Source organism: Haloglomus halophilum, from assembly GCF_024298885.1.
Lineage (GTDB): Archaea > Halobacteriota > Halobacteria > Halobacteriales > Haloarculaceae > Haloglomus > Haloglomus halophilum.
The window spans coordinates 1683829-2586096 of record NZ_CP101166.1 but is presented as its reverse complement, the minus strand read 5'-3'; the positions used below and the strand labels follow the sequence as shown (position 1 = coordinate 2586096).

At 68.2% G+C, this 902268-nt stretch carries 863 protein-coding genes, 9 tRNA genes and 3 pseudogenes (2 of these 875 cut by a window edge); 402 read left to right on the top strand and 473 right to left on the bottom strand.

Features of this window, described 5'->3' with window-relative positions; translation table 11 throughout:
• On the top strand, nucleotides 1–82 hold the 3' portion of the coding sequence (locus tag NL114_RS12540; protein WP_254821259.1) for a sodium/calcium exchanger protein. 1256 nt of this gene lie to the left of the window's left edge; 82 of the gene's 1338 nt are visible here — the last part of the coding sequence; the start codon falls outside the window, past its left edge; the stop codon is at nucleotides 80–82.
• A 67-nt stretch (nucleotides 83–149) separates the two neighbouring features.
• On the opposite strand, the gene NL114_RS12535 is transcribed toward NL114_RS12540, so the two are convergent.
• Nucleotides 150–380, bottom strand: coding sequence for a DUF7860 family protein (locus NL114_RS12535; RefSeq protein ID WP_254821258.1), 231 nt, complete (start codon nucleotides 378–380; stop codon nucleotides 150–152).
• 80 nt (nucleotides 381–460) lie between these two features.
• Between NL114_RS12535 and NL114_RS12530 the strand changes: the two genes are divergently transcribed.
• Nucleotides 461–700, top strand: coding sequence for a DUF8151 family protein (locus NL114_RS12530; protein ID WP_254821257.1), 240 nt, complete (start codon nucleotides 461–463; stop codon nucleotides 698–700).
• A gap of 145 nt (nucleotides 701–845) precedes the next feature.
• On the top strand, nucleotides 846–1727 hold the full coding sequence (locus tag NL114_RS12525; RefSeq protein WP_254821256.1) for an ATP-grasp domain-containing protein: 882 nt from the start codon (nucleotides 846–848) through the stop codon (nucleotides 1725–1727).
• Nucleotides 1728–1807: 80 nt separating this feature from the next.
• Here the strand turns inward: NL114_RS12525 and NL114_RS12520 are convergent, their stop codons facing one another.
• Together NL114_RS12520 and NL114_RS12515 are read right to left on the bottom strand one after the other, a co-directional pair.
• Nucleotides 1808–2173, bottom strand: coding sequence for an Hsp20/alpha crystallin family protein (locus NL114_RS12520; protein ID WP_254821255.1), 366 nt, complete (start codon nucleotides 2171–2173; stop codon nucleotides 1808–1810).
• Between the two features lie 110 nt (nucleotides 2174–2283).
• Nucleotides 2284–3309, bottom strand: coding sequence for a type II glyceraldehyde-3-phosphate dehydrogenase (locus tag NL114_RS12515; RefSeq protein ID WP_254821254.1), 1026 nt, complete (start codon nucleotides 3307–3309; stop codon nucleotides 2284–2286).
• Between the two features lie 117 nt (nucleotides 3310–3426).
• Here NL114_RS12515 and NL114_RS12510 point away from each other — a divergent pair, with 117 nt between their 5' ends.
• On the top strand, nucleotides 3427–4575 hold the full coding sequence (locus NL114_RS12510; protein ID WP_254821253.1) for an outer membrane protein assembly factor BamB family protein: 1149 nt from the start codon (nucleotides 3427–3429) through the stop codon (nucleotides 4573–4575).
• A gap of 23 nt (nucleotides 4576–4598) precedes the next feature.
• On the opposite strand, the gene NL114_RS12505 is transcribed toward NL114_RS12510, so the two are convergent.
• Together NL114_RS12505 and NL114_RS12500 are read right to left on the bottom strand one after the other, a co-directional pair.
• Nucleotides 4599–6452 carry a ribosome biogenesis/translation initiation ATPase RLI gene (locus NL114_RS12505; protein ID WP_254821252.1) on the bottom strand — a complete coding sequence of 618 codons (1854 nt, stop codon included), beginning with the start codon at nucleotides 6450–6452 and terminating at the stop codon, nucleotides 4599–4601.
• Nucleotides 6452–6772 (bottom strand): EMC6-like membrane protein, encoded by a 321-nt coding sequence (locus tag NL114_RS12500; RefSeq protein WP_254821251.1) that lies wholly within the window; start codon nucleotides 6770–6772, stop codon nucleotides 6452–6454. Before NL114_RS12500 ends, NL114_RS12505 begins: the two co-directional genes overlap by 1 nt.
• Nucleotides 6773–6978: 206 nt before the next feature.
• Between NL114_RS12500 and NL114_RS12495 the strand changes: the two genes are divergently transcribed.
• Nucleotides 6979–7254, top strand: a complete 276-nt coding sequence (locus tag NL114_RS12495; RefSeq protein ID WP_254821250.1) for a MarR family transcriptional regulator — start codon at nucleotides 6979–6981, stop codon at nucleotides 7252–7254.
• 183 nt (nucleotides 7255–7437) lie between these two features.
• Here NL114_RS12495 and NL114_RS12490 read toward each other — a convergent pair whose 3' ends face one another.
• Entirely contained in the window at nucleotides 7438–7599 is a 162-nt protein-coding gene (locus NL114_RS12490; RefSeq protein WP_254821249.1) for a preprotein translocase subunit Sec61beta, read from the bottom strand.
• Between the two features lie 143 nt (nucleotides 7600–7742).
• Here NL114_RS12490 and NL114_RS12485 point away from each other — a divergent pair, with 143 nt between their 5' ends.
• On the top strand, nucleotides 7743–8012 hold the full coding sequence (locus tag NL114_RS12485) for a thioredoxin family protein (RefSeq protein WP_254821248.1): 270 nt from the start codon (nucleotides 7743–7745) through the stop codon (nucleotides 8010–8012).
• Between the two features lie 41 nt (nucleotides 8013–8053).
• Here the strand turns inward: NL114_RS12485 and NL114_RS12480 are convergent, their stop codons facing one another.
• The 4 genes from NL114_RS12480 to larE all read right to left on the bottom strand — a co-directional run bounded on the left by NL114_RS12480 (nucleotide 8054) and on the right by larE (nucleotide 11652).
• On the bottom strand, nucleotides 8054–8632 hold the full coding sequence (locus NL114_RS12480) for a DUF7090 family protein (RefSeq protein WP_254821247.1): 579 nt from the start codon (nucleotides 8630–8632) through the stop codon (nucleotides 8054–8056).
• 64 nt (nucleotides 8633–8696) lie between these two features.
• Nucleotides 8697–9563 carry a mechanosensitive ion channel family protein gene (locus NL114_RS12475; protein ID WP_254821246.1) on the bottom strand — a complete coding sequence of 289 codons (867 nt, stop codon included), beginning with the start codon at nucleotides 9561–9563 and terminating at the stop codon, nucleotides 8697–8699.
• Complete coding sequence (locus NL114_RS12470; protein ID WP_254821245.1) at nucleotides 9560–10651, bottom strand: hypothetical protein; 1092 nt, start codon at nucleotides 10649–10651, stop codon at nucleotides 9560–9562. The genes NL114_RS12475 and NL114_RS12470 overlap by 4 nt, the downstream gene beginning before the upstream one ends.
• A 65-nt stretch (nucleotides 10652–10716) precedes the next feature.
• Entirely contained in the window at nucleotides 10717–11652 is a 936-nt protein-coding gene (gene larE, locus NL114_RS12465) for an ATP-dependent sacrificial sulfur transferase LarE (RefSeq protein ID WP_254821244.1), read from the bottom strand.
• A 258-nt stretch (nucleotides 11653–11910) separates the two neighbouring features.
• Here larE and NL114_RS12460 point away from each other — a divergent pair, with 258 nt between their 5' ends.
• Nucleotides 11911–12990: a S1C family serine protease gene (locus tag NL114_RS12460; RefSeq protein ID WP_254824711.1), complete on the top strand. Its 1080-nt coding sequence runs from the start codon at nucleotides 11911–11913 to the stop codon at nucleotides 12988–12990.
• Between the two features lie 62 nt (nucleotides 12991–13052).
• The gene (locus NL114_RS12455) at nucleotides 13053–13232 is read left to right on the top strand and encodes a hypothetical protein (protein WP_254821243.1); all 180 of its coding nucleotides are present in this window, start codon (nucleotides 13053–13055) and stop codon (nucleotides 13230–13232) included.
• A 17-nt stretch (nucleotides 13233–13249) separates the two neighbouring features.
• Here NL114_RS12455 and NL114_RS12450 read toward each other — a convergent pair whose 3' ends face one another.
• Nucleotides 13250–13954: an SWIM zinc finger family protein gene (locus NL114_RS12450; RefSeq protein ID WP_254821242.1), complete on the bottom strand. Its 705-nt coding sequence runs from the start codon at nucleotides 13952–13954 to the stop codon at nucleotides 13250–13252.
• A 280-nt stretch (nucleotides 13955–14234) separates the two neighbouring features.
• On the opposite strand from NL114_RS12450, the gene NL114_RS12445 reads away from it, so the two are divergent.
• Nucleotides 14235–14423: a DUF7472 family protein gene (locus NL114_RS12445; RefSeq protein ID WP_254821241.1), complete on the top strand. Its 189-nt coding sequence runs from the start codon at nucleotides 14235–14237 to the stop codon at nucleotides 14421–14423.
• A 122-nt stretch (nucleotides 14424–14545) separates the two neighbouring features.
• Nucleotides 14546–14749 carry a hypothetical protein gene (locus NL114_RS12440; RefSeq protein WP_254821240.1) on the top strand — a complete coding sequence of 68 codons (204 nt, stop codon included), beginning with the start codon at nucleotides 14546–14548 and terminating at the stop codon, nucleotides 14747–14749.
• Between the two features lie 43 nt (nucleotides 14750–14792).
• Here the strand turns inward: NL114_RS12440 and NL114_RS12435 are convergent, their stop codons facing one another.
• The 4 genes from NL114_RS12435 to htpX form a co-directional block, all read right to left on the bottom strand.
• Complete coding sequence (locus NL114_RS12435) at nucleotides 14793–15833, bottom strand: DNA primase large subunit PriL (protein ID WP_254821239.1); 1041 nt, start codon at nucleotides 15831–15833, stop codon at nucleotides 14793–14795.
• Nucleotides 15834–15876: 43 nt separating this feature from the next.
• Nucleotides 15877–17280 (bottom strand): hypothetical protein, encoded by a 1404-nt coding sequence (locus NL114_RS12430; RefSeq protein ID WP_254821238.1) that lies wholly within the window; start codon nucleotides 17278–17280, stop codon nucleotides 15877–15879.
• 63 nt (nucleotides 17281–17343) lie between these two features.
• Complete coding sequence (pspAB, locus tag NL114_RS12425; protein WP_254821237.1) at nucleotides 17344–17958, bottom strand: PspA-associated protein PspAB; 615 nt, start codon at nucleotides 17956–17958, stop codon at nucleotides 17344–17346.
• Between the two features lie 65 nt (nucleotides 17959–18023).
• Nucleotides 18024–18890 carry a zinc metalloprotease HtpX gene (htpX, locus tag NL114_RS12420; protein ID WP_254821236.1) on the bottom strand — a complete coding sequence of 289 codons (867 nt, stop codon included), beginning with the start codon at nucleotides 18888–18890 and terminating at the stop codon, nucleotides 18024–18026.
• A 235-nt stretch (nucleotides 18891–19125) separates the two neighbouring features.
• Here htpX and NL114_RS12415 point away from each other — a divergent pair, with 235 nt between their 5' ends.
• The gene (locus NL114_RS12415) at nucleotides 19126–20841 is read left to right on the top strand and encodes a hypothetical protein (RefSeq protein WP_254821235.1); all 1716 of its coding nucleotides are present in this window, start codon (nucleotides 19126–19128) and stop codon (nucleotides 20839–20841) included.
• Nucleotides 20842–20919: 78 nt separating this feature from the next.
• Here the strand turns inward: NL114_RS12415 and NL114_RS12410 are convergent, their stop codons facing one another.
• Nucleotides 20920–21360, bottom strand: a complete 441-nt coding sequence (locus tag NL114_RS12410) for a hypothetical protein (RefSeq protein WP_254821234.1) — start codon at nucleotides 21358–21360, stop codon at nucleotides 20920–20922.
• Between the two features lie 171 nt (nucleotides 21361–21531).
• Between NL114_RS12410 and NL114_RS12405 the strand changes: the two genes are divergently transcribed.
• A complete protein-coding gene (locus tag NL114_RS12405) occupies nucleotides 21532–22152 on the top strand; it encodes a rubrerythrin family protein (RefSeq protein WP_254821233.1) in 621 nt (206 codons plus the stop codon).
• Between the two features lie 14 nt (nucleotides 22153–22166).
• Here NL114_RS12405 and NL114_RS12400 read toward each other — a convergent pair whose 3' ends face one another.
• From NL114_RS12400 to NL114_RS12380, 5 genes are all read right to left on the bottom strand, one after another.
• Complete coding sequence (locus NL114_RS12400) at nucleotides 22167–22787, bottom strand: VOC family protein (protein ID WP_254821232.1); 621 nt, start codon at nucleotides 22785–22787, stop codon at nucleotides 22167–22169.
• Between the two features lie 78 nt (nucleotides 22788–22865).
• On the bottom strand, nucleotides 22866–23270 hold the full coding sequence (locus NL114_RS12395) for a TerY-C metal binding domain-containing protein (RefSeq protein WP_254821231.1): 405 nt from the start codon (nucleotides 23268–23270) through the stop codon (nucleotides 22866–22868).
• Nucleotides 23271–23401: 131 nt separating this feature from the next.
• Entirely contained in the window at nucleotides 23402–24058 is a 657-nt protein-coding gene (locus tag NL114_RS12390; protein WP_254821230.1) for a histidine phosphatase family protein, read from the bottom strand.
• A gap of 110 nt (nucleotides 24059–24168) precedes the next feature.
• Nucleotides 24169–25074: a DUF4399 domain-containing protein gene (locus NL114_RS12385; RefSeq protein WP_254821229.1), complete on the bottom strand. Its 906-nt coding sequence runs from the start codon at nucleotides 25072–25074 to the stop codon at nucleotides 24169–24171.
• 159 nt (nucleotides 25075–25233) lie between these two features.
• A complete protein-coding gene (locus tag NL114_RS12380) occupies nucleotides 25234–26013 on the bottom strand; it encodes a histidine phosphatase family protein (RefSeq protein WP_254821228.1) in 780 nt (259 codons plus the stop codon).
• 132 nt (nucleotides 26014–26145) lie between these two features.
• On the opposite strand from NL114_RS12380, the gene NL114_RS12375 reads away from it, so the two are divergent.
• Nucleotides 26146–27837, top strand: a complete 1692-nt coding sequence (locus tag NL114_RS12375) for an NADH-quinone oxidoreductase subunit D (protein ID WP_254821227.1) — start codon at nucleotides 26146–26148, stop codon at nucleotides 27835–27837.
• 52 nt (nucleotides 27838–27889) lie between these two features.
• Here the strand turns inward: NL114_RS12375 and tatC are convergent, their stop codons facing one another.
• Nucleotides 27890–29431 carry a twin-arginine translocase subunit TatC gene (gene tatC, locus NL114_RS12370; RefSeq protein WP_254821226.1) on the bottom strand — a complete coding sequence of 514 codons (1542 nt, stop codon included), beginning with the start codon at nucleotides 29429–29431 and terminating at the stop codon, nucleotides 27890–27892.
• Between the two features lie 52 nt (nucleotides 29432–29483).
• Nucleotides 29484–30377 carry an ATP phosphoribosyltransferase gene (gene hisG / locus NL114_RS12365; RefSeq protein WP_254821225.1) on the bottom strand — a complete coding sequence of 298 codons (894 nt, stop codon included), beginning with the start codon at nucleotides 30375–30377 and terminating at the stop codon, nucleotides 29484–29486.
• 94 nt (nucleotides 30378–30471) lie between these two features.
• Between hisG and NL114_RS12360 the strand changes: the two genes are divergently transcribed.
• The 3 genes from NL114_RS12360 (at nucleotide 30472) to NL114_RS12350 (ending at nucleotide 33652) form a co-directional block, all read left to right on the top strand.
• Complete coding sequence (locus NL114_RS12360) at nucleotides 30472–31833, top strand: TIGR00341 family protein (protein ID WP_254821224.1); 1362 nt, start codon at nucleotides 30472–30474, stop codon at nucleotides 31831–31833.
• A 44-nt stretch (nucleotides 31834–31877) separates the two neighbouring features.
• Complete coding sequence (locus NL114_RS12355) at nucleotides 31878–32690, top strand: SIMPL domain-containing protein (protein WP_254821223.1); 813 nt, start codon at nucleotides 31878–31880, stop codon at nucleotides 32688–32690.
• Nucleotides 32691–32848: 158 nt separating this feature from the next.
• The gene (locus tag NL114_RS12350; protein WP_254821222.1) at nucleotides 32849–33652 is read left to right on the top strand and encodes an SIMPL domain-containing protein; all 804 of its coding nucleotides are present in this window, start codon (nucleotides 32849–32851) and stop codon (nucleotides 33650–33652) included.
• 58 nt (nucleotides 33653–33710) lie between these two features.
• Here NL114_RS12350 and NL114_RS12345 read toward each other — a convergent pair whose 3' ends face one another.
• The 5 genes from NL114_RS12345 to NL114_RS12325 all read right to left on the bottom strand — a co-directional run bounded on the left by NL114_RS12345 (nucleotide 33711) and on the right by NL114_RS12325 (nucleotide 41099).
• Entirely contained in the window at nucleotides 33711–35342 is a 1632-nt protein-coding gene (locus tag NL114_RS12345) for an ABC transporter ATP-binding protein (RefSeq protein WP_254821221.1), read from the bottom strand.
• A complete protein-coding gene (locus tag NL114_RS12340; RefSeq protein WP_254821220.1) occupies nucleotides 35339–36466 on the bottom strand; it encodes an ABC transporter ATP-binding protein in 1128 nt (375 codons plus the stop codon). Before NL114_RS12340 ends, NL114_RS12345 begins: the two co-directional genes overlap by 4 nt.
• Nucleotides 36463–37959: an ABC transporter permease gene (locus NL114_RS12335; RefSeq protein WP_254821219.1), complete on the bottom strand. Its 1497-nt coding sequence runs from the start codon at nucleotides 37957–37959 to the stop codon at nucleotides 36463–36465. Before NL114_RS12335 ends, NL114_RS12340 begins: the two co-directional genes overlap by 4 nt.
• Complete coding sequence (locus NL114_RS12330) at nucleotides 37959–39038, bottom strand: ABC transporter permease (protein ID WP_254821218.1); 1080 nt, start codon at nucleotides 39036–39038, stop codon at nucleotides 37959–37961. The genes NL114_RS12335 and NL114_RS12330 overlap by 1 nt, the downstream gene beginning before the upstream one ends.
• Nucleotides 39039–39239: 201 nt before the next feature.
• The gene (locus tag NL114_RS12325; RefSeq protein WP_254821217.1) at nucleotides 39240–41099 is read right to left on the bottom strand and encodes an ABC transporter substrate-binding protein; all 1860 of its coding nucleotides are present in this window, start codon (nucleotides 41097–41099) and stop codon (nucleotides 39240–39242) included.
• A gap of 280 nt (nucleotides 41100–41379) precedes the next feature.
• Between NL114_RS12325 and NL114_RS12320 the strand changes: the two genes are divergently transcribed.
• On the top strand, nucleotides 41380–41538 hold the full coding sequence (locus NL114_RS12320; protein WP_254821216.1) for a DUF7556 family protein: 159 nt from the start codon (nucleotides 41380–41382) through the stop codon (nucleotides 41536–41538).
• Between the two features lie 118 nt (nucleotides 41539–41656).
• Here NL114_RS12320 and ahbB read toward each other — a convergent pair whose 3' ends face one another.
• Complete coding sequence (gene ahbB, locus NL114_RS12315; protein WP_254821215.1) at nucleotides 41657–42715, bottom strand: siroheme decarboxylase subunit beta; 1059 nt, start codon at nucleotides 42713–42715, stop codon at nucleotides 41657–41659.
• A gap of 277 nt (nucleotides 42716–42992) precedes the next feature.
• Here ahbB and NL114_RS12310 point away from each other — a divergent pair, with 277 nt between their 5' ends.
• The 5 genes from NL114_RS12310 to NL114_RS12290 all read left to right on the top strand — a co-directional run bounded on the left by NL114_RS12310 (nucleotide 42993) and on the right by NL114_RS12290 (nucleotide 48068).
• Nucleotides 42993–43919 (top strand): SDR family NAD(P)-dependent oxidoreductase, encoded by a 927-nt coding sequence (locus NL114_RS12310; protein WP_254821214.1) that lies wholly within the window; start codon nucleotides 42993–42995, stop codon nucleotides 43917–43919.
• A gap of 136 nt (nucleotides 43920–44055) precedes the next feature.
• Nucleotides 44056–45354 (top strand): SDR family NAD(P)-dependent oxidoreductase, encoded by a 1299-nt coding sequence (locus NL114_RS12305; RefSeq protein ID WP_254821213.1) that lies wholly within the window; start codon nucleotides 44056–44058, stop codon nucleotides 45352–45354.
• A 104-nt stretch (nucleotides 45355–45458) separates the two neighbouring features.
• Entirely contained in the window at nucleotides 45459–46535 is a 1077-nt protein-coding gene (locus NL114_RS12300) for an anthranilate phosphoribosyltransferase (protein WP_254821212.1), read from the top strand.
• A gap of 143 nt (nucleotides 46536–46678) precedes the next feature.
• Nucleotides 46679–47323, top strand: a complete 645-nt coding sequence (locus NL114_RS12295; protein ID WP_254821211.1) for an RAD55 family ATPase — start codon at nucleotides 46679–46681, stop codon at nucleotides 47321–47323.
• An 88-nt stretch (nucleotides 47324–47411) separates the two neighbouring features.
• Complete coding sequence (locus NL114_RS12290; RefSeq protein WP_254821210.1) at nucleotides 47412–48068, top strand: RAD55 family ATPase; 657 nt, start codon at nucleotides 47412–47414, stop codon at nucleotides 48066–48068.
• A gap of 21 nt (nucleotides 48069–48089) precedes the next feature.
• On the opposite strand, the gene NL114_RS12285 is transcribed toward NL114_RS12290, so the two are convergent.
• Nucleotides 48090–48473 carry a hypothetical protein gene (locus NL114_RS12285; protein WP_254821209.1) on the bottom strand — a complete coding sequence of 128 codons (384 nt, stop codon included), beginning with the start codon at nucleotides 48471–48473 and terminating at the stop codon, nucleotides 48090–48092.
• Nucleotides 48452–49444 carry an NAD-dependent epimerase/dehydratase family protein gene (locus tag NL114_RS12280; RefSeq protein WP_254821208.1) on the bottom strand — a complete coding sequence of 331 codons (993 nt, stop codon included), beginning with the start codon at nucleotides 49442–49444 and terminating at the stop codon, nucleotides 48452–48454. Before NL114_RS12280 ends, NL114_RS12285 begins: the two co-directional genes overlap by 22 nt.
• Before the next feature lie 62 nt (nucleotides 49445–49506).
• On the opposite strand from NL114_RS12280, the gene NL114_RS12275 reads away from it, so the two are divergent.
• Both NL114_RS12275 and NL114_RS12270 read left to right on the top strand, forming a co-directional pair.
• Nucleotides 49507–50196, top strand: a complete 690-nt coding sequence (locus NL114_RS12275) for a helix-turn-helix domain-containing protein (protein ID WP_254821207.1) — start codon at nucleotides 49507–49509, stop codon at nucleotides 50194–50196.
• Between the two features lie 82 nt (nucleotides 50197–50278).
• Complete coding sequence (locus NL114_RS12270) at nucleotides 50279–50851, top strand: peptidylprolyl isomerase (RefSeq protein WP_254821206.1); 573 nt, start codon at nucleotides 50279–50281, stop codon at nucleotides 50849–50851.
• 5 nt (nucleotides 50852–50856) lie between these two features.
• Here NL114_RS12270 and coxB read toward each other — a convergent pair whose 3' ends face one another.
• Nucleotides 50857–51576, bottom strand: a complete 720-nt coding sequence (coxB, locus tag NL114_RS12265; protein WP_254821205.1) for a cytochrome c oxidase subunit II — start codon at nucleotides 51574–51576, stop codon at nucleotides 50857–50859.
• Nucleotides 51577–51713: 137 nt separating this feature from the next.
• Here coxB and NL114_RS12260 point away from each other — a divergent pair, with 137 nt between their 5' ends.
• On the top strand, nucleotides 51714–53981 hold the full coding sequence (locus NL114_RS12260; RefSeq protein ID WP_254821204.1) for a DUF6789 family protein: 2268 nt from the start codon (nucleotides 51714–51716) through the stop codon (nucleotides 53979–53981).
• A complete protein-coding gene (locus tag NL114_RS12255) occupies nucleotides 53978–54604 on the top strand; it encodes a DUF7979 domain-containing protein (protein ID WP_254821203.1) in 627 nt (208 codons plus the stop codon). Before NL114_RS12260 ends, NL114_RS12255 begins: the two co-directional genes overlap by 4 nt.
• Nucleotides 54605–54670: 66 nt before the next feature.
• Here NL114_RS12255 and NL114_RS12250 read toward each other — a convergent pair whose 3' ends face one another.
• Both NL114_RS12250 and NL114_RS12245 read right to left on the bottom strand, forming a co-directional pair.
• A complete protein-coding gene (locus NL114_RS12250; RefSeq protein ID WP_254821202.1) occupies nucleotides 54671–55525 on the bottom strand; it encodes a cytochrome c oxidase subunit 3 in 855 nt (284 codons plus the stop codon).
• Between the two features lie 48 nt (nucleotides 55526–55573).
• Nucleotides 55574–56158 carry a tRNA (cytidine(56)-2'-O)-methyltransferase gene (locus NL114_RS12245; RefSeq protein ID WP_254821201.1) on the bottom strand — a complete coding sequence of 195 codons (585 nt, stop codon included), beginning with the start codon at nucleotides 56156–56158 and terminating at the stop codon, nucleotides 55574–55576.
• A 92-nt stretch (nucleotides 56159–56250) separates the two neighbouring features.
• On the opposite strand from NL114_RS12245, the gene NL114_RS12240 reads away from it, so the two are divergent.
• Together NL114_RS12240 and NL114_RS12235 are read left to right on the top strand one after the other, a co-directional pair.
• On the top strand, nucleotides 56251–57048 hold the full coding sequence (locus NL114_RS12240) for an ABC transporter ATP-binding protein (RefSeq protein ID WP_254821200.1): 798 nt from the start codon (nucleotides 56251–56253) through the stop codon (nucleotides 57046–57048).
• The gene (locus tag NL114_RS12235) at nucleotides 57041–58804 is read left to right on the top strand and encodes a hypothetical protein (protein WP_254821199.1); all 1764 of its coding nucleotides are present in this window, start codon (nucleotides 57041–57043) and stop codon (nucleotides 58802–58804) included. The genes NL114_RS12240 and NL114_RS12235 overlap by 8 nt, the downstream gene beginning before the upstream one ends.
• A 33-nt stretch (nucleotides 58805–58837) precedes the next feature.
• On the opposite strand, the gene NL114_RS12230 is transcribed toward NL114_RS12235, so the two are convergent.
• On the bottom strand, nucleotides 58838–59032 hold the full coding sequence (locus NL114_RS12230) for a hypothetical protein (RefSeq protein ID WP_254821198.1): 195 nt from the start codon (nucleotides 59030–59032) through the stop codon (nucleotides 58838–58840).
• 84 nt (nucleotides 59033–59116) lie between these two features.
• On the opposite strand from NL114_RS12230, the gene NL114_RS12225 reads away from it, so the two are divergent.
• Entirely contained in the window at nucleotides 59117–59488 is a 372-nt protein-coding gene (locus tag NL114_RS12225; RefSeq protein ID WP_254821197.1) for a hypothetical protein, read from the top strand.
• A 13-nt stretch (nucleotides 59489–59501) separates the two neighbouring features.
• Here NL114_RS12225 and NL114_RS12220 read toward each other — a convergent pair whose 3' ends face one another.
• The gene (locus NL114_RS12220; protein ID WP_254821196.1) at nucleotides 59502–60164 is read right to left on the bottom strand and encodes an HAD family hydrolase; all 663 of its coding nucleotides are present in this window, start codon (nucleotides 60162–60164) and stop codon (nucleotides 59502–59504) included.
• Between the two features lie 89 nt (nucleotides 60165–60253).
• On the opposite strand from NL114_RS12220, the gene NL114_RS12215 reads away from it, so the two are divergent.
• Nucleotides 60254–61435: a redox-regulated ATPase YchF gene (locus NL114_RS12215; RefSeq protein WP_254821195.1), complete on the top strand. Its 1182-nt coding sequence runs from the start codon at nucleotides 60254–60256 to the stop codon at nucleotides 61433–61435.
• An 853-nt stretch (nucleotides 61436–62288) separates the two neighbouring features.
• On the opposite strand, the gene NL114_RS12210 is transcribed toward NL114_RS12215, so the two are convergent.
• Together NL114_RS12210 and NL114_RS12205 are read right to left on the bottom strand one after the other, a co-directional pair.
• Nucleotides 62289–63224, bottom strand: a complete 936-nt coding sequence (locus tag NL114_RS12210) for an ornithine cyclodeaminase family protein (RefSeq protein ID WP_254821194.1) — start codon at nucleotides 63222–63224, stop codon at nucleotides 62289–62291.
• Nucleotides 63224–63661 (bottom strand): RidA family protein, encoded by a 438-nt coding sequence (locus NL114_RS12205; protein ID WP_254821193.1) that lies wholly within the window; start codon nucleotides 63659–63661, stop codon nucleotides 63224–63226. Before NL114_RS12205 ends, NL114_RS12210 begins: the two co-directional genes overlap by 1 nt.
• Nucleotides 63662–63798: 137 nt before the next feature.
• On the opposite strand from NL114_RS12205, the gene NL114_RS12200 reads away from it, so the two are divergent.
• A complete protein-coding gene (locus NL114_RS12200) occupies nucleotides 63799–64752 on the top strand; it encodes an AAA family ATPase (RefSeq protein WP_254821192.1) in 954 nt (317 codons plus the stop codon).
• 24 nt (nucleotides 64753–64776) lie between these two features.
• On the opposite strand, the gene NL114_RS12195 is transcribed toward NL114_RS12200, so the two are convergent.
• The 5 genes from NL114_RS12195 to NL114_RS12175 all read right to left on the bottom strand — a co-directional run bounded on the left by NL114_RS12195 (nucleotide 64777) and on the right by NL114_RS12175 (nucleotide 67607).
• Entirely contained in the window at nucleotides 64777–65130 is a 354-nt protein-coding gene (locus NL114_RS12195) for a hypothetical protein (protein WP_254821191.1), read from the bottom strand.
• A 47-nt stretch (nucleotides 65131–65177) separates the two neighbouring features.
• On the bottom strand, nucleotides 65178–66071 hold the full coding sequence (locus NL114_RS12190) for an EamA family transporter (protein ID WP_254821190.1): 894 nt from the start codon (nucleotides 66069–66071) through the stop codon (nucleotides 65178–65180).
• 103 nt (nucleotides 66072–66174) lie between these two features.
• Nucleotides 66175–66555 (bottom strand): hypothetical protein, encoded by a 381-nt coding sequence (locus NL114_RS12185; RefSeq protein ID WP_254821189.1) that lies wholly within the window; start codon nucleotides 66553–66555, stop codon nucleotides 66175–66177.
• A 90-nt stretch (nucleotides 66556–66645) separates the two neighbouring features.
• The gene (locus tag NL114_RS12180) at nucleotides 66646–67068 is read right to left on the bottom strand and encodes a hypothetical protein (RefSeq protein WP_254821188.1); all 423 of its coding nucleotides are present in this window, start codon (nucleotides 67066–67068) and stop codon (nucleotides 66646–66648) included.
• Between the two features lie 131 nt (nucleotides 67069–67199).
• Entirely contained in the window at nucleotides 67200–67607 is a 408-nt protein-coding gene (locus tag NL114_RS12175; protein WP_254821187.1) for a hypothetical protein, read from the bottom strand.
• Between the two features lie 165 nt (nucleotides 67608–67772).
• Here NL114_RS12175 and NL114_RS12170 point away from each other — a divergent pair, with 165 nt between their 5' ends.
• Complete coding sequence (locus tag NL114_RS12170; RefSeq protein ID WP_254821186.1) at nucleotides 67773–68804, top strand: nucleoside recognition protein; 1032 nt, start codon at nucleotides 67773–67775, stop codon at nucleotides 68802–68804.
• Nucleotides 68805–69070: 266 nt separating this feature from the next.
• On the opposite strand, the gene NL114_RS12165 is transcribed toward NL114_RS12170, so the two are convergent.
• Nucleotides 69071–69376: a hypothetical protein gene (locus NL114_RS12165; RefSeq protein WP_254821185.1), complete on the bottom strand. Its 306-nt coding sequence runs from the start codon at nucleotides 69374–69376 to the stop codon at nucleotides 69071–69073.
• A gap of 352 nt (nucleotides 69377–69728) precedes the next feature.
• On the opposite strand from NL114_RS12165, the gene NL114_RS12160 reads away from it, so the two are divergent.
• Complete coding sequence (locus NL114_RS12160; RefSeq protein WP_254821184.1) at nucleotides 69729–69959, top strand: hypothetical protein; 231 nt, start codon at nucleotides 69729–69731, stop codon at nucleotides 69957–69959.
• A gap of 24 nt (nucleotides 69960–69983) precedes the next feature.
• On the opposite strand, the gene NL114_RS12155 is transcribed toward NL114_RS12160, so the two are convergent.
• Complete coding sequence (locus tag NL114_RS12155; RefSeq protein WP_254821183.1) at nucleotides 69984–70277, bottom strand: hypothetical protein; 294 nt, start codon at nucleotides 70275–70277, stop codon at nucleotides 69984–69986.
• Between the two features lie 206 nt (nucleotides 70278–70483).
• Here NL114_RS12155 and NL114_RS12150 point away from each other — a divergent pair, with 206 nt between their 5' ends.
• Nucleotides 70484–71566 carry a molybdopterin-dependent oxidoreductase gene (locus NL114_RS12150; RefSeq protein ID WP_254821182.1) on the top strand — a complete coding sequence of 361 codons (1083 nt, stop codon included), beginning with the start codon at nucleotides 70484–70486 and terminating at the stop codon, nucleotides 71564–71566.
• Here the strand turns inward: NL114_RS12150 and NL114_RS12145 are convergent, their stop codons facing one another.
• Nucleotides 71567–73222, bottom strand: a complete 1656-nt coding sequence (locus NL114_RS12145; RefSeq protein ID WP_254821181.1) for a helix-turn-helix domain-containing protein — start codon at nucleotides 73220–73222, stop codon at nucleotides 71567–71569.
• Between the two features lie 195 nt (nucleotides 73223–73417).
• Between NL114_RS12145 and NL114_RS12140 the strand changes: the two genes are divergently transcribed.
• Nucleotides 73418–74023 (top strand): TetR/AcrR family transcriptional regulator, encoded by a 606-nt coding sequence (locus NL114_RS12140; protein WP_254821180.1) that lies wholly within the window; start codon nucleotides 73418–73420, stop codon nucleotides 74021–74023.
• 1 nt (nucleotide 74024) lies between these two features.
• Here NL114_RS12140 and NL114_RS21665 read toward each other — a convergent pair whose 3' ends face one another.
• From NL114_RS21665 to NL114_RS12120, 4 genes are read right to left on the bottom strand one after another with little or no spacing between them, the layout of a single operon-like run.
• Nucleotides 74025–75569 carry a hypothetical protein gene (locus NL114_RS21665; protein WP_286671072.1) on the bottom strand — a complete coding sequence of 515 codons (1545 nt, stop codon included), beginning with the start codon at nucleotides 75567–75569 and terminating at the stop codon, nucleotides 74025–74027.
• 2 nt (nucleotides 75570–75571) lie between these two features.
• On the bottom strand, nucleotides 75572–77179 hold the full coding sequence (locus NL114_RS12130) for a DUF58 domain-containing protein (RefSeq protein WP_254821179.1): 1608 nt from the start codon (nucleotides 77177–77179) through the stop codon (nucleotides 75572–75574).
• Nucleotides 77176–77853, bottom strand: coding sequence for a DUF7269 family protein (locus NL114_RS12125; RefSeq protein WP_254821178.1), 678 nt, complete (start codon nucleotides 77851–77853; stop codon nucleotides 77176–77178). The genes NL114_RS12130 and NL114_RS12125 overlap by 4 nt, the downstream gene beginning before the upstream one ends.
• The gene (locus NL114_RS12120; RefSeq protein WP_254821177.1) at nucleotides 77850–80864 is read right to left on the bottom strand and encodes a transglutaminase domain-containing protein; all 3015 of its coding nucleotides are present in this window, start codon (nucleotides 80862–80864) and stop codon (nucleotides 77850–77852) included. Before NL114_RS12120 ends, NL114_RS12125 begins: the two co-directional genes overlap by 4 nt.
• 165 nt (nucleotides 80865–81029) lie before the next feature.
• Between NL114_RS12120 and NL114_RS12115 the strand changes: the two genes are divergently transcribed.
• The 3 genes from NL114_RS12115 (at nucleotide 81030) to NL114_RS12105 (ending at nucleotide 81596) form a co-directional block, all read left to right on the top strand.
• Nucleotides 81030–81212, top strand: a complete 183-nt coding sequence (locus NL114_RS12115; protein ID WP_254821176.1) for a hypothetical protein — start codon at nucleotides 81030–81032, stop codon at nucleotides 81210–81212.
• A gap of 71 nt (nucleotides 81213–81283) precedes the next feature.
• The gene (locus NL114_RS12110) at nucleotides 81284–81421 is read left to right on the top strand and encodes a hypothetical protein (RefSeq protein ID WP_254821175.1); all 138 of its coding nucleotides are present in this window, start codon (nucleotides 81284–81286) and stop codon (nucleotides 81419–81421) included.
• A gap of 1 nt (nucleotide 81422) precedes the next feature.
• Nucleotides 81423–81596, top strand: coding sequence for a hypothetical protein (locus NL114_RS12105; protein WP_254821174.1), 174 nt, complete (start codon nucleotides 81423–81425; stop codon nucleotides 81594–81596).
• A 167-nt stretch (nucleotides 81597–81763) separates the two neighbouring features.
• Here NL114_RS12105 and NL114_RS12100 read toward each other — a convergent pair whose 3' ends face one another.
• Together NL114_RS12100 and NL114_RS12095 are read right to left on the bottom strand one after the other, a co-directional pair.
• Nucleotides 81764–82324 carry a magnesium transporter gene (locus NL114_RS12100; RefSeq protein ID WP_254821173.1) on the bottom strand — a complete coding sequence of 187 codons (561 nt, stop codon included), beginning with the start codon at nucleotides 82322–82324 and terminating at the stop codon, nucleotides 81764–81766.
• On the bottom strand, nucleotides 82325–82909 hold the full coding sequence (locus NL114_RS12095) for a magnesium transporter (RefSeq protein WP_254821172.1): 585 nt from the start codon (nucleotides 82907–82909) through the stop codon (nucleotides 82325–82327).
• A 169-nt stretch (nucleotides 82910–83078) separates the two neighbouring features.
• Between NL114_RS12095 and surE (NL114_RS12090) the strand changes: the two genes are divergently transcribed.
• Together surE (NL114_RS12090) and NL114_RS12085 are read left to right on the top strand one after the other, a co-directional pair.
• Complete coding sequence (gene surE / locus NL114_RS12090) at nucleotides 83079–84026, top strand: 5'/3'-nucleotidase SurE (RefSeq protein ID WP_254821171.1); 948 nt, start codon at nucleotides 83079–83081, stop codon at nucleotides 84024–84026.
• Nucleotides 84027–84074: 48 nt separating this feature from the next.
• Nucleotides 84075–85412: a condensation domain-containing protein gene (locus NL114_RS12085; RefSeq protein ID WP_254821170.1), complete on the top strand. Its 1338-nt coding sequence runs from the start codon at nucleotides 84075–84077 to the stop codon at nucleotides 85410–85412.
• A 15-nt stretch (nucleotides 85413–85427) separates the two neighbouring features.
• Here the strand turns inward: NL114_RS12085 and NL114_RS12080 are convergent, their stop codons facing one another.
• Complete coding sequence (locus NL114_RS12080; protein WP_254821169.1) at nucleotides 85428–85868, bottom strand: hypothetical protein; 441 nt, start codon at nucleotides 85866–85868, stop codon at nucleotides 85428–85430.
• A gap of 155 nt (nucleotides 85869–86023) precedes the next feature.
• Here NL114_RS12080 and NL114_RS12075 point away from each other — a divergent pair, with 155 nt between their 5' ends.
• The 3 genes from NL114_RS12075 (at nucleotide 86024) to NL114_RS12065 (ending at nucleotide 88976) form a co-directional block, all read left to right on the top strand.
• Nucleotides 86024–86761 (top strand): DUF429 domain-containing protein, encoded by a 738-nt coding sequence (locus NL114_RS12075; RefSeq protein WP_254824710.1) that lies wholly within the window; start codon nucleotides 86024–86026, stop codon nucleotides 86759–86761.
• 106 nt (nucleotides 86762–86867) lie between these two features.
• Nucleotides 86868–88067, top strand: a complete 1200-nt coding sequence (locus NL114_RS12070) for a glycosyltransferase family 2 protein (protein ID WP_254821168.1) — start codon at nucleotides 86868–86870, stop codon at nucleotides 88065–88067.
• An 87-nt stretch (nucleotides 88068–88154) separates the two neighbouring features.
• Nucleotides 88155–88976, top strand: coding sequence for a DUF7537 family lipoprotein (locus tag NL114_RS12065; RefSeq protein ID WP_254821167.1), 822 nt, complete (start codon nucleotides 88155–88157; stop codon nucleotides 88974–88976).
• A gap of 109 nt (nucleotides 88977–89085) precedes the next feature.
• Here the strand turns inward: NL114_RS12065 and NL114_RS12060 are convergent, their stop codons facing one another.
• A complete protein-coding gene (locus NL114_RS12060; protein ID WP_254821166.1) occupies nucleotides 89086–89280 on the bottom strand; it encodes a cold-shock protein in 195 nt (64 codons plus the stop codon).
• Between the two features lie 182 nt (nucleotides 89281–89462).
• Here NL114_RS12060 and NL114_RS12055 point away from each other — a divergent pair, with 182 nt between their 5' ends.
• A complete protein-coding gene (locus tag NL114_RS12055) occupies nucleotides 89463–89981 on the top strand; it encodes a hypothetical protein (protein WP_254821165.1) in 519 nt (172 codons plus the stop codon).
• Between the two features lie 72 nt (nucleotides 89982–90053).
• Complete coding sequence (locus tag NL114_RS12050) at nucleotides 90054–90803, top strand: SDR family NAD(P)-dependent oxidoreductase (protein WP_254821164.1); 750 nt, start codon at nucleotides 90054–90056, stop codon at nucleotides 90801–90803.
• Nucleotide 90804: 1 nt separating this feature from the next.
• On the opposite strand, the gene NL114_RS12045 is transcribed toward NL114_RS12050, so the two are convergent.
• Nucleotides 90805–91716, bottom strand: a complete 912-nt coding sequence (locus tag NL114_RS12045; RefSeq protein ID WP_254821163.1) for a winged helix-turn-helix domain-containing protein — start codon at nucleotides 91714–91716, stop codon at nucleotides 90805–90807.
• 144 nt (nucleotides 91717–91860) lie between these two features.
• On the bottom strand, nucleotides 91861–91986 hold the full coding sequence (locus tag NL114_RS21660; RefSeq protein ID WP_286671071.1) for a hypothetical protein: 126 nt from the start codon (nucleotides 91984–91986) through the stop codon (nucleotides 91861–91863).
• A 199-nt stretch (nucleotides 91987–92185) separates the two neighbouring features.
• Here NL114_RS21660 and NL114_RS12040 point away from each other — a divergent pair, with 199 nt between their 5' ends.
• Nucleotides 92186–93187: a DUF7972 family membrane protein gene (locus NL114_RS12040; RefSeq protein WP_254821162.1), complete on the top strand. Its 1002-nt coding sequence runs from the start codon at nucleotides 92186–92188 to the stop codon at nucleotides 93185–93187.
• A gap of 244 nt (nucleotides 93188–93431) precedes the next feature.
• Here the strand turns inward: NL114_RS12040 and NL114_RS12035 are convergent, their stop codons facing one another.
• The 5 genes from NL114_RS12035 to NL114_RS12020 all read right to left on the bottom strand — a co-directional run bounded on the left by NL114_RS12035 (nucleotide 93432) and on the right by NL114_RS12020 (nucleotide 96103).
• Nucleotides 93432–94388 (bottom strand): hypothetical protein, encoded by a 957-nt coding sequence (locus NL114_RS12035; protein ID WP_254821161.1) that lies wholly within the window; start codon nucleotides 94386–94388, stop codon nucleotides 93432–93434.
• 542 nt (nucleotides 94389–94930) lie between these two features.
• Nucleotides 94931–95004 (bottom strand) — tRNA-Phe (locus NL114_RS12030).
• Between the two features lie 110 nt (nucleotides 95005–95114).
• A complete protein-coding gene (locus NL114_RS21655) occupies nucleotides 95115–95240 on the bottom strand; it encodes a hypothetical protein (protein ID WP_286666526.1) in 126 nt (41 codons plus the stop codon).
• A gap of 67 nt (nucleotides 95241–95307) precedes the next feature.
• Nucleotides 95308–95808, bottom strand: coding sequence for a type IV pilin domain-containing protein (locus NL114_RS12025; protein ID WP_254821160.1), 501 nt, complete (start codon nucleotides 95806–95808; stop codon nucleotides 95308–95310).
• A 222-nt stretch (nucleotides 95809–96030) separates the two neighbouring features.
• Nucleotides 96031–96103: transfer RNA gene (locus tag NL114_RS12020), tRNA-Val, on the bottom strand.
• A 212-nt stretch (nucleotides 96104–96315) separates the two neighbouring features.
• Between NL114_RS12020 and NL114_RS12015 the strand changes: the two genes are divergently transcribed.
• The 3 genes from NL114_RS12015 (at nucleotide 96316) to NL114_RS12005 (ending at nucleotide 99760) form a co-directional block, all read left to right on the top strand.
• Entirely contained in the window at nucleotides 96316–96915 is a 600-nt protein-coding gene (locus tag NL114_RS12015; RefSeq protein ID WP_254821159.1) for a DUF192 domain-containing protein, read from the top strand.
• Nucleotides 96916–97011: 96 nt separating this feature from the next.
• Nucleotides 97012–98949 (top strand): ABC transporter ATP-binding protein, encoded by a 1938-nt coding sequence (locus NL114_RS12010; protein ID WP_254821158.1) that lies wholly within the window; start codon nucleotides 97012–97014, stop codon nucleotides 98947–98949.
• 55 nt (nucleotides 98950–99004) lie between these two features.
• Nucleotides 99005–99760, top strand: a complete 756-nt coding sequence (locus NL114_RS12005) for a creatininase family protein (protein WP_254821157.1) — start codon at nucleotides 99005–99007, stop codon at nucleotides 99758–99760.
• 16 nt (nucleotides 99761–99776) lie between these two features.
• On the opposite strand, the gene NL114_RS12000 is transcribed toward NL114_RS12005, so the two are convergent.
• The 5 genes from NL114_RS12000 to NL114_RS11980 form a co-directional block, all read right to left on the bottom strand.
• Nucleotides 99777–100604, bottom strand: coding sequence for a cupredoxin domain-containing protein (locus NL114_RS12000; protein ID WP_254821156.1), 828 nt, complete (start codon nucleotides 100602–100604; stop codon nucleotides 99777–99779).
• Between the two features lie 179 nt (nucleotides 100605–100783).
• The gene (locus NL114_RS11995) at nucleotides 100784–101263 is read right to left on the bottom strand and encodes a DUF5790 family protein (protein WP_254821155.1); all 480 of its coding nucleotides are present in this window, start codon (nucleotides 101261–101263) and stop codon (nucleotides 100784–100786) included.
• A 94-nt stretch (nucleotides 101264–101357) separates the two neighbouring features.
• Nucleotides 101358–102635 carry an adenosylhomocysteinase gene (locus tag NL114_RS11990; RefSeq protein ID WP_254821154.1) on the bottom strand — a complete coding sequence of 426 codons (1278 nt, stop codon included), beginning with the start codon at nucleotides 102633–102635 and terminating at the stop codon, nucleotides 101358–101360.
• A 98-nt stretch (nucleotides 102636–102733) separates the two neighbouring features.
• On the bottom strand, nucleotides 102734–103414 hold the full coding sequence (locus NL114_RS11985) for a hypothetical protein (protein WP_254821153.1): 681 nt from the start codon (nucleotides 103412–103414) through the stop codon (nucleotides 102734–102736).
• Nucleotides 103415–103567: 153 nt separating this feature from the next.
• A complete protein-coding gene (locus NL114_RS11980; RefSeq protein WP_254821152.1) occupies nucleotides 103568–104905 on the bottom strand; it encodes an amidohydrolase in 1338 nt (445 codons plus the stop codon).
• Between the two features lie 494 nt (nucleotides 104906–105399).
• Between NL114_RS11980 and msrA the strand changes: the two genes are divergently transcribed.
• A complete protein-coding gene (gene msrA / locus NL114_RS11975) occupies nucleotides 105400–105993 on the top strand; it encodes a peptide-methionine (S)-S-oxide reductase MsrA (protein WP_254821151.1) in 594 nt (197 codons plus the stop codon).
• A 15-nt stretch (nucleotides 105994–106008) separates the two neighbouring features.
• Here msrA and NL114_RS11970 read toward each other — a convergent pair whose 3' ends face one another.
• Nucleotides 106009–106503 carry a hypothetical protein gene (locus NL114_RS11970; RefSeq protein ID WP_254821150.1) on the bottom strand — a complete coding sequence of 165 codons (495 nt, stop codon included), beginning with the start codon at nucleotides 106501–106503 and terminating at the stop codon, nucleotides 106009–106011.
• 102 nt (nucleotides 106504–106605) lie between these two features.
• Between NL114_RS11970 and NL114_RS11965 the strand changes: the two genes are divergently transcribed.
• On the top strand, nucleotides 106606–107898 hold the full coding sequence (locus tag NL114_RS11965; protein ID WP_254821149.1) for a glycosyltransferase family 87 protein: 1293 nt from the start codon (nucleotides 106606–106608) through the stop codon (nucleotides 107896–107898).
• Nucleotides 107899–108003: 105 nt separating this feature from the next.
• Here the strand turns inward: NL114_RS11965 and NL114_RS11960 are convergent, their stop codons facing one another.
• Entirely contained in the window at nucleotides 108004–109395 is a 1392-nt protein-coding gene (locus tag NL114_RS11960) for a signal recognition particle protein Srp54 (RefSeq protein WP_254821148.1), read from the bottom strand.
• A 96-nt stretch (nucleotides 109396–109491) separates the two neighbouring features.
• Nucleotides 109492–109971 (bottom strand): hypothetical protein, encoded by a 480-nt coding sequence (locus tag NL114_RS11955; protein WP_254821147.1) that lies wholly within the window; start codon nucleotides 109969–109971, stop codon nucleotides 109492–109494.
• Between the two features lie 225 nt (nucleotides 109972–110196).
• Here NL114_RS11955 and cdd point away from each other — a divergent pair, with 225 nt between their 5' ends.
• The gene (cdd, locus tag NL114_RS11950) at nucleotides 110197–110610 is read left to right on the top strand and encodes a cytidine deaminase (RefSeq protein WP_254821146.1); all 414 of its coding nucleotides are present in this window, start codon (nucleotides 110197–110199) and stop codon (nucleotides 110608–110610) included.
• A gap of 8 nt (nucleotides 110611–110618) precedes the next feature.
• Here cdd and NL114_RS11945 read toward each other — a convergent pair whose 3' ends face one another.
• From NL114_RS11945 to NL114_RS11935, 3 genes are all read right to left on the bottom strand, one after another.
• Entirely contained in the window at nucleotides 110619–111011 is a 393-nt protein-coding gene (locus NL114_RS11945; RefSeq protein WP_254821145.1) for a hypothetical protein, read from the bottom strand.
• A gap of 254 nt (nucleotides 111012–111265) precedes the next feature.
• Nucleotides 111266–111340 (bottom strand) — tRNA-Arg (locus tag NL114_RS11940).
• A gap of 63 nt (nucleotides 111341–111403) precedes the next feature.
• A complete protein-coding gene (locus NL114_RS11935) occupies nucleotides 111404–112645 on the bottom strand; it encodes an aminotransferase class V-fold PLP-dependent enzyme (protein WP_254821144.1) in 1242 nt (413 codons plus the stop codon).
• A 179-nt stretch (nucleotides 112646–112824) separates the two neighbouring features.
• Between NL114_RS11935 and NL114_RS11930 the strand changes: the two genes are divergently transcribed.
• The 10 genes from NL114_RS11930 (at nucleotide 112825) to NL114_RS11885 (ending at nucleotide 123048) form a co-directional block, all read left to right on the top strand.
• Nucleotides 112825–113250: a NusA-like transcription termination signal-binding factor gene (locus NL114_RS11930; RefSeq protein ID WP_254821143.1), complete on the top strand. Its 426-nt coding sequence runs from the start codon at nucleotides 112825–112827 to the stop codon at nucleotides 113248–113250.
• A 371-nt stretch (nucleotides 113251–113621) separates the two neighbouring features.
• Nucleotides 113622–114935 carry an MFS transporter gene (locus NL114_RS11925; RefSeq protein WP_254821142.1) on the top strand — a complete coding sequence of 438 codons (1314 nt, stop codon included), beginning with the start codon at nucleotides 113622–113624 and terminating at the stop codon, nucleotides 114933–114935.
• 80 nt (nucleotides 114936–115015) lie between these two features.
• Complete coding sequence (locus tag NL114_RS11920; RefSeq protein ID WP_254821141.1) at nucleotides 115016–115924, top strand: hypothetical protein; 909 nt, start codon at nucleotides 115016–115018, stop codon at nucleotides 115922–115924.
• A gap of 201 nt (nucleotides 115925–116125) precedes the next feature.
• Nucleotides 116126–116554 carry a 30S ribosomal protein S12 gene (locus NL114_RS11915; RefSeq protein ID WP_178289723.1) on the top strand — a complete coding sequence of 143 codons (429 nt, stop codon included), beginning with the start codon at nucleotides 116126–116128 and terminating at the stop codon, nucleotides 116552–116554.
• Nucleotides 116554–117165 (top strand): 30S ribosomal protein S7, encoded by a 612-nt coding sequence (locus tag NL114_RS11910; RefSeq protein ID WP_254821140.1) that lies wholly within the window; start codon nucleotides 116554–116556, stop codon nucleotides 117163–117165. Before NL114_RS11915 ends, NL114_RS11910 begins: the two co-directional genes overlap by 1 nt.
• A gap of 392 nt (nucleotides 117166–117557) precedes the next feature.
• On the top strand, nucleotides 117558–118130 hold the full coding sequence (locus tag NL114_RS11905; protein ID WP_254821139.1) for a hypothetical protein: 573 nt from the start codon (nucleotides 117558–117560) through the stop codon (nucleotides 118128–118130).
• A 51-nt stretch (nucleotides 118131–118181) separates the two neighbouring features.
• Nucleotides 118182–119114 (top strand): lipoyl synthase, encoded by a 933-nt coding sequence (gene lipA, locus NL114_RS11900; RefSeq protein WP_254821138.1) that lies wholly within the window; start codon nucleotides 118182–118184, stop codon nucleotides 119112–119114.
• 228 nt (nucleotides 119115–119342) lie between these two features.
• Nucleotides 119343–120446 (top strand): pyruvate dehydrogenase (acetyl-transferring) E1 component subunit alpha, encoded by a 1104-nt coding sequence (gene pdhA, locus NL114_RS11895; protein ID WP_254821137.1) that lies wholly within the window; start codon nucleotides 119343–119345, stop codon nucleotides 120444–120446.
• Complete coding sequence (locus NL114_RS11890) at nucleotides 120443–121462, top strand: alpha-ketoacid dehydrogenase subunit beta (RefSeq protein WP_254821136.1); 1020 nt, start codon at nucleotides 120443–120445, stop codon at nucleotides 121460–121462. The genes pdhA and NL114_RS11890 overlap by 4 nt, the downstream gene beginning before the upstream one ends.
• A 2-nt stretch (nucleotides 121463–121464) precedes the next feature.
• The gene (locus NL114_RS11885) at nucleotides 121465–123048 is read left to right on the top strand and encodes a dihydrolipoamide acetyltransferase family protein (RefSeq protein ID WP_254821135.1); all 1584 of its coding nucleotides are present in this window, start codon (nucleotides 121465–121467) and stop codon (nucleotides 123046–123048) included.
• 437 nt (nucleotides 123049–123485) lie between these two features.
• Here NL114_RS11885 and NL114_RS11880 read toward each other — a convergent pair whose 3' ends face one another.
• The 5 genes from NL114_RS11880 to NL114_RS11860 form a co-directional block, all read right to left on the bottom strand.
• Entirely contained in the window at nucleotides 123486–124316 is an 831-nt protein-coding gene (locus NL114_RS11880) for a M48 family metallopeptidase (RefSeq protein WP_254821134.1), read from the bottom strand.
• 172 nt (nucleotides 124317–124488) lie between these two features.
• Entirely contained in the window at nucleotides 124489–125436 is a 948-nt protein-coding gene (locus NL114_RS11875; protein ID WP_254821133.1) for an ABC transporter permease subunit, read from the bottom strand.
• Nucleotides 125433–126452, bottom strand: a complete 1020-nt coding sequence (locus NL114_RS11870; RefSeq protein WP_254821132.1) for an ABC transporter ATP-binding protein — start codon at nucleotides 126450–126452, stop codon at nucleotides 125433–125435. Before NL114_RS11870 ends, NL114_RS11875 begins: the two co-directional genes overlap by 4 nt.
• Nucleotides 126453–126702: 250 nt before the next feature.
• Nucleotides 126703–130839 carry a DNA-directed DNA polymerase II large subunit gene (locus NL114_RS11865; protein ID WP_254821131.1) on the bottom strand — a complete coding sequence of 1379 codons (4137 nt, stop codon included), beginning with the start codon at nucleotides 130837–130839 and terminating at the stop codon, nucleotides 126703–126705.
• 119 nt (nucleotides 130840–130958) lie between these two features.
• Complete coding sequence (locus tag NL114_RS11860; RefSeq protein ID WP_254821130.1) at nucleotides 130959–131384, bottom strand: PPC domain-containing DNA-binding protein; 426 nt, start codon at nucleotides 131382–131384, stop codon at nucleotides 130959–130961.
• An 856-nt stretch (nucleotides 131385–132240) separates the two neighbouring features.
• Between NL114_RS11860 and thiL the strand changes: the two genes are divergently transcribed.
• Nucleotides 132241–133167, top strand: a complete 927-nt coding sequence (thiL, locus tag NL114_RS11855; RefSeq protein WP_254821129.1) for a thiamine-phosphate kinase — start codon at nucleotides 132241–132243, stop codon at nucleotides 133165–133167.
• Between the two features lie 16 nt (nucleotides 133168–133183).
• Here the strand turns inward: thiL and NL114_RS11850 are convergent, their stop codons facing one another.
• From NL114_RS11850 to NL114_RS11800, 11 genes are all read right to left on the bottom strand, one after another.
• On the bottom strand, nucleotides 133184–133441 hold the full coding sequence (locus tag NL114_RS11850) for a hypothetical protein (RefSeq protein ID WP_254821128.1): 258 nt from the start codon (nucleotides 133439–133441) through the stop codon (nucleotides 133184–133186).
• 45 nt (nucleotides 133442–133486) lie between these two features.
• A complete protein-coding gene (gene argF, locus NL114_RS11845) occupies nucleotides 133487–134401 on the bottom strand; it encodes an ornithine carbamoyltransferase (protein WP_254821127.1) in 915 nt (304 codons plus the stop codon).
• The gene (locus tag NL114_RS11840) at nucleotides 134394–135506 is read right to left on the bottom strand and encodes a [LysW]-lysine hydrolase (RefSeq protein WP_254821126.1); all 1113 of its coding nucleotides are present in this window, start codon (nucleotides 135504–135506) and stop codon (nucleotides 134394–134396) included. Before NL114_RS11840 ends, argF begins: the two co-directional genes overlap by 8 nt.
• Nucleotides 135503–136630, bottom strand: coding sequence for an aspartate aminotransferase family protein (locus NL114_RS11835; protein WP_254821125.1), 1128 nt, complete (start codon nucleotides 136628–136630; stop codon nucleotides 135503–135505). The genes NL114_RS11840 and NL114_RS11835 overlap by 4 nt, the downstream gene beginning before the upstream one ends.
• A 61-nt stretch (nucleotides 136631–136691) precedes the next feature.
• On the bottom strand, nucleotides 136692–137549 hold the full coding sequence (locus NL114_RS11830; protein WP_254821124.1) for an acetylglutamate/acetylaminoadipate kinase: 858 nt from the start codon (nucleotides 137547–137549) through the stop codon (nucleotides 136692–136694).
• A gap of 190 nt (nucleotides 137550–137739) precedes the next feature.
• Entirely contained in the window at nucleotides 137740–138777 is a 1038-nt protein-coding gene (gene argC / locus NL114_RS11825; protein ID WP_254821123.1) for an N-acetyl-gamma-glutamyl-phosphate reductase, read from the bottom strand.
• A complete protein-coding gene (gene lysX / locus NL114_RS11820) occupies nucleotides 138774–139643 on the bottom strand; it encodes a lysine biosynthesis protein LysX (RefSeq protein ID WP_254821122.1) in 870 nt (289 codons plus the stop codon). Before lysX ends, argC begins: the two co-directional genes overlap by 4 nt.
• 108 nt (nucleotides 139644–139751) lie before the next feature.
• Nucleotides 139752–139916, bottom strand: coding sequence for a lysine biosynthesis protein LysW (lysW, locus tag NL114_RS11815; RefSeq protein WP_254821121.1), 165 nt, complete (start codon nucleotides 139914–139916; stop codon nucleotides 139752–139754).
• Between the two features lie 226 nt (nucleotides 139917–140142).
• Nucleotides 140143–141657 carry an argininosuccinate lyase gene (argH, locus tag NL114_RS11810; RefSeq protein WP_254821120.1) on the bottom strand — a complete coding sequence of 505 codons (1515 nt, stop codon included), beginning with the start codon at nucleotides 141655–141657 and terminating at the stop codon, nucleotides 140143–140145.
• Between the two features lies 1 nt (nucleotide 141658).
• Complete coding sequence (locus NL114_RS11805) at nucleotides 141659–142888, bottom strand: argininosuccinate synthase (RefSeq protein WP_254821119.1); 1230 nt, start codon at nucleotides 142886–142888, stop codon at nucleotides 141659–141661.
• A gap of 380 nt (nucleotides 142889–143268) precedes the next feature.
• Entirely contained in the window at nucleotides 143269–143691 is a 423-nt protein-coding gene (locus NL114_RS11800) for a dihydroneopterin aldolase family protein (protein WP_254821118.1), read from the bottom strand.
• 123 nt (nucleotides 143692–143814) lie between these two features.
• On the opposite strand from NL114_RS11800, the gene NL114_RS11795 reads away from it, so the two are divergent.
• The 4 genes from NL114_RS11795 (at nucleotide 143815) to NL114_RS11780 (ending at nucleotide 146714) form a co-directional block, all read left to right on the top strand.
• Nucleotides 143815–144420, top strand: a complete 606-nt coding sequence (locus NL114_RS11795; protein ID WP_254821117.1) for a translation initiation factor IF-2 subunit beta — start codon at nucleotides 143815–143817, stop codon at nucleotides 144418–144420.
• 70 nt (nucleotides 144421–144490) lie between these two features.
• A complete protein-coding gene (locus NL114_RS11790; RefSeq protein ID WP_254821116.1) occupies nucleotides 144491–145282 on the top strand; it encodes a homing endonuclease associated repeat-containing protein in 792 nt (263 codons plus the stop codon).
• Between the two features lie 70 nt (nucleotides 145283–145352).
• Nucleotides 145353–145427: transfer RNA gene (locus NL114_RS11785), tRNA-Gln, on the top strand.
• A gap of 132 nt (nucleotides 145428–145559) precedes the next feature.
• Nucleotides 145560–146714 carry a pyridoxal phosphate-dependent aminotransferase gene (locus NL114_RS11780; protein WP_254821115.1) on the top strand — a complete coding sequence of 385 codons (1155 nt, stop codon included), beginning with the start codon at nucleotides 145560–145562 and terminating at the stop codon, nucleotides 146712–146714.
• Between the two features lie 93 nt (nucleotides 146715–146807).
• On the opposite strand, the gene NL114_RS11775 is transcribed toward NL114_RS11780, so the two are convergent.
• Nucleotides 146808–147998 carry a DUF3592 domain-containing protein gene (locus NL114_RS11775; protein ID WP_254821114.1) on the bottom strand — a complete coding sequence of 397 codons (1191 nt, stop codon included), beginning with the start codon at nucleotides 147996–147998 and terminating at the stop codon, nucleotides 146808–146810.
• 249 nt (nucleotides 147999–148247) lie between these two features.
• Here NL114_RS11775 and NL114_RS11770 point away from each other — a divergent pair, with 249 nt between their 5' ends.
• Nucleotides 148248–148679, top strand: coding sequence for a universal stress protein (locus tag NL114_RS11770; protein WP_254821113.1), 432 nt, complete (start codon nucleotides 148248–148250; stop codon nucleotides 148677–148679).
• Nucleotides 148680–148702: 23 nt separating this feature from the next.
• On the opposite strand, the gene NL114_RS11765 is transcribed toward NL114_RS11770, so the two are convergent.
• The 4 genes from NL114_RS11765 to NL114_RS11750 form a co-directional block, all read right to left on the bottom strand.
• Nucleotides 148703–149908, bottom strand: a complete 1206-nt coding sequence (locus tag NL114_RS11765; protein WP_254821112.1) for an inorganic phosphate transporter — start codon at nucleotides 149906–149908, stop codon at nucleotides 148703–148705.
• A complete protein-coding gene (locus NL114_RS11760) occupies nucleotides 149905–150786 on the bottom strand; it encodes a universal stress protein (RefSeq protein WP_254821111.1) in 882 nt (293 codons plus the stop codon). The genes NL114_RS11765 and NL114_RS11760 overlap by 4 nt, the downstream gene beginning before the upstream one ends.
• 77 nt (nucleotides 150787–150863) lie before the next feature.
• On the bottom strand, nucleotides 150864–152015 hold the full coding sequence (locus tag NL114_RS11755; protein WP_254821110.1) for a metallophosphoesterase family protein: 1152 nt from the start codon (nucleotides 152013–152015) through the stop codon (nucleotides 150864–150866).
• A gap of 60 nt (nucleotides 152016–152075) precedes the next feature.
• Complete coding sequence (locus NL114_RS11750) at nucleotides 152076–153416, bottom strand: PQQ-dependent sugar dehydrogenase (protein WP_254821109.1); 1341 nt, start codon at nucleotides 153414–153416, stop codon at nucleotides 152076–152078.
• A 185-nt stretch (nucleotides 153417–153601) separates the two neighbouring features.
• Between NL114_RS11750 and NL114_RS11745 the strand changes: the two genes are divergently transcribed.
• On the top strand, nucleotides 153602–154636 hold the full coding sequence (locus NL114_RS11745) for an alpha/beta hydrolase (protein ID WP_254821108.1): 1035 nt from the start codon (nucleotides 153602–153604) through the stop codon (nucleotides 154634–154636).
• A 935-nt stretch (nucleotides 154637–155571) separates the two neighbouring features.
• On the opposite strand, the gene NL114_RS11740 is transcribed toward NL114_RS11745, so the two are convergent.
• The 7 genes from NL114_RS11740 to NL114_RS11710 form a co-directional block, all read right to left on the bottom strand.
• Complete coding sequence (locus NL114_RS11740) at nucleotides 155572–156558, bottom strand: NAD-dependent epimerase/dehydratase family protein (protein ID WP_254821107.1); 987 nt, start codon at nucleotides 156556–156558, stop codon at nucleotides 155572–155574.
• A gap of 64 nt (nucleotides 156559–156622) precedes the next feature.
• A complete protein-coding gene (locus NL114_RS11735; protein WP_254821106.1) occupies nucleotides 156623–157594 on the bottom strand; it encodes an ABC transporter permease in 972 nt (323 codons plus the stop codon).
• On the bottom strand, nucleotides 157591–158559 hold the full coding sequence (locus tag NL114_RS11730) for an ABC transporter ATP-binding protein (protein ID WP_254821105.1): 969 nt from the start codon (nucleotides 158557–158559) through the stop codon (nucleotides 157591–157593). The genes NL114_RS11735 and NL114_RS11730 overlap by 4 nt, the downstream gene beginning before the upstream one ends.
• Nucleotides 158543–159937: a nitrous oxide reductase family maturation protein NosD gene (nosD, locus tag NL114_RS11725; protein ID WP_254821104.1), complete on the bottom strand. Its 1395-nt coding sequence runs from the start codon at nucleotides 159935–159937 to the stop codon at nucleotides 158543–158545. Before nosD ends, NL114_RS11730 begins: the two co-directional genes overlap by 17 nt.
• Nucleotides 159938–159943: 6 nt before the next feature.
• Nucleotides 159944–160831: a hypothetical protein gene (locus NL114_RS11720; RefSeq protein WP_254821103.1), complete on the bottom strand. Its 888-nt coding sequence runs from the start codon at nucleotides 160829–160831 to the stop codon at nucleotides 159944–159946.
• A gap of 18 nt (nucleotides 160832–160849) precedes the next feature.
• Nucleotides 160850–162817 carry a TAT-dependent nitrous-oxide reductase gene (gene nosZ / locus NL114_RS11715; protein WP_254821102.1) on the bottom strand — a complete coding sequence of 656 codons (1968 nt, stop codon included), beginning with the start codon at nucleotides 162815–162817 and terminating at the stop codon, nucleotides 160850–160852.
• 1 nt (nucleotide 162818) lies between these two features.
• Nucleotides 162819–163322, bottom strand: coding sequence for a plastocyanin/azurin family copper-binding protein (locus tag NL114_RS11710; protein ID WP_254821101.1), 504 nt, complete (start codon nucleotides 163320–163322; stop codon nucleotides 162819–162821).
• Nucleotides 163323–163497: 175 nt separating this feature from the next.
• On the opposite strand from NL114_RS11710, the gene NL114_RS11705 reads away from it, so the two are divergent.
• From NL114_RS11705 to NL114_RS11685, 5 genes are all read left to right on the top strand, one after another.
• Nucleotides 163498–164523, top strand: a complete 1026-nt coding sequence (locus tag NL114_RS11705) for an ATP phosphoribosyltransferase regulatory subunit (protein ID WP_254821100.1) — start codon at nucleotides 163498–163500, stop codon at nucleotides 164521–164523.
• A gap of 133 nt (nucleotides 164524–164656) precedes the next feature.
• Complete coding sequence (locus tag NL114_RS11700) at nucleotides 164657–166309, top strand: COG1361 family protein (RefSeq protein WP_254821099.1); 1653 nt, start codon at nucleotides 164657–164659, stop codon at nucleotides 166307–166309.
• Nucleotides 166306–167079, top strand: coding sequence for an ABC transporter ATP-binding protein (locus tag NL114_RS11695; protein WP_350355370.1), 774 nt, complete (start codon nucleotides 166306–166308; stop codon nucleotides 167077–167079). Before NL114_RS11700 ends, NL114_RS11695 begins: the two co-directional genes overlap by 4 nt.
• A complete protein-coding gene (locus NL114_RS11690) occupies nucleotides 167069–168250 on the top strand; it encodes an ABC transporter permease (RefSeq protein ID WP_254821098.1) in 1182 nt (393 codons plus the stop codon). The genes NL114_RS11695 and NL114_RS11690 overlap by 11 nt, the downstream gene beginning before the upstream one ends.
• Before the next feature lie 140 nt (nucleotides 168251–168390).
• Nucleotides 168391–168915, top strand: coding sequence for a type II toxin-antitoxin system RatA family toxin (locus tag NL114_RS11685; protein WP_254821097.1), 525 nt, complete (start codon nucleotides 168391–168393; stop codon nucleotides 168913–168915).
• Nucleotides 168916–169224: 309 nt separating this feature from the next.
• Here NL114_RS11685 and NL114_RS11680 read toward each other — a convergent pair whose 3' ends face one another.
• Nucleotides 169225–169674: a pyridoxamine 5'-phosphate oxidase family protein gene (locus tag NL114_RS11680; protein ID WP_254821096.1), complete on the bottom strand. Its 450-nt coding sequence runs from the start codon at nucleotides 169672–169674 to the stop codon at nucleotides 169225–169227.
• A 183-nt stretch (nucleotides 169675–169857) separates the two neighbouring features.
• Between NL114_RS11680 and NL114_RS21650 the strand changes: the two genes are divergently transcribed.
• A complete protein-coding gene (locus NL114_RS21650; RefSeq protein WP_286671070.1) occupies nucleotides 169858–169980 on the top strand; it encodes a hypothetical protein in 123 nt (40 codons plus the stop codon).
• The gene (locus tag NL114_RS11675) at nucleotides 169973–170110 is read left to right on the top strand and encodes a hypothetical protein (RefSeq protein WP_254821095.1); all 138 of its coding nucleotides are present in this window, start codon (nucleotides 169973–169975) and stop codon (nucleotides 170108–170110) included. Before NL114_RS21650 ends, NL114_RS11675 begins: the two co-directional genes overlap by 8 nt.
• A 5-nt stretch (nucleotides 170111–170115) precedes the next feature.
• On the opposite strand, the gene NL114_RS11670 is transcribed toward NL114_RS11675, so the two are convergent.
• The 6 genes from NL114_RS11670 to NL114_RS11645 all read right to left on the bottom strand — a co-directional run bounded on the left by NL114_RS11670 (nucleotide 170116) and on the right by NL114_RS11645 (nucleotide 176088).
• Nucleotides 170116–170361, bottom strand: a complete 246-nt coding sequence (locus NL114_RS11670; RefSeq protein ID WP_254821094.1) for a hypothetical protein — start codon at nucleotides 170359–170361, stop codon at nucleotides 170116–170118.
• A 58-nt stretch (nucleotides 170362–170419) separates the two neighbouring features.
• The gene (locus NL114_RS11665) at nucleotides 170420–172114 is read right to left on the bottom strand and encodes a cobyric acid synthase (RefSeq protein ID WP_254821093.1); all 1695 of its coding nucleotides are present in this window, start codon (nucleotides 172112–172114) and stop codon (nucleotides 170420–170422) included.
• Entirely contained in the window at nucleotides 172107–173414 is a 1308-nt protein-coding gene (locus NL114_RS11660) for a cobyrinic acid a,c-diamide synthase (protein ID WP_254821092.1), read from the bottom strand. The genes NL114_RS11665 and NL114_RS11660 overlap by 8 nt, the downstream gene beginning before the upstream one ends.
• The gene (locus NL114_RS11655) at nucleotides 173414–174445 is read right to left on the bottom strand and encodes a nicotinate-nucleotide--dimethylbenzimidazole phosphoribosyltransferase (protein ID WP_254821091.1); all 1032 of its coding nucleotides are present in this window, start codon (nucleotides 174443–174445) and stop codon (nucleotides 173414–173416) included. Before NL114_RS11655 ends, NL114_RS11660 begins: the two co-directional genes overlap by 1 nt.
• Nucleotides 174446–174562: 117 nt before the next feature.
• The gene (locus tag NL114_RS11650; protein ID WP_254821090.1) at nucleotides 174563–175285 is read right to left on the bottom strand and encodes a hypothetical protein; all 723 of its coding nucleotides are present in this window, start codon (nucleotides 175283–175285) and stop codon (nucleotides 174563–174565) included.
• Between the two features lie 89 nt (nucleotides 175286–175374).
• Nucleotides 175375–176088 (bottom strand): sterol carrier protein, encoded by a 714-nt coding sequence (locus tag NL114_RS11645; protein ID WP_254821089.1) that lies wholly within the window; start codon nucleotides 176086–176088, stop codon nucleotides 175375–175377.
• Nucleotides 176089–176222: 134 nt separating this feature from the next.
• Here NL114_RS11645 and fer point away from each other — a divergent pair, with 134 nt between their 5' ends.
• Nucleotides 176223–176885, top strand: a complete 663-nt coding sequence (gene fer, locus NL114_RS11640) for a ferredoxin Fer (RefSeq protein WP_254821088.1) — start codon at nucleotides 176223–176225, stop codon at nucleotides 176883–176885.
• A gap of 86 nt (nucleotides 176886–176971) precedes the next feature.
• Nucleotides 176972–177118: a hypothetical protein gene (locus NL114_RS11635; RefSeq protein ID WP_254821087.1), complete on the top strand. Its 147-nt coding sequence runs from the start codon at nucleotides 176972–176974 to the stop codon at nucleotides 177116–177118.
• Between the two features lie 113 nt (nucleotides 177119–177231).
• Here NL114_RS11635 and NL114_RS11630 read toward each other — a convergent pair whose 3' ends face one another.
• The 8 genes from NL114_RS11630 to NL114_RS11595 all read right to left on the bottom strand — a co-directional run bounded on the left by NL114_RS11630 (nucleotide 177232) and on the right by NL114_RS11595 (nucleotide 181807).
• Nucleotides 177232–177555: a hypothetical protein gene (locus NL114_RS11630; RefSeq protein ID WP_254821086.1), complete on the bottom strand. Its 324-nt coding sequence runs from the start codon at nucleotides 177553–177555 to the stop codon at nucleotides 177232–177234.
• A 221-nt stretch (nucleotides 177556–177776) separates the two neighbouring features.
• Nucleotides 177777–177848, bottom strand: a tRNA-Ala gene (locus tag NL114_RS11625).
• Nucleotides 177849–177896: 48 nt separating this feature from the next.
• Complete coding sequence (locus NL114_RS11620) at nucleotides 177897–178118, bottom strand: hypothetical protein (protein ID WP_254821085.1); 222 nt, start codon at nucleotides 178116–178118, stop codon at nucleotides 177897–177899.
• A gap of 231 nt (nucleotides 178119–178349) precedes the next feature.
• Entirely contained in the window at nucleotides 178350–178658 is a 309-nt protein-coding gene (gene rpsJ / locus NL114_RS11615) for a 30S ribosomal protein S10 (RefSeq protein WP_254821084.1), read from the bottom strand.
• Nucleotide 178659: 1 nt separating this feature from the next.
• Entirely contained in the window at nucleotides 178660–179925 is a 1266-nt protein-coding gene (gene tuf / locus NL114_RS11610; protein WP_254821083.1) for a translation elongation factor EF-1 subunit alpha, read from the bottom strand.
• 172 nt (nucleotides 179926–180097) lie between these two features.
• The gene (locus NL114_RS11605) at nucleotides 180098–180289 is read right to left on the bottom strand and encodes a hypothetical protein (RefSeq protein WP_254821082.1); all 192 of its coding nucleotides are present in this window, start codon (nucleotides 180287–180289) and stop codon (nucleotides 180098–180100) included.
• A gap of 40 nt (nucleotides 180290–180329) precedes the next feature.
• Nucleotides 180330–181280 carry a homoserine dehydrogenase gene (locus NL114_RS11600; RefSeq protein ID WP_254821081.1) on the bottom strand — a complete coding sequence of 317 codons (951 nt, stop codon included), beginning with the start codon at nucleotides 181278–181280 and terminating at the stop codon, nucleotides 180330–180332.
• Nucleotides 181277–181807: an amino acid-binding protein gene (locus NL114_RS11595; protein ID WP_254821080.1), complete on the bottom strand. Its 531-nt coding sequence runs from the start codon at nucleotides 181805–181807 to the stop codon at nucleotides 181277–181279. The genes NL114_RS11600 and NL114_RS11595 overlap by 4 nt, the downstream gene beginning before the upstream one ends.
• Nucleotides 181808–181982: 175 nt before the next feature.
• Here NL114_RS11595 and NL114_RS11590 point away from each other — a divergent pair, with 175 nt between their 5' ends.
• From NL114_RS11590 to NL114_RS11575, 4 genes are all read left to right on the top strand, one after another.
• Nucleotides 181983–182123 (top strand): hypothetical protein, encoded by a 141-nt coding sequence (locus tag NL114_RS11590; RefSeq protein WP_254821079.1) that lies wholly within the window; start codon nucleotides 181983–181985, stop codon nucleotides 182121–182123.
• Nucleotides 182124–182386: 263 nt separating this feature from the next.
• Nucleotides 182387–182611 (top strand): hypothetical protein, encoded by a 225-nt coding sequence (locus NL114_RS11585; RefSeq protein WP_254821078.1) that lies wholly within the window; start codon nucleotides 182387–182389, stop codon nucleotides 182609–182611.
• A 62-nt stretch (nucleotides 182612–182673) separates the two neighbouring features.
• Nucleotides 182674–183573: an ABC transporter substrate-binding protein gene (locus NL114_RS11580; protein WP_254821077.1), complete on the top strand. Its 900-nt coding sequence runs from the start codon at nucleotides 182674–182676 to the stop codon at nucleotides 183571–183573.
• Nucleotides 183574–183660: 87 nt separating this feature from the next.
• Complete coding sequence (locus NL114_RS11575) at nucleotides 183661–184110, top strand: ester cyclase (protein WP_254821076.1); 450 nt, start codon at nucleotides 183661–183663, stop codon at nucleotides 184108–184110.
• Nucleotides 184111–184393: 283 nt separating this feature from the next.
• On the opposite strand, the gene NL114_RS11570 is transcribed toward NL114_RS11575, so the two are convergent.
• Both NL114_RS11570 and NL114_RS11565 read right to left on the bottom strand, forming a co-directional pair.
• Entirely contained in the window at nucleotides 184394–186580 is a 2187-nt protein-coding gene (locus NL114_RS11570) for an elongation factor EF-2 (RefSeq protein WP_254821075.1), read from the bottom strand.
• Nucleotides 186581–186740: 160 nt separating this feature from the next.
• The gene (locus NL114_RS11565; protein ID WP_254821074.1) at nucleotides 186741–187715 is read right to left on the bottom strand and encodes a DnaJ domain-containing protein; all 975 of its coding nucleotides are present in this window, start codon (nucleotides 187713–187715) and stop codon (nucleotides 186741–186743) included.
• Nucleotides 187716–187866: 151 nt separating this feature from the next.
• Here NL114_RS11565 and NL114_RS11560 point away from each other — a divergent pair, with 151 nt between their 5' ends.
• Together NL114_RS11560 and NL114_RS11555 are read left to right on the top strand one after the other, a co-directional pair.
• Entirely contained in the window at nucleotides 187867–188688 is an 822-nt protein-coding gene (locus tag NL114_RS11560) for a DUF5781 family protein (RefSeq protein ID WP_254821073.1), read from the top strand.
• An 84-nt stretch (nucleotides 188689–188772) separates the two neighbouring features.
• Nucleotides 188773–190155, top strand: coding sequence for an aryl-sulfate sulfotransferase (locus NL114_RS11555; protein WP_254821072.1), 1383 nt, complete (start codon nucleotides 188773–188775; stop codon nucleotides 190153–190155).
• A gap of 755 nt (nucleotides 190156–190910) precedes the next feature.
• Here NL114_RS11555 and NL114_RS11550 read toward each other — a convergent pair.
• Nucleotides 190911–191396 (bottom strand): type IV pilin domain-containing protein, encoded by a 486-nt coding sequence (locus NL114_RS11550; protein WP_254821071.1) that lies wholly within the window; start codon nucleotides 191394–191396, stop codon nucleotides 190911–190913.
• A gap of 148 nt (nucleotides 191397–191544) precedes the next feature.
• Here NL114_RS11550 and NL114_RS11545 point away from each other — a divergent pair, with 148 nt between their 5' ends.
• Together NL114_RS11545 and NL114_RS11540 are read left to right on the top strand one after the other, a co-directional pair.
• Nucleotides 191545–192024 carry a hypothetical protein gene (locus NL114_RS11545; protein ID WP_254821070.1) on the top strand — a complete coding sequence of 160 codons (480 nt, stop codon included), beginning with the start codon at nucleotides 191545–191547 and terminating at the stop codon, nucleotides 192022–192024.
• A gap of 45 nt (nucleotides 192025–192069) precedes the next feature.
• A complete protein-coding gene (locus NL114_RS11540; RefSeq protein ID WP_254821069.1) occupies nucleotides 192070–193695 on the top strand; it encodes a M48 family metalloprotease in 1626 nt (541 codons plus the stop codon).
• Nucleotides 193696–193704: 9 nt separating this feature from the next.
• On the opposite strand, the gene NL114_RS11535 is transcribed toward NL114_RS11540, so the two are convergent.
• The 3 genes from NL114_RS11535 to NL114_RS11525 are packed head-to-tail and all read right to left on the bottom strand — an operon-like array spanning nucleotide 193705 to nucleotide 195844.
• Complete coding sequence (locus NL114_RS11535) at nucleotides 193705–194385, bottom strand: DUF8127 domain-containing protein (protein WP_254821068.1); 681 nt, start codon at nucleotides 194383–194385, stop codon at nucleotides 193705–193707.
• Nucleotides 194386–194420: 35 nt separating this feature from the next.
• A complete protein-coding gene (gene hjc / locus NL114_RS11530; protein ID WP_254821067.1) occupies nucleotides 194421–194960 on the bottom strand; it encodes a Holliday junction resolvase Hjc in 540 nt (179 codons plus the stop codon).
• Between the two features lie 53 nt (nucleotides 194961–195013).
• Nucleotides 195014–195844, bottom strand: coding sequence for a DUF7345 domain-containing protein (locus NL114_RS11525; protein WP_254821066.1), 831 nt, complete (start codon nucleotides 195842–195844; stop codon nucleotides 195014–195016).
• Nucleotides 195845–195958: 114 nt separating this feature from the next.
• Between NL114_RS11525 and NL114_RS11520 the strand changes: the two genes are divergently transcribed.
• The 5 genes from NL114_RS11520 to NL114_RS11500 all read left to right on the top strand — a co-directional run bounded on the left by NL114_RS11520 (nucleotide 195959) and on the right by NL114_RS11500 (nucleotide 198862).
• Complete coding sequence (locus NL114_RS11520; protein ID WP_254821065.1) at nucleotides 195959–196141, top strand: hypothetical protein; 183 nt, start codon at nucleotides 195959–195961, stop codon at nucleotides 196139–196141.
• Nucleotides 196142–196225: 84 nt separating this feature from the next.
• Nucleotides 196226–196420 carry a DUF7554 family protein gene (locus tag NL114_RS11515; RefSeq protein WP_254821064.1) on the top strand — a complete coding sequence of 65 codons (195 nt, stop codon included), beginning with the start codon at nucleotides 196226–196228 and terminating at the stop codon, nucleotides 196418–196420.
• Between the two features lie 140 nt (nucleotides 196421–196560).
• Entirely contained in the window at nucleotides 196561–197055 is a 495-nt protein-coding gene (locus NL114_RS11510; RefSeq protein ID WP_254821063.1) for a 2'-5' RNA ligase family protein, read from the top strand.
• A gap of 701 nt (nucleotides 197056–197756) precedes the next feature.
• Entirely contained in the window at nucleotides 197757–198545 is a 789-nt protein-coding gene (locus NL114_RS11505) for a DUF6663 family protein (protein WP_254821062.1), read from the top strand.
• Between the two features lie 83 nt (nucleotides 198546–198628).
• Entirely contained in the window at nucleotides 198629–198862 is a 234-nt protein-coding gene (locus NL114_RS11500) for a hypothetical protein (RefSeq protein ID WP_254821061.1), read from the top strand.
• Between the two features lie 69 nt (nucleotides 198863–198931).
• Here NL114_RS11500 and NL114_RS11495 read toward each other — a convergent pair whose 3' ends face one another.
• From NL114_RS11495 to cca, 4 genes are all read right to left on the bottom strand, one after another.
• Nucleotides 198932–199771, bottom strand: coding sequence for a ZIP family metal transporter (locus tag NL114_RS11495; RefSeq protein ID WP_254821060.1), 840 nt, complete (start codon nucleotides 199769–199771; stop codon nucleotides 198932–198934).
• 90 nt (nucleotides 199772–199861) lie between these two features.
• On the bottom strand, nucleotides 199862–200422 hold the full coding sequence (thpR, locus tag NL114_RS11490) for an RNA 2',3'-cyclic phosphodiesterase (protein ID WP_254821059.1): 561 nt from the start codon (nucleotides 200420–200422) through the stop codon (nucleotides 199862–199864).
• Nucleotides 200419–201393: a universal stress protein gene (locus NL114_RS11485; RefSeq protein ID WP_254821058.1), complete on the bottom strand. Its 975-nt coding sequence runs from the start codon at nucleotides 201391–201393 to the stop codon at nucleotides 200419–200421. The genes thpR and NL114_RS11485 overlap by 4 nt, the downstream gene beginning before the upstream one ends.
• A 697-nt stretch (nucleotides 201394–202090) precedes the next feature.
• Nucleotides 202091–203497 carry a CCA tRNA nucleotidyltransferase gene (cca, locus tag NL114_RS11480; RefSeq protein WP_254821057.1) on the bottom strand — a complete coding sequence of 469 codons (1407 nt, stop codon included), beginning with the start codon at nucleotides 203495–203497 and terminating at the stop codon, nucleotides 202091–202093.
• Between the two features lie 141 nt (nucleotides 203498–203638).
• On the opposite strand from cca, the gene NL114_RS11475 reads away from it, so the two are divergent.
• The 4 genes from NL114_RS11475 to NL114_RS11460 all read left to right on the top strand — a co-directional run bounded on the left by NL114_RS11475 (nucleotide 203639) and on the right by NL114_RS11460 (nucleotide 205241).
• Nucleotides 203639–203711 (top strand) — tRNA-Asn (locus NL114_RS11475).
• Nucleotides 203712–203894: 183 nt separating this feature from the next.
• Nucleotides 203895–204275 carry a hypothetical protein gene (locus NL114_RS11470; RefSeq protein ID WP_254821056.1) on the top strand — a complete coding sequence of 127 codons (381 nt, stop codon included), beginning with the start codon at nucleotides 203895–203897 and terminating at the stop codon, nucleotides 204273–204275.
• Nucleotides 204276–204418: 143 nt separating this feature from the next.
• Nucleotides 204419–204736 (top strand): DUF8028 family protein, encoded by a 318-nt coding sequence (locus tag NL114_RS11465; RefSeq protein WP_254821055.1) that lies wholly within the window; start codon nucleotides 204419–204421, stop codon nucleotides 204734–204736.
• Between the two features lie 130 nt (nucleotides 204737–204866).
• Complete coding sequence (locus tag NL114_RS11460) at nucleotides 204867–205241, top strand: TFIIB-type zinc ribbon-containing protein (RefSeq protein ID WP_254821054.1); 375 nt, start codon at nucleotides 204867–204869, stop codon at nucleotides 205239–205241.
• 42 nt (nucleotides 205242–205283) lie between these two features.
• Here NL114_RS11460 and NL114_RS11455 read toward each other — a convergent pair whose 3' ends face one another.
• Nucleotides 205284–206198, bottom strand: coding sequence for an alpha/beta hydrolase (locus NL114_RS11455; protein WP_254821053.1), 915 nt, complete (start codon nucleotides 206196–206198; stop codon nucleotides 205284–205286).
• 71 nt (nucleotides 206199–206269) lie between these two features.
• Nucleotides 206270–206887, bottom strand: a complete 618-nt coding sequence (locus tag NL114_RS11450) for a metal-dependent hydrolase (protein WP_350355369.1) — start codon at nucleotides 206885–206887, stop codon at nucleotides 206270–206272.
• A gap of 98 nt (nucleotides 206888–206985) precedes the next feature.
• Here NL114_RS11450 and NL114_RS11445 point away from each other — a divergent pair, with 98 nt between their 5' ends.
• From NL114_RS11445 to NL114_RS11410, 8 genes are all read left to right on the top strand, one after another.
• The gene (locus NL114_RS11445) at nucleotides 206986–207627 is read left to right on the top strand and encodes a DUF2238 domain-containing protein (protein WP_254821052.1); all 642 of its coding nucleotides are present in this window, start codon (nucleotides 206986–206988) and stop codon (nucleotides 207625–207627) included.
• 70 nt (nucleotides 207628–207697) lie between these two features.
• The gene (locus tag NL114_RS11440; protein WP_254821051.1) at nucleotides 207698–208777 is read left to right on the top strand and encodes a DUF4129 domain-containing protein; all 1080 of its coding nucleotides are present in this window, start codon (nucleotides 207698–207700) and stop codon (nucleotides 208775–208777) included.
• Complete coding sequence (locus tag NL114_RS11435) at nucleotides 208774–209451, top strand: DUF7269 family protein (RefSeq protein ID WP_254821050.1); 678 nt, start codon at nucleotides 208774–208776, stop codon at nucleotides 209449–209451. The genes NL114_RS11440 and NL114_RS11435 overlap by 4 nt, the downstream gene beginning before the upstream one ends.
• Nucleotides 209444–210883, top strand: coding sequence for a DUF58 domain-containing protein (locus NL114_RS11430; protein ID WP_254821049.1), 1440 nt, complete (start codon nucleotides 209444–209446; stop codon nucleotides 210881–210883). Before NL114_RS11435 ends, NL114_RS11430 begins: the two co-directional genes overlap by 8 nt.
• Nucleotides 210880–211413 (top strand): DUF7519 family protein, encoded by a 534-nt coding sequence (locus tag NL114_RS11425; protein ID WP_254821048.1) that lies wholly within the window; start codon nucleotides 210880–210882, stop codon nucleotides 211411–211413. Before NL114_RS11430 ends, NL114_RS11425 begins: the two co-directional genes overlap by 4 nt.
• 46 nt (nucleotides 211414–211459) lie before the next feature.
• Nucleotides 211460–213295: a sensor histidine kinase gene (locus tag NL114_RS11420; protein WP_254821047.1), complete on the top strand. Its 1836-nt coding sequence runs from the start codon at nucleotides 211460–211462 to the stop codon at nucleotides 213293–213295.
• Nucleotides 213296–213416: 121 nt separating this feature from the next.
• Nucleotides 213417–213944 (top strand): DUF5817 domain-containing protein, encoded by a 528-nt coding sequence (locus NL114_RS11415; protein WP_254821046.1) that lies wholly within the window; start codon nucleotides 213417–213419, stop codon nucleotides 213942–213944.
• Nucleotides 213941–214405: a hypothetical protein gene (locus NL114_RS11410; protein ID WP_254821045.1), complete on the top strand. Its 465-nt coding sequence runs from the start codon at nucleotides 213941–213943 to the stop codon at nucleotides 214403–214405. The genes NL114_RS11415 and NL114_RS11410 overlap by 4 nt, the downstream gene beginning before the upstream one ends.
• 104 nt (nucleotides 214406–214509) lie before the next feature.
• Here the strand turns inward: NL114_RS11410 and NL114_RS11405 are convergent, their stop codons facing one another.
• The 3 genes from NL114_RS11405 to NL114_RS11395 all read right to left on the bottom strand — a co-directional run bounded on the left by NL114_RS11405 (nucleotide 214510) and on the right by NL114_RS11395 (nucleotide 216988).
• Nucleotides 214510–215019 (bottom strand): NUDIX hydrolase, encoded by a 510-nt coding sequence (locus NL114_RS11405; RefSeq protein ID WP_254821044.1) that lies wholly within the window; start codon nucleotides 215017–215019, stop codon nucleotides 214510–214512.
• A gap of 8 nt (nucleotides 215020–215027) precedes the next feature.
• Nucleotides 215028–216287, bottom strand: a complete 1260-nt coding sequence (gene hmgA, locus NL114_RS11400; protein ID WP_254821043.1) for a hydroxymethylglutaryl-CoA reductase (NADPH) — start codon at nucleotides 216285–216287, stop codon at nucleotides 215028–215030.
• A 254-nt stretch (nucleotides 216288–216541) separates the two neighbouring features.
• Nucleotides 216542–216988 carry a DUF7382 domain-containing protein gene (locus tag NL114_RS11395; protein ID WP_254821042.1) on the bottom strand — a complete coding sequence of 149 codons (447 nt, stop codon included), beginning with the start codon at nucleotides 216986–216988 and terminating at the stop codon, nucleotides 216542–216544.
• Nucleotides 216989–217073: 85 nt separating this feature from the next.
• Here NL114_RS11395 and NL114_RS11390 point away from each other — a divergent pair, with 85 nt between their 5' ends.
• The 4 genes from NL114_RS11390 to NL114_RS11375 are packed head-to-tail and all read left to right on the top strand — an operon-like array spanning nucleotide 217074 to nucleotide 219759.
• Complete coding sequence (locus NL114_RS11390; RefSeq protein ID WP_254821041.1) at nucleotides 217074–217484, top strand: fluoride efflux transporter FluC; 411 nt, start codon at nucleotides 217074–217076, stop codon at nucleotides 217482–217484.
• Nucleotides 217481–217828: a fluoride efflux transporter CrcB gene (gene crcB / locus NL114_RS11385; protein ID WP_254821040.1), complete on the top strand. Its 348-nt coding sequence runs from the start codon at nucleotides 217481–217483 to the stop codon at nucleotides 217826–217828. The genes NL114_RS11390 and crcB overlap by 4 nt, the downstream gene beginning before the upstream one ends.
• A 48-nt stretch (nucleotides 217829–217876) precedes the next feature.
• The gene (locus NL114_RS11380; protein WP_254821039.1) at nucleotides 217877–218743 is read left to right on the top strand and encodes a cyclase family protein; all 867 of its coding nucleotides are present in this window, start codon (nucleotides 217877–217879) and stop codon (nucleotides 218741–218743) included.
• On the top strand, nucleotides 218740–219759 hold the full coding sequence (locus NL114_RS11375; RefSeq protein ID WP_254821038.1) for a fumarylacetoacetate hydrolase family protein: 1020 nt from the start codon (nucleotides 218740–218742) through the stop codon (nucleotides 219757–219759). The genes NL114_RS11380 and NL114_RS11375 overlap by 4 nt, the downstream gene beginning before the upstream one ends.
• A gap of 15 nt (nucleotides 219760–219774) precedes the next feature.
• Here NL114_RS11375 and NL114_RS11370 read toward each other — a convergent pair whose 3' ends face one another.
• The 3 genes and pseudogenes from NL114_RS11370 to NL114_RS11360 all read right to left on the bottom strand — a co-directional run bounded on the left by NL114_RS11370 (nucleotide 219775) and on the right by NL114_RS11360 (nucleotide 221063).
• Nucleotides 219775–220350 (bottom strand): response regulator transcription factor, encoded by a 576-nt coding sequence (locus NL114_RS11370; protein ID WP_254821037.1) that lies wholly within the window; start codon nucleotides 220348–220350, stop codon nucleotides 219775–219777.
• Nucleotides 220351–220496: 146 nt separating this feature from the next.
• Nucleotides 220497–220869, bottom strand: a pseudogene (locus NL114_RS11365) (group I intron-associated PD-(D/E)XK endonuclease).
• A gap of 121 nt (nucleotides 220870–220990) precedes the next feature.
• Nucleotides 220991–221063, bottom strand: a tRNA-Asp gene (locus NL114_RS11360).
• A gap of 367 nt (nucleotides 221064–221430) precedes the next feature.
• On the opposite strand from NL114_RS11360, the gene NL114_RS11355 reads away from it, so the two are divergent.
• From NL114_RS11355 to NL114_RS11335, 5 genes are all read left to right on the top strand, one after another.
• Entirely contained in the window at nucleotides 221431–221658 is a 228-nt protein-coding gene (locus tag NL114_RS11355; protein ID WP_254821036.1) for a DNA-directed RNA polymerase subunit H, read from the top strand.
• A gap of 2 nt (nucleotides 221659–221660) precedes the next feature.
• Entirely contained in the window at nucleotides 221661–223226 is a 1566-nt protein-coding gene (locus NL114_RS11350) for a DNA-directed RNA polymerase subunit B'' (RefSeq protein ID WP_254824707.1), read from the top strand.
• Between the two features lie 72 nt (nucleotides 223227–223298).
• Nucleotides 223299–225125 carry a DNA-directed RNA polymerase subunit B gene (gene rpoB / locus NL114_RS11345; protein WP_254821035.1) on the top strand — a complete coding sequence of 609 codons (1827 nt, stop codon included), beginning with the start codon at nucleotides 223299–223301 and terminating at the stop codon, nucleotides 225123–225125.
• Nucleotides 225126–225146: 21 nt separating this feature from the next.
• Nucleotides 225147–228119, top strand: coding sequence for a DNA-directed RNA polymerase subunit A' (locus tag NL114_RS11340; RefSeq protein ID WP_254821034.1), 2973 nt, complete (start codon nucleotides 225147–225149; stop codon nucleotides 228117–228119).
• A complete protein-coding gene (locus NL114_RS11335; RefSeq protein WP_254821033.1) occupies nucleotides 228112–230838 on the top strand; it encodes a DNA-directed RNA polymerase subunit A'' in 2727 nt (908 codons plus the stop codon). The genes NL114_RS11340 and NL114_RS11335 overlap by 8 nt, the downstream gene beginning before the upstream one ends.
• A gap of 97 nt (nucleotides 230839–230935) precedes the next feature.
• Here NL114_RS11335 and NL114_RS11330 read toward each other — a convergent pair whose 3' ends face one another.
• Nucleotides 230936–231403, bottom strand: a complete 468-nt coding sequence (locus NL114_RS11330; protein ID WP_254821032.1) for a hypothetical protein — start codon at nucleotides 231401–231403, stop codon at nucleotides 230936–230938.
• Nucleotides 231404–231518: 115 nt separating this feature from the next.
• Between NL114_RS11330 and sufU the strand changes: the two genes are divergently transcribed.
• The 3 genes from sufU to NL114_RS11315 all read left to right on the top strand — a co-directional run bounded on the left by sufU (nucleotide 231519) and on the right by NL114_RS11315 (nucleotide 233336).
• The gene (gene sufU / locus NL114_RS11325) at nucleotides 231519–231935 is read left to right on the top strand and encodes a Fe-S cluster assembly sulfur transfer protein SufU (RefSeq protein WP_254821031.1); all 417 of its coding nucleotides are present in this window, start codon (nucleotides 231519–231521) and stop codon (nucleotides 231933–231935) included.
• An 85-nt stretch (nucleotides 231936–232020) separates the two neighbouring features.
• A complete protein-coding gene (locus NL114_RS11320) occupies nucleotides 232021–232320 on the top strand; it encodes a DUF7130 family rubredoxin-like protein (protein ID WP_254821030.1) in 300 nt (99 codons plus the stop codon).
• Nucleotides 232321–232424: 104 nt separating this feature from the next.
• Nucleotides 232425–233336 (top strand): ketopantoate reductase family protein, encoded by a 912-nt coding sequence (locus tag NL114_RS11315; protein WP_254821029.1) that lies wholly within the window; start codon nucleotides 232425–232427, stop codon nucleotides 233334–233336.
• Between the two features lie 30 nt (nucleotides 233337–233366).
• Here the strand turns inward: NL114_RS11315 and NL114_RS21645 are convergent, their stop codons facing one another.
• Nucleotides 233367–233501: a DUF7859 family protein gene (locus NL114_RS21645; RefSeq protein ID WP_286671069.1), complete on the bottom strand. Its 135-nt coding sequence runs from the start codon at nucleotides 233499–233501 to the stop codon at nucleotides 233367–233369.
• A gap of 135 nt (nucleotides 233502–233636) precedes the next feature.
• Between NL114_RS21645 and NL114_RS11310 the strand changes: the two genes are divergently transcribed.
• The gene (locus tag NL114_RS11310; protein ID WP_254821028.1) at nucleotides 233637–234644 is read left to right on the top strand and encodes an ArsR/SmtB family transcription factor; all 1008 of its coding nucleotides are present in this window, start codon (nucleotides 233637–233639) and stop codon (nucleotides 234642–234644) included.
• Between the two features lie 176 nt (nucleotides 234645–234820).
• On the opposite strand, the gene NL114_RS11305 is transcribed toward NL114_RS11310, so the two are convergent.
• Nucleotides 234821–235354 (bottom strand): metallophosphoesterase, encoded by a 534-nt coding sequence (locus NL114_RS11305; protein WP_254821027.1) that lies wholly within the window; start codon nucleotides 235352–235354, stop codon nucleotides 234821–234823.
• An 84-nt stretch (nucleotides 235355–235438) separates the two neighbouring features.
• On the opposite strand from NL114_RS11305, the gene NL114_RS11300 reads away from it, so the two are divergent.
• On the top strand, nucleotides 235439–236386 hold the full coding sequence (locus NL114_RS11300; RefSeq protein WP_254821026.1) for a cation diffusion facilitator family transporter: 948 nt from the start codon (nucleotides 235439–235441) through the stop codon (nucleotides 236384–236386).
• 104 nt (nucleotides 236387–236490) lie between these two features.
• On the opposite strand, the gene NL114_RS11295 is transcribed toward NL114_RS11300, so the two are convergent.
• A complete protein-coding gene (locus NL114_RS11295) occupies nucleotides 236491–237150 on the bottom strand; it encodes a hypothetical protein (RefSeq protein WP_254821025.1) in 660 nt (219 codons plus the stop codon).
• A gap of 202 nt (nucleotides 237151–237352) precedes the next feature.
• On the opposite strand from NL114_RS11295, the gene NL114_RS11290 reads away from it, so the two are divergent.
• The 3 genes from NL114_RS11290 (at nucleotide 237353) to alaS (ending at nucleotide 243824) form a co-directional block, all read left to right on the top strand.
• Nucleotides 237353–238618 carry a hypothetical protein gene (locus tag NL114_RS11290; protein WP_254821024.1) on the top strand — a complete coding sequence of 422 codons (1266 nt, stop codon included), beginning with the start codon at nucleotides 237353–237355 and terminating at the stop codon, nucleotides 238616–238618.
• Between the two features lie 94 nt (nucleotides 238619–238712).
• A complete protein-coding gene (locus NL114_RS11285; protein ID WP_254821023.1) occupies nucleotides 238713–240929 on the top strand; it encodes an ATP-dependent DNA helicase in 2217 nt (738 codons plus the stop codon).
• Between the two features lie 93 nt (nucleotides 240930–241022).
• A complete protein-coding gene (alaS, locus tag NL114_RS11280; RefSeq protein WP_254821022.1) occupies nucleotides 241023–243824 on the top strand; it encodes an alanine--tRNA ligase in 2802 nt (933 codons plus the stop codon).
• 18 nt (nucleotides 243825–243842) lie between these two features.
• Here alaS and NL114_RS11275 read toward each other — a convergent pair whose 3' ends face one another.
• Nucleotides 243843–244322 carry a histidine kinase gene (locus NL114_RS11275; protein WP_254821021.1) on the bottom strand — a complete coding sequence of 160 codons (480 nt, stop codon included), beginning with the start codon at nucleotides 244320–244322 and terminating at the stop codon, nucleotides 243843–243845.
• 273 nt (nucleotides 244323–244595) lie between these two features.
• Between NL114_RS11275 and NL114_RS11270 the strand changes: the two genes are divergently transcribed.
• Nucleotides 244596–245003 carry a helix-turn-helix domain-containing protein gene (locus tag NL114_RS11270; RefSeq protein WP_254821020.1) on the top strand — a complete coding sequence of 136 codons (408 nt, stop codon included), beginning with the start codon at nucleotides 244596–244598 and terminating at the stop codon, nucleotides 245001–245003.
• A gap of 78 nt (nucleotides 245004–245081) precedes the next feature.
• Here the strand turns inward: NL114_RS11270 and NL114_RS11265 are convergent, their stop codons facing one another.
• The 9 genes from NL114_RS11265 to NL114_RS11225 form a co-directional block, all read right to left on the bottom strand.
• On the bottom strand, nucleotides 245082–246401 hold the full coding sequence (locus NL114_RS11265) for a condensation domain-containing protein (RefSeq protein ID WP_254821019.1): 1320 nt from the start codon (nucleotides 246399–246401) through the stop codon (nucleotides 245082–245084).
• A gap of 272 nt (nucleotides 246402–246673) precedes the next feature.
• Complete coding sequence (locus tag NL114_RS11260; protein ID WP_254821018.1) at nucleotides 246674–247102, bottom strand: arsenate-mycothiol transferase ArsC; 429 nt, start codon at nucleotides 247100–247102, stop codon at nucleotides 246674–246676.
• Nucleotides 247099–247506, bottom strand: a complete 408-nt coding sequence (locus NL114_RS11255) for an ArsR/SmtB family transcription factor (protein WP_254821017.1) — start codon at nucleotides 247504–247506, stop codon at nucleotides 247099–247101. Before NL114_RS11255 ends, NL114_RS11260 begins: the two co-directional genes overlap by 4 nt.
• Before the next feature lie 153 nt (nucleotides 247507–247659).
• Nucleotides 247660–248250: a 50S ribosomal protein L15e gene (locus tag NL114_RS11250; RefSeq protein ID WP_254821016.1), complete on the bottom strand. Its 591-nt coding sequence runs from the start codon at nucleotides 248248–248250 to the stop codon at nucleotides 247660–247662.
• Between the two features lie 576 nt (nucleotides 248251–248826).
• Nucleotides 248827–249495: a phosphate signaling complex protein PhoU gene (gene phoU / locus NL114_RS11245; protein WP_254821015.1), complete on the bottom strand. Its 669-nt coding sequence runs from the start codon at nucleotides 249493–249495 to the stop codon at nucleotides 248827–248829.
• Nucleotide 249496: 1 nt separating this feature from the next.
• Nucleotides 249497–250408 carry a phosphate ABC transporter ATP-binding protein PstB gene (gene pstB, locus NL114_RS11240; RefSeq protein ID WP_254824706.1) on the bottom strand — a complete coding sequence of 304 codons (912 nt, stop codon included), beginning with the start codon at nucleotides 250406–250408 and terminating at the stop codon, nucleotides 249497–249499.
• Nucleotides 250409–250434: 26 nt separating this feature from the next.
• Complete coding sequence (gene pstA / locus NL114_RS11235) at nucleotides 250435–252057, bottom strand: phosphate ABC transporter permease PstA (protein ID WP_254821014.1); 1623 nt, start codon at nucleotides 252055–252057, stop codon at nucleotides 250435–250437.
• A complete protein-coding gene (pstC, locus tag NL114_RS11230; protein ID WP_254821013.1) occupies nucleotides 252054–253097 on the bottom strand; it encodes a phosphate ABC transporter permease subunit PstC in 1044 nt (347 codons plus the stop codon). The genes pstA and pstC overlap by 4 nt, the downstream gene beginning before the upstream one ends.
• Nucleotides 253094–254179, bottom strand: a complete 1086-nt coding sequence (locus tag NL114_RS11225) for a PstS family phosphate ABC transporter substrate-binding protein (RefSeq protein ID WP_254821012.1) — start codon at nucleotides 254177–254179, stop codon at nucleotides 253094–253096. Before NL114_RS11225 ends, pstC begins: the two co-directional genes overlap by 4 nt.
• A gap of 573 nt (nucleotides 254180–254752) precedes the next feature.
• Between NL114_RS11225 and NL114_RS11220 the strand changes: the two genes are divergently transcribed.
• The 4 genes from NL114_RS11220 to NL114_RS11205 all read left to right on the top strand — a co-directional run bounded on the left by NL114_RS11220 (nucleotide 254753) and on the right by NL114_RS11205 (nucleotide 259677).
• Nucleotides 254753–255748, top strand: a complete 996-nt coding sequence (locus tag NL114_RS11220; RefSeq protein ID WP_254821011.1) for a phosphate uptake regulator PhoU — start codon at nucleotides 254753–254755, stop codon at nucleotides 255746–255748.
• 57 nt (nucleotides 255749–255805) lie between these two features.
• Nucleotides 255806–257599, top strand: coding sequence for an oligoendopeptidase F (gene pepF, locus NL114_RS11215; RefSeq protein WP_254821010.1), 1794 nt, complete (start codon nucleotides 255806–255808; stop codon nucleotides 257597–257599).
• 116 nt (nucleotides 257600–257715) lie between these two features.
• Complete coding sequence (gene pan2 / locus NL114_RS11210; RefSeq protein ID WP_254821009.1) at nucleotides 257716–258936, top strand: proteasome-activating nucleotidase Pan2; 1221 nt, start codon at nucleotides 257716–257718, stop codon at nucleotides 258934–258936.
• Nucleotides 258937–259416: 480 nt separating this feature from the next.
• Complete coding sequence (locus tag NL114_RS11205) at nucleotides 259417–259677, top strand: DUF7123 family protein (protein ID WP_254821008.1); 261 nt, start codon at nucleotides 259417–259419, stop codon at nucleotides 259675–259677.
• Nucleotides 259678–259731: 54 nt separating this feature from the next.
• On the opposite strand, the gene NL114_RS11200 is transcribed toward NL114_RS11205, so the two are convergent.
• Entirely contained in the window at nucleotides 259732–260364 is a 633-nt protein-coding gene (locus NL114_RS11200; RefSeq protein ID WP_254821007.1) for a winged helix-turn-helix transcriptional regulator, read from the bottom strand.
• Nucleotides 260365–260484: 120 nt separating this feature from the next.
• On the opposite strand from NL114_RS11200, the gene NL114_RS11195 reads away from it, so the two are divergent.
• The gene (locus NL114_RS11195) at nucleotides 260485–262314 is read left to right on the top strand and encodes a pentapeptide repeat-containing protein (protein ID WP_254821006.1); all 1830 of its coding nucleotides are present in this window, start codon (nucleotides 260485–260487) and stop codon (nucleotides 262312–262314) included.
• A gap of 11 nt (nucleotides 262315–262325) precedes the next feature.
• On the opposite strand, the gene NL114_RS11190 is transcribed toward NL114_RS11195, so the two are convergent.
• Nucleotides 262326–263570, bottom strand: coding sequence for an SPFH domain-containing protein (locus tag NL114_RS11190; protein WP_254821005.1), 1245 nt, complete (start codon nucleotides 263568–263570; stop codon nucleotides 262326–262328).
• 76 nt (nucleotides 263571–263646) lie between these two features.
• Here NL114_RS11190 and NL114_RS11185 point away from each other — a divergent pair, with 76 nt between their 5' ends.
• Entirely contained in the window at nucleotides 263647–264174 is a 528-nt protein-coding gene (locus NL114_RS11185) for a DUF5813 family protein (RefSeq protein WP_254821004.1), read from the top strand.
• Nucleotides 264175–264415: 241 nt separating this feature from the next.
• On the opposite strand, the gene NL114_RS11180 is transcribed toward NL114_RS11185, so the two are convergent.
• From NL114_RS11180 to dapA, 6 genes are all read right to left on the bottom strand, one after another.
• Nucleotides 264416–265552 carry a M20 family metallopeptidase gene (locus NL114_RS11180; protein ID WP_350355368.1) on the bottom strand — a complete coding sequence of 379 codons (1137 nt, stop codon included), beginning with the start codon at nucleotides 265550–265552 and terminating at the stop codon, nucleotides 264416–264418.
• The gene (dapF, locus tag NL114_RS11175; protein WP_254821002.1) at nucleotides 265527–266492 is read right to left on the bottom strand and encodes a diaminopimelate epimerase; all 966 of its coding nucleotides are present in this window, start codon (nucleotides 266490–266492) and stop codon (nucleotides 265527–265529) included. The genes NL114_RS11180 and dapF overlap by 26 nt, the downstream gene beginning before the upstream one ends.
• Nucleotides 266493–266572: 80 nt before the next feature.
• Complete coding sequence (lysA, locus tag NL114_RS11170) at nucleotides 266573–267889, bottom strand: diaminopimelate decarboxylase (protein WP_254821001.1); 1317 nt, start codon at nucleotides 267887–267889, stop codon at nucleotides 266573–266575.
• A gap of 330 nt (nucleotides 267890–268219) precedes the next feature.
• Nucleotides 268220–269053, bottom strand: a complete 834-nt coding sequence (locus NL114_RS11165) for a 2,3,4,5-tetrahydropyridine-2,6-dicarboxylate N-succinyltransferase (RefSeq protein WP_254821000.1) — start codon at nucleotides 269051–269053, stop codon at nucleotides 268220–268222.
• Between the two features lie 6 nt (nucleotides 269054–269059).
• Entirely contained in the window at nucleotides 269060–269821 is a 762-nt protein-coding gene (dapB, locus tag NL114_RS11160; protein WP_254820999.1) for a 4-hydroxy-tetrahydrodipicolinate reductase, read from the bottom strand.
• The gene (dapA, locus tag NL114_RS11155; RefSeq protein WP_254820998.1) at nucleotides 269818–270717 is read right to left on the bottom strand and encodes a 4-hydroxy-tetrahydrodipicolinate synthase; all 900 of its coding nucleotides are present in this window, start codon (nucleotides 270715–270717) and stop codon (nucleotides 269818–269820) included. Before dapA ends, dapB begins: the two co-directional genes overlap by 4 nt.
• A 784-nt stretch (nucleotides 270718–271501) precedes the next feature.
• Here dapA and NL114_RS11150 point away from each other — a divergent pair.
• The 8 genes from NL114_RS11150 (at nucleotide 271502) to NL114_RS11115 (ending at nucleotide 278488) form a co-directional block, all read left to right on the top strand.
• Nucleotides 271502–272188 (top strand): SDR family oxidoreductase, encoded by a 687-nt coding sequence (locus NL114_RS11150; protein WP_254820997.1) that lies wholly within the window; start codon nucleotides 271502–271504, stop codon nucleotides 272186–272188.
• Nucleotides 272189–272278: 90 nt separating this feature from the next.
• Nucleotides 272279–273160: a ZIP family metal transporter gene (locus NL114_RS11145; RefSeq protein WP_254820996.1), complete on the top strand. Its 882-nt coding sequence runs from the start codon at nucleotides 272279–272281 to the stop codon at nucleotides 273158–273160.
• A gap of 747 nt (nucleotides 273161–273907) precedes the next feature.
• Nucleotides 273908–274396 carry a DUF7523 family protein gene (locus NL114_RS11140; protein WP_254820995.1) on the top strand — a complete coding sequence of 163 codons (489 nt, stop codon included), beginning with the start codon at nucleotides 273908–273910 and terminating at the stop codon, nucleotides 274394–274396.
• A gap of 64 nt (nucleotides 274397–274460) precedes the next feature.
• Nucleotides 274461–275960: a cysteine--tRNA ligase gene (gene cysS, locus NL114_RS11135; RefSeq protein WP_254820994.1), complete on the top strand. Its 1500-nt coding sequence runs from the start codon at nucleotides 274461–274463 to the stop codon at nucleotides 275958–275960.
• 90 nt (nucleotides 275961–276050) lie between these two features.
• A complete protein-coding gene (locus NL114_RS11130; protein WP_254820993.1) occupies nucleotides 276051–276803 on the top strand; it encodes a DUF6517 family protein in 753 nt (250 codons plus the stop codon).
• Between the two features lie 85 nt (nucleotides 276804–276888).
• Nucleotides 276889–277110 (top strand): hypothetical protein, encoded by a 222-nt coding sequence (locus NL114_RS11125; protein ID WP_254820992.1) that lies wholly within the window; start codon nucleotides 276889–276891, stop codon nucleotides 277108–277110.
• The gene (gene corA / locus NL114_RS11120; RefSeq protein ID WP_254820991.1) at nucleotides 277110–278096 is read left to right on the top strand and encodes a magnesium/cobalt transporter CorA; all 987 of its coding nucleotides are present in this window, start codon (nucleotides 277110–277112) and stop codon (nucleotides 278094–278096) included. The genes NL114_RS11125 and corA overlap by 1 nt, the downstream gene beginning before the upstream one ends.
• Before the next feature lie 50 nt (nucleotides 278097–278146).
• Nucleotides 278147–278488 (top strand): DUF7977 family protein, encoded by a 342-nt coding sequence (locus NL114_RS11115; RefSeq protein WP_254820990.1) that lies wholly within the window; start codon nucleotides 278147–278149, stop codon nucleotides 278486–278488.
• 1 nt (nucleotide 278489) lies between these two features.
• Here the strand turns inward: NL114_RS11115 and NL114_RS11110 are convergent, their stop codons facing one another.
• Nucleotides 278490–278783 carry a DUF8152 family protein gene (locus NL114_RS11110; protein ID WP_254820989.1) on the bottom strand — a complete coding sequence of 98 codons (294 nt, stop codon included), beginning with the start codon at nucleotides 278781–278783 and terminating at the stop codon, nucleotides 278490–278492.
• Complete coding sequence (locus NL114_RS11105) at nucleotides 278780–279238, bottom strand: MaoC family dehydratase (protein ID WP_254820988.1); 459 nt, start codon at nucleotides 279236–279238, stop codon at nucleotides 278780–278782. The genes NL114_RS11110 and NL114_RS11105 overlap by 4 nt, the downstream gene beginning before the upstream one ends.
• Nucleotides 279239–279333: 95 nt before the next feature.
• Here NL114_RS11105 and NL114_RS11100 point away from each other — a divergent pair, with 95 nt between their 5' ends.
• Nucleotides 279334–279453: a rubrerythrin-like domain-containing protein gene (locus NL114_RS11100; RefSeq protein ID WP_254820987.1), complete on the top strand. Its 120-nt coding sequence runs from the start codon at nucleotides 279334–279336 to the stop codon at nucleotides 279451–279453.
• Between the two features lie 22 nt (nucleotides 279454–279475).
• Here NL114_RS11100 and NL114_RS21870 read toward each other — a convergent pair whose 3' ends face one another.
• Complete coding sequence (locus NL114_RS21870; RefSeq protein WP_491543631.1) at nucleotides 279476–279670, bottom strand: DUF7317 family protein; 195 nt, start codon at nucleotides 279668–279670, stop codon at nucleotides 279476–279478.
• A gap of 253 nt (nucleotides 279671–279923) precedes the next feature.
• Here NL114_RS21870 and NL114_RS11095 point away from each other — a divergent pair, with 253 nt between their 5' ends.
• Complete coding sequence (locus tag NL114_RS11095; RefSeq protein ID WP_254820986.1) at nucleotides 279924–280133, top strand: hypothetical protein; 210 nt, start codon at nucleotides 279924–279926, stop codon at nucleotides 280131–280133.
• 113 nt (nucleotides 280134–280246) lie between these two features.
• On the opposite strand, the gene NL114_RS11090 is transcribed toward NL114_RS11095, so the two are convergent.
• A complete protein-coding gene (locus NL114_RS11090; protein WP_254820985.1) occupies nucleotides 280247–280870 on the bottom strand; it encodes a riboflavin synthase in 624 nt (207 codons plus the stop codon).
• A 174-nt stretch (nucleotides 280871–281044) separates the two neighbouring features.
• Between NL114_RS11090 and NL114_RS11085 the strand changes: the two genes are divergently transcribed.
• Nucleotides 281045–282040, top strand: a complete 996-nt coding sequence (locus NL114_RS11085) for a hypothetical protein (protein ID WP_254820984.1) — start codon at nucleotides 281045–281047, stop codon at nucleotides 282038–282040.
• A 69-nt stretch (nucleotides 282041–282109) separates the two neighbouring features.
• On the opposite strand, the gene NL114_RS11080 is transcribed toward NL114_RS11085, so the two are convergent.
• Both NL114_RS11080 and NL114_RS11075 read right to left on the bottom strand, forming a co-directional pair.
• Nucleotides 282110–283657 (bottom strand): aldehyde dehydrogenase family protein, encoded by a 1548-nt coding sequence (locus tag NL114_RS11080; RefSeq protein WP_254820983.1) that lies wholly within the window; start codon nucleotides 283655–283657, stop codon nucleotides 282110–282112.
• Nucleotides 283658–283751: 94 nt separating this feature from the next.
• On the bottom strand, nucleotides 283752–284138 hold the full coding sequence (locus tag NL114_RS11075) for a hypothetical protein (protein WP_254820982.1): 387 nt from the start codon (nucleotides 284136–284138) through the stop codon (nucleotides 283752–283754).
• Nucleotides 284139–284275: 137 nt separating this feature from the next.
• Here NL114_RS11075 and NL114_RS11070 point away from each other — a divergent pair, with 137 nt between their 5' ends.
• Both NL114_RS11070 and NL114_RS11065 read left to right on the top strand, forming a co-directional pair.
• Nucleotides 284276–284731 carry a histone gene (locus tag NL114_RS11070; protein ID WP_254820981.1) on the top strand — a complete coding sequence of 152 codons (456 nt, stop codon included), beginning with the start codon at nucleotides 284276–284278 and terminating at the stop codon, nucleotides 284729–284731.
• Nucleotides 284731–285735: a histone deacetylase family protein gene (locus NL114_RS11065; protein ID WP_254820980.1), complete on the top strand. Its 1005-nt coding sequence runs from the start codon at nucleotides 284731–284733 to the stop codon at nucleotides 285733–285735. The genes NL114_RS11070 and NL114_RS11065 overlap by 1 nt, the downstream gene beginning before the upstream one ends.
• A gap of 20 nt (nucleotides 285736–285755) precedes the next feature.
• On the opposite strand, the gene NL114_RS11060 is transcribed toward NL114_RS11065, so the two are convergent.
• The 9 genes from NL114_RS11060 to NL114_RS11020 all read right to left on the bottom strand — a co-directional run bounded on the left by NL114_RS11060 (nucleotide 285756) and on the right by NL114_RS11020 (nucleotide 295105).
• On the bottom strand, nucleotides 285756–285959 hold the full coding sequence (locus tag NL114_RS11060) for an antitoxin VapB family protein (protein ID WP_254820979.1): 204 nt from the start codon (nucleotides 285957–285959) through the stop codon (nucleotides 285756–285758).
• 172 nt (nucleotides 285960–286131) lie between these two features.
• Nucleotides 286132–287397 carry a signal recognition particle-docking protein FtsY gene (gene ftsY, locus NL114_RS11055; protein WP_254820978.1) on the bottom strand — a complete coding sequence of 422 codons (1266 nt, stop codon included), beginning with the start codon at nucleotides 287395–287397 and terminating at the stop codon, nucleotides 286132–286134.
• Between the two features lie 4 nt (nucleotides 287398–287401).
• Nucleotides 287402–287878 carry a prefoldin subunit alpha gene (pfdA, locus tag NL114_RS11050; RefSeq protein WP_254820977.1) on the bottom strand — a complete coding sequence of 159 codons (477 nt, stop codon included), beginning with the start codon at nucleotides 287876–287878 and terminating at the stop codon, nucleotides 287402–287404.
• Nucleotides 287875–288051: a 50S ribosomal protein L18Ae gene (gene rpl18a, locus NL114_RS11045; RefSeq protein WP_254820976.1), complete on the bottom strand. Its 177-nt coding sequence runs from the start codon at nucleotides 288049–288051 to the stop codon at nucleotides 287875–287877. Before rpl18a ends, pfdA begins: the two co-directional genes overlap by 4 nt.
• A gap of 283 nt (nucleotides 288052–288334) precedes the next feature.
• The gene (locus NL114_RS11040) at nucleotides 288335–290710 is read right to left on the bottom strand and encodes a pentapeptide repeat-containing protein (RefSeq protein WP_254820975.1); all 2376 of its coding nucleotides are present in this window, start codon (nucleotides 290708–290710) and stop codon (nucleotides 288335–288337) included.
• 185 nt (nucleotides 290711–290895) lie between these two features.
• Complete coding sequence (locus NL114_RS11035; RefSeq protein ID WP_254820974.1) at nucleotides 290896–291861, bottom strand: DUF8108 domain-containing protein; 966 nt, start codon at nucleotides 291859–291861, stop codon at nucleotides 290896–290898.
• Nucleotides 291862–291901: 40 nt separating this feature from the next.
• Nucleotides 291902–292483 carry a DUF2617 family protein gene (locus NL114_RS11030; protein WP_254820973.1) on the bottom strand — a complete coding sequence of 194 codons (582 nt, stop codon included), beginning with the start codon at nucleotides 292481–292483 and terminating at the stop codon, nucleotides 291902–291904.
• Nucleotides 292480–294357, bottom strand: a complete 1878-nt coding sequence (locus tag NL114_RS11025) for a spermidine synthase (protein ID WP_254820972.1) — start codon at nucleotides 294355–294357, stop codon at nucleotides 292480–292482. Before NL114_RS11025 ends, NL114_RS11030 begins: the two co-directional genes overlap by 4 nt.
• 55 nt (nucleotides 294358–294412) lie before the next feature.
• Nucleotides 294413–295105 carry a twin-arginine translocation signal domain-containing protein gene (locus NL114_RS11020; RefSeq protein ID WP_254820971.1) on the bottom strand — a complete coding sequence of 231 codons (693 nt, stop codon included), beginning with the start codon at nucleotides 295103–295105 and terminating at the stop codon, nucleotides 294413–294415.
• A gap of 337 nt (nucleotides 295106–295442) precedes the next feature.
• Between NL114_RS11020 and NL114_RS11015 the strand changes: the two genes are divergently transcribed.
• Entirely contained in the window at nucleotides 295443–295739 is a 297-nt protein-coding gene (locus NL114_RS11015) for a hypothetical protein (protein ID WP_254820970.1), read from the top strand.
• 106 nt (nucleotides 295740–295845) lie between these two features.
• Here the strand turns inward: NL114_RS11015 and NL114_RS11010 are convergent, their stop codons facing one another.
• Entirely contained in the window at nucleotides 295846–296829 is a 984-nt protein-coding gene (locus NL114_RS11010) for an E3 ubiquitin ligase family protein (RefSeq protein WP_254820969.1), read from the bottom strand.
• 210 nt (nucleotides 296830–297039) lie between these two features.
• Here NL114_RS11010 and NL114_RS11005 point away from each other — a divergent pair, with 210 nt between their 5' ends.
• The 4 genes from NL114_RS11005 (at nucleotide 297040) to NL114_RS10990 (ending at nucleotide 299160) form a co-directional block, all read left to right on the top strand.
• Nucleotides 297040–297873 (top strand): DsbA family protein, encoded by an 834-nt coding sequence (locus NL114_RS11005; protein WP_254820968.1) that lies wholly within the window; start codon nucleotides 297040–297042, stop codon nucleotides 297871–297873.
• Nucleotides 297870–298415 (top strand): hypothetical protein, encoded by a 546-nt coding sequence (locus tag NL114_RS11000; RefSeq protein WP_254820967.1) that lies wholly within the window; start codon nucleotides 297870–297872, stop codon nucleotides 298413–298415. The genes NL114_RS11005 and NL114_RS11000 overlap by 4 nt, the downstream gene beginning before the upstream one ends.
• 98 nt (nucleotides 298416–298513) lie before the next feature.
• A complete protein-coding gene (locus tag NL114_RS10995; RefSeq protein WP_254820966.1) occupies nucleotides 298514–298873 on the top strand; it encodes a winged helix-turn-helix domain-containing protein in 360 nt (119 codons plus the stop codon).
• A complete protein-coding gene (locus tag NL114_RS10990; protein WP_350355424.1) occupies nucleotides 298873–299160 on the top strand; it encodes a DUF7521 family protein in 288 nt (95 codons plus the stop codon). The genes NL114_RS10995 and NL114_RS10990 overlap by 1 nt, the downstream gene beginning before the upstream one ends.
• 15 nt (nucleotides 299161–299175) lie before the next feature.
• On the opposite strand, the gene NL114_RS10985 is transcribed toward NL114_RS10990, so the two are convergent.
• The 16 genes from NL114_RS10985 to NL114_RS10910 form a co-directional block, all read right to left on the bottom strand.
• Entirely contained in the window at nucleotides 299176–300720 is a 1545-nt protein-coding gene (locus NL114_RS10985) for a lipopolysaccharide biosynthesis protein (protein ID WP_254820964.1), read from the bottom strand.
• The gene (locus NL114_RS10980) at nucleotides 300717–301832 is read right to left on the bottom strand and encodes a glycosyltransferase (protein WP_254820963.1); all 1116 of its coding nucleotides are present in this window, start codon (nucleotides 301830–301832) and stop codon (nucleotides 300717–300719) included. Before NL114_RS10980 ends, NL114_RS10985 begins: the two co-directional genes overlap by 4 nt.
• Nucleotides 301833–301926: 94 nt before the next feature.
• Nucleotides 301927–303450, bottom strand: coding sequence for a glycosyltransferase family 39 protein (locus NL114_RS10975; RefSeq protein ID WP_254820962.1), 1524 nt, complete (start codon nucleotides 303448–303450; stop codon nucleotides 301927–301929).
• Nucleotides 303451–303728: 278 nt separating this feature from the next.
• Nucleotides 303729–304952: a S8 family serine peptidase gene (locus NL114_RS10970; protein WP_254820961.1), complete on the bottom strand. Its 1224-nt coding sequence runs from the start codon at nucleotides 304950–304952 to the stop codon at nucleotides 303729–303731.
• A 134-nt stretch (nucleotides 304953–305086) separates the two neighbouring features.
• A complete protein-coding gene (locus tag NL114_RS10965) occupies nucleotides 305087–305608 on the bottom strand; it encodes a hypothetical protein (protein ID WP_254820960.1) in 522 nt (173 codons plus the stop codon).
• Between the two features lie 116 nt (nucleotides 305609–305724).
• On the bottom strand, nucleotides 305725–307134 hold the full coding sequence (locus NL114_RS10960) for a hypothetical protein (protein WP_254820959.1): 1410 nt from the start codon (nucleotides 307132–307134) through the stop codon (nucleotides 305725–305727).
• Between the two features lie 393 nt (nucleotides 307135–307527).
• The gene (glmS, locus tag NL114_RS10955; RefSeq protein ID WP_254820958.1) at nucleotides 307528–309342 is read right to left on the bottom strand and encodes a glutamine--fructose-6-phosphate transaminase (isomerizing); all 1815 of its coding nucleotides are present in this window, start codon (nucleotides 309340–309342) and stop codon (nucleotides 307528–307530) included.
• A 435-nt stretch (nucleotides 309343–309777) separates the two neighbouring features.
• Nucleotides 309778–310269: a helix-turn-helix transcriptional regulator gene (locus NL114_RS10950; protein ID WP_254820957.1), complete on the bottom strand. Its 492-nt coding sequence runs from the start codon at nucleotides 310267–310269 to the stop codon at nucleotides 309778–309780.
• 22 nt (nucleotides 310270–310291) lie between these two features.
• Complete coding sequence (locus tag NL114_RS10945) at nucleotides 310292–310912, bottom strand: DUF7344 domain-containing protein (protein ID WP_254820956.1); 621 nt, start codon at nucleotides 310910–310912, stop codon at nucleotides 310292–310294.
• Nucleotides 310913–311172: 260 nt separating this feature from the next.
• Complete coding sequence (locus tag NL114_RS10940; RefSeq protein ID WP_254820955.1) at nucleotides 311173–312186, bottom strand: glycosyltransferase family 2 protein; 1014 nt, start codon at nucleotides 312184–312186, stop codon at nucleotides 311173–311175.
• A gap of 295 nt (nucleotides 312187–312481) precedes the next feature.
• Nucleotides 312482–313759 carry a glycosyltransferase family 4 protein gene (locus tag NL114_RS10935; RefSeq protein WP_254820954.1) on the bottom strand — a complete coding sequence of 426 codons (1278 nt, stop codon included), beginning with the start codon at nucleotides 313757–313759 and terminating at the stop codon, nucleotides 312482–312484.
• Nucleotides 313752–314828 (bottom strand): DUF354 domain-containing protein, encoded by a 1077-nt coding sequence (locus NL114_RS10930; RefSeq protein WP_254820953.1) that lies wholly within the window; start codon nucleotides 314826–314828, stop codon nucleotides 313752–313754. Before NL114_RS10930 ends, NL114_RS10935 begins: the two co-directional genes overlap by 8 nt.
• 32 nt (nucleotides 314829–314860) lie before the next feature.
• Entirely contained in the window at nucleotides 314861–316186 is a 1326-nt protein-coding gene (locus NL114_RS10925) for a nucleotide sugar dehydrogenase (RefSeq protein WP_254820952.1), read from the bottom strand.
• Nucleotides 316183–316764, bottom strand: coding sequence for an acyltransferase (locus tag NL114_RS10920; RefSeq protein ID WP_254820951.1), 582 nt, complete (start codon nucleotides 316762–316764; stop codon nucleotides 316183–316185). The genes NL114_RS10925 and NL114_RS10920 overlap by 4 nt, the downstream gene beginning before the upstream one ends.
• A 373-nt stretch (nucleotides 316765–317137) precedes the next feature.
• Entirely contained in the window at nucleotides 317138–318124 is a 987-nt protein-coding gene (locus tag NL114_RS10915; RefSeq protein WP_254820950.1) for a Gfo/Idh/MocA family protein, read from the bottom strand.
• Nucleotides 318117–319220, bottom strand: coding sequence for a DegT/DnrJ/EryC1/StrS family aminotransferase (locus tag NL114_RS10910; RefSeq protein WP_254820949.1), 1104 nt, complete (start codon nucleotides 319218–319220; stop codon nucleotides 318117–318119). The genes NL114_RS10915 and NL114_RS10910 overlap by 8 nt, the downstream gene beginning before the upstream one ends.
• A gap of 367 nt (nucleotides 319221–319587) precedes the next feature.
• Between NL114_RS10910 and NL114_RS10905 the strand changes: the two genes are divergently transcribed.
• A complete protein-coding gene (locus NL114_RS10905; protein WP_254820948.1) occupies nucleotides 319588–320553 on the top strand; it encodes a DUF1616 domain-containing protein in 966 nt (321 codons plus the stop codon).
• A complete protein-coding gene (locus tag NL114_RS10900; RefSeq protein WP_254820947.1) occupies nucleotides 320554–321168 on the top strand; it encodes a metal-dependent hydrolase in 615 nt (204 codons plus the stop codon).
• Between the two features lie 152 nt (nucleotides 321169–321320).
• On the opposite strand, the gene NL114_RS10895 is transcribed toward NL114_RS10900, so the two are convergent.
• The 10 genes from NL114_RS10895 to NL114_RS10850 all read right to left on the bottom strand — a co-directional run bounded on the left by NL114_RS10895 (nucleotide 321321) and on the right by NL114_RS10850 (nucleotide 333463).
• Nucleotides 321321–321755 carry a hypothetical protein gene (locus tag NL114_RS10895; RefSeq protein ID WP_254820946.1) on the bottom strand — a complete coding sequence of 145 codons (435 nt, stop codon included), beginning with the start codon at nucleotides 321753–321755 and terminating at the stop codon, nucleotides 321321–321323.
• Between the two features lie 190 nt (nucleotides 321756–321945).
• The gene (locus NL114_RS10890) at nucleotides 321946–322140 is read right to left on the bottom strand and encodes a DUF7511 domain-containing protein (protein ID WP_254820945.1); all 195 of its coding nucleotides are present in this window, start codon (nucleotides 322138–322140) and stop codon (nucleotides 321946–321948) included.
• 73 nt (nucleotides 322141–322213) lie between these two features.
• A complete protein-coding gene (locus NL114_RS10885) occupies nucleotides 322214–323554 on the bottom strand; it encodes a glycosyltransferase family 4 protein (RefSeq protein ID WP_254820944.1) in 1341 nt (446 codons plus the stop codon).
• 118 nt (nucleotides 323555–323672) lie between these two features.
• The gene (locus NL114_RS10880; RefSeq protein WP_254820943.1) at nucleotides 323673–325754 is read right to left on the bottom strand and encodes a right-handed parallel beta-helix repeat-containing protein; all 2082 of its coding nucleotides are present in this window, start codon (nucleotides 325752–325754) and stop codon (nucleotides 323673–323675) included.
• Between the two features lie 456 nt (nucleotides 325755–326210).
• The gene (locus NL114_RS10875; RefSeq protein WP_254820942.1) at nucleotides 326211–327311 is read right to left on the bottom strand and encodes a polysaccharide deacetylase family protein; all 1101 of its coding nucleotides are present in this window, start codon (nucleotides 327309–327311) and stop codon (nucleotides 326211–326213) included.
• Between the two features lie 280 nt (nucleotides 327312–327591).
• Nucleotides 327592–328908, bottom strand: coding sequence for a polysaccharide deacetylase family protein (locus NL114_RS10870; protein WP_254820941.1), 1317 nt, complete (start codon nucleotides 328906–328908; stop codon nucleotides 327592–327594).
• Between the two features lie 113 nt (nucleotides 328909–329021).
• Nucleotides 329022–330959 carry a hypothetical protein gene (locus NL114_RS10865; RefSeq protein ID WP_254820940.1) on the bottom strand — a complete coding sequence of 646 codons (1938 nt, stop codon included), beginning with the start codon at nucleotides 330957–330959 and terminating at the stop codon, nucleotides 329022–329024.
• 104 nt (nucleotides 330960–331063) lie between these two features.
• Nucleotides 331064–332137 (bottom strand): hybrid sensor histidine kinase/response regulator, encoded by a 1074-nt coding sequence (locus tag NL114_RS10860; RefSeq protein ID WP_254820939.1) that lies wholly within the window; start codon nucleotides 332135–332137, stop codon nucleotides 331064–331066.
• Entirely contained in the window at nucleotides 332134–332601 is a 468-nt protein-coding gene (locus tag NL114_RS10855) for a response regulator (protein ID WP_254820938.1), read from the bottom strand. Before NL114_RS10855 ends, NL114_RS10860 begins: the two co-directional genes overlap by 4 nt.
• Entirely contained in the window at nucleotides 332591–333463 is an 873-nt protein-coding gene (locus NL114_RS10850) for a winged helix-turn-helix transcriptional regulator (RefSeq protein ID WP_254820937.1), read from the bottom strand. The genes NL114_RS10855 and NL114_RS10850 overlap by 11 nt, the downstream gene beginning before the upstream one ends.
• 229 nt (nucleotides 333464–333692) lie before the next feature.
• Here NL114_RS10850 and NL114_RS10845 point away from each other — a divergent pair, with 229 nt between their 5' ends.
• The 3 genes from NL114_RS10845 to NL114_RS10835 all read left to right on the top strand — a co-directional run bounded on the left by NL114_RS10845 (nucleotide 333693) and on the right by NL114_RS10835 (nucleotide 338481).
• Nucleotides 333693–335051 (top strand): hypothetical protein, encoded by a 1359-nt coding sequence (locus NL114_RS10845; RefSeq protein ID WP_254820936.1) that lies wholly within the window; start codon nucleotides 333693–333695, stop codon nucleotides 335049–335051.
• Between the two features lie 217 nt (nucleotides 335052–335268).
• A complete protein-coding gene (locus NL114_RS10840) occupies nucleotides 335269–336648 on the top strand; it encodes a right-handed parallel beta-helix repeat-containing protein (RefSeq protein WP_254820935.1) in 1380 nt (459 codons plus the stop codon).
• A 192-nt stretch (nucleotides 336649–336840) separates the two neighbouring features.
• Nucleotides 336841–338481, top strand: a complete 1641-nt coding sequence (locus NL114_RS10835) for an alkaline phosphatase family protein (RefSeq protein WP_254820934.1) — start codon at nucleotides 336841–336843, stop codon at nucleotides 338479–338481.
• Nucleotides 338482–338957: 476 nt separating this feature from the next.
• Here NL114_RS10835 and NL114_RS10830 read toward each other — a convergent pair whose 3' ends face one another.
• Together NL114_RS10830 and NL114_RS10825 are read right to left on the bottom strand one after the other, a co-directional pair.
• Nucleotides 338958–339275 (bottom strand): helix-turn-helix transcriptional regulator, encoded by a 318-nt coding sequence (locus NL114_RS10830; RefSeq protein ID WP_254824705.1) that lies wholly within the window; start codon nucleotides 339273–339275, stop codon nucleotides 338958–338960.
• A 288-nt stretch (nucleotides 339276–339563) separates the two neighbouring features.
• Nucleotides 339564–341354, bottom strand: a complete 1791-nt coding sequence (locus tag NL114_RS10825; RefSeq protein ID WP_254820933.1) for a sensor histidine kinase — start codon at nucleotides 341352–341354, stop codon at nucleotides 339564–339566.
• Between the two features lie 166 nt (nucleotides 341355–341520).
• Between NL114_RS10825 and NL114_RS21640 the strand changes: the two genes are divergently transcribed.
• From NL114_RS21640 to NL114_RS10815, 3 genes are all read left to right on the top strand, one after another.
• Nucleotides 341521–341649 carry a hypothetical protein gene (locus NL114_RS21640; RefSeq protein ID WP_286671068.1) on the top strand — a complete coding sequence of 43 codons (129 nt, stop codon included), beginning with the start codon at nucleotides 341521–341523 and terminating at the stop codon, nucleotides 341647–341649.
• A complete protein-coding gene (locus NL114_RS10820; RefSeq protein WP_254820932.1) occupies nucleotides 341642–341848 on the top strand; it encodes a hypothetical protein in 207 nt (68 codons plus the stop codon). Before NL114_RS21640 ends, NL114_RS10820 begins: the two co-directional genes overlap by 8 nt.
• 168 nt (nucleotides 341849–342016) lie before the next feature.
• Nucleotides 342017–342418, top strand: a complete 402-nt coding sequence (locus NL114_RS10815; protein ID WP_254820931.1) for a hypothetical protein — start codon at nucleotides 342017–342019, stop codon at nucleotides 342416–342418.
• A gap of 43 nt (nucleotides 342419–342461) precedes the next feature.
• Here the strand turns inward: NL114_RS10815 and NL114_RS10810 are convergent, their stop codons facing one another.
• From NL114_RS10810 to NL114_RS10800, 3 genes are all read right to left on the bottom strand, one after another.
• Nucleotides 342462–343235 (bottom strand): phosphatase PAP2 family protein, encoded by a 774-nt coding sequence (locus NL114_RS10810; RefSeq protein WP_254820930.1) that lies wholly within the window; start codon nucleotides 343233–343235, stop codon nucleotides 342462–342464.
• Nucleotides 343236–343238: 3 nt separating this feature from the next.
• Entirely contained in the window at nucleotides 343239–345080 is a 1842-nt protein-coding gene (locus NL114_RS10805) for an ABC transporter substrate-binding protein (RefSeq protein WP_254820929.1), read from the bottom strand.
• 152 nt (nucleotides 345081–345232) lie between these two features.
• Entirely contained in the window at nucleotides 345233–346489 is a 1257-nt protein-coding gene (locus NL114_RS10800) for a hypothetical protein (RefSeq protein ID WP_254820928.1), read from the bottom strand.
• A gap of 154 nt (nucleotides 346490–346643) precedes the next feature.
• Between NL114_RS10800 and NL114_RS10795 the strand changes: the two genes are divergently transcribed.
• The 3 genes from NL114_RS10795 to NL114_RS10785 all read left to right on the top strand — a co-directional run bounded on the left by NL114_RS10795 (nucleotide 346644) and on the right by NL114_RS10785 (nucleotide 350332).
• Nucleotides 346644–348044 (top strand): aryl-sulfate sulfotransferase, encoded by a 1401-nt coding sequence (locus NL114_RS10795; RefSeq protein WP_254820927.1) that lies wholly within the window; start codon nucleotides 346644–346646, stop codon nucleotides 348042–348044.
• Nucleotides 348045–348148: 104 nt separating this feature from the next.
• The gene (locus tag NL114_RS10790; RefSeq protein ID WP_254820926.1) at nucleotides 348149–349876 is read left to right on the top strand and encodes a glycosyltransferase family protein; all 1728 of its coding nucleotides are present in this window, start codon (nucleotides 348149–348151) and stop codon (nucleotides 349874–349876) included.
• 57 nt (nucleotides 349877–349933) lie between these two features.
• Nucleotides 349934–350332 (top strand): DUF7563 family protein, encoded by a 399-nt coding sequence (locus NL114_RS10785; RefSeq protein WP_254820925.1) that lies wholly within the window; start codon nucleotides 349934–349936, stop codon nucleotides 350330–350332.
• Between the two features lie 42 nt (nucleotides 350333–350374).
• Here the strand turns inward: NL114_RS10785 and NL114_RS10780 are convergent, their stop codons facing one another.
• Complete coding sequence (locus NL114_RS10780) at nucleotides 350375–351979, bottom strand: helix-turn-helix transcriptional regulator (RefSeq protein ID WP_254820924.1); 1605 nt, start codon at nucleotides 351977–351979, stop codon at nucleotides 350375–350377.
• 643 nt (nucleotides 351980–352622) lie between these two features.
• Between NL114_RS10780 and NL114_RS10775 the strand changes: the two genes are divergently transcribed.
• Entirely contained in the window at nucleotides 352623–352949 is a 327-nt protein-coding gene (locus NL114_RS10775) for a DUF7344 domain-containing protein (RefSeq protein ID WP_254820923.1), read from the top strand.
• A 173-nt stretch (nucleotides 352950–353122) separates the two neighbouring features.
• Nucleotides 353123–353416: a HalOD1 output domain-containing protein gene (locus tag NL114_RS10770; protein ID WP_254820922.1), complete on the top strand. Its 294-nt coding sequence runs from the start codon at nucleotides 353123–353125 to the stop codon at nucleotides 353414–353416.
• 248 nt (nucleotides 353417–353664) lie between these two features.
• On the opposite strand, the gene NL114_RS10765 is transcribed toward NL114_RS10770, so the two are convergent.
• The gene (locus NL114_RS10765; protein ID WP_254820921.1) at nucleotides 353665–354150 is read right to left on the bottom strand and encodes a DUF7344 domain-containing protein; all 486 of its coding nucleotides are present in this window, start codon (nucleotides 354148–354150) and stop codon (nucleotides 353665–353667) included.
• A gap of 696 nt (nucleotides 354151–354846) precedes the next feature.
• Here NL114_RS10765 and NL114_RS10760 point away from each other — a divergent pair.
• The 4 genes from NL114_RS10760 (at nucleotide 354847) to NL114_RS10745 (ending at nucleotide 360315) form a co-directional block, all read left to right on the top strand.
• Nucleotides 354847–356313 carry a sulfatase-like hydrolase/transferase gene (locus NL114_RS10760; protein WP_254820920.1) on the top strand — a complete coding sequence of 489 codons (1467 nt, stop codon included), beginning with the start codon at nucleotides 354847–354849 and terminating at the stop codon, nucleotides 356311–356313.
• Nucleotides 356314–356410: 97 nt separating this feature from the next.
• Nucleotides 356411–358297, top strand: a complete 1887-nt coding sequence (locus tag NL114_RS10755; protein ID WP_254820919.1) for an asparagine synthase-related protein — start codon at nucleotides 356411–356413, stop codon at nucleotides 358295–358297.
• Entirely contained in the window at nucleotides 358297–360003 is a 1707-nt protein-coding gene (locus NL114_RS10750) for an asparagine synthetase B family protein (protein WP_254820918.1), read from the top strand. The genes NL114_RS10755 and NL114_RS10750 overlap by 1 nt, the downstream gene beginning before the upstream one ends.
• Before the next feature lie 54 nt (nucleotides 360004–360057).
• The gene (locus tag NL114_RS10745; RefSeq protein WP_254820917.1) at nucleotides 360058–360315 is read left to right on the top strand and encodes a hypothetical protein; all 258 of its coding nucleotides are present in this window, start codon (nucleotides 360058–360060) and stop codon (nucleotides 360313–360315) included.
• Nucleotides 360316–360513: 198 nt separating this feature from the next.
• Here the strand turns inward: NL114_RS10745 and NL114_RS10740 are convergent, their stop codons facing one another.
• Entirely contained in the window at nucleotides 360514–362139 is a 1626-nt protein-coding gene (locus NL114_RS10740) for a M99 family carboxypeptidase catalytic domain-containing protein (protein WP_254820916.1), read from the bottom strand.
• A gap of 348 nt (nucleotides 362140–362487) precedes the next feature.
• On the opposite strand from NL114_RS10740, the gene NL114_RS10735 reads away from it, so the two are divergent.
• Complete coding sequence (locus NL114_RS10735; RefSeq protein ID WP_254820915.1) at nucleotides 362488–363339, top strand: hypothetical protein; 852 nt, start codon at nucleotides 362488–362490, stop codon at nucleotides 363337–363339.
• Between the two features lie 78 nt (nucleotides 363340–363417).
• Here NL114_RS10735 and NL114_RS10730 read toward each other — a convergent pair whose 3' ends face one another.
• The 3 genes from NL114_RS10730 to NL114_RS10720 all read right to left on the bottom strand — a co-directional run bounded on the left by NL114_RS10730 (nucleotide 363418) and on the right by NL114_RS10720 (nucleotide 367639).
• Entirely contained in the window at nucleotides 363418–364524 is a 1107-nt protein-coding gene (locus NL114_RS10730) for a DnaJ domain-containing protein (RefSeq protein WP_254820914.1), read from the bottom strand.
• Nucleotides 364517–366034, bottom strand: a complete 1518-nt coding sequence (locus tag NL114_RS10725) for an Hsp70 family protein (RefSeq protein ID WP_254820913.1) — start codon at nucleotides 366032–366034, stop codon at nucleotides 364517–364519. The genes NL114_RS10730 and NL114_RS10725 overlap by 8 nt, the downstream gene beginning before the upstream one ends.
• Before the next feature lie 489 nt (nucleotides 366035–366523).
• A complete protein-coding gene (locus NL114_RS10720; protein ID WP_254820912.1) occupies nucleotides 366524–367639 on the bottom strand; it encodes a PGF-CTERM sorting domain-containing protein in 1116 nt (371 codons plus the stop codon).
• Nucleotides 367640–368099: 460 nt separating this feature from the next.
• Between NL114_RS10720 and NL114_RS10715 the strand changes: the two genes are divergently transcribed.
• Nucleotides 368100–369068 carry an AAA family ATPase gene (locus NL114_RS10715; protein ID WP_254820911.1) on the top strand — a complete coding sequence of 323 codons (969 nt, stop codon included), beginning with the start codon at nucleotides 368100–368102 and terminating at the stop codon, nucleotides 369066–369068.
• A gap of 68 nt (nucleotides 369069–369136) precedes the next feature.
• The gene (locus tag NL114_RS10710) at nucleotides 369137–369769 is read left to right on the top strand and encodes a hypothetical protein (RefSeq protein WP_254820910.1); all 633 of its coding nucleotides are present in this window, start codon (nucleotides 369137–369139) and stop codon (nucleotides 369767–369769) included.
• Nucleotides 369770–370053: 284 nt separating this feature from the next.
• Here NL114_RS10710 and NL114_RS10705 read toward each other — a convergent pair whose 3' ends face one another.
• From NL114_RS10705 to NL114_RS10690, 4 genes are read right to left on the bottom strand one after another with little or no spacing between them, the layout of a single operon-like run.
• Nucleotides 370054–370728 (bottom strand): DUF7519 family protein, encoded by a 675-nt coding sequence (locus tag NL114_RS10705; RefSeq protein WP_254820909.1) that lies wholly within the window; start codon nucleotides 370726–370728, stop codon nucleotides 370054–370056.
• On the bottom strand, nucleotides 370725–371996 hold the full coding sequence (locus tag NL114_RS10700; RefSeq protein WP_254820908.1) for a DUF58 domain-containing protein: 1272 nt from the start codon (nucleotides 371994–371996) through the stop codon (nucleotides 370725–370727). The genes NL114_RS10705 and NL114_RS10700 overlap by 4 nt, the downstream gene beginning before the upstream one ends.
• Entirely contained in the window at nucleotides 371993–372586 is a 594-nt protein-coding gene (locus NL114_RS10695) for a DUF7269 family protein (RefSeq protein ID WP_254820907.1), read from the bottom strand. The genes NL114_RS10700 and NL114_RS10695 overlap by 4 nt, the downstream gene beginning before the upstream one ends.
• Nucleotides 372583–373440 carry a DUF4129 domain-containing protein gene (locus tag NL114_RS10690; RefSeq protein ID WP_254820906.1) on the bottom strand — a complete coding sequence of 286 codons (858 nt, stop codon included), beginning with the start codon at nucleotides 373438–373440 and terminating at the stop codon, nucleotides 372583–372585. Before NL114_RS10690 ends, NL114_RS10695 begins: the two co-directional genes overlap by 4 nt.
• A 233-nt stretch (nucleotides 373441–373673) precedes the next feature.
• Between NL114_RS10690 and glmU the strand changes: the two genes are divergently transcribed.
• Both glmU and NL114_RS10680 read left to right on the top strand, forming a co-directional pair.
• Nucleotides 373674–374855, top strand: a complete 1182-nt coding sequence (glmU, locus tag NL114_RS10685) for a bifunctional sugar-1-phosphate nucleotidylyltransferase/acetyltransferase (RefSeq protein ID WP_254820905.1) — start codon at nucleotides 373674–373676, stop codon at nucleotides 374853–374855.
• 37 nt (nucleotides 374856–374892) lie between these two features.
• The gene (locus NL114_RS10680; RefSeq protein WP_254820904.1) at nucleotides 374893–377238 is read left to right on the top strand and encodes an oligosaccharide flippase family protein; all 2346 of its coding nucleotides are present in this window, start codon (nucleotides 374893–374895) and stop codon (nucleotides 377236–377238) included.
• Between the two features lie 248 nt (nucleotides 377239–377486).
• On the opposite strand, the gene NL114_RS10675 is transcribed toward NL114_RS10680, so the two are convergent.
• A complete protein-coding gene (locus NL114_RS10675) occupies nucleotides 377487–378857 on the bottom strand; it encodes a CapA family protein (protein ID WP_254820903.1) in 1371 nt (456 codons plus the stop codon).
• A gap of 151 nt (nucleotides 378858–379008) precedes the next feature.
• On the opposite strand from NL114_RS10675, the gene NL114_RS10670 reads away from it, so the two are divergent.
• A complete protein-coding gene (locus NL114_RS10670) occupies nucleotides 379009–379866 on the top strand; it encodes a hypothetical protein (protein WP_254820902.1) in 858 nt (285 codons plus the stop codon).
• 53 nt (nucleotides 379867–379919) lie between these two features.
• Here NL114_RS10670 and NL114_RS10665 read toward each other — a convergent pair whose 3' ends face one another.
• Nucleotides 379920–380726 (bottom strand): enoyl-CoA hydratase/isomerase family protein, encoded by an 807-nt coding sequence (locus NL114_RS10665; RefSeq protein ID WP_254820901.1) that lies wholly within the window; start codon nucleotides 380724–380726, stop codon nucleotides 379920–379922.
• An 86-nt stretch (nucleotides 380727–380812) separates the two neighbouring features.
• On the bottom strand, nucleotides 380813–382492 hold the full coding sequence (locus NL114_RS10660) for an AMP-binding protein (RefSeq protein ID WP_254820900.1): 1680 nt from the start codon (nucleotides 382490–382492) through the stop codon (nucleotides 380813–380815).
• 187 nt (nucleotides 382493–382679) lie between these two features.
• On the opposite strand from NL114_RS10660, the gene NL114_RS10655 reads away from it, so the two are divergent.
• Nucleotides 382680–384068, top strand: coding sequence for a hemolysin family protein (locus tag NL114_RS10655; RefSeq protein ID WP_254820899.1), 1389 nt, complete (start codon nucleotides 382680–382682; stop codon nucleotides 384066–384068).
• Between the two features lie 89 nt (nucleotides 384069–384157).
• A complete protein-coding gene (locus NL114_RS10650) occupies nucleotides 384158–385027 on the top strand; it encodes a universal stress protein (RefSeq protein WP_254820898.1) in 870 nt (289 codons plus the stop codon).
• A gap of 197 nt (nucleotides 385028–385224) precedes the next feature.
• On the opposite strand, the gene NL114_RS10645 is transcribed toward NL114_RS10650, so the two are convergent.
• The 5 genes from NL114_RS10645 to NL114_RS10625 all read right to left on the bottom strand — a co-directional run bounded on the left by NL114_RS10645 (nucleotide 385225) and on the right by NL114_RS10625 (nucleotide 388453).
• A complete protein-coding gene (locus NL114_RS10645; protein WP_254820897.1) occupies nucleotides 385225–385563 on the bottom strand; it encodes a 2Fe-2S iron-sulfur cluster-binding protein in 339 nt (112 codons plus the stop codon).
• 1 nt (nucleotide 385564) lies between these two features.
• Entirely contained in the window at nucleotides 385565–385852 is a 288-nt protein-coding gene (locus NL114_RS10640) for a hypothetical protein (RefSeq protein WP_254820896.1), read from the bottom strand.
• Nucleotides 385849–386904 carry a ribonucleotide-diphosphate reductase subunit beta gene (locus tag NL114_RS10635; RefSeq protein ID WP_254820895.1) on the bottom strand — a complete coding sequence of 352 codons (1056 nt, stop codon included), beginning with the start codon at nucleotides 386902–386904 and terminating at the stop codon, nucleotides 385849–385851. Before NL114_RS10635 ends, NL114_RS10640 begins: the two co-directional genes overlap by 4 nt.
• A gap of 97 nt (nucleotides 386905–387001) precedes the next feature.
• The gene (locus NL114_RS10630) at nucleotides 387002–387691 is read right to left on the bottom strand and encodes a hypothetical protein (RefSeq protein ID WP_254820894.1); all 690 of its coding nucleotides are present in this window, start codon (nucleotides 387689–387691) and stop codon (nucleotides 387002–387004) included.
• Between the two features lie 63 nt (nucleotides 387692–387754).
• Entirely contained in the window at nucleotides 387755–388453 is a 699-nt protein-coding gene (locus tag NL114_RS10625; RefSeq protein ID WP_254820893.1) for a helix-turn-helix domain-containing protein, read from the bottom strand.
• A gap of 145 nt (nucleotides 388454–388598) precedes the next feature.
• Here NL114_RS10625 and NL114_RS10620 point away from each other — a divergent pair, with 145 nt between their 5' ends.
• Both NL114_RS10620 and NL114_RS10615 read left to right on the top strand, forming a co-directional pair.
• Complete coding sequence (locus NL114_RS10620; RefSeq protein ID WP_254820892.1) at nucleotides 388599–389327, top strand: SCP2 sterol-binding domain-containing protein; 729 nt, start codon at nucleotides 388599–388601, stop codon at nucleotides 389325–389327.
• A gap of 236 nt (nucleotides 389328–389563) precedes the next feature.
• A complete protein-coding gene (locus NL114_RS10615) occupies nucleotides 389564–390127 on the top strand; it encodes an SCP2 sterol-binding domain-containing protein (RefSeq protein WP_254820891.1) in 564 nt (187 codons plus the stop codon).
• 183 nt (nucleotides 390128–390310) lie between these two features.
• Here NL114_RS10615 and NL114_RS10610 read toward each other — a convergent pair whose 3' ends face one another.
• From NL114_RS10610 to NL114_RS10600, 3 genes are read right to left on the bottom strand one after another with little or no spacing between them, the layout of a single operon-like run.
• The gene (locus NL114_RS10610; protein WP_254820890.1) at nucleotides 390311–391561 is read right to left on the bottom strand and encodes a branched-chain amino acid ABC transporter permease; all 1251 of its coding nucleotides are present in this window, start codon (nucleotides 391559–391561) and stop codon (nucleotides 390311–390313) included.
• Entirely contained in the window at nucleotides 391558–392418 is an 861-nt protein-coding gene (locus NL114_RS10605; protein WP_254820889.1) for a branched-chain amino acid ABC transporter permease, read from the bottom strand. Before NL114_RS10605 ends, NL114_RS10610 begins: the two co-directional genes overlap by 4 nt.
• Before the next feature lie 2 nt (nucleotides 392419–392420).
• Nucleotides 392421–393902, bottom strand: a complete 1482-nt coding sequence (locus tag NL114_RS10600; protein WP_254820888.1) for an ABC transporter substrate-binding protein — start codon at nucleotides 393900–393902, stop codon at nucleotides 392421–392423.
• A 329-nt stretch (nucleotides 393903–394231) separates the two neighbouring features.
• Here NL114_RS10600 and NL114_RS10595 point away from each other — a divergent pair, with 329 nt between their 5' ends.
• Nucleotides 394232–395836 carry a PGF-CTERM sorting domain-containing protein gene (locus tag NL114_RS10595; protein ID WP_254820887.1) on the top strand — a complete coding sequence of 535 codons (1605 nt, stop codon included), beginning with the start codon at nucleotides 394232–394234 and terminating at the stop codon, nucleotides 395834–395836.
• Between the two features lie 95 nt (nucleotides 395837–395931).
• Here the strand turns inward: NL114_RS10595 and NL114_RS10590 are convergent, their stop codons facing one another.
• Nucleotides 395932–396654 carry a helix-turn-helix domain-containing protein gene (locus tag NL114_RS10590; RefSeq protein ID WP_254820886.1) on the bottom strand — a complete coding sequence of 241 codons (723 nt, stop codon included), beginning with the start codon at nucleotides 396652–396654 and terminating at the stop codon, nucleotides 395932–395934.
• A gap of 344 nt (nucleotides 396655–396998) precedes the next feature.
• Here NL114_RS10590 and NL114_RS10585 point away from each other — a divergent pair, with 344 nt between their 5' ends.
• Nucleotides 396999–397598: an SCP2 sterol-binding domain-containing protein gene (locus NL114_RS10585; protein WP_254820885.1), complete on the top strand. Its 600-nt coding sequence runs from the start codon at nucleotides 396999–397001 to the stop codon at nucleotides 397596–397598.
• Nucleotides 397599–398138: 540 nt separating this feature from the next.
• A complete protein-coding gene (locus NL114_RS10580) occupies nucleotides 398139–398852 on the top strand; it encodes a sterol carrier protein (protein ID WP_254820884.1) in 714 nt (237 codons plus the stop codon).
• Nucleotides 398853–399028: 176 nt separating this feature from the next.
• On the opposite strand, the gene NL114_RS10575 is transcribed toward NL114_RS10580, so the two are convergent.
• The 4 genes from NL114_RS10575 to NL114_RS10560 all read right to left on the bottom strand — a co-directional run bounded on the left by NL114_RS10575 (nucleotide 399029) and on the right by NL114_RS10560 (nucleotide 402849).
• Nucleotides 399029–400210 carry a hypothetical protein gene (locus NL114_RS10575; RefSeq protein ID WP_254820883.1) on the bottom strand — a complete coding sequence of 394 codons (1182 nt, stop codon included), beginning with the start codon at nucleotides 400208–400210 and terminating at the stop codon, nucleotides 399029–399031.
• A 14-nt stretch (nucleotides 400211–400224) separates the two neighbouring features.
• Nucleotides 400225–401334 (bottom strand): hypothetical protein, encoded by a 1110-nt coding sequence (locus NL114_RS10570; protein ID WP_254820882.1) that lies wholly within the window; start codon nucleotides 401332–401334, stop codon nucleotides 400225–400227.
• 22 nt (nucleotides 401335–401356) lie between these two features.
• Nucleotides 401357–401803, bottom strand: coding sequence for a hypothetical protein (locus NL114_RS10565; RefSeq protein ID WP_254820881.1), 447 nt, complete (start codon nucleotides 401801–401803; stop codon nucleotides 401357–401359).
• 311 nt (nucleotides 401804–402114) lie between these two features.
• Nucleotides 402115–402849: a helix-turn-helix domain-containing protein gene (locus tag NL114_RS10560; RefSeq protein WP_254820880.1), complete on the bottom strand. Its 735-nt coding sequence runs from the start codon at nucleotides 402847–402849 to the stop codon at nucleotides 402115–402117.
• 88 nt (nucleotides 402850–402937) lie between these two features.
• Between NL114_RS10560 and NL114_RS10555 the strand changes: the two genes are divergently transcribed.
• On the top strand, nucleotides 402938–404044 hold the full coding sequence (locus tag NL114_RS10555; protein ID WP_254820879.1) for an MBL fold metallo-hydrolase: 1107 nt from the start codon (nucleotides 402938–402940) through the stop codon (nucleotides 404042–404044).
• A 3-nt stretch (nucleotides 404045–404047) separates the two neighbouring features.
• Nucleotides 404048–405337: an MFS transporter gene (locus tag NL114_RS10550; RefSeq protein WP_254820878.1), complete on the top strand. Its 1290-nt coding sequence runs from the start codon at nucleotides 404048–404050 to the stop codon at nucleotides 405335–405337.
• 54 nt (nucleotides 405338–405391) lie between these two features.
• Here the strand turns inward: NL114_RS10550 and NL114_RS10545 are convergent, their stop codons facing one another.
• Together NL114_RS10545 and NL114_RS10540 are read right to left on the bottom strand one after the other, a co-directional pair.
• Entirely contained in the window at nucleotides 405392–406000 is a 609-nt protein-coding gene (locus NL114_RS10545) for a zinc-ribbon domain-containing protein (protein ID WP_254820877.1), read from the bottom strand.
• 44 nt (nucleotides 406001–406044) lie between these two features.
• Nucleotides 406045–406692 carry a zinc-ribbon domain-containing protein gene (locus NL114_RS10540; RefSeq protein WP_254820876.1) on the bottom strand — a complete coding sequence of 216 codons (648 nt, stop codon included), beginning with the start codon at nucleotides 406690–406692 and terminating at the stop codon, nucleotides 406045–406047.
• A gap of 339 nt (nucleotides 406693–407031) precedes the next feature.
• Here NL114_RS10540 and surE (NL114_RS10535) point away from each other — a divergent pair, with 339 nt between their 5' ends.
• Both surE (NL114_RS10535) and NL114_RS10530 read left to right on the top strand, forming a co-directional pair.
• On the top strand, nucleotides 407032–407883 hold the full coding sequence (gene surE / locus NL114_RS10535; RefSeq protein WP_350355423.1) for a 5'/3'-nucleotidase SurE: 852 nt from the start codon (nucleotides 407032–407034) through the stop codon (nucleotides 407881–407883).
• Between the two features lie 384 nt (nucleotides 407884–408267).
• A complete protein-coding gene (locus NL114_RS10530) occupies nucleotides 408268–409119 on the top strand; it encodes a DsbA family oxidoreductase (RefSeq protein WP_254820874.1) in 852 nt (283 codons plus the stop codon).
• 5 nt (nucleotides 409120–409124) lie between these two features.
• Here NL114_RS10530 and NL114_RS10525 read toward each other — a convergent pair whose 3' ends face one another.
• Nucleotides 409125–410267: an acyl-CoA dehydrogenase family protein gene (locus NL114_RS10525; protein WP_254820873.1), complete on the bottom strand. Its 1143-nt coding sequence runs from the start codon at nucleotides 410265–410267 to the stop codon at nucleotides 409125–409127.
• A 150-nt stretch (nucleotides 410268–410417) separates the two neighbouring features.
• The gene (locus tag NL114_RS10520) at nucleotides 410418–411641 is read right to left on the bottom strand and encodes an MFS transporter (protein ID WP_254820872.1); all 1224 of its coding nucleotides are present in this window, start codon (nucleotides 411639–411641) and stop codon (nucleotides 410418–410420) included.
• 336 nt (nucleotides 411642–411977) lie between these two features.
• On the opposite strand from NL114_RS10520, the gene NL114_RS10515 reads away from it, so the two are divergent.
• The 6 genes from NL114_RS10515 to NL114_RS10490 all read left to right on the top strand — a co-directional run bounded on the left by NL114_RS10515 (nucleotide 411978) and on the right by NL114_RS10490 (nucleotide 416764).
• The gene (locus NL114_RS10515) at nucleotides 411978–412739 is read left to right on the top strand and encodes an AzlC family ABC transporter permease (RefSeq protein ID WP_254820871.1); all 762 of its coding nucleotides are present in this window, start codon (nucleotides 411978–411980) and stop codon (nucleotides 412737–412739) included.
• Entirely contained in the window at nucleotides 412729–413049 is a 321-nt protein-coding gene (locus NL114_RS10510; RefSeq protein ID WP_254820870.1) for an AzlD family protein, read from the top strand. Before NL114_RS10515 ends, NL114_RS10510 begins: the two co-directional genes overlap by 11 nt.
• Before the next feature lie 457 nt (nucleotides 413050–413506).
• Nucleotides 413507–413923, top strand: a complete 417-nt coding sequence (locus NL114_RS10505; protein ID WP_254820869.1) for a DoxX family protein — start codon at nucleotides 413507–413509, stop codon at nucleotides 413921–413923.
• A 4-nt stretch (nucleotides 413924–413927) separates the two neighbouring features.
• Nucleotides 413928–415214 carry an MFS transporter gene (locus NL114_RS10500; RefSeq protein WP_254820868.1) on the top strand — a complete coding sequence of 429 codons (1287 nt, stop codon included), beginning with the start codon at nucleotides 413928–413930 and terminating at the stop codon, nucleotides 415212–415214.
• A gap of 106 nt (nucleotides 415215–415320) precedes the next feature.
• Nucleotides 415321–416253 carry a winged helix-turn-helix domain-containing protein gene (locus NL114_RS10495; protein ID WP_254820867.1) on the top strand — a complete coding sequence of 311 codons (933 nt, stop codon included), beginning with the start codon at nucleotides 415321–415323 and terminating at the stop codon, nucleotides 416251–416253.
• Between the two features lie 124 nt (nucleotides 416254–416377).
• Nucleotides 416378–416764 (top strand): winged helix-turn-helix transcriptional regulator, encoded by a 387-nt coding sequence (locus tag NL114_RS10490; protein WP_254820866.1) that lies wholly within the window; start codon nucleotides 416378–416380, stop codon nucleotides 416762–416764.
• Nucleotides 416765–416812: 48 nt separating this feature from the next.
• Here the strand turns inward: NL114_RS10490 and NL114_RS10485 are convergent, their stop codons facing one another.
• Together NL114_RS10485 and NL114_RS10480 are read right to left on the bottom strand one after the other, a co-directional pair.
• Nucleotides 416813–419035, bottom strand: coding sequence for an amino acid permease (locus NL114_RS10485; protein ID WP_254820865.1), 2223 nt, complete (start codon nucleotides 419033–419035; stop codon nucleotides 416813–416815).
• Nucleotides 419036–419392: 357 nt separating this feature from the next.
• Complete coding sequence (locus tag NL114_RS10480) at nucleotides 419393–420121, bottom strand: cupin domain-containing protein (protein WP_254820864.1); 729 nt, start codon at nucleotides 420119–420121, stop codon at nucleotides 419393–419395.
• Nucleotides 420122–420208: 87 nt separating this feature from the next.
• Here NL114_RS10480 and NL114_RS10475 point away from each other — a divergent pair, with 87 nt between their 5' ends.
• Nucleotides 420209–420883: a helix-turn-helix domain-containing protein gene (locus tag NL114_RS10475; protein WP_254820863.1), complete on the top strand. Its 675-nt coding sequence runs from the start codon at nucleotides 420209–420211 to the stop codon at nucleotides 420881–420883.
• 118 nt (nucleotides 420884–421001) lie between these two features.
• Nucleotides 421002–421286, top strand: a complete 285-nt coding sequence (locus NL114_RS10470) for a hypothetical protein (protein ID WP_254820862.1) — start codon at nucleotides 421002–421004, stop codon at nucleotides 421284–421286.
• 499 nt (nucleotides 421287–421785) lie between these two features.
• Here NL114_RS10470 and NL114_RS10465 read toward each other — a convergent pair whose 3' ends face one another.
• The 9 genes from NL114_RS10465 to NL114_RS10425 all read right to left on the bottom strand — a co-directional run bounded on the left by NL114_RS10465 (nucleotide 421786) and on the right by NL114_RS10425 (nucleotide 431400).
• Nucleotides 421786–422895 carry a tyrosine-type recombinase/integrase gene (locus NL114_RS10465; protein WP_254820861.1) on the bottom strand — a complete coding sequence of 370 codons (1110 nt, stop codon included), beginning with the start codon at nucleotides 422893–422895 and terminating at the stop codon, nucleotides 421786–421788.
• Entirely contained in the window at nucleotides 422892–423323 is a 432-nt protein-coding gene (locus tag NL114_RS10460; protein ID WP_254820860.1) for a hypothetical protein, read from the bottom strand. The genes NL114_RS10465 and NL114_RS10460 overlap by 4 nt, the downstream gene beginning before the upstream one ends.
• A 121-nt stretch (nucleotides 423324–423444) precedes the next feature.
• Nucleotides 423445–423921 carry a hypothetical protein gene (locus tag NL114_RS10455; RefSeq protein WP_254820859.1) on the bottom strand — a complete coding sequence of 159 codons (477 nt, stop codon included), beginning with the start codon at nucleotides 423919–423921 and terminating at the stop codon, nucleotides 423445–423447.
• A 40-nt stretch (nucleotides 423922–423961) separates the two neighbouring features.
• Entirely contained in the window at nucleotides 423962–426109 is a 2148-nt protein-coding gene (locus NL114_RS10450) for a VirB4 family type IV secretion system protein (protein WP_254820858.1), read from the bottom strand.
• Nucleotides 426102–427217, bottom strand: a complete 1116-nt coding sequence (locus tag NL114_RS10445; RefSeq protein WP_350355367.1) for a TraC-like domain-containing protein — start codon at nucleotides 427215–427217, stop codon at nucleotides 426102–426104. The genes NL114_RS10450 and NL114_RS10445 overlap by 8 nt, the downstream gene beginning before the upstream one ends.
• 8 nt (nucleotides 427218–427225) lie before the next feature.
• Complete coding sequence (locus tag NL114_RS10440) at nucleotides 427226–428335, bottom strand: TrbL/VirB6 family protein (RefSeq protein WP_254820856.1); 1110 nt, start codon at nucleotides 428333–428335, stop codon at nucleotides 427226–427228.
• A gap of 8 nt (nucleotides 428336–428343) precedes the next feature.
• Entirely contained in the window at nucleotides 428344–429156 is an 813-nt protein-coding gene (locus tag NL114_RS10435) for a hypothetical protein (RefSeq protein WP_254820855.1), read from the bottom strand.
• Nucleotides 429156–430970 (bottom strand): DUF8186 domain-containing protein, encoded by a 1815-nt coding sequence (locus tag NL114_RS10430; protein ID WP_254820854.1) that lies wholly within the window; start codon nucleotides 430968–430970, stop codon nucleotides 429156–429158. Before NL114_RS10430 ends, NL114_RS10435 begins: the two co-directional genes overlap by 1 nt.
• Before the next feature lie 10 nt (nucleotides 430971–430980).
• On the bottom strand, nucleotides 430981–431400 hold the full coding sequence (locus NL114_RS10425) for a DUF7985 family protein (RefSeq protein WP_434084091.1): 420 nt from the start codon (nucleotides 431398–431400) through the stop codon (nucleotides 430981–430983).
• A 331-nt stretch (nucleotides 431401–431731) separates the two neighbouring features.
• Between NL114_RS10425 and NL114_RS10420 the strand changes: the two genes are divergently transcribed.
• The 5 genes from NL114_RS10420 (at nucleotide 431732) to NL114_RS10400 (ending at nucleotide 436230) form a co-directional block, all read left to right on the top strand.
• Nucleotides 431732–432736: a Cdc6/Cdc18 family protein gene (locus NL114_RS10420; protein ID WP_254820852.1), complete on the top strand. Its 1005-nt coding sequence runs from the start codon at nucleotides 431732–431734 to the stop codon at nucleotides 432734–432736.
• 132 nt (nucleotides 432737–432868) lie between these two features.
• Nucleotides 432869–433549 (top strand): P-loop NTPase family protein, encoded by a 681-nt coding sequence (locus tag NL114_RS10415; protein ID WP_254820851.1) that lies wholly within the window; start codon nucleotides 432869–432871, stop codon nucleotides 433547–433549.
• A complete protein-coding gene (locus NL114_RS10410; protein WP_254820850.1) occupies nucleotides 433550–433801 on the top strand; it encodes a DUF8156 family protein in 252 nt (83 codons plus the stop codon).
• A 4-nt stretch (nucleotides 433802–433805) separates the two neighbouring features.
• Nucleotides 433806–435908, top strand: coding sequence for a type B DNA-directed DNA polymerase (locus NL114_RS10405; protein WP_254820849.1), 2103 nt, complete (start codon nucleotides 433806–433808; stop codon nucleotides 435906–435908).
• An 88-nt stretch (nucleotides 435909–435996) separates the two neighbouring features.
• Nucleotides 435997–436230, top strand: coding sequence for a hypothetical protein (locus NL114_RS10400; RefSeq protein ID WP_254820848.1), 234 nt, complete (start codon nucleotides 435997–435999; stop codon nucleotides 436228–436230).
• Nucleotides 436231–436511: 281 nt separating this feature from the next.
• Here NL114_RS10400 and NL114_RS10395 read toward each other — a convergent pair whose 3' ends face one another.
• From NL114_RS10395 to NL114_RS10385, 3 genes are all read right to left on the bottom strand, one after another.
• A complete protein-coding gene (locus NL114_RS10395) occupies nucleotides 436512–436793 on the bottom strand; it encodes a DUF3006 family protein (protein WP_254820847.1) in 282 nt (93 codons plus the stop codon).
• Complete coding sequence (locus tag NL114_RS10390; protein WP_254820846.1) at nucleotides 436790–438208, bottom strand: lamin tail domain-containing protein; 1419 nt, start codon at nucleotides 438206–438208, stop codon at nucleotides 436790–436792. Before NL114_RS10390 ends, NL114_RS10395 begins: the two co-directional genes overlap by 4 nt.
• Nucleotides 438209–438347: 139 nt before the next feature.
• Entirely contained in the window at nucleotides 438348–439412 is a 1065-nt protein-coding gene (locus tag NL114_RS10385) for an outer membrane protein assembly factor BamB family protein (RefSeq protein WP_254820845.1), read from the bottom strand.
• A gap of 240 nt (nucleotides 439413–439652) precedes the next feature.
• On the opposite strand from NL114_RS10385, the gene NL114_RS10380 reads away from it, so the two are divergent.
• Nucleotides 439653–440624 (top strand): hypothetical protein, encoded by a 972-nt coding sequence (locus NL114_RS10380; RefSeq protein ID WP_254820844.1) that lies wholly within the window; start codon nucleotides 439653–439655, stop codon nucleotides 440622–440624.
• Nucleotides 440625–441013: 389 nt separating this feature from the next.
• On the opposite strand, the gene NL114_RS10375 is transcribed toward NL114_RS10380, so the two are convergent.
• The 3 genes from NL114_RS10375 to NL114_RS10365 all read right to left on the bottom strand — a co-directional run bounded on the left by NL114_RS10375 (nucleotide 441014) and on the right by NL114_RS10365 (nucleotide 444272).
• Complete coding sequence (locus NL114_RS10375; protein ID WP_254820843.1) at nucleotides 441014–442480, bottom strand: amidohydrolase family protein; 1467 nt, start codon at nucleotides 442478–442480, stop codon at nucleotides 441014–441016.
• Nucleotides 442481–442593: 113 nt separating this feature from the next.
• Nucleotides 442594–443139, bottom strand: a complete 546-nt coding sequence (locus tag NL114_RS10370) for a hypothetical protein (protein ID WP_254820842.1) — start codon at nucleotides 443137–443139, stop codon at nucleotides 442594–442596.
• Nucleotides 443140–443276: 137 nt separating this feature from the next.
• A complete protein-coding gene (locus NL114_RS10365; RefSeq protein WP_254820841.1) occupies nucleotides 443277–444272 on the bottom strand; it encodes an HNH endonuclease in 996 nt (331 codons plus the stop codon).
• Between the two features lie 144 nt (nucleotides 444273–444416).
• Between NL114_RS10365 and NL114_RS10360 the strand changes: the two genes are divergently transcribed.
• From NL114_RS10360 to NL114_RS10350, 3 genes are all read left to right on the top strand, one after another.
• Entirely contained in the window at nucleotides 444417–447005 is a 2589-nt protein-coding gene (locus NL114_RS10360; protein WP_254820840.1) for a PD-(D/E)XK nuclease family protein, read from the top strand.
• Nucleotides 446998–449913: a UvrD-helicase domain-containing protein gene (locus tag NL114_RS10355; RefSeq protein ID WP_254820839.1), complete on the top strand. Its 2916-nt coding sequence runs from the start codon at nucleotides 446998–447000 to the stop codon at nucleotides 449911–449913. Before NL114_RS10360 ends, NL114_RS10355 begins: the two co-directional genes overlap by 8 nt.
• An 83-nt stretch (nucleotides 449914–449996) precedes the next feature.
• Entirely contained in the window at nucleotides 449997–450431 is a 435-nt protein-coding gene (locus NL114_RS10350; protein WP_254820838.1) for a hypothetical protein, read from the top strand.
• A 40-nt stretch (nucleotides 450432–450471) separates the two neighbouring features.
• Here the strand turns inward: NL114_RS10350 and NL114_RS10345 are convergent, their stop codons facing one another.
• The 3 genes from NL114_RS10345 to NL114_RS10335 form a co-directional block, all read right to left on the bottom strand.
• Nucleotides 450472–450933: a toxin-antitoxin system TumE family protein gene (locus NL114_RS10345; protein WP_254820837.1), complete on the bottom strand. Its 462-nt coding sequence runs from the start codon at nucleotides 450931–450933 to the stop codon at nucleotides 450472–450474.
• A gap of 7 nt (nucleotides 450934–450940) precedes the next feature.
• Nucleotides 450941–451591, bottom strand: coding sequence for a winged helix-turn-helix domain-containing protein (locus NL114_RS10340; RefSeq protein ID WP_254820836.1), 651 nt, complete (start codon nucleotides 451589–451591; stop codon nucleotides 450941–450943).
• 106 nt (nucleotides 451592–451697) lie between these two features.
• Entirely contained in the window at nucleotides 451698–452894 is a 1197-nt protein-coding gene (locus NL114_RS10335; protein WP_254820835.1) for a tyrosine-type recombinase/integrase, read from the bottom strand.
• A gap of 334 nt (nucleotides 452895–453228) precedes the next feature.
• On the opposite strand from NL114_RS10335, the gene NL114_RS10330 reads away from it, so the two are divergent.
• From NL114_RS10330 to NL114_RS10305, 6 genes are all read left to right on the top strand, one after another.
• Entirely contained in the window at nucleotides 453229–453450 is a 222-nt protein-coding gene (locus tag NL114_RS10330; RefSeq protein WP_254820834.1) for a hypothetical protein, read from the top strand.
• A 156-nt stretch (nucleotides 453451–453606) separates the two neighbouring features.
• The gene (locus tag NL114_RS10325) at nucleotides 453607–454470 is read left to right on the top strand and encodes an SDR family oxidoreductase (RefSeq protein ID WP_254820833.1); all 864 of its coding nucleotides are present in this window, start codon (nucleotides 453607–453609) and stop codon (nucleotides 454468–454470) included.
• Nucleotides 454463–455413 (top strand): patatin-like phospholipase family protein, encoded by a 951-nt coding sequence (locus tag NL114_RS10320; protein WP_254820832.1) that lies wholly within the window; start codon nucleotides 454463–454465, stop codon nucleotides 455411–455413. The genes NL114_RS10325 and NL114_RS10320 overlap by 8 nt, the downstream gene beginning before the upstream one ends.
• 98 nt (nucleotides 455414–455511) lie before the next feature.
• Entirely contained in the window at nucleotides 455512–455808 is a 297-nt protein-coding gene (locus NL114_RS10315) for a helix-turn-helix transcriptional regulator (RefSeq protein ID WP_254820831.1), read from the top strand.
• A gap of 31 nt (nucleotides 455809–455839) precedes the next feature.
• Nucleotides 455840–456793: a DUF3179 domain-containing protein gene (locus NL114_RS10310; RefSeq protein ID WP_254820830.1), complete on the top strand. Its 954-nt coding sequence runs from the start codon at nucleotides 455840–455842 to the stop codon at nucleotides 456791–456793.
• A gap of 92 nt (nucleotides 456794–456885) precedes the next feature.
• Nucleotides 456886–457065 carry a hypothetical protein gene (locus NL114_RS10305; protein ID WP_254820829.1) on the top strand — a complete coding sequence of 60 codons (180 nt, stop codon included), beginning with the start codon at nucleotides 456886–456888 and terminating at the stop codon, nucleotides 457063–457065.
• Here NL114_RS10305 and NL114_RS10300 read toward each other — a convergent pair.
• Nucleotides 457062–457430 carry a winged helix-turn-helix transcriptional regulator gene (locus NL114_RS10300; RefSeq protein ID WP_254820828.1) on the bottom strand — a complete coding sequence of 123 codons (369 nt, stop codon included), beginning with the start codon at nucleotides 457428–457430 and terminating at the stop codon, nucleotides 457062–457064. The genes NL114_RS10305 and NL114_RS10300 overlap by 4 nt on opposite strands.
• Nucleotides 457431–457580: 150 nt before the next feature.
• Here NL114_RS10300 and NL114_RS10295 point away from each other — a divergent pair, with 150 nt between their 5' ends.
• The gene (locus tag NL114_RS10295) at nucleotides 457581–457940 is read left to right on the top strand and encodes a thioredoxin family protein (RefSeq protein ID WP_254820827.1); all 360 of its coding nucleotides are present in this window, start codon (nucleotides 457581–457583) and stop codon (nucleotides 457938–457940) included.
• A 1-nt stretch (nucleotide 457941) separates the two neighbouring features.
• Here NL114_RS10295 and NL114_RS10290 read toward each other — a convergent pair whose 3' ends face one another.
• Entirely contained in the window at nucleotides 457942–458457 is a 516-nt protein-coding gene (locus NL114_RS10290) for an HTH domain-containing protein (RefSeq protein WP_254820826.1), read from the bottom strand.
• A 225-nt stretch (nucleotides 458458–458682) separates the two neighbouring features.
• On the opposite strand from NL114_RS10290, the gene NL114_RS10285 reads away from it, so the two are divergent.
• The 5 genes from NL114_RS10285 (at nucleotide 458683) to NL114_RS10265 (ending at nucleotide 463165) form a co-directional block, all read left to right on the top strand.
• Nucleotides 458683–459111 (top strand): hypothetical protein, encoded by a 429-nt coding sequence (locus NL114_RS10285; protein ID WP_254820825.1) that lies wholly within the window; start codon nucleotides 458683–458685, stop codon nucleotides 459109–459111.
• 24 nt (nucleotides 459112–459135) lie between these two features.
• The gene (locus tag NL114_RS10280; RefSeq protein ID WP_254820824.1) at nucleotides 459136–460140 is read left to right on the top strand and encodes a sulfite exporter TauE/SafE family protein; all 1005 of its coding nucleotides are present in this window, start codon (nucleotides 459136–459138) and stop codon (nucleotides 460138–460140) included.
• 90 nt (nucleotides 460141–460230) lie between these two features.
• Nucleotides 460231–461289 (top strand): ATP-binding protein, encoded by a 1059-nt coding sequence (locus NL114_RS10275; RefSeq protein ID WP_254820823.1) that lies wholly within the window; start codon nucleotides 460231–460233, stop codon nucleotides 461287–461289.
• A 174-nt stretch (nucleotides 461290–461463) separates the two neighbouring features.
• Entirely contained in the window at nucleotides 461464–462576 is a 1113-nt protein-coding gene (locus tag NL114_RS10270; protein ID WP_254820822.1) for a DUF3179 domain-containing protein, read from the top strand.
• Nucleotides 462563–463165, top strand: coding sequence for a hypothetical protein (locus NL114_RS10265; RefSeq protein WP_254820821.1), 603 nt, complete (start codon nucleotides 462563–462565; stop codon nucleotides 463163–463165). The genes NL114_RS10270 and NL114_RS10265 overlap by 14 nt, the downstream gene beginning before the upstream one ends.
• A gap of 50 nt (nucleotides 463166–463215) precedes the next feature.
• Here the strand turns inward: NL114_RS10265 and NL114_RS10260 are convergent, their stop codons facing one another.
• A complete protein-coding gene (locus NL114_RS10260; protein ID WP_254820820.1) occupies nucleotides 463216–463875 on the bottom strand; it encodes an NAD(P)H-hydrate epimerase in 660 nt (219 codons plus the stop codon).
• A 144-nt stretch (nucleotides 463876–464019) separates the two neighbouring features.
• Here NL114_RS10260 and NL114_RS10250 point away from each other — a divergent pair.
• The 3 genes and pseudogenes from NL114_RS10250 to NL114_RS10240 all read left to right on the top strand — a co-directional run bounded on the left by NL114_RS10250 (nucleotide 464020) and on the right by NL114_RS10240 (nucleotide 467068).
• Nucleotides 464020–465319 (top strand): annotated as a pseudogene (locus tag NL114_RS10250) (M20 family metallopeptidase).
• A 93-nt stretch (nucleotides 465320–465412) separates the two neighbouring features.
• Nucleotides 465413–466126 carry a helix-turn-helix domain-containing protein gene (locus tag NL114_RS10245; protein WP_254820817.1) on the top strand — a complete coding sequence of 238 codons (714 nt, stop codon included), beginning with the start codon at nucleotides 465413–465415 and terminating at the stop codon, nucleotides 466124–466126.
• Nucleotides 466127–466225: 99 nt separating this feature from the next.
• Nucleotides 466226–467068 (top strand): alpha/beta fold hydrolase, encoded by an 843-nt coding sequence (locus NL114_RS10240; RefSeq protein WP_254820816.1) that lies wholly within the window; start codon nucleotides 466226–466228, stop codon nucleotides 467066–467068.
• 147 nt (nucleotides 467069–467215) lie between these two features.
• On the opposite strand, the gene NL114_RS10235 is transcribed toward NL114_RS10240, so the two are convergent.
• The 6 genes from NL114_RS10235 to NL114_RS10210 all read right to left on the bottom strand — a co-directional run bounded on the left by NL114_RS10235 (nucleotide 467216) and on the right by NL114_RS10210 (nucleotide 473376).
• The gene (locus NL114_RS10235) at nucleotides 467216–468565 is read right to left on the bottom strand and encodes a ribonuclease J (protein ID WP_254820815.1); all 1350 of its coding nucleotides are present in this window, start codon (nucleotides 468563–468565) and stop codon (nucleotides 467216–467218) included.
• Nucleotides 468566–468809: 244 nt separating this feature from the next.
• Nucleotides 468810–469265 carry an HTH-type transcriptional regulator Lrp gene (gene lrp / locus NL114_RS10230; RefSeq protein WP_254820814.1) on the bottom strand — a complete coding sequence of 152 codons (456 nt, stop codon included), beginning with the start codon at nucleotides 469263–469265 and terminating at the stop codon, nucleotides 468810–468812.
• Nucleotides 469266–469406: 141 nt separating this feature from the next.
• Complete coding sequence (locus tag NL114_RS10225) at nucleotides 469407–470093, bottom strand: DUF7504 family protein (RefSeq protein WP_254820813.1); 687 nt, start codon at nucleotides 470091–470093, stop codon at nucleotides 469407–469409.
• Nucleotides 470094–470557: 464 nt separating this feature from the next.
• The gene (locus tag NL114_RS10220; RefSeq protein ID WP_254820812.1) at nucleotides 470558–470737 is read right to left on the bottom strand and encodes a DUF5786 family protein; all 180 of its coding nucleotides are present in this window, start codon (nucleotides 470735–470737) and stop codon (nucleotides 470558–470560) included.
• 574 nt (nucleotides 470738–471311) lie between these two features.
• On the bottom strand, nucleotides 471312–472007 hold the full coding sequence (locus NL114_RS10215) for a potassium channel family protein (RefSeq protein WP_254820811.1): 696 nt from the start codon (nucleotides 472005–472007) through the stop codon (nucleotides 471312–471314).
• Nucleotides 472008–472332: 325 nt separating this feature from the next.
• Nucleotides 472333–473376 carry an NAD(P)-dependent alcohol dehydrogenase gene (locus NL114_RS10210; RefSeq protein WP_254820810.1) on the bottom strand — a complete coding sequence of 348 codons (1044 nt, stop codon included), beginning with the start codon at nucleotides 473374–473376 and terminating at the stop codon, nucleotides 472333–472335.
• Nucleotides 473377–473473: 97 nt separating this feature from the next.
• On the opposite strand from NL114_RS10210, the gene NL114_RS10205 reads away from it, so the two are divergent.
• The 3 genes from NL114_RS10205 (at nucleotide 473474) to NL114_RS10195 (ending at nucleotide 476779) form a co-directional block, all read left to right on the top strand.
• Nucleotides 473474–474532 (top strand): amidohydrolase family protein, encoded by a 1059-nt coding sequence (locus NL114_RS10205; RefSeq protein ID WP_254820809.1) that lies wholly within the window; start codon nucleotides 473474–473476, stop codon nucleotides 474530–474532.
• Complete coding sequence (locus tag NL114_RS10200; RefSeq protein WP_254820808.1) at nucleotides 474532–475347, top strand: iron-sulfur cluster assembly protein; 816 nt, start codon at nucleotides 474532–474534, stop codon at nucleotides 475345–475347. Before NL114_RS10205 ends, NL114_RS10200 begins: the two co-directional genes overlap by 1 nt.
• Before the next feature lie 70 nt (nucleotides 475348–475417).
• Nucleotides 475418–476779 (top strand): dihydrolipoyl dehydrogenase, encoded by a 1362-nt coding sequence (locus NL114_RS10195; RefSeq protein WP_254820807.1) that lies wholly within the window; start codon nucleotides 475418–475420, stop codon nucleotides 476777–476779.
• 107 nt (nucleotides 476780–476886) lie between these two features.
• Here the strand turns inward: NL114_RS10195 and NL114_RS10190 are convergent, their stop codons facing one another.
• Together NL114_RS10190 and NL114_RS10185 are read right to left on the bottom strand one after the other, a co-directional pair.
• Nucleotides 476887–477672: a TSUP family transporter gene (locus NL114_RS10190; RefSeq protein ID WP_254820806.1), complete on the bottom strand. Its 786-nt coding sequence runs from the start codon at nucleotides 477670–477672 to the stop codon at nucleotides 476887–476889.
• Between the two features lie 204 nt (nucleotides 477673–477876).
• Nucleotides 477877–479097 carry an MFS transporter gene (locus tag NL114_RS10185; RefSeq protein WP_254820805.1) on the bottom strand — a complete coding sequence of 407 codons (1221 nt, stop codon included), beginning with the start codon at nucleotides 479095–479097 and terminating at the stop codon, nucleotides 477877–477879.
• A 336-nt stretch (nucleotides 479098–479433) separates the two neighbouring features.
• On the opposite strand from NL114_RS10185, the gene NL114_RS10180 reads away from it, so the two are divergent.
• From NL114_RS10180 to NL114_RS10165, 4 genes are all read left to right on the top strand, one after another.
• Entirely contained in the window at nucleotides 479434–480405 is a 972-nt protein-coding gene (locus tag NL114_RS10180) for a glutathione S-transferase family protein (protein WP_254820804.1), read from the top strand.
• 90 nt (nucleotides 480406–480495) lie between these two features.
• Nucleotides 480496–481998 carry a sensor histidine kinase gene (locus NL114_RS10175; protein WP_254820803.1) on the top strand — a complete coding sequence of 501 codons (1503 nt, stop codon included), beginning with the start codon at nucleotides 480496–480498 and terminating at the stop codon, nucleotides 481996–481998.
• Nucleotides 481999–482087: 89 nt separating this feature from the next.
• Nucleotides 482088–482453, top strand: coding sequence for a hypothetical protein (locus NL114_RS10170; RefSeq protein WP_254820802.1), 366 nt, complete (start codon nucleotides 482088–482090; stop codon nucleotides 482451–482453).
• Nucleotides 482454–482667: 214 nt separating this feature from the next.
• Complete coding sequence (locus tag NL114_RS10165; RefSeq protein ID WP_254820801.1) at nucleotides 482668–484800, top strand: cupredoxin domain-containing protein; 2133 nt, start codon at nucleotides 482668–482670, stop codon at nucleotides 484798–484800.
• Between the two features lie 198 nt (nucleotides 484801–484998).
• Here the strand turns inward: NL114_RS10165 and NL114_RS10160 are convergent, their stop codons facing one another.
• The 3 genes from NL114_RS10160 to NL114_RS10150 all read right to left on the bottom strand — a co-directional run bounded on the left by NL114_RS10160 (nucleotide 484999) and on the right by NL114_RS10150 (nucleotide 487930).
• The gene (locus tag NL114_RS10160; RefSeq protein ID WP_254820800.1) at nucleotides 484999–485352 is read right to left on the bottom strand and encodes a DsrE family protein; all 354 of its coding nucleotides are present in this window, start codon (nucleotides 485350–485352) and stop codon (nucleotides 484999–485001) included.
• A 129-nt stretch (nucleotides 485353–485481) separates the two neighbouring features.
• Nucleotides 485482–486906, bottom strand: coding sequence for a dihydrolipoyl dehydrogenase (locus NL114_RS10155; protein ID WP_254820799.1), 1425 nt, complete (start codon nucleotides 486904–486906; stop codon nucleotides 485482–485484).
• A 73-nt stretch (nucleotides 486907–486979) separates the two neighbouring features.
• Complete coding sequence (locus NL114_RS10150; RefSeq protein ID WP_254820798.1) at nucleotides 486980–487930, bottom strand: DUF3179 domain-containing protein; 951 nt, start codon at nucleotides 487928–487930, stop codon at nucleotides 486980–486982.
• 119 nt (nucleotides 487931–488049) lie between these two features.
• Between NL114_RS10150 and NL114_RS10145 the strand changes: the two genes are divergently transcribed.
• The 4 genes from NL114_RS10145 to NL114_RS10130 all read left to right on the top strand — a co-directional run bounded on the left by NL114_RS10145 (nucleotide 488050) and on the right by NL114_RS10130 (nucleotide 493099).
• Nucleotides 488050–488934 (top strand): hypothetical protein, encoded by an 885-nt coding sequence (locus NL114_RS10145; RefSeq protein ID WP_254820797.1) that lies wholly within the window; start codon nucleotides 488050–488052, stop codon nucleotides 488932–488934.
• A 128-nt stretch (nucleotides 488935–489062) separates the two neighbouring features.
• Nucleotides 489063–490472, top strand: coding sequence for an FAD-dependent oxidoreductase (locus NL114_RS10140; protein ID WP_254820796.1), 1410 nt, complete (start codon nucleotides 489063–489065; stop codon nucleotides 490470–490472).
• 307 nt (nucleotides 490473–490779) lie between these two features.
• Nucleotides 490780–491871, top strand: a complete 1092-nt coding sequence (locus tag NL114_RS10135) for an ABC transporter substrate-binding protein (RefSeq protein ID WP_254820795.1) — start codon at nucleotides 490780–490782, stop codon at nucleotides 491869–491871.
• A gap of 91 nt (nucleotides 491872–491962) precedes the next feature.
• A complete protein-coding gene (locus NL114_RS10130; protein ID WP_254820794.1) occupies nucleotides 491963–493099 on the top strand; it encodes an ABC transporter ATP-binding protein in 1137 nt (378 codons plus the stop codon).
• A gap of 192 nt (nucleotides 493100–493291) precedes the next feature.
• Here the strand turns inward: NL114_RS10130 and NL114_RS10125 are convergent, their stop codons facing one another.
• The 3 genes from NL114_RS10125 to NL114_RS10115 all read right to left on the bottom strand — a co-directional run bounded on the left by NL114_RS10125 (nucleotide 493292) and on the right by NL114_RS10115 (nucleotide 498423).
• Nucleotides 493292–494770, bottom strand: coding sequence for an aldehyde dehydrogenase family protein (locus tag NL114_RS10125; protein ID WP_254820793.1), 1479 nt, complete (start codon nucleotides 494768–494770; stop codon nucleotides 493292–493294).
• A gap of 124 nt (nucleotides 494771–494894) precedes the next feature.
• Complete coding sequence (locus NL114_RS10120) at nucleotides 494895–496568, bottom strand: thiamine pyrophosphate-binding protein (RefSeq protein ID WP_254824670.1); 1674 nt, start codon at nucleotides 496566–496568, stop codon at nucleotides 494895–494897.
• Nucleotides 496569–496695: 127 nt separating this feature from the next.
• The gene (locus NL114_RS10115; RefSeq protein ID WP_254824669.1) at nucleotides 496696–498423 is read right to left on the bottom strand and encodes an ABC transporter permease; all 1728 of its coding nucleotides are present in this window, start codon (nucleotides 498421–498423) and stop codon (nucleotides 496696–496698) included.
• 167 nt (nucleotides 498424–498590) lie between these two features.
• On the opposite strand from NL114_RS10115, the gene NL114_RS10110 reads away from it, so the two are divergent.
• Nucleotides 498591–499853 carry a sulfatase-like hydrolase/transferase gene (locus tag NL114_RS10110; RefSeq protein WP_254824668.1) on the top strand — a complete coding sequence of 421 codons (1263 nt, stop codon included), beginning with the start codon at nucleotides 498591–498593 and terminating at the stop codon, nucleotides 499851–499853.
• Between the two features lie 48 nt (nucleotides 499854–499901).
• Here the strand turns inward: NL114_RS10110 and NL114_RS10105 are convergent, their stop codons facing one another.
• Entirely contained in the window at nucleotides 499902–500891 is a 990-nt protein-coding gene (locus tag NL114_RS10105; RefSeq protein ID WP_254824667.1) for an ATP-grasp domain-containing protein, read from the bottom strand.
• 170 nt (nucleotides 500892–501061) lie between these two features.
• Between NL114_RS10105 and NL114_RS10100 the strand changes: the two genes are divergently transcribed.
• Nucleotides 501062–502042: an amidohydrolase family protein gene (locus NL114_RS10100; protein ID WP_254824666.1), complete on the top strand. Its 981-nt coding sequence runs from the start codon at nucleotides 501062–501064 to the stop codon at nucleotides 502040–502042.
• A gap of 316 nt (nucleotides 502043–502358) precedes the next feature.
• Nucleotides 502359–502826, top strand: a complete 468-nt coding sequence (locus NL114_RS10095) for a hypothetical protein (protein ID WP_254824665.1) — start codon at nucleotides 502359–502361, stop codon at nucleotides 502824–502826.
• Between the two features lie 27 nt (nucleotides 502827–502853).
• Here the strand turns inward: NL114_RS10095 and NL114_RS10090 are convergent, their stop codons facing one another.
• From NL114_RS10090 to NL114_RS10060, 7 genes are all read right to left on the bottom strand, one after another.
• Nucleotides 502854–504128, bottom strand: coding sequence for a putative PEP-binding protein (locus NL114_RS10090; protein WP_254824664.1), 1275 nt, complete (start codon nucleotides 504126–504128; stop codon nucleotides 502854–502856).
• A gap of 278 nt (nucleotides 504129–504406) precedes the next feature.
• Nucleotides 504407–505357, bottom strand: a complete 951-nt coding sequence (locus tag NL114_RS10085; RefSeq protein WP_254824663.1) for a DUF955 domain-containing protein — start codon at nucleotides 505355–505357, stop codon at nucleotides 504407–504409.
• Between the two features lie 191 nt (nucleotides 505358–505548).
• Nucleotides 505549–506001 (bottom strand): type II toxin-antitoxin system VapC family toxin, encoded by a 453-nt coding sequence (locus NL114_RS10080; protein WP_254824662.1) that lies wholly within the window; start codon nucleotides 505999–506001, stop codon nucleotides 505549–505551.
• Nucleotides 506002–506271, bottom strand: coding sequence for an AbrB/MazE/SpoVT family DNA-binding domain-containing protein (locus NL114_RS10075; protein WP_254824661.1), 270 nt, complete (start codon nucleotides 506269–506271; stop codon nucleotides 506002–506004).
• Between the two features lie 208 nt (nucleotides 506272–506479).
• The gene (locus NL114_RS10070) at nucleotides 506480–506620 is read right to left on the bottom strand and encodes a hypothetical protein (RefSeq protein ID WP_254824660.1); all 141 of its coding nucleotides are present in this window, start codon (nucleotides 506618–506620) and stop codon (nucleotides 506480–506482) included.
• Between the two features lie 474 nt (nucleotides 506621–507094).
• Complete coding sequence (locus tag NL114_RS10065; RefSeq protein ID WP_254824659.1) at nucleotides 507095–507952, bottom strand: DNA-binding protein; 858 nt, start codon at nucleotides 507950–507952, stop codon at nucleotides 507095–507097.
• A 508-nt stretch (nucleotides 507953–508460) separates the two neighbouring features.
• Nucleotides 508461–508886, bottom strand: coding sequence for a DUF8030 family protein (locus tag NL114_RS10060; protein WP_254824658.1), 426 nt, complete (start codon nucleotides 508884–508886; stop codon nucleotides 508461–508463).
• 317 nt (nucleotides 508887–509203) lie between these two features.
• Between NL114_RS10060 and NL114_RS10055 the strand changes: the two genes are divergently transcribed.
• Complete coding sequence (locus NL114_RS10055) at nucleotides 509204–510844, top strand: restriction endonuclease FokI C-terminal domain-containing protein (RefSeq protein WP_254824657.1); 1641 nt, start codon at nucleotides 509204–509206, stop codon at nucleotides 510842–510844.
• Nucleotides 510845–511478: 634 nt separating this feature from the next.
• On the opposite strand, the pseudogene NL114_RS10050 reads toward NL114_RS10055, so the two are convergent.
• Nucleotides 511479–512360: pseudogene (locus tag NL114_RS10050) on the bottom strand (complex I NDUFA9 subunit family protein); the annotation flags it as partial.
• 83 nt (nucleotides 512361–512443) lie between these two features.
• Nucleotides 512444–513253, bottom strand: coding sequence for a helix-turn-helix transcriptional regulator (locus tag NL114_RS10045; protein ID WP_254824656.1), 810 nt, complete (start codon nucleotides 513251–513253; stop codon nucleotides 512444–512446).
• 256 nt (nucleotides 513254–513509) lie between these two features.
• Here NL114_RS10045 and NL114_RS10040 point away from each other — a divergent pair, with 256 nt between their 5' ends.
• The gene (locus NL114_RS10040; protein WP_254824655.1) at nucleotides 513510–514607 is read left to right on the top strand and encodes a glycerophosphodiester phosphodiesterase family protein; all 1098 of its coding nucleotides are present in this window, start codon (nucleotides 513510–513512) and stop codon (nucleotides 514605–514607) included.
• Between the two features lie 188 nt (nucleotides 514608–514795).
• Here the strand turns inward: NL114_RS10040 and NL114_RS10035 are convergent, their stop codons facing one another.
• On the bottom strand, nucleotides 514796–515035 hold the full coding sequence (locus tag NL114_RS10035) for a DUF8151 family protein (protein ID WP_254824654.1): 240 nt from the start codon (nucleotides 515033–515035) through the stop codon (nucleotides 514796–514798).
• A gap of 83 nt (nucleotides 515036–515118) precedes the next feature.
• Between NL114_RS10035 and NL114_RS10030 the strand changes: the two genes are divergently transcribed.
• Entirely contained in the window at nucleotides 515119–515349 is a 231-nt protein-coding gene (locus NL114_RS10030; RefSeq protein WP_254824653.1) for a DUF7860 family protein, read from the top strand.
• Nucleotides 515350–515759: 410 nt separating this feature from the next.
• Here the strand turns inward: NL114_RS10030 and NL114_RS10025 are convergent, their stop codons facing one another.
• Nucleotides 515760–515990, bottom strand: coding sequence for an exodeoxyribonuclease VII small subunit (locus NL114_RS10025; RefSeq protein ID WP_254824652.1), 231 nt, complete (start codon nucleotides 515988–515990; stop codon nucleotides 515760–515762).
• A gap of 179 nt (nucleotides 515991–516169) precedes the next feature.
• On the opposite strand from NL114_RS10025, the gene NL114_RS10020 reads away from it, so the two are divergent.
• The gene (locus NL114_RS10020) at nucleotides 516170–516583 is read left to right on the top strand and encodes a TRAM domain-containing protein (protein ID WP_254824651.1); all 414 of its coding nucleotides are present in this window, start codon (nucleotides 516170–516172) and stop codon (nucleotides 516581–516583) included.
• A gap of 290 nt (nucleotides 516584–516873) precedes the next feature.
• On the opposite strand, the gene xseA is transcribed toward NL114_RS10020, so the two are convergent.
• Nucleotides 516874–518268: an exodeoxyribonuclease VII large subunit gene (gene xseA / locus NL114_RS10015; protein ID WP_254824650.1), complete on the bottom strand. Its 1395-nt coding sequence runs from the start codon at nucleotides 518266–518268 to the stop codon at nucleotides 516874–516876.
• Nucleotides 518269–518366: 98 nt separating this feature from the next.
• Between xseA and NL114_RS10010 the strand changes: the two genes are divergently transcribed.
• The gene (locus NL114_RS10010; protein WP_254824649.1) at nucleotides 518367–520424 is read left to right on the top strand and encodes a pentapeptide repeat-containing protein; all 2058 of its coding nucleotides are present in this window, start codon (nucleotides 518367–518369) and stop codon (nucleotides 520422–520424) included.
• Nucleotides 520425–520427: 3 nt separating this feature from the next.
• Here the strand turns inward: NL114_RS10010 and NL114_RS10005 are convergent, their stop codons facing one another.
• The 3 genes from NL114_RS10005 to NL114_RS09995 all read right to left on the bottom strand — a co-directional run bounded on the left by NL114_RS10005 (nucleotide 520428) and on the right by NL114_RS09995 (nucleotide 522515).
• Nucleotides 520428–521291: a DUF2250 domain-containing protein gene (locus NL114_RS10005; protein WP_254824648.1), complete on the bottom strand. Its 864-nt coding sequence runs from the start codon at nucleotides 521289–521291 to the stop codon at nucleotides 520428–520430.
• A gap of 160 nt (nucleotides 521292–521451) precedes the next feature.
• Nucleotides 521452–521967, bottom strand: coding sequence for a hypothetical protein (locus NL114_RS10000; protein WP_254824647.1), 516 nt, complete (start codon nucleotides 521965–521967; stop codon nucleotides 521452–521454).
• A 5-nt stretch (nucleotides 521968–521972) separates the two neighbouring features.
• On the bottom strand, nucleotides 521973–522515 hold the full coding sequence (locus NL114_RS09995; RefSeq protein WP_254824646.1) for a DUF7342 family protein: 543 nt from the start codon (nucleotides 522513–522515) through the stop codon (nucleotides 521973–521975).
• 162 nt (nucleotides 522516–522677) lie between these two features.
• Here NL114_RS09995 and NL114_RS09990 point away from each other — a divergent pair, with 162 nt between their 5' ends.
• Nucleotides 522678–524042 (top strand): restriction endonuclease, encoded by a 1365-nt coding sequence (locus NL114_RS09990; RefSeq protein ID WP_254824645.1) that lies wholly within the window; start codon nucleotides 522678–522680, stop codon nucleotides 524040–524042.
• Nucleotides 524043–524050: 8 nt separating this feature from the next.
• Here NL114_RS09990 and NL114_RS09985 read toward each other — a convergent pair whose 3' ends face one another.
• Nucleotides 524051–524392: a DUF8165 family protein gene (locus NL114_RS09985; RefSeq protein ID WP_254824644.1), complete on the bottom strand. Its 342-nt coding sequence runs from the start codon at nucleotides 524390–524392 to the stop codon at nucleotides 524051–524053.
• A 76-nt stretch (nucleotides 524393–524468) separates the two neighbouring features.
• Here NL114_RS09985 and NL114_RS09980 point away from each other — a divergent pair, with 76 nt between their 5' ends.
• Nucleotides 524469–525269 carry a CBS domain-containing protein gene (locus NL114_RS09980; RefSeq protein WP_254824643.1) on the top strand — a complete coding sequence of 267 codons (801 nt, stop codon included), beginning with the start codon at nucleotides 524469–524471 and terminating at the stop codon, nucleotides 525267–525269.
• 105 nt (nucleotides 525270–525374) lie between these two features.
• Here NL114_RS09980 and NL114_RS09975 read toward each other — a convergent pair whose 3' ends face one another.
• Nucleotides 525375–526463: a YncE family protein gene (locus NL114_RS09975; protein WP_254824642.1), complete on the bottom strand. Its 1089-nt coding sequence runs from the start codon at nucleotides 526461–526463 to the stop codon at nucleotides 525375–525377.
• Between the two features lie 354 nt (nucleotides 526464–526817).
• On the opposite strand from NL114_RS09975, the gene NL114_RS09970 reads away from it, so the two are divergent.
• The gene (locus NL114_RS09970; protein WP_254824641.1) at nucleotides 526818–530294 is read left to right on the top strand and encodes an ATP-binding protein; all 3477 of its coding nucleotides are present in this window, start codon (nucleotides 526818–526820) and stop codon (nucleotides 530292–530294) included.
• Here the strand turns inward: NL114_RS09970 and NL114_RS09965 are convergent.
• The 4 genes from NL114_RS09965 to NL114_RS09950 all read right to left on the bottom strand — a co-directional run bounded on the left by NL114_RS09965 (nucleotide 530279) and on the right by NL114_RS09950 (nucleotide 534629).
• Nucleotides 530279–530692 (bottom strand): DUF8118 domain-containing protein, encoded by a 414-nt coding sequence (locus NL114_RS09965; RefSeq protein WP_254824640.1) that lies wholly within the window; start codon nucleotides 530690–530692, stop codon nucleotides 530279–530281. The genes NL114_RS09970 and NL114_RS09965 overlap by 16 nt on opposite strands.
• Nucleotides 530693–530872: 180 nt before the next feature.
• Nucleotides 530873–531826 (bottom strand): transcription initiation factor IIB, encoded by a 954-nt coding sequence (locus NL114_RS09960; RefSeq protein ID WP_254824639.1) that lies wholly within the window; start codon nucleotides 531824–531826, stop codon nucleotides 530873–530875.
• Nucleotides 531827–531898: 72 nt separating this feature from the next.
• On the bottom strand, nucleotides 531899–532519 hold the full coding sequence (locus NL114_RS09955; RefSeq protein ID WP_254824638.1) for a DUF6735 family protein: 621 nt from the start codon (nucleotides 532517–532519) through the stop codon (nucleotides 531899–531901).
• Nucleotides 532520–533408: 889 nt separating this feature from the next.
• A complete protein-coding gene (locus NL114_RS09950) occupies nucleotides 533409–534629 on the bottom strand; it encodes a phage NrS-1 polymerase family protein (RefSeq protein WP_254824637.1) in 1221 nt (406 codons plus the stop codon).
• 942 nt (nucleotides 534630–535571) lie between these two features.
• Between NL114_RS09950 and NL114_RS09945 the strand changes: the two genes are divergently transcribed.
• From NL114_RS09945 to NL114_RS09935, 3 genes are all read left to right on the top strand, one after another.
• A complete protein-coding gene (locus NL114_RS09945) occupies nucleotides 535572–536192 on the top strand; it encodes a hypothetical protein (RefSeq protein ID WP_254824636.1) in 621 nt (206 codons plus the stop codon).
• 141 nt (nucleotides 536193–536333) lie between these two features.
• Nucleotides 536334–536552 carry an antitoxin VapB family protein gene (locus NL114_RS09940; RefSeq protein ID WP_254824635.1) on the top strand — a complete coding sequence of 73 codons (219 nt, stop codon included), beginning with the start codon at nucleotides 536334–536336 and terminating at the stop codon, nucleotides 536550–536552.
• Complete coding sequence (locus NL114_RS09935; RefSeq protein WP_254824634.1) at nucleotides 536549–536962, top strand: type II toxin-antitoxin system VapC family toxin; 414 nt, start codon at nucleotides 536549–536551, stop codon at nucleotides 536960–536962. Before NL114_RS09940 ends, NL114_RS09935 begins: the two co-directional genes overlap by 4 nt.
• A 221-nt stretch (nucleotides 536963–537183) precedes the next feature.
• On the opposite strand, the gene NL114_RS09930 is transcribed toward NL114_RS09935, so the two are convergent.
• The 5 genes from NL114_RS09930 to NL114_RS09910 all read right to left on the bottom strand — a co-directional run bounded on the left by NL114_RS09930 (nucleotide 537184) and on the right by NL114_RS09910 (nucleotide 545499).
• Complete coding sequence (locus NL114_RS09930) at nucleotides 537184–539766, bottom strand: right-handed parallel beta-helix repeat-containing protein (protein WP_254824633.1); 2583 nt, start codon at nucleotides 539764–539766, stop codon at nucleotides 537184–537186.
• A 124-nt stretch (nucleotides 539767–539890) separates the two neighbouring features.
• A complete protein-coding gene (locus NL114_RS09925; RefSeq protein WP_254824632.1) occupies nucleotides 539891–540661 on the bottom strand; it encodes a universal stress protein in 771 nt (256 codons plus the stop codon).
• Nucleotides 540662–542098 carry an APC family permease gene (locus tag NL114_RS09920; RefSeq protein WP_254824631.1) on the bottom strand — a complete coding sequence of 479 codons (1437 nt, stop codon included), beginning with the start codon at nucleotides 542096–542098 and terminating at the stop codon, nucleotides 540662–540664.
• Between the two features lie 373 nt (nucleotides 542099–542471).
• The gene (locus NL114_RS09915) at nucleotides 542472–543890 is read right to left on the bottom strand and encodes an MFS transporter (protein WP_254824630.1); all 1419 of its coding nucleotides are present in this window, start codon (nucleotides 543888–543890) and stop codon (nucleotides 542472–542474) included.
• Nucleotides 543891–544224: 334 nt separating this feature from the next.
• A complete protein-coding gene (locus NL114_RS09910) occupies nucleotides 544225–545499 on the bottom strand; it encodes an MgtC/SapB family protein (RefSeq protein WP_350355411.1) in 1275 nt (424 codons plus the stop codon).
• Nucleotides 545500–545793: 294 nt separating this feature from the next.
• Between NL114_RS09910 and NL114_RS09905 the strand changes: the two genes are divergently transcribed.
• Nucleotides 545794–546558 carry a proteasome assembly chaperone family protein gene (locus NL114_RS09905; protein ID WP_254824628.1) on the top strand — a complete coding sequence of 255 codons (765 nt, stop codon included), beginning with the start codon at nucleotides 545794–545796 and terminating at the stop codon, nucleotides 546556–546558.
• A 51-nt stretch (nucleotides 546559–546609) separates the two neighbouring features.
• Here NL114_RS09905 and NL114_RS09900 read toward each other — a convergent pair whose 3' ends face one another.
• Nucleotides 546610–547059, bottom strand: coding sequence for a pyridoxamine 5'-phosphate oxidase family protein (locus NL114_RS09900; RefSeq protein ID WP_254824627.1), 450 nt, complete (start codon nucleotides 547057–547059; stop codon nucleotides 546610–546612).
• 228 nt (nucleotides 547060–547287) lie between these two features.
• Between NL114_RS09900 and budC the strand changes: the two genes are divergently transcribed.
• Nucleotides 547288–548016, top strand: coding sequence for a meso-2,3-butanediol dehydrogenase (budC, locus tag NL114_RS09895; protein ID WP_254824626.1), 729 nt, complete (start codon nucleotides 547288–547290; stop codon nucleotides 548014–548016).
• Between the two features lie 57 nt (nucleotides 548017–548073).
• Here budC and NL114_RS09890 read toward each other — a convergent pair whose 3' ends face one another.
• The 4 genes from NL114_RS09890 to NL114_RS09875 all read right to left on the bottom strand — a co-directional run bounded on the left by NL114_RS09890 (nucleotide 548074) and on the right by NL114_RS09875 (nucleotide 550327).
• Nucleotides 548074–548277 carry an HVO_2922 family protein gene (locus NL114_RS09890; RefSeq protein WP_350355410.1) on the bottom strand — a complete coding sequence of 68 codons (204 nt, stop codon included), beginning with the start codon at nucleotides 548275–548277 and terminating at the stop codon, nucleotides 548074–548076.
• Between the two features lie 68 nt (nucleotides 548278–548345).
• Nucleotides 548346–548429, bottom strand: a tRNA-Ser gene (locus NL114_RS09885).
• Nucleotides 548430–548476: 47 nt separating this feature from the next.
• A complete protein-coding gene (locus tag NL114_RS09880; protein ID WP_254824625.1) occupies nucleotides 548477–548905 on the bottom strand; it encodes a DUF2267 domain-containing protein in 429 nt (142 codons plus the stop codon).
• 345 nt (nucleotides 548906–549250) lie between these two features.
• Entirely contained in the window at nucleotides 549251–550327 is a 1077-nt protein-coding gene (locus tag NL114_RS09875; RefSeq protein ID WP_254824624.1) for a DUF7350 domain-containing protein, read from the bottom strand.
• A gap of 190 nt (nucleotides 550328–550517) precedes the next feature.
• On the opposite strand from NL114_RS09875, the gene NL114_RS09870 reads away from it, so the two are divergent.
• From NL114_RS09870 to NL114_RS09860, 3 genes are all read left to right on the top strand, one after another.
• Nucleotides 550518–550952 carry a halocyanin domain-containing protein gene (locus NL114_RS09870; protein WP_254824623.1) on the top strand — a complete coding sequence of 145 codons (435 nt, stop codon included), beginning with the start codon at nucleotides 550518–550520 and terminating at the stop codon, nucleotides 550950–550952.
• Nucleotides 550953–551028: 76 nt separating this feature from the next.
• Entirely contained in the window at nucleotides 551029–552336 is a 1308-nt protein-coding gene (locus tag NL114_RS09865) for a plastocyanin (RefSeq protein WP_254824622.1), read from the top strand.
• A complete protein-coding gene (locus NL114_RS09860) occupies nucleotides 552336–552785 on the top strand; it encodes a hypothetical protein (RefSeq protein ID WP_254824621.1) in 450 nt (149 codons plus the stop codon). The genes NL114_RS09865 and NL114_RS09860 overlap by 1 nt, the downstream gene beginning before the upstream one ends.
• A gap of 20 nt (nucleotides 552786–552805) precedes the next feature.
• Here the strand turns inward: NL114_RS09860 and NL114_RS09855 are convergent, their stop codons facing one another.
• On the bottom strand, nucleotides 552806–553042 hold the full coding sequence (locus NL114_RS09855) for a DUF2249 domain-containing protein (protein ID WP_254824620.1): 237 nt from the start codon (nucleotides 553040–553042) through the stop codon (nucleotides 552806–552808).
• A 204-nt stretch (nucleotides 553043–553246) separates the two neighbouring features.
• Here NL114_RS09855 and NL114_RS09850 point away from each other — a divergent pair, with 204 nt between their 5' ends.
• Nucleotides 553247–553714, top strand: a complete 468-nt coding sequence (locus NL114_RS09850; protein ID WP_254824619.1) for a metal-dependent transcriptional regulator — start codon at nucleotides 553247–553249, stop codon at nucleotides 553712–553714.
• Between the two features lie 69 nt (nucleotides 553715–553783).
• On the opposite strand, the gene NL114_RS09845 is transcribed toward NL114_RS09850, so the two are convergent.
• Nucleotides 553784–554068 (bottom strand): hypothetical protein, encoded by a 285-nt coding sequence (locus NL114_RS09845; RefSeq protein WP_254824618.1) that lies wholly within the window; start codon nucleotides 554066–554068, stop codon nucleotides 553784–553786.
• Between the two features lie 196 nt (nucleotides 554069–554264).
• Between NL114_RS09845 and NL114_RS09840 the strand changes: the two genes are divergently transcribed.
• Complete coding sequence (locus tag NL114_RS09840; protein WP_254824617.1) at nucleotides 554265–554645, top strand: cupin domain-containing protein; 381 nt, start codon at nucleotides 554265–554267, stop codon at nucleotides 554643–554645.
• A complete protein-coding gene (locus tag NL114_RS09835) occupies nucleotides 554642–554947 on the top strand; it encodes a cupin domain-containing protein (protein ID WP_254824616.1) in 306 nt (101 codons plus the stop codon). Before NL114_RS09840 ends, NL114_RS09835 begins: the two co-directional genes overlap by 4 nt.
• Nucleotides 554948–555030: 83 nt before the next feature.
• On the opposite strand, the gene NL114_RS09830 is transcribed toward NL114_RS09835, so the two are convergent.
• Together NL114_RS09830 and NL114_RS09825 are read right to left on the bottom strand one after the other, a co-directional pair.
• Entirely contained in the window at nucleotides 555031–556404 is a 1374-nt protein-coding gene (locus NL114_RS09830) for a hypothetical protein (protein ID WP_254824615.1), read from the bottom strand.
• 178 nt (nucleotides 556405–556582) lie between these two features.
• Nucleotides 556583–556762 carry a hypothetical protein gene (locus tag NL114_RS09825; RefSeq protein WP_254824614.1) on the bottom strand — a complete coding sequence of 60 codons (180 nt, stop codon included), beginning with the start codon at nucleotides 556760–556762 and terminating at the stop codon, nucleotides 556583–556585.
• A gap of 140 nt (nucleotides 556763–556902) precedes the next feature.
• Here NL114_RS09825 and NL114_RS09820 point away from each other — a divergent pair, with 140 nt between their 5' ends.
• Nucleotides 556903–557547, top strand: coding sequence for a DUF7998 family protein (locus NL114_RS09820; protein WP_254824613.1), 645 nt, complete (start codon nucleotides 556903–556905; stop codon nucleotides 557545–557547).
• Nucleotides 557548–557566: 19 nt separating this feature from the next.
• Here NL114_RS09820 and NL114_RS09815 read toward each other — a convergent pair whose 3' ends face one another.
• Together NL114_RS09815 and NL114_RS09810 are read right to left on the bottom strand one after the other, a co-directional pair.
• Nucleotides 557567–558337 carry an MOSC domain-containing protein gene (locus tag NL114_RS09815; RefSeq protein ID WP_254824704.1) on the bottom strand — a complete coding sequence of 257 codons (771 nt, stop codon included), beginning with the start codon at nucleotides 558335–558337 and terminating at the stop codon, nucleotides 557567–557569.
• Between the two features lie 83 nt (nucleotides 558338–558420).
• Nucleotides 558421–560175: a cbb3-type cytochrome c oxidase subunit I gene (locus tag NL114_RS09810; protein ID WP_434084112.1), complete on the bottom strand. Its 1755-nt coding sequence runs from the start codon at nucleotides 560173–560175 to the stop codon at nucleotides 558421–558423.
• 361 nt (nucleotides 560176–560536) lie between these two features.
• Here NL114_RS09810 and NL114_RS09805 point away from each other — a divergent pair, with 361 nt between their 5' ends.
• Complete coding sequence (locus NL114_RS09805) at nucleotides 560537–562567, top strand: PKD domain-containing protein (protein WP_254824612.1); 2031 nt, start codon at nucleotides 560537–560539, stop codon at nucleotides 562565–562567.
• A gap of 14 nt (nucleotides 562568–562581) precedes the next feature.
• Here the strand turns inward: NL114_RS09805 and NL114_RS09800 are convergent, their stop codons facing one another.
• Nucleotides 562582–563481, bottom strand: coding sequence for a PKD domain-containing protein (locus tag NL114_RS09800; protein ID WP_254824611.1), 900 nt, complete (start codon nucleotides 563479–563481; stop codon nucleotides 562582–562584).
• Between the two features lie 108 nt (nucleotides 563482–563589).
• On the opposite strand from NL114_RS09800, the gene NL114_RS09795 reads away from it, so the two are divergent.
• The 3 genes from NL114_RS09795 (at nucleotide 563590) to NL114_RS09785 (ending at nucleotide 565291) form a co-directional block, all read left to right on the top strand.
• On the top strand, nucleotides 563590–564099 hold the full coding sequence (locus NL114_RS09795; RefSeq protein ID WP_254824610.1) for a zinc ribbon domain-containing protein: 510 nt from the start codon (nucleotides 563590–563592) through the stop codon (nucleotides 564097–564099).
• A complete protein-coding gene (locus NL114_RS09790; RefSeq protein ID WP_254824609.1) occupies nucleotides 564096–564548 on the top strand; it encodes a hypothetical protein in 453 nt (150 codons plus the stop codon). The genes NL114_RS09795 and NL114_RS09790 overlap by 4 nt, the downstream gene beginning before the upstream one ends.
• Nucleotides 564549–564649: 101 nt before the next feature.
• Nucleotides 564650–565291, top strand: a complete 642-nt coding sequence (locus tag NL114_RS09785) for a hypothetical protein (RefSeq protein ID WP_254824608.1) — start codon at nucleotides 564650–564652, stop codon at nucleotides 565289–565291.
• 89 nt (nucleotides 565292–565380) lie between these two features.
• Here NL114_RS09785 and NL114_RS09780 read toward each other — a convergent pair whose 3' ends face one another.
• Nucleotides 565381–566700 (bottom strand): RNA-guided endonuclease InsQ/TnpB family protein, encoded by a 1320-nt coding sequence (locus NL114_RS09780; RefSeq protein WP_254824607.1) that lies wholly within the window; start codon nucleotides 566698–566700, stop codon nucleotides 565381–565383.
• 229 nt (nucleotides 566701–566929) lie between these two features.
• Between NL114_RS09780 and NL114_RS09775 the strand changes: the two genes are divergently transcribed.
• Both NL114_RS09775 and NL114_RS09770 read left to right on the top strand, forming a co-directional pair.
• On the top strand, nucleotides 566930–567850 hold the full coding sequence (locus NL114_RS09775) for a hypothetical protein (RefSeq protein ID WP_254824606.1): 921 nt from the start codon (nucleotides 566930–566932) through the stop codon (nucleotides 567848–567850).
• Nucleotides 567835–569040, top strand: coding sequence for a hypothetical protein (locus tag NL114_RS09770; protein ID WP_254824605.1), 1206 nt, complete (start codon nucleotides 567835–567837; stop codon nucleotides 569038–569040). The genes NL114_RS09775 and NL114_RS09770 overlap by 16 nt, the downstream gene beginning before the upstream one ends.
• 60 nt (nucleotides 569041–569100) lie before the next feature.
• Here NL114_RS09770 and grpE read toward each other — a convergent pair whose 3' ends face one another.
• From grpE to NL114_RS09755, 3 genes are all read right to left on the bottom strand, one after another.
• Entirely contained in the window at nucleotides 569101–571575 is a 2475-nt protein-coding gene (gene grpE / locus NL114_RS09765) for a nucleotide exchange factor GrpE (RefSeq protein ID WP_254824604.1), read from the bottom strand.
• Between the two features lie 141 nt (nucleotides 571576–571716).
• Nucleotides 571717–573297 (bottom strand): Hsp70 family protein, encoded by a 1581-nt coding sequence (locus NL114_RS09760; RefSeq protein WP_254824603.1) that lies wholly within the window; start codon nucleotides 573295–573297, stop codon nucleotides 571717–571719.
• A gap of 113 nt (nucleotides 573298–573410) precedes the next feature.
• Nucleotides 573411–574961, bottom strand: a complete 1551-nt coding sequence (locus NL114_RS09755; RefSeq protein ID WP_254824602.1) for an Hsp70 family protein — start codon at nucleotides 574959–574961, stop codon at nucleotides 573411–573413.
• A 115-nt stretch (nucleotides 574962–575076) separates the two neighbouring features.
• Here NL114_RS09755 and NL114_RS09750 point away from each other — a divergent pair, with 115 nt between their 5' ends.
• Nucleotides 575077–575817 (top strand): J domain-containing protein, encoded by a 741-nt coding sequence (locus tag NL114_RS09750; RefSeq protein WP_254824601.1) that lies wholly within the window; start codon nucleotides 575077–575079, stop codon nucleotides 575815–575817.
• A 61-nt stretch (nucleotides 575818–575878) separates the two neighbouring features.
• A complete protein-coding gene (locus NL114_RS09745; protein WP_254824600.1) occupies nucleotides 575879–577441 on the top strand; it encodes a hypothetical protein in 1563 nt (520 codons plus the stop codon).
• A gap of 6 nt (nucleotides 577442–577447) precedes the next feature.
• Here NL114_RS09745 and NL114_RS09740 read toward each other — a convergent pair whose 3' ends face one another.
• Nucleotides 577448–578677, bottom strand: coding sequence for a VWA domain-containing protein (locus NL114_RS09740; protein WP_254824599.1), 1230 nt, complete (start codon nucleotides 578675–578677; stop codon nucleotides 577448–577450).
• A gap of 43 nt (nucleotides 578678–578720) precedes the next feature.
• A complete protein-coding gene (locus NL114_RS09735) occupies nucleotides 578721–579257 on the bottom strand; it encodes a hypothetical protein (protein WP_254824598.1) in 537 nt (178 codons plus the stop codon).
• Nucleotides 579258–579396: 139 nt separating this feature from the next.
• Between NL114_RS09735 and NL114_RS09730 the strand changes: the two genes are divergently transcribed.
• Together NL114_RS09730 and NL114_RS09725 are read left to right on the top strand one after the other, a co-directional pair.
• Complete coding sequence (locus NL114_RS09730) at nucleotides 579397–580314, top strand: hypothetical protein (protein ID WP_254824597.1); 918 nt, start codon at nucleotides 579397–579399, stop codon at nucleotides 580312–580314.
• A gap of 65 nt (nucleotides 580315–580379) precedes the next feature.
• Nucleotides 580380–581027 carry a CAP domain-containing protein gene (locus tag NL114_RS09725; protein WP_254824596.1) on the top strand — a complete coding sequence of 216 codons (648 nt, stop codon included), beginning with the start codon at nucleotides 580380–580382 and terminating at the stop codon, nucleotides 581025–581027.
• Between the two features lie 27 nt (nucleotides 581028–581054).
• Here the strand turns inward: NL114_RS09725 and NL114_RS09720 are convergent, their stop codons facing one another.
• The 7 genes from NL114_RS09720 to NL114_RS09690 form a co-directional block, all read right to left on the bottom strand.
• A complete protein-coding gene (locus NL114_RS09720; protein WP_254824595.1) occupies nucleotides 581055–581789 on the bottom strand; it encodes an SDR family NAD(P)-dependent oxidoreductase in 735 nt (244 codons plus the stop codon).
• Nucleotides 581790–581868: 79 nt separating this feature from the next.
• Complete coding sequence (locus tag NL114_RS09715) at nucleotides 581869–582669, bottom strand: 7-carboxy-7-deazaguanine synthase QueE (RefSeq protein ID WP_254824594.1); 801 nt, start codon at nucleotides 582667–582669, stop codon at nucleotides 581869–581871.
• A gap of 5 nt (nucleotides 582670–582674) precedes the next feature.
• Nucleotides 582675–583133 carry a 6-pyruvoyl trahydropterin synthase family protein gene (locus NL114_RS09710; RefSeq protein ID WP_254824593.1) on the bottom strand — a complete coding sequence of 153 codons (459 nt, stop codon included), beginning with the start codon at nucleotides 583131–583133 and terminating at the stop codon, nucleotides 582675–582677.
• 127 nt (nucleotides 583134–583260) lie between these two features.
• Complete coding sequence (locus NL114_RS09705) at nucleotides 583261–583920, bottom strand: hypothetical protein (protein ID WP_254824592.1); 660 nt, start codon at nucleotides 583918–583920, stop codon at nucleotides 583261–583263.
• 204 nt (nucleotides 583921–584124) lie between these two features.
• Nucleotides 584125–584415: an NADH-quinone oxidoreductase subunit A gene (locus NL114_RS09700; RefSeq protein ID WP_254824591.1), complete on the bottom strand. Its 291-nt coding sequence runs from the start codon at nucleotides 584413–584415 to the stop codon at nucleotides 584125–584127.
• A complete protein-coding gene (gene arsM / locus NL114_RS09695; RefSeq protein WP_254824590.1) occupies nucleotides 584408–585331 on the bottom strand; it encodes an arsenite methyltransferase in 924 nt (307 codons plus the stop codon). Before arsM ends, NL114_RS09700 begins: the two co-directional genes overlap by 8 nt.
• Nucleotides 585328–585714 (bottom strand): ArsR/SmtB family transcription factor, encoded by a 387-nt coding sequence (locus NL114_RS09690; protein WP_254824589.1) that lies wholly within the window; start codon nucleotides 585712–585714, stop codon nucleotides 585328–585330. Before NL114_RS09690 ends, arsM begins: the two co-directional genes overlap by 4 nt.
• Before the next feature lie 217 nt (nucleotides 585715–585931).
• Between NL114_RS09690 and NL114_RS09685 the strand changes: the two genes are divergently transcribed.
• From NL114_RS09685 to NL114_RS09675, 3 genes are all read left to right on the top strand, one after another.
• Nucleotides 585932–587146, top strand: a complete 1215-nt coding sequence (locus NL114_RS09685; protein ID WP_350355422.1) for a CBS domain-containing protein — start codon at nucleotides 585932–585934, stop codon at nucleotides 587144–587146.
• Nucleotides 587147–587323: 177 nt separating this feature from the next.
• Nucleotides 587324–587536 carry a DUF7511 domain-containing protein gene (locus NL114_RS09680; RefSeq protein WP_254824587.1) on the top strand — a complete coding sequence of 71 codons (213 nt, stop codon included), beginning with the start codon at nucleotides 587324–587326 and terminating at the stop codon, nucleotides 587534–587536.
• 720 nt (nucleotides 587537–588256) lie between these two features.
• Nucleotides 588257–588595, top strand: coding sequence for a DUF7964 domain-containing protein (locus NL114_RS09675; RefSeq protein WP_254824586.1), 339 nt, complete (start codon nucleotides 588257–588259; stop codon nucleotides 588593–588595).
• A 36-nt stretch (nucleotides 588596–588631) separates the two neighbouring features.
• Here the strand turns inward: NL114_RS09675 and NL114_RS09670 are convergent, their stop codons facing one another.
• Nucleotides 588632–589975 carry a hypothetical protein gene (locus NL114_RS09670; RefSeq protein ID WP_254824585.1) on the bottom strand — a complete coding sequence of 448 codons (1344 nt, stop codon included), beginning with the start codon at nucleotides 589973–589975 and terminating at the stop codon, nucleotides 588632–588634.
• 126 nt (nucleotides 589976–590101) lie between these two features.
• Nucleotides 590102–590752, bottom strand: a complete 651-nt coding sequence (locus NL114_RS09665; RefSeq protein WP_434084111.1) for a helix-turn-helix domain-containing protein — start codon at nucleotides 590750–590752, stop codon at nucleotides 590102–590104.
• Nucleotides 590753–591052: 300 nt separating this feature from the next.
• Here NL114_RS09665 and NL114_RS09660 point away from each other — a divergent pair, with 300 nt between their 5' ends.
• Genes NL114_RS09660 through NL114_RS09650 form a run of 3 tightly spaced genes read left to right on the top strand, consistent with a single transcriptional unit; the run spans nucleotide 591053 to nucleotide 594212 of the window.
• Nucleotides 591053–591760 carry a DUF4129 domain-containing protein gene (locus NL114_RS09660; RefSeq protein WP_254824583.1) on the top strand — a complete coding sequence of 236 codons (708 nt, stop codon included), beginning with the start codon at nucleotides 591053–591055 and terminating at the stop codon, nucleotides 591758–591760.
• Nucleotides 591757–593709, top strand: a complete 1953-nt coding sequence (locus NL114_RS09655) for a DUF58 domain-containing protein (RefSeq protein WP_254824582.1) — start codon at nucleotides 591757–591759, stop codon at nucleotides 593707–593709. Before NL114_RS09660 ends, NL114_RS09655 begins: the two co-directional genes overlap by 4 nt.
• The gene (locus NL114_RS09650) at nucleotides 593706–594212 is read left to right on the top strand and encodes a DUF7519 family protein (protein WP_254824581.1); all 507 of its coding nucleotides are present in this window, start codon (nucleotides 593706–593708) and stop codon (nucleotides 594210–594212) included. The genes NL114_RS09655 and NL114_RS09650 overlap by 4 nt, the downstream gene beginning before the upstream one ends.
• Here NL114_RS09650 and NL114_RS09645 read toward each other — a convergent pair.
• Nucleotides 594209–595177: an AAA family ATPase gene (locus NL114_RS09645; RefSeq protein ID WP_254824580.1), complete on the bottom strand. Its 969-nt coding sequence runs from the start codon at nucleotides 595175–595177 to the stop codon at nucleotides 594209–594211. The two genes, NL114_RS09650 and NL114_RS09645, sit on opposite strands and share 4 nt — an antisense overlap.
• A gap of 83 nt (nucleotides 595178–595260) precedes the next feature.
• Here NL114_RS09645 and NL114_RS09640 point away from each other — a divergent pair, with 83 nt between their 5' ends.
• Nucleotides 595261–597831 carry an ABC transporter permease subunit gene (locus NL114_RS09640; protein ID WP_254824579.1) on the top strand — a complete coding sequence of 857 codons (2571 nt, stop codon included), beginning with the start codon at nucleotides 595261–595263 and terminating at the stop codon, nucleotides 597829–597831.
• 306 nt (nucleotides 597832–598137) lie between these two features.
• On the top strand, nucleotides 598138–598521 hold the full coding sequence (locus tag NL114_RS09635; RefSeq protein ID WP_254824578.1) for a hypothetical protein: 384 nt from the start codon (nucleotides 598138–598140) through the stop codon (nucleotides 598519–598521).
• Between the two features lie 206 nt (nucleotides 598522–598727).
• On the opposite strand, the gene NL114_RS09630 is transcribed toward NL114_RS09635, so the two are convergent.
• Nucleotides 598728–599945 carry a hypothetical protein gene (locus tag NL114_RS09630; RefSeq protein ID WP_254824577.1) on the bottom strand — a complete coding sequence of 406 codons (1218 nt, stop codon included), beginning with the start codon at nucleotides 599943–599945 and terminating at the stop codon, nucleotides 598728–598730.
• 136 nt (nucleotides 599946–600081) lie between these two features.
• On the opposite strand from NL114_RS09630, the gene NL114_RS09625 reads away from it, so the two are divergent.
• The gene (locus NL114_RS09625; protein ID WP_254824576.1) at nucleotides 600082–601131 is read left to right on the top strand and encodes a hypothetical protein; all 1050 of its coding nucleotides are present in this window, start codon (nucleotides 600082–600084) and stop codon (nucleotides 601129–601131) included.
• A 37-nt stretch (nucleotides 601132–601168) separates the two neighbouring features.
• On the opposite strand, the gene NL114_RS09620 is transcribed toward NL114_RS09625, so the two are convergent.
• The 23 genes from NL114_RS09620 to NL114_RS09510 form a co-directional block, all read right to left on the bottom strand.
• Nucleotides 601169–602056, bottom strand: coding sequence for a hypothetical protein (locus NL114_RS09620; RefSeq protein WP_254824575.1), 888 nt, complete (start codon nucleotides 602054–602056; stop codon nucleotides 601169–601171).
• Between the two features lie 83 nt (nucleotides 602057–602139).
• Nucleotides 602140–604479 (bottom strand): hydantoinase B/oxoprolinase family protein, encoded by a 2340-nt coding sequence (locus NL114_RS09615; RefSeq protein WP_254824574.1) that lies wholly within the window; start codon nucleotides 604477–604479, stop codon nucleotides 602140–602142.
• Nucleotides 604480–604522: 43 nt separating this feature from the next.
• Nucleotides 604523–606652, bottom strand: a complete 2130-nt coding sequence (locus NL114_RS09610) for a hydantoinase/oxoprolinase family protein (RefSeq protein WP_254824573.1) — start codon at nucleotides 606650–606652, stop codon at nucleotides 604523–604525.
• The gene (locus NL114_RS09605; RefSeq protein WP_254824572.1) at nucleotides 606649–607068 is read right to left on the bottom strand and encodes an acetone carboxylase subunit gamma; all 420 of its coding nucleotides are present in this window, start codon (nucleotides 607066–607068) and stop codon (nucleotides 606649–606651) included. Before NL114_RS09605 ends, NL114_RS09610 begins: the two co-directional genes overlap by 4 nt.
• Nucleotides 607068–609002, bottom strand: a complete 1935-nt coding sequence (locus NL114_RS09600) for a hydantoinase/oxoprolinase family protein (protein WP_254824571.1) — start codon at nucleotides 609000–609002, stop codon at nucleotides 607068–607070. The genes NL114_RS09605 and NL114_RS09600 overlap by 1 nt, the downstream gene beginning before the upstream one ends.
• 348 nt (nucleotides 609003–609350) lie before the next feature.
• Nucleotides 609351–609770: an SCP2 sterol-binding domain-containing protein gene (locus tag NL114_RS09595; protein ID WP_254824570.1), complete on the bottom strand. Its 420-nt coding sequence runs from the start codon at nucleotides 609768–609770 to the stop codon at nucleotides 609351–609353.
• A gap of 168 nt (nucleotides 609771–609938) precedes the next feature.
• Entirely contained in the window at nucleotides 609939–611525 is a 1587-nt protein-coding gene (locus tag NL114_RS09590; protein ID WP_254824569.1) for an AMP-binding protein, read from the bottom strand.
• 144 nt (nucleotides 611526–611669) lie between these two features.
• Complete coding sequence (locus NL114_RS09585) at nucleotides 611670–613289, bottom strand: class I adenylate-forming enzyme family protein (protein ID WP_254824568.1); 1620 nt, start codon at nucleotides 613287–613289, stop codon at nucleotides 611670–611672.
• Between the two features lie 84 nt (nucleotides 613290–613373).
• Nucleotides 613374–615665 carry a hydantoinase B/oxoprolinase family protein gene (locus tag NL114_RS09580; protein ID WP_254824567.1) on the bottom strand — a complete coding sequence of 764 codons (2292 nt, stop codon included), beginning with the start codon at nucleotides 615663–615665 and terminating at the stop codon, nucleotides 613374–613376.
• Nucleotides 615666–615768: 103 nt separating this feature from the next.
• Nucleotides 615769–616290: an acetone carboxylase subunit gamma gene (locus tag NL114_RS09575; protein ID WP_254824566.1), complete on the bottom strand. Its 522-nt coding sequence runs from the start codon at nucleotides 616288–616290 to the stop codon at nucleotides 615769–615771.
• Between the two features lie 9 nt (nucleotides 616291–616299).
• Nucleotides 616300–618588, bottom strand: coding sequence for a hydantoinase B/oxoprolinase family protein (locus NL114_RS09570; RefSeq protein WP_254824565.1), 2289 nt, complete (start codon nucleotides 618586–618588; stop codon nucleotides 616300–616302).
• Nucleotides 618585–620750 carry a hydantoinase/oxoprolinase family protein gene (locus tag NL114_RS09565; RefSeq protein WP_254824564.1) on the bottom strand — a complete coding sequence of 722 codons (2166 nt, stop codon included), beginning with the start codon at nucleotides 620748–620750 and terminating at the stop codon, nucleotides 618585–618587. Before NL114_RS09565 ends, NL114_RS09570 begins: the two co-directional genes overlap by 4 nt.
• A gap of 186 nt (nucleotides 620751–620936) precedes the next feature.
• Complete coding sequence (locus tag NL114_RS09560) at nucleotides 620937–621434, bottom strand: hypothetical protein (protein WP_254824563.1); 498 nt, start codon at nucleotides 621432–621434, stop codon at nucleotides 620937–620939.
• A gap of 102 nt (nucleotides 621435–621536) precedes the next feature.
• Nucleotides 621537–622334: an ABC transporter ATP-binding protein gene (locus NL114_RS09555; RefSeq protein ID WP_254824562.1), complete on the bottom strand. Its 798-nt coding sequence runs from the start codon at nucleotides 622332–622334 to the stop codon at nucleotides 621537–621539.
• Nucleotides 622324–623472, bottom strand: a complete 1149-nt coding sequence (locus NL114_RS09550; protein ID WP_254824561.1) for a branched-chain amino acid ABC transporter permease — start codon at nucleotides 623470–623472, stop codon at nucleotides 622324–622326. Before NL114_RS09550 ends, NL114_RS09555 begins: the two co-directional genes overlap by 11 nt.
• Nucleotides 623465–624334 (bottom strand): branched-chain amino acid ABC transporter permease, encoded by an 870-nt coding sequence (locus tag NL114_RS09545; protein ID WP_254824560.1) that lies wholly within the window; start codon nucleotides 624332–624334, stop codon nucleotides 623465–623467. The genes NL114_RS09550 and NL114_RS09545 overlap by 8 nt, the downstream gene beginning before the upstream one ends.
• Nucleotides 624335–624347: 13 nt before the next feature.
• Nucleotides 624348–625736 carry an ABC transporter substrate-binding protein gene (locus NL114_RS09540; protein ID WP_254824559.1) on the bottom strand — a complete coding sequence of 463 codons (1389 nt, stop codon included), beginning with the start codon at nucleotides 625734–625736 and terminating at the stop codon, nucleotides 624348–624350.
• A gap of 56 nt (nucleotides 625737–625792) precedes the next feature.
• A complete protein-coding gene (locus NL114_RS09535; RefSeq protein ID WP_254824558.1) occupies nucleotides 625793–626020 on the bottom strand; it encodes a hypothetical protein in 228 nt (75 codons plus the stop codon).
• A 59-nt stretch (nucleotides 626021–626079) separates the two neighbouring features.
• On the bottom strand, nucleotides 626080–627369 hold the full coding sequence (locus NL114_RS21635; RefSeq protein WP_286671107.1) for a PGF-CTERM sorting domain-containing protein: 1290 nt from the start codon (nucleotides 627367–627369) through the stop codon (nucleotides 626080–626082).
• 142 nt (nucleotides 627370–627511) lie between these two features.
• On the bottom strand, nucleotides 627512–628282 hold the full coding sequence (locus NL114_RS09525) for an IclR family transcriptional regulator (RefSeq protein ID WP_254824557.1): 771 nt from the start codon (nucleotides 628280–628282) through the stop codon (nucleotides 627512–627514).
• Nucleotides 628283–629073: 791 nt separating this feature from the next.
• Nucleotides 629074–631026, bottom strand: coding sequence for an archaea-specific SMC-related protein (locus tag NL114_RS09520; RefSeq protein WP_254824556.1), 1953 nt, complete (start codon nucleotides 631024–631026; stop codon nucleotides 629074–629076).
• Between the two features lie 102 nt (nucleotides 631027–631128).
• Nucleotides 631129–631767, bottom strand: coding sequence for a rod-determining factor RdfA (gene rdfA / locus NL114_RS09515; protein ID WP_254824555.1), 639 nt, complete (start codon nucleotides 631765–631767; stop codon nucleotides 631129–631131).
• Nucleotides 631768–632499: 732 nt separating this feature from the next.
• Nucleotides 632500–633294 carry a helix-turn-helix transcriptional regulator gene (locus NL114_RS09510; protein ID WP_254824554.1) on the bottom strand — a complete coding sequence of 265 codons (795 nt, stop codon included), beginning with the start codon at nucleotides 633292–633294 and terminating at the stop codon, nucleotides 632500–632502.
• A 372-nt stretch (nucleotides 633295–633666) separates the two neighbouring features.
• Between NL114_RS09510 and NL114_RS09505 the strand changes: the two genes are divergently transcribed.
• The 4 genes from NL114_RS09505 (at nucleotide 633667) to NL114_RS09490 (ending at nucleotide 636459) form a co-directional block, all read left to right on the top strand.
• Nucleotides 633667–633897: a hypothetical protein gene (locus NL114_RS09505; RefSeq protein WP_254824553.1), complete on the top strand. Its 231-nt coding sequence runs from the start codon at nucleotides 633667–633669 to the stop codon at nucleotides 633895–633897.
• A gap of 203 nt (nucleotides 633898–634100) precedes the next feature.
• On the top strand, nucleotides 634101–635399 hold the full coding sequence (locus tag NL114_RS09500) for a ferritin-like domain-containing protein (protein ID WP_254824552.1): 1299 nt from the start codon (nucleotides 634101–634103) through the stop codon (nucleotides 635397–635399).
• A 252-nt stretch (nucleotides 635400–635651) separates the two neighbouring features.
• Nucleotides 635652–636188, top strand: a complete 537-nt coding sequence (locus NL114_RS09495) for a metal-dependent hydrolase (RefSeq protein ID WP_254824551.1) — start codon at nucleotides 635652–635654, stop codon at nucleotides 636186–636188.
• Nucleotides 636189–636306: 118 nt separating this feature from the next.
• Entirely contained in the window at nucleotides 636307–636459 is a 153-nt protein-coding gene (locus NL114_RS09490; protein WP_254824550.1) for a hypothetical protein, read from the top strand.
• A 42-nt stretch (nucleotides 636460–636501) separates the two neighbouring features.
• Here NL114_RS09490 and NL114_RS09485 read toward each other — a convergent pair whose 3' ends face one another.
• Nucleotides 636502–637023: a gamma carbonic anhydrase family protein gene (locus tag NL114_RS09485; protein ID WP_254824549.1), complete on the bottom strand. Its 522-nt coding sequence runs from the start codon at nucleotides 637021–637023 to the stop codon at nucleotides 636502–636504.
• A gap of 202 nt (nucleotides 637024–637225) precedes the next feature.
• On the opposite strand from NL114_RS09485, the gene cysK reads away from it, so the two are divergent.
• The 14 genes from cysK (at nucleotide 637226) to NL114_RS09415 (ending at nucleotide 648660) form a co-directional block, all read left to right on the top strand.
• The gene (cysK, locus tag NL114_RS09480) at nucleotides 637226–638167 is read left to right on the top strand and encodes a cysteine synthase A (protein ID WP_286671106.1); all 942 of its coding nucleotides are present in this window, start codon (nucleotides 637226–637228) and stop codon (nucleotides 638165–638167) included.
• Nucleotides 638168–638218: 51 nt separating this feature from the next.
• Nucleotides 638219–639169, top strand: a complete 951-nt coding sequence (locus tag NL114_RS09475; RefSeq protein WP_254824548.1) for a TIGR03571 family LLM class oxidoreductase — start codon at nucleotides 638219–638221, stop codon at nucleotides 639167–639169.
• 107 nt (nucleotides 639170–639276) lie between these two features.
• The gene (locus NL114_RS09470) at nucleotides 639277–639858 is read left to right on the top strand and encodes a GNAT family N-acetyltransferase (RefSeq protein ID WP_254824547.1); all 582 of its coding nucleotides are present in this window, start codon (nucleotides 639277–639279) and stop codon (nucleotides 639856–639858) included.
• Nucleotides 639859–639951: 93 nt separating this feature from the next.
• Nucleotides 639952–640101, top strand: coding sequence for a DUF7560 family zinc ribbon protein (locus NL114_RS09465; RefSeq protein ID WP_254824546.1), 150 nt, complete (start codon nucleotides 639952–639954; stop codon nucleotides 640099–640101).
• Nucleotides 640102–640281: 180 nt separating this feature from the next.
• On the top strand, nucleotides 640282–640743 hold the full coding sequence (locus NL114_RS09460) for a pyridoxamine 5'-phosphate oxidase family protein (protein ID WP_254824545.1): 462 nt from the start codon (nucleotides 640282–640284) through the stop codon (nucleotides 640741–640743).
• A gap of 115 nt (nucleotides 640744–640858) precedes the next feature.
• Nucleotides 640859–641494, top strand: a complete 636-nt coding sequence (locus tag NL114_RS09455; RefSeq protein WP_254824544.1) for a helix-turn-helix domain-containing protein — start codon at nucleotides 640859–640861, stop codon at nucleotides 641492–641494.
• 114 nt (nucleotides 641495–641608) lie between these two features.
• Entirely contained in the window at nucleotides 641609–642016 is a 408-nt protein-coding gene (locus NL114_RS09450; protein ID WP_254824543.1) for a winged helix-turn-helix domain-containing protein, read from the top strand.
• Nucleotides 642017–642138: 122 nt separating this feature from the next.
• Entirely contained in the window at nucleotides 642139–643719 is a 1581-nt protein-coding gene (locus NL114_RS09445) for a long-chain-fatty-acid--CoA ligase (RefSeq protein ID WP_254824542.1), read from the top strand.
• Between the two features lie 98 nt (nucleotides 643720–643817).
• Nucleotides 643818–643970 (top strand): 50S ribosomal protein L39e, encoded by a 153-nt coding sequence (locus NL114_RS09440; protein ID WP_254824541.1) that lies wholly within the window; start codon nucleotides 643818–643820, stop codon nucleotides 643968–643970.
• Nucleotides 643971–644246 (top strand): 50S ribosomal protein L31e, encoded by a 276-nt coding sequence (locus NL114_RS09435; RefSeq protein WP_254824540.1) that lies wholly within the window; start codon nucleotides 643971–643973, stop codon nucleotides 644244–644246.
• A gap of 1 nt (nucleotide 644247) precedes the next feature.
• Nucleotides 644248–644913, top strand: coding sequence for a translation initiation factor IF-6 (locus NL114_RS09430; RefSeq protein ID WP_254824539.1), 666 nt, complete (start codon nucleotides 644248–644250; stop codon nucleotides 644911–644913).
• 352 nt (nucleotides 644914–645265) lie between these two features.
• Complete coding sequence (locus tag NL114_RS09425; protein ID WP_254824538.1) at nucleotides 645266–646396, top strand: site-2 protease family protein; 1131 nt, start codon at nucleotides 645266–645268, stop codon at nucleotides 646394–646396.
• Between the two features lie 49 nt (nucleotides 646397–646445).
• Nucleotides 646446–647033, top strand: a complete 588-nt coding sequence (locus NL114_RS09420) for a MaoC family dehydratase (RefSeq protein WP_254824537.1) — start codon at nucleotides 646446–646448, stop codon at nucleotides 647031–647033.
• A gap of 523 nt (nucleotides 647034–647556) precedes the next feature.
• Nucleotides 647557–648660, top strand: a complete 1104-nt coding sequence (locus tag NL114_RS09415; protein WP_254824536.1) for a glycosyltransferase family protein — start codon at nucleotides 647557–647559, stop codon at nucleotides 648658–648660.
• Nucleotides 648661–648722: 62 nt separating this feature from the next.
• Here NL114_RS09415 and NL114_RS09410 read toward each other — a convergent pair whose 3' ends face one another.
• Nucleotides 648723–649955 carry a transposase gene (locus tag NL114_RS09410; protein ID WP_254824535.1) on the bottom strand — a complete coding sequence of 411 codons (1233 nt, stop codon included), beginning with the start codon at nucleotides 649953–649955 and terminating at the stop codon, nucleotides 648723–648725.
• Nucleotides 649956–650215: 260 nt separating this feature from the next.
• Here NL114_RS09410 and NL114_RS09405 point away from each other — a divergent pair, with 260 nt between their 5' ends.
• Nucleotides 650216–650755: a DUF7109 family protein gene (locus tag NL114_RS09405; protein ID WP_254824534.1), complete on the top strand. Its 540-nt coding sequence runs from the start codon at nucleotides 650216–650218 to the stop codon at nucleotides 650753–650755.
• A gap of 11 nt (nucleotides 650756–650766) precedes the next feature.
• Here NL114_RS09405 and NL114_RS09400 read toward each other — a convergent pair whose 3' ends face one another.
• From NL114_RS09400 to NL114_RS09390, 3 genes are all read right to left on the bottom strand, one after another.
• Nucleotides 650767–651246: an archaellin/type IV pilin N-terminal domain-containing protein gene (locus NL114_RS09400; protein ID WP_254824533.1), complete on the bottom strand. Its 480-nt coding sequence runs from the start codon at nucleotides 651244–651246 to the stop codon at nucleotides 650767–650769.
• A gap of 159 nt (nucleotides 651247–651405) precedes the next feature.
• On the bottom strand, nucleotides 651406–652947 hold the full coding sequence (locus NL114_RS09395) for a class I adenylate-forming enzyme family protein (RefSeq protein WP_254824532.1): 1542 nt from the start codon (nucleotides 652945–652947) through the stop codon (nucleotides 651406–651408).
• Nucleotides 652948–653067: 120 nt separating this feature from the next.
• The gene (locus NL114_RS09390; RefSeq protein ID WP_254824531.1) at nucleotides 653068–653844 is read right to left on the bottom strand and encodes an IclR family transcriptional regulator; all 777 of its coding nucleotides are present in this window, start codon (nucleotides 653842–653844) and stop codon (nucleotides 653068–653070) included.
• Nucleotides 653845–654057: 213 nt separating this feature from the next.
• Here NL114_RS09390 and NL114_RS09385 point away from each other — a divergent pair, with 213 nt between their 5' ends.
• Both NL114_RS09385 and NL114_RS09380 read left to right on the top strand, forming a co-directional pair.
• Complete coding sequence (locus NL114_RS09385) at nucleotides 654058–655491, top strand: hypothetical protein (RefSeq protein WP_254824530.1); 1434 nt, start codon at nucleotides 654058–654060, stop codon at nucleotides 655489–655491.
• Nucleotides 655488–657302, top strand: a complete 1815-nt coding sequence (locus NL114_RS09380; protein WP_254824529.1) for a GMC family oxidoreductase N-terminal domain-containing protein — start codon at nucleotides 655488–655490, stop codon at nucleotides 657300–657302. The genes NL114_RS09385 and NL114_RS09380 overlap by 4 nt, the downstream gene beginning before the upstream one ends.
• A 243-nt stretch (nucleotides 657303–657545) precedes the next feature.
• Here the strand turns inward: NL114_RS09380 and NL114_RS09375 are convergent, their stop codons facing one another.
• The 11 genes from NL114_RS09375 to NL114_RS09325 form a co-directional block, all read right to left on the bottom strand.
• Nucleotides 657546–658355 carry a TrmB family transcriptional regulator gene (locus tag NL114_RS09375; RefSeq protein ID WP_254824528.1) on the bottom strand — a complete coding sequence of 270 codons (810 nt, stop codon included), beginning with the start codon at nucleotides 658353–658355 and terminating at the stop codon, nucleotides 657546–657548.
• The gene (locus NL114_RS09370) at nucleotides 658352–660811 is read right to left on the bottom strand and encodes an efflux RND transporter permease subunit (protein ID WP_254824527.1); all 2460 of its coding nucleotides are present in this window, start codon (nucleotides 660809–660811) and stop codon (nucleotides 658352–658354) included. The genes NL114_RS09375 and NL114_RS09370 overlap by 4 nt, the downstream gene beginning before the upstream one ends.
• 3 nt (nucleotides 660812–660814) lie before the next feature.
• On the bottom strand, nucleotides 660815–662743 hold the full coding sequence (locus NL114_RS09365) for a COG1361 S-layer family protein (protein ID WP_254824526.1): 1929 nt from the start codon (nucleotides 662741–662743) through the stop codon (nucleotides 660815–660817).
• Between the two features lie 361 nt (nucleotides 662744–663104).
• The gene (locus tag NL114_RS09360) at nucleotides 663105–665369 is read right to left on the bottom strand and encodes a COG1361 S-layer family protein (RefSeq protein ID WP_254824525.1); all 2265 of its coding nucleotides are present in this window, start codon (nucleotides 665367–665369) and stop codon (nucleotides 663105–663107) included.
• 73 nt (nucleotides 665370–665442) lie between these two features.
• The gene (locus NL114_RS09355) at nucleotides 665443–666228 is read right to left on the bottom strand and encodes an ABC transporter permease (RefSeq protein ID WP_254824524.1); all 786 of its coding nucleotides are present in this window, start codon (nucleotides 666226–666228) and stop codon (nucleotides 665443–665445) included.
• Entirely contained in the window at nucleotides 666228–667223 is a 996-nt protein-coding gene (locus NL114_RS09350) for an ABC transporter ATP-binding protein (protein ID WP_254824523.1), read from the bottom strand. Before NL114_RS09350 ends, NL114_RS09355 begins: the two co-directional genes overlap by 1 nt.
• 164 nt (nucleotides 667224–667387) lie before the next feature.
• Complete coding sequence (locus NL114_RS09345; protein ID WP_254824522.1) at nucleotides 667388–667702, bottom strand: hypothetical protein; 315 nt, start codon at nucleotides 667700–667702, stop codon at nucleotides 667388–667390.
• A 47-nt stretch (nucleotides 667703–667749) separates the two neighbouring features.
• Nucleotides 667750–669210, bottom strand: coding sequence for an NCS2 family permease (locus tag NL114_RS09340; protein ID WP_254824521.1), 1461 nt, complete (start codon nucleotides 669208–669210; stop codon nucleotides 667750–667752).
• A gap of 150 nt (nucleotides 669211–669360) precedes the next feature.
• On the bottom strand, nucleotides 669361–669918 hold the full coding sequence (gene pyrE / locus NL114_RS09335; protein ID WP_254824520.1) for an orotate phosphoribosyltransferase: 558 nt from the start codon (nucleotides 669916–669918) through the stop codon (nucleotides 669361–669363).
• A 45-nt stretch (nucleotides 669919–669963) separates the two neighbouring features.
• Nucleotides 669964–671364 carry an arylsulfotransferase family protein gene (locus NL114_RS09330; protein ID WP_254824519.1) on the bottom strand — a complete coding sequence of 467 codons (1401 nt, stop codon included), beginning with the start codon at nucleotides 671362–671364 and terminating at the stop codon, nucleotides 669964–669966.
• 43 nt (nucleotides 671365–671407) lie between these two features.
• On the bottom strand, nucleotides 671408–672394 hold the full coding sequence (locus NL114_RS09325) for a DUF5787 family protein (RefSeq protein WP_254824518.1): 987 nt from the start codon (nucleotides 672392–672394) through the stop codon (nucleotides 671408–671410).
• A 96-nt stretch (nucleotides 672395–672490) separates the two neighbouring features.
• Between NL114_RS09325 and NL114_RS09320 the strand changes: the two genes are divergently transcribed.
• From NL114_RS09320 to NL114_RS09310, 3 genes are all read left to right on the top strand, one after another.
• Complete coding sequence (locus NL114_RS09320) at nucleotides 672491–672727, top strand: antitoxin VapB family protein (protein WP_254824517.1); 237 nt, start codon at nucleotides 672491–672493, stop codon at nucleotides 672725–672727.
• Between the two features lies 1 nt (nucleotide 672728).
• Complete coding sequence (locus tag NL114_RS09315) at nucleotides 672729–673121, top strand: type II toxin-antitoxin system VapC family toxin (RefSeq protein WP_254824516.1); 393 nt, start codon at nucleotides 672729–672731, stop codon at nucleotides 673119–673121.
• Nucleotides 673122–673228: 107 nt separating this feature from the next.
• Complete coding sequence (locus NL114_RS09310) at nucleotides 673229–673792, top strand: hypothetical protein (protein WP_254824515.1); 564 nt, start codon at nucleotides 673229–673231, stop codon at nucleotides 673790–673792.
• 131 nt (nucleotides 673793–673923) lie between these two features.
• Here NL114_RS09310 and NL114_RS09305 read toward each other — a convergent pair whose 3' ends face one another.
• The gene (locus tag NL114_RS09305; protein WP_254824514.1) at nucleotides 673924–674913 is read right to left on the bottom strand and encodes a DUF7282 domain-containing protein; all 990 of its coding nucleotides are present in this window, start codon (nucleotides 674911–674913) and stop codon (nucleotides 673924–673926) included.
• A gap of 368 nt (nucleotides 674914–675281) precedes the next feature.
• On the opposite strand from NL114_RS09305, the gene mch reads away from it, so the two are divergent.
• Nucleotides 675282–676220, top strand: coding sequence for a methenyltetrahydromethanopterin cyclohydrolase (gene mch, locus NL114_RS09300; RefSeq protein WP_254824513.1), 939 nt, complete (start codon nucleotides 675282–675284; stop codon nucleotides 676218–676220).
• On the top strand, nucleotides 676221–676748 hold the full coding sequence (locus NL114_RS09295) for a double winged helix-containing putative transcriptional regulator (RefSeq protein WP_254824512.1): 528 nt from the start codon (nucleotides 676221–676223) through the stop codon (nucleotides 676746–676748). It abuts the gene before it with no gap.
• Between the two features lie 38 nt (nucleotides 676749–676786).
• Here the strand turns inward: NL114_RS09295 and NL114_RS09290 are convergent, their stop codons facing one another.
• Together NL114_RS09290 and NL114_RS09285 are read right to left on the bottom strand one after the other, a co-directional pair.
• On the bottom strand, nucleotides 676787–677245 hold the full coding sequence (locus NL114_RS09290; protein WP_254824511.1) for a YbhB/YbcL family Raf kinase inhibitor-like protein: 459 nt from the start codon (nucleotides 677243–677245) through the stop codon (nucleotides 676787–676789).
• Between the two features lie 324 nt (nucleotides 677246–677569).
• Nucleotides 677570–678490, bottom strand: coding sequence for an amidohydrolase family protein (locus tag NL114_RS09285; protein ID WP_254824510.1), 921 nt, complete (start codon nucleotides 678488–678490; stop codon nucleotides 677570–677572).
• Nucleotides 678491–678595: 105 nt separating this feature from the next.
• On the opposite strand from NL114_RS09285, the gene NL114_RS09280 reads away from it, so the two are divergent.
• The 4 genes from NL114_RS09280 (at nucleotide 678596) to NL114_RS09265 (ending at nucleotide 682587) form a co-directional block, all read left to right on the top strand.
• Nucleotides 678596–678838 carry a hypothetical protein gene (locus NL114_RS09280; protein WP_254824509.1) on the top strand — a complete coding sequence of 81 codons (243 nt, stop codon included), beginning with the start codon at nucleotides 678596–678598 and terminating at the stop codon, nucleotides 678836–678838.
• Between the two features lie 46 nt (nucleotides 678839–678884).
• Entirely contained in the window at nucleotides 678885–679310 is a 426-nt protein-coding gene (locus NL114_RS09275) for an HIT family protein (RefSeq protein WP_254824508.1), read from the top strand.
• 106 nt (nucleotides 679311–679416) lie between these two features.
• Complete coding sequence (locus NL114_RS09270) at nucleotides 679417–681660, top strand: CocE/NonD family hydrolase (RefSeq protein WP_254824507.1); 2244 nt, start codon at nucleotides 679417–679419, stop codon at nucleotides 681658–681660.
• 135 nt (nucleotides 681661–681795) lie between these two features.
• Nucleotides 681796–682587 carry a ParA family protein gene (locus tag NL114_RS09265; RefSeq protein WP_254824506.1) on the top strand — a complete coding sequence of 264 codons (792 nt, stop codon included), beginning with the start codon at nucleotides 681796–681798 and terminating at the stop codon, nucleotides 682585–682587.
• 25 nt (nucleotides 682588–682612) lie between these two features.
• Here the strand turns inward: NL114_RS09265 and NL114_RS09260 are convergent, their stop codons facing one another.
• Entirely contained in the window at nucleotides 682613–683803 is a 1191-nt protein-coding gene (locus NL114_RS09260) for an acyl-CoA dehydrogenase family protein (protein ID WP_254824505.1), read from the bottom strand.
• A gap of 136 nt (nucleotides 683804–683939) precedes the next feature.
• On the opposite strand from NL114_RS09260, the gene NL114_RS09255 reads away from it, so the two are divergent.
• Nucleotides 683940–686726 carry a M14 family metallopeptidase gene (locus NL114_RS09255; protein WP_254824504.1) on the top strand — a complete coding sequence of 929 codons (2787 nt, stop codon included), beginning with the start codon at nucleotides 683940–683942 and terminating at the stop codon, nucleotides 686724–686726.
• A 12-nt stretch (nucleotides 686727–686738) separates the two neighbouring features.
• On the opposite strand, the gene NL114_RS09250 is transcribed toward NL114_RS09255, so the two are convergent.
• Complete coding sequence (locus NL114_RS09250) at nucleotides 686739–687233, bottom strand: DUF7858 family protein (RefSeq protein ID WP_254824503.1); 495 nt, start codon at nucleotides 687231–687233, stop codon at nucleotides 686739–686741.
• Between the two features lie 169 nt (nucleotides 687234–687402).
• On the opposite strand from NL114_RS09250, the gene NL114_RS09245 reads away from it, so the two are divergent.
• A complete protein-coding gene (locus NL114_RS09245) occupies nucleotides 687403–688332 on the top strand; it encodes a transcription initiation factor IIB (RefSeq protein ID WP_254824502.1) in 930 nt (309 codons plus the stop codon).
• Nucleotides 688333–688335: 3 nt separating this feature from the next.
• Here NL114_RS09245 and NL114_RS09240 read toward each other — a convergent pair whose 3' ends face one another.
• On the bottom strand, nucleotides 688336–688614 hold the full coding sequence (locus tag NL114_RS09240; protein ID WP_254824501.1) for a hypothetical protein: 279 nt from the start codon (nucleotides 688612–688614) through the stop codon (nucleotides 688336–688338).
• Nucleotides 688615–688616: 2 nt separating this feature from the next.
• Complete coding sequence (locus tag NL114_RS09235; RefSeq protein ID WP_254824500.1) at nucleotides 688617–689252, bottom strand: DUF7857 domain-containing protein; 636 nt, start codon at nucleotides 689250–689252, stop codon at nucleotides 688617–688619.
• A 103-nt stretch (nucleotides 689253–689355) separates the two neighbouring features.
• On the opposite strand from NL114_RS09235, the gene NL114_RS09230 reads away from it, so the two are divergent.
• On the top strand, nucleotides 689356–689769 hold the full coding sequence (locus NL114_RS09230; protein ID WP_254824499.1) for a PaaI family thioesterase: 414 nt from the start codon (nucleotides 689356–689358) through the stop codon (nucleotides 689767–689769).
• A gap of 105 nt (nucleotides 689770–689874) precedes the next feature.
• Here NL114_RS09230 and NL114_RS09225 read toward each other — a convergent pair whose 3' ends face one another.
• Both NL114_RS09225 and NL114_RS09220 read right to left on the bottom strand, forming a co-directional pair.
• Nucleotides 689875–690747: a DUF7856 family protein gene (locus tag NL114_RS09225; protein WP_254824498.1), complete on the bottom strand. Its 873-nt coding sequence runs from the start codon at nucleotides 690745–690747 to the stop codon at nucleotides 689875–689877.
• Nucleotides 690744–691094, bottom strand: a complete 351-nt coding sequence (locus NL114_RS09220; RefSeq protein ID WP_254824497.1) for a DUF7855 family protein — start codon at nucleotides 691092–691094, stop codon at nucleotides 690744–690746. Before NL114_RS09220 ends, NL114_RS09225 begins: the two co-directional genes overlap by 4 nt.
• A gap of 158 nt (nucleotides 691095–691252) precedes the next feature.
• Between NL114_RS09220 and NL114_RS09215 the strand changes: the two genes are divergently transcribed.
• Both NL114_RS09215 and NL114_RS09210 read left to right on the top strand, forming a co-directional pair.
• Entirely contained in the window at nucleotides 691253–691624 is a 372-nt protein-coding gene (locus tag NL114_RS09215; protein ID WP_254824496.1) for a 30S ribosomal protein S8e, read from the top strand.
• 79 nt (nucleotides 691625–691703) lie between these two features.
• A complete protein-coding gene (locus tag NL114_RS09210) occupies nucleotides 691704–692489 on the top strand; it encodes a class I SAM-dependent DNA methyltransferase (protein WP_254824495.1) in 786 nt (261 codons plus the stop codon).
• Here the strand turns inward: NL114_RS09210 and NL114_RS21630 are convergent, their stop codons facing one another.
• The gene (locus tag NL114_RS21630; RefSeq protein ID WP_286671105.1) at nucleotides 692490–692612 is read right to left on the bottom strand and encodes a hypothetical protein; all 123 of its coding nucleotides are present in this window, start codon (nucleotides 692610–692612) and stop codon (nucleotides 692490–692492) included.
• A gap of 25 nt (nucleotides 692613–692637) precedes the next feature.
• Between NL114_RS21630 and NL114_RS09205 the strand changes: the two genes are divergently transcribed.
• From NL114_RS09205 to NL114_RS09195, 3 genes are read left to right on the top strand one after another with little or no spacing between them, the layout of a single operon-like run.
• Nucleotides 692638–692931, top strand: coding sequence for a DUF7526 family protein (locus NL114_RS09205; RefSeq protein ID WP_254824494.1), 294 nt, complete (start codon nucleotides 692638–692640; stop codon nucleotides 692929–692931).
• 56 nt (nucleotides 692932–692987) lie between these two features.
• The gene (locus NL114_RS09200) at nucleotides 692988–693941 is read left to right on the top strand and encodes an ABC transporter ATP-binding protein (protein WP_254824493.1); all 954 of its coding nucleotides are present in this window, start codon (nucleotides 692988–692990) and stop codon (nucleotides 693939–693941) included.
• Nucleotides 693938–694756 (top strand): ABC transporter permease subunit, encoded by an 819-nt coding sequence (locus tag NL114_RS09195; protein WP_254824492.1) that lies wholly within the window; start codon nucleotides 693938–693940, stop codon nucleotides 694754–694756. Before NL114_RS09200 ends, NL114_RS09195 begins: the two co-directional genes overlap by 4 nt.
• A gap of 16 nt (nucleotides 694757–694772) precedes the next feature.
• Here the strand turns inward: NL114_RS09195 and NL114_RS09190 are convergent, their stop codons facing one another.
• Together NL114_RS09190 and NL114_RS09185 are read right to left on the bottom strand one after the other, a co-directional pair.
• Nucleotides 694773–695948, bottom strand: coding sequence for a site-2 protease family protein (locus NL114_RS09190; protein ID WP_254824491.1), 1176 nt, complete (start codon nucleotides 695946–695948; stop codon nucleotides 694773–694775).
• Between the two features lie 88 nt (nucleotides 695949–696036).
• On the bottom strand, nucleotides 696037–696894 hold the full coding sequence (locus tag NL114_RS09185) for a formate/nitrite transporter family protein (RefSeq protein ID WP_254824490.1): 858 nt from the start codon (nucleotides 696892–696894) through the stop codon (nucleotides 696037–696039).
• Nucleotides 696895–697111: 217 nt separating this feature from the next.
• On the opposite strand from NL114_RS09185, the gene NL114_RS09180 reads away from it, so the two are divergent.
• Nucleotides 697112–698332, top strand: coding sequence for an endonuclease/exonuclease/phosphatase family protein (locus tag NL114_RS09180; protein ID WP_254824489.1), 1221 nt, complete (start codon nucleotides 697112–697114; stop codon nucleotides 698330–698332).
• A 61-nt stretch (nucleotides 698333–698393) separates the two neighbouring features.
• Here NL114_RS09180 and purB read toward each other — a convergent pair whose 3' ends face one another.
• The 6 genes from purB to NL114_RS09150 form a co-directional block, all read right to left on the bottom strand.
• The gene (gene purB / locus NL114_RS09175) at nucleotides 698394–699782 is read right to left on the bottom strand and encodes an adenylosuccinate lyase (RefSeq protein ID WP_254824488.1); all 1389 of its coding nucleotides are present in this window, start codon (nucleotides 699780–699782) and stop codon (nucleotides 698394–698396) included.
• Nucleotides 699783–700639: 857 nt separating this feature from the next.
• Complete coding sequence (locus NL114_RS09170; protein ID WP_254824487.1) at nucleotides 700640–701110, bottom strand: cupin domain-containing protein; 471 nt, start codon at nucleotides 701108–701110, stop codon at nucleotides 700640–700642.
• Between the two features lie 77 nt (nucleotides 701111–701187).
• Complete coding sequence (locus tag NL114_RS09165; RefSeq protein ID WP_254824486.1) at nucleotides 701188–702135, bottom strand: AAA family ATPase; 948 nt, start codon at nucleotides 702133–702135, stop codon at nucleotides 701188–701190.
• Between the two features lie 70 nt (nucleotides 702136–702205).
• Entirely contained in the window at nucleotides 702206–702592 is a 387-nt protein-coding gene (locus NL114_RS09160) for a hypothetical protein (protein ID WP_254824485.1), read from the bottom strand.
• A gap of 270 nt (nucleotides 702593–702862) precedes the next feature.
• Nucleotides 702863–704161, bottom strand: a complete 1299-nt coding sequence (gene kynU / locus NL114_RS09155) for a kynureninase (RefSeq protein ID WP_254824484.1) — start codon at nucleotides 704159–704161, stop codon at nucleotides 702863–702865.
• A gap of 80 nt (nucleotides 704162–704241) precedes the next feature.
• A complete protein-coding gene (locus tag NL114_RS09150; RefSeq protein ID WP_254824483.1) occupies nucleotides 704242–704607 on the bottom strand; it encodes a HalOD1 output domain-containing protein in 366 nt (121 codons plus the stop codon).
• Nucleotides 704608–704894: 287 nt separating this feature from the next.
• Between NL114_RS09150 and NL114_RS09145 the strand changes: the two genes are divergently transcribed.
• Together NL114_RS09145 and NL114_RS09140 are read left to right on the top strand one after the other, a co-directional pair.
• On the top strand, nucleotides 704895–705791 hold the full coding sequence (locus NL114_RS09145) for an SDR family NAD(P)-dependent oxidoreductase (RefSeq protein ID WP_254824482.1): 897 nt from the start codon (nucleotides 704895–704897) through the stop codon (nucleotides 705789–705791).
• A 973-nt stretch (nucleotides 705792–706764) separates the two neighbouring features.
• A complete protein-coding gene (locus tag NL114_RS09140) occupies nucleotides 706765–706854 on the top strand; it encodes an alpha/beta hydrolase fold domain-containing protein (protein ID WP_254824481.1) in 90 nt (29 codons plus the stop codon).
• 6 nt (nucleotides 706855–706860) lie between these two features.
• On the opposite strand, the gene NL114_RS09135 is transcribed toward NL114_RS09140, so the two are convergent.
• The 5 genes from NL114_RS09135 to NL114_RS09115 all read right to left on the bottom strand — a co-directional run bounded on the left by NL114_RS09135 (nucleotide 706861) and on the right by NL114_RS09115 (nucleotide 711837).
• Nucleotides 706861–707424, bottom strand: a complete 564-nt coding sequence (locus tag NL114_RS09135; protein WP_254824480.1) for a DUF7344 domain-containing protein — start codon at nucleotides 707422–707424, stop codon at nucleotides 706861–706863.
• Nucleotides 707425–707556: 132 nt separating this feature from the next.
• Entirely contained in the window at nucleotides 707557–708123 is a 567-nt protein-coding gene (locus NL114_RS09130) for a hypothetical protein (RefSeq protein WP_254824479.1), read from the bottom strand.
• Between the two features lies 1 nt (nucleotide 708124).
• Nucleotides 708125–709465 carry a signal peptidase I gene (locus NL114_RS09125; RefSeq protein WP_254824478.1) on the bottom strand — a complete coding sequence of 447 codons (1341 nt, stop codon included), beginning with the start codon at nucleotides 709463–709465 and terminating at the stop codon, nucleotides 708125–708127.
• A gap of 45 nt (nucleotides 709466–709510) precedes the next feature.
• The gene (locus tag NL114_RS09120; RefSeq protein ID WP_254824477.1) at nucleotides 709511–710641 is read right to left on the bottom strand and encodes a hypothetical protein; all 1131 of its coding nucleotides are present in this window, start codon (nucleotides 710639–710641) and stop codon (nucleotides 709511–709513) included.
• 188 nt (nucleotides 710642–710829) lie between these two features.
• Nucleotides 710830–711837 (bottom strand): SipW-dependent-type signal peptide-containing protein, encoded by a 1008-nt coding sequence (locus tag NL114_RS09115; protein WP_254824476.1) that lies wholly within the window; start codon nucleotides 711835–711837, stop codon nucleotides 710830–710832.
• 386 nt (nucleotides 711838–712223) lie between these two features.
• On the opposite strand from NL114_RS09115, the gene NL114_RS09110 reads away from it, so the two are divergent.
• From NL114_RS09110 to NL114_RS09095, 4 genes are all read left to right on the top strand, one after another.
• Nucleotides 712224–712793 carry a DUF7344 domain-containing protein gene (locus NL114_RS09110; RefSeq protein WP_254824475.1) on the top strand — a complete coding sequence of 190 codons (570 nt, stop codon included), beginning with the start codon at nucleotides 712224–712226 and terminating at the stop codon, nucleotides 712791–712793.
• Nucleotides 712794–712923: 130 nt separating this feature from the next.
• Nucleotides 712924–713829 (top strand): serine/threonine-protein kinase RIO2, encoded by a 906-nt coding sequence (locus NL114_RS09105; protein ID WP_254824474.1) that lies wholly within the window; start codon nucleotides 712924–712926, stop codon nucleotides 713827–713829.
• Between the two features lie 103 nt (nucleotides 713830–713932).
• The gene (locus NL114_RS09100) at nucleotides 713933–714115 is read left to right on the top strand and encodes a hypothetical protein (protein WP_254824473.1); all 183 of its coding nucleotides are present in this window, start codon (nucleotides 713933–713935) and stop codon (nucleotides 714113–714115) included.
• Nucleotides 714116–714317: 202 nt separating this feature from the next.
• A complete protein-coding gene (locus NL114_RS09095; protein ID WP_254824472.1) occupies nucleotides 714318–715037 on the top strand; it encodes a profilin-fold protein in 720 nt (239 codons plus the stop codon).
• A 12-nt stretch (nucleotides 715038–715049) separates the two neighbouring features.
• Here the strand turns inward: NL114_RS09095 and NL114_RS09090 are convergent, their stop codons facing one another.
• Nucleotides 715050–715706, bottom strand: a complete 657-nt coding sequence (locus NL114_RS09090) for a helix-turn-helix domain-containing protein (RefSeq protein ID WP_254824471.1) — start codon at nucleotides 715704–715706, stop codon at nucleotides 715050–715052.
• 129 nt (nucleotides 715707–715835) lie between these two features.
• On the opposite strand from NL114_RS09090, the gene NL114_RS09085 reads away from it, so the two are divergent.
• Nucleotides 715836–716057 (top strand): YgaP family membrane protein, encoded by a 222-nt coding sequence (locus NL114_RS09085; protein WP_254824470.1) that lies wholly within the window; start codon nucleotides 715836–715838, stop codon nucleotides 716055–716057.
• Nucleotides 716058–716078: 21 nt separating this feature from the next.
• Here NL114_RS09085 and NL114_RS09080 read toward each other — a convergent pair whose 3' ends face one another.
• From NL114_RS09080 to NL114_RS09060, 5 genes are all read right to left on the bottom strand, one after another.
• Nucleotides 716079–717305 (bottom strand): MFS transporter, encoded by a 1227-nt coding sequence (locus tag NL114_RS09080; protein WP_254824469.1) that lies wholly within the window; start codon nucleotides 717303–717305, stop codon nucleotides 716079–716081.
• A 165-nt stretch (nucleotides 717306–717470) separates the two neighbouring features.
• On the bottom strand, nucleotides 717471–719240 hold the full coding sequence (locus NL114_RS09075) for a nitrite/sulfite reductase (protein WP_254824468.1): 1770 nt from the start codon (nucleotides 719238–719240) through the stop codon (nucleotides 717471–717473).
• A complete protein-coding gene (locus tag NL114_RS09070) occupies nucleotides 719240–720001 on the bottom strand; it encodes a molybdenum cofactor guanylyltransferase (protein ID WP_254824467.1) in 762 nt (253 codons plus the stop codon). Before NL114_RS09070 ends, NL114_RS09075 begins: the two co-directional genes overlap by 1 nt.
• Nucleotides 719998–722196, bottom strand: coding sequence for an assimilatory nitrate reductase NasA (gene nasA / locus NL114_RS09065; RefSeq protein ID WP_254824466.1), 2199 nt, complete (start codon nucleotides 722194–722196; stop codon nucleotides 719998–720000). Before nasA ends, NL114_RS09070 begins: the two co-directional genes overlap by 4 nt.
• Before the next feature lie 367 nt (nucleotides 722197–722563).
• Nucleotides 722564–722962: a DUF2237 family protein gene (locus tag NL114_RS09060; protein WP_286671104.1), complete on the bottom strand. Its 399-nt coding sequence runs from the start codon at nucleotides 722960–722962 to the stop codon at nucleotides 722564–722566.
• 145 nt (nucleotides 722963–723107) lie between these two features.
• On the opposite strand from NL114_RS09060, the gene NL114_RS09055 reads away from it, so the two are divergent.
• From NL114_RS09055 to NL114_RS09045, 3 genes are all read left to right on the top strand, one after another.
• The gene (locus NL114_RS09055) at nucleotides 723108–723854 is read left to right on the top strand and encodes a hypothetical protein (protein ID WP_254824465.1); all 747 of its coding nucleotides are present in this window, start codon (nucleotides 723108–723110) and stop codon (nucleotides 723852–723854) included.
• Nucleotides 723855–723943: 89 nt separating this feature from the next.
• Nucleotides 723944–725029: an SDR family oxidoreductase gene (locus NL114_RS09050; RefSeq protein ID WP_254824464.1), complete on the top strand. Its 1086-nt coding sequence runs from the start codon at nucleotides 723944–723946 to the stop codon at nucleotides 725027–725029.
• Nucleotides 725030–725107: 78 nt separating this feature from the next.
• Complete coding sequence (locus NL114_RS09045) at nucleotides 725108–726007, top strand: diacylglycerol/lipid kinase family protein (protein WP_254824463.1); 900 nt, start codon at nucleotides 725108–725110, stop codon at nucleotides 726005–726007.
• A 64-nt stretch (nucleotides 726008–726071) separates the two neighbouring features.
• Here the strand turns inward: NL114_RS09045 and NL114_RS09040 are convergent, their stop codons facing one another.
• The gene (locus NL114_RS09040; RefSeq protein ID WP_254824462.1) at nucleotides 726072–726443 is read right to left on the bottom strand and encodes an Hsp20/alpha crystallin family protein; all 372 of its coding nucleotides are present in this window, start codon (nucleotides 726441–726443) and stop codon (nucleotides 726072–726074) included.
• A 298-nt stretch (nucleotides 726444–726741) separates the two neighbouring features.
• Nucleotides 726742–727047, bottom strand: coding sequence for a DUF7577 domain-containing protein (locus NL114_RS09035; protein ID WP_254824461.1), 306 nt, complete (start codon nucleotides 727045–727047; stop codon nucleotides 726742–726744).
• 270 nt (nucleotides 727048–727317) lie between these two features.
• Between NL114_RS09035 and NL114_RS09030 the strand changes: the two genes are divergently transcribed.
• Complete coding sequence (locus tag NL114_RS09030) at nucleotides 727318–728349, top strand: transcription initiation factor IIB (RefSeq protein WP_254824460.1); 1032 nt, start codon at nucleotides 727318–727320, stop codon at nucleotides 728347–728349.
• Nucleotides 728350–728387: 38 nt separating this feature from the next.
• Here NL114_RS09030 and NL114_RS09025 read toward each other — a convergent pair whose 3' ends face one another.
• The 4 genes from NL114_RS09025 to NL114_RS09010 form a co-directional block, all read right to left on the bottom strand.
• Nucleotides 728388–728564 (bottom strand): hypothetical protein, encoded by a 177-nt coding sequence (locus NL114_RS09025; protein ID WP_254824459.1) that lies wholly within the window; start codon nucleotides 728562–728564, stop codon nucleotides 728388–728390.
• 764 nt (nucleotides 728565–729328) lie between these two features.
• The gene (gene ygfZ, locus NL114_RS09020; RefSeq protein WP_254824458.1) at nucleotides 729329–730423 is read right to left on the bottom strand and encodes a CAF17-like 4Fe-4S cluster assembly/insertion protein YgfZ; all 1095 of its coding nucleotides are present in this window, start codon (nucleotides 730421–730423) and stop codon (nucleotides 729329–729331) included.
• A 120-nt stretch (nucleotides 730424–730543) separates the two neighbouring features.
• The gene (locus NL114_RS09015) at nucleotides 730544–730687 is read right to left on the bottom strand and encodes a hypothetical protein (RefSeq protein ID WP_254824457.1); all 144 of its coding nucleotides are present in this window, start codon (nucleotides 730685–730687) and stop codon (nucleotides 730544–730546) included.
• 151 nt (nucleotides 730688–730838) lie between these two features.
• Nucleotides 730839–731138, bottom strand: coding sequence for a DUF6432 family protein (locus NL114_RS09010; RefSeq protein ID WP_254824456.1), 300 nt, complete (start codon nucleotides 731136–731138; stop codon nucleotides 730839–730841).
• A 186-nt stretch (nucleotides 731139–731324) separates the two neighbouring features.
• Between NL114_RS09010 and NL114_RS09005 the strand changes: the two genes are divergently transcribed.
• The 3 genes from NL114_RS09005 to purH all read left to right on the top strand — a co-directional run bounded on the left by NL114_RS09005 (nucleotide 731325) and on the right by purH (nucleotide 734620).
• Entirely contained in the window at nucleotides 731325–732338 is a 1014-nt protein-coding gene (locus NL114_RS09005) for a DUF7093 family protein (RefSeq protein WP_254824455.1), read from the top strand.
• Between the two features lie 126 nt (nucleotides 732339–732464).
• Nucleotides 732465–732857, top strand: a complete 393-nt coding sequence (locus tag NL114_RS09000) for a DUF5611 family protein (protein ID WP_254824454.1) — start codon at nucleotides 732465–732467, stop codon at nucleotides 732855–732857.
• A 158-nt stretch (nucleotides 732858–733015) separates the two neighbouring features.
• Nucleotides 733016–734620, top strand: a complete 1605-nt coding sequence (gene purH, locus NL114_RS08995; protein WP_254824453.1) for a bifunctional phosphoribosylaminoimidazolecarboxamide formyltransferase/IMP cyclohydrolase — start codon at nucleotides 733016–733018, stop codon at nucleotides 734618–734620.
• A 38-nt stretch (nucleotides 734621–734658) separates the two neighbouring features.
• Here the strand turns inward: purH and NL114_RS08990 are convergent, their stop codons facing one another.
• Nucleotides 734659–736035 carry a hypothetical protein gene (locus NL114_RS08990; protein ID WP_254824452.1) on the bottom strand — a complete coding sequence of 459 codons (1377 nt, stop codon included), beginning with the start codon at nucleotides 736033–736035 and terminating at the stop codon, nucleotides 734659–734661.
• A gap of 99 nt (nucleotides 736036–736134) precedes the next feature.
• Between NL114_RS08990 and NL114_RS08985 the strand changes: the two genes are divergently transcribed.
• From NL114_RS08985 to NL114_RS08970, 4 genes are all read left to right on the top strand, one after another.
• A complete protein-coding gene (locus NL114_RS08985; RefSeq protein ID WP_254824451.1) occupies nucleotides 736135–736674 on the top strand; it encodes a cupin domain-containing protein in 540 nt (179 codons plus the stop codon).
• 77 nt (nucleotides 736675–736751) lie between these two features.
• Complete coding sequence (locus tag NL114_RS08980; protein WP_254824450.1) at nucleotides 736752–737219, top strand: cupin domain-containing protein; 468 nt, start codon at nucleotides 736752–736754, stop codon at nucleotides 737217–737219.
• Nucleotides 737220–737290: 71 nt separating this feature from the next.
• On the top strand, nucleotides 737291–737695 hold the full coding sequence (locus NL114_RS08975; RefSeq protein WP_254824449.1) for a DCC1-like thiol-disulfide oxidoreductase family protein: 405 nt from the start codon (nucleotides 737291–737293) through the stop codon (nucleotides 737693–737695).
• 114 nt (nucleotides 737696–737809) lie between these two features.
• Nucleotides 737810–738934, top strand: coding sequence for a sensor histidine kinase (locus tag NL114_RS08970; protein ID WP_254824448.1), 1125 nt, complete (start codon nucleotides 737810–737812; stop codon nucleotides 738932–738934).
• 36 nt (nucleotides 738935–738970) lie between these two features.
• Here the strand turns inward: NL114_RS08970 and NL114_RS08965 are convergent, their stop codons facing one another.
• Nucleotides 738971–740134 carry an acyl-CoA dehydrogenase family protein gene (locus tag NL114_RS08965; protein ID WP_254824447.1) on the bottom strand — a complete coding sequence of 388 codons (1164 nt, stop codon included), beginning with the start codon at nucleotides 740132–740134 and terminating at the stop codon, nucleotides 738971–738973.
• A gap of 117 nt (nucleotides 740135–740251) precedes the next feature.
• Here NL114_RS08965 and NL114_RS08960 point away from each other — a divergent pair, with 117 nt between their 5' ends.
• Nucleotides 740252–740758 (top strand): HPP family protein, encoded by a 507-nt coding sequence (locus tag NL114_RS08960; RefSeq protein ID WP_254824446.1) that lies wholly within the window; start codon nucleotides 740252–740254, stop codon nucleotides 740756–740758.
• 78 nt (nucleotides 740759–740836) lie between these two features.
• Here the strand turns inward: NL114_RS08960 and NL114_RS08955 are convergent, their stop codons facing one another.
• The 3 genes from NL114_RS08955 to NL114_RS08945 all read right to left on the bottom strand — a co-directional run bounded on the left by NL114_RS08955 (nucleotide 740837) and on the right by NL114_RS08945 (nucleotide 742800).
• Nucleotides 740837–741304 carry a DUF6653 family protein gene (locus NL114_RS08955; RefSeq protein WP_254824445.1) on the bottom strand — a complete coding sequence of 156 codons (468 nt, stop codon included), beginning with the start codon at nucleotides 741302–741304 and terminating at the stop codon, nucleotides 740837–740839.
• Nucleotides 741305–741344: 40 nt separating this feature from the next.
• Nucleotides 741345–742136, bottom strand: coding sequence for a ribonuclease H-like domain-containing protein (locus NL114_RS08950; protein ID WP_254824444.1), 792 nt, complete (start codon nucleotides 742134–742136; stop codon nucleotides 741345–741347).
• A 64-nt stretch (nucleotides 742137–742200) separates the two neighbouring features.
• Nucleotides 742201–742800 carry a DJ-1/PfpI family protein gene (locus NL114_RS08945; RefSeq protein ID WP_254824443.1) on the bottom strand — a complete coding sequence of 200 codons (600 nt, stop codon included), beginning with the start codon at nucleotides 742798–742800 and terminating at the stop codon, nucleotides 742201–742203.
• A gap of 130 nt (nucleotides 742801–742930) precedes the next feature.
• On the opposite strand from NL114_RS08945, the gene NL114_RS08940 reads away from it, so the two are divergent.
• Nucleotides 742931–744052, top strand: a complete 1122-nt coding sequence (locus NL114_RS08940) for an ORC1-type DNA replication protein (protein ID WP_254824442.1) — start codon at nucleotides 742931–742933, stop codon at nucleotides 744050–744052.
• A 96-nt stretch (nucleotides 744053–744148) separates the two neighbouring features.
• Nucleotides 744149–745063, top strand: a complete 915-nt coding sequence (gene mdh / locus NL114_RS08935; protein ID WP_254824441.1) for a malate dehydrogenase — start codon at nucleotides 744149–744151, stop codon at nucleotides 745061–745063.
• Between the two features lie 16 nt (nucleotides 745064–745079).
• Here mdh and NL114_RS08930 read toward each other — a convergent pair whose 3' ends face one another.
• Together NL114_RS08930 and NL114_RS08925 are read right to left on the bottom strand one after the other, a co-directional pair.
• Nucleotides 745080–745217: a hypothetical protein gene (locus NL114_RS08930; protein ID WP_254824440.1), complete on the bottom strand. Its 138-nt coding sequence runs from the start codon at nucleotides 745215–745217 to the stop codon at nucleotides 745080–745082.
• Nucleotides 745218–745297: 80 nt separating this feature from the next.
• Entirely contained in the window at nucleotides 745298–745543 is a 246-nt protein-coding gene (locus tag NL114_RS08925; RefSeq protein WP_254824439.1) for a ferredoxin, read from the bottom strand.
• A gap of 109 nt (nucleotides 745544–745652) precedes the next feature.
• Between NL114_RS08925 and NL114_RS08920 the strand changes: the two genes are divergently transcribed.
• On the top strand, nucleotides 745653–746231 hold the full coding sequence (locus NL114_RS08920; RefSeq protein WP_254824438.1) for a cysteine hydrolase family protein: 579 nt from the start codon (nucleotides 745653–745655) through the stop codon (nucleotides 746229–746231).
• A 21-nt stretch (nucleotides 746232–746252) separates the two neighbouring features.
• Here NL114_RS08920 and NL114_RS08915 read toward each other — a convergent pair whose 3' ends face one another.
• Complete coding sequence (locus NL114_RS08915; protein ID WP_254824437.1) at nucleotides 746253–747629, bottom strand: arylsulfotransferase family protein; 1377 nt, start codon at nucleotides 747627–747629, stop codon at nucleotides 746253–746255.
• Nucleotides 747630–747804: 175 nt separating this feature from the next.
• On the opposite strand from NL114_RS08915, the gene NL114_RS08910 reads away from it, so the two are divergent.
• Together NL114_RS08910 and NL114_RS08905 are read left to right on the top strand one after the other, a co-directional pair.
• Nucleotides 747805–748404, top strand: a complete 600-nt coding sequence (locus tag NL114_RS08910) for a GNAT family N-acetyltransferase (RefSeq protein WP_254824436.1) — start codon at nucleotides 747805–747807, stop codon at nucleotides 748402–748404.
• 126 nt (nucleotides 748405–748530) lie between these two features.
• Nucleotides 748531–749007, top strand: coding sequence for a GNAT family N-acetyltransferase (locus tag NL114_RS08905; RefSeq protein WP_254824435.1), 477 nt, complete (start codon nucleotides 748531–748533; stop codon nucleotides 749005–749007).
• A 1-nt stretch (nucleotide 749008) separates the two neighbouring features.
• Here NL114_RS08905 and NL114_RS08900 read toward each other — a convergent pair whose 3' ends face one another.
• Nucleotides 749009–749494: a PaaI family thioesterase gene (locus NL114_RS08900; RefSeq protein WP_254824434.1), complete on the bottom strand. Its 486-nt coding sequence runs from the start codon at nucleotides 749492–749494 to the stop codon at nucleotides 749009–749011.
• A gap of 266 nt (nucleotides 749495–749760) precedes the next feature.
• Here NL114_RS08900 and NL114_RS08895 point away from each other — a divergent pair, with 266 nt between their 5' ends.
• On the top strand, nucleotides 749761–751731 hold the full coding sequence (locus NL114_RS08895; protein WP_254824433.1) for an ABC transporter ATP-binding protein: 1971 nt from the start codon (nucleotides 749761–749763) through the stop codon (nucleotides 751729–751731).
• Between the two features lie 87 nt (nucleotides 751732–751818).
• Complete coding sequence (locus NL114_RS08890) at nucleotides 751819–752637, top strand: DUF7551 domain-containing protein (protein WP_254824432.1); 819 nt, start codon at nucleotides 751819–751821, stop codon at nucleotides 752635–752637.
• A gap of 293 nt (nucleotides 752638–752930) precedes the next feature.
• Here NL114_RS08890 and NL114_RS08885 read toward each other — a convergent pair whose 3' ends face one another.
• The 3 genes from NL114_RS08885 to NL114_RS08875 all read right to left on the bottom strand — a co-directional run bounded on the left by NL114_RS08885 (nucleotide 752931) and on the right by NL114_RS08875 (nucleotide 754784).
• On the bottom strand, nucleotides 752931–753380 hold the full coding sequence (locus NL114_RS08885; RefSeq protein WP_254824431.1) for a MaoC family dehydratase: 450 nt from the start codon (nucleotides 753378–753380) through the stop codon (nucleotides 752931–752933).
• Nucleotides 753381–753548: 168 nt separating this feature from the next.
• Entirely contained in the window at nucleotides 753549–753998 is a 450-nt protein-coding gene (locus tag NL114_RS08880; protein WP_254824430.1) for a TIGR00725 family protein, read from the bottom strand.
• Nucleotides 753999–754049: 51 nt separating this feature from the next.
• Entirely contained in the window at nucleotides 754050–754784 is a 735-nt protein-coding gene (locus NL114_RS08875; protein WP_254824429.1) for a YqjF family protein, read from the bottom strand.
• A 98-nt stretch (nucleotides 754785–754882) separates the two neighbouring features.
• On the opposite strand from NL114_RS08875, the gene NL114_RS08870 reads away from it, so the two are divergent.
• The 3 genes from NL114_RS08870 to NL114_RS08860 all read left to right on the top strand — a co-directional run bounded on the left by NL114_RS08870 (nucleotide 754883) and on the right by NL114_RS08860 (nucleotide 757648).
• Nucleotides 754883–756031: an acyl-CoA dehydrogenase family protein gene (locus NL114_RS08870; RefSeq protein WP_254824428.1), complete on the top strand. Its 1149-nt coding sequence runs from the start codon at nucleotides 754883–754885 to the stop codon at nucleotides 756029–756031.
• A gap of 61 nt (nucleotides 756032–756092) precedes the next feature.
• A complete protein-coding gene (locus NL114_RS08865) occupies nucleotides 756093–756500 on the top strand; it encodes a hypothetical protein (protein WP_254824427.1) in 408 nt (135 codons plus the stop codon).
• A gap of 71 nt (nucleotides 756501–756571) precedes the next feature.
• Entirely contained in the window at nucleotides 756572–757648 is a 1077-nt protein-coding gene (locus NL114_RS08860) for a guanosine monophosphate reductase (protein ID WP_254824426.1), read from the top strand.
• A gap of 598 nt (nucleotides 757649–758246) precedes the next feature.
• On the opposite strand, the gene NL114_RS08855 is transcribed toward NL114_RS08860, so the two are convergent.
• Nucleotides 758247–759284 (bottom strand): threonine aldolase family protein, encoded by a 1038-nt coding sequence (locus NL114_RS08855; protein ID WP_254824425.1) that lies wholly within the window; start codon nucleotides 759282–759284, stop codon nucleotides 758247–758249.
• A gap of 109 nt (nucleotides 759285–759393) precedes the next feature.
• Between NL114_RS08855 and NL114_RS08850 the strand changes: the two genes are divergently transcribed.
• Both NL114_RS08850 and NL114_RS08845 read left to right on the top strand, forming a co-directional pair.
• Nucleotides 759394–760482, top strand: coding sequence for an aminopeptidase (locus tag NL114_RS08850; RefSeq protein ID WP_254824424.1), 1089 nt, complete (start codon nucleotides 759394–759396; stop codon nucleotides 760480–760482).
• A gap of 204 nt (nucleotides 760483–760686) precedes the next feature.
• Complete coding sequence (locus tag NL114_RS08845; RefSeq protein WP_254824423.1) at nucleotides 760687–761781, top strand: aminopeptidase; 1095 nt, start codon at nucleotides 760687–760689, stop codon at nucleotides 761779–761781.
• 80 nt (nucleotides 761782–761861) lie between these two features.
• On the opposite strand, the gene NL114_RS08840 is transcribed toward NL114_RS08845, so the two are convergent.
• Both NL114_RS08840 and NL114_RS21625 read right to left on the bottom strand, forming a co-directional pair.
• Nucleotides 761862–762470 carry a hypothetical protein gene (locus NL114_RS08840; RefSeq protein WP_254824422.1) on the bottom strand — a complete coding sequence of 203 codons (609 nt, stop codon included), beginning with the start codon at nucleotides 762468–762470 and terminating at the stop codon, nucleotides 761862–761864.
• Nucleotides 762471–762821: 351 nt separating this feature from the next.
• The gene (locus NL114_RS21625; RefSeq protein WP_286668312.1) at nucleotides 762822–762953 is read right to left on the bottom strand and encodes a hypothetical protein; all 132 of its coding nucleotides are present in this window, start codon (nucleotides 762951–762953) and stop codon (nucleotides 762822–762824) included.
• Between the two features lie 282 nt (nucleotides 762954–763235).
• On the opposite strand from NL114_RS21625, the gene NL114_RS08835 reads away from it, so the two are divergent.
• Complete coding sequence (locus tag NL114_RS08835) at nucleotides 763236–763682, top strand: peroxiredoxin (protein ID WP_254824421.1); 447 nt, start codon at nucleotides 763236–763238, stop codon at nucleotides 763680–763682.
• A 46-nt stretch (nucleotides 763683–763728) separates the two neighbouring features.
• Nucleotides 763729–764172: a peroxiredoxin gene (locus NL114_RS08830; RefSeq protein ID WP_254824420.1), complete on the top strand. Its 444-nt coding sequence runs from the start codon at nucleotides 763729–763731 to the stop codon at nucleotides 764170–764172.
• 78 nt (nucleotides 764173–764250) lie between these two features.
• Here NL114_RS08830 and NL114_RS08825 read toward each other — a convergent pair whose 3' ends face one another.
• Entirely contained in the window at nucleotides 764251–764727 is a 477-nt protein-coding gene (locus NL114_RS08825) for a hypothetical protein (protein ID WP_254824419.1), read from the bottom strand.
• A 270-nt stretch (nucleotides 764728–764997) separates the two neighbouring features.
• Between NL114_RS08825 and NL114_RS08820 the strand changes: the two genes are divergently transcribed.
• The 3 genes from NL114_RS08820 (at nucleotide 764998) to NL114_RS08810 (ending at nucleotide 770641) form a co-directional block, all read left to right on the top strand.
• Nucleotides 764998–765588: a hypothetical protein gene (locus NL114_RS08820; protein ID WP_254824418.1), complete on the top strand. Its 591-nt coding sequence runs from the start codon at nucleotides 764998–765000 to the stop codon at nucleotides 765586–765588.
• Nucleotides 765589–765691: 103 nt separating this feature from the next.
• Nucleotides 765692–768541, top strand: coding sequence for a leucine--tRNA ligase (leuS, locus tag NL114_RS08815; RefSeq protein ID WP_254824417.1), 2850 nt, complete (start codon nucleotides 765692–765694; stop codon nucleotides 768539–768541).
• Between the two features lie 231 nt (nucleotides 768542–768772).
• Nucleotides 768773–770641: a cation:proton antiporter domain-containing protein gene (locus NL114_RS08810; RefSeq protein ID WP_254824416.1), complete on the top strand. Its 1869-nt coding sequence runs from the start codon at nucleotides 768773–768775 to the stop codon at nucleotides 770639–770641.
• Between the two features lie 148 nt (nucleotides 770642–770789).
• Here the strand turns inward: NL114_RS08810 and NL114_RS08805 are convergent, their stop codons facing one another.
• Both NL114_RS08805 and NL114_RS08800 read right to left on the bottom strand, forming a co-directional pair.
• Nucleotides 770790–772157 (bottom strand): serpin family protein, encoded by a 1368-nt coding sequence (locus tag NL114_RS08805; RefSeq protein WP_254824415.1) that lies wholly within the window; start codon nucleotides 772155–772157, stop codon nucleotides 770790–770792.
• 73 nt (nucleotides 772158–772230) lie between these two features.
• Nucleotides 772231–773226 carry an ornithine cyclodeaminase family protein gene (locus NL114_RS08800; RefSeq protein WP_254824414.1) on the bottom strand — a complete coding sequence of 332 codons (996 nt, stop codon included), beginning with the start codon at nucleotides 773224–773226 and terminating at the stop codon, nucleotides 772231–772233.
• 132 nt (nucleotides 773227–773358) lie between these two features.
• On the opposite strand from NL114_RS08800, the gene NL114_RS08795 reads away from it, so the two are divergent.
• Nucleotides 773359–774255 (top strand): hypothetical protein, encoded by an 897-nt coding sequence (locus NL114_RS08795; protein ID WP_254824413.1) that lies wholly within the window; start codon nucleotides 773359–773361, stop codon nucleotides 774253–774255.
• 197 nt (nucleotides 774256–774452) lie between these two features.
• Here NL114_RS08795 and engB read toward each other — a convergent pair whose 3' ends face one another.
• From engB to NL114_RS08780, 3 genes are all read right to left on the bottom strand, one after another.
• Nucleotides 774453–775073, bottom strand: coding sequence for a GTP-binding protein EngB (engB, locus tag NL114_RS08790; protein ID WP_254824412.1), 621 nt, complete (start codon nucleotides 775071–775073; stop codon nucleotides 774453–774455).
• Nucleotides 775074–775219: 146 nt separating this feature from the next.
• Nucleotides 775220–776116, bottom strand: coding sequence for an ABC transporter ATP-binding protein (locus NL114_RS08785; protein WP_434084115.1), 897 nt, complete (start codon nucleotides 776114–776116; stop codon nucleotides 775220–775222).
• Nucleotides 776113–777252 (bottom strand): FecCD family ABC transporter permease, encoded by a 1140-nt coding sequence (locus tag NL114_RS08780; RefSeq protein ID WP_254824411.1) that lies wholly within the window; start codon nucleotides 777250–777252, stop codon nucleotides 776113–776115. Before NL114_RS08780 ends, NL114_RS08785 begins: the two co-directional genes overlap by 4 nt.
• Before the next feature lie 250 nt (nucleotides 777253–777502).
• Between NL114_RS08780 and NL114_RS08775 the strand changes: the two genes are divergently transcribed.
• Nucleotides 777503–777913: a metal-dependent transcriptional regulator gene (locus NL114_RS08775; protein ID WP_254824410.1), complete on the top strand. Its 411-nt coding sequence runs from the start codon at nucleotides 777503–777505 to the stop codon at nucleotides 777911–777913.
• Between the two features lie 78 nt (nucleotides 777914–777991).
• Here NL114_RS08775 and NL114_RS08770 read toward each other — a convergent pair whose 3' ends face one another.
• The 9 genes from NL114_RS08770 to NL114_RS08730 all read right to left on the bottom strand — a co-directional run bounded on the left by NL114_RS08770 (nucleotide 777992) and on the right by NL114_RS08730 (nucleotide 786427).
• Entirely contained in the window at nucleotides 777992–778801 is an 810-nt protein-coding gene (locus NL114_RS08770; RefSeq protein WP_254824409.1) for a DUF7260 family protein, read from the bottom strand.
• A 4-nt stretch (nucleotides 778802–778805) separates the two neighbouring features.
• Nucleotides 778806–779120 carry a hypothetical protein gene (locus NL114_RS08765; RefSeq protein ID WP_254824408.1) on the bottom strand — a complete coding sequence of 105 codons (315 nt, stop codon included), beginning with the start codon at nucleotides 779118–779120 and terminating at the stop codon, nucleotides 778806–778808.
• Between the two features lie 2 nt (nucleotides 779121–779122).
• The gene (locus NL114_RS08760; RefSeq protein ID WP_254824407.1) at nucleotides 779123–780262 is read right to left on the bottom strand and encodes an ABC transporter substrate-binding protein; all 1140 of its coding nucleotides are present in this window, start codon (nucleotides 780260–780262) and stop codon (nucleotides 779123–779125) included.
• Between the two features lie 56 nt (nucleotides 780263–780318).
• Nucleotides 780319–781347 (bottom strand): FAD-dependent oxidoreductase, encoded by a 1029-nt coding sequence (locus NL114_RS08755; protein WP_254824406.1) that lies wholly within the window; start codon nucleotides 781345–781347, stop codon nucleotides 780319–780321.
• Nucleotides 781344–781829, bottom strand: a complete 486-nt coding sequence (locus NL114_RS08750; protein ID WP_254824405.1) for a DUF7552 domain-containing protein — start codon at nucleotides 781827–781829, stop codon at nucleotides 781344–781346. Before NL114_RS08750 ends, NL114_RS08755 begins: the two co-directional genes overlap by 4 nt.
• Before the next feature lies 1 nt (nucleotide 781830).
• Complete coding sequence (locus tag NL114_RS08745) at nucleotides 781831–782988, bottom strand: ABC transporter substrate-binding protein (protein ID WP_254824404.1); 1158 nt, start codon at nucleotides 782986–782988, stop codon at nucleotides 781831–781833.
• Nucleotides 782989–782990: 2 nt separating this feature from the next.
• Entirely contained in the window at nucleotides 782991–784172 is a 1182-nt protein-coding gene (locus tag NL114_RS08740; protein ID WP_254824403.1) for an ABC transporter substrate-binding protein, read from the bottom strand.
• A gap of 64 nt (nucleotides 784173–784236) precedes the next feature.
• Nucleotides 784237–785154, bottom strand: coding sequence for a HEAT repeat domain-containing protein (locus NL114_RS08735; protein WP_254824402.1), 918 nt, complete (start codon nucleotides 785152–785154; stop codon nucleotides 784237–784239).
• Between the two features lie 130 nt (nucleotides 785155–785284).
• Nucleotides 785285–786427: an ABC transporter substrate-binding protein gene (locus NL114_RS08730; RefSeq protein WP_254824401.1), complete on the bottom strand. Its 1143-nt coding sequence runs from the start codon at nucleotides 786425–786427 to the stop codon at nucleotides 785285–785287.
• 193 nt (nucleotides 786428–786620) lie between these two features.
• On the opposite strand from NL114_RS08730, the gene recJ reads away from it, so the two are divergent.
• Complete coding sequence (gene recJ / locus NL114_RS08725) at nucleotides 786621–788114, top strand: RecJ family nuclease (protein WP_254824400.1); 1494 nt, start codon at nucleotides 786621–786623, stop codon at nucleotides 788112–788114.
• A 172-nt stretch (nucleotides 788115–788286) separates the two neighbouring features.
• Nucleotides 788287–789258 carry a DHH family phosphoesterase gene (locus NL114_RS08720; protein WP_254824699.1) on the top strand — a complete coding sequence of 324 codons (972 nt, stop codon included), beginning with the start codon at nucleotides 788287–788289 and terminating at the stop codon, nucleotides 789256–789258.
• Between the two features lie 106 nt (nucleotides 789259–789364).
• Here the strand turns inward: NL114_RS08720 and NL114_RS08715 are convergent, their stop codons facing one another.
• Complete coding sequence (locus NL114_RS08715) at nucleotides 789365–790375, bottom strand: TIGR03617 family F420-dependent LLM class oxidoreductase (RefSeq protein WP_254824399.1); 1011 nt, start codon at nucleotides 790373–790375, stop codon at nucleotides 789365–789367.
• Between the two features lie 192 nt (nucleotides 790376–790567).
• Here NL114_RS08715 and NL114_RS08710 point away from each other — a divergent pair, with 192 nt between their 5' ends.
• Nucleotides 790568–791521: a ferritin family protein gene (locus tag NL114_RS08710; protein WP_254824398.1), complete on the top strand. Its 954-nt coding sequence runs from the start codon at nucleotides 790568–790570 to the stop codon at nucleotides 791519–791521.
• A 111-nt stretch (nucleotides 791522–791632) separates the two neighbouring features.
• On the opposite strand, the gene NL114_RS08705 is transcribed toward NL114_RS08710, so the two are convergent.
• Nucleotides 791633–792103, bottom strand: a complete 471-nt coding sequence (locus tag NL114_RS08705) for an Lrp/AsnC family transcriptional regulator (RefSeq protein WP_254824397.1) — start codon at nucleotides 792101–792103, stop codon at nucleotides 791633–791635.
• Nucleotides 792104–792301: 198 nt separating this feature from the next.
• Between NL114_RS08705 and NL114_RS08700 the strand changes: the two genes are divergently transcribed.
• Nucleotides 792302–792706 carry a hypothetical protein gene (locus NL114_RS08700; RefSeq protein WP_254824396.1) on the top strand — a complete coding sequence of 135 codons (405 nt, stop codon included), beginning with the start codon at nucleotides 792302–792304 and terminating at the stop codon, nucleotides 792704–792706.
• Nucleotides 792703–794874 carry an amino acid permease gene (locus NL114_RS08695; protein ID WP_254824395.1) on the top strand — a complete coding sequence of 724 codons (2172 nt, stop codon included), beginning with the start codon at nucleotides 792703–792705 and terminating at the stop codon, nucleotides 794872–794874. The genes NL114_RS08700 and NL114_RS08695 overlap by 4 nt, the downstream gene beginning before the upstream one ends.
• A 31-nt stretch (nucleotides 794875–794905) precedes the next feature.
• Here the strand turns inward: NL114_RS08695 and NL114_RS08690 are convergent, their stop codons facing one another.
• The 6 genes from NL114_RS08690 to NL114_RS08665 are packed head-to-tail and all read right to left on the bottom strand — an operon-like array spanning nucleotide 794906 to nucleotide 800955.
• The gene (locus tag NL114_RS08690; protein ID WP_254824394.1) at nucleotides 794906–795841 is read right to left on the bottom strand and encodes a DMT family transporter; all 936 of its coding nucleotides are present in this window, start codon (nucleotides 795839–795841) and stop codon (nucleotides 794906–794908) included.
• Between the two features lie 7 nt (nucleotides 795842–795848).
• A complete protein-coding gene (locus NL114_RS08685; protein WP_254824393.1) occupies nucleotides 795849–796667 on the bottom strand; it encodes an ABC transporter ATP-binding protein in 819 nt (272 codons plus the stop codon).
• A gap of 2 nt (nucleotides 796668–796669) precedes the next feature.
• Nucleotides 796670–797554: an ABC transporter ATP-binding protein gene (locus tag NL114_RS08680; RefSeq protein WP_254824392.1), complete on the bottom strand. Its 885-nt coding sequence runs from the start codon at nucleotides 797552–797554 to the stop codon at nucleotides 796670–796672.
• Entirely contained in the window at nucleotides 797547–798725 is a 1179-nt protein-coding gene (locus NL114_RS08675; protein ID WP_254824391.1) for a branched-chain amino acid ABC transporter permease, read from the bottom strand. Before NL114_RS08675 ends, NL114_RS08680 begins: the two co-directional genes overlap by 8 nt.
• Nucleotide 798726: 1 nt before the next feature.
• Nucleotides 798727–799668 carry a branched-chain amino acid ABC transporter permease gene (locus tag NL114_RS08670; RefSeq protein ID WP_254824390.1) on the bottom strand — a complete coding sequence of 314 codons (942 nt, stop codon included), beginning with the start codon at nucleotides 799666–799668 and terminating at the stop codon, nucleotides 798727–798729.
• Between the two features lie 6 nt (nucleotides 799669–799674).
• Nucleotides 799675–800955, bottom strand: coding sequence for an ABC transporter substrate-binding protein (locus NL114_RS08665; RefSeq protein WP_254824389.1), 1281 nt, complete (start codon nucleotides 800953–800955; stop codon nucleotides 799675–799677).
• Between the two features lie 171 nt (nucleotides 800956–801126).
• Between NL114_RS08665 and NL114_RS08660 the strand changes: the two genes are divergently transcribed.
• A complete protein-coding gene (locus NL114_RS08660; protein ID WP_254824388.1) occupies nucleotides 801127–801954 on the top strand; it encodes a proline dehydrogenase family protein in 828 nt (275 codons plus the stop codon).
• Between the two features lies 1 nt (nucleotide 801955).
• On the opposite strand, the gene NL114_RS08655 is transcribed toward NL114_RS08660, so the two are convergent.
• Nucleotides 801956–802675 (bottom strand): helix-turn-helix domain-containing protein, encoded by a 720-nt coding sequence (locus NL114_RS08655; protein WP_254824387.1) that lies wholly within the window; start codon nucleotides 802673–802675, stop codon nucleotides 801956–801958.
• A gap of 170 nt (nucleotides 802676–802845) precedes the next feature.
• Here NL114_RS08655 and NL114_RS08650 point away from each other — a divergent pair, with 170 nt between their 5' ends.
• The 3 genes from NL114_RS08650 to NL114_RS08640 all read left to right on the top strand — a co-directional run bounded on the left by NL114_RS08650 (nucleotide 802846) and on the right by NL114_RS08640 (nucleotide 807385).
• The gene (locus NL114_RS08650; RefSeq protein WP_254824386.1) at nucleotides 802846–804366 is read left to right on the top strand and encodes an aldehyde dehydrogenase family protein; all 1521 of its coding nucleotides are present in this window, start codon (nucleotides 802846–802848) and stop codon (nucleotides 804364–804366) included.
• Nucleotides 804367–804445: 79 nt separating this feature from the next.
• On the top strand, nucleotides 804446–805231 hold the full coding sequence (locus NL114_RS08645; protein ID WP_254824385.1) for a crotonase/enoyl-CoA hydratase family protein: 786 nt from the start codon (nucleotides 804446–804448) through the stop codon (nucleotides 805229–805231).
• Between the two features lie 339 nt (nucleotides 805232–805570).
• Nucleotides 805571–807385 (top strand): alkaline phosphatase D family protein, encoded by a 1815-nt coding sequence (locus NL114_RS08640; RefSeq protein ID WP_254824384.1) that lies wholly within the window; start codon nucleotides 805571–805573, stop codon nucleotides 807383–807385.
• Nucleotides 807386–807450: 65 nt separating this feature from the next.
• On the opposite strand, the gene NL114_RS08635 is transcribed toward NL114_RS08640, so the two are convergent.
• From NL114_RS08635 to NL114_RS08625, 3 genes are all read right to left on the bottom strand, one after another.
• Complete coding sequence (locus tag NL114_RS08635; protein WP_254824383.1) at nucleotides 807451–807831, bottom strand: hypothetical protein; 381 nt, start codon at nucleotides 807829–807831, stop codon at nucleotides 807451–807453.
• A 263-nt stretch (nucleotides 807832–808094) separates the two neighbouring features.
• On the bottom strand, nucleotides 808095–810716 hold the full coding sequence (locus NL114_RS08630; protein ID WP_254824382.1) for a heavy metal translocating P-type ATPase: 2622 nt from the start codon (nucleotides 810714–810716) through the stop codon (nucleotides 808095–808097).
• A 158-nt stretch (nucleotides 810717–810874) separates the two neighbouring features.
• A complete protein-coding gene (locus NL114_RS08625; RefSeq protein ID WP_254824381.1) occupies nucleotides 810875–811060 on the bottom strand; it encodes a hypothetical protein in 186 nt (61 codons plus the stop codon).
• Between the two features lie 96 nt (nucleotides 811061–811156).
• Here NL114_RS08625 and NL114_RS08620 point away from each other — a divergent pair, with 96 nt between their 5' ends.
• Nucleotides 811157–811702: a CNNM domain-containing protein gene (locus NL114_RS08620; protein ID WP_254824380.1), complete on the top strand. Its 546-nt coding sequence runs from the start codon at nucleotides 811157–811159 to the stop codon at nucleotides 811700–811702.
• Here NL114_RS08620 and NL114_RS08615 read toward each other — a convergent pair whose 3' ends face one another.
• Nucleotides 811703–813052 (bottom strand): eIF2B alpha/beta/delta subunit family protein, encoded by a 1350-nt coding sequence (locus NL114_RS08615; protein WP_254824379.1) that lies wholly within the window; start codon nucleotides 813050–813052, stop codon nucleotides 811703–811705. It abuts the gene before it with no gap.
• 303 nt (nucleotides 813053–813355) lie between these two features.
• Between NL114_RS08615 and NL114_RS08610 the strand changes: the two genes are divergently transcribed.
• Complete coding sequence (locus tag NL114_RS08610; RefSeq protein ID WP_254824378.1) at nucleotides 813356–813865, top strand: metallophosphoesterase family protein; 510 nt, start codon at nucleotides 813356–813358, stop codon at nucleotides 813863–813865.
• Between the two features lie 80 nt (nucleotides 813866–813945).
• On the opposite strand, the gene NL114_RS08605 is transcribed toward NL114_RS08610, so the two are convergent.
• Nucleotides 813946–814617, bottom strand: a complete 672-nt coding sequence (locus tag NL114_RS08605; protein ID WP_254824377.1) for a DUF309 domain-containing protein — start codon at nucleotides 814615–814617, stop codon at nucleotides 813946–813948.
• A 132-nt stretch (nucleotides 814618–814749) separates the two neighbouring features.
• A tRNA-Arg gene (locus tag NL114_RS08600) sits at nucleotides 814750–814822 on the bottom strand.
• A 200-nt stretch (nucleotides 814823–815022) separates the two neighbouring features.
• Here NL114_RS08600 and NL114_RS08595 point away from each other — a divergent pair.
• Together NL114_RS08595 and NL114_RS08590 are read left to right on the top strand one after the other, a co-directional pair.
• On the top strand, nucleotides 815023–815619 hold the full coding sequence (locus NL114_RS08595) for a DUF7504 family protein (protein ID WP_254824376.1): 597 nt from the start codon (nucleotides 815023–815025) through the stop codon (nucleotides 815617–815619).
• Nucleotides 815620–815808: 189 nt separating this feature from the next.
• A complete protein-coding gene (locus tag NL114_RS08590; protein ID WP_254824698.1) occupies nucleotides 815809–817251 on the top strand; it encodes a single-stranded DNA binding protein in 1443 nt (480 codons plus the stop codon).
• Between the two features lie 30 nt (nucleotides 817252–817281).
• Here the strand turns inward: NL114_RS08590 and NL114_RS08585 are convergent, their stop codons facing one another.
• Nucleotides 817282–818673 (bottom strand): MFS transporter, encoded by a 1392-nt coding sequence (locus tag NL114_RS08585; RefSeq protein WP_254824375.1) that lies wholly within the window; start codon nucleotides 818671–818673, stop codon nucleotides 817282–817284.
• 143 nt (nucleotides 818674–818816) lie between these two features.
• Here NL114_RS08585 and NL114_RS08580 point away from each other — a divergent pair, with 143 nt between their 5' ends.
• The 3 genes from NL114_RS08580 (at nucleotide 818817) to NL114_RS08570 (ending at nucleotide 822698) form a co-directional block, all read left to right on the top strand.
• Nucleotides 818817–821090, top strand: coding sequence for an ATP-dependent DNA helicase (locus NL114_RS08580; protein ID WP_254824374.1), 2274 nt, complete (start codon nucleotides 818817–818819; stop codon nucleotides 821088–821090).
• On the top strand, nucleotides 821090–821635 hold the full coding sequence (gene cgi121, locus NL114_RS08575) for a KEOPS complex subunit Cgi121 (RefSeq protein WP_254824373.1): 546 nt from the start codon (nucleotides 821090–821092) through the stop codon (nucleotides 821633–821635). The genes NL114_RS08580 and cgi121 overlap by 1 nt, the downstream gene beginning before the upstream one ends.
• 184 nt (nucleotides 821636–821819) lie before the next feature.
• Nucleotides 821820–822698: an alpha/beta fold hydrolase gene (locus NL114_RS08570; RefSeq protein WP_254824372.1), complete on the top strand. Its 879-nt coding sequence runs from the start codon at nucleotides 821820–821822 to the stop codon at nucleotides 822696–822698.
• A gap of 17 nt (nucleotides 822699–822715) precedes the next feature.
• Here NL114_RS08570 and NL114_RS08565 read toward each other — a convergent pair whose 3' ends face one another.
• Nucleotides 822716–823354, bottom strand: a complete 639-nt coding sequence (locus NL114_RS08565; RefSeq protein WP_254824371.1) for a MaoC family dehydratase — start codon at nucleotides 823352–823354, stop codon at nucleotides 822716–822718.
• Nucleotides 823355–823490: 136 nt separating this feature from the next.
• Here NL114_RS08565 and NL114_RS08560 point away from each other — a divergent pair, with 136 nt between their 5' ends.
• The 5 genes from NL114_RS08560 (at nucleotide 823491) to NL114_RS08540 (ending at nucleotide 827601) form a co-directional block, all read left to right on the top strand.
• On the top strand, nucleotides 823491–823832 hold the full coding sequence (locus tag NL114_RS08560) for an AbrB/MazE/SpoVT family DNA-binding domain-containing protein (RefSeq protein ID WP_254824370.1): 342 nt from the start codon (nucleotides 823491–823493) through the stop codon (nucleotides 823830–823832).
• 150 nt (nucleotides 823833–823982) lie between these two features.
• Nucleotides 823983–824525 (top strand): poly(R)-hydroxyalkanoic acid synthase subunit PhaE, encoded by a 543-nt coding sequence (locus NL114_RS08555; protein ID WP_254824369.1) that lies wholly within the window; start codon nucleotides 823983–823985, stop codon nucleotides 824523–824525.
• A gap of 1 nt (nucleotide 824526) precedes the next feature.
• Nucleotides 824527–826011 (top strand): class III poly(R)-hydroxyalkanoic acid synthase subunit PhaC, encoded by a 1485-nt coding sequence (gene phaC, locus NL114_RS08550; RefSeq protein ID WP_254824368.1) that lies wholly within the window; start codon nucleotides 824527–824529, stop codon nucleotides 826009–826011.
• A gap of 105 nt (nucleotides 826012–826116) precedes the next feature.
• On the top strand, nucleotides 826117–826860 hold the full coding sequence (locus NL114_RS08545) for a beta-ketoacyl-ACP reductase (protein ID WP_254824367.1): 744 nt from the start codon (nucleotides 826117–826119) through the stop codon (nucleotides 826858–826860).
• 99 nt (nucleotides 826861–826959) lie between these two features.
• The gene (locus NL114_RS08540; protein ID WP_254824366.1) at nucleotides 826960–827601 is read left to right on the top strand and encodes a DUF502 domain-containing protein; all 642 of its coding nucleotides are present in this window, start codon (nucleotides 826960–826962) and stop codon (nucleotides 827599–827601) included.
• Between the two features lie 38 nt (nucleotides 827602–827639).
• Here NL114_RS08540 and NL114_RS08535 read toward each other — a convergent pair whose 3' ends face one another.
• The 3 genes from NL114_RS08535 to citZ all read right to left on the bottom strand — a co-directional run bounded on the left by NL114_RS08535 (nucleotide 827640) and on the right by citZ (nucleotide 830071).
• A complete protein-coding gene (locus NL114_RS08535) occupies nucleotides 827640–828050 on the bottom strand; it encodes a gamma-glutamylcyclotransferase family protein (RefSeq protein ID WP_254824365.1) in 411 nt (136 codons plus the stop codon).
• A 56-nt stretch (nucleotides 828051–828106) separates the two neighbouring features.
• On the bottom strand, nucleotides 828107–828802 hold the full coding sequence (locus NL114_RS08530; protein ID WP_254824364.1) for a hypothetical protein: 696 nt from the start codon (nucleotides 828800–828802) through the stop codon (nucleotides 828107–828109).
• A gap of 108 nt (nucleotides 828803–828910) precedes the next feature.
• Nucleotides 828911–830071, bottom strand: coding sequence for a citrate synthase (gene citZ, locus NL114_RS08525; protein ID WP_254824363.1), 1161 nt, complete (start codon nucleotides 830069–830071; stop codon nucleotides 828911–828913).
• Between the two features lie 164 nt (nucleotides 830072–830235).
• On the opposite strand from citZ, the gene samp2 reads away from it, so the two are divergent.
• The 3 genes from samp2 (at nucleotide 830236) to NL114_RS08510 (ending at nucleotide 831500) form a co-directional block, all read left to right on the top strand.
• Nucleotides 830236–830436 (top strand): ubiquitin-like small modifier protein SAMP2, encoded by a 201-nt coding sequence (gene samp2 / locus NL114_RS08520; protein WP_254824362.1) that lies wholly within the window; start codon nucleotides 830236–830238, stop codon nucleotides 830434–830436.
• 95 nt (nucleotides 830437–830531) lie between these two features.
• Entirely contained in the window at nucleotides 830532–831041 is a 510-nt protein-coding gene (locus tag NL114_RS08515) for a redoxin domain-containing protein (RefSeq protein ID WP_254824361.1), read from the top strand.
• A 3-nt stretch (nucleotides 831042–831044) separates the two neighbouring features.
• Nucleotides 831045–831500, top strand: coding sequence for a GNAT family N-acetyltransferase (locus tag NL114_RS08510; RefSeq protein ID WP_350355408.1), 456 nt, complete (start codon nucleotides 831045–831047; stop codon nucleotides 831498–831500).
• 27 nt (nucleotides 831501–831527) lie between these two features.
• On the opposite strand, the gene NL114_RS08505 is transcribed toward NL114_RS08510, so the two are convergent.
• Nucleotides 831528–832964 (bottom strand): phosphoglucomutase/phosphomannomutase family protein, encoded by a 1437-nt coding sequence (locus tag NL114_RS08505; protein WP_254824360.1) that lies wholly within the window; start codon nucleotides 832962–832964, stop codon nucleotides 831528–831530.
• Nucleotides 832965–833057: 93 nt separating this feature from the next.
• Between NL114_RS08505 and NL114_RS08500 the strand changes: the two genes are divergently transcribed.
• Together NL114_RS08500 and NL114_RS08495 are read left to right on the top strand one after the other, a co-directional pair.
• Nucleotides 833058–834098, top strand: a complete 1041-nt coding sequence (locus NL114_RS08500; RefSeq protein WP_350355407.1) for an enolase-like domain-containing protein — start codon at nucleotides 833058–833060, stop codon at nucleotides 834096–834098.
• A gap of 144 nt (nucleotides 834099–834242) precedes the next feature.
• Nucleotides 834243–835292 (top strand): RNA-guided endonuclease TnpB family protein, encoded by a 1050-nt coding sequence (locus NL114_RS08495; protein WP_254824359.1) that lies wholly within the window; start codon nucleotides 834243–834245, stop codon nucleotides 835290–835292.
• A 240-nt stretch (nucleotides 835293–835532) separates the two neighbouring features.
• Here NL114_RS08495 and NL114_RS08490 read toward each other — a convergent pair whose 3' ends face one another.
• The 9 genes from NL114_RS08490 to NL114_RS08455 form a co-directional block, all read right to left on the bottom strand.
• Nucleotides 835533–836030, bottom strand: coding sequence for a DUF367 family protein (locus tag NL114_RS08490; RefSeq protein ID WP_254824358.1), 498 nt, complete (start codon nucleotides 836028–836030; stop codon nucleotides 835533–835535).
• Nucleotides 836031–836269: 239 nt separating this feature from the next.
• The gene (locus tag NL114_RS08485; RefSeq protein ID WP_254824357.1) at nucleotides 836270–836542 is read right to left on the bottom strand and encodes a DUF5808 domain-containing protein; all 273 of its coding nucleotides are present in this window, start codon (nucleotides 836540–836542) and stop codon (nucleotides 836270–836272) included.
• Between the two features lie 93 nt (nucleotides 836543–836635).
• The gene (locus NL114_RS21620; RefSeq protein WP_286668250.1) at nucleotides 836636–836764 is read right to left on the bottom strand and encodes a hypothetical protein; all 129 of its coding nucleotides are present in this window, start codon (nucleotides 836762–836764) and stop codon (nucleotides 836636–836638) included.
• A gap of 60 nt (nucleotides 836765–836824) precedes the next feature.
• Nucleotides 836825–838483: a bifunctional N(6)-L-threonylcarbamoyladenine synthase/serine/threonine protein kinase gene (locus NL114_RS08480; protein WP_254824356.1), complete on the bottom strand. Its 1659-nt coding sequence runs from the start codon at nucleotides 838481–838483 to the stop codon at nucleotides 836825–836827.
• A 53-nt stretch (nucleotides 838484–838536) separates the two neighbouring features.
• A complete protein-coding gene (locus NL114_RS08475) occupies nucleotides 838537–838779 on the bottom strand; it encodes a DUF6199 family natural product biosynthesis protein (protein ID WP_254824355.1) in 243 nt (80 codons plus the stop codon).
• Between the two features lie 60 nt (nucleotides 838780–838839).
• A complete protein-coding gene (locus NL114_RS08470) occupies nucleotides 838840–838971 on the bottom strand; it encodes a 30S ribosomal protein S27ae (RefSeq protein ID WP_254824354.1) in 132 nt (43 codons plus the stop codon).
• 5 nt (nucleotides 838972–838976) lie between these two features.
• On the bottom strand, nucleotides 838977–839300 hold the full coding sequence (locus NL114_RS08465; protein WP_254824353.1) for a 30S ribosomal protein S24e: 324 nt from the start codon (nucleotides 839298–839300) through the stop codon (nucleotides 838977–838979).
• A gap of 231 nt (nucleotides 839301–839531) precedes the next feature.
• A complete protein-coding gene (locus tag NL114_RS08460; RefSeq protein WP_254824352.1) occupies nucleotides 839532–839933 on the bottom strand; it encodes a hypothetical protein in 402 nt (133 codons plus the stop codon).
• A gap of 553 nt (nucleotides 839934–840486) precedes the next feature.
• Nucleotides 840487–841677: an alpha-hydroxy-acid oxidizing protein gene (locus NL114_RS08455; protein WP_254824351.1), complete on the bottom strand. Its 1191-nt coding sequence runs from the start codon at nucleotides 841675–841677 to the stop codon at nucleotides 840487–840489.
• A gap of 181 nt (nucleotides 841678–841858) precedes the next feature.
• On the opposite strand from NL114_RS08455, the gene NL114_RS08450 reads away from it, so the two are divergent.
• Entirely contained in the window at nucleotides 841859–842683 is an 825-nt protein-coding gene (locus tag NL114_RS08450; RefSeq protein WP_254824350.1) for a hypothetical protein, read from the top strand.
• A gap of 92 nt (nucleotides 842684–842775) precedes the next feature.
• On the opposite strand, the gene NL114_RS08445 is transcribed toward NL114_RS08450, so the two are convergent.
• The 3 genes from NL114_RS08445 to NL114_RS08435 all read right to left on the bottom strand — a co-directional run bounded on the left by NL114_RS08445 (nucleotide 842776) and on the right by NL114_RS08435 (nucleotide 844502).
• Nucleotides 842776–843024, bottom strand: a complete 249-nt coding sequence (locus NL114_RS08445; protein ID WP_254824349.1) for a Sec-independent protein translocase subunit TatA/TatB — start codon at nucleotides 843022–843024, stop codon at nucleotides 842776–842778.
• Between the two features lie 111 nt (nucleotides 843025–843135).
• A complete protein-coding gene (locus tag NL114_RS08440; RefSeq protein WP_254824348.1) occupies nucleotides 843136–843840 on the bottom strand; it encodes a DUF7344 domain-containing protein in 705 nt (234 codons plus the stop codon).
• Nucleotides 843841–843944: 104 nt separating this feature from the next.
• Entirely contained in the window at nucleotides 843945–844502 is a 558-nt protein-coding gene (locus NL114_RS08435; RefSeq protein WP_254824347.1) for a DUF7344 domain-containing protein, read from the bottom strand.
• A gap of 431 nt (nucleotides 844503–844933) precedes the next feature.
• On the opposite strand from NL114_RS08435, the gene NL114_RS08430 reads away from it, so the two are divergent.
• The 7 genes from NL114_RS08430 (at nucleotide 844934) to NL114_RS08400 (ending at nucleotide 853153) form a co-directional block, all read left to right on the top strand.
• Nucleotides 844934–845872, top strand: a complete 939-nt coding sequence (locus tag NL114_RS08430) for a SipW-dependent-type signal peptide-containing protein (protein ID WP_254824346.1) — start codon at nucleotides 844934–844936, stop codon at nucleotides 845870–845872.
• A 166-nt stretch (nucleotides 845873–846038) separates the two neighbouring features.
• Nucleotides 846039–847757, top strand: a complete 1719-nt coding sequence (locus NL114_RS08425) for a vWA domain-containing protein (RefSeq protein WP_254824345.1) — start codon at nucleotides 846039–846041, stop codon at nucleotides 847755–847757.
• Between the two features lie 178 nt (nucleotides 847758–847935).
• Nucleotides 847936–849234, top strand: a complete 1299-nt coding sequence (locus NL114_RS08420; protein ID WP_254824344.1) for a SipW-dependent-type signal peptide-containing protein — start codon at nucleotides 847936–847938, stop codon at nucleotides 849232–849234.
• A 269-nt stretch (nucleotides 849235–849503) separates the two neighbouring features.
• Entirely contained in the window at nucleotides 849504–850331 is an 828-nt protein-coding gene (locus NL114_RS08415) for a hypothetical protein (RefSeq protein ID WP_254824343.1), read from the top strand.
• A complete protein-coding gene (locus NL114_RS08410) occupies nucleotides 850328–851515 on the top strand; it encodes a hypothetical protein (RefSeq protein WP_254824342.1) in 1188 nt (395 codons plus the stop codon). The genes NL114_RS08415 and NL114_RS08410 overlap by 4 nt, the downstream gene beginning before the upstream one ends.
• Entirely contained in the window at nucleotides 851512–852561 is a 1050-nt protein-coding gene (locus NL114_RS08405) for a signal peptidase I (RefSeq protein WP_254824341.1), read from the top strand. Before NL114_RS08410 ends, NL114_RS08405 begins: the two co-directional genes overlap by 4 nt.
• The gene (locus NL114_RS08400; RefSeq protein WP_254824340.1) at nucleotides 852554–853153 is read left to right on the top strand and encodes a hypothetical protein; all 600 of its coding nucleotides are present in this window, start codon (nucleotides 852554–852556) and stop codon (nucleotides 853151–853153) included. The genes NL114_RS08405 and NL114_RS08400 overlap by 8 nt, the downstream gene beginning before the upstream one ends.
• A 367-nt stretch (nucleotides 853154–853520) precedes the next feature.
• On the opposite strand, the gene NL114_RS08395 is transcribed toward NL114_RS08400, so the two are convergent.
• The 3 genes from NL114_RS08395 to NL114_RS08385 all read right to left on the bottom strand — a co-directional run bounded on the left by NL114_RS08395 (nucleotide 853521) and on the right by NL114_RS08385 (nucleotide 855280).
• The gene (locus NL114_RS08395) at nucleotides 853521–854210 is read right to left on the bottom strand and encodes a cob(I)yrinic acid a,c-diamide adenosyltransferase (RefSeq protein ID WP_254824339.1); all 690 of its coding nucleotides are present in this window, start codon (nucleotides 854208–854210) and stop codon (nucleotides 853521–853523) included.
• The gene (locus tag NL114_RS08390) at nucleotides 854203–854721 is read right to left on the bottom strand and encodes a CopG family ribbon-helix-helix protein (RefSeq protein ID WP_350355406.1); all 519 of its coding nucleotides are present in this window, start codon (nucleotides 854719–854721) and stop codon (nucleotides 854203–854205) included. The genes NL114_RS08395 and NL114_RS08390 overlap by 8 nt, the downstream gene beginning before the upstream one ends.
• Nucleotides 854722–854794: 73 nt before the next feature.
• Nucleotides 854795–855280, bottom strand: a complete 486-nt coding sequence (locus tag NL114_RS08385; protein ID WP_254824338.1) for a hypothetical protein — start codon at nucleotides 855278–855280, stop codon at nucleotides 854795–854797.
• 114 nt (nucleotides 855281–855394) lie between these two features.
• Here NL114_RS08385 and NL114_RS08380 point away from each other — a divergent pair, with 114 nt between their 5' ends.
• The 4 genes from NL114_RS08380 to NL114_RS08365 all read left to right on the top strand — a co-directional run bounded on the left by NL114_RS08380 (nucleotide 855395) and on the right by NL114_RS08365 (nucleotide 859141).
• Nucleotides 855395–855892 carry a DUF4442 domain-containing protein gene (locus NL114_RS08380; RefSeq protein WP_254824337.1) on the top strand — a complete coding sequence of 166 codons (498 nt, stop codon included), beginning with the start codon at nucleotides 855395–855397 and terminating at the stop codon, nucleotides 855890–855892.
• A 65-nt stretch (nucleotides 855893–855957) separates the two neighbouring features.
• Entirely contained in the window at nucleotides 855958–856644 is a 687-nt protein-coding gene (locus NL114_RS08375; RefSeq protein ID WP_254824336.1) for a DUF7095 family protein, read from the top strand.
• 58 nt (nucleotides 856645–856702) lie between these two features.
• On the top strand, nucleotides 856703–857506 hold the full coding sequence (locus NL114_RS21615; RefSeq protein WP_286671103.1) for a helix-turn-helix transcriptional regulator: 804 nt from the start codon (nucleotides 856703–856705) through the stop codon (nucleotides 857504–857506).
• 123 nt (nucleotides 857507–857629) lie between these two features.
• A complete protein-coding gene (locus NL114_RS08365) occupies nucleotides 857630–859141 on the top strand; it encodes a class I adenylate-forming enzyme family protein (RefSeq protein ID WP_254824335.1) in 1512 nt (503 codons plus the stop codon).
• A 15-nt stretch (nucleotides 859142–859156) separates the two neighbouring features.
• On the opposite strand, the gene NL114_RS08360 is transcribed toward NL114_RS08365, so the two are convergent.
• The 3 genes from NL114_RS08360 to NL114_RS08350 form a co-directional block, all read right to left on the bottom strand.
• Nucleotides 859157–859861: a DUF7504 family protein gene (locus NL114_RS08360; RefSeq protein WP_254824334.1), complete on the bottom strand. Its 705-nt coding sequence runs from the start codon at nucleotides 859859–859861 to the stop codon at nucleotides 859157–859159.
• A complete protein-coding gene (locus NL114_RS08355; RefSeq protein WP_254824333.1) occupies nucleotides 859861–860763 on the bottom strand; it encodes a GAF domain-containing protein in 903 nt (300 codons plus the stop codon). Before NL114_RS08355 ends, NL114_RS08360 begins: the two co-directional genes overlap by 1 nt.
• 86 nt (nucleotides 860764–860849) lie before the next feature.
• The gene (locus NL114_RS08350) at nucleotides 860850–861683 is read right to left on the bottom strand and encodes a deoxyribonuclease IV (protein ID WP_254824332.1); all 834 of its coding nucleotides are present in this window, start codon (nucleotides 861681–861683) and stop codon (nucleotides 860850–860852) included.
• Nucleotides 861684–862092: 409 nt separating this feature from the next.
• Here NL114_RS08350 and NL114_RS08345 point away from each other — a divergent pair, with 409 nt between their 5' ends.
• Nucleotides 862093–863478, top strand: coding sequence for a hypothetical protein (locus NL114_RS08345; protein ID WP_254824331.1), 1386 nt, complete (start codon nucleotides 862093–862095; stop codon nucleotides 863476–863478).
• A 23-nt stretch (nucleotides 863479–863501) separates the two neighbouring features.
• On the opposite strand, the gene NL114_RS08340 is transcribed toward NL114_RS08345, so the two are convergent.
• The 3 genes from NL114_RS08340 to NL114_RS08330 form a co-directional block, all read right to left on the bottom strand.
• Nucleotides 863502–864032: a PIN domain-containing protein gene (locus NL114_RS08340; protein ID WP_254824330.1), complete on the bottom strand. Its 531-nt coding sequence runs from the start codon at nucleotides 864030–864032 to the stop codon at nucleotides 863502–863504.
• Nucleotides 864033–864044: 12 nt separating this feature from the next.
• Complete coding sequence (locus NL114_RS08335; protein ID WP_254824695.1) at nucleotides 864045–864629, bottom strand: DUF7437 domain-containing protein; 585 nt, start codon at nucleotides 864627–864629, stop codon at nucleotides 864045–864047.
• A gap of 512 nt (nucleotides 864630–865141) precedes the next feature.
• Nucleotides 865142–866077, bottom strand: a complete 936-nt coding sequence (locus NL114_RS08330; RefSeq protein WP_254824329.1) for an HNH endonuclease — start codon at nucleotides 866075–866077, stop codon at nucleotides 865142–865144.
• A gap of 200 nt (nucleotides 866078–866277) precedes the next feature.
• Here NL114_RS08330 and NL114_RS08325 point away from each other — a divergent pair, with 200 nt between their 5' ends.
• The 4 genes from NL114_RS08325 to NL114_RS08310 all read left to right on the top strand — a co-directional run bounded on the left by NL114_RS08325 (nucleotide 866278) and on the right by NL114_RS08310 (nucleotide 873409).
• The gene (locus tag NL114_RS08325) at nucleotides 866278–868866 is read left to right on the top strand and encodes a PD-(D/E)XK nuclease family protein (RefSeq protein ID WP_254824328.1); all 2589 of its coding nucleotides are present in this window, start codon (nucleotides 866278–866280) and stop codon (nucleotides 868864–868866) included.
• A complete protein-coding gene (locus NL114_RS08320; protein WP_254824327.1) occupies nucleotides 868859–871756 on the top strand; it encodes a UvrD-helicase domain-containing protein in 2898 nt (965 codons plus the stop codon). Before NL114_RS08325 ends, NL114_RS08320 begins: the two co-directional genes overlap by 8 nt.
• A 158-nt stretch (nucleotides 871757–871914) precedes the next feature.
• Complete coding sequence (locus tag NL114_RS08315) at nucleotides 871915–872358, top strand: hypothetical protein (protein ID WP_254824326.1); 444 nt, start codon at nucleotides 871915–871917, stop codon at nucleotides 872356–872358.
• Complete coding sequence (locus tag NL114_RS08310; RefSeq protein WP_254824325.1) at nucleotides 872342–873409, top strand: hypothetical protein; 1068 nt, start codon at nucleotides 872342–872344, stop codon at nucleotides 873407–873409. Before NL114_RS08315 ends, NL114_RS08310 begins: the two co-directional genes overlap by 17 nt.
• On the opposite strand, the gene NL114_RS08305 is transcribed toward NL114_RS08310, so the two are convergent.
• Nucleotides 873406–875610, bottom strand: a complete 2205-nt coding sequence (locus tag NL114_RS08305) for an argonaute/piwi family protein (protein WP_254824324.1) — start codon at nucleotides 875608–875610, stop codon at nucleotides 873406–873408. The genes NL114_RS08310 and NL114_RS08305 overlap by 4 nt on opposite strands.
• 354 nt (nucleotides 875611–875964) lie before the next feature.
• Between NL114_RS08305 and dndC the strand changes: the two genes are divergently transcribed.
• From dndC to NL114_RS08250, 11 genes are all read left to right on the top strand, one after another.
• Nucleotides 875965–877461 (top strand): DNA phosphorothioation system sulfurtransferase DndC, encoded by a 1497-nt coding sequence (gene dndC, locus NL114_RS08300; protein WP_254824323.1) that lies wholly within the window; start codon nucleotides 875965–875967, stop codon nucleotides 877459–877461.
• Nucleotides 877458–879542: a DNA sulfur modification protein DndD gene (dndD, locus tag NL114_RS08295; protein ID WP_254824322.1), complete on the top strand. Its 2085-nt coding sequence runs from the start codon at nucleotides 877458–877460 to the stop codon at nucleotides 879540–879542. The genes dndC and dndD overlap by 4 nt, the downstream gene beginning before the upstream one ends.
• Entirely contained in the window at nucleotides 879535–879924 is a 390-nt protein-coding gene (gene dndE, locus NL114_RS08290) for a DNA sulfur modification protein DndE (RefSeq protein WP_254824321.1), read from the top strand. Before dndD ends, dndE begins: the two co-directional genes overlap by 8 nt.
• Nucleotides 879925–879933: 9 nt before the next feature.
• On the top strand, nucleotides 879934–881139 hold the full coding sequence (locus NL114_RS08285) for a cysteine desulfurase family protein (protein ID WP_254824320.1): 1206 nt from the start codon (nucleotides 879934–879936) through the stop codon (nucleotides 881137–881139).
• A gap of 507 nt (nucleotides 881140–881646) precedes the next feature.
• Nucleotides 881647–882414 carry a transcription initiation factor IIB family protein gene (locus NL114_RS08280; protein WP_254824319.1) on the top strand — a complete coding sequence of 256 codons (768 nt, stop codon included), beginning with the start codon at nucleotides 881647–881649 and terminating at the stop codon, nucleotides 882412–882414.
• On the top strand, nucleotides 882415–884391 hold the full coding sequence (locus tag NL114_RS08275) for a DEAD/DEAH box helicase family protein (protein WP_254824318.1): 1977 nt from the start codon (nucleotides 882415–882417) through the stop codon (nucleotides 884389–884391).
• Nucleotides 884392–884394: 3 nt separating this feature from the next.
• Nucleotides 884395–884592, top strand: coding sequence for a CxC ATPase DNA modification system associated small protein (locus tag NL114_RS08270; RefSeq protein WP_254824317.1), 198 nt, complete (start codon nucleotides 884395–884397; stop codon nucleotides 884590–884592).
• Nucleotides 884576–886534 (top strand): coiled-coil domain-containing protein, encoded by a 1959-nt coding sequence (locus NL114_RS08265; protein WP_254824316.1) that lies wholly within the window; start codon nucleotides 884576–884578, stop codon nucleotides 886532–886534. Before NL114_RS08270 ends, NL114_RS08265 begins: the two co-directional genes overlap by 17 nt.
• 2 nt (nucleotides 886535–886536) lie before the next feature.
• Nucleotides 886537–886998 carry a hypothetical protein gene (locus NL114_RS08260; protein WP_254824315.1) on the top strand — a complete coding sequence of 154 codons (462 nt, stop codon included), beginning with the start codon at nucleotides 886537–886539 and terminating at the stop codon, nucleotides 886996–886998.
• A 95-nt stretch (nucleotides 886999–887093) separates the two neighbouring features.
• On the top strand, nucleotides 887094–888635 hold the full coding sequence (locus NL114_RS08255; RefSeq protein WP_254824314.1) for a hypothetical protein: 1542 nt from the start codon (nucleotides 887094–887096) through the stop codon (nucleotides 888633–888635).
• Nucleotides 888636–888691: 56 nt separating this feature from the next.
• On the top strand, nucleotides 888692–889699 hold the full coding sequence (locus NL114_RS08250) for an AAA family ATPase (RefSeq protein WP_254824313.1): 1008 nt from the start codon (nucleotides 888692–888694) through the stop codon (nucleotides 889697–889699).
• A gap of 180 nt (nucleotides 889700–889879) precedes the next feature.
• Here NL114_RS08250 and NL114_RS08245 read toward each other — a convergent pair whose 3' ends face one another.
• Entirely contained in the window at nucleotides 889880–890923 is a 1044-nt protein-coding gene (locus NL114_RS08245) for a transcription initiation factor IIB (protein ID WP_254824312.1), read from the bottom strand.
• A 1252-nt stretch (nucleotides 890924–892175) separates the two neighbouring features.
• On the opposite strand from NL114_RS08245, the gene NL114_RS08240 reads away from it, so the two are divergent.
• From NL114_RS08240 to NL114_RS08210, 7 genes are all read left to right on the top strand, one after another.
• A complete protein-coding gene (locus NL114_RS08240; RefSeq protein WP_254824311.1) occupies nucleotides 892176–893168 on the top strand; it encodes a hypothetical protein in 993 nt (330 codons plus the stop codon).
• 120 nt (nucleotides 893169–893288) lie between these two features.
• Nucleotides 893289–894023, top strand: a complete 735-nt coding sequence (locus tag NL114_RS08235) for a DUF429 domain-containing protein (protein ID WP_254824310.1) — start codon at nucleotides 893289–893291, stop codon at nucleotides 894021–894023.
• A gap of 498 nt (nucleotides 894024–894521) precedes the next feature.
• The gene (locus NL114_RS08230; protein ID WP_254824309.1) at nucleotides 894522–895469 is read left to right on the top strand and encodes an endonuclease NucS domain-containing protein; all 948 of its coding nucleotides are present in this window, start codon (nucleotides 894522–894524) and stop codon (nucleotides 895467–895469) included.
• A gap of 1129 nt (nucleotides 895470–896598) precedes the next feature.
• Nucleotides 896599–900243 (top strand): type IV secretory system conjugative DNA transfer family protein, encoded by a 3645-nt coding sequence (locus NL114_RS08225; protein WP_254824308.1) that lies wholly within the window; start codon nucleotides 896599–896601, stop codon nucleotides 900241–900243.
• Between the two features lie 137 nt (nucleotides 900244–900380).
• A complete protein-coding gene (lrp, locus tag NL114_RS08220) occupies nucleotides 900381–900836 on the top strand; it encodes an HTH-type transcriptional regulator Lrp (protein WP_254824307.1) in 456 nt (151 codons plus the stop codon).
• Nucleotides 900837–900909: 73 nt separating this feature from the next.
• Nucleotides 900910–901140: a hypothetical protein gene (locus NL114_RS08215; RefSeq protein WP_254824306.1), complete on the top strand. Its 231-nt coding sequence runs from the start codon at nucleotides 900910–900912 to the stop codon at nucleotides 901138–901140.
• Between the two features lie 356 nt (nucleotides 901141–901496).
• A protein-coding gene (locus NL114_RS08210; RefSeq protein WP_254824305.1) for a GTPase crosses the window boundary here: on the top strand, nucleotides 901497–902268 show its 5' portion. 464 nt of this gene lie beyond the right edge of the window; the window shows 772 of its 1236 coding nt (coding positions 1–772); the start codon lies at nucleotides 901497–901499; its stop codon lies off the right edge, out of view.

Sequence of the window (902268 nt, the reverse complement as noted above, 5' to 3'; positions counted from 1 at the left end):
CGACGCGAAGCGGGTTGCTTCGCTCAGCCGGCGCCAGTTCAGGGGGACGGCCGACGGGTCAGAGGTCCGAGCGGACGATTAGAGCCCTTTCGACAGCAACCGGAACATCGGCGACGAAAGAGCCCACCGTCGCGTCGGTCGCGAACCACCTACTGGGTGAGCGGGAGGGCGACCCCGAACACGAACGGAGCGAGCAGGGCTGTGAGTACCCCCAGTACCGTCAGAAGGAACAGCAGGCTGTGTTCCCAGCCAGGAACCACCATCCCGAAGCTATGTTGGATCGGTTCGGTGAGTTCCCCGACGAGGAATGCCCCGACACCGAGCAGGAATCCCTGTTTCGCGAACTTGGCGTAATCGGTTGTGCTGTTACCTCTCTGCATCGGTACCCGTGGGAACGAGAGGCACTATTATTCCTCTTTCGGCAAGCTAATCAACACCCGTACTGACTCAGAAAGTAACGATGCGACCCCAGACAGTTGAACTCCTCCCTGAACTTCTGGAACTGGTTCTTTCTGGCCTGGCGGCTGTGGCGCTCTCCGCCGCGGGAGCGTACCTCGAACACTTCGCCTTCGTAACCGTCCAGGGAGGGGATACGACGGTCGGCCTGTGGGCCGTCATCCCGGGCGTCGTCTGCCTCGGGTTCGCCTATGCCATCGCCACCGACAAGGTCCTGCCGAAGCTCGCTGAGATCAGCGCCTGATCTTCGCCGTGCGGTGATCGCTGACACCGCCCTGGCAGTCGTCGATGGACGTTCGCCTGACCGTACCAGTCGGTGAGGCCTGGGCTCCCGGAGCCCGGACCGACCGTTCCAACGACTGATATGGGCGGCGGCCCCACGGCCGGACATGCTCAGACTCGGGGTTGCGACCGACGCGGAGACCCTCGACCGGGTCCGTGAACCCCTCGCCGAGCGCGGTATCGAGGCGGTCCACCTGCCGACGGCCGAGCGAACGGTCGACCTCACCGCCCCGGATGACGCCTACCCCGACGTGGATGTCGGCTTCGTCGCGCCGCCGCGGCTCGCCGAGGGCGGCATCGCCGACGCCCTGCTCGACGTGCCGTGGGTGAACGACCGCGAGGCGGTCCTCCGCTCGCGACACAAGGGGGAGACGCTGGCTCGACTCGGACGGGCGGGGGTTCCGACACCCGATTCGGTCGTCGTCTCGAACCCGTCGGGCGAGACCGCCCTGCTCGACGCGCTCGACCGCGTGGGGGCCCCCGCCGTCGTCAAACCCAACTCGGCGACGCGCGGCATCGGCGTCGCGCGGGTCGGCGATGCCGACTCCCTGCTCGGTGTGACCGACTACCTCGACCTGCTCCACGAGTTCCCCGCGACCGGTGACCGCTCCTTCCTCGTCCAGTCGCTCGTACCCGACGCCCGCGACTACCGCGTGATGTGCGTGGAGGGGGAGTACGTCGGCGCCGTCGAGCGGCGGCTCCCCGACACCGCTCGCGAGGCGGGCCGCTGGAAGCACAACGTCCACCGCGGTGCCGAGGCGACCGGCGTGGACCTGCCCGCCGACCTGCGCGACCTCGCCGAGCGGGCTGCCACGGCGCTCGACATCCCCTGGCTCGGCGTGGACCTGCTGGTCGCCGACGGCGGAGCAGGCCGGGCCGTGGTCAACGAGACGAACGCCCGGCCGACGGTCGACGCCGCGACGAAGTACGAACCGGGCTTCTACGACCGGCTGGCGGCGCTCGTCCGACGGACGGCCGAGGAGGCGTGACGGTGACAGCCGGAGCTGTCGCTCCACCGGGGCGCGGCGTCTTCGGGAGGAAGAACGCGGAACGGAGTCGCGGTCGGTCGTCAGTCGAGGTCGATACCGGTGCCGCTCTCGACGGGGTCGAGGGTGATCTCGAGGACACCGTTGTTGAAGGTGGCCGCCGCGGAGTGCTCGTCGACCCGAACCGGGAGGTCGATGCGCTCGCGGTACTCGTGCCGGTCGGTGTCGGCGCCGACGATGAGGTCGTGCCCGTCGCACTGGACGTCGATGGCCTCCTTCTCGACGCCCGGCAGGTCACCCACCACCCGCACCAGGTCGTCCTCGCGGTCGACCCGGAAGTGGACATCGTCGCCGAAACCCGAATCGGCACCACCCATCATCCGCTCTATCTCGCGGAAGAAGTCCGAGACATCCGAGAACGGGTCGTCGTCGCGGTCGTCGCGGCGCATTACGGCCGGCAGTTGGGCACCACGGGGCAAAAGGCTTCGCACCTTGTCAAAACGTGGCACAGGAGTCGGACGGCCGTCGCCCACCGCTTGCCGCGTCGTTCGCCGGGCCGCTACAGCCCGACGCCCATCGTCTCGTTCGTCCGCTCGCGGGATTCGGCGGCGTCGGCCGTACCCAGCACCGCGCGGATTGCGTCGACGTTCTCGGGCACCACGTCGGACTCCTGGTGGATGGCCTGGAACAGGTAGAGGTCGTCGTCCTCGACGCTGATGGACTCGCTCCAGATGCAGTTCTCCCAGAGGTCCCCCCGCGGCCGGCCGCGGTCCAGCGCGTACTCCTTGAGCTTGCCCGCGCCGTCGATGTCGTGGCTCGGCTGGACCATGAACGTCCGCTCCTCGCCGGCCAGCAGCTCGCGAACCTCGTCGGCGCTGGGCATGTCGGCAGCGTCGGGCTCCAGCTGGACGTTCACGGAGTGGGTGTGCATCAGCGTCGCCGGCACCTTCAGCCCCAGCGTGTCGATAGAAAGATCGGGGAAGATGGTGTTCACGTCCGGACCGTGGTGGCTCGGGAGCGTCACCGGGTTCGGGAGGATGTCGTTGATGGGGCCGCGGCCGGTCTGCCCGGGGTCACCGCCGCGCCGGACGAGCGTGACACGGGCCTTCTCGACGCCGTACTCCGCTTCGAGCGGCGCGAGCAGCCGGGAGAGGCCGGTCGTGTTGCAGGAGACGACGCGGACGTGGTCGGCGCCCTCGGCGTCGCTGTAGTTCGCGCGGGCGTTGAACGACGTGTCCACGAGGTCGGCCGACTCCCCGCCCTGGTAGAGCGCGGGCGTGTCGAGTTCCTCGTACATCGACTTGTTGTCGGCGCCGATACCCGACGGGCAGGCGTCGACGACGACGTCCGCGGCCTCGACGAGTTCGTCGACCGTGCCCGCGAGTTCGATGCCGGCCTCGTCGAACAGCTCGATGCGGTCCTCGACCGCCGCGTACAGCGGATAGCCGTTCTCGACGGCGAGTTCGGCCTCGTGGTTGGGGCTGGTCTTCGCCACGCCCACCAGCTCCATGTCGGGCTGGAGCGTGACGGCGTCCGCGACGCGCTTGCCGATGGTCCCGTAGCCGTTGACCGCGACCTGTATCATACTTGCTCGTGGCGGGTGGCCGGGCGTAAGCGTTTCGAGAGTCGCGCTCCCCATCGGCAGGTCTCTCGGTCGAGTGGCTGGCAGCACGTTTTTTCGGTTCCGGGGAGAGCCCCACCCATGAGCGAGTCAGGAGGGGGCGCCCCGGAAGAGGGCGGGATGGAGCAGTGGCGGTTCCGGACGAGCGGGTCACCCGATTCGTCCCCGGTACTGGCGGGAGACACCATCTATCTCGCGAGCGACCGGCTGTACGCGGTCGACAGACGGACCGGGACCGAGCGCTGGCGGTTCGGGGCCGACAGGTCGATGCGTCCGTCACCGACGGTCCGCGGCGACACCGTCTACGTCACCAGCAACGACGGATACCTGTACGCGGTGGACGCGTCCGAGGGGACGGAGCGGTGGCGCATCCACGTCGGGGAGTGGCCGGGGTTCTCCCCGGCGGTGGGTCGGGAACTCGTCTACGTGGGGAGCAGCGACGGAAACCTGTACGCGGTCGACCGGCGGAGCGGGGAGACGCGATGGCAGTACGGGACGGACGGAAAGTTCCCCTCACCAGCGGTAGCAGGCGAGACAGTCTACTTCGGCAGCTGGGACGGACGGCTCTACGCCGTGGATGCCGAGACCGGCGCGGAGCGATGGCGCTTCCGGGCGGGAGGCGATGTCGGGCCCCCCGCCGTCGTCGAGGGAACCATCTACGTCGGGACCGAGGACGGGTACCTGTACGCGGTGGATGCCGCCACCGGGACCGGGGACTGGGAGTTCGAAACCGGGAATCAGATCATCAGCCGACCACAGGTGACCGAGGACACGGTCTACGTCGGTCGAACCAGCGGATACTCGAGCAGCGGGGCCCTGTTCGCAGTGAACCGGGGCGATGGGACCCGTCGCTGGCGATACGAGGCGGACGACACGGTCGCCTCGACCCCAACCGTGACCGGGGAGACCGTCTACGTGGGGAGTCGGGACGGGAACCTGTACGCGCTCGGCGCCGACAGCGGCACCGAACGGTGGCGATTCGAGACCGGGGACAGGGTGTTCTCCAACCCGACGGTAGCCGATGGGACCGTCTACATCGCGAGCCGGGACGGGAACCTGTACGCGGTGACGGCGACCGGAGCGGAGCCGTCCGCGGATGCTGGCTCGACCGGCGATGCCGACCCGTCCGGGGAGGCCGGCAGCGACGAGTGCCCGTCGTGTGGCTCCGAGGTCACGGTGTCGAGCGGCCCGCCGTTCTGTCCAGAGTGTGGGATGCGACTCGACGGCTGAACGAACGGCGTCGAACGAGTCGGCTACTCCTCGTCCAGCTCCTCGGCATCCTCCGGCGCGTAGTAGTACTCGCCCTGCTTCTTCTGCTTGCGGTCGAGTTGCGAGCCGGGCTTGTTGATGCGCGGGCGACCCGTGTTCTGGTCGCGACGGAAGGTCACGTCGAGGTTGGCGAGGAACTGGTTCATGCCCTCGCGCATCCCGACCGGTTCGCCGGCGTGGCCGTGTTCGGCCGGCTCGCCGTCGAACACCTGCAGGCGGTCGGCCAGCAGGTCGATCATGTAGATGTCGTGGTCGATCACCATCGCCGTGGCGTCGTGGTTCTCGGTGTAGCGCCGGATGGCGCTGGTGGCCTGCACCCGCTGTTCCACGTCGAGGAAGGCGGAGGGCTCGTCCAGCAGGTAGAGGTCGGCGTCCTTCGAGAGGCAGGCCGCGATGGCGACGCGCTGGCGCTCGCCGCCCGAGAGGTCGGTGAGCTGCTGCTCCATGATGCGCTCCAGTTGCAGGGGCTGGGCGATCTCCGTGTTCCAGTACGAGGAGCCGAAGTCGTCCGTGATGGACGCGAGGAACGAGTCGACCCGCATCGGCTGGTCGATCTCGATGTACTGGGGCTTGTACGCGATGTCGAGCCGCGTGTCCACCTCACCCTCCGTCGCCTCCAGGCGGCCGGTCAGCAGTTCGGCGAACGTCGACTTCCCGATACCGTTCGGGCCGACGATGCCCAGCACCTCGTTGCTGTGGATCTCACCGGGTTCGACCTCGAGCGTGAACTCGCCCTCGCCGTAGGACTTGGTGAGTTCGGGATACTCGATGAGGACATCGCCGCGGGCACTCTGCCGTGGCGCGTGCTCCTCGAAGCGGATGGGCGACTGCCGGATGCGCATGTTCTCCGCTTCGAGGTAGCCATCGAGGTACTCGTTGATGCCGTTGCGCGTCGATTTGGGCGTCGTGACGACACCGAACGCCCCCGGCTCACCGTAGGTGACGTGGACCGTGTCCGCGACGAGGTCGAGGATGGCGAGGTCGTGCTCGATGACCATCATCGAGCGGTCCTCCTCTTCGGCCAGTTCCCGGATGAGCCGCGCGGCGGTCACGCGCTGGCCGATGTCCAGATACGGCGTGATCTCGTCGATGAAGTAGAAGTCCGCGTCGCGGACCAGCGCGGCCGCGAGCGCGACGCGCTGGAGTTCGCCGCCCGAGAGCGTGTCGATGTCCTGGTCGACGACGCCCGCGATGCCCAGACGCTCCGTTATCTCGTCGGCGACGCCGCGCTCGTCGACGCCGTCCAGCAGTTCCGAGGTCTTCCCGTCGAACTGGTCGGGGATACGGTCGACGTACTGGGGCTTGCGTGCCACGTCGAGCTTCCCGTCCCGGAGATCCTCCAGATAGTCCTGCAGCGCGGTCCCGCGGTACTCGTCGAGCACGGCCTCCCACGATGGCTCGTCCTCGTGGTGGCCGAGGTTGGGGGTGATCTCGCCCGCGAGGATGCGGACCGCCGTCGACTTCCCGATGCCGTTCGGGCCGAGCACGCCCGTCACGCGGCCCTCCTGTGGGGCCGGCAGGCCGTACAGCCCGAACGCGTTCTCCCCGTAGCGGTGGGCCGGGGACTCCTCGAGCTCACCCGGGAGGTTGATGATCTCGATGGCGTCGAACGGGCACTTGTTCACACAGATGCCACACGACTCGCCCAGGCAGATCTCCTCGGAGATGGATATCTGGTCGGCCCCGCCCTCGTACGGCTCGTCACCGTGGCGCTCCTCGCGCGTGACGATACACTCCTTTCCGGTGCGGTTGGGCGGGCAGTAGTTGGCGCACTCGTAGTTGCAGCGGTCGGGCTGGCACCGGTCCAGGTCCACGACCGCGATACTGTCCTCGGCCATTACAGCGACGCCCCCGAGGTGAGCAGGACACCCCAGCTGACGAACCAGAACGCGAACGTCATGAAGACGACGTAGAGAACGTCCTTGGCCCCGAACTCGTCCACATCGAGCTGGAGGAGGCCGACGGTGTCGATGCCCTGCAGGACGGCGAACTGGGCGAACGTGAAGCCGACGAGCACGAACAGCGCGCTCCGGTCGGTCGCGCCCGTCGCGATGGTGGTCGACACCAGCGCGGCCGCGATGCCCGCGAGGGCCGCGAGTGTCGTCACCGTCACGCCGCGCAGGTGCGCGGTCCGACGGTCGACCGTGTCGGTTGCCATACCTCGTCTCGTCTGCCCGCGGGCAAAAGCGGTTCGCTCCGTCGGTCCACTGGCCCGCTCGTCGCCGGCACCGACCGGCTCCGACACCCGCGGTGGTAACCCCCGCGACACCGGGTGGCATCCCCGCCGTTCTCCCCGTTTCCGGCCGGCACGCGCCCCGATGCCTCAATCTTTATACGGATGGCACGCGTCAGTAGGAGGTACAGATGGCAGAATCCGACGCGGAGGAACTCTCGGACCTTCCGCCGAGCGCGAAGCTCGTTTTCAAGGTGCTCGAGTACAACGGGCCCATGACCCAGAAGGGCATCGTCGAGGAGTCGATGCTGTCGGCCCGGACGGTCCGCTACGCGCTCGAACGACTCGAGGAGATAGACACGGTCGAGGAGGACGTCTACTTCGCCGACGCCCGGCAGAACCTCTACGAGATCGTCCAGCCCGAGACCGAGACCGAACCCGAGGCCCCCGCAGCAGCCGACGACTAGCCCGAAGACCAACCCGGCAGCGGTTCTCTCTCCCCGTTCTCCACCCGCCGAGCGGCGCGACTCCCCGTGGGCGCTGCCTCTCCCTGGGACATCGGTGGTCCGGCCCGGCCGCGCGCTGGTCGACCGCTTGCGCGCAGCGGCACGGCTGGCGGAGTTGAGAGAACCGGAGACGATGCGGCCCGGTCAGGCGACCGCGTTCAGGACCTGGATGAGAACGCCGAAGAGGACGCCGAAGGCGACCACCGTCTTGGGGTCGATGGTCGGTGCGTTGCGGTCCTCGGAGTCGAAGTACCGGACCAGCCCGGCACTGGACATCAGGCCGCCGGAGTTCTGTCCGCTGCTCATACCCTCCCGTGGGCGAGCGGCGTGCCTAAGCCTTTCGGCCTGTGGGGAACGCCCAGGCGCGGCGGCGTGAACCGGCGGCATGAACCGGCGGCACCCCCCGGCTGGGAAATCCTTATGCGCGAGGCTCGGCAATCAGCGGTAGCATGACTGTCAACCTGTACGACTTCCACGCGGACTGGTGTGGCCCCTGCAAGACACAGGACCCGATACTCGACGAGCTGAAGGAGGACTGGGGCGACCGGTTCGACCTCGAGAAGGTGAACGTCGACGAGGAACAGGATGTCGCCAACGAGTACCAGGTCCGCTCGCTGCCGACGCTCATCATCGAGAACGACGACGGCATCGTCGAGCGGTTCGTCGGCGTCACCCAGCGCGACGACATCGAGGACGCGCTGGAGCGCGCCGGCGCCTGAACCGGCCCTCTTCTGTGCCGGCCGCCGGCCGGCGAGCGGTTTCAGAACTCGCAGGTGACCGTCCCGTCGGCCGTGAGCGTGACGACCCCGTCGAACAGCTCGCGGTACCCCTCGACGACGGCCTCGTCGTGGACCTCCTCGGCGAGGTGGAACAGGCCGACGGCGTCGTGTTCCGCCAGCAACTCGAGTACGTCCTCGACGGCGCCGCGGGCGCGGTCCTCGTCGGCGTAGTACGCCAGCTCCGTGATGGAGTCGAAGCTGATGCGGAGCTTGCCGTCGTGGGTGTCGAGGAACTCGCGGACGACCTCCACGATGCCGTCGAGGTCGTCGGGCGCGCCGACGTAGTGGACGTTGCTCGCCGAGCGCCGCGAGTAGCCCCGCTCGACCGAGAGCGTATCGAGGATGACGGCGTGCTCCTCGTCGACGCCGTAGTACTCCAGTTTCTGCTGGACCTCGCGCGCGGTGGTCCGGGTGGAGACGACCAGCAGGTGGTCGGTGTCCGTCTTCAGGAAGTCCGTGTCGATGCGGTCGGTCTCGCCCGTGCTCGGGTGGACCAGCAACACGCCGGTCCCGCCGGGAATCGTGTCCGGCGCGCCCTCGATGGCCAACTCGTAGTCCATACCGTGGGGGCGCGTGGGAACATCTTAAATCCCGTGCGGGGACGGCCGCCGCCGACGTGGGCCCCTACGCCTCGTCGGGCGCGAACCGGGGGCGCTCGATGCCGGCCGCCTCGAACGCGGCCAGCGCGCGCCGGGTCACGTCCGACGTGAAGGGGAACTCGTCGCGCAGGTCCGCGACGTACGCCTTCCCCTTGATGGTCGTGTAGTGGGGCCCGTCCTCGACGATGACGGTCACGGGGTGCTCGCCGGAGAGCCGGACGTACGGCGAGGTGAGCGCGGCCTCGCGGACGATGTCGACGGCGCGTTCGTGGTCGGCGGTCGGGGCGACGTGGAGCTCGGCGACCGCCAGCATCTCCGCGGCACCGGCGTTCGCATTCGCCACGGAATCGCCGAAGATGGCCAGGTTCGGCACCACGACCTCCGTGTCGTTCGGCGTCACCAGCCGGGTCGCGCGCAGCCCCACGTCGGTCACCTCGCCGTAGTGCTCGCCGAGGCTGACCTTGTCGCCGACGCGGTAGGGCCGCTCGAAGACGACCACCAGCCCGCCGATGACGCTGGCGAACAGGTCCTTGATGCCGAAGCCGAGCGCGGCGCCGAGCAGGCCACCGGCGGCGACGAGCTCGGTCGACCCGAGCTGGAAGATACCGCCGAGGATGGAGGCGACCGCCACCGCGTAGATGACGAACCGGGCCAGCGGGATGAACACCTTCACCGCGATACGGCGGTCGCCCGCACGCTCGGCGACGAACGACAGGCCCGCGGCGACGAGCCGCGCCAGCACGTACGCGACCACCAGCACCAGAACCGCCTGGGTGACGGTCCCGGCGTCGACCCGGAGGCCGGCGAGCGGGTCGGCGGCGTCCGTCGGTGTCGGCGTGGCCTGCAGGGGGACGGCCGGCACGGCGGCCGCCGCCGAGGTGCTGGCGGTCACGGAATCCGCCTCCGGTCGGTCAGCGCGACGGCGTCCGGGACCGCCGCCGGGCGGAGCCGGACGGTCCCGTCGGCCGTCGTCAGGTAGCCACGGCGTTCGAGGCTCGTGAGCAGTCGGTCGGCGTCGTCGACGCTCTCGGCCACGACAGACCGTGGGAGCCGCTCGCTCGCGAGGACGAGTCGACAACAGAACGCCGCCCGCCGGTCGAGACCGGCGTCGTCGGCGCCCGTGGGCGTGCCGGCCCCTCCGGTGCCGCGCTCGTGCTGGGCCCGCTCGCGGTCGCGGGCCCGCTCGCCGGCCCGCTCGACCGGCGTTCGGAGCGTGGTCGGGTCGACCTCGGCGTGGTCGGTGTCCCCGACGCAGTCGTTCCAGAGCGCCCACGCGACGCCCGGGTTCCCGTCCGCGAGCGTCGTCAGCCGCCGGACTACCGCCGCCTCGGGGTCCTCCTCGGCGTCGCGGTGGTCGAGCGCGTCCATGTCGAGGACCGGGACGGGGACCTCGCGCTCCCCGAACACCGGGAGCGAGTAGGGCCGCCGCTCGACCTGCAGGAGTCCACGTTCCTCCTCGGGTGGGGCGCGGAACGTGATGCTGGGCGACCACCGCCGGACGAGCGTGCCCAGCACCTCACGGTCGACCGCCGGAACCGCGACCGCCTCGAACGCCTCGTCGATGTTCCGGGCGTGGAGGAGGTACGACCAGGCGTGCTGGGTCCAGCCGGTCACGAGCGGGCTGTCGGCACCGCCGGCCCGCCGCACGAGGTCGTCCAGCGGCTCGAACCCGCCGACCGCCCGGCGGTACGCGTGGTGGGCGTCGGCCACGATCGTCGGGCCGTCGATGGTGGGCGGAGCGTCGCCCGGCGCCACTCGCCCGTGCCTCGCCCCGAGTCGGTCGGCGACGCGTTCGAGCACCCGCTCGCGGCCGCCGAACGGCGCCCCGACGACCGCCACCGGGTCGCCCGCGGCCGCCAGTTCGACGGCCTCCTCGACGACCGGTCCGAGGGGGTCGCCCACGGCCGCCAGCGCGTCCCAGAGGTCGTCGCCGGGGCACCCCACGTCCGGTCCCGACCCGGGCGCCGTGTCCGCATCCATACGCCCCGGTCGGCGGACGCGCCCGTAAAGGGCGGTGGTCGGCACGGTCGAGAGGCGCGGCGCCGTCAGCCGTCGCCGGTCGGGTACTCGGTGTCGAGCACGTCGGCCTCGCTGGGCAGGCCGTCGTCGGTGTCGGCATCGGTGGCCGTCTCACCCTCGGGCGAGACGCTGCCGGTCTCGTAGCCCGCGAGGTCCAGCGTGACGTGGTCGAAGCCCGCGTCGCGGAGGTGGTCGCGGGCGGCGGCCGCGAAGTCGGTGTCGAGCGCGTACTCCAGTTCGTCGGCACCGACCTCGATGCGCGCGAGGCCGTCGTGGTCGCGCACGCGGAACTGCTCGAAGCCCCAGGTCCGGAGGAGGCGTTCGGCCGTCTCCACGCGGGAGAGGCGCTCCTCGGTCACCTCGAGCCCGGTCGGGATGCGGGAGGAGAGACAGGCCATCGAGGGCTTGTCCGCGACGGAGAGGTCGTACTCGCGGGCGATGGCACGGACCCCGTCCTTCGTCACGTCGTGGGCCAGCAGCGGCGAGTAGGCGTCCATCTCGTCGACCGCGCGGAGGCCGGGTCGGTGGCCCTCGCCGGGATCCGAGGCGTTCGTCCCGTCGCAGACGGTGTCGATGTCGAGTTCGCGGGCCCGCTCGAACATGGCGCCCAGGCGCATCGTCCGGCAGTGGTAGCACCGCTCCTCGTCGTTGGCGACGAAGTTCGGGTCGTCCAGTTCCGAGAAGGTGACCTCCTCGTGGCGGATACCGATCTCGTCGGCGACCCGACGGGCGTCGTCGAGTTCCTCGGCGGGGAGCGTCTCGCTCCGTGCGGTGCAGGCGACGGCGTCAGCGCCGAGCGCGTCGTGGGCCAGTGCGGCCACGACGGCGGAGTCGACACCCCCCGAGAACGCGACGAGAACGCCGTCCAGCTCGGCCAGCGACTCGCGGACGGCCGCTGCCCGGTCGCGGACCGAGGGGTCGAGCGACTCGTCCACCGCGTCGGCAGCAACGTCGTCGGTCATCGTCGGAGGGAGGGCGAGCGCGGGCAAAAGCGCACGGGTCGGTGTCCGAACTGGCACTCGGCCGTCCGCGGGGCCGGGGTACCGGCTGCGGGTGGGCGGCGGGTCGGCTGGGCCCGCGCCCGAGGGCGGTGGGTCTTTGCCCGGCCCGGCCGAATCCACCGTGTGAACGACGGCAACGACGGTCGCGGCGACGGCACGGGCGCCGATCCGGGGGGACGGACAAGCGAGGCCGGCGGGAACCGTTCCCGGCGAGCGTTCCTGCTCGGCGCGGCCGGGACGGCGGCGGCACTGGCCGGCTGTTCGAGCGGGTTCGTCGGGAGTACCACCGACCAGCCCGACGGCCCGACCGACACGCCGACCGAGGCGCCGCCACGGGGCGGTCCCGGTTCGACGGCCGGGCGGAGTCCGTACACCGCGGCGTACGAGGCGACGGTGTCGAGCGTCGCGGTCATCCGGGCGTACGGGGCCGACGGACGCGCGGGGCAGGGCTCGGGCTTCGTCTACGACGGACACGTCGTCACCAACCAGCACGTCGTCGAGGGAGGCGAGACGTTCGAGGTCGGCTTCGCCGAGCAGGACTGGCGCGAGGGGGAGGTAGTCGGCGCGGACGTCTACTCCGACCTCGCCGTCATCAGCGTCGACTCGCTGCCCGACTACGCGACCCCGCTCTCCTTCATCGAACGCGAACCGCCCGTCGGAACGGAGGTCATCGCCGTCGGCGCGCCGTTCGGGCTCGGCCAGTCCGTCTCGGCGGGCATCGTCAGCGGCGTCGACCGGTCGCTCTCGGCCGCGAACAACTTCGTCATCCCGGACGCGGTCCAGACGGACGCCGCCGCCAACCCCGGCAACAGCGGCGGCCCCCTCGTCGACCTCGACGCCAACGTCGTCGGGGTGGTCAACTCCGGCGGGGGCGACAACATCGCCTTCGCCGTCAGCGCCGCGCTCTCGAAGCGCGTGCTGCCCGCGCTCGTCGAGTCGGGTGAGTACACCCACTCGTTCATGGGTGTCGGGCTCCGCCCGGTGACGCCCGTGCTGGCCGAGGGGAACGACCTCCCCGCCGTGAAGGGGGCGTACGTCGCCAGCGTCCGCGACGACAGCCCGGTGACCGGTGTCCTCCGCGGGTCGAACGGCTCGAAGCCGGTCAACAACGTCGAGGTCCCCACCGGCGGCGATGTCATCCGCCGGCTGGACAGCACACCTATCGAGACGCTGAACGACCTCTCCATCCACCTCGCGCTGGAGACGAGTCCCGGCGACGAACTCGCAGTCGGCATCATCCGCGACGGGAAGGAACGGACCGTATCGCTGACGCTCGGTGAGCGACCGTCGCCCGAGTGACGCGGCGAAGTCTCGACCGTCCGGGCGAAACGCACTCGGCAGCGCGACGGCTACGCCGTGGTGTGCCAGGCGTACCGGAGTCGTTCCACTGCGAGACGTGCGACCGCGAGGTGGCCGCCGGGGACGCCACGCGGACCGAGACCTTCGGCGGCCTCGACCCCGAGACGTGGCAGAGCTGCTGCTGTCCGGACTGTGGTCGGAAACTGAAGACCGTCTTCGTCGGACTGGAGGACGAGGTGTAGGCTCGCAGGGGGCCCGTTCAGGCGTCGCCGACGCCCGCGTCGACCAGCGCCGCATCGCGGGGCAGGAGCCGCGAGTGCGGGAACGAGTAGCGCCGGCGCTCGGCCAGCGGCTCGTTGCCGCCGAACGGGTACACCACCTCGACCACGGGGTCGTCGGCCGGGTAGCCGTCGTTCGTCTCGTAGTCGGCCACCGAGCGGCCGGTTCCGTCGACCTCGACCGCGTCGGCGCGCTCGTCGGTCACCCGGACGACGAGGACGGCGTCGCCCGTCTCGCGGTCGGTCGCGAGGTCGCCCGGCTCCAGCCGGCAGGCCCGGCAGAACGCGGGGTCGTCCTCGGGGACGAACGCCTCGCGCTCGCAACCACGGCAGGTGCCCCGGACCTTCCCGGGCGCCGGCACCTGCCCCCGCGTCACTTCGATAGCCACCCGGCGGAGGTGCTTGCAGGACTCCCCCCGGATGCGGTGGTCCGGGCAGGTGCAGTCGCTCTCGGGCAGGTCAACGACGTAGGTACGCCCCTCGCTGTTCTCGACCTCGTAGCGACCCTCGCCCAGCGCCGTCACCGCCATCGGCTCCGTCCACGCGCGGGCCGAGCGCCCGTCCAGCCGACTCGTGTCGGGCGCGAGTGCACGCGGCCGCCGGGGGTCGCCGGTCCGCCGATGACCGCCGCTGTCCCCGCCGGCCCGAGTGGTCGACCCACCCCCATCGGCGGTGGTGTCGGTCACGTGCTCGAGTACCGGACGCTCACGCGGGGGTGATACCCCCCTTCGTTTCCACTGCGATTCATCCGATGACGCGGCTGTGTGTTCGGTGTGCGCCATATGTGTAATCACTCTGCTTCCATCAGAAACAAGGGTATCTATCGGCATAAGACCCGCGCTAGCGTGGTGGAAGTGAAACACGCCGACAGCGTGGCCGCTCCGCCCGGCGAGCGCGACCGGGCGGCACCGGCATCTCGGGAGCGCCTTCGAAGCCCTTTTTAATTGACCGGCGGAACGCCGCTGTATGGCCCCCGACAGGGAGACGATAGTCGAGATCCTCGTCGCCGTCGCCGCCGTCGCGCTGTTCGCCGCCGGAATCGTCGCTGTCGGGATGTCCTCCGGCAAGAACATCGACGGCCTCATGCTGGTCGGCGCCATCGCCGCCTTCGTCCTCGTGATGGCCGGCGTCGGGACCGCGTTCGCGTACCGGTAGCGTCCGGCTCGAATCCTGGCCGTGTTCTATCCTGTTCTCTCTCCCCGGTATCAGGTTCGGTCGTGACAGAACTGCCCCCCATCAGGAAAGCCGTTATCATCACCGACCGAGACGAGGGGCGTATGCGCGGTATCGTCGGCTTCCTCCGAGACAGTCCCCTCATCGGGAGGTACATCCGGTTCCGGGTGGTGTTCGCCCTCGGTGGCCTGCTGGCCGCCATCGGAGTGACCCTGTTCGGCGTCGACAGCCTCGTCGGAATCCTGGCCGTGTTCACCCTGCTACTTCTGGTGCTAGCGGGTGTCGGCGTGGCACTCCTCTTGCGCTGACCGCGCTCAGTCCGCCGCCGAATCAGCCTCGGCCTCGCCGTCCTCAGTCCGCCGCCGAATCAGCCTCGGCCTCGCCGTCCTCGGTCCGCCGCGCGTAGTAGGAGAGCGGGTGGACGATCTCGGCACAGAGGTCGTCCTTGTTCACGCAGTCCCCGTAGGCCTGCATCGTCGCGCACGACGGCGGCGCGAAGGCGACCCCGCGGTCGTCGCGGAGCCTGTCGAGCTGGTAGCGGACCCGCTCGGGGTCGTCGAACCCGCAGACCGCCGTGATGTCGTGTGCGTCGAGTTCCGAGAAGGCGGCGAGGAACCCGACGAGCGCGAACCGGGAGTTGTCCGGCAGGTCCTCGCCGTCGCGGGCGCGGTCGACGAGCGCGTCCACGCAGGGCGGCAGCGCCTCGACCTCGAACTCAGCCAACGAGCGCGGCGGGTCCGCGTCCGCGACCGCCGTCCGCAGGCGGCCCACCTCCTCGCTCAACGCGTCGGCGATGGGGTCGGGCACGTTCAGCGGGAGGCCGTCGGCGACCCGCTCACGGACGGCCTCGCGCAGGAGCGACTCCAGTTCGTCGCTCGTCACGGGCACCGTGCCGTCGCTGAGCGTCCGTCGGACGAGCCGCCAGTGTTCCCCGTCGAGGCCGCTCGAGAGACGAAGGTACGCGGTGACGGCCACGTCGAACCGGCCGTCACCCATCGGTCGCACGTCGCCCGAGAGGTCGAAATCCGCCAGCAGTTGCTGGAGCGACAGCGTCTCGCCGCCGCTCTGGAGCGAGCGCTCCTCCTGGAAGTCGGCGGTGAAGCGGCGCTGGGCGAGCGCGGCCTCCGCGCGGGCGTACTTCTCGGTCGCGCCGGGCGCGTCGACGAGCGAGACGAGCACGCGCGCGACCGGGTACGAGAGCAGTTCCGGGCGCGCACCGAGGCGCTCCTCGCTCTCGGCGGTCCCCTCGAGCAGTGCGCGGCGCACCCGCTCGACGCCGCGCTCGACCGCCGGCCCACCCTCCTGTACGAGGGCGACGAGGTCCACGTCGGCCGCTTCCACGGCCTCGCGAGCGGCGTTCAGGAACGGGTAGCGCGCGTGGAGCCGTTGCACGGACGCTCGGTGTGGAGCCGTCCTATTGAACGCGGCGGTCCGCTCACCCCGCGTCGGCCTCGCGGTACCGGATGGTGTGGTCGGTCGCCGCCGGCTCCGACTCGAAGGTGTACGCCGACGGCGGCCGCTCGAACGACAGCGGGAGGCCGGTCCGGCGTTCGCCCGCCTCGACCGGCAGCGTCAGGGGTATCGCAGCATCGTCCGAGTCGACGGGCGCCGCCAGCGCCCGGAAGACGCCGCCACGGGTGCCGACGTTCTCGACGGTGAGTTCGAGCGCGGTCCCATCGGCTCCATCCGAAACGAACGCCGCATCCCGCAGTCGGAACGCGGCCGGCTTCGCGAGGTGCTCCGCCACCTCGTTCGGGAGTATCCAGCGCGCGCCGTCGGCGTGGAGTTCGGCCGACCGGGGGCGCTGGAACGCCAGGTCGACAGCCGCGACCAGCCGGCCGGGATTCGGCCGCCGGACCCGCTCGGCGGATAGCGGCTCGCCCTCCAGTCGCACGGTCGGCGTCGGGAGCCCCTCGACCGCGCCCGCGAACGAGCAGACGAGGTACTGCCGGTCGGCGTCGTGCTGGACGGTGAGCCCCGCGCCGTCGTGCGAGCGGAACACCGCCTCCTGCACGCCAGCGGCCGTCAGTGTCACGTCGCCCACACCGGGCACTGGAACGGGCTCGCCGACCGACCCCTCCGGGTCCGGGCCGTGGTCGATGACGCGGTCGTCGGGCCCGAGGTCGGCGACCTCGACCGCCGCAGGCGGCCGGTCGAACGACAGCACGTCCTCGGTCACCGTCTCGCCGGCGGGGACGGCCACCCCGACGGGGTCCCCACCGTCGTCGACCTGCCGGGAGTCCGCGACGGCTCGCCAGATACCGTTCCGGTCACCGTCGTTCTCGATGGTCAGGGAGAGCGAGGCACCGTCGCCACGCGCCACCAGTTCGGCCTCGCGGATGCGGAATCGCGGCCGCCGTGCCAGGCGGTCGGTCACCGACCCCGGGAGGGCCCAGCGGACGCCGTTCAGCGTCACGGTCGCACGGCCGACCGACTGGACCGGGACCATCGCGACGAACGGCTCCGCGCCCCGGGACAGGAATCGTTCGACGCGGACGGGGTCGCCGTCGAGCCGGAGCATCGGCTGCGGGTAGTACCCCTCGCCGCGGTGCTGTAGGTCGAACACCAGGAACTGCACGCCCGCCTGCTGCCGGAGCCGAAGCCCTGCCGCCTCGCCGTCGAAGACGGCCTCCTGCACGCGGGGGTCCCGCAGGACGAAGGTGCCGGCGTCGCCGACGGTCACGGGCTCGCCCGGGCGGTGCAGTGCGGGCGCGGCCGTCCCGGTGGCCGGCTGCTCGCCGACAGAGTGCGGCGTGCCACTCGAGCCACCGAACCCGCTACAGCCGGCGAGCCCGGTCAGCCCGCCCGCGAGACAGGCGAGCGCACGGCGGCGGCGCATGCCCCCCGACGTGGACGCCCGGGGCAAGTGTCTTGCCCCGGCTCGCTGGGACGGCCCGGCCGGTCACTCCCACGGATGCCGCCCACCGTCGGGCCACAGCGGGTACCAGTACTCCTTCTCGGGCTCGACCGCCAGCTCGCCGTCCAGCACCGTCTCCAGTTTGAACTCGGCACGCTCGACGCGTTCCTTCCGGCCGGACGGGTCGGGGACGAACGGATAGTACGCCCCCCGGCGGAACGAGTAGAGCCAGTACGCGGTGTAGTCCTCGTCCGGGCGCTCGAACGCGAAGACCGCGGCCAGCAGCCGCGAGCCGAACCCGCGCTCTGAGAGTTCGTCCGCGGCGAAGTGGATGCTCGTCACGAGGTCCTCCGGGTCGTCGTCGTGGAGGACGACCCACTCGTACCCCTTCCCGTCGGTCTGGACGTCGAACGCGGTGCCTGTCTCCTCTGCGCCGGCCGCGAGGATCTCCTCGATGGCACGGACCGCGGCGGTGAACTCCGTCGAGTCGACGCCGGAGAAACAGAGCGCGGCGTCGCCGGTCGAGCGGTAGTCCAGGTTGGCCTCCATCGTCACGTACGCGGTGGACATCCCGAACAGGTCGTCCGGGTTCGCCCGGCGGGTGGCGTCGGCCTCCGCGCGCATCCCCAGCGCCTCGCGGAGCGTATCGAGGAGTCCCATGCTCGGTCGCCGGTAGACCCGGTGGGCGCTTCAACCGTCCGGTGCGAGCGTGTGTCGGCACCACTTCAGGTCTCCATCTCGCGCTCCAGGTCCCGCAGCGCCTCGACCCGCCGCTCCGTCGAGGGGTGCGTGCTGAACAGTCGGCCGACGACGCCCGAGCGGATGGGGATGATGAAGAACGCGTTCATCTCGGCCTGGTCGCGCAGGTCCTCCTTTGGCACCTGGTCCATCGAGCCGTCGATGGTGAGCAGGGCCGACGCCAGCGCCGACGGGTTGCCGGTGATGGCCGCGCCGCCACGGTCGGCCGCGAACTCGCGGTACCGCGAGAGCGCCCGGATGAGGACGAACGAGAGTATCCAGACGACCAGCGAGGCGAGGATGGCCACGAACACCTGCCCGTTTCGGTTGCGGCCGCCGCCGAAGTAGATGCCGAAGCGCACGACGAGGAACGCGATGGTCGAGAGGAACGACGCGATGGTCATCACCATCACGTCGCGGTTCTTGATGTGGGCCAGTTCGTGGGCCATCACCCCCTCGAGTTCCTCCTCGTCGAGGCGCTGCATGATGCCCGTCGTCACGCAGACGGCGCTGGACTTCTGCGAGCGACCCGTCGCGAAGGCGTTCGGGACGCGGCTGTCGGCGACAGCCACCTTCGGCTTCGGGAGGTCGGCCTGCTGGGAGAGCCGGGTCACCATCGCGTGTAGCTCCGGGTACTCCTCCTCGCTGACCTCCTTGGCGCCCATCGAGTAGAGCGCGAGTTTGTCGCTGAAGAAGAACTGACCAAGCGAGAACAGCGCCATGAACCCGACGATGATGAACAGGCCGACATCGAGGGCCGCGAGCACGCCGACGAAGACGATGTAGAGGACGAACAGCAGGAACATCGTGAGGAACATCCGTCCTCGCAGTCCCCAGTCGGTCTTCCAGTCCATACCTGCGGGTAGGTCGCGGGTGACTATAACCCTCGTCGTCGGGGGGAGCTGTACACAAGGCATCGTGTGAGGGGGTCCACTCGACAGCACAGCTTCCCGGGCCGTTCGAGCCGCTTCCACGGGTGGGAACGGAACTCGATGTAGCGGTGAGTTCGAATCGAAGTACTTCGGACGACCACGCGGGGAGAGAACACCACCCACATCCTTTTTATAAATTCATCCGCCTACAGAGTCCATGAATCGGCGGAATCTGCTTCGGGGGGCAACGGGGAGTGCCGTTCTGGGACTCGCGGGCTGTCAGGAGGTCCTCGACCGGGTCCGGAATACTGACCCCCGATCCCCGAACGCTGGCTCGAAGACGGACGTCCCGACGGAGCCGCCGACGCCCCAGGGCCCGCCCAGCCTGGCCGGGACACAACTGACGGTCGCGGGAGACGCCACTGCTGGAACCGAGACCAGGCTACTCGTTCGGGCGGAGAACGTGGGTGGGGGCGGGTCGGTATCCGGGACCATCAGGAGCGTCGATGGCCCCACGGCAGTCTCGACGGAGTTCGAACAGGCCGAAATCGCCCCCGGAGCGGAGTTCTCGACCGAGGTGTCACTTACCCTGACTCGGGCCGGAACGTACACGCTCGAGGTCACAGGAACGCGGTTCGAGGAGGCGAAACGGATCCAGGTCCCCGTCGGAACACAGGTTGCCGCCCCCGGGAGCACCTTGCAACTCGGTACTGGGCTGGAGATGACCGTCGAAGGGTTCCGGTACCGGAACCTTATCACCTACACGGCGGACCTCGGTCTGGGATACAGCGAGCCCGCCGTGACGGGGCTCTCTCCATCGCCGGAGCGAGTTCTCGGGATCGTACAGCTCTCGTTCAGAAGTCGCCGAACCGACGATATATGGCTCGGACCACTCGGCTGGACGATGCCGAACGGGAACCTGTTGGAGAAATACCCGAAGACAAACGAGAGCGGCTATCGACCCCGAGGCGTCAGGACGACACAGCACGCCACGGGTGAGAGCCTGTTCTACGCCACGCTCAAAAGTGACGAGCAGGAACGGAAGGTCTTCGCCCCCTTCAGCATCGACCGGGCACAGGCGTCGAAGGAAATCCGGTTCGGACTTCAGCGAGACGGCCCGGATACGGACTCCCCCATAGACGTGGTCTGTCGGCTGGATACCCCGGGAGTCCCGGAGTTAGAACTCGAAGCGTTTGGGGTCGGTGACAGCCCGCTCGAGGGAGGGGTCACCTCGAGGTATCCGGTGAAGGTGGCCAATACGGGCACTGCTCCACTCGACCTGCAGCTCGCGCTACAGCGGAAACCATCGACCAAGCGGAACTATCCGATGCCTCTCGAGACGACGTTCTTCCATCGAGGGCTCGCACCGGGGGCTGCGACTACCTGGTCAGTGACAGACAAGCACTCGGCGCTGGGACCCTACGACATCCGGATACTGGGCCTCGGACAGGCCGCCGGAGAGCGTACGAAACGCGTCACGTACCGCCCAGCCCGGGTCTCGCTGGGGGACCCGGTCGATTTCGAGATCGGGAGTATGCAGGTCGAGGCAATCGTGCTGAAACGCGACTACGAAGCGGCCGAGCAGGCCCTCGGCAGCACTCGTGCACCCGACGGCAAGCAGTACTGTTTCATCTTCGTCACGCTGGACGCCGGGCGGGAGATAGACTCCATCCCGGACGACGGGTTTCTGGTTGCCTATCCTGACCAGTGGCAGTACCGTGGTGAGAGCCGGATGCTGAAGCCATCCAGCGACGACCCGGACCTCGACCCACCGGAGCGGTTCGACACCACGACCTCGCTCTCGGAAGGGGACACCGAACAGGGTTGGCTGAAGGTTCTGGTTCCTGAACGGCTGGGCCGTAGCGACGTAACGGCAGGGTTCCAAGGTGTCCTCGGAAATCGGTTACGAGGGGGACTGTGGGAAGTGAGCTAATCGGGACAGTGGTTCTCGTGCCCGGGCACACCGATCCACCCGTACGCCGACCGAGAATGCGGTCAGGTAACAGACCGGTCACTCCCGCAGCAGCCGCCCGAACAGGTACGGCGCCACCAGCAACGTCAGCGGGACGGCGATCCACACCTGCCCGGCGAGCACGTCGTACTGGCCGAGGGTGACCGAGACGGGCGTCCCCTCGGCGTAGCCGACGAGGAACTCGAAGCCGACGGTCATGAGCGTCCAGCCGGCGCCGACGGCGGCCAGTTCGGCCCGTGAGTAGTCGGTCTCGGTCCGGATGAAGTACAGCGCCGAGACGGCGAGGATGGCACCGACGAGCAGCCCGGTGCTGAGGACGTGTCCGGCGTACTCGCCGATACGGGGGATGAGAACGAGCTCGCGGAAGATACCGTTCGCGACGGCGAGTCCGGCCATCACGCCCCAGAGCCCGAACGGAGCGCGCAGCGCGGGGAGACGGATCGAGCGGTCGGTGGTCGAGGTGGCGTTCGTGCTCATCATGGATGAGGAGACGACCTGTGCGGACATATATCCGGGAGTAGATTCCCGGAATCAGGGACTCGGAGGGGCTGTGCCCTTCCAGACGGTGAGAGTCGCGACCGCGACCACCGAGCAGTGACGGCGACCACGACGACCGACCATCATAAACCGCAGGCCGTCGAACGGCCGCGCATGACTCCGGAGGACTTCGTGCCGGCCGTCCGTGAGGCGAACAAGACCGAGCTCTCCCGTCTGGGCTCCTCGAAGGCGCTGTACGCGCTCACCGCGGGAGAGATGGAACCCGAGGCCGTGCTGACGGCGATGGCCGACGACCACGCCGCCGCCGTCGAGACGTACGAGGGCTGGGCGGCGGCCGACGGCGAGGCGAGCGGCTTCTTCGGGGGGGCGGCCGAGGCCGAGCAGGAGGCCTACGACGCGGTCGCGGGGGAACTCGACGCACATGAACCGGGCGAGGCACCCGACCTGTACGCGGCGATGGCGGGTGCCGGGACGCCGGTCGAGCGCCTGGGCGCCTTCGTCGGTAGAACGCTCGTCGCGAAAGCGCACCGCTCACAGGCGACCGGTTTCTTCACGGGACAGGCCGACCCGACGACGGCGAGCACCTTCCGCGGCCTCGGGAGCAATCTGGAGGACCACATCGCCGACGGTGTCGATCTACTCGACATCCTCGCGGACGATGCCGACGACTGGGAGCGCGCCGAGGCCGCGGCGAACGAGGTCATCGGCGCGGCCTACGACGACTACTTCTCGACGCTGGAGGAGCTGGGCGTCAACCCCAAGCCCGTCTGCTGAGCGGCCGAAGTCAGTTACTCCACCCCACCGACGCCGCTCTCGGCCTCGGGGAGGTCGTACTTCGTCACGTCGAGTCCGAGCTCCTCGATGGCCGCCGCGAGATGCTCGTCCTTGGCGTAGTCGGCGCCGTCCTCGACCCGCAGCCGCTGGGCCGCCGCCAGCACCTCGCCCCGCCGGTCGTCGGGGATGTCGTACTTGTCCGCAGACAGCTCGATGACGAGCCCGTTGTTGTCGGTGGTGTACAGCGAGTGGAAGATACCGCGGTCGAACACGTTGTAGCGCTTGCCGGCCTCGTCCAGGGCGTCCATCACCTCCTCGTAGCGCTCCGGGTCGAGCGAGAAGCAGAGGTGGTGGACCCCGCCGGTCTGGGTCCGCTGGCCGCCCTGGTTCGAGGCCCGGTCGCCGACGAAGACGGTGAGGATGCGCCCGTCCCCGGTGTCGAAGAAGAGGTGCGTCTGTGAGGGGTCGTCGAGGTTCGGCTGCCGGAGGACCAGCGGCATCCCCAGCAGGTCCCGGTAGAACGCGAGCGTGTCGTCCTCGTTCGAGCCCCAGATTGTGATGTGGTCGGTGCCGGTCGTGTGGAACGGTGCATCGGGCAACTCGGCGGTGACCTCGGGTTCGTCGGCGTCACTCATGTGTCCGCGTACGCCAGGGAGCCTCATTAGGCCTCGCAGGCACGGTCGTCACCCGGTGGCACCCGTGTCGGTAGCGTCTCATCCCTTCGAGAGGCCACTCACGTCGCCTGTCTTCGAGAGCCGACCGCCGTCACCGTCCCCGCGGTCGACACCCTCCAGCTCCTCGATGTCGCCCCGGATGGTCGTCCGCCCCTCACACCACGGACAGACGACCGCGTCGGAGCCGTCGTAACAGCCGAGGTGCCCGCAGCCACCACACCGGAAGAACATCATCGTGCCACAGTCCGGGCACCCGTCGTAGGCCGCTCCCGAACGGAACTTGCCCTGGATGCGTCGGCCGTCGTCGGCACCCCCGTCGCCGGCTCCGGCGATTGCGGTGGCATCCGTCGCGGCCCAGCCATCCCCCCGGTCCTCGAACCGGATGGTGAACGGGTCCGTCGTCTCGCGACATCGTGCCGTGACCTCCACGGAATCGCTGGCCATGGGCGAGGCGTATCCCGTCCAGGAACAAATACTCCGCCCTCGTCGAGCCGTACGAGTCGCAGCGTCGCGACGAGGCCCGGCTGCAGTACCGGGGACCCCGGACGGACGGGGCAGCGTCGCGACGAACGGAATCAGTCCGCCCACTCGGTCCCGTTCTCCCGGACCACCTCGACGGCGTCGGCCGTGTCGTCGACGGGCGCCCCCGGCGGGTGCTCCAGTACCGTGATGCCGCAGTTCGCCATCGAGTGCTCCAGGAAGGCGTCGCGCACGTCGAGTCCCTTCACGTGGCCGAGCAGGAGGTGGATGGGACCGCCGTGGGTGACGACGAGCACCGTCTCGTCCTCGCCCGCTCGCTCCAGCAGGTCCGCCCACTCCTCCAGGGTGCGGTCCCGGAGGTCCAGCAGCGACTCGCCGCCCTCTGGCGTCTCGGCGGCGGCCTGCACGGCGGCCTCGCCCAGCCCGAACTCCGGGAACCGCTCGTACATGTCGGCGTAGGTGAGCCCCTGGTAGACGCCGAGGTCGCGCTCGCGCCAGGCGCTCGTGTAGCGAACGCGGTCGCCGCCCGGCTCGATGCCGAGCGGGTCACACAGGCGCGTGGCCGTCTCGCGCGTGCGGAGGAGGTCCGAACAGACCGCCCGGTCGACGTCGTACTGGTCGGCGAGGTACTCGCCGGCGGCGACGGCCTGCTCGCGCCCCAGTTCGTTCAGTGGCACGGGGGCCCACCCCTGCATCCGACCCTCGTTGTTCCAGTCCGTCTGCCCGTGGCGGACGACGACGGCCGTGGTCATCACCCGCCGGTTCGACCGGGGGGCCTATTCGCCTTCCGCCTCGGAATCCGCTCCGCGTGCGGCCCGCGTGCGGCCCGGGGTCGGACGATGGACGCGCCCCCGACGCGGCGTCACTCCGTCGTGACCGTGGTGTGCACGTGGACCATCGTTGCGCGGTGGCTCGCGGTCCCGACCTGGAAGTGGATGGTGTGCTCACCGGCCTCGTAGTCGTCGCCGAGCTGCTCGGCCAGGTCGAGGCTGCCGCTGGTCGACCCATCGCCGAAGTGGACGTGCCGGTCGTCGCTCGGGATGACCTCCCCGACCGGGACGTGCTCCGCGTCGATGATGGCGTGGAGGTGGCCGGCGTTCGACGCGAAGCCGTCCGACGAGGGGACGATGTCGTAGTTCTCTGCCGTGATGTCCCACTCGACGACGCTCCCGTCGACGGTCGTATCGAGCGTCAGCTCGGCCGACTCGCTCACGCTCACCTCGACAGTGTCGGTCAGCGCCATCGCCGTGTGCTCGCCGTCGCCGACCTGCAGGTGGAGCGTATGGTCTCCGGGTTCCAGTTCGAGGACGCCGTCGGTCTGGCCGGTCCCGTAGTGGACGTGGCTGTCGTCGCTCGGTATCGTCTCGCCGGGCTCGACCGGCTCGGTATCGACCATGATGTGGTAGTGGCCGGCGCCCTCGTTGACCTCACCCGACTCCTCGATGTCGACGCCATCGGCGGTGGCCGCCCAGGTCACGTACCGACTCGTCAGATCGGTCCCACCCCCCGGCACGTTGAACGAGACGCTCGCGTCGGCACTGACACCGTTCCGGTACTCGTCGTCGCTACCGTCACCGCCGTCACCGCCGTCACTGCCACCGTCACCGCCGTCACTGCCACCGTCACCGCCGTCACTGCCACCGTCACCGCCGTCACTGCCACCGTCACCGCCGTCACTGCCACCGGCGTCGGTACAGCCGGCGAGGCCGACAGCCGCGGTCGTCGATACCAGTCCGAGGAACCGTCGTCGCGTCGCGATGTCTCGCATCGTATCACGACTGGATGAACGGGCCCGGATGAAAACCTCAACGGATAGATGGTGAATTTAACGCTGGCGGTCACTGCAAGACTCCGCAGTCGTGCGGTTCTGCCGAGACATCGATCACGCGGATACGGTGTGCGGGTGGGCGAGCGTCGAGACCTCCCGTCACCGTCCGGAGCGTGACTCGATACGGTCGGTGCCGGCTTCGCCGGTCGGTTCGCGGCGTTCCACCTCGGGGTCGTCCCCACCCGCATCGCCGTCACCGTCGTCGTGAGCACCGCCGTCCCGCCCAGCCGGGTGGGTGTCCTCGTGTCGCTCGATGGGTTCGTGCAGCGGCTCTGCGTCGCGAACCACCTCGGTCGCGTCCGGGTCGCCGGGCGGAACCCGCAGTTCTGCCACCCCCGTGTTCTCCGGCCAGCCCTCGTCCATCGCGGTCTCGAAGTCCTGGCCGCGGACGTGCGCGAGCAGGAGGAACAGCGGGCCGCCGTGCGTGACGACGAGCACCGTCTCGTCGGGGACGGCACCGGCGACCAGCGCATCCCAGCCCCCGATGACGCGCTCCCGGGCGTCGACGAGCGATTCGCCGCCGGGCGGCGTCGCCTCCGCGGCCGCGATGCCCGACGCGAGCAACGAGTACTCCGGGTGCCCCTCGAACACCTCCTCCACGGTGAGCCCCTGGAGGTCGCCGAAGGAGCGCTCGCGCCAGCGGCTGTCGAACGATGGGTCGAGGTCGAGGCTGGCCAGCAGTTCGGCGGTCGTCTCCCGCGTCCGGCGGAGGTCCGAGGCGACGACCCGGTCGACCGCGTACGCCTCGGCGATGGCCGCGCCGGCTCGGCGGGCCTGCTCGCGACCACGCTCGGTCAGCGGCGTCGGCGCCCACCCCTGCATGCGGCCCTCGCGGTTCCACGTCGTCTCCCCGTGCCGGAGCAACAGGACGGTAGTCACTACCGGAGAGAGGAGCGCGCCGAGTATGAGCGTGGCGGGACTGGAGGAGGGGCCCTGATGGCGGAGACGGTACTTGAGTGGGCTAGTGGGTTCGTGTCAACGGCCACGGGGACAGCGCCACACGCCTTACCCATGCAGCGAGAGTCGGGGGGCGCCCTCCAGGAGTCCGCCACGACCGAGCAGCTACGAGAACCGGATGGAGTCGCCGGCCACGACCCGGCCGCCGTCGCCGCCGAGGCGCTGGGCGACCGGGTCGTCGGGCGCGAGACGCATCGCAACTGCGAGGCGTTCGTCGTGCGCGCGGACGCCGTCGCCGACGCGCTCGCGCGCCTGCGGGCCGCCGGATTCGACCACTGTGCCTGCGTCACCGCTCAGGAGTACGACGACCGTTTCGAGACGATCTACCACCTCCGGAGCTACGACGATGCCACGTTCGAGACGGCGCTCGTCGTCCCGACGCGACACGAGGGGCCCGTCAGCGAGTCCGGCGCGAGCGTCTTCGACACCGCCGACTGGCACGAGCGCGAGGCCTACGACCTGTTCGGCATCGAGTACGACGACCACCCCGACCTGCGGCGCATCCTCCTGCCCGAGACCTGGCAGGGCCACCCGCTCCGCGAGGACTACGACCAGGAGAGCGCACAGGTCGTCACGCTCCGCGAGCACGCGAACCCCCTGCAGGAGGACGGCCGCGACGGCGACACGATGTTCCTCAACATCGGCCCGCACCACCCCTCCACGCACGGCGTGCTCCATCTGGGCGTGACGCTGGACGGGGAGACGGTTGCCGACGTGGAGCCGGATATCGGCTACATCCACCGCTGCGAGGAGCAGATGTGCCAGCAGGGGACCTACCGCCACCAGATCATGCCGTACCCCGACCGGTGGGACTGGGGCGGCGCCGGCCTGCTCAACGAGTGGGCGTACGCCCGCGCGGCCGAGGACCTCGTCGACATCGACGTGCCCGAGTACGCACAGGTCATCCGGACGATGAGCGCCGAACTCTCGCGGATGCTCTCGCACCTGCTCGCCGTCGGCACGTACGCGCTCGACGTCATCGGCGAGTTCACGGCGTCGTTCATGTACGCCATCCAGGACCGCGAGCGCGTCCAGAGCCTCGTCGAGGACCTCACCGGCCAGCGCCTGATGTTCAACTACTTCCGGCTCGGCGGCGTGGCGTGGGACCTGCCCGAGCCCCGCGAGGAGTTCCTCGACAGCGTGGTGGATTTCACCGACCACCTCCCGGGGCGCCTGCGCGAGTACCACGACCTGCTCACGGCGAACGAGATCATGCAGATCCGCACGGTCGACACCGGCGTACTGGAGCCGGACGTGGCGAAATCCTACGGCGTCACCGGCCCGGTCGCCCGCGGCTCCGGGGTCGACTACGACCTCCGGCGCGACGACCCGTACGGCTACTACGACGAGCTCGACTGGGATGTCGTCACCGAGGACGGCTGCGACAACTACGCCCGGCTCCTCGTGCGGCTGCGCGAACTGGAGGAGTCCGCCCGCATCGTCGAGCAGTGCGTCGACCTCCTGCGCGACTGGCCCGAAGACGACCGGACCATCCAGGGGAACGTCCCGCGGACCATCAAGCCCGACCCCGACGCCGAGATCTACCGCGCCGTCGAGGCCGCCAAGGGCGAACTCGGGATCTACATCCGCTCGGACGGGACCGACACGCCCGCACGCTTCAAGATCCGTGGCCCCTCGTTCTCGAACCTCCAGGCGCTCCCGGAGATGAGCGAAGGCGAGTACATCCCCGACCTCGTGGCGACGCTCGGGTCGCTGGACACGATCATGGGCGAAGTGGATAGGTGAAGTCGTCGCCCGGCTGACGAGCAGAACGCACGGACGAACGAGCGACCTCGGCTTACTCCCGCCCAGTCCACTTCGCCAGCAGCAGCGTCCCCTCGAAGAGGACGATCATCGTCGCGGCGACGATGATGGGCGCCATCCCGGTCGGATCCGGGCTGAACAGGAAGGCGAGGCCGGCGAACGCGCCCCAGAAGTAGAGACGCTTGGTCGCCATCCACCGCCGGGTGACCAGCCCCATCATCAGCGCGAGGCTGACGAACAGGGGGATCTGGAAGATGATGGCGAAGCCGCCCAGCATCAGGACCATCAGGTCGAACGTCTCGGTCAGGCCGAACGCGATGACCGTCGCGTCCTGGGAGTAGAAGACGAAGTAGGTGAAGATGGCCGGCAGCACCAGCAGGTGCGCGAAGGCGATGCCGGCTGCGGCGAGGATGAGACTGGTCGGGACGCTGGCGAGGTAGTAGCGGCGCTCCTTCGGGTAGAGCCCCGGCCGCATGAACAGGTAGGTCTCGTAGACGAACACGGGGAGCGAGACCACCAGACCCGCGAGCGTGGCCATCTTCAGCCGCGCGAAGATGAGCGCGAGCGGGTTGTAGACGCGGGCACAGGCCGCACCGCCGTTCGCGATGTTGGGGTTGGCCGGGCACTGCGAGAGCTGGCCGGGCAGGTAGGAGAACCAGAGGAAGTTGATGATGCGCTCGGCGAACGGGAAGACGATGGCCGAGACGACGGCCATCACGATGATGACCACCCCCAGCCGCCGGACCATCTCCTCGATGTGGTCGGCCAGCGGCATCTCCTGGTCGCTCGCGGGCCCGTCCCCGAAGTCGTTCTCGACGGTCGTCGTCGAGGTTGGGTCGGCGTATCCGCCGTCCGACTCGGGCTGTCCGGTGGCCCCGCCCACCACGTCCTCGGTCTCGACCGAGGAGTCGGGCGTGTTCGGGTTCGCGGGGTAGGCCTCGGCCGCCTCGTCGTCGGCGTCGTAGTCTGGGACCTCCGTCTCCACGTCGGGGAACGGGTCCTCCCACTCCTCGTCGTCCGCGGGACCCCACTGGGCCTCGGGGTCGCCTGCCGGCTCGAGGTCCGACTGCGACACCGGCTCCCGCTCGGGCGCCGGTTCGGGCGTCTCGGTCTCGTCGGCCTCGTCGTCGTCCTCCGGAACCGGCGAGACGGCCTCGTCCTCGAGCGAGCGCTCCGCCGCGTCGTCCGTGACGATGCGGTCGTCGGCGTCGTCGGCCGGGTCCGTGTCGGCAGCCACGTCATCCGTGTCCGCATCCGCATCGTCCGCCACGTCGTCCCCGTACGGACCGTCACTGACGGCCTCGTCCGCTGCCGCGGCCGGGTCCGGGTCCGGGTCCGCCTCGGGCGAGGGGGAGAGGTCACCGACCTCGTCCGTGGGGCCGTCCTCCAGCTCGTAGGCCCCCTCGTCGGCGTCATCTGGTCCGGAGGGGTCCTCGTCCGTGGGGGCGTCCTCGGGTTCGGAGGGGTCCTCGTCGCCGGAGCCGTCGCTCTCGGATTCGTCGACGGCTTCGGACGCGTCCTCGGCCGGCTCGTCGGTATCGTCCGACGACCGCCGGTCCGACCCCTCGTCGTCCATCACCCGAGTGTGCGGTCCATGCGCTTGTAAGCCTTCCCTCCTCGCGCCTCCGCTACTCCACCAGCCGCTCGATTTCGGTCACGAGAATGTCGCGCGCGCCGGCCTCCTTCAGGCGGGTGATGGTCTCGAACACCTCTCGTTCCTCGACGACGACGTGGACCGCGACGGCGTCCTCCTCGGCACCGTCGCCGTCTTCACCGGGTGTCTCCGACGCCCGGCTGTCGACATCCATCACCGTCGGCCCGCCCATGCCGGGGATGACATCCTCGACGTCGGCCAGCGAGTCGCTGGGGACGTTCATCATCAGGTAGCGCTTCCCCTCGGCCGCGAGGACGCTCGCGAGCGCGGTCTCGACCTGCCGGACCTTCTCGTCGTCGACCCGGTCGGGATGGGCGTACAGCCGCACGGACGACTGGAGCACCTCGTCGACGATGGCGAGCCGGTTCATCCGCAGGGTCGTCCCCGTCGAGGTGATGTCGACGATGGCGTCGGCCATATCGACATGTGGGGTGAGCTCGGTGGCCCCCGAGACCTCGACGATATCGGGACTCACGTCGGTCCCCTCGAAGAACGTCCGGGTGATGTTCGGGAACTCCGTGGCGACGGTCCCATCCGCGAGGTCGGCGGTCTCGCGGATGGGGCCGTCCTCGGGCGATGCGAGGACGAGCCGGCACTTGCCGAGCTCCAGGTCGAGCAGTTCCTCGAGGTCGGTGCCGTGTTCGTGCTCGTGGACCTGGTCGCGGCCGGTCACACCGACCGCGGCGGCGCCGTCGGCGACGTAGGCGGGGATGTCGGCCGCACGGGCGAACAGCACCTGCACGTCCGGGTCGACCGTGTCGGCGTACAGTTTCCGGTCGCTCCCGTTCTCGACGTGGAGCCCGGCGCGCTCGAGCAGGGAGAGCGTCGGCTCGTGGAGGCGTCCCTTGTTGGGTACCGCGATGCGCATACCGCCCCCTCGCGGTCGACCGGGGAAGGCGTTTCGGGCGACGGGGACCGGCGGAACCACGACCACTTATCCCCGGTCCACCACAACGCCGGCCGTGCGACTCGTCCACGCCTCGCTCCCGCCGGGGACGTACGGGAAGGTCGTCGCCCTCCTCGAGGAGGAGGGCATCGACTACACGGTCACCGAGGAGACCAGCGACCGCTACACCCACGTCGTGACGTTCCCGCTCCCGACGAACGCCGTCGAGCCGGTCCTCACGTCGCTCGCGGAGGTCGGCATCGACGAGGACGCGGTCACGGTGGTGACGGAGGCCCAGGCCGTCTCCTCGAAGCAGTTCGAGGAGCTGGAGGCGCGGTTCGCCAAGGAGGAAGCGAGCGAGGACCGCATCGCGCAGGTCGAGCTCCGGGAGACGGCCGAGAGCCTCGCCTCGACCCCATCGACGTACGTCACGCTGACCGTCGTGAGCGCGGTGGTCGCGACCGCCGGGCTGTTGCTCGACTCCCCCGCAACGGTCGTCGGGTCGATGGTCATCGCTCCGCTTATCGGGCCGGCGATGGCCGCCGCCGTCGGCACCGTCATCGACGACGGCGACCTGTTCCGTCGGGGCGTGAAGTTCCAGGCGCTCGGCGTCGTCCTCTCGGTGCTGGCGGCGACGGCCTTCGCCTTCCTCGTCGAGTCGACCAACCTCGTCCAGGTGACCGACCCCCGGGCAATCGAGCAGGTCCGCGAGCGCCTCGCACCCGACTTCCTCTCGCTCGCGGTCGCGCTCGGCGCGGGGACCGCCGGCGCCGTCTCGCTCACCACCGGCGTCTCGACCGCGCTCGTCGGCGTCATGATCGCCGTCGCGCTCATCCCGCCCGCCGCTACCGTCGGCATCGGTATCGCCTACGGGCTGGAGACGGTCGCCCTGTCGGCCGGCGTCCTCACGCTCGTCAACCTGCTGTCGATCGAGCTCGCGGCGCTGCTCGTCCTCTACTACGCCGGCTACGCGCCGGAGGGGTTCCTCCGGGCGAAGGGCGCACGCATGGCGACGGTCAAGCGCGTCGGCGCGCTGTTCGTCGGCATCGCCGTCCTCTCGGTGTTCCTCGGGGGAGTCACCTACGACTCCTACCAGCAGTCACAGACCGAGGATGCCATCGAGGCGGCCATCGACGACGCGCTGGCTGCCGACTACGGCTCGGTCGACCGGCTCGACACCACCGTCGAGTACGAACAGCACCTGCTCGTCATGCAGCGGCCCACCAGCGTCGTCGTCACGGTCGGGGTCCCGCCGGACGGGGAGACGGCGGGACTGGTGTCGACGCTCGACGCGCGCATCGACGAGGCCGTCGGATACGACGTGCACGTCGAGGTCCGGTTCGTCACCGTCGAACACGCCGCGGGGCTCGCACCGCCGACATCGGCACGGACTGTGGAGGCCCCGGCCCCGACGACCGACGCTCAAAGGGCCGTTTGACATTCGAGGAGACACTTTTCCCACCCCGTTGCAGCACGGGATGCATGCGACGCAGCGTTGCCGCGCTGAGCCTGGCTGTCCTCCTCGTGACCGCCGGGTGCAGCGCCCCGCTCGGATTGACCGGTGCCCCCAGCGATGGGGTGAACCAGAACCCTGCCGACGCCGGTGACGGCCCCGAGAGCCAGCCGGAGATGGCGCCGAACGACGCCGACCGAACCATCCAGGTCGCCGCCAGCGGCACCGCCGAGGCCGAGCCCGACCGCGCGGTGGTCAGCGTGGCGGTCGTCGCCCGGTCGGACAACGTCTCCGTCATCCGCGACCGGCTCGCGGAGAACGCCACGGCGATGCGCGAGGCGCTCGCCGAGGCCGGTATCGACGCCGACCAGGTCGTCACCACCCGGTACGACATCCGGCAGAACTACCGCTACGACCCCGAACGCAACCCCGACCAGCCCCGGTACCAGGGCCAGCACGCGTTCGCCATCACGCTGAACAACACCTCCCGGGCCGGCCCGACCGTCGTGACGGCGCTGGAGAACGGCGCCAACCGCGTCGAGGGCATCGATTTCACCCTCACGGAGGAGACGCGCCGTGAACTCCGGAACGAGGCGCTCGCCGAGGCCGTCGATGTCGGCCGCACGCAGGCGGAGACGGCCGCCGACGGCACCAGCCTCGACATCACGGGCGTCGCCTCGGTCGAGACCGCCGAGACGAGCGTCCGGCCGTACCGCGTCGAGGAGACGGCCGCCTTCGCCGCCGCCGGCGACAGCGGCGGCGCCAGCACCTCCTTCGAGGGCGGCACCGTCACGGTCACCGCGCAGGCACTGGTCACCTACAACGCGACCAGCGCCAACTGAATCGAGCACGCGACCGCCGGCCCCTACGACGCGCCGACCGTCGAGGCCCCGGCCGGGGGGTCGGATGCCGGTAGTCCGGAATTACCGGCTCCAGGACCGCTCAAACCACCATTTCACGTTACGCACGGTATATCTCCTCGGACGGCGTCTGGGATGGCATGTCCACAGCACGCCCGGCCACAGCCGTCGCGACCGCCCTCTTGCTCCTGCTCGCCGGGTGCACCACGTTCAGCGTCAGCGCCGACCCCAGCCCCGTCGCTGGCGCGTCGCTCGCCGACCCGGTCGCGGCCTCGAACGACACCGCGGCGCCCACGGTCTCGACGACCGGCGTCGGTGAGGTCTCGGCCGCCCCCGACGAGGCCGTCGTCTCGCTGACGGTCACCGCGCTGGCCGACACGGCGGGCGAGGCCCGCGAGCGCGTCGCCGCCGACACGGCGGCCGTCCGCGCCGCGCTCGCCGACGCCGGGTTCGCGACCGTCGAGACCACCCACTACTCGCTGACCGCCGAGTACAACTACACCCACGACGGCCGCGACCTTCGTGGCTACCGTGCCACCCACGGCCTCGAGGTGACCACGACGCCCGACCGCGCCGGTGACGCCGTCGACACGGCCGTCGCGGCCGCCGAGGACCGGCGCGCGGGCGAGAGCACCGTCCGCGTCGACGCCGTCCGCTTCGGCCTCACCGACGACGCCCGCGCAGCCGTCCGAGCCGAGGCGCTCACGCTCGCCACCGAGAACGCCCGCGCCGACGCCGACGCGGTCGCCGCCGCGGCCGGCCTCGGTATCGACGGCGTCCGGTCGCTGTCGGTCGGGTCGCCCGCCGGCCCGGTCTACGACTACGACCGCGCGTTCGCCGAGGGTGGCGCCGGCGGCGACGCCACGCCGACCACGTTCACCCCCGGCGATGTGACCGTCACCGTCGAGGTCAGGGCGGCCTACACGCTGGGCGACGGGAACTGAGAGCGGAGAGAACAGCAGGTCCGGACGACCGCCGGCGGGCGGGACGTCGCGAGCGGCCTCAGTCGTCGTCGGCGACGTTGCGCCGGTTCCCGATACCGCTGGCGGCGGCGAACACGTCGCCGAACTCCTCGTGCGGCTCGGCGTGTTCGTCGCGGTGGCGGTGACACAGCGACTCCCGGCCCCGGGACCCGACGGTGTGGAGGTCGGGACGCTCGGCGCTGCAGACGCCGCCGAACTCCTCGCGCAGCAGGTCGAGTGCGGCGGACTCGCTCCGGGACTGGACGAGCGATTCGGCCTCCTCGACGGTCTCGCGGACGCTTCCCGACAGCTCGATGTCGGCGAACACCTCGTCGTTGATCTCGGTGATATCGGAGAACCGCGTCTCCAGTCCGAGCAGCTCCTTCGCGATCTCGCGGAGCGACCGTTCGGCGCGGTCACGCTCGCGGAGGATCTCCTGGAACGTCTCGATGGCACGCCAGACCTCGTCGTCGAGGTGCTGGTACTCCTCGGGCCGGATCTTCACCGGGCACCGCGTCGAGAAGGGGCAGCCCGACGGCGGGTAGCGCGGCGACGGCGGCGTCCCGCGCAGGGTGACCCGGTCCTTCTCGACGGAGGGGTCGGGTTCGGGAATCGCCGACAGCAGCGAGAACGTGTACGGGTTCGCCGGGGAGTCGAACAGCTCCTCCGTCGGCCCGAGCTCCATGATGTTGCCGAGGTACATCACGGCGACGCGGTCACAGATGTGCCGGACGACGCTCAGGTCGTGCGCGATGAAGAGGTAGGTGAGGTCGAACTCGTCCTGCAGGTCGTCGAGCAGGTTGAGGATCTTCGCCTGCACGGAGACGTCCAGCGCACTCACCGGCTCGTCCAGCACGACGAACTCCGGCTCCAGGGCGAGCGCCCGGGCGATACCGATTCGCTGGCGCTGGCCGCCGGAGAACTGGTGGGGGTAGCGGTAGTAGTGGGCCTCCTGCAGGCCGACCGTCGAGAGCAGCTCCCGGACGTGCGCACGCTGGAGCTGTGCCCGTGTCGGTATCACGTCGACCTCGACCGTGTTCCCCTCGACGGAGACGCCGAGGTCGTCCTCCTCCAGCGGCATCGCCTCGCGGATATCGACCGAGGGGCCGTCGAGGTGGACCGTGATGTCCACGTCGCGGCCGGTGGCGTCAGCTGGTGCCCGCGTGACCTTCTTGCCCTGCACCGTCGCCGCGTCGGCACCGCTCCCGGTGAGCCGGACCGACAGGTGCGGCCAGCCGTGGACCTCCAGCGGCTCGCGGACGATCTCCCCGACCGTCATCCGGTCGTTGAGCGACGACTCGGGGTCCTGGAAGACGATCTGGGCGTTCCGGCGCCACTGCTTCAGGTCGCTCCCCGAGAGCTCCGTGATGTCCGTCCCGTCGAACAGCACCTCGCCGGCGGTGGCGTCCTCGAGCTGCACGAGCGTCCGGCCGAGCGTGGTCTTCCCGCAGCCGGACTCGCCGACGAGCCCGAGCGTCTCGCCGCGCTCGATGTCGAACGAGACGCCGTCGACGGCCTTGACCGGATTCCCGCCGAGCAGGTTGTCCGTGTCGTAGTAGGTCTTCAGCTCGTTCACCTGTACGAGCGGGTCGGCGCCCCGACCGTCCGCGTCGGCGTCGGCGTCGGTGCCGCTCCCGGAACCGTCGCCGTCGGCCGGCGTGTCGGTGCTCATCGGTGCTCACCTCCGGAGCCGTCGGCCGCGGTCTGTGGCTCCTCGCCGTCGGTGTTCGAATCCGTCTCACCGCCGATGACCCGCTCGGCGGCGTTGCCGAGCTGGCGGTGGCGCTCGACGCGCTCCTCCTCGGTCGAGCCCTCCGGATACAGCAGACAGGCTGCGGCGTGGTCCGTGTGGTCCTGCCCGACGTCGACCGGGACCGGATGGACCGCCTCGCAGGCGTCGAACGCCTCCGGACAGCGCGGCGCGAACCGGCAGTCACGGGCCGGCTCGTTCGCGGTCGGCACGTCGCCCTCGATGGTTCGGAGTCGATCCTCGTCCGGGTGCCGGCCGGGGATGGACTCGAGGAGCCCCTGCGTGTACGGGTGCTTGGGGTTGTCGAACAGGTCCCCGACGGGCGCCGACTCGACGATCTCGCCCGCGTACATCACGTTGACGCGGTCGGCGATCTCCGCGATGACGCCCATGTCGTGGGTGATGAACATGATGGAGAGGTCCCGCTCGTCCTGCAGGTCCTGCAGCAGCTCCAGGATCTGTGCCTGGATGGTCACGTCGAGCGCGGTGGTCGGTTCGTCGCAGATGAGCAGCTCCGGGTCACAGGCCAGCGCCATCGCGATGACGGCCCGCTGGCGCATCCCGCCCGAGAACTGGTGGGGGTACTCGGTGATACGGCGGCGGGCGTCCGGGATGGAGACGGCCTCCAGCAGCTCGACCGCCAGCTCCCGGGCCTCGGCGCCCTCCAGCCCCCGGTGGAGCCGGATGGCCTCGCGGATCTGGTTGCCGACGGTGTAGACCGGATTGAGCGACGTGAGGGGGTCCTGGAAGACCATCGCGATGTCGCCGCCGCGGATCTTCCGGTAGGCATCCTCGCTCTTGCCGACCAGCTCCTCGCCGCGATACTCGATGGACGACCCCTCCAGGATGCGGCCGGGCGAGTCCACCAGCCCCATGATGGAGCGGGCGGTGACGGACTTGCCCGAGCCGGATTCACCGACGATACCGACGGTCTCGCCCGGTCCGATGGTGAACGAGGCGCCGTCGACCGCACGGATGATCTCCTTGTCGGTGAAGAAGGCCGTCCGGAGGTCCTCGACGGCCAGGGTGGGCTGGGTGCCGCTCATGCACCACCACCCGCCATGGCGCCCTCGGTACTCTCGCCGCCCTCGCTCTGCGGGTCGATGGCGTCGCGGATGCCGTCACCCAGGGCGTTGAACGCGGTCACCACGATGACGATCATGATACCGGGGATGGTCCCGATATGCCAGGACTGGGTGGCGATGTACGGCTCCCCGATGGCCACCGCCCGGCCCCACTCGGGGGTGGGGGTGGTGATACCGAGTCCGAGGAACGACAGCGCCGCCGTCGAGATGATGATGCCGCCCAGCGTCATCGAGGCGTACACCAGCAGGTAGCCGACCACGTACGGCAGCATGTGCTTGCGCATCGTCGCCGACGGCTTCTGCCCGTACGAGCGGGCGGCGTCGATCCACTCCTGGTTCGACACCTGCAACGCGGGCCCACGGATGGCGCGCCACAGCAGCGGCCAGCCGGTGAACGCGAAGATGAGCGCGATGAGGAACCCGCGGTTGTAGATCGCCGCGATCGGATGCCCCCGGAAGACCGCCACCGCCATGAGGAGCAACAGCAACTGCGGGATGGAGATGATGGAGTCGCCGACGACGACCGTCGCGAGGTCGACCAGTCCCTTGTAGTAGGCCGTCAGCATCGCCGCGACGGTGGCGATGAGCCCGGAGAGTCCGATGGCCATCAGGCCGACGAACAGCGAGACCCGCGACCCGTACATCATGAACGTGAACAGGTCCTTCCCGGAGTCGAGCGTTCCGAACGGATGGAACCTGCCGTAGTCGTCGTAGCTCAGCAGGCCGTAGTTCGAGTCGCCACCGCCCTGCGACCGGGAGTCGCCGTTGGCCGCGCCGACGAAGGTCTGCTCGACACTGCCGGCCTCCTCGTCGAAGTAGGAGATCTCGTAGCTGTATGGCTGCTCGATGTTGCGCTCGACGGTGGTGGGCGAGAGCGCCGGCGCGAACAGCGCCATCACGATGAACGCCAGCACGACCACGGCCCCGAACTGGCCCCAGGTGTGGCCGCTGAACCGGTTGACCACGTCGTCGCGGGGCGTCCAGTCGGCGTAGCGGTAGTGCCGGCGGAAGACACGGTAGCCGTTGGCGAGCCATCCGAACAGCACCGCGGCGTAGACGTAGACCAGTGCGAACCGGATGAACCACGCGAACGCGGGCGGAAGCCCGAGGAAGGTTCCCTCCCAGGGGCCGTCGTTGCCACCGTTCACGTCGTACCCCTGGTTGGGGATGATGTCACGCGAGAGCAACGTCGGGATCTCGCTGGCGCTCTGGACCACCGCGTCGAGTCCGTAGGCGGAGGGGGTCACGCCGGGGGCGGCTGCCACGGCCCCTCGGATGAACGAGACGAGCAGGCTGGCGACCGCTCCCGCCTCCAGTAACACGAGGACCGCCAGAACCCCGGCCCAGATGGCCGCCGGCCGGGGGTTGGCCGCGATGCGCTCGAACAGACCGGCGTCCCGTGGAATCGTCGTCTCGTCGTCCGATACGCCCGGAAGGATGGTTTCGTTGCTCATTATTCCTCGTACCCCACTCGGGGGTCGATGATGGTGTACAGCAGGTCCTGGACGATGTTCAGCACCAGCGTGAGCAGGATGAAGATGAACGACAGCGCGCCCACCAGCGGCAGATCACCCGCCAGGGCCGCCGAGAAGAACAGCTGTCCCAGGCCGTTGTACGAGAAGACCGATTCGACGATGATGGAGCCGCCGATGAGGAGGAACGCCTCGCCGGTGATGATGGGCACCAGCGGGATGAGCGCGTTCCGGAAGACGTGCTTCCAGACGATGGCTCGCTCGCTCAGCCCCTTCGCCCGGGCCGTCTCCACGTAGTTCGAGTTGATGGTCTCCAGCACGGCGGTCCGTCCGATACGCATCTCGTTGCCCATCGAGGACGAACCCAGCACCAGCGCCGCCGGGAGCACCACCTTGATGGCGGCGAACAGTCCGGTGAGCGCCGCCGCGGGCGCGGTGACGAACATCGTCGGGTCGGCGAAGAACGCGAGATCAGGCGCCCGGACGATGGTCGTCTCGACACCGAGGTCCTGCCAGGAGAAGCCGAACAGCTTCCGACTGTTCGACAGCACCTGCAGCAGGATGACCGCCAACCAGAAGTTCGGCATCGCACGCCACACGATACCACCGAAGGAGGCGAGGTAGTCGCTCCGGGTGTTGGGATTGAGTCCCGCGTAGAACCCGAGCGGGATACCGATGAACAGGGCGATGAGGACCGACCAGAAGCCGAGCCAGATGGTCCGGGGGGCCCGCACCGCGACCAGTTCGATGACGGAGGTCGCCGGGTTGAGCACCCAGGACTCCCCCAGGTCGAACGTCAGCAGCTGGGTCATGAAGTCGATGTACTGCTGCCACAGCGGCACGTCCACGTACCTGACCTCCCCGTTGACCATCACCTGTCGCTCGATACCGAGCCGGACCGCGATGCGGTGATAGTCGCCGGCCCCGCTGGTCGGGCCGATGATGCTGCGAACCGGGTCCGCCGGCCCGGCTCGCGTGATGAGAAACACCATCGACATGGCGAACAGCAGGATGGGGATCGACAGGGCGACCCGCCGACCGAAGTAGCGCCACCTGCTCATCGTTCCGAACGGTCCTGTTGGAGCGAACTTCGCATGATTCGATACGCTGAAATGCTTATCTCGGACGTGAATATACCCTTTGGTGTTGGGCTCTCGATACGCGTGCTGACACCGCTAGGCGGGACTCACGAGTGATGACGCGGCGGCGTCACACCACCGCGACATCCGCGGTCCGCCCAGCGGCGAGGCCGGTCGGTGACCTCAGTTGCCGCCGCCTTCCTTCCAGGTGGTGTCGTGCATCTGCCGCGACGGACCCATGGAACCGAACGGCTGGACGTTCGTGTTCGGGTACCAGAAGCGCTCGTCGGAGGCGTGGATGACGTTCAGGAGGATGACGTCCTCCCAGTTGGCCTGCTCCATCGTCACGGCGGCCTCGTCGCGGGCCTGCTGGGCCTCGTCGGTCGGCGCCTGGTTGTTCTGGATCTTCTCCCAGGCGGCCTGGGCGTCCCGGCGTGCCTGCGTGTCGGCGTCGTCCCAGTCCGTGTAGGTGGTCGCCGAGGAACCCAGCTCGTCGACGTCCGTCAGCGACGGCGCCATCAGCTGGAGGAAGTTGTCCGGCGCGGGCCAGTCCGCGATCCAGCCCAGCGTGTAACACTGCAGGTTCCCGTTGTTCCCCTTCTCGATGATGGTCGAGAAGTCCGTCGGCTCGACGGTGACGTTGACGTACGCCGAGGAGAGCTTGTCGCGCAGTCCCTCGGCGAGCTGCTGGAACGCCCCGGAGTTGTACGCGTTGATGGTCAGGTCGAACGTGTTGTCCGGCCCGTAGCCGGCGTCCTCCATGACCTGCTTGGCGTCGTCGATACGGGTCTCGCCGACACCGTACGGGTAGTTCTCCTCGACGTCGCTGTTGTAGGCGCTCGCACCGCCCGGGTAGATGCCCGGCGGCGTCAGGTTGTAGCCCGGCTGGAACCGCTCCTTGAACACGGACTGGTTGACCTCCTCGCGGTTGAGGACGTAGGCGGCGGCCTGCCGGACCGGCTTGGGGGCCTGCTTCGCGTTGAACGCGATGTAGTAGGTCAGCAGCGTCGGCGACTGGGAGTAGCGGACCTCCTCGCCGCTGGCCTCACCGGAGCCCAGCGGGCCGTACTTGCCCAGCTTCTTGCCATCGTCGGTCTCCTGCTGGACCGTCACCTGCCCCTTGTCGTACTTCGAGGTGGGGATGGCGAGGAAATCGGAGTTCTTGTTGGTCGAGTAGGTGTAGGACGCCTGGTCCTCCTCGATGATGGCCCAGTAGATGCCGTCGAGGTAGGGGCGGCCATCGACGTGGTAGTCGCCGTAGGCCTCGATCTCGGCGTGGTCACCCTCCGTCCACTCGACGAACTGGAACGGCCCGGTGCCGCTCGGGTTGGCGGTGGCGAACTCGGACTGGCTCATCTCGCCCTCGTACCCCTCGATATCCCCGACGACCCCCTCCGGGATCACCGCGAACGACGAGTAGGCCATCATCTCCATCGAGGAGTGGAACGGCTCGGAGAGTTCGATCGTCAGCTCGGAGTCGCTCGTGGCCTCGACCGCGATACTGCCCGGCACGTAGTTCCCGTCCTGGGTCTCGTGCGCGACGCCGAGGCTGTCGAGGATGAAGTACTGCCGGTTGGAGTTCTCGGACTGGGCCAGCCGCTCCCAGGAGTACACCACGTCCGACGCGGTCAGCTCTGACCCGTCGTGGTACGTGACGCCGTCCTTGAGCGTGACCGTGTACGTCGTGAAGTCCTCGCTGACGCTGATGTCGCTGGCCAGCGAGTTCTCCGTCTTCGGCTCCCCGTTGGGGTACTTCGTCAGCCCCTCGAACAGCTGCCGGATGACGACACCGCCGGCGGTGTCCGTGTTCTGGATGGGGTCGAAGGTGGTGATGGTGGAGTTGATGAGCTGGAGGGTGCCGCCCGTGTCGCCCTCGCTGGGCTCGGGGACGGGATACCACTCGGCACCACCGCTGCCACCGTCGCCGCCGTCGCCGCCGTCGCCGTCGCCACCGTCGCCGGTACAGCCGGCCACGGTCGCGGCCGCCGCGGCACCGCCAGTCGCTTTCAGGAAACTACGACGCGAAAGGTCGTTCTCGGTCATGTATCGTGTATTGTGTCAGGGTTATCGACGCGTCTCCGACGCGCCGTGGCCGAACGTCGATTCACCGTGTCCGCGTGCCATACAGCCGAACGTATCGATATATACGCAAGTAGCTATCGTATGCTGAAATCACGATTTCACTAACAGTGGTATACAGACGCATGCACCGCGGATAACCGACCGTTCGTTCACCCCGTGCCGGTGATTCCGGGCCACAGAGAGGCCGAATCGGCGTCGATATCCGGCACGTTTATGTTGGATTGTCAGTTACTGTCATAGTATGGCACCCGACACCGCGCGGGCGTCCGGATTGGCGCCCGACTGTGAGGTGATGGGCTCCGTCGACGACGACCGGTTCGTCATCGCGGCCATCTGTCGCGACGGCGCCTGGCTCTCGATGCAGGCCGCGGAGGCCCTCGATCTCGAGGGCTGGCGGTAGCCGTCGCGGGTGCGGCAGGAACGGTCGTGACGGGCCATCGATGCCCCGCCGCGACCCTCCGAAACGTTCCGTTCCGCTGTCGACCATCACTGGACCCTCAGAGCCATCTGCCGCGCGCTCACTCCTCGCCGCCGACGATATCGTCGTAGCGCGCACCGGTCTGCTTCAGCGTCTCCGTCGAGAACAGCCGCTCGTGTTCGAAGGGGAGGTGCTCGGCGGCGAGTTCGTCCACCTTCTCGTCGACGGCAGCGGCCTCCCGGCCGTGGACCATCGTGAACAGGTTGTACGGCCAGTCCTGCTCCGGCCGACGAGGCCGGTGGTAGCACAACGTCACGTACGGGAGCGCCCCGACCGCCTCACCCCGCGCGTCTAGCTCCTCGTCGGGCACGTCCCAGACGACCATGCAGTTGGCGTCGAAGCCCGTGACGAGGTGGTTGACGACACAGCCGATACGCTTGATGCAGCCGTTGTCGCGGAGGCGCTCGACCGCCGCCAGCACGTCGTCGACCGGCGCGTCGATGGCGTCGGCCACGTCCCGGTACGGCGTCCGGGTCAGCGGGAAACCGTCCTGGATCTCCAGCAGGAGCCGCCGTTCGAGGTCGCTGAAGTCGGCGGTCGCCTCCTCGGAGATGCGGGTCGCGTCGACCTCGGTCTCCTGCAGCGATTCCCGCGCGAATCGGTCCCCGTTGACGACGGGGAACTCCAGGTCGATGTAGAAGTCCGTCAGCATCGGCAGCACGAGCACCTCACAGCCCGTTCGAGCCTCGATATCATCGAGGATGCGGTCCCGTGTCCCCCGGCTCCCGGCAGTGACGACGAACCACATGTTCCACTCGTGGCTGCGGCGGTAGTTGTGGTTCACCTGCCGGTAGCCGTTGATGACCTCCGCGACCTCCTCGAACCGGTCCTCGGGGGCCCGGACGGCTGCGAGCGTCGACGAGCCGATGACGGGCGGGTTGAGGACGGCCCCGAAGCGGCGGAAGACGCCGCGCTCGCGGAGCGCCCGCACCCGTTCGAGCGCCTCGGCCTCCTCGATGCCGAGGTCCGCAGCCACGACCCGGAACGGCTCCTCGACGACGGGGAAGCCGGACTGGTAGCCGTCGACGAGCGCCGCGTCCACCTCGTCGAGCCCGGCGCGCCAGTCCTCGTCGCTCCCGCCGGCCCCCAGCGAACTCATTGCCCGAGGTTGGGGTCGGGGTGACTTGCCTCCGTCGGTCGCGGATGGACGCGGGGGCACCGAAAACGGGGGCGGGAGCCGCGGCCGGGCGGCACGAAATAGCTGCGGAGTGGACAGGATTATTGATCAACATCACCACACTGTTCAGATAACTGGTGGGCGGGTGAACAGCCGCGGCGATAACCGTGTAATGTGCGACCCGCAGACGCTGGTCGACGGCGAGAACCGTGGTGAAGGGCAAGGATGAAACCCTCTAGCGTGTAGACAGCGTACACGAATGCCGACGGCACTCATCACCGGGGCGACGAGCGGGATCGGCCGGGACGCGGCGGTCCGGCTCGGCGACGACGGCTGGCGCGTACTGGTCCACGGCCGCGACGCCGAGGCCGGCGCCGAGACGGTCGCACAGGTCGAGGAGGCGGGTGGCGAGGCCTCCTTCCACGCCGCCGACTTCGCCGACCTCGATGCGGTCCGTGCGTTCGCCGCGGAGATACGCGAGTCGGTGGACGAACTCGACGTCATCTGCAACAACGCCGGGCTGGCCATCAACGAGTTCCGCGAGAGCGAGCAGGGCTTCGAGCTCCACTTCGCCGTCAACCACCTCGCGGGCTACCTCCTCACCCACGAGATAATCGACCTGCTGGCCGACGACGGCCGTGTCGTCAACACGGCATCGGTCGCGCACCGCAACGGCGACCTCGACTTCGAGGAGATCCGCGAGAACGGCCGCACCGGCGTCCCCGGCATCACGGGCGCGAAGGAACTGGCCCCCCTGCGGAAGCTCGGGCAGGCGACCGGCGTGACCGAACGGACCGGGCTCAACGGGTTCGCCTTCTACTCCAACTCCAAGCTCTGCAACGTGCTGTTCACGAAGGAGCTCGCGCGGCGGCTCGGCGAGAACCAGCAGTGCAACTGCTTCCATCCCGGCATCATCCCGGGCAGCGGCGTCGGCCGGGACCTCGCCTTCCCCGGCTCGCTGCTGTGGGAGAGCCTCGACCTCGTCCCCGGCGTGAGCGACACCGTCGAGGACGGCGGGAGGGCGATGGCGAAGCTCGCTGCCGACCCGAACGTGACCGTGACCGGCGCGTACTTCAACAAGCGGCGGAAGGCCCGCGCCTCGCCCAGCGCCCGCGACGAGGACCGCGCGACCCGGCTGTGGGCGCTGTCGGCCGACCTCGTCGACGTGGACCCGAACTGGCCCTGAGCCGGGCGGCCGAACCACGGCGGACCGCCACGTCCCCGACGGCACGCCGGCACCCGCTGTCGCGTCCGAATCCGGACAAAGAACCCCCATCCATGACCGCGGGAACTGGCATTAGGCTCGCGACCGTACCCGCCGTATGGACCTACCGGACCTCTCCGGACGCACGATACTCGTGACGGGGGCGACCAGCGGCGTCGGACGGGACGGCGCCATCCGCCTCGGTGCCCGCGGGGCACGTGTCCTCGTCCACGGGCGCGACGCGGAGCGCGGGCAGGCGACCGTCGACGCCATCGAGGACGCCGGCGGCGAGGCCTCCTTCCACCCCGCGGACTTCACGGACCTCGAGAAGGTCCGCGACCTCGCGGACGCGGTAAAAGGCGCGACCGACGAACTGGATGTCCTCTGCAACAACGCCGGTCTCTACACCAGCTACCGTGGCCACACCGAGCAGGGGTTCGGGATGATATTCGGCGTCAACCACGTCGCGCCGTTCGTCCTCACGCACGAGCTGGCCGACCACCTCGCCGAGGACGCCCGCGTGGTGAACACGGCATCGGTCGCGCACCGCTTCGCGCAGCTCGACCTCGACATGGTCGAGCGCAAGCGCGGCCTGACGGGCCCGGCGGTCGAGCGCTACTGCGAGTCGAAGCTCTGTAACGTCCTGTTCACGCGCGAGCTCGCGCGCCGGCTCGGCCCCGCGACGGCCAACTGCTTCCACCCCGGCAACATCCCCGAGAGCAACTTCACCCGTGACCTGCCGTTCCCGCTGTCGCTGGGTGCCGACGCGCTCTCCGCACTGCCCTCGATCCCCGGACTGACCGACAGTGTCGAGGACGGCGGCCGGGCGCTGGCGTATCTCGCCGCGGCCGAGGGCGTCGAGGGCGTCACCGGCGAGTACTTCGACAAGCGGGAGCTGACCGACCCGGCACGGACCACCAAGGACGACACACTGGCGCGCCGGCTCTGGGACCTCACCGCCGACCTGGCGGCTGTCGATTCCGAACTTCCACAGGGACCGGCGACCCGCGACGCCGAACCCGAGGGCCGGGCCTCCCGGGGCGTCCGCATCGACGTGACGGACGCGGGCAGCGGCACGGACGACACTGGTAGCAGCACCGACGACACGGGCGGCGGCCCCGAATCGAACGGAGCCGCGGACGCCGAGGCCGGGTCGACCGCGGCGGGCGACGACGGCGCCGTCGACGTCGAGGTGACGGACGCCTCGGCGACGCCCGGCGACGCCACGACGACGGCCGACGACCGGGTGCTGACGGACCTCGACGGCGTGGGGCCGACGACGGCCGAGGCGCTCCGGGCGGCGGGCTTCGAGTCCGTGGCCGACGTGCGCGCGGCCGCGGCGGCGGACCTGACCGTGGCCGACGGCGTCGGCCCGGCGAAGGCCCAGCGCATCAAGGCCGACGCCGGCGAGGGGTGAGCCGCTGCACCGGGTCCACCCCGACGAGGGCGACAACTGGACGGGTGCCCGGGACCTGGGAGCGACGCGGGGTGTTTTTGATGCCGCCGACCCGACGGTGGGGTATGGCGAAAGCGACCGAGCCCGACACCGAGTTCGGGGAGTGGCCCCTCAAGCGACTGATGACGGAGGTCGTCGGCTCAGGACACAAGTCCGCCGACGACATGACCCGCGAGCAGGCCCGCGACGCGTTCGCGCGCATCCTCGCGGGCGAGCCCGACCCGACCACGCTGGGGGCGTTCTGGCTGGCCAACCGCTGGAAGCGCAACACGCCCGAGGAGCTGGGTGCCTACGTCGACGTGATGGCCGAGGAGTCCGTCGTCGGGCACGCGCCGGACTGCGACCCCGTCGACTGCGGCGCCAACTACGACGGCAAGGGCCGGACCGCCCTGCTCGGCGTCGCCGCGGGCGTCACGGCCGCGGCCGCGGGCACGCCAGTCGTGGCCCACTCGGGTGACCGCGTGCCGACCCAGAAACAGGACTCCTACAAGCAGGTCCTCGACGAACTCGGCGTCGAGACGGACCTCGACCCGGAGGCCTCGGCGGCGATGACCGACGACGTCGGCTTCGGCTACTACTACCAGCCGAAGTTCAACCCGGGCGTGACCGACCTGTTCGACCGGCGCGACGAGATGGGCGTCCGCACGTTCGTCAACACCATCGAGACGCTCGCGAACCCCGCCGACGCCGGCGTCCACCTGGGCTCGTTCTACCACCTCCCGTACGCCGTCCGCATCATCGAGACGTTCCAGCAGGCCGAGACCGCCGACATGGACCGCGTCGTGATGTTCCAGGGGCTCGAGGGGTACGACGATATCCGTCCCGGAAGCACGAAGGTCGCTGTCTGGGACCGGGGCGACGACGTGGAGGACTTCGACATCGAGACCCCCGAGTACGGGATGGACTTCGAGAGCGAGGACCTCCAGGTCGACGACATCGCACGCGACTCCGCGGCCATCACGGAGGCCGTGCTGCACGGCGACCGGACGGACCGCTTCGCCGACGCCGTCGCGCTCAACGCCGCGCTCCGCATCTACGCCCGCGGCGACGCCGACGACATCGACGCCGGCCTCGACACCGCACGCGAGGCGCTCGATTCGGGTGCTGCTGCCGCGACGCTCGAAGAACTGCAGGACTTCTGATTAGAATTCGAGAGGTAACACGGACACCTGTACGTTAGCTCGCAGATTTCGAAGTACGCCGCGGGGCCGGGCCGTCGATGGCCGTCGCGGGCAGCCGCCACGCCACCCGAAACGTTTCCTCGGGGCCGGGCCGAGAGCCGGGTATGAGCGAGCGAGACGGGGGCGACCGCGAGCGGCTCGCGACCGGCGTCGACGGCCTCGACGAGGCCCTGGGCGGTGGACTCCCGGCCGGCGACCTCGTCGTGCTGGTGGCACCGCCGACCTCCGGGGCCGAGCGTCTGCTGTACGCCTTCGGGGCCGAGAACCCGACGCGGTACTGCTCGACGCTCCGGCCGCCGGCGGAGGTCCACGGTGCCATGGCCGCCGTCGACCTGCCGGAGGGGGCGGTCGATGTCCGACGGGTCGACGGCGACGGCCTGCTGGACGACCCCGCCGACCACCTCTCCGGCCTCGACGCGGGCTCGGCCGTGGTGATCGACCCGGCGACGGAGCTTGAACGGGCGGGCGAGGACCGCTACCGTTCGTTCCTCGACGACCTGAAGCGGCACTGTCGGACGACCGAGAGCGCCGCGGTGCTGCACTGCCCGCGGACGACGCCCCGCACCCTCCGGCGCGACCTCACGCTCGCGCGTGCGGACACGACGCTGGTCCTCCACCGCGAGGTCGACTCCGAGGGGAGCCGGAGCTACCTCGACGTGGGGAAGTTCCGCCACGGGCTCCCACCGGCGGAGCCGATTCCCGTCGATCTGCGGCGGAGACCCACCACGCTGGATGGATGGGGCGTCTGAACGCTCGGAATCGCGGGTGGGCACGCCGGAAAGGGGCCCGGGTACACACGGCGGAACTGACTTGGTGGTCAGCCCCGCTCGAACGGACGTGAGCGACGAACGCCTGTCGACAGGAATCGGGGGGCTCGACCGGGCACTCGACGGTGGTGTGCCGCCGGGCAGTCTCGTGGTCGTGACCGCGGGGGCGGACTCGCCGGGCGAACGGATCCCGTACGCCTTCGCCGACGCACACCCGGCCCGGTACTACTCGACACTGCGGCCGGGCGGCGCCGTGGACGAGGCGATGGCCGCCTCCTCGGCCGGCGTCGACGAGTTCGAGTTCCGCGACGAGGAGGACAGCCCGACCCGGGTCCAGGACGTCCGCCGTGGGGACCTGCTGGCGGGCCCCAGCGACCGATTCGCGAGCCTGTCGGCCGGCGAGACGGTCGTCGTCGACCCGGTGAACACGCTGGAGCGAGCCGACCGCGACGACTACCGCGCCTTCCTCGACGGACTCATCGCGGGCCTGCGAACGGCCGGCGGCATCGGCGTCCTCAACGCCCACACCGTCCCCGACACGCCCGCGGGCCGCGACCTGACGCTGGGGCTGGCCGACGTGGTGCTCGACCTCCGGATGCTCGTCGAGGACCGCGTCTCCTGGAAGCTGGTGGTGAAGAAGTGCCGCCGTGGGTCCATCCCGCCGAAACCACTCGCACTCGCCTTCGACGAGGGCGTCCGCGTCGACGAGACGCGGGAACTGCGCTGATCGCGGCGCTCTCCGGCTCCGCTAGCGCCCCCACCAGTACCAGCCGCCGAGCCCCGTCCCGGCACCGCCGGTGACGACGAGGCCGACAGCGGTCGCCTGGAACGGCAGCCGCCACGTGCCGGCGGGCAGCGCGTGGATGTGGTCCGGATTCTCGAGCAGGAAGTGGAAGGCGAGTCCGAACAGGAGCCCGACGGCCATCGATGCCGTGAACAGCGGGAGGCCGAGCGGGTGCTCGCGCCGGACGAGCGCGACCCCGATGACGGGCCCGAGGAACACGGCCAGGAGGACGACGGCGTTCTGCCACGGTGCGAGCCCCACCGCGAGGAGGCCGTGACTGAGGCCGTGCACGGCCGCGACCGCGAGGTGCGCCAGGAGGACGCCCGTCAGGGCGAGGGTGCGGTCCATTCGTATCCCTCCCCGGTCATCCGGATGGTGTCCGTCTCGCGCCACTGCTCGACGACCTGGTCGAGTCCCTCGCGGTAGGTCGGGTACGCCGGTTCCCAGTCGAACGCCTCGCGCAATCGCTCGTTCGTGGTCGGCATCGAGTTCGTGAGGAGGCGCACCGAGGCCTTGCCCATCAGGAGCCGGGCGAGCCAGCCCGGCACCCGCCGCGGCTCGGAGGCCTCCAGCCGGTCGGCGAACGCCCGGAGGAACGTGGCCAGCGTGGTCGGGTTGTCGTCGACAACGTGGAAGGTGCCCGTGGCGTCGCCCTCGACGGCAGCGGCGAACGCGCGCGCCGCATCGTCGACGTGGACGAACGAGAGCGTGGCGTCCTGCCGACCGAGGAGCCCGCTGCCGACGATGGGGAATCGCCCGGCGAGCAGGTTCTCCCCGAACTGACGTGTGTGGGCGGTGTCGGGCGCGTAGAACCAGCCGCCCCGCAGGATGACCGAGTCGAAGCCGTGTTCCTCGGCGCCCCGCTCGACGATGCGCTCGGCGTCGAGAGCCGACTGCGTGACACGGTTCGGATGTGGCTCGTCGGTCTCGTCGAACCGACTTCCGTCCGGCTGACGGGCCACCCAGACCACGCTCTGCTGGACGAGGCGGTCGGCGTCGACCGCCTCGGCGGCGGCCACGAGGTTCTCGGCCCCTTCGCGCCGGACGCGGTCGTTCCGCTCCCAGTCCGCGTCGCTCGGGCGCGTGTCGGTCGGGATGGCCGTCGCCGCGTGGACCAGCACGTCCGCGCCGGTGGCGGCCTCGACCACGCTCTCGCGGTCGAACACGTCGCCCCGGCGTGGCTCACCACCCCGCTCGCGAACGAGTTCGTCGCCATGATCGTCGCGGGTCAGTCCGACGACCTCGTGGCCACACTCGACGCACCCGGCGACGAGTCGGCGTCCCAGTACGCCCGTCGAGCCGGCGACGAACACCTGCATACGTGGAGACAGGCCGCGAGGCGACTCACTGCTGGTGCCGACGTGCGTCGGGTGATTTATACGTGAACGGTCGGCACTCCGACGCGATGCGGTATCTCACCATCCGCCTCACCAGCGACGACGTGCTGCTCCACCCGCTGGTTCCGACGCTCACCGACGGGTCGCTGTTCCGCGAGGCGCTGATGCTTGACTGGACGGTGTCGCTCGACCCCCCGCGGTCGACGGTCCTGCTCTACCTCGACGGCGACCTCGGCGCGTTCGAGGCGGTACTGACCGACCGCGAGATCGTGCTCGAACACGACGTGACCGACGTGGGTGGCGGCCGGGGGTACGCCTACGTGTACTCCGAGCCGCATCCGACGGAGTGGGCGCTGTTCGAGACCTTCTCGCGGCCGGGGCTGGTCGTCGTGTCGCCGATCCGGTACGCCGACGACGGCTCCGTCTCGATCCGGCTCGTCGGGTCGCTGGAGCGGTTGCGGGCGGCGGTCGAAGCCATCCCCGAAACCGTCGAGACGGACATCGAACGGGTCGGTGAGTACGACCTCGGCCGCCCCGCGGTTCCCGGCCAGCTGTCGGACCGCCAGCAGGAGGCGCTGACGGTGGCGTTCGAGGCCGGGTACTACGAGGTGCCCCGGGAGGCGACCCGTGCAGAGGTCGCCGCGGCGCTGGACTGTGCGCCCAGCACGGCCTCCGAGCACCTCCGGAAGGCCGAACGGAAGGTCGTCCGGGCCCAACTCGGTCGCGACCGATAGCTGTGGAGCGCGTCCGTGTGACGCCGTCTCGGGCCCTCCCGGGACCCACACACCTATCGGCCAGGCGGTTCTCCGGCCGGACATGGCAGACAACTACGACGTCACTGACCCGGACAACCCGCAGGTGACCCTCCACACGACCCACGGCGACATCACCATCGAACTGTTCGCCGACCGCGCGCCGAAGACGGTCGAGAACTTCCTCGGCCTCGCGCGCCACGACCCGGCCGCGGACGCCGACCCCGCACGCGACACGAACACGTGGGCGGACCCCGAGACCGACGAGGTCCGGGGCGACTCGCTGTACGCCGGCGCCGAGTTCCACCGCATCATCGGCGGCTTCATGATCCAGGGCGGGGACCCCGAGGGGACCGGCCGCGGTGGCCCCGGCTACCAGTTCGACGACGAGTTCCACGACGACCTGACCCACGACGGCCCGGGCATCCTGTCGATGGCCAACTCCGGCCCGAACACGAACGGCTCGCAGTTCTTCATCACGCTCGACGCCCAGCCCCACCTCGATGGCAAGCACGCCGTCTTCGGCCACGTCGTCGACGGGATGGACGTCGTGGAGGACCTCGGCTCCGTGCCGACCGGTCGCAACGACCAGCCGCAGGTCGAGGCGAAGATCGAGGACGTGACCGTCGAGGAGTGACCTGACTACGCCCGTTCGTCCAGCCAGTCCCGGTAGGCCGACTCGTTCAGCACCACCACCGTCCCGTCCATGCGGGCGTGGCCGGAGCCACAGAGCTCCGCGCAGTAGAGGTTGTACTCGCCGGGCTTCGTCGCGCGGGTCCGGGCGACGGACCCGCCGGTGGGGAAGATATCCTGCTTGATGCCGAGCTTCGGGACGAACAGCGAGTGGACCACGTCCCGCGAGGAGAGTTCGAACCGGACATCGCGGTCGGCGGGGATGGCGAGGCGGTTCTTCGTGGTCACGTTCGCCTCGGGGTAGGTGAACTGCCAGCCCCACTGATAGGCCACCACCTCGACGGTCAGGTCGTCGGCCCCCTCCGGAGTCGCCACGTCCGCACTACCGGCAGCCGCCGGCGTGATGTAGGGGTTCGCCATCACGAAGTACGCCGAGACGCCGACGAAGAGGAGGATGACCGCCGTCGCCGCCGTCCAGGTCGTCTCGAGGGCGGGGTCGTCGACGGTCGGCTTCGGGTCGTCGTTGTCGTGGAAGCGGTAGATGGCGTAGACGAGCGTCAGCTCGACGAACAGCGTGAGCGGCAGCGCGACGTACAGCAGCTGCGTGTTGAGGTCGTCGATGGCCGCGCGGTTGACCGACTGCGCAGCAGCGGGTGACGCGAGGGCCGCGAGCGCGGTCACGGCGCCGACGAGGGCGACGAGGAGGACGGGTGCGCGCGGACGCTCCATTGTCGACCACTGCAGCGACGCGACGGAAATAGGTTCGGGGCTGGCCGGGCGTCCCCGCCCCGTCGGCCGGATTTATGTGCGAGGCCGCGGCACGCCCGGACGATGACCGCCCACTCCAGGCGCGCGGGGGTCCAGCGATGAACCGTGCGTTCGTCGAGGTCGGCGCGCTCGCGGTGCTCGGGCTGGCGGTGCTGGGGCTGTGGGTCCGGTCGCGCCGGTCGACCATCGAGAGCGACGGTGGCTACCCCACCCGCGAGGGGCTAGCCCTGGAGCTGGGTCGCCTGCGCGAGCGACTCGTCCACTACCTCACGACGACCGACCACCGCGACATCGGCCTGCTGTACATCTACTTCGGGACCGTCGCGGCGCTGTGGGGCGGCGTGGACGCGATGATGCTTCGAACCGAGTTGCTGACGCCGCCCGCGGACATCTGGACGCCCGAGACGTACAACGCGCTGTTCACGACCCACGGGTTGACGATGCTCATCTTCTTCGTCGTCCCCGTCTTCTTCGGCATCGGCAACTACGTCCTGCCGCTGCTCATCGGCGCCGACGACATGGCGTTCCCCCGGCTGAACGCCATCGGCTTCTGGTTGCTCCCGCCGTCGCTGCTGCTCGTGCGGGGCGGCCTGTTCGTCCAGGTCGCCGGCCAGCTCCTGAGCCGACTCGCGCCCTGGGTGGACGCGGCCTTCTTCTTCACGCTCCGCGAGGTCAGCGTCGGCTGGACGCTGTACGCGCCGCTCTCCGTGCGGAGTCAGAACCCACAGCTGGACCTCCTCCTCCTGGGCCTGCATCTCAGCGGCATCGCCACCACCGTCGGCGCCATCAACTTCATCGCGACCGTCGTCTACGAACGCGCCGACGGGGTTCACTGGGGGAACCTCGACATCTTCTCGTGGAACATGCTCGTCACGAGCGCGCTCGCGCTGTTCGCATTCCCGCTGCTGGGTGCGGCGCTCGTGATGCTCCTGCTCGACCGGAACCTCGGGACGACGTTCTTTACCGGCGACGGTGGCGGCCCCCTCCTGTGGCAGCACCTGTTCTGGTTCTGGGGCCACCCGGAGGTCTACATCCTCTTCCTGCCCGCGACGGGGCTGCTGAGCACCATCCTGCCGAAGTTCGTCGGGCGGAAGCTGTTCGGCTACCGCTTCATCGTCTACTCCACACTGGGGCTGGGCGTGCTGTCGTTCTCCGTCTGGGCCCACCACATGTTCACGACGGGTATCGACCCGCGCATCCGCGCGAGCTTCATGGCCATCTCCATCGCCATCGCCGTGCCGAGCGCCATCAAGGTGTTCAACTGGCTCACGACGATGTGGGACGGCGACATCCGGCTCTCGGCGCCGTTCATCCTCTCGGCGGGGGCCATCGGCACGTTCATCATCGGCGGCGTCACCGGTGTCTTCCTCGCGGTCATCCCCGTCGACATCCTGTATCACGGCACCTACTACGTGGTCGGCCACTTCCACCTCATCGTGGTCGGCATCATCCCGTTCCTGATGATGGCGGCGGGCTACTACTGGTACCCGCTCATCACGGGCCGGTGGTACGACCGCCGGCTGGCGCAGTTCCAGTCCGTCCTCCTCGTCTTCGGGTCGACGGTCACGTTCACGACGATGCTGGTCGTGGGCGGTCTCGGCCTCCCGCGCCGGCAGGCCATCTACCCGCCGGAGTTCCAGGTCGCCCAGCAGCTCGCCACCGTCGGGGCGTACGTCATCGGCCTCGCGGTCCTGCTGTGGCTCTACAACATGGTCGCCTCCTACTGGCGGGGCCAGCCCGTCCGGACGACGGACCCGTGGGAACTGAAGGCGACCGGACAGTTCACGCGCGAGTGGCAGTGGTTCGAGGACCGGCTGGTCGCGCAGTACGACATGGAGCCCGCCGAGCCCGAATCGACCCGGCGCTCCTACGCGCCGGAGGCCGAGCCCACGTCGCTGCTCGGTGGTGCGGTCGGGAGCGTCGGCCGGACGGTCTCGCGGAACGCCGCCCTCGGCGTGGTCGGTGGACTGGTCGGCACCGTCCTGATGACCGGTGGCCTCGGGACGGCCGCTCTCGTCGGCGTGCTGGACCCGGCCTCGTTCGGTGAGCTGGCGACCCTGGTCGGACTTCCGGCGAGCCCGCTGCTGGGTGCGGCCCTCTTCCTCGTCGGCGGTACCGTGACGTGGCCGCTCCTCTTCCTCACGTTCCAGGAGTACCTCCCCGGCCGACTGCTGTTCGAGACGGGGCTGACCTTCGCGACCATCATCTCGACCGGGTTCGTCATCGCCTTCTACACCGGCCAGTCCGGACTCGAACTGCTCGGCTACATCGGCTTCGTGCTCGTGGCCCACTGGGCCTACGGCCTCGGCCTGACGGTGACGTTCCAGTACCTCCGTCGGCGCAACGTGGAGGGGATGGCGTCGTGAGCGATGGCGCGGGCGGCGATGGGCAGGGCGACACCAGCCCCGTGAGCGGCGAGCGGCGCGACGAGGCCCGCGAGGACGCGAGCGACGCGCCACCGACGGGCCCGCCGGACGTGAGCGGCGACACGGTCGGTGCGACCCTGTTCACCTACGGCGCCCCGTTCATCGGCATCCTCCTCGTGGCGGTCGGCATCGGCGCCGCCGTCCCGGGCGCGTACGGCCTCATCCAGGAGGACATCGCGGACTGTGGCGACCCCTCTATCTCCGTCGACCCGGCCGCCGAGCAGTTCCAGGGCCCGCCGCCCGACAGCCTCACCCGGCTCACAGTCGAGGAGCTGGCACCGCGCGAGCGCGCGGCGTTCCGGCGGGCGCTGGACGACCCGGTCGGCGAGGCCCACGTCCGAGGGGAGGTCCCGCATCGCCCGGCGTTCGAGAACGGGACGCTCATCGAGGACACGGACGGCCGCACCTACTACGCCACCATCGTCGCCGAACACCCCTGCTTCGGGACGGCCCCGCTCCAGTTCCCGCTCGGCGTCTTCGCCATCGCGCTGGGCATCGTCGGTATCCTCACGCCGCCCGGATATCGGCGACTGGTGGCCCTCGAAGAGCGCATCCGGGAGTGACCGACTGGACGGACGGCACGCCACGCTCCGGTATACGCGCCAACGTTCGGTGGATATCTCCGAGATTCAGAACGGTATTCCAGCTGCTCCGACATACAGAACGAGTACGAGGAATATCCAGACCACATCCACGAAATGCCAGTAGAGTGAGACGGTCCGGATGCCGGTGTCACGTTCGGGCCCGTACGCGCCCCGGAGCGCCCGCACGAACACCACCGCGAGCATCACCACGCCGGCGGCCACGTGGAGGCCGTGCAGGCCGGTCAGGCCGTAGAAGGCGCTGGCGAAGCCGCCGCTGGCGAGCGTGAACCCCTCCGCGTGGACGAACTCGTAGTACTCCAGCGCCTGCCCGCCGACGAACACCGCGCCGAGCGCCGTCGTCAGGCCCAGGAGACCGAGGAACCGCCGTCGACGGCCCTCGCGGAGCGCCTCGTGGCCGTAGTGGAGCGTGACACTGCTCAGTATCAGGAGCGCCGTGTTGATGGCGACGAGCGAACTCAGCAGGGGCGGCAGTTCCGAGGGCGGCCACGCCCCGACGCGGACGAAGGCGTAGTAGACGAAGCCACCGAGGAACGTCGCCACGTCGGAGACGAGAAAGAGGACCGTGGTGCCCCAGTAGAGCGAGCGCCGGTCGGCCGCTCCCGCCGCATCCGTGGCGGGGCCGAACGCCTCGTGGACCCACCCCGCGATGCCGACGAGGAAGCCCAGCGCCCCGACGCCCGCGAGGCCGGCCGCCAGCGGGAACGGGACGAGGTCGAGGCCGACGAAGGCGAGGCCGATACCGGCGTACAGCGCCGCCGCCGCGAACGCCGTGAGCGTCGGCCAGGGGCTGTTGTGGTCGTGCCCGTCCTCGGCGTGGGCGCCGTCACCGTCTCCGGACTCGTCGTCGACGTGACCGCCGGCCACCTCGCTCGTGCCCATACGCGCGGGATGTCGGCCGGGCGGCATAAACCGTCGTGTCGCCGTGCGTCACTCGCCGTCGTCGCTGGTGTCGTCGCTGGTGTCGCCGCCCCCCGCCTCGTCCAGCGGGACGACCTGCTTGCCCGTCTCCGTCGGCACCACCCGGCGGTCCGCATCGGCCCACTCGCGGTCGAGTTCGCGACCCTCGAACAGCCGGTCGAGGAAGACGGCCAGCCCCGCGACCTCGGAGTGGGGCTGGTTCGTGACACCGATGTTGTAGTCCGCGCGGTCGTACACCTCGAACGGTACCTTCTCGGCGCCCAGCACCACCAGCACGGGTCCCTCCCGATGGTCCGCGCGCACCTCCGTCTCCACGTCCTGTACGGGGAGCCCGTACATCGTGAGGTGGACGACGGCGCCGGGCCAGTCCCGGAGGACGGGCCGCCAGTCATCGCGGACCTCCACCTCGAAGGGGCCGCCGAAACGACCCGTGATATCGCGGATGGTGCCGGCGGGACCGGTCGCCTCATCCGGGAGGACCACGCGGTCGGCACCCAGCGCGCGCGCCGTCAGCCCGACGTGGGTGGTCATCCGGTCGTCCCGTCCCGGCCGGTGGCCGAGTCGGAGCACCGCCACCTCCGGTTCACCCTGCATGCCCCCGACTGGTCGGCGCGGGGGGGTAGACCTGTCGCTTCCCGGACCCCGATGGCCGAGCTTTATCTGAACGCTCGTTCAACACTCGTCGAATGCCCTCCGCTGCCATCGAGACGACCGAACTCACCAAGCGGTACGGGTCGGTGACCGCTCTGGAGTCGCTGTCCCTGTCGGTCACCGGGGGAACGGTGTACGGATTCCTCGGACCGAACGGTGCCGGGAAGACGACCACGATGCGCCTGCTGACCACGCTCTCTCGGCCGACGAGCGGGACGGCCACCGTCGCAGGGGCCGACATCACGGACCGCGACGCCGTCGCCGCCCGTATCGGCTATCTGCCCGAGGAGCCGCCGCTGTACGACGAACTGACCGGGCGCGAACAGCTCACCTACGTGGCCGGGCTGCGGGACCTGCCCGACGAGCGGACACGAGAGCGGGTGGCCGAGCTGACCGACCTCCTCGACCTGGATGCGCTCGACCGTCGCATCGAGGGGTACTCCAGCGGGATGCGCCGGAAGCTCGGGTTCATCCAGGCGGTCCTTCACGAGCCGCCGGTCCTGTTCCTCGACGAGCCGACCAACGGGCTGGACCCACGGGCGGCCCGGACGCTCCGGGACACGCTCGACCGGCTCGCCGACGGCGGGACGACCGTCTTCCTCTCGACGCACGTGCTCCCGGTGGTCGACGAGCACGCCGACACGGTGGGTGTCCTCTCCGATGGCCGGCTGGTGGCCGAGGGACCACCCACCGAGCTGAAGCGCCGCGCCGAGGGCGACGGTGCCGGGGACCGCACGCTGGAGGAGGTGTTCCTGGAGGTGACCGCCGAGGACCCCGCGAGCGAGGCCGCTGCGGAGGAACCGGCTGCAGCCGAGGAGTCCACGGATGGCTGAGACGGGGTGGTCCCGCCACGCGCTGCGGGTCGGGTTCGTCGAGTGGCGTCGCTCGGTTCGGGCGACACGGACCGACGCCGCGCGCCTCGCTCTGTACGGCGTCGGCGCGCTGTTCGGCCTGCTCGCGCTCTCGCTCGGCGTCTACCTCCTTGTCGCCGTGGCCGGCGACCTCTCGGGGGTCCGGGTCGGCGACGGCGTCCGCGGGAACCTGGCGCTGTTCTGGTTGTTCCTGACGTTCATCGTCGGCCAGCGGGCGATATCGCTGTACGACCGCGTCGACGCCGAGGCGCTCGTGTTGACGACCGTGTCGGCCCGAACCGCGGCCGTGGGGCTCGTCGTCGCCGAGACGCTCCGGGCGCTGACGGTGGTCGCCGTCCCGGTGCTCGTGCTGACCGGCGCGTTCGTCTACGCGACCGGTGCCCTCCTCGCGGCGGTGGCGGTCCCGTTCGCGGTCGGCTGCTTCGTCGTGACGGCGGTCGTCGTGGGGGTGACGCTGGGCTGGACGGCAGCGCTGCTGGTCGCCACGGTTCCGTTCGTCGCGCGGCACAAGACCGCGCTGGGGAGCATCCTCGTGCTCGCGTTCTTCGGCGGCTACATGGCCTTCCAGCTGGGGTCCGTCGGCGTCCCCGTTGACATGGCCCTCCTCGGCGTGCTCCCGCCGGGATGGGTCGCCGACCTGCTCGTCGCTGGCTCGCCGGTCGGCGGGTCGACCCTCCGGGCCGCCGCGGTCGCCGTCGGCACCCCGCTCGCCGCCGGGGCACTCGGCAGCGTCGCCACGCGGGTCACGACCGCCTACTGGTACACCGACCCGGTGTACCCGACCGACGATGGGGAGTCCGACGAGGTCGCGGCGCCCGTCGCCGACGGCCGCGACGCCCTGGCGGCGGCCGTCGCCCCGCTGTCGGTGCCCGCATTCGGGGGGCAGCCGACCCGGCGGGTGGCCCAGCTGGCGCTGGTCCGGACCCGTCGCCAGCCCGCGCGGCTCTCCTTCCTGCTGGCACCGCTGCTCATCGTCGGGTCGACGCTGCTGAGCTACGCTGGCGCGAGCGGCGGCGTGGGGCTCGACCTCGCCCCGGTCGTGCTCGCACTCGCACTGGCGTGGCTGTCGGGGGCGGCGTTCGGCCTCAACCCACTGGGCGACGAGGCACCCCTCCTCCCAGCGACGCTGCTGTCGACGGTCGGCGGCCGTCGGTTCGTCCGGGGACTGTGCCTGCCGGGGCTACTGGTGGGTGTCCCGCTGGCGACGCTGGTCACCGCGGTTGGTGTCGTCGCCGCGGGGCACGCGCCGCTCGACGCTGCCGGACTGGTCGGACTGGCGCTCGTCCTCTCGCTCGGCGCGGTCGGCCTCGCGCCGGGCGTCGGCACACGGTTCCCCCGGTTCGACGCGGTCACCGTGGGCCGGTCGCGCGAGGTCATCCCCCCGGCGCTGTCGGCGGTCGCCGTCTACTCGCTCGGCGTCGGGCTCGCGGGCGCCGTGGCGGCCGTCTCGCTGCTCGCCCCCGACGTGGCGCGGGCGCTGTGCGCGGCGCTCGTCTCGTGGCTCCCCGCACTGGTGCTCTCCGTGCTGGCCGAGCAGGGATTGCCGACCGCGGGGCTGGCACGGACGGTCGCCGCAGCCGCGCCGCCGATTCGCTCGGTGCCACTCCCCGCCGTCCGTGCGGTCGGCTACGCCGGGCCGCTCGCGCTGGTCGCGCTGGCCGGGTACCGCGGCTATCGGCGGGCAGCCCGCCGGTTCGACGACTGCCAGCTGGACTGAGCCGATGGCCGCGGGCGTCGGGGCCACGGCCACTCAGAACAGCGTCCGCGCCAGCCAGTACGCGACCGTCGTCGGGAGCAAGACGGCCAGCAGGACGAACGAGACGGTCCCCGTCGCCAGTACGTCCGTCGTCGCGGTGTAGGCGTACAGGGCGCCGGTCGATAGCACGCCCGCCACAGCAGCGACGAAGCGAGGGTCGCGGGGGTCGGCTGGGAACTCGTCGAACACGGGCGGACGCTCGCTGCCGGGCCACTTCACTCCCGTGGCGGCCACGACCCGAAGACACAGACCCGTTCGACCCGAAACGACGGCATGGACCACCTCGCCGCGGGGCACGTCCCCGTCTACGAGACGCCCGACGAGCAACGCGCCGTCTGGGAGCGCTGCGCCGGACGGGACCAGCCCGTCGTCGCCGTGCGCGACGCCAGCCGGGGCTGGATCGTCCGCTACGACCTCCAGCATCTCGACCGCGAACTCTCCGACGCGACGCTCCAGCGGCTCCGTGACAGCGTCCTCGACTACCGCCGGCTGGAGCGACGCGCCGATACGGGCTCACAGACCGAGCGCATCGGCGGGGACGTGGGCCCCGTCTCCGGCGAGGTCCACCAGCCCAGCGAGCGCGAGGCCCGGGCGCTCGCCTCGCGCCTGTCGGAGCTGGTCTTCGACGAGCGCAACTGGACGTAACCCCTGCGGCCCGTCACTCCCCACCGAGCAGCGCGAGCGTCGCCTCCAGGTCCGCGATGGAGCCCGCACGGGCGCCGGTGATGCCGTCGAGGTGGATGGCCGACCAGCCGGCGTCGCGAGCGCCCTGTACGTCCGGCTCGAAGTCGTCACCGACCATCACGTGCCGGTCGGCAGGGATGCGCTCGGCGGCTTCCGCGAAGATAGCGGCGTCGGGCTTGTGCGCCCCCGCACCGTAGGAGGTGACGACGGCCTCGAAGCGGTCGGTCAACCCGTGCGTGTCGAGCTTGCCGGTCTGCCACTCCGGGAGCCCGTTGGTGAGGACGCCCAGCCGGCAGCCCGCCGCGTCGAGCCGGTCGAGCAGGGCCGGGACGCCCTCGCTCACACGCATCCCGGCGTACTCCGCGCGCGAGAGCGTCGCCACCATCTCGTCGACGTTCGGCTCGCCGACCGGGTAGCCGTCCTCGTGGGCCTGCTCGACGACGGCCCGCATGGCCCCGCGGACGGGCGCCGGCTCCATCGACACGAACCGCTCGTAGAACGCCTCGTCGTAGGCCTCGACCAGCTCGTCCGGGGCCCGCCCGAGGTGCGTGTCCAGCACCTCCGCCACGAAGGTCCCGTACGGGCGGGTGAACTGGAGCAGGGTCCCGTCGAGGTCGAAGTGGACGGCGGTTGTCACTGGCGTACCAGTCGCTCCCGCCGGTGATGTGTGTTGTGACGACCCGGCGGGACCGAAAGCGCCAACCCGCCCGCCCGGGTGGGTGGGGTATGCTCTCGGTCGCGCTGGCGGGCAAGCCCAACGCGGGCAAGTCCACGTTCTACACGGCGGCGACGCTCGCGGACGTCGATGTCGGCAACTACCCGTTCACCACCATCGACCCGAACCGCGGGGTGACCCACGCCCGGACGCGCTGTCCCTGTCTCGACCGCGAGGAGCGGTGCGGCAACGACAACTGCCACGACGGGAAGCGCTACGTCCCGGTCGAACTGCTCGACGTGGCCGGCCTCGTTCCGGGCGCGCACGAGGGGCGCGGCCTCGGCAACCAGTTCCTCGACGCGCTCACCGGCGCGGACGTCATCCTCAACGTCGTCGACGCCTCCGGCGGGACGAACGCCGAGGGCGAACCGGTCGAGGTCGGCGAGTACGACCCCGTCGAGGACGTGGAGTTCATCCAGGAGGAGCTGGACCTGTGGCTGGCCAGCATCGTCGAGAAGAACTGGGAGGCCATCCAGCGCAAGTCCCGCTCGCCCGAGTTCGACCAGGAGGAGGCCCTGACGGAGATGCTGACCGGTGTCGGCGCCACGGAGTACGACGTGATGATGGTGCTGCGGAACATGGAGTACCCGGACGACCCGTTCTCGTGGGAGGACGAGGACCGCGAGCGCCTCGCACGCGACCTCCGTGCGCAGACGAAGCCGCTCGTGGTCGTCGCCAACAAGGCCGATATCGCGAGCGACGAGAACATCGAGCGCCTGCAGGACGCGGCCGAGCACGTGATTCCGACGACCGCCGAGGGGGAACTCGCGCTCCGCCGGGCGGTCGAGAAGGGCGCCGTCGACTACGACCCCGGCGACGCGGACTTCGACATCGTCGCCGACCTGAGCGACGCGCAGGCGCAGGGTCTGGAGCAGATCCGCGGCGTGATGGGGGAGTTCGGCGGCACGGGCGTCCAGACGGCGCTGAACTACGCCGTCTACGACCTGCTCGACCACTTCACCGCGTACCCGGTGCAGAACGAGACCCACTGGACCGACGGCCAGGGGAACACGCTGCCCGACGCGTTCCTGCTGCCGGAGGGGTCGACGCCGAAAGATCTGGCGTACGCGGTGCACTCGGACATCGGCGATGGGTATCTGCATGCCGTCGACGCCCGGGAGAACCGTCGCATCGGTGAGGACCACGAGTTGAGCGAGGGGGACGTGGTGAAGATCGTCTCCACGGCGAACTAGGGGACAGGGAGAATCGTTGACCGGGTGCGTTCGGCGGAATCGGGGCGGCTACTGAAGCCCTCACCCGCTCCGGAGGCCGCGAGTCGCTGCGCGCTTCCCATTCCGGGCCTGCGGCGGGTTCGCTGTCGCTCACCCGCCGTTCCGGGCATGTGGTGCAGTGCTTGCTTCCTCGGGGCCCCGCGGAGCGGGTTCGCCCTTCAGACTTTCCGCCAGGACCGCGGATTCGTCAGTCGGGTCCGTGGGCCTCACACCTCCCCAGCCGCCTGCGATGCTCGCTGCGCTACGCTTCTCAGCCCTCGCGCGCTTAGAGGTACGCGGCAGCCGGCGTGGTTGCTCGCGGCACGAGGCCGCTCGCGAGAGCCGGCTGCCGCTCGCCAGCGCGCGCCGGTTCGACTGACAGGGGAGCACGCACCAGCCGAGCGGCTGAATCGCCCGGCCGGTTCCGGAACCAGGAAGCGCCCGCTCGCCTCTGCCGGTGAGACGCCCGAGCCCCTTGCGGGCGAGGGGTCGAACCGCCCCGGCGAGCGGGCGGGGTGGTGTGGGGACACCCTGCTAGCCCGGAACCACCACGTGCGAACGCTCGGCCGGCCACTGGAATCCTGGCGGAATCGAAGGGCGAGCGCGCTCAGCGTTCCCCCGACGACGCAAGCACCGCAGCGACTGTAGGGAGCGAGGAGTGCAGCGAGTCGCGGGGACCTAAGCGCGCGAGGGCTTCGTAGGAGTTTCCCTCACCTCCAGGCTGGGCATCGGAGAGAGTGTACTATATACCAGTAAAACCACATATATTTGATAAAATTAAGGTATACTAGAACAATAGTTAGAATATCCGTATTTTGATGGCAGTTTCGGAGATTCAATTCCCCTCTCGCTCCAGTTCGCGCAGGTAGCGGTCACCCAGCACCACCTCCGTCCCGGCCAGTCCGACCGAGCAGAACACCGTGAGGGCCTCGGGGTCGCGCTCGACGCCCTCCACCACGAGAGGGCCGAGTTCCACCACGCGTTCGTCCCAGTCATCGACGACGAATCCGCCCTCGTCCTCGTACGCGGCGACCTGGTCCAGCGAGTCCGTCGCCACGACGTCCGTGCGGTCGAACACTTCACGGGGAAGCTCGTGCCCGTCGGCCCACTTCGGCCCGAGCGTGTGGACGTGCGTCCCGGCGTCGAGCCAGTCAGCCTCCAGCACCGGCTCCTCGCTGTCGGTCGCGACGTAGACCACGTCGGCCCCGCGGACGACGGGTTCGGGGTCGTCGTGGGCCGTCACGGCCTCGGCCGGGAGGTCAAGCTTCTCGGGCATCCGCTCGGCGAACGTCTCGCGGTGGTCCGACGTCGGCGAGAACACCCGCACGGTGTCGATGTCCCGGACGGCACAGACCGCTCGAGCCCCCTGGCGCGCCTGCGGGCCCGTTCCCAGGACCGCGAGCGTTCGGGCGTCCTCGCGGGCGAGCGCCCCCGCGGCGACGCCGTTGAGTCCCGCCGTCCGCAGCAGGCCGACCCGGTTCCCGACGATGCAGCCGTCGAAGTAGCCGGCCTCGGCGTTCCAGACGGCGACGAGCCCCTGGTGGCCCGGGCCCCGTCCGAGCGTCTCGTACGCCCGGAAGCCCATCGTCCCGACGCCCATCGCCGCGCCCGCCGTCAGGACGAGTGAGCCGTCCGGCACGTCCAGCGACCACCGCGGCGGCGCGTACAGCGAGCCGTGGGCCTGCTCGCGACAGGCCATCCGCATCGTCTTCACGACCTCGCGCATCGAGAGGGTGTCCCGGATGGCGTCGTCGGTGACGATGCGGGCCATCACTCGCCCCCCTGCGGCGAGAGCCGCCGCAGTTCGACCTCGCGCTCGCGCGTCGGGACCATCGCCTCGACCTCGAGTTCGAACGCCGCCCCCTCGACGAGCAGGTCGGCCACGCCGACCATCGTCGTCCCCGGCAGGGCGGGCGCCTCGAAAAACTCCCGCTCGACGCCCTCGATGGCCGCCTTCGTCTCCTCGGTCGCGTGTGCCTCGCGAAGGAAGAACCGGAGGTAGGTCACGTCCGCCATCCCGCCGTCGCACTCGCGCTCCAGGAGCGTCTCGACGTACGCCAGCAGGTGCCGGGTCTGCTCGGCCGGCGTCCCCTCGGGCCAGGTCATCCCCGAGAGGCGGACGCGGTCGTGGTCCGGGTGGTGCGTGACGACGCCGTTGGCCACGGTCGGCTCGTCGGCGTCGCCCCGCACGATGGTGGTTCTGCGCATGCACGGGGGTGTGCGGGCGAGCGGGAAAGGATGTCGGGACGGTGGGAGATCGAACGCGTCCTTCGGGCGGAACGGCCGGCAGCGTACGAACCATCTAGCGGCACGCCTAAACCCCGGCACCACGACAGGCAGGCCATATGGATTTCGCGGACGCCAGCCAGCGCGCGACCGAGGTCGTCGAGTCGGTCTCGGACGTGGTGGTCACGCGCCGGTCGTTCGTGGAGACGGTGGTGACGGGCGTCGTCGCCGGTGGGCACGTGCTACTGGAGGACGTCCCGGGGACGGGGAAGACGCTGACCGCGCGGGCGCTGGCGACGGCGCTCGGACTGGAGTTCTCGCGGGTCCAGTTCACGCCGGACCTCCTGCCCGCGGACGTGACCGGTTCGTACGTGTTCAACGAGCGCGACCGCGAGTTCGAGTTCAATCCCGGCCCCGTCTTCGGCAACGTCGTGCTCGCCGACGAGATCAACCGCGCGCCACCGAAGACCCAGGCCGCACTGCTCGAAGCGATGGAGGAGGGGCAGGTCACCGTCGACGGCGAGACCCACCACCTTCCGGATCCGTTCTTCGTCATCGCGACGATGAATCCCATCGAACAGGAGGGGACCTTCCCGCTGCCGGAGGCCCAGATCGACCGCTTCCACCTCAAGTCGAGTATCGGCTACCCCGAGCCCGACCGCGAGGTGGAGATCCTCGACCGCCGGGCCGAGCGCGACGACGATACGCCGACGGCGTGGCAGGTCCTCACGCCGGACGACGTCCGCGAGTTGCAGGCCGTCCCCGAGCGGGTCACCGTCGACCCCGACCTCCGGACGTACATGACACGCCTCGCACAGGGGACCCGCCAGCACCCGCAGGTCGACGTTGGGGTCTCCCCGCGCGGCACGCAGCGCCTGTTCGAGCTGTCGCGCGCCCACGCCGTGGTCCAGGGGCGAGATTACACCACTCCCGACGACGTGCACGAGGTGGCCCAGCCGACGCTGGCACACCGGCTCGTGCTGACCGCCGACGCCCGCGTCAACGACGTCTCGCAGGCCAGCATCGTCGGCGAGGTGCTGGAGGAGGTACCCGTGCCGACGGTGCAGCGGTAGCTGCGGCCGGTTGGGGCGGGCGACTCAGAAGGTGATGACCTCGTAGTCGTCCCGGACGAGCGAGAGCACGCTCGTGTAGTCGTCCCGGGTCCGCAGGACGGTGACCCCCTCCGCGTCCAGCGCCTCGTCCACCCCGAGTGTCTTCGCGCAGTCCTCGCAGGCCGCGATGTCCGCGACCTCCCGGTACAGGTCGTGGAACTCGTGGTCCGGCTCCTCGAGCCGCGGGATCCATTTCGTCCCGGCGCCGTCGAACACCAGCCGCACGTTGTCGGTCACGCTCTGCGAGAGCGAGACGGCGGCGTCGAGCCCGTTGTACATCCGCGCGTAGTCCGCCTCGGTCTCGATGCCCGCCAGGATGATGATGGCCACGTCCGCCATACTGCGGTCCCGTCCTGTACCGTGTTAACGATTCCGCCGGAGGGTAGCTATCCGACCGCGATGAGCGCGACCCCGACCACGGCGAGCACCGCGGCCAGCAGCCGCCGGCCGAACCCCTTCTCACGGAGCAGGAGGCCACCCAGCACCACGGCGACGACGGCCTGCGTGTTCACGACCGGCGAGACGACGCTGGCCGGAGCCGCGTCGAAGGCGAGCACGGTCAGGTGGACGGCGACGGCGAAGAGGGCCGCGAGCGCGACCAGCTCCGGGAGCGATTCGCGGAGGGCATCGACGCGGGCGCGGGGGACCGCGAGCGGGAGCGAGACCGCCGTGACACCGACGAAGGTGGCGAGGGCGACGGCCTGCGGCACGAGGTCGGTCGTCGAGAGCGCCGCGCGGGTCCCCACGTCCGCGACTGCGAACAGCACCGCACCCGCGAGTGCGAGGCGTGCAGGCGTGTACGCGGCCGCCCGCCGGAAGGGAGCGAGGAGGCCGCCACCCTCGTAGTTGGCGACGTAGATGGCGGCAGTCGCGACCAGCACGCCGCCGAGCTGGAGCGGGGCGAGACGCTCGCTCAGCAGGAGGAGTTCGAGCGGGAGGACGAACGCCGGGACGAGCTTGTTCAGCGGCGCGACGTAGGAGACCTCGCCCAGTTTGAACGCGCGGACCGAGACGAGCGTGGCCGCGCCGGCCGCGAGCCCGACACCCGTGATGAGCAGGCCGTCACGGAGCCCGAAGCCGAGCGGGACCAGCGGCTCACCCGTGGGCCACGTGGCCGCGGCGATGAGCGCGTACCAGCCCAGCGCGACGAGTTCGTTCGCGGCGACGTAGACCGTCGCCGGGAGGTGGGCGAAGGCAAGCTTGTAACCGAAGAGGTAGGCGCCGAACGCGAGTGCGGCCGCGACGGCGAGCGCGACGCCCGCGGGGAGCGACCCGAACACGCCTCAGGGTCGCGGCGGCCGACGGGTAGCCCCTCCGGTTCGGTGCCGGTCGGTAGCGGCGCCACCCGGTTCCCAGCGCCGGGAGTTCGCTATCGAACCGCACTCACCGCGGACGGGTCCGGCGTCGCAGGCCGACTCGTCGCCGGCCGACCGCCGATACGGCCCGCCCCATGGCGACCACGCGACGGCCGACCAGCGAGCCGGTGGCCATGGCGAAGACAACCATCAGATAGGTGGCCGGGACGAGCACCGCGAGCGAGAGACAGGTGAACCCGATAGCGGCATAGCCGGAATGTACCGGCCCCGTGGCGACAGGTCCGGCCCGTGCGATGTCGGCGATACTCTCCAGACCGATACCCACGAGCAGCAGGCCGAGGGCGAACAGACGCCACGTCAGTCCGCGAACGGTGCCCCACGACGGAAGCACGGAGACGATCACTCGGCGTACACCGCCGCCGGCAGCGAGCAGCAGGCGTCCGACCATGTGCCACGAGATAACAACCCACACTACTTCAATCGTGGGACGAATCCGCAAGACGCACGGCAGACGGCGACTGCGGTGACGAGCGTACTCTCACCGCGGGCGGCTCTGTCGGTCGCGCCCGCGCCCCCCATGGCCCCGACGGGTTCGACCGGTGCTTCCGGGCCGGCGGCGGCCGGGCACCAGCGCCCGGCCGAGCGCGACCACCCGGCGACCGAGCAGCGACCCCGTGGCCGTCCCGAACGCGACCATCCAGTAGGCCACGGGGAGCGCGACCGCGAGCACGAGACAGACGAAGCCGATGGCCGCGGCGCCGGGATAGAACGGCCCCACGGCTTCGGGGCCGGCGCTGGGGATATCGGCGATACTCTCGAGTCCGAGCGCCACCGCCAGTCCCCCGACCGCGAGCAGTCGGCCGGTCCACCGTCGCACCGATACCCACCTCGGGAGGAGCCACACGACGGCCGACCGGAGCGCCCCACCCACCGACAACAGGAACCATCCGAGCATGTACATGGGGATACCACGGGACGGGGTTTGAACGGTCGCTCTACCCGTATTCTGGTATTTGAACGGTCGGGTCACTCCGCTCCTGTACTTCAATGCACGGCGCGTATCGAACCGTGAGTCGGTGGGCGACTCGACGCTTAGAGTCGGAGGTATCCCTCCGGGTCGTGGCCGCGTTCGGCAGCGACCGACCGGATGCATCGCCACGCCGGCAGCCAGCGGCGCCGGAGCATCGTCCCGACGCCGACACAGAGCACGGCGGCCCAGTACGCGGCGGGGACGGCAGCCGCGAGCGCGAGGCAGGTGTAGCCGACGGCCAGCAATCCGGACCGGACGGCAGGCCCCGCCCCTCGGGACGCCAGTCGGGCGAGCGCCGGCAGTCCGATGACCAGACACGCGACGCCCACGTAGAGCAGTCGCGCCGTCCACCGCGAGACAGCCCGCTCCGATGGGAGCAGATGCCACACCGCCGCCCGGGCGGCACGCACGTCGGTGCCGCCGCTGTCCGACTCCCGCACGATGCCGGTGGGCCGCATCTCTCGGGCCATACCTCGACTCGGAGAGGGAACAACCTGTAGATATCCACTAGATACCATTGTGTGCTTTTCAGTGGAGTCTGGAAACTTCCTATCCCATTCAGATGCATAGGATGCCGAGCGTCTCCGCAGACCGGATGGTCAGCGACTTGTCGTTCGCGCCCGTGTCTCCGGTCGATGGAGCCGTCCCTGCCCCTCGCGCTCGTGTGGGACGTCCTCGCCACGGTCCTGCCACGGGTCGCGAAGATCGGCCTCTTCATCGGCATCGGCGTCGCGCTGGCCGACCTGCTGGTCTCGTTCGGCCTGCTGGAGAAGGTGACGGGGCTCTCGCGCCGGCTCACCGGTCCCGCCAATCTCCCCGACGAGGCCGGCACCGCCATCGTCACCACCGCCGCCTCCACGACCGCGGGGTACGGGATGCTCGCCGAGTACCGCGACGAGGGGCGCATGGACGACCGCGCGACGCTCGTCGCCGTCACCATCAACACGTTCTTCGGCTTCGTCCAGCACATCCCGACGTTCTACGCGCCCGTCCTCATCCCCATCCTCGGCCTCCGCGTGGGGCTCGCGTACGTCACCGCGCGGGCGCTCGTGGCGCTGGCCATCACGCTCACCGGCGTCGTCGCGGGGGCGCTACTGCTGGACCCGCCTGCGGCCGGGGATGCCGTCGTCGACGGCGCCGAACCGGAGGCCGTCGAGGCGGACGGCGGCGACCCCGCGGCCGCGTCGGAGTCCCCGGAGACGACCCGCGACCGGCTGCTCGGCGCGGCGTGGACGGGGGCCGAGAAGGTCCGCGATATCCTGCCCCGGCTGGCGCTGGTCTACGCGCTGGTCGTCCTCCTCACGCGGTTCTACGACCCCGCGAACCTCACGTCGCTGGCCGGCCCGCTCTCGGACGCGACGGGGCTCCCGGGCGCGGCGGTCCCCGTCATCGCCGTCTACGCCATCGACACGACCAACGGTGCGCTCGTGCTCGCGCCACTGGTCAGGGACGGCACCTTCGGGGTGCGGGCGGCGGTGGCGACGATGCTCATCGGCGGCATCGTCTCGTTCGCCGTCTCCACGTTCAAGCGCTCCATCCCGTTCCAGTACGGTATCTGGGGCGCCGAGTTCGGCACCAAGGTGGTCGTCGTGAACACGGCGCTGAAGGTGGTCTGGATCGCACTGGCGGTCGCGATGGTGCTGTACGCACCGCTGCCTGGCCTGTAGTCGAACTACCCAGTCCCGTCACCTCTATCGCGTGCTCGATGCATAGCACCGACGAGAACCGCCGGTCCCCCGGGACAGCGGACGAGCCATCGGGTCTGCGATGCTGTCTCGCGACGAGCCCGTCGTTCGACGACAGCCCCGTACCTATCGGTGGTGTGCTGGCGGATGGTCGAGAAGCCAGGAGGCTGCCGACGAACGAGCCATTCCAGGCCCGGAACACACGCGCCGCTGGCGGACGGGTGGAAGAACGGAGAAGTTCGTGGGTGTTACTGCGGGCTGCGGTAGCGCCGGTCGACCTTCTCGACGTGGCCGAAGTACGAGAGCACGTCCAGCATGTCGCCGACCTGCTCGCTGGAGTAGCGGTTGTGGAGGCCGGCGTACTCGGCGATCTTCGACTGCTGGTTACCACGCCCGTTCGTGCGCTGGGTGGCGTCCTCGACGGCCTCGATGAGCTTCGCGAAGTCGTCGGTCATCTCCTCGAACCGGGGGTCCGTCGGGCCGATGACACCCTCATCTTTCAGTGCGTCGCCGATCTCGTCCATGGACTCGCCTTCGACTGTGAACGTTGCCATACCCGGACCCACACGGCGCGATTACATAACTATTTCGCTGTTTGATTCGATACCAGCATTGTTCGAGGGCTACGACAGCAGTTTGGTCAGAATAAGCAGCCAGCAGGGGGCGCCCGAGCGCCCTCACCCGGCACCTGTAACAGGAACTTTCATTATGGTTCGCCCGCTGGGTGGCAGTAGATGCTGACCATTCCCGATAGATCCGGTTCGTCCGTCTATCGACCTTCGCTCCGCGGCACCGCCCGCGGCACCTCTCATGGCGTCGTACACGTACGGGTACGCTGACCCTTCTCCATCCGACCGTACCGACGACGACCACCCTGCGACCCGCGGCCTGCACCCAACACGACAGATGAGCACCGAACCCTCACCCGCCACACGCGACGCGACACCGAACGCCCCGACCGACGACCAGCCCCGCGCCGGCGCCCCGAGCGCGACCCGGACCGAATCCTGGACCACCGCCGAGACCGACGACCCCTTCGCGACCGCGCGGGCGCCGCGGACCTTCGACCCCTTCTGCACCCGCCGGCTCCGCAACACCTGCGACGGGGAGAACGCCGCACAGCTCGACGAGAACTGACCACGCCACCCGTTCCACGCTCGTTCAGCCCGCCAGCTGCCGCTGAAGGTCGACCAGCCGCTGGAAGGAGAGGAGCCCCAGCCCGCCGAGGAAGGAGACGAGACCGACGCCGTTCAGGAGGAAGAACCACCCGAAGGCATCCTCGGCCGGCACGTTCCCGGCACAGTAGTCGACGGTCATGCCGTCGGTGAGCGTGATGGCCGCCGGATCCACGGTCGCCGGCGGACAGCCCGCTACCGGCGCGTTCGCCGAGGCGGCGACGATGACCGCGAGTCCTGCGGCCGCGAGACAGAGCCCGACCACGTGTCTGAACCCCATATCACTCCCCCACGCCAACGTTCGAGGGTGTGTGCATAGTTCCTGCGGCCGATTCCGTCGAATATTCGCCGACAGCAGCGGCCCGGCCCGGCAGCGTGTCGCTCCGGGAGCGACACAGGCGACCGGATGACTGGGCGACCGAGCACCTGGACGACCGGGGAACCAGGCGACCGGACGGCTAAGTCGCTCGCGCCCGTAGCGCCGGCGTGTCGCTCGCCGACCGGCTCGGGCGCCTGACGCCCCCCTCGACGCTGGTGGACTGGTCGCTGTTCGCCGCCGTCGTCGTCCTCGTGGCGACGGGGCTGACGACGGCGTTCGCCGGCAGCCTCGGCGACGCGTGGCTGTTCGTCGTCCACGGCGTCGCGGGGCTGTCCTTGGTCGCGCTGGTCGGGGTGAAGCTGTACCGGGTCCGTGGCCGCGTCCGGGCCGGCGTCGGCGCGCGCTCGGGCACCGTCGGCCTGTCGCTCCTGCTCGCGGCCCTCGTCGTAGGCGCACTCGGGACGGGCCTCTGGTTCGTCCTCGGCGGCCCGCTCTTCCTCGGCCCGCTAGCGCTGCTCGTCATCCACGTCCTGCTCGGGCTGGCGGTCGTCCCCGTCCTGTGGCTCCACCTCCGCGACCGCCTGCACTCGCCGGCCGACGCCCTCGCGGGCGGCGACCGCCGGGACGCGCTCCGGTACGCCGGCCTCGTCGGCGTCGGCGCGGTCGCGTGGCGCGCACAGAAGACCGTCAACCGCGCGCTCGGGACCGACAGCGCGGACCGCCGGTTCACCGGCTCGCGCGAGCGTGGCTCCGGCGACGGCAACCGCTTCCCCGTCACGATGTGGGTCGCCGACGACCCCTCCACCGTCGACACGGGGGCGTGGTCGCTCTCGGTCGATGGCGCGGTCGCCGAGCCGTTCGCGCTCGACTACGACGCGCTGCCGACCGGCGCCCAGCGCACCGCGGTCATCGACTGCACGAGCGGCTGGTACTCCGAGCACGCGTGGCAGGGTCTTCGCGTCGGCGACCTGCTCGACCGGGCGGGCATCGCCGACGACGCACGCTGGGTGCAGTTCCGCTCGGTGACGGGCTATCGCTGGTCGCTCCCGCTGGACGAGGCCCGCGGCGCGCTCCTCGCGACGGCGGTCGACGGGGAGACACTCTCGCACGGCCACGGCTTCCCCCTCCGACTGGTCGCCCCCCAGCGTCGCGGCTTCCAGTGGGTGAAATGGGTAGAATCGGTCCGCGTGACCCGCCGGCGCGAGCTCGGCGAGTGGGTCGCCATCTTCGCCAGCGGGCTGTCGGAGTAGTCAGTCCGCGCTCGCGCCCGAGGCCGCGTCGGCACGGTCGGCCTCGAGTTTGCGTTCGGCCGCGTGGCGGCGACGTTCCGTCTCGGGGTCGAGTGCGGCGCGTGCGGCCGCCGAGAGCTTGTTCTCGACCGAGCGCCCGTTGCGCTCCCGGACGACGATATCGTCGTCCTCGAGCTTCTGGAGGTGATGCGTCACGGTGGAGGGCGAGCGGTCGACCGCCTCGGCCAGGCCGCTGACCGACGCCGGCTCCAGACGGACGAGCGCGTCGAGGATGTCCGCGGTACACTCGTCGGCCATGGCCGCCGCCAGTTCGAGGTCGTCCGTGCCGGCGGGGTAGAACCGCTCGCAGTTGCGGACTCGCCCGGTCGCGACCAGCCCCTCGCGCTCGAGCACCTTGACGTGGTGGCGCGCGGTCGAGAGGTTCACGTCCGCCCGGTCGCTGACCGCCGTGATGGGCTCGCCGGGCTGGTCGCTGATGGCCTCGTAGACGTGCCGCCGCGCGTCGAGCTCCAGCGGGTCCGAGTCGTCGTACCGGGAGTACCGGAACAGCGATAGCATCCGGGCGAGCCGCGAGAGCGGCCCATCGCCGGCCGCGAGTGCTGACGTGCTCGCCCGCGCGGCCGTGGTCCCGGCGCCGGTGCCGCCCGTCATCGATGCCTGCCGGACCGCAACCCCGGCCCCACCGACCAGCAGCGCGCCGAGACCGAGGCCGGTCGCCTCCTCCTCGGAGACGGGCAGATGCTCCCAGCCACCGAAGGCGGTCGGACTCCCCGACCCCGCCGCGAGCGAGCGCTCGCCGTCCGGGGGGGTAGCGGGCGCGCCGTCGGCCCCGTCACTGCTGCCGTCCTCGGCGGCGGCACCACCGAGATCACCGGACCCGTCGTCGAGCCGAGCCACCCGCTCGCTCGACGAGAGCCCGCTGTCCGCACCGGTCGAGAGGGCCTCTCCGGTCGTGGCATCGGTCAGTCCCCCGGTCGTCCCCTCGGTCGACACCAGCGTACCGTCGCCGGTCAGCTCGGCGACCGCGCCGGTCGTCCCCGCGGAGAGGTCACTCGTCAGGGTCTCCGTCGTCTCGGCCAGCGAGGTCACCCGGTCGGTCGTGAGGTCGGTGACCTCGCCCGTCGCGTCGGTCAGGGACCCGGTCGCACCCTCCAGGTCACCGTCGGTGGTCGACGACACCACGTTCGTCGTGTCGTCGGCCGTCGCGTTCACCGTCGAGGCGGTCACGCCGACCGTCTCCGTCACCTCCCCGGTCGTCGTGTCCGTGGCATCGGTGACCCCGTCGGTCGCGACCGTGACCGCATCCGTGGTGTCGTCGGTGGCCCCGCCGGTGGCGGTGTCGAGGGTCTCACCGGTGGATTCGACCGTGCCGTCGACGGCACTGGTCGTCGAATCGGTCGTCTCGTCCACCACGTCCGTCGTCGAGTCGACCGTCGTCTCTACGGTCGAGGCTGTTCCGTCGACCGTGCCGTCGACGGTGTCCGTCGTCGAGTCGAGGGTCTCGTTGAGAAGACCACCGCCGTCGTCTCCCAGCGGCGTGGCCGTGGCGTCGCTCGCCGCCGCGAGCGGAACGCCCGCGACGGCCCCGAAGAGGAGCCACGCGGTGACCACGACGGCGAAGAGCCGGCTGCGGCCGGACTCGTCGCTGGGGGACATGCTCGTCCATACCGGGGGGCTCATCGGACTTAAATTGCCGGGTCAATCGGGCGAGCGTACTCCGCACGTCCAGCCACCATCCGGAGAAATGAACCGCCTCAGTCCATCTACCATTTGTTTGGATGGTTTCGCCACAACCCCCTTTTGTACCCGGACTGTTCGTTCGGTCAAGTGGAGCCGTTCCACGACCAGACAATGACCGGACAGACCGCAAGCGGCGGAGACTCGCACCGACCGGCCGAACAGGGCACTCGAGCGGAGATCATGGACGCCACCTACACGGCGCTGGGGAAGCACGGGTACGCGGACCTGACCATCCAGACCATCGCCGACGAGTTCTCGAAGTCCAAGTCGTTGCTGTACTACCACTACGACGCGAAGGACGACCTGCTCGTCGACTTCCTCGACTGGCTCGTCGAGGAGTTCGCCTCCGAGGTCGGCGCCGACCCGGCCGGCAACCCGGAGGACCGCGTGCGCGACCTCTTCGGGATGCTCGTCCCCGAGGACGACGGCTCCGAGGGCATCCGGCTGTCGCTCCTCGAGCTGCGGATGCGCGCGCCGCGCGACGACCGGTTCGCAGAGCGGTTCGAGGCGCTCGACGAGCGCGTGCGGGAGGAGTTCGCGGCCGCCATCCGCGAGGGGATCGCCCGTGACCGGTTCCGCGACGTGGATGCCGAGTTCGTGGCCGACAACCTCTACTCGCTGGCGACGGGGGCGACCGTCCGCCAGCTGACCACCGACTACGACGGCGAGAGCGCCCAGCGTGGCCTGGATGACATCATCGACCGACTCCGTGCCTGAGTCAGTCGCCGCCGCGGAGGGCGACGAGCGCCGTCGCCGCCGCACCCAGTAGCAGCGCAACCGCCGCTCCCTCGCCCGGCCCGGCGACCGAGGCGGCGCCGACGACGGACCCGAGCCCGACGCCGGCCGCGATGGCGACACCGGCGACCGCCAGGCTCGTCGTCGCGTGCCCGCGCTCGACGGCCGACTGCCGGCCGGCACGCGCGGCGGTATCCGCCGTACTGTCCGTTCCTTCCCGGCCGACGAGCCCGTCCAGCGACAGCCCGAACTCCGCGAAATCCCACACCAGCACCGCCAGTGCCACCGCGGCGACCGTCCGTGCCGGGTCCCGGGTCAGGACCGCCGACCCCAGCGCGCCGGCCGCCAGGAGGCCCGCAGCCACCGCGCCGAGCCCCCGCTCCCCCCGGAGCAGGCCCACGCGTTCGGCCCCAGCCAGCGCCGCGAGGAGGACGAACGCGGGCGTGATGGCCAGCAACACCACCAGCGGCGTCACCACGCCACGGACGGCACCGGCCGACCCGGCGGCGTCGGTGAGGAACCCGGCCGCACGCACGAACCCGGGAACGACCCCGACGAGCGCACGCGTGGCCGCGCCGACCGCCGACGGGGCGAGGAGCGCCCCGAGCAGGACCCCCCCGGAGCCGACGGCGACCGCCAGCCATCCCGTCGGCCGGCGGAGCGCAGGCACCCCGACCGCGCCGAGCAGGACCGTCCCGGCGTAGCCCGCGGCCGCGACCGCGGCGAGGCCGCCCAGTGTCGCGTGTGTTGCCCCGTCGCGGGCCGCACTCGCCAGCCCCGGTCCCAGTGCGGGGGCGACGAGCGCCGCCGCGAACAGGGTGACCGTTCCACGGAGGAGCCACGGCCGGGTGGCGGCGACACGACCGGCCGGGCTCACGAGCCCGTCGGTGACGGCCCGCCGGGCCCACAGCCATGACAGCCCGAGGACGACGCCGGCCTCGGCGAGCGGCGCCGCCGGCCGGAGAACTCCGGGTGCCAGCGCCTCCAGCGTGCTGGTGAGCGAGGCCGCAGCGATGGGATTTCCGCGAACGGTGGCCGCCACGGCCAGGCCGAACCCGGCCAGCGCGAGACAGCCGGGCAGCCCGACCCCGGCCGCCAGCCGGGCCGGTGGCACTCCGAGCAGGACCGGGACGAGGACGAGCACCCCACCGGCCGCGAGCGCCGCCGAGAGCCCCACGACCGGCGGTGACCCGGCGGCGGTGACCGCGACGCCGCCGGCCAGCAGGAGGCCGCCGGTCCCCGCGAGGAAGGCCCCTGCCGCCAGCGCTGGCGGGCGCGACCGACCGAGCAGGAGCGCCGCGGCGCCCATCGTGACCGCCCCCTCGGCGACGACCGCGACGGACCCGATGGTCGCGACGCCAGCGAGCACGACTCCGGCCGCCAGTATCGCCGCAACGGCCGCGAGGGCACCACTCGTCGGCGTGGGACGCCGCCGGGTCGAGTCCCCCCCGGCCGTACCGGCCCCATCCGACCCGCGGGCGCCGGCGTCGGCCCGGTCGTCCGGTCGGTCGGTGGTCCTTCGTGCCACGGTCACCACTCCTGCAGCGTGCGAGCGAGCGCCTCGCGCAACGGTTCGTCCGTCCAGTCCACGACGCCGACCCCCTCCCCCCGGAGTTCGGCCGCACGGTCGGCCCGCTCGACCCCCGACAGCCGTGCGGCCGGCGTCGGCCCGTCGAGGGCCGGTGACAGCACCCTGACATCGTGTTCGTCGGCCCGGAGCGTCCGGACGAGCGACGCCGCCTCGTCGTCGAGGAGCGGCGAGCAGAACAGCACCCGCGCGCCCGACGGCAGCGCGGCCCGCAGCGCCGTGACCGGGTCGGCCGCGTCGCCCCCATTCGTACCCGGCGTGTGGCCGGCCTCGCCGCCGAAGACGGCATCGAGGTCGGGGTCGTACGCACCCGGCTCCGTGTCGTCGGGCGGGCGCTCGCCATCCGAGGCCCCCGAGGCTCCGGGTCCATCGTCCGCCGGTTCGAAGGCGTCGCCGAACGGGTCGCCGCCGTCGGAGCGGACGGTCGAGCGCCCGCCGTGCCCGCCACCGTCGGCCGCGTCGGCGCCCGTCGACGGTCCGCCCGGCCCGTCCCGTCCGTTCTCTCCGGGGGAGTCCCCGTCGCGCCGTGCCGGGTCGCCGGCCGCCCCGAGCGCGACGGGCACCTCGGCCGGGGCACGGGTCGCGCCGGGGCCGTAGGCATCGAACGCGCGCCGCCCCAGCGTCCGGTGGTCGACGCCCCTCCCCGGTCCGAGAGCGGCCGGCGCGTCCGGGATGAACCCGAGCGCCACCGTCGCGTCCCGCTCCAGCAGCGCCTCGAACGCCCCCTCCGCGGCGAACAGGGTGTACTCGATGGCGGTCGGCGCCGCGTCGTCCGCCCGCTGGAAGGTCGGCGCCGTGGCGTCGACCACGATGGCGACGGTCGCGGAGCGGTGCTCCCGGAACTCGACGGTCGCCAGCTCGCCCGTCCGGGCGAAGCGCCGCCAGTCGACCCGCGAGAGCGGGTCCGAGCGCTGGTACTCGCGGACGGCGTGGAACTCGACGCCGCCGCCCTTCGAGTCGGCAGCACCGTCGGCGCTGCTCACGTTCGGCGCGGCCGTCGCGTCGCCCGTGCCCGTCGCCCGGCAGCGGAGCCGGGACTCGGCCGGGAGAGCGGCGGTTTCGGCGTTCGCGCCCGCGCCGACGGCCGCCGCCCGGACCGGCCCGAACTCGTGGTCGCCGCGACGCGCGCGGACGGTGTACGTGAACGAGGCTTCCTCGCCAGGGCGGAGCGTCGTGACGGACGCGGCCACCCCCTCGACGACGCCGAGCGCCGCCGGGACGGCGTCCGCGAGCCGGCAGTCACGGAGCGCCGGCCCCTGGTTTCGGACGGTGACGGTCACCCCGACGCGCTCGCCGACCGCGGGACGTGCGGGGTCGAACGAGCGCCGGGCCTCCAGCTCGGGCGTCGGCGTGGTCGAGAGCCGGCCGTACGCGACGAACGCCAGCGGGACCGCGGCCGCCACCAGCACCGCACGGTTCTGTGTCACCACACCCAGCCCGAGCGCGAGGACCGCGATGCCCGCCGCGACCGCCCAGCGGCCGCCGGACACCGGCGAGGAGGGGTCGGCCGCCGCAGACTCGTCATCGGGGGCCGCGCCACGGTCGCTCACGCTCGCTCACCTCCGGCCGGACCGCTCGTCGCGTCCACGCCGTGCCGGGCACTGCCCGCACCCCCGGCGCCCACCGGGTTCGAGGGCGCCTCGGCGACCGTCGCCAGCGCGTCGACCGTCAGGCGAGCACGCTGGACGAACCGCGGCTCGGCGGCGAGTGCCTCGTCGACTCGGCGGCGGAGCGGCACCTGCACGTCGGCTCCGCAGAACGCTGCGACCGCCGGGTCGCGGGTCCACTCGCCGCGGCGGAAGTGGCTCCGGGCCGCCCCCTCGTCGAGCCCCTCGGCCCGTGAGAGGACCGTCACACCCGCATGCTCGACGGCCGCCCGGACGGTCGCCCGGTCGTCGGGGGCGACACCGGGCCCCTCGCGGGCCACCCGGTCGAGCGCCGCCGCCACGTCGGCACCCAGCAGCGGATAGTCGTCACCGGGCGTCCGTGTGGCCCGGAACGACGCGGCCGGGTCGACGGCCGCCGTGCCGAGTCGACCCCGGACGAGAGCCGCCGCGCCGACGGCCGTGCCGAGCGCGAGGACGCCGGCCGCGACGGGCGTGGCGGCACGGCCGACCGACGCGAGGGTCGCGCCGAGCCCCGGCGGGAGAACCGCTCCCGAACGGGCGAGCAGGCCCAGGGCCGCCAGCGCCAGCGCCACCGCCGCCAGCGCGCGCCGGCTCATCTGTCGTCACCCCGGTTCGTACCGGCGCCGTCGCGTCCGCCAGGAGCGTCGTCAGGTCCGCCGGAGACGGCCTCGCGGGAGCCGGCGTCCACCTCGCGGCCGGCGCGTTCGACCTCGCGGAACGCCTCGCGGGCCGTCTCCTCGGTCGCGGCCGGGTCGCGGCCGCCGTAGCGGACCGCCTCGAACGTCTCGCGCAACCGCGCGACCGACTCGGCGGGGAGCCCACGCCGCGCTGCCTCGTCGGCAACCTCGCCGGGCGCGCGGTCGGTCATGTCGAACGCGTCGGCGAAGCGGGCCCACGTCCGGTAGACCGCGTTCTCGTCGGCATCGGGCGCCGGAACGTCGGGCGGCGCCGACTCGTCCTCGTCGAAGTCCGGGACATCGATGTCCGGGCCGCCGAGGCGGCGCGCGACGGCCCGGAGCACGAACAGCCCCGCCAGCAACACCCCCAGCCGGAGCAGGCGCAACAGCTCGCGGGGGCGCGTCAGGAGCGAGCGGTCGACGGCGAGGTCGAGGTCGGCTGCCGCGAGGCCCCGCGAGGCGACGAGGGCGAGCCCCGCACCCAGCAGCGCCAGGCCGGCGAACCACCACGGCCACAGCGTCACCCGGTGGGCGCCGGTCGCCGCGCCGCGGCGGGCGCCGACGCTCGTCCCGAGCGAAACCGGGAGGTCGACCCTGATGGTGCCGTCCGCGGCCGTGCGGCCGACCGGCTCACCGCCGACGAAGACGGTCGCGTTCGCCACCGGCTCCTGGGCCAGCGTGACGTGCGTCTCGACGCTCCCACCCGGGTAGACGAGGCCGCGCGGCCGGACCCGGAGCCGGGTCGAGAGGTCCCGTGAGGCGTTCACGGCCACCCGGTCGCGCCGGACGGTCACGTTCAGGCGCTCGGCGTACGGCACCGGGACCGTCGCCCGCCCGCGATCGTCGGTCACGGCGACGCGGCGGCCGTTCACCCGGACCGTCGCCGTCGAAAGTGGCACGTCCGCCACTGACCCGCGGAGACTGACGTTCCCGCCCGGCCGCGGGTCGTCGGCGAACGCGAGGGCCCGCTCGTCGGTCCGGACCGCAAGCATCGCGGCCCCCGTCGCCGCGTCCCGGCGGACGGTGACGTTCGCCCGGGGCCGGAACGGTGCCGGGAACGTGGCCCGGCCGGTGGCGTCGGTCGTGTAGGTCTCCCCGGCGACCGAAACCGTCGCGTCCGCGACCGGTACGCCCTCGATGGCGGCCGTGACGGTCACCTCGCGGTCGGGCGCCGCGGCGGTCCGCGGGGCGAGCGCCACGTCGATGGAGGTGTTCAGCGGGAACGTGGTGTTCTCCGGGCGGGCGGCCGGCCGTGTGCCGACGCGGGATACCGCGCCCAACGCCCGGACGCTCGTCACCCGGCGGGGGGCGACACGGAGTGCTGACGCGTCGGGCGCCGCCGTCGCGGCAGGCGCCGAGGTCGCGGTGGCCGTCCGGACGCCGCCGGTTCCGGGCGCGAACCGTTCGGCGCCCTCGACGACGGTGACGGTGAACAGGACCTCGTTCGAGAGGTTCTCGATGGGGCCGCCCAGCGTCACCGAGCGACCGCTGTAGCGGAGGTCCTGGATGGTCCGGGGCTGGCGGGTGCGGGCCGTACCGCCATCGCCGCCGCCCGGCCCGCCGCCGGGCGTAGTCCCCTGGGGTGTCGGTGTCGCTATCGGGAAGTCGTCGCCACCGCCACCGGTGTCGCCGTCACCCGTCGCCGTGGCCTCGACCGGGCGGTGGACGCTCACCCGGAGCGCGTCCGCGTACGGGACGCGCCCGGTGACCTGCCCGGAGGCGTTCGTCACACCGACCGGGTCGCCGTTGAACCGGACCTGATGGTCGACCAGCGGGTCGCCCGTGTCGGGGTCGCGCGCGGTCACGGTCACCTCGTTGCCCGGGACGAGACGCCCGGCTACGTCCACGTCGGCGTTCACGCGGGCGTACTCGTCGTCACTCTGTCGGGTCGCGAGCGGTGGCCCGCCGAGCCCCGTCTGCCCGGGTGTCCGTGCCGCGGCCGCGCGGCGGGCGGCGGCACGCTGCCCGCCGAGGTCCGCCTCGACGCTCCCGCGCGCGGCGGCCCGCGCCGCGGCGGGCGTCGGGTCGAACGTCACCCAGCCCTCGCCCGGGAAGTAGACCTCGACCCACGCGTGGGCGTACTTCCCGCGGATGGTGTAGGTCCCGAAGTCGGTCCGCTCGTACGGCGAGTAGCCCGACACGTAGCGCGCGGGGACCCCCTCGGCCCGGAGCATCGCCACCATCCCCGTGGCGAAGTACTGGCAGTAGCCCGCCTCCATCTCGAAGAGGAAGGTGTCGGCGAACCCGTCGTCCGGGCGGCGGGCGTCGAGCGAGTAGCGCTTGTTCGTCTCCAGCCACCGCTCGACGGCGACGGCCTTCGCGTACGGCGTCTCGGCGCCCGCGGTGACGTTGCCGGCCAGCCGCCGGACCCGCGCCGGCGTCTCGGCCGGGAGCTGGGTGTAGCGTTCCGCGACGGCGTCGGGGTAGTCGGTGCCGGCGGCCCGGAGATCCGCGACGGTCCAGTTCGGCACCCGGCTGGTGACGGTGAAGGCCCGGCCCGAGCGGAGTTCGCCGGTCGGCTGGAGGCCGGCGTCGTAGACCCGCGTCTCGTCGGCGATACCCTGCCCCACGCGGACGGGTTTCCACGGCGCCGGCAGCGTCTGGACCGCGCTCCCGGTGCGAAGCTGGAGCGTCACGCGTCCGGCGTCGCCCACGGGGCCCGACAGCGGGCCGTCGTACGCCGTGGCGTTCCCGGTGCGCTCCCAGCCGCTCCCGGTGTAGCGGTCGTACGACATCGACCGCCAGTACGGGCGCTCGACGGCACCGACGGTCGGCTTCGTCGGCCCCTCGGACGGCGTCGGCGTCCCCTCCGCGCCCAGCAGCGTCCGCACGGCGGGGTTCCCGGACTGGTCGAGCAGCGGCGCCGCGGCGACGAGACTCACGACGCACACGCCGACCAGCACCAGCGACAGCAGCCCCCGCCGGTTCACTGCCGGTGGTGGTGGCGCGACCGTACTAATGCTGTTGGGTGCGGGAAGGCGCGGGTGCCACCCGTGAATCCGACCTCCGACTTCAACCCCCGGCAGGCCCCGGCCCGAACGCCGTACCATGGGGTGGTACGGGCGGATAGGACCCGCGCGCCCGAACGGGCTGGTATGCATCATACGCTCCGCCGCGACCACGTCGTGCTCCTGCTGGTGGTCGTCCTCGTCGTCGCCCTCTTGCCGGCCGGGTCCCTGGCCTCCCTCGCGGAGGCCGGCCTCTACGTCGCCCCGCTCGCGCTGTTCGTCGGGTCGCTCTCCGTCGTCGAGTTCCTCGAAACGCGCGGCGCGGAGTAGCAGTTCTCGCCGTCCGGGAACCATCGGTACCGCTACGCGCCACCGGAGCCATTCTCCGACCGGTGACGCTCATGCCCAACTGTCCACGCTGTGACTCGGCCAGCATCTATCCCATCCCGCTCGCCGGCGACCTGGAGGACTTCTACTGTCCCGCCTGCGACCGCTCGATAACCGGCCCACTCGAACGACCACGGCTCCGGGCGATGTGAGATGCGACGCACGGCCACCTGGGACATACGCGCCACGAAGGAGCTGGTCGACTCGTACCATCGGCGTGACCTGCTCACCCGGGAACAGGTCGCCGAACTGGAGAACCTGGTCGACCAGGGGGCGCCGGAACTCGCGCTCGACCTGCTCGCCGACATCGAACTGGACGCGCGGTGAACACGACGGCGACTGGGACCCGCCGCAGCGACATCAGTGCACTCATATCTCCGCTATCCCCCGCATAATAGATAGTATTCGAATACATCTAATATACGTTCGATATATCCGCATCGTCCACCGATACCTACGCAGCATCCACTATGCTGATATCGACGTGGTCTCCACTACGGGACCAGCAACACGACGGCGAGGAACAGCACGACGACGCCCAGCACGTCGCAGACGTTCGTGACGACGGGGATGACCACGTCGTCGGGGTCCAGACCCTGGCGGTAGGCGACGTAGGTCGCGACGAGGGTCACGAGGACCGCGAGAGCAGCGAGGGCCGCACCGCTGACGAGCGCCACCAGAACGACCCGTGAGAGTGCCAGCCGGGTGCCCCCGACGAGTGACTGGAGGAGCCACGCGCCGCCGCCGACGAACGGGAACAGGGTCAGCGCCAGCAGGACGGTCGCGAGCGCGTTCCCGGCGAGTCGGTCGTCGTCCGGGGCGAACGAGAGCGTCCCGAGATGGAACGCCGTCGAGAGCCGCGAGGCGAGCACGCTCCCGAGGTTCCCGGCGGTCCCGATGGTGACGGGGACGAGAACCAGCAGCGAGGGGTACCGGAGGAGCGTCGACTCGAACGACCCCAGGACGAGGCCGCTGACGAGTTCGACGAGGGTGAGCCCCAGCAGGACCGGGAGCGTGGCACGGGTGATGGCCCGGACCGTCCACTCGGTGGGCATCTACACCCCACCTCCGGGTGCGCCCACCACGATGCGGACCGCCAGCAGCAGGAAGGTCAGCCCGAACACGTCGCCCGCGGTCGTGACGATGGGCCCGACGAGCGTGTCGGGGTCGCGGCCGCGGCGGTAGCCGGCGAAGACGACGACCACGACGACGGTCGAGAGCGCGATACCCGAGAGCAGCCCCGAGATGAGCGCGATGCCCACGAGGACCGGCAGCGGCGCGGGCGACCCCCCGAGCAGCGTCAGGACGAGGAAGGCGACGGTCGCGGCGAACAGGCTCGCGAGCAGGCCGTTCCCGACGGCGGCAGCGACGGCCGCCCGCAGCCGCTCGTCGCCCGCGGCCACACGAGGCTCGACGAGCCCCTGGTGGAGGCCGGTGGCGATGCGGGCGCCCAGCGAGCCGTAGACGTTCCCGCGAGTCGCGAGCAGCGCGGGGATGAGGACCAGCAGGCCGTCGACGTTCCCGAGGTCCGCACGCATCCCGCCGAGGACGAGGCCGGCGAGGAGCCCGCCGACGGCCGACGCGGCGAGCGCCGGCAGCGCCTCACGATACGCCTCGCCGGCCACCTCGCGCACACCCATCGTTGGAGCCGTCGGGGGCGCCCCACTTCAAGCCGGGCGCCACGCCGACCCGCCGAGACAGCGCGACATGGTGGCGGCGAGACACCCCCCGGCGACGGGGGACCCACACCGGTGGCCGGCGGCGCTGCGTAGCCGGCGGGTTCAATACCGCTCCGTTCGGGTCTCCGCCGTGGACGCGAACCCCCGCGAGGCCGACGGGCCCGCCGACGCCGACGAGCGCCCGCACGTCCTCCTCACGAACGACGACGGCATCGACAGCCCCGGCCTCGAAGCCCTCCGGACGGCGCTCGCCGAGCAGGCACGGGTGACGGTCGCCGCCCCGACGACGGACCACAGCGGCGTCGGCCGCGCGCGCTCGGACACCGTCGAGGTGACCCGCCGCGACGACGACACGTACGCGGTCGACGGGACGCCGGCGGACTGCACCGCGTTCGGCCTGCGCGGGCTGGAGGACCGCCCGGACCTCGTCGTCTCCGGGTGCAACGTCGGGCCGAACTTCGACGCGTACATCCTCGGCCACTCGGGGACCGTCGCGGCCGCGGTCGAGGCCGCCTTCCTCGGGACACCCGCCATCGCCGTCTCCGCGTACGACCCGACCGGCTTCCTCCCGGACCCGGACGACCCGGAGGACTACGCCCTGCCCGCGGCCGCGACCCGCCACCTCGTCACGGGCGCGCTGGAAACGGCCGTCTTCGACGGCTTTGAGGGGTTCGGTGCGGCCGCCGGACGCAAGGCCACGAGCGAGCGGGCGGGCGAGCGCGTCGGATTCCTCAACGTGAACGCGCCCGCCATCGCCCCCCAGTCCGGCGTCGAGATGCGCGTCACGAGTCCGCTGACCGACTACGACACCCGCATCGAGCGCGACGGCGACACCATCACGTTCAACAACACGTTCTGGGCCTCCGCCGGTGTCGAGGCGGACCTCGGCCTGGACAACCCGCCCCACCTCCCCGCACACGACCCCGCGCAGTACCCCGAGGAATCGGACCGCCACGCCATCCTCGCCGGCGACGTGTCGGTGACGCCGCTGACGGCCCCGCACGGTGTCAGCCATCACGAGGCGCTCGACGCGCTGACCGACGGCTGGCGCTTCGGCGGGGATGGTCTCGACAGCTGAGACGCGGAGCCACACTTAACCCACCCGCGCCGGCAGGGTCGCGTATCCATGACAGAGACGCTCCCATTCACCCCGCTGGAGGAGATGACCCATCACATGGACCGGACGTTCGAGCCGTGGAACATGCAGGGGGAGATCGAGTCGACGGGGACCGTCGACATCCCGCGGCTCCGGGAGGCGACCGCCACGGCGATGGAGTACCACCCGCTCGCGAGCGCCCGCCGCCGCCCGTCCAGCCTCACCGACACCCGATACGAGTGGGTCATCCCGGACGACCCGGAGCCGCTCGACATCATCGAGGTGGACAGCGACGAGACGGCACTCGAGGCCGTCCGGAACCGCATCTACGGGGAGCGCTTCGACCTGACCGAGGAGCCGCCGGTCCGCATCTGCATCTACCGCGGCGACGGCATCGACGGCGGTGACCGGGTCCTCCAGTCGGTCAGCCACGTCGCGGGTGACGGGCTGGGCACGCTCCGGTACTCACAGGCGGTCTGGCAGGCGTACAAGGGCAACGAGCCGATGCGTGACCCCGTCACGCTGCAGGAGTCACGGTCGTTCCTCCAGGATATCGAGCCGAGCCGCATCGCCGACGCGGTGCAGGCGATGGACTCGCTGGCCCGACGCGCCCGCGAATCCATCACGCGCCCCACGAGCCTCGCGACGGACGGCGGCCGCGACGTGGACGGGTGGGGATACGCCCGGTACGACCTGAGCCAGGAGCTGACAACTCGCCTCGTCCGCGACCGCCCGGAGGACATCTCCGTCAACGACGTGCTGCTGTCGGCACTTCACCTCGCGATGGCCGACTGGAACGACGCCCACGGGAAGGTGACCGGCCGGCTGAGCGTGATGATGCCGGTCAACCTCCGGCCGAAGGAGTGGTTCCACCAGGTGATGGCGATGTACTCGATGTTCGAGTCGGTCCGGAGCGGCCGGGGCGACCGCCGCGACGCCGCGGACCTCCTCGACCACGTCTCCTTCCAGACGACCCGCATCAAGGAGCGCGACCGCGCCGCCGCGCTCTACAAGGCGCTCGCGCTGCTCCCCGACGAGCTCCCCATCGGGGTCCGCCAGGAGCTCCCCGAACTCCTCCGGGGCCCGGGGATGCGCCTGACCGACACCATCATCCTCACCAACCTCGGGAACATCCCGACGTACCCTTCGGTGGGGCCGGACACCGAGGAGCGGCCGTTCTTCACCCCGCCGTCGTGGCGGGGGTCTCCGGTCGGGCTGGGGGTGGCGTCGCTGGACGGGCAGGTGCGGATCTTCGGGCGCTACCTCCGGACGCAGTTCGATTCGGATGGCGCCGACCGGTTCATGCAGACGTACGCGGACCGTATCGAGTGGCTCGTCGAGGAGCTGGCCACGATGACGGCCGAGTAGGGACGGTCGCTCGGCTCAGAGCCGTCGGGTCTCCGATGTCGCCCGGACGAGCGCCGTGAACCTGACCGACGCCCGGCGGGACCACCGCCAGTAGCGCCGGGCGGCGAGCCCCGCGAGGACGCCACCCGCGCTGATGCTGGCGTTGAACCCGACGACCAGCAGCAGGTCACGGGAGACGAGCGTCCGGAACAGCTCCGTCGCGAACAGGCGCATCCCGAGCCCCGACAGCACGGCCACCACCAGCACGGTGAGGAGGACCTGCCGGTAGCCGTAGGCGAGGCGCATGTCCGAGGGGTCCAGCGGGAACGTGCGGGTCGAGCCGATGCGGCGGCGGAGCACCGCTCGGCAGGAGTCACGCGCGTGGCGGCAGCCCCGCCGGACACGGAGGAGCCGCCGGCCGAGCGGCCCGCTGTAGCCGGCCACGAGCGGCTCGGGTGGTCCCCGTCGGGTCGACATGACGACCCCAAGCTTTCGTGTCACAGTATATCAAACCGCGTCAGACAGCCGGCACACGCCCACCTCGACAGCGACACGCGACCGGGCGCGTCGGACGCCTGACCGACGGCGCCGGAGGGTTTTCCTCGGCCGACCCCCGAACCGGAGGCATGTCCGTGGGTGGGTCGCTGTACGTCGGGGCGGTGCCCAGCGACGGTGAGGGCTGGTTCGCGGCCGCGTTCGACGGCGACGGGCTCGCCGAGGCCGGCGCCCACGAGGGCATCGGCGCCTGCTGGACCCACTACGAGGAGACGGCCGCCCGCATCCTCGTCGGCGCGCCCATCGGCTCCGTCGGGAGCGACGGGAGCCCCCGCAGGTGCGACGAACTGGCCCGCGAGGTGCTCGGCGAGCGGGGACACGTGGTGGTCGACCCGCCCGTTCGCGAGGCCGCGCGCAAGCGTCGCTACCCGGCCGCGGCGCGCGTCCACGAGCGCGTGACGGGCCGGGAGCTGGCCGAGCGCGCCTTCGAGCTGGCCGACGCCGCCGCCGCGCTCGACGACCTCCTGAGCGAGGTCCCCGAGGCCCGCGACATCGTGGCCGAGTCCCACCCGGAGGTCTGTTTCACCGCGTTCGCCGGCGAGGCGCCCGTACACGCGCGTTCGACGGCCGGCGGCTACGCCGAGCGGATGCGCGCGCTCGCCGAGTTCGACCACGACGCCCCACCCGCGGTCCAGTCGGCCGCCGAGGCCGCCGGCGACGCCCGCGTCACCGTCCACGACGTGCTCGACGCGGTGGCGCTGGCCTACACCGCCCGCCCCGGTCGGTCGACGTTGCGCACGCTCCCGCCCGAGCCCCCGACCGACGCCGAGGGGCTTCCGATGGCCATCCACTACCGGGCCGGGGAGCCGCTGTAGGCCCCCGACGGTCGACCGTTCAGACCGTTCATCCCCCGTGAACGGCCCCGAACCGCCCGAACGGCGTTCCCGGTTGAAGTGTGTTCGGCGACTCGACACGAGTGACATGAACGCCGAACGCTACTCGCTGGTCGCGGTCGCCGGGGCGCTCCTGCTCGCGGCGACTGCGGCACTCACACCGCTGGCACTGCCCGGCGTGGCTCCGGGGTGGACGCTCCTCGACGCGACGCTCTGGACCACGACGGTCCTCTTCGGCGGAACGGCTCTCGTCTGGGTCGTCCTCACCTACGTCGTCGGGGCGGGCTACGAGCCGCCCGAGGTCGAGTACGGCCCCGAGGAGGTCCACGTCCGGGTTCTGACCATCGACGCCGAGGACGTGGTGCAGGCCACCGTCGACTCGCTCCCCGACCGGTTCGACGACATCCACGTCGTCGCGGAGGCGCCCATCGACGTGGCGGGTGCGACGGTCCACGTCGTCCCCGACGGGTTCGACTGCGAGGCCGTCCGGAAGGGCCGCGCCATCGAGTGGGCCCGCCGCAACGTCGACCACGACCGCGAGTTCGTCGCCTACCTCGACGAGGACAGCGTCGTGGAGTCGTTCGAGGGGCTCCCGGACGCCGACGTGGTCCAGCTCCGCGAGAAACCGCGCCGGAGCGGGGGAATCCTCCCCTACATGGCGGACATCTACCGGATGGGCGTCCAGATCGAGCAGCGCGCGTTCGCGCGGCTCGACATCCCGCTGTTCGCGTGGGGTGGCGGTATCGCGGTCCGTGCCGACCTCGAGGACCAGGTGACGTGGAACCGCGAGACCATCGTCGAGGACACCGCCTTCGTCTGGGCGGCGTTCCGCGAGGCCGACCCGACGTTCGCGCTGGGGCAGGCGACCTGCCGCAACGAAGCGCCGCCGTCGCTGTACGAGATCATGCAGCAGCGCCGGCGCTGGGCGGCCGGCAACCTGCAGGCCGCCTCGATGCTGCCCGCCCGGTACGAGGCGCTCACCCGGGTCCGAAACTACGCGTGGGCGCTCTCGCCGGTCGTGACGCTGGTCGCGGTGCCGCTGGCGGTGCTGGGCGTCTCGGTCGCGTACGGTGGGCTGTTCCTGCTGGTCTCGCTGGGTCTGGCCGGCGCCACCGCGTTCTGGTTCGTCCGCGGCGCGGTCTACTACGGCGGCAGTTCGCTGACGTGGGCCCTCGCGGTGCCGCTGGCACCGCTCGTCACCGTCGTCCACTCGATGGGAACCATCGCGGGGGTCCTCGCACCGCCCGAGGGGTTCCGCGTCACGGAGAAGGTCGGACCCGAGAAGTGACGCGGCGCCGCGGTTCTCTTCGTCGCTGGCGGGGTTCGTTCAACGGCCGCGGGATAGATTCATATCCGGGAATAGCGTACCTGACGCATGACAGCGAGGAAAGCGGCCGTCCTGGTCGTCGCGGTGCTCGTGTTGCTCGCCGGCTGCACGGACGGGAGCAGTCCCGCCGGTCCCGGCGGCGGGAGCGGTGACGGGGGAACCGACGGCGCCGGCGGGAGCGACGGCGGTGACGGGACCGGCACCGACGGCTTCGCGACGACGGACCGCGAGCAGGTGCTCCGGGAGGCGGGGAGTTTCACGGCGACCTGGCGCTGGAGCGCGACCGGCCTCGACGGGGAGAGCGGCGCGTTCGACGTCACCCACACGGTCGACCTCGAGGCGGGGCGCTCGGTGACGAACTGGGCGTCCAGCGACGGTGACGACACGGAGGGCTGGCAGCAGTTCCACGCCGACGGCGTCACCTACACCCGCTACGGCAGTGGTGAAGACGCGTTCTACACCAGCGGCGCCGGCGACACCGACCTCGTGGCCAGCAGCCTCGCGTACGGGGGCCTCTACGCCGCGGCGGACACCGACGGACTGATCGACCGCGGGCAGGAGCGGTTCGACGGCGTCGGCGTCACGCGGTACGAACTGGACGAGAGCGCCACCGTCCCCTGGTTCGCGATGGGGGGCGGCGGCGGTGCAGGGACGGTCTCCGATCCGGACCAGCTGGAGGAGGTCGACTGGACCTACGCCGTCCTCGTCGACGGGAACGGACTGGCCCGGCAGGAGACGTGGGGCTGGACCGGGCGGACCGCCGACGGCCGGACGGTGAGCTACGAGGCCGTGTACAGCATCACCGCCGTCGGCTCGACGAGCGTCGACGAACCGGCGTGGCTGTCCGAGGCGAAGGCGTCGGCCAACTGAAACCGACGAGCGCGACGCTCTCGGCCGACCGACACGTATCCCGGTGCCGCCGCTGGCGCGGGTGAAATACGAAGAAGGTGTAACTACGGTGCGGCCGAGTCGTCCAGCTTCAGACGCGGCGCGGGTTCTGGGCGCGGGGACCCTTGTCCGTCTCGACGATGTCGAACTCGAGCTCCTCACCCTCCTCCAGGTCCGGACCCTCGACGTCGTCCATGTGGACGAACACGTCGTCGTCTGCGTCTTCCGTCTCGATGAAACCGTAGCCGCCGGTGTCGTTGAAGAAATCAACTTTGCCAGTTGCCATACAGCCACCGGGGAGAGTGGGACGTATAACCCTTCCGGGATGGGCTACCCCACGAGACGGGCTCTCACGCGGCGGAGCAGCAATCGCGGGGCGGAAGACGACGGCACGGGAGAATCGGTGGCGGGCGGCGGGCCACGGACCGAGCAGGCGGATTGATGCGGTCGGAGGTCGAACCACCGCCCGTGTTCCGCAGGCTCCGCGCGAACGGTCCGGCGGTGCTGGTTCCGGCGGCGTGGGCGGTCGTCATCGGTGCCCATGTCGGCCTCGTGGCGACGCGGACGCTACTCGTCGCCCACGTCGTGATGACCGTCCTGCTGGTCGCGTTCGCGGCGCTCTCGTACGGCGAGATGCGCGAGGGACTCCTCTCGGTCTGGTGGCTGGTCGTCGCCGCCGGGGTCCCGGTCACGACGGCCGGGCTACTCGGGCTGGTCGTGCCCGTCCTCGGGCGGGTCTTCCTCCCGCTCACCGTCGGCGGCTGGATGCTGCTCCCGGGCGCGGCGCTCGTCGAGACTGGCCGGGAGATGGCCGACGACGGCCCCCGGAGCGTCTACCTCGCGGCAGGGGGCCTCTGTCTGGGCGGCGCACTCGTCTACTTCGGCGGCCTGTTCGGTGCCGGCGGCCAGCGCGCGCTCGTCGCCGGCCTCGTCCTCGTCGGCGTCGGGCAGACGGCCGGCATCATCGACGCGGTGGTGCGGTACTGACCGACCGACGGGGACACGAACACCTCCGCCGACGGACGTAGCTTCATACGCCAGCCACCCCTCGCGTCGTCCATGCGTTCGCTCACACGCGACATGGACGGCGAGGTGGCCATCGTGACCGGTGCCTCCTCCGGTATCGGGGCGGCGACCGCGCGGGCACTGGCCGACGAGGGACTGTCGGTGGCGCTGGCCGCTCGGCGCGCTGACCGCCTGGAGTCGCTCGCCGCCGACATCGACGACGGACCCGGCGAGGCGCTGGTCGTCCCGACGGACGTAACCGACCGCGACGCCGTCGACGACCTCGTGGCCGAGACGGTCGACGCGTTCGGCGACCTCGACGTACTCGTCAACAACGCTGGCGTGATGTTGCTCCAGAAGGTGGCCGACGCGGACCCGGAGGACTGGCGGACGATGGTGGAGGTGAACCTGCTCGGCCTCATGAACGCCAGCAAGGCCGCGCTGCCGCATCTGCGCGGCGGCGGAGACCTCGTGCAGGTCTCCTCGGTCGCCGGGCGCACCACCAGTCAGACCGCCGCGGGCTACAACGCGACCAAGTGGGGCGTCAACGGGTTCACCGACGCGCTCCGCAAGGAGGAGACCGAGAACGGCGTCCGGACGACCATCGTCGAACCGGGCGCCGTGGACACCGAACTGCAGGAGCATATCCCCGACGACGAGGTCAAGGACCGCATCGAGGGGTGGGTCGAGTCGATGGACGCCCTCCACCCCGACGACATCGCCGCCGCCGTCCTGTACGCCGTCGGCCAGCCACGCCACGTCAGCATCAACGAACTGCTGGTGCGGCCGACCGATCAGCGGTGATTCACTCGGCCACGGTGACGGCCGGCTCCTCGACGAACGTCAGGTCCTCGTCGACGACGAGTGCCAGCCGGTCGTCGTCGTACGTCGTCTCGAAGGCCACCTCCCAGGGGTCGTCGGACCGGACGGTGAGGTCCCGGTCGGTCATGACGAACGGGAGCTCCCAGTGGGGAACGTCGGTCACGTCCAGCCCCCGCTCGGAGAAGAAACAGACCAGCGACGGCCGATACAGCAGCGACAGTCCGACCGTCATGTAGTGGGTGTTGCCACAGTGGTCGCAGGTGTGACGGACGAAGACATCGAACCGTTCGGCACCTTCGGTCCAGGCCTCCTCGCCGGGCATGAACTCGCGGTCGAGACCGTTCACGCAGATGGGGCAGACCCCGCGCGCGAACGCCAGCATGTTGTGGCGGTTGTACTGGTCGATACGTGCGAGCAGGTCCTCCGGGTCGACCCCCTCGACGGCGCTGGGGGGCGCCATCGTGCGGGAGTAGACGTGGCTGCAGCCCGAACAGGACAGGTCGAACATCCCGTCGTCGTAGCTGGCCTCGACCCCCGCGCCGCAGAAGTAGCAGTCGAAGCCGGCGTCGAACGGCTCGACGCTGGCCCGCCGGTTGAACGTCCCCGCGCGGACGGTCCGGTAGAGGGTCGCCCCCGCCGGGCGCATCTCGTAGCCGTCGTCGGTGTGCCGGACGAACTGCCCGACCAGCTGCTGGAGGTGGTAGTTGAACTGCCCGCTGTCCATGTCGGGCGCGGCCCGCGAGCGGAGCTCGGAGAACGACAGCCCCTCCCAGGGGTCCTCGCCCAGCACCCGGAGAATCTCCGCACGCGTCTCGTTGCCCACGAGCGCGAACGCGTCCGCGGGTTCCGTGTCGACCGCGTTCCCTTCCTTGTCGACCGATCCGTCGTCCGGCATATGAGGGTCGTCCGCGGCCGACAGCTAAGTGCTTTGGTCGGGGCGACACATCCCTGCCGATGGGTCTTCGCCTCGCGTCGGAACTGCCCCATCCCTGTCGAGCGACACGACCGATGCCGAGACAGAGCAGGTCGAAAACGGGCGTTATGCGCCGAGCTGTCGCGCAACGAGCCCGGCAGCCAGCACCAGTGCGCCGGAGACGAACGTTCCGGGAATCGGGAGCACGAACAGGAACGCGCCGAAGCCGAGCACGACGGTTGATGCGTTCACTGCTGGACGATTGCCCCTCGAGACGGATACATGCCGTGGCGGCCGGCGCCGACGAACCGTCGTTTCCATGCCGAACTCGACGGCGGGCACCCAGGGCGGCAGGGGAATACACGCAGTCGGGCAACGAGGAGCAACACGACCCCGAGGGTGAACCCCCAGGTTGGAGTCCCTGGAGGGAGAACCCCGCCGCAGACCTCGAATGGCCGAACCACGGACGGACGACGAGTCGGCAGGGACCGCAGTACGGGTGCGGCGCTGGGCACTGGTGACCGGGAGCCGCCCGCGACTGGCCCTGTTCATCTCGTTCGCGGTCGGCGCCCTGACTGCCGTGGCCGTGTTCGCCGGCGTCACCTACGTCGGGCCGGAGAGCAACCTCCAGGCAGTACTGGCGAGCGGCATGCTCGGCGCGCTGGCGACGGTCGTAACGGTCACGCTGTCCATCAACCAGCTCATCCTCTCGCGGGTCTTCGGGACGCCGGCCGACCTGACCGACCGACTGGAGGGGAATCTGGAGTTCCGCCGGACCATCGAGGACGTGGCAGGCGTCGATACCAGCCCGAACGACCCCGGTTCCTTCCTCGCGCTGCTGGCCGACACGCTCGAGGAGCGCGCGGCCGACCTCGAACGTACCATCGACGGGACCGACGACCTCGAGGACGACCTCCGCGAGCGGGTGGACGAACTCACGGGCGCCCTGGTCGAGTACGCCCACCATCTCGGACAGGCCGAGGACTCCGAGAGCACGTTCGAGGTGCTGTTGCTCACCTTCGGCACGGAGTACGCGAACCGCATCGACGACGTTCGGCGACTGCGCCGGGCGACCGACGACGGGCTGCCCGAGGCCGCCGAGGACGACGTGGACGCCATCATGGAACTGCTGAAGGGCGTCGCCATCATCCGCCAGTTCTTCAAGACGCTCGCCATCCAGCAGGACCTCGCCAGCCTCTCGCGACGGCTCATCTACACCGGCATCGCCGCGCTCCTGATGACGTACTACCTCGCGCAGGTCTACACGCCAGCGGGTATCCCACCGACGGTGCCGGAACCGTGGCTCCCGTGGGTCGTCGTCGGTGCCACCGCCGTCATCTTCTCGCCCGTCGCGGTGCTGGTCTCGACGCTGCTCCGGGTCGCAACCGTGACGCTGTATACGGTCTCGGTCGGGTCGTTCATCCCGCCCGAGGAGCGAATCGGGCGGTCCTGAAGCTCCGAGAATCGGGGCGGACAGTGTCCCGCTGGCGAGGTCGTCGACGCCACCAAACTGGACCGCCCCTGAGCCGCCCGACAGCCAGGTCCAGAACGAGCGGCCGAGAACTCCCCACGGGACGTTCGTCTGCTGGCCCGCCAGTGAGGAGTGTGCCGGTGGAGTCAGAACCGACCCGCCGCTCGATGAGGGGGAGCCCACCCGCTGTCACGCGCCAGTGCGTCGCGGATGGAGTGCTACCGGATTACCTCCGCTGGGCTGGCGTGTCACGCGACGCCCAGAGTTCTCCGGCGCCGAAGAGGGTGACACAGGAGACGAAGGCCGTCGTCCCGAGTTTGCCGCCGGCGCCCACGAAGGCGGGCGCGACCGCAACGAAGACGATTCCGCACAGCGCACCGGCGAGTCCGACATCCACCACGCCCTCCAGTCGGTCAGTCGACGACATGCCGACGAAGGACGCACAGAACGCGACCGTCGCCGCGCGTCCGCCGACGCCCGGTAGGACGACCGGGAGCAAGAGCCCAGCCACGAGGCCGACCAGCGCCGACCCGAGTACGTCCCCGAGGCCCCAGCGGACGCTCAGGACGCCCGTCGAGATAGCACCAGCCACGGCCACCGGAACGGTGAGAAGGATATCGCCCCAGTGGGGAACCGGTGCGACATCGGAGTGTACCCCGGTGAGGAACCCGGCTGTCAGACATCCGAAGAGTGCGAGCGTGCCGAGCTTGCCGCCGAAGCCGGTGAACGTCCCGCTGGCGGCGACGAATGCGATACCGGCGATGAGTCCCGCGAGGGCAACGGGTCCCACGGACGTGAACACTGCCGGTGAGGCCATCCCGACGAACGACCCGCAGTACGCAGCGGTGTCGAGGTCCGGCAAGCCCAGGCCAGCAACGACGCCGACGAGGGCCGCTGCGACGACTGGCCCCAGGCCAGCGTGGACACTAAGCAGGTACGTGACGGACGCCGAAACGGTAACGGCGACGACGGTATCGATATCGGCGCGGTCAGCGCGTGACTCGACGCCGTCGAAGATGTCACGCTGTTCGCTCACGGCAGCCACGCTGCCGACGAGTACGACGCCGCTCCCGAGGCCGAGCGTCTGAACCGGGACGCCACTCACGAGGAGGGACCGCGCCAGCAACGCCACGGGAGTGACCAGTAATGCGGCGTACCCCGCGACCCGGAACAGTCTCTGCACGAGGACGATTCACCGAATTCGACGGGAAAGCATTACGGTCCGGTCGTCGACAACGGCCTCGCCCCGGGCGGGGCCGCGACTCCTCGGCACAGATCGTGTCGGGAGTATGTTCACTGCTCACGACTCGGTCACTACGCTCTCTCGCTGGTCCGCAGGAAGATGCCGCCTCCCCGATTTGAACGGAGGAAGACTTCGCTCCGCTCGGCGCTGCGACTTCCAGGCTCAGATCGGCTCGGCGTCGTTTTCTCGACGGTTCGCTACGCTCACCGTCTCGAAATATGCCGCCTCCCCGATTTGAACACCGGAAGACTTCGCTCCGCTCGTCTTCCGAGCCCCCGCTCGCTTCGCTCGCGGGGACGGGGGACAGCCCGATCTTCAGTCGAGCGTGAAAGCTCTCCAAACGAGAAGCGTGTAGCAGTAGAATGCCGCCTCCCCGATTTGAACGGAGGAAGACTTCGCTCCGCTCGGCGCTGCGACTTCCAGGCTCGAATCGGCTCGGCGTCGTTTTCTCGACGGTTCGCTACGCTCACCGTCTCGAAATATGCCGCCTCCCCGATTTGAACGGGGGACAGCCCGATCTTCAGTCGAGTGCTCTCCCAGGCTGAGCTAAGGCGGCGTGCATTCGACCGAAGGACGATTCCCACCAAAAGGGTGTCGGAACGCCGTGGGCGGCGCTGCCCTCGCGTGGTCTCGCCGGAGCGGGCGAGCCGCCGCCACGCCAGCCGCCTACAGCAGGAACACGTCCGCGGAGTCGAAGGTGCGCCCGCACTCCCGACACGTGTACTCCATCCCGTCGTCGGAGACGAGCTGTCCGCCACACTCCGGGCAGTCCGACCCAGCCTGACTTGACATACCTGCCGTTGGGGAGCCCTCGACAAACCCCTTGTGCCGACACCGTACCGGACGAGTGGCGCGCCCCTCAGACCGTGAACTCGACCAGTTCGTAGCTGTCCGCTCCTTCCACCTGCCCCGGGTTCACATCCTGCACCGGCTGGGTGTTCCAGTTGATGCGGACCGTGACCCCCTCGACATCGCCGACAGGGTCGAGATACACCGTTTCGCCCGCATCCCAGGTGTCACCGACATCGACCTGTGGCGGGTTGCCGCTACTGGACTCCGCGAACGCCTCGCGCTCGCTGGCGTGCTTGTCATCGGCCACTGACTCGCTCCCGATGTCGACGGGCGTGGACGCCGTCACGTACAGCTGATCCACGGCGATGGAGTCACCGGCCTCGTGCGTGATGGCGATGAGCGGGTCACCGCCGTCGGTGACGGTGTGCGAGACCTGGATCCGCGGCTCGGGCGGCTGGGTCGAGTCGCCGAACGAGAACGCGAGCGCGCCGACGGCGGTGGCCAGCACCACCACTATCGCGACCATCAACACCACCGCGATGACCGGGGAGACGGCACGCTGGTCCATTCCGTTCGTCCGGACGGATGCGCTTCACGGATAAAGAGTGAGCGAGAGACTTCAGAACCCGAAAGAGCCGTTATCGTTCGGTGCTGGGTGGACGAGCAGCACCGGAGAGAGTGGGGCCGGGCGGATTTGAACCGTCTTCACTTCGCTCCCGCTGGTCGCTCGTGACGGGATTCGAACCGCAGGACGACTCGGACACGCCTCACTGCGTTCGGCGGTCCTCGATGGGGCCGGGCGGATTTGAACCACCGACCTCTTCCTTGTAAGGGAAGCGTCATAACCACTAGACCACGGCCCCGCACCCGCGACTGGACGGCCGACGGGAATAACGCTTGCCTTCCTTGCGCACGCGGGAGACGACCATTGTGAATATACCACCGATATTATCGATATAGTGGGCGTTTTTTACGATTGGTTCGTGTTTTCGGCTGCAAGTTGGAGAGGTCGTAGGCTGGGGCGTCGACAGCCGTGCCGCAACGCTTAGCCCGCGCTCGCCCCTACAGTGGCGTGATGGACACCCGTCGCGTGGCGCTGGCAGTCGTGCTCGGGGGGCTGGCGGTGGCCGTCCTCACCGTCGGCGTCCAGGGGTTGATGGCGCCGCTGCTGACGACCGACGGCTACCAGCCGCCGAACTCGACCGCCGCGCCCGGCGGCGGGAACGGGACCGCGGACGGGACCGGCCCGGGCACCTCCACGCCGGTCAACTCCGACTACCAGCACGCGACGGTCATCGTCGAGGACGCGGAGAACGGCACGGAACTCGGCCGCGTCCGTGCGGCCGTCGCCGAAAGCTACCGGCAGAAGTACACTGGGCTCTCCGAGACGGCGTACCTCCCGCCGGACCGGGGGATGCTGTTCCCCTACGACGAGAACGACGACCACACGTACGTGATGCGCGGGATGAGTTTCGGCATCGACATCGTCTACGTCGCCGGCAACGGCACCATCACGCGCATCCACCACGCCGAGGAGCCGCCCGAGGGCGCCGACGGGAACGACTACGAGTATCCCGGCTACGGCCAATACGTGCTGGAGGTCAACTACGACTGGACGACCCGGCACAACGTCACCGTCGGCGACCAGGTTCGGGTCGAGGGATACGAGGGCTGACAGGGACCACTGCGGCCGCACCGTGACCGCTCGGTCCGTCGACGTGTACTCGATTTCAGGGAACCCTTATCGGGTTCAGGCCCCGAATCCGACGTAATGGATGTTGCTCCCGCCGAGGAGGACGACCCGTTCGAGGAGCAGCGCGAGAACGCGGAGAACCCGATGCGCCGGCTGTTCGGCGAGTACGGCGCCGACAACACCTTCGCGTTCACCGTGGGCCTGCTGTCCAGCGTCGTCGCCCGGGTGCTGGACCTGCTGCCGCCGCTGCTGCTCGGACTGGCCGTCGACGCCATCTTCGCACAGACCGTCGAGCGCGAGTACAGCCTGCTGTTCGTCCCGGACGCCTGGCTCCCCACCACGAAGACCGGGCAACTCTACCTGACGGTCAGCCTCATCGCCGTCGCGTTCTTCGGCGGCGCCGCCTTCCACTACTCCCGGAACTGGGGGTGGAACTCCTTCGCCCAGCATATCCAGCACGCGATCCGCACCGACACGTACGACAAGATGCAGCGGCTCAACATGGACTTCTTCGCCGACAAGCAGACCGGCGAGATGATGTCCATCCTCTCGAACGACGTGAACCGGCTGGAACGGTTCCTCAACGACGGGATGAACGCCGCGTTCCGGCTGGGCGTGATGGTCGTCGGCATCGCGGTCATCCTGCTGTGGATCAACTGGCAACTCGCACTGGTGACGCTGTTCGTGGTGCCGGCGCTGGCGGTGTTCACCTACTGGTTCATCCAGACCATCCAGCCCAAGTACGCCGAGGTCCGGTCGTCCGTGGGCCAGGTGAACTCCCGGCTGGAGAACAACCTCGGCGGCATCCAGGTAATCAAGTCCGCCAACACGGAGGACTACGAATCCGACCGCGTCGAGGACGTCTCCCAGGACTACTTCGACGCCAACTGGGGCGCCATCGACACCCGCATCAAGTTCTTCCCGGGCCTGCGCATCATGGCCGGCGTCGGCTTCGTCGCCACCTTCCTCCTCGGCGGCGTCTGGGTGCTCACCTACCAGCAGACCGGCGGGGCACCCCTGTTCTTCACGGGGAAACTCACCTCCGGCGAGTTCGTCATCTTCATCCTGCTCTCCCAGCGGTTCATCTGGCCGATGGCGCAGTTCGGCCAGATCATCAACATGTACCAGCGGGCGTACGCCTCCGCGGCCCGCATCTTCGGCCTGATGGACGAGCCCTCGCGTATCGCCGAGAACCCGGACGCCGACGAACTGGTCGTCGAGGACGGCGACGTGACCTACGAGGACGTGACGTTCGGCTACGACGACGAGCCCATCGTCGAGGACATCTCCTTCGAGGTCGACGGCGGGGAGACGCTCGCGCTGGTCGGGCCCACGGGCGCCGGGAAGTCGACCGTCCTGAAGCTCCTGCTCCGGATGTACGACGTGGACGACGGCCGCATCGCCATCGACGGTCAGGACCTCCGCGACGTGACCATCACGTCCCTGCGCGAGCGCGTGGGCTACGTCTCGCAGGACACCTTCCTGTTCTACGGCACCGTCGCCGAGAACATCTCGTACGGAACGTTCGACGCCGACCGGGATGCGGTCATGGAGGCCGCCAAAGCCGCGGAAGCCCACGAGTTCATCACCAACCTGCCGGACGGGTACGACACCGAGGTTGGCGAGCGCGGGGTCAAACTGTCGGGCGGCCAGCGCCAGCGACTCGCCATCGCCCGTGCCATCCTCAAGGACCCCGAGATACTCGTCCTCGACGAGGCCACCAGCGACGTGGACACGGAGACGGAGATGCTCATCCAGCGCTCGCTCGACCGCCTCACGGAGGACCGCACCACCTTCGCCATCGCACACCGCCTCTCGACAATCAAGGACGCCGACCAGATCGTCGTCCTCGAGGACGGCCGCATCGTCGAGCGCGGCACGCACGAGGACCTCATCGACGACGACGGGCTGTACGCCCACCTCTGGGGCGTGCAGGCCGGCGAGATAGACGAACTGCCCGACGAGTTCGTCGAGCGGGCGGCGAAGCGGCGGGCGGCGGTCGAATCCGACGACTGACCGGCGGGTCGCCGGACCACCCGCCTATTAGCCGTCGCCCCACGCACGCCCGGGCATGAACCTCGCCGAACACTCGTGGACGGACGCCCGCGACGCCGAGACCGACCTCGCGCTCGTCCCCGTCGGCTCCACCGAGCAGCACGGCCCCCACGCCCCGCTCGGGGTCGACCACATGACCGCGGAAGCCATCGCCGAGGAGGCGGCCGAGCGCTACGCCGCCGAGCACGACGACGAGCCGGTCGTCGCGCCCGCCATCCCTGTGGGCGTCGCCGAGGAACACCGTGCGTTCGACGGGACGCTCTGGGTGACCGAGGATACCTTCCGCTCGTACGTGGCGGACATCTGCCGGTCGCTGGCCCATCACGGCTTCGACCGCGTGGTCGTCGTGAACGGGCACGGCGGCAACACGGGCGCACTCCGGGAGGTCTGTGGCCGCCTGACCCGTGACGGCGACTGCTACGCGGTGCCGTTCACCTGGTTCGACGTGGTCGCGCCGGAGTTCGAACTCGGCCACGGCGGCCCGACCGAGACGAGTCTGATGCTCCACCTCGCGCCCGACCTCGTCCGCGAGGAGCGCTACGCGGAGGCCGCCGAGGGCGCCGGCCACGAGTTCGGCGTCTTCGTCGACGGCACCAACCTCGCCTACGACTTCGACGAGTTCTCCGAGAGCGGCAACCTCGCGGACCCCACGCCTGCGACGGCCGCGGAGGGCGAGCGGCTGCTCGCGTCGTCGGCCGACGCCTGCGTCCGGGTGCTGGCGGCTATCGAGGAGCGCGAGTGGACGGGCGAGAGGGAACGGAGCGACGACTGAGCCGGTCGCCGCGTGGTCAGTTCATCGAGGAGTCGGTCGACGTGGCGGTGGCGGTGTCCGTCGCGGTCCCTGTCGACGTCGAGGTCTCGGTCGGCGTCCCCGAGGGCGTCGGCGTGGGCGTCGGGGTCTCCTCGCCACCGCCCTCCTCGACCGGGCGAAGGAGCGGCCGCTTGCTCTCGGCGGCGAGGTCGTCCCAGGAGACGCTCCCCTGCTCGACGATGTTCTCCGGATCCATCGCCGGGTCGCTCAGGACGAGCGCGGCGGTGAACTCCGGCGGTCGCGCGCGCTCGCCGCCTGGCGCCTCGCCGACCGGGTTCGCACCTGGGCCGGAGGCCGACCCGACGACGACGGTCCCGACCATCCCGAACAGCTCGTGCGGGGCGCACATGATGTTGTGGACCCCCTCCTGCTCGAAGGTGTAGAGCCAGTAGTCACCCATCGCGAGGATGGGCGAGGAGAACGGCGGCACCTCGTCTGGGACGCGCTGGGTGTAGCCGAAGGCCGGGTGGTAGGCGTTGACGTTGTGATGCGGCGTCGCGAGGTTGAACCGGACGGTGTCGCCGGGTTCGACGTACAGCCCCGTCGGCTCGAAGTAGAACTCCGGGATGGGGGCGTTCTCGCGCTCGCGGATGAGCAGGTCGACGGTGTGGTCGGGCTCGGCGGGTGGTTCGGCGTCGGTCGTCCCGGTGTAGCCGAACCGCGGGTCGATGGACTCGGGCTGTGGGGTTTCGGTCATCGTATCGGTCTCGGTCTCGGTAGGAGTGTTCGTCGGACTGTCCGTGTCGGTCGGGGTCTCGGTGGTCCCGTCACCCAGGAGGCCGGAGCACCCCGCAGCGAGCGGCATCGAGGCTGCTCCGAGCGCGGTCAACATGCGACGCCGAGTGACACTCGACGGGTGCATCGATGACCCCCCCGGGTCGGTCGTGTTCTGCTTCGACACAACCGAACCCGACTGCCGTCCCCCGATTATCCCTTACGGTTCCACCGAATACTCCCGGGCGAGCACCAGCGGTGGCCGTGCGGTCACTCCTCCTCTTCCTCCTCTTCTTCCTCTTCCTCCTCTTCCTCCTCTTCTTCCTCTTCCTCCTCTTCCTCTTGGTCGGCCTCGGCGGCCTCGTGGGCGTCCTCCAGTGCCGAACGGACGCCGGGAATCGTGGAGGCAAGGTCGGAGACCTCCTCGTGGGCGGTCTCGATGTCGCCGAACAGCTCCTCCAGCTCGCCGATCTCGTCTTCGAGGTCGTCGGCGTCCTCGAACGCGTCGGCGCGCTGGCCGAGGACGAACTGCTTCTTTGCCTCGCGGAGGTGCTCCTCGGCGTCACCGAGGTCGAGTGCGCCCTTCAGCGCGTTCAGCACGCCCAGCGTGTTGTCGGCCTCCACGTCCCAGATGCTGTCCGGCTCCGGGAGTGCGGCGCGGGCCTCCTGCAGGGCGGCCTCGACCTCCTCGCGCATCTCCATCGTGGCCTCGTCGAACAGCTCGTCGTCGTCGAAGGTGGACTGACTCATGTGCCGGGATTCTCCCGGATGGGGTTTAAAGAAACGCCGGAAACCGGAAGTGAAACCACCCGCGTTACCCAGCGAAACGGTCGACCAGCCAGCCTCAGGTTCCGTGGTCCCAGGAGCCCATGTACTCCTCCTGGTCGGCGCTCAGCGCGTCGATGTCGATACCCTCGGCGTCGAGTTTCACCTCGGCGACCTCGCGGTCGAGGTCGTCGGGCACCTCGTGGACGCCCGCGCCGTAGTCGTCGGGGTTCTCCACGAGTTCGCGCACGGCGACCGCCTGCACGCCGAACGACTGGTCCATCACCTCGACCGGATGCCCCATCGCGATGGGGGAGGCCAGGTTGACGAGTCGGCCTTCGGCGAGAACGTTGATACGCCGCCCGTCGGGGAGTTCGTAGGCCTCGACACCATCACGGACCTCCTCGTGCGAGTCGGCCATGTCGTCGAGCTGGTCGAGGTTGATCTCCACGTCGAAGTGGCCGGCGTTGGCGAGCACGACGCCGTCCTGCATCTCCTGGAACTCCTCGCGGGTGATGACATCGCGGTTGCCCGTGGTCGTGACGAAGATGTCGCCCTCGGCGGCGGCCTCGGTCATCGGCAGGACCTCGTAGCCCTCCATGTGCGCTTCGAGCGCCCGCCGGGGGTCGACCTCCGTGACAACGACGTGGGCGTTCTGTCCGGCGGCCTTCTTCGCGACACCGCGACCGCAGTAGCCGTAGCCCGCGACGACGACCGTCTTCCCGGCGAAGGAGAGGTTCGTCGTCATCGAGATGTTCGAGAGGGAGGCCTCGCCGGTGCCGTGGACGTTGTCGAACAGCCGCTTCATCGGCGTGTCATTGACGGCGAACATCGGGTAGTCGAGCGCGCCGTCCTCGGCCATCGCGCGGAGCCGGTGGACGCCGGTGGTCGTCTCCTCGCAGCCGCCGACGATGCTCTCGATGAGGTGCGGGTGCTCCTCGTGGATGCGGAAGACGAGGTCCCCACCGTCGTCGACGGTGACCGTCGGCTCGTGGCCGATGACGGCCTCCATCGCCTCGTAGTAGGCCTCGTCATCGACGCCACGCTCGGCATAGGAGGTGATGGACTCGTGCGCGTCGAGCGCGACGCTCACGTCGTCGTGGGTCGAGAGCGGGTTGCAGCCCGTGATGGCGACCTCGGCGCCGGCCTCGGCCAGCGTCTCGGTCAGGACCGCGGTCTTCGCCTCGACGTGCATCGCCATCCCCACGACCTCGCCGTCGAGGGGCTGCTCGTCGCGGAACTCCTCGCGGAGCGACTCGAGGATGGGCATGTGCTGGCGCGCCCACGCCATCTTCTGTCGGCCGGATTCCCTGGCCGCGTCGGGGTCTTCGACCCGTGCGGTGATGGACTCGGTCATGCCCGAGCGGACGGGAAGCGGCCGGAAAACGCTACCGAACCCCCACGCAGTGCTGCCGCTGGCGGGTCGAAAACAGAGAGACGGACCGCCGCCAGCGTCTACCGGTCGGGACCGTTCCCGTTGCCGCCACTGTTGCCCGGACCGCCGTCGGCATCGTCGCCGCCGCTATCGTCTCCGTCGTCGGTCGTCTCCGTCTCGGAGTCGTCGCTGGTCTCCGTCTCGGTCTCGGAGTCCTCGGTCTCCTCCGCATCGGCGTCGTCAGCGCCCGGACCCTTGTCTCCCGGCGGACCCGGCTCGCCGTCCGGACCCTTGTCCTCCGGCGGGCCGCGCTCCCCGTCCGGACCACGGTCGGAATCCTCGTTACCTGCGCCCGCGAAGGCCGGCGGGCCGCGGTCGGCATCCTCGTTACCCGCACCGAAGACGAACGCCGGCGGGCCGTTACCCTGTCCCGGGTTGTTGGCCGTCACGAACTCGGCGATCTGCAGGCCGACCGGCGTCGTGCTGTTCGTGCTGTTCTGACCGACGAGGTCGTTGACGAACGAGGAGACGTTCTGACCGAACGCGTCGCCGTCGTCCTCTGACTCCTCGTTCCCTGCCTCACCGTCGTCATCGTCCAGCTCCTCGTTACCGGCTTCGTCCTCCAGTTCCTCGTTGCCGGCTTCGTCGTTGCCACCATCCTGAACGGCCGCGGTCGCGGCGCCGACGGCGGGGGCGAAGGTCGTCAGGACCATCACCATCACCATGGCCACCGCGAACAGCTTGTGTTGGGTACGGGTCATCTCACCTCGTACGGATGCCCTACCATCACATAAACCGGGCCTGACGTTCGTTCCGTTCAGGCCGTTCAACACGACACCAGGGAACACCTCAGAGAGCGTATTACCGTTCAAGAACATATCTGAGGCACTGATATCACCGCGGTAAGGACCGCCTCAATCGCCATCTCCGGTGGCCCGCTCGACCGCCTCCCGAGCCCGGCGCTCGGCCTCCCGCTTCGTCGCGTCGGCATCCAGTGTCAGCACCTCGCGGTCACGCATCAGCACGCGCCCGTCGCAGACGGTGTGGCACACGTCGCTCGCGCTCGCCGCGTACGAGAGGTGGCTCACGAGGTCGTGGCGGGGCGTGAGATGGGCCGCGTCGAGATCGACGACCGCGAGGTCGGCCGCCGCACCCGGTTCGACCCGGCCGCCGGGGAGCCCCAGCACGTCCGCGCCGCCCGCGGTGGCCATCTCGACGGCGGCCTCGGCGGGCACCGCGCTGGCGTCGTCGGCCGCGAGCTTGCCCAGCATCGCGGCGTCGCGCAGCTCGTCGAACATCGAGAGGTCGTTGTTCGAGGCCGCGCCGTCGGTACCCAGCGCGAGCGGGACGCCCGCGTCCAGCAGGTCCTGGACGGGCGCCATCCCGCTCGCGAGTTTCATGTTCGAGGCGGGGCAGTGGACCACGCCCGTGCCGGTCTCCGCGAGAAGGTCGACCTCGCTCTCGTCGAGGTGGACACCGTGCGCGAGGAAATCACCCGCGTCGCCGTCGAGCAGGCCGTGCTCGCGCGCGTACGCCAGCGGCCGCTGGTCGTGCGCCTCGACGATGGGTTCGACCTCGTCGCGCGTCTCGTTGGCGTGGAGGTGGACCGGGACGCCCGCCTCGCGCGCCTCGGCGACGTACTCCGCGAGCAGGTCGGCGTCGACCGTGGTCAGCGAGTGCGGCATCACGGCCGTCCGGACGCGCCCGTCCGCGGCACCGTCGAGGTCCCGCGCCACGTCCAGCGATTCCTGGAAATCCGCACGCGCCGCCTCGTCGTCCTTCCCGACGGTGACGACGCCGTGGCCCAGCCGGGCGCGCAGGCCCGCCTCCGCGACCACGTCGGCGACCTGCCCGACGTGGAAGTACATGTCCGCGAACGCCGTGGTTCCGGACTGTATCATCTCCAGGACGCCGAGTCGCGCCCCAGCGCGCACGTCAGCCGGTTCGAGGACGCCCTCGACGGGCCAGATGTCCTCCTGCAGCCAGGCGTCGAGGGGCTTGTCGTCGGCGTAGCCCCGGAGCAGCGTCATCGCGACGTGTGTGTGGGCGTTGACGAGCCCCGGCATGACGAGACAGTCCTCGGCGTCGAGGGTGGCGTCTGCGTCGGGCAGGTCGTCCTCGGATGGGTTGCCGATGGCCTCGATGAGGCCGGCCTCGCGGTCGACGACGACATCCGCCCGCTCGACGCTCATATCGGGCCGGAGGACGTGCCCGCCGGCGATACGGTAGGTCCCCGCCTCTGGTGTGGTCATACGCGTGGCGTTCTCGGGTGGACTGCCTGAAGGTGACGGATATAAACTCCCAGACTATCACAGATATTGGATATATATTCCAAATATTGTGGAACTATAGCCAGCACATCCCCCATAAGAAAGACAATAATCAGATACAAGCACTCGACCGACTCGACAGCCACCACCGAGACACCTACGAAGAGCGAGCGCTCTCGACCCAGCCCGGGCGACGCAAGGACCGCAGGGAGCGAAATCGACCGAGGACCGCAGCGAGCCCCGGACGTTCTCGCGAGCGAAGCGAGCGAGAAGTCGTCAGAGCTTGCTCTGACGGAAGTCGAGAGCGCGAGGGCTTCGCAGGCGTTCCTGTCGGCCTCGGAGTCGCCAGGGGAGGAATCACCGAGAGAGAGCGCGCGCGAGGGCTTCGTAGGGGACTCCGTCAGTACGGGAGCCGTTTTAGCCCCCGTCCCACCCACCGAGCGGACCCTTATGCCCCTCCGACACCAAGTACGATCATGACCGAGACGGCGACGTTCGCGGGCGGATGCTTCTGGTGCATCGAGGCGGCGATGAAGGAACTCGACGGCGTCCACGCCGCCGAGTCGGGCTACACCGGCGGCCACACCGACGACCCCAGCTACCGCGAGGTCTGCTCGGGCAGCACGGGCCACGCCGAGGCCGTGCAGGTCGAGTACGACCCCTCCGTCATCACCTACGAGGAGCTGCTGGAGGTGTTCTTCTCCATCCACGACCCGACGACGGAGGACCGACAGGGCCCGGACGTGGGCTCGCAGTACCGCTCGGCCGTCTACTACCACGACGAGGACCAGCAGGAACTCGTCGAGGGGTTCATCGAGGCGCTGGAAGCCGAGGGCGTCTACGAGGGCATCGTCACGGAGGTCGAGCCGCTGGGCGAGTGGTATCGTGCCGAGGAGAAACATCAGGACTACTTCGAGAAGAACCCGAACCAGCCCTACTGCGCCGCGCAGGTCCGGCCGAAGGTCGAGAAGGTCCGCGAGAAGTTCTCGGCGAAGGTCCGCGCGGACGGCGGCGTTCCGGCAGCGTCGGGCGAGTCGCTGGCCGACCGCGTGCGGCGGCTGTTCCGGTAGTTCCCCTTCGATGCCCTACCTGCTCGACTCGTTCAGGTAGCGGAACGCCGGCTGCTTCCCGGAGTGCTCGATCACGACAATCTCGTCACCGTCGAGCGTGACCGTAAGCGTCTCGAACTCCGGCGGGAGCGCGGCCGAGGCACTCACTGTGGTCCGGGGCTGGCAGTCGTCGGGAACCTCCTTCGTCGGCGTCTCGGCCTCGGTCGTCAGCGCGAGTTCCCACCGGCCGTCGCTGGCCTCGGTGAGATCGCCGCGGACGGCCAGGTTGGGCGTGTCGTGGGTGAACGAGTAGTTCTGGAGGTAGACGGCGCGGTACTCGCCCGCATCGACGCTGGTCTGACCGACCCACGCGCGAGGTTCGTCACCGGAGAGACAGCCGGTCGCGGCGGTCGTCCCCATCGAGGGGACACTGACGCCGGACTGTGGCGACTGGGTCGCCGCGACGGCGAGGCCGCCGGCGACGGCGCCGACGACGAGGCCGGCGAGGAGGACGGCGATACGGGAGTCCATGATATCGGGACGCCGGACGCGAATATAAGGGTGCCGCGACGCGTGATGGCACCCCCGGCCGATGACCCAAGACATATGCCGAGATACCCCCACCCCTCGCGCATGTCCGCCCTCCAGGCCCTCCAGCGCTGCCGCCGGGAACGGCCGCGCTGGACGGCCCTCGCCGTCACCACGCTCGCGATACTGCTGGCGTGGCCCGCCGTCGACTGGTGGCTCCGCGGCATCGAGATCGCCCCGCAGTTCCGGTTCTGGGACTTCGGCGCCTACGGCAACGCCGTCAACCGCTGGCAGGCCGGCGAGCCGCTCTACGTCCGGAACGAGAACGGTGGCTTCCACGGCAGCTACCTGTACCCGCCGTTCTCGGTGCTGCTGTTCTACCCGTTCGTGGCGCTGTTCGAGCCCGACACCACCCGGCTCGTCTGGAGCGCCGTCTCGGTCGGGGTCATGTGGGTCGGCCTGCAGGCGCTGGTCGCCTCGCTGGGCCGGTCGCTGTCGGTCCCGGAACGCCTCCTCGGCCTGCTCGCACTGCTGGGCTTCCAGCCGTTCCTGCTCGGCGTGAAGATGGGCCAGACCGTCGGTGTCACCGGCGGCCTGCTGGCGCTCGCCGGCGCCGGCGTGATGAACGACGCCGCCGGACGGCGGGTCCGGGGCGCGTGGGCGACGCTCGCGGGCGCGGCGACGGCCGGCGTCGGGCTCCTGAAGCTCCCGTTCGCCCCCGCCGGCGCACACCTGCTCCGGAGCAAGCGCCGGTTCGCCGCCGCCGTCGGCACCGGCGTCGTCCTGCTCGCCGTCTCGCTGGCCGTCTTCGGCGTCGACAGCCACCGGCTCTACGTCGACGTGCTGGCGTGGGGCGTCGAGTCGGGCGGCGGCGCTCGGAACCCGGCGCTCTGGCTCCCGCCGTACTACAAGCCGCTGGCGTGGCTTCCGGGCAGCATCGTCCTCCGGCTGGTCGGAAGCGCCGTCGTCGCAGCCTACGCCATCCTCGCGACCGACGCCGACCGCGAGGTGTTCGCGCTGGGCGTCGCGAGCATCACCCTGCTCGCGCCGCTCGTCTACACGTACTACTTCACGGCCGTCCTCCCCGCGGTCGTCGTGCTGCTCGCCATCGAGTTCGACCACCCGCGGGGGCGCCCGGCGCTCCCCCTGGTCGGCCTGCTCTGCCTCCAGTTCCACAGCTACGGCCTGAAGTTCATCGTCGACACCATCCCCCACCACGTCCCGGCGTTCCAGGCACTTCGCCCGGCTTACTTCCTGCTCCAGCCGGGGCTCTGGGGGAACGCCCTGCTCGTCGGCCTGGCGGCCGTCCGGGTCGCCGAACTCGTCGAGACGCCGGACTGGGTGGACGCGCGGCTGGCCGCACTACGGTCTGACGGAACGCGGTCGAAGGGAGACTGAGCCGCAGGCAACGAGCGAGCTGTCGACTTTTTCTGATAACTTTGAATATAGCCCACTAATAAGCCAAATAGAGGATTAAAATGGCATTTCAGAATTCCGCCCCGTTCAGTCCCCGAACGGCCCCATCCCGCCCATCCCGCCACCACCGCCACCGCCGCCCTGCATCTGCTTCATCATCCGCTGCATGTCGCCGTCGCCCATCCCCTGGAACTGCTTGAGCATCCGGGCCATCATCTTGTGCTGTTCGAGGAGTTCGCGGACGACCTCCTCCCCCTGGCCGGAGCCGCGGGCGATGCGCTCGACCTGCGACTTGCCGATGGAGCGGGGCTGCTGGAGTTCCTCCTCGGTCATCGAGTCCATCACGACCTCGAAGTTGCGCATCCGGTCCTGGGTGACGTCCATCGCGTCGTCGGGGAGCTGGTCCATCAGCCCGCCGCCCATCCCAGGGATCATGTCCATCACCTGGTCGAGCGGCCCCATCTTGTTCATCGCGTTCATCTGCTTGCGCATGTCGTGGAGGGTGAACTCCCCCTCCATCAGGTCCTCCGGGTCCCAGTCGTCGTCCTCGTCCCCGGTCTCCTCCATCGCGCGCTCGACGCGCTCGGTCAGCTGTTTGAGGTCGCCCATCCCGAGCAGGCGAGAGATGAAGCCCGAGGGCTCGAACCGCTCGATGTCCTGGACCTCCTCGCCGGTCCCCAGGAAGGCGATGGTGGAGTTCGTCTGGTCGACCGCGGCGAGCGCGCCACCACCCTTCGCCGTCCCGTCGAGCTTGGTGATGACGACGCCATCGATGCCGACCGCGTCGCCGAACGCCTTCGCCTGGTCTTTCGCGCCCTGCCCGATGGCGGCGTCGAGGACGAGCAGGTTGTGGTCAGGGTTCACCTCGGCCTCGATTTCCTCTAGCTCGTCGACCAGCTCCTCGTTCAGGCCGGAGCGACCGGAGGTGTCGACGATGCGGACATCGGCGTCCTGGGTCTTCTCGAGGCCGTCGCGGGCGATCTTGACGGGGTCCTCCTCGTCGGGGTCGCCGTAGAAGTCGACCTCCGCGCGCTCGGTCATCTGCTTGGCCTGGTCGTACGCGCCCGGGCGGAAGGTGTCGGTCTGGATGACCGCCGGCCGCAGGCCCTTCTTCGAGAACCACCACGCCATCTTCGCCGCCGTCGTGGTCTTCCCCGACCCCTGCAGGCCGGCGAGGACGATGGTCTGCGGTTCGAGGGGAATCTCCGTGGAGTCGCCGACGAGTGCGACCAGTTCCTCGTAGACGATCCGGAGGATGTGGTCGCGGGCGGTGGTGCCGGCGGGTGGCTCCTCCTCCAGCGCACGTTCCTCGATATCGCTGGACAGCTCCTGGACCAGCGCGATGTCGACGTCGGCCTGGATGAGCGCCCGCTGGATCTCCTTGACGATCTCCTCGACGTCCTCCTCGCTCAGGCGGGACTGCCCCCGGAGCTTCTCGAGGGAGCCGCGCAACGAGGAGCCGAGATTGTCGAGTACCATTTACGCGGGATAATCGGTCGGGACGCTAAACGCTTTCCGTCAGCTACCCACGACTTCAGCCGTGGGCTTCCGCCTCGCTACTCTGTGATAGCCGCCTCAGTCGCTCCCGCTCGGCGTCGAGTCGTGGCTGGCCGGCGTGTCGCCATCGCCGTCCGTGTCCGCTTCGGCGGGGTCGGCCTCCTGAACCGTGTCCTCCGCTTCCTCTCCGTCGTCGACATCCTCGCTGTCCGGTTCCGTCGTGTCGGCCGACTCGCCGGAGATGGCCGCGTCGGCCGGGGGACGCTCGTCGGCCGTCCCGTTGTCGGGGGCCGTCTCCTCGTCGGACTCGATATCGGGCTCTCTCCGGTCGCCCGCGAGCGATTCGACGGAGCGGCCGTGGCGGGCGACCCGCTCGGCGACGACGAACTTCCGCGTCCGGTCGAGCCCCTCCCAGTCGAGTCCGTCGGGCGGGTCGGCCTCGAACGCCTCGTACTGGTCGACCACCCGCTGGTTGACGTGTCGCTCGAACTCGCCGCAGACATCGCAGCTCCGCGTGAGGTGGGAGACATCGTACGACCGGGTGACGGTGCCCTCCATGCAGTTCAGACACCGGTACGTTCGAGAGACTGGCACTACCACCCCCTTCGGGCCCGAGGGGGTAATACCTACGGACTGGCGCAGGTGGTACCCGACAGCGATGTTTCCGCTCGGAATCGCCGGTTATCCAAGAACGAGCGGGATAATGCTCGTATCATCACCGCTCGCTGGTTCTCGTGTCTCTCCCGCCGTGCAGTTGAAGCGGCCCCCCGACGAGACGCCGGTATGGTCACCGACGAGGAACTCGTCGCACAGGCGCGCGAGGCGTGCGACCGAGCGTACGCCCCCTACTCGGGGTACGACGTGGGCGCTGCGCTCCGTACCCGTGACGGCACGGTCTTCCATGGCTGCAACGTCGAGATGATCACCTTCACCAACACTATCCACGCCGAGAGCGGCGCGCTCGGCGCGGCGGTCGCCGCGGGACACCGTGAGTTCGACGCCGTCGCGGTCTCCTCGGGGGAACGTGACGGCGTCACGCCCTGCGGGCTCTGCCGGCAGACGCTCGCCGAGCTCTGCGACGACGACCTCCGGGTGCTCTGTGACGTGGGCGATGGCATCGAGGAGTGGACGCTCGGCGAGCTCCTGCCGGGCGCGATGAGCGGCGACGAGGTCCCCACGAGTGGAGACAGCGAGTAGACCCGCCGTCAGCCGACCTGCACCGCGAAGACGATCTGCTCGTGGACGATGACGTGGAGGGGCTGACCGGCGTCCTGCCACGAGTGGGTCTCGCTGTAGGGCGAGTCGGCGAACTCGCCGGTCATCGTGACCTCGACATCGTAATCGGCGTTCATCAGCACCTCGTTGTTGATGGTCTCTCGCGTGTTCGGCGCCATCTCGAAGCTGGTGTCGATCCGCGGCTCGTCGCCGTCCTGCGTGACCAGCACCGCGACGGTGCGTGGGTCCGACGCCTCGTTGTGGAGGACGATGTCGGTCGCGCCGCGCGACGTGCCCGTTCCGAAGGCGGAACAGCCGGCGGACACGCCGAGGCCGACCGTGGCGATGCCACCGAGGAGGGACCGGCGGGAGGGTGGAGACACGCCGGGCGTGCGCTTCGGGCCGGCAAGTGTCTTCCGCCCCAGGTGGTGCTGTCCGTATCCCGGAGGTTGTCACTGCTCGCTTCGCTCGGAGATAGCGAGCGCGGTGGGACCGAGCGAACGCGAAGCGTTCGCGAGGGTCACCGCGCGAGTGAGCGAGCGCGGTGGGATTCCCACTCGAGGCGAGACTCGCTTCGTTCGTCTCGCGTAGTTCGAATCCCACGGGCGTCGCTACTCCTCGCTTCGCTCGGAGATAGCGAGCGCGGTGGGATTCGAACCCACGACCATCGGATTAGAAGTCCGACGCTCTATCCGAGCTGAGCTACGCGCCCTCAGGCCGAGGGACGGCCGCCTCGCGCAAAAGCGGTACGGGTTCGGGGCGGGAGTGACCCCGTTCAGGCGAACAGCTGGCGAGCCTCGTCGACGGCCTCGACCAGTGCGTCGACCTCCTCGCGGGTGTTGTAGAGGTAGAACGAGGCCCGCGCGGACGCAGCCGTTCCGAGCACGTCGTGGAGCGGCTGGGTGCAGTGGTCGCCGGCGCGGATGGCGACGGCGTAGTCGTTGAGGATGCTGGAGAGGTCGTGGGCGTGGGTGGTCTCGAGGTTGAACGCGACGAGCCCGGCGCGGTCGTCGCCCGGCGGCCCGTACACCTCGACGTCGTCCCACTCGGTCAGGCGGTCGTAGGCGTACTCCGCGAGCTGTTGCTCGTGACGGTGGATGCGTTCGAGCCCGATGTCGTCGAGATAGTCACACGCCTCGGCGAAGGCGATGCCGTCGGCGATGTTGGGCGTGCCGGCCTCGAACTTCCAGGGGAGTTCGTTCCACTGGGAGTCCTCGAAAGTGACCTTGAGGATCATGTCGCCGCCGTAGAGGTACGGCTCCATCTCCTCGAGGATGTGCTCCTTGCCGTACAGCGCGCCGATGCCGGTCGGCCCGCACATCTTGTGCCCGGAGAACGCGAAGAAATCACAATCCATCGCCTTCACGTCGACCGGCTGGTGGGGCACCGACTGGGCGCCGTCGACGAAGATGAGCGAGTCGTGGTCGTGGGCGATGTCCGCGAGCTCGCTCACGGGGTTCACGGTCCCGAGCGTGTTCGAGACGTGGACGACGCTCACCATCTCCGTATCGTCGGTGATGAGTTCGGCGGCGGCGTCCATGTCGAGGTAGCCGTCCTCGGTGATGGGGATGTACTTGCACTCGGCGCCGGTCCGCTTCGCGATTTGCTGCCAGGTCACGAGCGAGGCGTGGTGCTCCATCTCCGTCAGCACGACCTCGTCGCCGGGGCCGAGTTCGTTCAGGCCCCAGGCGTAGCCGACGGTGTTCATCGCCTGTGTCGTGTTGGCGGTGAAGACGATCTCCTCGCGGCCGTCGGCGCCGATGAACTCCGCCACGCGGTCGTGGGCCTCCTCGTAGGCGATGGAGGCCTCCTGAGAGAGCTGGTGGATGCCGCGGTGGACGTTGGCGTTGTACTCGCGGTAGTAGTCGCTGATGGCGTCGATGACGCGCTCGGGCGTCTGCGAGGTGGCCGCGTTGTCGAGGTAGACGAGCTGCTGGCCGTCGATCTCGCGCTCGAGGATGGGGAACTCCTCGCGGATGCGCTCGACGTCCAGCGGCGTGACGTCCTGCGTTGCCATTAGGGGAACCTAGGGACCGACGTAGGTCACTCCTTCGGTGCGCCCGGAGGCCTGCTAGCCGGATTCGGCATCACGACCCGGGGCCGAGACCCAGGTCCTCATCCGGCAGAGTGGAGCACGAGACCGCGGTCACCGACCCGGGACAGCGAACTTATGGCCGGGCCCGTCGAACAGCGAGTATGCGGGTCACGCTGTCGGACGAGGCACGCCGGCTGGTCGCGCTGTTCGAGGACGAGACGGACGTGGCGGCCCGGGACTGCCTCGTCGACGACGAGTTCGACCGCGTGGTGTTCGTCGTGCCGGCCGGCGAGATGGGGAAGGCCATCGGGCCGGACGGCCAGCACGTCAAGCGGATGGAGCGCCGCCTCGACCGCGACGTGGAACTGGTCGAGGGCGCCGACCGCGCCGCCGACTTCGTCGCGAACGCGCTCGCACCTGCGGCCGTCTACAACGTGACCGTCAGCGACAACGGCGACCGCATCGCGTACGCAGAGGTCGACTCGGCCGACCGCGGGGTCGCCATCGGCACCGAGGGCCGGACCATCCAGCGGGCCCGAGAACTGGCCCAGCGACACTTCGATATCGACGAGATCGAGTTGACCTGAGGACGAACCGCCCGCAGACCCCCGACAGCCGCTCCGAGGCGCCGTTCCAGCGCGCGGGAGGGTGACCAACCTGCACCCCGAACGGACCCGAATTTCTTCATCATCTTCCCAACTTTTACCGATGTGTCCGGAATTTCCGAGCTATTCTGGACGCCAAACGGCCTTAAATTCGTAATATCCGTCCCAATTCCGGACTCCCGTCCAGACCAGAAGCGATTTTATTCGTTTTGTAAACGGAAGCCCTTATCAATTACAACTACATCCCGAATATCCGTAATGGAGTGGACTAACGTCCAAAGTGATTGTAGTTCGGTGGACGAGTCGGTTTCGAGCATCGCGGTCCGTGCCCGCATCCAGGCGGAGGTGGCGGCATGGGACTGATCCGGATGACGAAGTACCGGACGCTGCTGCTCGCCACCATCGGGTTCAACTTCTCGTTCCTCATCTGGTTCTCGTTCGCGCCGTTCACGGGGCCGATGGCCGAGGAGTTCGGCCTCTCGCTGGCCGAGATCGGCATCCTCGCGAGCGCGGCCATCTGGCTCGCCCCGTTCGGCCGCATCCTGACGGGCTGGCTCTCCGACAAGTTCGGCGCGCCGACCGTGTTCGCCATCGTCCTCGGCTACGTCGGAGTGTTCTCGATGGCGTCGGCGTTCGCCCAGGACTACACCGTCTTCTTCGTCGAACGGCTCATCGTGGCGACGGCGGGCATCACGTTCGTCATCGGCATCCAGCACGTCTCCGAGTGGTTCGAGGAGGAGGAGCTGGGCACGGCGGAGGGCATCTACGCCGGGATCGGGAACGCCGGGGCGGCGGGCGGCGCGCTCATCCTGCCCCGGGTCTTCCCGAGTAACTGGAACGGGCCGCTGTTCTCGACGAACTGGCGGGCCGCGTTCTTCTACACCGGCGTCGTCGCCATCGGACTCGCGATCACGTACTACCTGCTGGGCGAGGCCGCGAAGGACGATCAGACCCGGCAGGCGACCGCGGAGCAGGCCGGCTTCAAAGACTGGCTCCACACCGCGACCCGCTACGGGACGGTCGTGCTGGCGCTGGCGTACGTGATGACGTTCGGCCTGGAGCTGTCGATGAACGGCTGGCTGGCGACCTACTACCGCGAGGGATTCAACACGCAGAACCTCACGCTGGCCGCGACGTTCGCGGCGACGTTCTCCGTGGCGGCGGGCCTGCTCCGACCCATCGGCGGCTACATGAGCGACCGGCTGGCCCGCAACGAGACGAACATCATCCCGCTGTTCCAGGGCCGCTACCGTGAGCAGTGGACGTTCGTCTCGCTGTGCTTCGTCGTCCTGACGATGTTCGGGATGACGCTCGCGGGGCTGTCCGGGCAGGTGCTGCTAGCGGTCGGCGCCGGCTTCATGGTCGGGATGGGCTGTGCGTTCGCCGAGGGCGCCATCTTCGCACAGGTCCCGGCGATGTTCCCGAACAGTTCGGGTGCGGTCGCGGGCGTCGTCGGCGGGGTCGGCACCGTCGGTGGCATCATCTACCCGCTGGTGTACGCGGCGCCGTTCCTGGCGAACCTGCACGTCGGCTACGCCATCGTCGGCGCGTCGATGATTCCCATCGTCCTGCTGACGGCGTGGGTGTTCCAGCCCCGCATCGCCAGCGTCGCCAACGAGGCCGGCTTCGTCGGAGAGGAGCCGACCGCGGTCTCCAGCGACGACTGAGGGCACAGGGCAACGCGACGGCGGATAACCGGCCGTTCTTCACCGAACGCTCAAGTACTCGCGGCCACCGTGAGGGAGTAATGGAGACGGGTATCACGGTGCTCTGCGTGGACGGCGGGCCCACAGCCGAGGCGACCGGGCTGGCGCTGGAGATGCGCGCGGACGGGGTGGACGTGCTCGACGCCTCGAACCCGCGGGTCGCGACCGCGACGCTGGAGCGCGAGGACATCGATGTCCTCGTGTTCGAGCCCGGCGTCGGGCAGGACGACGAGTGGGACGAGACCCTCCGGACCGCGGCCGAGCGTGACGTGACGGTCATCGCCTTCTCCTCGGGCCGGCCGGCGCTCGCCGACCGGCCGGAGGTGGCCGGCCACGTCGACAAGTCACAGCCCGACCAGTTCGAGCGGCTGGCCGACCGGGTGCTGGAGGCCATCCGGCCGGACGAGGCCGACTACCCGCTGGCCGAGGACGAGGAGGCGCGCTCGGTCACCGCGGACCGGTACGGGATGGCGCCGCTCCTGGCCCGTCCCAGTCTGGAGCGGCTCTGCCGCCTGACCGCCGAGACGCTGGGCGTATCGGCGGCGCTGCTCGGGCTGGTCGACCGCACCCGGTACCAGGCGCTCGCGGCCTACGGCACGCCGGACGTGACCCAGCCCCGGCGCGAGAGCCTCTGTGCCCGGACCTTCCTGGAGCCGGGCGTGACCTGTATCCCGGACCTGAAGAACCACGAGTGGGGTGGGTTCGCGCCCGGCGAGGACTTCCGCTGGTACGCGAGTGCGCGCCTCATCGCCCCGGACGGACACCCCATCGGCACGCTCGCGGTGTACGACGAGTCACGCTCGGCGCCGCTGTCGGACGGCGAGCAGTGGCGGCTCTCCGCGCTGGCCGACGAGGCGATGGAGCAACTCGAACTCCGCCGGCTCATCGCCCGCCCGCAGGACCCGGACACGTACATCTCCACCGAGAACGAGCTCACGCTGGAGGAGTGACCACCCCGGCGCGTGGCAGCGGTCGAAGGGAGCGGGGGCGGGAGCGGGGGTGGGGGGGTGGTCGCGTGGCAGTGGTCGGGGGTAGCCAGGGGGCGGCGGCCGCGTGGCAGCGGTCGGGTACCCCGGCACCACGTGACGGCCTCACGCGCCGGCGAACGAAAAGGGACGCTTAAGTCCCTCCGTCAGAAACAGACGTGCACTATGGCGAACGGCAAGTACGCCGCGCGTAAGCTGAAGAAGGACCGCCAGAAGCACCGGTGGTCCGACTCGGATTACGCACGGCGGGCACGCGGGCTGGGCAAGAAGTCCGACCCGCTCGAAGGCGCCCCGCAGGGTCGTGGTATCGTACTGGAGAAGGTCGGGATCGAGGCCAAACAGCCCAACTCGGCCATCCGGAAGTGTGTCCGGGTCCAGCTCATCAAGAACGGGAAGCAGGTCACCGCGTTCTGTCCCGGTGACGGTGCCATCTCGTTCATCGACGAGCACGACGAGGTCACCATCGCCGGCATCGGTGGCGCGAAGGGCCGCGCGATGGGCGACCTCTCCGGTGTCAACTACAAGGTCGAGAAGGTGAACGGCGTCTCCCTGATCGAACTCGTCCGCGGGAACGCGGAGAAACCCGTCCGATAATGAGCACGGAACAGCCAGACCCCGACGCACCAGCCGACACCGACGACGAGCGCATCTCCGCACAGCTGTTCGAGCGCTACTCCGTCGACGGCATCGAGTACGACGACCCCTCGACGAAACGGTACATCACCGTCACGCCGGTCGCGCACACGATGGGCCGTCACGCGAACAAGCAGTTCAAGAAGTCCGAGATCTCCGTCGTCGAGCGGCTCATCAACCGCCTGATGCAGACCGACGAGAACACGGGTAAGAAGCAGATGGCGACCCAGATCGTCCGCGACGCGTTCGACACCATCGAGAGCCGCACCGAGGAGAACCCGGTCCAGGTGCTCGTCACGGCCGTCGAGAACAGTGGCCCGCGCGAGGAGACCGTTCGCCTGAAGTACGGTGGCATCTCCGTCCCGAAGGCCGTCGACGTGGCCCCGCAGCGCCGCGTCGACCAGGCCCTGAAGTTCATCGCCCAGGGCGTCAAGCAGAACTCCTACAAGACGAAGACGCCGGCCGCCGAGGCACTCGCCCAGCAGCTCATCGGCGCCGCCGACTACGACCTGCAGACGTACGCCATCTCCCAGAAGGAGGAGAAGGAGCGCGTCGCCGCTGCAGCTCGGTAATCCGTCGTATATCCTCTCTATCTTCCTCTCTTTCGATTAGAGCCGTCTTTTCGCCGCCAGAGAGACTGTCTCGGACGTAATCTCGAGGAGACTTCGCCGGCAGTTACGCCGACGACGGAGGCCCGTCGAATGCCCCCGCCCGCTCGCCCCGCCGATGGCGGCCCCGCTCGATTCCGCCCCGTTGCTTGTCCGGTCGCTCCGCTCGCGCCCTCACCGGGGAGGCGCCCGCGCGCTTCCTGGTCTCGGCCCCGGCTGGCGCGCGAGGCGGGAGGGTGTACGGTGGTGTCGGCGGTGGAGGGTCGACGCTCTCGACCCCCATATCACGTCCTGGCCCTCCGGTCGGACTTGCCGGGGGACGGCCACCTTATCGGCCGAGTCCCCAACCGCCGGGTATGTCACTCTCCGAGCCGCTGCTCGAGGAAGCCGGCGGTCGAAGCGAGTACCTCCACCCACGGGGGCTGGTGCTGCTGGCCGAGCGGTACGTCCCCGACGAGGCGAGCGCGCCGGGCGTCGAACACTCGACCGTCGTCGAGCACGTCACGGCCCTCGCGGAGCGTGACAGCCACGTCGACGAGGCGTCGTTCCGCGACGCGCTGACGGAGGCCACCGTCGAATCGGAGGAGTGGGTGGACGACACCACCGTCTACGCGCTCGGCGACGACCGACTGAGCGCGTATCCCCCGGCGTGGCACGACGCGTTCGGCGGGTCACGCGACCTCGTGGTGATGGTTCGGTACCTCACGGACGCCGACTTCGAGGGCGTCGCGGCGTGGGCCGACAGGACGGTCCCGGAGGACGACCTGCTCGACGTGGCGGCCGCAGTCGGCGGGTTCGACCGCGAGGCGGCGAAGACGGAGCTGGAGTGCCTGCGCGACGAGGGGCGGCTGGTCGAGGATGCCGACCAGCACCCCGACGCCGGGGTCTACCCCCCGGAGGCCGACCAGGAGTCCGACGTGAAGGGGTGAGGGCCGCCCCAACCACAGGTCTTTCACCGACCCACACCAACCAGCCACGTAATGAGCGGCGCGCGCAAGCCCGACTGGTTGAAGATGCGGCCGCCGTCGGGCGAGCGGTTCACGGAGATCAAGTCCACCCTCCGCGAGCACGACCTCCACACCGTCTGCGAGGAGGCGTCCTGCCCGAACCTGGGCGACTGCTGGTCCGGGCGGAACGGCCCCGGAACGGCGACGTTCATGCTGCTGGGCGACCGCTGCTCGCGGGGCTGCAACTTCTGTGACGTGCAGACCGGGGGGATGGAGCCGCCGGACCCGGACGAACCCACCAACGTCGCGGACGCCGTCGCGGAGATCGGGCTGGACTACGTCGTGCTCACCTCCGTCGACCGCGACGACCTGCCCGACCAGGGCGCGGGGCACTTCGCCGACACCATCCGCGCCATCAAGGACCGCGACCCCTCCATCCTCGTCGAGGCGCTCACCCCGGACTTCCAGGGCGAGTCCGACCTCGTCCGGGAGGTAGCCGAGGGCGGCGCGGACGTGCTGGCGCACAACGTCGAGACCGTCGAGCGGCTCCAGTGGCCCGTCCGGGACCGCCGCGCGGGCTACGAGCAGTCCCTCTCGGTACTGGAGCAGTACGCCCGCGACTCGGACGCGTACGTGAAGACGAGTCTGATGCTCGGCGTCGGCGAGTACGACCACGAGGTGTACCGGACGCTGGGCGACCTGCGGGAGGTCGGGACGGACATCGTCACCTTCGGGCAGTACCTCCAGCCCTCGCGGTCGCATCTGGAGGTGTTCGACTACGTCCACCCGGACAAGTTCGAGACATGGCGCGACGTGGCCGAGACCGAGTTCGAGTTCCTGTACTGCGCGTCGGGCCCGATGGTCCGCTCATCGTTCAAGGCGGGCGAGTTCTTCGTCGAGGCCCTCACTCGCGAGGGCAAGAGCGTCGAGGACGCGAGAGCCGAGGCCCGGGCACGCGGGGACTGAGTCGCACACGGCGGCCGGAATCGCCGGTTCGGCGCCGGTGAACTGCCGGGTCGTCCCCGGCCACCAGCTCGTCCCGAACGTTCAGGTAGTGTTCGGATAGCTACCGTTACATCCTGCGGCTCCATGGAACAGACCGCAACGTCCGTGCGTTTCGGGCAAATCTTACGAAAACTATACGGCATCGGCGGCGGCAGTCGGACCTATGCCGTACCGCAGGGTGAGACACCCATGAGCACGTTACAGCGGGACCCCCGCGAGCAGGTCCAGGTTCTCGACGAGGACGGTCGCGTCCTCGACGGAGCCGAGGTTCCCGACATCGACGACGACGGCCTCCTCGGGATGTACCGCGATATGAAACTCGCGCGCCACTTCGACCAGCGTGCGGTGAGCCTCCAGCGACAGGGCCGGATGGGGACCTACCCACCGCTGTCGGGCCAGGAGGGCGCACAGGTCGGCTCGGCGTACGCGCTCGACGACGAGGACTGGGTCGTGCCCTCCTACCGTGAGCACGGCGTCGCCATGGTCCGCGGGCAGAGCCTGAGTGGGACGCTACGCTACTGGATGGGCGACGAGCGCGGGAACAAGCTGGACGAGCTGAACATCTTCCCCGTGGCGGTCCCCATCGCGACGCAGATTCCCCACGCGACCGGGATGGCCTGGGCCTCCCGGCTGCAGGGCAACGACGAGGCGTTCGTCTGCTACTTCGGCGACGGCGCCACGAGCGAGGGCGACTTCCACGAGGGGCTCAACTTCGCCGGCGTGTTCGACGCACCCGCCGTCTTCTTCTGCAACAACAACCAGTGGGCCATCTCCGTGCCGCGCGAGCGACAGACCGCGGCGGAGACGCTGGCGCAGAAGGCCGTCGGCTACGGCTTCGAGGGCGTCCAGGTCGACGGGATGGACCCGCTCGCGGTGTACAAGGTAACCCGCGAGGCCATCGAGAAGGCCAAGGACCCCGACGAGGACGAACTCCGGCCGACGCTCATCGAGGCGGTCCAGTACCGCTTCGGTGCGCATACGACGGCCGACGACCCCTCCGTCTACCGGGACGAGGACGAGGTCGAGCGGTGGAAGGCCAAAGACCCCATCCCACGGCTGGAGGCGTTCCTCCGCGACCGGGGGCTGCTCGACGACGAGCGACACGCCGAGATCCAGGCCGAGGTCGAGGAGGCCGTCGCGGACGCCATCGAGACGGCCGAGACGGTCGAACGTCCCGAACCCGAGGACATCTTCGAGCACGTCTACGCCGACCAGCCCAAGCGACTGCAGGAACAGCTCGCGTACCTCCAGCGGCTACGCGAAACGCACGGTGACGAGGTACTCCTGGAATGAGCACGCAAGACGCGGACACGGCCGGCAGCGGTAGCACGCAGAACCTCACCCTCGTACAGGCCGTCCGGGACGGGCTGTACGGCGAGATGGAACGGGACGACTCGGTGCTGGTGATGGGCGAGGACGTCGGCCAGAACGGCGGCGTCTTCCGCGCCACGCAGGGCCTCTACGACGAGTTCGGCGACGACCGCGTCGTCGACACGCCGCTCGCGGAGGCCGGCATCGTCGGCACCGCCGTCGGGATGGCGGCCTACGGGATGCGGCCCGTGCCCGAAATCCAGTTCATGGGGTTCATCTACCCCGCGTTCGACCAGATCATCTCCCACGCCGCGCGGATGCGGACCCGCTCGCGGGGGCGCTACACCTGTCCGATGGTCGTGCGCGCGCCCTACGGCGGCGGCATCCGGGCCCCCGAGCACCACTCCGAATCCAAGGAGGCGTTCTTCGTCCACGAGCCGGGGCTGAAGGTGGTCATCCCGTCGACGCCGTACGACACGAAGGGCCTGCTCGCGAGCGCCATCCGCGACCCGGACCCCGTGGTCTTCCTCGAACCGAAGCTCATCTACCGGGCGTTCCGCGAGGAGGTCCCCGACGAGACGTACACCGTCCCGCTCGGCGAGGCCGCGGTCCGGCGCGAGGGCGCCGACGTGTCCGTCTACACCTGGGGCGCGATGACCCGGCCCACGATGGAGGCGGCCGAGGAACTCGCCGAGAACGAGGGCATCGACTGCGAGGTGGTCGACCTCCGGACGCTGTCGCCGATGGACACGGACACCATCCTCGAGTCGTTCAAGAAGACCGGCCGTGCGGTCGTGGTCCACGAGGCGCCCAAGACGGGCGGGCTCGCGGGTGAGATTACCGCGACCATCCAGGAGGAGGCACTGCTGTACCAGGAGGCGCCGGTCAACCGCGTCACCGGGTTCGACGTGCCGTTCCCGCTGTACGCCCTGGAGGACTACTACCTGCCCGAGGCCGCGCGCATCGCAGACGGTATCCGGGAGACGGTGGAGTTCTGAGCATGGTCCGCGAGTTCAAACTCCCCGACGTGGGTGAGGGGCTGACCGAGGCGGAGATCGTCAGCTGGCTGGTCGAGGTCGGTGACACCGTCTCCGAGGACCAGCCCGTCGCCGAGGTGGAGACCGACAAGGCCGTCGTCGAGGTGCCGGCACCCGTCAACGGCACCGTCCGCGAGATTCTGGCCGAGGAGGGCGAGATGGTCCCCGTCGGAGAGGTCATCATCACGTTCGACGTCGAGGGCGAACCCGTCGAGCCGATGGAGGACGCCGCCGACGAGTCCGAACCGGCCGAGGCCGACGAGGTCGAATCCGCTGTCTCCGAGGCGAGTACCGACGGCGAGTCCGGTGGCGAGGTGTCGGCGAAGGGGGGGCGCGTCTTCGCGGCGCCCTCCGCACGGCGGCTGGCCCGCGAGCTCGGCGTCGACATCGAGACGGTCGCCGGCAGCGGGCCCGGCGGCCGCGTCACCGAGGGTGACGTGCGTGCGGCGGCCGACGCCGGCAGCGAGACCGAGTCGGCCACGAGCGAGACCGAGGCCGAACCCGCCGTGCGGTCGGCCACGCGGAAGGTGACGGACGAAACAGCGGCCGAGAGCGACGCCGAACCCGCGCCCGCCGACGCGCACCCCGGTGGCGCGCCCGAGGCGGCCGGCCGCGACCAGACGCTCGCCACCCCGGCCACCCGTCAAGTGGCCCAGGAGGAGGGTATCGATATCGACGACGTGCCGACCGACGAGATACGGGACGGCGAACCGTTCGTCGACGCCGAGCAGGTCCGCGAGTACGCCGAGGCCCAGCGCGCCGCACAGCAGGCCGACACGCAGGCCGTCCAGCACGAGGCTGGCGGTGCGACCGCCGAGGCCGCGCCCGACACCGAGACCACGCCCGAGGGCGAGGTCGAGCGGGTCCCCTACCGGGGCATCCGCCGGACCATCGGGAAGGCGATGGAGAACTCGAAGTACACCGCGCCACACGTCACCCACCACGACACCGTCGTCGTCGACGACCTCGTGGACACCCGCGCCCGGCTCAAGCCGAAGGCCGAGGAGCGGGGTATCAAGCTGACCTACATGCCCTTCATCGTGAAGGCCATCGTCGCGGCGCTGAAGGAGTACCCCATCCTCAACTCGCAGCTGAACGAGGCAGACGAGGAGATCCTCGTCAAGCACTACCACAACATCGGCATCGCCGTCGCCACCGACGCGGGCCTGATGGTCCCCGTCGTCAAGAACGCCGGCGAGAAGGACATGCTCACCATCGCCAGCGACGTCAACGAACTGGCGAGCAAGGCACGCGACCGCTCCATCAGCCGCGAGGAGATGCAGGGCGGCACCTTCTCCATCACCAACTTCGGTGCCATCGGCGGCGAGTACGCCACGCCCATCATCAACTACCCCGAGACCGCCATCCTCGGGCTGGGTGAACTGAAACAGCGCCCCGTCGTGGAGGATGGGGAGGTGGTCGCGAAACACACCATCCCCATCTCGCTGACCATCGACCATCGCGTCATCGACGGCGCGGACGCGGCGCAGTTCGCCAACACGCTGATGGAGTACCTCAGTAACCCCGAGTTGCTGCTCCTAGAGTAGAGCTTTTTACTCGTCGGGTTTCCTCGGCGCTCGCTCCGCTCGCGCCTGCGGGAACCACTCCTCGCAAAAACGTTCAGAAAAACTCTGCCGGCCTCCGCGCCCTCAGCCAGAGCAAGCTCTGGCACGGCCCTCGTTCGCTTCGCTCACGAGGACTCCGGGCGCTCCGGCCGGAGAACCGCGCTCGCTTCGCTCGCGCGGATGCAGCGATAGAACCACGATAGGAGGTGTCGCGGTGGGGGGCCACGCTCGATGTGCGATGCGGTGCATACCGCGCCGCAGGCGCGGTTTCTCTCGTCCGGAGCGAGTCTCACGCCGGCCGGTGGCCGGCGTGAGCGAGCGGAGGACGAGCCTTTTTTCTGAACGTTTTTTGCGCAAGTGGTTCGCGAAGAGCGCCGGCCGCAGGCCGGCGCACGAGCGAACCCGCAGCGCAAAAAAGCTCAGGTTCGAAGCCGTTCGATGCGCTTCTCCATCGGCGGGTGCGTGGAGAACACCTTCTCCAGCAGGCCGCGCTCCGAGTTGAAGATGCAGAGCGCACTCATCGAGTCGTCCAGCTCCATCTCGCGGTCCACGGAGCCGCGGGAGATCTTCTCCAGCGCCCGTGCGAGCGGGTCACCCGAGCCGATGGCCTCCTTCGCGTCGGCGTCGGCGACGTACTCCCGGTAGCGCGAGATGGCGAGCACGAAGATCATCACCAGCGCGTTCGCCAGCGAGGAGGCGACCATCGCGACGATGAAGCTCCCGATGTTGCGCTCGCCGCCCATCAGCACCGCGAAGTAGGCGACGTAGCCGACGATCATCCCGATGGACTGGCCGATGACCATCGTGATCACGTCGCGGTTCTTGATGTGGGCCAGCTCGTGGGCGATGACGCCCTCCAGCTCGTCGCGGTCGAGCATGGCGACCAGCTCCTCGCTCACGCAGACGACGCCGGCACCCTTCCGGCCGACGGCGAAGGCGTTGGGGACACCCATCCGCATCCGCATGACGGTGGGCTCGGGGACGTCCATCTCCTCCGCGAGCTGCAGGGTCATCTGCCGGACCTGGCCGTACTGGCCGGTCGCCTCGGCCGGAATCTCCTCGGCCTTCCGCGTCGCCAGCCACTTCCCGAGTTTGTACTGGGCGGCCGGAACGACGAGGATACCGACCGCCAGCACCGGGATGAGCGGCAGCCCCAGCATCGCCGCCGCGAAGGTGCCCGCGGCGAGGTAGAAGGCGAACAGGATCGTCCCGACGACGACCATCCGCAGTCGCAGTCCGAAGTCTGTCATGTACCCGGGGGTAGGCCACGCAGGGTCATAAACCGCGTGGCCCAGGCACCATATCAAAACCGATACGTAGCGGAGAAGTCAGTTAACATGCCACAGATACGGACATATATCGATTGATTGGCAGAATATCGGCCCCATTCTCGTTATCCGATGCGTATTCAGCGTGTACCGCTCAGAGGTCGGCCGACCGGAAGATGGCGTACCCCGCGAGGAGCGGTACGACAAGCCACAGCAGCAGGTAGGCCACGACGGCCGCGTCGGTGAGGTAGAACGGGATCCCCTGCTGGCTGAGTTGCTGGGCGTACACTCGCTGGAGGAGCCCCGCCTGGCGTGAGAGCTGGATACCACCCGTGACGGCGGCCCGGGCGCTAGCCGTCGAGTCGGTGACGAGCGAGGCGACGAGCGAGTTGTAGGCTCCGAGCGGGTTGAGGAGCTTCAGGGTGATCGAGGCCTTCAGCACGGTCGCCTGGCCCCAGTCGAGGGTGTTGGCGAGCCGGCTCACGAGGGGGTCGACCGCCTGGTTCCAGAACACCAGCAGGCCGATGTAGGCGCCGACGGTGCCGACCACCGCGCGGCGGCCGGTGGAGGCAGCGGCCGAGATGCCCACCGAGAGCGCCACGAAGGTGACCGCCAACAGCCCTGTCAGGAGGATGAACCCGAGGAACGCGGCCGGCTTGAGCGAGACGCCGGTGAGCGGGAACACCAGCATCGACAGCAGCAGGCCCCCAACCGCAGGGAGACAGACGACCGCACCGCGGCCCAGGAGCTTCCCGACGACCACGTCCCGGCGGGAGTGGGGCAGCGAGAGCAGGAGCTTCAGGGTCCCGTCCGTCCGCTCGCCGACGATGGCGCTGTAGGACGCGACGAGTGCGACCACGGGGACGAGCAGCGTCACGCCCGAGGAGAGGACCCGAAGGAACGTGTTCGAGTCCGGGCTGCCGCCACCGCCGCCCTGGGCGGGCGCGTTGCCGGCCTGCTGTGCCGCCTGCGAGACCGCGTCGGCGAAGAAGTACGCACCGAACACGAACAGCCCGACGAACAGCACGGAGACCAGCAACACGCCGCGCGACCGGATGGCGTCCTCGAAGTCCTTGCGCGCGATGGCGAGCACCGAGTTCACGCGGTCTCACCCCCCTCGTCGCCCACGGACCCGTCGGGGTCGGCCTCGTCAGCCTCGTCGGCAGCGGTGGCGTCCTCGGCGTCGCTGTCACCGTTCTCGGCCTCGTCACCCTCGGTGTAGGCTGCGAACAGGTCCTCGAGCGAGGTCTCGCGGGTCTCGAAATCGACGACCTGAACGCCGGCCGACTCGAGCGCGTCCAGTATCTCGGTCTTCCGGACCTCGTCCCCCAGCGTGACCGTCACCTGCGTGCCCGCCGCCCGGACCTCGGAGACGCCGGCCAGGGCCCGCACATCGTCGAGCGCCGTCTCGGAGGCCTCCGATTCGGTCGAAACCTCGAGCGCGCTCTCCGCGCCGCTGGCCTCGCGCAGCCCCTCGACGGAGTCGACCGCGATCATCTCGCCGTCGCGGATGATGCCGACGCGGTCACAGACCGCCTCGACCTGCCCGAGGATGTGCGAGGAGAAGAACACCGTCGCACCGCGGGCGGCCTCCTCGCGGACCACCTCGCGCATCCGGCGCGCGCCGTTGGGGTCCAGCCCCGTCGAGGGCTCGTCCAGTACCAGCAGCTCCGGCTCGCCGACGAGCGCCATCGCGAGGACGAGCCGCTGTTTCATCCCGCGGGAGTAATCCCCCGCCGGCCGGTCGCCGTCACCGTCGAGCCCGACCCGCGCCAGCAGTTCGTCGGGGTCGTCGGCCGCGTCCTTCGAATCGATGGCGAACGCGAGGTGCTTGCGCCCGGAGAGCCGGTCGTAGACGCCGAACCCTTCGGGGAGGACGCCGACGCGCTCGCGAACCGCGTCGCTCTGCTCGCGCCGGACGGGTTCGCCGAGCAGGCGTACCTCGCCGTCGTCCGGCCGGACGAAGTCCAGCAGGACGTTGATCGTCGTCGATTTGCCCGCCCCGTTCGGCCCGAGGAACCCGAACACCTCGCCCTCCTCGACCGTCAGTGACAGGTCGTCCAGGGCTGTGAGGGTCCCGTACCGCTTGGTGACCCCGTCCAACTCGATGGCGGCCATATACCCCGAGTTGCAGCCTCCTCACTCAAATAGTTCCACACTTGCCGCGTGATGTGGTAACGTGTTCAGGCACGGGCAGAGGACTGGGTCCGAGAATATATCCGAAGCTGCATACCGCGCGAGCGAAGCGAGCGCGGTTTCACCGGCACGAGGGCGCCGTAGGCGCCCGGGTGCCGGCTTTCTTCTGAACGTTTTTTGCCGCGAGAGGTTCGCGGGCTTCGCCCACGAACCCGAGCGGGAAAAAGCTCGTTCACATGAAGTCCGCGATGCCGCTCTGCTTGTTGTGGTCGTTCTCGAAGATGGACTCCAGCGCCTTGTTCAGTATCTCGAGGCGCTGTTTCGTGTACGGCCGGGCGCCGTACTCCTCGGCCACGCGCCGCGCCGTGTCCATGTACTTGTTCACCGAGCCCTGGTAGACGGTAAGCGACACCTCGCCGCCACACTCCCGGCAGTCGCCCGAGAGCGGCATCCGCCGGTACTTCTCCCCGCAGTCCCGACAGCGCGTCTCCTGCCGGCTGAACGCCCGGAGGTTCCCGATGAGGTCGGGGAGGAAGTGGTACTCGATGATGCGCTCGGCCACGTCCGTCTCGTCGACCGCCCGTATCTTCCGGGCCAGCTCCAGCTGGCCGTCCATCTTCTTGTCCATGTCGTCGAGCGTCTTGTACGCCGACAGGTCCGGGCCGAGTGCGATGTCCGTCGTATCGTGGGTGTGGTCGAACCCGCGGTACTCCTCGTCGGTGCCGAGGGTGGACTCGGCGATCTGGACGTCCACCTCCTCCGGGTCGGCCATCTCGCGGGTCGCCTCGTAGAACTCGCGCGGGTACGAGGTCACGATGTCCATGTTGTGCGCCTCGTCGTCGATCTCCGAGGGGTCGATGCGCGAGGACATGACGAGGGGGGCGTCCATCCGGCCACCGCGCTGGTTCGGTAGATATTTCCGCGAGAAGTTGAGAAGCCCGTCCATAAGTAGCATAACGCAATCTTCGTCTCCGTCGCACTGAGAGACCAGTAAATCTTCTGCAATTAATGCATTTGTTTCATCGACAGTGAGACAGTAGACGTGGTCCACATCGGACTCGGCGAATTCGATTCGGTCGACCGTGTCGCTCACCACGCCACCGCCGTCTGCGAGCGGAACGCCAGCATCGGTTCCCGAGGTCCCCGCCATCGTCTCCGAAGGGACCGGAACCTCGTCGCCGAGTTCCAGTTCGGATGCAGGAATCTTCGTTGGTCCATCTTCGAGCCGGAGCATCGAATGGTCAGGCGTCACCTGAATCGAACGACCTGCCTCGGTCTCGATTCGGAGGAGATGGTCAGGGGCAGGGTGCTTGGAAACGGCTTCGACGGCTCTGACGACCCGGTTCCCGTCCGCGTCGATGGACGGAACGGTGACCTCGCCATCTAGTTCCTGAACGAGCGTCCCGAAGTCGTCGGTCTCGGGGTCTTCGAGTCGCTTCTCGACGAACGAGCGGATGGACGCCCGCTGGCGGCCATCTCCGTCCTCGTACACTATCTCGGTCTCCGGATGGAAGCAATTCCGCCGCTTCGCTGCGTGGAAGTACGGATGCGCGTACCCCACAGCCGCACTCGTGAACCCCACCACCCGACCGACCACCGCAGCCGACGTGTGCGGCGCCATCCCGAACACCAGTTCACCGACCAGATCCTGCCGCTCGTCCACGTCGTAGAACGGCTCCGTGCCGTAGTACTGGGTGAGCAGGTCGTCGACGAAGTCGGCCGTCCGGAGCATGTGCTCAGCGGCGCCGTCCGAGAGAACGATGTCCTGGACCTTCAGCTCGACCAGCTGGTCGTCGTGGCGGAGGGGCTGGCCGTCGATGTCCTCGTCGTAGCCGAGTTCGCGGAAGTCCTCGGCCGTCACGTCGAGTTCCTCGGGCCGGACCGACGTGACCGGGAGGTCGGTCATGTCGTAGCGGACGGTGCCGTCCTTGAACACCGAGACGCCGTTCTTCGCCCGGAGGATGCCCTTCTCGACGGGTTCGGGGACCTTCTCCTCGGAGGTGAGCCCCTTGACGGCTTTCAGCGTCCCGAAGGCGTTCTCGCGCTCCTTCACGCTCTCCATCGCGCCGCGGTACTCGCTGTTCGCGTCGAGCGTGACGTACTGGGTCGGTGAGGCGAGCGTCTCGCAGCGCGGGCACTCGGCGCGGCCGGACTCGTCGGGTTCCACCTCGCTGTCGCAGTCGGGGCAGACGTAGACTGCCTCTGTGACGGTGTTGCAGTCCTGACAGCGCGCGCGGAAGGTCTCGGTCCGGCAGTCCGGGCACTCCCGGCGCGCGAGTTCCACGTCCACGCGGCCCTGTGGATGCTCCATCGTGGGCGCGTACTTCGCGGCGTCGGCGAACGAGCGCTGACTGCCGCCCGCCTCGCCGATGGGGAACAGCGTGTGGACCGCGGGCGAGAGGTCGCGGCTCTCGGACTTCTCCGGGCGGCCCATCCGCGCGCCGATGCGGGTGGGCGCGCGCTCGCGGAGCGCGAACGGGGCGACCGCGTTCGCAGCCTCGATTGCGTTGTCGCCGCCGTCGTACTCGCGGGCCTCGGACGGGAGGTCGTCGAGCGTCCACGTCCGTTCGAGCCCCTCGGTGAGTCCGAGCGAGCGCACGAGCGGGAGCGCGTCCGGAACCGTCAGCGTGTCCTCGCCCTGCGTGTGCTCGACGAGAAGGGCCTCCAGCGCCTGGGTCACGGGGTCCGAGCGCGGGAGGACGAGCGTCCGGCCCTCACCGTCGGGCACGTCCCGGCCACCGGGCCCGGCATCGTCGTCGGGCATCGCCAGCCCGTCGGCCTCGGCCCACGAGCCCTCGCCCGCGGCGGTCGCGAGCGCGTCGAGGGCTTCGACGGAGATGTCGTGCCAGCACGGCGTGTAGGTGGGGTGGAGCGGCGCGTCGTACGTCGTCGCCCACTCCAGCGCCTGCGCGGCCGAGGGGTGTGCGAGGTCGACGTGCGGGTCGTCCTCGAGCGCCTGCACGTCGGCCTCGGAGTCCCGCATCTCGTGGGTCCACCACTCGACCGTGTAGGAGGCGGGCGCGAGCGGATGGTTGTTCTCGACGAACTCGCCGTAGTTGACGAGGTACTCGCCCAGGTCGAGGATGGCGTCGACGCCGTTGCGGATCTCCTTGGCCTCCTCGGTGTCGTCGACGCGCCGGACCTCGCCGTTGGCGAGTTTGACGGTCGGTCCCTCGATGGAGTCGACCGGGACGACGCCGGCGGCCTTGCCGGGGCGCTCGGTCTTTATCTGGGTCCCGGTCGCGAGGAAGTCGTCGACGAGGTGCATCGTCGCGGGGTGGACGCCGGCGGTCGCGAAGCCGTGGTTGCGCGCGCGGCCGTAGCGCAGGCGGAAGCCCCCCGCCTCGGAGGGGTGGCCGAAGACCGGTCGGCCCGCGATGAGGTCGCGCAGGAACTTCTTCGACTTCTCGACGCGAGGCGGGCCTGCGGGTTCGTCGGCCGCGTCCTCGGCATCGTCGTCGGCTTCGTCCGCCTCGTCACCGTCGTCGGCCTCCGCCTCGTCGCCCTCGTCGCCATCCCCCGTCTCGTCCTTGTAGTTCCCGTCGATGAGGTCCTGGAGCCACGGCCAGTCGACCTCGTCCAGCCCGCGCGTGTAGCGCTGTATCTTCGGGGCCTTCAGCGCGATACCCTCGGCGAGGACGAGACACATCCCCCCGCGGGCGTTGTTGGTGTCGACCCGGTCGAGGTCGCGAAAGCCCGAGACCTCCTCGTCGCCGGTGGCCTCCCCGTCCAGCATGATGGGGAGGTTCTCGGCGATGAACTTCGTCTCGGGGTCCTTCGGGGTGTACTGGAGCCCCGTCTCCTTGTCGTAGAGGCCGATCTCCTCGGCGTAGCGCTCGACCTCCGCGTCCCGCGCCCGGTACTCCTCGATGCCCAGCAGCGACCGGGCGTAGTCCGCGACGAGCACCGAGAGCGCCTGCGCCGTCCCACCCGCCGAGCGGATGGGGCCGGCGTAGTAGACGTTCACGAACTCCGTGCCGTCGTCGTTCTCCAGCAGTTCGACGCGGTCGATGCCCTCGATGGGCGCCGCGACGACGCCCTCGGTGAGGAGCGCGACCGCCGTGCGGACCGCACCCTCGACCTTCCCGGCGCGCCCGTCGTAGTCCCCGACGTTCCCGTCGACGAAGTCGGTGACCAGTTCCAGCGCCGCCTCCTCGCGGGACATCTCCCCCTCCAACTCGCGGACCCGCTCGGCGACCCCGTCGATGCCGAGGATGTTCTCGACCCGGTCGGCCATGTCCTTCGCGACCGGAATCTCGATCTCGGTCGAGGGGTCGCCGCCGCGCTCCTTGGCCGCGCGCGCCGCGGCGAAGGCGTCGTCCAGCTGGTCCTCGATGCGCTCGAAGTAGCGCTCGTCGGCCTCGCGCACTACGACCACCCCCAGGTATTGTATCGTTGTATCACGGTTTCGTCGATTACCCCGTCAGTTCGATTCGTATGTTGTTCCCACGCCGCTTCCCGCACAGATTTCTCGATTGTTGGCTGGCCTCAGAGCCCGCCCCACAGGTCGAGGTCGGTCGTCTCGTCGTGTTCGCGCACGAGGTCGGTGTCGAACTCACGGACGTACACCTCGCCGGCGAACGTCGTCGCCTCGTTGAGGTGGCCCGCGACACAGGAGCCGTCCTCGCGCGAGAGGACCATGTGCGTGTGCGCGAAGCGCTCCCCGTCGAGCCACGAGACGTTGCCCGTACAGGAGGCAACCTCGAACGGCTCGTCGAACCGCTCGGGGTAGTACTCCTGCTCGTCCTGGTCGTAGAAGTATATCTCCGCGTCCTGCACCGCCCCGAGGCCGACGAAGAAGGCCGCGTCGATGCCCTCGTCGGCGGCGAATTCCTCGATCTGCGCGCGCCAGTCCCGGCCGTGGTCGAGTCGGGCGACGAACTCCCGGGCGCCCTCGACCTGACGATAATCCATGTCCGGCCGGTGGGCGGGTGCCGTCTAAAGGTGTTCGGTGGCGGAGTGGAAGTGGTGGGTGTACGGTGACGGAGTGGAAGTGGTGGGTGTACGGTGGCGGAGTGGAAGTGGTGGGTGTACGGTGATGGTGGTGACGGCGACGACGGGAGGCTGTCGAAAGCCCCCGACCGCTCGGGACGCCGGGCCTCGCTGCGCTCCTCGCTCCGGTCGCTCAGCCAGAGCAAGCTCTGGCACGGCCCTCGCTCGCTTCGCTCGCGAGGACTTCGCTCCCTCCGCTGCGGTGCTTGCGTCGTCCGGGCGCCGCCGAGCGGCCGGCCCCTTTCATTCCCACCCGACGTGGCCGGTGTCATGGGCGCGGCGCCCCTTCCCTTCCCCAGGTCGCGCGGCACTCGGGCCGTCCGGCCCTCGGCACGCGCTCCCGGCCGGGTGGCGGTTGGTCGGCCGGCTGGTTCCGCGACCAGGAAGCGCGCCGTCGCCCCCCGGCTGAGACCGCGAGCGAAAGCGAGCGTGTCGAAGCCTCGCGGCGACGGCGCGGGGAGGTGTGGGGGCACCCTGCTCCGCTGGAACCACCACCCGCGAACGCTCGGTGCCACAGGCAACAGGGCGGGACTGAAAGGGGCCGCCCGCCTCGACCCAGCCCCGGCGACGTAAGCACCGCAGCGCGAGCGGAGTGAGCGCGAGGAGCGCAACGAGCCGCGGCTGGTCGAGCGGGCGGGGGCTTTCTATCGGTTCTCTCGTTGTCGTCTCCGCTGTTCCAGAGAGAGCAGGCGGAGAATTTGGACACACGGGTACCGTCTCGATTAACTCCACCTCCTTGCCGGCATCCCTTTACCCCGCGCGCCCCCCTCCTCCGACGATGACCGAGTCCGGGAGCGACCCCGACCCCGACACCCCCGTCGACGAGCGCGCTGCCCTCGCCCTCATCGCGGACACCCTCCCGGCCGCGGGCGACGACGCCGCCGTCGTCGACGGGCAGGTCCTCACGACGGACATGCTCCACGAGCGGACCGACTTCCCGGACGGCACCACCCGCTACACGGTGGGCTGGCGGGCGGTCGCGGCGTCGCTCTCGGACGTGGCTGCGATGGGCGCGGCCGCGACGGCCGCCGTCGCGGTCTACGGCGCGCCCGAGTTCCGTCCCGACGAGATCCGCGAGTTCGTCCGGGGCGCACGCGAGGTCTGTGAGGCCGTCGACGCGGCGTACGTCGGCGGCGACCTCGACGGCCACGACGAGTTCACGGTCGCCACGACCGCGCTCGGCCGCCTCGGTGAGGGAGGGGCGGTGCTCCGGTCGGGTGCCGAGCCGGGCGACGCGCTCTGCGTGACAGGCGAGCTCGGGCGGTCCGCCGCCGCACTGCGGCTGTTCGACTCTGACCCCGACCGCGCGAACGACCTCTTCAGGTTCACGCCGCGCGTGGCCGCAGGACGGGCGCTCGCCCCCCGCGCGACCGCCATGATGGACTCCAGCGACGGCCTCGCGCGCTCTTGTCATCAGCTGGCCGAGGCCTCGGACTGTGGCATCGCGCTGGACGGCGACGCGCTCGCGGTCCACGACGCCGTGGCCGAGGTGGCCGCCGACGCCGCCGACGAACGGGAGTTGGCGGCCTTCTTCGGCGAGGACTTCGAACTCGTCGTGACGGTTCCGGAGGCCGCGCTCGCGACTGCGCGGGACGCGTGTCCCGTCGCCCTGACGCGAGTGGGGACCGTCGTCGAGGCCGACGCGGGGCTCACCATCGACGGCGAGTCGCTCCCCGACCGTGGCTACACGCACGGGGAGGGGTAGGTCCGTTGTCGGGCCGCTATGCGAGCTGTTCCGCGCGAACGAGCAGGTACAGCAGGACGACGCCGGTCCCAACGGCGAGAATGAACTGTGCGACGACCGTGAGCAACGCACCGAGCGTGCTCCCGCCGGCGACGAGGAACACGACCAGCAGCGGGACGAGCGCCAGTCCGCCGAACAGCGCGACGAGCGCCGCGATGGGAATCGCCTCGTACAGAATCTGGCCGGTGTCGAGCGTGCGGTCCGTCGGGTCGATGAACGGCGGGTCGGAGGGCATCACGCCGACCGTCGGAACTGTCCGGCAAGAACCATCCGATATCGGTCAGTCCAGCCAGGTCATGAGCCCCTTCTGGGCGTGGAGGCGGTTCTCCGCCTGGTCCCACACCAGGGCCCGGTCGGACTCCATCACCTCGTCGGTGATCTCCTCGCCACGGTGGGCGGGGAGACAGTGCATCACCTGCGTGTCCGGGTCGAGCAGGTCGTCGCTGACCTGGAAGCCGCCACGCTGGAACCGCTCCAGTTTCTCCGCGCGCTGGTCCTCCTGGCCCATGCTGACCCAGACGTCCGTGTAGACGATGTCGGCCCCCTCGACCGCCGCCTCGGGGTCGGTCGTGACCTCGGGCGGTGTCCCGAGTTCGGCCGCCCGGTCGAGCACCGCGTCGTCGATGGCGTACTCCGGCGGGGTCGCCACGGTGAGGTCAAGGTCGACCATCGCCGCGCCCAGCACGAACGACTGGGCGACGTTGTTGCCGTCGCCGATCCAGGCCACGTCGGCCTCGAAGTCGCCGAACCGCTCGCGGATGGTGAGCAGATCCGCCAGCGTCTGACAGGGATGGGCGTCGTCGGTCAGGCCGTTGACCACCGGGACGGTGGCGTACTCGGCGAGCTCCTGCACGTCCGCGTGGTCGAAGACACGAGCCATCAGCAGGTCCACGTAGCGCGAGAGCGCGCGGGCAGTGTCCTTGACGGGCTCGCCGTGCCCGAGGTGGATGTCGTCCGGGCCGAGGAAGATGGCGTGGCCGCCGAGTTGCGTCATCCCCGTCTCGAACGAGACCCGCGTCCGCGTCGAGGGCTTCTCGAAGATCATCCCGAGCGTCTGCCCGGAGAGGAGTGGGTGGTGTTTCCCCCGGTGCTCGCGCTCCTTCAGGTCGGTCGCGCGGGTCAGCACCGCGTGCAGTTCCTCGGTCGTCAGGTCGTCGATGTCGACGAAGTTGCGTGGCTCGGTGTCGTCAGTCATCGTGAGAGGTGTCGCTGTCGGCCGCGTCGTCGGTGAGATCGCTCGCGACGCGTTCGAGCACCGCGACGGCACGGTCCAGGTCGCGCAGCGGGAGGTGCTCGTCGGGCGCGTGGTCCAGGTCCGAATCGCCGGGGCCGTAGGTCGCCATCGGACAGTCCCACGCGCCGGCGAAGACGTTCATGTCGCTGGTGCCGGTCTTGCGGAGGAGGCGCGGGTCGCCGCCCACGTCCCGGATGGCGACGCGGAACGACCGCGCTACCGCGGTCCGCGGCGAGACCATCACCGGCTGGACGGCGTCCTTCCAGTTGATGGTCCCCTCGTCCAGTTCGGCGACGACGGCCTCTCGGACGTCCTCGACGGTCAGCGACGGCGGCACCCGCAACTGCACGTCCATCGTCGCCTCCACCGAGAGGCCGTCCTCGGTGAGGCCGCCGTCCATCGCGACGGGCTTGGTCGTGACCTGCTCGAAGACCGGTTCGTACTCGTCGGTCTCGTAGCGGTCCTCGACGCGAGCCCACCAGCGGATGGCCGACTGGATGGCGTTGGCGTCCTCGCGGGAGGTGTGGCCGGATTCGGAGGTGCAGACGTAGCGGCCCGCGGTCAACCCGCGGTAGCCGAGCGTCACGCCGTCCCAGCCCGAGGGCTCGCCGTTGACGACGGCGTCGGGCGCCTCGCGGTTCTCGACGAGATGACGCGCGCCCCGGGAGTCGACCTCCTCGCCGACGACGCCGACGAAGGAGACGCCGGTGCGGACCGCGGCGACGGCCATCGCACACAGCGGCCCCTTCGCGTCGACGCTGCCCCGGCCCCACAGCACGTCGCTCTCGTCGCCCTCGCCGGGTTCGACGCGGACCGGGATGTCGCCGGGGACGGTGTCGACGTGCGAGGTGAGCAGGACGCTGTCGTCCGCGGGCGCGCGGACGTTGCCGACCTCGTCGGTCCACGCCTCCCGGCCGTGGGACTCGAAGAACTCGACGAGTTCGGCGGCCGCCGCTTCCTCCTCTCCGGTCGGCGAGGGCGTGTCGACCACGCGTTCGAGGAGGTCGCGCGCCTCCTGGTCGACGGGGACCGCGGCGTCGGCCGACGCTTCGGCGGCGTCGCTCACGCGAGGATCGCCTCCAGCGCGTCGACGACCTCGTCGGCGTGCTCGCGCTCGATGGTGAGCGGCGGCAGCAGCCGCAGCACCGTCCGGCCGGCGGGCAGCGCGAGTATCTGGTGTTCGATGGCGAGGTCGCGCAGCAGGCGGTTGGCCCCACGTTTCACCTCGATACCGACCATCAGCCCGTGCCCGCGCACGTCGCGCACCTCGTCACCGAGGCGACTCTCGACCTCGCCCATGAGGTAGTCGCCCACCTCGGCGGCGTGTGCGGGGACGTTCTCGCGCTGGAGCACGTCCAGCGTGGCGCCAGCGGCCGCGGACACCACGGGGCCACCCGAGAAGGTGGAGCCGTGGTCGCCGCAGTTCTCCGCGACCCACTCCTTCACGACCGTCGAACCGATGGGGAGCCCGCTGCCGAGGCCCTTCGCAGTGGTCAGGATGTCCGGGACGACGTCGTGCTTCTCGGCGGCCCACATGTGGCCGGTGCGCCCGAGCCCCGTCTGTATCTCGTCCAGCACCATCGCCGCGCCGTGCTCGGTCGCGGTCTCGCGGACCGCGTGCAGGTACTCGGGGTCGGCGGGGTTGATTCCCCCCTCACCCTGGAGCGGTTCGAGGATGACCGCGGCCGTCTCGTCGTCGACGGCCTCGGCCATCGCGTCGGCGTCGCCGTACTCGACGAACTCGACGCCGCCGGCCAGCGGCTCGAACGGCTTCTTGTACTTGTCCTTCCAGGTGGCCGCGAGCGCACCCATCGTGCGGCCGTGGAAGCCACGCGTGGTCGCGACGATCTTCTCGTCTCCGGTGGCGCTCCGGGCGAACTTCAGGGCGGCCTCGTTCGCCTCGGTCCCGGAGTTGCAGAGCCAGACGTAGTCCAGGTCGCCCGGCGCGGAGTCCGCGAGCGCCTCGTACAGCGCGTCACGCACGTCGGTCGGGTACGAGGCCTGGACGTACATCAGGTCCTCCAGCTGGCTGGTCGCCGCGTCCACCACCTCGGGGTGGCAGTGACCCACGGGTGTACAGGCGTAGCTGGCGCCGAAGTCGAGGTACTCGGTCCCGTTCGAGTCGTAGAGGTGGACGCCCTCGCCGCGTTCGATGCGGATGGGCTTCTCGGAGAAGACGAATCCGGTCATGCGTACGTGTGGCGGGCCTGCATTATCGAACCTGTCGGTCCGTGACAGTGCTGCCAGTCGGTCATGTCTCGTCCCCCTCGGGGAGCGACTCGCTCAGGACGTGCGTGCCGCCACCCTCCAGCGCCGCGCGGACGGGACGGTCGGCGTTGGCCGTCGCGACGACGACCTCGGGGGACCCGCCCTCGAGCGCCTCCGTCGCGGCCATCACCTTCCGGCTCATGAACCCCTCGGCGGCGTCCTCGAGTTCCGCGAAGTCGTCGGCGGTCTCGACCGTCTCGATGCGCGTCGAGGCGTCGTCGGGGTCCCGGTAGACGCCCTCCACGTCCGTCAGCGAGACGAGCGTCGCGCCGAGCGCGCCCGCCACCGCCGCACTCGCGCGGTCGGCGTCGGTGTTCACCGCGACGCCGTCGTCGGCCAGCATCGGTGGCGACGCCACCGGCGTGTAACCGTCATCGAGCAGCGTCTCCAGCAGGTCGCCGTTGACCTGCTTGATGGTGCCCGAGTGGTCACCGCGGCGGATCTTCTTCTTGCCGTCCTCGACGACGCGGACCGCGGACTTGCGCGAGCCCGTCAGGAGCCCGCCGTCCACCCCGGAGAGGCCGACGGCGTCGGCGCCGGCGTCGCGCAGGCCCGTCACGAGGTCGGTGTTCACGAGGCCGGCCATGGCCATCTTGAACACGTCCATGGTCTCCTCGTCGGTGAAGCGCCCGACGACACCCGAGGGGGTCTCGACGTACTCGGGCTCCATGCCCATCTCCTCGAGCGTGTCGTCGACCGCCGTCGAGCCGCCGTGGACGACGACCATCTCCACGCCCTCGTCAGCGAGGTCGGCGATGTCCGCGAGCGCGCCCTCCGGTTCGACGGCCTTCGCGCCGCCGATCTTGACCACGACGCGGTCGTAGTCGGAGACATCGCTCACGGCGCCTCACCTCCGTGCACCGTGGCTGGCGTGCGGGGTGGTCGAGCAGCCGCTCGCGAGTCGGCCGGTCGCCCGGACACGGGCGCGGCAGGGCTGCTCGTCGAATCGTTCGTCGTAGAACACGCGTTTTCGTCGTGAAGTTGCATCGTTTTCGGAAAATTCCGCACGCTTTGCAGTTGTGTTGCTGTCCTCAGGGTGCGCCGATGGGATGGAACCCGGTGTGCTCCAGCCCAGCCGTCTCCTCGAAGCCCAGCGCGACGTTGGCGGCGTGGACCGCCTGGCCCGCCGAGCCCTTCATCATGTTGTCGATGGCCGAGAAGACCACGAGGCGCTTGTTCGTCGGGTCGACCTCGAAGCCGACCTCCGCGAAGTTCGAGCCCGCGACCGCTTTGGGCTCGGGGTAGCGGTAGACGCCGCCACCACCGGCGGCCATGCGGACGAACGGCTCGTCCTCGTACTGGCCCCGATACGCCTGCCAGAGGTCGCCCTTCGAGACCGGCCCGTTCGGGAAGACGTGGCAGGTCGCACTCGCCCCGCGGATCATGTCCACGGCGTGGACCGTGAACGAGACGCTCGTTCCGAGGTACGCCTCGATTTCGGCCTCGTGGCGGTGACCCGTCGGCGCGTACGGGCGGACGACGCCCGAGCGCTCTGCGTGCGAGGAGGCCGCGCCGCCGCCGGCGCCGCCCTCGCTGGAGCCGACCTTGATGTCGATGACGAGCTGCTCGTCACCGTCGAGGATGCCCGCCTCGAACAGCGGGAGCAGGCCGACGATGCTGGCGGTGGCGTTACAGCCACCCGCCGCGATGAGGTCGGCGCCCGGCAGGTTCTCGCGGTTGAGTTCCGGCAGGGCGTACTCGGCCTCGTCCAGCAGTTCCGGGCGAGAGTGGCCGTCGTAGTAGTCGTCGTAGTACTGCTCCTCGGGCAGACGGAAGTCCGCCGAGAGGTCGACGACGGTGCCGGCGGCGTCGCGGAACTCGTCGACCTGGCCCATCGAGACGCCGTGGGGCGTACACGCGAACAGCGTGTCCACGGACTCGAGGTCCTCCGGGTCGGAGAACCGCAGGTCCATGTGACGCAGGTTCGGGTGGATGCCGCCGACGGTCTTGTTGGCCTCCGAGCGGGAGGTCGCCTGCACGACCTCGAACTCGGGATGCCCGTCGAGCAGGCGCAGGAGTTCGCCGCCCGTGAACCCCGTACCGCCGACGACGCTGGCGGTCTTGGTCATGTCGTGGCCTCCGCAGTCTCGGTCTCGACCTTCTCCTCCAGCCAGTCGACGACGGTTCCGGGCACGTCCACGTCGGCGACCTCGTTGAGCGCCTTGAACTCGACCGTGTGGTTCACCTCGTGGACAGTGTAGTTCTCGCCCGTCTCCATGAGGTCGACACCGAGCAGGCCGTCACCGACCGCGGCGCTGGCCCGCTCGACGAGGTCGCGCATCTCGTCGGTAATCTCGATGCGCTCGGTGGTGGCGCCCTTCGCGGCGTTCGTGAGCCAGTGGTCCGAGGAGCGGGCCATCGCCGCGACCGGCTCGCCGTCCGTGGCGAGCACGCGGATGTCACGGCCCGGCTTCTCGACGAACTCCTGGATGTAGAACACCTTGTGCTCGTAGTGGCCGAGCGTCTCCTTGTGTTCGAGGATGGCCTCGGCCGCGTTCCGGGAATCGATCTTGGCCATCAGGCGCCCCCAGCTGCCGACGACCGGCTTCAGGACGCAGGGGTAGCCGAAGTTCTCGATGGCCTCCATCGCGGACTCCTTGGTGAACGCGACCGTCGTCCGCGGCGTCGGCACGTCGGCCTCGGCGAGGACGAGGCTGTTCCGGGCCTTGTCCGCGCAGATGGCCGCCGTCCGCGGGTCGTTGACCACGGGCACGTCGTAGTGGGCGACGAACTCCGTGGCGTAGCGCGAGCGACTGGTCGCGAGACAGCGGTCCAGCACCAGGTCCACGTCGCGGAACGACTCCGGGACGTCGTGGACGTCGAAGTGCTCCTTGCGGACGTCGACCTTCGTCACCTCGTGGTCGCGGTCGCGCAGTTCCGAGAGGAGGAGCTTCTCGTCGCGCCGGATGCGCGAGTACAGCATACCGACCTGCATCAGCAGTCACCTCCCCGGGTGGTGGTCACTACTGCTGCCGGTGGCGTCGGCCGCCCGGCGCGGTCGCGCCGGGCGGAGAGGGCACGAATCGCGCCGGGCACGGTCATCTTACTCCCCCCAGTCCTCTTCGAGTTCGGGTGCCGTGTCCAGCTCGACGGGGTCGTCGTTGACCACTTCGAGCTCGGCACCGCAGGTCGCGCAGTCGACGATCTCTCCGACCTCGAGGTCGTCGTGCAGGTCCACGTCGGCCCCGCACTCGGGACAGTCTACCATTGTACCCGTACCTGGCGGCCTCGGCCACTTAAGCATGTCGAACTTGTCGAAAAGGTGGTAGAATCGCACCGTCCGCTAACGGTCCGCAGAACGCCCATAACCCCACTCCGGCAGTCTGTATCAGATAGTTGTCAGTCCCCGCGGCGGGGACGGCGGCGGCGCCCGTGGCCCGCCGGGTGAGGGCCGTACACCGCGGGCCTGGCGGGTGGCCACCGCGTGGTCACCCTCAGACATAGTCCGCCACCTCCGCGGCGAGTCGGTCGGCCGCCTCGTCGAGCCGCTCGCGACGCGCTCCGAGCGTTGCACGGTCGGCCCCGAGCCGCTCGGCGGCGCGTTCGTGTGCGTCCGCCATCGCCGCGGGTGCGGGCCCGCCACGGGAGTCACGCATCGCCACGCTCTCGGCCGGGTCGAGCGCACGGCGCACCTCGTCGGGGTCGACGTACTCCGCGAGCGGCGCGTCCAGCACGTCCTCGGCGACGCGCTCGACGGTCTCGAAGTCGTCCCCCTCCTCGGCGGCCCGCGCGACCACCTCGTGCGCGGTGCGGAACGGCACGCCGGCCATCGCCAGCAGGTCCGCGACACCCGTCGCCGTCGAGAAGCCCTCGCCCGCGGCCTCGGCGAGTGCGGCCTCGTTCCACTCCGCGGTGGCGACGGCGCCGGCCGCCACCTCCACCGCGTCGAAGACGGCGTCGGCCGCGTCGAACGCGTGCGGGTGGACCCGCTGGAGGTCGCGGTTGTACGCGCGGGGGAGTCCCTTCAGGCTCGTCAGGATGGCCTGGAGGTCGCCCGCCGCGTCGCCCGCGACCGCGCGGACGAGTTCCAGCGTGTCGGGGTTCTTCTTCTGGGGCATGATGGAGGAGGTCGAGGCGTAGTCGTCGTCCAGCTCCACGAACCCGCGGTTGGCGAAGACGACGAGGTCCTCTGCCAGTCCGGACAGGTGCGTCGCGAGCGTCGCGAGCGCGCCCGCCGCCTCGAGCAGGAAGTCCCGCGCCGAGGACGCGTCCATACTGTTCTCGACGAGGCCGTCGAAGCCCAGCAGGTCGGCCGTCCGCTCGCGGTCGATGTCGAACGGCGTGCCGCCGAAGGCGGCCCCGCCCAGCGGCGAGCGGTTGGTGCGCTCGAACGCGTCCAGCAGACGACCCGTATCACGCGCCAGCGCGCCCTCGTACGAACCGAGCCAGTGCGCAACGGTCGTCGGCTGTGCGGGCTGGAGGTGAGTGTAGCCGGGCGCGAGCGTCTCGCGCTCGGCCGCCATGGTGTCCAGCAGTACGTCGCGCGCGGCGAGCACCGCCTCGACGGTGTCGAGCAGGCCCTCGCGGAGCCGATAGCGGATGCACGTCGCCACCTCGTCGTTGCGCGAGCGCGCGGTGTGCATCTTGCCACCCACGGGACCGATACGCTCGATGACGGCCGTCTCGATGGCCGCGTGGACATCCTCGCCGCCGTCGAGGGCGGCGTGGCCTGCCGCTTCCACGTCGTCGAGCGCGCCGAGGATGTCGCTGGCCTCGTCGTCGCCGATGATGTCCTGCTCGGCCAGCATCACCGTGTGCGCACGGTCGACCGCGAGGTCGGCCGCGAAGATGCGCTCGTCCTGCGCGAGCGAGGAGAGGAACTCGCGGGCGGGGCCGCCGCTGAAGCGGTCCCGGCGGACGACATCGCTGCCGTCGCTCTCGCCGCTCCCGTCGGTGCCGACTGCGTCCTCCGTGCCCGCATCCGTATCCTCGTGCTCGCGCCCGGTCATCTCACTCGGCGTCGTCGCCGCCCCAGTCGGTGCGACCCTCGTTCGCGGCCTCGGTCACCTTGTTCGAGAGGCGCTGCTGGAAGCCGTGGTACTTCGCGACGCCGGTGGCGTCGTCCTGCTCGATGCCGCCGATGACGTCCTCCGTGTTGAACGAGGCGGCCTCCGCGGAGTAGACCGCGTACGGGCTCTCGCGCCCGACCGGGCGTGCCTGCCCGCCCTCGAGACGGACCGTGACGCTGCCGGTGACGCGCTCCTGGGTCTCGTCGATGAACCCCTCCAGCGCGCGGACGAGCGGCGCGTCGACGAGGCCCTGATACCCCTTCTCGGCCCACTCCTGGTCGATGTAGTTCTTGAACTGGCGCTCCTCCTGGGTGAGGACGAGCGATTCCAGCGCCTCGTGTGCATTCAGGAGGGTCGTCGCGGCCGGGTGCTCGTAGTTCTCGCGCACCTTCAGCCCGAGCATGCGGTCCTCCATCACGTCCGTCCGACCGACGCCGTACGAACCGGCGGTCTCGTTCAGCGTCTCGATGAGGTCGACGGGGTCGAGGGCCTCCCCGTCGAGCGCGACGGGGTAGCCGTCCTCGAACTCGATGGTGAGTTCCTGCGTCTCGCTGCCCGGGGCGGAGGTCCAGTCGTAGATGTCCTCGCCGGGGACGTGGCTCGGCTCCTCCAGTTCGCTCCCCTCGACAGAACGGCTCCAGAGGTTGGTGTCGATGGAGTAGGCGCCGCCGTCGCCGCCCTCGACGGGCAGGTTCCGGTCGGCGGCGTACTCCTGCTCCCACTCGCGGGTCAGGCCGAGTTCGCGGACCGGGGCGATGACCTCGAGGTCCGAATCGCGCCAGACGGCCTCGAACCGGAGCTGGTCGTTGCCCTTGCCGGTGCAGCCGTGGGCGATGCCGGTACAGTCGTTCTCCTCGGCGACGGCGAGGATGGCCTTCGCGATGACGGGGCGCGCGAGCGCGGTCCCCAGGGGGTAGCCCTGGTAGGTCGCGTTCGCGCGGACGGCATCCATACAGAGCTCGGCGAACTCCTCCTGTGCGTCGACGACGTAGTGTTCGAGCCCGAGCGCCTCGGCGGTCTCGTGGGCCTCGTCGAACTCGTCGCTCGGCTGTCCGACGTCGACGGTGACGCCGATGACCTCGTCGTAGCCGTACTCTTCCTCTAGCAGCGGGACGCAGACGGTGGTGTCGAGCCCGCCGGAGAACGCGAGCGCGACTTTCTCGTGTGTCATGGGTGTGTGGTGCGTGTGGTGTGTGATGGGTCGTTCGATATCCCCGGGCGCGTCACGAGCGAGTGGCGCGGCCAGGGAGCGATGCGGTCGTCAGGGGAAGTGAGAATAGTCGGGCCTAACGGCCCGGTCGCGGTCGTCGCGGGGCGAAAAGACGGGTCCCGGTGCTGGGCGAAGGCGCCAGCGTCACGGGAGCATCCGTCGTCATCGTGAGTCAACCTGGGTACAGCGCTCTACTAAACCCTTTCGTGACGGCCGCTTCCGTCAGGTATGCGACCACTCCACACCCCATAACCGATTGAAATGGATATTTTTCCATATATTCTCGAATATGGCCAATTGTTTCATAACTAATCAGGTTATCCACCATAGAAGGTGGAAACTCAGGACTCCTCGACCGACTCCACCGACATCAGGGGGTAGCCGTCCGCCATCGCCATCTCGGTGTGGACGGTCACGTCCTCGTACGCGATGCGCATCCGGACCTCGGAGAACCGGCCGGTCCACTCCGTGTAGTCGGCGCTCCCCTCGGCGAGCGCGTCGGCCAGTTCCTCCCCTCGCATCTCGACGGCCACGTCCTCGCAGTGGGGCTGGTTCTCGATGCTCGCCTCCATCGCGGTCGCCAGCGCGTCGGCGCTGTCGGGCGACAGCGGTGTCCCGGCGAACTGGTGGTAGAGCGAGCCGAACTTCACGCCCGCCTCGAAACACGCCACCTCGCGGTCGGTCGGCTGATTCTCGTCGGCCCGTGGCGCCGGCCCGTCGTCGTCCCGCGGCGCCGACCCGTCGGCCGGCAGGTCGTCGGTCATACGGGCCAGTCCACCGGGACCGACAATAACCGTTGGGAGCCCCGGAACCGTGTCGTTCGGGCCCACGCGACCCGTCAGAGAGCGACACGGAACGCGTATACGTTCGCACGGACTCACTCGCGTATGGACTACGAAGCCTCACTCACCAGAGCGCTCGACGCGCTCCCCGAGCGGAGCGCGGAGAGCTCCCGCCTCTCCGTCCCGGACCCCGAGGGCCAGGCCGACGGCGCCTTCACCCGGTTCACCAACCTCGACGATGTCGCCGACGCGCTCAGCCGCGAGACCGAGCACGTCCACTCGTTCGTCCAGCGCGCGCTCGCGACGGCCGGCCAGCTCAGCGAGGGCGTCGGCCGCTACAACGGCCGCTTCGACGGCGCCGACTTCGACGCCGCCATCACCGACTACATCGAGGAGTACGTCCGGTGCTCGGAGTGTGGCCTGCCGGACACCCGCATCGTGAACGAGGACGGAACGCAGATGCTCCGCTGTGACGCCTGCGGTGCCTTCCGCCCGGTCTCGAAGCGCCGCTCCAGCAGCCAGCAGCAGGCCGACGCCGTCGAGAAGGGCGGCCGCTACACCGTCGAGATCACCGACACCGGCCGCAAGGGCGACGGCGTCGCCAAGCGCGGCGGCTACACCATCTTCGTCCCCGGCACGCAGGAGGGCGATGTCGTGGACGTCTACATCGAGAACATCTCCGGCCAGCTCGCCTTCGCGCAGACGGAGTAAGGCTGAACGGCTGTTCCAATTCCGCGGCGGTCGGCCGATACTTTTCTCCGATGACGTGGGCACCGACGGCATGGCGACGACGCCGGAGGAGTGTCTGGACGCGCTACGAGAGGCCGCCGAGCGACTGGAGGAATCGCCGACGAAAGCAGCATACGAGGAGCTGGGGCTGCAGCCCGCGTCTGCAACCATCATCCGACAGGTGGGAGGCTGGAACGCGGCGAAGGAACAGGCCGGACTGGAAACGAACGCCTCCACGGGGTCCCGGGTGGGCCCCAGGCCCGACGACGTGGACGTTTCCGACGAGGAATGGGCCGAGATGACGGCCGACCGGCGCTGGGACTATCGGAACCGCGAACGGAACGCCCAGTTGACCCTGAAGCGACGCGCACGGCACCGGGCGTGGGTCAACGAGCGGAAGGCGGAACGTGGCTGCCGACGATGCGGCGAGGACGACCCCGCCTGTCTGGACCTGCACCACACCGACCCGGCCGCGAAGGAGCGCGCCGTCGGAAAACTCATCACCCACGGCCACGGCCGGGAGCGGCTCCGAGAGGAACTCGATGCCTGCGAGGTGCTGTGCGCGAACTGCCACCGGCGCGAGCATCACGACACGGCGACCGACGGCCTGCGCGGTTGGGTCCACGCCCACAAGGCGACCCGTGGGTGTGGGCGCTGCGACGAGGACGACCCGGTGGCCCTCGACTGCCACCACGACGGAGCGAAGGGGACGACCGTCGCCCGGTTACTGGCGAACGGCCGACCGTACGAGATAATCAGAGAGGAGATCGCCCGCTGCGTCGTCCTCTGTGCGAACTGCCACCGGCGGGAACATCACGAACCGCCAGCGCCCGATGAAGACTGAGAACCGGGAGCCGGTAACGGGACTCCGCAACACTCATATATCGATGTCCGCTAGCGATGTCTGTAGACGCAGTCCATTGGGGTAGATCGGCCAATCCTGTTGCCTTCTGGGGGCAACGACCCTGGTTCGAATCCAGGATGGACTATAACTCTTTAACTTCACATTTTACCGAGTTATTCGGCATCGTGAGTCCGGCGTCACGACCGTCGTGACACCAGTCCGGGAGGAGTTCTCCCCCACGAACCAACCCTTTACCCACACCCGTCCAAGCACGCCCGTGCACGAACCGACCGAGCGGGTGCAGCGGGCCTCACGCTCCCAGATACGGGTGATGTACGACCTCGCGGAGGCGGCCGACCGCGACCTCGTCCGGCTGGAGGTCGGCGAGCCGGACTTCGACACGCCCGAGCACGTCATCGATGCCGCCGCGGCCGCGGCCCGGGACGGCGCGACCCACTACACGCCGAACGCGGGGACCCCCGAGTGCCGGCGGGCCATCCGGGACGCGATGGCGGCCGACTACGGGGTCGAGCACACCATCGACGAAATCGTCGTCACGGTCGGCGGGATGGAGGCGCTCCACCTGGCGACGATGGCGGTCGTCGGCCCGGGGGAGGAGTTGCTCTATCCAGGGCCGGCGTGGCCGAACTACGAGACACAGGCGTTCCTGGCCGACGGACAGCCGGCCGAGGTGCCGATGCCGGCCGAGACGGGGTTCGCCCTCGACCCGGGCCGGCTGGTCGACCGGATGGGTCCCGAGACGGCGGCGGTCGTCCTCACGACGCCGTCGAACCCGACCGGGCGGGTGTTCGAGCCCGCGGCCATCCGGGCGGTCGTCGAGGCGGCTGCCGACTGCGGGGCGTACGTCATCGCCGACGAGGTGTACGCCGGGTTGACCTACGACCGCGACCCGCGCGGCGTCGCGGCACTCACCGGGCACCCGTCGCACGTCCTCACGGTCGGCTCGTGTTCGAAGACGTACGCGATGACGGGCTGGCGCCTCGGCTGGCTCGCCGGCGACCGGACCGTCATCGACGAGGTGACGAAGGTTCGCGAATCGACGACGGCCTGCCCCTCCAGCGTCGCCCAGGCGGCGGCCATCGAGGCCCTCACCGGCCCACAGGCGCCGTTCGAGGGCATGTACGAGGCGTTCGCGGAACGGCGTGACCTCGTCGTCGACCGCATCGCCGACATCGACGGCCTCTCCGCGCCGCGTCCGGAGGGTGCGTTCTACGCGTTCCTCGACCCCGATGTCGACGCCGACGCCCTCTCGTTCGCGAAGTACCTCCTCCGGGAGCACGGCGTCGTGCTCGCGCCGGGCAGCGGCTTCGGGACCGCCGGTGAGGGACGGCTCCGGCTCTCCTTCGCCGCCTCGAAGAAGCGCCTCCGGACCGGCCTGGACCGCATCGCCGCCGGCATCGCATCGTACTGACATCGGTCGCCCGGGATACTGACATCGGTCGCCCGGCATCTCGCTCGAACGCTCGCACGTCACCGGACGGGCAGCGGTTCCGGCGTCGTGCCCTCAGCCGAGCACGCGCTGGAGCAACCGCTCCAGCGGCAGCCGGTCGAGGAACCGTTCGACCGGCGCCGGGAGACCGGTCGTCAGGGCCATCAGGACCGTCAGCCCGGCCGCTGCGAGCACGACCAGGAAGAGTCCTCCGAGGACGCCCCCCGGCTGGAGTACCGAGCGGTCCGGGCGGCGGGGGTTGTAGTGGACGGTCACCTCGCTGTCGGTTGGGTACGCCTCCAGCCACTCGCGGGCCCCGGAGCGGGAGCTGAACGACGGACCGCTGCCGACGGCGATGCGGGAGCTGACGTACGTCGTGCCGTCCACATCGTACTCGTACCGGAGCTTCGGGCTGTAGGAGGTGGAGCCACCCTCCGAGGAGGTACTGCTCGTGATATCCTGTCCACGGACGACACCGCTCGTCGTCGGCCAGCGGTAGGTCCGGAGCCCCTTCACCATGATTCGGAGGCCGAACAGCAGGAACAGCCCCCCGAAGGCGAAGATGAAGGTCACCGGCGGGATGTCGCCGGCAATGGCGGTGGGGATGCCGACGGGGATGTCCGCCGCGAGGACGATAGCCGGGACGAGGAAGACGACGGAGCCGACGAGGAAGAACAGCAGCCGCGTCGACCAGGTCCACGTCCGGAGGAACGACCGCGACGGGTCCGCGGGGTCGTACGGGACCGTCACGCGGGTGTTCTCCTCGTAGCTGTCGGCGATGCGCTCGGCGTAGCGGCGGCGGCGGATCGGCCCGTCGAACGGGGACACCCGGACGTTGACGTAGGTCTCCCCGTCGACGCTGTACTCGTAGCGGACGAACGGGACGTAGCCGCCGGAGGTCGAGCCGGTCGTGGTGAGGCCGCCGAAGCTGTCCCGGAGTTCGCGCAGCGTGAACACCCGCGACTCGAGGACGACGGCCTCGGTGGTCGGCCACCCTCGGGCCGCAAGCGCCGTCCGTGCCGGGGCGAGCCCCACCGCCAGGGCCACCAGCCCCATCATGGCGAGGAAGGCGCTGAACGGCCCGAACAGGACCCACCACCCGACCAGCAGTCCGATTCCGACGACGAGATACCGCCAGTCCAGACTGGGCCGGCCCTGGTAGACATCCGCCAACCGGTCCTCGACGCTGGCGCTCCCGTGTCCTGTGCCCCCCGTCCCGGTGCCACCCTCCGTCCCGGATGGCTGTTCCCGTGGTTCCCCTCCCATCTCGAGTTGTCCTTGCGAACCATGGGTGTTAAATCATGACGTGTCCCCGGAGGAGAGAGGCGAATGCGCGCGGATACCACGACAACGCGGCGGCCGATGGGGGGCGGAAGCCGGTAGGGGCCACGGGGGCGATGGGCGGCAGCGGCACGGTCGCCCGTCGGCCTCGCCGCCGCCCGGACGGCCGTACCGGGGCGTCCACACGACGGGGCCACCGCCGACATACTTGTACCTCGGCCACCGAGCGTGGGCATGGAGCCGTCCCACGTCCTCGTCCCGCTGGACGGGTCGCCGCTCGCGGACGACGCGCTGGCCCACGCACTCGCGGTGTTCGACTGTCCGGTGACGGTGCTGAACGTGGTGACACCGCTCGACGCCGGGATGAGCGAGGGGGGCGTCCTCGAGACCGCGGAGGAGCGACAGGCGGCCGCCCGCGAGCGGGCCGACGAACTGGTCGCGGACGCGAAACGCCGGGCCGAGGAGGCCGGAAGGACCATCGACACCGCCGTCGAAGCGGGCGACCCCGCCGACACCATCCTCGGGTACGTCGAGGACCACGACATCGACCACGTCGTGATGGGCGGGCACGGCGGGTCGCGGGGCGACCTCGCGCGGCGGCTCCTCGGAACCGTCGCGACGAAGGTCGTCGGCGAGGCGTCGGTGACGGTGACGGTCGTCCGGTAGCAACGCGGCGCGTCATCCGATAGCTACGAGCCCAGCACCGTCGCGAAGACCCGGTAGAGGCCGAACCCGATGCCGACCGACGTGCCGAGCGTGAGCACCCAGAAGGTCAGCGTGATACCGATCTTCCGGCGCGAGACGCCCGCCGAGCCCCCGGCGAGACCGCCACCGATGACGCCGGAGATGATGATGTTGTTGAACGAAATGGGGATGCCGAGCGCGATGGCGACCTGGGCGATGATGAACCCCGGGACGAGCGCGGCGATGGAGCGCCGGATGCCGAGCTGGGCGTACTCCCGTGAGGTGGCCTGCAGGAGTCGCGGCGCCCCCATCCACGCGCCCCCGAGGATGCCGACCGCACCGACCGACAGGAGGACGATTCCCGGCAGTCCCAGCTCCGAGACGTAGAGGTTCTCCAGCGGGCCCGTCGCCAGTCCCACCTGACTCCCGCCGCTGGAGAACGCGACGATGCTACCCAGCGCGACGAGGAACGTCTTCACGCCCCGGTCGACGGAGGCCTGCGTCCGTCGGCGGATGAACCAGAAGCTGGCAGCCGCGGCCAGCAGCGTCGCGGCGACGACCGCGAGGTCGATATCGGCGACGACCGGGGAGGAGACGGCTCCAGCGAGATACCCGGCGATGGAGTTCTGCGTGGCCTCACCGGGCGCGGGGATGATGCTCAACTCGACGTTCGCGACGATGCCGCCGACGACCCCCGCGAGCAGGGGGATGCTCACCGTCTCGGGCACGTCGTCGCGGCGCAGGAGGGTGGCGGTCAGGTAGGCCAGTCCGCCGGAAACAGGGGGGACCAGCGCCCAGAAGACGGCGATGCGACGGTAGGTGTCGATGGCGGGGGCACCCCCAAGCGAGAGGCCGACACCCACCATCGCGCCCGTGGTGGCGAACGCCGCGGGGACGGGGTAGCCGGTGAAGATGCCGAACGCCATGAACGCCGTCGCCGTGAGCAGGCCGGCCGTCGCCGCGAGCGACGTGATGGCGACGCCGTCGATGAGGCCGGCGCCGACCGTCTCGGAGATGCTCCCGCCCTGCGTGAGCGCGCCCAGCGCCGCGAGGATGCCGATGAGGAAGGCCGCCCGCATCGTCGAGATTGCGTTCGCGCCGATAGCGGGGGCAAAGGGCGGCGAGTTGCTGTTCGCGCCGAGCGCCCACGCCGTCCCGAGGCTGGTGACCGTCGCGAGCACGACCAGACCCCAGAAGACGACCGCGGTCACCGTCGGAGCAGCCCCCCGATCCAGTGGCGGAGTCCCCCAACCGTGTCGCCATCGCGGGCGAGAATGACCGTCCGGCCGGTGCGGTCGACGACCCGCCGTGGGACCGATCCGGCCAGTTTCCGCCTGATGGCCCCCTGTCGAGTCGCCCCCATGACGACCACGTCGTGGTCGCTCGCTTCCGCGACGATGGCGTCGGCCACGTCGTCGGCCGCCCCGACCGCCGTCGCCGTCGACACGTCCGGGCCGTCGTCGGCTAGGGCCTCCCGTTCCTCGGCGACGAAGGCCTCCGCAGTGTCCGTGTCCGTCCCGTCGGTGGCGACCGAGAGCACGAGGACGCGGGCATCGTTCCGGGCGGCGATGGCCCGCGCGACGTTGGCCGCCGCGTCGGCGTGAGGCCCCCCCGCGACCGGGAGCAGGACCGACTCGACCCCGTTCGCCTCGCGGCCGACGCGCTCGATGTAGAGGTCACAGCGTGCCCGCTCGACGAGCGTGTCGATGGTGCTCCCGAGGACGGCGTCGCTCCGGCGTCGCTGCCCGTGCCAGCCGACGACGAGCGCAGCCGGGTCCGTCTCCGCGACCGTCGCGAGCAGCCCCTTCGCGACCGACCGTCCGGTGACCACGTCGCGCTCGAGGGCGACACCCTCCGGCGTCGTCACCGACTCGATCAGCTCGTGGCTCTCCTCGGCGAACTCGTCGACGATGGTCTCGTCGGCGAAGACGCCGAACGGGGAGTCGTGGGGCTTCACCGCGACGGTGACGAGCCGGACCGTGCCGGGGCCGAGGGCCGCGAGGTCACCCGCGGTCCGGACCAGCTGCTGGGCGGCCTCCGGGTTCCCGACGCCGACCAGTACCTGTCCGCCGGACCGCTCGTCGTCCATTGCTACAGGTTCGGGCCACTCCCGTGTTAAACGTTCGCGGAGCGGGGCGGCCGCGGCGACGCGACGAGGGGCGGCTGTCAGGCGAACACGCCGGTCCGTTCCCGGCTCTTCCCGTCGGCGCCGATGAGCACGCGGCCGGCCGACCGTGGGCCGTCCTCCCGGACCGTGTCCGGTACAGTGACCTCGGTCCTGACGAACGGTCTCGGGCGGTTCATCTGGTAGATGGTCGGGCCGCTGTACTCCAGCGGGAACCGTTTCAGCTCCAGCCGGAGCCCGTCGGGGCGGACGGCGCCGACGAGGTAGTTGACCGGGGAGTGGGCCCCCCAGAGCGCGCCGTGGGTGACCTGCCAGACCCCGTCGGCACGGTCGACGGTGAGCGCGTGGTGCTCGCCACAGAGGTAGGTGTCCACGTCGAACTCGCGGAGCGCCCGCCAGAAGCCCGACTCGCGGCCGCCGTCGAGGTAGAGCGCGCTGGAGTGGCGCGACTTCACCGGTCGCAGGACGGGGACGTGGCCCTGGACCACGACGTGGTCGGCGTCGGTCGCCGAGAGGACCGAGCGGAGCCACGCCAGCTGCTCGCCGGTGACCGAGACGTGGACCGCACCGTCGCGCCGCTCGAAGGTGTCGACGGTGACCAGCAGGAAGTTCTCCCGCTCGACCGTGTAGGCCAGGCCCTCGTACCCCTCCGGGCCGTTCCGGGGCGTGTCGAACTGGCGGGCGAACTGGCGCTCGAACGTCGCCGTCAGGTCGTAGGTGTCCTGGTTCTCCCACTCGTCGTCACCGAGTTCGTGGTCGCCGACAGCCGGGTAGAGGGTGATATCGTGGTCGCGCATCCGGCGGACGTAGCCGCCCCAGTAGGCGTTGGCGTACAGCCGGACCTGCTTGCGTGATTCCCACCACCGCGCGTCCATGATGTCGCCGGCGACGAGCGTGAAGGCCGGGCCCTCGCGCTTGAGCCGGTCGAGGAACCAGCTCAGGGCGTCCTCCCAGCCCGCCATCGGATACGGGATGTCGGCGTTGAACAGGTCCGGGACGCTGGTGAACCGGAAGCTCCCGGCGGCGGGCGTACGGTCGGTCGGCGAGACGGGCGACTCGCCCGACGCCGTCGGGTCGGGGCCGTCACCGCCGTCGCCCCCGTCGCCGGTCAGCCCGGAGCAGCCCGCCAGGCCGGTCGTCAGTGCCGCTCCCGTGGTCGCGAGTACCCGGCGCCGGGTGCGGCGGCGTCGCATGGTCGGCTCTCGGAGGACCAGCGGCAAAAATCACGGGGCAGGATGCAGGTCCCGGCGGGACTACTCGGCGCGCACGAGCCGGTAGACCCCGCCACCGTTCGCGCCCGTCCCCAGCATGTACAGCTCGCCGTCGGCGTCGCGGCCGATCGAGAGGAGCCGACCGAGGGCGCTCGCGTCGTCGCCGAGGCCGAGGGTGCGGGTGGGCCACCGGTCGCCCTGCTCGGGCCGGGTCGCGACGAACAGCCGGCCGTCGACCTGCAGGTCGCCGAAGACGTAGGCACCCTCGAGCCCGGGAATCGCGTCACCGCGGTACACCTGGCCGCCGATGACGGAGATGCCGCTCACGCCGTCGCCGGAGTGGGGGTACTCGACGATGGGGTCGACCAGCGGCTCACCACCACGCACGTCGTCCGGCGTCGCGTCGGGGCAGTCGTCCGCGCCGTAGCAGTGCCGGCCCTCCCTGACGTTCCAGCCGTAGTTGGCGCCCTTCTCGACGATGCTGACCTCCTCGAACTTGCTCTGTCCCACGTCGCCGACGAACAGCCGGCCGTCGTCGAACGCCATCCGGTAGGGGTTGCGCAGGCCCCAGGCGTAGTGCTCGTCCAGCCCCTCGCGGCCGACGAGCGGGTTGTCCTCGGGGACGGCGTACGGCGTGCCGTCACCCTCGCCGTCCACGTCGATACGGAGGATGGACCCGAGGAGGTTCTCGGTCACGTCCTGCCCGTTGCCGCCGTCGACCGCGTCGTACCAGTCGGCGACGTGGCCCGTGCCCTGGTCGCCACCCGCGCCGCCGTCGCCGACCGCGACGTAGAGGAAGCCGTCGGGACCGAACGCGAGGTCGCCGGCGTTGTGGTTACCCTGCGGTTCGGGAATCTCCAGCAGCGCGCGCTCGCTGTCGCGTCTCGCGCGGCGGCCGTCGCTCGTGGCCGCGAACTCGGCCAGGACGAACGTGTGCGAGTAGTTCGAGGGCGTCCCCTCGCGCGAGGGGGCGCTGTAGCGGACGAAGACGCGCCGGTTGTCGGCGAAGTCGGGGTGGAGCGCGATGCCGAGCAGACCCTTCTCGCCGCCAGCCGTCACCGTCTCCCGGAGGTCGAGGAACGGCTCCTCCCGGCGGCTCCCGTCCTCGACCGTGTGGACGATACCCTGCTGTTCGGCGACGTACGCACGGTCCGCGTCGGGCGCGAACTGGATGTCGAGCGGCGCCCGGAGCCCCTCGACGAACGGCTCCAGCCCGACCGCATCCGGGAGGTCGGTCTCGTCGGGGAGTGTGTCGGTCGGCGTGTCGGGCGCGCTGCCGTCGCCACCGTCACCGCCACCCGGGAGCGTACAGCCCGCGAGGCCGGCCGCCGCGCCGGTGGCCGCGACCCGGAGAAGGCGCCGCCGGCTCGTGGATGGGTCCATACCGGCAGCGAGGGGCGGGACCCACAAATACGCCCGCCACCCGGTCGTCCGCGCACCCCAACCGCAACCGAGCGGTCGGCGACCGGCGCCGCGTCGGTGCGGTGGCTGACCGCCGGCGGGCAGCGGTTAAACGAGCCCCGAATCGGTCGCACCGTGTTTATGCGACCGGGGTGAGAGGCGGGGGTATGGCTCTGCGAGCCGACGAACCACATCCCGAGGTCGAACTCGTTCTCGAACAACTCGCCGCCCTGAACGCGCTCCCGCTCAACCAGTACGGCCCCCGGGGCGCCCGCGACCTGTTCTCGCAGTTCAACGCCGACGAGGACGAGCCCGAGGTCGGGCGCGTCCACGACTTCACCGTCCCCGGCTACCAGCCCCAGGAGGGCGAGCAGCGCGACCCCGTGCCAGTCCGGCACTACCGCCCCGGCGAGGCCAACGAGGACCGCCCGACGGTCGTCTACTACCACGGCGGCGGGTTCGTCATCGGGAGCCTGGACAGCCACGACGTGACCTGCCGGCATATCTGCAACCGCGCGCAGGTCAACGTCGTCTCCGTGGACTACCGCCTGGCTCCGGAGGACCCGTTCCCCGCGGCAATCGAGGACGCCTACGCCGCCGCGAGCTACGTCCACGAACACCCCGAAGAGGTTGACGGCAACGGCCAGCTCGCCGTGATGGGCGACAGCGCCGGCGGCAACCTCTCGGCCGCGGTCTGTCAGATGGCCCGCGACCGGCGGGAGGACGCCGCCGCAGCCGGTGAAACCGGCGAGGGAACGCGAGAGCCCGCGATGCCCATCCCGGACATCGACCGGCAGGTGCTCCTCTACCCGGCCGTCGACGCCCGGCAGGACCGACCCTCCTGGGAGCAGAACAAGGAGGGCTACTTCCTCGTCGAGGAGGACATGCTCTGGTTCTTCGGCTGCTACTACGGCAGCGACGTCCACCAGAAGAACCCGTACGCGTTCCCGCTGGAGGGCGACCTCCACGACCTGCCCCCGGGAACGGTCGTGACAGCCGGGTTCGACCCGCTCCGGGACGAGGGCATCGCCTACGCCGAGAAGCTGGGACAGGCCGGCGTCGACGTCGAGCACCGCAACTACGACGATGTCATCCACGGCTTCCTCACGATGCTCACCGAACCCGTCGAACTCGAGCGGGCCCACGAGGCGATCGGCGACATCTGCGAGAACCTGCAGCGCGGGTTCGGTATCTACGAGTAGACTGATAAATTCGTTCATTTTATCAAGAACCCAGTACTTCGGACCTTATACGACACCTCCATCACTAATCCCTTACTTTGAAAGCATAACATAGATACAGGCATGCAGAGTCCCACATCGGCTCATATCACTGTTACGGCGGAACTGCCACCGAATCCCTCACCCGCTCTCCCGGGGGGATGTGTGACTCCGACGGAACCGCTCCCGAAGCCCTCACCTGCTCGACCATCCGGGACCCGCTCGGTCGCTTCGCTCCCTCGCGTCGCCTTCGGCGACGGCTGCGCTCCTCGCTCGCGTTGCTCGCTGCGGTGCTTGCCGGGTCCGGGATGGGTCGAGCGGGTTCGCCCTTCGGAAGTCCACCAGGCCCGCGCGTGGGTCAGTCGGGTCCGTGGGCCTCATGCCTCCCCAGCCGCCTGCGGTGCTCGCTGCCGCTGCGCTCCTCGGCCCTCGCGCGCTTAGAGATGGACGGCGACCGCTGGTAGCTCGCGGCATGAAGCCGCTCGCGGAGGCGGGCGCCGTCCACCAGCGCGCGCCGGTTGGGCTGACGAGGCTGGCACGCACCAGACGAGCGGCTGGGTCGACCGGCTGGTTCCGGAACCAGGAAGCGCGCTTGTGCCTCCGCCGTGGAGGTCGTTCGAGAGAGCGACGCCCTCTCGTGATCACGAAGTCTTCGATTTTCGGACGACCGCGACCGCAGGGAGCGTGCCGGAACACCGCGGCGTCCTCGTGAGCGAAGCGAACGAGGGCTCGTCAGAGCTTGCTCTGACGGCGCGAGCGCGGGGGTGTGGGGACACTGCGCTCCGCTGGAACCACCAGACGCGAACGCTCCGGTGAACAGCCGAATCCTAGTGGACTCGAAGCGCGAGGGCTTCGCAGGGGTCTCAGCCGTCGCCGGACCTCGAATGACAAAACGCAACTCCTCCACCAGACCCGTTCTACATCGTTTCGAGAATGTCCAGCACGCGCTCCTCGTTCTCGCGCTCGGGACCACGCTCCCCCTCGAAGCCGCGTTCGCGGACGTGTTCGACGGTCGCCGCCACGGCCTCCTCGTGCGGTGTCGACCGCCAGCCCAGGTCCCGGAGCTTCGTCGTGTCCAGCACGTGGGGGTACCCCCGGTAGAGCGGGAAGTCCTCGTGGACCAGGTCGCCGGCCTCGAGTTCCCGGGTGCCGGCCGTGACGACCTCGGGATGCGAGCCACAGGCGTCGGCGACGAGGTCGACCCACTCACCCAGCGTCGGGAGATGGTCGTCGCCGCAGTTGTACGCCTCGCCCGGCTCGCCGCGGTCGAGGAGCGTCAGGATGGCGTCGGCCACGTCCGCGACGTAGACGAGGTGTCGGAGATTGGTGCCGTCGCCCGGCACCAGGACACGGTCGGCGCCGTCCACACGGTCGACCCAGTAGTCGAACCGCTCCGTGTAGTCGTGGGGGCCGTAGACGATGGGCGGGCGGAGGCTCATCGCGTTCACCCCGTCCTCGGCCGCCGCGAACAGCCGCCGGTCGGCCTCGGCCTTTCTGTTCCCGTAGGTGTCCCAGGTGTCGTCGGTCGCCTGCTCGTCGGTGCAGTCGTGGAGCGGAGTCTCCCCCTCGCGCTTGGGGATGCGCTCGGCGCCGTAGGCGGCACCCGAACTGACGAAGACGTAGGCGTCGACATCGGCGAAGACCTCGCAGGCGACCGCCACGTCACGGGGGTAGTAGGCCACGCAGTCGACCACCACGTCCGGGTCGACGGCCTGGCGGGCGTCGCGGAGGTCGTCGTCCTCGCGGCGGTCGCCCTCCACGTGGCCGACCGCGTTCCCGAACGGTGACTCGCGGTTGCCGCGGTTGAAGGTAGTCACCTCGTACCCCTCGGCGCGGAGGGCCTCGACGGTGTGGCGGCCGATGAATCGGGAGCCACCGATGACGAGCGCGTCGGCGTCGGTCATACCGGCGGGTCGCCCGGCCGGGGGAAGTCGGTTTCGGCGAGGGAGCGAAGCCGTCACCCGGCGCTCAGACCCGGCGCCGCCCGAGCAGCCGCGCAGCGACGGCCGTCGGCACGACGACCCAGCCGGCGAGCGCGGCGGCGACGACCGGCACCGAGAGCCCGGCCGCAGCCAGCACGCTCCCGAAGCCGCCCGCGACGACATCGACCTGCGAGAGCGCCAGCACCCGGAAGCAGTCCACCGGGTTGAGCAGTACGGCGACCGCGACCGCCCGCGACCCCAGGTCGAGGCCGGCGATGGCGGCGAACGCGACCAGGTCGTGCAGCAGCACGACCCAGAGCCAGCCCGCCAGCGAGAGCCCCAGCGCGTGGGTCTTCTCGACCGCCACCGTCGAGACCAGGGTTGCGATGGCCAGGACGGCCCACCCCAGCGCGACCGCCGCGAGCGCGACGGCGGCGTACGCGCCGAGTCCGCCCGGCCCGAGCGTCAGGGTCAGTACGAGTCCGCCGGGGAGGAAGCCGACCAGCGTGGCGCCGCCGAGCACCGCCGCACGGCCCGCGAACCGGCCGACGAGGAGTTCCGCGCGGGAGAGTGGCAGCGCGAGCACGAGTTCGAGCGACCCGCGTTCGTCGGCCCCGACGACCGTGTCGTAGCCAACCGCGACCGCCGCCAGCGGCACGAGGTAGACTCCCAGCTCGACGACCGTCGCGACGACGGCGTCGGCCCGGCCCGGCCCGACCGCCGAGCCGCCGAACCGGACCACCGCGACCGTGAACAGCCCGAACAGGGCGACGAGACCGACCGCCCACCGGCTCCGGACGAGGATGCGGTACTCGCGGGTCGCGACCGCCGCGAGCGGGTCACCGCTCGGGAACCGGGCCGACCGCCGGACCGGTTCCGCAGTCGCTGCCGCGTCCCCGGTCCCCGTCGCGCCCGAAGCCGCCACGCCGCCGTCCGGCGAGGGGTCGCCCGTGCTGGCTCCGGCACCGTCGGCGCCCCCGGGCTGGTCGTCGCCCCGGGAATCCCGCTCGTCGGTCATGCCGTCTCACCTCCTGTTCCGGCGGGGCGCTCCGGGTGCGTCCCGTCGTCCTCGGTGCCGCCGACGGCCTCGTGGAACGCGGCCTCCAGCCCCGGTTCGGTCACCTCGAACCGTTCGAGGGGGTGGGCCTCGCCGACGGCGACCAGCGCGTCGTACGCCTCGCCCGGCGGGCAGTCCACGGTCACCCGCGTCCCGCGCTGCGAGACGGCCGCCACGGCCGCCCGCTCCCGGAGCAGCCGGGCGGCGTCGGCCGCGGCCTCCGGGTCCGGGAGTGCCAGCGAGACGGTCACCGCCTCACCCGACCGTCGGAGCTGCTCGACCGGGCCGTCGACCGCGACCCGCCCGTCGTTCATCAGGACCGCCCGGTCGCAGAGCCGCTCGATCTCCGACAGCGCGTGCGAGGAGAACAGGACGGTCACGTCCGTCCGGTCGGCGAGCGCGCCCACCACCTCGTGGAACGCGGCGATGCCGTCCGGGTCGAGCCCCGCGGTCGGCTCGTCGAGGATGAGCACGGCCGGGTCGCCGACGAGCGCCGTCCCGAGGCCGAGTCGACGGTTCATCCCGTTGGAGTAGCCGCCCACCCGGCGGTCGGCGGCGTCGGCCAGCCCGACCGTCGCGAGGATCCGCCGGACGTGGTGGGCCCGGCCGTCCGCGGGGACCCCCCGGACGCGGGCGTGGAACCGGAGCACCTCGCGCCCGGTCAGGTTCGCCGGGAAGCCCGCGTGTTCGGGCAGGTAGCGGACCAGCTCCCGGACCCGGTTCCCGTCGGCCGGGTCGGCGCCGGCGACGCGCACGGTCCCCTCGTCCGGCCGGTTCAGCCCGACCAGGAGCTTGAACAGGGTCGTCTTCCCGGCCCCGTTGGTGCCGAAGACGCCGACGGACTCGCCGCGACCGACCGATAGCGAGACTCCATCGAGCGCCTGCACGTCGCCGTACGCCGCTGATACGTCAGTTATCTCGATCATCGTAGTACTGCCTCCAGTCGTCGTGTGCTGGTTCGGTACGCGGTCGGCTATCGACGATGCCCGGCGACTCGATGGCGGGGACGGTCGCCTCGGCCAGGCGGACGGCATCGAACGCCGGGCTGGTGGCGAACACCCGGGTCGCCGGCTGCCTGGCGGTCACCTGCTCGATTGCCCCGGCAGGCTGGTGGCGGGTCTCCCCGACCCCGTCGTCGTCGAGGTCGACCGGGTTCGCGCCGGCCCAGTAGTTGCCGGTGCTCGTGTTCCAGTACACCTGCTCCTCCAGCACGGCCAGCACGGCGCGGTCGTTCCGGAGGAAGCTGTTGTTGGTGACGGTCGTGTCCGTACTGCCCGCGGTGAGGTGGACACCGACATCGTTGCCGGCGACGAGGTTGTCGGTCAGCGTGTTGCCCACCGAGTTGTACATGAACACGCCGTTGCCGTTCCCGACGAGGTGGTTCCCGCGGACCGTCGTGTCGTCGATGCTCTTCAGGAGGATGCCGTGGCCGGACTGACCGGTGTTGTTGACCGCGACGTTGTCAGCGACGACCAGCCGCTTCGACACCATCAGCGCGTAGCCCGCGTCGTTGTCGAACGCGAGGTTGTCCACGAGCCGGCAGTCGTCGGAGTACATGTAGTGGACTCCGTAGCGCAGGTTCCACAGCCGGTTGCCACTCGCGGTCACGTTCGAGGCCCAGTTGTAGTAGAGCCCGTCCCGGACGGTCGTGATGTCGTTGTTCCGGATGACGCTGTCCTCGGTGTTCCAGACCTGGATGCCGTTCCCGCGCTGGGACAGCGTCGTGATCTCCTCGCGCCCGACGATGGTCGTGTTCGACACGCGGGCGTCGCTGACCCCGTTCAGCCAGACGCCGAACGTCGTCCGGGTGATGCGGCTGTCCTGTACCGTGACGCCGCTGGCGTTGATGAAGACGGCGGCGTCGTTGCCCGAGGCGTCGCGGCCGCTGTTGCGGACCCAGAGGTCACGCACCGTCACGCCGGGCGCCCGGATCGTGAGCACGTCGCCCTCGCCGTCGCCGTGGAGGAGCGCCGAGTCGACGCCGCTCCCCGCGATGGTGACGTTCGGCGTCCGGACGACGACCGTCCCGTCGAGGCGGCCGTCGACGGTCACCGTCGCGCCCGGCTCGGCCGCCACGACGGCGCGCTGGAGACTGTCGTACGATTCGCCGTCGACGGTCACGACGCCGTCAGCCGTCGGTGCCGTGAACGCGTCCGTGTCGGGCACGGACGGCTCGAATCCCGAGGGCGCCGAGTCCGACGACGCGTCGCCGGGCGCGACGGCGGCGGCCGCCCCGAGCGAGCACAGCAGCGCCAGGGCTGCCGCGACGGCGAACGCCCGTTCCAGCGCGATTGTATCGAGCATCGTCTGTCAGTCCGCGGTCGTCGTGTCCTCGATGTCGTTCACCGCGTGATTCTCCGTCGGCTGGTCCGCCGATGCGTGGTTCTCCGTCGGCGCGTGGTCGTCCACCGACGTACGATCCCTCGTCGGTGTGCGGTCGTCCACCGACGTGCGGTCCCCGGTCGCCTGGTCCCCGGGCACCTCCCCGGAGCCGCCCCCGGGCAGCCGCTCGCGGATGACCGCGACTCGACTCCGGACGCGGCCAGGGAGGTCCCGGAGGCCGACGGTCGTGTCGCGGTAGTAGTACGCCACCGCGAGCAGCGCGACCGCGGTCATCGCCATGTAGGCGCCGACCCCGAACCGGGAGTAGCTCGTGATGTTGGCGACCTCGTAACGGCCCCACAGCGGCGGCGTGAACCCCGCGACACCCATCACCGGGGCGTCGGGGTCCAGCGTGTGGCCGGCCTGGTGGAGCCGGTACTGGATGTCCGCCAGCAGCACGGCGAAGACGGCGACGGTGCCGACCAGCTGGTAGGTCAGGCCGCGCTTGAGCTTCTCTACTGTCGGCGCGAGCGCGACGAAGGCCGACAGCAGCGAGACGAGCACGAACGCGACCGGTCCCAGCGACCACTCGGGCACCTCGATGGCGCCGTCCTGGACGGGATAGTTCGGCTCGACGAACACCGGGTCCGGGAAGTAGAACCCGATGTAGTGGTTCAGCCGCGCCATCTCCGTGAAGTCGCCCGCGATCCGGGGGTAGGCGTACAGCTCCACCTGCAGCACCGTGCTCGGGTACTGGACGGCGTGGACGCTGATGCGCCACATCGGGAACGCCAGCGCGGCGACGAACAGCACCGCCGCTGCGACGGGGAACGCCCGTCGGACCTCGGTGAACTCGTCGAGGGTCGGTCGTTGCATCTCCTGTCACCTCCGTTCTCAGGCGGGCTCGACGAGCATCCGGCTGCGCATCTCCAGGTGCAGCGCCGAGCAGAAGAACGTGCAGTAGATCCAGTAGACCCCGGGCTCGTCGGCGGTGAACGTCACCGTCTCCGTGTCCTGGGGCGGCACGGCGTAGTTGATGTCGTACTGGGGGATGGCGACCCCGTGGACGATGTCCTGCACGCTCTCGATGTTGGTCGTCGTCAGCGTCACCTCGTCACCCTCCTGGACCGTGAAGTCCGGGAGGCCGAACTCCGAGCGCTTGGTGATCATCTTGACGTGGACGCTGTTCTCACCGGTGCGCTCGACGCCGGAGTCGGCCTCCTCGATGTACGTCTCCTCGTAGTCGGCCGGGTCGTAGACCTTCTTGGCGTCGATCTTGTCCCGGTGGGCGAAGACGCAGTCGTGGGGCTCCGGGTACGCCGGGTGGTCGGCCACCAGCTCCATCGACTTCTCACCCTGGCCGATGTGGATGAGCTGGTCGTTGTCCGGCATCGTCGGCCCGACCGGGAGGAACCGGTCCTTGGACAGCTTGTTGAGGCAGACCAGCCACTCCCCGTCCGGGTCGGTCGACATCGCCTCCAGCGCCTGGATGTGGCCGGGGTTGTAGTGGACGTCCTGCTTCTCGATGATGGGGTCCTCGGAGCCGGTCTCGGCCTCGACGGCGGCCTGGATGTCCCACTTGGCGACCTGGCTGTCGATGAACAGCGAGGTGTAGGCGTGGCCGTTGCCGTCGAAGGTGGTGTGGAGCGGCCCGAGGCCGACCCGGGGGCGCCCGGCAACCGCCTCGGACGGGTCCGAGACCTCGCTCAGTGCGTTGATATCCAGCATCGTCACCGTCGGGGAGAGCTTCCCGGCGATGAACGCGTAGTCCCCGTTCGGCCCCACCTCGACGCAGTGGGGGCTCTTCGGCGTCGGGATGTACTTCACGATGGGGCGGTCCCCCTGATTGAGGGAGCTCTCCTTCGTCCCGTCGACGACGGGCACGCCGTTGACCTCCTCGTAGTCGCCGTTCTCGACGGCCTGTTCGATGGCCGGGATGTCGAACGCCTTCACGTCGTCGCGGTCGTTCTTGGTCATCCCGGTGATACTGGTCGCCTCCTCGCTGTTGTACGCGGAGGCGATGGCCCAGCGGCCCTCCTTGCCGCTGTCGACGATGTCGAGGTTACCGTCGACCTTCACCTGCCACAGGGTCTCCATCGACTCCGGGTCGACCGCGACGAACAGCGACGTGTACGCGTCCGGGTTGTCCACGTCGCGGCCGTCGTTGGGCAGGGGCGCACGGAACTCCCCGTTCCCGAGGACGTACTTCGTGTCCGGGGAGAGGACACAGCAGCCGTGGATGGCCTGCATGTTCGGGACGTCCGTGATGGCGTCCGTCTCGAAGTACGTCAGGTTCACCCGGGCGATACGGCCGTTCGCCTTGTCGTTGACGAACAGGAACTCCCCGTCGTAATCGCCGTCCGTCTCCGAGAGGTTCGGGTGGTGGTTGTCACCCCAGGTGTAGTCGCCGCCCTCCTCCAGCAGCTCCTTCGAGCCGTCGGTGTAGCCGTAGCCGGTGGCACAGTCCGTGTTGAACACGGGGATACGCGTCAGCTCGCGCATCGACGGGATGCCGACGACGCGGAGCTCGCCGGAGTGGCCACCCGACCAGAAGCCGTAGTACTCGTCGTGCTCGCCCGGCGCGACCTTGTGGCCGGGGCCGGAGCCGCTCGCGCCGCCGTCGCCGCCACCGCCGCCAGTGATGTTCGAACAGCCGGCCAGCGCCCCCATCGCGCCGGCGGCCGCGCCGGCCTTCATGAAGTCCCGCCGGTTCAGCGACAGGCCCGGCAGGTCCAGCGACACCACCGGCTCGTCGGCCGTCCGGTCGTCCGGGGCCGGCTCGACCTCGGCCAGCACGTCGTCGAGCCGCTGTTCGTACTCCTCGATCACGTCGTTCGGGTCACGGCGCTCGTCGGTGGACATATCAGATCACCTTTATCTCGCCGACCATCCCGTTCATCTCGTGCGGGATGCAGTAGTACTCGTACGTCCCGGTCGTCTCCAGGGTGACCTCGTAGGTCTCACCCTTCGGGATGTTGCCGCCCTGTTCGTTGTTGTACGCCTCGACGGCGGCCGACTCGGAGTCGTACCCGCCCGACGCGAAGTACGCCGCGCCGTCGGGGATCTTGTCCTCGTATGCGGTCACCGTGTGGCCGATGCTGCCGACGTTCTCGAAGGTGAGCGTCGTGCCCGCCTCCACCTCGACCTTCGGGGGGTCGAAGGCCAGCTCGTCGGTCATGTCGACGGTGTCGGTCTGCGTCCAGCCGTCGCCGCCGCTGCCGCCGTCGCCACCGTCGCTCCCGCCATCGCCACCGCTGCCGCCGTCACCGCCGGTATCGCCGTCGCCACCGTCGCCGGACGTACAGCCGGCGAGGCCGACGGCCGTCGCTGCGCCCAGACTCCGGATGAGGGTTCGCCGTGTCGTCATGCTTGGCTCACATCCGTCCATCGACCCTGCATCCGGATATACCGGGAAGCCGGCGCCCAGTGGCCGGGAAGCCGGGGCGAACGGGTTCGGGTATTCCTTTTTATGTCTCGCGACGCGTTCCGAGACGACGGCCGCCGCCGGGTCGTCCCGGCGGGCAACCGGTCGCCACACACCTATGACCGACCTAGACACGACCGAGCCGACCACGCGCCCCGTCCGGCAGTGCCTGGAGACGACCCTGCGTCGGCAGGGGTACCAGCCGGTCGACTACCCGACGCTGGCCCCCGCGAGCCGGTACGCCGACCACGGCCCCGGGGGACTCCTCGCAGTCGCCGACCCGGCGGACGAGTCGGGCGAACGCTCGGCCCGCGACGGTGACGAGGACACTGAGGACACCGACGACACCGAGGAGGAGACGGTTCTGGTCCCGGAGCTGACGACGGCACTCGCCCGAGCGGTCACGGCGGGTGACGACGCCGACCCGGAGCAGTCGGGGCGGTGGCGGGCGACGGGACCCTGCTGGCGGGCAGCCGGCGTCCGTGCCGACGACCGCCGCGAGTTCCACCGCACGGCGGCCATCCGCCTCGACGAGGGCGGCCCCGATGCCGACGCCGAGCTGCTGTCGCTCGCGGCGTCGGCGCTCGATGCGTGTGGCCTCGATGGGCCGGGCGCGAGAATCCGCGTCTCCCACCGGGGGCTCCTTGCGGCGGTCTTCGACTCGTTCAGCGGCGATATCGACATCGAGGCCGCCCTGACGGCGACGGCGACCCACGACACGACCGCGGAGGCGTACCACGAGGCGCTCGTCGAGGCTGGCCTGAACTACGGCCAGGCGGACACGCTGACCGAGCTGCTCGGGGTCGGAATCGCCGACCTGGACGCGCTGGCCGACCTGACCGGCTCCGACGCCGTCCGGTCGGCCGTCGACGACCTCCGGACCGTCCTCGATGCCGCCGGCGAGGTGGTCGAGCGGGTCGAGGTCTCGCTGGCCGCGCTCCCCGACCGCCCGTACGACACCGGCATCACCGTCCGGGTCGCGGGGACGGCCGACGGCCACCCGCCGGCGGTTCTGGGAGGGCGGTTCGATGCCCGGCCCCTGGCGTCCGGGACATCCGGAGCGTCCGGGGCGGAACCACGCCCGGCTGTCGGGCTCGAATTCGACCATCCCGTGCTCGCGCGCCTGCGCTCGCGAGCGGAGTGAAGGACATCCCGCCGGCGCATCGTGAGCGGCCCACTCGTTCGGTGGAGTCACCGGAAATCCGACGCCGGCGTCGGGTCGTCGGGACCGCCACGCGAACCCTTTTGCGCGTCCGCCCCCTACTTCTGGCAACCAGATGCGCCGCCAGCCCGCGATTTCGCCCGCCCGTGCAGGACTCGTCCTGGTCGTCGCCTGCCTGGTGCTCGCACCGGCAGCGCCGGCCCTCGGCACCGCCGCCGCGGTGCCGGACGCCCGCCTGCAGTTCTCCAGCGTGGCGACCGCGCCGGCTGCCCCGACGACGGGTGAGCCCGTCACCGTCTCCGCGACCGTCCAGCTCTCGGCCGGCAGCGCCGCCACCGCCGAAATCGAGCGTGTCCTCCTCCGCAACGATTCGACGACCCTCGCCCGCGCCGTCGGCCCGGGGTCGCTCTCGCAGGGCGACAGCCTCACCGTCGACCTCGTCACCTCCTTCGCCGAGCGCGGACAGAAGGACCTCACCCTCGTCGCCGTCGCCAACTCCTCGACCGCCAACGAGACCGTCCGCATCGAGCGCCCGGTGACGCTGGTGGTCCGTGACTCACCGCCCGGGATGGACGTGACCGTCCCCGACCCCGTCGCCGGCGTCGAGAGCCGGGTCGCGGTCGAGCTGTCGAACCCGAACGCCGACGCCGTGAGCGACCTCGAGGTGACCATCGAGGGCGACCGTGCGGTCCGCAAGCGCGCCGTGGTGCCGACGCTCGCGTCGGGCACGACCACCTCGGTCAACCTCTCGATTCGCCCGACGGCGGGCGAACAGACGCTCGTCGTCGCGACGGCCTACACCACCGCCACCGGCGAGCGCGACGTGACCCGTCGCCGGGTCACCGTCGACGCGCCGCCGCTCCGCGAGGACGTGGGTGTCGCGGTCACGCGCGTGCCCCCGCCAGAGGAGGGCGGTGGGAACGCCAACGTCGCGGCCCTGCTCGGCGGCGCGGCCGGTCTCGGCGGCGGCGGTGGCGGTGGCGGCGGCGCGCTCCAGGAGGAGGGCGGCGGCGAGGACACCTCCGAGCGCGTGCAGGTCGCGGTGACGAACTTCGGCAACGCGCCCCTGGAGAACGTCGTCGTCCGGCCGCACGCGGGCGACCGTCGCCTGCCACGGCAGTACGTCGGCCGCCTCGCCCCCGGCGAGACCGGCTCCGTCCAGGTGGACCTCTCGACCGTCGAGAGCTCGGCGACTGTCGTCGCGGTCGCGAACTACACGGTCGCCGGGACAGGGCCCGCCGGGTCCCGCGACGCCGACGTTCGCGACGCGGACGCTCGCGCCCGGCAGGGACGCGCCCGGGGGAGCTTCGAGTTCCGCCAGCCCGCCGGCGATATCCGCGTGACGGACGTCTCGCTCTCCTTCGACGACGACGGCACACTTCGTATCAGCGGCAACGCGGGCAACATCGGCACCGCCCCGGTCGACGGCGTGGTCGTCCAGATGGGCAGCAACGAGTTCGTCGAGCCCGCGTACCCGGGCCGGACGTACTTCGTCGGCACCGTCGACGGCAGCGAGTTCGCACCCTTCGAACTCACGGCGGACGTGGACGCCGCGAACGCCACGGAACTCCCCGTCCGGGTCACCTACGTCGTGGACGGCGAGGAGCGCACCCGGGAGGCGACGCTCCCGTTCGACCGGGACCTCGAACCGCCCGAGCGGAAGCGCGGTGGCCTGCTCTCACTCGGCATCGCGCCCCTGACCGGGCTCGGCGTCGCGGCTGCGCTACTGGTCGTCGGCGCACCGCTCGTCTACCTCCGCCGGCGATGAGCGAGGATGTCGGAGTGGCAGGGGAGGCAGACGAGGCCGAGTCGGGCGGTGCGGATGGAACCGAGACGGGCGGCGCGGACGCCTCACTCGGGGCCGACACCGAGACGCCACTGGAACTCACGAACGTCGTCAAGGCGTACGAGACCGGCGCGGAGACGGTGCGGGCGCTGAAGGGCGTCGACTTCGCCGTCGAGCGCGGCGAGTTCGTCTCCGTCATCGGCCCCTCCGGCTCCGGCAAGTCGACGATGCTGAACATGCTCGGCCTGCTGGACACGCCCACGTCGGGCGAGGTGCTGCTGGACGGCGTCGACGCCGCGACCTACGACGACACCCAGCGCACGGACGCCCGGCGCGAGTACATCGGCTTCGTCTTCCAGCAGTTCTACCTCATCGACGCGCTCACCGCGGTCGAGAACGTCACGCTCCCGACGGTCTACCAGCGCGACCCCGGCGCGGAGGCGCGCGCGGAGGACCTCCTCCGGCGGGTCGGACTGGGCGACCGCCTCGACCACCGGCCCACGCAGCTCTCGGGCGGGCAGAAACAGCGGGTCGCCATCGCGCGCTCGCTCATCAACGAGCCGGCCGTGGTGCTGGCCGACGAGCCGACGGGGAACCTCGACCAGGAGACCGGCACCACCATCCTCGAGGAGTTCGCCGCCGTCTGCGACGAGGGGGTCGCCGTCGTCACCGTCACGCACGACCCGCTGGTCAACGAGTTCGCCGACCGCGTCGTGGAGCTCGTCGACGGGGTGATCCGGGATGTCCGATAGCGACTCGTCGCCCGGGCCGGACGCCGAGGGCCGACTCGGGCTTCTCGAGCGGTTCCCGTCGGTACTGATGGCCCGGCGGAACCTCTCGCGCAACCGGCTGCGCTCCGGGCTGGCGGCGCTGGGCATCGTCATCGGCGTGCTGGCCATCGCGACGCTGGGCATCTTCGGCAACGTCCTCCAGCTCTCGGCGACGAACGAACTCGGCGGCCTGGGCAACCAGGTCATCGTCAGCCCGAACGAGGACACCGGCGCGGAGACCCTCTCACCACGGGACGTGGCGGCGGTCGAGCGCATCGCGGAGGGCCGGGGGACGGCGGTCCCGCTGGTGACCGACGGCGCGGTGGTGACCGGCCCGAGCGGGCAGACGTTCGCGCAACTGTACGGGCTCGACCGGCCACGAGCACTGTTCACGGCCCGGGCGGGGACGGTGCCGGAGTTCCACCGCCAGGGGGCGCTCGTCGGCTCGTCCGTGGCCGGTCGGCTCGGCCTCCAGCCCGGGAGCGCCGTCGAGATCGAGGGGCAGCGCTTCCGCGTCATCGCGGTGCTGGCCGAGAGCGACGACATCACGCCCATCCAGCCGTCGAACGCCGTCGTCCTGCCCCGCGACGCGTTCGCGCAGGACGCCCCCAGCCAGATCGTCGTCCAGGCCGACTCCGGCGAGGACGCCTCCTACGTCGCAGGAACGGTCCGCGACCGGCTCAACGCCCGAGAACGCCGGGTGAGCGTCTTCGAACTGTCGAGCATCCTCGACCGCATCAACGAGTTCTTCGGCCTCCTGAACGGCTTCCTCGTCGCCCTGGGAGCCGTCTCGCTCGTCGTCGCCGGCGTCGCCATCTTCAACGTGATGCTGATGTCCACGACCGAGCGCCGCGGGGAGATCGGCGTCCTCCGGGCGGTCGGGGTGCAGAAGGGCGACGTGCTCCGGACGCTCATCGTGGAGGCGACGCTGCTCGGCATCGTCGGTGGCTTCGGTGGCGTCGTGCTGACGACCGTCGCCGTCGGCGCCCTCTACCAGTTCAGTCCCATCGGGCTGGACGTGGTCCTCCACCCGAGCAACGGCGTCTACCTCGTGGTCGCGTTCGCGTTCGGCGTGTTCATCAGCCTCGCATCCGGCCTCTACCCCGCGTACAGGGCCGCGAACGAGGAGCCCGTCGACGCACTCCGGGACTGACGGCTCGCCGCCACGGCGGGCGCTCGGTTGCAATCGTGGGCGCGGTGATGGATGGACCCCCCTCGGTCTCTCGCCCCGCCCCGAATCCTGCGGAGAGGACCGTCCGTGAACTTATGCTGCCGCCGGTCGTTTCGCCCGACGTGGACGGACTCGACGTCAGCGCGGTGCTCTACGCCCCGCCCGAGGAGCTGTACGAGTTCGTCACCGGGATGCGCGGCTACGCGAAGTACTCGCCACATCTGGACGAGATACGCCAGCACGGGGACGGCGGCCCCGGGACGGACTACGAGATCGTGGTCTCCTGGTGGCGGCTCTCCTACACCTCCCACACCACCGTCACGGGGACGGACCCACCCGAGCGCGTGGACTGGCGGACCACGAAGGGACTGAAGGCGCGCGGCTACTGGGGTATCGAACCGTTGCCGGACGTCGAGCCGCCCGACGACCACGACCACGCGACCCGGGTCCGGCTCCGCATCCAGTTCGACCCGGACACGCTCGGGGCCGTCCCGCTCGGTGGCTGGACGCTGGACCGGCTGTTCGACCGCATCAAGCCGCTCGTGGTGAGCGAATCCGAGCGCATCGTCGCCGGTATCGCCGAGGACCTGGAGGGCGAGCGCCGTGACGTGGCTATCCAGGTCCACCGCGGGCCGGAGAGCGTCTGAGCCGTCGCTCTCCGGGCGTCGGGAAAGTAGAGAGATGGTGCCGGCGCCGGAGCACGGTGTGGTGGTGGGATGGTGGGGACGTATGTCGGGTCCGTAAACGGGACCCGACGTACATGGCAGCGGGTGTCCTCCACGCCGGCGGTATCGCTAGTAGACCTGGTAGGATATTCATTTCCCCTTGCATGGGGGGCTGGTATAAGTCGCCCCCGAACGGCTCGAACCGGCGACAGCAGGCCGTTATCCACCGAACGGCCACGTCCAGCGACAGAGCCGTCCAGCGACGGTCACGTGACTCGTGGGCCGCGGAGGCTACTCCACGGCGTCGCGCATCCGCTCGGTGAAATCCCAGGTGTACAGCCGGTCGGGGTCGATACGGATCCGGACCTCGTCGCGGTCAGCGCGGAGCAGCCGGTCGCCGAGGCCGTTGTCGGTGCCGCCGAGATAGCGGTCGAACAGGGCTCGCAACAGGCTCTTGTCCCGGTCCGGCTCGACCGTCGCCGTCCCGGCGCCACGGACCCCCCGATAGGGGGGCTCGTTGGTCGACACCTCGAAGCTGACGCCGTCGTCGTGGTCGAGGTAGCGTACCACGTCGGCGTCGGCCCCGGTGGCACACCAGAGCGCCCCATCACACGGGAGGAACCAGAGCGAGAGCATCCAGAGGCCCCCAGCGGGCGTCCGGCAGGCGACACGGATGGGCACCGTCGTCTCGGCGAGGAAGGAGTTCGCCTCGGCCTCCGACCAGCTACCGGTGACGTTCACGGGGTCCCTACGAACAGGAGGCGCAATTAGCTTCCGGCGGGCCACCTACCGTGCCGGGACTCCACGGCGGCTGTTGGGCCTCGCTCCGCCCGCCCCTCACTGCCGGGCACCGGTCCCGAGGGCTATAGAGCGGGTCGTACCGCTCATAGCAACCGTTCTCCGTCGGGTGGCCGGAGCGAGCACATGGTCTCCGAACAGGACCTGCGGCGCATCGCGGCGTTCGTCGACCGCGGCGGTGAGCGCACGGGGACGGCATCGGCGGCCCCGACGGAGCGGCGACACGTCACGGGGGTCGCGGATGGCTGACCCTATCGCGGTGCTGGCGGGGAGCGACTGCGGGTGGTGTGGCGCCACGACGCTCCGGCGCACGACGTACAAGGGTGACCGCGCGATGGTGTGCGAGGACTGCGGGACGCCGGTGCTACGGCTGTTCTGATGGCCTCATCGGGCCCGGCCGTGCCGTGGCTCGCCCTGTGACCAGGGGACGTAGTCGTAGAGCCAGTACCCGAGCACCAGCAGGAGGAACAGCCCGACCGCGGACATGGCACCCACGTCGCTGGCGAAGTCCTGCGTGTTCCCCAGCAGCAGGAGCCCCGCTCTGACCGCGCCGCCGGCGAGCCACGCGACCGCGGCCAGCACGACCACTATCAGCAGTTTGACCGCCCAGCTCCGGTCCTCCGCTCGCATATCTCCCCCTTTCGGGGGGCGGGGTTAAGGCTGGCGCCAGCGCCGGCCGTCGTGTCGGCTACGGGCCCGACGCCGGTAGCAACTCGTCGAGCGCCGGCACCGCCCGGAGGTCGATGCCCGAGCGGACCAGCGCCGCCGCGTCGTCCAGGGGTGACCCCGCCGCCGTAGCCGAGGGGGGGTCGCCGCCGAACAGCGGGGCCAGGAACGCCCGACGGACCGCGGGCGACCGGAACAGGCCGTGACAGTACGTGCCGAGAACGGACCCCTCGGCGGCGCTGTCCGGCCCGAGCGGTCGGGCGACCGCGCCGGTGGCCGTCGTCGTCCCGGCGTGGATCTCGTAGCCGGTGACCGTCGCGCCACCGGCATCGTCGCCGGCCGTCGCGTCCGTGGTGTCGTCGGGGGCGGCCACGTCGGCCAGGGGCCCGGCGGGCGTCAGTGGGTGTTCGACCCGGGAGACCCGCTTTGTCGGCGCGAACCGTGTGACGACCGGCAGGAGGCCGAACCCCGCGACGCTGCCCTCGGCGCGCGTGCTCTCGTGCTCGACCCGTTCGAGCCGTTCGCCCAGCAGCTGGTAGCCGCCGCAGATGCCGACGACGGGACCATCGAACGACCGCAGCTCCGCGCCGAGACCCGCCTCCCGACACGCGAGCAGGTCGTCGACGGCGTTCTTCGTGCCGGGGAGGACGACGGCGTCGGCGTCGCCGAACGACGCGCCCGGCGGCCGGAACGCGACCCGGACGCCGGGAACCCGTGCCAGCGGGTCGGCGTCGGTGGCGTTGGAGATACGAGGGAGCCGGACGACGGCGACCGTCACGGCCGCCTCGTCGGGCACGCCGTCGTCGGCGCCCCTGACCGCACGCTCGCCGCGGGCGGGGAGCGAGAGGCTGTCCTCGTCCGGCAGTTCCGGGTCCTCGTGCGGGAGGACGCCGAGGACGGGGACGCCGGTGCGGTCCTCGAAGGCGTCGAGTCCCGGCGCGAGCAGCGAGCGGTCGCCGCGGAACTTGTTGACGACGACGCCGACGACCCGCTCGCGAACGTCGTCGGGGAGCAGCTCCAGCGTCCCGACGAGCGAGGCGAACACGCCGCCGCGCTCGATGTCCGCGACCAGCAGGACCGACGCGTCGGCGAAGCGTGCGGTCTCGACGTTGGCGAGGTCGCGGTCGTGGAGGTTGATCTCGGCGATGCTGCCGGCACCCTCCGCGACCACGATGTCGTGCTCGGCGGCGAGCCGGCGGTGGGCCGCGACCGCCGCGTCGCGGGCCTCCTCCCAGTGGTCGTCGTAGTAGGTGTCGGCACTGTAGTGGCCGACGGCGACGCCGTCGACGACGACCTGGCTCTCGCCGTCGCCGCGGGGCTTCAGGAGCACCGGGTTCAGGTCCGTCGTCGGTGCCACGCGGGCGGCCCGGGCCTGCGTGTGCTGGGAGACGCCGATCTCCCCCCACTGGCCGCTCGCGCCACGCTCGGGGTCGTCGTCCGTCGCTTCCTCGTCCACCCGGCCGTCCGCCGTTCCGTCGCCCGCTCGGCCGTCTGCCTCCCCGTCGCCCGCTCGCCCGGCCGCCCCGTCGTCACCCCGAACCGCCGCCGGTCGCAGCGCGACGTGGGCGTTGTTGCTCATGTTCTGGGCCTTGAACGGCGCGACGTCGACGCCGGCGTCCGCGAGCGCGCGGCAGAGCCCGGCCACGACCGTCGACTTGCCGACGTGACTCGCGGTGCCCGCGACGAGCAGGGTCGGGGCGAGTTCGGCGTCACCCATCCGCCAGCGCCTCCACGAACCGGTCGAACGCGCCACTCGCGGCGTGGACGTGGGCGTACGTGCCGAGCGTTCGGTGTTCGGTCAGGCCGTCGTGGTCGCCGTCGAGGCCGTCACCACGGACGACATCGAACGCGAACCGGGCGTCCCGGCCGAGCGTCGCCTCGGAGTAGTGGAACTCGTGGCCGCGCACGGTCGCTCCGGCGGGTGCGGTGAGCGTCCCGTCGCGGGCCCGCAGCTCGACGTGGTCGAGCGCCTGGTAACGGTCACACATTCGTACCTCGGCGGGGAGGATGCCCGCCATCGCGTGGGTCCCGTCGTCGGTCTCCAGCGACTCCGCCAGCGCCATCAGGCCGCCACACTCCCCGAGAACGGGGAGGCCGTCGGCCGCGCGCTCGCCGAGGTCGTCGAGCGTTCCGGACGACGCGAGGACAGGGGCGTGGAGTTCGGGGTAGCCGCCCGGGAGATAGACGCCGTCGCAGTCGGGGACGGGGTCGCCCGCGACCGGCGAGAACGTCGTCACGTCCGCGCGACTCCGGAGGCGCTCGCGGGTCGCGGGGTAACAGAAGCGGAACGCGGCGTCCCGCGCGACGGCGATACGGGCGGTCGTCCGGTCGCGCTCGGGCGCCGGCTCGTCCGGCCGCCTGGCCGCCCGCGCGGCGTCCAGCAGCCGGTCCGTCCGCACGTGCTCGGCAGCCGCGTCGAGCGCGTCGTCCGGGAGCGGGTCCTCCGCACCCATGTGGAGGCCGAGGTGGCGTTCCGGGATTTCGAGGTCGCCGTTCGGCGGAATCCGGCCGAACCACGTCAGGTCGTCCGGGAGCGCCTCGCGGACCCCGTCGGCGTGCCGGCCGCCGTGGGCCTGCTGGGCGAGGACGCCGACCACGTCGATGTCGTGGCCGGCCTCGGCGGCGTACTCGCGGAAGCCCAGCGCCGTCGCGGCGACACTCTCCATCCCCGCCGCCGCATCGACCACGAGCACGACCGGCAGGTCCAGTGCCGCCGCCACGTCCGCCGTCGAGGAGACGGTGCCGTCGTACAGCCCCATCACGCCCTCGACGACCCGAACCTCACCCGCGTCGCGGTGGAAGTTGCGGCGGACGCCGTCCGCGCCCTCCAGCCACGGGTCCAGCGTCCGCGATGGATGGCCGGTGACCGCGCGGTGGTGGCTCGGGTCGATGAAATCCGGGCCGGCCTTGCCCGCGCGAACATCCACGTCCTCGGCCGCGAGCGCGCGGCAGACGGCCAGCGTGGCGACCGTCTTGCCGACGCCCGAGGCGGTGCCGCCGAGAACCAGTCCCCGCATCAGCGCTCGCCCCCGGCCGTGGGCTCTCGCTCGGTCCCGGCCAGCAGTCGGTCGTAGACGGCCCGTATCTGCTCGTGGACGGCTCCTGTTCCGACTCCGGCATCGGCCGCGAGGGCCAACGCGCCGCCCATCCCGACGCCCTCCTTCGCCTCGCCGTCGGCGTAGGCCCGCATCGCGGGATGGTCGCGCCCGTCGAACGCCGGGTCCGAGACCCGGATGTCGGCGTCCGCGGCGGCCGCCAGGGCCCGGAAATCGGCGCTCTCGTCACCTGCGACGAACGCCGTGGTGGCCACCGTCAGGTCGTGTTCGACGCCGGCGTGGCGGGCGAGCAGTGCCGCCGTCGCCTGCTGGGTCCCGCCCGCGAGCGTCACGGTCGCCCCGGCATCCGTGGCGCCCTGTACGAGGCCGAGCGTCGCCGCCAGCGTCGGGTCGCCCATCGCCCGTACGGCCGCCACGGGGGCGTCGGCATGGGCACCGGTGTCGATGCCGCTCGCGTCGAGCCCCTCGCGGACCACCCGCCGTTTCAGGTCGAGCGGGTTCGCCGGCAGCGACGAGGAGACGGTCGCTGGCTCGCCCAGCGCGGCCAGCGTCCCGAGCGCCGTCGTCGTCCCGCCGGGGATGGTCTCGGCGAGCCACAGGTCGTCCGTCTCGGCCGCGAGCGCGCGGCCGTGGTCGCGGGCGCGCTCGGCGATACCTTCGGCATCGGGCACCGCCTCGGCGGACCGGATGTCGTCGCCCGGACCGTCGGCGAGCGTCGTCGCCTCGACACCCGTTGGAGCCGACAGCCCGGCGTCGATGACAGCCGCGTCGAACGAGACGAGTTCGCGGACCGCCCGCGTCACGACGGCAGGGGTCGGACAGCCGGCGGGGCTGACCGGGACGACGGATGCCGCGGTCGGCTCGCCGTGGAGGAGGATCTCGGCGTCCGCACTGGGCGTGTGGGCCATCAGCGTCGGGTCGGCCCCGGCGGCGCTGATGCCCTCGATCTCGGCCGTCGCGGTGCCTCCCGCGACGAGGACGAACCGGGTCATCGGGCACCTCCGGTCGGGTGTCGCTGTCGAGTCACTGTGATTGTCTTCGGACAAGTGAACTTGAAGCCGTCGCCCGACCGACGGCCGAGCCGGGACCGTCGGAGAACGGTGGGCCGTTCAGTCCCGCAGGTCAGACCGGAGCGCCGCCAGCACCGTCCGGGCCTGGTCGAGGCCGTTCTGGAGCAGTGCCTTCGCGAAGTCGTCCTCGGCGTTCGCGATGGCCGCCTCCAGCGCCGCGGCGGCGTTCTCGTCGAGCCCCCGACCGTGGCCGGAGCAGACCCGCTCCGGTTCGAGGCCCCGGAGCGCCGTCGGTGGGTGGCGCCGGCGCATCGTCATCACGCCCAGGGGCTCGTCGCCGACACGCATGTAGTCGGCCGTGCCGACGCACTCGCCGACGCGGAGCGTCTCGCCGTTCCAGAGCGCGTACTCGTACCAGGGGGCGCCCAGTGCCGTGCCGGTCGCGACCTCGATGAACTCGTAGTCGCCCAGCCGCTCGCCCACCGCGACGCGCTCGATGGGGACCGCGAGGTCGGGCACGGCCCCGTCCGGTACATCCGCGCCCACGTAGACGGGCACGTCGTGGCGCCGCGCGAACAGCCCCGCATCGCGGGTGTGGTGGTTCGACAGGAGGACGACACCCGCGACCTCGCCGAACTCGGCGAGCAGGTCGTCGACGCCGGGCGCGTCGAGCGGGTCCACGAGGTAGACGCCCTCGTCGGTGGCGAGCGCCGTGCTGGCCCGCTCCATCGTCTCCTCGGGATGGACGAGCCACTCGACGCCACCCGCCCAGCGGAGGCCTTCCTCGTATCCCGTCGGTGCGGCGGTCACTTTGGCTGGCATGGGTGGACCCTCGGGTGACGGTCACGTAACGATAGGGGTCGAACGGGCGGCGGGACGACTCGCACCACCGGCACTCCGGGCCGGGCGTGTCAGAACGGGCTGAGCGTATTCGTGACGAGGCTGGCCTGCTGTTCGGCGAGGAGGCCGACGGCGATGGGCTGGCGGACGGCCTCGTCGAGCACGAGTTCGCCGGGGGTGGCGGCCTCGCCGGGGAAGAGATGGGTCGTCTCCACGTCGGCGGCGACATCACCCACGACCTGGAGGACGGAGCCATGCCGGAGGAGCCGCACCTTGTTCCCCTCGATGACCAGATCGCCGTTCAGCCACGCCGAGGTGACCGGGCGGCCGTCGACGATGCGCCGCCAGGTCTGGTACGGGCCCTTCACGACGTAGCCCACGTCCTTCTCGGTCGGGTCGTCGAGGACCTCGGTTCCCGTGCAGCGGCCCTCCTCGAGGCCGACGTAGGCGTAGATCGTCCCGTCGTGTACCTTCGTCTCGATCTGATAGAGCAGGTCCTGCACGTTCGCGGGCAGCGAGGGTCGTAGCGTCTCCCCGAACCGCTCGGGGGCCGCCGCGAGCGAGACATCGCTGACGCCGGCCCGGATGTTCTCCGGCAGGTCCGCCAGCACCGAGTCGGGCAGGTCACCGAGCGTGGTCTCGGCCAGCGGGATGTCGTCGATGACCAGCATCACGTCCCCGTCGAACCCCACACCCCAGCCCGAGGCTATCGTGTCGAGCCTGCGGCTCCGGTCGAGTGCATGCCCGAAGGCCTCCAACCACTGCTCCGTGGGATACAAACTCATGCCAACTGTTCGCATCGATGGGGTACAATCATATAAATAGACCGGTTCTGTAAGGCGATTCATAAGCTATCGACGGACTCGACCCGGTTACCGCGAGAAGCAGGTTTTACCGGCCCGACCGCGTACACTCGAACGTGGCATCTCCGTTCGACGTGCTCGGGGTCGACCCCGGAGCCGACGACGAGACCATCGAGCAGGCGTACCGCGAACGCGTGTTCGAGGCGCACCCGGACCACGGCGGCTCCGCCGCCGAGTTCCAGCGCATCCGTCGGGCCTACGAGCGTATCGAGAACGGGTACGACCCCAGCGAGAACGGAGCGACGCCGGCACCCGGGGACGAGGGCGACGCCGAACCCGACGACCCCGCCGTCGGCGTCACCGTCGAGTACCTCGACTACCAGGCGCTCGCGGACCAGGGCTGGGAACTGACCGACGCGGACCTCTTCGAGAAGGCCGTCGACACGGACCTCGACGAGGCCGACTACGGCACGTTCGTCGCCGAACCGGGGACGCCGCTGCTCGAAGCGGCCGAGGAAGCGGGCCATGCCTGGCCGTTCGCCTGCCGTGGCGGCGCCTGCACCAACTGTGCCGTCGCCGTCATCGACGGCGAGATGCCGATGCACTCCAGCCATATCCTCCCACAGGAGTGGATCGACCGCGGTATCCGGCTCTCCTGCGTGAGTGCCCCCGTCTCCGACGGGATGCAGGTCGTGTTCAACGTCAAGCACCTCCCCGGGCTGGAGGAGCTGCTCCTGCCGGCGAGTCGCTTCGACAAGGCCCGCTCCAGCGGGGACTGACCCCCCTCGTCGTCTTCCCAGGTCAGTATGAACTGCCCTGCACTCCCGGCAGAACGGCTATCCTGAACAGCCAGTTAGCTCGGGACGTGAACCCGAAAGTCGAGTGCGGGTGCGGGACCCTGTTGACCGCGACGGAAGCCGACGCCCGGAGTGTGAGCGACCGCGTGACCTGCCGGAACTGCGGTAGCAGGTACGTGCTCACGGCGACACGAATCGTCGACGGCTCCCTCTGAGGACGGTTCGAAGTACCCTGATTCGCCGGCCGTACTCTCTATCGTTCGGCACTCGAAAGCGCGTGTCCCCGTATCCCCGCTGGGACGACGCCCACGGCAGCCGCCACCCGGCGTCACTCGTCCTCGGGGGCGTCCACCTCGCTCCTCGCGAGGACCCCGGGGTCTACCGACCTGCACCTCGTCCCCTCGAAATCCGCCGGGTCGGTTCCCTTCTGTCTACAGGCCTCACAGCGAATCCCCGGCACTGGCACGTCCGAAGGCGGGTCCGACGCGTCCCGGAGTTCGTACACGGGACGCCGTTCGAACGGCCCCTCGTGCCCGGACTCCCTGGCCGCGGCTTTCGTCTCGGAAACCCGCTCGCCCGGAGTCGACACGTCCCGGAGGGAAGGCGGCAGGTCACCGGCCTCGGCGGGTAGGGACTCGTCCTCGTCGCTCATACCCCGTATAGATAGGTTGCATAAATAGTTATTCTGGGGGTCAGTACGCGGGTCGCTTCCGGTTCCGTGTTTCGGCGCTCGGCTCCCTGACGGTCGAGGAATCGTGGGGCAGTGTCACCGTCGGATGTGACTGCTCGCGAAGGAACGACCGGAAAGGATGGACTCGCGGGGGTCTCGCGAGCGGAGCGAGTGAGACCACGCGAGGGAACGAACGAAGTGAGTGGACTCGCGGGGATTTGAACCCCGGGCCTCTTCCTTGCGAAGGAAGCGATCTGCCGCTGATCTACGAGCCCGCAATCCGAAGAAGTCGAGCGGTTCACTTGAGGATTCCGTTTCCCCGGCTACGCGCCGAGCAACTCGAACGCGAGGCCGGGGATAGTGATGAACACGATGCCGACGATGATGAGCAGCGCGGGCGTCCAGAGGATGCCCATGCTGGTGAACAGCCACAGCCCGAGGCCGGCGAGGACCATGATGGCACCGATGACCCGGAGGAGCATCACCAGGATGCCCTCCAGTTCGGTCCCCTCCACGGCCTCCGCGGCTTCGAGTGCCTCGTCCATAGCACCCGTCTCTACCACCGCCCCCTACCTGTCGGTGTGGCCGGATAGTTCGCTGTTTGAAGTAGGGGTGCGCGTGGCCAGCCGCATCCGTGGGTCGTGATGGTGGTGGCCAGCGGCTCGTGAACGAGCGAGAACAGAAGCCGCACCGTGGCCGTCACGGTGCCGGGGGGTCCGGCCTCGCCGGGTACCGTCGGACGGGTCCGACAGCCCTCGTGACCGTGGAGCGTTCGCTCAGTCCTCGAGGACGATCTCGATGGAGACGTCGTTCGGGACCTGGATGCGCATGAGCTGCCGGAGCGCGCGTTCGTCGGCGTCGATATCGATCAGCCGCTTGTGGACGCGCATCTCCCAGTGCTCCCACGTGGCGGTCCCCTCGCCGTCCGGGGACTTCCGCGAGGGGATCTCCAGGTTCTTCGTCGGGAGCGGCACCGGGCCGCTCAGCTGGACGCCCGTGTTGTCGGCGATCTCACGGACGTCGTCGCAGATGTCGTCGAGGTCCTCGGGGCTGGTCCCCGCCAGACGGACGCGTGCCTGCTGCATTCTATCGCTCGTTGACGCTCAGGACCTTCCCGGCGGCGATGGTCTGGCCCATGTCGCGGATGGCGAAGGAGCCGAGCTCCGGGATCTCGGAGGACGGCTCGATGCTGAGGGGCTTCTGCGGGCGGACGGTGACGACCGCCGCGTCGCCGGACTGGATGAAGTCCGGGTTCTCCTCGGCGACCTCGCCGGAGGAGGGGTCGAGCTTCTTGTCGATGGCCTCGATGGTACACGCGACCTGCGCCGTGTGGGCGTGGAAGACCGGCGTGTAACCCGCGGTGATGACCGACGGGTGCTGCATCACGACGATCTGGGCCTGGAACGTCTCGGCGACGCTCGGCGGGTCGTCGGCGGGGCCACAGACGTCGCCACGGCGGATGTCGTCCTTCCCGACGCCACGGACGTTGAACCCGACGTTGTCACCGGGGCCGGCCTGGTCGACCTCCTCGTGGTGCATCTCGACGGTCTTGACCTCGCCGCCGACGTCGCTGGGCTGGAAGCTGACGTTGTCGCCGGGGCTCATCACACCGGTCTCGATACGGCCGACCGGCACGGTACCGATGCCGGAGATGGTGTAGACGTCCTGGATGGGCAGACGCAGCGGCGCGTCCGTCGGCGGCTGCGGCTCCGGAAGGTTGTTGAGGGCCTCCAGCAGGGTCTCACCGTCGTACCACGGCGTGTTGTCGGACTCCTCGGAGACGTTGTCGCCCTCGAACGCCGAGGTCGGGATGAAGCTCGCGTCGTCCGTGTCGAAGCGGACCTGCTTGAGGAGCTTCTTGACCTCCTCGACGGTCTCGTCGTAGCGGCTCTCCTGGTAGTCGACCAGGTCCATCTTGTTGACCGCGATGATGAGCTCGTCGATGCCCAGGGTCTTCGCGAGGAAGACGTGCTCCTGGGTCTGGGGCTGGACGCCGTCGTCGGCGGCGACCACGAGCACGGCGTTGTCGGCCTGGCTCGCGCCCGTGATCATGTTCTTCACGAAGTCACGGTGACCCGGACAGTCGACGATCGTGAAGTAGTAGGTGTCCGTGTCGAACTCCTGGTGGGCGATGTCGATGGTGACACCACGCTCGCGCTCCTCGGCGAGGTTGTCCATCACGTAGGCGAACTCGAAGCCGCCCTTGCCCTTCTCTTCGGCCTCCTCTCGATACTGCTCGATGACGTGCTCGGGGACACTCCCTGTCTCGAACAGGAGGCGCCCGACCATCGTACTCTTCCCGTGGTCGACGTGGCCGATGACGGCCAGGTTCTGGTGCGGTTTGTCGCTCATGGTTGATGTCGCGCCTCGCGTGGCGCTATGTGCGGAGAACGTTACCCCGACGCCCGTAAGAAGATTTCGATACCACGGGCCGGAATCGCACGAATCCGCCCGTTTCGCGGGCCGTGCGTGCCGTTCACACGGGTCCCGCACCCGCTGGGGACACGCTCGGGACACGCTGCCGTCAGTCGGCGTAGAACCGGACCAGCCCGCATTCCCCACAGAGATACGCGTCGAGGTAGGCGTTCCCGCCCACCACCCCCAGCAGCCCGTCGGCGTCGGGGTCGTCGATGCGGATGCTCTCGTTGTGCGGCCCGGCGGAGTAGTCGACGCGCTGGAGGGTCACGCTGCAGTCCGGGCAGGTACGGGTGGGCATAGCGGCGCGTCCGCGCCCAGCACGAAAAGTGTCCGCCCGGCTACTCCAGCGGCTCCAGCAGCCCCACGTCCGCCAGCACCGCGCTTGCCGTCTCCGGGCCGCCAGCGCCCGCGCCGGAGATGTTGAGCCGCCCCGCGTGCTCGGTCTCCAGCTGGACGATGTTCGTCGTCCCGCCGACCGCGAGCGTGCCGTGCTCGGGGACGAGCCGTGGCCCGACCCGCACGTCGCCGTCGGCGACCTCGCCGATGAGCCGCACGGTGCGCCCGTCCTCGGCGGCGAGTTCGAGCGCGCTCCCCGGAATCGAGCGGATGCCGGCCACCTCCGCGTCGTCGAGGGTGTAGCCGCCGTCGTACAGCACGTTCGCGAGGATGACACATTTCAGCGCCGCGTCGGTCCCGTTGACGTCGAAGGAGGGGTCGGCCTCCGCGACGCCGAGGTCCTGAGCCTCCGCGAGGACGTGCTCGTAGTCCAGCCCCTCGGCGGCCATCCGCGAGAGGACGAAGTTGGCGGTCCCGTTGAGGACGCCCCGGACCGCGGAGACGCGCTCGGGCCCGAGCGAACGGACCGTCGACAGCGTCGGGATGGCGCCCGCGACGGTCGCCTCGAACAGCACGCGGCCGCGCGAGTCGGCTTCGAGCGCCCGGACCTCGTCGTAGCGCTCGGCGACGGGGCCCTTGTTGGCGAGCACGACGTGCCGGTCGCGTTCGAGGGCGGCCTCGACGTGGCCGAAGCCGGGCTGGGCGTCGTCCAGCGTCGTCGGCGTCGCCTCGACGAGCGCGTCGTAAGAGGTGTCGAGCGCGGCGTCGATAGTGTCGTCGCCGACCGCGCCCGTCTCCGCCTTGCGCTCCAGCGTGGCCGCCACGTCCAGCCCGTCGGGGTCGACGGCGGCACCCGAGGAATCCGCGAGTGCCGTCACGGTGTGGCCGTACTCGCCGGCCAGCTCCGCGACCGAGCGGCCGACCGCACCCACGCCGAGGACGGCGAGCTTCACGCGTCGCCACCTCCGGCGAGCGGCTCCACCACGTCGAGGCCCTTCTCGTCGGCCACCTCGCGGACAGTCGTGAGTGCCTGCTCGGCGGCGCCCGCGTGGGTGTCCATGCGGATGCGTGCAGAGGAGAGTTCGTCCGTACCATCCGGCGCCGACAGCGCCACGTCGTCGATGCTCGCGCCGCCGCAGTCCTCGATGCGCGACAGCGTGTCCGAGAGATCCGTATCGACGAGGTGGCCCACCAGAAGCACGACGAGTTCCTCGGCGTACTCCTCGGCGCCCGCGCGGACGACGTTGACGCCGTTCTCGCGGAGCGCGTCGACGACCTCCTCGAACCGCTCGGGCGTCGCCTCCAGGTCCACCTCGACGGGGATGTGGCCCCGTGGGGTGATGTTCCCGCGCTCGTGGAAGATGGAGAGCAGGTTCCCGCCGTTGTCGGCGATGGGTTCGAGCGCCCGCAGCAGCTCGCCGGGCTCGTCCTGCAGCTCCAGGCGGACCGTGTACGCCCGGACCGGCTCGGACTCGCTCACGCCATCACCTCACGTGCGTGACGACTCGGTTGCATGGCCGGATACCCGGCACGGCCGGGCATAAGCCCCCCGGAACCCGGCAGTCTCGCCGTGCCCGCTCCCGGGCAGGCTATCGTGCCCGACAGCCGCGCCCGCTCGCGTCGGCTTCAAGCCCTCCGCGCCGTTCGAGACGAACGTGACGCTCCCGCCGACGCCCTCCCCGACCGCGATCACGGCCGCCGTCTCCGGCGCCGCGAGCCCCGACCCCGGCGTCGGCCTCGTCGGGACGTTCGTGGTGGTCGTACTCGCGGCGCTACTTCTGCGACGGTTCGCGTGACTCGCGGGCCAGCTGCCAGCCCCGCGACAGCAGGGACAGGTAGCGGTCCCGGGAGCCGTCGGTCACGTCCCGCTATCCCGGGCAGTCCGTTGTCAATCTTTTCCGGCCCATTCCAGTATAAATATTTTGAATCGATTGTTGGAGTATTGTAGTGTATATAGGCATATTATCTGTGCCACAAATGCTTTAATCGTGTCCTCGAATCAGCGGGTCGCCAGTCCGGAACCGCAATCCCGTTGCCGGTTCGACCCGAAGCCGTCCCCATGTCCACCGCCCACCAGATCGTCGATATCCTGCTCGCGGGACTCATCGCGGGCCTCGTCGCCTTCCCGATGAGCCTCGTCGCGCCGCGGGCCGCCACCAGCGTCGGGGTCGCCGCCGCCGCCGCGTTCTACTTCTCCCGGCATCCCTGGGGCGTCGACGAGGCGTCCGGTCGCGAGTACAACGAGCAGCTCGACGACCTGTACGAGCGGTACCTCCCGTTCTGACCAGCGTGAAACCCGAACCGATTCCGGAAAAGGACTAATGCAACATCGAGTCGTTACCCGACATGGACCGGCGCGACTACCTCCGGGCGCTCGGCGTCGGCGGGGCGGCGTCGCTCTCGGGGTGTGTCGCTGACGGTGATGGTGGCGCCTCGGCACCGTCGCTCGCTGCCGGTCGGCTGACGCTCGCCACCGCGACGACGGCACACGACAGCGGTCTGCTGGGGCGGCTCAACCCGGGATTCCGCGAGGCGTTCGGGGCCGAGGTACGGACGCTCGTCGAGGGGACCGGCGCGGCGCTCCGCACCGCCCAGGACGGGGACTGCGACGTGGTTCTCGTCCACGCCCGCCCGCTCGAGGACCGGTTCCTCCGGGAGGGGCACGGCGTGAACCGGCGCACGCTCATGCGCAACGACTTCCTGCTCGTCGGCCCCCGGGGTGACCCGGCGGCCGCCGCCGGCCGCCCCGTCACGGACGCCTTCCGTGCGGTCGCTCGCGCCGGGACGCCGTTCCTCTCCCGCGGCGACGACTCCGGCACCCACGTCCGGGAGCGCCGGATCTGGGACGCCGCCAGCGTCGACCCGACCGGCGCGTGGTACCGCGAGACCGGACAGGGCATGGGCGACACCCTGACGACGGCCGACGAGGTCGGCGCCTACACCCTGACCGACCGCGGGACCTTCCTGACGCTCCGGCCGGACGTGGACCTCGTCGCCCACGTCGACCACGGCATCGCTGACCCGCCGCCACTCCTGCGCAACGAGTACGGGCTCATCCCCGTCAATCCTGCCCGCCACGATGTGGCCTACCCGCTGGCGATGGCCTACGTCGGCTATCTGACCGGCCCGGCGCAGGCGGCGATCCGCAGGTTCCGGCGCGACGGGGAACGAGCGTTCCACCCGACGGCGCGCTCGCCGGAGCCACGGTTCGAGCAGTACGTGCCGACGGACTGGTCCGGGGACTGACCCGTAATCGGGGCAAACGCTTTGCCCTCGTCACGCGCACCTGACTCCGGGATTCTCGCCCCCGACGGGGGCACCCGACGCAACACCATGGACGCACCCGAGACGACACACACGACGGTCATCGAGCGGCTCACCGACGCCTGGAACGACCACGACCGCGAGTCGATGGCGGAACTGTACGCCGAGGAACTCGCGGTCCCGAACGCCGAACCCGACACGCGCTCCCGTGCCGAGCAACTCGACGCGGAGATGGCCTTCTTCGAGTCGTTCCCGGACGCCACGGCGACCATCGAGGACCTGTTCGCCGCCCCGGACGGCGACCGGGTGTTCGTCCGCTGGCACGTGACCGCCACCCACGACGGCAACTTCGCGGGCATCGCGCCGACGGGCAACAGCCTCTCCTACGAGGAGTGGGCGCTCTACGAGGTCGCGGACGGCCGCATCACCGGCGTCCGGGCGACCCGCGACTCGCTGGAGATGCTGGAGCAACTCGACGCGCTCGACTGGCCGTCCGAGGCTGGCGAAGGGAGCTGGTAGCGCCGCTCGGTGACGCGAAGTATCCGTTACGCTCGATTACGCGGAGAGTCCGTCTTGCATACGCGCGAGCGAAGCGAGCGCGTTTCACCGCTGGCGACCGCTGGGAGCCAGCGGCATTTTTTCTGAATATTTTTTGCGGCGAGTGGTACCCGCAGACCGGCGGCCTCGCCGTCCTCAGAACCGCGGAGCGGTTCTGATGGGCTGCGCGAGAGCTTCGCTCTCGCGAACGCCGGTCAAGCGGTACCCGAGCCGTCAAAAAAGCTCGCGGCGAAAAAGCTCGCGTTTAGAAGTAATCGACGCCCTGGGGCAGTTCGAGCTTCATGCCCTTGCGCTCGCGGATCTCCTTGATGATGTCCGGCTGGAGGTTGTCCGCGAGGACGCGGAAGCCGGCGTTCTCCGTGTTCCACGAAGCACGGCCCTCGGTGGCCGAGCGGATGTCGCTGGAGAAGCCGATCATCTCGTCGACCGGCGCGATGCCCTCGACGACCATGAGGTCACCCTCCTGGTACATGTCGTCGACGCGGCCACGGCGACCCTGGATCTCGCCGGAGGCGGCGCCCATGTGCTCGTTGGGCACGTCGATGCGGACGTTCTGGATCGGCTCGAGCAGCTTCACCTCGGCGTGGATGAGCGACCGGTGGACCGCGTCACGCACGGCGGGGATGACCTGCGCGGGACCACGGTGGATGGCGTCCTCGTGGAGCCGGGCGTCGTGGAGCCGGATGAGGGCCCCCTCGACGGGCTCGGCGGCCAGCGGGCCGTCCTCGAGCGCCTCCTCCCACCCTTCGAGGACGAGCTCCATCGTCTCGTTGAGCTGCTGGACACCCTTCGTGTCGTCGATGAAGATGTTGGACTTGAAGATGTGCTCGACGTTCTGGGAGGTGTCCTTGTCCATGCCGGCCTCCTGCAGCGCCTCGCGGCGCTCCAGCTCGGGCATGTCCATGGTCGCCTCACCCTTCTTCAGCACGTCGATGATGTCCTGGTCGAGCGGTTCGAGGCTGACGTAGAACCGGTTGTGACGGTTCGGCGAGATGCCCTCGACCTCCGGGGTGGCCTGCGTGGGTGCCTCGCGGTAGACGACGATGGGCTCACCGGTCGTGACCGGGATGCCCTGGTTGCGCTCGATACGCTGGGTGATGACCTCGAGGTGGAGCTCACCCTGTCCGGAGATGAGGTGCTCGCCGGTGTCCTCGTTGATCTCGATGCGGATGGTGGGGTCCTCCTTGGAGACCTGCCGGAGCGTCTCGATGAGCTTCGGGAGGTCGTCCATGTTCTTCGCCTCGACGGACTTCGTGATGACCGGCTCCGAGATGTGCTCGATGGACTCGAACGGGGTCATCTCGATGGAGGAGACGGTGGAACCCGCGATGGCGTCCTTCAGGCCGGTGACGGCCGCGATGTTGCCGGCGGGGACGTGTTCGACCTCCTCGCGTTCGCCGCCCATGTAGATGCCGACGCTCTGGACGCGGTTCTTCCCCACGGTCCCGGAGACGTACAGCTCCTGGCCCTTCTCGATGGTACCCGAGAAGACACGGCCCGCGGCGATCTCGCCGGCGTGGGGGTCGACGCCGATGTCGGTGACCATCAGGACGACCTCGCCCTCGTCGTCGACGAGGCGCATCTGCTCGGCCACGTCCAGTGAGTCGTCACCACGCCAGACCCGCGGGATACGGCGGGGCTGGGCGTCGATGGGGTCCGGGAAGTGCTCACAGACCATGTCGAGCACGACGTCCGACAGCGGCGTCCGCTCGTGGAGCTCCTGGCGCTTGTCCGCTCGCTCCAGATCGATGATGTCGCCGAAGTCCATCCCGGTCCGCTGCATCGACGGCATGGAGACGCCCCATTTGTAGAGGGCGGACCCGAAGCCGACGGTACCGCCCTCGACGGAGACGGTCCAGTCGTCCACGTCGTCCATCTCCTCGGTCATCCCGCGGATGAGCTCGTTCACGTCGCGGATGACCTTCGTGAGGCGCTGCTGCATCTCCTCGGGCCCCTCCTGGAGCTCGGAGATGAGGCGGTCGACCTTGTTGATGAACAGCGCGGGCTTGACGCCCTCGCGGAGCGCCTGCCGCAGCACCGTCTCCGTCTGGGGCATGGCGCCCTCGACGGCGTCGACCACCACGAGCGCGCCGTCGACGGCACGCATCGCACGGGTCACGTCGCCACCGAAGTCCACGTGGCCCGGGGTGTCGATGAGGTTGATGAGGTGGTTGTTCCCCTCGTACTCGTGGGTCATCGACACGTTGGCCGCGTCGATGGTGATACCACGTTCCTGTTCGTCCTCCTCGGTGTCCATCGCGAGCTGCTGGCCGGCGCTCTCCTGGCCGATCATCCCGGCGCCCGCGAGGAGGTTGTCAGTCAGCGTTGTCTTGCCGTGATCGACGTGTGCGGCGATGGCGATGTTCCGGATCTGCTCCGGCTTGTCCATCAGTTTCTCGCACTCCTGTACGATCTTCTTGCGTCGGCCCATTATGGAGAGGGGTACCGGTAGCACCGTGAAAAGGGTAGTGTTTCGCCGTGCGCCCGCGTCTCGCGCCGTGCGACGGCGACACACGTTCTCCGGGCGGCACGCGTCCCCGAGGTGACCCCCGCCATCCCGGAGCTATGGCCACTGCCCCGCCATCCCGGGGTTAGTCCTCGGTGAGGTACTCGTACGCCCACTGGACCCGCTTGAAGCGCTCCGGGTCCCCGCCGCGGTCGGGATGGACCTCCTTCACCCGGGTGCGGTACGCCTCGCGGATGGTCTCGGGGTCGGCGTCCGCGGCCACGCCGAGCAGCTCGCGGGCCTGCTCCGCCCGGCGGTCAGTTCGTGGCTCGCGGCGCGCGCGGCCCCGGTCACCCGGCCTCGTGTGCCGCTGGCGGTCACGGCGCTGCTGGTTCTGCCGGCCGCGCTGTCGGGCACCGGCCCGACCGGCGGTGCTCCCGTGTCGCTCACGGCGGCTCCCGGCGCCGGACGACCGGGTACCGCGCTCCGTCCCGTCGTCCGCCTGGCCGTCGTACTCCTGCTGGAACGAGCGCCAGTGGCGGTCGGCCCACTCCCAGTCGGCGTCCCAGTCGTCCCAGCCGCCGACGCGGTCGCGCTCGTCGGCGTCCCAGATGCGTTCCCCGTCCGGACCGAGTCCGGCGCCGGTTCCGCCGCTTCTGGTGTTGGTTCCGCCACTGGCTCGCCCCTTCGCGGCCCCGGTGTCGCCGAGGCGTTCACCGGGACCCGGTCCGTCGTCGGACGTACCGGTGCCGGTATCAGCGCCGACCCTGGCGCTGGCATCCGCCCGGCCGCCGCCGGACCACCGGTCCGACGAGGCTCGGCCGTCGGCCGCACCGCCGTCGGCCGCGGTGCTCCGCCAGTTGCCGTCCGGGTCCGTCCGGTCCTCGGGGCGACCGGTCCGGCCGTCCGCAGCGGCGCTCCGTTCCGGGTCGCCGACCTCCTCGTAGACGGTCGCGACGATGCGGGCGCTCCCGGCGGCCCACGCGAGGTAGGCGCCGGCGGCGAGGAGGAGTCCGACGGGGAGCAGCAGCGGTGCGACCGCGATACCGGCCCCGACGAGCACGAGCGCGAGGCCGCCGGCGAGGCCGGCTACCCCGACGAGGAGCCATCCGGTGTCCACGCCCGTGTGAACGTCTCCCGTCGTTGTAAACCCCTCGCCCGTCCCGACGACGGCCGTCTGACGGGCCGGACCCCCCGCCCGGGCGACGGTATCCGGTCATGTCGTCCGTGGGGATAAGCCTCAAACGGTACCGACCCGTTGTACGGGTGACATGGACCTGCGCGTACAGGGTCGCGGCCCGGCCGACCCCTTCCTCTCGGCCCGCGACCTCTTCGAGACGGAACACGACCTCGACTGGCCGGTCGAGGTCGAGGTCCGCGCCGACCCGGACGAACGGACGCTGACCGGCCACTACGACGACGAGGAGCGCCACGTCCTCGTGATGAGCGAGCAGGCCGCCCGGGGCGCGATGGCCCGGGAACTCGCCCTCCACGAGTTCTCGCACATGCTCCGCTACGAGGAGGCCCACCCCTCCCACACGCAGTCGATGGAGGAGGCGCTGTTCCTCGCGCTGGCCGGGCGCTCGGTCGAGCGCCGCAAGCTCACCCACTGCTACCAGATCGCGAACCACATGAAGGACATCTACGCCGACGACATCACGCTGGACGTGGCGCCGGCCGACAAACTGGTGTCCTTTCTCGAGTCCTCGCTCGCGGCGGCGGTCGCCGACCGCCCGGCCGAGGCCGGCGACCGCGGCGGCTGGCGACCCGACGGCCCACCCACGGCCACCGCGGGTGCGAGCCGCGAGGGCGGCGGCTGGCAGCGACTCACGCCCGCGGCCGACCCCGACATAACGGCGGTCAACGCGGCGTTCGCGCTCGCGCTGTGTGAGCGTCACGACCTCCTCCCGACGAATCACCGGCTCTACGACCTCGCCGAGGCCGCCGCGGCCGACGCACCGGAGGTGTCGCTCGCGGCGTTCAAGACCCACTTCCGGACGCTCGCCGCGGACACGGACGACTCGGAGTATCGCAAGGCACTCGTCGACATCACCCGCGAGTACGCCGGCGGCTCGGGGCCGGCGGCCGACTGAGCGCGTGCCGGCTCCGGCCCGGGCTATCCTCCGCTGCGACCGCGTGAGGAAAGACTGATTGCCTGCACTCCGTGACGGGGTGGCATGTCCCGATTCGCCGTCGCGTTGCTCGCCGTCTGTCTCGTCCTGGGGCCGGTGGCACCGGTCGTCGCCCAGGACGGCGGCACGGCGACCGGCACGGCCAACGCGACCGCGACTGCCGAGCCGACGCCCGAACTGGGTGCCTGTACCGGCACGATGACCGACCCCGCCGACGGCGTCACCGTCGTCAGCGTACAGGGGGCGCGCTACCAGCCGGAGGTCGAGAAGACGACCGCCCGCCTCGTGGCCTTCGGGCCCCGGGGGAACGTCCGCTGGGTTCACGAACCCGAGGGCGTCGTCTGGTCGTACGACATCGACCCGCTGCCGAACGGCGACCTGTTCCTCACGGCCACGACCCGCGTACAGGGCGAGGGGAAGACGAAGTTCATCCGGTTCGACCCCGCCAACCAGTCGGCCGTCTGGTCCGTGACCGCCGACTTCCACGACACCCACGACGCCGACCTGCTGGACGAGCACCGCATCGCCGTCGCGAACATGCGCGACCCGGACCCCGCCAACGGCACGAACGGCGACAGCCTCGCCATCTTCAACCGCACCTCCGGCGAGGTGGAGTGGGAGTGGCGCTTCGACGACCACTACCCGCCGAACGTCGGCGGCAACTACAGCGACGACTGGACCCACGTCAACGACATCGACCCCGTTCGGGGCGGTGAGGCGTTCCTCGCCTCCCCGCGCAACCTCGACCAGGTCATCCTCGTGGACCGCTCGTCCGGGGAGATCGAGGCCCGCCTCGGCCGCGACCAGCAGTGGTCCACGCTCCACGCCCAGCACAACCCGATGTACCTGGAGAGCGACTCCGGCCGGCCGACGTTCCTCGTCGCGGACTCGGAGAACGACCGCCTCGTCGAGTACGAACTCCGCGAGGGCGCGAACGCGACGGCCGGGACCGCCGGCGAGGGCGGCGCCTGGCGCCGGACGTGGACCCTCGGCAGCGCCGAGTCCTTCCAGTGGCCCCGCGACGCCGACCGTCTGGAGAACGGGAACACGCTCGTCGGCGACTCCCGGCACAACCGCGTGCTGGAGGTCACGCCCGAGGGCGAGGTCGTCTGGGAGGTGTACGCCCCGTGGCTCGTCTACGACGTGGCGCGGATTCCGAACGGCAACGAGGGCGGCGGCCCCACCATCGCCGACCAGGGCGCAGAGGGGAAGTACGAACTGAGCGGTGGTACCGCGTTCAGCCTCGAACAGCAGGAGGAGTGCGCGAGCACGCTGGATGCGGCTGCCGGTCGGGGCTCGTTCTTCGCGCCCGGTGGGGCTGTGGATGGCGTGGTCCAGCGTCTGGGTGGGTTGCCTGTCGTGGTCGGTGGGGTCGTGGTGCTGGTGGTTGCGGGTGTGGCCTTCCGTTTCCGTGACCGGCTAGTGTAGGGCTGGTACTGGCTCTGAGCGTTCTAGTTCTGCGACTTTGCGAGTGTGGTCGGCACCGCTGATGGGCCCCTCGCGCTCCACGACGGCAGCGACTCGGACAGCAAAACGACCTACGAAGCCCTCGCGCGCTCAGGACCCCGCGGCTCGCTGTGGTCCTCGGGTTCGCTTCGCTCACCCTGCGGTCCTTGCGTCGCCGGGGAGCCGCTGAGCGCGCTCGCCCTTCGATTCCGCCAGGGATGTCGGCCGTGTCACGGGCGCGGCGCCCCTGCCCTTCCCCAGGTCGCGCGGGCTCCGCTTCGCTCCGCCACGCGCTCCCGGCCGGATGGCGGTTGCTCGGACAGCCGGTTCCGGGACCAGGAAGCGCGCGGGCGCCTCCCCGCAGGCGGTGCCCGAACCCCTTGCGGGTGAGGGCCCGCCGAGTTCCGGCGCCCGCGCGGGGAGGTGTGGGGGCACTAGCACTCCGCTGGAACCACCACGCACGTCGCTCGACTCGAAACAAGGGCACCTGGCGGAATCGAAGGGCGAACGCTCTCGACGACGGCGGCCGACGCAAGCACCGCAGCACATGCCCGGAACGGCACGAGCGAAGCGAGCGCCGCATGCCCGGACTGCGAGGCGCGCAGCGAGGCCCCCGAGTCGAGAGCGTGAGGGCTTCGTAGTATTTGATTCGAGTGCGCAGTATTAGCCCATAATTTGGGCCATAAAATCTGAAACCGTCTGTCTATCCAATAATTGAGGTGAATAGTGTACCGCGTTTAGGCGTCCGGTCCAGTCCACTTGCCGAGGGTGGCCGAGTCGCCGCCGTTCGAGGACTCCCAGACCATTCGGATGGTATCGCCATCGCCAACGCCGACCTGGGCTGTGCTGCCCGCCGAAACAGTACCACCGATGTTGCAGTCGTTCGACGAGGCGCCCGAATTCCAGCTCCACTTGTTACTGCCATCGGTGATGAACAGCTGGTCCCCGTCGATTTCGTCACCGCCATCGTGAGTGATGGTCAGGAGGCCGTCACCACCGAAGGTCTGTCCACCGCTGTCACATTCTCCGCTACTGCCATCAACGGACCCGTCGAAGTCGAACGTGAAACTCGCCTGCGGAGAGGTGCTCTCCAACTCGTCCCCCAGCCCAAGCACGAACGTCCCGATGACGGCAGCCAGAATCACCGTAATCGCGACCATCAGGATGACGCCGATGACCGGCGAGACCGCCTCGTCGTCCCGCACCAGTTCTGTGAACTCCATACCCAACCCACACACCCGACCCACTTACAAAATATCAAACTACATACAAGAAAACACCCCGTCACCGAGGAAAGAGTTACACCCGTGAAACGAGTCACACCGTGACAAGCGCGGCAGGTTCAGGTGTTGCACGCGCGGAAGTGATTACATGAGTCGGGACTGGACGCTGGCGGTGCAGGAGACGGTCGGGGCGAACCGGTACGTCCCGCTCCCGCCCGCCGTCCGCGAGACCATCGCGTTCGAGCACCCGCTGGACGGCGAGAGCGTCCACTGGAACTACGAGCGCCACTCCGACTACGTCGTCCTCTCGCGGCGACCGCTGGAGGCGCCGGAGTACGTCGACGTGGGCCGGTACAAGGTGTACGACGGCGGCGAGAACCGCCAGCGCCGGGTCCGCCCGCCCGAGCGACTGGACGACGTCGTCCGGTCGAACTTCGAGCCCGAGTCGCGGGTCGTCTACCTCGCCTACGAGGAGATGGTCGACGCCGAGAACCCCTCGGTCTACCTGCTGTCGACGGCGCAGCTGCTCGCGCTCCTGCCGGACGAGGCCGGCCACCCCACGGCGGGCGACGACGGCGCGATGACCGAGGCGCTCCTGCGGATGCCCGGCTTCCTCCCGCCGCCCTGAATCGCCACCACTTCCCCTGCAACGCTGCCTGCCCGCCGACCAGCTATGGAGGCCTACCGCGAGACCCGCGCGCTAGACCGGCCCGCCGCGCTCGTACGGGCGGCGTTCGAGGAGGACGCGCGCTTCACCGCCGACACGGACATCGACGCCGGGGCCGGGAGCACCGACGCCGCCACGAGTCGGTGGGTCGCCCGGCGCGGCCCCTACCGGACCACGGCGGAACTCGACGCGACCACGGGCGAGCTTCAGGTCAACGTCGCGCTCCCCGACGAGTACGCCCCGGGTGCCGTCGTCCTCCTCGTGGCCGTCGCTGCCGCGCTCGCGCTCGGCGCGCCGGCGTGGACGTTCCTGCCGGCGCTCTGGGGGGGTGCCGTCCTGACGCTGCTCCCCGTCGGCCAGCTGCTCGTCGGCCCGCTCCCGGACACGCCGGGTGCCCGTACCGTCGACCGCGGACTGACCGCGACCACGCTGGCGCCCTACGCGGCGACGGCACTGGCGCTGTTCGGCACGCTCCGGGGGACGCTCTCGCCGCTACTCGCCGCCGCCCCGGTCACCGTCCTGACCGCCATCGGGGCGGGTGCGTACCTGCTCGCCGGCACGGACCGGCGCGTGACCGCACTCGACGTGCCGCTCTCGGGGTTGCTCGCGCCGCTCGTCGCCGCGACGAACCTCCTCGTCGGGGGCGCGCTCCTGCGGGACGCACGGTCGCCTACGCTCGCGGTCGGGCTGGCTGGCGCGCTCGCGCTCGTGCTCGCGGCGCTGTTCGTCGCGTACTGTCACCTCGCGCTCCGGCGCTTCCGGGCCGCGCGGCTGGCGCCCGTCGCCCGCCGGTACCGTGCGCTGGCGGCGGCCGGCTACGGCGCTCTGACGCTCGTCCTCGCGGGCAGCGTCGGCCTCGGTTCTCTCGCCGTCGTCACCGGCCGCCCGGTGCCGGTGGTCCCGTCCCGCGCAGCCCTCCGGACGGCGCTGGGTGGCGACCCGGCGGTGGCCGGGTTCACGCTGTTGCTCGTGGCGCCGCTGGCGTTCCTCGCCGTCGGCTGGGGCGCACACCTCGCCGGGAGCGTCGGCGGGCGACTCGCGGCGTTCGCCCGGTCGGAGCCGCTCGACGCGGCCGCCCGCGACACCGGCGACGGCGTCCCCGACGCGTTCCCGGTTCCCGTTCGCGTCGTCTCGACGGACCAGCCGCTCGTACGCCCGGTGGCCGTCGCGGGCCTGTGGCGCGGCGTCCTCGTCGGCCGGCCCGTGGTCGAGACGCTGGCGGCGGACGAACTCCGCGCCGTCGTCGCCCACGAGGCCCACCACCTCGACGGACGCGACCTGACGGCGGCCGCGGCGGCGGCCCTCGCCGGCCTCGGCTTCGGCGGCCGGAACGCGCTGCTGGCGTTCTACGACTACGCGGCGGCCGAGCAGGCCGCCGACGAACACGCCGCCCGGGCGGTCGGGCCGGACGCGACGGTCCGGGCGCTGCGTCGGCTGGAGGCGCTTCAGGCCAGGGGCGCTGGCGCGGCCGTCGCCGACGGGAGCGGGCGTATCGCACCGTCCACCAGTCGCGTGCGCGCCGTTCGGTCGGTCCTCCGTGCCCCGTACGACCTGTTCTTCGGACGGGTCCTGCTCGACGCCGCGCACCGGCCGGTCGACGAGCGCGTTCGGCACCTCCGCGAGGAGTGCTGACCGTCCGGGTCAGGGCCGTCGGAGCCGCGTCAGAATCGGCAGGAGGACCCCGGCGACCATCCCCGACCCCGCGAGCGCGTAGAGCCCCAGTTTCGCGGCCCGGTACGGGTCACGCGCGGGTTCCAGCGAGCGCGTGACGAACACGTAGCCCCCGCCCGTCGCCACGAGGGTCGGGTCCGGGTCGACGGGGGCGGTCCGGTCGCGGTCGACCACCGCGCGGTGGTTGCTCGACCGGGCCGCACGGGCCACCGGCTCGGAGACCTCGGCGACGGGCACCGCGAGCCCCTCGGCCACCTGCCGGGCCGGCACGGCCTCGGCACGCAGCCGGAAGGCGCCGTCGCTGACCGTGGCGTTCACCGCGTAGTACTGCTGACCGCGGTTGTCCCAGTAGAACTCGGCGTCGGTCAGCGCCCGGAGGTTGCCGCTGACGTTCTCCGCCGGGCGCTCGAACGTGCCGTTCGCCGCGCGCCGGACCGTGCCGGTGATGATGAAATCGCCGTTGACGCCGGGGTGGAGCGCCAGCACTCCGTCCATGGCCTCCGTCTCCGGGTCGACGGGCTGGCCGGTGTAGACGGTCTGGGAGTCGGGTCCGGGCCCGTTGCCGACGACCGGCTGCGCGAGCAGACAGAGCGAGCAGAGGAGCAACAGCACGCCCCGGCGGCGGTTCCGGCGATGCGTCGATTCGGCCACGCCGGAGCGGGCGCCCCGCGACGGGATAAATCTCCTCACTCCAGCATCGCTGCGGCCTCCTCCAGCGTGATGGCGCCCTGTTCGAACGCCAGCAGCACGTCGCGGACGCCCGTCTCGTCGGCATCGTCTTCGTCGCCCTCGTCCGCCTCGGCGTAGTCGTCGAGCCCCGTCCGTGTCGAGTGACCCGTCAGCTCGTCCATGTCCTGCCCGTCGGCGAGTGCGACCTCCTTCTTCACGCGGTAGTTCCCGCCGTCCGTGACGTAGAGGTCCGCGGGGTGGAAGAAGTACCAGTCCTCGCGGTCGAAGCGCACGCCGACCTTCGGGGCGGCACCGAAGTTCTGCGCGAAGTAGACGAGGTTCTCGATCTCCTGCCCGTCGAGGTAGATGGGGTCGCCCGCCGAGGATTTCGCCTCGATAGCGTAGAAGACCTCGCCGTCGCCAGCCAGCACGTCCGGGAGCTCGCGCTCGGTCGCACTGCCCGAGGCGGGGGCCCGCATCACCGCGAAACCGCGCTCGTCCAGCCGGTTGACGAGTTCACGCTCCCGGCGGTCACCCTTCGCGTTCGAGTTCGCCATACGGATCCTGGGTCGTGGGGGTACTTGAACGGGCCGTGACCACGGTGGAACTGCTACCCCCTGTCGCCGTCGGCACCGTTGCCGCCGCCCCCGCCATCTCCGCTACCGCCCCCGCCACCGTCGCTGCTGTCTCCGTCTCCTCCTTCACCGTCGCCACCGGGGTGGCCGCCAAGCAGGTCACGGCGCTTCGCCCCAAGCAGGACCAGCAGCGCCGGGAGGAGAGCGAGGCCGCTCGCGCCGACGAGGCGTCCGAAGCCGCTGGGCTGTGGCGGCGTCGACTCCTCCCCGGTGGTGGTCGCATCGGGGTCGACGAACCGCGCGGAGAAGCCCTCGAGGTCGGTTCCTTCGCCCCAGAACCCGCTGTTCTTCAGAGCTCGGTCCGGGGGCGGGCTCATCTGCTCGCGGACGTACCCCTCGGGGCCACGGACCACCAGCGTCCCGTTCGGGTCGAAACTCGTCCCGAACGGCTCGTTGACGACGACCTGTGACCCGTAGATGCCGGCGAGGGCGACCCAGCGCGCCCGGAACTCGACGACACCCGTCCCGTTCACGGTCCGGGTCGCCACGGTGACGTTCTCGATGCGCATCTCGCGGGGGGTCCGGTCGCTCCCGTTGGCGGCGGCGGCGCGCAGTTGCTGGCCGAACGCGGCGCGCCGCTCGCGCAGCGCCGTCGTGTTGTTCGCCAGCCGGTCGAACCGGTCACGCTCGGCGGGGACCGAGAGGTTGTACGAGCGCTCGAACGTGACCGTCGCGGCGCCGCTCTCGTGGACCTGCACGGTGAGCTGCCGACCCGTATCGTGGACGGCGCCGGCCGGTACGGCGGCGAGACTCGCGGTCAGGAGCGCGCACACGGCCAGCACTGCGCGCCAGTCCCTCCTGGTCATCGCCCGGAGGTTCGTCGCCTCCGGGTTAAGCCCGTCGGCGTTCGCACGGTCCTCACGGGCCCGCCACGACTCGCGGGCCACGGCGCTTTTGCGTGCCCCCGGCGAATCGGGGGCATGGCCGACGGGTCGCTCGGGACGCGGCTGCTCGGGTTCGCGCTGGCCGTGGGTGTCGCGCTCGGGCTGCTGTGGCTCGGTTCGTGGCTGTTGAACGTCGCGCTCGGTCCGTTCACGCCGCTTGTCACGGCGGTCGTCCTCGCCAGCCTCGTGTTGCTCCTGCTCCGCCGCGACGACGACTGACGCCCGTTCGTCGTGGAGGCGGCTCCCACACCGGTCTATACAGCCAGCACGCTTTTGCGGTATCCGGGCGCAGTTCCGCCCGTCATGCTCGATAGAGCCAACCTCGACGTGGAGGATCTGCTGAAGATCATCCTCGCGCTGGTCATCGTCTACATCGTCGTCAACCTCCTCTTCGACCTCATCGAGTTCGCGCTCGCCCCCCTGCTCGGGCCGCTCACCAACATCATCGGACTCGTCATCGTCGTGCTCATCATCCTCTACTTCCTCGACTACATCTGAGCACGACGGCGTCCCCACGGGCGGCACCTCCACGCGTCAGGACTCCCCGCCGGTGGTTCGTCACCGGCGGTCCACTCGCCGCGGTTCCGGACCGACCGTTCTCGACACGCTCTTTCCGCCTCGACTCGTACCACCTCCCAGTGCCCGCGTACAGCCTCAACGTCCCGGTTCCCTCCGAGGTCGCCCGGCTCGCGGCCGGGCTCGCGACCGAGTGTCTGACCGCCGAGCCCCGTGAACACCACACGATGGTGCTGAAGCGCCTCGGCGAGGCCGAGGACTACCGCCGGCTCATCGGCCAGGTCCGGGACCTGCTGGACGGGACGGGGCCGATTCCGGCCCGGGTCGAGGGCGTCGACACGTTCGAGGCCCCGCCCAGCGGCGCGGCGCCGGTCGCCTATCTCGATGTCCACTCGCGCGGCCTCATGAACGTCCACGAGGCCTGCTGCGACATCGTCGACCCCTTCGGGCAGGTGCTGGAGGGCGACGAGTACGAACCCCACGTGACCATCGCTCGCGGCGGCGACGCCGGTCAACTCCGGGGCCGGGACGCCGGTCCCATCGACTGGGACATCGAGCGCATCGACGTGTGGGACGCCTACCACGAGAACGTGGTCGAGAGCATCTCGCTGACGTAGCAGTCATATTCTCCGTTATAAATAATTTATCTTTGAATTTTCTATAAAAATGGGAGTTTACGTATAAGATGCCATATTTATGAATAACCTCCTCCTAACACCGGTATAACAGCGACGACAACGGGGACGGCTGCGAAGCCCTGACGCTCCCGGCCGGGTGACGGTTGCTCGGCCGGCCGGTTCCGGGACCAGGAAGCGCGCCAGCGCCACCCTGGCGAACCCGCGAGCAACGCGAGCGTGGTGAGCCACCACGGCGCTGGCGCGGGGAGGTGTGGGGGCACGAGCACTCCGCCGGAACCACCACGCGCGAACGCTCGGTGCGACGGGCCACAGGGTGGGACTGAAAGGGGCCGCCCGCTGAGCGGTCTCTCCAGAAATCGGAGATTTCTGGGATGACGATGAGCTTCGCTCATCGAACCACCCCGGCGAAGCAAGCACGCGAGCGAAGCGAGCGCGCACAGCGAGCCGCGGGGCCCTCAGCGGGCGGGGGCTTTCTACGCGGTTCCGTCGTCGCGGTCGTGGTCTGGAGAACGGACGGGGGCTTTCTACACCCATTCGTGGCTGTCGTCGCAGTCGTGGTCTGGAGAACGGACAGGGGCTTTCTACGCGGTTCCGTCGTCGCGGTGGACACGAACCACACCGGGACAGCCTTCGGACCCAACCCGGGGCGCCTTTGTCCACGCACGACCAAGCACTGCGCAGTGACGGAACCGAGCGTACCGGACGCGCCCGACGACCCCGCAGAGGCGGCCGGGAGGCGCCCGGAGACGACGACCGAACGGGAGGACCCGGACGAGCCCCTGCTCGACGGGCCGTACCGGGTCCTCGAGAGCACACGCGACCGCGAGGAGTGGCTGTTCATCGACCCCGCCGGTGACCCGACGTACGTGCCTCACGAGGGCCACGGCGCCCTCGACGAGCGGGTCCGCGGTCTCCGCCCGGGCTACCGCGTCGACGCCGAGTTCGACTGGACCGGCGACGACCCCGTCGTCGAGTCACTCGACGTGCTGGAGCGCTCCCTGTTCGCGTTCGTGGCCGACGCCGACCCCGTGTTCGAGGCCGCACAGTCCTGCTGGGAGACCGCCCGCCGCGACGGGCAGGCGATGAACTCCCGGGTGACCTACACCACCGACGGCGACCCCGCCGGCGTCGTCTACACGTTCGCCGACCAGCCCGGACAGCGGGACCTGTTCGCCGAGTTCCGCGACGGCGTGAAGCCACTGGACCCGCTGGTCGACCGCCTCGCACAGGGTGAGGACCCGCCGTTCGAGGCGTTCGTCCTCGACCCCGACGACCCGTACGTCGTCGTCTACATCGTCGTCGAGAAGGACGGCATGGTCGCGGACACGGTCCGGGACACGTACGACCTGACGCGTCCCACCGAGCCGCTGGTCGAGGACGGGACGCGCGGCGCGACGGGGCCCGAGAACGACCCCGAACCGACGACGCCCGACGCGGACGCCGACGACCCGTCCGGCGAGGACACCTGACCGCGCACCCGGCGAGTACATGTCTTAAACTGGTCCGTATACCCGGCAGAACGGGAATAGCGGGGGCTACCGTTCGTCCTCGTATGGGGCGAGCACTCGACGCGTTCATCGTCGCCGCGACGCTGGCGGTGGCGCTCTTCGGGCTGGGGACGGGATCGTACATCTACGCGCAGCTCCCGGCGAACACGCTGGGACCGCTACTGGTCGGGCTGAGCGCCACCGGTGGCGTCCTCGGCATCGCGAAATGGCTCCGGATGCGGAACCGCTCCGATGGACGGTCCTCCACCCGGAACGACTTCCGCGGCCCGCAGTTCTGAGCCGGACGAGTCGCCGAGCCCGTGCGTTTCTCACTCGCCAACCCACCTCCGCCAGCGAGCGGTCCGCCCTCAGATGAACGCGAGCGGCACCATCACCGCGACCCCGACGACGATTCCGGCGACGAGTTCCCGGTAGCCGTTACCCGGTAACCCGGCGCCCTCCTCCAGCGCCTCCGGGACGAACTCCGTCAGGACGAGGTAGATCATCGCGCCAGCGGCGAAGCCGAAGCCGACCGGCAGGAACGCCCGGGCGAGGCGGACGAAGTAGAACGCCAGCACCGCGCCGATGGGCTGGGGGAGCGAGGAGAACACCGCCCACCAGACCATCTTCCAGTTCGAGACGCCCATCGTCCGCAGCGGGATGGAGATGGCCACGCCCTCCGGGATGTTGTGGATGGAGATGGCGACGGTCATGAACACCGCGAGCAGCGGGACGGTGAAGCCGAGCAGGGTCATCCCCTCGATGTTGAGGTCGGCGAAGGAGACGCCGATAGCGACCCCCTCCGGGAACGAGTGGACCGTCAGGATACCGAGGATGAGCACCAGCTTCCGGAAGTCGGCCTCCTCGTACTGGCGCGGGTTCACCTCGGCACCCTCGACGACCTCGTGGGCCACGACGACGAGGAGGACACCCGCGAGCAGGCCCACCACGACCGCGATCTCACCGCTGTACGTGCCGAGCGGGAGTAGCTGGGGTCCGCGGTCAGCCTCGGCGAGCCCCTCGCGAACGAGCCCGAACAGGGAGGCCGCGAGCATGATACCCGAGGCCAGTCCCCAGAGCACGACGTTGAGCCGGTCGCTCACCTCGTCGAGCACGAAGAACGGGAACGCGCCCAGCCCCGTCGCAAGAGCCGTGATGAGTCCGGCGACGAAGACGAGCACCAGTGCGGCGAGCGTCACGTCGGCCATATCGGAGGGTAACGTGCCGCCACGCATAATTGTCACGAATATGATGTTTTCGGCCGGCCTAAACAGCGTCCTCACGGCGCCGGGCGGCGTTCAGCACTCGAACGCCGCCAGCGTCTCGTAGACGGGCCCCTCGTCGGTGAGCGTGCTCTCCGTGAGGCGAACCTCCTCGATGCGCTGGGTGCCGATGTCGGGGTCCCGTCCACGAACCACCTCCTGAACGTGCTCCTTCCGACGCGCGTCGCGCATCCGGGCGATGGTAGCGTGGGGGGTGAACTCGTGGTCCTCCGGGTCGAAGCCGAGGTCGGTCGTCCGGGCCTCGATGGCCTCGTGGAGCGCGGTCAGTTCCCCGCTCCCCCGCCGGACGCCGAGCCAGACGACGCTGATGTAGTCGAGGGAGGGGAAGACCCCGTAGCCGCCGATCTCGGCATCGAAGGCCCCCACGCCGGCGTCCGCGACCGCCGTGGCGAGCGCCTCGCGCAGCTCGTCCAGCCGACCGGGGTCCGTATCGCCGAGGAACTTCAGCGTCACGTGGACCTGTTCGGGGTCCGTGGGGTCGATCCCCGGCTGGTCACGGAATGGCGCCTGTGCCTCGCGGACGGCGTCGGCCAGGCCGTCGAGGTCGGCGCTCACGAAGAGGCGTTTCGCGCTCACAGCAGACCGTCCGTCTCCGCCGCATCCTCGACTGCCTCCTCGTCCATCGCTTCCTTGCGACCCTCGGCAGGGACCGCACAGACCGGGACATCCGACCGCCGGATGACGTGCTCGGCCGTGCTCCCGAGCAGCGCCCGGCCGAGGCCGGCCCGGCCGTGCGTGCCCATCACGACGATGTCCATCTCCTCCTCGCGGACGTAGCCGAGGATTCCGCTCCCGGGGAAGTCCTGGACGACCTCGGTGGCGTGCTCGACGCCCCGGTCGTCGGCACGGTCGGCGACCGACTCGACCGCGCGCTCACTGCGGTCGGTCAGTGACTCGATGACGGTGTCGGAGGGAACGATGTCGGAACTCGACGCGACGGTCGATACGTCGACTACGCTGAGCGCGTGGAGTTCGCCGCCGAACGCCTCGGCGACGGCGAGCGCGTGGTCGACCGCGCGGTCGGCCGTGTCGCTTCCGTCGGTCGGGACCAGCACCCGCTCGTACGTCGGGAGGTCGCCGGTCGCACCGGTCGACTCGTCGCCCTCACCGGCATCGTCGGGCCGCCGGACGGTGAAGACGGGGACCTCGGCCACCCGGACGACGTGCTCGGTGACGCTCCCGGCGATGAACCGGCGCAGTCCCCGCCGGCCGTGGGTCCCCATGACGACGGCGTCGAGCCCCTGCTCGTCGATGTAGTCGACGATGGTCTCGCCCGGGTCCCCCCGGACGATGGCCGTCTCGACATGGTCCTCGCTCGCCGCCAGCGAGGCCGTCCGCTCGACAGCGTCCTCGGCCTCCTGTTCGACACGCTCGACGAACTCGGCGTCCACGCCGCCCGCATCGAACAGCCCGGCCGCACGGTCGATATCGGCGACACCGAGGACGTGGACGGTCGCGTCGAAGGCCCGAGCGAGGGCCAGCGCGTGCTCGGCCGCGTTCGTGGCGTGGGCGCTCCCGTCCGACGGGAGGCAGATATGGTCGTACATACGCGGGGGTTCCGCGGCCCCGTACTTCAATCTGGACGCGAATGATTCGGGCATGGGCTGCCGGCCTCGAGCGAAACCGCGTGGAACGCCCCCGCGCTCTCTCGACGACAACGACGCGGAGTCCTGTACGCCCCCGGCTGCTCTCTTGGCGACAACGGTGATGGAGTCCTGTGGAAAGCCCCCGCCCTGTTGCCTGTTGCACGGAGCGTTCGCGCGTGGTGGTTCCAGCGGGTTGCTAGTGTCCCCACCCCTCCCCGCGCTCGCGCCGGGTGTCGGCGAACACGCTCACTACGTTCGCGGTTCGCCATGAGGGGCGCTCGCGCGCTTCCAGGTCCCGGAACCGGCCGGCCCGACAACCACTCGCTGGCCGGGCCGCGCGTGCCGAGCGCACGCGAGGCCGCGAAACCCGGGGGAGGGCAGGGATACGCGCCCGTGGAACGGCCGACTCCTGGCGGACTCGAAGGGCGAGCGCTCTCGACCCGGTGAGACGACGCAAGGACCGCAGGGAGCGTAGCGACCGAGGACCGCAGCGAGTCGCAACCGGTCGAGAGCGTGAGGGCTTCGTAGACGGCTCCACCGCCGCGGTCGCTGTTGCGTGGGATAACGAGGTATTCTGGCCTCAGAAATGATCAAATCCCCATTTGCACATACTTCGTGCGAGTAAACTCATAACCCATAATATAACATACTTATTGAGCTACGGAACCGGATCGAAGTACGCTGCCAGTTCCTCGCCGAACGGTTCGGCCAGCTCCGCGACCGCCGCCCCGGCCAGCACGTCGTAGCCGTCCTCCAGCGACGACTCGACGTGCGGCCCGAGCGAGCAGTCGAACAGCGCCGTCTCGGCCAGGCCAGCGGGCGTCCGCACGTCGCGGGGGCGCTCGACGACGTAGCGGTCGCCATCGAGGAACGGCCCGTACACGCGGTCGTCGTCGACGTATTTCTCGTAGAACCCCTCGGCGTGCTGCCGAACGGCCACCGGCGGCCCCTCGTGGCGCTCGACCGCTGGTAGCTCGGCCACGGCGCACTCCACGAGCAGTGCGGCGGTCGGCTTCTCCTCGGTCCCGACATCCCCGTCGGCCTGCGCGAACCGGTCGGCGCGCACGGGCTCGAACCCGCGCCGTGCCAGTTCGTCACGGAAGCCGACCAGCGAGCGGTCCAGCTGCGGGTAGAGCTGGTCCTCGACCACGTCGGGTGCGCGGAACCGGACCGCGACGGGATGCGTACCCCGGTCGGCGACGGCGTCCCGGACCGCCGCGGCGTCGACGGGGGCGGGCGCCCGGGGCTCGAACAGGGCCTCGCGCGGGTCCCCGAGGAGGTCGCGGGCGTAGTGGACGAGCCGCCCCACCGCCGCGGCCGAGCAGACGGCGGCCACGTTCCGCTCGGGGTCCGTCGGGTCGATGACGACGAGTGGGTCGTCGAAGGAGGCGCGGCCGTGGTCCGCGGGGTCGAGTTCGACCGGCGGCTGCCAGTCGTCGGCCGCGGCCTCGCAGAGCCCCCGGAAGCCACCGTACGCCAGCACCAGCAGTTCCGTGAGGTAGCCCGAGAACCCCTGCGTCCGGAGGTCGGAGCCGTACGCGCCGATCCCCTTCAGGAACGCCTTCGCGACGACGACATCGGCCGCGAGGTCGTCGTCCAGCCGCTCGCGCAGGTACGCCGTGTGGAACGGCGTCCGGTCGACGGCTGACCGGATGTCCGTGGCGTCGTCCAGCCGGTAGCACGGGACCAGGTCCACGTCGAAGCCGTCGATCTCGCCCTTCACGTACGGGTGCTCCGCGTACTCCTCGTGGCCGTCGGGTAGGACGGCGTGGCCGACCTCCAGTCCGTAGCGTTCGAGGGCGGCGCGGTCGAGGGCCGGCGAGAACCGGACGAACACGTCGAGGTCGCGGTCGCCCGAGAGCCACGTCCCCCGTGCCGTCGACCCCACGCGTACGACATCCGCCTCGACGTCCAGCTCCGCGACGGCCGCTTCGGCCCGGTCGACGACCTCGGCCGCGGCGGCCTCCATCTCGGCCCGCTCGTCGTCGTCAGGCACCACCCGCTCGCGGACGTGGGCCACGACCCGGTCGAACGGGTCGTCGCTGCCGGCAGCGTCGTCGCTCATGCGCTGGGGTTGTCATGGTCCGGTCGAAAGCGTGGCGGTCCCGCCGCCGGAGACGGTGGGGGACGGTATCGTGCGGCCGAGCCACACGGTGCCGGCGAAGCGAAAGCGGTTTTTATCGGACCAATCTATCGGGGAGTGCGCGCCGCCTTAGCTCAGTTGGTAGAGCACCTCGCTGTTAACGAGGTGGTCCCAGGTTCGAGCCCTGGAGGTGGCGTTCCTGCGGACGTACTCCACGGACGTTCCTCCGAGCGATTCCGCCCGGAGCGCCCCGCAACGTCCCGTCGAGCCGGCGCAGGCCGGCACGCCGCGCACGCACGGGTCGCCGATGCCTGCGCCGCGAGCCCGTGGGCCGTGCCACTGCGAACGTTGATGTGTCCGTGTGTCCAAGTGGCACGGCATGGACGGGCGTGGGCGTCGGGGCGCCGACGAGGAGGTTCGCTACCGGACGCGTATCGAGGACGGACAGGTGTACGTCCAGAGCGACGACAGTCCACTCCTCGTCGGTGACGCCGCGACGGTCATCGAGGCCGTCGGCGGCCCGGCATGGACCATCGACTACTCCGACTGGGAGCGCGAGCGCTACCCCGACCTCGACACGAGCGACCAGGGGCTGGTCGTCGACGTTCGCGACATGCTGGCGGCGATGGAACACGACGGCGGCTTCGTCGAGTCACTGCGTGCGCTCCCCGACCAGCCGCGCGACGGCGACGACCTCTCGCCGCGGATGGGCCTGTTCGTCGGGAAACTCCTCGAGAACCTCCAGTCCGGCGTGCAGTGAGTCCGGGCTGACTCGCCCCGCGCCGGGTCGATGGCCAGCCAGCTGCCGGGCCCTCGATGGCCTGCAGGCCGGACACCCGGATGGCTCAAGCGGACGTTTGTCCCTACGGGTGGTTGATGGTGGAGCCGTCCACACGGTCGACCATGTCCGATACGCCCTCCACCTCCGTCCCGGACCCGGTCGCCCGCCGGCCGGTACTCCGTCGCGTCGCGGCTGAACTACGCGCCGGCGCCGATCTCGTGGCCGCGTCCCTCCGTCGCGTCGCCTTCTGGGTCGCCGTCGTCCTGCCGGTCCTCTACCCGGCCGCACTGCTCCACACCGCGGGGGCGCTCCCGGACCCGGTCGCGGCCCACGCCGCGGTCCTGTCGGCGGAACCGATTGCTACCGTCGGAACCCTCCCGGCACTGCTGGCGCTTCACGCTACGACGGTGGCGCTGGGCCACGGACACCAGCCGGGGTGAGCGCGTAGCGACCGCCCCCCGCTTCGACTGAAGCCGGACCCCCCGCACCGCTGCCCCCGACGCGCCCGAGTGTGAGGTCCAGCCCTGCTCAGCGTCAACATTTAACAGGAATGCGGAATATCGCTCGGTCATGACGACACGCCAGGGGTTATCCTGTCTGTCCTGTGGGGAATCGATGGCACAGCGCGACGAACACGGCGTGACGATCGACTACTGTCCGAGCTGTGGCGGCGTCTGGCTCGACCCCGGTGAGCTGGAGGCACTGACCGAGAGCCACGGCGGGCACCACCGCCACCGCCACCACCACTCGGACCACGACGATGACGACGAGTTCGAGGAGGAGTTCGAAGAGGAGTACGAGGAGGGTGAGGAAGCGGAGGACGAGGGCATCCTCGGCACCATCGCCAGCGCGCTCGGCGGCGACGAGGAGGAGGGTGAGTTCGAGGAGGAAGGCGGCTTCGAAGAAGAGGGAGGGTTCGAGGAAGGGGGTGAGGAGGAGTTCTAGGCTGGAATCCGACCGGAAGCACGGGACCGACCGGGGGGTGGGTCAGGCGAGGGTTCGTTCGAGGAACGCCGCCTCGCGCTCGACGACCCGCTCGAAGGCGTCCGTGTAGGGGTCGAAGTGGTCGCCGTCGATGCGGACGCGCTCGACATCGTCCAGCCGCTGGACCGTGGCGTCGACGGCGCTCCCGGGGACGAGCTGGTCCTCTCGGGCCTCGACGAGGAGTGCCGGGCAGTCCACCCGGCCGGCGTGTTCGAGCGGTCGGTAGGTCGCCACGGTCAGCAGGATGCGCGCGGCACAGCGGTTCCACTCCTCCTCGCGCAGGTCGTCGGGGACCATCTCGCGGTAGCCCGCCTCGGAGCCGGGCGTGCTGAGCGCGGCCAGCTCGCCCGGCTGTCCGACGACGGGGATGTAGCGCGGCTCTCGGAAGGTGTACTTGTGCGCGAAGTCGTCGAGCGCGGCGACGGTGGCGTCGATGCCGAACGAGAGCCCGTTCTGCTCGACGAGGTACGGGAGCGTCCGCATCCCGTCGAGGAACGGCACCTGTCCGACGTAGGCGGCGACGTTCTCCCGGGCGGCCGTCACGAGCGCGTGGCCGCCGGAGAACGACGAGCCCCACACCGCCACCCGGTCGGGGTCCACCCCGTCGAGCGAACGGGCGTGGTCGACGGCGGCCCGCCAGTCGGCGACGTGGCGGTCCGGGGAGACGAGATTGCGGGGCTCGCCGGCGCTGTCGCCGAACGAGCGGTAGTCGAACAGCAGCACCGCGAACCCGCGCTCGGCGAACGTCTCCGCGAACTGCGGCAGGGCCATCTCCCGCGTGCCGGCGAAGCCGTGGGCCATCACCACGACCGGCGGGTCCTCGCCGTCGGCCATCGCCGGTGTCTCCGGTCGGTAGAGCCACGCGGCGCACAGCTCGCCCTCGGACTCGAAATCGGCGTCCTCGCGCTCGTACTGCATGCTCGCTGGCTTCGACGGGCGGCGGCATAAATCGGGGTGGCGGGAGGGCCGTCCTCACGTGGAAACAGCGGTCAGTCCGCGTCGACGAACCGCTCCGGGACGCGGTGCTGGAGGGTCGGCGGGAGCCGCGGGACGAGGTGCTCGGCGAGGCGGGCCCACAGCGCGGCCAGCCGCCGCCGGAGCGCGACGTAGACCGTCGATACGCCCAGTATCGCGGCGACGGCCGGGAGTGCGCCGTCGACCAGCAGGACCGTCGGGACAGCGGCCACGGACGCCAGGAGGAGGTCCTCGGGGGCGCCGTCGTAGCGGATCCAGCGCCGCGGCGCCAGCCATCGGCCGTGGTAGTGGCTGTAGACGGCCCGCTCGGAGCGCCCCTCCCAGGGCCGGAGTTCGAGGCCGCCGCCGAGGGCGTCCAGCGCGGCGTGGAGGGCGGCCCCGATGAGGAACGCGGCGACCGCCACCGTCACGGCCGAGGTGGACGTGACGGCCAGCGCCAGCGCGGCGAGCGCCGCCCCGGTCGCGTACACCGGGAAGTGGAGGGTTCGCCGGTGACCGGCGTAGATGTCGAGGTCGGGGAACAGGCCGCCCAGGCCCGCGGCGGCGACCGCTGCGGGGGCGTGCTCGGGGGCGGCGAGGGCCGTCAGGCTCGCGACCCCGGCCGCGACCAGCACGTGCGTGGTGGCCATCATCACCGGTCGTTCGTGACGCGGCAATATACGCGTATCGTGGGGGGACGACACACGCCACTCGCCCGGTAGTTAAGTCCTCGCCGTGGCAACTGCTCGGCGTGCGTCGCAGGACACTCCTTCCGAACACCCGACAGACCAGTCGCCTCCTGCAGGGAGCCATCGCGGGTGTGCTGCTCGCCGGCCTGGTCACGCGGAATCTGAGCGTCGTCGTCAACGCGGCGCTCTCGCTGGGAGCCACGTTCCTGCCGGCCCTGCTGGCTCGCGACCTCGACCTCCATCTGGATTCGTGGCTGGTGCTGGCTCTGACGCTCGCCCTGTTCCTCCACAGCCTCGGGATGCTCGGTCTCTACGACGATGTCTGGTGGTACGACCACGTCACGCACACACTGTCGGCGATGCTGGTGGCCGGCGTCGGCTACACGACGGTCCGGGCGCTCGACCGGCACTCCGACGCCGTCCACGTCCCGCCGCGCTTCCTCACCGTGTTCGTCGTCCTGTTCACGCTCGCCGCGGGCGTCCTCTGGGAGGTGCTGGAGTTCGGCGCTCGTGAACTGGCCGAGGCACTCGGGTTCGACCCCGTCCTCATCCAGTACGGGCTCGGGGACAGCCTCGTCGACCTCGTCTTCGACACCCTCGGCGCGCTCGTCGTGGCGCTGTTCGGGAGCGCGTGGTTCGAGTCGCTCGTCGACCGGGTGACGGAGTGGCTGGAGCGCCGGGGCGCCGGGCAGAGCAAAAGCTGAGCCGCCCCCACGCGCCCCATCCGAGGCGGCCGCCCGAACGTCTAAACGCCGCGGTGGACTACCGGTGGCCGTGAACCGCGAGCAGGTCGCGAGCGGACTGCTGGCGCTCCTGGCCGTGCTGGCGCTGGGGGGCGTCGCCGCCACGCTGGACACGGCGGCCGGCGACGGTGCCGGTGCCGGTGCCGGCGCGGGGGACGGAACCGGCGTCGACTCGGAGCCGAGGTTCAGCCTCGGTGGCGGCCTCGAGCAGCTCGACCCGCCCGAGGGGTTCCTGCCGAACTGGGCCCGCACGCTCCTGAGTGTCGTCGTCCTGCTCGTCGGGATATACGGCACCTACGAGCTCTACCGGGAGTACGGCGCCCGACAGCTGGTCACCGCCGCCACCGTCGGCGTCGTCGTCGCACTGGTACTCTACGGGCTCCTGTCGCTGCTGCGTCCCTCAGAGCTGGGCGCCGGCTCCGGCCCGAAGTCGGGGGAGCCGTCGTTCCCGGCGGGTGGAGGTGGAAGCGCCGCCGACACGGTCTCGCAGGCCGTCGACCCGCCGACGGCGCTGCTGGCGGCACTCGGGCTCGTCCTCCTCGGAGCCGTCGCGGTCATCGTCCGGGCGAGCGGCGACCAGCGGGTCGACCTCCGGACGCCCGACACGCCCGAGCCACCGTCCGAGTCGGACGTGGCGGCGGTCGCGGACGCGGCCGGCCGTGCCGCCGACCGCCTCGACGCGGCCGACGACCTCGAGAACGCGGTCTACCGCTCCTGGCACGAGATGACGGCCCACCTCGACGTCGAGCGGCCCGACGCGAGCACGCCCGCGGAGTTCGCCGACGCCGCCGTCGACGCCGGGATGGACCGGGACGACGTGGCCGAGTTGACCCGGCTCTTCGAGGCGGTCCGCTACGGCGACGCGCCCGCGACCGCGGAGCGCGCCGAGCGCGCAACGGCCGCACTCCGCCGCATCGAGCGCACGTACGGCGATGGACTGCCGGCCGAACAGGCGGCGGCCGGCCAGCAGGTTGCGACCGACGAGCAGGCGGCGGCCGGCCAGCAGGCGCCGTCCGGGGAGCACCCGGCGGCTGACGCGCCGACGGACGCCGACGACCGGACGCCCGGTGACCGGACGCCCGGTGACGCGGGCACGAGGGACGGAGGATGAACGTGCGCGGCTATCTGTCGGTCGTGGGCGCTGCCGCGGTCCTCGCCGGAGTCGCGGTGCTGGTGGAGCCGGGGCTCGCGTCGCTGGTCGGCCTCCGGACCGACCGCGTGGTCGTGACGGTACTGGCATCGCTGGCGCTGCTACAGGGCGGTCTCGCGGTCAGTGCCCGCCTCGTCGGCGGAGGGCGCGCGGCCGAACCGGCCGAGGTCGAACGACGGTTCCGTGCGTCCGTCCCGGGCGACGAGTTCGACGACCGCCTGGCCGACCTGCCCGACCTGCGCGTCAAGCGGCGCGACGAGGAGCGGGCGGCCATCCGCGAGCGACTGGAGGGGCTCGCCGTCGACGTACTGGTCGCCCGTGGGCTGGACGAGGACGGTGCCCGTCGACACCTCCGCTCGGGGACGTGGACCGCCGACGAGCGGGCGGCGAGCTTCTTCGTCCCCGCCGCCGACCGGGAACTGTCGTTCGGCGCGCGCCTGCGCGATGCCTTCGGGTCGGACCTCGCCTTCACCCAGCGGGCCCGGCGCGCCGTGACAGCCATCGCGGCCCACGCCGAGCGCGAGGTACCGCCGCCCGGTATCGGCACACACGGTTCGGATACGGGGCGTGACGCTGCCAGCCCGCCGGAGGGCGTCGATTCCGCAGCGGCCGACGGAGGTGTCGAGGATGAGTAGTCCGGTCCCGGACCCGCATCTCGGCGACCCGGGCGCACCCGACCGGCGGGCGAGCCCCGGAGACGCCATCGACCGGACGACCCGGCGGTGGCGGGGGGTGACCGCGTTCGCCCTGCTGGCGGGTGCGCTGGGCGTGCTGCTGTCGCGGCCGGCGCTGGCGCTGGCCGGCGCGGCCGGCGTCCTGTTCGGCGCGGCCGCGCGCACCGCCGGGCCGCCGGCCTCGTCGGTCGCCGTCGAGCGCGAGGTCGAGCGGGAACGGGCCGAACCCAGCGAGTCCGTCCGGGTGACCGTCACCGTCGCGAACACCGGCGACGCGTTGCTCCCCGACGTGCGGGTCGTCGACGGCGTTCCCGGCGCGCTGACGGTCGCCGAGGGGTCACCCCGGCACGCCACCGCGCTCCGCCCGGGCAAGCGCGCGACGTTCACCTACGTGGTCCGGGCGAGCCGTGGACACCACCGCTTCGGCCCGGCGACGGTCCTGCTGCGGGGGTTCACCGGTGCCGTCGAGCGGGAGCTGGCGGTGCCCGCCGCGGCCCCGGAGTCAGCGGGGGAGAGGACGGGAGGAGAGACGGCGAAGGAGACGGAGGAAGGAACGACCACCGGGACGGGTGACGAGGCTTCGACGACCACGACGGACCGACTCGCGTGCGCCCCGCGCCTCGGCGAGGGCCAGGCCGTCCCGCTCCGGCCGCAGACGACCGGGTTCTCCGGTCGCGTCACGACCGATTCCGGCGGCGCGGGCGCGGAGTTCCACTCCGTCAGGAGCTATCGCCCGGGCGACCCGCTCTCGCGCGTCGACTGGGCCCGGGTCGCCCGGACCGGCGAGTTCGCCACCCGACAGTTCCGCGAGGAGCGGGCCGCGACCGTCGTCTGCCTGCTCGACACGCGCGAGACGGCCTACTGCGCGCCGGCACCGAGCGCACCGACGGCACTCGAACGGAGCGTGACGGCGGCGGGGACGGCGTTCACCTCGCTGCTGGACGCCGGGGACCGGGCCGGCATCGCGGCGTGGGGGCCGACGGCGTGCTGGCTCGCCCCTGGGATGGGCGGCGAGCATCGGGCCCGTGCCCGGGAACTGCTCGGGACGCACCCGGCGTTCGACCCAATCCCGCCCGACCGGACGTTCCTCCCCACCATCGCTCGCCGGCGGGTGGAGCGCCGGCTGCCGGCGGACGCACAGGTACTGCTGTTCAGCCCGCTGGCCGACGACCGACCTGTCGACCTCGCGCGCCGGCTCGACGCCCACGGACACCGGGTGACCGTCGTGAGCACGGACCCGACGGCACGTGACACGGCCGGGCACGCGCTGGCGGCTATCGAGCGCGACCGCCGGCTCTCGACCCTGCGGAGCGCCGGCGTCCGCGTGGTCGACTGGGAGGACGAACCGCTCGCGACCGCCCTCGTGCGGGCCAACCAGCGGTGGTCGACGTGAGTGCCGACACCCGACGCGGGGCGGCGGGAGTCGACGAGGCGGAGCCGTTCGATGACGGGCCGGGACGCGCGGCGCTGGCCATCGTGCTGGTCCCCGGGGTTGTCTCGGCCCTCGTGCTGCTGACCGGGGGTCCGGCAGCCCTCGCGGGCGCGCTGGGGCTCGGACTGCTCGCCGTCGGCACCCATCACGGGCGCCGGGACCTCGTCGGCGGCGGGGGACTCGCGCTGTTGGCGGGGACGCTGCTGGCGGGGGCGTTCGGCGCCGGACCGGCCGCACTGCTCGTCGCCGCGGGCGCCGGGCTGGTGGCCTGGGATACCGCCGAACACGCCGTCGGACTGGGAGAACAGGTCGGCTGCCGGGCGGCTACGGGTCGTGCGGTCGGGGTCCACGCGGCCGGGGGGGGACTGCTCGCGGCATCCGGCGGCGGTCTCGCGTACGTCGTCTTCCGGCTGGTCGGCGGCGGGTCGCCGGTCGCACTGGTCCTGCTCCTCGGCGGCGCTGTGGCACTGCTGAGCGCCATCCGGTCATAGTATCTAGAACGCACGTTTATCCGGCGATGATTCGAAGTACGGCGTAGTGCTAGACCGGGGTATCGACCCATTACTACTGGCGTACGTGGTCGCGTTCGGCGCCGCCGCGCTGGTCTGTTTCGCCAGCCTCGCCCGCGCACAGCGCATCACGGACCCGGAGACACGCCGAGGGCTGGTCTGGTTGCTGTTCCTCAGCGGTGGCTGGGCGGCGAGCCACGTCGGATTCCTCCTTGCCCCCGACGACGGGCAGAAGATGGCCTTCTACCTCGTCGGGCTGGTCGTGGGACTGGCGACGGTGGGCCCGTGGCTCTACTTCTGCTCGGCGTACACCGGCCGGACCCTCCACCGCGACCGCACCTACCGGCTGGTCGCGGTCGGCGCGTTCGTCGTCATCTCGGTGGTGAAGCTGACCAACCCCCTCCACGGGCTGTACGTCACGCCGGTGTCGACAACGACGCCGTTCCCACACCTGGCGGTCGAGCCGGAGGCGCTCCACTGGATCGTGGCGGGGCTCGCCTACGCACTGACGGCGTTCGGCGGGTTCGCGTTGCTCGACCGCTTCCGCCGGGCGGACGCCGACACGACGCCGCTGACGATTCTCCTGTTCCTCGTCGGCCTGCCCATCGGGCTGGACCTGCTCGGCTACGCCACGCCGTTCCTCGTCGAGATCACCCACGAGCCGCTCGGCGTCGCCGTCTTCGCGGTCGGAACGCTGGTACTGTACACCGAGCGGTTCGCGGCCGTCCGACTCACGAGCGATGTCGATGACCCGGTCATCGTCCTCGACGACGCGAACCGCGTCCGGGACCACAACGAGCCGGCCGCGACGGTGTTCCCGTCGCTGGCGGGGAGCGCCGGCCAGCCGCTGGCGAGTGCCGTCCCGCAGCTCGCCGAGTACCTCGAGACCGAGCCCGTCGGCGGCCATGGCAGTTCAGACGGCCACTTGGATGCCGACGACGACGGCGACGGTGACCCCGATGCCGCTGACGCCGGCGACGGCGACGGCGACCCGGCGGCGGAGCCGTCCGTCCTCTCGGTGTCGACCGACGACGGGACCCGGTACTACCAGCCCTCGGCCACGCCGGTCGAGCTCGGAGGGACCCGCTACGGCCGGCGCCTCGTTCTCGTCGACGTGACCGAGGCCGAGCAGCAACGACGGGCGCTCGAGCGGCAGAACGAGCGCCTGGAGCGGTTCGGGAGCGCTGTCTCGCACGACCTCCGGAACCCGCTGAACGCCGCGAACGCGCAGCTCCAGGTCGCCCGCGAGCAGCTCGACGGCGAGAACCGACATCTCTCGGCGGTCGCCGACGAGCAGGCCCGGATGGAGGCGATGATCGAGGACCTCCTGACGCTGGCCCGTGAGGGCCGGGACATCGGCGCGACGGAGCCCGTCTCGCTGGCGGCGCTCGCCTCGGAGTGCTGGGCGCGGGTCGATGCCGGCGGCGAGGGGTGCGACCTCGAAATCGGCGGCGACCTCCGGTTCGAGGCCGACCCCGAGCGGCTCCGTCAGGTGCTTGAGAACCTCTTCCGCAACGCCGTCGAACACGGTTCGACGAGCCCCGCTCCGGGGGAGCGGGACGCCGTGGAGCACGGCGCACCGGACGACGCCGTGGCGAGCGAGGAGAAAGCGGCGCTGACGGTGCGCGTCGGCCCACTCGAGAACGGCGAGGGGTTCTACGTGGCCGACGACGGCGCCGGTATCCCCGAGGGGCGCCGCGACCGCGTGTTCGAGACGGGCCACACGACCGCCGACGGCGGGACCGGCTTCGGCCTCGCCATCGTCCGGGAGATCGTCACCGCACACGGCTGGAACATCCGGGTCGTCGAGAGCGAGTCGGGCGGCGCCCGCTTCGAGGTCACCGGCGTCGTGCGCACCGACTGAGTCGGCCCGCTGCCGGAACGCTGCCAGCCCCGGAAGCCGCCGCCTGCCGGTCCCCGAAGCGTCACCGTCTGCCGCCCCCCGGGTCCGCGGATTCAAGGCCGGGCGGGCCCAACTTCCGACCATGTACGCGGTCGTCGGGTGTTCGAACTGCGAGGCGCTGTGGGTCGTCGAGGGCCGGCCCGACACCACCTCCTGTCCGCGCTGTCAGAAACGACACCAGCACAAGAAGCTCAAGAAGTTCGTCACCTGCGAGACGGCCGCGGCGGCGAAGGACGCGCGGTCGCGGCTGCTCGCGAAGCGCGGCGGGTTCGCGGAGGCAGCGGCCGACCTCGACTCCTTCGAGCGGCTCGGCGAGACGGCGATGGAGTCGGGGATGGGCGACGACGAGTTCCTCGACGCCGCCGGACTCGACGCCGACGAGGTACAGGCGGCCGGCGAGCGCGCCGAGTCCGGCCGGGAGCGGAGTCTCTCTCGCGAGGCGGCCGTCCGGACGGCGCTCCGTGAACTCGACGCGCCGAGCGAGGACGCCGTCCGCGAGTTCGCCGCCGACCACGGCGTCCCCGGCGACTACGTCGCCCGCTTCCTCTCGAAACTCGAACGGGCCGGCGAGGTGACGCGGACGAACGGCGGGGGGTACCGCCTGCTGTGAGCCGGGACGACACTGCCGAGGCCGTGACCGACGACAGTGCGGAGTACGACGACCTCGGTCCCGACGGCGGTCCCGGCGACGACCTCGCGCCCGCCGGCCTCGACGGCGTCACGCTCGCGGACCTCGACCCCGGCCCGCTCGTGACGGGGGCGTTCGTCGGCCTCGCGGGATTCCTGTTCCTGCTCCAGCCCGTGGTTCCGTTCGTCGAACTCGGCGCGCTCCGCGTGCGCCCGGTCGCACTCTCGGCGCTCGCACTCGCCGTGGGGCTCTGGCTCGGCGCGGCGGTCTACCTCCGCCGCGGGAAGCGGCTGGTGGGCGGCGCGCACGCCGTCGGCGCGGTCGGCTGGTCCGGCATCGTCCTCGGCACCGCCACCGGGAACGGAACCGTGCTGCTGGGGGCCATCGTGGTGCTCGTGGTGGGGATGGTGGCACTCGCGGTCGAGTCACGACGGTACGCGTAGTTGCTTCTGAAACTGGCTAATATAGTACTTATTGCGAATATATATTGTCAATATGTGGAGTTTACTGAAAGCTGAGTGGGGATCGGTGATGGTCGCTCGGCGCCTCAACCGGTCTCGACGTGTCGGGCCAGCACGGCCCCCAGCGCCCGCCCGACGACACGTTCGCCCACGTCGGCCAGCGGGACCCACTCGTGAGCGACGATCTCCTCGACCTCGGAGGGGTCGCTCGTGATGTCGACCGGGCGGCGCTCGCGCTCCTCGCACCGGACGACGAACGCGAGGTCGCGCTCGATACCGTCGGTGTTCCCGCCCTCCCCCGGGGAGAGGTAGTACGAGTAGACGTCCAGCACCTCGGTCGCCCGGACGTCGAGGCCGGCCTCCTCGCGGACCTCGCGCTCGGCGGCGGCGTGGACGGACTCGTCGGGCTCGACGCCGCCCCCCGGCAGCGACCAGTCCCCGTTCGGCCACCCGATGCACAGCGCCCGGCCGCCCCGGACGACGAGGCACTTCGTCGTCGGCCTGACGCGCACGTCGTCGGGGTCCGGGTCCATCGGCGGCTCGTCCGGGTTCGGTGGGTGGGTGTCCCAGTCGGCGGGACCGTAGCGCTCGTACATCTGCCCGGCTACCGGCCCAGTTCCTCGTGAGCACTCGCCAGATGTGACGAGGCGAGCGCCCCAAGCAGTGACAGCTCTCCGGCCAGCGCCCCCGTCGCAATCACCTCCGCGAGCGCGTCGGCGTTCGAACCGGCGGGGTCGCCGCCACCCCGGACCCCCAGCACGTCCAGCGCCTCGGCCTGCGTCGGAAGTTTCGTCCCGCCGCCGACCGTGCCCACCTCCAGCGACGCGAGCGTGATGCTGGCGTAGAGGGCCTCCTGGGTGCCGTCCTCGGTCTCCACCTCGCGCACGTCCGCGGTCGTGATGGCGTTGGAGCCCTCCACGACCTGCGCGGCGTCCTGTCCCGTCGCGAGGAACGCTGCGGCGACGGTGTTGGCGGCGTGGGCGTTGAAGCCGAGCGAGCCGGCCTTCGCGCTCCCGACGAGGTTCTTGCGCGTGTTGGCCTCCGCGATGGCCGCGGGCGTCGTCTTCAGCACGGACTCGACGGTGTCGGCCGGGATGACGACATCCGCCGCCACGGTGCGGCCCCGGCCCTCCACGCTGTTGACGGCGGCCGGCTTCTTGTCCGAGCAGAGGTTGCCCGACAGCGCCACCAGCGAGGCGGGCGTCTCGGCCTCCACCACGTCGCACGCCTCCTCAGTGGCGATGGTGGCCATGTTCATCCCCATCGCGTCCTTGGTATCGTACGCGAACCGGAGGAAGACGTTGTCCCCGACGACGTAGGGGGTCACGTCCCGGAGTTCGCCGTGGCTGGTCGTCGCCTCGGCGGCCTCGCGCAGGGCCGGGACGTTCGCCCGGACCCACGACGCCACCTCGCTGGCCTCGCCCACGTCCCGGACCCGGAAAACGGGCGCGCGGGTCATCGCGTTCTTGAGCACGCGCGCGGTCGCGCCGCCGCCCGCTCGGATGGCCGCACAGCCCCGGTTCACGGACGCCACCAGGGCACCCTCCGTCGTCGCGAGCGGGAGGTACTCGTCGCCGCTCGCGGCCTCGCCGTCGACGGGGACGGGGCCGACGACACCCATCGGCACCTGCGCGGCGCCGACCATGTTCTCGATGTTGGCCTCGGCGTCGGCCGCGTCGAACGTGTACGAGCCGATGGCGTCGAGGTCGGCCGCGGTCTCGGCGGCGAGCAACTCGCGACGGGCGGCCGCGGCCGTCGCGGCGTCGGCGTGCTCCTCCAGTTCGTACAGGCGCAGGTCGCCCTCGCGGACCCGCTCGGCCAGGTCGGCGGCGGTCTCGGCGTCTGCGTCGGCGTCCTCGGTCATGGCCGTCGGGTCGGGGCGTTCTCGCGTAAGGCTTCGGGTCCGTGGCTAGGAACTTCTTGTGCTGTTCCGGTGGTCCGGTGAGCCGACGGAGGCGACCTAGCCCTCGAAAGCCCCCGGCTGCTGCGGTCGCGCGACTCGCTGCGCTCCTCGGCCTCGCTTCGCTCGGCCTGCGGTGCTTACGTCGTCGTGCTTCCCGCAGCAGCCGTCCCATTTCAGTCCCGCCCTGTTGCTTGTTCAGCCGAGCGTCTGCCCGTTCACCCCCGGACCACGAGCAGCACGGTGTTCCCACGGCGGTCGACGAAGGGGCCCCCGGCGGGTGGTTTCACCTCGAACTCGACGGTCCCCTCGGCCTGGTTCGCCCCCAGCTTCGGGTCGAGCCGGAGGCTGGCGGTCCCGTTCCGGTCCGTCTTCGCGACCCGTGGCCCGTCGAGGCGGGCGGAGCCGCTCCGGGCCACGACCGTCGCGTTCGCCACGCCGCCGCCGTCGGGGTCCACGACACGGACGGTCACGTTCGTCGCGCCGGGCGCCGTCACCTCGGGTTCGGGTGCCACGTCCAGTTCCGTCACACCCAGGCCGGAGAGCCCGGAGACCATGTTCAGCATCACACCGAGGCTGGCCACCCCCACCACCAGCGCGATGACCAGCCGGACGGGGAGCCCCTCGATTCCGCGGTCGTCGTCCGCGAGTCGTCTCGTTCGCACGGGGCGGCTGGTGCGGAATCACACTTCAATCTTCGTCGCAACCGGATTCCACATCTTCAAGCCCCGTCGCCTCTCGCTGCCGGCCATGCGCGAACGGCTCCGCCGGCTGGAACCCCTGCTCCTCATCGCCGCCGGCGGGTTCGTCGGGGCCGCGCTCCGGTTCGCCGTCGCCGAGGCCCTTCCGTCGTCGGCGCTCCCGTGGGGCACGCTCGCGGCAAACGTCGCCGGCGCGTTCCTGCTGAGTATCCTCCTGTACGAGAACCGGCTCGTCGGGAACCTCAGCGCGGAGACGCGGCTCGTCGTCGGCACCGGCTTCTGCTCGTCGTTCACGACCTACTCCACGTTCGCCGTCGAGACGGCCGCGCTCGCTGGGCTCCCCGGCGTCGCCGCTGGCGCCGAAGTTCCGCTCCTAGCCGTCGCGAACGTCGCGCTGAACTACGTGCTGGGGTTCACCGCCATCGGCCTCGGGCAGGTCGTCGCCCGGGTGCTAGCATGACGGACCCGACGCTGCTGGTGGGGCTGGGCGGCGTGGCCGGCGCGCTCGCTCGCCACCTCGTCGGCGAGCGCGTCGAGGAGGCGACCTACGATACGCTCGCGGTGAACGTGCTGGGGTCGTTCCTGCTCGGCGTGCTGGTATCCGTCCCGGTCGGGAGCGACCTGCTGTTGCTGGCCGGGACGGGATTCTGTGGCGCGTTCACGACGTTCTCCTCGTTCGCGTACGAGACGGTTCGGCTCGCGGAGGGCGGCTACGGCCGACGCGCGGTGCAGAACGCGGTGGTGAACCTTGTCGGGGCGCTGGTGGCGGTGTGGCTGGGGTCGCTGGTGGCGGGGGCGGTCTGACCCGGACGCGGCCCAACCTATACGGTCCAGCCACCCGCACTCCACCCGATGCTCTCGCTCGCGGACGCCGAGCTCGTCGACCTGAGTATCGGCCTCGAACCCGGGGCGGCCAGCGAGCCCTGGCCCCCCGACGTGGAGTACTTCGACCACGACCAGGGCGCCCAGCTCCTCTCCGAGAACCTCCATGGCCTCGGCTACGATGTCGACGCCTCTGATTTTCCCGACAGGCACGGGCTGGCCTGGGAGGAGGTCCACGCCATCCCCCATGCCGGCACCCACCTCGACGCGCCGTGGCACTACGGGCCGGAAACGGGCGGCGAGCCGGCACGGACCATCGACGAGGTGCCACTGGAGTGGTGCCGGGGGAACGCCGTCGTCCTCGACGTGCGCGACATGGACGCCGGTGAGGAGATCACCCCGGACGATATCGACGCCCGCCTCGACGCGCTGGACCACGAACTGAGCGAGGGCGAACTCGTCTTCCTCCAGACGGGCGCCGACGAGCTGTGGGGCAGCGCCGAGTACCTCCAGCAGTTCCCCGGGATGGGCGCCGCGGCGACGAAACACCTCGTCGAGCAGGGCGTGCGCGTCATCGGAACCGACGCGTACGGCTTCGACAAGCCGTTCGCCGAGATGGGCCGGCGGTTCGCCGACTCGGGCGAGAGCGAGGAGCTGTGGCCCGCACACTTCGCCGGCCGCGACGTGGAGTACTGTCAGATCGAGAAGATGGCGAACCTCGACCGACTTCCCCGGCGGACGGACGTACCGGTCGTCTGCTTCCCGATCTCCATCGAGGGCGCCTCCGCCGGCTGGGTCCGGCCGGTGGCGATGTTCGAGCCCGGCATGCTCCCGGACGGCGGTGACGCATTGGCGGCCGATGGCGGCATCCCCGTGAACGGAGGTGGTGCCCGGTGAGACTCGCCACCGTCGCGGTCGAGACGCCGGTCGGCCGCGAGCGCCGACTCTGCGTGCGCGACGAGGCCCACGACGAGGACGAACCGGGCTCGCTGGTCGACGTGACGAGCGGCTACACCTGGCTGCTGGAGCGCGACGGCGAGCCGGCCGCGCGCGACCACGCGGACGCGGTGGTGCCGCCCGATATGCGCGAGTTCCTCCGCCGTGGCGACCGCGCGCTCGACGCCGCACGCGACGCGCTCGACGGCGCGCCTGCTCCCGGAGACACCGACCGCGGCGAGTTCGTCCGCACCGAGGACGGGGCCCGCGTCCGGTTCTCGCCCGCCGAGGACGGCGTCGAACTGCTCGCGCCCATCCCCCGACCGAACACCATCCGCGATTTCATGGCCTACGAGGAACACGTCCGCAACACGCTCGGCGAACCGCCCGAGGTCTGGTTCGACATCCCGGTCTGCTACAAGGGGAACCCGGACACCGTGGTCGGACCCGGCGCCGAGGTCGGGTGGCCCGACTACTCGAACCTCTGGGACTACGAACTCGAACTCGCCGCCGTCGTCGGCAAGCGTGGCACCGATCTCGACCCCGACGAGGCCGGCGAGTACATCGCGGGCTACACCATCTTCAACGACTTCTCCGCGCGCGACACGCAGGGCGAGGAGATGGACGCCAACCTGGGCCCCGCGAAGGGGAAGGACTTCGCGAACGCGCTCGGGCCGTACCTCGTCACGGCGGACGCGTTCGACCCGACCGAGGCGACGATGACCGCCGAGGTCGACGGCGAGACGTGGTCGGAGGGGACCCCCGGCGAGATGCACCACTCCTTCGCCAACATCGTTGCACACGTCTCGGACGGCGAACCGCTCCATCCCGGTGACGTGCTCGGCTCCGGGACCGTCGGGGAGGGCTGCGGGCTCGAACTGGGACAGTTCCTGGAGGACGGCGCGACCGTGGCGCTCGAAGTGGAGGGTATCGGTCGGCTGGAGAACACGGTCGTCAGCGGCGACGGCGGCGGGTAATCGGGGGCGGCCCGGTCAGTTCTCGGAGAGCTTGCGGAACGCGACCTCGAAGTCGTCGTCGGTCAGCTCCATGGCGGTCCGGTCGAGTTCGGCCTGGAGTTCCTCGATCTCGGCCTCCAGCTCCTGGTACTCCTGGCTGTTCGAGAGCTCCTCCTCGCTCTTCTGGGTCACCAGCGCGGCCCGCTTCGAGACCAGCGCGTAGAGGTCGCGGAGCTGGTTGTCGTACTCCACCCGCGATAACAGGTTCCGGACCGCCTCCAGCAGCTCGTCGCGCAGGATGGGCTTGACGAGGTAGTCGTCGAACCCCATCTCGATGATGTCGAAGTCCGGCTCGACGGCGGTCACCATCGCGACCTGGCAGTCGTGCCCGGTCTCCCGGATGTGTTCGAGCACCTCGTCGCCCGACATCTCCGGCATCAGCCGGTCGATGAGTGCTACGTCCACATCCTCGTCGAACGCCTCGATGGCCTCCTTCCCACCGTAGGCCACCCGGGTCTCGTACCCCTCGTCGAGCCACGCGGCGTAGAGGTCCGTCAGGTCCGGTTCGTCGTCGACTACCAGAACCGTCCGTTCGCCGTCGCTCGCGGTCATCGCTCACCCCCACGCGTCGCTCGACCTCGGGCGCCGGCCACCGGGTCCCGTCGATGCCGGGCGTTGTCGGTCATCACCACACCTACCGTATAGACTCGGGAATCTTATAATTGTGGTCGGAGGGCAGGAACGAGGTAGTACGGGGGCTAGTCCGGTATCTCCTCGCCCAGTTCGTAGGACTCTGCCCAGTTGATACGTGAATGGTCGATGTCTGCCGAGAACCGGAGTTCCATCTTCTGTTCGGTCGCTTCGTCGATATCGATCCAGTAGAGCGTTCCTTCCGCCGGGTATCTGACGATGAACGCGTCGATTTCATCCTCGTACGTCTCCTCGTGGTAGCTCCCGTCACGCGTCGTCTGTGAGTGCGTGTTGAATCGGATCGTCTCCGGTTTGTTCGACCATGCGGTCTTGCACTGGATGCGATACAGGTCTCCACCGCCGTCGAGCACGAGGTCGTACTTGCGTGTCCCCGAACGGGACCGAGACGCTGTAGCCTCGCGCTATGAGCTCCTGCAGCACGCATGCCTCGGTCTCGTCACCTCTGTCCTTGCTGTTCGTCACGGTAGTCCGGACTGCACCGTCATGGATGAAAAGGACTGACCGGAGCAATCGCTCCGGGTTAGGGCCGTGAAGAGGAAAGCGCCCGGAGCGGGATTTGAACCCGCGTCACAACCGTGACAGGGTTGTATGATGGGCCACTACACCATCCGGGCACGCAATTCCTCGTAGCCCGGTTTTCACCTTAAGGCTTTCCAAGACAGGACCGAGTCGGCCCGTGATACCGCGGCACACCGGTGGGATGTGCACATGACACGCGCCCGTCGTATCTCACTCCGGGGGTCGGCGCCGTGGTTCGGCGCGTGCCGAGGTGTGGGGTGTGTTCGCAACGTCGTCATGTTTTTAGTAGTCACGCACGTTACTGGGAGCATACGCCACCCCTCGCAGGGGGCACCCGGCCGGTGGCCCGTTCGGGCCGGGCCGGTGACGCGTAGCGGTAGCCGTCGCGTTCAGCAACGCTTATTGCCGCCCCGCTAGTAACCGGCTGTAGTATCTCGTGACCGTGTTCTCAACCGCCCACCCATGGTAGACGTAACCGACCACGAACTCGTTCCAGAGCACGAGCTCATCGAGGAGGAGGTCCTCGAGGGAGTGCTCGAAGAGTACGACATCGACCGCACCGACCTGCCGAAGATCAAGCGTCGCGACCCCGCGACCCCGGACGGCGCCCAGCCGGGTGACGTGGTGAAGGTGACGCGCGACTCCCGGACCACTGACCAGGCCATCGTCTATCGACTGGTGGTAGAATGAGTATGGACAGAGAGACCCGTCGGACGATATCGCGACAGTACTTCTCCCGTGAACGCCTGGCCGAGCACCACTTCCGCTCGTTCAACGCGTTCCTCGGCAGCGGGATGCAGGAGGTAGTCGACGAGAAGGAGAGCATCGAGACCGACATCGGCGACAAGGAGGGGCAAGAGCCCGTCCGCGTCGACCTGGGGAACGTCCGCATCACGACGCCGCGCGTGCGTGAGGCCGACGGCTCCGAGGAGCTACTCTACCCGCAGGAGGCCCGCCTGCGGAACATCACCTACTCCGCGCCGGTCTTCATGGAGATGACCATCGTGCGCGGGGGCGAGGAGGAAGAGGAGCACATCGTCGACCAGTCCGAGACGAAGGTTGGCCGGATGCCGATCATGATCGGCTCGGACAAGTGCAACATCGCGGACTTCAGCCACGAGGAGCTCATCGAGATCGGCGAGGACCCCGCCGACCCCGGTGGCTACTTCATCGTCAACGGCTCCGAGCGCGTGCTGATGACGAGCGAGGACCTCGCGCCGAACAAGATCCTCGCAGAGTACGACTCGAAGTACGGCGACGAGATCCAGGTCGCGAAGACGTTCAGCCAGCGCCGGGGCTACCGCGCGCTGGTGCTCTGCGAGCGGAACCGCGAGGGGCTGCTGGAGGTCTCGTTCCCGTCCGTCTCGGGGAGCATCAACTTCGTCACGCTCGTGCGCGCGCTCGGTCTCGAGTCCGACGAGGAGATCGTCCACCGGGTCAGCGACGACCCCGAAGTGGTCAAGTTCATGCTGGAGAACCTGGAGGCCGCCGAGGTCGAGACGACCGAGGAGGCCATCGAGAAGCTGGGCAAGCGCGTCGCCAGCGGCCAGGGGAAGAACTACCAGCTCAAGCGGGCCAACTACGTCATCGACCGCTACCTCCTGCCGCACCTCCACGAGGAGGGCGTCGACGAGGAGGAGGTCCGCATCAACAAGTCCTACTACCTCTGCCGGATGGCGGAGGCGTGTTTCGAACTCGCGCTCGGGCGGCGCGACTCGGACGACAAGGACCACTACGCGAACAAGCGCCTCAAGGTCTCGGGCGACCTGATGAAGGACCTGTTCCGGACGGCACTCAACAAGCTGGCACGCGACGTGAAGTACCAGCTCGAGCGCGCCAACATGCGCAACCGGAACCTCTCGGTCTCGACGGTCGTCCGCTCTGACGTGTTGACCGAGCGGCTCGAACACCCCATCGCGACGGGGAACTGGGTCGGTGGCCGCTCCGGCGTGAGCCAGCTCGTCGACCGGACCGACTACATGGGTGTCCTGAGCCACCTGCGCCGGCTCCGGTCGCCGCTGAGCCGTTCACAACCTCACTTCGAGGCGCGTGACCTGCACGCCACCCAGTGGGGGCGCATCTGCCCCTCCGAGACGCCGGAGGGTCCCAACTGTGGGCTGGTGAAGAACTTCGCCCAGGCGATGGAGCTGAGCCAGAACGTCGAGGACGAGATCGAGCTCAAGCGCGAGCTCGCGACGATGGGCGTCGAGGGCATCCCCGGCGTGGAGACGCCGGGCACCCAGCCCGCGGACGACTGACGAGGCGATGCAGCACACGAGCACGGTGGCGGTAGCGCACCCGAACACACCAATGCGGCACACAAACACGACATGAGTCAGGGACGAGAAGCCAAGGTCTACGTGAACGGCAGTCTGGTCGGAACGCACCCCGAACCCCGGGAACTCGCGGACAACATCCGCGAGGCCCGTCGGCGCGGCGAGATAAGCGACATGGTCAACGTCTCCGTCAAGGGACGCACCAACGAGGTCATCGTCAACGCGGACGCCGGCCGGGCCCGGCGCCCGCTGCTGGTCATCGAGGACGGCGAGCCCCTCGCCACCGAGGAGGAGGTCGAGGCGCTGAAGGAGGGCGAACTCGAGTTCGAGGACCTCGTCGAGCGCGGCTACGTCGAGTTCATCGACGCCGAGGAGGAGGAGGACATCTACGTCGCCGTCGACGAGACGGACCTCACCGAACAGCACACCCACCTCGAGATCGACCCGCAGCTCATCTTCGGCATCGGTGCCGGGATGATTCCCTATCCCGAACACAACGCCTCGCCCCGGATCACGATGGGGTCGGGGATGATCAAGCAGTCGCTCGGGCTCCCGAGTGCGAACTACCGCATCCGGCCGGACACGCGCCAGCACCTGCTGCACTACCCGCAGCTCTCGCTGGTCAAGACCCAGACGACCGAGCAGATCGGCTACGACGAGCGCCCGGCGGCACAGAACTTCGTCGTCGCGGTCATGTCCTACGAGGGGTTCAACATCGAGGACGCGCTGGTCCTGAACAAGGGCAGCGTCGACCGGGCCCTGGCGCGCTCGCACTTCTTCCGGACCTACGAGGGCGAGGAGCGACGCTACCCCGGCGGCCAGGAGGACCGCTTCGAGATTCCGGACGACGAGGTGCGGGGCGCCCGCGGCGAGGACGCGTACACGCATCTGGACGAGGACGGCCTCGTCAACCCCGAGACCGACGTCGGCGAGAACGACGTGCTGCTCGGGAAGACGAGTCCGCCGCGCTTCCTGGAGGAGCCCGACGACATGGGCGGCCTCTCGCCGCAGAAGCGCCGCGAGACCAGTGTCACGATGCGCTCTGGTGAGAGCGGTGTCGTCGACACGGTCACGCTGATGGAGGGCGAGGACGGCTCGAAGCTCTCGAAGGTCTCCGTGCGTGACGAGCGCATCCCGGAGATGGGCGACAAGTTCGCCTCCCGCCACGGCCAGAAGGGTGTCGTCGGCCACATCGCCCCCCAGGAGGACATGCCGTTCACCCAGGAGGGCGTCGTGCCGGACCTCATCATCAACCCGCACGCGCTGCCGTCGCGGATGACGGTCGGCCACGTGCTGGAGATGCTGGGCGGCAAGGTCGGCTCGCTGGAGGGTCGGCGTGTCGACGGCACTGCCTTCACGGGCGAGGACGAGGACGAGCTCCGCGAGGCGCTCGTCGACCGCGGCTTCAAGGACTCCGGGAAGGAGGTCATGTACTCCGGGGTCACGGGCGAGCGTATCGAGGCCGAGATCTTCGTCGGGACCATCTTCTACCAGAAACTCTACCACATGGTCTCGAACAAGATCCACGCTCGCTCGCGCGGCCCGGTGCAGGTCCTGACGCGCCAGCCCACCGAGGGTCGTGCCCGCGAGGGTGGCCTGCGTGTCGGGGAGATGGAGCGCGACGTGCTCATCGGGCACGGCGCGGCCCTTGCGCTCAAAGAACGGCTGCTGGACGAGTCCGACCGCGAGGAGATCTACGTCTGTGCCCAGTGTGGCATGACGGCGGTCGAGAACGTCGAGCAGCACCGTGTCTACTGCCCCAACTGCGGCGAGGAGACGGACGTCCACGAGGTGGAGATGAGCTACGCGTTCAAGCTCCTCCTCGACGAGATGAAGGCGCTCGGCATCGCCCCGCGCGTCGAACTGGCGGACGCGGTCTAACCACGCTCTACCCCACCCACAATGTCAACAGGCCAATCCCCCAAGGAGATCGGGTCGCTCAGCTTCGGGCTGATGGACCCCGAGGAGTACCGCGAGATGTCGGCCACGAAGGTCATCACGGCCGACACGTACGACGACGACGGCTTCCCCATCGACATGGGGCTGATGGACCCGCGGCTGGGCGTCATCGACCCCGGACTGGAGTGCAAGACCTGCGGCAAGCACAGCGGCTCGTGTAACGGCCACTTCGGCCACATCGAGCTGGCCGCACCGGTCATCCACGTCGGGTTCTCGAAGCTCATCCGGCGGCTGCTCCGGGGCACGTGTCGGGACTGCTCCCGGCTCTGTCTGACCGAGGACGAGGCCCAGGAGTTCCGCTCGCAGCTCACCCGGACCCGCCAGCTCGGCGAGGACTTGAACGACGTGACGAAGGCCGCCATCCGGCAGGCCCGCAAGAAGGACCGCTGCCCGCACTGTGGCGAGGTTCAGTACGACATCCAGCACGAGAAGCCGACCACCTACTACGAGGTCCAGGACGTGCTCCACTCGGAGTACTCCGAGATGGTCGCGGCGGCGATGGAGGGCCGCCCCGTCACCCAGCTGGACGAGGACGAGGACACGGAGCGCGAGCCGCTGCCGCCCCAGGAGCTCTCCGAGGAGACCGGCATCGAGGTCTCGCGCATCAACGAGATTCTCTCGGCCGAGTTCCGGCCGAAGGAGGACATGCGCAAGAAGCTGGAGAAGGCACTGGACATCGACCTCACCGAGGAGGACATGAACAAGCTGATGCCCAGCGACATCCGGGACTGGTTCGAGGACATCCCGGACGAGGACATCGAGACGCTGGGCATCGACCCCAGCAAGTCCCGGCCGGAGTGGATCATCCTGACGGTCCTGCCGGTCCCGCCGGTGACGGCGCGCCCGTCCATCACGCTGGATAACGGCCAGCGCTCCGAGGACGACCTCACGCACAAGCTGGTCGACATCATCCGCATCAACCAGCGGTTCATGGAAAATCGTGAGGCGGGTGCGCCCCAGCTCATCATCGAGGACCTCTGGGAGCTGCTCCAGTACCACGTCACGACGTTCATGGACAACGAGATCTCGGGCACGCCGCCGGCGCGACACCGCTCGGGCCGGCCGCTGAAGACCCTCTCCCAGCGCCTGAAGGGCAAGGAGGGTCGTTTCCGTGGCTCGCTGTCCGGAAAGCGTGTCAACTTCTCCGCCCGGACCGTCATCTCGCCGGACCCGACGCTCTCGCTGAACGAGGTCGGCGTCCCCGAGCGCGTCGCCAGCGAGATGACCCAGACGATGAACGTCAACGAGCGGAACCTGGCCGACGCCCGCCGGTACGTCTCCAACGGCCCCGAGGGACACCCCGGCGCCAACTACGTCAGGCGACCGGACGGCCGACGGCTCAAGGTGACCGAGAAGAACTGTGAGGAGCTCGCCGAGAAGGTCGAGCCCGGCTGGGAGGTCGCACGGCACCTCATCGACGGCGACATCGTCATCTTCAATCGACAGCCGTCGCTCCACCGGATGTCCATCATGGCCCACGAGGTGGTCGTGATGCCGTACAAGACGTTCCGCCTGAACACGGTCGTCTGTCCGCCGTACAACGCCGACTTCGACGGCGACGAGATGAACATGCACGCGCTCCAGAACGAGGAGGCGCGTGCGGAGGCCCGCGTCCTGATGCGGGTCCAAGAGCAGATCCTCTCGCCGCGCTTCGGCGAGAACATCATCGGCGCCATCCAGGACCACATCTCCGGGACCTACCTCCTCACGCACGAGAACCCGCACTTCAACGAGACGCAGGCGCTCGACCTGCTCCGGGCGACGGCCATCGACGAGCTGCCCGAGCCCGACGGCGAGGACGAGGAGACGGGCGAGCCGTACTGGACCGGCCGGACGGTGTTCTCCGAGCTCCTGCCCGACGACCTCGACCTGGAGTTCACCTCCAGCGCGGGCGACACCGTCATCATCGAGGACGGCCAGCTCACCGAGGGGACCATCGACGAGGACGCCGTCGGCGCGTTCGGTGGCGAGATCGTCGACACCATCTGCAAGCTCCACTCGAACACGCGGGCCCGCCAGTTCGTCAACGAGGTCGCGACGCTCGCGATGCGTTCGATCATGCACTTCGGGTTCTCGCTGGCCATCGACGACGAGTCCATCGAGCCCGAGGCCGAGGCCCAGATCGACGAGGCCATCGACAACGCCGAGGAGCGGGTGCAGGAGCTCATCTCGACGTACGACGCCGGCGAGCTCGAATCGCTCCCCGGTCGGACCGTCGACGAGACGCTGGAGATGAAGATCATGCAGACGCTGGGCAAGGCGCGTGACTCCGCCGGCGACATCGCGGAGGACTACTTCGACGACGACAACCCGGCCGTCGTCATGGCGCGGTCCGGCGCGCGTGGGTCGATGCTGAACCTGACCCAGATGGCCGGCTGCGTCGGCCAGCAGGCAGTGCGGGGCGAGCGCATCAACCGTGGCTACGAGGGCCGCACCCTCTCGCACTACCTGCCCGACGACCTCTCCGCGGACGCCCACGGCTTCGTGGAGAACTCCTACCGGAACGGCCTGACCCCGCGGGAGTTCTTCTTCCACGCGATGGGTGGCCGCGAGGGCCTGGTCGACACGGCGGTCCGGACCTCGAAGTCCGGCTACCTCCAGCGCCGGCTCATCAACGCGCTGTCCGAACTGGAGACCCAGTACGACGGCACCGTCCGGGACACCTCGGACACCATCGTCCAGTTCGAGTTCGGCGAGGACGGCACCTCTCCGGTGCAGGTCTCCTCGGATGACGACAACGACATCGACGTCGAGGCCATCACCGAGCGCGTGATGGACGAGGAGTTCGCCGACGAGACCGAGAAGGAGCAGTTCCTCTCGCGCGAGGCCGTCGAGACGAACATCTCGGAGCACCAGGACTCCTGGAAGACCGGCCGCACCGCCGGCACGAGCACGGAGGTGGAGTCGGATGACTGACTTCGACGTCTCCGACGACGCCGAAGCGCTCGTCGAGGACACCGACCTCCCACGACGGCTCAAGAACGAGGTGTACGAGGCCATCGAGGGACGCGACGTGCCGACCGAGAAGGTCGACGAGATCGCCCAGGCGGTCGAGTCGCGCTACCTCGAGACGCGCGTCGACCCGCTGGACCCCGTCGGCACCGTCTCCGCGCAGTCCATCGGGGAGCCGGGAACGCAGATGTCTGTTCCGGCCGACGAGGAGGTAATCGTTCGCCGGGATGGAGAAACCGACGTGGTCGAGATCGGCCCGTTCGTGGACTCGCTGGTCGAGTCCCGTGAGTCACGGTCCATCGACGACCACGAGGTCGCACTGGCCCCCGAGGGCATCGAGGTACCGAGCCTCGGGAGCGACGAGCAGGTCCGCTGGAAGGCTGTCGAGGAGGTTAGCCGGCACGAGACGCCCGACGAGCTGCTTCGGTTCGAGTTGGAGTCCGGCCGCTCGATTCGAGCAACCAAGGCGCACTCGTTCGTCACCCGGCGAGAGAACGGGGTCGTTCCCGTCGCAGGCGAGAAACTCGACGAGGGAGACTGGCTTCCCGTCGTGGCGGCCCTCGATACCGACGAGGGAACCGAGACGGTCGACCTGCGCGAGTATCTCCCGTCCGAGGACTACTGGTTCACCTCGACGCTGACCGATGGCGGCGTGGAAGCACTCCCCGGCGGGCAGGACCAGATTCGGAACAAGCGTGCAGCGCTAGACGCTGGCGAACTGGACGAGCGGACCGCGTATCCGGTCGGTAGTTCCGTCGGGCTTCCCGAATCGTTCCCGCTTGACGCCGAGACCGGGTTCTTCGTCGGTGCGTGGCTCGCAGAGGGCTCACTGACGGAGTACTACGTCTCCGTCTCCAACGTCGATTCCGAGTTCCAGAATCGCATCCGCTCGTTCGCCGAACGGTTCGACCTCTCGGTGAACGAGTACGAGAATGAGAGCGGATTCGCGACTGGCTACGATATCCGGGTCAACGGGACCATCCTCGCGGACTTCCTCCGTGCGGCCTGCACCGAAGACGGCGAGAAGGCCGTCCCCGGCTTCGCGTACGGCGCGGCCGACGAGTTCGTTCGAGCGCTCCTGCGCGGCTACTTCAGCGGCGACGGGAACGTTGGCTCGAACTCCGTCCGTTCGAGCTCCACCAGCGACCGGCTCACTGCCGGCATCGCGCTGCTCCTGAGCAGGGCTGGTATCTACTCGACGCTCGGCCGGCAGGACGACTCCCGAACGCTCCGGGTGCCGAAGAAGCACGTGCCGCGGTTCGCCGACCGTATCGGAATGGTCGGCGAGCGTGGTGAGGAACTCGACGAACTCGCCACGGACTGTGACACTGACGGCCCCGACGCGACGGACCAGATTCCGAACTTCGGTGATGCGCTGGAGGAGGTCGCATCTGATACCGGCATCCCCCAGCGTCAGATCAACAGTGCGACGAAGCGCCAGCGTGTCGGCCGGACCCGACTCCGTTCGCTCGTCGACGAGGCACGAGAGGCCGGTGTCGACTCCGATGCGCTCGCGACGCTCGAACGCGCGGTCGAGGGCGACGTGGTCTGGGATTGCATCGACTCTGTCGAGACGGTCACCAGCGACCACGAGTACGTCTACGACCTCTCTGTCGCGGGGCTGGAGACGTTCACGACTGCAGAGGGTGTCGTCACGCACAACACGATGAACACGTTCCACTACGCGGGCGTCGCGGAGATCGACGTCACGCAGGGCCTCCCCCGGCTCATCGAGCTGGTGGACGCCCGGAAGACCCCGGACACGCCGATGATGACGGTCCACCTCGAGGACGAGTACGCGGTCGACCGCGAGCGCGCCCACGAGGTCGTCTGGAGCATCGAGGCCACCCGCATCCTCGCACTGGGTGACGTGTCGACGAACGTCGCGGACATGATCGTCCGCATCGACCTGAACGAGGACACGCTCCACGAGCGCTGGCCCACGGTCGACGACACCGCCGAGATCGTCGAGGAGATCGCCAGCACCATCGAGTCGAAGCTGGGTGTCGAGACCAGCACGATGGTCGGCACGGACGGCTCGGCCATCGAGTTCGGCCCGGAGGACCCCTCCTACCGGGACCTCCTGCAGCAGGTCGAGGAGCTGCGCGACATCGTGTTCAAGGGCATCGACGAGGTGTCCCGCGTCGTCATCCGGAAGGAGGAGATCGACGACGAGGAGATCGCCGAGGAACTCGACGCCGAGGAGGAGTTCGTCCTCTACACGGAGGGGAGCGCCTTCGGCGACGCCCTCAAGATCGAGGGCGTCGACGCCTCCCGGACCACGTGTAACAACATCCACGAGATCCGTTCGGAGCTCGGCATCGAGGCGGCTCGCGAGGCCATCATCGAGGAGACGATGAACACCCTCGAGGAGCAGGGCCTCGACGACGTGAACATCCGCCACCTGATGCTGGTCGCGGACATCATGACGAACCGCGGCACCATCGAGTCCATCGGCCGGCACGGCATCTCCGGCAACAAGCAGTCCGTGCTCGCCCGCGCCGCGTTCGAGGTCACGGTCAACCACCTGCTCGACGCAGCCATCCACGGCGAGGTCGACGACCTCAACGGCGTCACGGAGAACGTCATCGTCGGCAAGCCCATCAAGCTGGGTACCGGCGACGTGAACCTGCGGATGGGCGCGAAGCAGACCGGCGAGAGCGGCGGCCCCGCCGACGACTGACGGCGCGGTCGCTATCGCTGATTTCTCTGGAGTATTCGATTCTCGCCAGCTATGGCACATTTTGACACAGAGTTCGAAAAATATGGCGCCAGGTGCGTCAGTTCGAACTTTCTTCGGCGGCCTCGGTCGGTTCGCCGTCCTCGGCCTCGTCTTCGTCCCCGTCCTCCTCCAGCGGGTCGAGCAGCGAGTCGTCGTCACGGAAGTCCACCTCGAACACGCGGCCGGCGTTGGCGATGGCCACGACGCCGAGGCCGGTCGCGGTGAGGAGGGCGTTGCTGTAGACGTACGCGACGAGCGCGCCCGCGGCAGCCGACAGCGTGATGAGGCTGTGGAGGCCGGTCGAGGGGCGGAAGTCGGGGCGGGTGAGGTCGGCGACGACGGCGCCCAGCGAGGCGACCGACGCGATGGTACCCAGGAGGAGGGCCGTCGGGAGGCCGCCGCCGAGGGCGTAGAGTCCGGTGACGACTGCCGCCGAGAGCCCGAAGATGAGCATGAAGTCGCCCTCGGCCGAGAGCCCCCCGTCGCTCTCGGCATCTCCGTCCGCCTCGACGTCCCCGTCGCTCATACCTGCGGGTCGGAATGGGGGCGTATGTGCCTTGCGACACCGCGTGCCGCGGGTGGCGATGGCGGTGTCCGGAAGCGAAGCCTTTTGCGCCGCAGTCCACTATCCACGGACGACAATGAGCGGCCGTGACATGTATCGCCAGCAGATCCTCGACCACTACAAGAACCCGCGCAACTACGGGGAGCTCGAGGATGCGGATTTCGAACACGTCGGGGAGAACCCGATGTGCGGCGATACGATCAAGATGTACGTGAAGCTCGACGACGACGGGGAGACGGTCGAGCGGGTCTCCTTCGTCGGGGACGGCTGTGCCATCTCGCAGGCCTCGGCCAGCATGCTCTCGCAGGACCTCCACGGGAAGACGCTCGACGAGATCCGCGAGATGGACCGCGACGACATCTTCGAACTGCTGGGTATCGACGTGAACCCGATGCGGGTCAAGTGCGCGGTGCTCGCGGAGAAGGTGGCCCAGGACGGCGCGGCCATCCACCTCGGCGAGAAGGATCTCGACCAGACGACCACCGAGGAGTGAGCGCCGCGGGCGGCGTCTGCCTCAGCCGTCGCGCCGTGGGCGCGGATAGCTTTTTGCCGCAGCACGCCGTATGGTACCGTGCATCATGTCCAGCGAACAGGCAGACACCGAGCGGCAGGTACCGTTCGGCGAGACCGTGTACGACGAGGACGGGAACGAACTCGGTCGGGTACGCGGCCTGGACGAGCACGGCTTCTACGTCGCCACCTCGGAGGGAGTGACGGCGATGTCCGTCGACCACGAGGCCGACGCACGCTCGGGCCACAAGGAACTGCACTGGCGGTGCTGGGAGTGCGGCGAGATCGGCAACCTCGACGAGATGCCCGAGCAGTGTCCCTCGTGTGGCGCGGCCGAGGAGGAGCTCTACTACTGGGCGCAGGACTGACGCGGGCATCGTGTGCGGCCGTCGCCACCACCTCCGTTTATCCGACTGGCCTCCAGCCACGTCGCTGACGACACGTCTTTACTCGCTCGCCCGGACCCACGGGTATGGAGTTCCTCGTCGTCGGTGCGGGCTCGCTCGGTAGCCTCCTCGGAGGGCTGCTGGCCCGTGACCACGACGTGACGCTCGTGGGCCGTGCGCCCCACGTCGATGCCATCCGCGCGTCCGGGCTCGCCGTCGAGGGGGCCATCGAGACCCACGTCCACCCGGCGGCTGCGACGGCGGTCCCGGACGGCCGGTTCGACTGCGCGCTCGTGACGACGAAGGCGTTCGACACGGGAGCCGCGGCCCGCGACCTCGCCGACGCGAACCTCGACCTCGGGGCGGCACTGTCGCTCTCGAACGGACTGGGCAACGAGGCGGTGCTGGCCGACGCGCTGGCCGACGACTGTGAGGTGCTCGCGGGCACCTGCACCTACGGCGCGATGTCGCCCGGACCAGGGGTCGTCCGCTGCACCGGCGTCGGCGAGGTGGTACTCGGCCCCCACGAGGGAGGCGCCTCGGCGACGGCCGACCGTGTGGAGGCCGCCTTCGCCGACGCCGGCATCGAGACGACCGTGGCGGCCGACATGCCCCGGCGGCTGTGGGAGAAACTGGCCGTCAACGCCGGCATCAACGCCCCGACCGCGCTCGCCCGGGTCGAGAACGGGGCCCTGCTGGACGGCCCGGGCAACGACGTGGCCCGGCGTGCGGCGCGCGAGGTGGCTCGCGTCGCCCGGGCCGAGGGGGTCGACCTCGGGGACGGGGCGGCGACGGCGGCCGTCGAACGGGTCGCGGCCGCGACCGCTGCGAACACCTCCTCGATGCAACAGGACGTGCTCGCCGGGCGGCGGACGGAGGTCGATGCCATCCTCGGGATGGCGCTCGACCGCGCCGACGCACACGGTGTGGCGGCCCCGACGCTCCGGACGCTGGCCGACCTGCTGTGCGCCTGGGAGCGGGACCGGGACCTGCGCTGAAGCGGGTCGGTGGCGCCGGCCGTCGGCGTGCTAGTCGCGGCGCTGTCCGTCACGGAGCCCGTCGGTGAACCCCTTGACCGTGCGGCGGAACAGGAGGAAGAGGGCGAACACGATGAACAGCAGCACGGCGACGATGGCGACCAGTACCGGGTCCACCTGTACCATACGCGCCGGTGGTATCGGCGCGCGCAAAGGCGTTTCGACACCTGCGGCCAGTCTCCCGGTCCGGAGCCCTGTGCGCCGTCACAGTGGACCGTGCGCACACAAGATTCATGCGCGACCACCCGGTTTGAACGGGTGATGAGCCTCCTGCCCTCCAGCCCGGAGGTGTCCGTCGAGGAGAACCCGCGGGTGGTCGGCCTCGACAGCGACGAGGCGGACGCGCTGATGCGTGCGCTCTCCTCCGACACCGCGCGCGAGATGTTGTCGTCGCTCCACGAGGAGCCTCTGCCGCCGTCGAAGCTCGCCGACGAGGTCGACACGACGCTCCAGAACGCCCAGTACCACCTCGAGCGGCTCTCCGACGCCGGCGCCATCGAGGTCGTCGGCACCGCCTACTCCGAGAAGGGCCGCGAGATGGACGTCTACGCACCGGCGGACAAGCCGCTGGTCATCTTCGCCGGTCGCGAGGACCAGGCCTCGGGAATCCGTGCGGCGCTCCGGCGACTTGTGGGGGGCCTCTTCGCGCTCCTGTTCGGTGCGGTCGCGGTACAGGAGGTGTTCGGCCGCGGCGTCGGCCGCCTCGCGCCATCGCTGTTCGGCACCGGCTCGAGCGGTTCGGACGGTGGTGGCGCGGGCGGCAGTGACCTGTCGGGCAACGTGACCGGGGCGGGAACGCCCACGCAGACGCCCCAGCAGACACCCACCCGAACACCCCCACCGGAGACGACCAGCGGCGGTGGCGACGTGGGCATCTTCAACACGGGAGACGAGAGCGCTACCGCCACCGAGACGGCGGCTGCCGCCGGCGGCGGCGGCGGAGGCGATGGTGGCAGCGCCACCGCGACCGCGGACCCGTCGGCGACGGCCACGCCGGCCGGGACACCGAAAGCGACCGCCGAGCCGACGATGGCGACCGAGGCCCCCGAAGCGACCTCGACCGCCACGCAGGCGGCGGCCGACGGTGCCGCGACGGGGGCGACCCCGACGCCTACCCCGGTCAACGAGACGGTGACGGAGACGGTCCGGATGACGACCGAGGCGGCGGCTGGGGCCGGCGACCCGACCATGGGGCTCCCCCCGGGCGTGGCGTTCTTCCTGGGCGGTGCCATCGTGCTGGGCGTCGCGGTCGCGCTTACCTACCGCTGAACCGCCGCGAGCGCCCCTCTCGTTGGTAAAACGTCTCTTTGAGCTTCCGGCGACTATTTTCTATATCCCTCCGTATCGGAATCTGCGCCGAACGCTTCGGCCCTCCCCCCCGGTCCCCCACTCGGCCCTCTCCCCTACCGTCCCCCGGTTCGGTGCATCGCCCGGTCGCGGCGCCGTCACTCGGTCCCCGCCGGCCCCGCGCTCGGGTCGATTCTGAACTCTTCCAGCAGCGTCCCGTCCGGCTGGACGAACCGGCCGGCCAGTCCGTCGCCGTCGGTTTCGAGCTCGGCGTGGGCGGGCCGGTACCGCCGTGGGTCCGCGTGGCTCCCCGGGTTGAGCAGCGTCACGTCACCGAGCGCCCGCAGCGTCGGCCGATGGGAGTGGCCCACGACGACGCAGTCAGCGCCGGCCTCGCGGGCCGCCAGCGAGAGCGCCTGCTCGCTGTGCTCGTGGCCGTGGACGACGACGAACCGGACGCCACCGTACTCGAGGACGCGTCGCGCTGGCAGGCGGTCGGTCACGCCGGCCGTGTCGCGGTTGCCGGACACCGCGTGGAGGGTTCCGGCAGCGTCGTGGAAGGCATCGAGGACCCGCTCGGTGGTGAAGTCCCCGGCGTGGACGACGGCCTCGGCGTCGGCGACCGCGGTCGCGGTCCGGCCGTCGAGGCGTGGGTCGTCGGTGCCGTGCGTGTCGGAGACGACGGTGAGCATGGTCGGGCGTTCGACGGGGGATGACTAAAGCCCCGGTCGGACGGCAAGGTCTTTTGCACCGTCGCGTGAGGCCTCGCACAACCGATGGCCAGCAGCAAATCCGTCGTCCTCGCCGCGCTCGTCGCCAACGGACTCATCGCGATCATGAAGTTCGTCGGCTTCCTGCTGACCGGGAGCGCCGCGATGCTCTCGGAGACCTACCACTCCATCTCCGATACGGGCAACCAGGTGTTCCTCCTCATCGGCATCCGCTACAGCGGGAAGGACGCCTCCCGGGAACACCCGTTCGGCTACGGGAAGGCACAGTTCTTCTACTCCTTCCTCGTCAGCGTGTTCCTGTTCGGCATCGCCGGCTGGGAGTCGCTCAAGCACGGCTACAGCGCTATCGTCAACCCACACCCGCCGGGGACGGGGAGCGCGACACTCCCGGTGCTGAACATCACCTTCCCCGCCGTCTTCGTCAACTACAGCGTCCTCATCGGTGCCATCGTCTTCGAGGCGTGGGCGTTCAAGAAGGCGTACGCCAACATGAGCCGACAGATCGAGGAGAACGACTGGAGCGGCCTCCGCGAGGCGTTCCGCAAGACCTCGGACGTGACCGTCCTGACCGCGCTCACCGAGGACTTCATCGCGATGGCCGGCGCGGGCATCGCCCTGTTCGGCGTCTTCCTCTCGCGCTACACCGGCAACCCCATCTACGACGCCGTCTCCGCCGCACTCATCGGCATCATGCTGATGGGGTTCGCGGTGGCGCTCGCCTGGGAGAACAAGCGGCTCCTGCTCGGCGAGTCGATGCCGCGTGAGGACGAGGTGGAACTCCGCGAAATCGTCGCCGGCTGGGACGGGGTCGAGCGGGTCGTCGATTTCCGGACCGTCTACTTCGGGCCCGAGAAGGTCGTCGTGATGGCCGACATCGAGTTCGCCGGGACGCTCGGCACCGAGGAGATCGACGACCACATCACCGCCATCGAGGGCGCGCTCAAGGAGTCACAGGGCGGTATCCGGAAGGTGTACATCGAACCCGAAGTGTAGGTTTCCTCCGAGAGAGCCCCCATTCCTCCCAAGATGTCCAGATTTCCGAACAGTAACGAGTGGTAACCACCGAACATCGGTTCTCGATGTCGTAGCGACCCGGTTCAGTCCTCTATCGGCTGGGTCCGCAGGTCGTCGAGCGTGTCCTCCAGTTCACCCAGCCGCGTCTCGAGGTCGTCCCGGCGGTCCAGCAGGTCGCTCAGCTCCTCGGTGTTGACGGTGTCGCCGTGTTCGACGGCGTTCTCCAGGGTCTCCGAGGTCGCGCCGACGAGGAAGGACGCGACCTGCAGGAGTTCGTCGGGCGACTCCCGGGACTCCAGCAGCTCGACGCCGCCGGAGTAGAGCTGGTAGCGGATGAGCGGCACCTGCTCGCGCTCGCGGTACGCGCCCGAGAAGTTCACGCCCGTCACGGGGTTCTCCCGACCCATGTCAACCTCCTCACGGACGATGCGGAACGCGTCGGCGAGCTGGTCGTGTGACTCGCCCAGCCGCTCCAGTCGGTCGGCGGTCTCCTCGTCGAACTGCTCGGCCACGTCCTCGAAGAACTGGTCGTTGCCGTTACAGCAGAGACACAGCGTGAGGAAGGTGTCGTGGTCCGCGTGGGCCATCTCCCGGAGGCGCTCGCGGACGCTCTCGGCCTCCCCCACGAGGAGGTCCGCCTCCAGTTCGTCGAGCACGTCCCGTGCCGCGCGCTCGCGCTCCAGGAACGGCTCCACGAACGTCCGCGGCGGCTCCACCTCGGCTTCGTCGTCGTCCCCCGTCATGCCCCCCACTTGCGACCCCCGCGGCAACGGTCTTGCGGTGGGTCGCGGCGTGGTATCACGGGCCGCTTGCGGGCGCCGGGCGTGGTCACCACGGTGGCGTTCGTGGGACGGTGTCGGGCGCGACGGGTGACTAACCATTCAGTAAAAATCCCCGGCTCTCCCCGGCAGAAAGGTTTCGCCGGAACCACCGGAGGGGAGCGACGTGCAACACACCAACGTGGCACTTGCTATCATGGTCTCCGTGGTTCTGGTCGCGCCGGTCGTGACCGCCGGCGGAACGGGCGCCACGGCGGAGCAACGGCTGCAGACACAGGACGAGCGGCTGGACAACGGCACCGCGCTCACGCGGGGCGGTGGCGGGAAGTTCGTCGCCGGGCGCGAGGACGACGAGGAGATGCAGTACGTGGGGAACTTCACCATCGGGGTGAAGAACCACAATCCGGGAGCGTCGTCGGGGTTCGCCCTCTACGCCTCGGGGTTCCAGGAGGACATCCGGCTCCACTGGAACATCCTCTACCAGCCCGATTTCAGCTGGAGTAGCTGTACCGCGAGCAACGCCGCCGCCTACGGTGTCGACCGCGGGAACGACAACGCCGGGACCGAGACGGACGTCTCGCTCCTGTCGGCGGCCAAGGTGCTGAAGTTCCGTTCGGACGGCATCTACACCGGCTACTACAAGGAGAGCAAGCTGGCCGGCGAGCCTATCGACATCGGTGTCGAGGACCAGGTCATCGCTGGGCTGAACGGCTGTCAGAAGAACCCGTCCGAGCCGGGCTGGTACCGGGCGTACGCCCGCAGCAACGGGTCGACGGCGATGGACACGCAGACGGACTTCGCCGTCGCTGTCATGGACTACGTCTACATCTGCGAGGGCTGTGACAGCCGCCAGCAGGCCATCGAGAAACTCGGCCCGCCGCCACAGACCTGCCCCGCGGCAGGCGTCATGCCGAGCGGGACGACCGGAATAACGGACAAGCCGTGGCGCTGTCGGAGCGAGGACGGCACGTACTACCAGCGCGGGGAGGACCCCTCCAGCGGCGGCGGAGGCGGCGGCTCGACGCCGACCGCGACTCCACCGCCAGGCGGCTCGACGCCGACCGCCACGCCGACCCCGGAGCGGAGCGGCCAGTCGACGCCGACGCCCTCCCCCGCCAGCAGTGACCCGGCGACACCGACCGCCACGCCGACCCCGGAGCGGAGCGGCCAGTCGACGCCGACCGCTACGCCGACATCCTCCCCCGCCAGCAGTGACCCGGCGACACCGACCGCCACGTCCGAACCACAGCAGCAGGACCAGCAACAACAGCGCAACCAGCAACAGCAACAGAACCAGCAACAACAGCGCAACCAGCAGCAACAGGACTCGGGGCCGGTGACGCCCACGGCCGGGTCGGGTCCCGGGTTCGGGCTGCTGGCCGCGGTAGGCGGGCTGCTGGCCGTGGCACTACTGGTCATCCGCCGCGACTGACGGCGCCGTCGCGGCGCCCGCCCGACCATCCGGCCCCGACCACTTCCACTCCGCCGCACGAACCCTTTTGCCCGAGAGCGAACAACCCGCCGGTGTGGCGACGAGTGACGGCCCGGGCTACCTGCGCTTCTTCCCGTACGACCAGCCGTACGACCACCAGCACGACGCGATGGAGACCATCCGCGAGGCCCTGGTCACGGAGCGTGACGTGCTGTTCGAGGGGGCCTGCGGGACGGGCAAGACGCTCGCGGCGCTCGCCCCGGCGCTGGAGTACGGCCGGGCCGCGAACAAGACGGTCGTCATCACGACCAACGTCCACCAGCAGACCCGCCAGTTCATCGAGGAGGCCCGCGCGATCAACACGGGCGAGCCGATCCGGACCGTCGTCTTCCGGGGCAAGGGGTCGATGTGCCACATCGACGTCGACTACAAGGAGTGCCAGGCGCTCCGCGACGCGACCCGCGAGGTGGTCGACCAGGCCGAGGAGGTGGCGGCGCTGGAACAGCAGGCCGCCGAGTTGCGGGAGGCCGCGACCGACGAGGGCGGTGTGTCCGCGGGCGGCGGGGAGGCGACCGAGCCGGCGGCCGGCGGCAGCGATGTCGCCGAGGCCCGCGCGGCCGTGCTGGACGAACTCCAGTCCGCCGAGGACCAGCTCGACGAGGTGCAGGCCGACGCGACGGTGTGTGACCGCTACCACCGGAACCTGACCCAGGACACGAGCGACTTCTACGACTGGCTGTACGCGGACGTGCGCACACCCGACGAGATCTACGACGCCGCGCACGAGGCCGGGCTCTGTGGCTACGAACTGCTGAAGGAGGGGATTGAGGGTGTCGACCTCGTCGTCTGCAACTACCACCACCTGCTCGACCCGAACATCCGCGAGCAGTTCTTCCGGTGGCTGGACCGGGACCCGGAGGACATCGTGGCGGTGTTCGACGAGGCCCACAACATCGAGGACGCGGCGCGCGACCACGCCACCCGGACCTGCAACGAGGTGACCCTCTCGAGCGCGCTCGACGAACTCGACGAGACCGACGACTTCCGGGTCGAGGCCGCCGAGCGCGTCGTCCGCGCGTTCCACGACGCGCTCGTGGATGTCTACGAGGCCGGGATGGGATTCGGCGCCCGCGAGTCACTGGGCGAGGACTGGGAGGACGTGACCATCGACGCCGACACCGGTCGGGACGACCTGACGATGGCATTCCTCGAACGCTACGAGGGCCCGGGCTACAAGCAGGACCTCGAACACGCCCTGAACCTCGGGCAGACCCTCGACCAGTCCTATCAGGAGGCGTACAAGGAGGGGGAGACGACGACGCGCAAGGAGTGTCAGACGCTGGCGGCGGCCGCGTTCATCGACGACTGGATGGACGGCTCCGCGGAACCGGGCACGTACCCCGTCGTCAGCGTCCGCCGGACGGAGGCCGGGGTGCGCGGTCGCGCGGAACTGTACACGTGCATCCCGCGGCAGGTGACCGAGCCGCTGTTCGACGACCTCCACGCCTCGGTTCTGATGAGTGCGACGCTCCGGCCGTTCGATGTCCAGCGCGACGTGCTGGGCCTCGACGACCCGGTGACGATGGCCTACGGGCTCCAGTTCCCCGAGGAACGCCGCCGCACCTTCGCGGTCACCTCGCCGGCGCTGTTCGCCAGCAAGCGCGACGACCCGGGCGTGCAGTCGACCGTGGCGGGGACCATCGAGGACGCCGTGCGCTTCACGCCGGGCAACACGCTCGTCTTCTGTCCCTCGTACGCCGAGGCCGAGCGCTACTACGACCGCGTCGGGACCGATTCCACGCCGTACCTCGACCGGCCCGGCGAGCGCGCCGAGGACCTGCGCGAGCGGTTCACCGCGGACGACGACGGTGTCCTGTTCACCTCGCTGTGGGGCACGCTCGCCGAGGGGGTGAGCTACGACGGTGACGACGCCCGCACCGTCCTCGTCGTGGGGGTGCCGTACCCCCATCTCGACGACCGGATGGAGGCCGTCGAGGAGGCGTTCGCGGGCGCATTCGGCAGCGAGGACCAGGGCTGGCGCTACGCCGTCGAGATTCCGACCGTCCGCAAGACGCGGCAGGCGCTCGGGCGCGTCGTCCGCTCGCCGGAGGACTTCGGGGTGCGGGCCCTGGTCGACGAGCGGTACGCCCGTTCACGAGCCGGCGACCTGGGCCAGTACTCCGTCCACGACACGTTCCCCGAGGAGGAGCGCGAGGAACTCGTGGACGTGGCGCCGGAGAAGCTGAAGTTCGCGATGCTGAACTTCTACCAGGAGCTGGACGCGTACGACGAGGCCCCGCCGCGGCCGTGACCGAACTCCGGGAGAATCGGCCGTGGATGTCGGTCTCGAAGCCAACCCACCCCTTCGGAACCCTTTTAGACGAACCCGGGCCACGTAGTGGTAATGAGTGACCTCACGGAGGAGTATCAACTGGAGTACTTCCGGGAGGAGGGGTTCGTCCGGCGGGAGTGTCCGGAGTGTGGCGACCACTTCTGGACACGCGACGAGGACCGCGAGCTGTGCGGTGAACCCCCCTGCGAGGAGTACGGTTTCATCGACGATCCCGGGTTCGAGGAGGAGCTCTCCCTCTCGGAGATGCGCGAGGCGTTCCTCTCGTACTTCGAGGGCCACGACCACGAGCGCATCGAGCCGTACCCGGTCGCGGCGAACCGCTGGCGCGACGACGTGTTGCTGACACAGGCCTCCATCTACGACTTCCAGCCGCTCGTCACGAGCGGGAAGACGCCGCCGCCGGCCAACCCGCTGTGTATCTCTCAGCCCTGCATCCGGATGCAGGACATCGACAACGTGGGCAAGACGGGGCGCCACACGATGGCGTTCGAGATGATGGCCCACCACGCGTTCAACGCCCGCGAGGACATCGAGGACCCCGACCAGTACGCCTACGAGGGCGAGGTCTACTGGAAGGACCGCACCGTCGAGCTCTGCGAGGGGCTGTTCGAGGAGCTCGGCGCCGATATCGAGGAGATCACCTACATCGAGGACCCGTGGGTCGGCGGCGGCAACGCCGGGCCCGCCATCGAGGTCATCTACAAGGGTGCCGAGCTGGCGACGCTCGTCTTCATGTCGATGGAGCAGGACCCCGAGGGCGAGTACGAACTGAAGGACGGCAACCGGTACAGCCCGATGGACACGTACATCGTGGACACGGGCTACGGGCTGGAGCGGTGGACCTGGATGAGCCAGGGCACGCCCACCGTCTACGAGGCCGTCTACCCCGAGACCATCGACTTCCTCAAGGCAAACGCCGGCATCGAGCACACCGAGGCCCAGGAGGACCTCGTCCACCGGGCCGCCAAACTGGCGGGCCGGATGGACATCGACGAGGCCGAGGATATGGAGACTGCTCGCCGCGAGATCGCCGAGCGCCTCGACGTCGAGGTCGAGCGGCTGGAGACGCTGATGGAGCCGCTGGAGGAGCTCTACGCCATCGCCGACCACTGCCGCACCCTCGCCTACATGCTGGGCGACGGCATCGTCCCCTCCAACGCGGGGACGGGCTACCTGGCGCGGATGGTCCTGCGGCGGACGAAGCGACTCGTCGACAGCGTCGGCGTCGACGCCCCGCTGGACGAACTCGTGGACATGCAGGCCGAGCGCCTGGGCTACCGGAACCGCGACACCGTCCGGGACATCGTCCGGACGGAGGTCGAGAAGTACCGCGAGACGCTCGAACGCGGCGGGCGCCGTGTCGAGCAACTCGCCGAGGACTACGCCGAGCGCGACGAGCCCATCCCCCTGGAGGAGGTCATCGAATTGTACGACAGCCACGGCATCCAGCCGGACATGGTCGAGGAGATCGCGGTCCAGCGCGGCGCCGACGTGGAGGTCCCCGACGACTTCTACTCGCTGGTCGCCTCGCGCCACGGCGGCGGGACGGCCTTCGACGACGACTCGGAGGGTATCGACGAGCAGGTCGCGGACCTGCCCGAGACGGACAAGCTGTTCTACGAGGACCAGGACCGCACGGAGTTCGAGGCCGTCGTCCTGGATGTCATCGAGCGTCCCGACGCGGGCGAGGAGGGCGAGACGCTGTACGACGTGGCGCTGGACCAGACGATGTTCTACCCGGAGGGCGGTGGTCAGCCGGCCGACACCGGCACCCTCTCGACCGAGGACGTCACCGCCGAGGTGCGCGACGTACAGGAGGTCGACGGCGTGGTCCTCCACCGGACCGACGCCGACCCCGGCAAGGGTGAGTTCGTCCGCGGGCAGGTCGACGGGACTCGCCGCCGTCGGCTGATGGCCCACCACACCGCGACGCACGTCATCGGGCACGCCGCCCGCGAGGTGCTGGGCGACCACATCCGGCAGGCCGGGGCGCAGAAGGGGACCGACTCCTCGCGGCTGGACGTGACCCACTACGACCGCATCGACCGCGAGCAGGTCAAGGCCATCGAGCGGGTCGCGAACGACATGGTCCGCGAGAACCTCTCCGTGAAACAGGAGTGGCTCGACCGGAACGACGCGCAGGCGAAGTACGGCTTCGACCTGTTCCAGGGGGGTATCCCCGCCGGCACGGAGGTCCGGGTCATCACCGTCGGCGAGGACGTGCAGGCCTGCGCGGGTACCCACGTCGAGCGGACCGGCGAGATCGGCGCCATCAAGGTCCTCGGCACGGAGCGGGTCCAGGACGGGGTCGAGCGGCTCGTCTTCGCAGCCGGCGACGCCGCCGTCGAGGCCACCCAGCGCACGGAGGATGCCCTCTACGACGCGGCCGACACGCTCGACGTGGACCCGCAGGAGGTCCCCGACACGGCCGAGCGGTTCTTCGTCGAGTGGAAAGAGAGGGGCAAGCGCATCGACGAGCTGAAAGAGCAGCTCGCCGAGGCGCGTGCCCAGGGTGGCGAGTCCGGCGAGGAGGTCGACCTCGGCGAGACGACCGCGGTCGTCCAGCGGCTCGACGCCGACATGGACGAACTCCGCGCAACCGCGAACGCGCTGGCCGAGGAGGGGAAGGTGGCCGTCATCGGCTCCGGCATCGACGGCGCCACGTTCGTCGTCGCCGTCCCGGACGCTGTCGGCATCAACGCCGGCGAGGTCGTCGCCGACCTCGCGGGGCGTGTCGGCGGTGGCGGAGGTGGTCCGCCGGACTTCGCGCAGGGTGGTGGTCCCGACGCCGATGCGCTGGACGACGCGCTGGCCGCGGCGCCCGACGTGCTCCGGCAGAAGCTGGAGGCCTGAGCGGCTCCGCGACCCCGATTACAGCTCGTCGACCGCAGGGAGCACCGCGGCAGCGACGACGCCGTAGACGACGTGCCACAGCAGGCTCGGGAGCGCGAAGTTGGGCAGCGGCGGCTGGGCCGGCGAGCCGACCACGGACAGCCAGGCCGGCATCACCAGCGCCGCGAGCACGACCCACGTCACGACGCCCCAGACGACGCCTGCACCGAGGAGCGTCCCCCGCGAGTCGCCGATGTCCGCCACGCCGACCAGGCCGGCGAAGGCGACCCCGAGGACCGCGCCGTGCGAGAGGTGGACGACGAGTCCGGCCGCTCCGTTGGGGGGCGGTGCGAGCCCGTAGAGGCTCGGAATCGCGACCTCGATCGGGGCAGGGTTCATCATCAGCATCACGGCGGCCATGACGGCGCCCCCGACAACCCCGGCGACGACGCCGCCTTTCCACGACGGTGCTTCGATATCGGTCAGTCCGGTGGCGTTCGCGGTCTGTGTCTCTGCCATCGGCCGCCGGTTCCGCTGGTTCCCTGTTAGTGGCACCGCGGCTGCGTGGATGGGCATCACGGTCACATTCGCGCACACGGGCGCGAGCGCGCCGGAGACGCACGAGCGCCGGCATCGGCGGGTCGGTGCCGTCGGCGTGTGACGTGGCGATGCCCGCTCACCTGTGCTCCCGGTTCGGGGACACCGTGCATGGGGTGGTGACACGGGTGATTCTAGGTGAATCCGAGGTAACGGCGGGATTTATTCCAGTCTCGCCGGTAGTACCGGGCACAGATGGACACGCCCGCTTCCGACCCCGACCCCGGCCGGTTCCGCGAGCTGATGATCGACGACGAGCCGGGCGTCACGGACGTGATGGCCTGTGTCTTCGGTATCCAGAGCCACGAGGCCCGGACCTATCTCACGCTGCTGGAGACCCCAGGGAGCACGGTCGCCGAGCTGGCTGATACGCTGGACCGCGACCGCTCGAACGTGAACCGCTCGCTCGCGACGCTCCGCGAGAAGAACCTCGCAACCCGCGAACGCCGCCTGCTCGACTCGGGCGGGCACGTCTACCAGTACACCGCCACGCCACTGGAGGAGGCCCGTGAACTGATGCACGAGACGCTCGATGAGTGGACCGACTACGTCCACGAGCGCATCGACGAGTTCGGGCCCGACGACGGGGACATCGAGCGGTAGAACCGGCCGGTCCACCAGTCCGACCAGGCGGACGTGGCGCTCCAGCGCCGCCTGCGCTCGAAACACCTCCCGAACGCGTCACGGGACCGTCGCGCCGAGCCGGTCGAGGTAGCGGTCCGTGAACCGACGGGCGGCGTCGCGGTCGAACTGCTGCTGACTGTAGCGGGTGACCAGCCGCACGTCGCCGTCCAGGGTCGCGACGCCGAAGCCGACGCCGAGCGGCATCATCGACGGGGGCGAGAACCACAGGTCCGTCGCGTCGCCGTCGCCGCCCAGTGCCCGGAGTTCGGGAGCCCGCCCCAGGTTCGAGAGGACGGCGCTGTCGACGAAGCGGTACTGCGTCGCGCCGAGCAGCCCCGGGACGAGGCGCTTGATGCCGACCGGGAGGTTCGATGAGAGCGGGCCCAGCGCATCCGTGACCCAGCCGGCGCCGTCGTGGCGCTTGTGCCGGCTGGTCTGCTCGACGACGCGTTCGACGGCCGCACCCGGACTCGTGCGGTGGCACGGCTTCGTGTCGATGCTCACGAACGGGGCGTACATCCCGACCGTCTCGTAGAACCACTCCGGCGGCCGGGCGTTGACCGGCATCATCAGGCTGATGCGGTCGCGCTCCTCGCCGTGGCTGGCGTTCCAGCCGTCGATGGCGAGGTGGAGCGCCGCGAGGAAGCAGTCGTTGACCGACACGCCATCCGGCCGGTTCCCCACGACCGCCGCGACGAGGTCGTCGTCCAGTTCCCGGTGGACGAACCCCCAGCCGGAGTCGTCCGTCCCGCCGTCGACGGCAATACGGGTCGGCTCGTCCAGTGCGTCCGGGAGCCGACCCAGTCCCTCGGCAAGGCGGGTCCCGGCCTCGGCGAGCGAGCTCGGGCCGTTCTCGGCCAGCACGGCACGGGATTCGGCCAGCCCCACGGGGTCCTCGTCGATGGGGCCGCCGCGGTAGGCCTGACAGATCGAGCGCGCGAGCCGGAGCGTCCCGACGCCGTCCATCGCGACGTGGCTCCCGCAGACCATGAGCCGGTCGCCGCCGTCGATACCGCCGCCGCGGGCCAGCGCGACCCGGAACGGCGGCGACTCGCGGAGTTCGACGCGGGGGCTGTAGAACTGCGTCCGGAAGTCGGCCAGCGCCCCGGCATCGGCCGCCTCGGTCCGCTTCAGCGGGACCGTGTCGGGCTCGTCGGGGATCTCCCAGACGTACTCGTCGTCGAGGGCACCGTAGTCGCGCAGACGCGCCCGTGCGAGCGGGTGCGCCGCCGCGGCCGCCTCGACGGCGTCGTACAGGCGCTCGCCGTCCAGACTGGCCGCCGAGCCGATCTCGATCTGGACGTTCCAGGGTTCGAGTTCCTCCTCGAGGTGGAACACGGCCTCGTCCAGCGGGGTGAACGGGACCGTCTCCGTCATCGGTCCCCCCTCCGATGGTTGCCGTTTCGTGGTACTCGATTCCGACTGGAGACACTGTGAGACGATTCAGGACGAATCCTTCGTCGGTTCATACTCGTTTCTACGGGGCGACCACGGTAGGTGGTCCCCCGCAGTTGTGAGGTGGGGTATTATACCCCGGACGGGCGGTGGCTGGCGCGCCGGCTCACGGGAGGTCGGGCATCGAGAGAAGCGCCGTCGAGAGAAGCGGCATCGAGAGAAGCGCCGTCGAGAGAAGCGGTCTCTCGTGGGCGTTACTGCCCGGCGGCGAGGTCGGCCTCGACCTCGTCGAACAGGTCGACGACGAGGCCCTCGATCTCCTCGCGGATCTCGCGGACGCGCTCGATGTCCTGGCCGTGCGGGTCCGCGAGCGCCCAGTCCCGGGCCTCGACGCCCTCGGGGAGCGACAGCGTCGAACAGCCCATCGTCGCCACGACATCGCACTCGGCGAGCTCCGCGTCGGTGACCGCACGCGGCGTGCGGTCCGAGAGGTCGATGTCGAGTTCGCGCATGGCCTCGACGACCTCCGGGTGGACCGCGTCGGCGGGGTCGGTCCCGCCGGTGACGATATCGACCTCGTCCGCCAGCCCGCGGCGTGCGCGCTCGCGCTCGGCGAAGGCGGCCGACATCTGCGACCGGCCGGCGTTCTGCACGCAGACGAAGCCCAGCGTCCGGCGGCTCATGCCGGCACCTCCCGGGTCCGGTCGAGCGCGTCCAGCAGTGCGGTCGCGCGGTCGGTGGCGCGGTAGTAGCGCCAGCGGCCCGCCTTCCGACGCTCGACCAGCCCGGCGTCAGCCAGCGAGGAGAGCGCGTGGCTCACCGCGGATTCGGAGACATCGACGAGCGGCGCGAGTTCACAGACACAGCGCTCGCCCCCCGCGGCGAGCAGCCGGGTCAGTCGGTAGCGCGTCTCCCCGCCGAGTGCCTGGAGCGCCGTCAGGTCGCCGCCGGGCGCGGTGGTCTCGCGCTCCAGCGTCCGGAGCTCCGCCACCCGGTCCTCCACATCACCCTCACAGCACTCCCCCAGCTGGTCGCCCAGCAACCGCCGGAGCCGCTCGGTGTCGACCGCGGGTTCGGCATCGGCCATATTCTCGATTGAGCAAGTCTTCAGATAATTCTTCCGTGACCCGCCTCGACGGTCACGGCGGGACTCCGAGTCGATGTGGGACTGTCGCCAGCCTATCGTCGTGGCTGTCGCTAGAGCGCTCGAAGAACTCCGGAGGAACGGCCGCGGTATCCGTTATTTCCCGCGCCGACGGTCGGCGCCGAGACTGGGCTTCGTGTGCTCGGTGCCCTTGCCACGACCCTGCTGGCCGCGACCCTTCTGCCCCGCGGAGGTTCGCCCGCGGTAGGCGCGCCCGCGCTGGCTGCTGTCGCAGATCCAGTTCAGGTCGTCGTCGTTCTCGATGGCGGGGTGCTCGGGGTCCACGAGGATGACCTCGTGCCACTTCTTCGAGCCGTCCTCACCGACCCAGTAGGAGTTCAGGACCCGCAGGTTCCGGAACTTCCGGCCAGCGCGCTCCTCGGCGATGCGCTGGATGGACTTCCGGCGGGTGATCTTGTTCACACCCTGGCGCTTCGAGCGCCGGCCGGCCTTGAACCGCTGCTTGCGCGCCCCGCCCTTCCGGACGGCGACGCGGGCCACGACGATACCCTGCTTTGCCTTGTAGCCCAGCGAGCGCGCGCGGTCCAGTCGGGTTGGCCGCTCGATGCGCTCGATGGCGCCCTGGTCGCGCCACTCCTGCTGGCGCTGCCACTGCAGTTCCGCGAGCTTGCCCTCCTTCGGGGAGTTCCAGGCCTCCCGGATGTGCGAATAGAAGCTTCGTGTCATGTGTGTCACCGCGGGCGTTGCGTGGTTCAGCCCATCGGCGGCTGCGCCGCCTCTCCGGGGGCTTCGCCCCCGCTGGCCACATTCCATCCTGCCGTAGCAGGTGCCCGTCGGTGCCCGCGACCGACGAGTTGGAGCTATCTTCTTGGTTCGGGCTTCTAAGGGCTTCGGAACGTGGGCGTGAGAGAGGTGGAGCCGCAAGTGGTGGACAGCGACTGTAGAAAGCCCCTACACGCTCGACTCGCGCGGCTCGCTGCGCGCCGCGGCCTCACTTCGTTCGGCCTGCGGTGCTTGCGTCGCCGTGCTTCGTCGAGCGTGCAGCCCCTTTCAGTCCCACCCTGTGGCTGGTTGCACCGAGCGTTCGCGTGTGGCGGTTCCAGCGGAGCGCGGGGTCCCCACACCTCCCCGCGCGAGCGCCGATTACCTCGACACGCTCCCCCCGGTCGCGGTCTCGGTGGTGGGCGCTCGCGCGCTTCCTGTTCTCGGAACCAGCCTGATTATTCTCTTCGAAATTTCCGTTTTAGTGCTCAAGCATAGCAGAAATCTCGCTGCACAGAGCGTACGAGTGAAATTCACAACCTAATACAACAACGTCTCGGTCCCTTCCACCATATACAGCGTCCGCGCGGCGATGTTGACGGCGTGGTCGCCGACGCGCTCGATATCCCGCACGGTCAGCAGCAGGCGGCGGACACCGGCCAGCAGGTCGTCCGCCATCTCGTGGCCGACCTCGCGGCCGACGAGATCCTCCATGACGAGGCCGGCGACGCGCTCACAGAGCCCGTCGAGTTCGTCGTCCTGGTCCGCGACCGCGCGGCAGGCAGCGGCGTTGCCGGCCGCGTAGGCGTCCAGCGCGCGGTCGAGCATCTCCGCGGCGATGCCGGTGAGGTCGTCGACGTTCACCTCGGGGAGGTAGTCCTCGCGTTTGTCGCGGGCGCGCTCGGCGAGGTTGACCGCGAGGTCGCCGATGCGTTCGATGTCGGTGAGAATCTTGAACGAGGAGGCGACGAACCGGAGGTCACCGGCGACGGGTTGCTGGAGGGCGAGCAGGTCGATACAGCGGGATTCGAGGTCGAGGTAGCGCCGGTTGACCGTCGCGTCACCATCGATGACGGCGCGGGCGGCCTCGGTGTCGTTCTCGACGAGCGCGACCGCGGCCCGCTCGAACCCTGCCAGCACCGTGCGGCCCAGCTCGACGATCTCCGTTCGGAGGTCGTCGAGTTCGGCCTGGAACTCCTCGCGGGGCACGTCAGCCGAACTTCCCGGTGATGTAGTCCTCGACGCGCTGGCTCTCCGGGTTCTCGAATATCTGGTCGGTGTCGCCGTACTCGACCAGCTCGCCGCCCGTGAGGAAGACTGCCGTCTGGTCGGAGATGCGGGCGGCCTGCTGCATGTTGTGGGTGACGACGACGACCGTGTAGTCCTCGGACAGCTCCTCGATGAGGTCCTCGATCTTCGAGGTGGCGACGGGGTCCAGCGCGGACGCCGGCTCGTCCATCAGGATGACCTCGGGGTCGACGGCGAGACAGCGCGCGATGCAGAGGCGCTGCTGTTGCCCGCCGGAGAGGCCGATGGCGTTGTCGTCGAGGCGGTCGCTCACCTCGTCCCACAGCGCCGCCTGCCGGAGCGAGCGCTCGACGAGTCGGTCCTCCTCCGCTTTCTCGTCACGCCCGAGGAGCCGGGCGAGCAGGCCGCGCTCGATGTCGCCGTGCTTGCGCGGGCCGTAGGCGATGTTGTCGCGGATGGATTTGGGGAACGGGTTCGGCGACTGGAACACCATCCCGACGCGCTTGCGGAGCTCGACCAGGTCGGTGCCGTCCTGGTAGATGTCCTGCCCGTCGATGGCGACCCGCCCCTCCGTCCGGGCGATGTTGATACGGTCGTTCATGCGGTTGATGCTCCGCAGGAACGTCGACTTCCCACAGCCCGAGGGGCCGATGAGCGCCGTCACGGACTCCTCGGGGATATCCATCGAGACGCTCTGGATGGCGTGGTCGTCGCCGTACCAGACATCGAGGTCTTCGACGGAGATCTTCGGCTCGCCGTCGAAGCTGTAGTCGGTCCACTCCGCCTGAACCTCCTCCTCGGTCTCGCCGTCGGTCGTGGTCGAGCCCCCGGCGTCGATGCCGGCGGTGCTCTCGTCCAGTTCTCCCGTCTCCATCTCGCTGTCGGTGAGTGATGATTCGCTCATTGGTTGAGTTTCCTCCGGAAGTAGACCCGCGACGCGATACCGACCGCGTAGAAGCTCAGCACCACGAGCAGCAACACGAGCGCCGTCCCCCAGGCGAAAGCCATGTTCTGGTCGAGTCCGGCGCTGATGACGGCGTACAGCTGGTAGGGCAGCGCCGACGAGGACTGCACGAGGTCGATGGTCGGGGCAGCCACGAACGGGAACGAGCCCGTGAAGTGGAACGACCCCTGGACGACCCTCGCTGCCGCGCTGGGGAACGGGTCGGACACCATCACCAGCAGGATGGGCGCCGTCTCGCCGGCGATGCGGCCGACGCCGAGGATGATGCCCGTGATGACCCCCGGTAGCGCCGCCGGCAGGACGACGCTCTTGATGGTCTCCCACTTGCTCACGCCCAGCGCCGCCGAGGCGTCACGGTAGGCGTCGGGGACGCTCTTGAGCGCCTCGCGCGAGGTGATGACCACCAGCGGGAGCAGCATGAACCCGAGCACGAGCTGGCCCGCGAGGATGGAGGTCGTGTTCCCGAGCCGCGGAACGAGGAATGCGAGCCCGAACAGGCCGTAGACGATGCTCGGCGTCGACCAGAGCCCGTTGGTCGAGACCTCGACGAGCCCGGTGAACCGGCCCTGCTCGGCGTACTCCGTGAGGAAGACGGCCGCCCCGACCCCGAGCGGCACCGCGAACGTCACCGCCCCGAGCACCAGCCAGAACGTCCCCACGATGGCCGGCAGGACGCCGTTGATATCGTTCGTCAGCGCGACCCCCTCCATCACGAACGGCCAGTAGAACCAGATGACGGGCCCGCTGATGACGACGTACTCCTCGATGGGCGGGAAGTAGAACCAGGTCCAGGGCTGGACGAACAGCCCGTAGCGGATGCCACGGGTCATCGGAGCGAACCCCTTCATGAGCACGAACGCGACCAGCCCCACCAGCAGCGCGGCCATCCAGGCCGCGTTCGCGCCGATGAGGAGGTACGCGCCGAGCTGTCGCCCCCGGCTCCCGAAGCCACCGTACGCCTTCGCGGCGGTCCAGGCGGCCAGGAGGCCGGCGACGGCCGCCAGCAGCGGGATGGCCACCTCGGCGTACAGCGTCGCCGAGAGGTCACCGATGGGCCACGACCAGCCCGGACCGACCAGCCCCGACAGCATGGTCAGCCCGGAGACGACAGCGACGCTCCCGGGGACGAGCGTGCTGCCGAGGTCCTCGCGCGGGAGGACCGTGGCCGCGCCCGCGCCGACTCCGACGAGCAGTGCCGTCACCGGCCAGGCCGTCGCGAGGCCGAGCGCGAACGCACCGACGAGTCCCCCGACGACGAGGCCGAACAGCGCGAAGACGCCGCCGGCGAGCAGCCCGGCGCTCCGACTCGGGTCGGTCGCCACGAGCCCCGTCCGCGAGGCCGCACCGATACCGAGTACCCCGGCACCCAGCACCAGCAGGCCGGCCCCGAGGAGCGTGGCGAACGGGACGCCAGCGACGGTCGCGCCGACCGGGACGACCCCGAACAGCCCGACGAGGCCCCCGACGACCAACAGGAGCGAGAGGGCGACGAGCCCCCCACCGGCCAGTTCCAGCGTCGACGATTCCGTCGCGACGAGCGCGCGTGTGTCCGTACTCATTGTCGCCCTCCGAGCTTGCGCTCCATGCGAACCTCGACGTACTGCGAGCCGATGCTCAGCGTCATCACCGTCACGAACAGCACGACGCCGGCCGCGAACAGGACCGACATCTGGAGGCCGCTGGCGTTGCCGTACTGGCTGGCGATGAGGCTGGTCAGCGTGACGGTGTTGCCGAAGACGTCGTACAGCGGGTCCGGCAGGTCGGCGATGTTGGCGAGGATGACCGTCGCGGCCATCGTCTCCCCCACCGCCCGGCCGACGCCGAGGATGACCGCCGCGGAGACACCCGAGAACGAGGTCGGGACGGTGACGCTCTTGATGGTCTGCCAGTCGGTCGCGCCGAGCGCGAGCGAGCCGTCCTTCATGCTGTCCGGGACGCTGGTGATGGCGTCCTCGGCCACCGAGATGACCGTCGGCAGCGCCATCACGCCGACGACGAGGCCGACGGCGAGCAGGCTCCCGAACACGGGCATGTCGAACTGGTCGAACAGGTACTGACTCAGGACGACCAGCCCGAGGAAGCCGTAGACGATGGAGGGGATGCCCGCCAGCACCTCGACGGCGGGCTTGAGCAGTTCCCGGACCCAGCCGGGCGCGATCTCGGCGAGGAACAGGGCGCCCGCGATGCCCAGCGGCCCGGCGATGAGCATCGCGATGAGCGTCGTCAGCAGTGTGCCCCATATCATCGGGACCAGCGAGTAGCCCGCCGCGCCGTACTCCGTTCCGGTGAACATGTCGATGCCGAGTTCGCCGAATGCGGGGAACGACCGGATGAGGAGGTAGACGGTGATGAGCCCGAGGATGAGGACCGTCGAGACCGTCGTGAGGAACATCAGGAACCGCGCGGTCGACTCCTGGTATCGGAGCCAGCCGTAGCCGATGACGGCGACGAACGCCAGCAGCGGGTAGAGGGTGAGTGCCGGCGCGACGAGGAACGCGACCAGCGCGGTGGCGATGGCGACACCGCCGACGCTCCCGACGAGTTTCAGCCCGTGGTCGGCGTCGCGGACCCGGTCGAGGCGACTCGTGTGGGTACTCATTGGTCCGGGAGTTTGTCGAGTTCTTCTTGCTGCCGTTCGTCGGTCAGCTTCGAGTAGCCCGCGAACGCGACGAAGTTCTGCTGGCCGAAGTCACTGATGAGCATGTGCAGGAACGCCGCCTCCTTCTTCGAGGTGCCCTCCCAGGTGTAGCAGTGGAGGTCACGCGCGAGCGGGTACCCGGGGTCAGAGAGGTTCTCTCCGGGGGTGTAGGTGGTCCCCTCGAACGTCAGTGAGATGGCCGGCGCCGCCTGCTGGTCGACGAACGCGAGCGCCATGTAGGCGATGGCGTTGTCCGACCGGGAGACGGTGGCTTTCACCTGCTGGTTCTGCCCACGCCGGATGTCGACGCCGGACATGTCGGCGTCGGGCGACCCAAGCAGGTTCGCGCGGAAGGCGGTGTCCGTCCCCGAGCCGACGGAGCGACCGATGGCCTGGATCTCCCGGTCCGGGCCGTCGTACGCGTCGATCTCGCTCCACGAGGTGACATCGCCGCGGTAGATGGCCCGGACCTGTTCGCCGGTGAGTTCCGTGACGCCCGCGTCGTAGATCTCCTTGCTGACGACGATGGGCTGGGCGTCGACGCCGACGACGTGGTTCGTGAACTTCGAGAGCTCCTCCTCGGACCTCTCGGGGAACTCCGCGGCGACCGGCGCCGAGGCGTTCCCGATGTCCACCTGTCCGGCTTCGACCTTCTCCAGGCCGGTACCGGAGTGACTCAGGCCGACCGAGACGCGGAACGGCGGCGAGGCGCCGCCGGTCGCCTCGAACCCGTACTTGCTGGCGAAGTAGTCGGCGAGGCGCTCGTTGGTCGCGATCCCGTACTCGGACGGACCCCAGTACTCCTCGTCGGACGGCGGTGGGTTCGAGTTCCAGAACGACCCCCCGCGGTTCGCTATCGGGTACACCGTCGAGGAGCCACCGAGCTTGAGAACAGTCGCCGACCCGCCACCGCCGCCGCCGTCGTCGGTGGCGGCGCTGGCGCCGGGTGGCTGTGGACTCGTGCTGATACAGCCCGCAAGCGAGGCGGCAGTGCCAGCCACGCCCGCGAGTACTGTGCGGCGGCTGGCGGGGCGGTCCGACATCACCAGACCGTATCGGTAGTTGAAGTAAATATCCTACTATGTCATCTATATAGAGAAATGTTCTCACACAGTCACGCCCGACCGGCGGGCTGCTCGAACGACCGACGAGCGCGACGAGGGCATCCCGGGCGGACTCCAGGGGAGCGCCCGGGGGAACACGGCCGGTTCCGTGACGGAACCCGTCGTATCCCCCCGCGTCCACGACGATGTCGGGTTGGTACCCCCTCCGCGGTCGGGAAGCCCCGCCGCGGTCGGGAAGCCCCGTCACGATACTGCGTCGCGCTCCCGTCGTGTTATCACCGGGGTCCAGTTGAACGCTGGAGCGGGAGAGTACCACGAATCCCGCGCGCCGAACCATATCTATATATTAGAATATTCGGCAATGACCTCATACGTTCTGCTGCCCAGATAGCAGTATACGGACGTATAGATGCATATATCCCCAGATTCGGATAGCCCGCGAGCCGCGGCCATCCGTCCCCGAGCGGAGCGCCTCCGGCATAGACTGGAGATGTACTCGAATGTATATAGAAATGCCCATATTTTATTACCCGGTGGCACTCACCGTCGGCTATGGAGACGCGCAAGGTGCAGGTGACGGGGGGGTCGACGTTCACCGTCTCGCTCCCGAAGGACTGGGCGACCGACAACGGGGTCAGCGGCGGGAGCGTCGTGGAGTTCCATCCCGAGGACGACGCACTCCTCCTGACGCCGCGTCGCGACGAGGAGAAGGTCGAGGGTACCCTCGATATCAGCGGGCTGGAGGAGCGCGACCTCATGCGCGCGGTCGTGACGATGTACGTCAGCGGCTTCGACATCATCACGCTGGAGAGTTCGCGCGTGACCGCGGCCCAGCGCCGGACCATCCGCGACGCCGTCCAGTCGCTGGTCGGCCTGGAGGTCATCGGCGAGACCTCCGAGCGCGTCCGCCTGCAGGACCTGCTCGACTCCTCGGAGCTGTCGCTGCACAACGCCATCACACGGATGCGGCTGGTCGCGGTGACGATGCTGCAGGACGCCGTGGCCGCACTGGTCGAGAACGACGCCGACCTCGCGACGGACGTGATCCAGCGCGACGACGACGTCGACCGGCTCTGGTCGATGGTCTCGCGCGTGTTCCGGTCGGTCCTTCGGGATCCCGCGGCGGCCGCGGACGTGGGGCTGGACCGGGAGACCTGCTTCGACTACCACTCGTCGGCCCGCCAGCTGGAGCGCGTCGCCGACCACGCGACCAAGATCGCCACCCACGCCCAGGAGCTCGACGAGGTGCCAGCGGACGCCGCGACGGGACTGGAGAACCTCCACGTCGCAGCCGAGGAGGTCATCGAGACGGCGATGGACGCGCTGCTGGAGGACGACTCCGAGGAGGCCACCCGCATGGCCAACGATGCCCGCCGGCAGATCGAGGATATCGATCCCCAGGCCCGCGAGGTGGATGCGCTCATCCGCGACCTCGACCCCCAGCAGGCCCAGCTGCTCGGGCTGGTCGTCGACTCGCTCACGCGGGCCGCCGACTACGGCGGGAACATCGCCGAGACAGCCCTCCAGAAGGCCGCCCCCAGGCCGTAACCGGCGGGGAGGACCCCGGACGATGCGTTTACCACGCCCCCACCGTTAGGTCGCGTCATGAGTGTCGCGGACGTTCCGGAACGGGAGGAGGTCGACGAACAGTACAAGTGGGACCTCGACTCCCTGTTCGCCAGCGACGACGAGTGGGAGGACGCCTTCGAGGCGGTGAGCGAGCGTCTCGGCGACCTCGAAGCGTACGAGGGACAGGTCACTGAGGACGCCGACACCCTGGCGGCCGTCCTCGAGACCCGCGAGGAGATCATGCGCCAGGTCGCGAACGTCTCCGCGTACGCCCGCATGCGGAGCGACGAGGACACCGCCGACCAGCACTACCAGGCGCTGTCGGCACGGGCCCAGTCGCTCTCGGCCGACGCCTCCTCGGCAGCCTCGTTCATCGAGCCCGAGCTCCAGCAGTGCACCCGCGAGGAGCTGCAGGCGTTCGTCGAGGAGAACCCCGCGCTCGAGCAGTACGAGCACTACTTCGACGACGTGCTCCGGATGAAACCCCACACCCGCTCGGCCGAGGTCGAGGAGCTGCTGGCGGACCTCTCGGAGGTCACCGGCGCGGGCGGCGAGGTGTACAACATGCTGACGAACGCGGACATGGAGTTCCCGCCGGTCGAGGAGCCCGAGGGTGGAGAGGTCCGGCCGACGCTGTCGAACTTCACGACGCTCCTGAAGCGGCGCGACCGCGACTTCCGCCAGCGGGTCAGCGACACCTTCTACGAGGAGTGGGCGTCGCTCCGGAACGCCGTCGGCACGGCGTACAAGAACAGTGTGAAGGCCGACATCAAGCTCGCCCGGGCGCGCAACTACGAGACCGCCCGCCAGGCGAGCCTCGACGACGCCAACATCCCGGTCACGGTGTACGACAACCTCGTCGACACCGTCGAGGCGAACCTCGACGTGCTCCACCGGCACGCCGAACTCAAGCGCGACGTGCTCGGCGTCGACGAGCTCCGGAGCTGGGACCTCTACACCCCGCTCGCCGAGGGCGAGGTGGACATCCCGTACGAGGAGGCCCGCGAGCACGTCGTCGAGGCCGTCGCGCCGCTGGGCGAGGACTACCAGAACCGGGTGGCGGAGGGCCTGGACTCGCGCTGGGTCGACGTGTACGAGACCGCCAACAAGCGCTCGGGGGCGTATTCGGGCGGCACGTACGACAGCCAGCCGTACATCCTGATGAACTACCAGGACGACATGAGCTCGATGTACACGCTGGCCCACGAACTGGGGCACTCGCTGCACTCCGAACTCACGAGCGAGACACAGCCGCACGTCTACTCGGGCTACGAGATCTTCGTCGCCGAGGTCGCCTCCACGGTCAACGAGGCGCTGCTCACCGAGCACCTGCTCGAGACGGTCGAGGACGAGCAGTTCCGCCGGCACGTCCTCGACGAGTACCTCGAACGGTTCCGGTCGACGCTGTTCCGGCAGACGATGTTCGCCGACTTCGAGCACCGGACCCACGAACTCGCCGAGGACGGCGAGGCCATCACGCCGGACGTCTGCGACGAGATCTACGGCGACCTCAAATCGACCTACTACGAGCCGATGGCCATGGACGACGGCATCCGGCGAGAGTGGATGCGCATCCCGCACTTCTACTACGGGTTCTACGTCTACCAGTACGCCACGGGCATCTCGGCGGCGAACGCGCTGGTCGACCGCATCATGGAGGAGGGCGAGCCGGCGGCCGCGGACTACCGGGAGTTCCTCTCGAAGGGCTCCCGGGAGTACCCGCTCGAACTCCTGCGCGGCGCCGGGGTCGACATGGCCTCGCCGGAGCCGGTCGAGCAGGCCATCGACGCCTACGACGACCTGGTCGCGGAGTTCGAGTCGCTCACGTAGGGCCGCCCTCACGACGTGGCCGTCCGGAGGCCGTTCGGCCCAGCCCGCAGCTGGTATGAGTACCTGTAGCAACCCAAAGACACTTCTAACGAGAACACCCAACTTCCATACACCTGATGTCGCGTAGTCCCTCACTACCAGACCAACCCACGCTCGACCTGGACCCGGACATGGGGCCCGACGAGCGGCTGGCCGCGCTGGAGGACCATTTCGCCGAGGTCACGCGCGTCCACGAGGAGCTGACGAGTCAGCTCGACGCCGCCCAGGACCGCCAGTCCGAGCTCCGGGAGGAGGTCGACAAACTCCAGCGGGAGAACGAGGCGCTGAAGACCTCCTCGCTGTACCTCGCCACCGTCGAGGAGATCGCCGACGACGAGGTCGTCCTCAAACAGCACGGCAACAACCAGGAGGTCCTCACGGACGTCTCCCCGCGGCTCGCCGACAAGCTCGAGGCCGGCGACCGCGTCGCTATCAACGACTCCTTCGCCATCCAGACCGTCCTCGACACCGAGAAGGACGCCCGGGCACAGGCGATGCAGGTCGACGCCTCCCCGACCGTCACCTACGCCGACATCGGCGGGCTCGAGGAGCAGATCACCGAGGTCCGCGAGGCCGTCGAGGACCCACTCACCAACCCGGAGGTGTTCGAGACCGTCGGCATCGAACCGCCCACCGGCGTCCTGCTCCACGGCCCGCCGGGCACCGGGAAGACGATGCTCGCGAAAGCGGTCGCCAACCAGACGGACGCCACCTTCATCAAGATGGCCGGCTCCGAGCTGGTCCAGAAGTTCATCGGCGAGGGCGCCCGGCTCGTCCGGGACCTCTTCGAACTCGCCGAGGAGCGCGAGCCCGCCATCATCTTCATCGACGAGATCGACGCCATCGCCTCGAAGCGCACGGAGTCCAAAACGTCGGGCGACGCCGAGGTCCAGCGGACGATGATGCAGCTCCTCTCGGAGATGGACGGCTTCGACCAGCGTGGGGACATCTCCATCATCGCCGCCACCAACCGCTTCGACATGCTCGACCGGGCCATCCTCCGGCCGGGCCGCTTCGATCGCCTCATCGAGGTGCCCGAACCCAACGACGAGGGCCGCACGGAGATCCTCAAGATCCACACGCGCGACATGAACCTCTCCGACGACGTGGACCTCGCGTCGCTCGCCGAGGCCACCGAGGGCTTCACCGGCGCGGAACTGGAGTCGCTCTCGACGGAGGCCGGGATGTTCGCCATCCGCGACGACCGCACCGAGGTCCGCCGCGAGGACTTCGACGAGGCGATGGCGAAAATCGACCACGACGGCGACGAGCTCGGGACGCCCATCGCGTTCCATTGAGCTTTTCTCTCCTCGGGTGCCCTCGACTCGCGCCGTAGGCGTGAGCCTGTGGACACCGCTCGTCGCAAAAACGTTCAGAGAAAATGCCAGCCCTCGCTCCCTTCGGTCGCTCGGGCTGGTGTCTCCGAAAATCGGAGATTTTCGGGAGGACGAGACGGCGAAGCCGTCTCGAACCCAAACGCGCTCGCTTCGTCGTCGGACTACGTCCGACTGCAAGCGGGACGGAGTCCCGCCCTGTCCGCGGCTTCGCCGCGGGCTCCGGGAACGGAGTTCCCGCCTGCTCGCGCGTACGCAACCGCTCGATTCTGATCCGATTGCGGATCGGAAGTTTCCCCGCCGTACCAAGCAACCGGCTTCGATGGACGCCACGACTCCAGCCACGGTCGCTGAATTCGCCAATAACAGCCCGTCAGGACCTCTACCACCCGATTAACCCATCATACCAAACCCACTATCCGTGTCTCTCCCATCCAGTGAGGTATGAGCGCGACGGCGGCACAGGCGAACGAGAGCGAGACCGACCTCACCGAGGACCTGAACGAGAAACAGCAGCGCATCGTCGACTACCTCCGGACGGAGGCCGACGGGACGGCCTACTTCAAGTCGCGGCTCGTCGGCGAGGCGCTGGACATGAGCGCGAAGGAGGTCGGCGCGAACATGCGTGCGGTGAAGGAGGCCGCCCCGTTCGAGGTCGAGAAATGGGGATACTCCTCGGGTACGACGTGGAAGGTCACGGTCTGAGGACAGCTGGCGTCATTCGTTTGTAATCCGCCAACCTCGTGGTTTCTCCCGCAGTTATCCTGAATACTCCACAAGCTCGTCGGCGTCAGCGGCGAGCGCGACGGCGTCGGGGCCGAAGGAGTCGGCGTACCGCACCAGAAGCAACAGCGTCGTCTCCGGACGCGTGAGGTCGTAGCCGTCCGAGCGGTCGAGCAGGCCCGCCTCCGCGAGTTCGGCGGCGTACTTGCTGACGGTGGGTGCCGAGACGCCGAGGCGGTCGGCGAGCTCTGCCCCCGTCGCGTCCGGGTCGCGGAGCAGTTCCACGAGCAGGCCGCGAGCGGTGTCCCGTCGGAGGAAGCCCAGCGTCCGGCGTTCGAAGTCCGAGAACCGGCCGGCCGGAGCGTAGCGACGGTAGTCGCCGTCCTTCCAGGAGTCCACGGCGTCGCGCTCTGCCAGCCGGCGGAGGTGGTACTGGGCCTCGCCGGTGCCCAGGCGGAGGTCGTCCCGGAGCTTCGAGAAGTGTGCGCCCGGCGTCGTGGCGAGGTAGCCACGGATGGCCGCGGGGACCTCGCTGGTGGTCTCGCGGTCGTCGGGGGCGCTCGCGTCCGCGTCGGAGCCGGCGAGTCGAGCCAGTGGGCCGCCGGCGCCGACCGCGGCGAACCGGCGGAGTGTGGCCCGTTTCTCCTCGTCGACCGACTCCTCGCTCATTGCCGGGTCAAGGCACACACCGGATAAAAGCCCGTCGGCGGTGATGCATGGGTATACAGGTCCCCCCGGGCTGTCGCTCGTCGAAACAGTGTTGTCCCCGCCCCCGGCACCGTCGAGCGGATGGACAGCTGCACGTACTTCGCCGACGAGGACTGGCGCGACCACCTGGTCGCGCTCGCGGACGAGCTGGTGACGGTCCGGGCGTTCTGCACGGCTCCGGAGGGGTTCAACGGGGCGGACCGCGAGGGGAACGGGGTCGAGGTGGGGCGACGACGGCTCCGGGAGGCGCTCCCGGCAGACCGTCCGGTCGACGATGACCTGCTCGCGCAGGGCGCCGCCAGCGTCGTCGCGGACGCGGACGCGGAGGTCCTCGGACGGACGGTGGACGACGTCGTCGACCTGCTCGTCCGCCGCGGGAGCAACGACCGGACGGACGAGGACCTGCCGACCGAGTGTCCACATCCCGCGACCGACGGGAGCGACCGCTGTGTCTTCCACGGCGACGCATCGCCCGCGGCAGTCCGGGAGGCGCTCCACGAGGCGCTGTCGGCCGACGACCCGGCGCGTCACGTCGTCGTCGGGGCCTCGTTCGAGACGCTCGACCTCGCCGGCTACGTCCATCGCCCGGCGTACAACCGCCCCGTCGACCTGCGGTTCTGTACCGTCTCGGAACGGGCCGACCTCTCGGACGCCCGGTTCGGGACGGAGCTCCGGCTCGACGCCTGTTCGTTCGGTTCGGTCCGTGCGAAGGGGGCGGCCTTCGATGGCACGGTCCGATTCGCGGGGGCTCGCTGCCGCGGGGCCGCCGGGTTCCGCCGCGTCGAGTTCGGCGGCGACGCGTGGTTCCGCCACACCCGCTTCGAGGGGGACGCGGGATTCGGTGGCGCCCACTTCGACGGGGAGGCACACTTCACCGACTGTCGCTTCGAGGGTGGCACGGACTTCCTCGACGCCACGTTCGCCGACCGGACCTGGTTCGTCGGAATCCACGGCGGACGACGGCACCGGTCCGGGCCGCGAGCGGACCTCCAGTTCAGGAACGCCACGTTCCGGTCGGGCGTGGAGTTCGCCGGGGCGACGCTCGTCGGTGACCTCGGACTCCGGGGCGCCAGCATCGACGGTGGCCTCGACTGCTCGGGGCTCGTCCCTGGACCGGACCGTCCGGCCGACGAGCGCGTCGTCGTCGACTGTACGGACGCCACCGTCGCCGACGGCAAACTCCACCTGCCCGACGACGAACGGGTCGTCTTCGACTGCACGGACGGAGCCATCGCGGATGTCACCCTCGTCGGTGGCGACTCGGGGGTGGTGCCGTTCGACCACCTCCGGGTGGCCCGGACCTCGTTCGACGGGTTCGCGTTCGAGGACCACCGTGGCGCACTCGGCGAGACGTGGAACCTCCACCGGGTTCACGACCCCGGGCGCGGCCGGGCCGTCGATGCCGACCTCGCGCCGAAGGTTCTGGAGTCGACGTACCTCAAGGCCCGTCGTGGGGCCGATGCCACCGGCGACCGGACCGCGGCCTCGCAGTTCTTCGTCCGGGAGATGCGCTACCGCCGCCGGCTCAAACGGGATGCTGTCGGGACGGGCGAGACAGCCACCGACCGGCTGCGGGCGGCCGGCGGCTGGGCCACCAACGCGCTGTTCGGACTGAGCTGTGGCTACGGCGAGCGGCCGCTCAGAACGGTCGCGGTCTCCCTGCTGCTCGTGGCCGGGTACGGGGCGGTGTTCGCCGGACTGGGAGCCGTGACGCGACCGGACGCGTCGCTCGCGACCGTCGCGCTCGAGAACCTGACGTTCAGCCTCCAGTCGTTCGTGAGCCTCATCTTCGGCGGCGTCCCGCGTGGCGCGACGCTTCCCGTCAGACTGCTCGCCTCGTCAGAAGGGTTCCTCGGTGGCTTCCTCATCGCCCTGTTCGTCTTCGCGCTGACCCGGTCGGTCCAGCGGTAGCCGCGGCGGAATCACTCCGTCTCGGGTTCGCGCTCGCCATCGCCGTCCGCGCCGGCGTCACCGTCGGCATCCGAATCACTGCCGCGCTCCGGGGTCGCCGCGCCGGTGTTGTCGCCCGCGCCGACATCGATGTCGGCGCCCGCGCCCATCTCCTGGTCCATCTCCTCGATGACCTCGTCGGGGTCGCGGATGTCGGCCGCGTCCTGTCCCTCCTTGATCGCCTGGGCCTCGGCCTCCATCTGCTCGACGTCCATCTCCGTCTCCTGCTCGATCTGCCCGAGTATCTCCTCGATATCGTCGAGGCCGAGCAGTTCACGGGTCTCGTCGTCGAAGTCGAGCGCCTCCAGCTCCTGGCCGTCACCCTGCACGTCGCTGCCGGTGAGGTGCTTGCCGTAGCGCCCGACGAGTGAGGTGAGTTCCTGCGGGAGCACGAACGTCGTGGACTCGTTCTGCCCGATGGATTCGAGCGTCTCCATCCCCTTCTCGATGACCGCACGCTCGCCCATCGACTCGGCGGATTTGGCGCGGAGGACGGTCGAGATGGCGTCACCCTGCGCTTCGAGGATCTGTGACTGCTTCTCCCCCTGTGCGCGGATGATGTCGGACTGCTTGTCACCCTCGGCCTTCTCGACGGCGGAGCGGCGCTCACCCTGCGCTTCGAGAATCATGGCACGGCGGCGGCGCTCGGCGGAGGTCTGCTGCTCCATCGCCTGCTGGACGTCCTGCGAGGGGTTGACCTCGCGGACCTCGACGGACTCGACGCGGACCCCCCACTCGTCGGTGGGTTCGTCGAGTTCCTTGCGGATGCGGGCGTTGATCTCGCCGCGCTTGTTCAGCGTGTCGTCCAGCTCCATGTCGCCCAGCACCGCCCGGAGCGTGGTCTGGGCGAGGTTCGAAACGGCGCGTTTGTAGTTGTCGACCTCGAGGAACGCCTTCTTGGCGTCCATCACCTTGATGTAGACGACGGCGTCGGCCGTCACGGGCGAGTTGTCGCGCGTGATGGCCTCCTGCCGGGGCACGTCGAGCGTCTGGGTTCGCATGTCGAACGCGTAGGTGGCCGAGACGAACGGCGGGATGAACGAGATGCCGGGCTCCTTGATACCGCGGTACTGCCCGAACAGCGTCCACACCTTCCGCTCGTACGCCTGCACGATGACGACGGACTTGTAGACGGCGACGATGGCGATGGCCAGGATGACCAGCGTGACGATACCGCCGACGACGCCGGCCTGTGCTGGATAGAGCGGGAGGGCCATACGGCGCCTTCGGCGCAACGGGGCTTGAAGGTTGGCCCCGACGCGCTCTTGTCGCTCCCCCGTCTACGCCCCAGTAATGCCTGACGAGTTACCGGCCGCGGCGACCCGGGCGTTCGACGCACACGACGCCTACGAGCGAGCGGCGGGCGGGCCGGCGTTCGTGCTGACGACCACGAAGTTCGACGCCACCGTCACGGCTCGTGACGACGGCGAGCCCGAGTGGGCGCTGACCTACGAGCTGGAGGTCCGGGCGCCGATGCTCTCGACGGCCACGGCCGACGAGGTCGGCTCCACCGTCGAGGCGGGCTGGTTCGACACGCTGGCGCTCCGGCTGGAGGATGCGCCCGGCGCCGTCCGCGATTCGGTCGACATCACCCTCGATGTGACCGAGGAGGCCGGTGACGCGGTTGCGACCTACCGGTTCGAGTCCGGGGACCCCGACCGTGCCGCCGCCATCGCGAAGGCGTTCGCCGAATACGTCGAGGGGACGTACATGGAGGGGGTGGTCCCGGGCTACGACTACCAGCCGCCCGTCTCCGAGATGCTCGCGTCGGCCCGGGGAACTGGTGGTGACGAGGGGTCCGGCGACCCGATGCCGTTGTAAGCGTACAATCAAATTTTCTTCAATAACATGTTGAAACACGAGTTGATTGTGTCGTTATAATCTCAAATTACACCATATATCGAAACCGTGTGACAGTGGTCGGGCTTCGGGGGTCGCCCGGCGTAGGTTCAAGTACCGGAACGGGACCAAGGCCCCGTGTGCCCTGAGCGCTGCCCGGCACGCGGCTGCGGGTGCGTGGTGCGACGCGTGCCGGACCCGACCACAGCACCGCCTGTTCGCCCTACCCCAGCAGCGATGCGAGCGTCTCGCGGACGGCGTCGGCCGCCGCCGTGATCTCCTCGCGACGGACGTACTCGCGCTCGGCGTGTGCGACGGCCCCCTCCTCGTCCGCCAGCACGCCGGGGCCGAAGACGACCGTCGGCGCGTCCGCGGCGAAGTACGAGGCCTCCGTCGCGGCCCCGAACGCGCGAACCTCGCCGCCCGACGCGTCGGTGAGCGTCTCGACCAGTGGCTCGTCCGGGTCGGTCGCGAAGGCTTCGAGGAACGGCGTCTCGCGCTCGGTCAGCGCGAACTCGACGCCCGCGTCGTCCATCGCGGCTGCACGGAGATGCGCGTTCAGCGCCCGCTCGAAGCCGTCGGCCGTCTCCGGCGGGACGCTCCGGCGGTCGATGCCGACCCGGACCTCGGCGGGCAGCTGGTTGATGGCCTCGCCGCCCTCGACCGTCGTGGCGGTCAGCGTCGGCGCGCCCAGCTGCGGGTCCGTCCCGGGGCCGCGCTCCCGATCGAACGTGTCGAGCGCCTCCAGCAGCGGCGCCAGCGCCCGGAGCGCGTTCGTCCCGGACTCGGGCTCGGCGGCGTGTGCAGCCTCGCCCGTCACGGTCAGCGTCCCCTCGAACCGGCCCTTGGCGGCCGCGCAGACATCCAGCCCCGTCGGCTCGCCGACGATGTAGCCGTCGGCCCGGAGCGGGTCGTCCCCGAACGCCAGCGCGTCCGCGCCGGCCGAGGTGGTCTCCTCGTCGGGCGTGATGGCCAGCGTCAGGCGCCCCCGTTCGACCGGCGCGTTCAGGAAGGCGTCGACCAGCGCCGCCAGCGGCCCCTTCGCGTCGCAGGCCCCGCGCCCACGGACGACGGCGCCGTCCTCGGCCGTCTCGAAGGGGACGTGCGGCGGGACGGTATCGATGTGCGTGTTGAGAACCAGGTGGGGCCCGTCGCTGTCGCCCTCGCGGACGGCGAGCGTGTTGCCGGCGTCGTCGACGCGTGGGTCGGCGCCGGCATCGATCAGCGTCTCGACGAGCAGGTCGCGCATCTCCTTGACCGACTCGTGGGATGCGGTGTGGACGGCACGCTCGTGGAAGCCGAGCGGGTCGAACCCGGGGGCAGCACTCACGCGTCTAGTCGCCCGTGTTGGTACCCGCATCCGTCAAATCGACATCCAGTTCGGCGTCCGGCCCCACGCCCGGCTCCGGGACCTCGGCCTCGAACTCGAAGACGGCTGGCCCGCGGAGGAGCGCGTCGTCGTCGGTGACCGTGACGAACAGGTCACCACCCGGCGGGGTGACCCGGACGGTCTCGCCGGTTCCGATTCGTCCGAGTCGGTGGGCGACCGCCGCGATGGCGACCGCACCCGTCCCACAGGAATCCGTCTCACCCTCGACGCCGCGCTCGTAGGTCCGCTGGCGGAAGGCCGCGTCCTCGTCCCCGACCGGTGCGACACGCGAGGCGAGAGTCACGTTCGCGCCCTCCGGGAACACGTCGGCGTGTCGGACCGCGGGTGCCACGTCCTCGAGGTCCACCGCGTCCACGTCCTCGACGAAGGAGACCGCGTGCGGGACGCCCGTGTTGACGGCCGTGACGGTGAGGCCCTCGACGTGTTCCTGGACGAGCGGTTCGGCCGTCTGGACCGGGACCGCGCCCGGGAGGAACCGCGGGCGACCCATCTCGATGGTGACATCGTCGCCGAAGCCCCGGTCGTCGCCGTGGCCACGGTTGCCGTCGTCCGGAGCCTCGCGTGCGATGACCGCGCGACGGGTCCCGGACTGCGTATCGATCATCACCTCGTCGCTCCCGGTGCGTTCGGCGGCCCAGCGGGCCGCACAGCGCGCGCCGTTGCCACACATCGCGGCGACGGACCCGTCCGGCTGGACGAGCGTCATCACGACGCGCGGGGAGGCGTACTCCGTCTCGAGATGGAGGAAGAGCACGCCGTCCGCCCCGATGTGGGGGCTGTCCGGGTGGCTGATGCCAGTGGTTCGGTCACAGAGTGCTCGTGCGAACGCCCGCCGGTCACCGACCCGCTCGGCGGCGTCCACGACGACGAAGTCGTTGCCCGTTCCGTGGTATTTCTGGATGTGTACCATCGTGTCCTCGCGTGGGGTGACGTGCCGACCCGTGAGACCGTCTGACACGTCGTTCGTTGATGGCTAGATGTGAGTCGCGCTCAAGAGTCCTCCGCTTCTGATTCTAGCCGGGTTAATTCGTCCAGCCGCTCGCGTCGCGCCGCCAGCCGGGGCTCGCCGTGCTCCAGCGCGACCACCGCCGGCCGCGGCCGAGAGTTGTAGTTGCTGGCCATCTCGTAGCCGTAGGCGCCGGCGTTGCCGATGGCGAGCAGGTCGCCGCGTGACGGGTCAGGCAGGGGTCGGTCCCTTGCGAAGACGTCCGCGGTCTCGCAGACGGGCCCGGAGATATCACAGGCGACGGCGTCGCGCCGTGGCGTGTCCGGCTCCAGGCTCCGGAGTTCGTGGTAGGCGTCGTACATCGCTGGCCGGACCAGGGTCGTCATCCCGGCGTCGATGCCGACGACGGTCGTCTCCGGCGTCGGCTTGACGGTGTTGACGGTCGTCAGCAGGACGCCGGCGTCGGCAACGAAGTAGCGCCCCGGCTCGATGGCGAGCTGTGGCGGCGCCGGCGCGTCCTCGCCGTCGTCGCCCGCCACGGCCTCCAGCCACCCCTCGCGGTACGCCTCCCGGGTCGCCTCGGCCACCGTGTCGAGGTCGAGCGGCGGCTCGTCCTCGTGGTACGGGACGCCGAACCCGCCGCCGACGGCGACGAAGTCCAGGCTCTCCTCCACGTCGCCCGCGAGCCCGCCCATTCGCCGGACGAGCTCGCGGTGTGCGGAGAGGTCGTCGCCGGAGATACCGCTCCCGGCGTGGGCGTGGAGCCCGACCACCTCGAAGCCGTGCTCGAGCGCCTGCTCGACGACCGCCGCCGTCCGGTCGTACGGGACGCCGAACTTCGGCTCCCCGCCGGTCGACACCTTCGCGTGGTGGCCCGCGCCGACACCCGGATTCACGCGGACACAGAGCCGTCCCCGGAAGCCGCGCTGTGCGACCCGGTTCAGGGTGTCCATCGCGCCGACCGTGAGCACCATGTCGTCCGCGGCGTCCAGCCCGCAGACGTAGTCGAGGTCACGTGCCGGCGGGTTGACCGCCGTGTACCGGACCCGACTGGCGGGGAACCCGGCCTCCAGCGACCGCTTCACCTCGCCCGCCGCCGCGCACTCGGCGCCGACACCGCGGTCGGCGAGGGTCTCTAGCACCGGCCGCGTGGTGTTGGCCTTCACCGCGTAGCTCAGGTCCGCGTCCGGAAACGCCGACCGCAACCGCGAGGCGTTGGCCTTCACGCGGTCCAGGTCCGCCACGTACAGCGGCGTCTCGTACTCGTCGGCCAGGTTCCGGAGCGGTTCGGCCGGCCAGTCCGAGAGCCGACGGACCGCCGGGTTGTCCGTCGTCGACGGCCAGCCCTCGCCATCAGGCATGGCACGCACCTCTCCAGCAAGTAGCGTCGCTCGGTGTGACAGGCGACGTCCTGGCGGACTGGAAGGGCGAGCGCGGCTGGCGGCGAAGCCGCCAGCTAATAGATTGTCGGCGGAGCCGACAATCCTCTCGACGAAGCACGCCGTTCGGGAGAGCGAAGCTCTCCCGCAGCCCAGCAGAATCTTCGATTCTGAGGACGACGCAAGCACTGCAGGCCGAGCGAAGCGAGGCCGAAGCGCGCAGCGAGGCGCGCGAGTCGAGAGCGCGAGGGCTTCCGAGGTTCCGCCGTTGTCCGTCGTCGCTGTGCGTTCGAGTGGAAACCATACTGAATCTCAGTTGTCCCGCAGTGCGTCCTCGCGCTCGGTCGCCTCCAGCGTCGACTCCTCGACGTGGGTCGCCACGACCGCTGGCTTGTACGCGCCGCCGTCGAACAGGTCGTGCTCGCCGACGCTCGACTCGACGTACCGGATGAACGCCCGGCGCTCCGGCGGGAGTTGGCCGTAGATGACCTCGTCCTCGACGAGGTCGTACACCGGGATGCGCGGCGTCAGGAGCGTATTCTCGCCGACGACGGAGTTCTCGCCGACCTCGAAGCCCGACGTGACCCGACAGCCCGCGCCCAGCGAGACACCGTCCTCGACGACGACGGGTTCGGCCTCGACGGGTTCGAGGACGCCGCCGATGAGTGTGTTCGCGCCGAGTTTCACGTCGTCGCCGATCTGGGCACAGGAGCCGACCGTGTCGCAGGAGTCGACCAGCGTACCGTCGCCGACGTGGGCGCCGATGTTGACGAACGCGGGCGACATCATGATGGCGTCGGCACCGACGTACGCGCCCCGGCGGATGACGGTGCCGGTCGGGGTGTTGCGGGTCCCGCGCTCGGGCAGGTCGCCGGTCTCGCGCAGCGGCAGGACGTCGTGATATGTGACGCCGCCGTGTTCGTAGGCCTGGATATCGCGCAGGCCGAAGTTGAGCAGGATGCCGCGCTTGACCCACTCGTTGGCCTCCCAGCCGTCGTCGCCGGGTTCAGCGGCGCGAATCTCGCCCGACTCGAGGGCATCGAGGAAGGCCTCCAGCGTATCCAGCTCCTCGCTTCCGACCGCGTCGACGTTGCCGGCATCGTACCGCGCTGCCAGTTCCGCCACGTCCGCTTCCAGCGTGCTCATGGGTTGTCAGTCACCCCCGTCCCCGATAACGTCCCCGAACTCGTACCAGCCCGCCTCGTGCCCGGGAAGCCACTCGGCTGCATCGACCGCGCCGGCGGCGAACACGCCGCGGGACTCGGCGCGATGGGCGAGCGTGAGCACCTCGTCGTTGTCGGCGAACATGAGTTCGTGCTCGCCCCGAACGTCGCCCGCCCGGCGGACGTGAACGCCGACCTGCCCCGGCTCACGCGGGTCCTCGCCCTCGCGGCCGTGGGTCCGGTCGAGCGCCTCGTCGCGGGCGTCGTCCAGAGCGTCGAGCAGCGTCTTCGCGGTCCCGCTCGGAGCGTCGCGCTTCCCGTTGTGGTGGGTCTCGGTCAGTTCCACGTCGTAGCCCGGGAGCGCCGTCGCGGCCTCTCGGACCACGTTCAGCAGCGCCTGCACACCGCGGGCGAAGTTGGCGGCCTTCAGCAACGGGATCGACTCCGCGGCGGCGTCCAGCGCGGCAGTCCCCTCACTGTCGAAGCCGGTGGTACCGATGACCGCAGGCGTGCCGGCCTCGGCCGCCTGCGCGATGTAGTCGGCGCTCGCGACGGGCACCGTGAAATCGATCAGAACGGTGCCCTCGGCATCGAGGAGTGCGGGCAGGTCCTCGGCGGGCCGAAGGTCTGCGCCCGCGACCGTGCCGGCGGGTTCGCGCGAGACGGGGACGAGCTCGTGGCCGCGCTCTGCGACCTCGCGTGCGACCTCGCCGCCGGTCCGGCCGGTCGCGCCGGTGACAATCACTCTCATGCTTCGGCGTCGACGGGTTCGAGCGCCGCCAGCACCTCGCGGAGGCGGTCACGGTTCGGCTCGCTCAGGTACGACAGCGGCGAGCGCATCGTTCGCGGATGGTGGCCCCGCATCTCCATGGCCTCCTTGATGGGGATGGGGTTGGTCTCGACGAACAGCGTGCGGAACAGCGGCCCCAGTTCGTGGTGGAGTTCGCGGGCGCGGTCCATCTCGTCGGCCAGTGCCGCGTGGGCCATCTCCACGGTGCGCTCGGGCTCGACGTTCGCGGCGACGGAGATGCAGCCGGTGCCGCCGGTCGCGACGACGGGCAGGGTCATCCCGTCGTCACCGGAGAGGACGGTGAAGTTCTCCTCGCGCGTCCGCTCGATGACCTCGCAGATGCGGCCCATGTCGCCGCTGGCGGCCTTGTAGCCGACGATGTTCTCGTGGCTGGAGAGGTTGACCGCCGTCTCGACGGCGATGTTGCGCCCGGTGCGGCCGGGGACGTTGTAGATGATCTGCGGGAGGTCGACCTCGTCAGCGACCTGCCGGAAGTGGTGCTCCATCCCCTCGGGTTCGGGGATGTTGTAGTACGGCGAGATCAGGAGCAGCGCGTCGGCGCCGGCGGCCTCGGCGCGCCGGGAGAGCTCCAGCGCCTCGCGGGTGTTGTTCGAGCCGCTGCCCGCGATGACGGGCACGTCCTCGATGGCCTCGACGACCGCCTCGATGACCTCGACGTGCTCGTCGTGGGTCATCGTGGCGGACTCGCCGGTCGTCCCGACGGGGACGACGCCGTCGACGCCGGCTTCCTCCAGTCGGCGGGCGTTCGCCTGCAGTGTCTCGAAGTCGATGCTCTCGTCATCGTGGAACGGCGTGGTCATCGCGGGGAACACGCCGTCGAAGGTGTCGTGTGTCATGGTGGGTGTCGTGTGGTGTGTCGGTGGCCGCGGGCGCCGCGGAGCGGGCCGAGGCCGTTCGTGGGGAGGTCGTCGGGTCGCTCCCCTATGTAGTTGTAGTTCGGGCGACCGGGAGCGGCCCGGGACGGGGTGGCAACCCGCCGCGAGCCATCACTGACGCTTGCGCTTGCGCTTCCCGGCCTTCGAGAACGGACGGGCGGACGCGCCGCTCGGCGTCGTGCGGAACCGAGCGTGCGCGCGCCGTCGCATACGTGCCGAATCAGGAGCCGCGAACTTAGCCGTTACGTCACGACTCCGGATGGTGTCCGGATATGGACCCCGCTTCGCTCGCCCGTGAGAACGAGCATGCGTTTCTATCAGCGATGTGTTCGGTGCGGTGACACAGTGACGGGAACCTGTTGAAAGCCCCCGGCTGCTCGACTCGCGTGCCTCGCTGCGCGCCTCGGTCGCTCGCTTCGCTCGCTCCCTGCAGTGCTTGCGTCGTCGTGCTTCGTCGAGCAGCCGGCCCCTTTCAGTCCCGCTCGGTTCGGCGGTCCAGGGGCGCTTCACACCGTGCTGGCTCGGTGCGTACGCTCCGTGGAACGGGCATTTCGGGTGGGAATGGAAGGGACCAGGGACTTCCAACCGCTCTGTTCGTCGCGCTCCACCGTGGAACGACTGGGAGAAACATCACCTCTAACGACCAGATGGAGCATCCACCCTCGACACTATCGGACACGGCTCATCCGCGACCTGGACTGCCGCGGGGAAAACGACCATCCCCCCGCCGGCCGTCCCCCGGGTCATGAACGTACTCATCACGGGTGGCAGTCGCGGCATCGGCGCCGCCGTCGCCCGTCGATTCGGCGAGAAGGGGGCGCACGTCGCACTCTGTGCCCGCGAGGAAGATCCCCTCCACGAGGTGGCCGCCGACATCGTCTCGGCTGGCGGCGAGGCGACGACCCAGCGCGCGGACGTGCGCGACGAGTTCGATGTCGAGCGATTCGCCGAGACGGCCGCCCGGGCGGGGGGCCCGCTCGACCTCGTCGTCGCCAACGCCGGTGTCTACCACGGCGACCCGGGAGCGACACCGCTCGCCGACGAGTCCTACGCCGCGTTCGACGACCACCTCCGCACGAACGGCCGGGGCGTGTTCGCCACCATCCGCGAGTCCGTCCCCCACCTCGCCGACGACGCGCGGGTGCTCGTGCCCTCCGGGAGCATCGCCCGCGACGCGAAGGCCGGGTTCGGGAGCTACGCGGTGTCGAAGGGGCTCGCGGAGGCACTCGCCCGGCAGTTCGCCGCCGACCTCGACGTGCCGGTCGGCGTCGTCGACCCCGGGCAGGTCTCGACCGAGTTGACCGGGGAGGGACCCGGACGCGACGCCGAAGAGGTCGCGGACCTGTTCCACTGGGCCGCCACCGAGGCGCCAGCCGAGGACCTCGACGGCGGCGTACTGGACCTGCGGGCGTGGAAGCAGGCGACGGGATGACCAGGCCGCCGCACCGACCCCGCCGGTTAACAACTCCACGCACGCCACCCCGACAGTTCTATTAACTAGCGCCATAGAGTTATTATCAACATGAGTGCGGAGGCACGGACGGACGGTGACGAGTCGGTGGTCGAGGGGAGCCTCGGAGACGTGTCGACGGTCGGGGCCGTGGCCGTCGTGGGGCTACTCGCAGTCTCCGCGATAGCGGTCTCGGAGGGCCTGTGGAAGCTCCTGATCGTCGGCTGGGTCGCGTTCGTCGCGATGGCGGGCGCCGCGCTGCTGGGCAACCGTGCCGCCCGGACCCGCGACGCGTTCGGGCTGGTGTGGGGCTACGGCCTCGCGGCCGGCGCGATGGTCACCTCCGCCGCCGTCTTCCTCCTGCCGCAGGCGTTCGGTCTCGGCGGACAGATCGGCGGCTTCGGCGTCGCCGCGGGGCTGCTCGCGGGCTACGCCTCCCACACCGTCAGTCACCGCCTCGCGCACGTCGACGGCGTCAACTCCGCCGCAGTCGAGCTCACCGCGCACTCGCTGGCCGCGGGACTCATCATCGGCGTCATCTACGCCGCGCTCCCGGACCCCGGCCTCCTGCTCGGCCTCGCCATCGTCTCGCACAAGGGGCCCGCGGGCTACGCGGCTGCCCGCCGCCTCCGCCACGAGGGCCAGCGCATCTCGCTCCTGCTGCTCCCGGCCGCCGGCGTCGCGCTCACGGCCATCCCGGTGGCCGCCATCCAGCCGCCGCTGTCGGACAACGTCAGTGCGGCGGTGTTCGGCTTCGCCGCCGGCATCTTCCTCCACCTCGCGATGGACTTCCTGCCCGAGTGCGAGCTGGGTGGGGAGGTCGGACAGGTCGCGGAGCTGGAGGATATGGAGGGCGAGGCACACCAGCTTCTGGACCGGCTCCGGATGCACGCGGTCGGGAGCACGGCGCTCGGGGCACTCGCCGTGTTCGGTGCGTGGCTGGTTATCGCGTAATTCGGCTCTATCTTATCGAAACCATAGAATAAAATATTTAATCGCCAGATTGGACAATAATTTGCGAACTCAGTGACCGCAGAGTGGGATAGATAGGAAGCCCCCGCGGGCTCGACCTGCCGGGCCTCGCTGCGCTCCTCGGGTTCGCTTCGCTCACCCTGTGGTGCTCACGGCTTCGCCGTTCGCCCGGGGCGCGTAGCGCCCCGCTGCTTGCGTCGTCCGGGCAGGGTCGAGCCCGCGGCCCCTTCCATTCCCACCCGACCGTGGAGTGTGGAGGCTCGCGGCGGCCCTGCCCTTCCCCGTGTCGCGCGGGCTTGCGCGTCCGCGCTGCGCCACGCGCTCCCGGCCGTGGGGCGGTTGGTTGGCCGACCGGTTCCGGGAGCAGGAAGCGCGCGGGCGCCACTCGCGGTGAACCCCGAGGCCTCCGGCCGAGGGGGTGAGCCGTTCTCGGCGCCCGCGCGGGGAGGGGTGGGGATACCCTGCTCGGCCGGAACCACCACGCGCGAGCGCTACCCCGAACAGGCCACAGGGCGGGACTGAAAGGGGCCGGCCGCTCGACCCAGCCCCGGCGACACAAGGACCGCAGGGAGTGAACGTAGTGAGCGACCGAGGACCGCAGCGAGCCGCGGCTGGTCGAGCGGTCGGGGGCTTTCTATCCGGTTCCATCGAAAGCAGCGCCACCGGAATCGCCAGGAGCGTTCTGCCCCCACCAACACGTTGACGACGCTTCCACGAGCGCACCAACACATGACGCTGGCAGCCGACACGCGCGAGGCCGTCGACGCGCGGCCCTTCCTCCACGCCGCGCTCCAGGCGGGCGTGGTCAACTTCACCGCCGCGGCCCGCTACCTCGACGTGGGCGACGGGAGCGACGAGGACCACGAGGCCGTCGCGGCCGCGCTCCGCCGCTACGCCGACGAACTCGGCGAGTACGAGCCCACCACCGCCGACGCGAGCGCCCGCGTCGAGATGCGCTCGGGCATCGGCCCCACGGACGACCGCGCGGACGCCGTCCTCTCGGTCGGTGGCACCATCCTCGCGCCGACCGGCGGCGACGACACCGGTATCGTCGCGACCGGCGACCTCGACCCCGTCCAGCTGGCGACCGTCCTCGACCGCCTCCGCATCGACGATATCGACGTGAACGCGGCCGGCGCGACCGACGAGAGCCTCGTGGTGGTCGTGCCGCGACGCGACGGCCCGACGGCGCTGCGGGTGGTCGAGGAGACGGTGTAGGCAGGGACTCGCACCGTCCGCAGGGACCGCATCGTTGAAATCCCGACCGGGGCAATCCCGGGACATGACGCTCCGCGTGACGAACACGCTGACCGGGGACAAGGAGGTCTTCGAGCCGCGCGACGAGGACGAGGTCCTGCTCTACTACTGCGGCCTCACCACCTCCGACCCCGCGCACATGGGCCACGCCCGCTCGTGGCTCCACGTCGACGTGATGCATCGGTGGCTCGACCACCGGGGCTACGACGTGCGCCACGTGGAGAACTTCACCGACGTGAACGAGAAGATCGTCGCCCGGGTCGGCGAGGCCGGCGACGACGAGGCCGAGGTCGCGGAGACGTACATCGCCGACCTCATCGAGGACATGCGCTCGCTCAACCTGAAGCGGGCGGAGGTGTACCCGCGCGTCTCCGAGCACATCGACGAGATCGTCGCGATGGTCGAGCGCCTCGTCGAGCAGGGCTACGCCTACGAGTCGGACGGCTCGGTCTACTTCGACGTGACCGAGTTCGAGGACTACGGCGCACTCTCGAACCAGACGCTGGACGAACTCGAGTCGCAGGGCGACCCCGACGAGCGGAGCGAGAAGCGCAACCCGGCCGACTTCGCGCTCTGGAAGGCCGACGGCGTCGGGCCAGAGGACATCGCGGAGCACCGCCACGACGAGGCCGCGCCCGCCGAGGACGCCGCCGCCTGCGCCCAGACCTGGGACTCGCCGTGGGGCGAGGGGCGCCCCGGCTGGCACATCGAGTGCTCGGCCATGTCGACCACGCACCTCGACGACACCATCGACATCCACGTCGGCGGGCGGGACCTCGTCTTCCCGCACCACGAGAACGAGATCGCCCAGAGCGAGGCCGCGACGGGACAGACGTTCGCGCGCTACTGGCTCCACACCGCCTTGGTGCAGGTCGAGAGCGGCGATGACGAGAGCGAGAAGATGTCCTCCTCGCTGGGGAACTTCTCGACCGTCTCGGGGCTCGTCCGCGAGCGCGGGCCGAACGTCGCGCGGATGTGGGCGCTCTCGGCGGCGTACAACACGGAGGCCGTGTTCTCGCCGGCGACGCTCGACGAGGCCGCGGAACGCTGGGAGCGGCTGGAGCGGGGCTACGAGGCTGCCGTGAGTGGCTGCGATTCGACGGCCGCCCGCGCGAGCGTCACGGACGAGGCACTCCGCGAGGCCGTCGCGGACGCGCGCGGCGACTTCGCGGCCGCGATGGACGACGACTTCAACACGCGAGAGGCGCTGACCGCGCTGCTGGACCTCGTGGGCGCCGTCAATCGCCACGTCGCCGACGAGCCCCACGACTACCGCGGCCTCCGGCGGGCCGTGGAGGCGTTCGAGACGCTGGGCGGCGAGGTGCTGGGCTTCGAACTCGGCGAGAGCGGCGGTGGCGGCGACGTGCAACTCGCCGAGGACCTCGTCGAACTCGTCCTGGCCGCCCGCGAGGACGCCCGCGAGGCCGGCGAGTACGAGCGCGCCGACCAGCTCCGCGACGACCTCGCAGCACTCGGCGTCGAGGTGCAGGACACCGACGACGGGCCCGAGTTCCGGCTGCCCTGACGGCCCGCAGGGCCATCCTGACCGTCCGTTCGACGCCCTGACGGGGTCATGCCACCGGACTTATGCCCGGCAGTCGAGAACCGACGGCCGATGACACGACGTGCAGTCGCCGCGTTGCTCGCGCTACTGACCATCACTGCGGGCTGTTCGGCCCTCACCGGGGCGACCACCTTCACCGCCGAGCGGGGGACCGTCTCGGAGTCGGCACAGTCCAGTACGGACTACTCGCTGGCGAACGAGGATACACAGGAGGTCACTCGCTCGTTCGCCGGGCAGGAGGTGAAGGTGAACAACCAGCTCACCGAGTACTCACGCTCCACCAGCCTGCCGGTGTTCGGTGACCAGGAGGTTGCCCGGTTCAGCGTGTTCACCACGCCGGCGGTCGAGGTCGCCGGCCAGGGACCGTTCAACCCCGTCGCGGACCTGAACAACACGCAGCTGGCGCTGCAGCTCCAGGCCCAGTACGACACCATCGACAACGTCCGGTTCGAGGGGAACCGGACGGCGACGATGCTCGGCGACGAGGTGACCGTCAGCAAGTTCCGCGCCGATGCACAGACGACGCAGGGCACGGACACCGAGGTGTTCATGCATATCGCCCAGACCCGGAGCGGTGACGACTACGTCGTCGCCATCGCGGTCTACCCGACCCAGCTCGACAGCGAGCAGGAGAACGTCGACACGCTGTTGAACGGCGTCCAGCATCCCGGCGGCGGCGGCAGTGGCGGCGGCAGTGGAGACGGCGGCAACAGCGGCGACAGCCCCGACAGCACCCCGACCGCAACCGACGGGAGCGGTTCCGGCGGCGCCACCGCCACGCCGACCGACGACGGCCTCGTCTGACGCCCACGGCACCCGGGCGGGCCCGACGCGGCGGCCACACGCCGCCCGCGGCAACGCTTTTCTCCCCGCCGCCTGCGTGAGCAGTATGACCGACGCCGTCACGCTCGCCGGCGCGGGGCTGACCCTGCTCGCGACGGTCGGGTACGCGCTCGCGACGGTCGCTCCGTACCCGGGGCGGGCACTCACGCTCCCGGGGCTGATGGTGGGGCTGACCCTGCTGGCCGTCGGCCTCGCCGCTGACCACGACCTGACCGCCACGGCCTCGGAGGCGGCAGCAGCAGCCGAGGAGCCCGAGGAGGGGTCCTGATGCTGGACGCCGTCGTCTTCGACCGCGAGCACGGCGTCCGGGAGTTCGACGCCGACGCCTCGCTCGGGGCGGCCCGGGACGCCGACGGGACGACCTGGGTCCGGGCCCACGAGACCGACCGCGAGACGTTCGACCGCGTGGCCGAGACGTTCGGCATCCACGCACTGGCCGTCGAGGACGTCGTCAACAACGTCCAGCCGAAGGTCGAGGAGTTCCCGAGCTACACGTTCTGCCTGCTGAAGGCGACGGAACTCCTGCGCGACGATGCGGAGACACCCACGTTCGACGAGGTCGTCCGGGACGACCCCGTGGGCGTCTTCTTCGGCCCGGACTGGGTCGTGACGATGTCGACCGCGCGGCTCCCCTCCGTCGACCGGGTCCGGCAGGCCGTCGCCCGCGAGGACGAGCGCCTGCTCCAGCGCGGCCCAGACTTCACCGCCTACCGCGTCCTCGACGTGGTCGTCGACGGCTACTTCGACGTACTCGACGACATCGAGACCAGTATCGAGGCGCTGGAGGAGCTCGTCCTCGTCACGACGGATATCGAGGTGCTCGAACGGGTGAACGGGCTCCGGCGCGAGCTGCTGGCGTTCCGGAAGCTGGCGTGGCCCGCCCGCGACGCCCTCGGGGTGCTCGCCCGGGGCGACCCGCCACAGGTCCAGCCGGAGACGGAGAAGTACTTCCGGGACGTCGCCGACCACCTCGTGCAGGTCGTCGACCTCATCGAGACCTACCGCGAGCTGGTCCGGGGCTCCCGGGACATCTACCTCAACACGCTCTCCCAGTCCACCAACGAGGTGATGAAGCGGCTCACCGTGGTCGCAGTCATCTTCCTCCCGCTCACCTTCTTCGCCGGCGTGTTCGGCATGAACTTCGAGACGATGCCGGAACTCGGATGGCCGTTCGCCTACCACGCCGCGCTGGTCGGGATGACCGGTGTCGCCGCCGTGCTCGCGCTGTACTTCAACGAGCAGGGCTACCTCTGACGACCGCCGCGACACGGCAGGTTCAGGAGGCTGGCGCCGAATATCGAGGTATGAGCGACGACGACGGGTACGTCCACGACCCGGCGGCCTTCGGGGAGGACGAGGCGGAAGCGGAGGCGGAGAAGGGGGGTGGCCCCAGGGCAGCGGGCGGCACGGCACCCGGCGACATCCCCCGCGGCGACGCCCGCGAGTTCGACTGGCGCGGGTGGGTCCTGGTCGTCGCCATCCTGTTCGCGTTCGTCGTCATCCCCGTCGCGCTGTACTTCCTCCCGCGGGCGCAGGGGTTCGTCGCCTCGCTGGGTCTCTCGCTGCGCGACGCGTTCCTCGTCCTGCCGCTGCTGCCGGCCATCGTGCTCGGCGCGCTCGCCGTCTGGGCGACGACGCGGCCCTGAATCAGTCGTCGCCGGCCGCGCTCGTGAGTTCCTCGGCCAGCGACCGCGCCGCCGCGACGTGCTCGTCGGCCGCCTCGTCGCCCGTGCCACCGACGTTCGAGAGGAGCTTCGCGACCTCGGCGATTCGCTCGCGTACGACGGCCGGGTCCTCGATGTGCCGGGCGTCGGCGGCGACGGCCTCGGCCTCACCGAGCCAGCGACTGGCCGTCCGCTCGACCGGTCGCTCGGCCGTGGCCGCGAGATGGTCGTGCAGAGCCTCCAGCGTCCCGTGGTCGAGGTCGTCGGCGTCGCTCACGGGTCGCGCTTCCCCATCAGGATGGCTACCGTCCACGAGCAGACGACCGTCTCGTCACCGCCCTCACCGTCGCTCGCGAGCACCTCGATGTCACGCACGACGACGCCGGCGTCGGGGTGGCTGTCGGAGTCACGCCGCTCGACCACCTCGTGGCGCACCCGGAGGACATCGCCCGGACGCACGGGCCGATGCCAGGTGAGGTCGGTCAGGCCGAGACCGCCCCTGTTGGTGGAGTCGTTGAGGAACCCCTCGACCATCAGACGGGTAGCGACGCCGACGGTGTGGAGCCCGCTCGCGATGAGGCCCCCGTACTGCGTTTCGGCGGCAGCCTCGGGGTCCGTGTGCATCGGCTGCGGGTCGAACTGCTCGGCGAACGCGACGATGCCGTCCGCGGTCATCTCGTGGCTGCCGTAGGTCTCGCCCCAGCCGACGGTCATGTCCTCGAACGCGTACATACCGGCCGTTCCAGGGGCGCGAGGTTAAATTCACGTCACGGCCGGGGGACGCCACGCGCGCAGCGGTTATCTCCTTGCGAGTCATTAACAGACACATGTCCATCCGAATCTACGAATGTGCCGGGTGCGGGTCCCGCGTGATGGCCCAGGGGTTCCCCGGGCGCTGTAACGGCTGTGGCGGCCACCTGATGAACATCGGCGTCCGCCGGGAGTGAGCGGCAACCGGAGCGCCGCGAGCTACCGCGCCTCGACGACCGCCTTCCCGGTCGACGGTTCCCCCTCCGGAGGATGGGTACGTACCGTGACCCCGTTGGCCCGCAGACAGCGGCGCATCCGTGCCTGCGATACTCCGACCGACCGAGCCGCCCCCGCGATGTCGACAGTCCCGTTCTCGTACAAGGTCACCGCCGTCCGAAGTGTATCTGCACGCATCGGTTACATTCCAATCCAGCCCACCAACACCCATAACTTTTTCGGAGAATATCAACCGATATGGCAACCATATACCCGTATATCCCGACGAACGTTATCGATATATCTTCGAGAGTGCGAGAACGTCAGACGGCCTCACTGGCCGAACGAACATGAGGTCGGCCGTCGAGCCCGGAGCGAAGGGCGCGAGGGCACCAGCACTCGTCGCTCCGAAGCGCGGGCGTCAAATAGGGGGTAGCACGAACGGTTCCCTATGAGCGTGACCGAACGGTTCGACGCACTGGGTGAGAAAGAGAAGGTCGGCGGCGGCGCGGTGCTCTTCCTCGCGGGAGTGCTCATCCTCGGCCTGCTCACCTTCGCTGGGGTCCAGTCCGAGTCGCTCCAGATCGTCCTCGGAACCGTCGGCGTCATCACCGTCGTCATCGGCGTCCTCTCCATCGGTATCAGCGAGAAATCGGTGTAGGAGGGCGGCATACTCGTCGGGCGGGAAAGCAGTGTTCTCGAGATCCCCTCGCAATTACTGCAGGATTTCGCCCACTACACCGATATCTGGCCAGTATCAGCTATATCTCTGCTCTATTCGACGTACCCCTCGGTGAGCGACTCGACGTACTTCGCGACCACGTCGACCTCGAGGTGGACGGGGTCACCCACCGACTTCTCCCGGAGGTTCGTCAGGTCGTAGGTCGCGGGGATGACGGCCACGTCGAACTCGCCCTCGGCGCCGCCCTCGTAGCCCGTTCCCGGCTTCTCCAGTCGCGCGACGGTCAGCGAGATGCCGTCGACGGCGATGGAACCCTTCTCGACGACGTACTTCGCCAGCGGGCGCGGCAGCGAGAACGAGAACGTCCAATCCCCCCCAACCTGCTCGATACCCGTCACCCGGGCGGTGCCGTCGACGTGCCCCTGGACGAAGTGGCCGTCGAAGCGCCCATCGGCGGGCAGCGCCCGTTCGAGGTTGACGACATCGCCCACCGCGAGCGAACCGAGGTAGGTGCGCTCGATGGTCTCCTCCGAGCAGAACAGCTCGAACGATTCGTCGTCGTGAGCCTCGACCGTGAGGCAGGCGCCGGAGACGGCGATGGACTCGCCATGTGCGAGTTCGTCCGCGAACGAGGCCGCGACGCGCATCCGAAGCCCCTCGACGGTCGCCTCCCGGGCGAGAATCTCGCCGGTCTCCGCGACGATGCCGGTGAACATACCCGGGCTTGGGACGGCGGCGTCGAAAGGCCTCCGGGTTGCGTGCCGGCTCGGGAACCCACTTCCCCACGGCGACCACCACCGTACCGCCCCCGACCGCGTGTCAAGGGGTCTCAGCCAAATCGCTGTTTGAGCCACGGGAACGTCCTTTGTGCCGGCGCCACGAGTCGGGGCATGGACGCGACGCCCTCCCGACGCCGGTTCCTGACGGCGACGCTCGCCGCAGGGACCGCCGTCATGGCCGGCTGTACCGGCCTCATCGAGAGCGACACGATAGGAGAGTCCGGGGAGCGCGAACTGGAGCTCTCGCTCTCCCGCGAGGACGGACCGCTCCGCGAGTCGTTCGTCGTCGACCTTTCCGAGACCCGGTCGCCCGACGACGAGGACGCCTTCGCGGCGGCCGTGAACGGCGAGGCCTACACCACCCAGTACCGCCGGCCGTTCTACTCCACCGCGGACGACCCGGAGTACGTCGAGCACGAGGGGACCTACTACCGCCTCGGCGCGGTCGTCGTCGACGAGGAGACGGTCACCCATCCGGTACTCCGTCTCTCGGCGGCCGGAGACGCCGATGCGGAGGACACGCCCGATGGGGCTCCCATGGAGTCGCTTCCGGACAGCGACCAGCGGGCGGTGCGCATCGCCTACAAAGCAGCTCGCGCCCGGGGGAACGTGGGCGGTGTCCCCTGGGGGCTGGTCCAGCGCGGCGGCTACGTCTACCGCGACGAGACGGCCGTCGAGACCAGCGAGCTGCTCGGGGCGGACGGCCCGGACCACGTCACCCACCGTGAGACGGTGTACACCGTCGAGGTGACGCGCGAGACCTTCCACGAGCCGGTCTACCGCGCGACCGCCGAACCGGTCGCCGAGTCACCCGAGCGGCTGGAGGCCATCCTCCGCGCGCAGTTCGTCGACGCGCGGTTCTCGCGTGACGACCGCTCGCAGGCGGCCCGGGACGTGCTCCGCGAGGCCGAGAACGGCGGGTACAGCGAGAGCCACCCCTACTCGGACGGCTACCGGGAGGTCCTGCGGGCGCTCCACCGGCGGGCCTACCTCGACGGGAACATCGAGAAGGACGCCGGCGTGGTAGACGACGGTCGTCGGATGGTGCTGTACGATGGGACGTACTTCGACTACTGGCTCCGGTTCACGGGGGGAGACGAGGCCTGAAGCCCGGGGGCGACAGCTGGTCCCGCGAGGGCGCGTACCGGTGGAGGGCCGTGTGGTCAGCGGTCGTCGCTATCCCAGTCGTGCAGGCTTGCCGAAGTTCACCAGCACCGATTTGGTCCGACGGTAGTCCTCGAACGCCTCCTCGTCGAGTTCGCGGCCGATGCCCGAGCGCTTGTAGCCGCCGTGGGGCATCGCCTCGCCCATCTCGTTGTAGCAGTTGACCCACACGGTGCCCGCTTCGAGGTCGTCGGCGACCGTGTGGGCAGTCTCGAGGTCCGTCGTCCACACCGCACTCGCGAGACCGTACTCCGTGTCGTTGGCCTGCGCGACCATCTCGTCGCGGTCGCTCCACTCGTGGACCGTGATGACGGGCCCGAACACCTCCTCGCAGGCGACCGTGTGGTCGTGGTCGACGTTCGTCAGCACGGTCGGCTCGAAGAAGGGGGCGTCCCCACAGCCCTCGATGTCGGGCGCGTCACCGCCGGCGAGCACCTCCGCTCCCTCGGCCACGGCCGTGTCGACGTAGCCCTGCACCGTCTCGAGGTGCTCGTGGTCGACCAGCGGCCCGACGGTGGTGTTCGGCGCCAGCGGGTCGCCCAGTTCGAGCCGCTCCATCTTCTCCGTGAACGTCTCCAGGAACTCGTCGGCGATGGCCTCGTGGAGGAAGAGGCGGGCGCCCTCCGTGCACTGCTGGCCGGCGTTGAAGAAGCTCGCCACCATCGCCCCCTCCGTCGCGTCCTCGATATCGGCGTCCGCGCAGACGATATTGGGACTCTTGCCACCCAGCTCGAGGGAGACGGCCTTCATGTTCGCAGCAGCGCCCTGCATCACGGCGCGGCCGGCGCGCTCGGACCCGGTCAGCGACACCTTCCGCACGTCGTCGTGTTCGCTGATGGCGGCGCCGACCTCCGGCCCGTCGCCGGGGACGACGTTGACGGTTCCCTCGGGCAGCACGTCGTCCATGAGGTCGGCGAGCTCCAGCGTCGACAGCACCGCGCGGGGAGACGGTTTGAACACGACCGTGTTGCCCGCGGCGAGCGCGGGGGCGGTCTTCCACGCGACGAACATCGCGGGGAAGTTCCACGCGCTGATCTGCCCGACGACGCCGTACGGCTCGCGCTGCGTGTAGCCGAGCTTGTCGCCGCTCGTGTTCGGACTCCGGCCAGCGTCCTCGGTCCGGGCGAGCGAGGCGAAGTGTCGGAGCTGGCGCAGCAGGATGGTGAAGTCGGCGAACAGCGACAGCTGGTTGGGCTTGCCCATCTCCAGCGGGTCGATCTTCGCGAGGTCGGCCTTCCGCTCCTCGATGCGGTCGGCGAGCTCCTCGAGCTTCTCGGCGCGCTGGCGCCCGTCCATGTCCCCCCACGCGCCCTCGAACGCATCCTGGGCGGCCGCGACCGCACGGTCCACGTCGTCGCTCGTCCCGCGCTGGTACGTCGCCAGTTCCTCGCCGGTCACGGCGTCGACGGCCGCCTCCGGTTCCGCACTGCCGTCGACCCACTCGCCGCCGATCAGCAGGCCGTACTCCTCGTCCAGTAACTCCTCGGCCGTCGACCGGTGTGTCTCGAGGACCGACTCGCTCACGCCGTCGGCGCTCCCGCGGAAGTTCTCGCGCTGCATCGAGTGGGTGTTGTTCCTACTACCGGTTACTCATTCCGAATTCATACAATCAAAGTAAACATATGCAGTTACCCCATCGCGACAGCGGCGGCGCTCACTCCACCTTCGTGACGAACATCGCGTGCGCCGCGTTCTCACTGTGGGAGGTGACCTTGAGTCGGATGGTGTCGCCGGTCTCGACCGTGTCGGGGACGTTCTGGTCGACGAACACGACCAGCCCGTTCACCTTGACGACGGCCTCGCGGCCGTGGCCGGTGTCGTTCGTCTCGGTGACGACCGCCGTCTGCTCGGAGCCGACGGGTGCGGCCTCGCTCTCGTCGCGGCGCTGGGCCGCCTCGTGGGCGGCCTGGGCCTCGGGGTCGTCGTACTTGCCGTCGCCGCCACCCAGCATGGCGCGGCCGAGCAACAGCAGAACGAGCACGAGGACGCCACCGCCGGCGACCAGCGCGAACGGGAGTTCGGACTGGAGTACGGGAAGCACGGTGGCACCGACGCAGGGGGTGCCGATAACAGTCCCGGCATCCGGCCGGAACCGGGAGGAGCGCCGTCGTCACGGGGGCGGCCTGTGAACACCCCACGACCGACGGGTTGAAGTGTCGAACGGACCGGATACGCGGTATGAGTGTCGAGCTACCGTTCGCCCCCGTCGATACCGTCATCCGGCGGAACGCGGGCGACCTCCGCGTGAGCGCAGAGGCGGCCGAGGAGCTCGCGCGCCGTATCCAGTCCCGTGGGGCCGCACTGGCGGTCGAGGCCGCCGAACGCGCCACCGAGGACGGTCGCAAGACCCTGATGGCCGAGGACTTCGCCGACCTCGCCGAGGGGGGCGTACCCGCGAACGGCGACCCGGAAGGGCTGGAACTGCCCATCGCGCCGGTCGACCGCATCGCCCGGCTCGACATCGACGACTCCTATCGGGTCGCGATGGACGCCCGGGTCGCGCTCGCGACCGTCCTCGAACGGTACGCCGACCGCGTGGCGGCCGCCGCGGCCGTCCTCGCCGAACACGCCGACCGCCGCACCATCAAGGAGGAGGATGTGGCGGTCTACTTCCGACTCGCAGAGTACTTCTGATGCGATTCGGCTACCGCGACGCCTGTCTACGACACGAGACCGGCGCCCGGCACCCGGAGTCGTCGGACCGGCTCCGGGCCATCCGCCGGCGACTCTCGCGCCTCCACGGCGTCGAGTACGAGGAGGGCTCGCTGGCCACCCGCGAGGCGCTCGAACGCGTCCACGACCCGGACTACCTCGACGAGGTCGAGCAGTTCTGCGCCGACGGCGGTGGCACCTGGGACGCCGACACCGTGGCAGTGGGTGCCACCTGGGAGGCCGCCCGCGCCAGCGCCGGGCTCTCCGTCTGGGCGGCCAACGCGGCCCTCGACGGCCAGCAGGGCCACGATACGCCCTTCGCAATCGGCCGGCCGCCCGGCCACCACGCCGAACCGGACGAGGCGATGGGCTTCTGCTTCCTCGGCAACGCCGGCGTCGCGGCCACCGACGCCCTCCAGCGCGACGACGTGGACCGCGTCGCCGTCTTCGACTGGGATGTCCACCACGGCAACGGCACGCAGAAGATGTTCTACGAGCGCGGCGATGTCTTCTACGCCTCCATCCACGAGCGCGGCCTCTTCCCCGGCACCGGCCACGTCGACGAACCCGGCCGCGGCGAGGGCGAGGGCTCCATCCTGAACGTGCCCTATCGGGGCGGCTGTGGCGACGCCGAGTACCTCGCCGCAATCGACGAGGCGCTCCGGCCCGCGCTCGAACGGTACGACCCGGACCTCCTCATCGTCAGCGCGGGCTTCGACGCCCACGAGCACGACCCCATCTCCCGGATGCGTGTCTCAACGGAGGGGTACGGCGCGATGACCCGCCGGCTCGACGACCTCTGTGACGACCTCGACGCCGCGCTCGCGTTCGTGCTGGAGGGCGGCTACAGCCTCGACGCGCTCGCGGACTCCATCGCGATGGTCCACGAGACGATGCACGGCCGCGACCCCGTCGAGAACGAGGAGCCGGTCAACGACCGGGCGCGCGAGCGGCTGGACGAGGTGCGCGCGGAGCACGGATTGTAACAGTCCGTCCTCGAAACGCCTCATCTCCAGTTCTCTCGAGACTCCCGGATAGCCTCCCGAGCACGCTCGGCCGTCTCGTCGGACCAGACGCCGGCCTCCATCGACTCACCGGCGGCTGTGGCAGTGACTCGCCGCAGGAACTCGTCCCACGTCTCGACGTCCCGCTTCAGCCGGTCGAGTCGCTCCTTGGTCGCAGCATCGACCGGGATGGAGGTGCGGCTCATATGAATTCGTACTGAATTCATCCCTGTAGGCGTTTCGCCGAGAGGGAGCCGCTATCGGAAGTATATATCCGACGGAGAACAAAATATAGATTGTAGAGATGATATAGGAACGGAATAATTCTAAAGGTATAGTTATCCCACAGATATCACGGAGAGGATGGAAAAACCGGCTTCACTCCTCGCCGACGATGCGGTCGACGATGACGTCCGGGTCGAACCGTTCGAGGTCCTCGTACCCCTGTCCGACCCCGAGGAAGAGGATGGGCTTGCCCGTGACGTGGGCGATGGAGACGGCCGCCCCGCCCTGCGAGTCGGCGTCGGCCTTCGTCAGCACGACGCCGTCGATCTCGGCAGCGTCGTTGAACTGTTTCGCGCGCTGGGTCGCGTCCTGGCCGGCGACGGCCTCGTCGACGAAGATGGTCATGTCTGGGTCGACGACGCGGTCGATCTTCTCCAGCTGGGCCATCAGGTCGTTCGAGGTGTGGAGCCGACCCGCAGTGTCGCCCAGCACCACGTCGGCGTCGTTGGCCTCGGCGTACTCGACGGCGTCGTAGATGACCGCCGCCGGGTCACCGCCCTGCTGGTGGGTGATGATCTTCGCGTCGAGCGCCTCGGCGTGCTCCTCGATCTGCTCGTTCGCGCCGGCGCGGTAGGTGTCGCCGTTCGCGATGACGGGCGTCAGTCCCTGGTTCTGGAACCGCCGCGCGAGCTTCGCGATGGTGGTGGTCTTCCCGACGCCGTTGACGCCGGTGAAGATGATGGTGACGGGCTTCTCGGCCTCCTGGATGCGCTGGTCGAAGTCGAACTGGCCGACGCTGATGACGTCCCGGAGCGCGTCGCCGATGGCCCGCTGAACGACGATCTCGCCGGTCTGGACCTGCGCCCGGGTCTGCCCGACCAGCTTCTCCTCGATGCGGTCGGTGATGGCCTGGGCGACGCTCATCTCCACGTCACCCTGGATGAGCGCCATCTCCAGCTCCTCCAGCGGGCGCTGGAGCTCCTCGCGCTTGATGAGCGCCTTCCCCGTCGCCGCGCGCTTGACGGAGCCGAAGAGGCTCTCGCCGCCGGTCTCCTCGGCGGAGCCGGCGGTCACCTCCTCGGTCCGGCGCGAGAGGGCGTCGGGGACGTTGCTCTCGCGCTCGGACTCGGACTGGCCGTCCGGAGCGGCCTCGGCGACCTCGGCGTCGGCGTCGGCGTCGGGCCCCTCGTTCTCGTCCGCAGCGGCGTCGTCGGGGGCCGCGCCGGCCTCCGGCTCGGCGTCGGTCGCCGTTTCGGCTTCGGTGGACTCGGGAGTGTCGTCGGACCCGGCCGCGTCCGGCTCGGCCGCGTCCGGCTCGGCCGCCGCTTCCGACTCCTCGTCGGTCTCCTCGACCTCGACGGCCTCCTCGGCAGCGTCGTCGCGGAACTTCCCGAGTTTCTCCTTCAGTCCGTCGAACATCGCGTCACTCGTCCTCGTCGCCCTCGCCGCCCTCCATCTGCTGTTGCTGCTGCATCATCTGCTGCATCTGCTGCTGCTGTGCCTGCTGGGCCTTCTGCTCGACCTGCTCGGTCTGCTCCTCGATCTCGTCGATCTCGGCCTCCAGCTCGGCGATGCGCTCGTCGAGCACGTCCTTCTTGCTCTCGAGCGTGTCGATGGCACCCTCCTGATCGCGCTCGGCGGCGAAGCCGCCGCCGATGGAGACGACGATCTCCTCGATGCTCCCGAGCTCGGCGCTGACGTACGCGTCGCCGCCGAGCGGCACCTTCACGGTGTCGTTCGTCTCGAGCTCCTCGAGCGCGTTGATGGCCTCGTCGATGTCGCTCTTGTCGGCCTGCACACCCTCGATCTCCTCCTGAACGGCCTCCTTCTCCTGTTCGAGCGCCTGGAGTTGCTGCTGCAGCTGGTCCATGCCGCCGCCGCCGCCACCACCGAGGCTCATGCGGCACGCACCTCCTGGAGCTCCACCTGCGTGCGCTTCTTGCCGTGTCGGGAGCCGACGTTCGCGTACGTCCGCTCGCGGGCGACGTCCTCGTTGGGCGCCTCGACGTTCGTCTCGAACTCCTGCCAGCCGTCGCGGGCCTGGAAGCGCCCGCTGACCGTATACTCGCTCATGGACGGAGTGGGGCGTGCGAGCGGGAAAGTCCTTCCGACTCGGGGAACATCGAGCACGAAATCGGACCGGGTTCGCGAGCGGGTGCCGCGGAGCGGGGCCGAACGCTGGGGCTACGCCTCTCGCAACGCCGCGCCGGCGTCGCCGCTCGTCCTCCAAGCTCGGGCAGTCGAGGGCCGCCTCCGAGTCCCGGCACCGGACGAGGGAGTCACCAGCGCGCTGGATGGCTGGGTAGACGTCAACGAGGGAGGCCTCGACGTCATCGCTCCCGAGCCGCTGGAGCCGCTACAGCTCCGAGCGCTTGACCAGCGCATAGACGACCAGCGCCGCGAGCACGGTGCTGAGGAAGGCCTCGCTGCTGGCCATCAGCCGCCCGGCGATAGCGGTCGGCGCCTCGTTCCCGTAGCCGATGGTGGTGTAGGAGATGTAGCTGAGGTGAATGTTGCCGAGCAGCACCTCCTGCCCGGCAGGGGTCGCCAGTTCGGAGAGCGAGTCCAGCTGGCCGGTGGTGGTGGCGAACGCCGGGCCGCCGAACGTGTAGAAGGGGACGAACAGGAGCGGCGCGAGCAGGAAGACCAGCGCGATGCGCATCAGGCGCATCCCGTGGCCGCAGGTGAGCCCGAGGAATCCGTTCTCGGCGGCTCTCGCGGCGTTCTGGAGCCTGGCGCCGAGGCTCACGCTCGGGTCCTTGGCGATGTCGATGTGCTTCCGGCGCGAGAACGCCTGCCGCTTCACGCGGAACTCGCCGGCGGCCTTCATCTCCCCCGCCGCGGAGGCGGCGTTCTTCGCCTTCAGGTAGGTCGTCTCGGTCACCCCCGGCGTCATCTCGACGGCGAACTCGTGGTCGGCGGCGTCGTTCTCGGTGAAGTCGTGGAGCACCCACTCGTTGCGGTCGAGGTAGTCGGTGTGGTCCGAGAAGTCGAAGGCCAGGCCGTCGAACTCGTCGAACTCCGTGTTGCAGAATCGGAAGTAGTCCAGCAGCTCCCGGCGGTCCGACTCGCGCTCGGCATCCAGCGCCACGTCACCCAGGCTGGCACGGGTCATGTCGTAGTGGATCCAGCTGGATTCGGGCTGGACGATGCGGCCGCGCTTGATCTTCGCGTCGGTGAAGTCGAGATACGTCGCGGCGGTGGTCGCGCTGGCCAGGCAGACGAGCCGGTCGTCGAAGGTCGCGCCCGTGAAATCCGCGGGCGCGCCGAAGGTGACGCCGCCGAAGTCCGCGGAGGTGAACGCCGCGTCGTCGAAGTCCGTGTGCGCCTCGAACCGACAGTCCGCGAACGAGATGCCGTCGGCGAGGTGGTTGGCGTCACCCAGGAACTCGGTCCCACGGAAGTCGGCCTCGTCCTCGAACGTCGCGGCCTCGAAGGTGGTGTCGCCGTCGAACAGCACCTCGTCGAAATCCGCCAGCGCATCGAACCGGCAGTCGGCGAAGGAGGCGTCGTCGCCGAACTCCGCCTCCTCGAAGACGACCGGCGCAGCGAACGCCGCGCCCGTGGCATCCACGTCTCCGTCGAGAACCGCCTCCTCGGCGTGGAGTTCAGCGTCGAACTCGCAGTCGGCGAGGGTCAGGTCGTCGCTCGCCGCGAGCTCCGTGAACGTCGCCGGCCCGGCGAACGACGTGCCCGTGAAGTCCGCCACCCGGAAGCCGGCGCGGGTGAAGTCCGCCTCGCCCTCGAAGGAGACGTCCTGGAAGGCGGCATCGGCCTCCAGCACTCGGGCCCCGCCCTCGAAGACGGAGCCACGGAAGTGCGCCAGGCCGCCGAACGTCACGCCGGCGAAGGAGGCGTCCCCGCCGAAGCGTATCTCGTCGAAGTCCGCCTCGTCACCGAACGTCGCGCCATCGAACTCGACATCGCCCCGGAAGTCGGCCTCCTCGAACGTCGCGTCGCTCTCGAAGGCCACGCCCTCGAACCGGGCGTAGCCGAAGTCCGTGTGCCGGAGGTCCGCCTCGCCGGCGAACGTCGCCTCGTCGAAGCTGGTGCTGTCGTCCAGCAGATGGGACTCGCCGAAGAACTCCGCGTTCCGGGCGGCGAACCCTGATTCGAACGTCGCCTCGTCGAAGCTCACGTCGTCGTGGAACGAGCCCTCGTCCAGTTCGACCGCGCCCTCGAACGTGGTCCCGCGACACTCCAGGTCGCCGTCGAACACGGCCTCGAACGTGTCCACGTCGCCGGTGACGGTCGCGTCGTCGAGGATGAGGTCCTGCGTGACGTGCGCGCCCTCCAGCTGGATATCGCCGACGGTGGCGTCCTCGAGGTGGAGGGGAATCCGGATGGTTCCCCGCTCGGCGCTGAGCTTCTCGACGGTCGCCCCCCGGAGGTCGACTGGGTGCTTGTTCGTCCCGTCGACGACCTCGTAATCGAGGTCCAGGGCCGGGAGCGTGACCCCCGAGAGGTCCTTCTCCTCCCGGTCACCCTCGTCGATGACCGTCCGGAACGCTGCCCGCACGTCGTCGTCGGTGAGGCCGCGCTCGTCGCGCTCGGCCGGGGACGCGCGGAGCACCTCCCGCGCGGTCGCTACGTCGTCGTAGGTGGGCAGGTCGCCGGGGTCGGTGCGGGGCTCGGCAGTCGTATCGGCGACCGAGCCGTCGCCGTCCTCGGGTGTCGTCCCCCCACCCCCGCCAGCGTCGGGGTCGGGACCTGCCTCCTGTTCGTCGGACATGGCACGGACTGGTGCGTTCACCGACTAATACGTTCCCCCGATTCGACCCCGTTCGTCCGGCCGAGCGCGACGAGAGCGGGCGGACGCGAGCGAGCGCCGGGCGGCGCGGGTCGTCGTCCAGGCGGCGCGGGTCGTCGTCCAGGCGGCGCGGGTCGTCGTCCGGGCGGCGCGACCGTCACCGGGCGTCAGCGCAGCACCGACCGCCGCTCGGACTCCGAGAGGGCCGTGTCGTTCCGGACCGCACACTCCTCGCACTCGTAGGAGACGCCGCCCTCGTCGTAGGTCTTCACCGGGATGCCGAACAGGAGGAACACCTCCTCCTGGTGGCGCTCGATGATGGCGTCGGCCTCGGCACCGCAGTTGGGACACCAGTCCTCGGTGGCCTCTGCCTGGTAGGTCACCTTCGTGCGGCCGAAGGAGGCGACCCCGTAGGCCTCGTCGTGGCTGGTCTCGATGAGGTCGTTCACCGGGAACGGGTCGGCGTCGACGACGTTGTCGTAGCCGCCCTCGACGGTGTCGGCGACGGTCAGATACGGCCCCAGCCGGACGGTGTTCTCGTACCCGACGAACCGGACGGTCACGTCGGCATCGGTCCCGCGTGGCCCGTCCACGCGAACGCGGTGGTCGTGCCCGACGACGTAGACGGTCAGGTCGCCGGTGACACCGGAGACGGTCACGTCGTGGCGGGCGCCGACCAGTACGATGCCGTCGGGGTTCTCGACGTTCCCGGAGCGCCGCCAGCCGACGAACGACTCGAAGCCGCTCGTGTCCGGCGGGTCACCGCTCGCCCGGAAGACGCTCTCGGCGCCCGTCACGTCCAGCGTTCCGGCGGCCCGGCCGGCGACGAACACGTCCTCGGCGTCGGCGATGACGGCGTCACCCTCCACGCCGCGCCGGTCGACGTAGCCGTCCTCGACGTCGCCCGCGACCCGGAGTTCCGGCTGGGCGACGGTCGTCCCCCCCTCCACCGGCGTGTCGGTGAAGACGTACTCCGCGTCGACCAGTTTCAGGTCGCCGGTCACGGCGTCGGCCCGGACGAACGTGTCCGCAGGGTCCTCCACGACGACGGGACCGGGCTCACCCGTCAGCGTCACGTCCCCGTCGTAGTGTGTCGCCTCCGGGCCGTCCGCCCACGCGGGTTCGTCGGTCATATCTGGAGTCGTTCAGCGTCGTTCGCCGTGAATCCCCCGGTCACTTCAGCCGGGTCAGCACCGTCTCCGAGCGGAGCGCGAGGTCGAACTCCGGGTAGGTGTGGTAGGTCTCGAACCGGTCGCCGTCGAGCGTGATGGCGGTGACGGCATCCGGACCGAACCGGTAACGGACATCGAAGTCGCGGTCGGCGGGGAACGCGTCCAGCCCGAGCCCCTCGACCGTCGTGGCGGCGCGCACCTCGCCCGTCGTGGTCGTCAGGGTCCGCTCGACGCCGGGCGAGAGCGGAATCCGGCGGGGCGACACGGCGCCCTGCTCGCCCGCCGCGGTGGTCGGGACGCCGCCATCGGGTTCGGCCGCCTCCTCGGGGGGGTGGACGCCCAGCTCCGGAAGGGCCCGGCAGGAGCAGAGCTCGTGGAAGCCCGCATCGGGCAGGCTCAGACAGTGCGAGCTCCCGATGACGCGCACGTCGGCGCGGGCGTCGAGCAGCCGGCCCTCGGCCCGCCGTTTCACGTCCATCGCCTGGAGGTCGGGCGCGGTCGAGAGATGCACCAGCCGGAGCAGCGTGTGGTCCGGCGCGTCGTCGGTGCCGCCGAGCGACTCGCCCGCCAGGTCGTCGCTCACCACGGCAACCACCTCCCGGTGTGTCGGTCCTCGTTGCGCAGGTTCGGCCGGATGAGGATGTCGTAGTTCGGGTGGAGGACGCGGTTCGGTCGGACGCCGCGGTAGGACGGGGTCGGCTCCCACTGCAGGCCGCGGTAGCGGTCGGCGTGCCGGCGGACGTAGGCCCCTCCCGCGGCGGGGTCGAACGCGGGGCCGTCGTCCGGCGAGAGCAGGTAGAACCGCTCGACGCGCTCGGTCTCGCCGTCGGCGTCGAGGTCCTCCCAGGCGCTGTAGGCGACGTGGCGGTCGAAACCGGCCGCCCGTACGGTCTCGACGTAGGCGGCGTGGTGGCGGGCCTGGTCGTAACGGGAGTAGACCCACGTCCCGACGACGCCGTCCGGTTCGAGGTGGGTCCGGAGGCGGTCGTAGAACTCCGTCGAGTAGAGCCGCAGCAGGTCGTCGTCCTCGGCGCCGGGGAGGTCGAGCAGGATGAGGTCGTACGTCTCGTCGGTCTCGCCGAGGTAGCGCCACGCGTCGCCGACCGTCGTGTTCAGCCGGTCGTACTCGTAGGCGTCGTCGTGGTAGCGGGCGTAGAACTCGCGATTCCTCGTCCGCTGCATGAACTCCCCGTCGAGGTCGACGTGGTCGACGGTGACGTTGTACGCGCGCAGGTGGTCGGCAGCGATCCAGTCGCCGCCGCCGAGCAACAGCACCTCCGTCTCGCTCCCGTTCTCGTACATCGTCATCGGCACGTCGACGAGCCCCTGGTGGTAGGAGTCCGCCCACGACTCACAGAGCTGGACGGCGGTCCCGAGCCGCAGGCACTCCTCGCTCGCCCCCGCGAAGTACGGGTTCGGGCCGGTGCCGGTCCAGGTCCGCTCGTAGCGGACGATACGCTGGTACCGGGTCCGCTCGACCGCCGAGACGGTGGCGTCGATGGTGCCGTCGGGGTACTCCGCCTCGATGCGGTTCGCGAAGTAGAACGTCTCCACCTCGCCCTCGACGCGGTCGGCGGCGAGGACGACCCCGGCGTAGGTCGCGGTGAGCAGGAGCGTGGCGAGTATCAGCGCCCGGGCCTCCTCGCTGCGGAGCCGGCGGTGCCCGCCGTCGGCCGCGGCACTCTCGTCGGCCGTGCCGGTTCCGTCCCCGCCCGTGCCCGTCCCGTCCCCGCCCACGAACGGGCTCCAGGTGCTGAACCGGGCGACGAACGCCAGCGCGGCCAGCCCGTTCAGCAACCCCAGCACGAACACCGTCGCCACCAGCCCGTACCGGGGATACAGCCAGAAGACGTACAGGAGCGCCCCGGCCAGCCCGCCGAGGTAGTCCATCCCCAGCACCGTCGGGTAGCCTTCGACGGCCTCCTCGTCACGGGAGACGTGGAACAGCAGGCCCGCGGCGCGGTAGGTCCCCGCCCGGAGGCGCTGGCGAACCCGGGCGAGCGGACCCGCCCGGCGACCGTCGGTGGCCTCGCGCTCGACCAGCGCGGTCAGGAGCGGGAGTTCGAACCCGGACAGCAGGCCGACGGCCACCACGGGCAGCCGGGCGGCGACCTCGACGACCCCGTACGGGAGGTACGCCGGCGGCTCGCTCGCCGTCACGAGCAGGACGAACAGGAAGCCGGCGGGGCCGACCAGCGCGAGCAGGAACTCCACGCGGAGGAAGTTCGCCGGCCGGTCGTCGTCGAGCGCCCGCGAGGCGAACGAGCCGATGCCCAGCGACGAGAAGAACAGCCCGACCGTGAGCCCGTACTGGGTGACGGTACCGCCGAAGACGACCGTCAGCAACTCGGCGTAGACGAGCTCGTACGCGAAGCTACAGAACGCGACGACGAACGTCAGTGCGTGCAGGACACCGACCGCAGGGAGCCTGGCGGCCGGCGCGGGGCTGTCGGTCATGTGGGCGTCGAGTAGCTACCGGCGGGGAGCGACGGGCGGGCCGGTGCGCTGCCGGTCACAGGCGCGGCGAGACCTTCCACTTCTCGTCGACGACGAAGTCGCCACCCGCCGTCCGGTCGATCTCCATGTCGACCGACTCCCAGCCGAAATCGGTGGACCCGTCCGCGGCGACCATGTTCGCACCGACCCGGTACCACCCCTCGCGGGAGATCTCGTAGGTCTTGGCCTGCTCGGGGTCCTGATACACCTCGTCCCACGGGACCTCGCCGGCGCCGGGGCGGTCGTCCTCGAAGCGGTCGTCGCTGCCGAGGAAGGCGACCCCGATGGCGGCGACGGTGGCGCGGTAGCGCTCGACCTCGTCCTCGTGGTTCTCGCGCCAGTCGTCGGCGTAATCGCCGCCGTGCCACCAGGCGCGGCCCTTGCTGGTCCGTGGCGCGGAGGCGAAACCGCCGGTCCCGCGACCGGTGGCCCCGCGGCCGCCGCCCCCGCCGCCCTTCGCGGCCCGGGCACTCCCGACCGGGCTGAGGGGCGCCAGCAGACCGGCCACCGTCGGCGCGGCGGCGTCCTTTCGTGACTCGATCCAGGGTGAGTCGGCGGGCTCGATACGGAGTGTGCCGTCCTGTGGCTCCACGGACGCGATGGCGTTGGAGCGTCGCGGCGGCGGAGCGTTGTTCAGGAACGAACACCCGCCCAGAGCAGCGACCCCACCCACGACGGCCGCACTGCGGAGGAACTCGCGGCGCTGCATGGTGTCATTCCGCGTTTCTCGTATTCCTACAAGTATCTTTCCACCGAGAACACACGACAGATTAGTCCGTCACCATCTCGACTCCCCCCATGAAATTAACATTACATAGCATGTACCAAGGACTCAACGAATATATTGCGGCACATATGCACATTATACGATGGATAATCGCACTCTACGGACACGTCGCCGACGGGGGAGGTACCGCTCGCGCTATCGGCCCGGAAGTCGGGAACGTCCCGGAGATCAGGACCATCCCGGAGGTCGTGGTGTCGACGGGCGACGCGTCGACTCGGCTGCCGTGTGACTCTTGCTCGTCGCACCCGTCCGTCCACCCGTGCCGACCTGCGAACTCTGCCGCCGGCGCATCGAGGGGGTCCGTGACCCGGGGGCGATGCAGACCCACCACCTCCGCCCGGAGGAACGGCAGACGAGCCCGACGGCGACGCTCTGTCGGCCCTGCCACGACCAGGTCCACGCGCTGTTCACGAACGAGGAGCTACGGGAGTCGTTCGACACCGTCGCGGCCCTGCGCGAGGCCGACCGGCTGCAGGAGTACATCGCGTGGATCCGCACGACCGACAAGCTCCACATCGAGACGCGGACCAGCGACCACGTCCGGGAGCGGGAGTAGGGTCGGGTCGACGGCGGCCAGGGTGTAGCTCGACCCGAAACGGTGGCGTTTCCGGTACCGAGACCTCCGGAGCCGTCGCGAGGCCCCCGGAGCGATGCCGAGCGGGTCACACGGGCACCGGGACCTCGAACACCGGCAACAGCCAGCGGAGGCCCAGCGCGACCGTCCCGGCACCGACGACACCGCCGAGCCACGCGCGGGTCGCGTACCGGCGGCGGGTCCCCGCCCGCGAGCGGTCGCTGACCACGAACGGCTCGTCGGCCGACGCGTCGAGCACCACCCCCGCACCGCGGTCGGACGCGAGCCGGTCCGCCGCACCGGTGCCGGCGTCGGAGCGGTACTCGTTCGTCTCCACGTCCCGCGCGACCCCCAGCACGGTGACCGTCTCGCCGGGCGCGAGCGACCGCTCGTTGAACCGGAACCGCTCCCCGCCCATATCGAGGTCCGCGACCGCGGCCGCACGACCCGGCGGGTCGTCGGGCGCCCGCTCCTCCGTCGTCTTCCCGGAGACGTCGAGTCGGGCGGCCGTCGGGTCGACGACCACGGGGCCGCTGCCGTCGTCCAGGCGGAAGGGGACCCCGCCCTGCCCCGTGCGGGCCCGGCTCCACGCACGGCGGCCCTCGTCGTTCGTCCCGTGGCGGTTCTTCGCCTCGACCGACCACTCCCACGCGACCGCCGGGCCGCCGAAGAACGGCGCCGTCGGCGGGTCCGCGCGTTCGATACGACCGGTGACCGCGACGGGACCGGGTGCCACCTCACCGGTGGGGGTGTCGCCCCGGCGTCGGAACCGAACCCAGGTGCGGCCGTTGGCGACGCCGACGGCCAGCCCGAACAGACCGACGCCGACCAGCACGCCGGGGAGGAACGCGGCCTCGAGGCCGGCCTCCGTCCGGGGGAACCGCCCGACGACACCCAGTGCCCCGACCAGCACCAGCAGGACCACGACGATACCGCCCGCCACGCCCCGGGAGACACCGGTCCGGCTCCGGAGCCAGTCGTGGTCCGTCGGCGTCGCGAGTCCCCCGAGGACGAACAGGAGGACGATGGAGGCGGCGGCAATGTACCCGACGAGCGCAGCACTCCCGTTCACGCCGGGAGGGGACGGCAGGGTGGCGCAAAAACGCTCGGCCGACTCCGACCGGCCGGCGAGGGCGACAGGACGCCTGGCATGACAGCTCGGCAGGAGACGGACCCCGACGACCGGTCCCCTGTGTATAAATTTTCCAGAACGACAGGTCGCAAATTTGCAGACCCAGCAAATCGGCGTTCGGCACTTATCCGAGGCGGCGGACCCGGTGGTATGGACGTCCCGGACACCCTGACCACGCGACGGGCCCTGCTCGGCAGCGTCGGAACGGTCCTCGCGGGCGGTGGCGTCGTCTACGCCGCCCCGCACCTCGAGTCCGAGTCGAGCGAGGCGACCGTCCCGCGAACCCCCGCGTCGTCGAGCGGCGGGGGGGCAGGCGGAGCGAACGCCACGAACGACTCGAACGGCAACGGCACAGGTGCCTCGCTGGACACGGGGTTCCACTACAGCACGGAGACGGCGGGGTTCGACATCGACCTCGCGGGCCATCCCATCATGGGTTCGATGGACGCGCCCGTGGACATCTACTACTGGACGGACTACCAGTGCCCGTTCTGCAAGCGGTTCGAACACGGCGCGTTCCCGAAACTCGTCGAGAACCAGGTCCGGGAGGGGACGGTCCGCCTCGTCTTCATCCAGTTCCCCTACCTCAGCGAGGGGTCGATGACGGCGGCGGTGATGGACCGCTGCGTCTGGCGGGAGGTCCGGGAGTCGACGCCCGGCCGCTACCGCCGCTGGCACGGCGCCGTGTTCGACGCGCAGGGCGAGAAGGGATCCGGGTGGGCCTCGAAGGAGAACCTCCTGGAACTGACGCGGGGCGTCGAGGGCATCGACGCAGCCGCCGTCGAGGCGAAGATGGACGAGCACCGGAGCGACATCGAGGCGTCGATAAAGGCCGACCGGACGTACGCCGCCCAGGAACTGGGCGTCGGCGGGACCCCGGCGTTCGTCCTCTACAATCGCGGGAACGGGAAAGCCGGCAAGGTGACGGGCGCACAACCGTACGAGCGGTTCGACGAGGCGATAACGCGGGTGAAGAACGCGTGAACGAGCGCGTCGAGCGGCACGTCGAGGGGTTCCTCGCGGCGCTGGGCTACCCACTCACGTCCACCCCGCGGATGCTCCTCGCGGCGGGCATCGCCGTCTGCACGTACGTCCTGCTCGTGTTGAGCACCTTCCCGTCGTACTCGGCGCAGATGCTCGCCGCCGGCGTCGGCTACCTCGACGACGCGGTGCTGGCGCTCACCGCGAACACGTACGCGACCATCGGGACGGTCGGGCTGGCGCTCGTCGTGGCGTACGCCGTGGCGACGGGCGTGGCGCTGACGACCGCGCTCGGCCGCGTCCGGTACGGGAGCGCCAGCGGCGCGAGCGGGGCGTCCAGCGTCCTGCCGGGCCTCCTCGCCTCGGGCTGTGCGAGCTGCGGGGCGGGCGTGCTGGGGCTGCTCGGCTTCGCCGGGGCGCTGGCGACGCTCCCGTTCCACGGGAACCTCCTCCGCCTCGGTGGCCTCCTGCTCCTCGGCGTCTACCTCGCCCGCGTCGGCGACCCGCGCCGGTGTTCCGTCTCACCGACGGGTGGGAGCGCCTGAGTGACCCGACAGCGAGGCCCGCACGGTACCCGACGCCGAGGCCAGCGCGGGCGGGGCACATCACCGGCCATTTGCCCGTGGACCATCACCACCCCGCCATGACACACGAGGAGGCGTCGGGCGCGGCCGCCCTCTTCGACGTCCTGGCCGACGACTACGCGCGGCAGATCCTCCTCGCCGCGGACGGGGAGCCGAAGACGGCGAAGGCGCTGAGCGAGCGCTGTGATGTCTCGCTGGCGACCGTCTACCGCCGCGTCGCCACGCTGCAGGAGCACGGCCTGCTGGAGGAGCGGTCGACCGTCGACGACGACGGGTCACACCGCCGCCGCTTCGTGACGACGCTGGAGGAACTCCACGTCGAACTGTCCGAGGGAGACCTCTCGGTGGCCGTCGAGGTCAGCGACGACCTCGCGGACAACTTCACGTCGCTCTGGAGTGACCTCCGTGAGAACACGTGATCCAGCCATCCTTCCTCGTGGTGAAGCTGGTCGCGCTCGTGCTCAGTCTGGTCGTCGCCGGACTGGCCTACCACGGCTACCGCCGGAGCGGGAGCCAGCCGATGCTGTTCGTCGCGGGCGGGTTCGTCTGCATCGGCGTCGGCGCCATCTGCGAGGGCCTCATCTACCTCGTCTTCGACACGACGCTGTTCTCGGCGGCGCTCGTCCAGGCCATCGTGGTCTCGGTCGGGATGTTGCTCGTCCTGGCGTCGCTGACGCTCGGCGAGACAGGGGCGGAGAGCGGCTGACGGACATGGGGCAGCTCATCCCGTCGCGTCAGCGGTCGCCGCCGTCGCTGCCTGCCGCAGACTCGACAGCACGTCGTACCCCAGCCGCGAGAGGACCAGCACCGCGCCCGCGTACGTCACCAGCCCGGCCGTCACGAGCACGGGGAGCTCGACAAGGGGGGACAGCTGGACGCTCCGCGCGACCGCGACCACACAGACTCCCATCGCCGCGCTCCCGAGCGCAGGGTACGCGAGCAGGCCGAGGAACGCGCGGTAGTCGGCACCCGCAGTCCGGACAGCCAGCCCCGTTGCGACGGGCTCGGCGACGAACAGCGAGGCCCCGACGACCGCGGCGGCGGTTCCGAGCAGGCCGAACGCGGCCGTCAGCGGGTAGATGGCGACCGCGATGACCGCGAGTTTCGCGAGCTGTATCTTCGTCTCGTAGTCCGGTCGACCGACGGCACGGAACAGCGGGCCGGTCGTCGCGCCGATGGCCCGGAGGAGTCCCCACGCCGCCAGCGCCTGCATCGTCACCGCCAGCAGCGCGAGGTCCCAGCCCTGCTCGTTGTTGATGAACGCGTCGACGAAGACGGGCGCGACGGCCGCGATGCCAACGGCGGCCGGGAACGCGAGGAACGTCGTCAGCTGGACCGTCCGGAGGTAGGCCGACTCGAGGGCGTCCTCGTCGTCCTGGAGCTTCGCGTACGTGGGAAAGACCACGCTGGAGACGACCTGCGATATCTCCGTGGCCGGCGCGTTCGAGAAGCGGTAGGCCGTCTGGTAGAGGCCGAGCGCGCCGACACCGAGGAACCAGCCGACGAAGGCATCGTCGCCCTCCGTCGTGAGGAACGCGGCGATGCCCGAGCCGGTCACCCACTTGCCAAAGCCCAGCAGCTCGCGGGCCCGCGCGCGGTCGAAGCCCAGCCCCGGCCGCGAGGGGTGGACGAGATACGAGAGGCCGAGCCGGGTCGCCGCGCCCGCGAGCGTCCCGTAGACGAGGGCCCACACCGACCCCAGCGCGATGACGGCGGCGACAGCGACGCTGACGTCGGCGGCCGCGGTCCCGACGCGGTAGCCGAACTCGCGGTGGAAGGCCAGTTCCTTGCGGAGGTAGACCGCCCCCGGGTTCTGGAGGCCCCGGAGGAGCGGCACGAGCGCCATCGCCCGGACGACCGCCGTCAGGAGCGGCTGGCGGGCGGGGGCGACGAAGAACGCCGCGACGAGCGGCGCGGCCGCGAAGACGAGACCGGCCGTCAGCAGCCCCCGCACCGCGCGCACGACCCACGCGGTGGCGAGATAGTCGTCCACGTCGGCGTCAGGATGCTGGATGAGCGCCTCGTCGATACCGAGGTTCGAGAACCGCCGGACCCCGACCAGCAGGAGGAGCGCGACGCCGACGAGCCCGAAGGCCGCCTGCGAGAGGAAGTTCGCGAGGACGAGCAGTTTCGCGAGCTGGAGCCCGCGGCCCAGCCCGTTCGCGAGGAACGCCCAGACGACGCTGTTGGCGGCGCGTTCCCCGACCGACCCCGAGGGCCGGAGCCGCGAGCGGGCCGCCGCGAGGAGCCGTCGGAGGCGGGTCATTCGCGGTCCAGGGACGGGAGGACGGACGTGGCCCGGCTGCCCAGCGACCGGTCCACCTCGTCGTACACCGCGGCAGTCCGGCGCCCGATGCGTTCCCAGTCGAGTTCCTCCGCACGGGCTCGGGCGCGGTCCTCGAGCGCGTCGAGGTCGGCGGTGAGCGCCCGCCGGAGCGCCCGCTCCAGCCCCTGCGGGTCGTCCGGATAGTAGAGCAGGTCGTCGCAGTCGCCGACCGTCTCGGGGATGCAGCCGAGCCGTGGGGCGACGACGGGCCGGCCGAACGACAGCCCCAGCACGACGCTCCCGGAGGTGAGGACCTCGGTGAACGGCGCCACGACGACGTCCGCAGCGTTCAGGTAGTACTGGAGGTCCTCGGACGGGACGTACTCGAAGTGGCAGTCGACGCGGTCGTCGGCCGCGCAGCGGTCGGCCAGGCGCTCGCGCTCGTCGGGGTCGGCCGGGGGCTGGCCGGCGACGACGAGCCGGCGGTCGGCACCGGGGAGTGACCGGAACGTCTCGACCAGTTCGGGGACGTTCTTGTACGGTCGGATGTTGCCGACGTTGCAGAAGACGGTGGCGTCCGCGGGGAGGCCCAGCTCCTCGCGAGCGGCTGCCCGGGAGACCTCGTTCTCGTAGCAGTCGACGTAGTTGCCGTGCGGGACGACCTCGATACGCCGTGCCACGTGGTCGGGGAGGCCGTAGGCGTCGACGATGGCGTCGCGAGCGGTCTCGCCGTGGACGACGACGGCCCCACTCAGCCGGCAGATGGCGTGGCGGAACCACCGCTCCGCGCGGCCGCCCTCGGTCTCGTGGTGGAACCGGTTGTGGACCGTCCAGACGACGTCGACGCCGACAGCCCGCGCGAGCAGGAGTTCGAGGAGGAACCGGACCCCGAGCAGCGCGGTCACGACTCGCGAGCGCGACCCGACGAGCGAGTGCGCCCAGTGGACGTGGAGGACGTCGGGCCGCCCATGTTCGAGGAACGCCTGCAACACCGGGAGCGGCGCCGTGTGGTCGCCCGTCACGACGGAGACACCGCTGGCTTCCAGCCCCCGCGCCAGTTCGTCCTGGTAGGGATTGGCCTCGTAGTAGGGGAGGAACAGGGCCGTCGTCACGAGTAGAGAGTTACCGGATGCTCGGTCGGTCGTACCGTAGTTACTGAGCCGCTAACCCGGCCGATAGTCGCGATTCGGCTGTCGACAGGGAGCGTCACGCCGACCCCCCGGACTCGTCGGCGGCCTCGTAGCGGTACACCTCGACACCCTCGTACTGGCGGTGGAACGTCCGCTCGCGGCCGTCGGCCACGATGTCACGAACGCGGTCGCGCTCGGCCTCGCTCGCGTGCGAGAAGACGAGCCAGACGCCGTCAGCGTCGCGCTGGTACGCCCGAATCGTGGCGTTCCCCGTCGGCCCCTTCCCGGTCCCGGAGTCCTCGACGACCACCCCCTCGATGCGGACGTCGTCGCGGTCGACGTAGTGGCGGGCGCCGCGCTCGGTGATCTGGTCGGCGACGAGGACGAGGTCACCGGCCGCGGCGCGCTCGTCGATGGTCGCGCCGACCTCGCGCCACTGCTCCTTCTGGTCGCCCGTGTAGTAGATGCCCAGCGAGGGCACCATCGCCAGCACCAGCAGCCCCGCCATCCCGTAGCGGGCGAGGGGCAGGTCGACGTGCCGGACCCCGCGCGCGACGAGGGCGAACAGCCCCAGGGAGGCGGCGATGGTGTAGCGCGGCCAGAAGATGGGCGTCACGGCGTACGAGAGGACGATGGGGAGCCCGAACGGGACGACGAACAGCGCGCCGAGCAGGACCGACGTATCCGCCGTCGCCGCCCGGACGCGCAGGTCGAGCCCGTCACGGAGCGACGCGACGGGCGCCTTCGGGTCGAACCCGACCAGCCGGTAGCGGAGCAGGCCCAGCACCGCGGTCCCGAGGAACGCCGGAATCACGACGAGGTGGACGAGCCACGTCGTCCCGAAGCCGTAGCCGGCGTACGCCGAGACCATCTTCAGCGCGCGCTCGACGGTCGGCGGCGGGACGTACGACAGCGAGAAGTCCGCCCCGCCCATCAGCAGGACGGCCGCGGCGACGAACGGGACCAGCGACAGCGCGACCGGGGTGAACGCCAGTGCCCACGGCCGGAGTGCGGCTTCCTCGGCCGTCAGGAGTCGGTAGGCCACGTACAGGCCCTCAGCCGCGACGACGAAGACGGCGAAGACGTGGGTGTACGCGAGCAGTACGGTGACGGCGGCGAAGCCGGCGAGATTCCGGCGCGTCGGCGTCTCGCGCACCCGGAGGAGGAGGTAGACCGAGAGCAGCGCGAGGAAGACGAGCAGGCTGTACATCCGGACCTCCTGCGAGAACCGGACGTGGAACCGGGAGACGGCGAGCAGGAGCGCGGCGACGATGCCCGCCTCGTGGTCGACGGTCCGTGCGACCACGAGGTACATCGCGGGGAGCGCCGCGATACCGAAGACGGCCGATGGCAGCCGCAGTGCCAGCGCCGAGGTGCCGGCGACCGCCACCCACGCGTCCAGCACGAGGTAGTAGACGGGGAGGTGGGGCTGGGCCGTGGGGAGGTTGACGAGCAGTTCGAGACCGCTCCAGCGCGTGACGAACTCCAGCGTGATGAGTTCGTCCGTCCAGAGGCTCTCGTGGCCGAGCTGGGAGAGCCGCAGGACGGCACCGAGCGCGAAGACAGCGAGGAGTCGTGGGTCGCGGAGCCGACGAGCCATCGGTTGGCCGTCATTCGGTGCGACCGTACAATATTAGCCACCGCGTAGACCACGGAGCGAGGCGTCGGCACTGGTACCTGCACGAACCGCGCCACGGTCGAGCGACCGCCGTCATGTCGGCGGCTGTCGCGTCGACCGTTCCCGGCGACGAATTTAACTCAGAGAACCAGATATTATATCCGAGACACCCACCATGAGGACTTATTTGGCGTCTCTGAAATATAATCAATACATATTCCAACTATTTCCGCCACAGGGCCGACACAGAGTGCGGTGACCTACAGCAGACTTCCCCCGAGCAGGCCCCCGTCGTCGCCGCTGTCGCCGATGTTCCCGAGGCCGTCGTCGCTGGAGTCGTAGCCGAGCGCGCTGGCGACATCGAGCAGGCCCGCGCCGCTCTCGTTCTCGCTCAGGCCCACGTCCTCGGCCGAGTTCTCCAGTTCCAGACGGGCATCGGCGGCGCTCGTGCCGTCGGCCATCAGCTGGCCGGCGGCCCCCGCGACGTGTGGTGCGGCCATCGACGTGCCCGAGAGGCGGGTGTAGCGCCCGCCGAGGTAGGTGGAGTAGATCTCCGTACCGGGCGCAGCGATGTCGACCTCCGGCCCCTGACTGGAGTAGCTCGCCAGCGAGTCGTCGCGGTCGGTCGCGCTGACCGCGACCGTGTAGTCGTTCTCGGCCGGGTAGGACACACAGTCCGTACAGGGGCCACTGTTGCCGGCGGCCGTCGCGAGGAAGACCCCCTCGGCGTGGGCGTACTCGCAGGCGTCCCGGACGGCCTCGGAGGGCGAACTCGACCCGAGCGAGAGGCTCCCCACGTCGTAGCCCTGGTCGGCGGTCCACTCGATGCCCCGCGCCACGTCGGAGGAGAGCCCCGACCCCGGCGCCGTCAGTACCTTCACCGCGTGGAGGGTGGCCGCGGTCGAGATGCCCTCGACACCCTCCCCGTCGTCGACGGCGTCGGCGATGCCCGCACAGTGGGTGCCGTGGCCGTTGTCGTCCTGCCACTCGCTGCTCTGGATTCCCCCGAGGAACGCGGTACCCTCGCCGAGGTTGGCCGCCAGGTCGCCGTGGGTGGCGTCGATACCCGTGTCGATGATGGCGATGTCGGCGCCCGCGCCCGTCTCGCCGTTCCCGTGGGCGACATCCGCGTCGGTCCGGTCGATGCCCCACGGGGTCTCGCCGAGCGCCCGCATCTCGATGTCGCGCTCGACGTACCGGACGGACGGGTCGTCCCCGAGCGCGTCGAGCGCCCTCACCGGGAGGTCGACTGTCACCGCGTCGAACGAGAAATCGTACCGTGTCGCGCCCGCGAGCTGTTCCGCCGCACGCTTGCCGGCCCGGTCGCGATAGCCCACGGTCGCCCGGACCGTCTCGGTGGCCGTGTCGCTCCCGTCCAGGCTCGCAGCCGCCGACCCGGCCACCGAGACCAGGCCGGTGACCGCGAGGCTACCGCCCGCTGTTCTGAGAACGTCCCGCCGCGTCCGAGTGCCATCCACTACCATGATGCACCCGACGTGCCGGTGGCACGGGTGTACCTATTGTTCGGCTAAATCGTACCGTTTCGGCGCCTGCGAAGCCATGACCGTGCGTCTGCGGAGCCGAAACCGCGAGCGGCCGGGCCGTCACCGGGCGCGGCTCAGGGGGAGCTGCCGTCGTCGCGGATGAACGCTTCCAGTTCGAGCTCGATATCGACGCGCTGACTGGGCTGGGTCTCGCCCCACGTCGTGTTGTCGACCACGACGACCGGCTCTCCGGGCGAGACCGCCGACCCCTGCGAGGTAGCCTCCGTGCGCTGTTCGCTCAGCGCGTCGACGAACCGGAGCTGGTCGGCCGCGTCCGTCCGGTACGTCTCGAAGTCCGGGCGTCGGAAGGTGAGCACGTCGACGTTCCGGTCCGCCACGACGGAGAAGAACAGCACCGTCTGCCGGTCGAACGAGAGCGGCACGGCCTCGAACTGGTCCTGCTTCAGGGTGACCGAGCGCGAGACCTCCTTCACCGTCTCCTTCCGGAGGCTCCCACCAGAGCCACCGTCCGCCCCGTCGCCCGAACCGCCCGAGTCATCCGAGCCACCCGAGCCGAGGCCGGAGACGCTACTGCACCCGGCGGTGGCGAGCACACCCATCGTGGCGAGCACTCCGCGACGCGTCGTCTGTCCCATACCCCACCCCTGGCGATGCTCCCCTTTGGTTAGGTCCCGCCAAGCGCCCTCGGATCGACGAGCCTGCGGCTATCGGACGTGGCAGCCGAAGAAATGAACCACAGGTGGTGGCGACGTTACGCGGTCGCGTCCGTCGTCACGTCGCTCGTGGTACCGTCGGTCGTGCTGTCGGCCGTACTCGAGATGTCCGTGCTGTTGGTCGAGTCCGACGTGTCGCTCGTCTCCGCGGGCGACGACGGACTGCTCGGCGGGCTCGGCGCGCCACCGCCGTCACCGGAGGACTCGACGACCGTGTTGTCGTTGGCGTCGACGTCGACCACGTCGTTGTCGTTGGTGACGTCGGTGCCGCCGTCGACGGTGGTCGTGTTGACCTCGACGTTCTGCGGCTCGACGGAGGCGTCGTTCTCGCCCTGCTCACCCTCGGAGACCGTGTTGCCGCTGACGGTCAAGCGGACGACATCGTTGTCGTTGCGGACCTCCTCATCGTCGTGGTTCGTGCCGTCGTCCTCGCCGTCCTCGCTCCCGTCGTAGCGCTGGACGACGTTGTTGTCGTTGGCGTCGGCGTCGACCACGTCGTTGTCGTTGACGACGTCACCGTCGCCCGACTCGTCGGTCGTGCCGTCGTCGCCACTGTCGCCGGACTCGTCGATTGCGGCGTTGTCGTTGGCGTCGACGTCCACGACATCGTTGTCGTTGATGATGTCGCCGTCGCCACCGTTGTCGCTGGTGCCGTCGGAGCCATCGTCGTTCGCACCGTCGCGAACGGCGTTGTCGTTGGCGTCCAGGTCGACGACGTCGTTGTCGTTCACGATGTCACCGTCGCCGTCACCGCCGGCGGTGGTGCCATCGTCGCCCGAGTCGTTGGTCCCGTCGTCGGGGTTGTTATCGTTGGCGTCAGCGTCGACCACGTCGTTGTCGTTGACGATGTCGCCGTCGCCGCCCTCGTCGGCCGTGCCGTCGCCACCGTCGTCGGTGGAGTTGCCGGTGGGACCGTTGTCGTTGGCGTCCAGGTCGACGACATCGTCGTCGTTGATGATGTCGCCGTCGCCGTCACCCTCGTCACGGGTGCCGTCGTCGCCGCCGGCACTGCTGCCGGGGAGGTCGCCATCCCCGTCGACGACATCGTTGTCGTTGATGATATCGCCGTCACCGGACTCGTCGTCCGTGCCGGTGCTGTTCCGGCCCGGCGCATCGGGGTCGGCGTCGACGACATCGTTGTCGTTGGTGATGTCGTTGTCACCGTCGGTGGCCCCGTCGCGGGACTCGCCCGTGCCGGGGTCTACGACGTCGTCGTCGTTGATCACGTCTCCATCCTCCTCACCGGGTTCGCACTGCAGGTCGTCGTCGGAGTTCGAACTGCCAGCCTGACTTGACTGAGGGGTGTCGCTGCCGAGGTTCGGCAGCTGTTGCCCGACATCCATCGAGGCGGGCGTCTCACCCGACGCGACACTGGACTGGCCGCCGACCGCGGCGGGGGTCAGCACCAGTGAGAGTGCGACCGCGGCTGCAATCGTCGTGCGTACCATGCATCACCCGGTGGGACCATACAGCCCTATCAACGACAGCGGCCGTTCAGACCAGTTCACGAACTTACAGGCGGTATAACTCCCACAATCGACCACCAGCACCCGATAGCACAGGTTCGGCGCTCTCGCGGGTACGAGTTCGCCCCCGAAGCTATCGCACCGATTATCTCGCGACAACAGTTTCAGGAGACGCTTAGAGTGGCGATAGCGCTAGATGTCGGAGAGGCAGTCGGCAGTTCCGGCCGGTCGTCGACGAACGACGATGTGGCGACGACCGGGCCGAGAGTGGCATCGGCGGACGACGATGCCGCGGCTATCGGGCGTGCGGTGGTCGGTTCGAACCGTAGAAGGAACCGGCTTCGTCGCTCGCGAGACGGCGGCCCCCGAGGAGTGTTACTCGACCGTGACGCTCTTCGCGAGGTTGCGCGGCTGGTCGATCTCGCGGTTGAGCATATCGGCCGAGTGGTACGAGAGCAGCTGGAGCTGGACGTTCGTGAGGAGGCTCGTCAGGTCCGCGTCCGTCGCCGGGACCCGGAGCACCTCGTCGGTACACGCCGAGACATCGACGCCCTCCGGCGCGATGGCCACGATGTCGGCACCACGAGCCTGGACCTCCTTGGCGTTGTTGAGCGTCTTCTCGTCGCGTTCGCCGCCGGTGAAGACGGCGAAGACGACGGTGTCGGGCGTGACGAGCGCGAGCGGGCCGTGCTTCAGTTCGCCCGCCGCGAAGCCCTCGGCGTGCTCGTAGGTGATCTCCTTGAACTTCAGCGCGCCCTCCTTCGCGACCGGGCAGGCGACGCCCTGGCCGATGAAGAAGTACGCCTCCTTGTGGACGTGGTTGCGGCAGACGCGCTCGGCCTCGGAGGTGCCGAGCACCTCGCCGATCTGGTCGGGGAGGCGCTGGAGCGCCTCGAGGTAGGACGCGCGGTCCTCGCGGGGCGTGCCGGCCGCGACATCGTCGATGATGCGCTCTGCCAGGAGCGCGAGCGTCGTGACCTGCGAGGAGAACGTCTTCGTCGCGGCGACCCCGATCTCGGGACCGGCGCGGATGTACAGCGGCGTCTCCACCTCGCGGGCCGCGGTCGACCCGACGACGTTGGTCACGGTCGTCGTGCGTGCGCCCATGTCCTGGGCCTGCCGGAGTGCGCTGAGCGTGTCGGCGGTCTCCCCGCTCTGGGTGACCGCGACGACCAGCGTGTCCCCGGTCGCGGGGATGTCACCGCTGGCGTACTCGCTGGCGCGGTAGGCGTTGGCCGGGACGCCCGCCTTGTTGAGCAGGCGGGCGGCGTAGAGGCCAGCGTGGTAGGAGGTCCCGCAGGCGACGAACTGGACGGCCGCGACGCCCTCGAACGTCCCCGGCGGGAAGTTCTCGAGCGAGACGTCGCCGTCCTCGACACGGCCCTGCAGCGCGTTGGTGATGGCCTCGGGCTGGGTGTCGATCTCCTTGTGCATGAAGTGGTCGTACTGGCCCTTGCCGGTCTCCTCGGCGTCCCACTCGACGACCTCGCGCTCGCGCTCGATCTCGTCGCCGTCCGCGTCGGTCACGCGGAGGCCGTCGGCCGACAGCATCGCCGTGTCGCCGTCCTGGAGGTAGGCGACCTCGTCGGTGTGCTCGAGGAAGGCGGGCACGTCGCTCGCGATGTAGGTGGCGTCGTCGTCGAAGCCGACGACGAGCGGGGAGTCCTCGCGAGCCGCGAGGATGCGGTCCTCGGACTCGGCGACCGCGACGATGGCGTAGCTCCCGGCGATGTCGTCGACGGCACGCTCGAAGGCACCCGTTAGGTCCTCGGTCGCTGCCTGGTAGCGCTCGATGAGGTGCGGGACGACCTCCGTGTCCGTCTCGCTGGTGAACTCGCGGCCCTCGGCCTCGAGTTCCTCGCGGAGCTCGTCGTAGTTCTCGATGATGCCGTTGTGGACGACCGCGACCTCACCCGTCTCGCCCGTGTGCGGGTGGGCGTTCTCGTCGGTCGGGGCGCCGTGGGTCGACCAGCGGGTGTGGCCGATACCGAGCTGTCCGCGCGGGACGTCGTCGACGATGGCGTGCTTCAGCTCGGTGACCTTCCCGGCGTTCTTCTCGACCCGGATGTCCTGCCCGTTCCGGACGGCGATGCCGGCCGAGTCGTAGCCGCGGTACTCCAGGTTCTCCAGTCCGGAGACGAGGCGGTACGCGGTGTCTTCGGTCCCCACGCAGCCGATGATGCCACACATGGTCAGCCCCCTCGCTGGCCGGCAGGGCTGACGGCGGGCGTGCCGTGGTCGTCGAGCGATCGGGGACGTCGGAACCGGGCCGCGGGTATCTGGTGGGTCATTGGTCGAATCACACGGAGCCGGGGGGTCCGTCTCTCCGTGGTCATCCAATGCGCAGTACGTTCCATTACTATCGGCCGGGTAAGCGCACCGACCGCGTCAGCATCCGGGAACGGAGGGAGTACGGATGACAGTATAGCCGTATTACCGCGGTTTGCACACGCGTTCCCACCGGTCGGCGGCTATTACGAGCGTAATAATCGCCGCGACAACCGATTTGTCAGACGGTAAGCGGCGGCGTGGGTCGTCACCGTATCGACACCCCCGCCGTGACGGACTCGGTGGGGGTCGTCCCAGTACCGGTGAGCACCGCCTGTGCGGACCCGACGCGGACGGCTACCGCTCCGGCTCTTCGCCAGACAGGACGATGATGTTCTCGCGCCCGACGGCGACCTTCTCGATGTAGCCGTCCGACTCCATCGCCGAGAGGAGGCGACTCACCTTCGATTTCGACCAGTCCGACGCTTCCACGATGTTCGACTGCCGGACGCGACCCTCGTTCCGCCGCAGCAGGTCCACCACGAACCGTTCCTCCTCGGAGAGCCGCGCCGCCGACGGGATGCCGGCCGTCGACCCGGGACCATCGTCGGAGAGGCGGTCGGCGACCCCCGTTGCGGCCACGGCGTCGGACAGCCGGTCACGGATGCCGGCGAGCAACGCGAGGACGGCCGCGACCCCGACGAGGAACAGGCCGAGCACTGGGGACGTGAGCGACAGCTGGAGCTCACCGACCCCGGCCCCGAGGACGCCGAACGAGGGGCGGGTGATGGCCCCGGGTCCCGACGGGGCGAGCGTGGCTGTCGGCTGGAAGGTGGTCGTGAGTGTCATGGATACAGGATGGGAGCGCCGGTCAGCGCCCGCGGTCGATGAACAGTGCGGCCGTCAGTGCCGTGTGGATGGCGAGGACGGCGGCCGCCGCCACGCGGAAGGAGACCGCGAGCGTGGCGACGGGACCGAACCACGCGAGCGCCAGCAGGCCGACGCCGAGGGCGTTCGCGCCCACGAGCGCCCGAGGCCACCGACCGCCGCCAGGGGGCCCGTCCGGGGCATCGTCGTGCTCGTCGCCCGGAATCGGAGCACCGAGGTAGGGTGCGAAGTGGTCGGCCCTCCCGGTCAGCGTCACGGTCTCGCTCGACTGGTCGAAGTCGACGAGGTCGAGGCTGTCCAGCTTGGGGAGATGGCACTGGTAGAGCGAGAGATACGTCCGCTGGGATGCCTCGGCCGACGGGCCGCCGTCATCCTGGCCGTGTTCCCGACTGGCGACCCATTCGGCGAGCCGGTCGACCTCGACCGGTTCCATGTGGTCCAGCAGGCACCGAAGCGCGTGCCGACGACGTTCCTCCTGGAGCGCGTGGAAGAACTCGTCGGCCGAGAGTCCGGGCGGCGACGTATCGGCGGGGGCCGACGGCGGCCCCGACTCCTCCTCGGCGGCCGGCTCCGCCGGAGGAGCGCCATCGCGTGTCGCTGTCATCGACCCACTGTTGGCAACAGGGACTTACAAACGACCGAGATTGTTGTCACCTGTTTCACTCCGTTGCACGGCCCGAGAAGCCCTTAGACCGTGCATATCGTCGGCGTTCGATTCGGCGCCGGACCCCAGCAACATGGAGCGAAGGGTGCGGCAGGACCGGGACGAGACATCGAGTGCCGGTCAGCCGTCGGGCTCGATGTACACCCGCGTATGCAGCCACCCACCCGTGGGACCCGATGTACGCCCGCGTATGCAGCCACTCAATCGTGGGGCTCGGAATACACCCGCGTATGCAGCCCCGCGTTCGAGCCGAGGTCGAGGGCGAACCCCAGCAGGAGTGAGAGACCGCCGGCCACCAGCAGCGTCGGGGAGCCGTCGGCGGAGTCACCCGCGGGGGCCACGACGCTCGAGAGCAACAGCACGAGCGCCACCACCACGCCGACGACGCCGACGGCGTACAGCGCGAGGAGCGACCGGACCGGACCGGGGCCACCGTCGCGCCGGAGCCGCCAGCAGAAGTTCCGGAGCAACAGCACGGAGGTCTTCGGGACGAACGTCTTCAGGTCGATGTGGCTGTCCCACTCCTCGTCCTCGTAGAAGAACTCGGAGGGGGTCTCGACGTCGGCGATGGGCATCCCGTGGGCGTTGAGCCGGACGAGCAGGTCGTTCGCGAAGCCGTAATCCTCGTACAGCGCGTCGAGGTCCAGCTCCGTCAGCGCGTGCTGGGAGATGACGGTGTAGCCGTTCTGTGGGTCGGTCATCCGCCAGTAGCCACTCGAGATGCGGGTCAGCCCGGTCAGCAGCAGGTTCCCGAACAGGCGGAACGGCGGCATCCCCGTCCAGTCCTCGCGGCGGAGCAGGCGGCTGGCCTTCACGTACTCGGCCTCGCCCTCGACCACGGGGGCGAGCAGGCGCGGCAGCACGTCGGGGTCCATCTGCGCGTCGCCGGCCATCACGGCCGTCGCATCGATGTCGTCCGCGAGCGCGCGCCGGTAGCCGGTGAGGATGGCCCCGCCGACGCCCCGGTTGTCGTCGTGCTGGATGGGGACCCAGCGTTCGTCGAACGCGCCGTGGATGGAGCCGTCGTCGAGAGCCTCCGCCTCGCGAGCGGTCGCGACGGCGTCGTTGATCTCCGCCCAGGTGTCGTCGGTCGAGGCGTCGTCGACGAGGTAGACCCGGTCGACGAACTCGGGCATCGTCTCCACCACCCGACCGACCAGCGCCTCCTCGTTGTACGCCGGGACGACCACACCGACGGTGTGGTCCCTATACACGGTCGACACCCCCTGCCGCCGGGTGGACGACGCCGGACCGACCCGGCACGCCCATCGTCAGCGAGACGTGAGTCATCACGTCCCCGTGGAGGGCACAACGAGTTTACTATGAGATAGACAATCTGCGAGAGCGGAGCGTTAGCGACCGCGTAAGACCCGCTCGAATCCGTGGCCCGGGGCCACTCGTCGGATGAGATGGGAAATCCCCGGAATTTCTCAATAATTTCGACCATTCGCTAGAAATCCCAACCACAAACGATAATTCCTGGCCAGAACGGGACCACGACCGCGCCGCTCAGTCCAGCACCGACCGGTACACCCGTGCCAGGTGCCGTGCGGTCTCGTCGATGCCCAGTTCGTCGGCCGTCTCGCGGCCGTCCGAGCGGCCGTCGGCGTCGAGGACGCGTTCGAGGGCGGCCGCGAGGCCGGCCTCGCCCTCGGCGATGGCGCAGTTGGCGACCCCGTCGAGGGCGTCGGCGGCGAAGCCGACATCCCGGGAGACGACCGGGAGGTTGCAGGCCGCAGCCTCCCGGACCACCATCGGCCCGCTCTCGCGGTCGGAGGTCACGAGCAGCGCGTCGCTCGCCGCCATGTAGTACGGCATCTCCTCGTAGTCGACGCCCGAGACGGTCCGGAGCGTGGCGTCCGGCACCCGCTCGACCACGCGCTCGGCCAGCGGGTGGTTCTTCACCGGCCGGTCGGGGGCGTAGGGGAACAGCACGACGCGCTCGTCGGGGGCCCAACCTACGTGGTCGCGGGCCGCGTCCCTGGGGATGGGCCGGAACAGGTCCGTGTCCACGCCGAACGGGACGAGGTCGTGGTCGGTGTCGAGGTCCGCGGCCATCGACGGCCAGGGGACGACCGTCCGGTCGGCGAACCGGGCCGAGAGCCGGCTGGTCCGCGAGAGCCAGCCCGGTCCCTGCAGGTCCGAGCCCCACAGCGTCAGCACCACCGGGCGGGTCGGCTGGGCGAGCGCGAGCGGCCCGAGCATCCCGTAGTTGGCGTGGACGAGGTCGAACTCCTCCAGCCCACGTCCCAGCGTCCGGAGCGCGAACGCGAGGTACTCGCGGGGCCCCCGGCCCCGTTCGCGGCCGTCACGGGTCGGGACCGAGACCGTCTCGCACTCGATGCCCAGGGCCTCCAGCCCCTCGACCTGCTTCTCGAAGAACGACCGGCGCGAACTCGTCAGCTGCAGGACGCGCAGGCCGGAGACGGCCTCCCGGAGGTCGTCGTGGGAGGCATCGGCGGTCGTGGTGGCCGCCGGCGCCGTCCCTGCGGTGCCGTCCGGGGTGTCGTCGCCAGTGTCGGCCGCGGCACCATCCGGAGTGTCGTCCACGGCGCCGGACCCGTCCGGAGCCGGGACCGATGCCGGGCGCTGTCCGCCGTCCCGGAGGAGCGGCGTGCCCGCGAGAGGGATACCGTCCACGTCGGGACTGGCGCGACCGCCGGCGTCGCCAGCGTCGTCGCCGGCCCGGTCGCGGTCGCCGACGGAAGGGCCACGGAGCGCCACCGGTACCCCGGACCGAGACCACTCGCTCCCCGTCAGTGACGGGGGGTCGTCGGGGTCAGTCATCGGCGGGAGCGACCGTCGCCGTGGGGTCGGACCCGGCGCCGGTCGGCGGTGTCTCGTCGCGCAGTGCGGCCAGGACGACCTCGGTGGTGTCGACCGTGTCGGCGAGCAGAGCCTCGCGCCGTTCGGCCCAGTCACCACCCTCCTCGCCGGCGAGGATGCGCTCGGCGGTCGAGAGCGCGCGCTGGTGCCGGAACGAGCCCTGACAGTTGTAGAGGAGGCCGTAGCGGGCCTCCACCTCGTCCGTGTAGCCCATCCGCAGGGTGTTCACGTAGACCGCCGGGGTGCCCAGCACCGCGCTCTCGACGGCCATCGTCGCCCCCTCACCGACGAACAGGTCGGCGGCGGCGAGGAGGTGGTGCATCCGGTGGGGGTCGACGCTGGCGCGGCGGTCCTCGAGTTCGGGCGGGAGGTCGACCTCGCTCGTCACGAGCACCTCCGCGCCGGTCGCCTCGAGGCGCTCGACGGCGTCGGCCATGTCCTCGAAGCCGCCCTGTCCCACGTCGTGCGAGGCGTCCCACGCCGTCAGGCGGAGGACGACGAACCGGTCGTCCGGGTCGAGGCCGGCCTCCGCGACGACCGCGGGGTCCGGCTCGAAGCGGTCCGGGTGGAGGTAGGCGAGTTCGTGGTAGCCCGGGTAGGTGTGGTGCTCGTCGGGCACGTCGCCGTGGTAGCACGCCGGCGTCCACACCTCGTCGGCGAACGGGAACGTGACCCGGTTGCCGGGCGCGTGCTCGGTGTCGGTGAAGACGACCGAGCGGGCCCCGACGAGCGGCGCGACGTGCGCGACGGCCGTCCCGCCGATGGCCGTCATCACGTCCGGGTCGATGGCCCGCGCTCGGCGCAGCAGCCGCGCCTCGTAGGTGAGCTGGGTCACCGCGAGGTTGAGCAGGCTCCCGCGGTCGCCCGCGAGCGCCTCGTACGCGATGCCGTACTCCTCGAGCAGGTCACAGACCACCTCCAGGTCCTTGCAGAAGACGTGGACCTCGTGGCCCGCGTCCTCCAGCTCGCGGATGGCGTACCTGAAGAAGTGGACGTGGCCGGGGTGCTGGATGGTGACGACGTACTTCATTGGGTTCTGGGCGTGGTGTCGTGGCTCACGGGTCACAGCGTGCGGTAGGTCAGGCCCGCCTCCTGGGCCCGCTTCTCCTCGACGGTTCCCATCACGTCGAGCAGGACGGGGTCGTCGTTGAGCGACTCCGCCATCGCCTCGACGTCCAGGTCCGCGTACGCCTCGTGCGGCGTGGCCAGGACGACGCCGTCGTACCCCTCGAAGTCGGGGTCGTCGACGGTGTCGATGCCGAACTGCTCCTGGATGGCCTCGTCCGGCGCGTGCGGGTCGTGTCCCTCGACGTCGATGCCGTACGTGTCGAGTTCCGTGATGACGCCGCCGACCTCGGAGGTGCGGATGTCGCCCACGTTGGGCTTGTACGACAGACCGAGGACGAGCAGGCGGCAGTCCTTGAGGACCTTCCCGCTCTCGTTGAGTGCCCGCAGCGCCAGCTCCGCGGCGTGTTTGGGCATGTACTCGTTGACCTCGCGGCCCGTGAGGATGAGGTCGGGCGAGTAGCCCGCGCGCTCGGAGCCGTGCGCCAGGTACAGCGGGTCGACGGGGATGCAGTGCCCCCCGACCAGGCCGGGGCGATAGTCGTGGAAGTTCCACTTCGTGCCGGCGGCGTCGAGGACCTCGTCGCTGTCGATGCCGATGTGGTCGCAGATGATTGCGAGTTCGTTGACCAGCGCGATGTTGACGTCGCGCTGGACGTTCTCGGTCACCTTCGCGGCCTCGGCGGTCTCGATGTTGGGCGCACGGTAGATGCCGGCATCGACGACCATCCCGTACAGGGCGGCGAGTTCGTCGAGCGTCTCCTCGGTGTCGCCGCTGACGATCTTCATCACGTCGCGCAGGCCACGGCCCTCGTCACCCGGCGAGAGGCGCTCGGGCGAGTAGCCGAGGTTGAACTCCTCGGTCATCTCGAGGCCGGAGGCTGCCGCTATCTCCGGGCCGAGGACATCGCGCGTGACGCCGGGATAGACGGTCGACTCCAGCACTACGGTGGCGCCCTCGGAGAGGTACTCGCCGACGGTCCGGCCGGCCGCCTTCACGAAGTCGAGGTTGGGGTTCTTCGTGTCGTCGACCGGCGTCGGGACCGTGATGATGACGTAGTCGGCCTGCGAGATGTGGGCCTCGTTGGCCGTGAACTCGATGTCGCTGGCGGCGACGGCCTCGTCACCGTGGTCGCCGGTGACGTCGACGCCGTCGTCGAGGCGCTCGACCTTGTCCGGGTCGATGTCGAACCCGACGACGTCGAGGCCCTCCTCGTCGAAGCCGAGGCTCAGCGGGATGCCGACGTAGCCGAGGCCGACGACGCAGACAGTCGCGCTCTCTGGAACCGGCTCGGCGAACTCCTGCTGGACACTCCCGCTCATGCGAGGGCATTCACCCCCTCGAGGTCCGCGGGGAGGTCACGGTGTTCGGCGGGCGACCCCATCGCGAGCGTCTCCGGCGGCACGTCCTCGGTCACGACGGCGCCGGCGGCGACGAACGCCCCCTCGCCGACGGTGACGCCGGGCAGGAGCGTCGCGTTCGCGCCGACGGAGGCGCCGTCCTCGATGGTCGGCCCCTCCATCTCGGCGTCCGTGCGGACCGGGTACGGGTCGTTCGTCAGCGTCGCCTTCGGCCCGACGAAGACGTTCGAGCCGATGGTCGTCTGGCGCGGGACGTAGACGCCCGTCTGGAGGCTCACGTCCGAGCCGATGGTGACGGCCCCGTCGATGACGGTGTCCGTCCCGACGACCACGTCGTCGCCGATGACGGTCGCCTCCCGGATGAGGGCGTTGTGGCCGGTCGTCAGTCCGTCGCCGGCCTCGACGCCCGTGTAGACGATGGTCCCGGCGCGGACGGTCGCGCCGTCGCCGAGGACGGTCGGTTCGGGGTGGTCCGGGTGCTGGTAGCCGACCGTGGCGCCGTCGTCGACGTGGCAGTCATCGCCGAGCTGGGCGGGCATGGTCAGACCACCATCTCCACTGTCGGCCGCCGGTTCTCGACACTGCCGAGGGCCTTCCCGAGACCCAGGAGCAGTGCGACGATTCCCAGTACGGCGATGAGTGTTCTCGCGTGTGTCATGGTTGAGGGCGGTAGCGGATTGGGCTACTCGCTCGTGTCAGCCGCTGGGGGACGTGCCGGCTTTCTTATCCGTGAGGTAAGCACCGGCTTAGGGCCGTGCTAGGGCCGAAATCGGCTGTTTCACTCTCGAGGAGGAGGCGTGAGGACCGTGCCAGCAAGGGTTCCGAACCGCGAACGGCCGCTCTGACAGACCGGGCAGGAAGGACGCTACCGCACCGCGACCGGCCGCCCCGACAGACCGAGCAGGAAGGACGCTACCGCACCGCGACCGGCTGTTCGACGGGAGTCCGCTCGTCCGCGAGGTCCTCGATGAGCCGGGACAGGCGGAGCGCCCGGAGGCCGTCCTCGGCGGTGACGACCGGCTCTGCGTCCGTGGTCGCGGCCTCGACGAACGCCGACAGCTCGTTCTTCAGCGGCTCGCGCTTCTCGACGGAGACCCGCTCGACCACGTTCTCGTGGTGGTAGGTGACGTCGCCGTCCTCCTCGACGTACTCGGGTGCGGACTGGCGGTGGATCTCGATGGTCTGGTCGATGTAGTCGACCTTCACCCGGCAGTTCTCCGCCGAGAGCGAGAGCTGGCGCTCCTTCTCCTGGGTGACCCGGCTGGCGGTGAGCTGGCCGACGACGCCGGAGTCGAACTGGAGGTTCGCGGCGGCGTAGTCCACGTCGTCGTTGCCGATGGCGTCGAGGGTGACGACCTCCTCGTCGACGAGCGCGGTCACGATGTCGATGTCGTGGATCATCAGGTCCATCACCGCCGAGTCGTCGATGTCGCGGTCGACCGGGGGACCGAGCCGCCGGGCGTCGACCGCGATGACATCGAGGTCCTCGACGATGTCCATCAACTTGCGGGTGGCAGGGTTGAACCGCTCGATGTGGCCGACCTGGAGCGTGACCCCGCGGTCCTCGGCGAACTCGACGAGGCGGTGGCCGTTCTCCGGCTCCGCGACGAACGGCTTCTCGACGAGCACGTGGACGCCCGCGTCGATGCACTCGCGGACGGTCTCGTAGTGGTACTCCGTCGGGACCGCCACGGAGACCACGTCCACGCCGTCGAGCAGGTCGTCCATCGAACGGAACTCGGTGCCGTACGTCTCGGCGACCTGCGTGGCGCGCTCCGTGTCGGCGTCGAAGACGCCACGCAGCTCCGCTTCGGGCAGTTCGCGGTAGACGCGGGCGTGGTTCTGACCCATCGTCCCCACGCCGATGACGCCGGCCCGGACCGGCGCGGCGCTAGACACGAGGCACCTCCATGCCGGCCGCGGCGTCGGCGATTCGCTCGAGGGCCGCCTCGTCGAGGCCGGGGTGGACCGGCAGCGAGAGCACCTCGTCCGAGAGCCGCTCCGCGACGGGCAGGGAGTGGTCGGCGCCGTCGTAGGCCTCCAGTTCGGGGATGAGCTCCGGATAGTAGACCGCCGAGTCGACGCCGCACTCGGCGAAGCGGTCGCGGACGGCCTCGCGGTCGTCCGTCCGGACCGTGTACTGGTGGTACGCGTGCCGGCGGTCGTCGGGTTCCGTCGGCGTCCGGAGCGGCGTGTCCGCGAGGGCCGCATCGAGCGCGGCGGCGTTCTCGCGTCGGGTCTCGGTGAACTCGGGGAGCTTCTCCAGCTGGGCGCGGCCGATGGCGGCCGCGAGGTTCGTCATCCGGTAGTTGTGCCCCAGCTCGACGTGCTCGTACGAGTCACCGTCGACCGGCCGGCCGTGGTCGATGAACCGCTCGAGCGCGTCGGCCACGTCCGGGTCGTCGGTCGTGACCATCCCGCCCTCGCCGGTGGTCATGTTCTTCGTCGGGTAGAACGAGAACGTGGCCGCGTCCGCGAGCGAGCCGACCGGCTCGCCCCCGTACGAGGCGCCGTGGGCCTGCGCGGCGTCGGCGACGAGCGCGGCGTCGTACTCGTCGGCGAGTTCGCGGAAGCGGTCCATGTCGGCCGGCAGCCCGTACAGGTGGACGGGGACGATGGCCGAGACCGGCCCGTCGATGGCCCGGATGCGTGCCTCGACCGCCTCGGGGTCGAGATTGAACGTCTCGGGGTCCACGTCGGCGAACTTCGGGATACCACCCGCGAACCGGATGGCGTTGGCCGTGGCGACGAACGAGAACGGCGACGTGACCACCACGTCGCCGGGACCGACGCCGACCGCCTCGAGCGCCGCGTGGAGCGCGGTCGTCCCGTTCGTGGTGGCGACGGCGTGGTCGGTCCCGCAGTGGGCGGCGAACTCGTCCTCGAAGGCCGTCACCTCCTCGCCGGCCGCGAGCATTCCCGAGTCGAACACGTCCGCGACCCGCTCGCGCTCGGCGACGCCGAGCTGCGGGTCGGCGATGGGAACCTCGCTCACGCCGAACGCACCCCCTGCATCGTCCGGTCACCACGCGTCACACCGCCCGCCGTGGCCGTCGACGGCGGCGCTGTCTGTCTCCTGTGTCGTCGGGCGGCCCCGTCGAGGGGCGCCCGTGATGGTACTGTTGTCATGGGTCTGTCAGGCGGCCGGGCCGCCCGGTTCTGTCCCATCGATGGAGACGACACGGTTTTCTTATAGAGGCAGTAAGCGGCCGAACCGCGCATTGACGGGCAGTAAGGCGCCCAATAAGGCCGTTCAGGGAGTGATCGTGGCCGGAGGAGGGGCGGTTAGGTGGCCCGTATCAGCCGAAACGATGCCGAACGGTCTGGCCCGCTTTTGTCCGGTCGCATGATACAGCCGAGCAATGAGTCGCCCCCTCCGGTCGACAGGAGACCTGCTGGTCGTACTCGCGTGGACGCTCGCGGCCGGCGCAGCCGTCCTGACCGGCCTGCCACCGGGCACGGTCAGGACCGTGCTGGCGGTCCCGCTCGTCGTACTGCTCCCCGGCTACAGCCTCGTCTCGGCGCTGTTCCCCGAGGACCTCGGGACCGACACCGCGAGCGAGCACGAGACGATGAGCCTCACGGGGGTCGAACGGTTCGGCCTCTCGGTCGTCCTGAGCATCGTGCTGGTCCCGATGGTCGGGTTCGTCGTGAACTACACCTACGGGTTCTTCCTCCGGCCGCTGCTGCTGGCGGTCTGTGGCCTGACCGTCTTCCTCGCGCTGGTGGCCGTCCTCCGCCGGCTCTCGCTGCCGGCCGAGCGGCGCCACGCCGTCTCGCCCGGCGCCTGGTTCGACGAGACCACCGGCTCGTTCCTCTCGGTGGCGCGCCGTGACCTCCGGGTGTCGCCGGCGCTGAAGCCCTCGACCAGCGGCCAGCAGCTCCTCAACGTCTTCTTCGTCGTGAGCCTGCTGACGCTCGCGGCGACCGCGGGCTACGCCACCGTGACGCCCCCGCAGGACGACGAGCCGTTCAGCGAGTTCTACCTCCTCACGCAGACCGAGAACGGCGAGTTCGTCGCCGAGGACCTCCCCACCGAGTTCGCGGCCGGCGAGTCCCGTGACCTGTACGTCGCCATCGGCAACCACGAGGGCCAGCGCGTCCCGTACACGGTCGTGATGACGCTCGATGGGCAGGAGATAGACCGGTTCAGCACCTCCATCGGCGCCGGGCAGACGGAACGCGTCAGGGCGACCGTCTCGCCCCAGCAGACCGGGGACCGCCTCCGGCTCTCCTTCCTCCTCTACCGGGGCGACGTCCCCGAGAACCCGACACCGGAGAACGCGTACCGCGAGTCGCGCCTCTGGATCTCCGTCGGGGGCTCGTAGATGTGGCCGTGGGGACATCTCGCCCTGGGCTACCTGCTGTACTCGCCCGCCGTGCGCCTGCTCCGGCGACGGGGCCCGGCCGCCGCGGGCGCGCTCGCGCTCGCGCTCGGGACCCAGTTCCCGGACCTCCTCGACAAGCCGCTGGCGTGGGTGCTCGGCGTGACGAGCCAGGGCTACACCGTCGGCCACTCCGTCTTCGTCGCGGTGCCGCTGGCCGTCCTCGTCGTCTCGCTCGCCGCACGGCACGACCGGACCGAGGCCGGACTGGCGTTCGCCGTGGGCCACCTCTCGCACCTGCTCGGTGACGTGCTGTTCGCCGTGGCGCTGCGGAACCCCTACACCATCGAGCGCGTGCTGTGGCCGGTCGCGAACCTCCCGGCCGGCGGGCAACGCGCCGTGACCGGCCGGGTGCTCGAGTACGCCGCCGAGTGGGTGGCGTACCTGCTGGCGACCGACCAGGGCTGGTTCGTCGCCCTCTACGTCGGAACGCTACTGGGGGCGTTCTGCCTCTGGCTCCTCGACGGCGTCCCGGGCCTGCCGCGCCCGTCCTGGTTCCGCGACGACGGCGCGGCGCGACAGCACGGGGAGGAGCGGACTGACGACAAATCCCAATAACTTCGGCGATACATCCGATATTTTTCAATAAGAGGAGAAATAGTATTCATATTGGAACCTCAATCGGTGATAGGTTTCGCCGGTCGTGCTGACTACAGGGCGCTCATCTCGCAATCAAACGGAGGTAACAGTCGGGGCCAGGACCTGAAGACTCAGAATATGTTCTTAATTTGCTCTGTCAGTGGTTTATACTGCCAGCCGCATCGGTGGCAGGTCAGGTAATCGTCATCCTCGTATCTCTTGATATACGACTGGCAATTTGGGCAGGTACCTTCTTCTGTGGTGGTTTGGTAGTAATCGCTCTTGAGTTGTTGATAGACCATAGCTTTGCCTGCCCCATTAGAAATCAGCCAATAAACCCAACTATCTCCATCAATCTTAGAATATTCTCCTCGGCTTCCGCTCATTCTAAATCGTTCCGGTACCTCAATCCAGTCTGGCACATCCTCTGTATAGCTGGGGTCGGGGTCTTTCCATTCTTCAATATGTGTCCATCCGAGTCGTTCCATTCCGCGTTCTTCGGCTTCTTTGATGGTGGGCTCCATTCTCTCAGGGACAGTCCCGCCCATCACCGTACGAGGTGCCATAATTAATACTGCATCTGCAAAAACATTAAATTTCATTCAACAGGAAGGTTCGATACCTCTTGCTGGAGGCATCCTCTATAGTCAGCACGAGGGTCCCATCATGGATGTCATATAAACAACGCCGGAGTCGAAGATGGACAGCCGAGTATCCACCGTCGAGACCGGTTTCCGACGGGAATCGCGGCCCCCCTCACCGAATCTCCGAGAGCGTCACGTACGAGCCCGCATCGGCGCTGATCCAGGTCGTGGTCTGCTCGTGGGAGGGGACCTCCGACGGGTAGATGGTACACGTCGTCCCGTCGGGGCCCTCCTCGAGGTGGACACAGAGGTCCGGTTCGTCGAACGACTCCGTTCGTCGGTCGAAGCTGTGGTTGTCGGTTGACATCGGTCTTCCCTGCCCCAGCCAACGAGGGGACCACCCTTCAACCGTGCCGACCGTCGAACCGCGTTCGCACCGTTCAGACCGTTTTTCGCGCCTGTTCAGCCGATTTATCGCGGCCCTCTGTCCCGACATCGCCGCGGGCGACGGCCGCGTAGAGGTCGCAGAATCGACCGACGACCGTCTCCGGCGCGAACCGTTCCAGCTGTGTGGGAACGGCTCCCACGTACGACTCGTACTCGTTCACGAGGTCGACACAGGCGTCGGCGAGCGACTCGGGGGACTCGGAGGTGAACCGGACGCCCGCGTCCCCGACGATGTAGTCCGTACTCCCCACGTCGGAGGCCACGACGGGCGTCCCGCTGGCGAGCGCCTCCAGCAGGACGCGGCCGAACGGCTCGTCGATGCGTCCGGGGTAGACGAACGCGTCCGCGCGGTCGTACTCGGCGGGGAGGTCGGCGTGGTCGACGTAGCCGAGCCACGTCACGCGGTCCGCGACGCCGATGTCGGCGGCCAGCCCCCGCAGTTTCGACTCCAGTGGCCCCGTGCCCGCGATTCGCAGGGAGACGTCCACCCCGCGCTCGGCGAGGTACGGGAGCGCGCGCAACAGCACGTCTACACCCTTGATATCCTGCAGGCCACCGACGTACAGCAGGGAGAGGTCGTCACCGGGCTGCTCGGCGGGCGGCCCGGCGACCGCCTCGGGCCGGTGGAACGCGTCGTCGTAGAAGTGCGGGATGACCTCGATGCGGTCGGTCGGGAAACCGAGGTCGCCGTAGTCCTCGACGAGGTGCGGCGAGAGCGCGTGATAGGCGTCGATATCGTCGCTGCGCTCGATGTTCTCGTGGACGAAGCCCAGGCGCCCGAGCGCGGTGTAGGCCGCCCGGAGTTCGTTCTCGATACCCTGCTGGCGGTCGAGCGCGGTCCGGCCGACGCAGCCGACGCACTTGCCGTAGCCCGGGCCGGAGCACTTCTCGGTCCCCCCGTACATCATGTCGCCCTTCGGACAGACCGGGACGTAGGAGTTCAGCGTCACCAGCGTCGGTGACTCCAGGTCAGCCAGCACCGGCAGGAACGCCGGCGAGTAGGCGTGGACGAGGTCGTGGGTCTCCAGTGCGTCGGTCTCCTCGCGCAGCGCGTCGACGATGACCGAGATGGGGTGGGGGAGTTTCGGCAGGTCGTCGTGGAGGACGTAGTCGACGCGGTCCTCCGCGGGCAGGTCGCGCTCGCTCGCGTCCAGCTGGCTCGCGACGTACACCGTCAGGTCGTGGTGTCGCGAGAGGTGCTCGACGAGCAGTGTCGAGGTCTGGACCGCCCCCGTCGCCTCCGCACCCGGGCATTCGGCCGGAACGAACCCCACGTCGAGGCGTCCGTCGGCCGACCCCGCATCGCTCGTCGGGCCCGTCGGCTCGTCACTCACCGCGCCACCACCCGCTGGCGAGCTGCGTACATACCAGCGTCTGGGTCGTCGAACAGGTTAGTTATCGCCGGCGTAAGTGGAGCCGGGGCGCCGGTGCCGTCGTGGGGGGAGCGCCCGGTCAGGCGCCCTCGAAGACCGCGTAGCCGACGCGCTCGTAGCGGTGGAGCGTCTCCTCGTCCTGGCTCTGCTCCTCCTCGACGTGGACCTCGACGCCGGACGCCGAGAGGTCCCGGTAGCGGAGGTTCGCCGTGTTGGGGCCGTGGAACGTCTGGATGCCGGCGACGAACTTCGGGTCCTCGTAGTCCTGCTCGAACTCGATGCGGTCCCACTCCTCGTGGATGTCCGCGACGCCGACCTCGAACGGCTGGTCGTCGACGGTGCCCGTGCCGGGCTCGATGGCGATGTACCCGACCGTCTCGTCGTTGTGGTAGCCGCCGTGCTCCTCGCCCTCCTCCTCCTGCACCATGACCTCGGCGCCGTCGGCCGTGACGTTACGCAGGCGGGTGACGACCGGGTCCGGGCCCTCGTAGGTCTGGCACTGGGCGAACACGAGGGGGCGCTGGTCGAACGACTGGTCGAACGAGAAGCCGCTGAACTCGTGGTTCGTCCGGACCCGGCCGACGTCGACCGAGAGGTCGTCGACCGTGTAGTCACCGGCCGCGAGCGCGAGGTAGTGGGCCGTCTCCGCGCGGTGGTCGCCATCGAGGTACAGCCACTCCTCGACCTTGAGGTCGAACCCGTCCGCGCTGACGTCGTTCAGGCGGACGTGGGCGGGCGCCGCGTCCGAGTACGAATCCGAGAGCGGCTTGCTCACGACGACCGGGTCCTCGTGCTGGCGCTCGAAGCCGACGCCGTGCCACTCGCCGGCCGCCGCCTGCTCGACGGTCGCGGAGCCGACCTCGCCCGGGACGGAGACGCCGGCGGTCCGCTCGCCGGGCGCCGGGCAGTTGCCGCTGGTGGAGACGCCCGCGCGTTTGACCGAGGAATCACGCAGCACGATCTCCTCGTCCGGAACGTCGATGACCGAGTCGGCGATGGTGTTGTTCGCCGAGTCCTCGAAGATGATACCGTTGCGGCCCTCGCCGACCTGGTCGATACAGAGCCCGTCCATCGTGTTGTCGCCCCGCCGGAGGAGCATCCCGGACATGTACCGGCCGCCGCCGGTGATGGAGACGTTCCGGAAGGTCCGCGTGCCCGCGTCGACCCCGTTCTCGTCGTCGACGAAGACACCCCAGCTCGTCAGGTCGCCGTCGGAACTGGGCGTCGTGTAGTCCTCGTCGATGTAGATACGCGTATCGTACACCTCGAGCGAGCCGCCGGAGTAGGCCGTGACGATGCCGCCCGTGCCGGACGCACCGCGCATCGAGATGTCGCAGTTCGAGACGGTGACGGGCCCCGCACCGTCGGCCACCCGTACGCCGCGCATGTTGACCACGTCGGCGTCCGGGCCCTGCACCGGCCGCGTGACCTCGAGCGTGGCGTCCCGGACGACGCTGTCCGGGCTCCCGAGGCGTACCTGCGAGATGTTGTTGTCCCGATAGACGCCGCCCTCGACCCTGGCCGGGCCGGAGAGCCGCGAGGCGTAGAGACCGTTGTTCGTGAAGCCCTCGAGATGACAGTCCCGGAAGGTCATCGACCCCTCACCGTGGGCGTACACACCGACACACTTCCCGCCGTCCGGAGCGACCACCCGTTCGATGAGGGCGTCGCTCCCCTCCAGCATCTGGACGGCGAAGGCGATGCCCGTCCCGGAGTGGAAGCCGCGCTTCTCGATGTCGCGGATCGTCAGGTCCGCCGTGGAACTGAGGGTTATCTCGGGTGCGACGCCGTCGGCCGTGTGGTCGAGGACGAACCCGTCGATGGTGAGGTTCGCCGTCTCCGCGCCGGCGATCCACTGGTCCTCGTCGTAGCTCTCACCGGGAACGAGCGTCGCGTCGCCGGTCGCGACCATGGCGAAGTTCGACAGCTGGTACACGATCAGCTGGTTGACCCTGTACGTCCCGTCCGGGAACTCGATGCGGGTGTCGTCCGCAGCGTGTTCGTGGAACACGTCGTCGATGGGCTCGGTGCCGGTCCGGTCCGCACCTGCTTCGACGATGTCGACGACCTCGTCGTACTCTCCGCCCGCACTCGCGGTTCCAACGACAGCCGCTGATGCCGACGCGACGCCGACAGCACCGAGATACGCTCGACGGCTCACGTTCGAAGAACGACCTGTACGCTCCTTGTCTACCATCCCACCCGACTCCGAGTCAGCTTCCCCCTTAAGAAGTTCGGAGATTATGGCTCATTCTTCCGATTTTATGTATCCTTGCCACATATATTGACAATTCATCACCGTTTTTGGACCAATAATTGTTCAAATTGGGTAGAGATTTGAGATGCTTCTCATGAGGTGTGGTGTCGCTGCCGCGTAGAACGACGTGAAGGGACGTATCAATCTGTCGCGCGCGGGCACTCGTCGCCAGAATCCGCCAGCCCGACCTTGGGACACCATCACACAGGTTCGCTACCACCGTGGAACGGGTGCCCGGGCGTAGTGCTCCTGTCCCGCCAACATTCTGTTAGTGATACCGATAGTCGGAAAATAATCGGTGGCGGCGAGCGCCCACGCACGGGCCTCCTGATGCACCGCGACCGGGGGGCCGCATGCGGCTCAGAACAGGTTCGCGAGCCAGTGGAGGAAGCCGTCGATGAACGAGCCGCCGCCGTTCGGCGTGCTCGTCCCGGTCGAGTCGGGCGTCCCCTGCCCCTGGCGGTTCGCCGACGTGGGCGTCGGGGTCGCCGTGGTCGAGGGGGTCGGCGTCGCCTCGTACACGTCGAGGTCCTGCAGTGCTTCACGCAGGGTTACGATCTCGAGGTTCCGTTCCTGGGCCATCCGGATGGCCGTCTGGATGCGCTGGCCGGTCAGGTTCGGGTTCCGGATATGGCCCCCGAACATCCCCAGTGTGTCGCGACTGGCGACCTCGTCCATGTAGGCCCCGATCTCCTGCTCGGTCATCGTCTCCGTGTGGAAGTACTCACGGCGCAGGTCGTACGGGTCGAGCCCGATGGCGGGGTTGTGCCCACCGGGGTGGGCGTTCCCGACGGCCTTGTAGTACTCCTTCACCAGCGACTCCGTGCGCTCGTCGTATCGGCCGTACGGGTAGACGAAGTTGGTCACGTTGAAGCCGCGGTCCTCCAGCGACTGCTTCGACGTCTCCAGCACGTTCCGTATGGCGTCCTCCGTGAACCGGACGCGGGTCCCATCGGCGGCGAACGACTTGCCGACCTTCGACTCGAGGGTGAGGTATCCGCCGGTGCTGTCCTCGCCCTTGCCGGTTATCTTGCGGACGACCTGCTTGTCACCCGTGTATATCTCGGCGGGGTGCGGGGTGCGGCCCATGACCGTCGAGTCGACGTAGAGCTTCGTGTCGCCGGCCTCGACGGGCTGGGTGACGCCCACGTGCCCGAGCGCGTCGTGGGAGACGGCGTGGGACATGACCTCCCAGCCGGCCTCGGTCATCTCCCTGAGCTGGTCCTCGGAGAGGAACTCGTCGGAGCGACCGATAGCGGCCGACGGAACCGCCGCACACGCGGGGGCGTCGTTCTGGCGGTGGACCTGGAACGTCTTCGTGTAGTCCTCGGCGTAGCCGTCGTCGTAGACGAACACCATCCGCCCGGAGGTCTGCTGTGCACCGACCGACCCGACCATCGAGAGGCCGCCGACAGCGGCGGCGCCACCACCCATGGCCCGGATGCAGTTCCGTCGGGTCATACCCCGGGACGAATCGGTCTCGTCCCGCCCGTGCAGCGATGTGTACGGTTCGTTCATCTGGTTCAGCGTACAGCACCCCCACGCAATATTATCGGGCGGTTAGTTCCGACCCGAATTGGAGTTATCAGGTGTATAAGACGGCTGAAGCGTCCGTTCTCGGAGGCCCATCGAATCGGGACAGGAGGACCTGGCCACGCGTGGCGCCCGGCTCCGCCGGCTGTCGGGCCGACGTCGCCGGAGACAGGAACAGGAGGGAGTCGAGCGGGAACCGGGACCCGTTCTACAGCACGATGTCGGACGGCTGGACGATCTCGATGTCGCCCTGCTTCTTGCGCTGCTGGACGGCGTCGAGCATGTCCTGGAGGACCTGCCGGTTGTTGTCGGAGTCGGGGCCGATACTGTTCTGCTGCGGGACGTAGAGTCCGTTGTAGTCGGTCGCCGGACCGAGCTGGTTCTTGAGCGCCTCCGCCGTGCTCGGCCGCGAGCGGTTCACGAGTGTCGGCCCCATGATGGCGGACTGGGAGAGCCCCATCTCGGAGGCGTTGAAGCTGGTGAACGCCACGTCGTGGAACTCCGGAACGAGCTCGACGGTGTTGTCGTCGGCGAAGCCCTTCGGGTACATCAGGCCCGCGGGGTCCCCGAGGCCCATGTCCTTGATGAGTTTCTTGCCACGCTCGAGGCGCTGGCGCTGGATGTCCTTCGACTGACCGGCGAGGACCCCGAAGTCGTTGGTCATGCTGGCGATCTCCCAGCCGGCGTTCTTCATCTCCTTGAGTTCGCTCTTGTCGAGGCGGTCGGCGTTACCGACGCGGTCGCCGGCCACGGCGACGGTCCCCTTGAGGTTCCGCTTCTGCATCTCGGGGAAGACGATCTCGTAGATACTCCGGGTCATGTAGTCGAACGTCAACATGACCTGCCCCTTGTTGGTCGTCTTGTCGTGGAACCGGATGTCGTCCACCCAGTACTTCTTGTTCTCGCCCCCGCCGTCGAGCGTGATGAGCATGCGCGAGATGCTGCTCATGTCCGCGTTGGCGTTGTTGATGGAGGGGTTGATGCGGACCCAGTCCCCTGGGAGCTGGTTGTGGTAGCCCTGGATGAGCTCGGTGGCGTTGTTGCCGGTGTCGAACAGGTAGATGCGGAGGGCGGTCGGAAGCGGCCCCTCGATCTTCATCGCGATGGAGAGGTCCCGGTTCGAGAGGTCGACCGGGACCGGGAACTCGCGCTGGATGGAGCCACTGCGACCCTCGATGCGAGCCGACTGGGTCCCCTGGTACACCGTGTTGGTGTCGGCGTTGAGCTTCACGCCGGAGTGGGCCGTCCAGTACTCGAGGTTCTCGAAGGAGGCCGCCTCCGTGTTCATCGGCTTCGGCGAGCCGGGGTCGCCCGGCTGCTTGCTTTGCTGGTTCGAGTCGTCTTTCGTGTCGGTCGGGCTGTCGGTCGCCGTCCCGGTCGGGGTCGGCGTCGAAGTGGTGCCACCGCCCGAGTTCCCGTCCGAACCGCCGTCCGGGTTCAGCGAACTGCAGCCGGCGAGGCCGACACCGGTGGCGGCCACGCCCGCCAGGAACGCTCGTCGTCGGGTGTCACTGCGGTCGGTCATCTGTACCCCACCCTACTGGACGGAACGCCCCTTCCTATGTGGGGAATAATTACACGTTCGGCGGCTTAGGCGGGTGGTAACCGGGGCTGGAACGGTGCGTCCGGGCCCGTGACTCAGCCCGCGCGACAGAACGTCACGTCGCCGTTCGTGTAGACGACGTTGCGGTCCGTCGGGCACATCGCCGACTTGCGCACCCGGTGGATGCGGTTCATGCCGTCACCGTCCCGGAAGTACGGCGCGTCGTCGGTCTGGTACCGGCGGTAGATCACCTCCGACTGGTTCACCCGCGCGTCGGGCGGCACCGTCGCCGTCCCGAACCGCTCGGAGTGGTACCGGTTGAACGCCGAGTTGTACGGGAAGTCCGTGTAGATGGGGTCCTCGTTGCTCCCGGTCGTCACCGAGCCGATGGTCCGCATCGCGGCCAGCTCCTCCTCGTTGTAGCTGAACTGGGGGCGCTCGTGCTCCAGCATCGGCGCATCGACGGTCGCCTTCGGCGACGCGACCATCGCGATGGGGTAGGCGTACAGGAAGACGACGAGGAAGACGACCATCAGCGTGGGCGCGAGCCCGCGCCGGAGGTGGCCGAACCCGACCGCCGTCAGGACCGCCATCACCGCGAACAGGAAGGCGAACCAGCGCCCGGAGAGGAACGTCCCGATACCGATGAGCGGCGGCAGCAGCGTGAACGCCGTCATCGCGACCGCGGCGGCGACGAGCGTGAGCGTCGCCTGGTTCGTCCGGCTCCGCCGGAGCGCGTACAGGCAGCCGACGGTCGTCCCGAACAGCAACAGCAGGAATCCGAGGACGTCGAAGTTCGCCACGACGAACTCGACGAGCGGCTGGGACTGGCTGGCGCCGGCGCCACCGCCACCACCGCCGCCACCGCCGCCACCGCCGATGAGGGACCCGCCACCGAACGAGTCCTGCAGGAAGATGAACACCGTCGCGATGAACGACCGGCCGTAGTACGGTGTGAGGCTCCAGGTGAGCGTGAGGAAACCAGCGTTGAACACGAAGTAGCCCCCGAAGCTGATGGGCTCGACGCTGTCGACCCCGAGCCCGTGTGAGGAGGACTGCGGCGGATTCATGATACCGGTCTTCAGCGCGTACTGGACGACCATCGCGGCGATGAGGAAGACGAGGAGGATGAACGAGGACACCTGATGGGTCAGCGCCATCGCCATGAACAGCGTGATGAGCAGGAGGCCGTCGCGGGGGCTGGTCGGCGCCCGGAACAGCCGGATGACGATGGCCAGCACCGCGAGGAACAGCAACAGCCCCATGCTCGTCGGGATGAGGTGGATACCCCAGCGGATGGCCGACCCGCTGAGCGCGAACAGGCCGGCCGCGAACAGCGCCCACCGGTCCTCGACGAGGTAGCGCGAGCCACCGAAGACGAGGATGGCGCCGACGGGCATCGCCAGCCCGAGCGAGACGAACAGCGACTCCCGGAGCGGGAGTCCCGAGAACATCGACGTGGCACCCACGAGCAGGTGGTACAGCGGCGCCATGACGTACTTCGTCGACCCCATCCCGGAGATGGAGTTGGCCGCCATCAGCCCCTGCGTGAACTCGGTCATGTGCGTCCAGATGTCGATACCGATGTAGCCGGGCGTGTTCAGGATCGCCGAGTACCGGATGGCGGCCCCGAGCGCGACGATCTGCGTGAGGAGCACGCCCGTATGCAGGTCGCGGTCGCGCGCGAACAGAATCTGTCCCAGCAGCAACGTTCCGATGAGCGCGGCCGCCACGTAGAACGTGTCAGTCCGACCGCCCTGGACGTTCGCGAGGAGGAACAGCCCTGCGGCCCCGAAGACGACGACGCTCGGCAGCAGATGCGCCATCGTGGTCGGCAGTCGCAGCGAGTCCCCCTCCGTCTCCCCGCCGGTCGCGGCAAGGTAGATGAGGCAGGCCAGCGCCAGTACCGGCGGCAGCGTCTGGGCGTAGATGTGGGTGAGGACCAGCTGCACGGGCAGCATGGCGACGGCCACCACCAGCCCGAGGATGGCGGCCGCCCGGTCGAACTTAATCCCCGAGGACGTGGTCTCCATACGAGTCTATCACTGGCCCGGAGTATCGGGTCCGCCCGGTTTGCTATGCACCGGATAAGTCGACACGAGGAGGTGGCTAACCGGCGAACGTGCGCGGGACGCGCCTACACGCGGTCGAGTTCGACCACGAACACCGCACCCGTCGGCTCGTTGTCCTCGACCCAGACCTGCCCGTCGTACCCCTGGACGAGCTGGTCGACGAGGTAGAGCCCGATACCGGTCCCCTGGCTCTCGACCCCCTGGGTCCCCTGCCCGAAGATGAGCTCCTTCTGCTCGTCGGGGACCCCGGGGCCGTTGTCGGCGACCCGGATGGTCACCGTCTCCTCGGCAGCCACCACGGACACCCGGACGTCGGGGTCGTCACTGGTGTACAGCAGCGCGTTACTGAGGAGGTTCCCGACGACCGCCGAGAGGAGTTCGTCGGCCGCGACATCGGCGTCCGGGAGCTCGCCCGCGACCGCGACGGCGTCCTCGCCGTAGAGCTTGCGGGCCTTCCCCACCTGCTGTTCGACCACGCGCCCGACGTCGACGGCCTCCAGGTCGGCCTGCTCGTCGTGGGCGACGGCCTCGACGGTGTCGCCGACGGTCCGGGTCAGCTGGAGGACGTGGTTGGCGGCCGTGATGAGTTCGGCGAGCAGCTCCTCACCGCGGGGGTCGACGTACTCGGTGAGTTCGTGTCCGCGCCCGACGACGAGGCTGATGTCGTTCTTGATGTCGTGGCGCATCAGCTGGTTGAGGATGGCCAGCTCCTGGGTCCGGGTACGGAGCTGACGCTGGGCCCGCGCCCGTTCGATGGCGTACTGGACGGCGTGGCCCAGTTCCTCGACCTGTATCTCGCCCTTCACGAGGTAGTCCTGTGCGCCCCGGCTGACCGCCTCGACCCCGAGGTCGGACTCCGGGCGCCCGGTGAGGACGATGACCGGGACGTCGTCGGTGGCGTCGAGCATCCGGTCCAGCGTCGACATCCCGACGCTGTCGGGGAGCCCGAGGTCCAGCAGGACGAGGTCGGGGGAGATGTCGTCGACACACTCCAGTCCGGCGGCCAGTTCGGTGGCGTGCTCGACCGTGACCGCCTGCCCATCCAGCACGTCGTCGCTCGCCTCGTCGAGCAGCTCCCGGATGAGCCGCGCGTCGCCGGGGTTGTCCTCGACGAGGAGGACATCGAGCCCGTCGCTCACGCGTCACCACCTCCGGGGAGGGCGGCGGTCGAGAACCAGAACGCGTCCAGTCGCCGGATGGCGCGGAAGAACTCGTCGGCGTCGCGTGGCTTCGTCATGTACGCGTTCGCGTGGTGGTCGTACGTCTCCCTGATATCGGCCGGGTCGTCCGAGCTGGAGAAGACGACGACCGGGATATGACGCACGGTCGGTTCGGACTTGAGCCGCTCGAGGACGTTGCGCCCGGTGATATCGGGCAGGTCCAGGTCGAGCAGGACGAGCGCAGGGGGCGCCGAATCGGTCGAGAGGAGTCGGTCGAGCGCGGCCGTCCCGTCGGCGACCACCGTCAGCTCCACGAGCCGGTCGAGGGCGTCGAACGCTTCCTCGGCCAGCCGGGCGTCGCCGGGGTTGTCCTCGACCATCAGCACCTCGACGGGGGCCACGTCCCGATCTGGCACCCTGTCGGCGGAGCGGTCAGCAGCCATCGGCGAGCAACCCCCTGATGGATTCGTCCTCGACGCCCTCGATGGGGTCGTCGAGGAGGTCTTCGAGCTGTTCGATGCGGTCGAGCAGCGTCTGGTACTCCTCGCTGTGTTCGCGCTCGGTGGGCGTGGTCTCGGCCTCGAGCAGCGCCTGGCGAGCCGACAGCGCGAGGTACTCGCGCACGGGGTCCTCGAGCCCCTGCCGTTCGAGGACCGCCGCCACCGCCTCGAGCACGTCCTTCTTCAGCGCGGGCTTGACGACGTAGTCGTCGATATCCATCCCCGCCACCTCGGGCTCGGGCTCGACGGCGGTCAGCATCACGACCCCCGGGTCGAGTCCGAGGATACCGAGTCGCTCCAGAACCGTCTCCCCGGCTATCCCGGGCATCCGGCGGTCCAGCACCAGGACATCGACCTCGTCGTCGAGTCGTCGGAGCGCGGCCTCCCCGCCGTAGGCCGTCTCGACATCGTAGCGGTCGGCCAGCCAGCCAGCGTGCATCTCGGCCAGCCGCGGGTCGTCGTCGACCACGAGCACGCGCGGCGGCCCGCCGTCCCCGAGATGCGCATCACCCCAGGTCGCGAGCGCCTCGATGGCCTCCTGCAGGTCCCGGCCGTGCGCGGTCAGCTCGTACTCGACGCGTTTGGGCGACTCGCTGACGACCGTCCGCCTCACGAGACCCGACTCCACGAGGTCGTTCAGACTGTCGGTCAGGACCTTCCCCGAGACCCCGTCGAGGCTGGTCTTGAGCTCGCTGAACCTGAGCGGGCCGCTCTGCAGGAGCGTCTGGATGATGGCGGGATGCCACTTCTTGGAGATGAGGTCGACCGTCTCGACGACGGTCGCCACGCTGTCGTCCCCCGTCACGGTTCACACACTCCCATTTCCTCGACATCCCGGCCGAACGGGGATTGTTATGGGCGAGGTAAGCACCCCACCAGCCGACCGTCGTGGCGACACTCGCGAGGACTCGGCTCGTGGCGATGCCGGCTCGACACCGCGCACTGCCGGCGGTGGCCCACTTACCGGCCGGTACGGGTGCGCAGTGACCCTCATGTAAGTTCGAGTATATGTCTGTCCAGGGGAGAGTACGGGTATGAGCACAGAACCGGATGCGGGCCCCTCGGACGCGATTGACGACACGGAACGACTGGCGGTGCCACCGGCTCGGGAGACCGAGGCGGGGTTCGACGTTGGCCGCCGGGACATCCTGAAGGCGGCGGGGCTCGCCGCCGGCGCGACCCTGCTGAGTGGGCAGGCCACGGCGAAGCCCGGCAACGGGAACGGCGGCAGCGACTCCCTGGAGTACGAGGGCCGGCACGTCGTCGGGCCGAACGGCTACGCCACCATCCAGGCCGCCTGGGACGCCGCGAGCAGCGGGGACACCGTCTACGTCCACTCCAGCTACGACGCCGAGGCCGCCGGCGAGAGCTTCCCCATCGTCCTCGACCACCGGGAGAAGGAGGTCCTCCTGACGGGCGGACACGCCTCCGGGTCGGTCATCGATGCGAGCCACGTCCCCAGCAAGAACGTCCTCGAGGTCATCGGCGCCGGCCACACGGACTACCGGAACACACCGGCGGTCCAGAACCTGAAGCTGGTGGGCGGCAACGTCGGCCTCCGCATCCGGGGGTCGCCGTACGCCGGGTTCTCGGACCTCGTCGTCTGGAAGGCCAGCTCGCACGGCGTCCAGGTCGACCGGTTCGAGGTCGACGGCACCACGTACGGCACGTTCGGGACGACGTTCCGGGACTGCATGGCCTGGAACTGCGGCGGCGACGGCTTCCGGATGGAGACCGGCGCGGACCCCCACAGCACGAGCTTCTACGGCTGTGAGGCGCTGCTCAACGGCGGCGCCGGCGTCCGGCTGCGGGGGTACGCGACCCGGTGGCACGGCGGCACCATCCAGAACAACGCCTCGTTCGGCGTCGACGTCCGGAGCGGCTGCTCACAGCAGGTCTCCGGGACCTACTTCGAGGGGAACGGCACCGCCGACTCCGCACCCATCGAGGTGTACGTCGACGACTCCGCGGCCGGGTTCGCCCTCCACGACGCCTACTTCCAGGGCGGCTTCTTCCGGGACTTCAGCAACAGCCGCGACACGGGCCGCTGGGGGGTCGTCGTCGCCGACGCACCCCACGTCGACATCCGGAACTGCTCGTTCCGCAACTACACGGACTCGTTCCTCTACCTCCGGGGCGCGACCGACGCGGACGTCCACCTCGCCTCGCACTGCCCGCTCGACGGCACGACACCCATCGTTCACGACAGCTGCACCCGCCTCCGGAGCGGCGGCGCCGTCCTCCCGACGGACCTCTCCACCCAGCCGGGGCGGTTCGTCGGCGACACCGGCGCGCACGACGGTGCTGGCGACGCCCCGTGGGGGCCTGCGATGTGGAACGGGACGAACTGGGTCAGCGTCCTCGACGGGACGCAGATCACCAACAACGTGTAAGATACATCTGCCGAACGTTTTCGAACCGATAGCATTTTTCCAATTATGTCCAGAAATTATTGCCGGAAACGCACCTTAATGAGATACTATACGGCAGAATATCTCGTTACCCGTTCCATCAGATGATCCCCCCGATAGCGCCCAGAACGTCGGGAATCGGCGTTTAGCAACCAGGTAACAACGGGACGGAGGCGGCAGGATAGGACGTACTACTGTCATGACCGGGCATGATTCGGCGGCGGACTCCTCCGGCAGGGTGGGGCGTCGCACGTTGTTACAGGCCGCCGGTACCTCGTCGGCGTCGGTGCTGGCCGGCTGTGGCCGGTTCGACCCGGAACGGTCGGCCGACGTCGACCAGCGACGCCCGGCCGACAACGACGGGGGCGACGGCGAGCATCAGATCGTCGAGCTCGAGCCACAGCTGAACCTCGGTGGCCGGCGCGTGGTCAGTGGGCCGGACAGCGTCGGCTACGACACCATCCGGGCGGCGTGGCGGGCGGCCGGCGACGGGGACGTCATCTTCGTCCACGGCACGTACGACGCGGAAGCTGCCGACGAGCCGCTCCCCGTCACGCTGGACTACACGGAGAAGGAGGTGATGCTGTCGGGCGGCCACCCGTCCGCCTCCGTCATCGACGCGCGGCACGCACCGGAGAAGAACGTCGTCGAGGTCATCGGGAAGGCCCACGCCGACTACCGGAACAAGGCACTCGTCCAGCACCTGAAGATCCGCGGCGGCGACATCGGCCTGCGAATCCGCGGCGCCACCTACTCCACCTACAAGGACCTCATCATCCACGGGACGGGCGGCGACGGGGTCCGGGTCGAGGAGTACACCGACTCACAGGGGCAGGACAAACAGTCGTTCGGGATGACGTTCCGCAACTGCATGGTGTGGCGGTGCGGTGGCGCCGGCGTCCGGCTCGAACCGGGCGCGCAACCCCACGGGACGACGTTCTACGGCTGCGACTCGCTGTTCAACGGCCTCGAGACCGGCGCACCCGGGGTGGCGCTGCGGGGGTACTCCTCGCGGTGGGTCAACGGCGTCGTCCAGAACAACGGCGGCTTCGGCATCGAGGCACGCGCGGGCGCCTCACAGAGCGTCAGGGATGCCTACCTCGAGGGGAACGGGATGACCCAGAGCCACCCGCACGGCATCTTCGTCGACGAGACCTCGCCCGGGTTCACGCTCCAGAACTGCTACTTCCAGGGCGGCTACTTCCGGCCCGCCCCCAGCGGCCGGGACAGGGGGTTCCGGGGCATCGCCGTCGCGGGCGCCGACGGCGTCGAACTCCGGGGCTGCACGTACAAGAACTACACCGGCGCGTTCTGCCACCTCCGGGAGACCGAGGACGCCGACGTCCACATCCCCACGCACACGGGGCTCGACAGCACCGACTTCCAGGATAGCTGGGACAACCGGCGCGTCCGCTCCAGCGGCATCATGCTCGAATCGGACCTCAGCGACGGAAGACCCGAGGGCCGCTTCGTCGGCGATGTCGGCACCCACGACGGGACCGGCGACGGGCCGTGGGGCCTCGCGATGTGGAACGGGCGGGCGTGGGTCAGCGTGATGAACGGCACGGTCATCAGGTAGCGACGTGGCCGCCTGGCGGTCCGGGGGACCGTTTCGCGGCCGTCTCCGGCGCGCGGCCGTTAGTCGTCTCATAATAAACTTCGTACACCTCATGGAATCGGACAGAATGTCGTTTGCAGACGCAGTCGTCCCGACCGAGAACTACGGGTCCGTGCCGACCGGCCGGACAGCGTGGACCGGGAGGGTCGACGGATGAGCGCCGAGCAGGACGACCGGATGGAGGCGCTGCTGATCGGTATCGACGCCGGCTGTCTCCCCGTCCTGGAGAAGCTCTGGGACGAGGGGCGGCTGGAGAACCTCGAAGCGGTCTGCAGGGGTGGCGTCTGTGAGCCGCTCGAATCGCAGATCCCGCCGTGGACCCCCAGCGCGTGGCCGTCGATGTACACGGGCGTCAACCCCGGCAAACACGGCGTCTTCGGCTTCGTGGACTACGACGGCTACGACTGGCGGGTCGTCACCGGCGACAGCGTCAAGGAGCACTCGCTGTGGACGCTGCTCGACCACCACGGGATGTCCAGCGTCGTCGTCAACGTCCCCGTCACGCACCCACCCGACGAGATCGACGGCGCGGTCATCCCCGGATTCATCGCGCCGGAGGACCCGCCGTGCCACCCGGAGGGCGTCCTCGAGGAGGTACGGGAGGCCATCGGCGAGTACCGGGTCTACCCCGCCTACGCCCGTGACGACCAGGAGTGGACCGACGCCGAGCGGATGGACGAGTACGAGACCCTCACGCGGATGCGCGGCGAGGCGTTCGACTACCTCGCCGAGCAGCACGAGCCGGACTTCGGCTTCCTCCAGTTCCAGAAGACCGACACCGTCTTCCACGAGTTCGGCGGCGACTGGGAGAAGATCCGCCGCGTCTACGAGGCGATGGACGAGCAGGTCGGCCGGATTCTGGAGAACCACGACCCGAAACGCGTCTTCGTCGCCAGCGACCACGGCATGGGCCCCTACGAGAAGGAGGAGTTCCGCGTCAACGAGTTCCTCCGCGAGGCGGGCTACGTCGAGGCGACACAGGGCGGCAAGGGGATGCCGTCGTGGAACCCCATCCGCAACCAGCTCCGCGAGGGCAACGACGACGACACGTGGGAGCCCAGTCTCACCGAGAAGGTGGCCGCGGGGCTCGCGAAGGTGGGCATCACCACGAAGCGCGTCGGCTCCGGGCTGGACAAGCTCGGCCTGCAGGACATGGCGGAGCGCTACGCGCCCGACGGCGTTGTCCGCACGGCCAGCACGCAGGTCGATTTCCCCGAGTCGAAGGCGTACATGCGCGCGCGGACGGAACTGGGCGTCCGTATCAACCTGCAGGGCCGGGACCCGGAGGGCGTCGTCCCCCAGTCCGAGTACGAGGCCGTCCGGGACGACCTCATCGAGGACCTGCGCGACATCGAGGCACCGGACGGCGAGCCGGTCTTCGAGGAGGTCGGCCCCAGCGAGAAGTACTTCTCCGGGCCGTACACGGACAGGGCGGTCGACATCGTCACCGTCCCGAACGACTTCCAGCACTTCCTCTCGGCCCAGCTGCTGGGCGAGCAGTTCGACGACCCGACCGAGCCGTGGAACCACAAGCTCCCCGGGGTCTTCGCCGCCGCCGGCGAGGGCATCGACGGCGACTCCGTGACCGACGATGCCCACCTGTTCGACGTGGCACCGACCATCCTCGCCGCCCTCGGCCTCCCGGTCAGCGACCGGATGGACGGCCGTGTCCTCCCCCACGTCGAGGAGACCGAGGCGTGGAACTACCCGCCGTACGAGGTCGACGAGGCGTCCGTCTCGGCCGAGGACGCCGACGTGCAGGACCGCCTGGCCGACCTGGGCTACCTGGAGTAGCCCACCACGACTGCCGCGAGCGACACGGCTGCACGGAGCGCCGCTCCGGTCGTCCACACGACAGTAGTCGCGAGTATTTCTTTTGAATATCGAAAAAAAAGAGTCGGTGTTCGTATTTTAAATTCTATATTAGAGGTATTTTCTCGAAATTTGTCGCCATAGACAGAGCCCCTCGTCGGAGCCGGCCCGTCAGCCCGCGTCGTGACACGACGGACGTGACAGGCAGGTGGGACCGTCCGCGTTGCGAGCGGCGTGTGAGCGCCGTGTGAGCGGCCGAACGGAACGAGGGACCCGGACAGCGCCCGGCGTCACGGAGTGGTGCTCGACGACGCAGCAGGCCCCCGCTGGGAGCGTGTGAAGGGCCGGTGACCGGCCCTCGACAGGAACACGAGGGAGCCCCCCAGCCGCCGCGCAGTCGAGTGTGCGGGCCTGACCGGGGGGCGCCCGCGACAGGAACACACGAGTGGCGTCTCGGATCAGTCAGCGTCGACGGGCAACCCCCTGGTCTGCTCGAGGATGGGGCGCGGACAGTGCTGGGTCTGCCACGCCAGCCGGGATTCGATCTCCTGTCGGCCACGCTCCTTCAGGAGGTACTCGTTGGTCCGGCGGTCCTTCTGTCCCTTCTCGACGAGGCCCTTCTCGACGAGCGTGTCGAGGTTGGGGTAGAGGCGGCCGTGGCGGACCTCCTGGCCGTAGTACTGTTCGAGTTCGTCCTTCACCGTGACACCGTTCGGGCCGTCGAGGCCCGCGACGATGAACAGCAGGTCACGTTGGAATCCAGTCAGGTCGTGCATCATGGGTTGCAGCGATCGAGAAGTGACTGTTCTGTCGTATATATCCATGAGACCGTCGAATTCTTTACCTCCTCGCTAAGGACCCACACGGAGTGCGGAACCGTTACATCGACGAACCGGAACGCGTCGTATCTGCCCTTACCCGGCGGTTAAGAGTCCGCTACGCGGGAGATAACGAAGGGTACGTGACCGAATCGTACACACGCCCCATCCGGGCGGATGTCGCACGGTCGAGGCCGCGGGGCGGCGACTCGCGGGAGGCTCTGGCACACGGCCTGACGCGGGTCGTCACTCTTCCTCCGGTAACCTGATGGAGAACGTCGTTCCCTCGCCGGGCGTGGACTCGACGCTGATGGCGCCGCCGTGACGCTCGGCGATCTTCTTCACCAGGGCGAGCCCGATACCCGTCGATTCCTGGACGTCCGACCGGTAGAACAGGTCGAACACCCGGTCGATGCGGTCCTCGGGGATACCACGCCCGTTGTCCGTGACCGTGAACAGCCAGTGGTCGTCCTCGCGGGTCGCGTCCACCTCGACGTGCGGGGTCGCGTCGCTGCGGTACCTGATGGCGTTGCTGAGGAGGTTCTGGAACAGTTCGACCAGCTGGCTCCGCTCGCCCTCGATGGTGGGGAGGTCCCCGACCTCGACCGTGGCGTCGCTCTCGTCGATGGCGACCTCGAGGTTCTGCTGGGCGGTCTCGAGGACCCGCTCCAGCTCGACCTCCTCGAACCCCCTGTCGCGCCGGCCCACACGCGAGTACTCCAGCAGGTCACGGATCATATCCTGCATCCGCTCGGCACCGTCGACGGCGAACTCGACGAACTCCTGTGCGTCCTCGTCGAGGTCGTCCTTGTACCGGCGGTCCAGCAACTGGAGGTAGCTCGACACCATCCGGAGTGGTTCCTTCAGGTCGTGGGAGGCGACGTAGGCGAACTGCTCCAGTTCGGCGTTCGAGCGCTCCAGCTCCGAGATGGCCTCGTCCAGCTCTGCCTGCGTGGCCCGGCGCTCGGAGATGTCGCGCCCGATACCGCAGATGTAGCGGGGCTCGCCCGTCTCGTCGCGGACCAGCGAGGAGGTGAACTCGAACGGGACCGGGTCGGCGTCCGTGTCGCCGACGACCTCGAGTTCGGCGGTCGCCTGGCCCTCCGAGACGACCTCCTGGAGCCGCTCGGCGGCACGTTCGGCCCCCGCCGTGCTGAAGAACTCCAGCGCGCTCGCGCCCTGGAGTTCCTCGTCCCCCCAGCCGGTCACCTCGTTGACACGGTCGTTCCACCGGACGAAGCGGAACTCCAGGTCCAGCACGAAGAACACCTCGCTGAGGCTGTCGATGACCGACTCGAGGAACGCCCGCTCCTCGCGGAACGCCTGCTCGGCCCGCCTGGTGGCGGTGACATCGCGCACGACCACCTCGAACATGTCGTCGGCGACCGGCTCGAAGGTCGCGGTGAAGTGGCGTCCGTCCTGTTCGTCGTGGAGTTCCCGGCCCTCGCCCGTCTCGAGTACCTTCCGTCCGGCCGCCATGATATCGGTCGCGTCGTCGACGAGGTCGCCGAGCTGCTTCCCCACGATCTCCTCGCGGGGGAGGCCGTGCTGGGCGGTGGCCGAGGCGTTCACCATCCGGACGGTGCCGTCCCGCTCGACGTGCGCGACGTACTCCTCGGCCCGGTCCAGCAGGTCGGTGACCGCGTCGCCCGCGAAGGGCGCACTCTCCTCGTCGGCCCCGACGAGGTCGAGGATGACCGCCGCCAGCGCCTCGGGCTCCTCGCCGGGACTCACCGCATCGTACAGCGCTTCGGGGACGTCCGTCCCGGTCCCGTCGGTCTGGATGATGACCGGGATATCGAGGAAGCGGTCGTCGAGCCGGTGGAGGAACGCCCACGTCTTCGGGTCGAGCAGCTGTTCGTCGCAGACGACACAGTCGACCGCCGAGCGCGTCAGCTTCGAGACCGCCACGTCCGTCTCGGCCGCGACGCTGGTCAGGAAGGTCGCGTCGCCGACCTTCGAGCCCGGGAGCGAGGTGACCGCCGCTGGACGGGGGCCGACGTAGAAGACGTGGATGGCATCAGTTCCAATTGACATATCGATTGAGTGGTAGTTCCATCGCGGCTCGCGGCGGAGTGGGTTCGCTCCCCGTTCGTTCCAGAGCCTTTAGTTGTTGTTGCCCATCTCCCTACCAGTCGGTAAGCGGTTGCGGTTACCAACGTTTCGGCGAGAGTATATGTCTCTACGATGGGTTCGTGTAGACGTGACCGACGTGCGCCCCCCATCCCCGACCGCCGCCCGCCACGACGACCGAGCGGACCGTCGAACCGTCCCCACCCTGGCCGACCGACACGCTCGCGACGCCGCCACCGGTGGTGAGCAGCGTGAGTAGTCAGGAGCCACTCGAGACGGACACCTCGGCCGACTGGCCCAGGTTCACCCTCCGGTACACGTTCAACCCCGAGAAGCTCGACGTCCCGGTGTCGTTCGACCCCGACGAACTGGTCGTCCGCGACCCCTCCAGTGGTGACGACGACGCCTGGATATCGGCCACTCGTGGGTCCTACATGGATATCAAGGACGCGCAGTGACTGGTCCGGGCCACCAGAAGCCCTCCGAGAGCGCCACGGGATAGCGCCGTCCAGGGACTGCCAGCACCACACGATAACGCCGTCCAGGGACAGCCACGGCTCCCGCGTTCGCAGCCCTTTGCGGCTACCCGGCGCGTAATAATCAGGTTCGACGGACAGGAGCCGGATATGAGAGACCTGAATGCGGTGTTCGACCAGTGCCCCGATTGCGGGGAGTACCGCGTGAAGCTGAGCACCCACCGCTGTGACGGTCCCACCACCCGGTCCCCGACCCGGGAAGAGCGGGTCCGGAGTGCCGAAGCCGACCCGCGCGACGACGACGACGACGTGCTCCTCCTGCCGAGTCGGACGGTCGATGGCTCGTACGCCTACCACGAGGTCGACGCGGACGGGCTCCCGGCGTGTGGGGGCGGCGGCGCACTCGACGACGAGGACTGGCTGACGCTGACCCGACGCGAGGCACGCGAACGGAGCCACTCGCCCTGCAAGACCTGTCTCCGGATGACGGTCGACCCGTCGGATATCGCCGCGGCCATCGAGGCCGCCGAACGGGACGCGACCGAAACCTGACGGGCCGGCGAGCGAACCGTACCGACCTACCAGCGACGCCCGCCTACTCGACCAGCCACTCCGCGACGAGGACACTCCCCACGCCGAGGGCGATGCCGGCGACCACGTCGGTCGCCCAGTGGATGCCGAGGTACATCGTCGAGACGACGACGCTGGCCGCCAGCGGGACGGCGATGGCGGTCCAGCGGGGATAGCGCCGGCGGGTCCGCCACGCGAGCAGTGCCACCGTCACGGACAGCGAGGTGTGGAGCGAGGGGAAGACGTTCGTGTTGGCGTTCACCTGGCTCGTGACGATCTGTGCCCGCGGATACGCCGCGTAGAGGAGCGGCTCGACCGCGTCGGGGATCCGGTTCCGGGGGCCGTAGGAGACGAACAGCGTGTAGCAGACCACCCCGAGCCCGTAGTTCAGCCCGAAGGCGACCGCCGCCCGCTTCAGGTACCGAAGCTGCGGATGGAGCAGGTACGCGAGGAACGGGAACGTGAGCAGGACGGTGTAGCCGAACAGGTAGACCGCCGAGAAGTAGGTCGTCAGCCACGGGGTGGCGACCGACTGGATGTGGGCGACGAACGTCCCCTCGATGCTGTAGATGCGGTGGGTGATGTTCCAGCCGACGACCCACGACAGCTCCGGACCGTACTCGCGAGCGACCTTGTTGACGGCGAGGACGCCGCCGAGGAAGCCCAGATACGGCGCTGCCTCGCGGAGCCGTGTTCGGAGGTCACCGGGACGCTCCCGATGGAGGACGAGGGCGGCGGCGCCGGCGTTCAGGAGCACCACACCGCCGAGGACGACGACGAGCGACTCGGCCAGGCTCACGGGTCAGGTCCCGAGCAGGTCGCCGTCGCTCGAGTAGCGATACCCCGCCTCCCGGAACGCCTCGCGAGCCCGCTCGACGTCGAGCCGACCGCCCTCACCCGGGAACGGGAGCTCCGGGTCTCGTCCGTTCCAGACGAGGCTGGGCGCCACCGACCGGTGTCGGGCCAGCGGACTCGCCGCCGGCTCCCCGTAGCGCTCGAACACCTCGCGCGTGAGATGCTGCTTGTCGAGCAGGCGCCCGACCGCACGCCGGAACCGGGGGCTGCTCAGCGCCCCGCGGCGGACGTTGTAGCCGACCTGGTAGCACGTCCGCGGCCGGGTGACGTGGAGGTTCAACTCGTCGGAGCGGCCGACCTCGGGGACATCGGCCGGCATCACGCCGGAGGCGGTGGCATCGGCGTCGCCGGCCCGGACCAGCTCCACCGCCGCCCCACCCGACGGCACGACCGTGAAGGCGAGCTGGTCCGGGGTGAACCCCCCGGCGAACGGCGCGAGGTGGTCGGCCAGCCCGTCGCGGGTGAGGAAGTGGTCCTCGTTGCGCGCGAACACCAGCGACTCCCGGGGGCGACGGCGCTCGAGCCGGAGGGGTCCGCTCCCGACCGGGTCCGGGTTCGACCAGACCAGCGCCTGCGTCACCGCGCCGTTCGGGTCCAGCCCCACCACAGTCGCCTGCTTCGCCTTCGTCTCCCAGACGTGCTCCGGGAGGACCGGTGCCGTCAGGCTCCGGGCCGCGACCGGCCGTGAACTGGGGACGAACGAGAGCCGGACCGTCCGCTCGTCGACGGCCTCGGCGTCGGTGACGAGCGAGCCGAGGCCGCGGAACCGGGGCGCCGGCACCGGGCTCTCGAGGCGCCCGAGCGAGGTGTCAGCGAGCAGGCGGTAGGTGAACGCCACGTCCGACGCGGTGAGGTCGGTCCCGTCGTGCCAGGTGAGGTCCTCGCGGAGTTCGACCGTCGCCACCGGCCCCGGCGCGTCCGGCGGCCGACTCCACGTCCACGACGACGCGAGCCACGGCCGGACCTGCCCGTCGACCCACCGCCCCAGCGGGTCGTACAGGAGACCCGTGACCGTGCCGCTGGCGCGGAACTCGGGAGCGAGCGGGTTGAGGCTCTCCGTCGGGCGCGAATCGGTGAGCGTCATCCGGAGGGCGCGTTCGTCGTCGCTGGTGGTGCCCGACAGCCGGTCGGCGGTGCCGGCGGCGTCACGGTCGAGGCCGAGGTAGCCCAGCGGCGTGTGGATGGGCCGTTGCTCCCAGCCCGCGTACCCGTCCGCACGGGTGACGCGGATCTCGTCGGGGAACGCCACCACCGAGAACGGCTGGTCGCGGACGACCGAGCGCTGGAGGCGGGCGAGCGTCTTCCGGCGACGCTTCCCGGTCTGGGCCCGCTGGCGCTCCAGCAGCGCGTCGACATCGAGGTTGGCGTACCCGTACGGGTTCTGTGTGCCCGGTTCGGCACCGAACCGCGAGTGCAGGAGCGGGCGGAGGAAGTCCGGGTCCGGCCGGCCCCGCATCGGCGCGACGAAGACGTCGAACGCGTGGTTCAGCAGGACATCGCGCAACAGCACCTCGTTCGACATCGGGGTGACGTTGACCTCGATGCCGACGGCCTGCAGGCGCTTCGCGAGGAAACGGGCGATGCGGATGGCCCGCGGGTCGGCGTCGGCGGGGACGGTCTTGATGGTGAGCGAGAGCTGCTCGGGCGCCTCGCGGGTCATCAGCGCGCCGACCTGCCGGACACAGCCGGCGCTGGCCGCGAGGGTGCCACCGCCGAGGGCACCGAGGACGCGGCGGCGGCTGACTGTCGACTCGGAACCGCTCTTGGACTGTGGGTGGGTCGAATCCATCGTGCTCCGTGGTCTGCTGGCGAGTAGCCGGGGGGAGGGCGCGCAGCGGTCCACACCGGCTGGTCGTTCCCGAAGCGATGTGGGCAGGGCTCCTTGTTACCGGCCCGGTAAACCGGGTGAAAGAGCGGAAGGGTCGAACGCGGGCCGTCGTCTCAGAGCCCCGCGAGCGGCCAGAGGAGTGCGCCCGCCCAGACGAGGATACCGGGGACGCGATAGCGGTACCGGTGGACGGGCGTCTCCGCCCAGCGGACGCCGCCGGCCGCGATGAGGCCGAGACCGAACAGGAGAACGGCCCGGTGAGCGACCACCCCGACATCGAGGGCGGCGATGCCGAGATATGCGTAGTCCAGCAGCAGGCCGGCACCGAACCCGACGGCAGCGGCCGTGAACGCGTCGTCGGCGGGGAGCCGCCGGCCCAGCAGCCCGACGGCCACGGGAAGGCCGACGGCGAGGGCGAGGTAGCACGGTGCCGCGATGACCTTCGGCGAGAGCGCCGGGAACGCACGCTCGAGTTCGACCGCCACGACCCGGATCACGAGCGGCGTGAGCAGCGGGATAGTGACCAGCGCCGCGTGTGCGGTCGTGGCCTGCCGGCGCTCGGCAACCGCGCGGAGCGCCGCGGTGACGGTGGCGCGCCGGGCACCCACGAGCAGCAGTCCGAGCGAGAGCCCGGCCACGGCGAACTCGTCGTCCGGGACGGGCCAGTCCATGATATCGACGACCGTGACCCAGCCGTCGGCGTCGCTGGCGCCACCGTTGCCGAAGCGGGCTCGGCGCATGTCCGATACCACACCGGTGCCGTAGAACTCGTGTTCGATGGCGTACTGGCCGCGTGCGACGCTCCCGACCGTGTGCCGGAGGCGGAACCAGTCCCAGTGCTCCTGGTGGGCCTGCATGACCGTCAGGGACTGGTCGCCGTCCGTCACCTCGTAGAGCCGGGCGTGGACGCGCACGCCGAGGTACGACCCGTCGTGGAGCTGGGCGGTCTCGTCCATCCAGCGGCCGCCACCCTCGCCGTACTCGACGTAGGTGTAGCGCGTCGCACCCCTGGTGTCGGACCACGCGACGCCGCTCCCGTTCAGGACGACGGACTCGCCCTCGGGGTCCTCGGCGGTCCAGTTCCGGTCGGCGTCGGCTGCGATGACCCGTCGGGTCGTCGCGGCGTCCGCCTCGACGACGACGTTCATCGGGAGCGTCGCGGTCCCGAAGTCCTTCTGCCGGCTGGTGTACGCCCAGAGCCGCGGCTCGTGGTCGTCGACCGTGACGAGGCGCACGTCCTCGCGGGTCCGGGACCCGGCGTCGCTCTCGGCCGGCCGGACGAGGGTCGGACTGGCGAGAATCAGCGCCGCCACAGCCACGGCGAGCGCACACAGCACCAGCCCGATTCGAAGGCGGGACCCCGCTCCCATCCGGTCGGCGTTCCGGTCCCCGACCAATCACTATGCAGTACCTAACGACCGCGAGCGACCCCGAGGCCGCCGTGGGCTGGCCGGGACTCCCCCCGGTGGGGTGGGCGCCTTACCCGCCCGGTAGCAAAACCATCCGGAACCGACCCCCCACACAGTGACGAGACGAAGACTCGCAGGCAGGCTGCTGGCCGTGGCGGTGCTCCTCCTCGCGGCCGGGACGCTGGTGACCGGGTTCGCCGCATCCTCGGATGGGGGCGCCGGACAGGTCACCGGCACGGGCCAGCAGGTCGCACCGCCCACCGACGGGACGACGGTCGTCGCGACGGACTCGAACACGTGGCTCGGCCGGGATGGGGAGGGCCCCCGCGCCTCGGCGGAGCTGTTCGCCGTCGCCCCGAACGGGACGGTCACGTACTACAACGACACGCACACGCGGTACTGGGACGTGGACCCCGTCGAGGGCGAGGCGGCGACGGTGGAGTACGTCTACGCCGACCACCTCACGCCCGAGGCGTGCGGCGGGGAGTCGGTCTGTACGCGCAACGGCGTCGAGCGCGTGAATCTGGAGACCGGAGAGGTGACGTCCGTCTACAGCCGTGTCACGCCCGGCAAGCACTCGACCCGCTGGCACGACGTGGACCGCCTCGACGAGGACCACCTCGTCGTGGCCGACATCGGGCGCGACCGCGTCTACGTCGTCAACACCACGACCGGACTGGTGACGTGGTCGTGGGACGCCCGGAGCGAGTACGACGTCGCCGAGAGCGGCGGCCCCTACCCCGAGGACTGGACCCACCTCAACGACGTGGAGGTGCTCGACGACGGGCGCATCATGGTCAGCCTCCGGAACCACGACCAGGTCGTCTTCCTCGAGCGCGAGACGGGACTGCAGGAGGAGTGGACGCTCGGCAGCGACGGCAACCACTCGCGGCTGTACGAGCAGCATAATCCCGACTACATCCCCGAGGCGCAGGGCGGGCCGGCGGTCATCGTCGCCGACTCCGAGAACAACCGCCTCGTCGAGTACCAGCGCGAGGAGGGCCGGTGGACCGAGAGCTGGGCGTGGAGCGACCGACAGCTCCAGTGGCCACGGGACGGCGACCGACTCCCGAACGGCCACACCCTCGTGACGGACTCGAACGGCAACCGCGTGGTCGAGGTGAACGACGCGGGCAAGGTGACGTGGTCGATGGATGTCGCGTTCCCGTACGAGGCCGAGCGCCTCGAGACGGGCGACGAGAGCACCGGCGGGCCCAGCGCACAGCGGGCCGATCTCGGCGAGCAGACGAACGCGAGTGCCGGGGGCGCGAGCGAACCCGGGTCCGGCGGGAGCGACGGCGGGCCGCTCGAGCCCGCCCGGAACGCCATCGCGGGCCTCTTCGACGGGCCGACGGCCAACGCCGTGATGTACGTCCTCCCGGCGTGGATGAGTCGCATCCACCTCGCGGCCCTGGTCACCATCGTCGTGACGCTCGTGGTGTGGAGCGCGGCCGAGGCCTACTGGTCTGCGTGGACGGTCGACCTCCACCGGCCGGTCGAGCTGGAGCGGCAGTGAGCCACCGTTCCGGGGGCGGAACGCTCCACCACGGCGAACACTGGCGCTTACCCCCCGGATAAGCAAACTCCTCCGGTCCCTCTCCCCACCACCCCGAGTCTCACATGTCGACAGGAACCAGCACCCGTCGGTGGCGCCGCCTCGCCGACCGGGTCGTCGTGCTCTCGCTCGACGACCGGTTCTGGCTCACCTCGGCGGTGGCCACCAGCCTCTGCATCTACCTGCTGTACCTCGCAACGCACCCGTACCCCGCGTACGGCGCCGGGCTCTACCTCAAGATCGCCGAGTCCATCAGCAGCCACGGCTACGGGCTCCCGGCGACCATCCCCGGCTACACGGCGGGCGGGGTCCCGTTCGCGTACCCGCCGCTGGCGTTCTACCTCGCGGCCCTCAGCCGCGACCTGACCGGCGTCGGCGCCATCGCGTACAGCCGCTTCGTGCCGGGGCTGTTCGTCACGGCGACGCTGGTCCCGTACTACGTCCTGGCGACGGACCTGCTGGGCTCCCCGCGCCGGGGTGGAGTCGCGACGCTCCTGTTCGCCGGGACGCCGGCCGTCCTCCAGTGGCACCTCTCGGCGGGCGGCATCGTCCGCGGGCTGGCGTTCCTCCTGGCCATCACGGGCGCCGCCGTCGGCGTCCGGCTGTTCCGGACCGAGGACCCACGCTGGCTCCTGCCCGCGACGGCCCTGTTCGGGCTGACGGTCCTCGCGCACCCGACGTACGCGGTGTTCTTCGGCCTGAGCTACCTCCTCCTGTTCGCCGGGCTCTCGCGGTCGCCCCGTGGGCTGCTGTTCGGCGCGGCCGTCGCCAGCGGGGGCGTGGTCATCGCGACCCCGTGGCTCCTGCAGGTCGTCGCCACCCACGGCGTCGACATCTTCCTCGACGCCTCAGGGACCCACGGCGGGCTGTTCGGCGGCCCCGCGCGCCTGCTCTCGGAGTTCGTCTACCCCATCGACCTCGGGATGGAGGTGGTCGTCTTCGGCGCGGCCTACCTCGGCGCCGCCTACGCGCTCGCCACCGAGCGGTACCTGCTCCCGGCGTGGCTGTTCGCCGGCGGCTACTTCATGGGCAAACCCCGATTCATCTTCGTCGCCGGCGCGATGCTGACGGCGCTGCTGTTCTTCGAGGTCGGCCTCCCGGCGATTCGGCGACTGGCCGCCGCGTCACGACTCGGCCGAGACCACCGTCGCGCAGTCGAAATCGGAGCGGTCGCGTTGCTGGTGCTCTCGGCCGGGGCGACCGGCTCGGCGTTCGCGGCGGGCGCGCTCGACACGCACGACGGCGACCGCTCACAGCCCGCCTTCATCGACGGCGCGGACCGCGAGGCGATGGCGTGGGCCGCCGCCGAGACCGAGCCCGGTGCCGACTTCGTGGTGCTGGGCGATGGGGCGGAGTGGTTCCCGCTGTTCACCGACCGGACCATCCTCGTGGGGCAGTGGGGGGTCGAGTGGACCGAGCCCGCCCGGTACCGGCAACAGATCCAGCAGTTCGAGCGCGTCTCGCAGTGTGACCGGGCCGCCTGTATCACCGCCTCGCTCGCGGCGAGTGGCGCCCAGCCCGACTACGTCTACGTCCCGAAGGGCCACTACACCGTCCGCGGGATGACCCACCAGCAGGCCCCCGGGATGCGGGACTCGCTGGCCGCCTCCGACCGGTACGAGGTCGTCTACGAGAACGAGGGCGCCATCATCGCCCGTGTCACGCCGTCCGAGCCCGACACGTCGCCTGCACCTGACATGCCGCCCGACCCCGACACGTCACCCGACGAACGGCGCGTCGGCACCATCCGCCACTCGACCACGGCATCACCGGGCAGCGACACGCCGTCTTAGCGGCTACATAGTAAATCCGTACCTGTCCGATGGAACTGGTACGAGGGTTCGATACGTATGGCCGAATGTACAAGCTGTGGCGGGTTCGTGACCGACGACTACGTGCGCGTGTTCGGGGACAACGAGGGGAACATCTCGGAGTGCCGGAGCTGCCGGGCACGCTCGAGTCCCTCGGAAGAGGACGCCGGCGAGGACGCCGGTGAGCGCGTGGTTCTGCTCCGGGATGTCGCGGGGGACGACTCGACCGGGCAAGACGAGAACGGAACCGGGAGCGAGCGCGAAGACGGGGGAGCGGCGGTCACTTCCGAGACCGGGACGACTCCCGAGAAAAGCGAAGGGTCGGTGTCGAGCAGCGGCGTGGCAGCGCCCGACGCCTCCGAGCAGGGGGCGGAGGGGGGCGAGAGCGGGGGCGCACGCGAGCGCATCGCGGGCTTCTTCTCATCCATCCGGAGTTGACCGGCCAGGCCCCGGCGAGCGGCGACAGGCCACGGTCCGGAACTACTCGTCGAGTTCCACGCCGGGGAGCGTGACGATCTTCCCGCGACCCATGCGGGTCCGCTCGATGTCGCCGTCCTCCTCCATCGAGGAGAGCCGTCGACTCACCGTCGCCTTCGACCAGTCGACCTGGTCGACGATGTCGCTCTGTTTCATGTAGCCGCCGTTGACCTCGACGAGCCGGCTGATGTACTGCTCCGGTGAGAGGAGGTCGGGGTCGGGCATCTCGGTGCCAGCGGCCGCCGCGCCGTCCGTCGTGTCGGCGCCGGGCGGCGAGTCGCCCGACGACGCAGCGGCGTCCGTGTCGGCGTGGGCAGCGTGGCTCGGATCGTCCGAGCCACCGGTACCGCCACCGGCCGACGGCGCGTCGGTACCATCGAAGCCGTCGATTCCCGGCCAGTCACCATCGAGCCGGCCGTACACGACGATGCCGCCGACCGCGAGGAGGATGCCCAGCCCGATGAACATCGTCGCGTTCCGGTCGACGGGGAATCTACCGCCGGACGTGTCGGTCGTCTTCTCGAGTGGGTCGGTACCCTGTTCGACCTCCTTCCCGTCGTCGATACCGTCGCCGTCCGTGTCCGCGACCGTCGGGTCGGTGCCGTACTGGGCCACCTCCTGCTGGTCCGTGAGGCCGTCGCTATCCGAGTCCTTCTCTGTCGGGTCGGTGCCGTACCGCTTCACCTCCTCCCAGTCCGAGAGGCCGTCGCCGTCCGTGTCAGCGGCCGTCGGGTCGGTTCCGTAGTGGTTCATCTCCTCGCCGTCGAGAAGCCCGTCACCGTCCGTATCCGGGTCGCCGGGGTCGCTTCCGGCCTCGACCTCCGCACCATCGCGTGCGCCGTCGCCGTCCGTGTCCGCGACCGTCGCGGAGCTGTTGTACTGCATCACCTCGGGCCCGTCCAGCAGGCCGTCGGAGTCCGTGTCGGCGTCGGTGAGACTGGTCCCGCGGCTGGCCTCCTCCTCGTTCGAGAGGGAGTCGCCGTCGACGTCGCCGTCGCGCTCGATAGCGACGATGGGGACCGTCGCCGTGTCGACGCGCCCGCTCTCGCCCGAGCGCTTGAACCAGAGCAGGAACGTCCGGTTGCCGGTGCCGTTGGCCCCCAGCGTCTGGATGTCGAACGTGGCCGCACCACCGTAGGACCGGACCTCGACCGTCCGACAGCCGTGGTCGGTGACCGTCCGGTTGTCGGCACGCAGCGCCAGGCAGAGTTCGTGTGCCCCGGGCTCGCCGACGGGCTGGACGCTCACGTTCATGAGGGTCGCGCCGTCGGCCCAGACGTACGTCCGGCCCCGGGCTCGCGTGGCGACACCCGGCCCACCGTACTCGACTCTGGTGATGCCGCCATCGTTCTCGGCGGTGGCGGTCTCCTGGTCACGAGTCGGACCCGGTGTCGGAGAGGCCGTGGGAGTGGTTCTCGACGCGGCTGTGGTCGTGGCGGATGGGGCGGTAACGGGTGCAGTCATCGTAGCGGCACCCGGTTGCGTGGCCTCTCGGTCGCCCGCAGCAACGCCCAGGGCGAGGGGCGAGACCACAGCTGACAGGATCACACAGAGTGTCAGGAGCGCGAGCGAGGAGATGGTCTGCATCGAGGGGGCGTCGGCCGACATCCTATCCGTTCACCCGGTCACAGCGTGACCGCTGGTGACCTGGGAGCAGGGTCGTGATGCACCCACGACCGAGCGACTCCGCCCGTCGTGGGCGAGGAATCGCGTGCCAGGAACGCGGGAGCGCGGGGAGAGTGGGAGTCATCGGAGGCGGTAACGATTGGTCGTGTGGATGCTGGCGGGACGCGCGGATAAGAGTGTTCCCTAGGAGTGACGGCAGATTATGTATTCCGTAGAAATATATCATTAACCCATCATAATGAAACAGTCCGAATCGGAACATCAGTCACCGCCACTGACCAGTTCTCCGCAACCGGTGGTACAGGTCGGCTGAACGTCCAGAATCACGAAGAGCGGCCTCAAGAGTTCGTTCTGTTCGGTCGGACGGGTCTCACCGGTTCTCGAATTCTGTCGGAAGCCGCCACAGAGCGAGGGTCTGTCACTGTGTTGGGACACATTATATAATAAATACTATACCTGTTATTGGGAGACAATGCCACGGGGTGGTATAAACCAGAGTGGGGGGTTATCCAGCCGATTACAAAGGACCTGGTCGCCGAGAGTGCAGGTGAGGACGATGTCCGCAGGGGTCCACACTCGGCGGCCGCGCCGATGCCACTGTATCACCTACCGTCCGCTCTCACCGATGATCGCGTCAAACTGCACCCGACCCGAGACCGAGTTCGTGGAGGAGACAGCGGTCACTGCAGGCGGGGAGTCCGCTACCGACCGACCGCCGGGAACACGCTACAGCTACCTCATCGCGCTTCTCGGACGGCTCGAGGGACAGGTGACCATCGACCGGGTGACCGACGCCGTACACGAGTGGGAACACGAGCATACGGAGTCGGCGAGCGACCGGACCTGGTTCGATATTCACGAGGAACTGTACCTCGTCGACCTGCCCGTGCTCGACAGAGCGGGCATCGTGTCGTTCGATACTGGCCGGGGTATCGTCTCTAAGAGCGAGTAGCAAGGGAGACCACGGTTACCGGGCGTTCAGCACTGTTATCAGAACCAGAGAATAGCTGGATGATTTTTACGTTCGAGGGGCCAACGTGAATCCAGAACTAATCCACGATGGCATCTGAAAGTAGCAGGACCCCGGGGGGCGCGTCGAGCCTGGATCGGGCGGACCCGGGCGACGTGATAGAGGAAGTAGCGCAGGTAGAGGACGGGAGCACGCTCTACATCGCCCACCACGACATCGAGGAGGACGGGCTGACGGTGACCCTCTCCCTCGCGCTCGCCGCCGCAGCCGACAGTTCCCCGACAGAGTTCCTCCCGCGGTTCCAGGAGTACGTCGACCCCGACGCGCTCGACCGGATGTTCCGGCCGCAGCCGAACGGGGACCTGCGCAAGGGCGGCCCGTTCCAGTTCTCCATCGAGGAGTTCGACGTGGAGATCTTCAACACCGGCCGCATCGAGATTCGAGAGTAACGGCGCGCTCGCGCGCCGCGCGCGGTTCACCACTGCACCCCACGACCGCCGAGCCCCCGCGCCGACCGGTCGGAATCTCCACCAGAGTCGGTAGCTATCTGTCCATAACCAACTTTCGCCAGTACTCTCGCGGATTTTACAAATGGTTCGTAGAGTTAGCCAGTTGTAGCGCCGTTTTCCAGAAAATTCCAGGCAGACCGGCAACGCCTCCGGGCTCGGTCACACCGTGAGCGCGGTGTGCAGCAGGGTCACCGGGAGAAGAGCGCAGAGACCGTCTCGGTGATGCTCTCGCCCTCTGCCTCGGTCGACTCGGACTCCGCCTCGACGGTGAGGTCGGTGTCGGAGTGGAGCCCCTCGTCGAGGTAGGGCGCGAGCGCGTCGACGAGTTCGGTCGGCTCGACGACCCCGCGGGACTGGTTGTACTCGATGATATCGTGGTCGTCGAGCTTCGGGAGATGGGACTGGTACAGCGCGATGTAGACCCGCTGGCGCTCGTCCGAGACCAGCTGCTGGACCGTCGTATCGTGCTCCCACGCCGCGACCTCCTCCGCGAGATCGCGCATCACGAACCGCTCCTCCTCGTCGTGGGCAGCGAGATACCGCAGGACCGCACGGCGCCGGGAGTTCTGCAGGATGTGGAACGCGTCGTCCTTCGAGATACTCGTGCCCGCGTCCGCCTCTGTACTCGAACTCGAATCGCCGTCGTCGGCCGTCCGCTCTGTCTGGACACTCATTGTCGTCACCCAACCCAACTGGATTCGAGGGCATAAATGGAAATCTCGGTTCTAGGACTTTCAGACCGTTGTGGAGTGGCGTTGAACCGTTACGGGGTGTGTTGTATTCTGTTCCGTGGATCGGTGCGAGAGGTTCCCATTCACTCCCCGCTACCACAGCCTCTGCATGGCATCAGACCCCATCGCGGACCGTTTCACCCCCTTACCCACCGCGTAAATCGACCGTTCCACACCGTTACACCCCGCCGCCATCTTGCGATTATCGCCGCTTTGCCGGATATAGCCGGGTTGTTAAATTAGTGGGACAGGAGCGAGCGAGGAGGCCCGAGAGGGAGGTACAGGATGTACCCCAGAACGAGTACGTGACGTGTGAGCCATCACGGCGGCCGGGGGTGAAGATATCAGGCTAACGCCGACACTAACAATACCCCCACGGAGTCGAGCACAGCATACCGGGGACGGCGGAGGACTGGACACTCGCCCGCCGAGAGACCCGACGGGGGCCATCTACCACCCCGGCAGTCCGCTCTACGGGGTAGAGCGGCTGTTCGGCCTCCATGCCCTTACGACGCCGATAACAACGAGCCGCGGGGTTCTGGGTGTGGGTATGCTTCCGCACCGTCGCGTCCAGCTACGCCGGGGCTCGCGGACGGGACCGACACCGACGACGGACCACCCACAGCCCGGAGCAATCGCATGACGCGGAACGTCGTCCTCGTCGTCCTCGACACCGTCCGGAAGGACTACTTCGACGAGTACGCCCCCCGGCTGCGCGAGGCCTCGGACTGCTCGTTCGAGGGCTGTCGCACCGCGAGTTCCTGGAGCGTCCCCAGCCACACGAGCATCTTCACGGGCGAACTCCTGCATCGGCACGGCGTCCACGCGGAGTCGTTCGACGCCTCGTTCGACTTCGGGGACGCGCTCGACCACGAGGACACCTTCCTCGGCGACCTGCCCAACCACCGGACCGTGGGGCTGAGCGCGAACGCGTACATCAACTCCCTGTTCGGCTTCGACGCGCTGTTCGACTCCTTCCACGACTTCTCCATCGGCTCGCACACGAACGAGTCGCTGTTCCCCGACGGCCTGACGGTACAGGACTACATGGCCGCGGCCGAGGCCGACAGCTCGCTCCGGCGACACCTCGGCTTCCTCCGCGCGGCGGCCGGCCACGAGAAGCCGGTCCGGAGCCTCGCGAACGGCGTCTGGTCACAGGTCGGCCACCGCTTCAAGGACCTCCCGGTGCCGGAGTTCGTCGACGACGGCGCGAGCACCATCTCGGCGACGCTGACCGAGGAGGTCACCGACGACGCGGGCGCCCCCGTCTTCGCGTTCGCGAACTACATGGACGCCCACACGCCGCTGCGGAACCTGCTCCAGTACGACGACTCGCTCCACACGGCGCCGAACTCCTGGTCGTCGACAGAGCTGAACAAGTGGGAACTGAACCGCGACGCTGCCGCCACCGCCGACTACGCCCAGCACTATCGGGACCTCTACGGTGCGGCCATCGACTACCTCGACCGGCAGGTGACCGAGACCATCGAGCGCATCCGCACCGAGACCGACCACGAGACGACGGTCGTCGTCACGGCCGACCACGGACACAATCTCGGCTTCGCCGCCGAGGACGGCCTGTTCCACCACACCGGGAGCCAGAGCGAGGCGCTCCTGCACGTGCCCCTCGAGATCATCAACCCGCCCGAGGGCTGGCCGGAAACGGAGACCGGGCTCCTCTCGCAGGTGGAACTCGGTGCGGTCGTCCGCCGGCTCGCCAACGGGGAGCCGTTCGACGACGACCACTGTGACGACCACGCGGCTGCCGAGACGGTCGGCCTGCTCGGGACCGACGACGGGACGTGGGGGCTGGACTTCGACGAGGCGGAGTACGCCCACTGGAACCGGATGCTCCGCACCGTCTACGACGGCACCGGGTCGAAGTTCGAGTGGGACTCGCTGGGGAGCCAGCGTCGGTTCCGACTCGACCCGAACCGGCCCTGCTGGCAGGAAGTGAGCGGGACGGACATCCAGACCCCGGGCTTCGCGCGTGGCCGCTTCGACACGGCCATCACGACGTACAAGCAGCGGCTGGGCGACGAGACACAGGACATGGCGTTCGACGACGAGGTCGAGGAGCGCCTCCAGACGCTGGGCTACCTCTAGGCAGCGCCGAAACGCCCGCTCTATCCCTCGAGGCGGCCGTGAATCGGGATTACGGCTCCGATAATAAAGCCTCTGGAGTGTCAGGAGTGGACAACTGATGGTAGGACTCTGTGGTGCAGTCGACGACCGCACGCCGCCCGACGAGTTCGTCGACGCCATCGCCTGGCGCGACGACGAGGTGGCCCACCGGTTCGTCGACGACGGGCTGTCGGTGTTCGGCTCCTTCCACCCGCTGCTGTCGGGGGAGCAGCCGGCCCGGGCCCGCAACGGGGAGGCGCTGGTCTGGGTCTGGGGGGACGTCTACGGTTTCGGGGCCGACGAGAGCTACGTCCCCCGGGACGGCCCGCCGGACGGGAGCGCCCGCTACTGTGCGGACCTGTACGACCAGTACGGGATGGACTTCGTCCGCGAGTTGAACGGCGACTTCGGGCTCGTCGTCTACGACCGCACCGCGGGGACGGTGTCGCTCGTCACCGACCGCGTGGCGACGCGCCCGTTCTTCGTATCGCGTCCCGACGGGGAGCGGCTCGTCTTCTCCTCGCTGCTGCAGGCGCTGCCGCTCCATCCGGACGTGGACCCCCAGTTCGAGGCGCCGTACCTCCAGGAGTACTTCCAGCTCCGCCGGGTGTTCGGCGTCGAGACGCCGCTCTCGGGCGTGCGCGAGGTGCCGCCCGGCTCCATCGCCACGGTCGACCTCGCGGACGGGTCGCTCTCGGTGGACACGTACTGGCGCCCCAGCTACGAGCCGGTCGACGAGGACTTCGAGACGTACCTCGACCGGTTCACCGACACGTTCCAGACCGTGGTCGAGGAGTGGACGCGCGACGACCTCGACTACGGCATCCTCCTGAGTGGGGGGAGCGACTCCCGGCTCGTGCAGGCCGCGATGGACCAGCCGGTCACCGCGTTCCACATCGCCGACTGGATGAGCCGGGAGGCGAACGTCGCCCTCGAGGCCGCCGAGACCGCCGGCGACGAGTTCCACCTGCTCCAGCGCGACCCGGACCACGAGGCCGCCGCGCTCGAGCGCAACCCCGCCATCTCGAACTTCAGCGGCTGGTTCGACCAGGCGTACTTCACCGGGTTCGAGGACGAGATCTGCGAGGAGGTCGATGTCCTCGTCTCCGGGCTGTACGCGGACTCGCTGTTCAAGGGCAGCAAGCTCGACGCGCGCTCGCTCTCGCTGGGCTCGGTCGGGACCCTGAAGCTCCCGACCAGGAACCCGGTCGAGTCCGTCGAGGACTACGTCGCGCTCCAGACGACGGAGGTGGTCGACCCGGTGTCGTACCTGCCGGGGCGACCGCCCATCGACTCGGTCATCGCCGACAACATCCGGGAGACCCGGGACGGCGTGGTGAGCCACGGCGTCGAGTACGGCTCGCTCCAGGACCTCGTGCTGTACGGCGATTTCTATCCGATGGGGGCGGACACGGACGCGACCTTCTCGCGCAGCCTGATGCACATGCGCCCCTACCGGACACCGTTCCTCGACAACCGCCTGCTGGACCTCCAGCAGCAGGTCCCGATGCGGTACTTCCTCCAGCGTGACTTCGTCGACCGGGCGGTCGAGCAGCTTTCGCCGGCGCTGGCCGAGATTCCCCACGCGCGGACCGGGATGCCCCTCAAGCACCGCTTCCCCGTCGACTGGGTCGGCGGGAACCTGAAGGTCCTCTGGCGCAAGCACGTCGGCGACGAGACGCCGCCGGAGGACCACCTCGACCACAGCCCGTGGCCCGACCGCGCAGCGCTGTTGCGGGCCCGGAACTTCCCGATAGAGACCATCGTCGAGAACCGGGACCCCATCCGCGAGTTGCCGTTCCTCGACTACGGCGGAGCACTCGACAGCTACCGGGCGCACATGGCCGGCGACGACAGGTCGCCGGTCCTGTACTCGCTCCTCACGTTCCTGGAGACCCCGGTCCTCGACCGGATGGGGGAATCGGACGACGAGGCGAGCGAGCGACGAACGGTGGTCGAACAGTGATGATGCGGGGAGAGGCCACGCGGTGCGCGGCGCCCGAGGCCGAGCGGGGACGGATGAACAAGGAGCTGTTCGGCGTCTTCGGCGACCGCGACGCCTTCACCGACCACCGCGACGAGTCGGAGTTCCACACCGTCGTCGAGGGCGAGTCCGTGACCGTCGGCGTCCGTGACCCCGCACTCGGGGTGGCCGACCGGACGGCCGTCGCCGAGTCCGACCGCGGGGTCTGTGTCGTCTGGGGCGAGGCGTTCACGCCGGACGCAGCCGAGGCGGACCCCGCAGCGTGGCTGCTCGAGAACCACGTCGCCGGCAACGACGGGGCACTCGACCGGCTCAACGGGTCGTATCTCGCGGTGGTCGAGGTCGACGGTGACGCCCTGGTGGCGACGGACCCGCTGCGCTCGTGGGAGTGCTTCTACACGGACGCGCTCGGACCGCGCGCCTTCGGAACGGACGCGTCCGTCTTCCGGGGGCTGCTGGGCGACCCCGCTCCGGACCGCACCGCGGTGCTGGAGTTCCTCCACCTCGGGACGGTGCTGGGCGAGCGGACGCTGTTCGAGTCGCTCGAGCGGGTTCCGTTCGACGGCTACCTCCGCACGGCGTCGGTCGGCGAGTTCGACCGCTTCGTCTACGACCCGCAGCCGGGCGACCACGCAGCCGTGCTTGCCGACCGGCTCGACCGCGCCATCGACCGGCGGGCCGGCTACCCCGGCCGGAAGGGGCTGTTGCTGTCGGCCGGGCAGGACTCCCGGACCATCCTCGCCGGCGAGCCCGATATCACCGAGTGCTACACCGTCGGCGCGCCGGACTCCCAGGAGGTGGCGGTCGCCCGTCGCATCGCCGACCAGTTCGATGCCGACCACACGGTGCTGGCGCCCGCGGCGCGCTACCTCGGCGACGTCGACTGCAAGGTGCCGTACACGCAGGGGCTGCGGGAGTCGCTGCACGTCCACCACGGCGGCTACGACGACGAACTGGAGGCGGACACGATGTACCACGGCCTCCTGTACGATACGCTGCTGAAGGGGTACTTCCTGGAGTGGGACTCGAAGTCCGTCCTGGGGGTGGAGGTGCCCCAGCGCCAGCTCGTCGACGACCCACAGCCCGTGGCCGAACTCATCGACACGCTCGGGTTCATGCCCGAGGGGAGCGACCGGCTCGCCGACCGCATCGCGGGGCTGTTCCCGGGCCTCGACCTCGACCTCGAGGACCCCCGGGCGTTCATCGCCGACCGGCTGCAGGCGGAGCTCGCGGCCGGCCGGTCACGGGTCGACTCCGCCCACAACGCGATGGACCTGCTGGTGCTGCGGAACCAGCCGGTGACGCACTTCCGGACCCAGCTGGCGGACAACTACCTGGAATCGTTCGTGGCCATCGACCGCGAGCTGCTCCAGTGGCACCTCGAGACCCCGCCCGAACACCGCCACTACGGGACGGTCGCCGACGCGCTGGCGATGATGGACGACCGGCTCCTCGAACACCGGCCGCCCGGCCGACCCCACCGCATCGAGTTGCTCAACCAGATCGAGCGGTTCGCCCGGCGCAAGCTCCCGCTCGTCGGCCCCATCGAACCGGCGTGGCCCGACCGGGAGACGCTGTACGAGGAACACGACCTCGACGAGAAGTTCTTCCCGGACGACCGGGCGGTCCGGGACCTCCCGGCCCGGCAGAAGCTCCGGGCGAACGACCTCCGCTGGTGGCTGCCGTAACGCACCGATAGCCGAGCAACCAGAGAAATTCCAACACAATCACGCCAATAACCTATGAACGAGAACGATTCCACCGTAACAAACGCTGTCGTCCTGCTCGCCAGCCATCTCGTCGTCGCGGTCAGTGCTCTCGCCGCGGGCGTCGTCCTCGGCGGCTGGCTCGCGTTCGAGACGGGCTACTGGCGGGACTTCCGGGCGTGGGTCGAGTCGATGGCCGACACCGCTGCCCTTCTCGCCGTCGCGCTCCTGCTGGTCGCTGCCGCGGTCAGCGTGGCCACCACGTACCGCAGCGCCAGGTCGGCCTCGTCCTGAGGGTCGGCTGGGCGAGAAGGGTCGGCTGGATGAGGAGCGTCAGCTGGACGAGGAGCGTCAACTGGACGAGGAGCGTCGTCGCTGGGCGCACGAGCACATGCAGCGGAAAACCGGCAGCGGCGAAAACAGTTCGACAGCGAAACGCACTGGCAGCCGCCCCCAGGCGGCCTCGACCCACCACGGTCGTGACGCTACGGTTCAGCCCTCGAGGACGAGGTAGCCGACGGACTCGTCGACGTGGCCCATCTCCTCGTCGGCGCTCTGCTCCTCCCCCAGCATGACCTCCACGCTGGAGCCGGTCAGGTTCCGGTAGCGGACGCTGACGGAGTTCCAGCCCGCGTATGACTCGACCGACGCGAGGAACACCGGGTTCGAGTAGGACTGGTCGAACTCGATGCGGGTCCAGTTCTCGTCGGCCGTCGTCCGCCCGGCCTCGGAGGAGCAGTTACTGACGGCCCCGAGCCCCGGTTCGATGGCGACGTAGGCGACCGTCTCGGGGGAGTGGTAGCCGCCGTTCTCCTCGCCGTCCTCCTCCTGGACACAGACATCGAACCCGGCGGTCGAGACGTCGTGAGTTCGGGTCACGATGGGGTCGCCGTCGCTGTCGACGGTCTGGCTCTGGGTCAGCACCACGGGCGTCGTCCCGAAGTCGGCCCCGAACGAGACGCTCCCGAACTGGTGGCCGACCGTCGTGGTGCCGACCTCGACACAGCGGCCGTCCGAGAGCGTGTACGAGCCCTCCTCGAGGGCCAGCATCCCTGCCGTCTCGGGGTAGTGAACGTCGTTCTGGTAGAGCCACTCCTCGACCCTCGCCTCGAAGCCGTCGGGGGAGACGTTGCGGATGCGGCTGTGGGCCGGCTGCGGCCCGGCGTAGGAGAGCGCCGGCGCCAGCACGACCGGGTTCTCGTAGTCGCCGGAGAGCGAGTACGAGGCCCACGGGTCGTCGAGGGAGAGGGTCCGGCGTTCCGCGACCGGGCCGGCGGCGCTGGTCCCGGAGACACCGCGGGACTGGCCGTACTGGGCCATCACGTGCTCGACGGTGAACAGGTGCCAGGCGACCTGCTCGTCGAGCGGCGCCTTCTCGGTCGTCTCACAGAGGAACCCCGGCCGGTCGAGGGCACCGGCGACCCGGTGCATCAGCAGGTCGCGGTCGGCGTCGAGCGTGTTGCCCATCCGGTAGGCCATGTCGCCCGAGAGGTCGAACCGCTCGTTGAGCGCCGCGACCGTCTGCTCCCCGCTGGAGCGCGACGGGTCCGTCCACGTCGGGAACAGCGCCTGCCCGACGCCGCCGTCGCCGGACTTGTAGATGCCACGCGAGGAGTGGAGGTCGAACACCCAGTCGGGGTCGTGCCACTCGACGGTGGCCCAGAGCCCTCGCGCCAGCCGGGAGTAACACTCCTCGTCCGTCGGCGGGAACTGCCGGTTGAGGTCGTTGCTCCACGGCCGGTGGTCGGCGGCGATGGCCTGCGGGTTCGCCCGGGGGACGACCACGAGCTTCCCGCGGTCGACGGTCCACTCGGCGATCCGGTCGGCCGCGCGGTAGCCGGCCTGCTCGTCGCCGTGGACGCCGCCGACGACCATCGTGGTCGGGCCGTCACGCGCGGCCTCGTAGACGTGAACGGTCTGCTCGTGGTCGGTCCCCTCGAAGATGGTGTAGTCGGAGCTCGGGGCGGCACGGGCCGGCGCGGCGCCGCTGGAGAGGGCGGCGGCGCCGAGGCCGACGACGCCGGCCGCCTTCACGAAGCTCCGGCGGGAGAGACCGGAGTTCTCGCTGCTCGCGTCCGCGGTACCGGTCGGGTTCGGGGTGGTGGGTGTGTCGCGCATCTCGTACCCGAACCAAAACCACCACCAGACATATACTCTATCTTACATATCAGTAAGTGGGTCGAGTTACCCCGTGGAAAGCGGTCGGTCGGAGGCGGATGACTGGTCGGAGGCAGATGACTGGTCGGTCGGCCAGCAGTCCCGGCGAACGGTTGGTACGCCCACGGTACAAAAAGGGCATGAGCGATTACCCGAACAGTTTCGCGGCCATACCCGGAGCATAAGCAAACGGTTCCGGTGACAGGTTGTACTCGTGCAACATATTGGAGCCCTGATACGCCTCAGCGAGGGAATCGCGCGTCGACCGTCAGCGGGGCTGCCGGCCCGCCGGAGGTGGAGGGGGTAACCGTGGGGGACTGGCTTCCCGGCGGGGACGAGGAGCCCGCCGCCCACGAGGAGCCGTTCGAGGTCGACGGCTTCGACTTCGAGGGCTGGCTCGCCAGCGGCGACACCACCGAGCCGGACCTGATGGAGGAGGCGCCGGCCGAACCAGCCAGTTCGGGGGGCGGTGGGGCGGCCGGCAGTGCAGCCGGCACAGCGACCGGCATCGCGGGGCTCGCGGCGGTCGAGGAGCGGCTCTTCGACGGGGACGGGCCGCTGCTCCCCGTCCTCGCCGTCCTCGCGGCCGTCGTGTTCTTCGCCCTGCTCGCGCTCGCCGGCCCGTGGGTCGGCCCGTTCAACCTGTTCACCCTCTCGGACGGCGCGGGCACAGGTAGTGGCACCGGCGGCAGCGGCGGTGGCGCGGCCGCACCGAACGCCACCGCGACCCCGACACCCACCCCGAACGGCACGGCCAACGCGACGGCCAACGGCACGGCGACCAGCACGGCCTCGCCGACCGCGACGAACACACCGACATCGACGGCGACAGCCACACCGACGGGAACACCATCCCCGACGGGGACGGCCTCGCCGACCGCGACGGCCACCGACTCACCGACGCCGACGGCGACCTCGAGCCCCACACCGACGGCCACCGACTCACCGACGCCGACGGCGACCCCGACCCCGAACCCCACTCCGACACCCACCCCGACGCCGGAACCGACCCTGCCGGGCGGAACGCCGACTCCGCCGGGCGGCGGTGGGACACCGACCCTTCCGGGCGACGGTGGAACGCCGACACCACCGAGCACCTCGACACCGACACCGGCGCCGACATCGCCGCTCGACCCCATCCTGGACCCCATCGGGCTCTAGAGAGCGGTCGAATCACCGCCCGGGTCACGCCCCCGACGCGGCTCGACACTGACCCACATTCTCCCGGCCGCCCGCGACTCAGACCAGTGCCCGACCCAGTCGCACGAACGCGTAGCCGAGCGCGACGGCGACGGGCGCCCCGAGTGCGAGCACCGCTGCCATCGTGGGACCGAGGCCGCCCACCCCGCTGCCGAGTTCCACGGAGCGGACGGGGGCGACCCGTCCGGCGACCGGGACCCGCGACGCGGGGAGCACCAGCACGGCCGGTGCCGTCCCGAGGAACCAGACGAGCGCCGGGCGGAGCGTCGACCCCCTGTCCCGCCCCACCAGCGCCGAGGTCCGGAACAGTGCGGCGAACGCCCCGTACGCGAGGAGACCACCGATGAGCAGGTCCACTCCGTCGACCCGGCGGAGGTACCAGGCACCCACGAACAGCGCGAGCGGGAACGCGTGGACCCGAACGACATCGTCCGGGAGCGCCCGTCCGCTTCGCGCGGCGAGCGTCCCCGCGAGGACCGCCACCACCGTCCAGCACCCGACGAGGAACAGTCGCGCGTTCGTCGCCGCGGACAGCGTCCCGCCGAGGAGGGCCGCGGCTGCCACGGCACCGCCAGCGAGCGCCAGCAGCGCCGTCGCCGAGAGTGCCTCGTGGAGCGCGAACCACCCCGGTGTCGCCCCGCCCGAGGCGCCCGCCGCGCGGCGCCCGTCCGCCGTGTCCGTTCCCGGCCGACCGGGACCACCGGCGCCCGGCCGCCCCGAGCGGTCGTCGGTCGCTCCGTTCCCCGTTCGGGTCCGGGTCCGACGGTCGTCCTCCCGGCCCCGAGTCCGGCGGCTGTCCTGCCCGGTTCGGGTCCGGCGGTCGTCCTCGGCCGTCCCGCTCGTGGCCGGTTCGCGTCGCTGCGGCGGCGACTCGCCGGCGTCCGTGTCGTCGGCCGATGACTGCCCGCGGCGCTGGCGGGCGAGGTACGTCTCGTGCCCGAGTCGGTCGTAGCGTGCGCGCTCGGTCGGGTCGGTGAGGACCTCGCGAGCCCGGTTGATGCGCTGGAACGCCTCGCGGGCGTTCGGCCGGTCGCTCACGTCCGGGTGGTACTCCTTCACCTGTTCGCGGTAGGCGGCCTCGATGGTCTCGGTACTGGCGTCGGCGTCGACATCCAGCACCTCGTAGAACGTCGCGTCCTCACGCATCGGCGTGCTCGAGGGTCGGGAGCTGTTCACGGGCCTTTCGGACCTCGCCGTCGGGCCCGTCGAACGGGGACTCGATGGTCACGTCGACGGCCCGGCCCGTCTCGTTCTCGGCGGCTTCCACCTCCAGCAGGCCGTTCTCGGTGACCGTGAACGTCACGTCGACACCGACCTCGCCCGCGGGAGCCCTCGGGAGCCCCCGGAGCACGAACGAGCCGAGGTACTCGTTGTCCGCGACGCGCTCGGCCTCGCCGCTGTAGACGCGGACGGAGACCGAGCGCTGGTCGTCACGCACGGTCCGGTAGTGGCGTGTCCGCGAGGCCGGGATGGAGGTCTGGGCCTCGATGACCGGCGAGAAGTAGCCCGCCTCGCCGTCGACCATCGTCTCGACCCCGAGCGGACGGGGCGCCACGTCGACCATCACGGCGTCCGACCCGTCGCTCGTCTCGGGCCCGTCGTGGATGATGCTGGCCTGGATGGCGGCGCCGGTCGCCACCACCTGGTCCGGGTCGACGTCTTCGGAGGGGACATCGCCGAAGAAGTCGTAGACGGCCTCGCGGATCTGTGGCATCCGGGTCGCGCCGCCGACCAGCAGGAGCCGGTCGATGGACCACGGGTTCCGGCCGGCCGAGGCCAGCACGTCGTCGCAGATGTCGAGCGTCCGGTCGACGAGGTCGCCGGTCAGGTCGTCGAGGGTCTCTCGCGTGAGCGTCGCCTCGACCGCGTCGTTCATCCCGAGCGCCGGGAGTTCGACCGTCGTGGACTCCTGCTCGGTCAGGTCGTGGCGGGCCTGCTTCGCGAGCTTGCGCAGGCGTGCGCTGGTCCCGGGCGTCTCGGTCGCCGACGAGTCGAGCTGCGAGCGATACCACTCGATGATGTGGTCGTCCCAGTCGTTGCCACCGAGCCGCGTGTCGCCCTTCGAGGCGAGCACGTCGTAGACGCCATCGCTGACGTCGACCAGCGAGACATCGAACGTCCCGCCGCCGAGGTCGTAGACGAGGACCAGTTCGGCCCCGCTCCCGTCGGCGGCGCCGACCCCGTAGGCGAGGCAGGCAGCGGTCGGCTCGCTGAGGAGCCGCCGGACGTCCAGCCCGGCGATCTCGGCGGCCCGGCGGACCGCCGTCCGCTGGCGGTGGCCGAAGTACGCCGGCACCGTCACGACGGCGTCGGCGACCGGCCCGTCGAGGGCGGCCTCGGCGCGCCCCCGGAGCCGCGAGAAGACGAGTGCGGCGACCTGTTCGGGCGTGTACTCGGTCCCGTCCGGGGCGGTCACGCCGGTGTGTTCCTCGCCGAGGTGGCGCTTGATGCCCGCCACCGTCTCGGCAGGGCGCTCCACCGCCCGTTCCGTCGCCTCGCGGCCGACCAGCGCCCCGTCGTCGGTGAGGGAGACGACCGACGGCAGGAGCGGGCCCTCGGACGTGCCGGATAGCACTCCGGCCGTGGCGACGGTCCCGTGTGCGACGACGCTGTTGGTCGTCCCGAAGTCGATGCCGACGGCGTGGCCTCGAGTCATCTGTATCTGGAACCGACTAGCCGGTCGGGACTGGTAGTTATGGCCGTCGTAACAGGCAGAACGAGCGTTCCGTGGGGTCTCGGGACACGCGACACCCGGTCGGTGGGTAGGCCCGTCGGGCGTCGAAGTAGAACCCGGCAGCGGGGGGGCACTGCCGGGGGGACCACACCGTGCTGTGGTGGTGGTGGTAGCGGTGTGGTGGTGTGGGGTGGGGGGGGTCGATGCACCCGTGCGAACGCGGAAACGCGGTCGCATCGGGCGCTGACAGCCAGTGACGCTCGCTGCCGAGCGCCATCCGTCGGTATACCGGCCATGTGTGTAGTTATTCGGAGGGTAAATCGCTCCGGATGGTCGATATCACGGGGCGTGTCGACGCGGCGTCGCCGGACAGGGCGGGGTCCAGCTCGCGTGAGAACCCGACCACCGACCACGTGGCTCCGTGGCGTGGCGCGAAAAGAAGGGAGCGTCGCTCAGCGTGTGGGCCAGGAGTCAGTCGTGCTGGCGGCGAGCGAGCAGGCCGGCAAGGGCGAGCGCGCCGAGCGCTGCCGCGAGACCGAAGCCGGGCTGCCCGCCGGAGTTGGTGGGCGAGGGCGAGTCGTTCTGCGAGCCGCCGCCCGTGAAGCCACCGCCGTTCCCGGTCGAGGTCGCGTTCGCCGTCCCGGTGGTGTTCCCGGTCGAGGTCGCGTTCGCCGTCCCGGTGGTGTTGCCCGTGGACGTGCTCGTGCCGGTGGTCGTTCCCTGACCTTGCCTGTTGCTGTCGGTCGGAGTGGCCGTCGATTCGCCACCACCGCTCTCGGTCGGGGTCGCCGTCGACTCACCGCCACCGCCGTCGGTCGGAGTGGCCGTCGACTCGCCACCACCGCTCTCGGTCGGGGTCGCCGTCGACTCACCGCCACCGCTCTCGGTCGGGGTCGCCGTCGACTCGCCACCGCCGCTCTCGGTCGGGGTCGCCGTCGACTCGCCACCGTCACTGCCCGGCGGCGGGCCGAGCTTCTCCTCGGCCTCCTGCCGGCTCTCACAGTCACAGACGTAGATGTAGTGGCTGGTGGTGTCCTGCGAGAAGTCCGTCGTGGTGTCGCCGTTCGTGCTGCCGTTGATCTTGCCGCTGATCTGGTACCAGCCGGGCTCGCTGGGGTTCTGGATACAGTTGTCCCCGCGGGCGACGATCTGGTCGGCGGACTTCACGCCGACCGGCCCGCCGGCGAGCTGGTCCTCCTTGTAGAACTTCACCGTTATCTGGTGTTTCTCGAAGGAGATGCTCTTGTACGCCGAGAGCAGACTCTCGTCGGTCTGTGTGCCGGGGTCGTCGTTGCCCCGGTCGATACCGAAGGCCCGAACCTGGGAGGAACTACAGCTGTCGAACTGGAACGCTTCGGACGTGAGCACGATGGTGTGCATCGCCTGCATGTCCTTGCGGAGCCCCGAGGCGTAGTACTCGTTCGCCGTCGTGACTCCGGGGGCGTTGTTGTCCAGACGGGTCGTGAAGTTCGCGTCCGCACCGTGCGGTGACGTACTACTGGTCGTCGCGTCGGCGGTCCCAACTACCGGGGGTGCCGTCGCGAAGACACCCACGAGGGCTGCCGAGAGGACCAGGGCGGTCGCCATCGCGATGCTGTTTATCGTTCGTGTCATTTGTGTGTAATCGCATCCCGTACGTGGGAGAGACACAGGGGTAGTTATGGGCAAGGTAATGCCGAAAACGGGCGTCTAACGGCCTGTATAAAGCATTCCGGGCAGTCGGAGTGGTTGGCATAAATACCCGGGGCAGACCGGGAGACCGGTTATGCCCCGCTGGCGTATCGCCGCCGAGGGGTGCCCGACCCGCAGTTGATCAGGCCGTCGCCACCGTTCGGTCGGACTCGGGACCCGCCGTCAGTATCCCCGCCGCCGTCAGTATCCCCGCCGCCGCCGTCATCCCGGTATCCACAGCGCCGGCGCAGAGGGATATTCGCCGTCCCGATGCAGTCACCCGGAGTATCGGTCGTCGGGCGGCAGATCCGCGGCGGAGCGGAGGAGCGCCGGTTACGTGACCGATAATAACCTAGACTGACGGCCTCGTCCAGCCATGGACAAGGTCCAGCAGGAGTGCGACCGGATTCTCGACGAGATATCCAACGCGGTCATCGTGGACGAGCAGGTCCTCGAGACCGTCCTCACGGGCTTCGTCTCCCGGGGACACGTGCTGCTCGAGGACGTCCCGGGGACGGGAAAGACCCTGACAGCGCGGAGCTTCGCGAAGGCACTCGGTCTCTCGTTCTCGCGCATCCAGTTCACGCCCGACCTGCTCCCGAACGACGTCACCGGGACGCACGTGTTCAACGAGCAGACCCGCGAGTTCGAGTTCAATCCCGGCCCCATCTTCGCGAACATCGTGCTGGCCGACGAGATCAACCGCGCCTCCCCGAAGACACAGGCGGCCCTGCTGGAGGCGATGGAGGAGGGGCAGGTCACCATCGACGGGGAGACCCACGACCTCCCGGACCCCTTCTTCGTCATCGCGACGCAGAACCCCGTCGAGCAGGAGGGGACCTTCCCGCTGCCCGAGGCACAGAAGGACCGCTTCGTCATCAAGACGAGTCTGGGCTACCCCGACGACGATGGCGAGCTCGAGCTGCTGGACCGCCGGGCCGACCGGACGAACCAGTCCCCGACGGTGTCGCGGGTCTGCTCGGAGGGCGCGCCCGAGAAGCTCCAGCAGAGCCCCGAACAGGTCCACATGGAGCGTGACCTGCGGCGGTACGTCGCGGACCTCTCGCGAGCGACCCGCGAGGACGAGCGCGTGAAGGCCGGCGTCTCCCCGCGTGGCACCCAGCGGCTGTTCGAGGCGGCCCGGTCCCTGGCGGCCATCCGTGGTCGCGGCTACGCGACGCCCGACGACGTGACGACCATCGCCCCGTCCGTCCTCTCGCACCGGCTGGTCCTCACGGCCGACGCCCGCGTCAACAACGTCGGGAAGGACGAGGTCGTCCGCGACCTGCTGAACGACCTCCCGGTTCCGACGGTCGACTACGAGACCGCCCGCGCATCCGCCTGAGGCGGCCTCGCGACCGGAGCGCCGTTATCTTCCGCATAACAAACCGGCTGTCCGTCTCATCCTCGACGATGCCTGATTCCACCGGTACCGGCGCCGACTCGCACGTGAACGCCGACGCCGAGTCCGACCGCACAGCGCCGCGGTCGGCCACCCGCAGACGCCTCCTGACCGCGAGTGGCGGCGTCGCCGCGACCCTCCTCGCGGGCTGTTCCGGCCTCGTCCCGGAGCAGGTCAAGAGCCTCGGCGGCAGTGAGTTCGGGGACGGCAGCTCCGGGGGCTCCGGGGGCTCCGGGGGCTCGGAGGGGGGGACGGGCGAGGAGGCGACCCCGTCCGGGACTGCCACCAGAACGCCGACGCCCGAGACGGACGTGGTCGGACTGTCCCTCGACGAGACCGGGGGCGGCTACGAGTTGTCGGTCACCCTGAGCCCACCGGCCGATGCCGGCGGCGCGGACTGGTGGCAACTGGAGACGCTCGACGGCGAACGCATCGTCCGCGAATCGTTCGACGAGCCCCGGACCACCGACCGCTTCATGACCGCCCGGACCGTGGACCCGGACAGCTCGAAGGTCGTCGTCCGTGGCCACGACACGGAGTTCGGCTACGGCGGGCAGGTCATCCTCGCCGATCTGGAGGGCGGTAACCTCACGACCGAGGACCAGGGCGAGGAGCCGACGCAGTTCGAGAACTACGAGTTCTGAGTGGACGGGGGGGCGGCCGTCACAGTGGCCCCGGAATGGGAGAAACACCCACACAGGGCAATAACCCCCCCCCCCATATTTTCCGATACCGAACTACAATAACCAGACATATTCGATAGCACAGAAACACCGTTCCGAGCGTCGGGAGCGGATAGCTGCCGGCGCGATTCCGAGGGGCCCCGTACGCCGGTCGTCTCCGGCCGACACGCCCGGCCGACGCCCGGGCAGGCGAGCAGGGCGGCCCGAGCCGTGTCGGGCGGCCCCGACCGACGGGGGGAGGCCAGTCAGTTGTACAGCGCCGTCGTCAGTACGACCGCGGCGCCGAGCATGACGCCGAGGCCGGCCAGCGGCACGCCCGTCACGTTCGCGTTCTCGACGAAGATGGCGAGGAACATCGCCCCGCCGCCGACCGCGGCCGCCGCGCTGGCGTGCGTGAGTTCGACGGGCCACGTCCGGGCGTCGCCGCCGACGTGGTTGCGCAGGTTGATGGCCTGCTCGCCGAGGTCCCACGCGACGACCGTGGCGACGCCCCCGGCGAGGAGGTTCCAGATGGTCGCGCTCTGGACGACCCCGGCGGTGACGACGCTCACGAAGACCAGCGCGGTGCCGACGGTGACGTACGGGCGCTCGTACTTGCGGTAGACGGGCGCGAGCCCGGCCGTCAGCACGAGCAGCCCGATGACCCCGGGATAGAACTCCAGTTGCTGGGCCAGCGAGCCACGCCCGAGTCGCGAGAACGCGACCGCGAGCCCACCCAGTCCCCCGGCGCCGAGGATGGCACCGACGAGGCGGTGGTCGTAGCGGGCGAGCCGGATGCCGATGCCGACGCCGGCGAGCCCCAGCGCGGCGACCAGCAGCGCGTTCCGCTGGAGGCTCGACGTGGCGACGAACCAGATGGCCAGCAGCCCCGCCAGCACCGAGGCCACGCTACTGACCGCGAGGGGGTTGCGGTCGGTCATCGCGACCACCGCTCCTGTGCGTGGATGAGTGCGGTCCCCAGCGGCTCCGACGGGTCCCAGTCCACGGTCCGGATGCCCGACTCGCGCAGCGTGGTGATGCGATTGGCCCGCTCGGTCGTGGCCAGCCGGCCACCCGGCGTCTCCGGGCTGGTCACGTCCGGACTGACGACCGTCGTGGCGTGGTCGGTCGCCTCCAGTTGCATCGCCGCCTCGACGGCGAACGCGTCGAGGAGCGGCGAGAACAGGACGACCTGCGTCTCGTTGCCGAGGCGCCGCCGGAGGTCCGTCAGCGCGCTGCTGTGGTCGGCCGCCGCGGGTTCGTCCGGCGGGTACGGCGAGAGCGACGGGTGCGTCGCGAGCAGCTTCCGGGCCCGCGTCACCTGGTCGCGGCCGGTCCCCGGCGGGAGCCAGCACGCCTCGGAACCGCCCAGCGACGCCAGCCCGACGGAGTCGGTCGTCTCGGCCAGCGACGAGAGGAGCTGTTCGGCCGCCGCGAGCGAGTGCGCGACGGCGTGTGGCTCACCCTCGCCGGGCGAGCGGTAGGCCGACGCCCGCACGTCCAGACAGAGGACGACCGAGGCCGCCCGCTCCTCCCGGTACTCCGTCGTCGTGAGGTCGCCGGTCCGGGCGAAGCGGCGCCAGTCGATACGGCTCATGTCGTCGCCGCGCTCGTACTCGCGCGTGCGGTGGAACTCGACGCCGCTGCCACCCTGATCGGTGACGATGCGGCCGACGAGCTGGCTCGTCTGGTCGCGCAGCGGCACCTCCGGCACCTCCGCGACGCACTCGATGGTGGTCTCGGCGGCGACCTCCGTCTCCACCTCGGCGGCGCCGGCGATATCGCGGGCGATGACCGTCGCGGGCTCGAACCGGTGGGTCCCCTGCGTCGCCGTCACCGTGTACGAGAAGCTGGTCGACTCGCCCGGGCGGAGCGTCGCGGCGTGGCGCGGCGTGCCGCCGGTCACCGACAGCATCGGCGGCACGCCGTCGACGAGGCGCAGGTCGGGGAGGATGCCGGTCCCGGTGTTGCGGACCGTGACCCGGACGGTCACCTCGTCGCCGTCGCTCGGGTCCTCGTCGGAGAGCCGCCGCTCGAGGTCGAGCGAGACGGTCGGTTCGGTGGGGAGCTGCGGGTAGGCGGCGTAGGCGACGCCGACCACCGACAGCAGCAGGACCGAGGGGCGCTTGAACAGCAGGCCGGCCGCGCCGGCGAACAGCGCGACCGCGATGACACCACGCCAGCGGCGCGTCCTGCGAGTGGTCGTCATCGGTCCCCCCCGTGGAGCCGCGAGACCTCCCGGGCGGCGCGTCGGGCGCCGTGCTGGAAGGTCGACTCGCCGCGGAAGACGGCGACCAGGCGCTCGCTCAGGCCGGGCGTCCGGCGGCTGGAGAGGAACGACGCCGCGGCGGCATCCTCGGTCCAGGTCCCCCGGGCGATGGCGTCGCGCGCCTCGTCACGGCTCAGCCCCCGCGTGCGCTCGAGCGTCGTGAGCGCCGCCGCCGCGACCCGCTCGCGAGTCTGCTGGTGGCGGTCGCCGAACAGTCGCTCGCGGACGCCCACGCCGTCCTCGACGAAGTCGTCGAACTCCTGGCCCGGGTGCGGAACGCGGTAGACGTCCTCCGGGTCCGGAGGCCGGGACTCGTCGATGCCCTCGACACCGCGGGCGAGCAGCACCGCGACCACGACGGCGACCGCGAGGACGCCGAACGCGGCCACGAACACCCACGGCCCGCCGATGGACTCGGCGACACCCTGGACGGGGACGGCAGCCGCGAACGCCGGGTTGAATACGGTGAACACGCCCACCACGAAGGCCACGAGGCCCAGCGTGCCGAGCAGGGTCCGGGCCCGGCTCATACGGTCCCACCTCCGCCGATGCGGTCGAGCCCCTTCCGGGCCCGTTCACGCCGCTCGTCGGTCACGGGTTTCCCGCCGTAGCGGACCTCCTCGAACGTCTCGGTCAGCGTCTGGACGGCACCAGGATCGTGGCCCTCCTCGATGGCGGCCGTCGCACACTCCGAGGGCGTCCGCCGCTGGGGTTCGTCGATGCCAGCCGTGGAGACCATCGACAGCCACGCGCGGTGGACCTCGTTGGACGGCGTCCCCTTCGGCCACGCCGTCGTGCTCGAGGACGATGCCACCTCGTCACCGACGAGGAAGCCCTTGATCGCGAGCGCCAGCGCGAGCAGGTGGTAGCGGTACCGGTACGCCAGCGCCAGCGCGAGAGCGAGGAGGAGCAGCGGCAGGAGATCCATCAGCAGGTTCAGCAGCCGCTGGATGAGGCTCGGCTCCCCGCCGGTGCCCATCCCCTTGCCGTCGCCCGCCCCGAACTGCCGACCGCTGTCTCCCGACTGGGCGGCCTTGGACTCGGCCTCCTGCTCGGAGCTCTTGGCGGGCCCTTCCTTCCCCTCGTCGTCCGACTCGGAACTCGGGGCGTCCTGGCCCTCCTCGTTCGAGGACCCGCGTGTCTGCAGGTCCGAGTCGTCCTCCGAGCCCTCTTTCGCCACCTTCGCCTTCTCCGTGCTCTCCTCGTCGAGCGCGCCCTTGGCGGCCTCGCCCCCTTCCTCGCCGATGGGGAGCTTCGAGAAGTCGATATCGACGACGTCGTCGGGTTCCTGCTCGAGCGTGGAGCTCAGCGTCGTCGCCGAGACCCCCGCCGCGCCGATACAGCAGACGGCGAGCAGCAGGGCGAGGTAGCTATCCCGGTTCATCGCGGTGCACCTCCGTCGAGCGTCGCGAGACTACAGTCACTCGTCTCTCACACGCGGGGAATCGGGCATTATTATCGGCACCGTAACCCGCAGTTCCGGGGAACAGGCCGGAGAAGGACGCTCGCTACCGGCAGCTGGGGCGGCCGGGACCACGCAATAGCCACGGGGGAATCCGTCGTGTCGCTTAGCCGCGCGATAATAAACCCCCTGACCCTGCAAGGGGTGACAACTCCATGTTGGCAGTCATCCTTGCGGCCGGCGAGGGGACACGGATCCGGCCGTTATCACGGGGGGTCCCGAAACCGATGCTTCCGGTCGCCGGCCAGCCGCTGTCGGCCCACGTCGCCGACGCCGCGGTCGCGGCGGGCGCGGACGAACTCGTCTTCGTCGTGGGCTACCGCGGCGAGGCCGTCCGCGAGCACTTCGGCGACAGCCACGCGGGTGTGCCGGTCCACTACGCCGAACAGGACGAACAGCGCGGCACTGCCGACGCCGTCCACGCCGCGCGCGAACACATCGACGGCCCGTTCGTCGTCCTGAACGGCGACAACTGCTACGACCCCGAGCCGCTCTCGGCGTTCTTCGAGGGCGGCCCGGCCGTCGGCGCACAGCACGTCGACGACCCCACGAACTACGGGGTACTCACGCTCGACGACGGCGTCGTGACGGGCATCGAGGAGAAACCCGACCAGCCGCCGTCGGACCTCGTCAACACGGGCGCCTACCGGTTCCCGGGCGAGGCGGCGGACCTGCTCGAGGTATCCGCGAGCGAGCGCGGCGAGCGCGAACTCACGGACGTGCTGGCCGAGGTCACGGACACCCACACCGTCCGGCCGGTCGAGATGGAGCGGTGGATGGACGTCGGGCGGCCGTGGGAGCTGCTGGAGGCCAACGAGCGCTACCTCGCGGACGCCGAGCGCGCCGTCGCGGGCGAGGTCCACGAGGACGCCGAGCTTCGCGGCCCGGTCGTCGTCGAGGACGGCGCGTCCATCGACGCGGGCGTCGTCGTCGAGGGGCCAGCGCTCGTCCAGTCGGGGGCCTCGGTCGGTCCGAACGCCTACATCCGCGGGTCGACCGTCGTCGGCCCCGACGCGACGGTCGGCCACTCGGTCGAGGTGAAGAACAGCCTCCTCATGCGCGGGGCGACGGTCGCACACCTCTCGTACGTCGGCGACAGCATCCTCGGCCGCGACGTGAACTTCGGGGCCGGGACCCAGGTGGCGAACCTGCGCCACGACGGGGCCGACGTCGAGCTGACGGTGAAGGGCGAGCGCGTCTCGACCGGCCGCCGGAAGTTCGGCGTCGTCTGCGGCCACGAGAGCAAGACCGGCATCAACGCCAGCCTCGAACCGGGCGTCACCCTCTCGGTCGGGGCGACGACCGGGGCCGGCGAGACGGTCGCACGCGACCGGTGACAGTACGCCCGACACCCGACCGCCGCTCTCTCCCTCCATGAAACGCAACACCGTCACCGCGTTCTTCTCCATCGCGGGGGGCCGTATCGCGGTCATCCTGGTCTCCTTCCTCATCACGCCCGCCCTCGTCTACTTCCTGAGCCAGGCGGAGTACGGGGCCTACGGGGTCGTGATGGCGGTGTTCGGGATGCTGATGATCCTCGTCAGCTCCGGCATCAACAGCGGTGTCCGGAAGTTCCTCGCGGAGGAGCGCGACGGTCACGAGGACTGGGCCAGCGAGGTGTTCGGCTTCTACTTCCGCGTGGCGCTGGCGCTGGCGGTCATCCCGGCAGTGCTGCTGGCGCTGGCGGCCTACACCGGCATCATCGGCCGGTTCATGGGCCCGAAGTTCGAGCCGTACTTCTACCTGCTGGCGGTGCTCACACTCGCCGCGCAGTTCCGCGAGTACGTCCGCCGGGCGCTGATGGGGCTCGAACTCGAGCACATCTCCGAGCCCATCAAGGTCCTCCACAAGGTGGCGTTCGGGGTCGCGGCGGTGGCGCTGGCGGCGCTCGGCTTCGGCGTCAAGGGCGTCCTCGCCGGCGAGATCATCGCGAGTTCGCTCGCGTTCGTGGTCGCGTTCTACTTCATCGTCCAGAAGATCTCCATCAGAGAGGCACTCACCGGGACCGCGCCCTCCTTCCCGCGGCGCGAGCTGTTCAACTTCAACTACCTCACGGTCGTCTACATCTTCCTGCTGACGTCGATGTACCACGTCGACGTGCTGATGGTCAACGAGTTCGTGAACAGCCAGACCGCCGGCGTCTACAAGGGCGCGCTCGTCATCGTCCAGTTCCTCTGGCTGGTGCCCCGCTCCGTCCAGTCGGTGCTCATCCAGTCGACGTCCGGGCTGTGGGCCGACAACGACATCGAGCGGGTCAACGAGATGGCCTCGAAGGCGACCCGCTACACCCTGCTGTTCACGCTCCTGCTGGCTATCGGCCTGGGCGCGCTCGCGACGGAGTTCGTCCCCATCTACCTGGGCCAGGACTACGCGTCCGCCGCCCTCCCGGTGCTGCTGTTGCTCCCGGGGACGCTCGGCTTCGCCGTCGCGCGGCCCATCTTCGCCATCAGCCACGCGAAGGGTGAGTTGAAGGTCGTCATCGCGGCGACGGGCGCGGCGGCGGTCATCAACCTCGCGCTGAACGTACTGCTCATCCCGCAGTACGGGATGATCGGCGCCGCCATCGCGACCAGTGTCGGCTACGGGTCACTCCCGGTCTTCCACTACTGGGGCGCCCGGCAGATCGGCTACGAGCCGTTCGCCGACGCGCGGCTCCCGCGTATCGCGCTCACGGGCCTCGTCGCGGGCGTCCCGACGGTCGCGCTCGCACTCACCTTCGAGCGCGGGTGGCTCGCCCTGCTGGTCGTCCCGCCGGTCGGCTTCCTGCTGTACGCGACCGTCGCGCTCCTCACCGGCGCCATCGACACGGAGGAGGTCCTCTCGGTGCTGGTGGCGCTGCCGGCCCCCATCGGGCCGAGGGCCCGGTCGCTCCGCACCCGGCTGGAGCGGCCGTCGGGCTCGGTGTCACCGTTCACACGGAGTCGCGGCCGGTGGCTGTTCACCCGGTTCCTTCTCCTCGTGGGGCTCGTGGCGTTCGTCGCCGGCATCGCGGTCGCCGCCGGCATCCACACCCCGGACCTCGGCTCGGAGCCGACCGTCCGCTCGACGCCGACCGAGCCCCCGGAGCCGGCACCGGGCGGCGGTGGCGGTAGCGGGGGCGGTGGTGGCTCGACCGCGACGCCGACCTCCACCGACACCACCCGTGGCGGCCAGTCGTCGCCGTCACCGACCGACGGCGGTGAGCCGACCGGCGGCCCGACGGACTCACCGACAGCCACCGGCTCGCCGACGGACGGGGACGGCCCGACCCCCACGGGTGGGACGCCCACGCCGACCAGTGGTAGCGGTGCGACACCGACGCCCACGCCGACCAGCGGCGGCGGTGGCGGCTCGACCCCCACGGCCACCGCGACGCCCACGAGCGGCGGTGGCTCGACGCCGACACCGACCAGCGGCGGCGGGTCGACACCCACGGCCACACAGACACCCACCGCGACACCCACCGCGACGCCGACCGCGACAGCGACCGCAACGCCGACGGCCACCGCAACCACCACGGCCACGGCCACGCCGACAGCCACCAAGACAACCACCACAACACCCACCGCGACGCCGGCGGCCACGCCGACACCCACCGCGACGCCGACACCCACCACGACACCGACATCGACCTCGTCGCCGACACCGACCCCGGGACTCTGGTGGCTCGCCGACCTTCTTCGGGAGCTGACGGGCGTGCTGACGACCGTCGCGGGCGCACTGCTCGTGTGGCGGCGCTAGAGAACGGGCAGTCTCCCGCGCGCCGGACCCCGACCGACGCCGCGCCCGTTCGACATCGGTGGCATCACCGGAACCAACGTCAGCAGGTATCGAAACCCGTCACCGCCTGACCATAGACGATCAATCTCCCCCATTGCCAATATACGAATAGAACAGGATGGATACCTTGGCGATAACGTACAGGGCGATCCAGTACCCGACGAGCGCGAGGCCGAACACGACCGGGTCGGAGAGGGGCATGCGGACCCTCAGACGCTCTCGCTGTCGCCGCCGGCCCGGGAGCCGGTGTCGTCGGAGAGCGTGGGGAGCCACTCCGAGACGCGTGTCGCGAGCATCCCGAGGTTCGCCCGGGCGGGCGAGGGGCGGTCGTAGAGCTGGCGGTCCTCGGTCCACTGGACGAGTTCGCGGACGGTGCCACGGACCTCCTCGGTGCGTACGTCCTCGCACTCGCCGGTCTTGAGGCCGAGCGCCGTCTCGATGACCGCCCGGTGGGACTCGTTGCGGAGGACGTTGAGGAGGACGAGCATCTCGTCCTGCCGGTCGCCGTCCCACGCGGCGTCCCGGCTGACGTGCTGGCCGGGGTCGCGAATCTGGTCGCGGAGGCGGGCACCGGTCCCCTGGCGGAGCCAGCCGGTGTAGCGCTGCTCGAACAGCCGGGCGGCGGTCTCCTGCCAGTGGGCCCGGAGCTGCTCGCGCTGCGCGGTCCGCTCGGTCACCCGGTAGAGGTACTGGAGCTGCTCGTCGAGCGCCCGGTCGCGGTCGATCTCGTGGACGGTGCCGTCACGCTGCTCGGTCGGGACGAGGTCGACGCTGGTCGGCTCGCCGTCCTCGATGGTGAGGTCGAGCGCGAGCCCCCAGTCCGTCTTCTCCCGGCTGGGCTGCTCGAAGCGGAAGTTCCCGAGGCTGTAGAAGATGGGTGTCCCCTGGTGGACCTCCCACCCCTGGGGCACGTGCGGGTGGTGGCCGACCACGATGTCGGCGCCGGCCTCGACGAACCCGCGGAGCTGGGTCTGGCGCGACAGGGGCGGGAAGGGGACGTACTCCACGCCCCCGTGGGCCACGACGACGGTCACGTCCGAGCGCTCGGCCTCGGCCGCGACCCGCTGTCGGGCGTCGGGGTGCGAGACCCACGCCGTCCCGGCCGAGCCCGCGTCGGCGATGCCGAACTCCTGCTCGCAGAAACTGAAGACGGCGACGGAGGTACCGTCGAGGTCGGCCCGGTGTGGCTCCATGGCCGCATCGCGGTCCTCACCGGCGCCACAGGTGGCGACGCCCCGGCGACCACACTGGCGCTGCGTCCGCCGAAGCCCCGCCGCTCCGTAGTCCATGGCGTGGTTGTTCGCGAGCGTGACGGCGTCCACGCCGAAGTCGGCGAGGACATCCGCCGTCCCCGCCGCGGACGCCTTGGCCGGCCCGGACTTCTCGATGGGGTCACAGTCCGGGTCGATGGGCGCCTCGAGGTTCACCATGGCGAGATCGGCCCCCTCGACACGCTCGCGGAGTCCCGGGGCGAGCACCTCCCGGCCGCCCGGCTCCGGAAGCACGAAATCGCCCCCGACGAACAGCCGGGGCACGTCGGACTCGTCATCTGGCGACGCTGCTGGAGAGGAGACGGTCATAGGCAGGTGTCTACCTCGCGGGAGGGTAGCGACGGGCTTAGTTACGCACCGCCCAATCCACGGAACGGCAGCCGAGTACCGGGAGGAGGGCTCGAGAGGCAGGATTACCGGCCCGGTAACAATTGGAGGGGACATCCTACGGCCCGGAAGGATGGACGCGACTGCAGGACACCAGGGGGGGAACCAGGGCGGCACCCCCAGCGGGAGGGAGCAGGGTTCGACAGCCGACGCCGACCCGAGCGGCAGTGCCTCGGCCGGTGCGCCGGGGCAGCTCCTGCTGTTCCTCGCCGGGACGCTCCTGTTCGTCGCCGGTGTCGCCGTCGTCATCGGGATGGGGGGTGGTGGCTCGGTCGCGCCGGACGCGCCGTCGGTGGGCGGGGACGACACACCCACCTCGGCAGGGACGGGGGGTAGCGCGACGAGCACCGCCGGCCCCTCACAGCAGGGCGCCGGAACGCCCACCTCCGGTGGTGGCGGCAACGGCGGGTCGACCCCCGCGCCGACCGGGACGGCGACCACCTCCGGCGGCGGTGGCAACTTCAGCTGGACCGGCGGGAACAACGCCACCGCGACGCCGAACCGGACCTCGACAGCCGGGAACAACACCGGCGGCGGGAACACCTCGACCACGACGCCCACGCCGACACCCACCCAGACGACCGATGGTGGCGATGACGACGATGGCATCTTCGACTTCGGCGGGGATGACTCGACACCGACCCCCACGCCGACCCCCACCCGGACGGCGACGGCCACACGGACCACCAGCACGTCGACGCCCACGCCCACCCAGACGGCGACCACGACAGCCACACGGACCACCAGCACGTCGACGCCCACGCCCACCCAGACGGCGACCACGACAGCCACCCCGACGGCGACAGCCACCCCGACGGGTGGCGGCTCGAACAGCTTCGCAGCGGCCGGCTGGACCTCGCTCCTCGGCGCGTTCGAGTGGCTCTGGGCGCTCGTCCTGACGGCGGGCGTGGCGCTGGCCGGGCGGCGGTAGGCCGGTCGCCGGACGAACCGGAACGAGACGGAGAACGAACGTCGCGGGCGACCCTACTCGCCCTCGAACTCGGGTTCCTGGTCGGTCACGAACGCCGTCACGCCGGCGGCGAGGTCGTCGGTGTCGAGCAGGTGGCCGAAGGCCGTCGCCTCGATCTCGAGCCCGGCGTCCATGCTGTCCCAGCCCTCGCGCATCGCGCGCTTGGTGTAGCGCTGGGCGATGGGCGGCCCGCCTGCGATGTTGGCGGCGAACTCGACCGCTCGCTCGTCGAACTCGTCGTCGTCGTACACCTCACAGAGGAAGCCGAGTTCGTGCATCCGTTCGGGGTCGAACCGCTCGGCGGTGAAGACGACCTGTTTGGCGGCGCTCTCGCCGATGAGCCGCTGGAGGCGCTGGGTGCCACCCCAGCCCGGCAGCAGCCCGAGGTTGTGCTCGGGGAGGCCGAACTCGGAGTCCTCGCTGGCGACCCGGAGGTCCGCACACATCGACAGTTCGAGGCCGCCGCCGAGTGCGTACCCCTGGATGGCCGCCACGACGGGGAGGTCGCTCTCGCGGAGCTTGCCGAAGACGCGCTGGCCCTTCCGCGAGTGCTCGACACCCTCGCGGTTGCTCATCGCGCCCGAGGACTGCACGTCAGCGCCCGCGGAGAACGCCTTCTCGCCCTCCCCGCGGATGAGGATGGCCCGCACGTCCGTGTCGACGCCCTCGTTGGCCTCCAGCAGGTCGATGGCCTCGTCCAGGTCCTCCAGCATCCCGTCGTTGACCGTGTTCAGGCTGTCCGGCCGGTCGAGGACGATTTCGGCGAGGTAGTCGGCCGGCGATTCGAGGCGGATGGTGTCGAAGTCGGGGTCGTCCGTCATGCGGTCACACCCAACGGCCACACCCGTCAAGTGCATTGTTCGGCACATGAGCGGGTGTTTAATGTTCGAGGGCCGGAAGTCCGGGCTCAGTCCCCGACATCCCCGTGCTCGTGACGCTCCCGTAGCGCCACCTTGTCCGTCTTCCCGATATCGGTGAGGGGCAACTCCTCGAGCAGTTCGACCTCATCGGGGATGGCCTGTCGGGGGACACGCCCCTCCAGGTACTCCCGCACGGCCTCGGGCGTGACCGTCGTGCCCGGCTCGGGCTCGACGTAGACCTTCACGCGCTCGCTGCCCGGGCGCTCGGGGTCGGGAACGCCGACCGTTGCCGGGCGTCGGACCCCATCCATCCCGAACAACACGTCGTCGACCTCCTCGGTGTACACCTTCAGGCCGGAGACGTTGATCATGTTCTTCACGCGGTCGACGACGTAGAACCGGCCTCGTTCGTCGACCTTGACCACGTCGCCGGTCGCCACGAACCCGTCCGCGTCGAACGGGTCCGGGTCATCGAGGTAGCCCGCCATCCGCTGGGGGCCGTTCACCAGCAGCTCGGCCTCCCGCTCGTCGGCGACGGCCTCGGAGACGGGGACCGGCTCGCCGCTGTCGGGGTCACGGAGTTCGACCTCGGTGTCCGGAACGGGAACGCCGATGGTCGGCTGGTCGAAGCCGCCGTCGTCGACCGACCGACCCAGGAGCGAAGCCTGGATGCCAGCGACGTTGAAATGCGTGACTGGCGACATCTCGGAGAGGCCGTACCCCTGCGAGATGCCGGCAGCGCGCTCGCTGAACTCGTCTCGCGTCTCGCTGGCCAGCGGCGCCGATCCCGAAAGACCGATGACATCGTGATCCAGTTCTTCGTCCACGAGCTCCATGTACTGGGTCGGCACGCCGAGCATGAGCATCGGCTCGTACTCGGCGACGAGGTCACGCATCGTCCCGCTGTCGCGGGCGTCGGGCACCAGCAGCAGGTCCAGCCCGAGTTCGACGAGGCTGTTCACCGTGGAGTAGCCGTAGGCGTGGTACATCGGCAGTGCGAACACCGCAGCCTCGCTCCCGCGCAGCAGCTGTGGGAGCCGCGACTGTGCGGCCGTCGCCTGGAGCGCGTTCGCCACCAGGTTCCGATGGGTCAGCAGGCAGCCTTTCGGCCGTCCCGTGGTGCCGCCGGTGAACAGCAGCGTGTGGGTGTCGTCGGGAGCGATATCCACCACAGGCGGGTCACGCGGAGCGTCGTCGACGACGTGGGGAAGCCACTCGACACCCGGCTCGGGCTCGTGGCTCGGCGGGTCGGCGGAGTAGTCCTCGATGTCGGTCAGGACGACCGACTCCAGCCCGAGTTCGTCCCGTAGCGAGGTCAGCAGGTCGCGGTGGGCGGCGTCCCCGACGAGGACGTCCGGGTCGCCACGCTCCAGCCGGCCGACGAGGTCCGCGGTGGATTCGAGGAAGTCGTTCGGGATGTGGACCGCACCGAGCCGGGAGACGGCGTTCGTCACCACGACGAACTGGACCGACGTGGGGAGGACGGTGGCGACGCGGTCGCCCTGCCCGACGCCGCGCTCGTGGAGTGCGGTCGCCAGCCGCTCGACATCGGCGAGAACGGACTCGTAGGTGAACCTTGCCCCGTGCTGGACGAGGCCCTGCTCGGGATACTCCGTAGCGGCGGTCTCGAGAAAGCCGTGGACCGGGTGATCAGGGTACGGCTCGAGCGTCTCGTCGATGCCGTACGTCTCGTACTCCCGAAGCCACGGGCGCTCGGGGTCGGTCATGGAGGACACATCGACGGCCTCTCGCTAATCGGTCACCTCTCTCATGGGAGGGGTTTTACCCCGGCGAGGTCGACGGGGTCCCGTCACTCGGCCTCGTCGAACCCCCAGCCGGAGAGCGGGTTCGGCGACGCTGCTGGATAAGGGGGGTATCAGGAGTTACTTTTCCGTTCGGGTGTTCGGTGGCGGTATGTGGCTATTCCTGCCCACAGGAGCATCTGCGGCCGGTCTCCTACAGTACACTGTTCCGATCGCCGGTGTCGAACTGGGACAGTCTGCAGTCACCGCTATCGGCATCGGGCTGATCTTGCTGCTCCTCCTGGGGTCGGGGTTCTTCTCCTCGTCGGAGATCGCGATGTTCTCCCTGCCGGCCCACCAGATCGACGCGATGGTCGATCAGGGCTTGCGCGGCGCACGGGCGGTCAAATCCCTCAAGGAGGACCCCCATCGCCTGCTCGTGACGATCCTCGTGGGGAACAACATGGTCAACATCACGATGTCCTCCATCTCGACGACCATCGTCGGCTTCTACTTCGACGCTGGCACGGCGGTCGTCGTCTCGTCGCTCGGAATCACCTCGATGGTGCTGATATTCGGCGAGAGCGCGCCGAAGTCCTACGCCGTCGAGAACACCGAGGTCCACGCCCGGCGTGTCGCCCGGGGGCTGAAGGTCGTCGAGAAGGTACTGTGGCCCCTCATCACCCTGTTCTACTACCTGACCGGCCTCGTGAACAGGATCACCGGCGGTAACCCGTCGATCGAGTCGACGTACGTCACCCGTGACGAGATCCGGAACATCATCAAGACGGGCGAGCGCGAGGGCGTGCTCGACGAGGAGGAACGCCAGCTCCTCCAGCGCGCCCTCCGGTTCACGGACGCATCTGCCAAGGAGGTGATGACCCCGCGGCTCGACATGGAAGGCATCTCCGGGGACGCGACCGTCCAGGCGGCGGTCGAGCAGTGCATCCAGTCGGGGCACGCCCGCCTGCCGGCCTACGACGGGTCGCTGGACAACATCATCGGCATCTTCGACATCCGCAATCTGGAGGACATCGACTACGACGACGCGACCGACCTCGAGGTGAGCGACGTCGTCACGCCGACGCTCCAGATCCCCGAGTCGAAGAACGTCGACGAACTGCTCACGGAGATGCGCGAGAAGCGACTCCACATGGTCATCGTCATCGACGAGTTCGGCGCGACCGGGGGCCTCATCACGATGGAGGACGTCCTCGAGGAGATCGTCGGCGAGATACTGGTCGGCGACGAGGAACACCCGATCGAGGTCATCGACGAGACGGAGGTGCTGGTCCGTGGGGGAGTCAACATCGACGAGGTCAACGAGGCCCTCGGCATCGACCTGCCCGAAGGCGAGGAGTTCGAGACCATCGCCGGCTTCATCTTCAACCGTGCCGGTCGGCTCGTAGAGCAGGGCGAGACGTTCGACTACGAGAACGTGACGCTACGGGCCGAACAGGTGGAGGACACCCGCATCCAGAAGGTGCGGGTGACTATCGACCGGCCGGTCGACCGAGCCGTCGACGAGCGCACGTCGGTCGAGGAGGGCGACCCCGAGTGACCGCCGGTGACCGAGCAGCCGTCGGTGACCGATCGGTCACCGGTGGAAAACATTAGACGGGCGGCCGACGTATCCCGCCGCACTGAATCATGTACGAGCACATCCTCCTCCCGTTCGACGACAGCGATGGTGCCGCCGAGGTGCTCCACCACGCCGCCGAGATCGCGAACTGGGCCGACGCGACCGTCCGCGTACTGTACGTGGCGGACACGAACCGGGACAGCGTCACCGTCGTCGGGGGACAGACCGTCGACGTCCTCGAACGCGAGGGACGGGATATCGTCGAAGAGGCCGAGAAGACGCTGGAGACCCTCGGTGTCTCGTGCCGAACCGACGTCGTTCAGGGGAACCCTGCCCCCACCATCGCAGAGTACGCCGAGGAGTACGACCAGGACCTGATCGTGATGCCGACCCACGGGCGCGAGGGACTCTCCCGGTACGTCGTCGGGAGCGTCGCCGAGAAGGTCGTCCGGCTCTCCTCGGTGCCCGTCCTCTCCGTCCGGATGCAGGCCGACGAACTGCTCACGTTCCCGTACGAGACCGTCCTCGTCCCGACCGACGGCAGTGACGCCGCGACACACGCCGCCGACCACCTTCTCGCGTTCGCGGCGGCACTCGACGCGACCGTCCACGTGCTCTCGGTCGTCGACGACTCCGCACTGGGGCCGGACGTCCGGTCGGCGATCGCCGGGGAGGAGAGCGAGCAGGCCGCGGGGGAGGCCGTCGAAACCGTTGCCTCGGCCGCCGAGGCGCACGGGCTCACGGATGTCGTCCGGCACGTCGAACACGGGCGACCCGCGGAAGCGATCCTCGACTGTATCGAGACGAACGATGTACATGCCGTCGGGATGGGGACGACGGGACGACGTGGGACGGATCGTATCCTGCTCGGCAGTGTCGCCGAGAAGACCGTCCGCTCCGCCCCGGTCCCCGTCATGACCGTCGCGGAGCCGGAGTGACCCTCGTCCGTCTGCACGGCGTTCACGGGCCTCGTCGATAGCACCCTCGACAGGATATCGTCCCGATTACGAGCACGCGAGAATGACCCCCGACTCGAACCGCTCCCGTACGACTGGCTCTGGACTTCGGTGGATGCACCCTCTGTATCTTGCGGTCGTTCCTAGCAGTTGCTGAGAACCTCAGTAGAGCCCGCCGCTCAGAACACGTCCAGCCCCAGCATCTCCTCCTGCACGCCATCGCCGGCCACGATATCGCAGTCCGCAGTCGGGCGCGAACAGCACAGCAGGACGTAGCCGTCATCGACCTGGCCGGGGTCGAGCGCGGTCGCCTCGCTGTCGTCGACCGTCCCCGCCTCCAGTTCGCCGACACAGGACGTGCACATCCCGTTCCGGCAGGAGTACGGCAGGTCGAGTCCGGCGCGTTCGGCCGCGTCGAGCAGGTACTCGTCGGCATCGACCTCGGTCGTCACGGGCTCGCCGTCGACCCGGAAGGTGACCTCGTGGTCGCCGTCGCGCGCAGCGTCGTTCGCGGCCATCTCAGATGCGCTGGCGCAGTTTGTACAGCTCCAGGGCTTCCAGACGCGGGTCACCGGTGCCGGTCTCGTCGTGGTCGAGGCTGGCGCCGCTGACGCTCTCGTTGAACGAGGTGGAGACACCCTCCTCCTCGAACGTCGAATCCATGATGTACGCGACGTTCTCGCTGACCTCCTCGACGCTCTGGTCGAGTTCCTCGGCCGCGTCCTCGATGGCCGCCTCGACCTCCGCCTCGGAGGCCGTGTACTCCGCGCCGCGGTCCAGCTTCAGGTCCTCGAGCGGGCCCGTCATCGTCCCACCCCACCATCAGCGGCGACACCGCGTTTCTTCTGGTAGACCTCCTGGTACTGCTCGATCTCGGCGTCGAGGTCCATCTCCAGACACTCCAGGTAGCGGTCCTGTACCCGACCGACGACATCGCGGTAGGCGATGTCGAGCCCCAGCGTCTCGTTGTAGAGGCCGTCGATGAGGTTGCCGACCCGGAGGATGAGGTCGTCGTAGCCGATCTCCAGCGGGTCGTCGACGGCGTCGGTGAACATGTAGCCGAAGTCCGCGACCGCGGGGACCGTCTCGTACAGCTCGTCGAGGATGCCCTGCTGGACACCCTGGAACTCGGGCTTGCCGGCCTCCTCCTTCTCGATGAGCTGCGTCAACGCCTCCACGCCGTGGGTGATGTGCCGGCCCTCGTCCGTGCTGATGAACTTGAAGCCGTGGTTCAGCAGCGGCAGGTCGGCGTTCACGGAGAGCTTGTTGATGGCGTAGAAGCCCGCGCGGGCGAGCAGCCCCTCGACGGTCATGTGGTAGACCGTGAGTGCCCGGGCGATGTCGACGGGGTCCTCCGAGTGGGCCGCCCGCGCCGTCAGCATCCCCTGCCGGTCGAAGATCTCGTTGAGTCCGGTCGCCTGCACGACGGGGACGCGGGCGCCACCGCGGTTCGGGTTCAGCTCGGCGTACATGTCCTGGTCGCCCATCACCTCGTGCATGTACGTGTCCACGAACTGGGTGTGCTTGTGTTCGGTCAGCGTGAACATCGTCATGTACATCGCCATCTCCTCGTTGTCGTCGAAGCAGTCCGCGTCCATGATGCGCTGGAGGTGATGGCTGGCGTCCTCACCGACCGCGAACTCCCCGTCGAGGAAGCCCGAGAGGAGGAAGCGGATCTGCTTGCGCTCGTCGTCGTCGAGTTCGGCCCACGTCTCGCGGTCCTGCTCGAAGCCGACCTCGTCGAACAGCTTCTCGACGTTCCACGTCCCGAGTTCGACCCCCTTCTGGAACAGGTCGTACCACTTGCTCGTGGTGTCGATCCGCTCCGCCCGGTAGGTCGGAGTCGCTTGCCGTGCCATACCAGGACTACGGGGCCACGCGCGGTTGGCACTGACTTCTTTCATGAGAGGGCATTCATATGTTGTAGGGCGTTACTACACGGCTAGCTGAATACGGTCAGAACAGGTATCGGGCGGGCGTCTCGCCGGCGGTGTCGCCCATCTCCGCGGCCGCGTCGTCGTACTCGAGCACGGTCGTGACGCTCCCGTCGAACTGCATGTCCCGGGACATCACCGACTCGATGACGTCGGCGCCCTCGATGAGCTCCTTCCAGACCGGGTAGCGCCCGCGTAGCTCGAAGCCCGTCTCGACGCCGTCGGGGTCGGCCAGGAGGTCGATGGCCTGGCACTCGCCGTCCTCGAGCGCGACGTGGACCACGGCAGTGCCGTCGTCGACGTACGCCTCCAGTTGCCCGAGCAGGTCGTCCAGTTCGTCGGGGAAATAGGCGCGGAGGCCGGGCCACACCTCCGCGGGCACGTCGTCGAGCGGCGTCGCGAGCATCGTCCCGACGAACGTGTCGTGCCCCTCGCCGTCGAGCCGCGCGGCGAAGTCGTCGGTCGCACTCGCACGGAGGGCAGCCAGCTCGTCGTCGTCGAGCGTCTCGAGCTCGCCGACCAGCGGGTCCACGAGGTCGTCCGGGAGGTCGCCCACGGTCGTCTCCTCGAGCGGCAGGTTCTGCACGACGAACAGGAAGTCGCCGTCGAAGTCGACGCCCCAGCCCTCGCTGTCCGCGGCGTATCGCTCGTTCGCGTTGAGTTGCTCGCGGTAGCGCTCGAGCCACTGCTCCGAGGGGAACCACTCGGTCATGGGACGGTCCGAGGACCGAGAGCCGCCTAACCCCACCTCCACGGATATGAGGGCGTATATCAGTCACCGCGGCGCGATCTCCCGGAAGACCGTCCGCTCGATGCGGCGGAGGTGCTCGCCGACCGTGGCGGCGGTCCGCCCGAGTTCGTCGGCGATGTCCTGGTGGGTGGCCTCCCGGGGGACCTCGTAGTAGCCCAGGTCCAGCGCCGTCAGGAGTGTCTCCTGCTGGCGCTCGGTGAGCGAGGCGAACACGCGCCGGTCCTCCGGTTCGTACTCGCCGATACCCTCGAGATGGATGGCGACGCTGTCCGGGAGGTCCGCAGCCGCGTTACGGATGGTCTCGTCGCTCCCGATGACGGCGCCGCGCAGCCCCCCGTCCTCGGTGAACGTCAGCGGCATGTCCAGCACGAGTTCGTGCTGCCGGAGCACGCCCATCAGCTCGGTCAGTAGCGGGGATGCCTCGATGTGCGCGTACACCGTGACGGTCGCGCCGGTGGCCGAGAGCTGGTAGTCCAGCACCTCCGGGCTGGTCTCGCCGACCTCGCGGATGCGGTCGATATCGCCCACGAGCTGGTAGAGGACCGCGGCTGTCCCGTCCTCGAGGAGGCTGATGCTCCGCAGAAGTTCGCGAGTCACGTCGGGGTCGTTCGCGAACAGCTCGTCGACCGGATGGAGCCCGCCCTCGTCTGGAAGCAGGACACCCCTGGCGTAGCGCATCGGATGCGTGTCTCCTCGTCCCGGTGCTGGGGCGTCGTGGGGCATGGGCCTCGTCCCTCACAAGGGAGAGTGTTAATACCTCTCATAAACCCCCTCATATCGGTGGACCAAGACCCACCGGGGCTCCCCGCGACCGCCACTGCAGCAGGCCACCGGCCGAGAGAGCCGGGCACCGGCCGCCAGACCAACCATGAGCACCCAACAGGTCCGCGACATCGAGCAGTACTTCCCGACGGAACCGTGGCTGGAGCGCTACCGTGATGCCATCGAGGCCTCCGACGAGTACGCCGAGAAGGGCGCCGGCTGGGGCGTCGACTGGGAGGGAGCGTTCATCTTCCACATCCAGGACATCCCGCTGGCCGAGCGCACCATCGCCGACCTCCCCGAGGAGATTATCGCCGCGCTGGACGCGGAACTCCGGTCGCGCAGCGCCGAGGAGGTCGAGGCCATCATCGACGCCGCCCCCGACGAGGTCCAGGCCGACGTCCGCGCCCGAGACGGCGACATCCACGAGCAGGCGCTGGCCGAACTCCACGAGACGAACCTCGCCGAGGGGCCCGACCGCATCTGGCCGGAGCTCCGCGAGGAGATTCCGGAGGTCCTCCGGGAGCTACTGACCCAGCTCGAGGAGAGCCTCGTCGACAGCGACACCGTCTACGCGTATCTCGACGTGTACGACGGCGGCTGCCGGGAGGTGGACGTCGTCCAGTCGCCGGACGAGCGCGACCACGGCTTCCGCATCATCGGCGCGTACGGGAGCTGGCGGGAGCTCGTCAACGGTGACGGCGACATCGTCAGCATGCTGATGGCCGGCGAGTTCGACGTGGACGGCGACATGCAGAAGATCCTCCAGTACACCGACGGCGCGGTCGCGCTGACGGAGCTCGCCGCCGACCAGGAGACGCGGTTCATCCTCTAGGTCGGCACGGTGAAGAAGGGGCAGTCCTATTCCAGTCGGAAACAGCTGATATATCCATTTCTTCGAACGTTGTAGCATTGTATCCAGAAATTTCGAGTTATAGTGGCCTCGAAGCCGGCGTAGATTTGGATCGGCACAAGAGACAATATAAATCCCCTCACACGGGAGGAGCAATCCCGAACGGGCCGCTCGACCAAGCCGGAGCCACGACGGGGCAGCCGTCCCGTCGAGAACCCATGACAGAGGACCTCATCGAACGAATCGAGGCATCGCTCGACAAGCCACAGGCGGAACTGGAGGAGGAACTGCCCGGGCTGCTCGAGGAGGCCGAGGGGCAGACGGGCGAACTCCTGCGGGAGCACCCCGTCGTGTTCGGTCGCATCGTCGAGCGGATGGAGTCGATGGACATCGCGGCGTTCGTCGAGTCGAACCCGGAGACCGCCGACCAGTTCCAGCAGCTACTGTGGAGCGGCGCCGAAGTCGTCGTCGAGCAGAACGAGTCGGTCCAGCAGAGAATCGCGCAGAACATCACGGTCAACTTCGAGGCCAACGACTGCCCGATGACCGGCCACCTGCGCGTCGACGCCGACGAGCAGGTCGTAACCGGCGGCGCCGGCCACCTAGACGACGCCACGCTGGAGATCACCGGCCCCGCGAACGTGCTCGTGGGGCTGCTGTCCGGTCGCGTCGAGCCCATCCCGGGCTTCATGAGCGGCCAGTACCAGATGGACGGCTCCATCCAGCACGGCACCCAGCTGGCCCCCCTCATCGACGACCTCTCGAGCAGTATCCCCGGCTGAGCCAGCGGGGGTCGTGAGGGGACGGGGAGGCACCCGCAGGACAGGACGCCGACCACGCTCGGCCGTTCGCCGGGCGATATCCGGGCGGTACTCCTTCTCCGAGCCGACCGTATCGACGCCTGGGTCAGAGTGGTACAGGGGGTCGGGCGAGCCGGGGGGAGGTGAAACGGCCGAGGCCAGGGCTTACCGCTCCTCGTCACCGAAGACGCCGAGATCACGAATCTGCTGCCGGTAGCGCCGGACGACGAGCACGAGCGGCGCCGTCTCGCGGTCCGGGACGGCCTCGCCGCTCACGTGTTCGGCCCAGAGCCGGTCGAACCAGCCGAGGATACCCCTGGGCGCGAAGATGACCGTCACGAGCGCGATCGACAGCAGCGGAACCGGCCGGAGGTTGGCGATGCCGGTGTCCAGCACGGGGACCGTCCCGACCGCACTGTCGAGCGCCCCCAGCACGAGCGTCGTGAGCATGAAGAAGACGCCCCCGACGATGCCGCCGACGATAGTGCCCATCCCGCCGAGGACGACGAGGATGATGACACGCACACTGACGAGCACCTCCAGCAGTTGCGAGGGCTGGGCGCCACCGGCGGTCGTGTGGACGAACATGGCGCCGGCCAGTCCGCCGACCGCAGCGCTGAGGGTGAACGCGAAGATCTTGAACTTCGCCGGGTTCAGCCCCGCCGCCGACACCGCGCGTTCGTCCTCGCGGATGGCGGTGAACACCGAGCCCGCAGACGAGCGGGTGACCGCCAGCAGGACCGCGAGGACGACGACGAGCAGTACGAACGAGAGGTAGTACTGACCCATGAGTGCGGCGCGGAAGCCCTCGATCTGGATGAGTGCCTCCGACCCGGAGCCGACGACCGGTGCCGGCGAGGTGGCGAAGCCGTTCTGCCCCTTCAGACCCGCGGGCGCGAGCACGGGTAGGCGCGAACTGAAGAGGACGAACAGCTGGAGCAGGATGATGGGCGCGATGAGCGTGACCAGGGCGAGGTACGGCCCGCGGATGCGCAACGCTGGCACGCCGATGAGCAATCCGCCGACCACCGCCACGAGGACGCCCAGCGGGATCGACAGCGCCGGGGAGATGCCGTGCTGGACGTTCGCCACCGTCGTCGTGTAGCCGCCGAGCCCGAAGAAGAACGCGTGGCCGAGACTGAGCTGGCCGGTGTACCCCGAGACCACGTCCCAGCTCATCGCGAACAGCATCAGGTACAGCAGCCCGATGAGTTCGATGAGGTCCGTCAGCGAGGCTGCCAGTGGGACCGCGGCGAGGCCGGCCAGTCCGACGAGTCCGACGATGCGCTTCGGTGTCGGCGCTACGGCGTCGCGCAGTTCGGCGAGGCTCGGTCGCTTCTCGACGGCGCCGAAATCGAGCGGCGCGTCACCGGACGCGTCCATCGTCGTGTCGGCGCTGGAGTCGCCAGTGCTCATGCTTCCGCCCTCCCGAAGAGACCCTGTGGTCTGACGACGAGCACGGCGATGAGGATGAGCAGCGGGACGACACCGGTCAGGCGGGTGTCGACCACGGAGACGGTGACCGTCTCGATGGTGCCGATGATGTACGCGCCGAGGACGCTTCCACGGATGGAGCCCAGCCCCCCGAGCACGACGATGGCGAAGGAGAGGACCATCGGGTCGAGTCCCATCCGCCAGCCGCCGCTCCGGAAGGAGGTGAGCAACACGCCGGCGAAACCGGCGAACATGCCGGCGAGCAACCAGGTGTACGTGTTGATGCGGGTCGCGTCGATGCCGACGAGCGCGGCGCCGCGGTCGCTCATGCTCGTCGCGAGGATGGCCTTCCCGAGCGTGGTGTAGTTCACCAGCGCGAACAGTGCGAGGATGAGCACCCACGACGAACAGAACACGAACACCATGTTGTTCTGGACGGACTCGCCCAGGATACCGGCCGACCCCGGGAACAGCTGTGGCAGCGTGAGGGTCCCGGTGCCGAAGACGATGCGGACCGCGTGGCGCACGAGGAAACCGATGATGACCGTCGAGAGGATGACCTTCACGGTCTGGTCCTGGATGAAGCGCACGACTCCCAGATAGAGGAGTCCACTCACCGTGCCCGCGGCGAGGATACCGCCGAGCACGGCCAGCGGGAGCGGGAGCCCCAGCACCCGGAAGACCTGCTGGGCCGCGAACGCGCCCACGGTGATGAGCGCGCCGTGTGCGAGGTTGAGGACGCCGCCGACGCCGAAGATGAGCGTGAAGCCCAGCGCCACCAGCGCGTACAGCGCGCTGATGGCCGCGGCGTTCAGCGCGATGTTGAGGACATCGACCATCGTCAGATCCAGTGTGGCTTCTGGTAGTCGGCAGTCTTGACCGGTCCCGGGGCGAAACACTCCATCACGCCAGCGCCCTCGACGCCCTCGCCTTGCTTGCCCTTCTGCCACTGCTGCCACAGCGGGACGCCGATGGGGCTGTCACAGGTGTCTCCCGACATGCAGGTGAACTTCGGCTCGTGGGCGTACTTCGCGTCGGGGCCGGTGAACTCCGCGAACGGGACGATGGTGCTGACGCCCTCGAACCGGCGGCTCTCGACGAAGTTGACGAGCCGGTCCGGGTTCAGGGTCCCCGTCTCGCGGATAGCGGCGGCGAACAGCCGGACCGCGTCGAACGTGATGGGACCGGAGTAGACGGGGTAGCTGTCGAAGTTAGCGTTGTACGCCTTCATCAGCGGCTGGGTGAACTGCGTGTTCTCCGTCTGCGGCGTCACCGAGTTCATCGTGAAGATGTAGCGGGCCTTCCCGCTGAGGTCCTCCCAGAAGCCGGGGAACTGGCTGAAGACGTGGATACCGCCGAACTCGAAGGGGCGCTGCTGGTCGGCCCACTGCTTCGCGGCGGACTGGCCCGTCAGCGCCAGCCCGACGAGCGCCACGTCCACGCCCGCACTCTCGAGGTCGTCGTAGATCGGCGTCCAGTTGGTCTGGCCGCTGGAGGTGACCTTGATGACGGGCGTGTCGATGTGCTTCCCGATGCGGCCCTTCAGGTAGTCGTGGAACGGCTTCAGGTCCGCGATGTCCTCGACGAGCACCCCCACCTTGTTCCAGCCGAGCTGGTCGGCATACAGGTCGATGAACTCGAGCTGGGCCTTCGCCAGCGCGACGGAGTTGAACGGCCCCACCCGGAAGTGGTACTTGTACTTCTCGTACTCCTGCGAGACGAGGCGGGCGGGCTGGGGCGCGGCCGCGCCCGTCGTGAAGTGTGGCACCCCCTGCTGGGCGATGAGGTCCATCAGCCCGTTGATGACCGAGCTGAAGAACACCCCGACCGTGAGGTCGACGTTCTCCTCGGACGTCAGCCGGAGATACTCCTGCTTCGCGGTCGCGGGCGTGGCCTCGGTGTTCCCGACGACGACCTCGATGTCGGCGCCGAGCATGTGCTCGTACTTGTAGTGGTAGTTCTTCGCGAGCGCCGCGCGGTCGATGCTGCCTTCCACGTACTGTTCGAGGAAGTCCGAATCGGCCTCCTGCTCCTGGTCGCGGATGTACTTCGCGGCGAGCTTCGCGGAGTTGGCCATCGACTTCCCGAGCGGGTTCTCCTGGGGTAGCGGACCGAGGACGCCGATCTTGATCGTCTCGCCCTCGAACTTGTTCCGCGGTGGCTTCGTCCCGTTCGAGGTCCCGGGCGATGTCGTGACCCCGCCGCCACCGTCTGAGTCCCCCGAGCAGCCAGCGAACGATGCGACAACGCCGGTTCCCGCGGCCTGGATGAACCGGCGCCGGGCCACCGAGTGCCGTGTGCGTGTCGTGTGCGTGTCGTCCATGGTTCTGTGGATCGGCCGCGTCGCGGCCGCTCTGGCGGAACAGGCGGAGCCACCTCGGTAGGTCTATGCTCTCCCATGCTAGGACATTCATAACCCCCTCGGGAGATGGATTCGGAAATCCGCCCGACACAGACCGAATTCCCATAACAAACCAACTATTCCCCACATTCTCAATTTATTTAGCCCACATGTGATTTTGGGCATGGCGTATCGGACACGTCCGGGGCGGCAGAACGCGGCCGATTTATCAGGCCATCGGAGAATCCGATATAAACTCCCACTCGTATGAGGAGACACCGAGTTGCCGGTGTCTCCGGATAGCCCCGGGCATGCTCCGAAGCCGAGCGCTTGGCGCGTTGCTGTCGCTCGCCGTGGTCCTGACGGCGTTCGCCGGACTGGTCGTCGTGACGGACTTCGTCGGAACCGCGTCGGCCGACCACGACATGATCGGCAACTTCACCATCAACCTCCCGTCGGCGAGCGACCGCCAGCCGGGGACGGACGCGGCGGGGACGGAGGTCCTCGTCACGAGCGACGGGGACATCCACCCGTCGAACGGATTGCGGACGCTGGAGTTCATCCGGGCGTCCTCGCAGGACTTCGACTTCGACGGGTGCAACCAGCTCGACACGCGCGTGTTCGGCCTCGACAAGGGTAACGACGACCCCGGGACCCAGACCGACGTGAACCTGCTCGCCAACGCCGAGCGGGTGGAGTTCAACGAGGACGAGATATTCATCGACATGGTCGACTCGGGCGACGACGCCGTCGCGTTCGAGACCGACGACCAGCTGGTGGCGGTCATCGCGGGCTGCATCGAGAACCCCGACGAGGCGGGCTGGTACCAGATCACCGGCAAGCTCAACGGTACCCGTTCGGGTGGGAGCCCGGCGGGCGTCGCCCAGCAGTCGCACTACTTCGCCATCTGTGACTGCGAGTCCCGCGAGGAGGCTGTCGAGAAGCTGGGGCCGCCGCCCTCGGCGAACGAGGAGCCGACACCGGAGTTCGAGGCGCCCGACGCCGAACAGGTCGGGAACACGACCGTCGACCTGGGGACCCACCGACCGGGGGCGACCACCCGCTACACGACGTACGCCACCGCGGCCGGTTCGACGGTGGCGACCGACTTCGCCGAGGTTGACCGGTTCCTCCTCTACGGGAACGCGTCGGACTTCTCGGCCTGCTCGTCGGCCGCCGTCACGGAGTTCGGCCTCGACCGTCGCAACGACGCAGGCAGTCTCGCCATCGACGAGTCGTACACGGAGCACATCCAGGGGTCGCCGTACACCACGGCGGACGTCTTCGCTGCCGATTTCTGGGACCGCTCGGAGCCCGGCCCCTCGACCACCTTCAACGGTGGCGACCAGGTGGTATTCGAGACGGTCGACTGCGTTCAGAACCCCAGCGAGCCGGGCTGGTACACCGTGAGTGTCGAGGTGCGCGGGGCCGGTGGTGGCCGGGAGCAATCGATGGCACTGGAGTCCCGATACTTCTACGTCTGTGACTGTGACTCCCGCGCCGAGGCCGAACGGAAACTCGGCCCGCCGGGGCAGTCGGGCGAATCGACGCCGACCCCGAACCAGGGGAGTTCGACCCCCACCGCCACGGCCACCCCCGGGAGCGCGACGACGGCCACGGCAACCGCCTCCCCGACGGCGACGCGCACGGCCACCGCGACGCCGACCGCCACGGCCGCTCCCACCTCGTCCGCCACGGCGACCCGGACCGCAACGGCAGCACCGACCGCCACCCGGACGGCCACCTCGCGCCGGACGGCGACGGCCACCCGAAGTGGCGGCACCGCACAGCGGACCGACAGCGGCCAGCTACGGACACCGACCATCGCCGACGGGCCGGGCTTCGGGGCGCTGGCCGCGGTGCTGGCGCTGCTCGGGAGTGCGCTGCTCGTCGTGCGCCGGAACGACCGCGGGTGACGACCCGCCTGCCTCTGCAGCACGAACCCACGGAGAAGCGATGTCAAGCGGTGGAGGAACTGGACGCGGAGCCGCCGGCAGCGAGCGACCTGGCGTCAGGGAACCAGGTCCTCCATCACCTTCGACTCGACCTTCCGGAGGTGCTCGCCGACGGTGCCGTCGGTGCGGTCGAGGGCGGCGGCGATGTCCTTGTAGGTCGCCTCGCGCGAGTCCTCGTAGTAGCCGGCCTCGACAGCGGCCTTCAGGGTCTCCTGCTGCCGCTCGGTCAGTTCGGCGAACAGACGCTCGGCGGTCGGCCGGTAGACACCCGTGCTGGTGAGGTGCAGCGAGAAGGAACTCGGCACCTCGCCGACGGCCCGCCGGATCTCGTCGTACTCGCCGACGACGCTGAGCTTGATGCCGCCGCGGCTGGTGAACTCGAACGGGAAGTCGGGGATGATGCCGTACGTCTTGGGGACCTCCAGCAGCGTTCGGACGTCGTCGGTCGGCTCGAACTGGACGTAGGCGTGGATGCTGTCACGGGTCTGGCTCACCGTGTAGCTGTAGACCTCGTCGGTGTCGTCGACGATGGCCCGCGCCTCGTCGAGGTCGCCCTGGAGCTGGTAGAGCGCGCTGGCGGTCCCATCGGCCAGGAGGTTGATGTTGTGGACGAGTTCCCGCTCCAGGTCGGGGTGCTCGGCGACTCGCTTGTCGGTCGGATGGAGCCCGCCCTCGTCGGGGTCGATGACGAACTCGACGAACCGCATCGGCTGGAGCTCGTCGCGGTCGGTGTCTGTGTCTGTGCCTGCGTCGGTGGCCGTGTGCTGTGTCCTGCTCATGCTGTCCTCCCCGTGATATCGGGTGGGCTAGTGCGTGAACCCCGAATCCACGTACCTGGAGTTGCGAGGAGCTACGATTATCGGTGACTTCTAGCATGGGAGGGGCTTTATTACAGACACTCGCTCTGAACAGGCCAGTTTATAAAATGCCGTCGTGAGCCGGAGCAAGGAGGCAGGGATAGGTCGCCCCGGTACCGGCTGCATCGCCATCGAGAGACACCACGCGAGGCCCGACCGACACGGGGCCGATTTATCAGCCAGGGGGGAACGCAGATAAACACCCACAGATATGACAGCGAACCCTGATTGAGATACCCACGCAGGGGTCGGTAGAGGTACACGACATGACGGACCCAGCGTTCGACGACCTCGATGCGGTCGTATCGGCCAACGACGACCAGTTCAAGCGCGACCTGCCGGACGAGATAGCAGGCCTCGACGACGAGGCAGCCGTCGGTGAACTGCTCCTCGAACACCCCGACACCTACGAGGATCTGAGCCGGAAGATGAGTACGCTGGACGGCGTCGCCGACTACGCCAGCGACGAGACGGAGACGGTCGAACGGTTCCTCACCGTGCTCTGGGCGGGGCAGGAGCTCGTCACGGAACACGTCCCCGAGGTCCGCGAGCAGATCACCGACTCCTTCACCGTCACCTGGGAGTGCGAGGACTCGCCCGTCTCGTTCCACATGGAGACCGACGCGGAGTCGGGCCGTATCACCGGTGGCCTCGGGCCGCATGGCGATGCCGAACTCGTCTTCCGGGGACCGACGGACGTGCTGTTCAGCATGTTGAACGACCCGGATTTCCAGGGCGTCCAGGCGTTCCTGGAGGGGAAGTTCGAGATCGAGGGGCCCATCCAGAAGGCCCAGCAGCTCGATGCCACCATGCAGGTCGCGACCGACCACATGCGCGACCTCGACCCCGAAAGCGCGGCGCTCTGAGTGCCGAACGACACCCGTCTGCCGCCCGGGAGGGTCCCGGACAGACGGGGCAGCGCCACGCTCGGACACGAATCGCGTGATATGGACCGGCCGCCGGAGATGCGCGTCGATGAGTGGGACTGGTCCTGACAGGGACGGCACTGTCGCTACGAGGCGTCCAGGGAACCTCGATGGTCCGGCCCCGGAGCCGCGACAACAGTTGTGTGGTGATGGAGCCGCCGGGCGGTCGAAGCCGCCAGGCAGTGGTCGACAGCCCGGGCGTGACACGGGCGCCCGGGGATGAGGCCGGAACCATCCGGGACCAGCACCCACACTAGTATCGGTCGTCTGCCACTATCCTGCGGCCATTTATCACTCTCGTATGTCACAGCGGGTTGGCAGCCCGGGCCGAGCTGTCACGGCTGCCAGCGACCGCCTTCCGCCAGCTGGTTTATAAAAAGCCACAGAAACGTGGCAGGTCCCTCAGGGTGTTCACTCCCCACGGTTGGGACGAGTTCCTCGGGGCCGCGTAGCCCAACACACGAACGGAGGACACAGTACATGACGCTCTTCCCCACCGAACAGTGGCTCGCCCAGTACGGCCGTCGCCTCGACGAGAGCGACGCGCTCGACGACATCTCGGCCGGCTGGGGCGTCGGCTTCGACGGCGACATCCGCATGGTCATCGACGACGTGCCGCTGGCCGAGACCACGCTCGGGGACCTCCCGCCGGAGGTCCTCGCCGAGCTCCCGGAGGATATCCGCGCTGGCGTCGAGGACGTGACGCTCGCGCAGGCGCCCGAACGGTTCGGCGAGCACATCCGGCCGACCCTCCCGGAGATCGTGCAGGACCTGCTCCGGCAGATCGAGGAGAACATCCACGACGGCGCCATCCACGCCCACATCGGCCTGCGCGAGGGCAGCGTCACCGAGGTCGAGACCCTGACGGATCCAGACGCGCGGGACGCCGGCTTCCTCATCCACGGCACGCTCACCACCTGGCAGGGCATCCTCGACGGCCGCCCGGCGGTCTCGGCGCTCCTGACCAACGACCTGACGGTGCAGGGGAACCAGGTGCGGCTGCTGCGCTACGCCTCGATGCTCGGGCTACTCGGCGAGGTAGCCGCCGAGGTCGAGACCACCCACCTGTTCGCCGAACCCGGGCCGTCGGTCACGCGGGAGGTCGTCGACGCGGCCACGCGGCCGGGGGTCACGGTGGGGCGCTCGGCCGAGCGGCAGGTGACACGGACGCTCCAGGACCTCTCGCCCTTCTAGCGGTCACCCGGCCGCGGGGGAAGCGATATCGCCGACAACGCTCCGCAGTACGCCATACACCGCCGACATCAGGTCCGCTGTGCCAGGGAACCGTTTCGGTCCGTCTCGCGGGACACCTTCCGGAGGTCGTTCACCGTGGCTCCCGAGAGACACCGGCTGCCCGAACTCGGCCGGGGTCAGTCGTCGGCGGGGGCCGGTCCCTCGGCACCCGGTGCGGTCGCCGACGGCTCGCGGACGACTCGCTTGTCGGCGTGGCCGTCACGGGTCCCCTTCACGGTGTAGGAGAACTCGTAGTCGCCGGTGCCGTCGAGGTCCGCGAACACCAGCCGCTCCGTGGACCGTTCGACGACCGCAAGGCCGTTCGATTCGACGGCGTACGGCGTCGTCTGGACGTGCAACGGCTCGTCGGCGTCGGTGACCCACGCGAAGTGCTCCGGGAGGCCGACCGTGGCACGGCCGTCCGCCAGCTCGGCGACGCCCGACGCCTCGGTGTGGGGCGTGCCGGCCTCCACGGTCGTGTAGACCACCTCCCGTTCGCCGTCGTCGGTGTCGACCGACTGGACGAAGTTCTTGGAATCGGCCTGTAGCGTGCCGTTCACCCTGATGTCGCCGTCCGTGAGGAGCGCGTAGTCGGCGTTATCCTCTGCGCTGGCCCGGATCGCCGACCGGCAGCTACCACCTGCAATCGCCTGGATGGCATCGCCGGCATCGCCGGTGTTCTCTGCAGCCACGGCTGCACCCAGACTGTTCCCCGACCACTTGAAACTGCCCGCATAGCTCCCCTCGTTGTTCGAATCGACGTGGAGCTTGTTCCGGTCGGGGAACGAGGACGCACCGATACCGACGCTGCCGTCGCCCCGAACGACCAGACGGGTCCCGGCGTTGTCCTCGAGGCGCCACTCGTCCGACGCCCCATCGTAGTGGTGCCAGAGTCTGGAGACGCCGTCGGTGGCGTAGCCGTAGAACGGCCGCGCTGACCCGCTCGCGGTGTTGAGGTACATCCCACCGAAGTCCCCCGATTTGACCGTTGCATCGACGCCGAAGTACTCCGCGTCGGTGATTCGGTCGGACCGGGCGATTCCGAGGAAGTTGTTGGATGGATTGAGTTCGTCGAACGACGGGCTGAGGCCCGAGGTCGCGAGGGACTGCCAGTTCGACCCATCCCCGATATATACGTTCTCGGTGTCGGTGGCGAGGAACTTCGCGCCCGCCTTCGGGTCGTAGTTCGACCGGTTCGCCTCCTCGTCGCGGATCTCGATGTCGGTGTCGTACTGCTCGAAGTTCTCGTTCAGCGGTTCGTGCCAGTTCTGTGCCCCCTCGTCGGGGACGTTGTAGCCGTGGTTGGGTGTCTCGGGCATTGATCTCGTAATCGTCAGTCGTCGGCGGTCGGACGCTCGGTACTGTCGGACGCAGCGTCCGCTGCCGAGGGCTCACGGACGATCTGCTTGTTTTCTTGACCGTCGCGGGTTCCTTTGACGGTGTAGGCGAATTCGTAGTCCCCCTCGCCGTCGAGGGCCTCGACCACGATGCGATCGGTCGATCGCTCGACGACCTTCAGTCCGGTCGACCCACCGTACGGCGTCGTCTGGACCATCAGTGGGTCCGCCTCGCTGGTCACCCACGCGAAGTGCTCGGGCAGGTCGACCTCGGCCCGGCCGTTCGACAGTTCGGCGACGCCCGACGCCTCGGTGTGTGGCGTCCCCGCCTCGGTGGCGGTGTAGACGACCTCCCGCTCGCCGTCGTCGGTGTCGACCGACTGAACGAAGTTCTTGTTCCCGCTCACGTCGAAGTCACCGTTCACCGAGACCGTATCCGGGCGGATGCGGAGGGTGTGCCCGCTCTCTCCGGCGCCGAGCTGGAGCTGCTGGATGCCGCCTTTCGCCCGGATGTTGCACGCGCCCGCCCCGCCCCCGCCGAGCGCGACGCCCATCACGAGCCGGTAGTCCCCGTTCCCGATGCGGAGGTCACCGTCGTTGCTGTCGAGGTTCCAGTTGTCCTGCCCGTTGACGTCCAATGGCACACCTGGTGAGCTCTTCCCGATACCGACCTTTCCATCACCGGCGATGTCGTGCCCCTCATCGTTCACAGACAGGACGTTGTGCTGATCGCCATCGTCGTCGAACAGCGTCGCGAGGAAGCGGCCTGGACCAGATTGATACCCCATTATCATTTTGAGGTCTCCATCTTCGTTCAGTAGGTCGATCCGACTCACTCCGCTCGAGACTTTGAGTCGGCTCAGTTTCGGGGCCCGGCCGCTGGTCTCCAGGCGGTCCCACGACGACCCAGAACCGATGTAGACCGTTTCGGTGTCGGTCGCGAGGAACTTCGCGCCCGCCTTCGGGTCGTAGTTCGACAGGTTCGCCTCCGTGTCCCGGATCTCGATGTCGGTGTCGTACTGCTCGAAGTTCTCGTTCAGCGGTTCGTGCCAGTTCTGCTCGCCCTCGTCGGGGACGTTGTAGCCGTGGTTGGGTGTCTCGGGCATGGTGGTCACTCCGTGCGTCGCGTCACGGGGCAACGCCCCCGTAGCCGTACTGGCCGTAGCCCTGCTCGCCGTACTCGTCCTCCGGGGTCGAGGTCGGCGTATCCGTCGCATTGGACCCGGATGCGGGCGTGTCGGTCGGCGTGGCTGTCTGCGACGACTGGCCGCCGGGCGTATCCGTCGCGGTCTCCGGCCCGTCCGTCGGCGTCTCCGTGTCGCCGGGCACCGTCGTGTCCGTCGGCTGAGTCGCGTCCTCCGTCGCTGTCCCCGTAGCGGCCACGGTCGCAGTGGCCGTGGCGGTGGGAGAGCCACCGTAGCCGAACGAGGTCGGCGTCGGCGTGTCGTCGCCGTCGGGGTCGCCGTCTGAACCCCCGTCACCGGTGAGAATCGAACACCCGGCGGTGCCGACCACCATTGTCGCGCTCACCGCGGCGAGCAACTCTCGACGACGCGGGCCGTCGTCGTCCGTCATCGCCGTCGATACCTCCGTCTACGGGGCCGCCCCGACGCTACCGGGGCAGCCCTACAGCCGATCTTGTGCATCATGTTTCCCCCCATAGGAGCCACCTCGTACGTCCGGCGAATCCTATGGTTCCAATATCCGATGTGGTATGGGACTAAAAAAGGAGGGGCCACCGTGATAGCAACCGATCGAAGGGGGTTCGGGGCCACGACGAGGGGGATGGTCCCAGCGGGGAGGCACGGCCCCCTGCCACACGGCACCGACTGGGAGGCCGGGCGACGGAAGTCTCCACTCCGACAGCCGCTCGTGACCGCCAGCGTTCAGTCCGCGTTCTGCTCCGCCGTCGGCGACGGCTCCGCCTGTAACGGGTTCGTCGCGGTGCCCGCGGTCACGAGCCGCAGGAGTGCCCCGGCGTTGGTGAGGAACTTGTTCTCGGCCTTCCGGAGGTGCTCCTCGTACGTCGAGCGGGCCACCGAGGTCATGTCGGCCAGCTCACGGAGCGACGTGCCCCGTGGCTGTTCGTAGTAGCCGTTCTCGAGGGCGAGCTGCAGCGCGGCCAGCTGTCGGTCGGTGATGTCCTCGAACAACCGGTCGACCGGCATCAGCATGCTGTGTGGGAGTTGCTGGTCGGCGATGGCGGTCTTCGAGAGCACCTCGATATCACGGTCGGCCTCGAGGTCGTTGAGGAGTGCCCGGACGTCGGCCTCGTCGAACGCGATGACGGTGTAGTGCTCCCACCCGTGGCGGTGGACCGTCGGGGGCTGGTAGAGGCAGTTGTGTGCCTCGAACCGCTCGAGGATGGACTCCTCGAGCGAGCAGAGACACGCCTGCGTGACGACGTGGAGTCCGGAGTCGTCGACGGACTCGTGGAGCGTCGTGCCGAGCGTGCGGATGTCCTCGAGCAACTCCTCGGTCGGGGTCTCCGCCGAGGTGATCTCCAGCACCTGGCAGTCGCTCAGATACCACTCCCGGATCGTGAGGTCCGGGTAGCGGCCCGAGAGCTCCCGGTACGGACACTCGTGTCGCACCCGGAACGAGGCCTGATGGAGGCTCATACCGAACTGTTCGCCTCCAGCGGATTAACGGTGCCGGCCATGTCCCGCACCACCCCTATTCCGACAGGGTAGCTATCGGAGACCACTGATGCCGGAGATAGCACCAGACGAACTCGGCGACCGACTGCAGACCGACGAGCCCCTCGTGCTTGACATCCGCCACCGGGCGGACTTCGACGACTGGCACGTCCCGGGCAGCGTCAACGTCGACGTCTACGACGAACTGCAAGACGACCCGGAGGCGGCAAAGCCCGCGCTCTCGGAACTCCCCGAGGAGCGGGAGGTCGTCACCGTGTGTGCCGCGGGCATCGTCGCACAGACCGCGACGGACGTCCTCCAGGAGATGGGCTACGAGGCCGCCACGCTCACCGACGGGATGGACGGCTGGAGCCGCGTCCACCGGAGCGCCCCCGTGCCGGTCGATATCGACGGCGACCTGGTCCAGGTCGCCCGGCCGGGCAAGGGCTGTCTCTCCCACGTCCTCGTCTCGGACGGCGAGGCGGCGGTGTTCGACCCCTCGCACTACGCCGCAGAGTACGAGGCGGTCCTCGACGAGTACGGGGCCGACCTCGTCGGCGTCTTCGACACGCACGCGCACGCCGACCACGTCTCCGGTGGCACGGACCTCGCCGCCAGCCACGACGTGCCCTACTACCTCCACCCGAAGGATGCACTCGCCGTCGACGTCACGCCCATCGAGGACGGCCAGACGCTCACGGTCGGGAGCGTGGATATCGAGGTCGTCCACACGCCCGGGCACAGCGAGGGGAGCGTCTCGTTCGACATCGAGGGAGCGGCGCTCCTCACGGGCGATACGCTGTTCCACGAGAGCGTCGGCCGTGTCGAACTCGGCGTCGAGGCCGGCATCGAGGATTCGGACGTCGAGGCGAACGCCGCCACGCTCTACGACAGCCTCCAGCGCCTGCTGGAGCGACCGGACGACGCGGTCGTCCTCCCGTCCCACGACCCCGGGTCACCCGAGCCGCCGGTGACCGCGACGCTGGCCGAGGTGAACGAACGGAACGAGGACCTCGGCCGTGACCGCGAGGCGTTCATCGCGGAACTCGCCGCGGACATCCCGGACCACCCGCCGAACTTCGAGCGCGTCAAGCGGACGAACGTCGGACAGGAGGCGGTCCCGGACGACGAGCTGGCCGAGCTGGAGCTGGGCCCCAACAACTGCGCCGCCGAGTGATCGATGAGCACGTCGACTGAACTCAAACAGGGTATCCGCGAGCACATCGGGCAGTTCTCGCTGCACGTCCTCCTGGTGTTCGCGACCGGGCTGACCATCGGCTCCGAGCGGGCCGTCGTGCCCGTCCTCGGGCGCGACGTACTCGGCGTCGAGTCGCTGTTCGTCATCGGCTCGTTCGTCGTCTCCTTCGGCTTCGTCAAGGCCCTGCTCAACCTCTACGCCGGCAAGTGGGGCGATGCCTACGGCCGGAAGCCCGTCCTCGTCCTCGGCTGGGCGACCGCGCTGCCGCTGCCGGTCATCCTCATCTTCGCCCCCAGCTGGAGCTGGATCACCGTCGGGAACATCCTGCTGGGCATCAACCAGGCGCTGACGTGGAGCATGGCCATCAACGCCAAGATCGACCTGGCGGGGCCCGAACAGCGCGGGCTCGCGGTCGGCATCGACGAGGCCTTCGGCTACAGTGGCGTCGCCGTCGGCGCCTGGGTGACCGGCCTCATCGCGGGGCAGTGGAGCCTCCGGCCCGAGCCGTTCTACTTCCTCGGTGTCGTCGTGGTGCTGGCGTTCCTCATCACCATCTTCCTCATCAGGGAGACCGCCCAGTACGCGCAGGCGGAGATCGACGACGACGAGGACCACCACGACGCGAACCTGCCGTTCGACGCGGTGCTGAAGCGGGCGACCTACGGTGACCGGACGCTGTTCGCGGCGGCCCAGGCCGGCCACATCGAGAAGTTCGTGGACACGCTGTTCTGGCTGGCGGTGCCGCTGTATCTCACCAGCCAGGGACTGGGCATCGAGGCCGTCGGCCTCGTCGTCGGCATCCACAGCGCGATGTACTTCCTCCAGGTCGGGACCGGCGGGCTCGCCGACCGCATCGGCCGCCGGCCGCCGGTCCTGGTCGGGATGTTCCTGGCCGGCGGGGGCGTCCTCGGGATGGTACTGGTCGAGGGCTACCTCGCGTGGGCTGCCCTCTCGGCGGCCTCCGGGCTGGGGATGGCGCTGCTGTACCCCAACCTGATGACCGTCCCGAGCGACGCCGCCCACCCCACGTGGCGGGTCGCCGGGATGGGCGTCTACCGGATGTGGCGCGACGCCGGGTACGGCGTCGGCGCCATCGTCATCGGGCTCGGGATGGAGTTCGTGAGCGCCGAAGCCGCGTTCTACCTGACCGCGGCCCTGATGTTCGTCTCGGGGGCGGTCGTCTACATCTGGATGGAGGAGACCCATCCCGACTTCGGCACGCACGAGCCGGTGCCTGCGGAGGGGGATGCCGCGCCGACGCGGGCCGACTGAGGGCTCCCGCGACGAGCGCGCCACGGGCGTGACCGGTGGCTGCGAGCGCTCCCCTCAATCGCTGGCCACCGCACCCCCCACCAGGCCGCCGATGACGCCGAAGACGATGTTGGCCACGAACGCGGCGAGGACGATCACGACCGCGATGACCCCGTAGGCGGCGAGGAGGTTCTCCCCCTGTGGCGAGTTCGTGGCGAGGGGGGTGTTGGCGATGAGCCCGCCGAGGCCGACCGCCAGGACGCCGAACAGGAGGACCGCGAACGGGATGGTCGACAGCCCCCCCGAGACGGCCCCGACCTTCGCACCGCCGCCGGGTCCCTGCCGGTACAGTACCCCGCCGACGAAGGCTCCGCCGATGACCCCGACGAAGTAGAGGAGGCCCCCAGAGAACGAGGAGAGGAGCAATCCGAGGACGAACGCCAGTACGGCGCCGACGAGCGTGGTGACCCAGAAGCGGCCCGCCAGCGAACCGGCCGTTCCGGACGACTGGTCCCGGGCTCCGGTGTCGGTCTCTGCGGCGTCCGTCGTCGGGGACGCCTCACGCGTCTCCGTCCCGCTCGTCCCGTCGTTCTGACTCCTGCTGTCCGACAGCGACGTGCCACACTCCGGACAGAAGCTGGAACCGTCCGCGATCTCCGTTCCACATTCGTGACAGTAAGGCATTGTCCGATTCCGCTACCTGAAGTCGTTCGTTTGTTCTGGTGGTGCTATCCCTGCTTGGCGAGGTTCTCGGCGAAACCGCCGATGACGGGGGCCACGAACCGCTCTCCCTGATAGGCCTGGATCATCAGGTACACCCAGGCGACGAAGCCAGCCAGCCCGATCACCGCCTGGACGAGACCCAGCAGGGATATCAGGAGTACCCCGATGACATCCGGGAGGAACGACAGGATGCTCGTCAGCACCCCGAAGACCAGATACAGTCCTCCGAACGCCACCGACAGCACGATACTCTGTGCGGCGTGGAACTGCACGAACTCGTTCTCGTCCTCGATGATGAAGACGACGAGGCCGGTTAGCAGGCCGAGGACGTACGAGAGCGCAGCAGCCTGATTGGCCGGCAGGTCCAGGCTCGACTCCTGGTTCTCCGGGTCATCGGCAGTTCCAGCGGTACTCGACGTGGTGGTCGCCGTGGCGTCGGCGGTGGCCGTCCCGCCCGCCGACGTGGTGCTTGCGGTAGCCCCATCGGCGGCGGTCGTCCCCCCGGAACCGCGCTCGTTTGTTCCCGACGTACCGGAGGCGCTTCCCGCGGGCGGTGAGTTCGCCGCCGCCGAGTCCTCCAGAGAGGTCCCGCACTCGGAGCAGAACTTCACTCCCTTCGAAACCTCCGCGCCACAGTCCGGACAGTACGCCATCGGTCACGCACCCCCCGGGGCTGTGCCAGTCACGGCTCCGTACCCCTCGCCGACGGGCAGACCGCCCCCGTGGCATGTGACCCGTGTGGGTTCCCCCCCGGGCACCGTTCGCTCGACCCCCCCACAGACCGTGTGTGTTGATACCATGTATTGACACACATCAGTTAGTGTGCATAAAAATATTGTCCGGACGATCATCATCCGAACGGGGAGAGTGGTCTGGAACCACGAGGCTCCAGTCCGGACACCGCCACCCGATTTATGTTCGTCCGACGGCGAGACGAATCCGATGACACGACGACCGGCCGTGGCTCGCCGTTCCTGCATCACGGGTGCACGATGAAGATCCTGCTCACGAACGACGACGGCATCGACGCCCCCGGCCTCCGGGCGCTCGCGGACGCGCTCGAAGCACTGGGCGAGGTGACCGTCGTGGCACCAGCCGGGAACCAGAGTGCCGTCGGCCGAGGGCTCTCCTACGGCCGGATGGGCCCCGACGACGGCGGGAACGACGGCGACCTCGGACTGGGTGCGGACCCCGAGGACCCGTTCACGGTGACAATCCCACACGAGGAACACGAACTCGGGTACGCCGTCCACGGGACGCCCTGTGACTGCGTCATCCTCGGAATCGGCGCGTTCGACCCCGACGTGGTCGTCGCGGGCTGTAACGCCGGGGCGAACCTCGGCATCCACGTCCTCCCGCGCTCGGGCACCGCGAGCGCCGCGGTCGAGGCCGCCTCGCTCGGCGTGCCCGGCATCGCCGTCTCGATGGACGTCATCGGGCTGGACCGGGACGGGCTCGCCCCCGAGGACTTCGAGCGGGCCGCCCGCGTCGGCCGGACCGCCGTCGACCGGGCCCTCGACGGGGACGCCTTCGACCACACCGACTACCTCAACGTCAACGTCCCGCGGCCGGACCGCGACCTCTCGGGCGTGGCCATCACCCGGCCGACACCCCAGTACGACATGCACGCCGACCTCGCAGACGGTCGGTTCGCACTCCACAACCCGCTGCACGCGGGGATGGCCGAGGGGGACATCCCCGACGAGGGAGGCACCGACAGGCGGGCACTGCTCGACGACCGCGTCAGCATCTCCCCGCTCACGCTCCCGCGGCACGGCATCGACGAGGCCGTGTTCGAGCAGCTGGCGACGGTCTTCGCGGGCGTGACAGATTCGACGGTGTGAGGAGGTGACGGGTTCGACGGTCTGAGCCACGACGGTGGCTCAAAACGCTGTTTGAGCTACTGGTAGCTTTACATCCATCGCGCCACACGACTCGGATGCCGGAAGCCGCCCGAACGGTGCCCGGCATCACCATCCAGTGTCCGGGGTTGCCCGCCCCCCGGACGGTCCTGGATTGGTCCCCCCTGCCCCCCACCCTCCACCCCTGCCCCACTCCCACCACCGGGGCAGCCCTCCTCCACGGAGCACATGCCCAGCACCCGCTCCACACCGGCGACCGGCGGCAAGCGGCGGCGGTAACGGACCGAAACCTGGTACGCCGCGGGAGACGTGACATAGTATAAGTTAGCTGAAACTTACCGGACAGGGGCCGGTAGTCGGCCCCGTATGCCCGAGACAGTCGACTCCAGTGTGACGCTGACCCAGTTCACCGACCCCATGTGTACGTGGTGCTGGGGGTCCGAGCCGGTGTTGCGCCGGCTCCGAACCGTGTACGGTGACCAGCTCCGTCTCGAGTTCGTGCTGGGCGGGCTCGTCGAGGACTTCGACGCGTTCTACGACGCCGGCAACGACATCGCCGAGCCGAGCGACGTCGGCCCACACTGGCGCGAGGCGTCCGAACAGCACGGGATGCCCGTCGAGACGGCCATCTTCGAGACGAACCCCGCGCGGTCGACGTACCCCGCCAGCATCGCCTTCGCGGCCGCACGGCTGCAGGACCGCGAGCGGGCCCACCGGTACCTTCGGCTGCTCCGCGAGGCGTACGCGACCCAGGCGCGCAACGTCAACGAGCGTGCCGAGCAGGTGGCGCTGGCCGAACAGGTCGGGCTGGATGTCGCGGCCTTCACCGGGGCGCTGGACGACGGCACCGCACGGGCCGCCTTCGAGGACGACCTCGCGCGCACCCGAAACGCCGGCGTCCGGGCCTTCCCGACCTACCGCATCGAGGGGGCCGAGGAGACGTTCCAGCTCGCCGGCTTCCAGTCGTTCGACGCGCTCGCGGACCGGCTCGAAGCCGCCGCGGACGGGCTCGAGCAGTCGTCACCGCCGACGATTCGGGCGTTCGTCGCCGACCACGGCCCGGTCGCGACCCAGGAGGTCGCGACGGTGTACGACCTCGCCCGCGGGAAGGCACGACAGGCGCTCCAGTCGCTCACCGACGAGGACGCACTGCGGCGCGAGCAGCGCGGGAACGGGTACTTCTGGCACGCGGTCGCCGGCGGCGCCTCCCAGCGATAGGACGGCTACCGCCGGGGATGTTCGGCGTAGACCGCCTCGCCGAGCGTGTCCTTGTGGCCCTCGTTCGGGCCCCCGGCGATGGTCAGGAGCCGTGCATCCCGGAGGTAGCGTTCGACGTGCTGCTCGGTCGTGTAACCGATGCCGCCGTGGAGCTGCATCGCCCGGTTGGCGTTGTCGACGGCCGCCTGCGTCGCCTGTACCTTGGCCATGCTGAACTCACGGCTGGTGTCGAGCCCCCGGTCGGCGCGGTCGGCGGCCCGCAACGTCAGGAGCCGGGCGGTGTCGACCCGCTGGGCCATCTCGCCGACCTCCCACCGGACGCCCTGGAAGTCGCCGACCGACTGGTCGAACTGCTCCCGCTGGCTGGTGTACGCGACGGTGTCGTCGAGGGCGGCCCGGGCGATGCCGACCCCGCGGGCGGGGACGTTCACGCCCGTCCGGAGCTCCCCGCGCTGGACGTAGCCTGCCCCAACCTCGCCGACCCGCCGGTCGTCCGGAACGCGAACGTCCGAGAGCGTGGCTCGCGGGGATTTCACGGTCCGGGCGCCGAGGGTGTCCCAGACCTCGTCGACCTCGAACGCGTCGGCCGGGACCAGGAACGCGGTGATGTTGCGCGGCCGCTCGGCCTCGGGCCCGGTCTTCGCGTACGTGAGGACGTGGTCGGCGTGCAGGAGGTTGGTGACCCACTGCTTGTGCCCGTTCAGTACCCACTCGTCACCCGCCCGCTCGGCGGTCGTCTCCATCCGCAGTTTGTCGCTCCCGGCGTTGGCCTCGCTCAGGCCGAGGGCGCCGACGGTGTCGTACGCGGCCATCGACGGGAGGAACTCCTCGCGCTGGGTGTCGGTTCCGAACCGCTGGATGGCCTCGGCGACGCCGAGATGCAGGGCGAGGGCGCTGGCGACGGGCATGAGCGCCGCCGACAGCTCCTCGATGACGAGCGCGAGCTCGACCAGTCCCTCGTCCATCCCGCCGTACCGCTCCGGGAGCGTGAGGCCCGCGTAGCCGCGCTCCCCGAGCTCCTCGAGGAGTTCGGTCGGGTGGTCCTCGTTCCGGTCCAGTTCGATTGCCCGCGGCCGGATCTCGTCCTGTGCGAACCGTCGTGCCTCCTCGCGGAGCCGTTCCTGCGTTTCGGTGAGTTGCGTGTTCATCGGTCGTGGGAGTGCTGACTGCTGGTGGCCGTGCTATTTCGTTCTTGTTCCGACCGACGGCGGCAGGGTGGTGGGGAGGGGGCCGTCCGAGCATCGTTCGGGCGGGGAACGCTCTCGCGGGCGTCGCCCGGACGGGGGGCGTTCGAGCGCTCACGTTTCCGGAGCGAACCAGGCGAGGACCAGTCCGAGGCAGGCGATGCCGACCGCGTAGCCGAACGCGGCGAGGTACGTGCCGGTCGCGTCGATGAGCGCCCCGGCGACGAGGGGCGCGGTGAAGGCGCCCGAGATGCCCGCGGTTCCGAGCACCGACAGCGCCGTCCCGGAGATACCGGGGGCGACGGACTCCTGCACGTAGCTGTAGACGATACCGAAGGTGAGCTGGATGACGAACCCGGCCACCACCAGCAGGGCGGCGATGACGCGGACGCTGGTGGTGTACGCGACGAGTGCCGTGACGGGGAGCGCCACGAGGAACGACACCCGGAGGACGGGGATGCGCCGCTGTCCGAGCAGTCGGTCCGAGACGTAGCCGCCGCTGGCCCGCGAGACGATGCCGACGGCGGGGAACAGCGCCGAGAGCAGGCCGCTCAGCGCGAGCGAGATGGTGAACTGCTCCGCGAGGTAGGTCGGCATCCAGCTGTTGATGAACAGGTACAGCGAGTACGCCGCGAAGGCCATCGCGCAGCCGAACCGGACCGTCCGCGAGCCGAGCGCCTGCCGCACGTTCTGGAGCGCGTTCCCCGGCGTGTCGGTGGCCTGTAACTGGAGGTCACGCACCGAGTACCAGAACAGTCCCAGCGAGACCAGCACACAGCCGGCGACGAGCAGGAACGTCGCCGCCCAGGTGTCCGTCTCCGCGACGAGCGGGGTCACGACCTGTGCGAGGGCGAACCCGGCGGGGGCGCTCGTGGTGAACAGCCCCAGCGCGGTACCACGCGTGTCGCCGGTGAACGCCTGGCCGACGACGTTCGCCGACGCGGTCCAGACGATGCCGATGCCGGCCCCGGCGACGAGCCGGGACAGGATGAGGACCCAGAACCGGTGGTGTGCGCCGGCCCACCAGCCGAGTATCGAGGCAACGACGACGGTGAGCCCGGCGACGAGGATCGCCCGCACGTCACCGATCCGGTCGATGCCGCTCCCGAGCGCGAAGTTCGTCAGCGCCCACGCACCGGGCGTCGCACTGACGATCCAGACGGCCCGCGACGACGTGATGCCGAACTCCGTCGTGATGACCGGGAGCACGCTCGCCGGGACGATGATGTACCCCTGCGAGAAGACCGAGAGCAGCCAGGCACCGAACAGACACCCGACCGCGCGCCGCTGGGCGAGGAAGCCGGTCGTTCCCGGCCGAGAGACGGCCTCAGTCGTCATTCGTTGCCTCCATCCCCGTAGTGTGCATCACGGGTAGTCGGTCGCGCTACGACGTGTAATATCTCATGCGGGTTCCACTAAATCAGGTTACGTACCGATACCGGCGGTCGATATCCGGGTCGGTACGGTGGGTTACACCTGGCGAATCATACGTTACCTGAGATATTAGCGGAACGTCCCACAACGTCGACCTGCAATGGACCACGCGACGGCTCGCGACGACGGGAGACGCTGCGGTTCCCCGACCGGGACCGCACACGGCGGCCCCGACACGCGTTGGACAGGACCACACCACCGCAACCGACTATCCGGCCCTGCTCCCCACTCGTAAGTACGATGTCCCCGGATGAACCTCACCTTCCAGCGGACTCGACTTCCCGACCGGCGGAGTCGACGGCGACGGACGGACAGCGGCGACTCGAGTTCTCGGCCGCCGGCCTCCGTGCCGGCTTCGTCACGTGCGTCCCGGTCGCGCTCGGGGTCGGCGCCTACGGCATCGTCTTCGGCGTCCTCGCCCGCGAGGCGGGGTTGAGCGTTCCCACGGCGGTCGCCATGAGTGCGACCGTGCTGGCGGGGGCCGCCCAGCTCATCGCCGTCGGACTCTGGGACTGGCCCATCCCCGTCGTCGCCGTCGTCGGGACGACGCTGGTCGTCAACCTCCGGTACCTCCTGATGGGCGCCTCGTTGCGGCCGTGGTTCAGCCGGCTCTCGTCGCAGCAGGCGTACACGAGCCTCTTCTTCATGGCCGACGAGAACTGGGCGCTCACGGTCGAGGACCTCCGCTCGGGCAGCGGCCGCGGGGCCTTCCTCCTGGGGAGCGGCCTCGCCATCTGGGTGTTCTGGGTGGCCGCGACCGCCCTCGGCGCGGTCGCCGGTGGCGTACTCGGGGACCCGGCAGCCTACGGTCTCAACTTCGTCCTGACGGCCATCTTCCTCGCCCTGCTCGTCGGGTTCTGGGAGGGTCGCGGGACGCTCCTCCCGTGGGCCGTCGCCGCGCTCGTCGCCGTCGGGGTCCACACCGCTCTCCCCGGCCGGTGGTACATCCTGGCCGGCGGCGTCGCCGCCAGCGTCGCGGAGGTGATGCGCGGTGTTCGCTGACGTGTCGGTGACGGCCCTGGCGGTCGTCCTCGGCATGAGCGCCGTCACGTACGCGACGAAGGCCGGCGGGTTCTGGGTGCTCGACCGGGTCGAGCCGTCGGAGTCGGTCCGCGAGGCGCTCGACGCGCTCCCCGGTGGCATCATCGTCGCCATCCTCGCCGTCCGGCTGCTGGAGGGCGGCCCGCCGGAGTGGGTCGCCGGCCTCGCCGTCGTCGCCGTCGCCCACCGGACCGACAACGTGCTGCTCGCGATGGTGGCCGGCGTCGGCGTGCTGCTCGCGCTCCGCCACGGCATCGCCGGCATCGACTGAGTCCGGCTCGGACTCGCCCGTGATACCGAGTCTGGTCCTATTTCTCGCGACCGTCTTCACCATCTGGTTCTACATCGGCTACCAAGCCCATCTGATTCGAGACCAGTGGGGACCGAAACGGCGGAGGCCCCGGTAGTCCGCTGTTCCTCGGGTCGAGCGTTCCAGAAATGGTCAATATCCCAATATATCAAGTCGGCATTCAACGCCCCGTATCGAATTCAGCATCTTAACTCCCTAAACCACCATATGCTCCAGAAGAGGGTACGATAGTGCGTCGAGGATGCCCCGATTTAGCGGGCGAAACCTGGTATAGTATAATCTGCCTGAAATATATATCGCTCCATCCCATCGCTCCACACGCAACGATGTCAGCACTCGACGTGCGACACGACGCTGTGGGATCGACGCGGACGACCGACCCGCTGGCGGCCGCTCGGCCGGCCGGAGGTGACGCCTGATGGTGTTCGACTCGACGCTCTCGGGCGTGGCGTTCCTGCTCGGCCGGGCGCTGTTCGCGCTCGTCGTCGGGTACCTCGCGTTCGGGAACCTGCTGGACCTGGAGGCCTCGGTCGGCTACGCGCAGAGCAAGGGCACCCCGCTGGCCTCGGTCACCGTCCCGCTGGGCAGCCTTGGTCTGGTCGCCGGCTCGCTGGCGGTCCTGCTGGGGGTCTACCCCGCGGTCGGGGCGCTCGCGGTGATGGCGTTCCTCGTGCCCATCACGGGCATCATGCACGACTTCTGGACACTGGAGGGCCAGGACCGGCAGAACGAGCAGATCCACTTCCTGAAGAACGTGGGGCTGGTCGGTGTCACGCTGGTCTTCCTCGCGCTCTCGACGGTCGAGTGGCCGCTGGCGGTCGGCATCGGGCTCTGAGCCCATGTCGGTCCCCGACTCCGCGGCTGACGACGCGGATGCGGATACAGATGCAGACGCGGATGCATCTGCGGACGCGAGCATCCCGTGGCGGTCGCCGGCGCTGGTCGCCATCCTCGCGGCCACACTGTTGACCCCGACGGACGTCCCGCTCGTCAGCCCCGCCCTCCCACGCGTACAGGCCGCGTTCGGTATCCCCGAGTCCAGCGCCGGGCTGCTCGTGACCCTGTACGCCGTCCCGGGAATCGTCCTGGCCCCTGTCGTCGGCGCACTCGCCGACCGGGTCGGCCGCCGAGCGGTCCTGACGGGCTGTCTCGTGCTGTTCGGACTGGCCGGGACGGCCGTCGCCTTCACCGACGCGTTCGCGGTGGCGCTGGGCCTGCGGGTCCTCCAGGGGGCCGCCGCCGGCAGCCTGTTCGCCGCGCTGGCGATGACCGTCGTCGGCGACCGGTACGAGGGCGCCCGGCACGACGCCGTCATGGGTGTCACGTCGGCGGCGCTGTCGCTGGGGACCGCGGTCTACCCGCTCGTCGGCGGCTACCTCGCCGAGCGAGCCTGGAACGCGCCGTTCCTGGTGTACGCGCTCGCGCTCCCGGTTGCCGCCCTCGTCTGGGTGGCGCTCGACGACCGTGGGTCGGCCGGAGCCTCGGCCACCCGCGAATCGACGTCTGCCGAAACCGGCTACGTTCGGGGGGCGCTCCGGGCGGTTCCGACCCGACGAGCGCTCGCGCTCTACGGCGTCATGTTCGTCTCGTTCGCCCTCCTGTTCGGCGGGCTCTACACCGCCGTCCCGTTCTACCTCGACGCCGCGTTCGGCCTCTCGCCCGGGGCCGTGGGGCTGGTGACGAGCGCCGTGTTGCTCGTGACCGCCGCCGTCTCGATGGGGAACGGTCGGCTCGCGGGACGGGCATCGCGCACGGAACTGCTCGCGGCCGGCTTCGCGTGCTACGCGGTCGGCTTCCTCGGTGTCGCGCTCACCGGGGAACTCCCGCTGCTGGTCGGCGCGCTCCTCGTGTTCGGCGCCGGAAACGGGCTCGTGACGCCCACGCTGTTCGCCGGCGTCAGTGCCCTGGCCCCCGACCACGTCCGGGGCGGCGTGATGAGCCTGCAGACCACCACCATCGGTGTCAGTCAGGCAGTCGGCCCCGTCGCGTTCACCCTCCTCGCCGGCGCCGTGGGCGACCGGACGGCGATTCTGGGTGCAGCGGGCGTCGCGGCCGTCGTCGTGGTCGTGCTCTCGATGCTCCCCCTCGCTCCCCGCGGGACCGGCCCGGTCGCGGAGTCCGCCTGACGGCCGGGGGGACAGCCGGGAGGACAGCGGCGCCCACCTCCGGTGCCCGGTCCGGGAACGGGCATCCTCACCAACCTTTTTCGTCGACTAGCAGAACGACTCACGCATGAGCCACGAGCGGGGGGAGACGGACCGACCGACGGCCGCCGCGGAGTCGGCATTCACCGTCCTGAGCCACGAGCTCCGGCTGGAGATCCTGCTCGCGCTGTGGGAGGCGCCGGGGTTCTCGCTCTCGTTCGCGGAACTCCGGAAGGCCGTCGACGAGCGGGATTCGGGGCGGTTCAACTACCACCTCGGGAAGCTTCAGGACCACTTCGTCGTCGCGACCGACGAGGGGTACGAGCTGCAGTACCCCGGCCACCGGGTGCTGGACGCCATCCAGAGCGGCGTCTTCCACGAGGAGACGACCGTCGAGCCGTTCGGGCTGGCCGCGGACTGCCGTGCCTGTGGGTCGGGGCTCACCTTCGAGTACGGAACCGACTGCATCGGTCGGGTCCGGTGTCCCGACTGCGGGAACCGGGCCCTGGAGTGGCCGTTCGACCCCGGCGGCGTCGCGGACCGGGACCCGGAGGGCGTCGTCGCGGCGTTCGACCGCCGGACCCGGCTCATCTGGTCGTGTGCGCTCGACGAGGTCTGCCCGTTCTGCGCCGGGCGGATCGCCCGGGAGTTCACCGGTGCCGCCACCGAGGAGGGTACCTGCGTCGGCGTCATCGAGGGGCTGGACCGGTACGAGGAGTACTTCGCCAGCGACCACCCGGCGCTCGTCTACGTCGACTGCGAGCGGTGCAGCTTCTACAGCTTCCTGCCCGTCGGCGTGGTGCTGCTGACCCGCCCGGCGGTGACGGGACGCCTCCACCGCACCGGCGTGGCCGTCCGGGAGACACCGCTGTGGGACCTCGGGTTCGTGGTCGACGCCGACGCGCTCGACGTGCGGTCGACGGCGCCGTTCGAGGTCGCCATCGCGGTCGAGGACGGTGACGAGCCGCTGACCGCGGTCGTCGAGGACGGGCTCGCGGTCTCGCTGGAGGCCGGCGGCTGACGTGTCAGGAGAGTTAGAGCAACTGGTTTCGCCAAGCGCTTAATCACCGGTCCGGCGTTGGTCCACCCGACCGGGACGGGCTCCGAGGAGCGGTCCCCGTGGCCCCGTCCCATCGAACACAGCCATGACCGCAGAGACCGACGCCCGCCAGGAGGAGATTCGCGCCAGCAACGAATCGGCCTGCCCCGTCGTCCACGCCATCGAGCAGGTCGGGACGCCGTGGCGACTGAACATCCTCCACGCGCTCCAGGACGGCGAGCAGCGCTTCAACGAGCTCAAGCGCGCGACGAACGCCCGCTCGAAGACGCTCTCCGACGCGCTCGATGGCCTGGCCGAGGCGGACATCGTCGAGCGCCGGATGGAGGAGGCAGCACCGGTCGCCGTCTACTACAGCCTCACGCCGAAAGGCGAAGCGCTCGACGATGCCCTCTCGGAACTGGGCGACTGGGCCGAGGAGTGGACCGACGTGGCCACCGCGGAACGCCCCCGGTTGGCGGGACCGACCTCCTGACTGGTGGGCCACACCAGCCCGGAGACCGAGCGGTCGACCGGGGCCCCTTCAGAACGCGAGCCGTTCGACGAGCGCACGGACGAAGCTCCGACTCTTCAGCTCGCGCGGGTGTGCCAGGAGCACGGTCGCCTGCAGTCGGTCGCTGAGATCCGTCGCCGGGTCGCCGAACGCGAACTCGTGGACCCGGGAGTGGGCGACCGTTCCGACGATGGCGACATCGGTGTCCTGTGCGGCCGAGAGGAGGCCCTCGATGACATCCCTGGCTCTGACCACCTCGCTCGTCGTCGGGGCCTCACAGAGGGCTTCCAGACTGTGATGGTAGTCCCGGGCCGCCGTCTCCCGTTCCTCCGGCGCCTCCTCGGCGATGGCCGTGAGGAACCGGACCTGGGCATCGTACTGGACGGCGATGGCATCCGCGAGTGTGACCTTGAGCGGCCGGTACGGGCCACGCCGGGTGATGACCGTCACGTCGGTAACATCGTCCATCCCCCGGTCGCGGAGGAACACCGTATCGCAGGGGGCATTCTCCATGAACCAGTCGACGTCGCTGCCGAGCAGCTCCGCGTGATAACGCTCGGGCTCCCACTCGCCGAGCAGCAGGTCGGCGTCGATGTCCTCGGCGTAGTTGACCACCGCCCGCCGCAGGTCATGGCTGACGATCTCGTGGGCCTGGACCGGGACGGGGAGGTCGGCGGCCAGGTCCCGCGTCTCCTGCTCGAACTCGCGGTCCGACTCACTCATCGCCGTGGCCGACGAGAGCGTGAGCTGTTCGGGGACGGCCTCGAACCGTACCGCATGGACCTCGCCCTGGCGTTGCGCCGCGACGCTCGCCGCGGCAGCCAGCAGCGTCCGTTCCCGACGCTGGGTCGTCTCCTCGTCCATCGCGACGAGGACGGTTCCGTCGCCGTCCACGAACGCGTCCTCGACCTGTGACAGCGATTCGGCGTCCGCAGACCGACGAACGGCATCGAGGGCGGCTCCCTGGCGGTCGGTCTTCGTACGCGCATAGGCGACGTACCATACGACTCCCATCAGGACGATTCCGATAGCACCCCCTATCGCCACCCAGCCCATCTGGGTGAGCAGCACGACCCCCCCGACGATACCGAACAGCTGCACCCAGGGGTATGCCGGCGACGTGAACTCTGGGGAGTAATCCTCGAGGGAACTCTCGCGGAACGCTATCAGCGCGACATTGATGAACGTGAAGATGAGGATCTTGAACGCGCTTGCGAGTTTCGCCAGGTCCCGGACGGGGAAGAACGCGATGAGCCCAAGCAGGAGTCCCCCGGTAAGCAGGACGGATATCATCGGGGTCTTGAAGCGAGGGTGGACCTCCTTCAACCGCTCTGGAGCTAACTGGTCGCGACTCATCGCGAACGGGAACCGCGACGACGAGAGGAGCCCCGCGTTCGCCATGCTCGTGAGTGCGAGGACCGCGACGGCCGCGACGGCGAGTTCCCCCCACCGCCCGGCGAACTGGCGTGCGGCGAGCGCCATCGGGGTCAGCATGTCGTTGCTCATCAGCTCCGCCGGTGGCGAGACGCCGACGACGACGAACACGGTCAGGGTGTAGACGGCCATCATCAGCAGCACGGAGCCGATCATGGCGATGGGGATGTTGCGGCCGGGGTCCTCTACCTCCTCGGCCACGCTGGCGATCTTCGTCACGCCGGCGTAGGAGACGAACACGAACCCCGTCGCGGCGAGAATCCCACCGTTCCCGTGGGTCGTGAACGGCCGGAAGTTCGCGTTCACGACGTTCGTCATCCCGGAGAGCACGAACGCGGCGAGCGACAGGAAGACGAGACTGACGACGAACGCCTGGAGACGACCGCTCTGTTTCACGCCGACGACGTTCACGACGACGAGCAGGACCCCGAGCCCGAGGCTGAGGAGGACCAGATAGCTGCTCGGGACCGACACGAGGACGAGCACGTAGGCCCCGAGCCCGACGAGGGCGAACGCGCTCTTGAACACCAGCGAGAACCACGCACCGATTCCGGCGATGGTCCCGAGCAACGGCCCCATCGCGCGGTCGATGTACAGGTAGGTCCCCCCAGCCTCGGGCATCGCCGTCGCCATCTCGGATTTCGAGAGCGCCGCCGGCAGCACAATCAGCCCCGCGAGCAGGTACGCGAAGATGACGCTTGGTCCGGTTTTCTTCGCCGCGAGCCCCGGGAGGACGAAGATCCCGCTCCCGATCATCGCCCCGATGCTGATCGTGATCGTCGCGTAGAGTCCGAGGTCGCGCTCCAGCGATTTCGGCATCTGTCACCCACCCTTCCGTAGAGCCGAAGGCGAATGTCCTGTCACACCCTGTGGCAGACCGGGCGGGGGGTTAAAACGGCCGCTCCTCGGCGTGACGCGCGTACCGGTCGGCCGGGGGACCCCGACGATGGGGTTCGTGTACATGGAGGCGGCGTGCTACCTGACGGCGGCCCTGATGTTCGCCGCCGGGACGGTCGTCCCCTTCTGGATGGAAGGCCCATCCGGGGTTCGGGACCACGAGCCAGTATCCGCTGACGGCGCCACGCCAGTGGACTGCGCCGGTCGCCGACGCGACCAGGCCGCTGGTGCCGAGCTGTGTCGGGAGGCTGGGAATCACTCCAGCCAGCACCGACCCGTTCAGTCCGACGGTGTCAGCATCGGCTGTTCGACGTGCCGGCGCCAGAACGCGTCCTCGAGGTACGAACGGTCGATGCCCGTGTATCCCAGCGCCCGCGCGACGCGGCCGGCGGTGGCCCAGAGCAGTCGCTGGAGGGCGACCGGCGCAGCCGTCATCGTGGTGTCGTCGTACACGTCCTCGCTGAGGACCAGCCCGTGCAGGGGCCCCGGCTCGCCGAACCCGCCGTCGGCGGCGAAGGCGCCCTCGTGGTCGAGTCCCCAGGTGGTGTACAGGGACAGGACGGTCCGCATCGACGGGAGTTCGGCCCGGAAGGCAACGACGCCGTCGGTGTCGTTGCGGAAGGCGTGTTCGACCCCGGGACGAACCGTGACGGCGTCGCCGGGGTCGAGCCGATGTTCCTCGCCGTCGCGGACGACCGTCAGCCGTCCACGCAGCACCGCGAACCGCTCCGGCGCCGGATGCCGGTGGACCGGCGGCTGCCCCGCGTCCGGCCCCAGCCACTGGAGCAGCTCCGGGGCGTCGGTGTGCCCCGCGTCGGGACGGGAGAGCAGCGTCCCCCACGTCCCAGCCCCGGGGTTCGACGCCAGCGGTCGTGGGGCGTCCCGGAGGAGCGCAGCGGCCTCGCTCTCCGGGTCGAGTTCGAGCACCGGCCCTTCGCGGGGGGCGCCGTGCTCGTCCAGCGGGCGCCCGGTCCGTCGGACGGCGTCCAGTCCGGTCGTCGTGGTCATAGCCGGACGGTTCGCCCGCCAGCCGCGAGGGATTGCTGCGATAGATAGGAGGGTAGTTTAACCCGGGACTCCGCCGAACGGGCAGCCATGAAGCACCTCCGGGTCACGGCCGCGGTCGACCAGGAGCGGGCGCCGCCGTTCTACACGATGCTGGCGGACTCGCCGGCCATCGAGGAGACACGGATTCTCGAGTGGAACCTGACCGGCGGCGGGGTCGAGACGGTGTTGTTCGCCGTCGACGGCGATACGGAGCCGTTCGCCGCCGAGACGGCCCCCAGCGTCGAGTCGGTCGAGCGCACCGAGACGGACGGGCGGTGGACACACGTGCTGGTCGAACTGCGCCCCCTGGAGACGCCGCTGTTCGACGCCATCCGCGCGGCCCGGGGCCGCCCGGGTATCGTCGTCCGCAAACCCATCGTCTACCGCGACGGCGACATGCGCTTCCGGGTCGTGGGCAACGCCGCGGCGCTCCAGGCGGCTCTCGACGATGCCCCCGACGCGATGGACGTGAGGGTGACCGAAATCGGGACGTTCCACGGCGAGAGCGAGCATCCCGCCGCTGCACTGAGCGACCGGCAGCGCGAGGCGCTGGCCGTCGCGCTCGATCTGGGCTACTACGACCAGCCGCGGAACGCGACCCACGACGACATCGCCGCCGAACTGGGCTGTGCCCCACCGACCGCGTCCGAACACCTCCAGAAGGCCGAGGCCGAACTCGCCAGGGCCGCGATGGACGACCTGCGGAGCGACCGTCACCGATGACTGCCCGACGATTCCGCCGACACCGCCCCCCCCCCCGATACCGCTTCCGGCGGAGCAGCCACAAGATTACCACTAATATTCCGTAGATTTAAGTCCGGAAACACATCCACAACGACCCATGGCCGACGAGCCACCGACCGTCCCGGCGCCCGAACCACCCGACGCCCCGGACGCGTGGTACGCTCCGGGGGTCCGGGCCCAGTACGAGGTCCGCCCCGGCGTGGTCGTGACCATCCGGGAGCGCGAACAGCCCGGGACGGAGTTCGAGTACGCCGTCAGGGAGCCGTCGCTGTCGGCCACGGGAGCGGCGGGGCTGGACCGACTCCGGGACTACTTCGCCGACGCACCGCTGGACCGGCCGCTCACGCGGGAAGATGTCGATCCAACGGCCTCGACACAGTGAACGTCGAACACGACCGAGGTCTAACGTTATATCGATTCTGTTGAAATTCTCAGTGGGTGGATAGGACTTGCCTGCTGACTATAGAGGGTGGATTCAGCAGGGTCTCGTCCTCCACTCCGCATCTACATCTCGGCTCACAGCACAGGCTCACGTGACGGTCAGGAGCCCTTCGAGCGTAAATATAACCCACCAGTGAGGCAGCCTGCTGCCAGGAGCAAGAGTCCACCACTCAGGATAGCTCTGGGTGTTCCCGATACTCCAGAGCCTACCCCGATCCCGAGCGTATCTTGGAACACAATCAGCTGGAATACCAGGGCAAGGCTCCCGATTGTCATCAGTAGCTGTCCCGTGCGAACGTCCCGAGTTCCGCTCACACACGGGCATTTCTGCGGGGCTGGAAAAGCCGGTTGATTGTGACTGACTCGCGCTCTGTATTCAGCAGGGCCGCACTAAACCATCAGTTTCGGAGAATTTCAGCAGAGCCCTTCGATTCCGCCGATCAGTCGTGAATCAACTGATAGATGTTCTCCCGGTAGACGGACGCGATATCCTCGTAGTATGCATGGATGTACTCGTCTATCCCGGCCTTCTCTCGAATCGACTCTGTTCCCGGACTATCCCCACGCATATACTTCACTAGTGGCCGAGGGAGATCCTGCTCAACTCGCCAGAACGTGGTGAATCGATGGCGGCCGTAGTGACTTGATACGCCGCGCCGACGCTGATTCTCCTCGTACAGTGGCTGGAACGCATCGTTCCAGACATCGGTCACGTCCTGATGAGCGATATTCGAGTTCGTCTGTTTGGCGAGGAACAGATAGGGGCAGTCAGTAGTCGGCCGACGACGGAGGTACTGGCGAAGCAGTCTCTGGGCCTCGGCATCAAGCGGAAGCACCCGTGGATTGCCCGACTTGTTCCGATCTCGGTCGTGAGGGATGTAGAGTGCATTTGGCCGTCCAGAGAGTGCCCAATGCGAGCCCAGCGAATCGTGGTACTCGGATACTGCGGGAGCATTGAGCGACAGGTCCGAAAGCTGGATATTACAGAGTTCACTCGCGCGGAGCCCCAACTTCAGTTGCAGCAGGATGATGAGGCGGTCACGCAGATGGGTAACCGATCGGAGTACTGCCCGGAGTTCCCCTAAGGTGAGGTCAGGCGCTGACTTTTCCTCTTCATTCGGCTCGAAATCGTTCCGGGAAAGGACGATCTGAATCGGGTTGAAGTCGTTCGAGTGGGGGAAGACAGGATGGTCCTGCCAGAACTCGTAGACCGCGTTGAGGTTGCCCAGCTTCTGCCGAACAGTCGTGAGATGGTTGCCTCGTTCGTCCTGTAGGTACTCGGTGAATGCCTCGACGTGATGCGGAGCGGGGCATGCCGGATGGCGCTCCGCCGTGGTCCACATGAACTCTTGCCACCGCTCAAGCACGCCGCGGTAGATACTGCATGTCGATTCTGCGAGGTCCTGCTCGGCGAGGTGCTCCTCGAAGAAGATTTCGAACGGATCGGCGGCGAGTTCCTCGAAGGTCTGCTCGTGCTCTGCCAGCGGATCTCGGGAACGATCGAACGCCTCCGCAACAGCATCGGTCGGACTCGCATTCTCGTCACTCATCGTTCTCGGAACTCCATCTTCGTCTCCCAGACGGTGCCGGCCGCCTCCTTGTTGGCTGCCGCCATCAGGACGGGATTGTACGCGTGTGGGTGGTCAGTGTGCCACCGGAGCCACTCGTAGAACCGCTCGATTTTCGTCCAGTAGGACTTGTAGACGGTCTGAGGTTCGACCTCCACAAGGAGTTCAGTACACCACGTCTCGACATCAGTCGGCGTCGCGAGTGCGTGATGTCGCCCTCGGTCCTGCACGTGGGCCTTCCAGCGTCGGGCGGCCAACCGCGCAGTCTGCTTGAACTGGTAGGAATTGTGTGTCGGAAGCAGTTCGGTAACGAGGAACTCGCTCCATGGGTCGGAATCCGCGTAGCGCTCTGCATAATTCGAGAGTCGGTCCGCCTCGGGAACGTCCTCCAGTCGTTTGAATACGCCCATTCGGTCGGTCGGAGCTGTCGATTTCGAGTCCTTCATCGTTGACTGCCGCCGCATCTTGCGGCTGGTACCCGTCACGGCAGCCAACAAACCCCACGAGGTACGAGTGGGCTGTCGAGTGGAGCTACCCGGAGCAGTCCTCAGAGAGATGCGTCTCGAGATCAGAAATCCGCGTACCACACCGCCAACACTTCACATCTCGTGGCTCACCACTGGACATCGAAGTAGCCGGCTCAGCCAGCAGGTCGTATTCCTCGCTCAGTACCGTCCGGGCTGCGTCACGCCACTCTGATCCGTGTCCTCCGAACCGTCGGACTAGCCCCTTCACGGTTGCCTTATCGACGAGTCCCAGATTCGTCTCGAGAAACGTCGAGATGACTGTTTCCGGCGAATGATCGTCGAGATAGTACACGGTCTGGAGCTGTCCCTGGAGCGAGAGACCGTCCGATCCGGAGCCCCCCTGAATCGTGAACGAGTATACGCCGACTGCCCGCTGCCGGGCTCGGACCTCGGTGGGCAGCGCCTCGGCGGGAGCAGGCCCGTGCTCCAGAAGATACTCGACGTTCTGGTAGGGGGCATCGTCTCCGGAATCCGGCGTCATCGATGTTCGAATTCCGGCTGTGGGAGTGAATAAATCCCGGTTACTCGCCGCTGCCGTCGGGTAACGGCAGACCCTCGGCAGTCCCCTCGGTCGTCTCGGATTCCGTCCCTGCCCCAATCAACGCTGACACCTCGGAGGCGTCTTCAGTCGGGTCGAAGTCGATGACCTGTTTCTCCTTCGGGAGTGCCTGGATCTCCATCCCGCGCCACTCGCCGTCGACGCCGAGGAGTGCCTGTGAGTAGCCTTCCTGCTCGTTCCCCGGAATCGCATCCTGTACGTAGCGCATCTGTGCGTAGTTCAGGCCGAACTCGTTAGCCCACTCCTCGTCCATCCCGTCGAGCTTGTGGAACTGCTTGATCGCACACTGGTCGAGGATCATCTCTGCTTCGGGCCACTGGAAGAACTCGTCGACGGTCTGGGTTATCAGCCGGATAGAGAGGTCGTGGTGCCGGTGGTGGCGGAAGATCGTCTCGAGATAGGACAGCGTCGCCGCGTCGGACATCAGGTAGCGCGCTTCGTCAACGACCAGAACGACGCGCTTGTCGGTCTCCTTCGCCCGCTCGTACACCAGCGAGATGAGCAGCTCCATCAGCAGACTCGTGTGGCCGCCGAGGTTGCCGCCCTGCTGCACCAGGTCGAGGTAGATGAGCTTCTCGTCGCGTATATCGAACTCGCTCTTCCGCCCGAGGTTCTCGAACTGGCCGCCTTCGGTGAACGGCCGGAGCTGGTCCAGCAGCCAGACCGCGTCGTCCGCGAGTTTCTCCCCCTCGGCGTCCGCCCGGACGACGAATGGCTCGGGGGCGTCGCTCATTTCCTCCAGAATATCGAGCATATCTCGGACTGTTGGGCTCTCGCGGTCGTGGGTGCTCACATCCTCCGTGATGCCCTTGCGCTCGTACGCCTCGTCGAGTGCGAGTTCCAGCGTCGTCCGCCGGTCGCCGAGCGTCACGTCGCGTAACGCGAAGAAGTTCGTGAAGAAGCTGATCGCCCGCTCACGACGCTCCTTCAGCGGGCTTGCGTCCTCACCACGACTCCGGAGGACCCGCTCGGGCGCCGGTTTGATCTCCAGTGGATTCAGGCCCATCGTCCCGCCGACGGTGACGCGTTGGCCACCGAGCGCCTCGATGACACCGTTCCAGTTGTTGAGCGGTTCGAGGACGACGCCGATGCAGTCCGGGTCCTGCTCGATCGTCCGGATGAAGTTCTGCTTCGCGCCGAACGACTTCCCGCTTCCAGGGTCACCGACAGTGAACATCGCGTAGCCGTCCTCACGGGCGAACGGGTCCAGTACGAGGGGGCTTCGGGTATCCTTGTGGATGCCGAACTCCACGCCCCCTTCCTCGAGAACCGTCGCATTGTGTGGGGATGCCAGTAGCGCACCGACCGCACCACCGAGGGCGATCGCGTCGCGGTCGAATACGTTCGGTCCAACCGGCGCCGCCGACTGGAGTGCGAGGTCCTGCGTACAGATAGCGGTCTTCGGATTGAGTCCAGCCGGCTGCTTGCGTAATGCCGCCCGAACCTGCTGGACGGACTCGCGGAGTCCGTCTTTCGTCTCCGCTCGGACCGTGACGAACATCCCCTGGTCGAACACACGCTGCCCGTTCTCCACGGCCTTGTACGTCGCCATTGCCTCGTTTGCCCGTTCTTGGAGGTATGCGCTCCGGACGCTTCGTTCGAGGTCCGCGTCAGCTTGAATGTCGTCAGCCGTCCGCTGGAGTGCATCCCGGGCTCGCGACTGGTTCTTCGGGGTAACGTGTGCCGTCAAGTCGAACCGGACATCCGTCAACTCGAACAGGCCACTCAGGTAGCCATCCGACGGGTAGTCCGGATACCCAGCGACGTACAGGGTCGTCGTCCAGTTCTCGCCGACGCGAGCGGCACGGGTTTCCCATTCAATCGCCGCCGGAGCCATTTCCGATTGCTGGCGCTCCGCGATATCGTCGAATAACGCCTCTTCTTGGGCACCGGCACCCAGTGTCTCCTCGTCGAGTAACTCTGCTAGCACCACGTCCTCGGCCTGCCGTTCACGATACCAGGTTACGATGTTCGCGACCACGATGAGCGCGAGAATACTCCCGACGCCGTAGACAAGCAGGCCGGCCGGTGAGATGAGGGGTGGGAGCGATTCAAGTGTGTGCTGTACGCTCCGTGGGAGGGCTGCTTGGAGCCAGCCGTGGTTATGCATCCGGCTCACCTCGAGAGGCACGCGGTTCACGCTGAACAGCCGGCTCAGTTCTGATTGTACTGGCGGCTACCTCGGAATCGTACTCCTCCCCGTTCCAGAATTCCATATTGAGCAGGAACAACTCAAGCGTGCTGAGACGGGTCGCCGACCAGCCGGAGACGTTCTCGACGAACTCGGACCGGACGGTGCGAACGCGTTCGTCGAGTTTCTCGAACATCGCCGCCTGCACCTCCGCATCATCGAGGTCGTGCTGCCGGGCGACGAACGGCTGGGCCAGGAGGCCGAAGAGCGGGATTTCTGCGAGTTTCTCTCCCGGTGTCTGTTCCTGCTCGTAGCGGTTGTACACCTCAAGCCGGTCGACCTCAACCCCGATGTAGTAGTGGAGGCGCTGCGTGTCAGCCAGGTCCGCCGGCCGTCGGTCACGGTACTCGGTCAGTAGCTCCTGAAACGCGGGGTTGTTCTGGACATCAGCATCGCTCAGACGGTCGTCAAGCTGTTCGATGAGTTGCCCAACCGGGAACGAGCGGGTCGTTGCATGGAACGTGAGGGGGAATTCGAGTTCCGAGTTGGCGAACTCGGCACCGGCCTCTTGGACAGCTTGCCAGTCCCCGGACATCGCGAAATCCATGTTGGCTGGATCGATCTCGACGAACGCCTCCATCCGGCCATCGGTGCGTTGAACCGCTCCCGCACCAGGCCATGCCCGCTGCACGTTAGTGAGGTCCTGTGTCCGCTCAGCCGGTGTAAATGGCGTGTACTGAACGAGGCCGCCCTCAGTGAGAGCGTGGTCGCTATCCCGCTCGTGGCTGTGAGTGATTCGCGGGCGCTTGAGATAGAATCGAGACACGTCGCGAAGCCACTGCCAGGCCGTCAGCTGCGCCGGTGCTGCATAGACCACAGCAGTGCCGAGCGTCACCCCCAGCAGAACGAGGGGGAGTAACAACACGTCGGCCCCGAGGAGACTGGCGATGAACAGGCCAGTAATCGGAAATCCGAACAGCACCCCGATATCTCCCTCCGCCACGTTGAGAATGGGAACGCGATTCTCCTCGCCGAACTGGTTCATGATGCGACGCTTCGCTGCTGAATGCGTGGAGTCAGAGCTCATACTCAGTACTACGGATTATTCCCGGTCCGCCGGTAGTTGGGCACGCCACCGCCACCGCCACCGCCGCCGCTATTCCCGCCGTTGTTGTTCGTGCCACCCGAGCCGGACTGTTGCTGGCTTCCCTGTTCTGTGGCGACCTGCACGGCGCCGGCCATCGTACCGTACCGGGCTGTCGTGAGCGCTGCTCGCTGACCACCGACATACCCGACACCGGCGACGGCCCCAGCCGTTGCCGCAGCCTGTGTTCCACGGCGAAGTGCCGTCGCAGTCAGCGGACTGGCGTACTGGAACGTTTTCCAGGTGACAAGCAGGGCGATGATGGGGAGTGAGATAACGACGAAATACCGGAGGAACTCGCTTTTCGGCGCTACGACACTGTTATCGACGAAGATGAGTTCGTAACCGCGGAAGAGGAGCGTCGCTGGCAACGGCAGTACAGCCAGCGGGATGAACTGTCGACAGAGTCGGCGAGCGATATCGGACACGACCGGTACGTTCCCGAAGGCGACTGCGATGCCGAGCGGCATCGCGTAGAGGTACACGTAGAGCAGTACCTCCCGGATGAAGTAGAGTGCCTTCAGCGCAAGCATCGATAGCGCCCCGAGGAAGGCCATAATCGCAGTGAGCCCCGGATTACTCACAGCCGAGGGCATGAGATCGACCATCGCCGCTCCGAGTTCACCGAGACTCGGGACCAGCGCGATCGTGAATGCATCAACGAAGTAGAGCAGCAACACGGCGACCCAGTACCAAGCGACAATCAGTACAGCCCCGGTCCAGGCTGTCCGCCTGGTTCTCCGGGCCTCATACGGACTACTGAAATCGAAAATCCGTACGAAGTGACGGCCCTGTACGGCGAGGAAGAGAATAACCAGGGCTAGAATCATGATATCGCCGGCGACGACAGATTCGTAGATATCGTACCAGGGTTTGTCGTCCGGTGCCGGGGCGCTGAAAATCAGGTCTGTTCCAGAACCGTTCGGGAGTGGAGTGCCGAAGAAATCATTGGCGAGGTTTCGATAACTCTGTGATATTTCAGTTCCGAACCATTCGGAGATCTTCTCAATGATGTCGGTAAACCACTTCAGCCCAAAATCAGCAAATGGAATCCCAGGCATTGTTGAGTTCAATTAATTCGGATGTTACACTCACCAGATTCACTGGACCGAGTATAGCTAATAGAGTACTCACCGGTAGCAGAAGCACCCTCAATCCTCGTAGACAGTACTACTCGGAACTTTCCAGTTTGTTCGTCACTGCTACAGCTCACTCCATCTTCGTGGAAGCTGAACGGGAGTCTGCTAGTATAGAGGGTGTCTTTTTGATTTCCAAGAATTACGAGCTGAGTAACCTCGCTGGCGCCCTCAGCTTTATTGAATATACCACTAGCCTCCTCTTCATCTGCATCTTGAAGGTCAGTAGTTGGATTTGGTACCCCACCAAGGAACAGTATTTTTTCGAGGATAGCTGGACCGTTTCCGCGATTAATGACGGTAACCAGTGCCTCCGCAGATTTCGTATTACCGAGGCCAGTTGGCATCCGGTCAAGATGATTTGCACCGACGCCGACCTCCAGGATCTCGAGGTCCGGTGCAATCGTGAGAGTGGTTTCCGCTATCGTCGACTCTCCGGTACTCGCAACGACCCGATACTCGCCCGGGGCGTATGAGAGTCCGATATCGAACGTGACCGTCGTCGCCCCCTGTGGGACCGACTGCGACGCAAACGCAGTGCCATCGGGAGCGATAACGTTCACTGTATCCGCCGAGAGTTCCCCGAGCCCAACCACGAGCGTCTGCCCGTCCACCTGTACCTGTTCGAATTCACCACCGCTGCCACTGTCGGTCGGGTCGTCGGATGGCGAATCGAGCGAACAGCCAGCCAGCGGTACGGTTACGGATGCGATACCTCCAACCAGAGTTCGTCGAGTCCAGTCCATCAGAGGTCACCTCGATACCGAAACATCCCACCCAGCCGTCGCCCCGCATACAGCGCAAGAACGAACGGCAGAAACCACTGTGCTACCCGGATTGCGAGGGCAAGCCAGCCCATTATCGTCGCGAGGGGGTGCCATCGAACGGATGTCGCCGTCCCGGTGTAGGCCGGATCGTGGGTAAGCCACGATTCCGGGTGGTAGCGGACCGTGTACACACCGCTCTCATCGAGCCGGACAGTCGCCATCCCGGAGAGGTTCGTCTGGACGCGCCGGTCTCCAATCGAGATATACGCCTCGTCTCGAGTGACCAGCAACGGTTCGTACCGGGGACGATTCGGCGCCGAGAGCGAAATCGGCTCCCCAGTCTCGGCATCGCGGAGGGTAATCCGTACCGTGAGCTGTGACTCCGACTCGGAGATGCGCTCGACGGTGAGATTGCTCTGCCGGAGGACCCGCTTCGTGCCGTCGGCGTCGGGGCGGAGTGTCCGGTTCTCGCCGCGAACGATACCACGAACCGTAATCCGGGTGCTAGCGTTGGCACGGTACCGAACAGCGAGGCCATGCGTGGCCTCGTACGACCCATCGACCACCTCGACGTGGACGTTCCGACCGAGTGTTCCGTCGGGCGAATCCCGCCGTGCGCCCCACCGATTTAGCAACTCCGGGCCGCGGCCCTCCGGCTCGATCCGTGGGCCGATGCGAGACGGGTATGCGTGGACCAACACTGGAACTGCATCCGATTCGATGCGTTGTGCGTCGGTCGCCCGGCTCAGGACAAGCGTGTCCCAGCCAGTATCACGAGCGGTGTAGAATCGCCAAACACCACGGACCCGTGCTCCGCCGTTCGCACGCAGCCGATATCCCTGCCAGGGAAGCTCCTGGAAGACCGCAAGACCGAGGTCGCCGTCGGGATACGTCACGTACTCGAGCGACGGTTCTAGGCCGTACACGCGCCCATGAATCTCGTCGGTTACCGTCACCGAATCCGTCACGACACTCGTCGTTGTCCGCTCGCGGACGATGTTCTCCGTCCCGTTCGGGGTGGTTCTGTTCGTCGTGCGAGTGACGGTGACGCGACGTGTGAGGCTGACCTCGATATCGGCTTCCAGCCTGAGCGTTCCGTCTCGTCCTGTGAGCGCGTACTCGATTCGAGGCCGGTGAGAGCCGTTCGTCCGCGCGATAACCTCGCCACCCTGAATCAGCCGGACAGCGCTAATCTCGTGGCTCGTAAGCGACCACGATACGCGGCGGGTGCGACGGCCGGCGGTCGTGTTCGATCCGTTCGTAGCAGTGGAGCGGCGTGTGGTTACGTTGCCATCTGGAACAGCGACTCGGTAGTCGACAGCGCCACGCAGCTCTCCGTCCGGTGCCAGATATCGTGTCGTCTCTCCTGGCCCCGTGTGTGCCACCGTCGACGGCGTTGCGGCAAACACAGTCGCATGCGCATCCCGAATCAGCGTCGAATTCGTTCGGTTCGCCGATGTTGGGTACACCGAGACACTCGCGTTTCCGGGCGTATAATCCGAAAAGTCGTGACGCGTCCAGATTCCAGCGGTCGACGGGGGTCGCCGGAACGTCAGGTCCGTCCCGTTGGCCACGCTCTGGATTGCCGTCCGCCGCTCACCGTAGGCCCGCCGGTACTCGGCGTTCGTGATACGCTGACTGTCGTTGTCACGAGACCAGAGTGTCGCTGACTCGTTCTCGTCAAGTCCGTTCCCTTCGGTCCCGGGACGTGGGGGCGTCGCAGACACGACACTTGTCAGACCGCTTGCAAGGAGGCCGATGATGAGTAGCAGGGTGAATCCGCGTTCCGACATCTGTGAGGAGTCAGAACGGAATCAGGTCCACACACTGGGCGATAGGTAGCCCCATCGTCGGCCCGGCGACAGTGAACAGCGGCCCGAGCACGACCAGCACAGCAGCAGACCGCATAGCACCGCGTTTGTGCTGCTTGATCTTGGCTTTCTGCTCACGGCTGAGTGTGACCATCTCCATCAGTGAATCCGCCTGCCAGACGACGAGTAGCCCCATCAACCCGAAACCGGTTGTAATCTGAACAAACCCTTCTATCATGTCGGACAACGTATTGGAGCTATCCTGGCAAATCGGGTTCGTCGCCGAACTCCCAGAACCGTCCTGGGCTGCAACCGGAGCCGCAGCCGATGCCATCAATCCGAGGAGTAGGAGAGTCAACACACCAGTGCGAGCAGTGTGGTGGAAACAGTTCCGTTCCGGAGTGGAGGGCATCAGCGAATGGAGTTGATGTATCATGTTGGGGGCTCGATATTTGCTATGACACTGACCGAAGACGGCATTCGGTCGGTCGACACCTTTGTACATAAATTCCACTATCGGAATTAACGGCAGTATTTTCCGGGCCTTTTCGGACAATACCAAAATTGCGAATAGTACTAGGATAGACGCATCTCACTCCGTCACTCAGAACACCGCTCCTTTCCGTCCGATATAGGCGTCAAATAGGACGATACAGCGCTCAGATTCAGCGCCCCAAGATATCGGAAGTATCGGAAGCACCCCGCGTCCATTTATGTAATCGCGAGGAATACGCCATACTCGAATGATTCGAGATGCGCGTGTCCTCGATCCCGAGTTCGTCCCACGGGATATCGTCCACCGGGACGCTGAGGTCAACGCGCTCTCCAACGCACTCGATCCGATCACCGAGGGCGAGCATGGGGAGACAATGTTCCTGTTCGGCCCCTCTGGGACAGGGAAGACATGCATCGCCCGATATACGGTCGAGCAGCTCCGCGAAGCGGTCATCGACATCACAACCCAGTACGTCAACTGCTGGCAGAACTACTCGCGCTTCCAGGTGCTCTACGAGATTCTCTCTGCCATCGGCCGGACGGTCGATATCCATCGCCAGTCCACACCAGCCGATCTACTCCTACAGCGAATCCAGAACTACGACGGCTCGCCGTACGTGATCGTACTCGATGAGGTCGACCAACTCGAGGACAAGGACGTCCTCTACGACCTCTACATGACGCGCGGTATCTCCATCGTGATGATCGCCAATCGTGAGGAGGATCTGTTCGCACAGCTCGACGAACGGCTGGTGAGCCGGCTCCACGCGAGTCGCCGTATCCGGTTCGAGCGCTACGGGATGGATGATCTGGTCGCGATTCTGCAGGCCCGTGTGGACCGCGGGCTGACGCCGGACGCAATCGATGACGAGGACCTCCGATTCATCGCCGATGCTGCAGCGGGGGATGCCCGCATCGCGATTGCCACGCTTCGAGAGGCCGCCCGGACGGCTGACCGGGATGGACTGGCGCACATCCCGAGCGAGACGGTTCGTGAGGCGCTCCCGAACGCTCGGGAGACGCTCCAGCAGAAGAGCCTCGACCGACTCAAGCCACACCAGCGGACGCTCTACGATATCATCGAAGAGTGCGGGGAAGTCGACCCAGGAGAGCTGTATGGCCAGTATCAGGAGCGAACCTCGACCCCCAAGAGCAAGCGAACGATCCGGAAATACCTGCAGAAACTGGCCGCCTACGATCTAATCATCGCAGAGGGGGAGAAGCGCGGCCGGACGTATCGGTTAGCGGAGTAGGAGCTATCGGAAGCTGCCAACACACCGCTCAACGGGCCGGAGAAATCGCTTTTCACCAGTCGCACACGGCTATCGGCCGTTTCGGAACGACCGCACTTGCGTATATCACTCGGACAGCGGCTTCGTATCCCCATGGACACGACACCCACCACAGATGTCTCGACACCGGCGCCCTCACTCCCGCGACTGAACCCGGGGGTGACGCTTCTCGAAACGGAAACGCACGCGGTCGGCCCCATCGACTCGCTCGTGCTCGATCATCTGCTCGGGCAGGACGGCACAGCCGTCTGGGTCGACAGTCACGGCCACGCGACGACCCAGCAACTCGCCCGACTCGCACCGAGTCGCCGCCTCCTCGAACGCGTTCGTGTCGCTCGTGGCTTCACACCGTTCCAGCATTACGAGCTCCTCGACAGGCTTGACGAAGAGGTGGATTCTGAAACAGCGCTCGTCGTCGTTCCCTGGGTCGATGCACCCTATCGTGACGACACGCTCGGGCGGGGGGATGCCGCGTCGATGGTACGTGGGGTCGCCGACCGGCTTGCGATGATTGCCGAGCGAGCATCGGTGCCGGTGCTGGTGACGCTGAAGGAAACAGATGGCCTGACCGACCCGTTCGACGCACTGCCGACACGCGACCTCGTCTACGAGGCGACGGACATGGGGCCCCGGTTCGTCGGCGACTCGTTCGAAACGCTCGTCTACCCGGTCGATAACGGAGCCGTCCAGACGACGCTCGCGTTCTGGGAGCGGGTCCTCCAGCGCCGCCAAGCGCTCGTGGAGGGTGAGACGCCGCGGCCGGGGGTGGCGTAGATGGGACGCACGAATGCCACCTACCGCGATTTGCTCACGGGTATTGAGGAGCGCTGGCAGCCGTATCGGCGGGCACTCCGGCACCGGAACCAGCCCCATTTCGATCGGCTCTTCGAGCACGCACGGGCGCACGCCGATGCCGGCGGGTATCTGAACCACGACGAGCCGCTGTTCCCGGTACTTGTTTCGATACTCCTGGAACAGGAGCGGCGGATTCGGCAACTCGAGGCCCAGCTGGACGACAGCGAGTAACCTGATGCCGTTCACCTTCGACTTCCTTGATGGCGACGTGCTCCGGTGGACTGCAACCGAAGACGGCGCCGAGTGCGAACGCGATACCGACTACACGCCAACGCTCTACGTTACCGCGGACACCCGGGAACAGTTGACCGCCATCCAGCCACACGTCGAGCGGTTCACCGGAGTGGCGGCCACAGCGTTCGAGCCCTGGCGGCGGGGGTTCCGACACGAAGCGGAATCCGTTCTTCGTGTCGATGTCGAGTCGGTCGACGCGGTAACCAGCGTTGGGAGCGACATCCGGGGCTGGGGGCCCCCCGGCGAATACCGGCTCTACAACGTGGACTTCTCGCGGGAGTTCCGCTACTGTCTGGAACGGGAGCTCGACCCCACGCCGGACCGGTCGCTACGCATGCTTTCGCTCGAAGCGACGGTCCCGGAACTCGCCGGTGACCCCGGGCTATCAGCAATCACAGTCGACGGAGCGGTAATCGAAGGAGATCCACCGAACGTGGCCGCAACCGTCGCGGAGCGAGTCCAGGCCGCCGACCCGGACGTACTCCGTGTCTCGGAAAGTGACCTCCTCGCGCAACTCCACGCGGTCGCCAACGCGCAGGAGTGGGACTACCAGCTCGGCCGCATCCCGGGGTTCCAGCAACTCGCTGGGCAGTCCACCTTCGAGAGCTACGGGCGGGTCGGGCACTCGCCGGCCCGCTACAACGTGCCGGGGCGAGCTATCGTCGACGAGGCGAACACGTTCTTCCTCCGCGAGGCGAACCTCGACGGCTGTCTGGATCTGGTCGCCCGCTCTCGGAAGCCGCTTCAAGAGACTGCCTGGGCATCCATCGGGAACATTCTCACGGCAATCCAGATTCGGGAAGCCCGCCGACGGAATGTCCTCGTCCCATGGAAGGCATGGCGACCGGAGCGGTTCAAGACGATGCGGCAACTGGACGACGCCGACCGGGGCGGATTCACCTTCGCTCCAGATGTCGGGCTCCACGAGGACGTTCACGAACTCGATTTCTCGTCGCTCTACCCCTCGATTATGATCACGCGGAACATCAGTCCCGAGACGGTTCGCTGTGACTGTCACCAGGAACGAGAGGACGTTCCTGGGCTGGGCTACAGCATCTGTGACGAGCCGGGGTACCTGCCGGACGTTCTCGAACCGCTCGTCACGGATCGCCAGCGGATCAAGACAGAACTCGCGGACTGTGATGACCCAGAACGGCGAGCGGACCTCGAAGGTCGGTCGGACGCTATCAAGTGGATTCTCGTCTCCTGCTTCGGGTATCAGGGATTCAATAACGCGAAGTTCGGCCGCATCGCCTGTCACGAGGCAATCAACGCGTTCGCGCGGGAGATTCTGCTCGACGCGAAGGAGCGGCTCGAAGCGAGCGGCTGGCAGGTCGTCCACGGTATCGTCGACAGTATCTGGGTCACGCCAGCCACGGCTGAGCCGACTGCACTCGAAACGGTGGCCGGCGAGATCACCGACGCGGTCGGCATCGAGCTCGAGTACGAGGCCGCCTACGACTGGGCCGCGTTCGTGCCGCTCCGGAACAGCGACGCCGGGGCGCTGACGAAGTACTTCGGCCGGGTCGCGGATACGGACCGCTACAAGTATCGTGGCATCGAATGTCGCCAGCACAGCACGCCGCCGTTCATCGCCGAGGCCCAGCGGGAGCTCATCCGGACGCTCGACGCCACCCGTTCCCCGGAAGCCGTCTGTGACCGACTGGCCCGATTCCGGTCGTCGCTCAAGAGTGGCGAGATCGACTCGGACCGGCTGCTGATCGAGAAGCGCGTCTCGAAGGGGGCCGGTGACTACGAGCGGTTCACCCAGACTGCGGCGGCGCTCGACCGGGCCGCTAGTGAGGGAATCAACCGCCACCCAGGCCAGCGGACAGCCTACGTTGTCGTGGACGACGACGCGACGACGGCCGACCGTGTTCGCCTCGCGCACGAAGAGGGCGACCGATACGATGCCGATTATTACGACGACCTGCTGTGCCGGGCAGCCGAGAGTGTCCTTTCACCACTCGGGTGGCGTGAGGCAGGAATCAGGCAGTACTGCAGCGATATGCGGGAACCGACGCTCGCGGCCTTCGGAAATTGATGAGCCGTGAATCACGCTGGAACAGGAATTCGGAATTATCGGAAGAGCCCCTCCTAGCCCCATATGCGACCTATGCGTTGTATCGGCCATGAGCGAGATACAACAGGCCGTCGGGCGTATCGCCCGGAACCGGGTCCGGAACGCCCTCCTCGAACTGACCCGCAACGGTCCCCGCGAGGTTCGACTGGAAACGGTCGCCGCCCAGGCCGGACTCGAGCCAGCGGTCGTCGCGCCGCTGCTCACCGAGTTGGAATCGTCGGGCCCGTTCGAGGTGGAAGCTGTCTCGGGCGAACACGATGACCTGTGCTGGAGGGTCGCGTAGAATGGTCCAGAAGCAGTGTCCGGACTGCGGGAACGCCGACCTCGCCCCACGAGCTCGGTGCCATGTCTGTCCAGCCTGTGGATGGAGTGCCTGCGCCTACACTCGACGGAGTGCTTGAGTGATGCGGATTACCGAGTGGACCTCCTGTCCAGAGTGCGACTATCGATACGTCCGAGTCGTGCTGTTATCCGACGGATGCATCGGTTTCGCCTGTGAACGCTGCGAGGTTCGCGAAGCGTACGCCGTCGTGGAACTGACACCACGACCAGCGTGATACACCGTTACGACGTTTCGTCGTCCGGTGGCCGGTTCGACAACCGGTCGAACCGGTTCTGTGCGTCGTCGACCCGACGCGTTGACTCTGCGGGCCTGTAGTCCGCCGCCACGATCGCCTCATCGACGACCTCGACCTCGAGTACGGCGTCCGTGTGCCGGGCCGGCTGCGGGAGGTCATGCTGGTCGATGACTAGCTCGTACCGGCCGTCGTCACCGGATAGCTCCAGCGCCGCCTTGCTGTCCTCGAATCTGTCCAGCACCGCCGTGTAGGTGCCATCTGGAATCATGAATACGACTCCCTGAGCACTTCGTCGCCATCCGCGTTCGTTATGATGACCGTATCACCGCCGTTGTTCCAGATGGGACTGCCAGAGCCCCAGTAGAGGTCCGTCTCGGTGTCGGTGCCGCTCCCGGTATGGAGTGTGATTGTCGCCCCAGCATCAAGCGTCGTCCCGTCCGGAACAGTGTAGGTGGCGCCAGCCTCGTCCTGCACGGTCCACCCGGACAGATCGAACGGCTCACCACCGGTGTTCTCGAGGACGATGTACTCGTCATTGAGGTTCTCGCGGTCGTCGCCCTCGGCGTCAGCGTGGACCGACGCGAGCGCAATCTCGCCCTGCTCGGCCGATGTGTCGGTGCCCCCGTCCGTCGCGATGGTCGTCGGAGTCCCGGCCGCATCCGTCACGCCGGAGCCGGTGATGGTCGCCCGGCGCTCGACCGTCCCCGTGGTCCCAGGGTCGATCGGAGAGCCATCGCGGATGGACATCGGGTCCGTGGGTGCCGCCCGCTGCGTGGCGATCGTCACCTGCTTGCCGTCGCTCCGCAGGACGGCGTGTCCGTGTGTTGCCGTCCAGTAGGTCGAGATGTCACGCTCGGCCAGACGCTGGAGCGTCTCCTCGTTAGGGTGGCCGTACTGGGACTCGTACTCGCTAGAGATGATGACGGCTTGGGGCTGTGCAGCGTCCAGCAGCGCTCCGCTCGTCGAGGTCTTGCTCCCGTGGTGCCCAGCCTTCATCACGGTCGCTCGGAGCTGTGAGCCGTACTCCTCGACGAGATACGCCTCCTGGTCGTCCTCGGCGTCACCGGTGAACAGGAAGCTCGTCTGCCCGTACGTGAGTTTGAGGACGATGCTGTTCTCGTTGCGGGCCTCGCTCTCGAGGTACGGCTCCGGCGGCCCCATGACCTGCACGCTGACGTTCTCGAACGGGATGCTGTCGCCCTCGCGCGTCTCATAGAGAGTGACCTCGTGTTGTTCGATCGCATCGAGGTATTCGCTGTAGGTCTCGGTACCGGCGGCGATACCGGGGTCGTAGACGGCGCCGATGCCGTCAGCTTCCGTCTCGAAGTAGTTGATGACGGCCGCGTTCCCGCCGATGTGGTCGGCATCGTTGTGGCTCGTGACGAAGTAATCGATCCGCTCGATGTTCTGCTGCTGGAGATACTGCAGCACGTACTCACCGTCGTCGTTGAAATGGCCGCTGTCGATGAGCATCGTCTCGCCCGTCGGCCCGATGATGAGCGTCGAGACGGACTGCCCAACATTGATGAAGTGGACCTCAGTCGTTCCCTCGACGGTCGCGTCACCACTCGCCGGCTGCGGACTCTCGCCCCCATCGCTGGCCGGGGCAGTGGGAGCGCTACAGCCAGCCAGGATGACAAGACCAGCACAGATGATGAGGAGTGTTCGGGAGGAGTTGGCCACGTGTTGCCCCGCGCTTGGTCGGAGTCTATCAAGAAGGTATCCACGGAGACCGGAGATGGACGAGGGGCCATGGCAGCCGTTCCGCCACATCGGGGAAACGAGTACCAGCGAACTGTGGAATAGTACTATACGGTGCAGTTCAAGCGCGTTCGGACTCCTCGCGCTCGAGGCCAGCCGTGCCCTCGGCCGCTTCGAGGTCGGCCAACTGGTCTACACGCACTGCATACAGATTGCCCGAGCCTCCGACGTAGACGGTCCCATCGGCGACTGCTGGCGTCGAATGGACTTCGGCCCCAGTGGCGAAACGCCATCGCTCGGTGCCGGTGGCCGCAGCGATTCCGTACAGGTGGCCGTCATCGCTGCCGATGTAGACGGTCCCATTGACGACCGGCGGCGGGGCGTTGCCTGGATACCCGGCCTCGAAGCGCCATCGTATGGTGCCACTGGTTGCATCCACGGCGATGAGGCCCTCGCCACTCCCGGCGTAGACGGTGTCATCGACGACCGCTGGTGACGTGACCGTGGTACCAGCGTCGAACGTCCACTCCAAGCGGCCACTCGTCGCGTCCACCGCGTACAGCTGTTGGTTGGCGTTCGCAACGTAGACGGTCCCGTCGGCGACTGTCGGCGCGGTATTGATCCAGTCGCCGAGTTCGACGGCCCACTGTTCGGTCCCGTCGGCGACATTCAGTGCGAACAACTGTCCGCTGTAGCTCCCAACGTAGACGGTCTCGGCCGTGACTGCCGGCGAGAAGTTGACTGGACCTCCGGTGTCGAAGGCCCACCTCTGGGCCCCGGTCGCCGTATCAACCGCGTACAGGTGGCCGGTGTTGCTTCCGATGTAGACCGCGCCGTCGCGGACCGTCGGCGAGCCGTTCGGCCAATCGCCGGTGTCGAACGCCCACTGCTCGGTGCCGCTGGTCGAATCTACCGCGTACAAGTGGCCACAGTCCAGCCCCTCCTGACTCCCGACGTAGACGGTGCCGTCGGCCACCGTCGGTGTGGATTTCACCGTGCCTCCAGTATCGAAGGCCCATTGTTGGGTCCCGCTGGCTGCGTCCACCGCGTACAGGTGCTCGTCCGTACTCCCGACATAGACAGTTCCCTCGACTACCGCTGGCGGGGCGTCGATCCGGTCCCAGGTTTCGAACGTCCAGCGGTGTATTCCACGACCGGCATCACCCCCCGAACTCCCACGACTCATTGGTGCCCGCAGTATTTCGACGCTCCTCGTATCAATCTACGCACAGTGGCGGTGCCAACTTGGAGAGTGAGTATTCGAGTCCGAAGTACTATCGACGAATTCGAACACTTCACTCTCTAAGCCAACGTGACCAATCCGGACACCACTCGATAATGTAGAGTCACGGCGACCAGCACTGCCGTGCTATCTCGGCTCACTGCTAGTATATCTCCTCATGCGGTGTCCTAACAGCTGTTACTCATGACCACTCACGGCACAGCAGCAGAGCGTCCCGTCGCCAACCGCCGGAGCGTCCTCAAGGGCATCGGAGCCGGGGTCGCTGCAACCACCCTCCTCGGGATTGCTGGGAGTGCCATTGCAGGCCGGACCAATCCCTTCGACACGCCGAACGCGAACTACGTCGAAGGCGAGTCGACATCCGTCGCTGGAACGGACCCGGATGTCTGGACGTTCGCGACCAGCAACCGCGCCGGCAAGCCCACCCACCTCGGAATCTGGCTGGAGCGCGACGCGTTCGAGACGCTGACCGCCGAGCCCGAGCACCGGGTGCTGTCGCTCGATTTCCCGGCTGTCGACGGTCTGACCTACACCTTCGCTGGGATCAACTGGAACCCGATGGGCCACCCGCCGGCCAGCGTGTGGACGACGCCCCACTTCGACTTCCACTACTACTTCGTCGACCAGAGCCTAATCGAGGGCATCGTCGGCCCCGCACCCGGTCCCGTGATGGGTATCGCAACGTACGACGTGCCCGACGAGTACTTCGCCGAGAACTACGTCTACGAATCCCCCCGGCTCATCGTCCCCGAGATGGGCGAGCACATCTACGACGAAACCTCGCCGGAGTGGAATCCGGAGGTCCCGTTCACGCACACGTATATCTACGGGCTCTACGACCCGAGCATCGACCCCACCTCGCCCAGCGGAACGGTGGACCTCCCGTTCGGGCCTGGCGGCAGCCTCGTTCCGGTCCCGACCTACGAGGGCGACGGCATGGGCGAACTCACGTTCACCGAGCCGATGATTACCGAGGCGTTCATGCGTGACGTGGAGGCGAGCGGTGTCGAGGTCACGACACCCGTCCCGCTCCCGGCCGCGTTCCCGGAAGCCGGCTACTACCCGACCAGCTACACCACCCGGTACGTTGGGAGCGCCGACGCGTACGCGATTACCCTCGAGAACTTCGAATGGGTCGATGCGTACAGCGACTGAGTGCCGTTCGGGTTCGCACTCGCTCCCCTCGAAGGCCGGAGACGAGAGTTCGTCGATACGGAACCCCAGTTAGCGTCTACAGGCAGAGTTTGGTGGGATGAAGTAGCAATCCACAGCAGGTAGAGATGTTACTCGGCGGCTCGGCGTGATATCTGAGTTCGTTGGCTCACCCTACCGCGGCGTGCGAACAGTATCAGCTTCTAAGCAGAGAGATACCAGTCGTTGCTGATACTACAACGACTCCCGATTCATTACCGATACTTGACGATTGCAACGTGACTAGCACGGCCGAATTGGAGACCTGTGCCCGACATGGCTCCGGCATCGAGCTGCAGATATCGTCGGACCAGACGTCCTCGGGAGGGAACGACGATGTCGATATCGGTGGCTCAGAAAGGGAGCTTGTCACGCGCTGATTGGAGAGCGAGCCGAGAGAGCAGGCGGACGGGGCCACGCTTGGGTAAGTCTCGAATCGTCTCGATGGAACCCGGTGGCTCACCCCCTCCAACGTGTAGCTCCCATCCCATCTCGTCGGCAAAGCGGTCGACCGCCGATTCTACCCGCTCCTGTACCGCTTTGGCATCTATCGTCATCGGCTGCCCCGCTCGCATCACGATCTCTCCGTCGACGATGGCCGTTTCCACATCGGCTGGCGTGGCGTTGTTCACGACGTGGGCCGGGATGTTCGTGAGCGGTGTGAACTTCGGCTTGTCCACATCGAGAAGGATGATGTCTGCCCGCTTTCCCGGCTCGATGCTTCCAATCTCGTCGCCGATGCCCAGCGCACGAGCCCCGTCGATGGTCAGCATCCGCACCAGTTCCATCGAGGAGTACTGTCCGGTCGTCCGCTTGACGTTGGCCGCGAGGCGGGCCTGTCGGGCCTCGCCGAACATGCTGTAGGAGTCGTGCCAGTAGTGGTCGTCGATACCCAACCCGACATCGACATCCGCCTCCCGCAGTTCGGGGACGGGCGTCCACTGCATCTCGGCGTCCGGGTTCCAGTAGCAGAACACCGAGGGGCAGTGGGCGACCGACGCATCTGCCTCGGCAGTTCGCTCGATATCTGCCTCGTCGGCGACGCGGAAGTGTGCCGCGACCAGTCGGTCGTCGAGAAGTCCAACCTCATCGAGCAGTCCGAGTGAATCCGTCCCTCCGTTTGCCCGTGCCATCGTGTTGCTCTCCTCGAGTTCGAGCAGATGGGTATGGACGAGCAGCTCTGGATATTCGTCGGTGAGAGCAGCGGTGCGCTCCCATAGGTCGCGTGTACATGACCAGTCATCATGCGGGCAGATCGTCGCCTGGATTCGTCCGTCGTAGGTGTCGTGGTGCTCGTCGATGAACGCACGAGCGCGGTCGAACTGCTCGTCGACGGGGACATCCCAGAACAAATCCGTGATCGTTGGGCCGAAGAAGCCCCGGAGGCCAGCCTCGCCAAAGGTCTCCGCCCCCGTACTCGGACGGACATCCATCGAGTTACTCGTCGTGACACCGCCGAGGAGGAAGTTCAGCGCGGCGAGCTCGTACCCAGCCTCGACCAGATAATCGAAGTCGCCCTCACCGAGGCGACCGTAGATGGCCGTCATACTGCCCATCATCTCCAGCAGATCCAGATCGCTGAACGCGCCGATCAACGGTGTCAGTTCGAGGTGGGTGTGGGCGTTGACCAGTCCCGGCATCGCCAGCATCCCGTCGCCGTCGATCGTGTGCGTGGCGTCGATTGCTCCATCGTCGTCTGCGGACTTCCGAACCTCGGTGATGTGACCGTCATCGACGAGTATCGTCCCGTGTTCGTACAGCCGGTTTCGCTCGTCGACCGTGAGAACAAGCGCATCCGAGATAGCGATGTCAACGGCCATATGTCATCCCGGAATCGGCAGTCGTGTCAAAGTTGTTGGGACGATCTGTCGAAGACTATCCTCAATCGACGGGGCGAAGCGAAGAACGAACCGCTTCGGCGGCGGATTCGGTGTTAGAACCCCCACCGGAGGCCAGACATCGTTGCAACGATGGCGATCATCAGGACGAGTTCGACCAGACTCAGCATGCCGTACTTCTTGTTCAGCGAGGCGAGACGCTCGTGGTCGGTCTCGTCGGCGGCAATCTCATCGAACATCCCTGCCGTGAACTTGTGGAGTGGCCCGAACCCGAGAACGAGCAGCGCAATCGCGATAGCAAGTGCAGCCCACAGTGATACCGTCGGGGATGCCCACAGGCCCATCATGCTAGCAAGGCCGATGCCAGACCCGATTGCGCCAACCGAGACGGGCTCCATCAGCAGGTTCATCTTCGGAACAAAGCCTTCAGCGAACTCAACGTTGGCTTCCTCGGAGAGGCCCCCCATCACGGGGCCGAGAACGACCGCGCCGAGTACCGCAGTTCCGAACCAGAATGCACCGAGGAACAGGTGGACGGTGAACATGATTCGGACATCACTCGAGAGGTAGCCTAATACGGGTAGTACCAAGGGAACGGCGACGGCACCGGCCGCGAACGGCCGGGATGCCGCATCAGTCATCAAGCGGTACCGTTCGCGTGTACTCGTCGGTCTGTGTGCATCAGCCAACGGCATACCGTATCTCCATTACTGGAGGAGAATCAGAAGTAGCTCACAAAAAAGTGAGCAAATCGGCAGAAGCCCCAGTTATGTTCAGCTCAGTCTGCGAGCCATGCCAATCTCTGATTGTGCTCCTGAAGATACGTCGGCTCAGGGCCTGTATCTCCGAACGAGACCTGCTCCCCTGCTTGTTCGATAATCGTCCGCTGGAGGATATCGCTCTGCGTGTCGAACTCCGGATTTACTCGAAGCCGGTAGTCCGCATCAATCGTGAACAGCTCTCTATCGAATGCCGCATGGTGGGTCTTGCTCAGCGGAAGCACGTTGCCGAGGTCCGCCCGGTGGTCCGGGTACTCGCTCCACGGGAGGACGTGCGCAACATCCAGCAGGGCTGGATGATCCACGTGTGAGACTGGACACATCCCGTCGTGCTGAGAGAGTACCGTTGCTCGGAACTCCGGGTCGACTGACCGCGCGACAACCGTCGTCTCGTACGTGGCAGCGGTCAATCCGTCACCAGCATTCGAGACGGATGCCTCCTCGGTTCCTGCCCATTGCTCCACAGCACGGTCGGTGAACTTCCGCCCCTCGTCAGTAAGGGAGTACAGGCTACCATCCTTTTCGACGAGCCCGAGGCTCCGGAGCCAGTTCGTCCGCTGTTTGGCCATATCGGGACTCGACGGGTTCCAGCCGAGTTCCGGGTGCGTATCGAGCTGCTGATGGCTGACCTCGTCGATCGTCATCGGACCCGCGGAGAGTGCGTAGAGGAGACTTCGAAGGCCGACGTTCCGACGAACCATGATCTCGAGCAGCGTCGAGGTCGTCTGATCGGATAGGTACGCCTCTCCCTCCGGACCAAGCTGCCAGTAGTCTCCAGCACGTCGAATGAATCCAACGTCCTCGAGGTAGTCGACCCGTCGGAGGATCGAGTCACGACTCGAGACACGCGCGAAGGTGCCACGATGCCACCCGACCAGCTCGTCCGTTGTCGGCTGGTGCTCGTCGACGAATTCCAGAATCGCATCCAGTGTCTCCACGTAGCTCGTTCCCCCACCGAACATCGGAACGATGCTGCGGAGCCGTTCCGGCGACATGCTCACGATGATTCCACGGACGCGACATGATCGTTTCCCCCAACGAGACCGAGCGAAAACGCGGGTTCTCGACAGAAAGGTACAGCTGAGAGCGACGATATACCTGATCCGTAGTTTCAAGCGCCCGTTCCCAGTTGGTGAACTGTGACACTCCGTGAGGCCGCGTCGATCGATGACCTCTACCGAGCGATTCGCGACACCGATCTCGCCCTGACGTCCGACCCGCCGCTCGCACTCGCACTCGATCGGCGCGTCGACCGGCCCAGGATCGGTCGCGTGGGTGCGACCCCACGCGGCCACGCCTCGAACCAGCTCACGCCGATGGATCGCCGGAACCTCTTCAGGACCCTCGTCACCGAGACGGATTTGACCTGGAAGCAAGCCCATCGGGCACTCGACCGAACGCTCCAGGCGTGGGACCGGACCGGGAATATTGACGCCATTCTCGACTACGACGAGTTCGACACGCTGGGGATCCGGACTGCTGTCGAGACGCTCCGTACGGCCGACAGTAGCTACCACAAACTCGCGGACAGCCGCCTCGATGACGAACTCAACCTGGCCGTCATCGGCGAATCGGCCCTCTCAGAACTGGACCGCTCGTTGCTGCCGGCTGACTACGAGACGGTCGACCGCTTCACCGGCGCCACCGGGACGCTCCCCACGTTTGATATCTTCCCATCCGCGACGGCGATCGTCGACGCACTCATCGAGCAACTGTCGGCCGGCACCGCCGAATCGGTCGGTGTCGTGCTGGACGAGTCGACCGTCTTCAGCCCCCTCGTTGAGGCGGGGCTGGCCGCAGCAGAGATTCCGTTCCAGGGCGGTCCCGGCTTTGTCGACGACCCCGATGTTCGAACCTTCCTGCGGCTACTGCAAGCCGTATTCACCGGCAGCGATCTTCGCGTCGGTGATATCGAGCCGCTGCTCGCACCGCTCGGTGTCGATGTCCCCCGCAAGCTCGGTGAGCAGCGCGTCGATGCACTCGAAGACTCGGCCCTCCCCGGACTAGCAACGGTCGAGGAGGCGGTCCACACGGGCACACTCCGCGACGCGATTCAGGCCTACGAAGCGCTTGCTGGCGTCACCTTGGGCACGCTCCGGGACGAGTGTGACCGGCTGGGTGTCCTCGACACGGCGGTTACCTCGGAGTTGCTTGACCGGCTCACGTACTACTTCCAGTCGTTCGACGTGCCGGTCGACAGAGAGCGGGATGGCGTGCTCCTGACGGACGCCGCCTCGACAGCGTACATCGATCGGCCGGTCGTATTCTACCTCGGACTCGGGACGGGCTGGGCGAAGACACCGCCCGACGTGCCCTGGATCGACAGCACCGAGTACGTCCAGCAGGACCTCGACCGGTTCGAGATCCTCCTCCAGAACGGTCGCCAGCGGCATTATCTCGTTCAGGATACCCGTGCCGGTGAGGACGTGACGCCGTGTGTCTACTTCCGGCAGCTGTTCGAGCAGTCGTTCGACCGCTTCAGCGATCTCCCGCACGAGCGCTACGACGACTACGGCGTCGAGCGAGGGGCACCCGGACAGCCGTTCGTTGCGCCACCCCTGACGGACGGTGATACCGACGACGTGGGTGCACTCAGCCAATCGTCGCTGAAACGGCTCGCCAACTGCCCCCGTGAGGAGTTCTTCACCCGACTGGTCGAGACTCCAACGGCGAGCTACATGGCTCGCGGGACGGTCGTCCACGAGGCGGCGGAGCTGTACGTCACCCACCCGGAGACGGTTCGCAAGGAGTTCGAGACGGTCGTCGATGCGATGGTCGAGCAGGTTCGGGCGTACGCCACGGACGACCGGCATCCGGTCGAGCGAACACAGCTGGCGATCGCGCTCGAAACGGCGATGGAATACCTGGATACGAACTCGCCCGAGGAAGCGGACCACGACGCGTACGCTGATCGCTCACAGGAGAACGAGCTCGCTGACCGGTTGGGCCTCGAGTGCGAGTCACAGCTCACCGAGCGCTGGTTCGAGGTCCCCGAAGCGGGGATTCGTGGCTTCGTGGATCTCCTCCGAGGTCCGACCGACCTCGTCGACTACAAGACCGGAAGCCAGTCGACAGCGTCGAAGCTGCGCGACCGGGCCTCCATCGACCCACTCCACGATGACCCGAACTTCCAGGCCGCGCTCTATCTCCTCCAGCACCGACAGCAAGAGCCGGACGAACCACTCTCGATCCACTTCGTCCACGTCCTCGAACACGCTGACCGGATGGCCAGAGGCGAGGCTCCGGATGTCGAGGAACTTGTGACGACCATCACCTACCTGCCCGTCACGTTCAGCGAGTTCGTCGCACGGCGCGAGGTGTACGAGGCTGTCACCGACTACGCGGAGTCCAACGACCGGGTGAAAGCGCTCGACCCGCTCGGCTACGACGCCTATCGGGAGTTCTTCCTCGACCACGACCTCCCCCGGGAAGGCGAGGCCCCCGAGCAGCGCGAAGCCGTCATCACCGCGTTCATCGAGTACACGAAACGGCACGTCAAGGACACCGCCTACGTCGAGAACGGCTGCCGAGATGCGATCGACGACATGGACGATGTCGTTGGGACGTACTACCTGAAGCCGGATCTCGACGCGTTCGAGACGTTCGTCGACGAACAACTGGCCAATCTCAACGCGTATCGCAACGATTCGTTCCCTGTCCGGGCGACCGAGGACGGCCCGAACTGGGACCGAGTGGACAACCGTGATCTGATTCTCACTGATGACTGAGCCAACACCGAACGAGCAGCAAGCGGAGCTAATCACCAGCACTGAGGGAATCTATCGCGTCAACGCCGGGGCCGGAACCGGGAAGACGTTCGCCGTCACGCGGCGGTATGCCGAAATCCTCGAGACGACCGCCGCGACGCCCGAAGATATCCTGCTGGTGACGTTCACTCGGAACGCGGCAGCGGAAATGAAAGACCGGATCGTCCAGCAGACGGACTACGATCTCCGGGAACTGCAGGACGCCCCGATTAGTACGTTCCATTCCTACTGCTACCAGCTTCTCCGCCGGTACGGACACACCATCCCGGAGGCGCTCGGCATCGACGACCAGATCCCGGACGGGCTGGATCTGATCGAGGATCAGGTCCAAGAACGCCAGCACTTCCGGACGTTCATGTCCCGGTTCGCCGACCGCCATCCAGAACACGCCGATCTCCTCCGCATCTTCCGCGACCGGACGACGCTTCGCTCGCTGATCGGCCAACTGGCTGCGAAAGGCGTGATTCCGACCCGCGACGGCTGGTACCGAGATACCGCGGCATCGCTCACGGGAGACCGAGCGGCGTTCGAGGCGACGCTGGCCGAGACGAACGCACCCGGCGAGGGGTCACGAGGCCCGACCAACAGCGATGCTCGCAGCGCGGTCGGGGGCTGGGATGTGACCGAATACGCCCCTGACGCCCCGGACCGGTCGGCGGTACACGATGACCCGCAAATCGACGAGGCCCTCGTGCTGGAGGCCTTCGACGAGGATCGCGAGGCACTATGGGTGTTCCTCCACGATGTCTACATCGAGTATCTCGCCTTCGCGCTCTCGCGGAACTATCTGACGCAGGGCCTGATGCTGGCGCTCGCCTTCGTCATGCTCTGTGAGGAACCCGACGTGCGGGCAGCGGTGAGCCACGAGTACGTGATGGTGGATGAGTTCCAGGACACCAACGAGCTCCAGTTCAAGATCGCGCTGCTGCTCGCGTCGACAAACAACATCTGCGTCGTCGGAGACTGGAAGCAGAGTATCTACGGCTTCCAGTACACCAGCGTCGAGAACATTACCGAGTTCGAGACGCGCCTCGCGGAGTACGCTGCCGAACTGAACAGCGACACCGAGCGAATCGACTACCCCGTCGACGAGATCGAGTCGATCCCGCTGGTGCAGAACTACCGCTCCTCGGCATCGATTCTGGACTTCGCCGAGCAGAGCCTCTCCGTTCGGGCGACGTACTCGGAGGACCTCGACGAGGACCCGCTGGCCGGCGAGGCCTCACTCGAGGCGACCAATCACGTCGACAACGCACGGATCGAGGCCTACCAGGCCGCCGACGAGTACGACCTCATCCTCGACCGGATTCAGACGATCGTCGGCAACGACGACTATGCCGTCGAGGTGCGTGACGACCCCGCCTCCACTGAGGACATGTCGCCCCAGGAACAGCGAGCAGCCGAGGAGGAGCGCCTCGGTGCGCCCTCGTACAGCGATATCGCGGTGTTCACGCGGAAACGGAACTTCGCCCGGGACCTGCTCGACCGGGCGGCCGAATACAACGTCCCGGTCGCCTACGAGGGCGGCGTCGAGTTGTTCGACACGCCGGAGGCGAAGCTCCTGCTCGCCTGGCTCCGCATCTGCGAGTCCGACGACACCCGCGGCTGGGCCGTAGTGCTTGAACGGGCTGGCTACACCTACGGGCAGACGGAGGCCATTCTCGAGGACGACGTGTATCCGGATGCGATGGTCTCGTTCCGCGACGAGCTGCTCGAACTGGAGACGATCGGGGCACTCGCCCAGCGTGTCTTCAACCGGTACGACCTCGCGAACGCGTTCGCCGACGCGTTGCTGGATCACCTGACCGGCGTGTACGAGGGCACGCTCATGACCCGCGGCGAGGCGATCACGTACATCACCGATAACCTGGAGAACGGGAGCACGGTGGAGATCGACACGAGCCCCGGACAGGACGCCGTGACGCTGCAGACCATCCACGGCGCGAAAGGGCTCGAATACCCGATCGTCCTGCTGGGGAACCTGAACTACCGCGCGTTCCCACACTACGGGCAACCGCCGTCCTCACCGATCGTGTATCGGGAGCCGCTGGGCCTCCGACAGCGGCGGGTGTTCACCGACGAGGGCTCGCACCCGCACGTGTTCACGCACTGGCAGTACGACCTGCTCACGTCCTGCCTGCCGTCCGAATATGATGAGGAGCGGCGGTTACTGTACGTCGCGATGACGCGGGCGAAGCGGCATCTGCTGTTCACCGCCGGCGAGGACCCGAGTCTGTTCTTTTCGGAGTTGTCGGTGGAGGCTACGGAGGTCGACCCGGACCCCTCGGAGCAGGGAACCACGACGGAGACGATGTCAGCCTTCGAGATCGAGATTCCCGACTCGGACGGCCAGCCTCGACGCCACGGCGTTCACGATATCATGGACAACAGCGTGTATGAGGAGGCGACAGGAGGTCGTGGGACGGAGTTCGGCAACGAACTCCACGACTTTGCGGAAGCCTACGTTCTCGGAGGAGCAGTGGAGCCATCGAACGAGGACGAAGAGAACGTGGTGCGGCTCATCGATGGATTAGAGGGCGAGTGCAAGGCCGAAGAGACGGTCCTACTCCCGCTTGATACTGACCCAGCGGTGACGCTCACGGGCATCATCGATCTGCTGCATATCACGCCCGAGCGTGTCGACGTGATTGATTATAAGACCGACCTAAGTCGGGTTGCTGAGCCCGAGTACCGGAAGCAATTGAGCGCGTACTACCACGTGCTGACTGCCGTTTATCCGGACCGAGAGATTCGCTTATCGATTTACTATACGGCTGATGATGAACTGGTCACTCTCCAGACGCTGTCAGAGCGTGATCTTTGCTCGATGGCAGAGCAGACGCTGTTCGAGTTAGAACAGGCAGACTAGCCAAGCATCTCCTCGACTCGGCCAGTTACCCGGATTCAGCCGCCGTCCCGATAGCTGATACTCCAGCAAGACGGAGTCGAGATATGGGAGAATACACTGAATCGGATATTTCCTATCTTCGGGGTCGTATCGAGGGCTTCCTCCAGGGAGTTGCCCGGCAGACACCAGGAAGCAAGGAGTTCGACCAAGACCAGTGGGAGTCACTGTACGGCACCCGAATCATCTACGATAACGTTCCGGCCTACCCCAGCCGGGAAGCACACGAGCAAGACCGGGGTGGATTCGTCCTCTGTAACTGGGATGACGCGACGGACACGAAGTATCTCAAGGAGGGCATCGATCTGCCTCGTGATCGGCCGGGGACGTTGGTCGCCGAAGATGGAACCGTCGTAATCAGTCGGCAGTCAGACCTCGTCATGTTCCAGTTAGACGAACGAGATCGACAGCTGATCGAGGAGTGGGATGAGTTATTGCTCGAAACGATTCGGAAGGTGTACGACACGTCTCCGAGCACCTGAGCGGACCGCGGGCTCGGAACTAGCTGAGTACGCGTCGATGCTATGGGAGACGGTTCTGCGTGTTCAAGACGCCCTCGTCACCCGCTTTGACCGCAGCCCACCAGGTCGCCAGCACGGCAAGCGTGACACGTTCCGGTGGCCCCGTCTCGATACAGGAGGGTTCGTGCGTTGTCAAATCGTTCGGGGGATGGAAATGGCGAATCGGGGTGTTGGTACCAGAGTTGGCGGCCTCTCGACCGATTCGGAACTCCAGTCCCTGCTCCCGGTAGTGATACTTGTAGTCGCCATTCTTCCACCACTGGATATCGAAGTATCCGGCGGGCTGATGAATGCCAGGTGCGACCGTCACTCGGGCGATACGGGGCCGCGATTGCCGCTGCTCGAACTGGCCGTGTCTGGTGTTCTTGTACCGTACCTCTCGGAATCCCTGACCCAGTTGATTGGCCAGCACGTTCACGCTGTCGAGAATCGCGTCCGGGTCGAGCCCGGAGCCATCACCCATCCCCATCCTACTGCGTGGGACGGCGCCCGGATTCGGTACCTACCTGGTCGTCAGTCTCGTGAACACGCTCTTTGGCCTGCTGGATCCGATACGCGGCCCGCAGGTAGTCTAGGTCGCGCTCGGCCGTCCGCCAGTGCGAGATGTCGGTGAGTTCGTCGTCCCCGAGACGGCAATCCGAGAGGAGCACGTCCTCAGGGGCGTCCGCCTCGTATCGGTCCTGATACTCACCGATCTCGGCCTTCACGGCCTGCAGTTGCTCGAGGAGCCCCTCGGAGGTAGCCAGCTGATGGAGTTGCTCTATAAGATAGCGATCGGAATCGCGGCGATAGGCCGTGCCTGACGTGGTCTGCGTCGCCTCTGCGACCCCTTCGTCAACGAGCGATTTCAGCGCCGACCGAGCCTTGCTCTCCGAGACAGCGGCGATATCAGCGATCTCACTCGCTGTTTTCGGCATCACGGTCCGCGAGATTACGGCCCGTATCCGCTCATCGGCCGTCGTCGTTGCCTTCCACTCGGCCGTCGCGAGGTCGTTGATCTCGTCGTACTCGTCCGTGTCGACGGTGAACGGGGAAAGGTCTTCGGCGTCGAGTGGCCGCTCCGGAGCTTCGGCCGAGTCGGGGAACACGTCCGGACCATCGCTCGGAGAGTCGTTGGGCATCGTATGCTTGTATAGGGTCCCGAAAGCACATATATGTTTGCGGCACAGATATATGCCGTATCTGGCCTGGCTCAGGTATGGTACTCAAGCCACCCGTAGATAGCGGTCACACCGATTCATTTGCATCTTCGAGGTAGCTATCGAGCTGTTCCCGGCGTTCTTCCGCATCGATATGCTGGTACGCCTTCTGTGTCGTCGAGAGATCGTCGTGCCGGAGGATGTCCTGAGCGTGTCCTCGGTCAATCCGATAGAGGAGATCACCCAGGCCACGCCGACCACCGTGGAGTTTGAGGTACTCACCATCGACTTCGAAATCCGCCCCGTCCGTGAGGCGCTTCATCACCGAACGGGCTCCCGCCGTCGTCAGCGGTGGAGGCGAGATGTTCTGCGTCCGGAGGAGTTGCCAGATATCCCCCTGCTCAGCGGCGAGGAGACGGTCGAATCGGTCGCCCAGCTCCGCTCGCGCTTTGTCGTAGAGCGAGGGGGAATGGCCCGAAGGGAACACCGGCCACTGCCCATCGTCAGGGTCTAGGGCGCTATGGAGATCACGGACAGCAGGCAGACACTTCGACGGAAGCGGCGTTCGTTCCCAGGTCTGATTCTTTCCGAAAATCAGCATCGTCCCAGCATCGAAGTCCACGTTCTCCCACCGGAGGCCGTTGCGACCCTCCCGGTCATCTTTCGTGTGGGAGAGGACCTCGGCACCACGAACCCCAGAGTATGCGAGGACGCGAACCAGCGCACGGTTTCGGTTCTCAATCAGTGCAGTATCAGGAGCAGCCGCCGCTTGTTCATCGACGAACTCCACGATGGCTTGCCGCTGAGCCGGCGTCCAGAACTGCTGGTCCGTCCGATCCGAGCGTTGCTGCTGTGGGAGCGACTCGGAGGCTGCCTCGGCGAGTGCCGGATTGCGATCAAGGGCTCCCTGCCGGACACCGAACGAGAGACACGCCGAGACAATCGCGAAGTATCGCTCTGCTGTGGCTGCCACTAACTCGTCGTCAGCCACCCGCTTGGCTAACTGGAGGGCGTATTCGTTCAGTACTCGGGGACCCGCTTGGGAATCGTTCAGCTCGTCCAGTTCGTGGGACTCCGTAGCCATCCATGCGGCCCAGCGGTTGAGGACCGAAGCAGCCGTGCTCGCATAGGCCTGGCTTCCGGTAGTGCGCTGGGAGGTGAGATAGCGGTCGACGAGCGCTCGAAGGTCGCTGTCGAGAGCCGGGCAGGACTCCTCAGCGTCGGAGGTGCTATCGAAATCCTCGGTGAGCGCAGTCTGTTGATGGTCGTTGTTTTCTGATCCCATCGGGGACTAGTCGCCGCGTTATCCCGGATAAAATTTGGTCGGTGCCTCCCTCTACAACGGAGTGGACTGAACGAATGATGTCGAGCGGATGCCCGCAAGACACTCGTCGGGTTATATATCCGGGCAGGCGAACCGGGCTCGCTCATCGCGGACGCGAGCCTGCTCGACAGGAGTGCCTGGAGAGGAACTCCAGCCGGGATCTGCCGGACGTATTCTGGGAGTCGTTTTCCGACATGTAGTCTCCAAACTCGTTCCCGCCGTCCCCGAAATCCGGATTGTGGGGCCGGCGGAGAAACGCACAAACGAATTAACACGGGAGCGAACACCTCAGGTCATGTCCACCACCCTCACGACTCCCGACGAGTCGGAACCGTGCGCATACTGCGGGTCCCGCATCTTCGACCACGACCCCATCTGTGTCCGCGACTGCACCGCAGACTGTGGGTCGCCGGCCTATTTCTGCAACCACGCCTGTCTATCGGTGTATATCGACGATAACGACCTGACGGCCGGTGATGCCTGCAGGTGGGACTCGGACGCCGACGGCTGCTGTTGACGGGGAGGCTCGGCGCGATAGCCCCGATTCCCGACCGGTTGTGACGCAAGCGGTCACGCTGCTCGACACCGACGAATAAGAACACCACGGGTATCGTTCACGACCGCTGCACGGCCGGGGGCGAACTATTAGCTCCCTCACTGTCGTGGGACATAGATGACCCAAGACGACTTCGACCTCTCGGCGCCGGAACTGAGCGAGGACGACCTGCTCGTGGTTGACGATCCACACTTCGACCGCGACTCCGTCGCGCTGGTGACGGGCGCTGCGTCCGGTATCGGACGGGCGACGGCCGTCGCGCTGGCGCGGAACGGCCTCACGGTCGTCGGCGCCGACGTGGACCAGGAGGGACTCGACGACACAGGAGCGAAGGCCGAGGAACTGGACGCCCCCGGTCGGTTCGTCGGCGTCGAAACAGACCTGACCGACGACGAGGATGTCGCCGCGGTCATCGAGGCCGCGGCCGAGGAAGGTGCCCTTCGGTACGTCGCCAACGTCGCCGGGATGCAACACATCGCGTCCATCCCCGAGTTCCCGATGGACCGGTACGACCTGCTGCTGGACCTGATGCTCCGGGCGCCGTTCCTCGTCAGCAAACTGGCGATGCCGCACATCCGCGAGAACGGGGACGGCGTCGGTGCGATCGCCAACATGTCCTCGGTCCACGGCCACTACGCCACGAAGGACAAGTCGGCGTACATCACGGCCAAACACGGTATCCACGGATTGACGAAGGCCATCGCCGCCGAAGGTGAGGGCTCGCTCCGCGGGTTCTCCGTCAGTGTCGGCTACGTCCTGACGCCGCTGATGGTGAACCAGATCGAGGACACCGCGGAGGAACGCGGCCTCTCCGAGCGACAGGTCATCGAGAACGTGATGCTCGGCCAGGCCCGGACGAAGGAGATGATGACGCCCGCGCAGGTCGCGAACCTGTTCACCTTCGGCTTCTCGGGCCACGGCCAGCACCTGAACGGTGCGGACATGCTCTGGGACGGCGGCTACACCACCACCTATGAGTGACCCGACGCGGGTCGCGATTGCCTGTCAGGGCGGCGGGAGCCACACGGCGTTCACCGCGGGCGTACTCAAGGGCCTGTTCAAGAACTGGCCCGACGAGTACGAACTGGTCGGCATCAGCGGCACCTCGGGCGGGGCGTTCAACGCCCTCGCCGCGTGGTACGGGCTCGTGACCGAGGGCGAGGCCCGGGCGGTCGAACTCGTGGACGCCGTATGGGACGACCTTGCGGCCGACGGGACAGACCGGTTCACCAACGACTGGGTGGTCGGGCTCTCGCGGCTGGAGAGCATGGGCGTCCCGCTGCCGCAGGTCAGCCCCTACCAGAATCCTGGCTCGGAACTCGGCAAGCAGGCGATCCGTGAAACCCTGGAGCGACACATCGATTTCGAGGAGATCCCGGACCACTGCGGACACGAGCGCCCGGAGCTGGTCGTCGGAACGGTCGACATCAACGGCGGCGAGTTCGAGACGTTCACGAACGAGCGCGTGGACGTGGACGCCGTGCTGGCGTCGGCGGCCGTCCCGAACCTGTTCGAGGCCGTCGAGATCAACGGTCACTACCACTGGGACGGCCTGTTCAGCCAGAACCCGCCGATCGACGACCTGCTGACCGTCGACGCCGACCGGAAGCCCGAGGAGCTGTGGGTCATCCAGATCAACCCGCAGGAGCGCGATGGCAAGCCGACCTCGCTGGCGGAGATCGCCGACCGGCGCAACGAACTGTCGGGCAACATCTCTCTGAATCAGGAACTCCGGACCATCGAACGCGTCAACGACTGGATCGACGAGGGCCACCTCCCGGAGAGCGACTTCACCAAGACGACAATCAAGCGAGTTGAGATGTCGGAGACCTACCACTGCTCGACAAAGGTCGACCGCAGTCGCTCGTTCCTGTCGACGCTGATGGAGCGCGGCGAGGAGCGGGCACCGGAATTTCTCGAATAGCGGCCCAAGGCGGTCGGGTTCTCCACCTTCTCGGTCGTGCGCAACCGGCACACGTTCCGTTCCGGATTATATTCCCCCCCAGCGTTCGTCGGACAACGATGTCTCCAGGGCTCTCCGAACTCCCGGACACGGAGCGGGCGGTGCTTGCGGACCTGGCCCCCAGTGCGAAGCTGGTGGCGCTGGTGCTGGCAGAACGCGGTCGGATGACACAGCAACAACTCGTCGAGGAGACGTTGCTCTCCGTCCGAACAACGCGGCACGCGCTAACCGAACTCGAGGATGCAGGTATCGTCACCTCACGAGTGTCGTTCATGGACGCCCGGCAGCGCCTCTACTCGGTCGCCGGGGACGTGGCGACGGACCGGGCCGTGGAGCTGCCAGTCACGCACCGGTGACAGTTTGCGGCCTCGACAACGACGCCGACCCATGAACGTCCGCCGAGTGGTCCCTCGCGACGCCATCCCGAGCGTCGACGACCCGTCGTTCGGCGAGCGGTACGACGGCGAGGCCGACGACACCGTCATCGCAGTCGAGAACGGTGAGCGTGCGCGTGCCTACCCGGTCCGATACCTCCACTACCACGAGATCGTCAACGACACCATCGGCGACGACCCGATCGCCGTGACCTGGTGTCCGCTCTGCGGGAGCGCCGTGGTGTACGACCGCCGGCACCGCGGGCGTGTGCTGGAGTTCGGCGTCTCCGGGAAGCTCGCCGATGACGACCTCGTCATGTACGACCGGGAGAGCGAGAGCGAGTGGAAGCAGTCTAGCGGCGAGTGCATCGCCGGCCGGTTCGCGGGCGACTCGCTGTCCGTCCGCCCGGGAGCGATGCTCTCCTGGCGCGAGTTCCGCGACGCGCATCCAGACGGCGTTGTCCTCCAGCCGCCCGGTGGCAAGAGCGAGGCCGCTAGCGACGACGACGACCCGGCGCCCATCGACTACGATACGTCGCCGTACGCGGACTATTTCGCCGGCGAGGGGTTCGGCCTCGCCGCCCACCGCGGGACAGACGACGACCGAGAGTGGACCCGGGACGACCTCCGCCCGAAGACCGCCGTCCTCGGTTTCGAGACCGACGACACGGCGCTCGGGTTCCCGCTCCCCCGCGTGCTCGACGCTGGCGGGGTCGTCCAGACGACCGTCGAGGAGCGGCCAGTGCTGGTCGTCGCGACCGAGGCCGGCGACATCCACGGCTTCGCCGACCCTAGAATACAGTTCGGGTGGACCGGGGCGGGACTCGTGGGTGACGGCACGACCTGGGACCCCGCGACCGGCCGAGCAGCAGACGGCCGGCGCCTCGACCGACTGCCGGCCCGGCGGGTGTTCGCGTTCACGTGGCGCGACGACCACGGCCCTGACGCGTTCTACGACGCTAACTGAGGGGCTGATTCCGTGGCGGTAACCGAGGTACCGGGCCGTTCGCTAACGCTTAACAGTATCTGCGAGTAACCTACAGGCAGGAGGTAATCACGATGGTTGCAGCAAACACCTGTCCGGGCGAGAACTGCACGACGGTTGGAGTCGACGCGATTCCGTTCGACGACTTCGACGAGATGGAGAGCGGCGACGGTGATCTCATCGTCTTCGACGTGAACGAGGAGGACGCGTGGGTCCAGTCGAGCCTGTACGTGTCCCGGGAATCGATGCGCTAGGGGTGCGAGTCGCGCGTCCCCTCCGTGAGGTGTTGCTTCCCCCAGGTCTCCATCTCCTGAATGACCGGCTCCAGAGAGCGCCCGCGCTCGGTCAGCGAGTACCTGACCCGGAACGGCTTCTCGCTGACGATCTCCCGGTCGACGATCCCGTACCCCTCGAGCGTCTCCAGGGTATCCGAGAGGACCTTCGAAGAGATGCCGTCTACGGCCTCCTTCAGTTCGTTGAACCCACAGCCACCGTGATTCAGCAGCCGGTGGACGACGACCGGGTTCCACTTCCCACTCAGGACGGTCGATGTCGATGTGACCGGGCACCAGTCCTCACCGGCACACCAGACCTCGAGTTGTGTGTCACTGCTCGCCATGCGAGAGAGTTGCGACATCAGCAGATAAACCCCACTCGGGCGTCCCCGGAGTACGCACGACGTCCGAACGGGGCACTGACCGGCGGGAAACCCGGTAACGTCCACGCCGCCGAAAGGCTATGCAGTGGTCTCCGGTACTGTCGGGGAAGGATGTGTACAGAGCGAACACCTTCGGGGCCAACCGAACCCGAGCGGGCCACCATCACCGACGAGTCCGCGCTGGAAGCAATTCTCGAGACGGATACACTGGTCCTCATCGAGTTCCACGCCGACTGGTGTGCGGCCTGTAGCCTCGTCACGCCTGCACTGAGGCAGTTACAGAGCGAGTATCCATTCACCCTCGCCCGCGTGGACGTGGATACGGACGCAGGCGATTCGATTGCCGACCGGTACGATGTCTCGGGACTTCCGACCATCGTGGTGGTCGAGGACGGTGAGCACGTCGACATGCGCCGTGGAATCCAGCAGAAGGGAACGCTTCGAACACTCCTGCAGCGCAATCTCGACTGAGTCAGGCGTGCTGGTTGTCGGGGGCGCCCTCCTCTGCGTTCACATCGAGCGCGAGTTCCTCGACTCGGTCGGGGACACTCCACGTCCGATCGTCCTCGCGGCCGTCGGCCGCTGCGGTGCCGTCCTCACAGCAGGGTGCCACGAACGAGAGCGAGCCCCCCCGGTACTCTGCGAGGGCCCGGTCGGGGAAGCATGCGCCCGACACCGACTCGCCAGTGAGGAGCGACCGTCCGGTCTCGCGCCGGAAGGCAGGGGCGAGCGTACGACCGGTCCCGGATGCCCACTGCTCGAACTGCTCGAACTTCTTCAGCAGTGCTGACCCGATCTCAGTCTTGGCTGCGACCGTCTCGGGACAGATGCGATTCCCCGTGACCACGACCTCGATGGAGTCGACGGCAGCCGACTGTTGGAGCGTCGTGAGCAGTGACTCCTGGCTGTCCCGGGCGTCCGTCGGGGACAGCGTCCGGACGTACAGTTCGACGTGTGTGCCCTCGTTGGGAACGGCGCGTATCCGCATACACGTTCAGTTGTCTCTCTACGTGATAGTTCTACGACAACTCGTGACATACTCGGTTACCATCCGGTTCTCTAGCCGCGAAGCCGCTGATAAAGGCCAGATTACTCTGAATAGCGCCGTATGGAGATAGGTTTCACAGTATCGATAGCCGCGTTACCGATAGGTAATCCGATAACTAATCAGATAGCTGAGATTTAATATCAGTGGTTACCACTGGTAACCTGTATGACGACACTGATCGCTGGACTGGCCGGAGGACTCGTGGCGACGATCGTGATGACCATGCTGATGATGGTCATGGGCGACGGAGGGCCACCGCCGACCGCCCGCCTGGTCGCGAAGTTCGCCGGCGGCGAGCCCGAAGAGTACGCGATGCCCGGGATGTTGCTCCACTTCGCGTACGGTATCGGGGCCGGGGTCGTCTTCGCGCTCGGTGTGCCCGCGCTCAACATCATCGACCTGGAATCGATCGGTCTCGCCATCGTTGCCGGCTTCGTCTACGGCCTCGTCCTGATGATCGGCGGGATGGTGTTCTGGATGCGCATGGTCATCGGGATGGAGCCCGACGGTGACATGATGAAGATGTTCGGGACGGTTCACGTCGTCTACGGCCTGGTCCTGGGCGCGTTCATCGGCACGGGAATCCTGGCCTGAACGGACCGCCTGGTCGAATCATCAATGAGACGACGAGTTCTGGGTATCATGGCCGCGGCAGCCGGTGCCCTCCTCACGGTCGCTGTGCTCGCAGGGGACGCCGAGGCCGTCTCGCTCTCCGCCCCGCTGCTCTCGAACGCTCCGGGGCAGGTGACGCTACCCGTCATCGGTCAGTTCCCGGTCGACACGTACCTCGCCCACTGGTGGGTGTTCCCGGTTTCGGTGCTGTTCGCGACGGTCGCCATCGGCTCCGGCGTCTCGGGCGCGTTGTTCTTCAGCCCGTTCTTCCTGCTGGTGCTCGGCCTCTCGCCCGCCCAGGCCATCGGCGCCGGCCTCCTGACGGAGGTGTTCGGGATGGGCAACGGGCTCCGTTCGTACGTCAAACAGCGCGTCGTGGACTTCCAGACGGCGAAGTGGCTGTTGCTGGGTGCCGTGCCGGCCATCATCGCGGGGGCCTTCGCCGCCCACTTCGTGGACCCGGACCTGCTGAAACTCGCCTTCGGGGTCGGGCTACTGGGTCTGGGGGGGTTCCTCGTGTACTACGACTCGCCGGAGGAGTGTGAGCCCGGAGAGTGTGAGGGGGAGTTCCTCCGGGAGAAGAACACCGGGCGCGGCTCGACCGTCGTCGAGGCGGCCGACGGCGAGCGCTTCGAGTACGACACCTGCTGGCGGCCGCCGGGAGTGAGCCTCGCTGCCGTCGGGGGCTTCATCACCGGACTCATCAGCGCCGGCTTGCCCGAAATCGTCACGACACAGCTCATCGTCCGTTGTCGGGTGCCGCCTCGAGTTGCCGTCGCGACCAGCGTGTTCACACTGGCCATCGCCGCCGTCGCAGGGGCACTGGTTCACGCCCTCACCGCGACGCCGGTCTGGTGGGTCGTTGCGTGGTCGATTCCCGGGGTCCTGATCGGGAGTGCCATCGGCTCGCGGGTCGGTCGTTACATCCCGAGCGAACTGATGGAGACCGGCCTCGGGGTGGTGTTCGCTCTCGTCGGCGGTATCGTGCTGGCCGTCGAGTTCGTGGTGTAGCCGGAACGGCTGCGGAGCCGAGCTCGCTCCTCCGGTTGAATCACCGGACACCGGCGGAACACCGATACATCCGGAAGTCCACGATACGGTATGTCGATCGACGACGAGTTGAAGTACCGGACTCTCATGGAGGCGGCTCCGGATGCCATCTTCTTCCTGGATATGCAGTCGGGGAAGATCGTCGATGTCAACGACCGGGCCCTCGAACTCCTGGGCTACGACCGTTCGGAGATCGCCGGTGAACCCGTCCAGGCGCTCCATCCGACGGAGGACATGGAACAGTACGTCGGGAAGTTCGCAGAGTCAGTCGGGGAGGGCTCGGTCCACTTCTCGCGGTTCGACGACGGGACGCAGGCCTGCCTCGTGGACGAGAGCGGCAGACGAATCCCGGTCGACATCCACGCCCGCGTCGCGGAGACCGACCAGGGGCCGTACGTGTTCGGTATCGCTCGCGACATCTCCGCCATCCGCGAGTACGAGCAGGAGATCGAGCAGCTGGCCGGCGAGTTGGCCGTTGTCAACCGCCTCGTTCGCCACGACATCCGGAACGACATGGCCGTCATCAGGGGGTTGCTCGGGGAACTGGAGGACGCCGATGATGACGAGCGGGGCGCAATCGTCGACCGGCTCCTGCGCCAGAGCGACGCCGTGGTCGAACTCACCGAGACGGTCAAGGACTACGTCGAGGTGCTCGAGGAGGACGCCGATATCGAACTGGAGCCGGTCCACGTGGACTCGATCGTCGAGCGCGAGGCCCGCTCAGCGAGACAGGGGCACGGAGACATGGAGATTACGCTCGAGGGGATTCCAACGGGGCCAGTTCTCGCGAACAGTCTCCTCGGCTCGGTCTTCCGGAACCTGTTCCACAACGCTGTTCAGCACAACGACAAGGACGTGGCTCGCGTGACGGTATCCGGTGAAGAACGGCCCGAGACGGTCGTGATCCGCGTCGCCGACAACGGTCCGGGTATCGACGAGTCACAGCGCGAGCAGATCTTCGGGAAGGGACAGAAGGGACTCGACAGCGCAGGGACGGGTATCGGTCTCTTCCTCGTCGGGAAACTGGTCGAGAAGTTCGACGGGGAGATCTCCGTACGGGACAACGAGCCCGAAGGAACCGTCTTCGAGGTGGAGCTACGGAAAGCCTGACAGGGATTCAGCAGCGGAGCCTGCAAGCGGCAGGAAATCCCCGAATACACGAGGTACTCGGACACAGCTACACGTTCTCCACCGAGCGGCCGACAGCGTACAAGACACGAGTTGGATACCGGGTTACAATGTGGTTAGGGGGCGCTTTTGTCGCTCCGACCCGTTCTACAGACTATGAAACGGCCGGTAACACGCAGAGCCGTCCTCGGGGCGCTCGGTGCGGCCTCACTGGCCGGATGCACGGAGTTGGGTACCGGCGGCGCACGGGTCGATGGTCGCCCGACGACAAGCGGGGGAACTGGCGGGACCAGCCCGCCGACAGTGACCGACCATCTCCCACTCCCGATGGAGCCCTCCTCGCTTCGGTCCGAAGCAGTCTCGGGAGGACCACCCAAGGACGGCATCCCGTCGATCGACGACCCGAGCTTCATCTCCGCGGGCGAGGCTTCGAACTGGCTCGATCCTGGCGATCCAGTGTTCGGACTGGTCACGGATGGCGGTGCAAAAGCGTACCCACAGTCGATTCTCGTCCTCCACGAGATCTGCAACGATGTCGTCGACGGGCAGCCGGTGAGCGTCACCTACTGCCCGCTGACCGGCACGGCGATGGGGTTCGAACGCGGGGAGACGACGTTCGGGGTGTCCGGGCGGCTGGTCAACAACAACCTCATCATGTACGACCGGGCGACCGAGACATGGTGGCCGCAGGTACTCGCCACCGCAATTCCTGGTCCGTGGAACGATTCGTATACGACGCGCTCGCTGGAGGAGTTCCGCCTCGTCTGGACCACCTGGAAGCGGTGGTCGAACCGGCATCCGGAAACCGAGGTTCTCTCGCGGGACACCGGGTTCGCGAAGAACTACGAGCGGGACCCGTACGGTTCGTACAACCCTCGGCGGGGGTACTACCGCCCGGGGAGCTCCCCGATGTTCACCTCCTTCTCGGACGACGACCGCCTCGAGGAGAAGACGGTCGTCATCGGCACCCGCACGCCGGAGGGCGCGGCCGCGTTCGAGAAGGACACGCTCCGAGCGCAGGGGCTCGTCGCGGGGGAACTGGGCGGCGAACCGATCCTCGCGGTCCACGACCCCGCCCTCGACACGGGATACGTCTACCGCAACCCCGAGGGCCGTCAGTTCGAGCACCGGGACGGGCAGGTCGTCGACGCGTCCGGAACCGCGCACCGACCGGCGGCGCTTCCACTGGAGCGGACGCTGGCGTTCGACGCGATGTGGTTCGCGTGGAGCGGCTTCTACCCGGAGACGAACCTGTATGCCAGCGACTGATCCCACCCCGGCGGTCACAGGTGACGAGGGGGCGCTGGCCGGGACAGCCGCCGCGCTGCGGGCGGCGGCAGGCCGGTGGGATTCCAGCGCCGTGTTCCTCCTCGCGACGGTGGGCTATCTCGTGGTGTACCTGGCCACGGTCGGCGATCTTGCCCTCTTCGGGAGCGGCGGCGCGCTCACGGTCCGGGTTGCGGACGACCTCTCGCGGGCGCTCACCGGCCTCGGCTTCTTCCGGTTCGGGGCGATCGCGGTCGTGACTGTCGGCCCAGTCACCTACCTCCTGTCACCGCTCAACCTGCTCTTGGCGCTGTTCCTCGCCGGACTCGTGGGAGCGAACGTCGCGCTCACCTACCTCGGGCTGATCCAGCCCCGGGCCTGTGGGCTCGAGTCCTCGACGGGCATCCTCGCGGGCCTCCCGGCCCTGCTGTCCGGCGCGGCCTGCTGTGGGCCGACGATCCTCCTCGTGGTCGGCATCCAGGCCAGCGCAACCCTCGTCACGGGGTTCCAGCTGCTCGTCCCGGTCGCCGTCGCGATGCTGGTGGCGAGCCTGCTCCTCGTCGGCCGCCAGGTCGACCCGGCCCTGCTCTGACCAGCGCTCCCCGAGGGGCGTCGGTCACCGGGTCGTGCAACACGGCCGGCCTACACTCGCTCGACTGCCACTGTGGTGGCGTCGTCGAAGGGACGGGCGTAGTCGAGGCCGGCCTCGTGGAACACCGCGTCCGGGATACCGAGGTCGACACAGTAGAGGTCGCAGTCCACCGCCTGCAGACCCGTCTTCGGTAGTGCGAGCGTGACGACACGGTCGGGACGAACCGCGACACCGGGTCGCTCACCGGTCGTGGCATCGACCCCCGACGGCACGTCGAGTGAGACGACGGCACCCCCTTCGGGAGCCGCTTCGATGATCTCCGCTGCCGTGCCGCGCGGCGCACCCTGCAGCCCGTACCCCAGCAAGGCGTCCAGCACCACGTCGGTATCGGGGAGCGGTGGGCCGACCGTGTAGGCGACGCCGGCGCGGTCCAGCACGCCCCACTGGCGAGCGGCGGCTCCCGAGAGTCCCGCCGGCGACCTGTCGAGTACCACCGACACCGCCACGCCACGGTTGTGGAGATGCCGCGCGGCGACCAGTCCGCCGCCGCCGTTCCCTCCCGCCCCGGCCAGCACGACGACGCGGTCGTCGGGACCGATGCCCGACCGTTCGACGAGGCCACGGCCGGCGTTCTCCATCATCGAGAGCAACGCGAGGCCGAACCCGTCGACGGCGACACGGTCGACGGCCGCCATCTCGTCGGTCGTCACGGCTGGAACGGGGGTGCCATCTGGGGTCCGGAGGGGTGGCTCATACCCGTTCGGACACCGGACGGCTGATTAGTTCCCAGGGGGACTGTGTGTGAGGCGCACGCACGGGATAGCCGTTTGTCCAGGCACGAGAACGGCCGAGGCATGGCGAATCCCCCAGCGCTGAACGACGTCGACCGGCACGTCCGGAACCGTGGCTCGGAGGCGCTGGAACTGGCCACGCGACTGGTCGGAGTCGATACGGCGACCCCCCGGGCGAGACCGCTGCCCTCGTCGACCTCGTCGAGGAGTGGCTCCCCACAGCCGTCCGGACCGAGCGGGTGGTCGGTGACCCGGCGAAACCGAACCTGCTCGCCCGAATCTCGGGGGACAGCAATCAGGCGCTCTGTCTCAACGGCCATCTCGACACCGTTCCGTTCGACGAGCACGAGTGGCAGCACGACCCGCTCGGCGAGCGCGTCGACGACCGGCTGTACGGGCGCGGCGCGACGGATATGAAGGGTGCCGTCGCGTCGATGCTGCTGGCCGTCGCCGCGTTCGCCGAGACGGACACCACCCCCCGGTTCCACTGGAGCTGGCACTGGTGAGTGACGAGGAGACCGGGGGCGATGCGGGGCTGGAGACGCTGCTCGACCGGGAGTCGTTCGACCCAGCGGCCTGCGTCATCGGGGAGACGACCGCTCGGAACGACCGGTGTTCGGTCACCGTCGCCGACCGAGGGAGCATCTGGCTGACGCTCGAGGCGACAGGCGTCGGCGCACACGGGTCCCGGCCGATGCTGGGGACGAATGCCATCGACCGGGTCTACGATGCCGTCGAGTCGCTCCGGACGATGCTCGCCGGCGAGCCACTGCAGTTGCCGGCGGCAGTCGAGCGGATCGTCGACGAGTCGGTCGATTTCTACGCGCCGGAGGCGGGCGCCGATGCGGCCCGGAACCTGTTCGAGTTCCCGACCCTGAACCTCGGAACACTCGAAGGGGGAACAGCCGTCAATTCGGTTCCGACGACCGCGACCGCCGAGGTGGACATCGGCGTCACCGCCGGCGTGTCGACGGAACGCGTACTGGGGCGTATCCGGGACTGCGTCCACGGACACGATGCTGTCACGATCACCGACCTGTCCTGGAGCCAGGGGAGCTACGAACCCGTGGACGGGTCGATCGTCTCGGCGACGGTCGAGTCCGTCCGGCGGGTCACCGACGCCAGGGTCCACCGCCGGAGTGCCACCGGTGGCGGTGACGCGAAGACGCTCCGTCACGCCGGCGTTCCGACGGTCGAGTTGGGATTCGGAACGGGGTCGGCTCACGGTCCCGACGAGTACATCACCCGTCAGGATATCCTCAACAACGCGCGGGTCTACGCCGCAGTCCCGTTCCTGCTCCGGCGACGCTGGGATGGAGACGGGACGGAGAACGACACCTCGGTGGCCGAGGACACCACCTGAGTCTCGGTGACTCTCTCGGGGGCGAGGCGCGCTCTTGCATCCCGGGCGTTCGACCCCAGTACCGTTATGCCCGTGATGGTGCCAGCGGTAAACATGGGAACAGCTAGCACGGAAGCGACTGGCCGGAACGTGGAGCTCGAACTCCAGACACGCGACAGGGGCTGTTTCTTCGTCGAGGCATCGGACGCCGTCGGCTGCCGGGTCACGCTGGAGCACTTCGTCAACCGGTCGGATGGGCGGCTACTGGAGTACTTCACCATCGAGGACGTCGCTCCCGACCGCGTGCTGTCGATGGCCGAGGCGGCCGACGGCATCGCCGACGTGCGGATCGTCGGTCGGGGCGTCGACGAGGCGCTGTTCGAGTTCATCGTCTCCGGGGCCTGTGTGACGACGACGCTGGCCGACACGGGTGCCGTTGCCCGATCCGTCTCGGCGGACTGCGGTGTCGGTCACGTCGTCGCGGATGTCCCGGCCCACGTCGACACGCGGACGGTCGTCGAGCGGTTCCAGGATGCACATCCCGAATCCGAACTCCTTGCCTGCCGCGACGCCGACGGGACTGTCCCGGTTCGGACCAGTCGTGGAGCCCGGGCGGCCCTGGCCGACCGACTCACGGACAAACAGCTCGAGGTGCTTCGGACGGCGTACCTGAGCGGCTACTTCTGCTGGCCCCGGGAGAGCAGTGCCGAGGAGTGTGCGGACGCACTGGGCATCACCCAGCCGACGTTCAGTCAGCACATCAGGGCCGCGCAGGCGAGGGTGATGGACGGGCTCTTCGGCGGTGACCGACACGCCACTGTCGATTGAACCAGTGCCGCTCGCTACGCCTTCGACCCACGCTACCTATGGTCATAGGCAGCAGCCGTTTTCGCCTCCGGGTGCAGGGTACGCCAGAGGGATTCCACAATGAAATCCTACGCCGAATGGACAGCAGCACAGGACTCGACATCGGTCACCGTCGATGATCACGACCTCGACGTGGCGTACTACGAGGCGGGCGAGGGTAACGGGGACCCAGTCGTGTTCATGCACGGTATCCCGACGAACTCGTACCTCTGGCGGCACATCCTGCCCGCGGTCGCCGAGCACCGCCACGCCATCGCCGTGGACATGCTCGGCTACGGGCAGTCGGCGATGCACGACGGCTTCGACCGGTCGCTCCGGGCCCAGGAGGAGATGCTCGACGACCTGCTCGACACCTTCGGCTTCGACACGGTGTCGCTGGTCGGCCACGACCTCGGCGGGGGGGTGTTCCTCCGCTACGCCTGCCACCAGCCCGACGCCGTCGACCGGCTGGTGCTGTCGAACTCCGTGGCGTACGACTCCTGGCCCATCCAGACCATCACCGACCTCGGGCTCCCGGAGTCGGCCCGGGACAACTCCCCGGCCGACGTGCAGGGGATGCTCGACGGGCTCTTCCGGCAGACGCTGTGGGGCGACGACCACGACGAGGCGTTCCTCGAGGGTATGAAAGCGCCCTGGAACTCGGAGGAAGGCGTCACGTCGATCGTCCGCAACGCCGTCGCGACGAACACCAGTCACACGACCGAGGTCGACCCCACGAACGTCACCGCGGACACGCTGCTCCTGTGGGGGCTCGAGGACGAGTTCCAGCCGGTAGAGTGGGCCGAGCGCCTGGAGTCGGACATCGACAGCTGCGAGCTGGTCGGGCTGGAGGAGGCCGTCCACTGGGTGCCGGAGGACCGCCCGGAGACGTTCACCGAGCGGACGGTGGAGTTCCTGACCTGATGAGTGCTTCAACGTAATCCCTCGGCTCGAGGCCGTATTCGGGGACGAACTCCCGGGGCATCTGAGCGGCTATACAGGGACTCAGTAAAACGCGACCGATATGTGGACCCAGTAGTACCGTTCACGACCAGTGCCGAGGTCTCCCGATCAGACCAGCTGGATGGTGTTGCCGTTCGCGGTGACGTGGAGGTCGCGGCCGACCTTGTAGCCCTGGCTCGACGCCAGCTCGACATACCCCGAGTACCCCTTCGTGTTCTGGTGAGCCGGGATGACGTGCTGTGGCTGGAGCGCGTCCAGCATCGCGTAGTGGCCCTCCTGTGAGAGGTGGCCGGAGACGTGGATATCGTCGTAGATGCGGGCCCCCTGCATCCGCAGCAGCTGCTCGGACTGGTAGCGCTGGCCCTCGTTCGTGGGTTCGGGGATGACGCGAGCCGAGAACAGCACCTTGTCGCCCTGGTCCAGTTCGTAGGGGGTCTCGCCGCGGCCCATTCGGGTGAGCATCGCACGGGGCTCGCCCTGGTGGCCTGTCACGACGGGGAGGTACTTCTCCTTGCCTTCGTTCATGATTCGCTTGAACGTACTGTCGACCGAATTACGGTGGCCGTACATCCCGAGGTCCTCCGGGAACTCGGCAGCGCCGATCCGCTCGGCTGTGCCGGAGTACTGCTCCATCGAGCGGCCCAGCAGGACCGGCTGGCGGCCGATATCCTCGGCGAACTCGACGAGACTCTTCACGCGGGCGATATGACTGGAGAACGTGGTGGCGACGATGCCGCCGTCGTAGTCCTCGATGGAAGTCATCACGTCCTTCAGGTGGCGCCGGGCCACCGATTCGGAGGGCGTTCGGCCCTTCTTGTTCGCGTTCGTGCAGTCCTCGATATAGCAGAGGACGCCCTCGCCCTCGTGGCCGATCTCGCGGAACCGCTCCATGTCGATGGGGTCACCGATGACGGGGGTGTGGTCCATCCGCTTGTCCAGCCCGTAGACCACGGCCCCCTCGGGCGTGTGGAGGACCGGGTTGATGGCGTCGATGATGGAGTGGGTGACGTTGACGAACTCCAGGTCGACGTTGCCCGAATCGCCGATGGACATCCGCTCGCCCGCGTCCATCTCGATCAGGTCGTTCTCGACCTCGAACTTGCTCTCGTCGCGGATCTCCTCCCGGACGAGCTCGATGGTGAACGGCGTCGCCACGATGGGCGCGTCGTAGCGATGCGCGAGCTTGGAGATGGCGCCGATGTGGTCGAGGTGGCCGTGCGTGGGTACGATAGCCTGCACGTCCCCCTTGAGGTCGGACATGACGCGATCGTCCGGGATGGCCCCCATGTCGATGAGGTCCAGGCTGTGCATCTGTTCGGTCCGGATGTTGTCGTGGATGAGGACCTTCGACAGGTTCAGCCCCATGTCGAAGATGACGATGTCGTCACCGGCCCGCACGGCAGTCATCTGCCGGCCGACCTCCTCGTAGCCGCCGATCGTCGCGATTTCGATTTCCATAGGTAGTTCCGATCAGAGTGATCCCAGAACTCGAGAGAGTGCGCCCGTGAAGGAGAGCCGGTGTGAACCTGGCGTCGACGATCGTCAGTAGAGACGACAGTCGATATAGCCGGGGGACACGGCCGGCCCGGGGACAACGCGTGTTTCGGTTGGCTGGTACCTGACGACCACGACGTAAATAGTCGTGGATTCGGCTATCTCGACCGGATCGTCGCCGCTGTTCGGGGCTGTAGACTGCCGTCGTTCACTCGATCTCGATCTCGAACTGCTCGTTCTCGGCGGGCGTGTTCAGGACGACCGCCGTCGACGATTCGTTGATGTCGGCGTCGGCCAGGAGTTCCTTGATCGTCGCGTTCATGTCGTCGGTATCCTCGAACTTGCCGATGCCGATGATATCGAACTCGCCCGTCACCTCGTACACCGAGACCATCTGTCTGTGACCCTGCAGTCGCTCGGTCAAATCGGGAAGCGCGCTTCCCTCGACCTTGAGTCGGAGAATCGCCGTCACGTCGTACCCCAGTTCGCCGTACTCGACGATCGGGCTGTATCCGGTGATGACACCTCGTTCCTCGAGGTCGTTCAGATGGTTCGAGACCGTCGTCACCGAAACGTCCAGCTCCTCGGCGAGACTGCGAAGACTTGCCCGTCCGTTCCCGATTAACGCATTAACGAGCTTCGTATCGAGATGTTCGTACGTCATACGACTCGATACTAAATATTTGAATATAAATATGCTGGAATGAGTGTTATTCTTCCAACAGTGCTACTGTAGCGCGGTCGATGCTTGACACTGTTCAACTCACGCGCTGAAAGGTGGCGGCCCGGAATCGCTCGTCACCACTCATCGTCCGTCCCTCCGGCTCTCGAGGTACTGATACCGCCCGCCGGATGGCTCGTATGCGAACTCGACACGATCGGGCTCTTGCTCCGTGGCCCAGAGGACACCATCCGTCTCTGCTGCAATCGTTCGCATCGTCTCCTCGTCGTGGGCTGTGTAGTCGATACCGAGGAGGCAGAGCCCTCCCCCGGTTCGGAGTTCGACGATCCGTTCGAGGACCGTACAGACCCGGTCGGCGGGAACGGCATCCAGCATGGGGGTCAGCGACCGGATCACGAGATGGCGTGCCCCGTCGGAGGGAGTGGCCTCGCCGGCCAGATCGGACAGGGCGATCACCAGCCGCTCCAGATCACCGACATTCGGCGTGAACACGACTGGCGTCTCACCGTAGAGCGCGGAGACGGACTGCCCCTCCGAGACGGTATCGACGATTCGCAGCGCTGGCCCGGCCCGGCCCGCAGCGAGCCGCCCATACCGGTCATGCGTCGCCTCGGCGCTCTCGACGGTCGTCACCACGAGGGCGGAATCCGCGGCCGTCCCGCGCTGGTAGAGGAGCTCCAGACAGACGCCGAGTCGTGACGGATCACCGGCCGTCGCGACGAGAACCGTCGCTCCGTCTTCGACTCGTTCCGGAAGCGTATCGATATGCAGGGTCGGCTCATCACTGGTGACCTCTGGAGGTCCGTCCATGGGTACTCAACTACCCCCTCGAGAACGGTCGTCAGTTCGATGACTGTACAGTCGGGCCAGTGTCTGTTCCGGGTAGTATCGACAGCCACAGGACGGGCATTCGGCTATCGTCACCGCATCCCGCCGTTCCGTGTCGATGGGAAGGTCGTATACCTGAACTGTGCGTGCCGTGAGGGCCGTTCCGCAGTCCGAACACGGGAGGTCTGTTTCGTTCATGATTGGCTGTACGAGTGCGCTCGCCCCGTCGGAACTGTCCCGGACACCCATCTGACCAGGGTCTCGGGCACGTTTTGGAGCATGACTCGGCGGCGCTCCCCGAACGGGAGCGGCCGACGGTCGGCGGAGAAAGGACGGGGCCGCGACCTCGATTCGAACCGAGATAGTCAGGAGCAGGATAAATACGTTTCGCTGGCAGGCCTGGATTCGACAGGATACCTGGGTAGAAATCAGCGGATTTCGACGACTCAGTCGTCGCTATCCTTGATGTCGCCGAGTTCCGAGATGAGTTCGTCCGTGTCGGCATCGGACTCGAAGCGGACCTCACCGTCGTGGTCGTTCTCGTGGACCGAAACCGCCTCTCCCTCCTCGTCGTCACTCTGCTGGCGGTTCTCCTGTTCGGATTCGTCGTAGCTCCCGAAGCCCATACACGAGTAGACGTTCGCTACAGGCGGTTAAATTCCGGGATGATGGACACCCAGAGATATCGCGGCACCATTGCAAACACTTTGCACATGTCCACCAAGCGTTGTGCGATAACACAGACGACTTGCCTCCAGAGGTGAGGACTCCGACTATGAACGACGGGTCACCACAGGTCCACTGTCCGGAGTGTGGCGGCCCGCAAACGGTCGAGCTGGCACCCGACCGGACGTTCGAACCGCACCGTGACAGCTGTGGACTCGTCTCGACGGAGAGCACGACGGCACCATTAGCATCTGGGACTGGGCTGGAGAGTAGCTGCCGTACGTCTATCGGCGGGGCGACGACCCGTCAATCGGTGGGTCTAAGTCCCATCCCGAGATATCGGGATATGTATCCGACGTGGGAGTGCCGGTTTGGCGCCCCCGTGCCCGATGAGGCCGAGAGGCTGAGGGCCGAGTCCGCCACGAGCGTCCGTAACATGTTCGTGTGACTCGGGCGGAGAGAGACGACCGACGTTCCTCGGTCTGCTCTCGCCAGCCTCTCTCCGCCGAACGCGACCGTCGAGCAATGCTGCTCTCAGGAGGGTGGTGGTGTCTGTGATGCCGTCGAATCCCCCGTAGCCAACAGGTCTCGTGCTGTCTCGACAGCGCTCCGCTCCCCCAGTACCGTGATCCGGTCACCGAGCATGACCGGATTGTCGGCGTTCGGGAAGCGTGTCAACTGCTCGTGTGTGATCATCACGATGAGACACTGCTCCGGAAGTAACTCATCCAGCTCGCCGATCGTCCGACCATCGTGCTCGGGGTTCCGGAGTTCGAGCTCCTGAGCGTCGCCGCTGTGGCTGAGCTCCTCGACGAACCCCGTGAACGAGGGCCGTTCGATTCTGTTGTCGAGTTCGCGCGCGGTCGCTTCGGAGGTCGAGATAGCGTGGATCCCGAGGTCTTCGAACGGCCCGGCGTTCTCGTCGCGGTTCACCCTGGCGATGACTCGGTCGACATCGAACCGGCTGAGTGCCAACTGGGCAGCCAGGAGGTTGGTGTCATCGTCGCCCGTCGCCGTCACGAACACGTCGACATCGGCGGTCCCGGCAGCCTCCAGCGTCTCGACATCGGTCCCGTCTCCGACGATGACCCGGGCCCCGCTCTCCTCGATGGCTCGCGCATGGCGCTCGTTCTGCTCGATGACATAGATATCGTCCCCGCGCTCGGTCAGCCGAACGGCGAGGTATCTGCCGACGACGCCACCACCGACGATATTGATACGGAGGCTCATGTTTGACTGGCAGGGGGACGGACGGCCGACTGTTCAGGAGAATCCGCTCGGAAGCTGAACAAATTGATGGAGGGGCATCGCCAGCAAAGTAGTTTCCCCTCGGCCGACTCGACAGGATCAGAGCGAGCCGTTATTGTGGCCAGGCTGCTTCGCCTATCCGATATATCTTGAACATCTCCTGAAATCACGTTTTTACACTATCTCATCAACTATATTGTCATTTCAATCAAAAATCTGTTTTGGCTGCAAAGCGGCGTTCGCCACTCATATCCAGAACGTATAAAATTTCGAGATACGCTCGGCGAACGAGCAGCCACTCCCCGGCTCAGGGCGGTGTGACGACCGCCCGCCCCTCGATCTCGCCGTGTTCGAGCCGCTCGGCGACCGTGTTGATGTCGCCGAGGTCGTAGCGCGAGGTCCGGAGTTCGACCTCTCCCTGGTCGACCAACGCGACGAGTTCCTGCAGTTCGGCGTACCGGCCGACCAGCGTCCCGCGGAACGAGAACTCGCCGTTCACCAGCGCCTGGGCCGGCTCGTGGACGTGGCCGCCGTAGCCGATGACGTGGTGGTCGCCGCCGGCGGCGACAATATCCGGTGCGAGGCCCGTCGTCGCGTCCGCGCCGACGAAGTCGAGTACCTGCTGCGCGCCGGTCTCGTCGGTCAGGTCCTCGACGACCGCGGTCACGTCCTCGTCGGCGGAGTTGACGGTGTGGTGGGCACCCAGGTCAGTCGCGAGGTCCAGTGCCTCGTCCTTCAGGTCGACCGCGGTGATGGTCGCGGCACTCATCGCGTCGAGACACTGCAGTCCGATGTGACCGAGTCCACCGATGCCGATGACGAGGGCGTGGTCGCCCGGGTTCAACTCGTCGACGGCCTTCTTCACGGCGTGGTAGGCCGTGATGCCGGCGTCGGCGTGGGGGGCGATGTCGGTCGGATCGACGCCGTCGGGTAGCGGAATCACCGCCCGCTCGCTGGTCTGGAGGTACTCCGCGAACCCGCCGTCGTGGGTGAGCCCGTTGAACGCGCTGTCCTCGCAGTACATGTCCTCGCCGAGGCGGCAGGGCCGGCAGGTCCCGCAGGTCTGGACCGGGTGGCAGATGACGGGGTCGCCCTCGGAGACGAGCGTCACCTCATCCCCGGTCGCCGCGACGGTGCCCGCGTTCTCGTGCCCGAGCGTGAGCGGGAGTTCCTGGGGTACGTAGTCGGTCCACATCCCCTCGATGATGTGGTTGTCCGTCTGGCACCAGCCCGCTCCCTCGACCTCGACCACGACGCCGTCCGGCCCGCCGGGGCTGGGCCGGTCGACCTCGTCGATGGATAGCGCCTCGCTCATGTCGTCGGTGTACTCGTGGAGTCTCGCTGCTTGCATCGTCCCGCCCGTACCATCACCCGTCCGTGACCTAAGCACCGTGCCTATGAGTATTGGTAGAATCCCTATCGGTATTTGGTACCACGGTACACTCGCCATGTACACGCACGATGGCGAGGAGGTGTTCGTGATCGACTCCCACATCCACCTGTGGGACGCGACCGAGGAGAACATCATCCACGAGGGTGGCGAACAGTTCATCCAGTGTTTCTACGACTACCACGCGGCGTTCACGCCCGAGGAGGAGCAGTGGGACATGGACACCTACCGGCAGTACGGGAAAGAGCGGATGATGCAGGACCTGTTCCGGGACGGGTACGTCGACATGGGCATCTTCCAGCCCACGTACCTGACCGACTTCTACGACGAGGGGTTCAACACCACCGACCAGAACGCCGCGCTCGCCGAGGAGTACCCCGAGCGGTTCGTCCTCAACGGGAGCTTCGACCCCCGCGACGGCGACGAGGGCATCGAACATCTCGAGCGCCTGAAAGAGGAGTACGACATCCAGGGCGTGAAGCTGTACACGGCGGAGTGGCGCGGCGACTCGAAGGGCTGGCGGCTCGACAGCGAGGAGTCGTTCCGCTTTCTCCAGAAGTGCGCCGACCTCGGCATCGAGAACATCCACCCGCACAAGGGCCCGACCATCCGACCGCTCAATCGGGACGCGTTCGACGTGGCCGACGTCGACGACGCCGCCACCTCGTTCCCCGAACTCAACTTCATCGTCGAGCACGTCGGCTACCCCCGGCTCGACGACTTCGCGCACATCGCCACCCAGGAGACGAACGTGTACGGCGGGCTCGCCGTCGCCGCCCCGTTCGCCCAGAACCGGCCCCGGAAGTTCGCCGAGATGATGGGCGAGCTGCTGTTCTGGGTCGGCGAGGACAACCTGCTGTTCGGGAGCGACTACGCCATCTGGGAGCCCGACTGGCTCATCCCGGCGGTGATGAACGCCGAGATGACCCCGGACGAACGGGCCGAGTACGGTGTCGAGCTCTCGCCGGAGGTGAAGCGGAAGATCATGGGCGAGAACGCCGCGGAGCTGTACGACATCGACATCGAGGCGAAGAAGGAACAGTTCCGGAACGACGAGATCAGCCGGGAGTTCAACCTCGGGGACCAGTACGGGAGTGAAGCCCCGGCGGACGACTGATGACGGCGACCGATCCATCGGGTGCGCCCAGCGCCCCGACGGCGGCCGACGGCGTCGACCGCGCTGCGGTCCGCGAGCGACTCGACCGCGTCCACGACCCCGAACTCGACCAGTCGATCGTCGAGCTGGAGTACGTCGATTCGATCACCATCGACGACGGCCGGGTGACGGTGTCGTTCGTGCTGCCGACCGCGTGGTGCTCGCCGGCGTTCGCGTGGATGATGGCGACCGGCATCCGCGACGAGGTCGGCGCGCTCCCCGATGTCGAGTCGGTCACGGTCGACCTGCGCGACCACATGCACGGCGAGGATATCACCAGGGGAGTCAACGAGGAGCTGGCATTCGAGACGGTGTTCGCGGATGCCGAGGACGGCGTCGAGGCGGTTCGTCGGAAGCTCGACGAGAAGGCCCGGTTCGCCCGCCAGTTCGCGGCGATGACCGCACTCCAGGACGCCGGGGTGGACCCGGCACAGATCACGGCCCTGACCCGCGCCGACCTCGACCTGTCGTTCGCCGAGGACCGCGCAGCGGTGACCGTCCGCGACGGTGCACTGTCAGTGACAGTCCCCCGCGAGCCGCTGGCCGAGTATCTGGAGAAGGCCCGCGCGACGGGCCTCGTAACCGACGGCTCGGACCCACTGTTCGCCGACCGCGGGGGCAGGCCACTGTCGCCCGACGAGTTCGAGGCCGTCCGATGGGACGCACGGGTCGCTCGGTCCAACATCGAGGGACAGGCGGCCATCTGTGCTTCCCTCCACGAGGCACGCAATGGCGTTCAGGTGGACGACCGAGTGGGATCGCCTCGAACCGACTGACCTGCCGGTAACCCGGCGACCTCCAGCTTACTATTGACTATTTGCTCTCGGCGGGATACCTACCGATGTCATGGCAGACTTCGAGATGCTCGTCATCGGTGGCGGTACCGGCAACAACGTGGCGGCGGCAGCAGCGGACGCGGGACTGGAGACGGCACTCGTCGAGCCGGGGAAACTCGGCGGCACCTGCCTCAATCGGGGCTGCAACCCGTCGAAGATGCTCATCCAGGCCGCGAACGCGGCGAACGCCGTCCGAGACGCGGGGAAGTTCCACGTCGACGCGACGCTCGACGGCATCGACCACAGCACCATCACGGGCGAGATGGACGACCTGCTGTCGGGGATCGCCGAGGGGATGGAAGCACGGTACCGCGAGAAGGAGCACCTCACTCTGTTCGACGAGTACACGGAGTTCGTCGACGAGCGCACCGTCCGGCTGGACGGGGCGGACGTGACCGCCGAGCGGGTCGTGGTGGCAACCGGGAGCCGCCCCATCGTCCCGCCCATCGACGGACTCGACGACACGGATTTCCTGACGAGTCAGGAGGCGCTCTACCTGGACGAGGCACCCGATAGCCTCGTCATCCTCGGCGGCGGCTACATCGCGGTCGAACTGGGGTACGCACTCGAGGCGCTCGGGACGGACGTGACCATCGTGGAGATGATGGACTCACTGGTCCCGCGCGAGGACGGCGCGGTCGCCGAGGCGTTCACCGACATCGCCGCCGAGCGCCACGACGTGTACACGGGCCACCGGGTGACCGCGGTCGAGGGCGGCCCGACGAAGACGGTCCACGCCGAGACGGAGGCCGGCGACGAGATCGCCGTCGAGGGCGAGGCGGTGCTGGTCGCGCTGGGCCGCCGACCGAACAGCGACCAGCTCGACCTCGAAGCGGCGGGTATCGAGACCGACGACAACGGCTTCATCGTGACCGACGACTACCTGGGGACCTCCGCCGAGAACGTCTGGGCACAGGGCGACATCGCGGACAACGCGATGTTCAAGCACTCCGGCGACTACGAGACCGACCACGTCGTCGCCAACGCGGTCCACGGCGAGGAGCGGGCGCTGGACCTGTCGGCGATGCCCCACGTCATCTTCACGGAGCCACAGATCGGCGGCGTCGGCGCCACCGAGGAGGAACTAGCGGACGCCGGCACCGAGTACGTCGGCGGCCGGGCGGCGTACGCGGATTCGGCGATGGGCCGGGCGAAGAAGCTGGAGGACGGCTTCGCGAAGGTGCTGACGGCACCAGACGGCGAATTGCTGGGCTGTCACGTCATCGGTTACGAGGCCTCGACGCTGCTGCACGAGGCCGTCGTGGCGATGCGCAACGGCGTCACAGTCCCCGAACTGGCCGACACCATCCACGCTCACCCGACGCTGAACAAGGTGATGCTGTCGGCGTTCCGCGACGTGCCGGTCGAGTAACGGAAGCAGACTGCTGACTCTGTCAGCCTATCCGAGAGGGTATCCGAGTTTCAGGGCGAAAAACTCGCCCTGCGAGGAGAGAGGACGTGAATCCCGTGAGGCGGTGCTCACACGATTCCGAGTCCACTAGTAACCAACCGGACACCGACGACGGTCAACAGCCCGAGGACGACGGCCCGGCGAGCCCCCTCGCTCACGGTCGTCCGGAGCCGCTTGCCGACCGCGACGCCGGCCACCGCCGGGACGGCGGCGACGACCGAGGCCCCGACGACGGCGAGACTGGGGTAGAGCCCGAGCGCGCCCGCGATGCCGACCCGGATTCCGTTCAGGCCGAGGAAGACGAGCGCGACGACGCCGACGAACAGGCCGTGCGAGAGGTCGAAACTCCGGAGGTAGGCGATGAGCTGGACGCCGACATTGGTGCCGCCGAACAGGAGTCCGGAGATAGCGCCGACACCGACCATCCCGACGCTCGACCGTCCGAGCTCGGCCCTACCGACCGCGTCGAGACCCGGTAGCGGAACGACCCGCTGGGCGCTCGCCACGAATCCCAGCGTCAGAACGCCGAGCCCGACCCGGAGCGGCGCCTCCGGCAGGCTGTCGAGTACCGCCATCCCGACGACCGTCCCCACGAGCGCCGCGCCGATGAGCGGCGCGAACCGCTGGCTGCAGGTCCGAAGTTCCTCGCGTGTGAGGTCCCGTACCAGCGAGACGTTCACCGCGAGGATCGGGACGATCATGAACACGACCGCCGTCGCGGGCTCGACGACCGTCGCCAGCACCATCGTCCCGACGACGGCGAAGCCGAACCCGGCGAGGCCGTTGGTCGCGCCGGCAACAAGCACGACCAGCGTCACGATCGCGATCAGCGTCGGCGTGAGTGCCGCGGTCATCGGGCGGGGCCCCGCCCGGGAGAGGGGTCGGCCACCTCGTAGTGCCGGAGTGTCCCGCACATACGCGATTCGTCCGCTCTCCCGGAACATAGGGGTGCCGACGAACTCGCCGCCCTCGAACGGAAGGTCGACGGCGGCGATGTAGTCACTCGCGGGAAAGCCAGAAGTGACCCGCTTCGAGGTCGCCCCGGCTCAAGAGCGGAGTCACCCACGACCGCCAGCCAGTGCAGTTGCCTCGGGAAGCCGTCTGAGCCACAGCATCGCGACCGTCCCGATGAACGGTCCGACAACCAGTGGCGAAAACGCCCACTGCCAGCCGACGATACCGGCGATAATCGGGGTGACCTGGATCGACCCCACCGTGAGGAGAAAGCCGACGGCAGTCTGCAGCGTCAGAGCAGACCCGACGTAACTGTCCTCGGCGAGTTCGGAGACGGCCGCCGAGAACTGCGCGGAATCGGCGACGATGACGAATCCCCAGATCAACAGGAACGGTACGAGGACGAGCAGCGGGCCACCAAACACGAAGCCGGCGCCAATACACGCAGCTCCGCTGATGATCATACTTCCGCTCGTGACGGTTGTCCGTCCGATACGATCAGCGAACCCACCGGCGACGATGGCGCCGATACCTCCTACTGCAATAGTTCCGAATGCGAGCAGCGCAGCGAGTGTCGGTGCCGGGTCACCGGTGGCAGCGAAACTCGCAGTCACATATACGGGAATCCACGCCCAGACGGCGTACAATTCCCACATGTGGCCGAAATATCCGAGATTGGCGAGCATCGTCCCGCGGTCACCGAGCATCCGCCGAACTGCTCCGGGATCGAATGGGGCTGCCGGAGCCTGGTGAGGGCCCGGGCGCACGAAGAGAACGAGCACACCACTGACTGCTGCGAGGCCAGCGGCGCCCAGTAAGACGAGCCGCGGACGGCCGACGCCACCAATCGCCCGAAGCAGATGCGGCATTGCCGATCCGATCGTGAGTGCACCGACAAGCGTGCCGATAGCGAACCCGCGTCCTTCCCGAAACCAGCCAGCCATGATCTTCATGCCTGTCGGGTATACCCCGGCCAGTGCGACACCGGTGAGAAACCGTAACAGGACGGCCGGGAGGAACGACGACACGGAAAGGGCGATAAGTGCAGTTGCTGCCGCACCGATAGCGGCCGAGACGGCAAACAGGTACCGCGGCGGAATCGTATCCGCGAGGGTGAGCGTCGCAGAGAGAACGGCGCCGACGACGAATCCGAGTTGCACCGCGTTCGTCAACCAAGCCGTCTCGGCACTCGTAAGATTCCAGAGCGCCGCGAGTTCCGGCCCGACCGCTGAAGCACTGAACCAGAGCGTCATCGCCAATAGTTCGGCAACAGCAAGAACGAGGAGGACACGGTAGCGACTCGTTTTCGTCTGTTCCTGTTTCATATCTGACCTCGAATTGTCAATTTTATCTGCGACTCCCGATCCATCACACTGGTGTACTCATCAAACTGGGCAAAAACTCACGAGGGGATTCGTGTGTATTGCACACCGCAGCGCGTATTATATATATCAGAACACACCTGCACCCACGCTGAGAAAATGACTGAGGAACGGGACATCCTCGGCGATTAGTATACGATAGGGGATTGCAACAGTATCGAGACTCACTATCGCTCCCCTCTTCTCACATTTTCCAGTCGATACCGGTGTGCTAGACGGTCGTGCGACCACGGGACCGCCGGCCCCTACGGTTGTATGTCCTGGAGCCGAACCAACCCCATGGGCCGCAACATGCTCGTCGACGGGGAGTGGCGAACCGACGTGGAGTCGACGACGGACGAGGACGGTGCGTTCGACCGAGCGGAGACGACGTTCCGCGACCACATCCGCGACGACCCGGACGCCCGGTTCCAGCCCGAGCCCGGCCGATACCATCTCTACATCGCGCGGAACTGTCCCTGGGCGCACGGGGCCGCGCTGACGCGACAACTACTGGGCCTGAGCGACATTATCTCGATGGACATCGTCGACCCCGTCCGCAGGGACGAGGGGTGGCGGTTCACCCCGGAGAAGGACGGCTGTACGCCCGACACGGTACACGGGAGCGACTACCTCCGGGAGGTGTATCTCGCGGCCGACCCCTCGTACACGGGCCGGGTTTCGGTCCCCGTCCTGTGGGACAGACACGAGGAGACCATCGTCAACAACGAGTCCATCGAGATCATGCGGACCCTCGCGACGGCCTTCGGTCCGTCCACCGGGGACGCGGTCGACCTCTACCCCGAGGGACGGCGCGAGGAGATCGACCGGATCGTCGACGCCATCTACGACCCGCTCAACAACGGTGTCTATCGGGCGGGCTTCGCGGAGACACAGGCCGCCTACGACGAGGCCGTGGGCGACGTGTTCGAGGCCCTCGACCACTGGGATGCGGTGCTGGCAGACCAGCGGTATCTGGCCGGCGACCGCCTGACGCTCGCGGACGTGCGACTCTTCCCGACGCTGGTCCGGTTCGACCACTGCTACCACACGGCGTTCAAATGCGACCGGCGCTACCTCCACGAGTACGAGCATCTCTGGCCGTACCTCCGGGACCTGTACCAGACACCCGGCGTCGCCGAGACGGTCCGGATAGACCACATCAAGGACCAGGGCTACTACCAGGACGAGATCACGCCAACCGGCCCGGATATCGATTTCGAGGCTCCTCACGACCGGGCTCGGCTGGACGGTGCGACGGCGACACGGTGACTGTGTCGGCAGTCGCTCCCAGGACCCGTGTGTCCGGGCGGCGCACGAGCACGGAACGGGTATCGGTCGCTCGCTCTCGTTTTCGGCCGTATGTTCCCGTCCGCAGGTGACGAGCTGGCGGTCAAACCCGCCGGGGTAGCCATCGCGGTGAGCGGGTTCGTGGTCACGCGGGGGTTGCTCTCAGGGGTAGGGGGGCCGACCGCCGTCGGTTCGGTCGTTCCACTGGCCCTCGGGCTGGGAGTCGTCGTGTACGGAGCCAGTCTCTCTGTAAGTACGCACAGCCGACGGTACGCTCGGACGGTCGGGCTGTGGTACCTCCTCGGGACGCTCGCCAGCGCGGCCATCGTCGCTGCGGGAAGTGGTATCAGCCCCACCCCGTTTCTCGGACTCGTCACCGACGCGACCGTCGTCAGCGCGGCCGTCGTCGGCGGGGGTGCCGGTATCCTGATCGGAACTCGAAGCGGTCGGAACCAGCGTCAGCACCAGCACCTGGACCAGCAGACCCACCAGGTGACGCTTCTCCAGCGGATGCTTCGGCACGAGGTGCTCAACGGCCTCACCGCGATTCGTGGTCACGCTGGGTTGCTCACGCAAGGGCATGATGCCGGTCGGAGCCTGGAGGCCGTCGAGAGCAACGCCGACCGCATCGAGCGGACGGTCGAGGACGTGGGCTTCCTCGTCCGGACCGTCGACGACACCGCGGCCGCACTGGGAGCCGTGGACCTGGCCGAGGTGGTGACGCGTTGTAAAGAGCGGCTTCCGGCGGACGACGGGCGCGTCGTCGTCACGGAGCCGGTTCCGTCGGTCATGGTCCGCGGCGACGACCACCTCGACACGGTCGTGGCCGAACTGGTCACGATGGCGCTGGACCGCACCGAGGACGGTGCCCTCACACTCGACGTGACGCCCGCTACCCAGACGGTCGACCTCACCCTCACCGGGCCGGGCGACTGGCTCACGGAGGTCGAGCGGACCGTCCTGCTGGAGGGCCCACCCGAGTACGATCGGCCGGACATCGGCTACGGCGTCTCCATCGTTCGGCTGCTCGTCGCTCGTTACGGGGGGACCCTCCGAATCACTGAGGACGGTGACGACCTGTCGGTCACGGCGGAACTGCTGCGGACGACGGAGAACCCGCCACCGGGCGAGAGTCCGGGGGTAGCAGCGGGAGACCTGTGGTACGCGGCCCTCGCAGGCCTCGGGGCGGGAGTCGTGATGGGTGGCCTGTTGCAGGTGTTCACGGGGGGAATCACTGTCATCGGAGCACTGTACGGGGGCCAGTCGCTCGCGGTCGGCTGGGTCGCACATCTCTTCCACAGTGTGCTGTTCTCGGCGGTCCTCATCGGCACGCTGCAGGAGAGTGGGCTCGAACGCATGCTCGGGACGCCACACGAGACGCTCGGCCTCGGCGTCGGATACGGGGCTCTCCTCTGGCTCGTCGGTGCCGGGCTCGTGATGCCGGCGTGGCTCAACGCCGCCGGCATCGCGACGCCGATTCCGAACCTCCAGCTGCCCTCCCTCGCCGTCCACCTGATCTGGGGCGGCGTTCTGAGCGGATTGCTCCACCTGCTACCGATCACCCGCTCCTCGTGAGGAGCCCGTTCCGCCGCCGTTTCCGGGTGCGTGTGTCACTAACACACGCCCGAAGTGGTTACTTGTGGTAACCGCTCGAACCCTGGGGTATGTCGCAGCGAAACGAAACCAGTGGCGGCGCGGGCGACTGCACGACAACAGAATCGTTCGATGACCACGGGATCGAGGACGGTGCGGACCTGATCACCGCTACCTACTACCGGCTGGCGTCGACGGAGGTCGGGTTCGAGCCGAATGAGGCGTTCTTCAATCGCCTGGAGTCGGCGTTCGTCTGGACGTACCTCGGCACCGTCGACGCGACGGGCGTCCCCGACCACGTGATGGCGGCCGTCGAGGATGCACGGGCGCTCACCCGCGAGGAGTTCGTCGACCAACCCGACGCCGACCTCCGGACCGACGTGGTTCCGGCGTTCTACCGGCGGGTGGCCGGCTTCCACTGCGCCTACCGGGACTGAGGCCTCCAGAGCCAGCCTGGCCCATTCACAGCCAGCAGGACCCGGCGATTTCCTTCTTTTGATATTTCGAGAGACCGCAGGGATTGATAACTGATTCCGGGCCCCCATCCCGCCACCGTTCAAGTACTCGCGCCGGCTGTGCGAACGGGTATCATGACCGGACGAGCACACGAGCGCCGCACCCTCAATGCGGGGGCCGGGGAACCCGCAGCCGATGACAGACAGACGCGCACGACGACGCGACCTCCTCCGCTGGGGCGGTATCGCGACCGCAGCCGCACTGGCGGGTTGTTCGGGTTCACAGGACGCTGGCGACGGTGACGACCCCACGGATACGGCGACGGGAACACCGTCACCCGCGGCGAGCAGCGGTGGTCCGCCCGGCGCGGACGTGCTGGGCTCCGAAGGGAGTCTCCAGTCCAGTGCGACCGTCCGGGCCGGCGTCCTCGATAGCGACCAGGGGGCCGGGAAGTTCGTCTTCACCCCGTCGGTAGTCTTCGTCGAGCAGGGCGCGACGGTGACGTGGGAGATCGAGGGTGCATCCCACTCCGTGACGGCGTACGCCGAAGGGAACGACCGGCCACACCGCATCCCCGACGGCGCCGACGCCTGGGACTCCGGACTGAAGGAGGGTGGCACCACCTGGGAGCGGACCTTCGAGACGACCGGCGTGCATAACTACTTCTGCAAACCGCACGAGGGACTCGGGATGGTCGGCATCGTCGTGGTCGGCGAGGTCGGCGACGGCCCGGGGACGACCCAGCCCTCGGAGCTGTCGGGGAAGGCGGCCACCCACCTCTCGATGCAGCTCGAGAACGCCGGCATCGGCGGCGGCGACGGCGGCGAAGGCGGTGGCCAGCAGTACGGCTGGCAGCAGGCCACCAACGACTCGTACTGGTACTCGCTGTACAACATGTCGACCAACATCGCCATGAGCGGGAACGGCGTGCGGTTCCCGCACAACGAGGAGCAGCGCGAGGCGCTCAACAAGCGCCTGCCCGCCATCCTCGAGGCCGCGGGTGCCGACAAGCCACCGGTCAAGAACCCCTGGCTGAACATGGCGCCGTTCACGGAGGGCTCCCCGAAGTTCACCGGGAAGCCGGTGCTCTCCGGCGACGACGGTCGGCCGGACGCGAGCACGCTGCGCTGGGACAAGGCCGAATCCTCGAAGACGGTCTCCCCCTCGTCGGTCGCGTGGACCCACCTCAAGGGCGTGACGTGGGCGAAGAACTTCGAGGAACACCAGGACATCCTGCCGGGGTCGATGAAGCCGCTGGTCCGGGCACAGGTGCTGACCACGCTCGCCCAGATCGGAACGAACGCGACTCTCATCGCTGGCGGCCCGGAGGGCAACGGGGCGCTCACGAAGGGCGACTCGCTCGAGCTCATCTCCGGATTCAAGCCTGGGTCCGGCGAGGTGACCGACGACACCACCCGCATCGAGCACCACACGTCGATGCTGTGGTTCCTCGCGGACCTGCACAGCCTCGCGGCCAACGAGTGGTTCGGCTACGTCAACCCGGAGCCGCTGGTCCCGCTGCAGGGCATCCGCAAGTTGATGAACGGGATGTTCAAGACGACGAGCCAGGCGTTCGACCCGGAGACGGCCGCCCAGGCCGGCAGCCCGCGTGACCTGGGGCTGCTGCTGGGCGGGGTCGGCTGGTTCGGCTCGCAGGCCGAGGGCGAGATGGCGTCGAACGCCGCCACCTATGCCAACGGCATCGCCGCCCAACTGGAGGGTAGCATCGAGGCCAGCGGCCAGGTCAGCGCGGAGATCGACAACCAGGCTGCCGCGCAGGGCGCGGTCGGCCAGGGGCTCGCCTGGGCCTCGCAGCTCGATGGCGTCGACCACCTCGGCACCGCACGCGACACGCTGGGCTACATGCGCGACGAGCTGTTCGACCCCGACATCGGCCTCTACCGAGCCGGCGCCGGCAGCACCCAGACCTACACCGCCCGTGATGTGGGCGACATCACGGGAGGCGTCAACGCCGCGAACGCGGTGCTCGGGCTCGGCAGCGTGAAGGAGCAGTACGCGCAGTTCTTCAACCAGTGCGTCAACCGCGGCCGCCTCCAGCGCGCCGAGCGGCCGCCCTCCCGCAACCAGGACGCTGAGCACACGCTGCCGCTCCCGCCGAAGGCCGGCGGCGAGTTCGGACAGGCCGCCGTCTACAACGGCGAGGTCGAGTACGACGCCGAGAACGACTCGTGGTCGGTGACCGACGAACGGTTCTACACCGCGGAGGCGCTCTACCTCGCCAACCAGGAGATCTGGCTGTCGAACTGGGGCGGCGACTTCTACGGCGGGAGCGGCGTCCCCGGGCAGACCGACGAGCCGCCGAACTGAGACCGACGGTCCCTCCCACGATCACGCCGGCCCGGTCTAACAGTCCGGGGCGGTGACGCGGCCGTACTGATTACCAGCAGATGGACTTTCTTGAAATTCTTTCCTCGAGATAGCCGAGTATGGTTGCCACTATGCAGATTATTTCAATTATAACAAAGATATTTGGGCTCTCCTCCGTCCGGAGTGTACCGGTCGGCGTTAGAACGTGATGACTTCGTAACCGTCCTCGACCAGCGACCTGATGCTGGGGTGGCCGTCGTGGTCGTCGAGCTGGACGACACCGGCGTCCTGAATCGCCTCGTCGACGCCGAACGCGCCGGCACAGAAGTCACAGGCCGAGGCACTCTCCTTCACCGCCGCGTACATTTCGTGGTAGTCGTGGTCCGGGTCCTCCAGCTTCGGGATCCACTGGGTTCCGGCACCGTCGAAGATCAGCTCCACCTCGTCGCCGGCCTCGGCGAACTCGCGGGCCGTCTCGAGTGCGTTCACGATTCGGCCGTTGTCGCTCGGAGCGTTGTCGCCTGCCAGGATGATGACTGCTGCTTTCGTCATTGCATCCCCCGATATGCCGGTCTCGGGTATACCCCCGTGGGCGGTGTGCGAGGGGGGCGTCGACATCACGCGGATTTAAGTACTCGGAACGGTCGTTCTGGACCGCCTCGTCCCGTGTGAGTCGCGTTCTCAGTGCGAGTGCTCGTGGTCGCCGCGGCTGAACTGTCCGGAGAACCCGCGCTGGACGACCTCCGAGAGCGCCGGGTGGATGTGGACCGACTGGCGGATATCCTGAACGCTCCCGGAACCGGCCTTCATCGCCACAACCACCTCCTGGATCAGGTTCGACGCCTCCGGGCCGATGATGTGGCAGCCGAGTATCTCGCCGTCCAGCGAGATGAGCGCCTTCAGGAAGCCGTCGGCCTTCATGGCGCTCCCCCGCGCCGTCTGGTCGTAGTCGTAGGTGCGGGTGGCATACTCCTCGCCGGACGCACGGAGGTCAGCCTCCGTAGCGCCGACGCCGGCCACCTCCGGCGAGGCGAACACCGCCCACGGCATCGCGGTGTAGTCGACTGGCTCCATCTCCGCCCCGTACATGTTGCGGACCACCGCCCCGGCCTCGTGGTTGGCGCTGTGTTTCAGCAGGTACTCGCCGACGATGTCGCCGAGCGCCCACACGCCCTCGGCGTCGGTCCGGAGGTACTCGTCGGTCTCGACGAAGCCCTGCTCGTCCGTTTCGACGCCTGCCGCGTCGAGGTTCAGGGTGTCCGTGTTCGGCCGGCGGCCGGCCGCGACGAGCAGCTCGTCGCCGGTGATGGTGGTCGGTTCCCCCTCGATACCGCCGTCCGCGCCGTACTCGTACGGCTGCGCCTCGACGGTCACTTCGCCGTCGGCCTCGGAGACGGCAGTCGCGGCGTGGCCGGTGTGGACGGTGAACCGGTCGGCGTACCGCTCGGTGAAGGCTTCGGCAACCTCCTCGTCGGCATCCGGCAGCAGGTTCGGCCGCCGGCCGATGATGGTAACCTCGCTCCCGAAGGTGCCGAAGAAGTGACCCAGCTCCGCGGCGATGTAGCCCCCGCCGACGATGATCAGGTGCTCGGGCGGGGTCTCCAGCTGGAGCGCCTCCGTGCTGGTGAGGTAGTCGACGGCCTCGATGCCGTCGATGTCCGGAATGGTCGGCCGCGTCCCGGCCGCGATGAGGATATTCTCCGCGCGGATCCGCGTGCCGTCGTCCTCGCCGCCGACGATCTCGACGGTCCGCTCGTCGACGAACCGGCCCTCGCCCTCGTACAGGTCGTGTTTCGCGGAGGAGCGCAGCCCCCGCTGGATGGAGTCGGCGTCAGCGGCGACCTCCTCGTTCACCTCCTGGACGATGTCCGAGAACGCCACGTCGTTCACCTCGGCGTCGATGTGGAACTCGCCGGCCCGCTCGACCGTCTCCAGCACCTCGGCGTGGTAGAGCAGCATCTTCGAGGGGATGCAGCCCCGGTTGAGACAGGTCCCTCCGAGCGGACCCTTCTCCACGACCGCGACGGAGTCCCCCTGGTTGACCGCCGCGTTCGCCACGTCCAGTCCCGAACCCGAGCCGATGACCAGGAAATCGACTTCCTTCATGGGTCGACCTCGGTGGGGAGCGGCATGAACCCGCGGCCGAACTGCAGTTGACTCGTCGAGCCGTGACCGCGACTCAGCCCAGGCCGTAGAAGCTGTCCGAACCGTGGTCATCCTGCCAGGCGAAGGCGTAGAGCCGCCGCGCAGGCACGAGGGAGAGTCGCCGCCCGTCGTCGCTCCGGCCCGTCGTCGGGTCCCAGGCGGTCCCGTCGCCGTGCAGCACCCCGTCGTGGGCCTCGAACTCGTGGCCCGGGTCCTCGAACGCCTGGATGTCGCCGCCGAGCGTCGTCACCACGAGGTCGCATTCACCGACGCGGTCAGCCACGACGCCGCCGGCCGCCTCGACGGCCGGAACCGGGTATCCCACCGCCTCGTCGCCGTGGACGACCCCGAGAACGACCGTCTTGGCATCGATACCAGCCTGGCTCCAGGTGCGTTCCGGCCCCTCGCCACGCATCTCGCGCAGACCGAACCCCTCGGCGGCGTCGTAGCGGTCGTACGGCGCCATGTCGTACACCTGCTTAAGCGTCGCCCCGCGAGGACCGCCGGGCTCGTGGACTGGCTGCAGCACCGCCCCGTCCGGGTGTGCCTCCCGGAACCGCTTCCAAGTAGTCATCGTCGCTGGAACGACCGCGAGTTCGGTCCCCGCCAGCGGCCCCGCGATGGCCCGGCCCAGCGGCTGCTTCCACTCGCTCTCGGTCTCGCGGTCGTACATCACCAGCGCGTCGTCGGCGAGCTTCCCCGAAGTGCCGAACGTCAGCGTCCGCCCGTCGACTCGGCGGTCGTAGACCACGGCGCTCGCACAGATGGGACACCAGGTCACCGCGATGGGGCGGACGGTTCCACCCTCGCCGGGCAGCGTATCGTTGACGATCTCGTGATAACTGAGGATTCGGACGGGATAGGCTCGGGGCGGGTCATCGACGACAATCACCCGGTCGTTCGAGTCGCCGAAGTACTCGGCACCGAACGACGGATCGTCGATGCCCGGGATGGCATCCCGTGGAAGGACATCGTTGACGTGCATACCCCGCGTTAGGTGGCATCGGCCGATAAACCCGCCCGCGTATGCGTTTCTCCTGCACGAGAGCGGTTACTTATAGTAATTCTCGTGCCACCTCACGGACAGGTGAGTATCGACGACTGATGGACGCGGATACGCTGCACGAGCGCACACTCCGGCCCCGGACGCTGGGTCGGAACCTCCGGGACGCGGTTGCGGACCTGTTCTCCCAGGAGTTCTCCTTCTCGACGGGACATCTGACGGCGCTGCTGGGCGGCTGTCTGTTCGCCCCGTCGCTGTTGACCTTCTGGTTCATCAACGGGCTGCTCGACTTCTCCACCGCGGTCGCGCTGGGGACGGTCGCATCGGCGGCGGGCCTGCAGATCCGCCTGCTCGCCTACCTGCTGCTCGTCCCGACCTTCCTCCTGCTGCGGATTGGGGTCCATCTCGCGCACCCGGAACACCGGAAGCAGGTGCTGGCGGGCTCGTGCCCCCGGACCGATGTACTGAGCCTGGACTGGTTCAGCGTCGGTATCCTCGCGACTGGCCTGCCGCTGTCGCTGCAGGCGCTCGGTCCCTGGATCACGATGAACGTGGTCCTGCTTGCCGGCGTGTTGCTCGTCCCGCAGTTCGTGACCGGTCGTGCCGCGGTCGCCAGCAAGGTCGCCGCCATCGTCGTCGGGCCGGCGCTGTTCTTCTACGTGAAGTACGGGACAGTCGTGCCGGGGCTCCCGGAGCCGAGAGCCGTCCTCGGTCCGGTCGCTACGGTCACGCTCTCGGACGGCACCACGGCGCTGTTGATGAAGCTGGCGAACAGCCTGCTCGTGGGGCCGCTCCTGGTCGCGGGCTTCGCCGTGCTGATGAACTACCTCCTCACCCATCCGGAGGTCCGTGACATCCCCGTGGTCCAGCACAGCCTGCCGAATCGGGACTCCGTCCGTGTCGTGGGCCTGAGCGCCGCGCTGGGGACGGTGTTCTACCTCCTCGTCGTCGCCGGCGCCTCCGGCGCGCTCGTAGTCGTCCCCTGAGTACGGCACCTCGGGGGACAGGAACGGAGCTACCGGCTGCCATCTACCGCTACGGGAAACCATCGCGTACCGGATAACCGACGCACACCCGACCCGGATTTATTACCGAACCACTCGCCGGGACGGGTATGAGTACGTTCGTGGTGGTCGGCGGTGACGCCGCCGGCATGTCCGCAGCGAGCAAAGCCAAGCGCGACGACCCTAACCTCGATGTGGTGGTGTTCGAGAAGGGGGAGTGGGTCTCCTACGGGGCCTGCGGGCTCCCCTACTACATCAAGGGGGAAATCCAGTCGCTGGAGAGCCTGGTGTCGGTCACGCCGGAGGAGTTCCGCGAGGAGCGGGACATCGACCTGCGGACGGGCCACGAGGTCGTCGAGGTCGACCCCGAAAAGCAAACCGTGACCGCCCGCGGCCCGGACGGCGAGATCGTCCAGCCGTACGATTCCCTCTTGCTGGCGACCGGCGCCGCGGCCGTCACGCCACCCATCGACGGCCTCGACCGCGAGGGCGTCTTCACACTCGGCTCGATGTCCGACGGCGCGGACCTCCGGGAGTACGTCTCCCGAGCCCGCTTGGAGGACGAACTCATGCAGCCCGACCGGGGGCCGGCCTGCCAGTTTCTCGAGACCTGCCGCGGCCCGGTGGGCGTAGTCGGCGGCGGCTACATCGGCGTGGAGATGGCCGAGGCGCTTGCGGCCAACGACTTCGAGGTCCACCTGTTCCAGCGCGGCGACCGCATCCTCAAGTCGTTCAGCGAGGCGACGAGCCAGTCCGTCCTCGACCACCTCGGGGAGCAGGACATTGCCGTCCACCTCGGCGCCTCGGTCAAGGAACTCGCTGGCGGCGACCGAGTGGAGGCGGTCGTCACCACGGACGAGCGAGTCCCCGTGGATATGGTGCTGGTCGGGACCGGCGTCGACCCGCGGACGGACCTCGCCGAGGATGCCGGCGTCGAACTCGGGGAGACCGGCGCCATCGCGACCGACGCGTACCGGGAGACGAACGTCCCGGACGTGTATGCGGCCGGCGACTGCGCGGAGGCGACCCACGTCGTCACGGGCGAGCCGGCGTACGTCCCACTGGCGCTGACCGCTAACCGCCACGGTCGGGCCATCGGGAAGACGGTCGCCGGCTTGCCGACGGAGGGCGGCGGCGTCGCGGGGACGGCCGCTATCAAGGCATTCGAGGTGGAGGCCGCACGGACGGGCGTGCTCAACCACGCGGAAGCCCGCGAGGCCGGCTTCGAGCCGCTCACCGAGACCATCACGGCGAAATCACGGGCCGGCTACTACCCGGAGGGTGGCACCGTGCAGGTGACGCTGACGATCGACGAACCGTCCGGTCGCATCCTCGGCGGTAGTCTTGTCTCCGAGTACGGTGAGGGTGCGGTCCACCGGAGCCACGCTCTAGTCGGCGCGGTCACGGAGGGGGTCGCTGTCGACGAGTTGTCGAACTACGACCTCGCGTACGCGCCTCCATTCAACACCACCTGGGATCCTGTACTCACAGCGGCGAAGGTCGTTGACGGACAACGGTAAGTCGGATGCGCCGACGGGGGGCGGAGGGCACTAGCTGCCGAGGGGGCAGGGTTGCCCAGTGTCTCCGATGAAACGGACGAGAACCGACCTCCGAAAGAGGAGGGCACCGAGTCCGAAAGTGTGGTCCTATCGACGATCTTGCCGAAGCCCGAGAGATTCGAGGACACACCATACGGTTCCTCACTATGTTGTATCGGCAGATAACAAAGCGAATCTCCAGCTAGCAACCCGATTGCTCAGCAATAGAGAGAAGGTAGCCGATGAGCATGGAATAGAGGTTTATTCTGAATCGGTATCAGCTACTCGTATGGCAGTTCTCGTAATTGCCCAGGATACAAAATTCGCAGACTTTTTTATATGTGGATTACTGAGGGAGATTATGACAGAGGGGGTAAACAGGCGGACGGTTCTGAAATCTGGAGCGACGCTCGCGGGAATCGGGGCAGTCGCGGGGTGTACCGAGTCTGGAAATTCGGGGTCGACGGCCACCGGTTCACTTGAGGAACGAGCTAAAGACGAAGGAAAGGTGAAATTAGCAACGTCGATAACCGGAATTGAAGAGTTCAACGAGGACTTTGAAGCGGAGACTGACATAGAGTACGATCAACTCCGGACAGACGCGAAAAAGGTTGCTACCCGTGTTATTCAGGAGTCGAAAGCAGGCAAATTGAGTTTTGATTATCGCCGCGGCAGCGACCCCGATACGACTATCTCGATGTATGAGGCGGACGTATTCGCAGACGTTCCGGACTCTATCGCTGAGCGGTGGCCGGAGCGGGTGAGATTCAATGGGAAGTTAATCGCTGATTGGATGGGATTGAAATTGTCTCTTCTGTACGATGAGAAAGAAATAGACCGTCCTCCATCGACCCTCTCGGAGCTAGCAACCGACTTCGGAGGTGAGTACACGATGGACGTCCGTGACGAGTTCATCTGGGTCGCCCTTCGAGAACGGCACGGCGAACAGAAAGCTAAAGAGTTGGTTCGGAAGCTCGGGGAGGGCGCTGAGTGGCGAGATAGCCATTATGCCCCCCTCAAAGATATCGCACGAGGAGAGGTTTCGATGGCATTGACGTATAATAAGTTCAAATATTATGATGATTTCTCGGATATCGTTGCCGAGCAACAACTGGAGGACCTACCAAAAATTGTCCGACAGATCTCCAGTGTTATGTTGAAGAATGCAAACCATCCTGCGGCAGCCAAAGTATATATGAGATATAGTCAGGAGAATGTCCAACAATTTCTCCAGAACACGGGTCGGCCTGACGCATATTTTGATCCGAGCAATGTCATTGGAAATGATGAATTCTTTGTTTGGGATAGCGAGGCAGTTTCGAAAATTGATCTCGAAGCTGAGTCGAAAACCTGGAGAGATCTAACCGGGTTGAGTGAGTAAGCCGAATTAGAGAGCTTGAGTGGAATTTCAGCGAATATTAGGTCGATGGTTTACTCAGTGATGCTGTGTCATACGTTCCGGAGGTTGTCTTGTGAGGGTTGAAATCCGTGGACTGACGAAATCGTATGGTGACACCATCGCCGTAGACTCTCTTGATTTGGTCGCAGCGGAAGGGGAGTTGACGACACTACTTGGGCCCAGCGGCTGTGGCAAGACAACGACATTACGGTGTGTGGCTGGCCTCGAACTGCCGGATAGCGGAACGATCACACTCGGGAGTGATACAATCGAAGACCCGGGTTCAGGTGTCTCGACACCAACACAACAGCGCGATGTCGGATTCGTGTTCCAGTCGTTCAACGTGTGGCCACATATGAGCGTATTTGATAATGTCGCCTATCCGCTTCGTGTTCGGGGCTTGTCGAACGGCGAGATTCGCCGTCGAGTTACTGAAATCTTAAACCTAGCCGACATTTCTGAGCTCCAAGAGAAGCAGGCGAGTGTGTTGAGTGGCGGCCAACAGGCCCGGGTTAGCTTGTGCCGGGCGCTCGTGTACAAGCCAAAGGTTCTGCTCTGTGACGAGCCGTTGACCGGTCTGGATCGGAAACTTCGAAAACGACTCCAACAGGAGTTGAAGCGCATTCAATCCGATCTCGGGCTTACGACAATCTACGTTACTCACGACCAACCCGAGGCGATGGCTCTCTCCGATCGTATTGCTCTACTGAACACCGAGGGAAAAATCGAACAGTTCGGCATCCCTGAGTCTATCTATCGGAATCCGGTCAGCGAGTACGCGTTCAAGTTCATCGGTGATACACAGACGATTCCGGGTGTCGCAGTCGATTCGGATACTGTCGATACGGATATAGGACAGATTACGTGTGACATCGGGGAGTATCGTGGGAAGGTACATATCGGGTTCAGGCCCGAGCGTGTCATTCTCAACGAAGGAAACGACGGAGGACCGGCCCAAAATACGTGGACTGGAAGAATCCTAAATGAGTATTATCAGGGGGATGGGTACATACTGGATGTTGAGGTTGCCGACGAACTTCTCCAAGTGCATGTTCGTGCGGAGCAGTACGATTTAATAAGCGACTCTGGCGATGGTGGAGGTGAAATCCAGCTCGCAATCGATCCATCATTCGTTCACGTATTCGATGCTACCGATGGGACGGCTCTCGGCAGGAGCCCTGAAAAGACGGCTACGGAACCGACTCCCTGAATCCTCCCACGAATAAAGCCGTGGGATCTCCATAGGACACTATCCACCTGAGATGCGATAGAAGCATCCAACCCCAGCCGTGGTTACGAGCGTGGATACATCACCAGTTGTCCGTTTCACCCAACCCTAGACGGGAGATTTCGCCTCGCTCCCGCTGTAATCGGGTCTACCCGCTGCCTTCGAGGTGCTGCCCTACCCCTGTAACGTGATGTTCACGTTCTTTAGACGCGTGTGTTCGAGCAGTTCTTCTAGACACTCGGTCTTCCCCAGCCCGCTCTCGCCGAATCCGCCGAATGGGGCACCCAAGTAATGTGTACTGTGGTTGTTCACCCAGATATATCCTGCTTCCAGTCGGTCGACTGTCCGGTGGGCCTTATCGAGATTCGAGGTCCAAACGCTCGCGGTCAACCCGTAGTCTACATCGTTCGCGTTGTGAATCATCGTCTCCCAGTCTTCCCAGGGGAATACCGACAGCACAGGCCCAAAGGTCTCTTCAGTGGCGATACTGGAACCAAGTGGCGGTTCGAGCACTGTAGGTTGGAAGAAATTCCCGGACTGGAGGGACTCCGGCTTCGCTCCGCCAGTAAGCAGTCTTGCATCACGGTCGACGGCGTCATTTACGTACGAAGTAACCTTCTCCAGTTGTCGTCCGGAGACCACTGCTCCGATATCTGTTTCATCCTCGAACGGGTCGCCAATTGTCAGTGACTCGAGTCGGGTTACGACTTCGTTGAGCACTGATTCGTAGATATCACTGTGGAGGAACAGTCGGGAGGCAGAACCACAGGACTGACCCTGCCACTGCAGATTCATCCCATCTACAATTCCATCCGCGGCTGTTTCGGCATCAGTATCCGGAAAAACGACGACTGGATTCTTCCCACCAAGTTCTAACAAGAGATTGGACAGGTTCTGGGCTGCGTTTCGCATCACTGTTTTGCCGGTATGTGGACTACCGACGAGTGAAACCATTTTCACGCCGGGATGGGTAACCACGGCTTCGCCAGTCTCTGGCCCTCCAGGTAGGATGTTCACCAGCCCATCAGGAAACACATCTAACCCATCAAGCAGATGAGCGATGTACAACGCCGAGAGTGGTGTGTACTCTGAGGGTTTAATCACGATGCCATTGCCAGCAAGGACTGCCGGTCCAAGCTTGCGGGCAACAAATGCGGCTGGATGGTTGAATGGGATGATTGCTCCCACGACGCCGTAGGGTTCACGCTTCGTGAAGTCGACGGTCCCTGGCTCGGTCGGTATCGTCTCCCCTTTCAATTCAGTCGCTATCCCAGCAAAGTATCGCAGCGACTTCGAGGCCTTCTGGATGTCATCCGCCAACTTCGAGATACAACTACCGTTGTCAGCGACTTCCAGCCGTGTGAGCTCTTCTGCGGATTGTTCGAGAGAGCTTGCGACCAATTCAACCCGTTCCCTCCGGTCCCAGATGGAGATCTCTCGCCACTCCTCACTGGCCCGTTTCGCCCCTTTGACTGCAGCATCAACGTGTGAATCAGCTGCTGCCGACACGTCGGCGAGTTTGGCACCGGTCGACGGACTATATGTTTCGAAGGTCTCGCTCGATACTTTGAATGCACCGTCTACATAGAGCCGGCTCTCGATTGGGAGACGGATTTCGCGGCCGGACAGTGTTTCGAACTGCCGATATTCCACAACATCGTGCTATGACTGAACGGCAATATAAAACTGCTCTGGCGTTTCGAATTCGAGTCTCAGTACCAATCGCTACCTAGCTCACAGTTGCTGAATAAACCGTATCAGAAGTATTCAGGTTATATTACGGCCGGTAGCCAGTCGCGACCTCAATCAAGGAGGGACCCTCGGCCGCACATGCCGCCTGTAGAACGTCTCTCGCATCCTCTGAATCGTCAACCGTGAAAGAATTGACGCCGAGCGCCGCTGCAAGTTGTGTGAAGTTAATTTCGGGATTTGTAAATCGACCAAGGAACATCTCAGACTCCCAGCCAATCCCGATTTTGTCGTTGTACCCGCCTGCTCTCCATCCTTGGTTGTTCAGGACGATAACAAGCACAGGGAGATCCAACTTGGATGCAGTGTACAGGGCGTTTGGCCCACTGAACATGAATCCTCCATCCCCCTCAAAAATCACGACTTCGCGTTCCGGCGCACCGATTTGTGCTCCGATTCCTGCTGGAATGGCCCACCCTTGGACGCTGGATTTCATCGAGATACCGTAGAACTCGTCCGGTGAGTCGAACGATACGAGATCCATGAACGGGATCTCGTCACCCGCATCGTGAAACACAGTGAGACCATCGCCAACCACCTCTCGAAGATTTTCGACGATGGCTTCGAGCGGGGTCGGTCGTTCACCGCTCATTCTGTCGGCAAGGAGCTGCCGCTCGCGCTCCACTCTGGTCTCGTACGCCTTACGATGTCGGCTGACGAACTGGTCCGCGTCGTCGAACGATTCTGGGCCCTCGGCCGAAACAGTTCTGTTGATTGCTTCAAGGATACGGCCTGGATGACCGACAAGTGCGATGTCGGGGACGACTTGTTTACCGATGTCGTGTGCTGTCGTGGCGATCTGGACGATTGTCTTATCGGTATCGAACAGGTTATACTGATTTCGGACGGTTTCAGTGAGTTCGAATCCCACGAATATCAGCAACTCAGCATCCTCAACAGCAGCCGAAGCCGAACTATAGTCGCCACCAGTTGAGTGACCGACAAACAGCGGGTGGTCGTTCGGGAAGGGGAGGTACGATCGTTTACCCTCTGCGACCACGGCGGATTGAGTGTACTCCGCAAATTCGATGATTTCGTCGGTCGAATTGTGTTTCCCAGCTTCAGACCCGGCGAGTACGAGCCGGTTCGACGAGTTTGTGAGCACCTCAGCGACACGCTGGATGGCCTCACTGTCCGGCGACGTGTCGCTGTACGTCGTTGTCGTTCCATAGCGGTTGTCGACGTTGTCAAGATCGGCCTGGCTTTCATAGAGGTCCATCGGGAAGGCAAGATGGACCGGCCCCATAGGCGGGGTTGTCGCGATGGTCACGGCTCGATTGACAGCCTCGGGAATCCGGTCAACGGTGGGAACTTCGAATCCCCATTTGGTGTATTGTCCGGTGCTTTCGGTGATACGATCCGGGACGGCAGCGTACTGGTCCCGACCCTGAAGTTGCCGACTGTTCGTCGTTGTTGACATCACCAGGGGAGTTCTCTCTCCCCAAGCCACCTGTAGCGCCGGGAGCACGAATCCGGTCCCGGTAGACTGGTAGACGTTTAGGAAGGCAGGCTGTCGTGTCGCTCGACTGTATCCCTCCGCGATGAACCCTAGTGCCGTCTCGTTGAGGCTAGTCACGTGGCGAAGCGTGTCACTCTGATGGACTGCTTCCACGAACGGGAGTATCCCGAACCCAGGGATGTTGAACACTGCCTCGATACCTTGATCTTCCAGCGATGCGACAAGTAGGTCGGCCCCGGTCACTGATCCCACGGTAGGCTACGCTATACGTCCATCAGCAGTCTGATAAAGATAGGGTTTGCAGGGATAATGAGATATCGAACTCACGCCCTATCGAGCCAATATATCTTCGCTCGTGGCTCATCATCTACTACAATCCAGAGTCGGTCGACAACCGCATATATTGCAGAAGCATGTACGGGACAAGCGAAAGGACGCTAATAACCACAGCTAACGAGGATGCGGTTTTGAAATATCCTGCCTGTAGGACGAGCAACATCTTCACGGACAGAACCTCTGAACCGGTTGCATACAGTAGAATTGCGATTGGGATATTCCGGACAACGGAAACAAAAATGTGCATCCACCCGGCGACAAAGTCATCAGAGACCAGTGGAAGGACAATACGCTTGAACGTTCCCAGGACGTTGTCGCCGGCGACTAGTGAAGCGTTGATGTTATCTGCGCCGATCCGGGTCAACGCGGGAGAGGCATAGCGCATCGCTATTGGGAGAGCCTGCCCATGTAACCCGAGTAAGAGGATGCCCAAAGTTCCGTAGAGCGGCGTACGGATAAACGCGACCAAGAACCCCAGACCTTTCGCGATTCCAGGGACTGCGAGCGTCACCGACGCTAAGAACGAAACTGCGCCGCCAGTGGGAAGATCGATGCTCTGGTGTGCATACGCAATGAGGAGTCCGAGTATCATAGCGGTCGTAGGGACGATGATGCCAACGGAGAGCGTGTTGACGAAGACACGGACCATATTCGAGATTCCTTCCGCTTCTCCAGTGATGAGTCCAGTGTAGTGAGTGAGAGTGAACTGTGTGGTTTCGAAGCCGAGCGCGTAGCCGGCATATACTGAATCCCAGACGACTGCGGCAAACGGGAGTACCCCCGCGACACAGACAAACGCAACGAGGGCCAGGTAGGAGAGACCCCGCCTGCCGGTAGTAGTCACGTACTGGGTTCCGGCTCCGGTCTCCTCGCCTGTGATAGTTGAGTATCGCCCGTTCGCGTTCGCTGTAAGGCGCATATAGTAGAGAACCGGAGCTGCCGTTACAACCGTCACGAGGACGGAGAATGAGAGGGCCTTGCTGTAACTGAACGAAGTCCCCGCGAGGAACAGGTTCGGAATCGCCGATCCGAACGTGAAAATCTGCCGTGGGACGCCAAGAACACTCGGTGTGGCTACCGTTGCCAGCGTACGAGCGAAAACAAAGATCGCAGTCGACAGGATGGAGGGGAAGATTAGCGGGAGAATGATTTCGCGGAACGTCCGAAGGCGTGATGCCCCCGCGGTGAACGACGCTTCCTCCATCGCCCCGGGAAGCGATTTAACAGCCGGAAGCACCAGTAGGTAGGCAATCGGGGCGGTATGTAGTCCCTCGACCCAGACCATCCCTGGAATAGAGTAAATGGAGTACGGGGCAGACTCCAGTCCGAGCGCGCTGGTGAGTGCGACCGTGATGAGCCCGCTATCGCCGAGTAGGATAATCCACCCAGTGAGTGCGGCTACACTCGGAATCCCATAGGGAAGGAGAATCAGTAGCTGAATCTTCGAGTCAGGGAAGTACTTCGCCACCGTGACCGCTAGCAGCGTCCCAAGGACGAGCGCAACAATAGTGGTTCCACTCGTGTATAATAGTGTATTTCGGGTGATATCCACTAGAAGATTGGTGTTGGCGAACAGTTCCGTGTAGTGCTCTAAAGTAAGCGAGACTGGGCCAGTGATTGGGAACTCGGAGACAAACGAGTAGACAACCATCAAGCCCATCGGAGCGGCTACGATAATTGCTGCCGCTATCCAGAGGATACTCTGGAGAACTCGCTGGGCTCCGGTGTTCGCTATCCATCTCCGGAGTAGCTGTTCACGCATCGGCTGCCCTGTGTAGACCGGATAGCTGTCTCAGTTCGTATACGACAAGGGGACAATCAACGTATGGTCCTATCCTCATCCGTCAATTTCGACCCATTCGACTCGCATGCCACGCAGAATATATATTGACCGGTACAGCTTTCATTGCCTGATGGGATTGGAATCTCATGAATATAGTACTCGCGTCTGTCGATTGTGCGCGTCCGGATGCGTTTACCCACAGATTCTATGAGTGCTCGAAAGCGCGTGGAACCTATTTCGACACCTGCATCCCCCAAGCCGCACTCACGAGTCCCTCTCACACATCGATTCTGAGTGGGCAGACTCCAATTAATCACGGAGTACGGTATCTCGTGAACTACGAGACAGACGCGACGACACTCCCCGAAATTCTCTCCGAGGCAGGATACAACACCGCAGCATTCGTTGGAGGACTCCCGCTCCCGACCGGGAACCTCGACCAGAAGTTCGACACCTTCGAGTATGTCGATTCGGCTGACGATCAGCGGGAGGGTCGGAAAACGTTCGGCCCCGCGAATCTCCTCGTCAATCGGGCGATTAACTGGCTAGACGAACACGACGATGAGGACAATTTCGTTTTCCTCCACTGTTTTGACCTACATTTCACGCTGCAGGCTGATTTCGGAGGTCGAGATCCACCATCTCTCGACGAGCAAAACCGATACGAGAATGTTGAGCAGTACATCGGACGGCAACAGAGACGATATTACGATGAAGCTGATTTCGTTGCCAGGCAGCTCGAACTCCTGCACGAACTCGTCGATATCGATGTGTCAGTATTAACTGGCGATCACGGCTCGAAAATGCCCGGGGAACACGGATACCCGTGGGTGTACAACCACCGAGACGAGCGTGTCGGGACCCAGTTCAGAGCCGTTGAGCTCTATGATACTGTCATCCGGGTTCCCTTGATTTTCGCAGGCGAAGCAGTCCCCGACCGGACTGTCCACGAACAGGTACGCTCAATCGACATCGTCCCGACCCTCCTCGATATTCTTGAGATCCCATGTCCAGACGTAGATGGGGACTCGCTCCTGCAAGGTGACTATCCGGCGTTTGCCTATACCGAGACCTATCATGGCCAATTATGTGCAGCTAACGCCTTCGCCGCTCGGATGGCCGAGCGAACTGAGTTCGGCTGGGACGACCTCGATTCACTCGTCAGTATCCGTTCGAACGAGTGGAAACTCATCTGCACGGCCAACGGTGAATTGGTTCCACGTGAATTGTATCATATCGCTCTGGATCCTGGGGAGGACCGAAACGTGATTGATTCCCATGAAACCATCGTAGAAGAGTATCTGGACCGATTGAAGAGCGAAATCGAAGACGACACCCAGCGGTTCGCGGCCGCGAACGCTGTGGATGAGGAGACCTACCTCCAACTGGAGGATCTCGGGTACTTCTAGAGAACATCCCCGCCCCAGACCTACAAACAAAATGGCGTCCGGAGAGTGTTACGCGCTGTGCCGGTCGTCATCTGTGAGCAAATCCTCGTCACGAACGTACCGCCGATCATGGTATCTGATGAGGTTCACTCCTGTTTCGTAGTCAGGTTTCGCGTCGACTTCTTCACCTATTGCGTCTCGGATCAGCATATCGTACTCGTTCACGCCTGCCTCGGCATTGAGACAAGAACTACCCGAGAATCGGGGATTAATTTCGATGAGATACGGTTCCCCTGATTCGTCTACCATATGCTGGACGTTCATCGGTCCCGCTGGCTCGAGTGCCTCAAACGCTTCGACGCAAGCCTCTCGCACGTTCGCGTGATTGCGCGTGGCTGCCCATCGTGCGTATCCCCTACGCTCCATCACTTCTTTTATAACGGCGGAGAGAAGCCGATTATCAGCTGTCACGGCCAGATTTGTGGTGTAGTCAGTGCCATCAATGTATTCCTGTATGAGTAAGTCCGCGGGCTTGTGCTCGGACTCTGAAAGGTACTCTCGTACCCCGTCTTGTGAATGAACGAGTTCAACGCCACGAGCACGTGACCCCCACCGTGGTTTGATGATACGGGGGTACTGCTCTTCGGGGATTTGTTCGTATCCGTCTACTGTCCTCGTGTTCGGAATCTTGAGCCCCTTCTGTTCGAACCAGTCGTACGCTTCCTTTTTGTCAAGTGTATTCCTGATTAGCTCGCGACGTGGGAGGACGAACGGAACCTCTGCCGGAATAGCCGACCGCAGTCTGTCGATCTCCTTCAGGTCTTCGTCATTCAGGGGAAGGACGACATCGACACTGTACTCTTCGACGAGTTCCGCGATTGTGTCTGGCCACGCAGCGTCCTGAACTGGCGGAACGACTGCAGCATAGTCAGCGAGGTAGAGTCCGGCTCCGCGGGGGTCAGCGCTGGTAGCGACAACTTCGTGGGGACTCCGTTCGAGTGCTTCTAGGGCTCCGATTCCGCTGCCCTTCTCTGCAGAGGTCGTAAGTACCCGAGCCATCACCTTGGTCGAGAATACAACACGCAATAAATCCCTACTCTTACTCAGCCGACACACGGGGTGACAACCCTGTTGAGGGTGCCGTACTGGCCCGGGGAACTGGCATCGTCCAACAGCGTTGCCCTACAGCCCCGAATAGTTATACACCGCTGGTGGCATGGAACTGTTCGATGGCCGAACAGATTGACGCATACTCGCATATCATGCCGCGTTCGTTCTTCGAGGCAGTGTGTGATATCCATCCGAAACAGGAGTTGACAGCACTGGAGAATGCGCCCCATCTCTGGGATATTGAGCAGCGTCTGGGGGTCATGGATGAATTCAGTATTGATAAACAGGTATTGACCCTCGCACGCCCACCTCTATGGCAAGGTCTGGATTCGGAAACCGCCCGCCCTCTCATTCGGCAAGCAAACGACGAAATCCGTCAAATTGCTGAACAGCACCCAGACCGTTTTATTCCGGTTGCGACGCTACCGTACGGTGGTGACGCCTCGCTTGCCGAACTCAACCGTTGTCTTGTCGACCACGATATGGCAGGTGTTCAACTGTACTCCAATGTCGACGGACAGCCGATCGATAGTGGCGTCTATGATCCGGTTTTCGAACGGGTAAACGAACTCGGTGTACCGATTTGGCTCCATCCTCAACTCCACGAGTGGCACCAGTGGACCGACGAATACATGGAACACAAGATGCTGGGTTGGCCGTTCGACACGAGTGTCGCCCTCTCGAGGCTCATCTTCACTGGTGTGTTCGAGCAGTACCAGAACCTCCGAGTGATCGCCCATCACGCGGGAGGGATGCTTCCGTTCTTTGGAGAGCGGATTCGCTCGTTCTACGAGACGCGTAAACAGTATCCAGATGTCTACCCTGGGGTCGACCTCTCACAGCTCTCCCAGTCCATCGACGACTACTTCAATCAAATTTACGCGGACACTGCGGTCAGTTCGTCAGTTCCTGCGCTCCGCTGTGCACTGGAGTTCTTCGGCCCTGACAACCTTCTGTTCGGCGTAGATTATCCGTTTGGCCCGGATGCGGGCCGTTCGTGGATGGACGGCGGCATCGAGGCTCTGGAGGCCCTAGGACTCGATGTGCAGACCCGACAGAGTATCGGTGGAGCGAATCTCCGTGCCCTGTTAGCTCAATAATCGTCGAGATATCTCAGTAGGCATGATTCATGTTGAGTTCCTCGGGCCATCAGGTGTGGGGAAGACTACACTCCGCACGCAAGTGGGGGAACGGATTCCGAATACAATACATGGGAGAACAGGGGTAAAGGAGTGCCTCTATCGAGCGCACCCACGCGGTCGCCTTATCTCGAAGCTACCCACACAGGTTGACGATTGGATTCTACGTAGGCACTGGCGGTGCTATCTGAAGGGGCATCACATCCGTCGCTGCCTCGTCAAGCATCCGCAAATCGGAGCGAGGACAACCGAGATACTTCAGGCTTGTAGGAGTGACATGGGGATACTAAAATCAGTCAACGCGGACTCACTCCAGGAGCACGTCCACGAGGAAATGGCGATTTCGCACCTGTTCTCAACATATACTGATGACCACGAGACGGCGATAATCGATGATGGGCTCTATCAGTTCTTCCTGTTCCTGCTGGTGGGTGAGCAGACGTACTCTCCGACCACGCTCATCGAATCGCTCCCACGACCGGATGTCCTCGTCATCGTTGATGCTCCGACGGATGTATGCTTCGAGCGGCAGGAGACTCGCACGAGGGGACGAATCGGACCTTTCAGAGGGCTTGATGACCAAGAGGTTATGAGATTCATCGACGCAATGCGGACTGCCGTGGACCGTCTCGCGGAGGTAAGTAGCCAACAAGGGATTCGTACGATTTGTCTCTCAAATACGGAAGGCTTGGAGACGGCAGCAGAGACACTCGTTGACGCACTTTCGACCGATAGACCGGGGTGAGTGGGAGTGCCTCCCTGAGTTAATCGCTTAGTCGCCCTCCAGTTGTGCGGTGAACTGTCTCGTATCAGCGACCGTTTTGTAATCTGGGTTCACTGAGAGGATATCTATTCCGAACGAGAGGAGGTCTGCTACGAGGCTTTCGTTAGCAGCTGCCTGTCCAGCGATACAACTCTTGATATCGTATTCGTTCGCGATAGAGATGACACGCTCGAAGAGGCTGAGCAGTGCTGCTGACGTCTCGTCGTACTTCGATTGGAGTCGGTTATTGTTTCGATCAATAGCTAGTGTGAACTGAGTGAGATCGTTGCTCCCGAACACAACGAACGAAATATCGTCAACGAATGCTTCGAATGTTAGGGCAGCCGCTGGTGTCTCGACCATCACACCAAAGCTTATCGCGTCTAATCCGGCCTCAATCGCCCGAGACTTCCAGTCGTCGTACTCTCCGGGAAAGCGAGTCATCGGCGGGAACAGCCCGATGTTCTGATGACCTCGGTCACTCAGTCGTCTGATCGCGTCAAGTTGTACGTCGTACAATGTCGGTTCCGCTATAGATCGTGAGACACCACGCCATCCCAGCATTGGATTCTCCTCTGGTTGCTCGTATTGGCTACCGCCGTCCATCTTCCTTAGCTGCCGGACCGAGAAATCATCTGTCCGAATCCAGACGGAGCTTTCGTACGCCTCCAACACTGGTTCGATACGGGTCGCCAGTTCAGCCACTAGCTGCTCTCGTCCGTGCCGTCTGATGTACGCTTTCGGATGCGTATTGTCTAAAATATCCAGCAGCACGAATTCAAGGCGCATGAATCCGACTCCGTCGGTGATATCAGGCAATGCTTGACGTCTCGCGATGACTTCTGGGAAGCCGAGGTTGATTGCGACGGTAGTATCAGTTTCTGGATATGATAGATTGCTATGCACCGGTTGGAACGACTCATCAACAAAGCGCTTGCCCAGGTACACTTCATCTGTTCGGAGGGTTAGAATCTCACCTTCAAACTGTTCGATAGATCTGGAGATGTCTGAGAGACACGGAATATTGAGCTCCTTGGCAAGGACGATTCCGTGGTCTGTTCGCCCAATGTTTTCACAGAGTAGTGCTTGTGCACCAGATCTGATTATATCATAGAATAGTACGACATTATTCGTTTTATTTGCCCGCCGACCAATATATGCGATATCCCCCTCGCTTATATCTCCTAAATCTTGGTGGTCATTAATACAGACTAGTCTCCCGGAGAGACGTTTTGCAGGCCCCAGAGAAAGCCCTGATTGGATGGGTGTTAGATTGCGGTTCATGCTGCTTTCGAAAGGGAAGGAATATGATTTGAATGAATCTTTTGACCTTGTGGGAATCCTTCACCAGTGATGTTCAGCCAGATGAGTGGGTAGAAAGTATCTCCCAGATAGATAGAAGTTGGTGCGCGATTTTTCAGTCTCCCGCCGAAGAACACCCCAAGAAGGTCGTGCAGCAGTCCCCGGCCACGGTCATCGTCGTTCGCTGACCCAACCGATTCCGCTCGCCAGAGAACCTTGACAAGAGTGCTACCGGAAGAATTCAGGTCGACAACCCCTCGTCAGGCAGCAGAAACCGGCCCCCCGATAGCATCGATAATCTCCTCGGCGGTGCTGCTGATACGCGCCAGCCGAGTCCGAACGGCATCGAGCTTCTCCCCCGCCCACGCCGCCAAGTAGAACGCTGACCCGCTGGGGTCCAGACCGTAGTGGCGCCCAACGATGTAGGCAACCGCCTCGGCTTCGAGTTCCCGCTTGGCGCGCTCCGGCTCGTCCTCGACGTCGAAGTGGAGGATGGCGTGGGCGTACTCGTGGACCAGTGTGGTGGCGAGGTCCGCATCGTTTGCCCGGTCGACCACCTCAACGAGTGGCTGGCCCGTCATCGGATCGGGCTGATGGCACACGCCAGACGCCTCTCCGTATGACCACGCCGCCTCCGAACGGACCTGCACGGAGACCCCCAGCGAGTCGGCCGCCTCGAGCACCTGGGAGACGAGATTCCCAGCATCCCCTGTCGTCGCTGTCTCCAGCTCCGGGAGCGGCTCCCCCTCGGTCTGGGAGATGTCGAACACGGGCACGGGCTTGAAGCCGACGAGTCCCCGATTCCACTCGTCAGGCGGCGTCTCGTCGTACTCGCAGTCGCTCCGCTCGTGGTACGACTCGCTGTTCTCACACTCGGGGCATCGCTGGGTGATAATCGGCGCCCAGATCCAGATCGCCTGTTCGCCCTCCTGCACCTGCCGGTCGAACTCCTCTTGCCACGTCCCGTACCCGGCGACCCGCGTCGCATCCGGATACTGGCGCTTGATCAGGAGGGAATTCCGGTAGGAGTAGTCGTGGAAGGCCGCCTGCATATCGAGCCACGCCTGGAACTGCTCGCTGGTCCTGGCTGATCCGGCCTCGTCGAGCAGGTCGTCGATCCAGGTTTCGACGGCCGTGGCCATCGCATCGTCGCGGTCCTCCCGGTCGTCGAACTGCACCGGCCGCTCCTGGGGCTGTTCTGTCGAGGCCATCAGCACCGCCCCCGGTTGTGGCTCCCTCGTTGTCGTGCATGCGATTCGTCGCCGACATCGTATGGATCGCTCTGCTGCATTCGGTCTCACGAGGCACGCCTTCCAGCGCCCCTCGCCCGTCAGGGGCAGATAAACCAGAAGCGAGGCGAATGGAAGGGACTCTCTGAGCGGCAGGCTGAATCGCTGGCTGGCTACTCGGAGACGGTATGGAACTGTGACAGCACGTCCTCTGGGACCGGGTTTGAGTACTCGAACGCCTCATCTTCACAGAGCGTAGCGAAGTCGCGATCGGTAGTGAGGAGTACATCAGCTTCGGCCTGCCGGGCCAGTGCGATGTAGAAACAGTCGTACACGTCGTGGTTCTTCTCGGAGCTGATCTCGTAGGCATCGAGAATCGTCTGGGGGGTCACCTCGGGGGATTCCATCGGGTATTGCAGTAGTGAGCTCACCGCATTTCGAGCGTCAACCGTTGAGAACCCGAGATCCTCCAGTACCCACTGAACCCGGAGCGGAAGATAGCCGAACATGAGGAGTGTCTGCTCGCCGTGAAGGGCCGGGACAAGTTCGTTCGCCACGTACTGATGGCCTGGATGGTCCTCGACCAATTGGATGGAAACCGCATTCAGGTCAGGGAGAACCCGCATTCAACGACCCCCGAATGTCGCATCACCCGCATCCCGGAATGCGTCGGCATCCTCCCACTCGTCTTGGGACTTCCCGGATGAGAGGGTATGGAGATCGGGAAGCTGACGGACGAGACGGATATCGGAGCCCTCTCGGACAACTTTGAATGTCGTTCCTGCGTCCAGATGGAGCTCATCCCGGAGTGCTTTCGGGATCGTCAACCGACCCCGATGGTTGATTTCTGCCTCCCCGTACTCCTCTTCCTCGGGCGTGCCATCAGTCCGACTCATCTAATCACCATATTTGAATCGGAGTGATTCAATCACCATTAGACTAGGGGTAACCAATACGAACTGATCAGTGGTGCAGGTCGTGGCTGCGCGCACAGCGAGCGCAGCGAGCGAGCACGGAGCGGAGGGTGGGGCGGTGGCTGGCGGGTGGTGGGCACACTCCGAACAACGTCCCAGCACACGACACACCGGAACGACCGGACCGCCCCTACCGCCGGGGGTCCGCGTCGAGCATGTCGTCGTGGAGCGGGAACCACTCGCCCTCGTAGCTCAATTCCTCTCCGGGACGCTCGACACCGCAGGTCTGGCACTCGTACGCGTCCGAAGCGCCGAGGTCGATCGCGCGCATCTCGCCACCGCAGACAGGACAATTTCCGTCCATGCGCGACCCGCCGCGTCGGGCCGGGATGATACCGCTCGCGTCCGTCGACGCAACCCGAGTGAGGGCTCGCAACTCGGGTCCGTCGTCGCAACCGACGTGTTTCACCCGGCCCGACGCGAAGCGGATGGATGGAAATGGAGCCGGTCGAAGGTGGCGAGGAGCACGATGCCGAGGCGCGGACAACACCGTGCCAGGCCGAGACTGAGCGTCCCCGGACGACGAGAATACAGGGGGAGTCCGCCCCAGACGGACACGCGCAGCCCGGACCCTCCAGTGGGGACGACCCCCCGACACACGACCCCGGGCCTCAACGGAGCCGAACACACCACGCTACGGTCGTGGCTGCGCGCACAGCGAGCGCAGCGAGCGAGCACGGAGCGGTGGGTGGGGAGGCGGCTGGCGGGTGGTGGCCATCACGAAAGAAAGAGCGGGGCAGCCCCGCTAAGCCCGGTCAGGGAAGACGACCTGACTGTCGGCAGTCAACGCGAGCGACACCCGCCCCTGGTACCAGCTCGTCGCGGCCGCCCGAATCCGAACACGTTCACCCTCATCGATCAACGGCTGGCGACTCTTCTGCCAGACCGTCACCTTCGTTCGACCTGTCTGGTCTTCCAACAACCCGACTTGCTGGATTGCACTGTTCGAGGGCGTCCAATCCTCAATCCACTCACCCTCGACCGAGACCTCCTTCCGGGGCACGTCTTCCAACTCCCCGATGGGCACGACCGTCCCTGCACGCCGGCGCTCCGCGTCCAGCACGTCCAGCGTCGCCTCGGTGACGCCCTGCCCCCGAGCGACCCGTTCAGCCAACTGTCGGCTGATGGCCGCCCGACTGCCGCATTCGCGCACCGTCTCCTGGATTCGCTGCGCCTGCTGGTTGACCTCCGCCAGCGTCGCCGCATCCAGCTTTGCACGCGGGTCCGCGCTGTCCGGCCCGGCCAACGGGTCCACGCCCGCTCGTCGCCGGGCGAACGTCTCACGCTCGCGCCGACTGCCATATGCCGCCGTCACCCGCGCTTCCGCCTCGCGCCGCTCGTTCACGGGACCATCCGACCGCGATCGCGTCCGGGCCTTCTCCTGCTCACGCGCCTCCCACTTCTCCTCTGCAACGAGCGTCATCCCGTACGGGTGCTCACGCTCGGCTGTCCCGTCGATCTTCGCGATCGTCTCCGAATCGATCTTCGCCTGCGACCGCAGCTCCACTGTCGCACGCAGTTCGGGCTCCTCCGCCTCGACCGCAACCTGTTCATCCGCCGACTCGACTGAAACCTTTTCACCGATTACGTTGTTACTCGACATTGCGGTATTACCTGAAGTCGCTCACCAGAGCGTCCGACGCCCCGTGTTCCAGCACGGGGCACCTTCCACGACCGACCGAACCAGCACCAGCGCTCTCGCTCGCGCCTCCGAGCGCCCCGCAGGGGCGCGAGCGAGAGCGCAGTCTGCTCGGGCCCCAACCAGTCACGCGCGCCAACCGGGCGGGCGCAAACGTCCAGCGGAGTTAGGCTGTCACCGAGCGAGCGTAGCGAGCGAGGGCACTCCCGAGCACCTACCGGAGCGCAGGGAGCGACCGCCTAACCCGCTGGCGTCAAACCGGACGCCCGGAACGGCGCCGCAGGCGCCGCACGCCCGGAACGGTCGGTGACGAGTGCCGCGCCCGCCCGCACGTGGCGAGCGTGACGGGCCGTCGACGACCCACCCCAACCACCCAGCAGACGCTCGGCTCGGCAGCTCACCCCAGCACCAACAACGGAGCCCCTCCGCTTCACGAACCCGAGCTGCGAACCGGCCGCCCGCCAGCCGGCAATCAGTTATCGCGCAACGCCTCGACCGGGCACACGACGAACGCGTCGTCCCGATCCACGAACTGGCCGATATCCCGATCGCGAGCTCGCGAGGTCTCACGCGAGAGCCACCGCGTCAGGTCCCCACGCACCTCGGCGCGGGACTTCGAGACGGACTGCCACCCGATGCGGGCATCGTAGAGGCGCTTCTCGAACCACCAGCCGTCCTCCTCGGGCAGATACCGGACCAGCTTCGACCCCCAGAGGTTACGCGACCGGTACTCCGCAGCCAACTCACCTTCGGCAACCGCCGCGAGCACCCGGTCGACGAGCGCTGCGATCGCGGCGTCGTCCCAGTCGTTCGGTATCGCCAGGTCGATTTCGTCGAGCGGCTCGAAGCCGGTTGGGAACTCGGTACAACGGGTCGTATCGGGAGTATCCGAATCCATAGTCGCTCCGCGGGGCAATCGCCCCGCCACCCGTCGCGGGGGCCACAAACCAGCGGGAGCACACACCGAGCAGGCGGGCTCATGCTCGGCACACCACGGGATCGGGCGGGGCTGAAAGGGGCCAGTCGCTCGCCCCGGTGAAACGACGCAAGCACCGCAGCAACGCGAGGAGCGCAGCGAGTCGCAACCGGGCGAGCGACTGGGGGCTTTCAACACTAGCAGCCGAGTGACACCACTGCTACACGAATTTTTTAGCGATATGCGGAGTAGATTCGGCACATAAATTGAAGTAATTCTGAAAATAACGGGAGAGGAAGATGAAACTACGCGACCTCATCGATAGGGACTGGAACAGCTACGAGCGAAAACGATTCATCAAAGACGATACGAAGGCGAAAACCGACGATTTCGACCCCGAGGCGTTCAAGCACGATGGATTCAGCGATCGGGAGAAATATCTGAGAACGTACGTTCCAGCCCTCGCCGATGAGGAACGCGTTCGAACGGAACTCAATGACTTCACGCCGCCACGGCTGAGTTCGATCAACGATTCTCCGTATCAGGCCCTCGTCATCCGGTACGGGATTCTCCGACAACTCATCCAGCAGGCCGGCTACAGTATGGAGAAAAGCGACCTACTGGACGCAGTCCAGAACTGGCAACTCACCCTTATCGAGCGCTATGAGGACGGCGGGTTCTCCGAGACCGACGATCTCCTGCATCTCGCCCAGGCAGCGGTCGACTACGAGAACAATATCGACGACTCGGAGCTCCATATGATGCATAGCTACTTCGAACTCCACAATCGCGCCCAGGAGAGCAAACACGAGTACTACACGTGGCTCGACGTGTTCCACCGGCTCTCAGCTATCGATCGCTTCCCGAAGGTCTCCCGGTCCGACAGCCCCGAACACGCTCGCGACACGATTGAAAAGGGGCTCTGGTCGCTTCAGGAGCAAGCACTTGTCTACGAGGTCAACGGTGAGGACTACGACGAACTCGTCGGCATTCCGGAGGACTACATCGAGGTCGTCCGGGACTGGCTCTACTACGAAATGTCCGACGAGAACTTCCTGCAGATGCTGGAGACGCTCGAACCGTTCGATCGGCAAGCGGTATTAATCGAGGCCCGGGAAACGTTCGGTGTCACGGGGAAGAACTATGGCCGGAATCAGGAACGCCGGGAGAACATCGTCGCAGCCGGAGTCTATCCGAGCGAGCTCCTGAAAACAGTCGTCTCGAAAGAGGATCTGAAGGCAATCGTCGACCAGTACAACCTCGATGCACACAAGCGGAAAACCGACGAGATGGTAGCCGCGATTATCGAATACTTCGAGCAGTCACAGAAGACGGTCGACGATAGCGAGCCAGCAGTCGATCTGTATCTGGAGGTCTTCGAGGAAATCGCGAACGGGGCGGTCAAGCAAGTGCCACCCCAGATCCAAGATCTCGTCGATGCCGATAACGCCGAGGAGAAACTCGATATCCTGTTCGAGGATGCAACAGCGGAGATCTTCCGCGAAGCCTTCAATCTGAAAGGGACGAACCAGCTGGGCCAGCAAGCAGGTGGTGTGGTCGCAGATGGCGAAATCGAGCAGGATGGCAAGTGGTTACTCTGGGATAACAAGCGCAGACGCCGGAAGTTCCGGCTCGGAAGCGACACGCGAAGCAAGATCAAGAACTACATCGACACGAAGGACGGCCAGCACGACGTTGAATGGTTCTTGATAATCGCTCCTGACTTCACAGACCAGGCAGCGACAAACGCGGAGCAGTTGGAGATGCAGACCGGGAAAGACATCCGGTTGATTCGGGCAGTCGACTTCAAAGAGTTAGCAGAGGTGTGGCGGGAACGGTATGCAGCAGACGACCGCGAATTGCCGTTGTCTATCTTCTACGGCTCCGGACTGTTCAACATGGATACGGCTACAGACATGCTCGAGACACAGTTCTCGTGATTTTCGATTCATTCGGAGGCAGGCATTCGTGTTCACCCTTCGTCAGGCACCACTGGCTCGGCCTCCAGATCGATGATTTCTCCATCACCGACATTCAGTGCCGACCGCAGCATTTCCAGATGGTCGTCGGGCCCCCGAACAGTGCCTCGAGGTTGGACAGGAACTGACTCCGACAGCTCCGGCAACAGCTTGTGTACCGGGCTCCGAGCTCAGCAACTCTCTACCCCCCAGAGCAACCATCCCTGGGGCCTCAGACAGATTCGCCGTCCTGTCCAGGACGGTCACCATCCGACTGTATCGATACAGCAGTAACTCGCAGACGTCGGCCGAACCACGTACTCAGCACGGCGACGAGATAGAACGTGAGGAAGAGCCCAACCGTCCACAAGGTTCCTCCATCGACGGGTGCGGCCGGGGCGAGTGCAGACGCGACGCGTTCGAGACCGAGCCCCCCGTCGTAGGTGAGTATCGAGACGAGGTACGATGGGAGGAACGCGAGACGTGGCAGGCCGCCGTAGCTGTAGATATCGACGACGGTTGGGAGGAGCCAGCCACCACCCAGGAGCCCGAACAGGGCCAGCGTCGAGAGAGCCATCCAGCTCGAACGGGCCTTGGCATCGGCGGCTGCGCTACGCTCGGTAAGATAGCCCTCAAGCGTACGCAGATTGGACGGCCGCTGTCCGAATGCCTCGATATCGTTCTCCGAGACCGTGTTGTCGAACTGGAGCGAGCGAAACTGGTCGGCACCCATGGGGAAGCCGGGGAGTTTCTCCCCAACCGTCAGCCCGAGGCGAGCGACAGCCATCGGAATCGGGAGGACGAAGCAGGGCCGTCCTTCGGTATGATACACCTGCTTGGCCACGTCAGCCAGCGTGAGTGTATCGGGGCCGCCGAGTTCGTACACCGACCCGACGTGCCGGTCGTCCTCGACCGCGTCTACCAGCATCGAGACGAGGTCGCCAACCCAAATCGGCTGGAACATCGTCGCCCCACCCCCTGGGAGTCCCGTCAGGTAGGGCGTCGTCAACAGCTTGGTGAACGGGATGAACTCACCACCGTCGCCGAAAACGACCGACGGGCGGACGATGACCCAGTCGAGCGCAGCCTCCTGCACGACGCGTTCGGCTGCACCCTTCGCACGGATGTAGGCTGTCGCCCCGTCGGGGTCGGCACCCAGAGCGCTCAACTGGATCAGTCGCTCCACATCGTGTGCCTCCACGGCTCGCACGACGTTTCGGGTGCCACCGAGATGGACTCGCTCGTGCTGTTCGTTGCCACCGGCTGGCGTGAACAGCGGCGAGAGCGCCACCAGATTGACCACGGCATCCTGACCAGCGAATGCCGACTCAATCGAGTCGTACTCGGTCACGTCGCCGGCGACAGTCCGAATACCATCCGGAAGGGGCTCGTCGCCGGGACTTCGTGAGAGGGCGGTCACCGAGTGCCCCTGCTCGTGAAGCGTTCGGCTCAGACGGCTACCGATGAAACCGGTTCCGCCGACAACGAGTACATCCATGGGAGTCACTACGGCCACCTCGGGATTGACGATATCTGCTGGCGGCTGTGACACCCCCTGACGGACGCGTCAGCAGTTGGCGGTCAGGTCCGGTCGCCGAACGAGAACGGGCGTGAAACCGACGGCTCGATCGGATCGGCGTCGTCCCGATACCGCTCGAATCGCTCCTCGCCCCATCGTATGAGGTCGGGGTTCTCGGAGACGACACAGGCCCGAAGCTGCCCCTCGGCATCGTAGGCACCGATGATGATGCGGTCGTCCCCGAGCGTGAGCCCGAACCCGATGGTCGATGGATATCGGTAGAGATCGAGCACGTCGACACTCGTGACGATGGTGAACTCGGCGGGATTCAACTCCCGGGCCCGCTCGATCGTCGCCGTCGAGAGAACCAGTTCCGTGTGCACACCGTCCAGCGCCAGGTCCGCATGTGCCTCGTGGAAGAGCCGACTCAACACCGGCGATACCATGCGGATGTGGTCCGTCTCGAACGTCCTGATGTGTTCGAGATAGCAGTGGACCGGTGCCTGGGGGTTGTCGCCCGTTGCAGTCGCGAGCGTGGCATCATCGAGCCACCGTGGCTCGGGCGCATGCTCCCGATCCGGGAGATGGGCGAAGAAGTCGCTGAATGCCTCGATACGCTCGAGAGTCTCCAGATATGCCGTGTGCTCCTCAACGACGAGCTCACCGGTAACCGTGAGTCGATACTGGCCGGACTCCTTGACGGCCCAGCCGCGATCGACGAACTGACCGAGATGCCGCTGGACGCTCCGTCGTGAGAGCGGCAGGTCCGACGCCAGATCGGCTGGGGACCCGGCACCCTCCAAGAGACGAACCAAGAGTTGTCGCCGTTCTGTCGACCCTGCGAGGAACTGTGCGGCGTCCGCTGCCGGCATATCTGATTCTAAACGCCGGCTACCGAAAACCCTCGCATCAGGTCCTTGGGAGGGTCGCCCAGCGAGAGGGGGTCAATTCGCCCCATATTCGGTTTCCAGCCACCCCTCCCAGGTTACCGACCCGAGCGAGACGTACCCGCCAGCCCAGCGAGCGGGAGCTTTCAACACTGCCGTCGAAGGCCCCGTAGTACACCCTTAGATACCTCCGGAGACAGACGGCTCAACCGTTAACCACGCTACAGGCGAGCCAGCGGCCATGCACGAGGACCGTCGGGCGGAACGGACATCGGCTTCCCCCGGAAACGAATCGGCCGAACGGAACACAGCACCATCGACGACCCGCCGAACCCTCCTCCGTACTGCCGGCGTCGCGGCTGGGCTACCGTTCCTCGGACGCGCCTCGGCCACGCCGATCGACAACCCGCTGGACCTGAACGGGAACCCCTGGCCCGACCGACGTGTGCTCAACATCGGGCACCGGGGCGGCCTGCTCGAAGTGCCGGAGAACACCCTGTTCGGCCTGAAGCAGGCGACCGCAACGGGGATCGATATGTTCGAACTCGATCTCAAGCCCACAGCGGAGAAGACGCCGGTCGTCTATCACGACCAGACGGTCAACCGGACGACCGGCGGGAGCGGCCGCGTCAACGAGCAGCGACTCGCCGAGCTCAAGGACCTGGACGCTGCCTACTGGTTCGTCGAGGGCGACGGCACGACCCGCGACGCGCCCGCCGGACAGTACGAGTATCGCGGGTACGCGACCGGTGAGACACAACTCCCGCCGGGGCTGGGCCCCCGAAACGGAATCGAAGTCGAGCCCAACGACTTCCGGATTCCGACGCTGGAGGAGACACTCGAGGTCGCGACCCAGCTGCCGACGGAACTGTTCCTCACCATCTCGCTCCCGTCGACGCAGGAGCGGAATCCACCGTATGAAGTCGAGCAGAGAACAGCCGAACTCCTCCGCGAGTACGACCGCGTCGGGACGGACATCGTCGTCGCGTTCGACGATGCGGCGCTGGAACGGTTCAAGCTCCAGGCCCCAGAGGTCCAGACGGCGGTCGGACAGGGCCGGACGGCAGTCCAGTGGGCGAGTTCACAGGGGCCGCTTCCTGGGGTACGCCAACCCCGATACGATGTCCTGCAGGTCCCCGTCTCCTACAACGGCATCCAGATCGTCGACGAGGCGTTCGTCCGCAAGGCCCACGCGAACGGCTACGCCGTCCACGTCTGGGTGATCAACGACCGGAGCGAGATGGAGTGGCTACTGGATATCGGCGTCGACGGCATCATGACCGATCGCCCGACCGTTCTCGGAGCGCTGTTGGCTGACCGCGGGGTCGCCTACGACTAAAGTTGGAGGTCGGACGAATTATCTGAATACTGGCTTGTGGAAACTCTCAGTCGGTGACGGGTTTCAGCAGCCGTGCTGCATACAGGGCGCGAGTCGGCCAGAAACGAATCAGCCCCAGCAAGTGGTAAAGCGATCAAACATCTGCCCACAACTACGCTGACGACGCTAGCAGTTACCGGTGGAAACAATCAGGCTCTCATTTCAGCGAGGGTTGGCACGATTTTGTCGGTAGTAATGGCATATGCGAATCCGAGACAGACGATACCCGGGATGATAGCCCACAGCCCAAGAGTCGTATCCCCACCCTGAGCGGTTACGAAGGCGAAGTGTTCGAGGTACACTCCCGCGACGGACAGCGCCATAGCGACGAGGCCAGAGAGGAGCAGTTCCAGGAGTTCGGGGAGGAGTTCGAGCGTATGGAATCGCATCGGTACTGTCCGTGTCTGTACTGTGTATTGATTAGCTTGCCGAAAGGCAGATAATAGCCCCTCCCATCCGCAGAAGTACACCCATGCAGAGAGGTACCAGCACGACCGATTACGCCAGACTCACGAAATTTGGATTCCTGTTGGGGGTGAGCGCATTCCTAGTTGGGGAACTCACCGAGCCAATACAGCATGGCCTCGGCATGACGGTTCCGGGATGGGAACACAGTCTGCTCTTCCTCCTAACCGTACTGGGGGTACTCACAGCCCTGCTCTCCCCGTTCGTGTTCGGCGTTGCGCTCCCGCTCACCGAGTAGGAGAATCGGGCCTGGGCCGACGCAAAGCCGAGGCCGGTCGTTGCCACCCCAGTCAACTTCCTGCCAGAGAGCGGCTAAACTGGCCCGCACGCTGTATCAAATCAACTCACCACCGAACGGGTAGAAGATACTTCAGGCATCTGCTGGCTACACCCTCTATAGTCAGCACGCCGGTTCTGTCAGACCCAGAGGATTCCGACTGAGCCCTAAATTCCACTAACAGTAATAGCTCCCCACCCGCGCAACGGGATATGGAGTTCCCTTGCCACGAAATCGCCCCCCCAGACCACCACAACGAGGAAGCCTATGAGGTAGTCGCGGTCGTCCCTACCAGCGAACGAGACGGGATTCTCGTCACCGCTCAGGAGCGATTACCCCATATCCCGGAGAGATAGCCCCAGTACCGGATCTTAGGCCTCGTCCCCATCTACGTCGACCGCCTCGGCCTCCATCTCGATGATCTCTCCGTCTCCGACATCCAGGTCCGCCCGCAACGTCTCCAGATGGTCGTCGGCCTCCTCGCGCAACTCCTTCGCGGTCTCCAACCCGACCTCCCCCTCTTCGAGCGTCTCGGCGATCGCCTCCAGCCGGTCGATCCGCTCGCTGATGCCCCACTCATCGGCCTCCCCTGATGCACTCATCACGTCCGACTACGCTGGCGAGTCGGCTTCAACCCTCGCCCTCTCCGATGGCTCGATGAGAGTTGATCATGCGATTCGAGGGCGGAAGCGACCAGCGAAGCAAGGACCGCAGCTGCATCGAACTCCCCCTGAACAGCAGAATCAAAAGGGCAGCGTCGGAATATCAGGTAGACTGTTAGATGGAGATTCCGGACCAACTACGATGTCTGTTTTCGGCGCAGGTGACTGAATCGGACGGGACGTATCGGCTCGAGATTCCCGAACAGGAGGTGCAGCTTGGCGAGCTGTCGGAGGGGGAAACGTACCGCGTGGCCCTTCTCGACGCGACCTCCAACACGGAGGCTGGACGAGCAACAACCGAACCAGCCCGTGAACGTGATTACCCAGAACCCCCAGTGGAGGAGGGCGAAACACGGACGGTCGATATCGAGAGTCTCGGAGACCAGGGAGACGGCATCACTCGGGTCGAACGTGGCTTCGTGGTCATCGTGCCCGACACCGAACAGGGTGAACGCGTCAGAATCGAAATCGCGGATGTCCAGACGAACGTGGCGTTTGCTGAGGTCGTCGAGCGACTGAGTTACTACGACTAGAGCGTAATCTCTGCTCCCCATCACGCACCAGTGGCGAGCCACTCCGCCCACATCGATTCAGCACGCTCAGCCGACCGTGTCTCGATGCGAGAAGCCCTAAGTAGACAGGGAGTGACCCGATAGACGGAATCCTGATCCAGTGCGCTACCAGGGTGTTACAGCCCGGGCCGCCCTGGCAGGTAGGATGGCTTAACCCAGTCATCCGCCCACCATTCATCCTGCGGCCATCCGAATCGGAACAGCGTGTGCGTCGCCCCCGCTATCGAGCAGCTGTAGTGGGGGCGAGCCACCTACACAACACCGAGCAACAGCACCGCGACCGCCACTCCACCAAGCACGAGCACGGCCAACAGAACGGCCACAACAACCCGCAACCGCCGCGCCTCGGCCGCCCCAGCTTCCACACGCGCATCCGCTTCTCGCTCCCGATAGGCCGATTCGATCTGAGACTCCAGCCCCCAAAGCTCCCGCTCGACACGCGTCGCGTACGCCCGGTCGATTCGGGCCTCGAGATCGGCCACCCGACCACGGGCCGCCTGTGCGGTCACAGCCTCGGTCTCGGCGGCGTGCTCGAGCTCCCGAAGCGCCCCATCGAGCCGTTGTTCCACACCACCGAGCCGGTCGGCCACCAGTGACGCGTACGCACTGTCGAGACGAGCTTCTAGCGCCGATGCGCGCTGTAACTGCCCCCGACGCTCCGCTCGCTGCGTCGCTGCCGTCTGCTTGAGTGACTCGTGGGCCGTCTCGACGCGCCGCTCCACCGCGTCCAACCGACCGTCGGCGAACGCCCGGTACGCATCGTCGATACGCCGCTCCAGATCACCCACACCACGCCGAACGACCGACATGTCCGGCACCGCGTTCACGCCTGCGTCGGTTGGCGTCATGCACCGCTCGTCAGCCACGTCGTCGGCTAGCGTCCGGTCGTCCTCGTGGCCGATAGCAGCGATAACGGGCGTCCGGCAGTCCGCGAGCCGGCGGACGAGCGGCTCCGAATTGAAACACCAGAGATCCGCGTCGGCGCCACCACCACGGGTCACGACCAACACGTCCACCTCGGGGTCACGGTCCAGCTGCTCGACCGCGCCGATGACCGACGGCACCGCGTTCTCGCCCTGCACGGTCGCGCCGCAGAGCTTCACGTCGACGCCCGCCGCTCGGTCGTGGATGGCCGAACAGACATCCTCTCGGGCCGAGCCCGACAGCGAGGTCACGACACCGACCGTTCGGGGATACGCCGGCAGCTCCCGCTTCCGGTCGGCGTCAAGTAGGCCCTCCTCGTCGAGCGCCGCCCGCAGCTCCTCGAGTTCCTGCATCCGGGCGCTCTCGCCGAGCGGCCAGTAATCGCTGACCATCAGCTGCATGTTGCCCTTCTCGGCGTGATACTCGACGGAGGCCTGCACGACAGCCGAGGCACCGGCTTCGAGGTCGTGGTCGAATCCGTCGACGGCGTACGACCACGCCAGGCAGGAGACGACGGCCTCACCCTCGAGGTCCCGTAGATCGAAGAACGTCCCGAAGTCGTAGTGGCTCACATCGGACACCTCCCCGACGACGTAGGTCGGGAAGCGGTCGGTCGCCTCCTCGAGGACGGTGCTGATGGCCTCGTTCACCTCGGCGACCGACCATGTCCCCTCCGGTAGCTCCGCTGTTCCCGACTCGGGGCTATCCCCAACATTCGCCACGATTGTCGAACCAACACCGCGGAGGGACATAAATCACGGACCCCGAACACCTGAGCCGTCAGGCGGAACTTCTTGTACATCCCCCTGAAGGAACAGGTATGTCAGGGGCGCCCGGGGACCGGTGTGGACACACGTGGCCGGAGGACTACGACCCGGAAGCCGAGAACGGAGCGATTCACCAGAACTGTTGTTACCGAGAGTCGCTACCCGATACGGACCACTGCGCCTGGCACGCAGACCCCGCGGAGACGCGACACAAGACGGCCAAGCGACTGGCCGACATCCGTGCTCCGCCGGAGATTCGCGACCTGAACAGCCCCGTAGACGAACTGCTCGATAGCGCACAGCTTCGAGGAGTGGCACTCGATAGCGCGTTCTCGTTTCAGGATTGTGCCCTCCGGGGGGCGGACTTCACCGAGGCGGAGCTGACGGACCTCGACTTCCGGAATGCCATCATCGCTGGCATCGATTTCAGCAAGGCGACGCTCTGGGACAGCGACTTCACGAACGCGTTTCTCCGAGATGCAACCGTCACCGATGCCTATCTCCGGAACAACACGCTCACGGAGGCCGACCTTCGCGACGCGGATCTGGTCGATACGGACCTCCGTGACGTGGCGCTCAGCGGCGCAACGCTCTCCGGTGCGGCCCTGACAGCCGCCGACCTTCGTGGCGGGGACCTACGCGAGGCGGCCCTCGATGGGGCGACGCTCACGAACGTACTCCTTGGCGGCGCCGATCTCACAGCAGCGACGCTCGACGACGCAATCGTTACCGACGCCTATCTGCGGGAGACGGACCTCGAGAAGGCGACTCTCGACGGTGCGGACCTCACAGATGCGGAACTCCGGGATGCGGACCTCACCGAGGCAACCCTGCAGGAGGCGATTCTCACAGGAGCGGACTGTACCAGAGCGGCGCTCACGGAGACGAGCCTCCGCGAAGCAAGCCTCGAGGAAGCGTATCTGTTCCGTGCCGAGTTGACGGAGGCCGACCTGGGGAGCGCTGACCTGACGGACGCGTACGTACAGGAGGCCACGATGCGGGAGGCGAACCTGCAGGAAGCGACGCTGGATGGGACGGACCTGGCCAGAGTGAATCTGACGGAAGCATTGCTCGCTCGGGCCACACTCACCGGAGCGAGTCTAGACGGGGCCACCGTGGTCGAGGCAACCGCAACCCGGGCCGACTTCCACGACGCAAGCCTCGAACAGGCGGAGTTCACCGACGCAGCGATGCAGGAAGCGACCCTCACCGATGCGAACTGCTACAAGGCCAATCTGACCAATGCCGTCCTCTACAACGCCGACCTCACCGGTGCATACCTCTACAAGGCGAACCTTACGGATGCGAGCCTCCGAAGTACGCAGTTCGTCGACGCTGACCTGGAGAAGGCCGTCCTCAATCGGGCGGATCTCTCGGATGCGAGATTCAACGGCGCCCTGCTGTACGGCACGCTGCTGGGCGATGCACAGATCGATGAGCAGATCTTCGAGTCGCTCGCTCCCGAAGCGACCGAACAACACGCCCCGAGTCTCCGACGACGGTGTCTGAGTCTCTTCGTGGGGCCCTCCGGCCGGGACCAGTACCGCTGCGTCTACGACCCGAAGGGGGAGGGATCGGCCCCGGAGAGCGACGATGGGGTACCACCCGAAATCCGGGCTGGAAGCGTGTATCGCCAGTTCGAGCAACTTGCCGCGTCGAACGCGCTTCCCGAATGGCAGAACCGCTTCTTCATCCTCCGCCAGGATATGCAGACACGCCGGCTCCGAGCCGAGGGTGACCGGATCAGCTACTGGTTCCAGGCCGTCCAGCGGGCGCTGTTCGGGTACGGGGAGAGTTTCTCCCGTATCGTGGGCTGGTCGAGTCTCATCGTCGGCCTGTTCTCGCTCATCTATCTCTTCGGGGGCTGGATTCGTCCGGTCGAGTCCGGCGGGACACTCGGCCAGCCGATCTCGTGGACCCGGATTCCGGAGGCACCGGGTGTCATCTGGGATAGCTTCTACTACAGTACGCTCACGTTCACGGCGCTGGGATTCGGTGACTTCCGACCAACGACGACACTCGGACAGGTGTTCACTGTGGCAGAAACCGCGCTGGGGGCGGTACTGCTTGCCCTGCTCGTGTTCGTGTTCGGTCGCCGAGCAGCTCGGTGAGTGTCAGTCGTCCAGTTCCCGCAGTAACTGGTCGGCAACATCAGTCGCCACGTAGTAGGTGTGTTTGCGGTGGGTCTCGTCCTTCGGCTTCAGTTTCCGTTCGCTCGCCTTGATCGTGCCACCCTCGTACTCGGTGACGAGCCCGACGCGACGGAGCGCCCGATAGCAATGCCGGACGTACTCGAACTCCATCCCCAGCTCGTTGGCCGTCATCCGTGCGTAATCGGGCCCACCGCGGGCCAGCCGACGGACGATGGTCTGCCCCTCGGGGAGATGCCGCAACACGTTCAGCTTCCCCTCCCGCTCCTCGAGGAAGCGTAGCAGGTGGTCGCCCTCGCGGGAGAGGCGGTAGTAGGTGTGGTGCTGGCGGACCTCGTCGCTCTGCTTGGCCTTGGCCCGCCGCTGCTTGACCGTCCCGGACTCGAGGCGCTCGACGAAGCCGACCTGCAGTAGTTCCTCGCACAGTTCCTCGACCTGTCCACGCTCGGCATCCAGATGCCCGGCCATCGAACGGGGGTAGTTCCCCTCAACGGTATCGAGATGATAGAGTAGCAAGTACGCAACCGGCTCCGCGGGCATCGGCGCCAATTGCCCCACGACGGCCTGCTTGCGTTCCAGTTCGGCTTCCAGCTCCGACGCCCGTTCGTATCGCGCCTGAGCGTTGCTCGACGGGTCGGCGTCGAGATCGAGCGTAATCTCAATCGGCTCACCGTGGGGCGTCTGGAGTGTCACGTCCAACTCGCCGTCCTCCCAGTGGTCCCCGGACTCGGTACGGGCCGTCTCCAGCGCCTCCCGGACCGCCTCGTAGCGAGTCATGATGGTATCGGCCTCGAGACGAAGCCGGTCGATCTCGGCCTGGGAGACCATTCGTGTCGTCTATTGGATAGCAACAGGTTTGAACGTACTGTGCCCACCCCACTCGTCACTGGGTGAGTGGAGCGCTGCTGCGATTCAGTGTCTGCAGCCGCTGGGCACATCCATCGTGAATCGTCCCCTCCCGCTCACTCGTCGAGCGACCGAGCAGAGACTACTCGGGGACGGGCAATCCATCGTCGGAAAGCTTCGGCTCACCCTCGGCCCAATCGATCTGGGGAAGGACCGCTCGCAACTGGTCTAGCCGGGTCTCTAGAACCTCCAGGGGATGTTCGTCGATGAACGTCGCTGACCGTCGGTCGATCGTCGCCCCGGCGTAGTCGAACTGGAAGTGACACTCTCCGAGGTCGGGATGGTCCTCGTCCTGATGCCAGCCGATTCCGAGATCACGTGCAGCCTCACTCCATTCGATGATGTAATACTCATACCCCACGGCGCGAGGATAAGAGAATCGCACCGTCAAGGTCGCATCGTCGACGGCATATGCTCGCCCCAGGAATTCCGCTGTCTCCACACGAGCTTCGATGGTTCTCGGACGAGCCCGAGACGGACGCACCTGAACCCCGTAACAGCCGGGCTCCCTACCGAGCCGTCGACGAATCGCCTCGTAGAGCTTCGCCTTCGTGAGGTTTCCCCTGTTCGCGAGGAAGATGAACCCGAACGGTGCCATGGTTCCTACGCAACCCTCGTCTCGGAGGCTCCCTCGCCGACGTCCTCTTCAGCGTACGGATCGACATCGTGGAGGTCATCATAGAGGCTGAGGGCGTGTTCCAGAAGCTGGATTTCGTCGGCCACCTCCTCCCATCGACGGAGCGATTGCTGTCGCTCCCTTGCCTCAGCCGCGGACACGTCCGGGGCGCTCAACGACGCCTCGAGTTCGTCTCGCGACTCGACTGCGTACTCGGACTGGATATCCTGGATATCCTCTTTCGCCTGGACGATTTCCTCGCGAAGCTCCTCACGGGAGAACGAGAGCACGAGTTCCCGAATCCGCTCCGTATACAGGCGAGTGAAGTCCGGGACGTATCTGACGTTGTCACCCTGCTGGACCCGCCGGAGGTCGCCCCGATCTGCGAGTTGCTCCAGTTCGTCTTTGGCGGTCTGCCAGCCGACAGCAGCCTGCTCAGCGACCCAGTTCGTCGAGACCGGATCGGTGACCGTTTCGGCGATCTGCCGGACTCGCTCGCGGGGCGAGCGGTCATCCTTCCAGTCGGGCATCTCTACGATTCCTTGCCCACTGGCATCAATATATGTTACGACCGCTCGTAGAATATTGAGAGATGAGCGCTGACGAGCGACGAGACAACTCGTCGGCAGGATGGACCGGCACGGACTCTCCATGCCGAACACTCAAGCCACACGCCCCCGCGACACTGGGTAATGCCGATTCTGGACGACCTCTCGGGATTCGAGTTCGAGGACGTGATGGAGGACGTCTTCCGGAACCTCGGCTACGAGAACGTCCGACAGGCCACCAAAACCGCCGACGAGGGCCGGGATATCATCATGGAGGAGGTCGTCGACGGGACCCGTCGCAGTATCGTCGTCGAGTGTAAGCACACGAAGTCGGTTGGCCGGCCGGTCGTCCAGAAGCTCCATTCGGCCATCGCCACCCACGAGTTCGACGGCCCGAAGCGCGGGATGGTCGTCACGACGGGACGCTTCTCCGGCCCGGCCGAGGAGTACGCCGACCGTCTGGAAGCCAACGACGACCCGTATCCGATCGAGCTCATCGACGGCCGTAAACTCCGCGAGTTGGCCGAGGAGGTGGGGCTCGACCTGTACAACGGCCGCATCGAGGTCCTCTGCGACGAGACCCTCCGCCCCCACGACCCGACCGGGCCAGTCGACGATCCGCTGTTCACGGCTGTCCGCGATGTGGAGAATCTCGCCATCGAGGACGTGCCGCCAGCCCATCGACAGGCACATTTCCAGCCGATCATCATCGTCTCGGCCCGCATCCAGGCCACGTTCGAAACCTCGGTCGGCGTCATCCACCGGGTCAACCAGACCGATGGCGTCGCCCTGCGTGCCGGGCGTGATGGACCGACGCCCTGCCCAGAACACGTCGCCGAACTGGTCGGCAATAACCTCTCACAGACCATCGAACTGGACGAGAACGCCCTCGGAGAGACCTACGATGACCTCGTCGTCAACCGGTTCGGACAGACCCAGACCGAGTACAAGGACTGGGCCGTCGACCGGTTCCGGCGCCGCCATACGACCACCGTCCAGTACACCGGCGACAACAACGTCACGTACACGAAAGAGTGCGAACCCAACCAGTCGGATATCTCGGTGCAGTCGGTCACGCCGGTCTACCTGCCACAGATCCGATTCGGCGTGACGCTCGGCGAGTACCGACACGGGTACGAGGCCTACATCGCAGGGCCCTCCCGGGTGACCGTCGAGGACGACGTTCGACGCTGCGTCCACTGTGACGCTGACGCGAGCGACGAGACGTACACCTACTGCGCCAACTGCGGGAGTATCAACTGTGAGTCACACACGAAGACCGAGCGGCTGGAAGAGACGCCCATCTGCACCGGTTGCTCGGTGACCGGCCAGTTCGCGTTCGCGACGAAACACTTCTACGACGAGGCGAATCTGGAGGACTTCCGTGAGGAGTACGCGGAGATGCCACTCCACGAGAAGGCGATGGAGAATCCGCCGTTGGTCGGCGGTAGTGCCGTCACCGCACTAGTTCTAGTGCTCCTGACGCTGGTGGCAACAGGCATCATCTGACCCACCGATCACACGTATTCACGAAGCCGGTGATTCACCTGATCCGTTGCCCGTCCAAGCACAAGCAGCGAGTAGTCCCCGGATGCTGCCTCGACCACAGAGGTACGACTCTCGACAGGCAGATCATCCAGCGAGACGACGGTCAGCGGCATCTGGGCCAACTTGTACCCGGTCGCCATGCTCTCCGGCGCAACCGCGAGGATGTCCGACGCGGGCACCGATTCCAGCCACTCCGCCGCCGTATCGTGACGAGCCCAGACTTCCGGTGACAGCGACTCCACCGGGAAAACCGAACGAGCGGCGCTGTAGGGCACGCTGTCGAACCGGACGTGGAGATTCCCTTGAGACATATCTTACCGATATATTATACCCCAAGAGCATAAATCTGTGCCAAATCATTACCAGCGCCGGAGTCGGGGACGGCACATGGAACATACGGACAGCGCTACCGCCCGGGCCATCGCAACCCCTGATCCCGCGACCCGGCCAGTTGGCGCCGGTGCAGGGGAAACCTCGACCTGGCTGCAAGCCCAGGGGTTCGACAGCGCCCCTGTCGTCGACGACAATAACCGGCCCGTCGGATACGTCACCGTAGAGGCTGCGCAGGAGGCCAACAGCGATGACCCACTCGAGGCGGTCGCATCACCACTCACGATCGAGGTCCTCATCTCGGGTGATGCCTCGTTCGAGACGGTGCTGGATGCGCTGTACGAGCGATCGTTCTACTATCTCGGCGATAGAGATCGCATCAGCGGAATCCTCACTCGAGCGGATCTGAATAGCGAATCCGTCCACCGCCACCTCTTTACGCACCTTTCGCGGCTGGAGCACGCCTTCCGAGCCTGCATCACCGACCATGCTCCAGACTGGCGGGAGACAACTCCTGGCCTCGAAGGGGACGCACTTGATGACATCGACCAGCGACGAGAGCAGGCCGCACGGGCGAATATCGAGTTGGAGCCGATCCACTACGCACAGTTCTCCACGTTGAAACGAATCGTAGCTAACAACGAGGCCTGCTGGGAGGCCTGCGGGTTCTCTGCAGGTCATCAGGCCGGGAGTCGACTCGACAAGGTAGTCGAACTCCGGAACGATGTCGCTCACTCAAGACCTATCATCCAAAACACGAACCGCGGGATCGGCGAATCCGGACGGACAATTACCGAACTAGAGGAGATATACAACCGTATCCAAGCGCTGCAAGCGGAACTGGGACCGATTGCGTGACGAGACGTAGGCGGCAACGACTGCGAACTCTGACGAGAACCGGAAACGGGCCGGGATACGGCTCTATTCCCAGTACCTGATGTGGATTTCTCGTATGTTCTAGTTTCAGAAGAGCACCGACTCGGGAACGGCCTCCACGTCGATTACCGCGGGCGAGTCACCAACTGGGACGCGGGCCGCAACGTCTCTCGATGTGTACGAAACCGCGACGAACTCGTTCTGCTGCCGGTCAGCGATGAAGCAGTGGGTGCCTCGAGGCCCGTTCTTCGCCCACCCCGGTCGGCCGCCGACATCGAGAATCGTATCGACCTGAAGCGAGGGGCGCGACACCAGCGCCACATAACCGTCGACCATCCCCGCACAACAGACGTACTCGCCATCGGGCGACAGCTGAATCCCGTGGTGGGCAGCCTCACTGGGGTAGTCGTTCCGATCCCAGTTCTGTGCCGTCTCACCGACTGGGAGTTGCACGGTACGGAGCCGCCGGCCACGGTCAAGGTCGAACTCGACGAACCCGTGGAAGTATGAGAGCTGTAGGAAGATGCGCGAATCGTCTTCGGTGAGTGTGAACGGGCGAATTCCATCCGAGAACTCGTACACGGCCTCGACCTCCCGCGTCTGTGCATCCGCAACGGTGAGTCGATGGTTCCGATCTGCCTGCCGTGCATCCGTCGACTCGTCTTCGGCATTGTCCGGGACGAGCATGTTCCCGAGGCTGCCGTTGATGACCCGACTACGGTCGTGCGTGAGGTGAATCCCGTGTGGATAGTGCTCCGCGGGGAACGAATCGACGATGGCGGGCCCACCTGTGTCCACAATCTGAATCGAGTTATCTGTCATCGCCGAGACGAACAGAAACTGCCCGTCTGGGGAGAGCGTCATGTGATCCGACCTGAACCCGGGGATATCCAGCTTCCACCGCATCTCGCCGGTAGCTACGTCGAATGCAGCGAGGTCACCACGGTGGCCGCGAGATACGTACATCTCGGCCCCATCGGGCGCGACCGAGACGTGCTCGGCGAAATTCTCACCGGCGAATTCGTTCGCGACCCGAGCCCCCGCCGCACTGCTGGGGTCCTCGGACGGAGACGGCTGCTTTCCGTCGGGGACTGTGTTGATCGTCTTGAGTTTCTCGAACGTGGTCGCATCGACCAGCGAGATTGTCCCACCCTTCTTGTTAGCGACGAACGCCACTTGGCGACGCCGCCCCTCCTGACCCTCACGACCGGGTCGGCGAGCACCAGCGAGATTCGATACCGCACCAACAGAACCGACAGCGCCAACCGTCCGAAGGAAACGCCGACGCGTTGTGGGTCGTGACATATCGACTCACCCGGCCCACCGAACGTCCCTAATAATGCTGCCAATATGAAACGGCGCTTTATTTCAAATTACTTTAACTTACCATTCAGGACAGGTCAGACGGCATTGGTCGGAGTCGACCAGTAAGCAAACGACCGCATCCGGAGCACTGGCGCAGCGACGCACTCACGCAGCTCGAACCCGCCACCTACTTATCCCACCACGAAACCACCCGAAAACAAGCGAATGGCAACGACAGGTACCACCCAGAAAACCCACCAGTACCTCCGCATCCGACCCACGAACGAACCGCTCGCTGCCGACCGACTCACCGCCCAGTTCACGCAACTCCACGAAGCAGTCACCGACCCAATCGAGTTCTGTCTCGTGGCCGAACCCGACGCCGACGAGATCACCTACTATCTGGGCGCCCCACCGGACACGCTCCCGACCGTCCGCCGACTCGCACAACGACTCACGCCCGATGGCTACGCCATCACGGACCCCGAGACCGACCCACTGCCCGATCTCCAGGGCCACGACTACGCCATCGCCGAACTCCAGGGCATTGGCGAACGGCGCCAGGACTGGCAGACCCGCCTTCGGCCACCGCAGCTCTCGGACGCCCCGGAACAGCACGACACCGCCCGCGTCGAGGATGCCCCGGATCTCGCCCTGAGTAGCGTCGCTGAGGGGATGCTCGACGCCGACGGCCGAGTCGTCTACCAGGCACTCCTCCGCCCGAAACCGGACTGGAGCGGCGAGGCCGAATATCGCGTCCACCAGCTCGAACACGACGAAGACACCATCAGCCAGCGAGCGTTCAAGACGCTCCTCGGGCCTACCGACCCCGAAGATATCGACGACACAACAACGACACCGGCCCACCGGAAGGGTGACACTGGCAGCCGGCCGGGGACCCGAATCGACGCCATCCTCGCGAAATCCGCATCCCACTCCTTCGAGGTGAACGCTCGTCTCCTCGCGACCGGTTCGGAGGCCGAGCCCACAGTCAGGGAACTCGCCAGCGCCTTCGCAGCCGTCGGCGGGGATTTCTACCGTGTCGGCCACCGACTCCACACGGACGACACCGCCACCGAGCTCGCCGACGCCCTCACGAGTGCGACCTTCCGTGAAGCTGACTCGATCAGGGACACGCTCCGGCGCCACCTCCCACTGGGGAGCAACCACGACCCCTGCATCGTCGCCGACGCGACCACCGTCGCACACTTCTGCCTGCTCGACGGGAACGACCTCTCCGAACAGGCCCGCCGGGCGTTCAGTACGCTCCCCGAAGAGCGCACCGGCGTCCCCCTCCCGGACGAGCACACGCTCGACCACTACGACGACCAGGGCCTTCCGCTGGGTCACCCGCTCACGGCCGACAGCCGGACGCTCGACCGGACGGTTTCGCTGCCCCCAGCACTCCAGCCACTCCACGTCGCGTGGTTCGGGAAGACCGGCGCCGGCAAGTCGACCAGCCTCGTCAACGCGATACTGGAGAACCACGCTGCCACCGACGGCGCGGACATCCTCATCGACCCGAAGGGCGACGGGATGCCCACCGAGTACCTCCGGGCCCACTACGCCGACCACGGCGACCTCGATGATGTCTACTACTTCGACTGCGCGGAGACGCTCCCGGCGCTCTCATTCTTCGATATCCGACCACAACTGGAGGCCGGCATCAACCGCGCCAGCGCGGTGCAGAACGTCGTCGACCACTACGTCGAGGTGCTTCGTGGTGTGATGGGCACCGAACGCTTCGAGCAAGCCGTCCGGTCGCCGGACATCATCCGCTATCTGGTGAAGGCACTGTTCGACCCGGTTCACGGCAGCGACGCCTACACCCACGCCGACCTGCAGGCGGCCGTCCAGCAACTCCGGAGTACCCGCCAGCCACCGCAGGTGTCGGACCCGGAACTCGAAGCGATGCTGGAGGGTATCATCGCGAACAACGAGCGCTCGTTCAGCGAGCTGATGCAGGGCGTCGCCAACCGTATCGAGAAGATTCCGCTGGACGACCGCCTCGCGCGGCTGTTCAACCACGTCCACGGCGACGGCCCGCGATTCGACTTCCACGACGTGCTCGACGAGGACGCCGTCGTCCTGTTCGATCTGGGCGGGCTTCGCACCGAATCCAAGCGCGTCCTCACGCTCGTCCTGCTGTCGAACCTCTGGACCGCACTCAAACGACGAGAGCGCACCGGCACGGGCGACGCGCCGCTCGTCAACCTCTACCTGGAGGAAGCCGCCTCGGTCGCGGCGACGGACCTGCTCAGCGACCTCCTCGCACAGTCTCGAAGCTTCGGCCTGTCGATCACGCTCGCCATGCAGTTCCCCGCGCAACTCCAGCAGGCCGACGCCGGTGCCTACGAGGAACTCCTCAACAACGTCTCCACAATCGTCACGGGCAACGTCCCCGTCGACGAGCAGCTGACGACCCGCTTTGCGACGGCCGACATGCCACCCGAGGACGTGGGGAACCGCCTCCGGGCGCTCGAACGCGGCCAGTGGTTCGTCTCCCTCCCGGCCCCGTTCGGGGAGGCCGAACCCCGGCCGTTCCTGGTCGAATCGCTGCCGCTCCCCCCGGGCGACCCGGCTGGTTCCGAGCCCCTGTCTCCAGCGGAAACGACGGGGTTCGATGCGCTGTTCACCGCGGTCGGGGAGCGGACCCGCGAACAGCACGGGCTCGCACTCGATTCCGAAACCGCAACCAGTACGACCGCCACTGCGATGGGAACCACCGCCGACCGCGTCGACTCAGCGCTCCCGTTCACCGACACGATGCCAGAACCCGTTCGGTACGACGACGAGCGCCACGCACTCCGGTGCGAGACGTGCGACGCCCGATACGAGCCGACCATCGACGGGATGCGCCGAGCCATCGGCTGTTGTCACACGCCCGACGAGGTCGACCGGGACGAGATTCCGGTCTGTCAGGTGCCGCTGAAACTCTCCGCATCGGAACGAGCGGCGAGCGATTACACGGACCAGCAGCTCCTGTTCCTGCAGACGGTCTACGCGGCGAGCCAGCAGCGGTTCGACCCCGAACTGGAATTTGACTTCCTGACGGACTCGATGAAGCGGCTCGTCGAATATCTCGGTCTCGAGGAAGCCGCGCTGCAGGAGCTCATCGATGACGGGCTGCTCCGACACGATACCGACAGGCCACACAAACTGTACACAGTGACCGCCGACGGTCGTGACGAGATCGGCGAGCGACACCGCGAGGGGATCGCCCACGGCGATGGCGAGGGCGACCTCGCGGAGTCGAGCCTCCACGCGATGATGGTCGTGTGTGGCGAACAGTACATCGACCAGACTTACGCCGACGACCCGGACTCGCCGGTGACCCGGGCCGTCAGCTATCACCCGGTCGGTGACGGCCGTCGGCTCGATGCGGCCGGGCTCGATGCCGATGGTGAGGTCGTCGTGGCGATAGAGGCCGAACGGCTGAACAACAACCCCCGAAAGAACATTCCGGCGGATTTCGACGCGATGGCTGCCTGTGAGCCGGACAATGCAATCTGGATCGTCTGGAACCGGGATGCAGCTCACGAGGTCCTCAGTGCCCTGAACGATCCGTTGGATGGGGAGCCCCGAGTGGAGAAGACGTATAGCGAGAACTCGCCCCCCCGACAGTGGAAAATCGACACGCCTGGCTTCACTGAGGTGCTGACGCTGGGCCGGGTGCGGAATCAGATTCAGAAGGACTCCTGAGTCGTCTCGTTGGGCTCGCACCCAACGTCACGCCGATGAATCGACTCCCGTCCGCAGTCCGCGCAGCGATAGAACGTTTCGCCGGTCGGCTCCCCATACCGATCGAACTCGAGATGGGGCCCGGTCACGCCGTCGGCCCGTCCGCCATCCGTCGCTGTGCGCTCGAGAGCCGGACGAGCCGCTCGAGCGGCCTCGGGAAGCCGCCCGTCGGGCGTCGGGACACGACCGGCACGGACCGCGATCTGAACCCGCCGAAGATGCTTGCAGCCGCCGTCGGGCTCGCGCTGCTGCCAGTCGGGACAGCTGCACGTCTCGGCAGGGAGATCGACCCGGTACGTGTTCCCGGATTCGGACTCGACATCGTAGATGCCGCCGGTCCGGCGAAGCGAGACGGTCATCGACTCCGCACGAGCTCGCTTGGCTCGCCGAGTGAGTGCCGCTTCGGGTGTCGCTGCGTCTGGATCAGGTGAATGTAGCTCCTCGGCCATTCGGAACACCGGGACGCGACCCGTCTCGGCCCGCGCCCCGCCCGTCGAGGCGCCCAGAAACCATCCGGGAGCACGCCCGCGGATACTATCCTATGCGCACGGCTCGTTCCGAACCGTGAGCAACTCGTCCCGCCGCGAACGAAGCGTCACGGGCGACACGTCAGCAACCTCCGCGAAAGCGGTCTGGGTCGGGGGTTGCGGGCAGCCCACCTCCCTCGCCGCGACCAACAGGCACGCCGCGGCCACACCGGCTGGGTTGCGCCCGTTCTCGATTCCCTGTTCTTCGGCCACCTCCAGCACCCGACGGGCACGCCGCTCCACTGTCGAGCCCAGGTCGAGTTCCGACGCGAACTGGGGAAGGTAGGCGTCCGGCGACGGCGGCGGCGTCGGCAGCCCGAATTCTCGGTTCAGCACGGCATAGGCGTTGGTCACACTGCTCTCTCCGACGCGGGATACCGGGACGAAATCAGCCAGCAGTCGGGCAGTATCGGAACACCGGCAGGTAGCGTACACGCTCGCGGTTGCCATCGCCTCGATCGACCGTCCGGGGAGCAGGCCCGCATCCTGTGCTGAGCGGAACAGGACACACGCCCGTTCCTCAAGCGGCTTCGACAACCCGAGTGCACTCGCCACGCGATTGACTTCGTACAACCCCCCGATCAGGTTCCGCTCACGCTTCGACCGACAGTTCGCCCGCCGGTGCTGCTTCCGGAGCCGCGCCAGTCGCCGCCGCTGCCGGCCGGAGGGGCCGGACCCCGCTCCGTTGAGCTGCCAGCCGATCTCCGTCGACAGGCCGTTATCGTGCTTCGTCGGCGTCAGGGGTGGACCAGTCCGTCGCCCATCCGGCTCGCCGGCATCGTCCTCGAAGGATCGCCACTCCGGACCACGGTCAACCGCGGATTCGGCCAGCACGAGCCCACAGTCCTCACACACCGTCTCATGGCCGGTCGTGTTCACGCGGCCGCCGCACTCCGGACAGCCGTTCGTACTCTGCTTCCCGCTCGACTCATCGAACGTCCGCTTGTAGATCGCACCTGTCTGCATGGGGCATCGAGCGACGCCTGCTGGCGCCCCTCGCCCGTCAGGGGCCCAGAAACCGATGCCGAGGACGCGGAGTCAGACCGCGAGACTTACGCGCACCTCCGCATCCGTTGTGCTGAACAGCTTCCCCTGCAGGTACTCTAGCGCCCCATCGCGGTCGAACATGCCACGGTCGACCATCTCCCCGACGACCTGCTTCATGCCGCTGAACTGGCCACGGGTGAACCCATCGCCGACGGGCTTGCCCTCGTGCCACTGGACCGGCTGCAGGGCTCCGTGGCCGACCGTCGGACTCTCCGCGATGCAGGTGGCCTCGTATTTCAGCCCGAACCACAGTGTCCGGTACGCGGTCACCTCGAATGCCCTGTCAACCACGTAGAACGCCTCGTGGAGCAGGAAGTCCAGATGGTCGTTGATCGCCTCGGTCAGAGAGACATCGGTTTCCTGTGGCAACGGCTCGACATCGGTCATGGCGGCCGCCTCCAAGTCGAATTGCTCCTGAACCGTCGCCGGCTCCGCCCCGGCGGTCAGTTCCGCGTGCACATCGGGGGGCCACTCGCGGCGCCGGTCACCGCCGAACGGCGTCGCGGCGGTGATCTTGTGCATCAACCGGAGATTGAGGCCACCCCAGTGCGTGTAGTGGAGGTTGTAGTTGCCATCGGTACGTTCGTAGGCGACGAGTGCTCTATGTCCCATCGGGTACTCCGAGAGACGCTTCAGGGCGCCCCTCGCCCGTCAGGGGCCGACAAAACGCCCGTCGGGTCGAGGTATAGCCAGGTGCTCCGGCCTCGCTGAAGAATCTCAGTTCACACGCGAATCCACTCCCCTTCGCCAGAGTCACACACCGATCAGCCACGACACGTGGCTCCCCGGTCCCCCGAACCGGGTGGGACTGAAAGGGGCCGCTCGCCCGACCCCGGCCCCGGCGACGGTGAGCCGAGAGGAGCGAGGCGAACGACGGAAGTCGCAGCCCGCGCAGGGAGCGAAGCGACCGAGCAGGTACGTCTTCCGGAACAAGGACCGCAGGCCGAGCGGAGCGAGGCCGAGGACCGCAGCGAGCCGCGGCCGGTCGGGCGAGCGGGGGCTTTCAACAACCAGTCGTCTGACTCACTTCGGAATCTGCAGAGATACACGAAGAACCTCAGGAATGGCAAGCAAACCCTCCCCATCCACTAAATCGATTCAGTCACCAATTCGGGGTAAATACTACCCTGTATTCCCCACGAAATCCTTTCCCAGGTAAGTTCACTCGGGGGAAGCGGGGAAGCTACGAGTGACACGATGTTCGATCTGTCCGAGACCAGCTGTGGACACGTTTCGCTATCGGACGTTCAATGGCAGACAAGGGGTCAACGAGTCACTGTGTGGGCCGTGTGCGTTCGTCGTCAGTACCCTCGCGTCCGTGGATGAATGCAGGGCTGTAGAGCAGAAGTGATCGGATGGTTCGGCTCGAGTTGCTCGAAGGAATCATTCACTCGTAACCGTATCCCGCTGTATTCGGCACGGTCGCTAGGCACTGTACCCGATTGAGACGTTCAACACGGCCCCGTCTATCTGACTGGTACCAGCCATCCGTCGAACCTCACTACCACCAAGCGAGTCGCTGGAGCCACCCGCCGTCGCCTGAGTCATCAGCACGGAGCATCTGCACCTCCGACTCCAGCGCCTGCCGTGCCTCACGTTCGGCCTCGAGTTCCGCCTCCAACGCCGCCTTCTCGGACTGCAGCCGCTGCAGTTCGGCTTCGAGCTCCTCGACCACGTCGACCGACACGGTGGCGGCCTCCGACTCGGCCTCGACAGGAGACGAACCGGCAGCCCCATCCATGGGATCAGTTCGACCCGAAACGCTCCCCCCTGAGCCATCTGATCCCGAGTAGAACTCGTCGGTCCCGGCGATGGCCCGTTCGATCGTCCGCTCACCGTACGTCGCGCCATCCGCGAAATGCGGCTCGTCCCACTTCGGGCGCACCAATCCGGACTCCCGGAACAGCCGGTCCATCTGGTCGGGATCCCCACCGGTCCAGAACGCCAGCAGCGAACACAGTGCCATGTCCGCCTCGGACTGACTCGGGTAACCGGACGTATCCCCCACACAGAGTCGTTCGAACTTCTCGCCGTTCGTCGCACTCCGGGCCCGCGACAACAGTTCCTCGTCCCCGAGGTCGTTCCCTGGGCCGCTGGCCGCTCCATCGATCGCTGGCCCCGAAGCATCCACGGCGTCCGCAGTCGCCTCGCTGTCGGCATCTGTCGACGCGCCGCCGCCTGCATCGTCCGGCATCACGTACTCCGCGTGCACGGCAGTCAGCGTCTCCTGTCGGGACTCGAGCGCCCCGGGCGTCTCGGAGAGCTGGTCGCCGGTCACGGTGAAGAACCGAGCGTCGTCGTACAACTCGACATCCCCGTGCCGATTCCGGCCATCGGGCAGCTCGCCCTCGACGAGGACGTGGACCCCGGTGCCCGACGGCGACACCTCCGTGAACGAATCGAGTCGCTCGACGATATCCTGGGCCCAGTCGGTGAGCGTCCCGTCGTCCGGGTCGCGACAGTCGTCGAGGTCGACGCCGACGATCGGGTCGGCGGCGGTGAACACGAAGCCGACGCCATTCGCGCTCGAGTCGGCGTACGCGCGAGCGGTGGCGAAGTCGGTCCACGTCTCGGCGTCGGTCGCCGACGCGTACGAGCCGGTCGCTGGATTGACCGGGACCTTCGTCGCCTTCCCGCTGCGCTCCTCCGAACGCCAGGCGACCCACTGCTCCCGCGTCACCACGGACGCTGGGAGGGACTCGGCCGTTGGCAGCGCACCCATCTTCTCAGCCAGCCCGTATCCGGAACGAATGCATAAATCCATCCTCTCGGATCGAAATTTGCAATCCCCGAACGCCCGATACAGCGCGGTTCCATGGAGTGAAGGCCAGATACAGGGGCTGTGAGACAGGTGTCCCGACCGTGTCGCGCACCGCGCGAATCAGCTTAAATTCCGGATTCCGTCCATCTCAATTCCTGAGAAGAGGAATACGTTCGTCTCCTCTCTGGGTAGCAGGCTACACAGCGCCTGGTACAGCCGGTTTCCATGGCGAATCTTCGCCGGAGCGACGAAATCGGGGGGCCTTGAGTCGCTCACCGGGGGCCTACACAGCACCTCGAATCCTCCACTGTAACAACGGTGTGAGCGAGTGTGTATCGTTCGTGTGTTGTGACCGGTCGCGGTGCGAGAATGCCGATCCGAATCTGGCCGACAACAGCCGTCTATCGGCCCATACCGAGAACGGGAATCGGATCGCAGGCGTTGCGACCGACTCCTGACGAGTGCCGTATCGCTCTGCCGAGTGTCTGTATCGGCGGCTTGCAGAGCATTCGGTGTCGATACCCGTCGTGCTGGGTCGCATCTTAGCCGTCATGTCATCGTCAAGAATCGGTGATACATCGCCTGTTAGCGCCTAAACGCCGATATCGTCGGCAAGAGAGGACTCACTGGCCGTGAACCTCGTACTGCCTGTTTTCTCCATGATTCGTGGCATGTATGCCGGTTCTCCGATATCAGGGCCGGAGTTCCGATATGTCCACCCCACTTCTGCGGCTAGTATGATCCCGATATCAGTGCATACAGGCACTGTATCACCGATTCCTTTCGCTCATGTCGGAATCGTGGTCCGTCGCGACTGGCAGTGGTGTTCCCCTCATGCACCGACTGTCGTGCACAGATGCTAATCACGGATGTTGTTGTGGAGACAAATGGAGCTGTGTAGAGTTGAAACAGAGGTGTGCAGGCCACGGCATCCTCGGCACGACCCACGCCGAGGACGTGGAGAAGCTCGTCAATCGGGTCGTCGAGCAGGGGCTACCGGCGTACCTCCTCCGGGAGATCGACCTCGTGGTCTTCCCGAAGCACGCAGGCGGGGAGCGCTACGTCGCCGAGGCCGTCGAGTTCCTCTCGGCGACGGCGTACGAGACGCTCGACCGACCCGGCGACCCCGGCCGGGACCACGGCACCATCGAGAAGGACGGTACGACAGTCCACTGGAACCGGGTCGCCCGCCGCGAGCACGATGGGGACTTCCGACACGCTTTCGGGCTCGACGGGGCCGGCGGTGAGTCGGCCGGCGGCGCCGTGAGCGACCGGACCCGCGTCTTCGAGCGGCTGGCGCGGACCACCGACCGCCCGGTCGAGGACGTCGAGCGGGAGTTCCGCCGGAAGCGCCGCTACGTGGAGCATCTCGTGCGCGAGGAGCGCGACGACTTCGAGGAGCTGTTCCGCTTCCTCGCGGACCTCCGTGCGAACGAGGCCGCGACCGTCGAGCGGGTACAGGACCGGGGAACACGGGATGTCGCGGCCGACGGCGGCGACACGACGGCGGACTCGTCCGACTGAGATACGCCCGGGAAGGCACGGTTCGGCAAAGCGCGTGAGGTACGGCCCCGGATGGAGCGGCGGCCCCGGCGAGTAGCGCGACTTCCCGGAGGGCCGGGAGCGCAGCAACACATATTGCGTGTGCATACCCATACACAACACATGAGCAAGAACATCGCCATCTCCGACGAGGTGTACCGACGGCTCAAGCGAGAGAAGGGCGACCGGAGTTTCAGCGAGGTCATCGAGGCGCACCTCGAATCAGGTGGCAAGCTCGCCGATGTCTCCGGCCAGCAGATCTTCGACGCCGACACGGCGGCGGCGGTCAAGGACGACATCGGGGCCCTGAGCGAGGGGACTATCGAGCGGCTCGACGGATGAAACTCCTCGATACGTCAGTCGTCGTCGACATCGACAGGGGGGATGCCGGGGACCGGGTCGCGAGGCTCGACGAGGAGGGTCGGCACGCGATCAGTGCCGTCACACTGACGGAACTTCGCCTGGGTGTGAACAAGCAGTACGAGTCAGGATCGGACGCACACCGGGATGCCGTCTCGGCCCTCGAACGACTCTGTGCCCGGTTCGACCTGCACGACATCACCCGACCCGTCGCGGTCGCCGCCGCCGAAATCATCGCGACACTCCAGCGCCGGGGCGAGCCACTTCACGACCTCCACGACATCTACATCGCCGCGACTGCCCGGACGGAGCAGCTACCGGTCCTGACTGCGAATGTCGACCACTTCGACCGGATCGACGACGTAGAGGTCGTCGACTGGGAGACGTACTGACTACGGAGAGAGGACCGGTTCACCCGTCTGCGGAGGAATACGACGACTTCGAGGAGCTGTTCCGCTTCCTCGCGGACCTCCGTGCGAACGAGGCCGCGACCGTCGAGCGGGTGCAGAGCGCGAGTCGCGACGTGGCTGTCGACGGGGGCGACACGACGAGGCCGTGGTGAGCGGTCGGCACGGACGGACAGGACGGTGACTGGCCGTCTCCGGCCGACCGGTCACGCCACTCGGCGGAGGCCGAACACCCACACCAGCAGGGCACCCAGCGCGACGAGCAGTCCGAACCCGGGGCCGCCGCCGACGGTCGGCGGCCCGCTGTCGGCCTCACCGAGCGGGGCGACCACGATGGAGGGACTGCCCGACACGTCGACGGTGGCGTAGACGTAGTTGCTCCCCGGGACGGTCCCGGCGGGGCTGGCGGCCTGGCTCCAGCTCCCGTCGTAGCGCCACGGCTCGACCGTCGGCTCGCTGACGTTGGCCGCCACGAGGTCGGTCAGTCCGTAGCTCACGTTGACCACGACATCCGGGTTGCTCCCGGACACCCGGACGTACTGTGAGAGGTTCTGCATGCCGGACGGGTCGCCAGCCGGCGCCCCCGTCGGGTTGAGGGCGAAGTTGCGACCGGTGGCCCCGACGACGGTCGGCGCGCTGTTGCCGAGATGGAGCTCTCGCACCGTCAGGTTGGTCGTCGTCCCCTGGGCCTTCAGCGAGTCTCCCCCGTTGTCCCACGTGGTGACGTTGACGATGCGCCCGTCGTCGGTGTCGGTCACGAGGACCCCATCGTTCGCGCTCCCGTTGATAGCCACGTCACGGACCTCGACCCGGTCGGAGCCGGTCGCTCCCAGCCCGTACCAGGTGTAGGTCCCCGCCCGGATGCGGGCGTCCCTGACGGTGTTGTCCGAGCCGTCGAGGACGTGTATCCCGGCCCCGGCATCGCTGTCGAAGCTGACCTCCGCCACCGTGACGTTGGTGCTACCATCGACCAGGTAGCCGATCAGGGCACCACCTATCGGCGCACTGGTGGCGTTCAGCACCGTACTGTCGGTCGTCCCCCTGACGACGATGGTCCCGCCCTCCCAGCCGGGGCCGCCGTTCAGGGAACCTTCCATGCCCGTGACCGCGATATCCGTCGCGGACAGAATCGAAACGCCGACGCTGTTGTTCCGCACCTCGACATCGGTCACCGCGCTGGCGGCGAGGTCCCGGAACCGGATGCCGCGGCTCCAGTCCGTAGCCTCCAGGTCCCGGACGGTCACGTCGGTCAACTGCCCGCCCCCGGGGTCCCGTGCCAGCACGCCAGCGGTCGAGGGCAGTCCGGCGCTATCGACGACGTGCCCGTCCCCGTCGAACGTCACGCTGCTCGCCCGGATGTCGATACAGACGTCCTCGGGCCGGTCGGTGAGGTCCTGGGTCAGGACGTACAGCCCGGGCTCGTCGATGATGCGACAGTCCGACACCGGGACCGCGGTCGGTGCCGGCGTCGGCGTCGCCGTGATGGGCGTCATCGTGGGCGGGGGAGTCGGCGTCGGGGTCGGGGTCGGCGTCGAGGTCGGGGTCGCCGTTATCGGCGTCATCGTCGGCGCGGCGGTCGCCGTCGGTGTCGGGACCGGTGTCGGCGACGGTGTGGCCGTCCCGTTCGGTGTCGGGGTCGCGGTCCCGTTCGGCGTCGGGGAGGACGTAGCGGTCGGCGTCGGGGTACTGGAGCCGTTCCCCAGCGGCGCGAACTCGGTGACCGACCCCGGGAACGCCGTGGCGTTGGCGTAGACGTAGTTCGCGGCGGTGTCGACCCCGTTCGTGCCGGGAACCGTCGACCAGCTGCCGTCGTGGCGCCACATGCGAAGCGTCGATTCCGCGGCACCCGACGCGCTCGCGTAGCTCACGTTGAGGAAGAGGTACGCACCGTTTCCGGTGTCGGTCGCCTCGACCGCCCCGCCGGCGGCGCTCATGCCGCTCGGTGGGGGCGTCGGTGTGGGGACATCCCGTAGCGAGACCCGCTGGGAGCGCGTCTCGATGATCGCCGAGGAGAGTTCGAGGTCGGTCGTCGTGGTCGTGCCGACGCCGGCCTGTGTCAGCGCCCAGTCGCCGCTGCCGAGCACGGTCACGTTCTCCAGATGCGTCCCGTCGGCGTCCTCGATGGCGACGCCGTCGGTCGTCGAGCCGGTCACCGTCGAGTCCACGACGGTCGTGTCCGGGCTCGCCGTCTCGATGGCGATGCCGACCCGGTTGTCCGAGACGGCGCTCCCGACCAGGGTGTTGTTGAAGCTCCGCGACCGGATTACGACCCCGCGGTTCGCGTTGGCCGCGCTGTCGAGGGCCCGGACGACGTTGTCCCCGCTCCCGACGAGTCGGATCCCGTCCTCGTTACCGGTCACGGTGGCGTCGCGAACGGTCGAAGCGGTGGTCTTGCTGAAGACGATTCCCGTCGCCCCGTTCCCCGAGGCGTTCACCGAATCGACCACGCTGTCGCTCACGGTGGCGTATCTGACGCCGGTCTCCCAGTCCGTCACCCGCAGGTTCCGGACGGTCACGTTCGAGAGCGTCCCCGTGCCGGCGACCTGAACACCGGTCCCGTTGCCCACGCCGTCGATCTCGTGGCCCGCCCCGTCGAAGACCACGTCGCTCGTCGTGATCTCGATGCACGGGCTCGTGGCGCTGTTACTGATATCGCCCGTCAGTTCGTAGCTCCCGGGCGTGTCGATGGTCGTACACTCGCTCACCGGCGTCGGTGGCGTCGCCGTACCCCCTGCGACTCCACCGAGGACGACCAGCGCACCGAGGAGGAAGGGGATGCTGATTCGCATCGCTGTTCACCTGTTTCAGCGTCCCGGTTATCGTACAAAGGCGTTTGGGAGCGAGTGGCACAGCGGTCGGTGGACCGGTCGAGAGTCCGGCGTACGGGGGATTCAGCACTCTCGAGGCGGCGCCTCAGTCCTCGCGGGTCCGGACGACGATGACCGGCGCCACCGCCCCCTCCGCGACGCGTTCGGTCGGGTCGCCGAACAGGGACGACAGCAGCGAGGGGCCGCCCGCGCCCATCACGATGATGTCGAACTCGCCGGAGCGGTCGACGATATCCCAGACCGGCGACTCCGACTCGGCGTGCTCCGCAGTTATCTGCTCCGCCGGGAGGCCCCGGTCGAGCAGCGTCTCCCTGGCCCGCTCGACGGCCGCGTCCGTGTCGTACTCGCCACCGGTGTCCAGTCCCCAGAGCGTCACCGTGCCGGTGTGGCCACCCAGCAGCGTCGCGACGAGGTCCGCGAGGCGGCCGACATCGACCGCGCCACGGATGGGGACGAGCACGTCCTCGATGTCGCTCGACGGGTTCGGGAGGAGGATGGCAGTTGCGCCGACCTCCTCGGCGACGCGCTCGACGGTCTGGTCCCGGTCGTGGGTGAAGGCGACGCGGGTCTCCACGCCCCGGCCCACCCCGCGGAACGTGTCCGCGATGTCCTCGACGGCAGTCCTGGCGCGATCCTCGAACTGCATGCTGGCCTGCTCGGTCGGCGTCTGGTCGGGGAGGACGTGGTAGCCCAGCAGGATGATTCGTGCGGGTGCGAGGAACTCGACGAGCGACTCGGAGATGGACTCGCCCTCCAGTACCTCGACCGGGACGAGGATGCGCGGCGGTTCACGGATATCGAGGTCGTTGTCGGACATGATGGATTCGGCAGTCGGCGCGGGGTCGTCGTCGGACATCTACAGCACCCCCTTCAGTTCCACGTCGGCAGCGTAGTACTTGTACCACCCGGCGGCCGCGAGCATGATGGCGAGCCCGATGACCTGCGAGGCGGTCTGCATGAACAGGATGAGGCCGAAACTCGCGATGGCGCCGATACCGGCGACGGGCCGGTGTGCCGGCACCCGGAAGTCCGGGTCGTACCACTCCGGTTCGTCCCGGCGCATCGAGATGAGCGCGACGCACATCAGCCCGTACATGACGAGGTGGAGGAAGGAGGCGACCTCGGCCAGCACCTCGACCTCGCCCAGCGCGACCAGCACCAGGACCGGCCCGCCCGCCATCGCCAGCGCGACGTGGGGCGTGCCGTACTTGAGGTTCATCCGGGCGGCGAACTTCGGGAGGATGGCGTCCTTGCTCACCGCGAACACCGCCCGCGAGGTCGAGAGGATGGAGGCGTTCGCACTCGAGACGGTGGCCAACAGCCCGGCGAGGAGTATCGCCAGCGCGCCGGTGCCACCGACGAAGTTGCGCGCCACCTCGACGATGGCCGTCTCCCCGAACGTCTCGAGTCGTGCACTGCCGAAGGCACTCGTCGCGACGAAGATGGTCGCGACGTAGAGGACGGCGACGATGAGGACCGACCCGACCATCGCCAGCGGGAGGTTCCGGCCGGGGTCCTTGATGTCGCCCGCGACCGTCGCGACCTGTGCGAATCCCAGATACGACGTGAACACCAGCGCCGCCGTCGTGACCATCGGGAACGGCCCGAACCGGAAGAACGTCTCCGGTGTCGACTGGGTGCCGAAGACGCCCAGCGCGTCGAGGCCGCCGTAGCTCAGGAACAGCACCAGGATGGTCAGGAGCAGCCCGACCACGTAGTTCTGGAGTTTCGCGGCGTTCTCCGTCCCGAACAGGTTGAGCGCGGTGAGGAGGGCACCGAACACCAGCGCCATCGGGATGACGATGGGGACCCCGCCGAGGTTCACCCCCGCCTCGACGAGCAGCGCGGCGGCGTAGTTCCCGAAGCCGACGAGGTAGAACGCCGTCGCGAACACCAGCCCCAGCCAGATGCTGATACCGACGACCGCGCCCGGAAGCGCCCCGAGCGCGCGAGAGATGAAGTAGTAGCCGCCGCCGGATTTCGGCATCGCGGTGGCGAGTTCCGAGGCCGGCAGCGCCACCAGCAGCGCGATGACGGCCCCGATGGCGAACGACCCGGCCGCAGCCGGGCCAGCACGCCCCGCTGCCAGCCCCGGGAACACGAAGATGCCCGCGCCGATCATCGTCCCGACGCCGATGGCGATACCGCCGACCAGCCCGATGGAGCGTTCGAGCTCCGTCCCCTCCTCGGTGACGGTCGTCTCGCCCTCCGCCTCGGTCGAGAGCCCGACCTGCTCCGGCGCCTCGCCAGCCTTGTTCGTCGCCCCTGTCTCCGACTCCGAGGTCGTGCCCATGCAGGCCGGGCACACGCTGGCGACTATAATGTCGGGGGCTAGCGAGCAGCACGAGCCCGCAGACTCGGGGCGGAACGGTCAGCACGGGCGCGTCACACGGACGACAATCGCCCTCCGTGGGTAAGATGCTGCACATCGCCCGAATCCGACAGGGAACGGGTGTAGTCGGGCAGCCGACACACTTCGGGTGGCGGACCCCGGGTAGGCCCCCGTGTTCTCACAGCACAGGAGAGGAACTGCGCGACGACGTGGCGGCGGCCATCGAGAACCCGGTAGGCGTATTCGAGCCGGACAACCGGGACCCGACCAGGGACGGCGTGTCTGCCTGCGGCGCACCGGACACTTCCGACAAACGCCTCGTCGCCGAGAACGGTCAGAAGAGCGGTTCGCCTCGCGTCTCGCGGCCGAAGGCGAGGACGACCAGCCCGCCGAGCGCGAAGGCGACCGCGAGCGGCGTCAGTGCGAGGAGGTATCCCGACTCCACGAACCCGCCCGCCAGGTCGGTCTCCAGAAGCGTCCCGGCGAGGATGGGCCCGATGACGGCGGCGACCTTGCCGACGCCGCCGGCGTATCCCATCCCGGTCCCTCGTGCCTCGGTGGGGAACAGTTCGGGCGTGTACGCGTAGATGGCTCCCCACGCGCCGAGCGCGAAGAAACTCGCCGCCAGCAGGCCCAGCAGGAACGGCCAGAAGCCCGACAGCCCGGCGCCGAACAGCGCGACGCCCGGCATCGTCGCGGCGAAGACGAACGTGAAGACGCCCGAGAGAAGCAGGTACGAGCCCAGCGTCGGCCGCCGACCGACCCGCTCGACCAGATAGGCCGCACTCAGGTAGCCCGGAATCTGGACGACACCGATGAGGAGGAAGTACAGGTAGATGTTCCCGACCACGCCGGCTGCCCCGACGGTCTGTGGGAGCCAGATGAACACGCCGTAGTAGCCGAAGTTGATGGCGAACCACGCGGCGCCGATCATCAGCGTCTGCGACCGGATGTCCTCGTCGAACAGCCGCGAGACGGGCGGCGTCGGCGTCACCTCGACATCGTCGATGTCGAGCACCTCGGCGTCCTCCCCGTTCTCCGCCGCGATAGCCCGAATCAGGGCGTTGGCCTCGTCGATGCGTCCCTCTTTGGCGAGGTAGTACGGCGTCTCGCTCAGTTGCGAGCGGATGACGAACACCAGCAGCGCGGGGAAGGCCGCCGAGAGGAACAGCAGCCGCCACCCGGCGACCGCTCCGACGACCGGGAGGGCGATGGTGCCGCCCGGCCCGGCGAGCGCCGAGAGCCAGACCCACGCCAGCACCACCGCGATGATGTTGCCGATGGGCCAGAACGCGTCGAGGTAGACGAGGTACCGCCCCCGGCGCTCCGTCGGGAGGTGCTCCGAGAGGTACGAGGTGTCCACCGCGAGCGCGCCACCGAGGCCGACGCCGGTCAAGAACCGCAGGGCGAACCCCGAGTAGAAGCCGACGGCGAGGGCGGTGAGCCCGGCGAACACCGAGTACGTCAGCACGGTCCACTGGAACGCGGGCTTGCGTCCGTGCCGGTCGGCGTACCAGCCCCAGCCCCAGTTGCCGATGATCATCCCCATGAGGCTGGCGCTGCCGAGCAGGCCGGCGGACAGCCCCGACAGCCCCCACGCCCCGATGAGCACCGGCAGCGTGAAGCTGATGATGATGACCTCCATCCCGTCGAAGGCCCAGGCGCTGCCGCAGATGGCCAGTAACCGGTGGTGGAACCGGCCGACCGGAATCCGGTCGATGACCTGCGAGACGGTGACGGTTCCTCGGCTCATTGTCCTGTCACGAAGCCTCCTCCGCTCGGAGGGAAGACGGTTTCGGCGATTCCCAGGAGACGGTCCGTACCGGGACACCGGTTCGGGTCCAGCGGGCCGACCGACCCACCTCGGTACCCGGGATGAGAATATCGATACCACGACTATTTTCGACATAAAATACTAACACAACCCCAACCAGAAACATTTGATAGATTCCGCCCACATTACGATATTCTTCGAGAATCACCCTGGTAGCACCCGGCGGATCCCCACGACAGCGATAGCGCAGCCCGGTCCGAGGTCGCTGGCGAGGTCCCGGCGTGGTTGCGGGCGTGGCGAGCCGGGAGCGGCCTCAGATGAAGACGACGGCCAGCCCGACGACGACCACCAGCCCCAGCACGGCGGTCACGAGCGTCCCGAGCTGACGGGTTCCGAGTATCCACGCGAGCGCCGCCTTCACGAGCGTGTTCGCGGTCGCCGCGATGACGATGCCGGTCGTCGCGACATCGGTGGCGACGGTCCCGTCGGCGGCGAGCTTGCTCAGCGTGAGGGTCATGGCGTCCACGTCCGCGAGGCCGGAGACGAACGCGGTGGCGTACACCCCGGAGACCCCGAGGACGGAGTTGGCCGACTCCGAGACCAGCAGCACCGCCGCGAACAGGGCGCCGAAGACCAGGGCCGGCTGCAACCTGAAGGGGTTCTCGATCTCCGCGGTCACCGCGTCCTCGCGTGTCGATCGCCAGTAGACCACGACGGCGGCGAGCACGCCCGCACCGGTCATCAGTCCCAGCGGGACCGCGACGTGGGGGAGCAGTGCGGGGTTGACGACGGCCACCTCGACAAGCGCCCGCGGGAACATCACCACCGACGCGACGACGATGGCGAACGCCGAGACCTGGTAGATACCGGGGGAGTCGGTCGTCTGCTCGGCCATCGAGACGGTGGTCGCGGTCGAGGAGACGAAGCCACCGAGGAAGCCGGTCAGGGCGATGCCCCGCGTGGTCCCCACGACCCGGCTCAGCACGTACGCCGCGAAGCTCAGGCCGCTGACGAAGGCGACCATCAGCCAGACGAATCGGGGATTGAGCCCGTACAGTGCCTCGAGTTCGCGGTCCGGGAGCAGCGGGAGCACCACCAGCACCACCAGCACGAACTTGACGGTGGCACGACGCTCCTCGTCGTCGATGCGCTCGGCGAACCGGTGGATGCGACCCTTCGCCGACAGCAGCGCCGTCAGGACCCCCCCGGACACGAGTGCGACGACCAGACCGCGCTGGGAGTGGGTGGTCAACGCCCCCAGCAGCACCATCAGCAGGCCCGCCGCCAGCGTCGTGAGACCGATATCGCCCTCGAGCCAGACCTTCCCGACGTAGCCGACGAGCAGCGCAAGCGCCAGTCCACCGACGACAACCGGCAACAGCGAGGGGAAGAACGCCTGCGTGAGCGCACCGGCCAGCGCCAGCAGCGGGAACGTCCGACTGCCGGCGAACGACCCGCCCGACTCGCTGGCCTCGCGCTCCAGCCCGACGAGCGCGCCGATGCCGACGGCCACGAGCAGGTGCCAGACCAGCGGAAACAGGGCCTCGGAGGCGGCTGTCACAGGTACACGCTCTCCTACCCGGTGCATCCCCCTTACGGTTCGAGAACTGGTCCGCGATGGTCGCCGTCCAGGCGGAACGCATCGCCGAGGGGAACCCACCGGAACAGTCGGAGGTGTTCGCGAGGGGGAACCGAGCGGCAGGGGGCATCCGGTCTGTGCAGCCGCCCCGTGCTCCAGTTCGAACGCGACCCCGACCTCGGCCCGGTACTCGCGACCGGCCCGTTCCAGAATCACGGCGAGTGTGCTGACAGGCCGGGAGTCATATGGTGGGAACCGGAGGAGGGACTATTATCTCCATACACGAACAGCCGGTGAGAGCCGATGTCCACTGATACACCCACGGCCCGCTTCGAGCGGAAGACGTCGTTCGACGCGGCGTCACCGACCCTCATTGAGGGGCTCCCCGGCCTCGGGATGGTGGCCTCCATCGCGGTCGACCAGATCACCACGCAGCTCGACCTGGAACACCACGGGAGCATCCAGTCGGAGGCCCTGCCCTCCGTGGCCGCGTTCGCCGACGGGCGCGTCCGCGACATGGTCCGCGTCTACGCCGGCGAAGACCCCCCAGTGATGACGCTCCAGAGCGACATCCCCATCCCGCCGAACGCGGCGGAGTCACTGAGCCGGACCGTCCACCAGGACCTGGCCGAGGAGTTCGACCGGGCGGTCTTCCTGGCGGGCGCGCCGGCCGAGTCCGAGGAGCAGCTGGGCGAGGTCGTCGGCGTGGCGACGAGCGACGAGACCGAGCAGGAGCTCCGGGACGCCGGCATCGACCTGGCCGAGGAGTCCGGCTCCATCGGCGGTATCACCGGCGCACTACTGGCCGACTGCTACGCGCACGACGTCCCGGCGTCGGTGCTCATCGTCCGCTGTGACCCCCGGCTCCCCGACCCGAACGCGGCGCAGTCGGTCATCGAGAACGCGCTCGAGCCGCTCGTCGACTTCGACATCGACACGAGCGAACTCGAGGAGCAGGCCCAGGAGATCCAGCGACGGAAACAGCAGATCGCCAAGCAGCTCCAGCAGCTCCGCCAGCAGCAACAGGAGGAGGGCGAGACGCTCCAGAGCCGCGCGATGTACCAGTAGCGGGCCTCGCAGGCGCCCGGCGGCGCCGCAGCTCGACGCACGCACCGGGGGCTACTCTGACTGCTGGATGGCCGTCCACGACTCGATCTCGAACCGATACCCCTCGATGCCGCGCATCGGTTCGGCGGAGCTGAACAGGTCCGGGTGCCAGGCGTTCTCCATCGCCGCCCGGAGGTCGTCCCACTCGTCGTCGGCCACCGTCTCGAAACGCCCGACGAGACTGGCGCTCCGCCAGTCGTGGACGGCGGCCGCATCGTAGACGACGAACCGGCCCAGGTCGGCACGTTCGGTCAGGTCCTCCTTGCGGCTCTCCGGGCCGAACAGCAGGTAGACGAAGTAGAGTGCCTCCTCGCCGTCGTAGCCGAACGACAGCGGGAGGAGGTACGGCAGTCCCCCCTCGGCGAGCCCGAGCACTCCCACTCCCTGGTCGGTGAGCAACTGTCCCAGCTCCTCCTCGGTCATCCGGCTGGTCCCGGATTCACGGATCTCGTGGATGGACATACTCGACGCTACCCACCGAGTCGTGTTAAGTAGTGACACACTTCCAGCGGCGTGGGAACCGACCCGGGACCCGACCGGTCTACCTCGCTCCCCCCTCGGCCATCAGAACCGGAACGCGTGCCGGACCTGTACCCGTGGGAGGGCTGAGAGCCCCTTCAGGGAGCGGCTGAGTCTCAGCCCCTGGCAATCAGTGCGCGACTGATGAGGGCTCGCCACCCTCTGTTCAGTATGCTAGACGGGAAGATAGCCATCGTCACGGGCGGTTCGTCGGGTATCGGGAAGGCAATCAGCGAACTGTTCGTCGCGGAGGGCGCCGAGGTCGTCATCGCCAACCGGAGCGAGGACGAGGGCGCCGCGGTCGCCGAGGAGCTGGGCTGTTCGTTCGTCCAGACCGACGTGAGCGACTACGAGCAGGTCGAGGCGCTGGTCGAGGGCACCGTCGAGGAGTTCGGCCGGCTGGACGTGCTGGTGAACAACGCGGGCGTCGGCAGCGAGTCCTCGCTCGTGGAGATGTCGCTGGACGAGTGGGACCGGGTCGTGAGCATCGACCTCGGCGGCGTGATGCACGGGATGAAGGCGGCACTCCCGCACCTGGAGGAGAGCGACGGGAGCATCATCAACATGGCCTCCATCTACGGACTGGTCGGCGGCAAGGGTGCGGCAGCCTACTCCGCGGCGAAGGGCGGGGTCGTCAACCTCACCCAGCAGGTCGCCATCGACTACGCCGACAGGGGTGTCCGGGTCAACAGCGTCTGTCCGGGCTTCGTCGAGACGCCCATGACCGCGGACCTGCTCGAGACCGAGCAGTTCTACGAGTTCGTCCGGCAGAACACGCCGATGGACCGGGCAGCCCAGCCCGAGGAGATCGCCCCCATCGTGGCGTTCCTCGCCTCCGACGGGGCCTCCTACATCACCGGCGCCGACGTCCCCGTCGACGGCGGCTGGACGGCACACTGAGGAGGGGCACGCGGGAGCGTCGCCTCCCCGGTTGCGGTCTGTCGCCTGGCGACGGCGTCAGGACGACCCCGGCGGGTCGTCGAGTTCCACCACGTCGGCCCCCGGTGCGTTCTGCTTGACGCTCTCGAGGCCCTGCTCGCACTTCTGCCGGCTCGCGTACCCCTCGCCGCTGTCGGCGATGATGTTGCCGTTGTCGTGGACGAGCCGCCACCGCCACTTCCCTGCACGGTCCTCGTACACTTCGAAGGTGGCCCTGGACATGCTGAACGACTCCGCCAGCGGACCGAAAGGTCTGCCGGTGGGTCCCACCGGCGAAGAATCACGGCGAGCGGTGGGAGTGGGATTCGAACCCACGAGGCCTCGCGGCCACCTGCTTTCCAGGCAGGCCCCTTCGGCCGCTCGGGCATCCCACCAGCGAGTCGACGCCGCGCACGACGGACATCGATGGAGAACGGTCGTCCTACACCTGTGCGGGCTCGCTCCAGCCGCCGGAATCGACCACCTCGAACAGCTTGCCCCAGTTCTCGTCGTCCTCGCTCTCGGGGAGCTGGTCCCGGAGCTGCTGGAAGTCCGACTCGGGAACCTGTGTTCTGACGAGGTCCACGATGACCCGGGCGTGGTAGGCCGCGTCCGATGGGTCAGCACGCTCGATATCGGCGACGCGCTCGACGAACTCCGCCCAGTCGAAGTGCTGGCCGTGCTCGGTGACGGCGCCGGTCATGTACCAGCGGATCTCCATCGGGAGCGAGGCCGCCAGGTCCTCTGCGTTGTCTGCGGGGATGCGTGACCCGAGCGTCATCAGGGTCGCCCGGATGGCGCGCACGGTCTCGCCGGTCTCCGGGAGTTCGAGTCGGTGCTGCACCGTGCCGGTGAACTCATCGAAGTTCATACACGAGAGGCGTCTCCCAGACGGATGAATCGGGGCGGCGGTTCCCACGGGGTGAGAAGACACCGGGCGGCAGGGCCGCCCGGTCGGTATGGCCGGGGGCGACTGGCTCCAGGACAGGGGAGGCTCGGTGCCTCCGGTGGGAAGCCTGTGCCCCAGGAAGAGGAGCACCAGGTCGTCGCTCGGCAACCGCCAGTCGCTCACCCCATGAGCCGGGGACACGAGTCGGTCGACGTTGTACAGCAGGGCACCGACCTGTTCCTGGCGGGCATCCCCGGGGCCGGCCCCGCCGCAAACCAAGCTCGCACCGGTGGCGACCGGCGGGGAGAGCCCGCACGGCTGCGGCAGTCAACCCGTCCACGAGACCGGCGGCATCTCGACGAACGCCGTCTCGTAGCCCTCGTGGCGGGCGACCTGCGGCGGCGTCAGTACCCGAACGGTGACCGTGTCCCGGGACCCGAGATACGGAATCGGCGTCCCGTAGTGGTAGCCGAGTTCGGGGTCCATCGTCCGGGAGAGCGTCCCCTCGAACCGCGTCGTTCCGTCGCGCTCGATGAGGGCCTCGAGGCCCATCGCGGGGAGCAGCAGGCCACTGTGTGGCGTCCGGGAGACCAGCGCGAGGTACGCTTCATCCCCGGTCGCGCCCCGGCGTGTGGCAGCCCCGTCGGTGAGAACGTACGCGTCGAGGCGTGCATCGCCCGTCGCTCGCTGGCCGAGGTGACGACCCGGCACCGCGTCCGGGGGGCGGACAGCCGGGACGCCCTCGATATCGGCCGGCGAGAGGGCCCCACTCGTCCCCGCATCGTCGGGTCGTCGGAACGGGATGGCGTCCCGCTCGTCGCTGCTGTACGAGAACGGAATCGATACGGTTGCCGGGTCGCCGAACCGACCCGCGAAGGCGCCGGTGCGGCGGATCTGGAGGCCACCGACGCTGATGTCGACGGTGTACTCCCCGTCACCCGGGAGCGCGAAGTTGTCGCCGTAGTGGAAGCCGAGCCGCTGGGAGAGCATGGCGTAGACGGCCTCGCGAGCGACCAGTTCGCCGTCCCGTCGAATCTCGGCAGTGAGCCCGACCTCCGGGAGGACCACCCCGGTGTCAGGGTCCCAGACGAGCGCCATCAGGTGGACGCTGTCGGCGGTTTCGACCGACCGACGGTAGGTCTGGCGACCGACCAGCTCCCAGAACCGGTCGGGGTAGCTGTAGAGGAGGGCGAACCGGAACGCGCCGGCGTCGGCGGTTCCGACGAGGCGGACGCCGCTGGCGTGCGTCGGGCGGTAGACGCCCGGCGGGCGGTCGTCGAGCACCGGCGGGAGCGTCCGGTCACCACCATCCGACTCCGCGCCACCGACCAGCGAGCGACAGCCCGACAGGAAGGTGGCGGCCGTGCCCGCCGAAAGTGCGCGGAGGTACGAGCGGCGTCGCATACCCCCGCGTTGTGACCCCCGGGAGATACCGGTTGCGGCGCGGTCTGGTCGTACCCGTTGGGTGGTGTTCGGACTATCGGGCGGGACAGGGACACACCCAGTCCAGCAGACGAGCCACCATCGGCCCGTCTCTGCACAGTCCCACTCGTGGAGGTGCAACAACTAACACGGGGGGCATCCAGTCGTCGCCATGGAGCGACGGACGTTCCTCGTGACGGCCGCGAGTGTCGCTGGCGCCGGGTGCATCGGTGGCGGCGGTGGCGAGGGCGACTCGTACGGCGACTGGTTCGACGGCGTCGACAACTTCGATGGGGAGGTCGACCGGACCGGACAGGACGAGACGCGCGTCATGGTCGGCGTCGACGACGGCCTCGCGTACGGTCCGCCGGCCATCATCATCACGCCCGGCACGACCGTCGTCTGGGAGTGGACCGGTAACGGTGGCGGCCACAACGTGGTCTCCGACGACGGCATCTTCGAGTCCGAACTGACGAAGGAGGCCGGCCACACCTTCGAGCAGACGTTCGACGACTCGGGCCTGTTCCGGTACTTCTGCACCCCACACAGCGACCTCGGGATGCGAGGTGGCGTCCGCGTCAGGGCCGGGGGCGGCGACGGCGGCTGACCGCGACCCGTTATCCGTGTCCCCTGTTACCGGGGATCAAGTTTATACCACCCCCCTTTGTCCACCGACAGAAGGTATGAACGAGAGCGACTCGGGCGATACGAACGGGGGCGGTGGCTCCGTCCGTCGCCGGGACCTCCTGCGAGCGGCGGGCGTCACGGGGGCGCTCGGCGCGGTGGGAGCGGCGGGGCTAGCGGCCGGCCAGTCGGACGAGGACAGCCAGGGCGAGTTCCCGGCCCATCAGCCCGCCAGGGACCCGCCGCGGGCGTACGAGGAGTACACCGTCCACCGCGTCCCCGAGCAGTACGACACCATCCAGCGGGCCGTCGAGGCTGCGGAACCGCGCGACCTGGTGCTGGTCGGGCCGGGCGTGTACAACGAGGCCGTCACCGTCACGGATACCCCGGAGTTGACGATCCGGGGGACGGACCGCAACGAGGTGATCCTCGACGGCGAGTTCACACGCGAGGACGGCGTGCTCGCGACGGTCGACGACGTCGTGGTCGAGAACATGACGGCCCGGAACTACCAGCGCAACGGCTTCTTCTGGTCGTCGGTGACCGGCTGGCGCGGCTCCTACCTGACCGCCTACAACAACCGCGTCTACGGTATCTACAACATCGACTCCCGGCACGGGCGCTACCACGACTGCTACGCGTCGGGCCACACCGACTCGGGGTTCTACGTCGGGGAGTGCGACCCCTGTCACGCCCGGCTGGAGAACGTGCGGTCCGAGAACAACGCCATCGGCTACTCCGGGACCAACGCCGGCGGCTACCTCACCGTGACGGACTCGGTCTTCCGGGACAACATGGGCGGCATCGTTCCCAACTCGCTGGACAGCGAGGCGAACCCGCCACAGGACAGCGCCCGCATCCAGAACAACCTCGTCGAGGGGAACAACAACGCCGACGCACCCGACGCCGCCTTCGGCTACGGCGCCTTCGGCGCCGGCATCGTCGTCGCCGGCGGCATCAACGACGAGATCTTCGACAACGAGGTCCGGGACCACGCCAACTACGGCATCGTCGTCGCGCCGATGATCGACGACAACCTGTACGCCCCCCGGAACAACCTCGTCAGGGGGAACACCGTCTCGAACTCCGGCCGGGCCGACCTCGCGGTCGGCGCGCCCCAGGGCGGCGACAACCGGTTCCGGGACAACGACGCGGACACGAGCCGCCCGAGCGGACTGGCCGGGGGCCCGCGACTCGTCGGCGGCGACCCGATGGTGCTGACGGTCATGCTCGAACAGTTCGCACAGCTCGAACTCGGGAGCTCGCCACGGGGCGACTGGCGGACCGCACCCGAGCCGCCGTTCGACGAGCTCGCGTCGATGCCCGACCCCGAGACCGAACCCCCCAGGGAGGCGGTGCGAAGATAATGGCGACCAGTGATTCACCCCTCGACCGCGTCCTCCCGCTGTTCGATCACACCCACGACACCGCGACGACGGCGCTCGTCGTGGGGGTCGCGACGCTGCTGGCCGTGGTCGCCTCCTGGGTCGTCGCGGACTTCGGGGTCCGGTTCCCCGCGTTCGCGGTCACCGCCATCGGGGCGGCCTACTGGCTGTACCGCCTCGAAACGCGCCGGGAGATCGTCGCGGGCGGCCTCTACATGCTCGCCGCGCTGATCGCGCTCACGCCGGTCGCCATGGAGCTCCACGTCCTGACCGTCACCGGGATGGAGGGTGTGGGCTCACCCGCCCAGCACGTCCTCGCGATATCGGATCTGCTCCTGACGCTCCTGTTCTGGGTCGTCGCGGCGGTTCCCGCAGTGGCGGCCTACCTGCTCCAGAACGGGGACGCAGTCCGGGCCCGTCTCGGTCGGTGACGGGTCGACGGCGACGATGCTCAGGCTCTCGAGATCTCGACGTGCCACTCCCCGGGTGCAGGGTTGGCCGTCTCGTGCTCGAAGCCGCGGTCCTCGAGCACACCGTAGAGCGGCTCGGGCTCGAAGCTGTTGATCAGCAGCAGCGACTCCTCCTCGGGCAACTCGTCGAGCGCGGCCATGATGTCCTCGAACGGCTCGCCGTCGATCTCCCGCACGTCCAGCTGTCTGTCCGGGTCGCCGGATGCTTCCGAGCGCATACCCGACCATCGACACGTATCGAACTATGCGTTCACCCGATGATGTTCGTCTCGGGCCGACCTGGGCCGGTCGGCCGGGACCGGGCTCCGAACGATGCCGAACTCCGAGCCGGTACGGGCCACAGTGGCGGAGTCCCCGTATCCCCCCTCGATGCGAAGGTGTTCGCACCTAGGCTTTCGGGGGGGGACAGCGATTCGGCGGGTATGTCCTCGGAACCACAGGCACGGACGGCCCCATCGCCCGCACCAACACTGGCGGATATCGAGCGGGGCGCGGCACGCTACCTGTTCGCCATCGCCGTCCGCTCAGGGTCCGGGACGGGTCGGGTCACGACCGGGGAACTTCACGAACACCTGGGCGTGGCCCAGCCCAGCGTCACCGGGATGGTGTCGAAGCTCGACGACCGCGGACTGGTCGACTACGAGAAGTACGAGGGCGTGACGCTCACCGACCGGGGAGAGGCCCTCGCCAGGCAGGCCGGCTGGCGGCTCTGTGTCGTCTCCACCTTCTTCGATTCGGAGCTGGATACGACGCTCGATGACGGGACGGCGTTCGATATCGGCTTCGCGCTGCCGGAGCGCGGGGTACGCCGGCTCCGGGAACTCGTCGGGTCGGCGTGTCTGGGGCGCTGCCCGGAGGCGAACGGTGACGCCGAGCGGTGCGCGGCCTGAGGACCCGAGCGGATCGCGGCGGTCCGGCGCCGGCCCGGGGACGGCGATGGTTCCCGTCGAGGGGCAGGACTACCCCGGGTCCAGCGTGACGAAGTACGGCCCGTCCCAGTCGTTCACCCAGTCCGGAGCCGCCGGGTGGTCCCGGAGCTGGTTCGCCTCGTACGACTCGTTCTCGAAGGGCCGGCCCGACGGGTCGGTTCCATCGGCCCACGGAACCGTGAAGCTGACCGGGTCACGGCCGTCCGCCGGAATCAGCTGTTTCCGGCCCCGTTCGTGGGCCTTGCCGCTCGAATCGACCCACTCCTGAGGATGGAACGTCACCTGGATACTGGAACCGGATTCGGCCTCGGACATACGGGGAAGAGGGACTCCCCGGACCTGGCTCTCGGGGCGAAGGTGTTCGGGCGAGTAGAACGGAACATGTTCGGACCAACGCTTTTCCTCCGTCTCGTCACAGTCGAACCCGTATGAATCTAGGTAGGCCTAAACCAGTAGGGCGGGAGCGCAGCACCGATCGCCCCGATTCGTCGGGGCAGTGGTGGAGGAAGATATGACGGCGACCGACTTCGACGCGGAGCGCGCGTACGACGACGACCAGTTCTCGGCGGTCGAGGTGTTCCGCAGCGACCGGATGAAGGTCGTCTGCGGGTACTTCGAGCCCGAGCAGTTCATCCCGGTCCACGCCCCATCCAGCGACGTGGCGATCCACGTCCGCTCGGGGACCGGACTCGTCCGCGACGGCGACGAGGAGCACCGCGTCGAACCGGGCGACGTGGTCGTCGTCGGGGCGGACACCGACCGAGGCGTCAGGGCCGACACCGACTCGCGGCTGGAGGCCCTGCTCGTCACCGCACCGCCGCCGACCGACGCCGAACACGGACCGGTCCGCGAGGGACTCCGGCGGAACGAGTTCGACCCACACGACCCATGACCACGACCCACGACCTCGACGAACTGGAGGGACAGCCCCACGCGAACGTCTTCCCCGACGCGGAGCCGAAGACGGTCAGACTCACGCTCGACGCCGGTGGAGCGGTCGCTCCCCACAGCCACCCCGACCGCGAGATCGTCCTCTACCTGGTCGAGGGACGGATCGAGTTACAGGTCGGGGGAGAGACGCACGACCTGACAGCAGGTGACATCGCCCGCTTCGACGGCGATCAGGAGATCTCGCCGCGAGCCATCGAGGCGAGCACCGCGCTGATCGTTCTGGCGCCCCGGTCGGACGACTGACCCGGCGGCGTCGAGACCCGGGGCCCGTCGGATACGGAACGACGGCGAGGCGGCCGACCACCGGGACGCCAGCCCGGGAGCCCTCACCGTGACGACTCGCCAGGTGAGGCCTCCTCCGCCGGCGTCGGTTCCCGACGCGGGTCGAGGGCCCCGAGGAGGATGCGGCCGACGGAGTGCGGGCTGTGATCGTGGATGACCAGCAGCATGTTCGCGCCGAACACGACGACCCCGAGGCTCACCAGTACGCCGCCGATGGCCTGGACGGCTGCCGGGAGCCCGAGCCACGCCGCCGCGACGAGCGCGAGCAGCCCGGTCACCAGCAGCGTCGCGTCGGCCGTCGCCAGCCGGTCGTCGTAGAGGTCGTCGATCATCGGAACGTCCTCGAGCCCCAGCAGGTCGCTGTACCGGTGGACCCAGATGATGAACGGGACGATGTGGTACAGCGTTCCGAGGACGACGAAGCCGACGGCGCCGAGGACGAGCAGGTGGACCGCGCCGGGGGCGCCGAACCGGTGTGCCGGTGCAGTCGGCGCCTGCAGCCACGCCGGCGCCGTGACGAGCGCCCAGCCGAGCAACGCCGGGACGGCGACCGCGTACCGCGTGTGCATCGGCGTCCAGTCGACCTGCATCTCGACGAGCTTCCGCGCGAGGATCGTCCCGAAGGCGAGCGCCGCCGCCAGAACGAGCGCGGCGCCGACGCGTGCGACGACCACCGTGTCGACGAGCCGACCGAGCGCCAGGAGGACGACCCCGACCGGATGGCCGACCGCCTCGACCGGCTGGAGGTACTCGTCGACCCCGTGGAGTTCCGTCTGGGTGAACATCGTCGCGAGCTGGTAGAGGGCGCCGTAGACGGTCGTCAGGACGGCGCCGAAGACGGCGACCGTCGCGTGGGCCCCCACGACACCCGTGCGGTCGACACCCGTATCCGCGAACAGCGGCCGTGTGAACCCCACGGCAAGCAGGAACCCCAGCACGGTGAGGACGGCGAAGAAGCCCAGCGCGAGCAGGAAGTGCCGCTCGGTCACGTCGTAGGACTCGACCGCGGCCAGCGTCCGGGCGATGTTGTAGACGAACGTCCAGAATCCGACGAGCATGAGCCCGCCGAACGGGAGCAGCCACGTCGGCGAGCCGAGGACGAGCCCGGCGACGAACCCGACCAGCCCGACGCCGACGAGCACCAGCTGGAGGTTCGCGAGGCGACGCGAGTGGAGGGTGATGCCCGACCAGACGGGGACGAACTGGGTCATCGCACCCATGATCGTGACGCAGATCCAGCCCGCCAGCAGCAGGTGGACGTGCGCGAGCGTCCCCAGCCCGGGGACGGCGTCGACGGCGAGCCCGAGCCCGACCAGCACGCCCCCGAGCAGGAACCCGAGGGCCACGACGAAGTGCCGCAGCGGGACCGTCATCGGTGGCTGCTGGTCCGTCTCGACGTTCCCCGGAATCGCGCCCATACGTCACAGTACGGTACCGACACCTCCTGCGTGCATCCCCGAACATGTTCCCGACCGGCCGACCGGTGGGACACGACCACTGGCTCCCGACCGGCCGACCGGTGGGTCACGACCGCTGGCGGTCGTGCTCCTCCTCCGTCCCCGGCAGGCTGCCGACGTGATGCGACGCCCGCCAGTATCAGGCGCTCGGGCCGCCCGTCCAGGTCCAGACCACGCTCTGGAGCGACTTCGCCGCGAAGTAGCCGACGAGGGCCCACAGGACCGCCGCGTCCGGTCCCTGCAACAGGAGCCCGACCATCGAACACAGGCCGGCAGCGACGAGTCCGGGGCGGCTCGCCACGGACGAGTGCAGTTGCATATGCTCGCGGTGGCGACGCTCCGGGTTGGGGTTTCAGCCGAATCCGTTCGGGTCGGGCCGAGTCGGTCCGGGTCGGGGGGCACCCCCACACGAACATCTTCGGCGACAGGTGGACGCTGGTCGACGGTGAACGTCCGTCCATGCCCGGCTTCCCATCCCCGTTCGGCGGCGACGGCGGCACACTGTTCGAGCGCTACGGCGAGTTCGTCCCCGGGAACCTCCCGGAACCGGGGCCGTTCCTCGAAGGGCACGACGTGCTGACGGGGCGCGAGCACGCGGCGTTCCACCGCCTGACGCGGGCGCTGTTCGAGGAGCGGACGGTGTACGACATGACGTTCAACTACAACCTCGCCCGGCTGAACCTGGACACGCGCCACGAGAACGCCGGCTACCGCTACGCCGTCGAGTGCGGGGACGCCGATGACGCCGAACGCGAGGACGACGACGCCATCGAAGAGGAGGAGGCGGAGCGTGTCCTCCGTGCGGAGTTCACGCCGACGACCCCGTTCTGTCCGCAGAGCCACACGCTGACAATCGGGTCGTTCCGGGCGTGGAACGCCCTCTCGGACCGACACGAGTACGACCTCGTCCGGGTCCGTGTGGCCCCGATGCACCACCAGAGCGGCGGCATCAACGACCAGCTCACGGAGCTGGAACGGACGTACCTCGAAACCGGCGACGCGACGGCCGAGCCCGAGGACAGCGCTGCGGTGGGGTCGCCCCCGACGGAGCGAGCCGTCCAGGACGAGGAGGGCAGCCGGAGCATTCCCGACGCGCCGTTCTGAGAATCCGTCTCCGCCGGACTCACTGGAGCGTCGTGACCTCGTCGCCGACGCGGAGGGTCGCCCCGCGGTCCGACTCCGGGACACGGGTGATGATCATCAGCGTGTAGTGGTGGTCGAACGCGTCCTCGTCGGCCCACGCGGGGAACGTCTCCCTGCGTCGCTCCACGAACCGCTGGCGGAACTCGGGCGTCGGCTCACCGGTGTCGGGGTCGCGCTCGGGGACGACACACCGGCCGCAGGGCGTCACGCCCTCGAACCGGACGCCGCCGACCTCGAAGCCGGGGGCGGTCTCCCCCACGAACCGGTCCTCCCAGAACGGGGGCACCCCCGAGACCTCGATGTTCGCCCGGAGGCGCCGACGAGCACCATCGACGGTCATCCCGTCGAACCAGGCGGCGACCGTCTCGAGCGTCGCCGTGCTGATGACCGACGGGCCCATCTCGCGCCGGTCGACGAACCCGAGCGACGCGTCCCGCCGGAGCGTCAGGTCCGCATCGAAGAACGACCCGAACCACCGGGCCGCGCGCTCGCGCTCCGTCTCCGGGTCGAACCGGAACGTCTCGCCGTCGGGGGTCTCGACCCGGAACGTGCCCTCGTCGGGGTCGAAGTCGGTCGTGAGGTCGTGGACCCGCGCGGTCCGTTTCCCGTTGACGACATCCCCCTCGTCGTCGAAGAGGGCGAACTCGCGGTCGTGTTCCAGTGTCCCGCCCTCGATGAGCTCGGCCGCCTCGACGTCGATACCGTCCAACCCCTTCAGCGGGAACACCCGGAGTCGTTCCAAGCGGGCCATCATGTCGACGTACCGTTCCCGCCGACAATAGGCGTTCGTCCGAACGCTGTCGGGACCGCGGAGCAGTACCCGAACGCCAGCCGCTACCCGCCCTCCGGACCGTCTTCGGAGCCGCCATCCGCCAGGGCTGGCTCCCGGTCCCGGCGCCGGTCGAGCCAGCGCCACTCCCGGGTCAGCAGCCCCTGTTCGGCCAGGTCCCAGGGGTCGCCGCTCTCGATCTCCACCCCTTCGAGCCACGAGGTCACGACGTTCCAGAGGAAGACGACCTGCCCGGCGACGAGCAGGTAGACGCCGAGCGTCGCGAGCTGGTGGAGGTCGGCGAAGTACGCGACGGGACCGACGGACAGCTCGTAGCTCGCGTACCGGCGGGGCATCCCGCCGTAGCCGAGCATGATCATCGGGAAGAACGTCACGTTCGTCCCGACCATCGTGAGCCAGAAGTGCCACTTCGCCAGCGTCCGCTGGTACCACCGACCAGTCACCAGCGGGAACCAGTAGTAGATGCCGGCGAAGACGGCGAAGGCGATGCCGCCCATGATGACGTAGTGGAAGTGCGCGACGACGTGGTAGGTGTCGTGGAGCACCAGGTCGACCGGGATAGCGGCCTCGAACACGCCGGTGATGCCGCCGATGATGAAGTTCGCGATGAAGCCGATGCAGAACAGCATCGGCGCCCGCAACCGGAGGCTCCCGTTCCACATCGTCGTGATCCAGTTGAACGTCTTCACCGCGCTCGGGACGGCGATGGCGATGGAGACGGCCATGAACGAGGCCCGGATACGCGGGTCGATACCCGTGCTGAACATGTGGTGAGCCCAGACGCCGAAGGAGAGAACGCCGAGCGCGAGCGTGGAGTAGACGACGAACTTGAAGCCGAACAGCTTCCGGCCGGAGAACCGCGGGATGATGTAGCTGACCAGCCCCATCGGGGGGAGGACGAGGATGTACACCTCGGGGTGGCCGAAGAACCAGAACAGGTGCTGCCAGAGGATGGGCGAGCCCCCCTCGACCGCGAAGAACGCCGTGCCGAAGTTCCGGTCCAGCAGCAGCATGACCAGCGCGCTCCCCAGCAGCGGGAACGCGAAGATGATCTGCACCGACTGGACCAGAACCGTCCACGAGAAGATATCGAGGTTCGCCCAGTTCACCTCGTCGTCGCGCTCGACGAAGATGGTTGCGACGAAGTTGATGGCGCCCATCGTCGCGCTGACCCCAGTCAGGTGGAGGCCCAGTAGCATCAGGTCCACACCGGGATTGGCCTGCTCGACCGAGAGCGGGGTGTAGATGGTCCAGGCGGTCTGTGCCCCTTCGATACCGACGTTGAGCGGCGCGAGGAGCAACCCGCCCCAGATGAGCAACGCGCCGGGCGGCAGCAACCAGAACGCGATGGCGTTGATGCGGGGGAACGCCATGTCGTCGGCGCCGATGAGCAGCGGGATCATGTAGTTCGAGAAGGCCGCCAGTATCGGCGTTCCGAACAGGAACAGCATCGTGATGCCGTGACTCGTCAGCAGCGCGTTGTACAGCGCCGGGTCGAGGAGGTCCGCCGGAGGGGTCACGAGTTCCGTCCGCATCAGCGTGACCGCGATGCCGCCCCAGGCGAACGAGAGGACCGCGAAGACGCCGTACATGAGGCCGATATCCCTGTGGTCGACGGTGGTGAGCCAGCGCGTGAGTCCCGTCGGTTTCTCGCGGTGGTCGGTTCGCTCTCCGACCACGAATCCACCGCCGGGAGTGTACGAGCGCCACGCCACGGTCCGACCGAGCAGACTACCGACGACCACCAGGAGGACCCCCATCACGAGTGTGGAGACGAGGGATACTGCGCCAATCGCCATACTGCGGCGTGCCGAGCACTCGGTAAAGGGGGTTTCCGGGAACATGTTCGGGGCTGTCCCCACGGGAGGAACGATTCCCGGTCGAAGCCCGGGTCGGCCGATCCAGATATCGAACGAGCCTTCCTACAGTCGGTCCCCCAACCGTCGCTCCTGAAGCCCGGTAGACGGTTGGACCAGAGCCATCGTGACAATCCACGAGACGATCACTCGACCCTGGCGGCTTCCCCTGCAAGACATGAGGTTTTAGTCATCTACGACCCAACGAGGGCTCTGGGGTATGGGAGTCACCAGCAAGTTTCGGCAGATATCAGACTGTGTTCGATATTCAAGGCGGGGTGTCCTTTTCCTCTCGGTTCTTGTCATGATCCTCAGCATCACCGTGCCGCCTGCGCAGGGCCTCGTGACGGGCGCTACGGCCGACAACGAACCGGATGCCAGCGTGGCCGTCGAGCCCGACAACCCGATGGTGGGCGAGGAGGTCACGTTCGACGCGAGCAGCTCCACGGCATGTTCGAACCAGGTGAACTCGGAGCAGGAGTGTAACGACGAAATCGAATCGTACGAATGGGATTTCGACAAGGACGGCACCACGGACGCGATCGGGCCAACCGTATCGAAAACCTTCGAGACGGGTGGTGCTCACGAGATCGTGCTGACCGTCACTACCGAGGACGGGCACACGGATACCACGTACCAGACGGTCTTCGCCAATACGGCACCGGTGGCCGAGTTCAGTGTTTCTCCCTCCGAGCCGAGCGCAGGTTCGAACGTGACGCTGGACGGGTCCGCGTCGGACCCCGGTGATCTCCGCGATAGTATCCGGAAGTACAAGTGGGACCTGGACGACGACGGCACCCCCGAAAAGCGAGGACAGCGGATCACCCACGTCTTCGAAGAGCAGGGAGCGGCGAAGATCTCGTTGACGGTCGTTGACTCGCACGGCGGCTCGGATAGCACGACCAGGAACATCTCCATCCGGATCGACTCGGATAGCGATGGGCTGTTGGATCAGGAGGAGAACGCGACGGGAACCGACCTCGACGACCCCGATACGGATGACGATGGACTGCTGGATGGACCAGAGGTGGAGGACTACGGTACGGACCCGACGAACTCGGATACCGATGGTGACGGTCTCATCGACGGGAAAGAGGTGGAGCTCGGGACGGATCCCCTCGATGAGGACACGGATGGTGATGGGCTGGATGACCTGAGAGAGAGAGAGCTCGGGACCGATCCGACGTCAGCAGACACCGACGATGACGGACTGGCCGACGGACGCGAGGTGACCGAATTCGACACCGACCCCCTCGCCCCGGACACCGATGGGGACGGATTTCGGGACGGCCGAGAGATCGAGCGTCTCGGGACCGACCCGACCGACCCCGACACCGACGGTGACGGACTGGACGACCGTCGAGAGGTCGAGGACGTCGGCACCGACCCGACCGACCCCGACACCGACGGCGACGGACTGGACGACGGCCGCGAGTACTTCGAACTCGACACCGACCCGACCGACGAGGACACCGACGAGGACGGCCTCGACGACGGACGCGAGGTGACCGAGTTCGACACCGACCCGCTGGTACGCGATACGGACGACGACGGCCTCACCGACGGTCGGGAAGTGGCCCTCGGGACGAACCCCCTCGACCCGGACACGGACGGCGACGGACTGCGGGACGGCCCCGAGGTCGAGGACTATGGAACTGATCCGTCCATGGTGGATACGGATGGCGACGGTCTCGACGACCCCCGCGAACTCGAACTCGGCACCGACCCGACCGCCACGGATACGGACGACGACGGCCTCGAGGACCCCCGCGAACTCGAACTCGATACCGACCCCACCAGCCCCGACACCGACGACGATGGCCTCGACGACGGCCCCGAACTGGAAGCGGGCGCGGACCCGACCGTCCCCGACACCGACGACGACGGCCTCGACGACGGTCGCGAGGTCGACCTCGGCACCGACCCGACCGCCACGGATACGGACGACGACGGCCTCGAGGACCCCCGCGAACTCGAACTCGGCACCGACCCGACCGCCACGGATACGGACGACGACGGCCTCGACGACCCACGTGAACTCGAACTCGGCACCGACCCGACGCGAGCCGACACCGACGGCGACGGCCTCGACGACGGCCGCGAGGTCGATGCCGACACGGACCCGTTAGTCGCCGATACGGACGGCGATGGGGTCGAGGACGGCCCCGAGACCGAACGGGGACTCGACCCGACGGCCCCGGACACGGACGGTGACCTGTTCAGCGACGGGATGGACCCGCTGCCGAACATCGCCTGGTTCCCGCTCGGTGGAATCCAGGTACTGCTGACGGGGCTGCTGGCGGTGCTGGTTCTCAGGGACCCGCTGACACCCTAGGACGGTTGGGCATCCTATGGTGGCAAGGAATCACGGGTGCTGTACAGGAACGCGCCGAACAGCAGGGCGAACAGCACGCCCTGGATGAGGCCCGTCGGAACGAGGAGCGAGGTCGGGGCCGGGTCGATGCCGTCGTGGAAGAGGTCGTCGTCGGTGTCCGGGTCACGGGGGTCGGTGCCGCGGGCGCGCTCGATGGCGCTGGTCACGCCGTCACCGTCGGGGTCGAACACGACGAGTACCTCGCGCTCGACGCTGGCCTCCCGGTCGCGGCTATCGGCGAGCGTCAGCTCGACCGTATGGTACCCGTCGGACTGGAACCGGTACGTGACCGTCCGTCCCTCGCGCTCGGGGGTCCCATCGCCGTCGAAGTCCCAGTCGTAGGAGACGACGGGACAGTCCGAGTCCGACCGGTCACCGGCCACGAAGGTGACCGTGGTGTTCCGGCGGAGTTCCCCGCGCCAGTCGAAGCCCGCCGAGAGTGTCCCGCGGTCCGCCGACTGTGGCTCGACGGCCACCTCGCCGACCGGGACCGACCCCAGGTCCTGGTTGCTGGTGACATCCGAATCGAGCACGCTGACCCGCAGTCGGACCGGGCCCTCCACGCCACCGAAGTCCGACCCCGTGAGCGAAACCGTCCGCTCGATGCCACCGCTGGGAGCGTCACCGATGCGCGTCGCCCGCGCCCACTGGCCCCCGTCCGTGTACTCGACCAGAATCACGGCATCCGTCTCGGAGAACAGGTCGGCGCTGTCGGTGTACGAGAGCGACAGCCGGATATCGACCTCGCTGTGTCGGTCGTCACAGTCCCCGTCGACCCGGTCGACGATGGTCGCGTCCCCCCCGGTGATGGAGCCACCGGTGCAGCCCGCGGTTAGCACGAGTGCGGCCACCAGGAGAAGCCGGTAATCCCGCATTCGTTCCCTGGGTGGACGGCGGGCGGACAAAAACCCTAGAGTCACAGCCGGCGCCGCGCCGAGTGACCAAACTGTTATACTTGGCCTCGAAGTAACCACGGACGGGACATGCCCGAGTTAGTGGGGATGCTGGGGACGATTGCGGCGCTACTGACCCTCGTCGGGAGCTACCGGCTCGCGGACTACTTCTTCAACCGCGGCCCGGAGCTCGCCGGCCTGCTCGCCGTCGGGGTGACGGCGGCCTTCCTCATCCTGTTCGAGCCCCTCATGCTCCTCATGGGAACGCTCGCGCTCGTCGCACCGGTCGCGGCCGCCGCCAGTCATTACGGCTGGAGCCCGGCGGCGATGCTGCCGAGCGGGAGCGGGACGAGCGCCTCCGGCGGGTCCGGAGCGGGCAACACTGGCTCCGGAACAGGCACCAGCGGGTCCGGGACGGGCACCAGCACCGGCAACACCGGCAGCTCGACCACGAGTAGCGGCTCCGGCACCACCGGCGGGGGCGGCACCACCGGCGGCGGCAGCGCCCCCGGCACCCAGTGTCCGAACTGTGGCGAACAGAACGGCCCGGACGCGACGTTCTGTGCGAACAGCAGCTGTGGCTACAAACTCGATACATGAGTGGATTCCCGACCTTCGTACTCCAGGCCCAGACAACGTCGCCGCTGACCGACGTGTTGAACGTCGCCGGCGCCGGGATGGTGCTGGCGTACGGCTTCGCCCACGTACAGCGCAAGCGGGCCCAGGTGACGAGCATCGAGCGGACCTGGCGCAAACGTTCGACGGCCATCCTGGCCGGTTTCCTGTTCTACGCCCTGCTGGTAGCGACCTGGGGGCCGTCGGGGACGTGGGTCGCGACGGTCGGTGCGACCGTCGACACGCAGATCCGCGAGTTCGCGACCGGACTGGCGCTGGTGGGGGAACAGCCCCAGTCGGCCGGACCGCTCGACCGCGCGCTCGCGACGGTCAAGACCATCGGGCTGGTTGCGTATCTGGCGGTGTTCACGGCGATCAGCTTCTCCAACGCCGCGATCGCTCGCATCGCGAGCCTCGTGAAGTCGATCCCCTGACCGCCGGCCGGCAACAGCCGCCGTCACTGCGCCGCCGGGACCGCCGGCCGGCGGCCGGTCGACGGAGGATTGATTACCGAGTGCCCGCGACGTGTTGTCGAATGGGGCTCTCAAGGTACGAGAAGGAGAACCTGGGATTCCTCATCGGCGGGGGGGTACTGCTGGCCATCTCGTCGATCGGGTTCCGGTTCCTCGTCGACCGTCAGACGTTCGGCTTCCCGGATTTCGTCTTCGGGTTCCAGTACAGCATCGGCTTCCTGTTCCTCGGCGTGTTGCTCGTCTCGCTGTGGCAGGCCAACAGTCAGGTCGGGAACTACGCCTACGCGGTGTTGAGCCTGGCCGTCGGCGTCGCACTGCTGCTCCCGCCGCCGTTCATCACCACGACGGATCTCCTCATGAACGGCCTCTACCTGGGGATGGTGGTCGGCGGCGGGTTCCTCCACTACCGGTTCAACAACCCGTCGAACACTCTGTTCATCGGGATCCTGACCGGCTTCGGCCACGAGGTGTACCTGTTCGGTGTCGCCTACTGCCTGGCCGGCTTCTTCGCGCTCGGCCAGCCGTACTTCCTGATCGCGGTACTCCTGCTGACCGCGATCCTCTACGGCTACCGGAACATCCTGCTCGCCGAGCTGGAGAAGACACAGGACGACTCGTGGGGGGCCCGCGCGCTTGCCGTGTTCCTCGAACCGACGCGACTGGCTGACGGGGCGCTCATCCAGTACCTGAAATCGCTTCCCTGAGAACAGGGCGTTCCGCGACAGGCAGACCGACGGGAAGGAATTGACATCCTCCTCCGCCTGAAGGCGGAGGAATCCCGAGCGTTGGGATATTAGGGTTTGCAGTTCACCACCTCTCGTTGAGGTTGGAATCCTCGGGAGAGGTCATACAGGTAGACTGCCGGCTGTGCCAACCAGCCGATACTCCTATCCCCGTCCAAAACGGGCGGAGACTCGGAGTTACTTGCGTTGATATCGAGACGGATATTCTCCGCCCCGTTCGCATCAGCATTGAACGCCGCGTCACACTCCTCGCAGACGTACAGGCCGCGTTCAGCGCGCTGACTCTCATCTTCTCTACCGCAGACGCAACACGTCTTCGACGTGTTCCGCTCGGACACCTCCACGACCTCGATGCCCTCTACTTTCGCCTTGTAGCTAAGGATCTGGCGGAATCGGTCGAACGCCCAACCGTGCAGATTGAGGTTGCCGTGTCGTCCCCAGTCTTTCGCTTCGCCGGTATCGTCCTCGCGGACGCCTTCGAGATTGCCGACGTTGATGCGACAAACGCCCTTCTCAATGCACCGCTGGACGATGTGTTTCGCCAGCGAGTGGAAGAAATGAGTGCGGCGCTCCGACCACTTCTGGTGCAGATGAGTGGCTCGCTCGCCACTACTATCATCGCATTTAGCGATTTCCTTCGGGAAGTAGTACCCGTCCTGTTTCAGGCGATTGCCGGGATACAGGTTGGCGTCCTCCGTGCTGTAGGCGACAGCGGCGAAGTTCGAGACGCCGAGGTCGATACCCGCCGTCTCCTCACCGGACGGGTCAGGCGTCTCCACCTCGTGTTTGCAGACGAGGTGCAGTTCCCACTGCTCCTTCGGTTGGTCGTACACGGCCCTGACTTGTTGCAGGTTCTCGACCGTGATGCCGGGACGCATCTCGTACTCGACGAGGATGTAGTCGCGGTCGCGGGGGTGATTTTTGTGGTTTGCCCCTTTTGAGAGTCGGATGCGGTTGTGCTTGGTGTCGTGTCGGATGCCGTTCTGCTTCCACGTCACCGTGCTACGGGGGTGTTCCTCATGGACACGACGGCCTTCCTCGTCGTAGTAGTTGCGTTTGCGGTAGCCGGGCGGATTCGCACGGTTGTCGGCCTTCCTCTTTTCGTACCACGAGTTGAAGGCTTCAGCGAGTTCCTCCAGAACTCGCTGACTGGACTGGCTGTGCAGTCCCTTGTACTTTGGATGATCCTTCAACTCGTCTTTGAGGTCGCCGTGGTCGGGAATCTCACCCGTCCCCTCCCAGACCTGGCGGGAGTGGTAGTTAGCGACGTTCCAGAGTTTGCTGGCGCTCCACCCGTGCCGGTCAATCGAGTCCGTGACCTGCGAGTGGTTGCGGATCTTCGCCCGATGAGTGCGGTGGACTTCCAGCATCCGTGGAACGCCTCTATAACGGGTTATACTGGTATAATTTCTAAAATTTGCTGTTGGATAGTGGAACATCCGGCCTTGCTATCGACGGTAGCCTGTGGAGTGGGTTATCGGATTCATCCCGTGTCTAGAGGCGCAGGTATTCTCCTCGTTATTTATAATAGCGCTCGCGTTCTCGGAAACGATACCGATGCACCACACCCGGACAGGTGTCACCGACGGGGGGGTATAGATGGACGAGGAGAACAGTGTGATGCTCATCGCGGGCAGCGGGGGGGCGAAATCCACGTTCGCGGGGGGGCTCCTGCAGCACGTCGACAGGACGAGCGGCTTCGGCATCAACAGCACCATCTACGGGAGCAAGAAGGACTACCAGAAGGGAGTCAGGAAGCGGATGTTCACGGGGAACCAGTACCCCGACAAGACACAGGACGGGTACATCGCGAGATACGAGCTGACGGGGAAGTCGTTCAGCCGCCCCGCGACGACGGTGAACCTCATCGACCTGCCCGGCGAGGGGCTGAAGGCAGCCATCGATGGCGGTGTCGACATGCTCCCGCTCATCAGACAGATCAAGAAGGGGCAAACGGACGACCCGGAGGACATCAAGACCGAGTACGAGAAGAACATCAAGCCGGACTTCGAACGCGGAGTCTCGCCGACATCGCCCGATGTCTGGAAGACCGCCTTCCTCCACCACTACTACAGCTCCGACAAGGCCATCTTCCTCCTGAACCTGTACAAAGCGACAGAGGAGAACAAGGACATCGCGTACGATACCGAGGACATCAAGCACGCCAACGAGGAGTTCACCGACGTCGCCGTGATTCCGATCGCCGTCGACTGGTACGGGTACGACCCCGAATCGACGAACCCCGGGTTCGTGACGCGAATGCTGAGGCAGGTGATAACTCCGAGCATGCGCGACCAGGAGCTCCTCGAGCATCTGACCGACCGCATCAACCGGGGCTCCGTTCCGAAGGTAGCCGACATCCTCAACTTCGTCGATACGAACCGTGAGGTCGACTTCTTCGGTGTCTCGGTCCCCGACAAGGGGGCGCCACAGACCGAGACGGGGACGCTCACTGCGGACGGTCACGGGGGATTCGAGGTCAAAGGGTTCAACAAGGTGATTCAATGGCTGGAACAGTAACGCTGGAGATCCATCACGCGATATACGACACGTTCTCGTATCAGCGGGGGGCATCGCTGCCGGTCGACGAGGGGCGGCTCAGGGAGTTGCTGATCGAGGCCGATTCGGCACTCGACCGCAAGGAAGGCGGGTTCTTCGAGGGCATCGGCAACGCCCTCGTATTCGGCTTCGAACGGAAGCAGGAGAGTGGCGGCGCGGAGTGGACCAGAGGCGAGGTCCCATACTTCGACCTGTTCGTGATGCCACTCGAGGAGGCGGCCCAGGTTCCCCTGCCGAGGCTCGCCAAACTGCTGGAGGAGTGTCGGGTCGATTCGTACACGGCCGAACCGGAGCCCGAGAAGACATTCAGAATCGAACGCCGTGACAGCGGCTTCAGCGCTCCCGGTGATATCAACGCGAGGTTCGTCGCACGAGTGTGGGAAGAGTACCGGCACGACTCCGTGAAGTGTCGGATGCCCATACAGCAGCTCGACCAGTTCGTCGGGAGCGTGCGGGGCGCACTCCCGGAGTTGCGCTTCGTCTCGCCCGAGCGGCGGCCGACCGACTACTTCGATGTCATCGGCGAGGAGGCAGAGCAACAGCAGGTCGAGCCGGACCGTCGACTGGTCCGGACTGTCCAGCACCTCGCCGACCGGAACGCCCTCAGCATCGACGCGCTCCCGACCTACCACGACGAACTGCGCTCGCGGCGACGGCTCGACCGGGCCCGGATCCGGGATACCGCCCAGCTGGAGGACGCCGTGGCCGAGAAGTTCGCGGCAGTCCGGAAAGAGACCGAGCGGGCGTTCGACCGGTACCCGCTCGAGGCGGCGAAGCTCATGGAGGACGTCGAGAAGGGGCGGCTGCGGGACGAACAGGAGGACGACAGCGGTGGCTTCACCGGACGCGTGCAGAGCCTCGTCGGCGGTGGCAACGAGAAGGAGGAGTTCGAGCTCCTCAACCCCCACGAGTTCAGCGACATCGACCCGGAGGTCGCCGCCGCCATCGACGAGAAGCTCGCGGCCAAACGCGAGGGCATCTGGGAGCAGGTGACCGAGGAACTGCTGGCGGAGCTCCGGGAGAACCTGCGTGACGAACTCGACGCACAGAGCGAGCAGGTCGCCCGCGAGGCCGTCCGCCGCATCGACAGGACCCGGTCGACGGACGCGTACGAGGCGGTCGCCGAGGACGGGGAGAACGTCCCCCGGTAGCAGCGGGCGGCCGCCAGCACTTCACGTCGCGACGAGGACCGTCGGCTCGAACCCGTACCGTTACTTCGCGACGGTGACCTCGGCCTGTTCGAGCACGTTGCCGTCGACGGCGACGCCAAGCGACTTCACCTCCAGAATCGTCTCCGCGGGCTCGTCCGTCTCCCGGGCCTCGACGACCCAGTGGCGCTGGTCGTCAAACATCGAGCCGAGCTCCGGCTCGATGATCTCGACGGACGCCATCGAGAGGTTCTGGTCGAGTTCCCGGAACAGGAGCTGGAGGTCGTCGCCTGGGATCCCGTCGCCCTTCCGGACGCCCTGCTTCCAGAGCTTGTTGCGGAGTTTCCAGGCCGCGCGGGCCACGGACTCCTCGTCGACGGCCGCGAGGGCACGCTCGGTGTCCGAGCGGGCATCGAGTCCGGGCTGCCCGTCGTCGCCGCCGCGCTCGGAGGCGGGAAGAGCCGCTCGGTCGATATCCGCGTGGGCCAGCCAGGGCGCGCCGGCCTCGTCGTCACGGGCGAACGTGAACTCGCCAGCCCGGTCGGGCACGGCGCCGCCGTCGGTCGCGCTCGCGTCCGCTTCGGGTGCGGCCTCGTCCGCGACCGGCTCGACAGTCACGGCATCGCCGGCGTTCGCGGCGTCGAGACGGGCAGCCGGGGCGTCGAAGGAGACGGTCAGCCGCCCCTCGTCGGCCCCGCTCGGGAGGCCGGAGCAGACGTACGTGCCGGCGTGCTCGCGCTCGCCGGTGATGCGGTGACGGAGCTGGAGCTCGAAGACCCCGGAGAGCTGCGTCTCCGAGGCCGGAACGAGCTCCGTCCGACATGGCCTGCCCGGGCCGGTCCCGGGCGCGTCGAGGCGGCGCGCCTCGGGGCCGGACTCGCCGAGTGCGTGGAGTTCCACGTCCCGGTCGTACGTCTCGTCGACGACGGGGTCGTCGCTGCCGGCACGCGCCGACGCGAGCAGCGCGGCACCGACCGACGCGGCCGTGTACCGGTCGCCCTCGGCCGGCGGCTGCGACCGCTGGTCGAACGCGTTCTCGACGGCGAACAGGACTGGCGCCGGCCGGGTCCCGTCGCCGGTCAGGAGCAGCGTGTCGATGTCGTCGACGGCGGCCGCCCTCAGCAGGTCGTCGATGGACCCCTGTATCGCCCGGAGATGGTCGGCGAGCGCGTCGAAGCAGTCGTCCATCGTCAGCTCGATGGTGGGCGACAGGGCGTCCGCGCCGAACACGCCGCCCTCGACCACCTCGACGCCCTCCGAGAGCTCCAGGTCGATGGTCGCGGCGCCGTCGTCGCCGCTCGCGACCGTGTCGAGCGCCTCGTGTGCGGCCTCCCGAACCCGGGCCCTGGCACCGTCGTCGAGCCGGAACGTGACGCCGTGGTCGCGGCCGACACGGTCGACCAGCCAGGTCGCCAGCGTGTCGTCGAGCGCCGCGCGGCCGTGGTCGGTCAACGAGGTCCGCGCGGCCACCGACAGCTCGCCATCGGGCCGCACCGTGACGACCGCGAACGACCCCCAGTTGGCGCCGATGTCGGCGACCGCGACGGTCCGCTCGTCCTCGCAGTCGGGGAGTTCCGTCGCCGCGACGGCCACCGGAGCCCGGACCGCCAGCGGGTCGCCGAAGCCGGCGGCCTCGGCGGCCGACTCGACGGCCGCGAGGTCCGACGCGGCGTAGGGGCCCGGGACCGTTATCGTGGTCGGGCCGAAGGCGCCGGCCGGCGCCGTCTCGGTGGTGTCCTCGGTGGCGGGGTCGGACTCTTCTTCGTCCGTCCCGGACTCGACATCGGCATCGTCGGCCGGGACCGAGTCCGCGTCGGAACGGTCTGCGCCGGCGTCAACGGACGCCTCGGTGCCCGACTCGTCGGCGTCCTCGGTGCCTGTGCCGGTCTCTGCGTCGGCCGTGTCGGTCGCGTCGTCGGTCGCGGGTTCGTCGTCCGCCCCGTCGTCGGCCTCGGCCGCCGCCTCGGCGTCCGTGCGGGTCTTCACCGCCGTCCCCTCGTCGGTGTCCGCGTCGCGGTCCTCGTCAGCGGTGTCGGCGGCGGCAGCGTCGTCGTCAGCGTCCGTCTCGGTGTCGTCACCCGCGTCGCCAGCGTCGGCGTCGGGAGCGTCCGCGTCCGACTCGTCCTCGTCGTCGGCCGTCTCGTCGGTGTCGACCCGTTCGACGCCCTCGATATCGTCGATGCCACCGTCCCGGTCCTCGCCGCCGTCGGTCACCGGGCGGCCGTCGTTCAGCGACGCCATCCAGGTGCGTCGGAGTTCTCCGAAGAACACCGGCAGCGGCAGGTCGTCCGGCGTGGTGCCGGTCGGGCCGTCATCGAGATACGGGAGCGGCGTCATCCCGTCCCCGTCGGTCGTGGTCGCGTCCTCGCCGACGACGATGCCCGCCTCCGTCGTGACCGCGAATCTCGTCGGCAGGGCCGACTGCCCGTCGACCTCCAGCAGCCGTGGCGTCCCCGCCTCGACGACGGTTCCGGTCGTCGTCGCACTCCCCAGGTCCACACCCAGTGGCCGCGGCCCCCCGCGGGATGAATCGGTCATGGCTGTGGAACGGGCGGGGACGCACTTAATTCTGAGCGGGTCCCCTCGGCGACATCGCACCGACGGCGGGCGGTCGGGGGACTGGTGGGTGGCAGAAACGAACCGCGGAACCGGCCGCGAAAAACGAGTGGCCCGGCGGCGTCAGTCGTCAGCGGCTTCCTCGTCCTGCGCGCCGGGACGGGAGGCGTCGAACTCGTCACCGGGACGGGGGATGGTGTCGTCCTGGTCACCGTCGCCCGTACTCGGTGGGAACGGGTCGTCGATGCCGATCTCGAGCGTCGTCTCGACGGTCGTTCCGGTCTCCAGTTCGACGGCCTCGACGTGCAGGGTACCGTCGTGGCCCGCGTCGAACGTCACTTCGATGTCTAGTTCGCCGGCCGGCCGCTCGGGGATTCCCTCGAGCATGAGTTCGCCGAGTTCCTCGGCGTCGTCGGGCTTCTCGACCGGTGCCCCGTCCTCGGCCTTCTCCCAGACCGGGACCCGGATCTTCGAGATGTTGTCCCGCGGATTCGTGTACGTCCGCGTCTCGTCCGTCGGGACGTTCACGTCCTCGGGGAGGATCTCGTCGAAGGTGTCGTCGTCCAGTTCGACGCCGACGTTGTGCGAGAGGACGTTGTGGATGGTGACGTCCACCGTCATGTCGTCGGGAACTTCCTCACGGTACTCCGCGGCCTGGAGCGCCGCGCCCCGGGCGACCACCGTGTCCGGGTCGACGTTGTACTTCGGTTCCTGCTCGAAGAACGCCTCGACACGCTCGCTGACCAGCGGGATGCGCGTGCTCCCGCCGACCAGCAGGACGTTGTCGATGTCGCCCTTGTCGATGCCCTCGTCCTGCACGGCGTCCTTCTCGAACAGCGCATCCATCTTCTCGATGGTCTGCTGTATCTTGTCGTCGATGACCGACTCGAACTCCTCGCGGGTCACCTCCACCTCGGTATTCTCCCAGACGAACATCGTGTTGTTGAGGTCCGAGAGGTCGTGCTTCGCGTCCTTGACCTCCTTCTGGAGAGAAGCCTGGTCCTGCTCGTGGGCGTCCGCCGGGTCGGGCCCACCCTCGTCGACGATCTTCTGACTCACGTGCTCGTACAGCGCGTCGTCGAAGTCCTCGCCACCGAGTTCACCATCACCCTCCGTGGAGACGACGTTGATGAGCGCTCCCGCCTCGACCAGTGTCGCGTCGAACGTCCCACCACCCAGGTCGTACACGAGCAGCGTCCCGTCGACATCCTCCTGGTGGATGTAGGAGAGACAGGCGGCCGTCGGCTCGTTGATGATCTCGTCGACCTCGAACCCCGCCGCCTCCGCGGCCTTCTCCGTCCGCTGGCGACCACGGTTCGCGAAGTCGTACGGCACGGTGATGACCGCCCCCTCGACCGCCTCGTCGAGCGACTGCTCGGCCTGCTCCTTCAGGTAGCCCAGGATGTACGACGCGGCCTGCACGGGCGTGTACTCCTCGCCACCGATCTCGTACGTCACCTCCTCTTCCTTGTCGATGTCCTGCTTGGTACGAGCGAGGACTCGCTCGGGGCTGATACGGCGCCGGGTGAGTGCCGCCTCGCCGACCGTAATCTGGTCCCCCTCGTCGGCATCCTCCTCAATCAGTACGACCGACGGTGTAGTGTCGTCCCCCCGGTCGTTCTGAATCATTTCGGTCCCCCCGTCCTCGGCATCGAGGTACGCCATCGCGCTGTTCGTCGTCCCCAGGTCGATTCCTATCCGCATGGATGGGTTATCCTCTCGGGGGAAGAATAAAATTACCCCACAGGTCGAGGGAGGAAGGGGGCCGCGGGACGGGTACGTTTCCGACAGCTCCTCGACAGGTCGCCGCCTCGCCGTCAGCCGTCGGAAGCATCCTCATCCCGGGAGCCGGGGCGAGAGTGGTCGAAGGCCTCGATATCGGGGTCCGGCACCTCGTTCTCGATGTCCGGCCACGGGTCGTCACCGTCGATATCCAGGGTCGCTTCGACGGTCGTTCCGGTCCCCGTCTCGACGGCCTCGACGTGCAGGCTACCGTCGTGCTGGACCGTGAGCGTCACCTCGAGATGGAGTTCGCCGGCCGGCCGCTTCGGAAGCCCCTCGAGGACGATGTCCCCCACTCGTCCGGCCTCGTCGACCGGTTCCCCGTCCTCGCCCTCCGCCCAGAGTGGAATCCGTAACTCCGTCGCGTTGTCGGCGGGGTTCGTGTAGGTCTCGGTCACCTCCGCGGGGAGTCTCGCCCCAGTCTCGAGAATCTCGATGAAGGTTCCGGCGTGCGACTCGATGCCGATGTTGTACGCCAGGAGGTCTGCATCCCCATGCCCGGGGCGATCGGAGTGGAAGTCGTCACGATACTCGGCGGCCTGGAGCGCCGCGCCTCGGGCGACGACAGTATCCGGGTCGATGTCGAACCGCGGCTCCTGCCCGAAGAACGCCTCGACGCGCTCCTGGACCGGCGGGAGACGCGTACTCCCACCGACCAGCAGGACGTGGTCGACGTCGTCTCTCGTGATACCCTCGTCCCGTACGGCGTCCGTCTCGAACAGGGCGGCCGTCCTGTCGATGGTTCGCTGGATGTGCTCGTTGAGGACCGACTCGAGTTCCTCGCGAGTCACCTCCACCTCGACACCCTCCCAGACGAATAGCTCCCGTTCGAGGTACGAGAGCGCGTGCTTCGCGTCCGTGACTTCCTCCTGGAGAGCGGCCCGGTCCTGCTCGTGGGCGTTCGCCGGGTCAGGCCCGCCCTTGTCGACGATCTTCTGACTCACGTAGTCGTACAGCGCATCGTCGAAGTCCTCGCCACCGAGTTCGTGGTCACTCTCGGTGGCGACGACATCGACCAGCGTCCCCACCTCGACCAGCGTGGCGTCGAAGCGCTTCCCCCCGAGGTCGTAGACGAGCAGGGTCCCGTCGATATCGTTCTGGTAGATGTACGAGAGACAGGCGGCCGTCGGTTCGTCGATGATCTCGTCCACCTCGAATCCCGCCGCCTCCGCGGCCTTCTCCGTCCGCTTGCGCCCGGGGGTCGCGAAGTCGTGCGGCACGGTGATGACCGCGCCCTCGACATCCTCGTCGAGCGAGCGCTCGGCCTGCTCCTTCAGGTGAGCGAGGATGTACGTCGCGGCCTGTACGGGCGTGTACTCTTCGTCACCGACCTGATACGTCACCTCCTCCCCGTCGATATCCTGTCGGGTGTGGGTGAGGACGCGCTCGGGGTTGAGCGGGCGGTTGGCGAGCGCTGCCTCACCGACCACCGGGCGGGCTCCGTCCGCGCCCCTGGAGTCGATATATACGACCGGTGGCGTGAACTCCTCCCCCCGGTCGTTCCGAATCAGCCTCGTCTCCTCCGTCTCGATATCGAAGTACGCCATCGCGCAGGTCGTCGTCCCCAGGTCGATACCGATGCGCATAGTCGCGTCTCGCAGAAAATGCGAATAAAACTACCCCACAGGTCGGCGGCATCGACCGACGGCGGCGGCCGGTTACGGGACAACACTCAAGCCGACGGCACCGCCCGAACCGACCATGTCAGACGCCGACCCGCTCACCGGGGACGACCCATACGAGGCGCTGGGCGTGTCCCCCGACGATTCGCTCGAAGCAATCCGAGAGAGGAAGGACGAACTGCTCAACGAGTACCGCAGCCGGATGCGCGAGGTACGGCAGGACAGGGACAACGAGGCGTTCAAAGAGAGTGCGGAGGCAATCAAGGAAATCGAGCATGCCTGGGAGTGGCTGGAAGGGAACCACGAACCCGTCGACACGGACGGACCGTCGAACGAGGCGGCGGCGGCCCTCGACCTGCCGGCGGATGCGGCCCCCGGAACCATCGAGGCACGCCGGGACCGGTTGCTGGACGAGCACCGCGAGCGGATGCGGAAAGCGAGACACGAGGACGACAACGAGGGGTTCAAAACGGCGGCGAACCGGATCGAGGAGATCGAACGGGCGGCCGAGCGACTGCTGGCCGAGCGCAGCGAACCTGAGGCCGAGCAGGAGCACGACGACCAAGCTCCCGACCCGGGGAGCGACGGGCCTGCACTCTCGGCAGCGGACCCGTACGAACTGCTCGGGCTGTCGCGTGACGCGTCCGAGGCGGAACTCGCGGCGCGGCGGGACGAACTGGTCGTCGAGTACACCGCCCGCCTGACGCCCGAGACGTACGCGGACGAGCCGTGGCGCTTCCGGCAGGCCCTGCGCGCGACGGCTGCGGTCGACGATGCCTGGCGTGCTATCGAGGGCGACCGGACAGCGGACAGCGAGTAGCCGCAGGCCCGGGCGCGAGAGGAGCGGCATTTATCAGGCACCGCTCGCTTGAGTCACGACGATGGGGGATGCCGACCCACTGAACGGTAACGACCCGTACGAGAAGATCGGGGGGGACCGGATGGACTCGCTGGCCGCCCTTGAGTCGCAGAAGAACGACCTGATCAAGGAGTACCGGAGCCGGATGCGGACGGCGCGCCAGGACGATGACAACGAGAAGTTCAAGCGGTGTGCGAACGCAATCGAGGAGATCGAGGCCGCCTGGAAGTGGCTGGAGCAGAACCACGAGCCGCCGGCCGCCGACGAACCCATCTCCATCGAGGTGCGGACCAGCGACCCGACGGTCGACGAGCCACTGACCGTCGCGGTCACGGGCGACAGCGGCCCCGTGGAGACGCTGGTCGAGGCCGGGCGCGACGGGACCGAACTCGGCACCGACCAGACGGACGGGAGTAGCGGCGAGGCGACGTTCACCATCGGGAGCCACGGACCCGTCCAGTTCACCGCACCGACCACGGACTCATACGACGACGCGACGGCCGTCGTCACGGTCGACCGGAAGACGGTGCCGCTGGCGTTCGACGGCGCCCCGAGCGAGGTCGAGGTCGACGAGGACGTCCAGTTCACCGTCACGGCGGCGGGCAGCCCGACCGACGGCGCGACCGTCGAGACGGACGGCGGGACCGAGCTGGGAACCACGAACGGCGGGACGGTCACCCACGCGTTCGGCAGCACCGGCGACCGGACCGTCCGGGCGACCAAGCCGGACGACGACGCGGCGACCTACGAACCCTGCAAGACCGACCTGAAGGTCCGCGAGGAGACCGTCGAGATGGAGCTGTTCGTGGAGGGGTCGGACTACGAGGTTGGCGAGACCGTGACCGTCCACGTCAACAAGAAGAACGAGCCCCAGTCCGGTCGCCCCATCGAGGGCGCCGAGGTCACCATCGCCGGCGAGAGCGATACGACCGGTGGGACCGGCGAGGTCGACCTCGAACTGACCGCGGCCGGCGAGCTGTCGGTCGAGGCGTCGAAGTCGGCCCCGAACGAGGACCGCCACTACCCGGACGCCGGAGTGACCATCGACGTCGACCGCAAGGATGGGAGCCTGCGCATCTCCGACATCGAGGGCAAGCGGATGGAGGGGGCAGACCTCACCGTCCACGTCGTCGACGGCGCCGGGAACGACCTGGAGGGCGCGTCGGTCACGACGAACTGGGGCCACGACACGGAGACCGACAGCAACGGTGAGGCGACGCTCTCGCTCGACGACGACGGGCGACTCCAGATCGAGGTGTCGAAACAGACCGACGAGGTCGACTACGGGAGCGACACGGAGTACGTCGATATCGAGGAGTTCACCCGAGAGATGGAGATCGCCGTGCTCCAGCAGGGGCTGCCCGACCCTGGCGACACCGTCACCGTCCGCGTGACCGACAACACGGGAAGCGCCGTGTCGAACGCAACCATCGTCTCGAGCATGCAGCCCGGCACGGAGTGGACCACCGACGGCAGCGGCGAGGCCGACATCACGCTCTCGAATCAGGTCGGGAACCGGCGCATCACCGCCCGGAAGAGCGACGGCGACTTCACCGAGGCCGGAACGAACATCCGCGTCCTCTGAGGCCGGTCAGAGCTTGCCCAGCCCCGAAACGTCCCCGTCGTCGATCAGGTCCTTCGCCTCCTGGTACTTCCGCTGTGAGAGGTGCTGCTTGTTCTCCTCCAGGTAGCGACGGGCCTCGTCGAGTTTCCCGTCCTGTGAGAGGGTCGAGACCTTCTTGACGATGAACTCCGGGTCCGGCGAGGGGGAGGGGCGGGCGACCGGCTCATCCTCGCCGTCCTCGTCGTCTTTGTCGGTGATCGTCGGCGCGAGGTCGACGGTCGTCGTCATCTCGTCACGGGCGCTGTCCCGGCGGGTGCTGAGGACGGCCTCGACGAGCGTCGCCGACAGGTCGGGGTCCGCGTCCTCGGCGTCGACGTCCATCTCGAGGGCGACCTCCGGCGGGTTCTCGTGGTTCACGTCCCCGAGGTCGACGACGCAGGTGTCACCACGCCACTCCGGGTCGACGGTACTGGTCTGCTCGGCCAGCGAGTAGTACACCTCGTTGATGGTCGTGAGGGCCGAGGGGTGGAGCTCCAGTTCGGCGTCGAGCGCGACGACCTGCTTCGCGTTGCGCACCTCGCGCTTGAAGAACTGGCCCAGGTTCTTCGGGGACTCGATGTCCTCGAGTTCGCCCTGGGTCTGCTGGGCGAGCGACAGCATCTGGTCGCGGTCGTAGGCGTCACCGACGCCGGCCGCCTGGATGACGATGCCCTCGTCGCTGTAGTTGCGCTGCAGGTCCCGGTCCCTCGGGACGCTTCCCTTCCCGTCGGAGATGAGGACGATCCACTCGACGGCCTCCTCGCTGGGCATCCGCTTGAGCATCTCCCGGGACCGGTCCAGCCCGGCGTCGATGCTGGTGCCGCCGCCGGCGCTCATCGAGTTGATGTCGGAGTCGACCCCGCCGGCGCGGCTGCCGCTGGTCGAGCTGACCGCGGTGCTGGCGCTGCTGCTGAAGGAGACGATACCGAAACTGTCGTCGGGCGAGAGCTCGCCGAGGGCGTTCTTCAGCCCCTCCTTCGCGACGTCCATCTTGCTCGGGCCGTCCGCGTCCGAGAGCGCTGCCTTGACGATACCGGTCAGCCCGCTGGCGTCGACCTCCTGGCTCATCGAGCCACTGGTGTCGACACAGAAGGCGATGTGGAGCGGGTACTCCTGGGTCCGGCCGGTGATCTCGAAGTTCACCGAGCCGTTCGCCGTCGTCCCCTGCCCCACGAATATCTCGTCCAGATTCGTGCTCGCGTTGATGTCGAGCCCCATACCTCCCCTCTCGGAACCGGGGGCCGTGAAAGTTCGGGGACGGTCAGGGGGCGACCGCCCGGATCTCCTGCTGGAGCCCGTAGGCAGTCACCGCGAAGATACTGGTGAAGATGAGGAACGGCGGCACCAGATTCAGGTTCCCGCTCTCGACGAGCGACGCCGAGAGATAGACGATGACGAACGCGAACGAGATCGTCAGCAGGAGCGTCGTGAGCAGGTAGCTCAGGACGGGCTCGACACGGCTCCCGAGCCACCAGGACCCGAGTCCACCAACCACCCCGACGCCGACGAACAGGAGCGCGGGTACGACCGAGAACTCCAGCACGGCGAACGCGGCGATGCTGGTCGCCGCGTAGACCAGCAGGAACTCCGCGGCGATCTCGTACCAGTACTCCTGTGCGAGTGCCCACGTCGCCAGCGTCGACCCGAGAAGGAGGAAGACGATACCGAGATTGACCCGCAGGTACGTCCCGGAGATGACCAGCGCCGGGAGCCGCTGGAACAGCAGGTACGTCACCCCGGTCGCCATCCCCCCGAGCGCGACGACGAGCGCGTGATTGCGCGCCTGTGTCGCATCCATACCCCTCCATCCAGGCGGGACCCGCATATACGTTCTGTCGTGGAATCGACCGACGCGAGGGGCAGGAAAGGATAAGTGACGGGCGGTCGGGACATCGGCACACACCGACCGGCCACGTGGCCGGTTCTGGGGGGACCACATGCCAGGAGACACACTCGTCATCGGCGGACCGTCGGGCGGAACGTCGACCTTCCTCGGTGGACTGCGCCACCACGTCGACAAACAGGACGGGCTCAGCCTCGTCAGCAACGTCGGCGGGGACACTCAGTCCTACGAACTAACGGTCGAGGAACTGTTCACCCGCCGGGAGTATCCGGCGGCCAGAACCGGCGGCTACGTCGTGTCGTACGACCTGCAGGGCCGCACCTTCGCGCGCCCGGAGACGGTCGTATCGAGCGTCCTCCCGTCGGGAAGCACACAGCAACGACTGTGGGACCCGCCGGGCGACAGGCCACTGCTCGCCCGGATTCGGTCCGGCGCGGCGCCCGACCCGGAGACGGTCCGGGAGCGATACGAGAACGATATCGGGCCGGAGTTCGAACGAGGGTTCTCCCCCGCGGCAGTCGAGGACTGGGAGACGGTCCTGCTCCACCACTACTACACCGCCGACCGGGTCGTCTTCCTGCTGAACCTCCACACGGTCGTCGACCGTGTCGACCTGAACCTGGCGTACGACGTTGACGACATCGAGCACGCCGCCGAGCAGTTCGAGTCGGTCGCGGTGGTCCCCACCGCGGTCGACCTGGTCGGCTACGACCCCGACGAGGCGGGGGACGACGGCGGGATACTCCGGCAGGTCGCGACACAGGTGTTCTCGTCCGGTATCCGTGACGAGCAGTTGCTCGAACGGCTCAACGAGGTCCTCAACGCCGGCACGGCGAGACGGACGACGAACCTCCTCCACTACGCCGCCAGCGACCAGACGGTCGACTTCTTCGGCGTCGCCGTCCCCGACGAGGGGAGCCCACAGGAACAGACGGGGAACCTGACGCCGGACGGTGAGGGCGGCTTCGAGGTCCAGGGGTTCGGAACCGTCATCGAGTGGCTGGAGCGGTGACGCGTTCCCCGCAGCGACCCTGTCGCCCCCGGTGATTCAATACCGTCGTCGCCCTGGGGACGAGCATGGTGCGCGAACGGAAGGGCGTCGCCGCCGCCATCTACGAGTGCGAGCACTGCGGCGCGACGCCCGGGGTGAGCTACCACGAGGATGGCGCCTGCAGCGGAGCGATTCTCTCGATAGGCGGCGAGTGGCGCTGTGGCGGCTGCGGCGCGCGGATCGCGCCCACCAGCCGGTGTCCCGACTGTGGGCACGACATCAGGCCGCGCAAGTACCAGCTCCCGCTCGACCGCCACCCGGCGGACACCACCGCGAACATGGAGCGGGCCATCCACGAGGCCACGAACCGGCGACGGGAGCAACACGACCTCGCACCGCTCTCGTACAGCGACCACCTCGCCGCCGTCGCGCTCCAGCACAGCCGGGACATGGCCGAACGCGACTACTTCGACCACACCTCGCCCGACGACGAGGACGCGGCCGGGCGGTACCGCCGGTTCGGCCACGACGACCGGAGCGTCGGCGAGAACATCGCGCGCCGCCACCCGCTCCCGACGGCGTCGGCGACCGACATCGCGGCCGCGGTCGTCGACGGGTGGATGAACTCGCCCGGCCACCGCGAGAACCTCCTCCGGGAGCGCTTCGAGGCCGAGGGACTCGGCGTCTTCGTCGACACGGACGGCGCCGTCTACGCGACGCAGAACTTCCGGTAGCGACCATGGGCCGACCGTGAACCGGCCTCAGCCGAGGCGCGCCTCCCACTCGTCGGCTGCCATCGACTCGCCGGTGACGCCGTCGGGACCCTGTTCGGCCAGCAGCACCGCGGCCTCGTTCATCACGTCCGCGTCGAGGATCTCTCCCTGCTCGTCCTCGGGGAGGTGGTCCCAGAACCCGGTCGCGACGCGGCCGCCGGGGTCGAGGCAGTTGGCGTTGATACCCGCGTCCTCGTAGTCGAGCGCGAGCGTCTTGTTCAGCCCCTCCAGGCCGTGCTTGGAGGTGTTGTACGGCGCGTAGCCGGGGGCCGCGTATCGACCCAGTCCCGAGGAGATGTTCACGAGGTTCCCCCGACCCTGGTCGAGCATGTGGGGGACGACGGCCTTCGTGCAGTGGAAGACGCCGTGGAGGTTCACGTCGATGATACGTCGCCAGTCCGCGTCGTCGATCTCGTGGAACGGCCGGCCCTCGCCGTAGAGACTGAGGAGGCCGATGCCCGCGTTGTTGACCAGCGTGTCCACGCCGCCCCAGGCGTCGAGGACGGCATCGACGGCGTCGCCGACCTGCTCGGCGTCGGTCACGTCCGTCGGGAGCACGAGCGTCTCGGCGGCCGCTTCGTCGGCAACGGCCTGGAGGTCCGCCTCGCTCCGCGAGAGCAGGGCGACGCGGGCGCCCTCCTCGCTGTAGCGCAGTGCCATCTCCTCGCCGAGCCCCGCGCTCGCACCCGTGACCACGATCCGTTCGCCGTCGAGTCGGCTCATGGGCGTCGGTTCGCGCAGCGGGCGGATGAGTGTGTGGGTCGGGAGCGTCCTGACGCGACCGGGCGAGAGTCCGCCGCGGTCAGGTCCCGGGCGCGTCGTTCCAGAGGTCGACGTGCAGGCGCGGCGTGTACCGGTAGCCGTGGTCCATCGCCAGTTCCGCGACCGTGGTCCGCGTCTCCTCCAGGTCCTCGCGCGTGACGCCCTCGGGCATCAGGAGGACGTCCGAGTCGGGGACGCGTGTGCCCGTGGCGTCACGGACGCGCTCGACGAGGTCGGTTATCTCGGCCATGTCCTCGGGGCCGGTGACGACGAACTTGAGCTGGCACTCGTAGTCGTCGACGAGGCGCGCGAGCGCGTCCATATCGATGCGGCGCTCCTCGTGTCGTTCGGCCCAGTCCCCGTCGCCGTTCGGGTCGCGCTCGGGCGTCGGTGTGCTGCTCTGGAGTTTCGGACTGATGCTCGCGAGGTCGATATGGGTATCCCGATGGATGGTGCCGTTCGTCTCGACCGTCGTGTGGTAGCCCCGCTCGCCGAGGCGGTCGAGGAGTTCGACGGAGGCCTCGTGCATCATCGGCTCGCCGCCCGTGAGGACGACGTGGTCGGCGTCGTGGCCCTCGACTTCCTCGACGATGCTGTCGAGGTCCATCCAGGCGTGGGTCGGCTCCCAGGAGGTGTGGTACGAGTCACAGAACCAGCACCGGAGGTTACAGCCCGAGGTGCGGACGAAGACGGTCGGCATCCCCGCGAGTTTCCCCTCGCCCTGCAACGAGTAGAACAGCTCGTTGACCGGGAGTGCCGCCCCGTCCTCCGGCCCCGCCCCTGCCCCGGTATCTGCGTCAGCATCCGCGGGAACCGTCTCCTCGTTGGCGTTGACGGGCATCGGTATCAGTAGGTGGCGCAGAGTTCGCCCGTCTCGGCCACCTCGACGGCGACGTCGCTGACGGTGTCCGGGAACGCCTCGAGCATTCGCTCTTCGAGGAGGACGGCCATCACCTCGGCCGTCGGCGGGTGGTCGATGACGACGAGCGCGTCGGCGTCGCCGCTCTGCTCGAACGCCTCGACGAGCGGGTCGCCGGCCTCGACGAGGAAGCGGTGGTCCCACTCGTCGATGACGCTCGTCACGTCGCCCTTGTCGACGACCCAGCCCTCCTCGGTGAGTTCGCCGCGTATCTCGACGGTGATCTCGTAGTTGTGCCCGTGCGGACGGCTGCACTTCCCGTCGTGGTGCAGGATGCGGTGGCCCGTGCTGATGCGGATGGGCCGGTCGCGGCCGACCCGCAGGACCCGCTCCGTTCCGGCGACCCCCGAACCCCCGAGTTCATCTTCGAGTGCGCTCCGAGTCATACCCGGAGATTATCCTCGTCGTATAAATGTCCTCGCAGGTCGTGCTCGGGACACTGGAGAGATGTGCGGTGTGTCAGCAGCCAGAGACAGCAGCAAAAGGAGTGTCAGTCGTCGATGTCAGGTCGCATCAGGCCGTCGCGGTCGCCGTCTCGGTCGACTCCTCGTCGTCGTCAGCGTCCTCCGTCTCCGTCTCGGTCGTCTCCTCGTCGTCAGCGTCAGCGTCCTCCGTCTCCGTGGTCTCCTCCTCCTCGTCAGCGTCCTCACTGTCCGCATCCTCGCTCTCGGCGTCCTCCTCCTCCTCGTCAGCATCGGCGTCCTCGTCGCCCGGCGTCACGTCGGCGAGCGCCTGGCCGAGGTTGTCGATGCTGCCGTCGAGGTACTGGTTGATGGTGTCGTGGATGGCGCCGACGTGGTCGGGCACCTGGTCGGGCATCTCGGACGGCGGGCCGCGCTCGCCGGCCGAGTCGGCCGCAGCCGAGGCGTTGTCGTCAGCGCGGTCGGAGACGTTCGCCGGCGGACCCCGGCGCTCGGCGGCCGAGTCGTTCCCGGCCGCGTCCGGGCGCTCACCGTCGTCCGTCTCGTTCATCTCGGCGTCCGAGTCGTCGGCCTCGGTCTCGTTGCCGTCCGTCTCGTCGTCCGCATCATGGTCGTCCGCCTGTGCGTGGTCGTCGCCCTGCGAGCCCGCGTCGTCCGGGGCGTTGCCGGGTGTCGCGGCCACGGCACCGGCCGCACCCGCGGTGATGATCGTCAGCGCGAGCAGCGTCGCGGTGAGTTGTTTCAGGTTCATCGCATTCCAACCTACATGGCTGGGTACACTTAGAGGGGGTATTCCGTTCTGCCGAATTCAGGCGTTTGAACGGCTCTAAACGGTGTTAAACGGAATGAAGGGTGCCACTGAATCGCCCCGAACGGATACGAACCGCTCTCGCTGCTCACCGTTGGGGTCACGGTGCCCTTCCAGCGGCCCGCCAGGGAGTCCGGTCGCCGCGCGTCAGCCCGCTGGACAGCACCGCGCCCGCCCGACGGTGATGTGGCCGTGTCGCCCGAGCGGAATCGTGAGCTGCTGGCACTCCGCGACACAGCGGGCGAGCCAGCGGACACGGCGCCTGACGGCGACCAACCCGACGAGAGCGACGAGCGCCAGTGCACCGAGCACCGGGTAGCTCACGGCCCAGACGAGCAGGAACACCGCAGCGACCATGGCCCAGCTCACGAGGATCGACCCGGAGGGGTCTCGCGGGGGGAGCGGCCGGTCACGGGGGTCGATGGGCGGCCTACTCATCTGACGAGTCCCCGCTGGCGTGCCCAGGAGCGGTCGTTGCGGGCGATTCAGGCGATTCGGACGATTCCGGCGCCGGTTTCCGCCCCTCGATGCGCGCCGCGACGATGTAGTCGCTCAGGTCGCGCTCGGAGTCCCAGTCGCGGATGAACGTCTCGCTCTCCGCCTTCGGCTCGATGGAGACGTCCGTGAACCCCGCGTCGGTCAGCATCGCCTCGAGGTCGGGAATCGGGGCCGCCCCCGCGACGCAGGCGGCCACCGACGACGGGTCGGCGCGCCGGTCCCCGGGAATCTCGGCCGTCAGGACGACATCCGAGATGGCGACGTGGCCACCCGGTCGGAGGACGCGGTACGCCTCCCGGAAGACGCGGGGCTTGTCGGGCGAGAGGTTGACGACGCAGTTCGAGATGACGACATCGACGGACGCGTCGGCGACCGGCAGGTGCTCGATCTCGCCGAGCCGGAACGACACGTTCGACGCCTCGTTCTCGGCGGCGTTCGCGCGCGCTCGCTCGACCATCTCCGGCGTCATGTCGACGCCGATGACCTGCCCCGCCGGGCCGACCTCCTGTGCGGCGAGGAAACAGTCGAACCCGCCGCCGGAGCCCAGGTCGAGCACCGTCTCGCCCTCGTCCAGCCCGGCGATTGCCGTCGGGTTCCCACAGCCCAGGTTCAGGTTCGCGCCCTCGGCGACGCTGTCGATGTCGTCGGACGAGTAGCCCAGCGCGCGGGCGTGGGCATCGTCCGAACTGTCGCCACAGCAGGACCCGTCGTCCCGGGCACTCGGGTCATCACCACAGCAGGAACCGTCGTCCGTGTCCGTCGCGATGCGTCCGTACCGCTCCCGCACGGCCTGTCGCTGTTCGCTCGGAGGGAGGGCCGAATCTGCGGCCGACCCGTCGGGGGACTCCCCGGTCATAGCACGTCCTCCCGCGTCGTCTCGACCGCCGTCAGGAGCGTCTCGGCACGGGGCGTCGTCGTGTAGTAGCGCCAGCGGCCCTCCTTGCGCCGCTCGACGAGCCCCGCCTGGTGCAGCGCACTCAGCGCACGGCTCGTGGAGCTCTGGTTCACGCCGAGCTCCGGCTCCAGGTCACAGGCACAGACCTCCCCGTCCGCCGCCGCGAGGAGCCGGAGGGCCTCGTACCGCGTCCCGTTCGCCAGCGCGGAGAACGTCCGGACGTCGAGTTCCACGTCGTGCTCCGTCAGGTCGTGCGAGACACTCGAACAGCAGCTGCCGCTCGCATCCGAACCGGACTGTCCATCTCGGGACTCGACCGGACCGCTGTCTGGGTCGGGGACCATATTCGTATATTGGAATATGCCAATGTAAAGGTTCCGGCGCTCGCGGAGCAGACGGGCGAGCCGCGGGAACCCAGCCACGGGAGGACCGGTTGGTTACCAGAGCCCGAGAACCAGCGGCGGATTCTTGTCACTGCCCGTCGAACTGCAACCTGTCACCATCTCACACGGCGGCAAGTGGTATCGGCGCGGGAACACCGAGCAGCAGCAATCTACAGCTATGGACATCGCAGACATCGTTTCACAGGAGTTCGTCGAGTTCGACCCCGAGGCGCGGGTCTCGAAACTGGCCGGCGCGTTCGACGACCCCGCGGTCAAGGGGGTCGTGGTCCGCGGCGACCGGTTCGAGGGGGTCGTCACCCGGCGACAGCTCGCCACCTCGCAGCACCAGCCGGACGAGAAGGTCGGCTCGCTGGTCTGGCACGTGCCCCGGCTGGCACCCGACGAGGACATCCGGAAGGTCGCACAGCTGATGCTGGATGCGGACGCGCAGGTGCTGCCCGTCTTCGAGGGCGAGGACCTCGTCGGCGTCGTCACCGTCGACGGCGTGCTGGAGGCCGTCCTGCCGCACCTCGACGCCGTGACGGTCGGGGAGGTCTGCACCGACAGCCTCGTCTCGGTGGCGCCGGACGCGACGTTCGGGGACGCGCTCAACACGCTCCGGGAGCACCGCGTCTCGCACCTCCCGGTCGTCGAGGACGACACGCCGGTCGGCATCCTCAGCCTGTACGACGTGACGGGGCTGACCGTCCGGGCGACCCAGCAGAGTCAGGGCGGCGAGGGCGGCGGCACGGACCCGTTCGGCGGGGAGCTGTCGGCCGGGAGCGGCCGCGCCACGGGCGGCTTCGGCGCCCGCGAGGGCGAGTCCCAGCGGGTCCTCGACCTGCCGGTCCGGGACGTGATGGTCTCGCCGGTGCGGACCACCGAGCCGTCGGCGACGGTGGCGGCCGCCGTCGAGGAGATGTTCGAGTTCGGCGGCTCCTCGCTGGTCGTCGAGGCCGACGGGGAACCCGACGGCATCATCACCAAGACCGACGTCCTCGACGCGCTCACCTGGGAGGTCGAGGGGAGCCGGGCGGTCCAGGTGTACGGGAGCAGCCTGCTCGACGACGCCTCCTACGAGGACGTGGTCGCGCTCGTCGACGGGTTCGACGACCGCGACGGCGGGATGTCCGTCCTCGACGCGAAGGTCCACCTCCACGAACACGACGAGCAACACCGGGGGACGCCGCTCCTGCTGGCCCGCGTCCGCCTCCACACCGACCGCGGTCTCTACCTCGGCTCGGGCGAGGGGTACGGCGCGAGCCACGCGCTCAACGAGGCCCGGGCGGTCCTCGAGCGGCAGATCCGCGACCGGAAGACCCGGGACAAGAGCAAGAAGCCGCCGAGCGAGGACTACTGGGAGAAGCGCTTCGGCTGGATGCTCGAAGGCTGACCTCGAGCGCGGCAGGCTCGTAGCAGCGCGGTAGCGAGCGAACCGGGCCGGTTCCGCGACGGAAGCGGGCCCCCGCCATCGGGCCAGGATTTCTCACGGGCCGAGAACCGCCACACAGGGCTTTGTCCGCTCCGGCCGTATCGAAGGATAGCGGCCACGAAGCCGACCGCAGAGACCATGTCAGAACACACCACCGACGGGGAAGGAGACCGCACGGCGAACGCAGCGGACGCCGCGGACCGGCCGCTGTTAGTGGCCGAACTCGTGCTGTCACGGCACCGGCCGACCGAGTGTACCATCTACCCCTTCGACGCGGACGACCTCGAGCGAACGACGGCCTGGATTACCGCCGAGGAAGGGTCGTTCGTCTCCACCGAGGAGATGGAGTAGCGTCCCGTGGTGTCGGCCGGCGCCTCTACTGCACTTGAACCAACATTTCTATCATATCGCCAGATATTCGAAATTCAACACACATAGAACGCCTAAATCACAATAACACACCCGTCCACCACCAATATGAAAAATATTCCGACGAACCCATCTAGCACCGAGGAAGCGAATCCTGACAGTAGAAGTTGTAATGTCGGGTGATATAACTATATAGAATGCCGAGGCGTCACGAGTACCCAGATGGACTAGTTCGCCGAAGGCTCGTGTCCGGGGTGGCTGTCTAATCTGTCGACAGCTCAGCGAGCCGCAGCAGAGCGGTTTCCACCCAGAATCGCCCCGTTGTGGGCCCAGAGTGCCGGGAGATGACCCGCCGAATCTGGGGCGGCACTCGCGACGAATCGGGGTCGGCCACTCCCTCCGCCACATCCTGCGCCCCTCCGCAGATAGTGCGAGGAATAATATCTACCGGGGATATCGGAGAGCAGCATTTTCGAACCGAGATAAGGCGATTCGATGGCTTCATAAGCCATTTCGTAGCGTCTCCGCCGAATTATCTCCGGAACCGAACTCTGGGCATTTTTCCAATAAATTATATCCCTCACCGAGTACCGTGACCTCACCCGGACCGTGGGACGCTCCAGCCGCAGTTGCGAGCCGTCCAGCGCCGTCAGTGGATGGGACGCCCGAAGTATTTTATCCGAATTGAGCGAACCCGTGGGTGTGATCGACGCACTGCCAGCCCGGGCACTGACGAACGACGAGGCCGAACAGCTCAAGCAGCAGGACCCCCGAATCGTGCCGCTGTCGGTGCTGAAAGGCGGTGACGACCCGTACGTCATCTACACGATGGCGTTCTACCGTAGCGAGGCCGGCGAGGTCCACCTCCTCGGCTACTCGGACGAGGCGGGCGGCTGGGAGTCGTTCGAGTCGTTCCCCGAGGACGAGTGGACGGTCGAACGACAGGAGGAACGGGTCGAACAGTGGGTGACCGAGCAGTACGGGGACGAGTTCGAGCAGGGAGTGCTGGACGCGGAGTCCGGCACCGTCGACATGAGCTGAGCCGGAGGGGGCCGGCTGCGGCGGCTGGAACGCGGGCTACACGTCTATCGGAAGCTGGTCACCCTCGATGTTGGGGAGGTCGTACTCCGGCGGGTTCTTGATGACGTTGACGACCTTCTCGGGCGTGACGACCTCCGGAATCGGCTGGTCGATCTCGCAGGTCGCGGTCGGCTCCTCGAGCGGGTCGACCTCGTGCTCGGGGACGTTACCGCACTCGAAGCCGGTGTTCAGCCCACCAGCACCGGGGATGTAGACGGTGAGCTCCCCTTGCGAGTGCTCCAGGTCCCGCTGGGCCCGCATGTCGGTCTCGACCCCGGCGTAGTTGTCGGTCTGTCCATCGGTCACGGTGACCTCGTTCACGCTGGCGACACGCTCCTCGGTGAGCAGGAAGATGAACAATCCATCCCAGCCGGGGCCACCCTCCTCGAGCTCACCTCCGCCGAGACCGTAGTACGACGCTTTCTCATCGGTAGCGGAGAAGTCCGCCGTCCGGTACTCACCGGTCGGGTTCGTCGGTGGGTCAGTCGGGTCGATCGACGGGTTATCCGGGTCGTAGATCTCACACGTGTCGGGAGCGAAGCTGAATCCGAGTCCGGCCAGGTTCTCCGGTGAGGCCACCCGCGTCGGGAGGAGCGGCACGGTCGGGGGCTGGACCGGCAGGTCGTCGATGTACGGCACGGCCTCGAGGGGGAGGTCGCCGGCCGTTACCGGCTTCGAACAGCCGATCTGGCTGTCGGAGCCGACCGGGAGTGCCTGCGGACCCGGGGCCTGTTCGGTTGGAAGCGTCTCTACCGGCTCCAGAGCACTGCCAACCGGGACGTCCTCGGTGCTACCGCTGAGGGTGTCCTCGACCTGCTCACCGTCCGTGTTGGGAAGCGGACCGAGCACGTCGACACGGCTCAGGTTCACGTCCGAGTCTTCCGTGTCGACCACGCCGTCGGGACCGATGAGCGTACCGACGCCCGGAGCCCCGTCACCGATACCAGGGCCCCCCGGAAGGCCATCGCTGACGTTCGGTACATCCAGGAGGCCATCGGTCGTGCCGGACGGGGCCAGGGAATCGGTCTCGCCGAGCCCGCCCACCGCGTCGGTGCCGGCCTCCTGGCCGGCGACAGTCACACCGTCGGTACTGACGTTGACACCCCCGTCACCGCCGACGGAGACGCCGTCGGTTCCCACCGAGACGCCGTCATCACCCGCGATGGAGACACCGTCGGAACCGGCGTCGATCCCCGAATCTCCACCGAGCAACCCATCGCCGGCGGACGAGTCACCACCCAGCAACCCGTCGTCCGGCGTCGCTGCGGTCGGCGCCGCCCACAGTGACATCGCGAGTGCCAGTACAACCACGGCTATCGAGAGCGTACGTGCGGGACGCATCGTTCCACCAATCTGATTAACTGTCCAGTAGATAGGGTTTATCGCGATTATTTACGATAGTTTATCAGCGGAGCCAGGAGGCAAGCACGGACCGTCGGTCCGGCCAGTCCACCCGCAGCCCGCCGTTCACACCCAGAGCGCCGACATCACGGTTCGCTCGGCCTGCCTGACCAGGTCGTTGGCAGTGCTGGGGGCACAGTCCAGTTCCGCACCGAGTTCCGCACAGGTCAGCTGCCGGGGGGTATCGTAGTAGCCCGCCGCGACCGCGGCCCGGAGGGCCTCCCGCTGCCGGTCGGTCAGCAGCGAGAGGACGCTGTGTACGCCGGGCTCGTAGTCGCCGACCCTGTCGACGGTGACGGCGACGCTCGCCGGCATCTCGTCGAGTGCCTGGCGGAGCGCCCCCGGTGAGCCACCGAGGGTGACGGCGATCCGGTCGTCCTTGAACAGGAGTGGCCGCTTGTACACGAGCGCGTGCCGTTGGATGGCGCGAACGACATCGGTCAGGGGCTGCCCGGCATCGACATGCGCGTACAGCGTGTGGAAGTTCCGCTGGGCCTGCAGGCGGCTCCTGATGACGGACTCCCGACGGTCGAGGGCCTGCCGGAGCCGCCCGGGACGCTCCCCGGACAGCAGGTAGACGAGCAGGCAGGTGTCGTCGGCGAAGACATCGACGTACAGGAGCTTCTGCCGCGACACCGGCTCGACCTCCTGGATCGTTCTGTCGACCCCGTTGAACCCGTGGTCCGGGGGCGACAACGTGACTGATGCGGCTCTCATCGTCGGGCTACCGCTTGGCTGTTGGGTCTGGACCGGGGCCGGCCGGCGCTCCGACGGGCCCCGTGCTGGTGTCCATCGTGACTCCTGGTTCCTGAATAAGTATTCTCCCGGCTATGTCCCGACCCTTATCCCCGACCACGGACGGCCGGGTCCCGGCCGTCGGAGCACCGACCGGGCGAGTACCTGCGCCGGGGGACCGCCCCGGAACAGCCCGAGGGCGAGCGCACAGTTTCAACCGCCGGCAGGAGCCGGGGAAGGATATTTATCCGGAGGATGCGGGGCGTTGACAAGGTCGCCGCGATGAACGGGAGACAGCTGCGCATCATCGTCGTTGCAGCCGTAGCCGTCGGGTCCCTCAGCCTCGGCGGGGCCATCTTCCCGTCGGCCATCGGGGCGCAGACCCAGTCGGTGAGCTCGGGGACGTTCGTCGAGGGGAACACGACCCTCGAGGACCCGCCCGGGCCGAATGGGTTGAACCTGTCCAGCACCCCGTGGCTCCAGGCGTACTACCAGTACTTCGAGCCGCCGAACGGGACGGAGAACGAATCGGTCGCCAGCCGGCGCGACCCCGGCAGCGGGGCGGACCTGCTCCCGATACTGGCCGCCGCCGGGACGGCCGTCACCGCCCTGACGGGCGTCGGGGCGATGGTCTGGGTGCGGTGGCTCTGGCGTACCCCCGAAGGGTTCGAGGAGCGGTCGGAGACCGCCGGCGGGGAGCCGTCACCGACAGCGGAGCCGCCGGTGCCCCCCGGTGACCTCGACCCGTCGAACGAGGTGTACCAGGCCTGGTGCGAGATGGTCCGGCGGCTCGAGGTCACCCGCCCCCACGTGATGACGCCCCGAGAACTCGCCCGGACGGCCGTCGAGCAGGGCTTCGACCGGGAGCCCGTGGAGTCGCTGACCCGGGCGTTCGAGCAGGTCCGCTACGGGGAGGCCGAGCCGTCGGCCGACCGGACGTTCCGAGCCCAGGTCGCCCTCGAGGAACTCGCCGGGGAGGGCGACGCATGAACGTCGTCCGCGGGGTTACGGCGGGCGCTGGCGTCACGGCGGTACTGTTCGGCCTCCTCCTCCTTGCGACCCCGCCGCTGACGGTCGGGCTGGACACCAGCGAGGCCGTCGTGTCGGCGCTGGGCGTGGTCGTCTCCGTGGCCGGCGTCGGCGCGCTCGTGCGCCGATATTCCAGCGGAACGCGACGGACGAGTGCGAGCGACGCGCCGAACCGACGGCCCGTGGTGGCCACGGACCACGCCGCCGACACGGGCGCAGCGTTCGACCGACAGCTCCGGTCGCGCTCGGCGGCGGCCCGCGACCGGCTGGAGGCGACGGCGGTCGACATCCTGACCACGCTCCGGAACCTCGACCCCGGAACCGCCAGGGAGCAGCTCCGCTCGGGTGACTGGACGGACAGCCGCGCCGCGGCCGCCTTCTTCGCGCCAGGGGTAATCGACCGGACGCTGCGGCGGCCGACCTGGCTCGGTGGCGAGCCCGCGGTCGTCGGTCAGGCCCGGGCGGTCGTCGACGAGCTCTCCCGGATCACCCACGAGGAGACCCGCGACGACCACCACGACCGGGACGCCGCCACCGACGCGGAGGAACGCCGAGGTGCTCACGCCCGCACAGGCCCGGAGGCACCCAACGGGGAACCGGACCCGGCCGTCATGGCGGCGCTACCGGACGGGCCCACGTCGACTGGGCGCTGGACCGGCGTCGGGGCACTGACGCTCGTCACCGTCGGCATCGCCGTGTTCACGCGGCGGCCGGGGCTTCTGGTGCCCGCAGCCATCGGCGTCGGGATGGTCGCGTACGCCGCGTACGGCCGTGCGGGCACGCCGACGGAGGCATCGCTGCTGGTGGAGCGGTCGCTGAGCACCGACCACCCCGACCGGGGTGACCCCGTTCGGGTCACCGTCACCGTGCGCAACGAGGGGGACCGGGTGCTTCCCGATGTCCGCCTCGTCGACGGCGTTCCGGAGGCGCTCGCCGTGACCGACGGGGAGCCGGGGACGGTGACGACGCTCCGCCCGGACGAGTCGACCCGGTTCACGTACACCGTGACCGCGGAGTACGGCGACCACGAGTTCGATACGCCGGTCGTCACCCTTCGGGACGCGACGGGCGAGCGCGAGCGGCGCGTCGAACCGACGGTCCGTGGCGAGAGCCTGACCTGTCGGCCGCGACTGGCGGACCCGCCGGGCGTGCCGCTCCGCGCGGAGACGACCGGGCACGTGGGGCCGGTCGCGGCCGACGACGGCGGGAGCGGGCTGGCCTTCCACGCGGTCCGGGACCATCGTCCCGGGGACCCGCTCTCGCTGATCGACTGGAAGCGCTTCGCCCGGACCGGGGACCTCGCGACCATCGAGTTCCAGCAGGAGCGCCGGACGGACGTGGTACTGGCGGTCGACGGGCGCGAGGCCGCCGCGGTGGCGCCCGACACGAGCACCCGGAACGCGCGCCACCGGGCCATCGAGGCCGCGGACGTGCTGGCGACCGCCCTGCTCGACGCCGGGAGCCGGGTCGGCATCAGCGCCGTCTCGGCGACGCCTGCCTGGCTCGGACCGGGGAGCGGAACCGACCATCAGGCCCGGCTCCGCGACCTGCTGGCGACCGACCCGGCGTTCACCACCTCGGACGAGGCGCCGTTCGTCCGGTCGACGTACCTGGCCAGGCTGCGCCGGCGGCTGCCGAGCGGAACCCAGGTGGTCCTGTGCTCGCCGCTGGCCGACGGGACGCCGGTCGAACTCGCGCGTGAACTCGAGGCGTGTGGCGTTCCGGTCACCGTCCTCAGCCCCGACCCGACCGGGGCGGCGACGACCGGGAGACGGCTCGCCAGCGTGGAGCGCCGACTCCGGATGGCCACGCTCCGACACCAGGGCGTGCCGGTCATCGACTGGGCGCCCGACACGCCGCTTCCACTCGCGCTGGCACGGACCCGGGACCTCCCGGTGGTGGTGTCATGAGCGCCCGAGTCACCACCCGGGCTGCCGGCGGTACCCGGAGCCTCCTGCTGACGGGGCTCGCCGGGGGACTCGCACTGGTCCCGGTGGCGGCGGGGCCGACCGCCGCCGTGGCGGCACTCCCGGGACTCGCGGGCCTCGTCGCCGGCGTCTCGCGTGGGAGCCGGCGGCTGGTCCGCGCCGGGGCGGTCGGACTCTACGCCGGCGTGCTGCTGGCCGGCGTGCTCGGGGCCCCGGTCATGCTGCTCGCGCTCGGAACGGTCGGCGCGGTCGTGGCCTGGGACGGCGCCGAGCAGGCGGTCGATCTCGGGCGCCATCCCGGTTCGGCGGACGCCGCGCGGCCGGTCCTCGTCCACACGGCCATCACGGCTGGCGTCGCCGCCATCGTGGCGGTGGGGAGCTACCTCCTCTACCGACTGGGGGCGGTCCCGGCCCCGACCGTCGTCGTCGTCGTGCTACTGGTCGGCGGCCTCCTGCTGCATCACGTCCTCGTGCGGACCGACTAGCGTCCGGTCCCGGCCTCGGCTACGGTCGGGACGGCGATATCGTCCAGCACGTCGTCGACGACGGTCGTCGCGTCCACGTCCTCGACGCTGGCCTTCGCCGTGAGCACCAGCCGGTGGGCGAGTACCGGGCGGGCCACCCGCTTGACATCGTCCGGGGTCGCGAAGTCGCGCCCGGCCAGGACGGCGTGGGCCCGGGCCGATTCGAGCAGCCGCTGGGTACCACGCGGCGAGACGCCGACCTCGACACGAGGGTCCTCCCGGGTCGCTCGGGCGATATCGGTCATGTACCCCTGGAGGTCCTCGTCGACGTGGACCGTCTCGGGCACCGACTGGAGCGCCCGGACCGCCTCGGGGTCCACCACCTGCTCGGCAGTGGGGACCTGTTCGGCCCGCCCGAGTCGGCGGCTCAGGAGCCGGCGCTCCGCGTCGCGCTCGGGATAGCCGAGACTCGTCTTGACCAGGAACCGGTCGACCTGTGCCTCCGGCAGCGGGAAGGTCCCCTCCTGCTCGACGGGATTCTGCGTCGCCAGCACGAAGAACGGCTCCGGGAGGTCGTGGGTCGTTCCCTCGGCCGTGACCTGATGTTCGGCCATCGCCTCCAGCAGCGCGGCCTGTGTCTTCGGTGGTGCCCGATTGATCTCGTCACCGAGCACGACCTGTGCGAACACCGGGCCCTCACGGAACTCGAAGGACCCCTCGACCTCGTCGTACACGTGGGTGCCGGTCACGTCCGCCGGGAGCAGGTCGGGGGTGAACTGCACCCGCGAGAACGACAGCCCCAGCGCCGTCGCGAACAGGTTCGCCGTCAGCGTCTTGCCGGTTCCCGGCACGTCCTCGATGAGGACGTTCCCACGCGCGAGGATACCCAGCATGATGTCCTCGAGGAACCGTTCGTCGGCGACGACCCCGTCGGCGACCTCGGAGAGGATGGCCTCACAGCTGTCACTCGCCTCCGTCACGTCCATGGCCCATGGTGACACACCAGGGACTTAGCTATGTCGCCGTCCATCAGAGCTAAGGGCCCCGCGTGGGAGTCTCTGCCAAGCCAATGCGTGGGACGGCCGAGTACCTCCTGCGACGGGCAGGGCTGTCGCTCCTGTTCGTAGCGGTCGCCGCGACGGTCGTGTTCGGAATCGTCCACTTCGGGGTCGCGGATCCGGCGGACGCGACGGCCGCGACGCCGGAGGAGCGGTCATCGCTCGCCGAGAAGAAATCGACGTTCGGCCTCGACCGGCCGATACCCGTCCAGTACGTCGACTACATGGTCTCGATGTTCCGGTTCGACTTCGGCGAGACCTGGGCCGACCGCGACGAGGCGGTGGCCGAGCAACGGACGAGTGTCAACAGCCTCGTCGAGCAACGGCTCGGCCGGACGGCGTGGCTGTGGCTCTGGACCGGACTGCTCGCCCTCCCGCTGACCGTCGTCGGCGTCGTGGCGGCACGCTACACGGATGACGGTCGTGATACCGGCGTCCTCGGCAAGGCACTGCCGGCGTTCCTGCTCGCGGCTACCTTCGAGACCGTGTTCTTCAATCTCGGACAGCTGCTGCTGGGCCTGGACTGGCGACCGTTCCTCGCACCGACACCGTCGAGCATCACACGGCCCCTCCCGGTCGGTGACCTGGGGACGACCGACGGGGTCCTGCTGGCGACGAAACTGGCGATTCCGCCCGCGCTCGCGCTCGCCGTCCCGCTGGCGGGGACCCTGGCGTTCCTCTGGAGCCGCGGGCTCGCGTCCGCCGCCGACAGGTCGTTCGTCGACGCCGCACGCGCGAAGGGGCTGCACGGCGGCCTGGTCCGACTCAAGCACGTCCTGCCGGTCGGGGCAGTCCCGGTGTTGGTGGTCGCGGGCGAACTCGCCGCGGCCCTGGTCGGCATGACGATGCTGGTCGAGGTGGTGTTCTCGCTGGAGGGGCTGGGCTCGCTGCTGTACATCTCCGTCGTCAGGAACGACTACACGACCCTGCAGGCGTCGGCCTTCGTCTTCGTGGTGGTCGTGGCGGCGGTCGACTGGCTCGGCGCCGCCGGGCACTCGCTGCTCGGCGGGGACCCGGCCCGGCGCCGGCGCGGAGTCTGGGGCGGCAGCGCCACCACGGGACACGACGGGTCGGTGAGTGATGGCGGGCCAGTGAGCGACGGCGGGCCGGTGAGCGACGGCGGGCCGGTGAGTGACGGCGGAGTCGACACCGGCGGAGGCCTCCGACCCCGCCGGCACGTCGACGGCATCCGGCTCGCGGTGCGGGCGACGCCGCGCCCGGCGCTCGTCTGGGCCGGCGCCGGCGCGGTGCTGGTGCTCCTCCAGTTCGGGGCCCTCGTCGACACGCTCTCGGCGTTCGTCCCCGGCATCGACCTGGCGGGGGTCGTCCCGCGGCTCCTCGACCGGCGGCTCGTCCCCAACGCCGGCTACCGGCTCCCCGACGGGGGGTGGGCGGGAACCGCGTTCGGCCTCTCGCCGGCAGCGGCCTGGCTGCTCCGGGTCGGGCTGGTCTACGCCTACGCGGCCGCGGTCGCCCTGTGGCTCCGCCACGGCTACCGCCTGCTGCGCGACGTGTACCGGCCGGCGACGTGGCACGGGGGCGGCGCGTTCCTCGCCCGACTCCGGGCACACCGGGCCGCGCGGGTCGGCGGCGCCGTCGTGGCCGTCCTCCTGGTCGCGGCCGTGTTCGCCCCGGCGCTGGGCACGGTGCCCGCCGACCGGACCTTCATGCATTCCAGCCTCGACGGGACCCAGGGCGAGATCGACGGGTCGGGGACGGTCGACTATCTCGACACCGAGAGCGGCACCGTCGAGTCGGCCGCAGTGAGCCTGACCATCACCCGGACGCGCTCGACCTCGCTCGGGAGCGTCGGGCCCGGACAGTACGACGAGTTCGGTCAGTTCCACCCGTTCGGGACCACCTACTTCGGGACCGACCTGTTCACGGAGATGCTGTTCGGCCTGCGCAGCTACCTCTTCGTCGCCACGGTGGTGCTGCTGACCGCGGGGCTCCTCGTCCTGCTCGCGGGCGCGCTGGCGCTGCAGCTCGGGCGCCCGACCGCGGCGGGCATCGACGGAGCCGCCGGCCTGCTCGGGCTGTTCCCCACCATCCCCTTCCTGTTCCTGACGGTGGCCTGGTTCCATCCGGCCCTGAGCACGCTCTCGACCCAGTTCCAGGTCGTCGGCGTGCTGTTCGGCCTGCTCGCCTGGCCGCGGCTCTGGCGGACGGTGAAGCCACTCCTGACCGAGGTCGACGGCCGGGCCTGGGTCGACGCCGGCGCCGCGTTCGGACAGCCCCGGAGCCGGACCGTCGTCCGGGAGCTCCGGCCCGTCGGCGGCGTGCTGGTGGCGTACGGGCTCGTCGCCGCCGGAGGAGCCATCGCCGGGACGGCGGGACTGTCGTACCTCGGCCACCTCTCGGTCGGCGCCCCACACGGCGCCTTCGAGTGGGGCGGCCTGCTGTGGCGCGGGCAGAACTTCATGCTCACGAGCGCGGGCCACACGTTCGTCTTCCCGGCGGTCGGGCTGGTCTGTCTGCTCGCCGCGATCCAGGCGCTCGCGGCCGGCATCCGCGATGCCGCGACCGCCGACCGACCCGGCGAGACGAGCAGTGCCGGCGAGGTCGGCGGCCTCACCAGCTGACACCACGCCGGACGGTCCCGCTCGGAGAGCGGTCGTTGGTACCGTGTTCGTGCGAAGATACAGAAGGGCTCTCTGGTGACAGCGCCGACCGAACCCTGTTGAAAGCCCCCGAGCGCTCCGGGCTCCGGGGCTCGCTGCGGACGGTCGAGCGGCCAGGGGCTTCCAAACCGGTTCTATTCGCGGTTCCTCGCTCTGCATCTCCCTCCAACTACACTCCCTGCAACGACCGGAGCGAAGCTATCTGTCCGGACACCACCCGCCGCGCCCCCCAGCTATAACTTGTTCCACCCCGTGGCCCATGATGGCATGTCAGAGACCGCCAAGGTTGTCAAGGAGCTGAGCCGCGGGGACAGGCTCCGGGTATCCGACCCGGACGTCGGCGAGGTATCGGTCATCATCTACGCCCCCCAGGAGACCGCGGAGGTCGCCCCCGGCATCCAGCAGTTCGTGTTCACCCACGAGTCCGGGCGCATCATCGGGATGAACCGGAGCCTCGGCGTCGACGAAGACGCCGACTGGGACATCTGCCGGCTCGTCGTCGACGAGGACGGGTTCCAGCACGCCCTCCTGGTGCGGTCGAACGGCGATGTCCACCTCCACACCCGCCGGGAGCCGGGCCAGCCGGAGGACTGGGAGCATCGCGGCGTCGTCGAGGAGGTCGAGCGGCTCGAACCCGTCGACCAGGCCTGAACGGCGCACCGCCGACACCCCGACCGGGGACCCCGCTCCACTCACTTCGTCGGGTCCCCGATAGCGACGAACGGAGCCGGTGGCACGCGCAGGCGGAGCGAACGGACGATTACTGGGACGATAGGCACTCCGGAGGGCTGCAGGTCACTCCGGGGAGCGGGGAGCCGAACAAACCGCCAGCGAGGGGAATGCCGAACCGACCCGGCTCACACGCCACCGATGAGGCCGCCATCGACCGGCGTATCGGTGGGCGTCGCCGTCGGCGTGGGTGACGGTGTCGGCGTCGGCGTTGGTGTGGGGCTCGGCGTCGCCGTCGGCGTCGGCGTGGGGGTCGGGCTGGGCGTCGGTGTCGGTGTCGGCGTGGGTGTGGGCGTGGGTGAGGGTGTCGGACTCGGCGTCGCCGTCGGCGTGGGGGTCGGGCTGGGTGTCGGACTCGGCGTCGCCGTCGGCGTGGGGCTCGCTGTCGGGGTCGCCGTCGGCGTCGGTGATGCGGTGGACGTGTTGGTCGGTGACGGGCTCGGCGTCGGCGAGGCCGTGCTGGCCGCACCGCCGAGGCTGTTGGCGCCGCCACCGGCGCTCGCTGCGGGGGCACCGGTGGCGAACAGCAGGGTCGCGCCATGCACGAAGATCGTGCCGACGACGACGAGTGCGACGAGGAGCACCGGGACCGTCGTCAGCCGGTCCAGCTCGGACTCCTGGCCCCAGAACAGCATCACCCCCGCCAGCACGACGGCCACCATGACGACGAGCCCGGCGACCGGCTGGGAGCTGGCCTCGAGCCGGACCCCGACCCGGACCGCGACCAGGCCGACGACGAACACCCCGAGCGCAAGAACGGGCGTGCTCCGGGAGAGGCCACCCGACGGAAGGCTCGGGAACGGGCCGGACTGCTGTGCCGTGGTCGGTGCCTCCCGGTCGATCCAGCGGTCGAGCGCGAACCCGTTCTCGAGGGGGGCCTGCTCGGCCGGGCCGTAGTGAGCCGGCGCGAGGGCACCGAGCGTCTCCCGGCGACCGAGGAGCAGCGCCGCGACCGCGAGCGCGAGGAGTCCGATGGGGAGCGCCTCGGCGGCCGGCGAGTCGAGTTGCGGGACGACGCCCACCGCGAGCCGGACCGCGACAGCTCCGAGTGCGAAGAGGACCAGGGCCAGCACCGGGACGCTCCGGACGGCCACCCCCGGACTCGGCAGAGTACGCCCCGAAGCGGCGCCCGCACCCGTCGAGCCGGGCTGGGACTGCCCCGCCGCGGGCGGGTCCGACGGAAGCGACCCGTCGCCACCCTGCTCGACCACCCCAGGGAGGTCGGCCGGCTGCTCGTCCAGCCACTCGTCGAGCGTGAACCCCGTCTCGAGTGGCGCCTGTCTTCCTCGTGTTCGACGGATGGCCTGAACCGGGAGACCATCCAGCATTCGCTGCGGGAATCCCATGCTAACTCGTTCCGTGTGTGGCTTTGTCATTGTCAGACCAGTGCATAAAGCTGTCGGCACTGAGCCTGGCAGCGGACTGGTGGAGTGGTCCCAGGGCGGGGAAAGTTACTTGCACGGCCCTCCGGAATCACGGGTGATGCTTCCGGGCGTGGATATGCACCTCCGTTCGTCTCAGTATCCGGATGTCGTGGCGGACGCCCTCCTCACGCTCCCCGAACGGCCGTGTACGATGGTTCCGTTCGACGAGAGCCGGTTCCCGGACCTGCTGGCCGAATTCCATCGGACGGACCACCCGACGGTCGAGTCGGACTCGGCCCCGGCGGTGAATGAGCAGCTCCTCGCGGCCACCGACACCGTCGAGGCGTTCTTCGCGGAGGCGCTCTGGACATCGGTACTCACCCCCGACCTCGAGGGACTGTCGAGCGAAATCGTCGCCGTCCCGTACCGCGATACGATGTTCGAGTCGGCCGTCTACCGCGACGGCACGCCCGGCTGGAAGGTCGAGGCGTACCTCTTCACCGACGAACGTGTTCGCGAGGATATCGAGCGCATCAGCCATCGGAAGGAGCAGTATCTCCGCTCGCTCCGGAACGGACGAGTCCCGACGGCAGCCTCGCGAGACCACAAGCTCGCCGAGATCCGGACGAAGAGCGATCTCCTGGGATACCCCGACTGTTGTGGCGAACGGTTCCTGACCGAGCGCCGGCGCCGGTTCGACACCATGCTCTCCGTCGGTGACGAGCGGGTTACGGAGCTGCGCGCCAGTGGCGACAGGGAAGCGGTCCTCGCCGCCTTCGAGCAGGAGCTGGCGACCCACGACCTCACGCTGGCGGACCTCAACCCGGAGAGCCGGCTGGTCGGCCAGCTCGAGAACCTCGACATCGGTAGCTACTTCGAGAACTGGTCGTACGACCGTCTCCGGGCGTTCTTCGAGCGACGGAGTCGGGACGAGCTGCCGGCGTTCTTCTACGCGTTCTTCAGCGAGGAGTTCTACCCCCACCACCCGCGCTGTGACCACGCCGAGGCGGTCGGGCGGGCGGTCGAGTCGACGCTCCACCGCACGTATCCGGACCAGGTCCCGCTGTACCGGACGACGGTGATGTGTAACCTTCTGTCTCACCTCGGGTTCGACGACCGAGCGGTACGCCGGCGGTTATTGACCGATATCGGGCCCCAACCGGAGTGAATCACCCGATGCCACGGCCGCCACGTCCGGACGCTCGTCACCGACCGAGCAGCTCGCGGAAGCGCTGGACACGCTCGGGCGCGGCGGTGGCGGGAACGGGCACGAGCCACACGAACCCCTCCGGCAGCGCATTCTGGAAGGATTCAACGCGGGACTCGAACGTCGCCGGCTCCGCAGACCACACCGCCGCGGGCAGCGAGCCACCAGTTCGACCGGAAACGTCGGCCAGTGACTCGACGGCCTCGGGTGGCAGCGCCTCGAACGTCACCACATCGTACTCGTCGAGAAGCGCCGCGGCGTCGGCCCGAAGCGTCGACGGGAAGCGACCGACCACACGCAGGCCGTGGTGGTCGGCGGTGTTGAACACGGCCCCCGCCTCGAGGAGCGCGTCGTCGAGTGACAGTCCCCGGTCACGAGCCGTCTCGAGACCACGCTCATCGAGAACCAGGACTTCGACGGTTCCCTCGAGCGACCGGACGACATCACTCACCGCCTGGCCCGCCTCGTGAAGGGCGTCGAGGGCGGCGAACTCGTCGGCCGCGACGGCATCGAGCCAGTCGGCGCCCAGCTGGTCGACACAGACCGTGGCCGGGCTCGGCAGGACGGCACCGACAGGCTCCGAACGGACATCCGCGACGATACCGATGGTCTCGGCGAACCCCTCGACGCCCGGGCCCAGTGCCTCGTCGAACCGGACACTCGCGAGGTCGGCCCCATCGGCCGTTTCGAGGTCCGCGGCGAGAGCGTCGACACCGGAGACGGCGGCCACGTCCGGACCGACGAGGTCGGCGGTCTGTCGCAACGCCGTCGACCAACCGACGGGGTCGGTCCAGGGTCGGTCGGGCATCTCGTCGCCGACCCGTGCGGCGTAGTCCTGATACAGCGGTACGTAGACGAACTGGCCGTCGAACACTGGTACACTCATCCGACTCGACCCGAGGTTGGACCGACTACACGTTAAACCCTGGCGTGGTGTCGGAACCCACGACAGAGCTAGGATAGCCCGCCCTAGTCGTCGCTGAGGTCGCCCTTGTACTCCGGCCGTGGCGGGTACTTCGGGGTGTCGAACAGTGCGGGCGCCTGCGTGCGGAAGAAGTTCATCGGCATGCCCTCCAGCTCGTCGGGAGCCATCCGCTGGTTGACCCAGCCCGCGTAGATCTCCTCTCGGTCGTCCCACGACCCGAAGTACGGCATGTCGAGCGGCGGCGTCTCCGTCTCCCAGTCATCGACGAACTCGTCGAACGGGACGCCCTCCTCCAGTCGCTCCTCACGTTTCGACTCGCGGCGCTCCTCGGTGGCAGCCTCGTCGACCATCATGGTCTCCTCGTCGTAGGCCACCTCGTAGATGTTCTCGAGGACCCACTCGGAGATGAGGTCCTTCTCCAGGTCCTCGAGGACCGACTCGGCGTCGCGTTCGATGGGGTCACCGAGGCCACCGCCGGCCCCCTGGGTCACCCAGTAGACCTCACCTTCCTCGGCCAGCTCCTGCTGCAGACCGAGGTCCCAGGTGGTGTACTCCCCGTCGAGCGGTTTCTCCTGCATCAGGTCGGGGATGTCGTACTCCCAGTCTTCGGGGTCCTCCTCCAGCAGCTCGAGGACGTTGGCGTCCTTGATGCGGCCGGCGGGGATGGCCGGGGCGCCGTAGCCCCCGTACAGTCCGTGGACCGAGGGGAACCGCGACCCGATGCCGGTCGCGAGCCACGCCCACGCCGGGGTGTTCTTGTGGGTGAACACCTGCTGATGGCCGTGGCCGCCACGGTAGCGGCCGAAACCCTGCAGGTCCTTCAGGAGCCGCGCCCGCGAGAGCGCCACGAAGGGGTACTCCTCCTCGTAGTGCTCGGTCTCGCCCATGTCACCCATCGCACAGAAGAAGGCGGCCTGGGAGTGGAGCCCATCGCGGTCCCAGCGGGCGGCGCCGGGCATCGTGTTGATGTCGGTCACGATGTTGCCGACGAAGTCACCGTGCTGGTTGGTCCCGCCGTAGGTCCACCCGTTGATGCAGTTGTAGTGGTTGGCGTGGATGTCGGTGGCCTCCGAGCGGTTCTCCTGGGTGAATTCGGGGTAGAGCGCCTTCATCATCGACTGCTCCATCGAGGAGAACGCCGGGAACAGGGTCATCATGCTCTGGGCGTTTGGTACTTCCCGGGTGCAGTGGACGATGGAGCCGCGGTCGGCCTCGATGTGGACCGGCTCGAAGATGGCCTGGTTCCGCGGCAGGTCCGGCCAGATGAAGTTGAGGAACGCCGGCATGAGGACGCTCTTGAGCGACGCGAAGATGGCGTTGGTCGCCCGGTCGTCGAACTCGGGCCCGGCGCCGCGGTAGTCGATGGTGATCTCGTCGCCCTCGATGGTAATCTCACAGGGGATCTTGATGAGACAGTCCTCCTTGAGGGTGCTGTCGGCGAACGTGGTGTGCCGGTAGGTTCCGTCGGGGGTCGCCTCGATGCGGGCTCGCATCTCCTCCTCGGCCGACTCCAGCGAGTGGCGCAAGCCCCCGACCACGTGGTCGGCACCGTACTGGTCGATGACCTCGTCGATGCGGTCTATCATCCGCATCACCGACGCCAGCCGCGCCTGGTGGTCGTTCCGGGTGAGCTTCTTGTCCCGGGTGGAGTTCTGGAAGAACGTGATGAGCTCCTCGTCCAGTTCGTAGTCCGTGCCGATCTTCATCGGCTGGGTCTTCAGCCCCTCGTCGTACGGGCTCTCGGCGTCGCCGGGGATGCCACCCGGTTCGGTCGAGCCGTTCTCGCCCTCGTGGATGACACAGCTCGCCCACGCGATGTGCTCGTCGCCATCGAACACCGGGATGAACGTGCTCTGGTCGGCGTTGTGGATGTTCCCGTACCGGGCGTCCATGTGGTGGAACACGTCCCCCTCGTTGATCTCGTAGTCGGGGTTCTCCCGCCACTTCTTCATCACGTGCTTGATGGGCAGGCCCTGGAGGACGATGAACGACAGCACGCCACTGGAGGAGGCCACCGCCAGGTCGCCCTCGCGGGTGAACAGGCCCGTGATGAGGTCGCCCCACTTCGCCCCGGGCGAGGAGGCGATCTGCATCGCCATGTCCAGTCCCTCGTTACCGATGGCCTGGAGCTGGTTGTTGACAACCATCCGGGTCACGTCCTCGTCGGCGATCGCGTCGAGTGCCGCCTCCTGACGGTCCGTCCGGGGCTCCATGGAGTGTTGCTCCATTATCTCCCGATCCGGCCCCTCGAACAGTTCCTCGCCTTCGAGGAATTCGGTCATCTCGGCTTCGATACTCCGCTCGTCCTCGGCGACGGGCGCCGCCTGTGAGACGCCGCCGTCGGCCTTTCGGTCGGTCCCGTCGTCTTGGGTGTCGTCTGTCATTGTCGTATCCGGTGTGATGTCGGTTCCGTGCCTGTGCTCGCCGTCACTGTCGTCTGAGATACGAGACGCCGGCCGGCGTCCGGTCGAAGGTCCAGCCGTCGTTGACCACGATGGTCGTCTCGGGGTGCTCGACGATGGCCGGCCCATCGACCGCGCCGGTACCCATCTCGGTGAACCGGTGGACCGGCGTCTCGACGAACTCGCCGCCGAAGTAGCACGACCGGGAGCGCCCGGTGTCCGGCGTCCCGGCACCGTCTGTCAGCGCCGCCGCGTCGCCGGTCGAGGTGTACTCCATCCGGGGCTGCTCCACGTAGGACTGCACCCGGATGGTGATGAGGTTGATGTCCGAGCTCGGCATGTGGGCCTCGTCGCCGAAGTTGTCCCCGTAGGAGTCGCGGAAGGCCTTCAGTAACCGCAGCAGGTCCTCCCGGTCGTCGATGGTCTCGACCGGACTCCGAGCCGTCGTCGTCTGCAGCTGGACACCGTACTTCAGGTCGCACTCCACAGTGTGCTGGATGCGGTCGGCCGAGTAGCCCTCGTCGAGGAGGTCACGCCGGCCCTTGTCCTGGAGTGTCGCGACGACGTCGTTGAACTGCTCGTAGTCGTCGAAGTACGTCTGCCCCTCACCGTCGAACAGTTCGAGGTAGACCGACTGCTCGTACATGTGCATCTGGTCGAGGTTGCCGGCGCCGGCCGCCGACAACACGGGGCTGAACGGCGGCACGATGACCTTCTCGACGTCCAGTTCCTCCGCGTACCCGCACGCGTGGGTCGGGCCAGCCCCACCGTACGAGAGGATGGAGAAGTTCCGTGGGTCGTAGCCCTGCAGCGAGATCTCGTTGAACATCGTCTGGGCCATCTTCGTGTCGACAACCTGTCTCGCAGCGGCGGCGGCCTCCTCGACGCTCACGTCCATCGGCTCCGCGATGTCTCGGCGGACGGCGCGTCGGGCGAGCCGCTCCTCCAGCTCCAGCTCGCCGCCCCAGAAGTAGTCCGGGTTGAGATACCCCAGTACGACATCGACGTCGGTCACCGTCGCCCGACGGCCGCCGCGGTTGTAACACGCCGGGCCGGGGTCCGACCCCGCGCTCTCCGGGCCGACCGTGATGACGTCCTCCGCGGAGTTGTAGCCGAGTATCGACCCCCCGCCAGCGCCGATGGTCTTCATGTACACCATCGGGATGTTGATGAGCCACCGGTCGATGATGGGCTCGTACTCGTACAGCGAGACCTCACCCTCCGTGACGGCCCCGATATCGAAGCTCGTGCCCCCCATGTCGGTCGTGATGAGGTTCTCGTCGTCGAGTTCGTCGGCGAGCTGCTGGGCGGCGCCCAGTCCCGCGACGGGCCCCGCGTGCATCGTCTGGATGGCGTAGGTCTTGCCCAGCTGGGCCATCCCGGAGGTGTTGTGGACGAGCTGGAGCGGCTTCTCGTAGCCGTGGTCCCGGAGGACCGACTGCATGTCCTGCAGCCCCTCCCGCATGATGCGGTGGAGGTAGGCGTTGATGACCGTCGCGTTGCTGCGCATGTACTCCCCGTTCTTGCCCGTCACCCGGTGAGAGAGGACGACCGGCGTCGACCCGAGGACGTTGCTCGGGTACTCCTGGTTGACGATCTCCTCGACGAGGAGCTCGTGGACCGGATTGACGGTGCTGTTCAGAAGCACGACCGCGATGGCGCGGACACCGTCATCGACCAGCGAGTTGACGACCTCGCGGATCTCCTCCCGGTCGGCCTCCAGCAGGACATCGCCCTTGTAGTCGATCCGTTCGCGGATGCCGTAGCGGTAGTCCGAGGGGACGATTGGGTCCGGTCGGTCGGCGCCCGGGATGTCAGCCTGGTCCTCGATAGAGAGGCCATCGCCGTACTGGCGCCCCCGGCCGATGCGGATGGTGTCCTCGTGGCCCTTCGTCGTGATGAGGCCGACGCGCTCACCGGTCCGCTCGATGAGCGCGTTCGTCCCGAGCGTGGTCCCGTACCTGACCGAATCGACATCCGAGAGCACCGTCTCGACGGACAGGTCGATTTTTTCAGCACCGGCCGTCAGCGCCTCCATGAACCCCTCGGTGAGGTCGTGATGCGTCGTCGGCGCCTTGGACTCGACACGCTGGCCGCCCCACGCGACCACACAGTCGGTGAAGGTTCCGCCGATATCGACACTGACGCGTTTCATGTGTCTCCCTCCATGTAGCGCTCACGGAGCCAGTCGAGGTCCGGCTGGATCTCGTTCGTCGGTGGATGCCCGGGGGGCAGGTACTCCGTCTCCACCTGTGCCCCACAACCGGGGCAGTAGTACTCCAGGATACGACACCACTCCGAGTCCGGGGAGTAGGTGTACTCGTACTCGTCACCGATGAGCGGCCGGTGGATCTCGCTCGGGTCCCGCTCGTTGACGAGGAGCCCGTGCTTGTAGTTCTCCGTGGCGTCGTCGAGTTCCTCGCCGCAACGCCGGCACCGCCACTGCTCGACGTCGAGGTCGATTCCGAGGTACGGCGTGATCGGGACGACGGCGGGCTCGTCGAGCCCGACCTCGGCCTCGATTCCGTCGGTCTGTACGCCCTGATTCGTACCGTGTTCGCTGTGTGCCATTAGCTGTCCTCCGCAGTGATGACCATGTGTCCGTACTCGTTGATCTCGAACCGCCAGTCGGGGGGAATCGAGTATGTCGTCGAGGTGTCACGCAGCACCGCTGGCCCCGCGGCCGAGGCCTGGCCCTGGATCTCCCGGTAGTCGAAGACGGGAGTCTGTTCGGTCGCCTGCCCATCGGCGGTCTGCCACGCGATGTCGCTCTCGCTGGCCGGCTCCAGCTCGGTCGTGGTCGACAGTCGCGGGGTGAACGTGTTCGTCGGGAGCTGTGCGGTCGCGGTGAGCGTCAGGACGACCTGATCGTAGTCGTCGAGCCGCGCCGCCAGTTCGGATTCGGCCTCGGCCGGGTCGACGGCTCCGAGGTCGGTGGCCTCGGTTCCGGTGACGCCGCTGACGTGCCAGGACAGTTCGACCTCGTCAGCTCCGAAGCCCTCGCCCTCCATGTCGCGGCGGGCCCGCTGTCGCAAGCGGCCGACCTCGTCCGAGAGCCCGTCCAGGTCGTTCTGCTCCGCCGCGCGGAAGTGGTAGTCGTGGACGACATCGCTGAAACCGACGCTGTGCGCGCTGAAGACCGACGGATACGACGGGACGACGATACGCTCGATGCCTGCATTGCGGGCGACACCACACGCGTGGGTCGGACCGGCCCCCCCGTACACGACGAGCGTCGCCTCGGCGGGAGCGATATCGCGGTCGGAGAGCTTCTCGCGGATGAACGACCCGATCTGTCCCTCGAGCCGGTTGCGGATCTCGAGTGCAGCCTCCTCGGGCGTGAGCCCGAGCGGCTCGGCGATATGCTCCTCGATGACGCTCCGGGCCCGGTCGGCGTCGAGCGAGACCTCGTCGCCCGCGAAGAACCCGGGCGTCATGATACCCGAGACGACATCCGCGTCGGTGACCGTCGGCCGCCGGCCACCGAGGCCGTAACACGCCGGACCCGGATTCGCCCCCGCACTCTCGGGTCCGAGTTCGAGGCCGTCATCGACGACCTTCGCGACGGTGCCGCCACCGCCACTGACCGGGAAGAGTTTGCGCATCGGGAAGGATACCTCGACGCCCTCGACCTCCCCGAACTCGTCGCGTGCGACCGCACCGTCCCGGATGAGTGCCACGTCGGCGCTCGTCCCCCCGATATCGAGTGCGACAGCGTCCGATGCGTCGTACAGGGTCGCCATCTCGGCCGCCCCCTGGATGCCGGCGGACGGGCCGGAGTTGTAGGTCTGTAACGCCGTCGTCTTGGCGACCCGAGTCGAGGCGCCGTCGTTACAGAAGACGAGCAGGGGGTTGTCGTACCCGTGGTCGCGCAGGAAGTCCTCGGCCCGGTAGAGGAACTCCCCGAGCGAGGGGTGCAGGTACGAGTCGACCAGCGTCGTCCTGAGGCGCCGCTGGTCGTCGGGGTCGCTTGTCAGTTCGTGAGTGAGATGCAACGGAACGCTCCCCAGGTAGTGCTGGGGCTGTTCGTCCAGCAGGATGTCCTGGATGGCCCGTTCGGAATCCAGTGAGTCCATCCCGACGACGATGTTGTCGCTCAACTCCTCGGCCAGGTCGTTGTACCGCTTCGCTGTCTGTCGGGAGTCAGAGGCGCTCGCCAGCTCCCGCTGGGCTCCCTGTTCGAGGATATCGTCCACGAGAGAAGCGTCGTAGCTCTCGAGCTGGCCGAGAGATGTCCGGGGGGTCAGAACCCCCACGTTCGCCCCCTCACGCTCGATGACCGCGTTGGTACCGATAGTAGTCGAGTATCGGATGCAGTCGACCGTCGTGAGCAACTCCCGTGGTTCTTCTTCGAACAGGGCGGCCGCCTGTTCGATGATATCGGAGAAGCAGACCGTCAGGTCATGTGGTGTCGTGGACGTCTTGAGCGTCCATACCTCGTCACCGCGCCTGACGGTGCCGTCCGTGAACGTTCCGCCTGTGTCGATGTCGATTGTCGTTTCCATCTGTGAGTTCGTGTCTGCTGTTCATCATCCCGGTACTCTCCGGTCTTCAGACGTCCGTCGCGGGGCTGACCGTCAGGTCACCGACTCATCCCCTCGCGCCGGCGCCGGCTCGTCTCACGGTCCGCCATACCGCGAGAGGGTTGGTACTGGTCCGCATGCAGGCAGCTGTTTGAAAGAGAGTTTATTATATTTTTCCATAGGAGCCGCTTAAAAACGCCCCATATATAAATAGCGCAGAGGCAGCCGAGGTGCCTCCGAGGCCCACATACACCGCTCAGACATCGCGAGACGACTCACCATGACCGGCGGAGACGCCGACCTGAGCGTCAGGGGCCCCGGCAGGCAGTTTCACGCGAATTCCGTCTCGATATCCGAGCAGGACTCCACGAACGTCGTCGCGGCGTCCTGGTATTTGAGCAAGGTGTTCATACTCCCGTCCAGCTCGAAATCGCCACCCATGATACCCTCGATGGCGCCCATCTCGCCGCGGACGAGGGACTGCCAGTTCCCGTACGGGCCGGAGAGCTCGAAGCCGTTCTCGACCTCGGCCGGGTTGTCGACCGGATGAGTCCCAGTGCAGTCGCCGTCCTCGAGGCCGATGAAGTAGTGGTAGGTCTCCGGGAGCCCATCGCCAGCCTCGATGGTGAAGATGAAGTCACCGTCGAAGTCGACTCCCCAGCCTTCGGCCTGCTCGGCGTAGGTCTCGTTCGCGTTCAGTCGGTCTCCCAGTTCGTCGAACCATTCGTCGCTTGGGAATGTCTTCGCCATGTGTCAGTCACCGCCACGCGAACGATTGTCGGGGGCCAGTAAAAATCTTGGCGTGTCGTGGAGGAGATAACGGTACTTCCCCTCTCGGCATGTCGGCGCTCGACCAGTTCACTCCCCCCGGACGGACCGTCCTCGTCACGAGGGGCCGGTAGTGTCGCTGAAGCCGCCTCACCGCTTGAGTTCGTAGCCGCTCTCGCGGTCCCAGACCCCGTCGTTACCCTCTGCCATCAGCTCGTACTTCTTCACGCGCTCGGTTGCCGTCTTCGGGAGCTCGTCCCGGATGTCGATGTACCGCGGGACCTTGAAGTAGGCGAGCTTGCCGTCGCAGTAATCGACGATGTCGACGGGTGTCGGCGTCGCCCCCGATTTCGGGACGACGACCGCCTTGACGGCCTCGGAACCCCGGTCGTCCGGAACGCCGAACACCGCGGCCTCCTTCAGGTCGGGGTGGTCACTGAGGACGCTCTCGACCTCGTAGGAGGAGATGTTCCCACCAGGCTGCTGGATGGCGTACGCCTTCCGGTCGACGAAGTAGACGTAGCCGTCCTCGTCCTTGTAGCCGATATCGCCGGTGTGGAACCAGAGGTTCTGCCACGCGTCGACGGTCTCCTCGGGCCGGTTGTGATAGCCCAGCATGAACACGTTCGGCTCGAGGGGCCGGACGACGATCTCACCCTCCTCACCGGGGGATAGCGGACGGTCCTCTTCGTCGACGATCTCCATCTCCGTGTGCGGGAGGGGTTTCCCGATACTCCCGCGGCGCGGGGCGTCGACGGGGTTGATCGCCGCGATGGTCGCGGTCTCGGTGAGCCCGTACCCTTCGACCAGCTGGACATCGAAGCGGGGTTCGAACGAGTCGAAAACACCTGGCGGAGCGTTGGCACCGACGCCGTACACCGCGGGATTGTCGGCATCGTCCGGTTTCGCCTCGGTGTTGTGGAGGTTGGTGATCATCGTCCCGATGTAGTTGAACACCGTCGCGTCGTGGCGCCGAATCTGGTCCCAGAAGCGGTCCGGATCGAACTCCTCGTACAGGGCGAAATCCGTCTTCGCGAGAATCGCCCCCGGAACGGTCGTCTGCTGGGCATTGGCGTGAGAGAGGGGAAGCGTCGTGAACGCACGGTCGTCCCGGCCCGAGGACAGCACCATATCCGCGAACACGCTTCCGGTGGTGATGTAGGAGTAGTGCGGGAGGACGACGCCCTTCGGCTCGCCGGTGGTCCCGCTCGTGTAGATGATGGACATCGGATCCGAGCCGCGGGGAGACCGACTCGGTCCCATGGCCTGCTCGGCGTCCAGCAGAGCCTCGAACGGCCGGTACGACGAGCGTGGGGGAGCCTCGCCCAGCAGGAACTCCGTCTCGACGTGGTTGTCGTCACCGCGAACCGTCTCGTAGTGCTCCCGGGTCGCGTCGTCGATGAAGATCGTCGTCGCCGTGGAGTCACGCAGGACGTACGCCAGCCCCTCGCCGTGGAGGTCGGTGTTCAGCGGGACCATGACCGCCCCGGCCTTGGCGATGCCGAACCAGACGGCGAGGTACTCGGGACTGTTCTCGAGGAAGGTACAGATACGGTCGCCCGGCTCGATGCCCCGGTCGACGAGGGCGTTCGCGATGGCGTTGGACTGTCGGTCGAGTTCCCGATAGCTGTACGTCCGGTCGGCGGTGTGGACGAGCGTACCGTCACCGATGCTGGCCGCCCGGTCGGCGAGAAGCGTGACGAGGGTCTCGTGCTGGTCAGATACGACTTGGCTCATCGGTCCATGGCACAGGTGGTCGGGCGCGGGTCCGGCGACCGGCGCGCGTCGGTGCAACCATCGTGTCAGGTCAGTCCATGCGAGTAGTTAACGGTTTCCCCCGCGAATCGGGTCCCGACGCGTCGAGACCGGCGGTCGTCGCGCTCAGTTAATCTCCCGGTCGGAGTCCTCCCAGAACGGCTCCCGGAGCGCCTTCTTGTCGATCTTGCCGTACGGGGTCTGGGGCAGTTCGTCGCGGAACTCGACGTGTTTGGGGCGCTTGTAGTCCGCGAGCTCCTCGTCGGCGAACGCGTGGATCTCCTCGGTCGTGACCGACTCGTCCTCCGGAACGACGATGGCGGTCACCGCCTCACCCCACTTCTCGTCGGGGACCCCGATGACGGCGACCTGCGAGACGCCCTCGTGCGTGACCAGCACGTCCTCGACATCGGTGCTGTAGACGTTCATCCCGCCGGAGATGATCATGTTGCTCTTCCGGTCGAGCAGGTAGACGTAGCCGTCCTCGTCGCGCTTGCCGACGTCGCCGGTGTGGACCCAGCCGTCCTCGACGGTCTCGGCGGTCTTCTCGGGCAGCTGCCAGTACTCGTCCATCACGTACGGCGCGGTCGCCATGATTTCACCCTCGGCGCCGGGCGGCTGGCGCTCGCCGGTCTCCGTGTCGACGATCTTCACGTCCGCCATCAGCGCGGGCTGGCCGGCAGAGCCGAGGCGTTGCTCCTCACCCTCCTCGATGGCGATGCGGTGCTCCTCCTTCCCGAGGACGGTGATGATGTTCGGCACCTCGGTCTGCCCGTAGAACTGGGTGAACACGGTTCCGAACTCGTCGATTCCCTCACGGAGGCGGGCCGGCGTCATCGGCGCGGCGCCGTAGACCAGCGTCTCCAGCGACGACGTGTCCGTCGTCTCGAGGTCTGGGTGGTCCAGCACCGTGTAGATCATCGTCGGGACGAGGAACGTCCACGTCACGTCGTGCTCCTCGATGTCAGCCAGTGCCTGCCCGGGGTCGAACCCGGGCCGGATGACCGACTTCGCGCCGACGAGCAGGGCGGCCCACAGGAACGCCCCGGCCGAGTGGGGAAGCGGCGTCATCAGGAGCAGCGTATCGTTCCCCGTCAGGCCCAGTTCCGTGATGTGGGCGTACATGTTCTGGAGGAAGTTGTCGTGCGAGTGGACGACGCCCTTCGGGTCGCCGGTGGTGCCGCCGGTGTAGAAGTGGCCGGACGGGTCCTCGGGCCGCACGGTCACGTCCGGCGCGGTCGCGCTGTCGCCCTCGGCCTCCAGGTCGGCGAGCGAGTCGAACCGGTCGTGTTCGGTGTCGATGACGAACCCGCGCTCGACGGTGTCGACGGCGTCGACCAGCGACGCCAGCGTGTCCGTGAAATCCGCCCCCGAGATGACGGTGCCGGCCCCGGAGTCACGGAGCATGTACTCGAACTCGTCCTCGGTCAGCATGTCGTTGAGCGGGAGTTTCACCGCGCCCGTCTTCAGCAGGGCCAGGTCCGCGACGACGTAGCCGAGGCAGTTCGACATCATCAGCGCGACGCGGTCGCCGGGTTCGACCCCCCGTGCGACCAGCGCGTTCGCCACCGCGTTCGACCGTTCGTCGAGCTCCCGATAGGTGAACTCCTCGCCGTCGACGCTGATCGCGGTCCGGTCGGCGAACCGGTCGAGGCTGTCGACGAGCGCGTCCGTGAGCGTCGTCGCCGTACCCGTCTGCTCGATGCTACCGTGGCGACTGGTGGTACTGCCGCTTTCGGCCGGCATGGAACGTCCTTGTACTCCGTCTTGTAAAAAGTTACCGTACCTCAAGCCATTCAGGAGCAGAGGGCAGCTGTCGGTCCGCGGTCACTAGGGGGAGTACCCGTCGCCGAGGTCCCAGAACTCGCGGAAGTCCTGAGCCCATTCCTCGCTCGTCTCGAAGACGCCCTCGTACATCCACTGGACGCCATCGTTCCAGTCGCTCTGCTTCACGCGGGCCTGCTCCTCCTCGAAGAACTCCTCGAACGACTGGGTCCGCTCGGCTCGCTCCTCACGGATCTCCGCACGTCGCTCCGTGGTCGCTTCCTCGTCGATCGTGAACTCACGGTTCTCCGCGTCGTAGTCGCCGACCACGCCGTACACCTCCTCGACGATGTCCGGCGTGAAGACGTCCTCCTCGATGTCCGCCTTCAGCTTCTCCGGCGGCCGCTCCAGCGGGTCGCCCCACCCCGGACCACCGCTGGTCTTGTAGTGGAGCAGGTCGTAGTTCTCGAACTCCTCCGGGAAGAACATCGGGTCCTGGTCGCGGATGAACTCCTCGGCCTCGATGTCCTGCTCGAACTGGTGTTCGCCCGGGCGGTCGTCCCCGATGGAGTACGGCTCGTCCGTGACGGTCCGCCTGGCCAGGTCCGTGTCGTGTGCGCGCACGGAGTACCCAGTACCGTGGGGGTAGCCACCGGACATCCCCGAGGTACACCACGCGACGCTCGGGAGACTCACGCAGTACAGCGAGACGTCCTCGCTACCCATGACGGTGTAGAGCCCCTCCCAGCCGGAGCCGCCGCGGTACTTGCCGTGGCCCGCGGTGTTGGGCTTGACCTTCCGTCCCAGCTGGATGAGGCCCCACTGGGTCTGCTCCCACTCCTCGACGTCGCCGAGGTCGGCCTCCGGATTGAACATCGCATACCCGTAGTCCAGGCCATCGCGGCAGGCCGAAGCACCCAGGCCCTGGCACGAGAAGTCGAACGACCCCACCGGGAAGTAGTCACCCAGCGCGTCCGGGATGGCCTCGGCCAGCGAGTCCATCAGCTTCCCGCCGCCCTGGATGGCGTCCGACGGCTCCCCATAGCCCGTGACAACCTCCTCGCGGAACCCCCGCGAGAAGAAGCCACGCGAGATGCATTTCCAGACACCCTGGTAGGTGGGGAAGATGGTCCCCCAGGGGCTGTGGTAGGAAAGCTCAGGGTCCTGTGGGTTCACCACCGTCCCCTCCGGGTAGTTGGTGTCCACCGCGTAGTGGGCCCCGTCGTTCACCTTCCCGTCGTGGAGCAGACACTGGGTCAGCGACACCCAGAGTGCCCCCGCCATCGAGCCCTCGGCGCAGTTGAACGGGTGTGGACCAGGGGGCGTGGCCCCCTCCATGTCCAGTTCCACCCCGCCCTCCCCATCGACCGTGATCTCGACGGGGAGGTGGTTCATCATGTTCTGCTGGGCGCCGGGCTGCCAGGCCTTGTCCGCCCACTGGATGGGGAGGAAGCTGGCCTCGCGGTACGTCCCGGGGAAGAGCCGTTCCTGCACCCGGGATTCCATGATCTGTCGGCCCTCCTCGACGGCCTCGTAGAGGAACTGCTTGAACGTGTCCACGCCGACCTCGTCGATCATCTCGTGGATCGCCTCGCGGATCATGTGACAGCCCGCGAGCCGGCACTTCTCGTCGAGGTCCCAGTACATCGGCGTCCGCACGCCGCGCTGCCCGCGGTCCCGCCAGTCCTGATACAGCTTGTCGTCCTCCCCGATCTTCTCACACGTGGCGTACAGCCCGTCCTCGTGCCGGTTCGTCGAGGCGATCTGGTCGTGGCCGCGGGTCATCCCGCCGATGTCGATCTCGTGGGTGACACCATCCGCCCACGCCACCAGCTCCCCATCGTAGAAGATGGGGACGAAGGTGTGAACGTCCGTGGTGTGGACGTTGCCGAGGTCGTTGTCGTTGTTACAGAACACGTCCCCGGGCTGGATACCACGGTTCGTCTCGTACCCCTCCTCGATCATGTACTTGATCGCGAGCGACCCCGTGTGAACGTGGACGATGATACCGGTCGAGACGGCCACCGAGTCGCCCTCGGGCGTGTAGATCTGGAAGCACAGCTCCCCGATCTCGCGCACGATGGGTGACGCACTCACGTGCAGGGCCGTCTCACGGGCCGAGACGAGCGCCCCCCGGAGCCGTGAGTACATCTGCTCGTACTTGAACGGCTGCTCCGCTTTGAACTCGAGTTCGTCGAGGCCCTGGTAGCGGCCCGTCTCCTCGAGGAGCTGCTCGCTCTCGTCGAGCATCTCCTGGAGCGTCCGGCCGTCCCAGCCGATGGGCGGCTCTACGTGCTCGAACTCGCGTTCGCGGGTGGTCGTTCCGGGGTCGTGGAGTTCTGATTCGGGTTTGCTCATTGGTCTGGTGGTGTCATATGGAAGGTACGGTTGTGGTCGAACGGTGCCACACGGGCGTCCGGAAAACCGGTACGCGAGGAGAGCGGCAGGACGGCTGGCAGCGTCAGTCCGCGGCTTGCTCACCCTCCCGGTCCGGTGCGGGACGACCCTGCCACTCCTCGTAGAAGGTGTCGATATCCGGCTCGAACGGCTTGAGCACCGGATACCCGACCGGTACCGCGTCCACGTCGAGGAGCTGGTAGCACTCCGGGCAGTACCACTCCCGGAGCTCGAACGCCCAGTCCGGGTCGACGTGCATGTACTCCTCGTAGAGTTCCTCGAACTCGTCGTCGTCCTCGCGGACGAAGACCTCACAGGAGCGCTTCCAGTTCTCGCCGGCGTCACAGAGGTCCGTGCCACAGTCGGCCCGGATGACCCGACCATCGTCCGTGCCGACCACGAACAGATGGTCGTTCAGCGGGACGAGGATGGGGTCGTCCCAGTCGACGCGCTCCTGCAGCACCTCGCGGGTCTTCTGGAAGCGGTCCGGGTCCTTCGGGTCCGGGAGCACCTCGTTGCGCAGCTCGTCCCAGGACAGCTCTCCGTCGATCAGCGATTCCACGCGTGCTTGGTCGAGATCAGTCATTGGTATCACCTAGGGGGAGTATCCGTCGCCGAGGTCCCAGAACTCGCGGAAGTCCTGAGCCCATTCCTCGCTCGTCTCGAAGACGCCCTCGTACATGTACTGGACGCCGTCGTTCCAGTCGCTCTGCTTCACGCGGGCCTGCTCCTCCTCGAAGAACTCCTCGAACGACTGAGTCCGCTCGGCCCGCTCCTCACGGATCTCCGCACGTCGCTCCGCGGTCGCTTCCTCGTCGATCGTGAAGTCACGGTTCTCCGCGTCGTAGTCGCCGACCACACCGTACACCTCCTCGACGACGTCCGGCGTGAAGATGTCCTTCTCGATGTCCTCCTTCAGCTTCTCCGGCGGCCGCTCCAGCGGGTCACCCCAGCCGGGGCCACCACTGGTCTGGTAGCGGAGCAGGTCGTAGTTCTCGAACTCCTCCGGGAAGAACATCCCGTCGTGGTCGCGGATGACCTCCTCGGCGTCAATCTGGTCCTCGATCCGGCCGTGGTGGGGCATGTCGTCCAGCGGGTACGGCTCGTCCGTGACGGTCCGCTTGGCCAGATCCGTGTCGTGTGCGCGAACGGAGTAGCTGGTCCCGCCGGGGTAGCCGCCGGACATGCCGGCGGACGACCACGTCACCGTCGGGATGCTGAGCGCGTACAGCGAGACGTCCTCGCTGCCCATGACGGTGTGGAGTCCCTCCCAGCCGGAGCCACCGCGGTACTTGCCGTGGCCCGCGGTGTTGGGCTTGACCCGCCGGGCCAGCTGGATGAGGCCCCACTGGGTCTGCTCCCACTCCTCGACGTCGCCGAGGTCCGCCTCGGGGTTGAACATCGCGTACCCGTAGTTCAGCCCGTCACGACACGCCGAGGCACCGAGCCCCTGACACGAGAAGTCGAACGGGCCGACCGGGAAGTAATCACCCAGCGCGTCCGGGATGGCCTCGGCCAGCGAGTCCATCAGCTTCCCGCCGCCCTGGAGCGCGTCGCAGGGCTCCCCGTACCCGGTGATCACCTCCTCGCGGAACCCCCGCGAGAAGAACCCGTTGGAGAGGCACTTCGACACCGCCAGGTACGTCGGGAAGATCGTCAGCCACGGAGTGTGGTACGACAGCTCGGGGTCCTGTGGGTTCACCACCGTCCCCTCCGGGTAGTTGGTGTCCACCGCGTAGTGGGCCCCGTCGTTCACCTTCCCGTCGTGGAGGATGGACTGGGTGAGATACACCCAGAGCGCCCCCTCCATCGAACCCTTCGCGCAGTTGAACGGGTGCGGACCGGGGGGCGTGGCCCCCTCCATGTCCAGCTCCATCCCGCCCTCCCCGTCGATGGTCATCTCGACGGGGAGGTGGTTCATCATGTTCTGCTGGGCGCCGGGCTGCCAGGCCTTGTCCTCCCACTGGATGGGGTGGAAGCCGGTCTCGCGGTACGTCCCCGGGAACATCCGCTCTTTGACCCGGGATTCCATGATCTGTCGGCCCTCCTCGACGGCCTCGTAGAGGAACTGCTTGAACGTGTCCACGCCGACCTCGTCGATCATCTCGTGGATCGCCTCGCGGATCATGTGACAGCCCGCGAGCCGGCACTTCTCGTCGAGGTCCCAGTACATCGGCGTCCGCACGCCGCGCTGCCCGCGGTCCCGCCAGTCCTGGTACAGCTTGTCGTCCTCACCGATCTTCTCACACGTGGCGTACAGCCCGTCCTCGTGCCGGTTCGTCGAGGCGACCTGGTCGTGGCCGCGGGTCATCCCGCCGATGTCGATCTCGTGGGTGACACCGTCGGCCCAGGCGACGAGTTCGTCCTCGTAGAAGATGGGGACGAAGGTGTGGACGTCGGTGGTGTGGACGTTTCCGAGGTCGTTGTCGTTGTTGCAGAACACGTCCCCGGGCTGGATACCACGGTTCGTCTCGTACCCCTCCTCGATCATGTACTTGATCGCGAGCGACCCCGTGTGAACGTGGACGATGATACCGGTCGAGACGGCCACCGAGTCGCCCTCGGGCGTGTAGATCTGGAAGCACAGCTCCCCGATCTCGCGCACGATGGGCGACGCACTCACGTGCAGGGCGGTTTCGCGGGCCGAGACGAGTGCGCCCCGGAGCCGCGAGTACATCTGTTCGTACTTGAACGGGTCGTTCTCCTTGAGTTCGAGTTCGTCGAGGCCCTGGTAGCGGCCCGTCTCCTCGAGGAGCTGCTCGCTCTCGTCGAGCATCTCCTGGAGCGTCTGGCCGTCCCAGCCGATGGGCGGCTCTACGTGCTCGAACTCGCGTTCGCGGGTGGTCGTTCCGGGGTCGTGGAGTTCTGATTCGGGTTTGCTCATTGGTCTGGTGGGGAGAGGTGGTAGATGCGGTTGTTGTCGAGCGATGCCTCCCAGCCCGGCGGCACCAGCATCGTCGTCGCCGGGGCCTCCGTGACCGCCGGCCCCTCGATGACGTTGCCGGCCTGGATGTGGTCCATGTCCCAGATGTCGGCGTCGTGCCAGTCACCCTCCCAGTAGATGGCCCGCTCGTTCTTGTGGGCCTGCTCGGGCGGCGTGTCCGCCGAGACGGGCTCCTCCTCGGGGAGTTCGGGCTTCGTCGAGGGCGCGACACCCGTCCCGATGGCGACGGTGAACTGGTAGCCGTTCTCTGGTGAGCGGGCCGCACGCTGGAACACGCGGCCGAACTCGTCCTCGAACCGCTCGATGATCTGTTCGATGTCATCGCCGTCCAGGCCCCCGTCCCAGAAGTCCTCGATCTGGACCTCCAGGTCGTCGAGCATGCCGGTGTACTGGGCACGGATGGCCGGACGGAACTCCATGACATCGGGGTCGATGCCGTCGCGCTCGAAGGCGCCGGCCGCCTTGTCGCGCACCTTGTGGAACACCTGGGTCAGGGTGTCAGCCACGTCGTCCGCGTTGCTGAAGTCGGGCTGCAGGATGACGTCGACGGACTGGTCGTGCCGGTACGCCGAGTCGGCACACGCGGTGCCGAACGCGGAGAACGCGGCCGCCCAGTCCGGGACGAGGATGTCCTTGAAGTTCAGCGGCTTGCAGTAGCCGGCCGCGTGGAGCGGCCCGCCGCCACCGTAGCTGATGAGGTTGTAGTTCTCGGGTGCGTAGCCCAGCCCGTGGACCATCGACCGGAGCTCGTTGGCCATGTCGCGCTCGACGATGTTGAGCACGCCACGGGCCGTCTCGACGGGGTCCTCGCCGAGCTGGCTGGCGAGCTGCTCGTCGATGGCCTCCCGCGCTGCGTCGACGTCGATGGGGATGTCGCCACCGAGGAAGAAGTCGGGGTTGATGTAGCCCAGCAGCGCCGTGCAGTCCGTGACGGTCGGCGTATCCAGGTCGGCGTTCTGGTTCGCGACGCCGACCTCGTACCCGGCCGAGTCCGGCCCGACCTCGATGCGGTCGGAGGCGCGGTCGACACGCAGGTACGACCCCGTCCCCGAGCCGATGGAGTCCAGCGCGGTCATCGGGATGTTGGTCGGGATCTGCGCCAGCGTCTGGTCCCAGCGCGTCGGGTAGTGGCCCTCGGTGATGAGCGCCACGTCGAAGCTCGTGCCCCCGACGTCCGAGCAGACGAGGTTGTCGATGCCCAGTTTGTCGGTGAGGAACTCGCCGCCGAACACCCCACCGATGGGACCCGACAGCATCGTCTCCGCCAGCCAGTCGTGGTCCGGCGCGATGGTTCCACCGGACGAGGTCAGAACCCGGAACGGCGAGTCCAGTCCCTCCTCCTGCAGCGTGTCCTCGATGTTGTAGAGCTGTTCGCGCGACGGCTCCACGGCGTAGGCCTCGAGGATGAGCGTGTTCAGCCGCGGGGTCTCGCCCCGAACCGGGTTCTGCTCGCTCGAGAGCCACACCGGTGTGTCGTCGTTGCGCTCGTCCTTGATCTCCTCGGCGATCTCCTTGATCTTCTGCTCGTGTTCCTGATTCGCGTAGGAGAAGATCGTACAGACGGCGATGACCCGCACGTCGCGGTCGAGCAGGTCGTGGACGGCCTCCCGAATCTCGTCCTCGTAGATGCTGATGATCGGGACGCCGAGCATGTTGACGCGCTCGCGGACGCCCTTGATGTTCTCACGGGGGACGAGCGGCTCGGGGTGTTCGTGTTCCCGCGCGTGGAGCCGACCCGCGTACGACAGGTCGGCCCAGCTGGCGATGCCGCGGCCCATCCGGTGGTGGTCCTCGAAGCCGGCGGTCGTGATGACACCGATATCCCCCTCACCCTCGCGCTCGAGGAGCCGGTTGAGCATCGCCGTGCCGGCGTAGACGACGCCGTCGAGCGAGGCGGCACTCTCGCTGAACGAGGTGCCCCAGTACCCGAGCCCGTTGTCGAACGAGTTCTTCACGCCGACCGACTCGTCGTCCGGCGTTGTCTGTGCTTTTCCGACCGTGTAGTTGGCCTCCTCGTCCACGATGAACGAGTCCGTCATGGTCCCACCCGTGTCGAGGGCGAGGAGACGCGGTTCGTGTTCTGACTGGTCTTCAGTGCTCATCGATTGGCTGACCTCCGTTCACGGGAAGTGTTCGCACTCCTCCCGCGTCACAGGGACCCACGGAACCCCCTCACTAAAGATTTGCCCATCAGTAGACGGTGTGCTACATATACCAGCCCGTGTCCGCGGTCGATGCAGCGTGCGGAGAACCAGTCCGGCCACGACGGCACGAGAGGCCGACCGCGACTATCCCATGACCAGCTCGCCGTACGTCCCGCCGAGGATGACCCCGAAGAGGACGAACCCGGCGAGGAGCGAGCCGTCGAGATACGGGACGACGACGACCGGCGCCAGCATCGGTACGATGACGGCGCCGAGGCCGAAGCCGACGACGAGCCCGTAGACGAGCCCCATCGCCGTCGTGACGACCAGCGCCATCCCGAAGCGGTTCGTCAGCGGCATCACCATGTTCTTCGCGGCCTCCGAGCGGGTCGTCAGCGACAGCACGGTCGAGATGTAATCGTCGATGTACCGCGTGACGATGGCCGCAAAGAGGATGCCGAGGATGACACTGAGGAACAGCAGCGCCACCCACCCGCCGACGAGCGAGGGCTGGTCGACCATGTACACCCGCCCCATCGCGGGCATCATGGGGGTCGTGAACTGGATGACGACGCCCAGCGTGATTCCGCCGAACAGTGCACCCACGACCGCGGCTCTCAGTTCCTCCGTATCAGGCGACATGTGTTAACACACCATGCTGTGTATCACGGATCGTAATCAATCTACCCCTGCCAGGGACCCCGGCCACCGTAGCGCCGACGAGTGCGAGCGACGACACGGGACTCACATCTCCTCCCCGAGGTAGGCCTTCTGGACGGCCTCGTCGTCGGTGATGGTCTCGGGCGGGCCCTCGGCGATCTTCGAGCCGAACTGGATGACGATGGCCCGGTCGATGAGGTCCAGCAGCCCGCGCATGTTGTGGTCGACGACGATGAACGTCATGCCTCGCCAGCGCAGTGACTCGAGCAGCTCGGAGACCTCCGCGACCTCCTGACTCGAGAGGCCGGCGAACGGCTCGTCGACCAGCACCAGGTCGGGGTCGGTCGCGATGGCACGCGCCAGTTCCAGCCGGAGGAGCCCGGCGTGGGGAAGCTCGCCGGGAGTCGACCGGAGCCGGTTCCCGAGCCCGACCCGGCGACAGATCTCGGCAGCGATCTCTTCCGTCTCCTGCTGGAACCCGGAGGTGGAGACGAGCCGGTCGGGCATCAACGAGAGCGCGACGTTCTCGACGACCGTCCGGTCGTCGAGCGGGGCGAAATCCTGGAACGTCCGGGCCATTCCCCGTTTTATCATCGCGTCGCCGGGGTAGCCCGTCACGTCCTCGTCCCGGTACCGGACGGTGCCGCTGGTCGGTTTGTGGGCGCCCATGATGCAGTCGAACGTGGTCGACTTCCCGGCACCGTTCGGGCCGATGAACCCCAGTATCTCCTGCTCCTGCACGGTGAAGGAGAGGTCATCGACCGCGACCAGTCCACCGAACTCCTTGCGCAGGTTGTCGACGACGAGCATCCCGTCGTCCGAGTCGCGTGCTGTTCGTGACCCTGGTCCACTGGTCGACGTCTCGGGGGTATCAGTACTCATTGTCCTGTGACTGGCCGCTGTTCGGGAGCGATTCCGCCTGTTTCTCCGCGACCTGTTCGACCGGGGTCGTCCCGCCGTCGGCGGCCGTCTCCGACGGGCGTCTCGTGGGGTCCTCCAGCTCCGGCTCGCTCCGCTGGAGCAGCGCCGGCACCAGCCCCTCGGGCCGGTAGTACACCACGACCATGCCGAGGACGAACAGCACGACCGGGATGACGTCGCTCAACGTCTGCTCCAGCATCGGGAGCGCGACATCGAACTCCCCGGCGACGAACTGGAGCCCGCCGAACAGGAGCGCACCCACCATCGGCCCGATGATCGTCCCGAGGCCGCCGAGCACGCTGACGATGACGATGTTCAGGCTCAGCGTGTCGGCGAGCAGCTGGTCGGGGTGCGGGAAGCCGGCCGTGGAGTGGACGAACAGCGCGCCGGCGAGGCCGGCGGTCATCGCGCTGAGGACGAAGGCGAACACCTTGTGCTTGGCCGGCGCGATCCCGGCGGCGACGACCGCATCCTCGTCCTCGCGGATGGCCGACAGGATCCGCCCGGAGTCGCTGCGGGTGTAGGCGAACAGCGCCAGGAACAGCACCAGCAGCACCGCGTACGAGATGTAGAAGTCGATGATGGTGGCCATCGCCGAGCGGTTCACGGTGACGAGGGCGCCGGTGCTCCCGCCGGTGCCGGCGAGGCTCGTCGGCGGGCTCTTGAAGCCGAACGACCCCTTGAACACGCCGTCGAACAGGATGACGATCTGGAAGAATATCGTCGGGATGACGAGCGTGACCAGGGCGAGGTACGCACCGCGGATACGGAGCGCCGGGATGCCGATGGCGAGCCCGGCGAGCCCGGACAGCACCATCGCGACGGGGATACTGACCAGCGGCGAGACCCCGTGTGTGATGTTGAGGATCGCGGTCGTGTACCCCCCGACAGCGATGAACGCGGCGTGTCCGAGGTTGAGCTGCCCGGTGTAGCCCGAGGCTACGTCCCAGGTCATCGCGAACATCATCAGGTAGAGGATGCCGATGATGGTGATCAGCTGGGTCTGCGTCGTGACGACGGGCGAGAGCCCGAGGGCGACGAGGAACACCAGGCCGAGGTAGTATCGGCGCGGGAGCCCCCGCAGGAAGCCGTCAGACATCGGTGTCCACCCCCCGTCCGAACAGTCCCTGTGGCCGCACGAGCAGGATGACGATGAGCAGGGAGAGCGGAACGACCCCGGTCAGCTGCGAGCTGACCACCGACGTCGTGATGGTCTCGACGAAGCCGATGAGGTAGGCGGCGATGATGCTCCCCTTGATCGACCCCAGCCCGCCGAGGACGACGATGGTGAACGACAGCAACAACGGCTGCAGCCCCATGTTCCACTGCCCCGTCTGGTAGGAGGTCAGCAGGACGCCGGCGAACCCGGCGAACATGGCCGCCAGCATCCAGGTGTAGAGCTTCATCCGGCGCTGGTCGATGCCGACGAGGGAGGCGCCCTTCTCGCTCATGCTCATCGCGATTATCGCCTTCCCGATATCCGTCCGCTCCACGAGGACGAACAGCCCGGCCATGAGGACGACGGACGAGACGAAGACGAAAATCGTGTTGTTCTGGATGCCCGTGCCGGCGATACTGACCGACCCGGGAGCGATCTGTGGGATGGAGATGGTCTGCTTGGTGACGAAGATGCCGAAGCCGAACTGGATGAGGAAGCCGGCGAGCAGTGTCAGTATCAGCACCGCCACGGTGTTGTCCTCGACGGGTTCGATCACCTGTAGGTAGAGAACGCCGCCGACGAGCCCCGTCACGACGACCGCGCCGACGAGGCCCAGTATCGGGGAGAGCCCGTACCGGAAGGAGATGAAGTAGGAGGTGAACCCCCCGAGCGCGAGCAAGGCCCCGTGGGCGAGGTTGAACACCCCGCCGACGCCGAAGATGAGGGTGAAGCCGATAGCTACGAGCGCGTACAGCGAGCTGATCGCGATTCCGCTTATCAGTATGTTGGTGATGTTGACCATTCCTGTCCACCTCCTAGCGGAGCCACGGCGTCTTCTTGATCTTGTACTCGCCGCCCGCCGCCCGCTTGGGCGCGATGGTCTCCATGCGAGCCTCGCCGTTCTTCTCGCCCTGCCACTGGATCACGGGCGGGAACCCCAGCTCGTTCCAGGTCTCGATGTCCGGTGCGCTCCACTTGATGTCGTGCGGGTACTGGGCGTCTTCATCGTAGTACTCGAGGGTCGGTTTCAGGATGCTCCCGTTCCAGGTCCGCTGTTTCAGGTACGGGATGAGGTCCTCCGGGTCGGTGGAACCGGTCGCCTTCACCGCCTCCACCCAGTTGTTGACCGCATCGTACGCACAGAAACAGGAGTAGGCACTGGTCTTGTAGCCGTACTCCTGTTTGAACCGGTCCTGCATCGTCGACATCTGGGGGGTCTGCTGGCTGTCGAAGGCCCCCATGTTCAGCGTCCAGAGGCCGGGCGAGACCCGACCGACGGCCTCCCAGAAGTCCGGCGCCATCGCGAGCAAGTGGATGCCGCCGAAGTCGAACGGGCGCTCGGAGGTCCCCCACTGCCGGGCTGCGGTCATCCCGGTGAGGACCAGGTTCGCACAGACGAGGTCACAGTTGGCCTCCTCGGCCTGGTCGAACAGCGGCTTCCAGTCGATGATGGACTGCGAGGTCCGCTTCGCGATGGGGACCTCCGCGATTCCCCGGTCACGGATGCCCTGCACCAGGGGGTCCGCGACGGCGTCGTACACCTCCAGATTCTCGGTGAAGACGGCGATGCGGTCCCAGCCCATCCGGTCGGCCGCGGTCTCGAGGAAGTTGAGCTCCGCGTCGCGGGCCTGAGCCATGTTCCCGATGGACCGGAAGTTGTACTTGTGGCGCTCGTAGTTGCTGGCGATCTTCTCGACCACGGGCACCGACGCCCCACACGAGAAGTACGAGAGCGTCTGCGTGCTCGCGATGGGTTCCATCATCAGCTTGTACGACTGTCCGAGGAAGCCGCCGTTGAGCACGTCGACCTCCTCGTCCAGACAGAGCTCCCGTGTGTTCTGCCGTGAGGCGGCGGGCGAGATGTCGGTGCTCCGGTTGAGGAGTTTGAGGTCGGCACCCAGCACGCCGTTGGACGACTGGTTGTGCTCCTTGACGGCCAGCGCCGCACCACGCTGTGCGTCGCGCCCGATGGTGTAGTCGTCGGGGAGGGGCCACATCCCGCCGATCTTGAGCGTTTCACCCTTGAACAGGTCGTTCGGTACCTCGGTGCCCGGACCCGTCTCGTTCCCGGTGCCCGCCGGACCCGCCGCATCGAGGCTCCGACAACCGGCGATGCCAACTGTCGTCGCCCCGGCGATGGCAGATCGCAGTAGATCGCGACGGTCGACGGTTCCGTCTCTGGTGTCACCGCTGTCTCGCGGCATGGGTAGCGGTAACCAGAACAGTGCATAAAATGATTCTGCGGGCAATCACCGGGTGTTTAATTGCCTGAATCGGACTCGTCGTCGGTATCGGGCCATTCGCCCCGGCGGGCGTCGAGCCAGTCCCGTCGGTGGCGCTCGCTGCAGAACTCGACCCGACGGACACCCGGACCGGCGAGCGGCGTCATCCGAGGGGCGAACCTGGTCGGGAGCGTGACATCCGGCGGGTCCTCCGGGAGTTCGTCGCCACAGACCGCACACGCGTCGTCGTCAGCTCGTCGTGTCATGAGTTGTCACGGGACGTGTTCGGACAAGAATGTTCGGGCGGTGAACGGTGCAGCGGGTGTTACGACCGTCTCACGGCCAGCAGGGCGGCCACAAGGGTCCCCAGCAGCGCGACGACGAACCCGAACCCGGGGCCGCTCTGGGCGGTCGGTGACCCCTCATCCGGGGCCTGCTGGGCGTCGTTCGAGCCACCACCACTGGTCGCTGTCGCCGTCTCCGTCGGCGTGTTCGCGCCACTCTGGTCGGCTGGCGTCGGCGACGCCGTCTCCGTCGCGGTGGCCGTCGCCGTTGGAGTTGGCGTGTCCGTCGCCGTTGGAGTCGGTGTCGCCGTCGGTGGTGGAGTGGCCGTCGCGGTCTGCTCGTTCCCGGACCCTGGCGTGGGGGATGGGGTGGACGTACTATCGGACCCGGAGGCCGTCGGTGTGGGCGTCACGGTCGGTGTCGCGGTCGCGGTTGCTGTCGACGCGGTCGATACCGTGGTGTCCTTCCAGGGGTTGTCCGGGTTCGTGCCCGGCGGACCGAACTTCTCGATGGCGTCCTGGCGGTTCTCGCAGTCGCTACAGAAGTACTGCCAGTGGTTGTACCCCTTCCAGCCGATCTCCTCGCCCTGATAATTGGTTCCGTTGATCCAGATGGTCATCCGGTACCAGCCGGGCTCCTCGGGGTTCGCCCAGCAATCGCCGAGCGCCGCGACGAAGGAGTCGCTGTGGTTCAACGGGATATTCCGGTCGCCGAAGCTGTCGGGCCCGGCGAACTGGAAGTACCCGTACGTACTGTTGATATTCGAGTTCTGGATGGCACTCACCAAGCTGTCGTCCCCGCCGCCGCGGGTGGAGTGGTACTTGCTGGCCCCGTCGTTGCCGCGGTCGATACCGGCCGCCTGGGTGTCGGCGACCGTACACTCGCCGGCCGAGTCACCGCCGAACCGGCCCCACGGCGCGTAGATGCCGACGAACTCGTAGTACTCCATGTTGAAGTCCTCCTTCACCGGCCAGGAGCGGAAGGCGTAGCTCGCACCCTGGTAGCCGGGTTCGTGCTGGCCCTGCCCGTAGAAGAACCAGTGAGAGTTCCATTTGACCTCGGTGAAGTCATCCCCGAACATCAGGGGGTGGTCGTTGGGGCTCGGATCATTCGGTGCGGCACAGTCGTGGCCGTACTCACTGTACTCCGAGTACTCGCTCGGGTCCGGACAGTCCGGGTTGTCCGGCTCGTTGGACCCGTCGTAGTTCTGTTCCTGCAGTTCCATCGAGGTCTGACTGGCGCCCGCGTACAGCGCGCTGGTGGACCCAGCGACCGCCACGATGGCGAGTATGCCGAGCGCCACACAGAGGGTGAGCGTTTTCCGGTGCATGTCTGACTGATCAATCCGCTGTCCTTCGAGCGGATGTGCCAGCATGTGTCTCACCCCCACACTAAGCGTGATGCCGTAACACACGGGCGGTTTAACAACCCGCTTCACCTGAACCATCCGCAACTACGCCGAACGCCGGGGGTCAGCCGTGTCGCTCGGCGTACCGGTCGCCGATGTCGGCCGCGGCGAGCGCCACGACATCCGGGAGCTCCGACTGGAAGTACTCGTCGTCGACCTGGTTCGACATCCCGGAGACGCTGACCGCCCCGAGCACCTCACCGCGGTGGTGAATCGGCGCGGCGACCGACTGGACGCCGAGGGCGACCTCGTGTTCGCTGATGGCGTACCCGCGCTGGCGGACGGCCGCCAGCTCCTCGAACAGCGCTTCCTCGTCCGTGATGGTGTGTTCGGTCCGGCCCGGAAGGCCGTAGCTGTCCACGATGTTCCGGACCCTGCTGTCGGGAAGATGTGCGAGGATGGCCTTGCCCGAGGCCGGTCGATGGAGGTGGGTCCGCTTGCTGACCCGCCCGTACGTCCGGACGGCGTCGTCGCTGACGACGCGGTCGAGGTAGACCGCCCGACCGTGCTCCTCGACGACGAGCCAGGCGACCAGTGAGGTCTCCTCGGCCAGCGAGCGGAGCGTCTCGTCGGCGAGGCCGGCTATCGGGACGGAGTTGCAGGCCGCGGTCCCGTGGTAGAAGAACTTGAGGCTCAGATGGTAGCGCCCGCCCTCGTTGACCAGATACTCCAGCGACTCCAGCGTCGACAGGTACCCGTGGATCGTGCTCTTCGCGAGGTCCAGCCGCTCGGACAGTTCACCCAGTTCCGCGCCATCCTGCTCGTGGATGTACTCGATGATCTCGAACGCGGTTCGAGCCGACTTCACCATCCGCCCGGGCTCGCTGAGTGCCATGACAACGAGGAACGGGGGACCCATTATCATAATTTCGGTTATTTAATAAACAACCATCCATGACCGGCGCGAATCGGTGTGAACATCGTGAATAGCCCGTTTTATACATCGCCGCGAACCGTGTGAAACGTTGACAGCCATCACCAAACACATAATGCTAGTTATGAATTCGTAGTGGCATACGATTTGGGACAACCGAACGGACCCCACCCGGCCACGGGGTGGGCAAACCCGGGACATTATGTCGTGACCTCGGCTGAGCTGGGGCGCTCGAAGATCCGGTTCGACGTGCCGAAGTTCCGGCAGATTACCATACAAGAATACAACTAGAGAATATTCAGATATGCCGAACTTGACGAGTATTTTGCGATGTGCTTGAGCAAAGAATATATTCATATACCGAAATCAATCCCGGGAGATCCCGTTCGCTGGCCGACATCTGTTCGGCGATTGCGAACCAGGAGTCCCTGAGACACAGCTCACCCCGGTGGAGATTTCGTAAAGTCGAATAGGAGACCAATATCGGCCACAGAGACCCAGAAACGCCCATATCTGGATACCCCGGAACGACGATATGTCGTGGATACCCAGCCATCAGGACGGGAAGAGGAGCCGACACGTATCGCGTCTTCGCGGCGGCCGACCGGCCCGGGACCGTGTTCGAGCGGCCTGCCATCGGAGCCGGCCGATGCTCTTTACATCCATATTGTTGTAAACTTCTGCTTTACATCCATACGGTTGGAAAGAGATTGCGGGGCCGTCGGGCAGATGCGGTGGCCCGAGGGGACGGCTCATCCGGTCGGACGGAACTCGGCGGGGGAGATTCGGTCGTGGATGTCGGGCAGCGCGTCGGCGTCCTCCGGGAGGAGCGCGACGAGGAGATACGACGAGAAGTCGGCGAAGTACGATACGAGGTCGGCGATGCGTTCGGCATCGATGGCCTCGAGCGAGTCCAGCGTGATGAACGGGACCGTCTCGTGGACGTCGTGCGCGAGGTAGCCGGAGAGGGCGACGACCAGTCCGATGACCTCGCGCTCGCTCTCGCTCAGATGGTCGATGACGTCCTCGTACACGGTTCCCCCCTCGTCCTCGCGGATGACGTGGAGGTCGAACGTCGTCTCCGACCCACGGGCGTCGCCGGCCCCACCCTTGCGCTCGATCCAGACGCGGGCGATGTTGCTGAACTGGAGGATGCCCAGGATGTCGGCCATCCGTTCGTTGAACTCCTCGACGACGGCGGTCTCGAGGTCCGTGATGTGGGACCGCTGCTGCTCCAGTTCCCGACTCAGCTCGTCGACCTGCTCCGACAGGTCGCCCGGGTCGGGAAGGTCGCTGATATCGGCGAGTTCCTCGTCGATGTCGTCGCGCTCCTGCTCGAGCTGGCCGCGCTCGTACTGCAGTTCGCTCAGCTCCTCGTACGTCTCCAGCAGGTCGTTCTCCCTGAGTGCCTCCGTCTCGGCCGCTTCCACCTCCAGCTCCTGGATGGCCTCGCGGAGCGTCGCCGCCGTCGACTCGAGCTGTTCGAGGCGCTGCTCGCGCTGGTCGATCTTCTCCTCGGTCCGCTCGATGTCGTGCTCGACGCTGGAGCTCCGCTGGCGCTGCTGCTCCAGCTCCGCGAGCCGGTCCTCGACCTCGTCGATCCGCTGAGCGGCGTCCTCGCGGTCGCTCCGGCGGCCCTCGACGATGGATTCCAGCTCCGCGAGCCGGTCGTCGATGGCGCCCCGCTCGACGCGGCTCCCGCAGGTCCAGCAGACCACGCCCTGCTCGGGTTCGGGCGCGAGCGCCGCCGTCACGTCCTCGTCCTCGGCCTCGATGGAGGGGAGCTGGTGGTCCTCGTCGGCGAGTATCTCCCGGTTGAACTCGAGGATGGTGGTCAGGCTGGATATCTCGGCGTCGAGCTCCCGTTTCTCCTGCCGGAGGTCGGTCAGCGTCCGCTCCAGGTCACTCCGGTCGGCCTCTGACCCCCCGGGGAGCGCCGCCCGCTCCTCCCTGAGTTCCTCGAGTTCGGTCTCGAGGGCCGACAGCTCCGACTCGACCAGCTCGATCTCGTCCTCGGTCTCGCTCAGCTCCTGGCGCCGGCTGTCGAGTTCGTCGACGATCTCATTGGCGTCCTCCGCGGCCTCGGCATCCTCCTCGAACTCGGCGACGGTCGCACGGAGGTCCGCGATGCGCTCGTCGATCGTCTCGATGCGCTCGTCGATCTCGCTCCGGCGCTGCTCCAGCTCCGGGAGCTCGTTGCGCCGCTCGGCGACGCGTTCCTGCTCGCGTTGCAGCTCCTCCCGCTCGGTCTGTAGCTCGCGGATACGCCGCTCGATGGCCGCCGTGTCGACCGGCCGCATCACCACGTCGTGGAGGTTCTTCCCCCGGGCGACCGTCCGCCGGACCTCGTTGTCCTCGAACAGGGAGACGAAGAGGTCGACCAGCGCCTCGGAGTCGGTGAACGGCTCCCCGCTGGCGACGACGCCCGACCCCGTGCGGCGGTACGACCGGGTGTAGGTCTCGTCGCCGATGGTCAGCGAGACCTCCCCCTCGTCGGCGCTGCTCCTCAGGGTCGCCTCGGTCCCCCCGAGCACGCCGTTCACCGCGCGCAGGAGCGATGTCCGGTTGGTCGCGTTGTAGCCGGTGAGGAGGGTCACGCCCGGGGAGAACTCCACCTGAGCCGTGTCGATTCCACCGATGTTCGAGGCGGTCAGCGTGGCATCGCCGGTGACCACCCCGGTATCTGTCTGTGGCCCGTCAGTCATTGGTCCTATCTCCACATCTACGCCCCCTGTAATCAATCCTTCCGCCGAGGAACCGGTCCGTAGGTGTTCGAGAGGTGGCCGTGGAGCAGGCTCGAGCAGCCGTTACCCGGAGGTATCGCCGCCACAGTCACAGGCCTGCTCCGAGAGGAGCTGCCCCGGCCGGTAGGTCCCCCCGCAGTCCGTGCAGGTGACCTGGATGGTGACCGAGGTCTCGAGCGACCCTGTCGAGAGGAGGTCGGCCCGCCGTAGCCGTTCGAGCGTCTCCCCGACGACGTTCGCACAGCGGTTCCGGGCCCACTCGATGGTGTCACGGCCGTCGGCTGGGGTGATGGACGCCTCCCGCGAGGTGTCGACCTCCAGGCACTCCCGGAGATGCGACCGGACGGTGGTGTGGGTCACCCAGTCGGACTGGACGGCCTCGACATCAACACCGTTCTGGACCAACCGGGTCCGGACCCGGGCCACCCGCTCGGTCGGCGTCTCGTCGTCCGCGAGCGTCTCGTACAGCATCCCGACGGCGTCCTCGTCGTCGACGGCACCGTACAGGGTGTCGTCCAGGTCGACCGACGCCGCGTCGAGCGCCGCCGCGAGCATCTGCCGGTTGGTGTAGTCGGCCAGCTCGCGAAGACTCGCGTCCGACTCGCGGCGCCGACGTACCAGCTCCGCGTCGAGGCCGTCGAGCCCGTAGCGCTCGATACCCCGACCGACCTTGCAGCCGCAGACATCCGTCGCTTCAGACATCGGTGATGGCTGAGGCTATCGTGACCCCCCTGCATACCTCTTCCGCTCGATAGTACCGAGCCCTCGGGGGCCACTCGAAGACCATCACAACCACTATATCAGTTCAAAATCCACAATATCTTTATAATACTGTACAAAATATAACTACATAGAGTAGCCGCCATTAGTAAGTTATGCAGACAATACCGTCCCCACCAACTCCATTTAAGACACTAAAAACCCAAAATAATTTAATTAATCTCTTACCCTACCCTATATATCAAATATATTCTATTTCTATTCCTTCCCAGCGGGGCCGGGTTCAGACCCAATGAGCCGATATATTTTACTATAATTGCCCCAATTGCCAATTATAATGTTTATAGCTTATATCTGGCCCCATATAATGATATTCCCATCCTCATCCGATATATTCTCGCAACATCCATATCTCATCTACTTGCACGCATAAAATATATACTTACCCGAGCACCCCCGAAAGCGGAGCTATCGTCATCGGACGTGACAATCGGGATGGACATCGGTCGGGGACCGGGAACTCCTGACCACAGCGGGCGCATCCCTCGCCCGGCCCCTCGGGCAACGCCCGGAATCGCAATCCGACCCCCCAGTCGGATACCGGACGTTACACGGGGGGCTACGTCGGACCCGGATTTCGGTTCAGCGGTCGACGAGTTTCGTCACCCGGTGACGGGAGCCATCGGGCGACAGCAGCGGTCGGAGCGCCCGTGGTCAGCCACCGAGCGGCCACTCCGGTCGCTCGGCGGCGAGGTCACCGAGCGGCCGAGACCGACGGCGGTAGTCGGTGTAGAGGCCCTCCAGCCACTCGACGGCGGCCGCGTCGTCGTTCGCGACGTACCCGAGGAAGTTGTCGTGAGGGCCGTGGGCGACGAGTTGTGCCGTCGTCGTGTCGTCGTCGGTCATCAGGTAGAACGCGTAGGGGAGGTCGTCGACGACCCGGAAGGTGAGCCACTCGCTCTCCAGCGAGGCGGCGAGCCGGTCGGCGTACCCCTCGAAGAGCGCGGGGAAGAGCGACGCGGAGAGGAGCAGGTCCATCCGTAGCTCCTCCTCGACCACGGTCCGCTGGTAGAGGACCTCGATGAACTGCTCGCTGTTGGGGGCGACGGCGGCCCCGCGGACGCGGTCGGCCGCGGCGAGCGACTCGGTGATACGCTCGACGACCTGGGCCGGTGGGAACCGGTCCATGCTCACGACCTCGCCGCCGGCGAAGAAGCGGTGGGCGCGGGGGGCGTCGGCCGGCAGGTTCGCTGCCAGCCCGGTCGCCGCCCCGGCGGTCTCCGCGATGGCCGTGGCCTCCGTCACCGTGTCCAGCATCACCCGGCCCGCGTACGTCGTCACGAACCCGTCGTCCCGTTCGGTGACGAGCTCCGCGTCCGTGAGCGCCTCGATGGCACGGTCGACCGTGGACCGGGAGTCCCCGAGGTCGTCGATGAGGTCTCGCTTCCAGGCCGGCCGCTCGGCCAGCCGTTCCAGGTACGCTTGCCGCGCGAGTGCGAGGTCCAACATCGACGTCTACCCCTGGTTGCACCATCCGGGGACAAAAACCCACCTGGACACCGGGGACCGGGCCACTCGGACGGGGGCGAGCAGTGGCGCGCCACGAACGGGACCCGTCTAGGGACAGCGCCGCCCGATACGAGAACCGGTTATATCCACATGATATTTAAGCGGGTATGTACAAGAGAGAGGTACACCCATCAGGGTGTATCCCCGGCGTGTGGTTTCCCCCCACCCCCCCGCCACGCGCCAACCTTTTGGACACCGGAGAACTGGACCATCGACCAGCAACGACGACCGACGGTATCGAGGCCAGGGCGGTCGCTCCGGGCGTTCTCGAACGACGAGCACCGGAGCGCGGCACACGATGCGACGTGTTCGGTGGCGGTCGTAGCTGAAGGCGACGCACTCCTCAACCACCACGCGGAAGGCGTTCGCGATGTCCTCGATGGCAGACTGGACCTGGTCCCCGAACTGCACGCTGGCCTGCTCGGTCGACATCTGCTCGAAACGGACTCGGTAGCCAGCAGGAAGGGAGATGGGCGCGAGGAACTCGGCCACGTCGTCCCTCGGTGTGGGTGGATGTCCGACAGAAACGGCAGCCACACGTAGCTTGTACGGGGCGTAGTCTCACGGAGCGGGGTGAGAGGTGGGAGATGGGCAGCATTTTTTCATCCAAACTCGACACTTCATACCGAATCCAGATACAGTCGAAGATGGTGGCGAATTTGGGTACAAATGTGGCGGTGCATTGGCAGAATTTCGGGCATAGTTCGGAAAGTTGGTTTAGGGAGGGTAGCCGTCCGTTCGGGTGAATGACTCCCGACCAGCGCAGTTCGGCCGAGCGGACCGACGCACACGACACCATCATCGACGCTTTCCAGTCCCGGCGGCGGTTCCTGGCCGGTACCGCGACCATCGGTGCTGCGGCACTCGCAGGCTGTACCGGCGGTGGTGGCGACGGGGGCGGCGACGGCGGTGGCGGCGGTGGTGGACAGTCGACGAACCCCGACGTCGACGTCCTGAACTACGCACTCACGCTCGAACACCTCGAGCACCAGTTCTACAAGCAGGGGCTGGAGGCGTTCAGCAAGCAGCAGCTCCAGGGTGCCACCGAAGGTGTTGGGGGCGAGGTCAACGCGAAGCTGGTCGGCCGGCTCGAGACCATCCGTGCTCACGAGAAGGGCCACGTCGACACCATCACGAGCGTCGTCGATGACCTCGGCGGCGAGCCCGTCGGGGCGGCCGAGTACAACTTCCCGCTGGACGACCCGGCGAAGTTCCTCGCAACCGCGAGTGTCCTCGAGAACACGGGCGTCGCCGCCTACAAGGGCGCTGCGCCGGCCATCAAATCCAACGACCTCCTCGCGTCGGCGCTGGGCATCCACTCGGTGGAGTCCCGTCACGCGAGTTTCCTGAACGCCGTCACCGGCAAGAGCCCGTATCCGAAGGCGTTCGACGCGCCCAAGTCGCCACAGAAGGTGACGGAGGCGGCCAACCCGTTCTTCAAAGCCGACATCGCGGGCAGCGTCGGGAACCTCTCCGGCGACGGGGAGCCGACCGCCGACCGCAAGAAGTCCGACGACCGGAGCGACGTGGCCGTGCTGAACTACGCGCTCACCCTCGAACACCTCGAGCACCAGTTCTACAGGGCCGGCATCGAGAAGTTCAGCGACCAGCAGCTCCGCGACGCCGACGTCCTCTCGAAGTTCGACGACGAGCTGAAACAGTCCGTCCCCGGCCGCCTGAAGACGGTACGCGACCACGAGAAGGCCCACGTCGACGTCATCACGGACACGGTGAACAAGCTCGACGGGACGCCGGTCGGCAAGGCCGAGTACAACTTCCCGCTCGACCACCCGACGAAGTTCATCCAGACCGCGCGCATCCTGGAGAACGTCGGCGTCGCGGCGTACGCCGGCGCCGCCCCGAGCGTGAAGGCGAACGCCGTCTTCGTCGCCGCCGCGAAGATCCACTCCGTCGAAGCCCGGCACGCCGGCTTCCTCAACGAACTCAACGGCAAGAGCCCGTACCCGAAGGCCGTCGACCAGGCGATGACGAAGCAGGAGGTCCTGAAGGCCGCGGACCCCTTCTTCGAGCAGGACATGAGCTGACGGCGGCAGTCAGTCCGCCGACCCCCGACGACCAGCGCCGGCGCCCACATGGGCGACCGCACCCTCGGCGACGCGCTCGTCCCGGGGGACCGTCGGACACCGCACGGCCCGGACCACAGGGAGCGCCCCTCGCCTCGTCACACGACACCGCACTCGAACAGTTCCTCGTGACGCTCACCGACCAGTAACCGGGCCTGCCTCCTGTCCGCTCAGCGTATGCTTATACAGGGAACCGGACACTCTGGAACTGGGATGTACCTGCCAGGACACCTCGGGCTCGGACTCCTCGCTGGCGCAGTCCTCGCTGTCCGCTACCGCGGGGGACGAGGGACCGTCGCGGCGAGCGCCCCGGTGGTTCTCGCCACAGCGCCCGATGTCGACATCTACCTCGCAGGCATCCCGCACCGGGGGGTCACCCACACCGCGTGGGCAGCGCTGGGTCTCGGTGCAGCACTCGCGGTCGTCGCCGGGCTGTGGACCCGGCGACGGGGGACGGAGCGGACAGCCACCGTGACGCTCGCGTTCGTGGCCGGCGTGGTGGCCGGCCTGACGCACCTCCTCGGGGACGTGGTGACCCCGATGGGGATCAGCCCGTTCCATCCGGTCGTCTCGACCACCTACTCGCTGGACCTGGTGGCCGCGCGGAACCCCGACGTGAACCTCGCCCTCCTCTGTGGCGGGTGCCTCGCGGTCGGGGGACTGCTCGTGTGCCGACTGGACCGGGTAGCTCCGGGGATTCGAGCACGCCTCGACGCTCGACAGGTCGTCGACGGCGACCGACCCGCCTGAAGCGGCCATCGCGGTGGTCGCCGCTGGCACCCCGACCGGGAGGAGGCGGTTACGTATCCACTAAACAGCATTATCAATCATTATCTTTATTCGGCGGGAGGTCGTGGGACGGGACACGATGGAACAGATGGCCCATGCCCCGCTCGTCCCGGAGATGCCGACAGTCACGACCGAATCGTGTCAGTACACCGGCCGTGCGACCGACGGCGGTGCCAAGCGGTCGCTCCCGGAGCGGACCTTCGGCGCGCCGCTGGTCCCCGACCACCGCTGAGCGGCGGCTGGTTCCTGCGACGGTCCGTACCACGGCCCGCGACTACCCACGCTCGAACAGTTCCTCGTGGCGCTCCGCGAGGTTCGTGTACGCCCCCGAGTGGTACTCCTCGAACACCTCGTCGGGGTCGATGGTCGTCTCCTCCAGCGGCGTGACCGAGGCGGGCATCCCCCGGACGAACGACTCCGGCGGGACCTCGTAGTCCGCCGGGACGACGGTGCCGGAGGCGACGATGCTCCGCGTGCCGATGGTGGAGTCGGTGACGGTGGAGTTGAACCCGACCATCGCGCCCGCCGCGACGAACGTGTCGTTGAGGACGGCGCCGTGCCCGACCATCACGCCGCGGCTGACCTCCGAGCCGTGGAGGGTGGCGTTGTCGCCGATATGAGCGGCGCGGCCGACGCGGACGGGGGCCACGTCGCCGCGGAGGACGACGCCCGGCCACACGCTCGCGTCGGCATCGACGGTCACGTCGCCGACCAGCGTCGCCTCACGGCTCACGTGGGCGTCCTCGTGGATGTCGGGCTCGGTTCCCTCGAACGCGTAGTCTCGGCTGTCGACCATGCAGTAGCTGATGGCCCCCTGACCCAAAATCGTGTGCCTGTTTGCCACGGTTCCGCCGGGGAGAACCTCACCGGGCACGACTGCCGCCCTGCCCACCAGCGAGCGGGCCGCGACGGGCAGGGTACCCGGAACGAACCCGCCGTTCTCGGCGAACGGGAATCATCCCGTATGGGTAATCCGTCCGAGTTACTCGCCTCGGATGATGGCGCCACTCGAGGAACGCGCAACGGAGCTGACCGTGGCCGAGTCCGTGGCCGACCTGGTCGGTGAGACGCCGTTGCTCCGGCTCCGGTCGTTCGCCGACAACCTCCTCGGGAAGGTCGAGGCGGCGAACCCCTACTCCGTCAAGGACCGCATCGCGAGGGAGATACTCGACGCCGCCGAACGGGAAGGGGCCCTCGGCCCGGATGGGGTCGTGGTCGAGGCGACGAGCGGGAACACCGGTATCGGGCTGGCGGCGATCTGCGCGGCCCGGGGGTACGACTGCGTGCTGACGATGCCGGCCTCGATGTCGGCCGAGCGGCGGACGCTGCTCCGCGGGCTCGGGGCCGAGCTGGAGCTCACCCCCGCCGAGGACGGGATGACGGGGGCGAACCAGCGGGCCGAGGAGCTGGTCGCCGAACGGTCCGGCGCGGTGCTGGCACGCCAGTTCGAGAACGAGGCGAACCCGGCCGCCCACCGGCAGACGACCGGACCCGAGATCTGGGCCGCCACCGACGGCACCGTCGACGCGGTCGTCGCGGGCGTGGGCACGGGCGGGACCATCACCGGCGTCGGCGAGTACCTCACGGAGGACCGCGGGCGCGAGGACTGCACGATGGTGGCGGTCGAGCCGGCAGCCTCGCCGACGCTCTCCGAGCAGAGCGGGGCCAGTCACGACATCCAGGGTATCGGCCCCGGATTCCTGCCGGACGTCCTCCGGACCGACCTCGTCGACGAGGTCCGGGCCGTCGAGGACGAGGAAGCGAAGGCGGCCGCTCGCGAGCTGGGACGCAGCGAGGGACTGCTGGTCGGCATCTCGTCGGGCGCGGCGCTCGCCGCTGCCACGGCATACGCCACCGAACACCCCGACGAGACGACCGTGGTGGTGTTGCCCGACTCGGGCGAGCGGTACCTCTCGACGGACCTCTACCCGGAGGCCTGACCGGGCCGGGCGACCGGAGGGTCCATACCGACAGCGACCCGACGGACCGCCGTGACCGAGCGCGGCGGCCGGACCGACGACCACCGCAACGCCGGCTTCGAGCGCCTGTTCGGCGGCGACGGCCTCACCGTCGGGACCGGCTTCCCGCTGACGGACAGCCGGCAGTCCCGCCCGCCCGTCGAGCGCGAACTGGAACTCGCCGCACACGCCGAGGCCGTCGGCTTCGACGGGCTGTGGGCCCGCGACGTGCCCTTCCGCTGGCCGCGCTTCCGCGACACTGGCCAGACCTACGACACCTTCCCGTGGCTGAGCCACGTCGCCGCCCACACCGACGACGTGGCGCTCGGGACTGCCAGCGTCGTCCTGCCCATCCGCCACCCGGCCCACGTCGCCAAGGCCGCCGCCTCGGTCGACCGGCTCTCGGACGGCCGGCTCGTGCTCGGCGTCGCCACGGGCGACCGGGACCCGGAGTACGACGCGTTCGGCGTCGACCCGGACGAGCGCGGCGCCCGCTTTCGCGAGTCCGTCGCGACGATGCGGGCGCTGTGGCGCGGGGAGTTCCCCGAGCGCGCGGGCTGGTGGGGCGAACTCGACGGTGAACTGGACCTCGTCCCGAAGCCGACGGCCGGGACGCTCCCCCTCCTGCCGACGGGCCACTCGCGACAGCCCGTCGAGTGGCTCGGCGCGAACGGCGACGGCTGGCTGTTCTACCACCTCCCGGAGGATACGCTCGAGACGTACCTCGACGACTGGCGTGCCGCGGCCGGCGGCAAGCCGTTCGTGATGGCACTGCGGGCGACGCTGGCCGACGACCCCAGCGCGGACCCCGAACCCGTCCACCAGGGCTTCCGCGCGGGTACGGAGTGGTTCACTGACTACCTCCGGCGACTGGAATCAGCGGGCGTCGACCACGTCCTCGTCGGCGTCGACACGGACGGCGAGGCGGCCGACCCCGAACGGGCCCTGACGCGGTTCGCGGAGGACGTGCTCGAACGGGTGTAGCCCGGGCCGTGAGTCCCGCTCCGTACGCTCCTGGCGGGCGCGCTGGGGCCTCGGGGAACGCTGGCACCACCCGAACGTTGAGGGTGCTGCCCCGCGAGACAGCGAGCGTGTACCGGGGGCACTTCCCGCCGCTGGGCGAGCGCCACCGTCTCCGAGAGCCGCCGCGCTCGGTCACGGACAGCGAGGGGCGCCGCATCAACCTCCTGCCGTACGGCGAGGGCCCGGTCGACGACGAGCGAGCGGCGCTCGTGGCGATGTACCGCGGCTACGACCCGAACGACCGGGCACTGGGCATCCCGCCGGTCACGCCGGAACGCATCGCCGAGTGGCAGGACCACATGCTCGCCGGCCACTGCGTGCTGGCGTGGCACGGCGATCGGCCGGTCGGACAGGCGGTACTGGTGCCCGACGGCGACGACGGGCACGAGTTCGCCATCTTCCTGGACAGGGAGTACCAGGGCGCCGGCATCGGCACGCGGCTGACGGAGGCGATGCTGAGTTACGGCCGCACGCACGACATCGACGACGTCTGGTTGCTGGTCGAGCGGGGCAACCGCCCGGCGGTCCGCCTCTACCGCGATGTCGGGTTCGTCGTCACGGAGGACGCGGGCTACGAGATGGAGATGGGCCTCTCGATGGGTGTCGAACGCCCGACGGACGCCCCGGCCACGGAGCCAGCGGACGGCTGAGCGGACGGCTGAGCGCCGGCACCAGCGGGTAGTTCTCACGGCGTCGGAACGAGAGTATCGGCTTTATGGTAGGGACGCCTCCTATCAGGTATCATGAGTTGCGAGGAGGAACGCGAGTACATCTTCCAGTGCCCGGAGTGTGGCGAACGGCTGGAGGTGAACGGTCCGATGCGCGAGACGCTCGTCGAGCGGGGATGCGTCATCTGTAGCGCGACCGTGACCGAGGCAGCGTTCACCCGGTGACCGGACCACACCGGTACGCCGAGCGGTGACCGGACCACACCGGTACGCCGAGCGGTGACCGGACCACACCGGTACGCCGAGCGGTGACCGGACCACACCGGTACGCCGAGCGGTGACCGGACCACACCGGTACGCCGAGAGTTATTTATCCACCCCCGCACCCGTCACTGACGAGAGCGAATGACGCTGGACGAACAGAGCACCATGTCACCCGACGAGACCGACACCCTCCTCGCCCGCCACGAGACCGGCGTCCTCACGCTTGCGCGCGACGACGAACCCTACGCGATCCCCATCTCCTACGGCTACGACGCCGGCGAGCGGCAGTTCTACCTCCGGCTCGTCTCCACGCCCGAGAGCGAGAAGCGCCGGTTCCTCGCCTCGGAACCGGAGTCGCGACTGGTCGTCTACGAGGAGGACGGCGATGTCTACCGGAGCGTCGTCGCCACCGGGCAACTCCAGGAGATTCCCCGCGAGGAACTCACCGTCGAACATATCGAGCAGTACGGCGAGGCGAAGCGCCCGCTGTTCGAGATCTGGGGCCAGGGGAAACACGACCTCGACATCGCCCTCTACCGGCTCGACCCCGGCCAGCTCCAGGGGCGGCGCATCGAGGTCGACCGCGACGACGGGACGACGTAGCCGCGGATCACCACCCGCGGACCCACGGTGTAGCCGCGGACCCTACTCACGCACATCAGCGCGCGCGAGACACCGACCGTATTGAAGTGTGGTGGACCTGAACATCCGGTCTCAGATGACCGGAGGAATCCGTGCCACCGTCGAGGTCACCGAGCCGGCGGGGTGTCCGGTGGTGGACATCGCGGCGTCGGTGGATGCGACCGTGGACTCGGTGTCGCGAACGGCCTGCCCCGGGGACTGTTCGGACTGCGTGACCGAGTTCGCCGTCGAGAGCGACGAGGCACCGGAAACGGGGCTGGAACCGGTCTTCGCGCACGGGGCGAGGCGGTGGTACCGGTTCCCCCACGACGACGACATCGAGTGCCCGTGCGAGTGCCTCGGTCGGCTCGGCTGCCCGGTCGACCGCTACGTCGCCGACGGAGCGACGCTGACGCTCGTCTTCCACGCCGCCGACTACGACGACCTCCAGACGGCTGTCGGGGCGCTCCGCGAGGGGTTCTCGGACCTCGACATCAAGCGGTTCGTCCGGGCGCCGACCGACGACCATCGGGCGGATAGCGTCCTCGTCGACCGGAGCCGCCTCACCGCCCGCCAGCTGGAGGTACTCGAGACCGCCTACGAGATGGGCTACTTCGAGCGCCCGCGGCAGGCGAACGGCCGGGAGGTCGCCGACGCCCTCGGCATCGACCCCTCGACGTTCAGTGAGCACCTCGCGGCCGCCGAACGGAAGCTGCTCTCGGACGTGCTCTGAGCCCGTCACCGCCCCCGTTCCGGTCCGTGGCTCCCCCGGCACACTGCCGGGTGTATATAAACCACCCCGTTGCTGGGGGTAGGGATACCTGCCGGTTCCCATCGACCTACAGGTATGAACGGTTCCCAGATGTCCACCCCGACGCTCCGCACGCAGAACGACGCCACGACCCTCCTCGATGACGACGCCGTCGAGACGGTGCTCGGCGCACTCGAGGACCCGGACTGCCGCGCCATCCTCGACGAGACGGGCAAAGGCGCCCTGACCGCGAGCGAGGTCGCCGACGCCTGTGACCTCCCGACCTCCACGACCTACCGGAAGCTCGACATCCTCGCCGAGGCCTCGCTCGTCGAGGAGCGCGTCCGCATCCGCCGCTCCGGCAAGCACGCCAGCGAGTACGTCCGCGCCGTCGACGACATCGTCGTCACGATGGGGCCCGAGGGGGTGGCCGTGCGCCTCTCGAACGCCTCGCAGTCGGAGGAACCGAGCGAGGTCGCCACGTTCAGCGCCCTCGCGGACTGACGCCGGGGCAGACACGCCACGCGACCAAGGGAGATCGCTCCGGGCGCACGTCACCAGTCGAATCCACCCGACGGAACCGGGACGCCCCATACCGTTTTGTGACGGCTACCTCTTGTACAGGTATGGCATCTCACGCCACGATAGCCGACACGCTCGAGCGAAGCGCCGAGCTCCACCCGGAGCGCGACGCCATCGTCTACCCACGGAAGGACCAGCACTGGACGTACGCCGAGTTCGACGCGAAGGCCAACCGGCTGGCGAACGCGCTGGCCGACCTCGGGGTCGAACAGGGCGACCGGGTCTCGACGATGCTGTTCAACGGCTCCGAGATCTGCCTCGCCGTCTACGCCTGCGCGAAACTGGGCGCCGTGTTCAACCCGCTCAACTACCGGCTGCCCGCCGGCGAGGTGGAGTACATCGTCAACGACGCCGGCTCGACGGTACTCCTGTACGAACGGGACACGAAGGCGGCCATCGACGGCGCGCGCGACGACCTCGAGACCGTCGAGGAGTACGTCTACGTCGACGAGGACGTGCCGGAGACGGACCGGGACTTCTACGAGTTGCTCGACGGTGCGAGCGCCGAGCGGCCGGACACCGTGGTCGAGGAGACGGACGCGTACGCGTTCATCTACACGTCGGGGACGACGGGCCGGCCGAAGGGCGTCGTCCACGAGCACCGCGACATGATGGAGCACAACCTGCTCTGCATCGCGGAGATGAACCTGACCACCGACGACGTGGGGCTGTCGGCGCTCCCGCTGTACCACTGCGCCGAACTCCACGCCAACCTGTTCCCGCGGGTCCAGCGCGGCGCGACCAGCGTCATCCACCACGAGTTCGACCCGGTGCAGGTGCTCGATGCCTTCGAGGAGCACGAGGTATCGGTGTTCTTCGCGGCGCCGACGGCGTGGAACGGGGTCGCCCGCACGGCGGCCGAGACCGACCACGACGTCTCCTCGCTCCGACTGGGGCTGTACGGGGCCGCACCGATGCCCGAAGAGGTGCTCGACGCCTGCATGGAACACCTCTGCGAGGACTACGTCCAGGCGTACGGGATGACCGAGATCGGCCCCTGTGGCTCCTTCCAGAGCCCCGAGGAACAGCTGACGAAGCAGGGGTCGGCGGGGCTACCCGCACTCAACCACCGCGTTCGCATCGTCGAACCGGACGCCGACCCCGACGCGACCGTCGAGCAGGGCGCTGTCGGCGAGATCCTGTTCGCCGGGCCGTGCACGATGCGCGAGTACTGGAACCGGCCGGAGGCGACCCGCGAGTCGCTCCGCGAGCACGAGGGCCGTGAGTGGTACTACACGGGCGACCTGGGCTACCGCGACGAGGACGGCTACCTCTACGTCGTCGACCGCAAGGACGACATGATCGTCTCCGGCGGCGAGAACGTGTATCCCGCGGAGGTCGAGGACGTGCTGTTCCGCCACGAGGACGTGGTCGAGGCGGCCGTCGTCGGCGAGGACCACGAGGAGTGGGGGCAGGCCGTCGTCGCGTACGTCGTCGGCGAGACGGACGCCGAGACGCTGGACGCGTTCTGCCTCGATAGCGACGACCTCGCGGACTTCAAGCGACCGCGGGCGTACTACTTCGTCGACGAGCTGCCGAAGAACCCGTCCGGGAAGGTCCAGAAGTTCCGCCTCCGCGACGACGAGGACGACGCCGGCGAGGTCGAGGGGACGGAGGTCGCCTGAGCGCCGGGGGTGGACCCCGTCAGGGCGGGACTGGTCGCCATCCGGGCGGACGCCCAAAGGAACAAGAATTTAACCGCCGCGTCGGAAGTGGGCGTACCATGGGTAAGAAGTCGAAGGCCTCCAAGAAGCGGCTGGCCAAGCTCGAGAAGCAGAACAGCCGGGTCCCGGCGTGGGTCATCATGAAGACGGACCGCGACACCACCCGCAACCCCAAGCGCCGCAACTGGCGGCGGAACGACACGGACGAGTAGATGAGCGCGAGTGATTTCGAGGAGCGTGTGGTGACGGTGCCGCTGCGCGACGTGCAGGCCACGGCCAAGCACAAGCGCGCGGACAAGGCGATGAGCATCATCCGCGGCCACCTCGCGAAGCACTTCAAGGTCGAGGAGGAGGACGTCCGCCTCGACCCCTCCATCAACGAGGAGGTCTGGTCGCGCGGTCGCAAGAAGCCGCCGTCCAAGCTCCGCGTCCGCGCCGCACGCTTCGAAGAGGACGGCGAGGCCGTCGTCGAAGCAGAGACCGCGTAACGTGCTCCGGGCGGCATTCGGGGGCTCGTCGTACATCGGCGTCTTCAGCCGTGCCACCGACGACTGCTTGCTGATCCGCCGAGACGCCGAGGACGATGTCCGCGAGTCGTTCGCGGAGGAACTCGAGGTGCCGGCCGTCCCCACGACGGTGGGCGGCTCGGCGACCGTCGGCGCGCTCGCGACCGGCAACGCCAACGGTATCCTCGTCAGCAGCCGCGCCAACGAGCGCGAGATCGAGCGTATCGAGGACGCCACGGACCTCCCCGTCGGCGAACTCCCGGGGCGGGTGAACGCCGCCGGCAACGTCGTCTGCTGCAACGACCACGGCGCCTACGTCCACCCGGACCTCTCCCGGAAGGCGGTGCAGGCCGTGGAGGACACGCTGGACGTGCCCGTCGAGCGCGGCGACCTCGCTGGCGTCCGAACCGTCGGGACGGCCGCGGTCGCCACCAACCGCGGCGTGCTCTGTCATCCGAAATCGACCGACGAGGAACTCGATTTCCTCGAGGACCTGCTGGACGTGCCGGCCGACCTGGGCACCATCAACTACGGCGGGCCGCTCGTCGGCTCCGGGCTGGTGGCCAACGAGAACGGCTTCGTCGTCGGGCAGGACACGTCGGGCCCGGAACTGGGCCGCATCGAGAACGCGCTCGGCTACATCGACTGACACCGGCGGCCCACGCTGTTCCCAAGGCCGTCTCGCTTGCTACCCGCATGCATTTGTACTTTCCATGACCGGCACCCCCATAATGTCGGTTGTTTAGATCAAGAACCGAGTGTTCTACCGTAATTCCGGAACCATTCGGAAAATGCCGGGGCGAGGGAGGGAGACAGTCGGCGAGAGCAGGGGCGTCGAAGCCGGGGGCGGTCACTCGTCGACTCGCGCCACAAGCCCATCACCACGTCAGCGTCTGCGACCCCCGGCCGGCCAGGTCGGTACCGCTGCAGCCACTTCCGGCAGCTGTGCGACCGATGCCGCAGGTACACGTCCATTTACGTCTCTGGCCCCAGAGTAGTGCATGCGCAGTTTCACTATCTTCCGGGTCTGGTCGATTCCGATCCGGGTGAACGTCTCGCTGCTGGTCTTCCTCCCGCTCCTCGCGTGGCTCATCGGGAGCGGCGGACAGATCGAGCTGTACGCGGGCTACATCGAGCGGCTCACCGGCGTCGCGCTCGATACGGGCGTCCTGCGGGCCGGCACCACCCCGTGGCTCGTCGGCACGCTGGCCGCGGTCGGGCTGTTCGCCAGCGTCACGCTCCACGAACTCGGCCACTCCTGGGTCGCGCTCCGGTACGGGCTCACCATCGAGTCCATCACCCTCTGGATTCTCGGCGGAATGGCCTCGCTGAGCGAGATTCCCCGCGAGTGGGACCGTGAGTTCTGGATCGCCATCGCCGGCCCCGTCACGAGCGTGCTGGTCGCGGCGGGCTGTTACGCCGTCCTGCTGGTCACGCCGGAGTCGCTGCCCATCGTCCGCTTCGTCGTCGGCTACCTCGCCATCGTCAACGTCATCCTCGTGGTGTTCAACCTCCTGCCCGCGTTCCCGATGGACGGGGGCCGTATCCTCCGGGCGCTGCTGGCCCGGAACCGGCCGTACGCCAGCGCGACCCGCATCGCCGGCCGCGTCGGCGTGCTGTTCGCCATCCTGTTCGCCGTCGTCGGCGTGCTCGCGTTCAACCCCATCCTGCTGCTCCTGGCACTGTTCGTCTACGGCGCCGCGACCACCGAATCCCGGACGGTCGTCATCGACGACCTGCTGGAGGGGCTGGTCGTCGGCGACGTGATGACCGAGGCGACCGCCACCGTCGACGCGGACGAGACGGTCGCCGGGCTGGTCGACCGGATGATCCGGGAGCGCCGGACCGCGTTCCCGGTCACCGACGGCGGCGAGACGGTGGGCCTGGTCCGGCTGGCGGACCTCCGGGGTGTGGACGCCACCGACCGCGACGCCACGCCGGTCTCGGCGGTGGTCCATGACGTCCCCCGGATCGACGCGGAGGCGGACGCCTTCGACACGCTGGCACTGCTCGGCACCCAGGGCTCGGCACTGGTCGTCCGCGACGGGGCCGTGGTCGGCACGCTCTCGCAGGAGGACTACTCGCACGTGCTGTCGTTCACGCGGGAGTTCGGGAAGGGGCTCCCGGCCTGACGACCGACCCCGCCACAACCGGTTAGTCCCCACCACACGACGCCGCGGTATGGCCGACGACACCGACACCGCCGACGACCCCACCGACGACTCGGACCACGACCGCCGCCTCGTCGAGGGCTGGCAGGGCCGCTTCTACGAGGATTTCGCGGTCGGCGACGTGTACAAGCACCCCTACGGCCGCACCGTGACCGAGACGGACAACGTCTGGTTCACCAACCTGACGATGAACGTCAACCCGATGCACTTCAACGAGGCGTACGCCGCCGAGACGGAGTTCGGCGAGCGCCTCGTCGACGGGACGTACGTGTTCGCACTCGCCGTCGGGATGAGCGTCATCGACGTGAGCGCGAACGCCACCGCGAACCTCGGATACGACAACGTCCGACATCACGCCCCAGTCTACCACGGCGACACCATCTTCGCCGAGAGCGAGGTGCTCTCGAAACGGGAACTGGAGTCACGCGAGCACTCCGGCATCGTCACGACCGAGCTCCGGGCGTTCAACCAGGACGACGAACTCGTGCTGTCGCTCGAACGGACGCCGATGGTCCTCAAGCGCGAGTTCGCGGAACCGAGCGCGGCCGCGCCGACGGGCTGGCCCGACGGCATCGGCTTCCAGCCCGACCAGGGATAGCACACACCCTTGTTTCGACTGCGGAGCGACCGTGCGCGAAACCGACTCGGGTGGGACTGAAAGCCCCCGCCTGCTGCGGGAAGCACGGCGACGTAAGCACTTCAGCACACGCCCGGAACGGCGGGTGAGCGATAGCGAACCCGCCGCATGCCCGGACTGCGAAGCGCGCAGCGAGCCGCGCGACCGCAGCAGGCGGGGGCTTTCTATCCGTCCTCGCGGCCGCTGCTGCGAGAGCTCGACAGACGTAGAAAGCCCCCGCCCGCTCGACCGCTCCGGGACCTGCTCGCCTCGCTCGCACCGCCTTCGGCGGCGACTGCGCTCCTCGCTCCCTGCGGTCGCTGCGGTGCTTGTCGGGTCCGGGAGGGTTCGAGCGGGCGGCCCCTTTCAGTCCCACCCGACCAGAGTTCTCGGCCGAGCGCACCCACGAGCCAGGACGGTGTGGACCCAATGCGGACGGTGTGGACCCAATGCGGACGGTGTCGAGTGGCGGGATTGATACGCACGCCGCCACTACAGCCCGGCAATGGAGTACGTCCAGGAACGGGTGACGACGCTCCACGACTTCACGGACCCCGTCCCCGACGCACCGGTCGACGAGGCCGCCGTCGTCGTGCCGATGACGGAACGCGAACACGCCAGCCTCGCCGCCGAGCGCGTCCTGACCGCGCTGGAGGACGTGGCGCCCGCCCGCGTCGTGATTGCACTCCGCGCGGAGGCCGAGCGCGTCCCCGCCGTCCGCGAGTGGCTGGACTCGTTCGACCTCGACGTGGAGACACTGTGGTGCGACGGCCCGCGGCTCGCAGAACTGCTGGAGAGCGAGGGGCTGAACGGCCACCGCGGGAAGGGCCGGGACGTGTGGCTGGCGCTGGGCCGGGCCGCCGAATCCGACCTCGTGGCGGTCCACGACGCCGACGCCTCCACCTACAGCAGGGCCCACGTCCCGCGGCTCCTCTTCCCGCTGGCCCACGGGTTCACGTTCTCGAAGGGGTTCTACGCCCGCGTCGAGAACCGGCGGCTGTACGGCCGGCTGTTCCGGCTGTTCTACGCGCCGCTCGTGCGCGCGCTGAGCGACGCCCACGACGCCGCCGTGCTGGACTACCTCGGCGCGTTCCGGTACGCGCTGGCCGGGGAGTTCGCCGCGACGAGCGACGTGATCCGTTCACTGCATGTGCAGCGGGGCTGGGGGCTGGAGGTGGGCACGCTCGGCGACGCCTTCCACGCCGCCGGCCTCGACGGCAGCGTGCAGGTCGACCTGGGGCTGCACGAGCACGACCACCGCGCCGTCTCCGGCCCGGCCGGGCTGTCGACGATGGCCGACGAGGTCGGGGCGGCGCTGCTGCGGGCCGTCGAGAACGGCGGCGTGACGCCCAACTACGAGACGCTGCCGGCGCGCTACCGCGACGCGGCCGACGGGTTCGTCGACGCGTACGCGACCGACGCCGCGTTCAACGGGCTGGAGTACAACAGAGCGGACGAACGCGAGCAGGTGGCGGCCTACGCCGACAGCATCGCACCACCGGGCGAGGACACGCGGCTCCCGCCGTGGAACGAGGCGCCCGTGACGACGGCGGAGGTGCGCGAGGCCGTACGGGCGGACCTCGACGCCGCCGCGGAGGAGCACGCGTGACATCCTCACCCGCCGTGAACGGCGGGGCTTTCTCCAGGGGAAGCCTCGCGTCGAGGGAGGTTTCAGGACTGAAACGCCGCAAGCGTCGTCTGTCGGGGTTGCCGACTCGGCGTGCGGTGTCCTGTGGTGGTGTCACAGCCACTCCCGTCCCGTGGCGAGTCATCGCCTGCCGGTTTCCAAGGCAGGCTCTCTCCCCACGGGTTGAGGCGACCGGCGATGTTGGCCGCCGCATTGATGTCCGCTTGGTACTCCGTCACCCAGCACTCGTCGTTCGTGCATCGGAACGCCGCCTGCGACGACCGCGACCCGAGGTGGCCGCAGGCGTGACACGTCTGGGACGTATACGCCGGGTTCACCTTCCGGACCGGGATGCCCGCTTCGAGGGCTTTGTCCTCGATGCGTCCGGTGAGACGCGCGAACGCCCAGTTGTGGAGCCGGCGGTTCATCCACGTCCCATAGTCGAGATGCTCGCGGATGGCCGACAGGTCTTCGAGAACGATAACCGGGTTCTCGAACTGGCGGGCGTATTGGACGGCTTCGTGGGACGCCTTCTCCACGATGTCCGTCAGCGCGTTCTGGTAGTGGTCGAAGCGTTCGTCGATTCGCCACTCGGCGTCGCGTTCTTGGAGACGGCGGAGGGTCGTGAACATCTCTTTGCGGAGATATCGGGCACGCCCGCCGTCGTAGATGTACGGTTGGGTCGGAGTCCCGTCTCGACAGGCACAGCCCGTCAAGAGTTTGGACTCTCCGATGTCGAAGCCGACCGGCGTCGGGTCGTCCGGCTCTTCAGGTTCCGCGAGTTCGTACTCGACGGTGACGTGAAGCACCCAGTTGGTGCGGTGTTCTTGCAGTCGGAACTCTCCGACCGACACGTCGCCGTCGAGCAAGTCCGCCCAGAGCGATTCTTGAGCGGGGTTGATGCGGAGCGGAATCCAGAAGGCGTTACCACGTCCGGCCTGCGGAACACGCCAGCAGAACTCATGCGTTCGCTCCTCGGAGTGGTCGAGACGCCACCCTCGATTCGTGAACCGAACGGGATGGTCGTCGCCCAACTCCTCGGCGTTGTACGTGTCCCGAAGTTGCGGGACGTAGTTCTTGAGAGCGTCTTTCGCGTAGGACGTGAGATTGTAGCCGGTGACGACATCGTTGACCGCCGTCTGCGTGTCCGCGCCACTCTCGAACGAGTCGGCGAGAGCGCGGCGGTACGTTGCCACGGTCCGCTGAAGCCGACGCTCTTTGTGCGCGGTCGGCGGCGCGAGCGTGGCTTCGAGCGTTTTCGTGGAGGTGACGGTCACATCAGTATTAACGAACCAATGCAAGTTAAGACTAACCAATCGCTATTAAATAGCGATGCCAAACCTAAACATAGAAGTGAGCGAGGAAGAGTACGAACGACTGAGCGAAGTGAAAGACGCACACGGCCTCACGTGGCGAGGACTCGTCATTCAGGGCGCGAAGGCGTTGGACACCGAGGGCCCGCTGTAGAACGAGGGGTGGCCTGTACGAATGCGATTCCCCCCCGCCGTGAACGGCAGGGCTTCCTCGCTACAGCAAGATGAGCGACCACAGCGACGACGATGGTGAGGACGCGGGCGAGGACGACCCCGAACGGCTCTCGCTCTCGCTGGACGAGGTCGCGGGCATCGCCGACCTGTTCGGCGGGCTCACGCGGGCGGAGCTGGCCGAGGCCCTGGAGGAGCTCGCCTTCAGGCGCGGGGTCGAGCCGCCGCCCGAGGACCGCATCGACCAGGTGGTCCGCGCGTACTCGCTGGTGGAGTACCCGCGCGGGGACGGCGAGAGCGACGACGGGGACGCGGTCGACCCCCTTCTCGTCCCCGGCCCGTCGGCGTTCCCGACGCTTCCGGACGGCACCGCCGACCTCCCCCACATCCTCGATATCGAGTCACGGAGCGTCGACCGCGACGAGCTGGGCCGCGCCGTCGAGGAGCGGTTCCGTGGCGACGTGGCCCGCGCGGTCGCTGACGAGGACGAGGTGCTGGTCGGACGGCTGCTGGACGTGAGCTACGACCTGGAGACGTGGGGGCCGGTCGAACTCGGAGACCTGCGCGAGCGGCTGGACGCGGTCAGGGAGTAGCCGCGCGGCGTTCAGGGCGTGTACTCGTACTTGAGGACGACGGTGCTGTCACCGGTGGTCGAGGATTTCCAGATGATGCGGATGGTTTCACCACTGTCATCCGGATCGATAGTGATGGACTCGCTGGCAGTCCACTCGTCATCACCGCCGCCGGTGACACCCTGAGCGTCCCAATCGACGTTGAACTTGTCCGACTTCGAACCGACCACCGACAACTCGCTGACCTCGGCACTGTTCCCACTCGTGTGTTCGATTACCAGAGCGTCCGGACTCTCCACCGTCGTGTCGAAGCTGATCTGCGGGCCGACGTTCTGCTCCCCGGCCTGGATGATATCGAGTCCGAACACGTACTGTCCGACCAGCGCGCCCAGTATGACGACGATCGCGACCGTCAGGATGGCGCCGATGACCTCGGACTGCCCCCGACCCCCACTCCGGCCGTCGTCGGCCGCGCTGGACCCGGTTCCGCACCCCACCTGTTCGAATAACATGGTAGTACTCTTACCCCGTTTGAAGACTTAAAAATTACCACCGTGCCGGGTTTAACGAGCCCATTAAAACGAGTATACCTCGATAGGCCCGGATTATCTCCGCCCGCACCTGAGCTGGAGAACCGTAACACGCGACGGTGATGACTCGGAAAGCCGGGGTTATCTGACCAGTTCACGAAGCCGTCGCCGGTCGACCTTCCCGGTCGCGGTCGTGGGGAGGTCGTCCACGAACTCGACGCGGTCCGGGACCTCGTGGTCGGCGAGTTCGCGCTCGCAGGCACGGACGACCGTCGCGCCGTCGAGGTCGGCCCCCTCGCGCGTCCGGACGACGGCGGTGACGGTCGTCCCGCGGACGTCGTCCCGGCTGTCGACGACGGCCACGGACTCGACGGCCGCCAGCCCGTAGATGACCGACTCGATCTCGCGGGGATGGACATCGCCACAGCCCGTCGTGAACATGTCCGCGAGCCGGTCGACGACGTGGAGGAAGCCGTCCTCGTCGACCCAGCCGATGTCACCCGAGCGGAGCCAGCGTCGGTGGCTCCCGGTGCCGCCGTCGCCGACCGTGGCCGTGTCGGGGCCGGTGTCGTCACTCGTGGCCGTCGCGTCGGCGGGTCGCCGGACGAACCGGTCGGCGGTGAGCTGGTCGCGGGTGTAGCGAGGCGTCACGGTGTCACCGGCCCACAGCAGTTCGCCGCGCTCGCCCTGCTCCACGACCGCGCCCGTGTCCGGGTCCTCGATGCGGAGGTCGACGACCTCGTGAGCGGGCTGGCCGACGCTCCCCGGTTTCTGGCCGGCCTCCTCGGGACGGGTGAACGCCGCCAGTGGCGTGGTTTCGGTCAGGCCGTACCCCTGCAACAGGGCACAGTCCAGCGCGTCCTCGACCTCGTCGATACGCTCGGCGGGCATCGGCGACCCGCCGACGCCGACCGTCTCCAGACTCGACAGGTCGTACGCGTCGGTGTCGGCCTCCAGCAGGTCCAGCACCATCGTCGGGATGAGGAAGGTGTAGGTCACCTCGTACTGCTCGATGGCGGTGAGCGCGGTCTCGGGGTCCCACTCCGGCAGGAGGTGGTTGGTCGCCTCCAGTTCGAGGAACGGCGTCGTGGTGATGTTGAGCCCGGTGACGTGGAAGCACGGACAGGCGGTCAGCGCGACGTCCTCGCGGCTCCACTCCTTGTAGTGGACGAGCGCCCAGGCGTTGGCAGAAAGGTTGCCGTGCGTGTGGAACACGCCCTTCGGGGCGCCCGTGGTGCCGCTGGTGTAGAGCAGTTCGGCCTCGTCGTCGGTCTTCCGGGGGACCGTCTCGTGGGCCGGCTCCCCGCGGTCGCGGAGGTCGGCGTAGGTGTAGACCGGGCGGGTGCCGCCGACGGTCGCGTCGTCGCCGGCGGTGACGACGAGCTCGGCATCGGCGTCCGACAGGACGTACTCGGCCTGTCGCTCGTCGAAGCGCTGGTTGAGCGGGACCGACAGCGCGCCCCGCTTGAGGATACCGAGGTGGGTGGCCACGAAGGCGACCCCGTTCGGCGCCGCGACGGCCACCCGGTTACCGGGCTCGACACCGAGCGAGTCGAGCGCACTCGCGACCCGGTCGCTGGCACGCGACAGGTCACGGAACGTCAGGGACGTGCCCGGGTCCGCTACTGCCCGCCTGTCGGGGGCGTTCCGGGCCGCGCGGTCGACGCGGTTGGCGAAGTTCATGCGATACTGGTTCCACCCACGAGGTAAAGACGATTTTCCCAGATCCGTGCGCGCCCGCACGGCCGATTCGGCGCGAATCTGTCCGGTATCGCCGGACGGCCGGTGCAGGACCGGGGGTCGTCAGTCCCCGCCGAAGATGATGTTCGCCTCGATGGTCCGGGCGGCCCCCCGCACGGGTTCGGCCAGCTCCGTGGCCGGGTCGGCGGGCATCCGGTCGACGGAGCCGTAGACGGCGACGGCGCCGCGGACGCCGCGTTCGGTCACGATGGGGGCTGCGATACCACGCATCCCACGGATGAGCTCCTCGTCGTCGGTCGCGTATCCCTGGCTCCGGACTGCCTCCAGCTCCGTGCGGAGGTCACGCCCGTCGGTCACGGTCCGGTCGGTGACGGGTGGAAGCCCCTCGTCGAGGACCTCGTCGACCCGCTCGTCGGGCAGCTCGGCCAGAATCGCCTTGCCGGGGGCGTTGGAGTGGAGCCGGACCTGCATGGGGTAGGCGCGGGCGGGCTGAGCCGAGCGGCGCTCGCGCTGCCACCGCGTGGCGAACAGGATGGCGCCGCGTCCGTGTTCCACCACGACGAGCTGGACGTGGCGGCCCTCGGCCGTGTTCCGGTCGAGCGACAACACCTCGCCCCGGCCATGAGCGTACAGTTCGTGGTCGTCACGGGCGCGACGGCCGGCGTGGAACAGTCGGGTGCTGGCACGATAGGCCCCGTCCTCGTTGACGGCGTAGCCGACCGCCGCCAGCGTCCGGAGGTGGTCGTACGCGGTGCTCTTCGGGATGTCCAGCGCCTCCGCGACGGCGGTCACGCCGGTCGGTCCCCGTTCGGCCAGCAGTTCGATGACATCGTGGGTGACCTTGACCGCGCCCACCGGGTAGTCGTCGCCGGTGTCCATACCGACCCGTGGACCCCCTACCACTTCAATCTGTCCGGCTATACCGGACAGCTATCCGATTCATTCGAATCAAGAAACACTCATCTAGCGGGTCATGCCGCTCGAATACGGCCGATACCATTCATTCAGACCCCCATTTGAATGAACGCGTATGTCCTGCACCAGCCCTATCCATGGTGTCCCCCAGCGTCGAGCACGGAGCTACCGAGCCACATGGACGACAAAAACACACCGTCAACGACGCGCCGCGGCATGATGAAGGGCATGGGAGGGTTCGCGGCCCTCTCGATGTCCAACACGAAGCTCGAGGACGTCGGGGAGATCCTCCAGCAGGAGGTACCGACCGACCCGCACACGCTGGATACCTACCGCTCTATCGTGGACGCCATCGTCCCACGGACGCCGGGGCTGGCCGACGAGCTCGGGGAGGAACACGTCGCCGGCGGACTGGACGTCGAGCTGGAGAAGTTCATCGTCTACGACTTCAACCACTTCCAGGAGATCCGCCTGGAGACGCTCCAGACGCCCGCCAAGAACGGAACACTCGAGGCACCGAGTAGCGGTACGTCGGGGCTACCGGGGCGCCTCGACGGGCTGCTGGGCGGGTCCCCGACCGGCTCGGTCTCGGACGTCACCGACTCGGTCTCCGGGCCAGCCGGGCTGCTCGACGAGGAGGACCGGATGCCGCTCGACCTGTTCGAGACCACCCTCGACACGACCGGCTCGGGCACCGACCTGGACGCGGTGCTGGACCTCGTGGACGAGAGCGTACTCTCGGAGCTGACCGACGTAGTCGACCTCGGCGAGCTCGCCGACCTCACGGACTTCGGCGCGCTCGACACGCTCGACATCAGCATCCCGAACGCGCCGGCCGCACCGGACGCGAGCGGCCCGGCCGACGTGGAACTGCTCGTCGAGGCCGGCACCGAGACCGTCCACCGCGTCAAGCAGAACTATCCGTACGCGGAGGTCTTCCCGGTCGTCTTCGACATCGCGGCGGCGGAGTTCCTGCTCCGCCAGCGCAACGAGGACACCCCCTCCCCCAACACGCAGTTCCCTGCGGGCGGAACGTTCACCAAGCTCTCCCGCGAGGACCGCCTGCGCGTCCTCTGGGACATCGTCGACGGGAACGTCATCGACCGACTGGACTCGATACTCTCGCCGATGCTGCCCACGGTCGGCATCCTGAAGTACGTCATCATGGCCTGTAACGGCCTCCACGGCTTCGGCTACTACACGGAATGGTCCGCCTACGGCGACACGAAGACGGACCTGCCCCAGGAGCGCGAGCTGGAGCGGCCGGTCGGCGAGGCCCAGAGCCACCAGCAGACGGGCTATCCCGGGCCAGCGGACGGCTACGCGACCGACTGGTTCCACGCGGTCGACGGCGGGTTCGACGACGACCCCTCGGACTACCAGGGCGACCTGGTCGGCGACGACGTCCTCTCGGACGACGAACTCGCCGGCAGGGCCGGCGGACCGCCGGACGACACGCCCGGCAACGGCCCGCCGGACGAGGCGTCGGCGGGGACGGTCGCCGACGACGAGGACGACGAGGAGAGCCCGACGGGTGGCCTGACCGACGGTCTGACCGACGGCGTGACAGACGGAGACGCCACCGAGGGCCTCGGAGGTGACCTGCTATGAGCAACCCCCACGAGGACCCCGACGTCATCATCATCGGCGCGGGCGCGGACGGCCCCGCAGCGGCCTGGGCGCTGGCGGACAAGCACGGCCTGGACGTGCTGATGATCGAGGCCGGCCCGTTCCACGGGAACACGAAGTGGCCCACCCCCCACGCCGACGAGGGGGGCACCATCAGCAACGACCCGGACGACCTCGACGGGAAACTGCTCGACTCGCAGTACACCCACCTCGAGAACGGTGCGAACGACCCGACCGCGGGCTACCTGCGCGTCGGCCCACCGGACCACAGCCGCGCGCCGTGGTTCCGGAACCTGCATCAGAACGCGTTCATCTGGCAGGTCGCGGCCGTCGGCGGCACCACGACCCACTACTTCGGCAACCACCCCCGCGGCTACCCGACCGCGTTCGACGACCAGCCCCACTGGGGCGACATCGACTACGCGGACATGGTGCCGTACTACCAGGAGAACGAGGAGAACACCTCCACCCAGCAGGCCCCGATGACGGGCAAGGAGGAGGTGTTCATCCACGGCGCCAGCGAGGAGAAGGAGGGCGAGTACCCACTCATCGAGACCAAGAACGTCACGGAGACGGGCTGGCGGCCCCAGGCCAACTCCGTCGAGGTGCCCGGGCGCCAGACCACGAACGGCGAGGAACTCGACTCGGACTACACCGGCACGTTCGACTACGAGGACGGCTTCCGTGGGGACACGCTGGCGGCCGACCACTTCCAGGGCTCCTCGACGCCGGTCAACGCGCCGGTTCGTGACAAGGCCCGCAAATCCAGCAACATCGGCTACGTCCCCATCGCGCTGGACACCAACGAGGACTCCGAGAAGGGCAACGTCGCCATCCGTCCCAACACGTTCGTCACCAACATCAATACGGACAGCGGTCCCGCGGGCGACCTGGAGGCGACCGGCGTCGACATCCGCGACACCTGGTCCGGGACGACCGAGACCATCGAGGCCGACACGGTGGTCCTCGCCGCGGGCTGCATCGAGTCACCGCGGCTCTGGCTCAACTCCGGCCTGCCGAACACGAACGGCTGGGTCGGCAAGGGGCTGACCACCCACTGGTTCGACTGGGTCGTCGGCACCTACGACGACGACACCGTCGCGGACATCACCGACGCCGGCCACATGGACCCGTACAAGGGGCAGAACTCCGCGGTTCGGTTCGACAAGCCCGGCGTCGGCGGCCTCGAGGACATCGGCATGTCCCCGGGGCTCGTCTCCTTCGCCGACTACCTGTTCACGGAGGCCGGCTACTCCTTCGAGAACAACGTCGCGGAGGGCGAGCCCTGGGACACCCGGGGCTACGTCGTCGGCAAGGAACTCAAGCGGAAGATGTCGAACTACAAGAACACGAAGGCGCTGCTCGTCCTCACCGACGACCGGCCACGCAAGGAGAACGGGGTCTCCCTGGACGACGCCTTCTCCGACGAGCACGGTCCCGTGCCGAAGGTCCGGTACGAACCCGGGCGCGAGGACGACGAGCGGCGCGACGAGCTGGCACGCATCGCGGCCAACATCCACCGCAACGCCGGGGCCAAGCACGTCCACCGGTCGGAGTGGCCGCCGCTGCTGCTCCACATGCAGTCCTCGATGCGCATCGGCCCGGTGCTGGACCAGGGTGCCGAGGCACACGACGTCCAGCGCCTGTTCGTCGCGGACCACTCCGCGCTCGCCAACGGCGTCGGCGGGCCGAACCCGACGAACTCCGGCCAGGCGCTCGCGCTCCGCACGGCCGACGTCATCGCACAGCGCTACTTCGACTACAACGAGGACCGCGGGTTCCTCGACCGCTGACCGGCACACCCGCGCCTGTCCCATCCCCCATCCGGGCCACCCGGGCCCGTTCTGCGGTAGCGTACCACCGAGAGTCATCCTCGCCGTATCCTTCGCTAAATACGGCTATGCTGCACAGTATTGTATATATTTCCGCACTTGAGAGGCTATAGGAACCTTTGATAAGTTGACAGATACGCCCGGTGTCCGGAGTGTCGCGCCGGGACCGGCACCGAGACGAGCGTAGCGGCCCGAGCCTCGGGGCTACGCCGTGTCGCCCCTGTTGTGGGGCACCGCATCCCCGTCGGCCGGGCCGAGCAGTCCCTGGCGGAGCAGGTCGCCGAAGACGCGGGCGAAGGTGGTGTGCGCGCTCCAGATGGCGACCTCCTCGTCGGCCAGCACGCTCAGCAGGAGCGCGTCCCCGTCGACGAGGACTAGCCGGGCGCCGCGGTCGTTCTCGGGGTCGACGAGCCGCTCCGGCGGCGCGACGGCGACCATCCCCTCGGCCTCGAACGACTCGCGGATGGCCGCCGTCCGTGAGATGACGACGACCTCGCCGCCGTCGGCGTGGAAGTGTCGTAGCACCTCGAACGTCTCGTCCGGGAGGTACGTGGCGTCGTCGGTCGCGACGACGACCCGCTCGTCGGCCTCCTCGGCGAGTGCCGTCATCCGGGTGTCGATGGCATCCGAGCCGGTGATGGTCCAGACGTCCTCCTGGCGCTCCTCGCTGGGCCCGGGCTCCCGGCGGACCCGTTCGAGGTGGTCGAACGCGGCCTCGCGGTCGCGCTCGAACTCCGCGGTGAGTCGCTCGCGGGCCTCCGCGAGTTCGACGGGACGGTACCGTTTCGGCCGGGACTGCTGGACGCTCACCAGCCCCCGCTCCTCGAGTTCGTCGGCCGCACCGTACACCTGCGAGCGGGGGATGTCCGTCTCCTCGTGGATATCGCGTGCGGTACCGGTGCCGAGCCGCTGGAGGGCGACGAACGACCGGGCCTCGTAGTTCGAGAGGCCGAGTCGCTCCAGCGCCACGACCGCGTCCTCGTCGTCGGCGTCGGACCGGGCGTCGTCGCTCATGCGACCGTCACCTCGTGCCAGACGACCATCACCGGCGGGGTGACGAGCACCGCGGTGAGGAACGAGAAGAACACGCTCAGCGCGATGACCAGCCCGAACTGGCCGAGGATCGGGGTGATGGCCAGCACCAGCACCGCCGTTCCCGAGGAGGTGGTGAGCATGCTGCCCAGCAGCGCACCGCCGGTCCCCTGGACGGTGGCATCCAGCGAGCCGTACAGGTCGTCGGTCTCGTCGAACTCCTCGGCGAACCGGTGGACGATGTGGGCGGAGTAGTCGATGCCCACGCCGACGGCGATGGAGAAGATGGTCGCCGTCAGCGCGTTCAGCGGGACGCCGAAGAAGCGCATCGACCCCGCCAGCAGCGCGATGGCGACGAGGATGGGAACCAGATTGGCCAGCCCCAGCGAGGGGCGTCCCTCGATGACGTAGTAGATGAACATCAGGAACAGGGCCGTAGCGACCAGCGCGGCCGCCAGGCCGGTCAGCGACGACAGCAGGATGGTGTCCTGGATCGCCTTGAAGACGACCGTCTGCCCGGTCGCCACGCCGCCCTCGCGGACCCGACCCGCCAGTTCCTCGCCCGCGTCGACCACCGCGGCGTCGCTGTTGCCGGCCTCGACGGTGTAGCGGACCTGCGTGGCGGAGTAGTCCTCCGTGATGAACCGGAGCGCCTGGTCCCGGACCGGCGAGTCCGGCGCGGTCAGGGCGTCGTACACGTCCTCCAGGTTGTCGTCCGGGACACCGTTGTCGTTCAGGTCGTTCCGCTCGACCAGCGCGGCGAACTCGGGGTCCCGAGCGGCGTAGCTGTCGATGACGCCGAGCAGCGACTGGGCGTCGGCGCGCCGGTCCTCCGCGACGATGATGTCGGGCGGGTCCTCGTTCGCGCGGTAGAGTTGCTCCAGACTGTCCTCCTGGCGCAGGTTCCCCCTGACGTAGACGATCACCGTCCCTCCGCCCTCACTGGACTGGAACTCGTCCTCGAGGAAGTTGATGGTCTCCGTGACGGTGTACTCCCCGGGGGCCAGTCCCGCGGGGAGCCCCTCGACGTAGTCGGGCATCTCCTCGGGCGGCAGGAAGTCCTCGTTCGAGAACGAGGTGTCCAGCCCGGTCCCGTAGGCGGCGGCGCCCGAACTCACGACCAGCGTCAGGATCAGGAACAGTTTCGGCGCCCGGCGGGCGACGGTGACGCCGGCCCCGAGCGCGCCGCTCAGGGCCGACCCCTCGCTGCCGATGGGCTGCTGGCCGAACGACGGCAGCCCGACCGACTCCCGGAGTTCGTCGGCGTACAGTTTCGCCGCCGGAAGGAACACCCCGAAGATGAGGAAGGTGAACACGATGCCGACCGCCGAGACGATGCCGAAGTCCCGGATGGGCGGCAGGTCGCTCAGCCCGTTCGCGCTGAACCCCAGCACCGTCGTCCCGGTGACGATGAAGAAGGCGACCAGCAGCTGGTCGGTCGTCGTCCGCATCGACGGCTTCGCCTCACGGCCCTCGACGCGTTCCTCGCGGTAGCGGTTGACCGCGTGGATGCCGAAGTCGATGCCGACCGCCAGCAGCAACACCGGCACCGTGATGAGGATCTGGCCGAACGGGATGTCCGCCCAGCCCATGAAGCCGAACGTCCAGACGATGGCCATCACCAGCGAGATGACCCCGAGCAGCAGATCGACCGGGTCGCGGTAGGCGTAGACGAGGAAGGCTAAGATGAGCAGCGACGCCGCCGGGACGACGATGGCCAGCGAGTCGCCCACCACGCCCGACAGCTCGCCGGAGATGATGCCGCTGCCGAACACCGTGATGTCGCTGCCGACCGCGTCGGCGATGTCGGCCACGTCGCGCTGGATACTCGTCAGCGGGCTGGAGCCGCCCTGACCCGCCGAACTGGACAGTCCCGACGGCACCTCGTGGGTGAGGCTGCCGATGGTCGCGCTCGCCGAGGCCGCGGTCGGGTTGTAGTCCTCGCCGAGCAGCGACCGGAACCCAGGGGTGTCGTCGGCCCGCCGGACGGCGTCGTCTATCTGTCCGGCGGAGGCGTCCTCGATGACGCGCTGCTGGGCCGCCAGCGTCGTCGCCGACGGGTCGATGGTCTGGGCGACGATGGAGGCGGCGCTCCCGGTGCCGACCACGCGGAGGTCCTCGCGGGCCTGTGCGCGCTCCTGCACCGCGAGCATCCGCAGCATCGCGGACCGCGAGAGGACGTTCTCGCTCCGCTGGATGAGCGTGGTACCTCCCGTGTCCGTGGCGAACGTCGTCCCTTCGAACTCCTCGTTGATCTCGTCGAGGGCCTCCTGGGCCTCGTTGCCCTCGATGAACTGGTCAGTGCCGCTCTGCGTCGCCGTCTGCCCCAGTCCGCCGGCCATCACCAGCGTCAGCACCAGGAACGCGCCGATGACGACCCGCGGCCGGTCCACGATGAGCGAGTCCGCCCGTTCGAGCAGTGAGTCGACCGACACCACGGCTCACTGCCTCGTGTAGACGAACCCGGCGCCGGCCAGGGCGAGCAGGCCGACCAGCCCGAGCGGGAGCCCGTACGTCGAGAGGAACCCGCCGCCGCCGGTCGACTCGGTCACCCGGACGGTGGCCTGGTAGGTGTCCGAGAGCTTCGTGTCGCCGTCCGGCTCGTCGTACTGGAAGTCCATCTCCAGCGGGTACGGTCGGGCGCTCGCGCCACTCGCGACGCTCAGGTCGAACTCGATCTCGGTGGTCTCGCCGGGCGCCAGCCGCGGGATGTACGCCTCCTCGGTGTCGGCGCTCAGCGGGTCGTCGACGAACGCCTGGGCGTTGACGTTCCGGAGCACCACGTCCCGGTTGTTGGTGACCGAGACGGTGGCGGTACCGCTCTCGCCGGCCTCGATGGACGTGTTACCGCTTTCGATGACGAACACGTCGCGGCTGGGAGCCACGTCGGCCCGGGCGCTCAGCGGGTCGCTCGTCGCGGCCGTCCCGTCGTCCGTGTCGTAGGCGACCGTCACCGAGAGCTGCCGGGGGCCCTCGGCGGCGCCCGCGGAGACATCGATGGGGAACGCGAAGTCGGCGCTCGCGCCGGACTCCAGGCTCCCGACGGCGTACTCGGTCTCCTGTGGCAGGATCGACTGGCCGCCAGCCTCGAGCCGCAACACCGCGTCGCGGGCGGGGCCGGGCCCCTCGTTGACGACCGTGCCCCGAAGCTCACCCTCCTCGCCGACGCGCAGCGAGTGCTCCACGCCGGTCAGCGAGAACGACTGCTCGGGGGCCACCTCGGCGACCAGGTCCACCGGGTCGGTGCGGTAGGCGTCACCGGCGTCGTTCTCGTAGTCGACGGCGAACGTCAGCCGCCGGGGACCGGGCTCGGCGCTCCCGGTGACCCGGAGCGGGTACTCCACCGTCGTCGAGGCGCCGGGGTCGAGGGTGCCGACGACCCGCTCGGCCTCGACGGGGGCGACCGTCTCGCCGCCCGGCTGGAAGGCGATGGTCGCGTCGTGAAGCGTCGAGGGACCGTCGTTGGTGACCTGCAGCGTCACCGACCCCTCGGTTCCGACGCCGAGGTCGGTCGCATCGGCCCGGATGTCGACCGTCCGCTCGGCACCCGGGCGCAGCCCGAGCCGGAAGGGGCCGTCGGTATCGGGGACCCCGTCGGTCCCCTCGAAGTCGACGGTCGCCTGGAGCGCGTAGTCAGCGCTCGGCGTGTCCGGCGCGACCGTGGCCTCGAACGAGAACGTCCGCGTCTCGCCGGGGGCGAACCCGCCCGCATAGCGGGTCGCGCTGGCGGCGCCGCCGAAGACGACGCTCGAACTCGTCGACTGGAGCGTGACGCTGGCGTCGCGTGCGGTCGACGCGCCGACGTTCTCGACGGTGACGTTCACGTCGCCGGACTGCCCGACGGCCACGTCGCTCTCGACATCGACGACGGCGAACCGCGCGTCGTCGGTGACCCGGACGGTCACGTCGAACTCCTTCTCGGCGTCGTCCTCCTGCTGGGCGCCGCTCTGGGTGACGATCTCGGTGTACTCGTAGTCGACCTCGGCGGTCAGCTCGTACGTCCCGGGCGAGACGTCCTCGGCGGTCACGACCTGGAAGTCGGCCACGCCCAGCCCGCCACTCTGGATGCTCCCGACGGACTGTTGCCCGGTCTTCACGTCGATGCCCTCGACGTTACTCCGGAGTTCGACCGCGACCGCGCGCGCGGTCGTGACCTGTCCGGAGGTGCCGGGCGAGGCGTAGGCGACCTCGCCGCTGTTGGCGATCTGTAGCGTCAGCGAGCCCGGCTGTCCCGGTGTGAGTTCGTTGCTCGGCGCGTAGACCGACAGTGACGGGTTCCCCTTCGCGGGGGTCGCCCCGACACCCATCGCGCCGGCCGGGACCAACAACAGTCCGACAAGCAGGAGCGCGAGTCCGCGACGCCCTCTCATCGCCGTCCCTCCGTCCGCGTGACGGCCGCCAGCCGAAACCGGCCACCGTCACTCGTATATCGAACATTCATTCAGTGCCCGCCGGTAGTCGTCGCGCCGGTAAAACTGTTTGTAATTCTCTACTAACAGTCCCCCGTCCCGTAGAATGGCCGTTCACGTCGAGATAGCCCCGAGACCAGCGATTGCCACCAGCAGGGTCCGCGGCTGGCCAGGGGCCGACCTACCGCGACACCCCGATGACCCCCTCGGCGGAGAGTCAGCCCCACCCCGCTCACCCGACCGGGCCCGCTACGGGCCGGCTGTCTCAGCCAGCCGGTCGTCAGGGGAGTGGAGGCGGCCACCGGGACGGTGGCGAGTGGCCTCATCGCCTCCGGAACCACCAGTAGCCGGTGCTCGCGGCGACGGCGAGACCCAGTAGCACGGCCGCGATGGTCGACGGGGTGTCGACCGGCCCGGCCGGCTCGGATGCGACGACCACCGGCAGCTGGTGCCTGTCGACCGTCGCACGGCGGTCGTCCGCGGATTCGCTGGAGACGTTCAGCGCCACGGCGTGACTGCTCGGAACGGCGTCCTCGTCGACGGAGAGTTCGAACGCCACCTCGGCGGTCTCGCCGGCCGGGAGCCGCGCGACGTACGCCGACGGCGCGACGCTCGTGAACGGGGGGACGGGCGCGATCTGCAGGCGTACGTCCTCGCGAGCGGTATCGCCGGTGTTCGTCACGCGGACGACGAGCGCCCCGGAGCTGTCCGGCGCGAACGTCGCGTTCACCGGTTCGACCTGCAACGGCTCGCGGTCCGGCGCGACCGAGCGCCGGAAGGTCAGCGCGTCGCCCGTCCGGCGTGTGCCGTCGCTGGTCCCGTACTCGACGGTGAGCGCGAACGGCCGGCTGCCGGCCGTCGCGGTCGAAGCCACGTCGGTCTCCAGTTCGAAGCCGGCCGACTCACCCGGCCCGAGGTCGCCGAGGCTCACTGGACCACCGGGGAGCGAGATACCCGTTGCGCGGGAGTCGACGACGACCACGGCGTCCCGGGCAGTCCGGTTGCCCTCGTTGACGACCGTCCCGCGGACGGTGCCGCGCTCCCCGACGTAGAGGTCGCCGCCGAGGTCGGTGAGGCCGAACTCGGGGGGCTCGGCCAGTCGTACCCCGACGGGGACCGAACGGGTGGTGACCTGCCCCCCATCGACCGTGTACGCGACACCCGTCGTGAGCGTGTACGTTCCGCCTGTCGTCGCCTCGCCCGCGGTGAGGTCGTAGGTGAGGGTGCGGGTCTCGCCCGGGTCCCACCGACCCACGAACCGCTCGGCACTCGGCCCGCCGTCGACCGCGAGCTCGGTCGCCGTGGTGGCGAGCGAGACGGACGCGTCCGAGACCGCGCGGCCGGCGTCGTTGCGGAGCGTCAGCGAGACGGTCCCCGAGCCAGGGGCCGTCGCGTCGGTGCTGACCGACTGGACCGTGAAGCCCGACTGCGCGGGCACCGTGACCGGGACGGTCGTCGGCCGGCTGGTGAGAGCCGCCCCCTCGGAATCGGTGTACGTCACCGTGGCGGCGAGCGGGTAGCTCCCGGCGGTCGTCTCCGACCCGGCGGTGAGGTCGTAGGTGAGAGAGCGGGTCTCATCCGGACCCCACCGACCCACGAACCGGCTGGCCGATTCCCCACCGCCGACCGCGAGGTCACCGACCGAGGAGAGCCGGACGGTGGCGTCGCGGAGCGTCCGGTCACCGCCGTTCCGAAGCGTCACCGTAACGGGGCTGGACCCCCCCACGACGACGCTACTCCGGACATCGGCGACCGAGAGCAGACCGCCTGCCGACGGCGTGATGCCGACGGAGAGTGGCTGCTGGGAGACGGTCGCGCCGGTCGCGTCGCGGTAGCTGGGGGCCAGTTCCAGGCTGTACGACTGTCCGCGCGCGCCAGTCGCGGCCGTGACGGTGTAGTTCAGCCGCCGCGTCTCACCGGGCGCCCAGCGGGCATCGTACCGGGTGGCAGTGCCGGCCGTGCCCGGCGAGAGTGCCGGGTCGGACGAGGAGAGGGTGAACTGCGCGTCGTGGGCGGTCGCACTCCCGACGTTCTCCAGCAGGACGCTGACCCGACCGGTCTCGCCGGGGGCGACCGCCGACTCGACATCGCGAACGCGGAACCGCGCGGCCTCCTCGACCCGGACCCGGAGCGTCCGGGTCACCGTCTCCGTCCGTCGGTCCGCCGCCCCGCTATCGGAGATGGAGGCGGTGTACGCGTACCGGAGTTCCACGGGAACGTCGTAGACACCGGGGGCCGCCGACTCGCGGATGGAGACCTCGAACGGGAGGGTGGCGCTCCCCCCGTCGGGGAGGCTGCCGAGCAATCGTGTGCCGGTCTCGACGCTGACGGGGCCGCTATCCTCGAGGGTGACCGCGACGGCACGCGCCGTGGTCACCTCCGCGTTCAGCGCCGGATTCGACCGCGAGGCGAACTTCAGGTCCGCTCCGTTCGCGACGGTCACGGAGAGGGTCGTCTCCTCGCCCGCGTGGACGGTGTCGTCGGCGAGGCCGACGCGGAGCCGGGGTTCGCCCTGAACGAATGCCAGCGCAGTGCCGGGCAGCACGAGGAGGACGACGAGCGCGACCGCGAGCCAGCGGCGGGTCATCGGCGCCTCCGTCGGGTCGTCGGGTGGCCGGCGGTGCGTCGTGGCCGATTCGGTGTCTGGTGGGTTGTGTGCATCAGATATCCCTCTCCTGGAACCGCAGCAGTGCGAGCACGACCAGCAGGGCGGCCGCCTCACAGAGGACGAACGCGCCGAGCAGGTCGTAGCTCGAGTCGACCAGTACCGCGGTCGGGTCGTAGTAGCGCGAGGGGCTGAACGCCCCCAGCGCGCCGAAATCGGTGTCGGTGACGAGCGACTCCAGCATGAACAGGCCGAACACGACGGCGATGGCGCCGCGCTGGGCCGTCGACGACTGGCTGAACACGACCGAGAACAGCAGGCCGACGGCCGCGGCCACCAGCAGGTACGGCAACGAGAGGAGGTGGACCATCAGGACGTCTACCAGCGGGATAGGCTCGTCGACGAGGATGGCCCCGACGTAGACGACGGTGGCCACGACGGCGTTGACGAGTACCATCGCGGGCACCAGTCCGGCGAACTTCTCCAGCAGGAGCCGTGGCCGCGAGATGGGCGTCGACAGCAGCAGGTCGAGCCGCTCGGTCTCGATGTCGCCAGCCACGACCCCACCGCCGAGGTAGGCGAAGTACAGCCCCAGCAGAATGACGAAGCCGAACTGGTACAGTTCGGCCGCGAGGAACCCGGCCAGCGAGCCCATCCCCTCCAGCCCGAAGGCCGTCTGGAGCGATTCAGGATACGCGTCGACGAACTGGGCGAAGTCGACCTCCTCGAGGATGGAGGGCCCGATGGCGAGGAACAGGCCGGCGAACGCCGAGAGGCCCACGGCGATGGCCAGCGTGCCGAGGAGCCGTCGTTCGGCCTCGTAGCGGGCCACCTCGAACATCAGTCGCTCCCCCCGGAGTCGCTCCCGGCCCCGGGCTCGGCGTCGGCAGCCGCCCCTGGCCCGGGTCCGTCGCTGTCCGGCGCGTCGCCGTAGAACCGCAGGAACACGTCCTCCAGCGGCGCCTCCTCGATGTCGATGCCGAGTATCTCGAACCCGGTCAGGTGCGCGACGAGCGCGTCGTAGTCGCCCGTGTAGGTGAACGACGCCGTCGTCGAGTCGCTGCTATGCCCGACGAGCCCCTCGTCAGCGCCGGCACCGATGGTCAGGTCGTGGACGCCGTCGATGGCGAACGCCTCCGGAGGGGCCTCGCCGCGAACGCGGACCCGGACGACCTTCCCGCCACGGGAGAGCAGTTCCTCGACCGTCTCGAGTTCGACGAGTTGCCCCTCGCGGATGATTCCCACCCGGTCACAGACCTTCTGCACCTCGCTGAGAACGTGCGAGGAGAGGAACATCGTCTTGCCGGCGGCCACCTCGCTCCGGACGAACTCGTGGAACCGCTCCTGCTTGAGCGGGTCCAGCCCCGAAGTCGGCTCGTCCATCAGGACGAGCGACGGGTCGTGCATGAACGCCATGACGATGGCGAGCATCTGCTTGTTGCCCCGCGAGTACTCCCCGACCTTCCGGTCGAGTGGGGGCGTGAACAGCTCCAGCAGTTCCTCGCTCCGCGTATCCCCGCGCAGTGCTCCGTAGTGGTCGAGGAGCCGACGCCCGGTGACGCCGTCGTCGAGGCCGGGCTCGCTGGGGAGATAGCCGACCTGTTCCATGGCCGTCACGAGCGCACGGTCGTCGGTGATGTCGTGCCCGAGCAGTTCCGCACTCCCCGCGGTCGGCGAGAGGAACCCCAGCAGCGTCCGGATGAACGTCGTCTTCCCGGCGCCGTTCGGGCCGAGGAACCCGAATATCTCGCCCTCGTGGACATCGAAGGTGAGGTCCTCGATGCCACGGACGTCACCGTAGTACTTCGTCAGTTCCTCGCTTCGAATCGCGACCATATCGGTCTCCCCCTGTCGATGTGTCGGCCTCGTGGATAAGTGGGCGTGCCGTTCGTTCCCACCCCGTGAGAACGAGCGACCTGGCCAGGGGAAGCGGCAGGCACACGCACGCGCCGTCTACCGCGACACTCGGGCGGTGGGCGACACTCCGGACGGTGGGTCGTTCATGCCTCGGCCATCAGGTCCAGTGCCGCCCGGAACAGCGCGGCGTCCGTCCCCGCATCGGCCCGCTCGGTGCGGTCCGGGCCGACCACGTACTCACCCGCCTCGTCGTCCCACGACGCCCGGGCGAGGGTTGCGGTGCCGTCGGCCCGGAGCGCGTAGAAGACGACGCGGCCCCCGTCCCGGGTCGCGAATCGCCGCGTGAGCACGCCGGCCTCGCGCGTGGGCTCGCCGCCGGTCCAGCCGTCGGGCAGCGCGTCGCGGCCGGCGGCGGCGAGCAGGTCGGCGAGCGGTGTCGGTACCGGTGCGGTCGGCATCACACGTCCGGAAGGGGCGACACGCCGTGAAGGTTGGCCGGGGCGGGCTACAGGCTGCTCGAGAGAATGCCCGAGGTCCGGACGAAGAAGTAGAGGACGAACGCGCCCGCGAGCGCCCACTGGCCGGCCGAGACGTCGCTGGCCTCACCCTGCGCGGCCTTGACAACCGGGTAGGAGATGATGCCCGCCGCGATACCGTACGCGATGGAGAAGGTGAAGGGCATCACGAAGATGGTGAGCGCCGCCGGGACCGCGAATGAGAGGTCGTCCCACGCGATCTCGGCGACGTTCGAGAGCATGATGATGCCCACGACGACCAGCACGAGGTGGGAGGCGTACGTGGGGACCGCCGCGGCGAGGGGCACCACGGCGAGCGACAGCAGGAAGAAGACGCCGATGACCAGCGCCGTCATCCCCGTGCGGCCACCCTCCTCGACGCCAGTCGCGGACTCGATGTACGTGGTGACGGTGGAGGTGCCGATCATCCCGCCGACGGTGGTGCCGACGGCGTCGGCCATCAGCGGTTTGTCCATGTCGGGGAGGTTGCCGTCCTCGTCGAGGAAGCCCGCGGCCTGTCCGACGCCGGTCAGCGTGCCGGCGGTGTCGAAGAAGTCGACGAAGAAGAACGTGAACACGACCAGCGCGAAGGAGAAGCCCTCGACCCCGCTGAAGCCGTCGACGAACGCGCCGACAAGCGGTGTGATGTCGTAGCTCGCGGCGTCGTAGACGACGGGAACGTTCGGCGCGAGCGGGATGCCCGATTTCAGTGCGACGCCGGCCTGCTCGGCGGCCGCCATGGCCGGCTGGCCGGAGTAGCCCGCCGCCGAGGCGGCGTAGCCGGCGACCGACGTGAGGATGACGCCGATGATGATGGAGCCGCGGACCCCGCGGGCGTACAGTGCGAGCGTGACGAACAGCCCCAGCACCGACAGGATGGCGATGGGGTCGGAGGCGAAGACGGGGCTGAACGTGACGAACGTCACGGGGTCGTTCGCGACGACGTGCATCTCGATGAGCCCGATGATGGCCAGGAACAGGCCGATGCCGGCCCCGACGGCCAGCTTCACGGGCTGGGGGAACAGCTTGATGATGGCCTCGCGCGCGCCGACGGCGGTCAGCAGCACGAAGATGATGCCCTCCACGACGACCGCCGCGAGCGCCGTGTTCCACGGGACACCCAGCCCGAGGACGACCGTGAACGCGAAGAACGCGTTCAGGCCGAGTCCGGGCGCCTGCCCGAACGGCCGGTTGGCGTAGAACGCCATCACCAGCGTCGCAGTCGCGGCCGCCAGCAGCGTCACGACCGCGAGCATCTGCTGTGCCTCGGGAACCGACAGGCCGAGGTCAGGGCCGGGGCCGTTCACGATGGCGGGAGCGAGGATTGCCGGGTTCACGACGACGATGTAGCTCATCGTCAGGAACGTCGTGATGCCGGCGACCACCTCCGTCTGCAGGTCGGTGTCGTGCTCGTCGAAGCCGAAGAAGTCGGCCAGCGTCTCGCGTACCATTACGCCCGGCGACGCGCACAGGTAGCACTTAACGGTTTTTGCATCGGACTACCCATCCGTCCGATTCCGTTGCCGTTCGGCGGTCGAACGGCTTCCAGCATCGGAATCGAGTGCCGAAGTCGACAGACGATTGGAGCGGGTCGGCCCGCGTCAGTCCTCGGTGTCGACGTCGATGTCGGCGTCGGCCAGCAGGTCCGACGCGGTCAGGAGCGATTCGAGTTCGATGTCGTGTTCGGCGAGGTTCTCGCGGGCCCCCTCCTCGCGGTCCACGACGACCAGCACGCGGTCGACCACCGCGCCGGCCTCCCGCAGCGCCTCAACGGCGTCGATGGCCGACTGGCCCGTCGTCGCGATATCCTCCAGCACGACGACCTCCTCACCCTCCTCGAAGCGGCCCTCGATGCGGTTGCCGGTGCCGTACTCCTTGGCCGACTTCCGGACGATGACGTACGGGTTGCCGGTGGCGACGCTCGTCGCAGCCACGAGCGGCACGGCGCCGAGTGCGACGCCCGCGAGCTTGGTGTCACCCACCCGCCGAGCGAACGCGTCGGCGATCAGCTCGAGACAGTCGGGGCTCGTCTCGAACAGGTACTTGTCGACGTAGTACTCGGAGGTGCCGCCGTGCGAGAGCTCGAACTCGCCGAACTTCACCGCGTCCGCTGCACGGAGGGCCGCGACGAGGTCGTCGCGCTCGCTCGTGTCGGTCATGCGTGGGGGTGTGGGTGGTGATGGGTTAAGCGACGCGGAAGCGGCTCACTCCCGGAACACGTAGAACGCACCGACGGCCGCCAGCACCACGACGGCGCCCCCGAACGCGAGCGCGCGTAGTCCCGAGCGCACGCCCGCGCCGGGCGTGACACCCTCCTCATCAGAGTCCGACGCGTTCACACCGAACGCGCCCAGCAACCGCTCCTCCCGTGTCGGCGCGAACTCCAGCAGCGCCGTGGCGCAGTCGGCCACCTGCCCCTGGTCGAACTGGGCACTGTTCGAGAGCGTCACCGTCCGATTCGTGTCGAACGACGCGGCGGCAGGGCCGCCGGGCTCGTCGCCCAGCGCGACCCGCTCGGCGTCGTACGGCTGCCACGGGGCGTACACCTCCCAGACGACGCGGCCCGCGGGCGTGACCTCCATCACGCGGTGCCCCCGGCGGTCGATGACGAGCGTGTTGCCGTTGGGGAGCCGGTCGGCGTCGCGGGGTTCGTTCAGCCCGCCGCCGACGAGTTCCCAGGTCAGCGTCCAGTTCTCGCCGCCCGGACTCGACGGGTCGGCCGCGCCGGGCGTGCGCGTGTACTCGACGACGCGGTCGTTGCGACCGTCGGCGACGAGTATCGCGGCCCGCCCCTCGGCGGTGCGCAGGAGCTGCGGGTTCGAGGGCGTGTCCAGCGTCCGGAAGGCGTCGTCGGCGCCGAGGCGAAGCGAGAGTTCGTCGGTCGAGCGGTTCACCACGAACACCGTATCGAAGTTGCGCGCCGAGACGAGGTACTGGCCGCGCGCCACCCGGTCGACGTCGTTGACGTGGACCCAGTCGCGGGGGAAGGGACCGCCGCCGGCACGCGGGAAGTCGCCGTCCCCGGCGAACGTCCAGTTCCAGACCGTCTCCTCGGCCCGCGGGTCGTAGACGAGCAGGCCCTCGCTCCCGGGCGTGGCGTCGGCCACGAGCAGGTTCCCGTTCGGCAGCCGGTCGATGTCGGTCGCGCTGGTCACGTTGGGGTCGCGGGCGAACCGCTGGACACCGGTCCGCTCGCCGGTGGTCGGATCGAGCGTCTCCGCGATGGCGACCCCCGGCTCCGTCGAGGTCAGCAACAGCCCACCCGACGGGAGCGGGTCCACGTCGTACGCCCAGAACCGACCCCTTGCGGTGGCGTTGTACGCGTACTCGAACCCGCCCTGTGGCCCGAAGCCGACGACCAGCGAGGGCCGCTTGACGTACCGGGCCCCGTCGAACGCGATGCCCTGGATGGAGACGACGGTGGTCCCGTTCGGCGCCCGCTCCATCCGGCCGACGCAGGGGTTGTCGACCGTCGTGTTCGCCTGGACCGTCGCCGCGGCACCGCGTGGACCCGAAACGGACCCCTCGGCCAGCGGGACGACGAGCGTGCCCGCGAGCACGGCCAGCGCGAGCAGCGACGCGACGACGGCGCGGCGGGGATGCACGCCCCCCTCTGGTCGGCGCTCCGGCTTGAGCCTTCGGCTCCGCTCACTCCGTGTCGGCGAAGCGGCCGAGCCCCGTCTGCCGCCGGCGCTCGCCAGCGTCGGGGTCCCAGGCGGTCGCGTCAGCACGGGCGCTCTCGGGGTCGACGGAGGGCGCTGCACCCGAAACGAACCCCTCGCACGCCGGGCCACACTCGGCGGCCGGGTCGACGATGCGACCCTTCCACGGACAGTCGGGGAGTGGCCCCACCGCATCCCGCTCGCCGACCTCGATGCGGGCGCAGTCCGGCCACGCCTCGGGGGCGGGCCGCCAGCCCTTCCCGAAGGCGCGCTCGGCGAGGCGGCGCCGCGCCCGGCGTTTCTCGGCGGCCGACACCACGCGGACCTCGGTCCGGCCCGGGTGCTCGTCCAGCGGCTCGACACCCGAGCCGCCGCTGTCGAGCGGTGTCGGCTCGCGGACCACCTCGCGCTCGCCGGTATCGGGGTCGAACCGCCACACGCCCACGACCTCCGGGATGCGGTTCAGGTGCGCGCCGGTGACGTGCGAGGCCGTCGCGAGTACCACCTCGTCCAGCAGGGCGAGCGAGACATCCGTCCGCAACTGCCGTTCGAGGTCCCCCGGCCGGCCGAGGTCGGGCTTGTTCTCGACGCCGCGAATCGAGCCGACCCACTCGTCCGGGTAACGACCCGTCGCCCGCACCAGGTCGCGGCCGTTCCGGCGTTCGCGTTCGCGTTCGAGGTAGCCCGCCGCCACCGCCGCGTCGACGATGCCCTCGACGCGGTCCGGATGCACGTCGAGGGCCCGTCGTGGGTCCCGCGCGGTGCCGGGACCGATGTCGGACTCGAGGACCGGCGCCGGAATGGTCCCCGGGCAGAGCGAGACGCGCTCGTCGAACTGCGGCCCCGGCTCCACCTCGACCACGTCCATCACGCGCGAGCCGTGGCAGGAAGCGCCGAGTTGCCGCGCGAGGAGCCCGTCGGTCTCGGGCTCGTAGTGGGCACAGAGGGCCAGCTCGAAGGCGTACTCGCGCACACCCGGACCGTGGGGCGGCGTGGGCTTAAGCGGCGCGTCGGGCACGCGCGTGGGGCGGCGTAACCTACTTCGGCAGCTGCATACAACCGTATGCACATGTCGAAGAGCATCCGCCTCTCCGAGGAGGCATACGAACGCCTCGCGGCCCACAAGAGCGAGGATGAGACGTTCTCCGACGTGGTCCTCCGGCTGGCGGGCGAGCGGTCGCTGCTCGAACTCGCCGGAGTGCTGAGCGACGAGGAAGCTGACGAGTTGCGGGCAGCCGTCGAGGAGCGACGCTCGCGGCGGGCGGATGAACTGGAGCTGCTCGCCGACCGGCTGGAGGACGCGTGACGTGCTGCTCGACACGACCTTCCTCATCGACCTGATGAACGGCGACCCCGAGGCGGTCGAGCGGGCACGCGAACTGGAGGCCGACCTGGTCCAGCAACGGCTCTCCGCGATGACCCTGTTCGAACTCTACTACGGGGTCGGGCGGATGACGGACTCCGAGACGGAGCGCGAGCAGATCGAGCAAGTGCTCGCATCGAAGCCAGTCCATCCGGCTGACACGGCCGTGATGCGGAAAGCGGGGCGGCTGGCCGGCGAGCTGGCGGCACAGGGTGAGCCAGTCGGTGACGGGGACATCATCATCGGCGCGACGGCGCTCGTCGTCGACGAACCGGTCCTCACTCGGAACGTCGCGGACTTCGAGCGACTGAACGGTGTCGAGGTGGAGACGTACTGACACGGTTCCACCGAAGAGAATAGGATCCGACAGGTGTTCGATGCTGCATACAGAGGATGGATTCACCAACCAACACCTAAGGACTAGCGAGGCCCAGTAGGAGTGAGATGGGAGAGGGCGATTGGAGCGCCGAGGTGTTCACCCTCATCGAAGAGCAGGAGTTCCTCGAAGCCTCGGACTTGCTCGTCGAGCAGTCCTTCTGCACTGTCGTTCAGCAGGAGTGCAATCCGTGGACCGATGGTGGGGTGGCGATTGGCTATCTCCTGCATGCGCTCGCCTGTACGGTTCGGGCTGGAGACGAACGCCGGGCGCGATTCATCCAGACCACTATCGAGGCGTGGTCACGCCACGCGAAAGAGGAGGCTGACGAGGTCTGGCACGAGGCCTTCCTCGGGACGGCGGAGGAGTGGATCGGGGACAGCTATCTGCTGATGAAATCCGAAGACGCTGAGGACCATTACCAGCTTGCGAGGGAGCATTTCGAACGGGCGAAAGTCGATGGGACACTTACTTGGGCAGGTGAACACTGGAGTCTCCCGGCGGGTTCAGCTTACAAGGTATTCCTACAGGGTGAAGGAGTGAGCGCAGGGGCCGATTCACAACTCCGGTCAAGCCGGTTCGAGGATCGACTGGACGAGAAACAGCGTCTTGTGACTGAAATCATTCGGTGACCGACTCGCGCTATGTATGCATCAGGGCCGACAGGAATTGCTGGAGTGCTGTCAGTTCCAGCGTGACCGACTCAGAGGGTGAGTTCAGCAGATGCCGTGATGTACGACCGAACGGTGGAAGGTCAGAAATCTCAGGTCGCTCTCTGTTTCAGTCCGACTATGGCGGCCAGGATGATGAGAGCCACTACTGTTGCGAGAACCTCGAATCCTGGCTGATTGACCCGAGCCGTGCTAGTCGAATTGTCCGAATCTTCCACCAGTGTCGATGTGACGACCGAACTCATCGTTGGGGATGGACTCGGGCTTGCCGTGCCAGTCGGGGTGGTTGATCCGATGGAAACAGTGGCGGTATCGTAGCCAATCCATTTACATAGCGGTAGTGCAGGGGCATCACCCGAGTCGAGGCTCCTGTTGTCATTAGAATCGGCAACCGTGAACGCGACGAGCGTAGTAGACTCAGGCGGGCGCGCCTCCAGTAGGACACGGACATTCCCACTGGTGTTCGCACCGAGATACTCCGACTGGCCGAGCGGATCCAGCTCCTCAGGAGAGAGCGGCTCGGAAACTGCCGAACCGGAGGCATTAGCGACGATAACGAAGCCTCCCTCCTCGGGGACAGCCGCAGTGCCGACAGTGACACGCCCATTAACAATCTGTTGGTCGGCAAAGCTGTACGTTGCGATGGCCGTCGGAGTAACTATGGCCGTTGTCTGGATGGGTTCTCCGTGCGAGCGGTAGGGCTCATCGCCCGGGCCGAGACTCCTGTTCCCGTCATCTCGATAGAGGACGGCAGTGAGAGCAGCACCGTCGCAGACAGGCGATTCGAGTGGAAGCACCAGATCGGTGTGGACGCCTGGCTCGAGGAACGGAGTGCTCCCAACGCGATTTCCAGACTCGTCAACGAGGACGACGAAACCGCCGGCCGGGAGCGACGCGTTGGCCACAAGAACCCGCTGTTCAGTGGCAGAGGTGATTTGATCGCGGAAGGTCACGTTAGCCTGCTCCGCGGCCAGAATGTCCGCTTGCGTACCCGTCGAGAGGGGAGTAGCACCTCCATCAGCGACGGCAGAACCGATCATGGCTCCGCCGGTAATAAGTGCAATCGACAGGCAGATGACCATCCCAAGGGCTCGACTGTGTACTCGGGTCATGGTTGTAGGGACGGGGAACGGCTCAGCGGGAAAGCCATACGAGGATGAGTGGCGCTCAGCCGGCGAATTGGAGGGGGGACATACGAACAGGTCTCTCACGGGTTAGTAAGTGCCTTCTGCTGTCTGAGCCAGCAGTATTCAATGGGGCTATCTCGACCACGCGGAGAAGGAGACACTCGGTAGCCGCGTCATGGGGCTTCATTATCAACCAAGTCGCCTTGACCGACTCGCGCTGTGTATCCAGCATGTCGAACGAGATATCCCAATATTCGAACAATTAGCGGGCCTCCCGCCTCCGCAACCACAACCCTTTGCCCGAACCCGTCGAACGCCCGCGTATGGAGAGTCTCAACGTGATGGCCGTCGAGCTGGTCGACGAGGCCATCGACTTCCGGGACGAACTCGCCATCGACACGCACGAACTCGACAACGGGGCGACCGTCCTCGACTTCGGCGTGGAGGCGTACGGCGGCATCGAGGCCGGCCTCCTCCTCGCGGAGATCGCCACGGGCGGCCTCGCGACGGTGCAGGCCGACGCCTCCGGCACCGTCGCGGACGCGACCGTCCCGCACGTCGAGTTGACCTGTGACCACCCGGCGCTGGCACTGCTCTGCTCGCAGAAGGCCGGCTGGGACGAGTTCCCCGACGGCTACGACGGCCTCGGGAGCGGCCCGGCCCGCGCACTCGTGGCCGAGGAGGAGGAGTTCCGACAGACCGGCTTCCAGGACGAGGCCGACTTCGCGACCCTCTGCATCGAGTCGGATACGCTCCCCGACGAGGCGGTGGCCGAGTCGGTTGCCGACCTCACGGGGGTCGACCCGGGGAGCGTCTTCCTCCCCACCTACCGCACGGGCTCCATCGCCGGGAGCATCGCCACCGCGGCCCGCGCCGGGGAGCTGGCGGTCTACCGGCTCTCGGAACTCGACTACGACCCGCTGGACGTGCTGACGGTCACCGCGCGGGCGCCGGTCGCGCCGGTGGCGGGCGACGAGGCGACCGCGATGGCCCGGACGAACGACGCGCTGGCGTACGGCGCCAGCGTCCACCTGACCGTCGACCGCGACTTCGACCGCTTCGACGAGGTGCCCTCGACGGCGAGCGAGGAGTACGGCACCCCATTCGAGGCGTTCTTCGAGGACGCCGACTGGAACCTCGGCGCCATCCCGCGCGAGGTGTTCGCTCCGGCGCAGGTGACCGTCGACGTGCTCGGCGGGCCCACACACGCGGTCGGCGCGACCGAGGAGGACCTGCTGGCCGAGAGCTTCGGCCTCGAGTAGATGCGGTTCAAGGTCGTCCCCGCGCTCCCCGACGCGGTGCGCGACGAACCCGCCGTGGCGCTGGACCTGCTCGCCCGGACGCGCGACGCCGTGCCGCTGGTCCCGAAATCCGAGGACGACTGCTGCATGCGCGTCGTGAGCGCCGGCGTCGTCGGCGGGCGCGACACCGCCAGCGAGTGGCTCACCTTCGCGCGGGCGCTGGAACTCGTCGCCGAGTCGGACCGGGGCTACCACCGCGTCCGGGACGCCCCGGACCCGACCGACGACGAGGGACGCGCGGCGCTCGGCGAGCGGTTCGGCGAGCGCGTCTTCGGCGCCGAGGAACTGCTGGCAGCACTCGCGGACGCGGACGGCGGGCTCACTGCCGACGCCGCGTTCGACCGGTTCCGCGACCGCATCCCGAACTGGGAGCGCCGGCGCCACACGGATCCGGAGCAGGTGTGGCGGGACCGCGTCGAGCACCTGCTTGACTGGGCGGTCGTCCTCGGGCGGGCACGGTGGGACGGCGAACGGTACCGGTTGGCCTGAGCGCGAGACGGCGCGCCCGCGGGGCGCCCGACGCCGGGCTACGGCGCGTACGTGCCCGTCAGCTTCGCCTCGTCGAGGACGTGGCCCGACATGGCCACCTTCAGGTCCTCCTTGTCGGCCGAGGCCGGGAGGTCGAGTGCCGTATCGAGCGCGAACAGCCGGAAGCGGTAGGTGTGCTCGCGGTCCGGCGGGGCCGGGCCGCCGTACCCCCGCTCGCCGAAGTCGTTGGCCCCCTCGCTGGCACCGTCGGCCTCAGGGTCCCATCCCTCCGGCAGCGTCGCGTCCGGCGGAACGTTCCAGACGACCCAGTGGTCCCAGATCGTCCCCGCCGGCTCGACCGCGTCGGGGTCGTCCATCACGAGCGCCAGCGAGGTGGCCTCGTCGGGAACCCCCGAGACGGTCAGCGGCGGCGAGACATCCGCGGCGTCGTGGCCGTGTTTCTCGGGTATCCGTTCGCCGTCGTCGAACGCGGAACTGGAGAGCGTGAACTCGGACATGGTATCGACCGGTCGGCGTCGAAGTTCGACGGGACCGGCGAAAAAAGTTCGGCGTGAACCGCCACCGACCAGTCGGGCGACGGAGCAGGTGCATCACCCCCACCCCGCTCCGCAGGCGGGACCGGCACGAGCACGGCGCCGTGGGGTCCCGCCCCCGAAGGTGGTGTCCGCACCTGATGGAGCCGACGCGAGAGGGCGTGCGGAGACCCCGCTCGCGTCCGAGGCTGTGCGCCGACTGCACACTAACAGTACCGCCCCTGTCACCATTTGGGGAGACGGGTAGCTTGAATAGGAACGAGAAACCGCGAAGGAGTTCCCCGATGTTCACTCGCCGTCGGGGACGGAAACGTCCGGGCGCGCGTCGGGGGTCGGCAGGTCGACCTCGCCGCCGAGGAACCGGCGGGCCGCCCCCCGGAACAGCGCGTCGAACGCCCCGGTCGAGAGGTCACGCGCGAGCAGGCCCTCGTACTCGCGGGCGTAGGCGTGGGGCATGTTCGGGAAGTCCGACCCGTACAGCACCTGGCCCGCGAGGTCCTCGAAGACGGCGTCCGGAATCTCGGCGGGGTCGAAGTCGACGTAGTCGTCGACGACCGTCGCCATCGCGAAGCAGGTGTCGAGGAACACCTGGTCGTGCTCGCGTGCGAGCGCGACGAACGCCTCGTGCTCGAACGTGCCCATGTGCGCCGCGCAGGAGCGCACGTCGGGGTAGCTCTCGACGAACGGTTCGTACCGGTCGATACCGACGTGCGGCGAGTCCTCGAACATCGGCGCAGTGCCCGCGTGGAACAGCACCGGCCGGCCGTACTCGGCACAGAGCTCGTACGCCGGCGCCAGTCGCTCGTCGTCGGGTGCCACCTCCTGGACGGGGCACTGGAACTTCAGCCCGCGCGCCCCCGCCTCGAACGCATCGCGCACGACCGTACGAACGTCGTCCTCCGGGTGGACGGTGGCGAACGGGATGCACATCTCGCGGTCGGCGGCGGCCCCGACGAGCCAGTCGTTCAGCTCGCGGGCGATACCGGCACGGTGGGCGTACGGGAGCGCGACGTAGCGGACGACCCCGTGCCGCCGGAGCTCGGCCTCGATGGCGTCGGCGTCGGCACCATGGGGGAACTCCCACCCGGCGACGTCGTTGAGCGAGTCCCGGATGGCGGCCATCAGCCGCTCGGGCATCAGGTGGACGTGCGCGTCGACGGCGGGTGCCAGCGGCGCCCCCGGCCCGTCGGCGCCTGAACGGTCGGTCATGGCGCGCGGCTTCGCGGGGCGCCGACCAAAGCCTTCCGGCGACCGGCGCGCCACCCACAGTCCATAGACGGTTGATTTAACATAAACCGGCGCGAGACCCATGACATGGAATCGGGGGATGGGGGGAGCGACGGCGGAGAGCTACAGCCGATCGTCGACGAACTGGCCGCGGCGGCGCGCGAGGCCCACACGGAACTGCGTACCGAACTGCCGTCACCGGAGGAGCGGAACGGGGCGGCCCAGGCGGACGTGACAGAGCTTCGGGAGGGAATCGAGACGACACAGCAGTACGTCCGGAAGCTGGAGCAGTACGTCGTCGCGCTGGAGGAACAGGTCGAATCGGAGTGAGGCCGCCGCCCGAACCTACTTGAGCGACCCGGCCACAGCCACGTCCATGACCGACGACTGCATCTTCTGCAGCATCGTGGCCGGCGACATCCCCTCGCGGACCGTCTACGAGAGCGAGGACGTGCTCGCCTTCCTCGACGCGAACCCGCTCGCGCCGGGGCACACGCTCGTCATCCCGAAGACCCATCACGAGCGGCTGAACGACCTCGGCGACGGCCTCGCGGGCGAGGTCCTCGGGACGCTGAACGCGCTCGTCCCGGTCGTCGAGGACGCGGTCGACGCGCCCGCCTCGACGGTCGCGTTCAACAACGGCCCCGAGGCCGGCCAGGAGGTGCCCCACGTCCACGGCCACATCGTCCCACGCTTCGAGGACGACGGCGGCGGCCCCATCCACGCCGTCGCCGGCTCGCGCCCGGACCTCTCCGAGGAGGAACTGGACGACATCGCCGAGCGAATCCGAAACGGTAACTGAACCAGCAGTCAATTGGTAATACGTCGTCCATCTCCGGGACAGGGCAGCCAATTTTATACAAATCTGGAGGAGTATCTATTAGTCGTTGGGTTCGGCACGCCGTGCCATGACACGCCGGGACGCGGGCGGCGACGGAACCGAACGGACGGACGTATCGCGACGGGGACTCCTCCGGGCAGGGGCGGCGGCGACGGCGCTCCCGTTCGTCGGCGCGGCGAGCGGGCGCGAGGCGACCGACGAGGGGCCGCTCGCTCCCGCCGACGAGCCGCTCCCGGGACCGACCGTCGCCCCGCTGGGCTACGACTGCGGCGAGGACCAGACCGGCGACTACACCGAGGTCTCCCGGGGGCCGACCCACGACTTCGGCGAGGAGCGCGTGGTCGAACTCGACAGCGAGGCGGACGGCGAGAAGATCCAGCTCGGCTACATCAAGCCGGAGCCGCTGGCCGACGACCAGCCGGACGGCGACTACCCGGTCATCCTGCGGGCGACGCCGTACGTCAGCGACCTCCGCAAGCCCGACTCCATCCGAGACTGTGTGCGCATCGAGCGGCTGACCGAGAACTTCGTCCAGCAGGGGTACGCCGTCGCGGTGGTCGCCGTCCGCGGAACGGGCGGGTCGGGCGGCTGCATGGAGCTGTTCGGGGCGACCGAACAGGCCGACGTGAACCAGGCGGTGACCTACCTCGGGACCCGTGAGTGGTCGAACGGCAACGTCGGCATCATCGGCCGGTCGTACGACGGGACGACCCCGTGGATGGCCGCCCGCGCCGGGAACCCCTATCTCGCGACCATCGTCCCCTACTCCGGGGTGACGGACGTCTTCGAGCTGATGTACAAGCGCGGCGCGCCCGAGAGCCGCGGTTACGGCGTGTTGCCGGCGCTGTACTACGTCATCTCGCTGGCCGAGCACGCACCCACCTCCGGGACGGGGCTGGCGACGTACCTCTCGCGAGCGCAGTGCCCGGACAACTACGCCGCCGGGACCGCGTGGAGCGTCTACTCGGGCGCGACGGGCGAACGAGACCCGTCGGGCTACTGGACCGAGCGGGTCCTCAAGCCGGGCGTCGCGCGGAACTACGAGGGGAGCATCCTCCTGGTCCACGGCCTGCAGGACTGGAACGTCGACCCCTCGCAGGTCTACCCCTGGGTCGACGAGCTGCGCGCAGCGGGCATCAAGACCCATCTCTACTTCGGCCAGTTCGGCCACCGCTACCCCGACGACGGCCGCGAGAAGGGCGAACCCAACTACAACGAGCAGTGGCAGGACTACCTGCTGGCCTGGTTCGAGAGCGAACTGAAGGGCGACTCCTACGTCGGCGAGTTCCCCGAGGCCGAGGGCATCGACCCCGACGAGACGTACGACCCGGTCCCGAAAGCGTACGTCCAGAACTCCGCGGCGGAGTGGTACACGGCCGAGTCGTGGCCGCCGGAGCCGGCCGAACCCCGGACGCTCTACCTCGGGAGCGACGGGCAGTTCCGTGCCACGCCGGACCCGGAGACGACCACCGGGCGCGTCTTCAAGGACGAGACCAGTTCGGTCGAACCCGGCGCCCGCGGGACGGTCACGGTCCAGTCCGACCCGGTTGACGAGCGGTTCCGGCTGGCCGGGACTCCGACCCTGTCGCTGACCGTGACGCCGACCAGCAGCGCCCCGCACCTGACCGCCCACCTGTTCGCCGTCGACGCGGAGGGGACGGCCGAGCGGCTGGGCTGGGGACAGGTCGACCTCCGATACGCCCAGCCCGGCCCCGAGGCCGACACCGTCGTCCCCGGCGAGGCACTGTCGGTATCGCTCCCCATCGAGCCCCTCGACGCGGTGGTACCTGCGGGGTCCTCGCTGGCGCTCGTGCTCAACCAGGGGACCGTCTCCGGGCGGACCGAGTCGCCGACGCCGACGCCGCTGGTCGTCCAGACCGGCGGCGACGCGTCGCTGACGGTCGAGGCCTGGGGCGCCGACCTGGGCCGCGGCGCGCAGCCGACGGCCGCCGGCCGGCGTGCCACGGACGGCACCGCCTACCAGGGCGGGGCGACGGCCCGACAGACCCTGATCGTCAGCGCCGACCCACCCGCCCCCGTCCGGGACACCGTCCCCGCGTCGTGGACGGTGTTCGCGGCCGACAGCGAGGACGTGGCGCGGACGGAAACGGACAGTGAGGCCGGGGTGACGCACGTCTACCTCCAGCCGGCCGCCGACCGCGAGACGTTCGAGTACTTCGTGGAGGTGCCCGACGGCCCGGACGGAAGCGGGGTGTACTCGCTGGGACCGGCGGCCGTCGAGCGCGACGGGAACTGGGTCCCGCTCTCCGGGACGAGCGCCGACGCGTTCGTCGCGGGAACGCCGGAGTGACGGCGTCGGCCGCCGACGAGACCCAGACCGGAAGCGGACGGTCGTGTCCGCGATGTCCGGCGCCGAAGAAACCGGAGGACAGTCTCACGCGATCAGTCACTAGATTTTATCAGCGACGACGAGGCAACGAGCGGTATGTCCGAGCGCGAGAGCTGGGGGCGAGCGACGGGGAGCGACGAGGCGACCACGCTGGCGCTGGTGGGCACCGTCGGCGGGGCGGGGACGACCCGGCTGGCGATCGAGTGTGCCGCGGCGCTGGCGAGCGAGGGGCGGGACGTGGCAGTGCTGGATGCGGCCTACGCCACGCAGGGCCTGGCCGACCACTGCCCGGGGCGCATCGACCCGGACGTGACGACCTGCGTGACCGGGAACCGGTCGCTGGACGCGGGGCTGGTGACGCTCCCGCTGGACACATCCGGGCGGGTCGCGTGCCTGCCGGCCTACGCACCGTTCGAGCGGCTGGCACGGGCGAAGACGCCCGAGGCGGCGCAACGGCTGGAGGGGCTGGTCGATACGGCCGCCGGCCGGTTCGACGCCGTGCTGCTCGACGTGCCACCGGTGGCGGCCAATCAGGCGGTCGCGGCCGTCACGGCGGCCGACCGGGTCGCGCTGGTGACGCCTGATTCGCGGCGCGGCGCCGACGCGCTCCCGCGGGCGGCCGACCGGCTCCGCGACCTCGGCGAGGTCCCCGACTGCGAGGTGGCGAACGCCGGGGCGAGCGACGGCGCCACCGAGGGAACCGTCCAGCGGGCCGACGTGACGCTGCCGACGAGCGCGGCGACGACCCCCGACGCAGCGCCGGCCTACGGCGACGGCGGCGCGTTCACGGCGGCCGTTGCGAGGGTCCTCGCGGCGACACTCGGCGTGGCGCCGGAACCGACCGATGACGGCGGACTCGGCGACTACGTGCCGGGATTCTCGAGGTAGCTCACACACCCGACACACGGAGTGTTCAGATGAGTTCGCGCGCGATGGTCCGGCGCTGTATCTCGTCGGTCCCCTCGAAGATACGGAGCACCCGCGCGGTGCGGTACTCGCGCTCGATGGGGGCGTCCTTCATGAAGCCGGCCCCGCCGTACACCTGCATCGCGACGTCTGCGGCGTGGTTGGCGAGTTCCGCGCCCCGCAGTTTGGCCATCGACTCCTCCATCCGGGCGCGCTCGCCGTTCTCGATCTTCCAGGCGGCGTAGCGATAGAGCTGACGCACCTGCTGGACGTCGGTCGCGAGGTCGGCGAGCTGGAAGGAGACGCCCTGACGGTGGCCGATGGGCTTGCCGAACGTCTCGCGGTCGCGGGCGTAGTCGACGGCGGTATCGAGGAGGAACTGCGCGGTGCCGACGGCGTTCGCGGCGATCTTGATGCGGCCGCCGCCGATCCAGCTCATCGCGGTGCCGAACCCGTTGTCCACCTCGCCCAGCACGGCGTCCTCGTCGACGCGGGCGCCGTCGAACCGCAACTGGGCCTGCCCGCCCGGTGTCAGTCCCATGGTCCGGTGGACCTTCTCGACCTCGTACTGGTCGGCATCGACGAGGAAGCAGGTGATACCGCCGTAGTCACCCTTCTCACCGGAGGTGCGCGCGAACACCATCGCGAAGTCGGCGTACGGCGCGTTCGTGATCCAGTACTTCTCGCCGTCGATGACCCACTCGTCCCCATCTCTCTCCGCGGTCGTGTCCATGTAGTGCGGGTCCGACCCGTGGTCCGGCTCGGTGAGCGCGAAGCAGGTCGTTATCTCGCCGGCCATCAGCGGGTCGAGGTACTCCTCGCGTTGCTCCTCCGTGCAGGCGAGCAGCACCTTCGTCGGGCCGCCCGCACCGCCTGTGATGGCCGAGTGGAACCCCGGCGGCCGGTTCGCGAGGTGCTCGGCGACGATAGCGGACGTGACGAGGTCGACGCCGCCGCCGCCGACCTCCTCGGGCATGTCCATCCCGTAGAACCCCGCCTCGACGGACTTCTGCCGTATCTCCTCGACCACCTCGCGGTACTCGGGCACCTGGTAGTGGTCCTCGTCGACGATGTGGCGCTGGTAGTCCTCGCCGAGGAACTCCGGGTGCTCGGCCTCCAGCGGCTCGACCTCCGCCTCGATGAAGTCGTCCAGCGCCTTCTTGATCTGTGTCGCCTCCGCCGGTTCGCTGAAATCCATGGCATCCGGTGTCGTGCCTCACACAAAACCGTTCGGAGTGTCACCATTCCACAGACCCGACACCCAGGAGACACATTTGGATACGTCTGTCAGAACCCTTTGTGTGGAACAGAGGTATCGCACAGTCAGACCCATCGTGTCCGAGCATTCGTTCACCGACGCGGATATCTCTCGTCGACGGTTCGTACAGCTCTCGGCGGCGACCGGCGCGGCGCTCGCGCTCCCCGGCAACGCGACCGCCGACGCCAGCGCCGACGCGTTCGACGCCGAGTACCAGTACGTCCAGAACCACACGCCCGCCGACTACGCGGTCCCGACGGCCATCGAGACCTCGGACGCGGCCGCGCTGTCGGCCATCACGGGCATCGCCCCGGATGCCCGGACGACGACCGACCCCGCGCCGGCGGCGTACGCGACCCTGACCACCGAGCAGGCCCAGGCGGTCGCGGACCTGCCGACCGCGAAGGACATCCACTTCGCACCCGGCGGCAACCCGTTCTGGCGGCTGGGGTTCTACCCGCTGGGCGTGTTCCCGGACCCCACGCGCTGTGTGGACTACCTCGACATCGAGGAGGTCGGGGCCGGCTTCGAGCACCTCGCCGACGAGCACGCCGACCGGATGCGCGTCTTCGGCATCGGGCAGAGCGCCGGCAAGTACAACGACCTCAGCGCGCGCCGCGACCCGCGCGACGTGATGGTGGTGGAGGTGACCGAGAACGTCGGGGACCGCGCGGCGTTCAGCGAGAAGCGTCAGGTGCTCGTCAACTGCACCATCCACGGGAACGAGCGTGCCGGCGGCGAGGCCGCCCCACGGTTCATCGAGCGCCTGCTCACCGGCAACGAGCGCGATATCGAGCGCCTGCTCGACGACTACGCGCTCGTCTTCACCTTCACCAACCCGGACGGCTGGGCCGCCCGCCGACCGCAGTACGAGAGCAACGGCGTGCCGAACGCGCCGCTGCACGAGCGGGGCAACCTCGGCGGCGACACCAACCGACAGTACCCCAATCCGGGCTGGGTGTCGGCCGCCCACACTATCGCCGAGCCGCAGGGGCGCACCCTCGACGGGACGACGGACCCGCCGGACTACGTCGCCGACACCGTCCCCGACACGCTCGCGTTCATCGAGCACTGCCGGACCTACGAGAACCTCGTCAGCGCCATCGACCTCCACGGGATGCTCTCCTCGAAGGACTTCGTCCTCGCGCTGGACGGGGCCTCCCAGTCCGACACCGGAGCGCTGCAGAACAGCTTCGAACTCATCGAGCGCATCGGCGAGAACATCACCGCGGCCCTGCCCGAGTGGGAGACGGCCGGGCAGACCATCTCCGACGTGACCGGCGGGACGAACCCCAGCTACGCCGGGCTCTCCGTCGTCCCGGAGCAGGCGTTCAACGCCGGCACGCCCGTCGAGACCATCGGCTACTCCGGCACCGGCTTCGTCGACGAGTGGATGTCGTTCCCCGAACGCCTCGGGGGGCTCGACGTCCCCAGCCTGACGATGGAGATGGCCTACTCGAACACCGTCGGCGGCAACGCCTACGATCCCGCCCGCGTCGGGATGCAGGTCGACGGCTACCAGGCCGCCATCCGCGGCGCCGTGGAGTACGCGACCCGCGAGGTCGAGGGGCGCTTCGAGTCCGACGGCGACATCGCGTTCGTCGACACCGATGACCTCCGCCGCTCCTCCGGCGACCTCGACTTCGGCGATGGCGGGGGCGACAGTGGCGACGGAGGCGACGACGGGAACACCAGCAGCACTGCGACCGCGAGTCCCGCCGCGACGACGACCGAGGAAGCGACGCTGCCGGCCGGCGGGGCCACGACCCAGACGTACACCGTGGACCCGGCGACGACCCGGTTCATGGTCTACCCGCACGTCCACGAGTCGGTGGCGAGCGCCGAACTGGTCGCGCCCGACGGAACGGCGGTCCGGACCTTCGACGCGACCGAGGGCCGTGCGCTCGGTGGGGCCTGCTGTGCGCTCCCGACGTGGGAGGTGACCGACCCACAGGCCGGCGACTGGACGGTCCGGTTCACCGACGAGCTGGAGTCGGGAAGCAGCGTGCAGACGCAGTTCGCCGCCACGCAGGGGAGCGTCGACGCCCCCGACCCGGTGGCGGAACTGGGCTACGAGCAGCGCGACTACGAGGTCGACCCGCTCCGGTACTTCCGCGACCTCGACGACGACGCCACCGACGAGGTCGATGGGCTCGCGGTCGACACCATCGCCGGCGACGACGATGGGAGCGAGGGGCAGGGCCCCCCGCCACGCGTCGTGGAGATGCTCGGCGAGGACCCGACCCGGAGCGACGAGACGGATCCGCTCGCCGCGTACGACCACGTCGTCGCGAGCCACGACGACGGCATCGAGAACGCCGACTACGTCGCCGCCATCGAGGAGTTCGTCAGCGACGGCGGGAACCTCGTTCTGACGGATTCGGGGCTGCACCTGCTCGCGGCGATGGACGGCGTCGCTATCGAGAGCGGCGACATCACGACCACCGAGAACAACTACGTCGCCCAGCTCGACACCGTCAACGACCACCCACTCGTCACCGACCGCGACCCCATCCAGGACCACCTCTGGTACATCGCGCCGCTGGGCTACGCCGAGAACGAGGCACCCGTGACGAGCATCGACCAGGCGAGCTTCGAGGACGCCGGCGGCAGCGTCGCCGGGCTGACGGGTGGCCGGGCCGTTGTCGGGACGCTCGACGTGGGCGACGGGACCATCCAGGTCGTCGGGAGCCTGCTCCCGCCCGCGAAGCAGACCAACCTCCACCCCTTCGGGATGGTGGACTACGCGGCGACCTACTTCGGCCACCTCGTCATGACGAACGCGCTGTTCGGCCAGCAGGTCCGCGAGGTGGACGGCGAGGAGACGCTCCGTATCGGGCGCGGGAGCGGCGACAGCGCCTGAATCGGCCGTCGTTCAGAGGAACTCGTCCGTCTCGCTCCGCGTCTCGGCCAGCGGGTCTCCAGTTTCGACGGCGAGCGCGCCACTCACGGCCTCGCGAGCCCCCGGAATCGGGTCGTGGGTCTCGACGTAGACCGCCAGCGCGAACTCTGTCTCGTCGCCACCCGCGAGTTCGACCGCCTCCGTCCGCGGGAGCCGCGCATCCAGCCAGTCGCGGACGACCTCGCGCCCCGTCGGGCCGAGCGGCTGGATGGGCTCGCCGAGCCGGTGGAGCGTCTTCGCGCACGTGACGGGGGCCACGCCGGCCTCGCGGGCCGCGTCGCCGACGCTCGCACCCGCGGCGTACTCCGTGGCCAGCGTCGCGGCCGCCTCGGGGGTGCACGGCAGCCGGTCCGCGAACTCGCGGAGCCGTTCGGCCAGCGGCGCGTCCGTGTCGTCGACGGCCGCGACGCCGCGGTCCTCCTGCTCGGCCGTCACCTCCAGCCCCGCGGCGATATCCGAGAGCGTCACGGGCGAGGGTTGCCGGGCGACCGCCGTTAAATTTTGTCCACCCAGCCGGGGAACAGGGCACCCGGGTGCGGTCTACCTACCGGTCACCGGTAGGTAGCTCACGGTCGCTCGGCGTCGATTCCGGCGGACCCGCTCCTTTTTGAAGGGGAATCGCGCCGAAGCTTCGCACATGAGCACGACGGCGACCACGTGTCCCGAGTGCGACGGCCGACTGCGCAGTGAGGGAACCGAGACCGTGTGCGGCGAGTGCGGCCTGGTGGTCTCCGAGGACGCGATGGACCGGGGCCCGGAGTGGCGGAGCTTCGCGGACGACGACACCGACCCCCGACGCACGGGCGCGCCGCTGACACGGAGCCGGCACGACCGCGGCCTCTCCACCGAGATCGGCCGCTCGACGCGGCTGAAGGGCCGCAAGCGCCGGCGAGTCGCCCGGATGCGCAAGCACCACAAGCGCGCGTCGGTCGGCGGGAAGGCCGACCGGAACCAGGTGTACGGGTTCACGGAGGTCCGGCGGCTGGTGAGCCAGCTCGAACTCCCCGAGAGCGTGCGTGACCGCGCCTGTGTCCTGTTCGAGTCCGCCCAGGAGGCCGGGCTGTTGCAGGGGCGCTCCATCGAGGGGTTCGCCGCCGCCGCGGTGTACGCCACCTGCCGGACGGCGTCGGTCTCGCGGACCCGCCGGGAGATCGTCGACACTGCCCGTGCGGACGCGAGTGAACTCGCGGCCGCGTACGACGCGCTCAACCGCGAACTCGGGCTCCCGACGGGACCCATCGACCCCTCGGAGTACCTCGCCCGGTTCGCCTCGAAGCTCGACCTCCCGAACGCCGTCGAGCGCCGGGCCCGGGCGCTGGCGGAGGCGGGCGCTGACGCAGGGCTCGTGAACGGCCGCAACCCGAGCGGCTTCGCCGGCGGCTGTCTGTACGCCGCCGCACGCGAACACGGGTGCGACCTCACCCAGCGCGAGGCCGCCGAGGTCGCCGACGTGACGCCGGTGACCCTCCGTACGGCCTACCGGGACGTGCGGGAACTGGACGCGAACGAGGGCGAGGGCAGGAACGAGGTCCCGGAAGGGGGCAGTGCCGTGCCCGCCGACGACTGACGCTCAGGCGACGACCACGACCGTTCCGGCCTCGTGCTCGACCCGCCGCGCGAGTATCGCCCGCTCGGCGGGGGTGAGCACTCCACCCCATCCCACGACCGGAACGCCGCGCCGGGTCCGGAACGCCTCCACCACGGTCGCCCGCCCCGCCAGTACGTCGCGCCCGTCCGGCCCCCGTCCCATCGCATCGGCTCCCACCCGCCCGCCCGTATCGAGGACGACACCGTCGAGTGCCCGAGCGATGGCGAGTACCCGAGCGATGGCCCGACCCCCGACCCGCACCCTCACTCCCCCGGGTTCGGCGCGTCCTCGCGCGCCGCCGCCAGTCGCCCTTCGAGCGCCCCGGCGCGCTGCTCCAGCGCCGACAGCGTCTCCCGGTCCACCACGACCGTCGCGTGCCCCGGCGAGCAGCGGCGACGGCCATCTTCGAGCGCCTCGACGCGCCGCTCCAGCGCCGACAGCCACGCCCCGACCGCCGGTGGCAACGCGACGCCGGTCCCGTCCGCTCGGAGCGGGTCGTCGTCGGTGCCCACGTCGTCGCTCGGTACGTCCTCGTCCACCTCGGCGGCCTCGGCGGCCTCGTCCGGCGCGCGTGGGGCCGGAACGGTCGGCGCTCCGGACATCGACCCGTCGTCCGCCGCGCCACGCTCGACGGGCTCGTGTTCCACGGCGACGGGCCGCTCGCGGGGCGGCGCGGGACTGGCGTACCCCAGCGCGGCGCGCTCACCGGGCGCGAGCGTGCAGGTCGCCGTCCCGTCGGTCCACGATGGACCGAGGGCGTCGGCGGGCGGCGCTCGAACCGGCCCGTCGAGCCGGTTCTCGACCCTGACCCGGCGGCGGGTGGGCGTGTCGTTGTGGACGGTGCACTCGACGAGCGTGAGCCCGCCACGGCGGTCGGTGTCGCAGTCGAGCGTCGGCATGGGGGTGGTGGTCCCGGCATGGTACGTGAAACTACGGCCAGTGGTGGTGTCGCCGAGGCCACCGTCCCCGACGCTTATCGCCCGACCCGCCACACGAGGGAGTATGACCGACGCCAACCGCGAGTTCGTCGCGAACCACGACCACCTGCGCGGCCTGGGCATCACCATCGAGGCCCAGGAGGAGGGCTGGGTCCGGGCCAGCCTGCCCCATCAGGACGAGCTGACGAACCCGGGGAGCGACACCATCCAGGGCGGCGTGGTGTCGACGCTCATCGACCACCTCGGCGGGGCGGTACTACGGACGACGCTCGATGACCCGCTCGCGACGCCACACGCCTCGACCGACCTCAGCGTCTCCTTCCTCCGGCCCGCGGACGGCGACCTCACCGCCGAGGGGACCGCGCTCCGGGTCGGCGGCTCGATGGCCGTCGTCCGGGTCGAGGTGACCACCGGCGACGGCGACGAGGAACGGCTGGTCGCGGAGGGGCGGGTCACGATGCACGTCAAGCGCGATTGAGATAGTCACCTTTCCCAGACAGTACCTGTACAGTAGAGCGACCTTTGGATGAACACAATAGACTAGACGATTGTATCCGATATTCTGCCATTGTTCGATGGTTCGTCACACTCGAATCACGGGCGCGTCCAGCCAGTCGCTCGCGGCTCCCACGTCCGGGAACCGCCGCGCGGCGAGGACCACCGGCGCGTCGAGCGACACGACGCGTACCAGCGCCAGCCGTGCCGTGACGGGGTCGGCCTGGTCGAACGTCGTCGCGGACGAATCGGGCGTCGCGACCAAGGCAGCGTCCACCCGCTCACGGACCCGGGCGGCGAGTTCCGCCCGGGCCTCGCGCCGGGCGTTCGCCAGCCGGTCCTCCAGTTCGAGCCGGTGCTCCCGGGCGTCGCGGGCCTCGCGCGCCCGCTGTCGCTCCCGGGCGAGCGCCTGCTCGGCGGCCGCGTGCTCGGTCTCGGCCTCCGAGAGGGCACTCGCGGCCGCTTCGAGGTCCGCCACGGCATCGCTCGTGTCGGCACCGGCCTCCCGGAGCGCCTGGACCCGACCCTGGCACGTCGCGACGCGCTCGCGCTGACGGTCGACGTCGGCACCCGCCTCGGCCACCCGTTCTCGGGCCGCACGCAGGTCGACGGCCAGCGGGTCGTGGTCGTCGAGACGGTCCTCGAGGGCCCCGATGCGGTCCCGGTTCGACGCCCGGTGACCGAGCGCCCGCGCCGCAGCCGCCAGTGCCCGTCGCCGGGGGAGCGCGCGGCCGTCGACCAGCCCGACGTGCTCGTGGAGCGGTCCGGGCGACGCACACCGGACGCGGTCGTCGTCCGGGTCGCGGACGGCCGCGGCGATGGCTGCGGGAGCGATGGCGGGCGCCTCGGACCGGGCCGCGAGGTCGACGGCCCGGCCACGGACGGAGCAGTCGCCGAGCCGGACCCGGACGCGAGGGCGAGCGTCAGGGGCGTCGGGGAGCCCGGGCGCCGTCGATGTCATCGGTCGTCGTCGAGGTCGCGCGCCTTCAGCGCCGCCGGGTCGGGATGGTCCGTGCCGGCGGCGAACCGGCGGTACGGCGTGCTCGGTTCGTCGCGAGCCTCGTACGCCGCGGCGGCCTCCCGAACGGCGGCGTCGGTATCGGTGAACTCGTTGAACGGGCGGGTCCGCTCGACCTGTACGTCGTCGGGATGCTTCTCGCGCAGTCGGCAGGCGAGGAAGGCACCGTGGTCGGTCGCCGCGAACAGCGCCGCCCGCCCGAACCGCCGGACGACCGTCTCCTCGTGGGCGCGACAGACGTTCCGCAGGTCGCGCCGGGACCCCCGCGAGTACGTCACCACCAGCAGCACGACCGGCGCTGCTGCCCGACGGTACGTAAATTTACTGCACGATGCAACTCATGCAAGGAAGACGCACACGAACGGCGGACCGCCGCGGCAGACCGCGGACTCGGGGCGTCGCGGCCGGCATCGTGCGATTCAAGTAGTCGTCCGGCCTCGTTCCCCGTATGAAATTCCAGGGCCGCTCCACGACGAAGCGAACCGGTGGCCGGCGACGCCGAACCCACAAGAAGCGAAAGCACCAGATGGGGACCTCCCCGACCGAGACCCGCGTCGGCGAGCCCCGCCTGAAGACGGTCGACGCCCGCGGCGGCACGACCAAGGTCCGCGCCATCACGACCAACCGCGCGACGGTCGCCACCGACGACGGCACCGTCAGCGCCGAGGTCGAGGACGTCACCGAGAACGACGCCAACCCGAACTACGTCCGACGGAACATCGTCACGAAGGGCGCCATCGTGGAGACGAGCGAGGGCCGTGCCCGCGTCACCTCCCGCCCCGGCCAGGACGGGCAGATCAACGCCGTCCTCGTCGAGTAGTCGTCCCCGGAGCGCCCGGACGGTTCTCGCGTCCGTCCCCGCGGAGCGTTTATCACGCCGGCAACCGTCGCCATCGCCGATGGACCCGGTCCGCCAGGTGATGGACACCGTCGCCGACGCCGACACCGGGAACGAACTCTACGGCGCGCTCGCGCCGCTGTACGATATCTTCTTCGCCGAGCGCTGCGACTACGATGCGCTCGCGACGTTCGTCTCCGACCGCGCACCAGCGGGCGCGCGGTCGGTCGCCGTCGGCGCCTGTGGGACCGGGCGACTGCTCGCCCGCCTGGCGGACCGCTACGACTGTGCGGTCGGTCTCGACAGCAGCGCGGCGATGCTCCGGCTGGCCGCCGGCCGGACCGACGCGGCGCTGGTCCGTGCGGACCTCCGGACGGTCACCGCACCCGGCGCGTTCGACCTCCTCACCGTGACCGGGAACTCGCTGGCCCACCTCCCCGCGGGCGACCCCGACGGCGTGCGGACGGCGTTCGAGAGCGCCGCCGAGAGCCTGACCCCCGGTGGGACGCTGGTCTGTGACTTCATGCTGACCGACAGCCTCATGAACGGCTACGCGACCGAGGATACGGTCGAGACGGAGCGGTGCCGCGTGGAGCGGCGGGTCGTCACGCGCATCGAGGACCGGGGCGCCGACAGCCTCGGCCAGGCGGGCCGCTACGACTACGAGTTCACGATGACCGACCGGCGGACGGGCGAGACCGTCCGGGCCGAGGCGTCGCTGCCGGTCAGGGTGTTCGAGTCGGGCGCGCTGCCCGGTGTCGCGCGCTCGGTCGGGTTCACGGAGACGGCCCTCGTCGACCCACCGACGCCGTACGGCGGCGGGCTCATGGCACGAGTGCCGGAGTAGTCACCGCGGTTCGAGTCGGCCGGTCGTCTCGGGCCAGTCGTCCTGCCGGACCGTCTCGGGCCAGCCCCCAGACCGGACCGCCCCGGAGCGGTTCCCGGCGCCACGGCAGCCGGAAAGGTCCATATCCATCGAGCACCAGGACCGTGGTATGACCCGAACGCTGGACGGCGAGGTGCTGCACGTCGTCCCGCCGGAGGAACTGGACGACTACGACATCGAGGACGAACTCCAGTCGATGGCGGAGTCGCGCTACATCCTCGTCTGCCGGGCGGGCGGGAAGCCGTCGTGGCTCGAACGGGTTCGCTCGTTCTTCACGCGACGACCCATCGAGGCGACGACGCTGGTCTCCGAGACCGGCGCCGACGAGGGGGACGAGGTGACCGCGACGGTCCGGGAGACGGACCTGCCGGGCGTGTACGAGGCCACCGAGTTGCGGACGTGACAGGACACTGAACAAACAGTCAGTACCTTCTTCACGTGTCGCCGGGACCTGAAGGTATGGCGTCAGCCACTGGCTCCGCGGTATCGTTCGACGGGGTCACGAAGCGGTTCGGCGACGTTGTAGCCCTCCAGGACCTCTCGCTCACGGTCGAGCCAGGCGAGATCTACGGTTTCCTCGGTCCGAACGGAGCGGGGAAGTCGACTTCCATCGGTATCGCGCTCGACTTCGTCCGGCCGACGGCCGGGTCGGTACGCGTCCTCGGTCACGATGCGCGGGCCGAGAGCCTGCAAGTGCGTGAGCAGGTTGGGTTCCTCTCCGACGAGTTCGAGGTGTACGACCGGCTGACCGGACGCCAGCACGTCGATTTCGCCCTGGAATCGAAGGGGAGCGACGAGAACCCCGCGAAGCTACTGGAACGGGTCGGACTGGCGGACGCTGCCGACCGAAAGGCCGGGGGGTACTCGAAGGGGATGAAACAGCGGCTCGGGCTCGCGACGACGCTCGTCGGCGACCCGGACCTGCTGGTGCTGGACGAGCCCTCGACCGGCCTCGACCCGAACGGGGCCCGTGAGATGCGTGAGATAATCCGCCGGGAGAACGAGCGCGGCGCGACCGTCTTCTTCTCCTCGCACATCCTCGAACAGGTCGAGGCGGTCTGTGACCGCGTGGGTATCCTCCGGGGCGGAACCCTCGTCGCGGAGGACAGCATCGAGGGGCTCCGGTCGGCGGTCGGCGGTGACGCCCGCCTCCGCGTCGAGGTCGATACGGTTCCCGACGGGGTCCTCGACCGGGTCCGGTCGGTGGACGGCGTCTCCTCGGCGAACATCGACGCAAACGCGGTCGTGGCGGTCTGCTCGCCGGCGGCTCGTCGCGCCGTCATCGACGCGGTCGAGGAGACGGGGGCGACGGTCGCCGGATTCGAGACCGAGGAGGTCGCGCTGGAGGAGGTGTTCGCGGCCTACACGGAGGACGCGAGCCCGGCGGCCGAGGCCCCTGGAGGTGGAGCATGAGCTGGCTGGTCGTCGCGCGGAAGGACTTCCGCGACGCCAGCCGGTCGCGGCTCCTCTGGAGCCTTACGGCACTGTTCGTCCTGATGGTCGGGGGGCTGGCGTACGTCTACGCCGAGGTGCTGAGCCAGACCGACCAGATCTCCAGCCTCGGGTTCGTCGTCTTCCTCCAGGGGACGGCAGGACTGTTCATCTCCATCGTCGCGCTGCTGGTCGCCTACAAGAGCATCGCCGGCGAGCGCGAGAGCGGCACCATCAGCTTCCTGCTGGGGCTGCCGCACCGTCGCCGCGATGTGGTCGTCGGGAAGGTCGTCGGTCGAGGCGGTGTCGTGGCGGCCGCCCTCCTGGTCGGCTTCATCGCAGCCGCCCTCGTACTGGTCGGGGTGGGTGGGACGTTCGATGCGGCACAGTACGTGCTGTTCACACTCCTCTCGGCGCTCTACGCGGCCGCGTTCGTCAGCATCGCCGTCGCCCTGTCATCGGCCACGGCCAGCTCCGCGAAGGCGGCTGCCGGTGCCATCGGGTTCTGGATCTTCAACCAGTTCTGGGGTGCCGCCATGCTCGCCGTGTACGTCGTGGTGAACGGTTTCTCGCTGCCACAGGGTCCGCTCCCGGACTGGTACCACGCCCTGGCCGGGCTGGGACCGGGTGCGGCGTACAGCAACGCCGCGGGCTACTTCCTCCCGCCAGAGTTCGCCCAGCAGGTGGGCGGGGGATTCGGCGGGCTCCCCGAGTGGTACGGGGTGGTGATCCTGGTCGGGTGGTTTGTCGTCCCGCTCGTCCTCGGAGCCGCTCGGTTCCAGCAGCTCGACCTCTGACCCTGCCCGCGGCCCCTCAGAACCCACCCACGTACTGGAACGGCACTGGCGTGAAGCAGAGCAGCCCCAGCACGAACGTGAAGATGCCGACGGCCATCCGTTTCCGGTCGAGCGGCTCGTCGTAGATGGGGGTCGCGTGGCCCGCGTAGGCCAGTCCGATGGTGATGAACCCCCAGAACGTCCAGATGGCCACGGAGTCGCGGATGTCCAGTCCCTGGACGAAGAAGAGATAGCCTGCGAGCGCGAACAGCGACAGCGGGACGAACGCGGCGACACGCTCGGCGTTCTCGCCGGCCATCGCCCGGACGATGTGGCCCCCGTCCAGCTGGCCGACGGGGATGAGGTTGAGGAAGGTCACGAACAGCCCGATCCAGCCGCCGAAGACGACCGGATTGACGGCCGTGCCGGGGTCGCTATAGGTGAGCGGCTGGCCCGTCAGCATCGACAGCCCGTGGAGCAGCGGCGGGTAGCCGAACTCGATGACGATGGCGTCCGGACTGTTCTGGACGCTGGCCGGCACGCTGATGGGGTCCATCAGCAGCCCCACCGTCGAGACGACGATGGCCGCGACCAGGCCGGCGAGCGGCCCCGCCACACCGATGTCGAACAGCGCGTCGCGGTCGGGAATGCGCCCCTTCATGCGGATGACGGCACCCAGCGTCCCGATGAACGTCGGGACCGGGATGAAGTACGGCAACGAGGCGTCCACCTCGTGGTACCGCGAGAGGACGTAGTGGCCGAGTTCGTGGATGCCCAGCACCGACAGGACGGCGAGCGAGAACTTCCAGGAGTCGCCGGTGACGAGGTCCAGCGGCGAGGTCAGCGGCTCGTAGTACCAGATGGTGCCCGCGAACAGCGTCGTCAGAACCGTCAGCAGGAGCATCACGACGTTCTTCCACGGGATGCCGTCGATGCCCATGCTCCGCGGGTCGGCGACGAGGGCGTGCCGGCTCTGGTGGAGTTCGACACCGGAGATGGGGTCGGTCTCGCTGTCCTTCACCGTCGTCAGCCGGACCTCGTAGCCGTGCTCGCGGAACAGCGGCCACACCTCGCGCTCGAGGGTCTGCTGGCCCACGCGGGGCTCACCGACGTACACCAGTCGGTCCCCGTCCTGCCGGACCTCCTCGACGTGGAACGCCGACGAGAACGCCGCGGCCGGCGGTCCCTCCGCCGGTGCGTCGATATCCTCCATCGTCGTCTAGTCGGGGGCGACGGCGAATAAATCCACGGGCCCAGGGTACGCTACCCCCGGTCCCGGCACCGGTCGTCCCGGCGGTCGGTCACTCCATGTCGGGGTCGGGGCCGCTCTGAGAGACGTGGCTGTACTTCAGCAGCGAGACGAAGATGGAGCCGCCGATGGCGTTGCCGACCGTCGAGGCGGCGAGGAACCGGCCGAAGTCGAGGACCGTGACCTCGGCGCTGGAGAAGACGCCGAGCAGCACCTCGACGGTGCCGGCGATGCTGTGCGGGAGGTGGGCGAAGCCGATGGCGGTGGCGACGAGCCAGACGAACAGCAGCCGCGAGACCGAATCCTGCCCGGCCGCGACCAGCCACGAGAGCAGCCCCATCAGCCACCCGGCGAGGACGCCGGCCGCGACGAGGACCGGCCAGTGGTGCTCGGTGAGCGTCGTGGCGATCTCGACGAACGCCTTCGGCTTCACGACGCCCAGTTCCGGCATCACCACCACGGTGATGGCGGCGAACACCACCGCCCCCACGATGTTGCCGAGGTAGACCAGTCCCCAGAGCCGTCCGAGTTGCCGGACACTCGCCTGTCCGTCCAGCACGGGGAGGACTGCGAGCGTCGTGTGCTCGGTGAACAGTTCCGAACTCCCGAAGATGACGAAGATGAACCCCAGCGCGTACGCGTTCGACATCAGTAGCCGCCGGACGAGCGGCGACGCGAAGGAGAACTCCGCGACGGTCAGCGACACCCCCATCAACAGCGGCCCGAAGCCGATATCCAGGCCGGCCGACAGCGACGCGAGGAACAGCCCCGCTGTCGGTCGATTCAGTTCGGAGAGCCCCTCGCGGATCTGCACGCGCAGGATGTTCTCCTGGGCGCGCTGGGTGTCTCCGCCCTCCTGCGGGGCGGACGGTTCGGGCGCGGTCGTGTCGACGGATGTCTCGGGTGCCATGGGGGTGCGGTCTCGGCGGTCGGCCCGTTGCGACGCCCCCGCGTCACTGGCTCCCCGGTGCCCGGACCGAGAGCGAGCGCGGGTTTAGTCGCTTCGCTGGCGAGCGACACCTCGTGGTCCCGTGGACCGCGCACCCGCGGCGCTCTCGGGCCGCCGCTGGCCACCGCCAGCCGCCGGCCGCCGTGGTTATACCGCCGACGCGACTACCGGCGGGCAGATGGTCGGGTCACCGGACGGGAGACGCGCGGTCGGCCGCCGGTCGGTGCTCCGTGCCGCCGGAGCAGGTGTCGCCGGCCTCGTCCCGGCGACCAGCACCGCGGCCGCCGCCCCGGACCGGCGGGCCGACGCGTCGGCGGACTGGTCGGCGCGCCTCCCACAGCGCGTCCGGGTGGCGACCCGGAACCTCGGACTGGGCGCCCGGCTGTACGGCTTCGTCGACACCGACACGCTCCGCCTCGACCCCGAGCAGGTGTACGAGCGCTACCAGCAGGTCCGCTCGACCGCACCGCCCGCCAGGATGCGGGCCATCGCGAGCGGCCTCGCCGACGACCTGCCGGCCGTCGTCGGGTTGCAGGAGGTCGCGCGCATCCGCCGCGGCCCGAGCGATTACACCGGCGGGAGCGAGCCCAACGCCCGACGGGAGGTGTACGACTTCCTCGACCTCCTGACGACGGCGCTCGATTCGGAACTCGACCGGTACGACTTCGACGTCGGCTACGAGGTGGCCGCCGTCAGCCGGAACCTCGACGAGGAGTTCCCCGCCGAGGGCCCGGACGGGGAGCGGTTCGACGTCCGCCTCACGGACCGGGACGTGGTGCTGGTCCGGGACGACCTCGCCGTCCGGGACACCGACGACGGGACCTACGGCCTCAACGTCAGTGCGACCCTGCAGGACGGAACACAGGTGTCGGTCAAGCGTGGCTACGCGCTCGCGACGGTGGCGCTGGAGGCGGCGCCGTTCACCTTCGTGACGACACATCTGGCCGTGGCGAGCCGCATCATCCGCGAGGCACAGGCCGCGGAGTTGACGGGCCTCGTCGACCGGCAGGACGGCCCGGTCCTGGTAGCGGGCGACCTGAACACCACGCCCGACGGTGACCAGTCGGCGGCGTACGAGCGGCTCACGGACGTCGGCCTCCGGGACGTGTGGGCGGCGGTGACCGACGACCCGGGACCGACCTGCTGTCAGGGGGAACTCCTTCGCAACGAGCGCTCGCGGCTGCGCATCCGCGTGGACCACGTCCTGAGTGCGGGGCCGGTGGTCCCGCTGGCCGTGCGGCGGACGGACGCCGACCCCGACGACCGCATCGAAACGACCACGCCGGATGGCGAGGCGCAGCTCTGGCCCTCGGACCACGCCGGCGTCGTCGCGGACGTCCGCGTCGAACCACGGACGCGCGACCCGGTGCCGGTGCTCCGGCGGCTCCTGTTCGGCTGACGGCCCGCACCCGCCGACCGGGCGTCGCTCGCCCGGCCGCGGGACCCGACGCCCGGCCCGGTCAGTCCTCGCCGTCGAGTTCGTCCACCAGCTCGTCGCCCAGCCCGACGTAGCCCGCGGGCGTGAGCGCGCGCAGCTCCTCGCGCACGGACGCGTCGACATCGAGGTCGTCGAACAGGTCGCGGAAGTCCTCGAGCGAGGCGCGCTGGCCCCGCGTGAGGTCTTTCACCTGCTCGTAGGCGTCGGCCCGGCCCTCGCGCCGGAGGATGGTCTGGACGGCCTCGCCGATGACCTCCGGGTTCCGTTCGAGGTCCTCGCGCATGACCGCCTCGCGCGGGACGACCTTCTCGAGGCCGCGCGTGGTCTTCTGGTAGCCGATGAGACAGTGCGCCAGCGCGGCGCCCATGTTGCGCTTCACCGTCGAGTCCGAGAGGTCGCGCTGGAGCCGCGAGTCCGTCACGTAGTCGCCGAGGAAGACCAGGTCGGAGTTGGCCTTCGAGCAGTTCCCCTCGCCGTTCTCGAAGTCGATGGGGTTGACCTTGTGGGGCATCGTCGAGGAGCCGGTCTCCCCTTCGACGGCCTCCTGTCCGAGGTAGCGCTGGCTGACGTAGAGCCAGCAGTCCAGGTTGAGGTCCAGCACGACGTTGTTGGCCCCGCGGAGCGCGTCGAACAGCGTCTGCAGGTCGTCACACGGGTTCACCTGCGTCGCGAGCGGCGTGTGCTCCAGGCCGAGCGAGTGGACGAACGACTCGGAGAACGCCCGCCAGTCCACGTCCGGGTAGGCGGCGTGGTGGGCGGCGTACGTGCCAGAGGCACCGGCGAGCTTGCCGGAGAGCCCGTTCGCGGCGTCCTTGATGCGACCGAGCGCCCGACCCAGCCGCGCGGCGTAGACGGCCATCTCCTTGCCGAACGTGGTCGGCGTCGCGGGCTGGCCGTGGGTCCGGGCGAGCATCGGCAGGTCGCGGTGCGCCCGCGCGAGGTCCGCGAGCGCGTCGCGTACCTCCCGCAGCGCGGGGACGAGCACCTCCTCGACGGCGGGCTGGAGCAGAATCCGGTGGGCGAGGTTGTTCACGTCCTCGCTGGTGAGGCCGAAGTGGATCCACGGGTGGATGCGGTCGGCGGTGTGCTCCCGGAGGAAGTACTCGATGGCCTTCACGTCGTGGTTGGTGGCGTCGTAGCCGGCCCAGCCCTCCGTCTCGAGTTGCTTGATTGCCTTCGCGTCGGTCTCGCTGAACTGCCGGTAGCGGTCACGCAGGAGGTCGCGGTTGTCCTCGTCCAGCGTGAGCGGGACGGCGTCGAGGTCGGCCAGCGCACAGAGGTACTCCACCTCGACCTCGATGCGGGCCCGCATCAGCGCGGCCTCGCTCGCGTACGGGACGAGGGGTTCGGTGTAGCGCGCGTAGCGGCCGTCGAGGGGCGAGACGGCGTGCAGCGCGGAACGGTCGGTCATACGCGTATGTCTGTGTGAGTGGTGGGAAAGCGGTGTCGAATGGCTGCCAGGGGGTGGTGTGTTCTGGCGGTGGCTATGAGGGCGACAGCGACGACGGAGCCACCTACGAAGCCCTCGCACTCGGACGCTTGCAGCGGTAACAGCGGCGACAGAACCACCTACGAAGCCCTCGCGCGCGGACGATTACAGCGACTCCGACAACAGAACCACCTACGAAGCCCTCGCGCGCTCAGGGCCCCGCGGCTCGCTGCGCTCCTCTCGTTCCGGGCCTGCGGCGGGTTCGCTGACGCTCACCCGCCGTTCCGGGCATGCGCTGCGGTGCTTGCGTCGCCGGGGGACCGCTGAGCGCGCTCGCCCTTCGAGTCCACCAGGAACGTGGAAGGTGGCACCGGGGCAGCGGCCCTGCCCTTCCCCAGGTCGCGCGGGCTCCGCTTTCGCTCCGCCACGCGCTCCCGGCCCGAGAGCAGTTGCACGGCCGGCCGGTTCCGTGGACAGGAAGCGCGCCAGCGGCCTCACTGTGGAGGCCGCTCGCGATAGCGAGCGTGCCGGAACACGCCCGCCGCTGGCGCGGGGAGGTGTGGGGGAACCCTGCTAGCCTGGAACCACCACGCGCGTCGCTCGACCCGAAACAGGGGGTCCTGGAGGACTCGAAGGGCGAGCGCTCTCGAACCCTCCCGGCCGACGTAAGCACGCGAGCGGAGCGAGCGCGCGCAGCGAGGCCCGGAGTGGTCGAGAGCGCGAGGGCTTCGTAGGCGTTGTCACCCCCCAACACGAGAGATGCACAAAACAGCCAGGATAATCAAATTATTCGGACAACAAGGTGCTAAAACGAGAATTGAATAAATTACTTGGGCCCCCTACCCCGGCATCTCGAGCGTCTCGCCACATTCGGGGCACTGCAGCACCATCCCGTCGTCGCCGGGGACGAACCGCATCGTGTCCGACTCCCCGCACTCGCCACACGGCTGGGGCACCCGCACGTCGGTCGAGGGCTTCGGGGCGCCGATGCCCAGCAGCGTCGCCGACTCGTCGGACTCGTTCTTGCCCTGCTGGAAGTCGCCGGGAGCGAACCGGACGACCTCGCCGCCCTCGACCTCGACCTCGCCCTCCAGCGTCTGGAAGGTGACCGTCCCGTCGAGGACGTAGAAGATCTCCTCCTGGTCCATGTGGGTGTGGACGCCGCCCGAGAGGTTCTGGCCGGCGTCGAGCTGGTAGTGACTCAGCCCCACGTCGGCCGTCTCGAGTGCTTCGCCCACGCGCCGGGCGGAGTCCTCGCCGCCGCCGGGGTTGTTGTCCGTCGCGAGTTCGTCGATGGTCACTTTCTCCATGCGCAGGGGCAACGAGTGGCGGTCACAAGAAACGAGGGGCCGTCGCACCGGCCCCCGACAGACCCGCCGCCGACCACTCACACCGTCGGAACCGTCACCGAGTCGAGGACGTCCCGGACCACGTCGGCCTTCCGTGCGTCCTCGACCTGCGCGTCGGGGGTGAGGACGAGCCGGTGGGTCAGCGTCGACGGCGCGACCCGCTTCACGTCGTCGGGGGTGACGAACTCGCGGCCGGCAAGGACCGCATGGGCGCGCGCGAGTTCGAACAGCCGCTGGGTCCCACGCGGGGAGACACCCACCTCGACCCGGCGGTCATCCCGCGTGGCCCGCGCCAGACGCGCGACGTACCGGAGGACGTCCTCGTCGACGCCGACGTCCTCCGGGCTCTCGCGGAGCGCGCGCACCCGCGCCTCGTCGAACACGGACTCGATTTCGGGCGAGCGGGTCCGGCGGTCCGAACGCCGCTGCAGGAGTTCCACCTCGCCGTCCTCGTCCGGGTAGCCCAGCGCCGTCTTCACGGCGAAGCGGTCGACCTGCGCCTCGGGCAGGGGGAAGGTCCCCTCCTGCTCGACGGGGTTCTGCGTGGCGATGACGAAGAACGGGTCCGGGAGCGGCCGGGTCTCCCCGTCGGCGGTGACCTGCTCTTCCTCCATCGCTTCGAGCAGCGCGGCCTGCGTCTTCGGCGGGGCGCGGTTGATTTCGTCGGCCAGCACGACGTTGGCGAAGACGGGGCCGGGCCGGAACTCGAACTCGCGGTCGCGCTCGTTGTAGACGTGGGTCCCGGTCACGTCCGAGGGGAGCAGGTCGGGGGTGAACTGCACCCGCGAGAACTCCAGTCCGAGCGCCGTCGCCAGCGAGCGCGCAGTCAGGGTCTTCCCCGTACCGGGGACATCCTCCAGCAGCACGTGGCCGCCCGAGACGACACCCAGCAGCGTCGTCTCCAGCACCGTCCGGTCGGCGATGACCGCCGTCGATACCGCGTCCAGCACCGCCTCGCACGCGTCGCTGGCCTCGGAAACGTCCATGGACGGGCGTGACTCGCCGAGGGCTTGAGTGTGGGGTGCTAGAGGGTCGGAGAGAAGCGGAGAAAAGGTGTCAGTCGTCCCCGTCCGCGCCGGGGACCTCGACCTCGACCGCCGCCGCGTCGTCGTCACCCTCGGGTGCGAGGAACAGCCCCAGGATGCCGATCTCGACGAGGAGGCCGACGACCGTGCCGGCCGTGATGGCCTCCTGGTCACGGAAGGAGGCGATGCGCGCGAGGACGACGCCCAACCAGACGAACACCACGGGCCGCTCCTCGCCCGCGAGGCCGAGGAGGCCGAGCGTGGTGAACACGCCACCGAAGACGGTGGCCACCTCCGAGCGACCGGCCGCATCGAGCGGTTCCAGGTCGGTGACCTTCGCGGTGGCGTCCGGTTTCACGAGCGAGACGACGCCGAACAACAGCGTCGCCAGACTACCCAGCAACGAGGTTGGTGCCATGAGGACGGGCCACACGCCGGCGGCTTACCGATTGCGGTCGCTGTCGGAGGAGGGCGGGCTCGGGCGCATCGATAAATCACATACCACGATACCAAACCCGCCCGACGGCGGAAGCGGGCGACCAGGTCTCGGCCACGAACTGTGAGCTACTGCTACGCGAATCCAGGATGCAAAATCGATATTCCCCACCTTTCCACATTATACCTGTACTAATACACATACGGGAGTTTCTGCAACACTATCGGTCGGTCAACCGGGACCAGAACCGGCTCAGGTGACACCGCCGTCGGGCGAGTCGAACTGCTCGTACTCCTCGCCGTCGAGCACCGCCCGGAGTGCCGTGACAGCGTCGAACACGTCCGCGAAGCCGACGTGGGTCGGCGCGGGACAGAGCCGTACCACGTCGGGCGGCCGGACATCGACCACCACGTTACGGGCATTCAGCGCCTCGCCGATGCGGTAGGCCTCGGGGTGTTCGAGGGCAACGTGGCCGCCGCGCTCGTCGGGCGCGCGCGGCGTCGCCACGTCGCACTCGGGCAGGCGCTCGTCGGCGAGGTCGATGCAGTAGTCGGTCAGCGCGAGCGAGCGCTCGCGCAGGTCCGCGACCGTCAGGTCGTGCTCGTCGAACAGGTCCAGCACGCCACGGAGCGGTGCCATCGACAGCAGCGGCGGCGTCCCGATCTGCCACGCCCCGGCCGAGTCAGCGGGCGTGAACCGCTCGTTCATCTCGAACTGCGTCTCCTTGTCGTGGCCCCACCAGCCCGTGAGCGACGGCGTCGTCCCGTGATGCCGGCGGTTGACGTACAGGCCCGCCACGGCGCCGGGACCGCCGTTGAGGTACTTGTAGCCACACCAGACCGCGAAGTCGACGTCGACATCGGCGAACTCGTGGGGGACGACGCCGACCGAATGCGCGCAGTCGAAGCCCACGAGCGCGTCGTGTGCGTGCGCGGCCTCGGTGATGGCCGCGATATCGAGCAACTGGCCCGACCGGTAGAGCACGGAGGGCATCACGACGACGCCGACCTCGGGATGGGCGTCGAGGGCAGTCTCCACGTCCGCGGTGCGGATGGTGCGGCCGTCGCGCGAGGCGACCTGCACGAGGCCGTCGTCGGGGTCGAGCCCGCGCTCGCGGAGCTGGGCACGGACGGCGTAGTGGTCGCTCGGGAAGTCCAGCTCGTTGACCAGCACCTTCGACCCGTCGGCCTCTCGGAGGAAGGTCCCGACGAGCGTGTGGAGGTTGACGGTCGTGCTGTTGGCGCAGACGACCTCGTCCTCGCGGGCGCCGACCATCGGCGCGACGCGCGAGCCGAGGCGCTCGCCCCACTCGAACCAGTCCGAGTCGCTCCACCCCTCGACCGCGAGGTCGCGCCACTCCGCCAGCAGGTCGCCGACGGCGGCCTCGGCGTGGTCGGAGATGGGGCCCAGCGAGTTCCCCTCCAGGTACGTCCCCGGCGCGTCGAAGGCGTCGGCCAGCGACCAGCTCGCCTCGTCGCGTGCGACGGCCCACTCGCGGGTGTGCCGGTCGGCGTCGATGTCGGGCACGTCCTCGCCCGGCGTCTCGGTCATTGGTTCGGTGTACGGGGCGACCGATATGCCTCTTGCGCGTCGGGGACCGCCGTGGCCGGTCCGCGCCGGTGGCCGGCGACTCAGCCCTCGGTCGAGGGGGGCGTCACAGCTATCTCCCCGGAGCTCTCGATGCGGACACGGTAGCCGTCGATATCGAGGAACACGTGGCTCCCGGTCCGAGGGGTGCCGTCAGCGCGTGTCCGGAAGATGCGGTTCAACCCGTCCGGGTCGACGTAGGTCGTGACGTCGGCGATCAGCTCCGTCGGCGACGTGCCGGCCACGTCCGCGACGGCGAGCGCGACCGTCGTCGTCAGCCCGTCCGCATGGGGGTCGTGGAACGCGTAGTAGACCCCGTCCTCCTCGGTCTCGACGACCGCCATGTCGTCGACCGTCCGCGCCGCGCACTGCTCCGGGATGGAGTCGTCGCGGGCCGGAGACGAGGTCATCGGCCCCGACCACCACCATTTGAACCACCATCCATACCCGGTTCGCAGGTACGGTACATACCATGTCGTCCGCGGCTCGATGCTCAAAAGCTTCGTGGCCGAACCGTCGCCAAACAGGTGTCACGACCACGAAATCGAGGGTGCATGTGCCGGTCCCGCATCGTCACGCGGCCCCGGTCCGGCGCAGGAGCGGCGGGCCAGTCCCTCGCCAGGGAGCAGGCCACGCGAGCGAGGCGCCGTCGAGCCGAGGCTCCGGATACAAGTACCCGCCCGTCGACCCCCCGGCAATGCTCGAGGACACGGTGCAGATCGTCTGCGGCGCGGGCGGTGGACTGGGCGAGGAGACCGCGGTCGCGATGGCCGAGCACGGCGCGACGGTCGTCGTCAACGACCTCGGCGTCGACGTGGACGGCGAGGGGAGCGACGCCGAGCCCGCACAGGCAACCGTCGACCGTATCGAGGACGCCGGCGGCGAGGCGATGGCCCACTTCGGCGACGTGACGGACCTGGACTACACCGAACGGCTCGTCGCGGACACCGTCGAGGAGTACGGCGCCGTCCACGGCGTCATCAACTACGCCGGCATCCTCCGGGACTCGATGGTGTTCAACATGGCCGAGGACGAGTGGGACGCCGTCGTCGACGTCCACCTGAAGGGCCACTTCTCGGTCGTCCGGGCGGTGTCGGCCCACTGGCGCGAACGCTACAAGGCCTCCGGCTTCGACCGCCAGCGCTCGCTCACCTGCGTCTCCAGCGGCGTCGCCGCCGGGAACCCGGGACAGGCCAACTACTCCGCCGCGAAGGCCGGCATCCTGGGTCTGATGCGCACCTCGGCCCGCGAACTCCACCAGTACGACGTGCGCGTGAACGCGCTGTGGCCCACGGCGCTGACCCGGATGACCGAGGACCTGCCCGCGATGGCCGGCGCCGACGAGGAGTCGATGGGGCCACAGCTGGTGCCGGCCGCGCCGGTCTTCCTCGCCAGCGATGGCGCCGAGGATGTCAACGGCGTCACGCTGGCCATCGCCGGCGGGAACGTAGCGGTCGTCTCGGACCCCGAACGCGAGCAGAGCCTCTCGAAGAACGTCGGCGAGGAAGGTGCCTGGACCGCCGCCGAGATCGACGAACGCTGGGACGAACTCACCGAGGGCGTGAACACGATGCGGATGAGTCCCGGCTACTGAGCGGCACCTGCTGTTCTCGCTGCCCGGTTCTCCACGACTCGGGAGCCACGGCGCCGAGACCCGTGACCGGTGAAACGCCAGCCGCGATTCGATATCGTGATATCCGGTTTACTGGGCAAGACACCGGGGACCGGCGATGGAGCAGAGAAGGTGGATGTCAGTAATATTCTCTGTTAGAACTCCAACTCAGACATCTTATCCAGCATATTAAACTTATATGGGCCCAACTTCTACCATACCCTCATATAGAATATGCGAGTGTGAGGAGATCCGACGAACCCAGAGTGGGGTCGGCGTGCCGAACTGTCAGGAAGAGCGGTAGGAGCGTCGCCCGGCTGTCGGCGGGGGACCCGTCCCGACGAGCGTGGCCGCCGGGCCACCGCCGTGCGCTGTTCGTCGGGGGCTGGTCTGGCCGCCCCCGCCGGCAGAACACCGTCCGACGGTGCTGTACCGTCAGGCACCGTCGGCGGAGCCCTCCTGCCGGGAGCTGTCGACGCGAGGATGGCCCGACGGGTTCCTCGCGCCCGCACGCGGGCGCTCGACCGAGCCCCACGGCCACCTGCCACTGGCGTTCTCGACCGCGGCTCCAGACGACCCGGATGCTCGCGGTGGGCATGCTGGCCGGGAGACTCCCGGCGCCGACCCGACACCATGCTCACCCCAGTACGTTTGGCCGCGGCCCGCGCAGGGCGGCCCATGGCCGACGACCTCGACGGATTGGACCCCGACTGCGCGCGCGTCGTGCGCGAGTTCCTGGCGGAGGGGCTACCGGAGTCACACGCTGTCGGTTCCGAGCGCCCGGCGGCTCGAAGACGAGCTGTTCCCCACGTGCGACGGCCCGGAGATGGCCAGTATCCGTAATTTCTCCATCTGCGGGCCCGCTGGCGACGAACTCCCGCTCAGAGCGTACCGTCCGGAGGGGCCGCCCCCGGCCAGCGATGAACCGGATGCCACGATATCGAATCGTCCGACCGTGGTTTTCAGCCACGGTGGAGGCTGGACCCTCGGGACGCTCGACTCCGCCGACGACATCTGCCGGGAGCTGGCCGCCCGGCTGGAGTGAGCGCCCCTACTCGCTCACGGTCTCGGTGGCGGCCAGCACGAAGCCGACCGAGACGCCCGCGGCGACACCGAACGAGAGCGCGGTGAGCAGTGCGCCCTCCAGTCCGGCCACGGAGTACCGGCCGAGCAGGACGCCGGACGCGGCGACCCCGAGCAGAACCCAGACCAGGAACCCGTAGGGGACCGCATCGTCGCCGTCGGTCCCCTCCTGGTCGAGTTCCAGATACGGCCGGAGCTGGTCGGCCCGGTCGGTGAGTCTGACGTGCTTGCGCGAGGCGTCGTACTCGACGACGCCCATCCGGTCGAGTTTCGGGAGGTGCGTCTGCAGGAGCGCGGTGTAGACGGTCTTCCGTTCGTCGTACGACAGCTCCTCGGCCGGCGTCTCGTTCTCCCACGCGGCGATGACCCGCGAGAGCTCCGTGACCGATGTCGGCTCCTGCCGGGAGAGGTACTGGATGAGGAACCGCCGCCGGCAGTTGCTCAGCGTGAAGTAGATGTCGCCGGTCGACAGTGGCTCGTCATCACCCTCCTCCTCGGATACCCCGCCGTTGCTGGCTGTAGAGACGCTCATGTGTTCCCCCCTGGCGTGCCCCCCAGCACGCACTGAATACTGGATCAGTGATTTCCGGATTGTGAGCATGGGACAAAGAAGATGGCCCCGAAACCACACGGCCCCTTTTCCGGTTCCGCTGGGGCGTCAGAACTACGAGGGCGTCGTGGACTCGGACCCGGACGTCGCCGTCGCGGTCTCCTCGGCCGTCGGCGCCGCTGTCGATGTATCGGTGGGCTCGGCGGTCACGGTCGGTTCTGCGGTTGGTTCTGGAGTCGGTTCCGCGGTCGGTTCCGGAGTGGCCGTGGTCGTCGGCGCCGATGTCGGCGTAGCAGTGGACTCGGCAGTCGGCGACGGCGTCGGCGTATCGGCGGCCGTCGGTGTCGATGTGTCGGTGGATGTGGCGGTCGACGTTCCGGTAGCCGCAGGCGTCGTCGCCGTATCGTTGGCGGTCGTCGGCGTCGTGGTCGAGCGCGGGTCCGGAGTGGCGGTCGGGGACGACGTGTCGCCGGTCGGCGTCGGTGCGTCGGCGCTCTGCAGCGACGGTCCCCCAGTCTCGGAGGTCGAAAGGGGGTCCGAGACGGAGACCGAGACGGACACGCCGGCCTCCTCGACATCGTTGAACACGCCGACCGTCGGCTGCGGAGCGCCGACCCCAGCGAGCACGGCGGCGACGAGTCCGAGCACGACGACGAGCCGCATCCGTCGGCGGAGGGACATCTCAGCTCTCACCCCCGTCGTCGGGCGACCGCAGACCGAGCCCCCGGAGGACGGCACGGACGGCGGTAACCTCCGCGTAGCCGACCGCGTACAGGAATCGGACGACCGGCCGGACCACGACCGAGTCGGTGAGCGTATCGAGGACGCCCCGGCTGTCGTCGTCGGTCGTCGATGCATCCCCGTCATCGCTCGGCTCCGCCGTGTCGGTCGACCCCGTCGCGTCCTCGACCGAGTCGTCCGACGGGTCCGGGTCCGGCGGGTCCGAATCGGACGAGTCCGGGTCCGGCATCGCCTCGTGTGACCGCTTCAGGTGGCCGTTCCCTTCGCGAACGGAGGGTGCGGTCGAGGCAAGGAGCGACACCGGGAGCACTCTGATCCCGAGCGCGTCGTCGAACGCCTCGACCCCGTCGCTGCCGGAGGGAGTCACCTGCCGGGCAGGTGGTGGCGCCGTCGCTGCAGGACCGCTGGAGACCGTCTCGGTCACCGCGGTGTATCGCATCGCGGCCAGGTAGACCGTCGTCCCGAAGGCGCCCACGGCCACCGCGATGGACCACGGTGTCGGACGGCTGACCGCCACGACGCTACTGTAGACGGTGAGCACGAGGAGGACCGCCAGCGAGAGCCGGATGTCGGTCGGGGAGAGCGTGTAGGTAGCTTCGTCGGTCTCGTCCACGTCCGGCGACTGGACCGACGGTGTCCCGGCGCCGTCCGTGTCGTCCGAGTCGTCGTCATCCGTCCGGAACACCCCCCACACCTCGGTCGCGAGGAGGAGTCCGAACGGGGCGGCGATGAGCGCGAAGAACCCCGTGGAGGTGCCCGCGAACGAGACGACGTAGCCGACGTACGGCAGCACCAGCGTCACCTTCCCGACGAGCTCGTTCTCGACCACCGGCTCGGCGTCGGGCTGTTCGTTGGCGTCCCCCTTCGTCGTGAAGTGTATCACCCCGTCCTGCTCGCTCTTCGAGACGACGCGGTGGGTCGTCGGCGGCGGCTGGTCGTCCGGAACGAACGTAATCACGTCGCCGGTCTCGATCGCCGCGGGCGGTGCTCGCTCGACGATGATGACGTCACCGGTCCCGATGGCCGGTTCCATGCTCCCGCTCCGGACGACGTAGCTCTCCTCGGCGCCGACCAGCGACGGGGCGGCGTAGACGACGAACGGGACGACCACCGCCACGAGCGCCACCACGAGCAGGACATCGAACACCTGCCGGACGGAGAGCGACCCGCTACCGGGGAGCGCCGGGGTGCCACCGGTCGGTGCGTCGGCGCCGGCGCCGGCGTCGGCGCCGGCCGCGCCCTGCTCGCTGCCCGCGGCGTCGCCGTCGGACTGGTCGCTCATGGCTCGTGCCCCGCGGTCGGTCGTGCGTGTGTTCGTGACATCGGTTCAGTACTGGTCGAAATCCTCTCGCTCGATCTTGACACCCGTCCCGTCCCCGAGACAGTAGTTCGATTCCGTTCGGTCGGTCGCCTGCTCACCATCACCGACCTGAACCGTCTTGCTCTGTATCCCGCCGGGATAGTCGAACACCTCGATTCCCCGGTCCGGGTTCTCCGGGGCACCGCCCGAGCCGATGCCGCTCTTGATGACCACGTGCTCGACATCGGCCTTCGTCTCCCAGGTCAGCGCCGGCGCCCCGCCCTCGTCGCTGACATCGAGCAACAGGACATCATTCCTGCTCAGGTTCCCCGTCGAGGTGCAGAACGCGACGAAGCTGATGTCGTGGGCGTCCGGCCCGGGGGTGGGTGTCGGTGTCGGCGTCGGCTCCGGCGGCTCCAGCGTCGCGCAGGGGCCCGTCTCGCCGTCGTTGTGCCGGGCCTGGACCGCATGGAACCGGAGGTTGAGACCCAGGTTCACCGCGCCCAGGTCCAGCGGCAGGTCACCGGTCACCGAGAGACTCAGGCAGAGACAGGGGTTCGAGCCGGGCGCGTCAGTTGGCTGGAACGGTGCCTGGTGCCCCGGGGCAGTCACCAGTCGCCCCTCTCCATCGAGCGGGAATCCGCCCGCGTACTGGCCGAGGAGCGTACAGAGCGAGCCCTCGAAGACCGACTCCGGCTCCGAGGCGTCCACGTCACAGTACGCCAGAGAGAGGTCGAGCACGTCGTCGAGTTCGCCGAGCGTCCCGTCGACCGTCTCGCCGACCTCGCCGAGGAGGCCGTCCCCGTCGGCGTCGACATCCGAACACAGGTCGAGGTCGATACCCGGACAGAGCCAGATGTACGCCGGGTTCCCCTTCAGTTCGAAGCAGAACTCCGCCTCCGTCGGCGTCGACTCCGTCGGGTCCGGGAGCGTGAGTTCGGGACCGTCACCGACCCCGCCGCTGTCGATGGTGACCGTCTCGTCGTTCCCCTCGTAGTGGACCACGAGGTCGACACCCCCCGCCTGGAACGACGCGGCCGTCCCCTCGCGGTCCGCGAAGGCGGCGAGGCTCCCCACGCCGGCGCCGGCGGTGGCCGCGCCGGTTGCGCCGAGCGCGAGCAGCACGTCGCGTCGAAGGGGGGCGTCGTTGTCGGTCATGTGGTAGCTGAGGGGGGGTTCGTGGCGTCACCGCGCGTTCGCGTCGATGGGGGCCCGGGAGGAGACCGCCTGGCCGCCAACGGCGGATCGAACGAGGTCAGGACGTGCCCGGACGGTCCCGCAGGTGTCGACGGGGGATGGCCCGCAGTCGGCACGGTTCGCCCGGTGAACACGGTTCTGTGAGCGGATTAGCTCGAATCGTCGTTCGGCGTGTAGTTCCCCGGAGCGTAGTCGTTCTGGAAGGTCGGGGATTGGGAGTGGCGGACCTGGCTGAACGTGAACCCGAGCTTCATCGTCACGCTGTCGCCCTGTAGGGCGTTCCCCGCCGTGTAGGGGAGATGCCAGTCGTAACCGAAGTTGAGCGTGTCGTCGGGCTCCAGCGGCGACGCCTCGCGCTCGTCGTCGTAGGTGTTTTCGTCGTCCTCCGCGTCCCCGTCCAGCACGACACATCCGGTATCCACCTCGGATCCCTCCGGACCGGGAATCTCGACGACTCCGTCGTCCTCGTTCCAGAGGATGGTGTTCTTCGAACTCGCACCCGTCGCCACGTCGTGTAGCGTCCGAGGCTGGAGGTCCTCGAAGTCGTTCGTTCCCTCGCGGCTGTTCCAGAAGGCCGCCGAGGTCCCGCCGCCGTAATCGGTCATGTTGCCAGTCCAGTCACCGTCCGGCTCGCCGGGCGTGCCGTTGCTGTCGAAGAACGTGTTCGGCCCGTCCGAGTAGAACGGGATGATGAGCAGGTTGTCGGCCAGTTCGCCGTGGGGATGGTTCTGGACCGGGTCAGTCTCCGAGCCGTCGAGGTCGTCGTCAGCCTCGACCTCCGGCTCGAACGTCCGGCCGTCGATGTCGTTCGCGTAGCCGACACACGAGGACACCCACGCCGGGTTGTTGGTGACCTCCAGCTCGAACGTGATGGAGCCGTAGTCGCCGGGCTTGACATCGGTCAGATTGAACGCGACGCCCGCGGCGGTGTCGGTGACCTCGACGTTGGTCAGCTCGTCGGCGACCTGGTTCTTGTTGTAGCTGGCGCCCCAACTGAGCTGGCCGTCGATGCCGCCGGCCGTGAAGGTGACCGACTGCTCCTCCTGATCTGTGAACTGTGCATACGTGCCGAGACCGGCGCCCGCGGACGCGAGGCCGATCGAGCCGAGCCCGACGAGTGCTTTGCGCCGGGAGATGCGGATTCGTTCGTTGGACATGGTTTCTCCCCCGGTCCGGCCCATGCGGGGACCCCGACCGGGTGAGAACCCCTTGTAGAGAGGGGTGGTTAGCTATGAGTTCCTTCGGTACCCTCTATCGGGCGCCTATCCGGTTCTAACCCCGGATTAGGTGCTCGCGCGGGAGGTTTAACCACGGACTGAACATGGCGAACTCCGCGGTTAAGTGACGATTATCCGAGACAATCGCGGCGTATTCACCAGCCGGTGATGCGGCGGCCGGGTTCAGACGAGCGGTAGCTCGGTGCCGGGGTATCCGGCTCATACATACCATCCCTGCACCGCACGACCCCAACGCGCCCCCGGTGGGTCCACGACCGGTCCCCCCACGGTCGTGACCCACCCGGCGCGCTCCCGCGTGAAACACCATGTCCACCAACACCGAATCACGCCTCTCGCTTCGCAGTCGGCCGACGCTGAGCGACGACGATCTCCACCACATCCTCCGGAACCCTCGGCGGCGAGCGGCCCTCCATCACCTCGGAACGTCCTGGGGGCCGACCACCGTCCGGACCCTCTCGGAGGTGGTCGCGGCACGGGAGACGGGCGAGACACCGCCACCACGTGACGTCCGGGAGGCGGTGTACATCTCGCTCCACCAGACCCATCTGCCCACGCTGGCCGAGCACGACATCGTGGAGTACGACCGCGACCGCAAGGAGGTGGTCCCGTGCAGCGGCGCACCCCACGTCGGCCGCCATCTCGCGGCGATCTCCGGGACCGGTGTCACCTGGGAGGAGTACTACCGCCTCCTCGGTACCCTCGCTCTGGTGCTCGTCACCCTGTCGGCTGGCGGGTTCCCCGTCGTTTCGGCCGTCTCGGCACTCGCCTGGGCCAGCGGGTTCCTCGTCCTGTTCGCACTTTCGACGATATACCAGCTGTTGCATTACCGGGGGCTGCTTCTCCGCCCGCTGCTCGGGTCATCGGCCGACTCCTGAGGGGCGCGGCTCCGACCCGACATGCGACGAGCGCGGCGCCCGGTTTCGTATCGCCGAATCCGGTTTATCCGCGACCCGAACCGCTGTTCCGAGAGGAGTTGCTTTTGCCCGTCGGCGCGCTACGGCCGCTATGGTCCGGAACGTGGCCGGCGAGATGGCCGAACTCGAGCCGGAGGACTTCCACCTCCTGTCCGGCCTGGAGCACGGGATGCGGTTCTCGCGCTGGGTCGCCGAGGGGAAGCTCCCGGAGTTCTCGGGACTCGATTCGGAGAACGTCGACTACCGGCTGGACCGCTGTGAGCGCCGCGGCCTCGTCGAGCGAAAGACCATCCAGTACACCGGCTACCGGCTCACGTTCGAGGGGTACGACGCGCTCGCGCTGCACACCTTCGCCGAGCGCGACACCATCGACGGCGTCGGTGGGCCGCTCGGGGTCGGCAAGGAGTCCGACGTCTACGAGGTCCGGAGCTTCCAGCCGCTCGCGCTGAAGTACCACCGCGAGGGGTACACCAACTTCCGCGAGGTGGACAAAGAGCGCGACTACACCAGCGAGAAGCAGCACATCTCCTGGTTCTACACCGCACGAAAGGCCGCCGAGCGCGAGTACGAGGCCCTGGAGACGCTGTATCCCGACGTGCGCGTGCCCCGGCCGGTCGACCAGAACCGCCACGCCATCGTGATGGCGAAGATGGACGGCGTCGAGTTGTCGCGCGCGGGCCTCACGGACGGGCAGGTCGTGCCCGTCCTCGACCTCGTGCTCGACGAGATGGCCGGCGCGTACCGCGAGGGGTTCGTCCACGCCGACATGTCCGAGTACAACGTCTTCGTCGGGTCGGAGGGCGTCACCGTCTTCGACTGGCCGCAGGCGGTCCCGACCGACCACGCGAACGCCGAGGAACTGCTCGCGCGCGACGTGACCAACATCGTGGGCTACTTCCAGCGGAAGTACCCCCAGCACACGCCCGAGGTGGACGAGGCCGCGCTCGCGGACGCCATCCGCGAGGACGACTTCGAGACGGTCCGCGCGTTCGCGTGACAGGGGTAGCGTCTTTAGCGGGGGTGGTGAGACCAGCCGACGGAGCGGGCCGGACGCTCCCGGCCCAGAGATTAACCGTGTAGAACCGTTACACTCCCTCGCCATGTGCCACGGGTACACACCGCGTGACTGGTCCAGCGAGGTCGCCGAGGAGTTCGAGGAGGAACTGGAGGAGGAGACGGACGACCCCTCGTTCGTCGAGGAGGAACCCGCCGAAGACGTGGAGCTGCTCACGGACGGCGGGGACGGCACCCCGCAGTCGGCGGACGCCGACGAGGACGAGTGACGGCGACCCCATAACCCAGTTCTTTCGCACCCATTCGACGAGCCATAGCCATCCCCGCCCATTTCTTCTACACCCCCATTATATCTCAGAAAGTCGAGCATTTTCGCCATAATTCCCGTGGTATGGACGAAATCTGGTAGATTATGCGGCGCCCCGAGACAGCGACCGGAACCCTAAGGCCGCCGCCGCGCCACCATCGTCCGTGACCGACCTGCCGGAGCTGGAGACGGACCCCGAGGCGGTGGCCGACCGACGCGACGAGGTGGCCGGCGCCATCCGCGACCACGCGAGCGGGCTGGCGCGGGCGCTCGCTCGGGTGCAGGGTGGCGACTACGGTCGCCGCGCGTTCACAACCGACGCCGGGGAGTGGACCCTGAAGTACGAGGCCGGCGACGTGGAGTTCCTCCTGTTCGAGCCGCGCTCGGGGGAACCGGTGTACGTCGTCTCGACCAAGCAGCCGCCCGAGCCGGACGCGCTGGCGCTGGCCGCACGCGACTACGCCGCCTTCGTCCGCGCGTTCGACGCCTGGGTCGACTCCCTGGCGGGCGCGCTCGACGACGCTCCCACGGCGTTTCCGGAGCCGACCGATACGAGCGACATCGTCGCCGAGCGCGAACGCGTCCTCGCGCGCATCCGCGAGGTCTGTACGACGATGGTCGGCGAACTCGACCGCTACGAGGGCGACCAGTACGGCACCTTCACCGCGCGCGTCAACGGCTCGCGCTGGGAGCTCAAGCGCGACGGCGCACAGGTGTCGTACCTCCGTGTCGGCGGCAGCGACGGCATCTACCTCCTCTCGCAGTACGGCCCACCGAGCGTGCCCGACCTGAAGGAACTCGCGCCGGACGTGGCCGCGTTCGTCGATGCGTACAACGAGCACGTGACGGAGCTGACGGAGACAGCCGAGGAGCTGGAGGTGTAGCCGCCGGCGTTCTCAGGCCTCGAAGAGCGCGCGGAACAGGTTCGCCTCGGCCTTCTGGAGGTGCTCGGCCGCGGTGGCCCGCCCACAGTCCAGCTCCACAGCCACGTCGGCGATGGTGGCCTCACGGGGGACATCGTAGTACCCCACGCGGAGCCCGGCCCGGGCGGCCTCCCGCTGTCGGGGCGAGAGCGAGCGGACGGCATCGTCCACGCCGACCGGGGTCGCGCCGACCGCCTCGACCGTGACGCCGACAGCGTCCGGAATCCCCTCGACCGCAGCCTGGATGGCGGCGTCGGTACCGACCAGCGTGAACGTGCTGCTCCCGTCGTCGTGGCACTCGACCGGCGGCACCGTCAGCACGTCCTCTCGGGTGAAGTTCTCGAACAGCGCGCGGGCCGCGGTCGACTGCTCGGCCGCGAGGAAGCAGTAGGCCGTCTCGTCGCCGTTCGGGAGAATTTCGAACTCGCGGACGTTCGCCATGTCCTCGAACGCCCCCTCGAGTCGGCGGTAGTCACCCTGGACCCAGAGCAGGAACCCGACGGGCGGCTCGGCGACGTTCCAGTTGACGATGCGGACGGTGGAGAGCGCGGACGCCTCGAGCGTCAGGCGTCGGTAGGCGGGCGGGAGGTAGGCCTCGGGCGGCGAGATGGTGATCCGGACCCGCTTCATATCCTGGCTGGTGGACAGACGGGTTTAGGACTACCGCCGCTCCGTCGGGACCGGGGCCGACCCCGCGTCAAGAACCCCCCGGAGCTGTTCGGCCACACGGACTCCACCATGCGACGAGATGGACGACCGATGCGTCCGAACCTCGACGAGGTCGACCGAACCGTCCGTGGCATCGCAGGAATCTGGCTCGTGGCGACCGCCGTCTCGGCGGCCAGGGCCGGCGAACGGACGACCGCACTGACGGCCGGTATCGCTGGACTCGGCCTGCTCCAGAACGCCGCCACGGGGGTCTGCGGCGGCGGGTTGCTGTTCGGCTTCGACACGGCATCGGACGACGACCCCACGGCGTGAGGACCGGCGACCACCCACTTCTCACGCCACGCGCCGCACGCCCACCAGCAGCACCACCGCCGCACCCATGCACGCAGTTGGTAGCAGCCAGGCAGTCCCGTAGCCCGCGGTGTCCGCGAGGAAGCCGAAGGCGGGCGGGGCGAGCATCCCGCCGGCGTTGATGCTGGTCTGGCCGGCGGCCGTCGCCGCGCCGATGTCGTCCTCGGCGACGAGCCCCGCGAGACAGGAGTAGAACACGCCCGTCGAGCCCAGCACCGAGATGCCGACGCCGAGGAGGACCGCCCCCGCCACGAGCGTCGACTCGATGCCGGCGGCGAGGACGCCGAACAGGACCAGCGCGACGGCGGCCTGGCCCAGCGCCACCGTCGCCGCACCTCGGGCGCCGCCGAGCCGGTCGGCCAGGTCGCCCGCCAGCACGCGCCCGACGCTGCCGGTCACCTGCGTCGCACCGAGGACGAGCCCCCCGAGCGCGACCGTCGCGCCGACACCCTCGTCGACGTAGAGGACGACGTAGCCCAGCGCGGCGAAGATGGCCGCACCGATGAAGAAGCCCGCCCCGACGAGCAGAACGTACGAGCGGTTGCCGCCCAGTCCCCGGAGGTCCGGCGCCGCGAGGCGCCCGCTCCCCGCACGCCCGTCGTACGCGAGCGCGAAGCCGGCGGCGGCGACGAGGCCGAGCGCGGCGACAGCACGGAAGCCCGCGACCCAGGTGACGAGCGTCGTCGCTGCGACCGCGGCGAAGACCACCGAGGCCAGCCCACTGCCCGCGGTGACGCCGACCTGCTTGAGTCCCATCGCGAGGTTCGCGCGGCCGGCCGGTGCGCTCACCCCGATGGCTCGGTTCGTCGCGGGCATCGCCGTCGAGTACGCCGCGCCCAGCAGGGCCGCAGCGGCGAGCAACGCGCCGTACGTGGGTGCGAGGCTCACGCCGACGGCGGCGACCGCCAGCCCACCGAGTCCGGCTAGCATCACCCGGCGCTCGCCGAAGCCGTCGACGAGCGCGCCGCTCGGGAACAGTGCCAGCGTGTACCCCAGCAGCCCGACCGTCAGGAAGAGGCCGACGGTCGTCCCGGACAGGTCGAACGCCGGCTTCAGCAGGCCGGTCGCGGCGAAGAGGCTGTAGTAACAGGCGCTCGCGGCAGTCTGCCAGCCGGCGATGGCGGCGACCGGGCCCCAGCCGCGGGGCGCCCCCGTATCGGTGGTCCCGGAGGCGGCAGCGTCCGTCGCATCGGCGGTGTCCGTCTCCACATCCGAGTTCGGGGCAGGAGAACGGAAGGACTGTCGATTGCGGCGACCGCGCAGCTCACTCCGACGGCGGCGACCGCTCGTCGGTCCCGACGAGCAGCTCCGGCGCGGCGTCCATCGGCGCGACCGCGGGTGCATCCTCCCCCCTGGAAGGCGTCTCCCCGGACATCAGTCGTCGGCCGGGGCCTGGCCCCCGTCGGCGCCCGCGTCATCGGCGAACGGGTACCAGGACTGTTTGGCGTCGTGGAGCGCCGGGTCGACGTAGTCGGTCTCCTCGGGTTCGAGGAGTTCGGTGATGGCCTCGCTCCCGGTGGCGTCGACCCACTCGCGGAACGACTGGCCCGGCTCGCGGTGGGCGGCGAACGCGTTGAGCAGGTTCGCGAGCGCGCCGGGCACCTCGTCGGCGGGGACGCGCTGGCGGACCCACTCGACGAAGGAGGGGTCCTCGCCCATCCCGCCGCCGACGCCGATGTCGAGCGCCTCGACCATCTCGCCGTCCTTGCGCCCGCGCATCCCGAGCAGGCCGATGTCGGCGGTGTTGGCGTGGCCACAGTCGGCCGTACAGCCCGAGAAGTGGAGCTTGATGCTGTCCACGTCGTCGGGCAGGTCGACGTGCCGGTCGAGCCAGCGGAGCATCCGGGCCTCCCGTGCCTTGGTCTCGGCGAGCGCGAGCGAGCAGAACTCCGTCCCCGTGCAGGCCATGCCGCCGCGCTCGAAGACGGTGGGGTCCGGCGAGTACGCCTCCAGCAGCGGCTCCTCGAGAAAGGCCGCGAGGTCGGCCTCGGGGATGTCCATGATGAGCGGGTTCTGCCGGCGTGTGAGCCGGACCTCACCGCTCCCGTACGCCTCCGCGAGGTCCGCCAGCGCGCGGGCGTCGTCCGCCGGGATGCGCCCGACCGGGACGTTCAGCCCGACGAAGTAGCGGCCGTCGTGCTGCTCGTGGATGCCGACGTAGTCGATGGGGCCCTCGGGTGTCTCCTCGCCGTCGCCGTGGCCGGCGTTGTACGTGTACGATTCGCGGCAGTCCTCGCCGGCCGTCTGCAGCTCCCAGTCGACGTATTCGGCCTGGAGCTGCTCGCGGATGGCCTCGGGGCCGCGCTCGTCGACGAAGAACCGGGCGCGGTTCTTGTTCCGGTTGGTCCGGTTGCCCTCGTCGTGGTAGAGTTCGACGAAGCCGCGGACGAGGTCGACTGCGCGCTCGGGCGGGACCCACACGTCCAGCGGCCGGGCGACGCGGGGCTCGTGGCCACCGAGCCCGCCCCCGATACGGACGTTGAAGCCGACCCGGGAGTCACTCTCGACGGCCTTCATCGCAGGTTCGAGCCCGATGTCGTTGATGGCGTCCTGCGCGGAGCCGTCGGGGATGCCCGAGACGCTGATGTTGAACTTGCGGGGCATGTTCGCGAGGTCGTCGTCGTCCCGGATGGTGGCCTGGATCTCCTCCAGGATGGGCTTCGTGTCGATGAGCTCGCGGGCGTCCTTCCCGGCGGTGGGGTTGCCGGTGATGTTGCGCATCGTATCGCCGCCCGCGGAGCGCGTCGAGAGACCCGCCCCTTCGAGCGTCTCCCAGACATCCGGCACGTCCTCCAGCTCGATCCAGTGGAGCTGGACGGACTGGCGGGTGGTGAGGTCGAGCCAGCTGTTGCCGAACTCGGGGTTCTCGACCGGCCCGGCGGCGTACTCGTCGGCCACTTCGGCCAGGGCACGGAACTGTCCCGGGTCGAGGACGCCGTCGGTCCCGGTGAGCCGCATCATGAAGTAGTCCTCCTGGCCGGTCCGCTGCTGGAAGACGCCCCAGAACTTGAAGCGCGTGTACCAGTCGTCGCGCTCGTCCTCGGGGATGGCGTCGACGCCACCGTTCCGGGCGAACTCGAGGAGGTGCTCGCGGACCTCGTCGCCGTAACAGTCCTCCTTGATGCCCTCCTTCTTGTGCACCATCAGGACTCACCTCCCTCGGGGAGGACCGCCGTGTTACTCTCCGCCCGATTCGTGACCGATACCGCGTGCTCTCCGTTCGTTCCCATGGTAGTTCGGTTATCAGCGTCGTTCAGCCACTCACGCCCCGATACATCGGATAGTTCGGCCTGCGTGTCGATATCCCGCACCGTTCCCGGCGCGACCGGTACCGCGTCGGGGTCGACCCGCGCGAGTACGTCACGCAGCGCTCGCGAGCCAGCGGCCATCGTCCGCACGGCCGCCTCGCGGGCTCGCTGGACCCGGTAGACCGCACCGAGCGGCTCCCGCCGGCCCTCGACCAGCGGCGCTGTGCCGGCCTCGCCCGTGGCGCGGGCGAACAGGTCCGCGACCGTCGCGGACCGGAGGAACGGCTGGTCGCAGCCCGCGACCGCGACGTACTGCCCCCGCGTGACGCGAAGCCCCGTCAGCAGCCCCGCCACCGGCCCCTCGTCGTCAACCGGGTCGACGGCGAAGCGGACCGGGAGGCACTCGTCGAGCCCCTCGAGTGCGGCTGCGAGCGCGTCGCGCTGGGCCTCGCGGCAGTTGACGACCAGCTCGTCGACGGCGGGCGCGAGCGCGGCCGCCGTGTGGCGGACCAGCGGCGCCCCCGCCAGCTCGGCGAGCGCCTTGTCCGGCTCGCCGAAGCGGGTCGAACGCCCTCCGGCGAGGATGAGGGCCGACCGCTCGGGCCGACCCGAGCGGTCGCGCTCGAGCCCGTCGTCGGGCGCTGTTCGGTCCGTCATTCCGCCACCTCCGTGAGCGCCTCGCGACCGTCGGGCGGGGCTTCGCGGTCGGGCTCGGTGAGCTCCACCTCTGACTCGTCGGCACGGGATTCGACCCGGACGGCGCACTGCTTGAGGTTGGGCTCCGCCGAGCGCGGGTCCCGGTCCGGCGTCGTCAACCGGTTCGTCGCGGGATGGTGGATGGAGAGCCACACCAGCCCCTCCGGGACGGCCTCGTCCGGGTGGAGCGTCACGTCCACGCTCCCCCGCCGGGAGGTGAGGCTGACCTCGCGTTCGCCGTCCGGCGCGACGGTGGACATCGTGGCCGGCGCGACCCGCGCGACGGGCGCCGTCGGCTCGCCGGGACCGGAGCCGTCGCGGCTCCGGACACCCGTGTTGTAGCCGTCGGCCTCCCGGCCCGTCGTGAGGACGAGCGGGTACTCCTCGTCGGTCGGCTCGGCCTCGTGGGGCTCGACCGCCGTCGAGAACCGGGCCCGACCCGAGGGCGTCGCGAACGACCACTCGGCGTCCGCACCGGTGGGGCCGGCCGCACCCTCGTCCGCGGCCGCATCCGTATCCTCGTCCGTAGCCTCCGCGCCCGACGAGTGGTACCGGTAGCCGCCGCTCTCGCGGGGACCGGGTGCCGGCCACCGCACCGCGGTCTCGGCCTCCAGCCGCGTGTACGAGAGCCCGGAGCAGTCCGCGTCCGTGTCGGACGTGAGGTCACAGAACTCGCGGAACACGGCTTCCGGGTCGAGCGGTGGCTCACCCAGCAACCCCGGGCAGAGCCGCTGGCCCAGCTCCGCGATGATGTCGATGTCCTGCTTGACCCCGGAGGGCGTGTCCGTCGCCGCCCGGACCCGCGAGACCGTCCGTTCCATGTTCATCACGGTCCCCTCGGACTCGCCCCACGTGGCGGCGGGCAGGACGACGTCGGCGTACTCGACGGTCTCGGAGTGGAACGCGTCCTGTACGACGACGAACGCGTCGTCCAGTCGGTCGGCGACGGCCCCGGCGTCGGGCACGCCCGCGACGGGGTTCGTCGCAACCGTCCAGACCACGTCGACCTCGTCCTCGACCGCCTGGAGCGTCCCGACCGGTCCGGGACCGGTGTCGTCCGGGAGGCGGCCGGGGTCGACGCCCCAGTAGTCCGCGACGGCGGCCCGCTCGTACGGGTCCTGGAAGTCGCGGTGGCCGGGCCAAGAGCCCTTCGAGGAGCAGACGCGGGTGCCCATCGAGTTCGCCTGCCCGGTCAGCGAGAACGGACCGGTCCCGGGGCCGAGGTTGCCCGTCGCGAGACAGATGTCGATGAGCGCGCCCGAGGTGGCGGTCCCGTCGACGGACTGGTTGACGCCCATCCCCCAGTAGACCAGCGTCCGGGCGTCGAACGCGTCCGCGAGCGCATCCACGTCGGCCATCGCGACGCCGGCCTCGGCGGCCGCCGTGACAGCGTCAGGGAGGCTCGCTCGCAGCTCGTCGAACCCCTCGGTCGCGGCCTCGACGAACGCCTCGTCCACGTCGCCGCGGGCGACGACGCGGGCGAGGACGGCCCGCGCCAGCGCGAGGTCACCACCGGGGGCGAGCGCGACGTGGTGGTCGGCGAGGTCGGCCGTCTCCGTCGCCACCGGGTCGACGACGAGGAGTTCCCCGTCGTCGGCCGACTCGCGGATCCACCGGAACATCACGGGGTGCGCAACGGCCGGGTTGGCGCCCCAGACGACGTGCGAGTCGGCGCCCGGGATGTCGTCGTAGGTGCAGGGCGGCGCGTCGCTGCCGAAGGCGTCGTAGTACGCCGTGACGGCGCTCGCCATGCAGAGCGTCGTGTTCGCGTCGTAGTATCGGGTCCCGATGCCGCCCCGGGCGAGCTTGCCGAGGGCGTAGGCGGCCTCGTTGGTCTGCTGGCCACTTCCGAGGACCGCGACCGCGTCGGGCGAGGTGGCCATCGCCCGGCGCATCGCGCCAGCGGCCTCCTCGAGGGCGTTCTCCCAGGTCGTCGAGCGGAGTTCGCCGTCGCGCCGGACCAGCGGCCGGGTGAGCCACGTCCCGTCGGGGTCGGCGGACTCGCGCGTTCCGCGCCGGCAGGCCAGCCCCTCGCTGACCGGGTGCATCGGGTCGCCGCTGACGGTGTCGATGCCGTACCCGTCGTCGACGGCGCGCTGTCGGTGCCCGCAGCCGACCGCACACCGCATGCAGGTGGTCGACACCCACTCGGTCATCCGGTCACCTCCGGACGAGTGCCGATAGGACACCCGTCAATCGATTCGCAGAATACCTTTGCGAACATCACAGTTTCACGTTCAGAAGACAGAGAACAGACGTATATACACGTTATCGTTTACATATAAGCAATAATATGACTACGAATCTCCGGAGCGCGAAGTCTTTAGATGGATATAATGATTCAGGTACTCTCGAACGGTCACATCGGCGGCTGGATGCGGTGGCTCTGTGGACACGCGTTCAGTACGGGCGAGAAACAGCCGGCATCCGGGAGTTCCCGCATGGTCGCCGACGTAGCATCACCGCGCCCGAGCCACGGCGGCGAGCGCAGGCGCCCACACGAACGGGGACGGTGAGCGCCCGTCAGTCGTCGGGCGGGTCGTGCGCGTGGGCTTCGAGTTGCGAGCGCGGGACCATGTCGAGGACGGACTCGTTCGTCGCTGCCAGGACGACGGGTGGGGCGCGGTCGGCCTCGGCCGCCTCCAGCCACCGGGGGACACAGACACACCAGCGGTCGCCCGGTTCCAGCCCGGGGAATTGCAGGTCCGGGCGGGGGGTCATCAGGTCGTTGCCCTGCGCGCGACTGTACTCGAGGAACGCCTCGGTCATCACCGCACAGACCTCGTGCCGGCCGGGGTCGCGCAGGAGTGCGTGGCACTCCCCGTCCCGGAGGGCGCCGGTCATCGGGTCCGTGCTGCACGGTTCGAGGGGGTCGCCGTGGACGTTCCGCTCGTCCTCGGGCGGCGTGGGCGCGTCGGACACGCCTGCCATTGCGAGCGGCGGCGTCATCAACCCCCGGCCGGGGGCGACTGTGAACACGCGGACATGAGACAGCAGGCCACACGGTACCGCAAGCAGGCGTTTGAGGTATCGGCTAGTTCATGCCGTGAACGCGCGTCTGGTGGGTATGCACATCGAGCCATCCGACCGTCCGACCCGCCGAACCCTCCTCCGTGCGGGTGGGCTCGCGGGGCTCGCACTCCTCGCAGGCTGCACGACCGGCGCCACGCCCGGTGCGGGCGGGGACGAGCCGACACCGACGCCCTCGCCGACACCTGCCCCGACCGAGACCGACGGCGGTATCGTCGAAGACGATGCCTCGTCGGAGCCCCGCTCCGACGGCGGGCTCCCCGGCGACGACGGTGACGCGGCGGGTGGCACCCGACCCGCTGGCACTGGCGGCCCGGGGGTCACGCTGGTCGGCATCGACGGCCCGGATGCGCCGCTGGCGGCCGACGTGACGTTCCTCGAACCGGTCGCGACGGCCGAGACGCCGCCCTCGCTCCGCGTGACGCTCACCAACACCGGTGACGGCGCCGTGCGGGTGGGTGAGGGGCGTGCCGCGCGTTTCCAGTACGTCCACGACGAGTCCGGCCGGCTCGTCCTGCTCCCGGTCGAGGGCGAGTGGGACGCCGAGCCCGATTGCTGGCGCCTCCGCCACGGCATCGCCACCACAGAGGAGTACCGCACGTTCGAACTGGCGCCGGGCGCGTCGGCGACGGCAGACCTCGCGCTGTACACGAGCGCGGAGACGGACGCCTGCCTGCCGGTGGGCGAGCACACGTTCCGGACCCCCTACCAGGTCGGCGGGGCCGACTCGGCACCCGGTGAGGGCACCGGCGGCGAGTGGGGGTTCACGGTCCTGCTGGAGTGAGCCCCCCGTAACGCACCGGGCGGAACGGTATAAGCGGGGCCTGTACACACGGGGCAACCTCTTTGTCGGCGGCCCGCCCCGTCGGGGCCATGACGGACGTGTTCCTGACCGGGTTCCCGGGGTTCCTGGGCTCGGCGATGGTGGAGGTACTGCTGGAGCGACACGACGAGGACGCCACGGTGACCTGTCTGGTCCAGCCGAAGTTCCGGTCGGAGGCCGAGGCCCGCGTGAGCGACATCGACGAGGACGTCGACGCCGACGCCGAAGCGCGCGTCGAACTCGTCGAGGGAGACATCACGGACCCCGAACTCGCCGTCGACGACTACGACGCGCTCGTCGACGGGACGGACGTGGTCTACCACTTCGCCGCCATCTACGACCTGACCATGGACCGGGCGCCCGGCAAGGCCGTCAACATCGACGGGAGCGCCCACATGGCGGAGTTCGCCGCCGCGGCCGACGCCGACCGCTTCCACTACGTCTCCAGCGTCGTCGTCGCCGGCGACTACGACGGGCGCTTCTCCGAGGACATGCTCCAGGAGGGGCAGTCGTTCTACAACTACTACGAGTCCACCAAACACATGGCCGAGGTGCAGGTCCGCGAGCGGATGGACGAGGTGCCGACGACCATCTACCGACCGGGCGTCGCCGTCGGCGACAGCGAGACCGGCGAGACCCAGAAGTACGACGGGATGTACGCCTTCGTCGAGGGACTCGTCGACCAGGGCGACAACGCCGTCATCCCGGCGCCGAAGGGTGCCAGCGAGGGCGAGTTCAACGTCGTCCCGCGGGACTACATCGTCGACGCCATCGGCTACCTCTCGGGTATCGAGGAGTCCGAGGGGAAGACCTACCACCTGGCGGACCCGGACCCGCCGACGACGACGGAACTCGTCAAGATTCTCGGTGATGCCGCCGGCAAGGACCGCACGTTCGTCGTGCCGTACCCCAAGGGTATCGTCAAGGGCCTGCTGGAGAGCCTGAAGCCCGAGTCCGAGCTGCTGAAGAGCGGCGGGCTGGAGTACCAGACCTGGCCCGCCTCCTTCGACTGCTCGAACGCCGTCGCGGACCTCGAGGGGTCGGGCATCGAGTGCCCCGACTTCGAGGACTACGCCGAGACGCTCGTGGATTTCTACCGCGAGAACCCCGATATCGGGACGGAAGGGATGAACTGAGGGTCTCGCCCGTGACACCGGCGGTAGCGCTGGACGGTCTCCACACCCCCTAAGTGTCCGCACGCTGACCGCCAACGTATGCAGGTCGGGTCGCGCACCCTCATCATGAACCCCGTCAGCGGGACCGGCGACCACGCCGAACTCGTGCGTCAGAAGGCCCGCGGGAAGGGGTTCGCGGTGTGGGAGACGGAGGGTGAGGGTGATGGAGTGACGCTCGGCCGGGAGGCCGGCGAGGAGGGGATCAGCGAGATCGCCGTCTGCGGGGGGGACGGGACCATCAACGAGGTGCTGCGGGGACTGGAACAGGCCGACCACCTGGGCGAGGTGACGCTGAACGTCATCCCCGCGGGAACGGCCAACCTGCTGGCGAACGCCGTCGGCATCCGGAGCATCGAACACGGGCTCCAGCTCACCGACAAGGGCGAGATCCGGTCGGTCGACGTGGGCCTTGCCGACGGGAAGCCGTTCGTCGTCTCCTGTATCGCCGGCTTCCCGGCCGACGCCAGCACCTCGGCCTCGGGCGAGCTGAAGCAGCGCCTCGGCACGCTGGCGTTCGTCGTCAGCGGACTCCAGCAGGCCGTCGAGTTCGAGGGGCTCGACCTCCGGCTGGACCTCCACGGCGGCGGCAAGAGCGACAGCTGGGAGGGTTCGGCGGTGACCGTCCTCGTCGGGAACGCCCGCCGGTTCGTCGAGCAGGGCGGACAGGCCGACATGGAGGACGGCCTGTTCGACGTAGCGGTCATCGAGGACGTGCCCGCGGGGAACCTCGCGGTCGAGGCGGCCATCCACCGGCTGCTCGGCGAGGGGACCGACTCGGTCCACCACTTCCAGGCGGCACAGGTCACGGTGACCAGCGACGAGGCCATCACCTTCTCGCGGGACGGGGAGATCGCCGAGCACGACCGCGTCACGATGTACACCCGTCCACGGGCGCTCGACCTCCGCGTCGGCCCCGACTACGTCCCCAAGCCGCGCTGAACGACGGGCGACGGCGCGCGCGACCCCGGAGTACCGGACGGGCCGCAGACGGCGGAGCAGTGGCTCAGTCGGCCGCCCCCCGCTCGGCGGTAGCGCCCCCGGACGAGCGGCGGCCGTAGACGGGCAGGGTGACGGTCAGTTGCCCCCCGTCGGCGTCGTAGGTCGCACGGATGTCGGCCGCGCGGACGATCGAGGGGAAGTGGAACTCGTTCTCGTACGAGCGGTCGTCCGTGGTCGCGGTCACCGAGAGGTAGCCGTCGTCCCACGAGACATCGAAGGCCCCGGTGTCGTACCCCGGCAGGTCGAGTTCGAGCACGTACGCGTCCTGCTCGACACGAACGCGGGCGTTCTCGTCCTCGGCGAGCCCGGCACTCAACAGCCGCGCCGGGAAGGCGAGAGCATCGAAGAACGCCCGCGTCCGGGAGCGGTCACTCATCACGGGGAGGTCGGCGTCTCTGCCACGTAAGCGTTCCGCCGGAACTGAATATTGGGAACGTATTCCCATAGTATCGCTACAGATAGAGCAGTACTACAACATAATGGCGACATATAGAATGATAGTTCGCCAAGAAGCAGACGAACGTAGCCCGATACTGCGACGAGTGGGCGGGTGGGCGGGAAACGTCGCGTCGGTGCCACGCGTGCCGGACGGCGGGCTGCGGTCCACCAGCCGCTATGGCCCACCAGCCGCTAGGGTCCACAGCCGCTATGGCCCACTGGCGGTGTGATGGCGGTCAGGCGGCGTTCGAGAACGCCTCGCTCCCGCCCTGTGCCGGCGGACCAGAGAGGTCCGCGACACAGGCCCGGCAGAAGCGGTAGTCCGCCGCGTTCCGGACCCCACACTCGGCACAGACCACCGTCTCGTCGGCCTCCATGGCGGCGTCGACCGCGGTCTCGGCACCCCGGTCGACGGTCGCGGCGTCCACGTCCGCGGCTGGCGACCCCTCGCCGCCGTTCCGCCGGAGGTAGACGTACACGAGCGTCCCGAGGTGTAACAGCAGGACGGCCCCGAGCAGGCCGTAGACCTGCGGGTCGTACATGACACAGGGGGCTACGAGTCCCAGCGAGATAAACCGTGCGACTGACACACACACACACACGCACGCACACACCGGCGGCGGGGTGGACACGTCGTGAGGGGGCGCCCGTTCACGGGCAGGTATAATAAACGCCAAACTGTTCGGCACAGCGCTGAGGGAGCGGACAGCCCTACACTCGCGTACGAACGGCGACCCGCGCCGACCGGCGCCGAACCGGCAGCGGGCACCGTCAGCCGGACCGACCTGCGACGCCACGACCACCACGAATCCATGTCCGACACTCGACTCACCCAGCGTGCCGAGCGGTCGTCCGAGGAGACACAGCCGCCGGTCGACGAGGAGACGCGCCCGGCGGTCGAGGACGGCGAGACACAGGCGACGCTCGTCTGCCCGGAGTGTGGCGGGAGTCTGAGCGTCGACACCGAGCACGGCGAGACCGTCTGCGAGGAGTGTGGCCTCGTCGTCGAGGAGGACGAGATCGACCGCGGGCCCGAGTGGCGCGCGTTCGACGCCAGCGAGCGCGACGAGAAGAGCCGCGTCGGCGCCCCGACGACCAACATGATGCACGACAAGGGGCTCTCGACCGACATCGGCTGGCAGGACAAGGACGCCTACGGCAACTCCCTGTCGAGCAAGCAGCGACAGAAGATGAACCGGCTGCGCACCTGGAACGAGCGGTTCCGCACGCGCGACTCCAAGGAGCGCAACCTCAAGCAGGCCCTCGGCGAGATCGACCGGATGGCCAGCGCCCTGGGGCTGCCGGACAACGTCCGCGAGACCGCCTCCGTCATCTACCGGCGCGCCCTCGACGAGAACCTGCTCCCCGGCCGCTCCATCGAGGGCATCGCGACCGCCGCCGTCTACGCCGCCGCGCGGCAGGCGAACGTCCCGCGGAGCCTCGACGAGGTCGCGCGGGTCTGCCGCGTCGACAAGGAGGAGTTCAAACGCGCCTACCGCTACATCGTCAAGGAGCTGAACCTCGCCATCGAGCCGGCGGACCCGACGGAGTACCTGCCCCGGTTCGCGAGCGAACTCGACGCCGGCGACGCGACAGAGCGCAAGGCGGTCGAACTCATCGAGACCGCCAGCGAGGCACAGCTCCTCTCGGGCAAGTCACCCGTGGGCATCGCGGCGGCCGCGCTGTACGCCGGTTCGCTCCTCACCAGCGAGGGGCTCACCCAGAGCGAGGTCGGCGACGTGGCCGACATCTCCGAGGTGACCATCCGCAACCGGTACAAGGACCTGCTGGAGGCCGCGGGGGTCATGGACACCGATTCGGCAGCCGAGACCGCCGGCGCCTGACGAGCCGCGTCGTCCGGACCCACCGCCCGGCCGCCGCGTCAGGTCGTGAACCCGCCCTCCGGGTCGTGCTCCTCCAGCACCCACTCCAGTTCCTCGATGGCCCGGAGGATGGCCACCTCGGCCTCGTCCTCCAGCGCCGAGGACGGCGGGTCGTGGCTGTCGTACTCGGCCTCCAGTTCGGCGATCCGCTCGCGGATTGCCGCCTCGTCGCGCATACGTCGTGGGGTCAGGGGGACGGGGCTTGACGGTATCGGTGGCTAGCAGGATGTGGAGTGGTCGTGTGCTCCACGCTCGTCAATTCCGTCGACCGCTCGGACGGTCCCCGTTGGGACTCGCACTCTGACTCCGACCGCGACAGAACCCTGTAGAAAGCCCCCGGCCGCTCGACCCCCCGCGGCTCGCTGCGGTCCTCGGTCGCTCCGCTCCCTGCGGTCCTTGCGTCGCCGGGGGAGGATCGAGCGGCCGGCCCCTTTCAGTCCCACCCGTCGTTGTCTGTTCGGCGGGGCGGCATCCCTGCCCTTCCCCGGGTCGCGCGGGTTCGGCCGCTTCGGGCCTCACCACGCGCTCCCGGCCGGGGGGTGGTTGGTCGGCCGGCCGGTTCCGGGAACAGGAAGCGCGCTCGCGCTACCGCTGTGGGGGCTGCGAGCGATAGCGAGCATGCCGGAACACCGCAGCGCGAGCGCGGGGAGGTATGGGGGCACTAGCGGCCCGTTGGAACCACCACGCGCACAGGCTCGGTTTAACCAGCAACAGGGTGGGGTTGAAAGGGGCCGCTCGCTCGACCCATCCCGGACGAAGCAAGCACCGCAACGAGCGAAGCGAGTGAGGAGCGCAGCGAGGCCCGGATGGTCGAGCGAGCGGGGGCTTTCTACAGATGTAGAGGTCAGTTGTCAGCCAAACTACACCCAATAACCAGGAAATATTTATCGAAATTAGAATTTATCTGAAATATTTGAGCAAATATAGATGAAGTAAGGTTTCAGCTCACGTACTCCGGAATCCGCGCCGACCGGTCCGAGCCCTCGTAGAGCGGCAGCTCCACCACCTCGGCCGGGACCTCGTCGCCGTCGACACGGACCGTCACGTCGTCCGACGCCAGCCTGAAGTCGACGTACGCCATCGCCGCCGCGCGGTCGAGCGTCGGTGACTCGACGGCGCGCGTGACCTCGCCGGCCGCGCTGTCGCCGTCGAAGACGGCCGCACCCGCTTGCGGAAGCGTCTCGGGCAGGAGCCCGACCAGCCGCTGGGACGGCCGGCCCTGGTTCTCCACCTTCGAGACGACCTCCTGGCCGACGTAGCAGCCCTTCTCGAAGTCGAGCGCGTTCCTGACGCCGGCGACGTTCGGAATCCGCCCCGCCAGTTCCGTGTCGAACAGCGGCGTTCCGGCCTCCAGCGCGAGCGTCTCGTAGACCTGATAGCCGAACGGGACGGCGTTCAGCCCGCGCGTGAGGAGCGTGTTGAACACCTCGTTCGCCCCGTCGGCGGCACAGACGACCTCGTAGCCCTCCTCGCCGAGGGGAGCGTCCGTCCGGACCACGGTGACGCCGGCGTCGCCCAGCGACCCGCGGACGAAGGAGAGTCGTGGGTCCGGCGACCCGGACCCACCGTGCAGGACGGAGGCGACCTTCTCGGTCGAGGTGGGGCCGTGGACGCCGAAGACGCCGAAGTCCGACGAGGCGTCCCGGACCTCGACGTCCTGGATGAACACCTTCTCCGACCAGTCCTCGACCAGCGGCGCGGCGCGGGCCGGCGGCGTGAACACCAGCAACTGCTCGCCGGCGTTGTAGACGTACATATCCGTCGTGATGGCGCCCTGCGGGTCGAGCAGGAGGGCGTAGCAGCCCTCGCCGTCGGCCGCGGGGACGCGGTTCGACACCGCATCGTCGACGAACTCGTGGCGGTCCTCGCCCGTGACGGCGACGACGCCGTAACCCATCTCGATGACGCCGACCCCGTTCCGGACGGCGGTGGCCGTCCGCTCGGGCCGGTGATACGCCTCCACGGCACGACGGCCGTCCGCGAGCTCGCGGAAGGTCGCCCCGTGTGCCTCGTGTTCCTCCGCGACGACAGTCATACCCGCCGATAGCGGGCGTCGAGGGATAACTCCGACGCCATGTCCCCGGGCGACACTGGCCGGGGGCGAATGGGCGGAGGGACAGACGACGGCCGGCAGAACGGACGGGGGGAGACGGCCTCAGAGGTCGTAGCGCGCGATATCGGTCGACTCGCAGGCGGGGCAGCCCGACGCCGACGGCTCGACGGTCGTACCACAGCGGCGGCACTCGTGGAAGCCGGCCGAGCGGTTCCCCCGGAGCGCCGCGACGACGCGTGCGATCATATCACCCCCGAGACGCGCGAACGGTAAATACCCTGCCGGACTGTATCGGAAGTAGAAACCGCAAGAAGGCAGCGGGACGTGTCGCGAGCGGTCAGCCGTGCGTCAGACACTCCCGGAACCGCGCTCGGTCGGCAGCGGCCTCAGCGATGGTTCACAGCGGCAGTCTTCCGAGGAGCCGGTCGACGAGCGAGGGGTCGGTCTCCTCGGCCTCGCCGGGCTCGGGCACCACCCGCTCGTCGGGGTAGATACGCGTCCGGCTCCCCTCCTCCTCCACGCGGATGAGCCCGACCTCCTTCAGCCCCCCGAGCGCCGCCTCGATGGTGTCGATATCCAGTTCCGTCCCCGACCGGAGCTCGAACACCGTCATCCCGTCCTCGTGACGGTCGACGAGCGCGTCGAGCACCGCGACCTCGGCCTCGTCCCGGTCACGGAACTCGGGCTTCGCCTGCATACCCGGCTGTAGCACGCCGGCGGTCATAAATCCGCGCGCGGAGCGGGTCGCAGGGAGCCGCCCTGCCGACCCGGCCGTGGACGAGAACCGCGGTGCGGCACGGCGTCTGACGCGTGACTGACGCCCGCACGTCGGGGGTCACACCCTGCAGTACGTTTAAATTCGCGTCGGGGCCACGTTCGCACAATGGGGCTGAAGTGTTCGCTCTTCGGGCACGCGTACGACGAGCGCGAGATGGTCCGAGAGCGCGAATCCAAGGGGAGCGAGGTCGTCACCGTCGTGAAGGACGTCGAGCGTTGCACGGAGTGTGACGCGACGCGCGTCGTCTCGACCAACAAGGAGGTCGTCTCCACCGCGGGCGCCACCGCCGACGGCGGCGTCAGCACCGACACGACCCTCGGGACCCCTGGCGACGAACCCGCCACGGGGAGCGACGGTGCCTTCGAGTCACCCGACCAGCTCGGTACCGACGCACCGAGCGGGACTGGCGCACCGACCACGGGCGGCGATACGTCGACCGACGCCACGACCGGGAGTGGCGACACCGACGGCTTCGGCAGCATCGTCGACCGGAGCGGGCCGGCCGGCGACACCGACGACATCGGTGTCGAGGCGGCCACCGGCGGCGCGGCCGAGACGGTCGCACCCGACACCGGCGAGGACGAGGGTGTCGAGTTGATGACCGACGACGCCTCGGACCCGGCGGATGTGGACCTCGATCCCGAGCGGGCCGACACGACGGCCGACGCGACCGACATGACGGCCGACGAATCGGAGCCAGTGACCGAGGACGCCGAGATCCTCACCGACGAGCCCGAATCCGACCGCGCACCCGGTCAGTGGCCGGGTGACGAGGCCGGCGAGGCCTGGGAACCGGAGCCGCTGACCCGCGACGAGGGCGACGCTCCCGACGAACCCGAGACGGACGCGAGCGACGCTGAGGACGCCACGGACGACGCCGACGAGCCGGAATCGGCCGAGATTCTCGACGACGACCGTGACGCGGGGGGGACACCCAACACGGCAGCCGAGCCGGCACCCGACATCGAGCCCGAGCCCGCAGCCACCGCCTCCTTCACGGTCCCGGAGGGTCACTACCGCTGCCCGGAGTGTGGGCACACCATCCCCGCCGAGTCGTCGTTCCGGCGGGGCGACGCCTGCCCGGAGTGTGTCCACGGGTATCTGGAAGCGAGCGAGTAGCGTCCCGACCGCCACCGCACTCCTGACAGCGACCCACCAGAGTCAGCGGCTGCGCCGGGGCGCGTGGGCCGCCGCGGGAGACAGCAGGCCGAAATCGGTAAACCCCTGCTCCGCAAATCGGCGCCCATGGAGGAGTACAAGATGCGCCGGGGCGAGTATCTCGAAGAGCGTGTCCCCGACCTGGAGGGGACCATCGAGGACTACTTCGGCCCCATCACTGGCACGGAGGAGTTCAACGGGAGCGACCTGTACGTCGTCGGCGACCCCGACAATCCCGTGTTCGAGAAGGTCGTCGCGGGCGCGGTGGCGTACTCGGGCAAGAAGGACAAGCTCGCGGTCGACTTCGTCGAGCGAGACCTGGAGAGCCTGATGGAGACGGGCGACGTCGACGCCGCCGGCGACGCCAACAGCGCGAAGAACGACTTCCTGCTGGAGTGTACCGGGCGTGACGCGAAGTCGCGCCGCGAGTCGATGAAGCGGGCCGTCGAGGACGACGCCGACACGCCGGACGACGTCTGACTGCGGCCACCGTCGCCTCCTCTCGAACCCCACCGCAGGAGCGGCCGCGCTGTAACGGACGCGAACACGGAGCGCCACGGGAGCGTGGCCCGTGCGAGCGACCCTCTCGCACCCGCTGGACCGCAACCACTAACGGTCGGCCACCCCCCCACTCGAACATGCAACTGGCCGGAATGGCGTCCAACCGTGGGCGCAACCTGCGACACATCGCCGACCGCGCACCGGGTGGTGCCGAGTTCGCCGTCGTCCTCGCCAACGAGGAGGGCGCCCCCGTGCTGGAGGCGGCCTCCGAGCGTGGCATCCCGACCGAGGTCGTCGTCCGCGAGGAGGGCGAGTCCCGCGAAGCACACGAACAGCGTGTCCTCGAACGGCTGGCGGGTTACGAGTTCGACCTCGTCTGCCTCGACGGCTACATGCGCGTCCTGACCGGGGACTTCCTCGACGAGGTGCCGACGACGCTCAACGTCCACCCGTCGCTCCTGCCGGCGTTCCCGGGGATGGACGCCCACGAGCAGGTGCTCGACGCGGGCGTCTCGGTCACGGGCTGTACCGTCCACGTCGTCGACGAGACGGTCGACGGCGGTCCCATCGTCACCCAGGAGCCCGTCCCGGTCTACGACGACGACGAACCGGCCGACCTGAAGGAACGGGTGCTCTACGAGGCGGAGTTCGCCGCCTACCCACGCGCCGTCGAGTGGTTCGTCGAGGGGCGCGCCGAGGTCGACCACGACGAGGGCGTCGTCCGCGTCGACGGCGACACCGCCACCCGCGACGACGGCGAGCCGTTCCCGCGCCGCCGGCTCGTGGCCGACGACCGGGTCGCCGACCTCCGCTACGGGGAGAACCCCCACCAGGCCGCCGCGCTCTACGCCGACGCCACCTGCGAGGAGGCCAACGTCGTCGACGCCCCGCAGCTGAACGAGGGCGCGAAGGCCCTCTCGTACAACAACTACAACGACGCCGACGGCGCGCTCGACCTCATCAAGGAGTTCGACGAGCCCGCCGCGGCCGTCATCAAGCACACTAACCCCGCCGGCTGTGCGACCGCGGACACGCTGGCGGACGCGTACGCGGACGCCCTCTCGACGGACCCGATGAGCGCGTTCGGCGGCATCGTCGCCCTGAACCGGGAGTGCGACGCCGCGACCGCCGAGCAGATCATCGACTCGTTCAAGGAGGTCGTCGTCGCGCCCGGCTACACCGACGCCGCGCTCGACGTGCTGTTCGAGAAGGAGAACCTCCGTGTGCTGGATGTGGGCGACGAGGCGACCCTCTCCGAGACGAGCGAGCGCCACACGGAGAAGCCGCTGGTCGGCGGCCGCCTCGTCCAGGACCGCGACCTGCAGGACATCACGGCCGACGACCTCGAGTTCGTCACCGAGCGCGAACCCACCGATACGGAGGTCGGGACGATGCTGTTCGCCTGGAAGACGCTCAAGCACGTCAAGTCCAACGGCATCCTGTTCGCGCAGGGCACCGAGACGGTCGGCGTCGGGATGGGCCAGGTCTCCCGGGTCGACGCCGTCCGCCTCGCGGCGATGAAGGCCGAGGAACACGCCGAGGGCAAGGACGCCCAGGGCGCCGTGATGGCCTCGGACGCCTTCTTCCCCTTCCCGGACGGCATCGAGGAGGCCGCCGACGCCGGCATCGAGGCGGTCATCCAGCCCGGCGGGAGCGTCAACGACGAGGATGTCATCGAGGCCGCCGACGAGCACGGGATGGCGATGGCGTTCACCGGACAGCGGTCGTTCCGTCACGACTGACGGGAGCATTTTTCCCGTCGGAGCGCCGAACTCCCCACTTATGTCGCGACTCTAGCGTAGAGCCCCACCATTACCGAGATAATCACGACCCCCACACCGAATCCGGGCTGTCCATCACTACCTGTCACGGGCGGCGTTCCGTCGGTCGGCGTCGCGGTGGGGGTCCCGTCGACCACGGGTGTCGGTGTCGGTGAGGCGGTCGGCGGCTCCGGGCCCGCAGTCGGGGTAGTCGGCGTGGGCGTCGGGGGGTCGGTCACGGTCGGGACCGGCGTCCCGTTCGTGGGCGTCGCCGTCGCCGTGGCCGCCGTGACCGTGGTCGGTGTGGCTGTCGGGGTCGCCGTCGACCGGACCCGCAGCGTGCCCCCATCCTGCTCGCGGCCGTTCTGGTACACGGTCAGGTCGTATTCGCCCGGCGGGAGCGCGTCGGTGTCGGGGCGGCGCTCGACGGTCGCGTTCGCGAAGGTGGCGCCGGTGGTGGCCCCGAACAGTTCGGCGGGCGGTGCCGAGCCCGCGGCCGCGGTGTCGAACCGGAGTTCACCGTAGTCGTTCTCGCGGGTGGTGGTGAACGTCGCGTTCGCGAGGAACGACGCGTTCTCGGAGCCGATGCGGACGGTCGCGCTCGGATGGCATCGCGTCAGCACGCCGATTCCGGCAGTGCTGCCGGAGCGGACGGTGACCGGTGACCCGTCGAGGACGACTGCGGTTTCGGTGGTCGCCTCCAGCGTGACGCGCTCGGTCGTCTCCGCCCCGGTCGAGACACCCTCGACGGTGAGTTCGTACTCGCCAGCACGACAGGCGAAGGTCGCGGGGAACTCCATCGTCAGTCGTCCGTCCGTGACCGGAACCCGGACGCCGTCCGCGGTTCTGGTGCCGCCGGTCAGGTCGGCGAGGGTATCGGCGCCCAGGCGCTCGGACCTGACGTAGACGGCATCGTCGTCGCTGGCCGAGACCGTGAACGATGCGGTCCCGCCGTCATCACCGACATCGACGATCCCCTGCCGGGGAACGACGCGGAAGGTACAGTCGAGCACCTCCCAGGCAGCGTCCGAGGCGTCGCCGGTCCGGGTCTGGTAGCCCATCCCGTCGACCACGACCGGTGTCCCGCTCTCGTTGCGCAGGACGTAGACCCCCCCGAGGTCGTTCGTCGGGACGATTCCGGTCGCGTTCCCGTCGAGGGCGACCTCCTTCTCCGGCGGCGCGATCGGCGGCGGGTCACGGGTGGTGACCTCGTAGGTGGCGTTGGCGCTGCTGTTGGGCGCACCGAAGAAGGCTCGCTGTCCCTCGCAGTACGTCTCGCCGGAGGTGAGCGTCGCGTTCGAGAGGGTACGGTCGTCGTCGACCGCTGCCGCGGGTGGCGCGAGCACGAGCACTCCCACCACCCCGAGCACGACGACCAACGCGGGAAGCAGTCGCATATCGTCGCGTGCCCCGGTGGTGTAAAGAAACCCCTGGCCAGCGTCACCACGACCCAGGCAACCGGTACGCTGAGGGCCCCGGCGTCCGGTGGCAGGCGCATGGACCCCGTGAACGCCGACGACCTCGAGTGGACGGAGACGGAGGAGGGGGCGACCCACTTCCGCCGGAAGCAACTCGCCGCGGCGGCGGGCGGCGAGCAACTCGGTACGAGCCTGTACGAACTCCCGCCCGGTGCCCGGTCGTGGCCGCTCCACTACCACACGGGCAACGAGGAGGCGTTCTTCGTGCTGGACGGCGAGGGGCGGCTCCGGACCGACGAGGCGGACGACGCCGAGGACGGCCACCCCATCGAAGCGGGCGACTACGTGGCCTGTCCCGCCGACGAGCGCGGGGCCCACCAGCTCGTCAACACGGGCGAGGCGCCGCTGCGCTTCCTCGCCGTCTCGACGATGCACGAGCCCGACGTGGCCGTCTACCCCGAGTCCGGGACCGTCGGCACCTTCGTCGGTCGAGCACCGGGTGGCGAGGGAACGGAGTCACCGACGTTCTTCCGCGAGGCCGACGCGGTGGAGTACTGGGACGACGACGGGCCCGGCGGCCGGCACGCTGCCGGAGACGAGGGGGGCAGCGGCAAGTGACGTGTGGCTGGTGCCGAGAACCCGGACACCGCGCCGGGAGGCGTAGGCTTTAGTCCGCCACCCACGACCGCCCGGCCATGGAACACGTACGCATCGAGGACGTGGATTCGTGGATGAGCCCGGCGAGCGCGAAGCGGCCGCTGTCGAACGCGCTCGGCGCCGAGGACGTGACCATCAACCACTACGAACTCGCGCCGGGCGAGAGCTTCGCCTTCGGCTACCACCAGCACGAGGGCCAGGAGGAGGTGTTCTACGTGCTGGAGGGTACCGCCACCTTCGAAACGGACGAGGGGGAGGTCCGCGTCGCGCAGGGCGAGGCCGTCCGCTTCGCGCCGGGCGAGTGGCAGCGGGGGACCAACGAGACCGACGAGCGCGTCCTCGCGCTGGCCATCGGCGCGCCCGCCGAGATGGGCGAGACGACCATCCTCCGCGAGTGCGAGGACTGCGGCGAGCGGACCGAGCAGGCCGTCCAGCCGACCGAGGAGAAGGACGCGCTCGTGACCGTCTGCGAGGACTGCGGCGCGGAGACGGGTCGCTTCGACTGAGCCGCCGTCAGCCGGTCGCCGCCGGCCCGTCGGCGGAAGTCACTCCCCGCTCGCGCCCGTACGAACGACGCATGAGCGACATCCGTGACGCCAGCGAGCACGAGCCGGCCTGGTTCGTCTACGACGACGACTGCGGTTTCTGCTCGTGGTGGGCGGCCGTCGCCGCCGAGCACACCGACCTCGGCATCGTCCCGTTCGCGGCCCTGACCGAGAAGGAACGCGAGCGCCTCCCCGACGACTACGAGGAGTGTGCGCACCTCCTGACCGAGGACGAGGTACGTTCCTGTGGCGCGGCCATCGAGGCCGTCCTCGACCGGCTCGGCGTGCTGCCCCGGGAGCTGCGGCTGTTCCTGAACCAGACGGCCGACTACGGACCGCTGCGCGAGCGGCTCTACCGCTTCGGCGCCGACCGCCGGGCGCTGTGGGGGAGATTCGTCTCCGAGGAGCCGCCCGAGCGACGGGAGCCACGCGGGTGAGCCCCGGCCCGTAGCTATTTGTCACCGCTGGGGATATGTCCGGTGAGACGAACTCGTAATGAACAGGACGAACGTGGGGGGACCGCGACTCCGCCGGCTCCCGGAGCGGGCACCGTGACCGACAGCGAGGGCGGGAGCGTGGCCGTCCTGACGGCCGGACTGCTCTACCTCGGCATGGCCCTCTGGTACGTACGGGAGTACGGCATCGTCACCGACGAGCGCTCGCTGGCCGGCGGGGCCGAGTTCTTCGAGGCGCTCAACCTCACCGTCATCGCGGCCGTCTGCGTGGGCCTCCTCTACGGTGGTGTCTGGCTCTACCGCGCGGACCTGCGCGACGAACACAAGTGGCGGACCGCGCTCTGGTGTGGGGCGGGACTCGTCGGGTCGACCGCGGTCATCGCGTTCATGCAGACCAACTGGCTCCTCGAGGGCGTCGCCCCGCCGGAGGAGTGGCTCGTCCAGCAGTACCTCGTCGGTAGCGGGACCGGCGGTGTCGCCGGGCTCCTCGTCGGCGTCAACAACGCGGCGGTGCTGGGGAGCCGCCGGAAGGTCGCCGCCCAGCGCGACTCGTTCAAGATCATCAACGAGTTCCTCCGCCACCACGTCCTCAACGGGATGCAGGTCGTCCTCGGGAACACCGACCTGCTCCGCGAGGAGTGCGACGAGACAGGGCCGGAGCGGTTCGAGACCATCGAGACACGCACCGACGCGGTCGTCGACCTCGTCCAGCGCGTCTCCGTGCTGATGCAGTCACTCGCCGAGGAGACCCCGCTCCAGCCCGTCGAACTCGGGGCGGTCGTCGAGCGTGAGGTCGACGCCGCCCGCGGACGGTTCCCGGCGGCCCGCATCGACGCCGAGGTCCCCGACGACGTGACGGTGCTGGCCGACCAGTTGCTCGGCGACGTCCTCGAGAACGTCCTCGAGAACGCGGTCGAGCACAACCCCCGCGAGGAGCCCCGGGTCGAGGTCTCGGTCACGACCCGGCCGGAGACAGTCACCGTCGCCGTCGCCGACGACGGACCCGGCATCCCGGACGAGCGCAAGACCGAGGTCTTCGAGCCCGGCGAACCCGGCCCCCGTGCCGTCGGCAAGGGCCTCGGCCTCTACCTCGCGGACGTGCTCGTCCGGCGCTACGGGGGGACCATCGAGGCCACGGACCGGGACGGCTGGGAACGAGCGGACGAGGACCCGGACGACGGGAGCGGGACCGTGCTCCGGATCACGCTCGACCGGGCCTGACCAGAGAGACGGCCCCCACCCGAGGGGAGTCGAGCGTCACTCGAAGGCGGGGATGCCGGTCAGGTCGTGACCCAGGATCAGCGAGTGGATGTCGTGGGTCCCCTCGTACGTGTAGACCGTCTCGAGGTTCGCCATGTGCCGCATCGGCGAGTAGTCCGCCGTAATCCCGTTCCCGCCCAGCATCTCCCGAGCGATCCGGGACTGGTCCCGGGCCATCCGCACGTTGTTGCGCTTGGCCATCGACACCTGCTCGGGCCGCAGGTCCCCGCGCTCTTTCAGTTCCGTCAGCCGGGAGGCCAGCAACTGCGCCGTGGTAATCTGGGTCGCCATCTCGGCCAGCTTCTCCTGCTGGAGCTGGAAACTCCCGATGGGCTTGCCGAACTGCTCGCGGTCCGTCGCGTACTGCCGGGCCGTCTCGAAACAGTCACGCGCCGCGCCGATGGCGCCCCACGCGATGCCGAACCGGGCCTGTGTGAGACACGACAGCGGCCCCTTCATGCCCTGCACGTCCGGCAGCACGTTCGCCTCCGGAACGTAGACGTTCGACAGTTCGATCTGTCCGGTGATGGACGCCCGCAGCGAGAGCTTCTCGTCGATCTTCGGCGTCTCCACCCCGTCGCGGTCCGTCTCCACCAGGAATCCTCGAACGGTATTATCAGGCGACGAGCGGTCCTTCGCCCACACCAGCGCCACGTCGGCGAGGGGTGAATTCGTAATCCACGTTTTGGTCCCGTTCAGCACGTAGCCGTCATCTTCTGCCTCCGCGTACGTCTCCATCCGTGAGGGATTGGAGCCGTGATTCGGCTCCGTGAGGCCGAAACAGCCGATCTTCTCACCGCGGCCCATCGCCTCGAGCCACTCGTCCTTCTGCGCCTCGCTCCCGTACGCGTGAATCGGGTACATCACCAGCGAGCCCTGCACCGACGCCATCGACCGGAGACCACTGTCCCCGGCTTCCAGCTCCTGCATCAGGATGCCGTACGCCGTCTCACTGAGGTCCGGCAGCCCGTACCCCGACAGGTTCGGCCCGTAGAATCCCAGCTCCCCCATCTCCTCGATGAGATCCATCGGGAACGTCCCCTCGATCCAGTGGTCCGCGACGACGGGTTTGACCTTGTCCTCCACGAAATCGCGTGCCGTGTCCCGAACCATCCGCTCCTCCTCCGTCAGATCGGACTCCAGGTCAACGTAATCGAGCATGGTCGAATCAAGGGAAGCACGCGGAAAAACGTGCGGGTACGACCGTCCATCCACGGTCCCGTTATCAGTTCGACCCGAAACGAGGGGGCTTTGAGGCCGGCAGTCCCCCGGAGAGACGTGTCGCAGACGCGGCTCGCGCTCCGGACGGGCGTCGTCTCGGCAGCCCTGCTGGTCGTCGCCGGCGGGGCGGCCTGGCTGACGGGCCTGCCGGCGCTGTTCCCCAGTCTCGGCCCGACGGCGTACGTGCTGGCCGACCGGCCCGATGCCCCGGAGAGCCACGCCCGCCGAGTGATCGGCGGCCACGCCATCGGTGTCGTCGCCGGGCTGACGTGCTACGCGCTCGTCGCCGGTGGCGGGAGCGTCGCCACCGTCCCGCCGCCGGAATCGCTCGCCGGGTTGCGCCTCGCCGCCGCGGGCGTCGTCAGCGTCGGCCTGACGACGGCCGCGATGCTCGCGACGGACCTCCAGCACGCGCCGGCCTGCGCGACGACGCTCATCGTCTCGCTGGGACTGCTGTCGACGGCGGCCGAAGGACTGCTCGTCGTCGCGGCCGTCGCCGGCGTGGTGGCGGTCCACCGGATCGCGCGGGCCGCGATGCGGACGGCGGGACGGAATCAGCCGTAGCGAGGCAATCGCCGGGATTCACGGATGAGATGAATGATCTCCAGCCGACCGTAGTCGGCTATCGAGAACAGCCGCTCCTCAGGTACCGTCGTTCTCGTCCCGCCGGTCGTAGTGCCGGGCGATGGCCTCGATCCACGCGAACTTCAGGGCCGACGCCAGCACCGCCGCGACGGCCGTCTCGCGCGGTCGGCGGGCGACAGCCCCGACGAGCGCTGCGACGAACGCCACCGCGCCGGCGACGTTGAGGGCATTCGGCCACCCCAGTCCCATCGTGCCGTTCCCCCGGCCCAGCCACCAGCGCTCGGCCCGCACGCCGCGTGTCATCCAGCTCTCGATGTCCTCGTCGGGCGGCGAGAAGACGAACGGGTTGATGGCGGTCCAGGCCAGGACGGCCGCGAGCAGCCGCTTGCTCCGCAGGTAGACCGCGAGGACGAGCGCCGGCCCCGCCGGGACGCGTGTCCAGCCGCTCCACGGGTTCTCGTGGCGGGCCCACATCGTCGCCTCGATGCGGTCGCGGATGCCGGTCGGCGCGTCGGTATCGCTCATGCTCGAAGCAGCGCCCGAGTGGACGAGAGTGTTACCCCGCCTACTCGCCGCCGTCCCGTGCCGCCACGAACACCTCGTCGTGGAGGCGCTCGCCGACCAGGTCCATCAGCCGCCGGAGGTTGACCGTGTCCTCGCGGTTGTACGACACCAGCGTCTCCAGGCTACTCGCATCGCCGCGCTCGTACTCGCGCCACAGGCGGACAGCGTCCCGACCGGAGATGTCCGGGCGGTCGCGGTCGATGCCAACGTCCTGCTCGATGGTCTTGAGGCCCCCGTCGAGGCCCAGTCGCTTGCAGGGGTACATGAGGTCGAGATGGGCGGCGTCGGTCGTCCAGTCGAAGGAGGTCTCCAAGAACGGCTGGTCGAAGCGGATGCCGTTGAACGTCACCAGCAGCGGCGCGTCGAGCGCGTCGTCGAGGTGCTCGCGGGTCAGCGGCTCGTGGTCGGGGCTCGTCCCGCCGCCGTTGACGAGGGTGCGGGTCTCGCCGTCGCGGTGGACGCTCACGGTGGTCACGCTGTCGCGATGCTCGTCCAGCCCCGTCGTCTCGATGTCGAAGAAGGCGGCCTCGTCGCGGAAGTCCTCGTAGAGGCGCCAGCGCTCGCTGGAGGGGAGTCGTTCGTCGAAGAAGCCCGCGTCGCGGTCGTCCAGGCGCTCGGGGGCCTCGTCGACGAACGCCTCGATTCGGTCGGCCGTGGTCGCGCCGACGCCGCGGCAGTCCCGCGCGACGGCCGGGTCGTAGTCGGCCCAGCGCGTCATACCCTGCTGCCACAGCCGTCGCTCGGTGGCCTCGCCGACCCCGCGGACCCCGATGAACGAGTTCGTCAGTCGCACGGGAGCAAGTAGTCACCCCGGTCGGTATAAACGCACCGTGCGCGGACGAGGGGGGCGGAGTCGGTCAGGGCCGCACCACGTCGCCCGTCGGCTGGTACTCCATCTCCGTCGCCACCTGCCGGGCCACCTCGTCCCCGAACTCGCGGTCGACGAGGTGGAAGGCCAGGTCCAGTCCGGAGGTGACGCCCCCGGCGGTGACGACATCGCCGTCATCGACGACGCGCGCGTCGACCACGGTGGCGTACTGGCGGAGGTCGTCCAGCGCGCTCGCGTGCGTGACCGCCGGTCGGCCGTCGAGGATGCCGGCGCGCGCGGCGAGCATCCCGCCGGTACAGACGCTCGCCACGGTGGCGCCGCCGTCGTGCATGGCAGCGATGCTGTCGGGGACGGCACCACGCTCGGCTTCGGTCCACGCCCCCGGCCGGTCGCGGTCGTTCCACCCCCCGCCCGGGACGACGAGCAGGTCGTCGCCCCCGAGTTGCGGGAGCGGGCCGTCGGGCTCGACCCGCATCCCGTGGCTCGCGGTCACGACCGCCGCGTCGTCGACCTCGCGGAGGGAGACCTCGCAGTCGGCGCCGACGCGGGCGGCGTTCGCGAACACCTCGAACGGCCCCACCGCGTCCATCTCGTCGAACCCGTCGTACAGGAGTACGGCGACGTGCATGCCCCTACCAAGCGTACTGGCGTCTTGAGCGTACTCCCACCTCGACCCGAAACGAGGGGCACCGTGTGCCCCGCGTCACACACCGGAGGGAAGCTTGAAGTGGCCGCCCGACCGTGGTGAAAGTGAAATTATGGGCGGCGAGGACATGCTCGGCTGGGACGAGTCCGTCTTCCGCGACGAGCACGTCTTCGAGTTCGACTACCTCCCGGAGACGTTCAAGCACCGGGACAGCCAGATGGAGACGCTGAAGTACGCGCTCCGTCCCGCCGTGCGTGGCTCGCGCCCGCTGAACGTGATGATGCGCGGGCCGCCGGGCACCGGGAAGACGACGGCGGTCTGGAAGCTGTTCGACGAACTCTCCGGGATGCCGGACGTGCGCGCGGTCCGCGTGAACTGCCAGGTGAACTCGACGCGCTACTCCGTGTTCTCCCAGCTGTTCGAGGGGATGTTCGACTACGAGCCGCCCACGTCGGGTATCTCGTTCAAGAAGCTGTTCAGCCAGATCACCGACCGCCTCGTCGAGGACGACGAGGTGCTCGTCGTCGCGCTGGACGACGTGAACTACCTGTTCTACGAGTCCGAGGCCTCCGAAACCCTCTACTCGCTCATCCGGGCCCACGAGGAGCACTCCGGTGCGAAGATCGGCGTCGTCGTCGTCTCCTCGGACCTCGACCTCGACGTCATCGACGAGCTGGACTCTCGGGTGCAGTCGGTGTTCCGCCCGGAGGAGGTATACTTCCCGACCTACGACGAGGCCGAGATCGTTGACATCCTCCGCGAGCGCGTCGAGCGCGGCTTCCGCGAGGGCGTCGTCGGGCCGCAGGTGCTCGACCGCGTCGCGGCGCTGACGGCGGACGCCGGGGGCGACCTGCGCGTGGGTATCGACCTCCTCCGGCGCGCCGGGATGACCGCCGAGATGCGTGGCTCCACGGCCGTCGAGCGCGAGGACGTGGAGACGGCCTACGAGAAGGCCAAGCATGTCCACCTCTCGCGACACCTCCGCGGGCTCTCGGACTCCGAGGCGGACCTCCTCCGGGTGCTCGCCGACCACCAGGGCAAGCAGGCCGGTGAGGTGTACGAGGTGTTCGAGGCCGAGACGGGGCTGGGCTACACGCGCTACTCGGAGATACTGAAGAAGCTCGAACAGCTCGGGCTCGTCGAGGCCGAGTACGCCGACGTGGAGGGGCGGGGCCGCTCACGGGAGTTCTCGCTCGCCTACGACGCCGACGCGGTACTGGACCGGCTGGAGTGAGCGTCGAGGTGCCGGCCCGGATTTCTCACGTTCGTCCGTGAACAACGGGAAAGAGCAATCCTTAACGGGTGAGGCCCACCCACACACGAACGACACATGACCAAAGTGAGCGTCATCGGCGCCGCCGGGACGGTCGGCGCGGCGGCGGGGTACAACATCGCGCTTCGGGACATCGCGGACGAACTCGTCTTCGTGGACATCCCGGACATGGAGGAGACGACCATCGGGCAGGCCGCCGACGCCAACCACGGCATCGCCTACGACTCCAACACGACGGTCCGGCAGGGCGGCTACGAGGCGACCGAGGGCTCGGACGTCGTCGTCATCACGGCCGGCATCCCGCGCAAGGAGGGCCAGACCCGAATCGACCTCGCGGGCGACAACGCGCCCATCATGGACGACATCGGCTCCTCGCTGGCCGAGTACAACGACGACTTCGTCTCCATCACGACCTCGAACCCGGTGGACCTGCTCAACCGCCACCTGTACGAGTCTGGCGACCGCGACCGCCACAAGGTCATCGGCTTCGGCGGCCGTCTCGATTCGGCGCGCTTCCGCTACGTCCTCTCCGAGCGCTTCGACGCGCCGGTCCAGAACGTGGAGGCGACCATCCTGGGCGAGCACGGTGACGCGCAGGTGCCCGTCTTCTCGAAGGTCCGCGTCGACGGCACGGACCCCGACTTCAGCGAGGACGAGAAGGAGGAGATCCTCGGCGACCTGCAGGAGTCCGCGATGGACGTCATCTCGCGGAAGGGCGCGACCGAGTGGGGCCCGGCGACGGGCGTCGCCCACATGGTCGAGGCCGTCGTCCGCGACACGGGCGAGGTGCTGCCCGGTTCGCTCGTCCTCGACGGTGAGTACGGCTACGAGGATACGGCGTTCGGCGTGCCCGTCCGCCTGGGCTCGAACGGCATCGAGGAGGTCGTCGAGTGGGACCTCGACGACTACGAGGCCGAGCTGATGGACGAGGCGGCCGAGAAGCTCTCCGACCAGTACGACGAGATCGCGTAAGCGACGTTCCGCTCGCCTACCGTTCTCGTGGCGCCGTCCGGAACAGTACCGCCCACTCGGAGACGTGTCGCTCCCGCTCGCCGTGCCACGGGGACGCGTTCGCCGTCGGTGTCCGGTCGCCGGGGTTGGCGCCGGACTGTTCGCTCCCTGCCATACGCGACCGGACGCGGAAGGAGAACGTAATGATTGTGCCCGACCCCCAGTTCCTGGGAACGGGTGCGTTCGGGCCCCGGGTCAGGGGATGAGCTGCTCGCCGTCGTCGTCGTAGACCGTGATGGCCTCGACCGGGCAGGCGCGGGCGGCGAACTTCGCGTCCAGCTCTGCGTCCTCGGGCACCTCGCGGACGAAGACATCGTCGTCGTGTTCCTCACCATCGACGAGCACCGCCTTCCCGGCGTTCTCGTCCTTCTCGAAGCCGTCCCACTCCGCGACGCACTGGAACATCCCGATGCAGGTGTCCCGGTCGTACTCGATTCGCATACCGCGGCTTCGGCGGGTGCGGTCATAGGCGTGGCGACGGACCATGTCGTGTGACGACGACCGGGCACCCCGGACAACGGTTTTCTCCCGCGCGGCCCAAGCCCCGCCCATGCCAGCGACACTCGAGGGCGATTCGGCGGCGGTCGTCGTCGTCGACATGCAGAACGGCTTCTGCAAGCCCGACGGCGCGCTGTACGCGCCCGGCAGCGAGGCGGTCATCGAGCCGGTCGTGGATCTCGTCGAGCGCGCCCGCGACGCCGGCGCACGGGTCGTCTACACGCGAGACGTCCACCCACCGGGCCAGTTCGACGGGAACCACTACTACGACGAGTTCGAGCGCTGGGGCGAGCACGTCGTCGAGGGGAGCTGGGAGGCCGAGCTCGTCGAGGAGCTCGACGTACGCGAGGAGGACCTCGTCGTGGAGAAACACACGTACGACGCGTTCCACGAGACGCAGCTGGACGGCTGGCTCTCGGCGCGGGGCGTCGACGACCTCGCGGTCTGTGGCACGCTCGCGAACGTCTGCGTGCTCCACACCGCGGGCTCGGCCGGCCTGCGCGACTACCGGCCGGTCCTCGTCGAGGACGCCATCGGCGCCATCGAGGAGGACCACCGGGAGTACGCCCTGGAGCACGCCGACTGGCTGTTCGGCGAGGTCGAATCGGGCGCCGACGTGTCGTTCGCCTGAGCCCGGACCGGGTCCGACCACTCACCACCGACGGCGGAGCCACGCCGGCCCGAACCGCGACCAGTGGAGCTCCAGAGCTGCGAGCGTCCCCAGCGCGCCGAGACCGATACCGGCGACCGCGAGGTCGGCGACGGTCATCCAGCCGGGAGCGGCGTAGAGCAACCCGTTGACGACGGGGCCCCGGAGGAAGGCGACGAACCACGCCAGCCCGGTCTTCGACCGCCGTGGCGGGTCGTCACCGCCGGCCGTCCCGGTACCGTTCCGGAGCGCCGCCTCGCTCCGGCCGGTCGCGCTCTCGTCGCCGGTGCCGAGTCGCTCGGCCTCGTACGGCGTCGAGACGGTCACCTGCCAGACGACCCGGTCGCGGTCGTCCAGTTCGAGGACCCGGTTCCCCTGCGAGTCCGTCACCAGCGTGTGGCCGCCGGGGAGCCGGTCCGCGTCACGGGGCCAGCGCAGCTGGTCGTCGCGCCACGACCAGGACTCGCGCCACCGACCCCGCGTCCGCTGGTACTCGACGACACGGTTGTTCTCCGAGTCCGCGACGAGAACAGCCGGACCGCCCCGCGCTGCGGGGATGTAGTCCGGGTTGTGCTGCTCGTAGAGCACGTCGTATGCGTCCTCGGCACCGAGCGTCCAGTTCCGGTCGACGCCCTCACCCGGGTCGATGAACACCACGCGGTCGTTGTTGCGGAGGCTCGCCATGACCCGACCGTCCGGGAGCCGCTCCACGTCGTTGATATGTGTCCAGTCGCCAGCCTGTCCACCGGCGTCTCGGTCGATGTCCTGCTCGGCCGCCCACGTCCACTCGCGCTCGCCGGTCCGGGTGTTCAGGACGAACGCCCGGTCCTGTGCGATGTCGGCGACGAGGAGCCGGTGCTCGCCGACACGGTCCACATCGTGCCAGATGTCCCACGCCGTGACGGCGGTGTGGAGGCGCTCGGTCACGCCGGTCGTCAGGTTCGTCCGCTCGACGACCACCTCGGCACAACCGCCCTCGAACGTCCGGTCGGTCCGCGCCGCGAGCCGGTCGGGACACGGGTCGTACCGCGACCCCGCGACGTAGAGCACCGTCATCGACCCCGGCGGGTCCGGGTCCACGTCGAAGTAGTTGCCGTAGCTGTCGTCGTGGTACAGCGGCCGTCCGTCGGCGGTGAACGCGAGGATGGCGGCCCGTCCGTCGCCGCCGCCGGGCGGGTCGGTCGTGATGACCGTCGGACCGCTACGGTCGCCGACCACCGAATCGCGGTCGGCGAGCGGCCGGTCGGTCCCGCTCGCCGCGACGGTGGCCGCGTCCGGCGGCGTCGCCAGCCAGCTGGAGACGAGCAGTCCGCTGGCGACGAGGACGACCAGAACCAGCACGAGCCGGAGGCCGTCACGTCCGGTGACGGGCCGTCTCATCGCGGGGCTCCTCTCATGATGCGTCGGCAGCGCCCGGGCGGGTAAATCGGTGGTGGAGTCACCCAGCGCGGGGCGGCCGCCCTCACGGAGCGACGCCACGCCGCTCGGCGACCGCTCTTGGGGGCCGGCGTCGTTCCCCCGCGATTGAAGCCACGGGCGCCCGCCGTCACTCGCTATGGATGCCGAGGACGACGGGCACGGGAAGCGGGAGGCAGCGGACGGCATCGACGCCGGTGATACCGGGGTCGACAGCGTCCGGTTCCGCCGCTTCGACCCCTCGCACGACGACCCTGCCGACCTCCACGCCCTCCACGAGCGGGCGCTCCGAGACGCCGGCACCGACGCCGACGACGTGCCAGGCACGGAGGACCTCGACGCCATCCCGGCGACGTACCTCGACGGCGGGGAGTTCCTCGTCGGCGAGGCGGACGGGGCGGCGCCGTCCGGCATCGTCGCGATGGGCGGGTTCCGCCCCGCGAGCGACCTGTCGGCGGGCGGGCACGAGGGGTTCGCGGGCGGCGAGGCCGACCCCGCCGCGGCCGTCGAACTGTTCCGCATCGCCGTCGCACCCGAGATGCAGGGGCACGGAATCGGGGCCGCCATGCTGGAGGAACTGGAGCACCGCGCCGCCGGTGCGGGGTTCGAGTGGGTCGTCCTCACCACGGCGGCCCGCCAGCGCGCCGGCGTCGAACTCTACCGGTCGCGGGGCTACGAGGAGGTCGGGCGACTGCAGGAAGGTGCGTACGAGCTCGTCCGGTTCGAGAAACGGCTGTAGCCGGCTATATATTGGAAATGTACCCAGCTATAGACGAAGTACCAACTCCATCTCCTAATCCTGGCCACATTCTCTATATCCCCTGCAGCCGGTACCCTCAATCCCCTTCGGTTATCAGCATCGACCGTGACCGACGCCCTCTACCTGCGGCCCGTCGCGGCGACCGACGCCGAGCGGGTCCGTGCCGTCTACGAGCACGCGATGCGGGACGCGGATGCCTACCTCGCGGCGGCGGACCATTCGGACCTCGACGCTCCGACCGAGGCGTACGCCGACGGCGCGTTCCTCGTCGGCGAGGCAGGCGGCGAGGTGGTCGCGGTCGGCGGCCTCCAGCCAGTCGAACCGGGCGACGGCCCTCCGGCGTTCGAGATGACGCGCGTCGCCGTGTTGCCCGCGTATCAGGGACAGGGATACGGTCGGGCCGTCGTCCGGGCGCTGGAGGATGCCGCCCACGAGCGCGGTGCCGACCGGGTGGTACTGGAGACGGGCGAGGAACAGCGGGCCGCACAGGGCCTCTACGAGTCGCTGGGCTACGAGCGAGTCGAGCGGGTGTCGTACGCGGAGGGGCGGATTGTCGGCCTCCGGTACAGGAAGCGGCTGTGACCTACTCGCCCTCGTCGCCGTCGTTCCGTTCGGAGTTGAACAGCCGGTAGGCGCCCGTCCCCGCCGCGACCGGTTTCTGCCCCTCGCCGGGCACCTCGCTGACGACCTCGATGTAGGAGACGCCGACGCTGCCGCCCGCGCGGATGGGTTCGGCGGTCGCCACGAGGTCCCCGCCGGCTCGCCGGAGGTAGTTGACGTTGAGGTTGATGGTGGCGATGCCGTCGTTGACGGGGTCGGTGAGATACGGCCGGAGCGCGATGCCGCCGGTCGTGTCGACGAGCGTGGACGCGACGCCACCCTGCACCGTCGGCGGCTCGGTCGGGTTCGTGAGCTTCTCGTCGAACGGGATACGGCCCACGAGCCGGTCGGCGGTGAATTCCTCGACGGTGAACCCGAGCCACGACAGGAACTCGTGCTGGTTCTCGAGGTACTCCGTGATCATCGCCGCCGCGTCCTCGGGCATCTCGTGTGCTGGCTCGTCGGGCATTGGCGCTCTGGTATGGGGGTCCGTGGCATGTAGGTGGTGGTTCGGCGGTACGTCGTGGGGGACACTCCGGAGACTCGACGTTGTATGGCATCGCGTGCCCTCACGCTCCCGAATCGGGGGGTCAGAGAATCTCAGAGTCGTGAATCGAGATACATCGAAGCGACGGAGACCACCCCACGAGGTCGATATCGAGGATGCAGGTGTTCTCTACCACATATCGTCCCGATGAGTAACCCCTATCCGCCCGACTCCCCGACGACGAGTGAATGAGTGCGGCCGACGAGGAGAGCGTCTTCGACCGGTATCGCGCGGACATCGACCGGCCGATGCGGCGGCTGTTCGGCACCTACGGGAGCGACCGCCGGGGCTGGTTCGTGGTCGGCGTCCTCGCCAACCTGGTCGCGCAGTTCGCCTCGCTCGTCCCGCCGGTCGTCCTGGGCGCGGCCATCGACGGCGTGTTCGGGGTGGGCCAGTTCCGGCTCCCGCTCGTCCCGCCGGAGTGGCTCCCGCGCACGCAGGCCGCCGCCTTCGAGTTCTCGCTGGTCGCCATCGGCGGCGCGTTCGCCGTGACGGCGCTCGCGACCTGGGTGTACGGCGTCGCCGCCAACGAGTTCGCCCACGGCGTGATGCACGAGGTTCGCGTGGACTGCTTCGAGAAGCTCTCCGGACTCGATATGAGCTTCTTCGACGACAAGCAGACCGGCGAGGTGCTCTCCATCCTCTCCTCGGACACGGAGAACCTGGAGCTATTCCTCGACGACGCGCTCGTCTCCAGCGTCCGCCTCGGGACGCTGTTGCTGGGTATCGCGGTCGTCCTGTTCCTCGAACAGCCGTACCTCGCGGTCGTCACCCTCGTCGCGGTCCCGGTGATGGTGCTGTTCACGGCGTGGTTCATGCGCGCCGCGGAGCCGCGCTACGCCGCCCGTCGCTCCAGCGTCGCCAACCTGAACACGCGCATCGAGAACGCCGTCGCAGGCGTCGAACTGACGAAGGCCACCGCGAGCGAACCGTACGAGACCGACCGCGTCCGTGGCGCCAGCCGCCGGCTGTTCGAGGATACGATGCATATGCTCCGGCTGTCGTACTTCTACCGTCCGGGGATGGAACTGCTGGCGGGGCTCTCCTTCGCCCTGACATTCGGCGTCGGCGGGTACTGGCTGCTGGTCGGCCCGCCAGTCGCCGGCGCCGACCCCCTCCAGGTCGGGACGTTCGTCACCTTCCTGTTGCTGACCCAGCGGTTCGTCTCGCCGCTCGCGGAGGTCTCGGAGATCGTCGACCGCTACGAGAACGCGAAGGTCTCCAGCGAGCGCGTCTTCGGACTGATGGACATCCCGCCGACGGTGACCGACACCGAGGACGCGGTCGAACTGACCGACGTGGAGGGCCACGTCGCGTACGAGGACGTGACGTTCGCGTACCCCGAGGGCCCGGGCGACGCGGACGCAGCCGACACCGAGCGCGGGGGCCGCGACGCCACCGCCGACGGCGGCACCGACGAGGGGCCCGTCCTCGAGGACGTGAACTTCGAGGCCGAGCCGGGCGAGACGGTGGCGCTCGTCGGCCCCACGGGCGCGGGCAAATCCACCCTCGCGAAGCTCCTCCTCCGGCTGTACGACACGACCGAGGGCGCGGTCCGGGTCGACGGCCACGACGTGCGCGAGGTGACCCGCGACAGCCTCCGCGATGCAGTTGGCTACGTCGGGCAGGATGCGGTCCTCTTCGACGGGTCCATCGCCGAGAACGTCCGGTACGGCCGGTTCGAGGCCGACACGGACGCGGTCCGGAAGGCCTGCCGCGCGGCCGAGGCCCACGACTTCATCACGGACCTGCCCGCGGGCTACGACACCCGGGTCGGCGAGCGCGGAGTGAAGCTCTCGGGCGGCCAGCGCCAGCGTATCGCCATCGCCCGGGCGATGCTGCGCGACCCCGCGGTCCTCATCCTCGACGAGGCCACCTCCGCGGTCGACACCGCCACGGAGGCGCGTATCCAGCGCTCGCTCGACCGCCTCAGCGAGGACCGCACCACGCTCGCCATCGCCCATCGGCTCTCGACGGTCACCGACGCCGACCAGATACTCGTGATCGAGGACGGCCGGGTCGTCGAGCGGGGCACGCACGCGGCGCTGAAGGACGACGGCGGCCTCTACGCCGCGCTCTGGGCCGCACAGGCCGGCGAGGGTGTCGTGGACGAGCTGGTCGACCGGGCCGACATCGACGACCGGGGGACTCCCCCCTGACCCGGCGCCCCCGCTCCGGTACGGTTAAGTTGTTTTAGGCTGGCCAAAACGACATGGTGAACGGCATCGAGCGCCGGGAGGTGGCCGATGGTCGGTCGTGACCTGCACGAGCTGCGCGAGCGCATCGAGGCGCTCGCCGTCTCCGCCGGCCGGTTCGAGGTCGTCTGTGCCCGCACGGGTGAACAGCCGTTCCCGGTCGCCGACGCGCGCTTCCCGGACCGTGAGTCGGCGGCCGAGGCCGCCGCCCTGGCCGGCCGCTACCGGGCGGCGCTCCGGCGCTACGACGAGCGCCTCCCGCCGCTGGACCTCGTGGCCTGCGAGGCGCTCCCCGACGACCCGCCCCGACCGCACGCGACGGCGATGGTCGAGTTCTGCCACGACCTCGCCGGCGCGACCTTCGAGGCGCTCTCCGCGCAGGGGTTCGACGCGGTCGAGCGGACCGTGATGGACCGCTACCTCGACGCCGCCGAGACAGTTGGTCGAGACGAGCTCTGCTGCTCGCTGCTGCGCACCGCGGCCGCCGAGCTGGCCGAGCGGCTCGCCCCGACCGAGCAGGCGCTCGTCCTCTCCGACGCCGCCGGACGGCTCTCGGCCCCGGCGACGGTCTCGCCCGACCCCGTCGACGGGGTGTTGCTGCGGCTCCGCACGCTCCGGCTGGTGGAGGATTTCGAGACCCACGACTACCTCGACGGCGACGCGCGACGCGCCACGGTGGTGCTCGACGGCTACGTGCTGGCCGGCGGCGATTCGAGCGGCTGCCCCACGCTGCCGCTCTCGCTTGGCCTCCTCCGTGCGGGGCGCCGCCCGGCCGTCACGCGGGCCGCCCGCGACGGCGACCGCTGGGAACTCGGCCTGACCCTCGACGCGACCCGCCCCGAGGGGCTCTGCCGGGCGCCCGTGGGGTAACCGGCGCGTGGTGTGACTCCCGAGTTCTGGCTGCTCGCTCGACTGGTTCCGGGACCAGGAAGCGCGCTCGCGCCATCGCTGTGAAGGCCGCGACCGCAGGGAGCGTGCCGGAACACCGCGGCGTCCTCGTGGGCGAAGCGAACGAGGGCTCGTCAGAGCTTGCTCTGACGGAAGTCGAGCGGGCGGGGGCTTTCTACGGATATCCGTCGGAGTTCTCGTCGTAGAGCGTCCGGGGCTTCCAACAGGATCCCGTCGTGCCCGTTGCCACCGACGTTCTCCGATTCTACACCCTCTCAGGGGTCGCGCATCGGGAACAGCAACAGCCCGGTCATCGTCATCACGGGCGTCCCGTTCTGCTTGCGCGTCGTCGTCTCGCTCTCCATGACGCCGACACCGGCCATCCCGTCCCAGGGTTCCTTGCCGACGACCTCGGTCTCCACCGTCAGCGTATCGCCGGGTCGAACCGGCTGTTTCCACCGCAGGCCGTCGATGCCGGCCGCACCCATGGCCCCCGAGTCGTTGAGGTAGTTCTCCACGAGCATGTTCATCGTCATCGCCGCCGTGTGCCACCCGCTGGCGATGAGGCCGCCGAACAACGTCTTCTTGGCCTCCTCCGGGTCGACGTGGAACGGCTGTGGGTCGTACTGCTCGGCGAACTCGATGATCTCCGCCTCCGACACCTCGTACTCGCCGAACGAACGTTCCTCGCCGACCGTGATGTCCTCGTAGTACTGGTCTGCCATACCCGCCGCCACGCCCGTCAGTCAGTAGGTGTTTCGGTCGGCTAGGCTACCGAAAAGAACCACAAACAGCCACCATAATACCCATTTTATACGATTAGTGCTAACACTTCCTATTTATCTCGGCCCTTCATGCCAGAACAAGACGGTAGCCAGGGAAATTGCACACACTCACAACCGCCGTTCGACGCTCTCGACTGCGGCCTCGGGCAAGTCGACCGCCTCGAAGCCGTCGAACGCGGACAGGTCGTGCGTGTCCAGCCCCGCGACCGGCGTTCCGTCGTCGAGCGCGAGCGCCAGTTCCGAGAGGGTCCCCGTCGCGCCGTCGACCGCGACGACGCCGTCGCCGTTCAGGACGACCATGACGTTCCGGCCGTTGCCCATCCCCGTGACGATGGGCGTGTCGACGTACTCGTTCGCGGCGGACGGGTCGGTACCCTTGAGGATGCCGACGGTGTGGCCGCCGGCCGCCTTCGCACCGCGGCAGGCCGCCTCCATCACACCGCCGTACCCGCCGCAGACGACGGTGTGGCCGCGCTCGCCGCAGAGTCGGCCGACCTCGCGGGCCCGCTCGTAGGTCGCCTCGTCCACCCGACCGCCGCCGATGACGCTGACGCGCATATCCGGGCCTCTCCCCCCATCGGCGAAAACCTCCCGAACGGCGGGCTCGTCCTACCGGCGCGTCGTCACGACCGACTGGAAGCCGGGGCTGTAGTGGAGGTGTGGCTCGCCCGAGAGGTCGAGACCGAGCGGGCGCCCCAGCGAGTTCGTCGTCACGTCGGCCGTCGCGGGGGCGACCTGCCACGGGTCGCGGTCGATCTCGCCGACGCGGACACCCGGCCCGGCCCGGGCGAGGTACGGCGAGGGCTGGCCGGCGTCGGTGAACCAGTGCCGGCGCTCGATACAGAACTCGGCAAGCGATCCGGGTTCGACCGGTTCGGCCGTCCCGTCGGGCGCGTAGTCGGCGGTGAGCGCCGCGGCCGGCTGGCTCGCCTGCGACCGGCGGCTCCGGAAGGAGACCGACTCGACCGCCTCGCTCCCCCGCCGGATGTCGACGCTCGTCGACGCGACGTAGCAGGGTATCCCCATCGCGCTGTGGAGCGCCGCCGCCCCGACCCGGGTGCCGGCGTCGACCGAGAGGAAGTAGACCCCCGGCTGGTCGTCGTGGCGGACGTACGTCCGGAGGTTGACCTGGCCGAACGCCGTCGACGGCCACAGCCCCGCAGGCAGGGCCTTCGGCCGTGCCTCCGTCACCTCGAACGCGAGGACGCTCGCCCACGCCGAGCCGTCGTACGTATCGAGGGCGAGCCCCGCGGGCAGGTGTGGCCGGAGCTGGTCGGCGTCGACCCGCCAGTGGACGAACAGCACCGCCCGGCCGGTGGTCGTCAGGGCGGTGTCCATGCGCATACGCACCCTTGCGGGCGGGGGGTCTTGCCGTTTCGGGCCGGGTACTCCGGTGCCTTTTGAGGGACAACCTACTTCCCGGCGCCCACCGCGCGTGGGCCATGGTCACACTCACCGACGAACAGCGGATGCTGGTCGACGTCCTCGACGACATCGCACGCGAGGAGTTCGCCGACGACGCGTTCACGCACGACGGCTTCCCGTGGGAGAACGTCCGCACCCTCGCGGAGCACGACCTCTGGGCGGTCAACCTCGGCGAGGAATGGGGCGGCGGCGGCCTCTCGGAGTTCGCCGCGGTGCTGGCCATCGAGACGGTCGGCGCGGTCTGCCCGGAGACGGCGAACGCGCTCTACGGACAGACGATGGTCGCGCCGCGCGCCGTCGAGATGTTCGGGAGCGAGGCGCTCAAGCAGGAGTACCTCCCGCCGGTCTGCGCGGGCGAGTCCGCCATCGCCATCGGCATCAGCGAACCCGGCGCCGGCAGCGACGCCGGCGCGATGGAGACCACCGTCACCGAGACCGACGACGGCCTCCGGCTCTCGGGCGAGAAGATCTGGCTGAGCTACGTCCCCGCCAGCGACGCCGTCGTCGTCTGGGCGCGCTTCCCCGACGGCAACCTCGGGACCGTCCTCGTCGACCTCGACGCGCCCGGCGTCGACGTCCACGAGCACTACACCAACATGGCGGGCCACACGCAGACCCACCTGTTCTTCGAGGACGTGGCGGTCCCCGAGGAGCAGGTGCTCGTCCGCGGGAAACAGGCGCTCAAGGAGCAGCTGAAGGCGCTCAACTGGGAGCGGGTCGGGAGCGCCGCGTACGCCATGTCGATGGCACGCTGCGCGCTGGAGCACGCCATCGACTACGCTGGTGACCGCGAACAGTTCGGCCAGCCCATCGGTGAGTTCCAGGGCCTGCGGTGGGAGGTGGCCGACGCCGTCAAGGAGTACACCGCCGCGCGAGCGCTCACGCACGAGGCGGCCGCGAACACGCGAGGGGGCGGGGACGTACCCGCGCACCCGGACCGCCTGCGCGCGAGCATCGCGAAGTTCCACGCCTCCGACACCGCCGAGTCGGTCGTCAGCGACTGCCTCCAGGTGTTCGGCGCGACGGGCTACCAGCAGGGCCACCCACTGGAGTTCCTCCACCGGCTGGCGCGCGGCCGCCCCATCGCCGCCGGTACCAACGAGATCATGCGCGAGAACATCGCCGACGAGGTGTTCGACGGCGGCGGCCTGCCGTCGCTGGGGTGACGACATCGGCCGCGGACGGGGAGACGGTCCGGCTTTCCGGCCGCGGCCCCTACACACGGGCATGGACACGCTCGAACTCCCCACCGGCGGGACGGTGACGCCGGCGGACGTCTTCTGCTACGAGGGCTATCCCTACCGGTTCGTCCCGGCCGACGACCGCCCGGGGACCAACGCCCGCGTCGAGGGCCCCGGCCCGGGGCCCGACGAGGTGCAGTTCTACCTCGTTCCGCTGTACTGGGGCGGCGGGGACATGGACGTCCCCTTCCCGGACCGCGAGGCGCTGGTCGAGCAGTGGGACGACGCGCGCGGCGTCCTGACCGACGAGGAGTGGCGCGACTGGCTGGTCGAGTCACGCGCGGACGACCGGTTCGACGACGCCGAACTCGACGCCATCGCCGAGGAGTTGGGCCTCGACGGCGGGCGGGGCGGGGGCGGCCTCCTCGCCCGCGTGCGGCGGCTGCTGGGGTGAGACGTCGGCGACTCCATCCGGTGAACCGAACGCCTAAACGCCTCGCCCCCGTGCCCACCTAGGGTTCGAACATGTCAGCAGACGACCCCGCTATCCGCACGGGGCTCTCCTACGACGACGTGCTGGTCGTCCCGGCACGGTCCCCCGTGGACTCCCGGAGCGACGTCTCGCTCGCCACCCACCTGACCGACGACATCGCGCTGGAGACGCCCATCCTGAGCGCGCCGATGGACACCGTGACGGGACCGGAGCTCGCGGTCGCGCTCCACGAACTGGGCGGGTTCGGCACCATCCACCGCTTCCAGACCGTCGAGCACCAGGTCGCCGCCATCGAGGAGACGGTGGCGCAGGGCGCCCGCGTCGGCGCCGCGCTCGGCATCGACGAGGCGTACCGCGACCGTGCCGAGCGCGTCCTCGAGGCGGGGGCGGAGTGCCTGATGGTCGACGTGGCCCACGGCCACATGGAGGCGGCCCTCGACGTGGTCGAACACGTCGCGAGCGAGTTCGACGCCCCGCTCGTCGCGGGCAACGTGGCCACCGAAGCGGGCGTGGCCGACCTCGCGGCGGCCGGCGCGGACTGCATCAAGGTCGGCGTCGGTCCCGGCTCGCACTGCACCACGCGCGAGGTGGCCGGCGCCGGCGTCCCGCAGTTCACGGCCGTCCGCGACTGTGCCCGCGCCGCCGCGGAGTACGGCGTCCGCACCATCGCCGACGGCGGCATCTCGGGGTCGGGTGACGCCGTGACCGCTCTGCTCGGGGGCGCGGACACCGTGATGATGGGCGGGTTCTTCGCGGGCACCGACGAGGCACCCGGCGAACTCGTCGAACACGCCGGGAGCCGCTACAAGCGCTCGCACGGGATGGCCTCGACCTCCGCGAACGAGGCGCGCTCGGACAAGGCCGCCGCGGAGTCCGCCCCGGAAGCCGACGAGGGCGTCGCCGGACTGGTCCCCTACCAGGGGTCGCTGTCGAGCGTCGTCCCCGAGTTCCTCGCGGGTATCCGCTCGGGGGTGAGCTACGCGGGCGGCCACACGCTGGCCGAGGCCCGCGAGGGCGTGGCGTTCGTCCGCGTCACGGAGGCGGCGAAGGCCCGGTCGGGGTCGCACACGTTCGTCCGTGACGAGACGCGGCCCGCTGGTGGTGATTGAACACCCATACGATTCAATTAATTTGTCAATTTTATATGTAATGTGCTTATTTCCTTCCTAATTTAGATATTGGCTGATAAACTGGAGGACGACAACGTGACCTACGAAGCCCTCGCGCGCTCGCCCTTCGAGTCCACCAGGGAATTGAATGTGTCACGGGCGCGGTGGCCCTACCCTTCCCCAGGTCGCACGGGTTCGCTTCGCTCACCACGCGCTCCCGGCCCGTGGATTGTAGCGGGTGCGCACCGCCGTCAGTCGAACGGGCGCGCGCTGGCGGCTGTGCCGCAGGCCAGCCGCCGCCCAGCGCGCGAGGGACGAGAAGCGCAGGGAGCGAAGCGACCGAGCATCGCAGGCGGTTGGGGAGGTATGAGGCCAACGGCTACTGACTGACGAATCCGCGGTCCTGGTGGAATCGAAGGGCGAGCGCTCTGGACGAAGCACGACGACGCAAGCACCGCAGGGAGCGAGCGGTGCGAGCGAGCGAGGAGCGCAGCGAGGCGCGCGAGTCCAGAGCGCGAGGGCTTCGGAGGCAGTTCCGTTGCCATCTTGAGAGAGCGCGAGGGCTTCGGAGGCAGTCATCCCACGGAAATATTCCCACTCACACAACCTGCGAGACCCGCTCGACGACCGCCTCCACGTCCGCACGACTCACATCCAGGTGCGTACAGAACCGGACCTGATGGTCGTCGAACGGCACCGCCAGCACCCCCACATCCCCACACCGCTCGAGGAACGCCTCGGCCGGGTCCTCCGTGTCCACCAGCACGATGTTCGTCTCCGGGTCGTGTGCGGCGAGCCCGTCCAGTTCGTCCAGCCCGTCCGCCAGACGCTCGGCGTTCCGGTGGTCCTCGGCGAGGCGGTCGCGGTTCTCCAGCGCGCGAAGGCCGGGCGCCGCGATGATGCCGGCCTGCCGCATCCCGCCACCGAACAGCTTGCGATGCCGCCGGGCGGCCTCGACGAACTCGGCGTCGCCGGCGAGCATCGAGCCGACGGGGGCGCCCAGCCCCTTCGAGAGGCAGAACATCACCGAGTCCACCTCGCGGGTGAGGCGCGCGGCCGGCACGTCCAGTGCGGCCGTGGCGTTGAACAGGCGCGCGCCGTCGAGGTGGACGGGCACGTCGTGAGAGTGCGCGGCATCGGCGGCGGCGTCGATGCGCTCGGGGGCGATAGCGGTACCACCCTTCGCGTTGTGCGTGTTCTCCAGGCACAGCAGCCCCGTCCCCGGCCGGTGGCCGTCGGCCGCGACGTGGCCCGCGTGGACCGCCTCGGGCGTGACGACGCCGCGGTCGCCGCCGTCGACGGTGCGGACCTGCAGGCCCGAGTGCTGGGCGAGGCCGCCGAGTTCCCACCGGTAGACGTGGCTGTCGCGCTCGACGAGGGCCTCCTGCCCCTGCTCGGTGTGGGTGCGGGCGGCGACCTGGTTGCCCATCGTCCCCGTCGGGACGTAGAGGGCGGCCGCCATCCCCACGAGGTCGGCGGCACGAGCTTCGAGTTCGTTGACGGTGGGGTCCTCGCGGTAGACGTCGTCGCCCACGTCGGCGTCGCGGGCGGCCGCTCGCATCGCGTCGCTCGGGCGCGTGACCGTATCGGAGCGGCAGTCGATGGGGTCGTCGTGGTCGGTGTCGGCGGCAGGCATGGCTCCACGTTTCGGGTCGAGCGGCATAGGGGCGGCGGGTGGACGGGAGACTGTTGCACGAGTCCAGCGTGGCGGAAACGGTATGCCGGGCCCCCTCGAATCCGGGCACATGGACCCGCGTATCCGAGAGCACGCACAGGTGCTCGCCGACGCCATCGACCTCTCCGAGGGCGACAACCTCGTCATCAAGTCCGAGCCCGCCGCCGAGGACCTCGTCGTGGCCCTCTACGAGGTCGCCGGCGACCGTGGCGCACACCCGCTCCACATCACCACCAACCGGAGCGGCCGCGCCATCCGAAACTACCTCCGTGCCGCCGAGGAGTCCGGGATGGCGTTCGAGACGCCGCCCCACGAGCAGGCGCTCGTCGAGGCGGCCGACTGCCACGTCGTCATCCGGGCCCACGGCAACGTCACGGAGATGGTGGACGTGGACGACGACCTCAACGCTGACTACGAGTCCGCCCACAGCCCCATCCTCAACGAGCGGCTCACCGACCGCTGGACGCTCACCCAGCACCCCACCCCGGCGAACGCCCAGCTGGCCGAGATGTCCACGGAGGCCTACCAGAACTTCGTCTACGACGCCATCAACAAGGACTGGGACGCCCAGCGCGAGTTCCAGGAGCAGATGGTCGAGATCCTCGACGCTGGCGAGGAGGTCCGCATCGTCTCCGGCGACACGACGGACGTGACCATGTCCATCGCGGGCAACATCACCATCAACGATACCAACTCCAACAACCTCCCCGGCGGCGAGGTGTTCACCGCCCCCATCCCCGACAGCGTCGAGGGGGAGGTCCTGTTCGACAAGCCCGTCTACCGCCGCGGCAAGGAGGTCACCGGGGCCCGGCTCGTCTTCGAGGACGGTGAGGTCGTCGACTACAGCGCCGAGAAGAACGAGTCGTTCCTGGGGAGCATCCTCGATACGGACCCCGGCGCGCGACGGCTCGGGGAACTCGGCATCGGGATGAACCGCGACATCGACCGGTTCACCTACAACATGCTGTTCGACGAGAAGATGGGCGACACCGTCCACATGGCGGTCGGCCGCGCCTACGAGGCCAACGTCGGCGAGGGCAACGAGCAGAACCAGAGCGCCCAGCACGTCGACATGATCGTGGACATGAGCGAGGACTCGCGCATCGAGGTCGACGGCGAGGTCGTGCAGGAGGACGGGACGTTCGTCTTCGAGGAGTGAGCGGTTCCGAGCGGAGCGAGGAACCGCAGTAGCGAGCGGGGAGCGTAGCGACCCGCGAGCAGTGAAAGGCGCCGACCAGCGGGAGGCGCCTGGTACCCGAACGACGACCGTCGGGAGCCGCGAGAACGGGGTTGAGGCGTCGCCTGGTGCGACGCCGGGGGGGTGTCCGGGCGATTTTTCGCGGATTGGCCCCTACATGGGGATATGGACCCCCGCATCCGGGAACACGCCGAGGTGCTCGTCGACGACTGCGCCGAGATAGCGGCCGGCGACCAGGTTGTCATCGTGGCCCACCACACCGCCGAGGACCTCGTGGTCGCGGTCGCAGAACTGGTCGGCGAGCGCGGCGGCATCATCCATCACTCCCTCGGGAGCTCCCGGGCCCGTCGAGCGCACAAGCTCGCCGCCGACGAGGAGACGCTCGACCAGCAGAACGAGATCGCGCTCGCCGCGTACGAGGCCGCCGACGCCGTCGTCCAGATCCGCGGCGAGCAGAACCTCAACGAGACGGGCGACGTGCCGCCGGAAAAGAACGCCGTCGCCAAGCGCGCCAACATGGCGGTCCAGGAGGCGTTGCTCGACTCGCGGTGGGTGCTCACGCAGTGGCCCTCGACGGGCTACGCCCAGAAGGCCGAGATGTCCACCGAGGCCTACGAGGAGTTCGTCTGGAACGCCGTCAACAAGGACTGGGACGCCGTCAGGGAGCATCAGGCCCAGCTCGTCGAGTTGCTCGACCCGGCCGACGAGGTCCGTATCGTCTCGGGGGACACCACCGACGTCCGGATGTCCGTCGCCGGCAATCACGCGAAGAACGACGCCGACGACAACAACATGCCCGGCGGCGAGGTGTTCACCGCGCCGGTCGTCGACAGCGTCGAGGGGGAGGTCCTGTTCGACAAGCCGGTTCTCATCCAGGGCCGGGAGGTGCTGGACGTGCGGCTCGTCTTCGAGGACGGCGAGGTCGTCGAACACGAGGCGACGAAGAACGAGGACCTGCTGACGAGCCTGCTGGAGACCGACGAGGGGTCGAGCCGGCTGGGCGAGCTCGGTATCGGGATGAACCGCGACATCGACCGGTTCACCTACAACATGCTGTTCGACGAGAAGATGGGTGACACCGTCCACATGGCCATCGGCCGGGGCTACGAGGAGACCGTCGGCGAGGACAACGAGCGCAACGAGTCGACGGTCCACGAGGACATGATCGTGGACATGAGCGAGGACTCGCGCATCGAGTTCGACGGCGAGGTCGTCCAGCGGGACGGCACCTTCGGGTTCGAGGAGAGCTTCGACGGGTGACCCCGGCAGTCACGCCGTCGCAGACCGGCTCACGACCCGTCCGTGCCGGTCGGGGGTGGTCAGCGGTTCGCTGCGTCCAACTACCCGTCATGAGGCCCGGTATCGGGGTCGCCGGACCGCATCGCAACGCCGCACATCGGGCAGAAGCTGATCTCCCTGTAGTCGGTGAGGTCGGCCTCACAATCGGGGCACTGCCGACCTGCCTGCCCCCCTGAATTCGCCGGACGGTCGTCCGCGACGACCTCCTCGATCGGGAGGTACTCCCCGCGGTCCGGTTTCAGCACGCCGAGCAGCTCCAACTCCAGGCTGGATATCGGAGCCGTTCTCGCGTCCGATCGTTCCGCAGCCCAGTGTATCGGAATCGGTGAGGTAGAGACGCGAGAGAACCTCGGTACGTCCTCCCCCGCGTAACTATCCACTCTGATGAGGAACTCGGTCTTCCCACCCACGAGCCGCGTTTCGGTCTCCGGCTCTTCGTTGTACCCGCTGGAGTGAACGTCGATGAACGTCACCTCCCGTATCTCGAAACGTAGCCGGTCCCGGTCCGCGATCACATCCGACCGGTTCTGCAGCAGTTCTCCGACGGTGGTCGCCGTCGTGTCCGCGCTATCGACGATTTCGGCCCGTTCGGCATCGAACTCGTATCCCGACAGCTTGTTGCCGGGCTCGGACTCCAGTCTGACCTCCATTACGGTGCGTATCCCGGTCGGTCACGTAATCAGGATTCGCCTCTACGAACGGACCCGACACGACAGCCCCCCGGCAGAAGGGTGTTCACAGCGCCAGCCATCGACAGCGTGGTGCAGCGCGCTGTCGACGACCCGGTCGGACCGGGAGACGCTGGATGGACGGCTGTTTTCGAACAGGAACGAACGCCGGCGGAGAATGCCGGCGAGTGGACAGCGGCGTGCTGGCGCGGTGGGCGCCAGCCACATGGACTTCGGTGCCGGCGTGACAGGGCGCCGGCGGGCCGGACGGGCGCACATGGCGACGCCCGCCCGATGCAGGTATGGCTGGATGGAGGCGCGGGCCGAGCCTGGTCAGATCCCCTCGTTACAGACCGAGCAGCGGCTCTCCTGGGCCTCGTGGTCCCAGACCAGCGTACCCTCGTTGCACTCGTAGCACGGCGCGTAACTCGCCGACGGACCCGATGGGGGCAGTGACGCGGACATTACACTCGACAAACATCGAGCGATGTGCATAAAGCTTGGGCATAGTGGTGTTAATATGCTCTAGAAGTGTTCATATAGATTCGAAATCTGCTATCAGATTGAACTACACAATATCATAACCAGAGGTCACTCGACGGTCGTCCGGTTCCCGGTCACTCTGAGTGGGAGGACTGGACGACCCGCGGAATCCGGGCCACGAACCGGGCACGCGTCCGCTCGTGGCGAGCCGGACCGACGGACGAGACCGGCAGTCGTATGCCGCGTGCGGGGGAACCACCGTGCATGCTCGAACCGGGCGACCCGGCACCGGACGTCAGTGCGCCCAACCAGCACGGCGACACCGTCTCCCCCGAGTGGGCGGGCGTGGCGGTCGTCTACTTCTACCCGGAGGACGAGACCCCTGGCTGTACGGTCGAGGCCCAGCAGTTCACCACCGAGGCCGAGAGCTACGCCGACGCCGGCGTCACCGTCTACGGCGTCTCGACGGACGACGTGGGGAGCCACGCCGACTTCGCCGAGAAGGAGGGCATCGAGTTCGACCTGCTGGCCGACCCCGAGGAGGCGGTATGCGAGGCGTTCGGTGTCCCCCGCATCACCGGCCGGGCGAAACGGACGACGTTCGTCATCGTCGACGGGGAGGTCGAGTGCGTCTACGAGGGCGTCGACCCGGATGGCCACGCCCGCGACCTCCTGCTCGACCTGATGGACGACGGCGTCGTCGACCTGTAGCGGACCGACCCAAACCGGTATCCCATCCCCGACCGAAGCGGGGGCCATGCTCGACGCAGGCGACGCAGCACCCGAGGTCAGCGCACCCAACCAGCACGGCGACACCGTCACCCTCGACTTCTCCGGGCCGACGGTCGTCTACTTCTACCCCAAGGACTTCACGGGCGGCTGCACCATCGAGGCCAACGACTTCGAGGAGCACCTCCCCGCGTTCGAGGACGCCGGCGTCTCGGTGTACGGCGTCTCGATGGACGACGTGGAGAGCCACGCCGACTTCGCCGAGGAGGAAGGCGTCACCTTCGAACTGCTGGCCGACCCCGAGGGCGAGGTGGCCGCCGCGTTCGGCGTCGACACGGACGAGGGCTACACCGACCGCGTCACCTTCCTCCTGAACGACGGCGCGGTCGTCGCGGCGTACGACCCCGAGCTGGCCGACCCCGCCGGCCACGCACAGGAGGTGCTGGACGACGCGACGGAACTGATGGCGTAACCAACCACCGATTCTCGAACTGAAGCCGACTTTCTGTTCTGAATTGCCGAGTAACCTGATTTCCGTGCAGGTTGATAGCTAACGCGAGTAGTTCGCCAGCTCCGAGACAGTTGCTGCCGCCTCGTCGACCGCGGCCTGCCAGCCGTCCGGTCGCTCGCCGCCCCGCTTCGGTGGGTCGAGGTCCACCGTGACCGGGTGGTAGGAGAGGCCATCGAGGGTGTCCGAAGCCACGTTCCCGACGAACTCGGCGTTCTGCCGCTTCGAGGAGACGCCACCGCGCGCGAGGTCGTAGTACCGGGTGAACAGGTGGACCACGACCACGCGGTCGGCGTCGATGGACCCCTCCGAGAGGTGCCGGAACAGTTTGGCCGCGTTGTCCGAGGGGTCCGCACGGCGCCACTCCAGTTCGACCGCGACGAGCAGGTCCTCGCCCGACCCGACCACGTCGACGGGCGTCCCGGCGACGTGGTACTCCGTGGTCCAGTCGAGCGAGGGACGGTCCGTTGCGAGTCGCTCGCGGAGGCGGGCAGCCACGTCACGAGCGAACGCGCCCATCGAGCTGGGCGAGCGGCGCCCCGAGCTTGAGCGTTACGCCGCCCGGTGTGCGAGCAGTGCAGCGCCGACCAGCGCGACGGGGGGAGCGACGGGACCGAAGCCGGGTTGCCCACCGGTTCCGGTCCCGCCCGACGGCGGTTCGGTCGGCGTGCCCGCCGCGGTCGGTGAGATCTGCTGCCGCTGATACGTGCTGTGGCGAACGGTCGAGTACTTGAAACGGCGGGTAGAGCCGGCAGCAGTGTGATGGAACGAAATCCCGTTCGTACGGCCGTGAGCGAACGCCGCGCCCTGCAGGACAGCCGATACCGACGTACGGACGGTGCCGACGAGACGGTCCCCGAGCGTTCCCGACTCTGGGTCGCCATCGACACCGCCTGGCTATGGGCCGTGGCGGTGTGGGCTCGTATCGTGGCCGGCGCGGTCTGGGCGGTCACCGCGTTCTACGTCGGCCTGTTGCTCGACGCCGCCGGCGTGCCCGTCACCGAGACCGTCGGCGCCGTCGTGGCCGCCGCACCGTTCGTGTCCACGGTCGGCAGCGGTGCGCCGACGCTGCTCGCGACCGCCGCGTTCCCGGTGGGGATGCTCTGGACGCTCCGCGGGGACGACAGGTCGACGATGCACCGCCGGCGCCTCATCGCCCTCTCGCTGCTGGTCACGCTCCCGGTGGTCCTGCAGGCCGTGGAGCTCATCCTCGTCGGGACCGTGAACACGCTCCTGAGCCAGGGCGTCGCCGTCCCCGGGGGGCCGCTCCGGGCGTTCTACCACGTCGCGACCACGCTCGCCGTCGCCTACGGCGCCGCGATCCTCTGGTACCGGATGCAGACGGGGCCCCGCCGGAGCCGCTGGGACACGTACTACTGAACCGACGACACGTTCCGCCGTTCTCGCCGGTCACCACGGCCACCCTGCCACACGTTCACGACGATGAGACGGGTATTTAGGCCCCGCCGTACGCATTCGGGGTATGAGCTACGACCCCGCCAGTATCGAGGCCCGGTGGCGCGACCGGTGGCGCCAGGAGGGCTACTACGAGGCCGATCCCGAGGACGACGGGGACGCGACGTTCATCACCGTCCCGTACCCGTACCCGTCGGGTGGGATGCACGTCGGGCACGCCCGTACGTACACGGTTCCGGACGTGTACGCCCGCTACCGGCGACTGCAGGGCGACAACGTCCTCTTCCCCATCGCGTGGCACGTCACCGGTACCCCCATCATCGGCGCCGTCGAGCGGCTGAAGAAGGGCGAGGAGGAGCAACTCAGCGTCCTGCGTGACACGTACAACGTCCCCGAGGACACGCTGCAGGACCTGGAGACGCCGATGGGGTTCGCCCGCTACTTCATCGAGGAGCACTACAAGAAGGGGATGCAGCAACTGGGGCTCTCGGTCGACTGGCGCCGTGAGTTCACCACGAACGACGAACGCTACTCGAAGTTCATCACCTGGCAGTACCGCACCCTGAAGGAGCGCGGCCTGCTGGAGAAGGGCCTCCACCCGGTCAAGTTCTGTACCAACGAGAACAACCCCGTCACCACGCACGACCTGCTGGAGGGTGAGGAGGCCGAGTTCCAGGAGTACACGCTCGTGCGATTCCGGGACAGCGAGGGGACGGTGCTGCCGATGGCGACCCTGCGCCCGGAGACGGTCCGGGGTGTCACCAACGCCTTCGTCGACCCCGACGGCGAGTACGTCCGCGCCGAGGTCGACGGCGAGGAGTGGGTCGTCTCGGCGCAGGCCGCCGAGAAGCTGCGCCTGCAGGACCACGAGGTCGAGGTCGTGGAGGAACTGGGCGGCGCCGAACTGGTCGGCGAGCGCGTCACCAACCCCATCACCGACGATGAGGTACTCATCCTGCCCGCATCGTTCGTCGACACGGACAACGCGACGGGCGTCGTCATGTCGGTCCCGGCGCACTCGCCGGACGACTACATGGCCCTGCAGGAAGCCAAAGAGCGGGCGGACGAGATGACCGAGTACGGCATCGACCCGGACGAGGTCCGGGCCATCGAGCCGGTCCCCATCCTCACCATCGAGGGGTACGGCGAGATTCCCGCCCGCGACGCCGTCGAGGAGTACGACGTGCAGAGTCAGGACGACCCCGCGCTGGAGGAGGCCACCCAGGAGCTGTACAACCGTGAGTTCCACCAGGGCAAGCTGATCGACGCGTACGGCGAGTACGCCGGCGAGACCGTCGAGGACGTGCGCGAGCGGTTCCGCGAGGACTACAAGGACCGGGGCGCGTTCGGTTCGATGCAGGAGTTCACCGAGGAGGTCATCTGTCGCTGTGGCGGCGCCGTCGAGGTCGCCAAGCAGGAGACCTGGTTCCTGCGCTACAACGACGAGGACTGGAAGGCGAAGACCAAGCGCCTCGTCGAGGGTCTGGACGCCATCCCCGACAACACGCGCGAGCAGTACACCCACACCGTCGACTGGCTGAACGAGTGGCCCTGCATCCGGAACTACGGGCTGGGCACGCGCCTGCCGTGGGACGAGGACTTCGTCATCGAGCCCCTGTCGGACTCGACCATCTACATGGCCTACTACACCATCGCCCACCGGCTGGACGACATCCCGCCCGAGGAGATGGACCAGGCCTTCTTCGACACGCTGTTCTACGGCGCGGACGCCGTCGAGGACCCGGACGAGCGCGCGCTCTCCTTGCGCGAGGAGTGGGACCACTGGTACCCGGTCGACTACCGCGTCTCCGCGAACGACCTCATCTCGAACCACCTGACGTTCTACCTCTACCACCACGCCGAGCTGTTCGACGAGCGCAACTGGCCGGAGGGTATCACCATCATGGGGATGGGCCTGCTGGAGGGCCAGAAGATGTCCTCCTCGAAGGGCCACGTCGTCCTGCCGGGCGAGGCCATCGACGAGTACGGCGCCGACACCGTCCGGTTCTTCCTGCTGAACAGCGCGGAGCCGTGGCAGGACTACGACTGGCGCGACGAGGCCGTCTCGTCGGCCCACGGCCAGCTGCGCCGGTTCTACAACCGCGCGACCGAGGTCATTGAGCAGGATGCCCCCGACGACCAGCCGGACCTGCGCCCCATCGACGAGTGGCTGCTGTCGAAACTGCAGGGCGTCGTCCGCGAGGCGACCGAGGCCCTGGAGGGCTTCGAGACCCGGACCGCGAGCCAGGCCGCCTTCTACGCGATGGAGGAGCACCTGCGCTGGTACCGCCGCCGCGCGGACATGGACCGCGAGGGAGCGCGCTGGACGCTCCGGCACGTCCTGAGCCAGCGGCTGCGCCTGCTGGCACCGTTCACGCCGTACCTGACGAACGAACTGCACGAGGAGCTCGCCGGTGAATCGGCCGAGACCGCCGGCTGGCCCGACGTAGACGAGGCCCGCGAGGACCCGACTGTCGAGGTCAGGGAGTCGCTCGTGGAGTCGCTCACCGACGACATCAACGACATCGTGGACGTGACCGGCACGGACCCCGAGGTCGTGCGCGTCTACACCGCCGCGGACTGGAAGCGGAGCGTCTTCGAGCAGGTGGTCGAAACCGGCCCGGACGTGGGCGCGGTGATGTCCGAGGTCATGTCGGACCCGGACCTGCGCGAGCGCGGGAACGAGGTGAACCAGCTGGTGCAGGAACTGGTCGAGTTCGTCCGCGAACAGGACGACGACCGGCTGGCCATCCTCGAGGCGGCAGACGAGGCCGACGTGTACGCCGACGCCGTCGGCTTCTACGAGCGCGAGTTCGACGCCGACGTGCGCGTCCTCGACGAGGGCGCCGACCCCGATGACCCCGGCGACAAGGCCGGTGACGCGGTGCCGTTCCGCCCGGCCATCCACATCGAGTGACGGTGCACGGGTCCGGACGGTCGGTCACTCGTCCGTCGCCGCGCGGTCGCTCCGACATCCGCCTCGGCCGGTCGGCAGGACCCCGGAGACGAATGTTGATTAGGCACACACCCCTACCGAGCGACCGAACGCGGAGCGGTGTCCCATCCGAGACCGTCGGACGATTCCCTCGCAACCGATGATGGCACGCACGACACATGTCCGGCGCTCGCCCGCCCGGGGAGGGAGGGGATGAGCGCCGCCATCGAACTCATCAGCGTCGTCGTGACGATAATGGGGTTGGGCGTCGCCTCGCAGGTCCTCGCGGACCGGCTGCGGGTGCCGAGCGTGGTGTTCCTCATCCTGGCGGGCGTCCTCGTCGGGCCGGAGGGACTCGGCATCATCACCCCGTCGGTCTTCGGGGAGACCCTCCAGGCCATCGTCGGGCTGAGCGTCGCCATCATCGTGTTCGAGGGGGCGTTCCACCTGCGGATCGAGCGGCTCAGGGGGGCCCAGCGGGAGACACTCCTGCTGGTCACGCTCGGCGCGTTCGTCTCGCTGGTCGGCACGGCCGTCGTCGTCCGGTACGCGCTGGGCGCGCCGTGGGACGTGGCCTTCCTCATCGGGTCGCTGCTCATCGCGACGGGCCCCACGGTCATCACGCCGATAATGAACGTCGTGCCCGTCCGCGAGCGCGTCGCCTCGACGCTCGAGACCGAGGGGGTCGTCAACGACGTCACGGCGGCCATCCTGGCCATCGTCACCTTCGAGTACATCCTCCTCGGGTCGCAGGGGCCCCTGGCGCTCGTCGGGGAGTTCGCGCTCCGGTTCGGCCTCGGCATCGCCGTCGGCGGGGCCATCGCCGCGGGGCTGTGGTACGTCCTCCGGCACGGCACGCAGGCGGTCGAGAACGCCCCGCAGAACGCGCGGCTCATGGTGCTGGTCTCGTCGCTGGCGATGTACGGCGTCGCGGAGGTGCTGGGCGCGCGGTTCGGCGCCTCCGAGGCCGGCATCGCGGCGGTCGCGACCGGCGGGTTCGTCCTCGGCAACACGGACATCCCCTACCGGGACACCGTCGAGCAGTTCAAGGGCGACGTCTCGTTGCTGGTCATCGCGTTCGTGTTCATCACGCTCGCGTCGCTGCTCTCGCTGGAGGACCTGCTCTCGCTGGGGCCCGGGGGAATCGTCGCCGTCGTCGTCATCGCGGCCGTCGTCCGGCCGCTGGGGGTGCTGCTCAGTACCGGCGGCGGCCGGCTGACGAACCCCGAACGGCTGTTCATCAGCGCGCTGGGCCCGCGGGGAATCATCCCCGCCAGCGTCGCGACCCTCTTCGCACTGGAGCTCCAGGGCACCAACCAGACGGCGGCGACGACGCTCGTGGGCACCGTCTTCCTCGTCATCTTCGCCACCGTCGTGATTGAAGGCGGCCTGGCCCGTCACATCGCGCAGGCGCTCGACGTGATACCAATGCGTGCCATCATCATCGGCGGCGGCCGGGTCGGTCGCGAACTCGCGGAGCGGCTCGAGGGGCGCGGCGAGGAGGTCGTGCTCATCGAGCGGGACGAGCAGGTCTGTGAGGAGCTCCGGGGGCGGGGGTTCACCGTCCACAAGGGCGACGGGACACGGCAGGAGGTGCTGGAGCGGGCCGGCGTCGGGAACGCCCGCATCGTCGCGGCGTCGACCCAGGACGACGACGTGAACCTCCTCATCGGGCAGCTCGCGAAGAACACGTACGGCATCGAGACGGTCGTCGCCCGCGTGAACGAGCCGTCCAACCTCGACGCGTTCGAGGACCTGGACGTCGAGGCCATCTCCACCTCGATGTCGGTCGCGTGGTCGATGGACAACGTCATCGAACGGCCGGGCATCTCGAAGTGGATGACCGAACTCGACCGCGACGGCGACGTCCAGGAGGTCGAGGTCACCTCCGAGGACCACGCCGGGAAGACGGTCGCGACGCTGGGTGAGGAGCTGCCCGAGGGGTGCCACCTGGCGCTCATCAGTCGCGACGAGACCAACCGACTCCCCGAGGCCGACGACACCATCGAGCTGGGCGACCACCTGACGTTCATCGGCCGGCGGTCGGCCGTCCGCGAGGCCATCGACTACTGTACCAGCTGATGGCGGGCGAGCGCGGGCACGGTTCCGGCCGAGCACGGCGTCGGACGCAGGGGCGCTGAGATTCAGTCTCGACAGCCACCATAGAATGACAATGCTTCGTACATTATCCGGCGTGTTTGTTCTCTAATGAGCAAATATCTGCATAATGTCAGGAATTCACGCTCGGGTCCGTCACCCGGCCGAGGAACAGCACGGCGTCGGTCGGCCGGTCGCGGATGCAGAACAGGAACGGCCGGTTGAGGGTGATGGAGGGATGGCCCGACACCTGGTCTCCGAGGCTCGCCGAGATGGCCACCGCGACCGTCCCCTCCTCGTCGACCGCGACGTAGGTGTCCTGGACGACGTGGCTGAGATGGAGACCGTCGGCCGCACCTGGTGGGTCGGTCATTCCGCCGAAGTTGGCAGTCTGGGGGTCGAACGCCGTCGTCATCCCCAGCCGCTTCAACGGGTCGTTCAGTTCGAACTCGTTCGCGAACGTGAACTTCGGCATCGTCACCGACGCCTCCCCGGGGTCGCGTTCGTCGAACTCGTCGAACCGTGACTGCAGCCACGCGCCGTCGATAGCTGCCTCCAGCTCCGCGAGCGAGCGGTCGTGCTCGGGAACGACGAGCACCATGCTCACGTCGCCGCCGACGTACGGGAGTTCCGCGACGCGATAGCCCAGCCCGACGTCGCTCTCGTCGGGGTGTTGCCACAGGAGGGCGAACTCCCCCTCCTGATGCATCAGCGGCACGTCGACGGTCGAGCCGTCCGGGCGGGTGAACTCCCCGCGTTCGGTGTCATCCGGGTCGAACGGCTGCTGCCAGTCCGCGCGCAGCGCGACGGCGTTCGTGAGGGCGAACTTCGTGAACCCCGTGACGGTTCCCGGTGCCAGTAGCTCGTCGACCCGGCCGTCGGAGGCGCGCTTCCCCCAGTCGTTGATGCGCCGGCGGGCGGCCTCCGGCGACGACTCGAAGTCCACCTCGCGGAGGTCGGCCCCGTAGTTCTCGGCCAGCGTCTCGCGGAACGCGTCGGCGAAGGGGTAGCCCGTCTGTCCCCAGAACGCGTTCGCCAGCCCCAGCGAGAACCGGTTGACGTTCCACAGCTGCGGGAACTCCCGGTGCTGGACGCCCCGGCCGCGGCCGTCGAGGTCGTGCTGGAGGGCGCCGACGGCGGGGTGGAGCCGGTCCTGCTCGAGCGGGAAGTGACAGCCCTCGGCCATCCGGCGCTCGGTCTCGCCGCGCGCGCCGGCCCACGTCATCGCCAGCGCGCTCGAGAGGCCGAGCGGTGACACCATCGCGTTCGGCTCGTCGTCGGGGAGTTCCGAGAGGAGGTCGAGGCCGAAGGCGGTGCAGCCCCGGGCGTACGCGTCGACAGCCTCGTCGCTGGCGTCCGGCCTGCCGTCGGGACCACTCACCTCGGCGCCGCCGGCGCCACGGAAGGTGTCGACGCCGAGTGCGCCGGCGAGCCCCAGTCCCGCGAGGCCGACAGCCTGGCGGCGGGTCAGGTCGATGTCCGGGTCGAGGCGCTCGCGCATGGCCCGCCCGTCGGCACGAGCGGAGAAGAGCGTCCGCGTTTTGCACGGGTGTAACCGGTACGGCTTCGGTGTCCTATCGAACCCGCGTGTCCACCAGCTCGAACGGGTAGCCGTTGTCGTTCTCGTCGGCGTGCTCGTAGACGACGTGGGCGGTCGCCACGTCCTGGATGGCCAGTCCCGTGGAGTCGAACAGGGTGATGCCGTCGCCCGGTTCGCGCCCGGCCTTCTCGCCGGTGACGATCTCACCGAGTTCCCCGTAGATGTCGTCGTCGCCCAGTAGCCCCTCGCCCCAGGGGACGTTTATCTCGCCCGAGTGGGTACACTGCTCGTAGTCGTCGATGACGAGCTTGGCGTCGAGCAGGGTCTGGTCGTCGTGTTCGTGCTTGTCCGGGGCGTCCGCGCCCATGGCGTTGACGTGGGTGTGGTCGCCGAGGGCGTCACGGGGAACGATGGGCTCCTCGACGGGGGTCACTGTCGAGAGCACGTCACAGCCCGCGGCCTCCTCGATGCTCCCGCCATGGACGTCGAACTCGTCCTCGTAGCGCTCGACGAAGGCGGCGACGGCCGCCTCGCGCACGTCCGCGACGATGACCTCCTCGATGTCGCGGACGCAGGCGATGCCGTCCAGTTGCGTGTACGACTGGACCCCAGCACCCACGATGCCGAGCGAGGTGGCGTCCTCGATGGCGAGGTGGTCGGTGGCGACGGCGGCAGCCGCGCCCGTCCGGAGGCGGGTGAGCGTCGTGCCGTCCATCAGTGCCAGCGGGAACGCGTTACGCGGGTCCGAGTAGACCATCGTCCCCAGCACCGTGGGGAGGTCGTACTCCGCGATGTTGTCGGTGTGGACGTTGACCCACTTGATGCCGGCCGCGTCCCAGTCGCCGGCGTCCATGTACGCCGGCATCGACCGGAAGTCGCCGTTGTACTCCGGCAGGTCGATGTAGGATTTGGCGGGCATCTGTGTGTCGCCCCGCTGGTAGGCACCGAACGCCTCCTCGACGGCCCGGATCACGTCCGGCATCTGCGCGTTCTCGCGCACGTCCGAGGGGTTCAGGAGGAGTGTCTGCATGGGCGGCAATTCTTGCTTCCCCCACTTCGCTGTTCCCCTCCCATCGTCGGGTGGGTCCCGTCGCCGGACGGTTGGGTAGCCCTCGTGGCGGCCGCCGGAACCCGTATGCTCCGTGCGTCCGAACCACGCGACATGCATCGACTCGGGACCGTCGCGCTCTGTGGGCTGCTCGTCCTCACGGGCTGCAGCGCGGTACCCGGGGGCGGGGACGGCGGTGCGAGCAACCGGACGGAGACGTTGACGCCGGTGGCCGTTCCGGAGACGGCGACGCCGGTCGAGCGGCTCGCACCCGGACTCACGGCCCGCGGGGTGACCGACCCGCTGGCGCTGGCGAACGCGCACGCCGACACGCTCGGGGACCGCTACCGCTTCCACTCGAACTGGACCGTCCGCTACCGGAACGGCTCTGTCCACGCCCGCGCCGACCAGACCACCGCCGCGGTGCCCGGGCGCTTCCGCTCGCGCATCACCGTCGCCGGCAACACCGGCTTCCTCACCAACGGCGCCACGACCACGGTGACCGTCTGGGCAAACGAGTCGGTCCTGTTCGAGCGGCTCGAACGCGGCGGGACCAGCAGCTACCGCTACCTCGGCCCGGGGACGTACAACGGCGGCGCCGGCTTCTACAGCACGCTCCGCCGGCCGATCCCCTGGCGCGACCACTACACGGTCTTCGCGGGCGTGTCGACCCGCGTGACCGACCGAACGGTCGGCGGCGACACAGCCCCGACGACGTACACCCTCGTCGGCGAGCGCCTGCGTGACCCCACGACGTTCGCCGCGGCGACCGGCGTCCGCGAGCCGCGGAACGTCTCGCTCCGGGCGACCGTGACCGAGCGCGGCGTCGTCCGGACGCTCGCCCTGTCGTACGAGGGGCGCCTTCGGGGCGGCGAGCCGGTCCGGGTCACTCGCTCGGTCGTCTACCGCGAGCCGGTGGGCGACGTGTCGCGCCCGCCCTGGTACCGGGCGGCGCTGAACGGGAGCCGGAACAGCCGCGGGAACGTCCCGAACCCGCGACTGGCGGGGTGAACGTGCCGAGGGAACGAGAGCGCAGTTATCTGATACGATGTATTGCATCCGCGCGAGCCGAAGGCGAGCGCGGTTCACCGGACCGAGCGGCTTCGCCGCGAGGTCCGGCTTTTTTCTGAACGTTTTTTGCGGTGAGAGGTCCCGCAGGCTGGCGGCGAAGCCGCCAGCCGAGGAGACCCGAACCGCAAAAAAGCTCCTTAGAAGAACTTGAACAGGTCGTCCCGCTTCGCCTCGTGGAGGTGATGGCGGACGGCCTGGTTCAGCGGCTCGATGCGGCCCTGTTTCGCGACGATGGGCGCGATGACCTCCTCCTCCCACTGCTGCCACGGCGGGTAGAGCCCGAACCGGTCGGCGATCTCGTCGAGGCGCTCGTCGCGGTCGTCGACCTTGTCCATCTTGTTGACCGCCAGCACCGCGGGGATGTCGAGCTCCTGCAGGAACGAGAACAGCTCGACCGTGTGAGGGATCTCCTCGGGGCCGGAGTGGCGGTCGATGATGTCGACCGCGGCCTTCCCGTCGAGGACGACGACGCCGGCGAGGATCTGCTCGGCGTACTGCTCCAGATAGCGGACGATGTCGGTCTTGATGTTCTCGCGGCGCCCCTCGTCGACGCCCGCCATGAACCCGAAGCCCGGGAGGTCCGTCACGACGAAGTCCTCCGAGGCCCAGTCGTAGTGGTTGGGTTCGCGCGTGACCCCCGGCTTCCCGCCGGTGTCGAACTTGTGCCCCGTGATCTCGCGCATCAGCGTGGACTTGCCCACGTTCGACCGCCCGAGGAGGGCCACCTCGGCGTCGCGGTCCGGGCGTGTCTCGAACATACCAGTGGAGAATCGGTTGGCGGGGATAAGCCGTGCGGGTCTAGCGGAGCCGGAAGTAGCTGGTCGGCCGGGCGGTTCCGGGAACGGGAAGCGAGGGCTTCGGAAACGGCGACCTCGTCACCGAAGGCACGCAGGACCCCCGACGCCTACTCCAGCGGCCGGCGGGGAACGATCTCCGGCCCGTCCAGCCCTCCCCGAACCGTCGCGTCCACCCCGAACACGTCCGCCAGTAGCCCCTCGGTCACCACGTCGGCCGGCGGCCCCCAGTCGTACAGTTCGCCGTCCTGCATCGCGATGAGGTTGTCCGCGTAACGGGCGGCCTGCGCGATGTCGTGGAGCACCACCCCGACGGTGACGCCGCGGTCGGCGTTGAGCGTCCGGACCGTCTCCAGCACGTTCAGCTGGTGGCGCAGGTCGAGGAAGGTCGTCGGCTCGTCCAGCAGGAGCACGTCCGTCTCCTGGGCGAGACTCATGGCGACCCACGCGAGCTGTTTCTGCCCGCCCGAGAGATCCGTGAGCGGGCGGTCGCGGAGGTCGCTGACCCCCGCCAGCTCGATGGCGCGGTCGACGGCCCGCTGGTCGGCATCGTTCACGCCGTCGAGGAACCCCCGGTACGGGTAGCGCCCGTGCTGGACGAGCTTCTCGACGGTCAGCGAGCCCGGCTCCTGGCGCTCCTGGGAGAGCAGTCCGACCCGGCGGGCGCGCTCCTTCTCGGCCATCGCGTAGACTGACTCGTCGTCGAGGGCGACGGCGCCGCCCCAGGGTTCGAGCTGTCCGGCGAGGGCCTTCAGGAGCGTCGACTTCCCGCTCCCGTTCGGGCCGACCAGCGCCGTCACCTCGCCCGCCGGGATGACGACGCGCTCGCACTCGACGATGGGCTCGTCCGTACCGGGATACCCGATCTCGAGGTCGCGGCCGACGAGTTCGCTGGCGGCCGCGTCGCCGTCGTCGGTGGCCATCGCCGCGTCCGTGGTGGCCCCGTCGTCCGCGCGGTCGCCGTCCGGTGCTGCCGTCTCGGGGGTGGTGCGTGTGCCGTTCATCAGAGATCACCCAGCTCGTTGCGCCGTCGCATCAGGTAGAGGAAGTACGGCCCCCCGACCAGTCCCGTGACGATGCCGACCGGGAGCTGGATGGGTGCGCCGGTGGTGAACTGGAACGCCAGGCGCGCACCCAGGTCCGCCACCACCAGCAGCGCCGGGCCGACGAACGCACAGCCGACCATCAGCCGGCGGTAGTCGCTCCCGACGACGGTGCGGACCATGTGGGGGACGATGAGGCCGACGAAGCCGACGATGCCCGCGACCGCCACGGATGCGGCGGCGGCGAGGATGGCCACCGCCGACAGGAGAAAGCGGGCCCGCTCGACGCGCATCCCGAGTGCGCTCGCGGTCGACTCACCCAGCAGGAGGACGTTCAGGTAGCGCGCACCCAGCACGGCCGCGGGCAGGACCAGCAGTGTCGGCGGGAGGATCATCCGCACCTGCTCCCAGTCGACCCCGGTGAGCGAGCCCGTCGTCCACGCGATGGCCGCCTGCACGGTCCCGAGGTCCGACGCGAAGAAGAACAGCGCCGTCTGCATCGAGTTGAGGACGGTGCCGACGATGACGCCCGCCAGCACCAGCCGCACGGGAGAGGTGCCGCCCTGCCACGCGATGGCGTAGACGACGAGGAAGGCGACGGTGCCACCGAGCGCGGCCGTCAGTGGCAGCAGTGCGGCGAAGTTGGCGAAGACGACCAGCGTCAGCAGGACGGCGAAGCCCGCGCCCGAGGAGACGCCGAGGATGAACGGGCTCGCGAGCTCGTTGCGCGTGACCGCCTGGAACACCGCCCCCGAGAGCGCGAGGTTCATGCCGACGAGCGCGCCGACGAGGACGCGGGGCAGCCGGACGTTCCAGACGATGAGCGTCTCGGTCGGGAGGTCGAACGACGTATCGAAGCCCAGCGCGCTCGCCAGGCCGTCCCCGAGAACGAACGACGCCAGCACGTTCGGGCGGAGCCACACCAGCGGGTCGAAGACCGCGCCAACCACCTGCCAGAACGTCATGTCGTACGCCCCGAAGCGGACCTGCACCAGCCCCGCGAGCACCGTGACGGCCAGCGCGACGGCGCAGGTCAGGGCGAGCGAGCGGTCCAGCCAGCCGACCTCCCGACCGAACACCTCGCGCGTCTCAGTTGCCATGCGAGTCCTCCGTACACATCTCGTTGTGGTTTAGGGTGGCCTAAGCATTGATGAGGGTTCCGGTTCGTCACCCGTACGGGCGGCCGACGGTACAGTGGAGAGCGAACGCGGCGCTGGAACCGAAACCTTTTGTGTTTTTAGGCTGGCCGAAAATCATGGCGAGTGCGGGAGTCATCGACGCGGCCACCGCCCCGGGGCATGCCGGCGATGTCGCGGGAGGAGCGACCACCATCGAGACGGGTGCGAGCGGATGAGCGGACGCGGCGAGTACGTGCTGGCGCTGTACATCGCCGAGCATCAGGGGGAGCCGCCGGTCTCGCCGGGGCAGGTGGCCGAGCGGCTGGGGCGGTCGCCGGCGACCGCCTCGGAGATGTTCCGGAAGCTCGGCGACGACGGGCTGGTCGACTACGAGCCGTACGAGGGCGTCGCGCTCACCGAGGCGGGCCGTGCACGCGCCACGGAGCTCCACGAGACGTACGTCCTGCTCTCGTGGTTCTTCCGGGCCGTGCTCGACCTCGACGACCACGAGGGGAAGGCGATGGAGATGGCCGCGGTGATGGACCACGAGGTCGCGGCCCAGCTCGTCGAGACGCTCCCCTACGACGCCGAGGTGCCGCCGGAGCTGGAGGTACCCGACCGGGACGACGACGCGGAAGCGTAGCGGTCGCCGGCCCCGGAACGATGGCGGGTCGTCCTCTCCCGGTATCGACGGTCGCCCGGGAGGGGCATCCGGGCCCGTTCACCCCCGGCTGGTGAGATGGTGACGGACCGCTCGCTGGCAGTCCGCACAGACGGCCGCGAACTCGGCGAGGACCGCGAGGACCGGGTGGGCCGAGCCGGGGCTGTCGGTCTCGCCGTAGAGGTACTCGAAGAAGGGTTCGTGGGTCACGCGGCAGCCGTCCCGGCCGGTCGTCCCACGCAGGAACGACTGGCGCTCGCGGGCGAGGGCGTCACAGCGCTCCCGATGGCGGGCGAGCCGCTCGTGGCGCTCCCGGAGCGCGTCGAAGCCCAGCGCGGAGAGCGGCGTCTCGTCGGCCGCGCGGAGCCACTCGACGGCCGTCGTGACGGTCTCGTGTACCCCGTCCAGCTGCTCGCGTTCGCGGTCCAGCACGACCGCCGTCGCGTCCAGTTCTCGCCGCCGCTCGGCGACCGACTCCCGGATGGCCGTCCGGAGCGGCGGCGTCAGCGGCCCCTCGCCCGCGAGCGCACCGGCCACCTCCGGGCCGAGTTCGTCCCGCAGCACCGTCGCGGGGGAGCCGTCCTCGACGTGGTCCGGGACCACCGGCACGACGAGGTCGACGAACGCCTCGCGGACCGCCGTGCGTTCGTCCGGGCCACCGGACCCGGCTGTATCGAGACAGGACTCTGCACCCGTCATCCCGGTCCGAACGCCCCCGTCGGCCACCGGTCGGTTGCCGCCGGCCGTCACCAGATCCTCGACACGCTCGGAGAACGCGTCCAGCGCGTCCTCCTCTGCGACCACCGCGCGGCGCTCCTCGCGGACCCGCTCGGTCGCCGCGTCCAGCCGTGTCGCGAGTTCGAGGACCACGGTGCTACCTCCGAACGCGTACCGGGTCGTCGGCGGCGATGAACACGCCGTCGCTCTCCTCGGCACCGAGCGCCATCCCGCCGCCGGACTCCCGGTAGACGGTCCACTCCGGGAGCGGCGGGATGCCGTAGTCGGCGGGCTCGTTGAAGCTGGCGGCGATGGTCCAGGCCCGGGCGCGCATCCGTCCCGCGTCGGCGTCCTCGCCTCCCAGGCCGGCGCCCTCGCCTCCCGGATGGGTGTCCTCGTCTCCCGGGTGGGTGTCCACGTCCCCCGAATCGGCCGCCGCGGTCGGCTCGGCGGCATCGTGCGCGTCGTCCATGCTCAGAACGCCCCGTTCACGATGTCCGCGACCCGGTCCCGGTCGAACAGTTGCTCGTCGCCGGTCACGTCGCCGAACTCCTCCGGATAGAGCTGCTTGGCGGCCCGCTCGGTGAGGAACAGGTTGTGGATGGGGCCCTGGTAGAGGTAGCCGCCGCGGTAGACCCGGCCGTTCCGGACCGCCTGCAGTTCGCTTCCGACCGGGTGGTCCTCCATGTACGCGAGGACGGTGTCGCGGAACTCCGCGGCGGACTTGCGCTCGTGCCCGCGGACGAGGATGACCTCCGGGTCGATCTCGGCGAGGTTCTCGTAGTCCAGCTCGCCGCGGTTGGTGGTGCTGAGGTTCTCGATGTCCGTCCCCGCGAGCGCGTCGCTCACTCCGAGGTCGCGCCACTGCTTCTTGCTCGTACCCCGGTCGTTCAGCCGGTACGGCGAGAACGTCTCCGGGGAGTCGGTGCCCTCGAACGTGAGGAAGACGTTCGGCCGCTCGTCGGCCGGCGGCAGCCGCGCCTGGATCCCGGCGACGAACTCGTCGTGGAGCGTCGCGAACGCCTCGAACCGCTCGCGCTCGTCGAATGCCGCCGCCACCCTCTCGAACGCCTCGTACAGCGTGTAGTACCGGTAGTCGTGCCACTCGTCCGACCGCCGGAAGATGAGGTTCCCCAGGAACGGGGCGACGTTCTCCCGGACCTCCTCGACGTCGGCCCGGTCCCAGTCGAACCAGTTGCGGAGCATCCCCGGGTCGTACAGGTGGAGGTCGCTGTCGAGCTCGTAGAACTCCTCCTTCGTCCGGACCTCCGGGTGCGCCTCGATGGTCCCGCGGTCGACGGAGACGCCCGGAAGCTCGTCGTAGACGTAGGTGTAGTAGCGGTCGGCGCCGCCGACGCCGGTGAGCCCGTCGGCCTGCCCGAGCGCGACGGCCATGTCGGCGTAACCGCCGTCGTAGGCGGCCCAGCGCTCCGGGACGGCATCGAACTCGACCGTCCCCATCGGCTGCATCGTCACCGTGTAGGCGTCGCCGTCGGTCGGCGAGGCCGGCGCCCCGTCGCTCGCCGGCAGCGAGTCCGTGCAACCGGCGAACAGGCCCGCGCCGGCCGCCACACCTGCACCCAGTACGTCACGCCGCGTCGGTCCTCTCGACATATGATTTAGGCTAGCCTAAAACAATAAAAACGCACCGATTTTTAGCCCGGCCTAAATCACCGGGACGCGCCATCCGCCGAACCATCCGCCGCACCGTCCGCCGCACCGTCCGCCACACTGCCCCCCGCGGCACCTGCCGCACCGTCCGCGGTGTACGCCTCCACGGCGTCGTCCGGGAGCGCGTCGAGCACGGTCTCCGGGTCGGCGCGCTCGACGGCCGTCTCCACCAGCACGTCCGTGTCGAGGTGGGCGGCCAGCGCCCGGTGGCCCTGCCCCCGTCGCCGGGCGACCTCGTCGGCCTCGATCTGCCACTCCTGTCGTGTCTCGGCGACCTCGCGGGCCCGCTGCCGGGCCTCGTCGTCGTCCAGGTCGTCGGGCACGTCCTCGAGATGGTACTCCGTGATGTTCTCCAGCCACTCCTCGCCCACCCAGCGGCCCTGTTCGACGACCCAGTCCCTGTGGTCGCCGGGGCCCTCCCACAGCCCCTCGACCTCGTACCGGTGGTCGGTGACGAGGCCGAGGCCGACGCGGGCGCCGTGGCCGACCGCGACCGCGACCTGGCTCTCGACGCCCGCCAGCGGGCCCGCGACGTACAGGCCGTCGACCGCGGTCCGGCCGTACTCGTCGGGGTGGTCCCGGTCGAACCGTGGCTCGTCCTCGCCCTCGTACTGCCGGGGGAAGTCGTCGTGGCAGTCCAGCAGGTACGCGTCGTCGTACGTCGTCGCGGCGACCACGTACCGGGCGCGGACCGTGCGGCCGTCCTGGGTCTCGACCCGGAACGCGCCCCCGTCGGCCGGGGGCTCGACCGTCGTCACGAGGTCGGCCACGAGGTCGGCACCGACCCGCTCGATGTGGTCGTGGAACAGGTCGTAGGTGGTGTCGATGTCGACACCCGCGGGGAACCCGGGGTAGTTCTCCAGGTACGCACACTGTCGGAGCGACGACGTTCCGCGGTCGAAGACGACCGTGTCGAACCCGTAGCGCGCGGTGAAGACGGCCGCGGCCGTGCCCGCCGGGCCACCACCCACCACGACGACATCGCGGTCCGTGGCGGGCGTGTCGTCGGCGCCGGCCGCGTCGGTCATCGCTCCCCCCGCATCGTCCGGAGCTGGCGTTCGACCACCTCGTCGTCCAGCAACGCGTCCGGCCCGACGAGGTCGACGACCGGCGCGTTCTCGACCCGGAGCCACTCGTCACGGCCGTCGCCGGCGAGCGTCACCGTCCGGCGGGTCCGCGGCAGGCCGTTGGCCCGGCGGCCGTCCGTCGTCTCGCGGACGCTGACGAACCCGACGGCCGAATCCGTCTCCTCGCAGACGGCGAGGTCGTACGACTCGCAGTCGGGGTCGAGGTCACACAGCGCCGTCCGGTAGGCAACCGCGGCGTCCCGGGCACGCTCGGCGTCGGCGAACGAGCCGAAGCGCAGCCGCGAGACCGGCGCCGGCCGGACACCCGTCTCGGCGCAGGCGACCGCGAACGCCCCGTCAGCGTCGGCCAGCGCCTCGACCCGCTCGCGGGCACGGCGCAGGAGGTCCCCCGGGTTCGACCCGGCTCCCGTGTCGGCCGACATCTCAGACCGCCCCGTCGACGATGTCCGCGACGCGCTGCCGGTCGAACAGCTGTTCGCCGCCGAACTCGTCGGGGTACACACCCTGTGCGGCGCGCTCCAGCTGGAACAGATGGATGATGGGACCCTGGTAGGTGTGGCCGCCGTAGACGACGCGGTCGTTCCGCACCGCCGACAGCTCGCTCGCCACGTCGTGGGCCTCCAGATGCGAGACGATGCGCTCCTCGAACGCCTCGTCCGTCACCTCGCCCTGGAGCCGGACCGCCAGCACGTCCGGGTCGATGTCCAGCAGCGTCTCGAAGTCGATCCGCCCGCCGCCGGCCTGCGCGTCCGTCACGCCAGCCGTCCCGAGCGCGTCGCCGACACCGAGGTCGCGCCACTGTTTCGACTGGGTCCCCTCGCCGATGAGGTACGGGTAGAACGACTCCGGTGGCGCGTCCGCGGGGAAGAGGACGGCCACGTCCGGACGCTCCTCGGGGAGCCGCGACTCGACAGCCGCGACGACCTCGTCGTGGTAGCCCGCGAACGCCTCGTAGCGGGCCTCCTGCTGGAACGCCCCGGCCAGCTTCCCGAACGCCTCGTACAGGTCGTAGTGGCGGTAGCCGTCGTGCCAGTCGTAGACGGTCGAGAAGCTGGTGTTCCCGAAGAACGGTGCGACGTTCTCGCGGAGTTCCGTGACATCGCTCTCGCTCAGCCCGAGCCGGTTCACCATGAAGTTCGGGTCGATGACGTGGAGGTCGGCGCCGATGTCGTAGAACCGCTCCTTGTCGATGCCCTCGTTGTAGAGCTCGCCGATGGCTCCGGTGTCGACGGAGACGCCCGGTAGCTCGTCGTAGTAGTGCGAGGCGTAGCGGGCCTTGATACCGACCGCTTCGAGCCCCTCGGCCTGCCCGAGCGCGACGCCCATGTCCGCCCAGTCACCGGTGAACGACACCCAGGTCTCGGGCACGGCATCGAACTCGACCTCGCCGACGGGCTCCATCGAGACGGTGTACGAGGTGTCGGTCGCGGTCGGGTCCCCGCCGCCGTCGCTGCTGCCACCATCACCGGGCAGCGAGTCGGTACAGCCCGCCAGCAGGCCCGCACCCGCCGCCGCGCTGCCCAGCTTCACGACATCGCGTCGGGTCGGTGCCTCGGTCGTCGTGGTGTCGTCACTCGTCATCGTCAGAACTCCCCGTTGATGATGTCGGCCACCCGGCCGTGGTCGAACAGCTGCTCGTCGGCGCCGAACGCCGGATACGTGTCGCCGTTCTCGTAGCCGGGCCACGTACCGAACCGCTCGGGATAGAGCTGCTTGGCCGTCATCTCCGTCTGGAACAGGTTCATCAACGGCCCCTGCCACCGCGTCCCCTGCGCGTACACCCGGCCGTTCCGGACGGCGGTCACCTCGCTCGCGACCGGGTCGTCCCGCAGGTTCCGCTCCATCTGCTCGAAGTCGACGGACTCCGTGACCGTCCACAGTGCGAGTATCGCGTCGGGGTCGGCGTCCAGCAACGCCTCCATATCGATCTGCTTGAACGCGCCCTCCCACTGCTCGTCGCCGAAGGCGTCGACGGCTCCGAGCGGTCGCGTGTGGGTGTTCCAGTAGCCGGCAGCGTTCAGCCGGAGCACGTAGATGGCGGACAGGTCCGTCGAGATGGAGAGGTACGCGACGGTCGGCCGGTCCGACTCCGGTGGGAGGTCCGCCTCGATAGTTCCGAGGAGGTCGTCGTGGACGGATGCGAGCGCTTCGTACCGCGACCGTTCCCCGTAGAGGCTGGCGACGCCGTCGAACAGGTCCCACAGCGTGTGGTACTCGTACCCGTCGGCCCACGCGTCGGGGGGGCTGGCGTGATAGCTGCTGTAGTAGTTCCCGAACCACGGGCCGACGTTGTTCGCGATCTCGTCGACGTCGTCCCTGCTCCAGTTGTCCTGTGTCGTCACCCACGCGGGGTCCACGAGGTGGAGGTCGCTTTCGAGTTCGTACAGCTGTTCCTTCGTGAAGCCGTACTCCCCCGCCGCATCCGCCCACGCGATTTCGACGCCATCCATGCCGGCGGTGAAGTACTCGAGGGCCGCCGCGGTGCCGTCCCACCAGAGGGAGTTGACGCTCTCGCCGTGACCGAGCGCGGTGGCCATGTCCGGGAACCACGGGAAGTGGGTGAACACGTCCGTCGGCGGCTCCTCGAGGGTCACCTCGCCGACCGGCGACAGGGTCGCCGTGTACGAGTCCTCCGTGTCGGTCGGGCGTTCGCCGCCGCTCGACCCGTCGTCGCTCGGAAGCGAGTCCGTACAGCCCGCCAGCAGGCCCGCTCCGGTCGCTGCTCCCGCACCCAGTACGTCGCGCCGCGTGGGTCGTCGTGGCATGTATTTTAGGCCCGCCTAACAATACATGAACCCGTCGATTTTTCGGCCAGCCTAAACGAATCGGTCAGGCAGGGTCGCCCGGCCCGCCGAGACCGCCCGGATGCCCCGGCGGGAGTGCGGGGTCCACCGGGTCGTCCGGCGTCGCCACCGCCGCGGCCGCGGCGTCGTGCCCCTCGGCGACGGCCGGCAGGTCGCGTCCCTCCGTGTCGCCGGTCGCAACCGCGACGCGCTCGTCGCGGAACGCGAGCGCCTCGTCGTCCGCATCCCCGTCCGCATCGTCCTCGGCGACGGCCACCGCATCCATGTCGACCGCGACCCCGGCGTCTCCCAGCGCCTCCGCCGCGCGGCCGGCGACGTACGGTTCCTCGTCCCCGAGGCACGCTTCGAGCGCATCGGTGACCACCGCAACGCGGGCCGGTTCCACCCGCGCGACCGCCGCCAGCGCCGTCGTCAGGTGGTAGCGGACCACCGCGGAGTCGTCGTCCAGTGCCTCGGCGATGTCGGGGACGAGAGTGCGGAGCGCCGACGGGTCCGCGAGCGCGCAGTCGGCAAGCGCACCCGCGTATCGCTCGCGGGACTCCTCACGTTCGAGTTCCAGCCCGTTCAGCAGGCGGGCCAGCAGCGACGGGTCGACCTCCCCGCTGGCGCGGGCGACCCGCCCGAGCGCCTGGACGGCCCGCGCCCGGACGTAGTAGAACTCGTCGTCGAGGGCGTCCTCCAGCGGCCCCGTCGGCACCGCCTCGGGGTCGGCCTCGGCGACCGCGAGGTAGGTCTTCGCGGCCAGCAGCCGGGTCGAGTCCCGGTCGTCGTCGAGCAGTGGCGCGAGGCCGGCGAGCGCGTTGGCGACGGCGGCAGGGTCGCTCTCGGCGCGGTCGCGTAGCGCGGTGGCGAGTTCGTGCCGGGCGTCGCCGTCGTCCGAGAGCGCGTCGGCGAACGCCTCGGGCCCGTCGCGGGCGGCGTCGAGGAGGAGGTCCGAGTCCATGTGGGGTGGTCGTCGGGGAGTGTGGTGAATCCGGCGGCATGGAGCGTTTGTCGCCTGGTTGCGCCTCCCGTTCCGTACTGCAGATTTTATCGCATCGCTCGCATAGTAGGAACCGAAATGCGCCAGTATCTCAGTTATCCCCGGTGATGATGCTCGCCACCTCGTCACGGTCGAACAGCTCCCCCGAGTAGACATCCGGGAAGTACGCCGTCGCGAACCGCTCGGTGAGGAACAGGTTCTGGATGGGGCCCTCGTAGATGGGGCCGCCGCGGAACACCCGCCCCTCCTGGACCGCCGTGAGCTGCGAGGCCGTGTCGTGGTCCTGCATGAACGACAGCACGGTGTTCCGGAACTCCTGCTCGGTCTTCGTCTCGTGGCCCCGGATGAGGATGGAGTCCGGGTCGACCTCCAGCATCGCCTCGTAGTCGATCTGTCCGCGGTCGTTCGTCGAGAGCCCCTCGACGCCGCTGCCAGCGAGGGCGTCGGAGATGCCGAGGTCGTGGAACTGCTTCTTGCTGGTCCCCTTGTCACTCAGGCGGGCCGGGTAGAACAGCTCGGGCTCGTCGCCGGCGGCGAAGCAGAGCAGCCCGTTCGGGCGCTCCCGCGCCGGCGGCAGGTCGGCCTGGACCGACGCGAGCAGGTCGTCGTGGAGCGACTGGAACGACTGGAACCGCTCCGTCTCCTGGTAGACCTCGGCGACCTTCTCGAACGCCTCGTACAGCGTGTAGTACCGGTAGTCGTGCCACGAGTCCGTCCGCCGGAAGATGGTGTTCCCGAAGAAGGGGGCCACGTTCTCGGCGAGCTCGTCGATGTCGGCCTGCTCGACGCCGCCGAAGTTGTTGCGCAGCCAGTTCGGGTCGATGAGGTGGAGGTCCCCGGCCAGCTCGTAGAACACCTCCGTGTCGATGCCACTCTGGTACAGCTCCGTGAGCGAGTCCTTGTCGATGCTCACGCCGTCCAGTTCCTCGTAGACACCGGTGTAGTAGCGGGACCTGACGCCGACGCTGTTGATGGAGTCGCCGTGGCCCAGCGCGACCGCCATGTCGGCGTAGCCGGGGAAGTAGTTCGTCACGGATTCGGGGACCCCGTCGAGGGTGACATCCCCGGTCGGGACCATCGAGACGGTGTAGGAGTCACCGTCTCCACCGTCACCATCGCCGTCGCCGGCCGCGAAGCCGCCGGTGCAGCCCGCCAGCGCCGCCGCGACGCCGACCCCGGCACCCGCCGTCAGTACGTCCCTGCGCGTGCGACCCGAACCGCTGTCGTCGACCATACCTTTAGGCTCCCCTAAGGACTGAAAAGAGCATCGAAGTTTAGGTTCACCTAAGCGAGTCGGGATGAGCCGGGCGCGTCCGGGGCACTGCAAGAGGACGGCAAGGGGAGCGGCAGAGAGCGGCAGAGAGCGGCGGGGGACAACTGGGGGTACGCCCGCAGGTTTAACCCGGAGAGCGACCCATCCCCGGGCAATGGCTGCCACCGTCTCCACCCCGGACCCCGACGAGCTCCCGGTGCCGGAGCTCGCCGAGGACGCCGCCCGCTGTGCCGAGCGGCTCGCCCGCGCCGACCGCGTGCTGCTGGCCTCGCATATCGACGCCGACGGGCTGACCAGCGCGGCCGTCGCCTCGACGGCGCTGGAGCGGGCGGGCATCCCCTACGAAGTCGTCTTCGAGAAGCAGCTCGACGCAGAATCCATCGCCGGCATCGCGAATCGGGACTACGACACCGTCCTCTTCACGGACTTCGGCAGCGGACAGCTCGACATCATCGCCGCCCACGAACGCGCGGGCCACTTCGAACCCGTCATCGCGGACCACCACCAGCCCGCGACGGGCGAGGCCGCCGACGGGGGCGAGCCCGAGACGGCGTTCCACCTGAACCCGCTGTTGCGGGGACTGAACGGCGCCTCCGAGCTGTCGGGGGCGGGGGCGGCGTACGTGCTGGCGCGCGCGCTCGAGCCCGTTGGTGCCGAGCGCGAGCACGGGCATGCGGCGGACAACCGCGACCTCGCGGCGCTGGCCGTGGTCGGCGCCGTCGGGGACATGCAGGCCTCCGGTGGCGAACTGCACGGCGCGAACGCCGGCATCGTCGCCGAGGGCGTCGCGGCGGGCGTCCTGAAGGAGGCCCAGGACCTCGCGGTGTACGGCAAGCAGACCCGCCCGCTCCCCAAGCTGCTGGAGTACGCCACCGACACGTTCGTCCCGGGCATCTCCAACGACGAGGCCGGCGCCATCGAGTTCCTGCAGTCGCTCGACCTGGATCTGCAGGACACCGACGGGGAGTGGCGGACCTGGGTGGACCTCCCCCGCGAGGAGCAGAAGGCCATCACGTCGGGACTGGTCGAACGGGCGGTCCGTTCGGGCGTCCCGGCGCGCAAGGCCGAGAACCTCGTCGGGACGACGTACACGCTGCTCGACGAACCCGTCGGCACCGAGCTCCGGGACGCGAGCGAGTTCTCGACGCTGCTGAACGCGACCGCGCGCTACGAGCGTGCCGACGTGGGGCTCGCGGTCTGTCGCGGCGACCGCGACGAGGGGCTCGTCCGGGCCCGCCGGCTCCTGCGCGAGCACCGGCGGAACCTCTCGGAGGGGCTGGAGTGGGTCAAGCGCACGGGCGTCACCCGCGAGGACAACCTCCAGTGGTTCGACGCCGGCGAGGAGATCCGCGAGACCATCGTCGGCATCATCGCGGGGATGGCGGTCGGCACCAGCGGCGTCGACCGGAACACGCCCATCGTCGCGTTCGCCCGCAAGAACGACGAGGAGACGAAGGTCTCCTCGCGCGGAACACCCGCCCTCGTGGGGCAGGGCCTCGACCTCTCGGTCGTGATGGGCGAGGCCTCCGAGGCTGTCGGCGGCGGCGGTGGCGGGCACGACGTGGCGGCGGGCGCCACCATCCCCTCGGGCGAGGAGCGCGCGTTCATCGAGGCGGCGGACCGCATCGTCGGCGAACAGCTGGGCTGAGTGGCCCACCCGCACACCCATGGTGCGTGCCGCCCAAGAGCCGGGTATGCAACAGCACGACGAGTCGACCGACGCCGACCCGTCGGCCGACGAGGGCGGCGAGACGGCGGCCGTGCAGCCGGCCGACCCGGAGCCATCCCGTCCCGAGGAGCTCCACGACCTGCTGGCCGCGATGGAGTCGCTCACCGTCGTCTGCCACGACAACCCTGACCCGGACTGCCTGGCGAGTGCGATGGCGCTCGCGGCGCTCGCCAGCGACGCTGGCGTCGATGACGTGGTCATCTGCTACGACGGCAACATCTCCCACCAGCAGAACCGGGCGTTCGTCAACCTGCTCGAACTCGACCTCGAACCGTTCGACCCGGCACTGCTGGACGGCCGGTCGGTCGCGTTCGTCGACCACTCCGTCCCGGGGCAGAACAACGCCGTCCCCGAGGGAACGCCGATCGACGTGGTTATCGACCACCACCCGGCGGAGGGCGCCGAGGCGCGGTTCGTCGACCGGCGGGAGACCGCGGGCGCGACGGCCACCATCCTCACCGAGTACGTCCACGCGCTGGGGATCGACCTGGAGGGACGGCTCGCGACCGGGCTGCTGTTCGCGGTCCGCCGGGAGACGCTCGGCTTCCTCCGGGGCGTGACCGCCGCCGAACACGAGGCCGCCGCCATCCTCCACCCGTACGCCGACGAGAAGACGCTCCGGCAGCTGGCGAGCCCACCGGTCACGGGGTCGACGGCCGACGCCCTCGGCACGGCCATCGACAACCGCGAGGTCCGGGGCTCCACGCTCATCTCGCACGTCGGCCGGACTGGCGAGCGGGACGCACTCCCGCAGTCGGCGGACTACCTCGTCGAGCTGGAGGGCGTCGGGAGCGCGGTCGTCTTCGGCATCGTGGACGACTGCATCGAGTTGAGCGGCCGCACCAACGACTCCCGGGTCCACATCGGCGAGGCGCTGGACGAGGCGTTCTCCGATGTCGGGAGCGCCGGCGGACACCGGGAGATGGCCGGCGGCAAGATCCCGCTCGGGCTGTTCGCCGACGCGGCGGCGGACGAGCGACTGGTCGAGTTCGTCGAGGGGATCGTCACCGACCGGCTCGTGAGTGCGATGAACCTGCCGGAGGACGAAACCGAGGAGGAGTAGCTGGGGCGCAGCGAGCACCGCGAGCGAGCCCCAGTACCCGAGCGGGGAGCGAAGCGACCCGCGAGGGGAGAGCGGCACCGGGCCTGACGTGGGCTCCGGGAGCGCGTCAGAGCGCCGCGACGACCTCCTCCCAGAACGGCTCGGACGGGTCGAACTCCAGCTGGACGCGGTCGGCGACGCCGCCGTACGTCTCGCGGATCTCGTCGCCCAGTTCTGCGGGCGGCGCCTCGATGGCGAACGCCTCGACCATCTCGTCCGTGACGAGGCCGTGCATCTCCCCCCACTTGTCCTCCTTCGAGAGCTCGTGGAGTTCCATCCCGACGTCCTCCCAGCCGTGGAGTTCGAGGACATCGTGGTACGTGCGGGTGGAGCCGTAGAACGCGATGCGGGCCCGGACCTCCTCGCGGCGGGCCTCCCGGCGGCTCTCGTCGCCGGTGATGACGAACGGGCTGGCCGACAGGGTGACCTCCTCGAACGGCCGGTTCATCTGCTCGGCGCCCGCCCGCACGGTGGGCTCGATGACCTCCTCGGTGTACTCTGGGGTGTTGAAGGCGTGCATGCAGAGGCCGTCGGCGGTCCCGCCGGCCATCTTGAGGTTGTACTCGTTGACGCCGGCGACCCAGATCTCCGGCGGACCCGAGTCGAGCGGCCCCGGGTTGAACGCCTCCGGAAGCAACGAGAACTGGTAGAACTCGCCGTCGTAGTCGAGTTCGTCCGCCTCGCCGTCGAACACGTCCCAGATGTGCTTGATGGACTCGACCATCTCGCGCAGGCGGGGCCCGGGCCGCTTCCACTCGAAGTCGACAGAGAAGCGGCGCTCGTTGTGCCCCTTCACCTGGGTGCCGAGGCCGAGGACGAACCGGCCGTCGGAGTAGCGCTGGAGGTCCCAGCCCTGCAGCGCCAGGACCATCGGACTCCGGGCGAACGCGGTGGCGATGCGGGTCCCGAGTTCGATGTCGCTGGTGTGTTCGGCGACGACCGGGAGCGGGAGGAACGCGTCGAAATCGAGTTCCGGCGCCCAGATGCCGTCGAAGCCCGCGGCCTCGGCTGCCTCGGCGAGGTCGGCAGTCTGCTCGTCCAGTCCGGGAACGCTCGCGTCGATGCGGAGGTCCGTCATGCGAACACGTGCCGGAGGGAGGGGAGTTAGGTGTTGGTGCGGCCACGAGTACAGATGGGCATCGCGAGGGGGCCATCGGCCCAGGTTCTCCCTGCCGACCCGCCCGACGACCGTCGATTGCCGGGGCAGTTATCAAGAGCCTCATATCATCGGAGGTACTTCCTTTGGCACCGATTCACAAGGACAGCTGTCATGAGTCGATACGCCGACGCCAGCCGGTCGCTCCGGCTCGACCCGGACAGCCAGTCGGGTGGCTACTTCCGCCACGCCGTCTACAACCACTGGGACCCCTACGAGGACATCGCCGACGACCTGCTCGCGCAGGACCGGCGGGCCCTCATGGAGGCCGACTTCGAGGAGGACGACTCCGACGCGCTCGCGCAGGGGCTCGCGCTGTTCGGCGCGGGCGAGGAGGCCGTGACCGAGGACCTCGCGCCGCTGGCCATCGCGCTCGACGACATCGACGACCAGCTGTTCCTCACCTCGCAGCTCTACGAGGAGGCCAAACACACCGCCTTCTTCGACCGCTACTGGCGCGAGGTGCTGTTGCCGGTTGCCGAGGAACGGGGCTGGGACCCCGTGAAGCCGACCGACGACCGCTACTTCATGGACGCCTACGTCGACCTGTTCGACGACGTCGAGGCGTCGATGCACCGCCTGCTGGAGGATGACACCCCCGAGAGCCGCGTGGACGCGTACTGCCACTACCACCTCGTCGTCGAGTCCGTCCTCGCGCAGACGGGCTACTTCGGACTGACGAGCGCGTTCCAGGAGGACACCTCCGAGGAGCTCATCCTCGACCACGCGCCGGAGGTCCCCCACCTCCCGGGGCTGGTCGAGGGGCTCAGCTACATCCGCAGCGACGAGGGCCGCCACGTCGGCTTCGGGATGCACAAGGTCCAGCAGCATATCGCGGAGGACGGCGTCGACCCACAGGGGGTGCAGGACGTCCTGCAGGCCCAGATGACGAACGTGGCCGACATCGTCACGTACGACGACGAGTTCATCAACCCGGTACCGCTCGTGGAGTACGCCCGCGACAAGCTCACGCGCCGTATCGAGATTATCACCGACGCCGACGCCGAGATACCGGACGTGGGCGAGCTGGTGGCGCTGGACACGGCCGACGAGCTCACCGCCGACTGAGCAGCGTCCCGGAGCCGACCCAGATGACAGATATTGGAGCGTACAAACCCCCAAAATGATATGCTCACTTTCCGAGACCAGAATAGATAGATTAGTTACCGCTTTTCAGACTTATTCGTCCGGGTCGAGGAACCCGTGGTACGGGCAGACGTACTCGTCCCGGATGATCTGCTCGTCGACGATATCGAGTCCGAGCTCGTCGAGTTCCCCGGCGATGCGGTTGAGGTCGTCGTGGCTCTGCCCGATGGCGTTCACGTAGACGTTCCGCTTGCCGGTCATGATCTCGCGGACGGCCGTGACACCGTGTATCTCCCGGGCCTGGTTGGCGAGTTCGTCCCGCTCCGTGACCGCGGCTGTACAGATGATCTTCGTGTACAGGGGGTAACCCGCCAGGTCGTAGTCGATATCGACGTGGTACCCGCGGATGATGCCGCTCTCCTCGAGCCGGTTGAGCCGGGTCCGGACGGTGCTCGAGGAGAGGTCGAGCTCGTCTGCGATATCGCTCGACGAGGTCCGTCTCGCGTCCTGCTGGAGGTGGTAGAGGATGCGCCGGTCCGTCGCATCCAGTTCGCCGTCCTTCATGCTTCCCCTGCGGGCCCGCATCCCGTATCAGTGTTTCCGCCGGAGGCCCGCGACGACCGACGGAGGTTCGAAGACAGTACGAGTATTTTGTAGCTTTTGAATGACAATCCGTCATTTCAATCCGCTAGTTTATGCACTTCCGTCATCTAACGTCGAGTAGCCCCCGCGGGCAACGCTCGCGGGACACCCACACCCATCATGAGTCTCAGCCGACCCACCGGCGGTGGCCGGACCGAGGAGGCGGAATCGAGCGAGTACTGCGTACTGGGCGGCGCTGTCGGCGCCGCCGTCGCCGACCAGCTCCGCGCAGACGGGCACAGCGTCGAGCTGGTCGACGCGACGGCGGACGCGGACGACGCGGGCGACGACCCGCTCTCGGCGTTCGACGACGACGCGCTGGCGGCGGCGTCGACGGTCGTGGTAGCGACCCGCTCGGACAGCCGCAACCTGCTGCTCGCCCAGCAGGTCAGCACCCGGTTCGAGGCCGACCAGATACTCGTGCTCGTCCACGACCCGGTCCGGCTGGCGCCGTTCGCGGCGGCCGGACACGACCCGGTCTGTGTGACCTCGGCACTCACCAGGACGGTGATCGAGGAGCTATGAAGGAGCTGGAACGGGACCTCGGGCTGCCCTCGGTGCTGGCCATCAGCATCGGCGCGATGATCGGCAGCGGTATCTTCATCCTGCCGGCGCTCGCGCTGGGCCTCGCCGGACCGCTCGTCATCGCCGCGTACGCGCTGGCGGGCCTGCTCGTGGTGCCGGCGGCGCTCTCGAAGTCGGAGATGGCCACGGCGATGCCCGAGGCCGGCGGCACCTACATCTACATCGAGCGCGGGATGGGCCCGCTGCTCGGCACCATCGCCGGTGCTGGAACGTGGTTCTCGCTGTCGTTCAAGGGCGCGCTCGCGCTCGTCGGGGGCGTCCCGTACCTGCTCTTGCTGGTCGACCTGCCGCTGCAGCCGGTCGCACTGGGGCTGGCGGCGCTCCTCATCCTCGTGAACGTCTTCGGGGCGAAACAGACCGGGCGGCTCCAGCTCGGCATCGTCGTCGTGATGCTGGCGGCGCTGGGCTGGTTCGCGGCCGGGAGCGCCCCCGCGGTCCAGTCGGCCAACTACGCCGGCTTCTTCGACGCCGGCATCGGCGGGCTGCTCGCCGCGACCGGCCTCGTCTTCGTCTCCTACGCCGGCGTCACCAAGGTCGCCAGCGTCGCCGAGGAGGTCGAGGACCCAGGACGGAACATCCCGCTGGGCATCCTCGGCTCGCTCGCGTTCACGACGGTCCTGTACGTGGTCATCGTGGCGGTCCTCGTGGGCGTGACCGACCCCGGTAGCGTCGCCGGGTCGCTGACCCCGGTCGCGGTCGCTGCCGAGGCCACTCTCGGGCAGGCGGGCGTGGTGGCGGTCATCCTCGCGGCCGTCCTCGCGCTGGTCTCGACGGCCAACGCCGGCATCCTCTCCTCGTCGCGCTACCCGCTGGCGATGAGCCGGGACAAGCTGGCCCCGCCGTCGCTGTCGGCCGTCAGCGAGCGCTTCGGCACCCCCGTCAACGCCATCACCCTCACGGGCGCGGTGCTGCTGGTGCTCATCGCGTTCGTCCCCATCATGGAGATCGCCAAGCTGGCCAGCGCCTTCCAGATCCTCGTGTTCGCGATGGTCAACCTCGCGGTGATCGCGTTCCGCGAGGGGAGCACGGCCTACGAGCCGGAGTTCACCTCGCCGCTCTACCCCTGGATGCAGGTGTTCGGCGTCGTCACGGGGCTGGGCCTGCTCACCCAGATGGGGACCGTCGCGCTCGCGGGAGCCGTGGTCATCACCCTCGGGAGCGTCGTCTGGTACCTCGTCTACGTCCGCCCGCGGGTCAGCAGGGAGGGCGCCGCGACCGACGCGATCCGCCGGCAGGTCGGCCGCGAGTCGCTCACGGCGGTCGAGTCCACCATGGACGAGGGGCGCCGCGAGGTGCTGGTCGCGCTGACGAAGGCGGGCGACCCCGACCGCGAGCGTGCGCTCGTCCGGCTGGCCGCCGACCTGGTCAAGCCCGACGACGGCCGTGTCGTCGCCGTCCGGTTCCAGGAGGTTCCCGACCAGCTACCGCTGACCGAGGAGGCGGCCGTCCAGTCGGCGGCCGACCGGTCGTTCGAGGCCCGGATGGCGTCGCTGGCCGACGACCTCGGCGTCGCTATCGAGGCCGACGAGGTCGTCAGCCACGACACCAAACACGCGGTCGTCAACGTCGCCGACAGCCGCGGCGTCGACACGGTCGTCGCCGAGCACGAGCCGCTCCGACTCCGTTCGCGGCTGCTCGGCGACCCCATCGACTGGGTCGTCCGGCACGCCCCCTGTGACGTGCTGCTGGTCGACAACCTCGGCTACGACGGGGCCGAGGCGGTCGTCCTCTCCGGGACGCCCCCGTATCCGGCACTGGCGGTGAACGTGGCCGGGGGCGTCGCGGCCGCCGGCGAGGGGTCGGTCTCGCTCTGGTACCCCGACGACGAGCCGACCGACGAGCGCCGTCGGACCGTCGAGGACTACCGGACGGAGCTCTCGGAACTGCTCCGCGTCCCGGTCCACGACACGACCACCCGCACGGACGGCGGTCGAGCGACGACCCCCGACCTGCTGGTGCGCGGCGGCGCCGGCGGCGGACTCCGGGACGCCCTGTTCGACGACCGGCCGGTGGCCCCCAGCCCGGGCTGCACCACGGTCACCGTCTACCCACACGAGTCGCGCCGCCCGCCGTTCCTGCGGCGGCTCCTCGAACGGGCGACCTTCTGACGGCGGCGGTACGCCGTCGGCCCGTTGGTCGTCACCGGCTCGTCCGGCGCCCGTCGCCACGTTCCCGGCTCACGACCCAGACACCCGCCCCGATGAGAGCGCCACCGGCGAGGAATCCGGGGGCGACCTGCTCACCGAGCAGGGCCGCGCCCAGCGCGATGCCGACGACCGGCTGGACGAAGAAGAAGACCGCGACGGTCCCCGACGGGACGAACTCCAGGCCCTTGTACCAGAGATACCACGCCGCCGCGGTCGCTGCCAGCCCCAGGTACGCCACCGCGAGCACGGCCTCGGACCCGAGTGCGACGGCGCCGACCCCCCGACCGAGGTACCACAGTTCGACGGCGGCCAGCAGCCCCAGCATGGGGACGGCGGCGAGGGTGGAGTACGTCGCGGCGGTCAGCGCGGAGTAGCGTCGGACGACGGCCACGCCCCGGACGGTGTAGCCGGCCCACGCGAGGCTCGCGAGGACGAGCAGACCGACGCCGACGGCGTTGCCGCTCGTGATGGCCGCGAGGTCGTACTGACCGGCGAGGACGACCACGGTGCCGGCTGCCGCCAGTCCGATACCGGCGGCTTTCAGCCGGGTGACGCGCTCGCCGAGCAGCGCCGCACCGAGGACGACCACGAACACCGGTGTCAGCACGGTCAGCAGCGACCCCTGGCTCGCGTTCGTCAGGTCCGTCCCGAGGAACTGGGTGGCGATGGTGAGCGCCACCCAGCCGCCGAGCTCGACGAACGCCGGCCAGTCGGCCCGGTCGACCCCCGAGTGGCTACCGGGACGCAGCAGAGTGACGGCCCGGAGCCCGAGCCACAGCGCGGCGCCGCCGAGTGCGACCCGGCAGAAGCCGAGCGTGACCGGCGGGACGAGCGCGAAGCTCCACTTGCTGACGACGTACATGCCACCCCAGAGGGCGGCGGCGGCGAGCGGGCCGAGCGCGAAGGCATAGTGGCGGAGTCCCGTCACCGTCGGCTCAGGCGCCGCCGAGGTAGAGTCGCCCGACCTCGTCGTTGTCGAGCAGCGTGTCCGCGTCGTCCTCGAACCTCACGGTCCCCTGGTCGAGGACGTAGCCGCGGTCGGAGATGGCCAGCCCCTCCTTCGCGTTCTGCTCGACCATCAGGATGGCCGTGTCGAGGTCGTTGACGGCCTCGACGTGGCCGAACACCTCCTGTGCGGTGTTGGGTGCCAGCCCCGCCGAGGGCTCGTCGATGAGGAGCACGTCGGGCTCCATCACCAGCGCGCGGGCGAACGCGAGCACCTGGCGCTGGCCGCCCGAGAGCGTGCGGGCCTTCGCCTCCCGCTTCTCGTCGAGGAGCGGGAACCGGTCGTACAGCCGGCCGATGACCTCGTCCAGCCCCCCCTTCCGGGCGACCCCGCCCATCCGGAGGTTCTCGTCGATGGTGAGCGAGCCGAACACGTTGTCGGTCTGGGGGACGTAGCCGATACCGATCCGGACGATGTCCTCGGGCGACATCCCGCCGATATCGTCGCCGTGGTAGGTGACCGTCCCGGCCCACGGCGTCAGCATCCCGAACACCGTCTTGAGAACGGTCGACTTCCCGGCCCCGTTCGGGCCGATGAGGCAGACGATCTCCCCGGGACCCAGGTGGAGCGAGCAGTCGTCCAGCACCTGTACCTCGCCGTAGCCGCTGTCGACGCCCGACACCTCGACGACGGGCTCCGTGTCACCGGTCCCGGCGCTCGTGCCGGCCCCGTCGCTGGTCGTGGACGCCGCCTCGGCGCCCGTGGCGGTTCCGTCCGCGTCCGCGTTCGTGGGTGGATTCTCGCTCATGGTCAGCCTCCGAGATACGCGTCGATGACTCTGTCGTCGGTCTGGACCTCGTCGGGCGTGCCCTCCATCAGGACGCTCCCGCGGTCCAGCACGATGACCGGGTCCGCGAGGCTCATCACGAACTCCATGTCGTGCTCGATGAGGAGGAACGTCGTCCCCTGGTCGTGGAGCCGGCGGATCTGCTCGGCGAGCTTCTTCCGCAGGGTGGGGTTGACCCCGGCGGCCGGCTCGTCCAGCAGGAGGATGTCCGGTTCGGCCAGCATCGCGCGGGCCAGCTCGACCAGCTTCATCTGCCCGCCGGATATCTTCGTCGCCGGCTGGGTGGCGAGGTGGTCGATCTCGAACTCGCCGAGGATGCGCTCGACGTCCGCGAGGTTCCGCGCCTCGTGTTCGCGGACCTCGTCGGGGGCGGTGAACAGCTTCACGAACGACTCGCCGGGCTGTCGCTGCGGGCCGACCAGCATCGCCTCGCGGACGGTCATCCCCTCCAGCTTGCGCGGGGTCTGGAACGTCCGGATGAGACCGTGGTCGGCGATCTCGTACGGTTCGAGGTCGGTCACGTCGGTGCCGTTCACCTCGACGTGGCCCGAGTCGGGCTCGTAGAAGCCCGAGACGAGGTTGAACAGCGTGGACTTGCCGGCCCCGTTCGGGCCGATGAGCCCGGTGATGGTCCCGCGCTCGACCTGGAAGCTGGCGTGGTCGGTCGCGACCAGCGCGCCGAACGCCTTCACGAGGTCGTGGGCCTCGAGGACCACGTCCTCCTTCGAGCGGTCGGCGCCCGACCGGGGCGATGCGGGCGATGCGGTCTGGGTCGCCGCCCCCGCCGCAGCCGCCGATGTCGGGTCACCCGCCGACTCCGATTCGGAGTCGGGCTGTGGCTCAGTCATCGCTCTCACCCGCCTTGCTCCCGCGGACGCCGCGTTCGGGCTGGGACGGGGCGTCGTCGACGACGCCACGCCAGATGAGCTCTCGCTGTGGCGGCAGCACGCCCTGGGGCCGGAACCGCATCAGCAGGACGATGATGACGCCGATGAGGAGCAGCCGCAGCGGCGCCACGTCGACCGGAATCCAGCCGAACTCGTTGAGGAACCGCGTCCCCTGCTGGATGGCGACGATGACGAAGCCACCGAACAGCGCCCCGCGGTTCGAGCCGCTGCCGCCCAGGATGACGGCCACCCAGACGTAGAACGTCGTGATGGGGTTGAGGTCGCCGGGGCCGACGTAGAGGTTCAGGTGTGCGTAGAACACGCCCGCCAGCGCCATGATGAGGCTGCCGAGGACGAACGCCTGCATCTTGTACGAGTAGGTGTTCTTCCCCAGCGCGCGGGCGGCGTCCTCGTCCGAGCGGATGGTCCGCAGGACGCGTCCCCAGGGGGAGCGGTGGACCCGCCGCAGAACGAGATAGCAGATGCCCACGAGCGTGAGCACGAGGGCCACGTTCAGCAGCGCCTGCCAGAAGTTCGTCCCCAGCACGATGGTCGGGCCGGGCAGCGCGGTGATGATGACGCCCGGCATCGTCTCCGGGAACGTCTCCAGGACCGGCCAGCCCTCGAAGAAGCCCGGGATGCCCCGGACCCCGGCGCTCCCGTTGGTCAGCCAGCCCTCGTTCAGGATGATGATGCGGACGACCTCCGCCAGGCCGATGGAGGCGATGGCGAGGTAGTCCGCGCGGAGCCGTAGCGTGGGGATGCCGATGAGCAGCGCCAGGACGCCGGCCAGCACGAGTGCGACGAACAGGCCGACGACCGGCGGGATACCGCCTGCCAGCGGCGACGAGCTCGCGCTCGCCAGCGCCGTGCCGTACGCGCCGATACCGAAGAAGGCGGCGACGCTGAAGTTGATGAGCCCGGAGTAGCCCCACTGCACGTTCAGTCCGAACGAGAGCAGGGAGTACATCCCGGCCAGGCCGACGAGGAACAGGAAGTACGACGGCCCGATGCCACCGGTGAGCAGTCCCAGGAGCAACAGCAGCGCGAACCCGAGGACGAACGCCAGCACGCCCTGCTCGGGCCGGGTGAGGTCCGCCCAGTACCCCTTCGGGTCGGAGACGAGCGACATCTCAGGTCCCCTCCCCGTCCCCGGCGATACCGTTCGGTCGGAACAGGAGCACGACCACCATGATGAGGAACGCGAGGGCGTTCGCGTACTCGAGGCCGATTCCCCAGCCGTCGGGCACGATCGGCAGCAGCGCGCCGACCCCCGAGAGGAGCGGCGTCAGCTGGTTGATCATCCCGATGAGGACCCCGCCCAGCATCGCGCCGTACACCGACCCGATGCCGCCGAGGATGACGGCCGCGAAGATGACCAGGAGCAGGTCGAACCCCATCCGCGGGGCCAGCCGGCCGTAGAGGCCGAGGAAGACGCCGCCGGCGCCGGCCAGTCCGGCGCCGATGACCCAGGTCCACAGCTTCACGCGGTCGGTCCGGATGCCGCTCACCCGGGCGAGGTCGGGATTGTCAGCCATCGCGCGCATCTTCCGCCCGAGGTCGGTGTACTGCAACAGGACGTGGAGCCCCGTCACCAGCACGACCGCCGAGACGAAGATGGCCACGTCGTGCTCCGTGACCCGGATACCGTACGGCAGGAGCGCCTCGATTGGCCGGAGCGCCTGGATGTCGTAGCGGGTGAAGTCGGAGCTGAACCCCATCTGGATGACCGCCCGGTAGACGAAGGCGATGCCGATGGAGGTGATGAGCAGGCCGATGGACCCGACGTCCAGGCCCTCGTAGACGACCTTCTCCGTGACGACGGCCACGACGGCGGCCATCGCGATGCCGACGGCCAGCGCGACGAAGAAGCCGAACGGGAGGCCGAGTATCGCGCCACCGAGGCCGCCGACCGCGCCGAACGTGACCAGCGCCGAGTAGGCGCCGACGGTCATCGTGTCGCCGTGGGCGAAGTTGGCGAAGCCGGCGATGCTGTACACCAGCGAGAGCCCGATGCTCCCCAGCACGATGATGCTGCTGTAGATCAGCCCGTTGGCGAGTAGGTCGAGCACCATTCCCCTTCAGCCTTCGATGAAGCCGATGCCCTCGTAGGAGTGGTTCTGGACCTCCGTGATCTGGAGGAAGCCGACCGGGTCGCCGTTCTCGTCGAGGTCGATGGGGCCGCTGACCCCCTGGTAGTCGACGTCGCTCGCACTCCCGCCGTCGACGAGAATCTCGGCGCCCGCCTCGAAGGAGGTGACCTGCTCGCCCTCCGGGCGGGTCACGTCGCGGACGACCTCGGAGAGGGCCGCGCCGGTGAACTCGTCGGCGGCCAGGATGGAGAGCGCCGCCGTGACGACGCAGTCGTAGGCGTACGCCGACCACGCCGTGGGAGCCTCGTCGTACTCGCTCTCGAACTGGGAGGCGAAGTCCTGGTAGTTCTGCTCCTCGACGGGCGCGGAGGGGACGACGATCTTCATCCCGTCCATGCTCCCCTCGGGCGTGTTCTCCAGCACGTTGTCCCCCGAGACGGAGTCGGCGCCGTACAGTTGTGGCTCGTACCCGTTCGAGAACATCTCGTTGACCATCGTGGCGTACTCCGCCTGGTAGGTGATGAACAGCCAGGCGTCGGCGCCCGAACCGTTCATCTCGGAGACGAGCCCGGAGTAGGACTGCTGGTCCTGGTCGTGCGGGTTGTCGTACGCGAGGTCGCCGTCCCACGCGTTCTTGAACGCGTCGGCGAGGCTCGACCCGTAGTTGTTGTTGACGTAGGTGAGTGCCACCTCGTCGTAGCCGTCGTCCGCGATGATGTTCGCGAGCGCGGTCGCCTGCGTGCGCCCGGTCGGGGACATCCGGAGGAGGCCGGGGAAGTCCGTCAGCCCGAGCCCGGTGGAGTTCTGACTCAGCTGGACCACGTCGGTGCCGCTGATGACGCTCTCGTAGATGGCGAGCGAGACGCCGGAGCCGACCGCCCCGATGACGAACGGGACCCGGTCCTGGTTGACGAGCTTCTGGGCCGCGGAGACGCCGCCCTGGTTCTCCGACTCGGAGTCCTCGACGGTGATGGCCAGCTCGCGCCCGTCGAGGCCGACCTCGTTGACCGCCGCCAGCGCGAGGTCCTTCCCACGCTGGTTGCGCTCGCCGAACGCCGACAGCGAGCCGGTCAGCGAGTCGATCATCCCGATGGTGTACGGGCTGCTCCCGCCATCGCCACCGTCGCCACCGTCACTACCGCCGCCGTCGCCGCCGTCGCCACCGTCGCTGTCCGTGGTGGAACAGCCGGCGATGCCGGCGATACCGGCTGTGCCGGCGAGTGTCAGCAGCGTCCGTCTATCGAGTTCCCGGATGGTATCTCGTGACATACTGTCTACTGGTACAGGGCGTCAGACGGGCCTCAACTAGCGCCCGACCATGGTCGGGAGCGACGACGTTCACCCGTCCAGTGACGGTCCGGCCGTCTTGTGTCCGGCAATAACGTGTCAGGAAGATTTGGTCGGGTCGTGTTATACGAGGGGCCGGCACGTTCGACCCGTATGATTCCCCCCATCGCCAGCAACTTCGTGGCGGGCGAGACGGCGGCCGACGCGATGGACCACGCCGACGACCTGAACGAGCGCGAGGTCGGCGCCATCCTGAACCTGCTCGGCGAGCACTACGAGGACCGCGCCGACGCCGATGCCGACGCCGACGCGTACGTCGACCTCGTCGAGGCGCTGGCCGAACGGGACACGGACGCCTGTATCTCCGTGAAGCCGAGCCAGATCGGACTGGAGGTCGGCGACCACGCGTTCGAGGAGAACCTCGCGCGCATCGTCGACGCGGCCGACTGCTTCGTCTGGATCGATATGGAGGACCACGAGACGACCGACGTGACGCTGGACGCCTTCGAGCGCCACGCCCGCGAGACGGACGGGAACGTCGGCGTCTGCGTCCAGGCGAACCTCAAGCGCACGCGCGAGGACCTCGAACGCCTCGCCGAACTCCCGGGGAAGGTCCGGCTCGTGAAGGGCGCCTACGAGGAGCCCAGAGACATCTCCTACCGGAAGAAAGCACGCGTCGATGAGGTGTACCGGGAGTACCTGACATACATGTTCGAGGCGTTCGAGGACGGCGTCGCCGTCGGGAGCCACGACCCGGCGATGATCGACCTGGCGAAGCAGCTCCACGCCGAGCACGGCACGCCCTTCGAGATCCAGATGCTGACCGGCGTCCGCGAGGAGGCCCAGTTCGAACTCGCCGAGGCGTACCCCGTCTACCAGTACGTGCCGTACGGGAGCAAGTGGTTCTCCTACTTCTACCGTCGTATCCGCGAGCGCAAGGGGAACGCCCTGTTCGCGCTGCGGGCGGTCATCGGGCGGTGAGTCAGGGGTCGAGCAGTTTCGCCTCCGCCTTCCGCAGGTGCTCGAGGAGGGTCGTCTTCGAGACGTCGAACTCGGCGGCCAGTTCGCGGGTCGAGGCCGCGCGCGGCCACTCGTAGTAGCCCATCTCGCGGGCGCGCTCGAACACCTGCCGCTGCTGGACGGTGAGCGTGTCGAGTCGCTGGTCGCGGGGGGTGAGCCCGCCGCTCTCGCCCGTCGTGATGGAGTCGATCGCCACCTCGGCCCCCGCCTGCTCGCGGACGCCGTCGAGGGCGGTCTCGATCTCCGAGCGGTCGTCCACGAAGCAGACCTGCCACTCCTCGCGCCCGTCCTCGATGCGGACCGGCGCGCTGTGGACGAACCCGTACTCCAGCAGCGTCGGGCAGACCATGTCGTCGGGGTCGTACTCCAGGAAGAACTCCCGGACGACGTTGCCCGGGACACTCCGTTCGCGGCCGAACCGCTCCTGGAGCTGCGAGAGCTCGCCCGCGTGCTCGGACGCCTCGATGGCGTCGAGGAGCTGCTCGACCTCGTGCTCGGTGTCACCGAACGCGGTGAACAGCCCCTGGACCGTCGTGGGGTTGTCCCCGTCGGCCCGAGGTGAGTTGTAGATCGCGTGTGCCAGTACCCCGCCGCCGGTCTGTCCGGTTGCCTCGATGGCCCAGCAGTTCGGGTGCCAGAGGTCGAGGGTCAACCGCGTCGTGCTCCGTTCGACAGCAGCCATGTGTTGGTATCGCTCCCAGAGGGTATCCATGTGTCGGGCTCACGAACCCCGTCCCGACCATGGTCGGGTTCGCGCTCGTCCGTCCGGAAACCGTCGGATAGTGGGACGCTCCTGACGGACCGCCCATGGTCGGACGGGTGCTTTCGGCCGGTGGGTCGGTACAGGGACCAATGGCAGCGCCATCCCAGCACTACATCGACGGCGAGTGGACCGACGGCCACGGGGCCGAGACGTTCGAGAGCGAGAACCCCGCGACGGGGGAGACGCTCGGCGAGTTCCAGCGCGGCACGCCCGCCGACATCGAGGGGGCCATCGCGGCCGCGGCCGACGCGTACGAGGAGTGGCGCGAACTGTCGCGCATCGACCGCGCGGAGTACCTCTGGGACGTCTACCACGAGCTGCGTGACCGGACGGACGAACTCGGCGAGGTCGTCACGAAGGAGTGCGGCAAGGAGATAAGCGAGGGCCGCGCGGACATGGTCGAGGCCGCGCACATGGTCGAGTGGGCAGCCGGCGACGCGCGCCATCCCAGCGGCGACATCATCCCCTCCGAAATCGCCGAGAAGGACGCCTACATGCGGCGCAAGCCCCGCGGCGTCACCGGCTGCATCACGCCGTGGAACTTCCCTATCGCCATCCCGTACTGGCACATGGCCGTCGCGCTGGTCGAGGGGAACACCGTCGTCTGGAAGCCCGCCGAGCAGACGCCGTGGTGCGCCCAGATCGTCGCGGAGATGTTCGAGGACGCCGGCCTCCCGCCGGGCGTGTTCAACATGGTCCAGGGCTTCGGCGACGCCGGCAACGCCATCGTCCAGTCCGACGACGTGCCCACCGTCCTGTTCACGGGGAGCGCGGAGGTCGGCCACAGCATCGCCGACGCCGTCGGTTCGGATTCGGGCAAGCGCGCGGCCTGCGAGATGGGCGGGAAGAACGCCGTCGTCATCACCGAGCACGCGGACCTGGATATCGCCGTCCACTCCGCGGTGATGTCCTCGTTCAAGACGACGGGCCAGCGCTGTGTCTCCGCCGAGCGGCTCATCGTCCACACCGACGTGTACGAGGAGTTCAAGCGCCGGTTCGTCGATATCGCCAGCGACGTGGCTGTCGGCGACCCGCTGGAGGAGGACACGTTCATGGGGCCGCTCATCGAGGCTGAACACCACGAGAAGGTCACGCAGTACAACGAACTCGCCGCCGAGGAGGGCGTGAACGTGCTGGTCGACCGGACGGAACTCGGCACCGACGAGATTCCCGACGGCCACGAGGACGGCCACTGGGTCGGCCCGTTCGTCTACGAGGCCGACCCCGACGCCGACCTGCGCTGCACGCAGGAGGAGGTGTTCGGCCCGCACGTCGCGCTGCTGGAGTACGACGGCGACATCGAGCGTGCCGTCGAGGTCCAGAACGACACGGACTACGGCCTCGCCGGGGCCATCGTCTCCGAGGACTACCGGCAGATCAACTACTACCGCGACCACGCGGAACTCGGGCTGGCGTACGGCAACCTGCCGTGCATCGGGGCCGAGGTGCAACTGCCGTTCGGCGGCGTCAAGAAGTCCGGCAACGGCTACCCCTCCGCCCGCGAGATCATCGAGGCCGTCACCGACCGCACCGCGTGGACGCTGAACAACTCGACGGAGATCCAGATGGCGCAGGGACTCTCTGCGGACATCATCACCGAGGACGACTAGTCGGGGCTGCGGGGTCCCGGTTCCACGCTGTTCCTCGGCCCACACCGGAGTTAACACCCCCGCCGTCGTCTCCCGTCGCGTGAGCGACGAACACGACCTCGACGACGATGGCCCCGTCCACTACGAGCGTGACGGGCCGGTCGCCGTCATCACCATCGACCGGCCGGAGCGGCGCAACGCCATCGACTACGAGACCAGTCAGCAGCTCCTGGACGCGTTCACCCGCGTCGAGGAGACCGACGCGACGGTGGCGGTCCTCACGGGCTCCGAGGGCACCTTCTCGGCGGGGGCGGACCTGAAGGCGATGGACCTGCAGGACTCCCCGGAGGGGTGGCTCGGATTCACCCGCACGCGCTGCGAGGTGCCCGTCATCGCCGCCGTCGAGGGGCACTGCGTCGCGGGCGGCATCGAGATGGCGTGCTGGTGCGACATCCGGGTGGCCGCGAAGGGAGCGACGTTCGGCTGCTTCGAGCGCCGCTTCGGCGTGCCGCTGGTCGACGGTGGCACCCAGCGCCTGCCCCGCATCGTCGGGCTGGGCCGCGCGCTGGACATGATTCTCACGGGCCGCGCGGTCGACGCCGAGACCGCCGAGCGGTGGGGCCTCGCCACCCGGCTGGCCGACGAGGGCGAGGCGCTGGAGACGGCCGTCGAGCTGGGCAAGCGACTCGGGGAGTTCCCACAGGACACGATGCTCTCGGATCGTGACGCCGTCTACGACGGCATCGGGACGCCGCTCCAGCAGGGCCTCGGCCTGGAGGGCTGGCACGGCTCGCGCGTGCTGCGGACGGCCGAGGCCGGCGCCGACCGGTTCGCGGGCGGCGAGGGGCGCAGTGGCGAGGGAATCGAGGACCTCGACGAGGGATGACGCTCCGCGTGTTGGGGGGCCGCGATGCGGCGTCGCGGCCCAGGCCGGAGCCGGAGCGGCCCGACGCGGCCGGGAGAGCCCAGCAGTCGGGCTGACGGACCAACTGGCGAGCAGGCGGCGCGACCGCTCCTCCTCCGGACCGTGCGCCGCGCTGGTCGAACCGGGCGGGACGGTGGGTCCCGCGTCGGGTCGGCGGCCCGGGGATGACTCGTCAGGGCACACGGGGGCTGGTCCCGGCATCCGATTTCAAGCTACGGGCGCCAGCCGCGGTCCGCCCCGGTATCCGGGCCGTTGCGCGTGCCACAAGCACCAAACCACACCCCCGCGTAGCGGCGGGCGATGGAACAGGGGGCCGATGCGGAGACGGACGGCGACGCCGGACACGAAGTCGCCGAATCGGGCACACCAGCGCCGGACCCGGACGCCGCACCACACGACGAGGCCGAGCGCCCGGACGGGCACGCCGAACTCGCGTCGCTCCTCTCGAACGAGGACCTCCTCCTGAGCCAACAGCCCCACGCGCCGGACCGCGACGAGGTCTTCGTCACCGACGACGGCCGGGCGCCCGACGCCGTCTTCCCACAGTCGGTCGCCTCGGGCGGACCGACACGGGAGGGCGTCATCCTCTGGACCCGCATCGACCCGGAATCGTTCGACCCTGACGAGCCGCTCGGCATCGAGATCGCCCACAGCGGCGACTTCGGCGAGGTCGTCTATCGTGGCGTCGTCGACGACACCGGCCGCATCCGGGCCCACGACCACGTCGTGAAGGTGGACATCGACGGGGCACTGGAACCGAACCGGGAGTACCGCTACCGGTTCGTCTACGACGGCGTCGCCTCGCGGGTCGGGACCTGCCACACGCTCCCGGAACCGGACGCCTCGCCCGACTCCCTGCGATTCGGCGTGCTCGCCTGTCAGAACTACCTCAACGGCTACTACCCGGCGCTGGGCCACGTCGCCGAGGAGGACCTGGACTTCCTCATCCACGTCGGGGACTTCATCTACGAATCCGGCGCCGGCGAGTTCAAGGGCCTCGACAGCCGCGACTACCCCGACCGGAACATCGACCTGCCCAGCGGCGAGGACCGGGTGCAGGACCTGGCCGACTACCGCTACATCTACCGCACGTACCGCTCGGACCGGTTCCTCCAGCGGGCCCTGGAGGAGCACACCCTCATCGCCGCGTGGGACGACCACGAGATCGCCAACGACATCTACTGGGACCCGGAGACGGACGCCCCGAAGGCCGACCACCCGCGAGGCGAGGACCCGGAGTTCATGACGAAGCTGACCGCGGACGCCATCCACGCCTGGTGGGAGTTCATGCCCGCGCGGCTGGGCTACGACCCCGAGGCCGAGTCCCTGCAGGACCGCTTCCAGCTGTGGCGCTCGTTCGAGTTCGGGGACCTGCTGAAGCTCGTGATGACCGACGAACGCCTGTACCGTGACCCGCCGCGCGACGTGTTGCCGACGGCGACGAACTGCCGCCCGGAGAACGAGCCACCGGGCCGCACGATGCTCGGTGAGGACCAGCTCGCGTGGTTCCTCGCGCAGATCCGCGACTCCGAGGCCCGCTGGACCGTCTGGTCCGACGAGGTACTCACCATCCCCTTCCGGCTGGGCATCGGCCGAGCCTCCATCTTCCCCGTTCAGGGCGGCTGGGACGGCTACACCCGCGAGCGACAGTACATCAAGGACAAACTCCGGGAGTTCTCACCCCGCAACTTCGTCACGCTCACGGGCGACATGCACTGCTACATCGCGGGCTACAAGAAGACCGAGTACGGCGGGCCCGTCACCGAGCGGCTGTTCGACCCGGGGGAGCGCGTCGGTGTCGAGTTCATGACGCCCGCCGTGTCCAGCCTCAACGTCGCGGAGGCGCTCGGCATGACCGATGGGCTGGTCGGCCGCATCACGGAGCCGCTCCTCCGCAGGTTCGTCACCGCGCAGAATCCGCATCTGGAGTTCTTCGACTCGCACCACTGGGGCTACTCCGTCGTCGAGTTCACCCGCGAGGACTGCACCTACGTCGCCTACGGTGTCGACAAACACGAGAACGCGATGGATGCCGAGCGTGAGGTCATCGCCGCGTATCGGGTCCCCGACGAGGAGGTAGAGCTTATCGATGTGACGGACGACTACGCAGTTTAGATGGGAACGTCACGACCTCCGACGCAGTTCGGTCCCCAGATGCAGACCTCACCCGGAGACGGGCATCATGGCTCTGTCTCGGATGCATCCTCCCGATCGACGTTCGACCCCTCCTGCTGGGCCGAGAAGACCAGATACGCGGCCGCCACCGCGGCACCGAGGATGGCCGTGACGCCGGCACCGAAGATGAGGAGGCCGACGTTCGGCACGCCCATGATGATGGCGCCGACGGCGACGAACTCGAGGCCGACGAGGAAGGTCACGCCGACGATGATCCAGACGGCGATGGGGCCCAGCAGCTCGCCGACGCCGTCCTCGACGGCCAGCCGGGTCGTCGTGTAGAGCCCGCGGTCCATGTTCCCCGGGAGGTCACCACCGAAGATTCCACCCGTCAGGAGTTTGCCGACGGTCGCACCGAGCGAGGGGCCGGAGTCGTCGTCGCTCATACCCGCGGCTTCCGGGCACGAGATATGAACCTGACGTGTCACGATGGCGTCCCGCGAGCCGGGCTGCCAGCTCGGTGTGAGGACCCGTCACGGGGTCGGGGAGGATAACGCGGCTCCTGCCGGTGGGTCAGTGGAGATGGCGGCTCAGTTGAAGTCCTTCATCACAAGGGGCTGAGTGGGGGTAACCGTCATCATCGCCGCCACCACCGCTACTGGTCCGAAGGTGAAAAATCGCACTCACTCCGGCCGTCCGACGGGCCCACTTACCGGAGTCGACCGAGCAGTTCGTAGTCGTGGTCGGGCGTGTACTTCCGGAACAGCAGGCTGTTCGCCAGGACCGAAACCGACGAGAACGCCATCGCGACGGCGGCGAGAACGGGCTGGAGCAGGCCGAGCGACGCCAGCGGGATCATCGCCGTGTTGTAGCCCAGCGCCCAGAACAGGTTCTGCTTGATCTTCGCGAGCGTCCCCTCGCTGATGCGGATGGCCTTCACGACGTCGAGCGGGTCGTCGCGCATCAGCGTAACGTCCGCGGCCTCGATAGCCACGTCCGTCCCGCTGCCGATGGCACAGCCGACGTGCGCCACGGCCAGCGCCGGGGCGTCGTTGACGCCGTCGCCGACCATCATCGCCTTGCGGTCCTCGGCCTGGATGGCCTCGACCGCATCGGCCTTGTCCTCGGGGAGAACCCCGGCGCGGACGTTCTCGGGGTCGATGCCGACCTGCTCGGCGACCGCGCGGGCGGTCCGCTCGTTGTCGCCGGTGATCATCATCACGTCGGTGCCGCGGTCCTGCAGCTGGGCGACGGAGTCCTTCGCGCTCTCCTTGACCGTGTCGGCGTCGGCGACGACACCGAGCAGTTCACCTGCGTCGCTGCCGGCGGGTCGTCGGGCGACGAGCATCGCGGTCTTGCCCTCGCTCTCGAGGCGCTCCATCACCTCGTCCGCGGGCGAGGAGTCGATACCGGCTTCCTGGAGGAGCGTGCGGTTCCCGACCAGCACCTCGTCGCCGTCGACCGTCGCCCGGACACCCTGCCCGGGCACGTTCTCGAAGGCCTCGGCGTCACCGAGTTCGAGGCCGCGCTCCTCGGCCCCCTCGACGATGGCGCGGGCGAGGGGGTGCTCGCTGTCGCGCTCGGCGCTGGCCGCGAGCCGGAGCACCTCGTCCTCGTCGACGCGGTCGCGGGCGACCGTCTGCCCACCGTCGGCAGCGGGCTCGCCGCCGTCGGCCGCCGCCCGGTCCTCGGGCCCGACCGCGACCACGTCCGTGAGGCGCATCTCGCCCTTCGTCAGCGTGCCCGTCTTGTCGAAGACGACGGTGTCGACGTCCTTCGCGCGCTCGAGGATGTCACCGCCCTTGAACAGGACGCCGTTCTGTGCGCCGATGGTGGTCCCGACCATCGTGGCGGCAGGCGTCGCCAGCCCCAGCGCGCAGGGGCAGGCGATGAGGACGGCGCTGGCGAAGACGACGACCGCGAACTCGAAGACCGACAGCGCCGCCGGGCCGCCGCCGACCAGCCCCCACAGTGGGAGCGCGCGGACGAAGTCCGCGAGCGCCTCGGGGAACAGGAACCAGACGGCGGCCCACAGCAGAGCGTTGAGGATGACCGCCGGGACGAAGTACGCCGAGATGCGGTCGGCGAGGTTCTGTATCTCGGGCTGGCGGGACTGGGCCTCCTTGACCGTCTGGACGATCTGCTGGAGCGCCGTGTCCTTCCCGACCTTCGTCGCCTCGACGACGAGGACGCCGTTCTCGTTGATGGTGGAGCCGACGACCTCGTCGCCATCGGCCTTCTCGACCGGGACGGACTCGCCGGTGACCATCGACTCGTCGACGGCGCTCTGCCCATCGACGACGACGCCGTCGGTGGGGATCTGCTCGCCGGGGCGGACCTTCATCCGGTCGCCGACAGCCACCTCCTCGACGGGGACCTCGCGCTCGGAGCCGTCCGCATCGACCAGCGTCGCGGTGTCGGCCTCCATCTCCAGCAGCGACCGGAGCGCCGCGCCCGCCTGCCCCTTCGAGCGGGCCTCGAGGTAGTTCCCGAGCGTGATGAACACGAGGATGAGCGCGGCCGTATCGAAGTAGAGCCCCTCGCTCGCCAGGAGGTCCAGGAGGACCACGACCGAGTAGACGTACGCCGTGGACGACCCCAGCGCGATGAGGACGTCCATGTTCGCCGTCCGGTTCTTCACGAGCGCGTTGTACGAGTTCCGGTAGAACGGCCAGCCGAGCACGAGCTGGACGGGCGTCGCGAGCAGGAACTCGACCCAGCCGAACTCGATGCCGAAGACCCGGTCGGGGAGGATTCCGCCGCCGAGCAGGAGCTTCTCGACGAGGAAGAACAGCATCGGGGCCGCCAGCGCCGCGCCGAACAGGGTCAGCCGGAGTTGCTTGCGTATCTCCGCGTTCCGGGCGGCGTCGCGACGGTCCTCGCTGGATTCCTCGCCGCCGTCGCCGTCGTCCTCGCGGACGGGCGAGTAGCCGGCGTCCTCGATGGCGGCGTAGCAGTCCGCGAGGCTCGCCTCCGCCGGGTTGTACGTCACCTGCGCCTCGTCGGTCGCGAAGTTCACGTCGGCGCTGACGACGCCCGACGTCCGCTCGAGGGCCTCCTGCACCGTCTCCGAGCAGTTCGCACACGACATGTCCGTGATGGCGATGCTGACGGACTCGGTGACCGGCGTGTAGCCGGCGTCCTCGATGGCCGCGACGATGCGACCCAGCGAGACCGTCTCCGGGTCGTACGCGACGCTCCCCTCGTCGGTAGCGTAGTTGATGTTCGCCTCGGACACCCCGTCGAGCCCCTCGACGGCATCGGCGATGCTCTGCGAGCAGTTCGCACAGCTCATCCCCTGGATGTCTATCTGGCTTCGGTGCTGGCTCATTGTGTAGTGATACGGGCCCCTCGTTCAATCGGTTTCCCCTTTCGATTGTTCTGCTACGAAGGCGTTCAACCTTCGATGCCAAATTGAGTCTGAGTTTCTGATTCGGTTCATCGGAACCACCGCCGCGCTCTCCGGGTACTGTCTCGGGCGGCCGAGGCCTACATCCGGGTCGATTCCTTCGCCTCCTCGGCGTGCTCCAGCGCCAGCTCCAGCTGTCGCCGGTGGAGTGCCTCCAGCTCCTCCGGGTCGGCGTCATTCAGCTGCGTGGTGACCTCCACGCCCGGAAGACTGGTCTTGAGCTTGTTCCCGCCGTCGCCCGCGATATCGTCCAGGTCGATGTCCATACCGGGACTCCGGCCGGCGGTGACTTAGGAATTGACCCGCGGACACGGGCGCCCCGCCGCCGGGCGGTTCTTGTGCCCGGCGGGTGTCCGCCGCGTATGGCCGGGCCATCCCTCGTCGTCCTCGGGGTCGCGAGTATCGTCGTGCTCCTCGCGTTGAGCGCGTTCTTCTCCAGCAGCGAGATCGCCGTCTTCTCGCTGTCGCCGGAGTGGATCGACGAGCGCGCCGGGGCGGGCGACGGCGATGCTCGCGCGCTGGCACGCCTGCGCGAGAACCCCCATCGCCTGCTCGTGACGCTTCTCGTCGGCAACAACCTCGTCAACGTTGCCCTCTCCAGCATCGTGACCGTCCTGCTGGCCCAGTACGTCTCCGGCGGGGTTGCGGTAGCCGCCACGACGCTGGTGGCGGGGTCGGTGGTGCTGGTGTTCGGCGAGATCGTCCCGAAGTCGTTCGGCCTGGGCAACGCCGAGCGGTACGCGCCGGTCGTGGCGCGACCCATCCGGCTGGTCGAGCTGGCACTCCTGCCGCTGGTCGTCCCGTTCGACCTGCTGACGCGCTCGATGGGGACCGCGCTCGGTGGGGACGCCGACATCGAGGAGCCGTACACGGGCGACGAGGAGGGCGCGCCACCGGCGGGTGACTGACTACGCCGAGGGCCGCGGCCAGTCCGCGCACTCCGCGGCTCGCTCGGCCACCGTCGGGACGCTGTCCGCGGTGAGAAGCCCCTCCTCGGTGCAGTAGGCGTCGACCAGCGTGGGCGGCGTCACGTCGAACGTCGGGTGCTCGACCGTCAGGGTAGCGGGCGCGTCGGCCCCGTCCAGCAACTCGGCCGGGTCGCGGGGTTCGAGGGCGGCCTCGTGGCCGGGCGGCGCCACCTTGTCCGTGTGGGCCGCGACGTAGACGGGCACGTCCTGGGCGGCGGCAGCGCTCGCCAGCGTGCGCGTGCCGACCTTGTTGACGACCGACCCGTCCGCGAGCACCGTGTCCGCGCCGACCAGCACCGCGTCCACGTCGCGTGCGTCGAGGGCATGCGCCACACCCGCGTCGGCGCACAGCGTGACGGGCGCGACGAGCGCGTCCGCGAGGGCAAGCGCGACCGCGCGGCCCTCCCCGCCCGGACGCGACTCCGCGACGACGACCCTGGCGGCCACCCGACCCAGCAGTTCGCGGACGGTCCCCGACCGGGAGAGCGTCGCCACGACGCCGTCGCCCCAGTTGGCCCGCCGGCCCTCACCGACGAGGCGGCGCCCGGCGGGGTCGAGGTTCGCGAGGACGTGCTCGGCCGCCTCCTGCACGGCCCCGGCCGACCGGACCGGGCCGCCGCTCGACGCCTCGCCGGCATCGTGCTCGCCGGCGGCCAGCCACATCGTCCGGTTCACCCGGTTCGCGACGACGGCCATGCTCTCGCGGGCCGCCAACAACTCGTCGGCCAGCGCCGCGAGCCGCGACCAGCCGCCCCCGTCGTCGGGCAGGGTGGCCGGCGCGTCTACGCCCGCGCCGAGCGCCGCCGCCGCGTCGCGCACCACCTCCACCGCACGCCGGGAGACGTACTCCGAGCCATGGTCGCGGTCCTCGCGCACGGCCGCCACCGTGGGCGCGGCCCGGCGGTAGGACTCCCACAGGCGGGGGACCGTCTCGCGGTCCAGAATCGCGGGCGCCCCGACCCACTCGTACTCCGTGGTCTCCTCGTTGGTCGTCACGTCCCGGGTCGGGCAGTCGAACAGGAACGGGGTGACGCGCCAGGTCCCGTGGTCGGGGTCCTCGACGGGAAACGGGGGGCCGCGCCGGACGAACGCCAGCGCGTCCGGGTCGAGGCCCGTCTCCTCGCGTATCTCCTCGCGCGCCAGCCGTTCGGGGTCGCCCTCGGCGTGCCCCGCGACCGCGCCCCACTGCCCGCTGTAGGAGCCCACCGCGTCGCTCCGGCACAAGAGGAGCACGTCCGAACCGTTCCGCAGGAAGACGGTGACGACGCCCGTCTCGTCCTCGTCGGTCATGCGCGGTGGGTCGGTGCCCGTGGTGATAACGGTTCGACCGGAAACGGGGGTCGAGTCGTACGCACCGTGCTGGCTCGGTCGCGTGCTCGCACCGAAGTGCTGCCCGGACGGGACTGAACGGGGCCGGCCGTTCGGCGGTCCCCCGGCGACACAAGCAACTGGACTGCATGCCCGGAACAGGAAGCGCGCAGCGAGCCGTGGGACCCCGAGTGGAACCAGGCACCGAGCGCGGCGCCGAGCCAGCACGGTGTGGACGATTCCCTGGGGGACGCACTTTTGCCCCACGCGAGAGAGCACCCGACCATGTCCACCCGCGTCGCCATCATCAGCGACACCCACATCCCGTCCCGCGCGAGCGAGATTCCCGACTGGGTCCTCGACGAGCTGGATGCGGCCGACCTGGCCATCCACGCCGGCGACTTCGACACGTACGACTCGTACGACCGCGTCCAGGAGGTCACACCCGACCTCACCGCGGTCCTCGGGAACATCGACCCGCAGGACCTCGACGTGCCGGAGGTCGCTACGCTCGACGTAGAGAGGGTCCGGTTCGTCGTCACCCACGGCACCGGCGACATCGCGGGCTACGAGGAGCGAGTCGGCGGCATCGTCGCCGAGCACGCGGCCGAGGACCGGCTCACCGTCGGCGTCTCCGGCCACACCCACCAGCAGGCCGAGTGGGAACACGAGGGCTACACCTGCTACAACCCCGGGACCTGCACCGCGGCGGACCCCGCGACCATCGCGGCCATGATGGTCGCCACCGTCGACGGCGAGACGCTCGATATCGAGAAGCGACAGGAATCGGTCTGAAAGGACAGAGCCCGACTATTGCGGAGCTACCCCCATCGTTCCCCGAGAGGATGGTGTGCTTTCCACTGGTTCGGCAGTTGCTACTCCCCGTCCGTCTCGAACAGCCCGGCCACGTCGTTCTCGCGCTGTTCGCGGCGCTGGACGTGGTCGCGCAGGCGGCCGAGCGGCGGGGCGTCGGGGCGGTCCGGGTCGAGAACCTCCAGCGTGAGCGCCACGAACGGGCTGCCCGTCTTCCCGTCGGCGAGGTCCGCGTGGCCGAACGCGGCCGCCCGACGCAACAGGTCCGCGGCCTCGTCGTTCCCACGGGCCGCGGCGAGTTCGGGCCCGGCGATGGCGGCCGCGGGGAACTCGAGGTCGCCGGGGGCGAGCGCGACGCCGTCGACCCGGATCCGTGGCGGGTCACGCTCCCCGGCCGCGACGGGGTCGGCCGCTATCGCGTCCAGCCACTCGCGGACGGGAGCGAGCGCGACGCCACGGTGGCCGTCGAGGCCGCCCAGATAGTCGCGGGCGCTGGCCGCGAGCGTCGTCGCGCCCTCGATGTTGCCCGTGCGGGCGTGGTGCGTCCCGGCGGCGACCTGGATGAGCCCGTGGAGCAGTCGCTCGTCCGGCCCCCCGTCGAGCCCGAGCCACGCGGCCTCCCAGGGGTCGTGGGCGGCGAGGTACGCACCGGCGTTGAACACGGCGGCGCCGGCGCGGAGGTGTGCCTCGACATCGGGCGCATCCGCCGGGTCGCCGCCGGTGTCGTCGGTCACGCGCGGGGGTTCGGCGCGGACGGGGAAAACGGTCGTGGGAGCCGGAGCGCAACCGGACATAAATACCCGTGGACGACCCGACCCGGCGAGCGCCACGGCCGGCGCTCGCCGGGTCGCGTTCCGAGAAGTCTACGTCCGGTCAGCGATTTGAACGCTGGTCCCTGGCTCCGCAAGCCAAGAGGATAGTCCACTACCCTAACCGGACTCACTCTCGGGTAGCGCGGACGTTCGTATAGGGGTTTCGAAACGGCCGGTCGAGCGGCGAGCGGCACGGCCGCCGTTGCAACGCCCGTAGCAGTTCGCCTGTCTGAACGCTCAGCGGAGCGAGAACCGGCGGAACCCGGGCCCTTATGCGGGGTCGATAAGCACCGTGCTTATACCGGCGGGCACGGTATCGGTCATGTGATGTCGGCGGGGGAATCGGCCGGTGCGGGGGAGTCGAGCAGCGACGACCCCGAGCTCGCCGACGCGGCGAACGTGCTGGTCCTCTCCGGGCGGCTGGACAGCGACGCCCGGGTCTCGTATCTCGACGAACTCGTCGCCCCCAACCTGTCGAGCCTGCTGGTCGTCTCCTACGCCGACGACCCCGCACGCTGGCTGGACGGCTGGGAGATGAACGGCGGGCCCCCGGAGACGACCGTGCTGGTCGAGGAGACCGAGCGGGACGGAGCAGGGGACTACCCCGATGTCGAGCGCATCGTCGAGGAGCCGGCGGACCTGACGGGGCTGGGAATCACCGTCAGCGAGCGCCTCACCGACTGGGGCACCGGGTCGCTCCTCATCTTCGAGTCCCTAACGGTTCTGCTGGAACACGTCGAGCTGAAGCGTGCGTTCCGCTTCCTCCACGTCCTCGTCAACCGCGTGAAGGCGACCGGCGCGACCGCACACTACCATCTCGACCCGGACCAGCACGACGACCGGACCATCGCCACCCTCACCTCGCTGTTCGACACCATCGTCGCCTACGAGGACGGCAGCTGGCAGGAGTCGAGCTGGCCGTAGGTTGGGGCGGTGACTGGCGGCCACGGACGGTCGCCGGCGCGCCGGACCGAACTTCATACCGGAAGCCGCAGCAGCAGCCGTATGGAACCGAACACGGCCGAGGAGCGCCCCGACGCCGAGAGCGAGGGGCCACCGGACGCGGACCGGACGGCAACGCTTAACGGAAACGCCACCCCGGATGAGACAAGGATGGGCGCCATCGAGGACATCTACGCGGATATCGACGCGGACATCGAGGAGGAGGCATTCCGGGAGGCCGTCGAGGCCAAGGTCGAGGAGATGGGCGGGCTGGTCGACGAGGAGGTCGCCGCCATGCTCATCGCCGAGGACCTCGGCGAGAGCGAGGTCGAGGGCATCGCGGATATCGAGCCGGGGATGGAGGAGGTGCAGTTCCTCGGGAAGGTCGTCTCCGTCGGCGACCTGCGGACCTTCGAGCGCGACGAGGAGGACGCCGAGGGCCGTGTCGTCAACGTCGAGGTCGCCGACGAGACCGGGCACGTCCGCCTCGCCATGTGGGACGAGGACGCCGCCGCCGCGACCGAGGAACTGGAGCCGGGACAGGTCCTGCGCATCAAGGGCCGCCCAAAGGACGGCTACAGCGGGCTCGAGGTGAGCGCCGACCGCGTCGAGGTCGACGAGGAGGCCGAACTGGACGTCGACCTCGAGGGCGGCGTCAGCATCGACGCGCTCGCCATGGGCCAGTCCGACGTGACCGTCGACGGCGTGGTGCTGGACACGGAGGCCGTCCGGACGTTCGACCGCGACGACGGCAGCGAGGGGCGCGTCGGCAATCTCGTCATCGGCGACGAGACCGGCCGCCTCCGGGTGACGCTCTGGGACGAGCAGACCGAACTCATCGAGGAGTTCGAGCCGGGCGACACCGTCGAAATCGTCGACGGCTACGTCCGCGAGCGCGACGGCAACCTCGAACTCCACGTCAACGACCGGAGCGCGGTCGAGGCCGTCGACGCCGACGTGGAGTTCGTCCCCGAGACGACGGATATCGACGCGGTCGAGATCGGCCAGACGGTCGACATCGCGGGCGTCGTCCGCTCGGCCGACCCGAAACGGACCTTCGACCGCGACGACGGCAGCGAGGGGCAGGTCCGGAACGTCCGCCTGCAGGACGGGAGCGGCGACATCCGCGTCGCGCTCTGGGGCGACAAGGCCGACCTCGACATCGGCCCCGGCGACGAGGTGCTGGCCGCCGAGGTCGAGATCCAGGACGGCTGGCAGGACGACCTCGAGGCGTCGGCGGGCTGGCAGTCGACGGTCACCCATCTGGAGGGCGGGCTGTCGGCGACCGGGGGCGACGCGGACGCCGGGGGCGAGTCGAACGACGACACGGGCGCCGACGCGGAGGCCGGGCTGGGTGCCTTCGCCGACGACGACGGCGACGATGCGGCGAACGTGGCCGACAGCGGGACCGGAGCCGACGCCGACACCGGGAGCGCCGAGTCGGGCACGGTCGAGTTCACGGGCACGGTCGTCCAGACGGGCGACCCAATCAAGATCGACGACGGAGAGGAGACGGTGAAGCTGCGTGGCGACGCGGACGTGACGCTGGGGCAGAACGTGACCGTCCGGGGCGCACGCGACGGGGCGTTCATCGATATCGACGAGATATTCTGAGGCAGGTGCCACGTCGCCCTCCGCCGTCGCTCACTCCGCCGAGAGCGTCGAGACCGAGCCCACCCGCGGGATACGCCGGAGGCTCGGCACCGCGAAGACGTACAGCGCGAACAGCGCCGTCGCGACCGCGTTCCCGTAGAGGACGAGCCCGGGCGAGGTCGCGTCCGCGACGGCACCGCCGACGAGCGCGCCGACGGGCGTCATCACGGTCGCGCCGCTCATGATGACCGACATCGCGCGGCCGAGCAGCCGGTCGGGGACGACGGCCTGTACCAGCGAGAAGACGAGGACGTTCATCGTCCCCGCGGGCACGAGCGCGAGCGCGAGCAACACCGGCGTCGCGGGCATCGTGTCGACGGTGATGGCGGCGGTCCACAGCACCGCGCCCAGCCCCATCCCGCCGCTGACGACGTAGCCGAACGGCCACTCCTCGACGAGGTTGCCGACGAGCGAGCCGGTCAGCATGCCGACGCCGACGGCGGCCGCGAGCAGCCCGTACGCACCCGCGCCGCCGAAGCTGTCGCCGTACGAGGGAAGGACGGCCATCACGCCACCGAACGCGAAGTTGACGATGACGACGCCCAGCGTGAGCTTGGCGACGACGGTCCCGCGGAGGAAGCCGATGCCCTCGCGCAGGTCCGCGAGGTAGCCATCCCAGCCACCGGGGGCGGCCTCGTCGTGGTCGGAAACGTCGTCGGCGTCCGCCTCGGCTTCCTCGCCGCCGTCCGGGACGGCCGCCGGGTCGCTGGCCTCGGGCGCCGCGTCCTCGTCGCCGGCGTCACCGGGCGCGCCCTCACCCTCCTCACTCCCCTCATCCTCCACGTCGCCCGCGCCGGCCGCGGGGATGTCCAGCCCGAGGAACAGCAGCGTCGCGACCGCGAACGTCACCGAGTCGACGAGGAACAGCGTGACGGCGCCGAACGCCGCGACGACGATGCCGCCGAGGGCGTTGAAGCCGGCGTCGACGCCCTGGTAGGCGATGGTCAGGACGGAGTTCGCGCCGACGAGCTCCTCGCGGTCGACGATGCGCGGGAGGGCGGCGCTCTGGGCCGGATACACGGGCTGGTTGAGCAGCGACAGCAACGGCATCACGACCAGCACGACCCACACGGACAGCATGTCGAAGAAGTGGGCGATGGGGACGACGAGCACGAGCAGGCCCTGCACGACCTGTGTGCCGACCAGCAGCGGACCAAGCGGGGTGCGGTCGACGAGCGGGCCGAACAGGAACTGGAGCGCCGCGGGCGCCATCGTCAGGAACCCCGCGATGCCGGTGTACAGTTCGGAGCCGGTCAGGTCGTAGACGAGCCACATCGCCGCGATGTAGTAGAGGCTGTCGCCGGCGTTGGTGACGAGCCGGCCACCGACGAGGAGCGCGAAGTCGCGGTTGCGGAGGAGGCCGACGAGTTCGCGGGGGCGCATTGGACGTGTACAGGACAGCCACCCCCATAAGCGGCCGCTGAAGGGGATTTCTGTTCGGGATGTGAGATGTCGTGGAGGGCGGCGCCCGTGGGCGAGCGGTCGCCCACGACAGTTTAAAACGCAGGACGACCCACCCACCGACAATGAACGTCTCCGAGGTCGACGGGGTCCCGGAGTGGCTCCCCGAGCACCTCCGCGCGGACGGTATCGAGGAGCTGTACCCGCCCCAGGCCGAGGCCGTCGAGGCCGGCGTCACGCAGGGGGACTCGCTCGTCGCCTCGGTCCCCACCGCCTCCGGCAAGACCCTCGTTGCCGAACTCGCGATGCTCTCTGCCGTGCAGCGCGGCGGAAAAGCCCTCTACATCGTCCCGCTGCGGGCGCTCGCGTCGGAGAAACGCGACGAGTTCGAGGAGTTCTCCCGCTACGGCGTCGAGATCGGCGTCTCGACGGGCAACTACGAGTCCGAGGAACGCTGGCTCGGCGAGAAGGACATCATCGTCGCCACCTCCGAGAAGGTCGACTCGCTGGTCCGGAACGACGCCTCCTGGCTGAGCCGGCTGGACTGCGTGGTCGCCGACGAGGTCCACCTCGTGGACGACAGCCAGCGCGGGCCCACGCTCGAAGTGACACTCGCGAAGCTCCGGCGCATCAACCCCGGGCTCCAGGTAGTGGCACTCTCGGCCACAATCGGCAACGCCGACGCACTGGCCGACTGGCTCGACGCCGCGCTCGTCGATTCCGACTGGCGGCCCATCGAGTTGCGGAAGGGCGTCCACTTCGGCGAGGCGCTCCACTTCGACGACGGCAGTCAGGAGCACCTCCCCAGCCAGGGGAGCGAGAAGGCCACCGAGGCCATCGTCCGGGACACGCTGACGCCCGACGAGGACGAGGGGGAGTCTGATGCTGGCGGGGGTGACGGCCGCGGCTCCTCGCTCGTGTTCGTCAACTCGCGCCGCAACGCCGAGGGCGCGGCCAAACGGCTCGCCAACGTCACGAACGACCACCTCGACGGCGACGAGTTCTCCCGACTCCGCGAGATCGCCGCGGAGATCCGCGACGACAACGACACCGAGACCAGCGAGGACCTGGCCGACGCCGTCGAGAAGGGCGCCGCGTTCCACCACGCCGGCCTGTCCAGCAACATGCGCTCGCTCGTCGAGGACGCCTTCCGGGACCGCCTCGTCAAGTGCATCGCCGCGACGCCGACGCTCGCGGCGGGCGTCAACACCCCCTCCCGGCGTGTCGTCGTGCGGGACTGGCGACGCTACTCCGGCGAGGCCGGCGGGATGCAACCCCTCTCGGTCCTCGAAGTGCACCAGATGATGGGCCGCGCCGGGCGACCGGGGATGGACCCGTACGGGGAGGCGCTGTTGCTGGCGAAGAGCCACGACGAACTCGACGAACTGTTCGAGCGGTACGTCTGGGCCGACCCCGAGCCGGTGCAGTCGAAACTCGCCGCGGAGCCGGCGATGCGGACCCATCTGCTCGCCACCATCGCGTCGGGCTTCGCTGACTCGCGCGAGGGCCTGCTGGAGTTCCTCCAGGAGACGCTGTACGCCAGCCAGACCGACGAGGACGCCTTCCTCGAGCAGGTGATGGACGACATGCTGGCGTACCTGGAGCGTAACGGGTTCATCGACGCCGACGGCGACGACCTCAGCGCCACCGGCATGGGCCACACCGTCTCCCGCCTGTATCTCGACCCGATGAGCGCCGCCGAGATAATCGACGGACTCCGTGCCACGGAGGGCCGCCCGACGGCACTCGGCCTCTATCACCTCGTCTCGCGCACGCCGGACATGTACCAGCTCTACCTCCGCTCGGGCGAGCAGGAGGAGTTCACGGAACTGGCCTACGAGCGCGAGTCCGAGTTCTGTGGCCGACTCCCCAGCGAGTTCGACGACGCGTTCGACGACTGGCTCTCGGCGCTCAAGACGGCGAAACTGCTCGAGGACTGGGCCGACGAGGTCGAGGAGGACCGCATCACCGAGCGCTACGGCGTCGGCCCCGGCGACATCCGCGGGAAGGTCGACACCGCCGAGTGGCTGCTGGGCGCGGCCGAGCAGCTCGCTGCCGAACTCGACCTCGGCATCGCACCCGCGGTTCGAGAGGCCCGCATCCGGGTCCAGCACGGCGTCCGCGAGGAACTGGTCGACCTCGCGGGCGTGCGCGGGGTCGGTCGCAAGCGCGCCCGCCGGCTGTTCGAGGCCGGCATCGAGGACCGCGAGGCGCTGCGGAACGCGAACAAGGCCGTCGTGCTTGGCGCGCTCCGCGGCCGCGAGAGGACCGCCGAGAGCGTGCTTGAGGCGGCCGGACACACCGACCCCGACATGGACGGCGTGGAGCCGGACCCCGACGCCGCGCCCGTACTGGACGAGACGGACGACGAGGACCAGACCAGCCTGGGTGAGTTCTGATGCGGCTCGTCGAGGGCATCGTCCACGTCACGGGCGAGGCGGAGTCGGGCACACCCGAAGCAGTCCCCGTCTTCGACGGCGTGGACGCGCTGGTCGCCGAGCTGGACACCGCCGCCACCGAGCACGGCGTCACCGTGCAGGCCTTCGACGCGAACCTCGTCGTGGACCGGCGGCACCTCGAACGAGCCGTCGAGCTCGCCGACCGCGAACGCGCCCGGGGCGAGGGCATCGCCCGGGACCGCGCCGTCGAGGTCCTGCTGTACGCGGCCGGGCGCCGGCAGATCGACCGCGCGCTCGAGATGGGTGTCGGTCCGGGAGCGACGAGAGCGGTCGTTCTGGTGGCGGCCGACGACGAGGGCGGCGACGAGGCGGCCGCCGCCGAGGCGGTCCGGTCGCTCCTCGAACCGGGCGAGACGCTGGGCGACTACGACGCCGAGCGAGTGCGGGCGTTCTTCGGCATCGACGACGCGGAACTGGCGGCGACGGACGCCGACCTGCCGGCACTCGTCCGCGAGCGGGTGGCGCTGCTGGTGGTGAACCGGTAGCGACCCGCGCCAGGAGGGTAACCATCTGAGACCCGCAACAATCTTCGGATATCGAGTATATGATGCCAGAACCAGACGTAATCAGATAATCCAGATTGTTCGCGTGTTGATTCCTGAACACCCATCGAATCGAGCGTCGTAACGAGGCGAAACCGGGTTACCCACGGGGCCCCAACCTCACCCAGTGAGCGAATCGACGAGCGCGGGCGAGGTCCGCCACACGACGGTCGAGACCGGCGACGGGCGCGGCAACCCCCGGGAGACGGAGCTGCGCTACCGCGTCGCCGGCCCCGAGGACGCCCCACCGGTCGTCCTCCTGCACGGCATCGGCCTCGACGCAGCCGATGTCTCCTTCCGCCACCTCCTGCCGGCACTGGCCGAGGACCGGCGGGTGTACGCCCCCGACCTGCCCGGTCACGGGGGGAGCGAGAAGCCCCGGCTGTCGTACACGACACGGTTCTTCCGGCGGGCGACCCGAGAGTTCGTCACGGACCGCGGGCTGGACCAGCCGTCCCTGGTCGGCGTGTCGATGGGTGGCGGCGTGGCGCTGGGCCACGCGCTCGCGCACGGCGCCGACCGGCTCGTCCTCGTCAACAGCTACGGGCTGGGCGCCGACGCACCGTGGCGACCGGCGGCGGCGGCGATGCTCCGGACGCCGTTCGCCCACCGTGGCTGGTGGGCGGGGATCGGGAGCAGCCGGACGGCCGTGCGCGAGCATCTGCGGACGATGACCGGCGGCGCGCCGCCGGACGACCTCGTGGCCGACGTGTACGAGGCCGTCGGGTCGGCGGCCGTCGGGCGGACGGTGTCGTCGTGGCAGCGCGACGAGTTCCGGACCGACGGCCTCCGGACGGACTTCTCCGACCGACTGGACGAACTCGACGCCGAGACGCTGTTCGTCCACGGGAAGCAGGACCCGCTGCTCCCGGCGTCGTGGTCGGTGACGGCGGCCGAGGAGACGGGCGCGTCGCTGGAGGTGTTCGGTGACTGTGGTCACTGGACACCGCGCGAGGCGCCCGAACGGTTCGCCCGGAGCGTCCGACGGTTCCTGGCCGGGGACTGAGATCGAGAACGGCGGCGTCAGTCGTGGTCCGGGACGTCCTCGATGAGGACGACGGCCTCGCCGTCGATGACGGTCCGGCCCTCGGACTCGACGGTCGTCCGGAGGCGGAAGCGGTCCTTGCCGAGGTCCTCGACGACCTCGACGTCGGCGGTGACGGAGTCGCCGATGCGGACGGGGGCGCGGAACTCGAGGTCCTGCGAGAGGTAGATGACCCCACCCGGCAGCCGTGCGAGCGCGGCACTGATGGTGCCCGCGACGAGCGTGCCGTGTGCGATCCGGCCCTCGAAGCGCGTCTCCTGAGCCCACTCCTCGTCGAGATGGAGGGGGTTGGTGTCGCCGGAGGCGGCGGCGAAGCGCTCGACATCCGCCTCGGAGAGGCGCTTCGAGAAGCGGACACGGTCACCGACCGACAGGGTACGGCTGGTGCCGGCCGTCTCGATATCGGTCTCCCACTCCGGGAGGTCGCCGCCCGCGGTGATGCGCTCCTCCGCCCGGCGGCCACGCTCGGCCTCCGAATCGGCGTCGGAACGGGAATCTGCCGACATGGTGAACGCCGTGGCCGCCGCGCGGTTCGCCTCGATCATGCCCTCGACCATCGCCGTGGAGGTCCGCGACCAGTAGTCGAAGACCGATGGGTACCCGGAACCAGAACTCATTCGTTGGTCCACTAGGCGTTCGAATTCATAAAACGCTGCTGATTGACAACGCCATCCGGTAGTTGAGGGTATCTATTGCCATTCAGTGGCAAATCGCACAACGTTTAACTATCCACCCTCGCTAGCGGTGTCAACCATGGCAGACGACGACAACGACGGGCTGTTCACGCCGACCGTGCTGAAGAACCTCCAGGAGGCCGCGGAGGGCGCCACCCGCCAGCAGCAGCGGATGCTCCAGCAGGTGCTGAGCGGGGGCGGAATGGCCGGCGCGGCAGGGGCCGGCGGCGAGGGGGCTGCGGGCGGCCTCGCCCCGCAGCTGAGCGCGATGAGTCAGATGGCGACGTTCAAGACACGGGTGCAGTCCGGCGGCCGCATCAGTATCCCGGACGCCGAGCGAGAGGCGCTGGACATCGAGGAGGGCGACATCGTCCAGACCGTCGTCATCCCGGTCAAGCGCAAGCGCGACGAGGACGACTGACCCGGACGCGGCCCGGCGTCATCGGAATCGACCCCGGGAATCGGGGTTCGTCGGAGCGTTCTGGTATCGCGTGCCACCAGTCGCCACACGACGGCACTCACCACACCCACACTTATTGCGCTGGCCCTTCAATAAACGGGTAGTAACACCATGAGTGATTCATACGATTTCGGACAGCAGTGGGCCGAGATGGCCGAGCAGATGAACGAGGCCATGGAGCAGAGCATGGAGTCCCAGTCGGCGTTCATGCAGTCGTGGGCCGAGGCGATGGAGTCATCCATGCCGGCCGAGGACGAGCTCGCGGAGGGGATGGAGGGGTACAGCCGGGCGTACGAGGTGTGGATGGACGCCGCCGAGCAGCTGCTGGAGCGGACCGAGGACGCCGCCGCCGGCGAGGACGTCTCGTTCACGGAGCTGCGCGATATCTGGCTCCAGAGCGCCAACGAGGCGTTCAAGGAGGTCATGGACACCAGCGCGTTCGCGGCGGCCAACGGGCAGCTCGTCCAGTCGATGATGGAGATGCAGGAAGAGATGAACGAGATGAGCGAGGAGACCCTCGAGGGGATGGGGTTCCCGACGGGCTCGCACATCGACGAGGTGGGCGAGCGGCTGGTCGAGCTGGAGCGGCGCCAGCACGCCGTCGAGCAGAAACTCGACCGCGTCCTGGAGCACCTCGAGGACGGGGGTGAGTGAGATGGCCAGCGAGGGCCGGGGGGAGTTCGACCCGTTCCGGCTAGCGCTCAACTCCCAGCAGGAGGCCATGCAGGCGATGCAGGACGCGATGGAGTCGAGCCAGGCGCTGCCCGACCAGCTGGACCGCCTCTCGGCGGTCGAGGTCGGGGAGACCCCCAGCGAGGTCGTCTACTCGGAGAACAAGCTGGAACTGCTCCACTACGAGTCACAGACCGAGGAGCAACACGGCGTCCCCATCCTCATCGTCTACGCGCTCATCAACAAGCCGTTCATCCTGGACCTCCAGCCCGACCGCTCGGTGGTCCGGCGGCTGCTGGAGGCGGGCCACGATGTCTACCTCATCGACTGGAACGAGCCCTCGCGGCTCGACCAGCACCTCACCATCAACGACTACGTCGAGCGCTACATCGACAACTGCGTCGACGTGGTCCGGGAGCGCTCCGGCCAGGACTCCATCAACATCCTGGGCTACTGCATGGGCGGCACCTTCACGGCGATGTACGCCGCACTCTTCCCGGAGAAGGTCCGCACGCTCGGGCTGATGGCCGCGGGACTGTGCTTCGACGACACCGGCGGCGTCCTCGAACTGTGGGGCGACGACGAGTACTACGACCCCCGCGACGTGCCGGGCGCCTTCGGCAACATGCCCGCGGAGATGCTGGACGTGGGCTTTGCCCTGATGGACCCCGTCGCGAACTACGTCTCGAAGTACGTCCGCTTCTTCGACAACGTCGAGAACGACGACTTCGTGGAGAACTTCGCGCGGATGGAGCGCTGGCTCGACGAGGGCATCGACGTGGCCGGCGACACGTACGTCCAGTTCCTGGAGGACATCTACCAGGACAACAAGCTCTACAACAACGAGCTGTACCTCGACGGCAAGCACATCGACCTGTCGAACATCGACATGCCCGTCCTCCAGATCATGGGGGAGTACGACCACCTCATCCCCGCCGAGTCCTCGAAGCCGTTCAACGAGGTCATCGGGAGCGACGACACGGAGATCATCGAGTACCCGACCGGCCACATCGGCCTGGCGGTGTCGGGCTCGTCGCACCGTGACGTGTGGCCCCGCGTCGCGGAGTGGTATCTGGAGAGATCCGCCACCGACCCCGAGCACCTGGCCGAGGTGGAGGAAGCCGTGGAGGCGGCCGGCGACATCGATATCGACATCGACCACGAGGCCGCCGTCGCGGAGGGCGTCACGCCCGAGGAGGCCATCGCGGGGGAGGCCGAGGCCATCGAGGAGGCCGTCGAGGCCGAGGCCGCCGCCGAGGTCCATGCCGAGGATGTCGATCCTGCCGGTGCCGAGGGGAGCGACCTCGAGGAGGTCAGCGGCATCGGGCCGACGTACGCCGAGCGGCTCCGCGAGGGCGGGATCGTCACCATCGCGGAGCTCGCGGCCGCCGACGCCGACCGCGTCGCGGACCTCGCCGGCGTGGGCACGGACCGCGCGACCGACTGGATCATCCAGGCCCAGAACTGAGCGCGGCGCGGGCCAGCAGCGCCCCGGGCGGCGAGAACCCGGACGACCTCCCACTTCTCGGGCACCGACGACACGTATTTGATGCCCGGTGCGCACCATCCATCCATGCTAGAAGGACAGACCTGCCTGGTGACCGGCGCCTCTCGGGGCATCGGTCGGGGGGTCGCGGAGGAACTCGGCGCACACGGCGCGAACGTCGTGATCAACTACCGCTCCTCGGAGGACCTCGCACACGAGGTGTGCGACCACATCGAGGACGACTGCGACGGCGAGGCGGTCCCGGCGCAGGCCGACGTGGCCGACTACGACGAGGTGCAGGCGATGGTCGAGGGGGTCCGTGAGGAGTTCGGGGGCGTCGACGTGCTGGTGAACAACGCCGGCATCACCGTCGACAAGAAGTTCGAGAACATGACCCGCGAGGACTGGGACCGGGTCGTCGACGTGAACCTGGGCGGTGTGTTCAACGCCACGAAGGCCTGTTTCGAGGACCTCTGCGAGGCCGATGACGGCCGCCTCATCAACATCTCCTCGGTCGTCGGCCAGCAGGGCAACTACGGACAGGCCAACTACGCGACCACCAAATCCGGGCTGTTCGGGTTCACACGGACCATCGCCCTGGAGATGGCCAGCAGCGGGTCGACCGCCAACTGCGTCGCGCCGGGCTTCGTCGCCACCGACATGCTGGAGACGGTCCCCGAGCGGGTCCAGGAGAAGATCCTCGACCGCATCCCGCTCAACCGCTTCGCCACCGTCGACGACGTCGCCGGCATCGTCCGCTTCGTCGCCAGCGAGGACGCCGGCTACATGACCGGGCAGATCCTCGCCGTCAACGGCGGGATGGAGTGGTAAGGGCCACCGGAGAGCGGTCGGGGCTCGGACCGGCCGGGGAACGGTGCTCTCGCAAGGGACACGCTGATTACGGGCCGCACACTCCTGAACCATAACGGAATGTCGTCCTGGAAACGAGACACTGCCCGGGGGCTCATCGTCGTCCTCCCCATCCTGGTCACCGCGTACATCATCGCGTGGCTGTACAACCAGCTCGCGAAGGTGCCCTCCCCGCTGCCGCCGGAGGTGTACGGCAGCCCGTTCCTCGCGGAGCTGGTCGGTGTGTTCGTCCTCATCGTCGTGTTCGGCCTGCTGGTGCTGTCGGCGGGCTATCTGATGCGGACCGCGCTGGGGGACCTCGTCGAGGAAGGGATCGACGACGTGGCCAACCAGCTGCCGGGACTGCGCGTGGTGTACAACGCGTCGAAGATGGCGGTCGAGACGGCGGTGTCGGGGACCGAGGAACTGCAGGCGCCGGTCAAACTGGAGACGTGGAACGGACTCCGGATGACCGCGTTCAAGACCGGCAAGACGACCGAAGACGGCCGCGACGTGCTCTTCCTGCCGACCGCCCCCAACATCACCACCGGCTTCGTCATCGAGGTCGATCCGGAGGAGTACACCGAGACCAACGAGCGCGTCGAGGACGCCCTGACGCGCATCCTCAGCGCCGGCTTCGGGGAGACCCGCGACCAGCCACTCCCCGTCGACGTGGGTGAGAGCGACGGGGACGACGACGGAAGCAGCCCGGCGGACGACTGACGGCGACTGGGCCCCCACCGCACCCCCGCGCGCCGCACTCAGTCGAGTCGGCGGACGACCACGCCCTCGTTCTCGACGTACGCCTGCACGCGCTCCGCGAGTGTCCCCTCGCCCGGCCACGAGCCGGGAGCGTCCAGCGCATCGGGGTCGCCGACGTACGTCTCGACGGTTCCCACGGAAGCGTCGCCGACCGGGTCCCTGAACGGAACCGTGACGCGGGCGTATAGCCCGCGGTCGACGCCCTCGTACGCGTCGAGCCGGTGGAGGTCGGGCTTCTGGACCCGGAGCAGCCGGCGCGCGCACGTCCCGCCCGGAACGAGCGTCGGGTAGTCGCCGTCGACGCGGTGGCATCCCTCGAGGACCGCGTCGGCGACGAACTCGGGCGCACCGCCGAGGACCTCGCGAGCGCGGGCGCGGTCGGTCAGCGTCCCGTAGACGAACACCAGCACGGCCGGACCGACGAGCGTCGACGGCCTGTGACTGTCGGTGTCGCGGGAGCGGTCGGTCAGAACAGTGCGAGGAGTGCGCTCGCGACGCCGGCGACGGCGGCCAGCCGGAGCGTGGTTCCGATGAAGGCGGCGGCCGCGAACGACGGCTTCCGGACATCGACGACGCTGAAGGCGTAGAGGATGGCGGTGTCGGGGGCGAACGGGACCGAGAGCGCGCCCGCGAGTCCGAGGTACCCGTAGCGGTCGGCCAGCCCCGCGAGCCGTCCGGCGAGCCCGCCGCCGGTGCCGCCACCCGGACGGGGCAGCACGTCGAGGAGGTACGCGACGGGGCCGGAAGCGGCGGCCCCCCGCGCGACCGCGAGCGTGACGAGCGCGCCGACCGCCTTCGCGGTGCTAGCGATGGCGATGACGGCGGCGAGTTCCCCGGCGGCCGACCAGCCCAGGTCCAGCGGGACCGCGAGCACCAGCTCCCCGGGGAGCGGGAGGACGACCGCACAGAGGAAGGAGTACAGGAAGACGAGAACGAGCCCCTCGGGGCCGGTCGCGCCGTGGAGCACCTCCTCGACGGCGGCCTCGACGGTCGCCAGCGGCGCACCCACGAACGCGGTCAGACGTGCGAGGACGGTGCCCGGGGCGCCGCCCGAGAGGGACTCGACGGCAACCGGGGCCGACGAGAGCGCCGTAGTCAGCGAAACGAGTAGCGACTGGGAGAGCAGAACGGGGGAGGCCGCCGAAGCCGGGACCAGGGGCACGGTAGGCCGAGGCTCGGCCGTGGCGGTGCTAAGTTTTCCGGCCGAGTGGCGCCGCGAACTCACGGGCCCGTGTGGGAGAACGAAATCGGATGAATCGCGACGGGGCGGTTACCGCCGGTCGAGCGGGACGAAGTCGCTGTTCTCCGGGCCGACGTAGCGGCCACGCGGCCGGATGAGGCGGTTGTCCTCCTGGTACTCGAGAACGTGGCCGATCCAGCCGCCGGCGCGCGACAGCGCGAAGATGGGCGTGAACATGTCGACCGGGATGCCGAGCTGGTGGTAGACGGTGCCGGAGAAGAAGTCGACGTTGGGCGCGATACCGCGCTCGTCGAGGCCCTTCTCCTCGGTGAAGAACGTCTCGATGGCCTTCGCGTAGTCGTAGTAGGTGGTGTCGCCGGAGGCCTCGCTCAGCTCCTTCGCGCGCTTCTCGAGGATCTTCGCACGGGGGTCCTTGACCTTGTAGACGCGGTGGCCGTAGCCGGGGACCCGCCAGTCGTCCTCACGCTCCTGCTTCGTCGTGACGTAGTCGACCGGGTCGGCGCCCTCCGCCTCGATCTCGAAGAACAGCTCCATCACGTCCTGGTTGGCGCCGCCGTGGAGCGGGCCCGACAGCGCGCCGACACCCGCCGTGACGGAGGAGTACATGTCCGCGAACGTGCTGGCGACGACCATCGAGGTGAACGTCGAGGCGTTCAGCCCGTGGTCGGCGTGGAGGACGAGCGCCTGGTCCATCGCCTCGGCCGACGCGTCGTCGGGCACCTCGCCGGTCAGCATGTAGAGGAAGTTGGCGGCCAGCGAGAGGTCACCGCGGGGCTCGACCGGGTCCTCGCCGCGGCGGAGTCGGTCGTAGGCCGCCAGCAGCGTCGGGATCTTCGCGACGATACGCCGGCCCGTCTCCAGAGCGGCGTCGGAGTCACGCGGGTCGGAATCGCCGTCGTCTGCCGCCGACAGCATCGAGACGCCCGACCGCAGTGCGGCCATCGGCCGCTCGTCGGCCTCGGCGAGTCCCGCGAGCGCGTCGAGCACGACATCGTCGACGGCGGCTTCCTCGGTGATGGCGTCGGTGAACGCGTCGAGTTCCTCGCTGTCCGGCAGGTGGCCGTTCCAGAGCAGGTGGAGCACCTCCTCGTAGCTGGCGTCCTCGGCCAGGTCCTCGATAGCGTAGCCGCGGTAGACGAGCTTGCCGACGCTCCCGTCGATGTAGCTGAGCGCCGACTCGGCGACCAGCACACCCTCCAGTCCCTTGTGCAGTTCCTCGCTCTCGCTCATACGACTCCGATTCCCCTGCGGCCGGCAAAAGGGTTGCCGTTGCCACATTACGGCTGCACACGCGGGCAGTCTGCCGGTACCGCCGGCTGCGCGACGCCTGTGCAGCCGACCCGCCGGCGCTCCCGAGCGCCACGCTCAAACCGACGCGCCGGCAACCAGCACGCATGCAGGTCACCGCGGACATCGTGGGCGAGGGCGAACGCGACCTGCGGCTCGACGCCGACGCGACCTACGCCGACCTCCTGCGCGCGTGCTCGTTCTCCCCGCACGAGGCGACGGCCCTCGTCGAGGGGGCACCGGTCCCCGAGGACGCGCCGGTCACCGCCGAGCGCGTCGAGGTGCTGCGGCTGGTGAAGGGCGGCTGAACGGCTCGGAAACGGATAAACGAGCCGTTCCGGTTCGGCACGAGCCGGACACGGCCGCCCGGCCGTTCAAGCCGTTCCAGCGATTGTTCCGGGATATGAGCCACACCGAGGACACGCACGAACTGGTCGGCGAGCCGGCACCCGCACTCGCGGCGCCGAACGTCGGGGGCGGCCCGGACCGCTTCGACTTCGACGCCCTCGACGAGGGGACGGACGCGGTCGTGCTCGTCCTGATGCGGGACTACTACTGCACGAAGTGCAAGGCCCAGGCCGGCCGGCTGGCCGACCGGTACGAGGCGTTCCGCGAGCGCGGTGCCGAGGTCGTCGCCGTGCTGCCCGAACCGACCGACCGCGCCCGCGACTGGGCCGACGTGCCGTACCCCCTGCTGGCGGACCCGGAGAAGGCGTTCGCCGAGGAGTACGACCAGCCCACGAAGTACGGCGCGCTCGGCAGGCTGAGCGACTTCGCCGGCCGGATGCCCGAGGCCGTCGTTGTCGACACCAGCGACGACCCGGAGATCGCCTACGTCCACCAGGGCGACGGCTTCGGCGACCGCCCGAGCGAGGCCGAACTGCTGGATGTCGTCGAGGAGGTGGCCGCGTAGGAGATGGCGATGCACGAGGGAGGTGGCGACGGTGACGAGGCGAGCGATGCGGACGAGCAGCGCCCACGCCGCGGGGCCGAACACGACCACGCGCCACCCGACGTGACGGTCGGCCTCGCCCGCGAGGGCGAGCGCGCGACGGCGCTCAGCATCATCGACATGGCCGGGCTGGAGGTGGACCGCGAGGCGGTGATGGCTGGCGACAGCGAGGTGCTCGTGGCCGTCACCGACGGGCGCGTGCTGGGCGCGCTGGTGCTGGACGGCGAACGTATCGAGGCGGTCGCGGTGCGTCCCGGCCGGCAGGGGCAGGGCATCGGGAGCGGCCTGGTCGCGGCCGCGGGTGCGCGTCGTGAGCGGTTAGTCGCGGAGTTCGACGCGAGACTGGTGGATTTCTACGGAGAGCTCGGGTTCGATATCGAACAGGTCGAAGAGTCGAGATATCGTGGCGTGCTGGAGTAGGGTGACAGCCGAGCATATCGCCGCCGCCTACACCAGCGGCTCGACCAGTTCCCGTCCCGCGGTCAGCAGCGCGGCCACCCGCGCGGGGTCGCCGGCCTCGGCGTAGACGCGCATCTTCGGCTCCGTTCCGGAGGGGCGCATCAGGAGCCAGGTCCCGTCCGCCAGCAGTACCTTGAACCCGTCCACGTCGTTCACCTGGTCGACCTCGACACCGGCGACCTGGTCCGGGAGCGTCTCGCCGAGTTCCGCGACGACCGCCGCCTTCCGGTCATCCGGGCAGTCGACGCTCACCCGGTCCTGGTGGATGTCACCGTGTTCCTCGCGGAGCCAGCCGAGGCGGTGGTCGAGGCGCTCCTCGTGTTCGGCCTTCGCGGCCAGCAGCGCCAGCAGCACGCCGTCCTTGTTGCGGAGGTGGCCCCGGACGCCGAAGCCGCCGGACTCCTCGCCGCCGAGCAGGGCGTCCGTCTCGGCCATCGCCTCGGCGACCCACTTGAACCCGACCGCGGTCTCCGTGACGGACTCGCCGTGGGCCTCGGCGACCCGGTCGACGAGGAACGTCGTCGAGACGGTGCGGACCGCGCCGCCCGAGCGCGAGTCGAGCAGATGGTCGTACAGGACGGTGAACAGCAGGTTCGCGTCGACGTACCCCTCCTCGGGCGCGACGACGCCGATGCGGTCGGCGTCGCCGTCGTTGGCCACCCCGAGGTCGGCGTCGCCGTCGGTCACGCGAGAGACGAGCGCGTCGAGGCGGTCCTCGGAGGGCTCGGGGGGAGTCCCGCCGAAGGTGGGGTCGTCGTCCGTGCGGAGGCGGATGACCTCGGCGCCCGCGCGTTCGAGCGCGCGGTCGGTCACGCCGCGCCCGCTCCCGTGCATCGCGTCGTAGGCGACGGTGAGCCCGGCGAGGCTGTCGTCACCCAGCCCGAGGAAGCCCAGGAGGTGGTCGACGTACGGCCCGACGAGGTCGGCTTCGTCGACCGCGCCCCACCCGGGCTCGGGGAGCGGGTCGGGCGCCCGGAGGTTGTCCTCGAGGCGGTCCGTCACGGCGGGCAGGGCGGGCGCGCCGTCGTCGGGAACGAACTTGACGCCGTTGTACTCGGGCGGGTTGTGGCTCGCCGTTATCATCAGCGCCCCCGCGAGGTCGCGGTCCGTGACGGTCCACGCGACCGCTGGCGTCGGGCAGTCCCGCTCGGAGAGGAGGATGTCGTGGCCGTTCGCACAGAGCACCCGCGCCAGCTCCTCGGCGAACCCCCGCGACGTGTCCCTGGCATCGTAACCGACCGCGACGGGGCGGTCGTCGCCCTCGGCCTCGAGGTAGTCCGCGACCGCCTGCCCGACCATCCGGACGCGGGGCGCGGTGAACTCGTCCAGCATCGCACGCCAGCCGTCCGTCCCGAAGGTGATGGCGGAGGCGTCGTACTCCGTGCCGCCGTCCGCGAGGAGGTCCGCGGCGAACTCGTCGTCCATACCCGACGGGCGCGGCGGGAGGTGAAAAAACCGGGAGTTGACGGCGGCACCCCGGTCGGATACCATTATGTCCGCCGCCGCTCGTGAACCCGTATGAGCCTGTACGATGCGGTCGCTGACCTCCCGCTCGTCGTCGAGGGACACAACCGAGAGCGACGCGAGCGCGACACCTCCAGCGGCTTCACCCGCGTCTCGACGACGTTCGCGCTCCACGGCGCGGGCGAGACGGGGCGCGGCGAGGACGTGACCTACGACACGCCGGACCACGACGCGCTGGCCGACGCCGACCCCGATTTCACCGCGTTCGAGGGCGAGTGGACGCTCGACGAGTTCTCGGCGGCGTTAGACGACGTGGCCCTGTTCCCCGAGCCGCCCGAGCGCGAGACCGCCCACCACTACCGGCGCTGGGCCGTCGAGTCCGCGGCGCTGGACCTGGCGTGCAAGCAGGCCGGACGCCGGCTCGGCGACCTGCTCGACCGGTCGTACGACCCCATCCGGTTCGTCGTGAGCACCCGCCTCGGGGACGAGGGGTTCGACCGGGTGGCCGGCCTGCTCGAGGACTACCCCGGCACCGAGTTCAAGCTCGACCCGACGGACGACTGGGACGACACCCTCGTCCAGCGGCTCGCCGACACCGACGCGGTGCGGCTGCTCGACCTGAAAGGGCTGTACGAGGGGACCGAGGTGGACCTCACGCCGAATCCCGAGCTGTATCGCCGCGTCGTGGAGGGGTTCCCCGATGCCGTCATCGAGGACCCTCGCCTGACCGACGACACCCGGCCCGTCTTCGACGGCCACGAGAACCGGGTGTCGTGGGACTACCCCATCACGGGCGTCGAGAGCGTCGAGGACCTGCCGTTCGAGCCCTCCTGGCTCAACATCAAGCCCTCCCGGTTCGGCACGGTCGAGTCGCTGTTCGACACGCTCGACTACGCCGCCGAGCACGACATCGCGCTGTACGGCGGCGGCCAGTTCGAACTCGGCGTCGGCCGTGACCAGATCCAGGCACTCGCCGCGCTCTGCTACCCCGACGGTCCGAACGACGTGGCGCCGGGCGGCTACAACGACCCCGAGCCGGCGGCCGACCTGCCGACGAGCCCCCTGGACCCGCCCGTCGGATTCGGGCCACGCTGAGGCGACGCGTTACGGAAGTGCAAGGAGAAAGCCCCGCCCTTCAGGGCGGGGATGAATCCGACAGTCGATGACACAGACCGGCGACGATGGAACGGCCTGATATTCCAGCAGATTCTTAAGAAAGCACATCCAATTACAAATGTAATGGTCACGGTGACTGTCACCGCGAAGTTCCACAACCCGTCCCTCACACGGCGGAAAGAGTGGCAACACGCCACTCGCCTCTACCGTGATACCAAGCAGTTCTGCATCGACGGATGGGAGAACAGCGACTTCGACAAGTCCGTGACCACGGCTAGCATCGACAACAATCTCTACTCGGCCATCCAGAACCAGGCCATTCGAGAGGCGAAAGCCGACCACACAAAGGATGGAGCGGTTCGCTACCGAGAGAGTCAACCATTCGCCGTCAACAACCAGAACTGGGAGATCGACACGACCGAGAACGGTACAGTCGTCGTCGGCTTCCCGTGTGTCTCTCAGTGGTGGTACACGCCTATCGAAGTGTACGACGACATTGCCGACCCTGTAGACCGACTGGTTGAAGGAGACGCAAAGAAGACGCGACTGCAAGTGTATCGCCGTGGCGAGGACTGGTACTGTACGTTCAATATCGAGTACGAGACGGAGCCGACTGGCGAGACACCCATCGGCGTCGATATTGGCGAACGACACATCCTCGCAGCGACGGCCTACGGTGAGGACGAGTCAATGCTGGTGTCGGGTGGTGAGGCGAAGTACGTTCGACGCAAATATCGTTCCCTACGCGATTCGCTATCGGAAGCGGGTGCGCTTCGCGCACGCAACCGTGTGGGTGACAAAGAACAGCGTCGAATCACGGACTTGAACCACAAACTCTCCCGTCGCCTCATCACATTCGCGGAACAGTTCGAGAATCCGGTCATCAAACTGGAAGACCTCGAAGGTATCCGCAAGAACAGTTCGTGGTCTGGCGTTCACTCGTGGCACTTCGACCAACTCCAACGCTTCATCACGTACAAGGCCGAACGCGCTGGTATTCGCGTCGAAAAGGTCGATGCGTACAAGTCGAGTCAGACCTGCTCTGCGTGTCGGTCGCTCGGCACTCGTGATGGCGACCATTTCTATTGTTCGGAGTGCAATCGTGGTCGCCACGCAGACCTGAACGCTTCGGAAGAACTTGCACAACGGGAGGGAGAACCATGCACGGCGTAGCAGTTCGGCTGACGCGAACCGTGCTACCTCGCTGGTTGAACAACCAGCCGTCATCGACGCCCGCTGTATGCGGGGAGGAAGGCCCCATTGACAGGGCTGTACGCGCTGCAAAGCACACCGTTGGTCACAACTCGGTGGCGACCTTCGACGTTCCACGCGAAAGCGTCCTTGAGAACCGAGGAAACGCGCAACCTGAATATCCCCTTCGGGGAATCCTCGCCCTTTAGGGCGGGGAGGATGTCAATCCCCGGCGTCCAGGTACTCCTGTTGCACCGCCACGACCTCGCTCGAATCCGCACAGTCGGCGTACCGACGCAGCGGCTCCTCGTTCAACTCGAGGAACGTATGCCCCCAGGAGAAGTGCGACAGCACCTCCTCGGCCTGCTCGCGGTACCCGAGGATGACGAGTGCGCCGGCGAACGCCTCGGCGGTGTTCAGCTGGAACGGCGTCCCGTAGTTGACGGGGTTGGCCGCGACGAGGAACGGGAGGCCCCGATGGGGGCCATCGAGCCGGAAGGCTTCGGCCTCGGCCGTCTCCCAGGAGCAGTCCAGCGCGACGAGGACGGATTCCTCACCGTCTGCCGGAGAGAGCGCCTGCTCGGCGTGCGGGTCGAGCACGATACCTCGCGGCGTCGCTCGCGCCGACTCGTGCAGGGTCACCTCATCGAACTGCGCGAGGCGGCGAGCCGTGCACTTCTCGGGGTCGTCGTCGCCCTCGTACCGGACGTGCAGGTCCACGCCCCCTGTTTCGTGTCGAGCGATAAAAGCCGTGCGTCAGCACCTGTCGAGCGCCGTTCGTTCAGGTTAGCTTTGCATACGCGCGCCGGAGGCGCGCGTTTCACCGCTCGGAGCGAGCGAAGCGAGCGGAGAGCGGCATTTTTTCTGAACGTTTTTTGCGGTGAGCGGTACCCGCAGCGGGCCGGCTCCGCCGGCCCGCAAGCGGTACCCGAACCGCAAAAAAGCTCGAATAAAAGCTCTCAGTCGTCGACGACGACCTCGACGGGGTCGTCGGACTCCTCGACGGCCTCGTCGTCGCTCTGGGACTCGAGGTAGAACAGGACGCCGGCGACCGCCAGGACGACCCACGCGCGCCAGTTGGCGACGTTCAGGGTGTAGCCGACGCCGAACGGCTTCTCGACGAGCATCCCCTCGCCGGGCTGCCAGTACGAGGAGAGCATCCGCCCCAGCGAGGGTCGCTCGAAGTTGTACGGGATGCCGAACAGTTCGCCGGACTTGGGCATATCAGCCATACCGCGGGGTACGACGGGCCGCCTAAAGGGGTTTCTGGTGGTAGCGATGCCGGCCCAGGGCCGGCATCCGCCGTCGGCCGCCGCGTGGCCGCACTACCGCGCCACGCCCGCCGACAGGAGGACGAACAGCAGGGCGACGAGCAGCAACGCGAGCCAGCTGACCACCTCTGCGGTCCAGTACGGCGCCGCCGGGAGCCAGCGTTGGCGGTCGATTGGGTGCATGGCACGTCGACTTGGGGCTGCAGCCACCAGTGTGTTACGGTTTGTCACAGCATCAGGTCGTCACTGGTACCGGCCGCGTCCCTCGATAGCCCCCAGTTGCCCGCGGACAGCCCCGACGTCGAGGTCGGACCCGTCTGCGGTCGCCCGGTAGGCGTCGAGCGCGGCCTCGCGGAGCGCGCCGGCGTCGTCGGCCGTCCCGTCCAGCGCCTGCCCGAGGACGTGCAGGTCCATCGCGAAATCCTCCGGGTCGTCGGTGTAGTAGCCCAGGCCGAAGTCGACGAGGTACGTGCGGCCGTCGGCATCGCCCGTATCGTTCCCGCCCTCCGCGACGCGGACGTTCCGGGTCGTCGGGTCGCCGTGGACGAGGCCGGCGGCGTGACAGCGTGCGAGGTGGCCGGCCACGTCGCGGACGCGGGGCTCGGTCACGTCGGCCCGGAGGTCGCGGGTACCGACGTACTCGAAGGTGAGCGTGGCCTCGGCGGGGTCGACATCGAGCACGAGCGGCGTCGGAACGCCCGCGCGTCGGGCGTCGTGGGTGAGCCGGGCCTCGCTCCGGGTGCGGGTCGCGCGCAGGCGCTCGTCGAGGTCGGGATGGCGGTACGCCTTCGGGAGCCGGCGCTTGACGACACGTCCCGCCTCGGGCTGGAGGGTGACGACCGCCTCGGCGCCCTGCACCTCGTGCTCGCCGGTGATGTCGACGGCGCGGGCCACGGACGGCTCACCGTCCCGCCAGGTCACCTCGACCTGATCCGGCCGGAAGTCCGGGTCGACGGCCGAGTCCGCGATGTCGAGCGTGTCGCCGGCGGCGGCCATCTTCGCGCCCAGCACCGCAATCATCCCGGCGTTGTCCCGGAGGAATCGCGGTTCGGGGGCGAAGAACTCGGCCCCGCGGGCCTCGCACATCGACGCGAGCATCTCGCGCAGGCGGTCGTTCTGCCCGACGCCGCCGCCGAGGACGAGTTCGTCGCGCCCGGTCAGCGAGAGCGCGCGCTCGGCGACCTCGGTGAGCATGGCGAAGACGTGCTCCTGCAGGGCGAAGCAGACGTTCTCGACGGGTTCGCTGTCGTCGACGGCCTCCTTCGCGGCGCTCATGATGCCCGAGAACGAGAAGTCCATCCCCTTCACGACGTACGGGAGGTCGGTGTACGCGCCGTCGCGGGCGCGTTTCTCGACCTTCGGGCCGCCGGGATGGGACCAGCCCAGATGGCGCGTGAACTTGTCGATGGCGTTGCCGACGCCCGTATCCAGGGTCTCGCCGAGCACGCGGTAGCGCCCGTTGCGGTAGCCCAGCACGTGTGCGTTCGCGCCGCTGGCGTTCAGACAGACGGGAGCCTCGAAGCCGGACGCGTGGCGGCCGATCTCCAGGTGCGCGACCATGTGGTTGACGCCGACGAGCGGCACGTCCAGCGTGCCCGCGAGTGCCCGTGCCGCGGAGCCGACGATGCGGAGACACGGACCGAGTCCGGGCCCCCGCGAGAACGCGACGGCGTCGATGGGCGGTTCGTCGGCGGGCCCGTCGTGGGGGGCGCGGGCCTCGTCCAGAACGGTGGCGACCACCTCCGGGATGGCCGCGCGCATGTGCTCGGCGGCCTCGCGGGGGTGGATGCCGCCGCTCTCGGGAACGTACGCGTCCGTCTCGATGACGGTCTCGTCGGTCGCGGTGTCGTGGAGCGCCGCGCTGGCGGCCCACGCGGTCCCCTCGATGCCGAGCACGCGCATTGCTTGGTCGGGAAGAGTCGGGCGGGGCGCTTAGGGGCGTCGGGTCGGGCGCGTCACGGCCGGGGGCCACGGAACGCCAGGACGATGAAGACGACACCGAGGAACATCAGGACTACGCCCCAGAACCGCGTCCAGGTGACGTTCCAGCTCGTGGGCTCGACCTCGTCCCACGACCGCGTACTTCCGATAGCGTCGATGCGCTCGCCGAGCGTCGCCGTGGTTCGGGGGAGAGCGGCGCCCACAAGGCCGGCGAGAAAGATGAACAGCCCGCCGGCGAAGACGAGCGGCTCGACCATGCCGACGGCTGTGTGTCGGTTGGAATAAAGCTTCGCAGGAAGCGCGCTACCGCGAGCGCCTCACTTCCACTCGGTGTACGAGCAGCGACCGCAGTGCTGGCGGTCGTCGTGGTCGGCGAGGAAGGCGTCCCCGCAGCGGGGACACTGCTCTTTCGCGTGCGTGCCGTCGTCGTTGTAGTATTCCGAGCGCATCTATCTCAGGCCTCCTCGGCTTCGGCGTCCGCCTCGGCGTCCTCCGCTTCGGCGCCGATCTTGTTCCGGTCGAGCATGTAGTCCTGCTCGATCTCGGCGGCGTTCTCGGGGCTGTCGTAGACCTTCGCGTAGCCGACGGTCTTGCGCATCCCGAACTTCGTGTCGAGCTTGTGGACCACGACCTCGTCGGAATCCTTGTTGAGCTTGGCCGCGAGCGAGTCGCGCACGGAGAGCCGCGACGGACTGGCCTCGTCGTGAACGATCTTGAATCGCACGTCCGTCCGATGCAACATCGGGTTCGCCTCCTCGGAGATGATGTCGATATCCATGGTTCGTTGTGCGTGAATCGTTCCGAAGCGCGTAAAAGGATTTCGAGAACCGTTCCCGCCGTTTTCGGGAGTTGCGGTAGTGGGACAGCCGTGGTGAGCGACACGACACCGGTTCTGTTGAATCCCTTAGCCGGTGAGGGGTTTCAGCGCTCGTGACCGACCTAGGGCGCATATTCAGCAGGTCGCGTAAAACCGAGGCGCAAGTACCAATCCTCGAAAATGTGTGTCCGCTCACCGCATCCGCATCACTCCACCAGGGTCGAGATCAAACGCCATATACGGCTCCTCCTTCCCTCGAACCGGGTAGTAGTGGACGTGGTCCTCCTGCGTTGTTCTGCCGTCTGAAGATGTGGATACTGTGAAGCGGATCTCGTACTGCCGGTTGGGAACAAAATCCTCACGCTCGACTTCTCCTTGCGCTTCTATCGAGAGCGTCTTATCGTAGACCTTCGCTTCGTATCTCGCCTCTCTATCACTTCGAAACAGACGAAGTCGGACCTCGTGAGGTTCATCGAGGTGGCTGAAGATAGCCAGATCAACCGACGCTCGGTCCGAGAGGAGTGCTGAACACCCCGTTAACGTACTTGCACCCGCGAGGGCGGCCAGAAACCGACGACGGGAGGGCAAATTCATAGTTCCAGATTTCTCCACCCGGATAAATGTCTTCGGGCCTACCCTCCGTCATCGAGCCGGTCTAACAATTCATCTCCAGATGTTCATGGGCTCACTCACAGGTTGGCATTGACCTTGCTGAACTCACTGAGCCGGCCACCACAGTTCTGACAGACTCTCGAGTGTTTCAGCAGAGCTACGACACCTTCCCGTTCTACGGCGACGGAACCGCATCCGAAGCCCTCGCGCTCTCGACTCGGAGGCCTCGCTGCGCGCCTCGGCCTCACTTCGTTCGGCCTGCGGTGCTTACGTCGGCCGCCTTCGTCGAGGAGCGCTCGCCCTTCGATTCCACCAGGAATGTAGAAGATGTCACGAAGCGGCGACCCTGCCCTTCCCCAGGTCGTGCGGGCTCGCTAGCGCGAGCCACGCGCTCCCGGCCCGTGGATGGTTGAGAGTCGCGTTCAGTCTTTGGAGAGGGCCACCAGTACGAAATATAGGAATCCATAGTCAAATCCCCATATTTCGGACGAATATTCGAATATGTAACACTATATTGGAAGTAACAGACTTGTGACTACAGCTCCCGTTCGTGCTTCAGCTTGTCGCGGTCGATATCCTCGATACTGGAACAGCCGGCCAGCCCCATCGTGAGGTCCAGCTCGGCGAGGAAGTTCTCCAGAACGTGGCGAACCCCGCGCTGCCCGGCCATCGCGAGGCCGTACGCGTACGGGCGACCGAGGAGAATCGAGTCCGCGCCGAGCGCGAGCGCCTTGAACGCGTCCGAGGCCCGGCGGACCCCGGAGTCGAACAGCACCGGCACCTCGCCGTCGACCTCCTCGACCACGTCCGGCAGCGCCTCGATGGCGGTGATGGAGCCGTCGACCTGTCGGCCGCCGTGGGTCGACACGTCCACCGCGGCGGCGCCGTGCTCGATGGCCAGCCGCGCGTCCTCGGGGTGGAGCACGCCCTTGATGACGACCGGGAGGTCCGTGTTCTCGAAGACGAACGAGAGGTCGTCCCAGGTGAGCGACGAATCGCCGAAGATATCGAGGAAGTGGTCGACGGCGGCATCGGGGTCCTCCTCGGGTGGCTTCTCGAGCGAATCGCGGAACGCCGGGTCCGAGAAGTAGTTCGCGACGCCCTCGCCTGCCATGAACGGGTAGTAGCCGCGGTCGATGAGGCGCTCGCGCCAGCCCAGCGTCGGCGCGTCGACGGTGAGGACGATGGCATCGTAGCCGGCGTCCTCCGCCCGGTTGAGGAACGACCGGGCCACGTCGCGGTCCGAGGACCAGTAGAACTGGAACCACTTGGGCGTGTTCGGCATCGCCTCGGCGACCTCCTCCATCGGGGTCGAGGAGAGCGAGGAGAGGATGAGCGGCACGTTCAGCTCCTCGGCGGCGGCGGCCGTCGCGTGCTCGGCGTCCTCGTGGAGGAGGGTCTGGACCCCGAGCGGCGTGATCATCAGCGGCCAGTCCATCTCCTCACCCAGCAGCTCGACCGAGAGGTCGCGCTCGGCGACGCCGCGGAGCATCCGCGGGACGATGCGGTACTTCGAGAAGTCCTTGCCCCGCTCGAACGTCTCGTCGCTCCCCGCGCCGCCGTGGACGTAGGCACGCCCCTCCTCGCTCATGTTCTCCCACGCGGCCGCCCGGATGTCCTCGAACGACGTGGGGAGGTCCGGCGGGTTGTCGTGGAGCATCCCCTGCCGGTACACCGCTTTCAGTTTCGCGTTGCCGATGTTCTCTCGCTTCGGCGCGTCTGCCATATCGGCCGTTCAACGCCGGGGCGCTTATGGGTGGTCCTTGCGGCGTGTCCCGCCGCCGCCCGGACGGGCCTTCAACCCCGCCGGAAGAATCGATGCCCGTGTATACCCGAGTATTTTTCAACCAGTTCCCGACTGAACGGTCCGTATGGGTTGAAGTCGGTCGGGCACAGAACCTCCAACGATGTCGGACCAGTGTGCCACCTGTGGAGCGGCCGACGTCATCCTGTTCACCTGCGGGTACTGTGGTCGCGAGTTCTGTGCCGACCACGACCTCCCGCACCACTCCTGCGAGGGGTTCGCCCACCCGGGCGAGGGTGTCGACGAGGTGACGTTCGAGTGGGGGGCAGGCGGGCGCACGGACCCGGACGACGCCTTCACCGAGAGCGGGTTCCGGCCGGCCACCGACGGAACGGGGACAGCGACCCGGACCCCGGTGCCCCGCTCGGCCCCGGAGGTAGCGACACCGGCGGTCGAACCGGCCCCGCGGTCGACGGAGGCCGACGCCACGCCGGCCGTCACCACCCGCCCACGACGCACCGAGCGACCGACCACGCCGGCCGTCACCCCGGCACCGCGGCCGGTCGAACCGGCGACAACAGCGGTCGAGCGGCGTCCCCGGACGGCCACCCGGCCCACGACCCCGGCCATCCGGCCCGTGCCGCGCCAGCCCCACCGGGCCACAGCGCGGGCGGTCCGACCGGCTCCCAGCCCCGAACCGGAGCCCGAACCGGCCGCAACGACCACAACCGCCGGACCGGGACCGACCGCGGCGGCAGCGGCGGTGCCGACCCCCGACGAGCCGTCCGCGACCGAGCACATCCGGGCGATGGACGCGAAGCGGTCACCTGGAACCATCGAGCGGCGCGACCCGCGGACGCTGACGGAGTGGCTCGACCAGCAGACGTACGTCTCGCTGTCGGTCAAGACGGCCGCACTCGCGACAGTCATCAACGGGGCACTCTACCTCGGGATGATGCTCACCCTCCACGGGCTGCTCCCGGTCTGAGCCCGCCCTGACAGATCAGACAGTGGCTCCCGTGACGACCTCGGAAAAGTAGCGTTCGTTCTCGTCGCACCGCGGGGGCCCGTTGTCGGGCCTCAGGCCGATTCCGCCTCCGTGACGGTGTCGACCGTCTCGTCGTCGGCCAGTGCCCGGTCATGTGCGCCCCGGATCTCGGCCTCGACCGCCTCGCGACCCCGCCGGAACTCGCCCATCGCCTGCCCGGACGAGCGGGCCAGCTTCGGCAGCCGGTCGGCCCCGAACAGGAGGACGACCAGCAGGAGGACGACCAGCATTTCGGGACCGCCCGGCAGGCCGAAGAACAGTGGTGTGATGCTCTCGAACATACCCACCCTATGGACGGCCAAGGATATGAACACGCACTCGTGACCAGGCGTTAGAGATGCCTTAACGAGGCATTAACGACAATCCCCGGTGGGGTCGCCGGCCCTCCCGGATCAGTCCAGCGGCCGGAGCGTCTCCGACAGGTCCGTGGGGTCGCCGCCGCCGAGGCGCTCCGAGCGCTGGACGTACGTGTGGGCCACACCGACGACGAACCACCCGGCCGCGATGACCGCGGCGTAGGCGATGTCCGGGAGGAGGGTGAACGGGTAGACACCCAGTGCCACCGCCGCCACGAGCGCCGCGGAGAAGCTGCTCAGCGCGAGGGAGAGTTCGCTCCACGACAGCTCCCGCTCCGGGACGATCTCCAGGTAGATGTCGAACGCCTCGATGGCGGCGGTCAGCTCCAGGGTCCCGCGGTCGCGGTCGTAGTCGATGACGCCCACCTCTGCCATCTTCGGCAGATGGGTCTGGTGGAGTGCCGTGTAGACGCGCTTGCGCTCCTTCGGCGTCACCGCGGCGACCTCGATGCCGTTCTCCCAGGCCGCGACCTGTTCGGAGAGCTCCCGGACCGAGACCCGCTCACGTGTCGCCTTCAGGTGGTGGAGGACGTACCGCCGGCGCTCGTTGCTCAACACCTCGAAGACCGTCTCGGGTGCGATAACCGACTCAGCTGCGGACGCGTCGGCGTCCGGGCCACTACCCCGAGCCGAGACCGTCCCGGTGGCCGTGCTGCTGTCGGCAGCGATCGAGCCGCCGGCTGACGGCTGCTCCCCCTCGGTCCCCGTGGTATCGGAATCCATCGCGTACTGAACGGGCATACAGACGCATCCGTTGCGTAAAAGCCTATTTCGTCCCAATCGACAGTTTCACCCGACCATACGCCCGGATATTGTCACTACTTGGTGACGCCCGTGGATACTACTCAGCGCCCCCGGAACGAACGGCGGGCCCGCCGACGCTCGGCCCAGAGCTGGTAGACGCCGGAGACGGCGAACGCGACGAGCGCCACCGTCGCGGGCACCAGCGGGTCGACCGCCGACAGCACCGGGACACCGGCCAGCGATGCCACCACCAGGAACAGCCCGATGACACCGAGTGTGCGGTAGTAGCCCGCCCAGGTGATGCCCAGCCCCGTCAGGACGCCGGTGTGGCTGGTCACCTGGCGCGCGGCGGGCAGCACCCGGACACGCTTGTGCTCGATGTCGTAGTCGACGAGGCCGAGCGCGGCCAGCTTCGGCAGGTGCGTCCCGACCAGCGAGTTGTAGACACTGAGCCGAACGTCCCGTGGTGCCGGGCGGACACTCGTCTCGGCGGTCGCGACTGCCTCGGAGAGGGCCTGTACGCTGACCTCGCCCTCGCGCTGGAGGTACGACAGCGCGGCCGACCGCCGCGTGCTGCTCAGGACCTCGTGGACCTCGTGGGCCGGAAGCCGGCGGCGGAAGCGTCCTGCGAGCCCGCGCACCTCGGTCGTGTCGGTCACGGCCGCTCGCCTCCCGGAAGTGCTCCCGTCGGTTCCCGTGTCCCGATCGATCCGCCGGTCCCTGTCTGGTGTCTCGTGTTCATCTTCTGGTCCACCTACCCGCGGCCGATGACCACGGGGTACTGCAATCGTCCGATGATGGTCCCGTGGGGGTATAGACATGGTTCGCCTATCCAAGAATACGGTCCCATTACCGCCGGAATCCACCGATATGAACGGTTCGGGGGCTGCTGGTATACACGGCCTACCGCGTGCGGTCACCAGTTGACCAGTCATTCAACGGGCCGTGGGAGGGTGCTCGGGCAGCCGATGCGGGTGCGGTACCGACTCCATGTCTAACCCCACCCCTATCCCAGAGGGAAGCAACCGGAAGCGACCCGCCGACACGGCCGCCGTGGCCGGGCCGCGACGCCAGCCGGGGAGAAACACCAATGAGCAACAACGACGACATCGGAAACGACTCGCAGCTGTACAACCTCTCGCGCCGGAAGGTCCTCGCGGGCATGGGCGCGGTCGGTCTCGCCTCCGTCGGCGCCGGGCTGGGCACCTCCGCCCTGTTCAGCGACACCGAGAGCTTCGAGGGCAACTCGATCACCGCGGGTACGCTCGACATGCTGGTCACCGCCGAGGCTGTCGCGGCCAGCCCGTACTGGGAGGGACAGGTCAGCCTCCCGCAGAGCATCACCTCTGAGGATGCAGAAGCGGCCGAGTTCTCCCTCGAGATCAACGACGTGAAGCCCGGTGACTGGGGCATCATCTGCTTCGATATCGAGAACGAGACCAACCCCGGCTACGTTCAGGTATCGGTTCCCGGAGGGGTCATCAACGACGGCGGCACGAACCCCGAGCCCGAGCAGGAGGCCGAGGGCGGCAACGGCAACAGCGCCGACCTGGGCGACGCGATGCTGGCCTCCATCTGGCAGGCCTACACGGATAACGACAACGGCCGTGACGACCTCTCCGTGCTCGACCCCTGGACCAACGACGAGTCCAGCTCGCCGGTCAACAAGCCGTACGCGGCGGTCAGCCAGGACGACTTCGAGGCGTCCGACTACGGCCAGACCGTCGAGTCCGACATGGACTACCCGACGCTCAACGAGCTCGGGAGCTTCCTGAGCGGCGGCCAGCTGATCCGGAACGACGACGGCACCCCGTTCCAGGTCGGCTACGACGACGGGACGGGCGATCCGGCGGTCGGCGACGGCAAGGCGAGCTTCTGCCTCCTACTGGAGATTCCGGCCGCGGTCGGCAACGAGATCCAGGGCGACTCCGTCACCTTCGACCTGGTCTTCGAGACCGAACAGGTCCGCAACAACCCGTCCCCGTTCGACGGTGACCCGAACAACGGCACCCCGACACCGAGCGCGTAATTGGGCAACGGCGACTCCGGTCGCCCTTACCGACCACCGCGCCCGCGTGACGCGAGGCGCGTGAACCTGCGCGCCGGGCCGCTCGCCCGGCACCGTCCCCCGGTGGGAGTACGGACGGAGGCCACTCCGCCCGGCTCACACCACCCGGGGACACCACAACACACCAATGACCCAAGACAACCAACTGATCAACCTCACCCGACGGCAGATGCTCATCGGAGCCGGCGCCATCGGCCTCGCGTCCGCAGGCGCCGGACTCGGTACGTCCGCGCTGTTCCGCGACACCGAGAGCTTCACCGGCAACTCCATCGTGGCCGGCGAACTCGACCTGCTGGTCGACTGGCAGCAGCACTACTCGTACTGGGACGGCGGGATGAAGCACGTCTTCGTCAACGCCCACCCAGACCACAACGGCGACGGTGAGCAGTCCATCCCGGCGGACAACGACGCCCAGCAGATCAGGTACAGCGACTTCAAAGACGCGGACGACCCGGACAGCAACGGCGCGAACATCGACCTGCTGGACTGCTCGAACATCCCGCCGCTCTCGGAGGCGAACTACGGTGTCGACCCGATCACGGGCGAAGAGAACGACACGCTCGTCCAGCTCCGCGACGTGAAGCCGGGCGACGAGGGCGAGATCACCTTCTCGCTCCACCTCTGTGACAACCCCGGCTACATCTGGATGCAGGCCGGGAACGTCAGCGACACCGGCGGCATCCCCGCCGAGCCCGAACTACTCGTTGACTCCGACAACCTCGGTAACCTCGGCGACGCAATCCAGGCCACCCTCTGGTACGACGAGGACTGCGACAACGTCTACGACGAGGCTGCGCCCGCGGACATCATGCTGACGCTGGACTTCTCCGGCTCCATGCTGTACGATGACTACGGCGGTGTCGTCAGCAACGACGATATCTCCGTCTTCGGACAGAATTACAACGAGACGACGAAGATCGACCTCGTCGAACTCGGCGCGCGCCAGTTCGTCGACTACCTCGAGGCACAGGGCGCCGACGTACAGATCGGCGTCGCTTACTTCGACGGGGAGGGCAGCGGGGAGTCGACACCTCGCGTGCGCGTCTACCGGGACCTGACCAGCGACTTCGACGACGTCGATACGGCACTGACGGGTCTCAGGCAGAAGCTCGCCAACGTCGTCACCGGAAGCTTGCCGTCCGACGAGACAGGCAGTGACGGCGATCCGGACCCGTTCTCCAACGCGAGCGGAATCGCCACGGGCACCTACATCGGCGAGGGTGTCGATGTCGCACAGGACGAACTGGACGACAACGGACGCCCGGGCTTCCGGGCGGCGAACATCGTCCTGTCCGACGGCGAGTCGTTCGACGGCGGCGGCAGCACGTCCTTCGCCTCCCCCGAGGACGCGGCGGACCGCGCCCGGACCGCCTCCCCCGACGCTCCCGCGACGGACGTCTTCACCATCTCCGTCGGCAGCGCCAACGACAGTGTCCTCCAGGGGATGGCTGGCGCAGCCGGCGACGCGGTGGGCGGCGACCCGACGTTCTTCAACGACGTCGACGACCCGCTCAACATCCCCGCTGTCTTCGGCAACCTCGCGGCGCAGTTCGTCGCTGAGGTCGTCATCATGGAGGATACGCTCGCCAACGTCCTCGCGGAGCTGGCCGACGGGAACGGTATCCCGCTCGACGGCAACCGCGCGACGATCTACGACGAGCTGAGCGACCCCGCGAACGATCACGACCGCGACGCGTTCACCGGCGGCGGCACGATGCACTGTGTCGCGCTCAAGTGGGAGCTCCCGGTCGACGCCGGCAACGAGGTCCAGGGCGACACCCTCGGCTTCGACCTGGGCTTCTACACCGAGCAGGAGCGCAACAACGACGGCAGCGGTCCGGCCTGAGACACGGGCGGATCGGACGGCGGCGACCCGGCGACAGCGGGTCGCCCAGCCCGCGCCCCCACGCGGAGTAGACATACCAGGGGACGCGGGGCCACGCCCGGCGGACGGTTCCAGAACGGCGGTTCGACTCCGCCGGCCGGGCCTCACCTCGACACCGACGGTGGAGGGGGGAGATACCATGACCAGCGACAGACAACTCATCGACCTGACCCGGCGCAAGCTACTCATCGGCGCCGGCGCCATCGGCCTCGCCTCCGCGGGCGCCGGCCTCGGCACCTCCGCCCTGTTCAGCGACCGCGAATCCTTCGACGGGAACGCCGTCGTCGCCGGGACGCTCGACCTGCTCGTCCACTACGAGTCGGTCTACAACGGCGCGCCCGCGGAGAACCTCGCGCCGAGTCCCTCGGGGACGGCCGACGGCGCCGCGGCGCTGTTCTACACCCTCGAAGACGTGAAACCCGGCGACAGCGGGAGTGTCGAGTTCTGCTTCGAGCTGAACACGAACCCTGCGTACCTCTGGTTCTGCACCGAGGGGACCGCCGACGCCGAGAACGGCCAGAACGAGCCCGAACTGGAGGCCGAGGGCGCGGACGCGGACGGACTCGGCGAGCTCGACGACGAAATCCTCGTCGATGCGTTCTACTGCGACGAGGACGGCGACCCCGTCGACGGCGGCGAGATCGCCTCGGGCATGACGCTCGCGGAGTTCCTCGCGACGTACACGGCCGGGGCGCCGCTGAACGCCGACGCCGTTGCGGTCGCGCCCGGCGCCCAGACGCCCTACCCCCCGAGCGCGGAGCCAGGAGTGACCACCGGTCCCTGCCTCTGCATCGAGTGGGAGCTCCCGGCTGCCGTCGGCAACGAGGTCCAGTCCGACTCGGTGGCGTTCGACATCGACTTCCACGCCGTCCAGGCCCGCAACACGGACGGCACCGAGAACCCGTGCTGCGAGCCGTCGACGACCTCGCTGTCGACCGGCGTGGCCGACTGGCAGGTCCTCGCCAGCCCCGACGGGACGACGGGTGCCGCGCAGGCCATCTCGGCCCACCCCGCGTGGTACCCGAACGTCAACCCGAACGACCCGGACGTGCCCGCCGAGTGCGACGCAGAGTGGGTGAACCCGTACGGCGGCGACGGGCAGACCGACCAGCCCGCGGGGTCCTACGTCTACGAACTGACGTTCGTGGCCCCGGCGACCACCTCGGCCGCGAACCCCTGCACGCTGTCGGGCACGCTCGCGACGGACAACACCGGGCGTCTGCTGCTCGACGGCGTTCAGATCGCCGGCCTCGGGAACGCCAACCCGGCGGACTTCCAGGACCCGACGAGCTACTCGGCCGCCGTCACCACCCCGGGCACGCACACGCTGCGCGCCGAGGTGGAGAACAACCCGAGCCCGAGCGGCGAGCCGGCCAACCCGACCGGGCTGTTCGTCTGCGCGCGGCTGGACTGCCCCTGCTCGGTGCGTGACGTCTGAGCGGTCGTCCACACCGGCTGACGATTCCGGCCCCCGCTCGGCGCTCCGCGCCGACGACGGGCGCGGCGGTTCGTCCTCCCCACGGCCCGAACGGCCGTTCATGGGCTGGATGAACGGGACTGAGCCATCCATAGAACCGCGGTAACGACACCGTACCACCGGTAATCCGGCTGTACGCGACCCATACCTATGCCCCCCTCAAGCGAAGAGGGGAGCGTCAACCGGGCACTGCCCGGCCCCTCGCGACCGACGCGGGGACATCACACAGCATGACACACTTAACCCGACGCCAACTGCTCGCCGCAGCCGGTGTCGCCGGCGTGGGCACCGGGCTCGCCGGCGCGGGACTGGCCCGCGCGACGGCCCGTGACCCGCCCTACGCGCGGTACACCTATGCTGCGCCCGGCGACACCGACGAGCGGCGCCTCCGCGTCGCGTGGTACGAGACCTACACGACCGACGGCACCCGGACGTTCGTCGAGAGCACGAACAGCTCCGGCGAGACCGACCGGACCACGGTCTTCGACCCCGCGAGCGAGCCGACCTACGTGAACGACCCCGGCCCGGTCATCAGCCTGCCGAACGTCCTCCCGGGTGACTCGGGCGTGGTGGTGGTCGGACTCGAGGCCCAGCCCCTCGACATCGACGACGAGGGCGTCGACGTCTGGCTCCAGATCGGACTGACCGGGAACGCCGAGAACGGCGTCAACGAGCCCGAATCCCTCGACCCGGGCGAGGACGACCCGCTCGGCCCCGGAAGCGGCGACGCCGACTCCGGCGAGCTGGCCGACGAGGTCGAGATCCGCGTCTGGAAGGACGGCGGCTTCATGACCGGCTGTGACGGGGACTACGATTCCCTGTCCGAGACCAGCCTCGCGAACGATTCCCTGGCGGCCGTGAGCTCGACCGACCCCCTCGCCGACGGCGAACTGGTCGTCGAGTGTCTCCCACAGGGGAGCGCACGCTGCGTGGGCTTCCGCTGGGAGCTCCCCGGGGAGACGGGGAACCACATCCAGGGCGACAGCGCGGGCTTCGACCTGCGGTTCCACGGGCAGTCCTGTGGCGCCGAGAACCCGTTCGTCGGAGGGTCCCAATGAACCAGGACCCGCGTGCGGGCCTCTCGGATGAGCGCGCGGTCGCCGGCCTGAGCCGGCGACAGCTACTCGCGGCCATGACGGCCGTCGGCGCGACCGGCGGCTTCGTCGGCGTCTCGACCGGCGCCAGCCTGTTCGACCGCGAGCGCCTCGACGGGCGGTTCGTGGCCGGCATCGTCGACCTCGGCATCGCCCACTCCGTGAACGGTGGCAACGAGCAGTTCACCGACGGCAGCACGGTCTCGCTCGATCTGGGCGAGCTGGAGCCCGGCAGCGAGAACGGCGGCCACGCCGACCTGCGGCTCGTTCTCCCGGACACGGGGAACGACGCGGCGCCCAACAACCCGGCGTACCCCTGGTTCCGTCCCTCGTGTATCGACACGTCGGGCGGCCTCGTCGACGACCTCCAGGTGACGCTGAGGTACGTCGACTGCGCAACCGGAGACGTGGGTGCGGTCGTGTTCTCCTGGGGCTCGCTCCGCGAGTTCGTCGAGACGTTCCGCGAGGGCTTCGCCCTCGACGGCCGTTCGCGACCGAACCGCACGCCCGGGAACCAGGCCTGCCTGGACGACACGGTCTGCCTCCGGCTCGACTACCACCTCGCGAGCGACTTCGAGGGGGAGGGGACCGCGCAGGTCGACATCGACTTCGTCGCGACCCAGTGTCGCAACCACACGGGCGAGGAGAACCCGTTCGCCGGGAGTCCCGGACGACTCTGTGACGAACCGCCCGAGGAGGAGCCCGACTACAAGGGCATCAGCTACATCGAGGTCTGGACCGAGGTCGAGGGAGTCTGCAAGCCGCTCGGCAAGCTGGAGCTCGACAGCCGGCTGGTCGACCAGTGCGCCCCCCTCGTGGCGCCTGGCGACGGCGATCCGGCCAACGACCCGGACATCGGTGACAGCTTCGTCCGCCCGGGACGCTACAGCCTCCCCGATGACCTGCCGGCGTCCGGTCCGTGTACCGATACCGGCTACGACATCCGTATCACGGCGACCGCGACGAAGGACGGCGGCACGGAGACGACGGCCGTGGCGTTCGAACTCCTGAACGACGACGGTACCGCGGGACCGGACCTCTGCACGGTCGTGATCAAGGGTGGCTCCGGAACGACGGTGTACGACGGGGACGACCTCGACGGCAACGCCACGGCAGGACTGCTGTACGCCCCGGAGGGCGGACGATGACCGCCGAGGGAGAACGCGCGGTCCACCGCGCGAACCGCGCACTCGTGAGCGCGCTGGTGCTCGTTGTCGTGCTGGCGGTGGTGGCCCCGTTCGCCGCGTTCGGCGTCCCGCAGCTGGTCGGCGCCGACCGGAGCTACGTCGTCCTCTCGGGGTCGATGGAGCCGTACATGTCCGCCGGCGACGCGGTCATCGTCGCCGCTGGCCCGGCCGCGAGCATCCGCAAGGGCGACGTCATCACGTACCAGCGCGGGGGCGGCATCCCGACGACCCACCGGGTCGTCGAGCGCGTGACCGACGAGCAGGGGGTCGCCTTCCGGACGATGGGTGACGCCAACGAGGACCCCGACCCCGCGCTCGTCCGCCCGGCCAGTGTGGTCGGGGAGGTCGTGCTGGTCATCCCGTACATCGGGTACGTGGTCCAGTTCGCCAACACCCCCATCGGCATCGTGTCGCTGGTGGTCGTCCCCATCGGCCTGCTGGTGGTCTCGGAGCTGTGGCGCTACGTGGCGTCCCGGCGCCGCCGGAAGGCGCCGACCGCCCCGCGGCCCGCCATCCGGCGTGGCGTGGCGGCGACGGACGTGGTCGACACGGCCGACGAGCCACGGAAACCGACGCCTCGGGCTTCGGCAACGTCGCAGGCGACGACCGCCACCGCGCCGGAACCCGGACGGACCACGCCGGAACCCCGGCGGACGACGACCGCCGACGCCGGCCAGGGGTCCGCCAGCGGTGGCGGGTCCCAGCCCGTCTACGGCGTGAAGACGCTGGACCTCGGACTCACCTTCGGGGTCCTCGTGGTGCTGGCGGCCTACAGCGGCTGGATGCTGTACAACGAGATCCGCGTCGAGTCCGCGATGGTGCTGGCGGGGGCCGTGATGGCCCTGCTGTTGCTCGCCGTGACCTGGCTGCTGGCGGCGCGTGCCGCCCGTACCCCTGACGGGGGCGGCCCCCGTGAGCCCGAACGACAGACCGACCGCCCCGGCGGTGCGAGCGCGCCCCCGTCGCGCCCGGGACCCGAGCGGGGACAGGAGTCCGCAGATGATTGAGATACGAACCCGGCGCGCGATGGCGACCCTGCTGATGGTCACCTTCCTGCTCACGGCGGCGGTCGGTGGCGGTGCCACCCTCGCCACCCTGAGCGACACGGAGACGGTGAGCGTCACGGTGAGCGCCGATGTCCCGCCGAACGAGAACGGGAAGGAGAACAGCAACGGGAACGGCAACGGGAACGGCAACGGGAACAGTAACGGCGGCGTATCGGCGCGCGCCACGGGAACCGACGAGCCGGACGAGAGCAACGCCACGGACGACCCAGAGGTGGGCACGACCGAGGGCACGGAGCCGGTCGAGCAGGATTCCGGGATGGAGCCGACGCCGACCTCGACACCGACGCCGACACCGGAACCAGAGCCCGCACCGACACCGGAACCAGAGCCCGCACCGACACCGGAACCAGAGCCCGCACCGACACCGGAACCAGAGCCCGCACCGACACCGGAACCAGAGCCCGCACCGACACCGGAACCAGAGCCCGCACCGACACCGGAACCAGAGCCCGCACCGACACCGGAACCAGAGCCCGCACCGACACCGACATCGAGCGGTGAGACACCCACCGTGACCGACACGTCGGGCTGACGCCGTGGCTGGCGGTCGGTACGCTTCTGCTGCGACGAGGCCGTCGCTACATGTGGTATCCCGACGAGTGTCGCCCGCGCCCGCCATGGGGCGGGTCGCGCGAGCGAGCGAAAGGGAGTGTGTGTGCGTGTGTCCGCGTTACCGACCGCGGCGGTCGGGGAGCGGAGCGTGTGACTCCCACATCCTCCATCTGACCCGGGCGCTGTCTCCGTAATAGGCTTTGTGTCATACCGTTCGTCGGCCGTCAGACGGTGGTCACACTGACCGGCGATTCGTCAGACGCACGACGGACCCGGACCGCCGTATGCCTCCCCTCCAACCCGGTGCCTGCGGGCGGACGCGCCCGTCGGCCCGGCCCGCAGCCGGGTCAGTACTCGGTTCCCTTCCGCGCTCGCTGCCCGGCGTCGATGGGGTGGCGGTGCTTGCGGACCTCGCTCACGAGGTCGGCGGCGTCGCCGAGGAACTCCGGCGGGGCGTGCCCGCCGGTCAGGACGAGTTCGAGGTCGTCGGGCTTGGACTCGACCAGTTCCACCACGTCAGCCGGGGCGACCAGGTCGCGCTCGGCCGCGTAGAGCACCTCGTCCAGCACGAGCATGTGCATCCCCTCGTCGGCATCGGCGTCCGGGTCGAACGGCGTCGACAGGTTCGCGTCGGCTGCCGCCGCGACGAGGTCGCGAGCGCGGTCCATCCCCGCGTCGGCCTCGGCAGAGTGGTCGCGCTCCTCGCTCCCGTCGGGCATCGCGTGCCAGCCGTAGTGGCCGAGATTCTCGTAGCTGAACCCGGGGAGCGCGGCGATGGCGTTGTACTCGCCGCGAACGTCCTCCACCGAATCCGCGCCGCCCTTCATGAACTGCAGGACGTGGACCCGGTAGCCGTGCCCGACCGCGCGCATCGCCATCCCGAACGCGGCCGTGGTCTTCCCCTTCCCGTCGCCCCACCAGACCTGCACGAGGCCGAACTCGTCGGGCGCGGCGGGCTCGATATCCCGGGCCTCGGGCCGGACGCCGCGACCGGGCGTGTTCGCGCGGGTATCCTCGGGGCTCGCGTCCTCAGTCATCGTCGTCGTGGGAGTGGCCGTCGCCGTGTGCGGGGCCGTCGTCGTGGGAGTGGCCGTCACCGTCGCCGCCCTCGGCGGCCGCCATCGCCTCCTCCAGCACGCCGTCGAAGTCGTCGACGGGCAGGACGGAGTAGTCGACGCTGAGGGTGTCCTGGGTCGCGCGGACCTTGCCGACGAAGCCGGAGATCTCCTCCAGCGACCCCTCGACGATGAACAGCTCCATGCAGTAGTGGTCGCCGACGTGGTTGTGGACGTTGGAGGTGACGAGGTCCTCGTGGGCGTGGCGCAGCTGCATCATCCGCTCCTCGGCGTTGGAGGTCTCGTAGTTGAAGACGACGGTGACGACGCCGAGCAGGTCCCGGCCCTCCAGCCGCTTGTTCTCGAACTCGCTCAGCAGGTTCCGGGCGCCCTCCCTGACGACCTCGCTCCGACCGGTGTAGCCGTGTTCCTCCGCGAACTCGTCCAGCCGGTTCACGAGGGACTCGGGCATCGAGATGCTCACGACGGTCATGTTAGTAATCCCGGGGCGTTCCGATATTAAGGATTCGTGTAGTGATGGCGGGCGAGCGCGGCGCCGGGACGGGTCAGTCGACCTCGAGTGGCGTCTCCTCGCGGACGTTGCGCGCCGGGTCCGAACTGGTCAGCCGGCCGACCAGCGTACCGACCAGCGCCAGGAGGACGCCGACGATGAACCCCAGGATGGCGAGGCGGTCGAACCCCGCCTGTCCCGCGGTCGGCGTGGGGAGAGACAGGTTGTACGCGACCGCTCCCCACGCGAGGAGGCCGGCAAGCGGGCCGATCGCGACCGTCGCCCCGATGACGACACCGTCGTTGGCGTAGCCGTGGAGCCCCGCCAGCAGCGCGGCCAGCCCACAGATGCCGAGCAGGAGCGGTTGCCCGACGGTGCGGAACCGCTCGAAGTCGAACACGGCGAGGCCACCCCAGACGGAAGCGACGACGACGAACGCGAGCGCCGCGACGATAGCGGCGTACGCGAGGTAGATGCCGCTCCGCCCCCGGTTGTAGCCGAACAGGAGTTCCAGCGCCGTCCGGACGCGCGGGTCTACCATGTCCACCGGTGGCGGCGCGCGGGGTATAACCCTTGACACCCGCCCTCGACACACACGGCCCACCGAGGCGGCGTCCGGCAGGGCTTTCCGGGCCGCTCGCCGAGCAGCGTAGCGATGGCATCCACGGGCGAGCACGCCGGCCCGTTCCCCGGCGAACGCGACGAATCCCTCCGGACGCGGCTGGAGCGACGACTGTTCAACTTCTTCCCCGCGTACCGCCTCGGCGGCGGCCGCGTGAAGTACATCAGCCGCGACTGGCGCGAGGTCCACGTCGCCGTCCCGCGGTCGCTGTGGACGCGCAACTACGTCGGCACCATCTTCGGCGGCTCGATGTACGCCGCCGTCGACCCCATCTACATGCTGATGTTGATTCGTACCCTCGGCGACGAGTTCACCGTCTGGGACAAGTCCGCCGAGATCCGCTTCCGGAAGCCCGGCGAGTCCACCCTCCACGCGAAGTTCGAGTTGTCCGAGGCCGAGACCGACGCCATCCGCGAGGAACTCGCCCCCGGCGAGTCGACCGACCGCGTCTACGAGGTCGAGCTGGTGGACGAGGAGGGCGTGGTCCACGCCGAGGTGGAGAAGACGCTGTACGTGCGCCGGGACGAGTGAACGCGGGGCCGGTGCGCCAGCCGGGAGCCGAGCGAGACTTGTGGCTCGGGTGGCTACCGACCCACATGACTGACGACGCGGCCGGCGACGGCTGGTCCCGCGAGGCTGCCGTCGACCGCCTCGCCGAGCTGGTCGATACCATCGAATCCGAGCGGATGCCCGTCCCCGTGCGGGAGGTGTGGGTGACCGGCGACCTCGTCCTCGGGGTCGACCCGGTCGAGCGCCTGGAGGTGTACCTGACGAAGGACCTGCTGTTCAAGGACGCCCCCGAGCGCGACGAGGAGTTCCGGAAGTCCCACGGCGTGCAGGGGGTCGGCAAGACCGTCTCGGCGGCGTGGGCCGACGAGCACCCCGATAACCTCCGCGCGAACGCGAACGGCCACGCCGCCCCCGAGAAGTGCCTCGCGGCGCACCTGTTCGGCGACGGCGACGAGCCCGTCCACCTCGAGGTGTGCAACACGGGCTTCGAGAACAACGTCACACAGCGGCTGCGGGGGGCCCGCGCGCGTGAAGATTACACCCAGTTGCTCGACCCGCGGGCCGCGTGTCTGTGGGTCCAGGGGGAGGACGGCGGCGTCCGGAGCGACGAGGCGTTCCGGAAACTCCGGGAAGGCGAGTTCGTCTTCCCGACGCTGTCGAAGGCGCTGGAGATGCTGGAGATGGACTCCGAAGAGGCCGAGACCGCGGCCGCGGAACTGCGCGCGCACCGGCGCGAGCGCGACGGGCAGACGGTGCGTGGCGACGTGGTCTGACTCGCTCGGTGGCCGACCCGTCGTCGGATTTTACTCCCGTCGCCCCCGTGGTATCGGTATGGTGGACGCGTTCGAGGCGGTCAGCTTCCTGACGCGGTCCGAGAACCGCGTCGACGTGCTGGAGTGCCTCGCGGGGGGGCCGTACACGGAGCGCGAACTGGTGGCCGAGACCGGCGTGTCGGACGTGACGGTGGGGCGCGTGCTGGAGGACTTCGAGGAGCGTGGCTGGGTCGTCGAGACCGACGACGGCTACCGCCGGACCCGCATCGGCGAGCTGGTGGCCGAGGACTACGCCCGCCTCCACGACTCGATGGACCTGGCCTGCCGGCTGGGGCCCGTCCGGGACCTGCTCCCGGTCGAGGAGTTCCCGTTCGACCTCCGCCTGCTGACCGACGCGCGGGTGTCGGACCCGGACCGGTTCGACCCGCTGCGGGCCGTCGACCGGTGGAAGGAACTGCTCCGCGGTGCCGACCGGTTCGTCGGTGTCGCGCCGGCCGCGACGGGGACGACGGTCGTCGCCGAGCCGTTCCACGAGGAGATAACCGAGAACGGCCTGGCGTTCAGTGCCGTCGTCTCCCAGCGGTACTACGAGACGGTCACGGAGCGCGCCGAGACGCGGCGACTGGTCCGCGAGGAACTGGAGGCCGGCGCGGAGATGTACCTCGCCGCGGACGAGACAGAGTTCCAGGTGTCGGTCGCGGCGTTCGACGACGTGGCCACGATATCGGCCTACGACGACGCGGGCAACCTCCGGGCGGGCGTCGAATCCCGCGCGGAGCCGGTTCGCGAGTGGGTGCTGGACACCTACGAGTCCCACCGCGAGGACGCCACCCGGCTGACGCCCGCGGACTTCCCGGAGTGACCCCCGGCACACGCCGTGTCGAGATACACGCCGTGTGACGCATACGAGGCTAGTGTCATTTCACCGATAATAAACAAGTGACACGCACCCGCACACCCATCCGGGGATGCACCCCGGATTCCGATGAACTTCGCGAACTACGTCGAGTTCCAGGCCGCCGACCGGCCGGCGGAACTCGCCATCACCGACCCGAAACGGGAGATGAGCTACGGGGAACTGGATGCCGAGACGAGCGCGGTGGCGAACGGCCTGGCGGGACTGGGCGTCGAGCCGGGCGACCGCATCGCGCTGTTCCTGCCGAACCTGACGACGTTCCTCACGAGCTACCTCGGCGCGATGAAGCTGGGGGCGATTCCGGTGCCCATCAACCTCCGGTTCGGACAGTCCGAGATCGCCCACGTCGTCACCGACGCCGACCCCGAGGCCATCGTCGTGCTGGGTGAGGCTGCTCCAGCGTTCGCGGAGAAGCCACTCGACGCCGAACTGGTGGTCGTCGGCGACGACGTACCCGAGGGCACCACCCCGTACGGCGGCCTCGTCGCGGACGCCGCGAAGGAGTTCGAAATCGAGCCCCGGCTGGACTCCGAGGTCGCAGAGATTCTCTACACCAGCGGCACCACTGGCCGGCCGAAGGGGGTCCAGCACACGCACGGCAACCTCGCCGCGAACGCCCGCGGGGGGCGGGCACTGATGGAGTACGGGCCGGACACCTCGTTCCTGACCGTCGCCCCGTGCTTCCACGCCTCCGGACTGAACGCGACGACGACGCCGTCGCTGGTCCACGGCGCACAGAACCACTTCCTGCCGGAGTGGGACCCGGAACTCGCACTCCGGACGATGGCCGACCGCGACGTGACCTACACGATGCTCATCCCGACGATGGTGCTGGACCTGCTGGAGCACGGCACCGAGGGGTACGACCTGTCGGCGTTCGAGTCGCTCAACGTCGGCGGCTCGCCGATGCCGGCCGAGCGTATCGAGGAGGCCGAGGCCGCGCTGGGCTGTGACCTCTACGAGGGGTACGGGATGACCGAGACGACGCTGGGCGCCGCGGGCAACACGCCCGGACAGGACGTCTACAAGGCGGGCAGCATCGGCACCGTCGCCGAGGAGTGGGCCGAGGTCCGCATCGAGGACCCCGAGACCGGCGGGGAAGTCCCGCAGGGCGAGAAGGGCGAGTTGCTCTGGCACGGTGACGTCGTCATGAAGGGCTACTGGAACCTGCCGGAGAAGAACGACGAGGTGTTCTTGGAGCGGGAGGGCACGGAGTGGCTCCGCTCGGGCGACGTCGGCCACGTCGACGCGGACGGCCACCTGTTCCTCGACGACCGCATCGACGACATGTTCATCTCCGGCGGGGAGAACGTCTATCCCCGCGAAATCGAGGACGTCATCTACGAACTCGACGGCGTGCAGGAGGCCGCCGTCGTGGGCACGCCCCACGAGCGCCTGGGCCAGCAGGTCACCGCCATCGTCCGCGGGGACGTGACCGCCGACGAGGTGCAGGACGTCTGCCGGGGCGCGCTGGCCGACTACAAGGTCCCCCGCGAGGTCCACGTCCGCGACGAGCCGCTGCCGCAGACGGCGACCATGAAACTCGACAAGGTCGCGCTGCGGGACGAGTACGGGGAGTAGCGGACCGGGGACGCGTTACTCGCTTGCCACGTCCCAGTCCTCGCCGCCGACAGCGTGTTCGAGGGGGGTCCACGCGCCCGGCTCGGCCATCCGTTCATCGACACGGAGTTCGACGCCCCCGTCGGCGGTCCGGACCCGGACGTGGCGGTCGCAGAAGTGGCTCAGCGTCTCGACGGTCCGGTCGTCCGCGAGCGAGGCGTCGATGGCGAAGACGCCGAGGTCGTCGGTCGCGATGATGCGGCCGGTCAGCATGTGGACGAAACGGGACACCTCCCGGAGCGAGGCGTGCGCCAGCAGCGACGACAGCGACAGGAGCCCGATTCGGACGTTGTCGGCCGTCGCCGCGATCTTCTCGTAGAGGACGGAGAACTCCACCTCGATACCCGTCAGGTCGCCCGGGTTCGAGATGGGCTCGGCGTGGGTGGTGAACCGCTCCTCGTCCCGGTCGCCCGGGCCCGTGCAGTCGACGATGCCGAGCCGCGACCGGTCGACCGACCGCGTGGGGCGGTCGAGCCGTTCGAGCAGGCCGCGCCCCCCGAGGTCGGCGGCGACGAGGAGGAGCGACTCGGCGCTCGACTCCGCGGTGAGGAGGTCGAGCGCGAACTCGCGAGCGAGCGTCCCCGACGGGCTGCTGACCAGCAGGTTCGTGCCCGGCGTGGCCGCCTCCAGAGGGATGCCGGGCTGGAACTCGTAGCGGAAGGCCTCGGAGCCCTGGGGCATCACCGGTCACCCCCGGCCGCGGCGGCCTCGTGGCCCGCCAGCCGACCGTACACCTCGAACCACTCGACCGCCGACGCCGCGAGGAGCTGCAGGTACCCCGCCTCCTCGTCGGAGAACGTCCGCGGTTCGGCGTCGTAGACACAGAGCGTGCCGACCGGGAGCCCCGCGTCGGTCCGGAGCGGGGCGCCGGCGTAGAACCGGATGTCGTGCGCGGCGAGCGTCTCGTTGTCGGTGAAGCGCGGGTCCGCCGCCGTATCCTCGACGACGGTGACCCCCTCGTCGAGGATGGCGTACGTGCAGATGGACTGCTCGCGCGGCATCGAGGGCAGGTCGGGACCGGTACAGGCGAGCACCTCCTGTGTGGACTCCGCGACGATGTTGACCGACGCCCGGTCGAGGTCGAAATGCCGGACGGCGAGCTCGGTGACGCGGTCGAGCGCCGCGGCGAGCGCGTCGGAGCCGAGGTCCAGCCCCGTCAGCGTGGCCAGCCGCGCGGACTCGTCGACGGGAAGCGGGTAGGCCGTCTGGGTGCGCCGCTGGGCGGTCACGGTGACGAGCGCCGCCAGCCGGTCGGCCGCGGCGGGCCCCTCGCGGTGGAGGTACTCGACGACGAGCGGCGCCTCGAGCCCCTCGGTCACCGTCTCCCGGTCGGCGGCGGTGTAGAGGATACACCCGATGTCCTGGGCCCGGTCGCGGACGTACCTGACGAGGTCGAGGCCGGTGCCGTCCGGGAGGTCGTACTCGGTGACCAGACAGTCGATGTCGGTCTCCTGCAACTGCTGTCGTGCTGCTGCGACCGAGTCGCTCCAGACGACGGAGAGCTCCGACTCGGCGGCCAGTCGGGCCCGTGGCCCGTCAGGGCCGTCGTCGGGGTCGACACAGAGGACGGTTGCCTCGCTCATACCGGTGGATGTGCGTACTCGCTCCGCACCCGGCATAAACACTCGGGGGGAACGGTGGCTCGACGGAGCGCAGCGGCCCCGGGCGCTCACTCGGCGGCGAGTTCCCGGACCTTCTCGATGTTCCAGGCGAAGCTCCGCCCGTCCTCGGTCGGCGTCTCCAGCACGAGCGGCACGTCACCGACGGCGTCGTGGTTGACGAACGCGGACATCCCGTCCTCCCCGATGTGGCCCTCGCCGATGTGGGCGTGTTCGTCCTTGTTCGTCCCGCATTCGTGTTTGGAGTCGTTGAGGTGGACGCAGGCGAGGCGGTCCAGGCCCACCGTGTCGGCGAACTCGGCGAACGTCTCGTCGACGCCCGCGGGCGTGGAGATGTCGTAGCCCGCGGCGAACATGTGCGCGGTGTCCAGACAGACCTCGAGGTCGTGGCGGGACTCGTCGCAGACGTACGCGAGGTGGTCGAACCGGCCGCCGAGTTTCGTCCCGGAGCCGGCATCGGACTCGACCAGCACCGTCACGCCGTCGGGCACGTCGAGTTCGTCGAGGGACTCGACGGCGTTCTCCAGCCCGCCCTCGACGCCCGCGCCGGTGTGCGCGCCGAGGTGGACGTTGACGTAGTCGATGTCGAGGCGGTCGGCGACATCGAGTTCCGTCTGCATCGAGGCGACGGATTTCTCGTGGAGGTCGTCCTTGGGCGTACAGAGGTTGACGAGGTACGAGGAGTGGATGACCCACGGTCTGACATCGTGTTCGGCGGTGAGGTCACGGAACGCCGCGGCGTCGTCCTCGTCGATGGACGGGTCCGCCCACACCTGTGGGGAGTGGCTGAATATCTGCCCGCAGTTGCCGTCGTACTCCAGTTGCTCCTCGACCGCGTTCTGGACGCCACCCGCGATGGAGGTGTGCGCGCCGACTCTGAGCATGGCCGCCTGTCCGCCCGGGCCGAGGTAGTGCCTTCCGATTCCATGCCTCGATCGCGAACTCGTCGGTCAGGTCCCACTCCTCATCGTGGCGCTCGGCTCCGCCCGGGCCTCCGCCCGCATCTGCTTGACCCGCGCCGCGTCGTCGAGGAACGCCTCCACGGCTCCCAAGTCGCGACCATCAGTCGACACGTAGGGAGGGCATGGAAGATGGCACACGGTTGTCCCGACAGAGGTCCCCCCCGGGGATCAGGGCCCAGCATCGTCGTTTATTGATCACCACCAGCGCATCGAGCCGGTGACAAGCCTCCACCTCATCTGCCTGAAAGCATCACCTGAAAGGTTCGTATCGACGGCCGCCGCGCAGGAATCTCCGTACGTTCATACCGGATGGCAGAGCAACGCCCCGGTGATGGCCACGCACACGCTGTCCGTGACCGTTGGAACCCATCCGAACGAGCCCGATACGGAAATCTCGCTCTCGGAAGACGCTCTCTCGAGTGGCTGTTACCTTGGCGGCAATCACCCGGAGCGCCAGACCGCACTCCTCCACGACTGGTGTGTGCAGTGGGCCGAACGCGGGCACGGGTTCTGTTACGTCCATCCGCGTGGCCCGGCTCCGCGGGAGCTGCTTGCCCGCCTCCCGGAGCACCGGCTTGACGATGTCGTCTGGATCGATTTCCGGCGGAGCCGCCAACCCGACAGCCTGGATGTCCCGCCGGTCCGACGGGTCGGTGTCGACCCGTTCGCTGGAGCGGCACCCGATATCGATGCGGACGAGCTGCTCACGGATCCGGTCGCGGGTCGGTGTGCGGACTGGCTGGCCGCCTGCAAAGCCGGTCGCGACGTTGATTGGAACGCTGCGCGGGCTCTGGCAACACTGTTGCCGCTGGCCATCCGTCACGATGGCCTGACAGGCCGAGAGCTTCGGGAAGCGCTGTGGGCTGCCCACTCGGACTCGGAAAGGGTCGACACACTGACCGAGCAGCTGGCGCCCGGGGCGCGATTCCACCTCGAACATGCGGTGGAACTGGATGCGGATGTCCTCCGGACCCTGACCTTCTGTCTCGGCGATCCGCTGGATTCGTTCCCCAGCAACCCCCTGAATGGCGCCTCGACCTATCCGATCGAGGACACAGTACCGACTGAGGACATCATCCTCGTCACTGGTTCGTTGCCGAAGCCAAGCGCCTACGGACGGAACTCGATCGATACCATCGGGACCTACCTGCTCATCCTGACAGTCGTCCGGCGGCTGTGGGAAGGCGCCCAACAGCGGCCCTCCGACTGGACCAACCAGATGCCACTGGTCCTGGACCGGGTGACCGACTGCAGTCCGGGCGACGACCGCCTGCTTCCGGAACTCATCAGGGGCGCCGCCGACGCCGCGCTCGTTCCGATTCTCTCCGGCCCGGAAACGGGGGAGTTGCCGCGCCGTCTCAGAATGCCGGTTACGGGAGCGGTCGATGCACGAGTGCAGTTCATCGACCCCACAGCGCCGGGGACGACGCCGCTACCGGATGGGGACAGCGATGCGATGGAACAGGCCATCGATCGTGAACAGGCCCACGCGATCGATTCGGCGCCTCGCTGCTGGGTCTCTACTGGGAACGCCGGGCGACTCAGCGGGAAGCCGCATGCTGAAGGGACGACCCGTCCGGCGCATCCGGGCGACCCGCCGCGGACCCGGCACGGTGCAGCCGCGATCGGGACGGCCATCACCGAGAGTGTCACCCGACATGGGAAGATTCCGGACTGGGCCACGGAGGACCTGCTCCAAGAGGGTAGAGAGGAGTAATCCGCCGTCGGGATTACTCTGCATCAGGTAATCTCCTCGATCAACTCGAATCCATTTTTGAACTGAACGCGAGCGTCGAACTCATTTCGTGAGAGTGCAGAGACGATACCCTCACCAGCGTCGATATCGGTTGTCACGATGCACGCGAATGCTGCGTCACCCGTGTCGAGGCGTTCTGCCGTAACTGCTGCAAGCGCGGTATCTGCTTTCTCAATCTGATCCTCCCGCCGGTTCGACGACCGCGCGATGAAGGTCCGTACATCGTCCATCACCTGCGACACGGTACTGTTCGTGTAGTCCGGTTCGTCAGCGACCGTCACCCACCCTGCATTGATCGCACTATTGATCGGGGTCTGGCCGGGTGTACTCCGATCCGGAGCACCACCGAGTTCGTCGTATACGCGCTCCGGGATCACGAACGTGATGTCGTTCCGTCGGGCGAACCGCTCCAACGCGGTGTACTTGTTGTTCTGCTGGCGGCCACAGGCGACGAACAGCCCGGTATCCGCGACCCAGACGACGTCCTCCTGCAGTAGATCGAAGGGCTCGCTCATCGGTGCTACTCGTTAATCCTCTGTCTCGGGTGGTTGCTCGCGGGCACTCTGAATGTCCTCAAAGTACGGATCGACTGACTTCATGTCGAGGACGACCTCCCGGAGGGCCTGCAAGACCGCGATAGCGAAGGCGTGCTGGAGATCGAGTTCCCGGGCAGCTACCCGCTCCGACATCTCGCCTTCAGCATAGGGGATCGCGTACGTGAGTGCGGCCGCAAGTTTTCCCAGGCCGTGCTTTTCGAGCAGGAGATCGAGATCCTGGTCGTGGGGCGAGCGGCCGAATGCCTCGATGAGGGTCGGCGTGACCGTGTATTCGTCGCCGTCGAGGTTGGCAGTGAGAGTGATCGGAACCGCGGAATACGTGTGCGTCTTCTGCTCCTCGTCCCGTGTCAGCACTCCGAGTTCGACGAGGGTACCTGTGTCCGAGTACGCGGTCGTCCGCGGCATCTCCAGTGCGTCAACGATGTCGTCGATGGTGATCTCGCCCTCGCGGAGGATGAACGTGTACAGTCGTGCCAGCCGCGGCTCTTCGAGAAGTTGGGCGACTGACAGGAGGCCGTTGATAGCCCGCTCGGGGTCTCCAGCGACTTTCGACATATAATTCATAATTCATAATTCGTGTATTGAGTAATAACGCTTGGGGGCCTTGCAGTCAGAATCCTCCGTGTCCTCTCCCGGTCTACAATTTTTTGACATCCTCCTCCGCCTGAAGGCGGAGGAATCCCGACCGCGTTTGGGGGAGCGGGGCCCGACCTCGGTTCCGGGTGTCCACGGCCCTGTGACTTCCAGCACGCTGGACGATGCTCCAGTCGTCCATACCCATATCGACTGTGCTCACTTAGCGCAGCTCACAGACGTTCGGTTCAACCCCGCCGGTGAGAAGCCGCCGAAGGTGTTCGCTGAGGGATTCGGCGAATTGCCGCTCCGCTGGTGTTCGACCTGCATGCATCGAGAACCGACCTCCGACCAGATTGAAGCGCAGTATGGGCCCTGAGTCGGTTGATACTCAGATCCAGCCGTGACCTGTAGAGATCACGTAGGATCTGATGCTCGAGACGGTTGGTTTGAAGCTAACCCGTTGTATCGGCAGAAGGCCAGTTATCTTCGAATCAGTCCGCAAGCCACGCCAACGCTTGATTGTGCTTCTGAAGATACGCTGGCTCAGGCCCCGTATCGAATGATATCTGCTCTCCCGCTTGCTCGATAATCGTCCGCTGGAGGATATCGCTCTGTGTGTCGAACTCCGGATTCACTCGAAGCCGGTAGTCCGCATCGATCGTGAACAGCTCCCGATCGAACGCCGCATGGTGGGTCTTGCTCAGCGGAAGGACGTTGCCAAGGTCCGCTCGATGGTCCGGATACTCGCTCCACGGGAGGACGTGCGCAACATCCAGCAGGGCCGGATGATCCACGTGTGAAACCGGGCACGTTCCATCGTGTCGCGAGAGCACCGTCGCTCGGAACTCCGGATCAACTGACCGCGCGACGACCGTCGTCTCGTACGTGGCAGCAGTCAACCCGTCACCAGTGCTCGAAACGGAGGTCTCCGCGGTTCCAGCCCATTGCTCCACAGCCCGGTCGATGAACTGGTGTCCCTCGTCAGTAAGAGCGTACAGGTCGCCATCCTTCTCGACGAGACCAAGGCTCCGGAGCCAGTTCGTCCGCTGTTTGGCCATATCGGGATTCGCCGGATTCCAGCCGAGTTCCGGATGCGTATCGAGCTGCTGGTGGCTGACCTCGTCAATCGTCATCGGGCCCGCGGACAGTGCGTAGAGGAGACTCCGGAGGCCGACGTTCCGACGAACCATGATCTCGAGCAGCGTCAAGGTCGTCTGCTCCGAGAGGTACGCTTCCCCTTCTGGACCGAGTTGCCAGTAGTCTCCAGCACGTCGAATGAACCCGACATCTTCCAGATAGTCGACCCGTCGGAGAATCGAGTCACGACTCGAGACACGCGCGAAGGTTCCGCGGTGCCACCCGACCAGTTCGTCCGTTGTCGGCTGGTGCTCGTCGACGAATTCGAGAATCGCATCAAGCGTCTCCACGTAGCTCGTCCCCCCGCCGAACATCGGAACGATGCTGCGGAGCCGTTCCGGCGACATGCTCACGACACTCCCACGGGCGCGACATGATCGTTTCCCCGACGAGACCGAACGAGCACCCGCATTTTCAGCTAAGAAGCGCCGCCCCGGGCGATAGTCCACCCGATCCGTAGTTTCAAGCGCCCGTTCCCAGTTGGTGGACTGTGACACTCCGTGAGGCCGCGTCGATCGATGACCTCCACCGAGCGATTCGCGACACCGATCTCGCCCTGACGTCCGACCCGCCGCTCGCACTTGCCCTCGACCGGCGTGTCGACCGGCCGAGGATCGGCCGCGTGGGTGCGACCCCACGCGGCCACGCCTCGAACCAGCTCACCCCGATGGATCGTCGGAACCTGTTCAGGACTCTCATTACTGAGACGGATCTGACCTGGAAGCAAGCCCATCGGGCACTGGACCGAACGCTTCAGGCGTGGGACCGGACCGGGAATATCGACGCCATTCTCGACCATGACGAGTTCGACACGCCAGCGATGCGGACTGCTGTCGAGACGCTCCGTACGGCCGACAGTAGCTACCACAAACTCGCGAACAGCCGCCTCGATGACGAAGTCGACCTAGCCGTCATCGGCGAGTCGTCGCTGTCCGAACTGGACCGCTCGTTGCTGCCGGCTGACTACGAGACCGTTGACCGCTTCACCGGCGCTACCGGGACACTCCCCACATTCGATATCTTCCCCTCCGCGACGGCGATCGTCGACGCGCTCATCGAGCAGCTGTCGGCCGACACCGCCGAATCGGTCGGTGTCGTGCTGGACGAGTCGACCGTCTTCAGCCCGCTCGTCGAGGCGGGGCTCGCCGCAGCAGAGATTCCGTTCCAGGGCGGCCCCGGCTTCGTCGACGACCCGGACGTTCGAACCTTCCTCCGGCTACTGCAAGCCGTGTTCACCGGCAGCGATCTCCGCGTCGGTGATATCGAGCCACTACTCGCCCCCCTTGGTGTCGATGTCCCTCGCAAGCTCGGTGAGCAGCGCGTCGATGCACTCGAAGACTCGACCCTCCCCGAACTCGCAACGATCGAGGAGGCGGTCCACACGGGCACGCTCCGCGACGCGATCCGGGCCTACGAAGCGCTTGCTGGCGTCACCTTAGGCACACTCCGGGACGAGTGCGACCGACTGGATGTCCTCGATACGGCGGTCACATCAGACCTGCTCGACCGCCTCACGTACTACGTCCAGTCGTTCGATGTGCCGGTCGACAGAGAGCGAGACGGCGTGCTTCTGACGGACGCCGCCTCGACAGCATACATCGATCGTCCGGTCGTGTTCTACCTCGGACTCGGGGCGGGCTGGGCGAAGACACCGCCCGACGTGCCCTGGATCGACAGCACCGAGTACGTCCAGCAGGATCTGGATCGGTTCGAGATCCTCCTCCAGAACGGTCGCCAGCGGCATTATCTCGTTCAGGATACCCGTGCCGGCGAGGACGTGACGCCATGTGTCTACTTCCGGCAGCTGTTCGAGCAGTCGTTCGATCGCTTCAGCGATCTCCCCCACGAGCGCTACGATGACTACGGCGTCGAACGGGGGGCACCCGGACAACCGTTCGTTGCGCCACCTGGGGCGGATGGCGAAACAGAGGAGGTGGATGCACTCAGCCAATCGACGCTAAAGCGGCTCGCCAACTGCCCCCGTGAGGAGTTCTTCACGCGGCTGGTGGAGACCCCAACGGCGAGCTACATGGCTCGCGGGACCGTCGTCCACGAGGCCGCGGAGCTGTACGTCACTCACCCGGAGACGGTTCGCGAGGAGTTCGAGACGGTCGTCGATGCGATGGTGGAGCAGGTTCGGGCGTACGCCACCGACGACCGGCATCCGGTCGAGCGAACACAGCTGGCGATCGCGCTCGAAACGGCGATGGAATACCTGGATGCGAACCCGCCGGTCGAAGCGGACCACGAGGCGTACGCTGATCGCTCACAGGAGAACGAACTCGCCGACCGGCTGGACCTCGATTGTGCATCACAACTCACCGAGCGGTGGTTCGAGGCCCCTGAAGCGGGGATACGTGGCTTCGTCGACCTCCTCCGAAGTCCGACCGACCTCGTCGACTACAAGACCGGGAGCCAGTCGACGGCGTCGAAGCTGCGCGACCGGGCCTCCATAGACCCACTTCACGATGACCCGAACTTCCAGGTCGCACTCTACCTCCTCCAGCATCGGAGACAGGAGCCCGACGAACCGCTCTCGATTCACTTCGTCCACGTCCTCGAACACGCTGACCGAATGGCCCGAGGCGAGGCTCCGGACATCGGAGAGCTGGTGACGACCATCACCTATCTACCCGTCACGTTCAGCGAGTTCGTCGCGCGGCGCGAGGTGTACGAGGCCGTCACCGACTACGCGGATTCCAACGACCGGGTGAAAGCGCTCGACCCGCTCGGCTACGACGCCTATCGGGAGTTCTTCCTTGATCACGACCTGCCCCGGGAGGGCGAGGCCCCCGAGCAACGCGAGGCCGTCATCACCGCGTTCATCGAGTACACGAAACGGCACGTCAAGGACACCGCCTACGTCGAGAACGGCTGCCGGGATGCGATCAACGACATGGACGATGTCGTTGGAACGTACTACCTGAAGCCGGATCTCGACGCGTTCGAGACGTTCGTCGACGAGCAACTGGCCAATCTCAACGAATACCGCAACGATTCGTTCCCCGTCCGGGCGATCGAGGACGGCCCGAACTGGGACCGAGTGGACACACGGGACCTGATTCTCACCGATGACTGAGCCATCACCGAACGAGCAGCAAGAAGAGCTAATCACCAGCACTGAGGGGATCTACCGCGTCAACGCCGGGGCCGGAACCGGGAAGACGTTCGCCGTCACCCGACGGTATGCCGAAATCCTCGAGACGACCGACGCGACGCCCGAGGAGATCCTGCTGGTGACGTTCACTCGGAACGCGGCAGCGGAAATGAAAGACCGGATCGTCCAGCAGACCGATTATGACCTCCGGGAGCTGCAGGACGCACCGATCAGCACGTTCCATTCGTATTGCTACCAGCTCCTCCGGCGGTACGGACACACGATTCCGGAGGCGCTCGGCATCGGCGACCAGATTCCGGATGGACTGGATCTGATCGAGGACCAGGTCCAAGAGCGCCAGCACTTCCGGACGTTCATGTCCCGGTTCGCTGACCGGCATCCCGAACACGCCGACCTGCTCCGCATCTTCCGGGACCGGACGACGCTCCGCTCGCTGATCGGCCAGCTTGCAGCCAAAGGCGTGATCCCGACCCGGGACGGCTGGTACCGAGACACCGCGGCACCGCTCACGGGGGACCGAGCGGCGTTCGAGGCGACGCTGGCCGAGACGAACGCACCCGGCGAGGGGTCGCGTGGCCCAACCAACAGCGACGCTCGGGGCTCGGTCGCGGGCTGGGATGTGACAGAGTACGCTCCCGGCGCCCCGGACCGGTCGGCGGTCCATGATGACCCACAGGTGAATGAGGCGCTGGTGCTGGACGCCTTCGACGAGGATCGCGAGGCGCTCCGAGCGTTCCTCCACGATGTCTACATCGAGTATCTCGCCTTCGCGCTTTCGCGGAACTATCTCACGCAGGGACTGATGCTGGCACTCGCCTTCGTCATGCTCTGCGAGGAGCCCGGAGTCCGGGCGGCAGTGAGCCACGAGTACGTGATGGTGGATGAGTTCCAGGACACCAACGAACTCCAGTTCAAGATCGCGCTGTTGCTCGCGTCGACGAACAACATCTGCGTCGTCGGAGACTGGAAGCAGAGTATCTACGGCTTCCAGTACACCAGCGTCGAGAACATTACCGAGTTCGAGAGCCGACTCTCCCAGTATGCTGCCGAGCTGAACAGCGACACCGAGCGAATCGACTACCCGGTCGATGATATCGAGTCGATCCCGCTGGTGCAGAACTACCGCTCCTCGGCATCGATTCTTGATTTTGCCGAGCAGAGTCTCTCCATCCGAGCGACGTACTCGGAGGACCTCAACGAGGACCCGCTGGCCGGCGAGGCCTCACTCGAGGCGACTAACCACGTCGACAACGCACGAATCGAGGCCTACCAGGCCGCCGACGAGTACGACCTCATTCTCGACCGGATCCAGACGATCGTCGGCAACGACGACTATGCCGTCGAGGTGCGTGACGACCCCGCCGCAACCGAGGACATGTCGCCCGAGGAACAGCGGGCCGCCGAACAGAAGCGCCTCGGTGCGCCCTCGTACAGCGACATCGCGGTGTTCACACGGAAACGGAACTTCGCCCGCGAGTTGCTCAACCGGGCGGCCGAATACAACGTGCCAATCGCCTACGAGGGCGGTGTCGAGTTGTTCGACACGCCGGAGGCGAAGCTCCTGCTCGCGTGGCTCCGTATCTGCGAGTCCGACGACACCCGCGGCTGGGCTGTTGTGCTTGAACGGGCTGGCTACACCTTCGGGCAGACGGAGTCCATTCTCGAGGACGAAGCGTATCCGGATGCGATGGTTGCGTTCCGTGACGAACTCCTCGAGTTAGAGACCATCGGGGCGCTCGCCCAGCGCGTCTTCGACCGATACGACCTCTCGAACGCGTTCGCCGACGCGCTGCTGGACCACCTAACCGGCGTGTACGAGGGCACGCTCATGACGCGCAGTGAGGCGATCGCCTACATCACCGACAATCTGGAGAACGGGAGCACGGTGGAGATCGACACGAGTCCCGGCCAGGACGCCGTGACGCTACAAACCATCCACGGCGCGAAGGGGCTCGAATACCCGATCGTCCTGCTGGGGAATCTGAACTACCGAGCGTTCCCGCATTACGGCCAGCCGCCGTCTTCACCGATCGTGTATCAGGAGCCGCTGGGACTCCGGCAGCGGCGAGTGTTCACCGACGAGGGCTCGCACCCGCACGTGTTCACACACTGGCCGTACGACCTGCTCACGTCCTGCCTGCCGTCGGAGTATGACGAGGAGCGGCGGTTGCTGTACGTCGCGATGACCCGGGCCAAGCGGCATCTGCTGTTCACCGCTGGCGAAGACCCGAGTCTGTTCTTTTCGGAGTTGTCGGTGGAGGCCACGGAGGTCGACCCAGCCCCTTCGGAGCAGCAGGCTACGACGGAAGCGACAGCAGCCTTCGAGATCGAGATTCCCGCTTCGGATGGACAACCTCGACGCCACGGCGTTCACGATATCATGGACGACAGCGTGTATGAAGAGGGGACGGGAGGTCGTGGGACAGCGTTCGGCAACGAACTCCACGACTTTGCGGAAGCCTATGTTCTCGGGGAGGCGGTGGAGCCGTCGAACGAGGATGAGGAGAACGTTGTCCGGCTCATCGACGGACTCGAGGGCGAGTCCAAGGCCGAAGAGACGGTTCTACTCCCGCTCGATACTGACCCAGCGGTGACGCTCACGGGTATCATCGATCTGCTCCATATCACGCCAGAGCGTGTCGACGTGATTGATTACAAGACCGATCTGAGTCGGGTCGCCGAGTCCGAGTACCGGAAGCAATTGAGCGCGTACTATCACGTGTTGACCTCGGTCTACCCAGAGCGAGAGATATGCCCACAGGTGTTCTATACTGCCGACAATAAGCTGAAAGCCCTCGAACCAATCTCCAATAGAGAACTGATACAAGCCGTAGAAGAGACACTCTGCTAAGAGTCAGGTTCTTACTGATTACCCGCTCGGGTGACGAAACCGTTTGATCCGATGCCGCCGAAATAGTATTCCAGCCAGTAGAGGCGTCTTACCGACGCACAGTAGCCGATATGAACGATGATAAAGCTGATTGATGTTGGACACAGTAACTCTACTGGATGAGCCTCTGGAGATCGAAGCGGCGGCAGGATGTCAGCCGTCGGTTCGGAGAGCAGGCAGATGAGGCTCTCTATGCACTAGCACTTCTCCAGAGTGACGGGGCAGTTTCTCAGATTCGGGCTGAGGAACTACGGGAGAATCTAACTACCGGAAGGAGCGTTCTCAAGCAGCTCCGGCAAGCACTCGAGACTCCGGAAACAGCAGACAGTTATGAGTACACAATCGCCCGTTCGCTCTGCAACTATTACGGAGAACTCCCGAAATACGTTCTGAGACGACTTGATGGGCATATCGATTCACTCAACCGGGCAATCGAGACACTCGAATATCAGGAAGAGTTGGACGATGTCTCTGCCGTATTCGAAGTGATTGAAGAGCAGGCCACCGAAACGACTGACAGAGACATCGACCAAATGGATTTCAATCGTGCCTCGGATCCCTGAATACCGGGAGAGCATTCTCGAGGAGCATTATGTTGCCCTCCAACGGGAGGTGGAGAAATACAGTGATCGGCCGATATCGACGGTTCTTGAGCATAAGATCGAGTCGATAGGAGACGATATCGACAAGATTGAGCATCGGCGGCAGAATTTTCGAGCGAGCGAAGATGACCAACGACTCTACAGTCGATATATTGCAAAGCTGGATACCGTCCAGGGCCATATTGAAGAGCTTGAGCGGACTCTCACGTATTTAGAACTCCATGATACCCACCGGCAACGTTTCTCTGAACGAGTCTGCTTAGCGGATTACATCTGTACTGAGATCACGGAGGCACTCAATCTTGAGATATCGTGTCTTCCAGTTGTGAGGGATGGGTACGCGCTTTTGCCACTCTTCGGCGATGAGTATCATATCGTCTTCATTCCCAGAGGAGAGGAACTGCTTCCACAGGCACCGATATTGGCACATGAGGTCGCTCACCCCCTCTTGCTTCGGGCACAAAAATCACCGAGCTTCACGGACCGATTCGGAAAGCTTCGACGGAGCATCGATGATGATGGCCGCAAACGTGACTTCTATGAGAACTGGTTACAGTGGTACGAGGAGCTGTTCTGCGATGTCGTCGGATTCTTCGTATTCGGCCCGGCCTACGCGTTCGCTCTCCTCCATCATCTCTTTGAGCAGAAGCCGTTCCGTATCTCCCGCAATGTAACGCCACGGGATAACGCTCTCCACCCTCCGGACGCCCTTCGCATTCGGACAACACTGGACCTTGTGGACGAACAGCTCTCACCCGAACTGCGAGAACCACTTGAACCGCTTCGGACAGAGTACGAGAGACACCTAAGCCGGCTTAGCGACTCAAGGCCGTCGTACTACGATGAATGGGCGGACGACGAACTGGTAGCTGGGACAGTCACCACGGCACGAAACGCGGCTGAATACGAGTTGGAACAGCTCTGTACTGAGCTACGAAACGGAACAGACCCAAACGAAGCAGATGGGATGCAGTACCGACTCGAAGCCAATTATTACTGGTACGAGGATTAGCTCGGCAGGTATTGTAGGCGTTGGCAGTGCTCGAATAGCTCGTTCATGTTATTCGGATAACGGATCGTAATTGGGTCACTGATTTTCGAACCGGGAGCCCACCAGACGAGACACGAGAGGTCAAAGATATCTTTCCCGATCTGAACAATATCCATATCGCCAGTACCTGCTTCCGCTCGGATCTCGAACGTACGAGGTGTGCCCTGGTAAGTGAACTGACGACCGGATGGCGTTAGCAGCACTTTCTTTTCGTCAATCTTGGCGTACGAGCCGGTGTCACAACTGCGGTCGCGTCGATCACTATAGATTCGATAGGCGGTGTTGCTCCGGAGCTCGACCGCGCTCCATGATATATCGGACTCGAGATATCCGTCCTCCTGCAGCGTCTCGATAGCCGCACGAATGCCAGCCACTTCCTCGTTACCAAAACTCCCGTTCTTGTGGATCGCAATCGTATCAACTGATCCCAGATCGGGGTTACCAGCGGCAGCAGCGATCCCATCACCAACGAGCCGCTCGGCCAGATCATGATCTGCAACGCTACTCTTCCCTCTTCCATGGGGTTGTTCGGTCCAATCGATTACGTTACCCGTCTCCCCGGACACGACTACCGAGCTGGCTGTTGTTCGCTGGTTACCGGTCACACTCATTCCGATGAGGACGTCAGCCGAAAGCCCATCATCAAGAAGAAACGGCCGGACCCCTAATTTCGCCCCTAAGTCGGTAGCAGTATGGAAGAGCGATTGACTGAACTGACGGTTCCGCTCCGACAGGTAGTTGTTTTGTGTAAGATGCTGGGTCGGCTTGCCCCCTACGGCGTCGATTAATTCATGGTATTGTGACGCGCTTTCATCCGTCATGTACGCGAGGACTCCTGCGATATCGTCTCCGTACTCACTCAAGTATGAGTCCAGTTCAGCACGATCCTGATAGTTGGTTCCACCAATCGGTTGCCGGAGGGGGAGGTCAAAGTATTCCTCGAGATACTCCCCGAGCTGACCGAGCGCTTCGAGGGCTTCCTCTCGAGTGGAATCGGTATGGAGAGCACTGACGCGGGGCTCGTCCATGGGCTTAATTCGAGGGCCGAACTCGCGGAGATAGTTCCGGATGGAATCACGCCAGTCCCCACTCGTGACCGTATCGCTATTACTGGTCGTGTCGTCTGCTGTCCCTGTTTCGAGTACTGCCGAGCCGTCACCGAATTCGAGAGGTGGGAGGGCAAATGTACTCAGACCCCGTCGAATCGGGTCATCTTCGATGTCGGCCGTTTCATTGCCGATGGTGAGGTAGTGGAGCGACGACATCCATTCCTGAACCTCTGACCATCGCTCTTCTGGCTCAAGCGTCGAGGTCTTGGTCATTGCCTCCTGTTGTTGTGGAATTAGTCGGAGGAGCGAGGGCGCAGCGTCGTAGCTTCGCCCTCCGCTTGAGTAGTTGATTTGGACCACCGGCTCGGTGGGATCAATCTTTCCGGCATAGTCACTGCCATAGTTGTCATCGACGAATTTCAGAACCGAAATGGGTTCTCCATCGATCTCCATCGTTTGCTCCGACACCGTCGACTCAGTTACCGAATGAAGCCGAACAGGTTGGGGTTCCGGACGGTCGAAAAAGAAGTACCGTCTCCCCTCTCCGAATTGCTCAACGACCGACCCGGCACCACACTCGTCAATCAGGTCCGCGAGTGTCTCGCGAGGAATGAATTTGCGAGTCGGATCAAGGCTCAGCATAAATCCCGTCTCTTCACGGTAGTCGATGCTCGTGCGAATTCCTCGGAGTACTTGATGACCCTCGATATGTGCAACTGGATCGGGGTCATAGAAATTCGCATAGTCATTATATTCCCAGTAGTCCTGATATGAGGTGAAAAAGCCACGAAGCGAATCACGGAGAGCCTGCTCAAGTGCGGTTCGGTGGCGGGGATTCTCAGGTTTTAGCTCCGTGCGATATTCCAGCGAAAGAGTGACACTATCGCCCGCGTCCACTTTTTTCGGTTCGTGATCTTGGCCGAAGACCGCGAGATACCAGTTTCCGTCGGGACCTCGAACTCGGTATGCCTCACCCCCAGTCTGGCTCTCAAGAACATTCTCGAAGTGGCTTAGCTGGGAATAGGGATCTCCTGCTATTTCAGCACCAATCGTATAGATTTTTGCAGGAATATCTGGGAGATTTATTGCGAATGAACTGAGGAACCCGCTCATAACGGTATGGGGGCGGGCTATACATTAGTAGTTCCGGGGTGAAAATGTATGAGTGAGTTCTATTGGTTTCGGTTCCGGTAGAAGAATATAACCTCAAGAGATGTACCTTCCGTGATGGGATAGTCAGTAAATCGGTCGTAGTTGGTATCCAGAGCCCACGAGATTCTATAGCGTCCGGATTCGTAACCGGGGCGAACCGAGGACCGGTCCAGTTTCGATTCGGCCCGCTAGGTAGAATCGAAGTCGGCACAAATTAGCCGTAGCGTCTTGTTCTAGTAATATTTCACTTCCAATCTCCCCTTTGCGTTGCTTTAAGTATATGTCCTGTTTGGGTGGAGACGAACAATGTCGAGCGTGAGCGACGACCCAAACGAGCCTGATGCTGAGAACGGGGACGATGAGGAACAAGTGTCAGCGCTCGACCGCCGCTCGCTCTCGGAGATCCACCAGGAGATCCGAGATACCTACACGGCCGATGATCGACCCTGGGTGATCGGCTACAGCGGCGGCAAGGACTCGACGACAGCTCTCCAGCTGATTTGGTACGCTATCAAAGACCTGCCTGACGAGGAGCAAACCAAACCAATCTATGTCATCTCCAGCGATACACTTGTTGAAACGCCGAAGATTGTCGATCATATCACCTCTACCCTGGAAAACGTCAACGAGTACGCAGAGAAGCAGGACCTCCCGTTCGAGGCGCACAAGGTCTACCCGGATGTCTCTGACTCGTTCTTCGTGAATCTCATCGGTCGTGGATACCCGGCCCCGAACCAGACGTTTCGCTGGTGTACTGACCGACTCAAGATTGACCCAGCGGACAATTTCATTGTCGACAAGGTATCCGAGCATGGCGAAGTCATCGTCATCCTCGGTGCCCGAAAGGCTGAATCGAAGACCCGAGAGCAGGTCATGAACCTGCACAGCATCGACGGCACAGTTCTCTCTCGCCACTCGAAGTTCGCGAACGCGTTCGTATATACTCCGATTGAGGACTGGCTCGTTGACGACGTCTGGGATTACCTGATGCAGGTTGATTGTCCGTGGGGGAAAGACAACCGTGACCTCGCGGCCCTCTATCAGGAAGCGGACGACGAGTGCCCGATGGTCATCGACACGAGCACGCCATCCTGCGGAGACAGCCGGTTCGGCTGCTGGACCTGCACCGTCGTTGAGGAAGACAAAGCGATGGAAAACATGATTGATGCCGGTGACGGATGGATGGAGCCGCTACTGGAGTTCCGAGACCTACTGAAGACGACCCAGGACCCAAAAAAGAAGTCCACCTTCCGCGAGCTCAAGGGTCGCCGGTTCGGCCGCGTCAAAGAGAAGAACAACGGCGGGACCGGAATCATCCCACGAGCTTACAAGTTCGAGTTCCGGCAGGACCTCCTACGGAAGTTGCTGGAGACTGAAAAGAAGGTCAACGAGCTCCGAAACGAGGATCAGGAGTATCTGGAACTCATCCGTGATGCGGAGCTCAAGGAAATCCGTCGGATCTGGCGCCAGGAGGAGGCCGACTGGGAGGATTCAGTCCCTCGTATCTACAACGAGGTGATGGGTGAGGATCTCGACTGGGCCCAGGACGATCTCGGCGCATTCACTGCCGAGGAAGCAGAGGTACTTAACGAAGTCTGTAACCGCCATGATGTGCCCCCGAAACTCGTTAAGCGACTCCTCAACCTCGAACGCGAACACCACGGTATGAAGCGTCGAGCCGCGATCTACAACAAGATCGATGCTATATTTCGTGAAGAGTGGGGCACTGTGGAGGAAATGGTTGCAGGGATCGAGGGAGAAGAGCCAGAGAACTGGGAGTACGATGCCGATATCGAGGCGCTAATGAAATGAAGTTCAATCGGATCGTTCTCGAGAACTACGGCCCGTACGAGGGTCGAATCGAGTTCTCGCTGCGCACGACAGAGGACGCGCCGATTGTCCTCTTTGGCGGGAAGAACGGAGCTGGCAAGACGACCCTATTCAATGCGATACAGGTCTGTCTCCACGGCCGGAGTGCGTTCGACGAACGGTTAAGTCGCCATGAGTACGAAGACTGGCTTCGATCCCAGCTGCACGAGGCCGACGGTGAACAGGCAACCCGTGGCAAGATTCAGATTGACTTCGAGTACGCCGATCTCGGAAAGACCGATAACTACGTCGTCACCCGAGAGATTCGAGACCGGGGAAAGAGCGTCGCGGACGAACTCGAGGTCAAGCGAAACGGCTCTCCGCTTTCGGACCTGGATGCCGAGCAATGGGACGATTTTCTGAAGGAACTCATCCCGCCAGGAATCTCTCAACTGTTCTTCTTCGACGGTGAGAAGATTCAGCAGCTGGCAACCGAAATCAAAGAACAAGACAACTTCGCGGATGCCCTTGCGTCCCTTCTCGGCCTGGACCTGATCGAGCGACTGGACTCAGATCTCTCGATTTACCTCTCTCAAAAACTCGAAGAAGAAGGGAAAGAGGAGCTATCCGAGAAGATCGAGACTTTGGAGGAGGAGCTCAACGAGATTGACGAACAGCAAGCGGCGTTGGAGGAGCAGATCAAATCGAAGGAAGCCCGTATCGACGAACTAGGTGAGCAGATCGACAAGAAGGAGCAAGAGCTCACTCAGGAAGGCGGTGATTACGCAGCGAAGCGTGACGAATATAAAGAGCGACGGACACGGCTTGAGACCCAGCGCGAGAATCTAGAGGACCAAATTCGAGATCTTGCGACTGATTGCTATCCGTTCGCGCTCGCACCAGACCTCTGTCGTGAAGTAGTCGAGCAGCTGGAATCTGAGCGTGTATTGGAGGAGGAACTGGCGGCAAAAAAGCGGGCTGGTGACATCCTTGAGGACGTTGCAACTGATGAAGCGGTTCTGTCCGAGACGGATATTGATCCCGAATCCGCATCGGAGATTGTCAAACAGATCCAGACAGCACTGGATGATCGGCTTGAGGACAGCGATGAAGACACGTACCGTCTCTCAGAAGAGTTTTCACGCCGAGAGCAGCAGGAAATGGAGACAGTTGTCAACCGGGCTCTGAACGAGGTTCCCCAGGAGATGGGTGACCTGACACGAGAGCTGGAGGAGAAGACCAAAGAACAGCAAGAGACCGAGACCAAGCTGCAGCGCGCACCAGAGCAGTCAGTCATCCAGCCTGTGCTAGCGGACATACAGCGACTGAGCGAGGAACGAAGCCGGCTCGAACAGGAAATCGAGCAACATCGCCAAGAGCTGGAGAATCTCGAAGAGCGCCGGAGCAAGAAGGAAGTCTCCTTGGAGAATCGATTGGAAGATAAGGAAGAGCTAGAGTCAGTCTCGGACCGAGCAGCTCTCGCATCCGACGTTCGGAGTGCAGTCAAGGATTATCGGCAGGAACTGATCGAGCAGAAGTTGACACAACTGGAAGACGCACTGACGGAGCGATACCTGCAACTCTCGAACAAAGCTGGGTTCTACGAACAGGTCCTGATCGATACGGATGAGGTATCGATTACGATCGAAACAAAAAACGGGACGCGAAAGGATCAATCACAGCTCTCTGCAGGCGAGCGCCAGATCTTCGCGACCGCGATGCTCTGGGCCTTAGCCGACATCTCTGGTCGGCCGCTCCCGTTCATGATTGACACGCCGTTGGCTCGGCTCGATCAGGACCACCGTGGAAACCTAGTTGAGAGCTTCTTCCCGAACGCAGCGCATCAGGTCCTGATCTTTTCGACTGATACGGAGATCACCGAGGAGCGGTACAACGAACTCCGGGACCGGATCGCCGCAGAGTACCACCTCGAAGCGGATGAAGAGACAGGCCAGACTGATGTCAGTCCAGGGTATTTTTGGACCGCTCCAAGCAATGCGATTCAGGGGCCGGGCATGACCAGCTCCGAGAGTTCCGTCCAATACGACAAGCAGGCTCACCTGCAGGGGTACGAGAATGAGTAACGACTTCAATCGCGTTCAGCTTGATAGCGAGGTGACCGAGCAGCTGGACAATCTAAAATCTCGGACCGGACTGACGCCGAATTACCTGGCTCGGATCGGTCTCTGCTACTCGCTGAACGAGAAACGCCCACCGACGGGCGAAAGCTACGACAGCGATGGGCAGACGTTGAATCGGTATACACTGCTTGGCGAGCACGACGCTCTGTACATGGCGTTGGTTCGGAAACGGATGCTGAATGAGAACCAAGATCCGGATGAGGAACTGTACGAGTACTTCCTGGCCCACCTGAATCGTGGCGTCGAGACGTTGTACGGTCGTATCGATGGAATTGGTGATCTCTATGACCTCATGCCCGGTGAGTTGAAGCGGGCGGACGTATAGGTCACCAATATGACTGAGGCCAGGAACCGAATCTATCTCGATCATCATGCGACGACTCCGGTCGACCAACGAGTCGTCGATGCGATGCAGCCGTACTTCACGGAGGTCTATGCGAATCCATCGAACGATGATGACTATCAGTTCGCCAGCAGCGCTAGCCGGGCGGTGAAGGAAGCCCGAGAAACGCTGGGAGAGATATTCAACACCCACCGGCCTGGCGATATCGTGTTTACCAGCGGGGCGACGGAATCAGACAACCTCGCACTTCGAGGCGTTCTCGAGCACGCACGTGCCAACGATCTCGGAACGCACTTCATCACCGGTGGGACCGAGCACGATGCGATTCGAAACATGGCCAAGCGGCTGTCCGCGGAAGGCTTCGAATGGACCGAAATCACGCCGGATGAGAACGGGCGTATCGATCCCGAGGCAGTTCGTGATGCAATCCGAGAGGACACGCTCCTTATGTCGATTATGGCCGCGAATAACGAAATCGGCACTACAGCTCCCGTCGCAGAACTCGGGGCTCTCGCAAAGGAGGAGGAGGTTCTCTTTCATACTGATGCTGTCCAGGCGGTCGGTTACCGCTCACTTGATGTGCAGGAACTCGGGATCGATCTCATGTCGATCTCAGGCCACAAAGTCTACGGACCGAAGGGGGTCGGTGCCCTCTACATCCGCCGCCGGAATCCACAGGTGAGAGACAAAATCCAGCCTCAGCTACTTGGCGGGGGGCAAGAAGGCGAAATTCGTTCAGGGACGCTCAACGTGCCAGGAATCGTTGGACTCGGGAAGGCAGTTGAATTTGCGTACGCGGAACGGGATTCGCGAACTGCAAAGGTCCAACGACTTCGAGACCGACTCTGGGAGCATTTTCAGGATGGACTGGATAATGTCATCCTCAACGGGCACCCTGAGGAGCGACTTCCGAACAACCTGAATGTGAGCTTCCTCGGTGTCAACAACAAGGGGCTAGTTACGAATCTGAGCGAGAATGACCCCGAAATTGTGGTCGCTGCAGGAGCAGCCTGCTCTACTGCAGGTGACAAGACAGAAACGTCGCACGTGATGCGAATGATCACCGATGACCAGGATCAAAAACGATCGGCGATCCGATTCGGGCTAGGGAAGGAGAATACCGAGGCAGAGATAGATCAAGCCGCTGAAAGGATTATTGGAGAGGTTAATCGACTCCGTAACCGTTTTGATTTTTAACACTTATCGATGTATTTTAAAATAATCTATTATCTATCTTCACGCGCAATTGGGGCTACCTGGGATCAAGCTCTGTCTCAATCCGGTTGGCCTCTGACCTCTTGATAGGTAAATCAAACGACAGCCGTGGCCCTCCGACACCGCCGCAGAATCTTAGTACAGCGGTGAGGCTGCAGAGCGAGAAGATGAGATTATTCTCACGACTGCTGATCTCAGAGCGGAAAACCCGCACGAAATTTCTCGGAGAGAGATTTCGCGGTGGAAGTGATATAGTCCAAACTCCGAGACCGACGAATCAGTAAGCTGGAAGAACCAGTGCCGAGAACGACAGCGGCACCGTCCAAGTCGGTATCTCACATCCGCTTCGAACGACACAGGAGACAGGGCAGATCCAGTAAGAATGGCGGAAGATTTCAATATACAAAAAGGTCAAGTGCAATTACGTTCATGTGATATCGTGTACCAGACAGCGGAGTTCATTGACCGTCTTGATACCTTACGCTGATTATGGACTCTACAGACGACATTAACCAGCAACTGGATGATATCCTTCTTGACGACTTAGTTGACGCACAGGAAGAGCTGGGAGGCTCTGCTGATACTGAAAACCTCACACCTGGACAGGCGGTATACGAGGAGCAGCGTGAGGAGGTCGTCACTTCTGAGCTCGCCCGCCTCGCTGAGGAACTTGGAATCCAAGAATCCACTCAGAAGACGGCGAAGACGCTTTTTGATCAGTTTATTAGTAAGCAAGACATCGATGGGTATGCGCTTGAGGTGCTTGCAGCTGCCTGTCTCTATACGGCGTGCAAAGTTGAGTCGATCCCGCTCAGCCCGGACGATTTTGCTGCGGTGTCCCAAATAGCCTTCACACGAGTCGTCCTGCTGCGGCGGGTCAAGACAATCGCCAGTACCCTCGGACTAGATCCCAGCGCATTCTTCGATCCACACGGTTATATCGATCGGTACTGCGATGAACTTGGGCTGAGTGAGGAAATCACGGATCGGGCACATGAAGTAATTGACGTAGCTGATGAAGCCGGTATTGGTGGGGGTAAGAGCCCAACTGGACGTGCCGCCGCCGCAATCTACAATGCAGTACTTGATCATGGCCGTGAAGCGACACAGTCAGATATTGCAAACGTCGCAGAAGTCACCGAGGTAACAATCAGAAACCGGTATCAGGAACAGCGCGAGCTTCTGAAAGGAGGCACTGTTTATGAGTCAGGTGATGATTCAGATTCGTCGCGGATGACATCTAACAGTGGTAGATAAATGCAAGACGATCAGTCGTCTCACAAGCCACGGAAGCTTCGCGATATCGAGTATTCGCTCCTCTACGAAACAGCAACCGCAAATTTAATTGCCGACTTCTATACGCCGAGTTTGGAGGCCGCGAGTGAGTATAAGCGGGCGGTGGGCTACTTCACTAGCAGTTGGTTCGAAGAGGCTGCCGCTGGCATCGCAGCGTTCGCCAATAATGGTGGTACCGCGAAGTGGATCATCAGTCCGAAGCTTACTGAGGATGACTGGGCCGCTATCGAACACGGTGATGCCGCGAAACGAGACCCGTCACTATACGATCAGATGGAAACGCTCGTTGAAGATCTTGAACTCAACCTTCAGCAGGACACGCAGAACACGATCGCGTGGCTCATCGCGGATGGGCTGCTTCGCATCCGAATCGCTGTGACTGGTGAGGCACTTGGGGGTGACTTCCACGATAAGTGGGGTATCTTCATCGACGGTGAAGACAAGGTCGCGTTTCATGGCTCTCAGAATGATAGTCGCAAGAGCCTCTCGAATTACGAGGCAAATTCCGTGTTTATCTCTTGGGGCTCAACTACTGACCAACAACGAGTCACTCAACATGAAGACCGGTTCGACGATATCTGGGCCAATGAAAAACCAGGAGTCCACTCGTTCAATCTCCCGGACAGTATCTCACTCGGAATTGCCGAACTCCGTAGCGATGACCGACCCTATGAGGATCCTGGTGAGAAAACCAAGCTTACCAGTCCCTATCGCTGGCGCCATCAGGAGGAGGCCGTGGAGGCGTTCCTAGAGACTGAGACAGGGTTGCTCGATATGGCGACTGGGACCGGCAAGACTCGGACATCACTGAAGATCATTAACCGTCTCCTGCGAGACGATGCGATTGAGACATTAGTTATTGCCACCCGTGGCAACGACTTACTGAACCAGTGGAGCGAAACGATACTTGACCACTTTTCCGCTGAGGAGATGTTCCTCTACCGGCAGTACAGCAGTTACAAAGAGCTCGGGAGCTACCTTATGAACGACAGTGACCGGTTAGATATTCTGCTCACCTCCTATGCCAATCTGGAGGACGCGATCAACGGTGACATGAGTAGCAAGTTAGCTAATGGATTGCTGATATGTGACGAGGTACATAATATCGGCGCGCAAGGCAAACAAGAGGCCCTTGGTGGGACCCTCGATGTCTTCCCGTATCGGTTGGGTCTCAGCGCAACCCCCTTCGATCCGTATGACCCAGAACGGAACGAGTTCATCCGAGATGAGATCGGCCCGGTTGTGTACGAGTTCGGGCTCAAGCCCGCGATCGAGCGAGGTATTCTAACTGAATTCGACTATACACCGATCACCTACAAGCTTTCGGATGAGGACAAGGCTCGACAGAAGGAACAGTTCAAGAAGTTTGCTGGGCTAAAACAGCAGAACCCCTCCATCCCCCAGAGCCAGTTGTATATCATGCTCTCCCGGGTGCGCAAGGAATCCGAGGAGAAATTACCAAAGTTCCGGCGCCATCTCGAGCTCAATCCAGAAATTCTTGAAGACGCGATCATCTTCGTCGCCTCGAAGGATTACGGCACGAAGGTCCAGGAGATCATATACGATTACGTCGATGACTTTCATACCTACTATGGCGAAGATGACGAATCCAAGCTCGACGAATTCTCGACAGGCAAGCTGTCGACGCTCGTCACGAGCAAGGCCATCTCGGAAGGCATCGATATCCAGTCGGTTAGAAATATCATCCTTTTCTCCGCCCCCCGATCGAAAGGTACGACGACCCAGCGCATCGGCCGAGCGCTCCGGAAGGACCCATCTAACCCAGGGAAAAAGGCTAATGTGATTGACTTTGTGGTGAAAAGTGACATTGAACAGGAGACGGTGGGCGACACTGGGGAAGATGAGGAAATGAAGCCGCCAGATCAAGAGCGATACGAGTGGCTCACCGGGCTGAGCAAGGTCACACAGCAGGAGTAATACATGAGTGATGATTTTCCATTTGAGGACATAGCCTCTGATGTCCTCTCGGAGTATGACCAGGACGAGGCATTCAAGACTCGCTTCATCGGCTTTTGCGAGAATGCAATGAAAGGGAGCGCAGAAGACGGCGACCTAATCAGACTAATAAATAACGTGACACTCTCTGAGGAGGACACAGCAGATGGATCTACGAATTGAGGAGATTCGCTACCAGAATATTCGCGATATCGGGAGTCTCCACCTCCAATTCACGAAGCCGAGTACGAGCGAGCCGCGGCACATCTCACTCGTTCAGATGCCAAATGGGACGGGAAAGACTACGACAATGGGGCTCATCCGACATCTGATCCTCGGCTCGGAACTTGACGACGAGACAGTTATGGGATATGAGCCCGAAACTGGTGCCTCAGAAGGCGAATTTACTATCGGCTTCGCCGCCGGTGAAGAGCGGTTCCGAGTTCACATGCATCTCGACTATGATCTAGGGACTGTCGACTACCGCCACTCGTACCCGCAGCGAGAGGGGGGCGGAATGAACAGTGGACACTTCCTGCCGCTGCAGTTAGAGAACATCCTCACAGAGGAGTTTGTAGACCTCTTCGTTTTCAACGGCGAACTAACAGACGACTTCATCGAGACTGGCGAGGACAAAGCTGAAAATGCCCTGAAAATTGTTACCCGGCTCGATCGGATTGAAGCGCAGCGAGCAGCTATTGAGCGGGTTGTCAAAGAACAGCAAGAAGCCGAGGGAGCTAAAACAGAGCAGGGGCTGAAACAGGTCAAGTCCCGGCTTAAAAAACGAGAAGACCGGCTTGCCAGTCTCAAGCAGACCCGGGATAAGCTGAAAGAGGAGATCAGTGACCATGAGTCCAATATCGAGAGTCTCCGGGAAGAACGTGAGGAAATTATCTCAAAGGACCGGGATGCCCTCGACAAATACCAAGATTATCAGGATGAGATCAAGAACCTCGAGACGACTCTGCGGACTGACTCGGCAAGCCTGCTTGATGATATGCGGGATCCCAGCAAACTCTCCCAAAGCTTCCACGAGGACTTCACGACGCTTCTTGAGCATATGCGGATCCTCAGGCTTCCCAAGTCAACATCCAAGGAATTCTTCTCTGAGCTTGCCGAGCAGGATACCTGTATCTGTGGACGCGACCTTAATGAGGAACACCGCAAAGAGATTCGAGAGAACGCCGAGAGATTCCTCTCGGACGAAGACGTTGGCGTCCTTAATTCACTAAAAGAGAGGCTGAAGAATATCAGCGAGCCGGTTGCATTAGACGCGCGGTTAGACGAACTGCGCGACGCCCGTCAGGAACTCAAACAGTACGAGACTCAGCGCAACCAGTTGGATCTCAGTGATGAGGGGCTTGAGCAACAGAAACAAGACCTGACTAGGAAAATTGAGTCCGAAAAGACGGACCGTGATAACAAGGAGCGGAAGGTTGAACTCCTCACCACGGACGACAAAGGTCTCAGACAGCGACATAATCTTGACTGGGAGAAGAACATCCCTGAAGCGAAACGGGAAGTCACGAAGTACAAAAAGAAGGTCGAGGCCGCGACTGACACGGTCACGTTTAGTGCCCAGGCAGAAAAGCTGGACACAATCCTTGATGACTTCGTCAGCCGGGCCGTTGCGGATGTGAAGAGCAACCAAATCAAGAAAACCAACCAGCGACTCGACCGAATCCTCAAACGCTCCAGCGTACAGATTGAATCGATCGATGACTCAATAAATCTCAAAAATAAGAGTGGCTCTTCGGAAGGCCAGTCGCTGGCTGTCGCCTATGCGTATCTCTCAACCCTGTTCGAAGGGTCAGCAGTGGACATGCCGTTCGTTATCGACAGTCCAGCAGTGAGTCTGGATCACAAGGTTCGAAGGGAAGTCGCGCCAATTATTTCACAGTTATTTGACCAAGTCATAGCGTTCGTCATCTCGACAGAAAAAGAAGGATTCGTTGAGAATCTTGAACCGGTGACTGACAACGACATCAACTATTACACCGTGTATAAGACGGACACACCCGGCGAACTGCGGACACATACTGACAAAGACTTCTTTATGGAGTTCACCTCCGAAGAGGAGGAAGGTGGCGATGGTCGGATGCAGTCCGTCACGGAGGAGGAGTAACGATGGCCTTCCGACTCAGCGATAACGCCCGCGAGTACTTCGACGGTATTGAGGAGACGAGTTCCACAGGCGAATTCGAGAGCATGTGGGACAAGTACTATTTCGCAGCGATGGTTGGCATCAAAGCCCGTGATCGCGAGGTCATTGATGATGAGCCCACAGCCGACCCGTTCGTCGAAGGCGTTATTGATGATTACCAGGATCAGAAGTTCGAGATTTATGCGGCGCTCATCACCGCCGAAATCGACCGACAAAATATTCCACAGCAGGCAGAAGACGAAATCCGCGAACTTATGTTAAATATTCTTGATTCAAGTGACCCGACGCAACTGTCTGACTACGGCAAGCAACTTCTTAACTGCTATGCTGAGCGTGGCCACAAACGGCTGCGCGATGCCGGTCCCGCCCCAACAGAATTCGATGAATTCCTCCGGAAGTATCATCAGGTGCTTGAGCAAGCGTAATCTCCATCGCAAAATATCAACACAGCCCGATCGAGCATCAGCTACAGTTCTGGACTCAATCAATTATATCTGGTATCGCTTCATCTCGCTATACAATGGCTGATACTTGGATCGGCGTTACGGACAGCCGACCCATTCCCCTACTGAACTCGCTTGTAGCATCGATCGAGAGCGGTTCTGATCCCGACAACGTTCTCATATTCGTCCCGATAAACGACGAACAGGCAGTTAACTCAATTCAGAGACTCGTCGAGAGAGTTTGCAAAGAGTATGAGATAGAAGCAAATATTGAGTTCACCACTACCCCGTCGATATCCAAACCTCAGGGAGTCTCGAAACACGTCGTAGAAACACTCCGGGACAGAGATGACGACAGCACGAAATCCGTCAGCATCTCCAGCGGCTCCAGACTACTCAACGCCTGTCTAATAGCAGCCAGCGACAAGCTCGACCATCTCTATACGTTGGAAGGCTCGGACCAAGCTAAACTGGAATCAACCCTCTATCCCATGATTCCACGGCCACAGATGAGCCTGATAGACTTCCAGAAAAACTCAGATCTAGATCTGGCCAGTCCCGGCGGAAGGAAATCTACAGACAAAGCCTACAAGATAACCCGGCAGCAGCTACCTCTCCTCTTTAACGCACTTTACAGCACTGGGAACGAGACAATCTCAGTCGACCACAAATCCGATCTCCTATCCACACTCTACAAAATAGAACTGGATCAAGGAAGTCCAGCCTCCATCCGGTTCACGACCGATCTCGACCAATACAAAGAAGAACGAAACAAGGTCGAAAGGAAGTACGGCACTCAGCCACGCTCAGAGATCCCCAGCGCCCGTTCTTTCATCGGAGCACTCACTTCCAGCATCCTTGAGTTCGATAATCAAGACAAGATCTCTGAACAAATCGAACCATTCCGGAACCGTCGTCTCCAGCACAGCAACACTGCCGCACTCGCAGTCTTTGACACAAACCTGATTCAATACTGGCCTGCCCGACAGCTTGGAGTCGCCCCTGAACTGGAAGAGGGTCTGAACGGATACGCCGTCGTCACAGGAGTCAGGGATGAGTTGATGGACTACGAGGGGGACGAGAAAATAAACAACACGAGGGCCTTGGAAGACGCATTTGGCGACGAATTTGGCGAGCTATATAACCAGCCGAAAGGCACACCGAGACAGCTCCGACTTGGAAGACAGTACTGGTCACGGCTGCAGAAAGAGCTCTACACTGAGAAAATCCAATCAGACACAGGCGACAATGCAATCACCGCGGCCTGCGAAGAAAGTGGATTCGACCTTATACTGTTCAGCAACGACTCTGGATTCATCTCAGCAGGAAGAGACCGTGGATTACCGTCCATTCTTGTCGAATTCCCCGACAGCCTACCGAGGAAGAAAGACATCTCTTGGGGAGACGCAGCTACAGCACTCTACCATCACGCAGTACAGTTCAGCATACTGCAGCTTCCTAAAGTCGACCTCTACGGGGTCTGGCCAAAAAAGGAACCAGATGAATGGGAAGCAGACACGCTAGCCGTCAGATGCCGAAGCCCCGTCGTCGAAAAACAACTCGACCGGTACATGAAGATGATCAACGAAGCCGAGAAAGCCAGTACCAGAGTAGTGTGAATGGATGTACCATGGTCCAGTAACATTGATTACACCCCAGCCCGACATTTCCGGTAGTGGTTATTCGTATTGAGTCTCTCACTGTAGAGAACCTGCGATGCTTCCGTGGCGAGCACCAGCTGGATCTCGGCCGAAGCGACGAACCCAGCATCGACGTGGTGTTCGGCTCCAACGGCTTGGGCAAAACCACGTTAGCCGATTCTATTCAACTCTGCCTTACCGGGGAGTTCGAGGATGAAGCCCCTCTGGTAACCTACGAACTGGTGGACGAGCTCTCCCCAGGAGAGGAGGTCTCCGCCGTAGTCTCTGCCGTGATCTCTGACAGCGAACTCCGTCGTCGGTTTCGATTCACACGAAAGTTCCAGACGTCCGAGACTCGCCGGGGACCGGTCAACTCCGTGGACTCGCTTCAGATAGAAGAAGAGGAAGACGGTAACTGGGTCAGCACCAGCTCGTCGGAAGCGATCAACACTGTATTCCCGCTTCCAGCGTTCAAGTATTCGAAGCTGGACGCCGAATCCTCTGTCGGGATTGACGACCCGTGGGGAGGCACCAACTGGGGCGAACTCGTCGAAGCTGTAGGCGAAGCAGCGGCCCAGCAGTCGGCAGCACGCGGTACCGAACTTCCCGAGTACTTCGCCAACAACTACGATCTCGGGGACGAAATGATCCGCCGGATCAACGACGTGCTTCCGAAGCTGGATGAACGTGACCTGTACGAAGTAGAGGAGCGGCAGGACGGGCTTGTGGCTCGCAGGAAAGAAGATGACTCCCCGGCAGAGATGGCTCACCTCTCCGCAGGAGGGCAGCTGATTATCTCCCACGCAGCAGCGTTGGTTGCCGGTGAGGTCATGCCTGCAACCCCTCCGCTAATTGGAGATACGATGTTCGGTCGTGTGGATCACGCTACCCGCGAGCGGATGTTTGAGGTCATCAAACAAGCTGATCGGCAGGTCCTGCTGTTTTCTTTTGATGCTGAACTGGGGGGATTCGATATTTTTCCTCTGTTCAAACTTGAGCGGACTGGGGAAGGTAGAGAGAGTAAAATCGTTGCTGCTGATTAGTCGAGAGACGTTTCCCTCACTCCGATCAAACTAGCCCACTGGACTGTTTTATTGGCAGATACCGACTCTCAGCAAGGTCGTGGCTGCGCGCGCAGCGAGCGAAGCGAGCGAGCACGGAGCGGAGGGTGGGGCGGCGGGGTCGCGGGGCCGTGGACTCGAAACGAAGGGGTTACACCCCCCTCAGTCGTCGGCCACCAGCCCGCGCACCGTCTCCGTCGGCTGGTGACGGCGCTCACTCGCGTCGTGCAGCTCCTGCGAGTAGTTCGCGATCTTCCACTTCGAGGTCGGTACCGTCTCGCCGACTGCCCTGACCACCTCAGCCTGGGTCACGGCCTTCCCGTCGGTCAGCCGGTCTGCCGCATACACTGCCGCCCCGGCCACGCTCATCCGCGCCGTGCCTGGTGCGATGGCACGTTCGTCAGCCACGTCCATCAGCCGCTCCGCGACCCGGACCAGGTCGATGCCGGTCGCCACGTCCAGTTCCTCGTTCAGCGCCGCGACCACCCGATCAACCGCCCGGTCACGCACCGGGGGCACGTCCACGTCCGTCTGCACTCGGATCTTCCTGGCTGCGGCACACACCCGCTCACGGTTCGTCTTCGCGTGCTCGGCGATCTGCGCCGGCGTCCGCTCCACACCGGTCTTCCGTCCGGCCAGCAGCACCGCCCCGGCCGCCAGTGACTCCCAGGCCATCCGGCCGCCCGGCAGCCGCGCGTCCTTCGCCGCCTCCAGGTAGCGCGACGCATCCGTCGTCACATGCTCGGGCAACTCGAGGTTCGCCCCGAGCATCCCGATATCACGGAACCCCTCGTTCAGCCGCTGGTCCCGCTTGTCGTGCATGGTGAAGCGCTTGTGGCGACGGCGCAGCCGCTCCATCTTGTCCTTCCGCTCCGGGGAGAGCGTGTTCCCCTTCCCGTCCGTCGAGAGGAAGAAGGTTGTATGCAGCCCCTTGTCCACCCGCAGCTCCTGCGTCGGCTCGACCGCCCATTCACCGTCGCGCTCACTGCCCTCGGGGGCATGCGCCTTCAGCCCCGGCTTCCGCTCCAGGGCATCGATCGACACGACAAGCCCACAGTCCGCACACACCGCCTCGACGTCCTCCGACACGACTCGACCCTCGCACTCCGGGCACGACGCCCGCCAGTCCACGTTCCGCGCGTCGACCGCCTGACTGTCACTCGATTCGTCCGAAACTTCTTCATCGAAGATGACTCTAGAACTCATTGCTGTCTCCGGAGGCGCTCACCACAGCGCCCGACACCCCGCGCTCCACCGCGGGGTTTCCTCACACGACCACACGACCGAACCAGCACCAGCGCTCTCGCTCGCGCCTCCGAGCGCCCCCGTAGGGGGCGCGAGCGAGAGCGCGGTCTCGGTCGGGCCCCAACCAGCCGCGCGCGCCGACCCGACCGGCGCGAGCGTCCAGCGGAGTAAGCGTGGGGGGTGAGCATACTGCGCAACCCCCCGCGCTTACCCGCTGGCGTCAAACCGGACGCCCGGCAGGTCGCGCGAACCGCAGGTGAGCGCGACCGAAGCCCGCCCGCCACTGCAGGCAGGCAGCCCGGAACGGTCGGTGACGAGCGCTGCGCCGGTCGGCATGCGGCGAGCGCGGCGAGCTGCCGACCACAGCTGACTAGCCACCCGGCGCACGCTCGCCCGACAGTCCAACGGTGACGGGCACACCGACCAGCCCATCACACATGCTCGGCTGGCAGACCCACGGCGAACACACCGACCCAACTTCCTCTCGCCGCTCGGCCGGCAGTCCAACGTCCACGAACACACCGGGCTAGCGCACCCGCAGCGCGACCGACCATCCACCCGGGCGGGACTGAGAGGGGCCAGCGGCTCGCCCCGGCCCGGAGGAAGCAAGCACCGCAGCGACGCGAGGAGCGCAGCGACTCCCGGCACGGGCGAGCCGCTGGGGGCTTTCACCAACAGCCCCTACGTACTAGACATCACTCGACACGGATCAGCACCCCCAGCAAGGCAGTTCTCGGAGACGGCTCTGCGGAGCGAGTGACCAGTATCTACTTATCCGAAATATTCGTGACACTACATCATGCAGCGTCGTCGGTTCCTTTGGGGGATGGGGGTAGCGGGACTCGGTATCACTGCCGGGTGCTCTGGAAATCCGGCCGCACCCACCGACACACCACGCGATTTTGACGGGGATGGGGTGCCAAACAAACACGATTATGCGCCGAGAGACCCGGACGTCCAGAGTCGGTCCGACGTGGTCGCTGAGAAACGGACCACAACCACCAGTGGGTCGCCGACGCCAACAGCCCCACCATCGGCAACGCCAACTGGGTCGCCGACCCCCGCACCCACGCCGACGAGGACCTCAACTCCCACACCATCTCCGGCGCCCACAGCAACGCTGACTCCCTCGCCGACGCCGACCCCCACACCGAGAGCATCGAACACGATCCAGGGGGATGTCGAGCCACTCAGAGGGAATGCCAATCATGCAGTGGACTACTCCCTCGACCACGCGACCGTTCGCGTGTACGGAGACCTGGTCGACAACACCTACCCCGATGGAGCCGATGTGATGGCGGTCGTGGCGGGCTATCCGGGGACGTCCGAAAGCGAGGAGATCTACACGTATTACCGCAGTGACTCGTTCACGCCACCGAGTCGCGGCGAGGCCACGATCACGGTGCCGTTCGATGCCCGACCGGACCCGGACGTGCCGTTCTACTACTGGTTCGCGCTCCTGCCGGCCGACGCAGAGATATCGTCCCTCGAGAGCGGTGATGGCGAGTATCTCTGCGAAACCGACCGCCTTCGGATTCGGAATGGCGACCTCACGCGGGCTCGCCATCCGGATGAACCAGGGGATGAACGGACGACTCGATACACACGGCACGCGGCCGAGGGGTGCTACAGCCTCGAGTTTACTGGCACCTCGTACGATAGCAACTGGTCGGCATCGTTCCTGGTGTACAAACACGGCTATATCCAGGACCTGAACGGCGAGCGCTACGATGACCGGCGCTACTACGTCTATGAAGCCCTCGAAGACGGGTTAGCTGACGAATTCGGACGGATCCTCAACAACGAGGCGGAGGCAAACGGCATCACTGGCGACCGTCAGAAAGTCGAGTTCCTCATCGACTTCGTGCAGAACCTGCCCTACATCCCTGACGACGTCAGTACGGGGTACGACGACTACACGAAACGCCATATCGAGACGGTCATCGACGGCGGCGGCGACTGTGAGGATTCCGCGATTATGCTTGCCAGTCTGCTCCTGTCCGATTCCTTCGGCTACGGAACGGCGCTCCTGCTCCTGCCCGGCCATGCGGCACTGGGGGTGAAGGGCGGTGACGACCTCCCCGGGTACTACTATGAGAAAGACGGGACGAAATACTACTACGTCGAGACCACGGGCAAGGGGTGGGATGTCGGGGAGATTCCGGACGAGTATCGGAATGAGGAGGCATACGTCCGCGTCTTCTGACGAATTACAGGTGCATCTGGCAAGAATTCTGCACAGGTCGGATTCTGTGTGCGTGTTTCGTGCCCAAGATTCCACCTCTCGGCCCCCAGAAGCGATATGGCTCACCCGAGAGTACCAGCTATGGCCACCTATCTGGGCGTCGACTGGGCCGGCAGCTGTTGGCTGGTCGTCGAGGCCGGTGACAGACAGGCCGTCACCACCGAGCCGTCGTTCCTCAACGTCTGGCACGAACACGGACGGGATGCGGCGTCGATCCTCGTCGATATCCCGATCGGCCTCCCGGAATCAGGGACGCGAGCCTGCGACGAGGCGGCGATGGACTATCTCGGCCCCCGACGGAGTACCGTGTTCGCCATCCCATCCAGAGCGGTCGTCGAGACGGACGACTACGACACGGCCCGAGAACTGAACGGGGACTCACTGGGAAGCCAGAGTTGGTGGCTCTTCCCGCGCATCCGGGAGGTCGATGTCTTCCTGCAGGAGTACGAGGATGCGACCGACCGCGTCTACGAGAGCCACCCGGAGGTCTGCTTCGCCGCCCTGGCCGACGGGTCCCTCCCCCCGAAGGACACGCAAGCCGGGCGCGACGAGCGGCTCGCGCTCCTCGATGACGAGCCGGCGCTGCACAAGTGTATCGACGATGTCCTGACCGACCGCGAGGACGGGGCCGCGTGGCACGACCGGATCTCGTCCGGAAAGCTCGATGACGTCCTTGACGCGGCCGTCCTCGCATACACGGCGGCCCAACTTGACCTAGGCCCTCGCGAGTCAGACCAGGAGTATCCACGGCTCCCTGCATCCCCCAACGAAGACTCGGAATTGGGCCTGCCGATGGAGATCGTCCACCCGAACTGAGCCACGAGCGCGTCTACCTCCGTCTCGTCCGCGGCCACTCGAATCGGCACGCCACACTCGTGAAACGTCGTCGTGTCGGGACTCGCGTCCCCATCCCCAGCGTCGTCCTCGGTCCCCATCTTCCCAGCGTGCGTCGGCAACGGAGCAGACTGCAAGTGGTTCTTGGAGGAATGTGCACGCGTATCACGAGACGCCAGCCAATCGCGTCGCTACCGAGGAATGAAAAGCGGGGTGGGGGGTGGGATGCACCGAAAGAACGGTGCAAGTGGCCAGACGTGGGGAGGCCATTTAACCGAAATGGCCACTGGGCCAGTATTCCGGCTCTGTTGCGCCCCTCGATTGCTGATATACTTCAGCGATCGTGCTGAATACAGTGCGCGAATGCAGCGGTAGTAATGGGGAGTCTCAAAACTTTCCGAGGGTGACGTTGCGTTTACTATCAACACAGAGTATCATTACGCATAATTTTATGATATAGTGACTGCTGAGGCGGATTGAATGTCTGACAACACCTACTGGTTGATTAAATCAGGATATCCTGATCACTGGCCGGAATGGGAAGATCAAGACGTGATTTCGGTTGGATGGGAAGTAGGCGACCACGTGGACGAGTCCTGGAATGACCTTCGGGCACGCGTCATGGAGGAGTTCGACACTGATGACCTGAACTGGGCCGGAAATGCAACCGGCGCAATCAAAACCCTTGCAGGAACCCATCGACGCAAAAAACAGCAGATGGCTCCCGGCGATATAGCCATCATCATTGGCACTGATCACGTCCATGGCTCCTCCGTAGTCCGCGCCGTTGCTGAGCTCGGTGAATACCAATTCAAGGAGGAGGGCTTAACTGGGACAGGCATCCACCAGTATCTTCGGGAAATCGAGAATTGGCTCTATAATGACGGTCCCATTCCGAAGACGGAACTTGATGATCGGTTCCGACAGGGTGGTTCTGACAGTCTCCATTTAGCGTCAACCGTGAAACGGTCGAAATTCCACGAACGGGACACGCTGGATACCCTTCTCTCTCAACTGGAGGAAACCGACCCTATCGAAGAACCAGAGTACGGGTTCGAATTAAATCAAGAACGGACACTCGAGTTGTATCTCGAAGAGAATATTGACCGATTGAATGAAGACGATATTGAAACAGTTACTCGGCAGGTCCAGCTAACGAAAGAGAACAGGATTGACCTAGTGTGTATCAGAGATGGCGGGCAGTCTCCCCTCTTGATCGAACTCAAGAAAGGTCTGGGGGAGATGTCTCATCTTAAGCAGCTATCACGGTATCTCGACGTCTATGAAGGAGATTCTGAGGGCCTATTAGTTGCTCAACAATTCAAAGAGGGCGTGCTGGACACTGCTGCTGAGCGGGATGATATTCGACTCAAGGAATTCGAAATCGACCTTGTCTTCGAACCACCACGGAAGTTGAGTTCTCGATGAAATCGTAAGTCGTGGCGAGCTTCCCAGTACACGCACAAGCCGACCGCAATTTCAGTCGTACTCAATCCACATGAAGCCCTTCGCGGTGCTACATCTATCCTCTGTATGCAGCAGTCAGTTCCTCTCAGTTGGAAGGGTTTCAACAGCGCCAGTAGTCCCACTCCCGGGTCGTCACGCGGCGGGGAGCGTTCCGGCCGTCGAGCTGGTGGCGGCCACCTCGTCGTCCGCACACACGACAGCGGTGAGCCACGGTCCCCACGACAGCCCCGGAGCACAGACGGGCGGACGCCGATCTCCGATGGCCGGTCACGGACCGCGCACTGACACCAACAGACTACAGACCCGAACCGGCAGATTCGCGGCCGCTGAGCGGGTCCGGCCATGCTACCCCGGACGAACATAGCAAGCCGGCAATCGCTCCATCACCGCCTGCACACCAACCGGCGTCAGCACTCCGTTCGCGGCCAGTCGATCCAGTCGGATCGGAGACTATTCAGATGATAGAGAGGAAGTATCGGGATCGGAGAAACCCCGTACGGGTCGGGTCTGTAGCCGTTTGTAGTGGCCAGTAACGATACCGTCCTCCCATGCTGCGTATGATTCGAAACGAGGCGAGACCAGCGATTCCGACAGTGACGCCCGCTCCGTGGCGATCCGGTCCCTCGGCCACGCGACCACTGCGTTCCGAATCGAGGGATTTCGCAGGTGAAACACCGTCTCTCGACTCTGTAGTCGTGCACCGGGCCCGACCCACCGTCGCGAACGCTGGCGCCCCGTCAAGTAGTCGCCCATCACCCTGCTGAGCGCGGTCGCCTCGCCCGACTCGGCGCCCCGCTACGGCCGCCGTCCCGCCGAGCGCCGTGCCATCCACGCCGCACCCAGCCTGACTCCCTCCACGCTACTGGGGGTCCGCGTTCGAACAGCAGGCCACCCGTCCCACGCTACAGCGATAGACCACAGACGCGTGTGCGGAGCGCACCCCGGTCTGTAGAACCGTTCGACCACGCGGGCAACACCTGCCCGAGTTACGGCACACGCTCCCCGATCGATCCCACTACATTTTTTTGGCGCGGCTGAGCCCGAAAATCCCAGATGGGGGCCCAGTACACCACCTGCTCCCACACCAAGCATGGCGACAGAGCGCGATTCTGCTTCAGCGACGACCGACGATGACGCACAGCCCTACCTCCGTATCCAGCCCAGTGAGGCCCACCTCGACCCCGAACGCGTCAGCCACGCGCTCGGGCAGCTCCACCGGCGCGACGATGGCGGCCGGCGGGCCGACACACCGCCAACCTACGAGTTCTGTTTCGTCGCGACCGGGCAGACGGGGCCGACGGGCGACCGACGCCTCGACTGGTACGCCGGCGTCGAGAACGGCGACCAGGCGGCCCTCAAGCGGACGCTGCGCCAGGCCCTGCCCGACTCGTTCGAGCTCACCGGCGCCGACCTCCAGCACCACACGGTCCTCGACCAGCCGGCCGGCCTGGGTGCGCCCGACAACACGCTCGCAGCCGTGGAGTACCGGGGTGTCGGCGAGCGCCCGGGCGACTGGCAACTGCCGCTGCCGGCCCTCGAGACGTTCGACAGCGAGGACGGAGCCGGCAGCTGGCCGCTGGCGACTGCCCTCGATAGCCTCGCCACCCACGACGCGGGGGCCATCCTGCAACTGCTCGTCCGGCCGAAAGCCGACTGGGGCGGCGAGCATCACGACCGGACGACCCAGCTCGAGGAGGGGAGGGACACGCTATGGGGGAAGATCTCCAGCGAGCTGTTCCCGGAGCCCGGCGAGCACCGTGACGACGGGGACACCGCGCACAGGGGAGGGACCACACCTCGCCGACGGCGCCCGCCGGGCCAGCAACCCAGCGCGGGGCGGGACCCGGCGCCACAGATCACTGACCCGGACCTGTCGAGGGACAATCGACGCCGGCTCGAACAGCTCGCGACCGTCGACCCCGCCGCGACGTTCACGGTCAACGCCCGCGCCATCACGGTCGCGACCGAGTCCGACACGGCCGCGGCCACGGCCCGGGCCCTCGACGACGCGTTCGCCACCCTGCGCAGCGACCACTACCGGGTCGACACGACCGTCCACGGCCCGGGCAGCGACGCCGCGTGCCGGGTCCGGGATGACCTGTTCGCCCGCACAGTGTACACGGAGCCGCAACCGACCCGCCAGAAACTGCCGCTGACGGCCAATGCCAGCCGCGCACTCGTGATGGACGCGGCCGCACTAGGGGCATGCTGCTGTACGGACGGCCCCGGACTCGGACCGGCCGCCCGGCGCGCCCTCGACCCGACCCCAGCCGAGCGCACGGGGCTCGAGCTGCCACCACGGAGCGTCCTCAACGACTACCTCGACACGCCGGGCATGCGAGTCAGCCACCCGAAGACCGCCGACCGAACCACACTCGACGCCGCATTCACCCTCCCGCCGGCTGTCCAGCCGCTGCACACCGCGCTGTTCGGCACGACCGGCGCCGGGAAGACCGCGCTCGGCCAGGGGATGCATCTCGCCAATCACGGGGCGACCGACGGCGCCACCATCTACATCGACTCGAAGGGCGACGGCGGCCCCGAGGACTACGCCCGGACCCACTTCGCCGCGTACGACAGGCTCGATGATGTCCACTACTTCGACTGTGCCGAGTACCTGCCCGTCCTCCCCTTCCTCTCCATCGAACCATTACTGGACGCGGGGGTCGCCCGCGAGCGCGCCGTCCGGATGGTGACGGAGGCGTACGTCGAGACGCTCGCCGCCGCGATGGGCGAGGAGAAGTTCTACAGCGCTGAGGCCGCGGTCGAGGCGATCGAACATATCGTCACGGCGCAGTTCGATCCCGTCCACGGCGCCGACAGCGTCTCCCAGCACGACGTGCTCGAAGCGGCCACGCGGTTCCACGAGACGGGCAACCCGCCGCCGGTCTCGGACGGCACCCTCCACCAGAAGCTCGCGAGCATCAGTGCCAACGCCCCCAACACGTTCGACACGATCATGAGTGCGGCCACGCGCCGCATCGGGAAGGCGACCAACGACGCCCGCCTCGCACCGCTGTTCACGGCCCAGCCCGACGACGAGGGCGCGGGCGCGTTCAACCTCCGCGAGAAGCTCGACGAGGACTGCGTCATCGTCTTCGACATGAGCGGCTACGGCGACCGGGCGCGGCGCCTGCTTGCGGTCGCTATCCTCGGCCAACTCTGGCGGGCGCTCGAACGCCGGGCCGCCGAGACGGGGACGAGTGACCCACCCCTGGTCAACTGCTACATCGAGGAGGCCGCGGATATCGCGACAACGGGTATCCTTGATACGCTCCTCTCACAGGGGCGTGCGTTCGGGCTCGCAGTCACGCTCGCCATGCAGTTTCCCGAGCAGGTCCGGGAGCACCACCCGCGCGTCTACGCGGAACTGCTCAACGATGTCGGTACCATCATCACGGGCAGCGTCGGCGTCGACCGGCGACTGGCCGAGCGCCTAGCCACCCACGATCTCGACGCGGACGCGGTGGCCGCCCGGCTCCGGGACCTGGAGCGGGGCGAGTGGCTCGTCCGGCCGGCGGCGCCGTTCGCCGACACGAAACCACAGCCGTTCGTCCTGGCATCGGCGCCGTTGCCGGCCGGCCATCCGGATGGCGACGAGCCGCTCACGGGCACGCAAGCGACGCTGTTCATGTCGAACTTCGAGACCGGAAAGGAGCGGACACGCCAGGAACACGGTGTCGATGTCGGGCGACAGTCCAGCGGCGCGCCCGACCCCGAAGCCCCCGAGAAAGACGCCGAGCCCGCGGGTGGGACACCCGCTGCCGCCACGTCGCCGATCCCGCACTCGAACCGCTTCCCGGACTGCATCACGTACGTGGATGAACCGCCCTTCCCGCTGGTCTGCACCGAGTGCGAGACGCGATACGCGGCAACCGCCGAGGGGCTGCGCCGGGCTATCGAGTGCCATCACGCGCTGGCCGACGTGGATCGGGAGTCGATTCCCATCTGTGCGCTCGATCTGCAGCTGACGACCGGCGAGCGGGCGGCCAGCGGCTACTCCGACGCCCAGCTCAGGTTCCTTGCAGCGGTCTATATGGCCCACCAGCAGCGGTTCGACCCCGAACTGGAGTACGACATCGTCTGGGACTCGATGACCGACCTGCAGGCGTACGTCGGCATCGAGACGGCGGCTGTCGACGAACTCGTCGACGATGGACTGTTGCGGGTCGACTGTACCCGGCCGCACAAGCTGCTGACCGTGACGCCCGACGGTCGCGAGGCGATCGGCGTTGGGCACCGGGAGGGAATCGCCCACGGCGATGGGGCGGGCGACCTCTCGGAATCGAGTCTCCACGTCGCGATGGTGGAGGTCGGTGCTCGCCTGCTCGCACAGGAGTACGTGGGCCCCGACGCGCCGGGTTCGGAGGTCCGGCGCTATCACGAGGTCGATGACGGCCGGTTGGATGCGGCGGTCCTGGATGCGGATGGAGACGTGGTGGGCGCACTCGAGGCCGAGCGGATCAACAACGACCGTGCCGAGGCGATTCCATCCGACTTCGACACGATCGCGGCCTGCGATCCGGAGGTGGCCTGGTGGATCGTCAAGACGCGCGCCGACGGGCACGCAGTGTTGACGGCGTTGCACGACGCCCCCGACGGTGAGCCCCGGGTCGAGACGACCTACAGCGAGAACATGGCGCCACGGGAGTACAAACTCGACACGCCCGGACTGACCGAGGTGCTCACGTTCGAGTATGCGCGGGGAGAGTTGGAGTCGGAGCGAAGGGGGTGATGGCGTGGGCGCCCGGGGCGCCATCCTTCAGCGCGCAAGCTGAAGAGTGTCGATTATCGACGGTGATATCGGCCATTAGTTGAGAGTATATAACTAATTTCGGCATATTTATATTCGAATGTTTAGTATCAGTTCGCATGACGTACGAACATCTCGATACGGAACTCGTTAATGAGCTAATCGGGAACGGGCGAGCGAGCCTCCGCAGTCTCGCCGAGGAGCTGGACGTTTCGGTCACGACGGTCTCGAATCATCTGAACGATCTCGAGGAGCGAGGCGTCATCACCGGATACAGCCCGATCGTCGAGTATGATCAACTGGGGTACGACGTAACGGCGATTCTCCGACTCAAGGTTGAGGGGAGTGCGCTTCCCGATCTGACCGAGCGGCTGCAGGGTCACCGGCAGATGGTCTCGGTGTACGAGGTGACGGGCGAGTTCGACATCATCGGCGTCGGGAAGTTCGAGGACACCGACGACATGAACGCGACGATCAAGGACCTCCTCGCCGACGCCGATGTCAACGAGTCGTCGACGGCGGTCGTCCTGAACACGCCCGCCGAGAACGAGCAGTTCGAGATCGAGATCGAGTGACTCCAACGCGCCAGAACCGCTCACTCCTGTGCGTACCCTACTTTTTCAACTATTCACAGGATAGAGTTGGCGGATGACTGTCAGAGCGTTTGTTGAGCGATGGGGGAGTGTCATTTCGCTCGTCCTGTTCAGCGTTGTCTGGGCCTCCCTCCAGTGGGATGTCCTTCGCGGGCTCGCCACTGAGGGACTCTCTGCTGTTGACACGCTGAGCGACATCGGCATGCTCGTGATGTTACTCATCACGCTAGGGATGACTGTCTATGCAGTCCGACAGACGCTCACAGAGGGATCCGAGACCATCTGAACATCCTAGCTCTGTTGAAATCATTCACAGCTGACAGCATTTGGATGCTGTATATAGAAAGTGAGTTCGGCAAACCCTCGATTGGACACCCATATGAAATCTGTCAATAATCCCATCAGGTTTGAGTTAGTAGCGTTTTACGCGGGGCCCCGGTGAGAATATGCGGGTCCAGTTTTGTGGTTCTCCGTTTACAAGCAGAACGAGAGAGAAAATTCAGGATAGGTGAAGTCGGCAAAACTGCCAACAGGGTGATATCGCCCGCTTATTATTCTCGGGGCGAGCAGGCGCGAGCGTAATGATGTGACTTTCATTTATACATATGCACACGCTCATACGAGTTACTGCCACGCACAAATATGGTTATCAATCCGAACCAATATGAGGACCTCGATGGGTTGTTGACGGAGCTCATTAACCCACAGTTCGGTGGGACAGAGGAGGCCACAACGGTGATTAGCTACTGCGAGGACCTGCTGATTGATGATGTAACGGAGACTATTGTTGAGTCCAGGGCACCGAAGCTGTACACAATCGGCCGATCAGGTGCCGGGAAGTCGTCGCTGGTCAACGCTCTCGCGAACAAGCAAGTGACTGATATCGGGGAGGTCGAGCCAACGACTGCCGCGTCTAATGCGTACGATATCACGTTCCCTGACCGCAGCGCTACGTGGAAGATTGTCGATTCGCGTGGACTGTTCGAAAGTGTGCCGGCAGATGGAGGAGCAGCGGTCGATACCGTCGAGATGCTCAAATCCAATCTTAACGTATACAACCCGGATATACTGTTACACGTCGTGACTCCAGAACAGGTGCGGGCGGGCGAGGACGACCTCGCAGTCATCAAGGATGTAGACGACGCTGTAGTCGGCGGGTTGCCACCACGGGTGATGTGCCTTAATAAGATTGACACCTACCTTTCTCCGGGTGGAGACTGGCCCCCCGAGCAGAATCCAGCGGTCGAACAGAGGATTACGGAACTACTGGCGCTCGTCGAAGACATCCTGTCAATCCCGGAGTCTAATGACATTGATGAAATCACCCCCGCTCGAGGCAGACTCTTCGATTCCGAAGACGTGTTCGCCGCGGTTCCAACGTACCTCAAGGCGCGGCCATTCTGGAACGTGACAA

Excerpts from the sequence above, each read along its gene's own strand:
- NL114_RS08865 (WP_254824427.1), top strand. The coding sequence starts at position 756,093 with ATGGACACGCTCGAACTCCCCACCGGCGGGACGGTGACGCCGGCGGAC.
- NL114_RS09785 (WP_254824608.1), top strand. The coding sequence starts at position 564,650 with ATGGGGCTCTCAAGGTACGAGAAGGAGAACCTGGGATTCCTCATCGGC.
- cgi121 (WP_254824373.1), top strand. The coding sequence starts at position 821,090 with ATGCGGCTCGTCGAGGGCATCGTCCACGTCACGGGCGAGGCGGAGTCG.
- NL114_RS12245 (WP_254821201.1), bottom strand. The coding sequence starts at position 56,158 with ATGCAGGGTGAACCGGAGGTGGCGGTGCTCCGACTCGGCCACCGGCCG.
- NL114_RS09440 (WP_254824541.1), top strand. The coding sequence starts at position 643,818 with ATGGGTAAGAAGTCGAAGGCCTCCAAGAAGCGGCTGGCCAAGCTCGAG.
- NL114_RS10365 (WP_254820841.1), bottom strand. The coding sequence starts at position 444,272 with ATGTCGCCGGAACGGCTCCGCAGCATCGTTCCGATGTTCGGTGGGGGA.
- NL114_RS09715 (WP_254824594.1), bottom strand. The coding sequence starts at position 582,669 with ATGCCCGTCAACGCCAACGAGGAGACGGTTCCCGCGGATGCTGACGCA.
- NL114_RS10440 (WP_254820856.1), bottom strand. The coding sequence starts at position 428,335 with ATGCCTGGGATTCCATTTGCTGATTTTGGGCTGAAGTGGTTTACCGAC.
- NL114_RS09605 (WP_254824572.1), bottom strand. The coding sequence starts at position 607,068 with ATGGCACACAGCGAACACGGTACGAATCAGGGCGTACAGACCGACGGA.
- NL114_RS12395 (WP_254821231.1), bottom strand. The coding sequence starts at position 23,270 with ATGGCCAGCGATTCCGTGGAGGTCACGGCACGATGTCGCGAGACGACG.
- NL114_RS11675 (WP_254821095.1), top strand. The coding sequence starts at position 169,973 with ATGGCTGACCCTATCGCGGTGCTGGCGGGGAGCGACTGCGGGTGGTGT.
- NL114_RS12180 (WP_254821188.1), bottom strand. The coding sequence starts at position 67,068 with ATGTACATGCTCGGATGGTTCCTGTTGTCGGTGGGTGGGGCGCTCCGG.
- NL114_RS08890 (WP_254824432.1), top strand. The coding sequence starts at position 751,819 with ATGGTCGGTCGTGACCTGCACGAGCTGCGCGAGCGCATCGAGGCGCTC.
- NL114_RS10180 (WP_254820804.1), top strand. The coding sequence starts at position 479,434 with ATGGGCCGCAACATGCTCGTCGACGGGGAGTGGCGAACCGACGTGGAG.
- NL114_RS08405 (WP_254824341.1), top strand. The coding sequence starts at position 851,512 with ATGACCGCCGAGGGAGAACGCGCGGTCCACCGCGCGAACCGCGCACTC.
- NL114_RS12440 (WP_254821240.1), top strand. The coding sequence starts at position 14,546 with ATGCGCGGTATCGTCGGCTTCCTCCGAGACAGTCCCCTCATCGGGAGG.
- NL114_RS09030 (WP_254824460.1), top strand. The coding sequence starts at position 727,318 with ATGTCCGACACTCGACTCACCCAGCGTGCCGAGCGGTCGTCCGAGGAG.
- NL114_RS10935 (WP_254820954.1), bottom strand. The coding sequence starts at position 313,759 with ATGACTGACCCCGACGACCCCCCGTCACTGACGGGGAGCGAGTGGTCT.
- NL114_RS09600 (WP_254824571.1), bottom strand. The coding sequence starts at position 609,002 with ATGGAAACGACAATCGACATCGACACAGGCGGAACGTTCACGGACGGC.
- NL114_RS11390 (WP_254821041.1), top strand. The coding sequence starts at position 217,074 with ATGCGCGAACGGCTCCGCCGGCTGGAACCCCTGCTCCTCATCGCCGCC.
- NL114_RS08450 (WP_254824350.1), top strand. The coding sequence starts at position 841,859 with ATGTCGGACCAGTGTGCCACCTGTGGAGCGGCCGACGTCATCCTGTTC.
- NL114_RS11195 (WP_254821006.1), top strand. The coding sequence starts at position 260,485 with ATGGACAGCTGCACGTACTTCGCCGACGAGGACTGGCGCGACCACCTG.
- NL114_RS09830 (WP_254824615.1), bottom strand. The coding sequence starts at position 556,404 with ATGGGCGCGATTCCGGGGAACGTCGAGACGGACCAGCAGCCACCGATG.
- NL114_RS10690 (WP_254820906.1), bottom strand. The coding sequence starts at position 373,440 with ATGAACCGGGATAGCTACCTCGCCCTGCTGCTCGCCGTCTGCTGTATC.
- NL114_RS11960 (WP_254821148.1), bottom strand. The coding sequence starts at position 109,395 with ATGGTACTCGACAATCTCGGCTCCTCGTTGCGCGGCTCCCTCGAGAAG.
- NL114_RS12060 (WP_254821166.1), bottom strand. The coding sequence starts at position 89,280 with ATGGCAACTGGCAAAGTTGATTTCTTCAACGACACCGGCGGCTACGGT.
- NL114_RS10620 (WP_254820892.1), top strand. The coding sequence starts at position 388,599 with ATGAGCACCCAACAGGTCCGCGACATCGAGCAGTACTTCCCGACGGAA.
- NL114_RS11620 (WP_254821085.1), bottom strand. The coding sequence starts at position 178,118 with ATGGACGAGGCACTCGAAGCCGCGGAGGCCGTGGAGGGGACCGAACTG.
- NL114_RS08805 (WP_254824415.1), bottom strand. The coding sequence starts at position 772,157 with ATGCGCGAGCGCCTCGACCCGGACATCGACCTGACCCGCCGCCAGGCT.
- NL114_RS11460 (WP_254821054.1), top strand. The coding sequence starts at position 204,867 with ATGACGACACGCCAGGGGTTATCCTGTCTGTCCTGTGGGGAATCGATG.
- NL114_RS09145 (WP_254824482.1), top strand. The coding sequence starts at position 704,895 with ATGCTCGAGGACACGGTGCAGATCGTCTGCGGCGCGGGCGGTGGACTG.
- NL114_RS10570 (WP_254820882.1), bottom strand. The coding sequence starts at position 401,334 with ATGCCCGAGACACCCAACCACGGCTACAACGTCCCCGACGAGGGCGAG.
- NL114_RS10485 (WP_254820865.1), bottom strand. The coding sequence starts at position 419,035 with ATGCCGAAATCGCTGGAGCGCGACCTCGGACTCTACGCGACGATCACG.
- NL114_RS10295 (WP_254820827.1), top strand. The coding sequence starts at position 457,581 with ATGTGTACAGAGCGAACACCTTCGGGGCCAACCGAACCCGAGCGGGCC.
- NL114_RS12215 (WP_254821195.1), top strand. The coding sequence starts at position 60,254 with ATGCTCTCGGTCGCGCTGGCGGGCAAGCCCAACGCGGGCAAGTCCACG.
- NL114_RS10450 (WP_254820858.1), bottom strand. The coding sequence starts at position 426,109 with ATGCATAACCACGGCTGGCTCCAAGCAGCCCTCCCACGGAGCGTACAG.
- NL114_RS11555 (WP_254821072.1), top strand. The coding sequence starts at position 188,773 with ATGTCCCGATTCGCCGTCGCGTTGCTCGCCGTCTGTCTCGTCCTGGGG.
- NL114_RS11520 (WP_254821065.1), top strand. The coding sequence starts at position 195,959 with ATGGCCGACGGGTCGCTCGGGACGCGGCTGCTCGGGTTCGCGCTGGCC.
- NL114_RS08990 (WP_254824452.1), bottom strand. The coding sequence starts at position 736,035 with ATGCGACTGCTTCCCGCGTTGGTCGTCGTGCTCGGGGTGGTGGGAGTG.
- NL114_RS10160 (WP_254820800.1), bottom strand. The coding sequence starts at position 485,352 with ATGACGAAAGCAGCAGTCATCATCCTGGCAGGCGACAACGCTCCGAGC.
- tatC (WP_254821226.1), bottom strand. The coding sequence starts at position 29,431 with ATGGACGACGAGGGGTCGGACCGGCGGTCGTCGGACGATACCGACGAG.
- NL114_RS12375 (WP_254821227.1), top strand. The coding sequence starts at position 26,146 with ATGCAGCGAGAGTCGGGGGGCGCCCTCCAGGAGTCCGCCACGACCGAG.
- NL114_RS11300 (WP_254821026.1), top strand. The coding sequence starts at position 235,439 with ATGGCCAGCAGCAAATCCGTCGTCCTCGCCGCGCTCGTCGCCAACGGA.
- NL114_RS11275 (WP_254821021.1), bottom strand. The coding sequence starts at position 244,322 with ATGGCAGAGACACAGACCGCGAACGCCACCGGACTGACCGATATCGAA.
- NL114_RS09560 (WP_254824563.1), bottom strand. The coding sequence starts at position 621,434 with ATGTCGCCTGATACGGAGGAACTGAGAGCCGCGGTCGTGGGTGCACTG.
- NL114_RS08740 (WP_254824403.1), bottom strand. The coding sequence starts at position 784,172 with ATGCCACGACGACCCACGCGGCGCGACGTACTGGGTGCGGGAGCAGCG.
- NL114_RS10175 (WP_254820803.1), top strand. The coding sequence starts at position 480,496 with ATGTTCCCGTCCGCAGGTGACGAGCTGGCGGTCAAACCCGCCGGGGTA.
- NL114_RS08430 (WP_254824346.1), top strand. The coding sequence starts at position 844,934 with ATGAGCAACAACGACGACATCGGAAACGACTCGCAGCTGTACAACCTC.
- NL114_RS09585 (WP_254824568.1), bottom strand. The coding sequence starts at position 613,289 with ATGCCGGCCGAAAGCGGCAGTACCACCAGTCGCCACGGTAGCATCGAG.
- NL114_RS10105 (WP_254824667.1), bottom strand. The coding sequence starts at position 500,891 with ATGGCTCGGGTACTTACGACCTCTGCAGAGAAGGGCAGCGGAATCGGA.
- NL114_RS08390 (WP_350355406.1), bottom strand. The coding sequence starts at position 854,721 with ATGACCGTCGTGAGCATCTCGATGCCCGAGTCCCTCGTGAACCGGCTG.
- NL114_RS09235 (WP_254824500.1), bottom strand. The coding sequence starts at position 689,252 with ATGCCGACGCTCGACTGCGACACCGACCGCCGTGGCGGGCTCACGCTC.
- ygfZ (WP_254824458.1), bottom strand. The coding sequence starts at position 730,423 with ATGACTGTCGTCGCGGAGGAACACGAGGCACACGGGGCGACCTTCCGC.
- NL114_RS12495 (WP_254821250.1), top strand. The coding sequence starts at position 6,979 with ATGGCAGAATCCGACGCGGAGGAACTCTCGGACCTTCCGCCGAGCGCG.
- NL114_RS08730 (WP_254824401.1), bottom strand. The coding sequence starts at position 786,427 with ATGGTCGACGACAGCGGTTCGGGTCGCACGCGCAGGGACGTACTGACG.
- NL114_RS08930 (WP_254824440.1), bottom strand. The coding sequence starts at position 745,217 with ATGGCAGGGAGCGAACAGTCCGGCGCCAACCCCGGCGACCGGACACCG.
- NL114_RS08870 (WP_254824428.1), top strand. The coding sequence starts at position 754,883 with ATGGTCACACTCACCGACGAACAGCGGATGCTGGTCGACGTCCTCGAC.
- NL114_RS12445 (WP_254821241.1), top strand. The coding sequence starts at position 14,235 with ATGGCCCCCGACAGGGAGACGATAGTCGAGATCCTCGTCGCCGTCGCC.
- NL114_RS10095 (WP_254824665.1), top strand. The coding sequence starts at position 502,359 with ATGGGGATACTAAAATCAGTCAACGCGGACTCACTCCAGGAGCACGTC.
- NL114_RS10925 (WP_254820952.1), bottom strand. The coding sequence starts at position 316,186 with ATGAGCGGGAGTGTCCAGCAGGAGTTCGCCGAGCCGGTTCCAGAGAGC.
- NL114_RS08880 (WP_254824430.1), bottom strand. The coding sequence starts at position 753,998 with ATGCGCGTCAGCGTCATCGGCGGCGGTCGGGTGGACGAGGCGACCTAC.
- NL114_RS10400 (WP_254820848.1), top strand. The coding sequence starts at position 435,997 with ATGAGCGAGATACAACAGGCCGTCGGGCGTATCGCCCGGAACCGGGTC.
- NL114_RS09900 (WP_254824627.1), bottom strand. The coding sequence starts at position 547,059 with ATGTCCATCCACGAGATCCGTGAATCCGGGACCAGCCGGATGACCGAG.
- NL114_RS08235 (WP_254824310.1), top strand. The coding sequence starts at position 893,289 with ATGGCCACCTATCTGGGCGTCGACTGGGCCGGCAGCTGTTGGCTGGTC.
- NL114_RS11955 (WP_254821147.1), bottom strand. The coding sequence starts at position 109,971 with ATGGAGGGCACCGTCACCCGGTCGTACGATGTCTCCCACCTCACGCGG.
- NL114_RS21630 (WP_286671105.1), bottom strand. The coding sequence starts at position 692,612 with ATGGACCTTTCCGGCTGCCGTGGCGCCGGGAACCGCTCCGGGGCGGTC.
- NL114_RS09230 (WP_254824499.1), top strand. The coding sequence starts at position 689,356 with ATGACCGACGCCAACCGCGAGTTCGTCGCGAACCACGACCACCTGCGC.
- NL114_RS12350 (WP_254821222.1), top strand. The coding sequence starts at position 32,849 with ATGTCCACAGCACGCCCGGCCACAGCCGTCGCGACCGCCCTCTTGCTC.
- NL114_RS12175 (WP_254821187.1), bottom strand. The coding sequence starts at position 67,607 with ATGGCCCGAGAGATGCGGCCCACCGGCATCGTGCGGGAGTCGGACAGC.
- NL114_RS09955 (WP_254824638.1), bottom strand. The coding sequence starts at position 532,519 with ATGGGACATAGAGCACTCGTCGCCTACGAACGTACCGATGGCAACTAC.
- NL114_RS10870 (WP_254820941.1), bottom strand. The coding sequence starts at position 328,908 with ATGACCGACCGCAGTGACACCCGACGACGAGCGTTCCTGGCGGGCGTG.
- NL114_RS10530 (WP_254820874.1), top strand. The coding sequence starts at position 408,268 with ATGCCCGAGACAGTCGACTCCAGTGTGACGCTGACCCAGTTCACCGAC.
- NL114_RS11105 (WP_254820988.1), bottom strand. The coding sequence starts at position 279,238 with ATGTACGCGTTCGAGGACATGACCGTCGGCTGGGGCGAGACCTACGGC.
- pepF (WP_254821010.1), top strand. The coding sequence starts at position 255,806 with ATGAGTGTCGCGGACGTTCCGGAACGGGAGGAGGTCGACGAACAGTAC.
- NL114_RS10675 (WP_254820903.1), bottom strand. The coding sequence starts at position 378,857 with ATGACCGTCTCCTCTCCAGCAGCGTCGCCAGATGACGAGTCCGACGTG.
- crcB (WP_254821040.1), top strand. The coding sequence starts at position 217,481 with ATGACGGACCCGACGCTGCTGGTGGGGCTGGGCGGCGTGGCCGGCGCG.
- NL114_RS09290 (WP_254824511.1), bottom strand. The coding sequence starts at position 677,245 with ATGTCCGAGTTCACGCTCTCCAGTTCCGCGTTCGACGACGGCGAACGG.
- NL114_RS08800 (WP_254824414.1), bottom strand. The coding sequence starts at position 773,226 with ATGCAGACACTCCTCCTGAACCCCTCGGACGTGCGCGAGAACGCGCAG.
- lipA (WP_254821138.1), top strand. The coding sequence starts at position 118,182 with ATGAGCGGCGCGCGCAAGCCCGACTGGTTGAAGATGCGGCCGCCGTCG.
- NL114_RS10395 (WP_254820847.1), bottom strand. The coding sequence starts at position 436,793 with ATGATTCCAGATGGCACCTACACGGCGGTGCTGGACAGATTCGAGGAC.
- NL114_RS10995 (WP_254820966.1), top strand. The coding sequence starts at position 298,514 with ATGACACACGAGGAGGCGTCGGGCGCGGCCGCCCTCTTCGACGTCCTG.
- NL114_RS11340 (WP_254821034.1), top strand. The coding sequence starts at position 225,147 with ATGTCAACAGGCCAATCCCCCAAGGAGATCGGGTCGCTCAGCTTCGGG.
- NL114_RS11545 (WP_254821070.1), top strand. The coding sequence starts at position 191,545 with ATGAGTCGGGACTGGACGCTGGCGGTGCAGGAGACGGTCGGGGCGAAC.
- NL114_RS08660 (WP_254824388.1), top strand. The coding sequence starts at position 801,127 with ATGATTCCCCCCATCGCCAGCAACTTCGTGGCGGGCGAGACGGCGGCC.
- NL114_RS09185 (WP_254824490.1), bottom strand. The coding sequence starts at position 696,894 with ATGGCACCCGAGACATCCGTCGACACGACCGCGCCCGAACCGTCCGCC.
- NL114_RS09490 (WP_254824550.1), top strand. The coding sequence starts at position 636,307 with ATGGAACAGATGGCCCATGCCCCGCTCGTCCCGGAGATGCCGACAGTC.
- NL114_RS10410 (WP_254820850.1), top strand. The coding sequence starts at position 433,550 with ATGGGACGCACGAATGCCACCTACCGCGATTTGCTCACGGGTATTGAG.
- NL114_RS21650 (WP_286671070.1), top strand. The coding sequence starts at position 169,858 with ATGGTCTCCGAACAGGACCTGCGGCGCATCGCGGCGTTCGTCGACCGC.
- dapB (WP_254820999.1), bottom strand. The coding sequence starts at position 269,821 with ATGAGAGTGATTGTCACCGGCGCGACCGGCCGGACCGGCGGCGAGGTC.
- NL114_RS11740 (WP_254821107.1), bottom strand. The coding sequence starts at position 156,558 with ATGACCGACGCCGACGCGCTCGTCATCGGTGGCTCCCGATTCATCGGC.
- NL114_RS10030 (WP_254824653.1), top strand. The coding sequence starts at position 515,119 with ATGCAGAGAGGTACCAGCACGACCGATTACGCCAGACTCACGAAATTT.
- NL114_RS09345 (WP_254824522.1), bottom strand. The coding sequence starts at position 667,702 with ATGCCGACCGCACCGGTACCGACACCGCTCGCCGACCTGCTCGCCGCC.
- NL114_RS08315 (WP_254824326.1), top strand. The coding sequence starts at position 871,915 with ATGAGCCTCTGGAGATCGAAGCGGCGGCAGGATGTCAGCCGTCGGTTC.
- NL114_RS12330 (WP_254821218.1), bottom strand. The coding sequence starts at position 39,038 with ATGAGCAGGTGGCGCTACTTCGGTCGGCGGGTCGCCCTGTCGATCCCC.
- NL114_RS10375 (WP_254820843.1), bottom strand. The coding sequence starts at position 442,480 with ATGGCCGTTGACATCGCTATCTCGGATGCGCTTGTTCTCACGGTCGAC.
- NL114_RS08655 (WP_254824387.1), bottom strand. The coding sequence starts at position 802,675 with ATGGCTGCTGTCGAACGGAGCACGACGCGGTTGACCCTCGACCTCTGG.
- NL114_RS10800 (WP_254820928.1), bottom strand. The coding sequence starts at position 346,489 with ATGGGAGCGGGGTCCCGCCTTCGAATCGGGCTGGTGCTGTGTGCGCTC.
- NL114_RS11145 (WP_254820996.1), top strand. The coding sequence starts at position 272,279 with ATGAGTGCGGAGGCACGGACGGACGGTGACGAGTCGGTGGTCGAGGGG.
- NL114_RS21615 (WP_286671103.1), top strand. The coding sequence starts at position 856,703 with ATGGTGGACGCGTTCGAGGCGGTCAGCTTCCTGACGCGGTCCGAGAAC.
- NL114_RS09205 (WP_254824494.1), top strand. The coding sequence starts at position 692,638 with ATGACCCGAACGCTGGACGGCGAGGTGCTGCACGTCGTCCCGCCGGAG.
- NL114_RS08545 (WP_254824367.1), top strand. The coding sequence starts at position 826,117 with ATGCTAGAAGGACAGACCTGCCTGGTGACCGGCGCCTCTCGGGGCATC.
- surE (WP_350355423.1), top strand. The coding sequence starts at position 407,032 with ATGAAGATCCTGCTCACGAACGACGACGGCATCGACGCCCCCGGCCTC.
- NL114_RS08875 (WP_254824429.1), bottom strand. The coding sequence starts at position 754,784 with ATGCGCATGGACACCGCCCTGACGACCACCGGCCGGGCGGTGCTGTTC.
- NL114_RS09725 (WP_254824596.1), top strand. The coding sequence starts at position 580,380 with ATGGTGCGCGAACGGAAGGGCGTCGCCGCCGCCATCTACGAGTGCGAG.
- NL114_RS10890 (WP_254820945.1), bottom strand. The coding sequence starts at position 322,140 with ATGTCAACCGACAACCACAGCTTCGACCGACGAACGGAGTCGTTCGAC.
- NL114_RS11710 (WP_254821101.1), bottom strand. The coding sequence starts at position 163,322 with ATGACGACACGGCGAACCCTCATCCGGAGTCTGGGCGCAGCGACGGCC.
- NL114_RS11465 (WP_254821055.1), top strand. The coding sequence starts at position 204,419 with ATGTCCGATACGCCCTCCACCTCCGTCCCGGACCCGGTCGCCCGCCGG.
- NL114_RS11735 (WP_254821106.1), bottom strand. The coding sequence starts at position 157,594 with ATGACCGACGAGCGGGATTCCCGGGGCGACGACCAGCCCGGGGGCGCC.
- NL114_RS09980 (WP_254824643.1), top strand. The coding sequence starts at position 524,469 with ATGGAACATACGGACAGCGCTACCGCCCGGGCCATCGCAACCCCTGAT.
- NL114_RS11515 (WP_254821064.1), top strand. The coding sequence starts at position 196,226 with ATGCTCGATAGAGCCAACCTCGACGTGGAGGATCTGCTGAAGATCATC.
- NL114_RS12520 (WP_254821255.1), bottom strand. The coding sequence starts at position 2,173 with ATGCGCCGCGACGACCGCGACGACGACCCGTTCTCGGATGTCTCGGAC.
- NL114_RS10805 (WP_254820929.1), bottom strand. The coding sequence starts at position 345,080 with ATGGATTCGACCCACCCACAGTCCAAGAGCGGTTCCGAGTCGACAGTC.
- NL114_RS08735 (WP_254824402.1), bottom strand. The coding sequence starts at position 785,154 with ATGGACTCGGACCTCCTCCTCGACGCCGCCCGCGACGGGCCCGAGGCG.
- NL114_RS10575 (WP_254820883.1), bottom strand. The coding sequence starts at position 400,210 with ATGCCCGAGACACCCAACCACGGCTACAACGTCCCCGACGAGGGGGCA.
- NL114_RS12005 (WP_254821157.1), top strand. The coding sequence starts at position 99,005 with ATGAACCTCGCCGAACACTCGTGGACGGACGCCCGCGACGCCGAGACC.
- NL114_RS12200 (WP_254821192.1), top strand. The coding sequence starts at position 63,799 with ATGGATTTCGCGGACGCCAGCCAGCGCGCGACCGAGGTCGTCGAGTCG.
- nosZ (WP_254821102.1), bottom strand. The coding sequence starts at position 162,817 with ATGTCCACCGACGAGCGCCGTGACCCGAACGACGTGATCGAGGAGTAC.
- NL114_RS08360 (WP_254824334.1), bottom strand. The coding sequence starts at position 859,861 with ATGCCCCAGGGCTCCGAGGCCTTCCGCTACGAGTTCCAGCCCGGCATC.
- NL114_RS08340 (WP_254824330.1), bottom strand. The coding sequence starts at position 864,032 with ATGAGCGAGCCCTTCGATCTACTGCAGGAGGACGTCGTCTGGGTCGCG.
- NL114_RS12295 (WP_254821211.1), top strand. The coding sequence starts at position 46,679 with ATGAGCGAGCGAGACGGGGGCGACCGCGAGCGGCTCGCGACCGGCGTC.
- NL114_RS10225 (WP_254820813.1), bottom strand. The coding sequence starts at position 470,093 with ATGGACGGACCTCCAGAGGTCACCAGTGATGAGCCGACCCTGCATATC.
- NL114_RS12195 (WP_254821191.1), bottom strand. The coding sequence starts at position 65,130 with ATGGCGGACGTGGCCATCATCATCCTGGCGGGCATCGAGACCGAGGCG.
- NL114_RS08975 (WP_254824449.1), top strand. The coding sequence starts at position 737,291 with ATGAGCGACATCCGTGACGCCAGCGAGCACGAGCCGGCCTGGTTCGTC.
- NL114_RS10090 (WP_254824664.1), bottom strand. The coding sequence starts at position 504,128 with ATGAACCGCAATCTAACACCCATCCAATCAGGGCTTTCTCTGGGGCCT.
- NL114_RS09750 (WP_254824601.1), top strand. The coding sequence starts at position 575,077 with ATGTCAGACGCCGACCCGCTCACCGGGGACGACCCATACGAGGCGCTG.
- NL114_RS08680 (WP_254824392.1), bottom strand. The coding sequence starts at position 797,554 with ATGACTGAGCCACAGCCCGACTCCGAATCGGAGTCGGCGGGTGACCCG.
- NL114_RS11570 (WP_254821075.1), bottom strand. The coding sequence starts at position 186,580 with ATGGGCCGACGCAAGAAGATCGTACAGGAGTGCGAGAAACTGATGGAC.
- NL114_RS10875 (WP_254820942.1), bottom strand. The coding sequence starts at position 327,311 with ATGACCCGACGGAACTGCATCCGGGCCATGGGTGGTGGCGCCGCCGCT.
- NL114_RS09045 (WP_254824463.1), top strand. The coding sequence starts at position 725,108 with ATGCAGGTCGGGTCGCGCACCCTCATCATGAACCCCGTCAGCGGGACC.
- NL114_RS09310 (WP_254824515.1), top strand. The coding sequence starts at position 673,229 with ATGGGAGAGGGCGATTGGAGCGCCGAGGTGTTCACCCTCATCGAAGAG.
- NL114_RS10520 (WP_254820872.1), bottom strand. The coding sequence starts at position 411,641 with ATGACGACTGAGGCCGTCTCTCGGCCGGGAACGACCGGCTTCCTCGCC.
- NL114_RS10235 (WP_254820815.1), bottom strand. The coding sequence starts at position 468,565 with ATGGAAATCGAAATCGCGACGATCGGCGGCTACGAGGAGGTCGGCCGG.
- NL114_RS09740 (WP_254824599.1), bottom strand. The coding sequence starts at position 578,677 with ATGGGGCTCGACATCAACGCGAGCACGAATCTGGACGAGATATTCGTG.
- NL114_RS11775 (WP_254821114.1), bottom strand. The coding sequence starts at position 147,998 with ATGGGAGGGGAACCACGGGAACAGCCATCCGGGACGGAGGGTGGCACC.
- argF (WP_254821127.1), bottom strand. The coding sequence starts at position 134,401 with ATGACTGACGACACCGAGCCACGCAACTTCGTCGACATCGACGACCTG.
- NL114_RS10605 (WP_254820889.1), bottom strand. The coding sequence starts at position 392,418 with ATGGTCGATGTCCTCAACATCGCGCTGAACGCCGCGGCCATCAGCGCG.
- NL114_RS12280 (WP_254821208.1), bottom strand. The coding sequence starts at position 49,444 with ATGCAGGTGTTCGTCGCCGGCTCGACGGGCGTACTGGGACGCCGACTC.
- NL114_RS08720 (WP_254824699.1), top strand. The coding sequence starts at position 788,287 with ATGGAGTCGCTCACCGTCGTCTGCCACGACAACCCTGACCCGGACTGC.
- NL114_RS09810 (WP_434084112.1), bottom strand. The coding sequence starts at position 560,175 with ATGGCGATTGGCGCAGTATCCCTCGTCTCCACACTCGTGATGGGGGTC.
- NL114_RS09050 (WP_254824464.1), top strand. The coding sequence starts at position 723,944 with ATGACGGACGTGTTCCTGACCGGGTTCCCGGGGTTCCTGGGCTCGGCG.
- NL114_RS09465 (WP_254824546.1), top strand. The coding sequence starts at position 639,952 with ATGAGTTGCGAGGAGGAACGCGAGTACATCTTCCAGTGCCCGGAGTGT.
- NL114_RS12170 (WP_254821186.1), top strand. The coding sequence starts at position 67,773 with ATGGAGCCGTCCCTGCCCCTCGCGCTCGTGTGGGACGTCCTCGCCACG.
- NL114_RS09990 (WP_254824645.1), top strand. The coding sequence starts at position 522,678 with ATGCCGATTCTGGACGACCTCTCGGGATTCGAGTTCGAGGACGTGATG.
- NL114_RS12070 (WP_254821168.1), top strand. The coding sequence starts at position 86,868 with ATGAACGCCGAACGCTACTCGCTGGTCGCGGTCGCCGGGGCGCTCCTG.
- NL114_RS08485 (WP_254824357.1), bottom strand. The coding sequence starts at position 836,542 with ATGGCTGATATGCCCAAGTCCGGCGAACTGTTCGGCATCCCGTACAAC.
- NL114_RS09905 (WP_254824628.1), top strand. The coding sequence starts at position 545,794 with ATGTCCACTGATACACCCACGGCCCGCTTCGAGCGGAAGACGTCGTTC.
- NL114_RS10100 (WP_254824666.1), top strand. The coding sequence starts at position 501,062 with ATGGCCGAACAGATTGACGCATACTCGCATATCATGCCGCGTTCGTTC.
- NL114_RS10075 (WP_254824661.1), bottom strand. The coding sequence starts at position 506,271 with ATGAGTCGGACTGATGGCACGCCCGAGGAAGAGGAGTACGGGGAGGCA.
- NL114_RS12355 (WP_254821223.1), top strand. The coding sequence starts at position 31,878 with ATGCGACGCAGCGTTGCCGCGCTGAGCCTGGCTGTCCTCCTCGTGACC.
- NL114_RS08415 (WP_254824343.1), top strand. The coding sequence starts at position 849,504 with ATGACACACTTAACCCGACGCCAACTGCTCGCCGCAGCCGGTGTCGCC.
- NL114_RS10270 (WP_254820822.1), top strand. The coding sequence starts at position 461,464 with ATGAAACGGCCGGTAACACGCAGAGCCGTCCTCGGGGCGCTCGGTGCG.
- NL114_RS08965 (WP_254824447.1), bottom strand. The coding sequence starts at position 740,134 with ATGCTCGATTACGTTGACCTGGAGTCCGATCTGACGGAGGAGGAGCGG.
- NL114_RS09520 (WP_254824556.1), bottom strand. The coding sequence starts at position 631,026 with ATGACTGACGGGCCACAGACAGATACCGGGGTGGTCACCGGCGATGCC.
- NL114_RS12145 (WP_254821181.1), bottom strand. The coding sequence starts at position 73,222 with ATGTCCCCCAGCGACGAGTCCGGCCGCAGCCGGCTCTTCGCCGTCGTG.
- NL114_RS09800 (WP_254824611.1), bottom strand. The coding sequence starts at position 563,481 with ATGCGGGATTACCGGCTTCTCCTGGTGGCCGCACTCGTGCTAACCGCG.
- NL114_RS11985 (WP_254821153.1), bottom strand. The coding sequence starts at position 103,414 with ATGACCCGTACCCAACACAAGCTGTTCGCGGTGGCCATGGTGATGGTG.
- NL114_RS10305 (WP_254820829.1), top strand. The coding sequence starts at position 456,886 with ATGGTTGCAGCAAACACCTGTCCGGGCGAGAACTGCACGACGGTTGGA.
- NL114_RS11355 (WP_254821036.1), top strand. The coding sequence starts at position 221,431 with ATGGTAGACGTAACCGACCACGAACTCGTTCCAGAGCACGAGCTCATC.
- NL114_RS11405 (WP_254821044.1), bottom strand. The coding sequence starts at position 215,019 with ATGTACGAGCGCTACGGTCCCGCCGACTGGGACACCCACCCACCGAAC.
- NL114_RS09780 (WP_254824607.1), bottom strand. The coding sequence starts at position 566,700 with ATGCTGGAAGTCCACCGCACTCATCGGGCGAAGATCCGCAACCACTCG.
- NL114_RS08840 (WP_254824422.1), bottom strand. The coding sequence starts at position 762,470 with ATGGAGGTCAGACTGGAGTCCGAGCCCGGCAACAAGCTGTCGGGATAC.
- NL114_RS09875 (WP_254824624.1), bottom strand. The coding sequence starts at position 550,327 with ATGCGACGCCGCTCGTACCTCCGCGCACTTTCGGCGGGCACGGCCGCC.
- NL114_RS09630 (WP_254824577.1), bottom strand. The coding sequence starts at position 599,945 with ATGGGATTCCCGCAGCGAATGCTGGATGGTCTCCCGGTTCAGGCCATC.
- NL114_RS08380 (WP_254824337.1), top strand. The coding sequence starts at position 855,395 with ATGGCATCCACGGGCGAGCACGCCGGCCCGTTCCCCGGCGAACGCGAC.
- NL114_RS10715 (WP_254820911.1), top strand. The coding sequence starts at position 368,100 with ATGGACAAGGTCCAGCAGGAGTGCGACCGGATTCTCGACGAGATATCC.
- NL114_RS12410 (WP_254821234.1), bottom strand. The coding sequence starts at position 21,360 with ATGATGAGCACGAACGCCACCTCGACCACCGACCGCTCGATCCGTCTC.
- NL114_RS09805 (WP_254824612.1), top strand. The coding sequence starts at position 560,537 with ATGATCCTCAGCATCACCGTGCCGCCTGCGCAGGGCCTCGTGACGGGC.
- NL114_RS21655 (WP_286666526.1), bottom strand. The coding sequence starts at position 95,240 with ATGTCAAGTCAGGCTGGGTCGGACTGCCCGGAGTGTGGCGGACAGCTC.
- NL114_RS12415 (WP_254821235.1), top strand. The coding sequence starts at position 19,126 with ATGAATCGGCGGAATCTGCTTCGGGGGGCAACGGGGAGTGCCGTTCTG.
- NL114_RS09855 (WP_254824620.1), bottom strand. The coding sequence starts at position 553,042 with ATGCGCTCGGAAGCATCCGGCGACCCGGACAGACAGCTGGACGTGCGG.
- NL114_RS10540 (WP_254820876.1), bottom strand. The coding sequence starts at position 406,692 with ATGGCGTACTGTCCGGACTGTGGCGCGGAGGTTTCGAAGGGAGTGAAG.
- NL114_RS09835 (WP_254824616.1), top strand. The coding sequence starts at position 554,642 with ATGACCACGACCCACGACCTCGACGAACTGGAGGGACAGCCCCACGCG.
- NL114_RS10775 (WP_254820923.1), top strand. The coding sequence starts at position 352,623 with ATGATCGCGTCAAACTGCACCCGACCCGAGACCGAGTTCGTGGAGGAG.
- NL114_RS08695 (WP_254824395.1), top strand. The coding sequence starts at position 792,703 with ATGAAGGAGCTGGAACGGGACCTCGGGCTGCCCTCGGTGCTGGCCATC.
- NL114_RS10610 (WP_254820890.1), bottom strand. The coding sequence starts at position 391,561 with ATGAGCACTGGCGACTCCAGCGCCGACACGACGATGGACGCGTCCGGT.
- NL114_RS08620 (WP_254824380.1), top strand. The coding sequence starts at position 811,157 with ATGGCCGGGCCATCCCTCGTCGTCCTCGGGGTCGCGAGTATCGTCGTG.
- NL114_RS08320 (WP_254824327.1), top strand. The coding sequence starts at position 868,859 with ATGACTGAGCCATCACCGAACGAGCAGCAAGAAGAGCTAATCACCAGC.
- NL114_RS10745 (WP_254820917.1), top strand. The coding sequence starts at position 360,058 with ATGAACGAGAACGATTCCACCGTAACAAACGCTGTCGTCCTGCTCGCC.
- NL114_RS12320 (WP_254821216.1), top strand. The coding sequence starts at position 41,380 with ATGGCACCCGACACCGCGCGGGCGTCCGGATTGGCGCCCGACTGTGAG.
- NL114_RS10490 (WP_254820866.1), top strand. The coding sequence starts at position 416,378 with ATGACCGCAGAGACCGACGCCCGCCAGGAGGAGATTCGCGCCAGCAAC.
- NL114_RS10455 (WP_254820859.1), bottom strand. The coding sequence starts at position 423,921 with ATGACGCCGGATTCCGGAGACGATGCCCCCTACCAGAACGTCGAGTAT.
- NL114_RS10115 (WP_254824669.1), bottom strand. The coding sequence starts at position 498,423 with ATGCGTGAACAGCTACTCCGGAGATGGATAGCGAACACCGGAGCCCAG.
- NL114_RS08345 (WP_254824331.1), top strand. The coding sequence starts at position 862,093 with ATGGCCACGCACACGCTGTCCGTGACCGTTGGAACCCATCCGAACGAG.
- nasA (WP_254824466.1), bottom strand. The coding sequence starts at position 722,196 with ATGACCGAGTGGGTGTCGACCACCTGCATGCGGTGTGCGGTCGGCTGC.
- NL114_RS11315 (WP_254821029.1), top strand. The coding sequence starts at position 232,425 with ATGGAGTTCCTCGTCGTCGGTGCGGGCTCGCTCGGTAGCCTCCTCGGA.
- NL114_RS11835 (WP_254821125.1), bottom strand. The coding sequence starts at position 136,630 with ATGACCGGATTCGTCTTCTCCGAGAAGCCCATCCGCATCGAACGCGGC.
- NL114_RS10205 (WP_254820809.1), top strand. The coding sequence starts at position 473,474 with ATGTACACGCACGATGGCGAGGAGGTGTTCGTGATCGACTCCCACATC.
- NL114_RS10835 (WP_254820934.1), top strand. The coding sequence starts at position 336,841 with ATGAGCGCCGAGCAGGACGACCGGATGGAGGCGCTGCTGATCGGTATC.
- NL114_RS08850 (WP_254824424.1), top strand. The coding sequence starts at position 759,394 with ATGGACCCGCGTATCCGAGAGCACGCACAGGTGCTCGCCGACGCCATC.
- NL114_RS08505 (WP_254824360.1), bottom strand. The coding sequence starts at position 832,964 with ATGGACGACGAGTTCGCCGCGGACCTCCTCGCGGACGGCGGCACGGAG.
- msrA (WP_254821151.1), top strand. The coding sequence starts at position 105,400 with ATGACCGAGACGGCGACGTTCGCGGGCGGATGCTTCTGGTGCATCGAG.
- NL114_RS11125 (WP_254820992.1), top strand. The coding sequence starts at position 276,889 with ATGACCGACGCCGTCACGCTCGCCGGCGCGGGGCTGACCCTGCTCGCG.
- NL114_RS10985 (WP_254820964.1), bottom strand. The coding sequence starts at position 300,720 with ATGACCCGCCTCCGACGGCTCCTCGCGGCGGCCCGCTCGCGGCTCCGG.
- NL114_RS09360 (WP_254824525.1), bottom strand. The coding sequence starts at position 665,369 with ATGACCCGCCGCTGGCTCGCGGTCGCGCTCGTCGTCCTCCTCGTGCTG.
- NL114_RS08425 (WP_254824345.1), top strand. The coding sequence starts at position 846,039 with ATGACCCAAGACAACCAACTGATCAACCTCACCCGACGGCAGATGCTC.
- NL114_RS08385 (WP_254824338.1), bottom strand. The coding sequence starts at position 855,280 with ATGGTAGACCCGCGCGTCCGGACGGCGCTGGAACTCCTGTTCGGCTAC.
- NL114_RS11310 (WP_254821028.1), top strand. The coding sequence starts at position 233,637 with ATGAGCCTCCTGCCCTCCAGCCCGGAGGTGTCCGTCGAGGAGAACCCG.
- NL114_RS11295 (WP_254821025.1), bottom strand. The coding sequence starts at position 237,150 with ATGACGGGGGACGACGACGAAGCCGAGGTGGAGCCGCCGCGGACGTTC.
- NL114_RS09820 (WP_254824613.1), top strand. The coding sequence starts at position 556,903 with ATGCCCGGCTTCCCATCCCCGTTCGGCGGCGACGGCGGCACACTGTTC.
- NL114_RS10790 (WP_254820926.1), top strand. The coding sequence starts at position 348,149 with ATGTCGACAGGAACCAGCACCCGTCGGTGGCGCCGCCTCGCCGACCGG.
- NL114_RS11035 (WP_254820974.1), bottom strand. The coding sequence starts at position 291,861 with ATGACCGACGAACCCGCGTGGGCGGACGGCCCGGAGGCGACACACTAC.
- NL114_RS10600 (WP_254820888.1), bottom strand. The coding sequence starts at position 393,902 with ATGGACGACACGCACACGACACGCACACGGCACTCGGTGGCCCGGCGC.
- cca (WP_254821057.1), bottom strand. The coding sequence starts at position 203,497 with ATGAGCGACGACGCTGCCGGCAGCGACGACCCGTTCGACCGGGTCGTG.
- samp2 (WP_254824362.1), top strand. The coding sequence starts at position 830,236 with ATGCAGGTCACCGCGGACATCGTGGGCGAGGGCGAACGCGACCTGCGG.
- NL114_RS08860 (WP_254824426.1), top strand. The coding sequence starts at position 756,572 with ATGTCAGCAGACGACCCCGCTATCCGCACGGGGCTCTCCTACGACGAC.
- NL114_RS10730 (WP_254820914.1), bottom strand. The coding sequence starts at position 364,524 with ATGCGTGAGGACGCGACGTTCTACGAGGTGCTGGATGTCGACGCCGAC.
- NL114_RS11800 (WP_254821118.1), bottom strand. The coding sequence starts at position 143,691 with ATGACCGACGACCTGCCGGCCGACGGGTCGGCGCCGCGGGACGACGAC.
- NL114_RS09355 (WP_254824524.1), bottom strand. The coding sequence starts at position 666,228 with ATGTTCGAGGTGGCCCGCTACGAGGCCGAACGACGGCTCCTCGGCACG.
- NL114_RS10045 (WP_254824656.1), bottom strand. The coding sequence starts at position 513,253 with ATGCCGGCAGCGGACGCCGCACAGTTCCTCGCAGGGTCGACAGAACGG.
- mch (WP_254824513.1), top strand. The coding sequence starts at position 675,282 with ATGGAGAGTCTCAACGTGATGGCCGTCGAGCTGGTCGACGAGGCCATC.
- NL114_RS10950 (WP_254820957.1), bottom strand. The coding sequence starts at position 310,269 with ATGACACTCACGACCACCTTCCAGCCGACAGCCACGCTCGCCCCGTCG.
- dndE (WP_254824321.1), top strand. The coding sequence starts at position 879,535 with ATGAGTAACGACTTCAATCGCGTTCAGCTTGATAGCGAGGTGACCGAG.
- NL114_RS09135 (WP_254824480.1), bottom strand. The coding sequence starts at position 707,424 with ATGAGCGTCTCTACAGCCAGCAACGGCGGGGTATCCGAGGAGGAGGGT.
- NL114_RS08585 (WP_254824375.1), bottom strand. The coding sequence starts at position 818,673 with ATGCGCCCCCGCGAACTCGTCGGCCTCCTCCGCAACCGCGACTTCGCG.
- NL114_RS10080 (WP_254824662.1), bottom strand. The coding sequence starts at position 506,001 with ATGCGGGTTCTCCCTGACCTGAATGCGGTTTCCATCCAATTGGTCGAG.
- NL114_RS10705 (WP_254820909.1), bottom strand. The coding sequence starts at position 370,728 with ATGACCGACCGCAACCCCCTCGCGGTCAGTAGCGTGGCCTCGGTGCTG.
- NL114_RS08475 (WP_254824355.1), bottom strand. The coding sequence starts at position 838,779 with ATGGTCGAGCCGCTCGTCTTCGCCGGCGGGCTGTTCATCTTTCTCGCC.
- NL114_RS08365 (WP_254824335.1), top strand. The coding sequence starts at position 857,630 with ATGAACTTCGCGAACTACGTCGAGTTCCAGGCCGCCGACCGGCCGGCG.
- NL114_RS09280 (WP_254824509.1), top strand. The coding sequence starts at position 678,596 with ATGGAATCGGGGGATGGGGGGAGCGACGGCGGAGAGCTACAGCCGATC.
- NL114_RS08445 (WP_254824349.1), bottom strand. The coding sequence starts at position 843,024 with ATGTTCGAGAGCATCACACCACTGTTCTTCGGCCTGCCGGGCGGTCCC.
- NL114_RS11755 (WP_254821110.1), bottom strand. The coding sequence starts at position 152,015 with ATGCGACGCCGCCGCACCCGGCGCCGGGTACTCGCGACCACGGGAGCG.
- NL114_RS11745 (WP_254821108.1), top strand. The coding sequence starts at position 153,602 with ATGGCTCTGCGAGCCGACGAACCACATCCCGAGGTCGAACTCGTTCTC.
- NL114_RS11885 (WP_254821135.1), top strand. The coding sequence starts at position 121,465 with ATGGTCCGCGAGTTCAAACTCCCCGACGTGGGTGAGGGGCTGACCGAG.
- NL114_RS10765 (WP_254820921.1), bottom strand. The coding sequence starts at position 354,150 with ATGAGTGTCCAGACAGAGCGGACGGCCGACGACGGCGATTCGAGTTCG.
- NL114_RS08885 (WP_254824431.1), bottom strand. The coding sequence starts at position 753,380 with ATGGCAGACCAGTACTACGAGGACATCACGGTCGGCGAGGAACGTTCG.
- NL114_RS12065 (WP_254821167.1), top strand. The coding sequence starts at position 88,155 with ATGACAGCGAGGAAAGCGGCCGTCCTGGTCGTCGCGGTGCTCGTGTTG.
- NL114_RS08265 (WP_254824316.1), top strand. The coding sequence starts at position 884,576 with ATGGATCTACGAATTGAGGAGATTCGCTACCAGAATATTCGCGATATC.
- NL114_RS10815 (WP_254820931.1), top strand. The coding sequence starts at position 342,017 with ATGAGAGACCTGAATGCGGTGTTCGACCAGTGCCCCGATTGCGGGGAG.
- NL114_RS12165 (WP_254821185.1), bottom strand. The coding sequence starts at position 69,376 with ATGGCAACGTTCACAGTCGAAGGCGAGTCCATGGACGAGATCGGCGAC.
- NL114_RS11495 (WP_254821060.1), bottom strand. The coding sequence starts at position 199,771 with ATGGCCGACGTGACGCTCGCCGCACTGGTGCTCGTCTTCGTCGCCGGA.
- NL114_RS11965 (WP_254821149.1), top strand. The coding sequence starts at position 106,606 with ATGTCCGCCCTCCAGGCCCTCCAGCGCTGCCGCCGGGAACGGCCGCGC.
- NL114_RS10905 (WP_254820948.1), top strand. The coding sequence starts at position 319,588 with ATGAGTCGCCCCCTCCGGTCGACAGGAGACCTGCTGGTCGTACTCGCG.
- NL114_RS08335 (WP_254824695.1), bottom strand. The coding sequence starts at position 864,629 with ATGTCGAAAGTCGCTGGAGACCCCGAGCGGGCTATCAACGGCCTCCTG.
- NL114_RS08635 (WP_254824383.1), bottom strand. The coding sequence starts at position 807,831 with ATGAGCGACGACGACTCCGGCCCCTCGCTCGGTGCGACCGTCGGCAAA.
- NL114_RS10140 (WP_254820796.1), top strand. The coding sequence starts at position 489,063 with ATGAGTACGTTCGTGGTGGTCGGCGGTGACGCCGCCGGCATGTCCGCA.
- NL114_RS08710 (WP_254824398.1), top strand. The coding sequence starts at position 790,568 with ATGAGTCGATACGCCGACGCCAGCCGGTCGCTCCGGCTCGACCCGGAC.
- NL114_RS10505 (WP_254820869.1), top strand. The coding sequence starts at position 413,507 with ATGGTGTTCGACTCGACGCTCTCGGGCGTGGCGTTCCTGCTCGGCCGG.
- NL114_RS10750 (WP_254820918.1), top strand. The coding sequence starts at position 358,297 with ATGATGCGGGGAGAGGCCACGCGGTGCGCGGCGCCCGAGGCCGAGCGG.
- NL114_RS10945 (WP_254820956.1), bottom strand. The coding sequence starts at position 310,912 with ATGACAGCGACACGCGATGGCGCTCCTCCGGCGGAGCCGGCCGCCGAG.
- coxB (WP_254821205.1), bottom strand. The coding sequence starts at position 51,576 with ATGGAGCGTCCGCGCGCACCCGTCCTCCTCGTCGCCCTCGTCGGCGCC.
- NL114_RS09610 (WP_254824573.1), bottom strand. The coding sequence starts at position 606,652 with ATGAAACGCGTCAGTGTCGATATCGGCGGAACCTTCACCGACTGTGTG.
- NL114_RS10435 (WP_254820855.1), bottom strand. The coding sequence starts at position 429,156 with ATGGACTGGACTCGACGAACTCTGGTTGGAGGTATCGCATCCGTAACC.
- NL114_RS10350 (WP_254820838.1), top strand. The coding sequence starts at position 449,997 with ATGGGAGAATACACTGAATCGGATATTTCCTATCTTCGGGGTCGTATC.
- NL114_RS08410 (WP_254824342.1), top strand. The coding sequence starts at position 850,328 with ATGAACCAGGACCCGCGTGCGGGCCTCTCGGATGAGCGCGCGGTCGCC.
- NL114_RS12250 (WP_254821202.1), bottom strand. The coding sequence starts at position 55,525 with ATGGGCACGAGCGAGGTGGCCGGCGGTCACGTCGACGACGAGTCCGGA.
- NL114_RS10240 (WP_254820816.1), top strand. The coding sequence starts at position 466,226 with ATGAAATCCTACGCCGAATGGACAGCAGCACAGGACTCGACATCGGTC.
- NL114_RS10025 (WP_254824652.1), bottom strand. The coding sequence starts at position 515,990 with ATGAGTGCATCAGGGGAGGCCGATGAGTGGGGCATCAGCGAGCGGATC.
- NL114_RS11060 (WP_254820979.1), bottom strand. The coding sequence starts at position 285,959 with ATGAGCCGCACCTCCATCCCGGTCGATGCTGCGACCAAGGAGCGACTC.
- NL114_RS10185 (WP_254820805.1), bottom strand. The coding sequence starts at position 479,097 with ATGAAACAGGAACAGACGAAAACGAGTCGCTACCGTGTCCTCCTCGTT.
- NL114_RS10170 (WP_254820802.1), top strand. The coding sequence starts at position 482,088 with ATGTCGCAGCGAAACGAAACCAGTGGCGGCGCGGGCGACTGCACGACA.
- grpE (WP_254824604.1), bottom strand. The coding sequence starts at position 571,575 with ATGACCGATTCATCCCGCGGGGGGCCGCGGCCACTGGGTGTGGACCTG.
- NL114_RS10725 (WP_254820913.1), bottom strand. The coding sequence starts at position 366,034 with ATGACTCGAGGCCACGCCGTCGGCATCGACTTCGGGACGACCAACAGC.
- lrp (WP_254824307.1), top strand. The coding sequence starts at position 900,381 with ATGACGTACGAACATCTCGATACGGAACTCGTTAATGAGCTAATCGGG.
- NL114_RS10560 (WP_254820880.1), bottom strand. The coding sequence starts at position 402,849 with ATGAGCCTCCATCAGGCCTCGTTCCGGGTGCGACACGAGTGTCCGTAC.
- NL114_RS10755 (WP_254820919.1), top strand. The coding sequence starts at position 356,411 with ATGGTAGGACTCTGTGGTGCAGTCGACGACCGCACGCCGCCCGACGAG.
- NL114_RS08440 (WP_254824348.1), bottom strand. The coding sequence starts at position 843,840 with ATGCCCGTTCAGTACGCGATGGATTCCGATACCACGGGGACCGAGGGG.
- NL114_RS10550 (WP_254820878.1), top strand. The coding sequence starts at position 404,048 with ATGAGCACGTCGACTGAACTCAAACAGGGTATCCGCGAGCACATCGGG.
- NL114_RS08665 (WP_254824389.1), bottom strand. The coding sequence starts at position 800,955 with ATGTCACGAGATACCATCCGGGAACTCGATAGACGGACGCTGCTGACA.
- NL114_RS08615 (WP_254824379.1), bottom strand. The coding sequence starts at position 813,052 with ATGACCGACGAGGACGAGACGGGCGTCGTCACCGTCTTCCTGCGGAAC.
- NL114_RS10865 (WP_254820940.1), bottom strand. The coding sequence starts at position 330,959 with ATGGAGACCACGTCCTCGGGGATTAAGTTCGACCGGGCGGCCGCCATC.
- NL114_RS11190 (WP_254821005.1), bottom strand. The coding sequence starts at position 263,570 with ATGGCCCTCCCGCTCTATCCAGCACAGGCCGGCGTCGTCGGCGGTATC.
- NL114_RS11770 (WP_254821113.1), top strand. The coding sequence starts at position 148,248 with ATGGAGCCGTCCCACGTCCTCGTCCCGCTGGACGGGTCGCCGCTCGCG.
- NL114_RS09005 (WP_254824455.1), top strand. The coding sequence starts at position 731,325 with ATGGGGCTGAAGTGTTCGCTCTTCGGGCACGCGTACGACGAGCGCGAG.
- NL114_RS09275 (WP_254824508.1), top strand. The coding sequence starts at position 678,885 with ATGACCGACGACTGCATCTTCTGCAGCATCGTGGCCGGCGACATCCCC.
- NL114_RS11860 (WP_254821130.1), bottom strand. The coding sequence starts at position 131,384 with ATGGATTATCGTCAGGTCGAGGGCGCCCGGGAGTTCGTCGCCCGACTC.
- NL114_RS09425 (WP_254824538.1), top strand. The coding sequence starts at position 645,266 with ATGCGCAGTTTCACTATCTTCCGGGTCTGGTCGATTCCGATCCGGGTG.
- purB (WP_254824488.1), bottom strand. The coding sequence starts at position 699,782 with ATGACCGACCGTTCCGCGCTGCACGCCGTCTCGCCCCTCGACGGCCGC.
- ahbB (WP_254821215.1), bottom strand. The coding sequence starts at position 42,715 with ATGAGTTCGCTGGGGGCCGGCGGGAGCGACGAGGACTGGCGCGCCGGG.
- NL114_RS08760 (WP_254824407.1), bottom strand. The coding sequence starts at position 780,262 with ATGTCGAGAGGACCGACGCGGCGTGACGTACTGGGTGCAGGTGTGGCG.
- NL114_RS09595 (WP_254824570.1), bottom strand. The coding sequence starts at position 609,770 with ATGGCGAAGACATTCCCAAGCGACGAATGGTTCGACGAACTGGGAGAC.
- NL114_RS10635 (WP_254820895.1), bottom strand. The coding sequence starts at position 386,904 with ATGGCACGGCAAGCGACTCCGACCTACCGGGCGGAGCGGATCGACACC.
- NL114_RS10190 (WP_254820806.1), bottom strand. The coding sequence starts at position 477,672 with ATGACCGCGGCACTCACGCCGACGCTGATCGCGATCGTGACGCTGGTC.
- NL114_RS08555 (WP_254824369.1), top strand. The coding sequence starts at position 823,983 with ATGAGTGATTCATACGATTTCGGACAGCAGTGGGCCGAGATGGCCGAG.
- NL114_RS12325 (WP_254821217.1), bottom strand. The coding sequence starts at position 41,099 with ATGACCGAGAACGACCTTTCGCGTCGTAGTTTCCTGAAAGCGACTGGC.
- NL114_RS09040 (WP_254824462.1), bottom strand. The coding sequence starts at position 726,443 with ATGAGTGACCGCTCCCGGACGCGGGCGTTCTTCGATGCTCTCGCCTTC.
- NL114_RS21635 (WP_286671107.1), bottom strand. The coding sequence starts at position 627,369 with ATGCACCGGAAAACGCTCACCCTCTGTGTGGCGCTCGGCATACTCGCC.
- NL114_RS08260 (WP_254824315.1), top strand. The coding sequence starts at position 886,537 with ATGGCCTTCCGACTCAGCGATAACGCCCGCGAGTACTTCGACGGTATT.
- NL114_RS09915 (WP_254824630.1), bottom strand. The coding sequence starts at position 543,890 with ATGAGCCGAGGAACCGTCACCGTCTCGCAGGTCATCGACCGGATTCCG.
- NL114_RS09735 (WP_254824598.1), bottom strand. The coding sequence starts at position 579,257 with ATGGATGCGACACAGGCGCGCAATCACGCGCTCGTCGTCGCGCTCGGG.
- pspAB (WP_254821237.1), bottom strand. The coding sequence starts at position 17,958 with ATGGGACTCCTCGATACGCTCCGCGAGGCGCTGGGGATGCGCGCGGAG.
- sufU (WP_254821031.1), top strand. The coding sequence starts at position 231,519 with ATGAGCGGCCGTGACATGTATCGCCAGCAGATCCTCGACCACTACAAG.
- NL114_RS08280 (WP_254824319.1), top strand. The coding sequence starts at position 881,647 with ATGGACTCTACAGACGACATTAACCAGCAACTGGATGATATCCTTCTT.
- NL114_RS10085 (WP_254824663.1), bottom strand. The coding sequence starts at position 505,357 with ATGGCCTCGACAGAACAGCCCCAGGAGCGGCCGGTGCAGTTCGACGAC.
- lysA (WP_254821001.1), bottom strand. The coding sequence starts at position 267,889 with ATGCCTGATGGCGAGGGCTGGCCGTCGACGACGGACAACCCGGCGGTC.
- NL114_RS09085 (WP_254824470.1), top strand. The coding sequence starts at position 715,836 with ATGCGTCCGAACCTCGACGAGGTCGACCGAACCGTCCGTGGCATCGCA.
- NL114_RS10845 (WP_254820936.1), top strand. The coding sequence starts at position 333,693 with ATGAGCACAGAACCGGATGCGGGCCCCTCGGACGCGATTGACGACACG.
- NL114_RS11645 (WP_254821089.1), bottom strand. The coding sequence starts at position 176,088 with ATGAGTTTGTATCCCACGGAGCAGTGGTTGGAGGCCTTCGGGCATGCA.
- NL114_RS12110 (WP_254821175.1), top strand. The coding sequence starts at position 81,284 with ATGCCCAACTGTCCACGCTGTGACTCGGCCAGCATCTATCCCATCCCG.
- NL114_RS11695 (WP_350355370.1), top strand. The coding sequence starts at position 166,306 with ATGAGCGAGGATGTCGGAGTGGCAGGGGAGGCAGACGAGGCCGAGTCG.
- NL114_RS08460 (WP_254824352.1), bottom strand. The coding sequence starts at position 839,933 with ATGAATTTGCCCTCCCGTCGTCGGTTTCTGGCCGCCCTCGCGGGTGCA.
- NL114_RS09010 (WP_254824456.1), bottom strand. The coding sequence starts at position 731,138 with ATGCAGGCGAAGCCCGAGTTCCGTGACCGGGACGAGGCCGAGGTCGCG.
- NL114_RS09550 (WP_254824561.1), bottom strand. The coding sequence starts at position 623,472 with ATGTCTGACGGCTTCCTGCGGGGGCTCCCGCGCCGATACTACCTCGGC.
- NL114_RS11665 (WP_254821093.1), bottom strand. The coding sequence starts at position 172,114 with ATGGGTGACGCCGAACTCGCCCCGACCCTGCTCGTCGCGGGCACCGCG.
- NL114_RS11880 (WP_254821134.1), bottom strand. The coding sequence starts at position 124,316 with ATGACAGACTTCGGACTGCGACTGCGGATGGTCGTCGTCGGGACGATC.
- NL114_RS10290 (WP_254820826.1), bottom strand. The coding sequence starts at position 458,457 with ATGCGGATACGCGCCGTTCCCAACGAGGGCACACACGTCGAACTGTAC.
- NL114_RS10315 (WP_254820831.1), top strand. The coding sequence starts at position 455,512 with ATGTCTCCAGGGCTCTCCGAACTCCCGGACACGGAGCGGGCGGTGCTT.
- NL114_RS09720 (WP_254824595.1), bottom strand. The coding sequence starts at position 581,789 with ATGAGCCGACTCGACGGCGAACGGATCGTGGTCACGGGTGCGAGCGCG.
- NL114_RS12125 (WP_254821178.1), bottom strand. The coding sequence starts at position 77,853 with ATGAGCCGGCGCGCGCTGGCGGCGGTGGCGCTGGCGCTGGCGGCCCTG.
- NL114_RS12085 (WP_254821170.1), top strand. The coding sequence starts at position 84,075 with ATGACAGAGACGCTCCCATTCACCCCGCTGGAGGAGATGACCCATCAC.
- corA (WP_254820991.1), top strand. The coding sequence starts at position 277,110 with ATGCTGGACGCCGTCGTCTTCGACCGCGAGCACGGCGTCCGGGAGTTC.
- NL114_RS08745 (WP_254824404.1), bottom strand. The coding sequence starts at position 782,988 with ATGACGAGTGACGACACCACGACGACCGAGGCACCGACCCGACGCGAT.
- NL114_RS08825 (WP_254824419.1), bottom strand. The coding sequence starts at position 764,727 with ATGGGCGCGTTCGCTCGTGACGTGGCTGCCCGCCTCCGCGAGCGACTC.
- NL114_RS11260 (WP_254821018.1), bottom strand. The coding sequence starts at position 247,102 with ATGAGCCGCCGGACGCTGGGCTTCGTCTGCGTGCAGAACGCCGGCCGG.
- NL114_RS09790 (WP_254824609.1), top strand. The coding sequence starts at position 564,096 with ATGAGTGGATTCCCGACCTTCGTACTCCAGGCCCAGACAACGTCGCCG.
- NL114_RS09645 (WP_254824580.1), bottom strand. The coding sequence starts at position 595,177 with ATGGACGTGACGGAGGCGAGTGACAGCTGTGAGGCCATCCTCTCCGAG.
- NL114_RS09435 (WP_254824540.1), top strand. The coding sequence starts at position 643,971 with ATGAGCGCGAGTGATTTCGAGGAGCGTGTGGTGACGGTGCCGCTGCGC.
- NL114_RS09485 (WP_254824549.1), bottom strand. The coding sequence starts at position 637,023 with ATGGTCGACAGCCGAGACTACGCGTTCGAGGGAACCGAGCCCGACATC.
- NL114_RS11575 (WP_254821076.1), top strand. The coding sequence starts at position 183,661 with ATGGACGCACCCGAGACGACACACACGACGGTCATCGAGCGGCTCACC.
- NL114_RS09870 (WP_254824623.1), top strand. The coding sequence starts at position 550,518 with ATGGAGCGACGGACGTTCCTCGTGACGGCCGCGAGTGTCGCTGGCGCC.
- NL114_RS11040 (WP_254820975.1), bottom strand. The coding sequence starts at position 290,710 with ATGTCCGACGAACAGGAGGCAGGTCCCGACCCCGACGCTGGCGGGGGT.
- NL114_RS09245 (WP_254824502.1), top strand. The coding sequence starts at position 687,403 with ATGAGCACGACGGCGACCACGTGTCCCGAGTGCGACGGCCGACTGCGC.
- NL114_RS09655 (WP_254824582.1), top strand. The coding sequence starts at position 591,757 with ATGAACGTCGTCCGCGGGGTTACGGCGGGCGCTGGCGTCACGGCGGTA.
- NL114_RS11660 (WP_254821092.1), bottom strand. The coding sequence starts at position 173,414 with ATGCGGGGACTGGTTCTCGGCGGCACCGCCTCGGGCGTCGGCAAGACG.
- NL114_RS12095 (WP_254821172.1), bottom strand. The coding sequence starts at position 82,909 with ATGGGTGTGCGCGAGGTGGCCGGCGAGGCGTATCGTGAGGCGCTGCCG.
- NL114_RS08810 (WP_254824416.1), top strand. The coding sequence starts at position 768,773 with ATGAGCGCCGCCATCGAACTCATCAGCGTCGTCGTGACGATAATGGGG.
- NL114_RS10430 (WP_254820854.1), bottom strand. The coding sequence starts at position 430,970 with ATGTCGGAACGCGGATTCACCCTGCTACTCATCATCGGCCTCCTTGCA.
- NL114_RS11335 (WP_254821033.1), top strand. The coding sequence starts at position 228,112 with ATGACTGACTTCGACGTCTCCGACGACGCCGAAGCGCTCGTCGAGGAC.
- NL114_RS09405 (WP_254824534.1), top strand. The coding sequence starts at position 650,216 with ATGAGCGACCACAGCGACGACGATGGTGAGGACGCGGGCGAGGACGAC.
- NL114_RS11200 (WP_254821007.1), bottom strand. The coding sequence starts at position 260,364 with ATGAGCGAGGAGTCGGTCGACGAGGAGAAACGGGCCACACTCCGCCGG.
- NL114_RS09190 (WP_254824491.1), bottom strand. The coding sequence starts at position 695,948 with ATGGAGGATATCGACGCACCGGCGGAGGGACCGCCGGCCGCGGCGTTC.
- NL114_RS09910 (WP_350355411.1), bottom strand. The coding sequence starts at position 545,499 with ATGCACCGGGTAGGAGAGCGTGTACCTGTGACAGCCGCCTCCGAGGCC.
- NL114_RS11915 (WP_178289723.1), top strand. The coding sequence starts at position 116,126 with ATGGCGAACGGCAAGTACGCCGCGCGTAAGCTGAAGAAGGACCGCCAG.
- NL114_RS09025 (WP_254824459.1), bottom strand. The coding sequence starts at position 728,564 with ATGCGCGACGAGGCGGCAATCCGCGAGCGGATCGCCGAACTGGAGGCC.
- NL114_RS09925 (WP_254824632.1), bottom strand. The coding sequence starts at position 540,661 with ATGTCCGACGACGACCCCGCGCCGACTGCCGAATCCATCATGTCCGAC.
- NL114_RS09545 (WP_254824560.1), bottom strand. The coding sequence starts at position 624,334 with ATGGTCAACATCACCAACATACTGATAAGCGGAATCGCGATCAGCTCG.
- NL114_RS08350 (WP_254824332.1), bottom strand. The coding sequence starts at position 861,683 with ATGCTCAGAGTCGGCGCGCACACCTCCATCGCGGGTGGCGTCCAGAAC.
- rpl18a (WP_254820976.1), bottom strand. The coding sequence starts at position 288,051 with ATGAGCGAGTATACGGTCAGCGGGCGCTTCCAGGCCCGCGACGGCTGG.
- NL114_RS09625 (WP_254824576.1), top strand. The coding sequence starts at position 600,082 with ATGCTTCCGGGCGTGGATATGCACCTCCGTTCGTCTCAGTATCCGGAT.
- NL114_RS09850 (WP_254824619.1), top strand. The coding sequence starts at position 553,247 with ATGTCCTCGGAACCACAGGCACGGACGGCCCCATCGCCCGCACCAACA.
- tuf (WP_254821083.1), bottom strand. The coding sequence starts at position 179,925 with ATGAGCGACAAACCGCACCAGAACCTGGCCGTCATCGGCCACGTCGAC.
- phaC (WP_254824368.1), top strand. The coding sequence starts at position 824,527 with ATGGCCAGCGAGGGCCGGGGGGAGTTCGACCCGTTCCGGCTAGCGCTC.
- NL114_RS11165 (WP_254821000.1), bottom strand. The coding sequence starts at position 269,053 with ATGAGCACGCTGGAAGCGGACGTGGCGGAACTGGCAGCGCGGTACGAT.
- pdhA (WP_254821137.1), top strand. The coding sequence starts at position 119,343 with ATGAGCACGTTACAGCGGGACCCCCGCGAGCAGGTCCAGGTTCTCGAC.
- NL114_RS12235 (WP_254821199.1), top strand. The coding sequence starts at position 57,041 with ATGGCTGAGACGGGGTGGTCCCGCCACGCGCTGCGGGTCGGGTTCGTC.
- NL114_RS12400 (WP_254821232.1), bottom strand. The coding sequence starts at position 22,787 with ATGAGTGACGCCGACGAACCCGAGGTCACCGCCGAGTTGCCCGATGCA.
- NL114_RS09165 (WP_254824486.1), bottom strand. The coding sequence starts at position 702,135 with ATGGACGTTTCCGAGGCCAGCGACGCGTGCGAGGCGGTGCTGGACGCG.
- NL114_RS09940 (WP_254824635.1), top strand. The coding sequence starts at position 536,334 with ATGAGCAAGAACATCGCCATCTCCGACGAGGTGTACCGACGGCTCAAG.
- NL114_RS09150 (WP_254824483.1), bottom strand. The coding sequence starts at position 704,607 with ATGACCTCGTCTCCGGCCCGCGACGACTCCATCCCGGAGCAGTGCGCG.
- NL114_RS09665 (WP_434084111.1), bottom strand. The coding sequence starts at position 590,752 with ATGAGAGCCGCATCAGTCACGTTGTCGCCCCCGGACCACGGGTTCAAC.
- NL114_RS09170 (WP_254824487.1), bottom strand. The coding sequence starts at position 701,110 with ATGGAGAAAGTGACCATCGACGAACTCGCGACGGACAACAACCCCGGC.
- NL114_RS12285 (WP_254821209.1), bottom strand. The coding sequence starts at position 48,473 with ATGGACCGCACCCTCGCCCTGACGGGCGTCCTCCTGGCGCACCTCGCG.
- NL114_RS09105 (WP_254824474.1), top strand. The coding sequence starts at position 712,924 with ATGGTCCGGAACGTGGCCGGCGAGATGGCCGAACTCGAGCCGGAGGAC.
- NL114_RS12480 (WP_254821247.1), bottom strand. The coding sequence starts at position 8,632 with ATGGACTACGAGTTGGCCATCGAGGGCGCGCCGGACACGATTCCCGGC.
- NL114_RS12115 (WP_254821176.1), top strand. The coding sequence starts at position 81,030 with ATGCATCATACGCTCCGCCGCGACCACGTCGTGCTCCTGCTGGTGGTC.
- NL114_RS08945 (WP_254824443.1), bottom strand. The coding sequence starts at position 742,800 with ATGCACGTCGCCGTACTCCTGTACGACGGGTTCGACGAGATGGACGCG.
- NL114_RS09970 (WP_254824641.1), top strand. The coding sequence starts at position 526,818 with ATGGCAACGACAGGTACCACCCAGAAAACCCACCAGTACCTCCGCATC.
- NL114_RS11255 (WP_254821017.1), bottom strand. The coding sequence starts at position 247,506 with ATGGCCGATGCCGAACCCGCGGTCGACACCGAGCGGCTCCGGCGGTTG.
- NL114_RS09055 (WP_254824465.1), top strand. The coding sequence starts at position 723,108 with ATGCACATCGAGCCATCCGACCGTCCGACCCGCCGAACCCTCCTCCGT.
- thiL (WP_254821129.1), top strand. The coding sequence starts at position 132,241 with ATGACCGAGTCCGGGAGCGACCCCGACCCCGACACCCCCGTCGACGAG.
- NL114_RS10275 (WP_254820823.1), top strand. The coding sequence starts at position 460,231 with ATGTCGATCGACGACGAGTTGAAGTACCGGACTCTCATGGAGGCGGCT.
- glmS (WP_254820958.1), bottom strand. The coding sequence starts at position 309,342 with ATGTGTGGCATCATCGGCTGCGTGGGGACCGAAGACACCGCGTACCGC.
- NL114_RS11085 (WP_254820984.1), top strand. The coding sequence starts at position 281,045 with ATGGACGCGACGCCCTCCCGACGCCGGTTCCTGACGGCGACGCTCGCC.
- NL114_RS09265 (WP_254824506.1), top strand. The coding sequence starts at position 681,796 with ATGTCCGAGCGCGAGAGCTGGGGGCGAGCGACGGGGAGCGACGAGGCG.
- NL114_RS12485 (WP_254821248.1), top strand. The coding sequence starts at position 7,743 with ATGACTGTCAACCTGTACGACTTCCACGCGGACTGGTGTGGCCCCTGC.
- NL114_RS09670 (WP_254824585.1), bottom strand. The coding sequence starts at position 589,975 with ATGCGTCCCGCACGTACGCTCTCGATAGCCGTGGTTGTACTGGCACTC.
- NL114_RS11065 (WP_254820980.1), top strand. The coding sequence starts at position 284,731 with ATGCGATTCGGCTACCGCGACGCCTGTCTACGACACGAGACCGGCGCC.
- NL114_RS08685 (WP_254824393.1), bottom strand. The coding sequence starts at position 796,667 with ATGAGCGAGAATCCACCCACGAACGCGGACGCGGACGGAACCGCCACG.
- NL114_RS09935 (WP_254824634.1), top strand. The coding sequence starts at position 536,549 with ATGAAACTCCTCGATACGTCAGTCGTCGTCGACATCGACAGGGGGGAT.
- NL114_RS11890 (WP_254821136.1), top strand. The coding sequence starts at position 120,443 with ATGAGCACGCAAGACGCGGACACGGCCGGCAGCGGTAGCACGCAGAAC.
- NL114_RS10145 (WP_254820797.1), top strand. The coding sequence starts at position 488,050 with ATGGACGCGGATACGCTGCACGAGCGCACACTCCGGCCCCGGACGCTG.
- NL114_RS08705 (WP_254824397.1), bottom strand. The coding sequence starts at position 792,103 with ATGAAGGACGGCGAACTGGATGCGACGGACCGGCGCATCCTCTACCAC.
- NL114_RS12530 (WP_254821257.1), top strand. The coding sequence starts at position 461 with ATGCGACCCCAGACAGTTGAACTCCTCCCTGAACTTCTGGAACTGGTT.
- NL114_RS08590 (WP_254824698.1), top strand. The coding sequence starts at position 815,809 with ATGGGCGCCATCGAGGACATCTACGCGGATATCGACGCGGACATCGAG.
- NL114_RS12140 (WP_254821180.1), top strand. The coding sequence starts at position 73,418 with ATGACCGGACAGACCGCAAGCGGCGGAGACTCGCACCGACCGGCCGAA.
- NL114_RS09295 (WP_254824512.1), top strand. The coding sequence starts at position 676,221 with ATGCGGTTCAAGGTCGTCCCCGCGCTCCCCGACGCGGTGCGCGACGAA.
- NL114_RS11265 (WP_254821019.1), bottom strand. The coding sequence starts at position 246,401 with ATGACGGAGACGGTCCCGTTCACCCCGCTGGACGAGGCCGTGTTCCAC.
- NL114_RS10055 (WP_254824657.1), top strand. The coding sequence starts at position 509,204 with ATGAAACTACGCGACCTCATCGATAGGGACTGGAACAGCTACGAGCGA.
- NL114_RS11485 (WP_254821058.1), bottom strand. The coding sequence starts at position 201,393 with ATGTACGACCATATCTGCCTCCCGTCGGACGGGAGCGCCCACGCCACG.
- NL114_RS09620 (WP_254824575.1), bottom strand. The coding sequence starts at position 602,056 with ATGAGTGTACCAGTGTTCGACGGCCAGTTCGTCTACGTACCGCTGTAT.
- NL114_RS11670 (WP_254821094.1), bottom strand. The coding sequence starts at position 170,361 with ATGCGAGCGGAGGACCGGAGCTGGGCGGTCAAACTGCTGATAGTGGTC.
- NL114_RS09985 (WP_254824644.1), bottom strand. The coding sequence starts at position 524,392 with ATGTCTCAAGGGAATCTCCACGTCCGGTTCGACAGCGTGCCCTACAGC.
- NL114_RS09130 (WP_254824479.1), bottom strand. The coding sequence starts at position 708,123 with ATGTCCCTCCGCCGACGGATGCGGCTCGTCGTCGTGCTCGGACTCGTC.
- NL114_RS11585 (WP_254821078.1), top strand. The coding sequence starts at position 182,387 with ATGTCCACCGCCCACCAGATCGTCGATATCCTGCTCGCGGGACTCATC.
- NL114_RS09680 (WP_254824587.1), top strand. The coding sequence starts at position 587,324 with ATGTCAGAACACACCACCGACGGGGAAGGAGACCGCACGGCGAACGCA.
- NL114_RS10355 (WP_254820839.1), top strand. The coding sequence starts at position 446,998 with ATGACTGAGCCAACACCGAACGAGCAGCAAGCGGAGCTAATCACCAGC.
- lysX (WP_254821122.1), bottom strand. The coding sequence starts at position 139,643 with ATGCAGGTCGGTATGCTGTACTCGCGCATCCGGCGCGACGAGAAGCTC.
- NL114_RS10135 (WP_254820795.1), top strand. The coding sequence starts at position 490,780 with ATGGCAGTTCTCGTAATTGCCCAGGATACAAAATTCGCAGACTTTTTT.
- NL114_RS12490 (WP_254821249.1), bottom strand. The coding sequence starts at position 7,599 with ATGAGCAGCGGACAGAACTCCGGCGGCCTGATGTCCAGTGCCGGGCTG.
- NL114_RS12010 (WP_254821158.1), top strand. The coding sequence starts at position 97,012 with ATGGATGTTGCTCCCGCCGAGGAGGACGACCCGTTCGAGGAGCAGCGC.
- NL114_RS09000 (WP_254824454.1), top strand. The coding sequence starts at position 732,465 with ATGGAGGAGTACAAGATGCGCCGGGGCGAGTATCTCGAAGAGCGTGTC.
- NL114_RS10615 (WP_254820891.1), top strand. The coding sequence starts at position 389,564 with ATGACAGAGGACCTCATCGAACGAATCGAGGCATCGCTCGACAAGCCA.
- NL114_RS09075 (WP_254824468.1), bottom strand. The coding sequence starts at position 719,240 with ATGGTGCACAAGAAGGAGGGCATCAAGGAGGACTGTTACGGCGACGAG.
- NL114_RS12310 (WP_254821214.1), top strand. The coding sequence starts at position 42,993 with ATGCCGACGGCACTCATCACCGGGGCGACGAGCGGGATCGGCCGGGAC.
- NL114_RS09890 (WP_350355410.1), bottom strand. The coding sequence starts at position 548,277 with ATGTCCAGGGCCACCTTCGAAGTGTACGAGGACCGTGCAGGGAAGTGG.
- NL114_RS08455 (WP_254824351.1), bottom strand. The coding sequence starts at position 841,677 with ATGGCAGACGCGCCGAAGCGAGAGAACATCGGCAACGCGAAACTGAAA.
- NL114_RS09495 (WP_254824551.1), top strand. The coding sequence starts at position 635,652 with ATGTACCTGCCAGGACACCTCGGGCTCGGACTCCTCGCTGGCGCAGTC.
- NL114_RS09860 (WP_254824621.1), top strand. The coding sequence starts at position 552,336 with ATGGCGACCAGTGATTCACCCCTCGACCGCGTCCTCCCGCTGTTCGAT.
- NL114_RS11150 (WP_254820997.1), top strand. The coding sequence starts at position 271,502 with ATGAACGTACTCATCACGGGTGGCAGTCGCGGCATCGGCGCCGCCGTC.
- NL114_RS10460 (WP_254820860.1), bottom strand. The coding sequence starts at position 423,323 with ATGGGCGTATTCAAACGACTGGAGGACGTTCCCGAGGCGGACCGACTC.
- NL114_RS08500 (WP_350355407.1), top strand. The coding sequence starts at position 833,058 with ATGAGCCTGTACGATGCGGTCGCTGACCTCCCGCTCGTCGTCGAGGGA.
- dapA (WP_254820998.1), bottom strand. The coding sequence starts at position 270,717 with ATGACACACGACACCTTCGACGGCGTGTTCCCCGCGATGACCACGCCG.
- hjc (WP_254821067.1), bottom strand. The coding sequence starts at position 194,960 with ATGGCGAACTCGAACGCGAAGGGTGACCGCCGGGAGCGTGAACTCGTC.
- NL114_RS09100 (WP_254824473.1), top strand. The coding sequence starts at position 713,933 with ATGTGCCACGGGTACACACCGCGTGACTGGTCCAGCGAGGTCGCCGAG.
- NL114_RS09390 (WP_254824531.1), bottom strand. The coding sequence starts at position 653,844 with ATGGACACCGGCGACGACTACCCGGTGGGCGCGGTCAAGGTCACCCAC.
- NL114_RS08225 (WP_254824308.1), top strand. The coding sequence starts at position 896,599 with ATGGCGACAGAGCGCGATTCTGCTTCAGCGACGACCGACGATGACGCA.
- NL114_RS09125 (WP_254824478.1), bottom strand. The coding sequence starts at position 709,465 with ATGAGCGACCAGTCCGACGGCGACGCCGCGGGCAGCGAGCAGGGCGCG.
- NL114_RS11790 (WP_254821116.1), top strand. The coding sequence starts at position 144,491 with ATGGCGACGACGCCGGAGGAGTGTCTGGACGCGCTACGAGAGGCCGCC.
- rpoB (WP_254821035.1), top strand. The coding sequence starts at position 223,299 with ATGAGTCAGGGACGAGAAGCCAAGGTCTACGTGAACGGCAGTCTGGTC.
- NL114_RS09640 (WP_254824579.1), top strand. The coding sequence starts at position 595,261 with ATGCGTGGGACGGCCGAGTACCTCCTGCGACGGGCAGGGCTGTCGCTC.
- NL114_RS08980 (WP_254824450.1), top strand. The coding sequence starts at position 736,752 with ATGGAACACGTACGCATCGAGGACGTGGATTCGTGGATGAGCCCGGCG.
- NL114_RS10650 (WP_254820898.1), top strand. The coding sequence starts at position 384,158 with ATGTACGAGCACATCCTCCTCCCGTTCGACGACAGCGATGGTGCCGCC.
- NL114_RS11760 (WP_254821111.1), bottom strand. The coding sequence starts at position 150,786 with ATGGACGACGAGCGGTCCGGCGGACAGGTACTGGTCGGCGTCGGGAAC.
- NL114_RS12155 (WP_254821183.1), bottom strand. The coding sequence starts at position 70,277 with ATGGGGTTCAGACACGTGGTCGGGCTCTGTCTCGCGGCCGCAGGACTC.
- NL114_RS08755 (WP_254824406.1), bottom strand. The coding sequence starts at position 781,347 with ATGACCGACGCGGCCGGCGCCGACGACACGCCCGCCACGGACCGCGAT.
- NL114_RS10445 (WP_350355367.1), bottom strand. The coding sequence starts at position 427,217 with ATGAGCTCTGACTCCACGCATTCAGCAGCGAAGCGTCGCATCATGAAC.
- NL114_RS10405 (WP_254820849.1), top strand. The coding sequence starts at position 433,806 with ATGCCGTTCACCTTCGACTTCCTTGATGGCGACGTGCTCCGGTGGACT.
- NL114_RS10585 (WP_254820885.1), top strand. The coding sequence starts at position 396,999 with ATGACGGACCCAGCGTTCGACGACCTCGATGCGGTCGTATCGGCCAAC.
- NL114_RS09965 (WP_254824640.1), bottom strand. The coding sequence starts at position 530,692 with ATGACCGTCTCGCTTCGCCGGACCGGCGGCATCTACGATGTCGAGTCC.
- NL114_RS09660 (WP_254824583.1), top strand. The coding sequence starts at position 591,053 with ATGAACGGGAGACAGCTGCGCATCATCGTCGTTGCAGCCGTAGCCGTC.
- NL114_RS09225 (WP_254824498.1), bottom strand. The coding sequence starts at position 690,747 with ATGACATCGACGGCGCCCGGGCTCCCCGACGCCCCTGACGCTCGCCCT.
- NL114_RS10975 (WP_254820962.1), bottom strand. The coding sequence starts at position 303,450 with ATGGCTCGTCGGCTCCGCGACCCACGACTCCTCGCTGTCTTCGCGCTC.
- NL114_RS08420 (WP_254824344.1), top strand. The coding sequence starts at position 847,936 with ATGACCAGCGACAGACAACTCATCGACCTGACCCGGCGCAAGCTACTC.
- NL114_RS10565 (WP_254820881.1), bottom strand. The coding sequence starts at position 401,803 with ATGACGGACGACGACGGCCCGCGTCGTCGAGAGTTGCTCGCCGCGGTG.
- NL114_RS08700 (WP_254824396.1), top strand. The coding sequence starts at position 792,302 with ATGAGTCTCAGCCGACCCACCGGCGGTGGCCGGACCGAGGAGGCGGAA.
- NL114_RS11935 (WP_254821144.1), bottom strand. The coding sequence starts at position 112,645 with ATGGCAACGCAGGACGTCACGCCGCTGGACGTCGAGCGCATCCGCGAG.
- NL114_RS10010 (WP_254824649.1), top strand. The coding sequence starts at position 518,367 with ATGTCAGGGGCGCCCGGGGACCGGTGTGGACACACGTGGCCGGAGGAC.
- NL114_RS10035 (WP_254824654.1), bottom strand. The coding sequence starts at position 515,035 with ATGCGATTCCATACGCTCGAACTCCTCCCCGAACTCCTGGAACTGCTC.
- NL114_RS09845 (WP_254824618.1), bottom strand. The coding sequence starts at position 554,068 with ATGTCCGAGGCCGAATCCGGTTCCAGTATCCAGGTGACGTTCCATCCT.
- NL114_RS10895 (WP_254820946.1), bottom strand. The coding sequence starts at position 321,755 with ATGGCACCTCGTACGGTGATGGGCGGGACTGTCCCTGAGAGAATGGAG.
- NL114_RS09590 (WP_254824569.1), bottom strand. The coding sequence starts at position 611,525 with ATGAGCCAAGTCGTATCTGACCAGCACGAGACCCTCGTCACGCTTCTC.
- NL114_RS12515 (WP_254821254.1), bottom strand. The coding sequence starts at position 3,309 with ATGATACAGGTCGCGGTCAACGGCTACGGGACCATCGGCAAGCGCGTC.
- NL114_RS08255 (WP_254824314.1), top strand. The coding sequence starts at position 887,094 with ATGGCTGATACTTGGATCGGCGTTACGGACAGCCGACCCATTCCCCTA.
- NL114_RS11455 (WP_254821053.1), bottom strand. The coding sequence starts at position 206,198 with ATGCAGTACGAGCGCGAGGACGCCGATTTCGAGTCCGAGGGCGAGCTG.
- NL114_RS09995 (WP_254824646.1), bottom strand. The coding sequence starts at position 522,515 with ATGCCCGACTGGAAGGATGACCGCTCGCCCCGCGAGCGAGTCCGGCAG.
- NL114_RS10720 (WP_254820912.1), bottom strand. The coding sequence starts at position 367,639 with ATGGCGACCGCCCTGGTCCTCTCGGCAGCCCTCGTGGGTGTCTTCGCG.
- NL114_RS10670 (WP_254820902.1), top strand. The coding sequence starts at position 379,009 with ATGGACGCGACTGCAGGACACCAGGGGGGGAACCAGGGCGGCACCCCC.
- NL114_RS11605 (WP_254821082.1), bottom strand. The coding sequence starts at position 180,289 with ATGCCCACCCGTACCTGCCCGGACTGCAGCGTGACCCTCCAGCGCGTC.
- NL114_RS08765 (WP_254824408.1), bottom strand. The coding sequence starts at position 779,120 with ATGGACGACGCGCACGATGCCGCCGAGCCGACCGCGGCGGCCGATTCG.
- NL114_RS08650 (WP_254824386.1), top strand. The coding sequence starts at position 802,846 with ATGGCAGCGCCATCCCAGCACTACATCGACGGCGAGTGGACCGACGGC.
- NL114_RS09920 (WP_254824631.1), bottom strand. The coding sequence starts at position 542,098 with ATGGGCACGACCTCGGAGTCGGAGACAGGGGCGACGAACAAGGCTGGC.
- NL114_RS09350 (WP_254824523.1), bottom strand. The coding sequence starts at position 667,223 with ATGGTCGCGATTCGAAGCGAGGAACTGACGAAGTACTACGGTGACGTC.
- NL114_RS10165 (WP_254820801.1), top strand. The coding sequence starts at position 482,668 with ATGACAGACAGACGCGCACGACGACGCGACCTCCTCCGCTGGGGCGGT.
- NL114_RS08595 (WP_254824376.1), top strand. The coding sequence starts at position 815,023 with ATGTCGGCGGGGGAATCGGCCGGTGCGGGGGAGTCGAGCAGCGACGAC.
- NL114_RS10700 (WP_254820908.1), bottom strand. The coding sequence starts at position 371,996 with ATGACGACCACTCGCAGGACGCGCCGCTGGCGTGGTGTCATCGCGGTC.
- leuS (WP_254824417.1), top strand. The coding sequence starts at position 765,692 with ATGAGCTACGACCCCGCCAGTATCGAGGCCCGGTGGCGCGACCGGTGG.
- NL114_RS09110 (WP_254824475.1), top strand. The coding sequence starts at position 712,224 with ATGTCCACCAACACCGAATCACGCCTCTCGCTTCGCAGTCGGCCGACG.
- NL114_RS10965 (WP_254820960.1), bottom strand. The coding sequence starts at position 305,608 with ATGGGACAGACGACGCGTCGCGGAGTGCTCGCCACGATGGGTGTGCTC.
- NL114_RS10285 (WP_254820825.1), top strand. The coding sequence starts at position 458,683 with ATGACGACACTGATCGCTGGACTGGCCGGAGGACTCGTGGCGACGATC.
- NL114_RS10930 (WP_254820953.1), bottom strand. The coding sequence starts at position 314,828 with ATGAAGTACGTCGTCACCATCCAGCACCCCGGCCACGTCCACTTCTTC.
- NL114_RS10195 (WP_254820807.1), top strand. The coding sequence starts at position 475,418 with ATGGCAGACTTCGAGATGCTCGTCATCGGTGGCGGTACCGGCAACAAC.
- NL114_RS09770 (WP_254824605.1), top strand. The coding sequence starts at position 567,835 with ATGGCTGGAACAGTAACGCTGGAGATCCATCACGCGATATACGACACG.
- lysW (WP_254821121.1), bottom strand. The coding sequence starts at position 139,916 with ATGGTAGACTGTCCCGAGTGCGGGGCCGACGTGGACCTGCACGACGAC.
- NL114_RS10215 (WP_254820811.1), bottom strand. The coding sequence starts at position 472,007 with ATGAGCCTCCGTATCAATATCGTCGGTGGTGGCGTCGTCGGCAGATAC.
- NL114_RS08560 (WP_254824370.1), top strand. The coding sequence starts at position 823,491 with ATGGCAGACGACGACAACGACGGGCTGTTCACGCCGACCGTGCTGAAG.
- NL114_RS21645 (WP_286671069.1), bottom strand. The coding sequence starts at position 233,501 with ATGGTACAGGTGGACCCGGTACTGGTCGCCATCGTCGCCGTGCTGCTG.
- NL114_RS10220 (WP_254820812.1), bottom strand. The coding sequence starts at position 470,737 with ATGGGCTTCGGGAGCTACGACGAATCCGAACAGGAGAACCGCCAGCAG.
- NL114_RS09570 (WP_254824565.1), bottom strand. The coding sequence starts at position 618,588 with ATGAGCAAACCCGAATCAGAACTCCACGACCCCGGAACGACCACCCGC.
- NL114_RS10300 (WP_254820828.1), bottom strand. The coding sequence starts at position 457,430 with ATGGCGAGCAGTGACACACAACTCGAGGTCTGGTGTGCCGGTGAGGAC.
- budC (WP_254824626.1), top strand. The coding sequence starts at position 547,288 with ATGCTAGACGGGAAGATAGCCATCGTCACGGGCGGTTCGTCGGGTATC.
- NL114_RS08230 (WP_254824309.1), top strand. The coding sequence starts at position 894,522 with ATGTCTGACAACACCTACTGGTTGATTAAATCAGGATATCCTGATCAC.
- NL114_RS10625 (WP_254820893.1), bottom strand. The coding sequence starts at position 388,453 with ATGCCCCACGACGCCCCAGCACCGGGACGAGGAGACACGCATCCGATG.
- NL114_RS09575 (WP_254824566.1), bottom strand. The coding sequence starts at position 616,290 with ATGACTGATCTCGACCAAGCACGCGTGGAATCGCTGATCGACGGAGAG.
- NL114_RS10665 (WP_254820901.1), bottom strand. The coding sequence starts at position 380,726 with ATGACGGACGACCCCGACTTCGACACCATCCGCCTCGAATCGCCGGCC.
- NL114_RS08565 (WP_254824371.1), bottom strand. The coding sequence starts at position 823,354 with ATGAGTTCTGGTTCCGGGTACCCATCGGTCTTCGACTACTGGTCGCGG.
- NL114_RS10265 (WP_254820821.1), top strand. The coding sequence starts at position 462,563 with ATGCCAGCGACTGATCCCACCCCGGCGGTCACAGGTGACGAGGGGGCG.
- NL114_RS09650 (WP_254824581.1), top strand. The coding sequence starts at position 593,706 with ATGAGCGCCCGAGTCACCACCCGGGCTGCCGGCGGTACCCGGAGCCTC.
- NL114_RS09380 (WP_254824529.1), top strand. The coding sequence starts at position 655,488 with ATGAGCAACCCCCACGAGGACCCCGACGTCATCATCATCGGCGCGGGC.
- NL114_RS10970 (WP_254820961.1), bottom strand. The coding sequence starts at position 304,952 with ATGGTAGTGGATGGCACTCGGACGCGGCGGGACGTTCTCAGAACAGCG.
- NL114_RS09070 (WP_254824467.1), bottom strand. The coding sequence starts at position 720,001 with ATGACGGACCGAACAGCGCCCGACGACGGGCTCGAGCGCGACCGCTCG.
- NL114_RS10150 (WP_254820798.1), bottom strand. The coding sequence starts at position 487,930 with ATGCACGTCAACGATGTCCTTCCACGGGATGCCATCCCGGGCATCGAC.
- NL114_RS12430 (WP_254821238.1), bottom strand. The coding sequence starts at position 17,280 with ATGCGCCGCCGCCGTGCGCTCGCCTGTCTCGCGGGCGGGCTGACCGGG.
- NL114_RS10245 (WP_254820817.1), top strand. The coding sequence starts at position 465,413 with ATGGGAACAGCTAGCACGGAAGCGACTGGCCGGAACGTGGAGCTCGAA.
- NL114_RS10580 (WP_254820884.1), top strand. The coding sequence starts at position 398,139 with ATGACGCTCTTCCCCACCGAACAGTGGCTCGCCCAGTACGGCCGTCGC.
- NL114_RS12000 (WP_254821156.1), bottom strand. The coding sequence starts at position 100,604 with ATGCCGCTCGCTGCGGGGTGCTCCGGCCTCCTGGGTGACGGGACCACC.
- NL114_RS10920 (WP_254820951.1), bottom strand. The coding sequence starts at position 316,764 with ATGCCCGCCCAGCTCGGCGATGACTGCCACGTCGACGACGGCGCCACG.
- NL114_RS09035 (WP_254824461.1), bottom strand. The coding sequence starts at position 727,047 with ATGTACGACCCGCAGGTCTACGGCCTGCTCGGGGCCGTCCTGCTGTTA.
- NL114_RS12405 (WP_254821233.1), top strand. The coding sequence starts at position 21,532 with ATGACTCCGGAGGACTTCGTGCCGGCCGTCCGTGAGGCGAACAAGACC.
- NL114_RS11130 (WP_254820993.1), top strand. The coding sequence starts at position 276,051 with ATGACACGACGTGCAGTCGCCGCGTTGCTCGCGCTACTGACCATCACT.
- NL114_RS09385 (WP_254824530.1), top strand. The coding sequence starts at position 654,058 with ATGGACGACAAAAACACACCGTCAACGACGCGCCGCGGCATGATGAAG.
- NL114_RS09305 (WP_254824514.1), bottom strand. The coding sequence starts at position 674,913 with ATGGTCATCTGCCTGTCGATTGCACTTATTACCGGCGGAGCCATGATC.
- NL114_RS08750 (WP_254824405.1), bottom strand. The coding sequence starts at position 781,829 with ATGTCGGCCGACACGGGAGCCGGGTCGAACCCGGGGGACCTCCTGCGC.
- NL114_RS09745 (WP_254824600.1), top strand. The coding sequence starts at position 575,879 with ATGGGGGATGCCGACCCACTGAACGGTAACGACCCGTACGAGAAGATC.
- NL114_RS09755 (WP_254824602.1), bottom strand. The coding sequence starts at position 574,961 with ATGCGCATCGGTATCGACCTGGGGACGACGACCTGCGCGATGGCGTAC.
- NL114_RS10855 (WP_254820938.1), bottom strand. The coding sequence starts at position 332,601 with ATGGCTGCTGACCGCTCCGCCGACAGGGTGCCAGATCGGGACGTGGCC.
- NL114_RS11470 (WP_254821056.1), top strand. The coding sequence starts at position 203,895 with ATGGACGGGCGTGGGCGTCGGGGCGCCGACGAGGAGGTTCGCTACCGG.
- NL114_RS10555 (WP_254820879.1), top strand. The coding sequence starts at position 402,938 with ATGCCGGAGATAGCACCAGACGAACTCGGCGACCGACTGCAGACCGAC.
- NL114_RS09930 (WP_254824633.1), bottom strand. The coding sequence starts at position 539,766 with ATGCGAATCAGCATCCCCTTCCTCCTCGGTGCGCTGGTCGTCCTCGGT.
- NL114_RS09815 (WP_254824704.1), bottom strand. The coding sequence starts at position 558,337 with ATGGCCCGCTTGGAACGACTCCGGGTGTTCCCGCTGAAGGGGTTGGAC.
- NL114_RS11185 (WP_254821004.1), top strand. The coding sequence starts at position 263,647 with ATGCCTGACGAGTTACCGGCCGCGGCGACCCGGGCGTTCGACGCACAC.
- NL114_RS10785 (WP_254820925.1), top strand. The coding sequence starts at position 349,934 with ATGGCCGAATGTACAAGCTGTGGCGGGTTCGTGACCGACGACTACGTG.
- NL114_RS09580 (WP_254824567.1), bottom strand. The coding sequence starts at position 615,665 with ATGAGCAAACCCGAATCAGAACTCCACGACCCCGGAACGACCACCCGC.
- rpsJ (WP_254821084.1), bottom strand. The coding sequence starts at position 178,658 with ATGCAGCAGGCACGCGTCCGTCTGGCGGGGACCAGCCCCGAGGACCTC.
- NL114_RS09015 (WP_254824457.1), bottom strand. The coding sequence starts at position 730,687 with ATGATCGCACGCGTCGTCGCGGCGCTCCGGGGGAACCGCTCGGCCGGC.
- NL114_RS21625 (WP_286668312.1), bottom strand. The coding sequence starts at position 762,953 with ATGTCCGCGTCACTGCCCCCATCGGGTCCGTCGGCGAGTTACGCGCCG.
- dapF (WP_254821002.1), bottom strand. The coding sequence starts at position 266,492 with ATGGTACACATCCAGAAATACCACGGAACGGGCAACGACTTCGTCGTC.
- NL114_RS10830 (WP_254824705.1), bottom strand. The coding sequence starts at position 339,275 with ATGCACGACCTGACTGGATTCCAACGTGACCTGCTGTTCATCGTCGCG.
- NL114_RS08920 (WP_254824438.1), top strand. The coding sequence starts at position 745,653 with ATGCCAGCGACACTCGAGGGCGATTCGGCGGCGGTCGTCGTCGTCGAC.
- NL114_RS10065 (WP_254824659.1), bottom strand. The coding sequence starts at position 507,952 with ATGTCGAGTAACAACGTAATCGGTGAAAAGGTTTCAGTCGAGTCGGCG.
- alaS (WP_254821022.1), top strand. The coding sequence starts at position 241,023 with ATGAGTGACCTCACGGAGGAGTATCAACTGGAGTACTTCCGGGAGGAG.
- NL114_RS09615 (WP_254824574.1), bottom strand. The coding sequence starts at position 604,479 with ATGACAGACGACACCCAAGACGACGGGACCGACCGAAAGGCCGACGGC.
- NL114_RS09710 (WP_254824593.1), bottom strand. The coding sequence starts at position 583,133 with ATGACTCGGAGCGCACTCGAAGATGAACTCGGGGGTTCGGGGGTCGCC.
- NL114_RS11270 (WP_254821020.1), top strand. The coding sequence starts at position 244,596 with ATGGACACGCCCGCTTCCGACCCCGACCCCGGCCGGTTCCGCGAGCTG.
- NL114_RS08515 (WP_254824361.1), top strand. The coding sequence starts at position 830,532 with ATGAGCCACACCGAGGACACGCACGAACTGGTCGGCGAGCCGGCACCC.
- NL114_RS09090 (WP_254824471.1), bottom strand. The coding sequence starts at position 715,706 with ATGAAGCGGGTCCGGATCACCATCTCGCCGCCCGAGGCCTACCTCCCG.
- NL114_RS09555 (WP_254824562.1), bottom strand. The coding sequence starts at position 622,334 with ATGAGTACTGATACCCCCGAGACGTCGACCAGTGGACCAGGGTCACGA.
- NL114_RS10840 (WP_254820935.1), top strand. The coding sequence starts at position 335,269 with ATGACCGGGCATGATTCGGCGGCGGACTCCTCCGGCAGGGTGGGGCGT.
- engB (WP_254824412.1), bottom strand. The coding sequence starts at position 775,073 with ATGTTCGAGACACGCCCGGACCGCGACGCCGAGGTGGCCCTCCTCGGG.
- NL114_RS09200 (WP_254824493.1), top strand. The coding sequence starts at position 692,988 with ATGGCGTCAGCCACTGGCTCCGCGGTATCGTTCGACGGGGTCACGAAG.
- NL114_RS09415 (WP_254824536.1), top strand. The coding sequence starts at position 647,557 with ATGGAGTACGTCCAGGAACGGGTGACGACGCTCCACGACTTCACGGAC.
- NL114_RS08985 (WP_254824451.1), top strand. The coding sequence starts at position 736,135 with ATGGACCCCGTGAACGCCGACGACCTCGAGTGGACGGAGACGGAGGAG.
- NL114_RS08215 (WP_254824306.1), top strand. The coding sequence starts at position 900,910 with ATGACTGTCAGAGCGTTTGTTGAGCGATGGGGGAGTGTCATTTCGCTC.
- pstB (WP_254824706.1), bottom strand. The coding sequence starts at position 250,408 with ATGGAGACGGGAGAACTGGACGAGAGCACCGCCGGCATCGACGCCGGG.
- argH (WP_254821120.1), bottom strand. The coding sequence starts at position 141,657 with ATGACCGGGCGCGAGCACGAGGATACGGATGCGGGCACGGAGGACGCA.
- NL114_RS09865 (WP_254824622.1), top strand. The coding sequence starts at position 551,029 with ATGAACGAGAGCGACTCGGGCGATACGAACGGGGGCGGTGGCTCCGTC.
- NL114_RS11250 (WP_254821016.1), bottom strand. The coding sequence starts at position 248,250 with ATGACACGAAGCTTCTATTCGCACATCCGGGAGGCCTGGAACTCCCCG.
- NL114_RS09510 (WP_254824554.1), bottom strand. The coding sequence starts at position 633,294 with ATGTTGGACCTCGCACTCGCGCGGCAAGCGTACCTGGAACGGCTGGCC.
- NL114_RS09455 (WP_254824544.1), top strand. The coding sequence starts at position 640,859 with ATGACCGGAGGAATCCGTGCCACCGTCGAGGTCACCGAGCCGGCGGGG.
- NL114_RS09260 (WP_254824505.1), bottom strand. The coding sequence starts at position 683,803 with ATGGATTTCAGCGAACCGGCGGAGGCGACACAGATCAAGAAGGCGCTG.
- NL114_RS10370 (WP_254820842.1), bottom strand. The coding sequence starts at position 443,139 with ATGACTGATGCGGCATCCCGGCCGTTCGCGGCCGGTGCCGTCGCCGTT.
- NL114_RS10200 (WP_254820808.1), top strand. The coding sequence starts at position 474,532 with ATGACGGCGACCGATCCATCGGGTGCGCCCAGCGCCCCGACGGCGGCC.
- NL114_RS11650 (WP_254821090.1), bottom strand. The coding sequence starts at position 175,285 with ATGCCAGCCAAAGTGACCGCCGCACCGACGGGATACGAGGAAGGCCTC.
- NL114_RS10515 (WP_254820871.1), top strand. The coding sequence starts at position 411,978 with ATGTCCCCGGATGAACCTCACCTTCCAGCGGACTCGACTTCCCGACCG.
- NL114_RS09395 (WP_254824532.1), bottom strand. The coding sequence starts at position 652,947 with ATGAACTTCGCCAACCGCGTCGACCGCGCGGCCCGGAACGCCCCCGAC.
- NL114_RS11430 (WP_254821049.1), top strand. The coding sequence starts at position 209,444 with ATGAGTAGTCCGGTCCCGGACCCGCATCTCGGCGACCCGGGCGCACCC.
- NL114_RS12185 (WP_254821189.1), bottom strand. The coding sequence starts at position 66,555 with ATGGTCGGACGCCTGCTGCTCGCTGCCGGCGGCGGTGTACGCCGAGTG.
- NL114_RS10470 (WP_254820862.1), top strand. The coding sequence starts at position 421,002 with ATGGCCGACGAGCCACCGACCGTCCCGGCGCCCGAACCACCCGACGCC.
- NL114_RS12240 (WP_254821200.1), top strand. The coding sequence starts at position 56,251 with ATGCCCTCCGCTGCCATCGAGACGACCGAACTCACCAAGCGGTACGGG.
- lrp (WP_254820814.1), bottom strand. The coding sequence starts at position 469,265 with ATGACGTACGAACATCTCGATACGAAGCTCGTTAATGCGTTAATCGGG.
- NL114_RS10110 (WP_254824668.1), top strand. The coding sequence starts at position 498,591 with ATGAATATAGTACTCGCGTCTGTCGATTGTGCGCGTCCGGATGCGTTT.
- NL114_RS11795 (WP_254821117.1), top strand. The coding sequence starts at position 143,815 with ATGGACTACGAAGCCTCACTCACCAGAGCGCTCGACGCGCTCCCCGAG.
- NL114_RS08830 (WP_254824420.1), top strand. The coding sequence starts at position 763,729 with ATGCTCGACGCAGGCGACGCAGCACCCGAGGTCAGCGCACCCAACCAG.
- NL114_RS08245 (WP_254824312.1), bottom strand. The coding sequence starts at position 890,923 with ATGAGTTCTAGAGTCATCTTCGATGAAGAAGTTTCGGACGAATCGAGT.
- NL114_RS10040 (WP_254824655.1), top strand. The coding sequence starts at position 513,510 with ATGCACGAGGACCGTCGGGCGGAACGGACATCGGCTTCCCCCGGAAAC.
- NL114_RS11140 (WP_254820995.1), top strand. The coding sequence starts at position 273,908 with ATGACGCTGGCAGCCGACACGCGCGAGGCCGTCGACGCGCGGCCCTTC.
- NL114_RS12045 (WP_254821163.1), bottom strand. The coding sequence starts at position 91,716 with ATGCCGGACGACGGATCGGTCGACAAGGAAGGGAACGCGGTCGACACG.
- NL114_RS08625 (WP_254824381.1), bottom strand. The coding sequence starts at position 811,060 with ATGGACATCGACCTGGACGATATCGCGGGCGACGGCGGGAACAAGCTC.
- NL114_RS10415 (WP_254820851.1), top strand. The coding sequence starts at position 432,869 with ATGGACACGACACCCACCACAGATGTCTCGACACCGGCGCCCTCACTC.
- NL114_RS11320 (WP_254821030.1), top strand. The coding sequence starts at position 232,021 with ATGTCCAGCGAACAGGCAGACACCGAGCGGCAGGTACCGTTCGGCGAG.
- NL114_RS08915 (WP_254824437.1), bottom strand. The coding sequence starts at position 747,629 with ATGAGACGGCCCGTCACCGGACGTGACGGCCTCCGGCTCGTGCTGGTT.
- NL114_RS11500 (WP_254821061.1), top strand. The coding sequence starts at position 198,629 with ATGGGGCGAGCACTCGACGCGTTCATCGTCGCCGCGACGCTGGCGGTG.
- NL114_RS11220 (WP_254821011.1), top strand. The coding sequence starts at position 254,753 with ATGGAGACGCGCAAGGTGCAGGTGACGGGGGGGTCGACGTTCACCGTC.
- NL114_RS11070 (WP_254820981.1), top strand. The coding sequence starts at position 284,276 with ATGAGTGTCGAGCTACCGTTCGCCCCCGTCGATACCGTCATCCGGCGG.
- NL114_RS08630 (WP_254824382.1), bottom strand. The coding sequence starts at position 810,716 with ATGAGCCAGCACCGAAGCCAGATAGACATCCAGGGGATGAGCTGTGCG.
- NL114_RS11100 (WP_254820987.1), top strand. The coding sequence starts at position 279,334 with ATGTCCATCCGAATCTACGAATGTGCCGGGTGCGGGTCCCGCGTGATG.
- NL114_RS12040 (WP_254821162.1), top strand. The coding sequence starts at position 92,186 with ATGGCCGAACCACGGACGGACGACGAGTCGGCAGGGACCGCAGTACGG.
- NL114_RS09195 (WP_254824492.1), top strand. The coding sequence starts at position 693,938 with ATGAGCTGGCTGGTCGTCGCGCGGAAGGACTTCCGCGACGCCAGCCGG.
- NL114_RS11540 (WP_254821069.1), top strand. The coding sequence starts at position 192,070 with ATGGAGGCCTACCGCGAGACCCGCGCGCTAGACCGGCCCGCCGCGCTC.
- NL114_RS10000 (WP_254824647.1), bottom strand. The coding sequence starts at position 521,967 with ATGGCACCGTTCGGGTTCATCTTCCTCGCGAACAGGGGAAACCTCACG.
- NL114_RS11580 (WP_254821077.1), top strand. The coding sequence starts at position 182,674 with ATGGACCGGCGCGACTACCTCCGGGCGCTCGGCGTCGGCGGGGCGGCG.
- NL114_RS10335 (WP_254820835.1), bottom strand. The coding sequence starts at position 452,894 with ATGGGATCAGAAAACAACGACCATCAACAGACTGCGCTCACCGAGGAT.
- recJ (WP_254824400.1), top strand. The coding sequence starts at position 786,621 with ATGGCTGCCACCGTCTCCACCCCGGACCCCGACGAGCTCCCGGTGCCG.
- NL114_RS12385 (WP_254821229.1), bottom strand. The coding sequence starts at position 25,074 with ATGCGAGACATCGCGACGCGACGACGGTTCCTCGGACTGGTATCGACG.
- NL114_RS08305 (WP_254824324.1), bottom strand. The coding sequence starts at position 875,610 with ATGAGCGGGTTCCTCAGTTCATTCGCAATAAATCTCCCAGATATTCCT.
- NL114_RS11330 (WP_254821032.1), bottom strand. The coding sequence starts at position 231,403 with ATGAGCGACGGGGACGTCGAGGCGGACGGAGATGCCGAGAGCGACGGG.
- cysK (WP_286671106.1), top strand. The coding sequence starts at position 637,226 with ATGGCGCCACTCGAGGAACGCGCAACGGAGCTGACCGTGGCCGAGTCC.
- NL114_RS10330 (WP_254820834.1), top strand. The coding sequence starts at position 453,229 with ATGTCCACCACCCTCACGACTCCCGACGAGTCGGAACCGTGCGCATAC.
- NL114_RS08940 (WP_254824442.1), top strand. The coding sequence starts at position 742,931 with ATGGGCGGCGAGGACATGCTCGGCTGGGACGAGTCCGTCTTCCGCGAC.
- NL114_RS08925 (WP_254824439.1), bottom strand. The coding sequence starts at position 745,543 with ATGCGAATCGAGTACGACCGGGACACCTGCATCGGGATGTTCCAGTGC.
- NL114_RS08400 (WP_254824340.1), top strand. The coding sequence starts at position 852,554 with ATGATTGAGATACGAACCCGGCGCGCGATGGCGACCCTGCTGATGGTC.
- NL114_RS08540 (WP_254824366.1), top strand. The coding sequence starts at position 826,960 with ATGTCGTCCTGGAAACGAGACACTGCCCGGGGGCTCATCGTCGTCCTC.
- NL114_RS10595 (WP_254820887.1), top strand. The coding sequence starts at position 394,232 with ATGCTCCGAAGCCGAGCGCTTGGCGCGTTGCTGTCGCTCGCCGTGGTC.
- NL114_RS10660 (WP_254820900.1), bottom strand. The coding sequence starts at position 382,492 with ATGACCGACCCCGAGCGCCCGTGGCTTCGGGAGTACGAGACGTACGGC.
- NL114_RS12525 (WP_254821256.1), top strand. The coding sequence starts at position 846 with ATGCTCAGACTCGGGGTTGCGACCGACGCGGAGACCCTCGACCGGGTC.
- NL114_RS10825 (WP_254820933.1), bottom strand. The coding sequence starts at position 341,354 with ATGTCAATTGGAACTGATGCCATCCACGTCTTCTACGTCGGCCCCCGT.
- NL114_RS09825 (WP_254824614.1), bottom strand. The coding sequence starts at position 556,762 with ATGCAACTGCACTCGTCCGTGGCGAGCCGCCCCGGACTCGTCGCTGCC.
- NL114_RS11370 (WP_254821037.1), bottom strand. The coding sequence starts at position 220,350 with ATGACCGCGAGCGACGGCGAACGGACGGTTCTGGTAGTCGACGACGAA.
- NL114_RS11435 (WP_254821050.1), top strand. The coding sequence starts at position 208,774 with ATGAACGTGCGCGGCTATCTGTCGGTCGTGGGCGCTGCCGCGGTCCTC.
- NL114_RS11805 (WP_254821119.1), bottom strand. The coding sequence starts at position 142,888 with ATGACACACGAGAAAGTCGCGCTCGCGTTCTCCGGCGGGCTCGACACC.
- NL114_RS11225 (WP_254821012.1), bottom strand. The coding sequence starts at position 254,179 with ATGTCGGACCGCCCCGCCAGCCGCCGCACAGTACTCGCGGGCGTGGCT.
- kynU (WP_254824484.1), bottom strand. The coding sequence starts at position 704,161 with ATGACCGAGACGCCGGGCGAGGACGTGCCCGACATCGACGCCGACCGG.
- NL114_RS08465 (WP_254824353.1), bottom strand. The coding sequence starts at position 839,300 with ATGGATATCGACATCATCTCCGAGGAGGCGAACCCGATGTTGCATCGG.
- arsM (WP_254824590.1), bottom strand. The coding sequence starts at position 585,331 with ATGACCGGGGAGTCCCCCGACGGGTCGGCCGCAGATTCGGCCCTCCCT.
- NL114_RS09635 (WP_254824578.1), top strand. The coding sequence starts at position 598,138 with ATGTCAGAGACCGCCAAGGTTGTCAAGGAGCTGAGCCGCGGGGACAGG.
- larE (WP_254821244.1), bottom strand. The coding sequence starts at position 11,652 with ATGACCGACGACGTTGCTGCCGACGCGGTGGACGAGTCGCTCGACCCC.
- NL114_RS21870 (WP_491543631.1), bottom strand. The coding sequence starts at position 279,670 with ATGCGTGCAGATACACTTCGGACGGCGGTGACCTTGTACGAGAACGGG.
- NL114_RS11305 (WP_254821027.1), bottom strand. The coding sequence starts at position 235,354 with ATGCTCACCGTCGTCTCCGACACGCACGGCACCGACGACCCACGCCTC.
- NL114_RS08670 (WP_254824390.1), bottom strand. The coding sequence starts at position 799,668 with ATGGTGCTCGACCTACTCGCCAACGGGCTGATCTACAGCAGCATCATC.
- NL114_RS10425 (WP_434084091.1), bottom strand. The coding sequence starts at position 431,400 with ATGCCCTCCACTCCGGAACGGAACTGTTTCCACCACACTGCTCGCACT.
- NL114_RS08955 (WP_254824445.1), bottom strand. The coding sequence starts at position 741,304 with ATGAGCGATACCGACGCGCCGACCGGCATCCGCGACCGCATCGAGGCG.
- NL114_RS09320 (WP_254824517.1), top strand. The coding sequence starts at position 672,491 with ATGTCGAAGAGCATCCGCCTCTCCGAGGAGGCATACGAACGCCTCGCG.
- NL114_RS12335 (WP_254821219.1), bottom strand. The coding sequence starts at position 37,959 with ATGAGCAACGAAACCATCCTTCCGGGCGTATCGGACGACGAGACGACG.
- NL114_RS10465 (WP_254820861.1), bottom strand. The coding sequence starts at position 422,895 with ATGAGTGACGAGAATGCGAGTCCGACCGATGCTGTTGCGGAGGCGTTC.
- NL114_RS10545 (WP_254820877.1), bottom strand. The coding sequence starts at position 406,000 with ATGCCTTACTGTCACGAATGTGGAACGGAGATCGCGGACGGTTCCAGC.
- NL114_RS09950 (WP_254824637.1), bottom strand. The coding sequence starts at position 534,629 with ATGGGTGCGCTGCCAACGGCCGAGTCCCTCCCAGCGTCCGTGGTGACG.
- pstA (WP_254821014.1), bottom strand. The coding sequence starts at position 252,057 with ATGAGTACGGACACACGCGCGCTCGTCGCGACGGAATCGTCGACGCTG.
- NL114_RS10020 (WP_254824651.1), top strand. The coding sequence starts at position 516,170 with ATGGAGATTCCGGACCAACTACGATGTCTGTTTTCGGCGCAGGTGACT.
- NL114_RS12210 (WP_254821194.1), bottom strand. The coding sequence starts at position 63,224 with ATGGCCCGCATCGTCACCGACGACGCCATCCGGGACACCCTCTCGATG.
- NL114_RS11525 (WP_254821066.1), bottom strand. The coding sequence starts at position 195,844 with ATGACCAGGAGGGACTGGCGCGCAGTGCTGGCCGTGTGCGCGCTCCTG.
- NL114_RS10060 (WP_254824658.1), bottom strand. The coding sequence starts at position 508,886 with ATGGATTCGGATACTCCCGATACGACCCGTTGTACCGAGTTCCCAACC.
- NL114_RS11550 (WP_254821071.1), bottom strand. The coding sequence starts at position 191,396 with ATGGAGTTCACAGAACTGGTGCGGGACGACGAGGCGGTCTCGCCGGTC.
- NL114_RS10760 (WP_254820920.1), top strand. The coding sequence starts at position 354,847 with ATGACGCGGAACGTCGTCCTCGTCGTCCTCGACACCGTCCGGAAGGAC.
- NL114_RS08510 (WP_350355408.1), top strand. The coding sequence starts at position 831,045 with ATGGCGATGCACGAGGGAGGTGGCGACGGTGACGAGGCGAGCGATGCG.
- NL114_RS08375 (WP_254824336.1), top strand. The coding sequence starts at position 855,958 with ATGACTGACGACGCGGCCGGCGACGGCTGGTCCCGCGAGGCTGCCGTC.
- NL114_RS10710 (WP_254820910.1), top strand. The coding sequence starts at position 369,137 with ATGCCTGATTCCACCGGTACCGGCGCCGACTCGCACGTGAACGCCGAC.
- NL114_RS11990 (WP_254821154.1), bottom strand. The coding sequence starts at position 102,635 with ATGACCGAGTCCATCACCGCACGGGTCGAAGACCCCGACGCGGCCAGG.
- NL114_RS08270 (WP_254824317.1), top strand. The coding sequence starts at position 884,395 with ATGAGTGATGATTTTCCATTTGAGGACATAGCCTCTGATGTCCTCTCG.
- NL114_RS09705 (WP_254824592.1), bottom strand. The coding sequence starts at position 583,920 with ATGAACCTGAAACAACTCACCGCGACGCTGCTCGCGCTGACGATCATC.
- NL114_RS08795 (WP_254824413.1), top strand. The coding sequence starts at position 773,359 with ATGCATCGACTCGGGACCGTCGCGCTCTGTGGGCTGCTCGTCCTCACG.
- citZ (WP_254824363.1), bottom strand. The coding sequence starts at position 830,071 with ATGAGCGAGAGCGAGGAACTGCACAAGGGACTGGAGGGTGTGCTGGTC.
- NL114_RS10695 (WP_254820907.1), bottom strand. The coding sequence starts at position 372,586 with ATGAGCCGGGCCCGGACCCTGCTCGGCACGCTGGGCCTCGTGGCCTTC.
- NL114_RS12100 (WP_254821173.1), bottom strand. The coding sequence starts at position 82,324 with ATGCCCACCGAGTGGACGGTCCGGGCCATCACCCGTGCCACGCTCCCG.
- NL114_RS08780 (WP_254824411.1), bottom strand. The coding sequence starts at position 777,252 with ATGGCAACTGAGACGCGCGAGGTGTTCGGTCGGGAGGTCGGCTGGCTG.
- NL114_RS10320 (WP_254820832.1), top strand. The coding sequence starts at position 454,463 with ATGAGTGACCCGACGCGGGTCGCGATTGCCTGTCAGGGCGGCGGGAGC.
- NL114_RS10640 (WP_254820896.1), bottom strand. The coding sequence starts at position 385,852 with ATGACGGGCCCGCTCGAGGACCTGAAGCTGGACCGCGGCGCGGAGTAC.
- NL114_RS09420 (WP_254824537.1), top strand. The coding sequence starts at position 646,446 with ATGGCCGACGACACCGACACCGCCGACGACCCCACCGACGACTCGGAC.
- NL114_RS09795 (WP_254824610.1), top strand. The coding sequence starts at position 563,590 with ATGCCCGAGTTAGTGGGGATGCTGGGGACGATTGCGGCGCTACTGACC.
- NL114_RS08895 (WP_254824433.1), top strand. The coding sequence starts at position 749,761 with ATGAGTGCGGCCGACGAGGAGAGCGTCTTCGACCGGTATCGCGCGGAC.
- NL114_RS08395 (WP_254824339.1), bottom strand. The coding sequence starts at position 854,210 with ATGACTGAGGACGCGAGCCCCGAGGATACCCGCGCGAACACGCCCGGT.
- NL114_RS12340 (WP_254821220.1), bottom strand. The coding sequence starts at position 36,466 with ATGAGCGGCACCCAGCCCACCCTGGCCGTCGAGGACCTCCGGACGGCC.
- purH (WP_254824453.1), top strand. The coding sequence starts at position 733,016 with ATGCAACTGGCCGGAATGGCGTCCAACCGTGGGCGCAACCTGCGACAC.
- NL114_RS09115 (WP_254824476.1), bottom strand. The coding sequence starts at position 711,837 with ATGTCCAACGAACGAATCCGCATCTCCCGGCGCAAAGCACTCGTCGGG.
- NL114_RS11920 (WP_254821141.1), top strand. The coding sequence starts at position 115,016 with ATGGAGACGGGTATCACGGTGCTCTGCGTGGACGGCGGGCCCACAGCC.
- NL114_RS10645 (WP_254820897.1), bottom strand. The coding sequence starts at position 385,563 with ATGGCCGCGAACGACGCTGCGCGCGACGGCGACCACGAGGTCACCTTC.
- NL114_RS09730 (WP_254824597.1), top strand. The coding sequence starts at position 579,397 with ATGCCAGGAGACACACTCGTCATCGGCGGACCGTCGGGCGGAACGTCG.
- NL114_RS09400 (WP_254824533.1), bottom strand. The coding sequence starts at position 651,246 with ATGTTATTCGAACAGGTGGGGTGCGGAACCGGGTCCAGCGCGGCCGAC.
- NL114_RS08845 (WP_254824423.1), top strand. The coding sequence starts at position 760,687 with ATGGACCCCCGCATCCGGGAACACGCCGAGGTGCTCGTCGACGACTGC.
- NL114_RS11925 (WP_254821142.1), top strand. The coding sequence starts at position 113,622 with ATGGGACTGATCCGGATGACGAAGTACCGGACGCTGCTGCTCGCCACC.
- NL114_RS09690 (WP_254824589.1), bottom strand. The coding sequence starts at position 585,714 with ATGGTCCCCGACCCAGACAGCGGTCCGGTCGAGTCCCGAGATGGACAG.
- NL114_RS10740 (WP_254820916.1), bottom strand. The coding sequence starts at position 362,139 with ATGCGCGACACACCCACCACCCCGAACCCGACCGGTACCGCGGACGCG.
- NL114_RS12105 (WP_254821174.1), top strand. The coding sequence starts at position 81,423 with ATGCGACGCACGGCCACCTGGGACATACGCGCCACGAAGGAGCTGGTC.
- NL114_RS10325 (WP_254820833.1), top strand. The coding sequence starts at position 453,607 with ATGACCCAAGACGACTTCGACCTCTCGGCGCCGGAACTGAGCGAGGAC.
- NL114_RS08285 (WP_254824320.1), top strand. The coding sequence starts at position 879,934 with ATGACTGAGGCCAGGAACCGAATCTATCTCGATCATCATGCGACGACT.
- NL114_RS08480 (WP_254824356.1), bottom strand. The coding sequence starts at position 838,483 with ATGCGCGTGCTCGGCATCGAGGGGACCGCGTGGGCCGCCAGCGCGGCG.
- NL114_RS08900 (WP_254824434.1), bottom strand. The coding sequence starts at position 749,494 with ATGCCCGACGAGCCAGCACACGAGATGCCCGAGGACGCGGCGGCGATG.
- NL114_RS11970 (WP_254821150.1), bottom strand. The coding sequence starts at position 106,503 with ATGGACTCCCGTATCGCCGTCCTCCTCGCCGGCCTCGTCGTCGGCGCC.
- NL114_RS09340 (WP_254824521.1), bottom strand. The coding sequence starts at position 669,210 with ATGGTACGCGAGACGCTGGCCGACTTCTTCGGCTTCGACGAGCACGAC.
- NL114_RS09525 (WP_254824557.1), bottom strand. The coding sequence starts at position 628,282 with ATGGCACTCAGCGAGCCCGGGCGGATGGTGAAGTCGGCTCGAACCGCG.
- NL114_RS11705 (WP_254821100.1), top strand. The coding sequence starts at position 163,498 with ATGACCGACCTAGACACGACCGAGCCGACCACGCGCCCCGTCCGGCAG.
- NL114_RS11090 (WP_254820985.1), bottom strand. The coding sequence starts at position 280,870 with ATGTTCACCGGCATCGTCGCGGAGACCGGCGAGATTCTCGCCCGGGAG.
- NL114_RS11180 (WP_350355368.1), bottom strand. The coding sequence starts at position 265,552 with ATGCGGGTACCAACACGGGCGACTAGACGCGTGAGTGCTGCCCCCGGG.
- NL114_RS09880 (WP_254824625.1), bottom strand. The coding sequence starts at position 548,905 with ATGAACTTCGATGAGTTCACCGGCACGGTGCAGCACCGACTCGAACTC.
- NL114_RS10385 (WP_254820845.1), bottom strand. The coding sequence starts at position 439,412 with ATGAGTCGTGGGAGTTCGGGGGGTGATGCCGGTCGTGGAATACACCGC.
- NL114_RS11700 (WP_254821099.1), top strand. The coding sequence starts at position 164,657 with ATGCGCCGCCAGCCCGCGATTTCGCCCGCCCGTGCAGGACTCGTCCTG.
- NL114_RS09180 (WP_254824489.1), top strand. The coding sequence starts at position 697,112 with ATGGTCGGGTCACCGGACGGGAGACGCGCGGTCGGCCGCCGGTCGGTG.
- NL114_RS12345 (WP_254821221.1), bottom strand. The coding sequence starts at position 35,342 with ATGAGCACCGACACGCCGGCCGACGGCGACGGTTCCGGGAGCGGCACC.
- cysS (WP_254820994.1), top strand. The coding sequence starts at position 274,461 with ATGACGCTCCGCGTGACGAACACGCTGACCGGGGACAAGGAGGTCTTC.
- NL114_RS10340 (WP_254820836.1), bottom strand. The coding sequence starts at position 451,591 with ATGCCCAACGACTCTCCGAGCGATGGTCCGGACGTGTTCCCCGACTCG.
- NL114_RS08675 (WP_254824391.1), bottom strand. The coding sequence starts at position 798,725 with ATGTCGCTCGTCTCCGACCCGAAGGGGTACTGGGCGGACCTCACCCGG.
- NL114_RS09445 (WP_254824542.1), top strand. The coding sequence starts at position 642,139 with ATGGCATCTCACGCCACGATAGCCGACACGCTCGAGCGAAGCGCCGAG.
- NL114_RS12050 (WP_254821164.1), top strand. The coding sequence starts at position 90,054 with ATGCGTTCGCTCACACGCGACATGGACGGCGAGGTGGCCATCGTGACC.
- argC (WP_254821123.1), bottom strand. The coding sequence starts at position 138,777 with ATGACCAAGACCGCCAGCGTCGTCGGCGGTACGGGGTTCACGGGCGGC.
- NL114_RS10495 (WP_254820867.1), top strand. The coding sequence starts at position 415,321 with ATGAGCCACGAGCGGGGGGAGACGGACCGACCGACGGCCGCCGCGGAG.
- NL114_RS09285 (WP_254824510.1), bottom strand. The coding sequence starts at position 678,490 with ATGACCGACCGTTCAGGCGCCGACGGGCCGGGGGCGCCGCTGGCACCC.
- ftsY (WP_254820978.1), bottom strand. The coding sequence starts at position 287,397 with ATGTTCGACGGACTGAAGGAGAAACTCGGGAAGTTCCGCGACGACGCT.
- NL114_RS11690 (WP_254821098.1), top strand. The coding sequence starts at position 167,069 with ATGTCCGATAGCGACTCGTCGCCCGGGCCGGACGCCGAGGGCCGACTC.
- NL114_RS10420 (WP_254820852.1), top strand. The coding sequence starts at position 431,732 with ATGATTCGAGATGCGCGTGTCCTCGATCCCGAGTTCGTCCCACGGGAT.
- NL114_RS11930 (WP_254821143.1), top strand. The coding sequence starts at position 112,825 with ATGCGGGTCACGCTGTCGGACGAGGCACGCCGGCTGGTCGCGCTGTTC.
- NL114_RS12500 (WP_254821251.1), bottom strand. The coding sequence starts at position 6,772 with ATGGCAACCGACACGGTCGACCGTCGGACCGCGCACCTGCGCGGCGTG.
- NL114_RS11005 (WP_254820968.1), top strand. The coding sequence starts at position 297,040 with ATGGACGTCCCGGACACCCTGACCACGCGACGGGCCCTGCTCGGCAGC.
- dndD (WP_254824322.1), top strand. The coding sequence starts at position 877,458 with ATGAAGTTCAATCGGATCGTTCTCGAGAACTACGGCCCGTACGAGGGT.
- NL114_RS09760 (WP_254824603.1), bottom strand. The coding sequence starts at position 573,297 with ATGCGGATAGGAATCGACCTGGGGACGACGAACAGCGCGATGGCGTAC.
- NL114_RS11205 (WP_254821008.1), top strand. The coding sequence starts at position 259,417 with ATGAGCGCGACGGCGGCACAGGCGAACGAGAGCGAGACCGACCTCACC.
- NL114_RS08470 (WP_254824354.1), bottom strand. The coding sequence starts at position 838,971 with ATGCGCTCGGAATACTACAACGACGACGGCACGCACGCGAAAGAGCAG.
- htpX (WP_254821236.1), bottom strand. The coding sequence starts at position 18,890 with ATGGACTGGAAGACCGACTGGGGACTGCGAGGACGGATGTTCCTCACG.
- NL114_RS10780 (WP_254820924.1), bottom strand. The coding sequence starts at position 351,979 with ATGTCGGCCGACGCCCCCTCGATGCAGACCATCTCCTCGCTCGCGCTC.
- NL114_RS11730 (WP_254821105.1), bottom strand. The coding sequence starts at position 158,559 with ATGATCGAGATAACTGACGTATCAGCGGCGTACGGCGACGTGCAGGCG.
- NL114_RS10590 (WP_254820886.1), bottom strand. The coding sequence starts at position 396,654 with ATGAGCAGGACACAGCACACGGCCACCGACGCAGGCACAGACACAGAC.
- NL114_RS12300 (WP_254821212.1), top strand. The coding sequence starts at position 45,459 with ATGGCGAAAGCGACCGAGCCCGACACCGAGTTCGGGGAGTGGCCCCTC.
- NL114_RS10480 (WP_254820864.1), bottom strand. The coding sequence starts at position 420,121 with ATGACCACGACGACCGGACTGGACGCCGTCCGACGGACCGGGCGCCCG.
- NL114_RS12535 (WP_254821258.1), bottom strand. The coding sequence starts at position 380 with ATGCAGAGAGGTAACAGCACAACCGATTACGCCAAGTTCGCGAAACAG.
- NL114_RS08275 (WP_254824318.1), top strand. The coding sequence starts at position 882,415 with ATGCAAGACGATCAGTCGTCTCACAAGCCACGGAAGCTTCGCGATATC.
- NL114_RS09700 (WP_254824591.1), bottom strand. The coding sequence starts at position 584,415 with ATGAGTAGGCCGCCCATCGACCCCCGTGACCGGCCGCTCCCCCCGCGA.
- NL114_RS09160 (WP_254824485.1), bottom strand. The coding sequence starts at position 702,592 with ATGGCACCAACCTCGTTGCTGGGTAGTCTGGCGACGCTGTTGTTCGGC.
- hisG (WP_254821225.1), bottom strand. The coding sequence starts at position 30,377 with ATGCGCATCGCGGTACCCAACAAGGGACGCCTCCACGAGCCGACGCTC.
- NL114_RS12080 (WP_254821169.1), bottom strand. The coding sequence starts at position 85,868 with ATGTCGACCCGACGGGGACCACCCGAGCCGCTCGTGGCCGGCTACAGC.
- NL114_RS11020 (WP_254820971.1), bottom strand. The coding sequence starts at position 295,105 with ATGCAGCGCCGCGAGTTCCTCCGCAGTGCGGCCGTCGTGGGTGGGGTC.
- NL114_RS11870 (WP_254821132.1), bottom strand. The coding sequence starts at position 126,452 with ATGGCCGCCATCGAGTTGGACGGGGTCACCAAGCGGTACGGGACCCTC.
- NL114_RS12205 (WP_254821193.1), bottom strand. The coding sequence starts at position 63,661 with ATGCGCAGAACCACCATCGTGCGGGGCGACGCCGACGAGCCGACCGTG.
- NL114_RS10500 (WP_254820868.1), top strand. The coding sequence starts at position 413,928 with ATGTCGGTCCCCGACTCCGCGGCTGACGACGCGGATGCGGATACAGAT.
- NL114_RS11655 (WP_254821091.1), bottom strand. The coding sequence starts at position 174,445 with ATGACCCGGTTCGTCCTCGTCGCGGGAGGCACCGCGACGGCCGAGATC.
- NL114_RS11080 (WP_254820983.1), bottom strand. The coding sequence starts at position 283,657 with ATGCAGCGCGAGAACTTCCGCGGGAGCGCCGACGGCGTGAGCGAGTCG.
- NL114_RS10655 (WP_254820899.1), top strand. The coding sequence starts at position 382,680 with ATGTGGCTATTCCTGCCCACAGGAGCATCTGCGGCCGGTCTCCTACAG.
- mdh (WP_254824441.1), top strand. The coding sequence starts at position 744,149 with ATGACCAAAGTGAGCGTCATCGGCGCCGCCGGGACGGTCGGCGCGGCG.
- NL114_RS11095 (WP_254820986.1), top strand. The coding sequence starts at position 279,924 with ATGAGCGTGACCGAACGGTTCGACGCACTGGGTGAGAAAGAGAAGGTC.
- NL114_RS12025 (WP_254821160.1), bottom strand. The coding sequence starts at position 95,808 with ATGGACCAGCGTGCCGTCTCCCCGGTCATCGCGGTGGTGTTGATGGTC.
- NL114_RS09565 (WP_254824564.1), bottom strand. The coding sequence starts at position 620,750 with ATGAGCACTGAAGACCAGTCAGAACACGAACCGCGTCTCCTCGCCCTC.
- NL114_RS10900 (WP_254820947.1), top strand. The coding sequence starts at position 320,554 with ATGTGGCCGTGGGGACATCTCGCCCTGGGCTACCTGCTGTACTCGCCC.
- pyrE (WP_254824520.1), bottom strand. The coding sequence starts at position 669,918 with ATGACCGACACGAGCGAGCGCGACGACCTCGTCGCGGCCCTCCGTGCA.
- NL114_RS10345 (WP_254820837.1), bottom strand. The coding sequence starts at position 450,933 with ATGGGTGATGGCTCCGGGCTCGACCCGGACGCGATTCTCGACAGCGTG.
- NL114_RS10005 (WP_254824648.1), bottom strand. The coding sequence starts at position 521,291 with ATGGTCTCCCAGGCCGAGATCGACCGGCTTCGTCTCGAGGCCGATACC.
- NL114_RS09450 (WP_254824543.1), top strand. The coding sequence starts at position 641,609 with ATGAACGGTTCCCAGATGTCCACCCCGACGCTCCGCACGCAGAACGAC.
- NL114_RS09535 (WP_254824558.1), bottom strand. The coding sequence starts at position 626,020 with ATGACACGACGAGCTGACGACGACGCGTGTGCGGTCTGTGGCGACGAA.
- NL114_RS10155 (WP_254820799.1), bottom strand. The coding sequence starts at position 486,906 with ATGAAGGAAGTCGATTTCCTGGTCATCGGCTCGGGTTCGGGACTGGAC.
- NL114_RS10525 (WP_254820873.1), bottom strand. The coding sequence starts at position 410,267 with ATGAACACGCAACTCACCGAAACGCAGGAACGGCTCCGCGAGGAGGCA.
- NL114_RS21620 (WP_286668250.1), bottom strand. The coding sequence starts at position 836,764 with ATGCACCCAATCGACCGCCAACGCTGGCTCCCGGCGGCGCCGTACTGG.
- NL114_RS10680 (WP_254820904.1), top strand. The coding sequence starts at position 374,893 with ATGAAACGCAACACCGTCACCGCGTTCTTCTCCATCGCGGGGGGCCGT.
- NL114_RS11350 (WP_254824707.1), top strand. The coding sequence starts at position 221,661 with ATGGACAGAGAGACCCGTCGGACGATATCGCGACAGTACTTCTCCCGT.
- NL114_RS09365 (WP_254824526.1), bottom strand. The coding sequence starts at position 662,743 with ATGAGAGGGCGTCGCGGACTCGCGCTCCTGCTTGTCGGACTGTTGTTG.
- NL114_RS09270 (WP_254824507.1), top strand. The coding sequence starts at position 679,417 with ATGACACGCCGGGACGCGGGCGGCGACGGAACCGAACGGACGGACGTA.
- NL114_RS10960 (WP_254820959.1), bottom strand. The coding sequence starts at position 307,134 with ATGGTACGCACGACGATTGCAGCCGCGGTCGCACTCTCACTGGTGCTG.
- NL114_RS11415 (WP_254821046.1), top strand. The coding sequence starts at position 213,417 with ATGTACGCGGTCGTCGGGTGTTCGAACTGCGAGGCGCTGTGGGTCGTC.
- NL114_RS10210 (WP_254820810.1), bottom strand. The coding sequence starts at position 473,376 with ATGCAAGCAGCGAGACTCCACGAGTACACCGACGACATGAGCGAGGCG.
- NL114_RS10380 (WP_254820844.1), top strand. The coding sequence starts at position 439,653 with ATGACCACTCACGGCACAGCAGCAGAGCGTCCCGTCGCCAACCGCCGG.
- NL114_RS10310 (WP_254820830.1), top strand. The coding sequence starts at position 455,840 with ATGAACGTCCGCCGAGTGGTCCCTCGCGACGCCATCCCGAGCGTCGAC.
- NL114_RS08495 (WP_254824359.1), top strand. The coding sequence starts at position 834,243 with ATGGTCACGGTGACTGTCACCGCGAAGTTCCACAACCCGTCCCTCACA.
- NL114_RS09215 (WP_254824496.1), top strand. The coding sequence starts at position 691,253 with ATGAAATTCCAGGGCCGCTCCACGACGAAGCGAACCGGTGGCCGGCGA.
- pstC (WP_254821013.1), bottom strand. The coding sequence starts at position 253,097 with ATGAGTACCCACACGAGTCGCCTCGACCGGGTCCGCGACGCCGACCAC.
- NL114_RS12160 (WP_254821184.1), top strand. The coding sequence starts at position 69,729 with ATGAGCACCGAACCCTCACCCGCCACACGCGACGCGACACCGAACGCC.
- NL114_RS10630 (WP_254820894.1), bottom strand. The coding sequence starts at position 387,691 with ATGACCGAGTGGTTCCCCTCGGAGCAGTGGCTCGAGCGCTACCGCGAG.
- NL114_RS08855 (WP_254824425.1), bottom strand. The coding sequence starts at position 759,284 with ATGCCTGCCGCCGACACCGACCACGACGACCCCATCGACTGCCGCTCC.
- NL114_RS08580 (WP_254824374.1), top strand. The coding sequence starts at position 818,817 with ATGAACGTCTCCGAGGTCGACGGGGTCCCGGAGTGGCTCCCCGAGCAC.
- NL114_RS11850 (WP_254821128.1), bottom strand. The coding sequence starts at position 133,441 with ATGCCCTCCGACCCGCCGTTCATCGACCCGACGGACCGCACGCTCGAC.
- NL114_RS08715 (WP_254824399.1), bottom strand. The coding sequence starts at position 790,375 with ATGACGGACCTCCGCATCGACGCGAGCGTTCCCGGACTGGACGAGCAG.
- NL114_RS11115 (WP_254820990.1), top strand. The coding sequence starts at position 278,147 with ATGAGCGACGACGACGGGTACGTCCACGACCCGGCGGCCTTCGGGGAG.
- NL114_RS09540 (WP_254824559.1), bottom strand. The coding sequence starts at position 625,736 with ATGCCGCGAGACAGCGGTGACACCAGAGACGGAACCGTCGACCGTCGC.
- NL114_RS12270 (WP_254821206.1), top strand. The coding sequence starts at position 50,279 with ATGGCAGACAACTACGACGTCACTGACCCGGACAACCCGCAGGTGACC.
- hmgA (WP_254821043.1), bottom strand. The coding sequence starts at position 216,287 with ATGACCGAGGACGCCGACGCAGACGCCGAGACCGCCGCCGACCTGGCC.
- NL114_RS12505 (WP_254821252.1), bottom strand. The coding sequence starts at position 6,452 with ATGGCCGAGGACAGTATCGCGGTCGTGGACCTGGACCGGTGCCAGCCC.
- NL114_RS09775 (WP_254824606.1), top strand. The coding sequence starts at position 566,930 with ATGGACGAGGAGAACAGTGTGATGCTCATCGCGGGCAGCGGGGGGGCG.
- nosD (WP_254821104.1), bottom strand. The coding sequence starts at position 159,937 with ATGCTCGATACAATCGCGCTGGAACGGGCGTTCGCCGTCGCGGCAGCC.
- NL114_RS09460 (WP_254824545.1), top strand. The coding sequence starts at position 640,282 with ATGACGCTGGACGAACAGAGCACCATGTCACCCGACGAGACCGACACC.
- NL114_RS11750 (WP_254821109.1), bottom strand. The coding sequence starts at position 153,416 with ATGGACCCATCCACGAGCCGGCGGCGCCTTCTCCGGGTCGCGGCCACC.
- NL114_RS11995 (WP_254821155.1), bottom strand. The coding sequence starts at position 101,263 with ATGAGTCAGTCCACCTTCGACGACGACGAGCTGTTCGACGAGGCCACG.
- NL114_RS11380 (WP_254821039.1), top strand. The coding sequence starts at position 217,877 with ATGCTCTCGCTCGCGGACGCCGAGCTCGTCGACCTGAGTATCGGCCTC.
- NL114_RS08355 (WP_254824333.1), bottom strand. The coding sequence starts at position 860,763 with ATGAGCGAGGCAACCGTCCTCTGTGTCGACCCCGACGACGGCCCTGAC.
- NL114_RS10280 (WP_254820824.1), top strand. The coding sequence starts at position 459,136 with ATGAGACGACGAGTTCTGGGTATCATGGCCGCGGCAGCCGGTGCCCTC.
- pan2 (WP_254821009.1), top strand. The coding sequence starts at position 257,716 with ATGTCGCGTAGTCCCTCACTACCAGACCAACCCACGCTCGACCTGGAC.
- NL114_RS10475 (WP_254820863.1), top strand. The coding sequence starts at position 420,209 with ATGAAGCACCTCCGGGTCACGGCCGCGGTCGACCAGGAGCGGGCGCCG.
- NL114_RS12015 (WP_254821159.1), top strand. The coding sequence starts at position 96,316 with ATGGACACCCGTCGCGTGGCGCTGGCAGTCGTGCTCGGGGGGCTGGCG.
- NL114_RS11720 (WP_254821103.1), bottom strand. The coding sequence starts at position 160,831 with ATGCAACGACCGACCCTCGACGAGTTCACCGAGGTCCGACGGGCGTTC.
- NL114_RS08775 (WP_254824410.1), top strand. The coding sequence starts at position 777,503 with ATGAGCGGACGCGGCGAGTACGTGCTGGCGCTGTACATCGCCGAGCAT.
- NL114_RS09960 (WP_254824639.1), bottom strand. The coding sequence starts at position 531,826 with ATGCAGACAGGTGCGATCTACAAGCGGACGTTCGATGAGTCGAGCGGG.
- NL114_RS11980 (WP_254821152.1), bottom strand. The coding sequence starts at position 104,905 with ATGACCACACCAGAGGCGGGGACCTACCGTATCGCCGGCGGGCACGTC.
- NL114_RS12225 (WP_254821197.1), top strand. The coding sequence starts at position 59,117 with ATGGACCACCTCGCCGCGGGGCACGTCCCCGTCTACGAGACGCCCGAC.
- NL114_RS11905 (WP_254821139.1), top strand. The coding sequence starts at position 117,558 with ATGTCACTCTCCGAGCCGCTGCTCGAGGAAGCCGGCGGTCGAAGCGAG.
- NL114_RS11630 (WP_254821086.1), bottom strand. The coding sequence starts at position 177,555 with ATGAGCGACGAGGACGAGTCCCTACCCGCCGAGGCCGGTGACCTGCCG.
- glmU (WP_254820905.1), top strand. The coding sequence starts at position 373,674 with ATGTTGGCAGTCATCCTTGCGGCCGGCGAGGGGACACGGATCCGGCCG.
- NL114_RS12510 (WP_254821253.1), top strand. The coding sequence starts at position 3,427 with ATGAGCGAGTCAGGAGGGGGCGCCCCGGAAGAGGGCGGGATGGAGCAG.
- NL114_RS11910 (WP_254821140.1), top strand. The coding sequence starts at position 116,554 with ATGAGCACGGAACAGCCAGACCCCGACGCACCAGCCGACACCGACGAC.
- NL114_RS11025 (WP_254820972.1), bottom strand. The coding sequence starts at position 294,357 with ATGACCGACAGCCCCGCGCCGGCCGCCAGGCTCCCTGCGGTCGGTGTC.
- NL114_RS08910 (WP_254824436.1), top strand. The coding sequence starts at position 747,805 with ATGGATGCCGAGGACGACGGGCACGGGAAGCGGGAGGCAGCGGACGGC.
- NL114_RS11560 (WP_254821073.1), top strand. The coding sequence starts at position 187,867 with ATGGACCTGCGCGTACAGGGTCGCGGCCCGGCCGACCCCTTCCTCTCG.
- pfdA (WP_254820977.1), bottom strand. The coding sequence starts at position 287,878 with ATGAGCCTCGGTGGTGGCGGCGGCGGCGGCATGGACCAGCTGCAGCAG.
- NL114_RS09210 (WP_254824495.1), top strand. The coding sequence starts at position 691,704 with ATGGACCCGGTCCGCCAGGTGATGGACACCGTCGCCGACGCCGACACC.
- NL114_RS09500 (WP_254824552.1), top strand. The coding sequence starts at position 634,101 with ATGACTCCCGACCAGCGCAGTTCGGCCGAGCGGACCGACGCACACGAC.
- NL114_RS11450 (WP_350355369.1), bottom strand. The coding sequence starts at position 206,887 with ATGATGGCCACCACGCACGTGCTGGTCGCGGCCGGGGTCGCGAGCCTG.
- NL114_RS08610 (WP_254824378.1), top strand. The coding sequence starts at position 813,356 with ATGTCCACCCGCGTCGCCATCATCAGCGACACCCACATCCCGTCCCGC.
- cdd (WP_254821146.1), top strand. The coding sequence starts at position 110,197 with ATGGTCACCGACGAGGAACTCGTCGCACAGGCGCGCGAGGCGTGCGAC.
- NL114_RS09840 (WP_254824617.1), top strand. The coding sequence starts at position 554,265 with ATGACGGCGACCGACTTCGACGCGGAGCGCGCGTACGACGACGACCAG.
- NL114_RS12305 (WP_254821213.1), top strand. The coding sequence starts at position 44,056 with ATGGACCTACCGGACCTCTCCGGACGCACGATACTCGTGACGGGGGCG.
- NL114_RS09375 (WP_254824528.1), bottom strand. The coding sequence starts at position 658,355 with ATGAGCGACGACGCCCGGTCCGACGCCGACGACGAGGACGCGGTCGTG.
- NL114_RS12260 (WP_254821204.1), top strand. The coding sequence starts at position 51,714 with ATGAACCGTGCGTTCGTCGAGGTCGGCGCGCTCGCGGTGCTCGGGCTG.
- NL114_RS09120 (WP_254824477.1), bottom strand. The coding sequence starts at position 710,641 with ATGACCGACAACGACGCCCCCCTTCGACGCGACGTGCTGCTCGCGCTC.
- NL114_RS08835 (WP_254824421.1), top strand. The coding sequence starts at position 763,236 with ATGCTCGAACCGGGCGACCCGGCACCGGACGTCAGTGCGCCCAACCAG.
- NL114_RS10070 (WP_254824660.1), bottom strand. The coding sequence starts at position 506,620 with ATGCGCGCGATCGACCTCGGCGCTTCGGACGCGTACGAGTGCCAGACC.
- NL114_RS08640 (WP_254824384.1), top strand. The coding sequence starts at position 805,571 with ATGGAACAGGGGGCCGATGCGGAGACGGACGGCGACGCCGGACACGAA.
- NL114_RS12390 (WP_254821230.1), bottom strand. The coding sequence starts at position 24,058 with ATGACCACGGCCGTCGTCGTCCGCCACGGGCAGACGGACTGGAACAAC.
- NL114_RS09685 (WP_350355422.1), top strand. The coding sequence starts at position 585,932 with ATGGACATCGCAGACATCGTTTCACAGGAGTTCGTCGAGTTCGACCCC.
- NL114_RS12470 (WP_254821245.1), bottom strand. The coding sequence starts at position 10,651 with ATGGATGCGGACACGGCGCCCGGGTCGGGACCGGACGTGGGGTGCCCC.
- rdfA (WP_254824555.1), bottom strand. The coding sequence starts at position 631,767 with ATGTCTGAAGCGACGGATGTCTGCGGCTGCAAGGTCGGTCGGGGTATC.